This window comes from Amycolatopsis tolypomycina, from assembly GCF_900105945.1.
Lineage (GTDB): Bacteria > Actinomycetota > Actinomycetes > Mycobacteriales > Pseudonocardiaceae > Amycolatopsis > Amycolatopsis tolypomycina.
The window spans coordinates 6,870,036-7,772,924 of the sequence record NZ_FNSO01000004.1; the positions used below are offsets into that span (position 1 = coordinate 6,870,036).

Here is a 902,889-nt window from a genome sequence, read left to right on the forward strand (position 1 = left end):
ATGAGCCGCGCCGAAACCGGCGAAAGCAGCATCATCACCAGGCCGTTCGGGGCGAGCGTGAGCCCGGACTCGACCATCGTCTGGCCCAGCCCGTAGCCGGTCGACGCCGGCGCCTGCAGCAGCTGCGGGAACGACAACGCCATGGCGTACAGCGCGAACCCGACCATGATCGACGCGAGGTTGGTGAACAGCACCGGGCGGCGCGCGGAGACCCGCAGGTCGACCAGCGGATCGCGGCGCCGCAGCTGGTAGGCGCCCCAGCCGAGCAGGACGACGACGGCGGCCGCGGCCAGCCCGAGCGTCGGCGCGCTGGTCCAGCCCCACGTGCCGCCCTTGACCACCGGCAGCAGCAGGCACAGCAACCCGGCGGCCAGGCCGAACGCCCCGAAGAAGTCGAACGGCGCGGGCGTGCGCAGCGGCGATTCGGGCACGACGGTGAGGATCAGCAGCGCGCAGGCCAGCCCGAGCCCGGCGGCGGTCCAGAAGAGCACGTGCCAGTCGGCGTTCTCGGCGACGACCGCCGCGACCGGCAGCCCGATGGCGCCGCCGACCCCGAGCGTCGCGCTCATCAGCGAGATCGCGCCGCCGACGCGTTCGGGCGGGAGCTCGTCGCGCATGATGCTGATGCCGAGCGGGATCACGCCCATCGCGCAGCCCTGCAGCCCGCGGCCGAGGATCTGGAACGCGAGCGCGCTGGTCGTCGCGGACACGACCGAGCCGGCGATGAGCAGCCCGAGGCTGACGAGGATCATCCGCCGCTTGCCGTAGAGGTCGCCGAGCCGCCCGCTGACCGGCGTGATGACGGACGCGGCCAGCAGCGTCACGGTGACGACCCACGACGCGTCGGCCGCCGGGACGTTGAGCAGTCGCGGGAAGACCGGGATCAGCGGCACGACCAGCGTCTGCATGAACGACGCGACGAGCCCGCACGAGGCGAGCACCACGACGACCGCGCGGCCGGAACCGGACACCTCCACACCCCCAGTGTGTACTTAGTACGCATCATGCAACTTCATGCACTGTACCTACGGGGTGACGGGTTTCCGTACGAGTGGCGGTTTCGTCACAGCCGGAAACCGGTGTCCCCGAGTCCCTAGACTCCTCTTCATGTCCTGGTTGCGCCGGTTCGCGGTGGAGCTCGCGGTCACCGTGACCGTGCTCGCCGGCTCGCTGTTCGCCGTGCTCGGCGACCGTCCCGAGCCGCCGCACCACGCCGTGCTCGGCTGGGTTCTCACCGGTCTCGCCTGCGCCGCCCTCTTCTTCCGCCGCCGCCATCCCCTGGCCGTCGCCGGGCTCACCCTGGCCTGCTGCGCCCTCTACTACCCCCTCACCGATCCCGACGGCCTCGTCCTGCTCGCCTTCGCCTACGCGCTCTACACCGCCGCCGCGGCCGGGCGGATCCGCGGGGCCGCGCTGCTCGTCGTCGCCGCGATGGCTGGGGTCACCGCCGGCGAAATCAGCTCGCGGTCCGGGCGGCACGTCGACAACTTCGCCTTCTTCCTGATGACAGGCTGGTTCGTCGCCCTGGTCGCCGGCGGTGCCGTCGCCCACTACCGCGCCGAAGCCGAGCGGACCAAGGAGGCCGAAGCTCGGGCGCGCGCCACCGGCGAACGCCTGCGCATCGCCCGCGAACTGCACGACGTCCTCGGCCACCACCTCGCGCTCATCAACGTCCAGGCCGGCGCCGCGCTGCACCGGCGTGACCCCGGGCAGGCCGAGGAGGCGCTCGGCGCCATCAAGGACGCCAGCAAGACCGCACTCCAGGAGTTGCGGACGACGCTCGGCGTGCTCCGGCAGGCCGGCGGGCCGAGCCTCCAGCGGGTCGCGGAGCTGGCCGAGTCGGTCGGCGCGTCCGGGCTCACCGTGCGCACCGAGATCGACGGCGTCGCCCGTGACCTGCCGCCGGACGTCGAGCACGCCGCGTTCCGGGTGGTGCAGGAGGCGCTGACGAACGTCGCCAGGCACGCCGGCGCGAAGACCGTCGTCGTCCGGCTCGGCTACGGCGCCGACGAGCTGTCCGTCCAGGTCGACGACGACGGTCGCGGCGGCTCGGCGCCGGCCGGCAACGGCATCCGCGGGATGGCCGAACGCGCGCGGGCGCTCGGCGGCGAGCTGACCGCGGCACCCCGCGAAGGCGGCGGTTACCGCGTGCGCGCCCGGCTGCCGGTGCGATGATGGGCCGATGATCCGGGTCCTGCTCGTCGACGACCAGCGGCTCGTCCGCGCCGGCTTCCGGTCCATTTTGGACGGTGAGGACGACATCTCCGTCGTCGCCGAGGCCGCGGACGGGCGCGAGGCGCTGCAGGCCGCGCACGACCACCACCCCGACGTCGTGCTGATGGACATCCGGATGCCGGTGCTCGACGGCCTCGCCGCCACCCGGCACCTCCTCGAAGACCCCGGCGTGCACACCAGGGTCGTCATCCTCACGACGTTCGACCTCGACGAAGACGTCTACGGCGCGCTGCGGGCGGGCGCGAGCGGGTTCCTGGTCAAGGACACCGAGCCCGAGGAGCTGATCCACGCCGTGCGCGTGGTCGCCCGCGGCGACGCGCTGCTGGCGCCGTCGATCACCCGGCGGCTGATCGCGGAGTTCGCCGCGCGCGGCACCCGCCCGGCGCCGTCCCCGGCGCTCGACCGGCTCACCGACCGCGAACGCGAGGTGCTGTCCCTGGTCGCGGCCGGGCTGTCGAACGACGAGATCGCGCGCGAGCTCACGCTCAGCCCGGCGACGGCGAAGACGCACGTCAGCCGCATCATGACGAAGACCGGCACGCGGGACCGGGCGCAGCTCGTCGTCCTCGCCTACGAGTCCGGCGCGGTGACGCCGCGGTGGCTGGCCCCCTGACCCGTACTCCCCCGGGTGTACGGGACCGGCCTTAAGGGACACCGCTGGGAGCACGCGAAGTGTCTTCCGCTGCGCGACGCGCGGTAGGGCCCGTCTCGCGAATCCTTGTCCCCCATGGACACCATCACCCGAACCACCGGCGGCGGCCTGGCGCGGCTGGCCGGCTGGGCGCAGCGCCACCGGTGGCTCGCCGTCGCGCTCTGGGCCCTGCTCCTCATCGGCGTCACGTTCACCTCGCAGCTGGCCGGCAGCGCGTTCCACGACGACAACTCGTTGCCCGGCACGGAATCCCAGCAGGTCGTCGACCTGCTCGACAAGACGGCGCAGTCCGGCGCGAGCGCGCAGATCGTGCTGAAGGCCGACGGCGGGCTCGCCGCGAACCGCGCGCCGATCGACACGATGCTCGACGACGTCCGGTCGCTGCCGCACGTGCGGTCGGTGACCGAGCCGACGCCCTCGCCGGACGGGCGCATCGGCTACGCCACCGTCACCTTCGACGCGGCTTCGACCGATCTGCCCTACGACGACATCGTGAAGTTCGCCGACACCGCGAAGCAGGCCGGCCCGGTCGAGGTCGCGCTCGCCGGCGACCCGATCGAGCGGATCTCCGAAAGCGGCGGTCCCGCGGAAGGCGCCGGCCTGCTCGCCGCGCTGGTCATCCTCGTGTTCCTGTTCCGCTCGCTGCTCGCGGCCGGGCTGCCGGTGATCACCGCGGTGTTCGCCGTCGGCAGCACACTGGGCGTGATCACGGTCGTCTCGCACTTCGTCGACATCGCCAGCTACACCGCGCCGCTGATGATGCTGGTCGGGTTCGGCGTCGGCGTCGACTACGCGCTGCTGATCTTCTCCCGCTACCGCACGGAAATCCTCGCCGGCCACGACCGCGACGCGGCCGCCCGGCGCGCGCTCGACACCGCCGGCCGTTCGGTGCTGTTCGCCGGGACGACCGTGATCATCGCGCTGCTCGGCCTCCTCGCGCTCGGGCTCGGCGGGCTGCGCGGGGTCGCGTTGTCCGTCGCGCTCACCGTCCTGATGACGATGCTCGCGTCCGTCACGCTGCTGCCCGCGCTGCTGTCGCTGTTCGGCAAGCGGCTCGAGCGCGGCATCCGGCGGCACGCCGCTCGACGCGACCACGGCAAGGCGTGGCGACGGCTCGCCGACGGCGTCCAACGACGTCCCGTGGCGCCGCTGGCGATCGGCCTGATCGTCCTCATCGGACTGTCCATTCCGGCCGCTGGCATGCGCCTCGGGTTCGCCGACGCGAGCACGGACCCGGCCGGCTCGACCACGCGGAAGGCGTACGACCTGCTGGCCGAGGGCTTCGGCCCTGGCTTCACCGGCCCGCTCGCGATCGTCACCGAGGACGGCGACACCGACGCGCTGCAGCGGAAGCTCGCGGCCACCCCTGGCATCGCGCAGGTCCTGCCGCCGGCGGGTCGCACGGTGCTCGCGTTCCCGACGACGTCACCCCAGGACGAGGCCACGGCCGAGCTGGTGACGCGGCTGCGGACCGAGGTGCTGCCGACGCTGCCGGGCCACTACCTCGTCGGCGGCTCGGTCGCGGCGGCGACGGACTTCGCCGGTGCCGTGGCGAACCGGCTGCCGCTGTTCGTGCTGGTCGTCGTCGGGCTGTCGGCGTTGCTGCTCATGGTGGTGTTCCGGTCGATCCTGATCCCGCTCAAGGCCGCGTTGCTGAACCTGCTGAGCATCGGCGCCTCCCTCGGCGTGATGACGCTGGTGTTCGGCGACGGCTGGTTCGGCGCGCAGCCGGGCCCGATCGAGGCGTTCGTGCCGGTGATGATCTTCGCGATCGTCTTCGGGCTGTCGATGGACTACGAGGTGTTCCTGGTGTCCCGCATGCACGAGGAGTGGCGCCGCACGGGCGACGCGCGCCTGGCGGTGCGCGAAGGCCTGGCTTCGACCGGCGCGGTGATCACCGCGGCGGGCGCGATCATGGTGCTGGTGTTCGGCGCGTTCCTGCTGGACCCGTCCCGGATGCTGGCCCAGTTCGGCCTCGGCCTGGCGGTCGCGGTCCTGCTGGACGCACTGGTGATCCGCTGCCTGCTCGTCCCGGCGATCATGCGGCTGCTGGGCGCCCGCGCGTGGTGGCTGCCGGGGTGGCTGGACCGCCGGTTGCCGCACTTCGCCTTGGAGCCGTGACACGCCGAGGGCCGCCACCGGAGTCCGGTGGCGGCCCTCGAACGTCAGCCCTTATTCGTAGATCTCGCCCTTGGCGGCCTTCTCCACCAGCGACGCCGGCGGCTCGAAGTGGTCGCCGTACCGGGCCGCGAGCTCACGCGCCCGGTCGACGAAGCCCTGCAGGCCACCCTCGTACTGGTTGATGTACTGGATGACGCCGCCGGTCCACGCCGGGAAGCCGATGCCGAAGATCGAGCCGATGTTGGCGTCGGCCACCGACGTCAGCACGCCCTCGTCGAAGCACTTGACCGTCTCGAGCGCCTCGGCGAAGAGCATCCGCTCCTTGAGATCCTCGAACGGCACCTCGGCCGAGCCCGACTTGAACGCGTCGCGCAGGCCGGGCCAGAGGCCGGTGCGCTTGCCTTCCGAGTCGTAGTCGTAGAAGCCCGCGCCCGTCGAACGGCCCTTGCGGTCGAACTCCTCGACCATCCGGTCGATCACGGCCTCCGACGCGTGCGCCTTCCACGTGCCGCCCGCGGCCTCGATCGCCTCGCGGGTCTCCTTGCGGATCTTGCGCGGCAGGGTCAGCGTCAGCTCGTCCATCAGCTGCAGCGGCGGCGCCGGGTAGCCCGCCTGCGAACCGGCCTGCTCGATCGACGCCGGCGCGACACCTTCGCCCAGCGCGGCGACGGCCTCGTTGAGGAACGTGCCGATCACGCGCGAGGTGAAGAAGCCGCGGCTGTCGTTGACGACGATCGGGGTCTTCTTGATCTGCAGCGTGTAGTCGAAGACCTTGGCCAGCGTGGCCGGCGACGTCTTCTCGCCGCAGATGATCTCGACCAGCGGCATCTTGTCGACCGGCGAGAAGAAGTGGATCCCGATGAAGTCCTCGGTGCGCTGCACGCCCTCGGCGAGGGTGGTGATCGGCAGCGTCGAGGTGTTGGAGCCCAGCACCGCGTCGGCGTTGACGATGCTCTCGATCTCGCCGAACACCTTGTGCTTCAGCTCGACGCTCTCGAACACGGCCTCGATGACGAAGTCGACGCCCGCGAAGTCGGCCGGGTCGGCGGTCGGCTTGATCTTGGCCAGCAGCGCGTCCGACTTCTCCTGCGTGGTCTTGCCGCGCGAAAGGGCCTTCTGCTCGAGCTTCTCCGCGTAGCCCTTGCCCTTCTCGGCCGCCTCCTGCGAGACGTCCTTGAGGACGACGTCGATGCCCGCCTTCGCCGAGACGTACGCGATCGCCGCGCCCATCATCCCGGCGCCCAGCACACCCACCTTCTTGGCGGTGTACTTCTCGAAGCCGTCCGGCCGCGAGCCGCCGGAGTTGATGGTCTGCAGGTCGAAGAAGAACGCCTTCGTCATGTTCTTCGAGACCTGGCCGGTGGCGAGGTGGATGAAGTAGCGCGTCTCGATCGTGATCGCGGTGTCGAAGTCGACCTGCGCGCCCTCGATCGCGGCGGCCAGGATCGCCCGCGGCGCCGGCATGTTCGCGCCCTTGATCTGCTTGCGCAGGTTCGCCGGGAACGCCGGCAGGTTGGCCGCGAAGCTCGGGTTCGACGGGGTGCCGCCGGGGATCTTGTAGCCCTTGACGTCCCACGGCTGCACGCCGCCTTCGGGGTTCGCCTTGATCCACGCCTTCGCGGCGGGGACGAGCTCCTCGACCGTGCCGACGAGCTCGTGCACCAGGCCGAGTTCCTTGGCCTTGGCCGGGCGGTGCCGCTGGCCCTGGAGCAGGACGTTCAGCAGCGCGCTCTGGATGCCGAGGAGGCGCACGGTGCGCACGACGCCACCGCCGCCGGGCAGCAGGCCCAGCGTCACCTCGGGCAGGCCGATCTGGCTGCCCTTGACGTCGGCGGCGATGCGGTGGTGCGTCGCCAGCGCGATTTCGAGGCCACCGCCGAGCGCGGCGCCGTTGATCGCCGCGACGACCGGCTTGCCGAGCTGCTCGATGCGGCGCATCTGCCCCTTCATCAGGGTGCTGCCCTCGGTCAGCTCGACCGCGTGCTCGGGCTTGGCCTGGATGAGGTCGTTGAGGTCGCCGCCGGCGAAGAACGTCTTCTTGGCGGACGTGATGACGACGCCGGTGATGGAGTCCTTCTCGGCCTCCAGGCGGTCGACCGTGACACCGAGCGACTCGCGGAAGTCGGCGTTCATCGTGTTCGCCGACTGGTTCGGGTCATCCAGGGTCAGGGTGACGATGCCGTCTTCGTCCTGTTCCCAGCGGATGGTCTTGCTTTCGGCCATTGGAGTCCTCACACCCGCTCGATGATGGTCGCGACGCCCATGCCGCCGCCGATGCACAGGGTCACCAGGGCGCGGCGCGCCTGGCGGCGTTCCAGCTCGTCGACCACGGTGCCGACCAGCATCGCGCCGGTGGCGCCGAGCGGGTGACCCATGGCGATCGCGCCGCCGTTGACGTTGACCTTCTCCTCGTCGAGGTGCAGGTCCTTGATCCACTTGAGCACGACGGACGCGAACGCCTCGTTGAGCTCCCACAGGTCGATGTCCTCGGGCTTGAGACCCGCGGTCTTCAGGACCTTTTCGGTGGCCGGGGTCGGCCCGGTGAGCATGATCGTCGGCTCGGAGCCGATCGACGCGGTCGCCACGATCCGGGCGCGCGGGGTCAGCCCGAAGGTCTTGCCGACCTGCTCGGAGCCGACCAGCACCAGCGCGGCGCCGTCGACGATGCCGGAGGAGTTGCCGCCGGTGTGGACGTGGTTGATGCGCTCGACCGAGTGGTACTTCTGCAGCGCGACGGCGTCGAAGCCGCCCAGCTCGCCGATGCCCGCGAAGGCCGGCTTGAGCTTGCCGAGGCCCTCGACGGTGGAGCCGGGGCGGCGGTGCTCGTCGTGGTCGAGGATCGTGACGCCGTTGATGTCCTTGACCGGCACGACGGACTTGGCGAAGTACCCGCCGGACCAGGCGGCCTCGGCACGGTCCTGCGAGCGGACGGCCCAGCGGTCGACGTCCTCGCGGGAGAAGCCCTCGATGGTCGCGATCAGGTCGGCGCCGGTGCCCTGCGGGACGATGTAGTTGTCGTAGGCGGTGGCCGGGTCCATGAACAGCGCGCCGCCGTCGGAGCCCATGGGTACGCGCGACATCGACTCGACACCGCCGGCGATGACCAGCTGGTCCCAGCCGGAGCGCACCTTCTGCGCGGCGGTGTTGGTGGCTTCGAGGCCGGAGGCGCAGAAGCGGTTGAGCTGCACGCCGGCGACGGTCTCGGGCAGGCCCGCGTTCAGCGCGGCGGTGCGCGCGATCACGGCGCCCTGCTCGCCGACCGGGGAGACGACGCCCAGCACGATGTCGTCGATCGCCTGCGGGTCGAGGTTCGGGTGGCGGACCTTCAGTTCGTTGATCAGGCCGACCACCAGGTCGACCGGCTTGGTGCCGTGCAGGGCACCGCCCTTGTTCTTGCCGCGAGGCGTGCGGATCGCCTCGTAGATGTAGGCCTCGCTACTCACTGAACAACTCCTCGCGAGCGTGTGGGACGTCGTTGTGCCGTGACCGACTGTACCGGCCAGTAGGGCTAATGGCCATTAACATATCTCCGGATAACCCCATGGTGTCAATGGGTTGCAGCTGTGCCATGAGCCGCTATCGTTCACTCACCATGACCGAACGCAGCCTCCGCCCCCGCGACCGCAAGGCCCAGCTGGCCGCGGTGGCCGCGGAGCTGTTCCGCGCCCGCGGCTTCCCCGGCGTCGGCATCAAGGACATCGCCGACGCGGCGGGCGTCACCGGCCCCGCGCTGTACCGGCACTTCGCGGACAAGCAGGCGATCCTGGCGTACGTGGTCCTGACGGGTTTCGAGGAGCTGGAGGAGGCGACGGCGGAGGCACTGTCGGACTCGGTTCCCCTCGCTGACCAGCTGGAATACCTGCTGGGCCTGCTCGCCACCCAGGCGGTCGAGCGCCGCGAGATCGCGGCGCTGTGGCGCTGGGAAGGCCGCCACCTGCCGAAGGAGGACCAGCGCGAGATCGCCCGCAGGTCACTGCTGACACTGGCGGCGTGGTCGAAGGCCCTGCTGGCCCGGCGCCCGGAGCTGACGGCGGAGGACGCGGAGCTCCTCTGCTGGGCGGCGCTGTCGGTGTTCGGCAGTGTTTCGGTGCACCACACGTCGGTTGCCCGCCGCCGCTTCGCTGCGTTGCTCGTCGACCTGGCCCTCGGTGTGCTGAACGCCACACTGCCACCGCCGGCCTCACCACCGTCGGTCCCGGCACTGAGCCTCGGCACCCCATCCCGCCGCGAGCAGGTCCTGGCGGAGGCAACATCCCTGTTCGCCCACCGAGGCTTCCACGACGTGAGCATGGAGGAAATCGGCGCGGCGGCGGGCATAGCCGGCCCCAGCGTCTACCGCCACTTCCCCAGCAAGGCGGCCCTGATGGTGGCCATCGGCCACCGAGCGGCGGACAGGCTGGCGTTGGCGGCCGAGCGAGCACTTCAAGCACCCGACGAACGTTCGGCGTTGCGCCGCCTGGCGGCGTCGTACGTGCACACGATTCTGCACACGCCGGAACTGCTGGTGTCGTTCTCGGCGGACCGGGTGACGATGCCGGACCGCGACAAGGCGGATCTGCTGCGGGTACAACGGGATTACGTGGCCCAGTGGGTGAGGCTGCTGTCAGCGGTCCGGCCGGAGCTGCCGGCCCGGGAGGCAAAGATCACGGTCCACGCGGCGCTGACCATCGCGAACGACCTGGCGAGGACGCGCCGGGTGGCGTCGCGGCCGAACTTCGAAGCCGAGCTGACGACGTTGCTGCACACGGCCCTCGGTGTCGCCTGAACCGAAACGCGGATCAGTTCACTACCTTCCGCCCTTCCTGCCGGGGGCGCCGGTCAGGCATCATGGATCTGGCGACTCGGCCGTTTCCGTTCGTGAGTGGGGATGGGACATGAACAGAGTTCTCGAACACGCGAACCTGGGCGCACCGCTGGTCGATCTGAGTGCGGTGCCGCTCACCGCGCTGCGCACCATGGACAACCCGGAGTTGCAACGGGCCTTGCGCCGTGTGGTCGAGCAATCGGCGGCTCCGCAGTTCTGCGACCAGAAGCGCGACAGCAGCTGGCACCACTAGCAGTGCCGTCATGCCGGCGGGCCAGGAACACGTGACACCGGCCGAACTGCCGGTGCACCGGATCGGGACAGCGGATTTCGACGCGATCGCGAACGGAACCGGCGATATCGGTGCAATGCGGCTGCTGCGCGAAGCGGAACGCAGCCGGAGATTGCTCCTGCTGCGCGCGATCACCGACCTCGTGGCGAAGGACCCGGCGGCGCGCGGCCCGCTCCCGCACCCGGACGAAGCGTGGGACCTGCTGGCCCGCGTGCAGAACATCGCGCCCGAGGCCGTCGACCTCCTGCTCGGTCACCCCTACACCGGAACATGGGCGGGCTACACGATCCGGTTGCTGCGCAAGCAGATCACCGGCGTCTGCCCGCTGTGGGTGCACACCGGGCACCTGCAGGCACTGGCGGCCGCGGCGGCGATCCGCGCCGGCCTCGACTTCACCGCGACCATCCCGGTCTGGGCCGGCACCGCGATGCTCCCCGGTCTCGGGGTGGCCCGGTTCCGGGCCGACACCGAATGGATGGTGGCGGAGGTACGCCGGGCAGGAGCCGTGCTGGAGCTGGACAACGGCCGCCAGGTCGTCCGGGCGCCCGCAGATCCGGCCGCGGAAGGGCCGGGCTGGTGGGGCCTGCGCGAGGTGACGGCGATGTCCGGTGACCGCGTGCTTTCCGTGCGCCTCGACGACCTCGACCCGTACCGCGGTTCCTTCGAACCCGTGCTGCCCCAACGCATTCCGGCGGAAGAACTGACCCGCTGGGCGCACCTGCTCGACGGCGCCTGGCGATTGATCGTCCGCTGCCTGCCCGACACGGCCGACGCGTTCCCGGTCGGGTTCAGCTCCCTCGTGCCACGGCCGATGCAGCCGTTCCGCACCACCAGCGCGTCGAGCGGAGAGGCGTTCGGCAGCGCCGTCATTTCGCGGCCCGCCGATGCCGCCTCGCTCGCCGCGTCACTGGTGCACGAGTTCCAGCACAACCGGCTGAGCGGGTTGATGCACCTGCGCCTGCTGCACGGAGACGACCCGGCCGAGCGGTTCTACACCGCATGGCGTGACGACCCACGGCCGATCGGCGGTGTTTTCCAGGGCGTGTATGCCTTTTTCGGTGTCACGGCGTTCTGGCGCGCACTGGCCCGGCTCGAAGACGAACCGTTCCGGCCAATTGCCGAGTTCGAATTCGCCTACTGGCGGCAAGCGGTCTGGCAGGTCTTGGACGTGCTCCGGGCCGATCCCTGGCTGACCATCGACGGACGGCGGTTCCTGCGCCGGATCGCCGAACAGCTCCGGCCGTGGCTGCGTGAACCCGTGCCGACGCCCCAAGCGACCGCGGCGAGCGCGGCCCTGCTCGACCACTACGCCGGCTGGCGGCTGCGTCACCTGCGGCCCGACCCGCTGGTCGTCCGGACCTTGGCCGAAGCGTGGTCGGCCGGGCGGCCGCGACCGGCGCTCGGCTTCCTGCCCGACGCCGACCCGACGCCGGTACCCGACGGCCGCTGGCACCACGCCCGCCTGGACCTGACCCGGCTCGCACTCGCCGACCCGGCCGGCTTCGTCCGGCACCGGCAGGACGTGCCGGACGCGACCACCGCCGACTTCGCGTATGTGTCCGGCCAGTTCGCCCAGGCGGCCGAGGGCTACCGGGCGGAGCTGTCCGCCGATCCGGACAGCCCGACGGCCTGGACGGGGCTCGGCCTCGCCCTTTCCCGGTCCGCCACCGGACCGGCCGGCTCGGTCCTGCTGCACCAGCCAGAACTCGTCCGGGCGGTACACCGCCTGCTGGCGGCCGACGGCGCCGCCCCGGACACCCCGGACGAACTCGCGAGCTGGCTCGGCTGGCTGCGGACCGGCACCCGGCCGGCCCGCAGCTGACCGGCGCTACAGCGGCAGCGGGTCGATGTCGCAGTCCGCGCGGACGCCCTTCGACGCCGCGATCGTCCCGGGGTGCGACTCGCGCAGCACCATCCGGTACCGCGCCAGGACATCGGCGTACAGCGTCTCCGCTTCCTGGCCTTGCCCGGACGTGCGCAGGTCGAGCGCCCGGTTGAGCGCCGCGGCGAGCGTGGTCGGGTGATCCTTCCCGAGTACTCGCTCGGCCCGCGCCAGCATGTCCGTTTCCAGCTCCAGCGCGGCCGCGGTCTCGCCTAGCGCCGAGAGATCGCTCGCGAGGTTGATCCCGCACAGCACCGCACTCGGGTGGTCCGGTCCGAGCGACTCGCGCAGCTGCCTCAGGGAGCGCTGGTCCAGTTCCCGTGCGGCGGCGGCGTTCCCGAACAGTCGCAGGGTCACGGCCAGGTCGACGGCCGCGGCCATCGTGTGCGGGTGGTTCTCGCCGAGGTTGCGCCGGTACCGCTCGAAGATCTGCTCACCCAGTTCCCGCGCGGACCGCAGTTCCTGAGCGTGGCGGAGGTCGATCGAGTACCCGAGCGCACAGGCCATCACGTTGAAGTTGTCTTCGCCGTAGCGCACGCGGAACCGCTCGAGCACCGCGGCGGCCAGTTCCTTCGCCGCCTCGTGGTCGCCGGCCTTGCGCCGGGAGACCGCAAGGTAGGCCATCCGGCGCAGCGTTTCCGCGTTGTCCTCGCCGAACAGCTCGCGCACGCGCTCGGCGAGCTTTTCGTTCTCCTCCCGAGCCCAGACGTACTCGCCCGCTTCCCGGCGGTCGATGATGAGACCCATCCGGGAGCTCAGGGTCTCCGCGTGGTCGTAGCCGAGGATTTCGGTCTGCCGCTGGTAATTCGTTTCGTCCAGCTCGGCGGCTTCGCGGTACTGGCCGGTGAGACGCAGGTTCGTGCCGTGGATGCGCGCCGCGCGCAGGGTGACCGGGTCGTCCTCGCCGAACAGCGCCTTGGCCTTCTGGTAGACGTCTTCGGTGAGGTCACGGGACGCGAGGAAGTCGCCTTGCGCGGCGAGGTCGCCGGAGACCGCGATCTGGGCGGCGAGTGTCTCCTCGCTGTTGTCACCGGACAGCTGCCGGCGCGTGTCGAGGATCGTCCGGTTGATCTGCGCCGCCTCCGCGTACCGGCCGGTGACCCAGTAGTAGTAGCCGAGCCGCTCGGCGGCCTGCATGGTCTGCTCGTCGTCGGACCCGAGCCGCGCGGTCCAGTTCCGGTGCGCCGTTTCCGCCAGGCGGAGAGCCTCGTCGTGGTCGCCCCACTGGTAGAGGTACCGCATCAGGTTGATCACCAGCTGCCGGACCCAGCGGTCGTCGCATTCGACGATCTCGGACGGGTACACGTGCGGCAGGATTTCCTGGTAGCGCGGCCACTGCTTCGACGAAGTGGCGTCGTTGGGGTCGCGCTTGGCGAGCAGCAGGTGGGCACCGTGCCGCATCTCCGCACGGTGCTGCGGCGTCATGCGGTTGCGCAGCACGATCTGCACCAACCGGTGCAGGACGATCGAATTGGTGCGGTGGTCGATCTTCGCCAGGCTGTACCGGTTGATGTCCCGGATGGCCCGCGCCAGTTTCATCGGGTCGCGCAATGCCGTATCAATCTCGGGCAGAATGGAAATACTGCCAACACCCGAAAAGAAAGCGCGCGAAATCGGCTCCGGCGCGAAGAAAGCGCAAATCTGGAGCAGCTGGTGCGCCACCGGATTTCGCGTTCGCAGTTCGTCGAACGCGACGTTCCAGGCCGCGGCGACCGAAACCTCGTAGTCCGCCGGACTCGACGTGTCGAGAATTTCCGCAACTTTCTCGTCGAACAAGCGCAGGTATTCCTGCACCGGCATGCCGGTTTCGGCACGCCACGCGGCGGCCTGTTCGATCGCCAGCGGAAGGTCCCCCAGTCGTTCCGCAAGCTGCTCGGCCTCGGCCACGTCGATCTCCGGACCACGCCGGCGCAGGAGTTCGACGCTCTCCGAGCGCTCGAACACGGCGACTTCCAGCGGCCGGGCGACGCTGGCCCATTCCGCGTTGCGAGAGGTGATCAGGATTTCCCCCGGCCCGTTGGTCGGGAAGAACCGGCGGACCAACGTGACGTCTTCGGCCGAGTCGAAGACCAGCAGCCAGCGCCGGTAGGGCCGCCCGACCCGCAGCGCCTCGCGCACGGCCGGGATGGCGGTGTTCGCTTCGCCGGAGCCCGGGAGGCTCAGTGCCTGGGCCAGCTCGGTGAGGGCGACCCGGATCTGGGCGGCCTCGGTGGCCGGGATCCACCACACGACGTCGTAATCCCGCAGGTGGCTGTAGATGTACTCGACGGCCATCTGCGTCTTGCCGATACCACCCATGCCGTGCAGCGCCGACGGCAGGACGGCAGTGGTGCCGGACATGACCCGCTCACCGAGCTCACGAAGGAGCTCCCGGCGCCCGGTGAAGTTGGGGTTCCGGGGCGGCACGCTGCCCCACACCGGCGGGACGTCCTCGGCCGGGCTGTCCCCGTGTTCCAGGGTGAAGATCGGGCGGCGGCCCAGCCGCGGCCCACTGTCCCCCGACGGCAAAGGCTCGTGCAACTCCGGACTCCGCCGGCCCGGGTCGTCCGCCACCCCACCGGCGGCTGTGACTGCGGACGTGGAAGCCTCAGGGGGCACGGGCGCTTTCGCCATAGTGTCTCTCACCGGTTCACCATAATCGTAGGGCGGCATTCTCTTTTGGGCGATATCTTCGGTTACCCCGGAAACAGGCGACGACACCGTCGCTGAATCGGGTGCTATAGAGGAAAGTTCACCGGAGTAGTCTCGCTCTTTCGAGCGAATTCGGCTGGCGCGGGAAGAATAAGGACCACTGAGGGCCTGCATTACCACCCGTTCGAGTGCGACGTCGTGCGCCGGGTCCGCCCGGGCGTCCGGATCCCGTGTGGCGTCCGGTGCGTCGATGGCATCCCGCAGCCGGGTGATGGTGCCGAACCGGGCCTCGGTGGCGCGGACGACCTCCGCGGTGTCGGCCCGCCGGGCCCCGCTCAACAGCACCTGCCGGACCGAAGCGGGAAAGTCGAACACCGTCGTCTCGTCGCCGACCGCCGCGGCCGGCCGCAGCAAGCCGCTCGTCAGCACCTCCGTCAGGTGCTCCGGCCGCGCCTCGGGGAGGAGTTCGTCCTGGACGAACCGCGCGACCGAGAGGTTCGCGGGCACCGCGGCGAGCATGGTCGCCAGCCGGTAGGCCGGCGGCGACGCGACGCTCAGGAACCGGCGCACCCGCTCGCGGGCACTACCGGGGTCGACGAGGTCGTCGCTGCCCTCGATGGGGGCGCCCTTGAGCCCGCTCAGCAGCACCCGGGCGGGCACGAAACCCTTGTGCTCACCGGCAACCAGCCGGGCCCACCACCGCAGCCACCGCGGCCCGAGCTCCATCACGGGTACCGGGATCGCCCCGCCGTCCTTGGCTACGGCCAGCTCCGGGTCGGCCCACGCCTCCGGCAGCTCCCAGCCCCACTGGCTGTTCGGCGCGACCGGCACCCGGACGTTCAGCCGCGCGCGGTGCAGGTCCATGCCCCGGGACCACAGCCGTTGCGGCAGCACGTGCAGGACCGTCGTCGGCATCACCGACGCCCACTCGGCGAGCACGGTGGAAACGCCCCCGGACCGCCAAAGGTCGCCGACGCCGTCGGTGACGACCAGGACGATCCGCCGTCCGGTCGGGTCGATCAGCTCGGACGGGTCCCGCGGCGCCGACGACGACGTCTCGCCGTACAACCGCGGTCGGCCACGCCGGTGGCCACTACTCTGCGTGTCGAGCCGGCGGTACTGGATCGTCCGGAAGGCACCGAGCTGTTCGAGGCCGGCGCGGAACGCCTTCACCGTGCTCCGCCAGAGCGTCATGGACCGAGCCGTATCCACCACAACGGTGAGGTCCAGCCAGCGTTCGAGCTCGGGTTCGGTCACCGGCCACCAAAATCCGCTCTCGGCGACCCGCTCGGCCGTCGCGGCTTCGTCGACGATGACAACGTGCTCATGCCAGGCCGGCACCCTTCGCTTCAGCGTGCGGAGGGCACGAACGATAACGGACGGCCTAACCGATCCAGAGACGGGCTGTGATTGTGGCACGGAATCCGTAGCCGACGGGACTTCGGCAACTCCGCCGGCAATCACCTGACGTGGGCTTTCGAGTACCGGAACCGGCTCCGGCCGCGCGGTCGGGGGCGGCAGTTCCAGCGGAATCGGCAACGGGTCACCGGATCGCGGGACATCCGGTGGGCGGTGGGACGTCGCCGGCCGCAGCCGCGCCTCGTCGGTCCGCGTCGCCGCGATCAACCACAGCGCGTCGGCGACGTCCCGCACGTCCGGCCGGCCGGGATCCGCGGACGGTCGCCTTTCCCCCGCTCCGGTGAACCGCGATCCCGCGCCGACGGGACCGGGGACCGGCGAAAAGGGCGGGCCGCCCACGTCATTGCACCGCCGACAGACGCTGCCAAAGCGCGTCCACCAGCCGCTCCCACGTCGCGTCGCCGCGGTAGGCGCCGGACGTGGCGAGGTACATGGCATCCAAGAGCTTCCCGCTGGGCAGGCGGTCGTCGCCGGACGCGCTGCGCCGCACGAACTGTTCGATCAGCTCGTTCTGCAAACCGTCGCCGAGCTTGCGCCGGTTCTCCTCCGAATCGTGCAGGTGGGCGACGACCATCGCGGCCAATTGCTCCGGGTCCGGGTCCGGCATTTCCAGCTGCAGGCAGCGCCGCAGGAAAGCCGGGGGAAATTCCCGTTCTCCATTGCTGGTGATGATGACAATCGGAAACGCGTGACACCTGACCCGACCGCCGACGACCGATGCCGTCTCGCCGGGGTCGTCGGTGAACACCGTCGCTTCGGGGGTGTGACTGCGGATGCGCTCGAGTTCGGGAACGCGGAATTCGCCGTCTTCGAAAATGCTGAGGAGATCGTTCGGGAGATCGGCTTCGCTCTTGTCGAGCTCGTCGATCAGCAGGACGCGCGGGACCCGGCGCGGCAGGAAGGCGGTGCCGAGCACACCGAGCCGGAGAAACTCGCCGATCGGCGGCTCCGGCTCGGGACTGGCGCGCTCGCCGCGGGCGGCGAACCGGGCGCTCGCCGCCTGGATCCGGCCGATGGCGTCGTAGTGGTAGAGCCCGGAGTTCAGCGTGGTCCGGCTGGTGATCGGCCAGCGCAGGACCCGGCCCAGCTGCAGTTCGGCGGCCAGCCGGTAGGCGAGCGTGGACTTCCCGGTGCCCGGGTGACCGGTGACGAGCAAGGGCCGCCGGAGGTAGAGGGCCGCGTTGATCATGTCCAGCTCGGCCGGACCAGTGCGTTGAGCCGATTGCGAATGCTCGCTCCCGAGCCGCCGGGCGACGTCGTGGTCGTCCCGCGGCGGGTCGTCCGACTCCGGCAGGGGGCCACCGTCGAAGTCCCGCCACGGCGGTGGCGGCGGCAGGATATCCGTCAGTCCGAGGTCGTGGATCGGGCGGCCGGTGCCGCGGTAGACCCACCAGTCCGACGACGCGAGACGGGACGCGTCGCGGACCTGCGCCGCCTCGTCCCCGTCAAGACGCTCGCTCTCGGTCATCCCGGATGTCCCCTCGCTGCCACGGGAAAGCCGGTGGCTGGTCAAGAACGAGACGGCTCGGATCGTCCCACAGCACCACCAGATCCCGCACTGGATTATCCCGATGAAAGGCGGTTTCGGGAAGACTGGCGTGCACTCTGAATTCCTTTGCCCGCTTGGGAAGATCGCCCAGGCCGGATTCGCCCTTGGCGAACTCGGCGATCAACTCCCGAAGTACGTCGAGCGGCGCGTCGGGGTGCCATAGTACAGCCGGGATACCCGACCGCAAAGCCGCTGTCAGGCTGTCTCCGTCCCCGCCCGCTTCCCGCAGCGGAGCCGAACCGAGGACCACCAGCCCCCAGCGGAGGTCGGAAAGAACCACGTCAAGCCCCGAAGCCTGAGTACCGTTTTCGTAGTACACGCACTCCGCGGACGGGTTCGCCATGAACGCCTCCCAGTGCTGGTTCCACACCCGGTGCCAGTGCTTCGAACGCATGCGCTCCAGCGAACGGACGGAAATGAGGTAGTCGATCGAAAGCGGCCGCGGCATGCCGGATTCGTGTTCGCGGTGCCAGAGCTGCACGGGAAGGTTCAACAGCGCCCGCGGGAGCACGAACTCGAGGGCGACCGAACCCCGGTGGTCGGCCCAGACGCGTTCCGCGTCGACCACCAGGCCGTCGACGTATCGTTCGAGGTCGGCCGCCCGCACCTCCGCCGTGCCGCCGTGCGGTGGTGGCCATTCCCCGGGAAGCCGTTGACACCAATGGGAAACCTGGTATAGCTCCGGGTCTATCCCATCATGGTCGACCAGGATCATCAAGTGCAGCCGCCCTTCCTTCGACGGCATGGCGATCGTGGCTCGACGGGCTCTCAGCTGGGCTTCCAGTTGCAACCGCCGGGCCTGGTAGTCGTTCCACTCGGTCAGCTTCAGTCCCAGTTCGCCGCCGCACTGGTGGGCGACGAGCTCGAGGAGCGTGAACGCCGGCGGAATACCATCGGTGTCCGCGTTGAAAGAGGCCAAATGAGTGAAGGCTTCCCACGCGGTGCGCACCTTGGGTGGCAACGGCGCCCCGAGCCCGCTCGCCCGGCGCACCAGCTCGCCGAGCCGGGGCACCTCGAAGTCGGCCAGCCACTGGTGCAACCGGTCGCGATCGGCGCGCGGCAGCAGGTCCAGCACCCGCGGCCGTTCGACCAGGTCGCGGACGCGCTCGGACTCCGGCGACCCGGGCCGCATGAAGGCGACGGCGCCGACCAGCGCCTGCATTCCGTTCTGATAGCGCTCGCAGGCGGAAACGACTTCGATCAGCGAACTGCGCGGGGTGGGGTGCCGGGGAACCGCCAGATCGACGCCGAGGGTCTTCCCGACGAGGCTGACCACCACGGCCAGTTCCTCCGCCAGGCCGGCCTCGGCCAGCACGTCGACAACGGCTTCTCCGATCACGTGTCCCGCCACCTGGCCCAGCACCCCCTACCCACCTCGCTCGGGACGGAACCGGCGTCATCGCCCCTGCGGATCGAACGCAGTTGCGCAGATCTTACCCGGCAAAAGGGCCGCCGCCTGTTGCCAAAAAGATGTCACGACGGGCTCTCAACCGGCCAGTTGCCCACGCGTTCGACCAGCCGCCGCACCGGTACCGACCCCGGTTCCAGCATTTGCACCGCCGCGACGAGTTCGGCTAGCCCGCCGCGATAACGCAGACAGGTTCCGGCGATCTCCAGGACATGCAGCCGGGTTTGCGGGTGATATGCCACGACCGTCGCGATCTCCGGCCGGAGCCGCTTCAGCAGCATTCTCCGGCTGCTTTCCTCGGTGACGGCCGGAATGCCGAGGAGCAGTTCCGTCAGTTCCAACACGCGGTCGATGGCGGGCTCGGCGGGGGATGGCACGGCCCGCAGGTCCGGACGGTGCTCGCCCTCGGGCGCACCGCCGAGGAGCCGCAGCCACGCGACCGTGGACGTCTCCTTCGTGGTGACCGGGATCCGGCGGTACTCGGCGGGCGCCGCCGCCGGGTCCTGGAGCACGACTTCCTGGTAGAACACGTCCGTCGCCAGCAGCGCCAGTTCCGCGCCCGTCAGGTTCTGGGCCTTCTTCGCTTCCGCGGCATCGAGCACGCGGAAGGTGAAGCTCACCGCCTTGCCGACCGATCCGTGGCTCGCGCGCTGCACTTCACCGGCGTGGAGCGCGAGGCGCAGCCGGATCTGCGCCGGTTCGGAGTGCACGGCGTTGTGCCGGCGCAGGTCGGCGTGCATGCGTTCGGGCAGTTGCGCCACCAGGTCGACCTTCGCGATGTCGGGCGGCAGCAGGATCATCGCGCCGTCACCGGTGTTCTCCACGAAACAGACGTCCCAGGGGATCCCTGTCTCGGCGAAGCCGCCCTTGAGGACACGCCACAGGCCGTCGTGCACCTCGCGCAGGTGCGCCATGGTCCGGTCCGGGTGGTTGTACCCGGCGACGTCCACGGTCATGATCGTCCGGTGCAGCGCGGCTGGATAGGAAACCACGACACCCTCCCCACGTCCCGCGCTCATTGTCCCAGACCCATGCACCCTCGGCCATGTTCGCGCGGGGCGTTACGACAAAACCGGCCCTCCTTGACCTTGTTTCGTCCATAATTCGGCGTGCCCACGAGACGTCTTCACCTGGTGAGCGCGGATGAGGACCACCGCGTCTCGACCATCGAGCTCTTCTTCGACCTGGTCTTCGTCTACGCCATCACCCAGACCACGCAGCTGATGGCCGACCACCTCAGCCCCGCCGGGGTGGGGCAGGGGCTGGTCATGCTCGCCGTCCTGTGGTGGTGCTGGTGCTCCTATGCCTGGCTCGGGAACACCGTCCACGTCGACCACGGCGTCGCGCGGCTGGCGATGTTCGGTGCCATGGCCGTCATGTTCCTGGTTTCGCTCACCATCCCGGAAGCCTTCGTCGACCATCCCGGTGGGTTGTTCGCGCCCGCGTTGTTCGTCGTCTGCTACGCGCTCGTGCGGCTGCTGCACCTCGCCGCCTACCTGGGCGCGGCGAAACACGACCCGGGGCTGCGGCGGGTGCTGCTCAAGATGTTCGTCGGGCTGCTGCCCAGCGTCGGGCTGCTCGGCGTGGCCGCCTTCCTCGACGGGCCGTGGCAGCTGGGGCTGTGGGTCGTCGCGCTGCTCGTCGACTACCTCAACGTCTACCTCGCCGGGCCCGATGGGTGGCGGCTCAACGCGCCCGCGCACTTCGCCGAGCGGTTCGGGCTCATCGTGATCATCGCGCTCGGCGAATCCATCGTCGCGATCGGCATCGGGATCGGGTCGCTGCCGATGTCGTGGCTGGTCACCGGGGCGGCCGTGTGCGGGCTGGCGCTGGCGGCCGGGATGTGGTGGACCTACTTCGACGTCGTCGCGCGCGTGTCCGAGCACCGGCTCACCCAGGCCACCGGGACCGAACGCACGAAGCTCGCCACCGACTCCTACACCTTCCTGCACCTGCCGCTGATCGCCGGGATCGTGCTCGTCGCCCTCGGGCTCAAGAAGGCCTTCCTCTACATCGCAGACACCGAGCACCACACGCCCGGCGAGGCGCTGCACGGCGTGCCGATCTGGACGCTGACCGGCGGGCTCGCGCTCTACCTGATCGCGCTCAGTGCCCTGCGCAAGCGCAACCTCGGCAGCTGGAACGTCCAGCGGCTCGTCGCCGGGGTGCTGCTCGTCGCGGCGACGCCGTTGCTCGAACACGTGCCCGCCGCCGCGCTGCTGCTGGTCGTGGCCGCCCTGGTGCTCGGGCTCATCACTTTCGAGCGCATCCGGTTCGCCGAGTGGCGCAGGAAGGTACACACCGCCCACCCGTGAGCGACCCGCACTGGCGCTATCCCGGCTCCCGGGTTAACCTACTCGCGAGTAGGTAACGGGATGGAGGGCCACATGGCTGCGCCAAGGAAACGGGACGCGATGGGCTGGGGCCTGTCCGCGCTGACCCGGCTGGCCGGGAGCAAGGTCGTCGATCGGGCCGGGCTGCGCAAGCCCCTGGAAGGCCTGGTCACCGCGGGGACGCGCAACGGCTTCCGCGTCGCCGGCGCGGCGACCCGGTCGTTCAAGTCGGTGCAGAAGCTGGGCAAGCCCGCCCGGCTCACGCCGGCCGCCGACACCGGGCTGTTCGACCTCACGCCGACCGAGGACCAGCAGCTCATCGTCGAAACGGTGACCGAGTTCGCCGCCGAGCAGCTGCGGCCCGCCGCCGCGGACGCCGACGCCAAGCTCGAGGCCCCCGAAGGCCTGCTGAGCCGGGCCGCCGAGCTGGGCATCAGCCTGGTCGGCATCCCCGAGGAGCTCGGCGGCGTCGGCACGGAACGCTCGGTCGTCACCAACGCGCTCGTCGCGGAAGCGCTTGCCCACGGCGACATGGGCCTGGCCGTGGCCGTGCTGGCGCCATCCGCCGTGAGCACCGCCCTGGTCAGCTGGGGCGACGAGCAGCAGCAGGCCGACTACCTGCCCGCGTTCACCGGCGAGCACGTCCCGGCCGCCGCGCTGGCGCTGCAGGAGCAGAAAGCGCTCTACGACCCCTTCAAGCCCGCGACGAAGGCCCGCCGCACCCCCAAGGGCTACCGGCTCGACGGCGTGAAGGCGCTGGTCCCGCGGGCGACGCAGGCCGAGCTGTTCATCGTGTCGGCCGACCTCGAAGGCCGCGGCCCGGCGCTGTTCCTCGTCGAGTCGTCGAGCGCCGGGGTGTCCATCGAGGCCGAGCCGGCGATGGGCCTGCGCGGCGCCGCGACCGGCAAGCTGCACCTCGAACACGTCAACCTGCCCGCGGGCGCCCTGCTCGGCGGCGGGAAAGCGGACGTCTTCGCCGAGGTCGTCCGGCTGTCGCGGCTGGGCTGGGCGGCGCTGGCCGCCGGCACCGCGAAGGCCGTCCTCGACTACGTCGTCCCCTACGTCAACGAGCGGGTGGCGTTCGGCGAGCCGATCAGCCACCGGCAGGCGGTGGCGTTCTCCGTCGCCGACATCGCGATCGAGCTGGAAGGGCTGCGGCTGGTGACCCTGCGCGCCGCGGCGCGGGCCGAGCAGGGCAAGCCCTACGCCCGCGAGGTCGCGCTGGCGCGGAAGCTGGCCGTGGACAAGGGCATGCAGATCGGCAGCGCGGGCGTGCAGCTGCTCGGCGGGCACGGCTTCGTCAAGGAGCACCCGGTCGAGCGCTGGTACCGGGACCTGCGCGCCATCGGCGTCATGGAAGGCGCCGTCCTTCTCTAGGCTTCGGAAAGGCTTTGGATCATGATCAACCTGGAAGTCCCCAAGAAGGCCGGCGCGCTGATCAACCAGGCGTATCAGGCCGCGGCCGAGGTGTTCCGGCCGATCTCGCGCAAGTACGACCGCGCGGAACACACGTACCCGACCGAGCTCGACATGTTCGCGGCGCTGCTGGACGGCTTGAATTCGTCCGGCGAGGGCGGCGCGGGCGCGGCCGGCGTCCGGCGGTCCGTTTCCGAGAAGGAAGAGAAGGGCAACCGCAACGGCGCCAACCTGAACGTCGTCCTCGGCACGATCGAGATGTGCTGGGGCGACGTCGGCCTGCTGCTGTCGATGCCGCGACAGGGCCTGGGCAACGCGGCGATCAGCTCGGTGGCCACGGACGAGCAGCTGGAGCGCTTCTCCGGCATGTGGGCGGCGATGGCGATCACCGAGCCGGGCTTCGGCTCGGACTCGGCGGCGGTCAGCACGACGGCCCGCCTCGACGGCGACCACTACGTGCTGAACGGCGAGAAGATCTTCGTGACGTCGGGCGAGCGCGCGGACGCGGTGGTCGTGTGGGCGACGCTGGACAAGTCCAAGGGCCGCGCGGCGATCAAGTCGTTCGTGGTCGAGAAGGGCACGCCGGGCTTCGAGGTGGTGCGCACCGAGCACAAGCTCGGCATCCGCGCGTCCGACACGGCGGTGCTGCGCTTCGAGAACTGCCGCGTCCCTCGCGAGAACCTGCTGGGCACGCCGGAGATCGACACGAAAAAGGGTTTCGCGGGCGTCATGCAGACGTTCGACAACACCCGCCCCCTGGTGGCGGCCATGGCGATCGGCGTGGCCCGCGCGGCCCTCGACGAGACGCGCCGGATCCTCACCTCCGCCGGCATCACGATCGACTACGACCGCCCGGCCAACTCCCAGCACGCAGCGGCGGCGGAGTTCCTGCGCCTGGAAGCCGACTACGAGTCGGCGTACCTGCTGACGCTCGAGTCGGCTTGGATGGCGGACAACCGCCAGCCGAACTCGCTGCAGGCGTCGATGGCGAAGGCCAAGGCGGGGCGCTCGGTGGTGGAGATCGCGCTGAAGTGCGTCGAGCTGACCGGGGCGTACAGCGAGGAGTCGCTGCTCGAGAAGTGGGCTCGGGACGCGAAGATTCTGGACATCTTCGAGGGCACGCAGCAGATCCAGCAGCTGATCGTGGCCCGCCGGATCCTGGGGAAGACTTCGGCCGAGCTGAAGTAGTTGTGACGCAACGGAAAGCCGCCCGGCCGCTTGCCCTTCTCGGGGCTCTGCGACCGGGCGGCTTTCGCGTCGGCGGGGACCGGTTTCATGATCAGGCCGCCTCCAGGCCGTCATCGAAGGCAGGCCGTCCGAATACCGCGTCGACGGCCTCCCGTGCCCGCTGGTGGCTCGACGGGACGAGGTGCGTGTACGTCCGGAGCGTGAAGCCCGGGTCCGCGTGCCCGAGGTAGTCGGCCAGCTCCGCGATCGAGACCGCACGGGCCAGGAGCGTCGAGGCGTAGAAGTGACGGAGCGCATGCATCCCGTCCGCGCGACCCCGGTACGCGATCCTGGCTGCCCGGAACGCTCCGTGCCAGACGACCTTCGTGAACAGGTCCCCGGAGTACAGCCGGCCACCCTCCCCGGTCATCAGCAGCCGCGCCGTCACCGGATCACCGTCCGCGCTCTGCCAGGGCAGTGTCACGGCCACGGACGGGAACCGGTCCTCATGGTCGTCGATCTCGGCCAGCATGGCGGCCGACAGCGGGATAGTTCGCTCCTTTCCCCGCTTGGGGAGCGCGAACATCATCACGCCCCTGACCGTCTTGATCTGTCGACGGATGCGCACGGTCATCGCTGTCCGGTCGACGTCGTCGGGCGAGAAACCTAGAATCTCGCCCTGCCGCAGCCCGAAACCGGCACCGAGCGGAACCGCGATCTTGAACCGGTCCGCGAGCCCCGACCGCACGGCCTGAACACGTTCCTCCGGCCACACGACGATCGGCGGGCTACTCGCGACCGGCCGCCGCACGGTCTTCGCGTGGCACGGATTCTCACGAATCCGACGGTCATCCACGGCCGAATCCATCACACCGGACACGGTGTTGAACAAGACCGCCTGGTAGTTGTCCGAGAGCTTCCGCTCTTCCATCGAGCCGACCCAGTCACGAATGGTCGACGGCTTGATCTGCCCAACCTTCTTGGTCTCGAAGACCGGGTAGATCTGGCTTTCAAGCCGACTGAGGATGGTCGACCGCGTGCCCGGGTCCGGAGACTGGCTCTTCACCCAGCTCTCCGCCTGCTGGCGAAACGTCGTCATCGAGGCCCGCGGATCGATGTACTTGTCTTCCCGCTTGTCGGACTCGACGCCGATCAAGAAGTCCTCAGCGCGCTTCTTCTGCTTGTCCGCGAACGACTTCGAGCGCTCGTTGTTGTCCGGGTCGAGGTACCGGACCTTGTACCGCAACCCGATGCCGTACAGCTCGGACCGTTCCATGACGGGCTTGCCCCGCGCGTTGAGGATGACCTTCCCGGTCATCGCATCCCGCGCGGGGCGATACCAACGGTCCTGAATATGCCCCACCAGGCCGCCTCCGCATCGACCCAGGCGCGCAGCTTGGCCGGGTCATAGCGCAGGTGCCGGCCGATCTTCTTGACCGGCGGGCCCTCACCGCGCCATTTCCACTGGTAGAGCGTCTTCACCGGGACACCGAGGTAGTCCGAGACGTCCTCGACGGTCCAGAGCCGGTTCATGTTGCTGATGTTGTTCATTGCTCCCCCTTTGATCAGGCCGCGAGCCCAGTTGCCGAAGTTTCTGGAGGTCTCTCAGCCGCGAGCAGCGCCCGGTCGTACTCGGCCTTCCACGTGATCCGCTCCGCGATGGCGCGCATCACCAGGTGCGGCCGGGGCGGAACCTGCGGGTCGCCCGGCTCGACCTTCCGCCAGACCTGTTGCGACCGGTCGGCGGCCGGTTTCTCGATGCCGACGGCCGCGAGCGCCTGGAGCACGAACGTCCGCCGGTCGGCCTTGTGGTCGACCAGCGTCTTGCCCGACCACTTCCGCGAGACCAGGACGCGGCGGCCGGGCAGTCCGAGCGTGGTCCGCCGGTGAGCCCTGCCCTTGCAGTGCCCCGGGGTGGTCTTGCCCGTGACGCCCTTGGGCTGGATGCCGTAGAGCAGCCAGACCGCGCAGCGCGGCGAGCACGGTGTAACCGCCAGCTCGGCTTGCAGCCGGTCGTGGTGATCGGCCTGGGCCGCGCTGTCTGCCTCGACCACTTCACCGGTGGACTTGGTGAGGTACTTGGTCAGGTAGCCGATGTGGCGGCCGGCCTCTTCGGTGCCGCCGAGGATGCCCTTCGAGTGGACTTGCCGCCCGAACGTGACGACATGCGCCGGATGCTCGACGGCCTCCACCGCGTCGTCCCACCGGGCCAGCGGCCGACGTGTCTCCGGGTCGACGAAGCCGGTATCCGGACCGTCCCAGACCGGCCGCCTGTCGACGTAAACGATCTCGTCATGAGCAGGCCACCACACCTGGTGATAGGTGGCTTCGGTGACCTGACGGATCACGTCATGCGGCACCGAACCCCGAATAGCCGCGTGCAGATGCGGAGCGGCCCGACGCTGAGGCTCAACCGTGGCAAAGTACTGAGCGTCCCAGCCGACGACCCGGCGCAGGTTCTGCCACCACCGGTCCACCAGCGCCGAGAAGTGCACCGCGTCCCTGGCCGCCCGCCGGTAGTCATATCGACTTGGGTCGACCGGCGATCCATCGCCACGGACCGGACCATAGGTGTCGCAGGTCAACGTGACGAACATCGACGGCCGGAACTTCCCCGCGAACTCACGCCCAACCGTCGTCTTCGCGACCTTCCGCCGAGGCAGGTTCGGAGCGTCCTGCCGACGACGGGTCGAACGCTTCACCGCCCGCTTGGTCGGCACGTCCAGGGCGGGCAGCCGGCCCCGCATCCCGAGTTGCCGAAGTTCCGCATCAACCCCGGCGACCTCCTCCCGCAGCTCTTCGGCCTCCGCCGGGTCGTGCTCGACCACCTCCCGGTAAGCCGCCACCAAGTCGGCGCGGTAGGTCAGCAGCTCCGTGTGGTCCTCCGAGGGTGGCTCGGCTGCGAGGGTGGGCTCTTCGGTCAGGTGCCAGCCCTCACGGCACTGGGCCTGCCGAAGCGCCTTCGCCTTCCGCGCGCACGGCAGGCACACCGATTCCACAGTGGACCCGCACGGCACCGGCACGTAGCGCAGTTCGCCGGTCTCGGTGTCGCCCACCTCCATCGTGAACGGGCGGACGCAGACGCCGTGCTTCTCCGCCGTCGCCCGGATCACGTCGGCAGCCAGCGGGGTCCGCATCCGTTCGGCGCGTGTCTCGCTCATCAGGCCGCCACCTCCCCCGGCGTCGACCAGCCGCGCAGCAGGTAGACCGGCATGTCCTGCTTCGCTCCGGCCGGGAGGGCTGGGAAGGTGCTCGGCTCGAAGCGGACCACGCCGAACACCAGGACCGGGATGCCGCAGGGCGTTCGTCCGCTGATCGACAGGTGCACCCACTTGCCGTCACACAGCCGCCACAGCCGGGCCGAGACGTCCTCGAGCGTCTGGCTCCACACCAGCAGCGCCCGCGACACCTCCGGCAGACCGTCCACGTCGAGCTGAACAGTGATCGGACTCGACCAGGCGTTGACGTCAACCGAGGCGACCGGCGGCAGCTGATAGGAGTCGAGGTGATCGCGGATGGCGTCGAGGAAGATCATCAGCCGGTTCACGCGGCCACCCCCTCACCGCCGTGTCGCAGATCCGCAACACCACCATTGGTCACGTACGCCTCCAGCGCCTTCACCGTGGCGTCGGAGACCCACCCGGCGCGGATACGCAGCGGCTCACGGATGCCTTCACCCCACACGTAGCCCACGCCGGCCTCCGAGTCGCCGATCCGGTTCGCCCACGCCCCGCGCTCGTACGCCCCGTCCCCGAGCACCATGCCGACGTGCGTCTTGGACGTGACCCGCAGGCACACCCGCCGGGTGAACAGCTCCCGGACCGGGACGGTGTCCTTGGTGGGCTCCTGCACGTAGCCACGGACCGAGATCCCCAGCGCCCGGCCCTGGGTGGTCAGCAGCGCGACACGCTCCACAATGGCCTCACGGGTCTTACGGTCGGTGTACTTGGTCAGCGCGCCGATCTCGTCGAACTCCAACAGCTCCAACGGATACTCCGTCGACACCGGAATAGTCCGCAGCCGACCGGCGAAGGCCCGCTTGCGGGATTCCATCTCCTCCACCAGACCGTCGAGCAGTTCGACCGCGTCCTTGCCACCGACCGCGTAGCGGGAGAAGATCCCGCGCCCGTAGGCCAGCTCCATGCCCTTCGGGTCGATCCCGGACATACGCACCACCCCGGCCCGGATCGCCGGAGCCGCCGCCACCAGTGGGCACCACATGACGCTGTTCTTCCCCGCGCCCGAGGCACCGGCGGTCAGGCAGTGCGCACCGGAGCCCAGCAGTGGGACGCGCCAGTCACGGCCGTACTCGGTCCGCCCGGCCCAGACGTTGCGCAGGTCCACGCCGGTCGAGTCGACGCCGTCCGGGACCTGGGGGCCGACCACACCTCCGGCGAGCAGGTCACGGCGCTGGAAGTCAATGGACACGACGTTGGGGGCCAGCTCGCGGACCTGGCAGCGAGCGACCTTCCGCGCGACGGCCAAGGCACGAGCCGCGTCGTCGAAGTCCTCCGGCTTCTGCCCGGCCACCAGCTCCACCCGCACCTCATCCCACGAGGCACCCGACCGAACGCCGAGCACCTTGGGCAGCCGCGCGTTCGGCCGGTTCGACGTCGAGCGGGACAGCGCGCGTCGACGGCCGACGAGATTCACGTTCACCACCACCGGCAACGCCTCATCCCGCACCGACAGCCCGCACGCGTGCAGCCACTCCGGCAGCTTCCGCCCGTAGACCGCCCACCGAGCCCACCAGGAGCGCAGGAACCTCCCACACCACTGATCGAACGAGACGGCGTCGATCGCCCACCAAGCCGCGAGGACTGCCGTGACGCTGCTCAGGATGATCGCCAGGGAGAGCCAGCCGACCAGTTCGCACCAGGCGTAGACCGCGACCACGGCGAGACTGGTCCGCCACCGCGTCACGACCTGCGCGAGCATCCAGACCACGGCCTTGCACAGCCACCACAGCGCCACGAACACCACCGCCGCCGCAGCCAGAGCTTCCAGGATCGACGCCAGAGCGCGGCCGATCTTGTGCAGCACCCACACACCCAGCCCCAGCCCAGCCAGGGCGACCACGGCGAAGCCGGGAGACATCACCGACCACCCCGCTTCACGTCGAGGTCCAGCGGCAGCATCCCCAAGCAGGGAGCGCATTTGGTCTCGCCGGGCAGGAGTTTGGCGAATCGTTTGCAGGAGGCGCAGCGCGTTCGGGTGACCCCCGTTGACGCTCGCCGGTTGTCGTCGTTTAGCGTTGTCATTGTTCACTTCCGCTGGTTGTGGACAGCGCAGGAGCGGCAAGGTTGGTAGCCAGGTTCCGCTTCTGCGCCTTAACGGATCACACGCCCCCACATCAGGACGTGCTTCATTGCCGCGCGGCATAGCGTGCGTTTTCGTTACTGCTGTTGACTTTTTGGTCGTCTACATGCGACTAGTCAGCGGGTGTCGCTTCCGCCTGGAGTTCCGCCGAGATCTCACCCGCCTTCCGCTCCTCGTATCCGGCCCAGTACAACGCCTCATGGTGATGCCCCCGGTCGACGTCCGCGATCGCCTTGTACAGCCGCGCGTTGCCGAGCCGGAACGCCAGCCACACCGAGGAGTTCGCGTCGTTCGGTGGCCGGCGGTCCATCACGACCTCGTGGGCCTCCCGCAGCGTCCTCGGCTCACCCCTGCGCACGATCACGCCTCTCCGCGCGGGCTTCCAGCAGCACCGCCAGTTCCTCGGCGTGGTCGCGGAGCCGACGAAGGAACACCGCGCACCCCGTCCACGCGGTCTGGTCCTCCGGCGGCACCAGCGTCACCACGCACAGCCCACCAGCCAGCACCAGGACCGGCGGATGTGACGCGCCCGTCCCGGTCTCCTCCACCGTCACCTCGGTCCCCGCGCCCACCGTCCAGCGCAGCCCCAGCCCGTCCCACGTTGCCGTCATGCTCTTCCCACTCCCGGGCCAGGTCGGCGAACCCCTCGGCCGCCGACTCCAACGCCGCCACACACCACCACGGCAACCCGCGCACCTGCGCCAGCTCGTGCCACGCCCGCGACACCCGCCTCGCAGCGTTCGCCGTGTTCGTCGCATTCACCGGCGAGAGAACGGCACGGCCGTGCTCCCACGCGGCCATGTAGTCCCGATACGCCTGCTCCCACGCCTCGACCCGCTCGCGGAAGCCCATGCCTGTCACGCGGCCTTCGCTGTCTCACTGGTCCCGCCTGACCGGGATGGCTTCGCGTTGCTGGTGGCCTGCTTGAAGCCGGTCGCGCGGAACACATACGACTGGTACTTGAACTCGCCCTGACCAGCCACGCGAGGCTCCGCCGTCAAGCCGTCCAGCTCGATCGGCCGCATCCCCGGCAGCGCCTCCGAGGTCGTCGGCACCGGCTGGACGTCGGCGAGAAGGGTGATCTCGAACGAGGCCCGCTTCGCCCGCGTCTCGGCCGGGTCGGTGACCATGACCTTCCACTGCCGCTTCCCGGTCACCTCGTCGACCCGCTGCCGCACCGGGCGATTGGCGGCCCGGTCCTCCCGCGACTGGTACTCGTTGTCCGGCGACACCTCACCCACCATCACCAAGCCCTGCGGAAACGCGTCGTCGAAGTCGATCCCGAACCGGTGTCCCTTGTCGATAGCCATGCTGAATCCCTTATGTCGTCTGTTAGTTGGTTACTTCGGGCGGCTCTCCGCCTCGTGCCGCTGCGGCGTCCAGTGCCGCGCTCACCTCGTCCAGTTCCCTCCGCAGTACGGCAATGGCGTCGGAGTCCACGAGCAGGACCACCGGGAACGCCTTGCCGAACCGGACTTCCGCGCGGTTTGCGTACGTCAGCGCCCGGACACGAATCGGCAGATCAGCCGTGACGTGGATCTGAACCGTGTCGCGCATGCCACGCCGCGCCTACGCCGCACGTCGGCGAGGTACCGCCCGCTTGTCCAAGCCAGCCGGCCGGACAGTCGCTTCAGTGGTCACGCGTTCCTCCTCGGTGTCCTGGCCACCGGGCCTGCCCCGGCAACCTGACACCCAATCTCCGCCAAAACGCGGGACGTGATCACCACGTGGCGGGACATCTTGGGACGTCCCTGGTACCGTCGAAGACGTCCCTACACGTCCCAATGGGGTGCCGATGCCGAACGAACGCCTGCGTGACGCACTACTGCGCAACGGCCTGACCTTGGAGCAGGTCGCCAAGGCCGTCGGCGTCGACCAGAAGACCGTCGAGCGCTGGATCACCAAGAACCGGACGCCCTACCCCAAGCACCGGCACAAGATCGCCGCCATGGCGCGCGAGTCAGAGACCTACCTGTGGCCGGACTCCGTGGCCCCGGAGCGCAAGGCCGAGACGGCCGCCGCCGAGCTGGTGCAGGTCTTCCCGCACCGCAACGCCGTCCCCGTCGAGCTGTGGGACCGGCTCATCAAGGACGCATCGCAGACCGTTGAGATCCTGGTACACGCGGCGTTGTTCCTGGTGGAACGCCCGCGGTTCATCAAGGACCTGGCCGCCAAGGCCGAGGCCGACGCGAAGATCCGGCTCGTATTCGGAGACCCCGAGGGAGACAGCGTCGCGCTGCGCGGTGAGGAAGAGCAGCTCGGCGACGGGACGCTTGCGGCGCGCATCCGCAACGCCCTGGCGTTCTACCGGCCGCTGATCAGAGTCGACGGCGTGGAGATGCGGTTCCACAACACGACGCTCTACAACTCGATCTTCCGATTCGACGACGAGATGATCATCAACACACACGTGTACGGGTTCCAGGGAGCCCACGCCCCGTCCCTCCACCTACGGAGACTGTCCGCCGGGGACCTCTTCGAGACGTACTCGGAGAGTTTCGAGTCAGTCTGGAACCTCGCCAAGCCCGCCACCTTTTAGGAGGCAGCATGACCCGAGTCGACTACTACAACGACCCGAACGCCCCCAAGGCCAACAGCATCGCAGTAGCCGTCTCGGCGTTCATCCAGGACGACGAAGGCCGGATTCTCATGATCAGGCGTACGGACAACGACCTGTACTCCATCCCAGGCGGCCAGCTAGAACTCGGTGAGACCCTGGCCGAGGCAGCAGTCCGGGAGGTACGCGAGGAGACCGGCATTGAGTGTCAAGTCACGGGGGTGATAGGCCTGTACTCAGACCCCAAGCACGTTATCGCCTACGACGACGGCGAAGTCAGGCAAGAATTCTCAATCTGTTTCCGCGCAGAACCTCGCGGCGGTTCGCTTCAAGTTAGCGACGAAAGCAAAGAAGTCCACTGGCTTCCACCGAAAGAGCTAACAAATCTAAAGATCCACTCGGCGATCATTCTACGCATAACGCACGCCCTTCAAGGACGCGCCCAAGTTTACTTCTCGTAGACTAAATCTATGCACTCTGCACCTCGGCGACATCCTTTTGCGTCGCCGAGTAACGATACAGAGCATCACGCGCATGATCGATAATGGTCGTCCGCAACCTGGTTAGCATATCAAGGACGTCATCACAGCTTTTCTCAAAAGTCGACGACTCCGGAAAATAGAGCCTTCCGTGGGCGATTTCATTTCGCGCATCACATAACGATCGATCAATAAAGTGCTTACGCGTCACGAAGTCATCGATCGGCAAGCCGATGGCCGTGAACATTTCTATCAGAACGTCGTGCCGAAGATTTGATCTTGTGTTTATCACAGCTTTTTTCGGAACGCGCGCACGTGCGACACCGGGACGCCGCACAAGATCCAACGTATCCAAAGTGGCAGCTTCATCTCCCGCATCCAACCGACGCATGAGCGACTTCAGGGCAGTAACCAAAAACCCGTCACTAAGTTCCTCGTAACGAAGCTTGCGAACGGCAACGTAGTTCAAGTAGCCTTCGCAAGCTTCTTTAGCGTAGCCTTCCCAGTGAGCATAAAGAAGGGCGACCGCACCCCTAGCGAGCGCGCGAGTTAAGGGGGCATCTGGAGCACTTCGCTCGTGACGTTCCAACTCCCTGGCCAGCGCGACTAATTCCGCGCGCCTCCAAGCCAGGTCGTCGTCCAGCAAAGTCTCCAACTGAGTTAGAGTCTTTGGCGATGACGTCATCGCGACCTCGAAAAATAGACTCGCGCGTCGGTGATAAGCCTAGGAACTCGCCTACGCGGACTGACACCCGTGCCAGAATTATCGCGAAACTCAGGAGCAGACCAGCTACTCCTGATCCGGTCACGAAGGCCGTCGGGATCATCTATCCAGTCCGCAAGATTGGCAACAACACCTGCGGTCACGAACTCAAAACTAGAAATCGAGAACGCGCCCAGATGCCGATGACCATCAAAGCGGCGAAATGCATCCTCGCCAAGCGCCCGGTCAAGTAGCGAGAAAGTCTCTTCGAATTTCTGGGAGTCTATCTCTGACGAGTCCGTGCCATACGTTTTTGATGCCGCACGCATCCAGTCCGTCAAGTAGTCTCCGTACTCCTTATCCAACTGCTCACGGCGCCCGTGATAGCTCGCATGAAGGAAGAACCTAAGCGCCAACTCTTGACGATAAGACTGAGACTCTTTCGCCTCGGAAAGCGGAACTGTTGCAATGAAGTTAGGCGTCTCCGCCAGACGCACCAACTCGTTGAACATCGAAACATTCAACATAACCAAGAGGCAATTTCGCGCTTCTTGCAATGAGAGTTGCGTGCCGGAGTTAAGACGCTGAAACATGTCGTACTTGGCATTTGCATCCGACTGTTTAGCGATGATCCTAAATTCAATCTTGGCACGCTTGAAGTCGCGCTGCATCACATCACTGAAGACTCGATCGCCCACTTCCCACGTGTAGCCCTCCAAATCTGGCAGGTATTCGGTAGCCTCAAGAACCGAAGGTGGTCGAAGCCGGCGCTCTTCGTCTCGGTATATTCCGACAAACTCAAGGATAGTTGACAATCGCTGAACGCCGTCAATAACATCCCATACGCCATCCTTGCGCTGAGAGACAAAGATCGGCGGGATGGGAATCTTCAACAGGATTGATTCAATCAGTCGAGATTTTTGCTCGATGTTCCACCTGAAGATGCGCTGAAATTCTGGATGAATATCGATATCACTGTCGCGATACATCGAGATTACCTCACCAATGGACATTGGGTATCCGTCAGTGTGTATCTCTTTGGCTTTCTCCGAGACTTGGTCTTCCAGTGACATGCTCATCCTGTCATCTCTAGCTGTGGTCTCCATGCAAACCAGGCAATGCCGACTTCATCGTACGTCTGCCCACATGCTGCCGAACTTGCCTCTATGAGATCAAGGGCGCGCCGCCGATGGCGGCGCGCCTGTCACCTACGCAGCCCCTCGCCTTGGCAGCCGCATCCGCTTCCGACACGGCGGGCTGCCGCTCCGCTTCGCCCGCCGGCCGGGCGGTGCGGCCGCCAGCGGGTCACCTGGCGCAGCGCCGCGCGGCGGCGGCACACGGGTCCCCAGAGCCAACGTTGGCCTCCCTCTGCGAGCGGCTGTGCCATACGGGTCGTTCGTGACTCGATCTCCGTTACGCACCGTCGTGAGGGACCTCCATCCCGACGCCTGATCGTGACAACGGCCGGTAGCACCGCGTCAAGACGGGAAAGCGTGTCTTGACCCGGCACCACCGGCCGCGTGCTGGCTTCGTATCGGGATGCAGGGGGAGGTGTGGCTGGTCCGCCAGGCCGTCTCCAGGCCGTCAGAGGCCGGGGAGAGGCGACAGACGACGAGAACTAACGAGACACATCAGTGCAGCTCAGAGGCGGTTTTCGCCCAAGATCACGAGGTCGACGAAACCCAGCTGAGAAATTCTGGACATCTTCGAGGGGACGCAGCAGATTCAGCAGCTGATCGTCGCGAGGCGGATCCTCGGGAAGACGTCGGCCGAGCTGAAGTAATGCGAAAGGGCCGCCCTCAATCCGAGGGCGGCCCTTTCCTCAAGAGATCTGGTCGTCCAGGAACTCGTCCAGGTAGCGCCACGTCGTTCCGCGCGCCTTCCGGCCCGTCAGCACCCCCAGGTGTCCACCCGGCGCCGTCTTGAAGCGGACCTCCGGGGCCTTGTCCAGCAGCTCCACCACGCGCTCGACCGACGGCCTCGGCGCGATCGTGTCGTTCTCGCCCGCCACCACCATCGTCGGGACTCGGACCGAGGACAGCGAAATGATCCGGCCGTTCAGGTCCACCTTGCCCTCCGCCAGGTCGTTCGTGCGGAACAGGCGGTGGTACAGCTGGCCGAACGTGCGGCCCGGGTACGCGTACATGTTGCTCATGAAGTGGTCGACCGCCTCGATCTGGGCGAGATAGTCCCGGTCGTCGAGATGGGACAGGATCGCGATCGGCTTCGTGATTTCCTTGCTGATGCCCGTTGCGCGGAACACGCGGCTGACCAAATAGGACGGCGCGCCGCCGAAGGCTCGATAAATCGGCGTCAGGAGGTGGCCGTTCGTCAGGTCCACCAACGGCCTGAACGGGGCCACGATCGGGATGGCCGTGAAGTCCACCGGCGAGCCGATCGCGGTGATCGAGGCGATCGGGAGGTCCGGCTGGTCGGCGTTCACCAGCAGCGAGAAGATCCCGCCCAGCGACCACGACACCAGGTGCACGTCCTGGCCGCCGGCGTCCGCACTGACGCGCCGGATCGCTCGGGGCAGCACCTCGTCGATCCAGTGCTCGATGCCCAGGCGGCGATCCGAGAACGCCACCATGCCGTAGTCGACCAGGTACGTGTTGCGGCCGCGGTCGATCAGGTGCTCGATGAGGCTGCAGCCGCGGCGGAGGTCGAAGCAGATCGCCGGTGCCGCCAGTGGGGGCACCAGCAGGATCGGGGGCCCGGACACCGTCCCGCCGCTGTGGGTCATCCGGTACAGCGAACGGTTGGGGCCCTGGTCGATCAGCACCCGCGGCATCGGGCGCAGGTCGGCGACGCCGCCGTGCAGCACCTTGCCGACCACGTTCGACGCCGCGGCAGCCAGCCGTGCGGGTGGTGAAACCATTTTCCTCACGCCTCCCAAGAACCGATCCGGAGGCAATCTTGCCGGGCCGGGCGGGCGGACTCAACAGCACCACCCCCGCAGGCACGTCCAATTCGGACGGTCGCTAGTCCGTCCGAGTTACCCCGGGGCCGCTCTCGGCGGCCCGCGCTTCGTACGCCGCGCGAGCCGGGGAATGGGCTGCTGAAGCCAAAAGCCGGTCTGCTTTCAACGCCCGCGCGAACGCTTCGCCCGCCCTGCGCGGCAGCAGCCGCGTGAGCTTGCCCATAGTGCCCAGCGAGCGGGGCACGAAAACGTCGAAACGAGGTTTGCGCAGTGCGGATACGATGGCGTCGGCCACATCTTCCGGCCGCACGGACTTGAACAGCTTCGCCTCGGCGAGGCCGCTCGCGAGTTCCGTCCGCACGATGCCGGGCATCACGCACGAAACGTGGACGCCGCTGCCGTGCAGTTCCAGGTGCACCGCCTCGGACAGCCCGACGACGGCGTGCTTGGTGGCGCAGTAGGTCGCCGCCCCGGGGAAGCCGGCCTTGCCCGCGAACGACGCGACGTTCACGATGTGCCCGCTGCCCCGCGGCCGCATCCGCCGCACCGCCTCGCGCGTGCCGTGGATGACGGCGTGCAGGTTGATCTCCAGCTGACGCCGGGTCGTCGCGTCGCTCTCGGTCTCGAGGTCGCCGAGCGGCATGATGCCGGCGTTGTTGATCAGCACGTCGATCCGGCCGTGGCGGCGTTCGACCTCGTCGAGGAACTCCGTGAACCCGCGGATGTCGGTGACGTCCAGCGGCAGCGCGTCGGCCCCCAGCTCGCCGGCGGTCTTCTCGGCCCGGACCTGGTCGAGGTCGCCGATCACCACCTTCGCGCCCAGCCGGGCCAGCGCCGACGCGGTCGCCGCGCCGATCCCCTGCCCGCCGCCGGTGATGACGACGACCTTGCCGACGAGTTCCATGGCGACCCCTTCGTCTGTTGGCAATGCGTCAACAGTGTGCCCCCGGAACCGGTCCGGCGCTACCCCACGCGCTGCTCCAGCACCTGCCCCACCCACTCGCCGACGGTGAAGCGGACCGTCGGCTTGAACCCCTGGCTCTCGTAGTACCGCTGCAGTTCGCCGTCGCCGCCCGCCCAGCAGTCGACGCGGACGAGGTCGATGCCGCGCCGCCGGGCCTCGTCGAGCGCGTACTCGATCAGGCGGCCGCCGACGCGGCGCCCGGTGAACCGCCGTGACGTGATGAGCAGCCGGATGTACAGCTCACGCTCGTCGACCGCCGGCACGTGCTCGTCGTGTTCCTCGGAGACGATCAGCGCGCCCGCCGCCTCGCCGTCGACCACCGCGATGCGCAGGCCCGGGTCCGCCGCCATGCCCTTGACCCGCTCGACGCGCTTCGGGACGCCGCTCCACGGCTCGGTCCCCCACTGCTTCGAGCTGCCGCGGGCGACCAGCCATTCGACGGCCTCGTCGAAGAAGCCCAGCAGCGTGTCGACGTCCCCGGAATCACCCGATCGGATGACGATGTTGTCCATTCCCCCTGTCTACCGCACGGTGAGCACGCGCGGGCCGTCTTCGGCGATCGCGATGGTGTGCTCGACGTGCGCGGCGCGGCTGCCGTCGGCGGTCAGGATGGACCAGCCGTCCTGGGCGTACCGGTAGGCGTCGCCGCCCCGGGTGAGCATCGGCTCGATCGCCAGCGCGAGGCCCGGCTTGAGCCGCATTCCGCGGCCCGCGCGGCCTTCGTTCGGCAGATGCGGGTCCTCGTGCATCGCGCGGCCGATGCCGTGCCCGCCGTGGTCTTCGAGCATGCCGTGGCCCTGCGCACGCCCGGCGACGCCGATCGCGTACGAGATGTCGCCGAGCTTCGCGCCGGGCCGGGCGGCGGCGATCCCGGCGGCCAGTGCCCGCTCGGTGGCCTCGATGAGCGCGAGGTCGGCCGGGTCGGCGGTGCCGACGACGAAGCTGATCGCGGCGTCGCCGTTCCAGCCGTCGAGGATCGCGCCGCAGTCGATGCTGACCAGGTCGCCGTCCTGGATGCGGTACGCGGTCGGGATGCCGTGCACGACGACGTCGTTGACGCTGGCGCAGAGGACGTTCGGGTAGGGCGTCGGCGCGGACCGCGGCTGGTAGTGCAGGAACGACGGCTTCGCGCCCGCCTCGCTGATGACGTGCGCGGCGACCTCGTCCAGCTCCAGCAGGGAGACGCCGATCGCGGCGGCCTCCTTGACCGCGTGCAGCGTGTTCGCCACCACCCGCCCGGCCTCGCGCATCATCGCCAGCTCGGACTCTGTTTTGATCTCGACCATGGCGATAACTATACCGGTATAGTTATCGCTGTCGAATGGGGACTCAGCCGACCCCGAGGTGGCGGGAGATCAGCATCTTCTGGACCTCGCTCGTCCCTTCGCCGATCTCCAGGATCTTCGCGTCGCGGTAGAAGCGGCTGACCGGGAACTCGTTCATGAACCCGTAGCCGCCGAAGATCTGGGTGGCGTCGCGAGCGTTGTCCATCGCCGCGTTGGAGGCCACCAGCTTGGCGATCGACGCCTCCTTCTTGAACGGCTCGCCGCGCAGCATCTTGGCCGCCGCCTGGTAGTACGCCAGGCGGGCGGTGTGCGCGCGGACCTCCATGTCCGCGATCTTGAACTGGATCGCCTGGTACTCGCCGATCCGCTTGCCGAACGCCACCCGGTCCTTGACGTACCTCAGGCACTCGTCCACGCAGCCCTGCGCGAGACCGACCGACAGCGCGGCGATCGCGACGCGGCCCTCGTCCAAAATGGACAGGAACTGCGCGTACCCGCGGCCGCGGACGCCGATCAGGTTCTCCACCGGCACGCGGACGTCCGCAAAGGACAGTTCGTGGGTGTCCGAGCAGTTCCAGCCGACCTTGGAGTACTTCGGGGCCACCGAGAAGCCCGGCGTGCCGGACGGGATGAGGATCGCCGAGATCTCCTTGCGGCCGTTCTCCATCACGTCGGTGACGGCGGTGGCCGTGACGAACCGGGTGATGTCCGTGCCCGAGTTCGTGATGAACGCCTTGCTGCCGTTGACGACCCACTCGTCGCCGTCGAGCGAGGCGCGGGTGCGCGTCGCCCCGGCGTCCGAGCCGCCGCCCGGTTCGGTCAGGCCGAAGCCGCCCAGTGCCGTGCCCGCGCACAGGTCGGGGAGCCACTTCTCCTTCTGCTCCTGCGTGCCGAAGCGGAAGATCGGCATCGCGCCGAGGGAGACGCCGGCCTCCAGGGTGATCGCGACCGACGAGTCGACCCGCGCCAGCTCCTCCAGTGCCAGGCACAGCGCGAAGTAGTCGCCGCCCATGCCGCCGAACTCCTCGGGGAACGGCAGGCCGAACAGGCCCATCTCGCCCATCTTCGCGACGATCTCGTACGGGAACTCTTCCTTCTCGTACAGCTCGCCGATCACCGGCGCGACCTCCGCGCGCGCGAAGTCCTCGACGGTCTTGCGGAGGGACTCGTACTCCTCGTCCAGGCGGAAGTCGATCACTGCTGCTCCTCGTGGGGCGTTACTGTGCTGATGGTTACCAATCCGGCCACAGTCACGGCTGAAGGCTACTTTTGGCCGGATTGGTAACTATGGCAAGGGTTTCGTCCAGCGCGACCTGTTGGCCGGCCCGGACGGGGAGTTCACTGACCACGCCGTCGATCGGCGCGGTGACCGTGTGCTCCATCTTCATCGCTTCGACGACCAGCAGCGGCGTCCCGGCCTTGACGACGTCACCCGCGGCGACCTTCACCACGAGCACCGTGCCCGGCATCGGGCTGGTGACCGGGCCGGCCCCCGCGGCTTCGCCCCGCGACGAGAGCACGAATTCCTGGTCCCCGAAGGGAAAGCTCAGCCCGTCGCGGGCCAGCCAGACCGTCCGGTCCGGACCGCAGGCCTGGCGGTAGCGGTGGAAGCCGCCCGCGTGCCGGATCTCCAGGACGTCGCCGTCGCGCCGGGCCGAGACCTGCACCGGCGCCGCGTCGTCGACGAACACCGTCGCCGCAGACGGCGTGCCCTGCACCCGGACCACCGCGCGGGCGGCGCCGGACTTCAGCCGGAACGTCACCCCGCCGGAGCCGCCCATCCGCCAGCCGTCCGGCACGTCCCACGGGTCGACCACGGGCCCGGACGGCTGCAGCTCCAGGAACCGGTCCACCGCCGCCGCGACGAAGAACTCGGCGGGCACGTCCGAGGAGACCAAAGCGGACAGCCGCCGGTCGACCAGCTCGGTGTCGAGCCGGCCGGCGCGCACGTCGGCGTCGGCCAGCAGCCCGCGCAGGAACGCGGTGTTCGTGCCGATGCCCAGCAACGCCGTGTCGGCCAGCGCCAGGTCGAGCCGGTGCAGGGCGGCCGCGCGGTCCGGGCCCCAGGCGATCACCTTGGCCAGCATCGGGTCGTAGTTCGAGCCGACCACCGCGCCCGGCGTCATCCACGAGTCGACGCGGACGCCGTCGCCGGCCGGCTCGTGCACCGCCAGCACGGTGCCGCCGGTCGGGATGAAACCGCGCGACGGGTCTTCGGCGTACACGCGGGCTTCGACGGCGTGGCCGGTCAGCACCACGTCGTCCTGCGTCACGGTGAGGTGTTCACCGGCCGCCACCCGGACCTGCCACTCGACGAGGTCGAGGCCGGTGACCAGCTCGGTGACCGGATGTTCGACCTGCAGCCGGGTGTTCATCTCCATGAAGAAGAACTCGTCGGGGTCGTGGGCCGACATGATGAACTCGACGGTCCCGGCGCCGACGTAGCCGACCGAGCGGGCGGCCTCGGCCGCCGCCGAGCCCATCTTCTCGCGCGTCGCGGGATCGAGCAGCACCGACGGCGCTTCCTCGATGATCTTCTGGTGCCGCCGCTGCAGGCTGCACTCGCGCTCGCCGAGGTGGATGACGTTGCCGTGCGTGTCGGCCAGCACCTGGATCTCGATGTGCCGCGGGGTCGTGACGAACCGCTCCAGCAGCAGTGTGTCGTCGCCGAAGGACCCCTTGGCTTCGCGCCGCGCGGACTCGATCGCGGCGTCCAGTTCCTCAGGCCCCTTCACCAGCCGCATGCCCTTGCCACCGCCGCCCGCGGACGGCTTCAGCAGCAGCGGGTAGCCGACTTTCGACGCCGCCGAGGCGAAATCGCCGGAAGGGATGTCCACATCGGACGCGCCGGGCACGACCGGGACCCCGGCCGCGGACACCGTCGCCTTGGCCCGGATCTTGTCGCCCATGGCGTCGATCGCCGCCACCGGCGGGCCGATGAACACGAGCCCGGCCTCTTCACAGGCGCGCGCGAACTCGGCGTTCTCCGCCAGGAAGCCGTACCCCGGGTGCACGGCCTGCGCGCCCGACGACACCGCAGCGTCCACAATGGCCGGAATGTTCAGGTAACTGCGGGCAGCTTCCGCGGGCCCGATGCGCACGGCCGTGTGCGCCTCGCGGACGTGCCGGGCGTCGGCGTCGGCGTCGCTGTACACCGCGACCGCGCGGATGCCGAGGGCCCGCAGCGTGCGGATGACCCGGACCGCGATCTCGCCCCGGTTCGCGACCAAAACTGAGTCGAACATGCCCCTCACATCCGGAAGACGCCGTAGTTGACCTCGGACAGCGGCGCGTTGGCCGCGGCCGAGAGGGCGAGGCCGAGCACCGTGCGGGTGTCCGCCGGGTCGATGACGCCGTCGTCCCACAGCCGCGCGGTGGAGTAGTACGGGCTGCCCTGCGCCTCGTACTGCTCGCGGATCGGGTCCTTGAACGCCTCTTCGTCCTCTGTGGACCATTCGCCGCCGCGGGCCTCGATGGCGTCGCGGCGGACCGTCGAGAGCACCGACGCCGCCTGCTCGCCGCCCATCACCGAGATCCGCGCGTTGGGCCACATCCACAGGAACCGCGGCGAGTACGCCCGGCCGCACATCGAGTAGTTGCCCGCGCCGAACGAGCCGCCGATGACGACGGTCAGCTTCGGCACCCGCGCGCACGCCACCGCCGTCACCATCTTGGCGCCGTGCTTGGCGATGCCGCCGGCCTCGTACGCGCGCCCGACCATGAAGCCGGTGATGTTCTGCAGGAACAGCAGCGGGATCGAGCGCTTGTCACACAGCTCGATGAAGTGCGCGCCCTTCATCGCCGACTCGGCGAAGAGCACGCCGTTGTTCGCGATGATGCCGACCGGGTGGCCGTGGATCCGGGCGAACCCGGTGACCAGCGTCGCCCCGTACTCCTTCTTGAACTCGCCGAACCGGCTGCCGTCGACGATCCGGGCGATGACCTCGCGGACGTCGTAGGGCACGCGCGGGTCGGTCGGCACGACGCCGTACAGCTCGGCCGGGTCGACGGCGGGCGCCTCGGTCGGCAGGACGTCCCACGGCCGCGGGGTGCGCGGCCCGAGCGTCGAGACGATCTGCCGGACGATCCGCAGCGCGTGGGCGTCGTCGTCGGCCAGGTGGTCGGTGACGCCGGACTGCCGCGCGTGGACGTCGCCGCCGCCGAGCTCTTCCGCCGTGACGACCTCGCCGGTCGCGGCCTTCACCAGCGGCGGGCCGCCGAGGAAGATCGTGCCCTGGTTCCGGACGATCACGGCCTCGTCGCTCATCGCCGGGACGTACGCGCCGCCCGCGGTGCACGAGCCGAGCACCGCGGCGATCTGCGGGATGCCGCGCGCGGACATCGTCGCCTGGTTGAAGAAGATCCGGCCGAAGTGTTCACGATCCGGGAAGACCTCGTCCTGCCTGGGCAGGAACGCGCCGCCGGAGTCCACCAGGTAGACGCACGGCAGGTTGTTGTGGAGCGCGACCTCCTGGGCGCGCAGGTGCTTCTTGACCGTCATCGGGTAGTACGTGCCGCCCTTGACGGTGGCGTCGTTGGCGACGACCACGCATTCGCGGCCCGACACCCGGCCGACGCCGGTGATGATGCCCGCCGACGGCGCTTCGTCGTCGTAGAGCCCGTTCGCGGCCAGCGGGGACAGCTCGAGGAACGGCGAACCCGGGTCGAGCAGCGTGTCGACGCGGTCGCGCGGCAGCAGCTTGCCGCGTTCGACGTGCCGGGTGCGGGCCTTCTCCGGCCCGCCGAGCCGGGCGGCCGACAGGCGTTTGCGGAGGTCTTCCACCAGCTCCGCGTGGGATGTGGCGTTGCGGGCGTAGGCCTCGCTGTCCGGGGCAGCCGTAGTCCCCAGTGCCGGCGTGTCCATGGGCTCCCTCGAAGTTAGCAGGCGTTAACCTCCGCTCCGATGTTAGCGACCGCTAACGTGCGTGTCCAGTCGCCGGATTGCGCAAGAAGGCCACCCCGGCGGACCGGGGTGGCCGTCTCGGGCTCGGGGTCAGCCGATGGCCCCCCGCAGCGGGGCGTAGTAGCCCCCCGACTGCCCGGCCGCGGTCGGGTGGTACGACTCGACCACCGGCCAGGTGAGGCTGTGCAGGTAGTCGTCGGCCGACGAGCAGATGTTGTGCCCGGCGAACGACGGCCGGACGTCGACGAAGGTCGCCCCCGCCGCGGCCGCCCGCGCCTGGATCACCGACGCGAGCGCGTCGGCGCCGGAGTTGATGGCGCTGCGCTTGGTGTCGCTGAGCCCGACCCAGCAGGAGCCCGGGACGGTGTAGAAGCGCGGGTAGGACAGGACGACGAGCTTGGCACCCGGCGCCTTGGCCTTGATCGCGTTGTAGGTGTTGGTCAACAACGGCGGCAGCGTGTTGTTGACGTACGTCTTGGCCGTGTTGACCCGGTTCACGCAGTCGGAGTCACTGCCCAGGGTGCAGGTGGTGATCACATCGGTGAAGCCGGCGTCGTTCCCGCCGACGGTCACCGTGACGAGCGTGGCCGACGACGGGATCGAGTTCGCCTGGTTGATCACGTCCCCGGTCTTCGCCCCCGAGCAGGCGAGGAACGTGAAGGAGGTGCCGCTGTGGGCGTTGGCCCACAGCTGTCCGTAGGCCTTGGAGCTGCGGTAACAGCTCCCGGAACTGCCGTAGCTGCCGGCCCCGACCCCGGAGGAGTAGGAGTCGCCGAGTGCGGCGTAGACGGTCCCGGCGGCCTGGGCGAGGCCCGTGACGCCGAGAGTGGAAAGGACAACGGCCCCCAGGGCCGTGCTCAACCGTAGGAGGGATCGCCGGAAATTACGGGTGGGAACAGCCATGGGTCACTCCTTTGTGACAGGGCCGACCCAAATAGGACAGCAGGTGAAGGGCTGGCGAGGAACCCCTAGTTACCGACAGGTACCCACTTAGCCCACACCGGAAGTGTGAAACCCCTCGATCCGTCCGTCACCGGAAGATCAGCAGGTCACCGCCCTTGACAGGGTGACCGCGTTCGCTAACCTCGTCTGGGAGCGCTCCCAGAACTACGTATTGCTCAAAGGAGAGCGAATGACGCAGCTGAGAAAGGCGTTCGGCCTGCTGGCCGCGGCCGTGGTGACCGCGAGCGGACTGGTCACCTTCGGCGCGACCGGCCAGGTCGCGGCGGCGGCCGGCGGTACGGGCACCGGGTACCTGCACACCAGCGGCAACAAGATCCTGGACAGCACGGGGGCGACGGTCCGGCTGACCGGCATCAACTGGTTCGGGATGGAGACCGACAACAAGACGTTCCACGGCCTGTGGTCCAGCCGCACCTGGCGCCAGCAGCTCGATCAGATGGCGCAGCTGGGCTACAACACGCTGCGCGTGCCGTTCTCCGACGACGCCCTGAAACCCGGTGCCACGGCCACCGGCATCAACGACTACACCAACCCCGACCTGATCGGGCTCTCCCCGCTGCAGATCCTCGACAAGGTGATCGGCTACGCGGGGACGAAGGGGATGCGCGTCATCCTCGACCGGCACCGGCCGACCAGCGCGGGGCAGACCGCGCTCTGGTACACCGCCGGCGTCCCGGAAAGCACCTGGATCAACGACTGGAAGACCCTCGCCCAGCGCTACGCGGGCAACACCACGGTCATCGGCGCGGACCTGCACAACGAGCCGCACGCCGAGGGCACCAACCCGGCCGCGACCGGCGCGTGCTGGGGCTGCGGCGACACCGCCCGCGACTGGCGGCTGGCCGCCGAACGCGCCGGCAACGCGATCCTGGGCGTGCAGCCGAACTGGCTGATCTTCGTCGAGGGCGTGAGCTGCCCCAGCGGCGGGTTGTCGAACGTGTGGGACGGCGACCCGTCCAACGACGAGGACTGCGGCTGGTGGGGCGGGAACCTGTCGAAGGCGGGCGAGTTCCCGGTGCGCCTGTCCGTGCCCGGCCGGCTGGTGTACTCCCCGCACGAGTACGCCACCTCGGTCTACAACCAGCCGTGGTTCAGCGCCCCCGACTACCCGGCGAACATGACCGCGATCTGGGACAGGTACTGGGGTTACCTGTACAAGCAGAACATCGCGCCGCTGATGATGGGCGAGTTCGGCACCACGCTGGCGAACCCGGTCGACAAGGTGTGGCTGGAGAAGCTGATGGCCTACACCGGCACGGGCGTCAACGGCATCTCGTTCACCTACTGGTCGTGGAACCCCAACTCCGGTGACACCGGCGGCATCCTCAACGACGACTGGACCACGGTCAACCAGGCGAAGCAGAGCATCCTCCAGCCCTACCTCATCCCGCCCGCCGGCGGCGGCCCCGACCCGACAGTGACCACGTCGACCACCCCGACGACCACGACGAGCGGCGGCGGCACCGGCGGGTGCAAGACGGCGTGGAAGCTGGACAACTCCTGGCAGGGCGGCTTCCAGGGCACGTTGACGGTCACCAACACCGCGACGAGCGCCGCCAATCCGTGGACCGTCGTGTTCACCCTGCCCGCCGGAGCCACCGTCGCCAGCGGGTGGAACGGCACCTTCACCCAGGCCGGCACCACGGTCACCGTGAACGCGCCGTCCTACAGCCCGTCACTGGGCGCGGGCGCGGCCGTGTCGCTCGGGTTCACCGCCAACGGCCCGTCGGGCGCACCTTCGGCCGTCAAGCTCGGGACGGCGGCCTGCACCTCGTGACCGGCACCTGGCTGCGGTGCCGGCCGCACCGCAGCCAGGTGAGCAGGCTCACAGCTCACCTCATGACGCAGCTCGCCGGACAGCGGACGTTAGCGCTCGCTAACTTGCCGCTCTAAACTGACCGGATGCCGGCCAACCCCACCCCTCTCGTGAACGGCGAGAAGGCGAGCAGGCGCGAACAGATCCTGTCCGCGGCCGCCGAGCTGTTCGCGCACCACGGCTTCCACGGCGTCGGCATCGACGACATCGGGGCCGCGGTCGGGATCTCCGGGCCGGGGCTCTACCGGCACTTCCGCAGCAAGGACGCCATTCTCGGCGAGATGCTGAACTCGATCAGCCGCTACCTGCTCGACGGCGGCACGGCGCGGGCCGCCCGGCCGGGGGCGCCCGACGACACGCTGACCGGGCTGGTGCGGTTCCACGTCGACTTCGCGCTCGCGCACCCCGCCTTGATCACCGTTCAGGAGCGCAACCTCGCCAACCTCACCGACGCCGACCGCAAGCAGGTGCGCGCGCTCCAGCGGCAGTACGTCGAGGTGTGGGTGCGGGTGATCCGCGACGCGGTCCCGGACCTGGGTGAACGGCAGGCACGGTCGGCGGCACACGCCGTGTTCGGACTGATCAACTCGACCCCGTACAACCGCCATCTCGGTGACGATGAACTCGCCGAACTGCTCTGCCGGCTCGCGCTGGGTGCCCTTCGCGCGGCCGGATGACGATCGGCCGATCAAGGTATCCCGCCGAGCGCGCTCGTGGTGTTTGATGGGGCACGTGGACCCGGATTGGAGCGAGCAGGAGCGCCGGCTCGTCGAGAAGGCCCAGCGCGCGTTGACCGCGCTGAGCCTCGGCGACGACGCCGAAGCGCTGGGCGAGGTCGCGCCCTCGGCCGCCGAGCCGCAGGCCCGCGCGGACGAGACGAAGGCCCTGATGCTGCTGCTCTTCGGCGAGTGCAGCGCGATGGTCTCCACCCTCGGCGACGGGGGCAGCGCCCCGGTGAAGGTCCAGGTGTTCGACGAGGACGGCGAAGAGGTCTCGATCGACCAGGCCGACCCGCCGGTGCGGACCGCGGTCCGGACGCTGCTCGCCGAGGTCCACGGCAACACCGAAGCCGCGCAGGAGCAGGTCGAGATCGCCCTCGCCAACGCCGCCCCGGACGAGGTCGACAGCCTCGTCCTGCAGGCGCTGCGCTGGACCATCCGCCTTTCGGTGGAATGCCTGGACCGCGACCTGCCGGTGGCGCCCTGGATTTCCGAGGCGGTGTCCGACTAGGGCCCCTCAAACGCCCCAATGTGGCGTTGGTTGCGCTCAACGCACCGAACGCCACATTGGGTGCGCTCAACGCACCGAACGCCACATTGGGGCGTTTGGGCACAGGTCAGCCGAGCAGCTGCTTCACCAGGGCCGCGATCTGGCCGGTTTCGATGAGGAACGAATCGTGGCCGTACGGTGACGACACGACCGACGCCTCCGGCGTCCCCGGGAGCCCGGCCGCGATCTCCGCCGACTGGTAGAGCGGGTAGAGCCGGTCGCTGTCGACGCCGGCGACCACCGCACGGGCCGTCACCCGGCCCAGTGCCGCCGCCACGCCGCCGCGGCCGCGGCCGACGTCGTGGGTGTTCATCGACTCGGTCAGGACCAGGTAGCTGTTCGCGTCGAACCGGCGGGCCAGCTTGGCCGCGTGGTGGTCCAAATAGGACTCGACGGCGAACCGGCCGCCGCGCAGGGGGTCCTCGCCGTCCTGCGGGACCCGGCCGAACCGCTGGGCCAGCTCGGGCTCGCTGCGGTAGGTGACGTGCGCGATCCGCCGGGCGATGCCGAGCCCGGCCACCGGTCCCGACGGCTCCGCGTAGTAGTCGCCGCCGTGGAACGCCGGGTCGCTGCGGATCGCGTGCAGCTGCGGCGCGGCCCAGGCGATCTGTTCCGCCGACGCCCGCGCGGTCGACGCCAGCACCAGCACCGAAGCCACCCGCGAGGGCAGCGACACCGCCCATTCCAGCGCACGCATCCCGCCCATCGACCCGCCGACGACGGCCGCCCACCGGCCGATGCCCAGCGCGTCCGCCAGCGCCGCTTCGGCCGCGACCTGGTCCCACACGGTCACCACCGGGAACCGGCTGCCCCACGGCCGCCCGTCCGGATCGGGTGAAGCCGGCCCGGTCGAGCCCTGGCAGCCACCCAGCACGTTCGGGACCACGACGAAGACCTCGTTCGTGTCCAGCGCCTTGCCCGGCCCGATCAGCCCGTCCCACCAGCCCGCGCTGGGGTGCCCCGGTTCCGCGGGCCCGGCCGCGTGGCTGTCCCCGGTCAGCGCGTGCTCGACGAGGACCGCGTTGGACGCGTCGGAGTTCAGCGTCCCCCACGTCTCGTACGCGAGCGTGAACGAAGGCAGCACGCCACCGGCCTCGAGCGCCAGCGCCCCCGGGCCGGTGACGAACTTCCGGCGGCCCGGCGGATCGCCGATCCGCCAGGCGCCGGTCACGGTCACAGTTCCGCCTTGGCCGCCCGGAATCCGGCTTCGAGGTCGGCCTTGAGGTCCTCGATGCCCTCCAGCCCGACGGCCAGCCGGACCAGCCCGGGCGTGACGCCGGTGGTCAGCTGCTCCTCGGGCGTCAGCTGGCTGTGCGTGGTCGACGCCGGGTGCACGATCAGGCTGCGGACGTCGCCGATGTTCACCAGCTGGCTGTGCAGCTCGGTGCCGTCGACGAACTTCCGGCCCGCCTCCACACCGCCGCGCAGGTCGAACGACAGGACCGCGCCCGCGCCGCGCGGCAGGTACTTCTGCGCGTTCGCGTAGTACGGGCTCGACGGGAGGCCGGCGTAGTAGACCTTCTCGACCTCGTCGCGCTGCTCCAGCCACTCGGCCAGCGCCTGCGCGTTCGAGACGTGCCGTTCGAGGCGCAGCGACAGCGTCTCGATGCCCTGCAGGATCAGGAAGCTGTTCAGCGGCGAGATCGCCGCGCCGGTGTCGCGCAGGATCTGCACGCGCGCCTTGGCCGCGTACGCGCCCGGGCCGAGCGCCTCCCAGTACTTCAGGCCGTTGTAGCTGGGGTCGGGTTCGGTGAAGCCGGGGAACCGGCCGCTGCCGAAGTCGAACGTGCCGCCGTCGACGAGCACGCCGGCCACCGTCGTCCCGTGGCCGCCGAGGTACTTCGTCGCGGAGTGCACGACGACGTCGGCGCCGTGCTCGATCGGGCGCAGCAGGTACGGCGTCGGCACGGTGTTGTCGACGACGAGCGGGACGCCGGCCTCGTGCGCGACGTCGGCGACGCCGCGGATGTCGAGGACGTTGCTGCCCGGGTTGGCCAGCGTCTCGGCGAAGAACAGCTTCGTGTTCGGCCGGACGGCGGCCCGCCACTGCTCCAGGTCGTCCTGGTCGTCGATGAAGGTGACCTCGACGCCGAGCTTCGGCAGCGTGTAGTGGAAGAGGTTGTAGGTGCCGCCGTAGAGCGACGGGCTCGAGACGAAGTGGTCGCCCGCGCCCGCGAGGTTCAGGATCGCCGCCGTGGTCGCGGCCGAGCCGGACGCGAACGCCAGCGCCGCGACGCCGCCTTCGAGCGCGGCGAGCCGCTGCTCCAGCACGTCCTGGGTCGGGTTCATGATCCGCGTGTAGATGTTGCCGGGCTCGGCGAGGCTGAACAGGTCGGCGCCGTGCTGGCTGTCGCGGAAGACGTACGACGTCGTCTGGTAGATCGGCGTCGCCCGCGCCCCGGTGGCCGGGTCCGGCGCGGCGCCCGCGTGGATCTGCTTGGTCTCGAAGGACCACGCCGAAGTCTCGGTCATCGGTTTTCTCCTTGCGGCTCAAGGGTTCGCGGAAGGGCTGCCAGGACGAAGCTACGTGCGCCGAACGGCCTACCCAACCCTTCTCACCTCCTGGGAGCCGGGTTGCCTTGTCAACCAAATCTCTCTGTGTCTAAGATATTTACCAAGGGAGATTCACGGGCAGGGAGGAAGTCATGACCGAGCGGGTTCAGGTGCTGGTCGTCGGGGCGGGACTGGGCGGGCTGTCGGCGTCGCTGTTCCTGGCGCAGGCGGGAGTGGACGTGCTGACCGTCGAACGGCACGCGGGGACGTCGGTCCACTCGCGCGCCGCCGGGCAGAGCTGGCGCACGATGGAGTTGTTCCACTGGGCGGGAATAGCCGACGAAGTGCTGGCGGCGAGCCCGCGGGCGTCGCGGGGGCTGCGGATCACCGTCGCGACCAGCCTCGCCGGCCGGGTGCTGCACCGGCTGGTCCAGGACGGCAGCGAGTTCGACGTCTCGGCGTCGACAACGTTGCCCGCCGGGATGGCCGGCCAGGACGTCGTGGAGCCGATCCTGCTGGCGCACGCGGAAAAGGCGGGCGCGCGGGTGCGGTTCCGGACGGAGCTGACCGAGCTGGCGCCGGACGACGACGGCGTCACCGCGACGCTGCGCCACCGCGAAACCGGCGAGGAGACCGTGGTGCGGGCGGACCACGTCGTCGCGGCCGACGGCGGGCGCAGCGGGGTCCGGCAGCGGCTCGGCATCGGCACCACCGGCATGGACGCGCTGAGCCACTGCCTCGGCGTGGTGTTCGACGCCGACCTCGGCGACCGCGTCCAGGCCGACGTGTCCGACCTGTTCTACCTGCAGCACAAGGACTTCACCGCCGGGTTCGTCAACACGGACGTGCCGGGCCGGTACGTCTTCGCGCCGGACTACCACCCGGAGCGCGGCGAAAGCCCGGCCGACTTCACCCGCGAACGGCTCGTCGCGATGATCCGCGCTGCCACCGACCTGCCGGACCTCGACCCGGAGATCGTCTGGACCGGCTCGTGGGAGGTCGCCGCGCGGCTGGCCGACCGGTTCCGCGCCGGGCGCGTCTTCCTGGTCGGCGACGCGGCGAAGGTGACGCCGCCGACCGGCGGGATGGGCGGCAACACCGCGGTCGGCGACGCGGCGGACCTCGCGTGGAAGCTCGCGGCCGTGTTGCGCGGCGAGGCGGGCCCGGCCCTGCTCGACACCTACGAAGCCGAGCGGAAGCCGATCGCGCGGATGGTCATCGACACGTCGCTGCACAACATGAAGCAGCGCATGCACCCCGAACTCGACGTGTCCGGGCTGACGGAGGCCGAGGACCAGCTGGCGATCCTGCTCGGGTTCCGCTACCGCTCGACGGCGGTGCTCCCGGAGGAGCCGGACGACGGCGCGCGCGTCGAGGACGTGGCCGCCCCGACCGGGCGGCCCGGCTTCCGGGCGCCGGGCCTGGCGTCCACTGTGGACCTGTTCGGGCACTCGTGGGTGCTGCTGTGCGCGGGCGACGGCACGCGGTGGCAGCCGGCCGCGGCGGACATCGCCGCGGAACTCGGCGTCCGGCTCGACTGCCACGCGCTCGACGACGACCTCTTCGCCGCCCGGTACGGCCTGGCGACCGGCGGCGCGTCGCTGGTGCGGCCCGACGGCGTCGTCGCGTGGCGGTCACCGGCACCGGTCGAGGACCCGGCCGGCGAGCTGTGGCGGGTCTTGACTGCGGTTCTGTCGCGCTAGTCCCGCTGCTGCAGCGCGAAGCGGTTCCCCTCGGAGTCGGTGAACATCGACCACCAGCCCCACGGCTGCTTCTCCGGCTTCGCGGGGAACTCCACACCCTTCGCCGACAGCTCCTCGTACGTCTTCTCGACGTCGTCGGCGTACAGGAAGAAGTTCGACGTCGGGAGCTGGTCGCCGGCGCTGCGGGGACGGTCCTCGGGGTTCTCGCTGAGCACGAGGATCGTCCCGTCCGGCGCGGTGACCTCGACCCAGCGCCGGCCCTGGTCGTCGTAGGGCACGTCCGTCGTCACCGCGACCCCGACCACGACCTTGCCGACTCCCTGGATGGGCATGACCCCGCCTCCCTATATCCACCATGGATATAACCAGCCCGGAGTGTAGGCTCGGCCCATGGCCGACGGCAACCCGCTGACCCCCGCGGCGTTCCAGGTGCTCCTGGCCCTGGCCACCGGGCCGGGCGGGCGGGCGCACGGCTACGGGATCATGGGGTTCGTCGCCGAGGTCACCGGCGGCGCCGTCCAGCTGGGCCCCGGCACGCTCTACCGGACACTGACCCGGCTGGCCGCCGACGGCCTGGCCGAAGAGCTCCCGGGCGAGGACTCACGCCGCCGCTACTACCGGATCACCCCGGCCGGCCGGGCGGCGGCCGCGCGCGAGACGGCCCTGCTGGCCCGGCTGGTCGCCGCGGCCGGGGACGCCGGGCTCGCGGCGCGGCCGGAGTCGGCGTGAGCCGCCCGCTCGGGCTGGTGCCGCACCTGTTCGTGCGTGACGTGGACGCGGCTCTTTCCTTCTACACCAAGGCGTTCGGCGCGGTGGAGCTGTTCCGCACGGTGCTGCCGGACGGCACGGTGCTGTTCGTCGAACTGGCCGTCGGCGACGCCCGGCTGCTGGTCAGCCAGGAGATCGCGGCCCTCGACGCGCTGGCGCCGTCGACGATCGGCGGCACCCCGATGCTGCTCACCCTGGAGACCGCCGACCCCGACGACCTCGCCCGCCGCGCGGTCTTCGCGGGCGCGACGGTGGAAGCACCGGTCACGGAGATGTTCTTCGGCGAGCGTTACGGCCGGGTCGTCGACCCGGATGGCCACCGCTGGGCGTTGACGACCAAGCGCGAGCAGTACACGCCCCGAGGACATCGACGCGCGGAAGCCGCACGACGTCTGATCAGCCGGCCGCGGGCCGTCGTCCGACCCCGGCGAAGTGTTCGTGCAGCTCACGGACGTGCTGGGCCCAGAACAGCTGCCGCCCGCCCCGGGTCCGCGGCACCGCCATGCCCTTGCGGCTCGCCAGCCGGTAGAAGCCGGGACCGGCGTCGTCGGCGCCGAGGTTCCGCACGAGCGCGCCGAGCAGCCGCCCGCCCGCCTCGTCGAACGCGGCCTCGGAGATGCGGTCGAGCAGGTAGGCCATGCTCGCGCGGCCCGCACCGGTGGTGAAGTCGAACCCGGCCACGCCGGTGCGGCGGGTCAGCGCGGCGGCGAATTCACCGAAGGAAGTCGTCCTGTCCACGACCGCGCGCTCGACCAGAATCGCCTTGCCCGCATCGATCATCTTTTGCCATTCCGCCACGTCACGTCCGTACAAGCTGACCACCTCTCGCAGTTTCCGGCGAACCCTTCCGGTTGGTCGCGAGAGGATGCCACACGCCCGATCCGGACGCACACGGGGGTCGGTTTCCCTTGTCACCACGGAAACCTTCCACACCGCTGACGGTTTCTTTCGCTCTCCCGGCCGCTCCGGCAGGAGTTTTCCACCATTGCGATGATTGGGGGAACCACCTGGGAAGCGGCGCCAGAATGAAATAAAGTCGGCGCCTTCCCGGGCCCGGATCGATCGCCGGGTCCGGCATTCGGAGAAATCACAGGAGCGAAGTGCGCGATACCCGAGCCCGGTCCTCGTTCGGCTTCCTCGCCCGCGCGCTGGGCGCGTGCCGGGCCGACCGGACCACCGGCTCGCTGTACCTCGCCGGCCACCCCGGCGGCGTGGTCCACCTGCGCGAAGGTGCCGTGGCGGCGGTCGACAGCCCGGGTGCGCCCGGGGCGGACGCGCTGCTGGTGCGGTCGGGCCGGATCAGCGAGCCGGACTGGTCGGCGGTGCTGCGCGCCGGCGGCGTCCCGCGCGGGATCGGCCGTGCCGCACTGCGGCTGGTCGCCACGATGGCCGTGCAGGACGGCGCCTTCGCCATCGTCGCGGGCACCATCGACGAGTACGCCGTCGACCCCGACCCCCTGGACGTGCCGCTGCCGGTCAGCCCGGGGATCGAGCTCGACCGGCTGCTGGCCGAGACCGCGCGGCGGCTCGACGCGCTCGCGTCACTGCCCACGGCGGTGTCCCCGCACCGGGAACGCCTCGCCGCCGTCACCGGCGCGGAGCCGGCCGCGCTGAGCACCACGCGCCGCGCCATCATCGAGGGCGCGGACGGCAGGCGCAGCGCCCGGGACATCGCGTTCCTGCTGGGCCGCAACGTCTTCCCGGTGACGGTCGAGGTGTCCAGGATGGTCGGCGACGGGCTCCTCACCATCGCCGACGGCGTGCCCGGCACCACCACCGGCTCGCTCGCCCCGCTCCGGCCACGCACCCCGGAGACCGGCGCGGCGGTCGCCGTCACCGATCCGAAGCCACGCCTCCCCCGGCGCGAACCCGGCGCGAGCGGCGCCGGGGACGACCCGCCGCGGCCGTCCGGCTGGCAGGTGCTGCCCCGGCTGCTCAACCGCATCCGGGCCGGCCCGGCCACCGCGCCCCGCGGCGACACCCCGCACCGGAAAGGGACCACCCATGGACCGTGACGCGCCGGCCGGCGAGCGCCGACACGCTCGTGCCCGGCGTGCTCATCGCGGCCGGCACGGAGGACCGCATCGACCACGAAGGCGTCTCCGCGCTCGCCGCCGGGCCGTCGTCCACAGCCTGCTGAACCCCCATCCCCGAAGAAGGAGAACCGCCGTGCTGGGCAAAGGCCAGAACCTGTCGGACCAGATGAGCCTCATGGTGAAGCGGATGCGGCAGGAGGTGCCCGACTGCCTGGCCGCCGGCGTCGTCGACCTGGCCACCGGCATGCTGCTGGCCGTCGAGACCACCGACGCCCACCCGCCGGAGGTGCTGGACCTGCTGGCCGGGGCAACCCTCGACCTCTTCCAGGGCCGCACGGTGGTGATGATCGAGGACATCTTCAAGGAGCGCCGCGGCGTCGCCAGCGGCGAGCACTACTTCCAGGAGATCCTGGTCAACAGCGCCAACCTGACCCACCTGTTCATCCGCAACAACCAGAACACCGACGTGGTCGCGGTCGTGGTCTGCCCGAAGTCGGTGAACATCGGCATGCTCTTCGCCGGTGCCCGCCGCGTGGTCAAGGGCCTGGAGCTCTGACCCCCTGAACGCCTGCCGGGGTGGCGCATCCGCCCGCCGCCGCCCCGGCAGGCCCGGCGGCGAAGCTTCGTCCGGAAAGGACAGTCCGGCCGACCCTGCCGAGCCGTCCGGCGGTTTCTCGGCGAGAATGCTTTCGTGGTTTCGGTGCGCAGCGTGGTCGACCGGGTGGGTCCGACGCTGCTGCACGCGCTCCAGGTGCCCGACGACTCGCCCGCGGTCGCCGACGTCGTCATCGCCGAACCCGGCGGTGCGCTCACCCTGTCCGCCGGCGACCTCGTGCTCGGCGTCGCCACGACCGGCCCCGGCGACGCCGCCGAGCTGGTGAAGCAGAGTGCCGCCCAGGGCGCGGCCGCCGTCCTGCTCAAACCGCCGCTGGCCGCGAAGCCGGCGGTGAAGCGGGCCGCGAAGGCCAGCGGGATCGCGCTGATCCAGGTGCACGCGGCGACGTCGTGGGCCCAGCTCGTCTGGCTGCTGCGGACCGTCCTCGACGCCCTCGCCGACGAGTCGGAGGACCTCGATCCGGGGTCCGGCGACCTGTTCCGGCTGGCCGACGCCGTCGCGAGCGTCGTGGACGCGCCGGTGACCATCGAGGACACCAACTCGCGCGTGCTCGCCTACTCCGCGCGCCAGGACCTGACCGACCCCGCCCGCGTCGCCACGATCATGGGCCGCCGCATCCCCGACGACGTCCTCGCGCGGTTCCGGTCGCGCGGGGTGTTCCGCGAGCTGTCCCGCGGCCGGCAGACGATCTTCGTCCCGGCCCAGCGCGACGGCACGCTGCCGCGGCTGATCGTGCCGATCCGGATGGGCGGCGAGCTGCTCGGGTCGATGTGGGCGGTGGTCGCCGGGCCGGTGTCCGACGAGCGCGCGGCCGCGTTCGCCGACGCCGCCCCGGTCGTCGCGCTGCACCTGCTGCGGCGCCGCGCGCACACCGACGCCCAGCGCCGCGCGTCGGCCGAGCTGCTGCGCGCGGTGCTCGAAGGCAACGCGAACCCGCGCAAGGCGATGGCGGAGCTGGACCTGTCCGACGAGCCGCACCGCGTGGTCGTCATCGAGGTCACCGGCGGCGACGGGCGGGACGCCGAGGGCCTGCGGCTGGCCCTGCTCGAACGGATCTCCCAGGGCATCGGCAGCCGTCCGGTGGCGACCGAGCTCGGCGGGCTGCTCTACGCGGTGGTGCCGGACCGGCCGGGGCCGGGCGGCTGGGCCGAGCTGCGGCAGGCGCTCGAAGCGCAACCGGCGTCCCGGCGTGGCGGCGCCCCGCGCGCGGCGGCGGGCTCCCCCGGCGGGCTCGGCGACCTCTCGGCGTCCCGCGCCCAGGCCGACGAGGCGCTGGGCCTGCTGCGCGCCGAAATCCTGCACGACCGCGTGATCGCGTTCGACGAAGCCTGGACGGCGCTGACGCTGCACCGCGGCGCGACGGCGGCGGCCGCGGCCCGCGTCGCCGACCTCGGTCCCCTGAGCACCCTGCGCGCGCACGACGAGTCGGGCAAGGCCGGCTACGTCCAGACGCTGTACGAGTGGCTGCGGCACCCCGGCGACCCGCGGGCGGCGGCGCGGGAGCTGCGGATCCACCCGAACACCCTGCGGTACCGGATGCGGAAGCTCCTCGAGCTGGTGCCGCTGGACCTCGACGACCCCGACGTCCGGCTGGCGCTGCTGACCCAGCTCGTGGCCGTGCGCTGGAGCTGATTGGGCCGTTCGGCCCAACCTTCGACGTATGCGCTACTCCGCATGGATCGCGCCGATCGTTCGGATTGTCTTTTCCAGCCGAAAGATGGTGGATTCCGAAGATCGCGTGCCGCATTTTCTCTTCACCACCCCGGGTAGCCGGGTCGTTGCAAGAGGAGTTCGCCCATGAGCAGTTCGAAGCGCTTCGGCAAGGCGGTCAAGCTGGGTGCGGTGTCCGCGCTCTCCCTGGTCGCCTTGACCATCCCGGCCGCGGGAGCCGGGAGCGCCGTCGCGGCGCCGAGCGGCGACTGCTTCACCCCCGCGCACGCCGCGGACCGCAGCAAGGACGGCCACGCCGACACGGTGTCCCCGGCGGAGGCGGCCCGCATCGAGGCGGACATGCAGAGCAAGCTCGCCGCCAAGCGCACGGCACGCGTCTCCCAGGTCGCGGCCGCCACCTCGATCCCGGTGTACTTCCACGTGATCACGAGCGGTTCGGCGGGCAACGTGCCGGCGGCGACGATCACCAAGCAGATCTCGGTCCTGAACAGCGCGTACGCCTCGAGCGGCTTCAGCTTCTCGCTGGTCAGCACGGACTACACGAACAACTCGACCTGGTACAACGGCATCACCGACGGCACCACGGCCGAGCGCAACATGAAGAACGCGCTCCGCAAGGGCGGCGCGAACGCGCTGAACATCTACACGGCCAAGCTCGGCGACGACCTCCTCGGCTGGGCGACGTTCCCGTCGAACTACAAGTCGCAGCCGAAGCTGGACGGCGTGGTCCTGCTGGACACGTCCCTCCCGGGCGGTTCGGCGACGAACTACAACGAGGGCGACACGGCAACCCACGAGGTCGGCCACTGGATGGGCCTCTACCACACGTTCCAGGGCGGCTGCTCGGGTTCGGGCGACTACGTGTCGGACACCCCGGCCGAGGCCACGGCGACGTCGGGCTGCCCGGCGAACAAGGACACCTGCTCGACGTCGGGCGTGGACCCGGTGCACAACTTCATGGACTACAGCTACGACAGCTGCATGTACGAGTTCACCAAGGGCCAGAGCACCCGGATGCAGAACGCCTGGTCGGCGTACCGCGCCTGAGCCTCCGCGTCCCGTGAAGGCCTTCTCTTCGGAGGAGGCCTTCACGGCTTTCCGGGGCTCGGTGACCGAGCCGGTGACCGGCTGTCCACAGCCCCCACCGGTTGTGGATGACCCCGGCCGTGACCCCCTCGAATCGCCGGAACCGTCAGCACCAGCCGATAGACTGAGCGGGGCTCGTCCCCCAGGGATGGGTGGGGCGCGATGTCAGGCCCTCGAAGGCGAAAGCGGCAAACAACTCCAGGCGGTGCCGCCGATCGGGAGGACGGGGGTAACGCAGCGCCCGGAGGCACTCCGCGTCGTCCCGGAAGGGAGCGACGTACTCCAACGCGTAGGCGACGTCGTGGAGCCGGGTGCCAGGACGGGCGAAGTCCCAATCGAGGATCCCCACCGGCTGTTCGCCCTGCCAGACGACGTTCCACGGACCGAAGTCGCCGTGGCAAACCACCTCGCCACCGCCGCGCTCGCCGGTGTACCACGCGAGCTCGCCGGACGGCCGGAAATCGGCCACCGCGTCGTGGTAGTCCCGCAGCAACCGGGCAAACCTCGTCAGGCCGGCATCGTCGGCCACCTTGGCCCAGCCCTGCGGTCCGGACTCGCCCTCGAGATAGGTGAGGACCTCGCAGCCGTCGTCGTCGACGCCCAGCACGCGAGGCGCGGCCGGGAAGCCCACGGCCTCCAGGTGCCGAAGCAGAGCGTGAACCGCGGGCGACCACGGGTAGGTGGGCCGGCGGACGGTGTCGCCGACGCGCACCACCCGCCGACGCGGCTGGTCCTGCAGGACGTCATCACCGGTCACGCCAGCGGACCCTACCGGCGGTGGCCGTCGTGCCTCGCGGCATTTTTGCGGCGGCGGAACATCCGCGCCCTCCTCCACCCCCTCGCCGGCCCGCTGCGGCGGCGATTTTCCGCTTCCCGTGCGGCTTTCCCCCAGCCGGGCCGCCCCCGATTGTGGATGAGCGTCGGCCGCGAGCGGGGGGCCTGCTTTGGCCTGGTGGAAGCATGTGCCGGCAACAGAAAAGCGGCCGGCAGGTCGGCATCGACTACCGGACCGCGAAACGCCGGCAGACCAAGGCCGCGGCGGCGATTTTCCGCTCCCCGTCCGGCTTTCCCCCAGCAAGACGGCCAGTCCCCGGGCCGACGGGCATATCTGTCCACAGCCCCCGCCGATTGTGGATGGCCCGGGCAATGACCCCCTCGAATCGCCGGAACTGTGGGCACCGGCCGATAGGCTGAGCGGGGCTCGTCCCCCAGGGATGGGTGGGGCGCGATGGGTGGGGCGCGATGGGTGGGGCGCGATGGGTGGGGCGCGATGGGTGGGGCGCGATGGGTGGGGCGCGATGTCAGGGCCGCCGGATGGCTGCGCACCGGCCGGACCCCGCGCCGGCCCCCCGCGCGGCCGAAGTCAACGGCCGGCCCGCAAACCATTGACTGGGCCCGAGAAGACCCGCCGAGCGGTGGGGCGCGATGTCAGGGCCGGCCGCCACGCACCTCGTAACCGAGGTCCTTCTCCACCAGCCGCGAAGGCCGCAGGTACACCCAGACCGCGCTCACATCCCCGTACAGGTACTCCCGAAACCGCGGATCCCACCGCTCCTCGTCATCCCCCAGGTACCGCACCAGCTTCCGCCGCCCCCGCGCCACGTCGAACGGCCGCACCTCCGCCGCGCCGCGAGCCAGGACCTGCCGCACCACTCCGGTCTCGAGCTCGCAGACGTCCACCGACAGCGCCACCCGCGCCGGGAGCAGCGACGGCAACCGGGACCACGGCCCGCTGAGGATCCAGAACGCGCCGTCCTCCCACAGGTACCAGACCGGCCGGATCGTCGGACCGTCCGTGGCCAGCCGTGCCGTCAGGGGGCGGGCGAGGAAGGCGTCGATCATGTGACCAGCAACGTCTTCCCGACGGTCGCCCGCGACTCGATCGCCGCGTGGGCGTCCGCCGCCTTCTCCAGTGGGAAGCGCTGGCCGATCACCGGTACCAGGTCGCCCGCCGCTGCCGCGGTCAGCGCCGACTCCGTGAACGCCCGCAGCTCGTCCGGCGTCCCGATCGACTGCACCAGCGAAACTCCCCGCGCCGCGGCGGCCTCCGGCGACACCTCCGCCCACGAGCCGCCCGCCAAGCCGTACGCCGCCATCCGGCCGCCCTCGCGCAGCAGCCCGAACGCCGCCGTGCCGATCGCGCCACCGACCCCGTCGAACACGACGTCCAGCGGGCCCACCGAAGACGTCCAGTCCGGCCGCAGGTAGTCGACCACCGCGTCCGCCCCGCGCACGCGAGCCACCTTCGCCGGCCCGCCCGCCGCGCCGATCACCGTCGCCCCCGCCGCCTTCGCCAGCTGGACCAGGAGGCTGCCGACGCCGCCCGCCGCCGCCTCGACCAGGACTCGATCACCCGGGCGGACCCCGGCCGCGTGCACCAGGCCGGTCGCCGTCCGGCCGTCCGCGAGCAGCGCCACCGCCGCGTCGAGGGCGAGCGCGGGCGGCACCTCGAACACCGCCGCTGCGTCCACCGCGACGCGCTCGGCGTACCCGCCGGACCCGCCCGTCGACGTGACCACCCGCTGCCCCGCCAGCCCCGGGTCCACCCCCGGGCCGACCGCGCTGATCACGCCGCCGACGCCGTTGCCCGGGATCACCGGCGGCGCAGCCTTGAACGGCCCCGGCGCCCCCGCCCGGAACTGCGTCTCGACGAACGTGATGTTCGCGAACGCCACCTCCACCAGCACCTGTCCCGGCCCGGGCACCGGATCCGGCGCCTCCCCCGGGACCAGGACTTCCGGACCACCGAACTCTCTCAACCACACCGCTCGCATGCCGCAACCGTGCAACTTCAAGTGAGGTCGAGGTCAAGCATCTTGTTCGCACAGCACCACGAATACCGCCCGCAATTGTCGTTTCAGGACGATGACACCGCCGTCCGGGTGGTTCACCGTGAGTGGCAACACCGCACCGATTCCGGACGCAGACCGACCCAGGAGGCCGACCGTGCGTATCGCCGTTCCCCGTGAGATCAAGAAGCACGAATACCGGGTGGCGCTGACCCCGGCGGGGGTGCACGAGCTGGCCGGCCGCGGGCACGACGTCTTCGTCGAGGCCGGCGCCGGGGCGGGCTCGTCCATCACCGACGAGGAGTACGTCGCCGCCGGCGCGAAGGTCCTCGCCACCGCCGACGAGACCTGGGCCGAGGGCGAGCTCGTCCTCAAGGTCAAGGAGCCCATCGCCGAGGAGTACGGCCGGCTCCGGCGCGACCAGGTCCTCTTCACCTACCTGCACATCGCCGCCGACCGCCCGCTGACCGACGCGCTGCTGGCCGCGGGCACGACCGCGATCGCCTACGAGACGGTGCAGACCGCGAACGGCGCGCTGCCGCTGCTGGCCCCGATGTCCGAGGTCGCGGGCCGGCTGGCCCCGCAGGTCGGCGCGTTCTCGCTGATGAAGCCGAGCGGCGGGCGCGGTGTCCTGCCCGGCGGCATCCCCGGCGTCCACCCGGCGCGCGTCGTCGTCATCGGCGGCGGCGTCGCGGGCCTCAACGCCGCCCGGGTCGCGCTCGGCCTCGGCTCGGACGTCGAGATCCTCGACACGAACGTCGACCGCCTCCGCCAGATCGACAACGACTTCGGCGGCCGCATCCGCACGGTGACGTCGAACCGGCTGTCGGTCGAGGAGTCCGTGCTGCAGGCGGACCTGGTCATCGGCGCGGTGCTGGTCCCCGGCGCGAAGGCGCCGAAGCTGGTCTCGAACGAACTGGTCGCCCGCATGAAGCCGGGCAGCGTGCTCGTCGACATCGCGATCGACCAGGGCGGCTGCTTCGCCGACTCGCGCCCGACCACGCACGACGACCCGACGTACACGGTGCACGAGTCGGTCTTCTACTGCGTCGCGAACATGCCGGGCGCGGTGCCCCGCACCTCGACGTACGGCCTCACGAACGTCACGCTGCCGTACGCGGTCCAGCTGGCCGAGCACGGCTGGAAGCCCGCTCTCCAGGCCGACGCGGCACTGGCCAAGGGCCTCAACACGCACGACGGAGCCCTGACGAACGCCCCGGTGGCGCTGGCCCACGACCTGCCCCACACGCCCCTGGACACGGTCCTGGCCTGACCCTTCTCCACGAGCGGGTTCCTGTCGCACCGCGGCAGGAGCCCGCTCTTCTTCGTTCAGGCGCTCGTCACGTGGTAACCGGCCCCCCGCACCGTCCGGATGGTCTCGGCCCCGAACGGCACGTCGATCTTCCGCCGCAGCGCACTGACGTGCACTTCCACCAGGTTGGCGGTCGCCGAAGCAGCGAAGTCCCAGAGGTTGTCGACCAGCTCCGCTTTGGTGACAACCTGCCCCGGCCGTTGCATGAGGTAGGCGAGCAGGGCGAACTCCTTACCGGTGAGGGCAATGTCAACCACGCCCCGCCGACACGTCCGCCCAGCCTGGTCAAGCTCAAGATCCCCCACCCGAAGCACCCCGGCCCGAGTGGCACCCCCACGCCGGATGAGCGCGCGCAGCCGCGAAAGAAGAACCCCATACGAGAACGGCTTGGCCAGAAAGTCGTCAGCCCCGGTGTCAAGAGCCTCGATCTCGTCGTCTTCCCCATCCTTGGCGGTAAGCATGAGGATAGGAGTCCGGTTCCCCAGTTCCCGAAGCCGCCGACAAACACGAAAACCATTCAGCCCAGGCAGCATCACATCAAGCACAAGGGCGGCATAGGGATGCTCACCGGCGAACCAGAGGGCATCCCGCCCGTTGTGAGCAACATCAACGGCGTACCCCTCAGCCTCAAGCCCAGCCCGCAGGGCATCAGCAAGCCGCCGTTCATCCTCAACGAGCAAGATCCGCACCCACCAAACGATGCCACAGCAAGGCCCGGCCCCCGGGGCTCCGGCAGGGCTGGAACCACAGCGTGCGGCACCGTGGGGGTCCGGGGGGCTCGGCCCCCCGGGAGAGAGGACGAAGTCGACATGAGCGGCGAAGCCGCGATGCAGAGACGAAGGGGCGACCCGCTCAACCAGCCTGGGGGTCACTGGGAGCGGGCCGCCGAGTCCTAGCTTAGAGGGGTTCGGCGGACTTTGCGCCACCGGGTCGGCAAGTCGCACGAATTCTTTACCAAGTTGATCTGGCCGAAGATCACGAATCCTCTGGTCAGGGGCGTCGGGCCCGCCATCGGGCGGTAGCGGAAAGTGACGAAGGTCGCTCTCGGGTGTTCCGTGGGCGCGGTCGTCGCCGGTAGGGCAGGATGACGCCGCATCAGCGGGGAACGTTAGGGGACGGTATGCACGACGTGAGCTTCCCCCGGTTGTCCGGACACCTGACCTGAGATGACCGATGGTCACCAGGGAGGATGTTCCGATGCCTGCACCACACCCGCCTGAGTTCCGTCAGCGCGCCGTCGAGCTGGCCCGCCTCGGCGACAAACCGGTCGCCGCGCTGGCCAAGGACCTGGGGATCAGCGAGTCCTGCCTGCGCAACTGGATGGCCCAGGCCGACGCCGACGAGAACGGCTCAACCACAAAGCTGACCAGTGCGGAGAAGAAGGAGCTTGCCGAGCTGCGCCGGAAGAACCGGCAGCTTGAGATGGAGAATGAGATCCTGAAACGCGCGGCGGCGTACTTCGCGCGGGAGAACATCCTCCCAAAGTAACCTTCCCGCTGGTCTGTGAACTCGCCGCGGACGGTATCGACGTCACGGTGGCCTGCCGGGTATTGAACGTGTCCCGCTCCGGATACTACGAATGGCGCGACCGGCCGCCCTCGACCCGAGAGGCGGAGAACACGGTACTGCTGAAACACATCGAACAGATCCACGCCGATTCCCGCGGCACCTACGGCTCACCGCGCGTGCACGCCGAACTCATGCTCGGTCTGGGGATGCCGGTCAACCTCAAACGGGTCGAGCGGCTCATGCGCGAGGCCGGGATCCAGGGCCTCTACCGGCGCCGCCGGCACCACACCACAGTCCGTGACCCGGCCGGGCAACCCAGCGCCGACCTGGTCAACCGCCAGTTCACCGTCGACGCCCCGGACCGGTTGTGGATCACCGACATCACCGAACACCCCACCGAGGAGGGCCGGGTCTACTGCGCCGCGGTCATGGACGCCTATTCCCGGCTCATCATCGGCTGGTCCATCGCCGGCCATATGCGCACCGAACTGGTCACCGACGCCCTCGGTATGGCCATCCTGCGCCGCCAGCCGGAAAACGACACCACCATTCTACATTCCGACCACGGCTCGCAATATACCTCGTGGGCATTCGGGCAACGTCTCCGCAATGCCGGACTGCTCGCGTCCATGGGCACAGTCGGCGACTGTTACGACAATGCCATGATGGAATCGTTCTGGGGCACTCTTCAGCTTGAACTTCTCGACTCGAGAACGTGGAAAAACCGAGACGAACTTGCCAATGCGATATTCGAATGGATAGAGTGCTGGTACAACCCGAAGCGGAGACATTCCAAGATCGGGATGCACAGCCCCGCCACGTTTGAGGCCCTCAACCAGCCACCACACGCGGCACCCTGACCCCACACCCGCCGTGTCCGGCGAACGGGGGGAAGCTCAACGGCAGTGGCCGGATTGTGGTGCAGAACCTGAGCAAGCGGTTCGGCGCAGTGAACGCCGTGCAGAACCTGAGCTTCACGGTCGAACCGGGTTCGGTGACGGGTTTCCTGGGGCCGAACGGTGCCGGGAAGACGACGACTTTGCGCATGTTGCTCGGGTTGGTGGCGCCGACGTCGGGGTCGGCGACGATCAACGGGCGGCCGCACTCGCAGCTGGGGAATCCGGCGCGGGTGGTGGGCTCGGTTCTGGAGAACGAGGGTTTCCATCCGGGCCGGACGGCCCGCAACCACCTTCGGGTGTACGCGGCGGCCATCGGGGTGCCGGATCGGCGGGCGGACGAGGTGCTCGGCCTGGTGGGCCTGGGGAGTGCCGCGGATCGGAAGGCGGGCGGGTTCTCGCTCGGCATGCGGCAGCGGCTGGCGCTGGCGACGGCGTTGCTGGGTGATCCGCAGGTGCTGGTGCTGGACGAGCCGACGAACGGTCTCGACCCGGAGGGCATCCTGTGGCTGCGGAATTTCCTGCGTTCGTACGCGCGGGAGCAGCGGCGGACGGTGCTGGTGTCGAGTCACCTGCTCAACGAGGTCGAGCAGCTGATCGACCAGGTGGTGATCATCAGCCAGGGTGTGACGCGCTACTACGGCCCGCTGGAGCAGCTGCGCAAGAGCCAGCAGTCGCGGGTGCTGGTGCAGCCTGCGGATCCGTCGGCGCTGGTGAAGGCGTTGCAGGACAACGGCATCGTCGGGGTTTCGCCGACGCCGGACGGACGGGTCGCGGTCGCCGGGTCGAGTGTGCAGCAGATCGGTGACATCGCCGCGAAGGCCGGGATCGCCGTCTACGGGATGCAGGAGGAGCACGCCGATCTGGAGCGGATGTTCTTCCAGCTGACGCAGGGTCAGTACACGGGCGCGCCGGGTCAGCCGCCGCCGGGGTATCCGCCGCAGCCGCAGTTCCAGGGCCCGCCGCCGGGGTATCCGCCGCAGCAGCAGCACTACCAGCAGGGCCCGCCGTCGGGTCCGCAGCAGCAACAGCAGTACTGGGGAGGACCGCAGCAGTGATGGGCAACCTGATCAAGGCGGAGTTCCGCAAGACGCTCTCGCTGAACACGTGGTGGGTGCTGCTGATCCCGCTGGCGCTGGTCGCGTTCTGGCTGACGTTCGTGTGGGGCAAGATCACGAACGACTTCGCGGACTACATCGGCGGGTCCGACGCTCGCGAGATCGCGGGCGCGGTCGGCCTGGACGCGAGCAAGCTGCCGGTCGGGCTGCTGGCGTTCGCGCACGGCGTGAACATCGCGCAGCTGATCCCCGGCCTGTTCGGCGTCTTCGCGCTGGCCGGCGAGTACCGGAGCAAGACGATCACGACGACGTTCCTGACGGCGCCGAACCGGGTCACCGCGCTGACCGCGAAGATGCTCACCTACGTCGGGTGGGGCGCGATCTACGGCCTGGTGAGCGCCGGTGTCTCGGCGATCGCGGTGATGGCCTCGGTCGATTCCGGGCGGTGGCCCAGCGCGGGCCAGTGGCTGGCTGCGCTCGGCGGGACGATCCTGGCCTCGGTGCTGGTGACGTTGTTCGGCATCGGGTTCGGCGCGGTGCTGCGCAACGTGCCGCTGGCCGTGGTGCTGTTCATCGTGTGGTTCCTGATCATCGAGAACGTCCTGGTCATCGCCCTCTGGGGCCCGGCCGACATCCTGGGCGGGATCCTGCCGAACGGCACCGCGAACGGGATCGTCGGCGGGATCGCGGCGGACGCGTTCGGGATCAACTCGCTCAACCTGCCGGGCGGCGTCGACCACTGGTCGGCACTGGGCCTGCAGCTCGCGGCGGGTGCGCCGGGCGTGATCTCGTGGTGGGCGTCGGCGCTGATCTTCTTCGCGTGGACGATGGTCTTCTTCGGCCTCGGCTGGGCGGGCAACCAGAAGCGCGACATCACGTAGTTTTCCTTGTCCCGAAGGCCACCTCGAGCTGCTCGAGGTGGCCTTCGGTGCGTTCGGGGAAATATTTTGTCGGTGGTGGCGCTTACTGTCACAACGTGACCACCGCACCGCCTCGCTCCCGTCAAGAGCTCCCACCCGCCGAGACGGCCGGCTGGATCCGCCGGCTGTCCGCCGCGGCGTGGGAGCACCGCGTGCTCGTCGTGCTGTCGCTGCTCGCGGCCGCGATCGGCGTCGGCGTGCAGGCCGCGAGCCCGCTGCTGGTGCGCACGGCGGTCGACGACGCGGTGGCCGGGCACACCGGCGGGCTGCCGGGGATCGCCGCCTTCCTGGCCGGGCTGCAGCTGGTCGCCTTCGGCACCGCGTTCGCGCGCCGCTACCTCGGCGGCAAGCTCGCCCTCGACGTCCAGCACGACCTGCGTCAGCGCGTCTTCAACGCCGTTTCGCGGCTGGACGGCGGCAAGCAGGACGCCCTGCGCACCGGCCAGGTCGCCTCGCGCGCGATCTCCGACCTGCAGCTGGTCACCAGCATCCTGATGCAGGTCCCGTTGTCGTTCGGCTCGGTGGTCTTCGCGCTGCTGTCGTTCGTCGCGATGCTGTGGCTGTCGCCGGTGCTGACGCTGATCGCGCTGGTCGTCACGCCGGCGGTCGGCATCATCGTGGCGCGCAGCCGCAAGCGCCTGTTCCCGGCGACGTGGTCGGCGCAGCAGCGCGCGGCGGACGTCGCGCAGCAGGTCGAAGAGACCGTCACCGGCGTCCGGGTGGTCAAGGGCTTCGGCCAGGAGTCCCGGGAAGTCTCGAAGCTGGAGGCGACCGCGCGCAAGCTGTTCGGGGAGCGGCTTCGCGCGGCGAAGCTGTCGGCGGTCCCCACGGCGACCACGGCGGCGCTGCCCGCCGCCGGCCAGGTCGCCGTGCTGGGCATCGGCGGTGTCCTCGCGCTCAACGGGTCCATCACGCTCGGCACGTTCCTGGCCTTCGCCACCTACCTGGCGACGCTGATCGGCCCGGCCCGGATGCTGTCCGGGCTGGTCGTGCAGGCCCAGCTGACCCGCGCCGGCGCCGAGCGGGTCTACGAGCTGATCGACGCGCAGCCCGAGGTCGCCGACGCGCCGGACGCGCGGCCGCTGCCGGACGGCCCGCTGGGCGTGGAGCTCGACGGCGTCCGGTTCGGCTACACGCGCAGCGAGCCGGTGCTGGCCGGCCTTTCGGTCACCGCGAACCCGGGCGAGACCCTCGCACTGGTCGGCACCGCGGGCTCGGGGAAGTCCACGATCTCCCTGCTGCTGCCGCGGTTCTACGACGTGCACGAGGGTGCGGTGCGGGTCGGCGGCCTCGACGTCCGTGACGTGCCGCTGCGGCAGCTGCGGCAGGCGATCGGCGTGGTGTTCGAGGAGGCGTTCCTGTTCTCCTCCTCGATCCGCGACAACATCGCCTACGGCCGGCCGGACGCGACCGAGGAGGAGATCGTCGCGGCGGCTCGCGCGGCCGAAGCCGACAGCTTCATCCGGGCGCTGCCGGACGGCTACGAAACGCTGGTCGGCGAGCGCGGGCTCACGCTCTCCGGCGGCCAGCGGCAACGGCTCGGGCTGGCCAGGGCCCTGATCACCGACCCGCGGATCCTGATCCTGGACGACGCGACATCGGCCATCGACACCGTCACCGAGGCGGCGATCCACGACACGCTGCGCTCGGTCACGGCGAGCCGCACCACCCTGCTGATCGCGCACCGGCGGTCCACCCTCGCCCTGGCCGACCGGATCGCGGTCCTGGACGAGGGCCGCGTCGTCGACGTCGGCACCGAAGCCGAGCTGATGGCGCGCTGCCCGCTGTTCCGCGAACTGGTCGCGGGTCCGGGCGACGACGTCGAAGAGAAGCACCGCTGCGAAGGCCTCGACTGCGGCCAGGACGGCGTCACGCCGGCGCTGTGGCCGCGGAACGAGAGTCACGACGAGGTCGACGCACTGGCCGAGGCGGCGCGGATGCGCAGCGGCGACCCGAACAACAGCGGGTGGGTCGGCGGGGGCGGCGGGCTCGACGTGCCGCCGACCCCGGAGCTGATCGAGGGCGTGCGCAAGCTCCCGGCCGCCGTCGACGAGCCGCGGCTGCCGGGCGTCGACGTCACCGCGGCCGACCCTAAGTTCCGGCTGGCCGGGCTGCTGCGGCCGGTGCGCTGGCCACTGGCCGCGGTGATCGCGCTGGTGGCGGCGGACGCGCTGGCGTCGATCGCGCTGCCGGGGCTGTACCAGTTCGGCGTCGACCACGGCGTGCGCACCGGCGTCGAGTGGATGATCTGGCTGGCCGCCGGGATCGGGGCCGCGGTGATCGCCGCCGACTGGCTGGTGGTGTTCGCGCAGACGCGGCTGACGTCACGGGTCGGCGAAACCGTCCTGTACGCGCTGCGCGTCCGCAGCTACGCGCACCTGCAGCGGCTCGGGCTCGACTACTACGAGCGGGAGCTGTCCGGGAAGATCATGACCCGGATGACAACGGACGTCGACGCGCTCTCGACGTTCCTGCAGACCGGGCTGGCCACCGCGGTGGTCAGCGCGCTGACGCTGGTCGGGATCACCGGCGCGCTGCTGGTCACCGACGCCGGGCTGGCGCTGTACGCGCTCGCGATGGTGCCGGTGCTGGCGGTGGCCACGGTGATCTTCCGGCGGGCGTCGTCGAAGGCGTACCACGAGGCCCGCGAGCGGGTCAGCGTCGTGAACGCGGACATGCAGGAGAACGTCAGCGGGCTGCGGGTCGCGCAGGCGTACACGCGCGAAGACCGCTCCGCGGAGGCGTTCGCTTCGCGCAGCGACGACTACCGGCGCTCGCGGCTGCGGGCCCAGCGGTACGTGGCCACGTACTTCCCGCTGGTGGCGCTGCTGTCGGACCTGGCGACCACGACGGTGCTGGTGGCGGGCGCGAACCGCGTCTCGGCGGGCACGCTGTCGGCCGGTGTGCTGCTCGCCTTCCTGCTGTACCTGCAGCAGTTCTTCTCGCCGATCCAGCAGCTGTCGGCGGTGTTCGACGGCTACCAGCAGGCGCGCGTCGGCCTGGACCGGATCGGCGACCTGCTGCGCACGCCGACGTCGGTCCCGGCGGCCGAGAACGCGGTCGCGGTGCCGCCCCGGCTGCGCGGCGAGGTCTCGTTCAAGGAGGTCGGGTTCTCCTACGCGGGCGCCGAGACGCCGGCGCTGGCGGAGTTCTCGCTGGACGTCGCGGCCGGCGAGACGATCGCGCTGGTCGGGGCGACGGGCGCGGGCAAGTCGACGGCGGTGAAGCTGGTCGCGCGCTACTACGACGTCACCGGCGGCGAGGTCCGGATCGACGGCACGGACGTCCGCGAGTACGAGCTGGCCGGGCTCCGGCGCCGGATGGGCGTGGTCCCGCAGGAGGCGCACCTGTTCTCGGGCACGGTGGCCGACAACGTCCGCTACGGCCGCCCGTCGGCCACGGACGCGGAGGTCGAGGCGGCGGTCCGCGCGGTGGGCGCGCTCGACGGCGTGGCGGCCCTGCCGTCGGGCTTCCTGCAGCCGGTGGGCGAGCGCGGCCGGTCGCTGTCGGCGGGCCAGCGCCAGCTGGTGGCCCTGGCCAGGGCCGAGCTGGTCGACCCGGACGTGTTGTTGCTGGACGAGGCCACCGCGGCCCTAGACCCCTCGACGGAGGCGGCGGTCCTGCGCGCGACGGAGACGGTCGCCCGCCGCCGCACCACGTTCGTGGTCGCCCACCGCCTGGCCACGGCGGCCCGCGCGGACCGCATCGTGGTCCTGGACCACGGCCGCATAGTGGAAACCGGAACCCACGCCGAGCTCCTGTCCGCAGGCGGCCACTACGCCCGCCTCTGGTCCCTCGGCTGACCCCGTAACCCGTGTGATTGAAGCCGTAACTGGCGTGATCGGGGCCGTAACTCGCGAGTTCCGGCTTCAATCACGCGAGTTCCGGCTCCAATCACGCGTGTTGCCTCCTTGCGCACGAAAGTCCGTGGCCCGGCGAGGCCGGCGCTGGGAGCATGGCGGGCATGTTCGAAGAGAAGCGGGTCCCCGACCGGCAGATCCGGGCCGTGCAGACCGAGACGACCGTCCGGGTCTACCTGGCCTGCTCGCCCGCCGCCGCCGATGCCGCGCTCGAGAAGCAGGCCTTCGAGCTGGGCGAGACACTGCAGCTCACGCCGTCGTTCCGGCTCGCGGCCCACGACAGCGACAACGGGCGCAAGCCGGGGCACGAGCGCGTCCTGGCCGTCGACCTCACCCGCGAAGGCTTCGAGCGAGCCCTCCAGGAGCACATCGAGTGGGTCCCGGAGCGAGATCTCGACCACACGCCGCTGAACTTCCAGGCGATCCGGATCGGCAGCGAGCTCCGCGACGAGTGGATCACCGGCATCACCGACGTCACACCGGTGATGCGCGACATCGCCGGGCTGCTGGCCACCGACCAGCTCCACCTGGCGGTCAAGCTCGTCCCCCACGAACCGCCGTACGAGCTCGGCTAAGGCAGGGCCCGCCACTTCAGGGACCCCAGGCCCGCGGCCTCGACGTCCGGACGCGCTGCCCAGCGGACCGTCCCCGGCCGGACGTGGATTCCGGCCCCGACCAGCCAATCCGGCTCGTCGGGCTCCACCCAGGCCATCTCCTCGACGTCGGCAGGTGACAGCCAGACGGCCGAGCACGAGTCGCACCGGAGCACGACCGTGCCGGACTCGGTGACCAGCGGCCGCACCAGGCCCTGGTCCCAGAACGACGGACATTCGACCAGCCACATGGGCCCAGTGGAACCCGCCGGGGTGAACGTCCACCAGACAAGGAGCGAACCCCGGAAAACGAGCCCGGGAACCCTGTACCGGGTCCACTGCTTAAGGTTCCCTTAGCACATCTTGATCGAGTCAGTGACCGATACCCTAGTGCGCCACGCCTCACACAGGCCGGTTCCATCACATCGCGGTCACCGAGGGGGTTAGCCTGGTAGGCGCATCAGCGGATTCAAGATCGAGATCGAGACGGATAGAGGCGAGCCCCAGCCGTGTCCAGCAGCAGCCCTGCGTCACAGTTCGGCCCCAACGAGTGGCTGGTCGAAGAGATGTACGACCAGTTCCTCGCCGACCCTTCCTCAGTCGATGCCGCATGGCACGACTTCTTCGCGGACTTCAAGCCGACGCAGAGCGCGCAGGCCAAGGCGGACACCGCCCGGCAGCAGGCCGACGCCAAGCCCGCCACCAACGGCCAGGCCGCCGCCCAGCCGTCGCCCAAGGCCGTGCAGAACGCGGAGTCGGCGGCCAAGCAGGCCGCCCCCGCGAAGGCTCCCGCGAAGCCGGCGCCAAAGGCGGCTCCGGCCAAGCCGGCGGCCGCGAAGGCCGAGCCCAAGGCCGAGGCGAAGAAGGACGAGCCGGAGTCGAAGCAGCTGCGCGGCGCCGCGGCGGCCATCGCCAAGAACATGGACGCGTCGCTGAGCGTCCCGACCGCGACCAGCGTGCGCGCGGTCCCGGCGAAGCTGATGGCGGACAACCGCATCGTCATCAACAACCACCTCAAGCGCACCCGCGGCGGCAAGATCTCCTTCACGCACCTCATCGGCTACGCCATGGTGCGGGCGCTGAAGAGCTACCCGAACATGAACCGGCACTACCAGCTGATCGACGGGAAGCCGTTCGCGGTCACGCCGGAGCACGTCAACTTCGGGCTCGCGATCGACATGAAGGGCAAGGACGGCTCGCGCAACCTCGTCGTCGCCTCGATCAAGGGCGTCGAGGACATGACGTTCCTGCAGTTCTGGCAGGCCTACGAGGAGATCGTCAAGAAGGCCCGCAACAACAAGCTGACCGCCGACGACTTCTCCGGCACCACGATCTCGCTGACCAACCCGGGCGGCATCGGCACCAACCACTCGGTGCCGCGCCTGCAGGCCGGCCAGGGCGCCATCATCGGCGTCGGCGCCATGCAGTACCCGGCGGCGTTCGAGGGCACCAGCGAGAAGACGCTGGTCGACCTCGGCATCAGCAAGATCATGACGCTGACCTCGACCTACGACCACCGCATCATCCAGGGCGCGGAGTCCGGCGAGTTCCTCAAGCGCATCCACGAGCTGCTGCTCGGCGAAGACGGTTTCTACGACGACGTCTTCACCAGCCTGCGCCTGCCGTACGAGCCGATCCGCTGGGTCGCCGACATCCCGGACGGCCCGGTCGACAAGACCGCCCGCGTGATCGAGCTGATCGACGCGTTCCGGATGCGCGGCCACCTGATGGCCGACACCGACCCGCTGAACTACCGCCAGCGCAGCCACGCCGACCTGGACGTCCTGTCCCACGGTCTCACGCTCTGGGACCTCGACCGCGAGTTCCCGGTCGGCGGCTTCGCCGGCCAGGAGCGGATGAAGCTGCGCGACATCCTGGGCGTGCTGCGCAACTCGTACTGCCGCACGGTCGGCATCGAGTACACCCACATCCTCGACCCCGAGGAGCGCCGCTGGATCCAGGAGCGCGTCGAGATCCCGCACGAGAAGCCGGACCCCGCGGTCCAGAAGTACGTGCTCTCGAAGCTCAACGCCGCCGAGGCGTTCGAGACGTTCCTGCAGACCAAGTACGTCGGTCAGAAGCGGTTCTCCCTCGAAGGCGGCGAGACGGCGATCCCGCTGCTCGACACCATCCTCGACAAGGCCGCCGAGCACGAGCTCGACGAGGTCGTCATCGGCATGCCGCACCGCGGCCGGCTCAACGTGCTGGCCAACATCGTCGGCAAGCCGATCAGCCAGATCTTCCAGGAGTTCGAGGGCAACCTCGACCCGGGCCAGGCGCACGGCTCCGGTGACGTGAAGTACCACCTCGGCGCCGAGGGCAAGTACTTCCGGATGTTCGGCGACGGCGAGACGAAGGTGTCGCTGACCGCGAACCCGTCCCACCTGGAGACCGTCGACCCGGTCCTCGAGGGCATCGTCCGCGCCAAGCAGGACATCCTCGACAAGGGTGGCGAGGGCTACACCGTCCTGCCGGTCCTGATGCACGGCGACGCGGCCTTCGCGGGCCAGGGCGTCGTGGCCGAGACGCTGAACCTGGCGCTGCTGCGCGGCTACCGCACCGGCGGCACCGTGCACGTCATCGTCAACAACCAGGTCGGCTTCACCACCGCGCCGGAGCACTCCCGCTCGAGCCAGTACGCCACCGACGTCGCGAAGATGATCGGCTCGCCGATCTTCCACGTGAACGGCGACGACCCGGAGGCCGCGCACTGGGTGGCCAAGCTGGCCGTCGAGTACCGGCAGGCGTTCCACAAGGACGTCGTCATCGACCTCATCTGCTACCGCCGCCGCGGGCACAACGAGGGCGACGACCCGTCGATGACGCAGCCGGCGATGTACGACATCATCGACACCAAGCGCTCGACCCGGAAGACCTACACCGAGTCGCTGATCGGCCGGGGCGACATCTCCGTCGAGGAGGCCGAGGCCGCGCTGCGCGACTTCTCGAGCCAGCTGGAGCACGTCTTCAACGAGGTCCGCGAGCTGGAGAAGCACCCGGCGAAGGCCAGCCCGTCGGTCGAGGAGGAACAGCAGGTCCCGGCCAAGGTCAAGACGTCGGTCGCGAACGAGGTCATCGAGCGCATCGGCGACGCGTTCGTCCAGGTGCCCGAGGGCTTCACGCCGCACCCGCGCGTCAAGCCGGTGATGGAGCGGCGCCACAAGATGTCCCGCGAAGGCGACATCGACTGGGCGTTCGGCGAGCTGCTGGCGTTCGGGTCGCTGGCGATGGAGGGCCGGCTGGTCCGGCTGTCCGGGCAGGACTCCCGCCGCGGCACGTTCACCCAGCGGCACTCGGTCTTCATCGACCGCAAGACCGGCCAGGAGTACGCGCCGCTGCAGAACCTGGCCGACGGCCAGGGCCGCGTGATGATCTACGACTCGGCGCTGTCGGAGTACGCGGCCGTCGGCTTCGAGTACGGCTACTCGGTGGCGAACTCCGAGGCGCTGGTGATGTGGGAGGCGCAGTTCGGCGACTTCGTCAACGGCGCCCAGACGGTCATCGACGAGTACATCTCCTCCGGCGAGGCCAAGTGGGGCCAGCGCTCGGACGTCGTGCTGCTGCTGCCGCACGGCCACGAGGGCCAGGGCCCGGACCACACGTCCGGCCGCATCGAGCGCTTCCTCTCGCTGTGCGCGGAGGGCTCGATGACGGTGGCGGTCCCGTCCACCCCGGCGAACTACTTCCACCTGCTGCGCCGCCACGCCCTCGACGGCATCCAGCGCCCGCTGGTGGTCTTCACGCCGAAGTCGATGCTGCGCAACAAGGCGGCGACGTCGGCGGTCGAGGACTTCACCGGCGAGAGCCGGTTCATGTCCGTCATCGACGACGTGACGCCGGACCCCGCGAAGATCCGCAAGGTGCTGCTGACCTCCGGGAAGCTGTACTGGGAGCTCGTGGCGGAGCGGACGAAGCGCGAGGCCGACGACGTCGCGATCGTCCGGATCGAGCAGTACTACCCGCTGCCGAAGAAGAAGCTGCTGGCGGCGATCGAGCGGTACACGAACGCGACGCAGGTCGCGTGGGTCCAGGAGGAGCCGGAAAACCAGGGCGCGTGGCCGTTCTTCGGCCTCAACCTGCCCCGGAAGTTCCCGGAGGTCTTCTCGAAGCTCGAGGTCGTGTCCCGCCGCCCGATGGCGGCCCCGTCGGCGGGTTCGTCGAAGGTGCACGAGGTCGAGCAGAAGGCGCTGATCGCGAAGGCGTTCGACTGATCGCTTGAAAAAGGCCTCCCCACGGTTCCGGAACCGTGGGGAGGCCTTTTTCTATTCGAGGGACTCGGATGCGGCCTTGGCCAGGCTGTGCGCGTTGCGGCGGCACCGTTCGATGTTCCGGTCGGACGTGTCGGCGGCCGTGACGATCACGGTGACGTCGACGTTGCCCTGGTAGAACCGCACCCCGCACTGCATGGTGCCGCTCTGGTCGTAGTCGACGTCGGCCGCCTTCGTGGCCTTGCCGATCTTCTCGGTGATCGGCTTGGCCCCGCGATCCACTTCGATGTCGTAGCCCGCCTTCGCGTACCCGGGGCCGGCCCCCGAGCCCGGCTGCACCGACTTCGACAGCATCATCGACACCGTGCCGGACGACGAACCGGACTTCATCCACGAACAGCTGAGCTGGGACAGCTGGATCCGGTCGTCCGAGCCGCTGGCGGGTTCGGCGGGGCTGTCCTTGGTCAACGGCGGCAGGTTGTTCATCCTGCTCCCGACCTCGCTGCACCGCGGCAGCGAGGAGTACTTGTCGGCTTCACCGGCCGGCGCACTCGAGGTCGGCGCGGCCGTGGACCGCTTGTTGTCGGCCGTCAGCAGGAAGAAGGCGCCGACGCCCACCCCGGCCAGCACGAGCACGCCGACCACCACGAGCACGACGATCAGGGCGGTCTTCCCGCCCGGCTTGGGCGGCGGGTAGCCGGGCTGCTGCTGGTACGGCTGGTACTGCTGATACGGGTACTGAGGTCCTTGCTGCACGGATCGGACATTAGGCCATTCGCCCGGCCTGAGCAGGCCGTTCACCCGAAATCGCCGGCGGCCTGCCTGCTCGGCGCGCGAAACCCGATTGCCGTCCACGGCCGGTTCGCGGCAAGGTGGCGATCATGCTGATCCGCCGCGAGACGCCTGCCGACCGGGCGGCGATCCACGCCGTCCACAGTGAAGCCTTCCGCCGCGAAGCCGGAGTCACCCCGGTCGAAGCGCCGCTCGTCGACGAACTCCGCGAAGACGGCGACCTCATCAACCCGCTCTCGCTCGTGGCCGTCCACGACGGTGCCGTCGTCGGGCACGTCTGCTGCAGCCGGGCGCGCATCGGCGACGACCCGGCGGCCGCGGTCGGGCTCGGCCCGCTCGGCGTGCTGCCCGCGCACCAGGCCGGCGGCGTCGGCTCGGCGCTGGTGCACGCCGTCGTCGGCGCGGCGGACGCCCTCGGCCACGGCCTGGTCGTCCTGCTCGGCGAACCCGCCTACTACTCGCGGTTCGGGTTCGTCGAGGCGGCGACGCTGTCGATCGCTTCGCCGGACCCGAGCTGGGGCAAGTACTTCCAGGCGCGGACGCTGGCCGCGTACGAACCCACCCAGGCGGGCGCGTTCGAGTACGCGCCCGCGTTCTCCCGGATCTGAACAGGAGCCGCGCGTGTACGCACCGACCTCGTCCGTGGGTGTCCGCATCAACCGTGAGCAGCCGCCGTCCCGGCTGATCGAGCTGGCGAAGCAGGCCGAAGCCGCGGGATTGGACGAAGTCTGGCTGGTCGAGGACTGCTTCTGGGCGGCAGGCATCGCCACGGTCGCGACGGCGCTGGCGGTCACGTCGACGATCAAGGTCGGCATCGGCGTACTGCCGGCGGTGGCACGCAACCCGGCGATCGCGGCGATGGAGCTCGCGGCGCTGGCCGAGCTGCACCCGGACAGGCTGATCGGTGGCTTCGGCCACGGCGTGGCGTCGTGGATGCGGCAGATCGGCGCGTACCCGGATTCCCCGCTGGCGGCGCTGGAGGAGACGCTGCTGGCGGTCCGGCGGCTGCTGGCGGGCGAGCGCGTCTCGATGGACGGCAGGCACGTCCACCTGGACGAGGTCGAGCTGGTGTTCCCGCCGTCGTCGCCGCCCCCGCTGGTGGCCGGCGTCCGCCGCCCGAAGTCCCTGGCGGTGGCGGGCGCGACGGCGGACGGCACGATCCTGGCCGAGCCGTCCCCGCCGGAGTTCGTCCGGACGGCCCTCGAGGCCATCGCGGCCACGGGCCCGCACGCCATGGTGACGTACAACTGGCTGGCCCTGGGCGACCGCGAGCGGGCACGCCGGACGGTCGCGGAGTCACTGACGCCGGGCTCCCGGGTCCAGGTCGAGGGCCTGCCGTTCGCCGGGGAGTTGCTGGCCTTGATGGATTCGACGTCCACGGTGGACGAACTGGCGGCGGGCCTGCGCCCGGAGTGGCTCGACCGCCTGGCGATCTGCGGAGACGTGGACACCTGCGCGGCGGCGGTCCGCGCGCTGCACGAGGCCGGCAGTGGCTCGGTGGTGCTGCTGCCGCTGCCGGAGGAGCCCCCGGAGAAGGGCATCGAGGATGCGGGCCGCGTGGCGGCGGCGGTGCGCGGCTGAGACCGGAAAAGGAGTTCACCCACCCCGGCCGGCGTGCCACGATCGGGCCATGCCGGTCGACCAGCACCTTCTCCTGGCCTTCCTCGTCACCACCGCGATCGCGATGGTGACCCCGGGTCCGGACATGCTCTTCATCCTCGGCTGCGGCATGCGCGGCGGCCCGAAGGCCGGCCTGCTCGCCACCGCCGGGGTCGCCACCAGTGAGGCCATCCACGTCGCCGTGGCCGCGGCCGGGCTGGCCGCGCTCTTCGCCGCCGTTCCCGTCGCCTTCACCGTCGTGCGGGTCGCCGGCGCGGCCTACCTCATCTACCTGGGCGTGCAGGCCATCCGGAACCGCAAGCCGCTCGTCGAACGGAAAAGCGACCGCGCCTTCCTGTCCGGCCTGCTCACCAACCTGCTCAACCCGAAGATGGTCACGTTCACCATCGCCTTCCTGCCGCAGTTCATCGACCCGGCACGGGGCCACATCTGGCTGCAGTTCGCCGTCCTCGGGGCGATCATGATCGTGTTCGAGTTCCTCGTCGACGGCACCGTCGGCGTCCTCGCCGGCCGCGTCGGCGGGTGGGTCCGGAAGAAGAAGAACCAACGGCGGATCGAGGTCGCCACCGGCGGGATCTTCATCGGCCTCGGGGTGAAGCTCGCTCTCGACTAGCGCCTGTATCGAAGTGAGGGGCCGACCTTGAGTCACCGCCGCCGATCGCGAGCGGGCTGAAGGGGCACCTTCAGCCCCGCGCCATCGCGACCACTGCACCACTTCGATACAGGCTCTAGCTCGCCGCAGCGGCGATCCTGGCGTGCGCCTGCCGGGCTTCGCGGTTGAGCTTCTCCAGGATGGCTTTGGTGTTGCCGGTCGGATCGCACTCGGGCTGGATCTTGACCGGCGTCTTGAGTTCGTCGCCGTCCGCGAGCACCACCCAAAGCGAGCCGCGTACCGGATCAAGGTTGTCGTAGTAACTCGGACGGTGGATGAACTTCCGGATCCCGGCCCAGTCGAACTCGCGGGAACGCGCCAGCCCGCGCAGTCGGACGCCGCTGTCGCTCGTGTAGACGCCTATTGTCCGGATCCGGTAGTGGCCGTAGGCGATCACCGCCACGGTTGCGACACTCCACACGAACTGGGTGGCCCCCAGCGACGCTCCGAGGACGGCGACGGCCGCGAACGTCAGCGAGTAGCCGACGACGAACGGCGTCCGCCACCAAGCTTCGGGCGCCACCTGACGCCATTGCCTGATCTGAGTCATCCGCTCGGCTCCCTGTCGTGAAGGCCCCGACCGAGGTGGATACCTCGGGTCTTGGCCTTGACACGCTCCAGAGGGCTCAGTGGTTGCCGATGATTTTCGACGCCTCGATGAACACCGCGGTCCGACGCTCCTCGGCCATCACGCTAAGCCCGCGCGAGGAAGTCCTCCGCGATGTCCAGCGGGTTCCGCTTCTCTTCCGTGAACTCGACGTTGAGCCGCGTCAGTTCCTCGGTCGTCAGGGCCGCCGAGACGCGGTTCAACGCCGCCACCTCGGCCGGTGACAGCGTTCCCCGGGCCACCAGTGGGACGATGTTCTGCGCCGGGAACATGTTCTTGTCGTCCACCAGCGGCACGAACCCGTTCGCCGCGATGGTCGACGACGTGCTGAACAGGTCCGCCACCTGGACGTCGCCCGATTTCAGGGCCGCCACCGTCACCGGGCCGCCCGTGTCCGTCGTGCGGATCTCCTTGAACTCGCAGCCGTACAACGCCTTGATCTTGTCCTTCCAGCGGCTGCTCCACTGGCCTGGGCCGCCGAACACCAGCTCGCCGCAGCGGGGGCCCAGGTCCGAGAACGTCTTGACGCCCGAGGCAGCCAGCTGCGGGCCGACCACCAGCAGGTCCTTGTCCTCCGCCGGCGCCTGGTCCAGCACCTCGAACCCCGGCGGAATCTTCTGCCGCAGCTGCGCGTAAACGTCCTGGGACGTCGTCGCCGTGGTGTCCTTGTCGAAGTAGCGCAACAGGTTCCCGCTGTAGTCCGGTACCACCGACAGCGACTTGTCCTGCAGCGCCTTGACGACGACCTCGCGGCTGCCCACCGGTGGCCGCACCGTCACGTTCGACGCACCCGCCTGCCGCAGGGCACCCGCGTAGATCTGGGCCAGCAGCAGGCTTTCGCCGACGTCGGACGCCCCGATGATGATGTCGCCCGAACTGCCGCCCTCGCCGCCGCCCGCCAGGGGGTTGCCGCACCCCGCGGCCAGCACCAGGACCATCAACCAGGCCAGCCGCTTCACGCCGTCACCTTCTTCGCGGCCGCCGCGAGCCGGACGCCGCGCGGGACCAAAGCGCGGTTCAGCAAGGAAAAGAGCAGGTCCAGGACGATGGCGAGCGCCGTCGTCAGCACCGCGCCCGCGATCACCTCGGAATAGTCCAAAATGGCCAGTCCGTCGAGCAGGAACCGGCCCAGGCCACCGAGTCCGACGTACGCGGCCACCGCGGCGGTCGCCACCAGCTGGAGCACGGCGTTGCGGATGCCGCCCAGCACCAGCGGCAGGGAGATCGGCACCTCGACCTGCCACAGCCGCTGCCAGCCGGTCATCCCGACGCCCTCGGCCGCGTCGACCACGCCGTGGTCGGTCGCCTGCAGCCCGGCGTACGTGCCGGCCAGGATCGGCGGCACGGCCAGCACGACGAGCCCGATGATCGTCGACGTGACGCTCTCGGTGAAGAGCAGGAACAGGAACGTGACCAGCCCCAGCGTCGGCAGCGCGCGGATGGCGTTGCCGACGCTCACCAGCGCCACCCCGCCGCGGCCGGTGTGGCCGACGAACAGCCCCAGCGGCACCGCGATGACCAGCGCGATCACCAGCGACAACGCCGTGTAGCCGAGGTGCTCCAGCAGCCGCTGCGGGATGCCGTCGGGCCCGGACCAGTGCGCCGGGTCGCCGAACCAGCGGAAGAGATCGGTGATCATGCGGCCACCCGGGTCCACGGCGTCAGGAGGTTTCGCGAGCCCACCAGCACCAGGTCGACGACCAGGGCCAGCAGCAGCGTCAGCACGATGCCGACCACGATCGGCGAGAAGTACTCGCGCTGGAAGCCGTCGGTGAACAGCACGCCGAGGCCGCCGGTGCCGATCAGCGCGCCGACGCTGACCAGGCTGATGTTGCTGACCGACGCCACCCGCACGCCGGCCGCCAGCACCGGCACCGACAGCGGCAGTTCGACGGCGAAGAAGCGCCGCACCGGCTTGTAGCCGACCGCGGTCGCGGCGGCCACCACCGGCGGCGGCACCGCGTCGAGGGCGTCGAGCACCGGCCGGACCAGCAGCGCGGTGGTGTAGATCGTGAGCGCGACGACGACGTTGGCGCTGTCCAGGATCTTCGTCCCGATCAGGCCGGGGATGACGACGAACAGCGCGAGCGACGGGATCGTGTAGAGCAGGTTCGCCAGCACCATGAGCACCTGCCGCGCGGGCCGCCACCGGTGGCCGAGCCAGCCCGCCGCGATCGCGAGCACGATGCCGAGCACCAGCGGGAGCAGCGCCAGGTAGACGTGATCACCCAGGTCGCCGAGGATCTGGCCGCGGTTGTTCGCGCTGCCCAGGTACCGGCCGAGCTCGTCGAAGAAGCTCATGACGCCTGGGGCGTGCCCTCGATGACGTCCAGGACCTGCCGCGCGACCACGGCGCCGAGCACCCGGTGCTCTTCGTCGACGACCACGCCGAGGCTGGCGGGCGACGACAGCGCCGCGTCGAGCGCGCCGCGGATCGGCGTCCCCCGCACCCACAGCGATCCGCCGGCCACGAGGTCGTCCTCGCTCAGCGGTCCGTCCACTGTGGAGTTCGGCGGCAGCCAGCCGCGGGGCTGCTTCTCGGTGTTGACCGCGAGCCGCCAGCCGTCGCTCGCCGGGACGCTGGTGCCGATCTCGACCAGCTCCAGGTCATTGACCTCGACGCCTTCGGCGGAGAGGAACGACAGGCCGCGGTAGCCGCGGTCGCGGCCGACGAACGAGGCGACGAAGTCGTCCACCGGGTGGCGCAGGACGTCGGCGGGCGTGCCGTACTGGGCGAGCTTGCCGCCGACGCGCATCACGGCCACCTTGTCGCCGAGCCGGACGGCTTCGTCGATGTCGTGGGTGACGAACACGATCGTCTTGCCCAGCTGCGACTGCAGCCGCAGCAGCTCGTTCTGCAGGTCCTCGCGCACGATCGGGTCGACGGCGGAGAACGGCTCGTCCATCAGCAGCACCGGCGAGTCCGCGGCGAGCGCGCGGGCGACGCCGACGCGCTGCTGCTGGCCGCCCGAGAGCTGGGCCGGGTACCGCTTGCCGAGCTCGACCGGCAGGCCGATGATCTCGAGCAGCTCGGCGGCCCGCTTGCGCGCTTTCCCCTTGTCCCAGCCGGAAAGCAGCGGCACGGTGGCGATGTTGTCCAGCACCGTCCGATGTGGAAAGAGCCCGGCGTGCTGGATGACGTAGCCGATGCCGCGGCGCAGCAGGGCCGGGTCGCCCTCGGCGACGTCCTTGCCGTCGAGCAGCACCTGCCCGGCGGTCGGCTCGACCATCCGGTTGATCATCCGCAGCGACGTCGTCTTGCCGCAGCCGGACGGGCCGACGAACACGGTGATGGTGCCGTCTTCGACCGTGAGGTTCAGCTTGTCGACGGCGACCGTCCCATCCGGATACTGCTTGGTCACGTCGCAGAATTCGATGGTCACTGCCACTCCCCATGTCCCGGTCGGTTCGACCGTAGCCGAGTCCGCGGTGGTTGGCACGCCGTTCCGACACGTGGTGACTAGGCTCGGAGTCCGTGAAGGCTCTCGACGACGTCCTCGCCGCGCACGGCGTCGGCGTCCGCCCGCTGTACCGCGTCCTCGACCTGCTGCGCACCGGCGACCACGACCTCGGCGAGCTGGTCCGCCTGAGCACCGCACCGCGGCGCAGCGTCGAGGCCGTCCTCGCCGCCCTCGGCGACGACCTGGACCGCAGCGGCGACCGCCTGCGCATCGCCCCCGGCGTCGCGGCGGCGTACCTGCAGTACCGCGCGCCGCGCTACGCCGACCCGCTCGACGAAGCCGTCGCGACGCACGAGCTGCTGCCGAAGGTCGCCGAGTGGGTGGCCGAGGTGCCGTTGCCGCTGGCCGCGCTCGACCACGTGCAGGCCACGCCGGAGACCGTGCTGCGCCGCGCGCTCTGGCTGGACGCCCAGTACGACCTCGCCTCGACACGGCTGCTGTTCCTCGGCGACCACGACCTGACGTCGCTGGCCGTGCGGGCGGTCTGCCCCTCGGCGTCCCTGACGGTGGTCGATCTGGACGAGCGCGTGCTCGCCTACCTGGACGACCGTGGTGAGCGCGAGATCCGGACCGTGCACGCGGACCTGCGCGTCGGCCTGCCGCCGTCGCTCTCCGGCGGCGTCGACCTGGTGTTCAGCGATCCGCCGTACACGCCCGAAGGCATGGGGCTGTTCGCGGCGCGCGGGGTGCAGGCGCTGCGCGAGCCGAGCGAGGGGCGGCTGCTGCTGGCGTACGGCTACAGCCCGCGGCACCCGGCGCTGGGCGCGCAGGTGCAGCGCTCGCTGGCCACGCTCGGGCTGACGTTCGAGGCGATCCTGCCGGGTTTCCACCGGTATTTCGGGGCACAGGCGATCGGCAGCGCGGCCGACCTGTACGTCTGCCAGCCGACGGCGAAGGCCAAGAAGATGCGCAGCGGCAAGGCGATCTACACGCACGGGCCGCAGTCGGTGGAGGCCGCCGGGACGAAGCCGGCGCTGCTGGAGAAGCTGAAGGAGATCGCCGCGGCGGGCGGGCTCTCCCCGGAAACGCGCCCGGTGGACTGGTCGATCTCCGGCCCGGAGGGTGACGCGGTCGCGATGGACCTCTCGGCCGACCCGGGCCCGTGGCTGCTGCGGACGCTCCTGGGCACGAACGCCCGGCGCCTGGCCCTGCTGGTCCCCAACTCCCACCCGGACCTGGCGGACCAGGCCTCCCAAGAAGCGCTCGCGTCACTCGTCCGGGGGAAGTACGCCCTCCGGTACCTGCGCAGCACCCCCGACAACCGCCACGCGGTGGTGGTCGCGGAGGCGGTGGAGCACCAGGACGAGGTCCTCACCCGCGCCCACGCGCGCTTGGCGAACGTCTCCCTCGACGTCCCCGACGACCTGACGGACCTCCGCCTGGTCGACGTCCCCCGCCACCGCCTGACCGAACTTCTCTGAACACGCCGAAGGCGGCACTTTCACGTGAAAGTGCCGCCTTCGCGAGCGGAACTCAGTCCGTGACGCCGTCGGCTTCCGCGGCCTTGGCGACCGCGGCGGCGACCTCCGGGGCCACGCGCGGGTCGAGCGGGCTGGGGACGATCCGGTCCGGGCCCAGGTCGTCCATCGCCACCGACACGATCGCCTCGGCCGCCGCCAGCTTCATGTTCTCCGTGATCGCCCGCGCGCCCGAGTCCAGCGCACCGCGGAAGACGCCGGGGAACGCCAGCACGTTGTTGATCTGGTTCGGGAAGTCGCTCCGGCCGGTCGCCACGATCGACGCGTAGCGCGCGGCCACCTCCGGGTGCACTTCCGGGTCCGGGTTGGAGAGGGCGAACACGATGCCGCCGCCCGCCATCCGGCCCAGCAGCGACTCGTCGATCGTCGCGCCCGACAGGCCGAGGAACACGTCCGCGCCCTCGAGGGCCTCCGCCAGGCCGCCGCGAAGGCCGGCCTTGTTCGTCGACGCGGCCAGCCGCTCCTTGACCGGGTTCAGGCCCTCGCGGCCGGTGTGGATGATGCCGCGGGAGTCGAGCACCGTGACGTCGCCGATGCCGGCTTCCTGGAGGATCTTCGCGCAGGCCACGCCGGCCGCGCCGGCGCCGGAGACGACCACGCGCTGGTCGGCGATCGCCCGGTCGAGGACCAGGTTGGCGCCGCGCAGGGCGGCGAGCGTGACGATCGCCGTGCCGTGCTGGTCGTCGTGCATGACCGGGCAGTCGAGGGCTTCCTTGAGCTTGTCCTCCAGCTCGAAGCACCGCGGCGCGGAGACGTCCTCCAGGTTGACGGCCCCGAACGACGGCCGCAGCCGCACCAGCGTCTCGACGATCTCGTCGACGTCGGTCGTGTCCAGCACCAGCGGGATCGAGTCAAGCCCGCCGAAGGTCTTGAAGAGCACCGACTTGCCCTCCATGACCGGCAGCGACGCGCTGGCGCCGATGTCGCCGAGGCCGAGCACCGCCGTCCCGTCGCTGACCACGACGACCAGCCTGTCCGCCCACGTGTAGCGCTTGGCCTTGGCCGCGTCCTCGGCGATCGCGCGGCTCACCTTCGCCACACCCGGGGTGTAGGCGATCGAGAGGTCACGCGGGCTCGAAATCGGCCGGGTGGCCGCCACCGAGAGCTTGCCGCCCTCGTGGCCGGTGAAGATCTCTTCGTCGGTGACCGGCGCAACGCCGCCGGTGGGGTCGGTCATGGGGTTTCCTGTCGTCGGTTCCGTCATTCCCCCAGTGGGAATGACGGAACTCGCGGATTGGACGTAGGTCACTGGAATTTCTCCTGGGCATGCGGGCTGGGACCACGGTCGAGCAAGGGGGAACCGTGGGGGATCCCGGCACGGCAGCCCAGCGCGGTAGCGCCGGCCTGTCGGCGAGGCGTCACGTCGGCCATCGGTGCCGTGGGTCTGGCGATGGCCGCGGACGCGGCGGTTCGTTCATTGTGACAGGTCCCCCGCCGCCCGCGACCCCTTGGTGCGGTTGATGTCACACCCCTACCGATTTCCGCCGCAATTCCCAAGACGTCCGTCCGGTTTTGTTGGTGCCCGATAAGGTGACGGCATGCAATTCCGCCGGCTGCGCGTCCCGGACGCCTACGAGTTCTCCCCCCGGGCGTTCCCCGACGACCGGGGCCTGTTCGTCGCCCCCTTCCAGGAGGACGTCTTCCGCGAAGCGGTCGGCCACTCGCTGCGGCTCGGCCAGTCGAACCACAGCGTGTCCCGGCGCGGCACGATCCGCGGCCTCCACTTCGCCGACACCCCGCCCGGCCAGGCCAAGTACGTCTACTGCCCGCGCGGATCGCTGCTCGACGTCGTCGTCGACATCCGCGTCGGGTCGCCGACCTTCGGCCAGTGGGACACGGTCGTGCTCGACTCTCGCGAGTTCCGCGCCGTGTACGTCGCCGAGGGCCTCGGCCACGGCTTCGTCGCCCTCGAGGACGACACCGTGATGACGTACTTCTGCTCGGAGCCGTACAACCCGGCGGGCGAGCACGGCATCACCCCGCTCGACCCCGCGCTCGACCTGCCATGGCCGTCGGACATCGAGCAGGTGCTGTCCGGCAAGGACCGCAGCGCGCCCACCCTGGCCGAAGCCCGGGAGCAGGGCCTGCTGCCGGTGTACGCCGACTGCGTCGCCTACTACGACAAGCTGCGCTCGGCGAACTGACCCACCACGGCCGCGAGGCCGCTTGCACATTTAGTAAGCGCGCATATAGTCTGCCTGCATGGCACTTTACGAGTACGAGCACAGCGAGACCTCCACCGCCCCCGCCGCCACGATCTGGCCGCTCTGGGCCGACACCGGGCGCTGGCCGGAGTGGGACGCCGGCGTCCGGTCGGTCGTCCTCGACGGCCCGTTCGCCGTCGGCACCGGCGGCACGATGACGATGGACGGCATGCCGCCGATCCCGTTCACCCTCACCGAGGTCACCGCGGGCCGCAGCTTCACCGACGAGACCGCGCTGCCGGACGCGCACCTGCGGTTCGAGCACGTGCTGACCGACGTCGACGGCGGCACGCGGATCACCTACCGCGTCACGATCGACGGGCCGGAGGGCTTCGGCGAGCAGGTCACTTCGGACACTCCCGACGCCATGCGCGCCCTGGCCCGGCTCGCTGAGGCAAGCTCACGGGTATGACCGCCCCCGAGTCCCGCCTGCCCGGCCCCGAGCGCAGCCCCGGCTTCCTGCTGTGGCGCGTGACGCTGGCCTGGCAGCGGGCGATGCGGGCCGCGCTGGCTCCGCACGACCTCACGCACGTCCAGTTCGTGCTGCTGACGACGACGTGGTGGCTCACCCGCGCAGGCGAGCCGCCGACCCAGCGGCAGCTCGCCGACCAGGCAGGCATTGACACGATGATGACCAGCCAGGTCGTCCGCAAGCTCGCCGACCGCGGCCTGCTCGCGCGCGCCGACGACCCGGCCGACGCCCGCGCGAAGCGCCTGGAGGTCACCCCGGCCGGCCTGGAGCTGGTCGCGAAGGCGCTGAAGGACGTCGAAGCCGCGGACGCCGAGTTCTTCGCGGCCACCGGCGACGGCTTCGTCGACGCACTGGCCCGGCTGGATCCGTAAGGGATTCCCGGGTTCTCCCTGGGGACGATCCCGGATGTCCCGGCGGTGCCGCGCGGGCAGGCTCACCGCCATGAAACTTCTCGCACTGGGGGCGGCCGTGGCCGCGCTGGCTCTGCTGCCGGGCACCGCGTCCGCGGACGAACTCCCGACGTTCGGCTTCACCGACTGCCCGGCACCGCCCGCGAACGCCGACCCCGGCACGTGGCGCTGCGAAGCTTTTGTCTCACAGGGGAAACTGACGATCGGCGGCCAGGCGATCCCGCTCGGCGAGCTGCGGCTGACGTTCAGCGAGGGCAAGGTGAACGGGCAGTACGCGCAGGTGTTCGGCGCGCTGCGGCACGAGCCGGTGCGCGTGCCCGGCCTGGCCGGCACGACCCTTCAGTTGCGCTACGGCGGCTACTCGGACTTCCAGGGCAACGACGAGCGCCGCGGCGAGCTCGACATCTACGCCGAGCTGCGGCACCCGTTGCTGCGCAAGGGATGCAGCGTCGGCACGGCGGCCGCGCCGCTGCACTCCGTCGTCCACGACGACCCGGCGGTGCCGCCGACCGTCATCTCCAGGAACCCGCCGACGTTCCACTTCGGCGTCGTCGACCCCGCACTGGCGCTCCCGGCGACGCAGGGCTGCGGCCCGCTCGGCGAGTTCGTGGACCGGAAGCTGGGGCTGCCGTCGCCGGCCGAGTTCCACCAGACGACGTACGTGCAGTACAAGCAGCTCTAACGCTTCTTCGGCGTCACCCAGATGGTGATCGTCCCGGTGACCACGGGCTTGCCGTTCTTGTCCGAAATGGTCACCGGGACCTCGATGTCGAAGCCTTCGTCGCCGAACTCCGACAGCTCGGGCAGCGCCGCCACCGCACGCAGGCCCGTCTCGGCCTTCGCGACGTACTGGACGTTCATGCCCTTCGGCAGCCAGCGGTGCGTGGTGGGAACGGTCGCTTCGGCGAGCATGCCCATCGCGATCTCGGCGAGGTTGCAGGCGGCGATCGCGTGGAAGGTGTGGATGTGGTTGTAAACACCCCACCACTTCGGCGCGGACACCTCGCAGCGGCCGGGCCGCAGCTCGCGCACCGAGGGCAGCACCGTGCGGAAGTACGGCACCCGCAGGCAGATCGCGGCACTGAACAGCTGTTTCCCGCCGGGCTTCCCGGCCAGCTTGCGCCACAGCGCGAACGTCGGCGTCTCGGACATGGGCGTCTCCTCGGACTAAGCTACCGTTCAGTAGCTAAGCAGACGGCCGGCCGCCGCGCAAACGGCCGGGTATGTTCGGCCGCGTGACCAACCGTCTCTTCCTCCTCCGGCACGGGCAGACCGAATGGTCGCTGAACGGGCGGCACACCGGCCGCACGGACATCCCGCTGACGCCGGCGGGCGAAGGCCAGGCCCGCGCCGCCGGGGGAACCCTCCGGAGCCTGGTGGGCGGCCCGTCGCTGGTGCTGTCGAGCCCGCGTGCCCGGGCGCTGCGCACGGCCGCGCTGGCCGGGCTGCGCGTCGACGAAGTCACCGAGGACCTCGCCGAGTGGGACTACGGCGACTACGAAGGCATCACCACACCGCAGATCCGCGAAACCGTGCCCGGCTGGACGGTCTGGACCCACCCGAGCCCCGGCGGCGAAAGCGCTTCGGACGTGTCGTCCCGCGCGGATCGCGTGCTGGACCGCGCGCGGCAGGCGTGCGAGGCCGGCGACGTCATCTTGGTGGGACACGGGCACTTCAGCCGTGTGCTGGTGGCCCGCTGGCTCGGCCTGCCCGCCACCGCCGGCGTCCACTTCGGACTCGACGCGGCCGGCATCGCGGTGCTCGGCGACGAGCGCGGCGAACCCCAGATCGAACACCTCAACCTGCTGCCCGCGGAGGACTGACGTGCCCGACGACCGCATCCGCCGGATCCGCCCTTCGGACGTCGAAGCGGCGGTCGGCCTGGCGTACGAGCTGGCGGAGTACGAACGCGCGCCGGACGAGTGCCACCTGACGCCGGCGCAGCTGCACGAGGCGCTGTTCGGCGAGTCGCCGAAGCTGTTCGGGCACGTGGCCGAAGTGGACGGCGAGATCGTCGGCTTCGCGGTCTGGTTCCTGAACTACTCGACGTGGCGCGGGGTGCACGGGATCTACCTGGAGGACCTGTACGTCCGCGAGTCCCAGCGCGGTTCGGGCCTGGGCAAAGCGCTGCTGGCGGCCCTGGCGGCGGAGTGCGTCGCGAACGGCTACGCGCGGCTGGAGTGGTCGGTGCTGGACTGGAACCCGGCGACGGAGTTCTACAAGGCCCTGGGCGCGGTCCCGATGGACGAGTGGACGGTCAACCGCCTCACCGACGAGCCGCTTCGCGCGTTGGCCGCCCAGGCTTAAACGTCATGAAAGAGTCGTTCATGACGTCGGATGTCATGAACGACCCTTTCATGACATCCGGGCGGGCCTGAGTCAGTCCTCTTCGTGGCCTTCGCGCTCGGCACGGCGGCCGGCGAGGCCACCGCGTTCGGCGGCCTCGGTCTCCGTCTCGCCTTCGCGCAGCCCCAGCGCCCAGGCCCGCGACGGCCGCCGGAACAGCAGGACCAGGGCCGCGATGCCCAGCAGCGCGATCGGCACGCCCCACAGCGGCTCGCCGGACGGGCCGAGCAGGTACCAGCCGAGCCCGATCACGATCAGCGCGATCACCACGCCCGGCGAGCGCGCCCACGTCTGGCCGAGCACCAGCCCGGCCGACGCGGCCAGGAACGCCAGTGCCACCACGATGAACGTGCCCGACTCGACGAAGACGTTGTTGCCCGGCTGCGCGGGCGAGCCCAGGCCGTTGACCAGCACGACCACCCCGAACACCAGCAGGGCGAGCGACGGCACCGCGGTGACCGCGCCGGCCAGCCGGACCTCACGGGGAGCGGGCGAGAGCTTCACTGCGGCGGCCTTCCGGTTTTCGGCGAGCGCAGGGGACTCCACCAGGGCGAGTCACCGTGCGTGAGCTCTTTCGATCGTATGCCACCCGGTCGGCCGTTTTCGCGGGACCGCCCGGGCGTCGAAAATCAAGATGTCGTCGATGAGCGGGCGGTCGGCCCGGGTGCACTTGTCACGACGAGCGGACACTCGCGCGTGAAGGAGGACCGCCCGGCACAGGGTCTCGAAGGTGCTGTTCCCCGGGGTTGCGCCCGTCACCATGCGGCGCCGGAAGGTTCTCGGGCCGCCGGAAGTCACTTACTCTGCGGTAATGCGCGCAATCCTCGTGGTGAACCCCCAGGCCACCTCGACCACCGCGGGTGGCCGGGACGTCCTGGCGCACGCGCTCGCCAGCCAGGTCAAGCTCGACGTGGTCGAGACGGACTACCGCGGCCACGCGATGGCGGTCGCGCGCTCGGCGGCGCGGGACGGCATCGACCTGGTCGTCGCGCACGGCGGCGACGGCACGGTCAACGAGGTCGTGAACGGCCTGCTGGCCGACGCCGACGGTGACCCCACCCAAATCGGGCGAGTGCCCGCCCTGGGTGTCGTCCCAGGCGGCTCGGCCAACGTGTTCGCGCGCGCCCTCGGCATCTCCGCCGACTCCTTCGAGGCCACCCACCAGCTGCTCAACGCGCTGGAGAACGACCGCTCGCGCCGGGTCGGGCTCGGCCTGGCCGACGGGCACTGGTTCACCTTCAACGCCGGCCTCGGCTGGGACGCCGACGTCGTCGGCCGGGTCGCCAAGCGCCGCGGCAAGCAGACCACCGCCGGCCTCTACCTGCGCGCCGCCGTCCGCTCCTACTTCCGGCCGCCGCTGGGCCGGCCCGCCCTCACGATCCGCGTCCCCGGCGAAGACCCGGTCGAGGCGTTGACCGCTTTCGTGTCGAACACCGATCCGTGGAGCTACCTGGGCGAGCGCGCCGTTCACCTCAACCCGGGTTGCTCGTTCGAGACGGGATTGGGTTTGTTCGCGCTGAACGGTCTGGGGTTGCCCACGGTGTTCAAGCATGTACGCCAAGCTTTGACTACGAAGAGCAACCAGCGCGGCCGACGTCTCGTGCGTCACGATGACCTGCCGATGATCCGCATCGACGCAGCTGAACCGGTAAACTTCCAGGTGGACGGCGACCTCGTCGGCCAGCGGACTCGAGTCGAGTTCTTCAGCGTCCCCCATGCACTCACGGTGATCGTGTGACGACGGGACCGCTGATCGCCTGCGGATAAGTGCCAGGTGCCGTTCGTCGACGGAGAAGCTCCACTCAGCGCATCAGCCTTCCCTTACCTAGGCTGTTTCGGAGAGAAACCGCAGGTCAGAGGGGTCGCTCGGCCGGGTGACCTGACTCACCGATCTTCCGGAAACCCTTGTCGAAAGCGGTGCTTCGTGAAAGCATTCACAAGCACCCAAGAACACGACCGCCATTGACGACTGTGGCGCGGCCCTCCCGCGCCATATGAAGGAGCTCACGAACATGGACTGGCGCCACGACGCGGCCTGCCGAGACGAGGACCCCGAGCTGTTCTTCCCGGTGGGAACCAGCGGTCCTGCTCTGTCGCAGGTAGCTCAGGCGAAGGCCGTGTGCCACCGCTGCCCCTCCGCTTCCGACTGCCTGGCCTGGGCTCTGGCCAGCGGCCAGGACGCGGGCGTGTGGGGCGGCATGAGCGAAGACGAGCGACGCGCGCTCAAGCGCCGCCGTACGCACATTGGCACGCGTACCAACGCCTGATTTTCACTGCTTGCACCACCCGAGCCGCGGAGAAATTCACCCGGCGGGCACGCCTGTGTCCACGCCGTCTGGGGTGATACCTACCCGGCTTGAGCTTAACAAGTGAGGCGAAACCACCTGGCGACGGGTGCGGTGAAACCTCACCGGGACTTCAAGTCCTCCCGCGAAGCGCTGAACGGCCCGGCACCACGCACCTGGTGCCGGGCCTTCATCGTGTCGACCTCCCCATCACGCGTGTCGACCTCCCCATCACGCGAGTCGGCCCTTCAATCACACCGTCGAAGCGCAGCGGCGTGATTGAGCGGTCAACTCGCGTGATCAGGGAGACGACACGCGTGATTGGGGGGACGACACGAGTCAGAGGCGGCGGGACAGCGGTATGCGCAGCGCGGCTTCCGTCCCCGTCACGCGGGTCGACGACGCCTCCGTCCGCACCTTCCGCAGCGAAAGGGAGCCCCGCAGCTCGGACTCCACCAGCGTCCGCACGATCTGCAGCCCCAGGCCGTCCGAACGCTCCAGCGAGAACCCCGACGGCAGGCCGCGGCCGTTGTCGCGGATCACGACGTCCAGCCAGCGGGCCGAGCGCTCCACGATCAGCTCGACCTTGCCCGACCGGCCCGCCGGGAAGGCGTGCTCGATCGCGTTCTGCACCAGCTCGGCCAGCACCATCACCAGCGGCGTCGCGATCTCCGCGACCACCACCCCGAACGAGCCCTTCCGCGACAGGCTGACCTGCGACTCCGCCGTCGCGACCTCGCCGACCATCGGCAGGACGTTGTCGAGCAGCTTGTCGAGGTCGACGCGCTCGTCCACCGAGATCGACAGCGCCTCGTGCACCAGGGCGATCGACGTCACCCGGCGCACGGACTCCGCCAGGGCGAGCCGCGCCTCCTCCGACGTCGTCCGCCGGGACTGCAGGCGCAGCAGCGCCGCCACCGTCTGCAGGTTGTTCTTCACCCGGTGGTGGATCTCACGGATCGTCGCGTCCTTCGACAGCAGCGCGCGATCGCGCCGCTTCACCTCGGTGACGTCGCGGACGAGCACCAGGGCGCCCGCCGCCTGCCCGGCCGGCCGCAGCGGCAGCGCGCGGAACAGCACCACCGCGCCCCGCCGCGAATCGGCCTCCGTGCGGCTCGACGGCTTCCCGTCGAGAGCCTCGATGATCCGGTGGGACACCTCGGTCGCGTCGAACGGGTCGCGGATCAGCGAGCGCGTCAGCGGCGCCAGGCGCGTCCCGACCAGGTCGGACTCGTGCCCCATCCGGTGGTACGCGGACAACCCGTTCGGGCTCGCGAACACGACCGTGCCGCTCGAATCGAGCCGGATCAGCCCGTCACCCACCCGCGGCGACGTGTGCGTGTCCGTCGCGTTGGTGCCGTTCGGCGGGAAAGTCCCGTCCACGATCATCTGGCACAGGTCGCCGGCGCTGCCGAGGTAGGCGATCTCCAACGGCGAGGGCACGCGCGGCGCGGCCAGGTTCGTCTCGCGGCTCATCACGGCGATGACCTCGTCGTGGAACCGGACCGGGATCGCCTCACGCCGCATCGGCAGGTCGCGGTACCAGTGCGGGTCCTCCTCGCGGCAGATCCGCACCTCGCGCATGGCCTTCGCCAGCTGCGGGTGCTCCTGGACCGTGAACCGCGTGCCGACGACGTCCTCGGGGTGCGCGGTGGGCGCCGTCGTCGGCCGCGCGTGCGCGACGCAGACGAAGTCGCCGCCGTCCGGCTGCAGTTCCTCGGTCACCGGGACCCAGAGCAGGAAGTCCGCGAAGGACAGGTCGGCCAGCAGCTGCCACTCGGCGACGACGGTCTGCAGGTGGTCCGCCGCCTCCCCGGGCAGGCCGGTGTTGTCGGCGAGCAGTTCGGCGAGCGTGGACACGCACCCCATCAAACCAGAGCGGGCCGTCATGACACACTTGAGAGGTTGACCAGCTTTGACGACGAGGAGTGAGCATGTCGAAGCGCGCCCGCAAGCGTCGCGACCGGAAGAAGAACGGCGCGAACCACGGCAAGAAGCCCAACGCCTGAGCGTTCGGCATGACGAAGGCCCCCACACCGTGAGTGTGGGGGCCTTCGTAGTGCTCGGGCGCTACTCGGAGCGCTGCTCGAGGGTGATCTCGGTGCGCTCCACGGTGACGCCGCCGCGGGAGGCGACGGTCTGGCGGATCGACGCGCGCAGCCGGCTCTTCAGCTCGGCCGGCGCGTGGTCGCCGCCGCACTTGCGGGCCAGCAGCTGCTTGATGTGCTCGTCGATGCCGTACTCCTCGAGGCACGGCGGGCAGTCCTCGATGTGGGCGCGCAACGCGGCGTCGCGCTCGGGGCTGCACTCGCGGTCGAGCAGCAGGTAGATGTCGGCGAGCGCCTCTTCGCAGCGGACCTTGTCGGACGCGCCTTCGCACATGTCGTTCATCGCCCCGCCACCTCCTCACGGGCACCCCGGATGAAGCCACGCTCGCGGGCCACGTCGGCGAGCAGGTCGCGCAGCTGCGCGCGGCCGCGGTGCAGGCGGGACATCACGGTGCCGATGGGCGTGTCCATGATCTCGGCGATCTCCTTGTACGCGAAGCCCTCGACGTCGGCCAGGTAGACGGCCAGCCGGAACTCCTCGGGCAGCTTCTGCAGGGCGGCCTTGACGTCGGTGTCGGGCAGGTTGTCCATCGCCTCGACCTCGGCCGACCGGAGCCCGCTGGAGGTGTGGCTCTCCGCCTTGGCGATCTGCCAGTCGGTGATCTCCTCGGTGGGCGCCTGCACCGGCTGCCGCTGCCGCTTGCGGTAGCCGTTGATGTAGGTGTTGGTCAGGATGCGGTACATCCAGGCCTTGAGGTTCGTGCCGGCCTTGAAGGACGCGAAGGCGGCATACGCCTTCAGGTAGGTCTCCTGGACCAGGTCCTCGGCATCGGCGGGGTTGCGGGTCATCCGCATCGCGGCCGAGTACAGCTGGTCGAGCAGCGGCATCGCGTCCCGCTCGAAACGCTCGGCGCGCTCGGCCTCGGTCGCTTCTTCCGGCGCTGAGTTCTGCGTGCTCGGCAAACCGTTCCCTTCCCGCTCGGCGTCGATGCGCGTGCGCGCATACGGCGGACCCGAGTTTACGCGGGGACCGGGCACGCCGCGGTTCGCCGGTGCCTCGGGACGGCGGCGGCTGCGTGAGCGTGTGGTGGCGAGCGTTGTTGTCACGTCCCGTACAACCGATCGGGGTGATCGGGCATTCCCTAGACTTCCGCCATGGCTGGCAAGGGCACCCCGGCGACGGCGTTGCTGTCGAAGCAAAAAGTGGCGCACACGCTGCACGCGTACGACCACGACCCGCGCGCGGAGTCGTACGGGCTGGAGGCGGTCGAGGCCCTCGGCCTGGACCGGGCGCGGGTGTTCAAGACGCTGGTGGCGGAGGTGGACGGCCGCCTGACGGTGGGTGTGGTCCCGGTCACGGGCCAGCTGGACCTGAAGGCACTGGCGGCCGCGGCGGGCGGCAAGAAGGCGAAGATGGCCGACCCGGCGGCGGCCCAGCGCGCGACGGGCTACGTGCTGGGCGGGATCTCGCCGCTGGGCCACCGGAGCCGGCTGCCGGTGGTGATCGACGCGTCGGCGGAGACGTTCGAGACGGTGTTCTGTTCGGCCGGCCGGCGCGGGCTGGAGGTGGAGCTGGCACCCGGCGAGCTCATCCGGCTGACCGGCGCCGTGGTGGCGCCGATCGCCGCCTGAGCTCAGGCCAGCGGCCGCAACACCCGCGACAGCCACTCCGTCGCGGCCCGGGACACCGTCTCCAGGTCCTTCCCCAGGTTGTGGTCGCCGTCCACCAGGACCAGCTCCTGGTGCGGTCCCGGCTTCGGTCGCCCGAACGGGTCACGCTCGCCCTGGATCACCAGCGTCGGCACCTCGACCGCGTCGAACTCCGGCTGGCGCGTCTTCTCCGGGCGGCCCGGCGGGTGCTCCGGGAACGCCAGGCACAGCACGGCCACCGCCTGGCCGGCCGACGCCGTCCGGCAGGCCACCCGGGCCCCCGACGAGCGGCCGCCGAACACGAACGGGAGGCCGTCGAAGCGCGCCGACAGCTCGTCCGCCACCGTCAGCCAGGCCGTGTCCAGCTGGTTCGCCGGGGCCGGCGCGCGGCGGCCCGCCACCTTGTACGGCTGCTCGACCAGCGCCACGTGCACGCCCGCGTCCCGGGCCGCGCGCGTCACCGCCACCAGGTCCTTCGCCCCGAGGCCGCCGCCCGCGCCGTGGCCGAGCATCAGGACCGCGTCGCCCTCCTCGGCGCAGTGCAGGTACACCCGCGCCGGGCCGTAGGCCGTCTCGATCGGGATCGCCGTCATGAGAAGAGGGTGCCCTCGTGCGCCGGGTCGACCCGCTCGAGCAGCTCGGGCCCGTTGTTGCGGACGTTGTTCACCTTGGTCGAGATCGGCCGCAGCTCCAGCGAAGCCACGATGTCCTCGGGCGTCGGCACCAGCAGGTCGGTGACGTCTTCGCGGTCCGGGTCCAGCCAGCCGTCCCAACGCGACTTCGGCACGATGAGCGGCATCCGGTGGTGGACGTCGGTGAGCTGCCCGGCCGCGTCGGTCGTGATGATCGAGAACGTGATCAGCGGCGCCGCCCCGTCGTCGTCCTTCGGCCGCCAGCTCTCCCAGATCCCGCCGAACGCGATCGACGCATCATCCGGCGCCGTCATGTAGAACGGCTCCTTCTCCTTGCCCGTGCGGCGCCACTCGAACCAGCCGTCGGCCGGCACCAGGCAGCGGCGCGACACCAGCGCGCGGCGGAAAGCGGGCTTCTCGCGTGCCGTCTCGGCGCGCGTGTTGATCATCCGCGAGCCGACCGACGGGTCCTTGGCCCAGAACGGCACCAGGCCCCACTTCATCATCCGCAGCGAACGCTCGGCGGGCTCGTCCTCGAGGACCTGGCCGTCTTCGTCACGCGGGTGCCGCTGCACGACCGTGACCACGTTCTTCGTCGGCGCCACGTTGTGGTCGGCGCGCGCGTGGCCTTCGGTGAGGTCGATCGCGTCGAACTCCTCGATCAGCTTCGCCGGATCCTTCGTGGCGGCGTAGCGGCCGCACATAGCGCCTCCTCTTGCCGGATGAGTCATCGTTACACGCAGGCCAGGGCCGTGGCGAGCGGCGTGGGATCATTCGGGTGGGCACCGCACACGAGAGGACGACGGGTTTGGCGCGCAACGACTGGAGCAAGCTGGACGAGTCCGACGTCCGCGTGCGTCCGGGCAAGGGCAGCCGGCCCCGCAGCAAACGCCGTCCCGAGCACGCCGACGCCGTCACGGCCATGGTCATCGGCAAGGACCGCGGCCGCTGGACCTGCGCGATCGACGCCGATCCGGCCCGGGTCGTCACCGCGATGCGGGCCCGCGAGCTGGGCCGGACGCCGGTGGTCGTCGGCGACCGCGTCGGCATCGTCGGCGACGTCTCCGGCAAGCCGGACACCCTCGCGCGGATCGTCCGCGTCGACGACCGCACCAGCTCCCTGCTGCGCACGGCCGACGACACCGACCCGTACGAGCGGCTGGTCGTGGCGAACGCCGAGCGCCTGCTGATCGTCACCGCGCTCGCCGACCCGCCGCCGCGCACCGGCTTCATCGACCGCTGCCTCGTCGCCTGCTACGCGGGTGGCGTCGAGCCGGTCCTGTGCCTGACGAAGGCCGACCTGGCCAGCCCGGACGAGCTCCTGGCTGGCTACGCGGGCCTCGACGTCCCGGCGATCGTGACCCGCTTCGACGAAGAGCCCGAAGGCCTGGCCGAGATGCTGAAGGACCGCGTGACGGCGCTGGTCGGGCACTCCGGTGTCGGCAAGTCGACATTGGTCAACCGCCTGGTGCCGGACGCCGAGCTGGCGGTCGGCGTGGTGAGCGCGGTCGGCAAGGGGCGGCACACGTCGGTCGCGGCGGTGGCACTGCCGCTGCCGGACGGCGGCTGGGTGATCGACACCCCCGGCGTCCGGTCGTTCGGGCTGGCCCACGTCACGGCGGACGACATCGTGGACGCCTTCGAGGAGTTCGCCGAAGCCGCCGAGGAGTGCCCGTCGGGCTGCGGGCACCTCGGCGCGCCGGAGGACCCGGACTGCGCGCTCGACGACGTCGTCACCGAAGGCAGGGCAAGCCCCGAGCGGCTGGCTTCACTGCGGCGCCTGCTGTCGTCCCGCGGCGGCCACGACATGACCCGCGGCACCGAGTCCTGACGCGTCGGGGCGACGCTGAGTAGCGGCGGCTCCCCCGAACGAGATCGGTGAAACGGCTGTGTTTTTGTTGGCACCATGCGCAAAGCCGCCGTGGTGCTGCTGTTCGCCTTGCTCGCGAGCGCCTGTTCCGACCCCCCGCCCCGCCCGGCGTTCGAGGACGCACGAGCACTGGCCGACGCGGCCACAGCGGCCACGACAAGCGGCGGCTCGGCGAAGTTCACCACGGACGTCGCGGTCGGCTCGGTCCGGTCGAAGGGCCAGGGCCAGGCGCGGTTCGGCGACGGCGGGACGGCCCAGGTGATGACGACGGACTTCCTCGGCGAGCCGGTGGAGCTGCGCTTGGTGGCGGGGAAGCTGTACGCGAAGCTGCCGGAAGGCTCGCGCGACGAGGCAGGCAAGCCGTGGACGGTGGTCGCGGCGGACGGCACGGATTCCTTTTCCGAGGTCGCGGGCGGCAGCCTGACGCAGCTGGCGGAGCAGAACGACCCGGCACACACGCTGCGCGAGATCCGGACGGCGGGCACGATAGTCGCGGCCGAGCGCACGAACCTGGGCGGCGTGCCGGCGGAGCACTACCGCATCGACCTCGACCTGGCCCGGCTGGGCACCGACCTGCCGGCGGGGCTGCCACCGGACGCGGCGGGCCGGGTGGGCGGGAAGTTCCCGGTGGAGCTGTGGCTCGACCAGACGCACCGGCCGTTGCAGATCGTGCTGAACCTCTCGCCGATCCTGCCGGGCTCCGAGGCTCGCATCACGACGCGGTATTCGGACTGGGGCAGCCCGGTCGACGTCCAGCCGCCGCCGGCGGGTGAGGTGGGATAGTCACCCCACCCGGGGACAACTCAAAGCAGCTCCAGGAAAAACGGCAGTTCCTGCGGCGCATACCAAGCCAGCTCGTGGTCCTCGGCGTCCCCCAGCGTGAACTCCGCGTCCGGATCTCCGAGGTCCGCCGCGTCGATCACCGCCGCCGCCGCGGCGACCGCCTCGGCCGCCTCCGGGGCGTCCACGTGGATCGCCGCCACCGCCGACAGCGGGATCGGGCCGCCGATGCGGACCACCGGGGCGTCCAGGTCCGGGCGCAGCGTCACGCCCGCGACGTCCGCCGACACCACCACCCGGCGCGGCTCGCCCTTCTCCTCCGCCGCGATCAAGCGCAGCGAGGCCCGGGCCGCGTCCAGCAGCGCCGCGTACTCCAGCTCCTCGTCGGACCCGCTCACGTACGCCTCGCGCAACGCCGGCGTCAGCGCGAACGCCGTGCCGCTGCGGGCGCGGAACTCCCCCGATGACTCGAGGTCGCGAAGCATCGCGATGGTCGCAGGCAGATAGACCCTCACCAGTGCGCACCCTTCAGTTCTTCCAGGGACTCTTCGATCATCCCGGCGACGAGGTCGACGTCGAAGGCGGCCTTGCGGTCGCCGTTCAGTCCGAAGTAGACGCCGCCGTGGTACGACGTCACCCCGATCGCCAGCGCCTGGGTGCGCATCAGCGGCATCACCGGGAACATCTCGACCAGTCTGGCCTCTCCCGCGTACATCGGCACCTGCGGGCCCGGTGAATTGGTCACCATGACGTTGAAGATGCGCCCGGACAGCGATCCCGCCGCTCGCGCGCCGAGCGAATGGAGCGTAGCCGGGGCGAAGCCGCCGACCTTGAGCAGCCCGCGCGCCGCCACCGAGCGGCCCGAATCCAGGTGCTCGGCCATCGCGTGCCCGATGTGCTGCAGCCGCAGGACCGGGTTCGGCTCGCCCACCGGCAGGTCCACCAGGTACGCCGCCACCTGGTTGCCGACCAGGCCCGGCGTCGAGTACTCGGGCGTTTCGGCGTCGCGGACCGCCAGCGGCACCAGCGCGCGGATCGTCGTGTCCGGCGTCAGCGGGACCTCGCGCGAAAGCAGCCATTCGCGCAGCGCACCCGTGATGGCCGCGAGGACGACGTCGTTGACCGTGCCGCCGTGCGCCGCGCGGATCTTGCGGAAGTCCTCCAGCCGTGTGCGGACCACGGCGAACACGCGGCCGCCCGAGACGCGGACGTTCAGCGGCCCGGGCGGCGCCGGGCTGACCAGCGTGCGCAGCGTCGACGCCACCCCGCCGAGCGTCTCGGCGAACTTGCCCGCCGCCGCGACCGCGTCGTTCGCCGCGGACCGGACGTTCTCCACGACCTCGCCCGGCCGCTGGACGCCCTCGCTGATCGCGTCCATGACCAGCTGGCCGCGGCTCGGCTCGCGGCGCGGCGTCCAGGTGTCCTCGAACGGCTCCGGCTCGGCCGGTGCCGGGTCGAGGACGATCTGGCCGAGGTCGATCGTGCCGACACCGTCCACAACGGACTGGTGGGTCTTGGTGACCAGCGCCACCCGGTCGCCGGCCAGCCCCTCGATGAAGTACGCCTCCCAGAGCGGCCGCTCCGGCGCCAGCCGCCGCGACATCAGGCGCGCGACCAGGTCGAACAGCTGCTCGTCACTGCCCGGCTGGGGCAGCGCCGAACGCCGGACGTGGTAGTTGAGGTCGAAGTCGACGTCGTCCACCCACACCGGCCGCGCCAGGTGGCCCGGCACCTCCAGGACGCGCTGCCGGTAGCGCGGCAGGTACGCCAGCCGCCCGCCGATGAGGTCGACCAGCTGTGCGTAGCCGAACCCGGAGCGCGGCCGCTCGAAGATCGCCACGCCGCCGACGTGCATCGGGGTCGCGTGGTCCTCGACGTAGAGGAACGAGGCGTCCAGCGCGGAAAGGCGGTCGGGCATGGGCCGATCCTTTCATGATGCGAGACTTCCGGGTGTGGGTGATGAGTCGACAATCTCGCCGAAGGACCGCTTCCTGACCGTGTACGGCCGGAAGCCGGTGCTCGAGGCACTGGCGGACGACGGCCTGCGCGTGGACAAGGTGATCCTCGCCGACACCGCCCGCGGCCCCGGCGCGGCCGAGATCCAGCGCGCGGCGAAGGCCGCCGGCGTGCCGGTGCAGCGCGCCAGCGAGCACCGGGTCAAGGTCCTCGCCGGCAACGGCAAGCAGGACCAGGGCGTGCTCGCCGACGTCGTCGCGCCCCGGATGCGAGCGCTTTCCGCGGCACTGGCCGACCGGCGGCCGCCGTCACGGGTGCTGCTGCTCGACGGCATCACCACGCCCGCGAACGTCGGCATGATCCTGCGGACGGCGACCGCGGCCGGGCTGGACGGCGTGATCGTGCCGCGGCGCGGCGTCGCGGCGCTCGACCCGCTGGTGGTCAAGGCGTCGGCCGGGGTGGCGTTCCGCGCACCCGTGCTGCGCTGCGGGTCGGCGCGCGAAGCCGCGGAAATGCTCGCCGAAGCCGGCTACGGGCTCTACGCGCTGGGCGCGTCGGCGCGCACGACGGTGTTCGACGTCGACCTGCCGCAGCGCGCGGCGTTCGTCCTCGGCGGCGAGACGGCCGGGGTCGGGCCGGAAGTCGGCGAGCTCGTCACGGAATGGCTGTCGATCCCGATGCCGGGCGACGTCGAGTCGCTGAACGTCTCGGCCGCCGCCGCGGTGCTGTCGTTCGAGCTGGTCCGCCGCGCCCGCTGAGCCTCACCCCGCCGGGAACAGCACGGCGAGTTCGTCGAGCGTCTCGCTGACCGACCGGTGGTGCACCCCGACCATGCCCGCCTGGACGGCGCCGCGGATGTTCGTCGCGGAGTCGTCGACGAACGCGCAGCGCACCGCGGGCAGCCCGAGCCGGTCGGCCGCGATCAGGTAGACCGCCGGGTCCGGCTTCGCCACGCCGACCTCGCCGGAAAACACCAGAGCGTCGAAATAGTCGAACATCGTGTTCTTGACCTCGTCCGATGCCCCTGGGGCGTTGGACAGCAGCGCGGTGCGTACGCCGCGCTCGCGTGCGACCGCCAGGTATTCGTAGAACCGACCGGCGTCGGGATCGGTGAGAACTCCGGCGAAATCGACCAATAGCCCTTTCAGCACCCGGCACACCATAGCCTGGTGGCGTCGTGGTGTCTCGCAGAGCGCAACGCTGCCGGTCGGCATACCGCATCGGCAGCCGGCAATCCACGGTTTCGGCAATTCTCGCCCGGATCGTGCGATTCGATGTTCTTTTCGGTCGCTTCCCACCTCCAAGCGAATGTCGACTCAGGAGGGCAGGAAAAATGATCGAGGAACATCGGTTGCGGACATTGACCCGCTTCGAGGCACCTCGCCGGACGGAGGGCCCGGTCGAGGTGACACCACACGAGCACCGCCGCGGCTCGCGGTGCCCGGCGCCGAGCCAGCTCGAAGCGGACGAGCTGGGCCGCCTGGTGAACATGCTGCTGGAGGCGTACGACGGCCGCCGCCCGGCGGCACAGGTCCGCGCACTGGTGGCGCCGGAGGTGTACGCCGGGCTCACCGGTGCGAGCCGGGCGCGGCCCCGCCACCGGACGCAGACGATCCACACGTGCGCCCCGGCACCGGACGTGGTGGAGGCATGCGCCCGAGTGGAGGCGGACGGCCGCTCGTTCGCACTGGCGGCCCGTTTCACCCGCACGCCGACGGGCTGGCGGTGCGAGCGATTCGCGCTGTTGAAGCCGCGGCAGCAGGCAAACCCGAACCGGCGGGCGGCGTGAAGCGGGGTGAGGCGGGTCGCGCACCGCCGAGGGTGGGTTGGCTCGCCGACGGCCGGTGGGCTTGGTGCGCTCGGGTCGCGGCCGGGTGGCCGGGCTGCGAGCGGCACCCGGCGCCGGACCCGCTCGCCGGGGGCTGGGTGTACTCGGGTGGCCGGGCTGCGAGCGGCAACGCCTCGCTCCGTTCGCCCGCGCCTCGCGGCCTCGCCCAAATCCCTTCCGCGCGGCCGGCCTAGCCGCCGCTTGTCACCGGTAGGGCCGACAGGCCGCGGAGCGTCGTTGTCGGGTTCCACTCCGGTGGGCCCGACTGCGTCAGGTCCGGGCGGCGGCGGGCCAGCTCGCGGAACGCGATCCGGGCCTCCAACCTCGCCAAAGGCGCGCCCAGGCAGAAGTGGATGCCCTGGCCGAACGCCAGGTGGCGGCCCGGCTCGCGGGCCGGGTCGAACGTTTCCGGGGCCGGGCCCGTTGCCGGGTCGCGGTTGGCCGCTCCGATCAAGATGATCAGCTGGCTGCCCGCCGGTACTGCCAGCCCGCCCAGTGTTGTGTCGCGCAGGGCCGTGCGGGCCGTCAGCTGGGCCGGCGAGTCGTAGCGCAGCACCTCCTCCACGACCCGCGCCGCGTGCTCGCCGTCCGTGCCCAGTGGTTTCAGGCCGTCCGGGCCGCGCAGCAGCGCCAGTACTCCGTTGCCGATCAGGTTCGTCGTTGTTTCGTGGCCGGCGATCAACAGCAACGTCAACGTCACCAGCAGCTCGCCCTCGGTGAGCACGTCGCCCGCGTCCGACACCGCGACCAGGGCCGACAGGAGGTCGTCTCCCGGGGTGCGCCGTCGCTCGGCCGCCAGCGAACGGAAGTAGCCGACGAACGACTGGCGTGCCTTGACCGCCGGCTCGAGCGTCCCCGGCGGTTGCAGGAACTGCGGGTCCAGGGCTCGCGCCATCGCGTGCGACCACTCCGCGAAGCGCTCGCGGTCGTCCAGCGGCACGCCCAGGAGCTCGGCGATCACCTCGACCGGCAACGGCTTCGCGAGCGCCGTCATCAGGTCGAACTCGGCCGGCGCGCGGTCGATGAGCGACGCGGTGATCTCCTCGATGCGCGGCGCCAGCTGCTCGGCCATCCGCGGCGTGAACGCCTTCGCCACCAGCCGCCGCAGGCGGGTGTGGTCCGGCGGGTTCAGCGAGAGGAACGCCCGGACCACGCGTCCCGACTCGTCGACCGGCTGGTCCGGGAGGCGGTCCGCCGGATCCAGGTACTCGGGTTCGGGGTGGCCGAACGCCGGGTCGCGCAGCACCTGCGTGGCTTCGGCGAGGCCGCTGACCGCGAACATCCGGTCAGCCAACGCCGCCACCGGACGGCTCTCCCGCCACCGGCGGTAGTGCGGGTACGGGTCCGGCCGCCGCTCGGCGGCGAACAGCGCGAAGAACTCCTGTGGATCCGCCGTGGTCATCGAGACGTCCCCCATCAATGACTTCGGGGCGCGCGGATTTCCCCGCGCGCCCCGAACCGGTCATACCCGTGTCAGCGACGCGGGCCCTTCTTGCCCTTCTTGGCGGCATCGCGCTGGGCGGCGCGACGGTCGCGACGCGTACCGCCGGCGCCACCGCCCGCGGCCTGCGGCCCGCCCTCGGCGTGGGACTCGACCTCGCCGTCCTCGCCCGGGCCGGACAGCATCATGCCCGACTGCGGGGCACCGCCGCCCAGGCCCTTGCCGCGCAGTGCGGCCGGGACGGACTCGGTGTCGGTCGTCGGCGGCTGCGGCGGCGCCGGCCGCGCGTGACGGCCTTCGGTCGCCTGGCCGTTGCCGACCGGGACGCCCGTCGGCAGCGCCGCGGCTTCCTCGGCCGGCGGCGCCTCGGCGCGCTCGACCTGCAGGTTGAACAGGAAGCCGACGGCCTCCTCCTTCAGCGAGTCGAGCATCGCGCGGAACATGTCGAAGCCCTCGCGCTGGTACTCGATCAGCGGGTCGCGCTGCGCCAGCGCCCGCATGCCGATGCCCTGCTTGAGGTAGTCCATCTCGTAGAGGTGCTCACGCCACTTGCGGTCGAGGACCGTCAGCATCACCTGGTGCTCCAGGGTCCGCATGCCCTCCGGGCCGACGAGCGCGTTGATCTCCTGCTCGCGCTGGTCGTAGGCACGGCGGGCGTCCGCGAGCAGGGCCTCGCGCAGGCCGTCGGCGTCGAGGTCGCCGTCCTCCATCAGCTCGTCCCAGGTCACGCTGACCGGGTAGAGCTGCTTCAGCGCCGACCACAGCTTCTCGTGGTCCCAGTCCTCGGCGTAGCCGTTGGCCGTCGCACCGTCCACATAGGCGTTGACGACGTCCTCGAGCATGCCCTCGATCTGGTCGCGCAGGTTCTCGCCGGCCAGGACGCGGTGGCGCTCGGCGTAGATCACCTTGCGCTGCTCGTTCATGACCTCGTCGTACTTGAGGACGTCCTTGCGCTGCTCCATGTTGATCTGCTCGACCTGGGTCTGCGCGCTCTTGATGGCCTTGGAGACCATCTTGTGCTCGATCGGCACGTCGTCGGGCAGCCGCATGGTCGTCATGACGCGCTCGACCATGGTCGCGTTGAAGCGGCGCATGAGCTCGTCACCGAGCGACAGGTAGAAGCGGGACTCGCCCGGGTCGCCCTGGCGGCCGGAACGACCGCGGAGCTGGTTGTCGATCCGGCGCGACTCGTGGCGCTCGGTGCCCAGCACGTAAAGGCCGCCCGCCTCGCGGACCTCCTCGCCCTCGGCCTTCGACTCGGCCTTGACCTGCTCGAGGACCTCGGGCCAGGCGGCCTCGTACTCCTCGGAGTGCTCGACCGGGTCCAGGCCGCGCTCGCGCAGCACCTGGTCGGCGATGAGGTCAGGGTTGCCGCCCAGCACGATGTCGGTACCGCGGCCCGCCATGTTCGTGGCGACCGTGACGGCGCCCTTCTGGCCGGCGCGCGCGACGATCAGCGCCTCGCGGTCGTGGTGCTTCGCGTTCAGCACCTCGTGCGGCACGCTCAGCTTGACCAGCAGCTTCGACAGGTGCTCGGACTTCTCGACGCTCGTGGTGCCGACCAGGACCGGCTGGCCCTTCTCGTGCCGCTCGGCGATGTCCTCGGCGACGGCCTCGAACTTGGCCTGCTCGGTCTTGTAGATCAGGTCCGGCTGGTCCTGGCGGATCATCGGCCGGTTCGTCGGGATCGGCACCACACCCAGCTTGTAGGTCTGGTGGAACTCGGCGGCCTCGGTCTCGGCCGTACCGGTCATGCCCGACAGCTTCTCGTAGAGCCGGAAGTAGTTCTGCAGCGTGATCGTGGCCAGCGTCTGGTTCTCGGCCTTGATCTCGACCTTTTCCTTGGCCTCGATCGCCTGGTGCATGCCCTCGTTGTAGCGGCGGCCGTGCAGGATGCGCCCGGTGAACTCGTCGACGATCATGACTTCGCCGTTGCGGACGATGTAGTCCTTGTCGCGGTGGAAGAGTTCCTTCACCTTGAGCGCGTTGTTCAGGTACCCGACCAGCGGGGTGTTGGCGGCCTCGTAGAGGTTCTCGATGCCGAGCTGGTCCTCGACGAACCGGACGCCCTTCTCGGTGACGGCGACGGTGCGCTTCCGGACGTCGACCTCGTAGTGGTACTTCGAGTTGATCAGGTTCGTCTTCTCGACGCGCTCACGCGACCCCATGGTGGTGGTGTCGATGCCCTGCATCAGCGGGGCCAGGCGCGCGAACTCGACGTACCAGCGCGACGACTGGTCGGCCGGGCCGGAGATGATCAGCGGCGTGCGGGCCTCGTCGATGAGGATCGAGTCGACCTCGTCGACGATGGCGAAGTTGTGGCCGCGCTGCACGCAGTCGTCGAGGCTCCACGCCATGTTGTCGCGGAGGTAGTCGAAGCCGAACTCGTTGTTCGTGCCGTAGGTGATGTCGGCGTTGTACTGCGCGCGCCGCACGTCCGGCTGCTGCTCCGAGAGGATGACGCCGACCTCGAGGCCGAGGAAGCGGTGGATGCGGCCCATCCACTCCGAGTCGCGCTTGGCCAGGTAGTCGTTCGTCGTGACGACGTGGACGCCCTTGCCGGGGATCGCGTTGAGGTAGGCCGGCAGGACGCAGGTCAGCGTCTTGCCCTCGCCCGTCTTCATCTCGGCGACCTGGCCGAGGTGCAGCGCCGCGCCGCCCATGAGCTGGACGTCGAAGTGGCGCTGGCCGAGCACCCGCTTGGCCGCTTCCCGGACGACCGCGAAGGCCTCCGGCAGCAGCTCGTCGAGGGATTCGCCGTCGCCGTTGCGCTTGCGGAACTCTTCGGTCTTGGCCCGCAGCTCGGCGTCGGTCAGGTCCTTGACGTCGTCTTCGAGGGTGTTGATGTGATCGGCGATGTTGCGCAGCCGCTTCACCATCTTGCCCTCACCCGCGCGGAGCAGGCGGTTCAGCACCATCCGGTCGACCTCACTAGCTGATCATGAGCGCGCCCAGGCCGGTCCCGGGCAGGTTCTCCCGCGGTGGCGGCCGTGTTCGGCGCCACCTTCCCACCCCCATCGTAGGGAACGGTGGCCCTCGTGTGCACACGCCGTACGTCCTGAGAACCTTATTCAGCCGTCGGCCGGCGGGTTCTGACATGCGGAGGGTCCGCACGCGAGCACGTGCGGACCCTCCGACAGACCTCCCTTGCGCCCGGCTCAGCCGAGCCGGATCACGCCGTAGTCGAAGCCTTTCCGCCGGTAGACCACGCTGGGCCGGCCCGCGTCGGAGTCGTTGAAGAGGTAGAAGTCGTGGCCGACCAGCTCCATCTCGTAGAGAGCCTGGTCCACCGTCATGGGCTCCGCGGTGTGCTGCTTCTCGCGAACGACGCGGCCGGGCTGGTGACCCAGGTCGTCGTCGGTCCAGCTCTGCTGCTGGGGCAGGTGGAATTCTTCGGCACTCGCGAAGCCGTTCGTCTGCGGCTCGGCTTCGGGTGCGTCCAACACCGCGGTACGCGCGGCGGGACTGGCTGCGGCCGGGGATCCACCACCCGGCAGTGCCGAGGTCGCTTCGGCGACCGATTCCGGGCGGCTGCGGCCGTAGTGCACGCGCCTCCGGTCGTGTGTCCTCCGCAGCCGGTTTTCCAGCTTGGTGACTGCGGAATCGAGCGCCGCGTAGAAGTCGGCGGCACACGCTTCAGCGCGTACGGCCGGGCCTCGCCCCTTTCCGGTGATTTCGACGCGCTGGCAGCTCTTGGCCTGGCGCCGGTTGGGTTCGTGGAACAGTTCCACGTCGTACCGGATGACTTTCCTGTCGTAGCGCTCGAGGCGGGCCAGCTTTTCGCCGACGAGTGCCCGATAGTGATCGGGCACCTCCACGTTGCGGCCCTTAACGACGATGTCCATACACGACCTCCCTCGCTGAGATGACTGCGAGCTGTTGTGTTTTCACACGGCGCCGGTATTGCGGGGACGGAAGCCCGGATCGCGGGCTGAGAAGGAACTCGGAAACGGTTGACGACGTCTCGTGCCGGTGACCGAGCGCGGACTCAGCGCACCTCCGGCGCCAGGGACATGGGCTCGTCACCTCCCTGCCTGCGGGGATTGCTGATTGCGGAGCACGTTAGCTTCCTCACGCCCGTTACAACAGCCCCCGAGCCGGGGGATGTCAGGGGATGGGACTCGGTCACCCCGCGCAGTGATCGCGAAGTGGGCACCGCAAAACACCCGCTGGTCGGACGCGCCGCGGTCTTCGTGTGATCACACGGACGGCGCATCGCTACCTCCTGGTGGACGCCGAGGGTGACGGCCCGATCTCCCACAGCCGCCACTCCGGTGGAGTGGTGCGGCGGTCGAGTGATCGTGATCGACACCCTCATGCCCGGACAACGGGCGCCGGTCCGTTCGCGTTCCCGGTTGATGTCACTCGTGTAGGTGACTTTTGGTTCACCCGGGTGCCGGGGTTGTTCGGGTTGGTGGGGTTTTTGGGGCTGGAGCTGGGGGTTCTTTGGTTTTTTGGAGGTGGGGGCGGAACCGGTACCAGGGTTTGGTTTTGGTGAGCTGGGGGTGGGTTTGCAGTGGGGTCGGGGGGTGGGTGGAGGGCTGCGGGGGCGGGCGTGGCGGGGTGGGGTGGTGGCGGATTCCCGGGTTGGGTGTGGCGGCTCGCCGGGTTGGGTGTGGCGGCTCGCCGGGCTGGGTTGGGTGGCAGCGCTCGCCGGGCTGGATTGGGTTGGGTTGGGTTGGCCGGGATGGGCTCGGCCCTGGACCGGGGTGGTGACTGCGCCTCGCCGGGCTGGGTTGGATTGGCCGGGGCGGGCACGGGCCCGGGTCGGGTTGGCCGAGCTGCGCACGGGCCCCGGCTGGGTCAAAAGTTTCCGGGCGGGGCGTACCCAGGTTGGGCTGAGCCGGAGCCCAAGCCGGAGCCGGAGCCCGGGCTGGGGGTTGGTGGTGAGGCGCCGAGCCGCCTTTCTGCTCGGCCGGCCTGCGCGCTTCGGCTGGCTGGGCCACAGTGGTTCACATGGGTCGTCCTTTCGCGGGCTCCCGGGAGCCCGGCCGCTTCAGCCGGCTGCGAGCAGGGTCAGGACGGCGGAGACCGTAAACCCCTCTGCCGCCAGGGCTCGGGTGCAGGCTGCCGCCGTGGCTCCGGTGGTGATCACGTCGTCCAGGATCACGATGCTGGTGCCTGGGGGCGGGCGTCCGGCCGCGCGGAAGCGCAGGCGGCCGGCGAGGTTGGCCATGCGCTGTTCGCGGCCCAGGCCGACCGCGTCGCGGGCGCTTCCCGCCAGCTCCAGTGCCGGGGCGACCACCGCCTCGATGCCGCGCGCTGCCAGGACGCTCGCTGCCGCGTTGGCCAGGCGCTCGATGTGCGGGCCGCCTCGTACTCGTGCCGCCGAGGGGCGGCTGGGGGCCGGGACCAGGCAGATCGGCTTGGGCGACGGCTGACCGCCCGCCACCGGGCGAGCAGCCGGCCGCCCTGGGACCGAACGCTCCCCCGGGACCGCCGCCGCACCAGCCGAACGCTCCCCCGAAGCGACAGCCCGAGCCAACCCCGGCAAGGGCAGCTCGGCCAACGCCTCCGCCAGCACCCTCCCCAAAGACGGCGCCAAATCACGCCGCCCCCGCTCCTTGTACGCGATCAGCAACCTCCGGCCCACCCCGCGGTACCTCGCCAGCGTGAACACCCGCACCAGCCCCGCCGTCGGGCCGCGGACCACCTCGCGGGGTGCTCCCCACGTCTCGACGCACCTTGCGCAGCACGGCGTGCCCCGGGCTCCGCACGCTGCGCAGCGGCTGGGGATCAGCAGATCGATCAGTGTCTTCAGCACACGGACAGTGTCACGACCGGCACCGACAGTTTCGGCCCCTCAGCGATCACTCACCCGGGTGAAAAAGATCAGCCCGGATAAAACGGGTCCGCGTCCTTCATCGTGTGGCTGTGCGGGCGCCACACCTCGCCGAGCTCGGAGGCCGTCCACAGGCCGCTCGTGTCCGCCACCACGATCGGGCGGTTGGGGGCCGCCGTGACGCCGTGGACCGTCGGGGTCAGGTTGCTGCTGTTGAACGCGTCTATGCGCTGGCCGTCCACCGTCACTCTGACCACCGGCTGGGACGGCGACTTCGTCACCGCCACCAGGCCGTCCTGGGCCACCCAGTCCACGTCGACGACGTCCTCGAGGTCGTGGGGCTGCAGCAGCCGGGGCTCGCGCAGGGACACCGAATCGCCGTTGACGACCACCGAGGCCACCCACAGCTCGCCCTTGATCACCGCCGCGACGCGGGCTCCGTCGCGGGAGAACCGGAGCTCCGTGATGGCGCCCTGCTGGGTCAGGTCCGTCGCGTTGACAGTCAGGGCCGTCCAGTGGCCGTTCGGGTCCAGCACCATGCGGCCCACCGACAGCCCGTCGACCACCGTCCACACCTCGCCCGTGCCCGGGCGCCACGTCGGGCGGGTCAGGGAACTGCCGCCGAGGGTGGTCAGGGCCAGGTCGTGGCCGAGGTCGCCGATGCGCAGGCGGACCGCGCCGCCGCTGCGCTCCACCACCGCCAGGCGCTTGCCGTCGATCGACTGGGCCGCGCTGACGACGTCGTACCCGCCGTTGCCCGCCGGGCCCGCCACCGGGTTGCCGTCGCTGAGGGAACGGATCCGGCCGCCCACCGTCATCAGGCCCTGCAGGTCGACGTTGATCGACAGCGCCGCGTCGTACGCGGGGAGGTCGTTGCGCCGCCAGTCCGGGTGGTTCGGCACGAGCGGGGCGCCGTCGGCGAGGATGCGGATCCGGGCCGACGTGACGTACTGCAGTGACAGCACGATCTGCGCCGCCATCAGGTGCCGGATGTCGTCGGGCACCCCCGAGAGCCCGGTCAGCGGCACCACCAGCGTCCCGTCGTCGAGGCTCTTGACGTTCGAGTCGATCTCGACCGGCTCGCCGAGCAGGTTCTTCACCGCGCCGGCCAAGCTCGCCGACGGCCCGCTGAGCAGCAGGTCCATCACCCGGCCCGGCAGCCCGGACTGCGGCTTCGCGACGACGTAGCGCCGATCCGGGACGAAGGTGGCCGACGACTCCGAATAGAAGCTCACCGGCACCGGCGTGTAGTTCTCGCTGAAGTCGGACTGGGTCGCGTACAGGTCGGCGGGCGGGTCGACGATCCGCCACTGGTTGTTCGCCTGCTTGCGCACCTTCACCTGGAGCAGGGCCGAGGTGTAGTCCGGCACGAACGCGCTGTTCTGGTCCAGCGTGCCGATGTCGATCCCGCGCACGTTGACGACCTGCGTGCCCGGGTCCGGCGGCGGCGCGGTGTCGTAGACCGTGCCGAAGGTGTCCTGGATGATCGTCAGGCTGCGGCTCGGCCGCCAGTTCGCCCGGCTCTGCTCGTCGAGGTAGGCGCGGGCGGCGGCGTTGTTCTGCCCGGGCTTGAGCGTGGCCTCGACGAACGCGCGGACCAGCGAAAGCGGGTCGATGTTCGGCGGCGGCTCCGGCACGACGTCGCCGACGCTCTGGCCCTGGCGCTCGCCCGGGACGACCATGGGCTGCGACTCCAGCGGCACGTTCGCGCAGCCGGCCAGCAGCACCAGGCTCAGCACGGCGAGCAGGAGCTTCGCCGCCGTCCCCCGGAAGACGTGTGGTTTCACTGACCGATTCCCTCACGTTCGGCGAAGATCGCCTCCGGCGCCGGCGTGACGTCGATGATCCCGAGCGGCACCTCGGTGGCGAAGCGGTCGGGCGGCGGCAGGGCCAGCGGCGGGTCGCCGGCGGGCACGTCCTGGTGGCGCGGCAGCAGGAGCCGGAAGCAGGCGCCGTTGCCGGGCTCGCCCCACGCCTCGAGCTCGCCGCCGTGCAGGCGCGCGTCCTCCTGGCTGATCGCCAGGCCGAGCCCGGTGCCGCCGGTGCGCCGGTTGCGCGACGGGTCCGCGCGCCAGAACCGGTTGAACACCAGGTCGGCCTCGCCGGGACGCAGGCCGACACCGTGGTCGCGGACCGTGATGGCGACGGCGGTTTCGTTGGCGCCGAGGGTCAGCACCACCGGCTTGCCCTCGCTGTGGTCGACGGCGTTGGCGAGCAGGTTGCGCAGGATCCGCTCGACGCGCCGGGCGTCGACCTCGGCGATCACCTCTTCGTCCGGCAGCACGAGCTCCACCGAGCTGCCCGCGTTGCCGGCGATCACCCGCACCTGCTCGACCGCGCGGGTGGCGATCGGGCGGACGTCGATGAACTCCGCCGACAGCTCTTCGACGCCGGCGTCGAGCCTGCTGATCTCCAGCAGGTCACCGAGCAGCGCCTCGAACCGGTCGAGCTCGTCGACCAGCAGCTCGGTCGAGCGCGCGAGCCCGGCCGGGAACTGCTCGCGGGACGCGTGCAGCACGTCCGCGGCCATCCGGACCGTGGTCAGCGGCGTGCGCAGCTCGTGCGAGACGTCGGAGGTGAACCGGCGCTGCAGCCCGCCGAACTCCTCGAGCTGGCGGATCTGGCGCTGGATGCTGGCGGCCATCTCGTTGTAGGACACCGCGAGCTTCGCGAGGTCGTCTTCGCCGAGCACGGCGAGCCGCTGGTCGAGGTCGCCGCCGGCGAACTGCTCGGCCGCCGCGGCGGCCTGGCGGACCGGCCGCACCACCTGCCGCGTCACCAGGTTCGTGATGCCGGCCAGCAGGAGCAGCAGCACGAGCCCGCCGACCAGCAGCGTGTTCTGGACCGTCGAGACGGTGTTCTGCTCGGTCGTCAACGGGAACAGCAGGTAGAGCTGCAGCGGGCTGGCGACGGTGTTGAGCGGGGTGCCGACGATCAGGTACGTCGTGCGCCCGCCCGCGGAGTCGGGGACGGTGTGCTCGAGCCAGCTGGTCTGGTCGGCCTCGACGAACTGGCGCAGCCGCGGCGGCACGCTCTCGAACGGGCCCGCGAACTCCGTGCCGCTGGCCTGGTCGCGGCCGCCGCTGGCGAGCACCGGGACGAACGTGCCCGCCGCCGACCCGGCCGCCTCCTGGCTGGTCGGCGTGATCGCGATCTTCTTCAGCGCGTTCTCGAGCCGGTTCTTCAGCGCGTCGCCGCTTTCGGAGCCGAGGCCGACGAGCTCACCGGCGGCCGTCTCCGCGGCCGCGCGGGTCTGCGCGATCGCCGCCACGCGCTTGGTGTCCAGCAGCCGTTCGGTGATCTGGTTCTGCAGCACCATGCCCAGCACGAAGACCACGGCCGAGGACAGCGCGAGCGTCGACACGGTGACGCGGAACTGCAGCGAGTGCTTCCACAGCTCGTTGAACGCGACCGCGCGACGGCGCGCGAAAACGACGACACGCCGGACCAGGCGTGCCGTCGAACGCGCGGAGGCGGGGAGCCTGCCTGCCGTCTCCGTGGTCATCGGGTGATCACGGCGGGCCGGCCTTGTACCCGACGCCGCGAACGGTCAACACCACCTCGGGGTGTTCCGGGTCCTTCTCGACCTTGGACCGCAGGCGCTGGACGTGCACGTTCACCAGCCGGGTGTCGGCCGCGTGCCGGTAGCCCCACACCTGTTCGAGCAGCACCTCGCGGGTGAACACCTGACGCGGCTTGCGGGCCAGCGCCACCAGCAGGTCGAACTCCAGCGGGGTCAGCGGGATGGCCTTGCCCTCGCGGGTGACCTCGTGGCCCGGCACGTCGATCGCCAGGTCGCCGATCGTGAGCGACTCCGCGGGCTCGGCCTCGGTGCGGCGCATGCGGGCCCGGACCCGCGCGACCAGCTCCTTCGGCTTGAACGGCTTGACGACGTAGTCGTCGGCGCCGGACTCCAGGCCGAGGACGATGTCGACGGTGTCGCTCTTGGCGGTGAGCATGACGATCGGCACCCCGGACTCGGCGCGGATCGCCTTGCAGACGTCGATCCCGTTCATCCCGGGCAGCATCAGGTCGAGGAGGACGAGGTCGGGCTTCAGCTCACGCAGCGCGGGCAGCGCGCGTGAGCCGTCGGCGACCACCGCCGTGTCGAACCCCTCCCCACGGAGCACGATGGTGAGCATCTCCGCGAGGGCGGGGTCGTCGTCGACCACGAGAACACGTGCCTTCATGACCACATATTCGCACTAGTTCCGGCGCCCGCACGCACGACCCGCGTGTTTGACCACCAGAAAGATCAAGATCGCCAGGGTTGCCTGCTCCATCCGGGTGCCGGTACCGGCCGCTTTGGACGGTCCGTGAAGGCCGCGCCGGGCGTCCGGCGCAGCCTTCACGGACCTGCGAGAAGGGCTCAGGGTAACGACTGGCCAGATGCCCAGCCGGTCCGTGAAAGTTGCGCATAGTGAGACTCTGTGCCTCCTCCGCAACAATCCGGCCTCGGGGGCGTCCTCGTCAAGAGATTCGCCCACTCAGCCGATAGGAAGACCGCGAAGCGGATACTGTTGCGCCATGCGGAACCAGGACTCCGGCAACGCAACTCAGAGCCAGGTGCAGTCGGTCGACCGGGCCATCAGCGTGCTGGAACTGCTCGCGCGCAACGGCGAAACCGGCATCACCGAGATCGCGGGCGAACTGGGCGTCCACAAGTCGACGGCGTCGCGCCTGCTCAGCGTCCTGGAGACGAGAGGCCTGGTCGAGCAGCTCGGCGAACGCGGGAAGTACGCGATCGGGTTCGGCATCGTCCGGCTGGCCGGGGCCGCGACCGGCCGGATGGACCTCGCGAAACTGGGCCGGGCGAGCTGCCTGGCGCTGGCCGACGAACTGGGCGAGACGGTGAACATCGCCATCGCCGACGACGGCGTCGCCATCAACATCAGCCAGGCCCGCGGGTCGGCGGCGATCACCACGCAGAACTGGACGGGCCAGCGAACGCCGCTGCACGCGACCTCGAGCGGCAAGATCCTGCTGGCGTACATGGGCGAAACCGAGCGCAAGCGGGTGCTGAAGCGGAAGCTCGAGCAGTACACCCCGCGCACGACGGTCGAGCCGGAAGAGCTGCTGGCCGAGCTGGACCGGGTCGTCGAAGACGGTTATGCGGCCTGCTACGAGGAACTCGAGCTCGGCATGCACGCCGTCGCCGTGCCGATCCACGGCCCGAGTGGTGAGGTCGTCGCCGCGATGAGCGCCTCCGGGCCGTCGTACCGGCTTTCGAAACAGCGGGTGAAGCAGATCGTGAAGCCGATGATCGAGGCGGCGGAGGAGCTTTCCGCGCAGCTGGGCTATTTCCGGGACTAGCCGTCTTCACCACAGGGGTACAGCCGCGCCATCGCGCGGATCGTCTTTCCCATGTGCGCCACCAGTTCCGCGGGTGCCAGCACCTGCGCGTCCGCGCCGAGCCGCAGGAGCCCGGCGGCCGCGTGGGGGACGCTTTCGAGCGGGATTTTCGCGCGCTGCCGACCTTCGCCGTCCGCGGGTTCGAGCGTGCGTTCCGCGAGCCGCGCGGCCCGCGGGCCGAGAATGTCCGGCAGGGCCGCGATTCCCGCGGCCGACAACCGGACGAGTGCGGTCTCGCCGTCTTCGTTGTCTTCGTAGCGTTCGACGTGCACGCGCCAGAAATCGGCCAGGTCGAAGCCGGCCGGCCGGGTGAAGTGCTCGTCGAGCGCCCGGAGTTCCTCGATGTTGCCGACGCGGTAGGTGCGCGGCCGCGGGCCCGCGACGAGGTACCAGACGCCGGCCTTGAGCACCAGGCCGAGCGGGTGCAGCCGCCGCGTCACGACGCCGGGCGTCGGCGACCAGCGGCGGTAGCGGACTTCGACGACCTGGTCCTGCCACAACGCTTCCGCGGCCGCGAGCAGCTGCGGCACCGGGTCCGCTTCCCGGTACCAGCCCGGCGCGTCGAGGTGGAACCGCTGCCGGATCCGCACCGACGCGTCCCGGTACGGCGTCGGCAGCGCCGCCATCAGCTTCAGCTCGGCCGCGGCGACCTGTGCGCCCAGGCCCAGCTCGGCAGCCGGCTGCGGCAGCCCGGTGAGGAACAGGGACCCGGCTTCGTCCTCGGTCAGCCCGGTGAGCCGGGTGCGGTAGCCGTCCATCAGCTGGTAGCCGCCGGCCGGGCCGCCTTCGGCGTAGATCGGGACGCCGGCGGCGGCGAGCGCTTCGACGTCGCGGTACACCGTTCGCGGGGTCACGCCGAGCTCCGCCGCCAGCCGGGCGGCGCTCATCCGCCCCCGGTTCTGCAGCAGCAACAGCAAGGAAACCAGCCGGCTCGCGCGCACCCGGCGAAGTCTGCCAGCCACCACTGACAAAAGATGTCAGGGGTAGCACCGCAAGATCGTCGTCATGAACGACTTCGACTTCTTCATCGGCTCCTGGACCGTCGTCAACCGGCGGCTCGAAACCCTGTTCTCCGGCTGCGAGGTCTGGGACACCTTCACCGGTACCACCACCTGCGTGCCGCTCTTCGACGGCGGCGGCAACACCGAGGAGATCCGGTTCCCCGACCGCGGCTTCCGCGGTTTCACCCTGCGCCTGTTCGACGTCGAGCGGAAGGAGTGGTCGATCTACTGGGCCAACAGCCGCACCGGGCGGCTCGAGCCGCCGGTGGTGGGCACCTTCACCGGCGGCCGGGGCGACTTCTACGGCGACGACACCCACGAGGGCAAGCCGATCAGGGCGCACTACATCTGGTCGGACATCACCGCCACCTCCGCGCGGTGGGAGCAGGAGTTCTCCGCCGACGGCGGCCGGACCTGGGAAAGCAATTGGGTCATGGAGTTCACCCGCACCGCTTCGGGCGCTTGACACCGCGTCGCGCATGACGCCTGACTGTCCACTGTGGGCGGAGGTGGCATGCCGCACTACGACGTACCCTGCCCGGCTACTGTCGTAGCAACGTCTTCGCCAGCGCTTCGTGGTCCACGCCCGCGACGCCGTCCAGGACGTGCCACGGCGCGAGCCAGCCCGACGCGGCCAGCTCGTCGTAGACGGCCGCGCACCGCCGCTGCAGGCCGTCGTCGGTCTCGAAGGCGTCGCGCTCGCGGCCGGTCTCGGTTTCCGCGCGGCGTTCGGCGCGCTCGGCCGCCACCGCCGGGGCCACGCGCAGCAGCAGCTGGGCGTCGGGGCGCGGCAGGCCGAAGCGGTCGACCTCCAGCTCCCACACCCACTTCACGACTTCGCCGGCCGCGTCCTGCCGCAGGCGCGCGGCCGCGTACGCGGCGTTGGAGGCGACGTACCGGTCGAGCAGGACGACGTCGTGGGTGTCGCGCAGCGCGCGGATCCCGTCCGCGGCGCCGCTGCGGTCCAGGGCGTAGAGCATCGCCATGCCGTACACCGAGTCGGCGAGGTCGCCGTGCCCGCGGTGCAGTGCCTCGCGGACGAGGTCCGCGTGCACGCTCTCGCCGTAGCGCGGGAACGCCAGCGACGCCACGCTCGCGCCCTTGGCGCCCAGCGCCGCCGTCAGCCCGTCGGTCAGCGTGCGCTTGCCCGCACCGTCGAGCCCTTCGATGACCACCAGTCGACCCACGGGCGTCACAGTAGCGGTGGTGGACCGGCGGGCTCGGTGGAAGGGGATCGACGCCGAGCCCGCCGGTTCGTCTAGGCGGGGTGCCGCCGCAGGTGGAGCACGTAGCCGGCGCCGCTGATCGCGAGCACGCCGACGAGGATCAGCAGCGGCACCCAGCCGGTGTCGTGGCTCGACGGCGCCGGGCCGCCGTCCCCGCGGGGCATCACCTGGGACGTCGCGTCGTAGCCGCCGGCCTCGCCGTTGCGGGCGTAGGCCGAGCCGGGGAGCTTGTCGGCGTAGCGCGCTTCGACGGTCCGCTGGTAGTCGGCGACCGCCTTGCCGTCGGCCAGCGACGTCACCCGGTCGCCGTCGACCGCGTACCAGGCGTCGATTTGCGGTTCGTGCAGCAGCTGGGCACCCGCGGGCAGCTTCCGGGCGTACGCGGCCTCGACGTCACCCGAGGCGATGTTGCCGACCTGCCAGGTGCCGTCCGCGCCGCGGACCGACCAGAGCGTCGCGGTCCGGCCGTCGGAGGCGCGCGCGGGGATCGCGAAGTAGGCGAAGTCGCCCGGGGCCGCGCCGGGCTTGCCCGCGACGAAGTCCGGCGAAAGCTCGTACACGGGATAGGCGTCCGGCGCGATCCGCACCGAGACCGGGCCCTGCGCGCCCGGCGCCTGGGCGAAGAACCGGACCAGGACGTCCTGGAAGCCCACGGCCGCGTTGTGCGCGGCGGTGGCGTCGGCGCTGCTGATGCCGGCGGCCTGGGCCGCGCCTGACACCGGAGCCGTCATCAGCAGCGCCGCGCCGGTCAGCACGGCGAGCACGAGCGCCCGCCTGCTCATCGGGCGATCCCGGTGAGCGTGTGCGTCCAGGTGAACGACGGGTTCTGGGTGTAGTAGCCGTAGGTCGACCAGTTGTAGCGCTTGGCCGGGCCGGGGTCGGCCCAGAACACCCAGTCGCCGCGGGTGTCGTAGCCGTAGAGGACGTGGACGTGGCCGCCGCCCGAGCGGTAGCCGACGCGAGTCTCGACCGGCCGGTCCGCCGCGGTCTGCGTCCGGACGCCGGCGTAGGAGATGCGCCGGTCGAGGTAGCGGCCCGGCGAGCTGAAGCCGAGCCGGGCGAAGGCGCGCTGCGGGTCGGCGAGCGTGCCGGGGAGGTTGGCGCAGTCGGCGCCGGTCTCGCCGTGCGCGAGCTGGCAGAACCGCGTCTGGCTGATTTCCGCGCCGTGGAAGGCGGCGATGGTGTTGCCCGCGCCGGCCCAGCACCACTGGTTCTTCTGCTGGAGCTGCAGGACGATCTGGTTCCGGTAGGTCGACGGCACTCCGGGCGCGGCTCCGGCAGTGGCCGGCGCGACCAGGCACAACAGCAGGCTCACGGCCAGTACGGCGTGGACCTGGCTCGACTTCACCAGCACAGATGGCCTCCTGTGGAGGAGTGGGCGAACCAGCGGTGGTCACAACGGTGAACAACGCGGTCACAAGGAGCAAGAACGCCATCCGGAGGAACGGACCGTTCCGGGGCACAGCCGGAACGCGGAACGCTCACCTCAACGAGGCCAACCACCCTGAACGGGGGTCGGCACGCCCACTCTACGCTGCTACCGTGAACGTTCCGCGGTGTTCACGCCCAGCGCACACACTGGTCGGGTGAAGGGACGAGCGGTGGTACAAGACGGGAACCTCCCACTGATCATCGATGGCGCCCGCACGACCCGGGCATCGGTCGCCGAACTGCCGAAAGAGCTGACCGAGGCGCTCCGCACCGGTGAGTTCCACCACGCGCTGAGACTGGCCATCGCCTACCGCGGGCTGTCGCTGGCCCGGTTGCGCGCCCACCTGGCGCTGCGCGGGGTCCAAATCGGACAGTCGACGCTGAGTTACTGGCAACGCGGGCTGCGTCAGCCCGAGGTGCCGAAGGCGCTGCCGGCGGTCCGGGCCCTCGAATCGGTCCTCCAGCTGCCGGCGGACGCACTGGTGGTGCTGATCGGCCCCCGCCTGGTCCGCCGCGGCCACCAGCCGGCGGCGTCGTTCCACGACCTGCGCTCCGGCGACATGGGGTCGATCGTCGAGGACCTGCTGGCCGAGCTGGGCGCGTACCCGTCGTCGAACCACTACAACGCGGACCTCGAGCTGCTGTCGGTCCACGACACGATCACGTTCGACGCGGAACACCGGCAAGTGAGCTTGCGCACGCGGCTGGTGACGCGCGCGCGACGGCACGGGCCGGACCGGTACCTGACGGTGTACAACGGCGACCCGGGCTGCCGCATCGACGACGTCGAGCTGATCACCGACGAGGGCTGCCGGGTCGGCCGGATGCGCCGCAACCCGGACGCGGACACGATGGCGACGGAGCTGCTGTTCGACCGCAAGCTCGCCGAGGGCGACATCCACGTGTTCTGCTTCGAGGTCAGGGACGACTCGGGTTCGGCGTCGCCGGGGTACTACCGGATGCTGCGCGATCGTTGCGCGAGTTACCTGGTGCAGTTGCGCTTCGACCGCAACGCGCTGCCGGCCCGGTGCACGCGCCAGGTCCGGGCGCGCGACGACGCGCTGCCGGTGGTCGCGGAGGAACTGGCGTGCGACATGGGCGGGGTGAGCAGCGCGTTCTTCAGCGACGCCGGGCCGGGGCTGGCCGGGGTCGCGGTGGAGTGGAACTGAGGCGTGTCGACCTGCCAATCACGCGTGTCGACTCCCGGATCACGCGTGTCGACCCTCGGCTCACAGCCGGTCCGACGGGCTCGGTGCCGGAAGGGTCGACACGCGTGATTCAAGGGTCGACACGGCTCAGTGGCCGCGGTGCTTGGCTCGCGACTTCGCTTTCGCCAGCTCGCGGCGGCGGGTGGCCTCGGCGGCCGCGCGGCGTTTGCGGGCCGCTTTGTTCTCGGCCGCGTGGTGGGTCACCGCGTCGCGGAGGGCGCGCTGGGCGGCCGTGCCGATGCCCTCGTCGGCCTGGGTCTTCTTCGCCAGCTTCGCGAGGCGCTTGGCGTGGAGCCGGGCGGTCGGCCGTTCACGCGCCGGGACCGGCGGGGCCGCGTGGGCTTCGCCGGCCAGGCGCGCGAAGCCGTGGCCGGCGGCGAACACGGCCAGCTCGGCGTTCGTCGGCTCGCTGCCGAAGAGGTGACGGGCGGCCCTGACCAGGCCGTCTTCGTGGATTTCGTAGACGCCGACCCAGAACCGGCCGTCGTGGTACAGCGTGAACACCCCGCTCATCGGGAAACCTCCAGGCGTGACGGATCAGCCTGGCGCCACCGGTTTCCCACCGAAGCGGGACAACGGGCCCTGTGCGAGCCGCCCGGACTACCTACCGGGCCGTGAGGTTTGTGAAGCCAAGAACGGGGACGAGCTTACGCGGGGAGGCCGCCGATGCCGATCTCGTTTCCCTCGGGGTCGCGGTAGAGGAACTTCCGCACGCCGTTGTCGTAGGTCTCCGACGCCGCCGGCTCGATGCCCCGCGCGGAGATCGCCGCGGCGCGCTCGTCCAGATCGCCGACGAACAGGACGTGCATGGGGTGCCCGGTGGCCCGCTCCGGCCGTCGCTCGACGAAGACGGCCCCGTGCTCGGCGACCTCCCACAACGCCTCGGTTTCACTCACCACGTACGTCGGCGGCGAGCCGAAGAGCTCCTCGTACCAGGTCAGCGCCCGCTCGTGCCCCAGCCGCGGGACAGTTCTTCGAGCTCGTCGAGGCTCAGCATCCGGCCCTCCGGCTCCACATCGTCCATGCCTGATTCTTCGGCTGTCACACCCGCGAAACACCAGGGCCGCCCCGAACACTTTCGGGGCGGCCCTGACCAGCAAGAACTCAGTACCGGTAGTGCTCCGGCTTGAACGGGCCCTCGACGTCGACGTCGATGTACTCGGCCTGCTCCTTGGTCAGCTTCGTCAGCTCACCGCCGAGGGCGTCGAGGTGGATCTTCGCCACCTTCTCGTCCAGCTTCTTCGGGAGGCGGAAGACCTCCTTGTCGTACTCCTCGTACTTCGTGAACAGCTCGACCTGCGCGATCACCTGGTTCGAGAAGCTGTTCGACATCACGAACGACGGGTGGCCGGTCGCGTTGCCCAGGTTGAGCAGCCGGCCCTCGGACAGCACGATGATCGTGTTGCCGTTCGGGAACACCCACTCGTCGACCTGCGGCTTGATGTTCACGCGGCGGATGCCCGGGTAGCGCGCGAGGCCCGCCATGTCGAGCTCGTTGTCGAAGTGGCCGATGTTGCCCAGGATCGCCTGGTGCTTCATCTTCGCCATGTGCTCGACCAGCACGACGTCCTTGTTGCCGGTCGTCGTGATGACGATGTCGGCCTCGGGGAGCGCGTTCTCCAGGGTGCGGACCTGGTAGCCGTCCATCGCCGCCTGCAGCGCGCAGATCGGGTCGATCTCGGTCACGATCACGCGCGCGCCCTGGCCGCGCAGGGACTCCGCCGCGCCCTTGCCGACGTCGCCGTAACCGCACACGACCGCGACCTTGCCGCCGATGAGGACGTCGGTGCCGCGGTTGATGCCGTCGATCAGGGAGTGGCGGATGCCGTAGCGGTTGTCGAACTTCGACTTCGTCACCGCGTCGTTGACGTTGATCGCCGGGAACAGCAGCTCGCCCGCCGCTGCCAGCTGGTAGAGGCGCAGGACGCCGGTCGTGGTCTCCTCGGTGACGCCGCGGATGCCCTGGCCGATCTTCGTCCACTTGTCCTTGTCGGCCGCCACGGAGTCGCGCAGCAGCTCGAGGAACACCTTGAACTCGTCCGAGGTGTTCTCGTCCGGGGTCGGCACCACGCCGGACTTCTCGTACTCGGTGCCCTTGTGCACCAGCATGGTGGCGTCACCGCCGTCGTCGAGGATCATGTTGGGACCCTCGCCGTCCCAGGTGAGCATCCGCTCGGTGCACCACCAGTACTCCTCGAGCGACTCGCCCTTCCACGCGAAGACCGGGACGCCCTTGGGCTCCTCGGTCGTGCCATGCGGGCCGACGACGACCGCCGCGGCCGCGTGGTCCTGCGTCGAGAAGATGTTGCAGGACGCCCAGCGCACCTCGGCACCCAGCGCCACCAGCGTCTCGATCAGGACAGCGGTCTGCACGGTCATGTGCAGCGAGCCCGAGACGCGCGCCCCGCGCAGCGGGTAGACCTCCGCGTATTCGCGCCGCAGCGCCATCAGTCCCGGCATCTCGTGCTCGGCGAGGCGGATCTCCTTGCGGCCGAACTCGGCGGCCTCGAGGTCGGCGACGGCGAACTCGATGCCGTTGCGGGTCTCGTGCCGCTTGGCAACGCTTTCGGGGGTCATAGTGGCGATTCCTCCAAGACTCGATGACACCCGAACACTACCGTTGTCCGCTCGACTGTCACTGGAAGTGTTAGGAGGCCCTTACCGTGCCCATGCCCGGCCCGGACACCCGCGTCGTGGAAATCCGCGTCGCCGGGCTCGTGGGCACCAGCGGGGAGACGCTGCTCGACGCGGTTTCGACCGTCGACGTCGCCGGCGACGGACTCGGCCGGGTGGTCCGCCCGGCGGACCGGCTGCGCCGCCCGGCACCCGGGCCGGTGCTGCCGGCGCTGGGCCGCTCGATCCCGCGGACCCTCGAGGGCTACCTCTGGCACGGCATGACCTCGGGTGGCGCCGCGAAGGCCACCTGGGCGCTGCTGTTCCCGTTCTCCCTGGCCAACGTCGCGTTCTGGATGCTGCCGCCCGTTTCGCCGAAGAGCCGCCTCGCGCGCGTCCTCGGCGCCGTCTGCCGCGGCCTGCTGCGCGTGGGCGCCCTGCTGCTGACGATGCTGCTGATGGGCCAGCTCGCCGCGATCGCGCTCGACTTGTTCGCCGCGCAGTGCCTCGCGCCCGGGTCGGGCTGCCTGCCGGTGATCCCCGACGTCCTCCGCACGACGGCCGCCCGGATCGCCCTCGGCGTGCTGCCGCTGCTCGGCGTGATCTTCGTCCTGCACCGGATTTCCAGCGCGACCTGGGCGGTGCACGCCGACGGCGACCTCACCGGCGGCCCGCTGCGGATGCGCGCCGACCCCGAGACGCCGGCGCTGCGCTGCCTGCACACCGTCGCGGCGCTGGCCGCGGTCGCGCTGCTGCTGCTCGGCGGGCCGTTCCGGGTGCCGGGCAACACGGTCGATCTGGTGATCTGGATCATCACACAGGCCGTGGTGCTCGCCACCGTCGTCGCCGCCGCGATCGGCGTCGACACCGGCCGGTTCGCCCGCCCCGGCGTGCTCGCCTTCGCGACGCTGCTGGTCGTCGTCGCCGCGGTCCGGCTGCAGCCGGGCGCGGGTCCGCTGCCCGGCACGAACGGCGTCGTCGAAGGTCTCGGCGCGGCCCTGGTCGCCGTCACCGTGCTGTTCGCGCTGTTCCTGGCCCCGGCGGCGCTGCTGGCCCGGCCCGGGTGGAAGCACAAGCCGCAGCGTCTGCGGCCGTGGATGGGCGGCTGGGCGGCCGCACCGGTGCTCGCGCTGGCCGGCCTGCTCGGCGGCGGCTTCGGTGCCGGGCTGGCCGAAGCGCTCCGGCGGCTTTCCGGCGCGGAACACCTGCGGGTGCCGGACACGTACCTGCTGGTCACGGTCCTGTGGGGCGCCGGGCTGGCGCTGGCCGCGGTGCTCGGCGTGCTGGGTTTCGCGGTCGCCGTCCCGCTGCGGCGGCTGCGGCGGGGCATCCCGGAGATCGTCGAGCTGATGGAGCACGACGAGCGGCAGGAGGCCCAGGCCGCGGCGGCCTGGGCGCGCTCGGCGTGGGAACGGCGGCACCTGCACCACCTGGCGCTGGCGGTCGCGAGCGCGATGTCCGCGGGCGGCGCGGCCCTGCTCGTGCTGCGGTTCGGGTTCGGGCTGGTCCCCGGCTGGTTCGGCCCGCTGTCGGCGATCGGCGTGGTCGCGCTCGGCGCGCTGGCCGCCGGCCTGCTGCGCGTGGTCTACACGGCCGCGCGCACCCCGCAGCGCAGCCGGCACCTCGGCGCGCTGGCCGACCTGGTCTGCTTCTGGCCGCGGGCGGCGCACCCGACGGTCCCGCCGTGCTACGCGCTGAAGGTCGTCCCGGAACTGGCCGCGCGGGCACGCGAGCACCTCGCCGAGCCGGGGACGCGTGTGGTGCTCTCCGGCTACAACCTCGGCAGCTTGCTCACGCTCATGGCCGCCGCCCGGCTCGCGGCCGAGCTGCCGAAGGCGGACCTCGAACGCGTCGGCCTGCTCACCGCCGGTTCGCCGTTGCAGTGGGGCTACCAGCGCGCTTTCCCCGCCTTGCTGCCGCAGGAGGCGCTGGAACGGCTCTTCGCCGACCTCGACGGCCGCTGGCGGGCCCTGTGCCGCGGCACCGACATCTTCGGCGGCGGCGTGACGACGTGGCGGCACTCGGTCGCCGACCGGCGCCTGCACGGCGTCGGCTTCCTCCCCGACGGCGGCTGCGGCCCGGTGTCGGCGACGACCGACGAGAACGGCGTCCTGATCCTCGGCGGCGACCACTGGCTGCCGGACCCGCTGCGCGGCCCGACCGGGCGGCACCGCTGGGCGCCGGGGGTGCTCAAGCACCAGGACTACGTCGTCGACGCCGAATGGGACCACGCCGTCGCGATGGCCGCCGGCCTCGGCAAGCCGTCCTGGGGCGAGCAGGGCTCGCTGTTCGGGGACTTTCCCCCGAAACGGTGAAGGCCCCTCGCGCGCGGAGCGAGGGGCCTTCAGCCGTGGACTAGCTCAGCTTCACTCGGAAGCCTTGCGGCGGAACTTCAGCAGCGCGAGCAGGCCGCCACCGGCGGCGAGCAGCAGCGCGCCGACCCAGATCAGCCAGCTGTTGTCGAAACCGGTGTTGGCCAGGCCGCCACCGGTGCCCGACTCGTTGCCGGCGGGCACGACGGCCGGAGCCGTGGTGCTGCTGGTCGGTGAGACGGAGGTCTCCGACGTGGCCGGGGTGCTCGGCTTCGTGGTCTCGGTCGCCGGCGTCGACGGCTTGGTGGTCGTCGTCGGGGCGGGCTCCGTCGGCTTGGGCTTCTTCGTGCCGCACAGGAACCACTTGTCGATCTTCGGCTGGGTGCGGTCGTAGTTGAACGGCGCACGCAGGTCGTTCCACGGGGCGTTCTTGTCGAGCTTCTTGCCCGGCGTGTAGTCGTTGAAGCCGTCGTTGCCGCCGACCACGACGATGCGGGTGACGGTGACGCCCTCGTTGACCGACTTGATGTTCAGCCGGGTGTTGTTCTTCGTCAGCTCGAAGACGACGTCCTTCTGGTCGAGGACCTTGCCGTCGGCACAGGGCGTCGGCTTGCCCGGCGTCGGGTTGGGACGGGTGTCGTCGCTGTAGCAGGCGAGAGCGGAACCGGCGGTGCCGATGAGGGCAGCGGTGGTGAGCGCCAAGACCGCAACGGCGCCGCGGAAGGAACGTCTGCGCATGAGTTCTCCAGTACCGAACGGGGGAAGAACGGCAAAATCGGGGGACCGTGTGGCCACTGCCCGTGGGAATCACGCGGCTGTAATTCACCCGTCAGTGGCACACGAAGGATCGAAAGGTATCGCACGTCACCTGGCCGCTTACAGGGGGTCCCTCTTTGCGCACAAATCGCAAGATCGTCTTGATCAAGTCGTAACCTGGCATTACGCAACCAAATGCAAAAAGCCCCGCCGACCTGGGCGTCCAGGCGGGCGGGGCTTTTCTCGCGCAAGTCAGGCTTCGGGTACCTTCTCCGGTTCCCCCGCCTGCCGCTTGCCGAGCAGCGAATGACGGCGGCTGTAGGCGAAGTACAGCACCACGCCCAGCACCATCCAGGCGATGAACCGCAGCCAGGTCAGCACGGTCAGGTTCAGCATCAGCCACAGGCAGGCCACGATGGCCAGGATCGGGATCAGCGGCACCAGCGGCACCTTGAACGCCCGGGGCAGTTCCGGCCGGGTCCGCCGCAGCACCAGCACGCCTGCCGAGACGAGCACGAACGCGAACAGCGTGCCGACGTTCACCATTTCTTCGAGCTTGTCCGCCGGGAAGAACCCGGCCGCGACCGCGACCAGCCCGCCGACGATGAGCGTCGCGCGCATCGGCGTGCCGTGTTCGCCGGTCTTCGCCAGGCCGCGCGGCATCAGGCCGTCGCGGGACATCGCGAAGATGATCCGGACCTGGCCCAGCATGAGCACCATGACGACGGTGGTCAGGCCGGCCAGCGCGCCGAAGGAGATGATGTTGGCCGCCCAGTCGACGCCGTTCGCGGAGAACGCCGTGGCGAGGGTCTTGTGGCTGCCGTCGCCCGCCGAAGTCGCGAGGTCCTTGTAGGACGTCATGCCGACGACGACGAGCGACACGGCGACGTACAGCACGGTCACGATGGCCAGCGAGCCCATGATCCCGCGCGGCACGGCCTTCTGCGGGTTCTTGGTCTCCTCCGCGGTGGTCGCGACGATGTCGAAGCCGATGAACGCGAAGAACACCAGCGAGGCGCCGGCCAGCAGGCCGAAGACGCCGAACGAGCTGCTCGCGCCGCCCGCGATCAGGGAGAACAGCGACTGGTCGACGCCGGTCTGGCCCGCCCCGCCCGTCTCGCCCGGCGGGATGTACGGCGTGTAGTTGGCGCCCTTGATGTAGAAGAGGCCGAGGATGATCACGAACAGCACCACGGCGACCTTGATGCCGGTGATCACCATGGACACCCGCGAGGACAGCTTGGTGCCGACGGCCAGCAGGATCGTCAGGATCGCCACCACGAGCAGCGCACCCCAGTCGACCGTCACGCTCCCGATGTCGAACGTCGTCTTCGTGCCCTTGCCGAAGAGGTAGGCGAGCACCGTCTCCAGGTACACCGACCAGCCCTTGGACACCGCGGCCGCGCCGACGGCGAGCTCGAGGATCAGGTCCCAGCCGATGATCCACGCCATGAACTCGCCGAACGTGGCGTACGAGAACGTGTAGGCGCTGCCCGCGACCGGCACGGTCGAGGCGAACTCCGCGTAGCACAGCGCCGCCAGCGCGCAGGCGATCGCCGCGAAGACGAAGGCCAGCGACACCGAGGGGCCTGCGTAATCACCCGCCGTCCGCGCGGTCAGCGTGAAGATTCCGGCGCCGATGACGACGGCGACGCCGAAGACCGTGAGGTCCCACGCGCTCAGGTTCCGCCGGAGCTTGGTGTCCGGCTCGTCGGTGTCCGCAATGGACTGTTCGATCGATTTAGTGCGCCACAATCCCGTTCCGGGCACCGTTGACCTCCTGCGGCTGGCCTGCATGTATCGCAGTAGGTCACCCTATCGGGTCAGGTGCGTGACGGCTTGCCGAGTTCGCCGAAGTGGATCTCCGGTTATCGCGCAAGGCTGCGGTCGAGGTCCGGTTCGAGGTAGATCAGCTTGGCCACCGGCACCTTGGCCCGGACGCGGGCCTCGGCGTCGTCGATGGCCGTCGCCAGCTCGGCGGTGTCGAGCCCCGGCACCATCGCCAGCTTCGCCGCGACGAGCAGCTCGTCCGGCCCCATGTACTGGGTGCGGATGTGGATGACGCGCTCGACCTTGCCCGCGGCGAGCTCGTCGATGATCGTCGCGAGGACGCCCTCGTTGGCGCCTTCGCCGATGAGCAGGCTCTTCATCTCGATGATGAGGATGATCGCGATGACGCCGAGCAGCGCGCCGATCGCGAGGGTGCCGACGCCGTCCCAGACCGGGTTGCCGGTGACGATCGACAGCCCGACGCCCAGCAGCGCGAAGACGAGGCCGAGCAGCGCGCCGGCGTCCTCGAGCAGCACGACGGGCAGCTCGGGCTCCTTGGCCTGGCGGATGAAGGCCCACCAGCCGGCGTTGCCCTTGATCTTCTTCGACTCGGTGATCGCGGTGTAGAAGCTGTAGCTTTCCAGCGCGACCGCGACGAGCAGGATGATCACCGCGACGATCGGCGACTCGAGCGGCTCGGGGTGGCTGATCTTGTGGATGCCCTCGTAGATCGCGAAGGCGGCGCCGAGGGTGAAGAGCATCAGCGCGACGATGAAGGAGTAGAAGTACCGGTCCCGGCCGTAGCCGAAGGGGTGCTCCTTGTCCGCTTCCCGCTTCGACGTCTTCTGGCCGATCAGCAGCAGGCCCTGGTTCGTGGTGTCGGCCAGCGAGTGCACCGACTCGGCCAGCATCGACGACGACCCCGTGACGAGGAAGCCGACGAACTTCGCCGCCGCGATCCCGGCATTCGCCCCGAGCGCCGCGAGGATCGCCTTGGTTCCGCCTCCAGCTGACACGACCGCTCCCCTGGTAGGTCCTGAAATGTCCGGGTGGAGCCTAATGGGAGCGCGCGAAGGCGGCCGTCCCGACCGGGGGTTTGCTCAAGCGATGGCGGCGATGTCCCCGTCGTCGAAGCAGATCGCCTGGTGCAGCCGGCCGCCCAAAGCCGCAGCGTAGCGGGCGAGCGGATCTCGGCGAGGCGGTGACCTTGGACCACGGCGAGGAGCCGGGCCGGATTCCCGCGCCACGTTCCATCCGGTCGTCGCCAGGCGCTGCCGGGCAAGTCGAAGATCGCGGCAGCGGCGGCCGCCGGTTCTGTCGTACCCCTTCGCTACCGTGGGTTTTCCTGTCGGCCACTCCCGGGAAGGTGACATGGCGCACTTCGCCGTGCTCGGTCCGCTCGCCGTCGAAAGCCCGCCGGGCCGGTGGGCCGTCCTGCGCGGCGAGCGGCAGCGCACGCTGCTGGCCGTGCTGCTGCTCAACGCCGGCCGGCACGTCCCCGTCGACGTGCTCGTCGAAGCGCTGTGGCCGGACGGGCCGCCCAAGTCGTACACGTCCAACCTGCACACCTACCTCTCGCGGCTGCGCGAACGCATCGAAGGACTCCGGGTCGAGCACGGCCCGCCGGGCTACCGGCTGCTCGTCGAGCCGGAAGAGCTCGACCTGCTCGCATTCCGGGCCGCCGTCGCCGAAGGGCGGCGGGCGGCGGATCCGGTGGCCGCCGCGGGGCACTACCGGCGGGCGCTCGCGCTGTGGCGGGGGCCGGTGCTGGCCGGGCTGCACGTGCCGCGGCTGGACGCCGACGTCGCCCGGCTGGAGTCCGAGCGGCTCGCGGTGTTCGAAGACTGCGTCGACGCCGAGCTCACCGCCGGCCGGCACGGGGAGCTGACCGGCGAGCTGCGGGCCATGATCACCGAGCACCCGCTGCGCGAACGGCTGGCCGCGCAGCTGATGATCGCGCTGCACCGGGCCGGGCAGCAGGGCAGCGCGCTGGAGGTCTACCGGCGGCTGCGGAAGACCCTGATCGAGGAGCTCGGCGTCGAGCCCGGCGCGGAGGTCCGCCGGGTGCACGCGGCCGTGCTGCGCGGCGAGGACCCCGTGCCGCGGCTGCCGCCGGCGGTGTGGCCGGTGTGCCAGCTCCCGCCGGACATCGGGGACTTCACCGGCCGCGAAGCCGAGCTGGCGGAGCTGGCCGGTGTGCTCGGCGCGGGCCACGGCGTCCCGGTCGCGGTGCTGAGCGGCGAGCCGGGCGCGGGCAAGAGCACCCTCGCCGTGCGCGCGGCGCACAGGCTGCGCGCGCGGTTCCCGGACGGCCAGCTGTACGTGCCGCTGGCGGGCCGCGAAATCGGCGAGGTGCTGGCCGACCTGCTGCGCGCGCTGGGCGTCCCCGGCCCGGCCGTGCCGGACGACGTGCGGGCGCGCGCGGCGGTGTTCCGCGGCCGGCTCACCGACCGGCGGGTGCTGGTGGTGCTCGACGACGCCGTCGACCCCGAGCACGTCCGCACGCTGCTGCCGGGCACGCCGGGCTGCGCGGTGCTGGTGACGAGCCGCCGCCGGCTGAGCGGGCTGGCGGGCGCGCACCGGCTGGCCGTCGGTCCGCTGTCCGGCACCGACGCCGCGGAGCTGCTGAACCGGCTCGCCGGGGCGCGGGTGGCGCGGGAGCGGGCCGACGCCGAGCGCATCATCACGGCGTGCGCGCGGCTGCCGCTGGCGCTGCGGATCGCGGGCAGCAGGCTGGCGATCCGGCCGCACCTGCGGCTCGGCGAGCTGGCCGACAGGCTGGAGGACGAGGTCCGCCGGCTCGACGAGCTGACCGTGAGCGACCTGGCCGTCCGCAGCAGCATCGCGCTGAGCTACGACGGCCTGCGGCCACCGGCGCGGCGCGCGTTCCGGCTGCTCGGCCGGTGCCGCCTCGCCGACCTGCCGTCGTGGGCCGTCACGACGTTGATCGACGACCCGGACGAAGCCGTCGAAGAGCTCGTCGAAGCGAGTTTGCTGGAGGCGCGCGGGGCGGACGCGACGGGCGAAGGCCGCTACCGGATGCACGACCTCGTCCGGCTGTACGCGGCGGAGCTCGACGAGCCGGAGGCCGGCTCCGGCGTCCGGACGGTGCTGGCGGCAACGCTGGCGCTCGCGGACGCGGCGGCGGCGCGGTTGCCGCGCACGGTGCCGATGCCGTCCCCGGCCGTCGAGCCACCGGCGCAGCCGTTGCCGCGGGAGCTGGTGGAGCGGCTGCTGGCGCGGCCGGACGACTGGTTCGCCGCCGAGCGGGCGAACCTGGTGCTGCTCATCGGGATGCTGGGCCCGCGGGATGCGTTGCTGCTGCTCGACCGCTTGGGCGTCTACCTGTACCTGCACGGCCAGTACGCCGACATGCGCGCGGCGTACGAAACGGTGTTGTCGGCCGACCCACCGCTGTCGACGGTGGCCGAGGCGACGTTGACGTTGCTGCGGCACGCGCGTGGCGAGTACGAGGAGGCGGCGGTCCGCTACCGCGCGTGCGCCAAGGAGCTGGAGGCTTTCGGCGACCGGCGCACGCACGCGTGGGTGTCGGCGAACCTGGCGCACTGCCTGATCGGCCTGGGCCGCCCCGAGGAGGCCCTGGAGACGGCGGCCGACGCCCACGAACTGTTCACTGTGGACGGATCAGCGGCGGAGCTGGGCTGGGTGCAGGCAGCGGAGTCGGCGGCCTTGCTGCGGCTGGGAAGGATCCCCGAGGCCAGCGAAGTAGACCGGAAGGCACTGGCCAGGGCCCGCGCCGGCGGCGACGCCCGGGTGATCGGCGAGGCCCTCCACGGGTACGCGTGGTCATCGCTGCTGACGGGCGACGACCCGGGAGCACTGGCGGCGATCACGGAGTCGGTGGAGCTGCTCCGCGGCACGATGGCTCGGTCGGCACTGGCGAAGTCGTTGCGAACGTTCGGCGCGATCTCGGCGGCGACGGGCGCACGGCAGGAGGCCACGGCGGCGTTCGAGGAGGCCCGTTCGCTGGCACGGGAGCTGGACGAGCGGCCACGCGAGCTGTCATGCACCAGAGCACTGGCCGCGGCCTGGATCGGCGCGGGACGCGCGGCCCAGGCGATCCCGGTGCTACGGGCATGCTTGGACGAGTTCCGTTCGATGGGCGGCCGAGCGGCAACGGGCTTGACGTGGCTGGTGCTGCACCGGGCGTACGCGGCCACGGGGGATCGGAGGTCGGCGACCGAGGCGGAGACGGAGGCGGCGGAGTTGCTCGACCCACGCGATGCCAGCGCAGCCGCGCTGCGGCGGGCGCTGCTCGCGCTCACCGAGCCGGGCTGACGGGCGCTCCCGGCGCCGGGCGCCACACGCCCCACCGAACCAGTCCGACCGGCGCCACCGGACAACAGACACCACACCCCCACCGAACCAGCCCGACCAGCGCCTCCCGAACGCCTGCGCCGGACGCCGCCCGCCCCCACCGAGCCCAGCTGACCGGCGCCACCGGACGCCAGGCACCACACGCCCACCGAACCAGCCCGACCGGCACCTCCCGAACGCCTGCGCCGGACGCCGCCCGCCCCCACCGAGCCCAGCTGACCGGCGCCACCGGACGCCAGGCACCACACGCCCCGTCGAGCCGATCCGACCGGCGAGGGCCTCCGGCAGGCCGGGTGGTGCCCCCTCGCACCACACCGGCCGACCGCGCCCCCAGCGGGACGGGCGGCGCTCCCCTCGCCTGCCCGCTCCCGCCGCTCGAGACCAGGTCGTGCTGCCCCCTCAGCGCACCACCCGGGCTCGCCCCGTCCTCCGGGGGCTCGCCGAGGTGGTGCCGCCCCCTCGCGGCACCACCCTCGGCCCACGGACGCCGGGCCGATTGGACCGGCGCCACCCCCAGTGGACCGGCGGCGCGCATCAGCGCACCAGGGTCCCCCGTTGGTGTCGATCGTGGCGGACGCCGCCACACGGAACGCACACAGAACCCCACGGCCCCCACACAGTCGGCCCGCGTACCCAGCCAGTCGTTCACCGGCCGACCCTCCAGGGACGCAACCCGACCCTTCGGGCACGCCAACGGACCCCGGGGGTCGCGAACCCGACCCCCGAGGCCAGAAAAGGCGAGCCGTCAGTCCTCGCAGGTGCCGGCCGTCGCGCGGAAGAGCTGGGCCCTCTCGCCGCCCACCGCTCGCACTCGCACCGGTGGGTCCGCCGCCGGCAGCCACACCGACTGGCCCCTTCGCAGCTCGACCTTCTCGCCGTCGTCCGCCGTCACCAGCAGGTCGCCTGCCGTGCACAACAAGATTTGGGGCCCCACGCTGTCGACCGAAATCTCGTCGTCCTGGCCCGCCGCCCACTCCACGCGGGACAGCTCGAACTCCGGCGCGTCCGTGCGGTACACCGCCATGCGTCCCCCGGCGTCACCGCACTGGACCGGCATCTCGCCGCACGCGAAGTCGACCACCCGCAGCAGCTCCGGGACGTCCACGTGCTTCGGCGTCAGCCCGCACCGCAGGATGTTGTCCGAGTTCGCCAGGATCTCCACGGCCGTTCCGTGCAGGTACAGGTGCAGGTTGCCCGCCGGCAGGTAGATCGCCTCGCCCGCGCGCAACGTCAGCCGGTTCAGCAACAGGGCCGCCAGCACGCCCGCGTCGCGCGGGTGCGCCTCGCCCAGCTCCAGGATCGTCCGGCACTCGACCGCGAACTCGCCGTGCTCCTGGACGTGCCGGACGCACGCGTCGAGCACCTCCGGCAACAGCGAATCCAATGAAGCCTGCGGCAGCGTGATCCACGTCGTGAACAGCGCGCGCAGCCCGTCCGGGTCCGGCTGGGCCTCCAGCAGCCCCGTGTACTTCGCCAGCCCCGGCGTCTCGATCGCCTTCAGCAGCTTCACCGTGCGGTCCGGGGCGCGGAACCCCGCCAGCGCGTGGAACTCCGTCAGCGCGCACACCAGCTCCGGCTTCGCCGTCGGATCCGGGTAGTTGCGGTTCGGCGCGTCCCGCGGGATGCCCAGCTGCTCCTCGCGGGCGTGCCCCTCCGCGGCCTGGGCCGCCGACGGGTGCGCCTGCATCGACAGCGGCTCCTCCGCCGCGAGGATCTTCAACAGGAACGGGAGCCGCCCGCCCCACCGCTTCGCGCAGCGCTCGCCGAGCTGTGTCACCGGGTCGGCGTCCACCAGCTCGAGCAGGCTCCGCTCGGTCCCGTCGGGGCCGATGACGTGGGACGGGTCACCCGGGTGGGCACCCATCCACAGCTCGGCCTCGGGGTGCGGCGCGGGTACCGGACGGCCCAGCAGCTCGGGGATCGCCGTCCGCGATCCCCAGGCGTAGGGCCGCACCGCGTTGCGCAGCAGCTCCACTGTCACCTCAACTCCACTCCTTCGGCACCGGCCAGGCCGGTGCTAGGCGGGTCTCACGCCGTCGCGGGCGCGAAGCGGCCCGCGCCGCCGATGCTGCCCGCCGCCAGCCCGAGATAGACCGCCGCCAGTTCGAACCGCAGTGCCAGCACCGCGGCCCGCACGATTTCGTCGGCCTCGATCTCCTCGGCCGGCGCGATGACGTCCGCACCCGGCAGCAGATCCTCGGCCTGGTAGCGCGCCGCGTCCGTGGCCGGACCGGTCCGCACCGAGAGCAGCAGCACCCGGGTGGGGATGTCACCAGAGGGATCGTCCGGATCGGCGAAGATGTCACGCTCCGCGCCACCTGATTGCGCCGCCCGCCGCAATGCGGGGCGCGCCAGGGCCTGACGATAGTCCTCGACGTCGCACACCGTGGCCGCGTGGGCCGCGAACGCGTGCGCAGCGTGTTCACCGACGGCGACCGCGACCGGGTCGAGCCCCCACAGCAGGGGCACGCGGTCGGCGACGCGCAGGGCGAGCGCCTTGGCCGGGTTCGCGAACGACTCCCTGGCCAGGTAGTCCTTTTCGGCTTCGAGGTCGAGCTGGTCGGCGAGCACCTCGACGTCGGAGATCAGCAGGCCCAGCGCGTTCGCGGTGAGCAGCCCGGCGGCCAGGCCGCGCGGGAACGCCAGCTCCGGCGGCACCGGGATGCGCGGGGCCAGCAGGATGCCCTTGCCTGCCACCGCGGCCGCCACGGGGCCTTCCGACGGCGCGGAAAGCACCACCGAGGCGCCGTAACGGGCCGCGCGCTCCAGCGACGCGGCGAGCTCGCGGTCGCCGGGGTCGTCGGTGTGCGCGAACACGACGTCGAGCGCGCCGATCCAGCTCGGCACCACCTCGGCGACGACCACGGGAACCGGGCACGACGGCGCCAGCAGGGCGGCCAGCAGCCGGGTGAGGGTGCGGCTCACCCCCGGCCGGTCGATCAGCACGACGGCGCGCGGGCGGCCCATGTCGAGCCGGTCGGACAGCTCCAGCTCCGCGGCCAGCTCGGCGGTCGCCCGCACCTGGGCGCCCGCCATCGCGGCGGCCCGGAGCAACCCCGCGCTGTCGGCCTCGGCCAGCCGCGCGGGGTCGTCGAGCAGCGTGTCGTCAAGCACTGTCGGCATCGGAATTCCCGTGTTCCCCGGGAAGGGTCGCTTCGTCCAGGAGCAGCACCGGAATGCCGTCACGGACCGGGTACACGCGACCGCACTCGGTGCACGTCAGGGCGTCGGCCTCGGGGTCGTCCGGCGCGCCCGGCCGGAGCGGGGCGTGATCGGGCGACGGGCACGCCAAGATCTCGAGGAGCTGGGCGTCGAGCGTGATGGCCATGGTTCCTCCATACCACGCGGGGGACTGTGGTGAAGAGCACTTCAGGACACAGTTCGGCCCCGGCGCGCCCTTCTCCGGGACGGTCAGTTGCGGATGATCGCGAGCACTTCGTCGACCAGACCCTGCACGGCCTCGGCGTTCGCCGCCTCGACGTTCAGCCGGAGCAGCGGTTCGGTGTTCGACGGGCGCAGGTTGAACCAGGCGCCGCCCGGCAGCTGCACGGTCAGGCCGTCCAGCTCGTCGATCTCGACGCCGGAGCGGGTGCCGAAGGTGTCCTTGACGGCCATCATCTTCGCGACCTGGTCGTCGACCGTGGAGTTGATCTCACCCGAGGCCGCGTAGCGCGAGTACGCGCTGGTCAGCTCGCTGAGCGGGCCGCTCTGCTCGCCGAGCGCGGCGAGGACGTGCAGCGCCGCGAGCATGCCGGTGTCGGCGCGCCAGAAGTCGCGGAAGTAGTAGTGCGCGGAGTGCTCGCCGCCGAAGATGGCGCCGGTGCGGGCCATCTCGGCCTTGATGAACGAGTGCCCGACGCGGGTGCGGACCGGCTTGCCGCCGTGCTCGGCGACGATCTCCGGGACGCCCTTGGACGTGATCAGGTTGTGGATGATCGTGCCGCCCGGGTCTTTCGCCAGCTCACGGACGGCGACCAGCGCGGTGATCGCGCTCGGCGAAACCGGCTCGCCGCGCTCGTCGACGATGAAGCAGCGGTCGGCGTCGCCGTCGAAGGCGATGCCGGCGTCCGCGCCGACCTCGCGCACCTTCGCCTGCAGGTCGACGATGTTCGCCGGGTCGAGCGGGTTGGCCTCGTGGTTCGGGAACGTGCCGTCGAGCTCGAAGTACATCGGCACGATGTCGATCGGCAGCCCGGCGAACACGGTCGGGACGGTGTGGCCGCCCATGCCGTTGCCGGCGTCGACGACGATCTTCAGCGGCCGGCTGCCCGACAGGTCGACGAGTTTGCGCAGGTAGGCGGCGTAGTCGGCGAGGACCTCCCGCTCGGTGACCGAGCCGCGCTGGCCCTCGAAGCCGGGCACGCCCTGCTCGACGGTGTCGCGGATCTCGGCGAGCCCGGTGTCCTGCCCGACCGGGGACGCGCCCGCGCGGCACAGCTTGATGCCGTTGTACTTGGCCGGGTTGTGGCTGGCGGTGAACATCGCGCCCGGCATGTTCAGCGAGCCCGACGCGAAGTACAGCTGGTCGGTGCTCGCCAGCCCGATGCTGACGACGTCGAGGCCCTGCGAGGTGACGCCCTCGGCGAAGGCGGCGGCCAGCGACGGCGAGGAGTCGCGCATGTCGTGGCCGATCACCACCGAGGGGGCTTCCGGCTTGATGAGCAGGGCGAACGCGGCGCCGAAGTCGCGGACGATGTCCGCGTCGAGCTGCTCGCCGACCACGCCGCGAATGTCGTAGGCCTTCACGATGCCCGAAAGGTCTGGCACGCCGTCTCCCCGCGAATAGTCGTCCCGGCGCCCGCTGCGCCGCGCGGAAAGCCTACCGGCGAGGTGAGTGGGTTACGCGTTCAGGCGCGACCGGGCAGGACCCGCAGGTGGCCGCGGCGCCCGGACGGGCCCTCCGGCTCGGGGGCGGGCGCCGGTTTGTCGGAGCGGCCGGCCTCGCGCACGGCCTCGGCCAGCGCGGTCAGTTCGTCGGCCGACGGGTCGGGCGCGGCGAAGGCCCCTTCGTGCCGGACGACTTCCCAGCCCTTCGGGACGGTGAGCCGCAGCGCGTGGGCTTCGCAGAGGTCGTAGGAGTGCGGCTCGGAGGCGGTGGCCAGCGGGCCGACGACGGCGGTGGAGTCGCTGTACGCATACGTCAGCGTGGCCACAGCTGGCTCGAGACAGCCAGTACGCGAACACTTCCGTACGCTCCGCACGAAACGAAACGATAGCGCGTCGCCGCAAGCCTGGAGGAGCGACACGCGCTGGGACGTGCCGACCGCATAGACTTCGGGCGTGGCGACGGCACGTGATTACCGACAGCGGCGGCGCTCGCGGCGGGACCGGCACGGCCGGGGCCTGCGCGGGACGCTGTATCCGGCGACCCTGCCCGCCGCCGCGAGCCGCGCGGAGAGGTTCGACGCACTGGTGCTGGACGCACTGGAGCCGATCGAGGCGCGCTGGCGCCACGAGCTGACGAAGCTCGACGTGGCGGTGGACGACGTGCCGGAGGTTCGCGAGAACGGCCACGCACCGGCGGACGGGGTGCTGCACGACGGCGCGGTGCCGCTGTCGCGGCTGGTCCCGGCGGGGGTGGATCGCACGGGGCTGCCGACGCGGGCGCGGATCGTGCTGTACCGGCGGCCGCTGGAGGCGCGGGCGAAGGACCCGTCGGAGCTGGCCGAGCTGGTGCACGACGTGCTGGTGGAGCAGGTGGCGGGGTACCTGGGCGTGGAGCCGGACGTCATCGAAGGCGAGTAGCTGCAAAGCGGCACAATCCGCGCGCGTGGGGGGACCCTCGGTTTTTACGCTACCGGAAGGCACCGACAGTTTCGGCGGCTTCAGCGGGAGTTGTCCACAGGCACACGAGCGGCGGCCGGCGGCGCAGGCCGGCCGCTGAGCCAACGAAACCGGCGGCCGGCAACGCAAGCCGACCAACGACGTCACCAGACCTCCCCCGCCCCTCATCCCAGCCGCACTTAAGTCGACGACCGGGTTTGTCAAGGCACGCTTTCCCGCCTTGACAAACCCGGGCGGCGACTGACAATCCGAGAGGAGGGGCGGGGGAGGTCGGACCCGCAGCCGCGGCAGACGTCCCGGCAAAAGACAAAAGAATGTCCTCGCCGGACGGCAGGCTCCGGGATGACCACCCTTCCCGCTGCCATCTCACGTTGGCGAGGTGGGCCGCTGGGTGGTCATCCCGTCGCCTGAACGAGGCCTATCACTTTGAGCCGGGCCCGCAAGCTTGCGCTGTCATCTCACGTCGAACTGGTGGTTGCGGGCCCGGCTCAAAGTGATTTCACGGCCTCAGGCGACGGGATGACCATCCTGCTCCTTCTTTGGGGTCGAGTCCCCCGTGCCGGTGCTGGCCGGGACCGCTGTCAAAAGCGTGAACAACACCGCTGCCAGTTGGGCCAGTAGTAGCAAGTTGCGTTCCGTTCCCGGGTACTCCACCGTCACCTCGGATGACTCCGGTGGTACCGAGACCGCCACCTGGTGGCCCCATGCCGGGACGATCGGTACTGCCTTGCCGCCCACTGTGGCCTTCCAGCCTGCCTCCTGCTCTGCCGCCAACACCAGCAGCCGGCCCGTTGGGCCGTCGGATACCCGGACTCGGACGTCCGGGAGGTTCGCGCGGACCGGGGCGACGCCCGGCGCGTTTCCGGGGGCGCTGCCGCCCGTGACCGCTGCTTTTGCCTGCTCTGGGGAGATCAAGATCACCTGGCCCGCCGGTGGCAGCAGGCGGAGCACTCCGCGGCCGTCGGAGGTTGGGGCCGCCGTCGAGAGCATTTCCTTGGCCAGTGGTACGTACGCCTGGGGGTCCACTCCCGGGGGGAGCACCACGAACTGGACGCCCGCGGCCGCCGCTGCTGCGAGGGTGCGTTGGACCGCCGCTGCGTCGCCCTGGCCGAGGTCCGTGCGCCAGGACGTCAGGCGGGCCGCCGTGGCGGGGGTCGGGGCCAGCTCGTCGTCGCCGTAGTGCGGGAGGCGGCCGCCTGTCTGGCGGGTTGCGTCCGGGGCCAGGTCGAGCACCGAACGGCCGGATGCCGTCAGCTCGGCCGCCACCTCCGGGGCGAGCGACGGCCGGTCGCCCGCGCGCAACGGGCCCTGTGCGCCGGCCACCACCGCGCCGGCCGCCAGGGCCAGGCACACCGCCACCCCGGCCACCGCCATCACCTTCGGCAGCCACGTCGCCGGGACGCCCGCCGGGCCGCCGCGCTGCCACGAGCCGAGCACCACCCACAGCAGCCCCGCGCCGACGATCAGCAGCGGCACGCCCGCGTAGCCGTGCGCCGGGGCGCCGCCCTGCAGGGGCGGCAAGGTGACCAGGCGGACCAGCACCAGGCCGCCCGCGCCCAGGGCCGCGAGCGCGAACCCGCCGGCGGCGAGCTTCGTCGGGCGGACGACCACCGCCACCAGGGCCGCCGCGATCACCGCGACGCCGAGCGGCCACCCGCCCGGGCCGCCCGGGTCGAGCCCGGCCAGGTCGGTGCCGGACACCGGGGCGGCCGCCCCGCCGAGGCCCTGCACCAGCAGCTCCGGGTGCTTCAGCAGCACCGTCGGCCACGGCAGCAGCAGCGCCAGCGGCAGCAGCACCACGATCCCGACCGACGCGATCCGGCGCGCCAGCCCGGTCGGCGCGGGCAGCACGACGAACCCGATCAGCAGCCCGGCGAGCGCGAGCCCGTGTGCCAGCGGCGAAAACGCGCCGAGCAGCGCCACGCCGAACGCCGACAGCGCGGAGACGTGCAGCCAGCGCGTGTCCGCGTGCACGAGCAGCCCGGCGATGCCCGCGGCCACCAGTGGCAGCACCAGGTGCACCACGACGACGTCGAGCCTGCCCTGCGCCACCCCCGTGGTCGCGGCGGGCAGCAGCGCGTACGTCGCGGCGATGACGGCGCGGACCCAGCGGCGCACGCGAAGCCGCCTCGTCGCCGCGTACGCGCTCAGTGCGGCCAAGGGGATGTCGCCGATGAGGAGGATCGCCACCAGTGCGGCCGGGCCGCCGATCGGGGCGAACACCGCGCCGAGCGTGCCGAGGACCGGCAGGGTGGCCGACGCCGGTGCCCCGGTGCCGCCCGCGATCGCGTGCCACGGCGCCAGGTACGACGTCCAGAGCTCCCCCAGCCCGCCGACCGGGAGCAGCTTGCCGCCGAAGAGGTCGAGGCCGAGGCGGGCGCGGTTGACGACCAGGCCGAGCGCGGTCAGCACGACGAGCAGGACCACCGGTGGCGCGAAGACCGTGGCCGCGAGCACGCGGCGCCGGTTCACCTCCACGAAGACGAGTTCGGGTTCCGGCTCTTCGGCTTCGGGGGTGGCTTCGGCGGCCGGGGTTTCCGGCAGCGCGACGGCGACGAGCGTGCCCGGGCGGCGCAGCCCGGACCCGCGTGAGCTGACCCCGCGCAGCGCGCCGGCGGGCAGCGCGTCCGGGCCGACCGGACGGTTCTCGCGGGCGTCGAGCGCTTCCGGCGTCACCCACGCCGATTCGGTTTCGACGGTCTCGGGTACCCGGCCGAGGGCGACGTCGCTCTCGACGCCGCGGCGCACCAGGCCGACGACGCCGGCGCGCACGGCGTTGCGCAGCCGGGTGCCGCGGCCGGTGAAGAGCCCGCGAACCGTGCCCGGCCGCGGATTCCGCCGCCGGTGGGCGCGGGCGGCGCGCAATCCGCCGCGTCCACTGAGGAGGTACGCGGCGGCGGCGAACTCGGTGCGCGCTTCCCCGGTGCGGCGCAGCAGGACGAACGCCAGCGCGCGCAGCACCGCCAGCAGCGGGAGCCGGATCATGCCGAGCCAGAAGGAAAACGGCGAGCAGTTCACCAGGAAGACGCGCAGCCCGTGGGCGCGGTTCGCGGCGGACGGCGAGCCGGGCAGGGCGTCCGCGGCCCGGCGGCCGGTGGTGACGGCGCGGGCGTGCCGCACCCGCGCGAGCGGCACGGTCAGAACCATCCCGCCGGCCGCGTTCGCGCGCCAGCCGAAGTCGAGATCCTCGCGCAGCAACGGGAAATCCGGGTCGAAGCCGCCGAGGGTGTCCCAGGCGTCGCGGCGGACGAGTGAGCCCGCGCTGGGCACGGCGAGCACCTCGACCGGGTCGTCGCCGGTCGTGGCGACCTGCTGGCGGTGGCCGGAGGCGTCGGTGGAGAGGCCGGCTTCGACGATCAGCCGCGGATCGGTCCAGTCGAGGCCGAGCGCACCGAGCACGGTGGCCGACGGTTCCTTCGTGGCGGTCTGGAGCAGCTGCTCGAGGCAGTCGGGTTCGGGCGCGCAGTCGTCGTGCAGCAGCCACAGCCAGGAACCCGGGTCGCCCCAGCGTTCGGTGGCGTGCGCGACGGCTTCGGCGACCGCCGCCGCGAAGCCGGTTTCACTCGACAGTGTGATGACCCCGGAGAGCACGGGAGAAGAATCCGGCCCGGGGTCTTCGGCGGCTTCGGCGAGCAGCCGCGGGGTCGCGTCGGTGGACCCGGTGTCGACGGCGAGCACGTGCCGGGGCCGGACGGTGCTGCGGCGCAAGGCGGAAAGCGCCAGCGGCAGCCAGTTTTCGCCGTCGTGACAGACCACAATGGCCAGAACGGGCGCGGTGCGCGAGACGGGGGGCAACGAACGCTCCAGATCAGGCGGGGAGTCGGTGCGGCCACCCTACGGCCCCGGCCCAGCACCCGATGGTGAACCCACGCGAGTTCACGACGTGGAATCACCGGTGACGCAAGGCATCACCGGTGATTCCCGCTCAGACAGCTCGTTTCTTCAGCTTCCGGCGCTCCCGCTCGGACAGACCGCCCCAGATGCCGAAGCGCTCGTCGTGGGCCAGTGCGTACTCAAGGCACTCGTCCTTGACCTCGCAGCCCAGGCAGATGCGCTTGGCTTCGCGGGTGGAACCGCCCTTCTCGGGGAAGAACGCCTCCGGGTCCGTCTGCGCGCACAGGGCGCGTTCCTGCCAATCCTGCTCTTCTTCGGTGGCATCGATGAGCTCGGTGAGATCTCCCAGAGCCTGCTCCGGGATCTCGCCCCAACCCATGACGTGCCCCCATTCCTTCCCATCGGCTTCCAACCGCACGTCCGCCTCCTCGCTCCCTAGCACTCCCCAGGCTGGCGGTGGTGAAACGACACTCGCCGTCCCCTCTCGGCGGCGAATGACATCACTGTGATTACACCCGTGTAGTGCGGTCAGGTCAAGCGGAGTAGCGAGTTCGGGGGACGTTCCGGCCCGATCGCGCAAGGGGACACGCCGGTAACTTCACACCGGGCATACGGAAGACTGGAGCACGTGCAGAAGTCAGCAGTGCGCCCCAGCCCGGTCTTCCTCGGCATCCTCGCGCTCACCGTCGCCGGTGGCGCCATGGCCGCGTTCGGTGACATCACCACGATTCTCGATCGCGACCGCGATCCCCTGCTCATCGCCGGCGTGGTGATCTTCGTCGCCGCCGGCTGGGTGGCGTCGCTGTCGCTGCACGAGTTCGGGCACGCGATGGTCGCCTACCGCGGCGGTGACTACAGCGTCGCCCACAAGGGTTACCTGACGCTGGACGTCCGGAAGTACACCGACCCCGTCCTGTCGATCATCCTGCCGCTGATTTTCCTCATCATCGGCGGCATCCCGCTGCCGGGCGGCGCGGTCTGGATCAACCGCGGCGCGCTGCGGTCTCGCGGGACGTCGTCGTGGGTTTCGCTGGCCGGGCCGCTGAGCAACCTCGCGGTCGGGGCGGCGCTGGCACTGGTGGTCGCGCTGGTCCCGATGGCGGGCGGGCTCGTGATCGCGATGTCCTACCTGGCGCTGCTGCAGGTCGTGACGTTCTTGCTCAACATCCTCCCGATCCCGGGCCTCGACGGCTGGGGCGCGATCGAGCCGTACCTGCCGCCGCGGGCGCGGGAGATCGGCGCGCAGGTCCGCCCGTGGGCGCCGATCGTGCTGTTCGCCCTCCTCTTCTTCTTCCGGCCGGCGAACACCGCGCTGTGGCAAGGCTCCTACGCCATCTTCAACGCGTTCGGCGGCTACGTGGACGGCGCGCAGATCGGCTTCAGCGTCTTCCAGTTCTGGAACTGAGGTTTACCGCGCCGGCCGCGCGGGAAAATCACCGCGAGGCCGGCGCGTGCTCGGTCAGCCAGACGTGCGCGCGCTTCCACACCACGCGCAGGCCCGACCGCTCCCCGAAGTAGTCCCCGGCCGCACCGACGACCGGCAACATCCCCAGTGCACGATGCAGGATGTTGCCCCGCGGCCGCTTCTCCAGCTCCTCGGTGATCCCCAGCAGGCCGCGGCCCAGCCGCCACAGGGTGCGGCCCGCCGCCTTGACGGTGGCCTTGCCGTGTTTCTTCTCCGACGCCCTCAGGTCCTCGGTCAGCTTCGCCGCTTCGTCCGCCTCCGCGGCTTCGTCGTGCTCCGCGTGCCTGCCCGCGGCCAGGTCCGCGTCGATGTCGCGCTCGAACAGCACCCACGCGATCAGCCGTACCCGGGTGCCGACGTCCGTCACGCCGTACTCGCCCGCGATCGCGCACAACAGCAGGCCCTGTGACGCCGCGCCGAGGGCGTCCTGCACCGGCAGGCGGTCCGCCAGCGCGCCGCCCAGGCCGGGGATCGACGTCAGCAGCGCCGTGAAGCGGCCCACGCGGTTCATCCACCAGCTCGACCGGTCGTAGCCCGTCATCCGGGCCCACGCCGCCGTACCGGGCACCTTCACCGACGTGACGCCGTGGATCAGCTTCGCCTTCAGGCCGGACTCGACCTCGGCCAGGTCGTCCGCCGCCCGCGCCTGCAGGCCGAACGGGTCGGACTCGCGCAGCGCGTCGAGCATCGGCCCGCACGCCCGCACGAACGGCCGCAGCACCGCCACGACCTGCCGGTCGGAGATCGCCTCACCCATGTCCCGGTCTCCTTCCCACCGTCCGGCGCGGCCCGCCGCCGAGCACCATCGCGGCCGGCAGCGCGCTCGCGCCCAGCAACAGCAACGCCCGCCAGTCCTGGATCAGCACCAGGTCACCGCCCGGGCCCAGCATGCCGACGCCGAACACGACGAGCACCCACACCGCCAGGGGTACCCAGGAAAGCCCGGGCCGCACCAGCTTCGCCGTGGTCCACACCAGCCAGGGCGTGGTGACGGCGCCGGCGAGGACCGTCACCGGCACCGGGACGACCCCGATCCGCAGCGGCAGGAAGAACAGCTCGAGCAGCGCGAACAGCACCGTGTCGACGACGAGCAGCGCGAGCAGCAGCCCCTGTTCGAGCGTCAGCCGCTCCGCCACCGTCACAGCCCGCCGAACAGGTCGTGCCCGGCGCCGCCTGCCGGGCCGTGGGCGAGCACGTAGCAGTCCTGCGCCAGGATCGGCTGGGCGATCTCGTTCGTCAGCGCGAAGTACGGGACCTCGCCGTCGACCACGGTGAGCTGCGTCGCGTGCGCGCGCAGTGCCGCCAGCTTCGCGGGCAGGTACGTGGCGACGTCGAGCACCGTCGTGATCTCTTCGTCCGGCGTCGTGGGCAATTCGTCGTCCGCCGGTACCCGGAACACGGGGTCGCCTGCCCGCAGCGCGGCCAGCCCGGCGCGCACCGCGGCGCGCGGGGCGACCGTGTGGAAGACCCGCTGCACCGAGGCCGCCCGTGGCGCCGCCGCCATCGTGATGTCGTGGGCCCGGATGTGGTCGGGGTGGCCGTAGCCGCCGAAGGCGTCGTAGGTGACGACGACCTGGGGCTCGACCTCCTCGATGATCTCCGCCAGCTGCGCGGCCTGCTCGTCGGTGCTGCCACCGGTGAAGGCCCGCGGGTGTGCCGCCGACGGCGTGCCCGCCATGCCTGAATCGCGCCACCGGCCGAGCCCGCCCAGGTAACGGTGCCGGGACACGCCCAGCGCGGCGCACGCGGCCGCCAGCTCGGTGACGCGGTAGCCGCCCAGCTGGTCGGCGCGGTGCGCGCGCAGCCCCTCCAGCTCGCCCAGGCCGGCCATCACCTCGCCCTCCTCACCCAGCGTGCAGGTCACCACGGTCACCTCGGCGCCTTCGGCGGCGTATCGTGCGATCGAGGCGCCGGTGGTGATGCTTTCGTCGTCGGGATGAGCGTGGACGAACAGCAGCCGTCGGGATACCGGGGAGATCACGGGTTGAGCGTAATTCCCGTGCTCCGACCTTCGTCGGGGACACCCTCGGTTATCCTCGCGCGAGTCGCGACCGCCGCGTCGTGACGGTCTGTACCCCCACGAAGGGCATCTGGTGAGCACTGAAGCAACTTCGGCGGACGTCGCCGGCGTGTCAGGATCGGTCCTGTCCATTTCCGACCTCAGCGTGTCGTTCCAGACCGAGGACGGCGTCGTGAACGCCGTCAAGGGCATCGGGTTCGACGTGCAGCCCGGCGAGATCGTGGCCGTGGTCGGGGAGTCCGGGTCCGGCAAGTCCGTCACGTCGATGTCGGTGCTGGGCCTGCTGCCCAAGACCAGCCGGATCGCCGGCGAGCTGCGCCTGGGCGAGCGCAACCTGGCGGATCTCAAAGAGAAGGACATGCAGAAGATCCGCGGCAACCAGGTCGCGATGATCTTCCAGGAGCCGATGACGGCGCTGAACCCGGTCTACACGGTCGGCTGGCAGCTGCGCGAGGCCCTGCGGTCCCACCTCGACATCGCCAAGGACGCCGCCGACAAGCGCGCGGTCGAGCTGCTCGACATGGTCGGCATCCCGAACCCCGAGCTGCGGTTCAAGCAGTACCCGCACCAGCTCTCGGGCGGCCTGCGCCAGCGCGTCGTCATCGCCATGGCGATCGCCTGCGACCCGAAGGTCATCATCGCCGACGAGCCCACCACGGCGCTCGACGTCACGGTGCAGGCGGAGATCCTGGGCCTGCTGCGCAAGCTGCGGGACACCCTCGACACGGCGATCGTCCTGATCACCCACGACATGGGCGTCGTCGCCGACATGGCCGACCGCGTCATCGTCATGTACCAGGGCGAGATCGTCGAAGAGGCGCCGGTGCGCGAGCTGTTCGCGTCGCCGAAGGAGGAGTACACCCGGCGGCTGCTCGCCGCGGTGCCGGTGCTCGGCCAGCGCCCCGAGGGCCGCCGCCTGCTCGACGACGCGGGCATCGACGCCGACAGCACCGAGGCGGCCAAGATCGCCGAGGAGATCCGGCTGGCCGACGAAGAGCTCGAGGCCGTGATCGAGGAGACCGCGCCGGCGCTGGAGATCAAGAACCTGGTCCTCGAGTACCCTGGCCGCCGCGGCCAGGGCAAGAACCGCGCGGTCGACGACGTCTCGCTGACCATCGCCAAGGGCGAGATCGTCGGCCTGGTGGGCGAGTCCGGTTCGGGCAAGTCGACGGTCGGCCGCTGCGCCATCCGCCTGCTCGACCCGACGGCGGGCACGGTGTCCATCGCGGGCAAGGACATCACGAAGATGTCGGCGAAGGAGCTTCGCCCGCTTCGCCGGTACTTCTCGATCGTGTTCCAGGACCCGGCGTCCACTCTGGACCCGAAGATGACGATCGGCGAGTCGATCGCCGAGCCGATGGTGCTGCACAAGGTGCTCTCCGGCAAGGAGCTGTCGGCGCGGGTGCGGTCGCTGCTCGACAAGGTCGAGCTGGGCGGGCACTACATGAACCGCTACCCGCACGAGCTCTCGGGCGGCCAGCGCCAGCGCGTGGCGATCGCCCGCGCGCTGTCGCTCGACCCGGCGCTGCTGATCGCGGACGAGCCGACGTCGGCGCTGGACGTGTCCGTGCAGGCCCGCGTCCTGGACCTGTTCCTCGACCTGCAGCAGTCGCTGCAGTTCGCCTGCCTGTTCATCAGCCACGACCTGGCGGTGGTCGACCTGCTGGCCGACCGCGTCGCGGTGATGCAGCACGGCAAGCTCGTCGAGGTCGGCACCCGTGACCAGGTGCTGCACTCGCCGCAGCAGGAGTACACGAAGCGCCTGCTGTCGGCGGCGCCGGTCGCGGACCCGGTGCTGCAGGCCGAGCGCCGCGCGGCCTGGGAGGCCGGCAGGCTGGCCCCGGTCGCCGACTGACGCACTGAACGCCGAAGGGCCCGCACCTCACCCGGGTGCGGGCCCTTCGGCGTGGCTGGCCCCATGCGCCCCAATGTGGCGTTCGGTGCGTTGAGCGCACCCAATGTGGCGTTCGGTGCGTTGAGCGCACCCAATGTGGCGTTCGGTGCGTTGGACGCAACCAACGCCACATTGGGGCGTTTGAGAGCCGGCGTCAGCCGACGCGGATGCGGGGGTCCAGGATGCCGTACATCAGGTCCGCGATCAGGTTCGCGAGCACCACGCTCGCCGCGATCACCACCAGCCAGCCCATCAGCACCTGGGGGTCGTTCTTGTTGACCGCCTCCACCAGCAGCGTGCCCATGCCGTGCCAGTTGAACACCGTTTCGGTGATGATCGCGCCCGTCACCGTGGCGCCGAAGTTGACCGAAAACAGCGTCATCACCGGGATCAGCGCGTTGCGGAACGCGTGGCGCCAGATCACGCGGCTGTTCGACACGCCCTTGGCGCGCGCGGTGCGCACGTAGTCGGCGCCCAAGACCTCCAGCATCGACGCCCGCTGGAAACGGCTGTACGCGGCGAACGTGATCGCCATGATGGACAGCGTCGGCAGCAGGAACGCGCCGACGTACTTCGCGAGCGCGTCGCCGACTCCCGTCGCCGAGAGGCTCTCCGGGCTCGTCGTCCGCAGCCACGGGTCGCCGAGGACGTCGGACAGGCCCAGCTCGCGGACCCAGATGTTGGCGCGGATCGCGTAGCCCTTGAGGACGATCGCCACGCAGAAGATGGGCATCGAGAACATCAGGAACGCCAGCGTCGTCGCGAGGTAGTCCCAGATCGAGTACTGCTTGACGGCCGCGAGCACCCCGACGAGCACGCCGAAGAACAGGGCCAGTACCGAGGCCGCGAGCACCAGCTCGAGCGTGACCCAGAAGGCCGCCATCACCTTCGGCGCCACCGGCTGCAGGGCGTTGCCCTGGGCGACGGAGATGCCCCAGTCACCGGTCAGGAAGTGGCCGAGCCAGGTGAAGTACCGCGCGACGACGCCCTGGTCGAGGCCCAGCTTGTGCTCGGTGTTCGCGATGGCCTGGGGGTCGATCCCCGGCTTGCTGCGCAGCTCCCCGAGCGGGTCGCCGGTGTTGGCCACCATGACGAAGCAGAGGAAGGTGCCGACCAGCAGGACCGGGATCGAGATGGCCAGCCGGCGCAGCACGTAGAGCACGAGACTCATCCGAAACCCCCAGGTCCGGCGGTCGCCGCTGCGAAGACGGACGCGGGGGTGACCGGATCCCGGTCACCCCCGCGCCGCGCGTTCAGGCCTTCATTCTCCGCTGGCGCGGGTCGAAGGCGTCGCGAAGACCGTCACCGATGAAGTTGATCGTCAGTGAAATCAGCACGAGCACGATGAACGGCCCGAAGAACAGCGCCGGCCGCGTCTGCAGCTGGGCGTAGTTCTCCAGGATGACGCGGCCCAATGAGGTGTCGGGCAGCTGGACACCGAGGCCGATGAACGACAGCGCGGCTTCCGCCAGCACGGCCTGGGCGACCGCGAGGGTCGCGTTGACCGTGATGCTGCCGACCATGTTCGGCACCAGGTGCTTGAAGATGATCCGGAACGTTCCGGCGCCGGACGCGCGAGCCGCGTCGACGAACTCGCGCTGGGACAGCGACATCGCCTCGGCGCGGGTGATCCGGGCGATCTGCATCCAGCCGAACGCCGCCAGCACCAGCGCGACGATGTACCAGGAGCCGCTGCCGAACACCTTCGCCAGGATGGCCGCCGCGGCGATCTGCGGGATGATCAGGAACAGGTCCGTCACCCGCGAGACCGCCGAGTCGGTGAACCGGCGCAGGTAGCCGGCCAGCGCGCCGAGGACCACGCCGATCACGGTCGACAGGATCGACACCGTGAGCGCGATGAGCAGCGAGAACTGGGTGCCGCGCAGGATCTGCGACACCATGTCCTTGCCGACCTGCGTGGTGCCCAGCGGGAACTCGCCGCTCGGCTTGGCGAACGACGGGAACGAGCTGTCCTCGTAGCTGTGCTTCCAGAAGATCGGCAGGATGATGCTGAGCAGGATGATCAGCACCAGCACCGCGGTCGACGCCATGGCCAGCTTGTGGTGCAGGAACTTCCGGAGCACCAGCTTGCCCTGGCTCCGTGGCTCCGGCAGCGCTTCCGGGGGAAGCGTTCCGTCCAGGCTCGCGGTCTCGCTCGCGAGAAGGGAGTTCAAGTCAGCCAACGCGAATCCTCGGGTCCAGGATGCCGTACACCAGGTCGGCGATCAGGTTGGCGACGATCACGCTGGTGGCGATGACCACGAGCCAGCCCATCATCACCTGAGTGTCGTTCTTGTTGACGGCTTCCACCAGCAATGTGCCCATACCGTGCCAGTTGAACACCGTTTCGGTGATGATGGCACCGGCGAGCACCGAGCCGAAGTTCACCGAGAACAGGGTCGTCACGGGGATCAGGGCGTTGCGGAACGCGTGCCGGAAGATGACCCGGCCGTTGCCGAGCCCCTTGGCGCGCGCGGTGCGCACGTAGTCCGAGTTCATCACCTCGAGCATCGAGGCGCGCTGGAACCGGCTGTACGCGGCGAAGCTGATCGCCATGATCGAAAGCGTCGGGAGCAGGTAGGCACCGATCGTGCTGGCGATGAAGTCGCCGACACCGTCGGTTTTCAGCTGCTCGGGGCTCGTCGTGCGCAACCATGGATTGCCGAGGATGTCCGTGAGACCGAGGTCCCGGACCCACCCGTTGATCTCGATCGCGTAGCTCTTCAGGACGATCGCGACGCAGAAGATCGGCATCGAGAACAGCAGGAAGGCCAGCGTGGTGGCGAGGTAGTCGACGATCGAGTACTGCTTCACCGCGGCGAGCACGCCGACGATGATCCCGATGACCAGCGCGAGGATCTCGGCTCCGACGACCAGCTTGAAGGTGACGCCGAACGCGGCCATCACCTTCGGCGCGACCGGCTGGAGCGCGTTGCCCTGCGCGATGGACGTGCCCCAGTCACCCGACAGGAAGTCCCCGAGCCACGTGAAGTAACGCGGCACGATGCCCTGGTCCAGGCCCAGCTTGTGGGCGAGGGAGTCCAGGGCTTCCTTGCTGATGTTCGGGTTGTGCCGCAGCTCGCCCAGCGGGTCGCCGGTGGCGGCGACCATCACGAACGACAAAAAGGTCCCGACCAGCAGGACGGGGATCGATATCGCCAGACGGCGAAGGATGTAGATCACCAGGTTCAACGAACTGCTCCTCATCCGGGCCTGGTCGTCAGAAGTGCGCTGGACCGCTACCCGGTTGTCTACCGTAGTGGGGGTAACCCTACGGTCAACAGCTACTTCCGGTGGGTACGGGGGCCCGGCTCGTGGCCGGGCCCCCGTACCCCCAGGTCATCTGGAGCGAGGGGAAAGAAGAGCGGGGCGAGCCCTACTTCTTCTGCTCCCACTCGCCGGCGTTCCACAGGACACCGTTGTAGGACTGCATGTACACGCGGTCGATGCCCTTGAACGCCCACATGCTCGGCGTCTGGAACAGCGGGATCGTCGCGTACTTGTCCGCGATGGCCTTGTCGGCCGCCTGGTAGGCCTGCAGCTTCACCTGCTCGTCCGTGGCACCGACGGCGGTCTTGAACGCGTCGTCGATCTTCGGGTCGCACAGGTTCTGGTAGTTCTGGTCACCGCCGGCGTTCGGGCAGACGTAGATCGAGCGCGACTGCGACTTGAACGGCGGGGAGGACCAGCCGAACAGGGCGACGTCGTAGTCACCGGTCGAAACGCGGCCACCCTTGAGGAAGTTGGCGTCGGTCTCGTCCTTGACCTCGATGCCGGCCGCCTTGGCCTGCGAGATGATGATCTCGACGGTCTGGCTGCGGCGCGCGTTCTGGTTGTGCGTGATCTTGAACGAAGCGCGCTGGCCGCCCTTGGCGAAGATGCCGTCGGCACCCTTCGTCCAGCCCGCGTCGGTCAGGGTCTTCGCCGCCGCCTCGGCGCCGAGGCCCGCCTTGCTGCTGTACAGGTCGGTGTAGCCCTCTTCACCCTGGAAGAACACGATCGAGTTCAGCGGGGCCGCGTCGGCCTGGACTTCCTTGAGCAGCTTGTCGGTGATCGCCTTGCGGTCGACGACCTCGAAGAACGCCTTGCGGAGCGCGTCGTCCTTGAACATGCGGTTGAACTGCAGGTCAAGGTGCTCGTAGGTCAGCTGCGAGGCCGAACCGTAGGTGACGCCCTGGGCCGCGAGACCCTTCATCGTGTTGGCCGCGGTGGCGTCCGGCTGGGTCGACGCCGCGACGTCGATCTCACCGTTCTGCAGCGCGGTCGCCATGGCCTTGGTGTCTTCCATGGCGCGGACGACGATCTTCGCCGGACCGCCCTTGCCGCCACCCCACTGCGGGTTCTTGACGAGCGTGACGGCCTTCTGGTTGGCGTCGAACGAGTCGATCATGTACGGCCCGGAAGCCGGCATGATGGACTTGTCGAAGCCCTTCCACTTGTTCGTCCAGAAGTCGCCGGCCTTGGCGAGCTGGGCCGGGTCACCGGTCGGCGCGAGCTTGGTGATGTCGGCGATGCCGGTCTTCTGCTCGAGGATGTGCGCCGGCAGGATCTGCACGCCGCTGAACAGGCCCTTGTAGTCCAGGTACGGCTCGCTGAAGTCCGTCTGGAGGGTCAGGTTGTCCTTGCAGGTGGCGGTCTTGATCTTGTCGTAACCGGTGGTCGAGGCCGCGTCGAACGGGTTCTTGCCGTCCGGGCCCTTGGCCATGCCGCTCTGCGAGAGCCAGCTGAGGTAGAAGTCCTTGCAGTCGAAGGGCGCGCCGTCCGACCACTTCACGTTCGGCTTGATCTTGTACGTGATGACCTGCGGGTCCTTGGACGTCACGTCGACCGAGTCGAGGATGTCCTTGTTGAGCAGGATCTTGTTGTTGCCGTCGAGGACGAACGCGTCTTCGAGGACGGCGGTCAAGATGTACGTGTTGTACGAGCTGTTGGTGTCCGGGGTGATGTTGTTGTACCCGGAGTACCCGTCGTCGATCCCGACCGTGACCGTGCCGTCCCAGCCCTTGACGTCCGCGAGCTTGAACGTGTCACCGGTCTCGGCCTTGCCGACCGCCATCGCCTTGACGTCGACGGACGAGCCGTTCTGGTCGGTGCTGCCCGAGCCCGAGTCACTCCCGCTGCAGGCGCTCAGCAGCAGCGAGGCGCCTGCGACGAGCGACAAGGCGGAGACTGCTTTGGTTCTCCTCATGAAGTGTGCCCTCCTAGCACTGAGCCCTTGAATTGTGACAAGGACCCACACCGCTCCGGTTTGGGCCGGAGCCTACGACACGCCAAGCGACACTCAACTGGCGCACTGCGGGTGCACGCTAGAAAGGAAAAGCACCGACAGTCACCAGTTCCGGGTCGATCGTGACCAAAGGGTGACTTCCAGTCGACATCCAGAAATACGACGGTTACCTCATGGATTCACAACGTCCCACTCGAAGGCGTTGGTAAAGATCACCCGGTAGTACTGAATGCGTAGCCAACCGATTACTTCGGGCCGCGAGTCCAGTTCACCGCGGACCCGAACGGGCCCACCATGGGGGGACCCGGTGTGACGCCCGAGATGCCCGATCCGATCGCCAGGGTGTCAGCCAATTGGAACAGCGGAATCACCACGTTCTGGCGCCAAAGTTCAGGCTCCAGGGTGGTGAGCGCCTCGGTGATCTGCGTCGATCCGGACAGCGCCGCGTCGATCGACGGCTGCAGCGCCGGGTCGCAGAAGCCGGCCGCGTTGCCCGGCACGACGGGCTTGGTCTTGTCCACACCGGCGGCCGTCTGCTCCGGGCGGCAGCCGAAGGTCGACGCGAGCACCGAGGCGGTGTCGCCGCCGACCGCCTGCGGCACGACGGCGATGTCGACCCCGACGTTGCCCGCCGAGTCGCCGGTCGGCTGCTGGACCCCGCTGACGACCGGCATCGCGAGCAGGCCGCTGAACAGGTCGCGCGGCGGCGGCGTGATCGCGTTGACCTCGATGCCCTGCGCGGCCAGCTCGCCGGTGAGCTCCTTGGCGATCGTCGCGTACGGCTCCTGGGCCATCGGCGAGGCGATGACCAGGGAGAGCGCCTTGCCGTTCTTGCGCCAGGTGCCCGCGGTCTTGGTGTAGCCGGCCGCCTTCAGCGACTCCTCGCCCTTGGCGACGTCGGGCGCCGTGGGCGGGCCGGGCGGGATGGTCGCCGCGTAGCCCTTCACCGACGGCGCGGTCACCTGGGCGTCGGCGTGCAGGGCCGACGACGGGCCGCCGTTGACGCCTTCGGTGATCAGCTTGGCGCGGTCGAGGAAGGCGGCGATGCCGGCCCGGACCCGGGCGTCCTGCAGCGTCGCGCTGACCGGGCGCAGCAGCACGCCTGCCACCAGCGGGCGGGCCACCGTGTGCAGCTTGACGGCGGACCCGAGCTCGCCGAGCAGCTTCAGCTCGTCGCCGGTCGTCCGCGCCAGCGCGAACTGGTCGTTGCCGCTGCGCAGCGCGGCCAGCAGCGTGTTCTGGTCCGACCGGCGGAGCACGATCCGGTCGATCGCGGCGGGTTTCTCCCAGTAGCGCTCGTTGCGCTCGAGGATGACCTCGCCGCGGGCGGTGTCCAGGCTCTTGATCGAGAACGGGCCGGCGACGGCCGGGAAGTTCGACGCCAGCGCGCCGCGCCAGCCGTCGGGCGCGTCCTTGAGCAGGTGGGCGGGCAGCAGGTCGGAGAACAGCGTCTGCCAGCCCGGGTACGGCTTGGCGAAGGTGACCTCGACGCGCTTGCCGCCTTCGCGCGACTGCAGGTCGGTGATCTGCCGGTAGCCGGCGGGCTCGATCACGCCGGGCTGGTCGCGCATCTGGGTGCGCAGGTAGTCGAAGTCCTCGGCGGCGATGGGCGCGCCGTCGGACCAGGACGCGTCGGCCCGGATGTCGTAGGCCACCACGAACGGCTGCTGCGAGATCACCTCGGCGGACTTCATCAGGTTCTTGTCGAGCTGGGTGGTGCCGTCGTCCTTCTGGCGGAACACCGAGGGCAGCAGCAGCTGCGAGAGCGCGGAGGTCACCTGGGACGAGTCCGCGAGGTTGTGCGGGTTGTACCCGCCGAGCACGTCGTCGACGCCGACGACGATCTGCGACGGCGTCTTGCCGGTGCTGGACACCGGCGCGACCGACGACGACACGACCGGCGGTGGCGGGGTGTTGGAGCAGGCGGTGAGCAGCACGGCCGCGAGTGCCAGCACCGGCACCGCCTTGCGATTCACCCGCACGCCCTGTTCCTCCCCGTTGTCCCCGATCGGGTCAGCCATGCTCCCACGACCGTCTTCGCCATCGGAACCGAGATTCCCACACCCGGATCGGGCGGCGTCGCCGCCCCAAGGTGGGCCCTCGGGGGAAGGACGCACGGAACACCGTCCGGGTTCCCGGACCGTTCCGGAACGGCGGAACGAACACGGGCCGGACACGAAAAAGGTTCACACCGGTGGTCGGCGCCAGGCGATGAAGCCGTCGCGGCCCCTATAAAGATATAAGGAGAAGAACGGCGGAATTGCTGACGCTGGGTCCGCCACCGACCGACTCAGCGTAAGGGATCGGGCACGAAAAAACCTCCCGGCGACACGCACCGGGAGGTTTTTGCGAAGCGGCGGATCAGCCGTTGTCGCGGCTCTTCGCGCGCGAACGCTCCTTTGCGCGGGTGTTCACGTCCAGGGTGACCTTGCGGACCCGGACGACCTCGGGCGCGACTTCGACGCACTCGTCGACCGAGCAGAATTCCAGCGCCTCTTCCAGGCCCATCTTGCGCGGGCGGGCCAGCGTCTCCATCACGTCGGCGGAGGACTGACGCATGTTGGTCAGCTTCTTCTCCTTGGTGATGTTGATGTCGAGGTCCTCGAAGCGCGGGTTCTCGCCCACGACCATGCCCTCGTAGACGTCGGCACCCGGCTCGACGAAGAAGGTGCCGCGGTCGGCCAGCTGGATCATCGCGTACGCGGTGACCGGGCCCGACCGGTCGGCGACCAGGGAGCCGCTGTGGCGGGTGCGGATCTCGCCCGCCCACGGGAAGTAGCCCTCGAACACGTGGTTCGCGATGCCGGTGCCGCGGGTCTCGGTGAGGAAGTCGGTGCGGAAGCTGATCAGGCCGCGCGACGGGAGGACGTACTCGAGCTTGATCCGGCCGGTGCCGTTGCCGCTCATGTCCTCCATGCGCCCCTTGCGGGCGGCCAGGAGCTGGGTGATCGCGCCGAGGTGCTCCTCCGGCGAGTCGATGTAGAGGCGCTCGAACGGCTCGTGGAGCTTGCCGTCGATCGTGCGCAGGACCACCTGCGGCTTGCCGACGGTCAGCTCGAAGCCCTCGCGGCGCATCTGCTCGACGAGGATGGCCAGCGCCAGCTCGCCACGGCCCTGGACCTCCCAGGTGTCGGGGCGCTCGGTCGGCAGGACGCGGATCGAGACGTTACCGATCAGCTCCTGGTCGAGGCGGGCCTTGACCAGCCGCGCGGTGACCTTGTCGCCGCCGTTGCGCCCGGCCAGCGGCGAGGTGTTGACGCCGATGGTCATCGAGATCGCGGGCTCGTCGACGGTGATCCGCGGCAGCGCCACCGGGTTGTCGACGTCGGCGAGGGTGTCGCCGATCGTGATGTCCGGGATGCCGGCGATGGCGACGAGCTCGCCCGCGCTGGCCTCGGTCGCCGGGACGCGGGTGAGCGCCTCGGTGACCAGCAGCTCGGAGATGCGGACGTTCTGCGTGGTGCCGTCTTCGCGCATCCAGGCCACGGTCTGGCCCTTGCGGAGCTTGCCGGCGTGGATGCGGATCAGCGCGATGCGGCCGAGGAAGTTGGACGCGTCGAGGTTGGTGACCAGGGCCTGCAGCGGCGCGTCGAGGTCGGCCGCGGGCGGCGGCACGTGCCGGAGCAGCGTGTCGAACAGCGGGTCGAGGTTCTCGCTCTCGGGGATCTCGCCGTCGGCGGGCTGCTCCAGGCTGGCCTTGCCGGCGCGCGCGGAGGCGTAGACGACCGGGAGGTCGAGGATGGCGTCGTGGTCGGCGTCCTCGATGTCGCTGGCCAGCTCGAGCAGCAGGTCGTGGGTCTCCTCGACGACCTCGGCGATCCGGGCGTCCGGCCGGTCGGTCTTGTTGACCAGCAGGATCACCGGCAGGCCGGCTTCGAGGGTCTTGCGCAGCACGAACCGGGTCTGCGGGAGCGGGCCCTCGGACGCGTCGACCAGCAGGACGACGCCGTCGACCATGGCCAGGCCGCGCTCGACCTCGCCGCCGAAGTCGGCGTGGCCGGGGGTGTCGATGACGTTGATCGTCACCTGACCCTCGGGGGTCTGGCGGTGGATCGAGGTGTTCTTCGCGAGGATCGTGATGCCCTTTTCGCGCTCCAGCTCCCCCGAGTCCATCACGCGGTCGACGACCTCGGCGCGCTCGGCGAAGGCGCCGGACTGGCGGAGCATCGCGTCCACCAGCGTGGTCTTGCCGTGGTCGACGTGGGCGACGATCGCGACGTTGCGCAGGTCGGGCCGGGTCTTACCGGTCGGCCGGCCGGTTTCGACGGTAGCGCTGGCTGCGGGCACGCGAGAACTCCTGAACTTCAAGGGGTGGGTGGCCGCGCAAGCCGTTCGGCATCCCGTGACCGGCTCTGGTCACACGCGGACCTCACCCAGGATACCTGCCACCCCTCTGTGAGCGGCCCCACGCCCCCTCCTCGGTTAGGCTGACCTAACGTGGAAACCCGGTGAAGGTCGCCGATCCGGAAGGTGCGTGCGCGTGGGCAAGAAGCCGAAGGACCCGCGGAAAGTCGTGCGCAAGCTGATGAAGGCCGGCAAGGTCAAGAAGAAGTGCTGCCGGTCGAAGCCGCGCTGCAAGAAGTGCCCGGTATTGGCTCTGAAGAAGGCGAAAGAGGACCTGGCTGTCTAGTGCGGTACCGCTTCGTTGAGCAAGCGCAGCTCAGGAGCGGTCTTGGTCGGCGAGAACTCGATGACCTCGTACTGCGCGAGGTGCTGCACGCAGAAGGGATCGGACGCCAGGATGGCGTCGAGCTTCCCGCGGTTCAGCGGACGCGTGATGATGACACCGCCGACGCGGGGGTTCCGCCGCCCGGACGCGAGGAAGTGGCCGTGTTCGTACTGCTTGTTCAGCCATTCCTGGTGGTCCGGGAGCGCGAGGTCGATCTGCTCGATCGGGGCCGTGTAGTTCAGCAGGACGACATACATGGTTAGACGGTAGACCCGCAAGCCCGTTCGCGCCTATGCTCGCTGTATGCACGCGCAGACGTCCAGCTGGTGGCCGCCCTCGGCGGCCGTCTAGACCTGCGCTGATCACCAGCGGCCGCCCCGGACGGGCGGCCTTTTTTCGTGCCTTCTCCGGGGTGGTCCCACCTCGAAGGGAAGCACCATGAGCAAGCTGTCCGGCATCACGCCCTCCGGTCACGTCCACCTCGGCAACCACCTCGGCGCGGTCCGCCGCTGGGCCCTCGAGGGCGGCGCGGACGACCTGTACTTCGTCGCCGACCTGCACGGCATGACGACGCCGCACAACCCGGCGAAACTCCGATCCTTGGCGCGCGAGCAGCTCGCCGTGCTGATCGCCGCCGGCATCGATCCCGAGCGAGTATTCGTCCAGTCCGACCTGGCCCGCGAGCTGGGCGCGCTGACCTGGGTCCTGGAGTGCACCTGCAACTACGGCGAGGCGGCGCGGATGATCCAGTTCAAGGAGAAGTCCAAAGGCCAGGCCGGGGTCCGGCTGTCGCTGCTGACGTACCCGGCGCTGATGGCCGCGGACATCCTGCTCCAGGGCGCGGACGAGGTCCCGGTCGGCGAGGACCAGCGCCAGCACGTGGAGCTGACGCGGACGCTGGCGAAGCGGTTCAACGGCACGTACGGCGAGGTGTTCACCGTCCCGCGCGCGGTGCTGCCACCGGCGGGCGCGCGGGTGAAGGACCTGACCGACCCGACGCGCAAGATGTCGAAGTCGACGCGGGACGAGGCGGGCGTGGTGTTCGTGCTCGACGAGCCGGACCAGATCCGCCGCAAGATCCGCCGCGCGGTCACCGACGGCGGTTCGGTGCCGGTCCACGCCCCGGAGACCCGGCCCGGGATGGCGAACCTGCTGGAGATCCTGGCCGCCTGCCGGGGCGGGTCGCCGGCGGACCTGGCGTCGGAGTTCGCCTCGTACGGAGCGGTGAAGGACGCCGTCGCCGACGCGGTGATCGAGGAGCTGCGGCCGGTGCGCACGCGCGCGTCGGCGCTGCTCGAGGACGTCGCCGAGCTGGACCGGGTGCGGAAGGCGGGTGCCGAGCGGGCCCGCGAGCGCGGCTCGCACCGGCTCGACGCGGCCCTGCGGATGATCGGCGCTAGTTGAGCAGTGCGCGGAAGGCAGGCAGCAGGATCCGGTCGGCCGGCAGCCAGTCGACGTCGTCGAGGTCGTCGGGCCCGAGCCACTGAACGGCCCGGTGCTCGACGGCCCGCGGCTCTTCCCCCGGCGAGACGAGCGTGGCGGCGTAGATCCGCAGCACCCGGCCACCGGGCAGGGCGACGTCCTCCCCGACGCGCGCCCCGACCTCGATGACGACGTCGAGTTCCTCGCTGCACTCGCGGGCCAGCGCGAAGGCCTCGGACTCCCCGGCTTCGACCCGGCCGCCGGGCAGTTCCCACTGCCCGGCGTGCTTCGGCGGCCAGGCCCGCTGCTGGGCGAGCAGCTTGCCGTCCCGCACCAGGGCGGCTCCCACGATCACAGCGTTCACAGTCCCGGAACTTACCCGGAAGCCCCGCCCCCGGCCGCGCACACGGCACCCGACCAAACGCCCCAATGTGGCGTTGGTTGCGTCCAACGCACCCAATGTGGCGTTCGGTGCGCCAGACGCACCGAACGCCACATTGGGGCGCATGTGTCCGGGCTCGTCAGCCGGCCGGGACTGCGCGCCAGACGACCACGAACCGCGCGCCGCCGTCCGGGGACTCGCTCACCTGCACCCGGCCGCCCCGGCGCCGGACCGTCTCCGCCACCATCGCCAGCCCCAGGCCCGTCCCGCCCGAGGACCGGGCCCGGTCGTCGGCGATCCGGTAGAACCGGTCGAACACCTTCTCGCGGTGCTCCGGCGCGATCCCCGGGCCGTCGTCGTCGACCACCACCCGCACCGACGACCGCGACGCCAGCACCGACACCACGATCTGCCCGCGCGCGTAGCGGCACGCGTTGCGCAGCAGGTTGTCCAGCACCAGCTCCACCTCCGCGTGCGCCGACGACGCCCACGCCTGCGCGACCGCCGTGCTCACCCGCGTCTCCGGCGCGCCCGCCGGCAGCCGGGCCACCGCCGAACGCACTTCGCTCACCAGCTCCACCGGTGACGCCGGCGGCACCTCCCCCGCGTCCGAGCGGGCCAGCGACAGCAGCCCGTCGAGCAGCGACGAGAGCCGCTCGGCCTCGGTCAGGATGTCCGACAACGTCTCCTGGGCCAGCTCGGGATCCGGGTTCGTCACGGCCACCTCGGCCTGCACCCGGATCGACGCGACCGGCGACCGCAGCTCGTGCGCCGCGTCGCCGGTGAACCGCCGCAGCCGCTCGCTGGCCTGCTCCTGGCGCTCCAGCAGCGCGTTGAACTCCTCCGCCAGCGCGCGCAGCTCGTCGTGGGAGTCCGGCAGCGCCAGCCGCGCCCCCGGCGGCAGCGACCGCACCGAACCCCGCATGCGCGCGACCGGCCGCAGCGACAGGCGCACCACCAGCCACGTCGCGAAGCCCGCCACCAGCGCGCCGATCGTCGCGACGACCACCAGCCACACCCCGCCGTAGTGCACCGCGGCCGCGAAGCCGACCAGGCCCGCGCCCGCGACGACCAGCCGCTGCGATCCGTCCGGGGCGCTGACGACCGTGCCGAGGTAGCGCGCGCCGTCACGTTGCACCGGCTGGCCCGCCTTGAGGGCCGACACGTCCGAAGGAGCCAGCCCGGCCGGGGTGCCGCCGTCCACCGGCGTGCCCGCGATGTCCAGCACCCGCAGCGTCACCGGGGCCGAGCCGGACAGCGGGCGGCCCGCGCTCACCTCGGCGCCCGCCGGGCCCAGCGCCGAGGAGAGCTCGCGGTCGACCGAGCCGATGAGCAGCGGTGAGAGGTTCGACGCCGCCAGCGCCGCCAGCCCGAGCAGGCAGCACAGGGTGATCGTCGCGGCCAGCACGGTGATCCGGGCCTGCAGGGACCGGCCCCGCCACCACGAGATCACGGGGTGATGACCTCGTCGAGCTGCGCGTCGGAGGCGAGGTAGCCGTGCCCGCGCACGGTCCGCAGCAACGCGCCCGCCCCGACCGCGTCGAGCTTGCGGCGGACGTACCCGACGTAGACCTCGACGAGGTTGCGGGTCACCGCCTGCTCCTCGCCCCAGACCGCGCGCAGCAGCTCGTCCTTCGTCACGACCGTGCCCGCCCGGCCGACGAGCACCTCCAGCAGCGCGAACTCCCGCGGGCTCAGCGGCACTTCCTCGTCGTGCCAGTGCACCTGCCGCAGCCCGCGGTCGACGGCCAGCGCGCCGAGCCGCAGCGTGCCGCGGCCGGCCTCCGGACCGGCCCGGCGCAGCACCGCGCGGACCTGCGCGACCAGCACGACGAACGAGAACGGCTTGACGAGGTAGCCGTCGGCGCCGAGGTCGAGGCCGTCGGCCTGGTCGATCTCGCCGTCCTTGGCCGAGACGAGCAGCACCGGCGTGGTGACGCCGTCCTTGCGCAGCCGCTCCAGCACGCGGTAGCCGGACAGGCCCGGCAGCATGATGTCGAGCAGGACGACGTCGAACGTGCCCGTGCCCGCCAGCTGCAGGCCGGTGGGCCCGTCGGCGGCGGTGACCACGTCCATGCCCTCCGCGCGCAGCCCGCGCTGCAGGGCCTTCCGCACGCCCGGTTCGTCGTCGACCACCAGTACCCGAGGTTTCACGAGACTCATCATGGCCGGTTTGCGCAGGTCGTGCGTCGGTTCTCAGCGCGATCTCAGGCTGGGAGGGAGAACCTTCAGGGGTATCTCAGCCTCGAGAGGGAAGCGTCGTGGCCAGGGAGCCGGGCACACTCGAGCCCGGGAACACCACAGGGAGAGACGCATGAAACCGAAGACGAAGGGCATCACCGCCGCGGTCCTCGGCACCGCGCTCGGTGCCGGCGGGCTCGCGTTCGTCGCGATGCCGGCCAGCGCCGACGACAAGCCCGCGCTGCCGCAGGTGAGCGCCGAGGACCTGGTGCAGTCGGTGCTCAAGGCGAAGCCGGGCGCGTTCGACGGCACGCTGAAGGTGAGCAACGACCTGGGCCTGCCCGCGGTGGGGAACGCGGTGCCGGGCGCGTCGGCGCTGAACATGGACTCGGCGCACATCTTCACCGACGGCGCCGGCAAGAGCAGGCTGGCCGTCACGCAGGGCGCGAGCCAGGAGACCGTGGTCCACGACGGCACCACCGTCTGGGACTACAGCTCCAAGACGAACACCGCGACCAAGGTGACGATCCCGGCCGACGTGGCCCAGCAGAAGGGCGCGGGCAGCGACCGGACCGCCGACCCGCTGGCGGCGTCGACGGAACTGCTCGCGAAGGTCCGCGAGAGCAGCACGGTCTCGGTCGACGGCACCGCGACCGTCGCCGGCCGCCCGGCCTACGAGCTGGTCCTGACGCCGAAGCCGACCGAGCGGACGCTGCTGCGCGAGATCCGCGTCGCCGTCGACTCGCAGACGCGGATGCCGCTGCGGGTGTCGGTGCTGAGCAACGGCACGGCGACCCCGGCGCTCGAGGTCGCGTTCACCGAGATCGAGTTCACCCAGCAGCCGGCCGACCTGTTCACCTTCACCCCGCCGAAGGGCGCCAAGGTGCAGGAGAAGACCGCGAAGGTCGACCAGCAGCACAAGGACCTGGCCGAGCAGGCCAAGCAGGACGTCAAGGTCGTCGGCGACGGCTGGGACACCGTCGTCACCGGCAAGGTGCCGGCGGACGCGCTGAACGCGGCGCCGAAGCAGCAGTCCGGCCGCGAGGGCCGGGGCGCCAACGCCGACCCGAAGGCGCTGCTCGAGCGGTTCGCCAAGAAGGTCAGCGGCCCGTGGGGCAGCGGCTACCTCGTCACCACGAAGGTCGGCAGCGCGGTGCTGACCGACGACGGCCGCTTCGCCGCCGGCGCGGTGCCGGAGCAGGTCCTGTACGAAGCGCTGGGTCAGAAGTGACCAGCACGGCTGTCGAGTCCGGGGCGGAGGTCTCTTCGGAGGCCTCCGCCCCGGCGGTCCCGCTCGCCGCGCGGACCCGGGGACTGCGCAAGGTCTACGGCAGCACCGTCGCCGTGGACCACGTCGACCTCGACATCCCGCAGGGCGCGGTGGTCGGGATGCTCGGGCCGAACGGCTCGGGCAAGACGACCACGATCCGGATGCTGCTCGGCCTGGTCCGGCCGACCGAGGGCGAGGTCGAGCTGCTGGGCCGTCCGATGCCGGACGCCGCCGCGCACGCGCTGCCGGACGTCGGCGCGCTGGTCGAAGGGCCGGGCTTCCACCCGTTCCTGTCCGGGCGCGACAACCTGCTGCGCTTCGCCGCGGCGGAACCGCGGCTGTCGTCGGCCGGGATCCCGGCCGCGGTGGATTCGGCACTGGAGCGCGTCGGGCTGACCGGCGCAGCCCGGCGGCGGTACAAGGGGTATTCGCTCGGCATGAAGCAGCGGCTCGGGCTCGCCTCGGCGTTGCTGGTGCCGCGGAAGATGGTCGTGCTCGACGAGCCGACCAACGGCCTCGATCCTGCTGGTACCAGGGAGATCCGCAGGATCATCGCCGAGCTGCACGCCGAGGGTGTCACCGTGCTGGTGTCGTCGCACCTGCTGGCCGAGGTCGAGGCGACCTGCACGCACGTGGCCGTGCTGCAGAGCGGCAACGTCGTCGCCCAGGGGGAGCTGGCGGAGCTGCTGGAGTCCGGCAACGCGGCCCTGCTGGTCCGCACGCCGGACGCGGAGAAGGCCGTGGAAGTGCTGCGGGAGAACCGGATCGGGGCGCGGCTCACGCCGGACGGCGTCCGGGCCGACCTCACCGCGGCCGAGGCGCCGCGGGTGCTGCAGGTCCTGGTGGGCGCGGGGGTCGCGGTCCACGAGGCGACGCGGGCCCGGACCGGCCTGGAAGACCTGTTCGCGCGGTTGACGGAGGGGGCGGAATGACGGCCGTCTTGGAGGCACCGGCGGCCCGCACGGGCCACGACACGGTGCCGTTGCCGCGGCTGCTGGCCGCGGAGCTGCGCTGGATCTTCCGGCGGCCGCGCACGCTGGCCGTGCTCGGGCTGCTGGCCCTGATCCCGGTGGTGATCGGCATCGGCCTGACGCTGGTCGACGAGCAGCCGGGCAGCGGCGGCGGCCCGGACGACGGCGGCGGTGCGCTGCTGGCGTCCGCGGTCAACAACGCGTTCGTGCTGCCGATCGCGGCGATCGTGATGTCACTGGCGCTGCTGCTGCCGCTGGCGTCGGCGATGGCGGGCGCGGACGCGATCGCGGGCGAAACGTCCCACGGCACGCTGCGCGGCTGGCTGATCGCGCCGGTCGGGCGGGGCCGGCTGCTGGCCGTCAAGGCGTTCGGCGTCGCGACGGTGTCGGTGGTTTCGGTGCTGGCGATGTGCGTGACGGGCGTGGTGACGGGCCTGATCATCAACGGCACGGACTCGCTGTTCACGCTGTCGGGCACGACGTTGTCCCTGGGCGGCGCCCTGGTGCGCATCCTGCTGGTGGCGGGCTGGGTGGTGCTGCAGCTGTGGGCGGTCGGCGCGGTGGCGCTGGCGATCTCCAGCTGGACCGAGCACCCGATGCTGGTGGTGGCTTCGGTACTGGCGGGCGACATCGTGTTCACGATCCTCGGGTTCCTGACGTCGCTGGACTGGCTGCACCCGTTCCTGCTGACGCAGAACTGGTCGATGGCGCCGGCGGAGGTGCTGCAGGACCCGATGGGCACGCAGATGCTGGGCGAAGGCGCGTTGCGCGCGGCCTGCTACATCGTGATCGGCCTGTCGTTGGCGTACGCGAGGTTGTCCACCCGCGACGGCTGAGGTTCTCCCCGGACGGCTAGCCGACCAGCGCGATGCCGTCCGGGTCGAGCTCCAGCTTCACCGCGTCCCCGGCCCGCAGGTCCGAGGCCGCCGGCGCGACCGCGTCCACAGTGGACTCCTCGAGCCGCACCACCAGCCGCACGTGTTCGCGCCGGTGCACCGCCGCCACGACCTCGCCCGGCACGCCTTCCGCGGCCACCCGCAGCGCGTGCGGCCGCAATCCCAGCCGCACCGGGCCGTCGCCGACGTCCGGCAGGGCCACCTCCCCGAGGGGCGTGCGCACCACGCCGCTCGCCGCGGTGCCGTCCACGAACGTCGTCACGCCGAGAAACCGGGCCACGGTGTCGTCCGCCGGGTTCCGCCACACCCGGCGGACCGCGCCCTCCTGCCGGACCTCCCCCGCGTCCAGCACCGCGACCCGGTCGGCCAGCGTGAACGCCTCTTCCTGGTCGTGCGTCACCAGCAACGCGGTGATCTTGCTGCGCCGCAACAGGTCCGCCAGGTCGATGGCCAGCTGCTCACGCAGGCCGGCGTCCAACCCGGACAACGGCTCGTCGAGCAGCAGCAGCCGCGGTTCCGGCGCCAGCGCCCGAGCCAGCGCCACCCGCTGCGCCTGCCCGCCGGACAGCTCCGTCACCCGCCGCTTCTCGAAGCCGGACAGGCCCACCAGCTCCAGCAGCTCGGCCACCCGCGGCGCCCACTGCGCGCGGGGCACCCCGTGCATCCGCAGGCCGAACGCGATGTTCGCGGCGACGTCGCGGTGGGTGAAGAGCTGGCCGTCCTGGAACACCAGGCCGAAGCCGCGCCGGTGCACCGGGACCGCGCCGAGGTCCTCGCCGTCCCAGCTCACCGAGCCGCGGGCCGACGGCTCGAGCCCGGTGATCGCGCGCAACAGCGTCGACTTGCCCGAGCCCGACGGCCCGAGCAGGGCCAGCACCTCGCCGTCGGCGATGTCCAGCCGGGCGTCGCGGACCGCCGCGAACGTTCCGTAGTGGACGGTCAGGTCCCGTACCGACAGCGCCATCAGAACTCTCCCACCCGGCCGCGCCCGAGCCGGTCGATCAGGGCGACCGCCAGCACCGTCACGAGCATCAGCAACGCGCACGCGGCGTACGCCATCTGGTTGTTCAGCTCGCCCGGCCGCGCCATCAGGGTCGCCACCGCGACCGGCAGCGTCGGCGCCGTCGGCCGGGCGAGGAAGCTGGTCGCGCCGAACTCGCCGAGGGCCACGACGAAGCCGAACCCGGCCGCCGCGACCAGCGGCCGCAGCGTCAGCGGCAGGTCGATCTCCCGCCACACCCGCAGCGGGCTCGCCCCGAGCGTCGACGCGGCCTGCCGCAGCCGGACGTCGACCGAGCGCAGCACCGGCAGCACCATCCGCACGACCAGCGGGATGATCACCAGCGCCTGGGCCAGCGGCACCAGGTAGGGCGACGTCCGCAGGTCACCCGGCAGCGCGTCGAGCGTCACCAGGTAGCCGAAGCCGACGGTCACCGCGGACACCCCGAGCGGCAGCATCAGCACGGCGTCCATCGTCTCGCCCAGCCCGCGCGCGGCTCTGGCCGGCGAGCGCCGCAGCGCCACGAGCACGACGGACGCGAGCACGCCGACGACCATCGCGAGCAGCGTCGCGTCGATGGCCACCTTCAGCGAGTTCACCGCGGCGTCCCAACCGGACACCTGCAGCGCGCCCTTCTCGCCGGTGCTTGTCAGTGCCCGGTACCCGGCGAGGCTCCAGCCGTCCTCAGTGGACACCGATTCGGCGAGGAGCGCGACGATCGGCGTCACCAGCAGCGCGAGCACGACGCCCGCGGCGCCGACGACCCACCATTCGCCGCCTTCCGGCCGCCGCGCCCGGACCGCACCGATCCGGGCGCCCTCCGTGCGCCGCCGCGCCAGCCCGCCGGCGACCAGCGCGGCGACCACGGCCGTGACCTGGATCAGCGAGAGCGCCGCGGCCCCCGAGAGGTCCAGGAGGTCGACGGTCCGCAGGTAGATCTCGGTTTCCAGGGTCCGGTAGCGGGCGCCGCCGAGGATGAGGACGACCCCGAAGCTGGTGGCGCAGAACAGGAACACCACGGCCGCGGCGGACGCGATCGCGGGGGCGAGCGCGGGCAGCGTCACCGACCGGAACGCCCGCCACGGCGACGCGCCGAGCGCCCGGGCGGCGTCGGTCGTCCGCGGATCCAGCCGCGCCCACAGCCCGGCGACGGTCCGCGCGACGACGGCGACGTTGAAGAAGGCGTTGGCCAGCACGATCGGCAGCACGCCGCCGTCCGGCCACAGCGCCCGGAACGCCAGCCCGACGACGACGGTCGGCAGCACGAACGGCACGAGCACCAGCGTCCGCGCGAGGCCGACGCCGGGCAGCTTTGCGCGGGCCAGCAGGAAGGCGACCGGCAGCCCGGCAACCACCGCGACCAGCGTCGACGCGGCCGCGCTCGCGACGGTGAACCCGGCGAGCTGCCAGGTCCGCGCGTCGGTCAGGACCACGTCGAGCCCGCCCGCGGCGAACCCGCGGCCGATGATCGCGACGACCGGCCAGGCGAAGAAGACCACCAGGAAGCCGATCGGGGCCAGGCCCAGGAGGGCCAGGCCCAGGCCGCGGGCGGTTCGAGGTGGCGTTACTGCTGCACCAGCGTGCGCCATTCGCCGATCCACTTCTCGCGTCCGGCCTGCACCTGGTCCGCGGGCAGCGTCTGCGGCTTCTGCGGCAGCGGCGCGACCTGCGCCCAGCCCTGGGGCAGGTCGACGCCCTGGCGGGCCGGGTAGACGTACATGTTGGCCGCGACCGTCGCCTGGAACTGCTGGGAGAGCAGGAAGTCGACGACCTTGCGCGCGTTCTCGACCTGCTTGCCGCCGGCCAGCACGCCGGCGTACTCGACCTGCCGGTAGCAGGTGTCGAGCAGCGCCTTGGTGCGCGGCTTCCCGTCGTCGCCGACCTCGGCGGCGGGCGACGACGCGTACGAGACGACGATCGGCCGCGGGCCCTTGCCGGACGAACCGGAGAACTCCTTGGTGTAGGCCTCTTCCCAGCCGCTGACCACCTTGACGCCGTTGGCCTTCAGCTTGGTCCAGTAGTCCTTCCAGCCGGCGTCGCCGTACTTGGCGATGGTGCCGAGGAGGAACGCCAGGCCGGGTGACGCCGTCGCCGGGTCCTCGGCGACCAGCAGGTCCTTGTACTTCGGGTCGGCCAGGTCGTCGTAGGTCTCCGGCGCGGGGATGCCCTTGGTGGTGAAGTAGTTGGTGTCGACGTTGACGCAGACGTCACCGACGTCGACCGCGGACAGCCGGTGCTCGGGGTCGACGGCGTAGCGCTGCGGCCCGCGGTCGGCTTCGGGGCTGGTGTAGGGCTCGAAGACGCCCTCGGCCAGCGCCCGGGAGGCGAAGGTGGAGTCGACGCCGAAGGCGACGTCGCCGATCGGGTTCGCCTTCGTGAGCACGAGCTTGTTGGTCAGCGAACCGGCGTCGCCCTGCTTGAGCACGGAGACCTTGATGCCCGACTGCTTCTGGAAGGCGTCGAGCACCTCCTGCGGCGCGAGGAAGGAGTCGTGCGTCACGAGGGTGACGGTGGGCGTCTGCTGCGTGCCACCGTCACCGTCCGACAGCGAGCACCCCGCGGCGACCACGCCGACGACGGCGATGGCCGTCGCAGCCCTGCGTTTCATCTACCCTCCTGCACTTCGCCGGACGCGGAGGGAAGCCCTCCCGTCGCCGGCATGATCCGGTCAGGTGCGAACGGTCGCGGGTGACCCGCCTCTCAGCCCGGCTGACCGGACTCCCGTGGCAAGCGTGCAGCGTAGTCCAGGACGCAGGACGATGGAGACATGACGGAAATCTTGAGCGACTCCGAAGCTGATCTTCGCCTGGCCGCCGGCTGGACACGGTCCGGTGCGGTGATCTCCCGCGAGGTGGAACTGGCGAGCTTCCCCCAGGCGATCGAGGTGGTGAACCGGGTGGCGGAGCTGGCCGAGGCCGCCGACCACCACCCGGACATCGACATCCGCTGGCGCACCCTGACATTCCGGCTGACAACGCACTCGGCGGGCGGCCTGACGGCGAAGGACTTCGACCTCGCCGAGCAGATCGACGCCGTCCTCGTGTGACCCTGGTTACTCTCAGTGCACTTTCCGCTGGTCCGGACGTCTCTCAGTCACCGGAACCTCCAGGAGGGAGCACTCGCATGACGCAGGCAATCGTGGTCGGCACGGCAGCATTCGCAACAATGGTGGCGGCGGCCGGCGGGGTGCTCTGGTTCACCGCCCGCAACCGCCGCCACCTGGACAGCTGAGAGTTCGATCACAGCTGTTAACACGGTCCATGATCGGCGCGCTGTTCGGAGCGGAAGCATCGGTATCGACCCCTCGGGAACGCCATGAACAGCACCGCCCTCACCGCCGCCCAGCGCGCCTGGATCAACGCCCTCGCTCCCGCGGTGGTGCTGATCGCGATCGCGCTGCTGGGCCTGCTCGGCTGATCGACCCGGTCCACTGCGAGTAGCCGTCGCTCGGGCGCCGTCGTCCTGAACCTCGGAGCGATGGTGTCCGGCGCGCCGTCGCCACCAGGGACCGGACAGGTCCGCCTCGGCGCGCGAGGCTGACAACTGACCTCGTCATCGGCCGCGATGGCGTCGGATCAAGCCGGCAGTGGCCGGCTCAGCGACGTAGCGACACCGGGTCAGGCGACATCAGGCGCTATCAACAGCGCGGTCCACGAACGCGGCGACCTCCTTGGTTCGGAGCTCCGTTGTCCCGTTGGTCGCCGAAAGTCGGCGAACCCTCGTGGAGGCGCGAACGAACCCGGCAACCGCCTGGTCAGGGCCGCGGGAAACCCGCTCAAGGGACACCACCGGGCTGGCCACCGATCGGCCGCCAGCATAGGCTTCGGGTGCGGATCGTCCGCAGAGGTTCGGATATGCGACGGGGCCGCCTCCCCGTCTCACAGGAGGTCGAGAGTGCTCCTCCGCTTTCGGGTGGCCAATCACCGCTCGATTCGTGATGAGTGCGAGCTGTCGTTCGTCAGTGCGTCAGCGGGCGACAGCGTGGCACGCGCGACGGCGCTGCGCGACCACGGCCAGGAGATATCAGTCCTTCCCATCATCGGGATCTTCGGCGCGAACGCGTCCGGCAAGACGAACCTGTTGAGGGCTCTGTTCGACATGCGAGATGCCGTGCGAACGTCTTTCGCCGAGTGGGCAACTCAGCCCCGCATCCCACGTCAGCCGTTCAAGCTGGCCCCGGCCTCCACGGACGAGACGACGCTCTACGAAGTTGACTTGATGCTGGGTGCGAACCCAGTCCGCTACACCTACGGATTCGAACTCTCGGACGAACGGGTGGAGGCGGAATGGCTGCATGCCTATCCCGAGGGTCGACGTGTCGTCTGGTTCGACCGCGAAGCCGACCGCCCCGACGCCGAGGGTGGTGAGTTCCTCTTCCCCCGCTCCGGCCACGACTCCAGTCACGGTTTCCTGGGGAAGCGGGACGTACTCGTGTCCGTCACTCGCCCCAACGCCCTCTTCTTGTCCACCGGCGCCACCCTGAACGACCCTCAGCTCGCCGCTCTGCACAGGTGGTTCGTCGACAACCTGTGGATGGTAACCCCCGGGCAGGATGTCAAAGCCAGAAGTGAGTGGACTCAGCGCATGCTGTCCGACCCGAAACGCGGGAAGGACTACCGGAAGTGGCTCATCGAACTGCTCTCCATCGCTGACCTGGGCATCACCGGAATCGACGTCGACCGTGAAACAGGCGAGGTCGCCCTGCGCCACCGCAGCTCGGACAACAGCGATCTCGCACTAGACTTCGTCGGTGAAGAGTCGCTCGGCACCCACTCGTGGTTCGCTTTTCTGGGCCCGATGCTCGCTGTCCTCGACGCCGGCACGGTGCTATTGGTGGATGAGCTCGACTCCAGCCTCCACCCCACACTGGCCGCCGAGGTCGTTCGCCTCTTCCAGAACCCGAAGTCCAATCCGCGGGGAGCGCAACTGCTTTTCACCACCCACGACGCGACGCTGCTCGGCAGCGCGGTCTTGGACCGCCCACTCGCCCGCGAACAGATATGGATCACCTCGAAGAAGACGTCAGGCGAGACCGAGCTGTATCCACTTGTGGCGGTCGGACCTGGAGACGACGAGGACTTGGAACGTGGATACCTGCGCGGTCGATACGGCGGTTCGCCGCGGGTCAGTGTGGGCGAGATCGCTCGCGCGCTCATCTGGATCGAGACGGAACGGGATCGCGAGCGGGAGGCGAAGGCGCCGGCGTGAGTGAGTGGGGCGGGCAGCAGCGGGCCATGGGCGACCACCAGCCCGAGGCGATGTTGAAGAAACAGAAGAGGCGCAGAGGAAGCAGGGACGACGAGCGGTCACTGATGCCTGCCCGTCCGGCGGAACACAAGCGGGAGCGGGTTCTTTACATCGCCTGCGAGGGTGAGTCAACCGAGCCCGACTACCTGGACTACCTGGTCAAAAGGTTCGGATCGGGTGAGCGCACGGGACAGCCGTTTCGGATCGTGCCAGTCTGCAAAGCGAACGGATTTCTACCCCAGCAGGTGGTGGAAGCCGTGCGCCAGTACGCCGCGAAAGACGAGACCTGGGCCTTGTTTGACCGCGACGACCACAAGCGGATCCCAGAGGCCGTGGAGGATGCAGCGGCCGACGGTACCGAGGTCTGCTTCTCCCATCCGTCCTTCGACCTGTGGCTACTACTGCACTTCCAGGCGTTCGGCGGGCGGCAGAGCGGCAACAGCACCAACGTGGTGCACAAACTCCGCCACGCCGATCCAGCCTTCAAGCGCTTCGACAAGAAGAACGACAAGAGTGTCCAGGGCCCTCGCCGCCAAGCACTCGAGGGCAGGGCCAAAGCCGCCATCGCGCACGCCAAGAGTCTCGTCTCACAGTGCGAGCACGGTGCGTGCAAAGCCGGCTACCACAAGGCCACGCCTGTCGACCGCGTCAGCCCTGAGAACCCCGACAACCTACCGCAGTCACCGCGCAAGTGGGCCGCCCGTTCCGGTCACGCCCTGGACTGCAAGGTCCTGGACAGGGATCCGTCCACCGATGTGTGGCGCCTCCTAGCCAGCCTGGGCATCGAGGACGACTGACAAGGTGGTCCGAAACCAAGGGCTTCGGCCTTTCGACTCGAAGCCCGCCGGGCGTCTACGCTGCCCTGGCACTTCCCCACTCATTCCGACGAAGGACCGGCGCGTGGCCCGAATCACCCTGCCCCAGCTGGAGCGGCACCTCTTCGCCGCCGCAGACATCCTGCGCGGACGCATGGAGCCTTCCGATTACCGGGACTACATCTTCGGGATGCTGTTCCTCAAGCGGGCATCCGACGAGTTCCAGCCTGAATGGGAACGCGTCTACCAGGAGCGCTTGAAGGCAACGGGCAGCAAGACAAAGGCTTTGCAGCGGGCCGACAACCCGGATCACTACCCGCACGTCTTCTACGTCCCGCCACGCGCACGCTGGTGGACGGGTCCGCACGTGCTCGACCCCGCGGATCCGGAGATGACCGTCCCAGGCATCGAGGGGCTCACCGCGGAAACCAGGGGTCCCGACGGCAAACCCATGGGGGTCGGAGAGTACCTGGACATTGCGCTCGTTGCCCTGCAGGAAGTCAACTCACGCTTGTCCGGCGTCGCCTCGCACATCCAGTTCAACGCGGTCGCCGGCAACAAGTCCCGCTTCACCTCGAGCGAGCTGCTCGCGCTGATCAGGCATTTCAGTCTCTATCGGCTCCGCAACGACGACTTCGAGTTTCCGGACATGCTGGGTGCGGCGTACGAATATCTTCTCGGCCGGTTCGCGGACTCCGCCGGCCAGAGCGGCGGGGAGTTCTACACGCCACGCTCGGTGGTGCGGATGCTGGTACGCCTGGTTGACCCGCGCCCCATGGACAGAGTCTACGACCCCTGCATGGGCTCCGGCGGAATGCTCATCGCTGCTCGCGAGTACGTCGAGGAGCATGGCGGCAACCCCGACGAATTGGGCATCTACGGCCAGGACCGCAACCCTGCTTCCTGGTCGATGGCCAGCATGAACATGGTGTTGCACGGCATCCGCAGATTCGACCTCCAGCACGGCGACACCCTCACCGAGCCGCTTCACCTCGACGAGAACAAACGACTGTCGACCTTCACCAAGGTTCTCTCGAATCCACCGTTCTCCCAGCCGTACGACAGGGTGCAAGTGGCGGCGGCCGACGACTTGCACGGAACGCGGATGCGGTGGGGTTGGGCACCCGACAAAGGCAAGAAGGCCGACCTGATGTTCGTCCAACACATGGTGTCGGTACTGGAGGAACGGGGTGTGGCTGCAGTCGTCATGCCGCACGGGGTGCTCTTCCGTGGCAGCAAAGAGAAGGATATCCGGGAGAGACTCCTTCTCGACGACTGTTTGGAGGCGGTGATCGGACTCGGCCCGAATCTCTTCTACGGTGTCGGTATTCCGGCATGCGTCCTCATCTTGCGGCGTCCGCACCGGAAACAACCCGACCGCAGGAAGAAAGTCCTCTTCATCAACGCCGACCGCGAGTTCACGGTGGGTCGCAACCAGAACGAACTGGGCCCCGAACATGTCGAGAAGATCGTTACGGTGTTCCAGAAAGGAACACCGATTCCGGGCTACTCCCGGTGGGTCGCGAGGGACGATCTGCTCGCCGAGGGCGCCAACCTCAACATCCGTCGCTGGGTGGACAACTCGCCGCCCCCGGAGCCCCAGGACGTGAGGGCGCATCTGTACGGCGGTGTACCGGTCGAAGAGGTGGCGGCGCAAGCCGAGCTGTTCGGGGCATACGGGGTGGACGCGTCGATGCTGTTCGCTTCGCGGGCCGACGACCCGGACTACTACGACTTCCTCCCCGAAGGGCCGGCGGCCACAGTCGATCGCATCGTTGAACAGGCCGCCGCGAAGGAAGCCTCCCTGCGGATCGCGTACGCCAAGTGGTGGAGCAAGGGCTCAGCCCTCTTCGGCAAGCTGGCAGAGGACGGAGAGCTGATGAACCTGCGGGCAGGAATGCTCGCAAGCTTCACCGAGTCGATCGGCGGCTTGGGTGTCCTCGACGAATATCGCACGGCAGGCATCATCGCCGACTGGTGGACGCACGCGCGCTACGATATGAGAGCTCTGGCGGCAGGCGGCTTCGGACGCGTCCTCGAAGGTTGGGTCGACTCGACAGAGGCGATCGTGAAGCCCGCAGAGGGCTCGGTAAGCAGCTCTGGCTCCGCACAGAAGGCGAAGGTGACCGTCTCGGGCGCCGATCGCCGGCGTGCAATGGACCAGCCAATCGTCCGTCACCTCATCCCGTACTTCCTCAAGCAGTACGCGGTCGTGGAGGCAGAGGTCGCGGCGGCCGAGGCGATGTACAAAGAGGCGGCGGACGCAGTGGCAGCGGCGAAATCGTCACCAGGGGACGGCGAGGACGACGGCTCTGCCACGGAGGAGATCGTCGAGCCGGTCTCGCCCGAAGAGCTGGCTCGCCTGGAGCTCGAGTTGACATCCTGCAGAAAGACCCGGGCCGCCGCCACGAAGAAGCGCAAGGCGCTGGACGACCACTTCTTGCCTGAGCTGATGGCGGCGATGCAGCAGGTCATCTCGGACGAGCAGAAGACCCGGGACGTCGTCCTGGCCGTGGTGGACGAGGACTTGACCGGGCGACTTGACGCAGCGGTCGCTGTGGGACGACGCGAGCTGACAGCGGTGTTCCAGCGCTGGGAGGAGAAGTACGCAGTGTCGTTGAGCCAACTGGAGGAAGCCAGCGGGACAGCCCAAGGGGAACTGGAAGATTGGCTCGAGGAGCTGGGCTATGGTCGGTGAGCCTGCAGTTGGCAAGGCCGCTCCCGAGGCAGCCCACTGGAAGTCAATTCCATTGAGGGAGGCCGGCACATGGCTGTCCGGAGGAACTCCCAGCACAGCAAACCCCGCCTACTGGGGCGGCGAAATTCCGTGGATCAGCGGAGCAAGCCTGAAGAGTTTTCGCATCACCGATTCGGAACGTCGACTGACACCGCTCGGCGCAAGGTCCGGTTCACGACTCGTCAGCAAGGGAACAACCTTGTTCGTCGTCCGCGGCATGAGCCTCAAATCTGAGTTCCGCATCGGTGTCGCGGCGAGGGAAATGGCTTTCGGTCAGGACGTCAAAGCACTGGTCCCCGCCGATGGAATCGATCCGCACTTCCTCGCCTACACCGTACGTGCGCACACAGATCAAATCTTGCGCATGGTTGAAGATACGAGCCACGGCACGGGGCGCTTGGACACCGACCGCCTCCAAGAACTGGAGATCAGGATCCCGCCACTGGCCGAACAGCGCCGGATCGTCGCCGCGCACACCGCCGTCGAGCGACGGATCGCAGCGCTCGAGAAGGTGGCGAGCAAGCGGGCCCAGGTACTCGACGCCCTGGTTGAACAGCTCTTGCGAGCAGGCGGCGGGTTGATTTTTCCGCTCAAGGAAGCAGGCGTATCCATCGACGCGGGCATCACCCTCGGATCCCACCGCGCACCGAGTCTTCGACCAGCGGGGTATTTGCGCGTTGCCAACGTTCGCAAAGGCTGGATCGAAGGGGACATCGCCCTACTGGAGGCGATGGAACGCGACCACCACCGCTACTCGTTGAAATCCGGCGACCTCCTCGTAGTGGAAGGACACGCAGACCCCGAGCAGATCGGGCGTTGCGCAGTCGCCGGAGCCGACCAAGTCGGCCTCCTCTACCAGAACCACCTTTTCCGGCTTCGTTTCGAAGATGTCCTACCAGAGTTCGCGATGCTGTGGCTCAACTCGCGCGCCGTACGCAGCTACTGGAAATCCCAGTGCGCCACCAGTTCCGGATTGTACACAATCAACTCGAGATTACTGGAAAACGTTCCATTTCCCCGCGTCGGACGCAAGGAACAGGAGCGCGTTGTCGGCGTGTGGAAGGCAGAAAGTTACGCTGCGAGCTTGCTGAACCAGCACATCGACAAGCTACGCAAGGTGCAACGAGGCGTTGTCGAAGACCTGCTCACCGGAGTCTCGAAAGCGCACGTCGCCTGAACGGGGCCGGACTTCACACCTCGCGCAGACCTACATATCCGGCCAACCTAGCACCTGAATGGAGAGTTTGCCCGTACGCTGCAGGACGACACCCGGGCGGGCAAACGAGGGCGGGAATTTGGCATTGAGCGGACAACAGCAACCGAAGCGAACTGCGTCGGAGTACGCGGGGCCGGAGTACGTCAACACCGAGAAGCCCCTGATCGAGCAGCTGATCAGGCTGGGGTGGGAGCACCTGGAAGGAGGCCCACCCGGACAGCCTGTCGGCAGTCCGGCGCCGTCCCAGCGGCCGACCTTCGAACAGGTCGTGTACGAGGACCGCTTCCGGGTCGCCGTGGCGCGGATCAACCCGGCTCCCCAAGGTGGCGGCACTTGGTTGACCTCCGCCCAGCTCGATCGTCTCCTCTCCCTCGTGCTCGGCACGGCCCCGGGTCAAGGCCCCGCCGAGCGTGGCGTTGCAGCCAACCTCGCCGTGACCAAACTGCTGCGCGAGGGCGTCAACGCCCGCACCTTGCCGGGGTGGCAGAAGGGCGACCCCGAGCATGTCCAGCTCGTCGACTGGGAAGGGGAGAACGGCGGACGTAACGACCTGTTGGCGGTCAGCCAGTTTCGCGTGGACCGGAAGGACAAGTCCCACCTCACCCCGGATCTGGTGCTTTTCGTCAACGGCCTGCCCTGGGTCGTCATCGAGTGCAAGGCACCGCTCACGTCGGGATCGGACAGCAGGGCTTCCCTGGATGACGCGGTAGGTCAAGTCTGTCGCTACGCAAGCCTGGAATCGCCGGCACCAGTCGCCGAATTCACCCGTTATGCGCAGATTCTCATCGGTACCGACCGCACCTACGCCGAACTCGGCACCGTTACCTCGACTCCCGAGTACTTCACCCCATGGCGTACGACCGAGCCCGCACCCGCCGACGGCTGCGATACGGACATGGCGATCATGGCCGTCGGCGTACTTACCCCGGCGCATCTGCTCACTTTGGTGCGGGATTTCACCACCGAGCGCGGCCTGGGCGGCCGCACGCTCAAGGTCGTCGGCCGCTACCAGCAGTTCCGGGCGGTGCTGAAGCTCGCCCGTGCGCTGCGCGAACGTACGGCGTCGATCGCGGCGGGGCATGACGCCGGCCAGCGGGGCGGAGTCGTCTGGCACACCCAGGGCTCCGGCAAGAGCCTCACCATGGCCTTCCTCGTGCGCCACCTCAGAAGCAGCCATGAACTGAAGAAGCACAAGGTCGTCGTCGTCACCGACCGGATCGACCTTGAGAAGCAGATCCTGGGCTCCATGGCCGCAGCCGAGGAGACTGTCTATCGCGCCGAGGGAGTCGCGGACGCTCGCGCAAACCTCGCCGTGCCGGTGCCGGACGTCGTCATGGTGATGCTCCAGAAGGCGCAGCGTGATGACACTGCCTACGACGGAAGCGACGAGAGGCTGGGGACCGAGGACGGCGGAGAGGACACCCACGTCCAAATCCAGGCGGTGAACTCCAGTCCCTACGTCGTGGTCCTGGTCGACGAGGCGCACCGAGGCCAGGACAAGTGGTTGCACGCCCGGCTCCGCGCCCTGCTGCCCAACGCCGTCCTCGTAGGTTTCACGGGCACTCCCATCATCAGAGGTGCGCGCAAGAAGACCGAGGACATCTTTGGGGCACTCGTCGATACATACACGCTTCGCGATGCGGAACAGGACCGATCCGTCGTTCCAGTGCGCTACGAAGCATACGAAGTACCGCTGGAAGTCGTCGAAAAGGCCGCTCTGGACGCCAAGTTCGACGAACAGGTTCCCGCCGACCCTCAGCAGCGCACACGCGTACTGCGGAAGTTTGCGCGCCAGCGAGAGATTCTGGAAGCGCCCTCCGTGATCGCGGACAAGGCCGACTACATGCTGCGACACTGGGCGATCAACGCACTGCCTGACCGGTTCGGCGCCCAGCTTGTGGCAGTTTCCCGCCGTGCCGCTGTCCGTTACCGGGCTGCCCTGCTCTCCGCCCGCGACCGATTGGTCGACCAGCTCGACGCGCTCGACCCCGTCCTGCGCCACGACCCGGCAGCGGTGCTCGGCACCGACGAGGAGACACGAAACCTCCTCACGATACTGCCGCACCGTGACGTCCTCGCCTCGATCGATGCCGCCGTGGTGATCCACGGCGACAACCGGAAAGACCCCCGGGAATGGCGGGACTGGACTTTGAAGACCCGGCAAGACGCGTACATCAAGCGTTTCAAGGAAGGCCTCGGCAACCCGCTTGACGCCGCGCTCGACCCCTCGTGGGACGTGGACCCACGTGGCATGCTCGGCCAGGGGCTTCCCTTGTCCGGCGTACCCATGACTGACGTGTGGCTGGCAGACAACGTGGTCGGCTCGGAGGAGCGCGACAGCCGTGGGGGCGCTGACGGCGACGATCGGCAATCCTCTGAGCCGCTGGCTTTCCTCGTCGTTCAGTCGATGCTGCTCACCGGCTTCGACGCACCCGTCGAACAGGTGCTCTACCTGGACTGCGCCCTCTCTGGAGTGGGACTCCTGCAAGCGGTGGCCCGTACCAACCGGCCCTATCCCCGTAAGAGGTGGGGGCTGGTGGTCGACTTCATCGGCATCGGCCCCGACCTAGCGAGTTCCCTGCGTGCCTACGAGCAGCACCACCTACGTGAGGTCTACGGCTACCAGAACGTCACCGCCGATCACCTCAGCCGGGACTTCGAGGGAAGTCAGCCCACCGGCGACGGCTTTCTCCTCCAGGCGGATGCCTCTGCCGATCGGCTCCTCAAAGATCTGCACGACTCCGTCGCTCGCTTCCTCGAAGGGCGAAAGCTCGCGTCGTACGATGCACACGGCACCGTCACCCTCGCCGACGATCAGCGCCGCGAGGACCTTCTCGACCTGCTGGCCGATCCGCTGAAGCGGGGCGAGTTCGACGAACTGGCGCGAGACTTCCTGGAAGCACTCGGAGCTGTTCTGCCCCGGCCGTACGCACTCGTCTACGAGCGGCTCGCAGGCCACGTCGGAGAGGTTCAGTACCTCGCACGGCAGAGGTACATGGACGGGCGCGACGAGTTCAGTCCGCGCCGATACGCGGCGAAGGTGCGCAGGCTCATCGCCGACCACCTCCGGGTCACCGGTGTCGAGCTGCGGATTCCTCCCGTGGAGCTGACCGCGCCCAACTTCTTCGAACGCGTCGACGCCAACCCTGACGCACGCGCAAGGACCCACTACATGGTGAGCCGGCTGCGAACGCACATCACTGCCAACCTCGGCGCCGATCGGGCTCGCTACGAACTGTTCAGCCGCCGGCTGGAAGAGATCGTGCAACGGATGCACCAGGACTTCGAGCAGGCCGCAACCGAGCTCGCACGACTCGTGGGTGACGTCACCGAGGGCGTCAAGGAGTCGGGCCCAAGCCTCAACCCGCGGACCGAGGGACCGGTGTACCGCTCACTGGTGAGCGGGTTGGAGCAACTTGGTGCGATCCCCGTGCCCGCGGAGGATGATCTGACCTGGGTGGCACGTGAACTCTCCGCAGACATAGCCAGGCTCGTGAGAGACCCCCTCTTTCCCGCTCAGGCCGATTCCCGCAACGACTTGCGCAAAGAACTCCGCCAGAAGGTTGCCAAACACCTCCGCGTGGAATGGGAGGAAACCGCGGACATGGCAGCGGGACTTCTGGAGCTCGCCGTGCAGCGATATGACGACTTTCGCCGTTATGGGGGGTGATCACGCCAGCCGGAGTGGCGTGGAGAGCTTCTGTCAGTGCCGGATGGTACGAATGCCGGGTGAGCTTGACCGTCCAGTCCGCCCTTGCGTCACTTCCCATGCCCAGGGAGTGGACGTGGCGCGTCGTCGTCCGACCGCGGCGCCGGACGCTGGGGATCGAGGTTCAGGAGGATGGTGGTCTGCTCTTCGCTGTGCCGCCGGACGCCGATCCGCAGGCGGTCGCCGACGCTGTACTTGCTCGGCTGTCGCGCCTCGCCGATGAGGTCAGCTCGCGCAAACGCAGAGGAGGACAGCCGATCAAAGCACTGGTGGGCGGCGCCGGCTTTGCGTACCTCGGGCGCCACCACCGGTTGAAGGTCATAACCGCCGAGCCCGGTCGGCGGGTGCGACTGCACCAAGGCTGGCTGGAACTTCCAGACACAGGATCTCCGCACCAGGGCGCTCGCTTGATAGCCGAGTGGTACGCCGCGCGGGGCAGCCGTTGGGTGACTGCCCGCGTGGCGCCCTTGGCCGAACGCACTGGCGTCACCCCGAGAGAAGTGGTCGTCCGGGAACTCGGTGAGCGCTGGGGGGCTTGCGCGCCCGACGGCTCCATCGCTCTGCATTGGGCACTGATGCAGCTGCCGACGAGTTTGGTGGACCTGGTCCTCGTCCACGAACTGACACACCTGAAGGTCCCTGCTCACGGCGCCGCGTTCCGGCACAGGATGCGCATGGTGCTCGGGGACCTGGAGTCGCTGGAGCGCCGCTTCGCACTGGCTGAACCAGACCTTTGGCGAGGAGCCGTCTGAGTTGTCAGACGTGGCAACCTGGGCAGGGCGGAGCTGCGACCAAACGGAACGGCCGCGGATCAGTACTCGAGCCCCGGCACCAGTGCTGTGGCGGCTGTGCCCCGCGATTCCGCGGCACCGGGGAAGTCCGCCGCGAGCAGGGTGTCCAGTGCGGTGCGCTCGTTCGGCGTGAGCGGGCGGGCCATCAGTACCGGGGCATGTTCGGGATCGCCTTCTCGGCGACCCCGATGAGGTCCTCGACCTTCGCCACGTCGGCCGTCACGTCTTCGGGCGTCACCGGGGGTGCCTCGGATGAGCGGTAGGCGACTTCGTTGCGCCGGGCCCGCATCCGGTTGAAGGGACGCAGCAGCGGCCCCAGCGGCGGGTCGAGCTGGGCGAGCACCGCTTCGTAGATGGCGATGTGGCCGCCGCGGCTCGTTGCGCGCAGGCCCTGGTTCTGCAGGACCGCGGCCAACGCCCGGCGCGCGCCGTCGTACGCCAGGGTGTAGGCGCCCTCCGGGTCCGACTCCAGCAGCTGGCGCGCCGAAGCCACGTGCGTGCGGGCCCTGGCGAGCTCGGCCTCGGCAGCCTCCCGCGAAGCCGGGACCTGCTCGAGGGAGCCGCGTGCGAGGAGTGCGTCGATCGTGGCGCGGCCCTGGTTCCACCGGGTCATCGGGCCTCCTGGTCGAGCGGCAGCGGGGTCAGCGGACGCGCGCGCACGCTGGTGAGGAACGGATCCGTGGTGTCCGCCGCCCACGCCGCCGGCGGGATCCGGTGGACGTTGACTTCGCGCTCCAGCCGCCGCGACACGCGCTCGGCCAGGTCGAAGAGCTCGTCCGCGTCGGGCGAGCCGACGACGAGGACATCGACGTCACCCGGCGGCGGCCCCGGTTCCCCGCTGTAGCGCGCGGCCCAGGACCCGTAGATGTAGGCCTCCTGCACACCCGCCAGCCCGGACAGCGCCTCGGCGAGCAGGGGCAGCGGCCCGAAGGTGACGGAGATGAGCTCGGTCAGGGGCCGGTAGAGCGGGGTGTCGGTGCGGGCCTTGACGAGCCGGCTGCGGCCGACCCGCCGGTCTTCGAGGATGCCGCCCGCGACGAGCCGTTCGACCTCGCGCAGCACGGTCGTCGCCGAGACGCCGAACGCCTCGCCGAGCTCGGTGATGCTGTACTCGCGCTCGGGGTGCAGCAGGACCAGCGCGAGCAGCTCGCCCTGCATGCGTGACCGCAGGAGGGGCAGCAGGCTCGGCGAAGCTTTCATTGGACGCAGCATATCCTGCGTCCAATGAAAACAACAGTCAGTAGTTGACGCTCACACGTTGAAGCGGAACTCGACCACGTCGCCGTCGGCCATGACGTAGTCCTTGCCCTCCATGCGGACCTTGCCCGCCGCGCGGGCGGCCGCCATCGAGCCCGCCTCCATCAGGTCGTCGTAGGAGACGATCTCCGCCTTGATGAAGCCGCGCTCGAAGTCCGTGTGGATGACGCCCGCCGCCTGCGGGGCCGTTGCGCCCTGGGGGATCGTCCAGGCGCGGGACTCCTTCGGGCCCGCCGTCAGGTACGTCTGCAGGCCGAGGGTGTGGAAACCCGCGCGGGCCAGCGAGTACAGGCCCGGCTCCGGCTGGCCGACCGACTCGAGCAGTTCGCGCACCGACTCCTCGTCGTCCAGCTCCAGCAGCTCCGCCTCGACCTTGGCGTCGAGGAACACCGCGTCCGCCGGCGCGACCAGCTTCGTCAGCTCCTCGCGGCGGGCCTCGTCGGTGAGCACCGACTCGTCGGCGTTGAAGACGTACAGGAACGGCTTCGTCGTGAGCAGGCTCAGTTCGCGCAGCGCCTCGAAGTCGACTTCCTTCTGCGCCTGGAACAGCGTGCGCCCGGCGTCGAGGATCTCCTTCGCCTTCTGGGCGTTGTCCAGCGCGGGCTTGTTCTCCTTCTTCGTCCGCGCTTCCTTCTCCAGCCGCGGCAGCGCCTTGTCGAGGGTCTGCAGGTCGGCGAGGATCAGCTCGGTGTTGATCGTCTCGATGTCGCTCGACGGGTCGATGCGGCCGTCGACGTGCACCACGTCGGGGTCGTCGAACACGCGGATGACCTGGCAGATCGCGTTGGCCTCACGGATGTTCGCCAGGAACTTGTTGCCCAGCCCGGCACCCTCGGACGCGCCCTTCACGATGCCCGCGATGTCCACAAAGGACACCACGGCCGGGACGATCTTCTCCGACTTGTGCAGCTCGGCCAGCTTGTCCAGCCGGGGGTCCGGCAGCGGCACGACACCGACGTTCGGCTCGATCGTCGCGAACGGGTAGTTCGCGGCGAGCACGTCGTTGCGGGTCAGCGCGTTGAACAGGGTGGACTTGCCGACGTTGGGCAGGCCGACGATACCGAGGGTGAGGCTCACGACCCCGCAGTCTACGTGCCCGCCCCGGCCCGGCCCCACGCACCCAACGCCGTGGCGGATTTCCGCCAGCGATGCCGCTGACCTGCTGGCATGCTCGGATCCATGGTCACCGAAACGCTCGCGCTGTGGCGCGACGCCGAACGCTGCTACCGCGTGGTCACCGCCCGCGACTCGCGCTTCGACGGCCAGTTCATCATGGCGGTCCGCACCACCGGCATCTACTGCCGCCCGTCCTGCCCGGCGTCGACGCCGAAGGTGCAGAACGTCCGCTTCTTCCCGACGTCGGCGGCCGCGCAGGCCAACGGCTTCCGCGCCTGCCGCCGCTGCCTGCCCGACGCCGTGCCCGGCTCGCCGGACTGGAACGTGCGCGCCGACCTCGCCGCGCGGGCGATGCGCCTGATCTCCGACGGCACCGTCGAACGCGAAGGCGTCCCTGGCCTCGCCCGGCGGCTCGGCTACTCGGAACGCCAGCTCGGCCGGGTGCTCACCGCCGAACTGGGCGCCGGCCCGCTGGCGCTGGCCCGCGCCCACCGCGCACACTCGGCGCGGCTGCTCATCGAGCTGTCCGAGCTGCCGCTGACGGACGTCGCCTTCGCGGCGGGCTTCTCCAGCGTGCGGCAGTTCAACGAGACGATCCGCGAAGTGTTCGCGACGACGCCTTCGCAGCTTCGCGTCTCCGCGGCTTCCCGACGCGGACGGCTGAGCGACGTGACCGGGACCCGGCTCAGCCTGCGACTGCCGTTCCGGCCGCCGTTCGACGCTTCGGGGTTGCTTCGCTTCTTCGCGGACCACGCCGTGCCGGGCGTCGAGGAAGTCACATCGGAGACCTACGCACGCACCCTGCGGCTCGCGCACGGCACCGGCGTCGTCCGGCTGACGCCCGCGCCCGACCACGTGCGCTGTGAGTTGGCGCTCACCGACCTGCGCGACCTCGGCAGCGCGGTCAGCCGGGTGCGCCGGCTGCTCGACCTCGACGCCGATCCCGCGGCGGTCACCCGCGTGCTGGGCGCGGACCCGGCGCTGGCCCCGCTGGTCGCGGCCGTGCCCGGACTCCGGGTGCCGGGCGCCGTCGACGGCGAGGAACTGCTGCTCCGCGCCCTCCTGAGCGAGGTGCCGCCCGGCGAGGAGGTGCCGGGCGAGTGGGGCGTGACGCGGCTCTTCCCGACGGCGGCCCAGGTCGCGGCCACCGGCCACCCCGTCGCCGCCGCGCTGGCCGAAGGACGGCTGGACGTGCACGTCGGCCGCGACGCAGCGGACCTTCGGGCGGAGCTGCTGGCGTACGTCGACCCGTCGACGGCGGACTACGTCGTGATGCGGGTGCTCGGCGCCCCGGACGTCCTGCTCGCCGACGACCCCGCGGTTCGCCGCGGCGCCGCGGACCTGGGCATCGCGCCGGACTCGCTCGGCGAGCGGGCCCGCGCCTGGACGCCGTGGTGCTCCTACGCCGGGATGTACCTCCGGCGCGCAGCCGGCTAGCCCTGTTCGCCCTGCCACAGCACGGCTTGCGCAACGATGACCTGCTCACCGTCGTAGGTCGCGGCCGGCGAGCCGTACAGGCGGTAGCCCTGCTCCAGCGCCTCGCTGACCCGGTGGCAGAACTTGGCGTCGTCCGGGCCGGTGAGCATGCGGTAGCGGGGCAGGCCGTTCGGCGGCTGGTCGGTCATGGCTTCATCTTGGCGGAGTGATCAACCGGCGCGCACCTCCAATGTCGAGCCCGTGCGCGACTTGCGGACCCGCAGCCGGGTCGGGATCCGCTGCCGCAGCTCTTCGACGTGGGACACGAGCCCGACCACCCGCCCGCCGGCGCGCAGTTCGTCGAGGATGTTCATCACGACGTCGAGGGTTTCGGCGTCCAGGGTGCCGAAACCCTCGTCGACGAACAGCGTGTCCAGCAGCGCGCCGCCGGTCTCCCCCGCGACGACGTCTGCCAGCCCCAGCGCGAGGGCCAGCGACGCGAGGAACGACTCGCCGCCGGACAGGGTCTTCGCCGGGCGGATGGTGCCCGAGTAGTCGTCGAGCACGTCGATGCCGAGCCCACCGCGGGTGCCGCGCGCGCCCGCCGCGTCCGAGTGCACGAACGCGTACCGGCCCTGGCTCATCGTGCGCAGCCGGTGCGTGGCGGCGACGGCGACTTCTTCGAGCCGCGCGGCCAGCACGTACGACCGCAGCGACATCTTCCGGCTGTTCTGCCCGCGTCCGTTGACGACGTCCGCGAGCGCGCGCAGCTCGGCGTACTCCGCTTCGGCCGGCGCGAGCCCGGCCAGCGCTTCGCGCAGCAGGCTCGCGAGCCGGGTCAGCTCCTCGTGCTGCGCGGTGGCCACCCGAAGCGCCGCGTACGCCGAGTCGGCCCGTGCCCGGGCCAGCTGGGCCGCGTCGGCCGCGCGGCCGACGTCCGCGACGTCGTCCGGCGAGATCCCGAACAGGTCCGGCTCGGCCAGCAGCGCCCGTGCGCCCGCCGCGGCCGCCTCCGCCTCGGCGATGCCCTGCTCCAGCTTCTCGATCTGCTCGTCCGGCAGCATCGCGGCCCGCGCCTTCTTCAGCGACGGGAACCCCTTCGCGATGACCGCCGCCTCGACCAGCGCCTTCTGTTCGGCGACCCGCTCACGGGCACCCGCGACCGCCGTGCGGGCGTCCGCGACCGCTTCCAGCGCCTCCGCCAGGCCGAGGAGGTGCTGCCGCCGCGCGCCGACGTCCGCGAACTCGCCGCGCCCGGCCACCAGCCGGCGTTCGCGCTCGGCCAGCCGTTCTTCGAGGGCACGGACGTCGGTCGTGGCTTCGGTCGCCGCCTGTTCGGCCCGGCGAAGGCGTTCGGCCCGCTGCTCGGCGTCGCGCTCCAGGAGGACGACCTGCCGGCTCAGCTTCGCCTTCCCGGCGGCCTGCTCGGTCAGCGCCGCGACCGTGGCGCGGGCTTCGGCCAGCTCGGCGGTGATCGACTCGGCCGTGCGCCCGGCCAGCCGCTCGACCAGCCCGGCCAGCCGCGCCTTCGCCTCTTCCAGCGCGACGACGACCCGCTGCCGCATCGCGTCCGCCGCCTGCTCGGCTTCTTCGGCCTGACGCTCTTCGGCCGGGTCGACCAGCTCGACGTCCCGGCTCGCCTTCGCCGGATGCTCGGCCGACCCGCACACCGGGCACGGGGCGCCGTCGGCCAGCGCGGCGGCCAGCTCGGCCGCCATCCCGTCGAGCCGCCGCTCGCGCAGGTCGAGCCGGCGTTGCCGGGCCGCCTGGTGCGCGTCGACGACTTCGCGCAGCTTCGCCTCGCCGCGCTGGACTTTCGCCTGGGCCTCGGGCAGCTCGGCCGCGTCGCGGGCGAACGCACGCAGCTCCTCCACCTTCGCCTTGGCGCCGTCGAGCTTCGCCTCGGCTTCCGCCGCTTCCAGGGCGTCCGCCCGCAGTTTGGCCAGCTGGCCGGGGATCGCGGCCAGCTCGCCGGTGAGGGCCTCGACCTGTTGCCGGGCCGTGACCGCGGCCAGCTTCCGGTCGTCGCGCCGCATGACGTCGAGCTCTTGCTGCTCGGCCTCGGCGAGCAGCTCCGCGACGGCGCCCGCCTCTTCGCGCGCGGTGGCCGCCCGCGCCTTCAGGTCGCCTGTCGCCCGGGTGCCGAGCTCTCGCAGGCGAGCGCCGCGGGCCTTCTCCGCCTGCTCGGCTTCGGCGAGCTCGGCGGCTCGCCTGTCCAGCAGCTCGGCCTCCACGGCGACACCGGCCGCCCGCCGCGCGGCCGCGACCTCCTGCGCCCACTCCGCGCGCTGCGGGGCCTGCTCGGTGATTTCCAGCAGCCGCAGGTGCGCGGTGCGGACACGGCGGATCTTTTCCGCGCCCGCGCGTTCTTCCTGCAGGTAGGCGTCCGCGCGCCCGGCGGCCGACCGGGCCCGCTCCTCCTCCGCCGTCACCTGCCGGACGCGCTCGTCCGAGGCCGCGAGCACGGCGTCGACCCACTCGGCCACGTCCGCTTCGGGTGGCTCCTGGTGCGCCTCCTGCGCGTAGCGGGCCAGCAGCTCCCGCACGTCCCGCTGCCGCGTTTCGAGCTCGCGGCCGCGCTCGGCTCGTAAGTCGGCGAACCAGCGTTCGACGTCGGCGAAGCGCTCGGTGCCGAACAGCCGCTCCAGGAGCTTCTCGCGCTCGGAGGTGTCCGAACGCAGGAAGCGGGCGAACTCGCCCTGTGGCAGCAGCACCACCTGGAAGAACTGGGCCGCCGTCATCCCGAGCAGCCGCTCGACGGTGCGCGCGACCTCTTCGATCCGGATCAGGCCTTCCGGTGGCAGCCCGGCCGGCGCGGTGCCGATCCAGCTCAGCGACACCCTGGCCTGCTGGGTCGTCGTGCCTTCGCCGCGCCGCTTCGGCCGCTGGTACTCCGGGTTGCGCACGATCTTCAGCCGGTGCCCCTGGACGGTGAGCTCCAGCGCGACTTCGGTGACCTGGTCGGGCTCGGCGAGGTCGCAGCGCAGCCGCTTGGCCTCGTTGCGGGCACCGGGGACCACCCCGAACAACGCGAACGCGATCGCGTCGAGCAGCGTCGTCTTGCCGGCGCCGGTTTCGCCGTGCAGGAGGAAGAGACCGTCGGCGCCGAGCACGTCGAAGTCGACCACTTCGCGTGCGCAGTACGGCCCGAAGGCTTCGACCTCCAGCCTGTGCAGCCTCATTTCGCGAGGGCCCCCCGGTCGGCCGCTTCCAGCGCGTGGAACAGGAGCCGCTCTTCGCGCTCGGTCGGCGGGGCACCGCGGCAGTCGTCGAGGAAGCTGCGCGAGACCTCGATGTCGGACCGGCCGCGGACGGCCTCGGAGTAGCGCAGCGGGGCGCCGGCGTGGCCGCCCGCCGGCTCCCACTCCAGGTGCACGGCGTACGGGAACCGCTCGCGCAGCCGCCGCATCGCGTCGACCGGGCGCACGCGGTCGGTGACCGTGACCGACAGGAAGTGGTCGCGGTAGGCGTCGTGCTCCGGGGCTGTCATGAGGTCCTCGATTTCGCCGGTGAGCGTGGCGAGCTTGCGCGGGACCGGCAGTTCGTGCCGCCGGACCTCGTGCAGGCCGGCTTCGTCGAGTTCGACCAGCCAGACCGACTTGCGTTGGCGCGCTTCGGAAAACGAGTACGCCAGCGGGCTGCCGGAGTAGCGCAGGTGCTCGGCGAGCGTCTGCGGGCCGTGGAGGTGGCCCAGTGCCACGTAGTCGACGCCGTCGAAGACCGAGCCGGGTACCTGCTCCACTCCGCCGACCGCGATCGTGCGCTCGGAGTCGGTGGGTTCGCCGCCGGTGACGAACGCGTGCGCGAGCACGACCGACCGGACGCCGGGCCGGGTTCCGAGGTCCGCGCGGATCCGGCGCATGGCCTCGGTGAGCACGCCGGTGTGGCCGCGGGCTTCGGGCACGCCCAGCGCGTGGCGCGCCGGCTCCGGTTCCAGGTAAGGGATGCCGTAGACGGCGACCGGTCCGTTGGCGTCTTCGAGCAGCACCGGTTCGGCCAGCCCGCCGACGGTGGTGCGCAGGTGGAGTCCGCCGGCCGCGGCGAACTCCGCGAAGGCGCCGAGCCGGGGCGCGGAGTCGTGGTTTCCGGGCGTGACAACGAGTTGCGCGCCGGCCGCCCGGATCCGGGCGACGGCTTTCGTGGCGACCCGCACGGCTTCCGCCGAGGGGACCGCGCGGTCGTAGATGTCGCCTGCCACCAGGACAGCGTCGATCGCCTCGCCGGCCACGAGGTCGGCGAGGTGCCCGAGCACCGCTTCCTGTTCCGCGAGCAGGTCGGCGCCGTGGAACGTGCGGCCGACGTGCCAGTCGGAGGTGTGCAGGATTCTCACGGGGAGCAACGGTACGACCCGCCTCCGACGAAATCGCGCAGGCACGCCGCCTTCTCACTCGAACGTGTGTACTAACACGAGCGTGCAAGATCGGACACGCCCTGCGTGGAATCGATGTGTTCGCAGGTCAGCTACCCAGAGCGACGGTTCGGCTGCGTTTTTTGTCGGTGCTGTCCGCCATGATGGTCCGCGAGCCGGGTTGGGTTGGAGGAGGCGAAGTGGCGACAGTACTGACGACGGCAGCGATCGTGCTGGCGGTCCTGCTGCTGTTCGCCGTCGCGCTGTTGTGGCGGCTGTACCAGGACGGGATGCGCCGGGCGGACGCGGCGGCCCGGCTGGTGGCGGCCGAGCGCGCCAAGGCGGATCAGCAGCAGCTGGCGCTGCGGCGGTACGAGGTGGCGTTCGCCTCGATCAGCGGCCGGGGTGAGCTGGGCGAGCAGGTGCTGGTCGAGACGGCGCGGGCGCTGGGGCTGCGTGAAGACCTGCATTTCACCCTGCAGACGGATCTCGGTGGTGGCGGCTCGGCGAAGCCGGACATGGTGCTGCGCGTGGGCGGCGACCGCACGGTGCCGGTGGACGCGAAGGCGAGCATGGCGACGTGGTCCGAGGCGGTGGAGACGGACGACCCGGACGAGCGCCTGGACGCGTTGCGCGCGCACGTGCGCCAGATCCGGTCCCGGGCGGCGGAGCTGGCTGGCAAGGGCTACCAGCGCTGGGCGGACGCGATCTACGGAACGATCATGTTCGTCCCCTCGGACGCGGCGGTGGTGGCGGCACTGGACACCGACCCGGAGCTGCTGCGCTGGCTGATCGACCGCCGGGTGTTCCTGTGCGGCCCGACGGGCTTCGGCGTACTGGCCTCGGCGGCCCTGTTCGCGGCGAGCGACCGCACACTGGAGGCGGACGTGGAGCAGGTCCGAGCAGGAGCGGCGGCCGCCCATCGGGCAGCGGGCGGGGCGGTGGAGGCGTTGAACCTGTCGAGCACGCACTTGCAGCGGTTCCTGTCGGCGCGACGGCGGGAGCTGGAGGCGTTGGAGACGTTCCGGTCGACGGTGGCCCCGCTGACAGAGGCCTCGGGCAGCCCGGCGGCCGTGCCGACGGTGCGGAAGGGAGACGAGCTGGCAGCCAGCTGACGTGGCAGGTTCACGGAGGTCCGGCGCTGGTCCCGCCGGTGGGTGGAGGGTTCGGCCGCGCCCGGGCGGGTCGGATCGCGCACCCAGGCGGCCGGATGGCGTGCCGGGAGGGTCGGCTTGCGTATCCAGACGGCCGGGTCGCGTATCCGGTAAGAGAGCGGCGCGAGCAGCCGGGCGGCGAGCCGCGCGGAGCCGTTCTGACCAGCGGTGATACCTACCCAGGCCGCACACCCGCCCGGCCGCCGAGACCCCGCAGGGTGCGTCTCCCCGGCCGCCCGTCCGGGTAGATATCCGGGCGCCGGTTGTCTCGGCCACCCGGGCGCGGGACCCTGGGCAGAACCAGCCGCCGGGTGCTACCCGGTGCCACCGGTTCGTTTCCGCGGGTGGCTGTCGGCCCATGTCGGCGGCGGTGCTGGCAAGATCTTCACAACCACGAGATACGGTGTTGCCCTGTGACCGCGATTCGCGATCGCCAGAGCGATCCAGATGCCGACGACGTCCCCGTTGCGTGGGATGAGCGTCCTGTCGTCGGTTCGAGGCGGGGACTGCCCTGGTGGGCGGCGGTCCTGGTCGGCCTCGGCCTGGCGATCGTTGGTGCCCTCCTGGGCAAGCCCAGCCAGGCCGACATCCCGTTGGTCTTCACCGTCTGCTACATCGCCGGGGCCGTGATCGCGGTCTGCGCGGTGAAGCGCCGGGGCCTGTTCGGGCCCATGGTGATGCCGCCGCTGGTGCTGGCCGTGACCGTGCCCGGCGTGATCCTGCTGACCTCCGGGTCCCAGGGCGACGACATGCTGTCGAAGGCGCTGAACATCGGCACCCCGCTGATCAACGGCTTCCCCACCATGGCGATCACCACCGGCATCACGCTGCTGATCGGCTTTGTCCGGATCTTCCGCGAGCGCGACCCCGACGCCCCGAAGAAGGGCAAAAAGGAAGACGCGCGGCCGCGGCCGGCCGGCTCGAACCGCACCGGGCAGACGCCGCTCCCCTCCGGCGCCAACCGCGGCCGAGACGGCGACGCGCCGCGACGCCCGCGTCCGCCCGCCGACGGCGAACGCCGTGCGCCCCGGGCCGCCGCCCCCGCCGAACGCGACCCCGGCACCCGCGGCACGCGCAAGCCTCCGCCGCCGGCCGCGCGGCGCACCCCTCGCCCGGAAACCGGCGACCCGCGCCCACCGCGTGGTGACGCTGCTCCGCGGCGGCGGCCGCGGCCGCCCGAGGACGGCCGGGACAACCCGCCTCCTCGCCGCCCGTCCGGGGGCCGCGGTGCCCCGCCGCGGCGGAACCGGCCCTGGGACGAAGAAGAACGCTGACCGGCCCGTGCGCCGAGGGGCAGCACGCGTGATCAGAGAGGCATCACGCGTGATTGAAGGGACGACACGGCGGCGAGCCGCGTGAAGCGACCCGCCGCCGGCGTGCTCAGACCTTCCGCAGTTCCTTCGGCGGCGCGAACGTGATCTTCTCGTTGGCCGTCGTGACCTCGTTGACGTCGCCATAACCACGCTCGGCGAGCCAGGCCAGGAGGTCCATCACCAGCTCGTCCGGCACCGACGCGCCCGACGTCACACCAACCGTCGTCACGCCGGACAGCCACGCTTCGTCGACCTCGTGCGCGAAGTCGACCAGATACGACGCCCTCGCGCCCGCCTTCAGGGCCACCTCGACCAGGCGCTTCGAGTTGGACGAGTTCGTCGACCCGACCACCAGCACCAGGTCGCACTCCGCGGCCATCGCCTTGACCGCGACCTGGCGGTTCGTCGTCGCGTAGCAGATGTCGTCGCTCGGCGGGTCCAGCAGGTTCGGGAAGCGCTCGCGGAGCTGGTCGACGCGCTCCATCGTCTCGTCGACCGACAGCGTCGTCTGGGACAGCCAGATCACCTTCGACGGGTCGCGCACCTCGACCTTGTCGACGTCCTCGGCCGTGTCGACCAGCTGCACCTTGTCCGGCGCCTCGCCCGCTGTGCCCTCGACCTCTTCGTGGCCCTCGTGGCCGATCAGCAGGATGTCGTAGTCGTCCTTCGCGAACCGGTTGACCTCCTTGTGCACCTTCGTCACCAGGGGGCAGGTCGCGTCGATCGTGCGCAGGTTCCGCTCGGCCGCCTCCGCGTGCACCATCGGCGAGACGCCGTGGGCGGAAAACACCACCAGCGCACCCTCGGGCACCTCGGACGTCTCGTCGACGAAGATCGCGCCGCGCTCGCGCAGCGTCTCCACCACGTGCTTGTTGTGCACGATCTCCTTGCGGACGTACACCGGCGCGCCGTAGACCTCGAGGGCCTTCTCGACGGCGATCACCGCGCGGTCCACGCCGGCGCAGTAACCACGGGGTTTGGCGAGCAGCACCCGCTTGCCGGAAGCGGTTCCGGTGATCGTCGGGGTACCCGCGGGCTCGATTCCGGGACTCGCTGAACTCATGCCCCCAGGGTACGGGCAGCCCCGAGACGGTCTCGAAGTCCCTTTCGGGTGACCTCCATCCTGTGCTCGCCGTCACGCAACGCAGCGTTTCGGTTGGGCAGGAGGGCCGGTCATGCGGCAGGCTGGACCCATGAAGCCATTCCCGCTCCCCCTCCGGGTCGCCGCGGGCCTCGCCGTCTCCACCGCCGAGCGGGTTCGCGAACTTCCCCGGCAGCTGGCCGGGCTCCCGGTGACCGTGGTCAGCCAGGTGCTGCAGGCCTCCATGCGGGTCCAGCAGCACGTCACCGAGCTGGCGATCAAGGGCGACAACGCCCTCTCGAGCCTGCGCCCGGTCGAAGACACGCCGAGCTGGGCGACCTTCGACGAGGACGCCGAGCTGGGCGACGTCCCGCCCGCGCGGCCGAAGTTCGCCGACGTGCCCGAGCCGCGCTCCGAAATCAACGGGCACGTCCCGTCGGCGGCCGAGCTCGAAGCGGAGCTCGGCGATCCGTGGGCGGCCGAAGAACGCGCGCTCGCCGAAGAGCACGCCGACGGCGAGAACGACAGCGAGGACCAAGCTCCGCGCGCGCCCAAGCCCGGCACGCCCGCGATCGACAAGAAGACCAAGAGCGAGACGCCCCGGACCAGCGCCGCGGGCTACGAAGGGCCCGCCGGGCTGACCGGCTACGACCAGCTCACCCTGCCGCAGCTGCGGGCCCGGCTGCGGCAGCTCTCGATCGAGCAGCTCGAGACCATCCTGGAGTACGAGCGCGCCCACGCCGACCGCTCGTCCTTCACCGGCATGCTGTCCCGCCGGATCGCCAACGCCCGCAAGGCGGAACGGGCCGGAGAAGAGAACGGCGACGGCGCGGAAGGCCAGTGACCACCGACACCGAAGCGAGCACCGCCGAAAAGCCGTGGCCGGTCCGGACCGTCGCGCGCAAGATCGGCGACTGGATCCACCGGCTCGGCGCCGTCTGGGTCGAGGGCCAGGTCACCCAGGTCAGTTCCCGGCCCAACACGCAGACCGCGTTCCTGACCCTGCGTGACCCCTCGGCGGACGTCTCGATGTCCGTCACCTGCCCGAACTGGCTGATCCGCGAGATGGAGCCGCCGCTGCGGGAGGGCGCGAGCGTCGTCGTGCACGCGAAGCCGTCGTACTTCTTCGGCCGCGGCACGATCAGCCTGCGTGCCGACCAGATCCGCGCCGTCGGCATCGGTGAGCTGCTGGCCCGGATCGAGCGCCTCAAGAAGCTGCTGGCCGCCGAAGGCCTGTTCTCGGCGCAGCGCAAGCGGCCGGTCCCGTTCCTGCCGAAGGGCGTCGGGCTGATCACCGGCCGCGCGTCGGCGGCGGAGCGGGACGTCCTGGCCAACGCCCAGCGCCGGTGGCCGCACGTGCGGATCAAGGTGCTCAACTCGGCCGTCCAGGGCTCGCAGGCCGTCCCGCAGGTCATGCGCGCGCTGCGGATCTTCGACGCCGACCCCGAGATCGACGTGATCGTCATCGCCCGCGGCGGCGGCAGCGTCGAGGACCTGCTGCCGTTCTCCGACGAAGCGCTCTGCCGCGCGGTTTCGGCCGCCGGCACGCCGGTCGTCAGCGCGATCGGGCACGAACCGGACACCCCGCTCCTCGACTACGTCGCGGACCTGCGCTGCTCGACGCCGACCGACGCCGGCAAGCGGATCGTCCCGGACGTCCGCGAAGAGACCGAGCGCGTCCGGCAGATGCGCGACCGCGGGCGCCGGGCCCTGCACGGCTGGGTCGACACGCAGACGCGGCTGCTCACCCAGATCCGCAGCCGCCCCGCGCTGGCCGACCCGCTGGGCCCGGTGCAGCGGCGGCAGGACGACGTCGACGTCCACCGTGAACGCGCCCGCCGCGCCATGCTCAGCCTGCTCGCCAAGGACCAGGCCGAGATCGCGAACTCCCGGGCCCGGCTCACCGCGCTCGGCCCGGCGGCGACGCTGGCCCGCGGGTACGCGGTCGTGCAGTTCGTCGATTCCGCAGGCAACCTCCAGGTACTCCGCTCCGTCTCCGAAGTCGAGGCCGGTGCCCAGCTGCGCGTGCGCGTGGGTGACGGTGCGATCGGCGCGGTGGCGGAAGGGGAACAGGGGTGACGGCGACGTTCCTCCCGCTCACCGTGGACGCGGCCCGGCGGCTCGGTGCGCATCCACTGCTCGACCAGGCAGTGCGCACCGACCGGGCCGCCGCGGAGTGCTGGACGGCCCTGCTCGCCGGCTGCGGCACCGCCGCCCGCCGCGAGCTGGCGCCGCAGCTGCGGCGGCTGTCCGAGGCGACGTCGATGCAGGTCGGCGCGCGCTGGTGGTTCGCCGAGGGTGCCGGGCACCGGCGGCGGGTGGCCGGCGCGCAGGAGAACCTCGAAGAGGCGATCGCGGACGGTGACGGGCAGGAGTTCGCGCTCGCCTTTGTGGGTTACGACCACGCGATGGCCAGCGCGGTAGTGTGCGCGAACAGCGCCAACCCGTCAGCCCGGAAGGTCGGAGAACACCGAGCGTGAGTGAAACAACCGGCGAGGAACTCGGCTACGAGCAGGCTCGCGACCGCCTCGTCGAGGTCGTCCGGGAACTCGAGGCCGGCGGGCTCTCCCTCGAGCAGTCGCTCGCGTTGTGGGAGAAGGGCGAGAAGCTCGCGAAGGTGTGTGAGCGCCATCTCGAAGGCGCCCGCGAGCGGATCGAAGCCGCGCTGGCCTCGGTGGAGGACGACTCCGAGCAGTGAGGTAGGCCATGCCGACGGTATCTGGAAACACGGCGGGTATCTGACAGACTGAACCTTATTCGGGCCAGGCTGGCGCTACGGAACGCAACCGATCCGCCTGCGGTGACTCTTGCGCCGGCCGACGGCTGAATAAGGTTCACCGTTGACCCGCCAGTTCCACGATCCGGGAGGCAATGATGTCCGCCGCAGAGAGTCGTCGTGAAGCGCCCGACCGCAACCTCGCGATGGAGCTGGTCCGGGTCACCGAAGCCGCGGCGATGGCGGCGGGCCGCTGGGTCGGCCGCGGCGACAAGATCGGCGGGGACGGCGCGGCCGTCGACGCGATGCGCCAGCTCGTCTCGACGGTGTCGATGCGCGGGGTCGTGGTGATCGGCGAGGGCGAGAAGGACGAAGCCCCGATGCTGTTCAACGGCGAAGAGGTCGGCAACGGCGACGGGCCGGACTGCGACGTCGCGGTCGACCCGGTCGACGGCACCACGCTGATGGCCAAGGGCATGCCGAACGCGCTCGCGGTGCTGGCGGTCGCCGAGCGCGGCGCGATGTTCGACCCGTCAGCGGTGTTCTACATGGAAAAGCTGGCCGTCGGGCCCGAAGCGGCGGGCAAGGTCGAGCTCGGCGCGCCGATCGCGGAGAACATCCGCCGGGTCGCCAAGGCGAAGAACAGCAGCGTCGGCGACGTCACCGTGTGCATCCTCGACCGCCCGCGCCACGAGCAGCTCATCAAGGAGGTCCGCGAGGCAGGCGCGCGGATCCGGTTCATCTCCGACGGCGACGTCGCGGGCGCGATCGCCGCGGCCCGCCCGACCACCGGCGTCGACATGCTGATCGGCATCGGCGGCACCCCCGAGGGCATCATCGCCGCCTGCGCGATGAAGTGCCTCGGCGGCGAGCTGCAGGGCCGGCTGTGGCCGAAGGACGACGCCGAGCGCGAGAAGGCCCTCGCCGCCGGGCACGACCTCGACCGGATCCTGCTGAACGACGACCTCGTGCGCGGCGACAACGTCTTCTTCTGCGCCACCGGCGTCACCGACGGCGACCTGCTGCGCGGCGTCCACTACCGCGAGGGCGGGGCGACGACGCAGTCCATCGTGATGCGGTCCAAGTCCGGGACCGTCAGAATGATCGACGGCTACCACCGGCTGAACAAGCTGCGGGCGTACTCCTCGGTCAACTTCGACGGCCACCTGGACGCGCCCGCCGACGACGTGGTGCCCCCGCTGCCGTAAAGGAGATCCGTGACCAGGCGACTGCTGGTTCTGCTGGCCCTGCTGTCTCTCCTGGTCCCGGGCACCGCCGCGGCCGCCCCCGCCATCGTCGGGGGTACGAACGCGGACCAGCCGTACCCGTTCGCGGTGTCGTTGCATTCGGCGTCCGGCAAGCTGTTCTGCGCCGGCGCGCTGATCGCGCCCACCTGGGTGGTCACGGCCGCGCACTGCGCGTTCGACAAGACCCCGCCGACGATCTCGGTGCGGGCGGGCACCAACGAATCAGGGCAGGGCGGCGAGGTCGGCCAGGTCGCCGGGATCGTCGTGAACCCGGCGTTCAACACCCAGAGCCCGGCGGGCGACATCGCGCTGCTGCGGCTGACGGCGCCGGTCGCGGCCGCGCCGATCGGGCTCGCGACGGCCGCGGCGCCGGGCACCGCGACCCGGATACTCGGCTGGGGCCAGACGTGCCCGAAGCTGAACTGCGGCGACATCCCCACGACGCTGCAGCAGCTCGACACGCAGATCGTCGAAGGGTCGAAGTGCACGTCGGTGTTCGACGGCACGGCCGAGCTGTGCACCGACAACCCCGGCGGCAGGTCCGGGGCATGCTTCGGCGACTCCGGCGGCCCGGAGATCGTGCGCGAAGGCGACCACTGGCTGCTCGTCGGCGTCACCAGCCGCCCGGGCAACAACGACCCGGAATGCGCGACGGCGCCGTCGATCTACACCTCCGTGGTCGCCTACGCGCCGTGGATCGCGGAGAAGACGAAGGCCTGACCTACTCCGCGTTGCTCGAGTGGCCCGGGAACAGGTGGGCCTCCGGGTCGAGCGCGACGGCGATGTTGTTGACGGCCGTCGCGGCCTCGCCGAAGCCGGTCGCGATCAGCTTCACCTTCCCCGGGTACGCGGCGACGTCGCCCGCCGCGTAGACGCGCGGCCGCGCTGTCGCCATCGTCGAGTCGACGGCGATCGCGCGGTGGTCGATCTCCAGGCCCCAGCTCTCGATCGGGCCCAGGTCCGCGGTGAACCCGAGCGCCGCGACGACGGCGTTGGCCGGGAGCCGCTCTTCGCCGCCGCCCTTGATCGAGACGTCGACGGCTTCGAGGGAGCCGTCCGGTGCTTCGACGAACCGCGTGACTTCGGCGTCGGTGATGATCCGGGTGCCGAGCTCGCGCGCCTGCCGGACGATCGACTCGGCGGCGCGGAACTTCGCGCGCCGGTGCACCAGCGTGACGCTCGCCGCCACCGGGTGCAGCGCGAGGATCCAGTCGAACGCCGAGTCGCCGCCGCCGACGACCACGACGTGCTGGCCCGCGTGCGCCTGCAGTGAGGGGACGAAGTGGACCATGCCGCGGCCGAGCCAGCCGTCGCCGGCCGGCAGCGGGCGCGGGGTGAACTCGCCGATGCCCGCGGTGATCAGCACCGCGCGGGCGCGCAGCGGCTCGCCGCCGTCGAGGGTCAGTTCGAGGTCTTCGCCTGCCGGCGCCAGCTTCTCGGCCTTGCGCCCCAGCAGGTACCTCGGTTTGAACGGCGCGGCCTGCTGCACCAGGCCGTCGACGAGGTCGCGGCCGCGGACCTCGGCGAACCCGCCGACGTCGTAGATCATCTTCTCGGGGTACATCGCGGTGACCTGGCCGCCGGGCTCGGGCAGCGAATCGACCACCGCCGTCGAGAGGCCGCGGAACCCGGCGTAGTAGGCGGCGAACAGGCCCGTCGGGCCCGCGCCGATGATCACGAGGTCGTACGTGTCGCCGGCAACATCAGTCATGCTCGCTCCAGCCAGTGGTGGATGGCGGTGATCGAGAACACATCCGATCCTAGCGTCGCGCGGGGCCGAGGGTGGGCGACGCCACCACGCGGCGCGGCCCGAACAGGGCCAGAATCGGTGTCATGGCTGACCAGGAATACCGGATCGAACACGACACCATGGGCGAGGTCCGCGTGCCTGCCGACGCGCTCTACCGCGCGCAGACCCAGCGGGCCGTGGAGAACTTCCCCATCTCCGGCCGGGGCCTGGAGCGCGCCCAGATCCGCGCGCTCGGCCTGCTCAAGGCCGCCGCCGCGCGGGTGAACCTCAAGCTGGGCGTGCTCGACGCCGAGGTCGCCGACGCCATCGCGGCCGCCGCCGACGAGGTCGCCGCCGGGGCCCATGACGCGCACTTCCCCATCGACGTCTTCCAGACCGGGTCCGGGACGTCGTCGAACATGAACGCCAACGAGGTCATCGCGACGCTGGCTTCGCGCGCCCTCGGCCGTGACGTGCACCCGAACGACCACGTCAACGCGTCGCAGTCGTCGAACGACACCTTCCCGACGACCATCCACGTCGCCGCGACCGAGGCCGTCACCAAGGACGTCATCCCGGCGCTGGAGTACCTGGCCGGCGCGATCGAGGTCCGCGCCGCGGAGTGGGCGGACGTCGTGAAGTCCGGCCGCACGCACCTGATGGACGCGGTGCCGATCACGCTCGGCCAGGAGGCGGGCGCGTGGGCGTCCCAGATCCGCTTCGGCGTCGAGCGCCTGAAGTCGGGCCTGCCGCGGCTGGGCGAGCTGCCGATCGGCGGCACCGCCGTGGGCTCGGGCCTGAACGCGCCGGAGGGCTTCGGCGCCTCGGTCGCCGCGGAGCTCGCGACGGTCACCGGGCTGCCGCTCACCGAGGCCCGCGACCACTTCGAGGCGCAGGCGACGCAGGACAGCGTCGTCGAGACGTCCGGGCACCTGCGCACGGTCGCCGTGTCGCTCAACAAGATCGCCAACGACCTGCGCTGGCTGGGGTCCGGTCCGCGCACCGGGCTGGCCGAGCTGGCGCTGCCGGACCTGCAGCCGGGCTCGTCGATCATGCCGGGCAAGGTGAACCCGGTGATCCCGGAGGCGACGCTGCAGGTGGTGGCCCAGGTGATCGGCAACGACGCGGCGGTCGCCTTCGCCGGCGCGGCGGGCAATTTCCAGCTGAACGTCAACCTGCCGGTGATCGCCCGGAACGTCCTCGAATCGGCGCGGCTGATCGCGGCGGTTTCCCGGTTGCTGGCGGACAAGGTGTTCGCGGGCATCACGGTGAACACCGACCGCGCGCGGACCTACGCCGAGGGCTCGCCGTCGATCGTGACGCCGTTGAACTCCTACATCGGCTACGAAGCGGCGGCCGCGGTGGCGAAGCAGGCGTTGAAGGAGCTCAAGACGATTCGCGAGGTCGTCATCGAGCGCGGGTACGTCCGCGACGGGAAGCTCACGGAGGAGCAGCTCGACGAGGCGCTCGACGTGCTGCGCATGGCCCGCGGCGGCAAGTGATGGGTGACGCCGCCGAGCTGGGCGCCTTCCTGAAGGCACGCCGCGCCGCCCTCGACCCGGCCGACCTCGGCCTGCCGGCCGGGGTCACCCACCGGCGGGTCAAGGGCCTGCGCCGCGAGGAACTCGCCCAGCTCGCCGGTATCAGCGTCGACTACTACACGCGGCTGGAGCAGGGCCGCGCGAAGAACGTCTCGGACGCGATCCTCGACGCGCTCGCTCGCGCACTGCGCCTCGACGCCGGCGAGGAGGCCTACCTGCACAACCTCGCCGCGCCGAAGCGCCGTGAGCAGCCCGCGCCGCAACGGATCCGGCCCGAGCTACAGCAGCTGCTGGATGCCGTCCAGGCGCCCGCGTTCATCTTCGGGCGCTACCTGGACGTGCTGGCCTGGAACGCGCTCGGCGGCGCGGTCGCCTTCGACTTCGCCCGGCTCGAAGAGCGCAACATCGCCAGGCTGTCCTTCCTCGGCGACCGCGGGAAAGCGCTGTACCCGGAGTGGGACACGGTGTCCCGCGAGGTCGTCGCCAACCTGCGCGCGGAAAGCGGCAGGCACCCGGGCGACCCGGAGCTCGCCCGGCTCGTCGACGAGCTTTCGCGGGCCAGCGCCGAGTTCCGCGAGCTGTGGGCCGAGCACGCGGTGCGGGAGAAGGCGCAGGGGTGGAAGGTGCTGGCGAACCCCGTCGTCGGCGAGCTGCGGCTGCGGTACGAGACGCTGCGGCTGCCCGACGACCCGGACCAGGGCCTTGTCATCTACCACGCCGAGCCGGGATCGGAGAGCGAGCGCGCGCTCGGCCTGCTGGCCAGCTGGGTCGCCGAGGCGCCGCTGACCAGGGCAAACGTCAAGCCGTCCTGAAATTGTCGGTGGTCCGGGTCATGATGTCCGGGTGTTGCTGAGCGAGTTGGTCCGCGCGTCCGCCGAGCTGGCGGCGACCAGGTCCAGGAAGGCGAAGATCGCCGTCCTGGCCGCCGTGCTGCGCGCGGCGGAGGTCGCCGAGCTGCCCGCGGTGGTCGCGTACCTCACCGGGCAGACGGCGCAGGACAGGCTGGGTGCGGGCTGGCGCACCCTGGCCGCACTGGGCGCCGACCCCGCGCCCGAACCGGTGGTCTCGGTGCTCGAGGTGGACGCGGCACTGACGGCGGCCGCGGGCGTGGCGGCGGGCACCGGGTCGAACACGCGGCGGCAGGAGGTGCTGCGCGCGTTGTTCACCCGGCTGACGAACGACGAGCAGCAGTTCCTGTTCCGGCTGGTCACCGGGGAGCTGCGGCAGGGCGCGCTGGAGGGCGTGATGGTCGACGCCATCGCGGCCGCGGCCGAGGTGGCGGGCGAGGACGTGCGGCGGGCCTTCATGCTGTCCGGGAAGCTCGGCGTCACCGCCGTCGCGGCGCTGACGGGTGGGCAGGCGGCGCTGGCGGAGTTCCGGCTCACCCTGGGCACGCCGGTCAAGCCGATGCTGGCGTCACCGGCGGAGTCGCTGGACGAAGCCGTCGCCGAGCACGCCGAGGCGATCGTCGAGTACAAGATGGACGGTGCGCGGATCCAGGTGCACCGGCAGGGCGACGAGGTGCACGTGTGGACGCGGACGCTGCGCGAGATCACCGGCAGCGTCCAGGAACTGGTCGAACTCGTGCGGGCGCTGCCGTGCGAGTCGGTGGTGCTCGACGGCGAGACGCTGGCCCTGACCGACGCCGGGCGGCCGCGGCCGTTCCAGGACACCATGAGCCGGTTCGGCAGCACCCGCGAAGAACAGGTCAAGGCGCTGCTGCTGCGGCCGTACTTCTTCGACTGCCTGCACCTCGACGGCGTCGACCTGCTCGACGCGCCGCTTTCGGAGCGCAACGCGGCGCTGCGCAAGGTCGCCGGGGCGCACGTCATCCCCGGCGAGGTGGGCACGGCGCGCGCGGCCGAGGTGCTGGAGGCGGCGATGGAGGCGGGCCACGAAGGTGTCATGGTCAAGGACCTGGCGTCGCCGTACGCGGCCGGGCGGCGCGGGCGGGCGTGGCTGAAGGTCAAGCCGGTGCACACGATCGACCTGGTGGTGCTCGCGGCGGAGTGGGGGCACGGGCGGCGCACCGGCACGCTGTCGAACCTGCACCTGGGCGCCCGCGACCCCGACGGCGGCCCGCCGATCATGGTGGGCAAGACGTTCAAGGGCATGACCGACGAGCTGCTGGCGTGGCAGACGAGGACGTTCCAGGAGATCGAGACCCACCGCGACGACTGGACGGTGTACGTCCGGCCGGAGATCGTGGTGGAGATCGAGCTGGACAGCGCCCAGGTTTCGACGCGCTATCCCGGTGGGCTGGCCCTGCGGTTCGCCCGGGTGGTCCGCTACCGGCCGGACAAGGACCCGGCCGAAGCGGACACGATCGACACGGTCCGCGGCCTGCTCCACGGCGACCGGTCGGAAGGGAGCTGACACAAGGACAGACGAAAGTCGCTGTTGCCCGCGGGCGGTAGCGGCCAAAGTGGACGAATCCGGTGCCGGGCGGCGTCTCGCCGGGAAGTTGGCGAGAATTTTCCCGCCACGGCCGGCGGCGAAGCTCCCTAAAGTGCGCTCCTTCACGGAGATCCCCGCTCAGTTCCCGAGCGGTCATGGAGGAGCAAGCAGTGGTCAGCAAGGAACAGATGAAGGCGGCCATCCACGCCGCTTTCGACGGAGCCGTCGAAGACGGGGCGAGCTACACCAAGGTGTACGCCGCGGAGATCAGGCAGAAGAACTACCTGGTCTTCCGGACCACCTCGGTGGCCAACTTCGCCCTGGGCTTCAAGCCGGGGCAGACGGAGTTCGTCCTCGTCCCGCTCGAGGAGAAGAACGGCACCGTCACGGCGGGCACCCCGCTGACGATCAACGACGCGAACCGGGCGTCGGTGAAGAAGCGTGACCTGCAGGGCCGCTTCGTCGTCAAGACGACCGACGGCCGGACCTTCCGGCTGAGCATCATCCCGTCGGTGGCGAAGATCCTGGCCGTCGCCTACCAGCTGCCGATCGAGCAGAAGGCGGAGTACGAGGCGTTCGTCGCGCTGCGGGATTCGCTGCTCGCGGCGTAGCCGCACGCCCGGGGCTGTCCACGCACCGGGCAGCCCCCGGCTCGACACCTTCGAGGGGTCCACTGTGGAGTTACCGGCGGGTACGCTCCGGCGATGCGCAGCGAGAAGCTCACCCGTGCCTGGTTCGCGGTCACCGCGGTGGTCGCCCTGACCGGCCTCGTCACCCAGGTCGTCGTCACCGCGAGCGCCCCGGACGGGCGAGTCGCCAACCTGCTCTGCTACTTCACGATCGACTCGAACTTGCTGGTCATCGCCACCTCGGCGCTCGTGGCCGTGGGTGCGGCGCGGGGCACGGTGTTCACCGTGCTCTGGCTCGACGCGCTGGCCGGCATCATCGTGACGGGCATCGTCTACCAGGTCGCCCTCGCCGGCCTGCACGACCTGCACGGGCTCGCCTTCTTCGCGGACACCCTGCTGCACAAGGCAACGCCGATCCTGTTCGTGCTCGGCTGGCTCCTGGTCGGCCCGCGCGGCGCGCTCACCTGGCGCACGGTCTGGTGGTCGCTGGCCTACCCGCTGACGTGGCTCGCGTTCACGCTCCCGCGCGGCGCGCTCACCGGCTTCTACCCGTACCCGTTCGTCGACGCGGATGCCCTCGGCTATGGCCCGGTCGCGCTCAACTGCGTGTTCATCGGGCTCTTCTTCACCGCGCTCACCACCGGCGCGTTCCTGTACGACCGCCGGCTCGCGCCCGCCTAGCCCCGGACGCGGCGGAACGCGTTGAGCCCGTCGGTCAGCGCGGCCTGCACCAGCGTCGGGAGCGCGCCGCGCCGGTCGGCCGGTTTGCCGGCGGCGATCCGGTGCATCTGCCGGGTGTGCCACTGGATCTCGAGGAGGCTGTCGGCCAGGCGGATGCCGGTCTTGGGGCACAGCCGTTCCGCGCGGACGTCGTCGCCGGCGAGCAGCCGGGCGGGCAGGCCGGGGTCGGCGATCAGCGGCCGGCCGAGGCCGATCGCGTCGACTTCGCCCGAGCGCAGCGCTTCGGTCATCCCGGCCGGCGTCGCGAACCCGCCGGTGACCATCAGGGCGATGTCGGAGATTTCCCGGGCCTTCGCCGCGTAGTCCAGGAAGTAGGCCTCCCGCGCCCGGGTGCTCGCGCGGCCGGCGCCCATCATCGCGGCCTTCTCGTACGTGCCCCCCGAGACCTCCAGCAGGTCGACCCCGGCTTCGCCGAGTTCCCGCACGACCTCCAGGGACTCGTCCTCGGTGAAGCCGCCGCGCTGGAAGTCGGCGCTGTTGAGCTTGACCGACACCGGCACGCCGTCGCCGACCGCCGCGCGCACCCGCCGGACCACCTCGAGCAGGAACCGGCGGCGGCGGACGGCGTCGCCGCCCCAGGCGTCGGTCCGCAGGTTCGTCAGCGGGGACAGGAACTGCGAGACCAGGTAGCCGTGGGCGCCGTGGATCTGCACGCCCGCGAAGCCCGCTTCGGTGAAAGTCTCCGCCGCGACACCGAAGCGCTCGATGATCGCTTCGATCTCTTCGCCGGTCAGGGCCCGCGGGACGGCGAAGGCCGTGCGGACGCCTCGATCGCCGAAGGGCACTGCGGACGGTGCGACCGGCCGGCGCGACAGGTACCGCGGGCTCTGCCGGCCGGGGTGGTTCAGCTGCACCCACAGCTGCGCGTCCGTGCCCTCGACCGCGCCGGCCCAGGGCCGGTAGAGCGCCGGATCCGGCGTCGCGGCCACGTTGCGCGGCTCGCCGAGCGCGGCCGGGTCGACCATGACGTTCCCGGTGATCAGCGTGCCCGCGCCGCCGCGCGCCCAGGTCCGGTACAGCTCGGCGAGCTCGCGGGTGGGCGCGTTGCGGCGGTCGCCGAGCTGCTCGCTCAGCGCCGGCTTCACCAGGCGGTTCGGCAGCACGGCGCCGCACCGCAGCTTCAACGGCTCGGCCAGGAGGGTCATCGCGCCACCTCTCGAACTTACTCGCGGTAAGGTGACTTGACGGTAGCATACCGCCGGTATGTCATCTACCCGTCGAATGACCACTAGGGTCGGGCGCATGACGGCGATCGTGCAGAACCTGGTGACCTCCGGCGTCTTCGAGCTCGACGGCGGCAGCTGGGACGTCGACAACAACGTGTGGCTCGTGGGCGACGACGCGGAAGTGATCGTGATCGACGCGGCGCACGACGCGAAGGCGATCGAAAACGTCGTGGGCGAGCGGAAGCTGGCCGCGATCGTCTGCACCCACGCGCACAACGACCACGTCAACGCCGCCCCGGAACTCGCCGCCGCGACCGGCGCGCCGATCCTGCTGCACCCGGACGACCGGGTCGTCTGGGACCTCACCCACCCGGACCGCGCCCCGGACGGCGAGCTGGCCGACGGCCAGGTGATCACCATCGCGGGCACCGAGCTCCGGGTGCTCCACACACCCGGCCACGCCCCGGGCGCGGTGTGCCTGTACGCGGCGGAACTGGGCGTCCTGTTCACCGGCGACACCCTGTTCCACGGCGGCCCCGGCGCCACCGGCCGGTCCTATTCGGACTACCCGACGATCGTGCAGTCCATCCGCGAGAAGCTGTTCACCCTCCCGGAGTCGACCAAGGTCCACACCGGACACGGCGAAGGCACGACGATCGGCGCCGAGAAATCGGCATCGGATGGCTGGGAACAGCCTTAGGACGTGTGCTTCCGGGCGACGAGGGCGAACTCCTCGATCGCCCGGTCGAAGTCCCCGGTGGCCCTGATGACCGCGGCGGGCAGGTAGCGCTGGTCGAACTTGCGGTCCGCGTCCAGCTCGCGCCGCATCTCGTGGAGCTCCATCTCCTTCCTGCGGAGCACCTTGGCCTGCTCGACGAGTTCGTCGGGGCCGCTCATCACGAGCAGCCCGTAGAACGAGCGCATCTGCGCGCGGGCCGTGTAATACGCCTCCTCGTAGGCGACTTCGCGTTCGGCGTCGCCTTCGATGGCGTCTTCGGCGAGTTCCCGCCGCCGGTGTGTCACGTTCAGGTCGACGATGTGCTGCCGGGCCCGAACGGCCGCCTCGATGAACCCGGCGCAGCGGTCGGCGCGTTCCTGACGCAGCTTCGCGCGCCGAGCCGCATTCAGCTTCAGCGGCTCGACCAGCGCGCCCAGCGTCACCCCGGCCAGCGACGCGACCGCCGCGATGACCGCGGCACTGATCGCCGTCAGCACGTCAGGCGCGGCACGCTCGGCGACACCCGGACCCGCTCCTTCGCCTCTTCCGCCAGCGCCAACGCCCACTGCTGCAGGCCGGCGACGTCGATCCCGTGCGGCGGCTCGCCGCGGAACGGCTCGATGTTCGCCGCGCCGCGCTCCAGCAGCGAGACCGCTCCCACGTTGTTGCCGCGGGCCGCGTGCGTCAGGCCGACCGCCAGCTGGGCCAGGCCGCGCCACAGCTCGCGGTCCGGGGTGCCGGTCGTCTTCCACGCGTCCTCGAACACCTCGTGCGCGTGGAACGGCTTGCCCTCGTCGAGCAGCTGCTGGGCCTCCGCAAGCGTTTGCGCCGGGGTGCGCTCGATGCCCTCCGGCTGGCGCTCGACGCCGTCCGCGCCGTACGGCAGCGGGCGGCCGAGGCCGTCGCGCGGTCGTGCGTTGCGTGCCCGTCCCTCGGCGTCCCGGTCGCGGCGGCTCATGCCCTCGATCCTGCCACGGACCCGGCAGGTAGTCTGGTGACTCGTGCGTTTCCTCGACGGCCACCGGCCCGCCCACGACCTGACCTACGACGACGTGTTCCTCCTGCCGAACCGCTCGGACGTGGAGTCCCGTTTCGACGTCGACCTCTCCACCGCGGACGGCACCGGCGCGACCATCCCGATCGTCGTCGCGAACATGACCGCGGTCGCCGGCCGCCGGATGGCCGAGACCGTCGCCCGCCGCGGTGGCCTGGTCGTGCTCCCCCAGGACGTCGATCCCGAAGCCGTCAGCGGGATCGTCGGCTGGGTCAAGAGCCGTCACACCGTGTGGGACACGCCGCTGGTGCTCACCGGCGGTGACGCGGTCGCCGACGCCCTCAACCTGGTCCACAAGCGCGCCCACGGCGCTGTCGTCGTCGTGGACGGCGAAGGCCGCCCGGTCGGCATCGTCGACGAAGCCGCCTGCGCGGGTGTCGACCGCTTCGCGCGGCTCGCCGACGTCGCGCAGCCGCCGACCGTCGCGGTTCCGCTGACCACGCCGGCGCGCGAGGTCTTCGAGCTGCTCAACAGCCACGGCGCCCACCTGGCCCTCGGCCTCGACGAAGACGGCCGGCTCGCGGGCGTCCTGACCGCCGTCGGCGCGCTGCGCGCGGAGATCTACACCCCCGCCGTCGACGACGCGGGCAAGCTGCGCGTCGCCGCCGCGGTCGGTGTCAACGGCGACGTCGCCGCCAAAGCCGAAGCGGTGCTGAACGCGGGCGTCGACGTGCTGGTCGTCGACACCGCGCACGGCCACCAGGAGAAGATGATCGCTGCGCTGAAGGCCGTCCGCTCGGTGTCGCCGCAGGTCCCGGTGGTCGCCGGGAACGTGGTCACCGCCGAGGGCACGCGCGACCTGATCCAGGCCGGCGCCGACGTCGTCAAGGTCGGCGTCGGGCCGGGCGCGATGTGCACCACGCGGATGATGACCGGCGTGGGCCGCCCGCAGTTCTCCGCGGTCGCCGACTGCGCGGCCGCCGCGCGCGAGCTGGGCAAGCACGTCTGGGCCGACGGCGGCGTGCGCCACCCGCGTGACGTCGCGCTGGCGCTGGCCGCGGGCGCGTCCGCGGCGATGGTCGGCTCGTGGTTCGCCGGCACCTACGAATCCCCCGGCGACCTGCGCTTCGACGAGCAGGGCCGTCCCTACAAGGAGTCGTTCGGCATGGCGTCGAAGCGCGCGGTCGGCGCCCGGACGCGCACGGACGGCTCGTTCGACCGCGCGCGGAAGGCGCTGTTCGAGGAGGGCATCTCGTCGTCGCGGATGTCGCTCGACCCGCAGCGCCCCGGCGTCGAGGACCTGCTGGACTCGATCGGGTCCGGCGTCCGCTCTTCCTGCACCTACGCGGGCGCGCGGACCCTCGAGGAGTTCCACGAGCGCGCGCTGCTGGGCGTCCAGTCGGCGGCCGGGTTCGCCGAGGGCCGCCCCCTTCCCTCGGGCTGGTAGACGCTCAGCCCGCGCAGCACACGTGTTCCGACCACTCCGGAACGTGCCACCAGTGCTGCTTCTCCGCTGACCGGGCCGCGGGCACCACCTCGGTGGCCGCCCGCGTGCCCGGCCGGCTCCGGTAGGGCGCCAGCAGCTCGCCGACCGTGCGCAGCACCCCGCCGACCATCACGGTGCGGACGTTCGCGGCCGCCTTGATGTCCTGCAACGGGTTGCCGCTGACGAGCGACAGATCGGCGTACGCCCCGCGCTTGAGCACCCCGATCCGGTCCGCCAGGCCCAGCCACCGCGCCGGGTTGCGGGTGGCGGTGGTGAGCGCTTCGTACGGCGTGAAGCCGAACGCGACCATGGCCCGCAGGTTCTGGTGGGTGGAGACGGCCACGTTGTCCAGCGGCGAGTCCGTGCCGGTGACCACGAACCCGCCCGCCCGGTGGATCCGCAGCACCATGTCGACGTTCCCGGCGAGGACCCGGCGGAGGTACGCGTTCTCCGGGTTGCCCGCGGTGTCCGCCGTGGTCTTGAGCTGTGCGTATTCCCACGGCGGGAACAGGACTTCGGTGCGTTCGTCGGTCACGAGCGACTTGTCGTCCGCGTAGAGCGCCCGGGACGTGAACAACGTCGGCGTGATCGACATCCCGGAGCGGGTGAACAACGCGATCGCGTCCTGGTACGCCCGGCCGGTCCGGCTGACGGTGTGCGAGTAGCCGAGCCGGTTGGTGGCCCCGGTGTGCTCCATCGCGTCCATGCCGATGTTCGCCGCCGGGTACAGGTAGTGCGACGACAGCGGGATCCCCGCCCGGTGCGCGGCCCGGACCACCGCCTGCTGGGAGGCCACGGGTAGCCGCACGTACGTCTTGATCATGTCGTATTCGAGCTCGACCGCGCGGGACAGCTCCAGGTCGAGCTGCCCGGGCGACAGCGTCGGCCGCATGAAGTTGTAGTAGATCCGGGAGCCGTCGATGGCTTCTCCGGTGCCGAAGAACCGCGGCCCGACGCGGTCGCCGGATTCGAGGGCCTCGCGCGTCTCCAGCATCTGGTACACCGGGTCGCCGGGCGAGCGGGTCGTGGTGATGCCGTAGGACAGCCACAGCCTGCCCTGCCGGTCGCCCCACTGCCTGCCGCGCAGGTGCCAGTGGTTGTGGAGGTCGACGAGCCCGGGCATGGCGGTCAGGTCGTGCGCGTCGACGGTTCCGGGCGCGTCCCGGTGCGGCCGGACGTCGGCGATCCGGCCGCCGTCGACGACGATGTCGACGTTCCGCCGCAGCGTCCGGGCCACGCCGTCCCACGCCGCGCCGACGTGGACGACGGTCCGCTGCGGTGGGCGCGGCCGGGCCCACGTGAAGGCGAGCCGGATCGTGCGCGGCTCGCCGCCGGTGATCTTCTGCGCCTTGAGCTGCCCCTTCGACAGGTACACGAGCGTGTCGTTCCCTTGCCACGCCAGGGAATCGGTGACGTCGTGGGTGACCTGCCGCGGCGCGCCGATCAGCCGTCCGGTGGCGTCGACCGGGGCGATCCAGGCGACGCTTTCGACCGTGAACGCGAGGTACCTGCCAGCGGGTGACCACAGTGGACCGTCGTCGCCGCGGGTGGCGAGCGAGCGGAACGGCATCGGCTCGGCGTAGCGGAGTTCGCCGGTCTTCAGGTCGACCGTGAGGATCTGGCTGGTGCCTTCGCGGTACCGCCGCGAGTACGGCTTCACCGCGGCCAGCGCGAGGACCGACCCGTCGGGCGACCAGGTGGGCCGGCCCGGCATGAACAGCGGCGGCGTCACCTGCTGGGCTTTGTTCGTGGCCACGTCATAAATCCACGTGGCGCCGTCCTGGTCGGCGTAAGCGATCCGGCCGCCGTCCGGCGACCACCGCGGCGCGACCTGCGCGCCCGGCAGCTGCGTGAGGACGCGGTCCTCGCCGGTGCCGAGGTCACGCAGCCACAGGTCGGCGGTGCCGAGGCGGTCGCTCGTGTAGAGCAGCTTGGTCCCGTCGGGGTGGAAGTCCGGGTCGGAGTTGAAGTAGCCGTCGTCGATCAGCCGTTGCGGCCTGCCCCCGCCGGCCGCGACGACGTAGATGGCGTTGAGGGCCCGGAAGGCGATCTGCCTGCCGTCCCGGGACACCACCGGACCGGCGATGCCGCGGACGGGCTGCGGCGCGGCCGAGTCCAGGTCGCGGACCCGCCTCCGGTAGTCGCGCGGTGCCGTGGACACGCTGCCTTCGAACGGGATGTCCGTGACGGCGCCGGACAGTTCGCGCCGCCGGATGTGCCCGTCGGCGGTGTAGAGCACGGCGGTCCCGGACCAGTTCGCGGCGAAGCCGAAGACGTCCTCGCCCTGGGTCAGCTGCTCCTCGCCGAGCATGAGGTCCGCGTCGGCGCCCCGCAGCCGCAGGTAGCTGGGCTGCCCGCCGGGCCCGAACGCCGGGCCGTAGAACCTGTCCACGCCGGTTGCGGTGACCAGGCGCGTGCGGGCGCCGGTGCCCAGGGTGACGACGTCGATGGCGGTGTCGTTCACCGTGAAGACGAGCTTCGTGCCGTCGGCCGACCACCGCGGCGACGCCTCTTCGTCGGCGGTGGACACGACCGTGCTGATCGCTCCGGAAGCGACGTCCAGCAGGTGGATGCCGTAGCTGCCGTCCCGGTCGCTGCTGAAGGCGAGCTTGGTGCCGTCCGGGGAGAACGCGGGCTCGCGGTGGTCGAACCGCCCGCTGGTGAGCTGGCGGGGCGCGCCGCCGGCAACATCGATGACGTACAGGTGGAAGTTGCCGTCGCGGTAGGACTGGAACGCGATCCGGCGGCCGTCCGGCGACCAGCTGGGGAGCGTCGCGTCCTGCAGGTCGTCGGTGAGCCGCCGGGCGCGGCCGCCGCCGGCGGGCAGCACCCAGATCCCGGTGACCAGGTCGACCGCGAGCCACCGGCCGTCCGGGGACAGCGCGGCGGACATGTTGGTGCCTTCCCGGAGCACCACGCCACCCGGGGCGACCTCCGGTTCGGCCTCGGCCACCCCTGCCCCGGCCACGGTCAGCGCGGCAGCGGCGGCACCACTTCGGACGAGAAGCTCACGACGCAAAAGATTTTCCGGCCCCATCCGGCCCACTATGCCCAGCCCGGGATCGGCGGTATAGCGGCCGAGCGGGTTTTTCACCGGATGCCCGGCAAACGCGGAAACGTTTGCCGGGCATCGGGACCGCTGGGTCAGCCGTGGTCCTCCAGCATCTCGGTGACCAGGGCGGCGATCGGCGACCGCTCCGAGCGCGTCAGCGTGACGTGCGCGAACAGCGGGTGGCCCTTGAGCTTCTCGATCACCGCCGAGACGCCGTCGTGCCGTCCGACGCGCAGGTTGTCACGCTGGGCGACGTCGTGCGTAAGCACCACGCGAGACGCCGTGCCGAGCCGCGAAAGCACCGTGAGCAGGACGTTCCGTTCCAGCGACTGCGCCTCGTCGACGATGACGAACGTGTCGTGCAGCGACCGGCCGCGGATGTGGGTCAGCGGGAGCACCTCGAGCATGCCGCGGTCGAAGACCTCGTCGAGGACGTCCTGGCTGACCAGCGCGCCGAGCGTGTCGAACACCGCCTGCGCCCACGGCTGCATCTTCTCGCTCTCGGACCCTGGCAGGTAGCCGAGGTCCTGGCCGCCGACCGCGTAGACCGGCCGGAACACCACGACCTTGCGGTGCTGGCGGCGTTCCATCACGGCCTCGAGGCCGGCGCAGAGGGCGAGCGCCGACTTGCCGGTGCCGGCGCGACCGCCCAGCGACACGATGCCGACGTCGGAGTCGAGCAGCAGGTCGAGCGCGACGCGCTGCTCGGCGCTGCGGCCGTGCAGGCCGAACGCCTCGCGGTCGCCCCGGACCAGCCGGATGCGCTTGTCCGCCGTGATCCGCCCGAGCGCGCTGGAGCTGCCCGCGAGCAGCCGCAGCCCGGTGTGGCAGGGCAGCTCGGCGAGCTCGTCCATGCCCCATTCGACGGGATCGACGGTGCTGCCGCCGAACAGGGCGTCGATGACGTCCTGCTGGACATCGACGTCCGCCATGCCCGTCCAGCCGGACGGCGTCACTTCCTGCGCGCGGTACTCGTCCGCCTCGAGGCCGACGGCCCCGGCCTTGACCCGCAGCGGGATGTCCTTCGTCACCAGCGTGACCGCCTGGTTCTCCGCCGCCAGGTTGAGCGCGCAGGCGAGGATCCGGTGGTCGTTGGAGTCGGTCCGGAACCCGGACGGGAGCACCGACGGGTCCGAGTGGTTCAGCTCCACCTGCAGCGTGCCGCCGTGGTCCCCGATGGGGAGCGGCGCGTCGAGCCTGCCGTACTGCCGGCGCAGGTCGTCGAGCATGCGCAGGGATTCCCGGGCGAACCAGCCGAGCTCCGGGTGGTGGCGCTTCGCCTCCAGTTCACTGATGACGACCAGCGGCAGCACGACAGCGTGCTCGGCGAACCGAGTGACCGCCCACGGGTCCGACAAGAGGACCGACGTGTCGAGCACGTACATGTGCTGCTGGGATTCGGGCGCTTTCTCCGGGCCGGAAACGGCACCGGTCGAAGAGTGGCCAGAGGCCTTGCGGGGCAAACGCTGCGCAGTCACGACGGCATCTCCCTCGAGGGCGTGTGCACCTCACGCCCGCACTCGCTGGGCCGGGCACCTCCCTGGCTGGACCACTCCGCCTGACCTGGGTCAGGTGGTGCGGCCACGAGGGCCGGGCGCCGGCCCCCTCGAGCGTCTCGTGGGCGGCTGAGCCGCCCCCTCGATCACCGCCACGACCAGGGCCTCCCGCGAGGACCCGCACGGAACGCGTGCCCTCACCTCGGAAGGTACCCACGAATGCGGGATCGCGCAGGGAGCCAACACGGTGATTCGCCAGATCGTCATCTCACCGTCGGTCGTCCGAAATCAACTCTGGGTGCGCTCCGGGGGTCGTGACCAGCGGTTTCCGGGTGCCCTAGGAGCCGAAGCGGCGGTGCCGCCAGGCGTAGTCACGCATGGCACGCAGGAAGTCCACCCGGCGGAAAGCGGGCCAGTAGGCCTCGGTGAACCAGAACTCCGAGTGCGCGGACTGCCACAGCAGGAAACCGGAAAGCCGCTGCTCACCGGAGGTGCGGATGATGAGGTCCGGGTCGGGCTGGCCCGAGGTGTAGAGGTGTTCGGAGATGTGGTCGACGTCGAGGATCTTCGCCAGCTCGTGAATGGACGTTCCCTCGTCGGCGTGCTGCAGCAGCAGCTTCCGCACGGCGTCGGCGATCTCCTGGCGCCCGCCGTAGCCGACCGCGATGTTGACCTCCATCCCGGTCCGCCCCTCGGTGCGGGTGGCGGCTTCGCTGAGCCGTTTCGCGACGTCGGCGGGCAGCAGGTCGAGCGCGCCGACGATCCGCAGCCGCCACGGCGTGCCCGGTGCGGCGAGCTCGTCGGTGACGTCGGTGATGATCTTCAGCAGCGGCGTGAGCTCGTCCGGGTCGCGGTTGAGGTTGTCGGTGGACAGCAGCCACATGGTGACGACCTCGACGTCGGCCTCCTGGCACCAGCTCAGGAAGTCGGCGATCTTCTTCGCCCCGGCGCGGTGCCCGTCCGAAACGTCCGTGAAGCCCGCTTCCCGGGCCCACCGGCGGTTGCCGTCGAGCATGATGGCGATGTGCCGCGGATGCCGGCCGGCGGCCTGCTGGATGAGGCGCCTGCCGTAGGCGCTGTACACGACGTCGGACAAGAACGAGCGAACACTCACGTCGAGTCAGCCTACGCACCCCGGTGTGAGGCGCGTGACTTGAGCACTGCCGGAGAACCTACGCTCCCGTAACCTGGAGTACGTGAGCCTGACGACGGAACCACCCGAGCCCGTAGTGGACCTCCGCCCCCGGCTGCGCGGGCACATCCACTTCTGGACGTTCTTCGGTGCCCTGGCCGCGGCCGCGGCGCTGATCAGCCTGGCCGCGTCCACGGTGTCGCCGGTCGCCGCGCTGGCGACGTCGGTGTACGGGCTGACGGTGCTGGGGCTGTTCGGCGTGAGCGCCCTGTACCACCGCAAGTTCTGGAGTCCTCGCGCGTACAAGTGGATGAAGCGCGCGGACCATTCGATGATCTTCCTGTTCATCGCCGGGACGTACACACCGTTCACGTTGCTGGCGATGTCGAAACCGACCGGCTACGTGATCCTGTCGATCGTCTGGGGCGGCGCGATCGCCGGAGTGGCGCTGAAGATGCTCTGGCCGCACGCACCGCGGTGGCTCGGGGTGCCGATCTACATCGCGCTGGGCTGGGTCGCGGTCTTCGTTTTCCCCGAGCTGGCCTCGCACGCCGGGATCGCCGCGCTGGTGCTGCTGTGCGTGGGCGGGTTGTTCTACACGCTGGGCGCGGTGTTCTACGCGGTGAAGTGGCCCAACCACTGGCCGGACACGTTCGGGTACCACGAGTTCTTCCACGCGTGCACCGTGCTGGCCGCGGTGTCGCACTACATCGCGATCTGGCTGGCCATGTACGCCTGATCAGCGCTGCCGGTACCGCTTTCGCGCCTTCGCGCACACGCGCCAGCAGCCGACCGTGAAGACCAGGACGAACATGCGGTTTCGGCCCGCCCAGTGATCCAGCCTGATGGCTCGCCGGCGCGCGCCCTCCGACGGGAAGACTTCCGGGTCCTGGTCCTCGGCCGGCCTCAAACGCGAAAGCGCGGCCACCCACTCGACATCGAGTGAGCGGCCGCGCTTTCGGCCTGTCCGGGCCGCAGTTGGTTGATGCACACTCAATCAACCACCGGCGGCTGGAACCTTTGTCAGCCCGCGGAGTTGCCGTTGCAGGCGACGTACGACGGGTTGTGGTCGACCGTCAGCAGCTCGACCGGACCGTTCCACTGCCAGGGCAGCAGGCACGCGTTGTTGAGGATGCTGATGCCACCGTGACCGCCGCCGGTGGAGTTGTTGTTGCAGGCCGCGTACGCCGGCGCGTGGCCCGCGTGCAGCACCTCGAAGGGACCGTTCCACTGCCACGGAGCCGCGCAGAGGTTGTCGCCGATGCTGATGCCGCCGCCCGGGTGGTGACCCTCACCGGCGGAAGCCGGCGCGGCAACAGCGAGCATGGCGCCACCGATGACTGCGGCTGCGAAGAGCGTCTTTTTCATCATGATAAAATCTTCGGACAAACCGCTGCTGTCCTTTATCGACATCACCCGATGGTTTGGACAACATCACCCGTCCCGGCACTCAAACACCTTACGCCGAGCGGTGTCCACAGTGGTGTGCCACGGTCGGGGGTTCCCCCTCCGCGCGGTCGTCACCATCCAAGCTGGACAGACGCCGCACGAAGGGGAAAGTCCCGGTCAGCCGAACATCCCGGGCTGGTACTCGCCCGCCGGGTTCCGGACGATCACGTTCAGCCGGTTCCACGCGTTGATCGTGGCCACCAGGGCGACCAGCGCGCCGACCTGCTCCTCGTCGAAGTGCTTCCGCACCGCCGCCCACGTCTCGTCGCTGACGCCGGTGTGCGTGTCCGCCAGGCGGGTGCCCTCCTCCGCCAGCGCCAGGGCCGCGCGCTCCGCCTCGGTGAACACCACCGCTTCGCGCCAGGCCGCCACCAGCGCCAGGCGGACCGCCGTCTCGCCGGCCGCCGCCGCGTCCTTCGTGTGCATGTCCAGGCACATGCCGCAGCCGTTGATCTGGCTCGCGCGGATCTTCACCAGTTCCTGGGTCGCCTTCGGCAGCGACGACTCCTCGGCCGGGCGCGACGCCGCGATCAGGCGCTTGGCGAACTTGCTGGTGACCTCGTTCTCGAACATGTTGAGCCGCGTTTCCATCGCCGTTCCCCTTTTCTCGTCTGGTTCACCCCCTTGACGACCGCCGCGACGGCGTTGTGACAGCACCGGACGTGACGCCGGTCACAGCCACACCTTCGCGTTCCCGCGCCGGCGCCCGGTCACGCCGGGAGCACCCCGCTCCACCTGCGTTCCCCATCCCGCCTGGCCCGCGGGAGGCGCTTCAAACGATCACGTTCAGGGGTCACCCACCGGGACACCACGACGGTTGCCGCGCCCGCCGGAGCGGCCGACGGTGGGGCTCAGCAACGAATCGACGTGGAAGGAGCACGACCGCGATGGCCAGGACCATGCAGCCCGAGGAACTCATCGACAGCGCCGTGGTCGACCCGGACGGCAACAAGCTCGGGAAGGTCGGCAACGTCTACCTCGCCGACGCGACGCACGAGCCCGAGTGGATCACCGTCAGGACCGGCCTGTTCGGCACCAAGGAAAGCTTCGTCCCGCTCTCCGGCGCGCACGCGGACTCCGACGGCGTCCACGTCCAGGTCGACAAGGACAGCGTCTCCGACGCGCCCCGCATTGACGCCGACGGGCACCTGTCGCCCGAGGAGAGCACGCAGCTCTACCAGCACTACGGCCTGCCGGTGCCGCGCACGTCCCCCGACGGGCGGATGGACCGGACCGCGAAGGGGAAGCGCGACGACCGCGTCATGACGCGGTCCGAGGAACGGCTGAACGTCGGGACCGAGCAGGTCGAGACCGGGCACGTGCGGCTGCGCAAGTACGTCGTCACCGAAGAGCAGCAGGTCACCGTGCCGGTGCGGCACGAAGAGGTGCGCGTCGAGCGCGAGCCGATCACCGGCGGCCGCGGCGGTCCGGCGGAGATCGGCGAGGCCGAGCAGGACGTGGTGCTGCACGCGGAGAAACCCGTGGTGCGCAAGGAGACCGTGCCGGTCGAACGCGCACGCCTGCGGAAGGAGACGGTCAGCGACGAGCAGACCGTGTCCGGCAAGGTCCGCAAGGAGCAGTTCGAGGTCACCGACGACGACCGACGGCACCGCCGGTCGTGACGGCTCCCGGGCGGGTGGCCGGGCCCCGATACCGGCCACCCGCCTGGGTCACCGCCGCGATCAGGACGTCAGCATCGGCGCCGCCAGGAACTGCTCCGGGATCGCGAACGCGTCCACCAGCGTGCGCGCGTGCGGGCGCAGCTCCGCGCACAGCCGGTTCACCGCCGACGTGACGGCCTTCCCGCGCGACGCCGTCAGCCGGCCGTGGCCGAGGAACCACGCCAGGTCCTCTTCGATCGCCGACAACGCGTACAGGTCGCAGACGCGCTCGAGCAGCGCGCGGGCGTCGGGGTCCTCACAGCGCTCGATGCCGGCCACGAACGCTTCGAGCACCAGGCGCTCGACGTGGACGCGGCCCGCGCGCAGCACGTGGTCCTGCGCCGCGTTGAACACGCCGAACGGGTCGGCCGCCGCCTTGCGCAGGCGCTTCGCCACGCCTTCGACGACGTGCTCCTCGCGGTCCTCGAACAGCCGCAGCTGCCACTCGCGGCGGAAGAAGACGTCCGAGTCGGACCCTTCGGTGAGCGACTCCAGCGCCTTGCGCACCGACGTCCGCTCCAGGATCGCGCTGACCACCTGGTCGGTGACGAACCGGGCCGTCGCCAGCGGCGAGAGGTCCTCGAAGTCCTGCTTGTAGCTGGTCAGCAGGCCCTTCGCGACCAGCTGCAGCAGCACCGTGTTGTCGCCCTCGAACGTGGTGAAGACGTCCGTGTCGGCCTTCAGGCCCGGAAGGATGTTCTCCGCCAGGTAGCCCGCCCCGCCGCAGGCCTCGCGCGCGGCCTGGATCGTCGCCGTCGCGTGCCACGTGTTGAGGGCCTTCAGCCCGGCCGCGCGGGATTCCAGCTCACGCTGCTCCTCCTCCGGCGCCGACGCGTCGATGTCGTGCAGCTTCGAGACCAGCTCTTCCTGGGCGAAGTGCAGCGCGTACGTCTTCGCCAGCGCCGGCAGCAGTTTCCGCTGGTGCCCGAGGTAGTCGAGGATGACGACCTCGTCGCCGTCCGGCTTCGCGAACTGGCGCCGGTGCTCGCCGTAGCGGACGGCCAGTGCCAGCGCGCGCTTGGTCGCGCTCCCCGCGCTGCCGCCGACGCTCACCCGGCCGCGGATCAGCGTGCCCAGCATCGTGAAGAACCGGCGGCTGTCGCTCTCGATCGGGCTCGAATACGTCCCGTCCTCGGCGACGTCGCCGAAGCGGTTCAGCAGGGCTTCGCGCGGGACACGGACGTTGTCGAAGGCCAACCGTCCATTGTCGACACCGTTGAGGCCGGCCTTCGGTCCGCAGTCCTCGATGGACACACCGGGCGCCGGGGCTCCGGACTCGTCGCGGATCGGGACGAGGAACGCGTGCACGCCACGCTCCTCGGAGCCGGTGATCAGCTGGGCGAAGACCACCGCCATGCGGCCGTCGCGGGCCGCGTTGCCGATGTACTCCTTGCGCGCCATGTCGTCCGGCGTGTGGATGACGAACCCACCGTCCACACAGGTCGCCGTGGTGCGCAGGTGCTGGACGTCGGACCCGTGGCCGTGCTCGGTCATCGCGAAGCAGCCGAGGACGTCGAGGTTCATGATCCCGCGCAGGTAGCGCTCGTGGTGGCGCTCGGTGCCGAGCAGCTGGACGGCACCGCCGAACAGGCCCCACTGCACGCCGGCCTTGACCATCAGCGACAGGTCGCCGTAGCCGAGCAGCTCGAACGACGTCACCGAGCCGCCGACGTCGCCACCGCCGCCGTACGCCGGGTCGAAGCCCAGGCCGGGCCGGTCGGTGGCCGCGAGGGCGCGCAGCTGGTCGAGCACCTGGGCGCGGTGTTCCTCGATGCCGAGGTCGACCGGGTCCCGGAACCGCGCCTCGGCCATCTGCGCCCGCACCCCGCGGCGCAGCTCGGCCCAGCGACCGTCGAGGACGGCGGTGAGCGCGTCCGGAGCCACCTTCGATGGCACTTCGGGGACGTCCACGGCAACCTCCGGAAAGGACGAACGGCAGGCTTCCTACTCGTTGGTAGTAAGCCTGCCGCAGCGTGCGCGATCCCGCAGGGTCAGATCGGCTTGCCGTTGACCGTCACGTTCGTGAAGCGCGCGTTGTCCACGTATTTCAGCGTGTTCGACGTGTCGGACACGCCGTTAAACGTGGAGTTTGCCACGCTCAGGCCGTGGACGTGGGCGTTCGAAAGCCCGCTGACGTCGAAGGTCTTCCCGCCGATCTTCGTGCTCGCACAGTTGCCGATCGTGAACGGCCCGAACGACGGGAGGTGGCTGCCGGTCTGGCTGTTGTACGTCGACGTCACGTACACGAAGTTGCGCGCGAACGTGCCGGAAACGCCGTCCAGGTTGATGTTCTCGGTGAACCCGCCACGCAGCGTGTTGGACTTCACGTACAGGGCGAACTTCGTGTCACCCTTCACGGTGAGCCGGTAGGCGTAGACGTTGCGGATCCCGCCGGTCTGCTCGCTGCCGCAGGTGATCGCGCCCCAGTTGCCGTTCATCACGCAGTCCACCACGACGAGGTTCTGGCACGGGACGTTCACCCGGCGCCCGTCGGCGTCGCGGCCGGCCTTGATGGCGATGTTGTCGTCGTGCGCGCCCAGGGTGCAGTTCGCGATGACGACGTGGTCGCACGACTCCGGGTCGCAGCCGTCGGTGTTGTTGTGCGCGGTGCTGGGGTCGGTGCTGACGCCGTCGACCGTGACGTTGCGGCACAGCGTCGGGTGCAGCTGCCAGAACATGGAGTTCTTCAGCGTGATGCCCTGGATCAGCACGTTTTCGCAGGCGTACGGCTCGACGAACGTCGACCGCATGGTGTGCCCCGAGCCCGGCACGACCCGCTTCTCCGGCGCGATTCCCTTGGCCACCAGCGATTCCAGGTAGGCGCGGTCGCTGCCCTTGTTCCACGACGACGTCGCCGCCGCGTCGAGCGTGCCGCGGCCGGTGAGGCCGATGTTCTTTTCCCCGTAGGCGTAGACCATCGGCGAACGGTTGACGCACTCGATGCCTTCGTAGCGCGTCAGGACGTTCGGGAACTTCGAGGCGTCCCCGCTGAATTTGAGCACCGCGCCGTTTTCGAGGTGGAGGTCGACGTTGCTCCTGAGCCGGATGGCGCCGGTGAGGAAACTGCCGCCGCCGGGCACGATCACGTGGCCGCCGCCGGCCGCGGCGCAGGCGTCGATCGCTTTCGCGATGGCTGCGGTGTTGTCGGTTTTGCCGTCGTTCTTCGCGCCGTAGCCGGTGATCGGGAAACTGCGGTCGGGGAACACGGGAATCGTCGTGTTCGCGACGATGTCGTTCGCCGCCGGCCACGGGAGCGCCGGTACGTCGATGCGGGGCACCGCCGAAGCCCGCGACGGGGGCAAGGCCGGGAGCAGCGGCACCGCCGCCACCGCGAGCCCGCCCTTGATCAGCTGCCGCCGGGTGAACCTGCCGTCCATGGACACGTCCTTCACGGAAAGACCTGGTGCGACGACGGAACCGCGGCACGGACCGCGGGCACGACGCACTCTAGGCGCGCGAGTGGCTCCAGGTCCAGGGTTGCGCGGTCGGCGAAAAGGCTGTCATGATCGGGGCATGTCGATTCGAAAGGGCGTGCCCGCCCTCGCGCTTTGAGCGCCCCGCGGCGGCCGGACCGCCGATCCTTTGACATTTCCGAGTGGCTGAGCCACGCCTTCTGCACGGACCCCGCGGATCGTCCCGCGGCCGAGGACGCCATCACCCGGCTCTACGCCCTGCTCGGCGAGCCACCCCCGCGGTTCGTCTGGGTCGGTTCCCCGGATGCTGCCGCGTGGCGGCTGCGAGCGTCACCAGCCCTTTCCGCGGAGCCGGTGGAAGCCCGGATGGCGACCCGGGCGGCCACACTGCGGAAACGTCGGCGCGATGTTTCGCCCGAGGCGCGGCAGACCGTCGAAGAAGCCTTCGCCGACCTGGTCCGGTCCGGCATCCGGCCGTCGCTCGGCCTGTACTGGTACGGCCAGCAGGACGCCTACTGGGTGACGCCGGACTCGGGTGACCCGGAGCTGGAGCTGTGGGCGACTCTCGTCCGCTCCTGCGGCTGGTGGTGGCCGCGTGACGGCGTCTGCGTCGTCGCGGACCGGCCGTCGGCCCTCCGTCTCGACGACGAGCGCCGCCTGCACAGCGCGTCCGGGCCCGCGGTGGTCTACCCCGACGGCCGGGATGTGTACGCCTGGCACGGCACGCGGGTGCCGTCCTGGGTGATCGAAGACCCCACCGCGGACCGGATCCACCGCGAGTCCGACGTCGAGGTGCGCCGGTGCGCGATCGAGCACCTCGGCTGGACGGCGTACATCGAGCAGTCCGGGATGCGGATCCTGAGCCGGGCACCCGACCCCGGCAATCCGGGCTGCGAACTGCAGCTCTACGACCTGCCGCCGCAGAAGTGGCACGCGCCTTCGCGGCTGCTGCTGGCGGTGAACGGCTCGGTGGAGCGCGACGGCACCCGCCGCCGCCACGGGCTGCGCGTGCCCGCCGGATTCGACCATCCCCTGGACGCGGCCGGCTGGTCGTACGGGCTCACCGGAGCTCAGTACGCGCGCCTGCAGCGCCGGACTTGAGAGGTGATCACATGTTTCTTGCCGAACTGCTCGACCGGACCGGACTCGACGTCCTCGACCACCTGGACCGCCAGGTCACGGTGCCGGTCATCGACGGGCTCCAGGCTCAGGGTGACCTGATCGTGCTGCCGCTGGCTCTGCTCGGCCGGCAGCCGCGCGACTGGTGGGAGCTGCCCGCCGAGGGGCGGGAGCTGGTCCGCGGCGAGGCGGGCAACAACCCGCACACACTGGTGGCGGACCGCGGAACGTGCCGCATGACGACCTGGCTGAAGGACCCGGAACAGCTGGCGATCGCGGCGTTCGAGAACACGGCGCCGGTGTGGCTGATCCATCCGGAACACGGGGCAACCGGAATCGCCCCCGGAGCGTGGTTCGTGCGGCGGCAGCGGGAGCCGGCTGCCGGGTTCCGCAAGCCGGCGTTGGTCGCGGACTAGGGCGGCTGGATCGCGGGGTTGTGGGGTGTTGCCGAGGGGGCAGCACCCCACGGCCGGGTCGCGGGGTGCCACCGAGGGGGCGGCACCGCGCGGCCCGGCCGTTCCATAGGCCGAACGACCTTCAGGCCAGGTCCGGGCCCTTCGAGCGCAGGTCGTCGACCTTGGTCATCGCGTCCCGCAGCTCGCCCAGCCAGCTGTCCGCGTGCCGGCCCACCAGCCGCACCGCCCAGGCCAGTGCGTCCGAACGCGACCGGGCCACGCCCGCGTCCACCAGCGTGTCCAGTACCAGGCGCTCTGGCTGGCGCAGGCGCGTCATCACCGGGGCCGAATGCGTCGTGAACAGCGCCTTCGTGCCGCCCAGCCGGGCTCCCCACGACACCTTGCGCTGGTAGCGGTGCTCGGCCTGCCGCGCGATCTCGATGCGCTCGTCGCGCGTCTCCTCGCGGTACCTGCTGATCCGGCCCTCTTCGGCCGCCGCTCGGGCTGCGTCGTCCGCGTACTCCTCCGTCAGGGCCGGGAGTTCGCCGACCACGATGATCTCTTCGCGGTCGATCTTGATCTCCGGGGCGCCCGTGAACCAGCCGTCGGGGAGGCGGCCGCCGAACCAGGCCGCCGCGTCGTCCGCCGACGGGACCTCTGCCTGCTGCCATCCGCTGCTTCCGCGCCATCCGCGTCCCATGTCGCACCTCCGCGATTACATGATTACATCGCTATTGAAGTTACCCCGACGACGCCACGAACGGCACCGCGTTCACCCAGGGCGCAACGTCAGGACGCCAGCATGTCGAAGTGAAAGCCGATCACGACGAAGGCGAACGCCACCACGTACACGATCCAGCCCGGCTTCTTGTGGTCGAGCAGGAAGGCGATCCCCCGGCTCAACGGCCAGCAGATCCCGTAGATCACCACCGCCCACGGCAACAGGATCAACCCGGCCAGGATCGCGGCGACCAGGACCACCGGCGCGAACAGGCAGCCCAGCCGCCCCACGCTCCGGGCCTCCGCCCTGCTCTTCGGCTTGGCGGCCAGCGCGGAACCGAGTGCGATGAAGAAGATGAGCAGGACCAGCGGGTACTGGAACCAGAAGGAATCCAGCACCGGCTTCGCCCAGGCGACCAGATCCTTGACGGGCCGGATGAGGTGCTCTGCCCAGCCGAACACCGTGCCGGCGAGCGTGAGCGCGAAGAACGCGAGGTAAGCCAGCAAGGTGACGACGGCGACCACGACCGAGACCCCTTCAGCCGGCGACGCCACCTTCTTCGTCCAGTTCACGACGTACAGCCGCTTCCCGAAGGCGCGCAACCTTTCCGGGCCGACGAGGTCGAGCACCACCGTCAGGCCGCCGGCGAACTGCAGCCCCTTGCCGATCCGGCCCCAGACGAGCATCGGCAGGCCCCACAGCTGCGCCCCGTCGACTTTTTCCCCGGCCCACCACCGCATCCACAGGTCCCACCACTGGCCCATCGGAAAAGCATAATTCGGGCGCGCGCTCCCCAGGGCGATCAGAGCCGCGCAGCCAGCTCCTCGACGGACGTCACCGGCCGGTCGCACACGTACCCCCGGCACACGTACGCCGCCGCGGCGCCGGCGACCAGGGGGCGCTCGGCCAGCAACGGCACGCCCGGCGCGTCCGGCTCGCCGGCCAGCACGATGCCGCCGCCGTGCACGCCGCGGGCCGCGGCCAGCCGCAACGCCGGATCCGCGCCCACCACCGCGACCTGCACCGGGCCCGCCTGCAGCGCCTCGGCCACCGACAGCCAGTGCCCGGCGAACCGCGGCACCCGCCCGGCCAGCACCCCGGCCCGCCGCAACGCCTGCTCCGCCGCGTCCCGGTAGCGGGCCGACGAAGCGTGTCCCGCCAGCGCGGACGCCGTCAGCAGTGCCCCGGCCAGCGCGGACGCGCCCGACGGGCTCGCGTTGTCACCCGGGTCGGCCGGGCGCTGGACCAGCGTCTCGGCGTCGTCGGCCGTGTCGAAGTACGCGCCGGGGACGTCCGGGGACGCGAAGTGCGCCAGCGCCAGGTCGAGCAGCCGGGTCGCCTCGGTGAGCCACTTCGCGTCGCCCGTTGCCTGGTGCAGGGCGAGGAACCCGTCGGCGACGCAGGCGTAGTCCTCCAGCACCCCAGCGGATTCGCCGACGACGCCGTCGCGCGAGCTGCGCCGCAGCCGTCCGTCGACGACGTGCACCCGCAGCAGCAGCTCGGCCGCCTCGCGCGCCCGATCGATCCACTGTGGACGATCCAGGGCGACGCCCGCCTCGGCCAGCGCCGTGATCGCCAGGCCGTTCCAGGACGCGATCACCTTGTCGTCGCGGCCCGGCTGCGGCCGCTTCGCGCGCGCCTCCAGGAGCTTGACGCGCAGCTCTTCCGGCAGGTCGCCGAACAGGCGCAACGTCGACGCGCCCTCCTCGAAGGTGCCTTCGGGAGTGACGCCGAACAGCTCGGCCACCGAATCGTCGCCGACCACCTCGCGCAGCTGCTCGGGCGTCCAGACGTACGTCAGGCCTTCGACGCCTTCGGTGTCCGCGTCCAGCGAAGACGCGAAGCCACCTTCGGGTGTCCGCAGGCTTTCGAAGAGGAACTCCGCCGTTCCGGTGGCGACGCGCAACGCCGTCGCCGAGCCGGTTCGCCGCCAGAGGTGCGCGTAAAAGCGCAGGAGCAGCGCGTTGTCGTACAACATCTTTTCGAAGTGGGGCACGATCCACTCGGCGTCGACGGAGTAGCGCGCGAAGCCGCCGGCCAGCTGGTCGTACAGGCCACCGCGAGCCATGGCTTCGGCCGTCTTGTCCACTAGGGACAGCGCGACCTGCGAGCCGGTCCGTTCGTGGTGGCGCAGCAGGAACTCCAGGACCATCGACGGCGGGAACTTCGGCGCGCGGCCGAACCCGCCGTTGACCTCGTCGGCCTCCTGCTGGAGCTTCCCGACCGCGCCGGCGAGCACGGCTTCGTCCACAACGGACTCCTGAAGCGGCCCGGTCTGCTCGGCGAGGTGGGCGACGATCTGCTTGGCGCCGTCCAGCAGCTCGTCCGGCCGCTCCTGCCACGCCTCGGTGACGGCGGCCAGGAGCTGCCGGAACGACGGCATGCCCGGCCGCGGCGACGGCGGGTAGTAGGTGCCGCAGTGGAACGGCTCGCCGTCCGGGGTGAGGAAGCAGGTCATCGGCCAGCCGCCCTGGCCGGTCATCGCCTGCGTGGCGGCCATGTAGACGGCGTCGATGTCGGGCCGCTCCTCGCGGTCGACCTTGATGTTGACGAAGTTCCCGTTCATCAGCGCCGCTGTCCCGGCGTCCTCGAACGACTCGTGCGCCATGACGTGGCACCAGTGGCAGGCGGCGTACCCGACGGAAAGCAGGATCGGCACGTTCCGCTGTTTCGCCTCGGCGAGCGCGTCCGGCCCCCACGGCCACCAGTCGACCGGGTTGTCCGCGTGCTGGAGCAGGTACGGGCTGGTCGCGTGCGCGAGGCGGTTCATGTGTCCAGGGTGGCACCCGGCAAAACCGGGCGCGCGGCAGCCGCGGCAAATCTCGCGGCAACCTTTCGGCGGCCGGCGGCAACCCAGGGTCGTCCGGCCACGCGGCCGGCGTCAGAGGCAGCGACCGAAAGAGAGCACCGACATGTCCCCTCGCCCACCCACGCCGCGCCATCGCGGCCGCCGGCTGTTCCAGCGCCGGGGTTTCTGGGCGGCCGTCGTCCTGTCCGTCGTGACCGGTTCCGTGGTCGTGGTCAGCACGGCCTCGGCGGACACCGTGGACCCGAAGTCCTGGTACGTCCTGGTCAACCGCACCAGCGGTGAGGCGCTGGACGGCTCCGCCTTCGCGAAGAACGACGGTGCGGCCGTGGTCCAGTGGGGCCGGCACGACGGGGCCAACCAGCAGTGGCGGTTCATCGACGCGGGTGACGGCTACTACCGGCTGCAGAACCGCAACTCCGGCAACGTGCTGGACGACTACCGCTGGTCGAAGACCGCCGGCGCCGCCATGGTGCAGTGGCACGACCTGAACGGCGCCAACCAGCAGTTCCGCCTCGAGAAGTCGCCGGACGGCCACGTGCGCCTGATCAACCGCTTCAGCGGCATGGCCGTCGAGGTCCCCGCCGGCTCGAAGACCCCCGGCACACGCATCGCCCAGTACTGGGACTGGGGCGGCGCCAACCAGCAGTGGCAGCTCGTCCCGGCCGGGAGCGTCGATGGCACCGCCCCGCCCACGACGGCCACCACACCGCGCACCAGCGTGACGCCGCCGAGCCAGACCCCGAGCAGCACCCGCCCGGCGCCGGCGTCGTCGACACCCACCACCGGCCCCCGGGCTTCGACGACCCGGTTCATGGGCAGCGACACGCTGCTCATCGGCGGCTCGATGAACGACGCCTCGGCCGCGGCCGCGCCGTTCGACATCCGCTACAACTACGTGCACAGCCAGCCCGCGCCGTCCTCGGACTACTACACGGCGACGCGCTGCAAGCCCGAGTGGTCGAGCTGGTGGGGCTGCTGGACCGGCGAAACCACCGCGCCCGGCTTCTACGTGACCTGGGGCGACCAGCACGTGGCCCAGGCCACCTACCAGGGCAAGCCGCGCCCGCAGAAGTACCTCTGGACCTGGTACTCGCTGCGCGACCTCGGGGACGCGGCCGGTCAGGGCGACGGTCCCGGCGAGGTCGTCGCCATCAACCGGACCGACCTGCTGACCCGCTACCTGAACGACTACCGCTTCTTCCTCCAGAAGATCGGCAAGTCGCAGGACATGATCGACATCGAGCCCGACTTCTGGGGCTACGTCCGCTCCCTCGGCAGCCCGCACCAGGTCCCCGCGCAGGTCAAGGCCGCGAACCCGACGGACTGCGGTACGCAGGAGAACAGCGCCGCCGGCCTGGCCCGTTGCCTGGTCGACATGGTGCACAAGTACGCGCCGAACGCGGGTGCGGGCCTCCACCTCACCTGCTGGGACTGGGAAAACAACATCCAGGGGTGTGTGAAGGACTACGCGGAACTCGGCGCGAAGAACGCCGACTTCCTGGTCACCGACGTGTCGGACCGCGACGCCGGCTGGTACGCGAAGCCGGCGAACGGCGGCCGCAACACCTTCTGGACCGAACAGCAGGGCGCGGCCACGCTGAAGTTCTACAAGACCATGGCCGAATCGGTCGGCAAGCCCGTGGTTCTCTGGCAGGTCCCGGTGGGCAACATGGCGCAGGACAACACCTTGAACCACTACCAGGACGACAAGGTGGACTACTTCTTCTCGCACCTGGACCAGGTGGCGGACGCGCACGTCGCCGCCATCCTGTTCGGCGCCGGACAGCAGGAACAGACCTCGGTCGAGACCGACGGCGGCAACCTGATCAAGAAGACGATCGCGTACCACAACTCGGGTGGGACACCGCTCAGGTAGCCGGCCGGTGACCGCGCCCCCGGGAAAACCGGGCGCGCGGTCACCGGCTCCTCGGCCACACTGTGCCGGTGTTGCTGACCATCACGACCACCCGGAAACCGGCCACCGACCTGGGCTTTCTCCTGCACAAGCATCCGGAGAAGGCGCAGTCGGTCGCGCTGTCCGCCGGCACCGCGCACGTCTTCTACCCGGAGGCGTCGCCGGACCGCTGCACCGCCGCCCTGTTCGTCGAGATCGATCCTGTCGAACTCGTCCGAGGAGGCGGGACGTCGCTGACGCAGTACGTCAACGACCGGCCGTACGCCGGGGGCTCGTACCTCGCGGTCGCGCTGCGGGCCGCGTTCACCACCGCGCTCGCCGGGCGGTGCACCGCCCGGCCCGAGCTCGTCGACGTGCCCTTCGACCTGGAGATCCACGTGCCGTCGCTGTCGGCCCGTGGCGGGCCCGAGGTCGTGCACAAGCTGTTCGAGCCGCTCGGCTGGCGCGTTTCGGCGACACCGATCCCGCTCGACCCGCAGTTCCCGCAGTGGGGCGACAGCCGCTACGTCGACCTGCGGCTCACCGGCGTCCAGCGGGTCGCCGACGCGCTGCGCCACCTGTACGTGCTGCTGCCCGCCCTCGACGGCGACAAGCACTACTGGGTCGGCCAGGACGAGGCCGACAAGCTGCTGCGCGCCGGCGACGGCTGGCTCGCCGCGCACCCCGAGCGGACGCTCATCACGAACCGCTACCTGGAGCGGCGCCGCCCGGTCGTCGCGTACGCCCTTTCGCGGCTGGCCGAGGCGGACGACGTCCCGGCGGAGGCCGAAGCGCTGGTCACCGAGGTTCCGGACAAGCCGGAGAGCCTCGCGTCCCAGCGTCACGGCAGCGTGCTCGCCGCGTTGCGGGCCGCGGGCGCCCGGCGCGTGCTGGACCTCGGCTGCGGCCCCGGCGCGCTGCTGCGCGTGCTCGAGAAAGAACGGTCGTTCACCGAGATCGTCGGCGTCGACGTGTCGAGCAGTGCGTTGAACATCGCGGAGAAGCGGCTGAAGGACACCTCGCGCGTCACGCTGCGGCAGTCCGCGCTCACCTACGCCGACCCGGCGCTGGCCGGCTTCGACGCCGCCGTGCTCATGGAGGTCGTCGAGCACGTCGACGCCGACCGCCTGCCGGCGCTGGAACACGCGGTGTTCGGCGTCGCGGCGCCGCGCACGGTGCTCGTCACGACCCCCAACGCGGAGTACAACCGGCTGTTCGAGTTCCTGCCGATGGGGCATTTCCGGCACGCCGACCACCGGTTCGAATGGACCCGAGCCGAGTTCCGCGCCTGGGCGGACAGCGTCGCGACCCGACGCGGCTACGACGTCCGATACGTGCCGATCGGACCGGAGGACCAGGAATCGGGACCGCCGACCCAGATGGCGGTCTTCACCACCCACAAGGAGGTGGCCGCGTGAAGCTGACCGTCCCCGACATGGCGCTCGTCGTGCTCGTCGGCGCTTCCGGCTCCGGCAAGTCCACGTTCGCGCGCACGCACTTCGCGCCGACGCAGGTGCTCTCCAGCGACTTCTTCCGCGGGCTCGTCGCCGACGACGAAAACGACCAGTCGGCGAGCGCCGACGCCTTCGACGCGCTCCACTACGTCGCGGCCAAGCGGCTCGCGGCCGGGCGGACGACCGTCATCGACGCGACGAACGTCCAGCGCGCTTCGCGGGCGAGCCTGGTGAAGCTGGCGAAGGAGCACGACGTGCTGCCGACGGCGATCGTGCTCGACCTGCCGCTGCCGGTCTGCGTCGCCCGCAACGCCGGGCGGCCCGACCGCGACTTCGGCGACCACGTGGTCCGGCGGCAACGCGGCGAGCTGCAGCGTTCGCTGAAGTCGTTGGAGCGCGAGGGTTTCCGGCGCGTGCACGTGCTGCGGTCGGAAGCCGAGGTGGCCGAGGCGGAGATCGTCGTCGAGCCGCTGCGCAACGACAAGCGCGAGCTGACCGGGCCGTTCGACGTCATCGGCGACGTCCACGGCTGCGCGGCCGAGCTCGAGGAACTGCTGGCCGAGCTGGGGTACGTCGACGGCGTGCACCCGGCCGGGCGGACCGCGGTGTTCGTCGGCGACCTCGTCGACCGCGGGCCGGACACCCCGGGCGTGCTGCGCCGGGTGATGGCGATGGCGTCGTCCGGCAACGCGCTCGTCGTGTGCGGGAACCACGAGCAGAAGCTGGTGCGCGCGCTGCACGGGCGGAAGGTCAACGTCGCGCACGGGCTCGCGGAGTCGCTGGAGCAGCTCGGCGCGGAGAGCGAGGAGTTCCGCCGCCAGGTCCACGAGTTCTGCGACGGCCTGATCGCGCACTACGTCCTCGACGGCGGCAAGCTCGTCGTCGCGCACGCCGGGCTGCCCGAGCGCTACCACGGGCGCGCGTCCGGACGGGTGCGCAGCATGGCGCTCTACGGCGACACGACCGGCGAGACCGACGAGTACGGCCTGCCGGTGCGGCTGCCGTGGGCGCGGGACTACCGCGGGTCGGCGATGGTGCTCTACGGGCACACGCCGACGCTGGAGGCGGAGTGGGTCAACAACACCATGTGCCTCGACACCGGCGCCGTGTTCGGCGGCAAGCTGACCGCGCTGCGCTACCCGGAGCGCGAAGTCGTCTCGGTGAAGGCGCACCGGGTCTGGTACGAGCCGACTCGCCCGCTGGATTCCGCGCGGCCGCTGGGTGGGCGCGAGCCCGCGGTGCTGGAGCTCACCGACGTCACCGGGAAGCGGATCGTGCAGACCGCGCACCACGGCCGGGTCGGTGTCTCGGCGGAGCAGTCGGCGGCGGCGCTGGAGGTGATGAGCCGGTTCGCGGTCGACCCGCGGTGGCTCGCGTACCTGCCGCCGACGATGGCGCCGTGTTCGACGTCGACGCGCGAGGACTACTTGGAGCACCCCGAGGAGGCCTTCGCCGAGTACCGGACGGCCGGCGTGCAGTCGGTGCTGTGCGAGGAGAAGCACATGGGCTCGCGGGCCGTCGTGCTGGTCTGCCGGGACGACGAAGTGGCGTACCGCCGCTTCGGGATCCGCGGCGGCGGGGCGGTGTACACGCGGACCGGGCGCCCGTTCTTCTCGGCGGCGCAGAACGACGCGCTGCTGGCCGACGTGCGCACGGCGGCGGCCGGGCTGTTCGAGGAGCTGGACTCGGGGTGGTTGCTGCTCGACGCCGAGCTGCTGCCGTGGAGCGCGAAGGCGGGTTCGCTGATCGCCGACCAGTACGCGTCGGTGGGGGCGGCCGCCCAGGCGGTGCTGCCGTCGGCGGTCTCGGCGCTGGCGACGGCGGCCGCGCGGGGCATCGACGTCTCGGAGCTGCTGGCGCGGACGGCGACCCGGGCGTCCACAGTGGACTCCTACCGGACGGCGTACCGGCGCTACTGCTGGCCGACGGCGGGCCTGGACGGCGTGCGGCTGGCGCCGTTCCAGCTGCTGGCGTCGGAGGGGAAGGCCTACCACGACCGGCCGCACGCCTGGCACCTGTCCGTGCTGGACCAGCTGACCGGACCGCGCTTCCAGCGCACCCGGACGCTCGAGGTCGACCTGCTCGACGACGCGTCGGTCGCCAAGGGCGTCGCGTGGTGGGAGGAGCTGACGGCGGCCGGCGGCGAGGGCATGGTCGTCAAGCCGGCGGCGAACCTGACCCGGGGCACGCGCGGGCTGGTCCAGCCCGGGGTGAAGGTGCGCGGGCGCGAGTACCTGCGGATCATCTACGGCCCGGACTACACGCTGCCGGAGAACCTGGAGCGGCTGCGCAAGCGCGGGCTGAACCGGAAGCGGATGCTCGCGCTGCGCGAGTACGCGCTGGGGCTGGAGGCCCTGGAGCGGGTGGCGCGGGGCGAGCCGCTCTGGCGCGTGCACGAGTGCGTGTTCGCGGTGCTCGCGCTGGAGTCGGACCCGGTGGACCCGCGGCTGTGAGCCGCTTGCAGGAGGTCAGGCCGTCGAGGACAGCGCACCCTGGTTCTCGGCGGCCCACTCGGCGAGGTGCGCCAAGGGACCCCTGGCGAAGGACGCCCCCAACGGCGTGAGTTCGTAGACGGCGGCGTCGCGCCTGGCTTCCTGGGGCGTCCGCGCGATCAGGCCACGCGAGGCCAAGCGCCGGAGTGACTCGGTCAGCGCCTTGTCGCTCGCCCCGGCGATGCGGTCCAGGAGAACGCTGCGCCGGGTCGGTCCCATCCGGAGAGCGGAGACGACAACCGGGTCCCACGTGTGCCTGACGAGTTCGACCGCGGCTCGGACGTGGCAGTCCGAGACGAAGGTCTCGCAGCCCTGTTCGTTCACTTGTCCAGCCTCCCACCCGCGCTCCTACCGATTGGCAGGAACGGGTTTCTTAGCGTCGTCGTGACACCTCACGAGATGAAGGAGACCATGGTGAAGATCGGACTGCTGGGGACCGGAAACCTTGCGGTGGCGCTGGGAAGCGCATGGGCGGGCGCCGGGCACTCGATCGCGGTCACCGGCCGTAGCCCCGACCGGGCGAAGGCCGCCGCGGAGCAGATCGGTGCCGCCGCGACGCCGGTCGACCCGGGCCGGCTCGCGGGCCAAGCCGATGCCATCGTGGTGGCGATCGCCTGGGACGGGCTGGCGGAAGCACTGGAGCTCGTCGGCGGGGCGGAGGGGAAGCTGTCGGGAAAGACCGTGATCGATTGCACCAACGCCGTGGACTACGCGACCGGGCGCTTGCTCCCGGAGACCGGGTCGGCCGCCGAACTGGTCGCCGACGTCGCGGTCGGCGCCCACGTGGTCAAGGCACTGCACCTGTTCGCCGGCGCATCCTGGCCGTTCACCGGCGAGCAGGAGGCGGCACCGGTGGTCGCGATCTGCGGCGACGACACCGACGCCCTGGATCGGACCGCCGCGCTGATCGGTGACCTCGGCGCACGGACCGCGGTATCGGGCGGGCTCACCGCCGCCCGGCAGGCCGAGGAAGCCGCCGGGTTCGTGATGCGGGTGGTCGCGGCCGGCGCGAACCCGCGCTTCGCGGTTCCGGACGTGGACCCCGTCCTCCTCCGCGCGGGGACCTCGGACTAGTCGGCTTTGGTGGCCGAGGAGTCCTTCGCGGGCTTCTCGGCCGCCTTCGGCGCCTCGGTCTTGGCCTCGGGTTCTGCAGCCTGCTCCTCGGCCGAGGCCGGCGGGTCGTCGAAGCTGGCCGGGACGCGCTTGAGGTGCTTGGTCATCGAGCGGACCAGGAAGGCCACCGCGATGAGGAACAGGATCAGCACCAGGAAGCCGACCGGGGAGGACTTGCCGAAGTCCTCCCCCTGCCCGCCGTTGTCGCCGTTGCCCGGCTGCTGCGTCAGCACCAGGGCCGACGCGGTCACCGGAAGCGCCACGCCGGCCGGCAGCGTCAGACTCATGTGTTCACCTTCTCCTCGATGCCCGCGAACAGGTCGTCCTCCGGCAACGTGCTGTCGACCAGCGACTTGACCAGCTCGTACTCCTCGGTCGGCCAGACCTCGCGCTGCATCTCCCGCGGCACGGCGAACCAGCGGCTGGTCGGGTCGATCTGCGTGGCGTGCGCCTTGAGCGCCTCGTCCCGCACCTCGAAGTATTCACCGCACTCGACGCGGGTCGTCACCCGCTCCATCACATCGCCCCGCTCGGGGTCCCAGTTGGCCAGCCACTCGGTGTACGGAGACTCGAGACCGGCCGCCTTCAGCGCCTCGTCGAACAGGAGCATCCGGGCGCGCGAGAAGCCGTGCACGTAGTAGAGCTTCAGCGGCTGCCACGGCTCGCCGGCGTCGGGGAAGCGCTCCGGGTCGGGCGCCGCGTCCCACGCCGCCATCGACACCTCGTGGGTGCGGATGTGGTCGGGGTGCGGGTAGCCGCCGTTTTCGTCGTAGGTGGTGATCACGTGCGGGCGGAACTCCCGGATCACGCGCACCAGCGCCTCGGTGGACTCCTCCAGCGGCACGACGGCGAACGACCCCTCGGGCACCGGCGGCAGCGGGTCGCCCTCCGGCAGGCCGGAGTCGACGAAGCCCAGCCAGCGCTGGCTCACGCCGAGGATCTTGGCCGCGCGGGCCATCTCCTCGCGGCGGATCTCGGCCATGTTGGCCAGCACCTCGGGCCGGTCCATGGCCGGGTTGAGGATGCTGCCGGCTTCGCCCCCGGTGCACGTGACGACCAGCACCTCGTGCCCCTCGGCGGCGTAGCGCGCCATCGTGGCGGCACCCTTGCTCGACTCGTCGTCCGGGTGCGCGTGCACCGCCATCAGGCGCAGGCGCGGGTTGGCGGTGTTCCTCAGCTCGTCGGCGTCCACCATGCTCCGAACGACTCCCCTTCTGCCCTTATTCCGCGACCCACCTGCAGGCCGCCCACCCAGCGGGCGGATACTCGGGACGTACCCGCGTCACCATTGTCCAGACGGGTACGACAAGAACGAGCAGGAGGCCCGGGTTGGCAGGCGGACCGGCGGAAACGGCAGCGCCCGCGCTGCTCGCGGACCGGTACGGGACCAAGCGCGCCACGCCGTCCCGGCGGTGGCGGCGCTGGCTCTTCCTGGCCATCGCCCTGCTGGTCAGCGGCCTGATCGCCTGGATCGCGTACGTCAACCTCGGCTCGGCGCCGATCGACGCCGAGCGGATCGCGTTCAGCGAAAAACCGGGCAACGCGATGGAGATCACCATCAACGTGACCCGGGACGACGACAACCGGCCGGGCGTGTGCGTCGTCCGCGTCCGCGACAGGACCGGCGCCGAGAGCGGCCGCAAAGAGCTCCTGATCCCCGCCGGCGTGAAGTACAGCAGGATGAGCACGACGATCAAGAGCATCGGGGAACCGGTGACCGCCGACGTCTTCGGCTGCTCGTACGACATACCACGCTACCTGTCAACCCCATAGCGGCCAACGGGGTGAACCGCGCGCCCAACGCCCGGGGCGCGGGGAAATAACGGGCGTCGACCTCTCGCGCCGTGATACTCTGACCCCTCAGCACGGCCCGCGACGGGCCGTGTTTTTCCTTTATCTCAGCCACGCGGGACCGACGCCCGCGTGGGCCGGCTTGAACACGCAAGCCTGGCAGGCCCGACGAGGAGATGGTGACCGTGAGCGACACCAAGGTGACCTGGCTCACCCAGGATGCCTACGACCGGCTCAAGCACGAGCTCGACGAAATGATCGAGAATCGGCCGGTCATCGCCGCGCGCATCAACGACAGCCGCGAAGAAGGTGACCTCAAGGAAAACGGGGGTTACCACGCGGCTCGCGAGGAGCAGGGCCAGGCCGAAGCGCGCATCCGGCACCTGCAGGAGCTGCTGCGCTCGGCCAAGGTCGGCGAAGCGCCCGCGAACGACGGCACGGCCGGCCCCGGCAAGGTGCTCACCGTGCGCTACGAGGGTGACGACGAGGACGAGAAGTTCCTGCTCGCCACCCGCGAAGAGGGCGCGGAGGGCGAACTCGACGTGTACTCCCCGGAGTCGCCGCTGGGCAAGGCCCTGCTCGGCGCCAAGGAGGGCGAGTCCCGCGAGTACGAGCTGCCCAACGGCAAGGTCCAGAAGGTGACGCTCGTCAAGGCGGTTCCGTACACCGACGAGAAGTAGCCCGGTTAGCGTGTCCTCCCAGGATCCACATTCTGGGAGGACACCGCCGTGAGCACCGAACCGATGTGCCAGGCCTGCGGCATGCAGTACGCCGAGGCCCGTGAGAACTGCCCGGTCTGCGAGGACGAACGCCAGTACGTCCCGTTGTCGGGGCAGCAGTGGACGAACCTTTCCGTGCTCCGCTCGAGCGGGACCTACACGCCGCGGATCGAAGAGCAGGGCCCTGGTCTGGTCGGCGTCGGCTCGAACCCGGGGTTCGCGATCGGCCAGCGCGCGCTGCTGGTGCGGGCCCGCTCGGGCAATTTCCTGTGGGACTGCGCGGCGTACCTGGACGACGCGCTGGTGGCGCAGGTCAGCGACCTGGGCGGCATCACCGGCATCGCGATCAGCCACCCGCACTACTACACGACGATGGTGGAGTGGGCGCGCGCGTTCGACGTGCCGGTGTACGTGCACGAAGCGGACCAGCAGTGGATCGGCCGCCCCGACCCGGCGGTGAAGCTGTGGTCCGGCACGACACTGGACGTCGCCGACGACCTGCGCCTGATCAACCTGGGCGTGCACTTCGCGGGCGGCACGGTCCTGCACTGGCCGGACGGCGAGGAGGGCCGCGGAGCGCTGCTGTCCGGCGACATCGTGCAGGTGATCCCGGACCGCACGCACGTCGGCTTCATGTACAGCTACCCGAACTTGATCCCGGAACGCCCGAGCGTGGTCCGCCGCGCGGCGGAGCTGCTGGCCGGCTACCGGTTCGAGGCGATCTACGGCGCTTGGTGGGACGCGATCGTGCGAACCGACGGCTTCGAGGTCGTGCAGCGGTCGGCCAAGCGGTACCTGGCCCACGTGGCCGAGGAGGGCTGAGCGCGCGATGTCATGAACGACTCTTTCATGGCGTCTGACGTCATGAAAGAGTCGTTCATGACGTCCGGGCGGTGCGTTCGAGCAGGGGGCGGACCCGCGGCGGCACCGGCGTCGACAGCGCGATCGACGTCGAGGTCCGCAGCACGTCCGGGACGCCCACGACCTCGTCGATCACGCGCTGCAGGTCGTCGTTGCCGCGGGCCACCATGCGGACGAACAGGTCGCCCTGGCCCGTTGTCGCGTGGACTTCGCACACCTCGTCGATCGCCGCCAGCGCCTCCGCGACCTCGGCCCGGCGGCCCTGGGCGATCTCCAGGACCGCGAACGCCGTCAGGCCGTAGCCCATCGCCGCCAGGTCCAGCTCCGGGGGGAAGCCGCCGAGGATGCCGCGCTCGGTCAGGCGGTCCAAGCGGGCCTGGACCGTTCCGCGCGCCACCCCGAGGCGGCGGGCGCACTCCAGCACCCCGAGGCGGGGCGAGTCGGTGAGCAACAGCAGCAGTCGCGCGTCCAGCGCATCCAGGTTCTCCGACATACACAGATTGTCCATGATGACGGCCGATATCCGGAGATCACGAGGCAGATTGCCCAGTGAAAATCGAGACCATTGCACATCTTGACGATCAGGGCCGATCCTTCGAGGTATGACCCAGACTGCCGAACCCCAGGGTGCCCTCGACGACGTCAGCTATGACCAGCTGCGTCAGCTGGTCGGGCTCGTCGACCACGACGCCTCGACCGACCCGTTCCCGGTCAAGGCCATGGACGCGGTGGTGTTCATCGCCGGCAACGCCACCCAGACCGCCTGGTACTACCAGATCGCGTTCGGGATGCAGCTCGTCGCGTACTCCGGTCCCGAAACCGGCGTCTACGAGCGCAAGTCCTACGTGCTGAAGTCCGGCTCGGCCCGGTTCGTCATCACCGGCGGCGTGAAGCCGGACTCGCCGCTGCTCGACCACCACCGCAAGCACGGCGACGGCGTCATCGACCTGGCGCTCGAGACCACCGACGTCGACAAGTGCGTCGAGCACGCCCGCGCGCAGGGCGCGACCATCCTCGAGGAGCCGCACGACGTCTCCGACGAGCACGGCACGGTCCGTGTGGCGGCCATCGCGACCTACGGCGAAACCCGCCACTCGCTGGTCGACCGGTCGCGCTACAACGGCGTCTACCTGCCCGGCTACGAGCCGCGCGAGAGCACGATCAAGCGGCCCGAGGGCGCGCCGAAGCGGCTGTTCCAGGCCGTCGACCACTGCGTCGGCAACGTCGAGCTCGGCAAGATGGACTACTGGGTCGACTGGTACCACCGCGTCATGGGCTTCGTGAACATGGCGGAATTCGTCGGCGACGACATCGCGACCGAGTACTCGGCGCTGATGAGCAAGGTCGTCTCGAACGGCAACCACCGGGTGAAGTTCCCGCTGAACGAGCCCGCCGTGGCGAAGAAGAAGTCGCAGATCGACGAGTACCTCGAGTTCTACGACGGTGCCGGCTGCCAGCACATCGCGCTGGCCACCAACGACATCATCGCCACGGTCACCGCGATGCGCGCGGCCGGCGTCGAGTTCCTCGACACGCCGGACTCCTACTACGACGACCCCGAGCTGCGCGCCCGGATCGGCAACGTCCGCGTGCCGATCGAGGTGCTCAAGGAGCACAGCATCCTGGTCGACCGCGACGAGGACGGCTACCTGCTGCAGATCTTCACCAAGCCGATCGGCGACCGCCCGACCGTGTTCTACGAGCTGATCGAACGGCACGGCTCGCTGGGCTTCGGCAAGGGGAACTTCAAGGCGCTGTTCGAGGCGATCGAGCGGGAGCAGGAGCGCCGCGGCAACCTCTGACATCTCGTCTCGGCGAAGGCCACTGTAGGAGACCTCCGGGTCCCCCTATGGTGGCCTTTGACGTGATTCGGGAACCGTCGGCGTCCCGGCTCCGTCTGTGTGGGTGGAGGGAAGGGGGCCGGGATGCCGGACAGCATCGACGCCAGCGACGCGATGATCGACAACTGGACCAAGCGGCTCGAGGAGAACGCCGCCCGGTACCAGGCGCTGGCCGATCGTATGCAGGGCCAGACGGTCACCGAGCGCTCGAAGGACGGCACCGTCCAGGTGACGATCGATTCGCGCGGGCTGCTGAAGAACCTCGTCATCGCGGAATCCGCGGCCGGGAAGCGGATGGCCGAGGTGTCGGCGCAGGTGATGCAGCTGGTGCAGCGGGCGCAGGCGCGGATCCCGGAGCTGCTGCAGCAGGCCATGTCCGAGACCACCGGCACGGGCGACCAGGCCGCGGCGGAGATCGTCCGCGAGGCGCAGAGCACGTTCCCGGCGCCGCCGCCCGAGGCCGAGCCGGCGTTCCCGGAACCCGACCGCGTCCGCCGGTTCCTGCCGGAGGAGGCGGACGAGCCGCCGCGCACTCCGCCGCCGTCTCCGCCACAGCCACAGCCACAGCCGCGTCGCCGCCGTCCGGCCGACGACGATGACGACGACTTCGGCGGATCGATCCTGTCCTGAGGGGGAAAACCGTGGCAGACGTGGAACTCAGCACCGACCTCACGGCGCACGCGAAGCAGCTCGACGCCATCGGTGACGGGCTGCAGCAGGCCGTCGACGCGGCGAACCAGGTGAGCATGCCGACCGATGCGTACGGCATTCTCTGCCAGCCGTTCCGGATGATGCTCGACCCGGTGGAGCAGTACGGGATCGACGCGCTCAAGGACGCCGTGCAGGCGATGACGGCGGTATCAGGCAAGGTGCGCGAGGCCGCGGCGGCCTACCGCCGGTACGAGACGGGCGTCGCCGACGATCTGAACAAGTCCGCGGGCGGCGCGTGATGCCGGAGGGCAACCCGCTCGTCGCGCAGGCGAAGCAGGATCCGGACGGGCCGGGCGCGTTCACCGCGGGCAACGGCGACTACGGGTGGGCAGGCGGCATCGGCATCGCCGAGTCGTCGATGGACGCGTTCAACGGCATCAAGGACGGCGACTGGGTTTCCGGCGGCCTCGGGATGCTGTCACTGGCGGGCGAGGTCGCCGGCGCGGCGATCGACCCGTTCGGGTACCTGATGTCGTCGGTGGCGTCGTTCCTGATGGAGCACGTGCAGCCGTTGAAGGACATGCTGGATTCGGTGGCGGGCAACCCGCCGGTGATCCAGTCCTATGCGGACACCTGGGGCAACGTCGCGAAGGCGCTGGGCGAGCGCAAGACGGACTTCGACAACGCGGTCAAGAACGGCACGACAGGCTGGACCGGCGCGGGCGCGGACGCGTACCGAGCCTTTGCGGCGGAGCACTCGGACGCCCTGTCGGGTGCGGCGACGGTGGCGGGTGCGATCAGCACGGTCACGATGATCATGGGCCAGGTCGTGTCGTTCGTGCGCGAGACGGTCCGGCAGCTGATCGCGGACCTGGTCGGCAAGCTCATCGCGTGGGTGATGGAGGAGGTCTTTTCCCTCGGCTTCGGCACCCCGGTGGTGGTGGCCCAGGCAACGGCGGCGATCGCCAAGTGGGGCAAGAAGATCGGCGAGCTGCTCAAGAAGCTGACGGACACGATCCGGAAAGTGTCGCCGCTGCTGTCGAAGCTGGTGGACCTGTTCGAGAAGATCGCGAAGGTCTTCGGGAAGGTGCTGGGCAAGGTCAGCGGCCTGGACGGGCTGAAGGTCAAGGAGGGCGGCTTCGTTCGCAAGATCCCGAACGAGGGCGGCGGGGTGCGTGCGCGTGCGCATGGGGACGGTCCCGACGGTTCGGACGGGGACGGTCCTGACGGCTCGCGCGACGGTTCGTCCGGTTCGGATGGGGACGGGCCGGACGGTTCGCGCGACGGTTCTCCCGGTGCGGACGGGGATTCACCGAGCTCCGACCCGATGAACACCGACCCCGGATCACGCCGGAGTTCGAGCCGGGACGGCTCGCCTTCCGCGCACGGCGAGGATGGTGCGCCGTCGCCCGCGGGCGACGGGTCGCCGGAGGGGAGCCGTTCGGGAGACGGCCCACCGTCGGCCACCGACCCCTCGCCGACCCGGTCGCCCTCACACGGCGGCGACAGCAGCCCCTCAGCGGCCCGGGGAGGGGACAGCACACCGCACGGCGGCGACGGCAGCCCCTCGCCAGCCGGCCCCTCGCCCACTCGAGGTGGCGGCGACACCGCTCCCTCACCCACCCGGGGCGCGGACAGCACGCCGCACGCCGGCGACACCAGCCCCTCGCCCACTCGAGGTGGCGGCGACACCGCCCCCTCACCCACACGAGGTGCCGACAGCACACCGCACACCGGCGACACCACACCCTCGCCCGCCCGGGGTGCCGACAGCGCACCGCACACCGGCGACACCAGCCCCTCGCCCACACGAGGTGGCGGCGACAGCACTCCCTCACCCACACGAGGCGCCGACAGCACACCGCACGCCGGCGACACCACACCCTCGCCCGCCCGGGGTGGGGACAGCTCGCCGTCGCGTGGGGGTGATGGTGCTCCGGATTCCGGGCACTCGCCTGCCGCCCGGGCGAATGGGTCCGGGAGCGATGCGCCCAGCAGTGCCGCACCTCCGCGGGCCGACGGGTCGACCTCGGCCAGTGGCACCGCGCCCGCCGCTCCGCGGACCGGTGCCAGTGCCGGTGAGGCCGTGCCGTCGCCGCGGGGTGGCGGTGACGGTATTCCGCCCCAGGGTGGGCAGCCTGCGGTGGGTGGCATGCCGCCCGGTGGTGGGGTGCCCGGCGGTGGGGGTGGTCTTGGCGGGAGTGCTTCGCCGCGCACCGGTGGGGCCGGCTGGACCGGTACCCCGGGGACTCCCGGTGCCCACGTCGACGCCCCCGGGCGGCCGCGCGCCGGCAGTGACCTCCCCGCTGGACGCACGCCCGAGCCCGCCCCCGCGGCTCGCGGCTTCGGACCCGGCACGCACGGCCCCGACACCCGTCCGGGCGGACCCGCACCCAGCCGCCCCGGTCCCGACACCCGGCCGGGTGCGGGCAACCCTGGCCCAGACACCCGTCCGGGCGGACCCGCGCCCAGCCGCCCCGGTCTTGACACCCGGCCGGGCGGAGCCCACGGCCCCGACAACGCCAACCCCGCACGCACCGACACCCGGCCAGGCAGCCACGGCCCGGACAGCGACACCCCCGGCCACAGCCCTCACGACAACAGCCCCCACGACAGCACCCACGACGGCAACCCGCACCACGACGCCCCCACCCCGCCCGACCCCGACCTCCCGCACCACACCGACCCCCTCTCCCCGGACGAAGTCAACGCCCGGCACGCCGAAAGCACCCCCGCGGGCAGCTCCTACCACGCCGGCGACCCCGACATGGGCGACCTGCCGCACCGCGTCCAGCCCGACCCGGACGGCCGCTACACCGTCGATGTGCACGTCACTCCCGATGGTCATGCCCGCATCGGGGGCCGGCTCTACACCCCCGAGGAATTCGCCGATGTCCTGCGGCGGAACGGGGACTACGACGGGCGGCCCGTCCGGCTCATCGGGTGTGATGCCGGGTCCAACGACTTCGCGCACCGGCTCTCGCGGGAACTCGACACCGAGGTGCTCGCGCCCAGCAAGCCCGCCTGGACCGACTCGCACGGGCGTGTCTTCTCCTCCGACTACGAGATCGGCCCGGACGGAAAACTCCGCCCGCGGATCCCGCCGGACGGCGAATGGAGCGTCCACCGCCCCGACGGCACCACGCACGCCGCCGGTGATGGCGGCTTTGCCCCGGACACCCGGCACCACGATCCGCACGATGTCGATGCCGGCAGCTCGCGGCACCGTGGTGACGACGATACGCGGCAGCGGCAGCAGCCCGGCGCCGGCCAGGACCCCGATGCCGTTCCCGAAGACCGGAACCCCCTTTCGCGGCAACAGGAACGCGAACTCACCGATCCGCAGCACCAGGCCGAGGTCCGGCGGAACCCGCAGCACGGCACGGACTTCACCCCCACCGGCGGGGACTCCGTTCCGGTCGGGCCGGGCAGCACGCACCCGGACGCGCCGCGGCCGCCGCACGCCGGTGAGCGCTTTCCGGGCGACCAGCCACTGCAGCCGAACCGGTCGTACCAGGTCGCCGACGCCGACGGGAACCCGCGCGGTACCTACCACACCGACGGCACCGGCCGCGTCACGCACATCGACACGGCGCACCCGAACGTGCCGCCGCGGCTGGCCAACGGCGATCCGAACCCGGCCTACCACCCGAACCCCGACGTCACCCACCCGCACCCGGACACCACCTACCGCGTCGAGGTCGACGGGCACCACCAGACCTTCCACACCGACGCGGACGGCGTGCCGCATCCCTCCGTGCAGTACCACCGGCCGGACTTCGCGGGCGAGACGGTCGACATCACCCCGGACCACCCGAACGCTCCGGGGCCGAGGCAGTCCTTCGCCGAAGGCGGGCCCTACGAGCCGCACCGCCGGTACGACGTCACCGACTCCAACGGCGTCCACCGCGGTGTCTTCCACACCGACGCGCAGGGCCACGTCCGGTGGGCGGAGGTCGAGTCGGGCCGGATCGCCCGGACCAACCCGGACTGGCGCGCCATCAACAACCTCCCGGGCAACCCCGAGGTCCACCTGCGGCAGCGGTTCGACCCGGACGCCGAGGTGCCGGCGGGCGTCCGGGATCCCGAGCGGTTCCGCGGGGCGCAGCAGCACGACGTCCGGCTGCCCAGCAACAGGTCCTTTTTGGACAGCAACCCGGACCTGCAGCCGAACTCCCGGTACGTCGTGCACAGCAGCTACCGGGAAGGCGACGCCAGGATCGACCAGATCCGGTCGGTGTACTGGACCGACGGCAATGGCAACGTCGCGGCGGTCGAGACCTTCCGGCCGCACCACCCGGACCTCAACAACCCGGCGCCGAACATGGTCTACGACGTCGACGGCGGCCGGTTCACCTACCAGACCGGGCCCCACGTCGACGGCGCCCCGGCCCAGACGGTGCACGGTCACTCGCAGCGGCCCCAGGTCGCGGACGAATGGGAACTCTCCCGGCGGGACGGCACGGCGCAGGGCGATTCCGGTCGCCTGGGCGCGGGCATGGGCCTCTACGACGGCGGGCACATCGCCGGCAACCAGTTCCGCGGCCCCGGCGAGCTGATCAACATGATGTCCCAGTGGCGGCCGCAGAACCAGGGCTGGCCGAAGCAGGCAGGCCCCGACCACTGGTACGCCTTCGAGACCGACCTGGCCAACCACCTCAAGCGGGGCGGCAAGATCGACGGCATCGACGTGTTCCCGCTGCGGCACGACGGTGATCTGGTCCCACACACCATCCAAGTACGGTGGGTCGAGGTGGACGCGGCCGGCGTCAAGGTCGTCCACATGCGCAGCTTCCCCAACACCCCGGCCGGAGCGCCCTGATGCGCCCGGCCGCGGCACCAGAAAGGACCGGCACACATGCCTCGTGACGCCTCGCAGTGGCGGGAGCCGTCTCACGAAGTGGGCACCGCCCTCGTCGACGTCGCGCCCCCCGGGTGGCGGCGGATCGACCTGGTGAGCCGGGTCAACGTCGACGTCCAGGACTTCGTGCTGACCGTGCTGATGGCGGACGGCAGGCAGGCGACCGTCCCGGTGCCGGACCGGGTGGTGCCCGCCGTGCGCCGCATGCGCGACGCGTACTACGTGCCCGGCGAGGGCACGTGGTTCTCGATGCGGTACATGATCAACCCGCCCGGGCGCATCCAGACGGTGTTCAACCTGGACTGGGACCCGCACTGGTCGCCGTCGATCGACCCGGCGGGGTGGGTGCGCGACCTCGACGCCTACCCACGCGACCCGGAGAACATCCAGCCGTGGCTGCGCGCCCGGCTCGCCGAGGCGGGCCGTCCGGTGCCCGAAGACGTCCCCGCCGAGCGACCGCAGCCGCCGCTGGACCCGGTGGGCCAGAACTGGTACTGGGACGCGATCTCGAACCTCGTCGTGCTGTCCGCGCCGCCGGACTGGACGCAGGTGATGCTCACCTACCGGGCGATCGGCGGGTACACCGAGCTGCCGTCGATGGTGCGCCGGGCCACCGACGGCGGGCTGGTCCTGTGGGAGCCACCGCAGGAAGTCACCGAGCTGCTCGCCGAGCTGCGGGCGGCCATGTACTACCCGGACCGGGGAACCTGGTTCCAAGCCGTCGCGCACGTCTCGCCCAACTCCGCCATCGAGTACACGTACACGTGGGACGACGAGCCGGCGTGGGACGGACCCCGCCCGGTGGCCGAGTTCGCCCGCGAGCTCGCGCAGTTCCCGCGCAGCGGCGAAGCACTGCCCGGCTGGCTGGCCGAGGTGACAGGCGCCGTGGCGACGTCGTCGAGCCCGGACGACCCCGAAGCGGCAGCCACGGAAGCCCTGCGCGCCGCCGAAGACGCGGCGGCCGAGCTCGAGATCCCCGCCGCCCGCTACCGGATCGGCGAGGTCGCCGACGGCGCCTGGTGCCTGGTCCGCGAGGACGACGGCTGGGCGGTCTTCCGGGCCGAGGGCGACCAGCGGCGGGAACTGGCCACCTTCTCCACCGCGGCGGAGGCGGTCCGCTACTTCGTCGGTCACCTCTACCTCGACCGGACGGCGTTGCGCGGCGAACTGCCGCCGGACGCCAAGCGCCCCACCGGCCAGTGGCCGATCCAGCCCGTCGGCGGTGACGCCGGCTTGCAGATGTACGGCGGAAAACGCCTGGTCACGCTGCCGCCGGGCACCGAGATGGACCGCTACGGCGACCCGGACGGCAACACGCTGTACGCGGCGCGGACCGAGTGGCCGCACCGGTCGGAACCGGACGAGGTCCAGGGCTGGGCCTACCACGTGTACCGCCTGCGCCGGCCCGTGCGAGCCGTCACCGGCACGGTCGTCGCCTGGTACGACCAGCCCGGCGGCGGGACGGCGTACGTGCTGGAGCGGCCGGTCGCCGACCTCCTGGCCGACGGCGCCGTCGAGGAGGTCCCGCAGGCCACGACCCGGCCACCGGCGGCGGAGGACCGATGACCACCCCGCCGGTGCCGCTGAGCCCCGAGCAGCAACAGCAACTCGTCAACCGGATCGGGCACGGGCTGGCGTCGCTGGCCCCGCCGGGCACCTGGCGGCAGGTCAGGGCCGAATACCGCGCGGCCGGACGGCACATCGAAGCCGACGTCGTCGTCACCGGCCAGGACGGCGTGCCGCGGGCGATCCAGCCGCCGCCGGAGCTGCTCCAGCTCCTGGGCACGCTGCGCGCGGGCATGTACCGGCCGGGCGCGGGCACCTGGCTGGGCGCGGTGCTGACCGTCGACCCCGTGCGGGGCGTCGGCGCCGACTTCGAGCTCGACCGGGAGCCGCAGTGGCGGCGCACCCCGCCGCCGATCGGCTTCCAGGACGAGCTGCGGGCGTTCCCGCGCGACGGCCGGAACGTCCCGGAGTGGCTGCGGCGGCGCGCGGCCGGACCGGCCGAGGAGGAGGGCGTCCGGACCCCGCGGATCCACGACGGCCTGGACGCGGGCGGCCGCCCGCTCGTCCGGCGACCGCCGGTGGCACCGGCCGAAGCCGAGCAGCTGCTCGCCTACCTGGACGCCGCCCCGGTGATCCTGGCGTCCCGCAGCAACGGGCCCGACGCGTTCGCGCCCGAGCGCACGGACGCCGTCCCGCTGAACTTCCGCACGGACGGCGTCTGGGCGTGGCCCGGCGCGGTCGCGTACTACCTGCGCGAACACGGCGTGCCGCCGGACCCGGAGCTGGTCGCCCACATCCGGGCCCGGCGCTACACCGCACCCGGCGAGGTCACCGAAGCCGCCACCGACCTGGCCCTGGCTGCCATCACCGCTCAGACGACGACGTAACCCGCGTTCGCCAGCGCGAACTCGACTTCTTTGCAGTGCTCGGGCCCCCGGGTCTCCAGGGCGAGGACGACATCGGCCTCACCGAGGTCGAGGCTGCCGGAGATGCGCGAATGCTCGACGTCGAGCACGTTCGCGCCCAGTTCGCTGACGCACGACAGCACGCCGACCAGCGAGCCCGGGCGGTCCGGGACCCGCAGCCGCAGCCGCAGGTAGCGGCCGCCCGCGGTCATGCCGTGCTGGATGATCTGGAGCAGGAGCACCGGGTCGACGTTGCCGCCCGACAGGATGGCCACCACCGGGGGCTCGAACACGCCGGGGTGCTGCAGCAGCGCCGCGACCGTCGCCGCGCCGGCCGGCTCGACCACCAGCTTGCGCCGCTCCAGGCAGAGCAGCACGGCGCGGGACAGGAACTGCTCGGACACCGTCACGACGTCGTCGACCAGCGATTCGACGTGGGCGAAGCTGACCAGGCCGGGTTCGCCGACCGCGATCCCGTCGGCCATCGTCGACGTCGTGCTCAGCCGCACCGGCGCGCCCGCGGCCAGCGACGGCGGGTACGCCGCGGCCTCCTCGGCTTGGACGCCGACGACGCGGACGTCCGGGCGCAGCGCCTTCACCGCCGAGGCGACGCCGCCGACCAGCCCGCCGCCGCCGGTCGCGACCAGGACCGTCTTCACGCCCGGCACCTGCTCGAGGATCTCGAGGCCGACCGTGCCCTGGCCGGCGATGACGTCCGGGTGGTCGAAGGGGTGGATGAACACGGCCCCGGTCCGCTCGCCGAACTCGATCGCGGCCCGGAGCGTCTCCTCCAGGAGCGCGCCGTGGAGGTGGACGTCGGCGCCGTAGCCGCGGGTGGCGGCGAGCTTCGGCAGCGGGGCCCGCAGCGGCATGAAGACGGTGGACTTGGCGCCCAGCAGCGACGACGCCAGCGCGACGCCCTGCGCGTGGTTGCCGGCGCTGGCCGCGACGACGCCCCGCTCGCGCTCGGCCGGGGTGAGGCCGTGGATGCGGGTGTAGGCGCCGCGGATCTTGAACGACCCGGTCCGCTGCAGGTTTTCGCACTTCAGGTGCACTGGGCCGCCGTGGAGCCGGCGCAGGTCGCGCGCGTGCTCCATCGGCGTCACCCGGGTCACTCCTTTGAGGAGTTCCCGGGCGGCCTGGATCCGCTCGAGGGTGACGAGTTCCATGCGCCGGACTATGCCACTCAGGAACTCCACAGGTTGACCGGACCGTCGGCCGGGTACCCTGGGACGCGTCAACAGGCGGTAAACAAGGAGCAACCTATGGCATCCGGGAACGACGCGAACGCCGCCCGACGGGCTCGCGCCACCCGCTCCGCCGGCCTGCTCCCGCTCGTGGTCGGGCTGGCCTCGGCCGCCGCGCTCACCGGCGCCGCGTACTTCACGGTGGACAGCGCCTCGTGCGGGTCGCCCGCCCAGTACATCCGCCACGACAGCCACGTCGAGCTCGTCGGCGGCTGCGTCGACGGCGCGAACCTGCCGGCCACCGGCACGTCGAGCGGCAGTGGCGGGCACGGCAACTACAACCCCTGACCTCGTGGGTTACCCCGATGTGACCGGGGAACACGAAAGTGCCTTCTTCCGCTGGTCGTGCGGGTCGTTGATGATCACCAGGTGACCACCGTTTACGAGCCGGGCCGCGGTCCCGGCCCCGCCAAGCCCACCGAAGATGCGACGAGCCGGCTGCTGGGCGCCCACAGCCTGGGCGCGCTGGCCACCGTCAACCGCGGTGGCTTCCCGCACCTGTCCACGGTCGCCTACGCCTGGGATCCGGCGGAGCGGGTGGTGCGGATCGGGTCGACCGCGGGACGCGCGAAGGTGCGCCAGCTCGCCCGAGACCCGCACGCGTCGCTGTACGTCAGCAGCGACGACCACATGGCCTTCGCCGTCGCGGAGGGCGTCGCCGAGGTGTCGCCGGTCAGCTCGGTGCCCGGGGACGAGACCGGCCGGGCGCTGCTCGCGATGCAGGCGCCGTTCGAAGACCCCGAGGCCGAGGCCGCGTTCCTGCGGAACATGGTCGAAGACCGCCGCGTGGTGATCACGCTCCGGGTGGAACGGCTCTACGGCGGCGGTCTCGACCTCGGGTGACCAGAGCGCCCCAATGTGGCGTTGGTTGCGTCCAACGCACCGAACGCCACATTGGGTGCGCTCAACGCACCGAACGCCACATTGGGGCGCTTGAGGCTCAGCCCAGGGCGGTCAGCAGGTCGGCCACCAGGTCGCGGCCGTCTTCGATGCCGACCGAAAGGCGCAGCAGGTCGGCCGGGACCTGGAGGGTCGAGCCCGCGGTGCTCGCGTGGGTCATCTTGCCCGGGTGCTCGATCAGCGACTCGATGCCGCCGAGCGACTCGGCGAGGATGAACAGCTTCGTGCGGCTCGCCACTTCCAGGGCCGCCGCCTCGCCGTCGACGTGGCTGAAGGAGACCATGCCGCCGAAGCGGCGCATCTGCTTCGCCGCCGTCTCGTGGCCAGGGTGCTCCGGCAGGCCCGGGTAGTAGACCTTCGCCACCTTGGGGTGCTTGACCAGCGCCTGGACGATCTTCTCGGCGTTGTCGCTGTGGCGCTCCATGCGCAGGGCGAGGGTCTTGATGCCGCGAAGCGTCAGCCACGCGTCGAACGGCCCCGGCACCGCGCCCGCGGCGTTGCGCAGGTAGAAGAACTGCTCGCGCAGCTCGTCTTCGTTCGTGATGATCGCGCCGCCGACGACGTCGGAGTGGCCGCCGAGGTACTTCGTCGTCGAGTGCAGGACGATGTCCGCGCCCAGCGACAGCGGGTTCTGCAGGTACGGCGTCGCGAAGGTGTTGTCGACGACCAGGCGGGCGCCGGCGTCGTGCGCGACCCCGGCCAGCGCGGCGATGTCGGCGATGCCGAGCATCGGGTTGGTCGGCGACTCGCACCAGATGAGCTTGGTCTCGGGCCGGATCGCGGCCCGCACCTCGTCGAGGTTCGCGAGGTCGGCGACGGTGTGCTCGACGCCCCACAGGCTGAGCACCTTGTCGATCAGGCGGAACGTGCCGCCGTACGCGTCGTTGCCGAGCACGAGGTGGTCGCCGGGGCGGAGGGTACTGCGCAGCACCACGTCGGAGGCGGCCATGCCGGAGGCGAAGGCCAGCGCGTGGCGGCCGCCTTCCAGCGAGGCCAGCGCCTCTTCCAGCGCCGACCGGGTCGGGTTCGCGGTGCGCGAGTACTCGTAGTCGCCCTCGCGGGTCCCGCCCACGCCGTCCTGCGCGTAGGTCGAGGTCTGGTAGATCGGCACGATCACCGCGCCGGTGCGGGGGTCGGGCTGCTGACCGGCGTGGATCGCGCGGGTCTCGAAGCCCAGTTCGGAGTAGTCGTCCACCATTGCTTCAGCGTACGGGCCGCCCCTGGCATTCCCGTCAGGTGGGATGGGTCTCAGAGCCGGGTCCAGCGGCGGGTGGCCGGCAAGGCCGCGAGCACCAGCAGCGCCACGAACGGCACCGCGATGACGACCATCCGCAGCCCGGGCTCGCCGAGGCCCGTCGGACCGCCCACGATGAAGAAGACGAGCTGGTAGCGGAGCACCATGTCGACGATCGTCGCGGCCAGCGCCAGGACCGCGGCCGCCAGGCACAGGATGCGGCCCGCCTCCACGCGCGCGAGCAGCGAGGTTCCGCCGAGCAGGAGGAGCAGGCCGATGACCGCGTCGGTGAGCTGGCCGGGGACCAGCAGGTCGTGCTGCCCGAAGCCCAGGACGAGGCTCACCCAGACGATGCCCGTCAGGAACCACAGGCCACCCAGCACCGCGAGCACCCCGGCGGCGATCGCGGTCCGGGCACGGGTCTCCGGCGGCGCGGCGACGTCCATTCACCAGCTCCGGGACGAGTAGGCACCCTGGCCGGACAGCACCGGCACCACCGACGTGCGGTAGCGCAGGTACCGGAACGTCGGCGGCAGGAACGCCAGCACCAGCACCAGCACGGCCAGCGCGGCGAGGCCGACGCGGTCGGCCATGGCGAACCCGCCGTGGGTGAACATCGCGTCCGCGAAGCGCGCCAGGGGAACGCCCACCGACATCGGCTCGGTCAGCAGGGCGCCGATGGCCAGGAGCGCGCCGAGGCCGAGCAGGACCGCGCCCGCCGTCGCGCGGAACAGTGTCGCCAGCGAACCGACGAGCAGCACGAGGCCCGCGACGACGTACCCGGCCAGGTCCACCAGCACCCACGCCGGCAGCGCGCCGAGGCTGAATTCCGCGGGCATGTCGAGGAAGATCTTGACCGGCACGTATCCGGCGGCGACCGCGGCCGGAAATCCGAGCACCGCGGCGAGGACCGCCGTTACTCCGGATGGCCGAGTCGATGAATACGAATGCGAACGCGGCACCGGAAATCCGTGCGGACCGGACACAACTCCCCCATCAGCCGAGCGCGGGACGACGGCGCTCACCCTAGTAGGAATTCCCGGAAGCGGTCCCGAAAAAGAACGGAATTCGGCCGGACGGCGGAACCCAAGATCATTTCTGTGCGGTAGTGGCAGAAATGCTGTCACGCGATCACGGGCGGTACTGATATCCGCCCCCATTGTCCTTTTCGGACAATTGCGGACCCGCGAAATGCAGCGTGCCCCGGAGCCGAATCGGCTCCGGGGCACGAAGAGGGTGCTAGTTCACCATTGCTGCTGCTGCGGGGGCTGCCCCGGCTGGCCGAAGCCACCGCTCGGCGGGCCCTGCTGGCCCGGCGCCTGGCCCCAGCCCTGCGGCGGCTGGCCCGGCTGCCCGGGCTGGCCCGGCTGGCCGTACCCACCGGGCTGGCCCGGCTGGCCGAAGCCGCCCGGCTGCCCCGGCTGGCCGTGCTCGCCCGGCTGGCCGAAACCACCCGGCTGGCCGTACCCACCAGGCTGGCCGTGCTCGCCCGGCTGGCCGTAACCCTGCCCCGGCTGGCCGTAGCCACCCGGCTGCCCCGGCTGCGGGAAGCCCCCGCTCGACGGCTGCGGGAACCCGCCGCTGGACGGGTTGGGCCCGCCCGGCTGGCCGAAGCCGCCCGGCTGACCCGGCTGGCCGTAACCCGGACCCGGCTGCCCCGGCTGGCCGTAGCCACCCGGCTGCTGGCCGAACCCGCCGGGCTGCCCCGGCTGGCCGTACCCGCCCTGCGGGCCACCGAAGCCCTGCGGGCCGCCGAAGCCCTGCGGCCCGCCCGGCGCGGCACCGCCGTCACCGAGGCCGACGAACTGCCGCGTCCCCGGGACGAGCCCGAGGATGCCGGCGATGAGGATGAGGACGCCGAGGATCAGCGGCGGCAGCCCGAGGCCGAAGGTGTCCTTGGCGGACGCGGACGCCTGCGCGAGCGTCTCGGCGTTCGGCGTCATGCCGATCTTCACCAGCAGGGCGAAGAGCGTGAGCAGCGCGCCACCCGCGACGACCGCGATCGGGACGAACTTCTTGAGCCCGCCCAGCTTGCCCGCGAGCGCCAGCCCGACGCCGCCGGCCAGCGAGATCAGCGAGCCCAGCAGGATCATGATCACGTAGAACCACAGGGTGCCCGGGCCGATGAGCCCGGCCTCGTCGAGCACCCGCTCGATCGCCGCCTGGTCGGGCGCGCGGTCGAAGATCGACGAGTAGTCGCTCGCGTCGCCCATGTAGGAGAACGCGTAGATCAGCGCGACCAGGCCCAGCAGCGCGACCACGCCACCGGCGATGTAGCCGAACAGGGCGTTGCCGCCCGCGGCCGGGCCACCGAACTGCGGCGGCTGGCCGCCGAAGCCGGGCTGCTGCCCGAACCCGGGCGCACCGAAGCCCTGCGGCGGCTGGCCGGGCTGGCCCGGCTGGCCGAAGCCCTGCTGCTGCCCGTAGCCACCCTGCTGCTGCCCGAACCCGCCCGGCTGCTGGCCGAAGCCCTGCTGCTGGCCGAAGGCCGCGGCCGGGTTGTCGGCCGCGCTCGGCGGCGGGGTGTACGGGATCGCGGGCGGCTGGGAGCCCGGCGGCACCAGCTGCGTGGAGTCCGCGACCGGGGCGTCGCCGCCGCCGACCGGGTTCACCATCTGGGTCGCGTTCGCGTCGACCGGCGGCATGGCCTGGGTCGCGCCCGCCCCGCCGTCACCCGGCTGGACCGGCTGGACGACCTGGGTCGGCTCCGGCGTCTCCCCGAACGGGGAACCGCCCTGGGGCTGGGCGGGCTGGACGACCTGGGTCGGTTCCGGGCTGCCGAACGGGTCCTGCTGCGGCTGGGGGCCACTCGGCGGACCCTGAGGTGGCTGGCCGCCACCCCACGGCTGGTTCGGTGGCTGCGGTGCACTCATGTGGGTCTTGAACCCCCTTGACGATGACGCGAAAGTGTTCTATTCGCGCCCACGCTATCGGATCGCCCGGCAGGGCGCTCGTAACGCCCCTGCCGGGTCCACCGATCAATACTCTCTTGGGGCCTGGTCAGCGACCGGCCAGGAAGCCCAGGAGGTCGTGCCGGGTGACGACGCCGGCCGGCTTGCCGTCGACCAGCACCAGCGCGCCGTCGGCGCCCTCGAGCGCGGTCATCGCGGCGCTCACCTGCTCACCGCCGCCGATCGTCGGCAGCGGCGGTGACATGTGCTGCTCGAGCCGGTCGGCCAGCTGCGCCTTGCCGGTGAACAGGGCGTCGAGCAGGTCACGCTCGTTGACGGCGCCGACGACCTCGGCCGCCATCACCGGCGGCTCCGCGCTGACGACGGGCATCTGGCTCACGCCGAATTCGGAGAGGATCGCGATCGCCTCGGCGACGGTCTCGTTCGGGTGAGAGTGCACCAGATCGGGCAGCGAGCCGCTCTTCTTCGTGAGGACGTCGGCGACCGTCGCGCCCGAGGAGTCGGGCGGCAGGAAGCCGTAGGACGACATCCACGTGTCGTTGAACACCTTCGTCAGGTAGCCGCGGCCGCCGTCGGGCAGCAGCACGACCACGACGTCGTCCTCGGTGAGCCGTTCGGCCAGCTTCAGCGCGGCCGCGACGGCCATCCCGCAGGAGCCGCCGACCAGCAGGCCCTCCTCCAGCGCGAGCCGGCGGGTGACCTGGAAGGAGTCGGCGTCGGAGACCGGGATGATCTCGTCGGCGATGCCGCGGTCGTAGGTGTCCGGCCAGAAGTCCTCGCCGACGCCCTCGACCAGGTACGGGCGGCCGCTGCCGCCGGAGTAGACCGAGCCCTCCGGGTCCGCGCCGACGACCTGCACGGCGCCGTCGCTGACCTCCTTGAGGTACCGGCCGGTGCCGGAGATCGTGCCGCCGGTGCCGACGCCCGCGACGAAGTGCGTGATCTTCCCGCCGGTCTGCGTCCACAGCTCCGGGCCGGTCGAGTGGTAGTGGCTCTCCGGGTTCTGCGGGTTGGCGTACTGGTTGGGCTTCCAGGCGCCCTCGATCTCGCGGACCAGGCGGTCGGAGACGTTGTAGTAGGAGTCCGGGTGCTCGGGCGGCACCGCGGTCGGGCACACCACGACCCGGGCGCCGTACGCCTTGAGCACGTTGCGCTTGTCCTCGCTGACCTTGTCCGGGCAGACGAACACGCACTGGTAGCCCTTGCGCTGGGCGACCATGGCCAGCCCGACGCCGGTGTTGCCGGACGTCGGCTCGACGATCGTCCCGCCAGGGCGCAGCTCGCCGGCTGCTTCGGCGGCCTCGATCATGCGCAGCGCGATCCGGTCCTTGACCGAGCCACCCGGGTTCAGGTACTCGACCTTGGCCAGCACGAGCGGCTTGAGCCCCTTGGTCAACGAGTTCAGCCTGACCAGCGGGGTGTTGCCCACGAGGTCGGCGATGTGCTCTGCGTACTCCACGACCGCCAGCCTAAACGGCCCACCGGTGGCGTTGTCCACTCGTGCGGCCTCGAGGCCGGGGGACTCCGGGTGCGCGTCGGCGATTCCGGGCAGCGCGCGAGGCCGGGCCGCCCGGCGGGGACCTCAGGCGGCCACCAAGCCGCTCGTCCGCTCCGGTACCGGCCCGGGGGCCGCTCCGCGCCGAACCGTCATCCCGTCCCGGAGGTCCGGCCCGGCGTCGATGGCCGTGGTGAAGCCGGTCCGAAGGGACAGGGAGGTCCAGTAGTCGCTTTGGACGTTCATCGCCGGTTCACCTCCCGTGCGGAATGGCGATGTGCCGACAAGTGCGACGATTCTGTCGGGCCGCCGTCGGCCCACCGCGGAAACCCGCGCCTCGCCCGCGCTCCCGCGAGCCGCGCGGCGGACTTGCTGCCGAAATCGGCCGGACCAGCGAAAACGGCACCGTTGAAACTCTCGCGTTCGCCGCCGAAAACGGTTCCGCGGAAATCGGCCCTGCCTTGAACAGCCTTGGTGCGGAATTCGGTGCCGCGAAACGAGGCCAGTTCGAGAACTCCCCGTCGTAGCAGGTGATCGAGCGGATCGAGCAGTGCGTCAGCGTCAGCCCGACCAGCCGCGCCCCCGAGAAGTCGAGGTCGACGTCCGGCCAGAACGCCTCGTTCGGCTGCTCCGCGGAGCCGGGACGCAGGTGCAGCAGCAGGATGCGCTGCGCGGTCTTGCGCACCTGCAGCTCTTCGGCGCTCTTCCGGTTGTGCCGGTACGGCATCCGCAGGTACGCGCGGAGGACGTTGACGATGGTCTGCCGGTGTTCGGCGTACCCGGCGGCCGGCCGTTCCAGCGCGTAGAGGCCCGCGAGGCGGACCGGCGCCTTGTCGCTGCCGAGCTGGTCGGCGGCCTTGCCGTTGATCTCGGTGACCCGGCGTTCGGTGGCGTCGTGGTCCTTCCGCACCAGGTCCAGCTCGGCCGACCGCTGCCGCCGCGCGGCGAGCAGCAGGGCGGCGGCACCCCCGGCGCCGATCACGATGTTGGCGGACGTCTTCAGCGCGTCGAGCCGGGCGGAGTCTTCCGGGCGTCCCCGGCCGAGGAGGGTCAGCAGCGCGGTGGCCGCCACCGCGGCGACCACCAGCAACCCGGCGCCCCACAGCACGATCGTCCTGGTCCGCAGCACCCGCTCGAGCCGGGTTCCCCACACGGCGATCCTGCCAGCCGGGGAAACCCGGAATCCACGCAACAAACCCTGGCGTCGTGCGGGTGCCCGCGCAGGCACCTCGCTGGGACCGTTGTCCCTGCGATTCCGACGCACTCACCGGAGGTTGACCATGCGCACCGCTACCCGCTGGATCACCGGGATGACCGGGGCCGTGCTGGCCCTGCTCGCCCTCGGGACGACGCCGGCCAGTGCCGAGAGCACCAATTTCGACATCCCGTCCAGCATCACCAGCAGGACTCAGCCGTCGCACGCCGCGCTGGAGGCGGACACCCGGTCGGCCGCCGACGCGAAGTGCGTGAACAAGTACGGGTTCCGGGCCCGGGGAGTCACGGCCGTGGGCTGGGGAGGCGGCCCCGGCCACTGGCAGGTCACCTGGCGGTGCGACAGCAACTAGGCGGCCTCCGGGAGAGCCGGGCAACCTCACAGCCGCTCCGGCTTTCTCCCGGCAGCCGTACCCGGCAGTATGGTGAGCAACTGCTTAGCTCGCGATACGAGGATGTGTCCGTCATGCCTGAAGCCGTCATCGTCTCCACCGCGCGCTCCCCGATCGGGCGCGCCAACAAGGGCTCACTGGTCGGCATGCGGCCCGACGACCTGACCGCGCAGATGGTCGCGGCGGCGCTGGCCAAGGTGCCGCAGCTCGACCCCGCCGACATCGACGACCTGATGCTCGGCTGCGGTCTCCCGGGCGGCGAGTCCGGGTTCAACATGGGCCGCGCGGTCGCCGTCGAACTGGGCTACGACCACCTGCCCGGCTGCACGATCACCCGGTACTGCTCCTCCAGCCTGCAGACCACCCGGATGGCGTTCCACGCGATCAAGGCCGGCGAGGGCGACGTCTTCATCTCGGCCGGCGTCGAGACCGTCTCGCGGTTCGGCAAGGGCAGCTCGGACTCCTGGCCCGACACGCACAACCCGCTGTTCGCCGACGCCGAGGCGCGCACCAAGGCGACCGCCGAGTCCGGCGCCGACTCCTGGACCGACCCGCGCACGTCCGGTGACGTGCCGGACGTCTACATCGCGATGGGCCAGACCGCGGAGAACCTGGCGCGGCTGAAGGGCGTCACGCGCGAGGAGATGGACGAGTTCGGCGTCCGCTCGCAGAACCTGGCCGAGAAGGCCCTCGCGGACGGGTTCTGGGCCAAGGACATCACCCCGGTGACGCTGCCGGACGGCACGGTCGTCTCGAAGGACGACGGCCCCCGCGCCGGCGTCACCCTGGAAGGCGTCTCCGGGCTGAAGCCGGTGTTCCGCCCCGACGGCCGCGTCACGGCGGGCAACTGCTGCGCGCTCAACGACGGCGCGGCGGCGCTGGTGATCATGTCCGACACGAAGGCGCGTGAGCTGGGCCTGACGCCGCTGGCGCGGATCGTGTCCACCGGCGTCACCGGGCTTTCGCCGGAGATCATGGGCTACGGCCCGGTCGAGGCGTCGAAGCAGGCGCTTTCGCGCGCGGGGCTGTCGATCGGCGACATCGACCTGGTCGAGATCAACGAGGCGTTCGCGGCGCAGGTCATCCCGTCCTACCGCGACCTGGGCATCGAGCTGGACCGGCTGAACGTCAACGGCGGCGCGATCGCGGTCGGCCACCCGTTCGGCATGACGGGCGCCCGGATCACCTCGACGCTGATCAACTCCCTGCAGCACCACGACAAGCAGTTCGGCCTCGAGACGATGTGCGTCGGCGGCGGCCAGGGCATGGCGCTGATCATCGAGCGCCTTTCCTGACTGTTCACGAAGGCCCCCACCCGGCGGTGGGGGCCTTCGTCGTCAGCAGACGCTGTCGGCCGGTTCCGGGTTCGCCAGCCCGAACAGCGGCCGCAGCTTGAGGCCGATCCACGTGCCGCCGAGGGCGAACACGCCCCACAGCCAGCCGTGCAGGCTGCCGGTGGAGATGCCGCCGAGGTACGCGCCGATGTTGCAGCCGCCGGCCATCCGCGCGCCGACGCCCATCAGGACGCCGCCGAGGAGCGCGGCGACGGCCGTGCGCCACGGGATCGAGCTGTGGATCTTCCAGGCGCCCGCGGCCGCGGCGGCCACCGCGGCGCCGATCATGATGCCGATGTCGGTGAGGCTGGTCTTGTCGCGCCAGATCGGGCCGGCCAGCGACGTCGCGTTCGCCTTCAGCCGCCAGAACTCCCAGGTTTCCGGGTGCAGCCCGAACACCTGCAGGACCTTGGCGCCCCACAGGGCGAACGCGCTGGTGATGCCCCAGATCCCGCCGGAGACGAGGAACACGGCGGCGGCCAGCACCCCCAGCACGACGGCGCCGACGAGCATCGGCCAGGAGCCGCGGAAGACCCGGGCGAAGCCCCGAGCGGTCGGCACGACGTCGACCGGCGGCGGCGTCCGGCGGCGCTGCACCACCCGGGTGACCAGGACGATCCCCCCGAGAACGGCGACGGTGATCGCCCACGAGCCGAACCAGCCGACGTGGTCGGCGAGCAGCACGCCCTTGAGTTCGGGCCAGCCGGACAGCACCGGGTACGCCCAGGTGTAGAGCGCGGAGCCGGCGATGAACCCGCCGAGGGTGAGCACGATCGTGGATTGGCCGGAGCCGACGGCGAAGAGCGTCCCGGACGCGCACGCGCCGCCGAGCTGCATGCCGATCGCGAAGAGCGTGGCCCCGACGAAGAGGGCGAGCCCGAGCGCCCCGGCCGTCGGCGCGGGCTTGCTGCCGAAGAGGCCACTGCCGGTGCCGGCGATGAGCGCGATGAGCGTCGCGGCGGTGCCGAGCAGCACGGTGTGGGCCCGCACCCCCTGCCCGTTCCCGACGGCGACGAGCTGCCGCCACGCCGAGGTGAAGCCGAACCGCGAGTGGAAGAGGGCGAGCCCGAGCCCGAGCCCGAGCAGCAGCAGGACGCCGAACTTGGCGCCCTGGGTGGCCCAGACGTACCAGGTGAGGCCGGCCGCGAGCACACCGGCAACGGCAAGGGGAACGATCTTGACGGGATCTTCCGGCCGCGGCACGGGCGCGGCACAGGAGGTGGGGAAGTGCTTGGCACCGATCGGGGATTGGGTCGTCGCCACCGGCTACTCCAGGCTCGGGCGGGCAGGACGATCAACGTTAGGTCGAGTGACCGGGCGGTTGCAGCCCGTCGCACAGTGTGGGACGAACGGAGCAATCGGGATGCGCTGAACGCGGCGGCGGGCGTGGGTTGCTCCCCGGACGCGAAGAAGGCCCCCTCGCCTGAGCGGCGAGAGGGCCTTCGGGAACTGCGTTATTCAGCCGTCTTGACGCACATCGTCGTCGCCGGCTCCGGGTAGACCGCGACGCGCGTTGCGTCCGTGTCCTCGCAGACGCTCTTGTCCGCCTGGCCCGTCACCACCTTGACCAGCTCGCCGTCCTTGGTCGAGTCGCTGCAGGGGACCTTCAGGTAGCCCTTGGTCTGGGACGTGAAGTTCGCCAGGCAGTCGCCCTGCTTGGCGTTGATCATCAGGCACAGCTTGTACGAGCTGCGGCCGCTGACCGAGTAGGTGTCGTAACCCCCGCCAGCACCACCCGGGCACTCCTCGGACGCCGTCTCCAGCTTCTTGGCGATCTTGACGTTCGCCTTCGGGTCGTTGCAGTCGGCCTTCGCCGGCTCGGCGCCGCCCTGGGTGAACTCGGTGATCGTGAGGCAGTCACCGGCGTTCGAGGTGGCCGGCGACTTCATGAACGAGACCAGCCCGATGATCACGATCGCGACCACCACGATGGCGCCGATGCCGCCCAGGATCAGCTTGGGCGCCTTCGAGCGCTTCGGCGGGGCCGGCGGCGCGGGCGGGAACCCGGGCTGGCCGGGCGGGAACTGGCCGGGCGGCGGTCCGTACTGACCGGGCTGGCCCTGCTGGCCGCCCGGAGGCGGTCCGTAAGGATCGGGCTGACCCACCGGCTGCTGGCCCCCGGGGGCCGGAGGGGGAACGCTCACTGTGAACCTCACACATGTGAAATCGAAAACCGACCGGCTCATCAAACACGCAGGGTGAGCGCGGCCCGCAGCGGGGTCCCTATATGCACGAATTACCCACAGAAAAGGCGCCCCGCCGATTACGGAGCGCCTTCACTGCGGAACTGTGAGCCAGATTACTCACGGAAGTACGAGAGCAACCGCAGGATCTCGAGGTACAGCCAGACCAGCGTGGTCATCAGGCCGAACGCGGTGTACCAGGCCCACTTCGACGGCATGCCCTCGCGGATCATCCGGTCGGCCTGGTCGAAGTCGAGCAGGAAGCTGAACGCCGCGATGCCGATGCAGACGAGGCTGAAGATGATGGCGATCGTGCCGCCGCCGCGCAGCGGGTTGAAGCCGAAGGCCAGCGAGCTGATCAGGTTGAACAGCATCAGGATCGCGACGCCGACGGTGGCGCCGACGATCCACTTGGTCAGCTTCGGCGTGACCTTCACGGCGCCGGTCTTGTAGACCACCAGCATGCCGATGAAGACACCCGCGGTGCCCACGATCGCCTGCAGCGCGATGCCGGGGTAGATCGCCTGGAACACACCGCTCAGCGCACCGAGGAACAGGCCTTCGGCCGCCGAGTACGTCAGCGTCAGCGCGCCGCTGGGCTTCTGGCGGAAGATGATCACGAGCGAGATGACCAGCCCGACGACGAGGCCGGCGAGCATCGCGCCGAGGAGCGCGCCGGAGATCCGGCCGGTCGTCGTGATCTGGACCTGCGCCCAGATCGCCGTGACCACCCCGACGAGCAGCGCGACGCCGAGGGACATCCCGGTCTTGACGACGACGTCGTCGACGGTCATCGGCCGGTCGCCCTCGCCGGAGGCGGCCTGGCCCGGCCCGTACCCGGGCACGCCGCCCTGGGGTTGGTTGAAGCCCACGGGGGGCCCGTACTGCCCGTAAGTCTGGGTTCCGCCGCTGGGCAGGTTGCGGAACGCCGGGTTGCTACTGGAACGCACCTGATCCTCCTGGATCTGCTGCTTCGTGGATCATCGCTGCATCGGGTTCAACGACCGCCGCGGGCGCGCGGTTCCCGTCGAGTAAAGACGACTTTACTCGACGGCAGCCCGCCTGCCTCGGACGACACGGTAAGCGACGGATGTCACGACCGTTCGGCGACAGCCACCCGAAGAGCGGTACACAGTTTCGCCCCTTGACGCAACGCTCACTTCGCGTGCCCGGATCTTCACCGAACGCGCGTCGGGGCCTTGATCAGTCGTGTGACCTGCAGAGACGCCAGGCGCTGCCGCGCGGGCGAACGAAGGAGCATGGACACCATGGGGTGGTCGACACACCCGCGCGCGGGTGCTCGCGCGCTCACCGGTCTCGTCGCCGCGGCGCTGCTCGGCGCGCTCTCCGTGACGGTCGGGGCCGCGCCGGCCGCCGCGGCCGGCCAAGAAGGCATCGGCTACGAGGTCAAGCCCGGCCAGGACATGACCCCGCGGCCGAGCCGCAACTGGCTCGGCTCGTACGTCGTCGGCGGGGAGCAGGTCTTCTGCGTGAGCTTCCAGCTCAAGGCCCCCGACACCGACGAGCGGTACGAGCCGGGCGACGAGCTGCTCACGAAGTGGGGCGCGAAGCTGCCCGCCGACCAGGCGGCGAACATCTCCTACCTGCTGCTGCGCTACGGCGGCACGAAGGAGCCCGCCGAAGCCGCGGCGCTCGCCCACCTGCTGCACTCGTGGACCGCCGCCCCGCGCACGGCGGCCGACCTCGACCCGTCGCTCGGCGCGGACAAGATCGGCTACGACGCGAAGTACCACCTCGACCTGCTCCCCGCGGACGCCAAGGCGGCCGTGGAGCGGCTGCGCACCGAGGCCGAGACCGACCGGGGGCCGTGGACGGCGTCGGTGACCACGCCGAAGGGCGACCAGCACCCCGGCGAGGCCGCCGAATGGACGGTCACCGTGCGGAACGCCAAGGCCAAGGGCGTCCCGGACGTCCCGGTGAAGCTGACGGCGACCGACGCCACCCTGGCCGACGGGAAGGCCACCGCCGCCACCGGGAACTCGAGCCCGCAGGGCGCCGCGAAGGACGTCACGCTCAAGACGGGCGCCGACGGCACCGTGACGGTGAAGCTGACGCCGACCGGCGACCGGCCGAAGCTGGTGGCCGCGTTGTCCGCCCCGGCCGACCGGCCGTACGTGCGGGTGCCCGTCGACACCAAGGTGCAGCGCGTCGTCTCCACCGGCGGCGAGAAGGAACTGACCGCCCAGGGCGCCGTCAACGTCGCCAAGCCCGGCCGGGTCCAGGTGACCAAGACGGACGCGAAGACCGGCCAGGGCGTCGGCGGCGCCGTCCTGCGGATCACCGGCAAGGACAGGACGTCGCCCGCACTCGGGCAGGACGGCAAGCCGCTCCTCGGGGCCGACGGCAAGCCCGCGGTCGTCACCACCGACGGCAAGACCGGCGGTGTGACGGTCGAGAACCTCCGTGCGCCGCAGGAGATCTGCGTCGTCGAGGCGAGCCCGCCGCCGGGTTACACGAACGCCTTCGACCCGGAGAACCCGCCGTCGGCCTGCGGCACCGTCAAGCCGGGCGACACCCTCGCGCTGACCGTGACGAACAAGCCGAACGAGGTCCCGCGCGCGATCCCGGCGGGCGACCAGCCGGTCGCGCGGGCGCAGGGCGTCGTCGAGACGAGCTACTCCGTGCCGGGCCTGGCCGGGCTCGGCCTGCTCGTGCTGCTGGCGGCCGGGCTGGCCGGCGTCGCCGCACGGCGGGCGTCCCGGCGGTAACGGCGTGGCGCGGCACGACGGCGACTGGCGCGGCGAGGACTGGTTCGTCGACGAATGGCACCGGGGCACCGGCTGGGCGGCCGTCGACGACGAGCCCGGCGACCGCCCGGATCCGTTCGCGCGCAAGCCCGGCCGGGGCCGGCTGCTCGCAGGCTTCGCGCTCGGTGCGGCGACGGTGCTCGCGGTGCAGTACGGCCCCGCCGTGCTCACCGCGGCCCCCGTGGCCGTCGTGACCGGCACGGCGCTGCCCGCCGCGCAGACGCCGTCGTCGCCGTCGTCGCCGGCGCCGCAACAGCAGCGGCCGGGCACCGTCCGGCTGCCCGGCGGCGGGACGGCGACACTCGTGCGCGCGGACCTCGGCCCGGACGGCGAGCTGCCGGTGCCCACGGACCTCGGGCAGGCGACGTGGTGGGGCGCGTCACTCGACGCGGCGAGCGGGGCGAGCGTGTTCGCCGGCCACGTGAACTGGCGGGGCGCGACCGGGCCGTTCGCCGAGCTGTGGCACGCGCGGATCGGCGCCGAAGTGACCATTGTGGACAGTGCAGGCAAGACGTGGCGGTACCGCATCGCGCAGCTGGTCACGGTGCACAAGAGCGACCTGCCTGCCCGGGCGGACTACCTGTTCGGCCCGTCCGGCCCGCACCGCGTGGTGCTGGTGACGTGCGGCGGCCGCTGGGTCGGCGGGTCGGACGGCTACGAGGAGAACCGCGTCGTCGTCGCGGACCCGGCCTAAGTTACTCGTGGGTAACATCACGTTTCGAAACGGTGGTCGCGGGCGACGGCATGCAGCAGAATGCCCAGGGTCAGGGCTGTGGGAGCGAGAGGTGTGAAGACGATGGCGACGTTCTTGGTGACCGGGGCGACCGGACTGATCGGGCGCCATTTCACCCGGCTGCTGCTCTCCCGGCCCGACGAGGACCGCGTCGCCCTCGTGGTGCGCGCGTCCTCGCGGGCCAAGCTGGCCGCGCTGGTCGACCAGTGGCCGCACTCCGACCGCGTCACGCTCGTCACCGGCGACCTCGGCGAGCCGCTGCTCGGCGTGTCCGAAGCGGACCGCGAGCAGCTGCGCGGGAGCGTCGACCACATCGTCCACCTCGCCGCGCTCTACGACCTCACCGCCGACGACGAAGCCAGCATCAAGGCCAATGTGGACGGTACGCAGGCGGTCGTCGACCTCGCCGCGGACCTGCGCGCGGGCTGCCTGCACCACGTCTCGTCGGTGGCGGTCGCGGGCGACCACGAAGGCGTGTTCACCGAGGAGATGTTCGACGCCGGGCAGCGGCTCGTCACGCCGTACCACCGGACCAAGTTCGAAGCCGAGAAGATCGTCCGCGAGCAGGACCGGGTGCCGTGGCGGGTGTACCGGCCCGCCGTCGTCGTCGGGCACTCCGAGACCGGCGAAATGGACAAGATCGACGGCCCGTACTACCTCTTCCCCGCGATCAACCGGCTCGCCGGGCTGCCCGACGTGCTGCCGATCGTCGGCCCGGACCTCGGCGACACCAACATCGTGCCGGTCGACTACGTCGCCAAGGCGCTGCTGGAGCTGGTGGTCAAGCCGGGCCTCGACGGCCACGCCTTCCACCTGGTCAACCCGGAGCCGCAGCCGGTCGTCTCGGTGTACAACGCCTTCGCGCGGGCCGCGGGCGCGCCGACGATCACCGTGCAGCTCGGCGAAGGGATCTCGAAGCGGATCGTCGGGCTGGTCAAGCTGACCGAGCACATCCCCGGCGTCACCATCGCGCGCGACGCCGTCATGGAGCGCTTCGGCATCCCGCCGGTGCTGCTGGACACGATGGCGTTCCCGTCGGTGTTCTCCTCGGCCGAGACGCGCAAGGCGCTGGCCGGCACCGTTGAGGTCCCGCGGCTGGAGGAGTACGCGCCGACGCTGTGGCGCTACTGGCGCGAGCACCTCGACCCGTTCCGCGCACGCAAGCACGGCCCGCGCGGCGAGCTGGACGGCCGCCGCGTGATCATCACCGGCGCGTCCTCGGGCATCGGGCGCGCGACCGCGCTGAAGGTGGCCGCCGCGGGCGGGGTCCCGCTGCTCGTCGCGCGCCGCCAGCACGAGCTGGAAGAGGTCCGCGACGAGATCGTCGCCGCCGGCGGCACGGCGTCGGTGTACCCGGCCGACCTGACCGACGAGGACTCGGTGCACAAGGCCGTCGACGCGATGCTGGCCGAGCACGGCCGGATCGACATGCTGGTGAACAACGCCGGCCGGTCGATCCGCCGGTCGATCAAGCTGTCCTACGACCGGATGCACGACTACGAGCGCGCGATGGCGATCAACTACTTCGGCGCGGTGCGGCTGATCCTCGCGGTGCTGCCGCACATGTCGGAGCGGAAGTTCGGGCACATCGTGAACGTGTCGTCGATCGGCGTCCAGGGCATCGCGCCGCGCTTCTCGGCGTACGCGGCGTCGAAGGCGGCGCTGGACTACTTCTCGCGCATCGCGGCGACCGAGACGCACGGCGACGGGATCACCTTCACCACCATCCACATGCCGCTCGTGCGCACGCCGATGATCCGGCCGACGAAGATCTACGACGCGTTCCCGACGAAGTCGCCGGAGCAGGCCGCGGACATGGTGATGAAGGCGCTCGTCGAGCGGCCGAAGCACATCGGCACCCCGGCGGGGCAGGCGATCGGGCTGGCGTACACGCTCACGCCGGGCCTCACCGACGCCGTCGCGTACCAGGGTTTCCGCATTTTCCCGGATTCGACCGCGGCGGGCGGTTCGGGCGAACTCAAGATCGGACGTGGCGAGAAACACCTCTCGCGCGCGGCGATGGCGCTGGCCCGGCTTTCGCGCGGCTTCCACTGGTGACGCTGCGTTTCGTGGGTGAGGCCGTTCCGGCGACACGGCGACACTTGTCAGTGATTCGTTAAGCCGGAAGGCGGAAGCGGCGGGTGCCCGGGTACGGTCGGGCGCATGGTTCCTGAGCGCGACCCCGCCGCAACCGCCCTCAACGGCCTTCTCCCCCTCCGGCGTGAGTACACGCAGGCTTGGCACGGCTTCGACCGCAACGAGGTCCGGCAGTACCTCGACCACGTCGAAGCCCAGCTGCGCCGGGTGCTCAGCGAACGCGACGCCGCCGCCGCGCAGGCCGCCGCGGCGACCCGCGAGGTCGAATCCGTCCGGCAGCAGGTCGCGGCGCTCGAGGCGCGCATCGAGGAGCTCAAGAAGCCGCCGGAGCGGCTCGAGGACCTCGACGAGCGGATGCAGCGCACGGTGACGCTCGCGCAGGCCCGCGCCGACGAGATCATCAAGCGCGCCGAGGTGGCCGCGGAGAAGACGTGGGCGTCGTCGACCGAGGCGTCGACGAAGCTGCGTGAGCGGTACTCGAAGCTGGTCTCGGAGCTGGACAAGCAGGCCGACCTGCTGCACTCCGAGCACGAGGCGGCGCTGGCGGAAACGCGCGCCGAGGTGCAGCGGCTGACCGTCGAAGCGGCCCAGCGGCGCGAGCTGCTGGACAACGAGGCGGAGCGGAAGCGCCGGAAGGTCGAGCGCGAGTTCGAGGCGGCCCAGGCCGCCCAGAAGGCGGCGCTGGAGAAGCACATCGCCGACCAGCGCACGGCGAGCAAGAACCAGGCGGAGCGCCGCATCGCGGAGGCGACGGCCGAGGCGAAGCGGCGGCTCGACGAGGCGACGGCGGAGGCCAAGCGCCGTCTCGACGAGGCGACGACCCAGGCGGCCCAGCGCACGACGGCGGCCAACCGCAAGGTCGAGCGGCTGGCGGAGATCCGCGAGCAGGCGCGCAAGAGCCTGGCGATGGCGGAGGACATCCTCAACCGGAGCGAGACGCAGCTGGCGACGCTGCCGGAGGAAGCGGTGATCCCCCAGGCGTCGAAGCTGGTCGGCGGCGACACGGAGTCGGCGACCACGCCGGCCGCGCCGGTGGTCCCGGTGGTGCAGCCGTCGATCCCGAAGTCGGCGGCTCCGAAGCCGGCACCGAAGCCGGCAGCGGCACCCAAGCCGGCTGCCGCGCCGAAGCCCGCGAACTCGAACGGCCCGGCAACCAAGCCCGCGAACGGCAACGGCGCCAAGCCGCTGTCGCCGTCGGGCAGCAAGCCGGGCAACTGAGCAGCCCCCGTTTTCCACGCTACCGGCGACCACCGACAGTTCCGGGCCCGCCGGCCGCGGCACTCAAGCGCCCCAATGTGGCGTTCGGTGCGTCCAGCGCACCCAATGTGGCGTTCGGTGCGTCCAGCGCACCCAATGTGGCGTTCGGTGCGTCCAGCGCACCCAATGTGGCGTTCGGTGCGTCCAGCGCACCCAATGTGGCGTTCGGTGCGTCAGACGCAACCAACGCCACATTGGGGCGCTTTCAGTTGCGGGCCGTGCGGGGCCAGGGGTTGGCGGACTCCAGCTGGGCCGCCAAGCCGAGCAGCAGCGGCTCGCCGCCCGGGCGGGCCACCAGCTGCACCGACGTCGGCAGCCCGGACACCGCCGACCGGCCCACCGGGACCGTGATCGCCGGGTAGCCGGCGAAGTTCCACTGGCCCGTGAAGCCCGCCAGGCGCGTCGACGGCAGTACGTTCGCCAGCCAGCCGCGCTCGTGCCAGCGGCCCGCCTTCACCGGCCAGTGCGACAGCGTCGGCGTCATCAGCACCTCGTGCGACGCGAAGAACTCCTCCGCCCGGGCCACCCACCGGTCGCGGGTGCTCGCGCGGAGCAGGCCCAGCCGCTGGACCAGCCGTCCCGCTCGGACGTGTGCTCGCGTCCGGCGCTGCAGCCGGGAGACGTCGAAGGTGCGGGCCTGCTCGGCCGGGCCCGCCAGCCAGCGGGCCGTCATGCCCAGGACCATCGTCGCCGGGTAGCGGGGGGCCTCCGGGGACACCGTGTGGCCGGCCGCCGCCAGGAATCCCGCCGCCGTCGAGACCGCCGCCACCAGCTCGCGCGGGACCGGGCTGTGCAGCAGCGGCACCGTTGTCGACATGCCGATGCGGACCGGTGACGGCGAAGGCACCGAAGCCAGCTCCGGGCGGGAGGCCAGCACCGACAACAGCAACGCCGTGTCCGCGACCGTCGTCGCCAGGGGGCCGTGCACCGACATGCCGAACCAGCCGCCTTCGGCCAGCAGGTCCGCGCCCGGCTTCAGGCCCACCAGGCCGCACATCGCCGCCGGGAGGCGGACCGAGCCCATGCCGTCCGAGCCGTGGGCCAGCGGGACCAGTCCCGCCGCCACCGCCGCCGCGCTGCCGCCGGACGAGCCGCCCGCCGCGTACGTCGGGTCCCAGGGGTTGCGGGCGATGCCGTCCGGGGTGTCGCTCATCGGCCAGATGCACAGCTCAGGCACCCGCGTCAGCCCGACGATCACCGCGCCCGCCGCCCGCAGCCGCGTCGCGATGACGCCGTCCGCGTCCACCCGCGCCGACGCGCCCGCCAGCGAACCGTGCGACGCGTACTCGCCGGCCATCTCCGTGACGTCCTTGACCGCGACCGGCACCCCGGCCAGCGGCAGCGACGCCAGGTCCGGCCGCGCGGCGACCTCCGCGGCCTCCTTCAGCGCCTCCTCGGCGCGCACCCGCCGAAAGGCGCCGATGACGCCGTCCGCCGCGGCGATCCGCTCGAGAGCCTCCTCGGTGACCTGCACCGGATCGAGCTGCCCGGCGCGGACGGAAGCCGCGATTTCCCCTGCCGTGAGCACCATGACCGGACCCTAGCTGCCACATCCGGGGCTCCGCCCCGGGCCGGGGGCTCCGCCACCCGGAACCCCCGAAAAGCATCTCGCGGAAAGGTGACAGTGGCAAAGAAACGTCTCAGATCGCGCCGGCCCGCAGCGCGTAGGCGACGGCGTGCGCGCGGTTGTTCAGGCCGCAGCGCGTCATCAGTCCGTAGAGGACGTTCTTCACGGTCCGCTCCGAGTAGCACAGCTTCGCCGCGATCTCCTCCGTGCCGAAGCCCTCGGCGACCAGCCGCAGCACGTCGCACTCGCGCGCCGCGAGCCCCGAGAGCGTGAGCCCGTTCGGCTCCAGGACGTCCTTGCGCATCCGCTGCACCTGGGCCAGCAGCGCGCCCTGCAGCCGCGGCGGCAGGTTGGCCGTGCCGTCACCCGCGGCGAGCACCGCCGTCACCAGCTCGGCGCCGCCGGTCTCGCGGCGGGGCAGGATCGCCACCACGCCGCACTCCAGCGCCGCCATCAGGTCGCTTTCGCGGAAGTGCTCGACGACCAGCACGACGTGGGACGCCTTGGCCGCGCGGATCTCGCCGAGGACGGCCTCGGTGACGTGGTCCTCCATCACCAGCAGCACGTCCGGCACGAGGTCGGTCAGCCGGACGTCGGGATGGTTGTCCAGCAGGCTCACCGCGCCGGCGTGCGTGATGGGGTCCGAGGCCAGGACGCTCACTTCGACGGGCTTCATGGGGGCAGTGTGGACGGCGTGTCTTCACGTCGTCCCTATTCCGCCTTCACGCGCGTGAAGACAGCTCCCCGAACGCCGCCCGCGCCCGCTCCAGGCACCCGGGCATCCGCTCGGCCGCGCGGGTCCAGTCGCGCCGGGCCTGCAGGTATTCCTCCCGCGCTTCCGGCGTCCAGCCGGCCAGGTCCGGCTCGACCCTGGCCTCCAGGTCGGCCAGCAGCGCGCCCAGCTCACCGGTGATCGCGCCCATCCGGTCGAGCACCAGATCGGCGAAGCTGAAGTCGAGCCGCGTCACGGCAGGCGCGGCCGCGGCATCGGGCCGCCGGTCGCCTCCAGCAGCTGCGCCAGCCGCGACAGGATGACGTCGAACTCCTGCTCCCAGTCGCTCATCGCCTGGCCGAACCGCACCGACGCCTCGCCGCGCCACGACGCCTGCACCATGGCCATCTCGCTGTTGACGTCGCGAAGGCCCGACCGGGCCGCCTCGAGGGCGTGCGCGAAGCAGGCGGCGGCCCGCTGCATGTCTTCGGTCGGCGCTGTCGCCATTCGGGCGGCTCCTCTCGGGCTCCCCGAGCCTGACGCACGCGGTGGCGGCGCGGAACCCCGCCCGTGTGCCGTTGCCCGAATGTCCGCCATGATTGCCTGCCGGTTCACGACGTCCGCGTATGCTCACGGCAGGCATCCGGCGCGTGACGGTTCGTCGCGCACGAAGGGAGACCGATGTCGGCCGCGGACGGCTCCGCACCGAGACTCCAGCTGCTGGGCCCCATGAAGGCCTGGCAAGGCGAAACGGAGCTCGACCTCGGCTCCGCGCACCGGCGGACGGTCCTCGCCGCACTGGCGATGCACCCGAACCGCACGGTTTCGCGCGAGGAGCTGATCGACGCCGTCTGGGGCGACGCGCCGCCGCAGAGCGCGCAGGGCTCCATCTACACCTACGTCTCCGGGCTGCGGCGCGCGCTCGAACCCGGCCGGGCCAAGGGCGAGGGCCCGCAGCTGCTCGCGTCGATCGGGTCCGGGTACTCGCTGCGCCTGGCCACCGAGGCGATCGACGTCCACCGGTTCGAAGCCCTGCGCGAGCAGGCGCACCGCAAGCACGCGGCCGGTGATCTCCGCGGTTCGCGCGAAGCCTTCGACGAGGCTTTGGCGCTCTGGCACGGCGTCCCGCTGTCGGGCTTGCCCGGGCCGTTCGCGGCCGCGCAGCGCGCCCGGCTGACCGAGCTGCGGCTCGCGACCGTCGAGCGGCGCGCCGAGGTCGTGCTGGAGTCGGGCGGGCACAGCGAACTCGTCGCCGAACTGACCGCGCTGACCCGCGAACACCCGTTCCGCGAGACGCTGCGCGGGCTGCTCATGCGCGCACTGGTCCAAGCCGGACGGCGGACCGAGGCGATCGCGGTCTACGCCGACGTCCGCGCCCGGCTCGTCGAGTCGTCGGGCACCGAGCCCGGTCCGGCCCTGCGGCGGCTGCACGACGAGCTGCTGGCCAAGCCCGCCGCGGCCCCGGAACCGGCGCCGGTGGCCGCGGTGTCGCGGATGCCGGCCGCGGCGCTGCCGGAGCGGGCGGAGATCTTCGTCGGCCGGGAGGCGGAACTCGACCGGCTGCACGAAGCCGTCGTCGAGCTCGGCACCGGGGTGGGGCGGTCGGTGTGGCTGGAAGGCGAGCCGGGCAGCGGCCGGACCGCGCTGCTCGCCGAAGTCCTCGCCGCGGCGCGGGACTTCGGCCCGGCGTTCGCCGCCGCGGACGCGCTCGACCAGCGGTTCGCGCTGCGGCCGTTGCTCGACGCGCTGGGCGTGCACCCGCGTGCCGCCGACCCCCGCCGGGCCGCGCTGGCCGCCCGGCTCGCCGAGCAGCCCGGCGAAGACCCGGTCGACGGCGTACTCGCGCTGGTCCGCGAGCTGTGCGCGGAAGCCCCGCTCGTGCTCGTGGTCGACGACCTGCAGTGGGCCGACGACACCACGCTGAGCGTCTGGCGCTACCTGAGCCGGGAGACGCGGCAGCTGCCGTTGCTGCTGGTCGGCGCCTGCCGCCCGGTACCGCGGCCGGCCGCGCTGGACGACCTGCTTGACAACGATGACATCGCCGTCCTGCGGTTGCCGCCGCTGGCCGAGGACGCCACGCACGAGCTGGCCACCGAACTGGCCGGCGCGCCACCCGGGCCGGGGCTGCAGTTGCTGGTCTCCTACGGGGCAGGCAATCCGCGCTACGTCCGGGAAATCGTCGAGACGCTGCTCGCGCAGTCGATGATCGTGCTCGACGGCGTCCACGCGCACCTGGACGGCAATTCGTGCCAGACGATCCCGGCGCCGCTGGGCGCGCGGATCACGCAGTACCTGAGCTTCCTGTCCAGCGGCACCCGCGACGCGCTGCGCTGGGCGGCGCTGCTGGGCCGCGAGTTCTCGCCGTCGGACATCGCCGTCGCCACCGAGCGGCCGCCGACGGCGCTGGTCGGCGCGGTCGACGAGGCGATCACGTCCGGGGTGCTCGTCGAATCGGGTGACAGGCTGGCGTTCCGGCACCCGCTCGTGCGCCGGGTGCTCTACGAAAAGTCGCCCGCCGCGATGCGGGTCGCCCTGCACCGGCAGCTGGCCGAGGCCTTTGCCGCCGCGGGTGCGCCCGCGGAGCGTGTCGCCGAGCAGCTCGCCGCCGCGCCCGCGCAGGTCGACCCGTGGGTCACCGGGTGGCTGCTGGAGCACATCGGGACGGTCGCCACGCAGACCCCGCGGGTCGCGGTGGACCTGCTGCGCCACGCCGTCACGCAGGGGACACTGCCGCCGGGCGCGCGGGAGACGCTGACCGCGACCCTGGCCCGGCTGCTGTTCTGGCTCGGCCGGGAGCCGGAAGCCGAGGCGCGCTCGGTCGTCGCGCGGACGTCCGACAGCAGGCGCGCGGCCGAGATGCGCTGGATCCTGGCGTACGTCTACTACCGCCGCGGCGATTTTTCGGAGGCGACCGCCGAGCTCAAGCGGACGCTCGACGACGCCGACGTCCCGGAGATGTGGCGCGGGCGGCACGAGGCACTGCTGGCCACGCTGGAGAAGCTCGGCGAAGAGACGGCGCTGGCTCCGGCCGGGCTGCACCCGCTGGACGACGCCGCGCTGGCCGTGCCGAACCTCGACAGCCTCGACGACGCCGCCGAGCCGCTCGACGCCGCCCGCCGGATCGCCGCGACACGCGCGGTGCCGGGCGAGATGCACCTGGCCGGCGCGGTGCACTACTACTGGCTGGGCCGCTGGCCGGAAGCGCTGGCCGAGCTGGACGCGGTAATCCGCGACGGCGCCGAGACGGCGTCGTACGTGCTGCGCAGCCCGGGTTCGGCGTTGCTGGTGCACGGCGTCGGCGCCCTGATCGCCGGACACCGCGGCGAGCCGGGCCAGGCGCGCACGCACCTCGACGCGGCCGAGCGGCAGCAGTGGCCACCGGGCCTGGAGCCCGACGGCGGCGACTTCCTGCTGGCGGCGCGGGCGTTGCTGGCCGAGCAGGAGGGCAGGCCGGAAGCGGCGCTGGCGGCGTTGTCGCCGTTGCTGGAGGACAACTACCCGCCCGCGGCCCGCCACCAGTGGCTGCCGGACCTGGTGCGGCTGGCGCTGGCCCTCGGCGACCGGCAGCGGGTGCACTCGGCGTTGCGCCTGCTCAAGCCGGAGGGCGAGATCCCACCGGCGCACGCGGCGGCGGCCGCGCACTGCCGCGGTCTCGCGACCGGGGACGCCGCACCGGTCCTGACGGCGGCGGGCCACTACCGGGCGGCCGGCCGGGTGCTCAAGCAGGCGAAGGCCACGGAGGACGCGGCGATCCTGCTGGCGGAGGCGGGCGAGCTGGCGGAAGCACGGACGGCGTTCCGCGGCGCGTTGACGGCGTACACGGAGATGGGCGCGGTCTGGGACGTGCGGCGCGCGGAGGCCCGCATGGGGCCGTTCGGCATCCGGCGCGCGCCTTCGGTGCGGCCACGGGCGGCCGCCGGAAGCTGACGGCCCCCAGCGCCCCAATGCGGCGTTCGGTGCATCCAACGCACCCAATGCGGCGTTCGGTGCATCCAACGCACCCAATGCGGCGTTCGGTGCATCCAACGCACCCAATGCGGCGTTCGGTGCATCCAACGCACCCAATGCGGCGTTCGGTGCATCCAACGCACCCAATGCGGCGTTCGGTGCATCCAACGCACCCAACGCCACATTGGGGCGGTTGGGTGCGCGCAACCTTTCCGGGGTTGCCACGTCGGTAAGGTCACCTGAGTAGTAGTCCCTGGGGGATGGGGTCTGGGCGCGAGTCCCAGAGGGGACGGCAACGACATGCCAGGCGAAGACCCGGGCCTGCGGGTCGGGGTGCTCGGCCCGCTGCGGGCCTGGCGCGGGGCGGCCGAAATCGGCCTCGGCCCCGCCCGTCAGCGCGCCATCTTCGCGGTGCTCGCCGTCAACGCCGGCCGGCCCGTGCCGCGGGCCGAACTGATCGACGGTGTCTGGGGTGACTCCGCCCCGGCCAGCGTCGAAGGCAGCGTCCACACCTACGTCTCCGGGCTGCGGCGGGCGCTCGAGCCCGGCCGCTCGCGGTGGTCGGCCGCCAGCGTCCTCGTCTCGGACCCCGCCGGGTACTCGCTCCTGCTCGGCGAAGACGCGCTCGACGCGGCCCTCTTCGAACGGCACCGCGAACGCGCGCGACGGCACCTCGAGCAGGGTGACCCCGGGGCCGCCGTCGCCGAACTCGACGACGCTCTCGCGCTCTGGCAGGGCGAAGCCCTCTCCGGCGTGCCCGGCGGGTTCGCCGAACGGCACCGCGAATACCTGGCCGAACTCCGGCTGGACACCCTCGAACGGCGGGCCGAAGCCGTGCTCGCCCTCGGGGGGCACGTCGACCTCGCGCCGGAACTCGCCGTGCTGGCCGGGGAACACCCGCTGCGCGAGTCGCTGCGGGAATCGCTCATGCTCGCCCTCTACCGCAGCGGGCGGCCCGCCGACGCGCTCGACGTCTTCCGCGACGCCCGTGCCACGCTCGTCACGGAACTCGGCGTCGAACCCGGCGCCACGCTGCAACGGCTCCAGCGGCAGATCCTCGCCCAGGACCCCGCGCTCGACGCGCCCGCGCCGCCGGTCGTCGTCACCGGGCACCGGCTGTTCGGCCGGGAAGCCGAGCAGGCACGGCTCGCCGAGCTCGTCGCTGACGTCCGCGCCGGCCGGGGGCGGGCCGTCTGGATCGAAGGCGACGCCGGGATCGGCAAGTCCGCGCTGCTCACCTCCGCGCTGCCGGACGGCCCCGGCTTCCAGCGGCTCCAGGCGGCCGCCGACGAGCTGAGCACCCGGTTCCCGCTGCAGGTCGTGCTGGAGTGCCTGGCGATCGACGCGCACTCGCCCGACCCGCGGCGCGCGCGGGTGGCGAAGGAACTCGCGGGTGAAGGCCCGGCGCGGCGCAGCTGGGGCCCGGCCGACCCGGTGCTCGGCGCCGTCGACCGGCTGCTGGCCCTGGTCGACGAGCTGTGCGCGCAGTCGCCGCAGGTGCTGGTGCTCGACGACCTCCAGTGGGCCGACGAGGCTTCCGTGCTGGTCTGGCACCGGCTCTGCGCGGCGACCCGCCAGCTGCCGCTGCTGCTCGTGGCCGCGACGCGCCCGGCGCCGGACCGCGCCGAGCTCGCCCAGCTGCGGCGCGGCGTCCAGGCGCGGGACGGCGTCGTCCTCGACCTCGCGCCGCTGACCGGCGAGGACGTCGGCAGGCTGATCGAAGACCAGCTCGGGGCGCCGCCCGGGCCGGGGCTGCGCGAGCTGGCCGCCCGCGGTGCCGGGAACCCGTTGTACGTCAAGGAAATGGTCGACGTCCTGCGCCGCGCCGGCGCGGTGGAGGTGAGCGGCGGCCAGGCCGACGTCGACGACCCGGCGGAGTTCGAGGCCCCGCGGTCGCTGGTCGCCGCGGTCGACCGGCGGCTGGACTTCCTCACGGCGCGGACCCAGGAAGTGCTGCGCTGGGGGGCGTTGCTGGGCATGGAGTTCGCCGTCGGCGACGTCGCCGCGGTGCTCGGCAGCCGGCCGTCCGACCTGCTGGCGCCGCTGGAAGAAGCCGTCGCGGCGAACGTGCTCATCGACACCGGGACGCAGCTGGCGTTCCGGCACCCGTTGCTGCGCCAGGCGTTGTACGACCGGCTGCTGGCCGGGACGCGGGCGGCGCTGCACCGGCAGGCCGCCGAGGCGCTCGCCGGGATCGGCGCTCCCGTCAAGCGCGTGGCCGAGCAGCTGGTGGCCGCACCGGCCACAGTGGACGAATGGGTGCTGGACTGGCTCGCCGCGCACCACGCCGCCGTGTCGACCCGGGCCCCGCTGATCGCCGTCGAGCTGCTGGAACGCGCGCTGGCCGCGTGCCCCGGCACCGACCCGCGCCGGGAGACGCTGCTCGTGGCCCTGGTCAAGGTGCTGTTCCGGCTGGAACGCAGCCCGGAAGCCCTGGCGCGGCAGGCACTCGACGTCGCCACCGAGCCGGACGCCGTCGAGGAGATGCGGCACGTGCTCGCGGCGCTGCGGCACCGCCGTGGCGACACCGAAGGCGCCGTCGCGACGCTGGCTGCCCAGGTCGACGACCCGGCCGTGCCGGAGCTCTGGCGGGTGAAACACCGGCAGCTCCTGGCGAACTTCCGCCGCGGCAGCCTGTCCGATTTGGACACCGCGGAGAAGACCGCGCACGAGACGAAAGCACGCGCCGGCGGCGACCGCTACCTGACCGCGCACGCGCTGCAGTCGTTGTGGCTGGTCGATTCGGTGCGCCGCGAGCACGACCGCGCGCTCGCCCACATCGACGCGGCGATCGAGGCCGTCGGCGACGAGCACGAGCTGGCCGACCTGCACCTGGACCTGCTCGACAACCGTGTCTTCACGCTGCAGAACCTCGACCGCCTTGCCGAGGCGGGCGAGGCCCTGCGCGCGGCGGGCGAAGTCGCGGCACGGCACGCGTTGCCGGTCGGGCTGCAGGTGTCCGCCGCGGTGCACCGGTACTGGGAAGGCCGCTGGGACGAGGCGCTGGTCGAGCTGGACACGGTCATCGAGGACGGCCCGGCGATCACGTTCTACGGCCTGCGCGAGCCGGGCCCGGCGGCGCTGCTGCTGCACGGCGTCGCGGCGCTGATCGCGGGCCGCCGCGACGACCGCGCCCAGGCGGCGGCCCACCTCGACGCGGCGGAGGAGTACGCGCCCGCCACCGGCGCCGAGCGCGAGAGCTTCGACTTCCTGCTGGTCGCCGACGCGCTGGCGGCCGAGCAGCGCGGCGACCGCGTCCGCGCGCTGGCGGTGCTGGAGCCGATCCTGAACCCGACGTACGCGCAGATGATGCTGCGCCACCAGTGGCTGCCGGCGTTCGTGCGGCTGGCGATGGAGCAGGACGACGTCGGCCGCGCCCGGCGCGCTTTGGCGGTGTGCGAGGAGGAAGCGGCGAAGGAGCGACGTCCGGCACGGGCGCACGCGGCGGCGTCGTGGTGCCGCGGGCTGATCGAGGAGGACCCGGCGCCGGTGCTGGCGACGGCCGAGCACTTCCGCGCGGTCGGCCGCCGTCCGGAGCTGGCCTCGGCCCTGGAGGACGCGGCGGTGCTGCTGGCCCGCGCGGGCCGCCTGGACGCGGCGCACGCGGCATTCGAGGAGGCGGCCGAGCTGTACACGGCGCTGGCGGCGAGGTGGGACTTGCGGCGTGCGGAGACCCGGCTGCGCCGCCTGGGTGTCCGCCGGGGTGCCCTGTTCTCGCCGATCCGGCCGGGCCACGGCTGGGAGTCGCTGACGCCGATCGAGGTCCGCATCGCCGGGCTGGTCGCGGAAGGCCGCTCCAACCCGGACATCGCGGCGGAGCTGTCCCTGCCGCGGCGGACGGTCCAGGCCCACGTGGCCCGCCTGCTGGGCAAGCTGGAGACGCCGTCACGTTCCGGCGTCGCCGACGCCGTCCGCCGGCGCGCGTCCGGCTGACCTGGAACTACTGGAAAACCCGGTGAGCACCGACCCGGCCGGGTCGGTGCTCACCGAACTACTGGCGTGCCCGTGTCAGCAGGGCGTGGCCGACAGCTGGATGTACCAGACCGGATCCCAGTTGACGTAGTCGCCTGTCCCCGCCCACTGGCACCGGATCAGCCTGCCGTTCTGGTCGAGAAGCCGCATGCCCGCGTTCCCGGTTTGGCTGTTGACGACGGAGCCCGTGTCGCCGGTGAAGTTGTTCAGCGAATACGTGCCGTAGTTGTAGAACTGGAACTCCCAGCCACCGTTGGACCCCCAGCTCGGCGTGGCACAGGCGTAGCCGGTCGGGCAGTCGTGCACCTCGCCGACCGAGACCCAGACGCGCCGGGACGGAGCCGGCGACGTCGACGGCTCGGCGGCCGCGACGGACGCGGACTGAGCGGCGCCACTGACTGCGGGCGCGGCCTGCGCGGGCAGGACACCGGCGGCCAGGAAGCCCACCACGATTCCGATGACCGCCACGATCCGGCGCTGTCGAATCCTCACTGCATATCCCCCTAGGTTGGTGTGAACCGGACCGTACTGGCATTCCGGACGAAGATCAAGTTCGGAATCACGGATCACAGCGCGTTGGCCTTGGCGACCCGGCCCAGGTAGCGGCCCGACTCCTTGACCGTCCGCCGCTGGGTCTCGAAGTCGACGTGGACCAGGCCGAACCGTTGCGTGTACCCCATCGCCCACTCGAAGTTGTCCAGCAGCGACCACGCGAAGTACCCGCGGACGTCGACCCCGAGGTCAAGGGCGTCGCGCACCGCCCGCAGGTGCTCCATGAAGTAGTTCACCCGGGCCGCGTCGTACACGCGGCCGTCCACGACGGTGTCCACAAAGGACGCTCCGTTTTCCGCCACCACCAGCGGGAGATCGGAACGCGAAGAAATCCACGTGAGCAGCGAAGTGAGCGTCGACGGCGACTGCTCCCAGCCGAACGCCGTCACCGGCGGCCGCGCCGGCAGGACGTCCAAGCCGCGCAACGTCGGCAGCGGGCAGTTGCTCGGCGCCTGCGGGTCCTCGAGCGGCGTCACACGGGCCGGGGCGTAGTAGTTGACGCCCAGCCAGTCGATCGGGGCCGCGATGGTGTCCGTGTCGCCGTCGCGGACGCACTCGACGAACCGGCCCGCGGCCGCCACCACGTCCGAGGGGTAGCCGCGGCCCAGCACCGGGTCCAGGAAGAACCGGTTGTGGATGCCGTCGAACTTCCGGGCCGCCTCGGCGTGCGCCGGTGACGAACCGTCCGCGATCGCCGGCGCGAAGTTCAGCGCCAGGGAGAACTCGTGACCCGGCCCGGTGAGCGCGCGGGTCGCCAGGCCGTGCGCCAGCAGCAGGTGGTGGGCCGCGACCAGCGCCGTGCCGTGGTCCTGGCCACCGGGTGCGTGCACGCCGCTGCCGTAGCCGAGGAACGCCGCGCAGAACGGCTCGTTGATCGTCGTCCACTGGCGCACGCGGTCGCCGAGCGCCGCGTGCACGACGGCGGCGTAGTCGGCGAACCGCGAAGCCGTGTCCCGCGAGGGCCAGCCGCCCGCGTCTTCGAGCGCCTGCGGCAGGTCCCAGTGGTAGAGCGTCAGCACCGGCACGATGTCCCGGCTCAGCAGCTCGTCGACCAGCCGGTCGTAGAAGGCGAGCCCGGCCGCGGACGGCGTCCGGCCGTCCGGCATCACCCGCGGCCAGGCCACCGAAAACCGGTACGCGTTCAGGCCGAGGCCGGCCAGCAGGCCGATGTCGTCGGCGTAGCGGTGGTAGTGGTCGCAGGCGACGGCACCGGTCGCACCGCCGAGCACCTTGCCTTCGGTCGCCGCGAAGGTGTCCCAGATGGACGGTCCGCGGCCGCCTTCGGTGACAGCGCCCTCGACCTGGTAGGACGCGGTGGCCGCGCCCCACAGGAAGCCCGCCGGGAAGGTCATACCGGTGCCCCTTTCAGGATGCCCCGCACGACGTGGCGGCCCAGCAGCAGGAACAACGCGATGACCGGCACGACGGCGACGGTCGCGCCGGTGAGCATCAGCGCGTAGTCCGTGTAGTAGCCGCTGGCCAGCTGGGACAGCGCGACCTGCACGGTCGGCGTCTCGTTGGGGTCGAGGACGACCAGCGGCCAGAAGTAGTCGTTCCAGGTGGCCATGAACGTCAGCATCGCGAGCACCGCGGCCGGTGCGCGCAGGGCCGGCACGGCCACGTGCCAGTAGGTGCGCAGGATCGAACAGCCGTCGACGGTCGCGGCGTCGACGAGGTCCGGGCTGATCGCGTTCTCGCACGCCTGCCGCATCCAGAACACGCTGAACGCGCTGACCAGCGCCGGCACGATCACCGCTTCGAGCCGCCCGTACCAGCCGAGGTCGCCCACGACCAGGTACAGCGGGATGACGCCGAGCTGCGCCGGCACCATCGCCGAGCCGACGACCAGCAGGAACAGCGTGTTGCGGCCCGGGAAGCGCAGCCGCGCGAAGGCGAACCCGGCGAGGCTCGCCAGCACGACGTTGGCCACCATGACCGTGGTCGCCACGATCAGCGAGTTCCCGATGGCCAGCCAGAAGTCGACGGTGTCGAAGACGCGCCGCACGTTCCCGGCCAGGTTCCCGCCCGGCAGCAGCAGCGGCGACGTCTCCCCGATCGCCGCGTTGTCGCGCGTGGCCACGACGAACGACCAGTACAGCGGGAACACCGACGCGCCGAGCACCCCGGTCAGCACGGCGTACACCCAGCCGCCCGGCCGCCGCCGCGCCGTCACGCCGCCCTCACGAACCGGCGCACCAGCCGGTAGTTGACCAGCGCGAACAGCGCGCAGACCACGAACATCACCCAGGTCAACGCGGCCGCGTAACCGGCGTCGAGGTGCGTGAACCCCTTCTCGTACAGGTACATCACCAGCGTCTGGAACTGGCGGTCGTTGCCGCCGGTGCCTGCCGAGCCGCCGGCGTCGAACAGCTGCGGCTCGGCGAACAGCTGCAGGCCGTTGACCGTGCCGGCGATCGCGGTGAAGGCCAGCGCGGGCCGGATACCCGGCACGGTGATCGACCAGAACGTCCGCCACCGCGAGGCGCCGTCGAGCTCCGCGGCTTCGTACAGGTCGCCGGGGACGGCCTGCATCGCGGCCAGGTAGATCAGGGCGTTGTAGCCGGTCCAGCGCCAGAGCACCATGCTCGCCACGGCGAAGTGCGACGTCCAGGTCGACGCCCGCCAGTTGACCGGCCCGATGCCGAACCAGCCGAGGACCTCGTTGACGACGCCGTAGTCGCGGCTGAACAGCTGCCCGAACACCAGCCCGACGGCGACGACGGACACGACGTTCGGCAGCAGGACGCCGGTGCGCCACCAGGTCGCCGCGCGCAGCGGCCGGTCGAGCAGGGCCGCGATGCCCAGCGCCAGCAGGAATTCCGGGACCGCGGCGAGCAGGAAGATCGAGACCGTGTTGGCGAGCGCGTTGTAGAAGTGCGGATCGGTGAGCAGGTCGCCGTAGTTGGCGAGGCCGAAGCCACCTCGGTCGCCTTCGAGCAGGTTCCAGTCGTGCAGCGAAACCCACGCCGTGTACAGCAGCGGGAAGGCGCCGAAGACGACGAACAGGGCGAAGAAGGGCGCGACGAACAGCAACGGCGTGACCGTGCGGTCGAGGCGGTGCGGCACGCGCGGCTACTTCAGGGCGGCTTGGGCCTGCTGGACGGCTTCCGCCCAGGCCTGCTCGACGGTGTCGGTGCCTTCCTCGATGCGCCCGAGCGCGCGGCCGAATTCGGGCCGGACGTCGGCGTCGCGCAGGCCGCGGTAGTTCGGGCGCAGCTGCTCGGCGGACGCGGCGAAGATCCGCCCGATCGGGGCGTCGCCGAAATACGCATCCGTGTGCGCGACGACCTGCGGATCTTCGTAGACCACGGGCTCGCTGGGCAGGATTCCGTCGGAGAGGAAGAGCTTCTTCTGCTGGTCCGGCGCGGTCAGCCACCGGGCGAGCTCGTAGGCCTGCTGCTGGTGTTCGCCCTGCTTCGGCACGGTCAGGAACGAACCGCCCTGGTTGCCGCTCTTGCCGGGCACGGTGGTGACGTCCCACTTCCCGCGGCCCGCGTCCCCGCCGGCTTCCTTGATCTGGCTGAGCATCCACGCGGGACAGGCGACGGTGGCGAAGGAACCCTGCTTGATCGCCACGTTCCACGCCTGGGTGAACGTGGTCGCCGCCGCTGTCTGCCCCTTCGCGGCCAGGCCGCCGGAGAGGAAGAAGGCGTTGCGCACGCTCGGGTTGCGGTCGGCGATGAAGGAGTCGTCGCGCTGGGAGAAGTAGTTCTCCGGCGACTGGTTGAGCATCGCCGTGTAGACGGTCCCCGCCGAGTCGGCGAACTTCACGCCCGGCGTCTTGGCGGTGAACCGCTCGGCGGTGGCGGCGTAGGCGGCCCAGTCCGGCATCAGCTTCGCGACCTCGTCGCGGCCGGTGGGCAGGCCCGCGGCCGCGAACAGGTCGCGGCGGTAGCAGAGGGCGAGGCTGCCCATGTCCGTGCCGAGGCCCAGCACGAAGGCGCCGTCCGTGCCCTGCGCCCACTTCCACGGCACCCACTGCTTTTCCAGCTCGCGGGCGCCGTAGCCGGCCAGGTCGGCGAACTTGTCCTTCGCCTTCCGGTACTGCGGCATGTACTGCTCTTCGATCGCGACGACGTCGGCGGCGCCGTGCCCGGTGGCCAGCTGCGTCGCGAGCCCCTTGTGGTGGGTGTCGAAGTCGGTGACGCGGTTCTGCACCGTGATGTCCGGGTGCAGCTTCTCGTACTCGGCGATCAGGGGCGCGTAGCCGAATTCGCCGAAGGTCGCGATGGTGAGCTTCGTCTTCCCCTCGGCGTCACCCGGACCGCAGGCGGCGAGCGGGATCAGCGCGGCGACCACGAGCGCGGTCCGGCGGGCGATCGTTCGCAACAGGCTTCCTCAGATCACACCGGCCCGCACGGCGTACGCGACCGCGTGCGGCCGGTTGCGCAGGTTGAGCCGGTTGGTCATGGCGTAGATGACGTTCTTCACGGTCCGCTCCGAGTAGCAGAGCTTGCCCGCGATCTCGGCAGTGTCCCAGCCTTCGGCCATCAGGCGAAGCACATCCACCTCGCGCGGCGTGAGTGCCGCGGCGCCGTGCTCGGCGGCGAGGGCCTCGACCTGCGCGCGCAGCGGGGAGGTGCGGCCCCTGGCCGCGGCGAGCACGTTCGCGGTGAGCCGGTCGAGCGCGGTCCGCGGCAGCACGGCCGAGACGTGGCAGTCGGCGAGCAGGCCGACGTGCGCGGGGTCGACGTGCCCCGCGACCAGCACGATCGCGGCCGGCGACTCGGCGGCCGCGGCCCGCAGCGCGGCGACGGCCTCGCGGTCGACCTCGCCGACGGCGAACACCAGCACGGCGGCCTCGCCCCGGCGGGCGCGCGGCAGGACCAGCAGCTCCGGGCGGGACTTCAGGTGGTTGATCAGCCCGGCCAGTGCGATCGGGTCGGACGCCCACGCCGCCACTCGCACCTGGTCCATCGAACCCTCCTCCGCCCACGACGATTCCTGACTCCGGCCAGTCTGCTGAGGACGCCTTCACGAATTCTCTACCGCACGCGACCACATTCTTCACGCCGTGAAGTTGGACGTCGACTACGGTCGGGGGCACCCACGAACGAGTGAAGGGACCGATGAACCGCCGATTTCTCGCCGCCTCCGGGGTGGCGTTCGCCGTCATAGCCGGGTGTTCGCTGGTCGCGGGCCTGCAACCGCGGACCGTGTCCGGGCTGGCGGTCCCCCGGACCGCCGACCGGCCGGTGCCCGACCCGGTGGCTCCCCCGCCCGCCGCTCCGGCGCCCACGTCCCGGCTCGCGCGGCCGGACGACTGCGCGTCACTGGCGGCCGGGCTCGACGACCGCGCGCAGGTCGCGCAGCTGGTCGTCGTGGGCGTCTCCGGCGACAACCCGGCGGCCACCGTGTCCCTGGTGCGCGACCACCAGGTCGGCGGGATCTTCGTCGGGGGTAACGCAACAGCGTTGTTGAAAGACCGTTCGCTGGCCGCCGTCCAGGCGGTGGCCAAGGTGCCGGTGGCGGTGTCGGTCGACGAAGAGGGCGGCCGCGTCCAGCGCATCGACGACCTCGACGGCGACCTGCCCTCGGCCAGGACGATGGCCGAGAAGAAGTCCCCGGCCGAGGTCCGCGAGCTGGCGGCCGAGCGGGGCCGCCAGCTGCGCGCCCGCGGGGTGACGGTGGACTTCGCCCCGGACACCGACGTCACGGACGCCCCCGACGGCGACGTGATCGGCGACCGGTCGTTCAGCCCCGACCCGGCGCGGGTGAAGACGTACGCGAAAGCGTTTGCGGAAGGCCTGCGCGACGCCGGGATCCAGCCGGTGCTGAAGCACTTCCCCGGCCACGGCCACGGCTCGGGCGACTCCCACAAGGGCACGGTCGTCACGCCGCCGCTCGGCAAGCTGCGCGCGGTCGACCTGGTGCCGTACCGGGGCATCGCCGACTACGGCCCGGTCGCGGTGATGGTCGGCCACCTCGACGTGCCGGACCTGACCGACGGCGTCCCGGCGTCCCTGTCGCCGGCCGCCTACCGGCTGCTGCGCGGCGAATTCGCGTTCGACGGCCCGGTGGTGACCGACGACCTCGGCGCGATGAAGGCGATCACCGCGCAGTACCCGCTGCCGGAGGCGGTGCTGAAGGCGCTGCAGGCCGGCGCGGACCAGGCGCTGTGGTCGTCCGGGGGCCGCGTGGACGTGGTGCTGGACCGGCTGGTCAAGGCCGTGCAGAGCGGGGAGCTGCCGAAGACGCGGGTGCAGGAGTCGGTCACGCGCGTGCTGCGGGGCAAGGGACTCTGCTGAGTTTCGCGGCCGAGCCTAAACTTTCCCGCGACGGCACCCGGACCAAGGAGCGGCATGGCGGACCTCGGCGGCACCTACCACCTCGGCGGCGAACTCCCGGTGACCCGCATGGGTTACGGCGCCATGCAGCTGGCCGGGCCCGGTGTCTGGGGACCGCCGAAGGACCACGACACCGCCGTCGCCGTGCTGCGGGAGGCCGTCGAGCGCGGGGTCACCCACCTCGACACCAGCGACTACTACGGCCCGCACACGGTGAACGCGCTGATCAAGGAAGCCCTGCACCCCTACCCCGAGTCGCTCGTCATCGTGACGAAGGTGGGCGCGCGGCGGAGCGAGGACAAGGGCTGGCCGGCCGCGCTGTCGGCCGCGGACCTCACCGAAGCCGTGCACGACAACCTGCGCAACCTCGGCGTCGACGCGCTCGACGTCGTCAACCTGCGGCTGAGCAACGCCGCTTTGGACTACCCCGTGCCGATGTCGCTCGCCGAACCCTTCGGGGTGCTCGCCGAGCTGCGGGAGCAGGGGCTGATCCGGCACCTCGGCGTCAGCCACGTCAGCGCCGAGCAGCTCGACGAGGCGAAGGCGATCGCGCCGGTCGTCTGCGTGCAGAACCAGTACAACCTGGCCCACCGGGAGAGCGACGACCTCGTCGACAAGTGCGCCGCCGAGGGCATCGCCTTCGTGCCGTACTTCCCGCTCGGCGGCTTCAGCCCGCTGCAGTCGGGGCTGCTCGACGACTGCGCCGCCCGGGTGGGCGCCACGCCGATGCAGGTCGCGCTCGCCTGGCTGCTGCAGCGGTCGCCGTCGATGCTGCTGATCCCCGGGACGTCGTCGCCCGCGCACCTGCGGGAGAACCTGGCTGCCGCTTCGCTCGAGCTGCCCCCGGACGTGCTGGCCGATCTGGACCGGATCGGCGCGGCCTGATCGCTACGGCCTGATCGCTACGCTGAGCGCTCGCACAGCACGAGAACGGAGAGACCGTGGCGGAGTGGGGCGATCTGGTCGCGTACATCAGGGAGTCGTACCGGGTGGTGCGCGACGAGCCCGACGAAATCCGCATCCGGCTCGTGTTCGGCGACGACCCCGACACCGAACAGCGCGCGCAGATCGTCGTGATCGCCCGCGAAATCCTCGACCAGCGCGAGGACTGGGTCCAGATCGCCACCCCGTTCGCCCGGCACGAGCAGGTCGACCTCCTCGAGGTGCTGACCGAGGTCGGCGACGCGATCGTGGTCGGCGGCCTCGCGGTGATGGGCGAGCACGTCGTCCTGCGGCACTCGCTGCCCCTGATCAACCTCGACATCAACGAGTTCACCGACCCGCTGGAGCTGGTCGCCGGCGCGGCCGAGCTGCTGGAGCAGCAGTTCACCGGCCGCGACGACTACTGATTTCCCGGGGCGCTGCCCCGGGCCGGGGGCTCCGCCACCCGGACCCCTCGCGAGTGGTGAGCGGAACAACGGCGACCGCGGCGGCCACCACGAGGGCGGCAGCAACGCCGAGCGCCGCGGCCACCGTCCCGGTCCCGAGGTAAAGCCCGCCGAGCGCGGCCACCCCGAGCGTGCCGCCGAGCTGCTGCACCGCGTTGAGCAGCCCGGCGGCCGAGCCCGTCTCGGCCGGCCGGACCCGGTGCAGGGCCGCGGTGAAGAACGGCACCGTGAAAGTCCCCATCCCGAGCCCGCACAGCGCCAGCGCCCACGGGTACGCGCCCGCCCCCGCCGTGAGGGCGGCCAGGATCCCCGTGAGCAGCAGGGCCAGCCCGGCGAACATCACGCGTGAACCGAACTTCGGCACCAGCCGGGCGCCGGCGACGTACGACGACACGGCGAGCCCGGCCGACAGCGGCAGCAGCGTCAGGCCCGCCGTCCGGACGTCGGCGCCCATGCCGAGCTGCAGCTGCATCGGCACCACCTGCATCAGGCCCGTCATCACGGCGAAGAACAGCAGCGACCCGGCCAGCGCGGCCGGGAAACCGCGGTGGGTGAACAGGCTCGGCTCGACCAGTGGCGCGGCCGCCCGGCGCTGGTGGAAGCCGAAGACGGCCAGCAGCACCGCGCCGGCGGCGAGCAGGCCCCAGTTCGGCCCCGCGGGGTCGATCAGCGGGTAGACGAGCAGCCCGGCGCCGGCGACGACGAGCGCCGTGCCGGCGAGGTCGAGCCGGGGCCGGGTGGCGGCCCGGTCCTCCCGCAGGAGGCGTGCGGCGAGAAGCACCGCGAGCCCGAGCGGGACGTTCACGAGGAACGCCGCCCGCCAGGAGACCGCCTGCGTCAGCAGCCCGCCGAGCAGCGGCCCGGTGACCGCGGACAGGCCCATCACCGGCCCGATGCCGCCGAGGGCCTTCGCGAGCTCGTCGCCGTCGAAGAGGGCGCGGATGAGGCCGATGGTCTGCGGGATGACCAGCGCGGCCGCGGCGCCCTGGACGGCACGGGCGCCGATCAGCAGCCCGGCGTCCGGCGCGGCCGCGCAGGCGAGCGACGCGAGGACGAAGGCGGCCACGCCGAGCTTGAACACCCTGGCCCGGCCGAGGACGTCGCCGAGCCGGCCGCCGGTGATGAGGAACGCGGCGAAGGGCAGCGTGTAGGCCGCGCTGAACCACGGGATGTCGGCGGCCGGGCCGGGGAGTTCGGCGTGTATGGCCGGCCCGGCGACCTGCACGATCGTGGCGTCGAGCAGGTTCATGGCCTCGGCGGCGAGCAGCACGGCGAGTGCGGCCCAGCGCCACCGGTGACGCGTCAGGGTGGGCACAGGAGGTCTCCTTTCGTTCGCGCCCACCCTCACTGCCGAGCATCGTTTCATTCCAGTTGTCCGCGCGAATTTGCTGATTTCTTCTATGTCTTGCGGTTCAATGAGGGATATGACCACCCTGGACGACGTCGACCGGGCGCTGGTCCACGCACTGCACCTCGACGGCCGGGCCCCGTTCACGAAGATCGGCGACGTCCTCGGCGTCTCGACGCAGACCGTGGCCCGGCGCTACCGCCGGCTCCGCGAGGAGGCGTCGCTTCGCGTGGTGGGCCTGCCGGATCCGCAGCGGGCGGGGCAGGCGGAGTGGATGGTCCGCCTGACGGCGACGCCGCACACGGCACAGGACCTCGCCCAGGCGCTGGCCCGCCGCGCGGACACGGCGTGGATCAAGCTGATGTCGGGCGGCACGGAGATCTGCGTGAACGTCCACACCCCGGCGGCGAGCGACCACGCCCTGCTGCTGCGCGACATCCCGCGCACGGCGAGCATCACGGCGGTCTCGGCGCACCAGCTGCTGCACCGCTACTTCGGCGGCCCGACGGCGTGGCTGGGGCGGGCCAACGCCCTCGACGCGGCCCAGATCGCGGCGCTCACCCCGGTCCGCCCGGGCCCGGGCAAGCCACTGACCCGGGAGGACGACGCCCTGATGGCGGCGTTGCAGCGCGACGGCCGCACGGGCTTGGCCGAGCTGGCCGCGGCCACGGGCTGGTCGCCGGCGACCGTCGCCCGCCGGCTGGCCGACCTCCAGGCGGGCGGAACGGTGTTCTTCGACCTGGAGATCGCCCCGGAGCCACTGGGGGCGACCACACAGGCGCTGCTGTGGATGGCGGTGGCACCGGCCCGGCTGGACCGGGTGGCCCGGACGCTGGCCACCCACCCGGAGCTGGCCCTGGTGGCCGCAACGACCGGGCCGGCGAACCTGGTGGCGCTGGCCCTCTGCCCGGACGCGGCGGCCCTGCACCGGTACTTGACGCGGCGGCTGGGGGCGCTGGACGCGATCCGGACGCTGGAGACGGCGCCGGTGCTGCGCACGGTGAAGGCGGCGGCTTCGCGCTGAGGGGGCGGCTTGCCGCAGGTCGCGGCTTCGCCCTGAGAGGCGGGGCGGGCGGCTTGCCGCAGGTCGCGGCTTCGCCCTGAGAGGCGGGGCGGGCGGCTTGCCGCAGGTCGCGGCTTCGCCCTGAGAGGCGGGGCGGGCGGCTTGGCGCAGGTCGCGACGGGTCACAGGAAGCCCGGTGTCCCGGAAACCGCAGTTCGGCCGTGGGCGCTCGCTCGGGACGAGCCGGCGCGCCCGTCGGTGTCCTAAGTGGACTTCACCTGGACCAGGTGGTCGAGCATGCCGCGGACGGCCTCGAACTCCCGGACCTCCTGGCGGCAGTCCGGGCACGCCGAAAGGTGCCGCTCCACCCGTGCCGCGTCGGCGGCGTCGAGCAACCCCAGGCTGTACGCCCCGAGGTCGGTCCGGTCGTACCGGCCCATGGATCGCGTCTCCGTTCCGCGTCCCGCGAGGAACGCCCGCACTACCCGATGCCTCCAGGGTGCTGAGACGGACGCGCCATCGGCGAAGTTCCACAGATTTCTACCCGAACGGCCGACAACTTCGGAGGGCCAACAGCCCATGTGAGTGACAGCGGTCGTCACGGATTTCACCCGTCCGAACACGGAAAGCTTTTGTGCCACGAACTTCGCCGATTCCGCGTCATGGCCCCCCGGCTCACCCGTCGGACTGGCGTCGGACCGGGATTTCCCGGGCTCGACCTGGGCAAGAAGGCGATCCGAAACGAGGAGAGCGATGACCGTACGGAGCCACCGGGCGGACGACGTCGTGGACGAGGTCGGGGTGTGGCTGGCCGGGGAGTTCGCGGGGCGGCTCCCCGCCTCGGAGATCGACCGCGTCGTCCGGACGACGCGGATCGACCTCGAAGGGAGCATCGCGCCGGAGGAGCTCGGGGAGATGCTCCACCGGCTGGGCCGGGCCAGGCTGCTGCGCATCCTGCACCTCGCGCCGGCCGCGCAGCTGCGGATCCCGCAAGCGCGGTGACGCGCCGGGCGGGCACGCGGCTCCCGCGCCGCGTCGCCCGCCCGCGGCTCCCGGCTCTCGGCTCCCGCGCCGCATCGCCCACCCGCGACCCGCGGCCCCCGATGCCGCGGCTCCCGCCTCCCGGCTCCCCGGTGCCACGTCGCCCGCCCGCAGCCCGCGGCTGCCACAGCCGATCGCGCACAGCCCCCGGCGCCACGTCGGCCACTCGCGGCCCGCGGCTACCGCAGCCGATCACGCACGGCCCCGGCGCCGTGTCCCCCGCCCGCGGCCCCCGGCTCCACGTCGGCCACCCGCGGCCCCGGCCCCCGGCCCCGTCGACCACCCGCGGCCCCCGGCCCCCGGCGCCACGTCCCTGCCCGCAGCCCGCGGCCCCCGCAGCCGATCGCGCACCGCGACAGGGACGTTCGCGCACAACCCTTGCCCACAGCCCCCGGCAATCTTGACTGGACTAGACCAATCTGCTCTAGTGACCGTTGTCACGTTCGTCTCGGCCGGATGAGCACACCCACCTTCGACGCCGGGCGCGCCAGCGTCCGGGTTCTGTCGTGGCCGAAGGAGTGAGCGAGTCTTGAGAAGACGTCTTGTCGCGGTCCTGTCCGCCGTCGCCGCCGTTGCCGGGCTCGTGTTCGGCGTTCCCGCCGTCAGCGGGCACGCCGCACAGGCCGCCGCCGCCGCGTGCAGTGCGCCGAACTGGGTCGCCGGCCAGTGGTACGACGTCGGCGCCGTCGTCCGCTACACCAACGGTGGCTACTACCGCGCCAAAAACGCCAATCCGGGCTACGACCCGGTCATCAGCACCTGGTACTGGGAGCCCTACAGCTGTGACGGCGGGGGCGGCACCACCTGCAGCTACCCGAACTGGGTGGCCGGCCAGTGGTACGACGTCGGCGCCGTCGTCCGCTACACCAACGGCGGCTACTACCGCGCCAAAAACGCCAATCCGGGCTACGACCCGGTCATCAGCACCTGGTACTGGGAGCCCTACAACTGCGGCGGCGGCACCGATCCCGGCAACCCGGGCGCGTTCGTGGTGAGCGAAACGCAGTTCAACCAGATCTTCCCGGGCCGGAACTCCTTCTACACCTACAGCGGCCTCACCGCGGCCCTGTCGGCGTACCCCGGCTTCGCGAACACCGGCAGCGACACGGTGAAGAAGCAGGAAGCCGCGGCGTTCCTCGCCAACGTCAACCACGAAACCGGTGGCCTCGTCCACATCGTCGAGCAGAACACCGCGAACTACCCGCACTACTGCGACTGGAACCAGCCCTACGGCTGCCCGGCAGGCCAAGCCGCCTACTACGGCCGCGGCCCGATCCAGCTGAGCTGGAACTTCAACTACAAGGCCGCCGGCGACGCGCTCGGCATCGACCTGCTCGGCAACCCGTGGCAGGTCGAGCAGAACTCGGCCGTCGCCTGGAAGACCGGGCTCTGGTACTGGAACACCCAGAGCGGCCCCGGCACCATGACCCCGCACAACGCGATGGTCAACGGCCGCGGTTTCGGCGAGACCATCCGCAGCATCAACGGCTCCATCGAGTGCAACGGCGGCAACCCCGCCCAGGTGCAGAGCCGCGTCGACAAGTACCGCCAGATCACGGCGGTCCTCGGCGTCGACCCCGGCGCCAACCTGTACTGCTGAGCCGAGGGCGGGCGGGGTGTCACCCCGCCCGCCCGCTCAGCCGGCCAGCCGCCGCGCGATCAGCTCGATGACCGCCGCGGCGTGGTTGTTGAGGTAGAAGTGCCCACCCGGGTACTTCTTCAGCTCGAACTCCGCCGACGTCCGCTGCGCCCACTGGCTCGCCTCGGCTTCGGTGACCTTCGGGTCGTCGTCCCCGATCAGCGCCACGATCGGGCAGCCGACGTCCGGCCCCGGCCGGTAGTGGTACAGCTCCGCGGCCTTGTAGTCGCTGCGCAGCGCCGGCAGCACCAGTGCGCGGATGTCTTCGTCGTCCAGCACCGCCGAGTCGGTGCCACCGAGCCGCTTGACCTCGGCCAGGAGTGCCTCGTCGCCCTTTTCGTGGATCCGCTCGTCGCGGACCGTCGAGGGCGCGCGGCGCCCGGAGACGAACAGCGTGAGCAGCCGCGTGCCCCGCGCCTCGAGCCGCCGCGCGACCTCGAACGCCAGGCTGGCGCCCATGCTGTGGCCGAAGAACGCGACCGGCCCGGTGACCTCGGGAGCGAGCACGTCCGCCAGCCGGTCGGCGAGCACGAACAGGTCGTCCACGGGGGCCTCGGCGTGCCTGTCCTGGCGGCCCGGGTACTGCACGGCGAGCACCTCCACCGCGGGCGCCAGCGCCGCCGACACGGGGTGGAAGTAGCTCGCCGATCCGCCGGCGTACGGGAAGCACACGAGCCGCGCCGCCGCGGCGGGCGCCGGGTGGAAGCGCCGGACCCACTGCGAGGCGTCGAGCGAAATCGTCATGGCCCCCAATCTGGCAGGCCGCCGGGCCGCCGTCGACCCCCTAGCCTGCGCAGTCCGGAAGCCCGGCAGGCGTCGCCGATGCCATGAAAGAGTCGTTCATGACGTCTGGTGTCATGAACGACTCTTTCATGACGTTCGAGCCGCTGCCGGACCGGTCACTCCGCCCGCCAGAGCGCCGGGACGGCCGGCGGTTCCCAGCCCGCCTGGGCGGTGTGCGGCTGCAGGCACACGTAACCGCGGCCGCCGTAGGTGACCCGCGTGCCCGCCGCGTACGCGGTGCCCACGGCCCAGGACGTGCCCCCGGGCGGGGTGGACGTGGACGTCGGCCGCGTCGACGTCGGGGTCTGCGGGACGTCGAGCACGAAGTCGAACGCGGCTTCCTTCGCCGACCCGTTGTCCCGCACGGTCATCAGCAGCCGCGCGTCGAAGATCGTGTCGGTGTTGTTGCGCGGCTCGCCGGGGAAGTAGAGCTGCGTGGTCAGCACCGGCCGGCCGGGTGCCTGCACCTTCACGTGGATGTGCCGGGTCCGGCCCGGGTAGAGGCCCGGCACGATCGTGGACAGCGTGAACGCGCCCTGGGCGTTGGTGTACTGGTGCCCGCGGAAGGTGTAGCCGGTGTTGTCGTAGGCGCCGTTGACGTCCGCCTGCCAGAAGTCGAGCAGCGCGCGGTTGATCGGCAGGCACGCGCGGCCGAAGACGTACCCGGTGACGGTCAGCCGGGTGCCCGGCGTCCCGGGGGTGACGAGGTTGGTCCGTTCGGGCGAGTTCGGCTTGAAGTACGGTCCCTCGGTCTGCGCGATCGTCGGATCGTCGTCGTCGTGGCACGCCGGGGTCAGCTCCGGCGCGGTGCCGCCGGCGGCCGTGGTGCGGGCGAGCGCGGGGCCGCCGATCAACGCGACCGGCGCGGCGACACCCGCGGCGAGCGCGGCCTTCAGCACGGTCTTGCGGCTGAGCTTGTTCTCTTCGTCCATGCCTGCTCCTGGTGGGCGGGGGGAAGATCCGGGATCACCTCGAACGTAGGCAGGCACCGGCCGGGCGGCGATGGACTGGACCGGTCAGTCGTGGTGCTTCTCCCCGCCACGGCGGAAGTCGCCAGGGCTCAACCCGGTTTCCCGGCGGAAGAACCGGCAGAAGTAGGCGGGATCGGCGAAACCGACCCGGCTCGCCACCTGCCGGACCGTCAGGTCCGTCCGGAGCAGGAACCGTTGCGCCTCCCGGATCCGCGTCTCCCGCAACAGCTGCGCGGCCGTGCGGCCGGTCGCCGCCTTCACCGCTTCGGTGAGGTGGCCGGGCGTGACGCCGAGGCGTTCGGCGTGCGCGCTCACCGACCACAGGCCGGGTTCGGGGTGGCCGGCGAGCCGGACGAACTCCGCCGCCAGCGCGCCCGCGGGCGCCGGCCGTGGCGTGCCCAGCAGGCGGCCCGCGCGCACGACCAGGACGTGCACCAGCGCCCGCAGCACCGACTCGGTCCCCTCGCCGCCGCCGCGGAACTCCTCCTCCAGGTCGGCGATCAGCCGCCTGACACCGGCGTCGGCGTGGGCGTCCAGGCGCAGCCACGGCCGTTCGCCCAGCCGCCGCAGGAGCTCGCGGTCGGCCGGGTGGTCGAGGAGGAAGTCGTCGGTGAACAGCACGACGTGGCCGGTGAGGCCCGCGACGCCCGCCCACTGGTGCACCTGGCCGGGCGCGATGACGCCGAGGTGCGGCGGCCGCAGCGGCCAGCGCGCGGTGTCGACGACGTGCGCGCCCGTGCCGCCGGTGACGTGGACGAGCTCGTAGAACGTGTGCCGGTGCGGGAAATCCGCGCGGGACAGCGGCCCGATCGCGTCGAACGTGCCGACGGCGAACGGCGGCGCGTGCGGTGCGGGCACCTCGAGGCGGTGCAGCGGCAGCTCCCCCGGCCGCGGGGTCCGGCAGGGCGTCCCTGGCGGAACGGTCGTACCGCGCATGGCCCGGAAGTCTAGATCGGTTCGCGGGCGGTTCGCCGGTTTTGCCCCGATGATCGCAATCCGATCGTCGGGTACCGGACACGAAAACGGGGCCGGTCCACAGTGGACCAGCCCCGTTCGGTGGTACTGCGTTACGCGCGGCTGCGGCGGCGGTTCACCAGCAGCATCAGCGCGCCGCCGCCGAGCAGCAGGCCGCCGATGGCGAACGGAACCGCGGCGTCGACACCGGTGTTGGCGAGGTCGCCGCCACCGGACGGGGCGCCACCGGGCGTGCTGGGCGCGGTGGTGGCCGGGGCACCGGCCTCGGTCCAGCTGGCGGACGCCTTTGCGGCCACCTGGGTCTTCTCCGAGTCGGCGACGATCAGCGACTGCGCCGGCTGGCTCGCGTAGTTCTCCGCGACGAAGAGGCGGCCGGTGGCCAGCTCGCCGGTGACCTTCAGGGCGAACGAGCCCTTGCCCGGCTTGGTGCCGGCCGGGACGTCGAGGAACAGCTTGCTGCCGTCCTTGACGTCGGCGGTCTTCAGCTCCTTGCCGTCCTTGTCGGTGACCTTGACGCCCTCGGGCAGCTCGGTGGTCAGCGACGTGATGTCACCCGAGGTGGCGACGTCGAACGGGCCGATCTTGGTGCCGGCCTTGCCCTCGGTCTTCGGGCCCGCGATGTTCAGGGTCGGCTTCGGCTGCGCGCCGATGCCCTTGTTCTGGTCGCCGATCAGGTAGCTGTACAGCGCGGCGACGTCGGCGTTGTTCTCGGCCGGGTTGGGCTCGGCCAGCGGCTTCTTCAGGTCGAGGTTCACGTTGTCGCTGAAGTGCCACACCGCGGCCTGCGTCGCGGCGATGCCCTCGCGCTCGGAGATGCCGTCGTGGACCTTGATGCCCTGCTTGGCGAGGGCGGCTTCCACGTCGGCGAGCTTGAGGCCCGGGTAGCCGTGGTGCAGCACCCAGTTGAGCTTGTCGCTGTTGTCGTTGAAGGCCGCCTTGGCCTTCGGGTACTTGTTCCAGGGCGTCTCGACCATGTCGACGTCGGTGCGCATGGCGACGGTGATCTCGACGCAGTAGAGCTTGAGCGACTTGCCGTCCGACAGCTTGAAGCCGAACAGCTTGGCGATGGGGTCGCCGCCACCTTCGAGGTTGATCCGGTAGCCGACCGTGCCCGCCTCTTCGATGACGCGGCCGCGCGCGGCGCCGTCGTCCGCGAGGGCGGCGGGGGCGCCGACCATGACCGCGGCGGCCGCGGCGAGCACCGCGATCCCGCCACGCACCAGAGCTGACCTGACCTGCATAAATCTCCTATCCGAGCCCGAACCACACCGGAGGGACCCCGTGGGATCACAATCCCCGACCACGGCGGCCACTGATTCGGGTGAGTGATCACCCGGTCAAGCGATACCGGAGCATACACAGACCTCACAGGGCTACTCAGGGTGCCCCCATAAACACGATTCCACTCGGAAAGCCCCTGAATAGGGGGCGGATTTACGTGTGGAAATACCCGCCGAACAGGATTTCGGCGATCTTCGTGGTGGTCTCCCGGCCGACCGCGTCACCGCCGGAGACGACTCGGGTGTCGTTCATCAGGGCGAGGGTGTACCGCTCGCCGGGGCCCGCGAAACCGACGGAGTTCATGATCCACGAGCCGTCGTCGTTGTCATCCGACCAGCCGTTCTTGTTCCCGGGCCGCGCGGCCGCCCCGGCACCCCAGACGCCCCACTGCTGGTTGGGGTCCACGGTCCGCAGTTCCCCGGCGAGGTGATCGCGGTGCCGGCCGGCCAGGACGTACCCGATCAGCCGGTCCAGGTCGTTCGCCGTGGTGCGGATCCAGCCCCAGTGGTGGGGGTGGCGATCGCTGAACCGCATGTCGGTCATTCCGTATGCCGGAAACCGCCGGCCGAATTCGGCTTCGCCACCAAAACGGGTCCACAACGCGTGGGCGGCGTCATCGTCACTCGAATGGAGCATTCGGTGCAGCAGATCGCGATCTTCCGCGGTCAAGGTGACGGCTTTGGCGTCTTCGCGCTCCAGCAGGTCGACGGCCATGGCGAGTTTCGGCGTCGAGCAGGCCCAGATCAGCGTGCCCGCGGCCGGGCTGCGGTAGACGGCGCCGGTGGAGCGGTCCCGGAGGACGATGCCGGTCACCCCGGGCCGGCTGTCGGCGTAGGCCTGCGCCCGGCCGATGCGCGCGCGCAGGTCGGCACCGAAGGGATCAGCGGCGGCCGGCTCGGGCCGGTCGGCGGCCGAGCCGGACCGGTCGGCGGGCCCCGGCGACGGCGCCAGGGCGAACGCCGCCAGCAGCGCGGTGAGCAGGAGCTTGCCCATGGAGGTCCCCCGGGTGCCGGAGCGGGTGTTGGCGCCCTGAAGACTCGCACGGACGGCGGCCGGGAGGCGAGCGCCGCCGGTCCCCAGCGCCCCAATGTGGCGTTCGGTGCGTTGAGCGCACCCAATGTGGCGTTCGGTGCATCCAACGCACCCAAAGTGGCGTTCGGTGCATCCAACGCACCCAATGTGGCGTTCGGTGCATCCAACGCAACCAATGTGGCGTTCGGTGCATCCAACGCAACCAACGCCACATTGGGGCGCTTGGAGCGAGCCTTACGGGACGACCGTCAGGAGGTGGGCCCGGTAGCCCTCGCCGTAGGTCTTGGTCGGCGTGCCGGTGTAGTCCTCGATCAGCACGTTGCCGCCACTGCAGCCCCACGGGTTCCACGTCCAGGCGGTGTAGCCGAGGTCGTGCGCGTCCAGCCAGGCCATGACCTGGTCGAGGTAGTCGTGAGCGCAGCTGTTCTGGCCGATTTCCCCGGCCTGCACCGGAACCTGCGCGGCGACCGTCCCGATCTGGCTGTCCCAGCAGGACGCCGTGACGCACGCGTTGAAGTTGTACGAGTGCCAGGACGCCACCAGGTTGCCCGCCGGGTCCGCCGGCTTGTACGCCAGCCACTGGGTGAGGTCGTTGGTCCAGGTCAGACCGCCGGTCATCACCACGTTCCGCGCGCCGGTCGCGCGGACGGCGTCGACGAGCTCCTGCATGCCCGCCACCGGGTAGCCGATCCCGGTGCACGTGCCGCCGTCACGCAGGCACTTCCACGCGGCGGCCGCGTCCGACCAGTTGGCGGCCGCGTCCGGGTAGGGCTCGTTGAACAGGTCGAACACCACGGCGTTGTCGCCCTTGAACGCGGTGGCCACCTGGGTCCAGAACGTCGGCGTGTACTGCCGGTTCGGCATCGGCTTCTGGCAGGTCGCGTTGACGTCGGTGCAGGCGGAGCTCGTGCCGGTGTACTGGCCGTGCGTCCAGTGCAGGTCGAGTACCGGGTTGATCCCGTTGGCCACCAGCAGTTTCGCGTAGTCCTTGACGGCCTGCTGGTAGGGGGCGCCACTGGGCGAGCCGGAGAGGCCGAGCCAGCAGTCCTCGTTCAGCGGGATCCGCACGGCGCGGATGTGCCACGCCTTCATCGCGTCGACCGACGCCTGGTCGACCGGCCCGCTGTCCCACATGCCCTTGCCCTGCACGCAGGCGAACTCGCCGCTGGCGCGGTTGACGCCGAGCAGCCGGTAGGCCTTGCCGTCGGCGGTGAGCAGCTTGTTGCCCGAGACGTGCAACGCGGGCGCCGGCCCGGGCGGCGGTGGCGTGCTGGTCGTGGTCGTCGGCTTGGTGATCGGGGTCGTCTCCGTGGGCGGCGGCGTTCCGGTGCACGCGGCGCCGTTGACCGCGAAGTCGGTGGGCGTGGTGTTGGTGCCGCTGTAGGAGAAGTTCGCGCCGGCGCTGACGGAACCGCCGGCCGGGATGGCGCCGTTCCAGCTCGCGTTGGTCACGGTGATCCGCTTGCCGGACTGCGACCACGTGCCCATCCAGCCGTTCTGGAGGGTCTGGTTCCCGGCGTAGGAGTAGGTCAGCGTCCAGCCGTCGACCGCGGCCGGGCCGACGTTCGCGATGCCGACGGTGACGCCGAACCCGCTTCCCCAGTCATTGGCCGAGTAGGTGACGCGGCAGGCGAAGGCCGCACTCGGCTGGTACGCCGCCGACACGGCGGTCGTCGAGGTGACGACGACCCCGGCGGCGGCCGCGAGCCCGGCCACCGCCAGCACGGCAGGACGTTTTCCGGCTCTTCCCCACATCGGCACTCCCTTGTGCACACTCGGGCGAAGCCTCTGGGAGCGTTCCCAGACGCCGTCCACACGTTCGCTGCCCGGGTCCCGGGTTGTCAATCACCGATGTGGAGAAAGCGCTTTATTCGAGCGAACAGCGTCCGGCGCGTTCGCCCATCGAACGCAGCCGTTACCGCCGGGCGGCGGCCTCAGCCGGTGGTGTACTCGGCGAAGATCTCGCCGAGGACGCGCCGCCCTTCGGCGGCCTCCTCCCCGGTCCGCGTGCAGGCGACGAGCGTTTTCCACAACGCCCAGCCGCGGCCGCGCGCCCAGGTGTCCTCGTCGACGCGCAGGCGTGCCCGGAACGCCCGGCGGCCCTCGGCGGTCAGCAGCGTCCACGCGATGGCCGTGTCGCAGGCCGGGTCGCCGACCCCGCAGGTCCCGAAGTCGATCACCGCCGCCAGTTCGCCGCCGGCCAGCAGGAGGTTGCCCGGGGCCACGTCGCCGTGGAACCAGACGTCCCGGCCGTCCCCCAGCGCGCGGCCAGCGCGGTCTGCCAAATTTCGCGGGCCAGGGTGACGTCGAGCTCGCCCTCCAGTGCGGTCAGCGCGCGCTCGGCCGGGCCTTCGTAGGTGCGCAGGGTGGCCCCGCGGAACCAGTTGTGCTTGCCCGGCTGGGGACCGGCCGCGGCGTCGACGTCCTGCAGGGCAGCCAGGTCGACGGCGAAGCGAACGGGATCGGAAATCCGGTCCTGGCGGGCGGTTTCGCCGTCGAGCCACGGATAAACCGACCACGGGAACGGGTAGCCCGCCGCGGGATCCCCTTTCGCCAGCGGAACCGGGACGGGCAGCGGCAGCCGCGGCGCCAGCACCGGAAGCCACCGGTGCTACTTCTCGACGGCCAGCGCGTATTCGGCCGCGCTGGGCAGCCGCGCCACCATTCCTTCGCCGAGGTGGAAGGTGAAGTTGTCCCACCCGCCGTGGGTCACCGGCCGGACCGGGAGGCCGGCCCACCGCGGGAACTGCCCGGCGATCAGCCGGCGCACCTGCTCCGCGTCGACGGCGATGCGGCGGGGCACGGGACCGAGATCAGGTGTGCTGGTCAAGGCGCCATCGTCGCATATGCCCGCGATATGTCACGCTGTTTACGCTCACGCACCGTGAACAGGCGCCCCGGGCTCAGCGCGCGGCTCAAACTCACCATCAGCTACGCCGGGTTCCTCGTGCTCGCCGGCGTCGTCATGCTCGTCGTGGTCCGGGGCTACCTGCTGCGGTACGTGCCCGACAACGACCAGGGCCTGCTCGGCATCGCCCCCAACCGGTACCTGCTCGTGCGCACCTTCGCGCCCGCCGCGGCGACCGCGCTCGGCTTCCTCCTCGTGTTCGGCGTCCTGGGCGGCTGGCTGCTGGCCGGCCGGATGCTCGCCCCGCTCACCCGGATCGCGGACGCCGCCCGGCTGGCCGCGCACGGGTCGCTGGCGCACCGCGTCCGGCTGGCCGGGCCCGCCGACGAGTTCCGCGAGCTCGCCGACGTCTTCGACACGATGCTCGCCCGGCTCGAATCCCAGGTCGGCGAACAGCAGCGGTTCGCCGCCAACGCTTCGCACGAGCTGCGCACCCCGCTGGCCATTTCGCAGGCCATCCTCGACGTCGCCGTCAAGGACCCCACCTACCCGCGGGACGAGCTCATCGACCGCCTCCGCACGGTGAACACGCGGGCGATCGACCTCACGGAGGCCCTCCTGCTGCTCGGCCGCAGCGACCGGCGGCACTTCACCCGCGAGCCCGTCGACCTGTCGCTCGTCGCCGAAGAAGCCGCGGAAACGCTGCTGTCACTGGCCGAGCAGCGCGGGACCACGCTCGAGGTCACCGGCGAGCCCGCGCCCGCGGCCGGCTCCGCGGCGCTGCTGCTGCGCATGGCCGAGAACCTCGTCCAGAACGCGATCGTGCACAACCTCCCGGCGGGCGGCACCGTCAGGGTCCACACCGAACGACGGCGCTACGCGAGCGTGCTGCGCGTCGAGAACACCGGACGGCCCCTGCCGCCGGAGCTGGTCCCGACCCTGACCGAGCCCTTCGAACGCGGGACCGGGCGCACGCGCGGTGAGGGGCACGACGGCGTCGGCCTCGGGCTGGCGATCGTGCACAGCGTCGTCCGGGCCCACGACGGGATGCTGGAACTCGCCGCGCGCCCGGGCGGCGGCCTCCTGGTCACGGTCCGGCTGCCCGCCGGCCGGTAGCCGACGGCCGAAAATTCTTCGGGATCGATTCAGTGAATTCTGCTAGCCTCGCCAACGTCTCGCGGCTCAGCGTGGCGCCGCTCCCGCTCGACGAACTCATCGAGGAGTGCAATGACCGCCATCGCCGGAGTCAAGGCCCGCGAAGTGCTGGACAGCCGGGGCAACCCCACCGTCGAGGTCGACGTCGTGCTGGCGGACGGCTCGCTCGGCCGGGCCGCGGTGCCCTCGGGCGCGTCCACCGGCACGAAGGAAGCCGTCGAACTGCGCGACGGGGACAAGGCGCGGTTCCACGGCAAGGGCGTGCGCAAGGCCGTCGACGCCGTCAACACCGAGATCGCCGAGGCGATCGTGGGCATGGACGCCGAGGCGCAGGCGGCGGTCGACCGCGCGCTGATCGAGCTGGACGGCACCGCGAACAAGGCGCGGCTCGGCGCGAACGCCACGCTGGGCGTGTCCCTCGCCGTGGTCAAGGCGGCCGCGGCCGCCAACGGGCTGCCGCTGTACCGCTACGCCGGCGGCGTGTTCGCGCACCTGCTGCCGATGCCGATGATGAACATCATCAACGGCGGCGCGCACGCGGACAACCCGATCGACTTCCAGGAGTTCATGATCGGCCCGATCGGCGCGACGACCTTCGCCGAGGCGGTGCGGATGGGCTCCGAGGTGTTCCACACCCTGCGCAAGTCCCTCCACGAAGCCGGCCACGGCACCAACGTCGGCGACGAGGGCGGGTTCGCGCCGAACCTCAGCTCGGCCGACGAGGCGCTGGAGTTCGTGCTGCGGGCCATCGAGCAGTCCGGCTACACGCCCGGCGAGGACATCGCCCTGCTGCTCGACCCGGCCGCGTCGGAGTTCTACACCGGCGAGGTCTACGACTACACGGGCGAAGGCCGCAAGCGCAGCGTGGAGGAGCACGTCGCCTACCTCGCCGAGCTCACCGCCCGCTACCCCATCGTGTCCATTGAGGACGGTGTCGCCCAGGACGACTTCGCCGGCTGGAAGCAGCTCACCGACACGATCGGCGAGCGCGTCCAGCTCGTGGGCGACGACGTGTTCTGCACCAACGTGAACCTGCTCACCGACGGCATCGAGCGCGGCATCGGGAACTCGATCCTGGTCAAGGTCAACCAGATCGGCACGCTCACCGAAACGCTGACCACCGTGGAAACCGCGCACAAGGCGGGCTACTCCGTGGTGATGTCCCACCGCTCCGGCGAAACCGAGGACACCACGATCGCCGACCTCGCGGTGGCCACCAACTGCGGCCAGATCAAGACCGGCTCGCTGTCCCGCGCCGACCGCACGGCGAAGTACAACCAGCTCATCCGCATCGAAGAGGAACTCGGCGCCGAGGCGCGCTACGCGGGCGCGAGCACGATCAGCGGCCGCCGCTGACCACCCGCGGGCCCGGAGGCTTTCGCCGCCTCCGGGCCGGCCTGGTCGTCAGGCGCCCTGGGTGCCGTTCGCGTCGACCGGGTAAAGGCCGAGCTTGCCGTCGGGATCGGCGGGGTTGACGCCCTGGACGTCACCGACGTACAGCGTGATGCGCGCCTTGTAGCGGTCGAGCGCGGTGCGGTCGCTCATGAACCTGCCGAGGCCGAGCGGGTTCATGTTCGGGTAGGCGAAGATGTTCTCGGCGCCGGCGGGCGGGGCGACGTCGGTGCGCGCGCTCCAGGTGCCGATGTCGTTCCGCTGCGCGTCGCGGGACAGCAGCCAGCTCAGGTACAGCTTCGCGGCGGCCTGGTGGGGCGCCTGCTTGAGGATCGCCGCGGTCTGCGGCCAGGCCACCCACGGGCTCTGCGCGGGGTAGGTCTGCTGGGCCAGGCCGGCGCGCCCGCCCGAGGTGCCGAAGCTCGCGACATAGGGGGCGGTGCCGACCAGGTCGGCGGAGTCCTGGGTGCCGCGGACGAACTTCGGGTGCTGGGCGAGCAGCTTCTGCAGGTAGGCGAAGCCGTACTTGTCGGTGAGCTGCTTGAAGTAGTAGAGGACGGCGTCGTCGTCGTTCGGGTAGGTGAAGACGAGCTTGTCCTTGAACTCCGGCTTGAGGAAGTCCGCGGCCTCGACCGGGGCGTTGCTGCCGAGCGTCGTCGCGGTGACGTTCGAGAAGGCGAAGAAGAAGACGCCGGTGTAGTAGCCGTCGCGGTCCTTGACCTGGTCGTAGACCTTGTCCCAGCCGGCCGGCTTGTACTGCTGCAGGACGCCTTCGCGCTTCCAGCGCGGGAAGTCGTCGATGGTCTGCAGGTGCACGACGTCGGCGACGACCTTGCCCTCGGCGACCTGGTTGTCGACGCGGGCGTCGTGGTTCTTGCTGAAGTCCACGATCACGTTCGCCTTGATCTTCGGGAACTTCTTCACGAACGCGTCCCGCAGGTAGTCGGCCTGGCCGGGCTTGTCGCCGCCGGCGTAGACGACAAGGTCACCCCCTTCGGCGACGGCCTGCTCGTAAAGCTTCTGCAGTTGTGTCTCTTCGCGGTTGCCCGTGTCATTCGTGGCGGCGGCCGCGGTGGCGCCGCTCGCGGCCAGCACGCTCGCGGCGACGATCGCGAGGACCGCCTTGCGGGGAGACTGCACGACAAGCTCCTTCGAAGGTTGATTTTTCAACTACTTGCCCCGAACACGGCGACCGGTGCGGATGTTCCACGGGTGAGGCGGCTCACGCCCCAGCCGGCCGGCCCGGACGTTGTTAACCTGGGATTCACCTTGACGATCATCGGACGGGGGTTGCGGTGTCCGTGCCCGGCGAACAGCAGGTCCCGCGGTCGGTGGCGGAGCTCGCCACCGACCCGGCGTGGACGGTCACCCGCACCGGGACGACCGGCCAGTGGCTCACCGCCGAGCGGGTCGTCGAGCACGACGGGCACCGCAGGCTCATCGGCCTGACCCCGATCGGCCCCGGCGCCGTCGCCCTGATGCTGTGGTCCGGCGGTGAGGTCGTCGAGCACGTCCGCGGCACCGAAGCGGAGGTCTGCGCGACCGCCCACCGCTGGGCCACCGAGGTCCCGGCCGGATGACCGACGCCGACCCGCACATCCACGTCGAGCGGAAGGTGCTGGAAGCCGGCCCGGAGGTCCGCAACCTGATCTCGTCGATGCTGGGCCGGGCGACCGACGCCCCGAGCGTCGTGACCACCGGCTGCGGCCGGCAGGTGCCGTATGCGATGACGTCTCCCCGGCCGGAGAGCGTCACCTGCGTCGCCTGCCGGGAGCACGCGCACCGGGAATACGTGCGGTTCGCCGAGCAGTTCGAGCGCCTGGGCCGGGGTCCGCTGCCGGGCGTGGCCGTGTCCGCCGAGCAGGTGGCCGCGGCGGTGGAACGGCTTCGGGACCTGGCGAAGCGGTTCGCCAGCTGATCAGTGCGCGCCGAGCAGGTGCCCGAGCGCGTCCGCCAGCCGCGGGTGCCGGAACTCGTGACCGGCCGCCACCAGCCGCCGCGGCGCCACCCGCTGGTCGGCGACCTCGAGTTCCGCGGCCCCGTCCGAGCCGAGCAGCGACCGGGCAGCGCCCGCGGGCCCGGCCGGCGTCGGCCGCTTGAGCACGTCGCCCAGGACACGCACGTACTCCGCGTTCCGCACGGGCTCGGGACTCACCGCGTTGACCGGTCCACAAAGGACCGGATCAGTCAACGCCCGCAAGTAGACGTCGGCCAGATCGTCGATCCCGATCCACGGCATCCACTGCCGTCCCGTGCCGAGCGGGGCGCCGAGGCCCGCCGCGAACAGCGGGTACTGCTGCCGCAGCAAGCCACCCCACGGGCTCAGCACCAGGCCCGTGCGGACCCGGACCACCCGGACGCCCGCGGCCGCCGCCGGTTCGGTCGCCGCCTCCCGCGCGGCGACGACCTCCGCCACACTCCCTTGCCCGCGCGGGCTTTCCTCGGTGCAGACCTCGTCGCCGCGGCCGGGCCCGTAGTAGCCGACCGCCGACGCCGCCACGAACACCCCCGTCGTGCGCGCGGCCAAAGCGGCCGAAGTGGCCAAAGCCGCCGAAGCCCGGGTGGTGACCGGCGCCAGGTGCACGACCGCGTCGACACCGTCGAGCAGGTCCGGGGCCGGTTCCGCCGGCCGCCACGTCCGCTCGCCAGGCGCCTCGGCGGGGCGCCGCACCAGCCGGACGACCCGGTGGCCGCCGAGGGTGAGCAGGGCCGTCAGCGCCGTCCCGACGAGGCCGCTCGACCCGGTCACCGCCACCGTCAGCGGCTCGCTCGAGTACCGCCGGTGCGCGGCCAGGTCGGCCGCCCGCTGCCGGTCACGGTGGGTGGCCAGCGCGCGCAGGTAGGCCTCCGGGACTTCGGCCACGATCACCCTCTCGACGTGCGGACGACGCCCAGGGTACGAGAACGATCGCCACCGCGCCCGGTGACCCTCAGTAGCTGAACGTCGTCGCCGGCTCGTCCCCGATCCACTTCCACAGCGGGATCGTGCCGTTGAGCTCCGCACCGGGGATGAGCGTCTCGGCGTCGAGGTGCTTGGCGTTGAAGCAGATCGGGCAGACGTAGTAGCGCCCGCCCGCGTCCTCGTAGCGCTTGAACAGGTCCGCCAGCGGCGGGCAGCCGTCGCACGCCGCGCCCACCGCGGTGCCGGGCAACGCGAGCCGGACGGCTTCCTTGGTCAGGAACATCAGCGTTTCCCGCCCGGTCTCGGCGGCCCCCACCGCGACCAGGAACGCGACGGTCACCTTCTCCGCGTCCTCGAGCCCCGTCGACAGGCTGATGACGGCTTTGTTCGACATGATCCGCTCCCTTCGCCGGAAAACCAGGACGGTAGGAGCGGACGACGCCCGTGTCGTCGGGCGTTCTCCCTACGGAACTGCGCAGCTACAGGTCGAGCGGGTCGAGCAGGCCGTTGCGCAGCGCGAACAGCGTCGCGGTCGCACGCGACGACGCCCCGGTCTTCGTGTAGATCCGCTCGATGTGCGTGCCCGCGGTCCGGCGCGAGATCCCCAGCCGCTCGGCGACTTCGCCGGTCTGCGCGCCGCGCGAGATCAGGATCAGCACCTCGACCTCGCGCGGGGTGAGCCCGGCCGGGCCGGACACCCGGCGCCGGCCGCCGTTGCCCGCGGCGGCGAGGACGGCTTCCGCCGCGTCGCCGTCGAGCTTGCCCGCGCGGGCCTCGGCGCGCACCGCCGCGGTGGCCTGCTTGTCCGTCAGCGCCGCCCGGTGGGCGCGCGGCTCGAGCATCGCCCGGTACGCGCACGCCGCGGCCAGCACGCGGCCGGTCATCGGCAGGGCCGCGCCCGCCAGGCCGCGGTGGTAGCCGCTGCCGTCCATGCGCTCGTGCGCCAGCGCCGCGATCGCGCCCGGCCGGGCCAGCGCCGCGGGCCGGGCGAGGACGCGCTCGGTGTAGTACGAGCTGAGCCGCACCCGCTCCCAGTCGGTCGGCGACAGCGGCCCGGGCCGGTCGAGGACCGGCACCGGCACCCCGTGCAGCCCGACGTCGTGCAGCAGGCCCGCACGCCGGGTGGCGACGACGTCGACGGCGGGCAGCCCCAGCTTCCGAGCCGCCGCGCCGGCCAGCTCGGCGACCCCGCGGGAGTGCCCGGCCCGCGAGCCGCAGCGCAGGTCGGTGAAGTCGGCCAGCGCTTCCAGTGCGGTGTCCAGCTCGCCCTCGGTCAGCGGGTGCCGGTCCGCCGCGACCAGGTCGCTCTCGGCCGCGGACAGCACGTCGGGGGCGTGCGCGAGGAACGCGTCGACGACGTCGGGGGCGAACTGGCGGCCACGCCGGGCGCGCGCGACCTCGCGCGCGCCGTCGATCCCGCCGAGCCGGTGCCGGACCTCGACGACGTCGGCCAGGTGCAGCAGCCGGACGACCGGCGCGATGTCCGTGCCGCCGACACCCGGCGGCACCCCGCGCCCGTCCCAGCGGGTGAAGAACTGCCGCAGCGCCGTCACCACGTCCGGGCCGAGCCCGAGCCGTTCGGCCAGCGTCGACGTCGTCAGGCAGTGCGACTGCATGCCGCGCACGATGCGGTGGCCGCCGGTGCGCAGGATCGTGGTCACCACCCGCAGCCGGTGCCAGGCCGGCCCGCCTCGGCCGGCGTGGCCCAGGAAGAACCCGAACCCGGCCAGTCCCGCGAGGTCGACGTCGTAGCTGTCCGCGCGGAAGGCGATGTCGTCACCGAACGTCCCGGCCACTTCCGGGGAGTCCGCGACACAGCCGACCCAGGCGAGCATCGAGACGGGGAACAGCGCCTGCCGCTGCTCGGCGGGCAGCCCGGTGTGGACGGCGAGCCGGTCGGCGATCCGCCACGACCGGAGCACGTGCTCCATCGGCTGGCCCAGCCCGAGGTCCGTGGCCAGCGAGAACGCCGCCAGCAGCTCGGCCAGGCCGATCCCGGCGTCCCGATCGGCGAACTCCACCCGCGCAGCGTAGCCCGGATCGGCGGCCTCGCCGGTCAGCTCGGGACGGCGACCCCGAGCAGCGCGAGCACCGTGCCCGCGGCCGCCGCGGCGAGCAGCGTCGTCACCACGCCCCGCCGCAGGGCCAGCAGCACCACGGCGGCACCGGCCAGCACGAGGTACTGCCAGAGCTGGGTGAGGCCGAGGGCCAGCGGGACGGCCGAGCCGAGGATCGCGCCGACCGCCGCCGGGCCGGCGCCGTCGAGGAACGCCCGGACGTTCGGGTTGCCGCGCAGGCGGTCGAAGTGGCGCGCCCCGAACAGGATGAAGGCGAACGACGGCGTGAACGCCACCAGCGAAGCGAGCACGCCGCCGGCGAGCCCGGCGGCGGCGTAGCCGACGACCGCGACGGTCTGCACCACCGGGCCCGGGGTGATCTGCCCGAGCGCGACCGCGTTGAGGAACTGCCCGGCGGACATCCAGTGGTACGTGTCGACGGCGTCGGTCCGCATCAGCGGGATGATCACGAACCCGCCGCCGTAGGACAGCGCGCCGACCTTGAGCGCCACCCAGGCGATCGACAGGAACACCCCGGCGCCCGCCACCCCGGCGGCCAGTGACTTGACGGGCACGGCCAGCAGCGCCGGCCCCCGGCCGCCCCGGTGCACGGTGAGTTCGACGGCACCGCAGCCGAGCAGCACGAGCACCAGCCACGGCCCGACCGTCGCGGCCGCGACGGCGCCCGCGACGACGTACAGGACCCAGCGGAGCCGGCTCGTCGAGGCCGCGCGCCGCCAGCCCGCCGGGACCAGCCCGACCCCGGCGTGCACCGCGACGGCCGCCACCGCGGCCCCCGCGCCCGCCCCCGCGCCGCGCACCCAGGCCGGCGGGGAGCCGGCCAGGAACAGCGCGGCCAGTGCGAGGATCACGACGAGACCCGGCACGATGAACGCCGCGCCCCCGACCAGCGCGCCGGCCCGGCCGCGGACGCGCCAGGCGGTGAAGATCGCCAGCTGCGTCGACGCCGGTCCGGGCAGCAGGTTGCAGGCGGCGATCGCGTCCTCGAACTCCTGCTCCGACAACCACTTGCGCTTTTCGACGCACAGCACGCGCAGGAGGGCGATGTGCGTGGGCGGGCCGCCGAAGCCGATGCACCCGATCCGGCCCCATTCGCGGAGCACGGTACCGAGACCCGGCCGGGTGTCCTTTGTGGACGAGGAGGTCATCGGACGTCGGCCGCCGTCAGGAAGCCGATCCGCGTGTCCAGCTCCGCGGCCACGCGCTGGAACGCCGGAAAGCCGTCGGCGTCCCGCGCCGGGTCCGGGATGCTCCAGTGGACCACCCGCGGACGGCCGGGGAACTCCGGGGCGACCTCGCGCACCCGGTCGCACAGGCTGATCACCCACTCGAACCGGCGCCGCCGCACGGAATCCAGGTGCGTCGGCTCGTGGGTGAGGGTGATGCCGTATTCGGCCATGGCGCGCACGGCGTGCGGGTTCAGCGGCTTCGGGTGGCTGCCGGCGCTGGCCGCTTCGGCGCCGGTGCGGTGCCGCAGCAGGGCCGCGGCCATCGGGGACCGGCCGCTGTTCCCGGTGCAGAGGAACAGCACGCGCGGCCGGCCCGGTTTCCGTTCGGCACCACCGGTTCCGAGCGCGGGGTGCAGTGCGGTGCCTGCCTCGGCCAGCGCGTCGGCACAGCGGCGCAGGTCGAGGTGGTAGTAGGTGTCACGGCCGTCGAAGCTGCTGCGCCGGGCGGTGACGAGCTCGGCGGTCCGCAGCTTCCGCAGGTGGTAGGAGACCAGGTTCTGCGGCTGGCTGACCGCGTCGACCAGCTCCCGCACCCGGCGGTCGCTGCGCGCGAGCTCCTGCAGCAGCCGCCAGCGCAGGGGGTCGCTCGCCAGCCGCACGAACGGCGGCGGCGTGGAGGCGTCGAAGTCCGGCACGCTCCGGACAATACATCAACTCAACTTGATGTACCTACGGCGTCAGCAGCAGTGCTCGCCCCGCCAGGCTTCGCGGCCCTCCTTGACCGCCACGGCCGCGATGACCAGCGCGACCACCGGGTCGGCCCACGACCAGCCGAACCAGGCGTTGAGCAGCAGCCCGGCCAGGAGCACGCCGGAGAGGTAGGTGCACAGCAGCGTCTGCTTCGAGTCGGCGACCGCGCTGGCCGAGCCGAGTTCGCGCCCGGCCCGCCGCTGGGCGTGGGACAGCACCGGCATCACGAGCAGCGACACCGCGGCCAGCACGATGCCGACTCCCGATTCCCCGGCCGCCGCGCCGCCGAACAGCGCGCGGGCCGACTCGACGGTCACGTAAGCGGCCAGGGCGAAGAACGACACCGCGATGACCTTCAGCGCGGTCCGTTCCCGCGCTCCGGGGTCCGTCCCGGAGAACTGCCACGCCACGGCCGCCGCGGACGCGACCTCGATCACCGAGTCGAGCCCGAAGCCGATCAGCGCGGTCGAGCCCGCGACGGTGCCCGCGGCGAGGGCGATGACGGCTTCGACGACGTTGTAGGCGATGGTGGCGGCGACCAGCCACCGCACCCGGCGCGTGAGCACCGCCCGCCGGCGCGGCTCGACCGCGGCGGGCGCGCAGCAGCCGTCCGCGCAGGTCACCGCGGCACCTCGCATTCCTCGCGGGGTTCGACGGCGAGCACGACCTGCACCAGCTCGCCGAGGGCGCGGGCGAGGTGCGGGTCGGCCAGCGCGTACCGCACCTGACGGCCTTCGTAGGTCGCGACGACCAGGCCGCAGCCGCGCAGGCAGGACAGGTGGTTCGAGACGTTCGAGCGGGTGAGGCCGAGCTGCTCGGCGAGCCGGGCGGGGTACTGGACGCCGTCCAGCAGCGCCACCAGGATCCGGCAGCGCGTCGGGTCCGCCAGCGCCCGCCCCAGCCGGGCGAGCGCCGATTCCCGGGTCTCACAGGTCAGCATGCACGGAATAGTACAGCGCTGGGTGAACGATTAGGCCGAGCCGTACCACTGGGCGTCGAGGTCCTCGACCTTCTTCGCCAGCACCGCCCGCCGGTGCGTGGCCCCCCGGTCGAGGGCGATGCGCTCCCGCAGGCCGGCCAGCAGCTGCCGGCCCTCGGGAGCCTCCTCTTCGAACAGCTCCGCCATGTGCGGGTGGTCGACGAGGTCGAAGTACTGCTTGAGCAGCACGGCGAAGTCGGGATCGGGCGGGTGGGCGTCGAGCGTTTCGTCCGCCGGGCCGACGAGGTGCCGCTCCGGGTTTTCCAGCATCCAGCCCACGAGCAGGCCGTCGGCGAACAACAGGTCGAACTCGTCGGTCACCCGCAGCCGCAGGGGCTCGGCAGGCACCCCCACGGCCGGGCCGTACAGGCCCGCGAGCACGCTGCCGTCCTCGGCACACCACCGCTCGGCGGCCACGTCGGTGGCGAACGCCTTCTGGTCCGTGCGGCGGGGCACCCCGGCCACGGGCGGGAGCGCCAGCCACGAGGCAAGGGCGCCGGGATCGGCGAGGTTGTCCTCGGGCAGGTGCACCGACAGGCTCTCCAGCAGCCCGGTCGTGGCGTCGAACCGGAACTCGTCCCCCTCGGTCCACAGCCCCCACGCGTTGCCGTGCGTCCGCAGCAGGTAGTCCTCGTAGCCGCCTGGGCCGTCAGCGGCCCAGGCGGAGACGACGAGCCCGTCGAGGGCCAGCAGGGCAGGCTCGCGCAGCCGGCTGCCGGGGACCACTTCGGCCGCAGCGCCGTCGGCGAGGTACAGCACCGGTCACTTCCCTCTTTCGTACATCGTCTTGGCGGCGGGCAGGAAACCGCCGTTGGTGTCGCGGACCTGGCCCCCGACGATCATTTCATGGGTGATCGGCAGGCCCGGGTCCGACGGATCCCCGCCGAAGATCTCCGCCCCGCTCTTGCCCCGCGGCCCGGACGGCCCGTAGCTGGTGAACACCCGACCGCGTTCGGAACCCACCCCGATCGTGACCACGATGTCCGAGCCCTTCCGGAACACGAAATACCCCAGCTTGCCCTCGGAAAGGTAGATCGCGTCCGGATTGGCCAGGATGTCGGTCTCGACCGTGCGGGGCAGCCGGCCGTGGTACCCCTGACGGGGTTTCTGGTTCGCCCTGGCCGGAATCTCCTTGGCCTCGTTGACCTTCCCGGCCTTCGCGTCGTCGCTCGTCCGCAGCGCCTGCTTCAAGGCGCGTTCGCAGTTGTCACGACCAGCGGCGGCCTGCGCGAAAGCCGACACCCCGTTGGGGGCGGCGCCGCCCACCACGCAGCCGGATGCCGCCGCCGCCAGGATTTCCGCTTCCTCCGTCAGCACCGCCTTCACCTCGGGGGCGAGGTGGGCCGACTGGAGAGCGGCGAGGGCGGGCTTGACGTCCCGGCCCGCGGCGATCGCCATCCGGAGCTCGCGGATGGTCTGCGCGGCCGCCCGGAGTTCCTCGACCCCGACGAACAGCGACGCCGTCCACAAGCAGCCGGACACCTTGAGGTTGCCGCAGTCCCGCATGTCGGACAGGATCTGGAAGACCAGGTTGGGGATGAAGTTCTCGATGAACTCCTTGGCGCTGCTCAACAGGTACCTGGCGACGTCCGCGCGGGTGATGTGGATCGTGCGCTCGACCGGGAAGTCCGCGATCTCCTGGCGGTCGATCTGGTCCTCGTCGACGTTGCCCGCGCAGTCCCGCACCGCGACGCCGGGCAGCTTGCAGGTGACCGCCCAGTAGAAGACGACCCCGGAGAAGTGCACCCGCATCCGCACGTCACACGACGCGTTCGGATCGCTCAGGTTCATCTCGCACCGGTCGAGCTGCTCGTAGGACGTCCGGGACAGCCCGCTGAGGTCGACCCGGATGTTGGCGCCGTCGATCCCGCCCGGACCGGCCTCGCCGAGCGCGGCGGTCTCGTCCCGGTTCCGCTGCTCCTGCTCGGCACGCTTGGCCGCGTCTTCGGCCTCCTGCGCGAGGTTCCGGGCGTTGGCGGCGGCCGCCTCGGCGGCGGCCGCGTCCCGCTCGGCCTGGTCCGCGGCGCTCTTCGCGGCATCGGCGTCGGCCGCGGCGGCGTCGGCGGCCTTGCGGGCCGAAACCGCGTCCTTCTCGGCCTCGGTCGCGGCGCTCGCCGCCTCGACCGCGTCGGCACGGGCGTCCCGCGCGGCCACCCCGGCCCAGAAGGCGTCGTCCTGGGCCTGCTGGTCGATCGCCTTGGTGGCGTCGGCGGCTCGCTGCGTCGCCTGGGCGTCCGCGGCCGCGGCGGCGGCGGACGCCTGGGCGGCCGCGACCGACCGCAGCGCCGATTCGGAGTCGGCGGCGGCCGTGGCCGCGGACTGCGCCGCCGCCTTGGCCGACACGTCGGCGTTCCGGGCGGCTTCGGCGGCGGCACGGGCCGCGCGGGCGGCTTCGTCCGAACGTGCCTTGGCCGCATTGGCTTGTTGCTGCGCAAGGGTTTCCGCGGTCTGGCCGACGAGCACCGCCATGCCGGCGGAGGAGTCGGTCAGCTGGAACGGGCTGCCCAGCCGGATCGAGGCGTTGGACGCCGTCGCGGTCGCGGCCGCGGAGTCGCGTGCGGCGGCGGCCGCCTCGGCCGCGGCGAAGGCGTGCCCGGCCGTCGTGGCCGCGTCCGCCGTGGCCTGGTCGGCTTCGGTGCGTGCGGTGGCGGCGTCGGCCTTGGCCTGCGCCGACGCGGCATCGGCCTTGGCCGCTTCGGCCTTGGCCGCCTCGACGTTGCGCGCGGCCTGGTCCGCGGCCACGATCGCGTCGGCCGCCGCGGCGTGCGCGGCCATCATGGCGGCCCGGCTGGTGGTGGCCGACGACGTGGCGGAATCCGCGGCCGCCTCGGCCCGTGACGCCGCCCCGTCGGCTTCCGTGGCCGCGGCCCGCGCCGCCACCGCCGCGGCACCGGCCCGGTCCGCGGCGGACTGCGCGCTCGCCGCCGCGCCGGCCGCCTGGTCCGCGGCCGACCTGGCCTGGGTGGCGGCGGTCCGCGCGCCCTCCGCGGCGTCGGTGCCTTCGGCCGCCGCGGCCCACGCCTCGCACGCGGCCGCGCGTGACTGCGCGGCGTCCCGCGCGTAGGCCGCGGCCACCGCGTTGTTGCGCGCGAGCGTGGCCCGGGATTCGGCGTTCTCCGCGGCCTGGCGCTTCTGCGCCGCGGTACCGGCGGCCGCTTCGGCGTCGGCCCGCCTGGCGGCCGCCGTCTGGGCCTGCGCCTGTGCGTCCGCCTCGGCCTGACGCGCGGTGGCGCGCTGGTTCTCGGCCTCCGTCTTGGCCGCGCCGGCCCTGGCCCGCTCGGCTTCCGCGATCCCGCGCTGGGTGTGCGCGTCACCCGCGGCGACCTGGGCCGTCTGCTGCGCGCGCTCGGCCGTCTCCCGGTCCTGGTGCGCCCGGGCCGCCGCGGCGGCGGCCTGCGCGGCCTGGGTGGCGGCGGCCGCGGCCGCCGCGTGCGCCTGGTCGGCGGCCTGCTTCGCGGCGGCCTGCCGGAACGCCGCCTGGGTGGCGTGCGCCTGCGCGGAGGCGCTGGCCCACAACGCGGCGGCGTCACTGGCCGCGGCCTTGCTGGCGTTGAACGCCGTCTGCACCGCCGAGGCCGACGCCTGCGCGGCGGCCGCGGAGGCCGCGGCGACCTGGGCGGACTGCTGCGCGTAAGCCAGGCCCCGGCCGTACGGCGTGCCGTTGGCGGCCGCGATGGCCGCCGCCTGGGCCTGTGCGGCGAGGGCGGTGTCCGACTGTGCCTTCGCCGAGTCCGCCGCCCGCTGCGCCACCGAAACCTGTGCGGCGACCCGGCTCTTGGCGGTCGCCATGTCGTTGGCCGCCCGGGTGCGCAGTGCCTGCGAGGGGTAGCGCGGGTCGGTCGGCGCCGGCCAGCTCCGCTGCCAGTCCAGCAGCTTGCTCACGACCGCGGCCTGGCCGACGGCCTCGATCATCGCGTTCGTGGCCGACTCGAGGTCCTTCGACGCCTGCAGCTCGGCCGTGACCAGGGCGGCCCGCTGCGGTGCCTGCGCGGCGAGCTCGGCGTTCCACTCGGTGTCGGCGGCCGTGACGACGGCGCCGAGCACCTGGTTCGGGTCCGCCGGGTTTTCGCTGTCGCAGCCGGCGTACCGGATCTTGAGCGCCTCGACCTCCAGCCGGAACTCCGCGGACGCGGGCACCGGGGCGGTCGTGGCGAAGCCGCCGTACTGGAGGAACTGCCGGATGTCGTCGGCGGACCGGCCGTTGACCACCATGTCGCCGAAGTAGAAGACGGCCGGGTCGCCTGCTTCCTTCTTCCGGTTGAGGACCACCGTCGCCGCGTCGACCGCCGGCTGGGCCGCCCTCGCCACGAGGTCGGCGTGGACGGCGGCGTCGGCCATGGTCTGGCGCTTGTTCTTGTAGTCGAGGAGGTCCGCCTCGAACCGGGGGATGAGGGCGCCCGAATAGGGCTTCAGCACCGCTTCCCACGCCGCGTGCTGGTTGGCCGACGCCTCGTTCTCCGCGACGATGGCCTCGCCGTCCCGGCGGTAGGCGTCACCGATCGTGCCGAGCTCGAACTCCAGGCCGTAGGCCGCCGAGCGGAGATCGGCGTCCGATCCGGCCAGCGCCGCACCCGCGGCGGCCTTGAACTGCGGGCCGCCGGCGTGCATCACCCGCCCGACGCGGCACCGGTCGGTCCTCGCCTGGGTGCCCAGCGGCGAGCGCAACCCGGGGGTGTCCGCCTGCTGCGCGGCCGCCGCGGGGCTGCTCGCCATCGATGCGGCGTTCGACTCCGACGCCACGCACAGGGCCGTCAACGTCATGGCCAGAGCGGCCAGCCCGCTTCTCTTTTTGCGCGCGCGAAAAAGGGCAGCTCTCGTCATGGCGTTCCCCCCAAGGACGAACCGGACACCACGTCCGATCCGGATTGATCGGGGACACTAGCGATCAACGGCACAAAGCGGCAATACCTGAACCAGGATTACGCCGGACGACGCACGTCGCCCGGCGGTCCGGAAGCCGTTCGGCCCAACTCTCTACAGAGGACAGTGAAAAATTGTCCATGCCGGACAGTGTTCAGTGGGCACCGGCCTTGCCGAAGCTCCGCAGCCGCAGGCTGTTGCCGACGACGAACACCGAGCTGAACGCCATCGCCGCGCCCGCGATCATCGGGTTCAGCAAGCCGGCCGCCGCCAGCGGCAGCGCGGCGAGGTTGTAGGCGAACGCCCAGAACAGGTTGCCCTTGATCGTCCGCAGTGTCCGCCGGGACAGCCGGATCGCGTCGGCCACCGCCCGCAGGTCACCCCGGACCAGCGTGATGTCACTGGCCTCGATCGCGACGTCCGTGCCGGTGCCCATCGCCAGCCCGAGGTCGGCCTGTGCCAAAGCGGGGGCGTCGTTCACGCCGTCACCGACCATCGCGACGACCTTGCCCTCGTCCTGCAGCCGCTTGACGACGTCGAGCTTGTCCGCGGGCAGCACCTCCGCGATCACCTCGTCGATCCCCACCTCCGCCGCCACCGCGCGCGCGACGGCCGAGTTGTCGCCGGTCAGCAGCACCGGGGTCAGCCCGAGTTCGCGCAGCTGGGCGATCGCCTCCTTCGAGGTGGGCTTGACGACGTCGGCGACGACCAGGACGCCGCGGGCCGCGCCGTCCCACGCCACCGCGACCGCGGTGTGGCCGCGCTCTTCGGCTTCGGCCTTGGCCGCGGCGAGGTCGTCGGTCAGCGGCTGGCTCCAGTCCGCCAGCAACGCCGTCCGGCCGACCAGAACCGCGTGCCCGTCGACGATCCCTTGCACGCCGAGGCCTTCCACGTTCGTGAAGTCCTCGACCGCGGGCAGCTCGACACGTTCCCGGGCACCGCGGGCGATCGCGGTGGCGATCGGGTGCTCGGACGCGTCCTCCAGCGCACCGGCCAGCCGCAGCAGCTCGCTCTCGTCGACGCTCTCGCCCGTGTGGACGCCCACCAGCGTCATCCGCCCGGCAGTGACGGTGCCGGTCTTGTCGAGCACGACGGTGTCGACGCGGCGGGTGGACTCCAGGACCTCCGGGCCCTTGATCAGCACCCCGAGCTGGGCGCCGCGGCCGGTCCCGACGAGCAGCGCCGTCGGCGTCGCCAAGCCGAGCGCGCACGGGCAGGCGATGATCAGCACCGCGACCGCGGCGGTGAACGCCGCCGCCGTGCCGACCCCGCTGCCCAGCCAGAAGCCGAGCGTGGCCACGGCCAGGCCGATCACGATCGGCACGAACACCCCGGACACGCGGTCGGCCAGCCGTTGCACGTCGGCCTTGCCGCTCTGGGCGTCCTCGACGAGCTTGGCCATCTGCGCCAGCTGCGTGTCCGCCCCGACCCGGGTGGCCCGCACGACCAGCCGCCCACCGGCGTTGACCGTCGCCCCGGTCACCGCGTCGCCTTCGCCGACCTCGACCGGCACCGACTCGCCGGTGAGCATCGACGCGTCGACGGCGGACTTGCCGTCCTCGACCACGCCGTCGGTGGCGATCTTCTCGCCCGGTCGCACGACGAACCGGTCGCCGACCTTGAGCTCCGCCGTCGGGATGCGGACTTCGGCGCCGTCGCGCAGCACGGCGACTTCCTTCGCCCCGAGCTCCAGCAGGGCCCGCAACGCGGCACCCGCACGGCGCTTGGACCGCGCCTCGAAGTACCGGCCGGCCAGGATGAACGTGGTGACGCCGGCGGCGACCTCGAGGTAGATGTTGCCCGCCCCGTCGGACGGCGCGATGGTCAGCTCGAACGGGTGCACCATCCCCGGCGTCCCGGCCGTGCCGAACAGCAGCGCCCACACCGACCACGCGAACGCGGCCAGCACTCCCATCGACACCAGCGTGTCCATGGTCGCGGCGCCGTGGCGCAGGTTCGTCCAGGCCGCCCGGTGGAACGGCCACGCGCCCCAGGTGACCACCGGCGCGGCCAGCGTCAGTGAAATCCACTGCCAGTACGTGAACTGCAGCGCGGGAACCATCGCGAGCAGGATCACGGGCACGGCGAGTGCCGCGCTGGTGATCAGCCGCTGCCGCAACGGATCCGCGGCTTCTTGTTCGGGCTCCTCCCGTTCGGGCAACGCGGCGAGGTACCCGGCGGCCTCGACCGTCGCCACCAGGGTGGCCGGGTCGACGCCCTCGGGGGCCTGCACCCGCGCCTTTTCCGTGGCGTAGTTGACCGACGCGGTGACGCCGTCGAGCTTGTTCAGCTTGCGCTCGATGCGGTTGGCGCAGGACGCGCAGGTCATGCCACCGATCGCGAGTTCGATCTCGGTCACCGTGTCGCTGGTGTTCGGCATGATCGTCTCCTTCCGCGGTCAGTGGCCGTGGCCGTCGGCGGGCTCGGGCTTGGGCTCCGGCGCTGCCGGGGTCCCGGCGGTCGGCACGGTGAACTCGGCGGTCCGCACGACCCCGCCGTGCCGGAAGTCGAGGAACAGCCGGTAGGTCCCGGCGCTGGGCACCTCGGCGGCGAACTTGATCTCCGGCCCGGCGGCGGTCTTGCCGTCACCGGGTGCGCCCTCGGGGTGGACGTGCAGGTAGGCGAGGTCGCCGCCGCGCAGGGCCACCAGGTGCCCGTAGGCGCCGAGGTAGGGCTGCAGGTCGGTGACCGGAACACCGCCCCGGCTGACTTTCAGCGCCAGCGGCGACGTCTTCCCCGCGACCAGGTCGCCGTCGAGTTCGACGGTGTAGCCGTCGACGTTCGCGGTGCGGCTGGGCGCGTAGGTGGCGGGCTGGTAGTTCCCGGCGACGGAGAAGTCGACGCCGAGGGTCATCGGCGTTCCGCCGGTCGGCGCGAAGTCGGCGAAGGCGCGGTAGGCCCCGGCGGCGGGCAGGGTGAGCGGGACGCTCCAGGTGCCGTCCGGCGCCAGTTCGGGGTGGACGTGCCGGAAGCCCGACGTGTCCCGGCGGACGACGATGAGGTGCAGCTTCTTCTCGTGCTCGACGTCGAACGCGGTGACGGGCTTGCCGTCCGGGCCGGTGATGGTGAACGAGAACCGCCCGGCTTCCGTGGTGGGACCGGTGAAGGTGTAGCCGTCCTTGCTGGCGGCAAGCCCGCCGGGCAGCGCGTCCACGGCGGCCATCTCGGCGTGGCCGGGCATGCCGCCGGCGGTTTCACCGGCAGCGGTTTCACTGGCGGCGGCTTCCGGGCCGGCGGTCTTGCCGACGGCGAAGCCACCGGCGGCGAGCAGCGCGAGAGCGCCACCGAACAGGGCAAGGCGGGCAGGGGTTTTCATGGTCGGCATCCCTGGATCGAGGCCGGCGATCAGCCGGCGAGCTGGTAACCAGCCTCTTCGACGGCGGCGCGGACACGCGTCTCGTCGATGGGCTCGGCACTGGTGACGGTGACGGCTCCGGAGGGCAGGTCGACCACGACGTCGCTGACGCCGTCGATGGCACCGACCTCCTCGCTGACCGAGGCAACGCAGTGCGAGCAGGTCATGCCGGTGACGCTGTAGGTGCGCTGGGTTCGTCCGTTCATGCCTTCAACATACCCCTAGGGGGTAGCGGTATCAACCCGGGGTACGAAAAGAGGGCTGCCCCCGCATCGCGGAGACAGCCCTCGAGGAAAAGCGGGCGATCAGGCCCAGACGGTGCAGTGGTACTGGTTGTTGCCCACGTTCACGCAGGCCCGCCAGGCCGTGCCCTGCCGGCTCAGGATGGCGGTGCTGCCGTTGCCGCCGCCGAGCGGACCGTCCCAGCCACCCGCCTTGGCGCGGTCGAGGTGGACGGGCCGGCCCAGGCTGTCCGTACCCTGCATCTTGTAGTCGGCACCGGCACTCGCCGGCGGGTAGGTGTAGAGGCGGAGCTCCCCACCACTACCGGGATACGCGGTACAGATCCGGGTCTCGTTCGGCTGCTTCCAGCATTCGTCGGCGAACGCCCCCGGCGCGGCAACCAACATCCCGCCGATCGTCGCCGCCCCGACCACGGCAGCCGAAACCTTCGTGCGCAAAGACATTTTGTTCCCCAATTCTCAAGCCCGCCCCACCCGGACAACAGGGCCCAGCCATGGTTCCAAGCCGAAATCCGCCACGACAACGGTTTCAGGCATACGTGAAACGCCTTGACACGGCTTTCAGCTCCGGGCAGCACGCTCCGGCCAGACGACCGTGACGTCCAGCCCCCGCGCCCTCGCCGCACCGACGACATCCGCGGTGCCACCATGCCCACCGGACGGCCCGCCGTCCCAGACGGCAACCACCTTGTCCACTATGGACAGAAGATGCTCACTGGCGGCCATGTAGGCATCGCCGTTCGACTCGGCAAAAGGCATGGTGCGAACGCTCGCGACGGCGATCAGGCTGTCGAAGTCGGCCACGTTGCCGGGCTCGACCTTGCGCTCACGGTAGTCCGCGGCCGGCAGCACGACCTCGAGCGCACCGCCGAGCTCCAGCACGACCCGGGCGAAAACCTGATCGGCACCCCGCGCGAGGCAGGTGACACCGACGAGGCGGTCGGGCTGGCCGGAGAGAATCTCCCGCAGCTCTGCCGCCACGAGTTCGGCAGTGGCGTCGGTGAGGTTCGTGTGGCCGGTGATCCCGATGCGCACCACTGTCGTCCTCTTCCCAGGTGGTGCCCCCGACGGGATGCCACGCAAACCATCATCGAAGAAGACGTGCTTGAGCTGGCCATCTGCTGGCCCTCCTTCGATGTGGCGGAACTGTCTGCGATCTCGACCGGCAGCGGGACGACGTTCGAGCGGTTGAGCACCTGCGTGACCGCGGCCAGGCTCTCGCCGACGAGGGTGACCCGGCACGTTGCCTTCTGGGTCGCGTGGTCGTAGCGGATCTCCAAGCGAAGAGCCTCGAACAGCTGCCGAGACAGCTCATCAGGCAGGCCGTCCAACCGCACGGCGCCGAGCGGCAGCTCGTGCAGCAGGTCGGCGTTGGGTGCCTGGCGAGCTGTCTCCTCGGCCTCTTCGAGCTGGGCTTCGAGGCTCGCCTTCTCGACCTTGAGCTCGGCACGACGCTCGTTGATGTCCCGCACCATCTCCTTGCTGACGTCGTCAGCGACTTCCAGGGTCCGGAGGAGGTTCTTGCTCTTCGTCGCGTTGTCGGCGAGCGCGCGCTCCAGCGCGCGGATGCGGTCGACTCGGTTTCGGCGGCCGGCGTGGTCGAGGTCCTTCAGGTTCCGATCCAGGAGGTCCTGCCGGTAAGCCCCGAAGAGCCGCGAGTCCAGGAAGGATTCGAGCGCTTCGAGCAGCGAGTCCTCCCGGACGCGGCAGATCGTCGGATGCCCCTCTGGCCGCCATGCGCGCTTCGGCGCGCACGCGTAGTAGCGAAGCGCCGTCGGCTTGTTGCCGCACATCCGGCGGCCGCACAGCTCGCAGTAGACGAAGCTGCGGAGCGGATAAACCACCTTCGCCTGCGGGTCCCTGCTCTTGCCGGGCGACGTCCGCGAGCGCTCGCGCTGCGGCGCGACCTGCTGAGCGAGGACGAACGTCTCCAAGTCGACAAGTGCCTCGTGCGACGGCTTCGGCGACCACACCCACTCGGTCGGCGGGTTCAGCTTGTTCTTGCCGTTCCCCTTCCGGGCCCGCCGGTTCCACACCATGTGCCCGGTGTGCTTCGGGTTGGTGAGCACCTCGCGCACGCTCGAATACGTCCAGACCCCGACGGCGCGAGTCGGATCCACCGGGACCGGCGGCGGGTTGGTCGTCAGGTCCTTGTTGAGCCGGTCGGCGATCGCCTGATACCCGAGACGTTCCGACACGCGCCACTCGTACACCTTCCGCACGACTGCGCCCTCGACCTCGTGGACCTTCAGCTTGGTCTTCTTCATCCCCTTGGCACGCTTGGCCGGCACCGGGTGCTTAATGTGGTCGGCTCGGTAGCCGTAGCACGGCTTGCCGACGTTGTAGCCCTGGTCGGTGTGCGTTTCGAACCCGTCCCAGCTCTTTTCGAGCATCTCGGTGACGTACCACTCGGCGACACCTTGCTTGACGCGCCGGGTCAGGATCTGGGTCGCGGTCTTCGTCCTCTTCCCCGGCTCGCTGATCCGCACGCCTTCGTCGACCGCGAACAGCGGGACGCCGAGTTGTTCGAGCTGATGCTCGATCTGGGTGCCGATGTACGTCCGCCGTGCGATCCGGGAGATGTCCTCGCAGATGACGACGTCGAAGCGGCGGCCCGGACGCGCGGCCTCGTCGAGCAGTTCCTGGATACCGCCGTCGCGCGGGATGTCGATGTCGAACATCTCGTGCGCGCGGCTCCCGCTGCGCACGTCGGCTTCTTTCCGCCCCGACTCGATGTCGTAGAAGTAGGCGGTGAGGGTGGCGTTCTCCGGCAGAGCCGCGACACAGTTGCGGAACTGGCGTGGCAGCGAAAGCGTCGGGTCCTGCTGGTCATACGTCGACGTCCGGCCGAGGAAGGCGACTCGGATGACGGCGGGCTCGAGCTGCACCGCCGTCGGCGACTGCCCGACGAACGCGCTGACGCGGTCTACGCGGCGCGGTCCGGCCCATTCCCGGATTGCGTCTGGGCCGTGAGCCATGCCAGAACCTCCCGTATCGCGTGCGCCTGCGCTCTCGCAAGGCGCTCGCCGTCAGCACCCGTCACGACTCGGACCTCGAAGTCGACGTGAGTTCCGTCCGCCGCGACGAACGACTCGTCGCCGCTCATCGATTTTTGCCAGCTGTACCAGCTGAAACAGCTGTCCGACAAGACGGTTCACCTGGCACGGCGACGAGCTCCCGCGGCTTCGCGCAGATCTCCCACCGAGTTCGCCGGACGCCATCGACACCGTGCGACTCCCGTGGCCGGGCCGCGGTCGTCCATCCCGACCGCGGCGGAAGCTCCGCGACGGGCTGCAGGCCGGCCGCACGGAGGCTGGCACCGCTCTCGCCTTCTTGCGTGTAGGTGATCAGACGGCGGTAGCCCATCGCTCGCGCCGCTCGCCAAGCGGCGCCGTACAGCTTCGAGTTCGCGTTCGGCTCGCCGACGGTGCAGGTCCGCGTGACTTCGATCGTGACGCCGTCGTCGAGGTGGCGCGCGACAGGACGCCCCGCCGTGGCGACGCCGACCAGTCCGTCATCGCTAATCACGCCGATCGCGAACTTCATCCCACGGGGCGGCCGGTGGTGGCGGTGGTGAGCTTCGATGAACTGGCACGCTCGGCGGAAGGTGACGGGCACGATCGTCAGGCTCACAGCCCCACCCCCGCCCGCAGCTGGGCGAGCTCGAAACGTCGCTCGTCGATCAACGGCTCGTGCGCGTTCGGCGCCGAGGTCACCCACTGCTCGGCAGGAGCAGGACGACCGGCCGCAGTGCGAGCCCAAACCTGGCGCCCCGTGTACTTGACGTTGGTGACGATCCGCCGGACGGCTTTCGCCGTCCACCGCCCGCTGGGCGCCGGGTACTGGCGAAGGTCGGCGTTCAGGCGTGCCGCGATGGCGGCGAACGTCAAGCCGTCGTCGGCTCGCCACACGAAGATCTGCTTCACGACCGCTGCGGTCTGCCAGTCAGGAACCAGGACCGCGCGCAGCTTGCTGCGTCCGCTGGGATCGGTGACGCGGATGCGCAGCGCGCGGTAGCCGTAGGGCGGAGGTCCGATCTGGAAGCCGGCGCGGGCGATTTCGATCATCGCCTCGCGGGCGCGACGGGTTGTTTCGGCATGGTGCAGGGCAAGCGCGTCCCGGCCCTCTTTGGCGATGCCAGATCGTTTTGTCCACAGGTTTGCCCACAGCCGGGACCAGCGCTGTGGACGGGTCTCGGCCACTGGTGTGCCTGTGCGTTCGCCGACGGATAAGCGAGTCGTCATGCAGCTCGCCTCCGTCCTGCGTGGACGGGGCCGTTGACGGCGAGCCGAGTCGGCCGCGGACCGCCGCTTGCTGCCGCGGCGGCAAGCTCGACGTCGTGGGCGAGTCCAAAGACGAGCACCTCGTGGTGCGTCGGCAGTGCGGTCGGCAGGCCGGCGGCACGAGCTCGGGCAGAAGCCCGACGGGCAGCGAGCGAGGCGCGGGTGACCAGCCGGCTGCCGCGCAGTCCGGCGGTCAGGGCCACGCACCGCTCGACCGGCGCCAGCCCGGCCGTGGCCGCGGCGGCGATGAGCGGGGTGGCCAGGTCGGCCAACGTGCCGTCCGGACGTCGGCGCGGTCTTGCGACGATGACGAAGTGGCCGCCTGAGCGCAGCAGCGATTCGCCGTAGAACATCGTCGCGGCGACGCCAGCGAGCGCGGACTCGACAAGGTCGCGGTCTGGACCGTTCGCTGACCCCGCCTCCGTCCGCAGGGCGGTTAGCACGAGTCCAACTCGCCCGATCAAGCCAGCGGCTCGGGCGGTCGCGAGGACCTTCGGACGGGCATCGAGGACCGAGCCGTCGCGCCACGCGCCCGCAGTCTTGGCAGCGGTGACGTTGGCGCGGGCAAGGGACCACCACCGGGTGCGGCCGGTCAAGCCAAGCGCGTCCCGGCCGGCGCTCAGCGCCGCGGCCAGTACGGTCCCCGCACCGCAATCAGGATCGAGAACGAGGTCGCCGGGTTGGCTGTAGACGGCGATCGCGTGCGCGGCGACTGCAGGAGGAATCCGCTCGTCGTCGATCTCGGTGCCAGGCACACACCCGGCGTCGCGCAGCTGTTCAAGCGGGCTCCGCTGCCCGGTTGGCCAGACCGAAAGAGGCAGCCCGGCGACCGACGATCCAAGTGATTCCAGCTGGTCATTCATCAGAGGTCTTCTCCCCTGCCGCGGTGGCCTTGGAGACCGGCTTGCGGGCGAATACCAAGAGGTCGTCGTGCACCCGGGCGTGCCGCGCAGGCGGCACAGCAGGCTGCGCGGGCGGTGCCGCGGCAGCGAGCGCCCCGTTACGAACCGGCGCGCGCAGCAGGGCGATGCGATCGAGATAACGCAGGCCGGCGTCCTGCGCGGCGCGCACGAACGAGCCTGCGGGATCGATGAGCCGACCCTCCACTCGATCACCATGCGTGATCACGGCGAGTATGCCGGTCGGGTTGAGCGCATCGGCCCAATCGGCCGGTCGGAACCAGTCGCCGGGCCGCGGTCCGGGCGCGGTGATGATGAGGTCGTAGCGCTCCGGACCGACGACGGTCGCGGTCGTGTCCAGCCCGGACCGATCGCGCGCAGGCGGTGCACCGACCCCGACGCCGGTCGGACCGCCCGAGCCGGGTCGGGGTCCGGACTCCGACTTGGCCAACGCCCGCCCGCGGTGTTCGCCAATCGGCTCCTGGGGCGCGACAGCGGTCTGGGTTTGGACGCGACGGCCCAGTCGGACCACGGTCCAGCTGGCTTCGTGCAGCCCGCCGTACGGACCGGGCCGGGACCGGTTTCGAGCGCCGATTGGCGAAGACGAAGTGGAGGGTCCGAGGTAGGGCGCGGGCGCGAGCAAGAGCACCCGCTGGCCCGGCTGAGTGTAGGCGGTGACGATCTTTACGACCGCAGTCAGCAACCAGCTCGCGAGCAGCCCGGTGCCTCCGAGGAGCTCGTCTTGCGCGCACGTCCAGACGGTGCTCGGCCGGACCGTTCGCGAACGGCGCACGGTGCGCAGACGCCGCGCTCGCCGACGCTGCGGAAGCAGGATCGGGACGGTCGGCGGGTCGGCGGGAGCGTGCTTCGGCGAGCCATCCTCTGGACGTTCGTTGTCGTATGCCGGGGTCATCGTGGATCTCCTCCGACGGAAGGGTGCTGCGTGTTCTGACACCCCTTAACTCCGGCTGGAGGACCGATTTTGGACACACTTTCAAGAAATCGCCGGGCACCTCAACGAGGACACCGCGCCGCCTACTAGAGAACTACTACAAACACAGGTCAGTCATAATTTTCAATTTCAACTAGTCGATCTTCAGTTCGGACGACCGCCGAGCCGAATAGTAGGCCTCTAGCAGCGCAAAGGCAGTCACTAGTCGACTCCAAGCAATAGCACGGTATTTCCCTGGTATCGGTCGTGGATTCATGACGTCGTTGTTGTTCACATCGACGCCGCGGGAGTCACGACATGGCAACTCAATCCGCTTTTCGTCGCCGTCACGACGAGGCCACCCTGAACTCTCTGGACATCGCCCGGAACACGTTCACCTGGCTGGTGACGGGACCGCATCCGGTGTCGCTGAACGGCCAGCTCTTCGCCGGCTTCCCGGACCGGCATGTCCCGCTCGACGAGGTCCGCGATCGCCTGCTGGCGCGCAGGTGCCCGCAAGCGACGCGCGACGCGGTGTGGGCGCATCTGGTGTTGCGCTCGCGAACCGAAGGAGCGACCTGGACGGTCGCCGCGGTGGGTGTGGCGCTGCCCGCGCTGACGTCGGCGGCGGCCACCTTGTCTCATCGGTTCGCCGGCGATCCGGCCGACGTTCACGCCGAGGTGTTGCGCGGCTTCCTGACTGCGTTGTCGACGATCGACCTCCGGCCGCCGCGGATCATGCTGCGGCTGCGGTGGGCCGCCTACCGGGCCGGCTACGACGCGCTCACCGAAGCGTTGGCCGGTCCGACTCCGGTCGCACCGGGCTTCCGATCCACCCCGCCGCACGCGCCATGGGGACACCCGGATCTCGTCCTTGCCCGCGCCGTCGCGGACGGAGTCCTGACCCGGACTGAGGCAGCGCTCATCGGCGCAACCCGGCTCGAGAACATGCCGGTGACGGAATGGGCCGCGCAGCACCAGGCCGGTGAATGGGCCGCCTACAAGACGCGCAAGCGCGCCGAGCGCCGGCTTGCCGAATACCTGCGCGAGGGCGCAGCCACGGCCGATCCGGCCGACCCGCTGATCGACCAGGTGGCCACCGCGGTGGCCCTGGCACGCCCCGTCACACCCGCTCACGAGACACCGTGTTCGTCACCTTCCGTGTCCGACGCCAACGGCGAATCCGGGCGGAAAGTTCGGCGCCGCATGTCCAAAACGGACGCGGATTCCGGAGTTCAGGGCTGCGGGACGAACCCGCGCTCATCCCGAACTTCGGAGGTGACCCAATGCGCGTGATCGATGCCGAGAGCGGGCCGCGTAATGCTCGTCTCGACGGCGACCCACAGCCGCCGGACCAGACCGCCGATGCGAGTCCGACCCCGTCCAATGCTCCGATCATTAAGCCAGGCGACTCAATTCCGGCTCGCCACCGGCGGTGGTCGCACGTGGTGCTGGTGGTCGAGCTGTCGGCCATCGCGTTGCTGGCCTCGGCGTCGGCCGGACACGCCGACACGATGGTCGTCGCCCTCGCCGGGTCGGTCACCGACGTCCTGAACAACGTCCGCAACTGGATCATGGGCATCCTGGCCGGCCTGGCCACGGTGTTCCTGTCCATCGGCGGCGTCCGCTACGTGATGGGCGGCGCCGACCCCGGCGAGGTCGAGAAGGCCAAGACGGCCTTCAAATCCGCGGGGTGGGGCTACGGCCTGGCGGCGCTCGCGCCGCTGGTCGTGGAGATCCTCAAAGGGATCGTGGGGGCCTGACCGATGGCCGTCAGCACCCTGCCCACCGTTCGCCCGGACCGTCGGTCCTGCAGCCAGCCCGAGACCGCTGCAGCGGTGGATCGACCGATGCTCGCCCCCGTCCGGCAGGTCTCCATCCGACGGCGGCGCCGGCGAGCGGGCTGGCTGCTGGTGCTGACCGTAGTGCTCCTGGCCGGCATCCTCGCCGTCAACGCGTGGGCTTCGCCGACGGCGCCACGACAGCCGCCGGCGGACCCGCCGCTGCCTCCCCCGACCGCGCTGCCCACGCCCACGACGTGCAGTTTTCCCGGCCAGCTCGGCTGCACCTCGCCGACGCCGACCACGACACCGAGCAAGCCGTGCACGGGCGAGGACTGCATTCCGCAGCCGACTCCGCCGGCACCGAGCACGAACCCGCAGCAGCCGGGCACCGGCAGCGGTGACAGCGACTCGGCCTGCGGCATCACCGACGTCGGCGCGTGCATCACCGAGGCCATCAACTCGGCGTTCCGCAGTGTCGTCGACGACGCGCTGGATCCGATCCTCGAGCTGATCGGCCACACCGCGCTATCCACGCCGACGATCAGCGACCTGCCCGGTATCGGCGAGCTGTGGAACAGCTCCTGGGAGATCGTGGTCGCCGCCTACGGATTGCTCATCCTGCTCGGCGGCATCCTGCTGATGGGCCACGAGACCGTCCAGACGCGCTACTCGATCAAGGAGATCGGGCCGCGCATCCCGACCGCATTCATCGCCTCGGCGCTCTCGCTCTTCTTCGCCGACAAGCTCATCCGGCTGGCCAACGGCCTGACCCTGGGTGTCCTCGGAGACGGAGTCAACGCGCCCTCGCTGGGCAACACCTTGCAGGAGGCCGTCCAAGGCATCCAAACCGGCGGACTGTTCATCATCCTGGTCGCGCTCGTGCTGGTGGTCCTCGGCCTCGGCCTCCTGGTCGTCTACGTCGTCCGGATCGTCATCACCCTCGTCCTGATCATCAGCGCGCCGTTCTTCCTGATGTGCCACGGGCTGCCCCACACCGAGCCGCTGGCGCACTGGTGGTGGAAGGCGATCACCGTGACGACAGGGGTTCAGTTCGCCCAGGCGCTGGTGCTGATCACCGCGGTACGCACGTTCCTGTCCGGCGGCGTGCACCTGTTCGGCTCGACGCTGTCCGCGCTCGGCACGCTGATCGCCGCGATCGCTCTGTTCTTCGTCCTGTTCAAGATCCCGTTCTGGATGCTGAAGGCCGTCAAGGTCGGCTCCGGCCGTTCCTTCCTCGGCGGGTTGGCTCGCGCGTACATCGCGGCGAAAACCTTCGGCATGGTCGCCGGCAAGACCGGTGCGTTCGGCAAGGCCGGCGCCGCCGGTGCGACGAAGAACGCCGGTCGCGGCGGCGGCGCGGCGGCTGATCCACCGTGGCCGGCACAGCCGCGTTTTGCGCCCAACCCCGAAGCGGTGAACCGGCGGCTCAAGGAGGCCCACGACGCCGAGCGTGCCCGCGCAGCTCAGCGGCCGACGTTGCCCTCGCAGGCGCCGCATTTCCTGCAGCCCTCGCCCCAAGACAGCACCCACGACCCCGCCGTGATCCCGGGGAACCAGGGACCGACCATGCCCGAATTCAGTTCCGCGCCGACGCCTGTCTCCCCCACGCCACAGCGAAGGCCACGGTCGGCAACTCCGCATTTTCAAGCCGCCGGCGGCCCGCGTCGACGCGGCGCCACATCGCCATCGGCTCGCCCGATCCGCACGGCATCGGTGCCGCCACAACTGCAGTTCCGACCGGCGACGCCGCCCGCACCACAACCACTCCCGGCCAAACCGGCCTCCGCACCTGCCGCGCCGGCGTTTCGGCAGGCGACGCCGGAGCCCCGCCTCGGTGATGCCCATCGGCGCACCCAGTCCGTTCCGCCGCCGACGTTCCGCGCGCCGAACCCAGCCCCAGGAGGTGAGGCGAATTGAGCCAGCCCGTCCGGATTCCCGCCGACGTCGACCGCGAAGACCGAGTGATCGGTCCGCTCACCGCGCGACAGCTGCTCATCCTGACCGTCACCGGGATCGTGCTGTACGGCACGTACACGGTCACCCGCGCGTTCATCCCGCTGGCGGTGTTCCTGGTCATCGCTATCCCGATCGGCGTGACCGCCGCGTTCCTCGCGTTAGGCCAGCGCGACGGCATCTCCCTCGACCGGCTCGTGCTGGCGGCGCTGAGCCAGCGGATGAACCCTCAGCACCAAGTTGCCGCGCCGGAAGGCGTCCGGCCCGCACCCGAGTGGATTGAGCAGACCGCGAGCACAACCAGTTCTTCGGCCTCGGCAATCTCACCGGCCGCGCTGCGACTGCCCGCAGAAGGGATCACCGACACCGGCGTCATCGATCTCGGCAAGGACGGCGCCGCCGCGGTCGCGGTCTGCTCCACGATCAACTTCGGGCTGCGCACGCCTGCCGAACAGGAGGCGCTCGTCACCTCATTCGGCCGATACCTGCACTCACTGACCGCGCCGGTCCAGGTGCTCGTCCGAGCCGAACGGCTGGACCTGTCGGGGCAGATCGCGGAACTTCGCGAACAGGCCGGCGGGCTGCCGCACCCCGCGTTGGAACGGGCCGCACGCGAGCACGCCGAGTACCTCGACCAGCTCGGCCGCGCCACCGACCTGCTGCGGCGCCAGGTCCTGCTGATCGTGCGAGAGCCACTGCGAACCAGCAGCCCAACCGACGGACTGGGCGGCGCCTCGCCGCTGGCCGCGTTGTCAGCGCGACGAAGGGCAGCGAAGCAGGCCGCATCGATCGACGACGCCGCCCGACGCGCCGCCGAAGCGCGCTTGGTGCGCCGGCTGGGCGAGGCGGTGGAACTGCTCTCAACGTCCGGGATCGTAGTCACCCCGCTGGACGCCGGTCAGGCCACCGCGGTCCTCGCCGCAGCGTGCAACCCCGACAGCTTGATCCCGCCGAACTCCGATCTCGCCGGTTCCGACGAAGTCATCACCACCGCCCCGGACGAGAGCTGGAACGACACCGCGTTCGGCCGCACCACGTTCGCCACCGAAGACGCGCTCGGCGCTGCCGAGCCCGGGTGGGAGGACGACGAAGACCCCGACGACTACGACGACGTCGCAAGGAGGGACCGCCGATGAAGAAGACCAGGCACCGCGACGCCGCAAGCAGGCAGGCACCCGGCAGGCAGGCCGGCGCATTCACCCCGGACGCCATCTCCGTGCTGCCTCGAGCGCTCGAAGTCGGAGGCGAATGGGTCGCGTCATTCGCCGTCACCGGCTACCCACGCGAAGTTCACCCGGGCTGGCTGCAACCCCTGCTGACCTATCTCGGACGAGTCGACGTCTCGCTGCACATCGAGCCGATCGACCCCGTCACCGCGGCCAACCGGCTGAAGAAGCAGCTGTCGAAGCTGGAGTCCGGCCGCCGGCACACCAGCGACAAGGGACGGCTGATCGACCCCCAGGTCGAAGCAGCCACCGAGGACGCCTACGACCTGTCCGCGCGAGTCGCCCGCGGCGAGGGAAAGCTCTACCGGCTCGGGCTCTACCTCACCGTGCACGCCACGACTGAGGAGGCGCTCGGCGACGAGGTAGCCGCGATCCGGTCGCTGGCGGCCTCGCTCCTGCTGGACTGTAAGCCCACCACCTACCGGAGCCTGCAGGGCTGGATCACCAGCCTGCCGATGGGCCTGGACCTGGTCGGCATGCGCCGCACCTTCGACACCAGCGCGCTGTCCGCGGCGTTTCCGTTCACCTCGCCGGACCTGCCGCCGCCGGACCCGACCTCGGTCGGTGCGCCGAGCGGGGTGCTCTACGGGTTCAACGTCGGCAGCCAGGGCCTGGTGCACCACGACCGGTTTGCCCTCGACAACCACAACAGCGTGATCCTCGGCCGGTCCGGCGCCGGCAAGTCATACCTGGTGAAGCTGGAGCTCCTGCGCAGCCTGTACCGCGGCATCGAGATCCACGTCATCGACCCGGAAGACGAGTACGCCCGTCTGGCCGCCGCGGTCGGTGGCACCTACGTCCACCTCGGCGCCGAGCAGGTCCGCCTCAACCCGCTCGACCTGCCGATCCACACCCGCCCGGATGGGCGCCGCACCGCTCCCCGAGACGCGCTCATCCGCCGGTCGCTGTTCCTGCACACCGTCATCTCGGTTCTGCTCGGCAACGAGCTCGCAGGGACCGAACGGGCCGTGCTGGACCGGGCGATCACGGCGACTTACCAGCGCGTCGGGATCACCTCGGATCCGCGGACCTGGACCCGACCTGCGCCGCTGCTGGCCGACCTGGCCGAGGCCCTCTCCGACACCGGCGATCCAGCCGGAGCCGAACTCGCGGCGCGGCTGCACCCGTACATCACGGGCGCGTTCTCCGGCCTGTTCTCCGGGCCGACCACGACGCGCCCGCAAGGTCACCTGGTGGTGTTCTCGCTGCGCGACCTCGCCGACGAGCTCAAGCCGATCGGCACCCTGCTGACCCTCGACGCGGTGTGGCGGCAGGTCTCCAACCCGGCTATCCGCAAACCGCGCCTGGTCGTGGTCGACGAAGCCTGGCTGCTCATGAAGGAGCCCGCGGGCGCGGAGTTCCTGTTCCGGATGGCCAAGGCCAGCCGGAAACACTGGGCCGGCCTGACCGTGGCCACCCAGGACACCGCGGACGTCCTGGGCTCGGACTTGGGCAAGGCGGTCGTCGCAAACGCGGCCACCCAGATCCTCCTCCGGCAGGCCTCGCAGGCGATCGACGAGATCACCCGCGCCTTCGACCTGTCCATGGGCGAACGCCAGTTCCTCCTGTCCGCCGACCGCGGCCAAGGACTGCTCAGCACCGGCACTCAGCGCGTGGCGTTCCAGTCCATCGCGTCACCTGTCGAACACCACCTCGTGACGTCGAATCCCGCGGAGATCGCGGAGTACGCCGACGCCTCGCCCGAAGTCGAAAGCTCCTTCGTCGAACTCGACGCCGCCTGACATTCGTATGCACCGAGGAGATATCCATGTCTGCTTCAGCTGCTCGCCGTCCTGCCAGGTTGCTGACCCAGAACAGTGAGATGCGCCAGATCGGCGTCTGGAACTGGTCGCTGCCGGCATGGGCCGGGCGACTGGCCGATGGCCGCACCTACAACACATGCCCGAGCGCCGGGGTCTGCGCGCAAGCCTGCTACGCCCGGCACGGCACGTACACGTGGCCCGTTGTCCGCGCCAAGCACCAGGCGAACCTGATGTACGTCCTCGACGACCTGTCCGGCTGGCGAGCCGCGATGGTCGACGAACTCGGCGCGGCGAGGTTCCGCGGTAGCTGGATCAGGATCCACGACAGCGGCGACTTCTTCTCCGACGACTACCTGCTGGCCTGGCTCGACATCTGCAGGACCCGCCCGGACACGAACTTCTACGCGTACACCAAGGAGGTTTCCCGGTTCCGGTCCCTCGTCGAGCCTGATCCGCCGGCGAACTTCTTGTGGGTCTACTCGTACGGCGGCAAGCAGGACGCCGCGCTGAACCCGGCCGTGGACCGCGTCGCCGACGTGTTCCCGGACGAAGCGGCGATCGTCGAGGCGGGGTGGGCGTCGCAGGAAGCCAGCGACCTCCTCGCGGTCCTCGGCCCGCAGCTGGTCGGTGTGCCGGCAAACCGGATTCCGAGCTACCTCAAGCGCCTGGCTGGCCGCCGGTTCTCCGAATGGCAGGCCGAAGTCGACGCCGCACGTTCCGCTCGCCGCACGCGCCTGCGGCTGGTCGTCGACAACACCCGTTCCGAGGCGCGGCCTGAGCGAGGCGGCGAGCCGCGAGCTGCCTGATCCAGCGCTCCAACTCACGTTCGGAGGTCTTGATGTCCTGGCCGTTCGCCCTGTCCACCTCTCTCGCCTCCCCTGCCGGCGACTACCTGCGCGACCCGCTCGGTGCGTTCAAGGCCGTGCTGGCGCACCTTCGCGATCTCGTCTTCACCTGGGGTCCGATCGCCGGGCCGGTGCTGGGGGTCGCGACGACCGCCGCAGTGATCGCTCGACGCCGCTGGCGCCGCCGCTTCCACGAGAGCCTGGTCAGCGACGCCCGGTTGGTCACCGTGCTGGCGCCGCCGACCGTCGACCCATCCGGCGCGATCACCGTGTGGTCCAACCTGGTCGGCCTGCTGCGACCAGGCTGGCGGCGGCGCTTCGGCGGGCAACCTCACCTGGCTTTCGAGTTGACGTTCACCGACGACGGCGTGCAGATCCGCTTGTGGGTGCCTGGCCTGGTGCCGCCGGGGATGGTCGAGCGCGCCATCGAGGCCGCTTGGCCCGGCGCGCACACCCGCACGACGCCGGCCAAGCCCCCGATCCCCACCGCCTCCGCAGCGGACCGGCGAATCGAAGCGGTCGGCGGCGAGCTGCGGCTAGCTCGCTCGGAAGCACTCCCGATCCGAACCGAGCACCCCGCCGACCCGATCCGGGCCCTGCTCGGCGCCCCGGTCGGGCTCGGCCCCCACGAGCGGGCCTGCGTGCAGATCCTCGCCCGTCCCGTCGCCGGGCACCGCGTGACCAAGGCGCGGCGCGCGGCGAAGCGGGTGCACGCGAGCAGCTCGGTCAACCTGGCCGGGCGGCTGCTGGACGTCGTGACGCCGGGCAAGACCGCAAAGCCGTCGTCCAGTTCGCGGACACCAGGGCTCGATCGGCAAACCAGCCTGGAGTTTGCCGCGCAGGACCGCGCCGTCGTGGAGAAGCTGCGGCAGAACCAGTTCGAGACCTGCATCCGATACGCGGTCGCCACCACGGTCCCCGAGCACGCGACGACCGCCGAGGTCCAAGCGGTCCGGGACGTGCTGCGGGGACGCGGCCACGCGATCGCCTCGGCGTTCGCCGCCTTCTCCGAGCACAACTACTTCCGCCGGATCCGGCTCCGGCGGGCCCCAGTCCAGGTGCTGGCCGAACGCCGTTTCGACAACGGCGACCTGCTCTCGATCCCGGAACTGGCCGCGCTCGCGCACCTGCCGATCGACGAAGCCACGCCCGGCCTCCAGCGCGCCGGCGCGAAGGCCGTACCGCCGCCGCCCGGCATCGCCACGGCTGGCGACTTGATCAAGCCGCTCGGCTTGTCGGACTCGGGGCACTCCCGGCCGGTCGGCCTGCACGTCGCCGACGCGCGTCATCACCTGCACATCCTCGGCGCGACCGGCTCCGGCAAGTCGGAGCTGATGGCCCGCCTGATCCTGAACGACGCCGAGGCCGGCCGCGGCGTGGTGGTCGTCGACCCGAAGGGCGACCTCGTGTCGGACCTGCTGATGCGCATCCCCGAGGAGCTCGGTGAGAAAGTCGTGCTCTTCGACGCCGACTCCCGCAGCCGGCCACCAGTGCTCAACCCGCTGGAGGGCGTGGACAAGGCCCGCGCGGTCGACAACCTCGTCAGCATCTTCTCCCGCATCTACGCCTCCTCGTGGGGGCCGCGCACCGACGACATCCTGCGCGCCGGCCTGCTCACCCTGACCGCGATGCCCGGAACGCCGACGCTGGTCGACCTGCCCAAGCTCCTCACGGTCCCGGCGTTCCGGCAACGGGCCTGCGACCAGATCGACGATGACGTGCTGCGCGGGTTCTGGTCCTGGTACGACGCTCTGTCCGAAGCGAGCCGGGCGCAGGTCATCGCGCCGTTGATGAACAAGGTCCGCGGCTTCCTGCTGCGCCCGTTCGTCCGCGCCGCGATCGCCGGCGGGAAGTCCACGGTGGACATGGACGAGGTGCTCAACACCGGCGGCATCTGCCTGGTGCGCATCGCCCGCGACGCGCTGGGAATGGAAACGGCGCGGCTGGTCGGCTCGATCGTCGTCGCCCGCACCTGGCAAGCCGCCACCCGCCGGGCCCGCGTCCCGCAGCGTCAGCGGCGCGACTGCGGGCTCTACGTCGACGAGTGCCACAACTTCCTGAACCTGGCGTACCCGCTGGAAGACATGCTCGCCGAGGCTCGCGGATATCGGCTGTCGATGACCTTGGCCCACCAGTACCTCGGCCAGCTCCCGAAGGAACTCGAAGAGGGCATCAGCACGAACGCCCGGTCGAAGATCTTCTTCAACGCCTCCCCGGAGGACGCGAAGCGGCTGGCACGCCACACCATGCCGCGGCTGAGCGATCACGACCTGTCCAACCTGGGCGCCTTCCACGTCGCCGCCCGCCTGGTCCTCGGCGGCGAGGAAGCACCGCCGTTCACCGCGGTGACCGAAAAGCTGCCGCCCGCGGTCCCCGGCCGCGCCAGGGCCATCCGCAAAGCAGCCCGGATCAACGCCCGGCTACCAGTCGCCGAGGTCGAGCGCATCACGCCCGGAGCCGCAGCGCCCACCGCCGATCCCCGCCGCGCCGCCTGAAACCGGAGGTACTCCGATGATTTCGAACCCCACTCCTCAGCGGGCGTTGCGCGGGCACATGCCCCAGCGCCCCACGCCGCGAGCGGCCACCACCGGTGAACACCACGCCCAGCTCGTTGGGCGGCTGACCTACCGCGATCGGTGGCTGGCCCGGATGCTGCACGAGCACAAGGTCTTCACGACCCAGCAGATCGTCGAGCTCTGCTATCCGAGCATGCGCGCGGCCAACCACCGGCTGCTCGACCTGTTCAAGTGGCGGGTTGTCGACCGGTTCCAGCCGTTCGTCACGATCGGCACCGCCCCGATGCACTACGTGCTCGACATCGCCGGGGCGGTCGCCCTCGCCTACGAAGACGGGCTCGATCCGAAGTCGATCGGCTACCGGCACGAAGACGCGATCGGGATCGCGCACTCCCTGCGTCTGGCCCACACGGTCGGCGTCAACGGCTTCTTCACCGCCCTGGTCGCGCTGGGCCAACGTCCCGGGGCTCGAAGGTCGCTGACCGCGTGGTGGTCCGAGCTCCGGTGCGGACGCCTGTTCGGCGACATGGTGCGCCCTGACGCCTACGGCCGGTGGCGCGAAGACGACCATCAGCTCGAGTTCTTCCTCGAGTTCGACTTCGGCACCGAAGACCTCGGCAAGCTCAGCCGCAAGCTCTACGGCTACGAGAAGCTCGCCACCGCGACCGGCATCACCACTCCGGTCCTCATCTGGCTGCCCACCCATCGGCGTGAGACGTCCGCCCGCCGAGCGCTCGCCGACTTCCTATCCCAGCTCGACCGGCCCAAACTCGTGCCGCTGGCCACCACCGCCGCGGACGCGGCCAGCGACCCCGCCGCTGCCCGATGGCTGCCGATCACCGGGCCGGCAACGCCTCACCCCGGCCGGTTGCGGCTCGTCGAACTCGCCCAGCTCTGGCCCCAACCTGATCTGCCCGGCGACGTGCCGACGTCAAGCTCGGTCCGGACCCAGCAGGGTCCAGCAGCCCTGACCGCTCCGGATCCGTTCCCGCCCGCCTCGCCGGCCAGCCGCTTCCGGAGGCGCCCATGAAGTTCGCCTACACCGCGGTCGTGGTCGTCATCATCCTCATCGGCGGCATCGGGCAAGGCGTCGTGAAGGCCGTGTTCGGCAGCAGCGGCACCGAGCCGAGCCAGGACGCCATTGCTGACATCCCCGGCGACTACCTCGCCCTCTACCGAGCGGCAGCCGCCGTGTGTCCCGGGCTGGACTGGTCGATCCTCGCGGCGATCGGCAAGGTCGAGAGCGACCACGGCCGCAGCAAACTGATCGGCATCGAGGAGGGAACCGAGAACTCGTTCGGCGCCCGCGGGCCGATGCAGTTCCTCCAGTCCACGTTCGACGGAGTCGTCGCCCGGCATCCACTACCGCCGGGCGGCAAGACCCCGCCGTCGCCATGGGACAAGCACGACGCGATCTACGCGGCGGCGTACTACCTATGTGAGTCCGGCGCGCCCAGCGACATCCGCAAGGCGCTGTTCGCCTACAACCACGCGGACTGGTACGTCGACGAAGTCCTCGACCAAGCCGAGAGGTACAGCAAGGCCGCGGTCGGCACCGGCCGTTGCGACGACATCCAGGCACCGAACGCCGCCACCGCAACGGCGATCAACTTCGCCTGCGGCCAGCTCGGACTGCCGTACCTCTGGGGCGGCAACGGACCGTTGAACGGCGACAGCGGCTTCGACTGCTCGGGCCTGACGAAGGCGGCCTACGCGGCTGCCGGCGTCGCCCTGCCGCGCACGGCCCGGACCCAGTACGCCGCCGGCCCGCTGGTGCCGGGTGGCCAGCCGCTACTCCCCGGCGACCTGGTCTTCTACGGCACCCGCGGCAACGAGCACCACGTCGGCCTGTACATCGGGGCAGGGAAGATGGTGCACGCCCCGACCTTTGGCGAGCCAGTCCAGGTCAGCTCGTACCGCTGGAACGGGGACGACTACCTGGCCGCCTCGCGACCTGCGAAGTAGGACTCATTGCATCTGATGCAACATTGGTCGCGGTGTGATGCTGTGTCATCTCCGCAGGTTGCGGACATTTCGACGAGCGCGATCGCCGTCCTGCTCCACGCCCAGCGAGAGCACGGCATCATCACCGCCCTGCTCACCCACACCGACGCCGATCAACCGCGCTGGCTGTTCCCTGGCGGCCTGCCCGGACGACCCGCCCGCGACGCCCTCTACCGCGCCTTAAGCACACCTGCCCATCCACCTCCACCGCGCCCGCAGGCCGCCCTCGCCGCACTGGCCACCGACCTCCCCGCCGCCGTCCTCGCCAACCTCCTCGACCTCAACATCAACACCGCCAACGCCTGGGCCGTCTACGCTCAATACGACTGGACCACCTACCTCGCCGCCTGCACCCGAGCACAGCGATCGCCGTGACACAGAGCAGAACTGTCCTGGTCGCGCGACTGTTTCGCGGCGTGAGAGCGCATTCACGCAGAGTGATCGGATATGTAACAGTGCGGGAGTTCGAGGCGACTACTTACACGCCGAAGCTGAGGATGGAGCCCACAGTCATGATCGACGAACCATGACATGGGAACTCAAAGGCTTCATGCATCGCAGGGGCAGACGGATGCTGAACCGGGTAACCCACCTTGGAGGTAGCCGACTCCGAGGTGCGAATCTAGTATAGTAACAAGAATGACCACCGCTCCTGCGCCACATCGACGTCTGAAGTTCTTTGGTCCTGCGGACCTCGGAAACTATTTGCAGGCGGGACGCGCAGCTGAGATTCTTAGTCGGTTCGACGCATCAGTCACGACGTACACTGCTTCTGACGTTCTCGAACTATATAATTCCCGACTCTTCGTGGAGAACGGGTACTTTCCTGCATCCTCTTCCGTAGAGCAGCGCGCGGCTTTTAAGGCGCTCATTCCCGGATTGCATGAAGTCGAGTCCAGATTCTTTGGCTCCCTGACCGACGAAACGCTGAGTTTCCGGATCACAGGGGTCAGTTATGAGTATCACGCGGACTTGCTGGAACTCCTGTCGCGACACAAGGTCTACAGCCGTTGCTCCGCCGCGAGTGTGCTGGCAATTCTAGACAGCCTGAACGTCAGTATGGGCACGATGCTCTCGTGTGGAAGCTTTGTGCGGGTTTACGATGAAGAGATACGTACGCGTCTTATTTCGAACGTGGCCAACGCCGAGCATGTGATCCGGCTATATCTCAGCGGTGATGATCGCTCGCAGATGTACTTGCCGCAGAGCCTGAAGAGTTCGGACAAGCGCGCACTGCTTGACGCATACATAGATAGCGAGGAGGCGCATCCGAATTTTCTCGAGCTGATCTCCGTCGCGCGCGTCAACGCAGCTGCTGGAATCGACGAGAAGATAAAGCTCAAAGCGAAGCGCAAGCATGAACGATGGACGAAGGAGTTCTTTGAGTCCAACGGTGGCGGAATGGTGATCGGCTGTGAAGTTACTGTTACCAAGGGGCAAGATGAGCCCGTGGAGGCATCAAGGGACGGGCTCGTGACGAAGTACTCCTACAGTCGCGAGTGGTTCGATGAGAACCTCGATTACCCTACGGTCCTTAACAACTTTCTCTATGTGTTTGGGTTCGTAGATCCTCACATGCTGTTGACGCTGCCCTCGTATCAGGCGGAACTCGGAGCGCTTGAGCGCGCAATGGGAACCTTAGGAAAAGATGCTTATCCAGCGGGTTTCGCCTTTCGCCTTAAGGAGCAGAGTTCCTTCCTGCAGGTCTCCATGTATGAGCGACTTCTCAGACTCAATAATGTTGAGCTTGAGTCGGTAATAGCGTGGTTCTTCGCGGACTATTTGAGAGATAGCTTCGGTGTGACGAATCTACGGTTCGCGCCTTCAAGTAGGACTGCAACATACCTTGAGAAGAGTCGGCATCTGTTCGCCGAGATGGAAAGTATCGTCATGCAGTTCTCGCTCTACGCGGAGAACGGCGAGTTTGACCCTGAGCTGCTAGCCATGATGTCGACTCAGGTCAAGTACCGAGACGTACCGACCTGCTTGGTCGGCAAGTATGTCTATGTAGGCGATAGCCCAAACATCCACAACGTCATGCACCTACTCTTCTCGGATCAGTCCGGCTTGGGGTACATAAATGATAGCCTCAGGGCTGACAACGGTGCTCGACTACTCATCGAGCACGATGTTTCTTATGGTGACTTCCATGACTACCAGAAGGATCAAGTCGACTACCTAATCGCGCACGGCGTGGCCGAGAACGTTGGAGGCCATATCCGGCTAGCAAGTGCCGACCAGTTCGTGGTGCTGCGCGATCTCTACGAGTTGGAAGCGGCAAGTTACTACCATCACCGCAAAGGTGCGCGCGAAGCAATCGATGAGATGGTCACAAAGGGTTGGCTTGTGCGGGCCGAGTCGCTGTTGTCTAAGCCTGAAGCAGGCTACTTCAACTACTGCCTCAATCATCAGGACTTTAGCGACGGCCTGAACCTGCGCAACAGGTACCTGCATGGCGCAATTCTTGACGTCGCGGACGAAGAGGAGCACTACCGTACCTACATCACCGCGCTCAAACTACTGGTTGCGCTTGTGATTAAGATGAACGATGATCTCTGGCTGCGCGAGAGTGAGGAGATCGCTAACGGAACCGAGGCGACTCCGTCTGAGCAGGACTGTTAGCCCGGATCTTTCGCATGGGTGACGGCCTGGCTTGAGACTGCGGTCGGTGGTTGTTGCGTGTCGTCCTTCCGGTGCTCGGGATGGTTGAAGTGGCCCGTTGTCGGTCGGGTTGCCGCGGGGTTCCATGCCCCAACCGAAGACCTGGCCGCGGCGCGCGAGTTGCCGATGCTGCTCAGCCTGCACATGACCGATGAGCAGAAGGCCGCGATGATCCAGCGGTTACGCCGCGACGGCGGCACACGGGCCGGCCACGACCCCGCCGACGTAGAACGCCGGCTCGCCGCCGAACTGATCACCGAACTCACCACACTGGACAAGAAGATCGAAGCCCGCCGACCAGCAACTCACCGACATACTCGCCGAGACCGGAACTGGGCTGCGTGACCTCTACGGCATCGGCCCGTCCGGCGCGGCCCGACTACTCGGCGACATCAGCCGGTTTCCCACTGCCGCCCGGTTCGCCTCCTGGAATGACACAGCACCATAATGACCCCATGTAGCACACCAGGAAGATCTTCTCGGACGTGCTTGATCAATAGGGCGAAACATTCACATGGCGAAAGCCGTTGCAGAGTGACGGGTATCCGCCGACACGAAGGATGAAGTCGCAACGCCGTGCACCCGAGCACCGCAGTCCGAGCCGCTAGACATCTACGCCCCTATATAGACTTCAGAAAAGCGATCATCATCTGATCGCGCCGCAGATCCGCGGCAAGTCGACGAAGCTCCTCCCGCCGCGCCAATGCCACCTCCCGCCAGCCGGGCTCCAGCGTGTCGCCCGGGTGGAAGACGATGTCGGTTCCGAGGTTCCAGATCATGCTGTTCACGGTGGCGCAGGCCACGGCGAGGAGTCGACGTCGCACCCGATCCAGCGGATGGTGCGTGGGTCTCGGCCCTGCTCGCGTATGACTTCCGCGGCCGCGCGGAACATGCCGCCGGTCCCCATCATCGGGTCGGCGACGTTGCTGTGCTCTCGGATGTCGGACATGCCGGCGAGGAGCTTCGCGACAGACCCGGGCGTGTAGAACTGACCGCGTGCCTTAAGTGCCGACTTCGGCCGGAGAACGGTCAGCACGGTGCCGAGCAGGTCGACGTCGAACCGCCGTTCCGTGCCGGTGAGGTGCGTTTGCCCTGCACACAGCGCGGCCTGCGCGACGGCCAGCGCGTGGCCGCGCACGCCGCGGTCAGGGTCATCGAAGATCCACGCGATCATCGGATAGAGGAGGTGCGTGATTTCGGTGCGGTGCCGGATGACCGATGACCACGTGTGCCGCGCGAAGTCGTGGAAGGTGTCGGCGTCCCAGTTGAGGACCGATTCGCTGACGATGTGTCCGCATGAATCCTTCTCCGGCAATGCGGCAAGCGTGGCAACAACTGAAACCGGGATATCGAGCCGACCGGTTCCATAGGTTCGGTTCCATGCGGACTCGACTGCCGTGGCGATCTCATTTCCAAATTGTTCAGCGTCGACAGAAGTGGAAAGTGCACGACGAGATGAAGACACGGGAGTTCCCTCCAGCTATCAGAGGCACGGCGTCACACCACAGGTAGGAGCCGTGCGCTAGACTGCAGGCTCGCGCACCCTTCTGGGGTGTGCGGTGTTGGAGCCCGGCGGGTGGTTGCCGCGCCTCTCCGGAGGTGTTCACCCGCCGGGCGCTACTAACAGATTCAGAATCGGGTTTCAGCGGTCCCAGTTGTGCCGCTCGAGATGTGTCACATCGGTCTTTGCCGCCGCGGCGATAGCGTCGGGCCAGCGCAGCCCTTTTGCTTCGTAATGCTGCACCGCGTCGGCCAAGGCTTCGGCCCGCGGAGTGAGTCGCCAGCCGAGCGACCGAAACAGCGTGATCGCCCGGGTCTCCCGCGTGCAGGTCGCGGTGACGGCGTCCACGCGCAGATCTGCGGCCACGTGACCGAACAGCGTTGCCGGGTATCCGTCGAGGAACAGCGGTGTGTCGGGCGGCGACCAGCCGGTCAACGGCGTCATCTCGGGTGGGTGCTGACGCCCGACGTGGCGGGCCACGGCCAGCAAGGCCATGTCGCCGAGCGCCTGGTCGTCCTCGGTGTTGTCGATCTGGTGCGCCAGGCTGGCCGCGGCTCGGATGGCGTCGCCCCACGTCCAGGACGCTTCGAACTCCTCCGAGAGCTGCGCCAGGCGGGCTGCCTTCTCGGTGAGCCGGAATCCGAACGCCGGATAACCGGCAGAGGCTCCGGTGAAGCCGTCGAGGTATTCGGGGGTAGCCCCGAGGCCCTGCAGGACGTGGCCGTGCAAGCCGAGCGGGTCGTGGTCGTCGAAGGCGGATGCGGTTGACGTGCCGGCGGGCGGATGGGTTCGCCGTTGCGCCCCGGCGTGGTTGGTGACGTAGCGAAGGCGCCCGTAGAGCTCGGCGCAGCCCAGGATTGAAGGAGTCATAGCGCGCCCCGGCCGATTCACGCGACCGCGGGAACGCCGCGCGCAGCAGCCAGATCCTCGAGAGTCGCCACGGGTGAAGCTGCCGCGTGGCCAAGCCGGTCCAGGATCCGATCCGCAACGCGGAGCACGCACTCCGCCGAAGTGCGTGCCGTCTCGCGATCGGCCGCCCAACCGGCGACGTAGGGCACGGAGTACGCCAGCGTGTCCATGCCGCAGACCGCGGCGACGATGCACGCCACCGACTCGGCCTCGACCTCCAGCACATGCCGTGGCGTGGTGGCCAGACGAGTTTCGTGGTCGCACAGGATGTGCGCCAGCTCGTGCGTCAGCGTCTTCGCGGCCTGCGCGGGTTCGACGTCGTCGCGCACGGTCACGCGTCGCTCGGAGAAGACGGTTCGGCCGAAGGCGCCGCCGCAGTCTCCACGCTCGACCGTGAAGCCGCGTGCGCCGATCTGGGCGGCGACCCCGTCCCACAGGCCACGTGGCGCGTCGCCGCACAGCGCGATCGGCTCCGGCGGCGACGGCTGCGCGGCCCGAGGATCGCCCTGCAGCTGGGAGACGTCGACGACGGGCACGAGCATGAATCCCGACAGCGCGGGCGCCTTGTCCGGGTCCGGCTCGACACCTTCGCTCGGTTTGGTGTTCTCGTCGTCGGTCATCCTGCGGAAGCACGGCTTCCAGATCTTGATCTTGTGCGTGCCCTTGCGCATGAAGCCGTAGCCTTCGCGCTTCCACTCCGAGAGCGGCCGAACGTCGGTGGCTTCCGGGCACTGCTGCAGGATCATGATCAAGTTGTTGAGACTGTAGCGGCGCAGCCACGCCCGGGAGGTGATCAGCTGCTGCCAGCCGTCGGCGGTCATCAGCTTGTCCACGCCCTCCAGCAGCTGCTCGCGGGCAGCTTCGAGGCGCTCAGCGCGTTCTTCGGGCGTAACCGTGCGCCGGGCCTTCGTTGCAGCCCTGGACGGTCGACGGGGTGTGCGCGTCATGACAGATCCTTTCGGATGGGTTTGGTGCGGTGTTGGTGGTTCGGTGGTGCGCCGGGGTTGCCGTCCCGGAACACCACGGCTATGGGTGTTCTCGCTGTCCGCGAGCTGTCAGCCTTCGGCGTGCTCCCACTCGAAATTGGCGCCGATCGCGTACCGGCCGTCCGCCTCCCGCATGACTTGCGTCGGCACGTATCCGTCCTGGATCGCGGCGAGCGGGTCAAGGAGCATGATCGTGCTGTCCTCCCAGTACGCCACCGTGGCGCCCGGGTACTGCCGCCCGCAGGCGTTGAGCCAGGCGACAACGACAACCGCGACGTCGGGGCGGAAGCGCGGGGTCCCCGACCGGCTCCAGCCGGACACGGGGTCCACCTGGGCCGGGAAGCCGGGATCGTCGCCGGTAGCGTTGATCTTGACCAGGACTTCGCCCGCCTCGGGCGCGAGCCGGTCAGCACCGGCGAGCAACGCTTGCTCGGCGGCGGCGACGTCGGCGGCTGGTGTGGTCAGTTCCCATTCCCACGCACCGGCGCCGATCGGGTAGCGGCCATCCGCGCCCGGTCCGATGCGTTCCGCGCGACCGGCCGCGGTTTCGGTGATGGCGACTACCTCGCCGTCGAATGCGGCGGCGATGGCACCGTGGCAGTCGCTCAGCCAGGAGACCACGGCTTCGGCCGCCGCGCGGCTGAAGCGCGGCCGAGTGAACCCGTTCCAACGCTTGTCCTCGATCACGGCCGGGAAGGCGGCGCCGGAGTCGGCCACGGTCACGTAGACCTCACCCGACTGGGCGCGGTCGCCTGCAGGTGCGGTGTTCATCGGGAACCTCCGTAGGCGTTCAGGCGGCGGGAGGAACCGAGTGCAGACTTCGAGTCGGCGCGTACGTGCCTACGACGTGGGTTCCTTCGTGCAGCACCGTCAAGGCGGCGTGCGGCATCGGTTCTCCGGCGTACGGGGTGTGCATGATCAGCCGTCCGGCGAGGTCGCCTTCGGCGTCGTCCGGCACGCGCCGGACGGTGAAGGTGAAGGCGCCGCGCGGGTCCCCGACCGAAATGGACACCGTGACCGAGTCTTCGGATTCGTCGGTGTGGACGGCCGCACTGTTGCACCAGGACAGCGGGATCCGCTCGGGATCGTGCGGACCTTCGCCGTAGTCCGGGTCGGTCTCGGTCGTCGGTTCGAAGTCGGCACACGCGCTGTCGCCGGACGTCGATTCGTAGCCGTCCAGAGTCTCGGCCAGTTCCTCCCCGCAAGCTCGGCACCGATGCGTCGGAGCCGAGTCCGTGTCGAACTGCAGAGTGATCGATTCGGCGACGTCGTCGGACAACAGCCCCATGGGGGTTCCGTCCACAGACAGCACAGCAAACATTGCAGCCTCACAAGAAAGTAGAGTTAGCGCACAGCTCACGAAGACGCGGGACCGCCTGCGCTACGGCGAAAGATCAGGAGATGGAGAAGCCGACGCGGCCGGTAGCGCATGCCGGGCACTCGACGGTGCCGGATTCGTCGTCGACGTCGGCGGCATCATCGAAGTCCCAGGCGTCGGCGTCGCAGTCGTCGGGCCGGAAGTGCCACGACCCCGACTCCGCCGACCAGCGCATCCCGCACGATCCGCACCCGGCGAGACAGGTTGACGCGCCGAACCCTTCGATTTCGAACAGCGAGCACAGCAAGTCGTCGCTGTCCCCTGAGATGCCGGCGACGCCGACCAGGGCCGCCGTGAAGTCGCCCGTCTCGCCGACCAGGTACCACCCGGCGGGGACGGTGTAGGCGCGTTCGGTGATCTCCCACCGGTCGGCGTACGCGTGCCCGTACCGGATCGCTCGGCTGTTGGCTTCCCGGGAAAAGCGGTAGTCGACGCCGACCAGCGCGAAGGGCCGGACGACGTGCACGGCCGTCACCGTGCGTCCCTCGGACAGATAGGTCTGGCCCGCGTCTTCCTGCAGTACGTCGCGCGTGTCGACGTACCCGGCCGCCTGCAGCTCACCCAACACGCCGGACACGGACCGGTCGGCGACGTCGGGATACTTGGGCGCGTCCGGCCGGAAGTCCGCGAGTTCGACACGCGCGTACGGCTCAACGGCGTAGACGCACTCCGCGTACGTGGCGAACTTCAGCGCATCGTGGAGCCGTCGGCCCCAAGGGTGGTCGGAGCTGCCCACTAGGGCTTGAATGGTGTCCGCCGCGTCGACGGTAAGAGAAAATTGGGATACGCACGCCTCAAGCATGGTCATCACTGAGCCTTCAGTCAGGTGAGCGGTGTTGGTTGGCGAACCGGAGAGTTTGGGGTTGCCGTCCCACTCTCCTACAATCCATTCTAGGTCCGAGTCGCACAAAATCAAGACCCCAACGGGTTATTTCCCGACAATTATGCGCTCCTTGCAGACTCGCCAGGCCAGAGCGAGAGGGCAATAGATCGAAGCAAACACGCAGGACAGCGCGCTGCCGAAATGCAGACGAGCAGAAGCGGGAATAAATAAAGACCAATATGAATAGAGTGCAACAAATAGAGACAAGGAAACGCGTGCAAGGATTTTGTTCGAATGAATCCGGTTGCACGGTCACAAACCTGTCGGCAGCCAGCCCCTCCCGACTGTTCACATGCCTGCCGGCATCCGAGTCGGGCGTCACATCGGTAGGCACCATAAGCCCGCCGACCTGGCGCTTAAAATGCTGGCGAGGGCTACCGCTCTAACAGGCATCGCGAGAAGACCGTCACCAGGACCTTACGGCGGCAGCATCCTCCACCGGTCAACTAGCTGCCGCACTGTCGGCGGCATCCTTCCATCGCGCGCTGCCTCGACGCTGGAGAAAATCGGCGAGATTGAGGGTCTCGGCACTCACCTGCTGGTCGATCTCGGCGAGCGTCGTGGTCAGGAGCGCGACGGTCCGCGGAATAGCCGCGTACTGGCCCAACCGTGCCTGCATACGAATGATATCGCGGTAGACGCCTTCGTTGTACTGGTCGAACTTGCGAGCTCGTTCGAGCAGAACCAGCGCGGTCTCCGGGGAAATTTCGCCGTCGGCGCGGATAAGCACGCCGAGCGCATCCAAGACGTCTCGGCGGACGGATTCCCGGAAGGGTTCGATCCATTGGGCGAGCAGATCCTCGGCGAGGTCGCCGCGGTACAGCTCGACCGCGTCGCGGAGGCCGGTACTGCCGTGCTCGTCCGGTGGGCGCTGCGCCTGCAGAACGCGCTGCAGCTGCCAGAAGTCGACGTCGAGGAGTTCGTCGCTGAGCCGGTAGCGACCGTCCTCGTTAAGGACGAGGTTGCCCGTCTGGCCGTCGGTGGCGTCGGCGAGCGCGCGGCGCAACGTCGAGAGGGTGTTGTGGAACGAGTTGTACGGCCTCGGTGGACGGCTGTCGGGCCAGACGGCCTCGTTGAGAACCTCGCGCCGGACTCCCTGGGGATGCAGCGCGAGGAAGACGAGGACTTCACGCTGTTTCGGCGTGAACGCACCGCCCAGCTCGCGATCGCCTGCTTCATCCCGTACGGCGAGTTGAACTCGGCCCAGCACACGCAGGAACAGCCGGGTCTGCTTGGTACCGACCGGCGGTTCCTCGCGGGCCGGCGGCTGGTTATCCTCGGCGTGCTGCACCTCCTGCTCGAGCGAGCTGCTCGCCTCAACCTCCGTCGATCGCTGCTCGGGAACCGGTTTCCGAGCCTGTTCAGCGGCGCTCTCTGCAACTCGGAGCACTTCGAGGAGAGAGGTGGCGTCGGCAGCCGGAACGTTGAACAGGCGCGTACCGGTGAGGACGTCGTCGATCCCGGGACTGATCGCGCTGACGGTGCCGTCCTGGCGGACGAGCAGAGTCGCCCCGGGACGCCACTGGCCGAGGAACACGCCGGCCAAGCCGAGCGTCGAGCCGTTGTCGAGGACGGCTTGCAGGCGACGATCAGCGTGGGATGCAGGCCTGGCGAGCAGTACGAGCGAAGGTACAGCGGGCCGAGCTCCAGTCTCCTCGATCGCGTGGCGAGTACGAGTCAGCAGGGCCGCCTCCATCTCGTCGAGCGCGGCATCGAGCGTCGCGACGACGTGAACACTGCTCGGCAGATCCTCAACGGCGATGCCGTCGAAAACCAAACGCAAGTCGTCGACGGGCACGATCACGCCGACACCGTTGCCAGGCTGCTGCTCGGCGATCAGGTGCAGGAGCAGCGCGCGAGCGGCCGCGGTCGCTCCGGCGCCGGCAAGGCCAAGCCCGCGGGTGCTGGCGAGGCTCAAGGCCAGTTCGCGACGTTCTCGAACGCCGATCTTCGCGGACACCTGGTCCAGCTCGCCGCTGAGTTCCGACTCCCCCGGTAAGGCCAGGTCGACGAGCTCGGCAACTTCACCAGGCCGCAGGTCGCCGTCGTCGTGTGCGGCGCAGAGGGCGCGGACCACGGGGGCGATCGGGCGCTGAAGGTCAGCACGGTCGCCGCTTCCGATCCGATAGCGCCGCCGACGCCACATCCTGGTCGACACCACGGCCACGGCGATCGCTCCGGTGAGGCCGAGGCTGACGAACACACCCGTCACCAGGTCGACGGCAGGCTCGGGACGGTCCTCCCGGTGCTCCCCCGCCGCGGTAGGTTCCGGAGCCGGCTGGGTGGGCGCCGTGGTTGTGGGAGGCGGTGGCTGTCGAGGCGGCACTCGCGGGTGCTCCTGGTTGGGCGCCGGGATGTACGCGGTGATCTTCCAGCCGGGCCGCACCAGGCTGGGGTTCGTCAGGGCACGTCCGTCGGGCTGCTCCAGGCCGCGGTTCAGCTGAAAGAGCTCGGGCCAACGGCTGCCGCCACCAGGACCGTAGAGGCGCTCGGCGACGCGCCACAGGCTGTCGTAGACCCCCTCGTGTGGGAGTCGGACTTCCTCGGTGACCTGGACCATGCCGGCCGGAGCAGGCGCAGCGGGATCGATAACCACGCTGGTCGCCTGTGGTGCAGGACCCGGGTCCAGGGATGCGACGACGGCGACCGGCCGGAGGCCGATTGTGAGCGCCGCGGTGCCCGCAAGCGGCGCTGAGTACGAGCTTCGGCTGCCGAGCAGGGTAAGCACGATGGTCCCGACGAGGACCGCGGCGACCCCGCGCAGCGGGCCGGGCCGGCGACTCGGCCACGTCATTCCACGCGCTGCGTCGACGGAGCAGCGAAGGACGTCCAGAACGAAGAAGAACCAGACGATCCAGCACACCACCGCCAAGATGTTCAGCAGGAAGCGGACGCTCATCGGGTTGAGCAGGGTCGCCTGGATCTCGTCCCAGGTCGGCAGCTGGTCCGGCAGCGGCCAGCCCACGAAGTGCACCAGAGCCCAGGGCAGGCCCGCCACGAGACCGATCAGGACGCCGGATGCGAGCAGTCCGCGGACACACCGGAGTGCCCCGACGAGCACCCGCGTCCGGCGAGAGAGGGCCGACACGGTCACGGCACTGGTACGGGAGTCCGGGTGGACGCATCGGCGGCCGATGTCCGCGTCCCGGCGAGCGCCGGCGGCGCGCTCGGGCTGATCTTCGAGGCAGGGGCGCTCGCGGCCTGCCGCTTGCGCCTGGCCCGGGTCGTCTTGCGGCCGTCGCGCCACTGGGCGAGGTCGGCAGCCGGGACATCGGTGAACTTGGCCAGCTCGTCAACGCCGATGACGTCGCTCGCTCCGACGAGGACGTCTCCAAGCTGCCGGTCGATCTCGCCGAGCTTGTCGGCCACTTCAGTCCGCTGCCGCACGAGCTCGCCGACGCGCCGCGCGGCTTCGGTCCTCTTCGCGCTGCGGGCTGCGTCTGCTTCCTCGACGCGGCGTTCGATCTCTTCGGTAGTCACCATTTTCTTGTCCTCTCATGGAAGTACGCCGGAGATTCCGCGCTGTGGTTCGGCTTGTCCGGCTCCGGTTACGGTGATCGAGGCGATGCTGACGAGCCCGAGCAGCTGGGTGGGCTGGTCGATGGTGACGGTTACGGCGACCTTGTTGCCGGTGACCGACACGCTGCCGGTGTGTCCCGCGGCGGCGAGGTAACTCCGGGCCGCAGCGCCAGCCCGCTGCGGGACCAGGCGCAGCGAGCCGTCGGCGCGGTACGCAGCCAGATCGATCTCCTGGGCGCCGGCCCGTGCGGCCTCCTGCGCCTCGCCGATCGCGCGGACCTTGGCGGCCAGTGCCAGCCCGCCATCGAGTACGAGGCCGGCGAAGAGGAGGGCCGCGAGCGCGATGGTGACGACGAAGGCGGTCACCCGGCCTTCTTCGTCGTCGCGCAGCCGACGCAGCACTGCGATCGAGCTCATGCTGTACCTCCAGAGGTTGTGGGAAGTCCCGCCAGTTGCTGCTGTGTGCGTTGGCCCTGGTAGAGCTGCTGGCCTGGCCAGGGTGGTTCTGTTCGTTCGCATAACGATTCCGACCGTTCGTCGAGATTCCTGACAGACTGTCGCCTTCTGCGATGTCTGGTCGCTCTGGCTGATCCGAGGTGCGCGTGGCGCTGGCTGAGGTTCGGTCGTTGCGAGCACCGCGGCAGCTGCGGACACCGCTGGAGCAGGAGGACTACGAGCAGGAGCTGGTCGATCAGTACGCGCTGGCGATGGCCGGCGCGGGGATCACCGACAAGCACGTGAGCGACCACCGCAGCGCGGTGTTCGAGTTCGCCCGGTTCGTCGGACGACCGGTATGGACGGTCACGGCCGAGGACGCCGACCGATTCCTCGGCTACCTGCGCAAGGACCGAGCACAAGCCAAGACCACAGTGCAGAACAAGGCATGGAAGCTGGCCCAGTTCTTCGACTTCCTCATCACCCGCTACCAAGGCGACCTGCACGCGCTGACCGGGCACGTCGTGACCCAGCCGATCGACGAGTTCAACCGGCCAGCCAAGGCCACCCAGGGCTCCCCGCGGATCCCGCCGAGCCAGGACGAGATCGACCTGCTGTTCAGCGCGTGGCGCCTGGCGTTGCCCGAGGCGCGGAAGTACCTTCCCGCCGCACGGGACTACCTCGCCGCGTCGCTCTGGCGCCGCGCCGGGCTGCGGATCACCGAAACGGTCATGCTCGACATCCGCGACTGGCGCCCCGATCTCGGCGAGCTCGGCAAGCTGAACATCCGCTTCGGCAAAGGCAGCCGAGGCCGGGGACCGAAGACCCGGCTGATCCCGGCAATCGACTCGGTGAACGCGTTGATCACCTGGTGGCTCACCGACGTCCGTCACCAGTTCGGCGACGACTACGACGACCCGGACGCGCCGCTGCTGCCCAGCGAACGCCGCGACCGGCACACCGGGCACTGCCTGCGCGCCGGCGACGACGCGCTGCGGACCGGCCTGGCCGGGGCAGTCGAGCGCTGGCTGCCGGCCTGGAACGGGCGCCTCAGCCCGCACGGCCTGCGGCACTTCTGCGCATCCTCTCTCTACGCCAGAGGTGTTGACCTCAAAGCGATCCAGGACCTGCTCGGCCATTCCTGGCTCTCCACCACCACCGGCTACATCCACGTCCACGACGACCACATCGAACACGCCTGGACCACCGCCAACGACCGGGTCACAGCCCGGCTCGGCACCGGAAAGGAGCGCAGCGATGCGCTGGAATCTGCGGATGAAAGCCGCTGAACGCGGCATCTGGAAATCCACCGAGATGCGCCGCCGGCTCGCCGAGGCCGGACTCGAGATCAGCGCAGGCAAGATGTCAGCCCTCTGGACCGGCACCCCGACCTCGATCCGCCTCGACGACCTCGACGTCATCTGCACCGTGCTGGACTGCAACTCCGCCGAGCTGCTGATCTGCGAACCCGACAAGGTCGCCGCCCGCCGCCCCGCACACGCTGCCGAAGCCTCCGCCGGGCCGACCGTCACCCCACATCTGGGCCGCAACCGGACGCTGCCGCCCGCGTGAGCTCCGGACACAAGACCCTGTGCGCGGTCTGCCGCGCGACACCAGTTGCGATGGCGCGCGTGGACTACTGCTTCACCTGCTGGCCCGGCGGTCCGGTGACCCCGCCGCCTTGCCTGCGCTGCGCCTCCCGCATCGACTACTACGCCTCCGGACTCTGCCGCCGCTGCCACCCCTCGGCGATCCCGCGCGTCGAGTCCTGCCTCGACTGCCACGCCTGGGGCGCGACCCGCACCCTGGGCTGGCTCTGCCGCGGCTGCGACGCCTGGCGCCGCCAGCACCGCACCATCGGCGCCTGCTGCATCTGCCACACCACCACGCACCTCAGCAACCGCGGCTCCTGCCGGTTGTGTCACAAACAGGCCAGCATGCTGCGCGAGTTCGGCCAGCCCCTCGACCTGATCGGCGCGAACCGCGACGGGCAACAACTGTTCTTCGCCGGAATGGCCTTCCAACGCGAGACCCCGCGCCCGCCCCGACCACACCAAACCTCGACGCCGTCGCTGGTCCAGATGACCGCCGGGGACCAGCACGTGCTGTTCCCCACCCAGCGGGACCTCACCACCCACGGCCGCGCCGGACTCCCGCTCCCACCTGACCCGGACCTGGCCGCCGACCTTGCCCGCCGCGCGCGCGAGCACGCCGGTCAGCAGGGCTGGACGCCGCTCATCACCGAGGACACCTGCCACGGCCTGCGGATCCTGCTCGGCCTGCAAGACACCCCCGGCGCACCGCTCAAGGCCAGCGAGGTCGCCGCATTGCGCGGCATCGACCTGCCCGTCTGGTCCGTGCTGGAAGTCCTCGCCGACGCCGGGCTCCTCGAAGAAGACCGCACCCCCGCGCTCGACGCCTGGTTCGACCGCACAATCGCCGGCCTGCCCGATATCATGACCGGCGAACTGCGCGCCTGGTTCAGCGTCATGAAGAATGGCAGCGCCACCCCGCCCCGCCGCCGGCCACGCAGCCCCGTCACCATCAGGCTGCACCTGCAATGGTCCCTGCCGACGCTGCGGATCTGGGCCAACACCGGACACTCCTCGCTGCGCGAAATCGACCGCACCGCAATCCTGGAAGCCTTGCCGCCCAGCGGAAACCCCCGCGCCGAAGCCGGTCAAGGACTCAAATCGATCTTCAAAGTCCTCAAAGGACAGAAAGTCCTGTTCACCAACCCGACCATCCGAGTCAAGACCAGCAACAGCGAAGAACACCAACTGCTGCCCGCCGACCTCACCAGCCTGCGCGACGCGATCAACTCGACCAAACCAGCCCAAGCCCTCGTCGTCGCCCTCATCGCCTTCCACGCCCTGACACCCAGCCAGATCCGCGGGCTCCAGCTCACCGACACCCGCGGCGGCCGACTCCACCAGGCCGGCCGCGTCATCGTCCTCGCCGACCCCGTCCGAGCACGCCTGAGCGACTACCTCGACTACCGCAACACCCGCTGGCCCAACAGCCTCAACCCTCACCTGTTCCTGCACTACCGCACCGCCGGACGCACCATCCCGGTCGGCCAACGCTGGGTCAAACTCACCATCGGCACCGGCTTGACCGCCACTTCCATCCGCCAGGACCGCATCCTCGACGAAGCCCGAGCCACCGACGGCGACGCCCGCCGCATCGTCGACCTCTTCGGCCTCGGCATCAAAGCCGCCACCCGCTACACCACCAACCTCGACCACCCCGACCTCACCAACCTGCCCCCAGCCAGCCCCTGAACCACCGCCAGTTCCCCAACCGACGCGCTCGCACACCGCCATCCACATCGGACACACGTCAGTTCCCTCCCAACCGGCCTTCAGAATTCGTGAACTGACGGTGGTTGCCGCGCCAGACGTCGACCGGTGAGGAGAAGGTGGACTCGAACGTCCGGCTGCCGGGCACGCCGAGCGCGGTCAGGTCTCCGAGCCCAACGCTGCACGACACGGTCACGGTCACCGTCGCCCCAGGCTTGAGCCCCTGAGTGTCGGCGGAAACCGACAGCGACTGGCAGGCGATCCCGGCCGAGCGCAGGGCCGCGCTGGCAGTGGCCTGAGCGTTGGCGGTGGCTTGCGATGGACTGCGGGCCAGAGTGGCGGCGCGGGCGGCCTGGTGGGCGACGTCGTTGACCCGCAGCTTGATATCGGCCAGCCGGCCGCAGAAGACGACGAACAACAGCAGGAGAATCAGCACCGGGGTCAGAAGGGTGAGCTCGGCCGCGGCGGACCCCCGATCGTCCCGCCGTAGCGCGAGGAGGCCGCGGGCCGCGGTCATGGTGTCACCGCCCCGGCTCCGCTCGGCGGGGTGAATTTCTCCACTGGCCCAACGGCTTCGGCGTGGACCGCGAGGGTTGTGAACGGGATCAGGCTGGTCACGGTTCCTGTGACCATCACGGATACCTGAGCAGCTCCACGCTGGACGTTCACCGAGGTCTCCCGCAACGGTCCGTTGCCCAGTTGTGTGAGGACTCGTTGTCCCTCGGTGTCACCAGTGGCTGAGCTGCCGCCGGAGATTCGTGCCGCGGAAAGCGCTTGCGACGCAGCAGCTTGAGCAATGTGGACGGCGTGCATATACAACGCGAATTGAGCGATGAGAAGAACCAGCAGCAACAGCAGCGGGGTAGCGATGACGAGCTCAGCTGTGCCGGCGCCGCGCTCATCCGCGCGAAGTCGGCGCAGGACGTTTCGAGGCATCGTGGTCACCGGCCTAGAGGGTGATGCCGTTGGCCTTCTCGGTCACCTTGGCGACGATGATCGCGATCACAGCAATCGCCAGAAGGACCAAGGCAGCGGTCACCACGACGGCTTCGGTCGAGTAGCCGCCTTCGTCATGATGCAGCCGTTCCAGCTCGGCACGGACGCGCGCGATCAGGATCTGAACTTCCTTGCACATCAGCTTCTCCTCGAAATTAGGACGGTCTGAAGTGGACTCATAAGCCGGCCAGCACGCTGGCCAGAGCGGGGAACCCGATGAAGACGAGGAAACCGATGAACAGCATCACCACGGGTAGGCTCATCCGTTCGGTGGCGGCCTGAGCGTCGCCTTCGGCGTCGGTGAGTTCGCGAGTACGCAGTGCCGCCGCCTTGGCCGCGAGGCTCGCGCGGACCCGGGCGCCTTCGGTACCCGCGAGGCTGACCGACGCGGCGAGCTCGGAGAGCTGGTGCACGTCGAGTTCGCCACCGAGCTGACCGAGGGTGGCCCATGGCGTGGTGCGGGTCAGCTTGGCGGTGACCAACGCGCGGCGAAGCTGCTGGAACGCCCAGCCCTTGCCGATCCCGACCGCATCCGACAGCGCGCCGTCGACACCGGCGCCGCCGGCCAGCAGGACCCGGATGAGATTCAGGTAGGCCGACAACGCGTGCCGGAAGGTGGAGCGGCGCCGCTCGGCTTCCTTTCGAACGCGGATGTCCGGGAGCAGAAATCCGCCGAGCCCCACGAGGAGGCCGGCGACCGCGGGAACTTCCCAGGCGAGGCCGACATCGGCCACGACGAGCAGCACCTGCATCACGGTCGGCAGCAGCAACCCGGCCAGCGCCAGCGCCGCCTTCTCGGCCAGGTGGTGCTCGATGCCCTTACCGGTGACCGCGAGGTCGTTGCGTAGCTTGCTGTTGGGCAACCCGAGGACAGCCAACGGCTTGACGAACGGGCGACCCACCCGCAGCGCCCAACCGTCGGATTCCGCGGTGAGGATCGGCGGCGGCGCTGGCGCCGCGTGCAGCCGGTCGACCAGGGCCTGCAGCGGCGGCCGAGGCGGGAACACGTAAACCACGAGCGCCCACAGGCCGACGCCGAGCCCGGCTCCCCAGAGCAACGCCTCGATCATGATGACGCTCCCTTCCCGGTGAGCAGGTCATCGACGTCGGCGTCGTGCTGGCGGATCGCGCTCAGCTCGGTCAGGAACCTCTCGGGGTCACGCTGGCGCACGATCCGCCCGAGCCAGGCGAAGGCGACCATGAACAGCAGGCCGACGAGCAGCAGCATGACCTGCCCGAACGCCGTGTCGTATGGAGCGAGGTAGCCACGGTTGAGCAGCACCAGCCCGACGGCGAAGACCAACGTGGTGATCACGACGACCCGCACGCTGGTCCGGGTGCGAGCACGGCCGGCCTCAACCCGCATGCGCATGGACGCCTGCTCACGTGCCTCGCCGGCCAGTTCGCCGAGCAGGTCGGCCAGCTGCCGGGCCTGGTGCTCGGCGGCCAGTACCAGTGCGGAGATCACCAGATCGGCGGTCGGGTCGCGGAGCTGGTCGGCAAGGTGCCGCAGGGAGGGCGCGAGGCGGTCGCCGCGTTCCAGCCGGACGGCCAGCTCGGTGATCTCCTCGCGGATCGCCTCCGGGCAGGCTGGGGCGATGGCGAGGATGGCCTGTTCCAGTCCGGCTGCGGCGACGAGGGTGTCGCGCAGCATCTCCGTCCACCCGGCGATCGCCTCGATGCGTTGGAGCTGGCGCTGGTGGTCGACGTTCGAGCCGAGGATCCGCGGCAGGCCGGCCACCGCGACCACGGCCAGGATGCCGCCGACCACCCAGCCGGTGACCACGCCGACCGCCAGGCCGGCGAGCACGGCCATGACGAGCAGGCCGACCTGCTTCCGGTCGTGCCGTGCGGCCGACCAGGTGCTCAGCCGCGACGGCGTCGCCGCACGATCGGGCCGGCCGCGCAGACCGACGGCGATGAGCAGGGCCCCGACGGCGAGACCAGCACCGAGCACGCCAAGCAAGGCGACGGTCATGGCGTCCACCATCCTTCGCGCCGCTCGAACAGGTCCGGGTCGTACCCGGCTTCGACGAGCAGGTCGACGGTGTCGGTGCGCAGCGGCGCGCCGGGCACCGCACGCAGATCCGGGCCGGGCCGCCAGACCTCGTTGCTGATGATCTGGGCGCCGTCGGCACCGACGACTTCGCGAATGGAGGAGACGACACGCTGGCTGGAGTCGTCTCGGGGCTTCTCCAGGTGAACCACGAAGTGCAGCGCGGCGGCGACCAGGAGGTTGGTGGCCTCCATCGGCAGCCGCTCCGGGCCTTGCACCGCGTAGGCGGCGAGCTTAGTGAACGCGCCCTGGCTGCTGGAGGAGTGGAGGGTGCCCATGCTGCCGTCGTTGCCCATCGACATCGCGTTGGTCAGCGGGATGACCTCGGGGCCGCGGACTTCCCCGACGATGACCCGGTCCGGGCTCATCCGCAGGGACTGCCACACCAGGTCCGACAGCGAGATCTCGCCCTGGCCCTCGATGTTCGGTTCGCGGGCCTGCAGCGCCACCACATCCGGGTGGACCTCGGCGTCCTCGCCGAGGCCGAGCTCGAAGACGTCCTCGATGGTCACCAGCCGCTCCCACGGCGGGATCGCCGAGGCCAGGCCGCGCAGCATGGTCGTCTTGCCGATCGCCGTGCCGCCGGTGACGAGGATGTTGCGCTTCGCCTTCACGAGGGCTTTCAGGAAGCTCTCGAGGGCGAGGTCGATCGTCCCGTTCTTGCGCAGGTCGGCGAGGGTGACCTTCGTGAACCGGTGCCGGCGGATCGACACCGACGGCCGCGCGGTCACCGCCATGACCGCCGAGACGCGCTCGCCGCCGGGCAGCTGGAAGTTCACGATCGGGCTGCCGCGGTCGAACCTTCGCTCCTCCACACCGGAACGGGTCGCCAGGTCCCGGATGAGCTCGATCAGCTCGGTGTCGGAACCGACCACCGGAGGCAAACGCTTGCGACCGCCATCAGCGCGCTTGACGAAGACGCGGTCGCCGTTGATGTTGATGTTCTCGATTTCGGTGTCGGCGAGCAGCGGTTCCAGGCCGGCCAGGCCGAAGACCTCGTCGAGGACCTGGCGGATCACGCGCTGCTCGACCTCGGGGGCCACGAGCATCCCGCCGGCCGCGGAGTTGCGCAGCTCGGCCTGCGCGTGCGCTTCGGCCGCATCGGTCAGGATGGCCTCGGCCAGGCGACGGCGTGCCGGTGCGTCCATCGGCGGCCGACCGGCGGACTCGTCGGCCCGGACGCGGTCGCTGAGCTCGCTGGACAGCTCGTCGCGCAGGTGCTGCCGCAGCCGTTCCACCGCCGCGGTCTCACCGGCGGGCCGGTGCGGAAGGTCTGTCGGCCCAGGCACGTGCGGGCGGCCGTTGACCGGCACGGCCAGGTCGGGGCGCGTCATGGCGTCGCACCGTTCCGGATGTGCGGGCCGACCTGCTGCGGGGGTACGCCTGGGATCGACTCGCTGACAACCGCCAGCCGCAGGTGCGGTGGCCGGCTTCCCTCGGTGAGGGTCGGCTGGCGTCCGTGCGAGTGGAGGTTCAGCGCGATCGCTGCCGCGGCCCGACCAAGCGCGGACTTGTCCGCCCCTCGCCGGCTCGTGCCCTGGCCGCTGAACATCGCCGCGCCCTTGGTGTCGGCGGGCACCCGGCCCATCACCGGGATCTGCAGCGTCTGCGAGACCTCCGCAGTCGGGTAGCCGTCGCCCACCAGGACGAGGCACGGTCGGCGTGACCACTGCTGGGCGGCCTGAAGCTTGAGCGCGACGTGGGCGAGCTCGTCGTCGTGCGGGCGGGAGAGCAGCAGCATCGCGTCGGCGCCGCGGACGATGGGCAGCGCGGGGGAACCGGGATCGACCCGGCCGCAGTCGGCGACGACCACGGTGTCCGGCTGGTCGGCCGCGCGACGCAGCGGCGACGAGACTCCGGAGGCCAGCACCGCGAGCGCTGCACGAGCTTGTTCAGCGCCGACCGGTCCAGGCACGACCCGCAAGCCGCCCGGCAGAGGCTGGGAGTGCTGGACGAGCAGGTTCGGGTCGGCACCTCCACGGCCTCGGGCGGCTGCGGCCAAGCTGACTAGGCCCGGTGTGTCGGGCAGCCGGAAGCGGGCCATCAGGTCGCCGCCGGCCGGGTCAGCTTCGACGACGATCGGACTATGCTGTGCCGGCCAGCAGGCGCCGAGCGCGGTCGCCAGGGTGGTAGCACCGGGCGAGCCCTTGAGTGAGCAGACGGAGATCAGCATCAGTGTCCTCCCCCGGCAATCGCGACGAGGCTGAGCTGGCCCGCCGGGGCCGAAGCCAACGCGCGAGCGTCCGATTCGGCCAGCTGCAAGGAGACCACAGTGACCTGCTCGGTCTCCCGGGCAGCGACGGCGGACACCACCGCGGTCCATGACGACGTCTGGCCGACCGGCGTTCCGACAGCTGGGCTTTGCCCCGGCGTCGCGAGGACCGCCACCGTAGTTCCGGGCGCCAGGTCGGGCGGAAACTGTCCCGGCTTCAGCCCCACCGCCGCGACACCCCTGCCGGGCGCAGGAACCTGAGGAACGCCGAGGACCGAGCGCGTCACCAACGAACCGACGGGCAGGCTGAATGCCACCGGCTGGCCGACCACAGTGGACGCTGCCGACGCGGGCAGAACGTCCATTCCGGAGTCCACCGCCATGCTGACCTGCTTGAGATCCTGAACCTCGAGAAGCTGGCCCACGGCAACGGCGCGGGCCAGCGCGACGACGCTTTCCCGGTCGCCGAGCTGCATCCCGGCGAACACGCCTCCGGCCGAGCAAACGGCGACCAGCAGGACGCCGAGCAGCAGGTGGGGCACGCTGTGGCGCCGACCCCCGCCACTCAGGCGTGCGGGCGTCTTGCCATCACGGCTCGCCCACGAGTTCAGCGACGCGGGTTTCGCGTCCGGGCTGGTTGAACTTGCGGTAGTGGTCACCACCGACCTCCTCAAGGCATGACGCCATCGCGACGCGTCGACTCGGGTGTTCGACGTGCCTTTTCTCAACGAGGGTTGTGTTGTGCGTGCCGGACCTCAGCCGGTCGCGATTCCCTGGCTCTCCGCCACACGGAACGCCGCCGAGGCGGAGGTCGTCATGTTCGGGAACGTGCCGCCCGTGCCGGCGCCCGACCACGTCACGGTCCAGTTCACCGTGGCGGTCACCGGGAACGCGTCCGAGCGCTGGCCGGCCGAGGACGTCTTGTACGTGTAGCCGCAGTCGGGCGAGGCGCTCTTCGGGTCACCGCCTCCGGGAAACGGCGAGCCGGGGCCGGTGCAGGTCACCGAGCCACCTTCGCCCATCGACCAGGTAACGGAGGTCGGCTTGGCGACCGCGGTCACCGAGACGCCCGGCACCGACGCGGTGGCCGAGACGTCGCCCCAGCTGCTCCGGTCCAGCCACAGCCAGGTCGGCAGGGTGACCAGCTGGTCCCCGGCCGGATTAGCTTTGATCTTTGGCGCGAGCAGACGCAGCTGGTTCCGTGCCTGCACAGCGAGCTCAGCGGGCGATGGCAGCGGCGCCGGACCTGGTTCACCGTCCGCGATCCAGACGGGTGGCCGGTACAGCGCGTCCCGGAAGCCGGCCCCGGTGCATTTGTAGACGTACCAGGCGCCGGACGGCGGCTGCGCACCCGCCAGCCGTCGATAGGCAGCGGGCACCGCCGTAGCCGGTCCAGTCCTCGGCGGGACATGGAACGCTGCCGGCTGAGCGCCTCCAGGTGGCGGACCCTGGTATCCGCTGCGCTCGTAGCCGCACTGGGCCAGGTTGCCGCCGCCGATGATCGTGTCGCCGCCGGGATCCGAAGGTCCACCGCCGGAGTTGTGGTGCCCTGGGCCTCCGGGCTTGTTCGGCTGGTTGCCGTGGTCACCACCCTGCTGTCCACCCTTGCCCGCGCCGAGTTCGCAGCCGGGATTCGGGTACTGGCTGCAGTCGGTGTAGCCGTAGCCGTCGGCGAGCGCGGGCGCGGCGCCGATCACCACGATGGCTGCCGCCAGCACGGCCGCGGGCGCCGCACGGTTCAGCATGTCCCCACCCCCTCCACCGCGAACCTGGTGACCTTCCACGAGCCGTCCGCCTGCTTCTTGACCTCCGCGGTGATCGCGCGATGCCCGCCCGGCGAGTCGGTGAAAGGGGAACCGTCCTTCTTGTACTTCAGCCAGTTCGTGCTGTCCCCGCAGTCGGAGATCATGATCGTCGTGGGCTTGCTCGGCGGCTTCTCCTCGGTGACCTCCGGGCTCGTCACCGGCGCTCCCTTCGACACCACGCCGTTGAGGTGGTCGGTGTAGAGGCTGCGGTTGATCACGCCGAGCGCGTCACCGGTCGCGTACTTCGCCACTTCGGGTGATTGCCAGTCCGCCGTCTCACCGGCCTTTGCCATCGCTCGCCACATGCCGACGTAGGCATCGGTCGCCAGCTGGGGTGCAGGAGTCGGCTGCGGAACCGAGGTCGAGCGGGTCGCCGGCGGGTTCGACGGCGAGGCTGACGGTGCGGAAGAACCGCCGCCGGAGCACGCGCTGAGCGTGAGCGCGGCGAAGCTCAGCAAGATCGCGTGGGTTGACACCTTCGTCCATGATGGACGAACCGCACCTGACGGAGTCGACATCATTCCGCTACCCCTGTTCATCCTGACCGGCATCACGGCCGCCGTCGCGGTCGTGATCGGCAGTGCGCTCGTGGTCCGTACTCCCCGCTGGCAGGTCGCCGCGCAGCTGGTGATCGCCGCCGCGCTCGTCGGCGCTCTCGCAGGGCACGCTCCCGGCGTGGCGCCGTTCGCGATCTCCGCGAGCGTGGCGGCGTTCGGCGTGCCGCTCGCCTTCGCCGATGCCCGACACCGTCGCCTGCCGAACCCGCTTGTCCTCGGACTCGCCGGTTCGGTCAGCGCCTCCGTCATCGCGACCGCTGTCGTCGACCACGACGCAGGTTCGCTGGCTCGCGCCCTCGCCGGCGCGGCCGTGACCGCCGCGTTCTTCCTCGCCGTGTACTTCACGGCACCGGGCCAGCTCGGCGGCGGGGACGTGAAGCTGGCCATTCCACTCGGCGCGGCGCTCGCCTGGTTCGGGTGGCAAACGCTCGTTCTCGGGAGTCTGCTGCCCTGGCTGGCCGCCGCGATCGCGGTGGTGATCATGCGTCTTGGTCGTCGCCGGACCGCGATCCCGATGGGACCGTTCGTGATCGCCGGCGCCCTGGCCGCCATGCTCCTCGCGAACGGGTAGCCGACTGATCGGCTCAAGCAAGCAAGACGTCATCGCAGCTTCCCTCCCCCTGTAGGTCTCGGTGACCGGCCGGCCTTCTCGCCAGACACGGCCGGCCACCGTCCCCTTCGATTCCTCTTCCGTTCCCAGGCGCCGGAGCCCGGGTGACTTCCGGTTTAGCTGCCTGACCTCGGCTGAGTGCAAGGTAAGTCGACGGGTGAGTCTGGACTCAGTCGACGGATCTTCACTCGTTCGGACGAAGGTGTCCTGTCCAAAGGACGTCAAGATCTCGACTGGGGCAAGCCGGGCGGCACTTCGTGATAGGTCTGCTGGTGTGGATGACTGGGACGTGCCGTACCGGCAGAGCGTGTACGAGGTGCTTGCCCTGCTGCGGGGCGACTGGACCGTGGCCGTCCTCGCGACCCTCGCACTCGGCGAGCTGGAGTTCACCAAGCTGCGGAACGAGGTGAACGAGGCCGAGGAGCGCTCCGGCTGGACGGCGCACTCGAAGCCGCTGACGGCTCGCACGCTGACCGACACCCTCCGGCGGCTCGAGCAGGACGGGCTCGTTGAACGGCGCGCGGAAGGCAGCGCCTTCTCCAATGTCTGGTACAAGCTGTCACCCGACGGCCGTGCGCTTCTGCGCGCGTTGCGTCCGCTGGCCACGTGGTCGCAGCAACGTCGCGACCAGACACGAGCGGACAGCCGCGGCCATCGCTAGGCGGTCGACTTGACGACTCGGACCTGATTGCGCCCGGCGTCCTTTGCCGCGAACAGAGCGTTGTCGGCGGAGATCAGGACCTCCTCCAGCGAGCTGCCCGCTGCGGGGAACGCAGCTGCGCCGATCGACACGCTGACGTGGAAGCCGGGCCCGGAATCCGGCTCGATGACGGTGCGTTCGACGTGCTCCCGGATGCGGTCTGCGATGGCGTGAATCGCGTCCGGCGAGCTGCCCGGCAGCAGGACGACGAACTCCTCGCCACCGAATCGCCCGCAGAGGTCGTCGCTCCGGACTTCGCTCCGAATCGCGTTTCCGACGAGGACGAGCGCTCTGTCGCCGGTCAGGTGTCCGTGAACGTTGTTCACGTCGCGGAAGTGGTCGATGTCGATCATCAGGACACCAACGCTGAAGCCGTGCTGGCGAGCTCGGTCGATCTCCTTCGCCGCGATCGCGTGCCAGCTCGCCGCGTTGAGCAGTCCGGTCTTCGAATCGGTGGTCGAGGCGTGTTCGAACTGGCGGATCAGGACGCTCCGGTGCAACGCGTAGAGCGGCAGGAACAACACGATCACGAGCCACGGGCGCAGAGTCAGGAGGACCGCGGTCAGCGCGCCCATGCACAATGTCGCCAGTTCGAGGATGTTCTCGTTGAGCGCGCCGAGCATCCGCTTGAACGAAAGGCTCCGCCTGGCGAGGGCGATCGCCACCCCGACGATCGTCGAGTTCACGGTGAAGTAGATCGCGATCACCGATGCCAAGCCCACCGCGGTCCAGATGCCGGCTTCCTGGCCGGGCGGCACGACGTGCAGCTGCCTGGCAGCCCACCCGGCGATCTGGCAGGACAGGATGACATTCGCCGTGCTGAAGATGACTCGGTGCGCGTGGATCCCGGCGACGCCCCGCCAGCTGCGCAGCCAGAGGTGCCCGTACAGCAGCACGGCGACGAGGGCGGCCAAGGCGGTCGGGAGGGTCAGCGCGGCGGCCAGGGTCCACACGGACGAGAAGTTGACGTGCGGGGTGTCCGAAAACCGCCGTCGCCGCCGCTCGACCCGGCGGGTCATCTCCGCGGCCAGGACGCCGAGCCCGACGATCAACCCGCAGGACACGACATCTCGCCAGGCCATCGGCGCCCTCGCGTCGAAGACGATGGCCGCTACCGCGATGGCATCGATGACCAGCAGAAACACCGCCGCGGGTCGCGGTAGCAACCAGATAGCCCATCGTGACCAACCAGAGCGCTCAGCCACCCCCTCGTTCGGCATACTGATCTCGCTTCCGTTCCCAGGGGAGGACCCGAGGTCCTCGAGCTCCGGCTGCCGCACCTCGGCACCTCCCGCCGCCGGACGCTCCGGGAGGGGGTCACTATGCGTAACAAGGACTTCTGAGCGCGCTGAATCCACCGGTGCGGCCTCGTCCTCGACAGTTCTTGCCTGCCGAGGTCGAGCCGCCCACCAGACGAACCCGGCCGCGACCGCGGAGAGTGACGCCGCCGCGCCCGACCCGGCGACGACGAAGACGGGATCGAGCCGCTCGGCGACCACGCCGGCGCCGAGGATCGCGATGCCCTGCGAGCTGTAGAGGCAGGTGCTCAGCCGTCCCATCGTGGTGGCGCGACGCGCGTCCGGCACCAGCTCGACGACGACCGCCTGCAGCCGGATCAAGTAGATGGTGGACAGCGCACCCGAGACCGCCCAGAGGCCTGCGGCCCACCAAGCGCCGGGTAGCGCGAGGCAAGCGATCAGGGGCAGGCCGGACGCCGCTGCCGGCACGACGACCAGCTTCGCCGTGAGCGCGGTATCGGGCCGGAGCCGGCTGGCCAGCCAGCCGCCGAGCACGCTGCCGACGGGATCGGCCGCCATCAGGACGCCGACCCCGATCGACGTCAGGCCCACCGCGTTCGCGTACGGCGCCGCCAAGCCTTCAGGTACGACAAGAAATCCGACCATCGCGGCCAGCATGTAGACGGCGACCATGCGCGGGTCGCTGGCCGCCGCACCTGACCGCGGCGTCGACTTGGTCTCGGCTCGGCTGACGGGACGAGTTCGGACCACCGCCGCGACCACAACGGCGCTGACCAGGAACGTCGCGGCGTTCACCAGCAGCGCGCCGCTGGTGCTCAAGCTCGTCACGAGCAGGCCGCCGAGTCCGAAGCCGGCCACCTGGGCCGTTTGGGTGCTGATCTGCCGGAGGCCGAGACCGGCCTGGTACAGCCCGTTCGGAAGCACGTCCGGCAGGAGCGCGAGCTGAGCGGCCTTGAACGGCGCCGCAGCCATGGTCAGGCAGCCGATCAACGCCCAAAGGATCCAGAGCGGCATCCCCGGCACGGCCATCGCCGCCGCCAGCACGGCGCGCACGACGTCGGTCACGACGATCACCGTCCGGCGCGGATAGCGGTCCGCCAGACCGGAGAGCAGGAAGCCGCCCAGGATCGCCGGCACGAAGGTCAGGGCGTAGGTGAGCGCCGTCAGCGCCGCGGAGTCAGTGCGGGCGTAGACCAGCAGCGCGAGCGCCACCCGCGCGACCTGATCGCCGAAGACCGACAAGGCTTCGGCGAGCCACAGCGCGCGGAACTCACGACCTCGCAGCGCCGCCGCAAAACCGCGGGATCCGGTTTCGGTCATCGGCCCTCCCCACCGCCGTCGAAACTCGCCCGGCAGGCCCCCCTACCTGGAAGAACCACGGTATGCCCGCTCCGTGTCCATGTGGACACAAGTAGCGACAGATCACCCAATCGCAGCACGGCCGTGACGGTCCGCTACTGACTTGATCGACTTCTGCCGATCAGAGCAGGCGGCTGTTGAATCCCGCCGCGACCAGGCGATCGAAGGCGGCGGCCACGGCGGGCGGCACCGGCTGCTCGATGGCGAAGCCACGTTCGGGGTAGATCATCACGCGCTGCAGATCGCCAATCATCATGTCGACGACCTCGGCGGCGTCGCCGATCGTCTTGACGTACTCCTCCAGCGTCAGCGGCGCCGACGTGCACGTCACCGCGACTTCAGGCCACAGCCGCCGGCACGTCGCGAACGCCCGCCGCTCCATGTACGGCATCGAGATGAGGAGCACGGAGTCCGGTGTCAGCCCCGCTCCGATGAGCAGGTCGCGGGAGAGCGTGACGTTGGCGCCCGTGTTCGCGGCCTCGGGCTCGACCAGGATGGCGGTGTCCGGCACGCCCAGCTCCAAGGCACGCTCGCGGAAGTGGACGGCTTCGCCGCGCGGGAAGATGGCGGCGGTATCCCGGCTGGTCGCACCGGTGAAGACGACGGTCTGGAACATGCCGCGGTGGTACAACTCGGCCGCGTACTCGGCGACGCCGATGTCGTTGCATCCCAGCGCGATGGCGACGTCGCAAGCAGAAATCTCGTGGTGGACCTGGTGGAAGTCCCACACGAGCTCGGCGTCCTGCCACTCCACATCGGTAAGTTGCCGCGTCACGGCGCGTTCGTACTCCCTCGGGTCGCGTGCGCGGGCTTACGCCTGGCGTTCGTACGCGCGGCGAATGCCCGAGATGGCCTGTAGCTGATGCATCATCCCGTACTGCGTCGAGGTCGCGGCGGCGCCCTCCAGCAGCTTGAGCCCGCTATCGGCCGTGGCGGGGTCGGACAGCAGGAGGTGGCCATGCGCGGTGTCGAGGCGAACGCGCTGCATGGGTGCGTCGCCGGGCCGGTGGTCGAGCGCCACCTGGAAGGCGACGCCGGCTTGGCTTAGGTCGCCATCGCCGCGGTGCGCCAGGGCCAGCTTCTGGAACGCCACCGACCAGTCCTGCGGCTCTTCAAGAGCCTCGAACCGCTGGATAGCGGGCTTGATGAAGGTGATGGCGTCCGCGTTCCGGCCTGCCTTGCTGAGCGCGGTCCCGACCCAAAGCTGGGCACGGGTGCGGTCGCGGGCGTCGAGGCGGGTGTCCGTGGCCAGCTGCCGGTACTGCTCGGCGGCAGGCTCATGGTTGCCGCCCATCTCGTCGAGGACCGCCAGCTGGAGTTCGAGCTGCGCGACCCGCCGGTCGGCACCGAGCTCGCGGAAGACCGCCATGGCGCGGCCATAGCTCTGCCGGGCGGACATCGGTCCGGTGAGGACGCCTTGGTCCTGACGCAGATCACCGAGAAGCCGTAGCGACCGGCCGTAGAGGTAGAGCCCGCGGTCATCGCCGCTGGGGACCAGCCGGCCGGTCCAGCGATCCAGCAGGAGCTTCGCCAGGTCGAACTCCTGGCGGCCAAGGCAGACGGCGACTCGGTCCAGGTCGTCGGCCCAGGTTTCGTAGTCAGCGCTCGGACGCGACACCACGGCGGCGCCTTCGGCCAGCAGTTCTTCGAGGCCGCGTGACGTGACGCCGAGCGCCCTTGCGAGTTTCGGCCGCTTGTAAGGCAGCGGCTCCGATTTGCCGCGTTCCCACTGCCCGACGGTAGTTGTGTCGAGGCCCAGTTCGATGGCAAGCGTCTCCTGGGTGTAGCCAGCTGCCTTACGAGCGCGGATGAGCCCGTGGCGCCGCGTTCCCATGATTCACTCCCTAGATCACCGCCTGAGGTCATCAGATTACCGCAGGTCAGAAGGCTACACGCAAGATCTCCTACAGATTCGCCCCGGATGTACGCCCTGGTGATTCAGCTGGACGACCCGCGAAGGTCGATTTCGGCACCCCGGTGGCTGGTCGACCACCTCGCTTCCCCCTCCGACGTGAGCCCCGGCCACCAGGGGTGCCACCCAAGACCGGCGGCAACTGAAAACCATGACCTCGAAACCGAAATCAGAAGACGAGCCAGTGTGCGGTCCCGAATGGCCGAACGAGGAAGACCTGGCTCTGTACGTGTTGCTCAGCCGCGTACTTCACGGGCTTCGTCACCTTCCTGAAGTTTCTTCAGCTGGCCAACGTAAAAGCAAGGACCGAACGATGAACGCAACTCGCAAACCTGCTGTACTCGCCGTGAGCGTCGGACTGCGCGATGCGCGTGAGCGCCGGAAGATGGGGCTCCGCGAGTTGGCTCGCCTGCTGGGAATCAGCGCGCAGAAGCTGTCGAACGTGGAACTGGGGACCAACGTCCCCGAGGACACGCTGGTCGCCCAGATCCTCGGGTGCCTCCGAGTGAGCCGCGCCGAATTCGAGCAGGTCATGAAGATCGCCAAGCAGCTCGACGTCCCGAACTTCGTCGACCACACCGCGTCGCCACTGATCGATCTTTTGTGGACTTACGAGCAGCTTTCGAGCCGGATCGTGGAGTGGGCGCCATTCCGCATCCCGGACCTCCTGCTGCCACCACCGCCGCCCACTGCAGCTCGGGACGAGACCGCGGAGCAGTCCGAACGCCACGACCAGGAGCTGTTTCAGCGCCAGTGTCGTCGGCAGACGATGGAGCAAGGCGGACGCCGGTACGTCTTCCTGATCGGCGACGAGGCCTTACGCATGGCCCGCGACGAACCCGACGGCGCCGAGCAGATCAGGCAGCTCCGCGAAGCAGGGCGCCGCCTCGACGTCACGATTCAGATTGTCCCATCCGGCCCCGATTCCGTGGCAGCCTTCACGCTCTTCGAGGACGGCCCCAGGCCGATCGCCGTCGCGCTCAGGCACAGCCACTGCACGACGTACGGCACGGACAAGGACGTGCTGAACAAGTACCACGACACCGCGAGGGCACTGCTGGGGCGCGCCTTCGCCAAGCCGGTCACGATCGAGACTTGGCTCGATTCCCTCCAAGCTCGGGCGTCGTGATGGTCGCCGCCGTCATCTACGTCGACCCGCAGACGATCCAGCCGGTCCTCAATGGCAAGTGGCATCGAATGGACCTCACTGCGGTGCCGCAACCGGGAGAAGCCGTCACCATGCTCTGCGGCGAATCCGGCGAGGCGGAGTTCAAGCTTTCCGGTGACGGTCGAAACAACCGCGTCCACCAGCAGTGCGAGCCCTGTGACGATGTCCTTCGGCAACGGAAGGGAATTCCGTCACGGCGCGATCGGATCGGTCGCCGCTGAAGGACTTTCAGGCTCGGGCAGCGTGCTCCGGCCAGACGACCGTGACGTCCAGACCTCGATTCCTCGCCGCATCGACGACATCCGCGGTGCCGCCATGACCACCGGACGGCCCGCCATCCCAGACCGCGACCATCTTGTCCACGATGGACAGAACATGTTCGCTGGCCGCCATGTAGGCGTCGCGGTTCGACTCGGTGAACGGCATCGTGTGGACGCTCGCGTTCGCGATGAGACTGTCGAACTCGGCCGAGCGAAAACCTGATCGGCGCCCCGGGCCAAGCAGGTGACACCCACGAGATCGTCGCGCTGTTCCTCCAGGATCTCGCGGAGCTCGCCGGCCACGAGCTCGGCGGTCTCGTCGGTCAGGTTGGAGTGGCCGGTGATTCCGATGCGCACCACGGAGTGTCCTCTTCCTAGACGGCGAGCTTCGCTGCGACGACCTCGCGGATGTCGCGCACGGCAGGAACCGTAGCGAACGTCCCTGCTTCCCGATGGAAGTCCCGAAGCTTGACCCCGACTCGCCCAGACGTCCACGGCGCAGCATCAGGCATGGCCATGCCGATCAGCTCGGCGGCGCGTTCCGGCTCGCGGGTGATCAGGTGGGCGCGAGCGAGCCCGACGAGGTCGAAGACGCGGTTGCGGACCCGATCGGGATCGCGCAGGGCGATCGCGCGGCCGATGTAGTCCTGGGCTTCGGCCGCATGTCGGACGTCGTGTCGCGACAGGTCGCGGTAGCGGGCGCCGATGACGCCCATCAGCTCGGCTTCGTCCAAGCTCCTGACGGAGGGGGTTGCTGCGTCGCCGTCCCGAAGCCCCTCGCTGAAGTAGTCCTCGGCGAGCCGGACGGTCCGTCGGAACGCGGGCGCGTCACCGAGCTGGGCGTGCGCCCATGCCTCGCGGGTGGCCAGGACAGCTCGCAGCCGTGGGCTGGCCGTCCGGCGCGTGGCGTACTGCGCCAGCTGAACGACCTCCAGGCCGTCGGCCGGCCGGTCGAGGTCGAAGCACTGGCGGGCCAGCGAGGCGAGGGCGACCGCGGCAAGCGCGTCGTCGCCGGCGACGTGGGCCAGCTGAGCCGCCAGCTTGAAGTAGCGCTGCGCCGCGCCGTGCGCAGCTTCATCCCAGGCCATCGTCGCGACGATGCCGGCGAGCTCGGCGCCGGCGCGGAAGGCGCGACGCGTCTCCGCGGTACCGGACGGAGCCTCCTTCAGCCGGCGAAGGTGGAGTCCAGCTGGGCCACGGCGGTCGAGCGTGCAACGGAGCCGCTGGCCGAACGCCAGCGACGAACGAATTGGACGAATTCTTCTGCCGAGGCCAGCTCGGCCAGGGTAAACGAGGTCGACGTCCGCCGCGGCGCAGCTGAAGCGGCCGGCCAGAGGAACGGAGTCAGCTCGGCCGCCAGGGCCGAACCGGCCAGGACAGCAGCAGTCGCGAGCAGGCTCCGGCGAGAGGTCGGCATGAGGTCCTGTTCGGTCACGGTGACCGCCCTGTCGATGACGGCGTCGGACTGCCATGCGCTGAACGACGACGGTACGGCCGGCCCGGCGGAACTCGACGGGCGGGGTGAATCCGAGCGCGGCGTCGTCCGACGCGCTCAGGACGTGCCGGAGAGCGGCTCGATACGCCGCGCTCGGCCACCGGACCACGCCACGCTCAAGTTTCGCCACGTAGTGCGCGTCGAAGGGATAGCGGGTACGGGTCGTCTCCCACAACCAGTGGGCGACACCATCTGCGACATCGGCCCGAGACGCGCGTTCACCAGGCACGCTCGACGAGGGCAGCCGTTCGCGCGCTGCCCGCAGAAGGCGATTCGGCTCTGGCACGTACCCTCCCCGGTCACGCCGAGTGTAGCTACGCCTGCGCGTTGAGTCACCGCGTGAAGCTGATCTGCCCCGATCTGCCCCGTGTCTCCCCGCGACGCCCCTGAGCTTGGCCTCCCTCTTGGGAGCAGAGCCGCCGAAGCTGAGTTCGTCCAGCGCTCCGAACCCGAGGAGAACTCGATGTCGATCACCATCAGCATGCACCGAACGGGACGGTCCCTCGTCTCCGAAGACCTCTTCCGCCGTCTGACCAGCCGCATCGTCACGACGGAACGGTTCGAGCGCGACCTCGCCGAACGCATCATGGACCAGGCGTTGGCGTTCCTCGCCGCGTGCGGCTCCAATGTCGGCGCTCCGCTCGCCCCGAGCGAGCTCGTCGACATCGGCTGGCACACCTTCATCCTCGACACCCACGAGTACACCGCCTTCTGCGATCGCGTCGCCGGCAGGTTCCTCCACCACGTGCCCACCGACGGCCGGAACGACGAGGAGTCACCCGCGTCCGTCTTCGCCCGGACGACCACGGCGATGCAGCGGCTCGGCTTCTGCCTCGACGACGCACTGTGGCCACATACCGCACTCGGCAGCTGCACCGGCTGTCACAATGGCTGCCACGAAGACCCGCCGCCGGTCGCGGCCTAGGAGGACGGACAGGATGCCGCGCAGCACCTGGGAAGCCTTGCCCGTCGCGGTGCGAACCGCGATCGAGCGCGAAACCGGCCGCGTACACGACGTCGTACTACCCGACGCAGGCCGCAACTCCGACTTCTCCGCCACCCTGCACACCGAGACCGGCACGCTTTTCTGCAAGGGCATCGCCGACGCGGATGGCAAGCGCGCCCGCATGCACCGCCACGAAGCCGCGGTCAACCCACTCCTCCCGCCCGAGGTCGCTCCTCGGCTGTTGTGGCGCGCTGAGGCCGACGGCTGGCTTTTGCTGGGCCTCGAGCACTCTCCTGGCCACCATGTCGACCTCTCCCCGGGGTCCACCGACCTGGACCTGGTACGGGAGGCCGTCTCGGCGATGGCTGCGGGCCTGAGCACGGTGTCCGTCGACGCACCGTCCCTGGCCGAGCAGTGGGCGAGACTGGCCGCCTGGCGACGACTCGCCAAGGACGCTCCCGCCGATCTCGATACATGGGCCCGCGACCACATCGACGAGCTGACGAACTGGGAGACCACCGCGGTCGAGCACGTCGCAGGAAGCACGCTCGCCCACACCGACCTGCACGCCCTGAACCTGCTCGGTAACGGTGGAAAGGTTCAGATCGTCGACTGGGCCTGGTCGCGAAACGCCAATCCGGCAGTCGATCCGGCCTTCCTCGTCACCCGCCTCATCGAGGCCGGCCACGCTCCCGCGGCCGCGGAGACCTGGGCGGAACAGCTGCCGCTCTGGCAGCGAACCTCGGCCGAAACCAAGACGGCGTTCGCGGTCGCGATCTGGGGCATCTGGGGATACCTCGAACGCCACCAGCCGCTGGCCCACCGCCCGGCCCTCACCGCGGCTGCCCGATCATGGGCTCGCTTCCGGCTCGACCTCTGAACTTCACCCGCCGCGATGACTGCACGGTGGACCATTGCGCCGCATGGCGATCCGGGCACGGAATGACTGCGCCACCGGACCGTCCGGTAGCGGCGCCGTCCACCTGAAGGACGGGGCACGGGCCACCGCGGCCGCCACCAGCGTGCGGCCGAAGCCGAGACGCCGATACTCAGCCGCTACGTGGACGTAGTCCAGAGTGGCGGTCCGGCAGCTCGCACACGGACTGGCGGTCACCACGCCGACCTCCGTGCGGTCAAGACGGAGTTCGATCCGACCGGCCAGCGTTCCCGCGGCCGGTGGATGGGCGACGAGAACGAGCCCGTCGCCCGGGTCCGCGTCGGGCGCGTGCTGAACCGTGACGTCGAGGTGCGCCCACTCGGCGAGGTGCCGAGCCGCCGGATCACAACCTTCCTGTGCGCGGCAGACCTCGCAAAGCGTGCCGTGCAGCCGGTAGCGATGGCTGTAGGGCTTGAGCTTGTCGTAGAGGTCCAGGTCGAGCCGGTGGCCACGTAGACAGACGATGAGCCTGCTGGTCGCCGGCCGGACCGGAATCAGCCCGCCGAACTCACCGCGCGCGCCCGATCGAACGGCTCCGCCGACGTGGTGGTCGATCATCGGTCACCTCGTGATTGCCCCGGCCAGTTCGAGCGCGACGACTGTGACCTGCGGATCATCCAGCGACCTCGGTCAGCCCGCGGCCGGCAGATACCTCGGCGGCGGCGACAGCTCCGCCGGGGCCTGGGAGCTGCAGCGCGACGGTGCGCTGCCGAGCCGCAGCACCGCGGCCACGGCTGGTCACGACGACCTCGCGGAACTCCAGGTGACCAAAGCCATCGTCGGTGAGACCGCGCCACCGACGGTTCGACACGCGCAGCTCGAGTTCGGCACTGGGCCACAAGCCCGCAGCAAGCAGGACAGCACCTCGATTGCGGACCCGTCCGGCGAGTCGACGAGCCAGCTGCGGCTGCATGCCGCGCGCGACGGACGGGCCGAGCACCACCAAGTCGAACCCGTCGATCAACGCCGAGAGCACCGCGGCGACCTCGGCACCTGGGTCGGGCACGAGCGCAAGCCGGTCGAGGTCGACGCCCAGCTCGGCGGCGGCCGCCACCCCCACATCAGGCATTCCGGTGATCGCTGCCCACGATCCTTCGCGGGTCGCCTCGGCGAGTAACGCCAGCACTAGGGCCGTCGAGCCTGCGACGGACATCGTGCTGCCTCGCCGCAACCCTCCCGGCACCAGCTTGGCCAGCGCTGGCGCCAGCGGGAGGGAGCCAGCGGAGGCCGAGGCGTCGATAGTCGGCTCGCCGAGCTGCGCGGCCGTGCGGACACCAGGAATCGCCGCAAGCCCGGCCACCGCTTCCGGCACCGCCACCGCGCACCTCCAGCACCACGAACACGCACCGGAGACGCCCACGAGGGGAAGCCGCGAGCGAACCCGAACTCATCGAACACTTGTTCGGATACTGCGAGACCCTGCACTATCTGTCAAGCCGAGCCGGTCAAGGTCACCCTGCAGTGATCGCACCTGCAGCGCTGAGCGCTCGTCCTCGTACCGGCTGCCACCGATCAGGGTGTTGACCAGCGCAAACACAGCAGGATTAGGCCAGCCGGGTTACCGTCAAAATCAGACAATGATGTCCCGCCGAGGGAGGCTGCCATGGCTGTGCGCGGCTCCTCCCGCGTGCCGGACTGGATCACCCCGATGCTGGCCAAGGCCGACGGCGGCCGGCTCCGGGAAGGCCCGGAATGGGCGTATGAGTACAAGCTGGACGGCTACCGAGCCTGCATGCAGATCGCCTCGGATGGCACCACCGTGCTCACCAGCCGCAATGGCATCGACTTCACCCACGAGTTCGCCGACCTCACCGGCGTCCTCACCCCCGCCCTCAACGGCCGGGCCGCGGTGCTCGACGGCGAGATCGTCGTCTACAACGACGCTGGCCAGATCGACTTCGGCCTGCTGCAGGAACGCCGCGGCCGCTACCAGACCCACCGCAGCTCACCCCGCCGCAACGAACCGTTCCAGGACGTCCCGGTCCGGTTCCTCGCCTTCGACCTGCTCCAACTCGGCACCAAGACGCTGCTGCACCAGCCCTACGAAGAGCGCCGTGGCCTGCTGGCGGAACTGACAATGCCGGACCCGTTCCGGGTCTCGGTCGTGCGGCAGTTCCCGTTCACCGAACTGGCCGCCGACCGCCGCACCCCGCAGGACCTGCTCGACCACGTCGCCGCCACCGGCCACGAAGGACTCGTGGCCAAGCTCCTGCGCGCCCCGTACGTGCCGGGCAAGCGGCCGGACTACTGGTGCAAGCACGCCCTCATCCAGACCACCGAGGTCATCATCTGCGGCTGGCGCCTCTGCGAGGAATTGCAGTGAATGCACGATAACCCGTCCAGCCTTCCCTCGACCTGCCACGACCGTAGCATCCGAGACTGACATGAGGGACCGCTATGACCTGCATCCTTGCCAAGGATCATGCGTCTGATGCATGATTCACCCATTCTGCGAGAGGGGTCGGAGTGCGACAGCCCGGCGGTGAGCCACCCGGATCGGCTCGGCTGGAGCTGGTGGACGGCGTTGTGCTCCTGCGGCCGGAAGACACGGTAGTCCAGGCGATGCTGCGCGGGTGGGAAGCCCAGCAGATCGGCGGCCGCGGGTTGCGGCCTTCTTCAGTGCGTGACCGGCTCGGCGTGGTGCGCCGATTTCTGACCTACACCAACGAGTTCCCCTGGTGTTGGACGCCGGCGTACCTGGACGAGTGGATGGTGGAACTGGTCAGTCATAGCGGGAGGGCCAAGTCCACGATCCGCAACTATCAAGACGCGGTACGGTCGTTCTGCAATTTCTTGATCCAACCCGAGTATCGCTGGGTGGCCGAGTGTGAGGCCCGGTTCGGCACACATCCGGCGCAGATCTGTTTCGAGTGGAACACGCTGGCACATCTGGCCGACTACGAGGGCAAGGCGGATCGCCGTCCGATGACGCGTGGGGAATTGCAACGGTTCTTCGACCATGCCGACGCTCAGGTCGAGTTAGCTGTGCGCCGCCGGCGCAAGGGTGCGCTGGCGGCGTATCGGGACGCGACGTTGTTCAAAGTGATGTACGCCTACGGGTTACGTGTCCGGGAGGCTACACGGCTTGACGTCACAGACTGGTACCGCAACCCGAAAGCACCCGAACTTGGACGGTATGGGAATCTCGAAGTGCGCTGGGGCAAGGCCTCTCGAGGCAGCCCACCACGGCGACGCACCGTGCACACGGTGATGCCGTGGATCGTCGAGGTCCTCGACGACTATCTGACGAATGTCCTGCCCCGATACGGTTTCCCGGAGCATCCCGCGTTGTGGTTGACCGAACGTGGAAGCCGGGTCCTGCCCCGCAGTATTGAGCAGCGGTTCGTCGACTACCGGATCGCACTGAAGCTTGACAGCGCACTGGTTCCGCACTGCCTCCGTCATTCGCATGTGACGCACCAGATCGAGGACGGCGTCGATCCGAAATTCGTCCAGGAACAGGTCGGTCACCGATACGCGTCGACGACCGCGATCTACACGGGAGTGAGCGGGGACTTCATGAACACCATGATGCGGAACGCTCTCGACAAGGCGTTCCAGCCGGACAGGGCGGAGCTTCGGTGACCGCGCGGCTAGATTACAAGTGGAACCTGCGTGAGTTGATGGCACGTCAAGGTATGTTCCAGACGACCCACCTGCGACCGCAGCTGGCTGAGCGAGGAATCGCTTTGTCCGACAGTCAGGTTTACCGACTGGTGGTGGACAAGCCGGAACGCCTGAGTGTGAAGACGTTGGTGGCCCTGATCGATATCCTCGGCTGCACGATGGAAGAACTCATCGAGCCCGTGGCCGCAGCGCAACCGCAGCGCAAGCGCGCAGCGGCGGCCGCAGACGGGGTGGGGGTCGGCGAGTTCCGCCCGAAGCGAGCCAAGATCGTCACTGACCGGGCATGACCGGCCGAGAAACGGAGCGGTATCTGGTCGACCCGCTCGGGGTGATCAGCGGGATCGTCGGCAATTTCGAACCCAGCCTGGAGCCGGCGACGATCGCGATGGTCACCGAGCAGGTTGCCCAGTCTCGTGCCGGCCGGCGGCAGCTGGCGAAAGCTATCGAGGATGACCCGTCACTGCTGACCTCCGGTCGCACCGCAGGAACACCTCTGATCGACCGCTTCATTCGCGCGCTCCGTGCGTCCGGCGCGGTAGTCGTAGTGCAGCCGGTCTGTGCGAGTTGCGGCAAACCGGCGCAGCGGATGGCCCAGCACGACGAGGATGGGCTGCGGATCTGCGTCACGTGCTACAACCGCGCGAAGGGCACGTTCGCGCCGCGACCGTGCGCGATGTGCCACCGTGTAGTGAGGCCGTCCAGCTACGACCGGCAGGGGCGGCCGCGCTGCAACCTGTGCCCGCCAGACCCCGGCGTCGACCACGTTGAGATGATCTGCGAATTGGTCAATGCGGTCGACCCGGTAGCGGACCGTACGCAACTGCGAGAACTCATCATTCGAACAGTGCGGCAGGCGGCTCAGCGTCGACGGGTTGCTTGGGACGTCGAGGATCGGCCGGAACTTTTGACCGGTGCCGCCGCGTCAGGAACCCTTGTCGTCCGGCGGCTCGTGGCCGCGCTGGTCGACCACGGTGTCGAAGGGGTGGTGGCTCCGCAGTGTCCGTTCTGCGGCAAGACCAAGCAGGTCATCTCGTGGCGGGAGGGGCTGCCCTGTTGTCTATCTTGCTACCAGAAAGCGCGTGCGAAGCCGTGCGGGCGTTGCGGCAAGGTGCGAACGATCTCGACGCGTACACCGCAGGGGCGGCCGATGTGTGCGGAGTGCGCACGACAGGAACCCTGTAACCAGGAACGGTGCTCGGTGTGTGGACTGCTGGCGGCCATCGTCTCGCACCGAGACGGCGTGCCGATCTGCGTCGGCTGCTGGCAGATGCCGTCGGCGGTCTGCTCGATTTGCGGCGAGACCAAACCTTGCCAGGGCGTCGGCACGGCGGCGCCGCGATGCGTGAACTGCTACCGGCGTTCCCGGACCGCTGTCTGCGCCCGCTGCGCGGCGGTGCACCCGATAGGCGGACGTGATGCCGAGGGAAGACCGTTGTGCGCCCCCTGCGCGCGGCGACGGGAGCCGTGCTGCCGGTGCGGACGCGTCCGACCTGTCGACGGACGCGTTGACGACGGTCCTGTCTGCTGGACCTGCATCAAGGCCGAGCCCGCCTACTTTCGAGCCTGCCGGGGGTGCGGCACAGTCACGCGGCTGCACCGCCACGGCCTTTGCGAGGCTTGTGCGGCCACGGACCTGCTCGCCGCAGCTCTGGCTGGGAGGGACGGCTCAGTCCGCGCCGAGCTGAATTCGGTGCGACATGCTCTCGCCACGAGTCGCCCCTCGACCCTCCTGAACTGGCTTTATCGGCCCACGACATCGGCGATGTTGGGCCAGCTTGCTGCCGGAGACGGCCCCGTCACGCACGAGACGCTCGACAAGCTGACGCCGGCAGGGCCCGCGCGCTATCTGCGGGAAGTTCTGATCGCGCAGAAGGTGCTGCCAGACAACGATCGGCACCTGCGCGCGCTACAACGCTGGTTCGACCTGAGGCTTGCCACGGTCGACGATCCAGAGGACCAACGCCTGCTGCGCGGATATCTGACCTGGACTCATCTGCGCCGGCTGCGACGCCTCGGCAACCCGGCGACTCCCGGCTCGACAAACAGCATCAAGAACGAGATCACGAGTGCGATCGGCCTGATCGAGTGGTTACACGCTCGCGGTCGGAAGCTCCGTGCCTGTACCCAGGCCGATCTGGACGCATGGTGCATGCTCGGAGGCCGAACGCCCCGCCGCGCCCGCAGTTTCGTCGCTTGGTGCGTCGCACGAGGAGTCACTGGGTCCGCGGCCATCGCTGCCCCTGCCGCGGCGGCACGCCCCCGCGTGTTCGCAGACGAGGATCGTCGCTGGCGCACCGCCCGCCAGCTACTGCACGACGACACCATTGCCACCATCGACCGCGTCGCCGGCTTGCTGGTTCTGCTCTACGGTCAGGCTGTGTCCAGAATCGTTCGCCTGACGATCAACGATGTCTTGCGCGCCGACGGCGCAGTCCAGCTGAGGCTTGGCCGTCAGCCACTAATGGTGCCTGAACCACTGGATACGTTGCTGCTCGGTCTCGTCGGAACCCGTCGTGGCAAAGCTGCACTCGGCCACACTGACGATCACCGATGGTTATTCCCTGGAGGTTTACCCGGGCAAGCACTGCACCCTCTGACCTTGGCCAGACGGCTGCGCGACGTGGGCATCCCCAGCCGGGGCAGCCGCAACACCGCCATGATCGAACTCGCCGCCACGCTGCCGGCGAAAATCCTGTCCGAACTGCTCGGAATATCAACCGACTCTGCGACTCGCTGGGCTGCGCTCGCAGGCACCGATGGCAACGGCTATGCCGCCGAACTGGTTCGGTGCGCCACCGACTCGTGACGCCGCGACTTGCTCAGCAGACACCCCACCATCGAGGAACGTTGCTCGCCCACACCAGCGTGCTCGACTACGCCGGCTTGAGGCCGACTCCGCTCCCGCCCAGGAGCCCCGGCTGATCGAGCGGGCTCGTTCCTGACCGACTCGCCCTGCTACTCGCGTCATGTGGTCCTGCAGGAACGCGCAGGCGAGCTCCAGCGCGTCATCGGTACGGGGGACCTTCTGCTGGGCCCATCGGCGAGCCGGGACCTGCTGGTGGCGTTCGGCAGCCTCGACGTCACCATGGACGCGACAAACCGATCGACGCCCTCGCACTGGAACACCCGTAGGTGCGATCCCTGCCGGGTGACCAGGGTGAGCGGGATCCCGGGCCAGTTCCCGATCCGCCGGGCGACCAGGGGCAACACCGCTGTGGGGGACAGCTCGCCGATCATCAACCCGTCGACGTCGGCGATCAGTCCGGGCGGTCCGTCGGCCACCCTCAGCGGGCCATCCCGCAGGAAGCCGTAGCCGGCGAGGTCGAGCTGCCCGGTGGCGGTCACCAGTGCGCTGGCGAGCCGCGGCGAGAAGACCAGGGTGATGCCGCGGTCGATCACGAGGTGGGTCCGGCGGTCCTCGCCGCTTCGAGCTGTCGGTTCCCGGGGTACTGGCGCCCCGGCCGTTACTCGGCGATATCGCGGTGTCGAGTCCGTCGCGGCAACAAGACCGCCCAGACGACCTTGCCACCGGCCCAGGACCGGCGACATCCCCAGGCACGCGTGGTCTGGGCGACCAGCCGGAGTCCGAGACCGTCCTTCGTAGGCAGCTCGAGCAACACGGCCTCGCGTGGGTCGTCGTCGGCCACCGAAATGATGAACGTGTCCCGGCGCAGCTCCAACCGCAGCCGCGGGTGCGAAGCGGTGTGCCGGATCGTGTTCTCCACCAGCTCGGTCGCGATCACGCGGGCGTCGTCGATGTACTCCGGCGCATTCCACTGCTCGCAGACCCGGTCGACGAACGCCCGGGCGACCGCCGAAGCGTCCGGCGAGGCGGCCAGCAACTGCAGCGCTCTCCGACGAGGAGGACGGTCACGGGCCTGCTCGGCCGCGGGGACGTCGGCGTGGATCGGCACGAACCAGTCCGCTGCTTGCCTCGCCATCCGCGCCACGTGGTCCGGGTGCTCGGTCACCACCGCGAAAGGGATCCTCGGCCAGTCCGCGATCCGCACCGCGATCGCGGTGAACACCGACATCAGGGTGATGTCGTCGATGTCGAGGCCCCGGATGTCGGCGATCACGCTCACCGGCGCGTCCGTGGCCAGCTCGAGCACACCGTCACGCAGGTCCGCGTAGGTGGTCGCAGTCAAAGCGCCGGTCAAGGTCGCTACGGTCGACTCCGCCCGGTGGTCAGGCACCAGGTGCAGGCCGTTTTCACTGGTCATGAACTCGCTTCGATCTCCGAGGACGGCAGGTAGCATCCGCCGGGCCGGGACACTGCGCAACAGGACCGGTTCCCGGTCTTCCGCAGCAGTTGACCGAACGAGGCATACATCCGTAATCCCCGGACGGGCGCAAAAGGCCGGACGACAGGGACACGGTGGTAGCGCTGCCCGCGGTCGAGTCCCGTGGCACCGGTTCCCCCGGTCGTCGCGACGATCACCAGATCCTCCGCCGATAGCTGACCACTTCTGGTCGTACCGCCGGGGCTGGAGCGGGACGCGTGACGCTGACGGCGCGAAGGCCGGCGCAGCCGATTCTGACAGTGTAGTTCGGAGGGCACGGGAGAACGGAGTCACTGCTCTCGTGGCTGCCGGTTGTGCTCGACGCCTGCCGAAACGGCGGCATGCCGCGCCGCGACCGAAGCTGAACAGGGCGGGCCGGCGCGACGAGGGGGGAGCGTACGCACCGGCCCGCGCACACCACCGTAAAGGGGGCGGCTCTGCTCGCCGTGCCGTCGAACAACCTCATTTCGCTCGGCGTCCGGAACGCAACCGGCGCACGGTGGACGCGACCCCACACCGCGCACGCCCTGCAGCCCGGACACCGCGGTCAAGGAGAGGAGAGCGCCGTCATACCCGGCGGCGAGGTAGCGCGACGCAGTGCTCACGTCCGGTCGTAAACCGAAACCGCGCGCAGGCGCTGGTCATCACCCTGTTCCGCCGGCAGGCGCGATCAGTCGATGAACCGCGGCAGGGACACGACGAAGGTGGTGCCGGCGGGGCCGGTGCCGGCTAGGGTGACGTCTCCGCCGTGTTCCCGCGCGATCTCCCGGCAGATGTATAGCCCCAGTCCGAGGCCCGCTTGGGGTCCGAAGCGCGCGAACTTGCCGAAGAGCCGGTCTCGGTACTGCGGACCGATGCCGGGGCCGTGATCGGTGATGGCGATGTCGATCGTCTCGTCGCTCTCGGTGACGGTGATGCCGATGGGGTGCCGCGGAGGCTGAACTTGACCGCGTTGGAGATCAGGTTGGTGAGCACCTGCCGGATGCGGAGCGGGTCGAGGCCGGTGATGATTCCCGAGGGGATGTCGGCCGAGACCGGGTGGTTTCCGGTCGGCTCGCCCAGTTCGGCGAGCACGGCGTGGAGGAGGTTGGCGAGGTCGGTGGGTTCGAGGACCAGGTCCAGTTCTCCTTCGCCCAGCCGGTGGACGCCATCCTGGAGCAGCTCGAAGATGCCGGACGCCGCAGCGATCGGGGTACGCAGTGGCCAACTTGCGCAGTGAACCACCTTTCTCGACGAATGCGTCCGCTCCCGCCGCGAGGGCCTGCTCGGCCGCCTGGTCCCGGCCGGACCCGGACAAGACGATGACTTTGGTGTCCGGCGAAGCCTGCCGGATCCGCGGGAGAGCTTGCAGTCCGTCCAGCACGGGCATCGCCAGGTCGAGCAGCAGTACGTCCGGGCGGCATTCGGTGACGACGCGGACCGCCTCCGCCCCGTCGGCGGCCTCGCCGACAACGTCCACACCGGACAGTGATTCGGCGAAGGCCCGCAGGGCCAGGCTGATTTCCGTGCTGTCGTCGGCCAGCACGAGGCCGATCCGGGGGAGAGCGCCGCCCCGGCGCGGGCGCGCCACCACCGTCTCGTACTCGCCGGCGGAATCCAGCGTGGCCGGGGATTCCCGGACGAGCTCGCCCGCGGAGATCGCGACGCCGTCGCCGAGCAGGTTCTGCATCATGTCCCGGGCCGCGCCGAGGGTGCTGCGCAACGCGCGGAGGGCACTCGGCCGGCTACCGCGTTCCAGCGCGTACATCGCAGTGGTCAGCCCCTGCACCACGGTGTCGTTGATTTCGAGTGCGTGGCGGCGACGCAACCGCGCGTCCCGCAGCTCCCGGGCCGCGAGTTCGGCTCGTCGGCGTTCGGTGACGTCCCGTACCACCGCGGCGACCAGGGTTCCTCCGTAGCTGGGCCCGGCCATCGTCAGCGGGCGCAGGGCGATGTCCGCCGGGAGCTCGGTGCCGTCCTTGCGGCGGCCGACCAGGTCCAGGCCGACGCCCATCGGCCGAGCCTGCGGCGCCGCCATGAAGGCTTCGCGGTGGCGTTCGTGCGAGCTGCGGGAATGTTCGGCCAGCAGGATCTCGACGGGTCGGCCGGACAGTTCGTGCTCGGGGTAGCGGAACAGCTCCTCGGTGCGGTCGTTGACGAGCGCGATGTTGCCGGCGCGGTCCACCCCGACGATGGCGTCGGTGACCGACGCCAGCATGGTCCGGGTCTTTCCTCGCTTTTACGCAGGGCCTCCTCGGCGAGCTTGGTCGCCGTGATGTCCTGCACGGTGCCGATCATCGTCACCGGCTTCCCGCGTTCGTCGACGGTGACGCTGTCCTCCCGCCGCAGCCAGTGCACGCCGCCGTCGGGCCACACCACCCGGAAGTCCGATGTCACGGGGTGACGGTCGCGCAGGACTTCGACGTTCGACGCCAGCGCCGACCCTCGATCGTCGGGGTGGATCCGGTCGAGGAAGGTCCCGTAGCCGGCCTCGTCCGATCGGGGCGCCAGGCCGTAGAGCCGCTACAGCTCGGCGCTGGCGATGACCTTGCCCGTAGCCAGGTCGCGTTCCCAGCTGCGTTCCAGCCGCCGCACGGCACCGGCGAGTTCGGCTGTGCGCTCCCGGACCCGTGTTTCCAGGGCGGCCCCGGCCTGCTCGGCTGCCCGGAATGCGGAGCGTTTTCGGCAGCGGCGGCGGTGAGCAGGAGCACGGTCAACGCCGCCGACCAGGTGAACGCCAGGAGGGTCAGCATCTGCTGGAGTAGGCCGATCGCCGCCCCGACGGAGACGAGCAGCATGCCCGGGGCCGCGATCGTGATCCCGAACCGCCACGCGCACCACACCAGCAGCGGAAACGGCAGAATCAGCGCCGGGACCTGACCGGTCGCGGCGCCCAGGGCAGCCACGACGATCGCGACCAGGAGCCCGATGGCCTCGGCCCATCTTCGTGCCCCCCGAGAACGGTCACGCGCGCTGGCGCAGTGCGAAGCCGGCCAACAGGACCGGCGCCACCACCAGAACGCCCATGCTGTCGCCCGCCCCACCAGACCAACGCGGTCGACCAGAAGTGCCCGCCTTCGATCGCGCCGGACACGACCAGCGTGCCGCTGCCGATGACGGCGCTGACCAGCGTGTTCCCGATCGCGCCCAGCACGATCAAGCTCAGGGCGTCCCGGAGCCGGTCGAGCTGCGGCCGGAACTTACTCCGGTCAACAAGGTCCACGCCAAGACGGGCGCGAGGGTGTTGCCCACGGTGATACCCACGACCGCGGCGGCGCCCGGTCTGAGCGAGGCGTTGACGGCCGCGGCGCCGAGCAGGATCCCCGGCACGGCCGGGCGGCCGAAGAACAGCAGGCTCACGACGGCGATCCCGGTCGGCGGCCACCACGGCGTGACCTGGTCACGAACCGGCGCCGGCGACAAGCCGAGCCGGCCGCCGAGGTAGTAACCCGAAGCCACGACGACGAGGATCGCGATCCACCGGGCGGTCGTGCGGGCCGGCATCGTCGCTCCCGCCTCGTGTGCGGGGCTCTCGGGCTCGGCCATGACCTGGCTCTCTGCGTGGACCGCACCGGCTTGCGGTCGGCGGCCGCGCCGAGCAGCCGTTCGAGCATAACCACACCACGTGGGCGGCGGCTGTTCCGCCGCCGAAGTCGAGCCGTTCGCGCTCCGAAAAGCCGAATCGGTGCGGCAGGCGTTACGGTTCGAGGACCTCGGGGTGGGCGACCTCGTCGGAGCCGGCCACTCCGCGCAGCTGATCGATCCGGTCGAGGATCTCGCGGGCATCCGCGTTGCCGGGATGCCGGGCGGCGGCCGCGGCGAGCGGGGACATCCGTTGCTTGGTCCGCTCCGACCGCAGTTGCGTGGCAACCTCGATCGCCGCCTCGGCGATCCGGGCCGCCCGGGTGAGATCTCCGGCGAGCGCAAGCCCGGTCGCGAGCCAGATCTGCGTCAGTGACCGGCTTCGCGTCATCTCCGGCCCGTACCCGTCTACGGCGGAGGTGAGCGAGTCGATCGCCGAGCCGTTGTAGCGGACGTCGACGCTGCGGGCCAGTTCGACGTGCACGGTCCCGATCATCGCCGTCAGGTCGTTCGCGCCGAAGAACGCCGACCACGGTGGCGCCGGAACCGTTTCGGCCGCGAACTCATCCCTCGCCCTGTGGAGCGACGCCAGCGCCTCGGCCGCGTTGCCCTGCTTCGCCTGTGCCCAGGCCAGATTGGCCGATAGAATCGCCCCGGCGAGTGTGGGGTCGATGCGGTCGGCCGCGGCCCGTCCGTGATCGAACTGGTTGACCGCCTCCTCGACGGCGTCGTAGTGCAGGTACAGCCGGCCGATCCGGTAGCGGACATTGGCGACCAGGTCGTCGTTGCCGGCGATCTGCGCCAGCTCCAACGCCCGTCCGAACGCTGCGAGCGCCACCCCCGGCCGGCCTTTGTCGAAACTCGCCCAGCCGGACAGGTTGTGCAGATCGGCGACCGCGGTACACAGCAGAGGCGCCACTTTTTCCGGCACCACACCGAACAACATCAGCTCCGCGTAGGGCAGCAGCAGCTGCACGGCGTCGTGGCACGCTCCGCCGCCGTGCCGGTAGTCCAGCGCCCGGAACTCCCGGGTGACGGCTTCGAGCCTGCCGACGTCGGCCGAGCCGATCCGGAGGCCGCGCGGATGTTCCGCTGGTGGCGGGATGGCCATGGCCGCCTGCTCACTCTCCGCCGGGCGCGGCCGCCGCGCGGCCCGGCGGGACGTCCGCGCCGCCGAGTACACCGGCCGCCGACAGCACGACCCCGGTGGCGGCTTCCGCGATCTTGGTGGCGGCGAGGAAACCGGTCAGGACCAGCGCGCCGCCCAGCCCGGGCTCGCAGCTGCGGTCGCCCGGCCGTACCCGGTGGCCCGGCCCGGGGAGCCGCTGTTCCTCGGCGCTCACGCCGTGCTCTTCCCCGGATGGCCGCCGAACGCCGGCGTCTGGAGTCGCCGGACCACGCGGGCGCACGTCGTCGCCCACCGTCGGACCGGCGCCTCTCGATGATCCTTGCCCTGCGTCGGCACGACTTGCAGGCGCACGCCCATGATGTGGCCTCCCGGATCTTCCCAAGGGGTGCGTCGCCGGGGTCCGGGGCGAGTCACGGCTTCACTGAGAGATTAGCGAGCTTGCACAGATCGTAACTCCGCTGAACGGTCCTAAACTGGAAACCGTTGCGTCGTAACGTTTACTTGCCGCGACCCGCGTTCGCACATGCAGGCTGTGGAAGCGGTGGGGCTCGACCGGATCAGGCTCTGGGGTGCCGCGGCTTTCAGAGGCCCCGCCGTGCTCACCCCTCGAGCTGCGGTCCACGCAGCAGATTGAGCGCGACGGAGGCTCCTCACCTCGACGGGTCGTCGCCGGAGCCACGGTCGGGCGGTTCCACGACCACCACGCCATCCTCGTCTTCGTCGTCCGCAGCTCCCGTGGCAACGGGTTCGCCCGGTGGCCGGGCGTCGATGATGTCCGTGGCCCGCACGAGTTTCAGCGGCGTGCCCGAAACCGCGCAGAAGGGCCGGACCGGCACCCAAGTCGTGCCGGTGTGCTCGGCCCGCAGACTGGGGCCCGCGACGGTGCCGATCCGGTCCTGCCTCGCCCGCGGTGAGGCGAAGCCGAGCGCCGTTCCCTCCCGGCGACCGCGGTATCGGACCTGCCAGCCTTTCGGGTAGCCGCCGCCGTGCCTGGTCGGCCACGTCCGGTCCGCGCCGGATTCGCTGCCCTCGGCCATGCCCATGTCGCCACCCCGCTCACTCGAAGGTCGGTTCGAGCGCCGGGGTCCGGGGCGTGACGTCCAGCGTAACCCGGCCTGGACGTGCCGTCCTCAGCCAGGCGGGTGGTCTGCACACGAGCGTCCTTTGAGGACGGTTCGGCCGACGGTGGGATGAGCCCGTCAACTGGGGCGCTGCCGGGGCTCGATGCCGATGATGTCCCGGTCCGGCACCCAGACCGGGGGCGCGCCGGGGACGGCTCCGGCAGAGGCGAGCGGGATCAGCTCGAGGCCGGTGCGGGAGTCCCGCACCGGAGGGCCGAGGACCACTCCGACCGCGCAGCCGCCGAACGGCGGACCGGGCGTCCGGCGGCTGCGGTAGGTGAGGACCCAGCCCACCGGATAGTCGTCGTACAGATCGTCCAGCGGTGACGGCATGGCACATCCCGGGTTCGGTCGGCGGTTGACGGGCACGTCGCCGGGGTCCGGGGCGGTGGCCCAGCGTACGCGGCGATCTCGGCGGGCCGGCAGGGCCGACCGGGCGATCCCGTCGGCGGCTGTTGCCGTTGCGGGCGGGCGGATAGAGTCAGGCCGACGCCCCAGACCCCGGCGGTCACGATCTCCGACGGCGGTGCGGGACGGACGGCCCGGCACACGCCCCGAACGCTGAGGCGAACCATGCTCGCACGCACGGCCTGGGCCACGGCCGCCCTCCTCGTCGGCGTCTTCGCGCCGCTCGGCGTGCTGGGCACATCGCCCGGCGGGCTAGCCGGGCTGGGCATGCTGGGGCTGACGATCGGTGCCCTCGTCACCGCGGTCAGCCCACCGGTCCGGCACGGAATGCCGGCCCGGACGCGGACAGCCGCTCTGCGGGCGGGCGCGCTCGCCGCGGCGATCTTCTTCGCGCTGTTCTTCACCGTCTCCGGGATGCTGGCGACGTTGAGTGGCGCGCTCACGGCGGCCCTAGTGGTCGTGTTCGCCGCCCTGGCGCTGGTGGCCGACCTGCGGCGAAGCGACCACCGTTCCAGGCCCCGCACGAACGACGTCGTCGCCGCGGTCATCTCGCCCCCGCCGGCCAGGCCGGTCACCGAGCTGAGCCTCGATGAACTGTGCACGTCGTGGCGGCGCAGCTACTTCCAGCTGCTCGTCTCCCGGGATGCATCAGCCCGCCGTCACCTTGTCCAACGCCGGCAGGACTACCTCGACGAAATCGAACGCCGCGACCGCAGCGGCTTCCTGCGCTGGCTCGGCAGCGGCGCCCGGCCCGGCGGCGATCCGGGACCATACCTCACACCTCGGAGCTGACCCCGGCGGTCACGGGTTGCGACGCCGCGGGGCCAGTACAACTGCCGGGTCGAGGGTCCGCTCCGCGAGTCCGCGGGCGACCTCGCCGAGCAGGACGTTGTGGCTGCGAGCGTAGCTGCGCAACGCGACGAAGGCGTCATCCATACCGAGCTGGCCGGTCACGGCCAGGACACCCTTCGCCTGCTCGATGGTCACCCGGCTGTTCAGGGCGGTCTGCAACTGCTCGGACATCATCTCCTCATGCCGGATCGCCCGCTCCTGGAGAATGCCGATTGTCGCCGTATCAGCCAGCCCCTGCGCCAGGTCGATGTCGTCGGCCCCGAGTTCACCAGGCAGGGTGCCGAACAGGTTCAGCGCGCCGATGGTCTGCTTGCGCAGCCTCATCGGCATCGAATGCACCGACGCGAAACCCTGCCGCGCGGCCTCCGCCGCGAACCGCGGCCACCGCGCGCCCTCCGCCGTGATGTCGGCGACCAGGACCGGGGCCCGGCTCGAGAAGCACTCCACGCACGGGCCCTCGTCGATGCCGAGCTGGAAGAGCTCGAGCAGACGAGCCTGCTCGGTCGAGGACGCGAGCACCTGCAGGCTGCCGCGTTCATCGGCCAGCGTCAGACCCGCCGCAGCGACGTCGAGCAGCTCCACGCAACGCCGCACCAGCGTGTGCAGCAGGTCGGCGACGTCGAAGTTGTCCACGAGGGTGTCGGCCAACGCGACGAACGTCCGGGTCACCTGTCGTTCACGGTCGGCCATACCCACCATCTCCTCGTTGCTCGTCTGAAGTCTTCATGGTGGTCCTCACCAGGGCTCCTGGTCCAATTCGAGCCGGCCGGCGACGATGTCGGCGGCGACGTCCCGCAACGCGCGGCCGTGCCCGAACGCATAGGCGCGCATCCGGGCCAACGCCTCCCCGGCCGGCAGGTCCAGCTGCGCGATCAACATCCCGGTGGCCTGGTGCACCTCTCGGTGCCGCATCCCGGCCCCCTCCATCCACTGCCCATTCCCGTCAAGCCACCGGTCCCCGTCGAGCAGGCCGCTCAGCGCCAGCGCGGCGAGGTCCGCCACCTGCAGGGCGGTGGAGAGCTCGTCGTCGGTCAGCGAGCCCGGAGTGCCCCGGTAGGTGTCCAAGGTCGCCACGCGCACCACCCCGATCTGCACCGGGAAGGTGAACAACGCCGCCACCGGGTACTCGGCGGCCTGCGCGGCGAACACCGGCCAGCCGAGCGGGAGCCCGGCGGCCAGATCGGGGACCAGCACCGGGCTCCCGTGGGAATAGGACTCGAAACACGGTCCTTCCCCGAGGGAGAACTGCAGCTCGGCCAGGGCGGCGCTCACCGCATTGCTGGTGTAGACGACCTCCCGGCGTCCGGCGTCCGCCATCACCGACACCGCAGCGCCGTCCACCGGGAGCAGCCGGACGCACGCGCGGCACACCCGGCCGACGATCTCGACCCCCCTGCCGGTCTGACCGCCGGCGAGCGCGGCCAGCACGCTCGCCCGCAGGACGTCGAGTTCAGCCACGAACCGCTCGCCACCGCATACCGGGCTCCTCCGAGTCGGTGTCACACCACACCGACTCGGAAAAGACAAGGTCCGGATCAGCTCCGCCACCGCGGGTGCGCTCCCGGCAATGTACCGCGCGTGGCCGCTACGTCGCCCAGGGCACAGCGAGGCGGAAGATCTTCCAGACGACCGAGTCGAGCTGACGGGACAGGGACTCCGTGTTGTACGGCAGGTGGTACCGCTCGCAGATTTCGCGTACTTCCGCGGCGATCTGCGGGTAGCGGCGCGAGGGCAGGCCCGGGAACAGGTGGTGCTCGATCTGGTGGCTGAGATTTCCCGACAGCAAATGAAACAACGAGCTCCCGGTGATGTTCGCCGAGCCGAGCATCTGTCGCAGGTACCACTGCCCGCGGGGTTGGTCTTTGCCTTCCTCCTGGGTGAACACCTCGGTGCCATCGGGCAAGTGACTCCACGCGCCGACTGCTAACCGGCCTACCTAGCCAGTCGCGCGAGCGCCGTCAGGACTCTGATCACCTCGGGAGACCCGAGCACTACTTTGGTCCCCAAGCGGTCGACTATTCGACGAGTTCTCATATTTCGGCCTACCAGCACCTGGCCAGAACAGGCTCTCCGGCAGTCTCGGCGGACTGCTGCTCGGCGGGCACGACCCCGGCACCGGCGACCTGGTCTACATCGGCGACGTCGGCACCCCTTCGCGGTCACACCGCCGAGGGAGGACACCGCCCGCGCGCACTGGGTCAAGCCGGAGCTGGTCGGTGAGGTCGTCTACCGGCAGTTCACCCGCGGCGCCGGCCGGCCGCGCCACACCGCCTGGCGCGGCCTGCGCCACGACCGCGCCCCCACCGAGGTGCTCGCCCCACGCGCCCGCGAACGCGTCGCCGCCGAAACCGCGCCCACCCCGAGCACGCCAGCCGCGCCGACACCGCCGTTGGGCAAGAAAGTCACAGTACAGGCCGGGAAACGGCGACTCACACTGTCCAATCTGGACAAGCCGCTGTATCCGGATGGCTTCACCAAGGGCGAGGTCATCAACTACTACTCCCGCGTCGCCGAGGTCCTGCTGCCTCATATCGCCGACCGGCCGGTGACGTTCATCCGGTTCCCAGACGGTGTCGGCGGGCAGCAGTTCTTCGAAAAGAACGTCCCCAACGGCGCCCCGAGCTGGCTGCCCACGGTCCGGCTGCCCAGCACCGGCAGCCGCTCCGGCCGCGGCGAAGGCGAAATCGAATACGCCCTCCTCGACGAACTCGCCGCCCTGGTGTGGGCGGCGAACATGGCCGCCCTCGAACTCCACGTCCCCCAGTGGCAGGTCGACGCCGGCGCCCACCGGCTGCCGGCGGATCTGCTCGTGTTCGACCTCGACCCCGGCCCTGGCACGTCGATCGTGCAGTGCTGCCGGGTCGCCGAGCGGCTACGCGATCTTCTGCTCGACGATGGGCTGACCCCGTTCGCGAAGACGTCTGGGTCGAAGGGGATGCAACTCTACGCCGCCATCGACACCGGCGACCCCGCCGCACCGTCCGCCTACGCCAAGAAGCTGGCGCAGCGGCTGGCCCGGGAAACACCCGACTCGGTCACCGCTGTGATGGCGAAGAATCAGCGCACCAATCGCGTGTTCATCGACTGGTCCCAGAACAATCCGGCCAAAACCACGATCGCGCCGTACTCCCTGCGCGGCCGCGACCACCCGACCGTGTCCACGCCGATCACCTGGGACGAAGTGGAAGCGTGCCGGCACGCCAGCCGGCGGGTGTTCACCGCCGACGACGTCCTCGACCGCGTCGATGACCACGGCGACCTGCTGCTCAACCTGCCCGAGAAGCGCGCACCCTTGCCGTGACCTGCGCAGACCTCGTCTTGCCGCGCCGCAGACGGGTACTCGCCGATCACCTCCTCAACGCATAGGCGCATAGGCGCATAGGCGCATAGGCGCATAGGCGCCAGCTTGACGCCGCGGTCGATGGCAAGGAGCCGACGAACGCCGAAGCATCCAAGCCCGTCTCGCCGAGCTGCGCGGCCGTGCGGCTCAGTGCAACCAGAAAGTAACAAACAAATCGATCGACACCGCCAACTTACGCTAAATAGTTTTGCCAGCATGAAGCAACGTAACAGATTCCTTGATCGGGCCGACCCCTTGCAACGCGGCGAAAAATGAAGGAGAAAGTCATGAAGTTGCGAACACGGGCGGCCTTGGCGCTCGCTGCCACGATACTGGGCTCAGCACTGACTTCGCTCGGAACTACCGGCCCACCCACAGCTTACGGTGCCGATGCCGCCTGCCCCGCCGTCCAGTTCGTCGGCGTTCGAGGTTCCGGCGAGAAAAACAGCGACGGCGCCGGATACGGAACCACCGTCAACTCCGTGCGGGAACGCGTTCTCGCAAAGTACCCGGATGCGCAAACGTACTTCATCGACTATCCGGCAATCCCCGTCAGCCCCCTGGATCCCCGTTACCTCTCCAACTACCGCGACAGCATCGCCAAAGGCATCAACGTTCTGACCAGCTTCCTAAACTCGTTCGCAACCCGTTGCTCCGGATCGGCGGTGGTGCTCGCGGGCTACAGCCAAGGCGCCCATGTCGCGGGCGATGTGTACCAGAGCCTGGGGAAGGCAGCGCAGGACATGGTCGTGGGCCTCACCCTGCTCGGCGACCCTCGGTTCAACCCTGGCCAAGCCGTCATCGACGTCGGCCCGTACGACCCGCACCGAGTAGGAGTTTGGCAAGCTCTCGGTGCCGGCACGGTACGAACCGTCCCCTCAGCGCGAACCAATGTGGTCCGCAGCTACTGCCTCGCCGGCGACCCGGTCTGCAACTACTCGCTCGCCGACGCATGGGCCTGCGATCCCCACAGCGGGCTCTACTGCTCGCACCTGCACTACATCGATGCCGGCTTCACCAATCGAGCAGGCGACTGGCTCAACGACCGGATTGCCTCCGCCGGCTGGTCGCAGGAAGGCCTGAACGCGGCGCACACCGGCTTCAACACGAACGAGTCAACCATCACGACCGGCAACGCGGGCAAGCTGAAGAGAGCCTGGCAGTACACCGGACCCGCGGGCTGGATCTTCTCCCGCCCGGTCGTGTGGCGCGACGAGGCCGTTTTCACTGCATTCGACCCGGCGACCTCTACCAGTCAGCTGAACGCCGTCAGCATGAAGACCGGCGCACTGCTGTGGCAGAAACAGCTGAACGGCTGGGGCTGCCACCCGCTCACCGACGGAACCCGCGTCCTGGTTCAAACCGACCAAGGCCTCTTCGCCTACAACCTCGCCGACGGATCAACAGCGTGGAGCCAGACGTCCCTCACCGGCGGCGGCGGGTGCGGCGCGGGCAGCGGCGCGCTCGACGGCCGCACGGCCTACGTGCTCACCCCGACCGCCGTGGCGAAGGTGGACTCCATTTCGGGCACCGTGCTGTGGCGCGACGACCTGCCGGTCTACCTGGTCACTGGTCTCGCCGTCTGGGCGAATGGCGTCTACGTGGTCACCCGGCTCGAACCCAACTACCCGTCGCCCCAGCAAGGCCGGCTCTACACACTCAACGCAACGACCGGAACGACGGTCTGGTCGCAGACCACGGCCGTGACCATGGACGGCACCCCCGCCGTCGCCGACGGCCTGGTCTATGTCGGTACCCAGTACGCGAGCCAGGGGATGCTGGCCTTCGACACCGGGAACGGTGCCATCCGCTGGCAGCGCAAGGATGTCTTCCAGTTCTGGCAAACTCCCGCGGTGACGTCGAACGCGGTGCTTGTTACCAACAACTCCGGCAACACGACCGCGCTGATCCGGGCGCTGAACCCCCGTACGGGTGCAACGCTCTGGCAGAAGACCACATCGATGCCGTCGGCCGGTGGTGATCCCGTCGTCGCGAACGGTGTCGTGTACTTCGGCACCGGAATCGACGGCTCGGTCGTCAACGCGGTGCGGCTGGACAACGGCGCTACCCTCGCGAAGCTGCAGCTCTCCGCGGACAGCACCAACTTCGAGATCAGTCCGGCTGTCGTCAACGGCACCGTCCTGTCGACGCTGAACAGCGACCTGGGAGCACGAACGCCGAGCGTCCAGGCGTTCCGACTTCCCTGATCGACTTCCCGCGGAACAACCAGAGAGCCGCCCTCCCCGGCCCCGGTCAGGAGGGCGGCTCTCTGCCAGGCAGCGTCAGCTCACCGGGCTGCGGCGTTCGAGGAAGACGGTGTCGTGCCAGACGCCGTCACGTTGGGCGATGCGTTCGCGGACGCCGAGGGTGCGGTAGCCGGCCGCGCGGTGCAGCGCGATCGAGGCGCGGTTCTCGTTGAAGATTGACGTCTGCAGCGTCCAGAGTCCGGCAGCGTCGGCTTCGGTGACCTGCGTGCGGATCAGCGCCTTGCCGACGCCGCGGCCACGATGGCCTTCGCCGACGTAGATCGAGGTTTCGGCGACCCCGGAGTAGCACTCCCGGGGGGACACCGGCGCTGCGGCGGCCCAGCCGACGACCTCGCCGTCCATCTCGGCGACCCAGCGGTGCCCGGGCAGCCACTTCGCGTGCAGCTCGTCACGGCTGGGCACCGCGGTCTCGAACGTCGCGATGCCGGTGGCGATGCCTTCAGAGTAGATACGCCGCACCGCGCCCCAGTCACCTCGGCGCAGCGGCCGCACGGCGACGTCGTCCGGGACGTCTTCGGGGCAGCAGGGGCGGGGAGCGAGCAGGCCCATGACCGCGTCGGCCGCGTGCGGCAGGCCGGTACAGCAAGCCTCATTGACCGTGACGACGGTGGCCGTGCCGCGCTTCTGCATGTGCAGGAACCCGACGTCGGCGAGCTTGCGGACGTGATGGGAGACGTTGCCCTGGCTGATGCCCATGATCTCGGTCAGCCCGCCGATGGTGAGCTCGCGGTTCGCGGTCGCCACGACGTGCAGGATCTTGACCCGGGTCGGTTCGGCCAGGCAGGAGAACCACTCCGCGTACGTGGCGGCCTCGGCGTCCGGCAGTACCGGCGGCGTGACCGGCAGGGTCGTCGTCATGCCTCAAGTATTGACCGCGGTCGATGGTTGCGTCAATCAATGACGGTCGATACATTGCTCGGCATCGCTTCATCAAGCAGTATCAATGAAAGGACCTGGGGATGGACGAGTTGCCCGTTGTCGTCGTGGGCGCCGGCCCGGTGGGGCTGGCCGCGGCCGCGCAGCTGCTAGAACGCGGCCTCGAGCCGCTGGTGCTCGAACGCGGCGCCCAGGCCGGTGCCGCGGTAGCGGAGTGGAACCACGTCCGGCTGTTCTCGCCGTGGTCGGAGCTGGTCGACCCGGCCGCCGCGCGGCTGCTGGAGCCGACCGGCTGGGTCCAGCCCGACGGCAGCGCCTACCCGACCGGCCGTGAATGGGCCGAGGCGTACCTGCGTCCGCTGGCCGCCGTCCTCGGCGAACGAGTGCGGTTCGGGACCAAGGTCATCGGGGTCGCTCGGCGCGGCCGCGACCGGATCGTCGACAGCGGCCGCGACGGCGAGCCGTTCTCCGTGCACGTCCGCACCGCCGACGGCGAGGAGCGGCTCCTGGCCCGCGCGGTCATCGATGCGTCCGGGACGTGGACGACCCCGAACCCACTCGGCGGCGAGGGCCTGCCCGCGATCGGCGAGCGCGCCGCGGCCGACCGGATCTCCTACCGGGTGCCGGACCTGGCGGCGGAGCGGGACCGGTACGCGGGAAAGCACATCGTCGTCGCGGGCAGCGGGCATTCCGCGCTGACGGCGCTGGTCGCGCTGGCCGGGCTCGGCGAGGACACGCGGATCAGCTGGGTGTTGCGGCGCGGCGGGATCGGCAACACCTTCGGCGGCGGTGACGCCGACCAGCTCCCGGCCCGCGGGGCGCTCGGGCTGCGCGCAAAGGAGGCCGTCGACGCCGGCCAGGTCACCGTGGTGACCGGGTTCCGCACCGAGGGGATCGAGCGCACCGGCGGATCGATCACGCTGGTCTCGGCGGACGGCCGACGGCTCGAGGACGTCGACGAGGTGATCGCCCTGACCGGGTTCCGGCCGGAGCTGTCGTGGCTGTCGGAGATCCGGCTGGAGCTGGACCCGACGCTGCAGGCACCGGTCGCACTGGCGCCGCTGGTCGACCCAAACGTCCACTCCTGCGGCACCGTCTACCCCCACGGCGCGAAGGAGCTCTCGCACCCCGAGCAGAACTTCTACCTGGCCGGGATGAAGAGCTACGGGCGCGCGCCGACGTTCCTGGCCCAGACCGGCTACGAGCAGGTCCGCAGCATCGCCGCCCAGCTGGCCGGCGACCACGAGGCGGCCGCCCGGGTCGAGCTGATCATGGCCGAGACCGGGGTCTGCGGCGGCGCCGGCCTGTTCGACGAGCCCGACAGCGGCGCGTCCGGCTGCTGCGGACCGGCCGAGCCGGAGCTGCTGACGCTGTCGGCGCCGCCCGCCGCGTCGAACTGACCCGGTGCCGACAAGCACGAGCACCGCGGCGCAGTCCTTGAGCAGGTCGGGGCTGCGCCGGGTGCTCGCGATCCTGTGCGTCACCCAGATCACCAGCTGGGGAATCCTCTACTACGCCTTCCCCGTGCTCGCCCCGGACATCGCCCGCGCGACCGGCTGGCCGACCACGGCGGTGGTCGCGGCGCTGTCCGGCGCGCAGCTGGTCACCGCCCTCGTCGGGATCCCGGTCGGGCGGTGGCTGGACCGTCGCGGACCCCGCGCGGTGATGACCACCGGCTCGATCCTGGGCGTGCTGGCGGTGCTCGCGGTGGCGACCGCGCAGAACCTCGCGTGGTTCGTGATCGCCTGGGCGATGGCCGGCGCGGCGATGAGCGGGGTGCTGTATCCGCCGGCGTTCGCCGCGTTGACCCGCTGGTACGGGCCGCGCCGGATCTCGGCCCTGACCGTGCTCACCTTGGCCGGGGGTCTGGCGAGCACGGTGTTCGCGCCGGTGACGGCGTTGCTGGCCGCGCATCTGGACTGGCGCCACACCTACTTGGTGCTGGCCGTCGTCTTGGCGGCGGTCACGATTCCCGCGCACTGGCGGGGCTTGCGGGGGCCGTGGCCGGACGCCGAGCCGGCGGTGCACGTCGAGCACGACGACCCGCGGCGGATCGCCCGCAGCGGCGCGTTCCTGGTGCTGGTCGTGGCGTTGAGCATGGCGACGTTCTCGGCGTTCGCGGTGGTGGTGAACCTGGTGCCGCTGCTGACCGAACGCGGGGTCAGCCCCGGGATCGCCGCCGTCGCGCTCGGTCTCGGCGGTGCCGGGCAGGTGCTGGGCCGGCTCGGCTACAGCACGCTCTCGCGGACCACCAGCGTCCGGGCCCGCACGGGCATCATCCTGCTGGCCACGTCGATGACGACCGCGTTGATGGCGGTGCTGTCCTCGACGGCCGCGCTGATCGCCGCGGCGGTCGTGGCCGGGATGGCCCGCGGCGTCTTCACCTTGCTGCAGGCGACGGCGATCACCGACCGCTGGGGTGCCACGCACTACGGCCGCCTCAACGGCCTGATGGCCGCGCCGATGACGATCACCATGGCGCTCGCCCCGTTCGCGGGCGCCGCGCTCGCCGGGCTGCTGGGCGGCTACGCCCACGCCTTCCTCGTCCTCGCCGCGGTCAACACCGCGGCTGCCGTGCTGGCGCTGGCCAGCAATCCTCGAATACCTACTGGGAGAACGTCATGACCGACTTCGACGCGATCGTCGTGGGCGGTGGCCAGGCCGGCCTCGCCGCCGCCCACGCCCTCCGCACCCGCGGGCTGTCGCCCGTGCTGCTGGAAGCCGGGCCCGAGCCGGTCGGATCGTGGCCGCACTACTACGACAGCCTCACCCTCTTCTCCCCTGCCCGCTACAGCAGCCTGCCCCGCCTGCCCTTCCCCGGCGATCCCGAGCGATACCCACACCGCGACGAGGTCGTGGACTACCTGCGCAGCTACGCCGCCCACCTCGAGGTCGACATCCGCACCCGCCACCGCGTCACCGCCGTGACCCGCGACGGCGGCGGCTTCACCGCGCACGCCACCGGCGAGACGGCGGTGCGGGCACCGATCCTGATCGCCGCGACCGGCGGATTTGGCCGCCCGCACCGTCCCGCCCTGCCGGGGCTGGCGGAGTTCACCGGCACGGTGCTGCACAGCAGCGACTACCGCGAACCCGGCCCGTTCGCCGGGCAGCGGGTCATCGTCGTGGGTGCGGGGAACTCGGCGGTGCAGATCGCCGTCGAGCTCGCCGCGCATGCCCGCGTCAGCCTCGCCACCCGCGCGCCGGTGAAGTTCGCGCCGCAACGGCCGCTGGGCCGGGACGTGCACTTCTGGTCCGCCGCGCTCGGCTTCGACCACCTGCCGATCGGGCATCTCTTGCGCAGCACACCGGCGTCACCGGTCATCGACTCCGGCCGCTACCGCGAAGCACTTGCCGCCGGCAGCCCCGACCGCCGCGTCATGTTCACCTGTCTCGAAGGCGACCAGGTGCAGTGGCCGGACGGCAGCCGCGAGCACGTCGACGCCGTCATCCTCGCCACCGGCTTCCGGCCCGAGCTGTCCTACCTGGAAGACCTCGGCGCCTTGACGGAGGACGGCATCCCGCTGCACTCACGTGGACTGTCCACAGTGGTCGCCGGGGTCGGGTATGTGGGGCTGGAATGGCAGCGCAGCCTCGCGTCGGCCACTGTGCGCGGTGTCGGCCGCGACGCCGCTTACGTCACCGCGCGGCTGAGCTCGAACACGGTGGCGCGACGCTGCTGCGAGCCGGCGAGGTGACACGTTCTTGGATCTCGGAACAGCGGCGATCACGGAGAAGGCGTGGTCACGCCGGTGTTCCAGGAGAACACTGGCCGGGTGGACAAGCAGGAGGTTCACGACGAGCTGGAGCGGGCGCGGCAGGAGTTCCACGCGCTTCTCGCCGCCGCCGGCGAAGACGACCTGCGCCGGGCGAGTTCCGGCACCAAGTGGAACAACCGGCAGTTGTTGTTCCACATGCTGCTCGGTTACCTGATCATGCGGGCTTTGCTGCGGCTGGTGCACTGGTTCGGGCGGCGGCCCGATGGGGTGAGCCGCTGGTACGCGTCGCTGCTCAACGCCGGGACCAAGCCGTTCGACGTGGTGAACTTCGCCGGTTCCTGGCTGGGCGGGACGACGATGCCGCGCCGCTGGATGCTCGCGCTGTTCGACCGGACCATCGTGAAGCTGCACCGCCGGCTCGACCGGGAAACGGACGCTGACCTGACGCTGGGCATGCACTACCCGACCCGCTGGGACCCGTTCTTCCGCGACTACATGACCGTGGCTGACGTCTACCGCTTCCCGACCCAGCACTTCGACTTCCACCGAGCCCAGCTCACCCTGCCCGCCGAGCGCTGAGCTCGCAGACGTTCAGGGCATCGCAGGTACTCCACGCGCCCGGGGAGAATCCAGTAGCGGACATGGCGAGCTCGTGATGCGATGCCGGTTTGGACGGAGAAGGAGGCACCGTGGCCGAACCGCTGACGCTGGTGATCGAGACCGACGCCGGCACCGCGATCCGCCGCATTCCGGACGCCTCGCCGTTGCCGGATGGCGAGACCCAGGGTCATGCGGCCGAGGACGCCATCCGCGACGCGGCAGCGACCTGGGGCCTACCGGACTTTGTCTTCCTGCCCGAACAACAGCGCGTCGGATCCGGCGTGCGCGAACTCGGCGACGGGCTGCTGCTCGTCGGCGACCACGCAGCCGTCATCCAGTCCAAGAGCCGCACCGATCCCACCGACAACGCCGACCGCGAGCTGTCCTGGCTGCGCAAGAACGTCGAGAAGGGGCTGAAGCAGGGCAGCGGAACCGTGCGTCAGCTGAAGCTGACCAGCGCGAACATGACCAACGCCCGCGGCCGCACGGTGCCCGTGGACGGCAAGGACTACACCTGGCTCACCGTGGTCATCGTCGACCACACCGACCCGCCGCGCGGGTTCCAACCCCCTCAGGCGCCCACCGAGGTGCCGGCGATCGTGCTGCTTCGCCGGGACTGGGAGTTCCTGTTCGATCACCTGCGCTCGACGCGGTTCGTGCTCGCCTACCTCCTGCGCGCGGCCCGAGGCGGCGACATCGTCGAACTCGGCGGCGAGCCCCGCCGGTACCACGAGTACGCCCTGGCCGACGTGGCCGCCAGGCCTGATCCGGTGGATCCGGCGGTGGCCCCCCTCGTCGACGCGAAGCCGACAACGATGGTCTCGACCGCCCGGGCCCCGCTCGAACCAGTAGGCCGCGAAGATCGAGCCGCGCACATCCTCTACCGGATGATCATGGAAGACGTGGCGAACACCCCGATCCCAGACGGCCGGGAAGCAGATCGGCTGCTCATGCTCGCCGCGCTGGACGGGCTACCAGTGGGCAACCGCAGCGAGCTCGGCCGCACCTTGGTGCAGTTCATGAAGTCCGCCGCCCAGCACCAGGGCGACGGAACGCTCACGCACAGCCGGACGGTGATTCCCAACCCAGGCGAATTCGATCCGCTGGTGTTCATCGTGGCGTCGAAGCTCTCCGAGGAAGCCAACTACGCCTTGACTTTTCGGATGCAGGTGCTACACCACGACTACAGCACCGCGGTCGGAGACTGGGAACACTGCACTCTGGGCGTCATGCTCACGCCCACGAGCGTGCCGGGCAGGCTGTGGAACACCAGCACAACGGCACTCTGGGGCGACCAAGGTCAGCCGCCCGAAGTCATCGAAGAACTACGAACCATCATCGCCGACAGCGCGATCTGACCGACGAGCCTCAAGACACCGAGGCGAGCCCCGGGATGGCGAGCAGGCCGGACAGCTGGCTCAGGGTCTCCGACCTGGGCCGGTAGTACACCCACGTCCCGCGGCGTTCGCTGGTGACCAGGCCTGCTTCGCGCAGCACCTTCAGGTGATGGGAGATCGTCGGGCCGCTCAGGTCGAACGCTGCGGTCAGATCGCAGACGCAGCTTTCGCCTCCCGCCGAGGTGATCAGCGACAGCAGGCGCAACCGCACCGGGTCGCCCAGCGCCTTGAACGCCTTCGCCAGGTCCACCGCCTGGTCGGCCGTCAAAGCCTCGGCGGCCAAAGGCGCGCAGCAGCCCTCCCTCATCACCGGAAGCAACGTCGGCCCCTCTTGCTGTTTAGCCACCTATCTATATTGACATCCATCTAACTCATGGGCAAACTTGAGCCACTGATTCGACATTCATCTAGATAGGTAGCTCCATGATCAAGCTTCTCCGCAGGCTGTTCTCGACCTCGACGACCACCGAGTTCTGTGAGTCGTGCGCGCAGGTGTGCACCGGTCAGTGCCGCGCCAACGCCCTGCTCGACCAGGCCCGGACCCGCGCACTGCAGCTGTCTTCCCGCTTCTGACGCCTCAACCTCGCAAGGAGATCCGTGATGAGCACCGAGACGACCGGCGGTTTCGCCGGCGACCCCGCCGAAACCTTTACCCCGCCCGCCTCGACCGGCTGTTGCGGCACCGCACCCGCAACGGTCACCCCGACGACCACAACGACGTGCTGCGGCACCGCGGAGGCGGCAGCCGCCGCCGGTGCCTGCTGCGATCCGGCCGCGAAAGCCGACGCCGTCGCCGATGGCGCCGGTTGCTGCGGATGACCACGGCAGCGGCGACCGAGCTTTCCGGCAGTCGCCTGCGCTCCACCGTCACCACGCTGGCCGAGGACCGTTTCACCGGCCGCCGCGTCGGCACCCCGGGCGGCCGCGCGGCCGCCACGTGGCTCGCCGGACAGCTGCAGGCGATCGGAGCGACGGTCACGACCGACGAGTTCCCCGCCACTGTGCGCGAGCTGTACCGGACACCCGAGCTTCACCAGGGCGACCTTCAACTGGTGCACCGCCGGGACTTCGTCGAACACCTCGCGTCGGCCAATCTGCCCGAAACCCGCACCGCCGAGCTGGTGGCTGCCGACGCCGGCCAGCTCACCGATCGCTGGGTGCTCGCGCCGGACCTGGGGGTTTCGGCGCGAGCTACCCGCGACGGCGCAGCCGGGCTGCTCGTGCCGCGCGGAACCGATGAAGCCGGGTGGATGCCGAAGATGATCGTCGGCCCCATGCCCGGCGATCTGCCGGTCATCGCGGTCCGCACCGAGCTGCACGAGCGCTTGGCCGCCGGTCAGGTGATCAGCGCGTCGATGCCGCTGCGCACCGTCGAGGTGACCGGGTCCAACGTGCACGGGCGGCTGCGCACCGCTACGAGCGGAGGCCCGGACGTTCTGCTTACCGCGCACTTCGACGGCGTCGGCGACGACCCGGAGCAGCGGCTGCCTGCCGCGGCGGACAACGCGTCCGGCGTCGCCGTCGTGCTCGAGGCTGCCCGTCTGCTCGCCGGCACGCTCCTGGACGGCGTCGGCTTGGCGGTCACGTTCCTCGACGCCGAGGAAGCCGGAGCCCGCGGCTCCGCCCATCACGCACCGACCGTCCCAGCCGGCACGGTCGTGCTCAACATCGACGGCGCCGCCCAGCTCGGCGACGCCGCCGCGGTGGAAGCAGGCGGGCCGGCGCACGGACTGCTCGCCGCGCTCGACCAGGCCGGCCGGGAGACCGGCGTGCCGCTGCGGGCCGGGGCGACGGCGTCGGACAACCGCCGCTACGCCGCGGCCGAGCTGGCCGCGGTGGGGATCGGCATGGGAATGCCCGGCTACCAAACCCCAGCCGAGACCCCAGATCGCGTGGAGACCGACACCCTGATCTCGGCGACCCGGCTCGTCGTCGCCACAGTTACGGGGTTGGCCAACCACTCACGAGGATGACTTGCGTTGACTCACAAGGAGGAATTACAACGCGGGGTGTGATGCAGACGCCTGATCAGGGACCGGAATAGCCGAGTGACCGTCGAGGTCGCGGTTCCTAGCGTGGATGGGATGGCGAGGCACCGCAAGCTCCCCTCGAGTCAGTACGAATGTCCGTACGGCGACCACCGGCACTTCAAGGGCAAGGAAGCCGGACGGGAATGTGCACGCCGAGCTCAGCGGGCGCGCACCCGCCAGTCCGCAGCCCGAACACCAGTCCACCGGCCGGCGTGGAGCCCGTCGCAGGCGGTGCCGCGAAGCATGCGACCGCGACCATCGACGGCACATCCACCGGTGGCGCCACCGACTCGCACCGTCGCGCCGCCACTCGACCGTAGGACCACCCGCCGCCAACACGCCAGGGAATCATTGAGCCAGGATCCCTCGAACATCGCCGGCGACGTCGTGGCCTATGTCTTCGATGAGAACGGTTTCTACACCCGGCTGGCCAACCGTGCCATCGACAAGGTCCCGTGGACTTCCCCTGTCCGCTACCGCAAGCACGGACTCTGCGTCTGCCTCAACAACGTGGCGAAAGGGCTCGATCCCGGTACTTACGCCAAATACGCGCAGCAGCCGTTGCGGGCGGGCCTGATTTTGGTCGGCTGCCCGAAGTTCCTCGCCGAAGTCCTCAGCGCGGCATCCGCCTTCGGGATCAAGCAGATCCTCGGCACGTTGCCGCATGCTCAGCTGTACAAGACGCTGCGGGTCATGATTCCGCTGGTCTGCCCGGACTTGGACGTCTGCCCAGCTCGGCAAGACGTGGTGAAGACCTATGCCTCGCCGGTGCTGGCTCAGGAGCTCAAGGAGTACGTCGCAAGCCTCCGCTGAGCCGGTGCCGTCAGCCGCCCAGCAGCTGCGCGGCGATGTCGGCGACTGCGACTCGGGCGGTCCGGCCGACGCCGATCAGGGTGGCCGAGGCCGGTCCGGTCCAGTCGCCGTAGCCGACCAGGTGCAGTCCCGGGACGTCGAGGGCGCGGGTGCCCTCGGTCCGGACGTGGCCGCCGGTGCTGCGCAGCTTCAGCGGCGCGAGGTGGCCGAGCTCGGGCCGGAACCCAGTGCACCAGATGACGACGTCCGCCTCGATCGTGGTGCCGTCCGGCCACAGCGGGCCTTCGGGCGTGAGCCGGGTGAACATCGGGCGGGCGTTGAGCGCGCCGGCGTCGCGAGCACGGCGCACCGGCGGCACGGCCACGATGTCGCCCAGGCCGGCGACCCCGCCGGGGTCGGCGGCGCCGCGGTCGAGGGCTTGGCGGCGGCGAGTGGCGATGTCGAATAGCACGTGCCCGTCGACCTCGTCGGGCAGGAAGCGGGGTGCTCGGCGGGTCGCCCAGGCGACCTCGGCGATGCCGGTGAGGTCCGCAGCGATCTGCGCGCCGGAGTTTCCGCCGCCGACCACGACCACGCGCTGGCCGGCGAACTCACCGGGGCCGCGGTAGTCGACGGCGTGCAGCTGACGACCGGCGAAGGAGCCGGGCACCAGCGGCAGGAACGGCCGCCACCACGTCCCGGTGGCGCTGATGACGGCCTTCGCGGTCCAGGTGCCGGTGTCGGCGGTGACCGTGAAGCCGTCGGCGCTGGACTCGACCGCGGTGACGGTGACGCCGCGGTGCACGGGAAGCTCGTAGCGTTTCTCGTAGGCGGTGAGGTAGTCCACGACGTGGCTGGCCGGCGGGTACCACTCGTCGCGATACGGCGGCATCAGCCAGCCGGGCAGCGAGCTGAACCGGGCCGGGGAGAACAGCCGCAGCGACTCCCACCCGTGCAGCCAAGCGCCACCGGGCTGGGTCTGGGCATCGAGGATGACAAAGTCGAGGCCCGCGCGGCGGAGGTAGTAGCCGGCGGCCAGACCTGCCTGGCCGCCGCCGACCACGACCACCTGCGGCGAGGGTGTCACTTCGCCGGAGCCCGATCGACCCAGCGTTTGCGCAGCCACAAGCTCACGTACACCAGGCCGACGAGGACCGGAACCTCGATCAGCGGGCCGACTACCCCGGCCAGGGCCTGGCCGGACGTCACGCCGAACACGCCGATCGCGACCGCGATCGCGAGCTCGAAGTTGTTGCCCGCCGCGGTGAACGCCAGCGTCGTGGTCCGCGAGTACGACAGGCCGGATGCCTTGCCGAGCAGGTAGCCGCCGCCCCACATGATCGCGAAGTAGGCCAGCAGCGGCAGCGCGATCCGGGCGACGTCCAGCGGCCGGGAGGTGATCGTCTCGCCCTGCAGCGCGAACAGCACGACGATGGTGAACAGCAGCCCGTAGAGCGCGATCGGGCCGATCTTCGGCAGGAACTTCCCCTCGTACCAGTCGCGGCCCTTGCGCTGCTCGCCGATCCGCCGCGACAGGTAGCCGGCCGCCAGCGGGATGCCGAGGAAGATGACCACGGAGACAGCGATCTCCCACGGGGAGAAGGAGACGCTGGTGGTGTCGAGGCCGAGCCAGCCGGGCAGCAGGTCGAGATAGAACCAGCCGAGCACCCCGAACATGATCACCTGGAAGACGGAGTTCAGCGCGACCAGCACCGCGGCGGCTTCCCGGTCGCCACAGGCGAGGTCGTTCCAGATGATCACCATGGCGATACAGCGGGCCAGCCCGACGATGATCAGCCCGGTCCGGTACTCCGGCAGGTCCGGCAGCAGCAGCCACGCCAGCGCGAACATCAGCGCCGGACCGAGGATCCAGTTCAGCACCAGCGACAGCACCATGGTGCGCCGGTCGCGGGTGACGGTGTCGAGCTTGTCGTAGCGGACCTTCGCCAGCACCGGGTACATCATCAGCAGCAGGCCGAGGGCGATCGGCAGCGACACCTGCCCGATCTTCACTGCATCCAGCACGCCCTGCAGTCCGGGGATCACACTGCCGAGACCGAGCCCGACGGCCATCGCGGCGATGATCCACACCGGGAGGAAACGGTCCAGGAAGGACATTCTGTGCAGGACGTCGGCGTCGGCCGGGGTGGCGGTCTTGTCGGCGGTCTCGGTCACGGACCGTGCCTCCAGAAGTAGGTCGTCGGGGTGGTCAGGCGTCGAGGACCTCGGCGAGCAGGCCGCGGACGCGGCGGTCGATCTCGTCCCGGATCGGGCGGACGGCGTCGACGCCCTGGCCGGCCGGGTCGTCCAGCGGCCAGTCCAGGTAGCGCTTGCCGGGGAAGATCGGGCAGGTGTCGCCGCAGCCCATGGTGATCACGACGTCGGAGGCTTCGACGTCCTCGGTCGAGAGCTTGCTGGGCACCTCGGCGGTGATGTCCAGGCCCCACTCGGCGAGCGCCTGCGCCGCGGCGGGATTGACCTTCTCGGCGGGCTCAGATCCGGCGGAGCGCACGGCGATCCGGCCGAGCGCGTAGTGCTGCAGCAGCGCGGCGGCCATCCGGGAACGGCCGGCGTTGTGCACGCAGACGAACAGCACCTCGGAAGTGCGAGCCATCGAAGGTCCCTTTCGGCATCATCGGCGGTCCCCTCGCGGGCCACCGGCTGGATCGAAGTATGCCAATGCAATTGAAGAGGCTTGGATCGACTCTTGTCAATCCAAGCAGGGTACGATCACAAGACCGAGCTCATCGAGCCGTCGAGGAGGAGCCATGGCCGCGCACGACGGGCACGTTCGGTCGAAGCCGGTCGCGGTGACCCTGCTACTGGCCGAGCCCGCCGCCGTCGTCTCCGACTCGGCCGCCGAAGCCGCGGCGAAACTGTTCAAGGCACTGTCGGACCCGGTCCGCATCCGGCTCGTTTCGCTGATCCGGTACTCGCCGGGCGGCGAGGCATGCTTCTGCGACCTGGCCGAGGACTTCGACATGCCGCAGCCTTCGCTCAGCCACCACCTGCGCGTGCTCGTGACGGCCGGCATCCTCACGCGCGAGCGCCGTGGCACGTGGAGCTGGTACCGCGTCGTTCCCGAACCCCTCGAAACCCTCGGCGGTCTTCTGGCCGCCGGAGGCCCGCTCGCCGACCGGCCGGCCCCGCTGCGGGACGCCCCACGCGAGACCGGCGCGTGAACGCTCAACCGGCCTGCCGGACCCAAGCCTGCGCAGCGGTCTGCACCGCGTCGAACGGGCTGCCCAGCGGCGGGGTGTAGGACAGGTCGAGGTCTTCGATGTCGGCGACGGCCATGGCGTGGTGGATGGCGGCCGCGTAGGTGTCGACGCGCTTGTGCACCGCGCTGTCGCGGTGCCCGACTAGCTGGGCGCCGAGCAGGCGGCCGGAGTCCGCGTCGCCGGTGATCCGGAGGTGGATCGGACGGGCGCCCGGGTAGTAGGCCTTGTGATCGTCGGCCACGGTCTCGACGGTGACTGGCCGGAAGCCGACGGCTTCGTGGTCACGCAGCCCGGTGCGGGCGATGGCGAGGTCGAACACCTTCAGCACCTGGGTTCCGAGCGACCCGGTGAACTCCCGGCTGCCGCCGAGGGCGTTCTCGCCGGCCACGCGGCCCTGTTTGTGCGCGGTGGTGCCCAACGGCAGGTAGACGTCCTGGCCCAGCAGCCGGTGGTAGGTGTGCACGCAGTCCCCGGCAGCGAAGATCCCGTCGACGTTGGTGCGCATTCCGCGGTCGACGGCGATCGCGCCGCGAACGCCGAGTTTCACCCCGGCGGTTTCGGCCAGCGCGGTATCCGGGCGGACGCCGACCACGACGAGCACGACGTCTGCGCGTTTCTCGAATCCGTTGCTGCCGCTGACTTTCAGCCCCGCGGTGGTGCGTTCGATGCGGTGCACGAGCGTGCCGGTGCGGATGTCGACGTCGTGCGCGCGCAGTTCGTCGGCGACCAGCGCCCCGAGTTCCGGGTCCACGGTGGACAGGACCTGCGGGAGCCGTTCGACGAGGGTGACGTCGATGTCGCGGGTGCGTAGCGCTTCGACCATCTCCAGGCCGATGTAGCCCCCGCCGACGACCACCGCGGAGCGCGGGCTGCGGTCCAGGGTGGCGGTCAGGGCGAAGGTGTCGTCCATGGTGTGCAGCAGGTGCACGCCGTCGGCGGGACCGAGCTGGTTGAGCCCCTCGATCGGCGGGCGGATCGGGACCGCGCCGGTGCCGATGACGAGCTGGTCGTAGACCAGCTGTTCCTGACCGCGGTCACTCGTGACCGTGACGGTCCGCGCGTCCGGGTCGACGGCGACCGCACGGGTGTTGAGCCGCAGGTCCAGCCCGGCGTTCTCGAGGTCGGCGCGGGTGCGGTGGGCGAGGCTGCGCCAGTCGGAGACCTCGCCGGAGACGTGGTAGGGGATGCCGCAGATGGAGAAGTTCGGGTAGCCGTCTGCGACCACGAGCAGCGGCCGCACGTCCGGCGCCAGCTCGTGCACCCGCAGGCCGGCGCTGATCCCGGCGTCGCTGCCCCCGATCACCAGCACACGAGTCATGACCATGCCCTCCCTCGTCCAGCGGGTGCCCGTTGACACCCGCGCATTCATTCAACCATTATTGAGTCAATGAACGTTGAGTGGACTCCGGAGCTGCGGGCGCGCGCACAGGTGCACGCCGCCCTGGGCGAACCCGCACGCCTGGCGATCGTGGACCGGCTGGTGCTCGGCGACGCCTCACCCACCGAACTCGGCCAGGACCTCGGGCTGCCGAGCAACCTGCTCGCGCACCACCTGAAGCTGCTGGAGCAGGCCGGAGTGCTGGAACGGTCCCGGTCCGAAGGCGATCGCCGCCGCACCTACCTGCGCCTGCGCCCGGCCTCGCTCGCCGGGCTGCGGCCAGCCGGGACGCGGTCGGCGCCGCGGGTGGTGTTCGTGTGCACGCACAACTCGGCGCGGTCCCAGCTGGCCGCCGCGCTCTGGCGCAGCCAAAGCCCGGTGCCCGCCGCCTCGGCGGGCACGCACCCGGCCGCCCGGATCCACCCGCGCGCGGCGGCCGTCGCCCGCACCCGCGGCCTGTCGCTGGCCCGCGCCCGCACGTCCCGCCTCGACGAGGTGCTGCACGAGGACGACCTCGTCGTCGCGGTCTGCGACAACGCCCACGAGGAACTCGGCGCACAGGCCGGTGACCGGTTGCACTGGTCGGTCCCCGACCCCGCCCGCACGGACACCGACGACGCGTTCGATCAGGCCTTCGCCGACCTTGCCGACCGGATCACCCGGCTCACCCCCGCCGTCCGACTCCCTGGAGCGCAGACCGATGACTGACACCGAGCAGCCCCGCCGGCACGACCTGAGCATCGACCAGCAGCTTGCGCTGCGCACCGCCGCAACCCGCCTGCACGGCGAGTTCGACGGCGTCTTCGGCACCGAGACCATCGAACAATTCCTGCACTCCAGCTACGACCAGTTCGCCGGCCACAGCACCATCCCCAACTTCCTGCCGCTGCTGGCCGAGCGGTTCGCCCGCCAGCGCCTGCACGCACTGGCCAAGGTCGAAGGCCACCACGACGGCAAGCCGACCGTGCTGTTCCTGTGCGTGCACAACGCCGGACGCAGCCAGATGGCCATGGGGTTCTTCCAGCACCTCGCCGGCGACCAGGCACTCGCCTGGTCCGGCGGCTCCGAACCAGGCCACGAAATCAACCCCTCGGCGATCACCGCGATGCACGAACGCGGCATCAACATCGCCACCGAATTCCCCAAGCCCTGGACCGACGAAATCGTCCGCGCCGCCGACGTCGTGATCACCATGGGCTGCGGCGACGCCTGCCCCATCTTCCCCGGCAAACGCTACCTCGACTGGGAACTCGAAGACCCGGCGGGCAAGAGCGTCGACGACGTCCGCCCGGTCCGTGACGAGATCGAACGGCGCGTCCGCGGCCTGCTCGACGAGCTCGGCGTCCCCGCCCTCGCCTGATCCACGACGACCACTGCCTGCCGAGGAGTACCGCATGGATCAGCCGTTGCCCCGCAAGCTTGCCGCCGAATTCCTGGGCAGCCTGTTACTCGCCGCGCTGGTGATCGGATCCGGAATCGCCGCGCAACGCCTCTCCCCCGCCGACACCGGACTGCAGCTGACCGAAAACGCCGCCGCCACCGCAGCCGGACTGTTTGCGCTCATCCTGATGTTCGCACCCGTCAGCGGCGCCCACTTCAACCCCGCCGTGTCCTTCGTCGACGCCGCGTTCGGCGGGCTGTCGTGGCGGCACGCCCTCGCCTACCTACCCGCCCAGGTCGCCGGCTGCATCGGCGGCGCGATCCTGGCGAACCTGATGTTCTCCGCCAGCGCGGTCTCCATCAGCACCACCCATCGCGCCACGGCCGCGCATGGCTTGTCGGAAGTCGTCGCGACCGTCGGCCTGATCTTGATGATCTTTTCCCTCGTCCGCTCGGGCCGCGCCGAGCGAGCCCCGGCCGCGGTCGGCGCCTACATCGGCGCCGCGTACTGGTTCACCAGCTCCACCAGTTTCGCCAACCCCGCGATCACGATCGGTCGCATGTTCAGCGACACCTTCGCCGGCATCGCCCCGGCCTCGGTGCCGCTGTTCCTGGGAGCTCAGGTCGTCGGCGGCGGGCTCGCCCTGCTGCTCGTCCGCACCCTCTACCCCGGCGTCACCGCCGCCCAAGCCGTCGACGTGGTCCTGCCCCACCCGGCCGCGTCCGCCAGCCGCTGACCCGCCTCAACGAGGAGGCACCCCGTGCACCAGCGCATCGACCGGGACACCGGAGCCGACCGCATCGTCAACCAGCTCGCCTACCGCTACGACGGGCTGTTCGACCGCGACCGCATCGACACCCTCTTCCACGACAGCTACGACCGGCTTGCCGAAACTGCCCACGTCACCGTCTTCCTGCCCACCCTGGCCGAGAAACTCACCGTCCAACGCCTCGACGCCCTCGCCCAAGCCGAAGGCAAGATCGCCAAACGCGTTCCCGAGATCCTGTTCGTCTGCGTCGGCAACGCCGGCCGCTCCCAGATGGCCGCCGCACTCGCCCGCCACCACGCCGGCACCCGCGTCCACATCCGCACCGGCGGCTCCAACCCCCACGAAGCGATCTACCCCGAGGTCGAACAGATCATGACCGAAACCGGGCTGTCGCTCGCCGAGGAGTTCCCGAAACCCCTCACCAACGAAGTCCTCGCCGCCGCGGACGTCGTCGTCACCATGGGCTGCGGCGAACACTGCCCCATCCTGCCGGGCCGCCGGTACGAGGACTGGTCCATCGACGATCCCGCCGACCAGCCGCTGAACCGCATCCGGGCCATCCGCGACGACATAGACCACCACGTCCAAGCCCTGCTCGCCGAACTCCTCCCCGCCGCCATCTGACCCACCAGCGGCGACCGCGCCGGGCGGTGACCAGCTCGCAACCCCTGTTGATGCATCTGCCGTCAGCAGCAGTGCTCGCCGCGCCAGGCTTCGCGCCCCTCCTTGACCGCCACGGCCGCGATGACCAGCGCGACCAGAGGGTCGGCCCACGACCACCCGAACCAGGCGTTGAGCAGCAGCCCGACCAGCAGCACGCCGGACAAGTATGTGCACAGCAGCGTCTGCTTCGAGTCGGCGACCGCGCTGGCCGAGCCGAGCTCGCGCCCGGCGCGCCGCTGAACGTAGGACAGCAGCGGCATCACCAGCAGGGACACCCCGGCCAGCACGATGCCGACCGTGGACTCCTCTGCCGGCGCGCCACCGAACAGCGCGCGGACCGACTCGACCGTCACGTAGCCGGCCAGGGCGAAGAACGACACCGCGATGACCTTCAGCGCGGTCCGCTCCCGCGCTTCCGGGTCTTTCCCGGAGAACTGCCACGCGACGGCGGCCGCGGACGCGACCTCGATCACCGAGTCGAGCCCGAAGCCGATCAGCGCGGTGGAGTCCGCGATGGTGCCCGCGGAGATGGCGATGATCGCTTCGATGACGTTGTAGGTGATGGTGGCGGCGACCAGCCATCGCACCCGGCGCGTCAGGACCTGCCGACGCTCGGGCTCGACCTCGTTGGGTCCCGCGCAGCAGCCGTCCGAGCAGGTGTCGCCGAGAAGATTCTCCCCGCGCAGTTCCGGCGACTGGCTCATCGCGCCGCCGCCTTCGTCGCCGCAGGCTCGTCGACGCATTCTTCGCGGGGCTCGACCGCAAGGACGACCTGCAGCAGCTCGCCGAGTGCGCGGGCGAGGTGCTCGTCAGACAGCGCGTACCGCACCTGACGGCCTTCGTAGGTCGCGACCACCAGGCCGCAACCCCGCAGGCAGGAGAGGTGGTTGGACACATTGGAGCGGGTCAGGCCGAGCTGTTCGGCGAGCCGGCCGGGGTACTGGACGCCGTCCAGCAGCGCCACCAGGATCCGGCACCGCGTCGGGTCCGCCAGCGCGCGCCCCAGCCGGGCCAGGGCCGACTCCCGGGTCTCACAGGTCAGCATGCAGAGAACAGTACAGCCCTCACTGAATACAGCAAAGGCTGCACTGTTGACTCTCTGCTGACCTTCGGATTCGACGGTCGCGACGTAGCCAAGTTCGGCGATCGCCACGCGGCCGTCTTGACCGGCGAGGTTCCGCGGCTGCCGTCGTTGTCGAGAATGGGGCACGTACTAGCTCACTGTCCAAGTCACTTCCGTGACCGGCCGACAGAACTGCGGCCGCGTCTGGACAGCCGGACCGCGAGATACGCCATGTAACCCAGAAGCCAGACCAGAGCTGTCACAAACAGCACGCCAAGTGCGCGGATCCATCCAGTGAAGGCCGTCGGGCCCCCGGCCATCGTCATCACGGGCAGCACGATCCCGACGATGGTCGGATACAGCAGGACTCCGAGCCCGATCCACAACTGGCGGTCCGGCCGGACGATCGCGTCGCGGCGCTCTCGCAATCGGTAGGCCTCGATCTGCGCATCTTCCCGACGCTGGGCCGCACGCTCCTTATCCGCCGTCAACTGGCTGCGGCTCTGGTCGGATCGCTGGAGCCCCCTGTTAGTGATCAGCGCGCGGGCAACAGGCGACATTGGCGCCGTGAACCCCGCGCCGAGCAGCAGCGAGTTGATGTTGGGGATAGCGTAAGGAAGCTTTGTACGCTTCGCCGCGTCCAACTTTTCCCGCTCGATCGCTCGAGCCTCGACCACGGCGTCGAACGCAGCCTCGCGCACCCTCGGCCACCGCGGTAGCGGCAAGGCGTCGTCAAGCTCCCCGTCGGCGTTAGCCCAGGTGACCGAGCGCCACTGCTCGGCCGTCAGTTCGGATGCAGGCTTGATCGACTCGTCGAGCTGCTGCTGAGCCAACGCGAATTCTGCGGCCGCCTCCTGCAGGTAGTGCTGAACCTGTTCCGCGGTCAGCGGCGTCCTAGCCAGCAGTTCCCGATCGAGTTGTGTGACGTCGCGCGCCCCGCGGCGGAGCGCATCGAGTACGTCGGGTTCGTCCAGGAACTCGGCGGCTTCGAAGGACTCCCAGACCTCCTGAGCGGCCTTGGCGCGAACGTCGGCGATGCGGAGCCGTTCTTCGGCTTGATCCAGCAGCGCCTGAGCGCCCTGCTGTTCGCTGTCGATCCCGACGAACCGGTTGACCAGCAGACCGCCGACGATGGCGACCAAACCGGCGCTAGCACCGGTGATCGTCGACAGAAAGGGAGTCGGATCAGCCATGCTCGGCGCGCTCCAGTTTCCGGCGCAGCGCCCCGCTCGTCAGCCATTGAACAGCCAACGCCGCGAGGTGCACCGCAGCCTCAGCCTCAGCCTGTCCTTGGTCTCGAGACGTAGCGCCGCCTCCGTGCCGAGAACGCTGCCCTTGCCAAAGCTGATCAAGCAGTCCGACGAACGGCTCGATACTCGCCGGCGCGTCTACACCGTCGACCAGTACCAGTTCCCATTTGTCCGACTGGTTGCGCAGGTCCCGCACGACCGTCCCGAGCGAGGCGCGGCCGTTCTTCGGGGAGACGATGGGAACAAATGCCTCTTCGACCGCTCGCACCGCTTCGCGGTAGGCGCCCGTCGCATCCGGCTCCGGCCGGTAAGCGTGATACCAAGCCCTTCCTAACAACTCGGCAGTTCCCTTGCTTGCCGCAGCCACAGTGCTCTGGAACGCGCTCTCGACCGTCGGATCGACTCGCCACGTCAGATGTGCACCGTCATCGGCCACCTTGTACGCCGACCGGCCCAAACGAAGTATCCGGTCAAGGCGGTCCAAGTCGGCAGCTTCGATAATGCAGCCGTCACTTTCCCCGCTGAGCTGCAACATAGCGTCGATAACGGAAAGTAATCGAGGACCTGGCACGTCATGGAGAGCGTCCACCATGTACTGCGTCGAGTGCGACCAGCCCAAAGACAGCAGTACTGCTTCGGCCAGCTCCTCTGGACGATTTCTGAGCACCTCAGCCATCCACTTCTTGAGCGGACGAAAGAGATGTTCGGGAACGCCCTCCAACAAAACGCGGCCGGCCGGCCGACCGGCGATCCGATCGTCGAAGCTCTGGAAGGGCTGCACCTCGGTCATCCGGAGACTCTAGCTGCCGACACCGACAAGGAGCGGTAGCGACGACGGCTGCAAGCTCCCAGCACCACAACGGCGTTGCTACCCAACGCCGCATCGCAACAGACGTGCGTCCTATTACTGTCCTGCACTAGCCGTCTCCGATCGTTGCGTTCGCGTCGGAGCGATACGGCTCGACTCCATACCCGGACTGCATGGCTTGATGCGCGGGGCGACGTTCCTCGAATGCATCAGCAGGGCGAGCGCGGTCAGGCCGTCGCGCCGTCGGCTCGGCGAGCGCGACAACACAGCCCCGCTGACCGCGATGACTATCGCGATGCCCATGGATGCCGGCAATACCAGCAAGAGAAGAGCCACTCGCCCTCCAATGAATCGAGTTCTTCCGCACGAACTCCACGGTAAGGGCTAGATGGCGGAGTATCTGTCGCCAAGTTACTACCACACGACGTAGACTTACCCCCGTGCGAGTCGGCTATGGCAACGGCGGCTGGGTCCGGGTGGACGGCATCGGACTGCCCGGCCAGGTGTACGCGCGCTTCGCGCAAGGTACGGACCGCAGGTGGCGTATCACCGAGCTCTACGTCGATGGCGAAGGCGAGCCTCTGCCGCCGGCAGCGATCCGGCAGCTGCCCATCGATGCTCTGGAGGCTGCCATGCTTGAAGGGTCGGAATCCGTAGAGAGTCGCTCCAATGTTGCCGGGCCGGACCTCCATCGGCTGGCGGCGCATTACGCAACGACCTGGGGATCAGGCACGTACAGCGGCCGACACTGCAGCAGTTGCGGCGGCCCGGTCCGGGGCAGAGCGCACGGGGGTCCCCAAAGATCGTTGAGCAATTGGGTCGCCGAAAGCTGGTTCGCGCAATTCGCGGAGTCAGGTGTCCGCCAGACTTCCATGCCTCAATCACCTGAGCCTCCCGCTGCCGAGGCCGACGACTTCCCTGTGCTCGACCCGCCACAGGGCAGCCGGATCACCGACGACTTTCTGGTCCGGATCCGCAGCGCTTACGCGCTTTGCCTGAGACGGGGCCTGCCGCCCGCGCCGACGATCGCCGAGCTGGCGGCCGTCTCACCGCGGACCGTCCACAAGTGGGTCTACACCGCTCGGGCCCGTGGCATCATGCCGCCAGGGCAGCGGGGGCGGGCCGGGTGAATTCGGTTTTAGGGCACTTCGGGGCAGCCTGGAGAAACAGCAGCCATTGCCGTCTGCATTTCGGATCGCACGGCCGCACACAGCTTCCTCGAAGTCGCGGCTCCGACCCCGAGCTCGCGGCGCAGACTTTCAGCTGAAATGGGACGCTGGTAACGATCCCAGTGCTCGCGGTTGAGGCTCCTCGCCCGTTCCAGCTTCGCTTCGCTACCCGCAGCTGTCATCTCGATCGCCAGCTCCTGGCCGACCGGGACTGCGCATTCCGGCTCCACCGCCTGATCGGGCGCTGAGCTGTCGTGATCTTCTCGCTGTTCTTGTGCGGTGTCGACGATCTGCAGGCTTCGGAGCATTGCTGGACCGACCTCGGCCCAGCCAATCAACAGCAGCGGTCCCACTGCATCAAAGCCAGCTTTACCCCACTGACCTGCACAGATGGGATCGGCAACGTTCAAGGCTAGCGTCGCGGTGCTAGCTGCCAGCAGGAGGCGCCGAGCCGGCCGCAGGACCTCTTCCGGAGCACCCTGCATCGCCAGATGCCTGGTACCCACGAGCAGGCCGAGCACGGTCAGGTCCAGCGCCGGGGCCACCAGCGGAGCGACGTACGCCGGAACACCGATCCGCAGTGCCAGCGCCAGGACGTTCCCGAAGCCGAAGAGAAAGGTCAGCCCGATGACGATGCTCATCATCGTGGTGACGAACCTGCTCACGCTGGCCGAGGACCCCATCACGCCCTCCCGCGCATCGACGCGAGGTCGTACGTGCCCTCGATGACCAGCGTGCCCGTCAGCCGAGGCCGATCAGGGTGATGATGGTCTGCGTGGTGCCCCCGACGGGACTCGAACCCGCACTGAGTCGATTTTAAGTCGACTGCCTCTGCCGATTGGGCTACGGGGGCACCGCACACTCTAGGTGATGACGTCGGTGCGGTGTCCAGGACACACAAAACCGAGAGCCCCCGGCCACGGGGACCGGGGGCTCTTCGGCGAAGGCGAAGCGGATGTCAGGACTTCGAAACGCGCGCGAACTCGTCCTTCGGGTTGTTGATCTGGCCGAGCGAGATCACCTCGCGGCGGAACAGGCCACCGAGGATCCAGTCGAACAGGATGCGGATTCGCCTGTTCCACGTCGGCATGGCCTTGAGGTGGTAGGCGCGGTGGAACAGCCAGGCCGGGAAGCCCTTGATCTTCAGGTTCAGCGCGTCCGCGACGCCCTTGTGCAGGCCGAGGCTCGCCACCGCGCCGAGGTTCTTGTGGAAGTAGTCCTTCGGCTTGCCGCCGCGCAGGACCTTGATGATGTTCTTCGCCAGCAGCCTTGCCTGGCGGACCGCGTGCTGGGCGTTCGGCGGGCACGTCGCCGTCGGGTCTTCCTCCGTGCGGGACAGGTCCGGGATCGCCGCGTTGTCGCCCGCCGTCCAGACCTCCGGGTGGCCGACGACCTGCATCGCCGCCGTGGCCTCGAGGCGGCCGCGCTTGTCGAGCGGCAGGTCCGAGTTGGCCAGGACCGGGTTGGCCTTCACGCCCGCGGTCCAGATGATCGTGTCGGTGTCGAACTCCGTGCCGTCCGACAGCACGACGTGGCCGTTTTCGAACGACTTCGCCGCCGTCGACAGGTAGACCTCGATGCCGCGCTTCTCCAGCTGCTCGACCGTGTACACGCCGAGCGTCTCGCGGACCTCGGGGAGGATCCGGCCGGCCGCCTCGACGAGCACCCAGCGGATGTCGAAGGTCTTGATGTTCGGGTAGTAGTTCTCCACCGCGAACCGGGTCATGTCCTCGAGCTCGGCCAGCGCCTCGATGCCGGCGAAGCCGCCGCCGACCACCGTGAACGTCAGCAGGCGCTTGCGCAGCTCGGGGTCGAGCGTGCTGGCCGCCTCGTCGAGCTTCGTCATGATGTGGTTGCGCAGGTAGATCGCCTCGCCGATGGTCTTGAAGGCGATGCCTTCCTCGACCAGGCCCGGGATCGGCAGGATGCGCGCGACCGCACCGAGGGCGACGACCAGGATGTCGTAGCCGAGCTGCTCGATGTGGCCGTCGGCCGCCTCGACCGTGACGGACTTCTTCTCGTTCTCGATCTTGGTGACGCGCGCGGTCAGCACGTGGCAGCGCTTGAGCACCCGCCGCAGCGGCACGACCACGTGCCGGGGCTCGATCGCGCCGGCCGCGGCCTCCGGGAGGAACGGCGCGTAGGTCATGTGGGGCTGCGGGTCAACGACGGTCACGGAGGCCTCGTTGGCCCGGAGCATCTTCTGGAGGCCGTACGCCGTGTAGAGCCCGACGTACCCACCACCGAGGACGAGGATCCGAGTCGGTTCCGACTTCGACTTCGCAGCAGCCATGTCCTCATGGTGACACCTCCGCCGCGACCTCGCTCGGGGGCCCCATCCGGCTGTGACCAGCGTCGCGGCGGTTTCCGTAACGATTCAGTCCGGCGCTGTCACCGAGGTCGCGGCGCGGAAGACGGCCGCCACCATGGCGTGGGTCACGCGGTGTGTCTGGACATTGCGCGGCGATACGTGATAACAGCCGAAAAGCCGCAGGTCGCCCAGCTCCACGACGGTCCCGTGGCCGAACGGGGGCCGCGGGTTCGGCACCGGCCAGCCCGCCTCGGCCAGCACGGGCAGTAACGCCTGCCAGCCGAACGCGCCGAGCACCACGATCGCCCGCAGTGTCGGACGTAACAGTGCCAGCTCCTCCGCCAGCCACGGGCGGCAGGTGTCCCGCTCGGCCGGCGTCGGCTTGTTCTCCGGCGGCGCGCACCGCACCGGCGAGACGAGCCGGGTGCCGTACAGCTCGAGGCCGTCGCCGATCGCCGTGGACGTCGGCTGGGACGCGAGCCCGACCTCGTGCAGGACGCGGAAGAGGAAATCACCCGATGGGTCGCCGGTGAACATCCGGCCGGTGCGGTTCGCGCCGTGCGCCGAGGGCGCCAGGCCGACGACGGCGAGCGACGCGTCCGCCGGCCCGAACCCCGGCACCGGGCGCGCCCAGTACTCCTCGCCGCGGAAGGCCGCCTTGGTGCCCGCCACACCCTCGCGCCAGCTCACCAGCCGTGGGCAGGCGCGGCACCCGGCGACGGCGGCGTCGAGCTGGGCCAACGTCCTCATTTCAGCGCCGCCCTGGACAGCCGGTCGGCGTGGCGGGTGGTCTCGGGCAGCCGGTAGCGCGGGGTCAGGGCCAGTGTCAGCCGGCACGCGTGCGCCAGGTCGATCCGGTGCCCGGCCGAGACGTACACCGGCTTGACGCCCTCCCGGGTCCGCAGCACCGCGCCGACCTCCTCCCCGGCGTCGACCAGCGGCACCGAAGACCCACGAGCGGCCGCCGGGTCGGCGTGCGTGCCGACGAACCGGGTCTTGCCGACGCCGAAGGCGGGCAATCCGGTCAGCACGCCGAGGTGGCAGGCCAGCCCGAAGCGCCGCGGGTGGGCGCGGCCGTGGCCGTCGCAGACCAGCACGTCGGGGGTGCGGTCCAGGCGCTCGAGCGCGGCCAGCAGCGGCGGCAGCTCGCGGAAGGCGAACAGGCCCGGCTCGTACGGGAAGACCGCCCGCGCGCGGTGCGTCCGCTCCTCGACCACCGTGAGCCCGGCGGTCTCGAGGGTGACGACCGCCGCGGCGATGTCGCCGTCGTCGTCGTAGGCGACGTCGAGGCCGGTGACGGTCGGCGGCAGCTCGGGGCAGTCGTCGGCGAGCTCGACCCGGCCGCGGAGCCGGTCCTGGACGGCGAGCGCCTCCTCGGTCGTCGACGGCCAGTCCTCGGTGTGCACCAGGTCACCCTGCCACAGCCGCCGTCGCCCGCCGACTAAGTTGGGTCCATGGCGGACACCACCCCCGAAGCGGCTACCGAGACGAAGACTCCGGAAACCACGGAGATCCCGGCCGAGCCGACCGACGACATCGTCACCACGCAGCACACCCTGACCGTGAAGCGGAAGAAGCTCGCCTACACGGCGAAGGCGGGGCGGATCGTCCTCCGCAAGGAGATCGTCAAGGACGGCAAGTCCGAGGGCTTCAAGGCGAAGGCGGAGGTGTTCATCACCTCCTACACCCTCGACGACGCCGACCCGGGCACGCGGCCGGTGACGTTCGCCTTCAACGGCGGCCCCGGCTCGTCGAGCATCTGGCTCCACATGGGCCTGCTGGGGCCGCGCCGCGTGCTCTCGGGCGACGTCGACGACCTGGTGCCGCCGCCGTACGGGCTGGCCGACAACCCCGAGACGCTGCTGGTGCACAGCGACCTCGTGTTCATCGACCCGGTGTCGACCGGCTACTCGCGGGCCTCCGAAGGCGGCGAGACGAAGGACTTCCACGGCTTCAAGGGCGACATCGAGTCGGTCGGCGAGATCATCCGGCTCTGGGTGTCGCGGCACCAGCGCTGGCTGTCGCCGAAGTTCCTGGCCGGCGAGTCGTACGGCACGCTGCGCGCCGCCGGGCTGGCCGCGCACCTGCAGGACAGGCACGGGCTCTACCTGAACGGCCTGCTGCTCATCTCGTCGGTGCTCGACCTGGGCACGCTGCGGTTCACCGAGGGCAACGACCTCCCGTACTCGCTGTACGTGCCGACGTACGCGGCGATCGCGCACTACCACGGCCTGCACGGCGAACGCCCGCTCGACGACGTCCTCGCCGACGCCGAGGACTTCGCGGCGAAGGACCTGCCGTGGGCGCTGGCCCGCGGCGCCCGGCTGTCCACTCAGGACAGGGCGGAGGCGGTGGCCACGCTGGCGTCGCTGACCGGGCTCACCGAGTCCTATGTGGACCGGGTGAACCTGCGCATCGAGCACGTCCGGTTCTTCACCGAGCTGCTGCGCGACCGCGGCCTGGTGGTGGGCCGGATGGACGGCCGGTTCACCACGTGGGAGCCGGACGGCGGCCGCGAGCACATGAGCGACGACCCGTCGATCTCCCGAGTGGTCGGCGCCTACGCGGCGGCGTTCAACCACTACGTGCGGGCGGAACTGGGCTACGAGAACGACCTGCCGTACGAGATCATCAGCGAGGACACGTTCAAGGCGTGGTCCTACGCGGACTTCGAGGGCCGGTCGGTGTCGGTGGTGGATTCGGTGAGCGCGGCCATGCGCGCGAACCCGCACCTGCAGGTCCACGTGGCATTCGGCCACTACGACGGCGCCACGGCCTACTACGCGGCCGAGCACGTGCTGGCGCATCTGCAGATCCCCGAGGAACTGCGCGAGAACATCGACACGGCGTACTACCCGGCCGGCCACATGATGTACGTCCACGAGCCGACCCGGGTGCAGCAGTCGAAGGACCTGGCGAAGTTCGTCAAGAAGGCGTCGAACCGCTGAGCACGGCCCGCAGCCGCCGCCACTGGACAAGACCCACGACGAGCTGCGCCGTCACCGCGAGAACCGCGTAGCCGACCAGCCACGGCCGCCACTCCGGCGGCTGGGCGTGGCCGACCAGCGGATCGACCAGCACGGGAAGGGCGTAGATCCCGGGCATGGCCATGAGCAGGTCGTGCAGCCGCACGGCGGTGTCCACCGCCCGGGAGGTTGCGTCCTCCGCGATCACGGGACGCCGGAGGACGTCGGTCACGATCGCGGCCGTGACCGCCGCACCCATGGCCAGCAGGAGGAGCCAGCTGCCCGCATACGTGCGGAACGGTGTCGTGGCGAACATCGTCACGGCGAGGGCCGCGCCGCCGCCGAAGGTGATCAGCGGCACGGTGAGGAACCAGCCGGTCACCTCGGTGCGCGGCGGGCCGGCGAGCGTGCCGAACCGCGCCAGCGCCTGGCGGTCGCGGAGCCGCGCCGGAAGCCAGTAGCCGAGGTGCTGGGCCATGACGATGAAGAACAGGTACGAGCTGTCCACCAGGTCCACGCCGCGGACACCGGGCAGGAAAGTCAAGCTCGCGAACCCGATCGTGGCGACCACGTACGCCAGGGCCGCCACGCCGACCCACCGCCACGTGCCGGGCGGGCGGGCGCCGGCGCGGAAGCCGAGCCGCAGGGCCAGCAGTTCCGTCAGCGTCGGCACGTCGACGCGGTGCTTGACCAGCCAGCGGCCGGCTGCCACGCGCTCCGCGTCGGTCGCGCTCACGAAGTCACCGTCCCGTAGTGGCCGGGCGGCAGGCCGGCGCGCCGGGCCGCCCTCGCGGCGCCGACGATGACCGCCCCGACCAGGACGAAGTACCCGATGGCGGGCACGAACCGCGCCGGAGGCCACGGCCAGCTGGTGGACAGGTCGATCCAAGCGAAGAACTGGAACGCGAACGGCGTTGCGAACGCTCGGACGTCGTAGGCCCGCAAGGCCGCATCGACGGCGAGGGAAGCCTCGTCCTCGGCGATCACCGGGGCACGCAAGGCCCGGCCGAGGACCGGGGTCATGCTCGCGGCCCCGATCACCAGCGCGGCGGCCCAGCCCGCCGGGTGGGCGGCGAACACCGCGCACAGGACCACGCCGCCGGCGAACGTCGTCGCCACCGCGCCGAGGTACCACCAACCCACCTGGCCGGCCGCCACCCGCAGCGACGGCCGGGCCCCCGGGGGAACCAGCCGGGCGGCGGCGCGGTCGGCCCGCCAAACCCGGCGCCACTGCAGCAGGGGGAAGGCGGTGCAGACCACGGCGAACACGAGGAACCGCGCGAGCACCGGGATCAGCGGGACCAAGGCGAACGCCCAGACCACGCCGGACAACACGCCGTAGGCCGGGTAGGACCGCGTGGCCAGCTCCCGTGCTCCGAGGCGCACCGCGAGCAGCGGCGCCGGCTCGTCCACCGCCACGCCGTGCCGGGCCAGCCACGCCCGAGCTCCCTGTCTCTCGGCGAGCGTCGTCCACGCTGTTCCCACCGCCATCGAACCTCCCCTGTCCCGCAGTACACGCCCGAGGCGGCGAGAAGGTTTACCGGCCGTAGAACCCCGGCGGCAGCCGGCGGTGGCGCCGGTGGACCAGGAGCCGGCCGGTCAGTTCCAACGCGGCCACCACGGCCACGTAGGTCCACGCTGTCCACTCCAGCAGGGCGGACGGCTGCCAATCCATCATGAGCACCGGCACCGCGAAGAAGGCGTACACGGCACACGAGGTGTAGCGGTGGACGTCCTCGGCGCGCAGGACCCCGTCGACCAGCCGGGACGCCTCGTCCTCCGCGATCACCGGCGAGCGGAGCGCCTTGCCGAGCACCAGCGCGGTCGCTCCGGCGCCGACGGCCAGTGCCATCGTCTGCAGCGTGACTTCGAGCGGAGGCGAGTACCAGTGCTTCCCGGTGGACTGCCCCACGCTCAGGAACGTCGTCGCGCACAGCACCGCACCGCCGGCGAAGCAGACGGCCACCGCGCTCAGGTACACCCAGCCGACCTGCCGGGCCGCCACGCGCAGCGGCAGCGGGGGGCCTGGCGGCACCAGGCGCTCGGCGAGGCGCTCCCGGCGTTGCATCCGCCACCAGCGCACCAGCAGCGCCACGGTGCAGGACACGGCGACGAACGCGCCCCGGCCCGGGAAGTCGATGCCGGCGACGAAGACCGAGAGGTAGGCCCCCAGGACCGCGACGGCGACGGCTTGCTCGGATCGTTCGCGGAGTCCGTAGCCGCGGGCGCCGACGCGCAGGGCGAGCAGCCGCCATGTCCCGTGGTACACGCGCAACGCCCCGGACAGGTTGCCTGTCCGGGGCGTTCCGTTCCGAAGATGCCCTACTTCAGGTACTGCGAACCGCGCGTCACCGCCGACCAGGCGTCGACCCCGCCGTGGCCGTAGAAGCTGTTCAACGACGGGGTGCCCTCACAGGTCGCCGTGAACTCCGGCCCGCGGCCCTCCTTCAGGTAGTCCACCGTCCGCGGCACCGGGCAGGCGATCTCGCGCGCCGTGCCCTCGAGGACCCGCTGGACCTTGTCCGGGTCCATGCCGAACTCGCCGTGCGACTTCTTGCCGTACTGCGAGACGATCAGCGCCGCGACGCCGGTCGCGTGCGGGGTGGCCATCGACGTGCCCTGCAGCCACTGGTAGTAGCCGACCCGGCCGTCGGCCGCCGTGGCCTTCTTGACGCCCGCGCCCAGGCCCGCTTCCGTGATGTTGCCGTCGGCGTCGATGTTGCCTTCGGCGATGCCCACGTTCTTCGGGTACGTCGAGAGGATCTGGTTCTCGACCGTGCGGTACCACGGCGTGCCGAAGTAGTCGCGGAAGAAGCCACCCGGGCCCGAAACCGAGATCTGCTCGAGGCCGTAGTTCGAGTAGTCCGCCTTCTTCTGCGACGGCCCGAACGAGCTCACGCCGATCGTGTGGTTGCCCTCGACCGGCAGGTTGAGGCAGGTCGAGTTGTCGATCGTGCGCGGGTGCGTGCTGTTCGCCGGGTAGTCCGGGCTGGTCGTGTCCGGCTGCGGCGCACCGAGGTCGGTGTGCTGGTTGCCCAGCGCCACCAGCATCGTGACGCCCTTGCGGTGCGCGTAGTTCAGCGCGCGCTGCGTCGCCTCGATGATCGTGCGCTGCTCGGCCTGCTCGGCGGGGGTGTCGGCCGGGTTCGCCGCGCAGTTGTACAGCCACGGGTCGGTGTAGAACGACATGTTGACCACGTCGATGCCCGCGTCGCCGGCGTAGGTGATCGCGTCGACGGTCGGCTGCAGGAAGAAGTAGCCCGAGTCCTGGCCGGCGCGGATGTTCACCAGCGTCACGTTGGGCGCGACACCGGAGACGCCGAAGCCGTTGGCCGCGGCGGCGATGGTGCCGGCGACGTGCGTGCCGTGGCCACCGTCGTCGTGGTTGGCCGGGTCCTTGCAGCCGCGGAACTCGCACGGGCCGTCGACTTCGTTGCCGTTGGGGTCGGCCGGGATGTCGACGGTGAAGTTGCGCGAGTCGGCCAGGTCGAAGTTCGGCGCGATGTCCGGGTGCGTGCCGTCGATGCCGGTGTCGATGACGCCGACCTTGACCTGCTTGCTGCCCGGCTGCTTGGTGCGCGAAAGGTCCGAGCGGACGGACTGGAGGCCCCAGAGCTGGTCGTCCAGCGGGTCCATCCCGACGGCCTTGTTCGAGGCGGCCTTCTTCGAGGAGGAGGCGGCGCCGCGCCCTTCCTTCTCGGCGTTGTCGCTCTTGACCTTCTTGCCGTTCTTCGGCGCCGAGCCGATGACCTGGGACTTGGCCGCGCCGAACACCGCGCGGTTCGCGGCCACGCGCTCGGTGAACCCGGTTGCGGGCGCGCTGGCCTTGATGAGACCGACCGCGGTGTTGGTCTCCAGGACCGTGCCGCCCGCGGCCTTGATCGCCTGCTGGGCGCTGCCGATGCTCTGGACGTCCTTGGCGAGCACGGTGAACTCGGTCGCCGGGCCGGCCAGCGCGGGCTGCGCCGACGCGGCCGGGACCGCGACCGCGGAAACCGCGCCGAACAGCGGCACGGCCAGCACTGCGGCCAGAAGCCTGGGTCTCTTCACGTTTTCTCCTCCTCGCGGAAAGCGGTTCCTGCACCGTATAGATCGGACAATGCGCAAACAACGGCCAAACGTACGTTATGGAACAACCGACTTCTGCTCGGCGAAGTGACAAGCTGACAAGTGGCCGTCCGTCCTGGGCGCCAGGTCCGGCACCTCGGTGGCGCACCGGTCCTCGGCCTTCCAGCACCGGGTCCGGAACCGGCACCCGGACGGGGGATCCAGGGGGCTCGGGACGTCGCCGGTCAGCCGGATCACCTGGCGGCGCCCGCGCACGGCCGGGTCCGCCACCGGGACCGCCGACAGCAGCGCCTGGGTGTACGGGTGGGACGGTCGTTCGTAGATCTCCTCGTCGGTGCCGAGCTCGACGATCTTGCCGAGGTACATCACCGCGACCCGGTTGGACAGGTGCCGCACCACCGAAAGGTCGTGCGCGATGAAGACGTAGGACAGGCCGAACTCGCCCTGCAGGTCGCCGAGCAGGTTCATCACCTGGGCCTGGATGGAGACGTCCAAGGCGGACACCGGCTCGTCGCAGATGATCACCTTGGGCCGCAGCGCGAGCGCCCGCGCGATGCCGATGCGCTGGCGCTGGCCGCCGGAGAACTGGTGCGGGTAGCGGTTGAGGTGCTCGGGGTTGAGCCCGACCACGTCGAGCAGTTCCCGCACCTTCCCCGCGCGCGAGCCCTTGGGGGCGACGTCGGGGTGGATCTCGAACGGCTCGCCGATGATGTCACCGACCGTCATGCGCGGGTTGAGCGAGGTGTACGGGTCCTGCAGCACGATCTGGATCTCGCGCCGCAGCTTCCGCAGCTCGGCCCCGCGCATCGCGAAGATGTCGCGGCCCTCGAACTTCGCGGTGCCGCCGGTCGGTTCCTCGAGGCGCATCAGGACCTGGGCGAGCGTCGACTTCCCGCAGCCGGACTCGCCGACGACGCCGAGCGTCTCGCCCGGCATCAGGTCGAACGAGACGCCGTCGACGGCCTTGACCTGCCCGATCGTGCGCTTGAAGAGGATCCCGGTGCGGACCGGGAAGTACTTCTTCAGGTCGGTGACCGAAAGGATCGGCTCAGGCACGCGAACTCACCACCTCTTCGGCGAAGTGGCACGCGCTCGTGCGGCCGAAGCCGATCGCGTGCTGCGGCGGGACCTCTTCCGAACACTTCGCTTCGGCCCGCTTGCACCGCGGGTGGAACGGGCAGCCGGGCGGGATGGCCAGCAGGCTGGGCGGCAGGCCCTTGATGGTTTCCAGCGTCTGTCCTTTGAGGTCGAGCCGGGGCAGGGAGTCCATCAGCGCGGCGGTGTACGGGTGGGCCGGCGCGCGGAACAGCTCGACGGCGTCGGCCTGCTCGACGATCCGGCCCGCGTACATCACCGCGATCCGGTCGGCGACCTCGGCGACCACGCCCAGGTCGTGGGTGATGAGGACGAGGCCCATCTTGCGTTCGGCCTGGATCTCGTGCAGGAGGTCCATGATCTGGGCCTGCACGGTGACGTCGAGGGCGGTGGTCGGCTCGTCGGCGATGAGCAGGTCCGGGTCGAGCGCCAGCGACATGGCGATCATCGCGCGCTGGCGCATCCCGCCGGAGAACTGGTGCGGGTAGTCCTTGACCCGGCGTCCGGCCGCGGGGATCCGCACCGTGTCCAGCAGTTCGATCGCCCGCTTCCGGGCGTCCTTCTTGCTCATGCCGAGGCGGATGCGCAGCTGTTCCTCGATCTGGAAGCCCACGGTGAACACTGGGTTCAGCGCGGACAGCGCGTCCTGGAATATCATCGCGATCTCGCTGCCGCGCACCTCGCGACGGCGTTCGGCGGACGCCGTCAGCAGGTCCTCGCCGCGCCAGCGCACGGCGCCGGCGGTGATCACGCCGGGCGGCATGTCGAGGATGCCCATCACCGTCTGCGCGGTGACGCTCTTGCCGGAGCCGGACTCCCCGAGCACGGCCAGCGTCTCGCCGGCGTGCACCGCGTAGCCGACGCCGTTGAGCACGTTCGCCACGCCGTCGGACGTCCGGAACTCGACGTGCAGGTCTTCCACTTCGAGCAGGAGTTCGTTGTCGGACAAGGACTTACCTCGACTTCGGATCGAGCGCGTCGCGGATGCCGTCGCCCAGCATCACGAAGGCCAGCACGGTCAGGGTGACGAAGGCGCCGGGGAACAGCAGCATGTGCGGGTCGTTCCGGAAGTAGTCCCGCGAGTCGGCGATCAGCACGCCCCACGAGATCACCGGCGCGCGCACGCCGATGCCGAGGTAGGCGAGCGTCGCCTCGGCGCCGATGAACGCGCCGAGCGCGATGGTGGCGTACACGAGCACCGGCGCGATCGTGTTCGGCAGCAGGTGCCGGAAGATGATCCGCGGGGTGCTCGCGCCGAGGCCGCGCGCGGCCTTGACGTAGTCGAGCTGCTTGGCCACCAGCGTCGCCGAGCGCATGATCCGCATGCCGACCGGCCAGCTCAGCACCGCGATGGAACAGACCACCTGGACGATGATGGTGACCGCGCCGGGGTTCGAGCCGGGCGCGTTGAACGTCGTCAGGATGACGATCGCGCCGAGCACGAACGGCAGGCCGGCGAAGATGTCGCCGAAGCGCGAGAGCAGGCTGTCGACGAGCCGGCCGTAGTAGCCGGCGATGATGCCGATCACCGAGCCGAGCAGCACGGTCAGCAGTGTCGAGAAGACCCCGACCAGCACCGATGCCCGGGTGCCGTAGATCGTGCGGGCGTAGACGTCCTGGCCCTGGTTGTCGTAGCCGAACCAGGCGTCCGCGGACGGGCCCTCGTTGGCGTGCGCGAGGTCGCTGAAGCCCGCCTCGCGCGAGCTGAACAGGCCGGGCGCGATCGCGATCAGCAGGATGAGCAGGATGATCACCGCGGAGGCGATGACGGCAGGCTTGCGGCGCAGCTGGCGCCACGCGTCGCTCCACAGGCTGCGGGGTTTCTGCGGGCCGGTGGCGGAGTCGTCCACACGGGACAGCTCGGCCGCGTCGGCCCCGCCACCACCCACCAGGTTCGGGTCAGTCATAGCGGATCCTCGGGTCGAGAACGGCGTAGAGCAGGTCGACGACCAGGCTCATCAGCAGGTAGACCAGCACCAGCAGGACGACGACGCCGACGACGGTGGCGCTCTCCCGGTTCTGGATACCGCGGAAGATGAGCCCGCCAAGGCCGTTGATGTTGAACACGCCTTCGGTGACGATCGCGCCGCCCATCAGGGCGCCGAGGTCGGTGCCGAGGAACGTGAGGACCGGGATCACCGAGTTGCGCAGCAGGTGCACGAGCACGACCCGGCTCTGCGGCTGGCCCTTCGCGATCGCCGTCCGCACGTAGTCGGCGCGGCGGTTTTCGGCGATGCTCGTCCGCGCCAGGCGGGCCACGTACGCCATGGACAGGCTGCCGAGCGCGATGCCCGGCACGATGAGCTCGCCGATGCCCGGGTCGTCCGACACGCTCGCCTCGATCCAGCCGAGGCCGCCGGAGCCCAGGGCGAGCTGCAGCACGATCGCCGTGACGAACACCGGCAGCGAGATCAGGAACGTGGTCGAGACCAGCACGAGGTTGTCGAGGAAACCCTTGCCGCGCAGGCCGGTCAGCACGCCGGCGGTGAGCCCGATGACGGCTTCGATGACCACGGCGATCACGGCGAGGCGGAGCGTGATCGGGTAGGACGTGGCGATCAGCTCGCCGACGGAGGTGCCGTTGAAGGTTTCGCCCCAGTCGCCGGTGAACAGGCTCCCGAGGTACTTGAAGTACTGGACGAAGACGTTGTCGTCCAGGTTGAACTTCTCGGTCATCTGGGTGATGTAGGCCTGGGGGCAGGCGGCCTGGCCGCACTTGCCGGAGAACGGGTCGCCGGGCACGGCCCAGACCAGGACGTAGATGAGGAACGTGGTGCCGAAGAACACCGGGATCAGCTGCAGCAGCCGTCGCAGGACATAGCGGGTCATCAAGAGTTCCTAGCTTTCGAACACCACAGTGCGCGCCGGCCGTCGTGAGTGGTGAGGCGGGTTGGAACCCGCCTAACCACTCACGACGGCATGGTGGTGGGAGCTGCCGCTACTTCTTCATGACCTCGATGGACGGGTAGTCCGGCATGCGCCGGAAGTCCAGGGCCGCGGACTTCAGGTTCTTCGACTTCGCCGCGGTGCCCTTCTCGTCCCACACCGGGATCGTCGGCAGGTCCTGCGCGACCAGGTCCTCGGCCTGCTGGTACAGCTTGACCGCGGTGTCCTTGTCGACGGTCGAGTCCGCCTGGGCGAGCAGGGCGTCGACCTTCGGGTTGGAGTACGTCGAGTCGTTCGAGGACGCGCCGGTCTTGAAGATCGGGTTGAGGAAGTTCTCGATGGACGGGTAGTCCGCCGACCAGTCCGACCGGCCCATGCCGGTGAGCTTGTGGCCGGTCACGATGCTGCGCCACTGGCCGAAGTCGGTGGCGGGCACGAAGTCGCACTCGACGCCGAGCGTGTTCTTGATGCTGTTGCACGCCGCGACCAGCGGTTCCTTGCGGCCACCGTCCGCGTTGGACGCGATGGTCAGCTTGCCCTGGAAGCCCGACTTCCGGAAGGCCTCCTTCGCGGCGGCCGGGTCGAACTTGCAGAACTGGCAGACGCCGGGCCGCGCGCCCGGGATGCCCTGGGAGATGTAGCCGTCCGCCGGCACGTAGGTGTCGTTCATGACGGTCTTGGTGATCTGCGCGCGGTCGATCGCCATCGAGATGGCCTTGCGCAGCTCGAGGTTGTTGTAGCCGGGCACGTAGTACGGGATGTTGATGGTGCTGATCCCGAGCAGGTGGCCGGTCACCAGCCGGTCGCCGAGCTCGTTCTTGTACTTGCCACCCGAGACCGCCGACGGCGGCAGCGCCTCCATGAAGTCGAGCCGCCCGCTCAGCAGGTCCTGGTAGGCGGTCTCCTGGCTGGCGTAGATCTTGATGTCGAGGTTCTTGAACTTGACCTTGTCGTCACCCTTGTAGTCGTCGAAGCGGGTGAGCTTGATGTCCTGGTTCGGCGTCCGCGAGACGAACTTGAGCGGCCCGTTGCCGATCGGGTGCTGCTCGAAGGCCTTGGGGTCCTTGAAGAACGAGTCGGGCAGCGGCGCGAAGGCCTGGTAGCCGATCTTGATGTCGAAGACCGAGAAGGGCGCGGTCAGCGTCACCTGGAACTCGTAGTCGTTCTTCTGGACGAGCCCGGACATCTTGTCGGTGGCCGGCTTGGCGTTCTCGTCCGCGGGGTGCACGTCGGAGTAGCCCTGGATGTTCGAGAAGAAGTCGGTGTTGAGCTGGCCGTTCGGCGCGTAGGCGCCGTAGTTCCAGGCGTCGATGAAGTTGTGCGCCTTCACCTCGGTGCCGTCGTGGAACTTCCAGCCCTGCTTGATCTTGATGTCGAAGACCTTGGAGTCGGTCGTGGTGATCGACTCCGCCATCAGGTTGGAGGGCTTGGCGTCGGCGCCGTTGAACCCGACCAGCGTGGCGAACATCGGCTGAATCGCCTTGGTTCCACCGAGGTCGTTGATGTTGGTCGGGACCAGCGCGTTCTGCGGTTCGGTGCCGTAGACGCTGACCGTGCCGTCGGGGTCCGTCTCGCCGGCGCCCGTGGAGCTGCCCGAGCCACCGCCGCACGCGGTGAGCGCGAGCGCCAGCGAGGTCATCACCACCGTGGGTCCCCAGAGCCTGCGCGAAAGACGCATGATCCCCTCCATATCCGGTGTGTCCGAAAGGTGAGACGCACGCTATCGGGGCCGGTGAAGCCGATCACAGGACTGCGTGTTGCAAATGTGTGACGACCGTCGGGACCACCTGGTTGGAGCACAACCAACGTAGGAATCCGGATACTCCGGACGGCCTAGCGCGGACAGTTGGTCATCAGCCGCTCACCCACGGTTTTGGTTGCGCCACAAGCCCTTTCGGGCGGCCGAACGGTCGGTCAGGTGAGCGGTCCAGCCTGATGTCATGAAAGAGTCGTTCATGACACCAGGCGTCATGAACGACTCTTTCATGGCGTGTGGCGCGGGAGGTCAGGCGAGGGAAAGGGCGATGCCGTCGAGGATGTCGTGCTCGCTGACCACCAGCTCGGTCGGGCCGCCGCGGGCCGCGAGCTGCTCGGCGAGGGTCTGGACCACCACCGCGCCGCCGCCGATGACGTCGACCCGGCCCGGGTGGATCACCGGGTTGGCCGCGCGGGTCGCGTGGTCGCTCTGCAGGAGGTCCGTCGCGAGGCGGTCGATGTCCGCCGGGGCCAGTTTGGACAGGTGGACGCGGTCGCTGTCGTACTCCGGCAGTCCCAGCGCGATCGCCGAGAGCGTCGTCACCGTGCCGGCCACGCCCACCCACGTCCGCGCGCGGGCCACGTCGACCACGTCGAACGCGTCCGTCAGCACCTTGCCGGCCAGGTCGCGGGCGGCGGCGATCTCCTCGGCCGTCGGCGGGTCGCTCTTGAGCGCGCGCTCGGTGATCCGGACGCAGCCGATGTCGACGGACTTCGCCGCGATCACCTCCGCCTGCCGGCCGTCCCAGGTGCCGAGGACCAGCTCCGTCGAGCCGCCGCCGACGTCGACCACCACGAACGGGCCGTCGTCGGGGTCCTGCTCGCCCACCGCGCCGGTGAACGACAGCCGCGCCTCCTCGTCGCCGCTGATCACCTCGGCCTCGACACCCAGGGTCTCGCGCGTCATGCGGAAGAAGTCGTCGCGGTTCTTCGCGTCGCGGGTCGCGGACGTGGCGACCATCCGCACCTTCTCCACGCCCTTGCGCCGCGCGGCGATCGTGTAGTCGGCGAGCGCGGCGCGGGTGCGTTCGAGCGCCTCGGGGGCCAGCTCACCGGTGGCGTCGACGCCCTGGCCGAGCCGGACGATCCGCATCTCGCGGTGCAGGTCGCGCAGGTCGACCGTGCCGTCGTGGCGCGGTGTCAGCTCGGCGACGAGCAGGCGGATGGAGTTGGTCCCACAGTCGATCGCGGCAACACGAGGCATGCCGCAACCCTAGCTGGCGGGTGTCGCCGTCCCCACGGTCGTGGTCGTGGTGGTGGTCGTGACCGAAGTGATCACCTGCCCGCAGGTGGGCTCCGGCGGAGTGGGCTTCGGCGGCGAGCTCGTGCTGGGCTCTCCGGTCTCCGTCGTCGTCGGCGGCGGGGTGGTCGTCGTGCTGATGACCGTGGTCGTGGTGGGTGTCGTCGTCGGCGGCTTCGTGCACGACGGCGGTGCGGACGTGGTCGGTGCCGTGCTCGTGGACGGCGGCGGGGTGGTGACCGTCGTCGGCGGCACCGGTGGCGGCGGCACGGACGGCGGGGCCGGGGCGAGCGCCGCGTTCGGCGCGCCGATCGGCACCGTGCTGTCCGGCACCTGCATGATCCCGTTGCGGTAGGCGTCCGCCCACAGGATCACCGTGTTCACGTACGTGTCGGAGTTGTTGTACCGGTAGATCGCCCCGCGCAGCTGGTCCGGCTTCGCCAGGTCGAACCCGCCGGAGCACAGGTACCGGCCGGTCGCCAGGGCCGCGTCGAAGATGTTGTTCGGGTCGGACTTGCCGTCGCCGTTGCCGTCGGACGCGTAGCCCTTCCACGTCCCCGGGATGAACTGGGTCGGGCCGACCGCCCGGTCCCACACCGGGTCGGTGTCGAGCAGGCCGCCGTCGGTGTCCGGGATCGCGGCGAAGTTGCCCTGGCCGTTGAGCTGCGGGCCGAGGATCGGCTCGCGCGTGGTCCCGGCCGCGTCGACGTACCCGCCGCGCGCGTGGTTGGACTCGATCCGGCCGATGCTGGCGATCAGCGCCCAGTCGATGTGGCACGCGGGCTGCTCGCGGCCGAGGATGTCGGCGGCGTTCTGGTACGCCTTGAGCGCGGTGGCCGGGATGCCGAGCGGGCCGTCGGGCAGCTCGTAGGCCGGCAGCGGCATCGGGGTGGGCGCGCCGGGCAGGGTGCCGTCGACGGCGATCTGCTGGATGGCGGCGTTCCCGGGGTCGTAGCCCTGGCCGAGCGTGGCGTCACGGGTGTGCTCACCGCCGCCGCCGAGCCAGCCGAGGGTGCCGCCGCCGGCGACCAGCGCCGGGACGACGGCCAGGATGCCGGTGATCAGCGGGTACGCGGTGCGGTGGCGGATCCCGAATCTTCGCGCGTAGCTCCCGACTGCGGTTGGCAGCCGCCGCACACGCATGCTCAGAGCCCTCCTGGCCGGATCGGACACACTCTCGGGGGACAGCCTGCCGCACTCGCGGCGAGGTTTCAGCCCATCGAGAGGCGCGATCGAGGTTTTCGCTCACCCAGACCAGTTATCTCTTCACACTGCGCGAGTGTTACGCGGCGCAGTCTCCGGAGGGCCACCCGTTGGCCTTAAGCAGGGCGAGCGTCTCGTCACCGAACGGATTCACGCCCGGGCCGACGGCCAGCGAGTGCGCGACGTGCACGTGGAGGCACTTGACCCGGCCGGGCATCCCGCCCGCGGTGACCTGGTGGCCGAGCGGCTCGATGGCGTCCCGCTCGGCGAGGTACCCCTCGTGCGTGCGCTGGTACTGCGCCGCGAGCTCGGGATCGGTGGTGAGCCGCTCGGTCATCTCCTTCATGATCCCGGACGCCTCGATGGTGCCGATCATCGAGTTCAGCTTCGGGCACGTCAGGTAGTAGAGCGTCGGGAACGGCGTGCCGTTCTCCAGCCGCGGGCTGGTCTGCACCACGGACGGGTGGCCGCTCGGGCACCGCGCGGCGATGGCGCGCAGCGCTCGCGGCGGCCGTCCGAGCTGCTCCGCGATGATCTCGCGGTCGGCGTCGGTGACGGGCTCGAACCGGTGCTGCTGCGTGCTGTTCACGCGGTCAAGGTTAGAGCGTGCCCCGCGCCACCCGGCCCGCGCCCCAAGCGCCCCAATGTGGCGTTCGGTGCGTTGGACGCACCGAACGCCACATTGGGTGCGTTGGACGCAACCAACGCCACATTGGGGCGCTCTGGCTCAGCCGCCCGAGACCTGGTTCCACAGGTTCTCGTACCACGAGCTGCCCGCGGCCTGCTGCTGTCCGGCAGGCGGGGCCGCGTCGGGGGCCTTGTCTTCCGGCAGCTGCACGATGTACGGCGTCTCGCCCGGCTTGACGTACCGCAGCCGCCGCCGGGCCTCGGCCTCGATCTGCGCGGGGTCGCTCAGCTCCGCCTTGCGGCCCTGGAGCTGAGCGACCTCCTGCTGCAGCTGGGCCTGCTGGGCCTGCTGTTCGCGGACCTCGGTCCGCTGGGAGAGGTACGTGCGCAGGGGCACGGCGATGGTGAACGCCAGCGCGCACACCACGATCGCCACCACCGCCGCGCGGCGGGTGGTGGACATGCCGAGCACCTTCGCCGCCCCCGACGCGCGCTTGGCCGCCAAGCCCCGGCGCAGCCGGGCCCTGGTGGTCTCCGCGTCGCCGGTGCGGCGGCGCGCCGCCGCGCTGCCGTCCGCCGTGCGGGGCGACCGGGATCCCGGGCTCCCCGCGCGACCCGCGTCGGGGCGGCGGGTCCGCGTGGGTCCACCGACCCGCGCCGAACCGCCGCCACCGCCGCGGCGGCCACGTGTCCTCCCCCGGTCCGCCATCGGCGTCAGGCCTCGGCGCTGAACCGCGGGAAGGCCAGCTCGCCGGCGTACCGGGCGGCGTCACCGAGGGTCTCCTCGATGCGCAGCAGCTGGTTGTACTTGGCGATCCGCTCGCCGCGGGCCGGCGCACCGGTCTTGATCTGGCCGACGCCGGTGGCGACCGCCAGGTCCGCGATGAACGTGTCCTCGGTCTCGCCCGAGCGGTGGCTCATCATCGACTTGTAGCCGAACGACGTGGCCAGCGAGATCGCGTCGAGCGTCTCGGACAGGGTGCCGATCTGGTTGACCTTCACCAGCAGCGCGTTGGCGGCGCGGCGGGTGATGCCCTCCTCCAGGCGGTCCGGGTTGGTGACGAACAGGTCGTCGCCGACGATCTGGACCTTGTCGCCGACGTCCGCGGTCAGGGTGACCCAGCCGTCCCAGTCGTCCTCGCTCAGCGGGTCCTCGATCGACACCAGCGGGTAGTTCGCCAGCAGCTCGCCGTAGTAGGCGGACATCTGCTCGGCGCTGCGCTTGGTGCCTTCGAAGGTGTACGCACCGTCGGCGAAGAACTCCGTCGCGGCGACGTCGAGGGCCAGCGCGACGTCGCGGCCCGGGGTGTAGCCGGCCTTCTCGATCGCCTGGACGATCAGGTCGAGCGCCTCGCGGTTGTTGCCGAGGTTCGGCGCGAAGCCGCCCTCGTCGCCGAGGCCGGTGGCCAGGCCGCGGCCCTTCAGCACCGACTTCAGCGAGTGGTAGACCTCGGTGCCCCAGCGCAGGGCCTCGCGGAAGGTCTCCGCGCCGATCGGCGCGATCATGAACTCCTGGACGTCGACGTTGCTGTCGGCGTGCGAACCACCGTTGAGGATGTTCAGCATCGGCACCGGCAGCACGTGCGCGTTCGGCCCGCCCAGGTAGCGGAAGAGCTCCAGCTCGGCCGACTCGGCCGCGGCCTTCGCGACGGCCAGCGAGACGCCGAGGATGGCGTTCGCGCCGAGGCGGGACTTCGCCGGCGTGCCGTCGAGGTCGACCAGCTTCTGGTCGACGATCCGCTGGTCGACGGCCTCGATGCCGACCATCTCCGGGCCGATCTCGTCGAGGACCGCGGCGACCGCGCGCTCGACGCCCTTGCCGTTGTAGCGGCCGGTGTCGCCGTCACGCAGCTCGACCGCCTCGTGCTCACCGGTCGACGCTCCCGACGGGACCGCGGCCCGCGCCAGGGTGCCGTCGTCGAGAGCCACCTCCACCTCGACCGTCGGGTTGCCGCGAGAGTCCAGAATCTCGCGCGCGCCTACCTGCTCGATGAGAGCCACGCCATGCTCCTCGGTACGTCTTCAGCCTGCGGTAACGCGCCCAGCCTAGCCGTCTCGGCAGTTCACCCGTTGGAGGACTCACCGCCCTCGCGTACCTCCTGCCAGCCCGGCGGCAGTTCGACGGTCTCCGACGTCTGCTGCCAGAAGGTCCAGCTGTTGCCCCCGAGATCGGCGACGGTGAACACCCGCGCGCCGTAGGGCTGGTCCTGTGGCGGCTCCAGCTCGCACTCGTCGCCCAGGGCGGCCTCGACGCGGGCGTACGTTTCGTCCACGTCGTCGACGTACACGATGTTGAGCTGGCCGACCGGCCCGTCGACGCCCTTGGCCTGCCAGTAGTCCGCCCCGACGCCGGCGAGCTGGATCCGGGCGTCGCCCGCCCGCAACGTCGCCTGGAAGACCTCGCCCGCCGCGTCGCAGAACCGGACCTCTTCGGTGAAGCCGAAGACCCTGGTCAGCCAGGCGAGCGCCGCCGTGGCGTCGGAGTAGTAGAGGTAGGGCGCCAGGCCCCGGTACCCGCTGCTCATGGCGGCACAGTCCATCACGTCCCGTTCGGAGGCGTGTGCAACCCCCTCCCCCCGGGGTAACGTGGGAGCGACCATGACGGACGCCGCAGCTGCTTCGCAGCCTCCCGAAGAGTCGCGGTTCCATGCCTTCCGCCAGGCCGAAGACCTGGTCGGCCGCCGTCGCCCGCTCGACGCGCTGAAGGCACTGCAGCCCCTGCTGGAGTCCGAAACGGACAAACCGTCGGTGCACCTGCTGGCCGGGCGCGCGTACTTCCACTCCGCTCAGTTGCGACGCGCCGAAGAGGCGTTCACCCGGGTGCTGGAACTGGACCCGACGGACCACTACGCGCGGTTCATCCTGGGCCGCACGCTGCAGCGCCTCGGCCGGTTCGTGGAGGCGCTGGCGCAGATGCGGATGGCGTCGGCGATGAACCCGGTGCCGGAGTACCTCGAGGCGATCAGCGAGGTCAAGGCCCACATCGCCCTGCGCGAACCCTGACCCGACCGGGCCGAACGGCCCGGGTCGCCTCGGCCTTTCGGCCGATCGGGCCGGGCCCCTCGACCGATGTTCCGCGGCCGTTTTCCGGCGAAGCTGGTTCCAGACCGAACAGGGAGGAACCACGATGTCGATCTTCGCCACGCTGGGTGCGTACGCCGGGCTGCTGCTGCTCGTGCTGATGGCCGTCACGCCGTTCGTCGCCGACCGCGAGCTGTGACTCAGGGCGCGACGCTCGCCTCCGCGTAGGCGTCCGCCGCGCTGAAGACGTCCTGGCCGTACGCCAGGGCCTGGTTGTAGAACAGGATCGCCCGCCACCAGCCGGCCGGCGTCCCCAGGTCGTCGCCGCCGGAACACAGGAACCGCGCCGCCGTGAAGGCCGCGTCGTCGATGTTCTGCGGGTCCGGCGCGCCGCCGTCGCCGTTCGCGCGCTCCTGGTACTTCTTCCACGTCGACGGCAGGAACTGCATGGGCCCGATCAGGTGGTCCCACGACTTGTCGCCGTCGAGCTTGCCGCCGTCGGAATCGTGCACCGCCGGGACACCCGGCGAGCCGTCCAGCGGCGGGCCGACCACCGGCTTGGCCACCCGGCCGTCCGCGCCGATCGCCGCGAGGTCGAACTCGCCACGCTCGTTCTCGACCCGGCCGATGCCCGCCAGGGTCGCCCACGAGAGGTGGCACGTCGGCTTCTGGCGCTGCATCCACATCTCCGCCCGGCCGTACGCCGAGAGCACGCGCGCCGGGACGTGCGTCTTGTCGGCGACGCGGGCGGCCCAGGCGTCCAGCTCCGCGCGGTCGGACGCCTGCGGCCGGTCGACCGGTGCGGCGAGCCCGGCTCGGGGCGCTTCGGCGCCGGGTTGCGGACGCTGTTCGGGAATGGCGAGCGCCGGCTGGACCGGCGGCGACGCGGCCGGCGCGTCCGGGTTGCGGACACCGATGGTGACGACGAGGACCACGCCGGTGACCACCAGCCCCAGCGCGAGGGCGATCCGGCCGACGTACCGCCTCGGCGGGCCACCCGGGGGCGGCGACGGAGGCGTGACGGTCGGCTGAGCGGTATCGGCCACTCGAACAGGTTACGGAGCCACTCAAGGGGGTCCCCCAAGCGGCTGACCAGGCAAGCAGACGGTAAAAACAATCCCCCTGCCAGCGACGTCACAGATTTCGTTATCGAGTCGACGCGCAGGGCCCTGACCTGCGGTTACCCTAACCTAACTTCGCGGTCGAGTCCTATTTGCCCGATTCCTGCGCCGAACGCGGGCGTACGCTCGCTGGACTTACAGGTGAGCCTTACCTAAAAACTTCCTGGACCCAGAAACTCAGGGAGGCACCGGTGTTGTTCTCGAGCGCGCTGATCGGGCTGCGTGAAGGCCTGGAAGCCGCGCTGGTCGTCAGCATCCTGGTGGCCTTCCTCGTCAAGACCGAGCGGCGGCACGCGCTGCGCTGGGTGTGGCCGGGCGTCGGCGCCGCGGTGCTGCTGTCGGTCGCGATCGGCGCGATCCTCACCTTTTCGACCGCCCAGCTGTCCTTCGAGCACCAGGAACTGCTCGGCGGGAGCCTCTCGATCGTCGCCGTCGGGTTCGTCACCGCGATGATCTTCTGGATGCGCAAGGCGGCGAAGAGCATCGCCGCCGAGCTGCGCGGGAAGATGGACGACGCGCTGAACGTCGGCCCGGCCGCCGTGCTGCTGCTGTCGTTCCTCGCGGTGGGGCGCGAAGGCCTGGAAACCGCGGTGTTCTTCTACTCCACCGTCCAGGCCGCGCAGGACGAGACCGTGCAGCCGCTGATCGGGTTCGCCGTCGGCATCGCGGCCGCGGTGGTGCTCGCCTGGCTGCTCTACAAGGGCGCCGTCCGCTTCAACCTCACCAAGTTCTTCACGATCACCGGCGTCCTGCTGGTGTTCGTCGCCGCGGGCGTGCTCGGCTACGGCCTCCACGACCTGCAGGAGGCCGCCTTCCTGCCCGGCATCAACACGCTCGCGTTCGACGCGTCGGCGGCGCTGCCCGAGACGTCCTGGTACGGCGCCCTGCTCAAGGGCATCTTCAACTACTCGCAGCAGACGACCGTGCTGCAGGCGATCGCCTGGGTCGCCTACGTCGCCGTCGTGCTGCCCCTCTTCCTCAAGCCCAGCAAGAAGACCGCGCCGGCGCCCGCCGCCGCGGCCGCCTCGAAGGAGTGACCGTGCGCAAGACCCCCTCGCTGGCCGTACTGGCCGGCGCCGCCGCCCTGGTGACGCTGGCCGCGTGCGACAGCAAGAGCGACACCGGCGCCGCGGCCGGCGGCCCGATCAAGGTCTCGGCGTCCGACACCGCGTGCGAGGTCTCCGCGACCACGGCCAACGCGGGCAACGTGACCTTCGAGATCACCAACAAGGGCACCAAGGTCACCGAGTTCTACCTCTACGCCGAGGGCGACCGGATCATGGGCGAGGTCGAGAACATCGCCCCCGGCCTGAACCGCCGGCTGATCGTCGAGGTCGCCGAAGCGGGCAAGTACCAGACCGCGTGCAAGCCGGGCATGGCAGGCAACGGCATCCGCGGCGACTTCACCGTCACCGGCGGCGTCGCGAAGCAGAACGACACCAACGCCCAGAAGGCGGAGGCGACCAAGAGCTACGCCGGCTACATCGCGAACAACACCACCGCACTGCAGGACGAGACGGTGAAGTTCGCCGACCTCGTCAAGGCCGGCAAGGTCGACGAGGCGAAGGCCGCGTACGCGCGCACCCGCGTCTACTACGAGCGCATCGAGCCGGTCGCCGAGAAGTTCGGCGACCTCGACCCGGCCATCGACGTCCGCGAGGCCGACCTCGAGCCGAACCAGCAGTTCACCGGCTTCCACCGGCTGGAGAAGGACCTGTTCAAGACCGGGCTGCAGCCCGACAGCGCCCAGATCGCCGACAAGCTGGTGACCGACGTCAAGGACCTGGTCGCCAAGACGAAGACCCTCGAACTGTCCGCTTTGGACCTCGCGAACGGCGCGAAGGGCCTGCTCGACGAGGTCGCGACCGGCAAGATCACCGGCGAGGAAGAGGCGTTCTCGCACACCGACCTCTGGGACTTCCAGGCCAATGTGGACGGCTCGAAGGGCGCGATCGCCTCGCTGCGGCCGATCCTGCAGGCGAAGGACCCGGCGCTGGTGTCCACTCTGGACAAGGAGTTCGCGAACGTCCAGGGCCTGCTCGACAAGCAGCGCGCCGGTGACGGCTTCAAGCTCTACACCGAGCTTTCCCAGGACCAGGTCAAGGAGTTCGCCTCGGCCGTCGACGCGCTGAGCGAACCGCTGAGCAAGGTTGCGGAGGTCGTCTCCAAGTGACGTCGGAAGAGGGCACGCGAGTCTCGCGGCGGAAGCTCTTCGGCCTGGCGGGCGCGGGGGTCGCGCTCGCCGGGGCCGGCGCCGCCGCCGGCATCGGGATCGACAAGGCGACGACCGGTACCGCCGAGGCGTCGACGAACACCGTCGGCTTCCACGGCGAGCACCAGGCCGGGATCGTCACGCCGGCGCAGGCCAACCTGCACTTCGCCGCCCTCGACGTCACGACGAAGGACCGCGAGAAGCTGCGTCAGCTGCTCAAGACGTGGACCGAGGCGGCCCGCCGGATGACGGCGGGCCAGGAGGTCGTCGCGAACGGCGCGGTGGGCAGCGGCGCGTACGCCCCGCCCGGTGACACCGGCGAGGCGCTCGACCTGCCGGCGTCGAACCTGACGCTGACCATCGGCTTCGGGCCGTCGCTGTTCGACGACCGGTTCGGCCTGGCGGCCAAGCGCCCGCCGCAGCTGATCGACCTCCCGCTGTTCCCGAAGGACAAGCTCGACCCGGCCCGCAGCGGCGGCGACCTGTGCATCCAGGCCTGCGCGGACGACCCGCAGGTGGCGGTGCACGCGGTCCGCAACCTGGTCCGGCTCGGCTTCGGCGTCACCGAGGTCCGCTGGTCGCAGCTCGGCTTCGGCCGCAGCTCGTCGACCTCGCGCGAACAGCCGACCCCGCGGAACCTGTTCGGCTTCAAGGACGGCACGAACAACATCAAGGCCCAGGACACCGACTTCCTGCGCGACCAGGTGTGGGCTTCCGCGGCCGACGGGCAGGCGTGGATGGCGGGCGGCTCGTACCTGGTGGCGCGCCGGATCCGGATGCACATCGAGACGTGGGACCGCGAAACCCTCGACGGCCAGGAGAAGATCGTCGGCCGCACGAAGGGCGCCGGCGCCCCGCTGGGCCAGACCGCGGAGTTCGACGAGCTGGACCTCGACGTCGGCGGCGCGGGCGGCGAGAAGGTGATCCCGGAGGACGCCCACGTCCGGCTGGCCTCGCACCAGGCGCTGAACGGCGTCCGCATCCTGCGCCGCGGCTACAACTTCGTCGACGGTTCCGATGGCGTCGGGCACCTGGAGGCCGGGCTGTTCTTCCTGGCGTTCAACCGCGACACCCGCAAGCAGTACGTGCCGATGCAGCAGGCGCTGTCGTCGAAGGACGCGATGATGGAGTACGTCCAGCACACGGGTTCGGCGCACTTCGCGGTCCCGCCGGGCGTGACCCGCGAGTCGAGCTGGGCGGACGCTCTGTTCTCCTGAGTTGCCTAAAGCCTTTAGGTTGATCTAGCCTATCCTTAGGCAACCGGGAGAAGGCTGATGGTACGGGCAGGACTGACCACCGAACGCGTGGTGCGCGCCGGGGCGGAGCTGGCCGACGAGGCCGGCTTCGACCGGGTGACGCCGTCGGAGCTGGCCCGGCGGCTCGGCGTCCAGGTCGCCAGCCTGTACTCGCACGTCAAGAACGCGCACGACCTGCGGACGAAGGTCGCGCTGCTGGCACTGGACGAGCTCGCCGACCGGGCGGCCGCCGCACTCGCCGGCCGGGCCGGGCGGGACGCGCTCGTCGCCTTCGCCGACGTCTACCGCGACTACGCCCGCGAGCACCCCGGCCGGTACGCGGCCGCGCAGCTGCGGCTCGATCCGGAGACCGCCGTCGCGAGCGCCGGGCCCCGGCACGCCGGGCTGATGCGCGCGATCCTGCGCGGCTACGACCTGACCGGGCCGGACGAGACGCACGCCGTGCGCCTGCTGGGCAGCGTCTTCCACGGGTTCGTCAGCCTCGAAACCCAGGGCGGTTTCGACCACAGCGCACCCGCCGCGCCCGAGAGCTGGGTCCGCATCCTCGCCGTCCTCGATTCCCTCCTGCGCGATTGGCCACGGTCTTGATCGACATCCCCCTGACCGCGGACCTCGTCCGCGGCGCCCTCGAACTCGAACGCACCGAACGTGGCCTGGTGCCCCACCGGCTCCCGGCCCGCGCGCGGGCGCAGAACACCGACCCGCGGCTCGCCATGGCCGAGGCGCAGCCGGCCGGCGTCCGGCTGCGGTTCCGGACCACGGCGGACGTCGTCGAGCTGGAAACGCTGCGGACCAAGCAGGTCTACGCCGGCGCCCCGCCGCGCCCGGACGGCGTGTACGACCTGGTGGTCGACGGCTCGTTGGCCGCCCAGGCGAGCGTCGACGGCGGCAACACCCTGGACGTCGACATGGCGACCGGGGCGTCGTCGTTCACCGCGGGTCCCCCGGGTGTCGTCCGGTTCGCCGGGCTGGGCGGGCAGCCCAAGGACGTCGAGCTCTGGCTGCCGCACAACGAGCTGACCGAGCTGGTCGCCCTGCGCGCCGACGCGCCGGTTTCACCCGCGCCCGGTGGCCGGGTGTGGCTGCACCACGGCAGTTCGATCAGCCACGGCTCGAACGCGGCGAGCCCCGCGACGACGTGGCCGGCGCTCGCCGCCACCGCCGCCGGCGTCGACCTGGTGAACCTCGGCTTCAGCGGACAGGCGCTGCTCGACCCGTTCACCGCGCGGGCCCTGCGCGACACGCCCGCCGACCTGATCAGCGTCAAGCTCGGGATCAACGTGGTCAACGCGGACCTGATGCGCCTGCGTGCGTTCGGGCCCGCGGTGCACGGGTTCCTCGACACGATCCGCGACGGCCACCCGGACACCCCGCTGGTGGTCGTCTCACCGCTGTACTGCCCCATCCACGAGCGGACACCGGGCCCCGGCGACTTCGACCACGAAGCGCTGGCCCGCGGCGAAGTCCGGTTCCGCGCGACCGGCGAGCCGGGTCCGGGCAAGCTGACGCTGGAGATCATCCGCGAGGAGCTGGCCCGGATCACTGCGCAGCGGCAGGCGTCGGACCCGCAGTTGCGTTACCTCGACGGCCTCGCGCTGTACGGCCCGCCGGACTTCGCGGAGCTGCCGCTGCCGGACGACCTCCACCCGTGCCCGGCGGCCCACCGCCGGATCGGCGCGCGGTTCGCCTCGCTGGTGCTTGACTTCAAGGGAGCTTGAAGTTGGAGGCTTCGGGCATGTTCACCGAAGCAGAACTCGCCTACCTCGCCGCCCAGCCGCTGGGCCGGCTGGCGACCCAGCAGCCGGACGGGACCCTCCAGAACAGCCCGGTCGGCTTCCGCTACAACCCGGACGAGAAGACGATCGACGTCACGGGGCACAACCTGCGCAACAGCAAGAAGTTCCGCAACATCGCGACGCACGACAAGGTCGCCTTCGTCGTCGACGACGTGCCGTCGACGAACCCGTGGCGGGTCCGCTGCCTGGAGATCCGGGGCCGCGCGGAGGCGCTGGTGGGGGTGAGCCTCCCGGACAACCACCTCGACGACGCGGTGATCCGCATCCACCCGCAGCGCATCATCGCCTTCGGCGTCGAGGACTGGGACCGGGAGCCCCTGGAGCTGGAGGCGAACATCCGCAACGTCTGACCCCGGCCCCAAACGCCCCAATGTGGCGTTGGTTGCTCCATCCATGCCCCCGCCACCACCCTCAACGGAGGCGCTCCGCGCCGCAGTGCCCGTCCAACGCACCCAATGTGGCGTTCGGTGCGTCCAACGCACCGAACGCCACATTGGGGCGCTAGCGGCGGCCACCCCAGGCGGTGTACGTCCCGGCTCCCGCGACCGCCAGGACCACCGCCGTCCAGGTCGCCGCGGGAGTTCCGGCGGGCTGCAGGAGCCATGCCGTCACCCGGCCGGCCGTCGAGCCGTCGTGCGGGACGAACGGGCTGATCGCGCACCACGCCAGCGGCAGCGTCCAGCCGAACTGGCCGCCCGCGATCGTGGCCGCCAGGCCGGCCAGGCCCGCCAGACCGGCGGCGTCACGCACGATGATCGACGCGGCCACCGCCGACGTGCCCAGCTCCTGCACCCCCAGCACCAGCGCTCCGGCCACGACGCCGATCAGGGCCAGGTGCGCGAACCGCCGCACCGGCCACGGCAGCGCCGCGGACCGGTCGAGGTCGGCGTCCTGGCCGCTCAGCCCGATCGCCGCCACCGCGACCGCCGAGGTCAGCGTCAGCATGACCAGCACCGGCGACCACGAGTCGCGCGTCAGGAACCACAGCCCGGCCGTCGTCACCAGCAGGGCCGTGAACGCCGCCGGCAGCTGCCGCGAACGCGCGTAGAGCGCCGCCCACCTCATCGGAGAGCTCCCGGCACCAGCGTGTCGAGCGGGTCGCCCTGGCAGGTCAGGAGCACCTGGCGCAGCGTGACGATCCGGGCGAACCGGACCTCCGCCGGCAGCGCGCGGAACTTCGCCCAGGCCTGCTCGATCGGGTCGTCTTCGCGGACGACCCACCGCGCGCCGAACTCGGGCAACGGCTTCAGCTCGCCGGTGAAGTACGCCGCCGCGATCATCCGGGCGCCCCAGTCGGCCAGGCTGGCGCCGTACGGCGGGTCGCACGAGGGCAGCCCGGCGCCGCCCAGCACCGCGAGCTTCAGGTCGCCGGCGCCCGCCGTGAAGAGGACGTCGTTGCGCTGGAAGTCCAGGTAGACGACGCCGGGATCGCGCGGGACCGGGCCGGTGACGGAGTTCGGCGCTGTCTGCTCCTCGACCCGGGTCGGCGCGCCGGGCAGCTTCGCCAGCATGGCCAGCGCTTCGCGACCCGGCCTGGCCAGCGCGGCCAGCCTTTCCTCGTGCGCCCGGCTGACGCAGATCGGGCCGTCACACACCTTCTCGGCGGCGACGCTGTCCGGCACCAGGAGCTCGCCGCCGGACGCCGGGACGACCGGCAGGGCGATGGCCGCCCCGGCGACCACCGGCAGCAGGCCGAGGACCCTGGCCCGCACCGAGTTCGCCGCCAGCAGCAGGAAGCCCGTCACGGCGAGGCCGGCGAACCACGCCGCCTGCCCGAGGTCCAGCGAAACCGGCGTCGTCACGAGCACGCCCCGCGGCTGGCCGAGGGCCGGCGCCAGCAACGCGAACCGGGTGTACGACATCGACAGCACACCCGCCTCGACCGACGTCCAGGCCACCACCGACGCGACCAGGGTCAGCACGGCCAGCGCTGGCGCGGTCAGCGGGTGCGGCAGCAGCCGCCCGATCCCCAGGCCGGCCCAGCTCCCCGCCACGACGGCGAGCAGCCCGACGAGCAGCACCGGCAGGAAAGTCACGGACACGAACCCGCCGTGGCCGAGCACCTCGGCGAAGCCGACGCCGAACACCACCAGGTACCCGAGCGCACTCAGCGCGCCCACGGCACCGGCCAGTTTCGCCGCCCGGTGCCAGCCCGGGCGGGACGTCGTCGTCAGCAGCTCGACCATGCCGGAACGGCTTTCGCGCATGCCCTGGATCGCCCCGGCGCCGACGGCGATCGGCCACAGGAACACCAGCAGGAACCGCAGCCACAGCGCGGTGGTCGTCGTGTTCCCCGTCCACGGCGCGGGCACCTTCCACCACGGCCCGGACAGCAGGAACAGGAAGCCGAGCGCGACCACGAGCAGCGCCAGCCCGGCCCAGGGCGCGATCGAGCGCCGCAGTTCGGTGCGCAGGATCATCACCACGCCCCCTGGCCCGGCTTGTGGTTCAGCAGCGCGGAATAGCCACGCTCGATGGGACTGTCGCCCGTATGCTCGGCCGTGCCCGCCGCGGCCAGCTCGTCCGGGGTGCCCTGGAACACCAGCTTGCCCGCCGCGAACAGCACGACGTCCGTGCAGGCCGTGGCGACGTCTTCGACCAGGTGCGTCGAGATCAGCACGCACGAGTCCTGGCCGAGTTCCTGCACCAGTTCGCGGAACCGGACGCGCTGCGCCGGGTCGAGCCCGGCGGTCGGCTCGTCGAGCAGCAGGATGTCCGGGTCGTTGACGATCGCCTGCGCGATCCCGACCCGCCGCACCATGCCGCCGGACAGCGTCTTCATCCGGTCGTCGGCCCGGTCGGCCAGCCCGACCCGCTCGATCGCCCGCTGCACCGCCCCCGGGATGTCCTCTTTGGACATTTCCTTGAGCCAGGCGAGGTACTCGACGAACTCCCGGACGGTGAACCGCTTGTAGAACCCGAAGTTCTGCGGCAGGTAGCCGATCCGCCGGCGCAGGCCGCGCTGCCCCGTGTACCCCCCGACCGGCACACCGAGCAGCGACAACCTGCCTTCCGCCGGCCGGAGCACCGTCGCCAGTGCCCGGATCAGCGTCGTCTTGCCCGCGCCGTTCGGCCCGAGCAAGCCGTGCACCCCCTTGCCGAGCGACAGGTCCAGCCCGTCCACGGCCAGTTTCCGCCGTCCCACCCGCACCTTCAGCCCTTCGGCCTGGATCTCCCAGGCGTAGGTGGTCGGCGCGACCTCGGCGGCTCCGACAGCACGCATGTTCTTCCTCCCTAGTTGCGCGCGCCGAGCCGGGTGAACGCGCCCTTGTGCAGGGCGACGACCACCGTCGTCAACGCGAAGATCCCCGCCCACACCGGCCACGCGCCGGTGGTGAGCGCAAACGTCTGCCCGCGCTGGACGAGTGCGGGCAGCACGATGACCGCCACCCACACCGCGATCAGCGCGTACGCCGCCCGGCTGACCCCGACCAGGCCGCCGAGCGCGAGCGTGCCGGTGGCGAAGGCCAGGCTCGGCAGCAGCCAGAGCGCCGGGGCGGTGCCGGTCAGCCACCCGGCGACCCCCAGCACCGGCAGGACGACGGCGAGCACCGCCACCGTCCGCCGGACGATCAGGTAGAGCCCCGCCCGCGGCGTCGCGGTGACGACCTCGTAAGCAGGGTCGAGCCCCCGCGCCCACGACGCGGCGACCCCGAGCACCGGCAGCACCGGAGCGAAGAGCTGGACGGCCGCCACGTCGAGCATCGCGTGCCAGACGCCATCGAGCAGGACGGCGACCAGGGTGACGGCCACGATCGTCGCCAGCCACGGCGCCATCGCGGGCGTGACCCAGGTGTCGAGCCACCGGGCCCGCCGCCTGCGCCGCCGGGGTTGCGGCCGGGGGGTGTAAGGCTCGTGGAACGGGCCCGCCGGCAGCAGGACCTCGAACGAAAGCCGGTTCCAGACCGCGTCCACCACCGGCTGCACCGGCGCCACCTCGGCGAGCCGCGCCCGGCACGCCGGGCACGTCTCGAGGTGGGCTTCGAGGCCCCACAGCTGGTCACCCGGCAGCTCGTCACCGGCGGCGTACGCGGCGAGGAGCCGTTCTGGTGCGTGGTTCATGACAGCGCCTCCCGCATCGCGATCCGCGCCCGCCGCGCGCGTGTCTTGACCGTGCCCTCCGGCAACCCCAGCAGCACCGCGGTCTCCCGGACCGTCAGCCCGTCGAGCACCATCGCCTGCAGCACCGCGCGCAGTTCCGGCGCGAGGTCGCGCAGCGCGGTGCCGACCTCGTCGTCCATCGACGTCGCCAGCAGCTCGTCCTCGGCCGCCGCCACCGGTGCCGCGTCGAGGGCCACCTCCGGGGGCGGCTGGGCGTGGTGGGCCCGGCGCCGGAAGGCGTCGACCAGCCGGCGCGCCGCGATCGTCCACAGCCAGCCGACCGCGCTCCCGCCGGTCGCCGTGCCCGCGAACGACTCCGCCGCCCGCCAGACGGCCAGGAACGTCTCCTGCATGACCTCGGCGACGATCTGCTCGTCCGCGCACCGGCGGCGCAGGCGCACCGCGAGCCAGGGCGCCGTGCGGCGGTAGAGCTCCTCGAACGCCGCGCGGTCGCCCTTGGCCGTGCGCCGGACGAGGTGGGCCTCGTCGGCATCCTCCAGTGGCTGGTGTCTCACACCAGGCAAGACGCCGGGGTCCCGGAAACGGTTCTCACCCGATTGTGTGCTGCGTCACACCCGACGCGGGGGCCAGAACTTCCGCCAGCCGTCGGCCTCCAGGGTCGTCGGCTCCAGCCCGGCGTCGCGCGCGGCCTGCTCGGCACCCTGGATGTCCTTCGCGAACTGCTTCGCCAGCGCCCGCAGCTCGCCCTCGGCGTCGACCCCCGCCCGGCGCGCCGTGGCCGCGATGCGGAACAGCTGCGCGGCGGCCCCGGTGCCCTCGGGGAAGAGGTCGAGCGGGATACCCGCGCGCCCGGAGCGCTGGCCCAGCTTGCCGGCCAGCGCGACGGCGGGCTGGCCGAGCGCGACGCCGTCCACAATGGAGCGACGCTGCTTCTCGCGCTGCTTCAGCTCTTCCCACTTGGCGTTCTGGTGCTCGACCGTGTGCACCTTGTCGGCGTCGGCGAAGACGTGCGGGTGCCGCCCGACCAGCTTGGTGACGAGCGCCGCGGCGACGTCGTCGATGTCGAACGGGTCGGCCGGGTCCTCGGCCGCGACCCGCGCGTGGAAGAGCACCTGCAGCAGGACGTCGCCGAGCTCTTCGCGCAGTGCCTCGCGATCGCCTTCTTCGATGGCGTCGAGCAGCTCGTAGGTCTCCTCGACCAGGTACTGCCGCAGCGAGTCGTGCGTCTGCACCGCGTCCCACGGGCAGCCGCCCGGGGAGCGGAGCCGGTCCATCACGTCGGCGGCCTCGACCAACGGCGGCACCGGCGTCTCGATGACGTCCGCGCCGGTCGCGATGAGCAGCGACGCCGCGGGCTCGTCACGGGACCCGGCCAGCAGCACGACGTCCTTCAGCGAAGGCGCGTCGGTGACGGGCGGAATCCCGAACGCGGCCGGATCGACGTCCGTGGCCGCGTAGACGGCGGGTGACTCCCGCAGGATCTTGAGCGCCGCACCGGGCAGCGTCGTCCCGCGGACGACCACGACGACACCCGCGTTCACTGCTGGGTACGACCGGACCCGCCCGGGGACAGCACGACGCCCTGCGTGGAGTCCAGGTTCGGCACGACGCTCATGCCCACGACGTCCCACACGCCGTACCGCTTGTTGACGCGCACGCCGAGCTCGTCGAACAGCGGCTGCAGCTGGCGCATGCCGATCGCGGCCTTCGTGGCGGCGTCGAGCTCCGGCGTCCGTTCCGTGGCGATGGCCCGGTCGTCCGTGCGCTGCCGGACCACCCCGACGAACCAGGTGCCGGCCAGGTCCTGGCTCGGGTACGGGACGGCCACGACGGTGCCGGCGGGCGACCCGAAGACCGGGGTGGAGGCCAGGGCGCCGGCCTGCGTGGCGGGCACGGTGTCGCCGAGGCCGGACAGCGGCGGGATGCTGTCGACGTTCCGGCCCGCCTGCTTCGCCTGCTGCCGCAGCTGGGCCTCGTACTGGACGTCGGAGCCGATCCGCTTGGCCGCGGCCGCCGGGTCGGCGGCGAACTGCCGGGCGAGCTCGAGGGCCGCCTTCTTCGCGTCGTCGCCCTGGAGCGCGGAGCCGGTGTTGGGGTCCGGCATCGAGCCGATCGTGGTGAAGTCGAAGGTGACCGACAGGTTCGGGAGCAGCTTTTCGGCCAGCGCCTGGGCGAGGTAGGTGTCGGTCAGCCCTTCGCGGTGGTCGCGGGAGCGGGTGACCACCTGGCTGACGGCCTGTGCCTCGTTGCTCGCGTCGGCCGGCACCGGGCCGTTGAGCGGGTCCTTCGCCAGCTGGGCGTCGATCTGCCCGTAGTTGGGCGTGATGCCCTGCTTTTCGGCGGCCTGGAGGAGCAGCTCGTGCGCGACGAGCTGGGTGACCGCGGTCCGCCCGAGCAGTTCGAGCTTGTGCTCGGCGGCGAGCTTCTGCGCGTACGGCTGCTCGCGGACGGCCTTGTCGATCAGCGCCTGCACCTGGTCGATGGAGACGGTGCGGTCACCGACGACGGCGGCGGCACCGACCTGGCTGGGGCCCGACCCGCACCCGGCGAGCAGAAGTGCACCGGCAACAACGGCGACCAGCGCGCGAGGGCGCCCGATGATCCGCATCACAACGCATACCCTCTCACACCATCGCCTCCGAAACGCAACACCCATGAGGTCACACCGGAGCTAATGTCGACATATGGACCACTGGCTGACGATCGAAGTCTTCGACGGCGAGCATTCGGCCTCGTTGTGGCGCCTGTCCCGCGGCGACGCACTGGCCGAAGCGGCCCTGACGCACGGCGCTGAGCAGTGGGTTTGGCACGAGCACCGCTGGGGCGTGGTACTGGAGATCGAATTTTCGACGGAGCACCAGAGAGACGCGTTCCGAACCCTGCCGGCAGTGACGGCGGCACTGGACGCGGTCCCGGACCCAGCGCGAGGCTTGCTGGTGTACCCGGGCAGGGGCGGCGGCGCGGGGTCGAGAATGCCCCGCCACCCCCGCCCGCGACCGATGGCGGGAGCCGGCGCAGTGCCGCTACCGACGGAGTCGGTCCGGATGGGGCTGGCGGAGCCGCGGCCACCAATGTTCAGCGACGTGAGTTAGGGAAGCCCCACGATCAAAGGAGCAGGGTGGTCATCCCGTCGCCTGAGGCCGTGAAATCACTTTGAGCCGGGCCCGCAACCACCAGTTTGACGTGAGATGACAGCGCAAGCTTGCGGGCCCGGCTCAAAGTGACAGGCCTCGTCCAGGCGACGGGATGACCACCCAGCGGCCTACCTCTCCAGCGTGAGGGGACAGCGGTTCTTGGGTCATCCCGGAGCCTGCCGTCCGGCGAGGACATTCTTTTGTCTTTTGCCGGGACGTCTGCCGCGGGGGACGTCTGGTGACGTCGTTGGCCGGCTTGCGTTGCCGGCCGGCGGTTTCGTTCGCTTCGGTGGCCGGTTTTGCTGCGCCTACACCGCCGCCGGTTTCTTCGTCAGCTGGACCAGGAGCTTCGTGCACCAGTCCAACAATTCCTCGTCCCTGAGCGTCGGTGCTCCGATTCGCCCTCCTGCCGGGCCCTCCGTCGGCTTCGGGACCGATACCGTGTTCGTCACCGCCTTGTACACCGCCTTCGGGTACAGCCTCTTCAAGCGCACCATCTGTGAATCCAGCAGTGGCAGCGGGGCGAAGCGGATCGTGTTGCCTTGGACCGCCACCTCTGTCACGCCCGCTTCACGACACGTGTGCCGGAACTTTGCCACCGACAGCAGCCTGTTCACCGGTGCCGGTGGTTGGCCGTAGCGGTCGATCAGCTCTTCGCGGACCGCGTCCAGGCCCTCCGTGTCCGGGGCCGCCGCGATCTTGCGGTATGCCTCCAGGCGCAGCCTCTCCCCGGGCACGTAGTCGTGCGGGATGTGGGCGTCGATCGGGAGGTCCACGCGGACTTCTGCCAGCTCCTCTTCCTCTGTCGGCTCCGCGCCCGCGTGGCGCCGGAACGCGTCGACCGCTTCGCCCACCAGGCGCACGTACAAATCGAACCCGACGCCCGCGATGTGGCCCGACTGCTCGGCCCCCAGGATGTTGCCCGCGCCGCGGATCTCGAGGTCCTTCATCGCGACCGCCATGCCCGCGCCCAGCTCGGTGTTCTGGGCGATCGTTGCCAGCCTGTCGTGCGCCGTCTCCGTCAGGGGGGCCTCCGGCGGGTACAGGAAGTACGCGTACCCGCGCTCGCGCCCTCGCCCGACCCGGCCGCGCAGCTGGTGCAGCTGGGCCAGGCCCAGCAGGTCGCCGCGCTCGACCAGGAGGGTGTTGGCATTTGAAATGTCCAGGCCGGTTTCGACGATCGTCGTGCACACGAGCACGTCGTACTCGTTCTCCCAGAAGCCCTGGATGATCTTTTCGAGCTTCTCCTCGTTCATCTGGCCGTGCGCGGTGACGACCCGGGCCTCCGGTACCAGCTCGCGGATCCGACGCGCCGCCTTCTCGATCGACGACACCCTGTTGTGGACGTAGAAGACCTGGCCGTCGCGCAGCAGCTCGCGGCGGATCGCCGCGCCCACCTGCTTGTCGTCGTACGCGCCGACGTACGTCAGGATCGGGTGGCGATCCTCCGGTGGGGTCAGGATCGTCGACATCTCGCGGATGCCGGCCAGCGACATCTCCAGCGTGCGCGGGATCGGCGTTGCCGACATCGTGAGCACGTCGACGTGCGTGCGCAGCGCCTTGATGTGCTCCTTGTGCTCGACGCCGAACCGCTGCTCCTCGTCGACGATCACGAGACCCAGGTCCTTGTAGCGGATGCCCGTCTGCAGGAGCCGGTGCGTGCCGATGACGATGTCGACCTCGCCCGCGGCCAGCTGCTCCAGGATCAGGTCGGACTCCGCCTTGTTCGTGAAGCGGGACAGGCCCTTGATCGTCACCGGGAACGACCGCATGCGCTCGGTGAACGTGTTCAGGTGCTGCTGGGCGAGCAGCGTCGTCGGCACCAGGACCGCGACCTGCTTGCCGTCCTGGACCGCCTTGAACGCCGCGCGGACCGCGATCTCGGTCTTGCCGTAGCCGACGTCGCCGCAGATGACGCGGTCCATCGGGACGCCGCGCTCCATGTCCGCCTTGACCTCGTCGATCGCGGCCAGCTGGTCGTTGGTCTCCGTGAACGGGAAGGCGTCTTCCAGCTCGTGCTGCCACGGCGTGTCCGCGCCGAACGCGTGCCCGGGCGCGGCCTGGCGCGCCGCGTACAGCTGGACGAGCTCCGCGGCGATCTCCTTGACCGCCTTCTTGGCCTTGGCCTTGGTGTTCTTCCAGTCGGAGCCGCCGAGCTTGTTGAGCGTGGGCAGCTCGCCGCCGACGTAGCGGGAGACCTCGTCGAGCTGGTCGGTGGGCACGAACAGCCTGTCGCCCGGGTGGCCGCGCTTCGACGACGCGTACTCCAGCAGGAGGTACTCGCGGGTGGCGCCGGCGACCGTGCGCTGGACCATCTCGACGAACCGGCCGATGCCGTGCTGGTCGTGCACGACGTAGTCGCCTGCCTTCAACGCCAGCGGGTCGACCGCGTTGCGCCGCCGGGACGGCATCTTGGTGTTCAGGTCCTTTGTGGACGTTCCGGCGCCCGCGCCGCGGCCGGTGAGGTCCGCTTCGCTCAGCACCACCAGGGCGCGCTCCGGCGACACGAAGCCGTCGGTGAGGCCGCCGCAGGTGACCGTGACCATGCCTGCGGCCGGCGGCTGGGCCAGGCCATCGCCGGCCTGCGTCGCCGGGACGTCGGCGGCCGTGAGCTGCTCCACCGCGCGCGCCGCGGTGCCCTGGCCGGCGACGACGAGCACCGCCGTGCCGCCCGCCGCCGTGTGCGCGCGCAGGTCTGCCGTGGCGCGCTCGAGCTCGCCGCGGTACGCAGGCGCGGCCTCGACCGAGACCCGGTAGACGTCGGGGTCTTCGCTGGTCAGCTGGGTGATCGTCCACCAGGCGCGCTTGGTGTCCTGCGCGTGGGACGCGATCTCGTCGAGCCCGCGGTAGGCGGACGCGCCGAGGTCGATCGGGGCCTGGCCGCCCGCCGCGGCCGTGGTCCAGGACGCTTCGAGGAACTCCTGGCCGGTGCGGACGAGGTCGGCGGCGCGGGCGCGGATCTTCTCCGGGTCCGTCAGCAGCACGTGCGTGCCCGCCGGCATCGCGTCGGTGAGCAGCTCCAGCTCGCCTTCGCAGAGGACCGGGATGAGCGCCTCCATGCCCTCGACCGGGATGCCGTCGGCGAGCTTGGTGAGCATCTCGGCCAGGTGCGCGTCGGCTTCGTACGTCTTCGCCAGCTCCGCGGCCTTCTCCTTGACCGGCCGGGTGAGCAGCAGCTCGCGGCACGGCGGCGCGGTGACCCGCGGGATCTCGCCGGGCAGCGACCGCTGGTCGGAGACGGCGAACGCGCGGATCTCGCTGACCTCGTCGCCCCAGAACTCCACCCGGACGGGGTGCTGCGCGGTGGGCCCGAACAGGTCGAGGATGCCGCCGCGGACGGCGAACTCGCCGCGCTTCTCGACCATGTCGACCCGGGTGTAGGCCAGCTCGACCAGCCGCTCGAGCAGTTCCTCGAACGGCGTCTCCTCGCCGACGACGAGGTCGATCGGGCGCAGCGAGCCGAGCCCGGGCGCCATGGGCTGGATCAGGCTGCGGACGGTGGCGACGACCACGCGCAGTTCGTCGTCGCCCGTCTTCAGCCGGTGCAGCACCTGAAGGCGGCGGCCGACGGTGTCCGCGCGCGGGGAGAGGCGCTCGTGCGGGAGGGTTTCCCAGCTCGGGAAGTCGGCGACGCGCTGCCTGCCCAGGAGCGCGCCGAGGGACGCGGTCAGCTCGTCGGCCTCGCGGCCGGTGGCGGTGACGGCGAGCACGGGCTTGGCCGCGCCGGCTTCGGCGGCGACGGCGGCCGCGACGAGCTGCCGGGCGGCGATCGGGCCCTGCAGCTCGAGCAGCGGCGCGCCGGCACGCTCGACCACGCCGCGCAGGGCCGGGTCGGGGAGGATGGCGGTGAGGAGTCCGGACAGTGGAGCGTCGGTCACGGTCCCAGCCTACGTGCCACCCCTGACAAGTTTTCGATCACGCCTGGTCGCGCAGCAGATTCACCACCTCCGCAACACGCGGCAGCTGCTCGTCGAACACCTTCGGTTCCGTGCTCGCGATGCGCAGCAGGAAGTGCTCCACGCCTTGGTACTTCCGCAGTTGCGCCGCCACTTCCCCGGCACTGCCGGTCACCTGCATCTGGATCCCCTGGACGAAGCTCGCCGGCCGCCCGTAGTTCCGCAGGCAGTACTCCTCCAGGAGGTCGCCTCCCCGGTCGGCGTCGGCCTCGACCAGGACCGTCGCGAACAACGCCGGCGTCACCGGGCGGGCCGCGGTGGCGCGGATCCGGGCGAGGCCGGCGCCGTAGTCCGCGGGGTCCGGCGGGTAGGGCAGCCAGCCGTCGTACAGCCGGCCGACCCGCTCCAGCGCGCCCGGCGTGTATGCCGCCAGCCACACCGGCGGGCCACCCGGGCGGGCCGGCGCCGGGAACTCCGGCAGCGAGTCGTGGTGCAGCACCGAGCCGTGGAAGGACTTCGCCCCGCTCCACGCCGCGCGCCAGAGGGCCACGATGTCGTCCAGCCGGGCCCGGCGGCGCTCCCACGGGACGCCCGCGAACGCGAACTCCGGCTCGCTCCGGCCGGCGAAACCCGCCCCGACGGCCACGGTGAGCCGTCCTCCGCTGAGCAGGTCGATGCCGAGCAGTTGGTTCGCCGTCAGGATCGGGTTTCGCAGGGCGGGGAGCAGCGCCGACGTCCCCAGCGTCACCCGCGATGTCCGGGCGGCGAAGGCGGCGAGGATCGTGAGCGCGTCCAGCGGGGCCCGCGCGAGGGTGTCGCCGACCCAGACCGAGTCGAGTCCGAGCCGTTCGGCTTCGACGGCGGTCTCGACCAGCTCGGGCGCGGTCCGCCCGGCGTCGAGGATGGGCTGGTAGGTCGGGATGACCAGGCCGTAGTTCGTCATGACCCGAAGCTTCGCCGCGGCGGGGTATGTCCTCAATTCCCCGCGGGGAATGGACTCCCCGAGCAGGATGAGGGCGTGGACTTCGGAGCGGCGCTCAAGGACTGGCGCACCCGGCGGCGGCTCAGCCAGCTCGACCTGGCGCTGCGCGCGGGCACGACGCAGCGGCACGTGAGCTTCATGGAGAGCGGGCGGTCGGTGCCCGGCCGCGGCATGGTCCTGCGCGTCGCCGAATCCCTCGAGCTGCCCCTGCGCGAGCGCAACGGCCTGCTGCACGCCGCGGGCTACGCGCCGACGTACCCCGAAACCCGGCTCGACGACCCGGCGATCCGGCCGGTCCTCGACGGCCTGCGGCGCCTGCTGGACGGCCACCGGCCCTACCCGGCGATCGTCGTCGACCGCTACGGCGTGCTCGTCGCGGCGAACGACGGGTTCCGGCTGCTCACCGAGGGGGTCGCGCCGGAGCTGCTGCACGAGCCGGTGGACACGCTGCGGCTGGCGTTGCACCCGCGCGGGATGGCGCCGCGCGTGCGCAACCTCGACGACTGGGCGCGGCACATCCTCGAGCGCATCCGCAACGACCTGGCCCGCACCCCGGACGAGCGGCTGGCGGCCCAGCTCGCCGAGCTCGAGGGCTATCTGCCGCCGCCCGCGGCGCCCGGCCCGGAGCACCTGGGGTTCGCGGTCCCGGTCCGCCTGGCGACGTCGATCGGCGAGCTGCGGCTGATCACGGCGATCACGACGTTCGCGACGGCGGCGGACGTGACGGTGTCCGAACTGAAGCTGGAGACGTTCCTGCCCGCGGACGCCGAGACCGCGGAACGGCTGCACGGCACCAGCGCCGCCGGGTGACCGGCCGCCCTGGCGCTCCGCACGCGCGTGGCGGCGAACGGCGATTTCACCGCTTGGTGGCAGGATGAGCCTTATGCGGTGTGCGCTGGGTCTCATCGGAGTCATGTCCCTGCTGCTCCTGGGCTGCTCGGGAGCGGCGAGCGAGCCGGTGCAGAGCGTCCCGCCGGCGGCCACCCCGGCCGCCGCGAGCGGGAAGTTCAAGGTCGAGACGGTGGCCGCCGGGCTGGAACACGGGTGGGACGTCGGCTTCCTGCCCGACGGCGGCATCCTCGTGCCGCAGCGGCCCGGCAAGCTCGCGCTGGTCCGCAACGGGCAGGCCGCCGAGGTGCGCGCCGACTTCTCCGACGTGCTCGTCAAGGGCGAAGGCGGCCTGCTCGGCATGGTCGTCAGCCCGGACTTCGCGACCAGCCGCGAGTTCATCACCTGCCAGGACCACCAGGAAGGCGGCAAGGCCGTCGACATCCGGCTGGTCACCTGGAAGCTGGCCGACGACGGCGCGAGCGCGACGAAGGTCAAGAACCTGCTCACCGGCCTGCCGGTCAACCCGAGCGGACGGCACTCCGGCTGCCGCCCGACGTTCGCGCCGGACGGCGCGCTGCTCGTCGGCACCGGCGACACCGCGCGCGCGTCGGTCGCGCAGGACCGCCACTCCCTCGGCGGCAAGGTGCTGCGGCTGGACGCGAAGACCGGGAACCCGTTGCCGGACAACCCGTTCATCTCCTCGGCCGACCCGCGCGAACGCCTGATCTACACCTACGGCCACCGCAACGTGCAGGGCGTGGCGATCCGGCCGGGCAGCGGCCAGGTGATCACCGCCGAGCACGGCCCGACGTTCGACGACGAGGTCAACCTGCTCAAGCCCGGCGGCAACTACGGCTGGGACCCGTCGAAGGGCGGCACCGAGACGAGCTACGACGAGAGCGTCCCGATGACCGACCTCCAGCGCTTCCCGGACGCGGTGAGTCCACTGTGGACGTCCGGGAAGATCACCGAGGCGATCTGCGGCAGCGCTTTCCTGACCGGCGCCCAGTGGGGCCCGAACGACGGCGCGCTCGTCGTCGTGGCGCTCAAGGGCCAGAAACTGCTGCTGTACCACCTGGATCCGGCCGGCAAGGTCCTGGACGTCACGCTGCCGCCCGAATTCGACGACCAGTTCGGCCGCCTGCGCGCGGCCCGCACCGGCCCGGACGGCGCCCTGTACGTGACCACGTCGGACGGCAGCGACGACAAGCTGCTGAAGGTCACGCCCGCCTGACCGTGCAGAACGCACGGCCGTGGCGTGCCGTGGACACTTCCGCCGCGGGGGGCGGATCGCGGAACATGGTGTGCACCAAGAGTTTCGCCCACCCTCGACGCGTGTTGGACGCGGTCCGAAGAGTGCGTTCCCGCGGCAGCACCGCGCCGGTCCCCGGGCGCCATCGCCGACCTGGCGACCCGGGGACCGGTATCCAAACCGGCCGCTTCAGACCTTGGCGGCCTTGAGCGAACCCTTCAGCGCGCCGACGGCGGTGGTCACGGCGGCCGTCGCCGTGGGCCAGTCGATGGTGTCGCTCCAGGACGCCATCACCGCGACGGCGTAGGTGCGGGACGTGGTCCGGACCAGGCCCGTGGTGTTGAGCACCCGCCTGCCCTCGGAACTGCCCCAGCCCTGCTTGACCGCCCAGGCCGCGCCCGTGAACGCGCTCGGGATCCCGAAGTGCTGGTCGAAACCGTCGGCCGCGGCGCGCGGGGCGCTCGCCATCGCTTCGGTCATGAACTCGCGGCCTTCCGCGGACAGTCCCGCGGTGAGGTACCGGTAGGTCGCGACGACGTCGGTGGGCGACATCCGGGTGGAGCCCCACTTGCCGGGGTCGGCGGGCGGCTCCGTGCGCGCCAGCCCCAGCTTCCGGGTCTGCCGCCGGACGATCTCGGGACCGCCGTTCTGCTGCCACAGGCGGCTGGCGACGCGATCGTCACTGGCCGAAAGCATCGCGTGGACGGCCGTCGCTTCGCCGTCCGAAGGCACGCCGGAGCGGTCGATCAGGTCGAGGGCGATGAGCAGTTTCACGACGGACGCGGCGGGCTGGGGCTGGTCGGCCTTCCAGCTCGTCTCGACCGCACAGGCATCGAGGTCGACGATCTCGATCCCGAGGCGCGGATCGTTCCCGGTGCTCAGCAGCGCCTTCCGGGCTTCGGCGACGATGCTCGCCTGCCGGCCCGCCGGGGCGGCCGGCGCCGAGCCGCACGCGGCGCGCCAGCCGTCGTTCCCGGAACCGCTGTTCAACGCGACGGCGGTGATCACGCCGCCGACCACGAGGACGGCCGCGATGGCCACGCGCACCTTGACGTCGTCGAGCTTGAACACCAGGTCACCTCCGCCGGATCCGTGAGGAATCCGAAGCTATGGCGGAGGCGGGGCGCGGGGATCACCCGATGAGCCGGGCTGTTCCGGCCATCCGGCGGACAACCCGGCCTGCGCATCGGCCGATCGGCTCTAGTTGCCCAGGTAGGCGCCGCCGTTGACGTGCAGCACCTGCCCGGTGACGTGGCCGGCGGCGGGGCTCGCCAGGAACGTCACCGCGGCCACGACGTCGTCCGGGGTGCCCGGGCGCTTGTTCATCGTGTTGCCGATCAGCGTTTCGCGCCGCTCGTCGCTGAGCTGCCCGTGGAAGAACTCGGTGTCCCCGATCAACCCCGGCGCGACGACGTTCGCGGTGATCCCGCGCGGCCCGAGCTCTCGGGCCACGCTCTTGCTCCACGCTTCGACCGCGGCCTTCGCGGCACCGTAGGACCCGGCGCCGAGGTGCGCGGCGATCGACCCGATGGTGACGATCCGCGCGCCGTCGGCGAGCCTGTCACGCAGCGCGTGCGTCACCAGCGCGGCACTGACCACATTGGACCGGAGGTTCCGCTCGAACGCGGCCGCGAAGCCGGCGAGACCCGGTTCGCTTGCGCCGTCGGAGAAGTCCGTGTTGCCACCCGCGTTGTTGACGAGCACGTCGACACGGTCCGGCAGCTCCGCCAGTGCGGCCTCGACGGCCGCGGAATCGGCGGCGTCGAACACGACGGGCCGCGCACCCGCCAGCGTCGCCGCTTCGGTGAGCACCTTCTCCCGGCGCCCGGTGATCGTGACGCGCTCGCCGGCCTGGGCGAAGGCCGCCGCCACGGCGTACCCGATGCCCGTGCCGCCGCCCGTCACCACGATTTCCCTGTTGTTCGCCATGAACCCGACCCTAGTGCCTAGGATCGGGGCATGAGCGAGATCGACCCGGCCACCACCGCGCTCGTGCTGGTTGACCTGCAGGAGCGGATCGTTGTGTTGCCCACCACGCCCTACCGCGGCGAGTCGACCCTGCGCGCGGCCGCCGACCACGGCTACGACACGACCGAAGAGGCACTGGCGGCGCTGGCGTGATCGACAAGATCGCCTGGATCCACGTGGCGGACGGCCGGATCCTGGCCGCGCGGTCCCGTGGCAAGGACAAGTTCTACCTGCCCGGCGGCAAACGCGAGCCGGGCGAGACCGATGCCGAGACGCTGGTCCGGGAAATCCGGGAGGAACTCGGGGTGGAGATCGACGCCGAGTCGATCGTCCCGGCGGGCACGTTCGAGGGCCAGGCGCACGGCCACGCGGCCGGAACGCTCGTCCGCACGACGGCCTACTCGGCCGAATTCCGAGGGACACCGCGGGCCTGCGCGGAGATCGAGGAGATCGCCTGGCTCGCCTACGCGGACCGGCCGCGGGTTTCCCTGGTGGCCCAGCAGATCTTCGACCACCTGCACGCCGTCGGCCGGCTGCGGTGACGACCGGTCAGTTGGCCTTGATGAGCGGCGCGTCGCGCGAAAACGCCCGGAACCCCACGCCGTAGTACAACTCCCGCGCGGGTTCGGGCTCGCCCATGCACGCGACCGTCGCGTGCCGGGCGCCCGCCGCGGCGGCCAAGCGCATGCCGTGCCGCAACATCGCGCGCGCCAGCCCCAGGCGCCGGAAGCCCGGGTGGGTGCCGACCGGCTCGAACTCGACCGTCGCGTTCACCTCGTCGAGCCACATGATCGCCGAGCACGCCATCGTCCCGTCCGGCGCTTCGACCAGGACGTGCAGGTCGCCGCGGTAGCCGGGCGCCTGCCGGACACCGAGGTACGACGAAAGCGAGTACGACGTCGGGGCCCACGCGTCCACATGCGCCTGCACCACGGCCTCCGGCGAGACCTCCGCGGCCGTGCGGAAGGAGAACCCGGCCGGCAGCGACGGCTCCGCCACGTCGGCGAGTTCGCGCTCGTTGAGCTGTGACCACGCGTCGGGCGCGTCGGGTTCGTAGCCGTGCGCCGCCCAGCGCCGCAACCCGAACGTGTCGGCCGCCGCCGGGAGCACCGTGCGGGAGACGCCGGGAGCCGTGGCCTCGAACCAGGCGATCACCTCGTCGACCAGCTCCGCGTGCCCGGGATGCACCTGGTACGCCAGGTACGCGCCGGTGATGTCCTTGACCGAACCGTCGGTGCGCCGGACCCGGCGTGGCAGCTCGGCGCGGCCCCAGGCGACGAGCTCGCCGTCGGAGAACCACAGCCGGCTCTCGCCCTCGCCGCGGGTCCGGCCCCAGTTCCAGGCCAGCTCGCCGAACGAGGCGTCGCTGTTGACCAGCTCCGGGTGGGTGGCGGTGATCCGCTGCGCCAGGCCCTGCATGAGCCGCAAGGTCGGAAGGTCGGCCATGCCACCACTGTCGCAGGGCTGTCGAGCCGTTTAACCCAGCCGCAGCTTCGGCTTGTGCTCCAGGTGCGACAACCCGTTCCAGGCCAGGTTGACCAGGTGCGCCGCCACCTCGTCGCGCTTGGGCTTGCGCGCGTCCAGCCACCACTGGCCGGTCAGCGCCACCATGCCCACCAGTGCCTGCGCGTACAGCGCGGCCAGTTTCTCGTCGTAGCCCAGGGAGCCGAACTGCTGGGCCAGGATGTGCTCGACCTGGCTCGCGATGTCGTTCAGCACCGTGGAGAACGTGCCCGTGGAGCTCGCCACCGGGGAGTCACGGACCAGGATCCGGAAGCCGTCGTGGGAATCCTCGACGTACGACAGCAGCGCCGTCGCCGCCTGCTCCAGCATCGCCCGCGGGTGGCCGCCGTGCAGCGTCGAGACCATCCGGTCGAGCAGCAGCTGCGTCTCGCGGTCGACGACGACCGCGTAGATGCCTTCCTTGCCGCCGAAGTGCTCGTAGACCACGGGTTTCGAGACGTTGGCGCGGTGCGCGATCTCCTCGATCGACGTGCCGTCGAAGCCCTTCTCGGCGAACAGGGCGCGCGCCACGTTGAGCAGCTGCTGACGCCGCTCGGTTCCGGTCATGCGGACGCGGGTCACCGGGGCTGCCGGACGCGCCCCGGTGACCTGCTCACGCTTCGAACGTCGTCTCCCCGCCATCGGGGCAGCCTAGTTGCCGAGGCGGCCAAAAGTAGGCCGCCCCCCGCACGGCACGTGACCGTTGTGACGAAGCCATGCGGCCGTGGCTGTGGTCGGATCGGCAACAGTCAGCACCGTGACTAGCCCTTTTCCGTGGCGATTCGGGCCAGGCGCTGCGGCGTCGGCCAGCGGACGTCGTGCACCCAGCCGAACTTCTCGAAGATCCAGATGAGCCGCGCCGAGATGTCGATCTGGCCGCGCTTGACGCCGTGGCGCGCGGACGTCGGGTCGGCGTGGTGCAGGTTGTGCCACGACTCGCCGAAGCTGAAGATGGCCAGGGGCCAGAAGTTCGCCGACTTGTCGCGGGCGGCGAACGGGCGCTCGCCGATCATGTGGCAGATCGAGTTGACCGACCAGGTCACGTGGTGCAGCACGCAGATGCGGACCAGGCCGGCCCAGAAGAACGCCGTCACCGCGCCCCACAGCGACCACGAGATGAGCCCGCCGAGCAGCGCCGGCAGCGTCAGGCTGAGCAGTGCCCACAGCCAGAACAGGTCGTCGACCTTCTTGATGGCCGGGTCCTTCACCAGGTCCGGCGCGAAGCGCTCCGCGTTGGTCTGGTCGCGCTCGAACAGCCAGCCCATGTGCGCGTGCCAGAAGCCCTTGGCGATGGCCCACGGCGAGGTGCCGAACGCCCACGGCGAGTGCGGGTCGCCGTCGCGGTCGGAGAAGGCGTGGTGGCGGCGGTGGTCGGCGACCCAGGTGATCACCGGGCCCTGCAGGGCGATGCTGCCCGCGATGGCCATGAACACGCGCAGCCACTGCTTGGCCTTGAACGAACCGTGCGTGAAGTACCGGTGGTACGAAACCGTGATGCCGAGCCCGCTGACCGCGTAGAACACCACGAAGATGCCGACGTCGACCCAGCTCAGTCCCCAGCCCCACGCGAAGGGCACCGCAACCAGCAGGGCCAGCAGCGGTGCGATCACGCCGAAGTAGACCGACAGCTGCACGCCGATGCCGCGCTTGCCGTCGATGACAGGTTTGGGCCCCTTGGGAGCCGAGGGCTCCCCGGCGGGCTGAGAACGGTCGAGCGTGGCCGTCATACGCTTCACTTCTTCCTACACGGGCACGCCTTCCTACCAAGGGCGCCCTAACCTACGATGCCGTAAGTTACGGTACAGGAGGTTCGGGCGACTGGGGAGTGCCCGAACCCACACCCGCGTACCCGGTTCTGGGGCCCCTAACGCATCCCCCGCGCGGACGACACCCGATCGTCGCTATCCTGACCAGGATCGATCCGCCGTAGTGTAATCGGCAGCACTTCAGATTTTGGTTCTGACAGTTCAGGTTCGAATCCTGGCGGCGGAGCAGCAGAAGGAACCGGAAACCCACGACACCGGGAGGTTGGCGCTGACCGACGAGGCGACCGACCCGGTGACGGCCAGGCGGCCCGCGCTGGCCGAGATGTCCGACGCCTGGATCGTCGGGCGCGCGCGGGAGCTGAACGCCGCCGTCCAGCGGCACGAGTACACCCAGCAGCTCGAGATCGTCGCGATGCTCGACGAGTTGCTCGACGAGACCCAGCGGCGTGGTGAGCCCCTGCTGGTGGCCCAGCTGCTGCGCTCGTCCGCCCTCGCCCGGCTGGCCACGAAGGGCCTGGCCGCGGAGGCCGAGCCCCGCCTCGACGAGATGCTCGCGCACACCCGGCGCCACGGCATCGCCCTGCTGCGGGCCGACGCGCACGCGCTGCGCGGCCGCCGGCTCGTGATCGCCGCGCAGGAGGACGCCGCGCTCACCGAGATCGCCAGGGCGCTGGCCATCCTGGACGACTCCACCATCCCGGACCGGCAGGTCGGGCTGCGCAACTGGAACCGGCTGCTGGCCTCGACGCTGATCGACTGCTGGCTGGTGCTCAACCAGCTCGGCGTCTACGAAGCGGCCGAGGAGGTGATCGGCCGGGCCGCCGCGGCGATCCGCGAGAGCGCGAGCCCGCACGACATCGCCCTGCAGCTGATCAACCGCATCAAGATGCTGCTCGGCTGGGGCCTGCGGCTGGAGCGCATCGACGAGTACGACGAGAGCGCCGAGAAGTTCCGCACCGCGGCCTCGATGGGCGCGGCCGCCGAAGGCCCGTTCGCCGAGTCGCTGTTCCCGCGCAAGGCGGACGTCAAGGCGATCGACCAGGTCGGCGTGCTGGCCGCGGCGCCGGCGCTGAACCAGCCGGGCGCCGAGCACGTCGAGCGGCTGCAGAACCTCTACACCGAGCGCGCGTTCGGGCACGACCGCGAGATCGTCGCGATCGCGCTGGCGCGCTGCCTGGACAAGGAGGGCCGCCGCGACGAGGCACTGGCGGTCCTGCGCGAGACCCGCCAGTCCATCTCGGACGACACCTCGCAGCCGTCGATGCGGCTGAACATCGCCCGCGAGCTGGCCCGGCTCGACACGAGCCCGGACTACGCCTCCGGGGCCAGCGAGTCGCTGATCGACTACGCCCGGCGCCTGGAGTCGGAGATGTGGAGCCTGCGCGAGTCGCAGATCGCCACGCTGAACGCCCGCCGCGAGCACGAACGCCTGTCCGCCGAGCACGGCGCGATCACCCAGCAGGCGCTGCAGGACCCGCTCACCGGCCTGCCCAACCGGCGCGCGCTGGACGAGAAGCTGCGCCAGCTGGCGTCCTCGGCCGACGCCCAGCCGCTGGCGGTCGCCCTGGTCGACCTCGACGGCTTCAAGGGCGTCAACGACAAGCAATCCCACGCCGAAGGCGACAACGTCCTGCGTGTCGTGGCAAGCACGCTTCGTGACGCGTTGCGCGGCGACGACCTGGTAGCGCGCTACGGCGGCGACGAGTTCATCGTCCTGCTGCCGGGCACCCCGGCGTCGGCGGCGAAGATGGCGCTCGGCCGGGCCGTGAAGTCCGTCTCCAACCTGCCGCACCACCTCTCGCACGGCGTCACGCTGTCGATCGGGCTCGTGTCGCTGCGGCCGCAGGAGCGTGGCGAGCAGGTGCTGGCGCGCGCGGACGCGGCGATGTACCAGGCCAAACGCGGCGGCGGCAACCAGGTGGCGTCGGCGAACTCCATGGCCGCCGACCCGGCCGCCGCGTGGGCCAGCGAGGCGCCTCCGACCGACCCCGCGTGGGACGCCGACGACCACAGTTAGCGCCGCAAGTCGTTCGCCGTCCGGCGCGGCCGAAGCCGTGTGTCACAAGCGCCCCAATGTGGCGTTGGTTGCGTCCAACGCACCCAATGTGGCGTTCGGTGCGTCTGACGCACCGAACGCCACATTGGGGCGCATCGCCCGGCCGCTGTCGACGAACCTCGGACACGCGCACTGGCCAGCGTCCTCACCCGCTCCACCAGGCCGAACGCGCCGGCAACAACCAAGCCACACCCCGCCGGCTCCACGGCCGCCGCGTGGGCCAGCGAAGCGCCTCCGACCGACCCCGCGTGGGACGCCGACGACCACAGTTAGGATCGGTGCCCGACAGAAGCCACCCGCTGGTAACCGTTGGGAGCGCCGTTGACCGGCCCGCTGAGCACGTTGATCCTCGCCGCGGGTGAGGGCACCCGCATGCGATCCGCGACCCCGAAGGTGTTGCACCCGATCGCCGGGCGCCCCCTCGTCGAACACGCCGTCCGGGCCGCCGCCGGGCTGAACCCCGAACACCTCGTCGTGGTCGTCGGGCACGGCCGCGAAGCCGTCGGCGCCCACCTGGGGGCGCTCGGCACCACCCTCGGCCGCAGCGTCGGCACCGCCGTGCAGGACCAGCAGAAGGGCACCGGCCACGCCGTGTCCTGCGCGCTCGCGACCCTGCCCGCCGACCTCACCGGCACCGTGCTGGTCAGCTACGGCGACGTCCCGCTGCTCGACACCGCCACCCTGGGCGCGCTGCTCGACGAGCACACCGAGGCGAAGAACGCCGTCACCGTGCTCACGTCCGTGGTCGCCGACCCGACCGGCTACGGCCGGATCGTGCGCGACAGCGCGGGCAAGGTCACCGGGATCGTCGAGCACAAGGACGCCACCCCGGAGCAGGCCGAGATCGACGAGATCAACTCGGGCGTCTACGCCTTCGACGCGGCGGTGCTGCGCGACGGCCTCTCGCGCCTCTCGACCGACAACGCGCAGGGCGAGCTGTACCTCACCGACGTGCTCGGCATCGCGAACGGCGACGGCCTGCACGTCGGCGCCCTGATCGTCGACGACCCGTGGCTGACCGAAGGCGTCAACGACCGCGTGCAGCTCTCAGCGCTCGGCGCCGAGCTCAACCGCCGGATCGTGCAGCGCTGGCAGCGCGAGGGCGTCACGATCACCGACCCCGCCACGACCTGGATCGACGCCGGCGTCACCCTCTCCCGTGACGTCGTCATCGAGCCCGGCGTCCAGCTCAAGGGCACGACGTCGGTCGGCGAAGGCAGCACGGTCGGCCCGGACAGCACGCTGACCAACGTGACGATCGGCGCCGGCGCCAGCGTCGTCCGGGTGCACGGGTCGGACTCGGAACTCGGCGACGGCGTCAACGTCGGCCCGTTCACCTACCTGCGGCCGGGCACGAAGCTGGGCGTCAAGGCGAAGCTGGGCGCGTTCGTCGAGACGAAGGCCGCCGAGATCGGCGCCGGCACGAAGGTGCCCCACCTGACCTACGTGGGTGATGCCACGATCGGTGAGCACAGCAACATCGGCTGCTCCAGCGTCTTCGTGAACTACGACGGCGTGAACAAGCACCGGACCGTTATCGGGTCGTATGTCCGATTGGGCGCGGACAACACCTTCGTCGCCCCGGTGCACATCGGTGACGGCGCTTACAGTGGTGCGGGTGCCGTGATCCGCGAAGACGTCCCGCCGGGCACACTCGCGGTGTCGGCGCCGCCGCAGCGCAACATCGAAGGCTGGGCGATCCGGCGCCGGCCGGGTACGCCCGCGGCGGAGGCGGCCCAGGCCGCCCTCGACGCCGATTCAGCAGCAGGAACCGACGGGGAGTCGTCAGCATGAGCCAGAAGCAGGGCACGCCGAAGAAGAACCTGATGCTCTTCTCCGGGCGGGCACACCAGGAGCTCGCCGAAGAGGTCGCCCTCCACCTCGGCGTGAAGATCACCCCGCAGACGGCGCACACGTTCGCCAACGGCGAGCTGTTCGTCCGGTTCGAGGAGTCCGTCCGCGGCACCGACGCCTTCGTCATCCAGGCGCACACCACGCCCATCAACGAGTTCGTGATGGAGCAGCTGATCATGGTGGACGCGCTCAAGCGGGCGAGCGCGAAGCGGATCACGGTCGTGATGCCGTTCTACCCGTACGCGCGCCAGGACAAGAAGCACAAGGGCCGCGAGCCGATCTCGGCCCGGCTGATCGCGGACCTGTTCAAGACCGCGGGTGCCGACCGGATCATGACGGTCGACCTGCACACGGCGCAGATCCAGGGCTTCTTCGACGGCCCGGTCGACCACCTGATGGCGCAGTCCGTGCTGGCCGAACACATCAAGGCGACCTACGGCGACGCCGACATCACGGTCGTCTCGCCGGACTCCGGCCGCGTGCGGCTGGCCGAGAAGTGGGCGCAGACGCTGGGCGACCGCCCGATCGCGTTCATCCACAAGACGCGCGACCCGGACAAGCCCAACCAGGCGATCGCCAACCGCGTGGTCGGCAAGGTCGAGGGCAAGCTCTGCGTCCTGATCGACGACATGATCGACACCGGCGGCACGATCGTGAAGGCCACCGAGGCCCTGATCGAAGAGGGCGCGGCGGACGTGGTCATCGCCACGACCCACGGCATCCTGTCGGACCCGGCAACCCAGCGGCTGTCGTCGTGCAAGGCCCGCGAGGTCATCGTGACGAACTCGCTGCCGATCCCGGAGGAGAAGCGCTTCCCGGGGCTGACGGTGCTGTCGATCGCGCCGATGCTGGCGGAGGCGATCCAGCAGGTCTTCGACGACGGCTCGGTCACGTCCCTCTTCGACGGCAACGCCTGAGGTTTCACGAGGAAAGCCCGCTCTCCCGGCCGGGAGAGCGGGCTTTCCGCTGCCCGCGGCCTCAGTAAGCGACCGTGAAGCGCGCGCGGCGGTGCTTGGCCTGCTCGATCTCGTCGACGTAGGCGATCGCGAAGTCGTCCCCACCGATGTGGGACTTGCCGTTCTCGTCGGTCAGCAGGACGTCGCCGCCGATGCGGAACTCACCCTTGCGCTCACCCGGGGTCCAGGCGCCGAACTCGGCCGCGGGGCTCACGTAGAACCAGTCGAGGCTTTCGGGCTGCTCGCGCAGCAGGCCCAGCACCTCGGCGTGGTTGCCGGCCTCGGCCTTGTACTCGTCGGGGAACTCCGGGGTGTCGAACAGCCGCGGGCCGCCCTCGGCCACGTGCAGGCTGGCCGCGCCGCCGACGAACGACAGGCGGACGCCGTTCTCGCTCGCGATGCGGGCCAGGGCAGGCACCGCGTCGATCAGCTTCCTGCCCTCGATCTCGCGGGCCGGGGTGGCCACCACGATCACGTCCGCGTCCTTCGCGACCTGCGCGACGAAGTCCTCGTCGTGCAGCGAGCCCTGCAGGGCTTCGACGCCTTCGGGGACCGAACCCGCGTGGCGCGCGACGCCGACGACCTCGTGCCCGCGCCGCAGCGCCTCGGCGCCGATCCTGCCTCCGGCGTACCCCGTCGCCCCGAAAACCACCAGCTTGGCCATTTGGATCTCCTCGTTCGTCATCGGCCGGTCACGGCCGATGCTAGGAACGGAAGATCACCTACTTCAACGGAAGCAACACACCCGGGGGTAGGTGTCCAGGTCAGCCGCCGAGGCCCGCGAACTCCGCGGCCACCTTCTGCTTGACCGCGTTGACGTCGAGGCCCGCGCGGACCTCCGCCGTCGCGTTCGGCTTCGACAGCACCTGGTAGCTGGCCGTGCGGTTGGGCAGCTTGAACTTCACCGCGCAGGACAGCTGGATCGTCTTGTACGGCTCCGCGTCGCCGGCCGCCGTGCACGTCTGGGCGCCCAGCGACTCGGCGCTGACCTCCACCGTCAGGGTGATGTGGACGACGCTCTTCTCGCCCGACGCCGGCGTGCCGACCACGCTGTTGGAGACGTCGACCGTCGTGGTGCAGGAGCCGACGAAGTCCTTGCAGTCGAGCTTGTCGTTCGTGACGACGGCGCTGGCCTGCACCAGCCCTTCGAACGGCTGCCCCAGCCCGGCGATCGCGGCGTCGAGGTCCGTGTGGAACGTCTTGACCGCGTCGCCGGTGAGCGCGGTGACGGCGAACTCGGCGCCGTACTCGGGGCCCTTCTGCGGGTCGAGCAGCGCCGGGGCGAAGCTGACGACGCGGTTCGGCTTGGCCGTGGTGACGCGCAGGACGCTCGGCGCGGCGCCGAGCTGGTAGACCTCGGTGCCGTCCGGCAGCTTCGCCTTCACCGGGTCGCCCATCCGGTCGAGCCCGGCCAGCGCCTTGCGCAGCCCTTCGGCGAGCGCCGGCGGGGCGAACCGGGCCGCCGGGTCGAAGGGCAGCTCGGTGCCGAGCGATCGCACCCAGCTCGTGCCGAACTGCGTGCCTTCGTCGATGGCGTGCGCCTTCCAGTAGTCGGCGTCGGCCTGCAGGTAGAACTGGCTCGCGGCGGCCGTCACCTGCACGAACCGGCCGTCCAGCGGCAGGCCGCCGAGTGCGTAGCCGCCGCGGGTGATCCGGAACTGCTGCTCGGCGCCCTTGACCGTGGCCTTCAGCGCCACCGCGGGCGCCTGGCCCAGCGCGGTGAGGGCCGCGTCGACCGCGGTGCGCTGCGCCGCGCGCCGCTCGGCCACCGCCTGGTCGGCCGCGGAGACACCGGCGGTGCCGGCGACCGCCACCTGGCAGCCGGCCAGCAACCCGCCCAGCAGCAGCACCGCTGCCACCTTGCTCCACCGAGCCCGCATTTTCCGCCCCCTGCTCTCCCGCTACCGAGCACACCTCGGCCGGCGTCGACCCGCCACCGGATTTGTGTCGTCACGTACCGGGTTCCAGGAGGGTTCTAGCCTGGGCCGGGCACCCGCCGCAACCCACCGTGATGAGGTTGGTTTACACTCTTGAGGTTGTCTCGGCGAGGCGGGGCCCTTCTGGGGTGCCCGGCGTGATCGACGCGGCGGCTCGAGTAGCCCCCGTCGTCGTGCACGCCCGGAAACTCGCCGCCGAAACTTCCTTGAACAGAACACACATCGGCTTCCCCCGCCGCAGCATGCTGTCTTTGATTTGAAGGAGTGCCACACCGTGTCCGAGGTACGTCTGTCCGTCGAGCCGCGCACCGAGTTCGGCAAGGGCGCCGCGCGCCGCACGCGTCGCGCCGGCAAGATCCCCGCCGTCCTCTACGGCCACGGGGCGGACCCGCGGCACTTCGCGCTGCCGGCCATCGAGTTCGCCCGCGTCGTCCGCGAGAACGGCTCGAACGCCGTCATCACCCTGGACCTGGAGGGCGCCAGCGAGCTGGCCCTGACCAAGACCATCGTGGTGCACCCGCTGAAGAACTACATCGAGCACGTCGACCTGCTGGTCGTCAAGCGCGGCGAGAAGGTCACCGTCGACGTCCCCGTCGTCGTCACCGGCAACCCCGGCCCGGGCGGCCTGGTCAACCAGGACGTCGACACCCTGCAGGTCGAGGTCGAGGCGCTGCACATCCCGGAGCAGGTCGAGGTCTCGATCGAGGGCCTCGAGGTCGGCACCCAGATCCTCGCCGGCCAGATCCAGCTGCCGCAGGGCGCCACCCTGGTCACCGACCCGGAGTCGCTCGTCGTGGCCGTCAACGAGCCGCAGCGTGAAGAGACCGGCGACGAGGCCGAGGCGGGCGAAGAGTCGGCCGAGTCGGCCGAATAACATCGCTGCATGACCGAAGATGTGCCCGGGGCCGGCGAGCTGATTCTGCTCGCCGGCCTCGGCAATCCCGGACCCCAGTACGCCGGGAACCGACACAATGTCGGGTTCATGGTGCTGGACGAGCTCGCCGCCCGCATCGGCGGCAAGTTCAAGACGCACAAGACCGGCGGCGAGGTCCTCGAGGGCCGGCTGGCCGGCCGCCGCGTGGTGCTGGTGAAGCCGCGTTCGTACATGAACCTCTCCGGCGGGCCGGTGGTCGGCGCGGCGCGGTTCTACAAGGTCGAGCCGTCCGGCATCGTGGTGGTGCACGACGAGCTCGACGTCGATTTCGGCGCGTTGAAGCTGAAGCTGGGTGGCGGCGACAACGGGCACAACGGACTCCGCTCGATCACGAAATCACTGGGGACCCGCGACTACTACCGGGTGCGGTTCGGCATCGGCCGCCCGCCCGGCCGCCAGGACCCGGCGGACTTCGTGCTGAAGGACTTTTCGACGGTCGAGCGCAAGGAACTCCCGCTGGAGGTGGACCGGTGCGCGGACGCGACCGAAGCGCTGATCGGCACCGGCCTCGCGGCCGCGCAGAACGCCTTCCACGCGGGCTGACATGGGTGGCAAGGTGAAGCCATGACCCCCGACGAAGTCCGGGCGATCGCTTTCGGCAAACCCCGGTTCGGCCGGCGCGGCTACAACGAGGACGAGGTGGACGCGTTCCTCGACCTCATCGCCGAGGCACTGGCCGGCCGCAACATCCTGACGCCGGACGACATCCACTACGTCGAGTTCACGATCATGCCGGTCGGCATGCGCAGCTACGACCAGGCCCAGGTCGACCTGTTCCTCGACGAAGCCGAGGCGGCACTGGTGGAACTGCGCAACCCGAAGCCGGTCGTCGTCGAGGAACCGCCGCGGCCGCAGGGCCCCCGGAAGTGGTTCGGGCGCAGCTGACGAGCCTGTGAGCCCGGCCACACAGCGTTCGGTAGCGCAAACTCACCCGAAGGCGGGCGCGCGGTTGCCCGTCGGGGTGAGGTTGCGGGCAGGCTCTTCCGGGGGAGCCTGTCAACGGGTTAGGACGGTGTACGGGAGTTTCGCACCCGCCTACCCCGGAATCGGAGAGTTCCATGTCGTTCACCGCCGAAGACCTCGCCGTGGTCACCTTCGGTAACGCCCCGATCGGCCGCCGTGGTTACGCGAAGCACGAGGTCGACGCGTTCGTCCGGCGGATCGCCAAGACGCTCGCCGACGAGGACGACCTGACCGCCGCCGAAGTGCACCACGTGATGTTCGCGAAGCCGCTGATCGGCAAGCGCGGCTACGACGAGCGCGAGGTCGACGAGTTCCTCGACGCGGTGGAAGACCAGCTCGCCGCCCGCACCGGCCAGGCCCCCGACCTCCCGGGCGCCCGCAGTTCTTCGGAAGCCACCGCCGAGCGCGCCACCCCGCCGACGCTCCGCGCGGTCCGCGTCCAGCAGCGCTGAAGGGGCACTTTCACGTGAAAGTGCCCGCCTCCCAGCTGGGGCACTTTCACGTGAAAGTGCCCGTCAGGCGTCCGCGTTCTTCCTGATCCTGTCCGCGAACTGCTGGGCCGTCGCCGCGCGCTTGACCTTGCCCGACGGCGTCTTCGGCAGGCTGCCCGCCGGGAGCACCACGACCGCGTACGGCCGCATGTCGACGGCGTCGCGGACCCGCGCCGACACCTGCTTCATCAGGTTCTTCTCGGCTTCGGCGTCGCCCGCCAGCTTCGACTCCACGACGACCGCGAACCGCTCGCGGCGGCTGCCCGCGTCCAGCCGGACGGCCACCGCGTTGCCCGCGCGCACTCCCTCGACCGAGGTCGCCGCGCGTTCGATGTCCGTCGGGTACAGGTTGCGGCCGCCCATGATGATGACGTCCTTGCGGCGGCCGCAGATGACGATCTGGCCGTCGACCAGGTAGCCGAGGTCGCCGGTGTTGAGCCAGCCGTTCTCGTCCTGGGTCGCGAGCGGGCCGTCCATCGTCAGGTAGCCGGGTGTCACGGCCTCGCCGCGCAGCCGGATCTCGCCCACCTCGCGCTCGCCGACACGCACACCCGCGTCGTTGACGATCTCCGCTTCGAGCCCGTCGAGGGGACGGCCGAGCAGCGCGAACGAGCGGACGCTGTCGGTGCCGCGCCGCGGGTCGCCCGCCGGCACCGGCACCGCGCGGTTGTCCGCCTCGAGCGCGTCGGCTTCGACCACGTCGAGGGTCAGGCCGGTGAACAGCGGCGCGAACGACACCGCGAGCGTCGCTTCGGCCATGCCGTACGCCGGGAAGACGCACTCGGCGGGCATCTTGAACCGGGCGCCGGCGTCCACAAAGGTCTGGACGGCGGCCTCGTCGACGGGCTCGGCGCCGTTCAGCGCGATGCGCAGCTTCGAGAGGTCGTAGGCGGTGTCGTCGTCGACGCGGGCCATCCGGCGCCCGACGATCGCGTACGCGAAGTTCGGCGCCGCCGTCGTCGTGCCGTGGTACTTCGTGATCAGTTCCGGCCAGATCAACGGCCCGGAGAGGAACTCGACCGGCGTGATCTTGACCAGTTCGACGCCGAAGGTCATCGGCACGGTCAGGAAGCCGACCATCCCCATGTCGTGGAAGGTCGGCAGCCAGGACACCATCACGTCGACGTCGAAGTCGAACTCCGCGCGGTCGACCATGGCCTTGACGTTGGAGTACAGGTTGCCGTAGGTGATCCGCACGGCCTTGGGGTCGGCGGTGGACCCGCTGGTGAGCTGCAGCAGCGCGGTGTCGCCCTCGTCGGTGGTGACGACGTCGGCGAGCGGCTCGGCTCCGGCCAGCTCGGTGATGAGCTTGAACCCGATGCCCTTTTGTTCGAGCACGGGCGCGAGCTGGTCGAACGGCTCGCCCAGCAGCACCAGGTCGGAGCCGATCATCCCGAGCACCCGCACGGTGTCCTCGGCCCACTCGGCGAGATCGGTGCGCGGCGTCGGCTGGTGCAGCATGGTGACGCTGCCGCCGGCCAGCCAGACGGCCTGCACGGTGGGCGCGATCAGCACCGGCGCGGCGGCCAGCACCGCCACGGCACCCCCGCGCTCGAACCCGCCGGCCACCAGGCCGCCGGCAATCCGCCGCGCCTCGGCGTGCACCTCGGCCCAGGTCCGCCGGACCGGCTCCTTCGGCTCCCCGGTGACCATGCCCCGCTGCTGTCCCCGCTCCGTCGCGGTGGCGACGAGCGTGTCCACGAACCTGCTCATGGTGCAGACATTACTGGGAGCTGTGTCACTCCAGCAGTTCGGACGTCTCCAGCCAGCGCGCCTCGACGTCCTCGATCTCGCCCTGCACACCCTTCAGCTCGGCGTTGAGCTCCATCAGCTTCGCCGGGTCCGTCGCGGCCGCCAGCAACGACGCGTGGAGCTTCTCCTCCTTGGCGTGCAGCTGGTCGAGCTTGCGCTCCAGCCTGCCCAGTTCCTTCTGGGCCGCGCGCAGGTCCGCCGCCGACTTCTTCGCCTCGACCTTCTCCACCGAAGGCGCCGCACCGGAAACCGGCTGGGCCGCGGCGCGGCGGTTCAGGTACTCCTCGATGCCGCCCGGGAGGTGGGTGATGCGGCCGTCGCCGAAGAGGGCGACGATCGTGTCGCAGACGCGCTCCACCAGGTAGCGGTCGTGGGACACCACGACCATCGTGCCCGGCCAGCCGTCGAGGAGGTCTTCCAGCTGCTGCAGCGTGTCGATGTCCAGGTCGTTCGTCGGCTCGTCGAGCAGCAGCACGTTCGGCTCGGCCATCAGCAGCCGGCACAGCTGCAGCCGGCGCCGCTCGCCGCCCGAGAGGTCCGCGACCGGCGTCCACTGGCGGGCCGCCGGGAAGCCGAGCTTCTCGCCCAGCTGGGACGCCGTCATCTCCTGCTTGCCGAACACCACGCGGCCGGCCACCTGCTCGATCGCCTGCAGCACGCGCAGGTCGCCGGGCAGGTCGTCGAGCTCCTGGCGCAGGTGCGCGAGCGCGACCGTCTTGCCCTCGATCCGGCGGCCGGTCGTGCCCTCGACGTCGCCGCCGAGCAGCTTCAGCAGCGAAGTCTTGCCCGAACCGTTGACGCCGACCAGGCCGATCCGGTCACCGGGGCCGATCCGCCAGGTGACGTGGTCGAGCAGCTTCCGCTCGCCCACCTGGTACGTCGTGTCCTCCAGCTCCAGCACGGTCTTGCCGAGCCGCCGCTTCGCGAACGCCTGCAGCTCGACGGAGTCACGCGGCGGCGGGACGTCGGCGATCAGCGCTTCGGCCGCCTCCACGCGGTAACGCGGCTTCGACGAGCGCGCCTGCGGGCCGCGGCGCAGCCACGCCAGCTCCTTGCGGGCCAGGTTCTGCCGCTTCTCCTCGGCCGTCGCGGCCAGCCGCGCGCGCTCGGCGCGGGCGAAGATCCAGTCGGCGTAACCACCTTCGTACTGCTCGACGCGGCCGTTCGCGACCTCCCACGTCAGCGTCGCGACGGTGTCGAGGAACCACCGGTCGTGCGTGACGACCACGACGGCGACCTTCCGGGCCAGCAGGTGGTCGGCCAGCCAGCGGACACCTTCGACGTCGAGGTGGTTGGTCGGCTCGTCGAGGACGATCAGGTCGAGCTCGCCGGTGAGCGCGGCGGCCAGCGAGACCCGGCGCCGCTCGCCGCCGGACAGGTTCGCCGTCGGCGTGTCCAGGCCGATCGCCGTGATACCCAAGCCGTCCACAATGGACCGGACGCGGGCGTCGGCGGCCCATTCGTGCTCGGCGCCGTAGCGTTCGAGCACGACGTCGCCGACCGTGCTGCCGTCCGGGAGTTCCGTGCGCTGGGTGACCACGGCCATCCGCAGGTCGCGCACGTGGCTCACCCGTCCGGAGTCCGGTTCGGACAGTCCGGAAAGGACTTCCAGCAGGGTGGTCTTGCCGCCCCCGTTGAGGCCGACGACGCCGACGCGCTGCCCGGCCGCGATGCCGAGGGAAACGCCGTCCAAGAGCGGGCGAACCCCGTAGGACTTGCTCACCGCCTCCAGGTTGACCAGGTTGGCCATCCGCTCAGCCGATCCTTTCCACAATGATAAAACGGGTCGCCACGACCAGTGTCGTGTCGTCCACGGTGAACTCCGGATCTTCCATGGCCGCGCGCATTTCGGCGCCCTGCCAGTAGTCCGTGTGGTCGGCGCGCCATTCGGCGACGCTGGTGAAGCCCTCGCCCTCGTCGAGCGCGTGCTGGAGGTCCACTTCGGACAGTGGAAGGATGCGGACCTCGGTGGTCTCGAGCACCGCGACCCCCTCACCTGCCGAGTCGATCATCAACTCGCGCTCGCCGACGACGGGCAGCTCTTCGCCGTACTTCTCGTACTCGGCGACCAGGCCGGTGGTCGACGTCTTCTCCCCGCGCAGGACCGCCGCCACCAGCTTGTCGCGCAGCGGGCCCGGGAACGCGAACTCGGCGTGCTTCATGCGTGCACCCGCGGCGGCGCCGGCCGCGGCGCGTCGTCGCCGCCGACGACCCGGGCGCCGGGGACCGGACCGTGGGCCACGCGGACCGTGCGGCACACACCCGCGCCCGACAGCTCGGCCGCGACCTCCACCGCCGACTGTGCGTCTTCGCAGAGGAACGCGCACGTCGGGCCGGAACCGGACACCGTGCCGGCGAGCGCGCCCGCGTTGACGCCCGCGCGGAGCGTGCGGCGCAGGTCGGGCCGCAGCGAGACCGCCGCCGCCTGGAGGTCGTTGCCCAGCAGGAGGGCCAGCTGGCGCGGGTCGCCCGAGGCCAGCGCCTCCACGACCGGCGTGTGCGAGCCGATGCGGGGCGGGTTGCCCGCCGCGCGCAGGCGGTCGAGCTCGCCGAACACCTTCGGCGTCGACAGCCCTTCGGCGGCGAAGGCCAGCACCCAGTGGAACGTGTGCCGTGACAGCACCGGGACCAGCTGCTCGCCGCGGCCGGTGCCCAGCGCGGTGCCGCCGTAGAGCGCGAACGGGACGTCGCTGCCCAGGCCGGCCGCGATCTCGGCCAGCTCGTCGCGGGTGACGTCGAGACCCCACAGCGACGCGAGCCCGACCAGCGTCGCCGCCGCGTCGGCGCTGCCGCCCGCCATGCCGCCGGCGACCGGGATGCCCTTGCGCAGCACCACCCGGACCTTCGGCTCTTCGGTGCGCCCGACGTGCGAGGCCAGCGCTTCGACCGCGCGCCAGGCCAGGTTTTCGGGGCCGGTCGGGACCGTGCCCTCCCCCTCGCCGTAGACCTCGATGCCGGGCTCTTCGGTGACCGCGACGGTCACCTCGTCGGTCAGCGACAGCGCCTGGAACACGGTGACCAGCTCGTGGTAACCGTCTTCGCGCAGGTCGTCGACCGAAAGGTGCAGGTTGACCTTGGCCGGGACCCGGACGGTGACTGGGGGCGGAACTACGGCGAGCACCCGACCAGCCTACGTGCCCGCCAATGCGCCCCAATGTGGCGTTGGTTGCGTCCAACGCACCGAACGCCACATTGGGTGCGTCTGACGCACCGAACGCCACATTGGGGCGCTTGGGGCCAGGCCAGGCCGGGTCAGGCAGCCGCCACGCCCTGCGGGCCGCGCGCGGTGTGCGTGACGTGGCCGCCGCGCTCGGCGACCCAGGCCAGCGCCGCGTCGGCGCGCTCGCCGCGGACACCCAGGCGGAAGCGGCCGACCGGCGTGTCGCCGATGCGGGTCAGGCCGCCGCCGATGGTGGCGAACTCGACGTCGAAGCGGCCGGCGGCCTCGGGCAGCAGCGCGCCCACCGAGGCGAAGCCGACCAGCACGACGTCGGCCGAGCGGTCGTAGCGCGCCACCTGCGCGCGGGTGGTCTCGATGGCGGGCAGCAGCGCCTGCGCGGTGCGGCTGGCCGGGTTCGAGATCAGGTCGAGCACCGTGCCGCGCTCGACGACCGTGCCGTCCTCCAGCACCGCGACGTCGTCGCAGACCCGGCGGACCACGCCCGCGTCCGGCGTCGTGACGACGACCGTGGTGCCCAGCTCGGAACGCGCCCGGTCGAGCACGGCGAGCACCGCGCCGGCCTCCTCCGGGTCGACACCCGCGGTCGGGTCGTCGGCCAGCAGCACGGCCGGTGCCGCCGCCAGCGCCTTCGCGACCGCGACGCGGCGGAGCTGGCCGGCGGACAGCTCATCGGGCCGCTGCGCGGCGCGCTGGGTCAGGCCGACGAGGTCGAGCAGCGAGCCGACCCGGCTGCGGCGCTGCGGGCCGTCGACGCCGAGTTGCTCCAGCGGGGAGGCGATGTTGCCGGCGATGGTGCGCTCGGCGATCAGCTCCGGCTTCGTCGAGACGACGCCGAGCTGACGGCGGATTTCGCGGAGGCGGCGGCCGTCGAGGGTGCCGGTGTTGAGGCCGTCGAGCCGGACGACGCCGCGGTCGGGGCGCTCCTGCAGCGCGATGCAGCGGGCGAGGACGGACTTGCCGGACCCGGCGGGACCGACCACGCCGAACAGCGAGCCGGCCTGGACCTCGACGCTCACGTCGTGCAGGGCGATGACGGAGTTTCCGTTGGTGGCAAAGGTTTTGGACAGGTTTTCGACGGTGATCACGAAGGCTCCAGAAAACGGGGTGCGCGCAGCGCGCGGCACCCGGCCGCAAGCGAGTTCCGTCCTGTTCGGACGGTGCATGAAGAAGAGGTGGACCGGCTAGGACGAGCTCAGTGGGAGCGTCGACATGCGGTCACGGAGCGGCGGCCTTCGTCGACAACGCGACGCCTGGTCAGGAGCAGGGGGCGGGCTACCCTCTTCATCGAAAACGGCCTCCATCGGTCCTGGCGGTAGCACCTGCCCTGTGGAGGGTGGTTGCTGCGACTTCGGCGAGCCAGGTCTCTCAGTCGCTCGGGATGGACGTACTGAGTAAAACCGATCCCGAGGAGCGAACGCAAGCCTGTTGGCCCAGATCACACGAGTGGCGGTGTCCGAATGGCGGGATCACGGGCGGAGAGGGCGTATTTTCACGCTTCCACTGTGGATTGCTAACGGGCGGCGGCGATCCGGGCGAAGTCGTGCACGTTCAGCTGCTCACCACGGGTTCGGGGATCGATCCCGGCGGCCGTCAGGAGCTCGCCGGCGCGCTCGGCCGAGCCCGCCCAGCCCGCGAGCGCGGCCCGCAGCGTCTTCCTGCGTTGTGAGAAAGCGGCGTCGACCAGGCCGAAGAGCAGCTCCCGGTCTTCGGACGCCGTCGAGTCGCCGCGTTCGAACGCGACGAGCGCGGAATCGACGTTCGGCACCGGCCAGAACACCGAGCGTGGCACGGCGGCGACCTTGCGTGCGGTGCCGTACCAGGCGAGCTTGACGCTGGGCACGCCGTAGATCCGGCTGCCGGGGCCGGCGGCCATCCGGTCGGCCACCTCGGTCTGGACCATGACGAGGCCGGTCCGCAGCGACGGGATTTCGGCCAGCAGGTGCAGCACGACGGGCACGGCGACGTTGTAGGGCAGGTTGGCGACGAGAGCGGTCGGCTCGCCCAGTTCGGCGCGCGTGACGCGCAGGGCGTCGGCGCCGACGACGGTCAGCCGGTCCGCGGCTGCCGGGCCCCGCTCGGCGACCGTCTTGGGCAGCCGTTCGGCGAGCTTGGGGTCGATCTCGACGGCGACGACCCGCGCGCCCGTGTCGAGCAGCCCGAGCGTCAGCGACCCGAGCCCGGGCCCGACCTCGAGGACGACGTCGCCCTCGCCGACGTTCGCCAGCTCGACGATCCGCCGGACGGTGTTGGGATCGTGCACGAAGTTCTGCCCGAGCTTCTTGGTCGGCCGCACGTCGAGTTCGGCCGCCAGCCCGCGGATTTCGGCCGGTCCCAGCAGTTCAACCACCGGTGGAGCTTACCGATGCGGCATCCCGCACCCGCGAAACGGCCCCCACCTCGCGAAGAGGTGAGGGCCGGTTCGAAACCGCTGTCAGGCCTTCTTGCCGCAGACCGGCCAGGCGCTGTAGCCGCCGCGGGCGTCGCGGACCTTCTCCGCGATCGCGATCTGCTGGGCCTTGGTGGCCTGGCTGGGGAGTTCGGCGTACTGGTCGCCGCCGTAGGCGTCCCACGTGCGCTTGTCGAACTGGAGGCCGCCGTAGTAGCCGTTGCCCGTGTTGATGGACCAGTTGCCGCCCGACTCGCACTGCGCGATGCGGTCCCACGAGGACGAGTCGCCGATCGGCGGGTCGGCCGGCTTCTTGGTGCCGACGCGGGTGATCTTCGGCTTGGCCGGCGTGATGATCTTCTCGGAGATGCTCTCCCGGCCGACCTCTTTGCCGTTCTTCTGCGTGACCTTGTAGGTCACTTCCTTCTCGCCGGGCGTGCCGGGGTCGTCGACCTTGGTCTTGCCCTGCTCCAGGTCCGGGTCGTCGACGCGCTGCTCGGGCGGGTCGATCGTCTCCTTCTGGACGACCGTCGACACGCCGGTGCGGCTGATGTGCACCTCGGCGCCGTCGGTCAGCTTGACGTCCAGGCCACCCTCGGCGGCGTCCTCCGGGCCCAGGGTGAGCTTGTACTCGCCCAGGAACTCCTTCGTCGTGACCGCGGTGGTCTTCACCTGCTTCGGCGCGTTGCCGCCGTCGTACAGGGTGATGTTCTTCAGGGTCTTGATCTCGACGGTGGCGCCCTGCAGGGGCAGCTCGCCGTCCTTCGGCATGGACATCCACGTGCCGGGCTTGTCCATCTCGGCCATGCCGAGCTGGGTCAGCGCGTCGCCGAGGTGGGTCGCGCGGACCCAGGAGGTGCGCTCGGTGCCGTCGACGATCAGCTTCAGCTGACGGCCGCGCTCGAGCTTGATGACGCCGCCGTCGCCGACCTCCGCCTGCGGGGAGGGCGACAGGGAGTCGTGCTCGCCGACGGACAGGCCCGCGTCCTCGAGCACCTCGCCGACGGTGTCGCCGAAGGAGTGCACGGTCTGCTGGTGGCCGTCGACGTCGACGGTGATGCTCTTGTTCATCGCCAGCGCGGCCGCGCCGCCGCCGGCGACGCTGATCATGACGCTGAGGACGGCGCCCTTGAGGAACCGGCGCTTCCAGACCTTGGTCGTCTGGCGGAGGCCCTCGTCCAGAGCCGCACGACGCGCTTCGGGGGAAGCGGTGCGGTCCTCCTCGAGGCCGTCCGGGATGACGATCGGCGGCAGGTAGGTCGTCTCGGCGTTGATGAGGCGGATCAGTTCGTCGACGTCGACGTCGATCTCGGCCATCATCGCGTCGGCGTCGGGGCCGAGCGCGGCGAGGATGTCCTGCTGCGTGATGTTCGGGTCGTCGGAGAAGTCGAGCTGGCCGTATGCGGTGTCCTCGTAATGCCGATCGAGGACGGCCGCGGAGCGCGCTCCAGCCTGTCTGCTACCTGTCACCGGGGATCGTTCCCTTTCACGAGACGACGGTCGGGGGCGCCGCCTCTACGACTGGGCGTGACAATCGGCAACTGCTGAGTGCAGTACCGACCGGCACGATCACGGGACAGTAACGGGTCGAGGCGGGTTGCGCAAACACCCCCCGGAGTGTCGTGATCTGGGTCACTCCATCAGGTGGACGAGCCGGAAACCCTGTTGTCGCAATGCGTTCACCCCGATGTGACGCTGGGGAGTCGATAGATCCGCTCGGCGGTGGTCCGGACCGCCTCGGCGACTTCGTGGACAGCTTCGCCCCTGAGCGCCGCGAGGTGACGGACGGTGTAAGCGGCGCCGAACGGCTCGTTCGGCCGCCCACGGAACGGGTGGGGGGTCAGAAACGGCGCGTCGGTCTCGACGAGGTACTGCCCCGGCGGGCAGAGCCGGGCCGCCTCGTGGAGGCCCTTCGCGTTCTTGAACGTCACCGTGCCCGCGAAGGAAAGGACAAAGCCCGCGTCGACGCACTTGCGGGCCATTTCCGCGTCCCCGGAAAAACAATGGAAAATTACGGCATTCGGCGCACCCTCTTCGGCCAGGATGCGCAACACGTCGTCGTGGGCCTCGCGGTCGTGGATCATCAGCGGCTTGCCGAGCCGCTTCGCGAGGTCGATGTGCCAGCGGAACGCCTCCTGCTGGGCGTCGTGCGGCGAGTAGTCCCAGTAGTAGTCGAGGCCGGTTTCGCCGACGGCGACCACCCGCTCGTGCCCGGCCAGCCGCTCGATCTCGGCCTGCTCGGCCTCGCCGAACTCCTTGGTCCGGGTCGGGTGGATCGCGACGGCGGCCCAGACCCGGCGGTCCCAGGTGGCGGCCTCCGCGGCCCAGCGGGCCGAGGCGAGGTCGTCGGCGACCGTGACGACGCGCGCGACGCCGGCGCGCTCGGCGCGGTCGACCATGGCCGTGACATCGGCCGCGGTGACCGCGCCGCACGCGTCGAGATGGGTGTGCGCGTCCACCACCGACACCGGGAGCCTGTCCGGGACCGGCGGCAGCTCGCGCTTCTGATCACCCATGCGTCCTTCTTACTCCTTGATGATCGGCGCCCACTCCGGGCCGGTCTCGCCGAGCGCCGGGTCGAGCTTCGTGAACAGCGGCGACGGCTTGGCCAGGGGCTTGCCGACCTCGATCGGCGTCGACTCCCACTTCGCCTGCTCGGCCGCGTAGTCGCCGGTGAGGATCGGGTTGACCCGGCCGTCGATGTCGAGGTCCTCGACCTCCTTGAGCTCCGGCTGGGCGGCCCAGACGCCGGTGCCGCCGAGGGCCTCGTGCACCTTCTGGGCCGAGTGCGGCAGGAACGGCGTCAGCAGCGTGTTGGCGTCCGAGACGACCTGCAGCGCGGTGTGCAGCACGGTGTCGCGCCGCGTGGGGTCGTCCTTGAGCTTCCACGGCTCCTGGTCGGAGATGTACTTGTTCGCCGCGGTGACGACCTTCATCGCCTCGGCCGCCGCCAGCTTGAACCGGGACCGGGCCAGGTGCGCGCCCGCGGTGTCGAACGCCTTGCGCGACAACGCCTTCAGCTCTTCGTCGGCCGCGGTCGGGGCCTCCGGGCGCGGGATGGCGCCGACGTTCTTGTGCGCCATCGAGATGGACCGGTTGACCAGGTTGCCCCACTCGTTGGCCAGCTCGAAGTTGGTCCGGCGGACGAACTCGTCCCAGGTGAAGTCGGTGTCCTGGGTCTCCGGGCCGGCGACCGAGATGAAGTACCGCAGCGTGTCCGGGCCGAAATCGCGCAGGAAGTCCTCGACGTAGATCACGCGCCCGCGCGAGGTCGAGAACTTCGAGCCGCTCATGGTGAGGAACTCGCTGGAGACGATCTCGTCGGGCAGGTGCAGGCGGCCGTACGTGCCCGGCTCGCCACCCTTGTCGCCCTCGCCGTTGTGGCCGAACAGCAGCGCCGGCCAGATCTGGGCGTGGAAGGTGATGTTGTCCTTGCCCATGAAGTAGTAGGAGCGCGCGTCGGCGTTGTCCCACCACTCCCGCCACGCGTCCGGGTTGCCGGAGCGGCGGGCCCACTCGACGCTGGCCGAGAAGTACCCGATCACCGCGTCGAACCAGACGTAGAACCGCTTCAGCGGCTGGTCGCGCCAGCCGTCGAGGGGGATCTTGACGCCCCAGTCGAGGTCGCGGGTGATCGGCCGCGGCCGCATGTCGTCGATCAGGTTCTTGGTGAAGTTGAGGACGTTGGGGCGCCAGTCGGTCTTGGTGCCCAGCCAGTCACCCAGGGTCTTGGTGAACGCCGGCAGGTCGAGGAAGTAGTGCTCGGTCTCGACGAACTTCGGCGTCTCGCCGTTGATCCGCGACTTCGGGTTGATCAGCTCCGCGGCGTCGAGCTGGTTGCCGCAGTTGTCGCACTGGTCGCCGCGCGCGCCGTCGTACCCGCAGATCGGGCAGGTGCCCTCGACGTAGCGGTCGGGCAGCGTGCGGCCGGTGGACGGGCTGATCGCGCCGCGGGTGGTCTTCGGCACGACGTAGCCGTTGCGGTGCAGCGCCAGGAAGATCTGCTGCGTGACCTGGGCGTGGTTGCCGGTGGTGGTCCGCGTGAACAGGTCGTAGGACAGGCCGAGGCCCTGCAGGTCGGTGCCGATCTGGCGGGTGTACTTGTCCGCCGTCTCCTGCGGGGTCGAGTTCTCCTTGTCCGCCTGGACGGTGATCGGGGTGCCGTGCTCGTCGGTCCCGGACACCATGAGCACCCGGTTGCCGGCCATTCGCTGGTAGCGGGAGAAGACGTCGGACGGGACGCCGAATCCGGACACGTGGCCGATGTGGCGGGGGCCGTTGGCATAGGGCCAGGCCACCGCGGTCAACACAGGGGTGCTCATACCTTATTAGCCTACGGAGGGCGTCACGCGCGTATTCCAGAGGGAGGTCCGGTTGTCGGCGACACGGCTGCTCGTGCTCGGGGTGGTGCGCATGTACGGCCGCGCGCACGGCTACCAGGTGCGGCGTGAGCTGCTGACCTGGTCGGCGGACAAGTGGGCCAACGTCCAGCCGGGGTCGATCTACCACGCGCTGAAGAAGATGACGGCCGAGGACCTGCTGGAGCAGGTCGACGTCGAGCCGGGCGAGGGCGGCCCGGACCGCACCGCATACCGCATCACGCGAGAAGGCGACCAGGAGTTCCACCTGCTGCTGGCGAAGGCGCTGTCCGAGCCGACCGCCGCCGCGGCCGAGGTTGCCGCCGGCGTCTCGTTCCTGACCGCCCTGCCCCGCAAGCGCGCGATCAGCCTGCTCGAGCACCGGCTCGTCATCCTCGAGTCCGAGGAGCGGAGCGCGAGCCTGATGATCGAGGACACCGCGCACTGGGGGCAGGCCGAGCACGTCGCCGAGCTGTTCCGGCTGTGGTCGGCGCAGGCCCGCACCGGCCTGGAGTGGACCCGGGCGCTGATCGCGCGGCTGGCGGCCGGCGACTACGAGATGGCAGGCGACGCCGGCCGGGCGTTCGGCGATCCGCCTGCGTAATCAAATTTGACTAGTGGACGATGCGTCGGGCAAGGTGTCGGCTTCGACTAGTCAAGTTTGATTACCGGCTTTGACCACAATTGAGAGGGGTTCTCCATGATCACGGCACGCGGTCTCGAGCGGCGGTTCCGCCGCAAGGGCCGCACTGGGGGCGAAGTCCACGCGGTGCAGGGCGTCGACCTCGACGTCGACGCGGGCGAGCTGGTCGGCTTCCTCGGGCCCAACGGCGCCGGGAAGACGACCACGCTGCGCATGCTGACCACGCTGCTGCGGCCGACGGCGGGCACCGCGACCGTCGGCGGCTGCGACCTGCTCACCGACCCTCTTGGTGTGCGCAAGCGGATCGGCTACGTCGCCCAGGGTGGCGGCAGCGCGCCCGAAAGCAAGGTCGCCGACGAGCTGGAGCTGCAGGGCAGGCTCTACCGGATGAGCAAGGCCGACGCGATCGCGCGCGGCGCCGAGCTCGCCGAGCAGCTCGACCTGACCGGGCTGGACCAGCGGCTGACCAAGACGCTGTCGGGCGGGCAGCGGCGGCGGCTCGACATCGCGCTCGGGCTGATCCACTCGCCGGGCCTGGTGTTCCTCGACGAGCCGTCGACCGGCCTCGACCCGCAGAGCCGCGCCAACCTGTGGGACCACATCCGCCGGCTGCGCGCCGAGCAGGGCGTCACCGTGTTCCTGACGACCCACTACCTCGACGAGGCGGACGCGCTGTCCGACCGGCTGATCGTCATCGACGACGGCCGGATCGTCGCCGAAGGGACGCCGGACGCGCTGAAGGCGCGGGTCAACGGCGACCGCGTCGAGGTCGGCGTCGAACCTGGGCAGGCCACCGACGCCGCCGAGATCGCCGGGCGGCTGACCGGGGCGCAGGAGCTGTCCGTCGACGGCGGGGAGGTCCGGTTCCGGGTGCCGCGCGGCGACGTCGCGCTGCCGGAGCTGCTGCGCGCGCTGGACGCCAAGGGCATCGCGATGCTGTCGGTCCAGGTGCACCGGCCCACGCTCGACGACGTTTTCCTGACCCTGACCGGGCGATCGCTGCGGGAAGCGGAGGAGGCCGGCCGTGCTGCGTGACACCTGGCTGATCTTCCGCCGCGAAATGACGGCGGCGCTGCGCAACCCGACCTGGGTGCTGATCGGGATCATGCAGCCGCTGCTGTACCTGTTCCTGTTCGGGCCGCTGATGGTCAAGGCGATGCAGGGGCAGGGCCTGTCCGAAGTGGACGGCTGGATGCTGCTCACCCCGGCGCTCATCGCCCAGCTGGCCCTGTTCGGCAGCTCGTTCGTCGGCTTCGGCCTGCTGGCCGAGTACCGCTCCGGCGTCGTCGAGCGGTTCCGGGTGACGCCGGTCAGCCGGGTCGCGCTGCTGCTGGGCAAGGTGCTGGCCAACGCCCTGCAGGCGGTGGTCCAGGCGCTGCTGATCATCGCGCTGGCCTACCTGGCGTTCGACCTGGCCGCGCCGGTCGGCGGCGTGCTGCTGAGCCTGCTGATCGTGTTCCTGCTGGCGGTGTCGCTGGCGTCGTGCTCCTACGCGCTGGCGCTGACGCTCAAGAGCGAGGAGACGTTCCCGGCCCTGCTCAACGCGGTGCTCATCCCGCTGCTGCTGCTCTCCGGGATCCTGCTGCCGATCACGTCCGGTGTCGCCCCGGACTGGCTGTACACGGTTTCGCAGATCAACCCCTTCCGGCACGTGGTCGACGTCGAGCGGAACACCTTCCGCGGCGACTTCACGATGGACGCCCTGTTCACGGGCGGTGTCGTGGTGCTGGTGATGGCGGTGTTGTCCGTGTGGTGGGGCACCCGGACGTTCCAGAAGGAAAACGCCTGATCATCACGGTGTGTGTCACTGCGGGTCCGCCTCCGGCGACGTATGGTGTGCTCTCCACCGACGTGCCGGGGGCGGACAGTGACAGAGCCGGAGAGTGAGCTCGGCATTTCGCTGTCGCACCGCGAGCACGTGGCCGACTGGCAGGCCGTGCGCAGCGCGCACACCCGGTTCGTGTCGGTGACGATCAGCGAGAACGTCAACTGGAGCAACTCCGCCGCGGAACGCAACCTGGCCGGCGCCCAGGAAGCGGGGTTGCACGCCGGCGGCCGCCACTACGCGCGCCCCGGCGCGGTCCACGACCAGGCCGACTTCTTCGTGCGCACGGCGAGCAGGCTCGGCGCGTTCGCCCCCGGCTCGCTCGCGCCGGCGCTGGAGGTGGCGGCGCCGAGCGTCGACGACCGGTTCGTCAAGGCGTGGATCAAGCACGTCCGGCACGCGGCGCGCATCGAGCGGGTGCTGGTCTACGCCGACTACGACTGCTGGCAGCACCGCCTGCACCCGGACCGCTGGGCCGACAGCGAAGTCGTGCTGTGGCTGATCCGGCACAACGGCATCCCGGGCCGGGCGGGCTGGTTCCACTCGCGGCTCGGCGTGCACCAGCACGCGCTCACGCCGGACGTCCCCGGCATCGCCGGTCCGGTGGAGCAGAACGCCGTCGTGTACCCGTTCACATTGGGCGACCTTTTGCTGTAGGAGCGGCGACAATGTCGCCATGCGCGTGACGAGCAGGCCACTCCGGACGGACGTGACGCCGTCGCGCGCGCTCGCGGTGCTGGCCCACCATGCCGCTTCGCGGGGGTTGCCGCCGCCCGCGATGCTGTCCGGCGAGTGGTTCGGCTCGCAGGCGGTGATCGCGCCTTCGCTGGCGGTGGCCCCGGGCGCGTTCCCCGCGGGTGCGCCGGAGCTCGACGCACCGCCGGGCGTCATCGGCGGCGGCTGGTTCGGGTACCTGGCCTACGACCTGGCGGACCCGTCGGGCCGCACGGGCGCGCTGCCCGCCTCCGCGTGGGGCTGGACGGACCACGTGCTCCGGTGGTCCGCAGCCGGCACGTGCCACCTGGAGTCCCTCGACGGCGGCGGCCCATCGGTGTCCACAATGGAATCCCTGCTGGCCGCACCGGCGCCGCCTTCGTCCTGGACCGCGGGGCCGTTGCGACGTCCGCTGCCGTCGGAGCACCGGGACGCGGTGAAGGCGTGCGTGCACGCGATCGAGGCGGGCGAGCTGTTCCAGGCCAACATCTGCACGCGGTTCACCGGCTCGTTCTCGGGATCGCCCGCGGCCTTGTTCGCCGCGGGAGTGTCTCTACTGGCGCCTCGCCGCGCGGCCTACCTGTCGGGACCGTGGGGCTCGGTGGTTTCGTTCTCGCCGGAGCTGTTCCTCGCCCGCCACGGCCGCGCGGTGCGCTCGACGCCGATCAAGGGGACGCTCCCCCGCCGCGGGCCCGCGGACGACGGGAACGCCGAGCTGCTGCGCCGGTCCGCGAAGGACGTCGCGGAGAACGTGATGATCACCGACCTGGTCCGCAACGACCTCGGCCGGGTGTGCGAAGTGGGCTCGGTGACGGTGCCGTCCCTGCTGCAGGTCCGGCCGGCACCGGGGGTCTGGCACCTGGACTCGACGGTAACGGGCGTGCTGCGGCCGCCGGTCTCGGATGCGGCGTTGCTGGCGGCGACGTTCCCGCCGGGCTCGGTGACGGGCGCGCCGAAGATCCGCGCCCTGGACCTGATCGCTTCGCTGGAGCCGTGCGGCCGCGGGGTCTACACGGGCGCGATCGGGCTGGTGTCACCGGTGGCAGGGCTGGAGCTGAACGTCGCGATCCGGACGTTCGAGATCGCGTCCGGCACCATCGCGCTGGGTGTCGGTGGCGGCATCACGGCGGATTCGGACCCGGAGGCGGAGTGGCAGGAGTGCCTCCACAAGGCGGCACCCCTGGAACACCTCCTGGCGAATCCGCTACTTGCCGGGGTCCAGCAGTAGCTTGCCGACGGTCTTGCGGGAGCGCAGGGCCTCGTGGGCGCCGCGGGCGTCCGACAGCGCGTACTCGCCGCCCGGGACGGCCTTGAGCTTGCCGCTCTTCACGAGGTCGAACAGCTCGGTCAGGGCGGTCCCGAAGACGTTGCCCGGCAGGCGGAAGACGTGCGGCAGCCACATGCCGCTGATCGTGGTGCTGTGGCCGAGGACGTTGCGCAGCTCGACCGGCTTCGGGTTTTCGCGGCCGGCCATGCCGTAGAACGCGAGGCGGCCGAACGGGGCCAGCGCGGCGATGCTCTGGTCGGTCGTCTTCCCGCCGACCATGTCGAGCACGACGTCGACGCGGCGGCCGTTGTTCGCCTCGCTCAGGGCGGCCGTCATGTCCTCGGCGCGGGAGTCGATGGCGACGTCGGCGCCGAGCTCGAGGGCGAGCGCGCGCTTCTCGTCGCTGCTCGCCGTGGCGATGACGCGGCCGGCGCCCCAGGCCTTCGCCAGCTGCACGGCGACGGTCCCGACCCCGCCGGCGGCGGCGTGCACGACGACCGATTCGCCCGGTTCGAGGTGGGCGTTCTTGCGCAGCAGGACCCAGGCGGTGGTGCCCTGGACCAGCATGGACAGCGCGGTGAGGTCGTCGATGCCGTCGGGCACCGGGAAGGTCGTGGCTTCCGGGGCGACGGCCTTTTCGGCGTACCCGCCCCCGTTGAGCAGGGCGACCACACGCCTGCCGTCCGGCGTGCGCCCGACGACCTCGCCACCGGGGACGAGCGGCAGCTTGCTCGGCGCGAGGTAGCTGTTTTCGGCCTGGTGGGTGTCGGCGTAGTTGACGCCGACGCGGTCGACGTCGATGAGGACCTCGCCGGGCCCGGCCACCGGGTCGGGCAGCTCGACCGGCGTGAGCACCTCGGGTCCGCCGAACTCGGTCACCTGCACTGCGCGCATGTCGCGTTCCCTCTCCGTCAACAGCCCAGTGGTTGTGAGACATTCTGACATATGTCTCAGGAGTTCGAGGTCGCTCGTGACTGGTTCCTCGCCGGCCGCCGGGTCGACATGGGGGAACTGGCCCAGGAGCTGTCGATCAGCCGGGCGACGCTGCACCGGCGGGTGGGCTCCCGCGATCTTTTGCTGGGCGAGATCCTGTGGTCGCTGTCGGACGTCACGATCGCCCGGCTGTGGCCGTCGTGCGTCGGACGCGGAGCCGCGGGGATCGCGGACTTCGTGAGCGGGTACGTCCGGATGGCGAACGACTCACCCCCGTTCCGCGACTTCCTGCGCCGCGAGCCGGAGCGAGCGCTGCGGCTGCTGACGACGCGCGCAAGCGTTTGCCAGCGCAGGACGACGGAGAAGCTGGAGACCCTGCTGACGGGCGAGGTTTCCGCCGGCCGGCTGGATCCGCCGTTGCCGGTGCCGGACCTGGCCTACCTGCTGGTGCGGATCGGCGAGTCGTTCGTGTACACGGACGTGATCACCGGGGACGCGCCTGACGCGGAGAAGGCGCATGCCGCCGTGACGGCGCTGCTGACCTAGCTCGCGTGCGCCGCTTCCCTCAGTCGGCTCGATCGACGGCAGCAAACCCGGAGAACCGGCGAACCAGCTCCTGATCCGTGGCTTGCACTTCCCAGGTCGTACTGTCGAAGGCCTCGACGACGACCTCGGCTCCGCCCTCTTCCGAAACATGTTCCAGGTCCGCGGCGACACGGACGGCCACGAGCCAGCAGTTGATGACCTGCTTCAGCTGCCCGGCGAACCAGACGAGTTCAGGCCACGAAAGCACATAACCCACCCCGCCGTTTTCCACCAGCTCCTCGAATTCGAGGATGCTTTCCCCTCGGGGCCCGGTACCGCCGACCCCTTCGAAATCCAGGAACGACCAGCAGAAATCATCGCCGGGGATCAGGTTCAGCAGATCGGCGAGGTTCACTTGGCGGCCGTCCGCCCGGTGCATCCGCATCGAAATCTTGCCGGTCACGGGTACTCCACTGGTTCGGCTCCGAGGCGCTGCCAGGTGCCTCCGATATGCGCCACTACGACTTCCGGGAGGCCAGTACAGCGTCGTAAAGCTCCTTTTTGGACACCCCGGCCGCCTCGGCGACCTCGGCCGCCGCCGACTTCAGCCGCTCGCCGGCCGCCACCCGGTCCGACACCTCGGCCACCAGGTCCGCCACCGAAACCGCCCGTGGCGAAGCCCCGGCCAGCACCACCGTGATCTCGCCGCGGACACCCTCCTCGGCCCACGCGGCCAGCTCCGCCAGCGTTCCCCGCTTCACCTCTTCGTACGTCTTCGTCAGCTCGCGGCACACCGCAGCCTGCCGGGAACCGCCCAAAACGGACACCGCATCCGTCAGGAGCGACTCCAACCGGTGCGGGGACTCGAAGAACACCGCCGTCCGGGGCTCGTCGCGCAACGCCGTCAGCCAGCGTGTCCGCTCGCCCGGCTTGCGGGGGGCGAAACCCTCGAAACAGAACCGGTCACAGGGCAACCCGGACAACGCGAGCGCCGTCGTCACCGCGGACGGGCCCGGCAGGCACGTCACCGGCAGTGAAGCCGCCACACACGCCGCCACCAGGCGGAAGCCCGGGTCGGACACGCTCGGCATGCCGGCGTCCGTCACCAGGACCACCGTCTCGCCCGCGTGCAACGCTTCGAGCAGCTTCGGCAGGCGAGCCGACTCGACGTCTTCGTAGAAGCTCACCACCCGGCCGCGCGGGGTCACCTCCAGCGCTGCCGCCAGCGCGCGGAACCGGCGGGTGTCCTCGGCCGCGACGACGTCGGCTTCCGCCAGGGCCGTGGCCAGGCGCTGGGAAGCGTCGCGGACGTCGCCGAGCGGGGTGGCGGCGAGGATGAGGCGGCCCTGGGTCACCACGCCAGCCTAGGCTGATCAGCGGATCCGGACGACGCACGCCCTGCCTCGCCCGTAGGATCGCCCCCGTGACCGCCGTGCTGACCCGTCCCGACGACGAAAGCGTCCGGCCGGACCCGGTCGAGGCGCTCCGGCCGCCCACCGACCGCGAACTGACTCTGCTCGGCCGCGGCATGCCGGCGGACCGGCTCCGCGGCTGGGTCGTCACCCTCGTGCTGACGCTGATCGGCGGCATCGTCCGCCTGCAGAACCTCGGCGAGCCGACGGACAAGGGCAGCCCGGTCTTCGACGAGAAGCACTACGTGCCGCAGGCGTGGCAGGTGCTGCGCAACGGCGGCTACGAGGACAACTACGGCTACGAACTGGTCGTCCACCCGCCGCTGGCGAAGCAGCTGATCGCGATCGGCGAATGGCTGTTCGGCTACAACGGCTGGGGCTGGCGCATCATGCCCGCGCTGGCCGGCACGCTGATGGTGCTGCTGGTCATCCGCATCGCCCGCCGCCTGACGCGCTCGACGCTGCTCGGCGGCATCGCCGGCATCCTGGTGATCAGCGACGGCGTGCTGCACCTGCAGTCGCGCATGGGCATGCTCGACATCTTCATCGCGCTGTTCGTGCTCGCCGCGTTCGCCTGCGTGCTCGCCGACCGCGACCAGGTGCGCGAACGGCTCGCGACGGCGGTCCGCGAGGGCTGGATCAACGAGTCGGTCTGGGGCCCCAAACTGGGCTTCCGCTGGTGGCGGTTCGCGACCGGGCTGATGATCGGGCTCACCTTCGGCGTCAAGTGGTCGGCGCTGTACTACATCGTCGCGTTCGGGCTGCTCACCGTCTTCTTCGACGTCGCGGCGCGGCGCGCGGCCGGCGTCGAACGGCCATGGCTGGGCACGATCCGCCGGGACGTGGCGCCCGCGCTGTGGGCCATCCTGGTCATTCCGTTCCTGATGTACTTCGCCGCGTACTGGGCGTGGTTCGCCAGCGAAACCGCGACCGACCGGCACTACACCGAGATCAAGGACATCGCGCCGGGCTTCTGGTCGTGGATGCCGCCGGCGCTGCGCTCGCTGGGCGACTACACGGCGAACGTCCTGCACTTCCACGAAACCCTGGTCACGCCGAAGGACAGCCCGCACCCGTGGGAGTCGAAGCCGTGGACGTGGCCGATGGGGCTGCGCCCGATGCTCTACAGCTACAACGGCGAAGTCACCGGCTGCGGCGAGGCCCGCTGCATCAGCGCGACGATGCTGATCGGCACCCCGGCGATGTGGTGGCTGGCGATCCCGATGCTCGGCTGGGCGGCGTGGCGCTCGATCTTCCGCGCGGACTGGCGCTACGCGGCCGTGCTGGTCGGCTACCTCGGCGGGTACGTCTTCTGGTTCACCAACATCGACCGCCAGATGTACTTCTTCTACGCGACCCCGCTGGCCGCGTTCCTGGTGCTCGGGCTGACGTTGTGCCTGGGCCAGATCCTGGGCAGCGCCCGGCGCGGGTTCGAGCGACGCGGGACAGGTCTGCTCGTGGTGTCGCTGTACGTCGGGCTGGTGGTGGCGAACTTCGCCTGGCTGTGGCCGATCCTGAACGGCATCGCGATCACGAACGGCCAGTGGGAAGCCGAGCGCTGGCTGCCGTCCTGGCGGTAACTCGTCCGGGCCACAAGCGCCCCAATGTGGCGTTGGTTGCGTCCAACGCACCGAACGCCACATTGGGTGCGTCTGACGCACCGAACGCCACATTGGGTGCGCTGGACGCACCGAACGCCACATTGGGTGCGCTCGACGCACCGAACGCCACATTGGGTGCGCTCGACGCACCGAACGCCACATTGGGTGCGCTCGACGCACCGAACGCCACATTGGGTGCGTCTGACGCACCGAACGCCACATTGGGGCGCATGAGCCGAGCGTCAGCCCGCGAAGTACGCCCCCGGCGTGACACCGACCGCCCGCCGGAAGGCCGCGACGAACGCGCTCGCCGAGCTGTACCCCACGCGGTAGGCCACCGTCTCCAGCGGCGTCGCCTGGGCCAGCAGCGGCAACGCCGCACGCAGCCGCACCTGCGTGCGCCACGTCCCGAACGGCATCCGGCACTCGCGGACGAAGATCCGCGCGAGGGTGCGTTCGGCGGCGCCGACGTCCCGGCCGAACTCGGCGAGCGTGCGCGAGTCCGCCGGGTTCGCGAGCACCGCCGTCGCCACGTCGAGGGCGCGCGGGTCGCTCGGCGCGGGCACCACGATCGGCACCACGTCCAGCGGTTCGAGCAGGTCGAAGGCCACGGCTTCGGCACGCAGCCGGGCGTCGGGCCCGACGCCGTCACCGGTCAGGTACTCCAGCAGCTCCCGCAGCAACGGCCGCACGACGACCATCCGCGGCTCCGGCCACGACACCGGTGACAGCGTCGGGTCGGCGTAGATCCCCCGCAGGGCCGCCCGCCCGAGCGCGCCCGTGCGGTGCCGGACGCCGGCGGGCATCCAGAGGGCGCGCGTCGGCGGCAGCACCCAGGCCGCGTCGCCCGCCTTGACCGCGACGACCCCGCGGGCCGACCAGACCAGCTGGTGGACCGGGTGCTCGTGCCACGGGAACCAGGTGCCCGCGGGCAGGTCGAACGCTCCGAGGAGCATGGCTTGGCTGTTTCGCGACATTGGTTGGCAGCGTATCGGCTACCGGTCACCGGCGGGCCGAAATAGCGTCGGACGCATGCCGATGAACCTGATCCACCGCAAGATCTGCAGCTCGGCCAAGTGGGCCTCGATGGTCGAGGACGTGCTGCCCGGCTGGCTCGCGAAACACGACCTGGGCGACGATGTCCTCGAGATCGGCCCCGGCTTCGGGGCCACCACCAAGGTGCTGCTCGACGTGGTCCCGAAGCTGACGGTCCTGGAGATCGACCCGGCCTCGACGGCGCTCCTGCGGGAGAAGTTCGGCGCCCGCGCGGAGGTCGTCGGGGGCAGCGGCGCGGAGATGCCCTTCGCAGCCGGGCGGTTTTCGGCGGTGGTGTGCTTCACGATGCTGCACCACGTCCCGACGACGTCGCTGCAGGACGCGATCTTCGCCGAGGCCGCCCGGGTGCTGCGGCCGGGCGGCCGGTTCTGCGGTACGGACAGCCAGCTCAGCTTCCGCTTCCGGCTCCTGCACATCGGCGACACGATGAACGTCCTCGACGCGTCGACCCTGCCGGGACGCCTGGAGGAGGCGGGTTTCGAGCAGGTCGCGGTGAAGGCACGGCCGAAGGAGCTCGTGAGCTTCTCGGCCGTGCAGCCCGGCTAGCGGCGGGGCAGCTGGCTTCCCGGCTGGCGCGGTACCACCCGCGTCACCGGGCCGTCGGCGGACTTGCCCGCCCGCGACAGCCAGCCCTCCACCTCGCGGCGCACCGCGTTCAGGGTCGGGCGGCGGCGGGGCTCCGGGTCCAGGGACGCCGCCAGCAGGCGGGCGTGGGCGCTCCGCTGCGGCAGCCGCGTCACCGGGTCCGCCCGCGCGGCCGCCATCAGGGCCGCCATCGGCGTCTCGCGGGTGCCGCGCGGGGGCTGGCCCGACAGCGCGTAACTGATCGTCGCCGCCAGCTGCCAGGCGTCCGACGCCGGGGAGGCCGGCGAGCCCATGGCCTGCTCCGGGGCGACGAAGTCGGGCGTGCCGATCATCATCCCGGTGGCCGTCATCTTCGAGTCGCCCTGGCTGCGGGCGATGCCGAAGTCGATCAGGTGGGCCAGGCCGCTCGGGTCCAGCACGATGTTCGACGGCTTGATGTCGCGGTGCAGGACGCCCTTCTCGTGGGCCGCCGCCAGTGCGCCAGCCATCGTCGCCCAGAGGCGGCCCGCCGCGACGTCGTCGAGGGGGCCCTGGCCGTCGACCAGCTCGGCCAGCGGACGGCCTTCGAGGTACTCCATCACCAGCGCCAGGCCGTCCGGCTCCTCGGCGAGGTCGTAGACCTTCACGCAGTTCGGGTGGCTGACCACGGCCAGCGCGCGGGCCTCGCGCTGCATGCGCTCGGCCGTGTCGCGGTCCGGTGCGTGCGCGATCTTCAGCGCGACCGTGCGGTTCAGCTGGGTGTCGACGGCCTGCCAGACCGTGCCGAACCCGCCCGCGCCCAGCTGCTTGACGCGGCGGTAGCGGCTGCCACCGGCGTTGCGGGAACCGGGCGGCGGCGGGATCGGGCCCGGGGCCGCGGCCAGCATGCCGCCCGGCGGGGACGGCGGCTCGGGCGCCGACGCCAGCGCCGTCTTCGGGTACGGGCGGTTGACCGGGGGCGGCGGAGGCGGCGGGGTCGGGCGCGGCTGCACCTGCGACGGCGGCGGGCCCTGCGGCTCCGGCCGGCGGGGCGGCGGCTCGTCCGACCGGTCCGACCGGTTGATCACCGACCACGGCGGCGGGCCGACCATCGCCACCGGGATCAGGCCCAGCACGCTGAACGGCAGGAAACCGAGCCAGAAGTGCAGCGCGGTGTTCGCCTCCATGCCGACGCTGAACACCAGCATCGCGGCGAACGGGATCCAGAAGAACCGTGACGGCCACTTCGGGCCGCGGCGGAAGGCCGTGCGGCCCTGCAGCATCACGAAGAACAGCGAGCCGGCGCCCAGCACGACGAAGGCCAGCAGGTAGACGAAGAACGGGAGGTCACTGCCGTTCTTCGAGAACAGCACGTCGTAGACGGTCTGGCCGCCGCCGAGGTAGTCCTTCTGGTTGTCGACCCAGCAGCCGCCGGCGCCGTTCAGCGTCGAGAGCTCGGTCTTGCTCAGGCCGGTCTTCTCGCCCGCGAACGCCGCCCGGTAGACGCCGGAGACGCCGTTGGACAGCAGCCAGGGCAGCACCAGCGCGCTGAACAGGCCGATCGCGCCGAACACCGACAGCGTCGTGGCGTCGTAGCGGTTGCCCGTGCCCTTCCGGATGACCGACACGGCGACCGCGCCGATCGGCGGTAGCAGCGCGACGAGCGCGCCGGCCGCACTCGTGGCCCAGACCCAGTCGCCGGGGCAGAAACCCGGGCCGAACAAGGAATGGGCTAGCGAGAGCAACGCGCTCGCGAGTCCGTTCACCGCCGGGCTCCCCTCACTGTCCGTGTTCACTTCGTGGCCGTCACGCGGCGTTTTCCCGCGGTCCAGCTTAGGACGCTCCCGGCCTCCGTGAGGTTGCCGGGTCTTTCCGCCGCGGAATCCGGCACGCCCGCCGCTCCCGCGCCATGATGGGGATCGGCGCAACGTCCACGCGAAGGAGCGGAGCATGGCCGCGTACTCCGAAGCCTACCGGCGCAGCCTGGCCGAGCCGGACGCGTTCTGGCTGGCCGCGGCGGAGTCGATCAGCTGGACCAGGCCGCCGGAGCGGGCACTGGACGACTCCCGTCCGCCCTTCTACCGGTGGTTCCCGGACGCCGAACTGAACACGTCCTACAACGCGCTGGACAGGCACGTCGAGGCCGGCCGCGGCGGCCAGGCCGCGCTGATCTGGGACTCTCCCGTGACCGGACGGCAACGCACCTACACGTACGAGGAGCTTCGGGACACCGTCGCGCGCTTTGCCGGCGCGCTGCGCTCGCTCGGGGTCACGAAGGGTGACCGGGTCATCGTCTACCTCCCGATGGTGCCGGAAGCCGCCGTCGCGATGCTGGCCTGCGCGCGGATCGGGGCCGTGCACTCCGTGGTCTTCGGCGGGTTCGCGCCGAAGGAGCTCGCCGCGCGGATCGAGGACGCCAAACCCAAGGTCATCCTGGCCGCGTCCTGCGGCATCGAGCCGACGCGGGTGGTCGAGTACCAGCCGATCATCGAAGCCGCGCTGGGCATGACCGAGCACCAGCCCGACCACGTCGTCATGCTGCAGCGCGAGCAGGCGCCGGCCACGGGCGGCCGCCACTTCGACTGGCGCGAGCTGGCCGCCGGCGCCGAGCCCGCCGAACCGGTGCCGGTCGCGGCCACCGATCCCCTGTACATCCTCTACACGTCCGGGACCACCGGGAAGCCGAAGGGCGTCGTGCGGGACACCGGGGGCCACGCCGTCGCGCTCGCCTACTCGATGGCCGCCGTCTACGACGTCCACGCCGGCGACGTCTGGTGGACCGCCTCCGACGTCGGCTGGGTCGTCGGGCACTCCTACATCGTCTACGCGCCGCTGCTGGTCGGAGCGACCACGGTGATGTACGAAGGCAAGCCCGTCGGCACGCCCGACGCGGGCGCGTTCTGGCGGGTCATCGCCGAGCACGGCGTCCAGGCCCTGTTCACCGCGCCCACCGCGCTGCGGGCCGTCAAGAAGGTCGACCCGGACGCCCGCGAGCTGGAGAAGTACGACCTCAAGCAGTTCCGGACGCTCTTCATGGCCGGCGAACGGCTCGACCCGGAGACCTACCACTGGGCCCACGAGAAACTCGGCGTCCCGGTCGTCGACCACTGGTGGCAGACCGAGACCGGCTGGCCGATCGCCGCCAACCCACGCGGCCTCGAACCGATGGCCGTCAAGGCCGGGTCCGCGACCAGGCCGGTGCCCGGCTGGGACGTCCGGATCCTCGACCAGGCCGGCGACGAGCTGCCCGCCGGGCGCGAAGGCGCCATCACCGTGAAGCTGCCGCTCCCGCCCGGCTCGCTGCCGACGCTCTGGGGCGACGACGAGCGGTACCGCGAGGCCTACCTCTCCCGCTACGAAGGCCACTACCTGACCGGCGACTCCGGGTATTTCGACGAAGACGGCTACCTCTTCGTCATGGGCCGCACCGACGACGTCATCAACGTCGCCGGCCACCGGCTCTCCACCGGATCGATGGAAGCCGTCCTGGCCGCGCACCCGGCGGTCGCCGAGTGCGCCGTGATCGGCGTCGCCGACCAGCTCAAGGGCCAGCTGCCACGCGGCTTCGTGGTGCTGAAGGCGGGCGCGGACATCGCCTCGGACCAGCTGCGCGACGAACTCGTGGCGATGGTCCGGCGGGACATCGGCCCGGTGGCCGCGTTCCGTGACGTGTCCATTGTGGACGCACTGCCGAAGACGCGGTCGGGGAAGATCCTCCGCAAGACGATGCGCGCGATCGCCGACGGCCGCGAGGAGGCGGTGCCCTCCACGATCGAGGACCCGAGCGTCCTGGAGGCCATCCGGGCCGCCCTTCGTTAAGAGCTGTTCCAAATGCACCGGCTGGTCTGTACCTTTGCAGGGAGTCCCCGACCGGAGGTGCTTCGATGCGCTTGTCCCGAGCCGTCCTGACCGCGGCCGTCGTGAGTCTCACGGCCGCCGGCCTGCCCGCTTCCGCCGCGGCCGCCCCCGAACGCAGCGTGACCGACGTCGTCCCGGCGCCCGTCTCGGCGAAGGCCGACGCCAAGGCCGGATTCCGGCTCACGCCGCGCACCGTGATCACGGCCGACCGCGGGGCCGGCCAGGTCGCGGACTACCTGCGCGGCCTGCTGCGCCCGGCCACCGGCTACCCGCTGCCGGTCGTGCCGCACGCCGCCGGCCTGCCCGCCGTCGCGCTGAAGCTCGGTCACGACCCGCGGATCGGCACCGAGGGTTACCGGCTGCAGGTCGCGCGCGACGGCGTCACGCTGACGGCCAACACCGCCGACGGGCTCTTCGAAGGCGTGCAGTCGCTGCGGCAGCTGCTGCCGTCGGCGATCGAGGCGAAGCGCGTGCAGCACCGGACGTGGACCGTCGCCGGCGGCACGATCCTCGACTACCCGCGCTTCGCCCAGCGCGGCGCGATGCTCGACGTCGCCCGGCACTTCTTCAAGCCCGACCAGGTCAAGCTGTACATCGACCAGATCGCCCAGTACAAGGTCAACACGCTGCACCTGCACCTGGCCGACGACCAGGGCTGGCGGATCGAGATCAAGAGCTGGCCGAAGCTGGCGACGGTCGGCGGGCGGACCGCGGTCGACGGCGACCCGGGCGGCTATTACACGCAGGCGCAGTACAAGGACATCGTCGCGTACGCGGCTTCGCGGCACATCACGGTCATCCCGGAGATCGACATGCCGGGCCACACGAACGCGGCGCAGTCGACGTACGCGGAGCTGAACTGCGACGGCGTCGCGGTGCCGCCACGCACGGACACCGAGGTGGGCTACAGCTCGCTGTGCATCTCCTCGCCGATCACGTACAAGTTCGTCGAGGACGTCGTGCGCGAGCTGGCGGCCCTGACGCCCGGGCCGTACCTGCACATCGGCGGCGACGAGGCCCACTCGACGCCGCCCGCGGACTACCTGACGTTCGAGCGCAAGGTGCAGCCGATCGTCGCCAAGTACGGCAAGAAGGTCACCGGCTGGCACGAGATCGCCAAGTCGGTCCCGCCGGTGTCGGCGGTCCCGCAGTACTGGGACTTCGGCGGCGCCAACCCGGACGTCGCGGCGGCCGCGGCGCGCGGCAACAAGATCCTCATGTCGCCGGCGAACTACGCGTACCTCGACATGAAGTACGACGCTTCGACCCCGCTGGGTCAGGACTGGGCCGCGCTGATCGAGGTGCGCGACGGCTACAACTGGGACCCCGCGACCCTGGTCGACGGCGTCGGCGAGAGCCAGATCGCGGGCGTCGAAGCGCCGCTGTGGACCGAGACGATCCGCACCAGCGACGACATCGAGTACATGGCGTTCCCGCGCCTGCCGGGGATCGCGGAGATCGGCTGGTCGCCGCGGTCGACGCACAACTGGGACGCCTACCGGCCGCGGCTGGCGAAGCAGGCCCCGCGCTGGGTGGCGCAGGGGATCGACTTCTACCGCTCCCCGCAGGTCGACTGGAAGTGACGTCAGCCGGCCAGGCGGGCGCGGATCGCCCGCCTGGCCAGTGCGTAGGCCCGGGTGCCCCCGTTCAGGACGGCGTCCGCGTTGGCCGCGCGGCCCAGCGCGTGGAGTTCGAACGCCAGCAGCTCGGCGTCCGCGTGGACGTGCCCGAGCGCGACCGCCTCCTCCGCGGTTTCCCGTAGGAAAGCCGCGAACGAGCCGCTCGCCGCCGCCACCGCGTCGTGTACCCGGCCCGGGCGGGCGTCGAACTCCGCGCCGACGTTGAAGAAGAAGCAGCCGCCCGGGAAGACGCGCCGCTCCGAGTAGTCCAGCCACTTCTCGCACACCGCGCGCAGCCGCGGCAGGCCCGGCTCGGCCGCGCGGGCCGGGGTCGTCACGGAAGAACGGAAGATCTCCAGCGCGGCTTCGATCGTCGCGAGCTGCAGGTCCTCCTTGGAGCCGAACAGCGCGAACACGCCGCTCTTGCTCAGCTCCAGCTCGGTGGCCAGCCTGCCGAGGGACAGGCCCTCGAGGCCGTCCACCGAAGCGACGTCGACGGCCCGGCGCAGCACCAGCCGCCGGGTCGCGTCGCCGCGGGCGATGCGGCCGTCACCCGGCACGCCGCGCCCGCCAGCGGTCCACAGTGGACTGGACGCCGTCGCGGTAGGACGCCGAGAGCGCGGGTGTGGCCAGCACCCGGTCGGCGAGGTCGAGCGCCGCCTCGACCTTGTCCTCCGGCAGCTGCCCGTAGTTGGCGAAGGAGACGAGGTACACCTCGGTGATCGTCGGGCCGTCCGCGCGCTCGGCGAGCTCGACCGGCCCGGCCGTCGGCACCGTGCCGGGCCGCAGCACCCGCAGGTACCAGCCGCAGCGCCCGCTGTCGATCATCAGCGGCGTGACGTCCTTGCGGCCGGTCTTCATCGCCAGCTTGAAGCACGGCTGCCGCGGCTGGGAGATCTGGACCAGCGCGTCACCCCAGGCCCAGACGTCCCCGATCCGGACGTCGTCCTCGGTGACGCCGGTCAGCGAGACGTTCTCGCCGAAGCCGCCCGGCTCGGCGTCGAACCCCTCCGCCGCCCAGGCCGGGTAGTGCTCGGCCGGGTAGACGTAAACCGCTTTGTCGACCCCGCCGTGCACGGTCAGGTCGGCCTGCCGGTCGCCGTCGAGGTTCAGCTCGGTCAAGGCCAGCTCCGGCGCCGTGACCCGCGCCTTCGTGATCGCGCTCAGCACCGGCCGGTCCCGGCGGTGGCCCAGGACGCTCGGTTCCCCCACAAACACACCGTCGACGTTCATGAGCCGAAGGTAGCACGATCGTTCGTTCAACTTTCCGGTTCGGCGGGCCGGACCAGGGAAACCAGGATCGCGGTGAAGCGGGTCACCGAGAGCGAGAGCGTCCGGCCCGCCATCGTCTGGACCTGCGCTTCCCGCTGCCGGAACGCGCGGTTGCCGAGGTGGACGTAGGCGACGCCTTCCGCCTCGGCGTCCCGGTGGACGTCGCCGAGCCCGCCGACCAGCGCGACCCCGCCGCCCGCGCGGACGAACTCGTAGAGCGGCGCGAGCTCGTCGCACTCCAGCACCCGCCGGACGGCGAGGTTTTCGATCCGGACGGCGATGTCGAACAGCTCGCGCAGGCTCTGGCCGGTGGTCGGCAACGCGACCGGGTACGCGCACAGCTCGGCCAGGCTCACCCGCGCCCGGCCGGCCAGCTCGTGCCCGACCGGCACGATCGCGTACACCGGCACCACCACGGCGCTTTCCACCCGCACGCCGTGCTGCGGACCGGTCGTGTAGGTGACGGCGACATCCGCCTCGCCGTCGAGCACCCGCCGGGTCGCCTCGTCGCGCCGGACGACGTCGACGTGGAACACGACTTCCGGGTGGTCGCGCCGGAACCGCGCGATCGCGCGCGGCACCACCCGGCGGGCGAACCCCTCCGAGCACGCCACCGTGATCGAGCGGGTCTGCAGCCCGCGCCCGGTGCGCAGCTCGTCGAGCAGCGCCGCCGACTCCGCCTCGCTGCGGCGGACGTGGTCGAGCAGCCGGTTGCCGGCGTCGGTCGGGATCATCCCGCGCGGGTGCCGGACGAACAGCGGCACGCCGATCGCGGTTTCGAGCTTGGCGATCTGGCGGCTGATCGCCGACGGCGCGACCGTCAGCGCGACGGCAGCCTCGGACACCGAGCCGGTGCGGGCCACCTCGAGGAAGTAGGTCAGCCCGGTGGGCAGCAGGCGCATCGATCCTCCCGATTTGCCTTCATGAGAACGCACAACAGCCGAAACGGCAATGGTCACTCGCCTGACAGCGCCTTACGCTTTCCCGAACACGACCCGGGAGGCCCCGTGATCCCTGCCGAACTGCTCGCGAAAGCACAGGCCCACGTCGACTCCGGTGCCTTCTTCGCCGAACTCGCCACCCTCGTGGCCTACCCGACGGTGAGCGACGCTCCCGAGGACCGCATTGCCATCAAGGCATACCTCGACGACGTGCTGACACCGATGCTCGAGGCGCTCGGCTGCGCCGTGGAGACCCACCCCAACCCGGACCCGGCGGGTGGTCCGTTCCTGGTCGGCACCCGCACGGAGTCGCCCGCGCTGCCGACGCTGCTCTGCTACGGCCACGCCGACGTCGTTGGCGAGGCCGGAACGTGGAGCGAAGGGCGGGATCCCTGGACCCTGACCGCCGACGGCGAACGCTGGTACGGCCGCGGCACCGCCGACAACAAGGGCCAGCACCTGGTCAACCTCACGGCGTTGCGCCTGCTGCTGGCGGACAAGGGAGCGCTCGGCTTCAACCTGAAGTTCCTGTTCGAAACCGGCGAGGAGATCGGCTCGCCGGGGCTGACGGAGTTCGCCGGAGCGCACCGGGACCTGCTGCGCGCCGACGTCCTGATCGCCTCCGACGGCCCGCGCCTCGACGCCGCGACCCCGACGCTGTTCCTCGGCGCGCGGGGCAGCGTCCGGATCGCGCTCGACGTCGACCTGCGCCCGGGCTCCCACCACTCCGGGAACTGGGGCGGGATCCTGCGCAACCCGGCGACGACGCTCGCCGCGGCCGTCGCGAGCCTGGTCGACGGCCACGGCCGCATCCAGGTGCCCGAGCTGCTGCCGCCGTCGCTGCCGGACGGCGTCCGCGCGGCACTCGAAGGCGTCGTCGTCGCGAACACCCCGGGCGACCCGGTGCCGGACGAGGGCTGGGGCGACCCGCGGCTGACCCCGGCCGAACGGCTCTACGGCTGGAACACCCTCGAAGTCCTTTCCCTCGGCGCGGGCGACGTCGACCGCCCGGTCAACGCGATCCCCGGCCGGGCCCGCGCGGTGCTGCAGCTGCGGTACGTCGTGGGCACCGACGTCGGCGGGATCGCGGACGCTGTCACGAAACGGCTGGCCGAGCAGGGGTTCCCGATGGTTTCGGTGACCGTCGACGGCAACTTCCGGGCCAGCCGCACGCCGGTCGACGACCCGTGGGTGAGCTGGGCCAAGTCCACTGTGGACGAGGTCGCCGAGAAGCCGGTCGCGATCCTGCCGAACTTCGGCGGCGGCCTGCCCAACCACGTCTTCACCGACGTCCTCGGGCTCGCGACGCTGTGGCTGCCGCACTCCTACCCCGGCTGCCGGCAGCACGCCCCGGACGAGCACCTGCTCGCGCCCGTCGCCCGCGAAGGCCTCGTGCTCGCCACGGCGCTGTTCCACGCGCTCGGGGAGCGCCGATGACCGAGACGCGGACCCGGCCACGCGTCACGAACCGGCGCGCGATCGCCGCGGCGACCATCGGCAACGCGCTCGAGTGGTTCGACCTCGCCGCGTACGCGCTGATGGCCGCCTACATCGGCAAGACGTTCTTCCCGGGCGGCAACGCGGCGATCCAGCTGGTCCAGGCGTACGCGGTCTTCGGGATCACGTTCCTGATCCGCCCGCTCGGCGGGCTCGTCCTCGGCGCGTACGCCGACCGGCACGGTCGCAAGAAAGCACTCGTGCTGACGATCCGATTGATGGTGCTCGGCACGCTGCTGCTCGCGATCATGCCCGGCTACGCGACGATCGGGGTGCTCGCCCCGCTCGGCGTGATCGTGGCACGGCTGCTCCAGGGCTTCGCCGCGGGCGGCGAGTTCGGTGCGGCGACGTCGTTCCTGATCGAGCAGGACGACCGGCGCAAGGGCTTCCTCGGCAGTTTCCAGTTCGCCAGCCAGGGTTTCTCCACGCTGCTCTCGGCGGGCTTCGCGGCCGGGCTGACCGCGGTGCTGTCGAACGCCGCGATGACGTCGTGGGGCTGGCGGGTCCCGTTCGTCTTCGGCCTGCTCGTCGGGCCGGTCGGGTACTACATCCGCCGGCACGTCGACGAGTCGCCCGTCACTCCGGCGGAGAAGGCGCCGATCAAGGAACTGTTCCGCAACCACTGGGGCGGGTTGCTCATCGCCGGTGGCGCGCTGGTGGTGTCGACGTCGCTGAACTTCATCCTGCAGTCCCTGCCGGCGTTCGCGATCAAGACGCTCGGCCTCGACGACTCGCTTTCGTTCGTGGCGCTGGTGATCACCGGCGCGGTCCTGACGCTGGGTACCCCGGTGGCCGGCTGGTTCGCCGACCGCCACGGCCGGATCCGCCTGATGACCGGGTCCGCGGTGCTGATCGGGGTGAGCGCGGTCCCGCTGTACCTCTGGGTCACGAAGGCGCCGTCGTTCCTGACGCTCACGATCGCGATGACGGTCCTGGGCCTGCTGAAGGCGGCGTACTTCGGCGCCCTCCCGTCGGTGATGGCCGACGCGTTCCCGGCACACACGCGCGCGACGGGACTGTCGTTCGGCTACAACGCGACGGTGGGGATCTTCGGCGGCTTCACCCCGACGATCGCGGCGGCCCTGATCGCGATGACGGGCTCGCCGGTCTCGCCGGGGTACTACCTGGTGCTGACGGCGTGCCTGAGCGTGGCGGCACTGGTCGTCGCCCACCGGCGGCGGGGGATCCGGTGAGCGGCGTGCGTCACGGCTCGAGGTCGGCCACGCCCCGCCCGGTCGCCATGTCGAACGGCACGGACGCCTGGTCGTGGACGATCACCCACTCGCCGCCGACCGGCCGGAAGACGAACGTGGCCCGGACCCACATGCCGGTGACCGCCTCCCCGGTCGGCAGCGTGCCGCTGACCCGGCCGAAGCCGTGCCCGACGGCCAGGCCGGCGCCCACCGCGACGGTCAGGTCGCGCAGCTCGTAGTCCACCTTTTCGAAGATGGTGAACACCTTCGCCCAGTTCTTCAGCTTCGCGTCGACCCCGACGTGCTGCAGCGGCGGTTCGACGTCGAAGGACACGACGTCGGGTGCGTAGACCCGCCGCAGCGCGTCGAGGTCCTTGGCCCGCAACGCTTCGATGATTTCGTCGAGCCGGCCGCGGACCGCGGCTTCCGCGTCCCCGGCCCGCAGCGGCGCCAGCGCGGTGCTCCAGGCGACGACGTGGTCGAGCGTGGTGTCCAGGGCGGCGAGCTGGTGGTCGCCAGGGGTGAAGACCGTGCGGTTCTCGAACTCCGTCGCCAGCGGCAGCGTGACCTGCGGCATCACGTCGGCCAGCTGCAGGGCCCCGCAGACCAGCCGCAGCTGCTCGACCGACCGGGCGCCGCCGACCCCGCCGTAGGAGACGAACCCGGCCGCCTTGGTGTTCCACTCGACGTACACGTGGTCCAGGGCGTTCTTGAGCACGCCGGGAACGGAGTGGTTGTACTCCGGCGTGACGAAGACGAACCCGTCGCACGCCGCGACGACGGCGGCGAAGGCCCGGGTGCGTTCGTCCTGGTACCGCCCCGAAAAGCCCGGTGGCTCTTCGAGGTGCGGCAGCGGGTGGTCGCGCAGGTCGAGCACGGCGAACTCGGCGTCGCCCCGGCCGGTGGCGCGCTCGTGGACCCAGCGGGCCACCTGGTCCCCCACGCGGCCCGGGCGGGTGCTCGCCAGCACGATTCCGATCTTGGTCATCGTTTCTCCCCTGTTCGGTCGGTTCGAGTGGTACGACGAAGCGGCCCGCGGAAACGTCAGGCCCTGACGTTCCGGCAGGCTGCGTCGTCGGAGGAGTCATGAGCACGCCATCGGAACCGGTCGTCGCCGAGCGACGGCACCTGATCAACCTCGCCTACCGGCTGCTCGGCTCGCTGGCCGAGGCCGAGGACGCCGTCCAGGAGACCTACGCCCGCTGGTACGCACTGACGCGGGAGCAGCAGGAGGCGGTTTCCTCGCCCGGCGCCTGGCTGACGACGGTCGCCGGGCGCATCTGCCTGGACGTGCTGGGCTCGGCGCGGGTCCGGCGGGAGCGGTACGTGGGCGAGTGGCTGCCCGAGCCGCTGCCCGACCAGCACGACTCGGTGGCCGACCGGATCACCCTCGACGAGTCGGTCACCATGGCCTTCCTCGTCACGCTCGAAGCGATGACGCCGGCCCAGCGCGTGGCGCTCGTGCTGCACGACGTCTTCGGGTACGCGTTCGCCGAGGTCGCCGAGATCACCGGCCGCACGCCGGCGGCGTGCCGCGAGCTGGCGTCGTCGGCTCGCCGCCGGGTCCGGGACGCCCGGCCGGCCGCCCCGGCGGCCCGGAACGCGGACCTGGTCCGTGACTTCAAGCAGGCTTGGGAAGCGGGCGACATCGACGCGCTGGTCGGCCTCCTCGACCCGGCCGCGACGCTGACCGCCGACGGCGGCGGCGTGGTCCGCGCCGCACTCCTGCCGGTCGAAGGCGGCGAACTCGTCGCCCGGTACGCCGCCGACCTGGCGGCCACCGGCGTGCTGACGCTCGTGGAGAGCACGGTCAACGGCGAGCCCGGGCTGCTGCTGCGACGGGGGGACGAACTCGCGGCCGTCTGGTCCTTCGACGTCGCAGACGGCCGGATCGCCCGCATCTGGGCGATACGGAACCCGGAGAAGCTGCGGTCCTGGCTCGGGTGAACCGCAAGTAGACAGCGTCTACGTCAGTTTGATAGACAGTGTCTACAAGGTGAACCACGGGTTACGGAGATCGGGATGAGCCACCACCGTTTCGTCGTCCTCGGCGACAGCTGCGCCGAAGGACTCGACGACCCGTACCCGGACCAGCGCCACTACCGCGGCTGGGCCGACTTCGTCGCCGCGCGCCTGGCCGAGGACAATCCCGGCTTCCGCTACGCCAACCTCGCCGTCCGCGGGCGCCGGCTCGACCAGATCGTGCCCGAGCAGGTGCCGGCCGCGGCCCGGCTCGAACCCGACCTGATCGCCCTCTTCGGCGGCGGCAACGACGTCATGAGCCGCGGCTGGGACGCGCGCACGGTCGCCCGCCGGGTCGACGCCGCCATCCGCGCGTGCACGGAGATCTCGCCCGTGGTCGTCACCTTCACGCTCAGCGACGTCTCCCGGCGGATGCCGCTGGGCAGCCGGATGCGGCCGCGGATCGTCGCGCTCAACGAGGCCATCCGGGAGGCGGCCGTCAGCTACGGAGCCCGGCTCGTCGACCTGTGGCCGGACCAGGCCGTCACGGATTCGCGCTACTTCGGCGCCGACCGGCTCCACCTGTCCGCGCACGGGCACCGCCGGCTCGCCGCCTACGTCCTCGGCCTGCTCGGCCTCGACCACGATCCCGCCTGGCTCGCCCCGCTGCCGGGCACCGCGGCGCCCGGCAGCCGGCGCGCCGACCTGCGGTGGCTCGTCCGGGAGGTGCTGCCGGTCGCCGTGACGCGCACGCGCAACCGGCTGGTCGGCCGCCAGCCCGGCGACGGCTTCCACCCCAAGCGCCCCGACCTGCTCCCGATGACGCCGGACGAGGCATGGGCACCCGGCAACGCCTGATCGCCACGGCGTCGGAACTGCTCGCCGCCGACGGCGTCGGCGCGGTCACCCTGCGCGGGATCGCCAAGGCCGCCGGGGTTTCGCACGGCGCACCGCTGCGGCACTTCGCCGGCCGCGCCGAGCTCCTCTCGGCCGTGGCCACCCGGGGCTTCACGGAGCTGCTGGAGCGCCGCACGCGCCTGCCGGAGGCCGGCCCGCGGGAACGCCTGACCGCGGCGTGCCACAGCTACGTCGACTTCGCGCTGCAGAACCCGGCGATGTTCGAGCTGATGTTCCGCCGCGACCTGATCGACCCGGACGAGCCGGCGCTGAAAGCGGCGTCGAGCGCGGTGTTCGACGAGTTCGCGGCCCTGGTGGCGGCGGCCGGCGTCGGCCACGCCGACCCGCGGCTGGTCGCGGCGTCGCTGTGGGCCGCCCTGCACGGCCTCGCCCAGCTGTGGCTGTGGGGCGGCCTCGCCGGGGCGAGCTTCGCGCCCTCGCCGGAAGCGGCGCTGGCCGTCACGCTCGACGCGTACCTCGACACGCCGACCCGGTCCACGCGCCCGAACACCTGATCGAATACCCTCTCGGCATGACCGAGTCAGACCCGCAGCTCGAGCGCATCCGCAAGCTGCTGGCGAAGGCCGAAGACCCGGCGGTCACCGAGGCGGAAGCCGAGGCGTACAACCAGAAGGCCGCCGAACTCGTCGCGCGGTACGGGATCGACCAGGCGATGCTGGCCGCGTCGGGAGCGCGTGACGACGAGATCGGCACGCTGACGATCCCGATGGACGACCCGTACAGCCGCGACAAGGCGAGCCTGCTGACGTCGGTCGCGTACCCGCTGCGCTGCCGGACCCTGCTGCACCGCCTCGGCCAGAAGGTCGAGAGCGTCACCGTGTTCGGCTTCCGCTCCGACCTCGGCCGGGTGGAACTGCTGTTCACCAGCCTGCTGCTGCAGGCGAGCACGCAGCTGACCCGCGTCCGCCCCGACGGCTTCTTCCCCGGCGAATCACTGGCCGCGTACCGGCGCACCTGGCTGCACGGCTTCGCGCGCGCGGTCCACGAACGGCTTTCGCGCGCGGAGCAGGAAGCCGTCCGCACGGCAGTGCCGGGCGAGCGCTCGGCGGAGCTGGTGGTCCGCGACCGCGCGCAACTGGTGCAGCACGCGTTCGACGCCGAATACGGCGACCTGCGCGCCGCCTCGCCGCGGCGGCTGTCCGGCAGCGGCTACCTCGACGGCCACGACGCCGGCACCCGGGCCAACCTCGACCCGGCCGCGCTGACCCGGCGTCGCAAAGCCCTGCGCTGAGTCGCCCGGTTGCCGCTATCGCGGCGGTGATCGCGTCCGCTTGTATGGGCGCATGCGCGTTGTCGATCTTGCCGGCCGCCCCGACCTCCTCGACGCCGCACTGGCCCTCGGCGACGTCGGCGGCCAGTTCATCTACCAGGGCGCGAGCGGCCGGATGATCACCGGCGAGCGGTTCCTGCGCCACTGGGCGCGTTACTTCCTGATCGCGCTGGACGACGACGGCACGCCGATGGCGCGGGCGTTGTCGGTCCCGCTGGCGTACCCGGCCCCGGACCGCACCGAGCTGCCGGACCACGGCTGGGACCAGGCGATCGAGTGGGCCGCCCAGGACGTCATGGACGGTCGCGCGCCGAACGCGTTGTGCGCGCTGGAAGTCGTGATCGCCCCGCACCTGCGCGGCACCGGCCTGTCGGCCCCGATGCTGAAGGCGCTGAAGGCGCGGGCGGCGGAAACGGGCCTGCGGAAGCTGATCGTCTCGGTCCGCCCGATCGGCAAGGAGGCCGAGCCGACGGTCCCGATGCCGGAGTACGCGGCCCGCCGCCGCGCGGACGGCCTCCTGGCCGACCGCTGGCTGCGCACCCACGAGCGCCTGGGCGCCCGCGTGGTGAAGGTGTGCCCGTTCGCGGTGACGCTGTCGGGTTCACTGGCGGACTGGCACGACTGGACGGGAGTGAAGCTCCAGGAGGGCGAGAACGTCATCCCGGGCGGCATCGCCCCGGTGCACGCCTCGGTCGCCCACGACACGGCGACCTACGTCGAACCGAACGTGTGGATGGACCACCCGATGTGATCTCGGGGATCACCCTGATGGCGTCCTCGTCCACCACCTGCTAACTTTTGTTTGCATGTGGACGACCGGCGACGAGCTCCTGCGGCAGCTGGGCGCCCTCGGCAACCCGCACCGGCTGCGGATCGTCGCGGCCCTGTCCGCCGAACGCACCTACGTCAGCAAGCTGGCGCGCGAGCTGCGGATCAGCCGCGCGCTGCTGCAGGTCCACCTGCGCAAGCTCGAAGCCGCGGGCCTGGTCACCGCCAGCTCCGAGGTCGGCGCGGACGGCAAGACCATGCGGTTCTACGAGGTCACGCCGTTCGCCGTCGTGCTGACGCCGGAGGCGATCGCGGCCGCCGCGCCGACGCTCACCACACCGGATTCCGTCCAGGGGGACGGGGAGGGACGGAAATGAACTGGCACCAGTGGCAGGAGATCCTCGGCGTGGTCGGGATCTTCGTCCTGATCACCGTCGTGCTCTCGATCGCGATCGTGCAGCTGGCCGCGACCTGGCGCGCCAAGGCGAAGCTGGCGCGGGAGCACGAATACCGCTCGCTGGCCGAGAAAGCCGTCCGGACGCAGGAAGAGACCGAGCGACAACTGCGGGACGTCCAGGACCGGCTGCGGTCCATCGAACGCGTGCTCAAGGAGGTCGACTGAGTTGAGGCCCTGGGTCGCCGAGCGGCAACTCGGCGACCCAGGAGGAAGAAGCACCCACTCGCCCGAGGGCGAGCTCTCATCGGATCACTCCTTCACGGAAGGACCTTAGTTCATGCTGCCTTCTGGCACCCCGGCTCACCGGCGGGGGCCGGTGGTCGAACGCGTGACGAACTGGTCGCTGCGGCACCGCGCCGCCGCGATCCTCGGCTGGCTGGCGCTCGTCGCGCTCGCCTGGGCCCTCGGCACGTTCGTCCCCGGCACCGACGCGCGCTCGAGCCCGGCCGGCGACGCCGGCACCGGCCAAGCCGTCCTCGACCGCCAGCACACCCGCGAACCGTTCTGGGAAAACGTCCTCGTCCAGCCCCGCTCCCCGGCGGCCACGGCCGACCTCGCGACCACGTTGACGTCGTCGGGCGCGGCGGCCGACGTCCGCTCCGCGGTCTCCGCCGACGGGCGGTCGGAACTGGTCACCTTCCGGATCACCGGCAGTGGCACCGGAATCCGGGCCAACCTGGCGACGGCCACCGCGGCGGTCGACGCGGTCGCCGCCCGCCACCCGGCCGTCCGGCTCGCCCAGGCCGGCGACCTCAGCGTGTCCGGCGCGGTCGACAAGAGCATCAAGGAGGACATCGGGCGCTCCGAAGCCCGCTCGCTCCCGATCACCGTGCTGATCCTGCTGGTGGTGTTCGGCTCGCTGGTCGCGGCCGCGGTGCCGGTGCTGCTCGCGGGCACCGCGGTGGCCGCGACGTTCGGCCTGCTGTCCCTTGTGGACAACTGGATTCCGGTCAACAGCGCGACTTCCGCGATCACGCTGCTGATCGGCATGGCGGTCGGCGTCGACTACTCGCTGTTCTTCCTGCGCCGGGTCCGGGAGGAACGCGCCCACGGCGTCGACGAGTCGATCCGGATCGCCGCGCGGACGTCGGGGCACGTGATCGTCGTGTCGGGCCTGACCGTGGTGCTGTGCGTCACCGGCCTGCTGTTCACCGGCCTCGACAACCTCCAGGGCCTGACCGCGGGCACGGTCCTCGTCGTCGGCCTGGCCGTCCTGGCCGCGGTGACGGTGCTGCCGGCGACGCTCTCGCTGCTCGGCGCGCGCGTCGACCGCGGCCGGATCCCGTGGCTCGGCCGCCGCCGGACCCGGTCGGCGTTCTGGGCCGGCGTGGCGACCGTCGTCACCCGGCGGCCCGCGCTCTGGACCGGGCTCGCCACCGCGCTGCTGGTGCTGCTCACGGTGCCCGCGCTGGGCATGCGGCTGCAGGACCCGGCACCGGCCGAGAGCCTGCCGCGCAGCATCCCGGTGATCGACGCGGCCGTCCGCGTGCAGGAAGCGTTTCCCGGCGTCACGATGCCCGCGCACGTCGTCCTCTGGAACACCCGCGGCGGCCCGGTCGACTCACCCGCGCTGCGCCGCGCGATCGACGAGCTCACCGCGGAAGTGCCGCGGCCGGCCGTCGTAGTCCCGGTGGACGAGGCACTCGTCGTCCGGGTCCCGCTCGGCGGCACCGGCAACGACGAAGCGGCCGGCCGCACGCTCACGGCGTTGCGCGAAACCCTGCTGCCGCGGACGGTCGGGCGGATCGACGGGGTCGGCTACGCGGTGGCGGGCCGGACCGCCGAGGCGCACGACTTCACCGCGCAGGCGATCGCCCGGGCGCCTTACACCTTCGGGTTCATCCTGCTGCTCGCGTTCGTGCTGCTGCTCGTGGTGTTCCGGTCGGTCGCCGTGCCGCTGGTGTCGATCCTGCTCAACCTGCTCTCGGCCGGCGCGGCCTACGGCGTGCTCACGCTGGTGTTCCAGGACGGCTTTCTCGCGCCCCTGCTGGGTTTCACGCCCTACGGCGGGGTGCTCGGCTGGCTGCCGATGTTCCTCATCGTGCTGTTGTTCGGCCTGAGCACCGACTACCACGTGTTCATCCTCAGCCGGATCCGCGAACGGTGGCGGGCGGGTGCCCCGCCCCGGCAGGCGATCGTCGAGGGCACCGCGAGCAGCTCCGGCGTGGTGACGAGCGCCGCGCTGATCATGACCGGCGTCTTCAGCGTCTTCCTCAGCCTCGCCGCGATCGAGTACAAGATGCTCGGCCTCGGCATGGCCTTCGCCGTCCTGCTCGACGCCACGGTGGTCCGCGGCGTCCTGCTGCCCGCCGCACTGGCACTGACCGGCGGCAGGCTGTGGCGCGAGCGGCGCCGCGTTCCCGATGCCGCGGCTCAGGTGCCGGCGAACTGACCGGCGAGCTCGGCCGGCGGCCTGGCGACGCCGAAGTAATCCCCCGTCGCCAGGTCCGCGCCGGCCGTCCGCCACCAGTTCGCCTGGTCTTCGGTGTGGATGCCGTCGACGACGAGGGTGGCGCCGACCTGGCGGACCAGCGGGACCAGCGCGCCGAGGAACGTCGAGTCCGACCACGCCTGCCACTCCGCGAGCCGCCGGTCGACGCGCACGATGTCCACCGGCAGGTCCTCGATCGCCCGCAGGTCGTCGGGGCCCAGCCCGAAGTCGTCGAGCATCACGTGGACGCCGAGGTCGGCCAGTGCGGTGACGTTCTCGATGACACCGGACACCGGCAGCGCGGGCGCCGGGACGCCGAGCATCAGCTGCTCGGGCGGCAGGCCGGTGTCGTGCAGCAGCCGCGTCACGCGCGTGCCGAGCGCGTCGTCGGACACCTGGTGCCCGGTCAGGCCGGCCACCATCGGGAGGCCGAAGCCCGCCCGCTGCCGCCACCATTCGCCCTGGCGGCCGGCCGCGCGCAGCAGCCAGTCGCCGAGCGGCAGCATCAGCCCGGTCGTCTCGGCGAGCTCCACGCAGCACTCGTGCGAGAGCGCCGTGTCTTCCGGGCGGTCCCAGTGCAGGCGGGCTTCGACGCCGGCGACCTCGCCGTCCGCCAGCCGGGCCATCGGCCGGTACCGGACGCCGATCTCGCCGTGTTCCCAGGCGCCTGCCATGCCCACGGCCACCGCCTGCGTCCGCCGGTCGTGGGCGTCGGCCTCGCGGTCGAACATCATCCACTGGCCGCGCCGGCGTTCCTTGGCCCGCCGCAGCGTCTGGTCCGCCTGGCGCAGCAGCTCCAGCGGGTCGATGCCCTTCGACGGCCGGTGCACCACCCCGGCGCTCGCCGACAGCGCGAGCCCGTGCCCGTCGACGAAGAACGGTTCGGCGAGCTCGTCGTTGATCGCCCGCACGATGGTGTCGATGTCGGGCGTCGACGCCGTGTTCTCGACCAGGATGCCGAACTCGTCGCTGTGGAACCGCGCGATCATGGCGTTCTCCCCGGCCATCACCGCCCGCAGCCGCTGCGCGAAGTGCACCAGCAGCTGCTCGCCGACCCGCCGGCCGAGGCTGTTGCAGACCATGCCGAACGCGTCGAGGTCGAGGTGGAACAGCGTGACGCCGTACGCCGGGTCGGCGCGCCGCAGCGCCGTCTCCAGGTGGGTGCCGAAGTACTGGCGGTTCGGCAGCCCGGTGAGGACGTCGTGCAGCGCCTGGCGGCTCAGTTCGCCTTGCAGCAGCATCAGCTCGGTGCCGTCCTCGATCACGACGACGAAGTGGGACGGCCGGTCTTCGGCGTCGCGCAGCAGCGACGCGGTGAGCGAGATGCGGACGACGTCGCCGTCCTTGCGCAGGAGGCGCTCCGACTGCCGGACCCGCTCCTTGCCGCCGTCGAGCAGCGCCAGCATCGCGGCGCGGAGGATCTCGACGGACTCGGGGTGGACGACGTCGTAGAGCACCGAGCCGGCCAGCTCGCCCGCCGGGTGCCCGAGCATCTCGGCCAGCGCCGCGTTGGCCCGCACGATCCGGCCGTCGAGCGCGACGACGGCGATGCCGCTCGCCGACGACGTCACCACCTCTTCGAAGCGCGCTTCGCTCTGCCGGAGGTTCCACTGGGCGTCCCGCACCGCTTTGAGCAGCGACAGGTGCATGATCTCCTGCTGGTCGAGGACGCTGCGCTCGTGCGCGAGCAGGAAGCCGCAGGACAGCGCGCCCAGCGCCGCCACCACGCGGTCGGCGGCGCGGTCGACCGCCTGGAGCTCGGGCAGCGCGGGCAGGCCCTTCCCGAGGACGTCGAGCGTGCACCGCAGCCCCGGTTCGCCGACGTAGCCCAGTGCGACCAGCCGCGCGCCGATCCGCTCGGCCGGGGCCAGGTCCGGCGTGGCGCGGTGCAGGGAGTCGCAGAGCGTGCCCAGGAGTTCGCCGAGCTCCGCGTCGAGTTCCTCGCGGCTGAGCGACACGACTGTCACGCCGCTGAGCAGGTACGCCCACTTCCGCGCGAGCACGGTCCGCCCGCGGCGCGCGTCGGGCGTGGCGGGCTGGTTCGGCTGGGGTTCGGTCATCGGCATGGGGGACACCCGCATCAGATCTCGCGGTGGGGTTCGACGATATCGAATCCGGCGGAAACCGCAGAAAACCCGGCCTTGATCACCGCGTCCACTTCCTCGACGACACCCCGCGGTGCCCATTCCGGTGATCGTGTCACGAAAAACACCTTCTCGGTAAGACTCGTCCGACCGTCGGCGGGCTGCACCGAACAAGCCTCGGTCAGTAGGATCGGAAAGAGCTTAGCGATTCCCCGCGGTTCGGCTACTGGGCCATCCGCGTGAGCCCACACCACCCGATCGGGCACTGTCCCGTTCGACCGGACGCGCCTACCGTCAGCCGTCTCCTTGCGAAATCCACACAATGGCGCAACGAGGAGCACCATGAGCGTCCCGATCGCCCCGGGCCGGTGGCCTTTTCTCGGACACACTCCGGCACTCCTGCGGCAACGCTTCGCATTCACCGACACATTGCCCCGGCACGGCGAGATCGTCCGGCTCTACCTCGGCCCGGCGCCCGTCTACTTCGTCGCCAGCCCGCGATTGACGCACGAAGTGCTGGTCAACGAGGGTCCGAAGTTCCGCAAAGGCGCGATGTTCGACAAGTTCCGGCCGTTCGTCGGAAATGGCTTGGTGCTTTCGAACGGCGACTTCCACCTGCGGCAGCGCCGGCTGATGCAGCCGGCGTTCCACCGCGACCGCCTGGCCGCCTATGCGGAGATCATGCGGCGCGCGGCGACGGATCTGAGCGACTCGTGGCGAGCCGGTGAAGTGCGGAAGATCGACGAAGACATGCAGAGCCTCGCGGTGACGATCGTCGGCGAGGCCCTGTTTTCCACGGAACTGGGAAAAGCGGCGATCACCGAAGCCCGCCGCTCGATTTACGTGATCATCCAGCAGGGAATGATTCGCGCGCTGTCGCCCAAGTTCGTCGAGAAGCTGCCGGTGCCCGGGAACCGGCGGTTCGACGAGGCGATCACCCGGATGCAGGGAATCGTGATCGAGGTGATCCGCGACTGGCGGCGCGCAGGCACCGACCGCGGCGACCTGCTTTCGACGTTGCTGCTGGCCGGCATGACCGACGAGCAGGCCCGCGACGAGGTGCTCACCCTGCTCACCGGCGGCATCGAGACGACCGCGCTGGCGCTGGGCTGGACGTTCCACGAGCTCGGCCGGCGCCCGGACGTCGAGGCGCGCGTCCACGCCGAGGTCGACGAGGTGCTGGGCGGCCGTCCGGTCACCATCGAGGACATCCCGCGGCTGACCTACGTCCGGCAGGTGGTCGACGAGGTGCTGCGGCAGTACCCGCTGTGGATGCTGATGCGCCGCACCCTCACCGAAGTCGACCTCGGCGGCGTCCGCCTGCCGGCGGGCGCCGAGGTGATCGTCAGCCCGCACGCGCTCCACCACGACCCGAAGTCGTTCGCCGACCCGGACCGCTTCGACCCCGGCCGCTGGGCACCGGACCGGGTGGACGCGGTGCCGAAGGGCGCGTTCGTGCCGTTCGGCGCGGGCAACCGGCAGTGCATCGGGAACCGCTTCGCCCAGAACGAAATCGTCATCACGGTGGCCACGCTGGCCGCCCGCTGGAAGCTGGTTCCGGTGGCGGGCAGGCCGGTCCGCATCAAGTTCACGTCCGCCGCGTACCCCGACAGCCTCCCGATGACGGTGGTCCCCCGCTGACACGCCGGTGGTACTGGCCAGATCGTGGACAGTTCCCGGACAGTTGGCGGCGATCCGTGCTCCGCCGCCCGCCCGCGTAATAGAACGGCACCGGGCACGAGACCACCGGGGAGTGCGCATGCGGGTCGTGGCGGTCATGAACTACAAGGGCGGGGTGGGGAAGACGACGCTGACCGCGAACCTGGGCGCGGTGGCGGCGAGCCGCGGGCTGCGGGTCCTCCTGCTCGACCTCGACCCGCAGACCAACCTGACGTTCTCGTTCTTCTCGATCGACGACTGGCACCACCGGCTCAAGGACACCCACCGCACGATCAAGCAGTGGTACGAGGACGACGTGCCCGGCCGCGAAACACCGCTGGCCGGGCTCGTCGTCACGCCGGAGCGGGTCAACCAGGCCCTCGACGGCACCGGTGGGTGCGTCGACCTCATCTCGTCGCACCTCGGCCTCATCGACATCGACCTGGAGCTCGCCGCCCGGCTCGGTGGGGCGACCACGCTCGAGACGTCGAAGCGGAAGTTCCTGGACCTGCACGACTGCCTGCGCCGCGCGCTGCGGGACGACTTCTTCGCCGGCTACGACCTGGTACTCATCGACTGCGCGCCCAACTTCGGCATCGTCACCAAGACGGCGATCGTCGCGAGCGAGCACATCCTCGTGCCCGCCAAGGCGGACTACCTGTCCACCCTGGGGCTGGACTACCTGGGCGGCAACTGCGCCGACCTCGTCCAGCAGTTCAACGACTTCGTCCAGCACAAGGGCGGCAGCAGTGCGCACGAGCCGATCGATCCGGGGTTCCTCGGCGTGGTGTTCACCATGGTGCAGGTCTACGCCCAGCGGCTGACGGCCGCACAGCAGCGCTACGTCGACGAAGTGCAGGCGAACTCCCAGGTTCCGGTGCTGAAGAGCTACATCCGCAACAACACCACGTATTTCGGGGACGCCGGCGAGAGCGGAGTGCCCGCCATGCTGCGCGCCACCCGCCGCGACGAAGTCGTGCGGGAGTTCGACGAGCTCGCCGACGAGGTCCTCGGCGCACTGGCGTTGTCCGGTGATCGCCGGTGACCGACCTGAAGAAGCTGGCCGCGTTGCAGGCGCGGGTGTACGAGTTCCTCGCGGAACAGGACGAAGCCACGCTGGACGCGATCCTCGGCGGGACGGCCCGGCTGGCCGTGACCGGGCTTCCGGATGACCTGTCGAAACTGACGGTGAAGGAACTGAAGGCGCTGGCCGCGGACCGCGGGGTGCGCGGATACGGCAAGCTGCGGAAGGCCGAGCTCGTCGCCCTGCTCACCGGGAACGGCGCCGAGGCACCGCCGACTCCCGCTCCAGCCGCTCCCGCTCCCGTGCGGCCGGTCGCGAGCCCGCCCCCGGCGGCCGTCGCGAGACCTGGCGTCGACGCGGCCGCCATCGCCGCGCAGCTGCGGAGCACCGAAACCGAAGCGGAAGGCGCGGCCTACCTGGACGCCCAGCACCTCGACCGGGAGAGCCTGCTCGCCGTCGCCGCCGAGCTGCAGCTCACCCGGGTGGACCGCCTGAGCCGGAAGGAACTCGAGCGGCGGGTGCTCAAGCAGGCCATCGGGGCCCGGCGCAAGTTCGCCGGGCTGCGGAAGTGGTGACCGGCGACGGCCGGTCGATGTACCTGATCGACGGCCGCCGCGTCATGGTGTCGGACCTGCTGGAAGCCGGCCTGCTCGAAGCCGGGACGAAGCTCCGGTTCGAGCGCAAGCGCATCGGCGACACCTTCGACGCGACCGTCACCACCGCGGGCCGGATCCGGCTGGAACCCGACGGCGAGGAGTTCCGGTCGCCCTCCCGCGCGGCGATGGTGGCCGCCGGGATGCGCGCGGTCGACGGGTGGCGGGCCTGGGTCGTGGTGGATCAGCAGCGCCTGCTGGATTCGGTGCGCCAGGAGTTCCTGGACCGGGCGGTCTCGACCGCCGGACGCCAGGTCGGGGACCAGCGCGTCCACGAGCGCCTGCGCCAGGCACGCGCCCGCGCCGACGAGGGCGATCCCGAGCGCATCACGGTCCGCGAGCTCCTGAAGCTGTGGGGCGTGACCGACCGCGGCGACCAGGTCGGGCGGATCGAAGCGGGCCTGGCCAACCACGGGCTGGTGACGTCCCCCGGCTTCCGCGCGGTCACGCTCGACACCGTCGTCACCCTGACGACACCACCGGAAGAGCCCGAGGAACCGGCGGCCACCGAGGTCCTGCCGGCCACCGAAGACGACGAGGGCGGCGGCGACCTGGACGTCCGCCTGACGGTGGGCAACCTGAAGTCGCTCGAAGGCCTGGCGTCCGTCGGGCCCAACAGCTCGCTCGAAGAAGCGATCACCACCATGCTCCTCAACGACTTCTCGCAGCTGGCCGTGCTCAGCGGGCCGCGCAACCCCCGCGGAGCCGTGACGTGGCGCTCGATCGCCCAGGCCATGCACCGGAAGCCCGGGGCGGGGCTCGCCGACGCGATCGTCCACGCCGAGGTCGTCGCCTACGACCGCGACCTCTTCGACGTCCTCCCCGCCCTGCAGCAGGGGGAGTTCGTGCTCGTCACCGACGAAAGCAGGGCCGTGAAGGGCATCGTCACGACGGCGGACGTCGCCCGGCGCTACGGCGAGCTGGCCACCCCGTTCTTCCAGCTGGGCGAGCTGGACCAGACGCTCCGCTGGATCATCCGGTGCGCGCTGGACCTCGCGACCGTCCAGCCCCTGTGCGGCCGGTCGATCGACAGCTTCGACCACCTGGCCTTCGGCGACTACCAGCGGATCCTGGAGAACAAGGCCGTCTGGGACCGGCTCGGCTGGCCACTGGACCGGCCGGCGTTCATCGCCCGCCTGAACGAGATCCGGCAGATCCGCAACAGCGTGATGCACTTCCACCCGGACGCGATCTCCGAAGACACGGTCGAGAAGCTACGGCACTTCACCACGTTGCTGCACCGCTACCGCACCCCCGCCTAGCGGCCGCCGTCCAGCCGCCGCCGGAGGGTGTCCAACGCCGCGTCGAGCTCGGCCGAGGACTTCTCCACCACGAAGTCCGCGTCCAGCATCAGCAGGTTGAGCGCGAGCGCCCCCGGTGACTCGCCCGTCGCGTGCACCCGGCACCGCCGCTCGTCCACCCACTCGACGGGCACGGCCGGCGGCACCCTGGCGGTGATCTCCGCGGCCGGTGCGTCGACGAGAACAACAGCCCGATGACGCGCGAAGACCGCGTCGATCCCCCGCACCACGTCGGCCGCGGAAGGCGCCTCGCGCGGGACGAACCTCGCCCCTTCCGGGCGCTGCACTGTCATCCGGTCCAGGCGGAACTGCCGCCAGCCGGCACGGGCCGGGTCGAAGGCGACGAGGTACCACCGCCGCCCCACCTGGACGACGCGGTGCGGCTCCACCTCACGACGGTTCCCCTGGTAGCCGAACCGGACCCGGCGGTGGTCGCGGCAGGCGCCGGCGAGGAAGACCAGCAGGTCGGGGTCGACGCCACCGGAACTCCGCGCGGCCTCCGTGTGCTGACGCATCGCCGCGACCCGGCCCCGCAGCCGCCGTGGCAGGACCTGTTCGAGCTTCACCAAAGCAGTCCCCGCGGCTTGGCCCAGCTCGGCGTTGCCCGTGGCCGTCCGCAACGCGATGGCGATGGCCACGGCCTCGTCGTCGTCGAGCTGCAGCGGCGGCATGGCCGTCCCGGCACGCAGCCGGTAGCCGCCGGCCACGCCGGGAATCGCCTCGACGGGATAGCCGAGGTCACGCAGCTTCCGGATGTCGTAGCGCACGGTCCGCGAGCTGACCTCGAGCCGCTCGACCAGTTCCGCGCCGGTCCACGACGGGCGGGTCTGCAGCAGGGTCAGCAGCGCCAGCAGGCGGGACGTCGGATTCGGCATGGCTCCACAATGCACCGGATCAAGGCAAGGATCTTGCCGCAATACCCGGCAAGCTCGGCTTCATGACCATCAAAACCGTCCTCGTCACCGGCGCCACCGGCACCGTCGGCCGCCACCTCGTCCGCGAACTGCTCGCCGGCGGTCACCAGGTCCGGGCCCTGACCCGCTCGCCCGAAAACGCCGGCCTGCCCGCGGAGGTGGAGCTGGTCGCCGGCGACCTGGCCGCGGCGCCGCCGGAGGGCCTGTTCGACGGCGTCGACAGCGTGTTCGTCTTCCCGGCCGCGGAAGTGGCCGGCTTCGTCAAGGCGGTCCCCGAAACCAGCCACCTGGTACTGCTCTCCTCGCTCGCCGCCGCCCTCGAGCACGAGCGTGACCACGGGTCGGCCAGCCAGGTGCACCACGCCGCCATCGAGGACGCCGTCCGCGACAGCGGGGCGGCCTGGACGATCCTGCGACCCGGCACCTTCGCCGGCAACCTGCTGCCCTGGGCCCAGCCGATCCGCTACACCGGCGGGGTCCGCGGGCCCTACCCCACGTCCGCGCAGGCGCCCATCCACGAGGCCGACATCGCCGCCGTCGCCGCCGTCGCGCTGACCGAGCCCGGCCACGCCGGCAAGCACTACCCCATGACCGGCCCGCAGGCGCTGACCCGGATCGAGCAGCTCGCCGCGATCGGCGCGGCCATCGGCCGGGAGCTGCACTTCACCGAGATCACGCCGGACGAGTTCCGCGCCGAAATGCGCTCCTACGGCGTCGGCGACGACATCGTCTCGATGCTGCTGCACTACTGGTCGGACACGGTCGAGACGCCCGACGTGGTGCGGCCGGCCGTGCAGGAGCTGACCGGACGACCCGCCCGCACCCTCGCGGAATGGGCCCGTGACCACGCGGCCGACTTCGCGTGATCACCGCGTACGCGGATCCTGCGACGGGTCCGCGTACATCGGCGGGCACCCGTGGACGACGGCTTCGGGCCGCAGCTCGTAGTGCCACGGTTCGTTGCGGTAGACCTGGCACAGCCCGTACCGGGCGCCGTGCTCGGCCAGCCACGCCCGGGCCGCGGGCGGGCCGACGTCGACCGCCTGCCCCCGCACGTGCGCGGACTTGTCCGCGGTGGTCACCCAGCGGGCCGCCGCGGCTTCCGAGCCGTGCTTCGCGATCGCCTGGCGCCGGAGCTGCTCCTGGTAGGCCCAGGAGCGCCAGCCGCCGTTGACGACGAACACGACGCCGTCGGCCGCGGCGTCCGTCGCGGCCCGGCGGAGGGCGTCGAGCAGGTCGGGGTCGAGGTTGGCGACAGCCGGGGACTCGTCGTCGAAGACCGGCAGGCCGGCCGGGAGGGCACCGTGGCCCCGGCCAAGGGACGTGCGTTGGCTGGAGGTCATGGCGCCCAGTCAAGGCAGCGCGGTGTTGCCGGCACGTACGCGCTTTCCGATATGCGGCCGATATGCGGCCGCTCGTAGCATCGGGCAGGTGCGTGTCTTGATCGTCGAGGACGAGCCCTACCTGGCCGACGCCATCCGCGACGGCCTCCGGCTGGAGGCCATCGCGGCGGACACCGCGGGCGACGGCGACACCGCGCTGGAGCTGCTGAGCGTCAACACCTACGACATCGCCGTCCTCGACCGCGACATCCCCGGCCCGTCCGGCGACGAGATCGCCCGGCACATCGTCGCCTCCGGCAGCGGCCTGCCGATCCTCATGCTCACCGCGGCCGACCGGCTCGACGACAAGGCCACCGGGTTCGGGCTGGGCGCCGACGACTACCTGACGAAGCCGTTCGAGCTGCGGGAGCTCGTGCTGCGGCTGCGGGCGCTCGACCGCAGGCGCGCCCACAACCGGCCGCCCGTGCACGAGATCGCCGGCCTGCGCCTTGACCCGTTCCGCCGCGAGGTCTACCGCGACGGCCGGTACGTGGCGCTGACGCGGAAGCAGTTCGCCGTGCTCGAAGTCCTCGTCGCCGCGCAGGGCGGGGTGATCAGCGCCGAGGAGCTGCTGGAGCGGGCCTGGGACGAGAACGCGGACCCGTTCACCAACGCCGTGCGCATCACGGTTTCCGTGCTGCGCAAGCGGCTCGGCGAACCCGGGATCATCGCCACCGTGCCCGGCGTCGGCTACCGCATCGACACCGGCGGGGAGGACCGTGGCTAGGGAACCCGGCCTGAGCGCCCGCCTCAAGCTCACCCTCAGCTACGCCGGGTTCGTCATGCTCGCGGGCATCCTGCTCATGGGTGCCGTGCTGGCCTTCTACCTGTTTTTCCTGCCCAGCGGGTGGATCACCACCGAGGGCAACTTCTGGATCAACCGCAGCGTCCTGGTGCGCGCCTTCGTCCCGTTCATGGCCGTCGTGATCGTCTTCCTGCTGGTGTTCGGGCTGCTCGGCGGCTGGGTCCTGGCCGGCCGGATGCTCGACCCGCTGACGCGCATCACCGACGCCACCCGCGTGGCCGCGACCGGTTCGCTCTCCCACCGCATCCGGCTGCCCGGCCGCACCGACGAGTTCCGCGAGCTCGCCGACGCCTTCGACACCATGCTGGCGCGCCTGGAGGCACACGTCGCCGAGCAGCGCCGGTTCGCCGCCAACGCGTCCCACGAGCTGCGCACGCCGCTGGCGATCACGCAGACCCTGCTCGACGTCGCCCGCAAGGACCCGGAGCGCGCCACCGGCGACCTCGACGAACGCCTCCGCGCCGTCAACGCGCGGGCGATCGAGCTCACCGAGGCGCTCCTGCTGCTCAGCCGCGCGGAACAACGGTCGTTCACCCGCGACGTCGTCGACCTGTCCCTGGTCGCCGAGGAAGCCGCCGAAACGCTCCTGCCCCTGGCCGAGAAGCGGGGCGTCACGGTCGAGACGGCCGGCGAAGCCGCGCCCGCGTTCGGTTCGCCGGCGCTGTTGCTGCAGCTGACCACGAACCTGGTGCACAACGCGATCGTCCACAACCTGCCCGAGCGGGGCGCGGTGTGGGTGACGACCCGCACCGAGCCCGGAACCGTGGTCCTGACCGTCGAGAACACCGGCGACCACCTCGCCCCGGCCCTGGTCGCCACCCTCGCCGAGCCCTTTCAGCGCGGCACCGAGCGCATCCGGACCGACCAGGCGGGGGTCGGCCTCGGCCTGGCGATCGTCAAGAGCATCACCCACGCCCACGAGTTGCTCCTATGTCAAGCCGCTGCGGGGAGCGTGGTTGGTTGTTGGGTCGTGTCGTGGTGGAGGGTGTTGTAGACGACGCGGGCGAGGCGTCGTTTGAGGGCGCGGAGTGCTTCCATGGTGGTGTCTCCGGTGGTTCGGCGTCGGTGGATGTAGTCGCGGCCGGGGCCGGCCAGGCGGGTTTGGGTGACGGCGATGCGGTGCAGCGCGGCGTTGAGTTGTCGGTTGCCGCCGCGGGCGAGGCGGTGTCGGTTTGTCTTGCCGGAGGAGGCGGGGATGGGGGCGACGCCGGCGTGCATGGCGAAGCAGGCTTCGGAGCGGAACCGGGTCACGTTGGCGGTTTCGCCGACGATTTTCGCTGCGGTCAGGGCACCGCAGCCGGGTATGGCGAGCAGGCGGGGTGCGAGGTGAGCCATCCGCTGGGCGAGTTCCCGCTCCAGTGCGTTGGCGCGGACGGTGAGTGCCCGGATGTCGGTGACCAGCTCGGTGGCGATGCGCACCACCATCGATGCCGGCTGCTGGGCCAGCCAGGCGGTGAGCCGGTCGAGTTCGCAGAGCCGGTCCAGGCTGCGGGCGGTGGGGTCGAGTTCGGGGTCGAGTTCGTGTAGGTGCCAGCGCAGCCGGTTCTGCATCTGGGTGCGGGTGTTGACCAGGTCTTCGCGGTGGTCGACGAGCAGTTTGACCTCGCGGGAGACGCTGTCGTGTGTGGCGGCCGGCAGGTTCGGTTCGCGCAGCGCGGCCCGGGCGATGGCCAGTGCGTCGATCGGGTCTGACTTGCCGCGCGTGCGCGCCGAGGAGCGAGCTCCGGCCATCAGCTTCGGCGGGACCCGGACCACGGTCTGGCCTGCGGCGAGCAGCGCTCGTTCCAGCCGGGTCGACACGTGCCGGCAGTCCTCCACCGCGAACGTCAGCTCGGTGTCTGGCCAGTTGCGCAGTGCCCAGCGCAGCAGCTGCCGGTGACCGGCATCGGTCGCGCGCACCGTCTTCTGGTCGAGTTTGCGCTCTACCTGCTCGACCGCGACCGCGGTGTGGGTGTTCTTGTGGACATCGATACCCAGCATCACCACCATGGGGATGGTCTCCTTCCAGCTCGAAGGGACGGCTGGGCCGGCCGGCGGACACACCTCAGTGGGGGCGCTGCCACGCTCCTATCAAGTCACGCCGGTCGGCCCTGGCTCACCGGTGACCGGCACAACGCATGATCGCCAACCCGCAAGCAGGTGGCAGCGACGCTACGAGCCAGGTCACCAGCGGCCAGGATCCCAACCACCGCAACAGCGGCAACACCACCCTGACACTGACGGGACGCTAGCCCTCGCCCCGCGGCCGGACGGCGGCCTCGGCGTCACCGTCCGGCTGCCTCGGCGTTACTTGACCGGGAAGTCGAAGTACGTGTCCGGGTAGGGCTCGTCCTTGAGCCGGTAGTGCCACCATTCGCGCTCGTAGGCGACGAACCCGCAACCCTCCATGATGGACCGGAGACAGGCGCGGTTCCCGGCTTCGGCGGGCGGGATCCCGCGCGCACCGTGGTGCGAGATCGGGTCCATCAGGTCGTGCCCGCCGCCCATCGACGCGAGCTCACCGGTGTCCAGGAGGTACAGCGTCAGGTCGACGGCGCTGCCCCGGGTGTGCCCCGACCTGGCCGCCACGTACCCCTTGGCGAACATCGCGGCCCGGTCGATGTTCGGGTAGTGCCACAGCTTGGTCCGGCCGTCCTCCGGCTGGTCGATCCAGCGCAGGAAGCAGTCGACGGCGCGCTGCGGCCGGTAGCCGTCCCACAGGAGCAGGCCGAAGCCGAGGGACGCGGCCTTCTCCTGCGCTTCGCCCAGTGCGGCGCACAGGGTCGTGGTGCCGACGATCCGGTTGGCGAGGTACCCGTCCACCGGCTTGCCGGTGAAGTTGTCCCAGGTGGCGTACTTGGCGTCCCAGCGGATGCCGGGCACCAGTTCGTCCACGAAGGCGAAGTCGTCGTTCACCGGCGTGCCCCGGCGACGATCCGGTCGATCAGGTCTCCGAGCGGCACGCCGGCGGCGGCCATCATCCTCGGGTAGCGGCTGTAGGACGTCAGGCCGGGCAAGGTGTTGACCTCGTTGAGGACCACCGTGCCGTCGTCGGTGAGGAACATGTCGACCCGGGCCAGTCCCCCGCAGCCCAGCGCGCGGTAGATGGCCTTCGCCGTCTCCTGGACGCGGGCGCGGGTTTCGGCCGGGATGTCGGCGGGCACGACGAACGTCGAGTTCTCGGACCCGCTTTCGGGGGAATCTTCCTGGTGGATCCGGAAGAAGCCGTGGGAAAGCGCGACTCGGTCCACCTCCCCGGTGAACAGCTCCGAACCGTGCCCCAGGACGGCACAGCCGACCTCGCTCCCGGCGACGGCCTCCTCGATGAGCACCTTCGAGTCGTACTGCGCCGCGGCGCCGATGGCAGCCGCCAGTTCGTCCTTTGTGGACACCTTGCTGACCCCGAACGACGAACCGGACCGGGCCGGCTTCACGAACACCGGGTAAGTGAGCCCGTCGACGTTCTCGCCCGCCGAGACGGTCCGGAACTGCGGAGTGGCGATCCCCGCGCTCGCGGCGACCACGTAAGCCAGGGACTTGTCCATGCACAGGGCCGAACTCTGGACGTCGCAGCCGGCGTAGGGAATGCCGGAGAGCTCCAGCAACCCCTGGATCGCGCCGTCCTCGCCGAGCTTGCCGTGCAGCACGGGCAGCACGACGTCCAGGCCGATCGTCTCGTACTTCCCGTCGTCGAGGACCAGCAGCCCGGGCACGCTCCGGTCCGGCGAGAGAACGACCGGCCGCCCGGCTGCCCAGTCTTCGCCCGGCCCGTCGCCGAGCTTCCACGCTCCGTCCCGCGTGATCCCGATCCAGAACGCTTCGTACTTACCGGCGTCGAGGTGCTTCGCGACCTCCCGCGCGGACTTGACCGAGACGGGGTGTTCTTCGGAGACGCCCCCGAAGACGATCCCGACCTTGATCCTGGCCATGCCGTTCCCCGCTTTCGAATTCCAGGCAGTTGACGATGGTGTTTTCGACGGTGTCGCGCAACGCGTGATCCGTGTAGTAGGCGGTGTGCGGGCTGACGAGCACGTTCGGCAGCTTCTGCAGCCGCACCAGCAGCTCGCTTTCGACGGGCCGCCCCCGCCAGTCGGCGTAGAAGACGCCTTCTTCCCCTTCGAGGACGTCCAGCGCGGCGCCGCCGAGCCGGCCGGTCTCCAACGCCGAGACGAGCGCCTCGGTGTCGAGGAGCGGGCCTCGCCCGGTGTTGACGACGAAGGCGCCGGTCTTCATCAGCTCGAGCCGCCGCCGGTCCAGGAGGTGCCGCGTGCCGGCGTCGAGCGGCGTGTGGAGCGTGACGATGTCGCTGTGCCGCAGCAGCTCGTCGAGCTCGACGTACTCGATACCGGCTCGAGGACGGCTGTCGTGCGCCACCACCCGCGATGTGAAGCCGCGCAACCGGTCGACGACCGCGGTGCCGATGCGTCCGGTGCCGACCACGCCGACGGTCAGGTCGCGCAGTTCCTTCCCGCGCGCGTCGGGCAGCCGGTAGTCGTGCTCGTCCGCCCGCCGGATGACGGACTTCGCGTCCCGCACGAGCATCAACATGAGCATGAGCGTGTAGTCGGCCACGCTGTCGGGCGAGTAGGCGACGTTCCCGACGGAAATACCGACGCTGCGCGCGTATTCGACGTCGATGTGGTCGTAGCCGACGCTCCGCGTGGAGACGTACGCGACCCCGATCCGGCTGAGCGCACGAAGAGTCTCGTTGGCGAGCGGCGTCTTGTGCCCGACGCTGACGCACCGGTTGCCGCCCGCGAGTCCGGCGTTGACCTCGCTCGCGGGCGCGTCCGTGATGGCCGGCGTCACGCCGAAGCGCGGCGCCAGCTCCCGGAAGAGCAGGGCCTCGTCGGGTTCACACCCGTAGATCGTCAGCCCGGGTACCGGTTCGCTCATGCCCCCCAGTCAAGGGCGCACGGCGTTGCCGGCACGTATGCGGTTTTCGATACGCCGAAGATAAGTTACCGCCAGGTAAGGACCGCCTTGCGGATCAGCGGCCACGCCAGCAGCACCAGGACGACGACGTAGATGGCGATCGACAGCGGCGTGTTGACCAGGCCGGTGAGTGCGCCGTCGCTGAGCTGCAGCGCCCGCCGCATCTGCTGTTCGGCGGCCGGCCCGAGGATGACGCCGATGATCGCCGGCAGCACCGGCAGGCCGTAGCGGCGCATCACGAACCCGAGCGCGCCGATGGCGAACATGACCAGCAGGTCGAACACGTCGGCGTTCACCGCGTAGGCACCGACGCTGGCGAAGAACAGGATGCCGGCGTACAGGTACGGCCGGGGGATCCGCAGCAGCTTGGCCCACACCGGCGCCAGCGGCAGGTTGAGCACGAGCAGCAACGTCAGGCCGATGAACAGCGACGCGATCAGCCCCCACACCAGCGACGCCTCCCGCTCGAACAGCAGCGGGCCGGGCTGGATCCCGTACTGCTGGAAGGCGGCGAGCATCACCGCGGCCACCGCGGTGGTCGGCAGGCCGAGGGTCAGCATCGAGACGAGCGTGCCCGCCGCGGACGCCGACGCCGTGGCCTCCGGACCGGCGACGCCCTCGATCGCGCCCTTGCCGAACTCGTCGCGGTGCTTGGACAGCTTCTTCTCCGTCACGTAGGACAGGAACGTGGGGATCTCGGCACCCCCGGCGGGGATCGCGCCGAAGGGGAAGCCGATGAGCGGGCCGCGCAGCCAGGGCTTCCAGGTGCGCCGCAGGTCGGCCCTGCTCAGCCACGGCCGCCCGACCGGGATGGGCTCGCCCGTGGTGCGCCGGAGGTGGGCAGCCACCCAGAGGGACTCGCCGACCGCGAAGAGGGCCACGGCCACGATGACGACGTCGATGCCGTCGGCCAGGTGCAGCGACCCGAAGGTCAGCCGCTGCTGGCCGGTCATCTCGTCCAGCCCGACCAGGCCGAGGGTGAGCCCGATGAGCAACGACGCGAAGCCGCGGACGCGGGAGGAGCCCAGCACCGACGTGACGGCGATGAAGGCCAGCACCATGATCGCGAAGAAGTCCGGTGCCCCGATGTTGACGGCGTACTTCGCCACGGTGGCGCGAGCAGCACGAGGAGGATCGTGCCGATGATGCCGCCGGCGAAGTGGCCGATGGCCGCGGCGGCCAGCGCCTGGGAACCGCGGCCCCGGCGGGCCATGGGATTGCCGTCGATGGCGGTGACCACGGCCGCGCTCTCGCCCGGGGTGTTGAGCAGGATCGAGGTGGTGGAGCCGCCGAACATCCCGCCGTAGTAGATGCCCGCGAACATGATGAACGCGCCGGTCGGCTCGAGCCCGTAGGTCACCGGCAGCAGCAGCGCGACCGCCATGGCCGGGCCGATGCCCGGCAGCACGCCGATGGCGGTGCCGAGCAGCACCCCGAGTGCGGCGAGGGCCAGGTGGGCCGGGGTCAGCGCGGTGCCGAAGCCGTCCAGGAGCTGGGTGAAGGAGTCCACGTCAGAGCACCTCCATCAGGGGGCCACCGGGCAGCGGCACGCCGAGCAGGTTGTTGAAGATCAGGAACGTCGCCACCGAAAGGCCGGCGGCGATCAGCGGGTCGCGGACGAAGTGCCTGCTGCCCAGTGCGTAGGCCGCGCCCCAGAACAGGACGGCACCGGAGATCGGGAACCCGGCCATGCCGATCAAGGCCGCGTTGGCCAGGAAGGCCGCGCACAGCAGGAGAACCGTCCGCCAGTCGGCGGGCGCGGTCAGGTCGACGTCCTCGCCGCCTTCGGCTTCCCCGCGCCCGCCGCGCAGCACGTCCCTGGCCAGCAGCAGCGCCACCACGATGAGCAGCGAGCCGACCACGACGGGCACGGCCTTGGGGCCGATCGGGCCGCGCTGGGCGAAGTCCGTGTGGATGGTGAGCGCGTCCACCAGGATCAGCACGCCGAGCCCGACGAGGACGGCGGAAACACCGAGCTCGGACCGCTCCTTCAACCAGGTCTTGTTCATGCCAGCCCCAAGTCGTGCAGCACCGCCGCCACTCGTGTGTTTTCCTCTCGCAGGAACGCGTTGAACCGGTCCCCCGGCGCGAACGCGTCCGTCCAGCCGTTGCGCTGCAACGCCTCCCGCCACTGCGGTGTCTGGTGCAGCTTCGAGAAGAGCTCCACCAGGCGCGTCCGGTCGGGATCGGTGATCCCCGGCGGGGCGACGATCCCGCGCCAGTTGTTGAATTCGACGTTCACGCCCGCTTCGGTCAGCGTCGGCGCTTCGACACCCGGGATGCGCTTCGCGCTCGTCACGGCCAGGACGCGGAGAGTGCCGGCCTGGATCTGGTCGCGGTACTCGCCGATGCCGGAGACGCCGAAGGCGACCTTGCCGCCGAGCACCGAGGCGAGCAGCTCGCCGCCGCCGTCGAAGGGGATGTAGTTGACCTGCTTCGGCGGCAGGCCAACGGCTTTCGCCATCAGCATCGGCGCCAGGTGGTCCGGGCCGCCCGGCGAGGACCCACCGCCGACCGGCACGGCACCGGGGTGCGCCTTCCACGCCGTCACCAGCTGGTCGAGGGTCCGGAACGGCGAGTCCTTGCCGACCACGACGATGTCCGGCTCTTCGATGAGCTTGGCGATCGGGGTGGTGTCCAGCAGCGACGACGGCGCCTTGTTCGTGAACACGCTGCCGACCACGCCCAGGCCCATCGACATAACGAGCTTGCCGTTGCCGCGTTCGGCGACCGTCCGGCCGAGGCCGACCGTGCCGCCGGCGCCGGGGAGGTTGAAGACCTCGGCGTTGCGGAGCAGGTCGGCGTCCTTCATCGCCTTCGCCGCGGTGCGAGCGGTGATGTCGTAGCCCCCGCCGGGGGCGTTGGGCACCAGGACCCGGAGTGCCCGCAGCTGCCCGGTGGCGCCGCTTTCCGAGCCTGAGGTGAGCAGTGGCGGCAGCAGGACGACAGCGGCCAACGCCGCCGCGACCGCCAGCCAGTTCTTCGACGACACTGTCTTCCCCATCCTCTTCGCCAGGTGGTTGGCCATGGTGCCCTCGTGTAGACAGGGATGTCCCGCTTACGGGCGTAGCGGTTCTTTTGGTCTTTGTGGTCACGGGAGGTGTCATGGGTGGACGAGGGTCGCTGGCCCGCCAGCTCCTGACGTGGCAACTCGTCGTGGTGGTGGCGCTGCTGTGCGCGGTGGGGACGTTGTCCGTCGCCCAGGCGAGCGCGAACTTCCGCACGACCGAGGGGCGCCGGATGCTCTCCGTGGCCGAGGACGTCGCGGCCACCGCGGGTGTGCGGGCCGCGCTCGCCGATCCGCTGGGGCGGTACGCGCTGGCCCCGTTCGCCGAGAGCGCCCGCAGCCTGTCCGGCGCCACCTACGTGATCATCGCCGACACCTCGCGGAAGGTGCTCACCTCGCCCGATCCCGGCCAGGTCGGCGAACCGCTCGAGATCGGGCCCAGCACGGCGCTGAACGGGCGGTCGTGGGTGGGCGAGCTCGCCGGGGCGATCGTGGCCCACGTGCCGGTCATCGGCGACCGGGGACGCGTGATCGGCGTGATCGCCGCCGGCGAGGAGCAACCCGGCGTGTTCGCCGGCGTGCTCGACTCGCCGGACAACGCGTTGCGGCTGCTGGGAGTCGCCCTGATCATCGGGGTGGTCGGCTCGCTGCTGCTGGCCCGCCGGGTGAAGAACCAGACGCTCGGGCTCGAACCGAGGGAGATCACCGCGCTGGTGGAATACCGCGAAGCGTTGCTGCACGGGATCAAGGAGGGCGTCCTCGGCCTGGATCCGGCCGACCGCATCACCTTGGCCAACGACCACGCGCGGGAACTGCTCGCCCTGCCGGCGGACTGCGTCGGCCGGTCCGTGCCGGAACTGGACCTCGACGGCCGCCTGCACGACGTGCTGAGCGGCGCGACCACCGGGGCCGATCAGCTGGTGCTGGGGGAAGGCCGGGTGCTCACGCTGAACCGGATGCCGATCGAGCCGCACGGCGCGGTCGTGACGGTGCGCGACCGCACCGAGCTCATGACCCTGCACGACGAGCTGGCCGCCAGCCGGCACGCCACGGACACGCTGCGGGCGCAGGCGCACGAGTTCAGCAACCGGCTGCACACCATCGCCGGGCTGATCGAACTCGGCGAGTACGACGAGGTCCGCGGTTTCATCGACCGGATCAGGTCCACGCAGGCCCATTGGCGGCGCGAAGTGAGCGAGCGGATCGGCGACCCCGCCGTGGCGGCGCTGCTGATCGCCAAAGCCAGCCTCGCCGCCGAGCGGAACATCGGGCTCAGGATGGCGGGCGACAGCGTCCTGGCCGAGATCGACGAGGTCCTGTCGACGGATCTGGTCACGGTACTGGGCAACTTGATCGACAACGCGCTGGATGCGTTGGGGACCCAGCACGGCTGGGTCGAGGTCCGGGTGCGGCAGCAGGAGAGCGAAGTGGTGGTCGTGGTCCGCGATTCCGGGCCGGGCGTGGCGCCGGAGATCGCCGAAGAGGTGTTCCGGCACGGCTTCACGACCAAGGCGGCCGAGCACGGCCAACGCGGGCTCGGGCTCGCACTCACGCGCCAGACGTGCCTGCGCCGCGGCGGATCGGTGCGGGTGCACAACGAAAACGGCGCCGTGTTCACGGCGTCACTGCCGATCGGGGTGCCGGTGTGATCAAGGTGCTGGTCGTCGACGACGACTTCATGGTGGCCCGGGTGCACAGCGGGTACGTGGCCGCACCCCCGGCTTCGAGGTGGTCGGCGTCGCGCACACCGGCGCGGACGCCCTGCGCGCCGTGCGCGAACTGCGACCCGACCTCGTGCTCCTGGACGTCTACCTCCCGGACCTCGACGGCATCGGCGTCCTCCGGGAACTGCGCGCCCGCGGCGACGAGGCGGTCGACATCATCGTCATCACCGCGGCGACCGATGTGGACACCGTGCGCAGCGCCATGCGCGGCGGCGTGCTGCACTACCTGATCAAGCCGTTCACCTACGACGCCCTGCGTGCCCAGCTGGCGCACTTCGCCGCCCTGCACACCAAGCTGAACCAGCTGGCGGAAGCCGGCCAGGCGGACGTCGACCAGGTTTTCGGGGCACGCTCATCGCGGACGCCCGTGCTGCCGAAGGGACTCACCGCGCAAACCGCGGGCCTCGTGGAGCGCGTCCTCCGGGAGCGCCCGGAAGGCGTCTCGGCAGGCGAATGCGCCGACCTGACACAGCTCGCGAGGGTGAGCGCGAGACGCTACCTCGAACATTTCGTCACCGCCGGAAAGGCCGACGTACACCTGGAATACGGCGGCGCCGGCCGCCCGAAGCGACGCTACGTCTGGCTCGGCTGACCCTCGCCTACGGTGTCCGCCAACCGGGGACGCCCAAAGCCGCCGCGAGCTCCTCCGGACGGCACGGCGCCCCGCAGTGCTCACCCAGGGCCAGCTCGGCCCCGGCGGCCAGCCAGAACCGCGCGTGCCCGGCGGAGGTCAGGCCGTCGACGATCACCTCCGCGCCGGCCCGGTGCGCCAACGCGGGCAGCTCCCGCAGCACGTCGACCACCGGCGAGTCCGGCTCGACCCCGTCCAGCGGCCCGCAGTCCAGCCGCACGCCGTGCACCGGCAGGTCGGCCACCTCGGCCAGCACGCCGGCGCTGACCACCGGGCGCACGCCCACGTCGGCCAGCGCCCGCAGGTTGTCCCTCGTCTCGCCGAGGTCGGCGGCCAACGCCGGCACGGGCAGCTCGACCAGCAGCCGCCCGGCCGGGAACCGCGTCTCCTCCAGCACGCCGACCACCCGGGTGAGCAGGTCGGTGTCGGCTGCCTGGTGCGGGCTCAGCCTGACCAGCAACCGCAGGTCGCGGTCCAGCCGTTGCCGCCACCAGCCCACCTGACGGCAGCCGGTGCGCAGCAGCCACTCGCCCAGCGACAGCATCAGCCCGGTGGTCTCGGCCAAGTCGCGGCAGCGCTGGTCGGACAGCGCGCCCTCCCCGGGCGGCGCCCAGCCGAGCTGGGCCTCCACGCCGTGCACCGCGCCGTCGGCCAGCCGCACCAGCGGCCGGTACCGCGCCTGCACGTCCCCGTGCTCGAAGGCGCCCGGCATGACCGCGGCCAGCGCGTCGGTCCTGCGGTCCAGCCGGTTCTGGTCCGGGTGCGACAGCTCCCACTGCCCGTGCCCGTTGGCCTTGGCCCGGCGCAGTGCCTGGTGGGACTCGCGCAGCAGCGTGGCGGCCTCGTGGTCCTGCGCGGGCCGGTTGACCACGCCGACGCTGGCCGACAGGGCCAGCCCCTGCCCGTCCACATAGGTCGGCTCGGCCAGTTCCTGGCGCAGCTCGTGCACCAGGCGCACCGGGTCCGGGGTGTCCGGCGCGTTTTCCACCAGCACCGCGAACTCCGCACCGCCGAACCGGGAAACGAGGACCTTTCCCCCGGCCAGCACGGACTTCAGCCGCTGCGCCACGGTGACCAGCAACTGCTCGGCCGCGTGCTCGCCGAGGCCGTCGCACACCACCGAGAAGGCGTCGAGCTCCAGCCGCAGCAGCGTCACGCCGAGCTTCGGATCGGCCTTGCGCAGCGCGGTCTCCATCCGCGTGCTGAAGCACTGCCGGTTGGGCAGGCCGGTGAGCGCGTCGTGCAGGGCCTGCCGGTTGAGCTCGTTCTGCAGCAGCACCAGCTCGGTGCCGTCCTCGACCACGGTGACGAAGTGGCTGGGCTCGTCCCCGGCGCCGCGCAGCAGCGAGGCGGTCAACGACACCGGCACCGGGTCGCCGTCGCGGTCCAGCAGCCGCTGGGACTGCTTGATCCGCTTGACCTTGCCGGCCAGCAGCGCGCGGTAGTCCTCGCGCAGCACCGGCGCGTAGTCGGGGTGCACCAGCTCGAGCAGGTCGCGCCCGGTCAGCTCGTCCGGGGCGTGCCCGAGCATCACGCCTGCCGCGGCGTTCACGGTGACCAGCGTGCCGTCCAGGTCGGCGACCAGGATGCCGCTGGCCGAGGACGTGGCCACCTCGTCGAACCGCGCCTGCGCGGTCCGCAGCTCGTACTTGGCGTCCCGCACGGCCTTGAGCAGCGACAGCTTCAGGCCCTCCTGCTGGGCCAGGGTGGCGCCCTGCACGGCCGTCACCACGCTCGCGGCCAGCGCGCCGAGCACGCCCACCACGCGTTCGGCGAACTCTTCGGCGGGCTGGAACTCGGGCAGCCTGAGCAGGCCCTTGCCCAGGACGTCCATGGTGACGGTGAGCGCCGGCCCGTCCGCGCAGTTCAGCTCGGCCAGCCGGGCGCCCGCGGCCGCCGGCGAACCGGTGCGCTCCGGCCCGCTCTCGTGGACTTCGGCGCAGAGAGCGTCCAGCAACGCGGCCAGCTCGGTCTCGAAGCCGGCGTGCTCCAGTGGCACATAGCCGATCCCGGCCAGCAGGTAGGCCCACTTGCGCGCGAGCAGACGGCGCCCGTCTTCGGACGGCTCCGGGATCGGCAGTCTGCCGGGTTCGGTCACGGGCTCAGGACTTCCGCGCCACGCCCGCGTAGATCAGCTCGTTCCACGACGGGTCCTCGGCGATGTCGGTCGGCCCGGCCGGCCGCCAGCTGCCGCAGCCCACCAGCCCCGGCTCGACCAGCACCAGGTTGCCGAGCAGGCCCAGGATCTCGCCGTGGGAACGGGTGTGCGGCACCTCGCCGCGCCGCGCGGCCATCTGGTCGCTGGCCACGGCGAACGACTCCCGGTGCGCGTCGGACGTGACGTGGGTGAAGGCGAGCAGGCTGCCCGGAGCCAGTGGTTCCCGGTAGGCGCGCACGAGCCCGGCCGGGTCGTCCTCGTCCGGGATCCAGTGCAGCAGCAGCATGCACAGCAGGCCGACCGGCTCGGAGAAGTCGATCAGCCGCCGGACCTCCGGGCTCCCCAGCACCGCCTCGACGTCGCGCACGTCCGCGTGCAGGACCCCGGTGCGGTCGTTGCCCGCCAGCAGCAGTTCGCCGTGCGCGACCGCCACGGCCTCCTTGTCGACGTAGACCACCCGAGCCTCGGGGGCTTCCCGCTGGGCGATCTCGTGCACGTTGCCCACGGTGGGGATGCCCGCGCCCAGGTCGAGGAACTGGCGGATGCCTTGCGCGACCATGAAGCGCACCGCGCGGCCGAGGAAAGCGCGGTTGAGCCGCACCGACTGCCGGATCCAGGGCAGGGTCCGCTCGAGGTGGTCCGCGGTGGTGCGGTCCGTCTCGAAGTTGTGGCTGCCGCCGAGCCAGTAGTCGTAGATCCGGGCGACGTTCGGCGAAGTCACATCCACTCCGGCCGGGATCCAATCACGGGTACTGACCATCACGCACCTCATCCGTTCGGAAGCCGGAACAGCATACCCACTCCGGCAATAACGGCCTAATCCGTCAATCGTGGTCCGGTACTACCCAATCGGGTGCTGTCGACTCGACTGAATGGCCCGTAGGGTGACGACCTTCCCGATTCTTACCAATGCCAAGGAGTTCTCGTGCCCGTCCGGGTGGCGCCCGGCCGCCTGCCTTTGCTGGGACACACACTCGCGCTGGTCCGCCGTCCCGTCCCGTTCACCGCGGGACTGCGGGAACACGGCGATGTGGTCAAGCTTTCAATGGGGCCACTTCAAACATATTTCCTCACGAATCCGGAACTCGTTCACCGCGTACTCGTGACGAACGGTTCGAGCTTCGGCAGCGGGATCATGTTCCGCAAATTCCGCCCGTACGCGGGCAACGGGCTGGCCCTTTCCGACGGCCCCTTCCACCGCAGGCAGCGCAAGCTGATGCTGCCCGCCTTCGACCGGCAGCACCTGCGCCACTACGCCGGGATCTGGGTCCGGGCGACCACCGCACTCGCCGAGTCCTGGCGCCCGGGCGAGGTGCGGCAGATCGACGCGGACATGCAGGCACTCGCCATGACCAACGTGGGCGAGGCGCTGTTCGGCACCGAACTGGGCGAGGAGGCGATCCGCGAGGCCCGCCGCTCGATCCCGCTGGTCATCCGGCTGGGCATGTACCGGGTGCTCGCCCCGGGCTTCGTGGAGAAGCTGCCGCTGCCGGTCAACCGCCGCTTCGACCAGGCCACCGCGCGGATGAAGGCCGTGGTGCACGAGCTGATGGCGAGCCGCGACGCCGACACCGACCACGGCGACCTGCTGTCCACCCTGCTGCTGGCCAGGGACGCCGAGACCGGGGAGCGGATGACCCGGGAGCAGGTGCACGACGAGGTGATGACCCTGCTCACCGCGGGCACCGAGACCACCGCGCTGATCCTGGCCTGGACCTGCCACGAGCTGGGGCGCCACCCCGGCGTGGCGGACCGGGTGCGGGCCGAGGTGGACCGGGTGCTGGGCGGGCGACCGGTGACCTTCGACGACCTGCCCGCGCTGGAATACACCGGCCAGGTGGTCAGCGAGGTGCTGCGGATGTACGCGCTGTGGATCCTGATGCGCCGGACCGAGCAGGAGATCGACCTCGGCCCGGTGCGGCTGCGGCCCGGCGACGAGGTGATGTTCAGCCCGCTCGCCCTGCACACCGACCCCCGGTACTGGGACCACCCGGACGCCTTCGACCCGGACCGCTGGTCCACCGACCGGGTGCGGTCGTTGCCGCCGGGGGTGTTCATCCCGTTCGGCAACGGGATCCGGCAGTGCGTCGGCCACCTGTTCGCCCGGGCCGAGGTGGTCATCGGGGTGGCCACGATCTTCGCGCGGTGGCGCCTCGAACCCGTCGGCCCGGTCCGGGTGCGCTACACCACCATCGCCTACCCGCGCGGCATGCCGATGACGGTGCGCCGGCGGGATTAGTTGTCCTGCAACGGAATACGGAGGTTCTCGTGCGTTTGCTCTTGCGCCGGCTCGCCACCGCGGCGGTGGCTCTGCTGTGCGCCGGTACGGTGCTCACCCCAGCGCAGGCGTCCGCCGCCGAGGCGGCCTGCCAGAACCTGAACATCCCCGTGTCACTCCTGGAAGTGCCCCTGCTCGGGCTCAAGGACCAGACCATGTACGGCAGGCTGTGCGTCCCGCCGGGCGGCAGCCGCACCCTGCAGGTGCTGGTGCCCGGCGGGACGTACAGCTCCGCCTACTACGACCCACCCGGCCTGGCGGCGACCCGCTCGTTCCGCCGGGCGGTGAACAACGCCGGGTACGCCACCCTGGCCGTGGACCGGGTCGGCTCGGGACGCAGCTCCAAGCCGCTGAGCGAGCTGCTGTCCGCGACTTCCCAGGCCAACGCGGTGCACCACGCCATCCAGGCGATGCGGACGGGCGCGGTGGGCCCCCGGTTCGACCGGATCGTCCTCGTCGGGCACTCGCTCGGCTCGGCCACGGCGATCATCGAGGCGGCCGGCTTCCGCGACGTGGACGGCGTGGTGGTCACCGGGTTCACCCACCGGGTCGCCGCGCTGACGGTGCTGCCCACGCTGGTCGCGCTGAGCCCGGCGGTGCTGGACGAGAAGATGTCCAAGGTCGTCGGGCTGGACGCGGGGTACCTGACGACGATGCAGGGCATGCGGTACAGCGCGTTCCACAGCCCCGGCCCGTTCGACCAGCAGGTCGTCGACGCGGACGAGGCGACCAAGGACCTGATCGCGCCCGGTGAGATCGTGGACGCCGTCGTGATCGGGTTGGTGCTCCCCTACAGCAGGCGGATCACCGTGCCGGTGCTGGTGGCCATGGGCGAGCAGGACGGCGTGTTCTGCGGCCCGCTGGCCAGCGACTGCTCCAGCGCGGAAAGCCTGCGGCAGGGCGAAACCGGGTTCTACTCGCCCGAGGCGAGGCTGCGCACCTTTGTGGTGCCGGGCTACGGGCACTCGATCAACTTCGCGCCCAACGCGCCGCTGCTGCACGACGCGGTCACCGGCTGGATGCACGAGCTGGTCGGCAGGTAGCGGCGGTGTCCACCCGCCCGGTTCCGCGCGACCGGGCGGGTGCCCCAGAATGTCGTGATGAGCTGGGCGAGCTTTGCGGAAGCCTGCGCGAGGGTGCGGGAGCTGTGCGTCGAGCACCTGGGCGAGCACATCGGGACACAGGTCGCGGCACTGGCGAAACCCGGGTTCGGGCTGCGTCCGGTGAAGCCGGGCATTCCCGCGGCCGGCCTCGGCCGGTGGGGCGGTCCGGCGTTGCTGAACCCCGGCACGCCGTGGCCCGAGTACGACGGCGTTCCGCTCAGCCTGTTCGCCGTCCTGGACGTCGACGCGCTCGGCGCCTGGCTCGGCGACGACCGCCCACCCCACGCGCTGCTGAACATCTTTTACTTCGACCCGGACGTCCAGCGTGGTTACGTGCTCGAGGGCGCCCCTCTCCGTGACTTCGAGAGCCCGCGGTTCTGCCGGATCATCCCGGCGGACCCGGCACTGGCCATTGAGGAGGCCGCACCCGCGCCGGCCTCGATCCACGCCCCGGAGCCGTTTTACGCGGTTCCCGTCGTGACCTTGCCCTCGATGCAGGGAGTCTCCTACGACCCGGTTCTCGACACGGTGGACTACGGCGGGGAGACCGAAGACTCACTCCACTACCGGTCGATGCCGGGCTGGCTGGCCGCGGACCGCCTCGGCGATCGCTGGCTCGAGTTCTGCGAGCGGGCGCAGGGCCTGTACAGGTACGAGGGCGTCCGGTTCTCGCCCGACCAGGCGTTCGGCTGGCCGCACCTGGAGAACAGCTTTTCCCAGCTGAAGGAGCCGTACCGCCACCTCATCACCATCGGGCACCACGACCTCGGCGACGGCGGCTACGTGCACTTCGTCCTGCCGCCGAAGGCCTTCCGCGACGGGGACTACGAGCAGGCAATCGCCTTGTACGAGGGTTTCTAGCTCGCGAAGATCTCCCGAAAGGCTTACGAGGCTGATCCCGCGGGCTCGACGTAGCGGCGGCAGAGGTTCAGGCTTTCGGCGATCACCGAGTCGACGAGGTCCGCGGCGGAGCCGGTCGTCCCGTGGTGGCCGGCCCGCTCCACGAGGTAGTCCGCGGTGCCGTGCATGGTGTTGTACAACAGAATCGCGGCGGCTCGGTGGTCGGCCAGGGCGAAGGCGCCGGCCGCGGTGCCGGCTTCGAGGAGGCCGGCGAGCGCGGCCGCGTGCTGGTTGATCGCCGGGTCGGCTTCGTGTCCGTGGCGGGCCGCCTGGCCGTGCCCCGCGCTGCGGGGGTGGTGGAACAGCGCGTCGTGCAGGTCGGCGTGGGCAAGGTAGCCGCGGATGCCGGATTCCATCCAGTGCAGCAGCCGGCCCATCCAGTCGCCGGCCGGAAACCGGCCGAGTTCAGCCTGCTGGCGGGCGGTGAGTTCGTCGACGAACCGGTCCTGCAGCGCGCCGAGGAGTTGTTCCTTGGAGCGGAAGTACAGGTAGAAGGTGCCTTTGGCGACCTCGGCGCGGGCCGTCACCTCGTCCACGGTCAGCCCGGCGACCCCTTTGTCCAGCACGATCTGCAGCGCGGCGTCCAGCAGGTCGCCGCGTCGTCGTTCCGGTGCCTCCGTGCGCCGCCTCACGCGATCGCCCTTCCTCCTCGTGCCCGCTGACCACGCTCATTGTGACCGTTGCGGCAGAGCCGCCGCCAAGCGGCTTGCCATTGACAATCATGTTCATTAATGTGACTGGCGGTCAGTCACTGAAGGAGGAGGTTGTCGATGGTGCAGCGTGTCGGGGGCCTGCCGCCTCCGGTGGCGGCCGGTGCCGGGCCGGGGTTGTCGCGACGGCGGCGGTTCGCCACCATCGCCGCGCTGTACCTGGTGGCCGATATCGGCTACTCGTTCTTCTTCGGGGCGTTGAACACGATCCTGTTGCAGGGTGGGGTGCACCTCGGGCAGCTGGCGTTGATCAACCTGCTGGGGCTGCTGTATGCGGGGCGGTTCCTCGTCGGACCGCTCGTCGATCGCGTGCGGTTCGGGTGGCTCGGTCACTACCGCGGCTGGCTGGTGACCACGCAGCTCGTGCTCGTGGCGGTGTGGCTCACGCTGGTCCCGCTGGATCCGGTGGGCGATCTGCCCGTGGTGCTGGCACTCATGGCCGTGGGACTGGCGGTGTCGGCGGTGCACGACACGGCGATGAACGGGCTGGCGGTCCGGCTGCTGCCCCCGCGGGACCGGGGCCTGGGCAACGGCATCCAGACCGGGATGGCCAGTGTGTCGATCATGCTCGGTTCCGGTGGCGCGCTGCTGCTGTACTCGCACGCGGGCTGGAGCGTGACGATCAGCGTGCTGGCGGCGCTGTTCCTCGTGCCGTTCGGGGTGCTGCTGTTCATGACCGAACCGGCTGACGGGCACCCGGCTCGGCGAGAGCGGCCGTTCGCCGGGCTGGTGACGTTGTTCCGGCAGCGGCGGGTACGCACGTGGACGCTGCTGGTCGTGCCGGTGTTCGCGCTCGGCGGGTACGTGGCCACCGCGGTACAGACGCCGATGATGCTGGCCGCGCACTGGTCGCTGGATCGGATCGCGCTGGTGCAGAGCACGCTGTCCGGCCTGGTGGGACTCGCGGCCGGGTTCGGCGCCGGCGCGCTGGTCACGCGGCTGGGCCGGCGCCGGTCCGCGCTCGCCGTCGGCGTGTTCTGGGTGTTCGCGCTGGCGTCGTTGCTGCCCCTGTCGCTGGGCGGGTCCACGGCCACGCTGGACGCGGCGGCCGTGCTGGCCGTGTCGGTGGGCTACTCGGGGACGGCGGTGTGTGTCTCCACCGTGTCGATGGACCTGACCCGCCCTGCCTCGGCGGCCACCGACTTCACGCTGCAGATCTCCGTGCTCGGGGTGCTACGGCTCGCGATGAGCTCAGCGGGACTGGTCGTGGCCGGAACAGTCGGCTTTCCGCCACTGATCGGTGTCTCGGTCCTGCTCGCGGCAGCCGGCACCTGGATCACGGCTCGCTGGCTGCGCGGCCACCACATCTCGTCCGATGCACTCGACACACCAAGGGAGTTCGCATGACCGGCGTGAGCGAGTCAGGCGTGCTGGGATTCGCCGTCCGCACCGTGCGCGCCCGGCTGGCCGGCGCGGTGGCGGTGGGAATCGGGGTGGTGGTGACCCGCCTGGTTCAGGCCTTTGCGCTGGCGGTGCTGATCACGGCCCCGCTGACGGGCCGTTCCTGGGAGACGGCACTGCAAGGGTTGTGGCTGGCCGCGGGGATGGTGCTGCTGCGAGCGGTTCTGCTGTGGGCAGGCGAGTCGATCGCGCAGGCGGCGGGACACCGGGTGACCCTCGGCGTGCGGCGCCTGGTGCTGGAACACCTGCTGTCCTTGGGGCCTGCCTACGTTGCCACCCACCCCAGCGGAAAAGTCGCGGCGACCCTGGTGGAGGGTGCTTCGGCCCTGGAGACGGCGGTCGCGCGCGGTGGTCCGGCCCGGCTGCTGTCCTGGATCGGCCCGTTGCTGGCGGCGCTGGCGATCGGGATCGTGGACCCGATCGGCGGAACGCTGATCGCACTCGCACTCGTCATCGCGCAGACCGCCCGTCCACTGTGGAACCGCATCGGCCGGAAGGGACACGACAACGTCTTCGTCGATCTCGCGGCGATGGACGCCGGCTTCGTCGAAGCCGTGCAGGGCATGCCCACCGCCAAGGCGTTCGGCGCGACCGGCCGGGTGCGCGACCGGCTGGCCGCCCAGGCCGAGCGGGTGCGGGTGGCGAGCATGCGGGTCCTGACCGCGTTGTTCACCCAGCTGCTGGCCGTGCGGTGGGCGATCGCGGGCGCCGGTGCGGCGGTGGTGGTGCGAACCGGCTTCCTCGCCGCGGACGGCCGGATCGCCACGGTGCCCGCCGTGACGGTCGTGCTGATCACGCTGGTCGCGTTCGCCCCCGTCGACGAGGCGGGCAAGTACCTGCACGCGAGCCTGACCGCCCCGCTCACCGCCGCCGGGTTGGACGCGTTCCTGGCCGAGCGTCCCTCGATCCCCGAACCGGCGCACACCGGCACGCTGACGACCGCGCCGTCGAGGATCACGCTGGAGCAGGTGTCGTTCCGCTACCCCGGCCGTGCCGAGAACGCACTCTCGGACGTGTGCCTCGAACTGCGGCCCGGGCGCACGGTCGGACTGGTCGGGGCCTCCGGCTCGGGCAAGAGCACCTTGGTGTCGCTGGTGCTGCGGCTGGTCGACCCGGTCGCCGGCCGGATCGTGGTGGACAGCGGTGGTGTGGACGGCATCGACCTGCGTGAGCTGCCGCAGGAGTACTGGTGGCAGCACGTCGCGGTGGTCAGCCAGGACACCCACCTGTTCCCCGGGACGCTGCGGGAGAACATCGCGCTGGCCCGCCCCGGGGCGCCACTCGACGAGGTCGAAGCCGCGGCGGCCGCCGCCGGTTTGTCCGCCGACATCGCCACCATGCCACGGGGTTTCGACACCCCGGTATCCGAACGCGGCACCACCCTGTCCGGAGGTCAGCGGCAACGGGTCGCGATCGCCAGGGCACTGCTGGCCGACCCGGCCGTGCTGGTCCTCGACGAGGCGACCGCCGCACTGGACGGCCGCACCGAGCAGATCGTGCACGACACCATCGCCCGGCTCGCCCGCGAGAAGGCGGTGATGATCGTGGCGCACCGGCTGGCCACGGTTCGCGACGCCGACGAGATCGTCGTCCTCGACCACGGCACGGTCGTCGAACGCGGCACCCACGAAACCCTGCTGAACAACGGCGGGACCTACCACCGCCTCGTCCGCTCCGGAGCGACCCTGTGACCACGCGTACCTCTGCCGCGACCATCGACCGGCCACTGTGGCGGCTGCTGCCGTACATGGCGTCCCGGCCCGTCGTGTTCGGGCTCGTCATCTGCTCGGGCCTGCTCTACTACGCCACCATCGTCGCGCTGCCCGCCCTCACCGCATACCTGTTCGGCACCCTCGTGACCGCACACACCGGAGCCGGCGGCGCGCTCGTGACGGGGATCGTCATCGCTGTGGCCGTCGCCGGCCTCGCCCAGTGGTGGCAAACCGGCATCGGTCACGACTGGGCTTACCGGCTGCTCAAGGAACTGCGGGTGCGCATCGTCGACGGCATCGCCCGCGCCACCCCGGGCCGGCTGCTGGGTCGCCGGACCGGCGAACTCGCCGACATCGCCAAGAACGACGTCTCGGCCACCGAACTGTTCTTCGCGCACACCGCCGGCGACTACGTCGGCGCGATCGCCGTCTCACTCGCGGCACTGGTGACCGTCGCCGTGCTCAACCCGCTGTGCGCGCTGGTGCTGGCCGTGCTGATGGTCCTGGTTGCCGCCGTGCCCGCCGTGCTCGCGCGTCGGGCCGGCGAACAAGGACAGTCGATGCGCGCTGCCGGCGGAGCGGTGGCCGGCGAGACGATGGATGTCATCCAGGGCCTGCGGGAACTCGCCCTGGCCCGCCGCGGGCGTGACTACGCCGAGCGTGTGCTCGCCCGAGGCGACGAACTCGGCGCCGCACACCGCCGCTACGCGCGCCGCGCCGGAGCCGAACTGGTGACCACCGAGCTCCTGCTCGGCCTCGGACTGCTCGTCCTGGCCACCGTCGCCGGCGCCCAGGTCGGCGCGGGTGCACTGGCCCCCCAGTGGCTACCGGCGGTGATCGTGCTGGGCACCTCCGCGCCGGCCCCGATCGCCACCGTCTCGGCCACCGCCCGCACCCTGGGCGAGGTGCGGGCCGCGGCGGCCCGCGTGCTCACCATCGTCGGCTACCCCGCCCACGTCGACGAGCCCGCGGCACCGGACCGGGTTCGCGCCGCGGTGCCCGCCGTCGAGTTCGACGATGTCCGATTCGGCTACCCCGGCCAGTCCGACGACGTGCTCCGCGGCGTGTCCCTCCGGATCGAGCCCGGGGAAACCGTCGCACTGGTCGGGCGCTCCGGCGCGGGGAAGACGACGTGCGCGCACCTGCTGCTGCGCTTCTGGGACACCACGACGGGCGCGGTCCGCATCGGCGGCGTCGACCTGCGCGACCTGGCGACCGAAGACCTGAGCCGGACCGTTTCCCTTGTCCCGCAGGACATCTTCCTGTTCGACGACACGATCGCCGGCAACATCCGCCTCGGCCGGCCCGACGCCGCCGACACCGAGGTCCACGACGTCGCCCGTCTCGCCGGCGCGCACGAGTTCATCCGCGCACTGCCGGACGGCTACGACACCCGCTGCGGCGAACGCGGCGCGGTCCTGTCCGGCGGGCAGCGCCAGCGCATCGCCATCGCGCGGGCGTTGCTGACCAAGGCGCCCGTGCTCGTGCTCGACGAAGCGGTGTCCAGTTTGGACACCGAAAGCGAACGTGCCCTGCACGAGAGCCTGGAAGCCACCCACGGATCCCGGACCACCCTGGTGATCGCCCACCGGCTGTCCACGATCCGCCGCGCCGATCGCGTCGTCCTGCTCGACGACGGCACCGTCGTCGCCGAAGGAACACACGACGAGCTCGCCGCGAACGCGCCCGCCTACCGGCGGCTGCTGGCCCGCCGGCACAACGACGCGGTCCCACCGGCCTCCTGACGATCACGTCCAACCAGCGCACCACAGCCCCGGGCGGCCACGGCGATCGTCCGGCCCACGCCGGACTCGCGGACCGCCTGTTCCACGTCCAGCAGCCCGTACGCCTCGATGCCCCGCCCGGACAACCCGGCCAGACGGCGAGCCGGTGCGGCTGATCCCAACGCGATGGCCGTGGTCCGGAGCCGTTCGTGGTCGCGGGCGCATCCAGGGCGGCGTTCGCCCGCCGGTGGCGTCGGTGGCGAGCCAGGTCGGCTACACCCTTCGGTTCGGCATTCGAACGAGTCCGAGCGTCTACCGCGCGGGTGCGCGCAAAACCGTGCTGCCACCGGATTTCCCGGCCCGTTGCCGTCAGGCGCGGACGGCACAAACAAAAGGACCACCCGCGATGCAGGTGGTCCTTGTTGCAGTAAGACTTCCAGGGTGGAGCTGAGGGGAATCGAACCCCTGACCTTCTCGATGCGAACGAGACGCGCTACCAACTGCGCTACAGCCCCTTGGTTGTGCTCGTAGAGCTTAGCAAAGCCCTACGAGCACCCCGCGCAGGGGGGTCACTCTCCGACCGCCCGCCGGTAAGGCCCAGTGCCCGGCTCGTCGAGCTCCTCGAACGCCGGGTCTTCGTCGTCGAGGTCGACGACGACGGCGCTGCGGCGGACGCGGGACGTCGGGGACGGGCGGCGTTCGACCACCTCGCGGCGCACCGGCTCGACGACCTCGACGTGCTCGGCTTCCGCGTGGTCCTCTTCGTCGTCCGTCGAAGCCGAACCCGAGCCCGAAGGCACCGGGGACGAGCGCCGAGGCGCGCGGCTGCTGTTGAAGCGGGCCAGCCGGCGCTGCCGGATCTCCTCCTCGATGCGCACCTGGCGGCGCAGGTACACGAGGTACCCGACGAGCACGACGTCGATCGCGCCGTGGCCCCACCAGGCGAGCGGGAAGACGAAGCCGGCGACGAAGCCGCTGATCACCGCGATCGCGAGCAGGATGACGACGATGCGCTGCCGGAAGCCGTACTTGGCGCGGGCCGCGATCTCGGCGGCTTCGGGGTCGAAGCCGCCTCGGCCGGGCCGGTAGCCGGGCCGGTCGCGTTCGGCGCGGCGGTCGCGGGCCGGCTGCGGGAGCGGCTCGGGCTCGACGTCCGGCTCGTCGAGGTCGTCGTCGAGTTCGAGGTCGGCCTCGAGTTCGGCGAGATCGTCCTCGACCGAGGGCCGGGACTTCCCGGGATCGTCGGACATGGCGAATTCCTCCCGGTCTTCGTTGCGTCCACTGCGCACGACCCTGGCCGCGAGCGCCGAGTCGGCCGTCCTCGCCACCTGCTGTCGCCGTCGCGCGACCATGGGCACGAGTACGACGAGCCATGCCGCGGCGAGCGCGACGATGATCACGGAGCTGGGCATCTCCCGTCACCTCCCCCGATCCTTCCACCATCAATCACGTTAGTCACAGGAGTAACAGATCAGGCGGAGGCTCGCCGGGTTCGATCACGGAAATGCCTCACCGGATTAGGTGAAACTCACAGCATGTGGTAACGCGACCACGGGCCCAGGTGGGTAATCACGTTCAGGCGTAGTCGGCGCGGCCCGCCGCGGCGAGCCGCGACACCAGCCCGGGGCCGGTTTCCTCGCGCGTGATGGCGTAGCAGTAGTGGTCCCGCCAGGCCCCCGCCACGTCGAGGTAGCGCTCGAACAGGCCTTCTCGCCGGTAGCCCGCCTTGGTGAGAACCCGCAGGCTGGCGGCGTTTTCGGGACGCACGGTGGCCTCCAGCCGGTGCAGGCCGGCCGGGCCGAAGGCGTGGTCGGTCACGAGGGCGACGGCGGCCGTCGCGACCCCGCCGCGGACCACTTCCGAGGACACCCAGTAGCCGATCCACGCCGACCGCAGCGACGCCCGGATGACATTACCCACAGTGATCTGTCCCGCGAGACGACCGTCCAGGGTGATCGTGAACGGCAGACACTGACCACGCCGAGCGAGCGAACGCAACGCCGCCCACTGCGACGGCCACGACCAGAAGGCGTTGCGTTCCGGCCACGGGCCGATGCCGGTGGGTTCCCACATTTCGAGGTGCGCGCGGTCCCGCAGCCGGATCCGGGACCACTCGCCGGCGTCGCGCAGCCGCACCGGCCGGATCGCGACCTCGCCCGCGGGCACCCGCAGCGGGCCGAGCCGGGCCGGCCAGCCCGGGTGCCGGCTTTCGACGGGGTAGGACACGCCCGACACGGAGTTCATCAGGCCCGTTGCGCCAGGAAGGTGACCTGGACCTGTTCGCCCGCGGCGACGTCGGTCGCCTCCTCCGGCACGTTGATCAGGCAGTTGGCCTCGGCCAGCGACGCCAGCAGGTGCGCGCCGGACTGGCCGAGCGGCTGGACCAGGTACTCGCCGTTGGCCTCGTCGCGCAGCAGCTGGCCACGCAGGAAGCCGCGCCGTCCCTCGGTCGAGGTGATCGGCGACAGCAGCCGCGCGCCGACGATCCGCCGGTGCGGGTTGCGGGTGCCGCGCGCCGCCCGGATCAGCGGCCGCACCAGCACCTCGAACACCACCAGCGCGCTCATCGGGTTGCCCGGGATGAGGAACGTCGGCACCGAGTCGGGACCCAGCCTGCCGAACCCCTGCACCGAGCCGGGGTGCATCGCCACCCGCGTCATGTCGATCCGGCCGAGGTCGGACAGCGCGGCGTGGACCTCGTCACCGGTGGCGCCCCCGGCGCCGCCCGCGACCACCACGATCTCGGACATCAGCAGCCGTCCCTCGACGACCTCCCGCAGCCGTTTCGGCTCGCTCGGCACGATGCCGACCCGGCTGACCTCGGCGCCCGCGTCCCGGGCGGCCGCGGCCAGCGCGTAGGAGTTGACGTCGTAGACCTGCCCGACCGACGGCGTCCGGTCGATGTCGACCAGCTCGTCGCCGACCGACACGATCGACACCCGCGGCCGCGGGTAGACGAGGACCTTCGCCCGGCCGACCGCGGCCAGCAGGCCGACCTGGGCCGAGCCGATCGTGTCGCCGCGGCGCACCGCGACGTCGCCGATCTGGACGTCCTCGCCGGCCCGCCGCACGTACCCCGCCGACGGCACCGAGCGGTGCACCGTGACCTTGGCCTGGTGCCCGTCGGTGTAGGCGAGCGGCACGACGGCGTCGGCCAGCGTCGGCAGCGGCGCGCCGGTGTCGACCCGGACGGCCTGGCCGGGCTGGAGCCGCCGCGGCTGGCGCGAGCCCGCCGCGATCTCCCCGACGACCGGCAGCTGCACCGGCTCCTGCCCGGCGTTGCGCACGTCGACGCTGCGCACCGCGTACCCGTCGATCGCGGCCTGGTCGAAGCCGGGCAGCGCGTGCTCGGCGACCACCTCCTCGGCGCAGAGCAGGCCCTGGGTCTCGGAGATCGCCACCCGCACCGGCTGCGGCCGGACGGCGGCGTCCAAGGTCATCGAGATCTGCGCGTCGACCGAGCGCAGCTCGGCCTCGTCCCCAGCCACCTCGGGCCGCGCCGCGTCGAGGGATTCCGTCATGGGCGCTCTGTCCCGATCCGTTCCGTCAGCCACGCTCGTAAAGATGGCCCGTACTCCGGCGTTTCAAGCGCGAAATCGACCGCGGCGCGCAGGAAACCACCCGGATTCCCCAGGTCGTGGCGTCCGCCGCGGTGGACGACGACGTGCACCGGGTGTCCCTCGCTGATCAGCAGCGCGACCGCGTCGGTCAGCTGCAGCTCGCCGCCGCTGCCCGGGGTGATCCGCTTGAGCGCGTCGAAGATCGCCCGGTCGAGCAGGTACCGCCCGGCCGCGGCGTAGGTCGACGGCGCGTCCTCCGGCTTCGGCTTCTCGACCATCCCGTGCACCCGCTTGACGTCATCGTCGTCGGTGTCGGTGACGTCGAAGACGCCGTACGGCGAGATCTCGGCCTTCGGGATGTCGAACGCGCAGAGCACGCTGCCGCCGTACTGGGCGCGGACCGCGCTCATCCGCTCGAGCACGCCGGTGGGCAGCACCAGGTCGTCGGGCAGCAGCACGGCGACGGCCTCGTCGTCCGGGCGCAGGTTCGGTTCGGCCTGGGCGACGGCGTGGCCGAGGCCGAGGGCCTGCTCTTGGATGGCCGTCTCGACAGCGAGGAGGTCGGAGCCCCGGCGGACCTTCTCGAGCAGGGCGGTCTTGCCCTTGCTCTCGAGGTTCGCCTCGAGCTCGGGCTGCTTCTCGAAGTACCGGACCACGGCGTCCTTGCCCGGCGAAGTCACGATGACCAGGCGTTCCGCGCCGGCGGCGGCGGCCTCGGCCGCGACCAGCTCGATGCCGGGGGTGTCCACCACCGGCAGGAGTTCCTTGGGGACGGCCTTCGTCGCCGGGAGGAACCGTGTCCCGAGGCCGGCGGCAGGCACGATGGCGGTTCTGAACGTCTGGGAGGTTGCGGCGCCCGTCATGGGCGCAGAGCCTAACGTGAGGTCATGCACGCGCTGGGCAATGAGCACCTGAGCAAGGCGGAGTGGCGTGAGCGGGTGACGCGCGCCCGGGCGGGGCAGGCAGCCGAATCCCACGCGCGGGAGGCGTCGGCACTGGTCAGTGCGGTGTCGAAGGTCACAGTGAGCACCGTGTGCGCGTACCTTCCGTTCGGCACCGAGCCGGGCACGACAGCGTTCGTCGACGCGCTGGTGGCCACCGGTGCGCGGGTGCTGCTGCCCGTCATCCGGTCGCGGGCCGAGCCGCTCGACTGGGCCGAGTACACGGGCGAGGCGGACCTGGTGCCCAGCCGGTTCCGCGGCATCCGCGAACCGGGCGGGAAACGCCTGGGTACCGAGGCCGTGGGGGCGGCGGAGCTGGTGCTGGTGCCCGCGCTGGCCGTCGACCGCTGGGGCGTCCGGCTCGGGCGCGGGGCCGGCCACTACGACCGTTCGCTGGTCTTCGCCGCGGCCGGCGCCGCGTTGCTGGCCGTCGTGCGGGACGAAGAGCTGGTCGAACGGCTGCCCGGGGAGCCGCACGACGTGCGCATGACCGGGGCGTTGACGCCGGGTCGAGGCGTGGTCGAACTACCGGTGTGAGCAACCTGGAATTGCTTTCGGGGAAGGTTTTCCCGCACAATCGGGTTGGCACTCAGGTCGGATGAGTGCCAGCAAAGGAGCCGTCAGTGCCTACGTACCAGTACGCCTGCAAAGAATGCGACCACCGGTTCGAAGCCGTGCAGTCGTTCTCGGACCCCAGCCTGACCGTCTGCCCGCAGTGCTCCGGTGCGCTGCGCAAGGTCTTCAGCTCGGTCGGCGTCGTCTTCAAGGGCAGCGGGTTCTACCGCACGGATTCGCGCGACTCGAGCAAGTCGAGCACCGCGGCCGCCCCGGCGAAGACCGAGACCAAGACGGAGTCGAAGTCCGACACGAGCTCGGCATCCTCCTCTTCGACCACGACGAAAACGGCTGCCGCGGCGTCCTGACGCGGCTGGTTGTCCACAACACCCCGGTTGTCCACAGCGGCCGGACACGGCCCTTCCGGCGGCCGGTCCGGCTTCCCTAACGTCGATCTCGTGCGGCACAGCGCCGCACCCGATCCGGCCGAGGGGGCCCCGTGGACATCCTGGCGAAGCTCCGCCTACCCGATCTGAACCGGCCGCAGAGCCGGCGGACGCGGCTCATCCGCCGCTGGCTCGCCGCCGGCCTGCTCGCCGTCGGCGGAGTGCTGTTCTTCCTCCCCGCATCCGCACGAGGCGCACCGACCGTCCTCGCGGCACACGACCTGCCACCGGGCACCACGCTGCGCGCCGGCGACGTCAGGCTGGCCGAACTCCCCGGCGAAGCACGTCCCACGGGCGTGTTGAGCACCCTCGACGCCGTCGACGGCCGGCTGCTGGCGGGCGCCGTCCGGGCGGGCGAGCCACTGACCGACGTCCGCCTGGCCGACGTGGCTGTCCGCGGCGACCCCGATACGGCGACCGTGCCGGTCCGGCTGGCCGACGTGGGTATCGCCGAGCTGCTCCGGCCCGGGCAGCGCGTCGACGTCGTCGCGGCGCCGGAACCGGCCTCGCCCGCGTCCGTGCTGGCCGGTGGGGCGACGGTCGTGACGGTCGGGCACCGGGAGCCGTCCACGGCGAAAGGGCCGCTGGTCCTGCTCCGGCTCCCCGAGGAATCGGCAACGCGGGTGGCGGCGATTTCACTGGAGCGACCGGTAACGGTTACTCTCCGCTAGCCCGCGTCCGCCGAGACGGGCGACGGTGTCCCCTTCCCGGTTCGTGAGGAGAGCAAGGTGTTCAAAGGTTTCAAAGACTTCCTGATGCGCGGCAACGTCGTCGACCTCGCGGTCGCGGTGGTCATCGGCTCGGCGTTCACGGCGATCGTCACGGCGTTCACGAACGGCCTGATCAAGCCCCTGATCAGCACGATCGGCGGCACGGACGCGGCCAAGGGCCTCGGGTACCAGATCTTCGACAACAACCAGGCCACGTTCCTGGACTTCGGCAGCGTGATCAACGCGGCGATCAACTTCGTGCTCGTCGCCGCGGTGGTCTACTTCGTGATCGTGCTGCCGGTCAAGAAGGTGCAGGAGCGGCGCAAGCGCGGCCAGGAGCCGGGTCCGTCGGAGCCGACGGACGTGGAGCTGCTGACGGAGATCCGCGACCTGCTGCGCGCCCAGCAGTCCCAGCGCGGCAACGACCGCGACTGACGCGGTCAGCGATCGTGGTGCGGTGGCCGGTTCTCCCGGTACCAGTCATCCGGGAGACCGGTGCGCCGCTCGGGATCGCGTTCGTCGGAGGTGGTCTCCGGCAGGACGTCCCCGAAGATCTCGTCGACCCGGCGGCGCTGTTCGCTGCTGGTCTGAGGTTTCCGCGGTTCGCCCGGCATACCCCCAGTGTCCCACGACCCGTTCTTTGACAACTCCAGAGCGCAAGAACGGCTCCCCCGCCCACCGGCCACCCGGCCAAAGGCCGGCGTCACCGCGCAGCGACCTCACCCGAGCGCATCGAGCCGCCCCAGCTGCTCGGCACTCAGCCCGAGCCCCGCGGCGGCGACATTCTCCTCCAGGTGCGCGATCCGCCCGGTGCCCGGAATCGGCAGCACCACCGGCGACCGCGCCAGCAGCCAGGCCAACGCCACCTGGGCCGGCGTGGCGCCCACCTCCCCCGCAACGGCGGCGACCTCGGCGGCGCCGGCCGCGGCCGGCGCAACGGGCCGCCACGGCAGGAACGCAATGCCCGCCGAGGCACAGGCGTCGACCACCGGCTCGTGCTCCCGGTCAAGCACGCTGTACCGGTTCTGGACGCTGGCGATCTCGGCGAGTTCCCGTGCCCTGGCAAGCTCGTCGACGGTCACCTCGGACAGCCCGAGCAGGCCGATCTTCCCGGCGCGCTGCAGCTCGCGGAGGGTGCCGAGCTGGTCGGCCAACGGCGTCTCCGGGTCGATGCGGTGCAGCTGCAGCAGCTCGATCCGCTCCACCCGGAGCCGGCGCAGGGCCTGGTCGACCTGGTCGCGCAGGATTTCGGGCCGGGCGTCGAGCCGCCACTCGCCGCCCGGGCCGGTTCGCGCGACGCCGACCTTGGTGGTGATCAGCAGGTCGTCCGGGTAGGGGTGCAGGGCCTCGGCGAGCAGTTCCTCGTTGGCCCCGCCGCCGTAGAGGTGCGCGGTGTCGATGAGCGTGACGCCCAGCTCGACGGCCCGCCGGGCGACGGCGATCGCGCCGTCCCGGGCGGGCCCGGCTTCGGTCGGCAGGTGCATGGCCCCGAAACCGAGCCTGCGGACGGTCAGCCTGCCGCCGATGCGGAAATCGGGGGTCACACCTCTTCGAGGCCCGAGAGCTCGTCGATCACGTGCGGCACGAGCGAGGTCAGCGTCGCCATCCCGTCGCGGACCGCGGAGCGCGAACCGGCCAGGTTGACCACGAGCGTGCTGCCGGAAACCCCGGCGAGCCCGCGCGAGATCCCGGCGTCGACCGCGCCGGCGGCCAGGCCGGACGCGCGGATGGCCTCGCTGATGCCCGGGATCGGCCGGTCGAGCACACCGGCGGTGGCGTCCGGGGTCCGGTCACGCGGCAGCACGCCGGTGCCGCCGACGGTGATCACCAGGTCGGCGCCGCCGATCACGGCGGTGTTGAGCGCGTTGCGGATACCCGCGGTCTCGGCCTCGACCACGACGACACCGTCGACGATGAAGCCCGCTTCTTCGAGCAGCTCCGTGACCAGCGGGCCAGTGGTGTCCTCGTGCTCGCCGTGCGCCACGCGATCGTCCACGATGACCACGAGGGCCCGGCCCAGCCGTTGTGCACTCCGTTCCATGGCGCCCACCGTAGCCGGTTTCGGCGCCCCGGCGCCGGGAGGTGGCGGGTGAGTCCTGACGATTCGGTGACGTGCCGCGGCGAGGCCCCGCGGGCCCTGCCCGAGCCCCCTAGCGTGGCCGGTGTGCGCGTACTGGTCACCGGCGGAGCCGGGTTCATCGGGTCCCACATCGCCGACCTCCTCGCCGACGGCGGCGACGAGGTCGTGGTGCTGGACAACCTCCTCCCCACGGCACACGGCTCCCGCACCCCGCCCCCGTACACGGGCAGGCACCGGTTCCTCCGCGGCGACGTCACGGACACGGAGATCGTCGCGGAGCTGCTGGACGGCGTCGACGCGGTCTGCCACCAGGCGGCGGTGGTGGGCCACGGCATCGACCCGTCCGACGCACCGTCGTACGCCCTGCACAACGACTACGGCACGGCGGTGCTCCTGGCCGGAATGCACAGGGCCGGCGTCCGGAAGCTGGTCCTGGCCTCGTCGATGGTGGTCTACGGCGAAGGCCGCTATGCGTGCCCGGACCACGGCGTGGTGCCACCGTCACCGCGCCGCCGGTCCGATGTGGACGAGGGCCGCTTCGAGCCACGGTGCCCGTCCTGTGCGGCGGAGCTGAGCTGGCAGCTGGTGCCCGAGGACGCACCGCTGAACCCCCGCAGCACCTACGCGGCGACGAAGCTGGCCCAGGAGCACCTGGCGGGCGCCTGGGCCCGTCAGACGGGCGGCAGCGTCTGGGCGATGCGCTACCACAACGTGTACGGCCCACGAATGCCCCAGAACACGCCGTACGCGGGAGTGGCATCCCTCTTCCGTTCGGCCCTGGCCCGCGGCGAAGCCCCCACGGTCCTGGAGGACGGCGGCCAGCAGCGCGACTTCGTCCACGTCCACGACGTGGCCAGGGCAAACGTCCTGGCCCTCCGGACACCCGGCCCGGCCGACCTCACCCCGCTGAACATCTGTTCCGGCACCCCCACACGGTGGGCGAGCTGGCGAAGGAGCTGTCCCGAGCCGGCAACGGCCCGTCCCCGAAGGTGATCGGCGGCGCCCGCCCGGCCGACGTCCGCCACGTCGTCGCCGACCCGGCCCGAGCCCGCGAGCTGCTCGGCTTCACCGCGGAAATCGGCTTCGCGGAGGGCATCGCCGACTTCGCCACGGCGGAGCTCCGGGCACCAGTCGCTCCGTGCGCGAATCACTGAAAAGCACCGGCGCTGTCTCGTGGGTGGGATCACCCTTGCCAGCCATCACTCCATCGACGTACAGTATCTTGTACGTCGAAGGGAGGGTGTCTGTGAAGACCATGAGCTACTCCGAGTCTCGCGCCAAGTACGCCGAGACGCTCGACTCCGTGGTCAACGATCGCGAAGAGGTCGTGATCACGCGCGCTGGGCACGAGCCGGTCGTGATCGTTTCCCTCGACGACTACCAGTCACTGAAGGAAACCGCCTACCTGCTCCGCAGCCCGGAGAACGCGCGGCGGCTGATCACCGCCATCGAGCGACTGGAGTCGGGCGGCGGAGCACAGCACGAACTCGTTGAATGAAGCTGATCTGGGACGAACACGCGTGGGACGACTACCTCTGGTGGCAGACCGAAGACCGGAAGGTCCTCAAGCGCATCAACGAACTGCTCAAGGACGTCCGACGCAACGGCAATGAAGGCTTCGGCAAGCCAGAGCCCTTGAAGCACGGCTTCCAGGGCTACTGGTCTCGCCGGATCACGGACGAGCACCGACTCGTCTACAAGGTCGCCGGCGACGAAATCCGGGTCGCGGCCTGCCGCTACCACTACGGAAAGTAGCTCAGGGCATCGCGAGCGGCAGCCGCACCTCGAACCGGCACCCCGGCCCGTGGTTCTGCACCCCGATCCGCCCGCGGTGCGCCTCGACCAGCCCCTTGGCGATCGCCAGCCCGAGCCCGCCCCCGCTGGTCGTCCCCTCACGCTCGGGCGTCCGGGCCTGCGTCCCGCGGAAAGCGACGTCGAAGACCCGGGTGATCTCGTCGTCCGGGATGCCCCCGCAGGAGTCGTCGACGGCGAGCAGGGCCTCGTCGCCGTCGACGCCGATCTGGACCGCCACCGTCCCGTCGGGCGGCGTGTGCCGGATCGCGTTGGACACCAGGTTCCGCACGATCCGGGCCAGTTCCGGGTCGCTGCCGGTCACCACCGGCCAGGTCGACGCGTTGGCGAGCACCCGCACTCGCTTCCGGTGGGCGACCGGCGCCTGGGCGGCGACGGCGTCGCTCACGACGTCCCGCAGCGGCACCGCGGACATCGTGAGCTCCAGGGCACCGGCGGTGATCCGCGAGAGCTCGAACAGGTCCCCGACCATCGCGGACAGGCGCCTGGTCTCGCCCGTGATCCGCTGGGCGTAGTCGGCGACTTCGTGGCGTTCGGCCACCACGCCGTCGGCCAGCGCTTCGGCCATCGCCTGGATCCCGACCAGCGGGCTGCGCAGGTCGTGGCTGATCCAGGCGACCAATTCGCGCCGCGAGGCCTCGGCGGCGCGTTCCCGCTCGCGCGCCTCGCGCTCCCACACGCTGCGGCGCGCGATGGCCCGGCCGAGGATGATCGCCGCGGGCACGGTGACCAGCCCGACGAGCAGGCAGACCAGCAGCATCGTGGTCAGCGCCGGGGTGAACATGAACCCGCTGATCCCCAGCACCCCGACCAGCGTGGCGAGCACCGGGATCAGCACCAGCACCGTCAGCGTGGTCGCGAGCGAACCCCGGCGCAGCACGTACAACGCGATCCCGCCCAGCGCCGCGACCGGCAGCGAGAACAGCAGCGCGAACGGCAGGATGTGCCAGAGGTGCGTCAGCATCTCCGGCAGGGACTCGCCCGAGCCGATCACGGCTGCTCCCGGTCGTAGCGGTAGCCGACGCCCCACACCGTCGCCACCCGGGCCGGCTTGGCCGGGTCGCGCTCGATCTTCTCGCGCAACCGTCGCACGTGGACGGTCACAGTGGACTGATCGCCGAAGTCCCAGCCCCACACCTTCTCGAGCAGGTCCGCGCGCGAGTAGGCGACGCCGGGGTGGGCGAGGAAGAACGCCAGCAGGTCGAACTCCCGGGTGGTCAGCGGCAGCTCGCGGCCGCCGAGGGTCGCGGTGCGGGCCTTCATCTGCAGGCGCAGGTCGCCGTCCACGAGCTCGGCGGCGGCCGGCTCCGGCCGCGGCATCCGGGCCCGGCGCAGCACCGAGGCCACGCGGAGGGCGAGCTCCTTGGGGCTGAAGGGTTTCGTCACGTAGTCGTCGGCGCCGAGCTGGAGCCCGGCGATGCGGTTCTCCTCCTCGCCGAGTGCGGTGAGCATGACGATCGGCACCGAGCTGACCTGACGCAGCCGCCGGCACACCTCCAGGCCGTTGATCCCCGGCATCATGACGTCGAGGACGACCAGATCGGGCTCGTGGGCGGCGAACCGGGCCAGGCCCTCCGCACCGTCACCGGCCTGGTCGACGGTGAACCCGGCCACCTCGAGGTAGCGGCGGACGACGTCGCGGACGGTCTCGTCGTCGTCGACCACGAGCACCCGTCCGGCCTGATCGTTCATCACGTCTCCCTCACCAGCCCGTCAGCAGCAGGTGGTTGACCGCCAGCGCCGTCGCCGCGTGCGCGGCCAGCCACCACCGGCGACCGGGCCGCGGCAGCAACGCCGTCAGCGGCAGCAACCACACCCCGAACGGTAGCCAGATCCGTTCGGTCTCGGCCTTCGACAGGCCCGAGAGGTCGGCGAAGAGGATGGCGGCCAGTGCGGCGAGGCCGAGCAGCAGCACCGGATCGGTGAGCAGGGCCCGGCGCGGGGACGCGAAACCGCGCCGGACGGCGGCCACGACCGCGGGGCCGAGGGGGACGACGACCGCCGCCAGGTCGGCCCACACCCAGTAGGAATAGGGCCGGACCAGCGCCACGCCCTGGTAGTAGCGCTCGACGACCAGGTGGTAGCCGTCGAGCCACCAGAACCCGGCCCAGGCGAAGACCCCCACGACGGCGAGAGCCGCGGCGATCGCCAGCGCCGCCGCCCGCCACTGCCTGCCGAGGACGGCGACAGCCACCGCGAGCAGGCCGAGCAGCACCAGGCCGTAGGAGAGGAAGATCCCGAAGCCGAGCAGGACCCCGGCGGCCAGTCCGGCCGGAACGGCGTGGCGACGACCGGCGGTGAACGCCTTCGCGGACAACGCCAGCAGCGCCAGCCCGGTGGCGGTCACCCCGGCGAACAGACCGTCCGCGGAGACGCCGAGCCAGACCGCGCCCGGGGTGAGGACGGCGAACGGCAGCACCGTGCGGGCCGCTTCGGGCCTGCCGAGCAGGGCGACCGTGGCCGGCACGGCCACCGCGACCAGGCTGCCGGCGAGCACCACGGCCGTGGCCGCCCACGCGCCGCCGTGCAGGCCGATCCGGTCGAGCCAGACGAAGACGAGCGTCGCGCCCGGTGGGTGGCCGGACACGTGCGTCGTCCACGAGTGCGGCTGGAAGTCGAGGATGCGGGAGGAGAACTCGCGCAGCATCCGCGGGATGTCGGTGATGCCGGGGACCTCGTGGAGGTACTCCTGCGGGATGGTGAGCCGTCCGGCGAAGCCGCGCGTCCAGCCGTCGACCATGGCCAGCGAGAAGATCCAGGCGAGCGAAGCCAGGTAGCCGGCGGCGAGCGCGCGGCGCCACGGCAGGCGGGCGGCCAGCGCCGGGCCGTGCAGCACCACCGCGACGGCGACGAGCACGGCGAACAGCGAGCCCGGGCCGACGTGCGGCAGCCAGTCGGCGAACAACGGCGGCGCGGACACGAAGATGACCACGCCGGAGTGCGGCCGGTTGTAGTACAGGCCGACCGCGGCGGCCGCGGCGACGAGCACCACCGCCGCCGCGACCGCGACGAGGTCGGCGCGGCGGCCGGAGACCGGGGCGTCGGGTTCGCGGGCAGGCGGCTCGGCGAGCCGGGCTGCCGATTTCGGCTCGCTCATCGCCGCCCACCCTAGGTCCGCGGCGGGCGATCCGCGCCGCCGGAACGGCAGCCGTAACGACGCGGTAAGAACTCACCGGACGTCATGATTCGGTAAGCGCCGCAAGGGTTCTACGGCCCGCGAGGCGGTCTTACGGTCGGCGCCGTGACTGAATCGGAAGTGGACGTCGTCCTGCCCTGCCTCGACGAAGCGGGCGCCCTCCCCGGCGTGCTGGCCGGCCTGCCGCCCGGCTACCGCGCGATCGTGGTCGACAACGGTTCGGCCGACGGCTCGCCCGAAGTGGCGGCCGCGCTCGGCGCGAAGGTCGTCCACGAGCCGCGCCGCGGCTACGGCGCGGCCGTGCACACGGGACTGGAGGCCGCCACCGCGGACATCGTGTGCTTCGCCGACGCCGACGGGTCACTGGACCTCGCCGACCTGCCGCGGCTGGTGGCCGCGGTCGAAGGCGGCGCCGACCTGGCCGTCGGGCGCCGGGTGCCGACCGGTCCCGGGGTGTGGCCGTGGCACGCGCGGGCGGGCAACGTCGTGCTCGCGTCGCTGCTGCGCAGCCGCGGGCTGCCAGTGCGGGACATCGCGCCCCTGCGCGCGGCGGACCGGCGGGCGCTGCTCGGCCTCGGCGTCGCCGACCGGGCGTTCGGCTATCCCCTGGAGCTGCTGCTCAAGGCGCAGCGCGCCGGTTGGCGGGTCCGCGAGTTCGACGTCCGCTACGGCGAGCGCGCCAAGGGCACGAAGTCGAAGGTGTCCGGGTCGGTGCGGGGGACGCTGCGCGCGGTCCGCGACTTCGGGCGGGTGCTGGCCCGATGACGCCTCCGTTCGTCCTGCTGGTCGTGGCCAAGGCGCCGGTCGCGGGCCTGGCCAAGACCCGGCTCTGCCCGCCCGCCACACCGGTTCAGGCGGCCGAGATCGCCGCGGCCGCACTGCTCGACACCCTCGACGCCGTCTGCGCGGTGCCGGGCGCCCTCCCCGTCGTCGCGATGACCGGCGACCTCGGCGCGGCCGCCCGGCCGGTCGAAATCGGCATGGCACTCCGTCACGTCACCACGATCCCGCAGCGTGGCCCCGATTTCGGCGCCCGGCTGGCGAACGCCCACGCGGACGCCGCCGCCGTGCACACGGGCCTGCCGATCCTCCAGATCGGCATGGACACCCCGCAGGTCACGCCGGAACTGCTCGCCGCGGCGGCCGCGCCGGTCCGGCACGGCGGCCACGACTCGGTGCTCGGGCCTGCCGTGGACGGCGGCTGGTGGGCGCTGGGGCTCGCCGAACCACGCCACGCCCAGGTCCTCGCGGACGTCCCGATGTCCCGCGAAGACACCGGCATCCGGACGCTGCGGGCGCTCGTCGCGGGCGGGCTGCGGCCGAGCGGGGCGCCGCGGCTGTCCGATGTGGACACCATGGCGGACGCCCGCGCGGTCGCCGCGGGGTGCCCGGGTGGCCGGTTCGCCCGCGCCGTCACGGCCGTCGGCGGGCAGGCGGTGGCGTGATGACGGCCCTGACGAGCACCGGCCACGAGTTCGACCGCGGCCTGCTCGGCCACCGCTGCTGGCTCGAGCTGGCGAGCGGCGAGCGGATCGAGCTGCCGGTGGAGCGCTGGACCGAGCCGTCCGACGGCGACGACGTCCTGCTCGACGCGTGTTCCGGCCCCACCGTCGACCTCGGCTGCGGACCCGGCAGGCTGACCGCGGCCCTGGCCGGGCGCGGCGTCGTGGCGCTGGGCGTGGACAGCTCGCGCACGGCCGTCGCACTGACCCGGCGGCGCGGCGGAAGTGCGTTGCAGCGCAACATCTTCGACAGCCTGCCCGGCGAAGGCCGGTGGCACCACGCCCTGCTCGCGGACGGCAACATCGGCATCGGCGGCGATCCGGCGGCGCTGCTGCGGCGCACCGCGGAGCTGATCGCGCCCGGCGGCGACGTCCTCGTCGAGCTCGAGCCACCCGGCCGGGGTCTCCGGCACGAACGCGTCCGGCTCCGGCCCGGCCGCGCCGACGTCGCCTGGTTCACCTGGGCGTGGGTCGGCGTCGACGCGATCGCCGAAGTCGCCGTGCGCGCCGGGATGCGCGTCGACTGGACCACCCGGCGTGGGCACCGCTGGTTCGCGCGGTTGGAGCGGTCGTGAAGCTCCCGATCCCGGCGGAGGAACAGTTCCGCGCCCCGGCGCACCACGAGCGCGTGACGTCTAAGATCGGCCTGGCCCTGGCCGTCACGTTCACGACGTGCTTCGTGACGGGGTTGCTCAGCCACCTGATCCAGCACCCGCCCGGGTGGTTCTCCTGGCCCAGCCGCCCGGTCGGGCTCTACCGCGTCACGCAGGGGCTGCACGTGATCGCGGGCGTGGCGTCGATCCCGTTGCTGCTGGCCAAACTGTGGAGCGTCTACCCGAAGCTGTTCGGCAGGCCGCTCGTCCGCTCGCTCCCGCACGCGCTGGAGCGGCTGTCGATCCTGGTGCTGTCCGGGGCGGCGTTCTTCGAGCTGACGACCGGGCTGCTGAACGTCGCGCAGAACTACCCGTGGGGCTTCTACTTCCCGCAGGTGCACTACGCGGTCGCGTGGCTGGCGATCGGCTCGATCCTGGTGCACGTCGCGGTGAAGCTGCCGATCATCCGCCGCGCCCTGAGCCGGACGACCGCCGAGGAGCCGCCGGCGGAGGGGCTGTCACGGCGGGGTTCCTGGTGACCACCGGGCTGGCGGCGGGTGTCGCGGTCGTGGCCACCGCGGGCGCGACGGTCCCGTTCCTGCGTGGGGTGTCCGCCCTGTCCTGGAGAACCGGCAAGGGCACCCAGAGCCTCCCGGTGAACCGCACGGCGGCGGCCGCGGGTGTCACGTGGTCGCCGTCGTGGCGCCTGTCGGTGGTGACCCCGCGCGGCACGACGAAGTTCTCGCTCGACGAGCTGCGCGCCCTGCCGCAGACGACGGCAGAGCTGCCGATCGCGTGCGTGGAGGGCTGGAGCCAGTCGGCCACCTGGCGCGGGATTTCCCTGCCCACGCTGCTGAAAGCCGTCGGCGCGGCACCGGGCACCGCGCTCCGGGTGTCCTCTTCGGAGCGCAACGGGCTCTACGGCGTCAGCGTGCTGCCGGGCGAGCACACGGCCGACGAGCTGACGCTGCTGGCCCTCGAGCTCAACGGCGAGGTCCTCGCCCCCGACCACGGCTTTCCCTGCCGGATCATCGCCCCGAACCGGCCCGGCGTGCTGCAGACGAAATGGGTCACGAAGCTGGAGGCGCTGTGAAGGCCGTCCGTGTGCTCCTCGCGCTGCCGGGCCTCGCGGCGCTGGCGTGGGGCGCGGTGCTGTTCGCCGAGTACGCGCTGCCCCTGCGCCCCGACGTCTACGGCACGGTAACCTGGCTCGTCGGCGGCCCGATAGTCAACGACGCGGTCATCGCGCCCCTGACAGCGCTCCTCGGCATCACCTTGGCCCGCCGCCTCCCGCCCCGCTGGCGAACCCCGGTGACGGCCGGCACGGTCATCACCGCCACCCTCGCCATCCTGGCGTTCCCGCTGCTCTGGCGCCCGTACGGAACCCCACCGATGCCCGGCCTCCACGACACCGACCCCACCCCGGGCCTGGCCCTCACGGTGGCAGCGGTCTGGCTGACGGTGGTCCTGACCGCCCTGACCCGCCGTGTCGTCCCCCCAATCACGAGTGATGCCCCTCCAATCACGCGAGATACGCCCCCAATCACACGAGACACGCCTCCAGTCACGCCAGGTCCGGCCCTGATCACGCCAGGTCCGGCCCCGGGCACGACAGCCGACCCTCCAAGCACGCAACCCGACCGCCTAGGCACGCAACCCGACCGCCCAGGCACGCCAACCGACCCTCCCGGCACCTGACCAGGCCCACAAATGCGGCCACGCGCGACCGGCATCGAGTGCCTGGTCGCGCGTGGCCTTGTGGGTCCGGCCCCGGAAACGGGGGTCGAGCCGAAGTTGGTCTCGGCCGCGCCAGGGCAGCCGAGCGTCTGGAATCAGTTGGGCTGGACGGGCTGGCCGCCGAACGTCACCTCGACCGTGCGGCTGTCGGCGAGCGTGAACGTCGCCTTCTCGTCCGGGGCCCGGGTGCGGACCGCCGCGACCAGGGTGTCGGCCGAGTCGATCGGGCGGTCGTCGATCTTGGTGACGACGTCGCCCGCCTTCAGGCCGGCCTTCTCCGCCGGGCTGCCCGGCTTGATGGCGCCCAGCTCGGCGCCGCCCTGCGGGGCGTCCTTGACCTCCGCGCCGATGTACGTCTGCACCGCCTGTCCGGTCTTGATGATCGTGTCCGCGGTGCGGCGGGCCTGGTCGATCGGGATGGCGAAGCCGATGCCGACGTTGCCGCCCTGGGACTCGCCCTGGCCCTGGCCGCCGCCCGACTGCGGGCTGTAGATCGCCGAGTTGATGCCGATGACCTGGCCGGCCATGTTGGCCAGCGGCCCGCCCGAGTTGCCCGGGTTGATCGCCGCGTCGGTCTGGACCGCGTCCATCACCGTGGTCTGGTCGCCGCTGCTGCCGCCGGCGCGCACCGGCCGGTGCAGCGAGCTGACGATGCCCGAGGTGACCGTGCCGGCCAGCTCGAACGGCGAGCCGATGGCGACCACCGACTGCCCGACGCGCAGGTCGTCGGACCGGCCGAGCTCCACCGGCGTGAGGTTGGCGACGCCGTTGACCTTGACGACCGCGATGTCGGTCGTCGGGTCGCGGCCGACGACCTTGGCGGCGGCCTTCTTGCCGTCCTGGAACACCGCCTGGATCTGCCCGCCGTTCGCGCCGACCTCGACGACGTGGTTGTTCGTCAGGATGTAGCCGTCGGTGCTGATCACGAACCCGGAGCCTTCGCCGGCCCCCTGCGCACCGCTGACCTGCAGCTCGACCACGCTCGGCGACAGCTTCTGCGCGACGGCCTCGACCGAGCCGGCGGGCGCGTTGCCCGTCTGCTGGGCCGGCTTCGGCGCGTCGAGCGCGTTGCTCGCCGGGCCGGACGACCCGCCGGTGAAGTACCCGACCGTCCCGCCCGCGATGCCGCCGACCAGCAGTGCGACCAGCGCGACGCCGGCGAGCAGCTTCCCGCCGGACCGCTTGGGCTCGGGCGCCGCGGCCACCGGGTAGCCGCCCGTGGCGGGCTGCCCGTACGGGTTCGGCGGCGGGTAGACGCTCTGCTGGGTCTGGCCGGACGGCATCTGCGAGCCCGGGGCGGACCACGGGTTCGCGCTCTGCCCGCCGTACGCCGGATCGGCCCCGGTCACCGCGTGGTAGGACGGCTCGGAGTACTGCGGCGCACCGCCGGACTCGGGCTTGGCCTGCTCACCGTACGGGTTCCCCGCCCAACCGCCCTGGGCCGGCTGCTGGCCGGTCTCGGGGTGCCTCGGCGCCGCGGGGTCGTGTGCGCTGGGGTCGTTCTCGGTCATGTCCTCACCTTGCGCGATGGTCCTGAGAGGTTCCTGAGCCGAACCTGTGCATCGCAGATGAGTATGGCCCGATCAGCCCGCCGCGCGGAGCCGTTCGGCGATCTGCTCCGGCGTCGCGTCGTTGATCCACACCGCCATGCCCGATTCGGACCCCGCCAGGTACTTCAGCTTGTCCTTCGCGCGCAGCACGGAGAACAACTCCAGGTGGAGCCAGCCGAGCTCGCGGTCCTGGCGCACCGGCGCCTGGTGCCACGCGGCGATGTAGGGCAGCGGCCGGTCGTACAGCGCGTCGCAGCGGCGCAGGACGTCGAGGTAGACGTCGGCGAAGTCGTCACGCTCGGCGTCGGTCAGCGCGGGGATGTCCGGGACCTGCCGGTGCGGCACGACGTGCACCTCGACCGGCCAGCGGGCCGCCGGCGGCACGTACGCCGTCCAGTGCTCGCCGGACGTCACCACGCGCGCCCCGGACTTCTGCTCCGCGGCCAGCACGTCGCCGAGCACCGGGCGCCCGTTTTCGGCCTGGTAGGCGCGGGCGACGTCGAGCATCCGCTCGGTCTTCGGCGTGACGAACGGGTAGCCGTAGATCTGCCCGTGCGGGTGCGAGAGCGTGACGCCGATTTCCTCGCCGCGGTTCTCGAACGGGAAGACCTGTTCGACCCCGGGCACCTCGGACAGCGCGGCGGTGCGGTCGGCCCACGCGTCCACCACGGCCCGCACCTGCTTCGAGCTCAGCCGCGAGAACGCGCCGTCGTGGTCGCTGGTGAAGCAGACGACCTCGCAGCGGCCGCGGCCGGGCCGCACCGGCACCAGGCCGAGACCATCCACAGTGGACGGCTCGCCGACGACGTCCTCGGCGAAGGACGGGAACCGGTTCTCGAAGACGACGACGTCGTAGTCGCTTTCGGGGATCTCGCTCGGCTTGCCGGGCTTGCTCGGGCACAACGGGCAGAGGTCCGCCGGCGGCTTGTACGTGCGCGTTTGCCGGTGCGCGGCCATGGCGACCCACTCGCCGGTCAGCGGGTCGCGCCGGATCTCCGACGCGGCCGAAACGGGCGGCAGGTCACGGGTGTCCCCGGCGACGCGGTCGGGCGCGCCGGGCTGGTCGAAGTAGATGATCTCCCGGCCGTCGGCCAGGTGTCGTACGGTTCGCTTCACGCTTCTTCGGCCTCGACCGTCTCCGCCGTTTCGGCGATCATGAGTTCCCCTGCCCTTTCGGCGAGTATTTCCCTGGCCTCGTCGGGAATCCCGTCATCGGTGACGACGACGTCGGCCTCGTCCAGGTCGGCGATCGTCGAGATCCCGACGGTGCCCCACTTCGTGTGGTCGGCGAGCACGACCAGCTTGCGCCCGGCCTCGACCAGCGCGCGGTCGGTTTCGCTCTCGGTGAGGTTCGGCGTGGTGAACCCCGGCCCGTCGGCCATGCCGTGCACGCCGAGGAAGACGGCGTCCAGGTGCAGCGAGCGCAGGCTGTGCACGGCGACCGGCCCGACCAGCGCGTCCGACGGCGTCCGCACGCCACCGGTGAGCACGACGGTGCGGTCCGGCTGCGTCGACCCGCGGAGCACGTCCGCGACCTGGATCGAGTTCGTCACGATGGTGAGCCCGGGGATGGCGTCGAGCGCCCGGGCGAGGGTCCACGTGGTGGTGCCGGCGGAGATGCCGATCGCGGTGCCGGGCCGGACCAGGGTCGCGGCGAGCTCGGCGATGGCTTCCTTCTGCGCCCGCTGGCGCACGGACTTGGCCTCGAACCCGGGCTCGTCGGTGCTCTTGCCGACGACCGAAGTGGCGCCGCCGTACACCTTCTCGACCAGCCCGCGCCCGGCGAGGACGTCGAGGTCGCGGCGCACCGTCATGTCGGACACGCCCAGTCTGGTCACGAGATCACTGACCCGGACCGCCCCGGTCCGGCGTGCCTCTTCCAGGATCACCGCCTGTCGCTGACGCGCCAGCACCGTTCAACTCCGTCCCGTCCAGCCAACCACACAAAATCCTACACGATTCAACACGGAATCTGCTGGGTGGACGAGGGTGAACTTCGAAACAGCAGGTCACAGCAGCAGCCGGGCGACGCTCCAGACGAACAACACCACCACGGGTGCCGCCAACGCAACCTGCCACGCTCGCGGCGGCGCTTCGGCCGTGACGAGCGCGGCGAACGCGTAGGAAGCCGCGGCCACGACGAAGAACACCACGATGCCCGGCACGTCGACCACCGTGGACACCAGCGCGAAGAAGACCAGCGGCCCGCCCAGCGCGACGGGCCAGGCCGGCCGGACGCGCCCCACCGCCATGATCACCCACGCGAGCAGCGCGACGCCGAACACCAGGAGCGGCACCGCGACGATGCTGACGAGCAGGCAGCCGGGACCATCGCAAATGCGCCACGGCACCACCTGCGGGACCAGCGCCGCGAGCACCACGGCGACCGCGGCGACCAGGCACCGGCGGACCAGTTCACGATTCGGCACGCGCCGATCCTGGCCGATCCCGCCCCCGACGTCCCGGAAACGCCCGGATCAGCCGGGCGCCCCCGGCAGCCGGATCGTCATCAGGGCGCCGCCCTCGGGCGCCCGCGAGGCGTACACCGCCCCGCCGTGCCGCTCGGCCGCGTGCTTCACGATCGCCAGCCCGAGGCCCGAACCAGGCAGCGTGCGCGCCTCCGACGAGCGGTAGAAGCGGTCGAACACCTTGGGCAGGTCCTCTTCGGCGATGCCCGGCCCGGCGTCCGCGACCTCGACGACCGCGGTGCCGTCGCCGAGCGGGTAGAGCCGCACCCAGACCGTCGCATCCGGCGGCGAGAACTTCACGGCGTTGTCGAGCAGGTTCAGCACCGCCCGCTCGAGCGAGCTGTTGTCGCCGGTGAGCACCCACGGCTGCAGCGAGACGTCGAAGTTGATCTCGCCCGCGCGGCGCCGCGCCCGGTCGAGCGCGCGCTCGACGACGTCCAGCAGCTCGACGCGTTCGAAGCGCTCGCGCGGCTCGTCCTGCCGGGCGAGCTCGACCAGGTCGCCGATGAGCTGCGTCAGCTCGTCGAGCTGGCCGCTGATGTCCGCGATGATGTCGACGCGGTCCTCGTCGCGCAGCGGCGGCGCGCCCGGTTTGCCGGCGGCGAGCAGCAGCTCGAGGTTGGTGCGCAGCGACGTCAACGGCGTGCGCAGTTCGTGCCCGGCGTCCGCGACCAGCTGGCGCTGGCGTTCCTGCGAGTCCGCGACCGCGCCCAGCATGGTGTTGAACGTCTGGGTGAGACGCGCGAGTTCGTCGTCGCCGCTGACCGGGATGGGCCGCAGGTCGCCCGTCCTGGAGACGCGTTCGGCGGCCGACGTCAGCCGGTCGACGGGACGCAGGCCGGCCCGCGCGACCGCGGTGCCCGCCGCGGCGGCGACCAGGATGCCTGCCCCGCCGATCAGGAAGAGCACCAGCGCGAGCTCGTTCAGCGTGCGCTTGGTCGGGCCCATGGACTGGGCCAGCACGATGGCCTCGCCGTGCCCGTTCGGCAGCGCGACGACGCGGCTGTCGGTGCGGAAGTCCGTCCGCAGCGACTGGACCGAGTCGCCGTTCGCGACGTTCAGCTCGTCCTGGCCGAACGGCGGTGGCGAGCTGGACGTCGGGTACGTCATCACGGCGTGCTGGACGTCCGGCGCGGCGTTGAGCTGCCCGATCTGCAGGTCGGCACTAGCGAGGAAGGCACCGGGGACCTGCTGCAGCTGGGTCTGCACCTGCGGCGACTTGACCGCGGCCTGCGCGCGCGCCATCAGGCTGTCGTCGAGCTGCTGGTAGAGGTTGCTGCGCACGACCATGTACGCGCCGATCGACACCAGCGCGACGGCGCCGGCGACACAGGCGGCGGCGAGCAGCGTCACCCGGCCGCGCAGCGAGAACCGGCGGGCTCCCCAGCGCGTGCCGCGAGGATCGCCGGGTTCGGTCACGGCGGGGTTTCCCTCAGGACGTACCCCACTCCCCGCACCGTGTGGATCAGCCTCGGCTCCCCCTCGGCTTCCGTCTTGCGGCGCAAGTAGCCGACGTAGACCTCCAGCGCGTTGCCCGACGTCGGGAAGTCGTAACCCCATACTTCCTCCAGGATCCGGCCCCGCGTGAGGACGTGCTTCGGGTAGGAAAGGAACAGTTCCAGCAGGGCGAATTCGGTCCTGGTCAGGCTGATCTCGCGGCCACCGCGGCGGACCTCCCGGGTGCCCGGGTCGAGGGTCAGGTCCGCGAACGACAGCACCTCCGAGGCCTGGCCGGCCGGGCCCTCCGGGATGGCACGGCGCAGCAGCGCCCGCAGCCGGGCGAGCAGCTCCTCGAGCGCGAAGGGTTTCGGCAGGTAGTCGTCGGCGCCGGCGTCCAGCCCGGACACCCGGTCGGAGACGGTGTCGCGCGCGGTGAGCACGAGGATCGGCAGGTCGTCGCCGGTGCTGCGCAGGCGGCGGGCGACCTCCAGGCCGTCCAGCCGGGGCATCATGACGTCGAGCACCATCGCGTCCGGCCGGTCGGCGATGATCGCCTCGAGGGCCTGCGCACCGTCACTGGCCAGCTGGACCTGGTAGCCGTTGAACTCCAGGGACCGCCGGAGCGACTCACGGACGGCGCGGTCGTCGTCCACCACAAGGATGCGCATGGCGCTAGTTTTACGCAGCGTGCTGAGACCCGCCTAAGAACACACGCAGAACTCACAAAGGATTTTTCACTCCGGACCGCGCGCGACCGGCGCGTTCCAGCGCCGCCAGAGCGCGACCATCCTGATGGAGACCACGGCAGCGGCCGCGACGACGGTCACCGGCCCCTGCGGCAGTCGCGCAGCGTGACCGGCGGCGACGAGCGCCGAGCCGGCCAGCGCGGCCACGGCGTAGATCTCCTTCCGCAGGACGAGCGGGATTTCCCGGAGCAGCAGATCGCGCACGGCCCCGCCGCCGATGCCGGTGGTCATCCCGATCAGACACGCGGCGTAGACGGTGGCGCCGGCGTTGAGCGCGGTGGTCGTCCCGGCGGTGGCGAAGACGCCGAGACCGAGCGCATCGGCGAGGAGAACGCCCCGCCGCAGCCGCGCGACCTGCGGGTGGAAGACGAAGACGACCAGGGCGGTCCCGGCGCAGACGGCGAGGTAGGGCCAGTTCCGCAGCGTCGTCGGCGGGTGGATGCCGAGCAGGACGTCCCGGATGACCCCACCGCCCAGGGCGGTGGTGAGGCCCACCACAACGACACCGAAGACGTCGAGCCGCGCCCGCACCGCGGCGAGCGCCCCGGACGCGGCGAAGGCGACGAGCCCGACGAACTCCAGCGCCGTGAGCAGCATTTATTGGTCGAGCAGTCCACCGCGATAGGCCAGCAGCGCGGCCTGCACCCGGTTGGCGGCACCGATCTTCGAGAGCACGGCGGAGACGTACCCCTTGACGGTGGCTTCGGAGAGGTGAAGCCGCCCGCCGATCTCGGCGTTGGACAGGCCCTGACCGATGAGCGCGACGACCTCACGTTCCCGTTCGGACAGGGAGGCGAGCAGCTTCCGGGCGGGCTGAGCAGCACGTTGTTCGTCCCGGTGCGACTGAACCATCCGCGCGGCGACGCCCGGGTCCAGGACGGCGCCGCCCCTTGCCAGGTCCCGGACGGCCCTGAGCAGCGCGGCGGGATCGATGTCCTTGAGGAGGAAGCCGTTGGCGCCGAGCCGCAGGGCGAGGCTGACGTATTCGTCGATGTCGAAGGTGGTCAGCATGGCCACGGTGGGCGGATCGGGGAGGGCGAGGATGGCCCGCAGGGCGCGAATGCCGTCGTCCGGGGCCCGCATCTTGATGTCGAGAAGGGCCACGTCGGGGTGGTATCGCCGGGCAACCTCCACGGCGGATCTGCCGTCGCTCGCCTCGCCCACGATCTCGATGTCCTGGGCCCCGGACATCATCGCGCGCAACCCCGAGCGCACCAGTTCCTCGTCGTCGGCGAACATGAGCTTGATCAACGAAGCCCTCCGCAACAGCCGGTGGAGGCGGCTCCCCGCATCCCGTTAACGAAGGTTACCTACTGTTGTTCAGCAGTTCGAAACCAGACACGACCAGGTGAGGCACTGGTCCGTCCAGGTCAGGTCCGGTCCGCCGTCCGGCAGGGTGTATCCCCGCTGTCGACTGTCACCGAGAACCACTCACCTGGGTGACGACGTCCGTCGGGTTGCTCCATCCGTGCCCCTCCTGCTGCGACAACCCGGGACAGGTTAAGCTGACCGGGCAGTGGCAGGCCCTCGTAGCTCAGGGGATAGAGCACCGCTCTCCTAAAGCGGGTGTCGCAGGTTCGAATCCTGCCGGGGGCACCTTTTCTCGGTCACGAAACTCTCCAACAGCGTCGCTCGCGGACCGGCAAGTGCGCTCGTCTTCGATGCGCTACCGCGCCGGGCGACGCTCGCGATCGGTCCGCCGACGCGCTGCGGCGTCGAGCAGGTCGGCCACCGTCCGGTGGGCCGGCCCGGGCGTGGCCCGCGCGGTGCCACCGCTATGGCGGCGCAGCAGCTCCGCCCGGACCCGCGCGCCCTCCCCCAGCATGATCCGGGCGAGGTAGCTGTCCTTTTCAGCGGCCGGCAGGTCGGTCACCCAGGTGGCCAGGGCATCGGGATCGCCCGCGGTGTCCGCGAGCGGCGGGGAAGCCTCGGCTGCGACGGCCAGGAGGTCGTCGTCGAGGCGAAGAAAGTCGGCCAGTGCTCCCTGCGCTGCAGTGAGCGTGTCCAAACCGGCCGGGACCGGTGGTTCGAGCTCGTCGTCGGCTTCACGGTCGAAGGCGTCCTCGTCGCGCTCCCATGCGCCGTAAGCCGCCAGCCATGCCAGATAGAGCGGCCGGATGTCGCCGGCGGCGAGCTCGGCGCGGACTCCGACGATCGCCGACAGCAAGTTCTCGGCGTCGTCGTCGAAATCGGACTCACCGGTGTCGTCTTCGCTCGCGAAGTCGAGGACGACGAACTCGCCCGCGACCCAGGCGCTCGTGTCCCCGGCGCAGTAGTCCTCGACAAAATCCGGGTTGAGCAGATCGGACGGCAGGCGGAACATCACCCGGTGGCTGCCCCAGTTCGCCACATACAGGTGCGCGTCGTAATAGCGCTCCATCAGCTCGCGCGGGTCACCCTTGAAATCGCCCCAGTGGTACTCGTTCACGAAGCTGGTGGCGCTGATCATCGCCCGGGTGGACAAGGACCGGACCGCGGCTTGCTCGTCGTCGTCCAGTGGCCGGTCGATCGCCAGGAACTCGTAGTACTGGTATTCGCTCACAGCTCTTCCCGTTCGTCCGCGCCGGTGAACGGCTTCGCCCGGAAACTCGAGTCGTCTCCCAGATGGAAGAACAGGTGCCCTTCGATCGTGTCGCCCTCGTCGACACCTTCCCAGGTGAACTCGACGCCGGGACAGCCGTCACGTTCGCTCGCGCGGCAGTCCAGCTGCCCGGTGACGGCGACGAACCCGAGCTGCCCGGTTCCATCTGCGGCGAACTCGATGAATCCGGGTGCGACCAGGTCGACGGCTTCGCGGTCCCAGCAGCTCATCGCCGTGATCCGCCACCGGCCGACCAGCCGCCTCGGTAGAGGTCGTGTCACGAGATGGCAGAGTAGCCACTCCTTCGTGGACTGCCGCCGCCGAGCTGGCTCCAGCTACCACGAAGCGCGGCTGACCGAGCTGGACGCCTTCGAGGCAGCCAGTCCGGGGCCGAGATCTCACTGGCCGCTGGTGCGGCTCAACGGCGCCGCTTCTTGCGGGACCGGGTCAAACCGCCCAGTGGATGCGCCTGAGGGCCCGGCCCGAACACCTCGGCCAGCTCCGCCAGCCCCACCCGATCCGGGTGCCCCGAACCGAGGATCGCTTCCCGCAAACCCGCGAGCTCGCCGCTGGGCAGTGCGCTCGACACTCCTTCCGGCCCGGCCGCCTCCAGCAGGACGAGGAACTGCTCGGTCATGCCGAGCAGGCGTTCCCGGTCGTCGAGTTCGCCGAGGTCCAGTTCGCCGCGGTCGATCAGCATGTTTGTCGCGATCGGACCGAGGGCCGGGTCGGTGCGCATGTCGCGGAGCACCGCGCCGCCGTCCGGAAGGGCGTCGACGAGGACCGCGAACATGTCCGCCGCCCGTGTGCGGAACGGGCTTTCGCGGATGGCGTCCAGCAAAAGCGAAAGGTCCCCACCATGTGCGGCCAGCCAGCCGGAGATCTCCGCCGCGGCCGTCTCCGGGGTGTAGTGGTCCACGAGCGCGCCCAGCATCGGGGCCGGGGCCGCGTCCACGAGATCACCCACCAGGGGCGCGACCCGGCCCTCCCGCAGCAGCCGCCCCCTGACCGCCCGGACGCCCAGGGGCGTGAGGGTGACCAGGTCGACCGACGAAGCATCGAGCGCGCCCCGCAGCCGGTCCTGCACCTCCGGCGGGAGCTCGGGATTTTCCCCTGCCAGGTCACTGCTGTACATCGGATCGGGCGGCCCCGTGGTCAGCTCGACCGCGCCGAATTCGGCCAGCGTGCCGAGCAACCGGCGGAACTCCATGACGAGGCCGTTCCGCCACATCGGCTCGGCCGACGGTTGCAGATCGAAGTAGGTGTGCTCGACACAGGCCAGCCAGACGGTTTCGGCGAGCCGGACGACCGGAACCGGCTCCGGCAGGCCGTAGATCGTGTTGAGCACATCCGGCAGCACGATGTCCAAGCTCTCGTCGAGCAGCTCCGTGTAGCCGGGTCCCCAGCCGCTTCCCTTGATCAGCAGGCCGCGCGCGGGGAGTGCGTCGAACGCCGCCGTCCACAACGCGAGGGCATCCTTCACCAGCGGCGCTGCCTTGGCTACGCGCACCAGTTTGCCCTTGACCGCCCGCACGACCCGGGTGCGCTTCGCGAGTTCGAAAAGGATGGCGAGGTGCGGTAGGTCGGCGCTGCTGCGGACGGGGTACACCTTGTCGCCGCCGTCCCATTCGAGCACGTCGCCGGTATCCAGCAGCGACACCAGCTCGCGGGCGTCGGCGAGCTTCAGGTTGCCGGTGGTGGTCAACGCGCGGCCGTCGCCCACCCAGTCGACGAACTTCCGCAGCTGGGTCACGATCGACGAGGCTTCGGCCGTGTCCGCCAGCTCCGCGTCGGCCGGCAACGAGACCGCCGGCTGCGCGAACGCCCGTTCGGCCTGCTCGGTGATCTGCTTGGCGACGAGTTCGTCCAGGAGTTCGGCGTCATGACTGTGCCGCCCCTCGCGTACGTCGGCGAAGAACGCGTTCAACGCCTCGTGGTCCGAGGGGTCGATTCCCTTCCGGGCGGCCGTCATCACCCAGTACTTGGCGACGCCGAAATTGCGCTCGTCGGCCATCGCGGCCGGGAAGCCGTCCGTCGCCGCGGCGACCGCGGCCTCGAGTTCCGCCGGCGGGTCGCCCATGGGGTCCACCAGCCCGGTCTCGTGGAGATAGCGGAGGAACAGCCGCAGCGTTCCGGGCACGAGGACGGCCTCGTCGGCGGTCGCCGACATTGTGCGCGGCACGTACGACAACAGGAATTCCCGGACCAGCGCGGCCGTCCAGTGAGTCAGCCGCCCGTCGACCGAGGTGTGCCGGAACTGGAGTGCCGAGACCACGGCGTAGGGGTCGAGCTCACGGCCTTGCGCGGCAGCCCACTTCGTGAGACGCCGGATCAGGAGGCCCTGCCCCGCTTCGTAGCCCTCGTGATCGTCCTGGTCGTAGTAGGTGCGCACCCGGTCCCCTCTTGTCGCCTACCGGCAAGGTAACTGATCCGCCCACCGCGCCCCATAGACCAGCCCCGGCGTCAGGTGCCGGAACTGCAGATGGACCTCCCCCGCCGCATCGACGGCCGGCCTCCGGCCCCGGTACCGCGGGTCCACGACGTCCCTCTCGAAGGCCCCATCCAACGCCAGCACCTCCGACGGCCGCTCCTTTCCGAACTTCACCCGCAGGTCGAACACCTCACACCGGTGCCGTGGGACGTACACCATCTGTGACGCCGACTCAAAAGAGAACACCGCCGCGAACTCCCACGACTCGCCGCGGGACAGCGCCGCCGGCAGCTCCACCGTTCCCGACGACAGCGTTCCGCCGTACAGCACCAGACCCTCGCCGGCCGGAAAGGCCAGGTCGAACGACCGCAAACCGTCCTGGTCGGCCACCAAACGGTGCTGCTCGAACACGCACGATTCCTCGACCACCAGGGCCAGCGTCAACGACGAGATGTGCCAGCTGCCCGACGAAGGCAGGACCGACAACGCCAGCTCCGCCAGCAGCTCGATCGCCTCGTCCACGCGGCGGCGGACCGTCCGTGGATCACGGTCCACGCGCAGAGCCGCCCACCTCACCCTCTCCTGGTACAGCGGCTGGCGGGCCTCCGGGGTGATCGCGAAGGCCGCCAACGCCGCCAGGCGGAGGTCCTCCGGCAACTGGGATGCCAGCTCCGACAGGCGACCGGACACCTTTGTCCGGATTGCCACCATTCCGTCGGACTCCGCGACCCCGCATGCCGCGGACAACGCGGGCCCGACTCGGTCCGCGAGCCTGCTCGCCTGCAGACCGCGGCCCTTCCGCAACGTCTTCAGCTCGCGGACCAGCTCAGTGCGCTCCACCGGCTTCTCCTTCAGTGCGTTTCCATGGCAACCCCCTTGCGGACCCCCTTTTGGACAGGGTGCGGTCAGCCGGTGGACGGGAAGTGGACAGAACGTGCATCACCGAGGCGATCAGCGCCGTCCCCACCCGGACGCCGTCGCGGCCCACGTACGTCCGGTGCGTTCCGATGCGGTCCAGTGCCTCCTGGTCCGCGTCGCCCAGGCCGAACGTCACCACGCGGGGGCAGCAGGACCAGGACGGGTCCGTCAGGGCGGCGAACGCGAACGGCCAGGTCACCGGGTCCGTCGGCTGGCCGTCGGACAGGACGAACACCAGCGGGCGGTGCACGGCCAGGCGGTGGCGCTTCAACACGAAAAGGTCGCGGTCGATCGTGGCGCGCAGGAACGTGAACAGCGGGCCGAAGTTGGTGCCCGCGGACGGTCCCGGCTCGGGCAGCTCGGCGAGGTCGTCCATCGGGAGCAGGGACTGGACCACCTGCGGCCGCTCGCCGAAGCCCACCACGCTGCAGAACACGCGGCCGGCCAGTGACGCGTCCGCGTGGACGGCGCCGCGGAACTCGCGCAGCCCGGCGTTCAGCTCGTCGATGTGGTCGGTCATCGAAAGCGAGACATCGCAGGCCACGTAGCACGGCAACACGTCGGACCCCATAACGGTTTCTCCTTCACACCCCAGGTTGACCGGCGGAGTCTGCCGAGCCCGCGTGCACCGAACGTGGAAGAAATGCGGATTTCCGAAACCCGGACGGCCGCTTGCGCGACATCGAAAGTGGACAGCAAGCTGACGCCGGGGAGGCCGCGTGGAGTTTCGGATGCTCGGCCCGCTCGAGGCGTGGCACGACGGCGCACCGGTGCCGCTGGGTGACCAGCAGCAGCGGTTCGTCCTCGTCGTGCTGCTCCTGCACGCGAACAAGCCCGTCACGCCGGCGCGTCTCGCCGAGATCGTCTGGGCCGACCGCGAAGCCAAGCCCACCCTGGTGCGCAGCTACATCAAGCGGCTGCGGGACGTCGTCGGGGACGCGACCATCGAAACCACCCCGACCGGCTACCTGCTGCGGATCGGCGACGACCAGCTCGACACCGTGCGGTTCGACCGGCTGCGCGCCGAGGCCGCGGACGTCCGGGCCGACGACCCGCGCCGGGCGATCGCGCTGCTGCGGGAGGCCGTCGGGCTGTGGCGGGGGAAGTTCCTCGAAGACATCGACATCGACCGCGTCGGCGGGCCCGGGGTGATCTCGCCGGACGAGAGCTACCCCGACGCCGTCGGAGACCTGGCCGAACTCGAGCTCGAGGCCGGCGACCACCGGTCCGCGCGCGACCGGCTGCGGCCGCTCGTCCAGGCCGATCCGGCCAGCCAGAAGCACGCCGAACTCCTCATGCGCGCGCTGCTCGCCGGCGGCGACCGGGCGGCCGCCCTGCGCGTCTACCACGGCACGCGCGACGCCCTCGCCGCGCTGCGGATGGCGCCCGGGCCGGTGCTGCGGAAGCTCGCCGCGCGGGCCGAGCAGGGCGATCCGCCCAGCTCGCTGCCGTCGCGGCCGGGCGGGTTCACCGGCCGGGCCGGGGAGATCGCCGTGATCGAGGCGGCCGCCGCGGCCGGGCGGCGGGCCGTCTGGGTCAGCGGCGCGCCCGGCGTCGGCAAGTCCGGCCTGGCCGTCGAGGCGGCCCACCGGCTGCGCGACCGCTTCCCCGACGGCCAGCTGCTGGCGCGTCTCAACGGCTTCACCCCGGGCGTCGACGCGACCGACGTCGGTGACGCCCTCAGCGAGCTGCTCGTCGAACTCGGCGTGCCCGCCGAGCAGATCCCGGCCACCGTGGGCCGGAAAGTGACGCTCTACCAGGCCACACTCTGGGGCACCCGCACGCTCGTCGTACTCGACAACGCCGCGTCGCCGGAGCAGATCCGGCCGCTGCTGCCCGAGGCGGACGGCTGCCTGGCCGTCATCACCAGCCGGCGGATGGGCGACGCCGACACCGGCGACCACATCCGGCTCGCGCCGCTGCCGCCTGCGGAGGCGGCCGAGCTGTTCCACGCGCTCGGCGGGCCGGCGCGGCTGCGGGGCCGGGCGGCCGACGTCGCCGCGGTGGTCCGGCGGTGCGGCTACCTGCCGATGCCCATCCGGGTCGCCGCCGCGCTCTTCCGGCGGCACGACCGGTGGCCGCTGGAGCACCTCCTGCGCCTGCTCGACGAAAAGGGCCAGGCCGACGCCAACACCGCCGTCCGCGTGTCCTACCAGCAGCTCGGCGAGCCGCAGCGCGTCATGTTCCGGCTGCTCGGCAGCCTGCCGGGGCCGGACGTCGACGTCGTCGGCGGCGCGGCGCTCGCCGGCTGCGACGTCGCCGAGGCGCGGTCGCTGCTCGACGAGCTCCACGAGGTCAGCCTGCTGGAGGAGGCCGCGCCCGAGCGGTACCAGATGCTCGACCCGCTCAAGGAGTTCGCCGCGGACGCGCCCGCGCCACGGCAGGCGATGATCCGGCTGCTCGACTTCTACCTGGTGACGCTGGCGGCCGCGGTCCGCGCCGCCTACCCCTTCGACCGCGCGCAGCAGCCGTCGACGACGGACCGGTCCTGCGCGGTGACGCCGGGCTTCGCCGGCGCCGACGCCGGGCTGCGGTGGATCGTCGCCGAACGCGACAACCTCGTGGCCGCCATCCGCTACGCCGCCGGGCACGCCCTGCCCGAGCACACCTGGCGGCTGGCCGTGCTGCTGTGGCGGTACTTCAACACGACGAACCAGTTCGAGGACTGGATCGGCACGCTCGAGCTCGCCTGGCGGACCGTCGCCGCCGACCAGGGCAACGACTACGGCCAGGCGCACGTCCTGCTGCGGCTGGCCACCGCGCACGACCGGCGCGGGCAGCTCGCCGAGGCACTGGAGCTCGCCGCCCGTGCCCTGCCGAAGTGGCGCCGCCTCGGCGATCCGCGCGGCGAAGCGGCGACGCTGTGCGCGCTCGCCATCCCGACGATGGAGCTGGGCCGGCACGACCAGGCGATGGCCCACCTCGAAGCCGCGCTGGCCAAGTACGAACAGACCGAAGACCGGCGCGGCGAAGCCCACGCCCTCGGCATGCTCGGCTACCTCAACGAGCTCCACGGCAACCTCCGGACCGCGTTGCGCCAGCACGATTCCGCCGCCCGGATGCTGCGGGAGATCGGGCACGTCCAGGGCCTGGCGCACACGCTCAACAACCTCGGCTCCGTCCAGGAACGGCTCGGCCTGCTCACCGAAGCGCTGACCAGCTACACCGAGGCGCACGGGCACGCCGCCGAAGTCGGCGACCGCTGCGTCGAGGCCTACGCGCTGAACAACATCGGGAACGTGCACCGGCAGCGCGGCCGGTACGCCGAAGCCGTCCGCTACCACGACAAGGCCCGCGAAGTGGCGGCGAACGTGCCGGACGCGGACCTGCGCACCCAGCTGTACCTCGACCGCGGCGCGACGGCGCTCGCCCGGGGCGCGCGCCAGGAAGCGCTCACCGCCGGCAAGTCCGCCCTGGACCTGGCCGACGGCAGCGGCAACCGCGCCTACCGGGCGCGCGCCCACCGCGGCGTCGCCGAGACGCTGCACGCGATGGGCGACCACGAAAGCGCCGTCACGCACTGGACCGCGGCCGAGGACGAGTTCGCCGAGCTCGAGCTGCCGGAAGCCGGCGAAGTGCGCGAAGAGCGTTCGGCGTTGAGCTGCGCCTGCGCGCCGCGGTGAGCCGTGAGTGGCGGCGCCACTCACGGCCGCGGGTTCCTCAACCGTGCCAGGGGTTGCCGTCGGTGGTGGGGGTCGGCGTCGGCGTGACGACCGGGGCGGCCGGCGCCCCGCCGTCGTCCGCCGCCGACGCGGTGGTGGAGCCGATCAACGGCAGCGCGGCGAGCGCGCAGATCGCGAGCACCGGGCCACCGATTTTGGCCAGCTTTTTGAACATGGCGAATCCCTCCTCGGGAATGGTGATTTGTTCCGGGCAGTTCGGATGATTCCGCGCCCACCACCGAGGATTCGCGCCACGGCATTCAGCTACAAGGGGTTTCCTGTTTCATGAACGAACAGGAAACGGCAACCGCGCCGACGAGGAGCACACCGGCGGCCGCGACCAGGGTGATCGACGTCGTCGTGCGGCCGGTGAAAACGGGATTGAAGGCCGTCGGAATCGTCAGCGGAAGGAAAGCCAGTCCCGTCGCAGACGGCGGAGAACCGCGCGATTGTCGGAAATACAGCGAGAGCACGAACACCACCGCCGCGACGACGGCGAGCGGCAGGGCACCCCGGCCGCGACAGGGCCCAGGCGAGCGCGGCGACCGGAACGTTGACCACGAAGATCGCCCGCCAGCCGAACGCCTGCGTCAGGAGACCGCCGAGCAGCGGGCCGGCGACCAGGCCGGTTCCGCTCACCGCGGCCCACACCCCCATCGCCTTGGCGCGCGCGGACGGCACCGGGTGGGCCGCCGCGAGCAGCGACAGCGACGACGGGACCAGCAGGGCGCCCGCGACGCCGAGCAGAGCGCGGAGCGCGATCAGCGCCGGCGTCGAGAACGACAGTGCCGACAAACCGGACAGGACCGCGAAGGCCAGCAGGCCGAGGGAGAACACGCGACGGGCGCCGAAGCGGTCCGACCAGGCGCCCGCCGTCAGCAAGAACGCCGCGAACGTCAGCGTGACCAGGAAGTAGCCCGGCGAAAGGCCGATGAGGAGTCTTGCCACCCCGAAGGCGTGGACGCTCGGTGACGCCGGCGAACGGCTCGTCGGGTACGCGGGCCAGGTGCTCGAACTCGTCGAGGAAGCCAGGGCCGCGGTCGACGAGGAACGCGGCGAGCCCGCGGGCGAACTGACCATCGGCGCGCTCGAAACCCTTTGTGCGCAACGCATCCCCGCCCTCTTCGGCGAGCGCGGCCGGCCTGGGGTGCGGGCTCGTGCCCGCCCTCGCCGCCGGCGAAGGCGCGGTCGCCGTTCCCCTGGCCGGCGCGACCACCGACGTCACCATGACGTGGCGGCGCGACGAACGCAAACCGAGCGTCGCCGCGCTGCTCGCCACCGCCTATGCGTTGTCCAGCAAGGACACGAGCTCGTCCGGCAGCTCCAGGGTGAAGGCCGGCGCGATCGACTCGTAGTGCGCCCAGGTGCGCGGCCCGATCAGCGGGATGGCGCCCTTGCGCAGCAGCCACGCCAGCGCCACCTGGTTGCCCGTGGCGCCGAGCGCGGACGCCACCTTCGCCACCGCGGCCAGGCGGGCTTCCGAGTCCGGGCCCGCGTAGGACCGCCAGATCGGCGTGGACTCCCGGTAGGCGGCGTCATCGTAGATTCCGCGCAGCAGCGACGAATACGCGGCCAGGGAGACGTCCGGGTGGCGGGCCAGCCAGTCCAGCAGCTCGCCGCCCGCGATGGACGGGACGTCCGGGCCGGCCGGGCGCAGGTACGAGTGCTGGACCTGGACCGCCACCGGCGAGGCCCAGCCGTTCGCCAGCGCCAGTGTGCGAATCCGCTCCAGGCGCCACGTCCGCACGTTGCTCCAGCCGATGTACCGCACCTTGCCGGACCGGACCAGACTGTCCAAAGCAGACAGTGTCTCTTCGAGCGGCGTGGCCGGGTCGTCGACGTGGATGTAGTAGAGGTCGATGTGGTCGGTGCCCAGGCGCCGCAGGCTCGCCTCCGCCTCGCGCTCGATCACCGCGGCGCTCGCGCCCTCGTACGTGCGTTCCCGCGCTGCCCAGTCCGTCGAGCCGTCCGGGCGGGATGCCGCGCGGGCGGCGGGGAGGTCCGTGATGCCCGCCGCCACCTTCGTGGCCAGGAAGACCCGGTCGCGGCGGCCCCGCAACAGGCGGCCGAGGAGTGCTTCGCTTTCGCCGCCCGAGAATTCCTCGCCCACCCACCAGGCGTAGCAGTTGGCCGTGTCCAGGAAGTCGCCGCCGGCGTCGAGGTACGCGTCCAGGATGCGGGCCGACGCCGGCTCGTCGGTCGACGTGCCCATCGTCATGCAGCCCAGTGACACCTGGCTCACGTACTGGCCGGTCCGGCCCAGTTCCACCTTCTTCATGCGACCACGCTAAGCCGGAATCGGTCCGGTACTACAGTCCAATCCTGTGGCTGGATCACAGACCAATTGGGGCGTGCTGCTGGAGCTGACCGGACCGGGCGCGAAGCACGAACGGCTGGCCAGGGCCCTGCGCCAGGCCATCCGCGACGGCGTTCTGCAGGACGCCGTCCCGCCGAGCCGTCAGCTCGCCGCCGACCTCGGGTGCTCGCGGTGGGTCGTCACGCAGGCCTACGCCCAGCTCGTCGCCGAGGGGTACCTGGCCGGGCGCACCGGGTCGGCCACCCGGGTCCGGCGGGTGGGCGACGCGGTGGCGGCGAAGGAGCAGGTGCGCGCGGCGCCACCGCGGTACGACCTCGCGCCGGGCCTTCCCGACCTGCGGAACTTCCCCCGCCGGCCGTGGGCGGAAGCCGTCCGCGAAGTCCTCGCGACCACGCCGCACACCGACTTCGGGCTGCCCGAGCCGGGCGGCCACCCGCGGCTGCGGCGGGTACTGGGCGACTACCTCCGGCGTGTGCGCGGCGCCGCGCCGGGCACCGTGCTCGTCTGCGGCGGCGTCACCGACGGCGTGACCGGCGTGTGCCGCGCACTGGCCGAACGCGGCCGCACGCGGCTGGCCGTCGAGGATCCCGGGTGGACGCGGCTGCGGCGGGCGGCCGAGAGCGCCGGGCTGACCGTCGAGCCGGTGCCGGTCGACGACGAAGGCATCGACGTCGGGCGGATCCCGGCGGGCGTCCGCGCCGTGCTCGTCACGCCCGCGCACCAGTTCCCCACCGGCGCGGTGCTTTCGCCGCGGCGGCGCGCCGAGCTGCTGGCCTGGGCGCGGGACGTCGACGGCCTGATCCTCGAGGACGACTACGACGCCGAGTTCCGGTACGACCGGCGGCCCGTCGGCACCGTCCAGGGCACCGACCCGGGCCGGGTCGCGCTCTTCGGGTCGGTCAGCAAGACGCTCAGCCCTGCGCTCGGGCTCGGCTGGGCCGTCCTGCCTCCACAGTGGACGGTGACGGCGCACCCGCCGCCCGTGGTCGACCAGCTCGCCCTCGCCGGCTTCGTCGAAAGCGGCGGCTACGACCGGTACCTGCGCAGTGCCCGGCTGCGGTACCGCACCCGGCGTGACCGGCTGGTCGCCGCGCTCGGGCCCGCGCGGCTGTCCGGGGTCGCGGCCGGGCTGCACCTCGTGCTCCACCTCGACCAGGACGCCGCCGCGGTCGTCCGGCGGGCCCGGCGGAACGGCGTCAAGGTGACCGACCTCGACGGCTACCGGACGGCGCCGGGCGAGCCCGCGCTCGTCCTCGGCTACGGCAACCTCGCCGACACCGGCGTCGAGGCCGCCTCGCGGCTGCTCCGGCGGGCGATGACAACGGCTTGACCTGGTTGCCGCCTTCTCAAATGCCCGCCGATGTGAAAAGCTGCTCGACAGTCCGCTCTTGACAACGTTGTCACCTGGGAGGTGCGCGCCCCATGGGGTCGCCAAGCAGACAACTGATCGCCGCGGCGGCCGTGGGGCTCGTGGTCGCCGCCACGACCCAGGCCACCGCACACGCCGCCACCGCAGTCGATCCGGTGAGCCTGGTCAACCCGTTCGTCGGCACGCAGAACTTCGGGAACACCTTCCCCGGCGCCAGTGCGCCGTTCGGGATGGTGCAGGTCAGCCCGGACACCGGCGGGCAGGGCGGCTACGACTACCTGCAGAACGCGATCTACGGCTTCAGCCAGACGCACCTGTCCGGCGTCGGCTGCGGCGTGATGGGCGAGCTGCCGGTCATGCCGACCACGGGCGCCGTGGACAACGTTGACAAGAACGCCTACAAGTCCGGATACAGCCACGACGACGAACACGCCGAGCCCGGCTACTACCGCGTCGGCCTCAAGAAGTACGGGATCGACGCCGAGCTGACGGCGACCGCGCGCACCGGCTGGCAGCGCTACACGTTCCCCTCGACCGGGCAGGCGAACGTCCTGTTCAACACCGGCCAGGCCAACCAGTCCGTCAAGGACTCCGAAATCCACGTCGTCGGCGACCGGACGCTCGAAGGGCGGGTCAAGGCCGGCGGGTTCTGCGCCGGCCACGACGAGCACACCGTCTACTTCACCGCCACCTTCGACCGGCCGTTCAGCTCGTTCGGCACCTGGCGCGGCTCGACGCGCACGCCGGGCGGCCGCGACGCCGCGGGCACCGGGAGCAACGGCGCCTGGGCGAGCTTCGACGCGACCACCGACCACGACGTCGTGCTCAAGGTCGGCCTGTCCTACACCGGGCTCGACGGCGCGCGGAAGAACCTCGCGGCGGAGACGTCGAACTACGACTTCGACGCCACCCGCGCCGCGCTGCACCAGCAGTGGGCCGACCGGCTCGGCGCGATCAAGATCGCCGGCGGCACGACCGAGCGGCAGACGGCGTTCTACACCGCGCTCTACCACGCCCAACTGCACCCGAACCTGGCCGGCGACACCGATGGCAGCTACACCGGCTTCGACGGCAAGGTGCACACGGCGAGCGGTTACACGCCGTACCAGAACTTCTCGCTGTGGGACACCTACCGCCCGCAGAACCAGCTCCTCGAACTGCTGGAACCGCAGGTCGCGCGGGACGTCGCCCTGTCGGTCGTCGCCATCGGCCGTGACGGCGGGTGGCTGCCGCGGTGGGCGCTGGCCGAGAGCGAAACGAACATCATGACCGGCGACCCGGTGACGCCGTTCCTCGTCGAGGCGTGGTCCAAGGGCCTGCTCGCCGGGCACGAAGAAGAGGCGTACGCGCTGCTCAAGAAGAACGCGACGAGCACGCCGCCCGCCGACTCGCCGTACAACGGCCGCTCCGGCGTCAACCACTACAACGAGCGCGGCTACATCCCGAGCGGGCTGACGCTCGGCACGGACTGCGCGGCCAAGGGCGGCGACAACGACTGCGAGCACCCGGCGCCGGCGACGATGGAGTACGCCGCGGCGGACGCGTCGCTCGCGCTGATGGCCCGCGGGCTCGGCCACCAGGCGGACGCGCGGATGTTCGCCGACCGCGGCCAGTGGTACCGCAACCTGTGGGACTCGTCGATCCAGCAGTTCCGGCCCCGTACCACCGAGGGCACGTTCCTCACGCCGTACAACCCGGTCGACGCCGCCCACCAGTTCCACGAAGGCGGCGCCTACCAGTACCAGTGGCTCGTGCCGCAGGACCCGGCCGGGCTGGTCTCCCTGATGGGCGGCCGGACGGCGACCGAGAAGCGCCTGGACTCGTTCTTCTCCTACGGCAATCTCCTGAAGGACCCGGCGGGCACCGCGCGGAAGGACTGGATCGCGAGCCCGTACGACTACTACGGCAAGGCGACGTACAACCCGAACAACGAGCCGGACCTGCTCGCGCCGTACATGTACAACTGGGTCGGCGCGCCGGCCAAGACGGCGACCGTGGTCCGCGCGGCGATGACGTTGTTCACGACGGGCCCCGACGGCATGACCGGCAACGACGACCTCGGCACGATGTCGGCGTGGTACGTCTTCTCGTCGCTCGGCCTGTACCCGACGATGAGCGGCGCGAACTTCCTCGCGCTGTCGAGCCCGCAGTTCGAGTCGGCGACTGTCCGGATCGGACAGTACGGGTCCGCCCAGGGCGGCACGCTGACGGTGTCGGCGCCGGGCGCGAGCGACGCGAACCGCTACATCCAGAGCGTGTCGCTCAACGGCCGGGACGTCCGCCAGACGTCGCTGGACTGGGCCTCACTGGCCCACGGCGGGACGCTTGCGCACAAGCTCGGCTCGCGCCCGTCTTCGTGGGGGACGTCGGTTTCCGCGGCACCGCCGTCGGTGAACAACGCGCCGGGCGACCCCCGGCGGCACGTCGACGCCTCGTTGCGGCAGACGTCCGTGGTCATCCCGGCCGGGGCGGCGCAGCAGGTGCACCTCGACCTCGACGTGGTGGCGCAGAACCCGGGCCTGCAGCCGGTGGCGGTGTCGGTCACGTCGCCGTGGAAGTCGCAGGTCCAGCCGCTGGTCCTGGCCTGGTCCGGACGGCTGCCGGTTTCGCGGACGGTCCCGATCACGCTGAACGTGCCGGCGTCCGCGGCGCCGGGGACGTACCCGGTGCAGGTCAGGGTGTCCGGCCCGAACACCGTGACCCGCTCGGCGACGGTCGAGGTGAGGACGCCGTCGGCGTGCGTGTCGCCGGGACCGCAGTGCGCGGTGGACCTCACCCGCGACCGCAACCACGACGGCACGGCAACGGCGGCGGCCTCATCGGAAGGCAACTTCGACGGCGGCGGCTGGAGCTACGACGCGGCTTTGCTCCCGGCAGCGGGCCCGGTGGTCTGGGACGACGTCACGTACGCGGCGCCATCCCCCTCGGGGACTGCGCTCAACTTCGTGGAGGCTCGCGGACAGTCCCTGCTGTTGCCGGCGGGGCAGCACGCGGCACTTCGGATCGTGGGCGCGTCGCACAACGGCCCGGTGTCGACGACGCTGACCGCGCACTACACCGACGGGACGAGCGCTGACCTGGCGTTGACGTTCGGCGACTGGGCCGGGTCCGGGAGTCCGGTGGTGCTGGAGATGCCGCACCGGATCAAGGCCGGCAGCGGGGTCGACGGGCCGGCGGTCCGGTTGTTCGGTCTTTCGGCGGGGTTGGACAGTGGGAAGACCGTGCAGTCGGTGAGCCTGCCGAACGATCCGCGGGTGGAGATCTACGCCCTCACCCTGGCGTGAGCACACTACGTATTCGACTGCTACCGTACGCAGCATGCTAATTAACATGTCAATTAGCATGCTGCCGAGGTTGCGGAGCAGACTGTGCAAGACGAAGAACTCGCGGAGATCGTCGAGAACCTCCGCCTTCTCGGCAGCGACGTGTCCGACGTCGAAGTCAAGAAGGCGGAGGGTGGTCTGCCACGTTCCGCCCGCGAAACACTCGTCGCCTTCGCGAACACTCGAGGTGGCACCCTGATCCTCGGCTTGGACGAGGGAGCGGACTTCGCCGCGACGGGCCTGTCCGCCCCGGCGAAGCTGTCCTCCGATCTGGCCGCCATGTGCGCGACCGACATCGAGCCACCCTTACGGCCTCATATCGGCATCCACGACTTCGAGGGCGGACAGGTCCTGGTCGCCGAAATCCCGGAACTGCCGCCTGACCGCAAACCCTGCTTCAGCCGTGGCGCCGGAATCACGCAAGGCAGCTTCGTCCGAGTAGGGGACGGGGATCGCCGGCTCACCAGTTACGAAGTCCAGCTTCTCCTGGCGAACCGCGGGCAACCGCACGATGACGAGGCTCCTGTGCCTGGTACCGGCATCGCCGACTTCGACCCGGCCCTCGTGGCCACGCTCCTGAACCGGCTCCGCACACGCCGCCCCTACGCGTTCGGCGAACTCGATGACATCGCGGCGCTGCGGCGGGCCAAAGCATTGGTCACAGCCGATAGTGGCACCGTCGTCGCCAGTGTGGGCGGACTGCTTGCCCTCGGCAGCTACCCCCAGGAACACTTCCCGCAGTTGATGTTGACCTTCGTCCACTACCCGACCGCGGAAGGCGCGAACACGGAGACCGGCGAACGCTTCGTGGACAACGTCGTGGCGGAAGGACCCATCCCGGTGATGGTCCGGGATGCGTTACTGGCCGTCCGGAAGAACATGACACGACGATCGGTCGTGCGCGGGGCCGGCCGTGCGGACGTCTGGCAGTATCCCGAGGCCGCCCTCCGTGAAGCCATCGTCAACGCGCTCGTCCACCGCGATCTCTCACCCGGCTCGCGAGGCACTCAGGTGCAGGTCGAGATGTATCCCGATCGGCTCACGGTCCGGAATCCCGGCGGGTTGTTCGGGCCGGTGACCGAAGAGCGGTTGGGCGAGGAAGGCGTTTCCTCGGCACGGAACGCGACCCTGCTCCGGTTGCTGGAGGACGTGCCGTGGCCAGGAGGCGGTCACGCCGTTTGCGAAAACCGCGGCTCCGGAATCCGGACGATGATCAATGCCCTCCGAGCGGCGCGCATGAGCCTGCCGGAGTTCAAGAACCGCGTGAGCACGTTCAGCGTCACTTTTCCCAACCACACGCTTCTCGGGGAAGAGACCGTCGACTGGCTCAACTCGCTGGGCGAACACGGCCTTTCGGAGAGCCAGTGCGTCGGCCTCGCGATCCTTCGGGAAGGCGGCCATCTCGACAACCAGACCTATCGGACGGAGACCCGTGTCGACTCTCGCGTAGCCACCCAGGAACTCGGCGATCTGATCGCCCGTGAACTGGTGGTGCAGACCGGCAATCGGCGCTGGGCACGCTACCGGTTGGCACCCTCCGTGTTGCCTGCCACTGGCGCGGCCTCAGGTGTCAGCGCACGTCGGGCGGATCGGCGCCGGGAGATCCTGAACGCTTTGGCGGAAGGCGAGCGTTCGCGTGCCGAGTTGGCCGCGGCCACCGGTCTCACCGGTCAGACCGTGGCGCACTGGCTTCGCATCCTCCGCAGCGAAGGCCTGGTGGAAGCGACGGAGGAGAAGGTACGGAACCCAGGCACCCGATATCGCCGGACCGGCAAGATCGCCTTGGGCGAAGAAGGCGAAGCCTGAAATTCAGCCGCGGACTTCGGGCGCCTGCGGCGGCCGATCGAGCTTGCGGAACTCGACCCACTGGCGGCTGGTCTCCTCCCAGACGACCTGGTGCCGGGCGAAGAACTCCTCGAGCCGTCCGCGGCTGAGCTCGGCCGATGGGGTGGACACGATGTAGTAGTCCAGCTCGTCGCGCAGGCGGTTGAAGCGGTACCGCGTCTCCGTCATCAGCACCCAGCGCGAGCGCCAGTTGAAGAACGTCTCGAGCCCGCCGAGGACCGTCACCAGTGCCACCATCGGCAGGGCGATCGACGCGCGGGCCGGGATCTCCTGGATACCGAGCACCACGGTCGAGGCCGCGGTGAGCAGGAGGGCGCTCACCCGGACGATCGACGCGCGCCGGCGGAACTGGCTCTTCCGGCTGTCCACCCAGTCCATGTCGGCCGAGACCAGGTCCCGGAAGGCGAGCAGCGATTCACGCAGCGGGCGATCCGGATCCCGGCCGGCGACTTCGAGCAACCCGCGTTCGGAGTCGGCGGACCGGCGTGGCGCCGGGCGGTGAAACGGCATCGGGCCAGGGTCGTGGAATCTCAGCACCCCGGCAAGGCCGTCAAGCGACGATCCGCGGTTCGGACGCCAGCCGCGACAGGACGAACGTGAGCCGCCGGGCTGCCACGTCCCACTCCTCCAGTGCGCTGCCCCGTCCCAACGCTGCCGTGCGCAACGACCTGCGCAGCTCCGGGTCCGCGTACCAGCGGTGGAGCGCGTCCGCGAGGGCGAACGGGTCGTCCGGCTCCACCAGCAGGCCCGGCATCTCGCCGTCGGCGTCGACGCCCAGTGCGTCGTACACTCCGCCCACCTCGGCCGCCAAGACCGGGATGCCCCTGGCCAGTGCCTGGGCGACGAACATGCCGGACGTCGCCGCGCGGGCCGGGATCACCAGCAGGTCCGCCGCGTTGTAGGCCGCGCCGAGGTCGACCGCGTCGCCTGCCAGCGTGATGCGGTTGCCGAGGCCGAGGCGCTCGATCGACCAGCCGAGCTCTTCGACGAACGCCGGATCCGCCTCGAGGGAGCCCGCGAACACGCACGACAGCGCCAGGTGGTCGACCTCGCCGAGGGCCTGGACCAGCACGTCGTGGCCGTTGCGGCGGGTCACGTCCCCCACGCAGAGCAGCCGGGACACGCCGTCCGCGCCCGCCGCCAGCGGGGCCGCGTCCGTGCCGGGCTTGGCGACGTACACCCGGCCCGGGTCGAGGTCGTGGCGGTCGATCAGCAGCCGGGCGAGCCACGGGCTGGTCGCCACCACCATCCCGGCCATCCGCAGCGTCTCGCGCTCGCACGCGTCCAGCTCCGCGGCGTGCGCGGGGGCCAGCCCCGGCTCGTCGGCCAGCGCCTGGTGGACCAGCACGGCCAGGCGCAGGCGCCGCGCGTGCGGGACGACGATCTCGGGCACGCCGGCGGCGATCATGCTGTCGAGCAGCACGACCGTCCGGTCCGGCAGCGCGGCGAGGGACCGCGCCAGTCTCCGTCTCGACGTCGCGTCGGGCTCCGGCCAGTCGCCGGCGATCGGCAGTTCCAGCACCGGCTGGCCGACGGCGGGCAGGTTCTGGCACATCCGCTTGTCGTAGGTGTCGCTGCCCGGCGGCGCCGCCGGGAGGATGAACACCATCGGGTCGGCGGGCCTCATCGCGCGCGCCGGGGCGAGGCGGTGGGTACGGGCACTGCTACCTCCAGCGTGGGTCGACGGCGGTGACGGCTCATACGTCACACGCACCCCAAGCCGGGACGGTTCAGCTGCTCTGCGAGTCGATTTTCCAGACGCCACCCTCTTGGACGAGCGTGAAGGTGTCGTTCTCGGCGTTCCCGCCGTCGTAGGTGATCCGCGCCGTGACCCGGTTGGGCCCCACTTCCCTGGGGTTGTTCACCTGCACCGACCTGTGTCGGCTCCAGAAGTTCTTGTACGTCTCGTATGTCTGGTTCCGCGAAGCCTTGAAGTTCGCCGTGAGCAGGTTCCAGGCCGCCGCCGGGTTGCTCGGCAGCAACCCGTAGTAGGCGACGAGCGCGTCGACGGGCGTCTTCGACGAAGCCACCGTCGAAACCGTCGGCGACGTCGACGGGGCCGAGGTCGGCGCGGACGGCGTGGACGAGGGCGCGGGGGAAGACGACGGCGGCGGCGTCGCGGGCGCCGAGGTGGATGGCGTCTGCGACGGCGGCGCGGCGACGTTGTCCGCCGGCGCCTTCTGCCGCAGGACCACCAGGATCACCACGACGACCGCCACGCACAGCAGCGCCGCGCCCGCCCCGACGGCGATCAGGCCCTTGCGCGCGCCCGGCGACACCGCCGTGACCTCACCCGCGGGCACAGCGACCGCGGCCGGCACGGTCGGCACGGCCGCGGGTTCGGCCTCGGGGACCGTCGCCGCGAGCACCGACTCGCCGGGCTCCTCGCCCGGCAGCAGCGCCAGCAGCTCCTGCTCGACCTCGTCCATCGACGGGCGCTCGGCCGGCTCGGAGGCGAGCATCCGCACCAGCAGCGGCGTCAGCCTGCCCGCCTTCTCCGGCGGCACGATCTCGCCGCTGGACGCCTTGTAGAGCAACGCGATCGGGTTGTCGGCGGTGCCGTAGGGCGACTGCCCCTCGACGGCGGCGTACAGCGTGGCGCCGAGCGAGAAGACGTCGGCGGCGAAGTCCGCGTCCTCGCCGCGGGCCACCTCGGGCGCGAGGTACGCGGGCGTGCCGGCGATCTCGCCGGTGGCCGTCAGCTTGACGTCACCGATCGCGCGCGAGATGCCGAAGTCGGTGATCTTCGCCGTGCCGTCCTCGGCGACCAGGATGTTGGCCGGCTTCACGTCGCGGTGCACGACGCCGGCGCGGTGCGCACCGGCCAGCGCCGAGCTGATCTGCGCGCCGACGCGGATGGCTTCGTCCACCGTGGCCGGCTGCTCGCCGAGCACCACGGCCAAACTCTTCGACGGCAGGTACTCCATCACCAGCCACGGCCGGTCCTCCTCCTCGAGGACGGCGAACACGGTGATCGCGTGGGAATGCTGCAGCCGGGCGGCGATCCGCGCCTCGCGCATCGCGCGGTTCTTCGCCTCCTGGGTGCGTTGCTCGTCGTGGTCGTGCGGCAGCAGGAGTTCCTTGATCGCCACGGTGCGGTCGAGCTTTTCGTCCTGGGCCCGCCACACCGTGCCCATCGCGCCGCCGCCGACCGGCTCGAGCAGCCGGTACCGATCGCGGATCCGGCGACTTTCCACGAGCATCCACCATTCTCCGAAGCGGCCGACGAGATCCGGTCAGCATGCCAGGCTGGGCGGCCGACCGGTACCAACGTAACCGAAAACCTTGCGCGGACAGCGCAATCCAGCGTTGTGGCGCCGCCCACGTGTACCCCGGAATCCTAACGAACAACCCCGTACGCACGATCAAGTGCGTCCACGATCTCCTTGCGCAGCCCGGCGCCGACGGCGATCGTCGCCGCGGAACCGACCGTGTGCTCGCTGCCGTCGCGGTCGACGACGGCGCCGCCGGCCTCGCGCACGAGCAGTACACCGGCCATGGTGTCCCAGGGGTTGTTGGACAGGATCAGTGCGGCGTCGAGCTTTCCGTCCGCCACCCAGGCGAGGTCGATGGCCGCCGTGCCGAGCATCCTGATCTTCTGCGCCCGCGCGCCGAGGTCCGACAGCAGCGTCAGCCGGGCGCGGTTCTTCTCTTCCGCGAGCTGCCCGATGGCGAAGTCCCCGACGGCGATCATCGCGTCGGACAGCTCCGTCGCGGTGGACGCGCCGACGCGCTTTCCGTTCGCGAAGGCGCCTTCCCCGCGCGCGGCGGTGTACGTGACGCCGAGGTACGGCAGCGCGATCGCGGCGACCGTGCTGTGTTCGCCGTCCACGAGCGCCAGGGAAATCCCGCAGAGTGGAATTCCGCGAGCGAAGTTCGCGGTCCCGTCGATGGGGTCGAGCGCCCACCACCGGCCGCCGCCGTCCCCGCTGCGGCCGCGCTCTTCGCCGAGGATGCCGATCTCCGGCGTCTCGGCGGCGAGGAACTCGCGCAGCGCGTCCTCGACCGCGGTGTCGACGTCGGTCACCAGGTCGCGATCGCCTTTCGCGGAAACGGAAAAAGTCGGGCGCGACCTGACGATCTCCGTCGCCTTCGCAACGGCCTCGCGCGCGACGTCCAGCAGTGCGGCATGCTCGGTCATGCTCACCAACCTAGTGAAGGGCCGCAGCGATGACCGATCTGTTCCCGCTCGCCACCACCGCCGACGAGCAGGAGCGGCGGGCGTCGGTCGCGGTGCTGCCGATCGGCAGCTTCGAACAGCACGGCGCGCACCTGCCCCTGGCCACCGACACGGTCATCGCGGCGACGCTGGCCAAGGCCGTCGCCGACGCCTACCCCGTGCTCCACCTGCCGCCGGTCACGATCTCGTGCTCGCACGAGCACGCGGGGTGGGCGGGCACGGTGAGCATTTCGGCGCGCACGCTGCACGCGGTGGTCACCGACGTCGCGGCGTCGCTGCAGGCGTCCGGGGTGGACCGGCTGGTGCTGGTCAACGGCCACGGCGGCAACTACGTACTGTCCAATGTGGTCCAGGAGGCGGCGGGCACGATGGCGCTGTTCCCGGGCGTCGCGGACTGGCAGGCGGCGCACACCGCGGCCGGCCTGCGGACCTCGCTCGACGACGACATGCACGCGGGCGAGCTGGAGACGTCGATCCTGCTCCATGCCCACCCGCACCTGATCCGCCCCGGGTACGAGGCGGCCGACCACGTCACCGACCGGGAGCACCTGCTGACGCTGGGCCTGCGGGCGTACACGGAGTCGGGCGTGGTCGGCCGTCCGTCGCTGGCGAGCGCGGCGAAGGGGCACGTGGTGCTGGACACGCTGGTCCAGCGCTTCGCCGGCGTGCTCGAGGTGTTAAGCGCCTGAGAAGACCTGGTCCAGGTGCGGGAGCAGGTGGGCCATCCGCTCGGCCTTCGTCCGCAGGTACCGCAGGTTCTCCGGGTTCGGCGGAACCAGCAGCGGAACCTGCTCGCTGATCCGGATTCCGTAGCGCGTGAGCTGTTCGACCTTCTTCGGGTTGTTGGACAGCAGCCGCACCGAGCGGATGCCGAGGTCGGTCAGGATCCCCGCCGCCGCGTGGTAGTCGCGGGCGTCGACCGGCAGGCCCTGGGCCACGTTCGCGTCGACCGTGTCGAGGCCCTCGTCCTGCTGCAGCCGCATCGCCTCGAGCTTCGCCAGCAGGCCGATCCCGCGGCCCTCGTGGCCCTGGACGTACACCAGCACGCCCGAGCCCTCCTCGACGATCCGGTCCAGCGCCGCCGCCAGCTGGTCGCCGCATTCGCAGTGCGTCGAACCGAAGACGTCGCCGGTCAGGCACTCGCTGTGCACCCGGGTCAGCGCGCCGAGCGGGGAGACCTCCCCGTACACCAGCGCGACCTGTTCGATGCCGGCGCGGTCGAGGTAGCCGACCGCGCGGAACGTCCCGTGCCGGGTCGGCAGCCGGGTTTCGACCACCCGCTCGACCACGGCCCGGCGCGGCAGATCCCCCACGAGATCGCTTGCTGTCATCGTCTCCACCTCTCTAAACCGCGGCTTTCACGTGAGGTCGTGCGGCACTTTCACGTGAAAGTGCCGTCCGGCGCACCCCGGCGACGCTCCGGACGAGCAGGACACCGGCGCCCGGCAGGCTCGCGACCAGCGTGAGCACGCCGTAGACCACGGCGACGGTGACACCTTGGGCGGCCCCCAGACCGGCCGCGCCGAAGAGCAGGGCGCAGACGCCCTCGCGCGGGCCGAAGCCGCCGACGTTGAGGGGCAGGCCCATCGCGAGCAGCGCGAGGACCATCAGGGGCACGAGCTGCCCCACCGGCGCGTCGACCCCGGCGACGCGGGCGGCGACGACGAACAGCGCGAGGTGCCCGGCCAGGGTCGCCACCGACAGGAAGCCGACGCTCGGCCAGGTCTCCCTGGTCAGCAGGCCCAGCCGGACGTCGGCGAGGCCGGCCGCGAAGCCGCGGCGCCACTTCGACCCGCTGTGGATCCAGCGCCCGCCCAGCACGCGGCCCACGACCAGCGCGGTGACGGCGGCGAGCACGACGACCACCCCGGCCACCACGACGACCTCGCGGAACGCCCCGGGCACGACCGACGGCGACAGAAGCACCACGGCGACCGCGGACGCGATCAGCACGATCTGGCCGGCGGTGCGCTCGAGGACGACGGCCCGCACGCCGCGCGGCACGTCACCGCTGTCGCGGCCGTGCTGCACCGCGCGGTGGACGTCGCCGAGGACGCCCGCGGGCAGCACGCCGTTGAGGAACAGCGCGCGGTAGTAGTCGGTGACGGCGGTGCGCAGCGAAAGCCGCAGGCCGAGGCGGGTGGCGACGATCTGCCAGCGGCCGGCGCTGAACAGCGTCGTCGCCAGTCCGATGCCGAGCGCGGCCAGCACGCCGGTGGCGCTGATCCGGCCGAGCCCGTCGAGGAAGGCGGCGCTGCCGAGCTGCCAGACGAGGACCGCGAGGATGCCGACCGCGCCGAGGATCCGCAGCCAGGCCAGCGCGCGCTTCACGCCGCCGCCTCCAGGCTCGGCGGCAGGACCAGCAGGTCGCCGTGGTGGATCACCGCGTGCAGCTCGCCGGCGGCGGCCATCTCGAGCCGTCGCTGCAGGTAGACGTCGGCGACCGGGCGCAGCTGGGGCAGCTGCTCGACGGCGGCGCCGACCCAGCCTTCGAGCCACTGCCGCTGCAGTTCGGCCTGGTCCGGGCCGAGGCGCCAGGCGCTGTCCGCGCGGACGACCTTGGCGCCGAGCCTGCCGAACGCAGTCGCGGCGACGTCGACGGCGTTGGGCCCGAGCAGCCGTCGGCCGTCTTCGGTGACCCGCCGCTGGTGGGCGTTGAACGCGGCGGCCAGCGCGGGGTCGATCGGGTCGGCGGGCGAGAGCTCCACCTTGCCGGTGACCGAGAGCATGAACAGCGCCGCGCAGCCCGCTTCGACGACCGCCGTGGCCAGCGCGGTGATCTCGTCCCTGGTCAGCAGGTCGAGCAGCGCGGACGCGGTGACCAGCGACGTCCCGGCGAGGTCGGCGGCGCGCAGCGCGGTGATGTCGCGCTGCTCGGCGACGACGTCGACCGGGCTGCCGTCGAGCGCGGTGCCCGGCAGGCTCGCCTGCGCGTGGCTGAGCAGCTCGGTGTCGTGGTCGTGCAGGATCCAGTGCTGGGTGCCGGGCAGCCGGGCGGCCAGCCAGCGGCCGAGCGAGCCGGTGCCGCAGCCGAGATCCCGGACCACGAAGTCCGCGGGCAGGAAGTCGCGGAGCGGGTCGACGAGCTCAGTGGCGCGGGCCGCGGCGTCCGCCGGTTCGCGCAGGTAGAGCCACTCCGGTTCGAACTCGCTCATGCCGCCGCCTCCTGCCGCAGGAGAATGTCGGCGATGCGGCGGGCGGTGTCGTCCCAGCCGGTCAGCGTCTCGCGCCGCAGCTTCGCCGACGCGCGCAGCCGGCTCCGCAGGGCCGGCTCGGTGAGCCAGCGGCGCAGGGCCGCGCCGAGCGCTTCGACGTCGTCGCCGGGCACGAGCATGCCGGGCACCGAGCCGTCCGGCGCGACGCCCACCGTGTCGGGCAGCGCGTCGACGTCGGTGGTCAGCACCGGCACGCCGCGGGCGAGGGCCTCGGTGACGACCATGCCGAAGGTTTCGGCGCGCGACGGCAGCACCAGCAGGTCGGCGGTGTGGTAGGTCGCCTCGAGCGCCCGGCCGGTGCGCGGACCGGTGAGCTTGAAGCGGTCGCCGAGCCGGTGCTCGCGCAGCCGCTCGACGTACTTGGTCTCGCGGCGGATCCCGCCGACGCATTCGCAGGTCCAGCGCAGGTCCGCGACGGTCTCCAGCGCCTGGGCGAGCACGCCCTGGCCCTTGCGCGGGGTCACGTTGGCCACGCAGACCAGCCGGGACATCCCGTCGGTGCCGACGGCCAGCGGCGCCGGGTCGACGCCCGGTGTCACCGAGTGCACGCGGTGCGGGGCGAGGCCGTGGTGGTCGATCAGCCGCCGGGCGGCCCACTCGCTGGTCGCGACGACCGAGCCGACCGCCTGCAGCGTCTCCCGCTCCAGGGCGTCGAGCTCGGCGGCGAGCGCGGGCGGCAGGCCGGTCTCGTCGGCCAGCGGCAGGTGCACCAGCACCGACACCGACAGCCGCCGCGCCTGCGGGACGACGACCTCGGGCACGCCGCAGGCGACCAGGCCGTCGAGCAGGACGGCCGAGCCGGTCGGCAGCGCGGAGAGCAGGTGGCCGAGGACCGCGCGGGCCTCGGTGTCCGGCCGCGGCCAGCTGCCGGAGACGGCGATCTCGTGCACGTCGAAGCCGGCCTCGGCGAGCCTGTCGCACATCCGGCGGTCGTAGGTGTTGCCGCCACTGGGGACGGACGTGTCGTCGACGTCCCCGGGGAGGATCACGTAGAGAGAGTTCACAGTGCACGCTCGTAACTCGCCCAGGCGACGTGCGACTCGTGCAGCGAGACGGTGATCCCTTCGAGGCCGCGCGCGCCTTCGCCGAGGCGTCCGGCGTGGACGGCGTCGGCGAGCCGGTCGGCGATGACCTTCGCGAGGAACTCGGTCGAGGTGTTGACGCCCTTGAACTCCGGCTCGTCGTCGAGGTTGCGGTAGTTCAGGTCGCTCAGCACCGCCTTGAGCTCTTCCGTGGCCTTGCCGATGTCGACGACGATGTTGTCCTCGTCGAGCTCGGTGCGGCGGAAAGTCGCATCCACCACGAAGGTCGCGCCGTGCAGGCGTTGCGCGGGTCCGAAGACTTCCCCGCGGAAGCTGTGGGCGACCATCACGTGGTCACGGACGGTGATGCTGAACACCAAGACCTCCGATGCGTTCGGGTGGACGTGGTCACTGCGGCTGATACATGACACGGAGGCAGAGGGCGGAAAGTTCATTCGCCGCCAACCGGGGTAACACGGACGGAAGATCTTCAAACCTGCACTCGCCGGTGACCAGCGCTTCGAAGGCCGGATCGGCCAGCAGATCGAGCGCGACGGCGAGGCGCTGGGTGTAGCTGCGGTCCGGCCGCGCGACCGTCCCGACCTGGCTGCTGCGGATCACCAGCCGGCGCGAGTGGAAGTTCTCGCCGAGCGGGACGCTGATCCGGCGGTCGCCGTACCAGGACAGCTCGACCACCTCGCCTTCCGGCGCGAGCAGCTCCAGTGCTTTGGCGAGGCCCGCTTCGCTGGCACTCGCGTGCACGACCAGGTCACAGTCGCCGAGGGCTTCGTCCGGAGTCGAGAAGTCGACGCCGAGCGCGGCGGCGATGTTCGCTTTGGCCGGATCGACGTCGACGAGCTGGACGCGGGCCGCCGGGAAGCCACTGAGGAGCTTGGCGACGCTCGCGCCGACCATCCCGGCGCCGATGACGGCGATCCGGTCGCCGAGCCGCGGCCGGGCGTCCCACACGGCGTTCACCGCGGTCTCGACGGTGCCGGCGAGGATCGCGCGTCCGGGCGGGACGGCGTCCGGCACCGGCGTCACCGCGCTCGCCGGGACGACGTACGCGGTCTGGTGCGGGTAGAGGCAGAAGACCGTCCTGCCCTCGAGGTGCGCGGGGCCTTGTTCGACGACGCCGACGTTGAGGTACCCGTACTTGACCGGTCCGGGGAACTCGCCTTCCTGGAAGGGGGCGCGCATGACGTCGTGCTGGCTCGCCGGGACCCCGCCGCGGAAGACGAGGGTTTCGGTGCCCCGGCTCACCCCGGAACACAGCGTCCGGACGAGCACGTCGTCCGGCCCCGGCGCGGGCAGCCGCTCCTCGCGCAGCTGTCCCGAGCCGGGACTTTGAACCCAGAAAGCCTGTTCCACGTGTTTCTCCTCAGCGGGCGACCGGAGGCTGGTGTCGCCACCCTATGAGCAATTCGCGGAGTCGACGATGATCAAACAGGACCTTCTCCTGCGTGCGGTGGTGCCGGCGCCGGTGCTCGCCGCGGGGGTCTTCGCGGGCGGTTTCCCGCTGCTCGCCTGGGCGACCGGAGTCGTCTACGTGCTCGCGCTGGTGCTGCTCACCGAGTGGGGCCTGCGCCGCACCGGCCGCGGCACCTTCGGGCCGGCGGACTGGATCACGTTCGCCCGCGCGCTCCTCGTCGGCTGCGCGGCGGCCCTGATCGCGTCCGGCGGCTTTTCCCTGAGCTGGCTGGTCGGCCTGGTCGGCGTGGCCCTGTTGCTCGACGGCCTCGACGGCCAGGTGGCCCGCCGCACCGGGACGGCGTCGGAGTTCGGCGCGCGCTTCGACATGGAGGTCGACGCGTTCCTGATCCTGTTGCTGTGCATCCAGGTGTCCCGGACGCTCGGGCTGTGGGTGCTGGCGATCGGGCTCATGCGGTACGTGTTCGTCGCCGCCTCGTGGACGATGCCCTGGCTGACCGCGCCGCTGTACCCGAGCATGGCGCGCAAGACGGTCGCGGCCGTGCAGGGCGTGGTCCTGGTGGTCGCGGTCTCGGCACTGCTGCCGTTTTCGGTGACGTTCGCGGCGGTCGCGCTCGCGCTGGCGTCACTGGTGTGGTCGTTCGGCCGGGACGTCGTGTGGCTGGCCCGCCACCGCGTCGAGCACCCGCCGGCCGCGCGGATCGTCGCGATCACCCGCGCCACCCTGCGCCGCCCCCTCGGCTACGGCCACAACCAGGCCGCCTGACCACCCCGCCCGCCTCGCCCCGAGCGCCCCAATGTGGCGTTCGGTGCATCCAACGCACCCAATGTGGCGTTCGGTGCATCCAACGCACCCAAAGTGGCGTTCGGTGCATCCAACGCACCCAAGTGGCGTTCGGTGCATCCAACGCACCCAAAGTGGCGTTCGGTGCATCCAACGCACCCAAAGTGGCGTTCGGTGCATCCAACGCACCCAAAGTGGCGTTCGGTGCATCCAACGCACCCAAAGTGGCGTTCGGTGCATCCAACGCACCCAAAGTGGCGTTCGGTGCATCCAACGCACCCAAAGTGGCGTTCGGTGCATCCAACGCACCCAAAGTGGCGTTCGGTGCATCCAACGCACCCAAAGTGGCGTTCGGTGCATCCAACGCACCCAAAGTGGCGTTCGGTGCATCCAACGCACCCAATGTGGCGTTCGGTGCGTCCAACGCAACCAACGCCACATTGGGGCGCTTGGGGCTAGCCCGACTCGCGGGCCGCGCGGGCCCGGCGCTTGCCCTCGTGCATCGCGGCCACGCGGGCGATCGGGATCGTGTGGCCCTCCTCGACCAGGTCCGCCGGCAGCACGAACGGCTCCGGCATCTCCGCCGTCCACGGGTCGCCGTCGCCCAGCAGGCCCGGGACCGTGTGGACGGTGAAGTCGGCCGGCTTGACGTCGTCGACGTCGGCCCAGCGGACCGGGAACGACACCGGTGCGCCCGGGCGGTGACGCGGGCTGAACACCGAGACGACCGTCCCGCCGCCGGCCCGCGTCGAATCGAGGAACACCTTGCCTTCGCGGCGCTCGAGCACGAACTCCGTCGTGCCCAGGTCCGGGTCGATCCGCTCGGCACGGGCCGCGACCGCGCGGGTGGCCGCCGCGATGTCCTCCGTGGACTGTCCCGGCGCGAGCGGCACGAAGACGTGGACGCCCTTCGAGCCGCTGGTCTTCACCGCGCCGTCGAGGCCGTCCTTGCGCAACGCCTCCCGCACCAGCTTCGCGGCGCCCACGGCCAGCGAGAACGGCGCGTCCGCGGGCGGGTCGAGGTCGAGGATCAGGTGCGTCGGCCCGTTCGCGGGCTCACCGCGGAACAACGTCGTGTGGTACTCGATCGCGCGCTGGTTGCCGAACCAGATCAGCGTCCGGAGGTCGTTGCAGAGCGCGTAGGTGACTTCGCGCCGCGAACGGTCCGCCCACAGCGCCCGGCGCTCCACCCACTCCGGCGTGTACTTCGGCAGGTTCTTCTGCATGAACGGCCCCTGGCCGCGCAGCACGCGCACGACGCTCAGCAGCCGGTCGTGCAGCTCGGGCAGCATCCGGCCGGACACCGCTTCGAGGTAGTCGAGCATCTCCCGCTTCGTGACCCCGGCGTCGGGGAAGAACTCCTGGTCGAGACTGCTCAGCTTGACGCCGTGCCGTTCTTCATCGCCGCTCATGAGCCAACCCTCGCGCCCCCGCGGGAGGCGGTCAACTCCCAACGAGCGGACGTCCGGTCCGCAGCCGCCACCGGAGATCCTGGAGGCAGAGGTTGAACGGGAACCGCCGCACCGGCCCGGGCAGGACGCGGACGACAGTGCCCAACGCGGCGAGGAGCGCGTCGAAGCGGCGCTGGTCGGCGGCGGTCCACGGCAGCCGCATCTCGTCGCGGAAGCGCTGCGGGAGGAACCCGGTGGTGACGAACCGGTGGAACCGCCGTCCGGGCAGGGCCAGGACCGGCGGCAGGAACTCCAGGTCGACGATCCGGGTGAGGTAGCGGCGGACGTCGTCGTCGATGCGCACCTCGGCCAGCCCGTCCGCCCAGTACGCCGCGAAGGCCGCCCGGTCCGCGGGCCACATCTCGGGCCGCACCTGCAGCGTGGTGCCGAGCGCCGCGGCTTCGGCGTAGAACCGCTCCGGCTCCCCGCCGGTGAACGCGAGGTAGACGTCTTCGAAGCCCTTGTACAGGCAGGCCGCGACCCACAGCTGCAGGCCGGTGTCGAAGGCGTCGTAGGCGACCGGGCTGGCCCGCGGTCGAGTGCACCTGCGCGTGGGCCCGGTTGACACCCTTGCGGTAGGCGGCGCGCTCGGCGTCGGTGCCCATCGTCGCGACCGCGAGGTAGGTCAGCGTGGTCCGGGTCCGCTTGACCGGGTGACGGAAGAGGTTGCCGCTGTCGACCCGGCTCTCCAGCACGCCGTGCCCGACCGGCGCGCGGGCCAGCTGCATGATCACGTTCGCGCTGCCCGCCAGCAGCCCGGCGCCGATGACGGCGTCGCGAAGGGCGTTCTCGGTCATCATCCGAGGGAACGCCGTTGTTGACGACCTGTCAAGAGTGTTGGGCCGCCCGGGCGAACGCGATCAACGCCCGCGCGGCCGGGCTCAGCGGCCCCTCCGTCCGCCACGCCAGCGCCAGCATCCCCCGCAACCCCGGCCCGCGGAGCCCGACGACGTGCAGCTCCGCCTGGTGGTACCGGGCCAGCGACGCCGGCACGATCGCCACCCCGAGCCCGCGCACGGCCAGCTGCACCAGGAAGTTCGGGTCGGCCGCCTCGAACGCGATCCGCGGCGTCAGGCCCGCCCGCGCGAAGGCCGCGTCCAACGCCGTCCGCAGGCCCGTCCCCCGGGGCAGGGACATCAGCGGCAGGCCGTCGAGGTCGGGGATCTCGACCTCCTCGCGGCCGGCGAGCTGGCCACCCGGCGCGGTGATGGCCAGGAACGGCTCCTCGAGCAGCACCTGCGTCGCGATGCCGGGCGGCGGGGCCGTCGAGATGCCGACGACGGCGAGGTCGAGCCGTCCTTCGCGCAGGGCCGCCAGCATGGTGTCGGAGTCGGCCTCCGAGAGCGTGATCTCGACCGCGGGGTACCGCTCGTGGAAGCCGGCCAGCAGGTCGGGCAGGCCGACCGGCCCCACCGACGTCACCATGCCGATCGCGACCTGGCCGCGGACGAGCCCGGCGAGCTCGTCGACGGCTTCGCGCACGCCCTGCACCGCCGCGAGCGCGGCCCGGGCGTGCGGCAGGGCCGCGGCGCCGACGTCGGTGAGCCGGACCGTGCGGCCGGAGCGGTCGAGCAGTTCCTGCCCGAGCTCGCGTTCCAGGCGTTTGACCTGCGCGCTCACCCCGGGCTGGGCGACGTGCAGCCGCTCGGCCGCGCGCGTGAAGTTGCCTTCCTCCGCGACGGCGACGAAGTATGCGAGCTGGTGCAGTTCCATAAGCGTTGATTCTAGCCAGCAGACAAACCAGATCTTGGACTTCTGACCGAGCCCGTTCGAAGCTGAAGGCATGAACCTCCTCCACCCCGGCCAGGACGGGTACACCGAAGAAGTCGCCGGATTCCAGACGTCGGTGCCGACCGCACCCGCGGTCGTCGTCGCCGCCGAGAGCGCCGAGGACGTCGTCGCCGCGGTGCGCTACGCCGCCGAGCACCGGCTGAGCGTCGCGGTCCAGGCCACCGGGCACGGCCTGACCGCGGGCACCGACGGTGTCCTGATCAGCACCCGCCGGATGACCGGCGTCGAGATCGACGCCGCCGCCCGCACGGCTCGCGTCGAGGCGGGCACCCGGTGGGAAGCCGTGCTCGAAGCCGCCGGGAAGCACGGGCTGGCGCCGCTCAGCGGCTCGTCGCCGGACGTCGGCGTCGTCGGCTACACGCTCAGCGGCGGGTTCGGGCTGCTGGGCCGCCGGTACGGCCGCGCCGCCGACCACGTCCGCGCCCTCGACGTCGTGACCGCCGACGGCGAGCTCCGGCGCGTCGAGCCGGGCTCGGACCTGTTCTGGGCGCTGCGCGGCGGGCGCGACGGCTTCGGCGTCGTGACGGCGATCGAGTTCGGCCTCCTGCCGGTCAGCGAGCTCTACGGCGGCAGCCTCACCTTCGACGGCGCCGACGTGCCCGCGGTCCTGCGGGCCTGGCGGACGTGGTCGGCGGCCGCGCCGGACACGCTGACGACGTCACTGGCGATGATCCGGTTCCCCGACCTGCCGATGGTGCCGGAGCCGATGCGCGGCCGGCACGTGGCCCAGGTCCGGATCGCCTACCTCGGCGAGGACGGCGACGACGCTGTCGCGCCGCTGCGGGCCGTCGCCCCGGCACTGGCGGACACCCTGCGGCGGCTGCCGTTCACCGAATCCGGGTCGATCGCGGCCGAGCCGCGCCAGCCGCACGGCTACCACGGCACCAACGCGGCCGTCTCCCAGCTGAACGACGCCATGCTCGACGCGATCGTCGAGCACGCCGGCCCGGGCGCGGCCACGCCGCCGGTGCTCATCATCGACCGGCTGGGCGGCGCGCTCGCCCGGACGCCGGAGACGCCGGGCGTGGGCTGGGACTCCTCGGCCGAGTTCGTCGTCCGCGCGTTGTCGGTGGTCGGCGAAGACGGCGTCGCGGCGATCCGGCGCGCGCACGCGAAGCTGTTCGACGCGCTGGCGCCGTGGTCGACCGGCCGGCTGCTGCCCTTCGTCTACGGCGAGCACCCGGCGGAAGAGGTCGCCCAGAGCGTGTTTCCGGCCGCCGACCTGCGGCGGCTTCGGGAGCTGAAGCGCCGGTACGACGCGGGGAACGTCTTCCGGGCGGGATGAGGCGGCGAAAAGGCCCGGAATCGGGAGCCATATACTCGGCCGGCCTGATCACACTGATAGGGGAACCGTCTTGCGCACGATGAGCCACGAGGACTACCTCGGCATGCGGCGGTTCCCCGGGCTCGACGGCCTGCGGGCGCTCGCCGCGACGATGGTCATCTTCTTCCACTTCGGCGGGCCGAACTGGACGTGGCTTTCGGGCTGGGTCGGCGTCTACCTCTTCTTCGTGCTGTCCGGGTTCCTGATCACGACGCTGCTGCTGCGCGAGCAGGACCGCACCCACCGGATCTCGCTGTCGAACTTCTACATCCGGCGCGTGTTCCGGATCCTGCCGCCGTACCTGGTGATCCTCGGCGGGATCGTCGCGTTCGTCATCCTGCGCGGCGAGTTCTACTCGCGCGACTTCCCGCAGGCGCTGAAGTACTACCTGACGTTCTTGAACGAGTTCCTGCCGGCGGCCACCACCGGCACGGACAACTTCTTCAGCGGCTCGTGGACGCTCGGCATCGAGGAGAAGTTCTACCTGGTCTGGCCGTTCCTGCTGGTCGCGATCGGGATCGGCGCGGCGAAGCGCAAGTTCCTGCTGGTCGGCGCGTCGATGGTGGCGCTGCTGGCGCTGGTCCCGCTGACCACCGGCGGCTTCGTGCTCGAGTACTCGCAGACGGCGATCTACCGCTCGACGATCCACTACTTCATCCTGGCGGGCGGCTGCCTGCTGGCGATCCTGCTGCACTACCGCCGCGGGTACGCGCTGCTGAAGCCGTTGACGCACCCGCTGGCGGCGATCCCGATCGTCGGGGCGTTCGCGGTGCTGCACACGAACTTCGACGACCTCTGGCACGAGACCCGCAACAACCTGTGGCTGCTGGTCGCGTACGCGGCGATGACGATGCTCCTGCTGATCGTGCTGGTGAGCCCGGGCCCGCTGCGGTGGCTGCTGAGCACGGCCCCGATGCGGTTCGTCGGCGAGCGCTCCTACTCGCTGTACCTGCTGCAGGGGCCGGTGCACTTCGCCGTGGTGCAGGCGGTGCCGGGGCTCGCGCCGCACCGGACGGTCTCGGCGCTGACGGTGTTCATCGTCGGGCTGGCGATCGCGGACCTGATCCACCGCTGGGTCGAGAAGCCGCTGATCGACGTCGGCAAGCGGCTGATCGCCCGCAAGGAAGCCCGGCGCGCGGCGCGGCAGGAGGAGGAGCGTCCCGCCGAAACGCGCGCCGAGCCCGCGCCGGTCGGTTCCTAGCGCTCCAGGACCACGATCGGGATGACCCGGTCGGTCTTCTTCTCGTAGTCCGCGAAGCCCTCGGCGTGCGCCACCATGCCCGCGTACAGGCGGTCGCGCTCGGCGCGGTCGGCGATCACCGTGGCCGTGGCCTCGAACTTCTCGGTGCCGACCTCGACCGTGACCTTCGGGTTGGCGACCAGGTTGTGGTACCAGGCCGGGTTCTTCGGCGCGCCGCCCATGGACGCCGCGACGACGTAACGGTCGCCGTCCTTGGTGTAGACGAGCGGGGACAGGCGCTCTTCGCCGCTCTTCGCGCCGATCGTCGTGAGCAAGAGCACGTTCTTGCCCTCGAAGTAGTTGCCGACCTTGCCCCCGTTGGCCCGGAACTCCGCGACGACCTGCGCGTTGAAGTCGTTCATCTCGGCTGGCGTGGTCATGGGATCCCCTGTTTCTGCCCGGTACGCTCGACCGGGCGCGAGTAGGCTCGAACGAGCGGAATGTTTGCTTTGCAAACAAAGCTACCGACGGGAGGTGAGCGGTGTCAACGGAGGCCGGACCGAGTGTCGAAGACGGCGTTCGGCAGCTCTTGCTGCTCATGCCCCGGCTGGTCGGCCGCGCGAAGCGCACGCCGGTGCCGGCCGAGCTGGACGGCTGCGCGCTGGCCCCCCGCCACCTCTCGCTGCTGTCGTACCTGCTCTTCGACGGCCCGATGACGGTCACCGAGCTGGCTACCCGCCTCCAGGTGGCCCCGACGACGGCGAGCCTGATGGTCGGCGACCTCAGCCGCCAGGGCGTGCTGAACCGCGACGAGGACCCGGCCGACCGCCGTCGCACGATAGTCAGCATCGCCGAAGACAAGCGCCCGGCCGTCGACGCCTGGCTCGCCCGCGGCGCGAAGGCCTGGAGCGACGCCCTGACCCCGCTGACCCCGGCCGAGCGCCGGCTGGTGATCACGACACTGGAAGCCTACGAACGCGGCACCTGCGACGGCCCGGCCTGCTGACGGCGTTATTCGTCGCCGCGCTTTTCGCGGGCCAGCTTGCGCTGGGCTTCCGCGCGCTCCCGGCACTTGCGGAGGAATTCCTCGTCGTCCTCCGGGCTCGTTGCCGCGAACCGGCCCGGGCGGTCGTATTCCGGGAACGCCGACGCCTCGCGCTCGTACGGCCCGCGTGCCCGGGTCACGTGCTCCGGCCGCCCCGCCACCAGCCAGATGATCGAGCCCACCAGCGGCACGACGAGCACGAGCAGCAGCCACAGCCCCTTCGGCAGGTTGCGACACGATGACTCGTCCGTGGTGATCACGTCGACCAGGCAGAAGATCCACAACCCGAGCGTGACGATGCCGAGCAGGCCGTTGAAGTACAGCAATTCCCCACCTTCCCCCAAGGAATGAACGCGGTAAGTCTTAGCAGAACCCGCCGGCAGTTTCGCCGCGGGTCACCCGCAGCGCCGCGGGCATCCGGAGATTCGGCGACGGAAGCCAGGAGATTTCCGTTTCCGTCAGGCGGAAACCACGCAACGCCGCCAGAGCGCCGGCGGCGAGGGCGAGCGCGTGCCGCGACCCCGGGCAGGCGCGCGGCCCGGCCCCGAACGGCGTCCCGGCGAGGGACACCGTCACGTCGGCGCCGCCGACCCGGCGGCGCGTGGCGAGCACCGGCTGCTCGGCGGGTTCTCCGGTCAGCGAGGCCAAAAGCCCGTTGCCGATGAGTCCCGCGGTGGCGTCGCAGGCCTGGACGAGCAGGCCGATCCGCGCCGCCGCGAGTTCGGCCGGCCCGCCGCACACCGCGAGCAGCCGCGTCAACGCCGCTTCGGCCGCCGCATCCGGTGTCACGTGCGGGTGGTACGCCGCCGCGACTCCGGCGACGTCGGCCGAGACGTCCGGCAGGCCCAGCACCTCGGCGAGCACCCCGACCGGCACCGGCCGCGCGATTTCGGCCATCACGTCGACGACGTCGAGTTCGGCCATGATCCGGCTAGTCCGCGAGAAAGCCTGAAACTGCAACGAATCCGCGTCGACCGAAGCCAGCAGATCCACCGCGAGCGCGCGTCGCCGGACGTGGTCGGCACCGTTGCTGAAGCGGGCCACGGACGCCCGCAACCAGGCGATGCTCCCGACCGGGACATCGGCGGGCACGGGCGGAACAGGAGCGGAAAGCGCAGTCATACCGCGAAGTTAGCCACGGAAAACGTCGGCGGGGACCGAAGTGTCAGAGCACCGAAGACACCGGAAACCACGTGGCCTGCGGACCACCGCACTGCGCCGGCCGCGGGACGTCGTGCTGGAACCACCACGCCTCGGTGACGCGGCCGTCCGGCAGCCGGTACGTCGGCGGGCCGGCGACGCGGACGAGCCCGGCGGCCGCCAGCGACCGCGCGCTGGCGATGTTGCCGACCTCCGCGCCGGCCCGCACCCGCGCCAGGCCGAGGTGGTCGTGCGCCAGCGTCAGCCCGGCCGCGAAGAGCACCCGCCCGTGGCCGCGGCCGCGGTAGGACGGCGCGAGGTAGCCGCCGGTCTCCGGGCCGCCGTCCTCGCCGGTGTGCACGCTCACCAGGCCGACGCAGCGGTTGGCCTCGACGTCGATCATCACCAGGTCGACGGACTGCGGATCGGGTGACGCCCAGTCCGGCCCGGTGCCGGGCACGACCCGCAGCGCGTCGGCCCGCGCCGGCTCGGCGACGATCGAGTCGCGCTGCCAGCCCAGCCACCGCTGCGCGGCCGGATCACTGCCCCCGGCGACGGCGGCGGCGTACTCCCACGCGGTCGGGGTGCGGAAGAGGAAGCGCCCGCTGCGCAGCACGTGGCCCTGCCGGTCGCAGGTCCGCTTGGTCATCAGGCGGCCGCGGCGGGTGAGCCGGTCGAAGATCCCCTTGGTGGCTGGCAGCATCGCGGCGAAATCGTAGCGGAGCGATCCGGGCGGGAGTTGCTATCGTGGCGCGATGACGGCCGTACCCGAGGCAACCGAACTGGACGGCTCCGGCCGATCCGCCCAGCCTCGCCAGCTCATCGTGACGGTGTACGGCCTCTACTCGCGCACCGAAGGGGGCTGGCTCTCGGTCGCGTCGCTGATCGACCTGCTCGCCGCCGTCGGCGTCGACGAGCCCGCCGTGCGCTCGTCGATCTCCCGCCTGAAGCGGCGCGGCATCCTCGAGGCGGTGCGCCGCGACGCGACGGCGGGCTACGAGCTGTCCGCCGAAGCGCGCGAAATCCTGCGCGAAGGCGACGAGCGGATCTTCCGCCGCGAGCGCGCGACCCCGGCCGACGGCTGGCTGCTGGCGGTGTTCTCGGTGCCCGAGACCGAACGCCACAAGCGCCACCTCCTGCGCACCCAGCTGGCCCGGATGGGCTTCGGCACCGCGGCGTCCGGCGTCTGGATCGCCCCGGCCCACCTGCACGCGGCGACCGAGGAAGCGCTCACCCGGCTCGGCCTGGCCGGCTACGCCGACCTGTTCCGCGCCGACCACCTGTCCTTCGGCGACGTCGCCACGAAGGTCCGCGACTGGTGGGACCTCGACCGCCTGGACGAGCTGTACACGACATTCCTCGACGAGCACGGCCCCGCACTGCACCGGAAGTCCGTGACCGAAGAACAGGCCTTCGCCGACTACGTCCACGTCCTCACCGGCTGGCGGCGGATGCCCTACCTCGACCCGGGACTGCCGGCGGAGTTCCTGCCCGCGGGCTGGTCGGGAATCCGCGCGGCCGAGCTGTTCTTCCAGCTGCACGCCCAGCTGGAGACACCGGCCAGGGCGTACGTGGCAAAGTCGATCAACCTCGGCTGAGCACCGCAAAGCCCTGCACCTCGACCAGCGCCTCCTCGTCCCACAGCCGGGCCACGCCGATGCCCGCCATGGCCGGGTACTCCGTGCCCGCGAGCCGCTTCCAGACTCGGCCGATCTCGCGTGCGTGAGCGCGGTAGTCGTCCATGTCGACGATGTAGATCGTCACGCTGCACAGGTCCGACGGTGTCCCGCCCGCCGCGCGCAGCGACGCCAGCAGGTTGCCGAGCGCGCGCTCGAACTGCGCCACGACGCCGTCGCCGACGATCCGGTTCGACGCGTCCAGTGCGGTCTGCCCCGCGAGGAAGACCACGCGGCCCTCGGCCACCACCGCGTGCGAGAACCCGGACGGCTTGCCCAGCTCCGGCGGGTTGATGCGTTCCATGCGGGACACCGTACGCCATCTTTCGCGTTATTGACGGTCGTAGTAGTCACGACATACCCTGGACGGCGTGCGTATCGCGGTCATCGGTGGCGGCCCGGCGGGTCTGTACTTCGCCGCGCTCGCGAAGCAGCTCGGTCCCGGCCACGAAATCACCGTCTGGGAACGCAACGCGCCGGACGACACCTTCGGCTTCGGCGTCGTGTTCTCCGACGAGACGCTCGGCGGCATCGAACACGCCGACGCGGCCGTCCACGAGGCCATGAAGGCCGAGTTCGCCCGCTGGGACGACATCGACGTCCACTACCGCGGCACCGTCACCACCTCGGGCGGCCACGGCTTCGCCGCGATGAGCCGCAAGCGCCTGCTCGGCATCCTGCAGAGCCGCTGCGGCGAGCTCGGCGTCGGCCTGCACTTCCGCGAGGAAGCGCCCACCGACCTCGGCGGCTACGACCTCGTCATCGCCGCCGACGGCGTCAACTCCGCGATGCGCGCGCGGTACGCCGAGACGTTCCGGCCGAGCGTCGAGACCCGCCGGTGCCGGTACATCTGGCTGGGCACGGACCTCGTGTTCGACGCCTTCAAGTTCTACGTCCTCGAAACACCGGCCGGGATCATGCAGATCCACGGCTACCCGTACGGCCGCGAGGGCAGCACGTTCATCCTCGAGGTCGCCGAGGACGTCTGGCAGCGGACGTTCGGCCCCATCGCGGCGACGTCACTGAAGCCCGGCGAGAGCGACGAGAAGTCGATCGCGCTGATCCGCGAGCTGTGCGCCGACGTCCTCGACGGCCACCAGGTGATGGCGAACAACTCGAAGTGGGTCTCGTTCGGGACGGTCCGCTGCGAAACCTGGGTGCACGAGAACGTCGTCCTCCTCGGCGACGCGGCGCACACCGCGCACTTCTCGATCGGCTCCGGCACGAAGCTGGCGATGGAGGACGCGCTCGCGCTGGCCGCCTGCCTGCACGAAAACGACGGCGTCGCCGAGGCGCTCAAGGCCTACGAGCTCGAACGCCGGCCGGTCGTCACGTCGACGCAGCGCGCCGCGCAGGCCAGCCTGGAGTGGTTCGAGAACATCGCCCAGTACGCCCACCAGGAGCCGCCGCAGTTCGCGTTCAACATCCTCACGCGCAGCCGTCGCGTCACCTACGACAACCTGCGCCTGCGCGACCCCGAGTTCGCCGCCGAGCTCGACCACTGGTTCGCGCGCAAGCTCGGGACGACGTCGCGGCCGCCGATGTTCCAGCCCTTCACGCTCGGCGCACTGGAACTGCCGAACCGGATCATCGTGTCCCCCATGGACATGTACTCGGCGGAAGACGGTGTGCCCGGCGACTTCCACCTGGTGCACCTGGGCAGCAAGGCGCTCGGCGGCGCCGGGCTGGTGATGACGGAGATGGTCTGCGTCTCCCCCGAAGGCCGGATCACCCCGGGCTGCGGCGGGCTCTACACGCCGGAGCAGGAAGCGGCGTGGAAGCGGGTCGTCGACTTCGTGCACGCGCAGACACCGGCGCGGATCGGTGTCCAATTGGGACACTCCGGGCGCAAGGGCTCGACGAAGCTCATGTGGGACGGCATCGACGAGCCGCTCCCGTCCGGCAACTGGGAGATCTGCGCTCCTTCGCCACTGCCCTATTCGGACCGGAACCAGGTCCCGCGTGAACTGTCCACTTCGGAGCTTTCGGAAATCCGTGACCAGTTCGTCGCGTGCGCGGAAGCCGCCGCGCGCGCCGGGTTCGACGTCCTCGAACTGCACTGCGCGCACGGCTACCTGCTGTCGTCCTTCCTCTCGCCGCTGACCAACCGGCGCACGGATGCCTACGGCGGCTCACTCGAGAACCGGCTGCGCTTCCCGCTGGAGGTCTTCGACGCGGTCCGGGAAGCATGGCCCGCCGAGCGGCCGATGACGGTCCGAATCTCGGCGACCGACTGGTGCGAGGGCGGCATCGACGCCGACGACGCCGTCGAGATCGCGCGGGCGTTCGCCGCACACGGCGCCGCGGGCATCGACGTCTCGACCGGTCAGGTCGTCAGCGAGGAGCGTCCGCAGTACGGCCGCAGCTACCAGACGCCGTACGCCGACCGGATCCGCAACGAAATCGGCGAGGAGTACGGGATCGCGGTGATCGCGGTCGGCGCGATTTCGTCCTACGACGACGTCAATTCGCTGATCCTCGCCGGCCGCGCGGACCTCTGCGCACTGGGCCGCACCCATCTATATGATCCACAGTGGACGCTGCACGCGGCGGCCGAACAGGGGTACCCGATGGCGTGGCCGAAGCCGTTCGCGGCGGGCAGCCGCAAGCCGCAGACGGGCCGCTCCGACGGGCCGGAGCCGCGGCTCGACCTCGTCCGGTCCGGGCCCACCGGCACCGCCCACGCCCGCTGGCGACCGGGAGCTTCCGCATGACTTTCACCTTGACACCCGAGCAGCACGCGTTCGCCGCCGAGGTGCGGCAGCTGGCGACCGAGCAGCTGCTCCCGCTCGCCGAGTCCGGAGTGGAGGGTGCGGTCAACCGGCCGCTGCTCAAGGCAATGGGCTCGCTCGGCCTGCTCGCGCGGCTCTTCCCCGGCGTCGCTTCGGGTACGCCGTCGCGGCAGGCAGCCGCGACGGACCTGTGCATCCTGCGCGAGAACCTCGCCACCGTGAGCACGGAGGCCGAAACCGCGTTGGCCTTGCAGGGCCTGGGAAGTTACCCGATCCTTCAGTCCGGAAAGGACGAACAGGTCGCGAAGTGGCTGCCCGCGGTGGCGGCCGGCGACGCCGTGGCGGCGTTCGCGCTCACCGAGCCGGACGCGGGTTCCGACGCGGCCGCGCTGTCCCTGGCGGCGGAACCGGACGGCGACGGCTGGCGGCTGACCGGCGAGAAGATGTGGATCTCGAACGCGCCGGAAGCCGACTTCTACACGGTGTTCGCGCGCACGACACCGGACGCGGGAGCGCGCGGGGTGAGCGCGTTCGTCGTCCCCGCCGACCGGCCGGGCCTGGGCGGCGAGCACCTCGACCTGGTCAGCCCGCACCCGATCGGCACGGTGACGTTCGACGGCGTGCCCGTGCTGCGCGAGGAGCTGCTCGGCGAGGAGAACCGCGGCTTCGCCGTGGCGATGCGGACCCTGGACCTGTTCCGCCCGAGCGTCGGCGCGTTCGCCGTCGGCATGGCCCAGGCGGCGCTGGACGCCACGGTCACCCACACGGGTTCGCGCGAGGCCTTCGGCGGCCCGTTGATCAAGCAGCAGGCGGTGGCGCACACGCTGGCCGAGATGGCCACGCGCACGGAAGCCGCCCGGCTCCTGGTCTACGCGGCGGCGGGCGCGTACGACGCGGGCGAGCCGAACCTCGGCGGCCGGGCGGCGATGGCGAAGCTGTTCGCCACGGAGGCGGCGCAGTTCGTCGTCGACTCGGCGGTCCAGCTCCACGGTGCCCGCGCGCTGCGGCGCGGGCACCTGCTGGAACACCTGTACCGGGAGGTCCGGGCGCCCCGGATCTACGAAGGGGCGTCGGAGATCCAGCGGACGATCATCGCGCGGTGGCTGGCTTCCGCGCGGGCCGCCGCTCCAGGATCAGCTGGCTGACGATCACCGCGAACGCCAGCCCGCCCCACGCGGAGATGGCACCGACGCTCTGGCTGTACGCCAGCTCGCTGCCGCCGAAGGTGGTCGGGATCTGCGGCTCCAGGACAACCATCGCGATCGGCGAGATCACCCGGTTGACGATGATCGAAAACGTCAGCGTCACGCTGCGTATCATCCACTTGCGGTGGTCACCGAAGCGCCGCTCGCGCACCGCCCGCCAGCCGGCGATGGTGCAGCCGATCCACAGCACCGCGGCGAGCACATCGCTGACCCGGGTCACCGGGCCGAACGGGCTCTGCGCCCCGATCGTCAGCGCCATCAGCCCGGACGGCAGCACACCGGCGAAGACGTACGCGCGGCCGACGTTGCGGTGGATGACCGGGTGCGTCCGCCGCAGCCACGGCCAGATCTGCAGGACAGCACCGCCCATGGCGACCGAGCCGAAGACGACGTGCCCGACGAGGAACCAGTAGTGCGCCGGGAAGCCGTCGGGCTGCGGCACCCGCGACTGCGCGGGGTCGAGCGCCAGGTAGGGGGGCAGCGAGAAGGACAGGAAGGCGAGGACGAGCAGGGCCAGCGGACCGATCCACGGACGCTGCCACCAGGACTTTCGCGTCGCCTGAGGTACGGGCCGGGCCGCAGTTCGGACTGCCATGATTCCCCTCCGTCGTCGGGATCCGTCCCATCCGACGTTAGGGGTTGACGAGCGGCGCGAACCATGGTGCGCACCACCGCCGCGGGGGTGGGGCGTGCCCCACCCCCGATCAGGTGATCTTCCTCAGCTGCCGCGGACCCGCCGCACCGTGTCGCGGTAGAAGTACCCGCTCTGCTTGATCGTCCGCTCCTGCGTCTCGTAGTCCACCCGGATCAGCCCGAACCGCTTCGCGTACCCGTACGCCCACTCGAAGTTGTCCAAAAGGGACCACGCGAAGTACCCCCGCACGTCCGCACCCGCCTGGCGGGCCGCCGCCACCGCCGCGATGTGCGAGGCCAAGTACGCCGTGCGGCCGTCGTCGCGGACGAAGCCCGATGGGTCCGGGTCGTCGTCGAAGGCCGAGCCGTTCTCCGTGATGTACATCGGCAAGCCCGGGTAGTCGCGGCCCAGGCGCGTCAGCAGCTCGGTGAACTTGCCCGGCAGGATCTCCCAGCCCATCGCCGTCGTCGGTTCGCCGAACGGGATCACCCGGGACGCCGGGACGCCGTCCGCGTCCACCGCGGACCCCGAATCGTCCACTCCGGAAAACTGCTGGCCGAAGTAGTAGTTGACGCCGAGGAAGTCCAGCGGGGTCGAGATTACCGACAGGTCGCCGTCCTGGACCGGGAGCCGCACGCCCCGCGAAGCCAGGTCCTCCACGACGTCCGTCGGGTATCGGCCGTGGACCAGCGGGTCCAGGTAGATGCGAACGCCGAGGCCGTCCGCCTGGCGGGCCGCGCGGACGTCCTCCGGCGAGTCCGTCGCCGGGTCGGCCGTGCACATGTTGAGCGTGATGCCGAACTGCGTGTCCGCCGGTGCCGCCTCGCGCATCCGCTGGGTCGCCAGCCCGTGGCCCAGCAGCAGGTGGTGCACCGCGTGCAACCCGGCCGCGTAGTCACGGCGGCCCGGCGCCATCACGCCGTGGACGTACCCGTGCATCGCCGAGCACCACGGCTCGTTCAGCGTCGTCCAGTGGCGGACCCGGTCGGAAAGCCGGTCGAACACCAGCATCGCGTAGTCGGCGAACCGGTACGCCGTGTCGCGCGCCGGCCAGCCGCCCGCGTCCTCCAGCTCCTGCGGGAGGTCCCAGTGGTACAGCGTCAGCCACGGCGTGATGCCGCGGCTCAGCGTCTCGTCGACGAGCCGGTCGTAGAACCCGATGCCCGCCTCGTTGACGCCGCCGCGGCCGCGCGGCTGGACCCGGGGCCACGCCACCGAAAACCGGTAGGTGTCCGCCCCGAGCGAGCGCACCAGCTCGATGTCCGACGGCATCCGGTGGTAGTGGTCGCAGGCGATGTCACCGTTGTCGTTGTTGTCGATCGCCCACGGCTCGCGGCAGAAAGTGTCCCAGATGGACGGAGTGCGGCCGTCCTCCGCGACCGCGCCTTCGATCTGGTACGCGGCGGTCGCCACGCCCCAGCGGAAGTCCGGCGGCAGGGTGTCGATCAGTGCCTGCTGCTCGGCGGTCGCGGTGGTGGTGTCGGTCAAGGCGGCTCTCCTCCAGAGGTACGGTCAGGAAGTGGCGACGGGGTGCAGCCAGCACGCCACTTCGCGCGCCGGGTCGCCCGGTGTTCCCAGCAGCGGCACGCGGTCGGGGCACGGCTCGAAGGCCTTCGGGCACCGCGGGTGGAACGCGCAGCCGGACGGCATGCCCCGCGTGTCCGGCGGCGATCCGGGGATCCCGGCCAGCTCGCGCCGCGGCCCCCGCAGCGCGGGGAACGAGTTCAGCAGGCCGTGGCTGTAGGGGTGCAGCGCGTCCCGGTAGAGGTCCGCCGCCGGCGCCTGCTCGACGATCCGGCCGCCGTACATGATCGCGATCCGGTCCGAGAACTCCACCAGCAGCGAAAGGTCGTGCGTGATGAACAGGACCGAGAACCCCAGCCGTTCCCGCAGTTCCACGAGCTGGCCGAGGATCTGCCGCTGCATGACGACGTCGAGCGCGGTGGTCGGCTCGTCCATGATGACGATCCGCGGCTCGAGCGCGAGCGCCATCGCGATCATCACGCGCTGCCGCATCCCGCCGGACAGCTGGTGCGGGTACGCCTCCAGCCGGTCGGCCGAGATGCCGACGAGCTTGAGCAGGTCACGGGCCCGCGCGACCCGGCCGGCGCGGGTCGTCCCCGGTTCGTGCGCCTTGATGACGTCGACGAGCTGCGTGACGACCTTGTGCACCGGGTTCAGCGAGTTCATCGCGCCCTGGAACACAATGGACGTTTCGGCCCACCGGAAGTCACGGAGCTGCTTGTCGGTCAACCGCAGCACGTCGTACGGTTCGCCGTCCGCGGGGTGGTAGATCACCTCGCCGCCGCGGATGACGCCCGGCGGCGCGAGCAGCCGCGTCAGCCCGTAGGCCAAAGTGGACTTGCCGCTGCCGCTTTCCCCGGCGAGGCCGAGGACTTCGCCGCGGCGCAGCGTCAGGTGGACGTCCCGGACCGCGCGCACGGCCTCGTCGCCGACGCCGTAGTCGACGTCCAGGCCCTTGATCTCCAGCACCGGGTCCATCATGGCTTTTCCTCTCGCCCGAGCACGGGCGTGAAGCCCACCCGCATGCGGTGCGTCCGCCCGTCGGCGCCCTTCACGCGCGCCTTGCCGCTGCCGCGCAGCCGCGGGCTGACGAACTCGTCGATGCCGAAGTTCAGCAGGGACAACGCCGTGCCGAGGACGGCGATCGCCAGCCCGGCCGGTACGAACCACCACCACGCGCCCTGGGCCAGTGCCTGCTGGCTCTGCGCCCAGAACAGGATGGTGCCCCAGTTCCAGTTGGACAGTCCCGAGACGCCGACGAAGGCCAGGGTGATCTCCGACATCACGGCGAAGATCACCGTGCCGACGAAGCTGGAGGCGATCACCGCGGTCAGGTTCGGCAAGATCTCGAAGAAGATGATCCGCCACGTCGACTCGCCGGTCGCCCGGGCCGCTTCGACGTACTCCCGGCCGCGCAACGACAACGTCTGCGCTCGCAGGACTCGCGCGCCCCACGCCCACGACGTGAACCCGATAATCACCGCCACCAGGATGTCGCCGCCGGTGGGCACCGCGCTGCCGATGATGATGATCAGCGGCAGCGCCGGGATCACCAGGAACACATTGGACAGTGCGGACAGGCCTTCGCCGGGGGTACCACCGAGGTACCCGGACGTTACCCCGACGATGACCGCGAGGATCGTCGCCACGATCCCGGCCGCCAGCCCGACCAGCATGACGCTGCGCGTGCCGACCACGACCTGGCTGAAGATGTCCTGGCCAAGGTGGGTGGTGCCGAACCAGTGCCGCGCCGACGGCCCTTCCAGCAGGTCGCTGCTGCGCGCCGACGGGTCGTACGGCGCGATCCAGTCCCCGATCACCGCGATCACCAGGAAGAACGCGATGACGGCGACGCCGGTGACGGTCTTCCCGCCGGTCAGGAACCGGAAGCGGCGCCGGCGCGCGACCGCCTCGAGCGGGAGGGCTTGGGCGACCTTGACGTCCGCCGCGGGTACGGCCATGTCAGCCCTCCTTCCGGGTGCGCGGGTCGAGTGCCAGGTAGGCGACGTCGGCGAGCAGGTTCGCCGCCAGCACCGACAGCGTGATGATGAGGAAGATGCCCTGCATCAGCGGGTAGTCCTGCGAGCCGACGGCCTGGAACAGCTGGTAGCCGACGCCGGGGTAGGAGAAGACGATCTCCACCAGCAGCGTCCCGCCGACGATGAACCCGAGCGCGAGCGCGAAGCCGGACACGCTGGGCAGCAGCGCGTTGCGGGCGGCGTACCCGACCATCACCCGGCGCTCCGGCAGGCCCTTGGCGTGCGCGACGGTCACGTAGTCCTCCGACGCGACGGTCACCATCATGTTGCGCATGCCCAGGATCCAGCTGCCCATCGAGCTGATCAGGATGGTCAGCGCCGGCAGCAGGCTGTGCTGGATCGCGCTGCCGATGAACGCCGGGTCCCAGCCGGGCACGGTGCCCGGGTCGTAGCCGCCGGACGACGGGAAGAAGCTGCCCGGGCCGGCCAGCAGCGTCAGCGCGATCAGGCCGAGCCAGAAGTACGGGATCGACGAGAGGAACGTCGTCACCGGCAGCAGGCCGTCGACCCACGAGCCGCGTTTCCAGCCGGCGACCACGCCGAGCCCGGTGCCGATCGCGAAGCCGATGACCGTGGTGATGCCGACCAGGATGATCGTCCACGGCAGGCTGTCGGTGAGCAGGTCGGACACCGGCGTCGGGAAGAACGTGAACGAGATCCCGAGGTCGCCGCGGAAGAGCTGGCCCCAGTAGTCGAAGTACTGGGAGATCAGGCTTTCGTTCTTGTCCAGTCCGAACAGGACATACAGCGACTGGATCGCGTCCGCGCTGATCATGCCCTGGTTCTTCGCGATCAGCGACTGCACCGGGTCGCCCGGGATCATCCGCGGGATGAAGAAGTTGATGGTGACGGCGGCCCACGCGGTGAAGACGTAGAAAACCAGCCGTTGCAGCAGGTACCTCATCGGGCGGCCCCGTCGTACAGCCAGCAGGCGGCCCAGTGGCCGGGTGCGTCGCCGACGTCGAACCGCGGCGGCAGCTCGGTCTCGCACCGTTCCATCGCAACCGGACACCGCGGATGAAACCGGCACCCGGACGGCGGATCAATCAAACTCGGCGGCTCTCCACCGGCCTCCGCCCTGGGCACTTTCACGTGAAAGTGCCCATCGTCCACAGCCGGGTCGGGCACTTTCACGTGAAAGTGCCCTTCTTGGGTGGGCGGGAGGAGGTGGTCGGGGTCGGGGGCGGAGTCGATGAGCAGCCGGGTGTACGGGTGCGCAGGCCGCTGCGTGATGGTCTCGCTGTCACCGCCTTCGACCATCCGGCCCGCGTACATCACCATCGTCTCGTCGGCGAAGTAGCGCGCGGACGCGATGTCGTGCGTGATGTAGAGGATCGCCAAGTGCATGCGTTCCTTCAGTTCCCGCAACAGGTTCAGCACGCCGAGCCGGATCGAGACGTCCAGCATGGACACCGGCTCGTCGGCCAGCAGGGCCTCCGGGTCGGCGCCGAGCGCCCGCGCGATCGCGACGCGCTGGCGCTGCCCGCCGGACAGCTCGTGCGGGAACTTGTCGACGTACCGCTCGGGCGGTGTCAGCTGGACGCGCGAGAGCAGCTCGTGCAGCGCCTGCTCGAGGTCGTCACCGGCCCGGCCGTGGATCTTCAGCGCCCGGGTCAGGTGGTAACGCACGGTGTGGACCGGGTTCAGCGACGCGAACGGGTCCTGGAAGATCATCTGCACCCGGCGGGCATAAGCGCGGAACGCCTTGCCGTGCTTGACGTTCACCGTGTCGCCGTGCAGCCGGATGTCACCGCCGGTACGGGCGTGGAGACCCGCGAGCAGCCGCGCCACCGTCGACTTGCCCGAACCGGACTCGCCGACCAACGCTGTGACGCGGCCGCGCCGGAGCGTCAGATTCACGTCGTCGACGGCCTGGATGCTGCGGCGTGCCCGGCCACGCCGCCGGACCGGGAAGTGTTTGGTGAGGCCCGCGGCTTCGAGGACCACGGGGAGGTCCCCCTCCGACCCGACGGCGACGGGGTCGGAGGGGGACTGCTCGGTCGTCACGGCTGAGTCCGCCATCGTCAGACCGCGGGCCTGAGGTGCAGGACGATGTCGAGCGCGTTGCGCAGCGTCGGCTGGGCCGGGGCGTACGGGTTGGCGTCGTCGGGCCAGCCGACCCAGTTCTTCGTGCTGTACTCGCCGCCGGAGTTGGCCGCCGACGTGGGGATCATCGGCTGCTGCTCGATCATGATCCGCTGCAGCGTCGCCATGGCGGCGGTGCGGGCGGCGTCGTCCTCGGCGTTCGCGTAGGTCTCCAGGGCCTTGGTCGCCTCGTCGTTCTTGTACCGGCCGTAGTTGCCGTTGATGCCGCCCTGGCCGGTCGGCTTGTAGCGGTTGCCGTCCATGACGTCGCGGTACATGTCGTACGGCGTCGCCCCGTCGTTGGTCCAGTGCATCAGGCCTTCGAAGTCACCGGTGTCGACCGACTTCATCCAGGCGTCCTGGTTCATCTTCTCGACCGTGGCGGTGATGCCGATCTGCGCCAGGTTGTCCTTGATGATCTCCAGGTCGGTGACGTAGTCCGACCAGCCGGACGGGACGGTGAGCTTGATGGTGACCGGCTTGCCGCTCGGGTCGCTCAGCTTGTCGCCGGTGAACTGGTAGCCCGCGCCGGTCAGCAGCGACTTCGCGCCCGGAACGTCGAGCTGGACCGACTGGCCCTTGTACTGCGGCGCGATGAACGGGTCGCCCGCAGGCGTCGGGATGCCGGTGACCTGGTCGTTCTTCGGGTAGAAGTAGCCGGCCTCGCCCTGGTTGAAGATGTCGTCGCGGTTGATCACCTTGTTGATCGCCTGGCGCAGCTTCGGGTCGTTCCACGGCGCCTTTTCGGTGTTGAACCACAGGCCGTGGATGGCCAGCTGCGCGGGGAACCACAGCTTGTAGTGCTGCGGGTCCTTGCTGGTGTAGACGGCCTTGTAGTTCGGGATGAACACGAAGCTCCACTCGGAAGCCCCGTTGACCAGCGCGTTCACCTGCGCGTTGTTGTCGGTGTAGGAGGTGTAGCGGATCTCCTTGACCTTCGGCGCTTCCTGCCAGTAGCCGCCGTCGCGCCGGGTGACGATCATCGTCTGCGGGGTCGCCGACTTGAGCGTGTACGGGCCGGTGCCGATCGGGTTCTTCACCAGGTCGAGCGCCGGGTCCTTGATGCCCTGCCAGACGTGCTTCGGCACCACGAGGGTCTGCAGGATCTTGACCTGGTTGACGAACTGGGAGGTGTCGAAGCCCAGCGTCACCTGGTTGCCGGCCGGGGTGATGTCCTTGTACGGCACGGCGTCGACGTTCAGCGCCTTGTTGTCCCGCAGCAGCTGGAACGTGTAGGCGACGTCTTCGGCGGTCATCGCCTGGCCGTCGGAGAACTTCACGCCGTCACGGACGGTGAGGACCAGCTTCTTGTAGTTGTCCGACCAGTCCCACTTCGTCGCCAGCCACGGCTTCCCCGGCTCCTGCGGCTTGACGCGGTTGAGCATGACGAGGGGCTCGTAGATCATCCACCGGTAGCCCATGTTGGACAGGGCGGAGGTCTCCAGGAACGGGTTGTTGTTCTCCGCCTGCGGGCCGTCCGGCTTGCCGACGTTGAGCACGGCGTCCGGGTTGCCCTGGGCGGCGGTGGAGCTCCCGCCCGAGCAGGCGGTGAGCCCGCTCAAGGCTGTCACGGCTATCAGCGCTGCGGCGATGGAGCGCTTGACTCGCATCGGTTCCTCCTGGTCATCGACGACTTGCGTGCTGTCGACTGGTAGCGAGCCCCGACCGCCGGCGACCGAACGACGTCCGCAGTCAACCCGGGTGACTCGGGTCACGTCAATAACACGGGGGTAACTTTTTGTGCCTAAGTTTAAGTACTGAAAGAACCGGCGGTCTGGACCTGTTGACCGACCCACCCCTTGCGCGGCAAGGGTTTCAGCCGGTGCGGCCGCCGTTCGCGAGCAGCTGGACGATCGGCAGGGTCGCCGCGCCCAGCGCCACCGCCTCGGGCCCGAGCCTGCCGAGGACGACCTGGGTGCGCTCGGCCAGGTAGCCGAGGGCGTGCCGGCCCACGGCGTCGCGCACCGCGGGCAGGATCGCCGGTCCCATGATCGCCCCGGCGGAGCCGGAAAGCACCACCCGATCGGGGCTGAGCAGGTTGATCAGGTTCGCGATGCCGATGCCCAGGTACTCGCCCGTCTCGGCGAGCACGTCGGCAGCCGGGCCGCCACCCTCGGCTTCGGCCACGATCCGCGCCAGCTCGACGTCGCTTTCGTCCCCGATGACCGGTTCCGCGCCGACGCGGTCGGCGTAGCTGCGGACGACGGCTTCGGTGCCGACGTAGGCCTCCAGGCAGCCGTGCGAGCCGCACCGGCAGGCCGCCCCGGCCGCCCTGACGACGGTGTGGCCCCACTCGCTGGTCGTGATGCCGGGGTGCGACCGCCCGGCCGTCGCGACAGCCGCCCCGACGCCGACGCCGAGCAGGGCGACGATGGCGCGTTCGGCGCCCCGGCCGGCGCCGCGCCAGGTCTCGGCCTGGCCGAGGGTGCGGGCGCGGTTGTCCAGGTGGAGGGGCGCTTGGATGTGCGGGTGGATCAGCTCGGCGAAGTCGACGCCGCGCCAGCCGAGGGTGGGCGCGTGCACGATCCCGCCGTCGCGGACCGCGCCGGGCACGCCGATGCCGACGCCGAACACCGCGTCCGGATCGCCGCCTTCGAGCACTTCGGCGATGCCGGTGCGCACCAGCCCGGCCACTTCGTCCGGGTCGAGCCGGGTGCCGACCAGCGGGTGGCGCACGGTTCCGAGGGTGCCGAGCGCGCAGTCGAAGAGGCCGACCTCGACGTGCGTCTCGCTGACGTCGACGCCCACGACGTGCCCGAAGTCGGCCCGCACGGCCAGCAGCGTCCGCGGCCGCCCGCCGTCCGATTCGACCGATCCGGCCTCGGCGACGACGCCGTCCGCGATGAGCTCGGAGACGACGTTGGTAACGGTGGCGGCCGACAGTCCCGATTCAGCTACCAGTTCCAGTCTGCTGACGGGACCGCGGAGGTAGAGCGAGGAGAGCAGCGCCGCACGGTTGTGCCGCCTGAGGTCACGGGTCGTCTGGCGCACCACCTGGGTCACCGGGAGGATTCTGCCAGACCGCGGCCCCGCCACCATGGGTTCGGGACTTAGTTCACCACTTAATACATAGCCACAACTTACGGCGATCAGGCATCCTGTCAGTGAGCCGGTAAGAAGTTAGATGGGTTGCCCATGGCGAGCAAGCGCACCACCGTCCGTGATCTGCGGCGGCACAACCGATCCCTGCTGCTGTCGAAACTGTACTTCGACGGCCCGCTGTCGAGGCACGAACTCAGCCAGCTCACCGGATTGAGTGCCGCCACGGTCAGCAACGTGACCGCCGAACTGGGCGAAGAACGCCTCATCACCGAAGCGGGCCAGGTCGAGTCGGACGGCGGACGGCCGCGCGTGCTGCTGCGCGTCGACCCGGCGTACGGGCACGTCGCGGGCGTCGACATCGGTGAAACGGGCGTCAAGGTCGAGCTGTTCGACCTGGCGATGAACCGCCTCGCCACGGTCGAGCACCCGCTCCCGAAGGCACCGGACCCGGCGACGGCGGTCGAGCAGGTGACGTCCGGGCTGCGCGAGGTGTTCGCGAGCGCGGCCATCGACGAATCGGCCGTCCTCGGCGTCGGCATCGGCGTCCCGGGCACGGTCGAGCAGGGCGCGCGGGTCCTGGTCCACGCCCCGACGGTCGGCTGGGACGGGGTGCCGTTCGCCGCGCTGCTGCAGGACGCCGGCGTGGGCCTGCCCCTGTTCGTGGACAACGGCGCGAAGACCCAGGGCCAGGCGGAGATGTGGTTCGGCGCCGGCCGCGGAGCCCGCCACGCGGTGATAGCGCTGATCGGCTCGGGAGTGGGCGCGGCGGTGGTGACGGACGGAACGACGTACCGAGGATCGACGAGCAGCGCGGGCGAGTGGGGCCACACCACGATCGCGTACGGCGGCCAGGAGTGCCGCTGCGGCTCGCGGGGGTGCCTGGAGGCGTACATCGGCGCGGGCGCGGTGCTGGCGCGGTATCGCAAGGCCCGCGGCAAGGACATCACGGGCGAGGACGAGCAGGCCCAGTTCTCGGCCCTGCTGGCAGCGGCCCCCAAGTCCAAGACGGCGGCCCGGGTACTCGACGAGACGGCGGGTTACCTGGGCGCGGGCATCGCCAACTTGATCAACTTGTTCAACCCGGAGCGCATCGTGATCGGCGGCTGGGCAGGACTGGCCCTGGGCGAGCAGCTCCTACCCCGCATCCGAGCAGCGGCGGGCGAGCACGCCCTGCGGCACCCGTTCAGCCAGACATCGATCCAACTGGGGTCCCTGGGGCTGGACGCGGTGGCCACGGGCGCGGCAACGCTCCCGGTGGCGGACCTGCTGGAGCAGGGAGCAACGTCGAGGCTGGCCAAGCCGGGAGCACCGGACTCCGACGCGGCGTGAGTGCGGGGGTGGTTGTCGCGGTGAGTTGACGGGCAAGGCTTGGGCGGGGCGCCTTCAGTGCGGGGTGGTGACGCGATCACCGTTCGGTGATCAACGCGGTCCTGTGGAGACTCCCTGCGGCGTGACCTGCCCGACCGCCACGGCCCCTGGAAAGCCGCGCACGAGTGGCTGCGGTCGTGCTCCCAGCGCCCCCAGCCAGCGCCCGCCCCCAGCCAGCGCCCGCCCCCAGCCAGCGCCCGCCCTCCCAGGGGGTCCATCCCCGCTCCAGCGTATCGGCACCGCCCGACGAAAACCGGCGCAAAACCCCCACCCGGCCCGCCTTGTCCACACCCCCACCCAGTTGTGGACAAGGCGGCCACCAACGCTGCCGGCCGGGCTTCGGGGTGCCGGCGAACACCGCCCGAAGCAGCACCCGTGCCCCACTGAGCGGGACCACGGCAGCGACCCGAACCCACCCTTAATTCGGGTTGAAAAAAAATGACCGCCCGACGGTTGCCGCGCTTGTCTGGACCATGCATACTTTGTTGCCAGACACAACAAAGCACCCGCCGAGCCCGCCTCCGCCAAGGAGCGCAAGCCGGCTGATCGGTCACGCCTGCCGCCGCCCCGGCAGGCCGGGCCACCCTCCCCTCCCCGCGTTCCGTGCTGCGCGCGGAACGCCGTTCCCCCACGGCGAAAGAGGCGACAACGATGTCCACCTCGAAGAAAAACCGCTGGGCGGCACTCCTCGCCGCCTGCTCCCTGCTCCTCCTCGGGCAGCAAGTCCTGAACCCGGTGCCGGCCGCAGCGGCCGCCACCTTCACGGACGACTTCAACGGCCCCGCGGGCGCCGCCGTCGACGGGTCGAAGTGGCAGCTCGAAACCGGCGACAACGTCAACAACCACGAGCGGCAGTACTACACCTCCGGCACCAACAACGCCCAGCTCGACGGCCAGGGCCACCTCGTCATCACCGCCAAGAAAGAGAACCCCGGCAACTACAACTGCTGGTACGGCCGCTGCGAGTACACCTCCGCGCGCCTCAACACCGCCGGCAAGTTCAGCCAGGCCTACGGCCACTTCGAAACCCGCATGAAACTCCCGCGCGGACAGGGCATGTGGCCCGCCTTCTGGATGCTCGGCGGCGGGAACTGGCCCACCGACGGCGAAATCGACATCATGGAGAACGTCGGCTTCGAGCCGAACACGGTGCACGGCACCCTCCACGGCCCCGGCTACTCCGGCGCCGGTGGCATCGGCGCCGCCTACAACGGCCCGAACTTCTCCGACGACTTCCACACCTACGCCATCGACTGGGCGCCCAACCAGATCAAGTGGTACGTCGACGGCAACCTCTACCAGACGCGCACGCCGTCGGACCTCAACGGCAACCGCTGGGTGTACGACCACAACTTCTTCCTCATCCTCAACCTCGCCGTCGGCGGGTACTGGCCCGGCGATCCCAACAGCAGCACGCAGTTCCCGCAGCAGCTGATCGTCGACTACGTGCACGTCACGAACACCTCGAGCAGCGGCGGCGGCCGCACCGGCACGATCACCGGCATCGGCGGCAAGTGCGTCGACGTCGCCGGCGCGAACACCGCCAACGGCACGCCGATCCAGATCACCGACTGCAACGGCAACGCCGCGCAGAGCTGGACCGTCGGCACCGACGGCACCATCCGCGCCCTCGGCAAGTGCATGGACGTCTCCGGCGCCGGCACCGCGGACGGCACACCCGTACAGCTCTACGACTGCAACGGAACCGGCGCCCAGCAGTGGGTCGTCACCGGCGCACGGGACATCGTGAACCCGAACGCGAACAAGTGTCTCGACGCGACGGGCAACAGCTCCGCGAACGGCACCCGCCTGCAGATCTGGACCTGCGGCGGCGGCGCGAACCAGAAGTGGACCACTCCCTGATCCCATGAGGAGAATCAAGTGCGGCGAATCCTCGTCGCGCTAATGGGGTGTGCCCTGTTAGCGCTTTCCTTCCTCACCACCGGTTCCGCGCAGGCCACGGCCAACGCGGGCCCGTCGGCGAGCCAGCTGCTCGCCAAAACCCAGTCCTGCCAGCAGATATCGAACGGCCGGTACTCCTTCGACGAAGGCGGCGCGGCCACCGTGCCCGTCTGCCAGGGCAACGGCGCGGTGTTCTTCACCGCCGACATGGACATCGACTGCGACGGCGTCCGCACCACGCAGTGCAACGAGAACACCGACTGCTGCTTCTACCCGGACACCGCCTTCCACACCTCGACCGACCAGCCGCTCAACGCGGCACAACTCCCCTACGTCGTCCTTCCCCAACCGACGTCCACATGGGACTACCGCAACTACGGCATCGACGGCGGCTCGGTCGTGGCCGTGATCTACAACAACCAGGTGACCTACGCGGTCGTCGGCGACACCGGGCCGACGAGCATCATCGGTGAGGCCTCCTACGCCACCGCCGTCAGCCTCGGCATCAACCCCGACCCGAAGAACGGCGGCACCGAGGGCCCGGTGACGTACATCGTCTTCCCGAACACGCGCGTCAACCCGATCGAGCACCACGCCAACGCGGTCAGCCTCGGCGAGCAGGTCGCGACGCAGTTCGCCGGCGGCACGACGACACCGCCCACGCAGGGCACCGGACAGATCACGGGCATCGGCGGCAAGTGCGTCGACATCGCCGGCGCGAACAACGCCAACGGCACCGCCGTCCAGCTCTACGACTGCAACGGCACCAACGCTCAACAGTGGACAGTCGGCAGCGACGGATCCCTGCAGGCACTGGGCAAGTGCCTCGACGTCACCAGCGCGGGCACGGCGAACGGCACGCAGATCCAGCTCTGGGACTGCAACGGCTCCAACGCCCAGAAGTGGACGGCCAACGCGGCGAAGAACCTCGTCAACACCGGGTCCGGCAAATGCCTCGACGCCACCGGCAACTCCAGCGCCAACGGCACCCGGCTCCAGATCTGGACCTGCGGCTCCGGCACGAACCAGAAGTGGACGCTCCCATGAGAAAACGTGCTCTCCTGGCCACCGTGGCGGTTGCCGTGGCCACCTTCGCCGCACCCGCGCAGGCCGCGGGCGAGACCGTCAACATCTGGCTCACCACGACCAGCGACGCGGGCGGCCGCCAGGTCACCCGCGGCCTCCAGCAGCAGACGCCGGTCACGTTCGCCTCGGGCACCGGCACCGGCGGCGTGACCATCAACGTCAACGAAAACACCACCTACCAACAGTTCGAAGGCGGCGGAGCGTCCTTTACGGACACAGCGGCGTGGCTGATGAACTCCAGCGGCGCGCTGTCCCAGGCCACCCGCGACGACACCATGCGCAAGCTGTTCGACCCGAACAGCGGCATCGGGCTGAGCTTCATCCGCAACCCGCTCGGCGCGTCCGACCTCGCCCGCTACAGCTACACCTTCGACGACATGCCGGCCGGCCAGACCGACCCGAACCTGACGCGCTTTTCGATCGCCCACGACCAGGCCGACGTGCTGCCGCTGACCAAGCAGGCCAAGCAGCTCAACCCGCAGGCCAAGGTGATGGCATCGCCGTGGAGCGCACCGCCGTGGATGAAGGACAACGACAGCTACCTGCTGGGCTGGGTCGAATCGCAGTACTACCCGGCCTACGCGCAGTACTTCGTCAAGTACATCCAGGCCTACCAGTCCGCGGGCGTGCCGATCGACTACGTTTCGATGCAGAACGAGCCGACGTGCTGCGCGAGCTACCCGTCGACCAACTGGAACGGCGCCGGGCTGGCGTACTTCGCGAAGAACAACCTGCTGCCCGCGCTGCAGGGCGCCGGACTGTCCACAAAGGTCCTCGCGCTCGACTGGAACTGGGACACCTACGCGTCCTACGGCGCGCCCACGCTCGACGACCCGGCCATCCGCACCCACCCGAACTTCGGGGGCGTGGCCTGGCACGGCTACGGCGGCAACATCGCCCAGCAGACGACCACGCACAACCAGTACCCGAACGTCAACGCCTACTCCACCGAGCACTCCGGCGGGACCTGGATCTCGAACCAGCAGGCCGAAGACATGAACAACATCGTCGACTACACGCGCAACTGGTCCAAGAGCTTCGTCAAGTGGAGCCTCGGCGTCGACCAGAACATGGGCCCGCACAACGGCGGCTGCGGCACCTGCACCGGCCTGATCACCGTCCACAACGGAGACTCGCGCAGCGGACAGGTCGACTACACCGTCGAGTACTACACCATGGGCCACCTGACGAAGTTCGTGAAGCCGGGCGCGTACCGGATCGACTCGAACGACAACGCGACCGTCCGCAACGTCGCCTGGAAGAACCCCGACGGCTCGAAGGCACTGATCGCGTACAACTCGGGCACCGGGAACCAGAGCGTGCGTGTGAACTGGGGCAACTCGTCGTTCACCTACACCCTGCCCGGCCGCACCTCGGCGACGTTCACCTGGAGCGGCAACCAGGGCAACAGCGGGGGCGGCGGCAAGACCGGCCCGATCACCGGCCTGGGCGGGAAGTGCATCGACGTCGCCGGCGCGAGCAGCACCAACGGCACCGCGGTCCAGCTCTACGACTGCAACGGCTCGGGCGCTCAACAGTGGACAGTCGGCACCGACGGGACCCTGAAAGCGCTCGGCAAGTGCCTCGACGTCACCGGACAGTCCACAGCGGACGGAGCGCAGCTCCAGCTCTGGGACTGCGGCGGCACGGCCAACCAGCGATGGGCGGCCACCGCGGCCCGGGACCTCGTCGGCGCGGGCTCGAACAAGTGCGTCGACGCGACCGGCAACTCCAGCGCCAACGGCACCCGGCTGCAGATCTGGACCTGCACGGGCGCCGCCAACCAGAAGTGGAACGTACCCGCATGAAGATGACAGCAGCTCTGAGCGCCCTGGTCGCCGCTTCGGCGCTGGTGCTCGCTCGGGCGTCGCGCAGGCGGCGACCGGCCCGATCACCGGCATCGGCGGCAAGTGCGTCGACATCGCCGGCGCGAACAACGCCAACGGCACCGCCGTCCAGCTCTACGACTGCAACGGCACCAACGCTCAACAGTGGACAGTCGGCAGCGACGGATCCCTGCAGGCACTGGGCAAGTGCCTCGACGTCACCAGCGCGGGCACGGCGAACGGCACGCAGATCCAGCTCTGGGACTGCAACGGCTCCAACGCCCAGAAGTGGGCGGCCAACGCGGCGAAGAACCTCGTCAACACCGGGTCCGGCAAATGCCTCGACGCCACCGGCAACTCCAGCGCCAACGGCACCCGCCTGCAGATCTGGACGTGTGCGACCACGGCCAACCAGCAGTGGACGCTGCCGGGCGGCGGCACCACCCCGCCGCCCGGCCCGGGCGTGATGGCCGTGGCGCCGTACCTCTACAACGGCTGGGGCGACCCGCCGGACCCGGCGACGATCATGAGCGCGACCGGGGTCAAGTGGTTCACGCTGGCGTTCATCCTGTCCAACGGCTACTGCAACCCGCAGTGGGACGGCGGCCGCGCGCTCACCGGCGGTGTCGACCAGAACACGATCAACACCATCCGGGCGAACGGCGGCGACGTCATCCCCTCGTTCGGCGGCTACTCCGGCAACAAGCTGGAGTCGTCGTGCGGCAGCGCGGGCGAGCTGGCGGCGGGCTACCAGAAGGTGATCAACGCCTACGGCCTCAAGGCGATCGACATCGACATCGAGGCCGACGCCTACAGCAACCCGACGGTGCAGCAGCGCACGGTCGACGCGCTGAAGACGGTCCGGGCGAACAACCCGGGCATCAAGCTCTACGTCACCTTCGGCACCGACCAGTCCGGACCGGACAACAGCCTGGTCAACCGGGCGGCGCAATCGGGTCTCACGGTCGACGGCTGGGTCATCATGCCGTTCGACTTCGGCGGCGCGGGCCAGAACATGGGCACGTTGACGCAGCGGGCGGCCGAAGGCCTGAAGAACGTCGTCAAGAGCGCGTACGGCTACGACGACGACACGGCCTACCGGCACATGGGCATCTCGTCGATGAACGGGATCACCGACGTCGGCGAGACGGTCACGCTCGCCGACTTCACCACGATCCTGGGCTACGCGAACACCCACCACCTGGCCCGGTTGACGTTCTGGTCGGCCAACCGCGACCGCCCGTGCCCCGGCGGCTACCCGAACAACGACACCTGTTCCGGCGTCTCGCAGCAGGCGTGGGACTTCACGAGGATCTTCGCCCGCTACTCCGGCTGAGCGAAGGGCTGCCGGGCCGCGGCCCTGGGGAAGCGGCGACCCGGCAGCAGGGGGGTGCCGCCTGCCGCTGGGGGTCTCCGGCGGCGGAACCCGCTCCCGAGGTTATCGACCGGGGGTCGCGTCCGGCTCGTGCTCGGACCGTCCGGACGCGAACCCTGCCCAAACGCCCCAATGTGGCGTTGGTTGCGTCCAACGCACCGAACGCCACATTGGGTGCGCTGGACGCACCGAACGCCACATTGGGGCGCTCTGGTCACTCCGCCGCGCTGGCCGCCCGGGCCGCGGCCGCGCGGTCGGCGTACGCGCCCACCAGCTGCTCCTCCGCGTCGTCGAGGTACTTCATCAGCAGCTGCTCCGCGCCCGGGCCGTCGCCGGCCTCGACGCGGTCGAGGATCTCGTGGTTGCGCGGCAGGTAGCGCTCGTGGAAGCGCCGCGGCTCGGCCATGATGTGGAACACCAGCCGCAGCTCGGCGGTCAGCCTGCCGACCAGCTCGTTCACCCGCTCGCTGCCGGACAGCGCGGCCAGCTCCTGGTGGAACCACACGTTCGCGGTGCCGAGGTCCTTCCAGTTGCCGGTGCGCGCGGCCTCGTCGCCGATGTCGACCTTCTCCTTGATCCGCGCGAAGGTCGCCGGCTTGGCCTTCAGCCCGCGGACCGCCGCGCACTCGATGATCTTGCGCACCCGGTAGATGTCGACGACGTCCTCGACGCTCGGGATGCGGACGAAGACCCCGCGGTTGAGCTCGTGGGCGAGCAGCCGCTCGTGCGTGAGCAGCCGGAACGCTTCGCGCAGCGTGTTGCGCGAGACGCCGAGCGCGTTGCCGATGTCGTGCTCCGACAGCCGGCCGCCGGGCAGGAAGAACCCCTCCGCGATGCGGTTGCGGAGGACGCCGGCGACCCGCTCGGCCGTGCTCTTGCGCGTGACGAGGCCGCGATCGGCTTCGAGGCCCGTGACGCCGCTGTCTTCGATGACCACGTCCCCATGCTACCCAGCTTGCAGAGGACGATCTAATTGCCGTCTTGTGGAATTGTTCAACAATCTCTACCGTGTGAGGCACGCCACGATGAGAGACACTGGCCAGGAGGTGCCCATGACTGCCACAACCGCTACCGAGGCCCGGCCGTTCGACTGGTTCCGCACACTCGGCAAACGTGGCCGCCGCGCCTTCGCCGGCGCGTTCGGCGGGTACGGCCTGGACTCGTTCGACTACCAGACCCTGCCGCTCGGCCTGGCCGCGATCACCGCGTACTTCGGCATCTCGAGCGGCGAAGCCGGCCTGCTCGGCACGACGACGCTGGTCGTGTCGGCCATCGGTGGCGTCGGGGCCGGCATGCTGGCCGACCGGATCGGCCGCGTCCGCACCCTCCAGATCACCATCGCGATGTACACGATCTTCACCGTGCTCTGCGGCTTCGCGCCCAACTTCGAGACGCTGCTCGTCTTCCGCGCGCTGCAGGGCCTGGGCTTCGGCGGCGAGTGGGCGGCCGGCGCGGCGCTGGTCGCCGAGTACTCGCAGGCCAAGTACCGCGGCCGGACCGTGGCCTTCGTGCAGAGCGCGTGGGCGGTCGGCTGGGGGCTCTCGGTGATCGTCTACACCGTCGTGTTCAGCGTGGCCAGCGACGACGTGGCCTGGCGGATCATGTTCTGGACCGGCGTCATCCCGGCCGTGCTCGTGCTGTGGGTCCGCAAGAGCGTCCAGGACGCGCCGCGCGCCGAAGAGCGGCTGAAGACCGAACGCCCGAAGGGCACTCTGAAGCAGATCTTCAAGGGCGACCTCCTGCGCACGACGTTCTTCGCCGCGCTGCTGGCCACCGGCGTCCAGGGCGGCTACTACACGATCTCGACGTGGCTGCCGTCGTACCTGAAGAAGACGCGCGAGCTGACCGTGATCGGCACCGGCGGCTACCTCGCGTTCCTCATCACCGGCGCCTTCGTCGGGTACGTCTGCGGCGGCTACCTGACCGACCTGCTGGGGCGCAAGAAAACCTTCCTGACGTTCGCGCTGCTCTCGGCCGCGCTGATCGTCGCGTACACGCAGATCCCCAAGGGCGCCAACGGTCTCGTGCTGGTGCTCGGCTTCCCGCTCGGCTTCTCGATGTCCGCGATCTTCAGCGGCTTCGGGGCGTTCCTCGCCGAGCTGTACCCGACGGCACTGCGCGGCACCGGGCAGGGCTTCACGTACAACTTCGGCCGCGCGGTCGGGGCGATCTTCCCGACGATCGTCGGCTTCCTCGGCGCGGGCGGCGCGATCGTGTTCGGTGCGCTCGGGTACGGCATCGCTGTCCTGGCCCTGCTCGGCCTCCCGGAGACCCGGGGCATCGAACTCGTCGACTGAGGGGGATTCCCATGACGACCTTTGACGAACCGGCCACCTACACGCCGGCGCAGGCCCGGGCGGCGTTCCGCACCGGCACCGCGCACCCGACGACCGGCTGGGCCAACGGCTTCACCCAGACCAACCTGATCGCCGTGCCCGAGGACTGGGCCTACGACGTCCTGCTGTTCTGCACCCGCAACCCGCAGGCGTGCCCGCTGCTCGACGTCACCGACCCCGGCGACCCGGCCACCCGCCTGGCCGAGGGCGCGGACCTGCGCACCGACCTGCCGCGCTACCGCATCTGGCAGAACGGCGTCCTGGCCGGCGAGGTGTCGGACGCGACAGGCCTGTGGCGCAGCGACATGGTCGCCTTCTCGATCGGCTGCAGCTTCACGTTCGAGACGGCGCTGGCCGCCGAGGGCATCCCGCTGCGGCACGTCGACCAGGGCCGCAACGTCGCGATGTACGTGACGAACCGGCCGTGCGAGCCGGCCGGGCGGCTGTTCGGGCCGCTGGTGGTGTCGATGCGGCAGATCCCGGCGGACCGCGTCGCCGACGCCGTCCGGATCACCCGCGCGATGCCCGCCGTGCACGGCGCGCCGGTGCACATCGGCGACCCGCGCGCGCTCGGCATCCACGACCTTTCGCGGCCGGACTTCGGTGATCCGGTGGACGCGGAGCCGGGTGACGTCCCGGTGTTCTGGGCCTGCGGGGTCACCCCGCAGGCGGCGCTGATGGCGTCGCGGCCTCCCTTTGCGATCACCCACGCACCGGGGTACATGTTCATCACCGATCGGGACGACAGCGAATACCGGGTGGGCTGAAATGGATCTGAACAGCGATCTCGGCGAGGGCTTCGGCGCCTGGAAGATGGGCGACGACGAAGCCATGCTCGACATCGTGACCAGCGCGAACATCGCGTGCGGCTTCCACGCCGGCGACCCGTCGGTGATGCGGCGGGTGTGCGAGCTGGCGGCCGAACGCGGTGTCGCGATCGGCGCGCACGTCGGCTACCGCGACCTGGCCGGCTTCGGCAGGCGCGCGCTCGCCATCGCGCCGGACGACCTGGCGGACGAAGTGCTGTACCAGATCGGTGCGCTCGACGCGTTCGCCCGCGCGGCCGGCAGCCGCGTGACGTACGTGAAGCCGCACGGCGCGCTGTACAACACCGCGGCGGTGGACAGCGAGAAGGCGGCGGCGATCGTCGACGGCCTGCGCCGTTACGACCCCGCGCTGGCGCTGCTCTGCCTGCCGGACTCGGAAATGCAGCGGGAGGCGGAGAAAGCCGGCGTCGTCGCGTACGCGGAGGCGTTCGCGGACCGGGCCTACACCGCCGACGGCAAGCTGGTGCCGCGCGGGCGGCCGGGCGCGGTCCTGCACGACGCCGACCTGGTCGCCGAGCGCGCGGTCGGCATGGCGACCGGCGGCGTCGTCACGGAGAACGGCACCAAGCTCGAGCTGCGCCCGGATTCCCTGTGCGTGCACGGGGACACGCCGGGCGCGGTCGAGCTGGCCCGGCGGATCGAGGAGGCCCTGATCGAGGCGCGCATCCCGCTCGGGGCGTTCACCGGATGACCGTCCGGCTCCTGCCGTGCGGGCGGCGCGCGGTGCTGGTGGAACCGGACGACGTCCTGGGGTACCAGGCAGCGTTGTCCCGCCTCGCTCCGGAAGGCGTCGAAGAGCTGGTCCCGGCGGCCCGGACCCTGCTGGTGCGGTACGACCCCACGGTGACGAACGCGGAACGGCTGGGCGCGCTGCTGCGTCAGGTGTCCCCTGTGGACAGTGTCACGGCCGACGCGGGCGAGGTGGTGATCCCGGTGGTGTACGACGGTGAAGACCTGGCCGACGTCGCCGAGGAGACGGGGTCGAGCGTGGCCGAGCTGGTTTCGCGGCACACCGCGGGGACGTACGTCTCGGCGTTCTGCGGTTTCGCGCCCGGGTTCGCGTACCTGACCGGCTCGGACCCGGCCCTGCACGTGTCCCGCCGGTCGTCGCCGCGCACGCGGATCCCGGCGGGCTCGGTGGCGATCGCGGGCGAGTACAGCGCGGTCTACCCGAGCGCGTCCCCGGGTGGCTGGCGGTTGCTGGGCCGCACGGACGTGCCGGTGTGGGACGTCGAGCGCGACCCGCCGAACCTGCTGCCGCCGGGCACCCGGGTCCGGTTCACGGCGGTGCCGTCGTGAAGCTCGAAGTGGTGCGGCCCGGGTTCGCGACGACGGTGCAGGACCTCGGCCGCCCGGGTCACGCGGCCCTCGGCGTCGGCCGCTCCGGCGCGGCCGACCGCGCGTCGTTCCGCCTGGCGAACCGGCTGGTCGGCAACCCCGCCGGGGCGGCGGCCCTGGAGGTGACGCTCGGCGGCTTGGTGCTGCGGGCGTCCGGGGTGACGACGGTGGCGGTCACCGGCGCGCCGTGCCCGCTCTCGAAGGGCGGCCCCAACGGGCCGATCACGTTGTGGCCGGGGGAAGAACTGGCGCTGGGCACGGCGGCGTCGGGCCTGCGGTGTTACGTCGCGGTGCGCGGCGGCATCGACGTCCCGCCGGTGCTCGGTTCCCGCGCGACGGACACGCTGGGCAAGCTCGGCCCACCGCCGGTGACGGCCGGGATGCTGCTGCCGATCGGCCCGGCGCCGCGCTCGTTCCCCGTCGTGGACCTCGCGCCCCGGGCGGCGTTGCCCGCGGAACCGGTGCTGCGCGTGACACCGGGCCCGCGTCGCGACTGGTTCGCGGCGCCGGACGAGCTGCTGTCCACTGTGTACACGGTGTCCCCGGACTCGGACCGCGTCGGCATCCGCCTGACCGGGCCGGCGCTGGCCCGCGCCCGCCACGACGAACTGCCGTCGGAGGCGTGCGTGCCGGGCTCGCTGCAGGTGCCGCCCTCGGGCCGGCCGATCCTCTTCCACGCCGACCACCCGACAACGGGCGGCTACCCGGTGATCGCGGTCGTCGAGGAGGAGGACCTCGACCTGGCCGCCCAGCTGCGGCCGGGCCAGACAGTGCGCTTCACCCCCACCGAGGGCGGCACTTTCACGTGAAAGTGCCGCCCTGCCACTCACGACCGGTGCAGCAGATCAGCCAGGCGACGTTGGTGACCGCGATCGCGAGCCACGCCGCCCAGGCCGCGCCCGGGGCCAGCCAGGTGGTGGCGACCCCCAGTGCCACCGTCACCACCACCGGCCACGCGCGCCGCGGCCGGCGTGGCCGCCGCTCCGCGAAGTAGGCGTCCAGGGCCTCCGCGACCTGGTCGTCGATCTCGTCACGCAGCCGCGGGTCCAGTTCAGACATGCGCCGGCGCCGGCCGCGGCACGGCCACCGTCAGGCAGGCCAGCGCCAGCGGTACCTCCAGACCGGCCATGAGCAGCGAAAACACCACGTCGTCGCCGGCCGTCACCACGTCGAACCAGGCGTCGGCCAGCAGCAGTGTCGCCGTGGCCGTCGCGACCAGTGGCGTCCGTGCGTCGCCGCGGCCCAGCAGCCAGGCCGTGAGCAGCAGGCCGGCGGCTTCCGCCGCGTCGAAGCCCGTCCAGGCCAGCCGCCAGTGCTGCGCCGCCACGACGTCCGGCAGCGTCGTCCCCAGTACCGCGATCCACGGCAGCAGGCACAGACCCGCCGCCCAGAACAGCTTCTTCATCGCAACCCCCGATCTCCCGATCCAAGGTAGCCGATTGCAGAGATTCTCTGCAAATAATCTCTGTAGTACGCTCCCGGCATGGTCGAACGTCCCGCAAAGCGCGTGCTCACCGGCGCGGATCTCAAGGCCTTCCACAAGGCACTGGCCAATCCCGTGCGCCGGGACATCCTCGGCTACCTGGGTAAACACGGCGAAGCGAACTCGACGAGCGTCGCGAAGGCGCTCGGCGAGAGCACCGGGACGACCAGCTACCACCTGCGCAAGCTCGCCGACCTGGAGCTGATCGAAGAGCTCACCGACCGCGGAGACGGCCGCGAGCGCTGGTGGAAGGCGCGGTCGAAGGACATCTACACCCCACCCGGCCTCGACCTGGCGCCCGACGAGCGCGAAGCGATGCTCAAGCTCGGCGCGCTCAAGCTGAGTCACGACCTGGGCCTGGTCACGCGGGCCTACGTGGGCTACGACAGTTCCGCGGGCTGGAACCGGATCGAACGCGGCGGGCTCCACCTGACGAAGGAGCAGGTCACGGCGTTCGTCGAGGAGTACCACGACCTGGTGTGGAAGTACGCCTCCGAGCCGGGACACCACCCCGAGGGCTCGCGGGGCATCGCCGTCCGGCTGATCGTGGTGCCGGAGGAAGACGAGTCCACAGAGGACTAGAGGCCGGACACCCGCAGCGTGATGTTCAGCCGGCCGTCGAGGCCCAGTGCCGGGTCCGCCGTACCCGGCAGGGTCTTCGGCACGCCGTGGTAGGCGAGCCGGGACGGGCCGCCGAACACGAACACGTCACCCGAGCGCAGCTCGACGTCGGTGTACGGGCGGCCGCGGGTTTCGGTGTTGCCGAAGCGGAACACGCACGCGTTGCCCAGGCTGAACGACACCACCGGCTCCAGGCTGCGCTCGTCCTTGTCCTGGTGCAGCCCCATTTTCGCGGTGGCGTCGTAGAAGTTGACCAGCGCGACGTCCGGCTCGTAAGGCCGGGCCTCGCCGTACGCCGCCGCCAGCGCGCGGCGGCCGAGTTCGCCGAGCCAGTCCGGGAACGGCAGCACCGGCGTCCCGTCGCCGGTCGTGCGCGAGTAGCCGTACGGGTACCAGTGCCAGCCGAGGCAGACGGACTGCACCGACATCACGCCGCCGTTGGGCAGCCGGGTGTGGCGGTAGCCGGTCCAGCCGCGGCAGGCCGCGACCAGTTCGCGCTGCTCGTCGAAGCCGAGCCAGCCGGGCAGGTGCACCGCCCCGGGCGCGAGCTCGGCGCGCGGGCGCGGCAGGAGGGCGTCCATCACCTCGATTGTGCCGGAGACTCCCGGCGCACACGTTCCGTGGTCGTCGAGGGCACCACGCGATAACCGCGGAACGTGACGCCCGCGGTGGCGAACAGCCGCAGGAACCGCCCCAAAAGACCAACGGGACGGTCCTGCGGCCGCGTCCCCTCGCTCTGGGCCACCATCGTTCGACGTTCCCACACCTGAATGTCACAAACCAGCGTGAATCAGCTACAAACGGGTCTCTTGACCTCGGCGCCGCCGATCACTCACGGAATGTCACCACGGTGACGCCCGCCTGCGCCGGAACGGGGTTGTTCATCGCGGCCAGCGCGGCCGGGACGTCGTCGAGCCCGATGCGCCTGCCGATCAGCGCGGCGAGGTCGATGCCCGCGGTCTCGACGACGCGCAGCAGCTCCGGGTACTCGTGTGCTTGCAGCCCGTGGATGCCGACCAGCTCCAGCTCGCCGCCGACGACCCGGTGCATCGGGATCGGCGCGATGCCCTGTGCGGGCGGCATCAGCCCGGCCTGGACGTGCCGGCCACGCTTGCGGAGGCTGCCGACCGACGCCGCGCAGGTCGACGGCGAGCCGAGGCAGTCGAGCGAGACGTGCGTGCCGCCGCCGGTCAGCTCGCGCACGTGCGCGGCGACGGCTTCCGGGCCGTCGAAGGCCGAGGAATCCACGGTGACGGCGGCACCCGACTTCGCGGCCAGCCGCAGGGCCGCCGCCGAGACGTCGACCGCGACGACCTTGGCACCCGCCGCGACGGCCAGCAGCACCGCGGAGATCCCGACGCCGCCGCAGCCGTAGACGGAGACCCACTGGCCCGCGGTGACGCGTCCCTGCCGCAGCACCGCGCGGAACGCCGTCCCGAACCGGCAGCCCAGCGCCGCGGCCTCGGCGGCGCCCAGCGAGTCCGGCAGCGCGACCAGGTTCGTCTCGGCGTGCTCGACGGCGACGCGCTCGGCGAACGAGCCCCAGTGCGTGGCGCCGGGCTGGAACTCGCGGTCGCAGATCTGCTGGTCACCGCGGGCGCACTGGGCGCACGTCCCGCAGGCGCAGACGAACGGCACGGTGACGCGCGCGCCGAGTTCCCAGCCCCGGACGCCTTCGCCGAGCGCGACGATCCGGCCGGCGAGCTCGTGCCCGGCGACGTGCGGCAGCGTGACGGCGGCGTCGTGCCCCTGCCAGGTGTGCCAGTCGCTGCGGCACACGCCGGTGGCGTCGACCTCGATCACCGCACCGCCCGGCGCGGCCACCGGCTCCGCCACGTCCCGCACGACGGGCGGGGCGCAGAACTCCTCCATCACGACAGCTCGCATGGCGCGAGCCTAACGGCCGCTCAGTTGAGCGCGTGGAACCGCGTTCTCGCCCGCGGCGGGCCGAGGAGCTTGCTGAGCGAGCCGTCCGGCACGTTCAGGATGTCCTCGAGATTCCGCAGGGCCTCCAACGATTCCGGCCGCTCGGGCCGGCACCGTCCTGATTGCCAGTGGCTGAGGGTGGCCAGGCTGACCGTGGTTCCCCTGCCGCGCAAGCGATAGCGGATCCGCTCGAGGCCGAGGCCGCGGGCCCGGATCGCCGCCCGCAGGGCCACGTCGAACGGTCCGGCTGCCAGCAGCCGGCTCAGCTCCGCCTGTTCCCCCCGGTCGATGGTGCGTGTTCGCTGACCGGTCATCACAACGCTCCGAAGCACTCCCGATTACGAACATTGGAGCGTAGGCGCCGGTTCGCAAGATCGGAAGGGCCCTCACCCACCTGCCTTGCGCACCGCGTCGGCGATCGCGGCGAACGGTTCGGCGTAGCCGGAGTTGATCGTCACGTAGGAAATCCCCCACCGTTCCCGCCACCGGAGAAGGGTTTCCGCCGCCGCACCGGGATCCCCGGACAGCACGGTCACGGCACCCCCGGCGACAAGTTCGGGCACGTCGACCTTGGCGAAGCGCGCGATCGCGGGCGACGGTTCGGTGCCGACGGCCATCAGGTTCAGGCCGAGCTCGATGTCCGGCAGCCGCGGCCCGGCGAGCACACGGAATCGATCCACAATGGACTCCGCCTCGGCTTCGGTGGTCCGCGGCATCCAGGAGAACGTGACGGTGTCGGCTTCTTGCGCGGCGAGCGCCAGCATTTTCGGCCCACCGCCGGCGAGCACCAGCCGCGGCCGGTCCGGCTCGCGCTTGAGGACCGCGATGGTCTCGGCCATCCGTGTGATGCGCTCACCCGGAGAGGGGAACTCCCGGCCGAGTTCCTTCGCTTGCGCTTCCGCGCCGGGCCGCCCGACGCCGAGCCCGAGCTCGAACCGCCCGCGCGTCTGCCGGTGGAGGGTCTGCGCCTGCCAGCCGAGCGCACGCGCATCCCGGAAGGGATCGGCGAGCACGAAGGTGCCGACGGTGAGATCGATGGTGACCGCGGCGGCGGCCCCCAGCAGCACGAAGGGGTCGGCGGTCCCGACGGGATCGGTGACGAGCAGGGTGTCGAAGCCGAGCTTTTCGACGCGTTCGGCTTGAGCGGTCCAGGAGGTGAGATCGGGCGAGTGGCCGGCAACGATGCCGAAGCGGAAGGGTTTCATGCAGCCGATGCTCGCGGGCGGCGGCCTGTCACCACATCCGCTTCACGACGTCACTCGCGCGTACGCACCCCGACGTCATGAAAGAGTCGTTCATGACACCGGACGTCATGAACGGGTCGTTCATGACGTCGGGCAACCGCTCAGCGCAGGGTGACCGACAGGGCCTGCGCGATCTCCTTGCCAATGGCGTGCGTAGCCGCATCGGGCGGCGACCCGACCTTCACCACCATCGGCCCCCCGAACGGCTGCCGCTCCACGACCTCGATGCGTTCGCCCAGGTTGATGGCGTGTTCCGTGAGGTAGCGCAGCAGCTCCGGGTCGGTGTCCCAGACCCGGACGATCTCCCCCACCGCGCCCGGTGGGAGGTCGTCCAGGATGCGGACCGGCAGCTCCTCCACGCTCCCGTCCGGCGCCGGGATCGGGTCGCCGTGCGGGTCGCGGACCGGGTTGCCCAGCTTGGCCGCGATGCGCTCGACCAGCCTGTCCGACACCGCGTGCTCCAGGGCGTCGGCCTCCGCGTGGACCTCGTCCCACGTGTAGCCGAGCTCCGAAACCAGGTACGTCTCGATCAGCCGGTGGCGCCGGAGCACCGAGCGGGCCAGCAGCCTGCCGTCGGCCGTCAGCTCGATGCCGCGGTACGGCGCGTGGGTGACCAGACCCAGCTGGGACAGCTTCGTGACCATCCCCGACGCCGAGGACGGGCTGACCTCCAGCCGGCCGGCGAGCGACGCGTTGGTGACCGCCTCTCCCCGCTCGACCAGCCCGTAGATCACCCGGACGTAGTCCTCGACCGACGAGGACCTCCGGACCGAACCATCTCCCATACCGCATACGATACGGGGCCGGGTTCTTTCTCGTGAAAGTTCACGGCCGCCAGCGGTAGCGGATCCAGCCGGGCACCGGCTCGGCGCCCAGCTGCGCGTAGAACGCCTCGCCCTTTTCGTTGCCCTCCTGCATGTCCCACTCGACGCGGCCGGTCGTGCGGTTGCGCAGCTCGTCGAGCAGCTCGCCGCCGAGGCCGTGGCGGCGGTACGCGGGGCGGACGAACAGGTCGTCCAGCCAGATCCCCGGCCGGGCCTCCCACGTGGAGAAGTTCCAGCTGCAGAAGGCGAAGCCGGCGACCGTGCCGGGCTCGCCGGGCGGGGTCGCGATCAGCACCCACGCCTTCGGGTCCGGCCCGAACAGGTGCCCGCTCATCTCGGCGCGGTCCAGCTTGAGGTCGTGGTTGTCCTCGTAGACGGCGTGCTCCTCGATGAGCGCGCAGATTTCCTCGATGTCTTCGAAGACGGCGTCGCGGACGGGCATCTCGCCTCCCGTTTTTGTCGGTGGTGGTCGTTACTGTCGGTCTCGGAGGTGGTCGATGTCACCAGAGCGGAAGTTCGAGGACCTGGTCGACGAGTTCACCGGACGTCCGGGCATCACGCCACCCGGCACGACCGGCGGGTTCGGGCGCACGGCGCTGCGCGCGCACGGCCGGATCTTCGCGATGTTCGTCCGCGGGCAGCTCGTGCTCAAGCTGCCTCGGTCCCGGGTGGACGAGCTGGTCGAGGGTGGGCACGGGGTGCGCTTCGACGCCAACAAGGGCACGCCGATGAAGGAGTGGCTGGCGCTGGACCCGGGGTCGCCACACCCCTGGGCCGAGCTGGCCGAGGAAGCACTCGAACACGTGAGGAGGTGAGTCATCAGGCTTGGTAACGCAGTTCGCCGCCGACGGCGGTGCCTTGCACGGCGAGGTCGTCCAATGCGGACTCGTCCAGGGGCGAACCGGACAGCACGGCGAAGTCGGCGAGCTTCCCGGGTTCGAGCGTGCCCAGGTCACGTTCGGCGAAGGTTGCGTACGCCGAGCCGTACGTGTACGCGCGCAACGCCTGCTCCGGCGTCAGCGCCTCTTCGGGTGCGAAGGGCGCGCCTGACGCCGTGCGCCGACGCACCATGTCGGCCAGCGCGAGCAGCGGCGCGCCGTTCACGACGGGCCGGTCCGAAGACGCGGGAAGCACGCACCCCGCGTCGAGGACGCTGCGCAGCCGGTAGCACCAGGGCACGCGAGCCTCGCCGAGCGCGGCGCGCATGCCGTCGCCGAGCTCGTTGACGAACCGGCCCTGCGGCGACGGGATGAGCCCGAGCGACGCGAGGCGGGTCAGCTCCGCGGGCTGGAGCACCGCGCAGTGCTCGATGCGGTGCCGGTGGTCCGTGCGCGGCGAAGCGGCCAACGCGGCTTCGTAGGCGTCGAGGACGACGGTGATCGCGCGGTCGCCGATCGCGTGCGTCGCGATCTGCCAGCCCGCTTCGTGGGCGCGGCGGATCGTGCGGGCCAGCTCGTCCTCGGGCACCTGGAAGTAGCCGCGGTTCTCGGGCTCGCCGTCGAACGGGTCGTGCATCGCGCAGGTGCGTCCGACCAGGGAACCGTCGGCGAACAACTTCATCGGGCCGACGCGCAGCCACTCGTCGCCGAGGCCGGTGCGCAGGCCGAGGTCGAGGCCGAAGCCGGCGTCGTCGGGCAGGTCGTGGAGCATGCTCGCGGCCACCATCACCGTGCTGCGCACGCGCAGCACGCCGCGGTCGCGCGCCTGCTGGTAGGCGGCCAGCTCCGCGGGTGTCTCGCCGACCAGGCCGCCGCCGATCCCGGCCTCCTGGACGCTGGTGATGCCCTCGGCCAGGTACCGCTCGGACGCCCGCTCGAGCCCGCGCACGACCCGCTCCACCGGGGTCGGGTACGTCAGCGGCCGCAGCAGCAGCTGGGCCTGCTCGCGCAGCAGGCCGGTGGGCGAGCCGTCGTCGTCGAGCACGACGTCGCCGCCGACCGGGACGTGCGCCAGGTCGAGCCGGTCGAGCACGGCCGAGTTGACCACGGTCATGTGCCCGGACGTGTGCTTGAGCCGCACGAGCATGCCCGGCGCGGCGCGGTCCAGGCCGCGGGAGTCCGGGTGCCCGCCGACGAGCTTGTTCTGGTCGTACCCGCTGCCGACCACCCAGCTCCCGGGCGGCAGCGTCGCGGCGCGCGCGGCGACGGCGTCGTAGACCTCCGCGACGCTGCGGCAGTCGCCGAGCGGCACGTCGTCGAGGCCCATGCCGAACCACGCCATGTGGTTGTGGGCGTCGTGGAAGCCGGGCACGACGAAGCCGCCGGCCAGGTCGACGCGGGTGCGCGCCGAAAGCGACAGGGCGTCGTCCCCCAGCGCGACGACCCGGCCGTGCAGCACGGCGAGGGCGCTCGTGACGCCCGCGCCCGTCCAAAACGTGGCGTTCTCGTAAACCGCATCAACCCGCACCGGTCCGAGGCTATCGATCGATCGATCGAACGTCTAGCATCGGCCTCATGCCCACCGTGGACTTCGCCGTCGAGGACGGCATCGCGCACATCCGGCTGAACCGGCCCGAGCGGCTGAACGCGGTCGCCGCCGTCCTGGTCGACGACTTCCTCGCCGCCCTCGACGCGGCCGCGCGCAGCGACGCCCGCGTCGTCGTGCTGTCCGGGAACGGCCGGGCCTTCTGCGCCGGCCACGACCTCAAGGAACCCACCCCCGCGGGTGACTCGCGGGCGCGGCTGGACCGGCTCCAGGACGTCACGCGCCGGCTGCGCGGGCTGCGCCAGCCGGTGATCGCGGCGGTGCACGGCTACGCGATCGGCGCCGGCGCGGAGTTCGCGCTCGGCTGCGACCTGATCCTGGCCGCGGAGAACGCCGTGTTCGCGTTCCCCGAGGTCTCGCTCGGCCTGAGCGTCACCGGCGCGGCGTCGCGGCTGCTGCCGCTGCTGGTCGGCCCGCTCAAGGCGAAGGAACTCCTGCTGCTCGGCGAGCGCTTCGACGGCCGCAAGGCGGCCGAACTGGGCATGGTCAACGCCGCCGTCCCGGCCGAACAGCTCCAGGCCGAGGCGCTGAGCTGGGCGAAGCGGATCGCCGAGCACCCGCCGGCCGCCGCGGCCATGGCGAAGCGGGTCCTCGACGCGAGCACCGACATCGAGCCCGCCCTCGAGCTCGAGGTCAGCCACGCCCTGATCACCGAGCACTCGGCCGCGGTCGCCGCGTCCACCGAAGCCTTCCGGAGCCGGGCGTGACGCCGCTGGCCGAGACCGGGACCCTCGCGCAGCTCGTCACGCGGGCGGCCACGCTGTGGCCGGAGCGCACGGCCTGGATCTTCGACGAGACCGGCGAGCGCTTCACCTTCGCCGACGTCGACCGCGAAAGCTCCCGCATCGCCGCGGCCCTGGCCGAGCGCGGCATCGGCGCCGGCGACCGCGTCGCCGTCATGCTGCGCAACCAGCCGGAGTTCCCGCTGATCTGGCTCGCGCTGGCGAAGATCGGCGCGCAGCTCGTGCCGGTCAACACGAACTACCAGGAATTCGACGGCGCCCACGTGCTCCGGCATTCCGGCGCGCAACTGGCCGTCGCCGCGCCCGAGTTCACCGCCCTCCTGGAGCGGATCGGCCTCACCGAAGTCATCACCCCGGCGGCACTTTCACGTGAAAGTGCCCACCTGGGGGCGGCACTTTCACGTGAAAGTGCCGCCTTCGTGCCAGTGCCGGAGACGCCGGTCAACATCCAGTACACGTCCGGCACCACCGGCGCCCCCAAGGGCTGCGTCCTGCCGAACCGCTACTGGACGACCCTCGCGATCAGCCTGGCCACCGACTTCCCCGCGGTCGGCGCGGACGACGTCATCCTGACCGCGCAGCCGTTCCACTACATCGATCCACAGTGGAACGTCGCGTTGGGACTCGCCGGGGGCGCCACGCTCGTCGTGCTCGACCGCTTCCACCCCAGCACGTTCTGGGCGAAGGTGCGCGAGCACGGCGTCACCTGGTTCTACTGCCTCGGCCTGATGCCGACGCTGCTGCTGCGACAGGAGCCGTCCGGCGCCGACCGGGAGCACCGCGTCCGGGCGATCTGCGCGTCGGCCATCCCGCACGAGCTGCACGCCGAGCTGGAGGCCCGGTGGGGCGTGCCGTGGTACGAGGCGTTCGGGATGACCGAAACCGGCGGCGACATCCGGATGACCGCCGCCGACCACGACGAGACCGTCGGCACCGGCTGCATCGGGCGGCCGAGCCGCGACCGCGAGGTGCTGATCGCCGGCGACGACGGGAAGCCGGTGCCGCGCGGGGAAACCGGGCAGCTGCTGATCCGCGGGATCGGGCTGATGCACGGCTACCACGACGATCCGGACGCGACGGCGAAAGCGTTCGAAAACGGCTGGTTCCACACCGGCGACCTGGCCCGGATGGACACCGCCGGGCGCGTCTACTACGTCGGCCGCACGAAGGACATGATCCGCCGCAGCGGCGAGAACGTCTCCGCCGACGAGGTCGAGCGCGCGCTGCTGCTGCACCCGGCGGTGCGGCTGGCGGCCGTCGTCGCGGTGCCGGACGAGCTGCGCGGCGAGGAGATCAAGGCGTACGTCGTGTGCGACGGCGACCGGCCGGACCCGGCCGAGCTCGCCGCGTTCTGCGCCGGGAAACTGGCGTACTTCAAGGTTCCCCGGTTCTGGGCGTTCGCCGACGCGCTGCCGATGACGCCCTCGGAGCGGGTGGCGAAGGGCGAGCTGCGGAAGGTCGCCGACCCGCGCGCCGGCTGCTGGGACACCAAGGCGGAAGCATGGCTGTGAGCAGCCGGGAGCGGGTGCGCGCGGCGGCGGTGAAGCTGTTCGCCACCAAGGGCTTCCACGGCACCGGCATCCGGGATCTGGCCCAGGAGGCCGAACTCTCCTCGGCCAGCCTGTACCACTACATGGGCACCAAGGAGGATCTGCTCGCCGAGATCATGCACACCGCGCTGAACCGGCTGCTCGACGCCGCCCGCGAGGCCACCGCGAGCGGCGGCGACCCGGTGCAGCGGCTGCGGACGCTGGTCGCGCTGCACGTCCTCGCGCACGCCGCCGGCCCGGAGGAAACCCGGGTGGTGGACAACGAAGTCGACATGCTGTCCCCGGCCGCGCGCGAGCCGGTGGTGGCCCTGCGGGACGCCTACGAACGGCTGTGGGCGGCCGCGATCGACGAGGGGGTGGCGGCGGGGGTGTTCCGTGTGGAGCACCCGGCGGTGACCCGGATCGCGCTGCTCGAGATGTGCAGCGGGGTCGCGAGGTGGTATTCCCCACGTGGCCCGCTGGCCCTGGACGAGCTGGCGGAGCACTACGCGGAACTGGTGTCGAGAGCGCTGGGCTGCACGTCCGCACCCGGCGTCACCGACTTGCGGCGGTGCCGGGAAATCGTCGCGAAAGAGTGGGGAGTGTCCGTTTAGCGGCGCTTTTACCTGTGTACGCCTTGCCCAGACGGCGCGGGTGGGGGACGCTCGAAGGGTGACTGAGGAAACGATCCAACTGGAACTGGACGACTCGGGTCTCGCGCCGGGCCTCCCGGCGCCGGCACACCCCCGCGATCAGGTGCAGGATGTCCCCTATCGCCCCGTCGAGTTCCGCGATGACGATCTCCCCACCGCCCTGGAACGGTGCTCCGCCTGGCTACGGCAGGCCCAGGAGTGGCTCGGCGAGCCGCTCGACGTGCTGGCCATCCACCTCGACTACGACGACCGCCAGGGTTCGCCGTACTACGACGTGAAGCTCCTCTGCAACGAGGAGGACCTCGCGGGCGTCCCGATCGCCATCCGCAACAAGAAGTAAGCAGCTGGAAACGCCGTCAAGGCCACCCTCCCCGGGGTGGCCTTGACGGCTTTGTGCGATTTCAGCCCAGCGTGCCGCCGACCTTGACGTGCCCCTTGAGCAGGTTGCGGGCGATCGTCCGGCGCTGGATCTCGTCGGTGCCCTCGTAGATGCGCAGCAGCCGCAGCTCGCGGTACCACCGCTCGACCGGCAGCTCGCGGGTGTAGCCCATGCCGCCGTGGATCTGCAGGACGCGGTCGACGATCTCGTTGGCCTTCTGGCCGCCGTACAGCTTCGCCATCGACTGCGCGTGCCGCGAATCGAGGCCCTGGTCGACCTGCCAGGCGGCGTGCAGCACCAGCCAGCGCAGCGCTTCCAGCTCGACGCCGGAGTCGGCGATCATCCACTGGATGGCCTGCCGCTCGGCGATCTTCTGCCCGAACGTCTCGCGGGTGTTGGCGTGCTCGATGGCCATCGAGATCAGCCGCTCGCACGAGCCGATCGCGCGGGCGGGCAGCAGGTAGCGGCCCTGGCCGATCCACTGCATGGCGAGCTCGAAGCCGCGGCCCTCCTCGCCGAGGATCTGCGTCTCCGGGACGCGGACGTCCTGGAAGATCAGCGACGCGGGACCCCACTCGCCCATGGTGTCGATGTACTCGGACTTCCAGCCGGCTTCGCGGTCGACGAGGAAGCAGGTGACGCCGCCGTTCGCGCCCTTCTCCGGGTCGGTGATCGCGAACACCATGGTGAAGTCGGCTTCGTTCCCGCCGGTGATGAAGGTCTTCTCGCCGTTGATGATCCAGTCGGAGCCGTCCTTGCGGGCGGTGGTCCGGATGGCCTTGGCGTCCGACCCGGCACCCGGCTCGGTGATCGCGAAGCAGGACTTCCGCTCGCCGGAGATCGTCGGCAGCAGGTAGGTCTGCTTCTGCTCCTCGTTGGCGTGGAACAGGATGTTGTCGGCGGCGCCCCCGAAGCGGAACGGCACGAAGGTGCGGCCGAGCTCGGCCTCCAGCAGCGCGGCCATCACGGCGGACAGGCCCATGCCGCCGTACTCCTCGGGTGTGAGGACGCCCCAGAAGCCGGACTCCTTCGCCTTGAGCTGGAGGTCCTTGAGCTCCTCGCCGGTCAGGCCCGGCTGGTGGGCGCGCTCGCGCCGGAGGACTTCCTGCTCGAGCGGGACAAGCTCCCGCTGGACGAACGTGCGGACCCAGTCGCGCACTTCGCGTTCTTCGGTGCTGAGTGAAAAGTCCATGGGTGAGCTGCTCCTCCAACACTGGCTAAGCGCTTGCTTACTCCCATAGTGCGGCACGGGGCACGCTGATGCAAGGACGCCGAACAGCCGGGCGGGGTTCCGGCGGCCACAGGCAGGCACAGCGGGCCTCACGGCCGCAGCGGGGTTCCGGCGGCCGCGAGGCTGCGCGCGACGGCCGCGAGTCCCGTGACCGTGGGCTCCCCGGCTACGCGCCGGCGAGAGCAGTGTCACGCAGCTGGCGGCGTGAGCTGATCCCGAGCTTGGTGAAGATCTTCCGCAGGTGCCACTCGACCGTCCGCGGGCTGAGGAACAACCGCGTCCCGATCTCGGGGTTCGAATAGCCGTCAGCCGCCAGGCGGGCGATCTGGAACTCCTGCGCGGTGAGCTCGCCGGTCGGCTCTGCTGTGCGCTTGCGCGCTGTCTCCCCGGTCGCCTGCAGCTCTCGGCGGGCCCGGTCGGCGAACGCCGTCAGCCCCATGGCGGACAGCTGCTCGTGGGCCGTGTGCAATTGCGCGCGAGCGTCCACGCGGCGGCCTTCCCGGCGCAGCCATTCGCCGTACAGCAGATGGCTGCGGGCGAGGTCCACGCGGAGCGCCGTCCCCTCGAGGCACGCGATCGACTCGCGGTAGCCGGCCTCGGCGCCGGTTCCGGTGCTGCACAACGCGCGTACGCGGGCGTCCAGCCCCCGCGCCTCCACCGTGCCGGCCGCCTCGCGCTCCGCCGAACGCGCCGCCGCGGCTCGCAGCTGTGTCTCGTCCCCGGTCCGCGATGCCGCCTCGGCCAGCTCGGTGGTCACGAGGCCTTGGACCCCCACCACGTCCTGGTCGAACACCCGGTGGGCGGCGGCCAGCGCGGCGTCGTGGTGGCCGAGGCCGTTGTACAGCACCGCACGCCCGTAGTCGGCGAAGGTCACCAGCCGGAGCTGACCGCGCGCCGAGGCCTGGCGCGCGGTGTCCTCGAACAGCTCCGCTGCCCGCGCCTCGCGGCCGCGGAACGCCTCGAGCAGCATCGCCGCGTAGCCGACCGGTGCGTTGCCGGTCACCTCGGCGATCACCCGGTCTTCCTCGACCGACGACGCCGCCGCAGTCAGCTCGCCCGCGAGCAGCTCGTTGACGCCGAGGAAGTTCAGGGCGAACTGCAGCTGCACGAGCGCGCCGGCGTCGCGGGCGAGCTGGACCTGGCGGGCGGCGAAGTCCCGCGCCGCCGCGAAGTCCGCCGCTTCGGTGGCGATCATGCCGCCGGCCCGGTTGCCCAGCAGCCAGCGCACCCGCTCGGCGCCCTCGGCCTCGACGTCCAGGGCCCGGACCGCCGCCAATGCCCTGGCCAGCAGCGGGGCCGCGGCCCGGTGGCCGTCGGTGAGGCGGGTGGCCAGTGCGTCCAGGACGAGGTCGACGGCGCGCGGTGGCACGGGCGCCGGGGGCGCGGCACGGGCCGACGAGGCCGCCGCCGCGAGACCGTCGCGGTCCGCACCGGCCCACAGCGCCGCCGCCAGCGCTTCCAGGAACGTTTCCCGCGCCCGGTTCGCGTCCAGCGGGACGAGCCGCTCGGCCGCGCACAGCAGGAGCCGGGCCGCGTCGCCGCCGCGCCGCTGGTCGAACGCGATCTGCCCGCGCAGCCGCCCGGCTTCGGCGGCGCGCCCGGCGTCCGGCGGCCCGGCCTCCGCCGAGTCCAGGAGCCCGAGGGCCTCGTCGAGCGCGCCGGCATCGCGCTTGACGGCGGCCGCCGCGAGCTCGCGGTCCGCGCGCCGGGCGGGCTCGGGCGTCAGGAGCGCCGCCTGTTCGAAGAACGCGGCCGCCGCGACCAGGCCACCGCGGGCCCGGGCGCGTCCCGCCGAGCGTTCGAGATCGGCCGCGACGTCCTCGTCCGGGGAGACGGTCGCCTGCGCGCGGTGCCAGGCGCGGCGGTCGGGGTCACGGCCGGGGTCGGTCACGTCCGCCAGTGCCCGGTGCACGTCCTGCCGGTCCCGGGCCGGCGCCGACCGGTACACCGCCGACCGCACCAGCGGGTGGCGGAACCGGATCCGGCGGCCGAACTCGATCAGCCCGGTCGCGTCGGCCGCCGCCGCGGGGTCGGCGCCGAGCCCGAGCCGGCCGGCCGCGGCCCAGAGCAGGGTGGCGTCGCCGAGGGGCTCGGCGGCGGCGATGAGCAGGAGCCGCCGGGTGTCGGCGGGCAGCGGGGCCAGCTGTTGGACGAAGCACTGTTCGATGCGGCCGGCGAGCGGCACCGCGCCGGGCTGCCCGAACCCGTCGGCCGCCGTCCACGCGCGGGGCAGTTCCAGCAGGGCGAGGGGGTTGCCGTGGGCTTCGGCGATGATCCGGTCGCGGACCCGGCCGTCCACCGGTCCCTTGACCACCGAGTCCAGCAGCGCGTCCGACTCGGCCTCCCCCAGGCCGCCGATCGGGAGCTCCGGCAGCCCGGCGAGGTCGAGTTCGCGGCCGGTCTCCCGCAGCGCGAAGACGACCACGATCCGCTCGGCGAGGAGGCGGCGGGCGACGAAGGCGAGCACCACCTCCGACATCCGGTCGAGCCACTGCACGTCATCGACCAGGCAGAGCAGCGGCTGTTCCTCGGCCACGTCGGCGAGCAGCGTCAGCACCGCGAGCCCGATCAGGAACCGGGTCGGGCGGGCACCGGCGTTCAAGCCGAAGGCCGTGCCGAGCGCGTCGCGCTGGGGTTCGGGGAGGCGGTCGAGCCGGTCGAGGAACGGCGCGCACAGCTGGTGCAGCCCCGCGTAGGCCATCACCTGCTCGGACTCGACGCCGGCCGCGCGCGCGACGCGGAATCCCCGCGCCTGCGCGTTCACGTACTCCAGCAGCGCGGACTTGCCGATCCCGGCCTCGCCGCGCAGGACCAGCACCTGGCCCCGCTCCGACCGTGCGTCGGCCAGGAGGCGATCGAGCGCGGCGCATTCGCGGTGCCGCCCGATCAGCGCCGGTGCACGCCCCGGCATGCGAACCTCCCACGACCGCCCGGCGACGACCGTGCCGGGTCACCGAACCCTAGCGCAGCCGGCGGGCACGTCACGCGTCGTCGTGAGTGCCCGCACTCCGCGCTTCGATGGCCTTGGCCGTCTTCGCCAGCGACCCGCCGAGCACCCGCTTGCCCAGCAGCCCGAGCAGGCCCCCGAGCAGCCGGCCCTTGAGGTTCTTGCCCTCCCGGACGACCACGGCGTCGACCTGGGTCGTCCCGTCCGCCAGCCGCGTGAAGGTGTAGGTGTGCCCGGAGGCGCCGCCCCACGTGTTGGAGTCGGTGGTCGTCATGACGACCCGGGCCGGGTCGGACCAGTCGTAGCGCAGGCGTTCCCAGATGCCGCCCGAGCCTTCGGTGACGTCGGCGTGGTCCGGGCCCTGCTCGTGCACGCGCAGGTACTCGTCGGCGCTGCGGCCGAAGAGCTTCGCACGTTCCGGACCGAAGTCGGTCAGGCCGGCGAGGAACTGTTCGGGCGAGGCGGTGGTCACCTGGCGCAGGTGGATCGTGGACATTTTCGTCTCCCGGATGCGAAGGGTTCAGGCGTCCTGGTGCGCGGCCATGTGACCGGCGTACCAGACGGGCCACTCTTCGTCGTACTGCCCGGTTTCCTTTTCGTGCTCGCCGTGCGCGGCCGCGGCCCGCCGCAGCGCCTGTTCCAGCTCCGCGGCGGAGCCGTAGGTCACGCCGGAGACGCGGCCGGGGAACCGGGTGGTGATCTCCTGGAGCAGCCAGGTGTTGCCGTCGGGATCGCTGAACGACGCGAACGACCCGTAGGTGCCGTGGTCGGGGTGCACGCCCGGGGCGAAGGCGCCGGTGGCGTCGCGGTGGAACACCTCGCTGACGTCGACGCCGTGCCCGGCCAGCTCGGCACGGGCGGCCTCGATGTCCTCGACGACGAGGTAGGTGCCGCGGACCGATCCGGGGGCGGCGTCGGTGATGCCGGTGCCGAAGTGGACCGACGCGGCCGACCCCGGCGGGGTCAGCTGGACCACCCGGGCGCTGCCGAAGACGATGTCGGCGTCTTCGCGCCAGCCGAGGGTCTTGTAGAAGTGCTTGGTCCGGTCGACGTCGGTGACGGGCAGGACCACGACCTCGAGTTTCATGTCCATGATGGGCAACTCCTCTGTGGGTGGCGGCGGGTTCGCCGCTCGACACCCACAGTGGCCCCCGGTGGGTGCCCTTCGCCCCAGGGAGACACCCTGGTCGGTACCCGGGTACGCCACAGGGCCGGAAGCGTGTCCTTCCGGCCCTGTGCGTGGGTGCGCTGTTACTTGTGCAGGAGCTGGGCCACCGGTGCGGTGGCCGCGCCGGTGTTGTCGCGGCCGCCCTGGTTCAGCGGTGTGTTGCCGGCCGGCTGGGTGAGCCCGGTGAGCGAGGTCAGCTGGGTGAGGTCGGACAGCCCGGTCAGCGCCGGGGCCTGCGTCGGGAGGAGCCCGCCGGTGCTCGGCAGCAGCCCGCCCACCAGCGGGAGCCCCGCCGCGGGGGCGGCCGCACGCGACTCGGGCGCCGCCTCGGCCGCGAAGTCGGTGGTGTGCAGGCCGGTGACCCGGGTGCCTTCCTCGGGGTCGAGGGGCCGGGTGGAGACGGAGCCGTGCACCGGCAGCCCGCCGTCGACCGGGAGAACGGGCAGTTCGGTGGCGCCCAGCTCGCGTCCCAGCGGCGCGTTGAGGTCGTGTTCCGGCAGTTCGCCGTCGACTTCGGCGCCCGGCACCAGCTGCTGCCGGAACAGCTCCGCCGGCACCGTGTGCAGCACCTCGGCGAGGGGCCGGGCCGCGTCCGCGCCGGTCATGACCTGCTCCAGCGGCCGCGCCGCCTGGAGGCCGCCGGTGACGCCCTCGACGGGGGTCGTGACGCCGTCCAGCGCGGAGGCGCTGCCGGTGCCCACCATCAGCAGGCCGCCGCTGACCAGCGCCACCTGCAGGGTCCGCTTCGTGTGAATGCGCATGACAAATACTCCCTGGATGAAAAGTTCGGAAAATGGAACGGAGGCGGACAGCTCTCAGTCCGGCGTGACGCCGGGCTGGATTCCTGCCTCGGTGACGGCACGGTGCGGCACGCCATTCCGGCGGTGCGCAGGCTGCGCGTGTTCCGCCGAATACGGCTGCACGACATCGGCGGAACCGCGGTCGTGCCCGGATGCTGCACCGACGTCGGCCGAAATCGCGCTGGGCGGCAGCCAGGGCGCTCGGCCGGGATCGGCCACGCCGTCGCCGGCCCGGTGGTCCGCCGGCGCCCGGCCCGCCGCGGCGGTCGTGCCGGCGCCGCGACCCGCGGTCGTCGCCGGGAGGAGGACGGCCGATCGCTCCCGCGGGGCGCTGTCGACGGAGGTACGCGAGGCGTCGTCCGGCTCTGCGGCACCGGCGCTCGGCGTGGCCGCGGAGCTGCGGGCGGGCGCGTCGCGCTTCGCCAGGCCGGTGGCGGTCGCCGCGATGCGCCGGACCGCGGCCACGGTCGCGGGGACCGAGTCCACCGCGTGGCCCACGTGCTCTTCCAAGGTGCCGGCCAGCCGGGCCGTGTCCGCGACCGCTCCGGACGCGACGTCGTGCACCACCGGCACCGAGCCGGTGACGACGGCCGGGGCATCCAGCGGGGCGTCGGTGAGGGTGCCGGCCGACGCGGTGGCCGTCAGCCACCCGAGCGCGCAGGCCGCGGCCGCGCCGCCGACGACGACCAGCACGCGCAGCAGGGTGCGACCGGACTTCGCCGTGTCGACTTCCCGCCTGGCCACGATCGTCATCCCGCCCTGTTCTCCGATTCGGATGCGCAGCAATAAAACCACAACCCCATTCACGGCTTTCGCCTTACCCCGCTTTTCCGGGGCGCAATGAATGGCTATCAACTCGGGTTCGATTGCGCCAATTCACCCGATACAGCGATTGCAGCACGGGATTCCGGGAATTCTCGCGCACCCGATCGAGGGATTCGGGCAGCGGCCGGTCCGCCTGGGCGTGGTGACGTACGACCGGGAGGCAACCTCGGCGATCGCGTGACAACGGCTTCCGGGACCGGAAAGATCGAGGGCGTGATGGAGATCGAGGTCCGCTGGTCGTCGCCGTTGCCCGCCGAAGAACGCTTCCTGCGCCTGCTCGACGAGGTCGAGCAGGGGCGGTTCGAGGCGTACCGGCAGGACGCGGACAAGCGGCGTTTCCTCACCGGCCGTGTCCTGGCGAAGACGGTCGCGGCCGAGCGGCTCGGCCTGGCGCCCGAGGCCATCGAGTTCGACGCGACCTGCGAAGACTGCGGCAAGCCCCACGGCAGGCCCCGCATCCCGGGCGCGGACCTGACGCTGTCGATCTCCCATTCGGGCGACCTGATCGGCATCGCGGCGACCCCCGCGGTCCCGGTGGGCCTGGACGTCGAGACGGCCACCCGCCGCGCGGACGACGGCCTGATCGAGTACGCGCTGAGCCCGGCGGAGGCGGCGCACCTGGCGGGCCTGGACGCGGACGAGAAGGCCGCGGCGTTCTTCGTCTACTGGACCCGCAAGGAAGCGGTGATGAAGGCCACGGGCAAGGGCCTGCGCATCCCACTGCAGAGCATCACGTTCTCCCGCTACGACGAGCCGGCCCGCCTGGCCGCCTCGGGCGACCCGGCCCTGGACCCGGCGACGACCCGCTTGGCGGACCTGAAGGCCACGGACGGCTACCGCGCGGCCATCGCGGTGCTGACCACCGAGGAGCTGTCGGTCACCGAGGAGCACTGGGTCCCCTGAGCCCGATGGGCTGGTCAGACCGGCAGGTCCGCCAGGCCCATCGCGGTCAGCAAAGTGCGGAACTTCGCCGTCGTCTCGTCCAGTTCCGCCTGCGGATCCGACGCCGACACAATCCCGCCGCCCGCGTACAGCCGCATCGATGTCGACGCTATCTCCGCGCAGCGGATCGCCACCGCCCACTCGCCGTCACCTGCCGCGTCGACCCAGCCGACCGCTCCCGCGTAGTAGTCGCGGTCGAAGGGCTCCAGCTCCTGGACCAGGTCACGCGCCCCCTCGGTCGGCGTGCCGCAGATCGCCGGGGTCGGGTGCAGTGCCGCCGCCAAGTCCAAAGCCGTGATGTCGGGATCCGCCAGCGAACCCGTGATCGGGGTGCGCAGGTGCCAGATCGCCGGCGTCGTCACCAGCTCCGGGCCCGCCGGGACGTCCAGCCTCCGGCAGAACGGCCGCAGCGCCTCGACCAGGTAGTCGATCACCACCGCGTGCTCGAGCTGGTCCTTGCGGGACGTCCGCAGCGCCTCGCCGTTCGCGCGGTCGACGACCGGGTCGGCCGAACGCGGCATCGAGCCCGCGTGCGGTGACGAGAACACCGTCCGGCCGGTGCGGCGCAGCAGCAGCTCGGGCGTGGCGCCCACCAGCGACCGGCCGCCCGGCAGCTCGGCCGCGTACGTGAAGTGGCGGGGATTGCCGACGGCCAGGTTCCGCACGATGCGCTCGGCGGGGATCGGCGCGGCGAACTCGAGGTCCAGCGCCCGCGCCAGGACGGCTTTCCGCAGGTCACGGGACGCCAGGAAGGAAACCGCGGACCGCACGGCAGCCATGTGCAGCTCGGGGGACGGCACCGCACGCACGCGCACGGGTGCCGGCAGGGTCTCCCGCGGCAGGCTGGGAGTGCCCGAGGCCCGGTGGACGGTCCGGGGCACGACGAGGTGGCCCGGCACCTTCGTGTCGGGCCCGGTGTCGAACGGCAGGACGCCGACGGCCAGCGGGGCGCCCGTCTCGGCCAGCACGCCGGGGACCACCGCGGCGAGCCGCCGGGGGTCCGTCTCGGTGACGGTGCGGATCGTGCCCTGCGCGAGGAGTGCGCGCGAGGCCGTCGTGAAGAGGAAGTCGCCTCGCTGGTAGCGGGCGGCGAGGTCAACCGGGGTCGCCGGATCAGGAGAACTCACAGGACCCAGCCTCCCAGGCGGAGGGAGGTCCGCGAGGGAAGTGTCGCCAGCGACACTCCCCTCGCGGTCAGCTCCAGGTGACGAGCTACTTGAGCGCGTCGATGAGCGCCTCGCGCTGGCGCTCGCCCAGGCCGGCCGCACGCCGGTCCGGGTCGATGCCGGCCTGCTCGAGCAGGGCGGCGACCTTCACCGCGCCGAGGCCGGGGACGGCCTTCAGCAGCTGGGTGACCTTCGTCTTCCCGATGGTCTTGTTCTCCTTGGCCTGCTTGAGCACCTTCTCGATGCTCTCCTTGCCGGACTTGATCGACGCGAGCAGCTCCGAACGCGCCTTGCGAGCCTCGGCGGCCTTGGCCAGGGCCTCGGCGCGCTGCTCCGGAGTCAACGTAGGCAGAGCCAACGTAGTGTCCTTTCCTCTCAGGTCTCCGCTTTCGCGGCCGACAGCTTTTGTGAGTGCTTGCTCCTGCAAGCGCTGCTCAGCCGTCTCTTGCCACGGGCCCAGTAAACGCCACCCGCTTCTTGGCCGTGCAACCGACACGCACTTATTACCCCCGGAGGTGATACCGGGCAACCCGCTCCGGCCTGCGGAAACGCTCCCAAGAAGCGGCTCGCGTGGCGCGTCTCACCCGGACGTGGAGGGTCCGCTACGCAATGTTCTCGTGCACATTTCCTTGTCCATAAGGAAAAGCCGGAAAATTGATGATCTTGATCATCGTCCGGTCGTCGCCCGATCGCGCGACGACCGTGACCGAACGGAGCCGTTGTTGACCATGCCCGCTTCACCCGATCCGCACTAGAGTCGGCGCAACCCCAGTTCACCGGCGAACGACCCCCCGGGAGCGACCATGTTGAGCACCATGCAGGACGGCCAGCTGTCGCTGGCGAACCTGCTCCGCCACGGCACGTCGGTGCACTCGGCGAGCGAAGTCATCACCTGGACCGGTTCAGAAGCCCGCCGCGAGAGCTACGGCGACCTGGGCGGGCACGCCGCCCGGCTCGCGAACGCCCTCCGCGGCCTCGGTGTGACGGGCGACCAGCGCGTCGGCACGTTCATGTGGAACAACGCCGAGCACATGGCCGCCTACCTGGCCGTCCCGGCGATGGGCGCCGTGCTGCACACGCTGAACATCCGCCTGTTCCCCGAGCAGCTCGTGTTCGTCGCCAACCACGCCGAAGACCACGTGGTCATCGTCGACGGCACCCTCGTCCCCCTGCTGGCGAAGCAGCTGCCGCAGTTCAAGACGGTCCGGCACGTCATCGTGGCCAACGGCGACGCCGCGTCCCTCGAAGCGCCCGAAGGCGTCGAGGTGCACTCCTACGCCGAGCTGCTTGCCGCCCAGCCCGACACCTTCGACTGGCCCGACGTCGACGAGCGCTCCGCCGCCGCGATGTGCTACACCTCGGGCACGACCGGTGACCCCAAGGGCGTCGCCTACTCGCACCGGTCGATCTGGCTGCACTCGATGCAGGTCTGCATGACCGACAGCATGAAGCTCGCCCAGCAGGACAAGGCGCTGGCGATCGTGCCGATGTTCCACGCGATGGCGTGGGGCCTGCCGTACGCGTCGCTGATGGTCGGCGCGTCGCTGCTGATGCCGGACCGGTTCCTGCAGCCGGCGCCCATCTCGGCGATGCTGGCCGCCGAGAAGCCGACGTTCGCCGGCGCGGTGCCCACCGTCTGGCAGGGCCTGCTCGCCCACCTCGAAGCCCACCCGCAGGACATCTCGCACCTGCGCGAGGTCGTCGTCGGCGGGTCCGCGGTGCCGCCGTCGCTGATGCACGCCTTCCAGGAGCGGCACAACGTCCCGATCCTGCACGCCTGGGGCATGACCGAGACGTCACCGCTGGGCAGCGTCGCCCGGCCGCCGGCGTCCGCGACCGGCGACGACGCCTGGAACTACCGCTACACGCAGGGCCGTTTCCCGGCGTCCGTGCGCGCGCGGCTGATCGACGACGACGGCGCGGTGCTGCCCTGGGACAACGAGGCCGTCGGCGAGCTCGAGGTACAGGGCCCGTGGATCGCGGCGTCCTACTACGGCGGCGAGAGCGTCGACCCGGAGAAGTTCCACGACGGCTGGCTGCGCACCGGCGACGTCGGCAAGATCAGCCCGGACGGCTTCCTGACGCTGACCGACCGCGCGAAGGACGTCATCAAGTCCGGCGGCGAGTGGATCTCCTCGGTCGACCTGGAGAACCAGGTCATGGGCCACCCGGCCGTCGCCGAGGCCGCGGTCGTCGGCATCCCGGACGAGAAGTGGGACGAGCGGCCGCTGGTCGCCGTCGTGCTCAAGGAGGGCCAGAGCGTCACGCCGGAGGAGCTGCGCGACTACCTGGCCGACAAGGTCGCGAAGTGGCAGCTGCCGGAGAACTGGACGTTCGTCGACGAGGTGCCGAAGACCAGTGTCGGCAAGTTCGACAAGAAGCGGATCCGCGCGTCCTACTCCGAGGGAAAGCTCGACATCGCGCAGCTCTAACGGGTAAATCTCCGGCGAGTCTTCACGCCTTTGGTGGTCACCATGGGGGAACCTAACGCCCCTATGGTGGCCTTCAGAGCACGTCGGAGGGGTTCTGGGGATGCAGCGGAACAGGCGGAGTTTCCTCGCGATCGCGGGGATGGGCGCGCTGGCGACGGCGTGCGGGTCGAACACCGGACGGCAGGGTGACCCGCCGCCGTCGACGGCGTACTCGGCGGGGCCGCCGCCATCGGCCGCCTCGAAGGTCACGCTCCAGCAGTGGTACCACGCCTACGGCGAGGAAGGCGTCCAGGACGCCGTCAAGCGGTACGCCGCGGGTTACTCCGCCGCGACCGTGAACGTGCAGTGGAACCCGGGCGACTACGACTCGAAGATCGTCACCGCGCTGCAGAACAGCGCCGTGCCGGACGTCTTCGAGGCGCAGGTCAAGATCGACTGGGTGCGGCAGAAGCAGGTCGTCCCGCTCGACGACGTCATCGTGTCGGCGAAGAGCGACTTCAGCCCGGCCGTACTGGCCGCGCAGACCGTCGAGGGCCGGGTCTACGGCATCCCGCAGGCGACCGACACGCAGGTGCTCTTCTACCGCAAGAGCCTGCTGCAGGCCGCCGGCGTGCAGCCGCCGCAGACGGTCGACGAGCTCGTCGACGCGGCCGCGAAGCTCACCAAGGACGGCGTCAAGGGCTTCTTCGCCGGCAACGACGGCGGCGTCGGCGTGCTCACCGGCCCGCTGCTGTGGTCCGCGGGGCTCGACTACCTGAAGAACGGCAACCGCGAGGTCGGCTTCGACGACCCGCGCGCGGCGACGGCGCTCGCGAAGCTGCACGCGCTGAACGCCAACGGTTCCCTGCTGCTCGGTGCCCCGGCGGACTGGTCTGACCCCGGCGCGTTCGTCGACGGGCTGACGGCCATGCAGTGGACAGGGCTGTGGAACGTGCCGAAGATCCGGCAGGCGTTCGACGACGACTTCGGCGTCCTGCCCTTCCCGAAGCTGGACGGCAGCGGCGCGCCGTCGGTGCCGGTCGGTGCGTACGGCGCGATGGTGAACGCCAAGAGCGCGCACGTCGCCGAAGCCAAGGCGTTCGTGAAGTGGCTGTGGATCGACCAGACGCAGAACCAGCTGGAGTTCGCGACGAAGTTCGGCTTCCACGTGCCGGCCCGGCAGAGCCTGGTCGGCCGCGCCGACAGCCTCAAGTCCGGCCCGGCCGCCGACGCGGCCCGGTTCGTCCGGGAGAACGGCCACCTCGTCGGCGGTCCGGTGTGGACACAGCAGGCGAACACGGCGCTGTCCGACGCGGTCGCGAAGATCGCCAAGGAGGGCGCGGATCCCGCGGCGCAGGTGAAAACCGCCGTGGAAGTGGCGAAGGCCGAACTGAAGCGCCTGTACGGATGAAGCGGCGCGATGCGCGCGCGTTCTGGCTGTTCGTCGGGCCGTTCCTGGTCGGCCTGGCGATCTTCGCCTACCTGCCGATCGGCTGGAGCGCGTACCTGTCGTTCTTCGACGCGCGCAACACCGTGACGCCGACCGAGTTCGTCGGGCTGGACAACTACGGGCACATGCTCACCGACGAGCCGTTCCTGTCGAGCCTGGGCACGTTCAGCGTGTTCGCGCTGTTCATCGTGCCGCTGACGTTCGTGCTGTCGCTGGCGCTCGCCCTCGGCGTGAACCAGCTGCGGTTCGCGCGGGCGTTCTTCCGGTCGGTGTTCTTCCTGCCGTTCGCGTGCTCGTACGTGGTGGCGTCGCTGATCTGGAAGACGTCGCTGTTCTCGGGTGTCCGATATGGACTGGCGAACACCGTGCTGTCGGTCTTCGGCATCGACCCGGTGGCCTGGACCGGGACGGTGGACCCGCCGCTGTACTGGGTGGTGCTGGTGACGGCGCGGCTGTGGCTGCAGCTCGGGTTCTACATGATCCTGTTCATCGCGGCCCTGCAGCGGATCCCGGCCCAGCTGTACGAAGCGGCGTGGCTGGACGGCGCCAAGCCGGGCTGGCAGGTGTTCCGGCACATCACGCTGCCGCAGCTGCGCGCGACGGCGGTGGCGGTGCTGCTGCTCAACCTGATCAACGCCTACCAGGCGTTCGACGAGTTCTACAACATCATGGGCGACGCGCGCGGCTACCCGCCGTTCGCGCGGCCGCCGCTGGTCTACCTGTACTACACGTCACTGGGTTCCGGTGGCCAGGACCTCGGGCGCGGCAGTGCCGGCGCGGTGATCCTGGCGCTGATCATCGCGCTGGCGACGGTGCTGCAGGGCCGGGTGCTGCGGTTCGGGCGGGCGTCATGAGGGCGTTCCTGCGTTGGACGTGCTTGACGGTGGCGGCCGTGCTGTTCCTGCTGCCGTTCTACCTCCTGCTGCGCAACGGCCTGGCGTCGCGCGCGGACATCACTTCTCCACAGTGGACTTTCTTTCCGTCCACAGTGCACTGGGAGAACTTCTCCCGGCTCTTCTCTTCGGAAGACGTCCCGTTCGGCCGCAGCCTGCTCAACTCGGCACTGGTCGCGACGCTGCAGACGACCGGCCTGCTGGTGGTCTGCTCGATGGCGGGCTACGGCCTCGCCCGGATCCCGTACCGCCATTCCGGGATCGTGTTCTACGCGGTGCTGGCGACGCTGATGATCCCGACGTCGGTGACGTTCGTGCCGAGCTTCGTGGTCGTCTCGTCGCTCGGCTGGCTGTCGGACTTCCGCGGCCTGGTGATCCCCGGCCTGTTCAGCGCGTTCAGCGTGTTCCTGTTCCGCCAGTACTTCCTCGACTTCCCGCGCGAGCTGGAGGAGGCGGGCCGGATGGACGGGCTCAGCCGCTGGGGCGTGTTCCGGCGGATCGTGGTGCCCAATTCGAAGGGCTTCTTCGCGGCCATCGCGGTCATCACGGTGATCGGCAGCTGGAACGCGTTCCTGTGGCCGCTGATCATCGCCCAGTCGCCGGATTCGTGGACGGTCCAGGTGGCCCTGTCGGGCCTGCTGACGGCCCAGAACCCCCAGCTGAACCTGCTGTTCCTGGCGGCGGCGGTGTCGATCCTGCCGATCGTGCTGCTGTTCGCGTTCCTGCAGCGGTACCTGGTGCGCGGGGTGGCCGAGTCCGGCCTGAAGGGCTGAGCAGCAGGAGCCGGCCCCATAAACAGTCCCCACCGCTCCCGGCAGGGTTCCGGCAAAGTTGTTTGTGCTGGTCATGTGGGGATTCCGTAGAGGGTGAGGGGCCGGGTGGCGTGGCGGGCTGTGTGGCGTAGGGCGGCTGCGATGTTGGTGCGGCCTGCTGCGCGGTGGGCGCTGATGGCGAGGTTGCGGAGGGTGGCCATGGCGCGGGGTGCGGTGCCGGTGCGGACGCGGGAGGCGTCTTCGCCGTAGGTGGTGTCGCGGACGCAGTGCAGCCGGTTCTCGATGCTCCAGTGCCCGCGCAGGAGAGTGGCGATGGTGGCGGGGCCGGCTTGGTCGGGGGTGAGGGGGGTGATGCCGTAAACGGTGTGATTTTCCCGTTTTCCGCTCACGCGGTCGGTGCGGTAGCGGGTGGTCTGGAAGACCTGTGCGGCGTGCGGGAAGTCGAGGTCGTCGGGGGCGGGCAGGACTTCGGTGGTGCGTTGTTCGAGGCGTCCGTGCCCGATTCCGGTGCTGGTGTGGCGGGTGGCATGGGGCCAGGGCAACGCCTGCAGCCGGGCGTGGAGGCGGTGCTGGTTTTCCTTGACGGTGAACACATAGTGCGCGTCGCGGTGGGTGAGGTAGCGGGCCAGGCCGCGGGTGGTGTGCAGTGCGTCGGCGGTGACCACGACGCCGGTGAGGTCGATGCCGTCGAGCAGGGGCTGCATCCAGGTGATCTCGCTTGTTCCCCTGGCCACGTTCTGCTGGGCCAGCACGATCGCGTCCTGGTGGGTCAGTGCGGAGAGCAGATGGACCCCCGCTCCGCCGGTGCGGGCGAAGGTGCCGCGCAGTGATTTGCCGTCCACCGCGATCGCTGTTGGCGTGCGTTCCGATGGGCTGCCTGCGGTGGTGGTCGCGGTAATCCAGGCGCTGATCGCGGTGTCGAGGTCGTCGCCGTCGATGCTGGAGAGCACCCGTCGCACGGTGGCCTCGCCCGGGGCGACGTGCCGGTCACGGCAGGGGTCGAACCGGGTGCCCAGCCGGGCCAGCACACGCTGTGGTGCATCCGCGGCCCACTCGCCGATTGCGGTGAACGACTGGGCTCCCGCGGCGACCGCGGCGGCGGCCAGCGTCAGGATCGATTCCAGTGAATGCCGTATCCCGCGCCGCTTCCGTGGATCAGGCACCAGGACGAGATATTCCCGCAGGTCAGCGACCTGGTCAAGGTCAGCGGCGGTGGCCAGCTGAGCCACCGCGGCAGGAATGGGAGAAGATGCAACAGCAGGCACGGCTCTCTCACAGATCATGGGCTTCGACAACCACATGATCACCACCGAGAGCCGTGCCTGCCTGCAACGACACGACTTTGCCGTAACCCTGACCGCTCCCGGGGGGCCGTGCCCTGTGCCAGTCTACCGGCAGCAGGCAGGCAAAACCCGCTCTCGGCAAATCTGTGGACAAGCCGGCCACGCCGGCTCCTGCTGTGGACAACTTCGGCCTGCGCGGCCCACTCCGGCGGCCGGGTGTGCTAGAGCCCCGCTTGGCGTTGGATGTTGGAGCGACCGGCGGGAAGCTCCGAGACCGCCGCTCAGCTCAGCACGCTGTGCGCGCCCGCCAGGAAAGCCGCGCGCGCCACCAGGTCGTGGTCGATCACCACGAAGTTCTGGATCGCCGTGCCGATCGCGAACACCAGCGAACAAACCGCCACCCACCAGCGCATCACATACCCCTCTATCACTGATAGAGTCCGTCGGGTGCCGCTCGATCGCCGCCAGATCACCGAAGCCGCCCTGGGACTCCTCGACGAAGCCGGGCTCGCCGAACTGAGCACGAGACGGCTCGCCGCGCGGCTCGGCGTCAGCTCGCCGACGCTCTACTGGCACGTCAAGGACAAGGCCCAGCTCCTCGACCTGCTCGCCGAGGCCATCTGCGAAGACGCGTTCGACATCGACACGACGAAGCCGTGGCGCGACCAGCTCGAGCAGGGCCTGCACCAGTTCCGCGCACTCCTGCTCAAGCACCGCGACGCCGCGACGCTGCTCCGGGAGCGCCCGCCGGGGCCGAACCGGCTCGCGCACATCGAAACGACGTGCCGGATCCTCCAGGAAGCCGGCTTCACCCCCGAGGACACCGCGGGGATCGCCCGGCTGCTCACCGCGCACGTTCTCGCCTCGGCCGAGACGCCCCCGAAAACCGGCGGCCTCCAGGGCCGGCTCGACGACTTCCCGGCCGTGAAAGCCCTCGGCCCGGTCTTCGCCCGCGCCACCGCCGACGACCTCTTCGCCCTGGGCACCGAAGTGATCCTCGACGGCCTCGCGCAGCGGCGGAAATGACCACAACCTTCGGCGGTAGCCCCCACTTCCACGCTGTGACAGCGTGAGTCGAACTGTCACCGATTGGGGAGCGAACACATGGCCGAACTCACCCGGCGCACCTTCGCCACCGCGGGCGCCGCCGGTGTCGGGCTGCTGCTCTGCACGCCCACCGCGAACGCCCTCGACCGCGCCCTGCGGCTCACCAGCACGCGCTCGGTCACCACCACCGGCACCACGCTCGAGCAGGTCGCCACGGGTGGCAGCACCAGCACCTACTCCCGCCTGTCCGCGGGCCCCGGGTGGCCGCTGGTCGTCCGGAGCGACCTGGCGACGCCGAAGAGCGGCCGCGACGACCGGCGCCGGGCGCTGTCCGCCTTCGTCCAGTTCACCGACCTGCACATCACCGACACGGAAAGCCCCGCGCGGTTCGAGTACCTGCACCCCTTCATCGGCTCCGCGCACCGGCCGCAGGAGGCGCTCGGCACCGTCGCCACCAGCGCGCTGGTCGAGCGCGTCAACAGCGTGCGGCAGGGCCCGTTCACCGGGCGGCCGTTCGACCTCATGGTCACCACCGGCGACAACACCGACAACCACGAGCTGATCGAGCTCGACTGGTTCCTCAAGGTCCTCAACGGCGGCACGGTGACCCCGAACTCCGGCGACCCGAACGCCTACGAGGGCGTGCAGAGCTCGGGCAACGACGACTACTGGAACCCCTCGATCCCCGGCGTGGGCGACAAGTACTCGGCCAAGGGCTTCCCGCAGCTGCCGGGCCTGCTCGAAGCAGCCATGACGACGTTCACCGCGCCCGGCCTCGACGTCCCGTGGTTCTGCACCTTCGGCAACCACGACGACAGCATCGTCGGCTCGCTGCCGGCGCAGGTCCCCGGGATCGACGCCTGGTACACCGGGAAGTACAAGGTGATCGGCAAGGACGAGGCAGCCACGAAGAAGCTGGCCACCGCCATCCGGAACGGCTCCGGCGTCCCGCTTTCCGAGCTGTTCGGCGGCAGCGGCACCATCCGCGAGATCACGCCGGACGCGCGGCGCCGCCCGTTCACCACCGGCGAGTTCGTCCGCGCCCACCTCGACACCGCCAACACCGGCCCCGGCCCGGTCGGGCACGGCTTCACCAGCGCCAACGCCGACGGCAAGAACGTCTACTACACCTTCCGGATCGCGCCCGGCATCACCGGCATCAGCCTCGACACCACGACCGACGCCGGGTTCGCCGACGGCTCGATCGGCCTCGCCCAGTACTCGTGGGTCGAGTCGACGCTCAAGCGCGGCAGCTCGACGTACTACGACTTCTTCGGCCGCAAGGTCACCCACGCCGTCACCGACGAGCTGTTCCTCCTGTTCAGCCACCACACCAGCGGCTCGATGGGCAACCTGCTGCCGGACTCGCGCCACCCGCTCGACCCGCGGCTGGACGGCAACGCGTTCGTCGCGCTGCTCAAGCGGTTCCCGAACGTGCTGGCCTGGGTCAACGGCCACACGCACCTCAACAAGGTCACCCCGCACGCCGGCAGCACGCCGCAGCAGGGCTTCTGGGAGATCAACACGGCGTCGCACGTCGACTTCCCGCAGCAGGCGCGGATCGTCGAGGTCGCCGACAACGCCGACGGCACGTTGTCGCTGTTCACGACCCTGATCGAGGCCGAAGCGCCGTACGCCGTGGATTACGACGCGCGGACGCCGCAAGCGCTTGCGTCGCTGTACCGCGAGCTGTCCTACAACGACATCCACGTCGACCTGGGCCGGGTCGGCGCGGCGACGGACCACAACACGGAACTGCTGCTGGTGAACCCGCTGAGCTGAGACTACGTCGGAGGTAATCGCCCGGCCGCCGATCTTCGGGCAAGCTGCGGAGCATGACCGATCTTGCAGGCACGCAGCTCTTCCACCGTTCCATGCCGTTCTCCGAGCGCCTCGGCGTCGAGGTGCTGGAGCACGGGCGGGAGCTCGTCCGCAGCAGGCTGAAGTGGGACGAGAGCCTCTGCACGCTGGGTGGCGCGCTGCACGGGGGCGCGCTCATGGCGCTGGCCGACTCGACCGGCGCCGTGTGCGCGTTCCTCAACCTGTCCGAGGGCGGCCAGGGCACGACGACCGTCGAGTCGAAGACGAACTTCCTGCGTGCGGTGCGTTCGGGCTACGCCGTTGCGTCGTCCAGACCACTGCACGCGGGCCGCAAGTTCGTCGTGGTGGAGACCGAAATCCACGACGACGACGGCAAGTTGGTCGCGAAAGTGACACAGACGCAGGCCGTCCTCTAGCCACCTGTTTACAGACCCGGCTCCACCGGCGAAAATTCCTGGCTACTGGGTGGGTCTATCAGGGAGCCGGGATGCGCGGACGCAAGTTGTTCACCTTATTGTCAGTGGTTGTGTTGTCTGCGGTAACCACACAGGTCGCCGACGCCGGGCCCGTCCGGCCGCGCGACGACGAGGCGATCGACTACCACGAATGGACCGGCGGGCGCCTCCACGACGGGAGCTTCGCCGGGGTCGCGCTCACCCGCGACGGCCTGCGCATCACGCACCCGGCCGGCACGGTCGAGCACACCGAGCCGGAGCTCGGCACGACGAGAACGTACGAGTACGGCCAGTGGACGTCACCGGAGTACCGGCAGGGCTTCGGCGCGACGCAGCTGGTCGCGTCCTGGAACGCGAAGACGCCGGCGAAGACCTGGCTGCAGGTCGAGGCGCGGGGCCGGACGTCGGCGGGCGCCGAGACCGCGTGGTACGTCATGGGCCGCTGGGCCAGCGGTGACGCCGACATCCTGCGCACCAGCGTCGACGGCCAGGACGACGCGAACGCGCTGGTCGACGTCGACACGCTGGTCACGAAGACCGGCGTGACGCTGAAGTCGTACAAGCTGCGGGTGAGTCTCTACCGCGAAGCCGGCTCGGGCGCGACGCCGTCGGTGAGCCTGCTGGGCGCGATGACTTCGGCCGTCCCGGACCGCTTCGAGGTCCAGCCGACGAAGCCGGGCCGGGCCACCGGGATCGAGCTGAAGGTGCCCGCGTACGCGCAGAACATCCACAAGGGACAGTTCCCGCAGTACGGCGGGGGCGGCGAAGCCTGGTGCAGCCCGACGTCGAACGAGATGGTGGCCGAGTACTGGGGCAAGAAGCCGTCCGCCGAGGAGATGGCGTGGATCCCGGCGGGCTACGTCGACCCGCAGGTGGCGTTCGCCGCGCGCTACACCTACGACCACGCCTACGACGGCACCGGCAACTGGCCGTTCAACACGGCGTACGCGGCGTCGCGCGGGCTGCGCGGCCACATCACGCGGCTGCACTCGCTGAACGAGCTGGAGAACTACATCGCGCGCGGGATCCCGGTGATCACGTCGCAGTCGTTCCTGTCGTCGGAGCTGGACGGCGCCGGCTACGGGACGGCGGGCCACATCATGGTCGTCGTCGGCTTCACGAAGGACGGCGACGTGATCGCGAACGACCCGGCGTCGAGCAGCAACGACAAGGTGCGCAACATCTACCAGCGCGACCAGTTCGAGAAGATCTGGCAGCGCACGAAGCGCTACCGCGCGGACGGCACGGTGGCGAGCGGCCCGGGCGGCATCGCGTACATCATCACGCCGGCCTGAGCCCCCGGTGGGGCGCCGCACCGGCGCCCCACCCGGGTTCACCAGGTCTTGCCGGCCTGCTCCCGGATCGCCCGGTTGATGCGGTTGAAGAAGCCGGTGAGCGCGATGTGCGTGACGAGCGCGGACAGCTGCGTCTCGTCGAAGTGCTCGGCGGCGGCCGCCCAGACGTCGTCGGTGACGCCGGGTTGGCCGTCCTCGATGCGCGTGGCGGCTTCGCTCAGCGCGAGCGCGGCCCGCTCGGCTTCGGTGAAGAACGGCGTCTCCCGCCAGGCGACGACGCTGTGCAGCCGGTCGTCGGTCTCGCCCTGCCGCTTCGCGTTCCGGACACCGGCGTAGGTGCAGGGGGCGCAGCCGTTGATCTGGCTGGCCCGCAGGTGGACCAGCTCGAGCAGCAGCGGATCGAGGCCGGCGGAGTACACCACCTTGAACAGCTGCTGGACCGCGCCGGTCACCTCGGGCGTCGCCTGGCTCTTGAGCCGTGGTTCCATCGTTTTCCTCCATCGGTTACCTGTGCCCCTCCGGGCCCGTCATGTCCACGACGGAGCGGAAGCGAGGAAGGTAACGACCATGACGGACAGGGTGGCTTCGACGTTCGAGGCGCAGCGCGACCGGCTGCGCGCGGTGGCCCACCGCATCCTCGGCTCCCACGCCGACGCGGAGGACGTGGTCCAGGAGGCGTGGCTGCGCCTGTCCCGCCAGGACGAGGCGACGATCGAGAACCTCGACGGCTGGCTGACGACGGTGGTCGGCCGCCTCAGCTTGGACGTGCTGCGGTCACGCCGGGCACGTTCCGAAGCGGCGTACGAGGAGATCGTGGTCACGGTGGACTCCCCGGAGGAGGACGCGGAGCTGGCGGACTCGGTGGGGCTGGCGCTGCTGGTGGTGTTGGAGACACTGGGCCCGAGCGAGCGCCTGGCGTTCGTGCTGCACGACCTGTTCGCGGTCCCGTTCGAGGAGATAGGCCGCATCCTCGGCAAATCGACGGCGGCGGCCAAGATGCTGGCGAGCCGAGGCCCGCCGCAAGGTCCGGACACCATCGCCTTCGCCCGCGGGACCATCCCAGCGAGAGGTGGTCCAGGCATTCCTGACGGCGGCCCGTGACGGCGACTTTTCGTCGTTGCTGCGGGTGCTGGACCCGGAGGTCCGCTTGACGGTCGACACCCCGGACGGAGTGGTGGTGGTCCTGGGAGCAACGAACGTGGCGGCCGGAGCCCGCTTCGGCGCGGCGGCGGGCGGGCGGTGCTGGTCGGCGGGTTGCCGGGCGTGGTGGCGTGGCGGGCGGACGGGACGCCGTTGTCGGTGGTGGCGTTCACGGTGGTGGACGGGCGGATCACGGGTATTGCGGCGGTCGCGGATCCGGTGAAACTGGCGGCGATGGCGCTGCCGGAGCCACCGGAGACCCGGTGAGTTGCGTAACACGCAACAAGTTGCGCAAACCTCACTCATGCGGATGTCGCCATCTCCGCATGATCCGTGATTAGCTGCGATCGACCAGCAGCGCAGCCGGAAGGTGGTTCGAATGCCGTACGAGGTCCAGGGGGTTGTTTCGCGGGCGAAGGGCGAGCCCGTCTCGCTGGAGACCGTCCTCGTGCCCGATCCCGGTCCCGGCGAAGCCGTCGTGAACGTCCAGGCCTGCGGGGTCTGCCACACCGACCTGCACTACCGCGAGGGCGGGATCAACGACGAATTCCCGTTCCTGCTCGGCCACGAGGCCGCCGGGGTCGTCGAGGCCGTCGGCGAAGGCGTCACCGATCTCGAACCCGGCGACTACGTCATCCTCAACTGGCGCGCCGTCTGCGGCACCTGCCGGGCCTGCAAGCGCGGCAAGCCGTGGTACTGCTTCTCCACCTTCAACGCCGCCCAGCCGATGACCCTCCAGGACGGCACCAAGCTCTCGCCCGCTCTCGGCGTCGGGGCTTTTCTCGAGAAGACCCTTGTCCACAGCGGACAGTGCACGAAGGTCAACCGGGAAGCCGAACCCGCCGTCGCCGGGCTGCTCGGGTGCGGGGTCATGGCCGGGCTCGGTGCCGCCATCAACACCGGCGCCGTCACGCGCGGGGACTCCGTCGCCGTCATCGGGTGCGGTGGGGTCGGGGACGCCGCCATCGCCGGCGCGAAACTCGCCGGGGCCACCACGATCGTCGCGATCGACATGGACGACCGGAAGCTCACCTGGGCGAAGGACTTCGGCGCGACGCACACCGTCAACAGCAAGGGCCTGTCCGAAGCCCAGGTCGTCGAAGCCCTGCAGGACGCCACCAGCGGCTTCGGCCCCGACGTCGTCATCGACGCCGTCGGCAGGCCCGAGACCTGGCGGCAGGCCTTCTACGGCCGCGACCTCGCCGGCACGGTCGTGCTCGTCGGCGTCCCGACGCCCGACATGCGGCTGAACGACCTGCCGCTGATCGACTTCTTCTCGCGCGGCGGCTCGCTCAAGTCCTCCTGGTACGGCGACTGCCTGCCCAGCCGCGACTTCCCGATGCTCGTCGACCTCTACCTGCAGGGCCGGCTGCCGCTCGACAAGTTCGTCACCGAACGCATCGGCGTCGACGGCGTCGAGCAGGCCTTCGAGCGCATGCACCACGGTGACGTCCTGCGCAGCGTGGTGACCTTCTGACCCTCTTCACCGACGACGAGTACCCGGCCGAGCCCTACCCGGGCACCCGGCCGGGCCACTCGTTCGTGCACGTCGACGGCGTCGGCCACCCGCTCGACACCGCGCCCGAAGGCTGGCGCGAGCGGCTGGCCGTGCTGGCCTACGGCTCCAACGCCAACCCGTCGAAGATCACCTGGCTGCGCGGACGCCTCGGGCTCGAAGGCCCGGTCGTCGTCGCGCACGCGCGCTGCACCGGGCTCGCCGCCGTGTGGGCCGCCGGCTTCCGCGTGGTCGACGACCAGCGCCCGGCCACCCTCACCGCGCTGGACGGCGTCGAGGACCACGCCATCTGGTTCGTGACGCCCGACCAGCTCGCGGTCCTGGACCGCTGCGAAGGCCGCGGCACCCGCTACCACCTCGCGCGGCTGACCGAACCCGACATCACCCTCGAAGACGGCACGCGCCTGACCGACGTCCACACGTACGTCGGCGCCGCGCCGATCCGCTACCCGCTGCTGATCGACGGCGCCCCGGTGCGCACCGCCGACGTCCCGCAGGCCGAGGCGGCCCGGCTCGACGGCGTCGCGGCCGACGGCCACGGCGTGCCCTGCGAAGTCGTCACACCAGCTTTCCGGGGTTGAGGATCCCCGTCGGGTCCACAGCAGACTTGGCCGCGCGCAGCACCTCGACGCCCAGCGCGCCGATTTCCGCACTCAGGTAAGGCGCGTGGTCGACGCCGACGGCGTGGTGGTGCGAAATCGTGCCCAGCCCGGCGATCGCCTCGCACGCCGCCGCCTTCGCGCGCTGCCACTGACCGACCGGGTCGGCCTCGTCGCGGGCCGTCAGCACCGTGAAGTACAGGGACGCACCCGTTTCGTACGCGTGAGAGATGTGGCACATGACGATCGACCGGCCGAGCGACGCCGTCAGCGCCGCGCGGACGTCGTCGCGCAGCTCGTCCACATTGGACCAGTACGCCGCCGTTTCGAGCGTCTCGACGCAGACCCCCATGTCCAGCAACACATCTCGCTGCCGAGGCCCGGCGAACCGGCCGTGCCGCCACGACTCGCCGAGCGCCTTGCCGACGCGCACGGCACCCGCGGCCTTCAGCCGCCGAGCTGTCTCACGACGGCGCAGCGCGACGTCGCGTGCGGTGCCTTCCCAGCCCACGATGAGGAAACACGGCCGTCGCACGCCCCGCGCCGCCAGGTAGCGGCGCAGGGCCGCCGTCTTCAGTCCCGCGTTCAGCGCGAGCGACACCTCGGTCTCGTCCACATCGGACAGCCGGGTGACGTCGGCGAGCGCGTGGTGCTGCGCGAGGTCCCGCACCGCTTCGGCCCCGGCCGCCCAGCCCGGCAGCGCGTAACCCTCGTAGCGCCGTACTTTCGGCGCCGGCCGCACCCGCAGCGCCACTTCGGTGATCACGCCGAGCGTGCCCTCGCTGCCGATGGCGAGCTGCCGCAGGTCCGGCCCGGCCGCGGACGCCGGGGCGACGCCGAGCTTCCACGGGCCGCGCGGGGTGGCCAGCCGCACGCCGGTCACCATGTCCTCGAACCGCCCGTAGCCCGACGACGCCTGCCCGGCCGAGCGCGTCGCCGCGAAGCCGCCGATCGTGGCGCGCTCGAACGACTGCGGGACGTGCCCGAGCGTCAGGCCGTGCTCGGACAGGAGCCGCTCGGCGTCGGGCCCGCGGACCCCGGCCTGCAGCACGGCGATGCGCGACTCGGCGTCCACCGACACCAGCGCGTCGAGCCGGACGAGGTCGAGCGCGATCACCGACGTCTTCTCGCCACGCAGCGCCGAGACGCCGCCGACCACCGACGTCCCGCCGCCGAAGGGCACGACTCCGACGTCGTGCTGGACGCAGGCGTCGAGGACCGCCTGGACCTCGTCCGGGTCGGCGGGGAGCACGACGGCGTCGGGCACCGGGAAGTCCGCCGATGGCGAACGGCGCCGCAGGAGGTCGAGGTAGGACAGGCCGGTCGCCCGCGCGAGCCGCGCCGGGTCGTCGACCAGCACGTTCTCCGCACCGACCACCTTGGCCAGAGCTTCCTCGGCAGCGTTCGAAAGTTTCGTTGACGGTATTTTTACCGGCAGGTCGCCCGTTGAGGCGGCAGCCGGGGCAACCGGACCGATACGCTGGTCGAGCCACCTGGCCGCACGCGCGGGCAGCGGGGCGGCGCCGGCGGCTTCCGCGGTCCAGGACCGGCGGAGGCGGTGGTCAATGAGAGCGTTCACGACTACAGTGTGACACATGGACGTAAAACGTCACACCACGCAGACGGCGGGTTCCTCCGCGCTCGCGGACACCCGCAACCGCCAGACGGCGACCCGGGTGGCCGATGACGTGCTGCTCGACGCCGCGCGCTCGTGTGTGCTGGCCGTCGGTGTGCGCCGCACCACACTCGCCGAAATCGCCCGGACCGCGCGCGTCAGCCGGATGACGGTCTACCGCCGGTTCCCCGACGTCCGCAGCGTGCTCGCCGCCCTGATGACCCGCGAGTTCAGCGGGCTGCTGCGCACGGCGAGCGAGGGCGGCGCCGACGCCGAGCACAGCCGCGGACGGCTCGTGCTCATCGCGGCGGCCGGCGTCCGCGCGCTGTCGGCCGACCCGCTGTTCCGCACGCTGCTCGACGTCGACCCCGAACTGGTCCTCCCGTACATCGTGGAGCGGCTCGGCGCGACGCAGAAGTTCGCCGAACAGGCGTTGCACGGGCTCCTGGAAGCCGGCCACCGGGACGGTTCGATCCGGCGCGCGCCGGTCGCCGTGCAGTCGCGATCGGTGCTGCTGGTGGTGCAGTCGTTCGCGTTCTCGCTGCGCCCGGCCACGGTGGACGTCGACGAGGCGGCGCTCATGGCGGAGTTCACCCACGTGCTCGACGCGGCGTTGCGGCCATGACGTCCGGCTCGCTCAACGCGCGGCGCCGCGAACGGGAGCTCGCGGAGCTGGCGTCGGGCGAGCGCGTGGACATCGTGGTGGTCGGCGGCGGCGTCACCGGCACGGGCATCGCGCTGGACGCGGCTTCGCGCGGCCTGTCGGTGGCGCTGGTCGAGGCGCACGACCTGGCGTTCGGCACGTCACGCTGGTCGTCGAAGCTGGTGCACGGCGGCCTGCGGTACCTGGCGCACGGCGAGCTCGGCCTGGCGCACGAGAGCGCGGTGGAACGCGGAATCCTGATGACGCGCACGGCACCGCACCTCACGCGGGCGATGCCGCAGCTGTTTCCGTTGTACCCCAGCACTTCTCGGGCTCAGCAGGCTCTGGTCACGGCCGGCCTGCGGGCCGGCGACGCTCTCCGCCGGGCGGCCCGCACGCCGTCGTCGGTGCTGCCTCGGCCGCGCGCGGTCCCGGCCGCGGAAGCCCTGGCGCTCGCGCCGGGCCTGTCCGCCCACGGCCTGCGCGGCGCGTTGCTGGCCTACGACGGCGCCTTGGTCGACGACGCGCGGTTGGTGGTCTCCCTCGCGCGGACAGCGGCGTCCTTCGGCGCGCGAATCATCACCCGGCTCTCGGCCACATCGGTTTCCGCGGACCTCGTCCGGGCCCGCGACGGCCTTTCCGGTTCCACTGTGGACATCCACGCCCGCCAGGTGATCAACGCGACGGGCGTGTGGGCGGGAACGCTGACGGGCGCGGTCCGGCTGCGGCCGTCGCTGGGATCACACCTGGTGCTGGCGCCGGGGACGGTGCCGATGGGGACGACGTCGGTGAACATCGGCGTGCCGGGCGAGACGAACCGGTTCGTCTTCCTGCTGCCCCAGCCGGACGGCCGGGTCTACCTGGGACTCACCGACGAGCCCGTTTCGGGTCCGATCCCCGCGGTGCCCGAGGTTCCCGTGTCCGATGTGGACTTCTTGCTGTCACTGGCTTCCTCGGTGTTGTCGCGGCCGCTCACGCGCGCGGACGTCGCCGGGTCCTACGCCGGGCTGCGGCCACTGGTCGAGGGGTCGGGCGGCCGGTCGGCGGACCTCTCCCGCAAGCACGCGGTCCTGGCCGGGCCGGACCGCCTGCTGACGGTGGTCGGCGGGAAGCTGACGACGTACCGCCGGATGGCCGAGGACGCGGTCGACGCGGCGGTGCGGCTGGCCGGGCTGCCGGCTTCACCGTGCCGGACGGCCCGATTGCCTTTGCTGGGCGCGGCGCCGCGGCCTGAGTTGTCTCTTGTGGACGCTTCCCCGCGCTTGGTGGCCCGGTACGGCACGGAGGCACCCCGGGTCGCGGCCTTGGGCGAACTGGACGCGGAGTTCGCGGCCCCGGTGGGCCCGGGCACGGAGATCACGGCGGCCGAGGTCGTGTGGGCGGTCCGGAACGAGGGCGCGCTGGACGTCGAGGACGTCCTGGAACGCCGGACGCGGCTGGCGCTGATCCCGTCGGACGCCGAGGCCGCGCGGGCGCGGGTGGCGGAACTTGTCGACAAGTCGCTAGCGGGTCTGCTCTGAGCGTCAACCGGACTTGATGTTCTCTTGAGTTGACGTCTCGTTGGGTTTTTGCAACAGTACGTTCCATGAGCCCGGTCAGACGCGGCAAAGAGCTGCCGATCTACAACCGGCTTCCCGTGCTCCGGGCCGAGCGCGGGATGACCCGAGCCGCGCTGGCGAGCGCCGTCGAGGTGAACCCGCAGACCATCGGCGCGCTCGAACGCGGCGACCACTATCCGAGCCTGGACCTGGCGTTCCGGATCTGCGCGGTGTTCGACCTGCCCGTCGAGGCGGTCTTCAGCCGCGAGCCGTTCACGCCGCTGTCCACCCAGGTCTACCGCGAGGGGGGAGCATGACCGAGCAACCGGGCCGTCTCGCGGCCTACTGGGAACGCCAGCTCGACAAGCTCGAGGAAGCCGAACGGAAACGGTCACGGAAGCTGCCCGGCTGGCGGACCAGGAAGCACCGGCGGGCCCTGGTCGTCGTGCTGATCGCCGCCGACCTCGTCCTGGTCGCCGGGGCCACGCAGTTCAAGGCCGAACCGCGGTGGGTCTTCCCCGCCTGCTGGCTCACCGGCCTCGTCGTCGGCGGGTTCGCCTTCATCACGCTGCGGATCCTGACCGGGCGGATGAGCGGCAGCTTCTCGCGCCTGCTGGACGAACGCGAGCGCGAGTGGCGCCACCGCGTCACCTACATCGGTTACCAGGCGCTCAGCTACCTGATGCTGATCGCGATGTTCTACGGCCTCGTCGTCGCCGGCACCGCGGCGCAGGGCGCGATGATGCTGTCCGCGCTGCTGGTCACCGGCACGACCATCCCGGCCATCGTGCTGGGCTGGTCGCTGCCGGACGACGACCCCGAGGATTTCGAGGAGGGGATGGGGAATGCCTGAGGGGACACTGGAGATCGACGGAGTCTCCAAGCGCTACGGCGCCAAGGTCGCGCTGGACGGCGTCTCGTTCGACGTCCGCGCCGGCGAGCTGTTCGGCTTCGTCGGCAGCAACGGCGCCGGCAAGACCACCACCATGCGGATCGCGCTGGGCGTGCTCGCCGCCGACGGCGGTGAAGTCCGGTTCGACGGCAAGCCCGTCACCCACGAGACGCGCACCCACATCGGCTACATGCCCGAGGAACGCGGGCTGTACCCGAAGATGAAGGTGCTCGACCAGCTCGTCTACCTGGCCGAGCTGCACGGGCTGAGCGCGAACGAAGCCCACCGCAACGCCGAAAACTGGATCACCCGGCTCGGGCTGGCCGAACGCCGCAAGGACGAGGTGCAGAAGCTGTCCCTCGGCAACCAGCAGCGCGTCCAGCTGGCCGCCGCGCTGGTGCACGACCCCGCGGTGCTGGTGCTCGACGAGCCGTTCTCCGGCCTCGACCCGCTCGCCGTCGACGTGATGAGCGGTGTCCTGCGGGAGAAGGCCGCCGCGGGGGTGCCGGTGGTGTTCTCCAGCCACCAGCTCGACCTCGTCGAGCGGCTGTGCGACCGGGTCGGGATCATCCGCGGCGGCCGCATGGTCGCGGTCGGCACGGTCGCCGAGCTGACGGCGAGCGCGCGCAGCAAGCTCGTCGTGACGGCGCCGGCCGCGACCGACGGCTGGGCCGCGGACCTGCCCGGCGTGCGCGTGCTGGAGCAGCACGGCACCACCACCGTGCTCGACCTCGAACCGGGCGCCGACGACCAGGCCGTGCTCGCCGCCGCGCTGGCGACCGGGCCGGTCACCGAATTCAGCCGCCGTCGCCGGTCGCTCACCGAGCTGTTCCGCGACGCCGTGTCCGAGAAGGGGGAACAGCGATGAGGACGCTGAGTGGCCGCCGGGCCGTCTGGCTCGTCATGAAGCGCGAGCTGAACACGCGGCTGCGCACGCGGTCGTTCGTGGTCGGTACCGGCGTCCTGCTGGTGCTGCTGCTGGGGTACGTGTTCTTCCAGACGTCGCTGGCCGGTTCGTCGGACAAGAACACGGTCGGGCTGACCGGCCAGGCGATCGGGATCGCCCGGCAGCTGCAGACCGAAGCTGCGCTTTCGGGCCGCGAGATCACCACGGTCGCCGTCACCGATCCGGCGGAGGGCCGGAAGAAGGTGGAAGACGGCGACTTCGACGCGCTCGTCTCGGGCAGCGCGGCCCAGCTGACCGCCACCTACAAGTCCTCTTTGGACGGCGAGCTGCGCCGGGTGCTCGACCAGGTCGCCCAGCAGCAGGTGCTCGACGGCGTGCTGTCGTCGGCGCAGCTGGAACCGGCCGAGGTGATGGCGAAGGTCAACGGCACCCACGTGCGCGACGACGCCCTTTCGCCGCAGCCGGCGGACCAGACGCAGCGGCTGGTCGTCGGGCTGGTCGTGGCGTTCCTGCTGTACATGAGCATCATCACCTACGGGATGATGGTCGCCCAGGGCGTCGTCGAGGAGAAGTCGAGCCGCGTCGTGGAGATCCTGCTGGCGAGCGTGCGGCCGTGGCAGCTGTTGCTGGGCAAGGTGATCGGGCTCGGCCTGGTCGGCCTGACCCAGCTGGTGATCCTCGGCGTGGTCGGCCTGGGCGCGGCGTCGGCGACCGGCGTGTTCACGCTGTCGGGCTTCGCGACGGGCGCGGTGCTGTGGGGCCTGCTCTGGTACCTGCTGGGCTTCCTGCTGTACGCCACGGTCTACGGCGCGCTCGGGTCGCTGGTGTCGCGGCAGGAAGACACCCAGTCGGTGGTCGGGCCGCTGAACATCATCCTGGTGGTCGGCTTCATCGCCGGGTTCAACCTGCTGGTCCAGAACCCGGCGGGCTCGGCGACGAAGATCGTTTCCCTGATCCCCCTGCTGTCCCCGATCCTCATGCCGGCCCGCATTTCGACGGGCGCGGCGGCGGGCTGGGAGATCGGGCTGTCGCTGGGCCTGACCGTCGCCCTCGTGGCGGTGCTGACCTGGCTCGGCGGCAAGATCTACGGCAACAGCGTGCTGCGGATCGGCAGCCGGATCAAGCTGTCGGAGGCCCTGCGTGGCTGAGGTGCAGGCGGGGTCCGGTGACGTCGGCGCGATCCGCCGATTCGGCGAGGCGTACGTCCGGTCCACTTGGCCTGCTGACCGGTAGTTGCACCCCGGGTGGCCAGCGCTTCGGCCGGCGCTGGCCACCCGAAACTGTCAGACCCCTGCGGTAACGTGAAATCAGGGGGCCCCCTGGGGGGCGACCTCTTGTTGGGCGAGCAAAGATTCGGCAGGAGCCGTTCCACGAGCCTGCTTCAGCACGGGCCTCGGCGCCCGTCACGGGCAGCAAGGCTTTCGTCGAGCGGGCCCGCCGGCTGCTCGGCGGCGGCGTCCTGGTCGCGGCCTGCCTGAGCCGAATCCCCGACTTGACCGAGGCGCGAGGGTTTCACGGTCGACCGGATCGAGCGGAGCCGCACCGGCGATCCCGCGCTGGCCGTCGCGTGGCGCGTCAAACCGCTCGTGAGTGTTCAGGCGCGTTCTAACCCGCCTAAACACTCACGACGTGATCTTTCCGTACCGCTCCAAGGACACCTGGCGCTCGTGCGCGTGGTCGACCATGGGTTCCGGGTAGTCCGCGGGGCGGTCCTTCAGCTTGTGCACCGCCTTGCCCGTGACGGAACGCAGCTCCGGCACGTACTTCCGCACGTAATCCCCCTGCGGGTCGAACTTCTCCCCCTGCGTCGTCGGGTTGAAGATGCGGAAGTACGGGGCCGCGTCCGTGCCGCAGCCTGCCACCCACTGCCAGTTCAGCTGGTTCGAGGCCAGGTCGCCGTCCACCAGGTGCTTCATGAAGTGGCGGGCGCCAAGCCACCACGGCAGGTGCAGGTCCTTCACCAGGAAGCTCGCCACCACCATCCGCACCCGGTTGTGCATCCAGCCCTCCGCCAGCAGCTGGCGCATGCCCGCGTCCACGATCGGGTAGCCCGTCCGGCCCTCGCACCAGCGCGCGAACGCCTCGCGGTCGTCGTCGTACGCCATTCCGTCGAACCGCTTGTCGTAGTTCTCGCGGGCCGTTTCCGGGCGGTGCCACAGGACGTCGGCGTGGAACTCGCGCCAGCAGATCTCGCTGCGCAACGACTTCGCGCCCGGCCGGTCGTCGCCGGCCAGGTCGGCCAGGATCGTGCGGGGGTGGATGCAGCCCCAGCGCAGGTACGGCGAGAGCCGCGTGGTGCCTTCGCGGTCCGGGCGGTCGCGATCCTCGTCGTAGGTCTCGATGCCGTCGTCGAGGAACGCGTGCCACACCGCCAGCGCGGCCTGCTCGCCCGGCTCGGGCAGCGAAGCGGAAACCTTCGGTGGACGCGGCACACGCAGGGACCGCGGCGGCGCCACCCAGTCCACAAGGGACGGTCCGGTGTCCGCGGGCGAATGCCAGCCGCGGGCGGTCCAGGCGCGGAAGAACGGGGTGAAGACGCGGTACGGGCTGTCGTCCGGCTTGGTGACGCGGCCGGGCGTCACCGCGTACGGCGAACCCGTCTCGACCCAGTCGATGTTGTGCTCCGCCAACGCTTTCGCCACCGCCGCGTCCCGGCGTCGGCCGTACGGACCGGTGTCGGTGCTGACGTGCACCGCCGCCGCGCCGATCGCGCGCGCCGCGCGGACGACCTCGGTCGCCGGGTCGCCGCGGACCAGCATCAGGCGGCCGCCGAGCTGGTCGTTCAGCTTTTCGAGACAGCCGTACAGGAACGCCTCCCGCGGCGCGCCGCCGGGCTTCAGCAGCGCCTCGTCGAGGACGTACAGCGCGAGCACGTGCTTGCTGTGGCGGGACGCCTCCAGCAGCGCGGCGTGGTCGCCGAGCCGCAGGTCACGGCGGAACCACAGGACGACCGGCGCTTCTCGAGTCACGACGGTAAACGATAAACGCCCCGCCGTGCGGGTGCACGGCGGGGCGTTTTCGTCCGGAAATCAGCGCTCCGACATCGGGATGTAGTCCCGGGTCGCGTGGCCGGTGTAGATCTGCCGCGGGCGGCCGATCTTGGTGGCCGGGTCGTTGATCATCTCGCGCCAGTGCGCGATCCAGCCCGGGAGCCGGCCCAGCGCGAACAGCACCGTGAAGAACTTCGTCGGGAAGCCCAGCGCCCGGTAGATCAGGCCGGTGTAGAAGTCCACGTTCGGGTACAGCTTGCGCGAAATGAAGTACTCGTCGGAAAGCGCGACCTCTTCGAGCTTCTTCGCGATGTCGAGCAGCTGGTCGCCGCCCTTCAGCTTGCCGAGGATTTCGTCCGCGGTGTTCTTGATGATCTTCGCGCGCGGGTCGTAGTTCTTGTAGACCCGGTGCCCGAAGCCCATCAGCTTCACGCCCTTTTCCTTGTTCTTCACCCGCTCCACGAACTTGGCGACGTCGCCGCCGTCCCTCTGGATGCCCTCGAGCATGTCGAGGACCGCGGCGTTCGCGCCGCCGTGCAGCGGGCCGAACAGGGCGTTGATGCCTGCCGAAATCGACGCGAACAGGTTCGCCTCGGACGAGCCGACCAGGCGCACGGTCGAGGTCGAGCAGTTCTGCTCGTGGTCGGCGTGCAGGATGAACAGCAGGTCGAGCGCCTTGACGACGTCCGGGTCGACGTCGTACGGCTCGGCCGGGAAGCCGAACGTCATCCGCAGGAAGTTCTCGACCAGGCCGAGCGAGTTGTCCGGGTACAGCAGCGGCTGGCCGACGGACTTCTTGTACGCGTACGCGGCCAGCGTCGGCACTTTCGCGAGCAGCCGGATCGTCGACAGCTCGACGTTCGGCTCGTCGAACGGGTCGAGCGAGTCCTGGTAGAAGGTCGACAGCGCCGAAACCGCGCTGGACAGGACCGGCATCGGGTGCGCGTCACGCGGGAAACCGCTGAAGAACGCCTTGAGGTCCTCGTGCAGCAGCGTGTGCCGCTGGATCTTCTCGGTGAAGTCGGCCAGCTGGGTCTGCGTGGGCAGCTCGCCGTAGATGAGCAGGTACGAGACCTCGACGAAGGTCGACTTCTCGGCCAGCTGCTCGATCGGGTACCCGCGGTACCGGAGGATGCCGGCGTCACCGTCGATGTAGGCGATGGCGGACGACGCGGCGCCGGTGTTGACGAAACCGGGGTCGTAGGTGATGTACCCCGTCTGCGCCAGCAGCTTCCCCAGTTCGATCCCGGGCGCGCCCTCGACCGGGTGGACGATCTTGAACTCGTGCTCGCCACTCGGCAGGGTCAGCTTCGCGGTTTCTCCGCCGGACTGCCCCGCAGTCGTCGCGTCGGACATGCAAGTCCCTCTCACGTTGGGCACGGGCCGGCGGCGCCTGTACGTTCCACAGGTAGCCACGTGTTCACGCGAGGAAACACTGGCGCCTCGCTGCACACCGCCCCGCTGGGGTATGAAGAATGCCCCTCAACGTTAGTCGAGAAACCCGCCTTTGCGCAGCGGTGACGTTGCGCTGGAGGCCCCGTTTGGGACCAGGTTCACACGGTGGCTGCCATGTCGGCGGGCGTGGGCGGCTCGGCACCGCTGCGGGACACCGTGATCGAAGCCGCTTTCGCCGCGAAGGTGAGGGCCTCGCGCCACCCGTCGGCGTCGAGAGTCGCCAGGTCGGCGACCTCGCGGGTGTGCAGCCAGGCCAGCAGCGCGCCGTGCACGGTGTCGCCCGCGCCGATGGTGTCGACCACGGTGACCCTTCGCGACGGCACGTGGGCCAGCTCACCTGCGGCGGTGATCACCGAGAGCCCGTCGGCACCCCGCGTGAGCACCACGGCGTCCACACCGGACTCGATCCACGTCTTCGCCGCGGCCACCGGGTCGGCGCCGCCGGTGAGCCACGCGGCGTCGTCGTCGGAGACCTTCAGCAGCCGGACGTCCGGCAGCCAGGACGCGAACCGGGCCCGGTAGGCGGCCGGGTCGGCGATGAGCGCTTCGCGGATGTTGGGGTCGAGCACGGTCAGCACGCCGCGGGCCGCTTCGCGCCGCAGCATCGCTTCGTACGCCGAAGCGCCGGGATCGAGGACCATGCCGAGCGTGCCCAGTGAGAGCGCTGTCACATTTTCGGCCAGCGGACCCGGATCCGCGACGAGCCTGTCCGCGGTGCCTTCGACGTAGAACGAGTAGCGCGCGGCGCCCTTCGCGTCGAGCGCCACGACGGCCAGCGTCGTCGGCTCGTCGCCGCGCTGCAGCAGGGAGGTGTCGACGGCGGAGGCGTGCAGGCGTTCGACCATCGCCTCGCCGAAGCGGTCGGTGGAAACGCGCGAGAGGAACGCCGACGGCACGCCGAGCCGCCCGGCGGCCAGCGCCACGTTGTACGGGCCGCCACCGAGCCGGGGCAGCAGCGCGCGCAGCCCACCGTCCACAGTGGAATCCAGGGGGTCGCCGGGAACCAGGTCGACCAGAGCTTCTCCGCCTACGACGATCACGCCGGGAGTTTAATGGAGTTCCGGCTGACAATTCCTGTCCGCTATTTGTTCAGGCCACCGAGGAGCAGTTCCCCCAAAGCGGTGAACGCTTCGGCGTCGGAGACGTCGGTCCGCCCGCCGAGCACGCCGGTCTGGATGCCCTCGATGATCAGCCCGGTCATCTCGGCCACCAGCCGGGCGTGGACGTCGCGGAACACCCCGTCGGCGACGCCCTTGTCGATGAACTGCCGCAGCCGGCGCGCGGCGAACCGGCTGTTGAGCTGGTAGGCCTCCCGCGCCGGGCCGAACTCGGCGAGGTCGCGCATGAAGGCCGCGGACGCGCGGTTGAGGTGCTCGGCGACGCCGGCCAGGTACTCGCCGATGAGCTTGCGCGCGTCGTCGATGCCGGCGATGCGCTCTTCGATCCGCTCCGCGGCGCCCCGGAAGAACCCGGTGACGACCCGGACGGCGAGCTGCTCCTTGCTGGGCGCGAGCGCGTAGAGCGTCGACTTCGAGCAGCGCAGGCGGCCGGCGAGGTCGTCGAGGGTGAAGGCGGCGAAGCCCTCGGCCAGGAAGAGCACCTCGAGGTCGCCGAGCAGCACCTGCTGGCGCGCGGTCGGGCGTCGGCGGGGTTCGGGGCGCATCGGCTCACTATCTCCTACGTCTTCCGGCCACCCCAGGCCTGTCGTACTGTACTCTGAACCATCCTGGAGTACTGGTTTCAGTACAGTTTGGGAGGACAAAGATGCCCGCCGAACGCCTGCTGCCGTCATCGGAGGCGGAGGAACTGGTCGCGCTGACCAGGGAGATCGCGCGCGACGAGCTCGCGCCCCGCGCGGCGGCGGCGGAAGAGGCCGAGCAGTTCCCCCGCGAGCAGTTCCGCCTGCTCGGCAAGTCCGGGCTGCTGGGCCTGCCCTACCCGGAGCGCTGGGGCGGCGGCGCCGTGCCCTACGAGGTCTACCTCCAGGTCCTGGAGGAGATCGCGACGGCGTGGATGACGGTCGGCGTCGGGCTGTCGGTGCACACGATGTCCTGCTACGCGCTGGCGGAGTACGGCACCGACGAGCAGCGCGAGAAGTGGCTGCCGGAGATGCTCGAAGGCTCGCTGCTGGGCGCGTACGCGCTGTCGGAGACGAACGCGGGCTCGGACGCGGCGGCGCTGTCCACGCGCGCGCGCCTCGACGGCTCCGACTACGTCGTCAACGGCACGAAGGCGTGGATCACGCACGCGGGCGTCGCGGACTTCTACACGACGATGGTCCGCACCGGTTCGGACGAGATCTCGTGCCTGCTGGTCGACTCGTCGACGCCGGGACTTTCGGCCGCGCCGCGCGAGCGGAAGATGGGCCTGACCGGCTCCCCGACCGCCCAGATGATCTTCGACGGCGCGCGCGTACCCGCGTCGCGGCTCATGGGCGCCCCGGGTGCGGGGCTCCGCATCGCGCTGTCGTCGCTGAGCTCGGGCCGGCTCGGGATCGCGGCCTGCGCGGTGGGCCTGGCACAGGCCGCGCTGGACGAGGCGGTGGCGTACGCGAAGGGCCGTTCGCAGTTCGGCCGTCCGATCATCGACTTCCAGGGCATCGAGTTCCTGCTGGCGGACATGGCGGCGACGGTGGAGGCGTCCCGGGCGCTGTACCTGGACGCGGCCCGGCGCCGCGACCGCGGGATGCCGTTCCAGCGCCAGGCGTCGATCGCCAAGCTGGTGGCGACGGACGGCGCGATGAAGGTGACGACGGACGCGGTCCAGGTCCTCGGCGGCGCCGGGTACACGCGGGACTTCCCGGTGGAGCGGTACATGCGGGAGGCGAAGGTGCCGCAGATCTTCGAGGGCACCAACCAGATCCAGCGGGTGGTCATCGCCCGCGAGCTGAAGAACGCGTAGCTCGATCCAGCGACCGCTGTCGCTCATCGGTGACGGTTAGCGTGACGCCATGCCCGGTCATCTGCTGACCATCGAGGAGTACGCGGCCCTCGGTGGCACCGACGTCGGTTTCACCGAGCTGCTGGAGGGCCGGGTGGTGACCTGCCCCTGGTCCGGGCGACGGCACGACCTGGCGGTCTGCCTGCTGGCGGCGGCCCTCGAGCGGCAACTGCCCACGGGGCTCGCGTTCGTCGTCGCCAACGACCTGGACCTGGGCCTGAGCCCGGACGACGGCCCGGGCTTCGCCCGCCGCCCCGACCTGCTGATCCTCGGCCGCGCCGCACTCGACCGCGGCGAGCGGTTGTTGCGCGCGGCCGACGTGCTGCTCGTGGTGGAGGTGGTGGCGCCGGGCTCGAAGCGGACGGACTGCCGGGTGAAGCACGCGGAGTACGCGGACGCGGGGATTCCGCACTACTGGATCGTCGACCTGGCCGAGCGGGTGTCGGTGATCGCGTGCCGGCTGGGCGGTTCGGGCTACGTCGACGCACCGGCGGTCACCGGGACGTTCGTGACCGAGCTGCCCTTCCCGGCGCGGCTCGATCTCGACGCGTTGATCCCTTGAGAGAGCGGATAGTTCGCCGGTTCGAGGCAAAGGTGTCACACGCTCGGTACAGATACGGTCACTCATGGTTGCACCTGAGTCGTGAGACAATGCCGGGCGACGTGAGGAGACGTTGTGATCGCACTTCCCAAGCCGGGCCCCGCTCGCTGGCTGGAGATCCCTGATCACCTGCTGACGATCGAGGAGTACGCGGCGCTCGGTGAAACCGACACAGGTTTCACCGAGCTCGTGGAAGGCCGCATCGTGATGTCCCCCAGTCCCAGCAGAAAGCACAACAAGGCGGCTTGGATGTTGGGCCGGCAGCTGGAATCCCAGCTGCCCCCGGAACTCGATTTCACCCCGGACGTCGACGTGGATCTCGGTTTGGCGCCCCGCGGTGAGCCGGGGTTTTCGCGCCGTCCCGATCTGGTGATCACGACCCGCGAGGCAAGTGCTCGCGTGGATGAAGAAGGCGACATGTATCGCGCCGACGAGGTGGTCGTGGTCGTCGAATTCGTGTCGCCGGGCTCGAAGCGCACCGACTACCACGTGAAGCATGACGAGTATGCCGACGCCGGAATCCCGCACTACTGGATCATCGACATCACGGACCCCATCTCGCTGGTCGCGTGTCACCAAGCCGGTGAGTTCGGCTATATGGACGCCGCCGCGGTCACCGGGACCTTCGCCACCGACGTCCCATTCCCCGTCAAGATCGACCTGACCGCCCTCCTCGACTGATCGGGCAGCACGCCGGAACCGCCCGGTCACCGGCGTGCCGCCCGAAACTCAGCGGGCCTCGCGGTACCTGCGGTCCTTCGACACGCCCTCGCCGATCGACTCGTCGAAGTGGTACACCTCGTCGCCCCGGACGAACACGCGCAGGGCGCGGTTCATCACGTCCAGCGGGTCTCCGCTCCACAGCACCACGTCGGCGTCCAGGCCCGGCTTCAGCGACCCGATCCGGTCGTCCAGGCCGAGCATCGTCGCCGGGTTGATCGTCAGCGACTTCAGGGCCGTGGCCGGGTCGAGGCCGTCCTTCACCGCCAGGGCCGCCTGGTACACCAGGAAGTTGATCGGGATCACCGGGTGGTCCGTCGTGATGGCGATCTTGACCCCGGCCCGCGCCAGGATGCCCGCCGACCGCAGCGTGCGGTTGCGCAGCTCCACCTTGGACTTCGTGGTGAACAGCGGGCCGAGGATCACCGGGACGTCCCGGGAAGCCAGCAGGTCGGCGATCAGGTGGCCTTCGGTGCCGTGGTTGATCACCAGCTTGTAGCCGAACTCGTCGGCCAGCCGGATCGCCGTCACGATGTCGTCCGCGCGGTGGACGTGCTGGTCCCAGTACAGCTCGCCGTCGAGGACCTTCGACAGCGTCTCCAGCGTCAGGTCCACCTCGTGCGGCTTGCCCTCGGCCTGGGCGTGCGCGCGCTTCGCCTGGTAGTTGCGGGCCTTGGTGAACGCCTCGCGCAGGATCGCCGCGACACCCAGCCGCGTCGACGGCGTCTGCTTCTTGTCCCCGTACACGCGCTTCGGGTTCTCGCCGAGCGCGCTCTTCACGCTGACGTGCTCCGCGAACGTCATGTCGAGGACGCTGCGGCCCCACGTCTTGACGCCGATCGTCTGGCCGCCGATCGGGTTGCCCGAACCCGGCTTGATGACGACGCTCGTGACACCGCCGGCCAGCGCGTCGTCGAAGCCCGGCTCGTACGGGTCGATGCCGTCGACCGCGCGGAAGCGGGCGCCGTTCGGGTCGGTCATCTCGTTGGTGTCGTTGCCGGCCCAGCCTTCGCCGTCCTCGTGGACGCCGAGGTGGGCGTGGGCGTCGAAGAAGCCCGGCAGCACCCAGGTGCCGGCCGCGTCGACCAGTTCGGCGTCCTCCGGGATGTCGACGTCCGCCTCGGTGCCGACCGCGACGATCCTGCCGCCGTCGATCAGGACCGTGCCGCCCTCGATGGGATCGCCGTCGATGGGGACGACATAGCCCCCGACAATTGCCTTCGCCATAGTTCGCCACGCTAACGAACTCACCCGGGCGCCTGCACGCGGGTGTAGGGCCAGCCGGCCAGCCCGGTCTCCAGCAGGTCGAACGCCCGGGCCGCCTCGGCGCCGACGGTGTCGGCGATCCGGTCGGCGGGGTGCCCGGCGAGGGTGAGCGCCTGGATGCGCTGGAACAGCACCCGGTGCACGGCGCCCAGCAACCCGGCGGCGGTCTCGACGGCGATGTCGTCCGGGGGAACCCGGGCGGCCTCGGCCAGCGCCTGGGCCAGCCGGTGTTCGCGCTGGTCGTGCAGGCCGCGCAGGCACGCGGTCAGTGTCGGGCTGTCGGCGATCATGCGGGCGAACTCCGGCCCGGAGAAGCCCGCGACCGGGTTGCGGGTGGCGACGGCCTCGGCGAACGCGCGGCGCAGCGCAGCCGGCACCGATTCGCCCGGCGAGCGCGTGGCCACCGCTTCGGCCAGGGAGCAGGCGAACTCCTCCTGGTGGTCCAGGGCCAGGTCTTCCTTGCGCGCGAAGTAGTTGGTGACGGTCTTCTTGGCGACGCGGGCGGCGTCGGCGATCTCGGCGATGGTCGTCCGCTCGAAGCCCTGGTTGATGAACAGCCTGGTCGCGTGGTCGGAGATGAGCTGCCGCGTCTCCTGCTTCTTGGCCTCGCGGAGCCCGCCGGTCTCGGTAGTCATGGCGCAATCTTACCCTCGTAGCAAATTTATGTTGACACACCTTCGTCGCCCTGGCCAATCTTACGTCGGTAGCAAGTTTACGACGAGCCACCGAGGAGCCTCGTGCAGTTCACCGCCTCCACCGTCTCGCTGACCGTCGACGACGTCGCCGCGTCGCAGGAGTTCTTCACCACCCACCTCGGGTACGCCGTCCAGCAGGCCGCCGAGGGCTTCGCGTCCCTGTCCCGCTCCGACGCCTTCGACGTCGTGCTGCTCGCCCGCGGGATCGAGGTACTGCCGCCGGAGCAGCGTGACCAGCGCGCCGGCGGACTGATCCTCGCCTACACGGTGACCGAAGGCCTCGACGAAGAGGAGAAGCGGCTGCGGGCCGCGGGCGCGCCGATCACCATGCCGCTGCGGGAAGAGCCTTGGGGCGAGCGCCTGTTCCAGGTGACCGACCCCAACGGCGTCGTCGTCCAGTTCGTCCAGTGGGCCGGCCACAACTGACCACACCCCTCGAAGAAAAGGAGTCCCTGTTGCGCAAACCCGTGAACCACCTCGGCCAACGCGGCCGGATCGAGCGCACGCTGCCCCAGCTAAACACCGTGAAAACCCGAGGGCGGCAAGGAAAGCCGGTTCTCCGGCAGCGCCGCACCGGCGCATGAGGACAGCAGCCGGCCACCGGGGAACCCGGTGGCCGGCCTAGACGAGTAATGCGTAAGTCTGGGTGGTGGCTGGAGATGGGCGAAGGGTGTTCAAGATCGGTTTGTGACGACAGACCTGAACACCCTTCTCACCGCACTCTACGTCAAGATCGACGACCACCTCGCCGGCAGGCGGCGGGTGGGCAGGCCGCCGAAGCTGACCGACGCGGAGCTGGTGACCTTGGCCGTGGCCCAGGCGTTGCTGGGGTTCACCTCCGAGGCCCGCTGGCTGCGGTTCCTGCCCGCCCGGATGCCCGGCGCGTTCCGCTACCTACCCGGCCAATCCGGCTACAACCGACGCCTGCGCGCCGCGTTACCGCTGATCAAGCAGGTCATGCGCTGGCTGGCGGCGGACACGGACTTGTGGACCGACACCACCTGGATCGTGGACTCCACCCCGGTCGAATGCGGCCGATCCCGACCCACGGTCCAGCGTTCGGAGCTGGCCGGGTGGGCAAAGTATGGCTTCTGCCGCTCCCACTCGCGCTGGTTCTGGGGACTGCGGCTGCATCTGGTCTGCACCCCGGCCGGACTCCCGGTCGCCTGGGCGCTGGCCGACCCGAAGGTCGACGAGCGGCAGGTGCTCATGGCCATCTGCGACCACGAACCCCACCTGCTCACCGAACGTCCGGGGCTGCTGATCATCGCCGACAAGGGCTACGTCTCCGCGGAACTGGACCGCTTCCTGGCCGAGCGCGGGGTCCGGCTGATCCGGCCGTCCTACCGCAACCGCAAGCCGCATCCCGGTGAGCCGCTGCTCAAGTCCATCCGCCAGCTCATCGAGTCGGTCAACGACACCCTCAAGGGCCAGCTGAACCTGGAACAGCACGGTGGACGCACCATCGAAGGCGTCGGCGTCCGCGTCGCCCAACGCCTCCTGGCCCTCACCGCCGCCATCTGGCACAACCGCGCCACCGGCCAACCCATCACCCGATCACTGACCGCCTACGACCACTGACCGAGTTACGCATTACTCGTCTAGGAGGCCCGGGCCTTCTCCAGGTGCACCAGCTCGTGGTTGTTCTCGGGCGTCCGGTGCGTCTCCCGGTACCCGTGCTTGGCGTACAGGTGCAACGGCCCCACGCTCTTCGAGCCGGTGAAGAGCCGGAACAGCGTCACCTCGGCCGGCGCCGCCGACTCCGCGAACCGCAGCAGCCCGCCGCCCAGCCCGGCGCCCTGCCGGTCCGGGGCGACGACCAGCCTGCCGATCACCGCGACCGGCCCGGCCACCGTCAGCCGCACCGACGCCACCAGGCGGCCCGCCTCCCGGACACCCCAGGACAGCCCCGCGAGCGCAACCCGTGTCTCGTCGAGGGTTTCCAGCAGCGGCGGCAGGTCGAGGTCGCCGTGCGCGCGAGCCTCGGTCACGTACGCGGCGCGTTGCAGCGTCAGGACTTCGCCCGCGTCGGCGACGCCCAGGCGCAGCGGCGTCACCGGACCCGGATGCCCCAGCTGCCCGACCACGACGCCGACGGCTCCAGCTCGATCAGGTCGGTACCCGTGTTGAGCGCGTCGGCCGGGCAGGTCATCGGCTCGATCGCGACCGCGCGGCCGCGGCCGACCAGGTCGTCCGGCGTGAACACCTGCGCCCAGTGGAAGTCCGGGCCGGTCCAGACCAGCAGCTCCTGGCCGTCGTGGCTCAGGACGATGTGGTGCCGGCCGTCCTCGGCCGCCGCGAGGCCGCCGAACGCCGTGTCCAGGTTGACGCCCGCCAACACGCGACCGGCCCGGAAGTCGTACTCGGTGCCCTCGACGTCCTGCTCCTCGGCGTAGGGCATCTGTTCGTCAGGCAGGGACGGCCGGACGCGGCTCGCGGGCAGCGTCAGGGTGAGCTCGTCGGTCGGGACATCGCCGATCCGGAAGTACGGGTGCGTGCCGACGCCGACGCCGATCGGCTGCTCGCCTTCGTTGCGGATCTCGTGGGTGACGGTCAGCTCGCGCGGCGCGATTTCGTACGTCACGGTCGCGCGCAGCGGCACCGGCCAGCCGGGCTGCACCGCGACGTCGACGGCCAGGGTGACCGACGACTCCGCGTGCTCCAGCAGCTCCCACTCGAGGTGGCGGGTCAGGCCGTGGATGGCGTTGCCGCGCGCCTCCTCGGTGATTTCGAGCTGCTGGGTCTCCCCCTGGAACGTCCACTGGCCGCCCTTGGTCCGGTTCGGCCAGGGCAGCAGCACCTGCCCGGCGCCCAGCGGCGGCTTCGCGTCTTCGGGGAACTCCTCGACGTACGGCACGCCGCCGACTTCGAACGCGCGCAGGCCGGCACCGATTTCGGTGACGACGGCGCGGGCGTTGCCGCGGGTGATCTCGAACTGCTGACCGGTCGGGTTGCCCATGCGCACGACCTTACCGATCCACGAAGTCACTAGACCGGTCGTCATAGTTTGCGCTACGGTCGGATCATGGTTCGCCGCACCGACACGCGGCAGCGGATGCTCGACACCGCCGCCGACCTGTTCCAGACCCAGGGCTACCACGCCACCGGCCTCACCCAGCTGACGACGGCGGGCGGGGCGCCCAAGGGGTCGCTCTACTTCCACTTCCCCGGCGGCAAGGAACAGCTCGCCGCCGAGGCCGTCCGGCTTTCGACCGAACGCACGGGCACGCTCCTCGAAGCGATCCTCGGCGACGCTCCCGACCCCGCGACCGGGATCGACCGCGCGGTCGACGCGCTCGCGGGTTTCCTGACCGCGTCGGACTTCCAGCGCGGCTGCCCGATCGCGACCGTGGCACTGGATGCCGCCGCGGCCAGCGACCCGATCCGGGAAGCCTGCGTCGACGGCTACGCGTCGTGGCACGGCATCCTCACCGGATACTTCGCCGCACAAGGGCTTTCCGGCGAGCGCGCCGACGAGCTCGCCACCGTCGTCCTCGCTGCGATCGAAGGCGGGCTGCTGCTGGCCCGCACCCGCCGCGACCTCGCGCCGCTGCGCGCCGTCGCCACCCACCTGCACGCCACCCTCGAACGGGAGTTCTCCTGATGCGCGTCCACCACCTCAACTGCGGCACCCTGCGGCCGCCCGGCGGCAGGCTGATCGACGGGAGACCGGGCGTGTTCCGGCGCGCCACCATGGTCTGCCACTGCCTGCTGCTGGAGACGGACACCGGTCTCGTGCTCGTCGAAACCGGCATGGGCACACCCGCCGCCGTCGACCGGAACGCCTGGCTCGGCGCCGGATTCGTGCGCCAGTCCAACCCGGTCCCCGACCCGGCGCAGACGGCGATCGCGCAGGTCCGCGCGCTCGGCTTCGACCCGGCCGACGTCCGCGACATCGTGCTGACCCACCTCGACCTCGACCACGCCGGCGGGCTGATCGACTTCCCGTGGGCGCGCGTGCACGTCTACGCGGAGGAGTTGCGGGCGTTCACCGAACCGCGCGACGACGAGCGCGGCCGGTACCGCCGGATCCAGTTCGCCCACGGTCCACAGTGGATGTCCTATGCGGACTCCGGCGAGGCGTGGTTCGGCTTCGACGCCGTCCGGCAGCTCGACGGCCTGCCGCCGGAGATCCTGCTGGTCCCGCTGTCGGGACACACGCGCGGCCACGCCGGGGTCGCCGTCGACACCGGCCACGGCTGGCTGCTCAACGCCGGCGACTCGTACTTCTTCCACGGCCAGGTCGCCGCCGCCCCGCACTGCCCGCCGGGCCTGAAGTGGTTCGAAGGCCACATGGAGACGGTCAAGGGCGCCCGGCTGGACAATCACCGCCGCCTGCGCCAGCTTGTTCAGGAGCACGGCGACGAGGTGAGCGTGTTCGCCGCGCACGACGAGACCGAGTTCCTCCGGCTGAGCACCAGGAGCAGCGTATGAAGGTGCACCACCTCAACTGCGGGACGATGCGCCCGGCGGGCGGTAAGCTGATCGACGGCGAGCCCGGCCTGCTGCGGCGGGCGGAGCTGGTCGCGCACTGCCTGCTGATCGAAACCGGCGACAGCCTGGTGCTGGTCGACACCGGCTTCGGCACCCAGGCCGTCGCCCGTCCCCGCGAGTGGCTCGGCGGGTTCTTCCTGGCGGCGGTGGGCGCCCGGCTCGAAGCGGCCGAGACGGCCGTCGCGCAGATCAAGGCGCTCGGCCTCGACCCCGCCGACGTCCGGCACGTCATCGCGACGCACCTCGACGTCGACCACGCGGGCGGGCTGGCCGACTTCCCGAACGCCGTCGTGCACGTCCGCGCCGAAGAGCAGCGGTCCGCGACGGCCCCGGCGAACGCGGCGGAGAAGAACCGCTACCGCGCGGCGCAGTTCGCGCACCGCCCGCTGTGGAGCACGTACGAGGAGACGGGCGAGCCGTGGTTCGGCTTCGACGCGGTCCGCGCGCTCAAGGGCCTGCCGGAGGAGATCCTGCTGGTCCCGCTCCCCGGCCACACGCGCGGCCACGCGGGCGTGGCGGTCGACACGGGCGACGGCTGGCTCCTGCACGCGGGCGACGCGTACTTCTTCCACGGCCAGCTGGACCCGGTGGCACCGCACTGCCCGCCGGGCCTGACGGCGTTCCAGACCCTGGTCCAGACGGTGCGCGGGCCGCGGCTGGAGAACCTGGCGCGGCTGCACGAGCTGGCGCGGACCCACCGCGACGACGTCACGGTGTTCTCGGCGCACAGCCCGGTCGAACTGGCGGCAGTGCGCCGGAAATCGCCGGGAACCGAATGATCGTCCGCCCCATCCGATCCTTCGACTACGGGAGGTTCGGATGGTGGCGAAGATCCGCTGGGGCGCGGCCGTGCTCGGGGTGGTGGCCGTGCTGACAACGGCGTGCGGGAGCGAGCAGGCCCCGCCGCCTGCCGCCGCCGCGGCCGCCACGCCGGAAGCCGCGCCGCTCGACCTCTCCGGCGTCGTGCTGCTGCAGCGCCGGAGTGAAGCCAGTCCCGACGAAGTCGCCTTCGCCGACCCGGCCACCGGTGCGGTCAAGACCGTCCTGCCGCTCCCCGGCCGGGACACTTCGCTGCGCCGCTTCAGCACGCCGACCACGAAACTCGACGTCGTCTCGCCCGACGGGCAGTACGCCACGCTCGAGACCCGCGATGGCGTCGAAGTGTTCCGGCTCAACGCCACCGACCGGCGTTACGAGCGCACCGGCGTCGTCCCCGCGCCGGAGCGGACGATGAGCGAGGCCGCGTCGCGGTTCGGGAACCCGCGGTTCGGGCCGGCCGGGTCGAAGCTGTTCTTCGACGACGGCAAGGCGGTGTACTCCGTCGACTACGCGCAGCTCGGGGCGCCGGCGAAGGAAACCGACCTCGTGCCGAACGGGCACGCCGACCAGCACGTCCGGGACTGGTGGCTCGGCCCGCGGAACGAGGTGCTGACCTGGCGGGACGTCAAGCGCGCCGGCGACGGCCTGACCTACCTGACCGACTCCTCGGGCGCGATCGCCTACGCCGTCTACGAAGAACCGGGCGCCACCTACAACTTCGTCGACGCCCTCGACGCAAAGACGGTGCTGATGTCCGCCGTCACCGGCACCGACGAGCACGGCGTGCTGGTGCGGCTGCACCTCGACGGCGGAACGCCGCAGCTGACCAAGCTCGTCGAGCCGTCCGAGCCGCGGATCGCCAAGGTGGTCGCCGCGCCGGACCGGGCGACGGTGCTCTACCAGACCGCGCAGGGCGAGTGGTTCTCGTCGCCCGCCACGCCCGGCGCGATCGCGCGGCCGGCGTTCCCGCAGCTGCCGGCCGAGGACACGCTGTCGGCGCGGCGGCTCGTGGGCTGGGCCTGATCAGCCGGCGTCGAGGGCCTGCTTGACGAGCGGGGCGAGCTGCTCCGGCGTCATCTTCGCCGGGCCGGTGTAGTTGATCAGCACCGGCGTGCCCGCGACGAGTTCGGCCGAAGCGAGCGTTGCCGTCTTCTGGCCGTCGACGTAGTAGACGGCACCGTCCGGGAAGCCCGGGACGTCCTGCGCGCCCGGCTTCGCCTTCTTGATCGACGCGACCATCTCGGCGGGCTTGCCCTGCTTGCCCTCGTAGCGGGTCACCGCGAGCGCGCCGGCGGCCTTGCCGTCGTGCTGGTACTCGCAGCTGCGTGCCTTGCCGCCGTTGGCCGTGCTGTCCTGCGCCGGGCCCGGCACCGCCTTGAGGTTGTCGAGGAACAGCGCCTTCGAAACGGCCTCGGCGGGCAGCAGCTTGCAGGGGTCGAGCGCCGCCGCGGCGGCGTTCGTGCTCGGCGCCGGCTTCGGCTGGGTGGGCGCGGACGACGAGGGTGCCTTCGAGGGTTCGTCCCCGGAGGAGCAGGCGGTCAAGGCGGCAAAAGCGACAAAAGCGACGGCTAAGGTACGCATGTCCGCACCCTAGCCCGGATGGCCTACGTCGTGGGCGCCCGGTATCGCCAGAAGGCCGGGAGCAGGAACATCGACGCGCACACGAGCACGATGACCAGCAGGCCACCGACGCTCGCCGCGGCCGCGGTCCCGAACGCGGCGGCACCCCAGCCGTGGGTCAGGTCGGCGATCCGCGGGCCGCCGGCGACGACGACCGTGAAGACGCCCTGGAGCCGTCCGCGCATCTCGTCGGTGGTCGCGACCTGCAGGATCGCCATCCGGTAGACCGCGCTGACCATGTCCGCGGCCCCGGCCAGCGCCATGAAGACGACGGCGAGCCACAGCGAGTGCGCGAGCCCGAACGCGGCCACCGCGGCACCCCAGGCACAGATCGCGACGACGACAGCGACGCCTTGGCGGTGGATGCGCGTCAGCCAGCCGGAGAAGAGCCCGATCAGCATCGCGCCCGCGGGCAGGGCGGCGTAGAGCCAGCCGAGCGCGGGGCCACCGCCGGGCGGGTCGCCGAAGGTGCGTTCGGCCATCTCCGGGATCAGCGCGCGCGGCATCCCGAAGACCATGGCGATGATGTCGGCGACGAAGGAGGCCAGCAGGATCTTCTGCCCGGCGAGGTACTTGAAGCCGTCGACGACGTCCCTGATCCCGGCGCGGCGCGAAGGGCCGTTGAGCGGCGGGATCGAGGGCAGCCGCCAGACGGCGAAGAGCGTGATGGTCAGGGCGACGACGTCGATCAGGTAGAGGGTGGAGAGGCCGAGGACGGGGATCAGCGCGCCGGCGAGCAGCGGGCCGAAGACCGCGCCGAAGGTGGACATGGTGGTGTTGAGGGCGTTGGCCGACGGCAGCAGTTCGGCGGGCACGAGCCGCGCCACGACGGCACCGCGGGTGGGCATGTTGATCGCGAAGAAGGCCTGGTTGACGGCGAGCAGCCCGAGGACGAGCCAGACGGAGCCGAACTGCGCGAAGGCCTGCAGCCAGAGGAGGCCGGAGGTGATGGCGACGCCGACGTTGGTGACGAAGAGCAGCTTCCGCCGATCAACGGCATCGGCGACGGCGCCACCCCAGAGCCCGAAGATGAGCAGCGGAACGAGCGCGACGAGCCCGGTGAGGCCGACGTAGGCGGAGGACCCGGTGAGGTCGAAGACCTGCTTGGGCACGGCAACGGCGGTCAGCTGGGTACCGACGGCGGTGACCACAGTGGACAGCCAAAGCCGCCGGAAGGCGGGGATTTTCAGCGGCCGCGTATCGACGATGATGCGGCCGAGGACCTTCCGAATGCCCGAGCGGGGCGGCAAGGTCCCCGGTTCACCAGTCACGACACATCAGCTTAGCGGGGCTAAGTATCTCCGCGCAGGTGATTTACCTCGCCCCGGCGAGCGCCCCAATGTGGCGTTCGGTGCGTCCAACGCAACCAACGCCACATTGAGGTTTTCTCAGTAGCGGCCGTGGTGTTCGTGGTGGGTGAGGACGAGGGCTGCTTGGACGATGTGGCCGATGCGGTGTGGGCAGAGGGTGATTCGTTGGAGTGCTGACCAGCGGGTTTTGAGGAGTGCCATGGCGCGTTCACCCAGGGCGCGGGCCCGGGCGTGCAGCAGGTTGTGGACCCGTTGCCGGGCGTTGAGGGGTGGTTGACCTGCGGTTTTCTTGAACGGGGTGAGGATGCCGATCCCGGCGGCGTGGTAGGCCTTGTCGGCCAGAGTTCTCAGGCCCTGGCCCGCGGCGGCGGTCAACGCACCGACGATCCCGTGGTCGCGGGCGGCGGAGAGGTCGTTGCGGGAGCCGGGCAGCACCGCCGAGACCCACAACGGGAACCCGTCCGGGCTGGCCAGGAACTGGATGTTCCCGCCGAAGGCGCGGTGCTTGCCCGAGTACCACAGGTGCACGATCCGGCCACGGTTCTTACCTTTGGTTTTGATCGTGGTCGCCGCGACCCGGTCACACGGGATCAGGGTGCCGTCCAGGATCACGTGTGTGTCACCGGCGGCGTGCCGCTCGCGCAGGACCTGATGCAGGTCCGGGGCCTGGGCGGCGAGGGCGGTGATGGCTTCGTGCAGGTAGCGGTAGGCGGTGGCGATGCTGATGCGATGGTCGGCCGCCAGCCGGTGCAGGGGGGTGGCGTCGCGGAACCAGCGCAGCACCAGCACCGCCTGCCAGTACGGGGTCAACGCGCGCCGGCCCCGGCGGGTGCCACGCCGCCGACGCTCGGTGTGCAGGACACGGGCAACGAACCAGACCAGTTCACGCGCCACATCGAGGGTGGCACCATAATTGATCACGTGGGGCCTCTGGAACCTCGGACTTGATCTTCGCAAATCCAGTCCTACCAGGGGCCCCACGCCTCATCCACACACCACACCGCTACTGAGAAAACCTCATTGGGGCGCTCGGGGCTCAGGGGGCGACGCGCTCGATGTGCCACCCGTCGTCGTTGCGCACGTACCGCAGCCGGTCGTGCATCCGGTCTTCCCGCCCCTGCCAGAACTCGACCAGGTCCGGCCGGATCCGCCAGCCGCCCCAGTGTGGCGGTGCCGGGATGTGCTCCACGTCCGCGAAGCGCCGCTCGATCCCGTGCAGCGCGTTGTCCAGCGCGCGGCGGCCGTCGACCACGCGGGACTGCGGTGACGCCCAGGCGCCCAGCTGCGAACCGCGCGGACGCTGGGCCCAGTACTCCGCCGTCTCCTTGACGCCGACCTTCTCGACCTCGCCGCGGACGTGGACCTGGCGGTGCAGCGCGTACCAGGGGAACGTCACCGACGCGTACCGGGTCGCCGTCAGGTCGTGGCTCTTCGATGACGTGTAGTTCGTGTAGAACACGACGCCGCGGTCGTCGAGGCCCTTGCACAGGACCGTGCGGGACGACGGGCGGCCTTCGGCGTCCGCCGTCGCCAGCACCATGGCGTTCGGCTCCGCGATGCCCGCCGCGACCGCCTGGTTCAGCCAGCCCTGCAGCTGATCGGTCCAGGTGGCGGCGAGCGCGGTTTCGTCGAACGCCGCGCCGTCGTAGGCCACGCGCATTCCGGGAAGGCGTACTACGGCGTCTTCCACCTGGTCCTCGATCTCCGGCATCATCGCCAAACCTCCACGCCCGGTCGGGGCATCAGTCGACTTCGGCTTTAGGGCACGTTAGGGCCTCGGGACCGGCAGCGGAACCCACCTAACGGTGACACCCGCCACCACCACGACGTAACCGCTGGACAACAAGCCGTAACCGGCGCGTTACCTCCTGGACCAGGATCGATACAGGACGCACCTACCTTCGGCCCGTTCCCCACCACCCCCGGAGGCAGGCATGACCGAGACCCTGTCCAGCGCCGAAAAGAGCGCCCCGCCGAAACGCCGGTACGCGCCGCTCGCGGCGAACGAAAACCGCGAGGACTACTCGCTGCGCTTCGCCGCTCATTCGTTCCGGAAATGGTCCCCGTTCGTGGTCGCGACGACGGCGCTGGGCGGCATCGCCTACCTCGCCGACTTCGCCATCGGCGCCAGCATCGTCCTCTCCTACGGCTTCACCTCCGGCGTGCTGGCGATCCTCGCCGCGGCCGTCGTCATCTTCGTGACCGGCGTGCCCATCGCGGCCGCCTGCGCGAAGTCCGGAGTGGACATGGACCTGCTGACCCGCGGAGCCGGCTTCGGCTACTTCGGTTCGACGCTGACCTCGCTCGTGTACGCGAGCTTCACCGTCATCTTCTTCTCGCTCGAGGGCTCGATCATGGGCCAGGCCTTCGAGCTCGCCCTCGGCATCCCGCTGCCCATCGGCTACCTGCTCGCCACGCTCATCGTGCTGCCCTTCGCGCTCTACGGCATGGGCGCGGTCGCGAAGATGCAGACCTGGACGCAGCCGCTGTGGATCGCCGGCCTGGTGCTGCCGTTCGTCGTCGTGCTGGTCCGGGAGCCCGGCAAGTTCGCCGAGTTCACCCAGTTCGGGGGTACCGAGGGGGCCGGCGCCGGGTTCTCGGCGATCGGGTTCGGCTTCGGCATGGGTGTCGCGCTGTCGCTGATCGGGCAGATCGGCGAACAGGCCGACTACCTGCGGTTCATGCCCGAAAAGACGGCGGAGAACAAGCGGTCGTGGTGGGCCGCCGTGCTCGCCGCCGGGCCCGGCTGGGTGCTCCTCGGCGCCGCGAAGCAGATCGGCGGCGCGCTGCTGGCCTTCCTCGCGCTCGGCGTCGTCGGGAAGACGCACGCGCTGGAGCCGATCGCGCCGTACCTCGAAGCGGTGAAGCCGGCGCTCGGGCCGGTGGCGCTGACGTTCGCCGCGCTGTTCGTCGTCGTCTCGCAGATCAAGATCAACACGACGAACGCCTACTCCGGCTCGCTGTCGTTCGCGAACTTCTTCTCCCGCGTGCTGCACAAGCACCCCGGCCGGGTCTGGTACGTGCTGGTCAACTGCGGGATCGCGCTCGCGCTGATGGAGTTCGGCGCGTTCGGGTTCCTCAACAAGATCCTCGGCTTCTACTCGAACGTCGCCATCGCGTGGATCGGCGCCGTCTGCGCCGACCTGGTGATCGCCAAGCCGCTGGGCCTCTCGCCGCGCTACATCGAGTTCAAGCGGGCCTACCTGCACAAGATCAACCCGGTCGGGTTCGGCTCGATGGTGGTCGCGTCGGCGGTGTCGATCGTGGCGTACTTCGGCGCGTTCGGGCAGTTCCTGGCCGCGTTCAGCCCGCTGCTCGCGCTGGTCATCGCCGTCGTCCTGGTGCCGGTGCTGGCCGTGGCGACGAAGGGGAAGTACTACCTGGCGCGGGAGAACACCGTCGCCGGCCCGGACTCCGACGTCGACCTGCGCGCGACGCACACCTGCTCGGTCTGCGGCGACCCGTACGAGCTGCCGGACGTCGCCGACTGCGCGAAGCAGGACGGCCCGATCTGCTCGCTGTGCTGCACGCTCGACAACACCTGCCACGACGTGTGCCAGACGACCGGCCCGGTCGCGCTCGGCCTGCCCACGGTCCGGACGCCGTGACGTCCGTGAGGGCCCTTTCCCGGCACCGACTGCCGGGAAAGGGCCCTCACGTGAGCCGGCCTCCCCCCGGTTCCCCCTCCCGGCTCGACTCCTTCACGTTCGAGGGTGCCCCGGGGTTGCCCGGGAGTCCCGGGATTTTTCCGGCCGCATGATGGCCGCCAGCATCAACGCGCGCAGCTCCGCGCCGACGTCCTCCACCGGCAGCGGCGGCTCGTGCGCCTGCCACTCGCGCAGCAGGCCGGTGGCCGCGCCGACCAGGGCGATCGCCGTCAGCCGGTAGTTGCGGTCGGGCGCCGCGCCGTGCTCGGCCGCGCGGCGCGCCTCCGTCTCGATGAAGGTCGCCCAGCGGTCCACCCACACCTGGTGCTGCTCCTCCAGCTCCGCGCTGACGCCGACGGCTTCGACGTAGTTGAGCCGCGGCAGGCGCGGGTCGACGGTGACCGTGTCGATGAAGACGTCGAGCAGCGTGGCGATCCGGGTGACGGCGTCGGCTTCGGCGACCTTGTCGAGCGCGGCGGTGACGTGCTCCAGCGCGAGGCTGTTGATCCGGTCGTGCAGCGTGCGCAGGACGTCTTCCTTGCCGGTGAACTCCTCGTAGAAGTTCCGCGTGGACACCCCGGCGCGGGCGCACACCTCGGTGATCTTCGTCTGCCGGAAGCCGGCCGAGGTGAACAGCTCGAGGCCGGCCGCGAGCAGCCGCTCACGGCGGTCGGCGCGGCGTTGTTCGGGGGCGACGCCGCCGTACGTGCGAGCCAACGGTTGTCTCCTCCTTCTGAGGGATTGCCGGATCCTACCGGCCTGGCTAAATTGTGAAAACCTCGATTACCAAACAACCGGAGGCAACGATGCTTCGTCGGTTACTGGTCGCCGTCGCGCTCCTTTTCGTGACAGCCGCCCCCACGGCGCACGCGGAGCCGGGTGTCCTGTTGGAACAGAAGCCGACGACGGTGTTCGTCGGCCCGTTCCCGGCTCCCGTCAAGGCCTGGCACCTGCTGTACCGCTCGACCTCGGCGACCGGCGAGCCGAACGCCGTCTCCGGCACGCTGCTGGTGCCGCCGACGCCGTGGCTGCGCGGCGGCCCGCGGCCCCTGATCACGTACGCGGTGGGCACGCACGGCCTCGGCGACCAGTGCGCGCCGTCGAACCTGCTGGCCCACGGCATCGAGAACGAGAGCGCGCTGCTGGCGCAGGCGTTGTCGCAGGGCTGGGCCGTCGTGGTCACCGACTACGAAGGGCTCGGCACGCCGGGCACGCACACGTACGCGGTCGGGCAGTCCGAAGGCCGCGCGGTGCTCGACGCGGCACGGGCCGCCTCCCGGGTGGCCGGCGCGGGCCTGTCCCCGTCCGGCCCGGTGGGCGTGTTCGGGTATTCGCAGGGCGGGCAGGCCGCGGCGTGGGCGGCCGAGCTGCAGGGGACGTACGCGCCTTCGCTGAACGTGGTCGGGGTGGCGGCCGGCGGTGTCCCTGCCGACCTGAACGCGGTGTTCGCGTCCAACGACGGCGGCGCGGCGTTCGGCTTGGTGCTGGGCGCGGCCACGGGCTTCGCGGCGGCGTACCCGGACGTGCCGTTCGCGTCGATCCTCAACGACCGCGGCCGCGAGGCGGTGGCCAGGGTGTCGAAGGCGTGCACGGTGGAGCTGGGCGCGGCGGCACCGTTCGCGCACCTGCAGGACTTCGTGACGGTGCCGGACCCGATCCACGAGCCCCACTGGCAGGCGCGGCTCGCGGAGAACTACCTGGGCACGACGGCCCCGAAGCCGCCGGTGTACCTGTACCACGGGACGTTGGACGAGCTGATCCCGTTCAGCGTCGGCACGGCGTTGCGCGACCGCTGGAAGTCCTTGGGCGCGAAGGTGACGTGGCAGGAGTTCCCGCTGCTGGAGCACATCGGGGGCGTGTCGATCGGCGGCCCGGCGGCGATGACCTGGCTGGGCACCAAGTTCTGAAAACTGTCGGTGCCCCCCGGTAGCGTGGAAAACGGGGGCTGCTCAGAACGGCCGCAGCGCGGTGACCGCGTCCGGGGCAAGGGAAGTGGTGAGGGTGCCGCCCGCAGCGAGGGGGCTGCGGGACCACCACTCACCCGACGCCGCCGGCCGTTCCGGCCCGCCGACCTCCAGGTCCGTGGCCAGCACCCGGCGGCCCGCCAGCACGGCCAAGCTCCCGTCCAAGCCCGCGTCCCCCACCGAAAGCGTCTGCCGGAGCACCGGAGTCCCGGCCCGGACCACGTCCAAAGTGGTCACCAGCGAGCCCGGCTTCTCCCCGGCCCGCCCCAGCACCAGCACCTCGCGCGTGTGCAGATACGCATCAGGCGCCAGCAAGGCCCGGAACACCGCGTGGTGCCGGGCCCGCGCGGTGATCACCGTCGGCTCGGGCAGATACTCCAACGAACCGCCATCCTCCACCACCACATCCACAGTGGACAGTGACGACTCACCGTGCAGGCCGGGCAGAGCCAACGTGGCCGCCACCCCCGACAGCCGGAGAGAGGCGCCCGGTCCGACGTGGACGGACAACAGCAGGTCGTCCCCGCCCAGCGGCGACGTCGCCGAGTTGACCAGGTGCACCACGGCCGTCGAACCCGGACGTCGCCGCGGGAACAACGTCAGCGGCGCCATCGAACGCAGCTCCCGCAGCACCGTCCGCGTACCGTCGAAGCACGCGGTCAGCCGGGCGTGGGCCTTCACAGCAGCGAACGGACCCAGTCGGCCACCGCCGGCGCGTCCGGGGTGTCCACAAGGGACTGTGTGATCACCGGCAACGAGCCGCGCATCCGGTGCGCGTCCGACGTCATCACTTCCATGTCCGCGCCGACCAGGTGGGCGATGTCGATCTTGTTGATCACCAGCAGGTCCGCCGTCGTGACGCCGGGGCCGCCCTTGCGCGGCACCTTGTCGCCGCCCGCGACGTCGACCACGAAGATCTGGCTGTCCGCCAGGCCGCGGCTGAACACCGCCGTCAGGTTGTCGCCGCCGCTCTCGATGATCACCAGGTCGAGGCCGGGGAACTTCTCCTCCAGCCGCTCGACCGCGTCGAGGTTCGCGGTGATGTCGTCGCGGATCGCCGTGTGCGGGCACGCGCCCGTCTGCACCGCCTCGATCCGCTCCGGGTCCAGCACCCCCGCGCGACGCAGGAAGTCCGCGTCTTCGGTCGTGTAGATGTCGTTCGTGACGACGGCGAGCCGGATCTCGTCGCCGAGTGCGCGGCACAGCGCCGCGGTCAGCGCCGTCTTGCCCGAGCCGACCGGGCCGCCGATGCCGATCCGGTAAGCGCGGCCCGCGGTGGGTGCGGCGTCGTAGTGGTCGGGTTCCGCCGCCGTCGGGTCGAAGTTGACCTCGTGGAAGTGCCCGTGACCGTGGCCTTCAGCTGGCAAAGAGACGCACCTCTTCCTGGTGGTGCCGGGCGTGCGCCTCGGCGAACAGATCCAACGCCGGCGACCCCGGCGACGGCAGTGCCGCCGGGTCGTCACCGGCCACGGCAGCGGCTTCCGCACAGACGGAAGCAAGATCCAGACGGGCAACGACGGCGTTGACGGCGAACGGGTCCAGCCCCAGCAGCCGGACCGCGGCACTCGCCGGGCCGCTCACCGACAGGTAGGCGGCCGCCATCGCGGCGTCGTACGGCGTCCCGCCCGCGACACCGACCAGCGCACCCAGGATGATCGGGTGGTGTGGCCGCGGCGTCTCGGCCAGCAGACCCGCCAAGACAGGCGAAGGCCACGCGATCCGCCCGGCCCGCGCGGTCCCGCGGCCTTGGGCGCGCGAAGCCTCGCGCTGCGCGAGCGACGGGGTGCGCGCATCCAGCTCACTGTCCAAAAGCGACCAGTTCCCCTGGTTGACCGCAGCGTGCGCCGCAGCCGCCGCGAACACCGCCGCCAGGGAACCCGCCGTCCGCAACCGTCCGGAAAGGAATCCCGGCAGGTCGCGCACCGACGTGACCAGGCGGCGGGAAACGACCTCCTCCAACCCGCCACTGTGGACGTGACCGCCGCCGGGAAACCGGGAGTCCGCGAGAATCAGTGCCGAAAGGTCCATCAGAACAGGAAGTACCTTTGTGCCATCGGCAGTTCCGTCACCGGCTGCGGTTCGATCAGCTCCCCGTCGACGTGCACGGCGAAGCTGTCCGGCTCGACGCGGACGTCCGGCGTCGCGTCGTTGAGCACCATGTCGGCCTTGGTCCGCGCGCGCATGTTCGACACGGCGACCAGCGGCCGGGTGATGCCGAACGTCTCGCGCAGGCCACTGTCCAAAGCGGACGGAGCGACGAAGTGCAGGCTCAGCGCCGCGCCGATCGACGCGCCGAACATCGGCCGGGCGAGCACCGGCTGCGGCGTCGGGATGGACGCGTTCGCGTCGCCCATCGCCGCCCACGCCGGGAAGCCGCCCTTCAGCACCACGTGCGGGCGGACGCCGAAGAACTTCGGCTCCCACAGCACCAGGTCCGCGAGCTTGCCGACCTCGACTGAGCCGATCTCGGTCTCCATGCCGTGCGCGATGGCCGGGTTGATCGTGTACTTGGCGACGTAGCGGCGGGCGCGCAGGTTGTCGGCCGCGCCGTCGCCGGGCAGCGCGCCGCGGCGGCGCTTCATCACGTGCGCGGTCTGCCAGGTCCGGATGATCACCTCGCCGATCCGGCCCATCGCCTGTGAATCCGAGCTCATCATCGAAATCGCGCCCATGTCGTGCAGCACGTCCTCGGCGGCGATCGTCGTCGGCCGGATCCGGCTCTCGGCGAAGGCGAGGTCCTCGGGCACCGACGGGTTGAGGTGGTGGCAGACCACCAGCATGTCGAGGTGCTCGTCGAGGGTGTTGGCCGTGTGCGGGCGGGTCGGGTTGGTCGACGACGGCAGCACGTTCGGCAGCGAGACGACCTGGATGATGTCCGGCGCGTGCCCGCCACCGGCGCCTTCGGTGTGGTAAGCGTTGATCGAGCGGCCGCCAATGGCGTCCACAGTGGACTCCAGGAAGCCGGCCTCGTTCAACGTGTCGGTGTGGATGGCCACCTGGACGCCGGCCTCGTCGGCCACGGTCAGGCACGCGTCGATGGCGGCCGGGGTGGTGCCCCAGTCCTCGTGGAGCTTGAACCCGCCCGCACCCGCGGCCAGCTGCTCGCGAAGGGCCTCGTGCCGGACGGTGTTCCCCTTGCCCAGCAGCAGGACGTTGATCGGGTAACCGTCCATGGCGGACAGCATCCGGCCGAGGTTCCACGCGCCGGGTGTGACGGTGGTGGCCTTCGTGCCCTCGTTGGGCCCGGTGCCGCCACCGACCAAAGTGGTCAGTCCCGCGGCCAGTGCCGTGTCGACGAGCTGCGGGCAGATGAAGTGGACGTGGCAGTCGATGCCGCCCGCGGTGAGGATCTTGCCGTTGCCGGAGAGCACCTCGGTGGACGGCCCGATGACCAGCGCCGGGTCGACACCGTCCATCGTGTCCGGGTTGCCCGCCTTGCCGATGCCGACGATCCGGCCGTCGCGCACGCCGACGTCGGCCTTGACAATGCCCCAGTGGTCGAGGATCACCGCGCCGGTGATGATCAGGTCGGGCGCCCCCTCGGCCCGGGTCGCCGTGCCCTGGCCCATGGACTCGCGGATGACCTTGCCGCCGCCGAAGAGCACCTCGTCGCCGGAGCCGCCGGCCCCCATCGAACGGTCTTCGGTGACCTCGATCAGCAGGTCGGTGTCGGCGAGCCGGATCCGGTCGCCGGTGGTCGGGCCGAACAGCTCGGCGTAGCGCTCACGGTCGATCTGTGGCACCTCTAGAACTCCCCTGCGAACTCGGATCGGAGTCCGGGCACCCGGCGGGCTCCGGCGAGCGGCACGAGGTCGACTTCCCGCTCGACGCCCGGCTCGAACCGCACCGACGTCCCGGCCGGGACGTCGAGCCGGTGGCCGCGGGCGGCGTCCCGGTCGAACTCGAGGCCCGGGTTCACGGCCGCGAAGTGGTAGTGCGAGCCGACCTGCACCGGCCGGTCGCCGAGGTTCCGGACCAGCAGCCGGACGCGCGCGCGGCCGGGGTTCAGCTCGACCGGCTCCTCGCCGGGGATGATCTCGCCAGGGTGCATCAGCCGCTCCTCACACGATCGGGTCGTGCACGGTGACGAGCTTCGTGCCGTCCGGGAACGTGGCCTCGACCTGCACGGAGTCGACCATCTCCGGCACGCCGTCGAGCACCTGCGCCCGGGAGAGCACGGTCCGGCCACTGGCCACCAGCTCGCTGACCGTGCGGCCGTCGCGGGCGCCTTCGAGGACGTGGTCGGTGATGAGCGCGACGGCCTCGGGGTAGTTGAGCCGGACGCCGCGGTCGAGCCGCTTCCGCGCGACGTCGGCCGCCACGTGGATGAGCAGCTTGTCGCGCTCCTGCGGGCTGAGGTGCATGCGCTAGGTCTATCACCCGAAACGCGGCAGCGCCTGGTTCGGAAACACAGGATTTACCTGGGCTTCGTCACACTCAGTGGTGAAAATTCTCCTGATCGGAGGCTTCGGTGACTGAATCGTTCTCGTAATCGTGACCGAAACCACCGCATCTTTCGATTGCCAGCCGCCGGTCAAGAGAGCAAGGTCTATCCATCCGTGCGACGTGGCGCGCATTCAGTGCGCTTCCTCCGACCGCGCGACCAGCAGCAACCAGCCGGGGAAAAGCGCACCGAAAGGTTCCGCGAAACAGTGACTACCTCCACGATCAGCAAGCCACAGCCGTCCGGCCAACCCGACGACGGCTTCCGACCGGGTCTGGAGGGCGTCGTCGCCTTCCACACCGAAATCGCCGAACCCGACCGGGACGGCGGTGCCCTGCGCTACCGCGGCGTCGACATCGAGGACCTCGCCGGCAAGGTGACCTTCGGCGACGTCTGGGGCCTCCTCGTGGACGGCCGGTTCGGCCACGGCCTGCCGCCCGCCGAGCCGTTCCCGCTGCCGGTGCACACCGGTGACGTCCGGGTGGACGTCCAGGCCGCGCTGGCCATGCTCGCCCCGATCTGGGGGTACCGCCCGCTGCTCGACATCTCCGACGAAGAGGCCCGCGAGCAGCTGGCCCGCGCCTCGGTGATGGCGCTGTCGTACGTCGCCCAGTCGGCGCGCGGCATCGGCCAGCCCGCCGTGCCGCAGGCCCGCGTCGACGAGGCCCACTCGATCACCGAGCGGTTCCTCGTCCGCTGGCGCGGCGAGCCGGACCCCGCGCACGTCAAGGCCCTGGACGCCTACTGGGTGTCGGCGGCCGAGCACGGCCTCAACGCCTCGACCTTCACCGCCCGCGTCATCGCCTCCACCGGCGCCGACGTCGCGGCGGCCATGTCCGGCGCCATCGGCGCGATGTCGGGCCCGCTGCACGGCGGCGCCCCGGCGCGCGTGCTGCCGATGATCGAAGAGGTCGAGCGCACCGGTGACCCGGAAGGCCTGGTCAAGGGCATCCTCGACCGCAAGGAACGGCTGATGGGCTTCGGCCACCGCGTCTACCGGGCCGAGGACCCGCGGGCGCGCGTGCTGCGCCGGACCTGCCAGGAGCTCGGCGCGACCCGCTACGAGGCGGCCGCGGCGCTGGAGCAGGCCGCGCTGAAGGAGCTGCGCGAGCGGCGTCCGGATCACCCGATCGAGACCAACGTCGAGTTCTGGGCCGCGGTCATCCTGGACTTCGCGCAGGTCCCGCCGCACATGATGCCCGCGATGTTCAGCTCGGCCCGCACCGCCGGCTGGGCCGCGCACATCCTGGAGCAGAAGCGGACCGGACGTCTCGTGCGGCCGTCGGCCAAGTACGTCGGCCCGGCGCCGCGCAGCCCCGAGAACGTCGAGGGCTGGGAGCTCGTCACCAAGCACTGACGTCTGGCCAGAAGGGGCACTTTTACGTGAAAGTGCCCCTTCTGTCGTGGGTGGCGGTGGTGGTGAGCATGGCCGTGAGCTGGTCGACCAGCCAGCTGTCCAGGGACTCGCGCGGCACCGTGCGCTCCTGCAGCCAGCTCAGCAAGGCACCTTCGACGACCGCCGTCCAGCAACGCAGCGTGAGCGACAGCAGCGGTGAGGGGTTCTCGACGCCGAGAGCGTCCAGGATCAGCGCCACCGCGCGGTTGCGGACCTCGTCGATGGCCGCGTCCGTCTCGGACGTCGCGATCACCGAACCGCTGCGCAGCAGGGCGATGTACCCCGCGCGGTAGTGGTCGGCGACGTCGATCAGGCCGCGGACGGCGGCGCGGAGCCGGGTTTCGGGGGGCCCTTCCTCGAGGCCTGCCAAGCCGTCGATCAGGCCGTCGGTGACCGTGCGCAGGGCCTCGACCTGCAGTTCGCGCAGGTTGGCGAAGTACCGGTAGAACAGCGGCCGCGACACCTCGGCGCGCGCGACGATGTCGTCCACGGTGACCAGCTCGGGCGCCCGCGAGCCGAACAGGTCGAGCGCGGCGCGGATCAGGTCGTCGCGGCGGGCCTGCGGCGACATCCGCCGCGGCCGGCTCACGGCGTCAGGTCCAGCTTCGCGGCCTTGCGGAGGAGGCCGGGTGTCAGTCGCGAAAGGACCAGCGCGGCCTTCGCCTCCGGAGTGGACGGAGCGATCGCGATGTCCTTTTCCACGGCACGCAGGATATCCCGCGCCACGCCCTCGGGGCCGAACCCGCGCCGGGCGTACAGCTTCGAGCTTTCCTGCTGACGCCGGCGTTGTTCCTCTTCGGACACCCCGACGAACTTGGTCGTGCTGGTGATGTTGGTCTTGACGATGCCCGGGCACACCGCCGTGACGCCGATGTGGTGCGCGGCCAGCTCGGCCCGCAGGCAGACGCTCAGCGTCAGCACGGCGGACTTCGTCGTGGCGTAGGCGGACAGGATCTTCGACGGCAGGTAGGCCGCCGCCGAGGCGAGGTTGACGATCTGGCCGCCTTCGGCGCGCTCGGCCAGCATCGGCGCGAACGCGCGGCAGCCGTGGATCACGCCCCAGAGGTTGACGTCGATGACGCGTTCCCAGTCCTCGACGGACGTGTCGAGGAACGGGCCGGACATGCCGATCCCGGCGTTGTTGACCACGATGTCCGGGACGCCGTGGTTCTCCCGGACGTCGTGCGCGAACCGGTGCACGGCCTCGCCGTCCGAAGAGTCCACTGTGTACTCGGCGAGCCCGTGTGCGCCCAGCAGCTTCCGAGTCTCGGCGGCCGCGGCGGCGTCGATGTCGGTGATGACGACGTCGGCGCCCCGCTCGGCGAAGGCGAGCGCGGTGGCGCGGCCGATGCCGCTGCCCGCCCCGGTGACGACGACGAGCTTGTGCGCGAACGGCCCGGCGTCGACGCGGGCCCGGCGCAGCGCGCGGCTTTCGCTGCCGGTTTCGGCGTACTCGATCAGCTCGGCGGCCGCGGCGGCCACGACGTCCGGCCGGGCGCGGGTCACCCAGTGCGTCCCGACGACCCGGCGGATCCGCAGGTCGGACACCCAGCGGGTGACCTCGGTCTGCAGCGGCGTCGTGACGTAGGCGTCCCCGGTCGGGGCCAGCACCTGCACCGGGACGTCGGCGGGCCGGGGCGCGGGGCGCGAAAGCCGGGTGAACATGTTGGCGCGGTAGAGCTGGAGGCCGTGCAGGCCGTCGGACCTGTCCGGGCGCGCCGCGTCCGGCTCCATCCGCTGGATCTGCCTGCCCAGCAGGCCGGTGCGCCACAGCAGGTCCGGGATCAGCGGGATCTGGAAGGCGAGGATGTACCACGAGTGCAGGAACTGGCTCAGCGCGTTCTTGAGCCGCTTCGGCGTCGGCCGGCGCAGCTGCGCGCGGAACCACGAGCCGGCGTGGTCGAGGCTCGGCCCGGAGAGGGACGTGTAGGAGGCGACCCGCCCGCGCAGGCCCTCGCCGGTGACGGCGTGCCAGGTCTGGATCGAGCCCCAGTCGTGGGCGACCAGGTGCACCTTGCCGTCCGGCTGCACCGCCTCGACGACCGCGCGCAGGTCGTCGGCCAGCTGGTCCAGCCGGTAGGACGCGCGTCCCGAAGGCTTGTCCGACTGTCCGGCCCCGCGGACGTCGTAGGTGACGACGCGGTGTTTCGCGGCCAGCGCGGCGGCTACCCCGGCCCACATCGAGCTGTTGTCCGGGTAGCCGTGCACGAGCACGACCGTGGGCCCGTCGCTCCGGCCGTCGACGGTCACGGAGAGGCGGACACCGTCGCTGGCGGTCACCCACTTGTGAGACATTCTGTCATGTTAGACAACTTGTCAACAGCGCGTTCACCCGCGCGGCGGTTCCACCGGCTCGGATCTTCGGGTTTTTGCTTATATGACAACGTTTTCGTGGTTTCCCGTGGAACCAAGCCGCCGTGTCCACCGAACGGTGGACAGCCGGATTCAGCCGCCTGTTGGTCGGATCCGGCGGCTCCGGCGGCCACGCTTGAGGCCATGACCACAGCAGTGAGCGTGCGCGGCCTGCGCAAGCAGTACCCCGGCCACCTCGCGGTGGCCGGACTGGACCTGGAGATCGCCCAGGGCGAGGTCTTCGCCCTGCTCGGGCCGAACGGCGCCGGGAAGACCACGACCGTCGAGATCCTCGAAGGGCACCGGCAGCGGACGGCCGGCGAGGTCACGGTGCTCGGCGAGGACCCCGGCAAGGCCGGCCGCGCCTGGCGGGCCCGGCTCGGCATCGTCCTGCAGACGGCGACCGACGCCGCCGAGCTGAACGTCGCCGAAACCGTCCGGCACTTCGCGAAGTACTACCCCGGCCCGCGCGATCCCGACGAGGTGATCGAGAAGGTCGGGCTCACGGAGAAGGCGCGTACGCGCGTCAAGGCGCTCTCGGGCGGGCAGCGCCGCCGCGTCGACGTCGCGCTCGGCATCATCGGGCGGCCCGAGCTGCTCTTCCTCGACGAGCCGACCACCGGCTTCGACCCCGAGGCCCGGCGGCAGTTCTGGACGCTGATCAGCGATCTCGCCGCCGAGGGCACCACCATCCTGCTGACCACCCACTACCTCGACGAGGCCGAAGCGCTCGCCGACCGGGTCGCGGTCATCGCCCGCGGCGAGATCGTCGCCCAGGACACGCCGCAGAACCTGGGTGGCAGGGCCGCCGCCGAGGCCACCGTGCGGTGGACCGACGAACGCGGCGAGCACGTCGAGCGCACCGCGTACCCGACCAAGCTCGTCACCGAGCTCGCGGCGGGGGGTCGGGAGCTCGCCGGGCTGACGGTGACCAGGCCGAGCCTCGAAGACATCTACCTGGACCTGATCGGAGACAAGGCATGACCACGCTCGCCCTTCCCGGACCACTGGCACTGGGGCTGGCCCGCGGCGGCACCGAGCTGCGGCAGTTCTTCCGGCACAAGGAACAGGTGGTCTTCACCTTCTCCCTGCCCGCGGTGCTGATGATCCTGCTCGGGTCCATCCTGGACGGCCCGACCGCGCTCGACGGCGTCACGTCCGGGCAGCTGCTGGCGGCCGGGATGATCGGCTCCGGCATCGTGTCGACGTCGTTCAACAGCATCGCGACCGGCGTCTCGGCCGACCGCGAAACCGGCGCGCTCAAGCGGCTGCGCGGCACGCCGATGCCGCCGGCGTCGTACTTCGTCGGCAAGATGGTGCTGGTCGCCGTGTCGAGCCTGGCCCAGACCGTGCTGATGGCCGCGGTCGCCGTGGCGCTGTTCGGGCTGGAACTGCCGTCCGACCCGGCGAAGTGGCTGACGCTGCTGTGGGTGTTCGCGCTCGGCATCGTCTCGTGCACCCTGCTCGGGATCGCGGTCAGCTCGCTGGCGAAGTCCACCAACGGCGCGGTCGCCATCGTGCAGATGCTGTACCTGGTGCTGCAGTTCATCTCCGGCGTCTTCGTTTCGCCGATCACGAGCCTGCCGAAAGTTATGGTGGACATCGCGTCGTTCTTCCCGCTGAAGTGGATCTGCCAGGGGTTCCGGTCGGTCTTCCTGCCGGACGGCGCCGTGAGGATGGAGATGGCCGGGGCATGGGAACTTCCGCGGGTGGCGCTGGTGCTGGGGATCTGGTGCGTGGTGGGCGCGGTGCTGGCGCGGCTGACGTTCCGGTGGACCGACGCGAAGTGAAGGACGCCTGGGACCGGTTCAACTGGCTCTGGGAGATCCTCTTCGCGGTGGCGTACCTGGCCACGCTGGTGCTGGTGGTGCTGGACGACGGCGACCCGGTGCGCAAGGCGGTCGCCGCCGGGTCGCTCACCGCGCTGGCGCTGTCCTACCTGCTGTGGGGCCGCCGGGTGGTCAGGGACGACGACTCCCCCGTCGCGCAGCGGTGGGTGTTCGCGATCATCGTGCTGACGCTGGTCGGGGTCTCGCTGTTCGCCGCGAGCACGTCGGGCTTCATCCTGTTCATGGCCTGCCCGCTGCTGTTCTCGACGCTCGAGTTCCGGCCCGCGGCGGTCCTCACCACGGTGGCGATCCTGCTCAACCCCGCGGCGACCATCGCGAACGACGGGTTCCGCGGCCCGACGCTGCACATCCTGCTGCCGATGACGGCGATCCTGGTCGTCTTCGGGGTGCTGTGCGGCAAGTTCATCGGGCACGTCATCGAGGAGAGCCGGGGACGCGCGGACCTGATCGCGAAGCTCGAGGAGAGCCAGGCGGAAGTCGCCCGGCTCTCCCGTGACGCGGGCACCGCGGCCGAACGCGAACGGCTCGCCCGCGAGATCCACGACACGCTCGCGCAGGGGTTCACCAGCATCGTCACCCTCGCCCAGGCCATCGAGTCCGAACTGGACACCGACCCGGCGGCGGCGCGGCGGCACGCCGAGCTGGCCGCCCGCACCGCGCGGGACAACCTCACCGAGGCCCGCGCGATGGTCGCCGCGCTGGCGCCGGCGGACCTCGCGGCCGGCTCGCTGGTCGACGCCGTCCGGCGGCAGGCCGACCGGCTGGCCGATTCGTCCAACGTGGTGGTCCGGTACGAAGTGGACGGTGTGCTGCCGCCGATCGGCACGGCGGGCGAAGTCGTGCTGCTACGGGGTGCGCAGGAAGCGCTGAACAACGTCCGGCGGCACGCGGCCGCGTCGGCGGTGTCGGTGCGGCTGTCCGCTGTGGACGGTTCGGTGCGGCTGTCGGTGCGCGACGACGGCGCCGGCTTCGACCCGGACCACGCCACGGGTTTCGGCCTGCGCGGGATGCGGTCACGGGCCGAGCAGGTCGGCGGCAGACTGAGTGTCCGGAGTGGCCCCAGCGGCACCGAACTCACCCTGGAGGTGCCGGCTTGATCCGCGTCATGCTCGTCGACGACCACCCCGTCGTCCGCGAAGGCCTCCGCGGCATGCTCGAAGCGGAACCGGACCTCACGGTCGTCGGCGAAGCGGGCTCCGGCGACGAAGCCGTCGCGCTCGACCGGGTCGCCGCCCCCGACGTCGTGCTGATGGACCTGCGGATGCCCGGCCTCGACGGCGTCGGCGCGACCAAGCGGATCCTGCGCGAGCAGCCCGGCCGCCGGATCGTGGTGCTGACGACGTACGAGACGGACGCGGACATCCTGCGCGCGGTGGAGGCCGGCGCGTCGGGCTACCTGCTGAAGGACGCCTCGCGCGCGGAGCTGGCGAACGCGATCCGCGCGGCGGCCCGCGGGGAGACGGTGCTGGCACCGTCGGTGGCCGGGAAGCTGGTCAACCGGGTCCGCAACCCGGAGCCGCAGCCGCTGTCGGCCCGCGAGGTGGAGGTGCTGCGGCTGGTCGCCACGGGCGGGACCAACGCCGACATCGGCCGCGCCCTGCACATCAGCGAGGCGACGGTGAAGACCCACCTGCTGCGGGTGTTCGGCAAGCTCGGCGTCTCCGACCGCACGGCCGCGGTGACGACAGCGATGGCCCGCAACCTCCTCGGCTGACCCGGCCGGCCGTGCGGGAAGGGTCGACACGCGTGATTGAGCAGCCGACACGCGTGATCGGGCAGCCGACACGGCCGCAGCCGGGCCGCCCGCCGTGTCGACCCTCCAATCACGCGAGTCGACCCTTCAATCACGCGAGTCGACCCTTCAATCACGCGAGTCGACCCTTCAATCACGCGTGTCGACCTCTCGTGCACGGGCCGGGACCTGCTTCGGGAGACCACGCGCGGCAGAATGCCTCCATGCTTGCCTCGACCGAACTCGCCCTGCTCCGCCGGATCGCTCACGAGCAGGCCGCCTGCCGGGCTCCGTCGCTGGTTGCCGCCGTCGTGCGGGACGGGGGGATCGTCTGGTCCGGTGGCCGGGGGCGGGTCGGCGGGGAGACCCCGACCACCGACACCCAGTACCGGCTCGGGTCGATCACCAAGACCCTCGTCGCCACCGCCGTCATGCGGCTGCGCGACGAAGGCCTGCTCGACCTCAACGACCCGCTGGAGAAGCACGTCCCCGGCACGCCGTTCGGCGCCGCCACCGTCGCCCAGCTGCTGTCCCACACCTCCGGCCTGACGTCCGAATCACCCGGCCTCTGGTGGGAGCGGACCCCGGGTGCCGACTGGGACGCGCTGGTCGGCAGCCTCGCCGAGGGCGCGACCAAGCACCGGCCAGGCGCGCGGTTCCACTACTCGAACGTCGGCTACGGCGTCCTCGGCGAGCTCCTCACCCGCCACCGCGGCAAGGGCTGGCTCTCCGTGCTCGACGAGGAGGTCCTCGGGCCGCTCGGGATGACCCGCACGACCCCGCACCCGGTCGGCGCGCACGCCGAGGGCTTCGCCGTGCACCCCTTTGCCGACGTCCTGCTGCCCGAGCCGAGCCCGGACGCCGGCGCGATGGCCCCCGCCGGGCAGCTGTGGTCGACCGCGCAGGACCTCGCGCGCTGGACGGCGTTCCTCGGCGGCGAAACCGGTGACGTGCTCGCGCCGGACACCGTCGCCGAGATGCGGACCATGGTCACCGTCGACGACACCGACGTCTGGACGACCGGGTTCGGGCTCGGCCTGATGCTGGTGCGCTACCAGGGCCGCCGGTTCGCCGGCCACACCGGCTCGATGCCCGGGTTCCTCGCCGTGACGCTGGTCGACCCGGCCGCGCAGACCGGCGCGCTGGTGCTCACCAACTCGACGTCCGGCGTCGGCATCACCCAGCTCTGCCTCGACCTCATCACGATGACCGACGAGCTGGAGCCGCGGCTGCCCGCCGAGTGGCTGCCGTCGCCCACCGACCCCGCGCTGCTCGCGCTGACCGGGCTCTGGCACTGGGGCCCGACCCCGTACCACCTGCGCGTCCAGGGCGACGGGCTGCTCCTGCTCGCCCCGGTCGAGGGCGCCGGGCGCAGCTCGCGCTTCCGCGCGACCGGCGAGGACACCTACGTCGGCCTCGACGGCTACTACGCCGGCGAGACGCTCGAAGTGGGCCGGAACGCCGACGGCGTCGCCACCCACCTCGACCTGGCGACGTTCGTCTTCACCCGCACGCCGTACGACCCGGCCGCGCCGGTGCCGGGCGGCGTCGAGGACTGGCGCTGAAAAGGGCCCCGCTCACACCCCCAAGGTGGTGAGCGGGGCCCTCAGGTCAGGGCGGAGGAGGACGCTACCGGCGGGCCGGCGGCTCGGAAACCGTGTTTTTACCCCCAGCCGCCGTGGACGCCCATGAGCCCGATGGCGTAGCTGTCGCCCTCCGGGTGGCCGACGACCAGATCCGCCGCCGGCCACCCGGCGAGCCACAGCCGGCGCCGGTCGCGCAGCTCGGCGGCGACGTCGGCGGGCGCCACGGGCAGGTGGAACTTGATCCGCACGTCCCCGGGCAGCACCGCCCAGCCGTCGACCGGCTCGCCCGCCCGCACGTCGAACGCCGCGGCCGTGACCGGCGTCCAGTCCCCGCTCGCCAGGCACCGCACCGGGCCGGCCAGCTCGGACCGCCACCCGGCGAGCGCCAGCACGGCGACCAGGCCCGGCAGCGGCACGACCCACGGCAGCCAGCCCCCGGTCACGACGACGGCCGCGACCTCGGCCGCGAGCGCGAAGCCGCCGACCGCCCACACCGCCACCGTGACGGACACGAACTTCCACCGCAGGACCACCCGCCGCGTCGACGGCCGCTTCGACAGCAGCCTGACCAGGCCGAACACCGAAGCGCCGGCGAAGATCGAGACGAAGAACCCGGCGTAGACGACGTCCTCGCCGTGGGGTGGGTGGTCGACCAGGCCGGCGACGATCGCGGCGGCCACCAGCAGCCACAACAGCCCGAAGGCGGCCACCTGCACGCCGCGGCGGGCCGGCGCGCCGGGGCGCGCCTCGCCGGTCGCCCACCACGGCAGGCGGGGGACGAAGACCAGCGCCAGCGTGGCCGCGAAGCCGACCGGCAGCCCGATCGCGGTCGTTTCCGTCCAGCCCTCGACCGCGAGGTGCGCCGCGGCCACCACGGCGAACCACGCGAAGAAGCGCAGGCGGGGTTTCATCGATTCCACATGTCGGACTCCGGCCCACCGGCGTTAGCTGCTGCGTCCCGACCTGAGAGACTGACCACATGACCGACGCTGAGTTGACCATCCCCGCAGACCTCAAGCCGGCCGACGGCCGCTTCGGCTGCGGACCGTCGAAGGTCCGCGCCGAGCAGCTGAGTGCACTGGCGGAGTCCGGCTCCACCTACCTCGGCACGTCGCACCGGCAGAAGCCGGTCAAGTCCCTCGTCGGGCGCGTCCGGGCCGGTCTGTCCGAGCTGTTCTCCCTGCCCGAGGGCTACGAGGTGATCCTCGGCAACGGCGGCACCACGGCGTTCTGGGACGCCGCCGCGTTCGGCCTGGTCCGCGAGCGCGCGCAGCACTTCACCTACGGCGAGTTCTCCTCGAAGTTCGCCACCGTGACCAAGGGTGCGCCGTTCCTGGCCGACCCGATCGTCGTCAAGGCCGAGCCGGGCAGCGCACCGGACATCGCCTACGAAGCCGGCGCCGACCTGGTCGGCTGGGCGCACAACGAGACGTCCACCGGCGTGGCCGTGCCGGTCCGCCGCCCGGAAGGCAGCGAGGGCGCGCTGGTCGCGATCGACGCCACCTCCGGCGCCGGCGGTCTCCCGGTCAAGGCGGAGGACTTCGACGTCTACTACTTCGCGCCGCAGAAGTCGTTCGCCGCGGACGGCGGGCTCTGGATCGCGCTGGCCTCCCCGGCCGCGGTCGAGCGGATCGGCGAGCTCGGCGGCGGCGACCGCTGGATCCCGGAGTTCCTGTCGCTGACCACCGCGCTGGACAACTCCCGCAAGGACCAGACGTACAACACCCCGGCCGTGGCCACGCTGTTCCTGCTCGCCCAGCAGATCGAGTGGATGAACGGCCAGGGCGGCCTCGCCTGGACGACCTCGCGCACGAAGGACTCGTCGTCGCGGCTGTACGAGTGGGCCGAGAAGACGAGCTACACCACGCCGTTCGTCAAGGACCCGGAGCTGCGCTCGCAGGTCGTCGGCACGGTGGACTTCAGCGACGACGTCGACGCCGCCGCGGTGGCGAAGGTGCTGCGCGCCAACGGGATCGTCGACACCGAGCCGTACCGCAAGCTGGGCCGCAACCAGCTGCGCGTCGGCCTGTTCCCGGCGATCGACCCGGACGACGTCACCAAGCTGACGCAGGCCATCGAGTACGTGGTCGAGCGGCTCGGCTGAGCCACCGCGGTGAATGACTCATTCCTGGCAGCTGACGCCAGGAATGAGTCATTCACCGCATCCACTCCCTCGCGCCGTCCGGCTCAGGCCAGCGCGCGCGTCGGCGCCAGCCGAGCCGCCCGCACCGCCGGGTAGGCCCCCGCCACCGCGCCCACCAGCGCCGCGACGCCGACCCCGCCCGCCAGCGCTCCCGTCGGCAGCACCGCCGGCCAGCCCTGGCTCAGCGCGTACCCCGCCGTCACCAGCACCCCGACCAGCACGCCCGCCAGCCCGCCGAGTCCGGACAACAGCACCGACTCCGCCAGGAACTGGCCGCGGACCTGCCGCTTCGTCGCCCCCAGCGCTCTGCGCAACCCGATCTCGCGGCGCCGCTCCAGCACCGAGATCACCATCGTGTTCGCCACCCCGACGCCGCCGACCAGCAGGGCGACCCCGCCCAGCCCGAGGAACAGCGCGCTGTACGTCGTGTCCGTGAGCTTCTGGGCCGCCAGTGCGTCCGACGGCCGTCGGACCTCGACCTCGTTCGGGGCCTGCGGGTTCAGCGTCGCCGCCAGCACCGAACGCACTCCGTCCACTTGCGACTCCTCGGCGCGGACGTACACAGTGGACGGATGGCCGTCGAACCCGAGCAGCCGCTCGGCGACGTCCCAGCCCACCAGCACCGACCGCTCGACCTCCGGGGCGAGGGGCATCGGCGCGAGGATGCCCACCACGGTGAACCACTGCGTCCCGATCAGCACCTGCGGCGGCCGCGCCGGGTCGATGTGGTCGATGCCCAACCGGGCCGCCGCCTGCGACCCGAGCACCGTCACCGGGTAGTTCTGGTTGCCCGCGCCCAAAAAGGCACCGGCCCGTACCTTGCCGCCCAGCACGCCGAGCAGGTCCGGCCGTGCCGCGTACACCGCGAGCCCGGACGTGTCGTCCGGCGCGATCTTGTCGCTGCGGCGCACACTCGCCGACGTCGTCCCCGTGCCGGCCGCCGCCTGCACCGGGCCGATCCGGCGGGCCATCGCGACCGCGTCGTCCGGCAGCGTCGCGTTGTCGCCGAACAACGTCTGGCCCGGTCCCGCCGTGAGCAGGTTGGGGCCGAGCGCGGCCAGCCGGTCGTGCAGGGCCTGCGCCCCGGACGCCGGGATCGCCAGCACCGCCACCATCGCGGCGACGCCGATCGCGATGCCCAGCGCGGACAGCACCGCCCGCACCGGCCGCGTCCGCATGCCGTGGGCGCCGAGCGCGACGACGTCCGGCGGCTTGAGCCGGGCCGGTTCCGGCAGCGTCACCAGCGTCATCGCGCACCCACCAGCCCGGTGTCCAGCCGCAGGTGCCCGTCGAGCAGCTCGATCCGGCGCGGCATGCCCGCCGCGATCTCGCGGTCGTGGGTGATCACGACGATCGTGGTGCCGTCGGCCGACAGCTCGCCGAGCAGCGCGAGCACCGAAGCACCGGTGCCGGTGTCGAGGTTGCCGGTCGGCTCGTCGGCCAGCAGGATCGCCGGGTCGTTGACGACGGCCCTGGCGATCGCGACGCGCTGGCGTTCCCCGCCCGAGAGCTCGCCGGGGCGGTGCCACGCCCGGTGCCCGAGCTTGACGCGGTCGAGCGCCGCCAGTGCCCGCGCGCGCCGCCGTCGCCGCGGCACCCCGGCGTAGAGCAGGCCGGTGCACACGTTGTCCACCGCACTCATCCCTTCGTCGAGGAAGAACTGCTGGAACACGAACCCGATCCAGCGGGACCGCAGCGCGGACACCTTCCGGTCCGAGAGCGTGGCGACGTCGTGCCCGCGCAGCTCCACCCGCCCGGACGACGGCCGGTCGAGCGTGCCCATCAGGTGCAGCAGGGTGGACTTGCCGGACCCGGACGGCCCGACGATCGCCACCATCTCGCCGTCCTCCAGCGCGAGCGAGACGCCGTCGAGCGCGGCGACCCCGCCGGGGTAGGTGCGCGTGACCTCGTGCACGCGCAGCACGGGCGTCACGACGTCGTCACCACCCGCATGCCCGCGGCCAGGCCGGTGCCGGAGACCTCGACCTTCCCGCCGCTGAACAGTCCGGTTTGGACGGCGATCAGCCGTCGCTGCCCGTTTTCGTCGACCTCGACCGCGTACCCGCCTTCGGCGAGCGCGAGCAGCGCGCCGACCGGCACCGCGAGCACGCCCTTGCGGACGTCCTTGGTGAACCGGACGGCGGCCGGGGCCGAGTCGAGGCTGCCGGCCGCGGCCGGGTCGTCGAGCCCGACGGTCACGGTGATCTTGGGCTTGCCGTCGTCCTGGCCCGTCGCGTCCTTGCCCTCGACCGCGCTCCGCCCGACGTCGGTGATCGTGCCCGGCGTCGTCTTCCCGTTGATCGTCACGGACGCCTTCGCGCCCTGCTGGGCGAGGCCCTGCTTGGCCGCGTCGAGCTTCACCTGCACCGACCGGACCGTGCCGGTCGTCTTGAGGATCTCGCCCTGCGCGGGCGAGCCGGGCTTCGCCGCCAGTGCCGACACGCGCAGCTCGCCCGCCGCCAGCACGACGTCACCCTGGCCGAACGCGCCGGTCTGCTCCAGTCCGAGGGACTTCTGCCACTTCTTCAGCGCGGCCGCCGTGGCCGAGGTGAACTTCTTGTCCGGCGTGCCGAACCCGCTGAAGCCGCACGCCTTGAGGTTCTCCTCCAGCTGCTTGACGTCGGCGCCGTCGGCCACGCCCTCGCGGAGGTCGCGGTAGAACGGCAACGTGCCGTAGAACAGCGGCACCGGCGTCGCGTCCACCCCGTACACCGGCTTGCACCGGGTGAGGGTGGCGCCGGCGTCCGGCAGCGACGTGAGCGTGCCGGGCTTGCGGCCGCCGACGACGGATTCTTCGCCGTAGCCGAGGGTGCCGTCGGCCTCCTCTTCCTCGCTCAGGTCGGTCTTGGCCACCTCGGCCGTCTCGACCGCGGGTGGCGCGGCCTCCTTGACCGGCGTCGCGCTCGACACCCGCGTCAGGAGCACGACGGAGCTGGTGCCGAGCACGACGACCACGACGACGGCCGCGACGAGCCAGCGCGCCCGGCCGCGACGGCGGGGCTTCAGGTGGGTCACCTCGTTCACTTGCCCGCCTCGGCGCTGACGCTCATCCCGAGCCCGCAGGCTTTCGCGGCTTCTTCGAACTTCTTGGGGTCGTCCACCTTTCCGGCGCGCATCATGCCCTTGCCGCTGGGATCCGGGTCGGGCATGTCGATGCCGTGCTCGCGCATGCACTTGGCGTCCTTGCGCATCTTGTCGAGTTCCTCGGCGCTCGGCTGCTTCATCTCGCCGCCGTTGGGCATCAGGTGCTTGCACGCGCTCTGCGCGGCTTCCATCTTCGAGGCGTCGACACCGTCGCCGCCCAGCGTGATCGCCATGCCCCCGCCGTCGCCGGCGGGTTTGGGGTCGGGCATGTCGACGCCGTGCTCGCGCATGCACTTGGCGAAGTCCCGCATCTTGTCCTCGTCGCTCTTGCCGCTGTTGTCGGCCGCGGTGGGCCCGCCCGACTTCGGCGGCGTCGAGATCGAGGCGACCTTCGACCCGTCGTCGGGCTTCGCGCCGCACCCGCCGAGCAGCAGGGCGGTCCCGAGCGCCGCGACGGCTATCCGTGTCCGCATGGCTCGCATTCCTTTCGTCCGGATGGGGCCCAGGTCTACGGATCGGGGGATTCGGGCGCGTTAAGCGACGTCGTTTATGCGGTCCTTATGGCCTCCCTGCGCAGACTGGGCCGGTGCGGGTGCTGGTGGTGGAGGACGAGCGGTTGCTCGCCGACTCGGTCGCGGAGGGGCTGCGGCGCTTCTCCATGGCGGTCGACGTCTGTTACGACGGCGAGCAGGCCATGGAACGCGTCGGCGTGCACGGCTACGACGTCGTGGTCCTCGACCGCGACCTGCCGAAGGTGCACGGCGACGACGTCTGCGCCGCGGTGGTCCGCGCGGGCGGCGAGGCGCGGGTGCTGATGCTGACCGCGGCCGCCGACGTCACCGACCGGGTCGCCGGCCTCGGCCTCGGCGCCGACGACTACCTGACGAAGCCGTTCGCGTTCGCCGAGCTGGTCGCCCGGGTGCAGGCGCTGGCGCGGCGCGCGCGGCCGGCGTTGCCGCCGGTGCTGGAACGCGACGGCGTCGTCCTCGACCTCCCGCGTCACCAGGCCGCCCGCGACGGCCGGTTCCTGCTGCTCTCGCCGAAGGAGTTCGCCGTGCTGGAAGTGCTCATGCGGGCGGAGGGCGCCGTCGTCAGCGCCGAGGACCTGCTGGAGAAGGCGTGGGACGAGCACGCGGACCCGTTCACCAACGCGGTGCGCGTCGCGGTGATGACGTTGCGGCGCAAGCTGGGCGAGCCGCCGGTGATCGAGACCGTGCCGGGCGCCGGCTACCGGTTCGGCACGCCGTGAACGGCTTTTCGGTCCGGACGAAGCTCACGGCCTGGTACGGCGGGCTGTTCCTGCTCGCCGGGCTGGTCCTGGTCGTCATCAACTACCTGCTGGTGCAGAGCACCCTGCCGGACCCCACCCGGGCCGCCCTGACGACGATCGGCTCGGCCGACACGCTCTACGGCGTCCAGGCCGACACGGTGGTGGGCGGCTCTCCGGGGGTGGCGGTGCGGCTGCTCAGCGGCTCGCTCGACGAGTACCGCTCCTCGACGCTGTCGACGCTGGTGGTCGGCTCGGCGATCGCGCTGGTGGCGACGGCGGCGCTGGCGGTGCTGTTCGGCTGGCTGATGGCGGGCCGCGCGCTGCGGCCGCTGCACGACATCACCTCGGCCGCGCGGCGGCTGGAGGCGGGCAAGCTCGACCGCCGGATCAACCTCGAAGGGCCACCGGACGAGCTGAAGGAGCTGGCGGACACGTTCGACGGCATGCTCGACCGGCTCGCGGAGTCGTTCGACAGCCAGAAGCGGTTCGTCGCGAACGCGTCCCACGAGCTCCGGACGCCGCTGGCGGTGCAGCGGACGCTGATCGAGGTGGCGATGGCCGCCCCGGACGTCCCACCGGAGCTGAAGAAGCTCGGCACGCACCTGCTCCACACGAACGAGCGCAGCGAGCGGATGATCGAGGGCCTGCTCGTGCTGGCCCGCACCGACCGCGGGCTGCACGCGCGCACGCCGGTGCGTCTCGACGAGGTCGTGGCGTCGGTGGTCCGGGCGACGTCCGCCCAGGCCTCGTCGGCGGGGGTGACGGTGGAAACGCGGCTGCGGCCGCGGACGGTCGCGGGCGACCCGGTGCTGCTCGAGCGGCTGGTGACGAACCTGGTGGTCAACGCGATCACGTACAACGCTTCGGGCGGCTGGGTGTACGTCGACGTGCGCGGCGACCCGGCGCTGGAGGTGCGGAACTCGGGACCGGTGGTGCCGCCCGAGGCGGTGCCGACGCTGTTCGAGCCGTTCCGGCGGCTGGGCGGGGCGGAGCGGACCGGGGACACGCGCAACGCGGGGCTGGGGCTGTCGATCGTCCGCTCGGTGGCCCAGGCCCACGGGGGTCGGGCGGAGGCCCAGCCAGGACGGCGGGGCGGGCTCGCGGTGACGGTCCGGCTGCCGCCGTCTTGATCCACTCGATCGTGACTTTGCGTGCCCGGCGTGTCACCCCTTTGCCGCTGACCAGCGTGGGTGACGATGCCCACGACGCAAAATGAACAGTGGGCAGTTCGGTGCGGACTCGGCGCGCCTCGCACGTCAAGCCGACGCGCCGTTCTAACGTGGGCACCCACAACGGTGAAGAAGATCGGGGAGGCGAGAACAATGCGGGCGCTGCGAGTGGTCGGACTGCACGAGGACGGCAAGTCCATCGTGCTCGAAGACCCGGCGAGCCGTACTCGTTTCCTGCTCCCGGCTGATGAGCGACTGCGCGCGGCGGCGCGGGGTGACATCACCCGCCTCGGCCAGATCGAAATCGAGTTGGAGAGCCAGATGCGGCCACGCGAGATCCAGCAGCGCATCCGGGCAGGCGAGTCCGTCGAGCAGGTCGCCGCGAGCGCCGGTGTCTCGACGCAGCGCGTGGAGCGCTACGCCTACCCGGTCCTGCTCGAGCGGTCCCGGACCGCCGAGCTGGCGCAGAGCGCCCACCCGGTCCGCGAGGACGGCCCCGACGTGCAGACGCTCGGCGAGGTCGTCGCGCACAGCTTCGGCGTCCGCGGCCACGACTACTCGCAGGCCACCTGGGACTCCTGGAAGGGCGACGACGGCCGCTGGGTCGTCGTGCTCCGGTGGAAGGCCGGGCGGTCGGACAACCGCGCGCACTGGGCGTTCGCCCCGGGTGCGCACGGCGGCACGGTGACGGCGCTCGACGAGAACGCCGAAGTCCTGCTGGACCCGAGCGCCTACCGCGCCCCGCGCACGGTCCGCGCCCTCGCGCCGGCCCGCGAGACGGAGTTCCAGCCGACGCTGGATTCGGTGGAGCCGGAGCGGGCCCAGCTGCCGTCGGCCGAACCGGACCCGGACGACGACACCCGCGAGATCCCGCGCGTCCCGGTCGACCCGGACGAGGACGCGACGGTGCCGGAGCCACGGCCGAAGGCCAAGAAGAACCACCCGATCGTGCCGTCCTGGGAGGACGTGCTGCTCGGGGTCCGCTCGCAGCGCGGCTAGCCCCAAGCGCCCCAATGTGGCGTTGGTTGCGTCCAGCGCACCCAATGTGGCGTTCGGTGCATCCAACGCACCCAATGTGGCGTTCGGTGCGTCCAACGCACCCAATGTGGCGTTCGGTGCATCCAACGCACCCAATGTGGCGTTCGGTGCATCCAACGCACCCAATGTGGCGTTCGGTGCATCCAACGCACCGAACGCCACATTGGGGCGCTAGTCCACCAGCGCGGCGAGCGTCTTCGGCGCCACCAGCCGGTAGGCCTCGCGCACGATCCGCTCGACCTCGGCCCAGTCGACGTCGACGTCCAGCCGCACGCCCAGCCAGCCGCGGTGCCCGACGTACGGCGGCCGGAAGAACCGCTCCGGCTCCGTGCGCACCAGTTCCTCCTGCACCCCGGGCGGTGCCGGGCACCAGAACGCGAGCATGTCGTCGTGGTGGTGGTCGGCGAACATCACGAATGTCTTCTTGCCGCGCACGAACCACGTCGGCTCGCCGTGGCTGAGCCGCTCGGTCGTCTCCGGCAGGGCGAGGCACAACTTCCGCAAAGCCTCCAGCTGCTGCATCCCGCAAGGCTACGATGTCACGCTGAGGGAGGGAACGATCATGCGGAGTGACCAGCAGGCCTGGCTCGTCCGCTTCGGCGAACTGAGGTACCGCGCGTTCGGCGGTGCCCCGGTGGTCGAGGTGGCGCCCGCGCAGTGGGGCCTCGACCCGACGACCATCCGGCAGGCCGCGCACTCGCGCCGGTACCGGGAAACCGCGCCGGACCAAGCGGATTTCCTGCGGTTCGAGTTCGCGCCCAGGCTCTTCCCGCCGCCGTTCGACCGCGGCCCCGGCACGGACGCCGCCCGCCGCCGGCTCGCGAAGCTGCTGCGCGAACAGGAGCAGTTCTGGGCGAGTTCGCGGCGGTTGCGGCTCAGCCGCGACGACATCGGCAAAGCCGGCGCGGCGGCCGGGATGACCGTCGTCGCCGAAGCCGCCGATCCGACCGACCGGCTCCTGCTGCTGCGGCGCACCGGGCTCCCCGACGAGGAGCTGCGGCCCCGCACGCCCGGACGCCTGCTCGACCTGAGCACGGTTCAAGGCCTGGCCGCGGTCCTCAGCGTCGCCGTGGCGGGCGTCGGCACCTGGTTCGCGGCCACCGCCGAACAGAAGTGGCCGCTCCTGCTGATCCCGGTCTTGCTGGTCGCCGCGGTGGCGGCGCAGTTCCTGATCCGCGGGATCGCCGGCCGGTCGCCGCGCATGCCGTGGCTGGACGAGCCGTTCGACGGCAGTCCCCAGGTGATCGTGCTGCCGCCGCCGTCGGTGTCCCCCGAACTGCTCGGCGAAGTCGCTTCGCTCTACGGCTACTTCTCCGCCGGCCCGTGCGACTCGACCCGCAACGCCCTCGACGTGTTGTTCCGGAAAACCCGGCCCGGCCTCATTTTCGGCACTCCGGCGCCCCCGGCGCCGCGGGTCCCGTCGTCCTTCGAGATCCCGGCCGGCTCACCGGACCGGGAGCAGTGGCTGCGCAACCACCTCGACGGCCGGGCCGAGCTGTGGGTGAGCGTCCGGCACGCGAAGCTGGCACCGGCCCGGATCGTCGAGATCGCGGGCGGCGAGGGGCTGCACCCCGTCGCGGAGTTCGCCGACAGCACCGACCGGATCCTGCTGCTGCGCGGCAATTCGCCCGTGCCCGCCCGGAAGTTCCGGATGTCGTTCGCCGGCTTCCTCGTCCCGGCGGGGTGGGCCGTGCTGTGTTTCCTCGGCGGTCTCGGCACGATGGCGCTGACCGGCGACGAGAACATCTTCGCGATCGGCTTCGGCCTCGCCGTGCTGGGTGTGCCGCCGCTGCTGTGGGTGCTCCGGATCTTCCCCCGGTCCGTGCGCGTCGGCTGGCTGGCCGGCGAGTTCGACGGCAGCGCCGGCGTGACGTTCTTCTCCGGCCAGTTCGACGTCTCCCCCGAACTGACCCGCCAGATCGCCGCGTTCCACGGCTACCACTTCCGCAGCCAGACGGCGACCCGGGCGCAGGGCACGCTCGTCACGTACGTCCGGCTGCGCTAGAAGGCGATCACCAGCACGCCGAACCACGCGATCACGACCCCGCCCGCCGCGCCGTAGGCGGCCCAGCGCAGGATCGGGGTGCGGCGGATCAGCCACAGCGACGGCGTGATCCCGGCGGTCACGATGACCGAAGCCACCAGCGCCAGCCAGCCGCTGGTTTCGCGGGCCAGCGTCGAAGCCAGCGCCAGCATGGCGACGACGACCACGGCCGCGATGAACGCCGACACGGTCAGGCCGGTCAGCCACGGGGTCGGCTCGCCGGGCGGGCCGGGCGGCCCGAGCACCGACCGGATGAACCGGTGGCCCGGCGCGGTCGACGGCGGCGGCGGCTCGACGACCGTGTCCTCCCCGGTCACCGGGTCCACGAACCGCACGGTCGTGCCCATCACCGAGGCCAGCCTGCCTGCCAGCTGGCGGCCGCGCTGCGAGACCACCGCGCCCGCCTCCTCGCCGGAGTCGGCGGAGACCGCGGACGCCACGCGCGCCCACTCGTGCAGGGCCTGGGCGAGATCGGCGCCGATCGCGAGCTTGTGCGGGTCCACCTCGCGCGCGTGCTCCCCGCCCGGGCCGGCCAGCACGGCGCGCTCGTCCCGGATCCGCAGCTCCATGGTGCCCCTTCCCGCCTGGAGAACAGACTTTAGCCGCCCCTGGCCAGTTCGTAGAAGGCGACGGCGGCGGCCGTGGCGATGTTCAGTGAATCGACTCCGGCCGGCATGGGTATCCGGACGGCATGATCAGCCGCCGCGAGCGCCGCCTCGGTCAGTCCGGGGCCTTCGGCGCCGAAGAGCAGCGCCACCCGCCCGGGCGCGTGCTCCCGCAGCGCGGGCAGCGGGATCGAACCCGGCCGCGGAGTGCACGCCGCCACGGTGAACCCGCGCGCCCGCAGGTCGTCGAGGCCGCCCGGCCAGTCCGCCAGGTGCCCGAACGGCACGCGCAGGACGTGCCCCATCGACACGCGCACACTGCGCCGGTACAGCGGATCGGAGCAGCCGGGGCCGAGCAGCACCCCGCCGACGCCGAGCGCCGCCGCGTTGCGGAAGAGCGCGCCGAGGTTTTCGTGGTCGCCGACGCCTTCCAGCACGGCGATCGGCCCGGTGCCTCCGGTGACTTCGGCGACCGTCAGCGGCGCGGGCCGGTCGGCCACGGCGAGGATCCCCCGGTTGAGGTGGAACCCGACGACGTCGGCCATCGTCTCCGCGGAGGTGACGTACTGGGGCACGTCGAGCCCGGCCAGGTCGTCGGCCAGCTCGGCGAACCGCCGCTGCACGCCCAGCAGCGCCCGCACCGGGTAGCGGGAGGCCAGCAGCCGGGACACCACGACGGTGCCTTCGGCGATGACGAGACCCCGGCCACCGGGCCGGTCCGGCCGACGGTCCGCAGTGGACAGGTCACGGAAATCGTCGACCCGCGGATCGTCGGATCGGCCGATGTGGATCACGCCCATCCGCCCAGTCTGTCATCCGCTTGCCGGGCGGCTCACTGGTCCGAACGTCCACCGCCCGGTGGTACGAACGGGGCCATTTTGCTTTCGGTTAACCGCCCGTGACGGAGAGCACCAGTTTGGCCGCTAGCCCGGCTGCATCGCCTGTGTAACGGTTGTCCGCCGGGGCCTGAACACGTCCTAGTCCACCGACACGAAGCAGGGATGGTCATGGGGATGGACCTCGAGGCTCAGCCGTTCAACACGCTGGACCGAGGACGGTACCGCCGCAAGGTGCAGCGTTGCCTCGACACGCTGGCCCGCATGCTCACCGACGGCAGCTTCTCGTTCCCCCGCAAGAACATCGGCCTCGAAGTCGAGCTGAACCTCGTCGACCGCGAACTGCGCCCGTCGATGACGAACACCGCGGTGCTGGAGGCGCTCGACGACCCGTCGTTCACCACCGAGCTGGGCCAGCACAACATCGAGCTGAACGTCCCGCCGCGGCCGCTGGCCGGCGATTCCGCCCTCCAGCTGGAAGACGACCTCCGCGCGTACCTCGACACCGCGGCGACGAAGGCCCGCGACACCGGCTCGTCGCTGGCCATGATCGGCATCCTGCCGACGTTGAAGCACGAGCACTTCGACCAGAAGTGGCTCACCAACAAGGCCCGCTACGCCACGCTGAACGACCAGATCTTCGCCGCGCGCGGCGAACGCACGGTGCTCGCCATGGAAGGCGCGCCGCTGCCCGGCCAGCAGCCCGAGCGCCTGCGCAGCTACGCGGAGTCGATCCTGCCCGAGGCCGCGTGCACCAGCGTGCAGCTGCACCTGCAGGTCGCGCCCGAGGAGTTCGCCGCGCACTGGAACGCGGCGCAGTGCCTGGCCGGGCTGCAGATCGCGCTGGCGTCGAATTCGCCGTTCCTGCTCGGCAAGGCGCTGTGGCACGAGACGCGGATCCCGCTGTTCCTCCAGGCGACCGACACCCGGCCGGAGGAGCTGAAGAACCAGGGCGTGCGGCCGCGGGTGTGGTTCGGCGAGCGCTGGATCACGTCGATCTTCGACCTGTTCGAGGAGAACGTCCGCTACTTCCCCGGCCTGCTCCCGGAAACCGACGCCGAAGACCCGATCGAAGCGCTCGACGCCGGCCAGGCGCCGAAGCTCACCGAGCTGCGCATGCACAACGGGACGATCTGGCGCTGGAACCGCCCGGTGTACGACGTCGTCGACGGCCTGCCGCACCTGCGCGTGGAGAACCGCGTGCTGCCCGCCGGGCCCACGGTGGTCGACACGGTGGCGAACGCGGCCTTCTTCTACGGCGCCCAGCGTGCGCTGGCCGAGGCGGAACGCCCGGTGTGGAGCCAGATGTCGTTCCAGGCGGCCGAAGAGAACCTGTACGCGGGCGCGCGGCGGGGCTTCGACGGGCAGCTGTACTGGCCGGGCATCGGCTGGATCCCGCCGGACGAGCTGGCGCTGCGCGTGCTGCTGCCGCTCGCCCACGAGGGCCTGCGCCGCTCCGACGTCTCCGACGAAGCCCGCGAGCGCTACCTCGGGATCATCGAGCGCCGGTGCCTGGCCCGGCGGACCGGGGCGACCTGGCAGCGCGACTACGTCCTGCGCGCGCAGGAACGCGGGCTCGACCGCGAGGCGGCGCTCAGCCTGATGCTGGGGCGCTACCTCGAGCTGTCCGAATCGGGCGAACCGGTGCACACGTGGCCGCTCACCGACTGATCCTCGGGGCACTTTCACGTGAAAGTGCCGCTTTGTCGCGCAAAGCGGCACTTTCACGTGAAAGTGGCGCTCGCGCTAGCCTGGGTGGATGCCGAAGATTCTCGGTGAGTCGCTGGAGGCGCACCGGCGTGAGGTGCGGGCCCGGGTCTTCGAAGTCCTGCGCGCCCAGCTCTACGAACGCGGCTTCGACGCGATCACGCTCGCCGGGGTGGCGTCGGCGGCCGGCGTGGGCCGGACGGCGCTGTACAACCACTTCCCGGACAAGGAAAGCCTGCTCGTCGCGTTCGTCGAGGACGAAGCGGCCCGGTACGTCACGCGGCTGACCGAGGCCGTCGAGGCCCAGGCCGACCCGGTCGACCAGCTGGCGACGTTCGTCCGGCTCCAGCTGCGCGTGCTGTCGGAGTTCCACATGCCACCGGGCACGGCGCTCGCGTCGGCACTGGCCCCGGCGGCGTACCGGCGCATCAGCGCGCACGCCGACCCGATCACCGACAGGCTGCGCGCCATCCTCACCGGCGGCGTCGACCTGGGCCGCTGGCCGGCCGAGGACCCGGACGTGCTGATCCCGATGATCATCGCGGCGCTGGGCAACCGCACCCTGGTCGACGGCCCCGCCGAACGGCTGGAGGACGTCGTCGAGGCGGCGGTGCGGTTCGTCCTGCGCGCGGTCGGGGCGGCAGTTTAGGGTGGCCTAAGTCCGGTTCATGCCCTACGATCTTTCTGACAGCGTGTCAGATCGATCGCCGGGAGGCCTGCCCATGACGGTGACCACGGACGCCCGCCCGTTTTCGGCGACCCTGCGCGCGTCGACCCTCGAAGTCCACGACCGGGCGAACTACTCGACGTACATGCGCACCCTGCTCGGCGGCGAGCTGACCCGCGACGGCTACGCCCAGCTGGCGATCCAGTACTACTTCGTCTACGGCGCGATCGAGGCGGCGAGCGACGCGATGGCCGGCGACCGCGTCGGCGGCGAGTTCGTCTTCGACGAGCTGCGGCGGCTGCCGAGCCTCGAGCGCGACCTCGCCCACCTGGTCGGCCCGGACTGGCGCTCCACGATCACGCCACTGGCCTCGACGCAGGCGTACGTCGCGCGGATCCGCGAAGCGTCGACGTGGGCCGGCGGGTACGTCGCCCACCACTACACGCGCTACCTCGGCGACATCGCCGGCGGCCAGGTCATCCGGCGGATGCTCGAGAAGAACTACGACGTCGCCGAGGCGGGGGCGCTCTTCTACCACTTCGACGGCATCGGCAGCGCGCCGCGGTTCCGGGACCGGTACCGCGCCAAGCTGGACAACGCGCCATGGGACGAGGCCGAGCGGGCGCGCGTGATCGACGAGACGCTGGTGGCGTTCGAGTGCAACGTCGCCGTGTTCGACGAGCTGGCCCTGCGGCTCGACGAGTTCCGTGCCTGATCTCACAACCCGTTGACCTCCAGTTAAGTCCAAGTTGCAGGCTCGGTTTCAGGCGGCGTGCCTCCGGGGTACGCCACCTACGGACCGCCGTCCCACGCTGTGACGGCCACATGCCCCCGCTCGCCGCGAAGGGGCGTGTGCTACTAGGTTCGATACCGGAAACTTGTGTCGAAGACAGAAGGAGGGCCAATGGCCCGCTACGAGCTGCCCGATCTCGACTACGACTACGGCGCCCTCGCGCCGCACATCTCCGGCGAGATCAACGAGCTGCACCACAGCAAGCACCACGCGACCTACGTCAAGGGCGCGAACGACACGCTCGACAAGATCGCCGAAGCCCGTGACGCCGGCAACTTCGGTGACATCGTCGGCCTGCAGACCACGCTGGCCTTCCACCTGGCCGGGCACGCCAACCACGTCGTGTGGTGGAAGATCCTGTCGCCGGAAGGCGGCGACAAGCCGACCGGCGAGCTGGCCGCGGCGATCGACGAGGCGTTCGGCTCCTTCGACAAGTTCAAGGCGCAGTTCACCGCCGTCGCGACGACCATCCAGGGCAACGGCTGGGGCGCGCTGTCCTGGGACCCGATCGGCAAGACGCTGATCACCCAGCAGCTGCGCGACCACCACAACAACCTGGTGCTGCCGACCACGCCGATCCTGCTGGTCGACGTCTGGGAGCACGCGTTCTACCTGGACTACAAGAACGTCAAGCCGAAGTACGTCGAGGCCCTGTGGAACATCTTCAACTGGGCGGAGATCAGCAAGCGGTTCGACAACGCCGTCGCCGGCGGCAACGGCCTGCTGCTCGGCTGAGTTTCCTCGTCGACGGGGCTCTCCCTTCCGGGAGGGCCCCGTTTTTCGTCGCCGGGAAAACGCCTTGACCTCGAGCACGGTCGAGGTGTTTGAGTGGATGCCATGGACATCGACGCGTACCTGGCCCGCCTCGGCGTCGCCCGCCCGGCGGCGCCCGACCTCGCGACGCTGCGCCACCTGCAGGAACGCCACCTGGCCGCGGTCCCCTTCGAGAACCTGAGCAGCCACCTCGGCGAGCCGGTCGAGCTGACCGAGGACGCGCTGTTCGCCAAGATCGTGCACCGCCGCCGCGGCGGGTTCTGCTACGAGCTGAACGGCCTGTTCGCGGCGCTGCTGCGGGCGTTGGGTTACGACGCTTCCCTGCACGCGGCCCAGGTCTTCCGCCCCGACGGCACCCTCGGCCCGCCACTGGACCACGCGGCGATCGTCGTTGCCCTGGACGCGCAGGACTGGCTGGTGGACGTGGGTTTCGGCCGCTTCGCCCGCCACCCGCTGCGGTTGTCCGCAGTGGACGCCCAGCCCGACCCGGACGGCGAGTTCCTGATCCTCGACGCCCCCCACGGCGACGTCGACATCCTGCTGGACGGCAAGCCCCAGTACCGCCTGGAGCGCCGCCCGCGCCCCCTGGCCGACTTCATCCCGATGGCGTGGTGGCAGACGACGTCACCGGAGTCCCACTTCACCCGGTCGCTGACGTGCTCCCGCCCGACCTCCCAGGGCCGCGTGACGCTGTCAGGAGACAAGCTGATCGAGACGGTGGACGGCGTGCGGCACGAGGTGCACCTGCCGTCCCCGGCGGCGATCCGCCTGGCGTACCGCGTGTATTTCGGGATGACGCTGACGCGCCTGCCGGTACCACCGGGCGGGAGCCCCTTGACGCACGACGCGCCCCAGCCGGACACTGCGCTGACGTGAACGAAGCCCCGGCCTGGGGTTTTCCCAGTGCCGGGGCTCCGTCCGTTCCCGAACTGACTGCCGCTCCCACCACGAAGCGGACATGTATGAGGTTAGCCTAACCTCATCTCTTGGGGCAAGAGGTCGGCCGCAGAGACCCCGATCTCACTCTTCCGGGTGACACCGCGTGCTTGAACCACCGGTTTTTGTCGGTGCGTGCCGATACGGTCACAGCGTGAACACAAGGGGGAACTCCCACCGCACCGCGGCGCTGATCGTCGTCGCCGTCCTGGTCGCCGTCGCCGTGCTCGGCGGCGGCACCTGGCTGGTGCTGCGCGCCACCGTCTTACGGCCCGTCGCACTGCCCGAGCCACCGAAGGAACTGCCCAGCCCGTGGCCGGAAACGGGAGCGGAGCCGGTCCGCGAGGTGCCGATGCCCACCGGCGAGATGGCCGCAGCGTTGCCGGACTACACGGCGGCCCACGTCCTCTGCTCGGCTCTGCCGGAGCAGAGGTGGGCGAAACTGCTGGGTGGCCCGGTCCTGCGCGAAGTCTCGGCGGTGTTCGGCTGCACCGTGGTCACGACGACCCTGCGGGTCAGGGCCGAGCTGAGTGACGGAAAGCTTGTCGTCCCGACGGGAAAACCCGAGCGGACCACCGTGGGTGGCCGCGACGCGACGATCCACCGGGCGTCGGACCGGCGCGCGACCGCGGTCGTCCGGCTGCTCGGAGCGAACGCGCCGAGCTGGTCGAAACCGGTGCTGGAGATCTCGCTCGAGCAGGACGTCTGGGACCGGACGCCCCGCGACCTGCCGGCGATGGTGCGCGAACTGGGCGAGGGCATCGTCAACGCCGTCACCACGCCGGGGCCGTCACTTCCCGCGGACTCCGCCGAAAACACGATGCCGGCCCGCGAGGCGGGGCCCGTCCCGGGCAGCGGCATCGTCGACGCGGCGACCCCGCTGATCGCCTGGCAGCTCTGCTCCGCGCTCTCGCAGTCCACCGGGCGCCCGCTCGAGGAGTTCGTCCCGAAGCACGACGGGGAGTGCGAGTACCGGACGGACAAGGCGTTCGGGGTCCAGGCCGCGAGCCGCGCGCACCTCGAGACGTCCTTACCGGACACCGTCGGCGGCCGGCCGGCCTTCGTGGAGAACCCGTCGGTGACCATCCAGCTCACCGACGAGTCACCACAGCAGGTCCGGCTGTCCTGGCTCTCCCCACGCAAGTCCGAGGCGGAGCTGCGTGCCTGGGCCGAAACCTTGGTGCCCAGGTTGCTCGGGACCTAGACCTTCGCCCGCTTCAGCACCCGCAACCCGAGACCCCGCTTCACCGGCCAGGAAACCCCACCCCGCCGGATCAGCACCACGGCACACACCACGGCAGCCACCGCCGAAACAGCCCCGCCGATGTAGAACGGAGACCGCCCGCCGAACTGATCGGCCATCCACCCGACCATCGGCCCGCCGATCGGGTTGCCGCCGATCAGTACCAGCACGTACAGGCCCATCACGCGGCCGCGCATCTCGGGGCTGACCGACGTCTGCACCAGCGCGTTCGCCGTGTTGAGGAACGTCATCGTGGCGAAGCCGAGCGGGATCAGGCCGAGGCCGAACGTCAGGTACGTCGGCATGAACGCCGTGATCAGCTCGAACACGCCCAGGAAGAACGCCGACACCAGCAGCAGCCGCACCCGCGGCCTGCCCTTGGTGCCGCGGCGGGCGGACATCACCGCACCCGTGAAGGTGCCGACCGCGACCAGCGTCGACAGCAGGCCGTAGCCGTCGGCCGCGGTGTGGAAGACGTTCGCCGCCACGATCGGCAGGGAGCTGAAGTACGTGATGCCGAACGTGCTGACGAACAGCACCAGCACCATCACCGTCATCAGGTCGGAGCGCCGCCGGACGTACCGCAGGCCCTCGGCCAGCTGCCCCTTCTCGCGCGGCACCGCCGCGACGCGGAACAGCTTGTCCGGGTTCATCAGCACCAGCCCGGTGATCACCGCGACCGTGCTGAGCGCGTTGGCGATGAACAGCCAGCCCGTGCCGATCCAGGTGATCGCGAACCCCGCGATCGCCGGGCCGACGATCCGCGCCATGTTGAAGATCGACGAGTTCAGGGCGACCGCGTTCGCGATCTGGTCACGGCCGACCATTTCGGCGACGAACGACTGCCGCGTCGGCACTTCGAGCGACGCCGTGATGCCGAGCGTGAAGCACAGGACGTAGACCTGCCACAGCGCCACGAGGCCGGTGATGTCGAGGACGCCGAGGATCGCGGCCTGCGAACACGCCGCCACCTGGATCCAGGTGAGCAGCCGCCGCTTGTCGACGCGGTCGGCGAGGACGCCGGCCCACAGCGAAAGGAACAGCGTCGGCGTGAACTGCAGGGCGACCGCGATGCCGAGGGCGATCGGGTTGTTGCCGCTGAGGGTGAACACCAGCCAGTCCTGGGCGATGCGCTGCATCCAGGTGCCGATGTTCGAGATGACCTGGCCGGTGAAGAACAGCCGGTAGTTGCGGACGCGCAGCGAGGCGAACATGCTGCCGCGCTTCGGCGGGGATGGTGGTGAGGCCGTATCCCGGGTAGCAGTGGTCTGGATCGAACGCTTGGTTTCGCTACCCGTGGCCGTCACCGTGGTTAGTTCCCCGCCATCCTGTCTATGATTTCGGCGGCTTTGGAGAGCACTTCACGCTCTTCGTCGCCGAGTTCCGCCAGTTGCCTGTCCAGCCACGCCTCCCGCACGGAAATGGCCTTCCGCACGTAGGCGAGCCCGCTCTCGGTCAGCTCGACGATGGCCTGCCTGCCATCGGTCGGGTGCGGGCGCCGCTCGACGAACCCCAGCTCCTCGAGCGCGGCGATCACCCTCGTCATCGAAGGTGGCTGGACGCCTTCCTTCGCGGCGAGCTGACCCGGGGTCAGCGCACCGCACTTGTGCAGGGTGGACAGCGCGGCGACCTGTGTCAGCGTGAGGTCGTCCCCGACGCGCTGTGCCCGCAGCCGGCGATTGAGCCGGACCACCGCGAGACGCAGACGGCTCGCCAACGAGCGTTCGTGCGTGTCGCCGGACATATAGTTAGCATACCTTACGAAACTTCGTCCGCACGGGTGATCTCGGTCAAGCCGCAACCGCGAACCACCCCGCGCGTCCTCACCGGGGACAGCACCTGGGGAGCGAGATGAACAAGAAGCTGGTGGGCTCGGCCGTGATCGGCGCGGCCGTCCTGGCGATCGTGGCGGCGCAGTTCGTGGGCGGCGGCGAAGACGCGCCGGCGGCGGCACCACCGTCACCGTCGTCGCCGTCCATCACTGAGCAGTCCATGGAGGCCTACAACTTCCCCGACGCGGCCGGCGGGCGCGGCTGGGCGGTCCTGGTCCCGGTCCCCTCGGGCTGGACTGTCACCCACGAGAACGACCGGTCGAGCTACCGCAAGGGCAACCTCCTGCTGGAGACCGACAAGGTGCCGATCGCGCAGGAGGACGCGCTGAGCGGACTCAAGGCCATTGCCGCGAAGGCGCACCAAGACGGCTCGTCCGTCAGGCCCGTGCAGGCCGGCGACATCGCAGACGCGGCGGAGTGGGACTACACCTACCTCCGCGACGGCCGCTATCCCGAACGGGTCGCCGTCATCGGGATCGGCGCGGGCGACAGCCTCGTCACGATCCGCTACGAGGCGCCGCCCGCCGAGTTCGACGCCAACCGCGGTGTGCTGGACACCGCGATGAAGGTCAGCGCGCCGGGCTGATCAGCGGAACGCGGCCTGGAGCGGCCCGACCGCGAAGTACGCCACGAAGGCCAGCGCGATCACCCACATCAGCGGGTGCACCTGGCGGGCCTTGCCGGTGGCGGCGCGGATGACGACGTAGCTGACGAACCCGGCGCCGATGCCGTTCGCGATCGAGTACGTGAACGGCATGACGACGATGGTCAGGAACGCCGGCAGCGCGATCGAGAAGTCGGTGAAGTCGATCTCGCGGACCTGCGACATGAGCATCGCGCCGACGACGACCAGCGCCGGGGCGGCCGCCTCGACCGGCACCACCTGGTAGAGCGGCGTCAGGAACATCGCGGCGAGGAACAGCACGCCGGTGACGACGTTCGCCAAGCCCGTCCGGGCGCCCTCCGCGATACCCGACGCGGACTCGACGAACACCGTGTTCGAGCTGGCCGAGCCGAAGCCGCCGGCCGCGCCCGCGAGGCCCTCGACGAACAGCGCCTTGCCGACGTTGGGGAGCTGGCCGTCCTTCGGCAGCAGGTCGGCTTCCTTGGCGAGGCCCGTCATGGTGCCCATGGCGTCGAAGAAGTCGGCGAGCACCAGGGTGAACACCAGCAGGCAGACGGTGATGATCGGCAGCCGCGTCCAGGCGCCGAACGAGACGTCGCCGACGAGCGAGAGGTTCGGCAGGCCGAACACCTGGTCCGGCAGCGCCGGGTAGCCGAGGTTCCAGCCCTTCGGGTTGGTGCCCTTCGACGGCCCGGCGTTGACGATCGCCTCGACGACGATGGCCAGCACGGTCGAGGTCAGCACGCCGATCAGGATCGCGCCCTTGACCTTGCGGACGACCAGGATGCCGGTGACCAGCAGGCCGACGACGAACACCGCGGTCGGCCAGGAGGCGATCGAGCCGTTGATGCCGAGGCCGACCGGGACGGTGGTGTGCGCGGCGTCCGGCAGCCGGCGCACGAACCCGGCGTCGACCAGGCCGATCAGGCAGATGAACACGCCGATGCCGACGGCGATCGCGGACTTCAGCGCGGCCGGCACCGCCCGGAACACCGCGGTGCGGAACCCGGTGAGCACGAGCAGGACGATGATCACGCCCTCGATGACCACCAGGCCCATCGCCTCGGGCCAGGTCATCTGCGGGGCGATCGTGACCGCGACCAGGCTGTTGATGCCCAGGCCGGTGGCGATGGCGAACGGGTAGTTCGCGACCAGGCCCATGAGGATGGTCAGCACGCCGGCCACGAGCGCCGTCACCGCGGCGACCTGCGGGACCGGCAGGATGCCGCCGAGGACGTCCTTGTGCGCGCCCGCGTCGTCGGCCGAGAAGCTGCCGATGATCAGCGGGTTCAGCACCACGATGTAGGCCATCGTGACGAAGGTGACCAGGCCGCCGCGCAGCTCGCGCGACACCGTCGAACCCCGCTCGGTGATCTTGAAGTACCGGTCCAGTGTGGACGTCCCGGTGCGGGTCGTCTCCTGCTCCGCCATTCGCCTGCCCATTCTCTCGCTGCTGCGGAGTACCCTGCACCTCGTGAGTGAACCGATCAATCCACCGGAGGTTACGGGCTCGTTGCGGCACACGCCGGAGCTGCCCAAGAGGCTGACCGACCTGACGCCGGTGGTGATCGTAGGCACCTCGATCTGGGCTGTCGCGCTGGTGGTGCTCTTCTTCACGACTTCGGGGCTGTGGGTGCAGACGGCGCTGTCCGGTTTCGCGCTCGGCTTCGTCGGCCTGGCGATCATCGCCTGGCAGCGCGCCGCCGCCCGCCGCGGCTCGAAGTCGGCGCAGCGCCTCTAGGCGCCTACGCCAGGAGGGTCCGCGGCGAGGGGTCGTCGAGCAGCGCCGTGATCAGGTGCCGGTCGGGCCAGCGCCCGGCCGCCCAGGCGAACGCGCGGGCCAGGCCTTCCGACGTGTCGGCCGCGTGCAGCCGGTCGTCGGACCACCACTGGACGTCGTGTTCGGCGTCCTGGATGCGCACGGTGAGCGGGTCGTGCACCAGGACCCCGCCGTCCGGGAGCCGGATGCCGAGCTGGTCCGCGACGAGCTTCAGCGCGGGCAGCTCGGCCCAGGGCGCGTACTCGCCTTCGCTGACGACCCGGGCTTCCTCCGTGCTCGCGAGCGGCAGGTCGAGCAGGTCCGCGAGCCGCTCCGGCTCCTCGGGCGCGACGACGTACCGGTCCGGGTCCAGCGCGCCGGCGACCCACGGGACGTCCAGCACGAGCGCGTCGTCCACAACGGACCCGTCCGCGGCCCGGATCGCCCGTGGCACGCCGGGGTCCATTCCGGACTCGACGACGGCGTCGTAGGCGCGGGTGGCCAGCCCGGGCGAGATCACCCGGTCCGGGTCGGCGAGCCGGTCGAGGAGGTCCCTTACTTCGTCCACACCGGACAGCCGGAGGTCCGCGCGCACCCCGGCGATCCGGAGCAGGTCTTCACCGAGGCCGACGTCGGGGACCTCGTCGAAGAGGCCGGCGAGATCGGCGCCGGGCAGCCGCCATTCGTTCGGCGCGGCGCCGCCGAGCACGGCGTACTGCGCGATCCACCAGGCGGCGTGGCCGTGGGGCGCGCGGAGGGCGTGCCAGGTTTCCGGCCGCGCGGCGAGCAGCTTGACGGCCGCGGGCCAGGCGTCGTCGGCGACGAGGTCGAGGTCCCGGATCGCGACGAGCGTCGACGGCGGCTCCGGCAGCGACTCCCACCAGGAGTCTTCGTCGGGCAGGTCGTGGTCGGGCTCGTGCGGCTCGTCGTCGACGACCAGCGCGAACGAGTCGAGCACCCCGGCGGCGACGAGGGTGCTCGGCGGCCAGTCCTCGGCGAAGTCCTCGTCGAGGACGTCCATCGCGCCGTCTTCCTCGAAGACCTCTTCGTCGAAGATGTCCAGCAGCGGCGAGGCCGGGAGAACGAGTTCGTCGGCGCGGCGCCAGGTGTCGGTGCCCGGGAGCGCGAGCGCACCGACCCAGCGCGGCGCATCGTCCCCGCAGTCGGCGATCAGCCGTAGCACGGCACCGGCGAGCGTCGTACCGTCCAATCCGGACCGGACGTCCTCGACGCTGCGCTCGACGGCGTCGCGCAGCTGGTCGGCGTTGAGCAGCTCCCGGGCGTCGGCGTGCTTGGCGCCCAGCCGTTCCAGGAGCGGGTGCGACGCGGCGGGGTGCACCAGCCGCAGTCCCGGGATGTCCACATCGGACAGCAGGTCGAGGAGTTCGGCCGAGCCTTCCACCAGCAGGCAGCCACGAGCACCCGGCAGCGTCCGGCCGTCCGAGAGCGGAACCGGCAGCCCGTCGAGCCGTTCCACGGCGAGCACGTGCGACTCGACGGCGATCGAGAGCGCCGCGTAGACCTCCTGCCACCAGCCCGGGTCGCGGGTGACGCCGGTGAGCGTTTCCAGCACCTCTTCGATGCCGATCACTTGCACCGCAACGGCTTTGAGAACCTGCGCAGGGCCTTCGAGCAGCCCCGGAACCAGATCGGCGAGCAGGGCGGACAGGCCGGGCACGTCGACGTCGAGCACCCGGCCCTGCCTGCCGGAAACCTCGTTGCCGTCCCGAGTGGACAGCCATGGTTGTCCACTCAGGACTTCCAGGACGGCGTCACGCAACTGCGCGTCCACAGTGGACTTGGGAAACCCGGGCACCGGAACGAGCGCGAACCGGTGTTCGGCAGGCAGCGACCGGACGAGCCCGACGTATTCCTCGGCGGCCGCCTCGAGCGCTTTCACCAGTTCAGACCCGGGCAGCGCGCGACGCCGCGACGGTTCGACCGGAACGGAGGCGAGCAGCCGAGCGGGCAGCGAAAGCCCGTCATCGGTGGGCGTCGGGGCGTGCAGAACGTCTTCTTCGAGCGGCTTCGGTGTCCCGTCGGCGCCGACCGGAACGGCCCAGACGACGTCACCGCGGTGGATCAGCCAGCGCGTTTCCCCTTCGGGACCACGAATGGCGACCAGGTCACCGTCGGTGTCCCGTGTCCAAACGCGACCGTCGACGTCGAATTCACCCAGCCAGGGGAGGGCAAGAAGCAGATCGGCGACATCACGGGCGAGTTCGCCGAGGAGGGCCCGCCCGTCGACGCCGTCCCGCAGCAGCAGCCGGACCTCGGTGTCGAAGCCGGCCGGAACGTCGGCGGGAGCGGGCCACGGGAGCCGCAGGACGGGAACGTCCCCGCCGGTGCCGACGGCCTGCCGGGTGCGTTCGGCGGAGAAGCGGACACCCCCGGTGACGGAGACGACGCAAGGCTCATCGGAGACGGTCCGCACGGCGGCGAACCCGACCCCGAAGCGCCCGACGGTGTCACCGGTCTTGCCGGAGGCGCGCAGTGACGCGAGCGAGGCAACACCCCGCGCATCGAGCGGAGCCCCGGTGTTGGCGAACCGGAGTTCGGAGTCCACAAGGGACGCTTTCACCCGCCCGGGCTTGCCGGCGGCCATGGCGGCATCGGCGGCGTTCTGGGCGAGTTCGACGAAGAGCCGATCCCGGTAGGCACCGACGCGCAGGTCACGTTCGACGTTGGTGTCTTCGGTGAGCCGCGTGGGCGAGTCCCGCCAGGAGCGCAGGGTGGCCTCACGAAGCCGAGCAGTCCCAAAGGGATCGGACGGCTCGGCGGTGGGAGTGGTCACCGTCCGGGGGTGTCGTCGATCCGGGCCTGCGCTTCGTCGGGTTGCGAAGGATCGGACGAGCCGGCTACGACGCCGTCGGCTTCGGTCACCTCGGCCGGCTCGGGCTCGGCAGCAGCAGGTTCGACCTGGACAGCCTCGGGCAACTCAGCTGCCTCGGGCTCGGCCGGCACACCGGAGTCCCCATCGGCCGCATCCGACTCGGCGGCCAGCGGCACTTCGGCCACAGCAGTCTCGGCAGACGGCTCGGCCACAGCCGGCGCCTCGGGGGCAGCAGGCAGTTCGACCGAATCCGATTCCGCAGCCGGAGGCACGTCGGCCCCAGCAGGCTCGGCCGGCGACTCGGCCACAGCGGACGACTCGCCCGGCGCTTCAGCCGCAGCCGGCAACTCGGCCCCAGCAGGCTCGGCAGACGGCTCGGCCACAGCCGGCGCCTCGGGGGCCTCGGGGGCTGCGGGCAGTTCGACCGCGTCGGTTACCTCGGCCTGTGACGGCTCCGCTTCCGCGGGCTCCGGCACATCCTCCACAACCGGCCCGGCCGCTTCCGGCGCCGCCGCTAGCACGGGGTCGATCTCCGCCGGCGCTGCGGCCTGCTCGCCGGCGACCTCGGCCGTCTGCGGCTCTGCGACCTCCGCGGCCTCCTGCTCAGGCACCTCGACCGGCTTCGCAACCTCGCCGGTCACGTCCAGCGCCGCCTCGGGCTGGGCTTCCGCCGCTTCCGGGGCCGGGTCCTCGGCCGGTGTGGTGGCCGCTTCGGCCAGGGCCTGCGGCTCTGCGATCTCCGGCTCCACCTCCGCCGGTGACACGTCCGACTCCGCGATGGCCGTCTCCGGCTCGGCCGCTGCCGTCTCCAAGACCTCCGGAGCCTCCGAAGCGACCTCCGAAGCAGCAACCTCCGGCGCCGGCGTGAAGTCGAGCAGGGAGTCGTCGTACACCAGCTCCGCCACCGGGATCGATGAGGTCACCTCGACCTCCACCTCCGAGTGGGCTCCGCAGCCGTACTCCACGTCGACCACGTGGCCGTCCGCCGGGGCTATGTCGTTGCTGCAGACTCCGAACACTCCGCGCAACGAGCCCGCCAAGGGCACGAAGAACCCGCACGTCCCGCACACGTCCGGCGCGCTCCGCGCCATGTCCGACCGCGGGCCGAACTCGCCCGCGTGCCAGCGGGACGCCGCCTCGGCGCGGCCGATGCGGGACAGGGCGTGGACGCGGCCGAGGCCCACCTCGCGGGCGACCTCCTCCACCGCCGGGTCGTCCGACTGCAGGTACGCCGGGACCAGGCGGGGGTCGTCCGCCGCCGTCGGGAAGATGTCGCCCACTCCGAGGTCGCCCGCGCGGACGCGGCGCTCCCAGGGCACCCAGGCCGGCGCCACCAGCGCGTCCGGACCCGGGACCAGGACGACCTCACTGACCGTCACCGGCTCGTCGTCGCCCGCCAGGGCCACCGTCACCGACCAGCGCCAGCCTCCGTAGCCCGGGACCTGGGCCTCGAACAGGTGACTCGCCGTGACCGCGTCCTCGCGGGTGACCCCCACGTGCGCGCCGAGCTGCTCCTCGGGTGCGTCCTCCAGCACCGCAGCTCGCGCGAACTCCACCGCGTCGGCGAGTTTGCGCTGCACGGAACCGTCGTCCAGGGTCAGCAGCAAAGTCATGCGGCCAATTGTGCCGCACGCATCCGCGGCGCCCGTGCCAGGCTGTTCATCGTGCGCACGCCGATCGTCACCGTCCTGCTGCTGGCCGCCGCGCTCGGCGGCTGTGCCGGTGCCCAAGAACAACCCGCCGGGCCGGAACGGCTCACCGTCCAGGTCGTCGCGACCCTCCCGCACGACCCCGCCGCCTTCACCGAAGGCCTCGAGTTCGCCGGTGACACGCTGTACGAGAGCACCGGGCTCGCCGGGCGGTCCACCCTCACCGCCGGCCCGGCGGGCGGCCCGCCCCGGACCACCGCCACGCTGCCTTCTCCCCTCTTCGGCGAGGGCGTCACCGTCCTCGGGCCGACGCTGTGGCAGCTCACCTGGCAGGACGGCTACGCCATCGAACGCGACGCGCACACCCTGGCCGAGCTGCGGCGCGTCCCGTTCCAGGGCGAAGGCTGGGGCCTCTGCCACCAGGCCGACGGCCGCCTGGTCATGAGCAACGGCTCTTCGCGGCTCACCTTCCGCGATCCGAAGACCTTCGCCGTCACCGGCGGCGTCGACGTCGGCCGCGACCAGCTCAACGAGCTCGAATGCGTGGGCGACGACGTCTACGCAAACGTTTGGCACACCGACACCGTGCTGCGGATCGAAGCCGCCACCGGGCGCATCACCGGGACGATCGACGCAGGTCAGCTGCGTGCGAAAGTGAACGCGACGGGCGCCGAAGACGTGCTCAACGGTATCGCCGCCGTCCCGGGCACCGGCGATTTCCTCCTCACCGGGAAGCAGTGGCCGGTCACGTTCCGGGTGAGGTTCGTCCCGGCTCCGGCCTGAAAGCACGGATGAGCAGGCGGAACCGGCACCCCGTAAGGCAGGATTGACACGTGGCACTCTTCGGCTCCCGCTCCGACGGCACCCCGCCGGGACAGCCGCGCGGCCGGAAGTCCAAGCGACGCTGGACGCCGGAACCGGGCGCCGCGCAGGCCAGGTCCTGGCGGGACGCCGCCGCACCGCGCGCCGAGCACGGCAGCCCACCGCCACCCACCCGCGTCCAGCGGGACGCTGCCGAGCACGGCAGCCCACCCACCCGCGTCCAGCGAGACGCCGCCGAGCACGGCGGCCCGCCGCCCGCCCGGTTCCAGCGGCCCGCGCCGCCGCGCGCGGGGTTCCACGACGGCCGCGTGCCGAACGCCGACGAAGCGCCCACCGCCGCCGCGCCGACCCACCACCGGCCGCCGCCCGCGCGCGGGGCCCGGCCGTACGACCCGCACCGCACCGAGCCGGTCCGCCGCGAGCCGCCGCCGCGCGGTGGCTTCTACCAGGGCGAACGCCACCCCGGCAGTGGCGAGTACGAGCACTACGACACCGGCGGCTACGCGGGTGAACCGCGGCCGCAGGAACAAGAGCCGCCGCGGGAAGAGCCGCGGACGCCGGGCGGCACGCCGAAGCTGCCGAAGAAGATCACCGTCACCCGGGTGGCGGCGATGCGCAGCCGCCAGCTGACCGGCCAGGCCGTCGACGCCTTCCAGCGCGCGACCAAGGCCGACGGCGCCGAGAAGTCCGGCCTCACCTCGCTGACCTACGCCGTGATGCTGAACTACGCCAGCGACGCGGCGATGGCGATCGCGCTGGCCAACACCCTCTTCTTCGCCGCCACCAGCGGCGAGAGCAAGGGCAAGGTGGCGCTCTACCTGCTCATCACGATCGCGCCGTTCGCGCTGGTCGCGCCGGTGATCGGCCCCGCGCTGGACAAGGTGCAGCGCGGCAGGCGGCTGGCGATGTGCGCGTCCTCGATCGGCCAGGGCCTGATGGCCGTGGTGATGGCGCTGCACTTCGACGACTGGCTGCTTTACCCGGCCGCGCTCGGGATGATGGTGCTGTCGAAGTCGTTCACCGTGCTCAAGGCCGCGGTGACACCCCGGGTGCTGCCGTCGGAGATCACGCTCTCCAAGACGAACGCCCGGCTGACCACGTTCGGCCTGGTCGCCGCGGGCGTGTTCGGCGCGCTGGCCAGCGGCGTCAACGCCATCGCCGGCTCGGCGGGCGCGCTCTGGTTCACGGCGTTGATCTGCGTGGCCGCGGCCGTGCAGTCGATGCGGATCCCGGCCTGGGTGGAGGCGACCGAGGGCGAGGTGCCGACCTCCCTGTCGGCGCACCCCAAGGAGAAGAAACGCCGGCAGCCGATGGGGCGCCACATCGTGGTCGCGCTCTGGGGCAACGGTTCGGTGCGCGTGCTCACCGGCTTCCTCATGATGTTCGCCGCGTTCGCGGTCAAGGCGCAGACCGAGGGCAGCGGGCAGACGCCGTTCATGCAGCTGCTGCTGCTCGGCGTGATCGGCGCCGCGGCCGGCGCCGGTGGCTTCCTCGGCAACGCGCTGGGTTCGCGCCTGCACTTCGGCAGCCCCGACCAGGTGATCGTCGGGTGCGTGGCGGGCTGCGTGCTCGCCGCGCTGGTCGCGACGATCCTGCCCGGCCTGGCCACGGCCGCGATCGTCGGCCTGATCGGCGCGACGGCCAGCGCGCTGGCCAAGATCAGCCTCGACGCCGTCATCCAGGAGGACCTGCCCGAGGAGTCGCGCGCGTCGGCGTTCGGCCGCTCGGAGACCGTGCTGCAGCTGGCCTGGTGCCTCGGCGGCGCGATCGGCCTGCTGCTGCCGCCGACCTACTGGATCGGCTTCCTGGTGATCTCGATCCTGCTGGCGGTCGGCCTCACGCAGACGTACCTGGTGCGCCGCGGCGGCTCGCTCGTGCCGGGCCTCGGCGGCGACCGGCCGCTGCGGCCCGAGCCGACCGGCAGCTTCCCGGCCCAGGGCCTGCCCCGGGACCCGACGGCCCGCCGGTAGGCTCCGGCCATGCGACGTTCCCGGGTGGTGGCCCTGCTTGCGGCCGGTGGGTTCGCGGTGGCCGGCTGTTCGGCACCCGGCCCGGCCGAGGTCACCTTCTACGCCGACGGCCACACCATCAACACCACGCCCGTGCTCACGTGCGACTACACGCAGAAGCTCGCGCAGCCGTGCAGCGCGAAGGGCTCCACGCAGACGCTGAAGGTCCGCCCCGGCAAGCCGGTGCAGATCTCGGTCCCCGGCGAAGTCGCGGACTCGCCGTGGCAGATCGTCTACGAGTACGTGACCCCGCAGGGCGAGTACAAGCAGAGCGACCCGATCCCGTTCACGTCGCTGGACCGCTACGCCTACACGGTCATGCCGCCGACGCCCGCCGACCGCATCTCGGCGGTGGACGTGCAGAAGTACACGGCCGTGCTCAACGCGGACACCGGCGAGTCGGGCCTGCTGCCCAGCGACGTCTGGGGCCTCCGGCTCGAAGCTTAGGGATCGATGTCCCGGGCGACCGCACGCATGATCTCGGCGATCTGCTTGGTGTGCTTGCGGTCCGGGTAGCGGTTGCGCCGCAGGTCCGGCTGCACCTTCAGCTCGAGCAGCTTGATCATGTCCTCGATCAGGCCGTGCAGTTCCTCGGCCGGGCGACGGCGCGCCTCGGCGACGGACGGCGGCGGGTCGAGCAGCCGGACGGAGAGCGCTTGCGGACCGCGGCGGCCGTCGGCGACGCCGAACTCCAGCCGCTGCCCGGCCTTGAGCCCCTCGACGCCCTGCGGCAGCGCGGCCTTGCGAATGTAGACGTCGGCGCCACCGTCCTGCGTGACGAACCCGAACCCCTTCTCCGCGTCGTACCACTTGACCTTGCCGGTCGGCACTTCCCTCACCAGTCCTTCTGCTGTCCGCTCATGACTAACGCGCCCGGGGCGTACCCAGGGCGCGCTGGGTAAAGGGTATCTCGCCACACGCCCTGGGGAGAAGTCGATACCGGCGGATACCCTTTCGCATCATGAAGAGCACGACGAAGGAGACCGGCGTGGCCACTCCCGGCAAACCGTTCCTGATGCGCGTCGGCATCGGCCTGTTCGCTCTCGGCATGCTCGCCGTGCTGGCGGTTTTCATCATGTTCGCCGCCGGCCTGGAAAACCTGCCGATCTGGCTTTCGGTCGCCGCCGGGGTCGTCACGCCGCTGGGCCTGCTGCTCGGCCTGATCGCCCTGGTGATGGAGGCACGCGCCAAGAACTAGGAGACGGCTGCGAACGTCTTCTCGAACCACTCCGGGAACTCCGTCAGCGACTCGAACACCACCTCCGCTCCTTCGCTCAGCAGGAGCGTGCGGTCGCACGGCCCCGTCGTGACGCCGACCGGGATCGCCCCGGCGGCGAGCGCACCCCGGATGTCGCCGGCGTGATCTCCGACATACACCCGGGCGTCGTGGGCCAGCAGGGCCTCGGCCTTCTGCGTCGACCACAGCTCGCCGATGACTTCGTCGACGTCGAGCCCGAGCGCGTCCACGTGCAGCTGCGCGTTGGGCCCGTACTTGCCCGTGACGACCAGGGTGCGCCCGCCCGCGGCCCGCACCGCGCGGAGCGACTCGACCGCGCCCGGCAGCGCGACCGCGCTCGGCACGACCACCTCGGGGTACATCGCCCGGAACCGGTCGACGAGCCCGGGGATGCGCTCCTCGGGCGCTTCGAAGCCGCGCAGGATGTCGTCCAGGGGTGGCCCGAGGTTGGCCGCGAACGCTTCGCCGTCCAGCGGCAGGCCGGATTCGACGCCCAGCGCGTTCATCGCCGCGGCCATGCCCGGCCGGGCGTCGATCAGTGTCATGTCGAGGTCGAACCCCACGGTGATGCCCACGATCAAGACAGTAGCCCGAGGTACCGACAGTTTTACGCGTGAACCGAGCCTGTACAGCACCTTGACAGCAGAGCGATCTGTGTCAAGGTAAAAGTGTGACCAGCTTCACCGAGCGGACGAAGGCGTCCCTGCGCGAAGCGCTGCTCGACGCCGCCGCCGACCTGCTGCCGGACCGCGGCCACGCGGGGCTGCGGATGGCCGACGTCGCCGCCAAGGCCGGCGTGAGCAGGCAGACGGTCTACAACGAGTTCGGCAACAAGGCGGCGCTGACCCAGGCGGTGGCGCTGCGCACCGCGGCGGAGTTCCTCGACGGGATCCGGCAGCGGTTCGAAACGGCGGACGGGCTCCTGGCGGGCATCCACCACGCCGTCGTCTACACGATCGAGCACGCGCGAGAGAACCGCCTGGTCGCGGCGGCGCTCGGCACCGAAGCGGGCGAAGACCTCCTGCCGCTGCTCACGTCCAGGGGCGAGCCGATCCTCACCGCGGCCGCCGAACTCGCCGCCGAGCAGTACCGCGAGCTCGAACCCGGCCTGTCGCCCGAAGCCGCGGCCTTGCTCGCGGAGACCGTCGTCCGGCTTTCCCTGTCGCACCTGGTGCTGTCCACGCACTCGGCAGCCGAAGCGGCCGACGCCGTCACCGCGGTCATGGAACCCGCCATCCGCCAATTCGTCCACAATGGAGTGACACGATGACCGAACTCCGATCCGGGTTCTCCTCACTGCGCAGGGGCGGCCTGAACTGGGACTCGTTCCCGCTGCGGCTGTTCGTCAAGGGCAACAAGAAGTTCTGGAACCCGGCGGACATCGACTTCAGCCGCGAACGCGAAGGCTGGGACAAGCTCAACCCCGAGCAGCAGCGGAGCACGACGTACCTGGTCGCGCAGTTCATCGCCGGCGAAGAGGCCGTCACCGAGGACATCCAGCCGTTCATGCGGGCGATGTCGGCGACCGGCCGGTTCGGCGACGAGATGTACCTGACGCAGTTCTGCTTCGAGGAAGCCAAGCACACGGAAGTGTTCCGGCGCTGGATGGACGCGGTCGGGCTGACCCAGGACCTGCACCCGTTCGTCGCCGAAAACCCGCACTACCGCAAGCTGTTCTACGAAGAGCTGCCGCAGTCGCTGCGCGCGCTGGAGGACGATCCCAGCCCGCTCAACCAGATCCGCGCGAGCGTCACGTACAACCACGTCATCGAGGGCAGCCTCGCGCTGACGGGCTACTACTCGTGGCAGCTGATCTGCACCCAGCACGATATCCTGCCGGGCATGCAGGAACTGGTCCGCCGCATCGGCGACGACGAGCGCCGCCACATGGCGTGGGGCACGTTCACCTGCCGGCGGCACGTCGCCGCGGACGACTCGCTGTGGGACGCGGTGCAGCAGCGGATGGGCGAGCTGCTGCCGCACGCGCTCAACATGATCCAGTGGGTGCAGGACCAGTTCGAGGAACTGCCGTTCGACAACGACCCGCAGGAGATCATCCAGTACGCGGCGGACCGGGCGCAGCGGCGGCTGGGCGCGATCGAGTCGGCGCGCGGGATGCCGGTGGAGCAGATCGACGTCGACTACTCGCCGGAGCAGCTCGAAGAGACCTTCGGCGAGGAGGACGCGAAGGCGATCGCGGAGGCCGCCGCGGCGGTGGGCTGACGGCCCCGTCAGCTCGCCGGCCAGTAGACCGCGTGCCAGCCGTAGGACAGGTCGGACATGCCGATGATCGTCCCCTCCGGGTTGATCCCGGTCGCCCAGCTGTACTGGCCGCCGGGCAAGGCGCCGAGGATCGTTTCCGTGCCGTCCGCGGCCCAGCGGGCCGCCACCGATTCGACGTTGCCGACGACCGTGCCCGACGCGTTGAGCGCCACCGCCTCGGACCGCCGCGCGGGCTCCAGCACGGTGACCCCGCCCGCGGACCAGCGCACGGCCCGGTTCTCGGCGAAGTCGACGTCCCCGCTGCCGACGACCACCCCGGCGTTGTTGATCGCGCGCGGCGTCGCGGAGGCCGGTGACGCGGGCCAGTCGAGCCGCACCTGCCGGCCGTCCCGCTTCCAGGCCACCGGGACCTGCCGGCCGGCCTCCGTGACGGTCCCGGCGATCACGCCGAAGTCGTTGATCGCGGCCGCCGTGGCGCCCGGGTTGCCCTGGTTGCCCGGCGAGAGATCGGTGATCGCGCCGGTGGCGTTCCAGCGGACCGCGTGGTCGTTGCCGGCGGAGTCCCAGGCTTGGCCGCTGATCAGCGCACCGTCCCCGGTGATCCCGGTGACGTGGGTCTGCCCGCCGCCGGGCAGGGCCGCCAGTTCGGTGACCGAGCCGTCCGCGGCCCAGCGCACCGAGACCGGCGTGCCCTGCGCGGTGACGCTGCTGCCGGCGATCACGCCGGTTCTGCTGATGACGTTCGCGCTGGAGGACCCGGCCCCCGGCAGCGCGGTGACCGTGCCGTCCGGCGCCCAGCGGACCGCGTGCACCTCTTCGTGCACGTCGAAGGCCCAGCCCACGGCGACGCCGATGTCGTTGACGGCGATGGCCGAACCCTGTTCGCCGCCGAGCGTCGGCAGGGCGCTGATGCGGCCGTGCTTGTCCCACTTCACGGGGTGGAACCGCATGCGCACGTCCCGCGGGTACGACTCGCCGACCATCGTGCCGGCGGCGTTGATCGCGGTGACCCTGCTGAACGTGTCACCGGGCAAGGTGCCCAGGTCCACGGGCCCGGCAGTGGCCGCGGTGGCGACACCCGGCAGGCCCAGCGCGGCCGCCGCGAGCAGCGTTCCCACGATGAGCGGTTTCTTCAGGCTGGACAGCACGACTCCCCCTCCCGCGGCGGTTCCCGTCGCTCCCGTCCGGAAGCGCCCCCTCCGCCGCGACGGGACAACGCCCGGCCATCCCTGCCGGTTTAGCCCGCCCGTGGCTCCGCACCGCCCGCCTGTGGGGCCCGGCCCGACGGGCCGGAGGTCTGTCAGAGAGACTGGGGGCCACTACCCGCCCTCTCGACCTGGAGCTTTTGATGCCGCAAGGGACCGTCCGTTGGTTCGACGCCGAACGGGGTTTCGGCTTCCTCGCGCCCGAGGACGGCTCGCCGGACGTGTTCGTGCACGCCTCCGAGATCGTCGGGGACGGCGGCGGGAAAGTGCTCCGCGAGGGTCAGGCCGTCGTGTTCGAGGTCGGTGAGAACGACCGCGGGCCCCAGGCGCTGCGCGTTCGCGTCACCGCCGAGGCGGCCACCGGCAGCGCCGTGGGCCTGCTCGGCACCATCAACTGGTACGAGCCGGGCAAGGGGTACGGCTTCGCGTCGCCGGACGGCGGCGGCGCCGACATCTTCGTGCACAGCTCCGCCATCGTGACCGGCGGCGTGGTCACCGAGGGGCAGCGGGTGGCCTTCCTGATCGTCGAAGGCGAGCGCGGCCCGCAGGCCGGGCACGTGATCCCGCTGGGAGCAGGGGCCGGCTCACCCGCTGCGGCTGGTATCGCGGACGGTGCCGACGGCACGGTGGCCTGGTACGACGAGGACAAGGGCTTCGGCTTCATCAACCCCGACTCCGGCGCCGGGGACGTCTTCGTGCACGCCCGGGCCCTGGCCGAGGGGCTGACGTGGCTCGCGGAGGGCGACCGCGTCGCCTACGAGGTGGCCAGTGGAGACAAGGGCCCGCAGGCCCGCGACGTGCACCTGGTCCGGGGCGCCGAGCCCCAGACGGCGCCGCAGCGGTCGGCACCTGCCGCGGCCGCAGGGCCGGCGGCGCGGGCCGTGCCCGTACGAGGCGGCGAGGGCGTCGTCGCGCGCTACGACGCCGACCGCGGCTTCGGCTTCATCACCCCGGACGCAGGCGGCGACGATCTCTTCGCCCACGTGTCGGTGATCATGGGGTCGGAGCCGCTGCAGAAGGGTGACCGGGTCCGGTACACGGTGCGTCAGAGCGACCGGGGCCCGCAGGCCGACCGCGTCGAACGCCTCTGAAGAGGCGGCCCCACCGATGGCTGATCACTTCCCGACGAGAGTGCTCGTCAAGTTTTGAGACCAGGTCTTGGTCGCGTGCGGGGCACCTCCACGAAGGTGCCCCGCACGGACTTTCACCACTCCCAGGTCAAGATGATCATCAATCGCCTCCCTTCGCGGAATCGCGAAGGGACAACGCCTGGCCACCCCGGCCGGTTTAGGCGTGCTTCGCCGCCGCCGCTTGTTCCAGGCCCAGCAGGCTGATCGACTTCTCGCGCATCTCGACCTTGCGGACCTTGCCGGTCACCGTCATCGGGAACTCGTCGACGACGTGGACGTACCGCGGGATCTTGTAGTGCGCCAGCTTGCCGCTGCAGAACTCGCGCACCTTCTCCGCCGTCAAGGGCGAAGCGCCTTCACGCATCCGGACCCAGGCCATCAGCTCTTCGCCGTACTTCTCGTCCGGGACGCCGATCACCTGCGCGTCGAGGATGTCCGGGTGCGTGTACAGGAACTCCTCGATCTCGCGCGGGTACAGGTTTTCGCCGCCGCGGATGACCATGTCCTTGATGCGGCCGGTGATGTTGACGTAGCCGTCGTCGTCCATCACCGCGAGGTCGCCGGTGTGCATCCAGCGGGCCGCGTCGATCGCCTCCGCCGTCTTGTCGGGCTGCTCCCAGTAGCCCAGCATCACCGAGTACCCGCGCGTGCAGAACTCGCCGGGCTCGCCGCGCGGGACAGTGAGGCCGGTTTCGGGGTCGACGACCTTGACCTCCAGGTGCGGCCCGACCCGCCCGACCGTCGACACGCGGCGCTCGATCGAGTCGTCCGAGCGGGTCTGCGTCGACACCGGCGACGTCTCGGTCATGCCGTAGCAGATGGACACCTCGCGCATGCCCATCCGGTCGATGACCTGCTTCATCACCTCGACCGGGCACGGCGACCCGGCCATGATCCCGGTGCGCAGCGACGTCAGGTCGAACTCGCCGAAGTCCGGGTGGTTGAGCTCGGCGATGAACATCGTCGGCACGCCGTAGAGCGACGTGCACCGCTCGGCCGCGACCGCTTCGAGCGTCGCCCGCGGGTCGAACGCCGGCGCCGGGATCACCATGCAGGCGCCGTGGCTGGTGCAGGCCAGGTTGCCCATCACCATGCCGAAGCAGTGGTAGAAGGGCACCGGGATGCAGACCTTGTCCTGCTCGGTGTAGCCGCACAGCTCGCCGACGAAGTAGCCGTTGTTGAGGATGTTGTGGTGGGACAGCGTGGCGCCCTTGGGGAAGCCGGTGGTCCCGGACGTGTACTGGATGTTGATCGGGTCGTCGGCCGACAGCCCGGCCTGCAGGTGCGCCAGCCGCGCCGGATCACCGCCGCGGCCCGCGTCGACCAGCGCCTGCCACCCTTCGCCGCCCAGGATGACGACCTGTTCGAGCGCCGCGCACTTCTCGCGCACCTCCTCGGCCATCGCCGGGTAGTCCGACGTCTTGAACTTGTCCGACGCCACCAGCAGCCGGATGCCGGCCTGGTTGAGGACGTACGCCAGCTCGTGCGCGCGGTAGGCCGGGTTGATGTTGACCAGGATAGCGCCGATCTTGGCCGTCGCGTACTGCAGGAACGTCCACTCCGCCCGGTTCGGCGACCAGATCCCGACCCGGTCGCCCTTGCCGATGCCCTGCGCGACCAGCCCCAGCGCCAGCGCGGTCACCTCGGCGGCCAGCTCGCGGTAGGTCCAGCGCTTGCCCGCGGCCCGGTCGACGAGGGCGTCCCGGTCGCCGAACGCGGCCACCGTCCGGTCGAAGTTGTCGCCGATGGTGTCCCCGAGCAGCGGGACCTCCGAGGTCCCCGAGGCGTAGCTCGGCAGGGCGGGCGCGTCAGGCATGGTGCCTCCTGAAGTCGGCGGTGACTGGCGCCGAGTCTAGGAATCAGGTGCCGGGTGAGCCAGCTCGGTGGCAGGATCCCCCTGGGAAGAGGGAGGGAACCATGCGAAGAATCCTGGCTCTGGCGTCCGCTGTCCTGCTGCTCGCGGTGGCCGCACCCGCGTCGGCGGCGACGAAGGTGATCGTGCTGCCCGGCGCCACGTCCGCCGAAGGGATCACCGCCGCCGGCGGCGGCACCTACTACACCGGCGACCTCTTCGCCGGCACGATCTTCCGCGAAGACGTCCGGCGCGGCACGGCTGAGCGCTTCATCGAGGCACCCGGGACCATGGCGGCCGGAGTGGACTTCGACCGGCGCCGCGACCTGCTGTTCGTCGCCGGCGCGGGCGGCGGCAAGGCCTACGTCTACGACGTCCGCACCAAGGCGAAGGTCGCCGACTTCACCTTCGGCGACCCGGCGACGTCCTACGTCAACGACGTGGTGGTGACCCCGCAGGGCGCGTGGTTCACCGACTCCTTCCACCCGCAGCTGTTCTTCGTGCCGTTCGTCGACGGCGGGCTCGGGTCGCCGCGCACCCTGCCGCTGACCGGCCCGGGCGCGGGCGGCTCGCCGGGGAACTTCTTCATGAACGACATCATCGCCACGCCGTCCGGCAACACCCTGCTGGTGGCCGCGACGATCCCCGGCAAGGTGTACACGATCGACCCGCGCACCGGGGCCAGCGAGGAGATCGCGGGCGTGGCCGCGCCCAATGTCGTCAGCCTCGTGCTCGAAGGGAACCGGCTCTGGGCGGTGCAGCTCGACGACAAGATCACCCGGTGGTGTCTCGACGGCGACCTGAGCCACGGCCGGTCCGCGGGGACGATCACCGACCCGCTGTTCGACCAGCCGGTCTCCGCGGTCAAGATCGGGCACCAGCTCGCCGTGGTCAACTCGCACATCTACAGCGGCACCCCGCCCACCAGCCCGACGTACGAAATCCTCGTCGTCGACGCGTGAGTTGGTAGGGTCCGGACGGACTTCGAGGGGGCGATCGATGGCGGGCCAGGGGTTTCGCGACGAGCTGACCCAGCTGCTGCAGGCGCGGTACCCGCTGCTCGTCGTCGAGACGCACGAAGAGCAGCGGGTGCTGCGGGAGATCCGCGCGGTCGCCGAGGACGCCCACCGGCTCCGGACCCCGCGGCGCGTGTACGTCTGGTCGTCCACCACCGGCCTGGCCCCCGCGGGCGGGCCGCCGATCAGCGAGACCCGCGCCGCGGCCGCCGCGCTCGAACGGATCCACGCCTGGGGCGAGCCCGCCGTGTTCGTGTTCGCCGACCTGCACCCGTCGCTGGTGTCGGAGGGCGGCCACCGGCCCGATCCCGACGTCGTGCGGCGGCTGCGGGAGCTCGCCGCGGCGTTCAAGACCCGGCCGGTGCCGCTCAGCATCATCCTCGTGTCGCCGTCGCTGCCCGTGCCGCCGGAGCTGGAGCACGACGCCACCGTCGTCGACTTCCCGCTGCCCGACCAGCGCCAGATCGGCGAGCTGCTGGACAGCATGGTCGCCGCGCACCGGCAGAACGTCCGGGTCAGCATCGACCGCGACGACCGGGACACGATCGTCGCCGCCGCGCGCGGGCTGACGTTGCCGGAGGCCGAAAACGCGTTCGCCAGGGCACTGGTCGAGGGCGGCGGGCTCGACCCGAGCGACCTCGAGCTGATCCTCGCCGAGAAGCGCCAGGCCGTCCGCCGGTCCGGGATGCTCGACATCGTGCCCGCGGAGACGGGCTTCGACGCCGTCGGCGGCCTCGACCGGCTCAAGCGGTGGCTGACCAAGCGCACCGGCACCTGGACACCGGCGGCGTCGGCGTACAACCTCGCGGCGCCGAAGGGCCTCCTGCTCACCGGCGTCCCCGGCTGCGGCAAGAGCCTGTCCGCGGTCTGCGTCGCGAACATGTGGCGGCTGCCGCTGCTGCGGCTCGACCTCGGGCGCGTCTTCGGCGGGCTGGTGGGGTCGAGCGAGAAGAACATCCGCACGGTGATCCGCACGGCGGAGGGCATCGCGCCGTGCGTGCTGTGGGTCGACGAGATCGAGAAGGGCCTCGCCGGCGCGGGTGGCGGCGGGGGCGACGGCGGCACCGCGCGGCGGGTGTTCGGCACGTTCCTGTCCTGGATGCAGGAGAAGTCGGCGCCGGTGTTCGTGATGGCGACGGCGAACCAGGTCGGCTCGCTGCCGCCGGAGTTCCTGCGCAAGGGCCGGTTCGACGAGATCTTCTTCGTCGACCTCCCCTCGGCTGCCGAGCGCACCGCGATCTGGCGGATCCACCTGCGCCGGCGCGTCACCGATCCGTTCGTGGGCAGCGAACTGCGGCTGGACGACGCCCTGTTCGCCGAGCTCGCCGACGTCAGCGCGGGCTACAGCGGCGCCGAGATCGAGCAGGCCGTGCTGTCGGGCCTGGTCGACGCGTTCGCCGAGAAGCGGCCGCTGCGCCGGGACGACCTCGTGCGCGCGGTGAAGTCGACCGTGCCGCTGTCGGTCACCCAGGCCGACGAGATCCTGGCCATCCGGAACTGGGCGGAGACCCGCGCGGTCGCCGCCACGGACTCTTCGGTTCCCGCCTCGGAGCCGGCCGCGCCGCCGCCCCCGGCGTCACCGAGTGGGAGGACGATCGACGTATGACGCACCGCGTGACCGTGACCATCGGCAAGGACGGCTCGATCAGCGCCGAGACCCACGGCGTGACCGGCTCGAAGTGCCTCGACTACATCCCGCTGCTGGAGGACCTGCTCGGCGCGGAGACCGTGACGTCGGAGTTCACCGAGGACTACCGGCGCACGTCGACGTCCGTGGAAGACACCGCTTCGCAGCAGCAGACGCAATGGAACTCCTGAACCTGCACCGGATCGTCGACGTCACCCTCGCCGAGGGCCCGGGTGCGCGGTGTGCCGTGTGGACGCAGGGGTGTTCGGTGCGCTGCCCCGGCTGTTTCAACCCGCAGACGTGGACGACCCGCGGCGGGTTCTCCCTGTCGTGGCCGGACCTGGTGTCACGGGTGTCGGGGATCGAGGGCATCGAAGGCGTCACGCTGCTCGGCGGTGAGCCGTTCGACCAGGCGGAGCCGCTGGGGCGCTTCGCCGCGGCGGTGCGCTCGGCGGGGCTGTCGGTGATGACGTTCACCGGGCACGTCCGGGAGGACTTGCCGCCGTCGCTCCTGCTGGATTCGACGGATCTGCTGGTGGACGGGCCGTTCCTGGTGGACAGGCCGGAGCCGTCCCGGCCGTGGGTGGGCTCGGCGAACCAGCGGTTCCACTTCCTCACCGACCGCTACGACGCATCGATCTTCACCACCCCGAACCGCCTGGAACTGACGGTCGCCCCGGACGGCGCGATCGAGCTGAACGGGTTCGCCACCACCGAAGTACTCGAAGCGCTGCTCGAAGGGGAACGCCGATGAGTGTCACGCTCAAGCTGCGCAGTGAGGCACTGGCCCAGCTCGACGCCGCCACGATCGCCGCGCACGCGCAGGCGCAGCCGGGCGTCGTCACGGTGCGGACCCGGATGCGTCACCGGGATCTGCTCGCCCGCGCGCTGACCGGGCTGCGGGCCCAGGTCACCGACGACGGGACGTCGGTCGTCGCCGCGTGGGAGGGCCGGCGGATCACGTTCGGCTACGGCCCCGAGGGCGTCCAGGTGGCGCACGTCGACGGGCCGGGTCTGGTGCCTGCGGAAGCTTCGCGGCTGGTGCTGTCGGTCGACGAGGCGTACGCGGCCGAGGTGCAGCGGGCGGTGCTGGCCCGGCTGAAGGACCGGGCGGCGCAGGCCGGCATGCGCGTCGAGTCGGAGCGGGTCAACGCCGACCAGTCGATCAGCGTCACGCTGGCCGCCACGTCGTGACCGAGACCAGGGTCGGGCTGATCGAGTTCGGCAAGGCGATCCACGACTCCGTCACGGTCCCCGGTCTCGGGGAGCTGCCCGGCGGCCAGGTGAGCGCGGGGCGCGCGGTCCGCGGCGCCCGCGCGCGGCTGCTGCGGGGCGACCGGATCGTCGAGGACAACCTGCGCATCGGGATCATGGTGCGCAAGAAGTACTTCTCCAGCAGCGTCGAGCCGGCGACGGAAGCCGGGTTCCTGAAGGACGTGTACGTCGTCGTCGGGCGGCGAGACCTCGGCAAGGGTGACGCGCTGGAGCTGTACGCCGACGAGGCCGTCGGCCCGGACCTGAGCCGGCCGGACGCGGTCGCGTCGGTGGAGGCGCCGGGCTTCGACCAGCTGACGGGGTTCCACGTGCAGGTGCTCGTCCGCGACGGCGTCCTGCGGTTCGGTGCGTTGTGTTCTCTGTCGCACGGCGGCGGGCCCATGCGGGTGCTCGGGCTGTTCGGGCCGGCCGGTCCGGTGGCGGAGCTGCCGACGGGTCAGCGAGGGACGGTGTTGCTCGGCTTCCAGTGCGACGCGCCGCCGGCGGCCGGGGCCGCGTTGCGGGCGTTCCCCTCGCCGGACTTCGTGGAGGAGCGCCACGGAACGGCGGTGGTGCACGGCGTGTCCGCGCTCGGCAACGGCTCGCTGGTGGCGGCGGTCGAGGTGCCGGACGGGCGCAGCGCGGCGTTCACGGTGGGGGTGAGCGTCCGGGTGCTGCGGCCGATCGGGACGACGTTCAACGAGCGGAGCACAGTGGTCGCTTCGGGGCTCCCGGTGCTTTCGCTGGCGCGGGACGGGGTCGCGGTTCCGTCGTCGGCCGGAGCGCGGGTGTTCACCGTCGGCCTGGGGACGGCGGATTTGCGGCAGAACGACGTTCTCGAGGCTTATGCCGCGCCGTTGGCGCCTCCGGTGCCGCTGGTGGATGTCAACGCCGCTTCGGGCGACGAGCTGGGCCGCCTGCCGGGCCTTTCCCCGGCCCGAGTGGCGACGGCGCTGGAACTGCGTCAGCGGCAGGGCGGCTTCCCCGACGTGGAGGCGTTCGGAGTGGCAATCGGCTTGCAGCCACACGAAATAGTCCGTTTGCGCGGACGGGCGACGGCCGGCCGGGTGACGTTGCCCGAGACGGGCGTTCGTCAGTTGGACATCTGACGGGTTCCGCTACGGTGGGAACGTGCCGGAGGAATTCTCGCTGGGGTTGACGGAGGTCACCGCCGCGGTCCGGCGCACGGCTCTCCCGGCGCACTGGCACCCGTTCGAGATCCGCAGCCCGGGCCGGACGCTCGAGGAGCACGAACACATCCTGTCGGCGGCATGGGACTCGATGCGGGCACGCGGGCTGGCGGGCCCGGACAAGCTGGACATCGAGGTGGAGCAGACGCTGCGGGCGTGGACGCAGCCGGAGGTGCTGATCATCGTCCGCGCAGCCGAGGTGACGGACGGCCGCCAGGTCTTCTACCGAGCCACCATCGGCCACGGCCTGGGTGTGTACTCCGAGCTGGTGCCGGACGGGATCCATTTCGTCCAGATCCGCCCCGACCACCTGGTCGACGCCCTGGTCGGCATCCTCCCCCGCTACGGACCGCTGCCGGTGGCCCCGCTGACTTCGACCCTCGGCCCGAACCGGCCGCCGGACACCGAACCGTTGCGGGACTACGCCCAGTGGGCCCCGCACCGCCACGGCACGTTCGAGCTGTCGACCCGCATCGGCCAGGGCAACCTCCGCCCGGCGGGCACGGTGACCTTCGTCGACACGGACGGCGGCCGCTACCTGACATTCACCGACCCGCTACCGGGCGGCGAGTCCCGACTCAGGTTCGTCCCCTCGGACGGGGGACACCTCAGAGGGTGGTTGCACGAGCGCATCGCGGAGACGACCCACCGGTGACCTGCGTCCTCGCCCGGGCGCGTGATCTACCCGTAGTGTTCAGGTCGTGACCCGAGCAGTTCGCCTTCGCACCGCAGTCCTCGCCTTGGCCACCACGGCGCTCGTGGTGAGCGCCTGCGACAGCAAGGTGGGAGGCACGCCGCAGGCTGCGGACACGCCGTCGAGCAGTGCCTCGACGACCAAGCCGAGCGGCGCCACGAGCGACAACCCCTTCGGGGACATGAAAGCCTGCCCCACCCTCGACAAGGCGCTCAGCGGTCAGGGCTACCCCGCCGCCGCACCCACCACCGCGGATGCGGCGCGCAGCTGCACGACCGAGAAGAAGACCGGCGACGAGACGATCGGCGTGACCCTCTCCTTGCACGCCGGCCAGACGATCAACGAGAACATCGCGGACCCCAGCAAGGCTTCGACCGGCACGGTCAACGACCGGCCCGCCGTCCAGGAGCGGGAACCGATCGGCGCGAAGGGGCAGTGTGCCATCGCGATGGAGGTCAAGCCGAAGTCGCGGGCCGCCGTATCCGTGACACTGAGTTTCGGCTCCACGGACCAGGCGTGCACGGACGTCAACGACGTCGCGACCAAGGTCGAGCCACTCCTGCCGAAATAGCGACACGGCGAACAGTGACACGAGACGAAGTCACTACTACAGTACTTGGTCGACACAGAGAGTGATTACCGGTCGATCCGCCGCGGGAGGGCTTGATGGCATCAGGAGCGCAGTTCGGAGGGCCACCTCCCACGCCCCCTGCCGGCGACGCCGGGAACAACTTCCTGTCGAACCTCCTCGACGTCCCACTGGACGCGGAGGGCGCGAAGCGGGTGAACGAAGGCGCCCAGCAGTTCAAGGCACTAGCCGAGGGCGGCGGATTCACCATCAACGAAGCGGGTTTCGAGCATTACCGGAAGGTGTGTGACACCTTTATCGACGGGTACAACAGCATCCGCCGTGAGCTGCAGGTACTCAGCCTCGCAGCGCGGATGGGTGGCAGCGACTACGCCAATCAGGTCGCCAACTTCAACGTGAAGGTCGCAGCGGGCGATCCCGAGTCGCTCGTGCCGAACCTCGAACTGCTCTCTGACGGCTTCAAGAAGGTGCGCGAGGCGCTCGAGATCGCCCGCAAGAACTACCGCGAGACCGAAGACGCGCACAGCCAGACCTTCGCCAAGCTTCACGGGAGCGAGTGACCAAAGCGAGCACGCGGACATCGCCAGTACGAGGCCGACTCGCAGCACGCGGCCGCCTGCCCGTAGTGTTCAGGCAGTGGCCCGAGCAGTTCGCCTTCGCGCCACCGCCCTGACCTCGGCCACCTTGCTACTCGCGCTGAGCGCCTGCGACAGCACAGTGGAAGGGACGCCGCGAGCCGCCGTCGCACCACCCAGCAGCACGTCCATCACCAAGCCGAGCGGTGGCAGTGGTGGTGACAACCCGCTCTCCGGGGTGGATCCGAAGAAAGCCGGCTACGGCGTGGTCGGTCTCGCGCTCCAGCCCGGACAGTCGATCAACGACATCGTCACCGCCCCGGGCAAGGCCCTCACCGGGGACGTCAACGGGCGACCAGCGGTGCAGGAACGCGACGCTCTCGGCGGTACTGGTTCCTGTGACGTTTCCATGGAGGTGAAGCCGAAGTCGCGGGCCACGGTACTGGTCACCCTCCAGACAGCGAGCACCGAAGAGGCATGCCAGACAGCCAACGATGTTTCGACCAAGGTCGAGCCCCTTCTTCCCGCCAACGGCTGAGACCGCCACACGACAGGTTGCCGGCGTCACGCATCTACTGACATAGCGGATCGTCACTACTACAGTTGGCTCGGGTACGCACGGTGCCGAGAGGGGTGACCATGGCACACGAGCACGCCGGACATCGCCAGTACGAGGGCGACTTCTACGCCGAGACGCAGCAGAAGCTGCAGCAGAACGTGCACCGTTTCGGCGTCGAGGACCAGGGGGAAGCTCGCGAAGGGGTCACGCCGCAAACGCAGAACCAGGCGGCACAGTACTCCGTCGAGCAGGGCAAGATCCTGCTGAACAACCAAGCCACCCGCGGTGACGCGCCCGCGCCGGGGCAGAACTATGCCGCCAGCTCGCACGAAGAGCTCTACGGCATGGTCCACGAGAACATGAATCCCGGCGAGCTCGATGATCGGGGCCGGGTTGCCAACAAGCTCGGCAACTGGCTGGCCGACGTCTCCAACGCGGCGAACGACGCTGTCAACTCGAGCGAAATCCAGTGGCAGGGCGATGGCGCCGCGAAGGCACACGGCTTCTTCCAGAACACCGCCACCTACACCGCCGAGACGGCCAACGCCGCCCAGCTCAGCTCCAACCGGTACTCGCAGCAGGCGGCCGCCGCTGACTATGCGCAGAAGAACATGCCCGAACCCACCGGGTTCAACCAGGAAGCCGAGATCACCAAGGCCACCAAGCAGTACCAGGCGGGTGACGTCGTCGGGGCGACGCAGACCATGAACAACGTCGCCGCCAAGCAGCAGCAGGCCGATGCCGCTCATCAGCAGGCCGTTCAGGTTCTGCAGAACCTCGACTCCACCTACCACGAGACCGCCAGCACCCAGCCCACCTACACGCCGCCTCCTCAGCTCGGGCAGGGTGACTCCACCTCGGCCAGCGGCTTCCACGGCACCGGTGGCAGCGGCTTCACCGGCGCCCCCACCATCGGCGGAACCGGACCCGGGGGCACCAGCGGCAGCTTCGTCCCTGGCCAAGTTCCCGGCCAAAGCCCCGGAACAGGCCCGGGCCAGCTTCCCGGCCCCACTCCGCCCGGCACCACCCCGCCCGCCTACATCCCGCCCGGCACGAGCAGCGGCACAAGCAGCGGCACCGGCGGCGGCACCAACAGCGGCACCTCCAACTTCCGCACCGCTCCCGCCGCCGGCACCTTCGGGCGGTTCACTCCCGATGGGCTCGCCGTGCCCGGGACCACCGCCGCCGGAGGCGGCACCGGCGCCGGCAGCGACAGCACCCGCAGCAAAGGGCGGCCCGGCACCGGGTTCGCCGGCTCGCGCGTGTCCGGCAGTGCCGGTGTCACGCCCAAGGAGACCGAAGGCGGCAAGACCGGCAGCAAACCCGGTGAACGGCTCGAACGCGGGGCGACCGCGGCCGCCGCGGCCAAGGGCAAGGCCGGCGAAGCCGGGGCGGCCGGCGCCGGGGCGGGCAAAAAGAAAGAAGAGGACAAGGAACACAAGAACAAGTACGCCGTCGAGGAGGATGTCTTCGATCTCAAGCCGGAACGCGGGCCCGACGGCGAAAAGATCGTGAAGCCCACCATCGGGGAAACCACCTAAGGGACAGACCCGAGGGGAACCGGAAAATCCCCGGCTACATTGGAGGTATGCGCTTCTTCATCGTCGACGCCTTCACCGACCGGGCCTTCGCCGGGAACTCGGCCGGGGTCGTCCTGCTGGACGAACCCGCCGATCCCGCCTGGATGCAGGCCGTTGCCGCCGAGATGAAGCACGCCGAAACCGCTTTCCACGTCGCCGCGACGAAGTCGCTCCGGTGGTTCACCCCCGTCGTCGAGGTTGCGTTCTGCGGGCACGCCACCCTTGCCGTCACGCACGTTCTCGGCGGCGAGCAGACCTACGACACCAAGAGCGGTGAGCTGCGGGCCACCGCCAAAGACGGCTGGGTCGAGCTGGACTTCCCCTCCGATCCACCCCGGCCCACCGACGACGACCTGTCCGAAATCCTGCCCGGTGTCGACATCGAATACACCGGCCGCGGCGCGGAAAACCTCTTCGCCGTCGTCAAGGACGCCGAGACCGTGCGCACCCTCGAACCGGACCTCGACAAGCTCAAGCACACCTGGACCGGGCGCCTGCTGGTCACCGCGCAAAGCGACAAAACGGACTACGTCAGCCGCTTCTTCGCCCCCGGCATCGGGATCGACGAAGACCCCGTCACCGGCTCGGCGCACTGCATCCTGTCGCCCTACTGGTCCGAGCGGCTGAACGATAAAGAACTCACGGGCGAGCAAGCCTCCGCACGCGGCGGCCTCGTCCGGACGCGCCAGGACGGCGACCGCGTCCACCTCACCGGCCAAGCCGTCACCGTCCTGAGCGGGGAGCTGCACGTCTGATGCGCACGCTGCTGAACATCATCTGGCTCGTCCTGTGCGGCTTCTGGATGGCCGTCGGCTACCTGATCGCCGGCGTCATCTGCTGCATCCTCATCGTCACCATCCCGTTCGGGCTGGCGTCGTTCCGGATCGCGCGCTACGCGTTCTGGCCGTTCGGGCGCACGGTCGTCGACCGGCGGGACGCGGGCGCCGCCTCCTGCGTGGGGAACGTCGTCTGGTTCGTCTTCGCCGGGTGGTGGCTGGCGCTCGGGCACGTCCTCACCGGCGTCGCGCTCTGCCTCACGATCGTCGGCATCCCGCTCGGCATCGCGAACTTCAAGCTGATCCCGGTGTCCCTCGTGCCGCTCGGCAAGGAGATCGTCGAGATCGCCTAGGACTCCGGCGAGAACGGCAGCTCGACCACCAGGCACGGCCCGCCGACGAACAGGCCGCCGTCGACGCCCAGCGCCTTGCCGCCCGCGTACAGGAACGGGCCCTCGATCTGGGTCGGGTGGATGCCCAGCTGGTCGGCGATCACGCTGTGCCCGTGCACGATCCGCGAACCGCCGAGGGCGTCCATCAGCTTCTGGGCGTTTTCCTCGCCGTCCGGGCCGCGGAACGCGTAGCGCGTGGTCATCCGGCGCCAGACGTCCCACCAGGCCTCGATGTCGCTGCCCTCGAGGATCTCGCGAGCCGCCTCGTTGATCTCGTCGATCGACGAGCCCCAGTCGAGGTACTCCAGCGTGTCCGAGTGCAGCAGCAGGTGGTCGGCGGCGACGGCGGCGAGCGGGCGCGCGGTCAGCCACTCGATGTGCTCCGGCGTCAGGCGGTCCTGGTCCGCGAGCAGGCCGCCGTTGATCTCCCAGCTGCGGGCGAAGCTGCGCGGGCCGAAGTCGGACGGCACCGGTTCGTCGCCGAAGTGGTACATCCCCAGCGCGAGGATCTCGTGGTTGCCCAGCAGCGTCTGGACCTGGCCGCCGGCCTCGGCCGCCTGCGCTTCGAGCCGCATGACCAGGTCGATCGCGCCGACGCCGTCGGGGCCGCGGTCGACGAAGTCGCCGAGGAACCACAGCTGGTCCTCACCACCGGACCAGTTGTCTTCCTCGTCGACCAGGCCTTCGGATCTCAGCGCGTCGGCGAGTTCGTCACGGTGCCCGTGGACGTCGCCGACCACGTACGTCGACTTGCTCATCCGCTGACGATATGCCCTGCGGCCCCGCGGCTCACGGTCAGCCTTCGCCGAACGGGTCCCCGGTTCGCCCGATCAGGTCGGCGACGGAGTCGATCACCATGGTGGGCCGGTACGGATAGCGTTCGGCCGACTCCGGGGTGGATATGCCGGTGAGCACCAGGATCGTCTGCAGCCCGGCCTCGATGCCCGAGTGCACGTCCGTGTCCATCCGGTCGCCGATCATCAAGGTCGACTCCGAATGCGCACCCAATCGGCGCAACGCCGAGCGCATCATCAGCGGGTTCGGCTTGCCGACGTAGTACGGCGAGCGCCCGGTGGCCTTCTCGATCAGCGCCGCGACGGACCCGGTGGCCGGCATCGAGCCCTCCAGGCTGGGGCCGGTCGCGTCGGGGTTCGTCGCGATGAACTTCGCGCCGCCCTCGATCAGCCGGATCGCGCGCGTGATGGCGCTGAAGCTGTACGTGCGGGTCTCGCCCAGCACGACGTAGTCGGGGTCACGCTCGGTCAGCACGTAGCCGACCTCGTGCAGCGCCGTGGTGAGGCCCGCTTCGCCGATGACGTACGCCGAGCCGTTCGGCCGCTGCGACGAGAGGAACTTCGCGGTCGCCAGCGCCGAGGTCCAGATCGACTCCTCGGGGATGTCGAGCCCGGTGCGCTCCAGCCGCGCCCGCAGGTCGCGCGGGGTGTAGATCGAGTTGTTCGTCAGCACCAGGAAGTCGATGCCGTTCGCCTTCAACTCGGCGAGGAACTCGTCGGCCCCCGGGACGAGGTGCTCCTCCTTCACCAGGACGCCGTCCATGTCGGAGAGGTACGTCCACCGGCGCTCGTTCATGGTCGGAACCTATCACGCGCGCGAGACACCTGTGGCGCTCGCCAAAAGGGCGAATAACGACCGAAATCATCGAAGCTCGCGGTGACCCGGGAATTGCCGCAATTCCGATGACCGCCAAGATAGGGCCGCACTTCGGAATTGCCCGAAAGTACGTCATCCAACGAAATCGACGGCGAGTTCTTGCTCGTGGCCGGGCAGTTCGGCGGCGGCCACCACCACGAGGAGTGAGTCAGGAGGCCGCGGCCGGGTGGATCGCCACGGTCGCGGCCTTCACCGACAGCGTCACCGCCGAGCCGGGCTCCAGCGCGAGCTCGGCCACGGCGGCCGGGGTGAGGTCGGCGGTGAGGCCGTTGGCCCAGCCGTCGCCCTCGGCGCGGACGCGGATCACCGGCCCGTGCGGCTCCAGAGCCGCGACGACGGCGTCGGTCGTGTTGCGTGGGCTGCCGCGGTGCTCGCCGTCGCTGGCGTAGACGGCCACCGCGTTGGGCGGGAACACCGCCACCGCGGGCTCGCCCGGCACCACGTCGGCCGCCGGGAGGCCGCTGACGACCTCGCCCGACGCCGTCCGCAGCCCTTCGGCGACCGCGGTGCCGGCGACCAGGTTCAGGCCGGCGATCCGCGCGGTGAACGCCGTCCGCGGCGCCGAAAGGACTTCCCGGGTCGGGCCGCGTTCGACGACCCGGCCGTCGTTCAGCACCGCGACGTGGTCGGCGAGCGCGAGGGCGTCCAGCGGGTCGTGCGTGACGAGCACGGTCGTCGGCCCGGTCTTGAGCACCCGCCGCAGCAGGCCGCGGATCGCCGGCGCGGCGTCGACGTCGAGAGCGGCGAACGGCTCGTCGAGCAGCAGCAGGTCCGGCTCGGCGGCCAGCGCCCTGGCGATCGCGACGCGCTGGGCCTGCCCGCCGGACAACTGCCCCGGCCGCCGGTCGGCCAGCGCGACGGCGTCCACTTCGGCCAGCCAGTAGAAGGCGCGCTCCCGGGCGGCGCGGCGGCCGGCGCCGGTCGAGCGCGGCGAGAAGGCGACGTTGTCCGCCGCCGAAAGGTGCGGGAAGAGCAGGGCGTCCTGGGAGAGCAGCCCGATGCCGCGGCGGTGCGGCGGCAGGCCGGCCAGCGCACGGCCGGCCACCGTGATCTCCGCCGACGCCGGCGTGATCAGCCCGGCCAGGCAGCCCAGGACCGTCGACTTGCCGGAGCCGTTCGGACCGAGCAGGGCCAGCACGGTTCCGGTGGGCACCTCGAGGTCGACGTCCAGGTCGAACGAGCCGCGCACGGCGGTGATCCGGGCGGCGAGGCTCACCGGAGGCCGCCTTCCCACGAGCGCGGCCGCGCGACGGCGATCACGACCACCGCCACGACGATGAGCAGCAGGGAGAGCGCGACAGCGCTGTCGATGTCCACTTCGGCCTGGGTGTAGACCTCGAGCGGCAGCGTGCGGGTGACGTCTTCGAGGCTGCCGGCGAAGGTGATCGTGGCGCCGAACTCGCCGAGCGCGCGGGCGAAGCTGAGGACGACGCCGGAGCCGAGCGCGGGCAGCAGCAGCGGCAGCGTGACCCGGCGGAACACCGTCCACGGACGCGCGCCGAGCGTCGCGGCGACCTGCTCGTAGCGGTCGCCCGAGCCGCGCAGCGCGCCTTCGAGGCTGACCACCAGGAACGGCATCGCGACGAACGTCTGCGCGATGACCACGGCGGCCGTGGTGAACGGGACGGACTCGCCGGTCAGCGCGGTGATCAGGGCGCCGAGGAAACCCTTGCGGCCGAGCAGGTAGAGCAGCGCGAGCCCGCCGACGACCGGCGGCAGGACCAGGGGCAGCAGCACGATCGAGCGCAACAGCCGGACCCCGGAGAACGACGCCCTGGCGAGGACGACGGCGAGCGGCACGCCGAGCAGCACGCAGGCCACTGTGGACAGCCCGGCGGTGACCAGCGAAAGCCGCAGCGCGTGCCACGACGACGGCGTGGCGATCAGCGACGGCAGCCGCGTCAGGTCGGAGCGGACCAGCAGGCCGACGACCGGCAGGACCACGAGCGCCAGCGCCAGCGCGGCGGGGATGCCGAGCACCCACGGGACGCGCGAACGGCCGGCCGGGACGGATCCGGGCCGGCCGTTCGGGAACCGCTTACTGCGCAGGGCCGAACCCGGCCTTCGTCAGCTCGTTCTTGCCCTCGGTGCCGAGCACGAACTCCTCGAACTGGCGCGCCAGTTCGGCCTGGCCGCCCTTGACCGCGGCGATCGGGTAGCTGTTGATCGCCTGGGCCGCCTGGGGGAAGTCGACCTTGTCGACCTTGCCCGCGGCCGACGTCGTGTCGGTGACGTAGACGAGGCCCGCGTCGGCGTCACCGGAGGCGACCTTGTTCAGCACCTGCTTGACGTCCTGCTCCTCGCTCTTCGGCTTGAGCGTGACACCGGTGGCCGTCTCGACCTTCTTGGTCGCCGCCCCGCACGGCACCTGCGGCGCGCAGGTGATCACAGTCAGGCCGGCCTTGTTCAGGTCGGCGAAGGACTTGATGCCCTTGGGATTGCCCGGGGCCACCGCGATGGCGAGCTTGTTGGTCGCGAAGACCGCCGGCTGCCCCTCGATCACGCCGCCCTGGCTCGCCTTGTCCATGCTGGCCTGGTCGGCCGAGGCGAAGACGTCGGCCTTGGCGCCGTTGGTCAGCTGCTGGACCAGGCCGGACGAGCCCGCGAAGCTGAACTTCACGGTGGTGCCGGGGTGCTGCGCCTCGAACGCCTTGCCGAGCGCGGTGAACGACTCGGTGAGCGACGCGGCGGCGAACACGGTCAGCGTGCTGGGCTCGTTCGAGTTCGCGGCCCCCTTGGGCGCGGGCGCGGTGACCGACGCGCCGGGCTGCGTGCTGGGCTCGTCCGAGCTGCTGCACGCGCCCGCGAACAGGGCGACCGCGGCCACGACGAGAGCGAGCTTCTTCATCGACTTCCTTCCGGTGTCTCCACCACAACAGTGGTCGCTTTGACCACCGCGACCGCGAGCACCCCCGGGCGCAGGCCCAGCTCGCGGACGGCTTCCGTACTCATCAGGGACACCACGCGGTGCGCCCCGCACTGCAGTTCCACCTGGGCCATCACCTTGTCGGTGATCACCTCGGTGACCAGCCCCACGAACCTATTGCGGGCGGACCGGCCGACCGCCGACGGGTCGTCGGGCGCGGCGGCCTGCGCCCGGGCGAACCCGGCGAGCTGGGCGCCGTCGACGACCTTGCGGCCGGCGGCGTCGTCGGTCGCCGTCAGCTGACCGGCGCGCACCCACCTCCGGACGGTGTCGTCGCTGACCCCGAGCAGGCGCGCGGCCTCGGACAACCGAAATTGCGGCATGCAGCAGACGTTATATCCGCAGTTGAGGAAAAGCTACGCGGGGCTCGCATTGCCCATGACTTCGGCGCGCAGCTCGTCGAGCATGACATTCTGATAACGCTCGATCACTTTTCGCTCCGCCGGGGAGAACTGCGCGAGCAGGTCCCGGAGGGTGCCGAAGGCCGACTCGAAGAGCGGCGCGAAGCGGTCGGCCGCACCCGGAACCACCTCGACCAGCACCTTGCGGCGGTCCTCGGGGTCGCGCACGCGGCGGACGAGGCCGACCTTCTCCAGCCGGTCGATGACGCCGGTGACAGCGCCGGTGGACAGGCCGGTCAGCCCGGCGATCCGGCCGGCGGTGAGCGGCCCGTCGGCCTGGCTGACGAGGTCGAACGTCTTGTGGTCGGTGCCGGACAGGCCCATCCGCTCGGCGATCCTGGCGTGGCGCAGGACGGTGAAGGTGCTGCCCTGGCGGCCCAATTCCGCGAAGCGGAAGAGTTCGTCTTCGGTGACCGGGTAAGTCTTTTCCGTCACGAGCCCTCGTTTAGTTCGGCTGCTGAACTACTCACTGCGCAAAGTATCCCAGACGGGCGTTCCGGAGCTACTCTGTGCGTAATGACAGCTGTGGATCTCGGGTTTCCTCGCGTCCCCGGTACACGAGGGTCATCTCGCGTGCCCCGGCCCGAGAACCCCCGCCTCATCGACACCTTCGGCCGGGTGGCCACCGATCTGCGGGTTTCCCTGACGGACCGGTGCAACCTGCGCTGCACCTACTGCATGCCCGCGGAAGGCCTCGACTGGATGCCGGGCGAACAGGTGCTGACCGACGACGAGCTGGTCCGCCTGATGCGGATCGCCGTCGAGCAGCTCGGCGTCACCGACATCCGGCTCACCGGCGGCGAACCGCTGCTGCGGCCGGGCCTCGAGGACCTCGTGGCGCGGATCACGGCGTTGTCGCCCCGGCCGCGGTTGTCCATGACCACCAACGGGATCGGGCTGGCCCGACGCGCCGCGGGCCTCGCCGAGGCCGGGCTGAACCGGATCAACGTCTCGCTCGACACCGTCGACCCCGAGCTGTTCAAGACGATCACCCGGCGCGACCGGCTCTCGCACGTGATCGCGGGCCTCGCCGCGGCGCGGGACGCCGGGATGGCGCCGGTGAAGGTCAACGCGGTGCTGATCCGCGGGCTCAACGAGACCGAAGCCGTGCCGCTGCTGAAGTTCTGCCTCGACGAGGGCTACCACCTGCGGTTCATCGAGCAGATGCCGCTGGACGCCCAGCACGGCTGGAACCGCGGCGAGATGATCACCGCGGCGGAGATCCTTTCGGTGCTTTCGGCCGCGTTCGAGCTGACGCCGGCCTCGGAGGCCCGCGGTGGCGCGCCTGCCGAGCGCTGGCTGGTCGACGGCGGCCCCGGCGACGTCGGCGTGATCGCGTCGGTGACCCGGCCGTTCTGCTCGGCCTGCGAGCGGACGCGGCTGACCGCGGACGGCGCGGTGCGCTCCTGCCTGTTCAGCAACGACGAGACGGATCTGCGGTCCCTCGTGCGCGCGGGCGCGCGCGATGAGGAGGTGGCGGACGCCTGGCGGGCGACGATGTGGGGCAAGCTCGCCGGCCACGAGATCAACGACGCCGGGTTCGCGCAGCCGATCCGGCCGATGAGCGCGATCGGCGGTTGAGATGACGACGGTGACCATCGCGGTCCGGTACTTCGCGGCAGCGCGGGCGGCGGCCGGCGTCGAGGAGGAGAAGGTGCAGCTGCCGGCCGGGGCATCGGTCGCCGACGCGGTGGCCGAGCTGGCCCGCCTGCACCCCGCGTCGTTGCCGCGGCTCCTGGAGGCGGTCAGCTACCTGCTGGACGGCATCGCGGTCCGCGACCTGACCCGCCCCCTGCACGACGGCGCCGCGCTGGACGTCCTACCGCCCTTCGCCGGCGGCTGACCCGCCGCCCCTCGGGCGCGAGCCGACCCTTCGGGCACGCGAGCCGCCCCCGGGGCGCGCAGGCCGACCCTGGGGGTACGCGAGCCGACTGCCGGGCACGTCAGCCGACCCTCGGGCGCGCGAGCCGACCCCCGGCGTAGGCGAGCCGGCCCTCGGGGCGCGCAGGCCGCCCTGCCCGGCTTGTGCCGAAGCAAGCGTGTGGTCCGTCCGGCGGAGGCGTCCCGACTTCGCCCTCCCTGTAAAACGGCGACCGCTCGGGTACGGCGGCCGACCGCTCGGCGACGTGCTTCGCCGCCCCTCGGCGTGGCGCGTCACCAATTCCGGGTGTTCGCGAGAAGCTGAGCGCGCCCCGTCGCCACCCTTCCGGTGACCTGTTTCACCTGGTCCGTCGCCCTGCGTCGGCCGCGGGCGGCGACCTCGGCGGCCGTTGCAGCTCCGACCGGGGCGGGAAACCGCCCGAACAGGTGGGACTGCTGTGACTCCTGGGGCAGTTGAGGCAGGATTGTCAAGTCTGGCGTGGTACCCGCCAGAGTCATAAGATGCGCGCTTCAATCGCGAACCGGGCGTCGCGAATGGCCCATTCGCTACGCGAAACACGTGATGCAAGCCTCACGATCCGTGTTTTATCTCGGGTAGGAAACGGGCAGATAACGGCCCTCTGACCTGCACAAACAGGCGTATCGACAGGGGTTCCGTGCCGTTACTGTGACGTAGGTCACGCCCCGAATAATTTCCGATCACGGCGCTCGTTACGTACCGTCGCTTTTCGGTTGGCCCCGACCGACCGACGCAAGACCGGGAATCCGTAGCGCCTAGCCCTGTCCAACGGATCCCCGGACCCATACCCCGAGCGAAAGCATTTCCGGACAGGGACGAGGGGACGACGAAGACGCGCCGTGCGTCGGACTCGTCTGCCGGCCTGGGATGGTCGGCGCCAGGACCCCGATCCTGACCCGCACATCGGTTCGCAGGCGCTGGGAAACCGAGAAGCATCCAAATGTCTTACCGAGGCAAGCACCGCAAGATGTCCGCTGCCACCCGCACCGTCGCTCGCGTCGCCATCGCGGGCATCGCGGTCGGCGCTCCCCTCGCGATCGCCGCGACCCCCGCGTCGGCGACCAACTGGGACGCCATCGCGCAGTGCGAGAGCAGCGGCAACTGGAGCACCAACACCGGCAACGGCTACTACGGCGGCCTGCAGTTCTCGCAGAGCACCTGGAAGGCCTACGGCGGCACCGGCAGCGCGGCGAACGCTTCCCGCGAGGAGCAGATCGCCGTGGCCGAGCGCGTCCTGCAGGGTCAGGGCATCGGCGCGTGGCCGGTCTGTGGCAAGAAGGGCGGCAGCGGTTCGTCGGCCCCCAAGGCCACCGGCAAGACCACCAAGAAGGTGACCCCGAAGAAGAGCACGACCGCGACCGCCCCGAAGAAGGCGGCCCCGGCTGCCCCCGCGGCGACCGGTGTCAGCAGCTCCAACCCGGCCGGTGACTACACCGTCGTGGCGGGCGACACCCTGTCCAAGATCGCCAAGCAGTTCAACGTCCAGGGCGGCTACGCCAAGCTGCAGGAGCTGAACGCGAAGTACATCCCGAACGCGGACCTGATCCTCGTCGGGCAGAAGATCGCCACCAAGTGACGATCACGCAGTGATGCGCGAGTCCGGCCTCGAGCCGTGACCTGAAAGGGCTCCCACCGCCGATCCCCCGGGCGGTGGGAGCCCTTCACTCGTCCCACGGCCGCGGGCCGGAACTGTCGGTCCTCGCCGGTAAGGTGGACGTCGGGGGCCGGAGGCCAACCCCGCGGCGGCCGGAAGGCCGCTCAGCCGGGACCCGAGCCACCAGCGACGGCCCAAAGCCAGCCAGCGGCGACCGAGGCCACGCCCGCAGGCAGCCAGCCCAGCGGCGGCCGGAAGCCATCCCAGCGGTCCCACAGCCGCTTCCGCTCGGCCGGAAGCCGCCAACAGGCGCCCCCAGGCACAACCAGAGCCGCCCCCAGCCGCCCAGCGCAGCGACCACACCCGAACCCAAGCCGCCGAGCCCGCCAAACCCCCGCCGGCAAACGCCAGGCCCCTCAGCGCGTCCGGATCCGCTCCGCCTCCGCAAGCTGCATCCGCTCCCCCTTCCGGAGCACCTCGACCACCAGCTCCAGCTGCTCCGGCGCATACTCCGCCAGCAGCGCACGCCCGGCCCGCTCGATCGGCCCGTAAACCTCCTCCAGCAGCTCCGCCGCCGCAGGCGTCAGCTCCACCACCGCCCGCCGCCGGTCGTCGGCGTCCGTGCGCCGCGTGAGGTGTCCCGCGTGAGTGAGGCGCTGGATCGCCGTCGTCGTCGCCGCGGGGCTCAGGTTCGCCTCCGTCGCCAGCCGGCCCGCCGTCAACGTTCCCGCGGCCGCCACCAGGCCGATGATGCGCAGGTCCGTGCGGTTCACGCCGAACGCCGCCGCGGCGGCCTCGTCCACCACGTCGTTCGCCGCGCCGAACGCCGCTGCCGCGTGGGCTGCCTCGGTGACCCATGATTGCTTCGACACTCGAAAGAGTCTACCTTGGCCGGTAAGTATTTCGATCGTCGAAAGGATTTGCCGTGCCGACCACTCGCCAGGCCCTGCCCCGCTGGCTCCGCCCCGCCAACCGCCTCGTGCGCCTCCTGACGCGCCTGGGCCTGCGGCTGGGCACCGTGCACGTCCTGACCGTCCCCGGCCGCCGCTCGGGCACGCCGCGGCCCACTCCGGTCTCCCCGCTGACCGTCGACGGCGAGCGGTACGTCATCGCCGGGCTGCCCGACGGCGACTGGGCGCGCAACGTCCGCGCCGCGGGCCGGGGCGAGCTCGCCTACGGCCGCCGGAGGCAGGCCGTGACGCTCACCGAGATCACCGATCCCGGCGTTCGCGCGCGGGTCATGCGCGCCTTCCCGCGCGAGGTGCCGCACGGGGTGCCGATGTTCGTCAAGCTCGGACTGGTCACCAGCGCCGATCCGGACGAGTTCGCCGCGGCCGCCGACCGGGTCGCGGTGTTCCGGATCACGGCGAGTTGACCCACTCGTCCGTGCCGTCGGTGAAGTGCTGGTGCTTCCAGACCGGCAGCCGCGCCTTGACCTCGTCGACCAGCTCCGAACACGCCGAGAACGCCTGCCCGCGGTGCTCCGCGGCCACGGCGCACGCCAGGGCGACGTCGCCGATCGTCAGCGCACCCAGCCGGTGGCTCACGGCCACCGCGCGGACACCGGCCCAGCGCGCCGACAGGTCCGCGACGACGTCGGCGATCACCTGGCCGGCGCTCGGGTGGCCCTCGTAGGTCAGGTCGCGGACGCCCTTGCCGCCGTCGTGGTCGCGGACCACGCCCGCGAACGTCACCACCGCGCCCGCCGCGTCGTCCTCGACCAGGCGGGCGTGCTCCTCGACCGACAGCGGCTCCTCGGTCACCAGCGCCCGCGCGACACGCACCGACGGCGCCGCTGCGGCCGGCCGCGGGTGGTCACCCCCGGCCAGCTGGTCGACGGCGTGCTCCAGGACGCCCTCCAGGACACCCAGGCCGTCCTTGACGCCGCCGCTGGAGCCCGGGAGGTTCACGACCAGGGTCCGGCCCGCCACGCCCGCCACACCGCGCGACAGCACCGCCGTCGGCACCTTCGGCAGGCCGGCCGCGCGGATCGCGTCCGCGACGCCCGGCAGCTCGTGGTCCAGGACCGCGCGGGTGACGTCCGGGGTGCGGTCGGTCGGCGAGATGCCGGTGCCGCCGGTGGTGAGCACCACGGCGACGCCGTCGGCCAGCGCGGCCCGCAGCGCGACGCCCACCGGGTCGCCGTCCTCGACGACGACCGGGGCCGGCACGTCGTAGCCGCGGTCCGCCAGCCAGGCGGCGATCACCGGGCCGGTCTTGTCCTCGTAGACGCCCTTCGCGGCGCGGTTGGACGCCACGATCACGCGCGCGGTGCGCTTCACGGCCGCTCCCAGGTTCCGGTCTTGCCGCCGTCCTTGCGGAGCAGGCGGACCTCGTCCAGCGTCGCCGCCGGGTCGACGGCCTTGATCATGTCGTGCAGCGTCAGCCCGGCGACGGCCACCGCGGTCAGCGCCTCCATCTCGACGCCGGTGACGTCGGTGGTCTTGGCCGTCGCGCGGATGCCGACCTCGGCCTCGCCGAGCGCGAACTCGACCTTGACCCCGGACAGCGCGATCTGGTGGCACAGCGGGATCAGCTCGGGGACGCGCTTGGCGCCCATGATCCCGGCGATCCGCGCGGTGGCGAGGGCGTCGCCCTTGGGGAGGCCGTCGGTGGCCAGCAGGCGGAGCACTTCGGCGGTGGTCCGCACGGTCCCGGCGGCGAGCGCGGTGCGCGCGGTGGCGGTCTTGCCGGAGACGTCGACCATCCGGGCGGCGCCGGTCTCGTCGACGTGGCTGAGTTCACTCACCAGCCGAGGCTACTTCCACCATCGGGGGACAACGCCGCGGCGGCCTGGTTCATAAGTTCGGAGTCTGATAATCTGAACTGGTGCTGGAACTGAGCGCTTCGGAAGCGTCCCGGTCGTTCTCCGCGGTACTCGACGAGGCGGAGAAGGGCGAAACGATCGTCGTCACCCGCAACGGCAGGCGGGTGGCGCTGATCGTGCCCGCACCGCGCGCGAACGGTGGCGAGGTGTGCGCGGTGTTCCACCGCTGGGCCGGAAAACTGGAGGTTGATGACGGGTTCGAGGAGAACGTGACGAAGGTCCGCGAGACGGCCTCGGCGGAGCTGGACGGTGACCCGTGGCGCGACTGATCCTCGACACCGGGATCCTCATCGACGCTGCCCGGCAACGGCTGCCGGCGGGCGCGATCGGCGACGAGGACGACGTTGCGGTGCCGGCACTGGCGATCACCGAGTACCGGGTGGGGCTGCTGCTCGACCCGAACCCGGCCCGTCAGGCGGCGCACAGCGCGTTCCTGGCCGAGTTCCTGGCGGTGACCCCGGTGGTGGACTACTCGGCGAGTGTCGTCGAGCACCACGCCGAACTGCTGGCCCACCTGCAGCGGACGGGCCAGGTCCGCGGCGCGCACGACCTGATCATCGCGGCCACCGCCCGGGCCACCGGCCGCACGCTGGTGACCACGGACGGCCGGGCCCGGTTCGAGGATCTGCCGGAGGTGGAGGTGAGGTTGCTGGAACGGGTTCGCTGAGGTTCAGCGCCGGCAGGGCCCACGGCGGCGAGGCCAGGGGCCAGGCCACGGCGGCGAGGCCTGGGGCGCGCCTCGGGAGGCAGGGCGGGCAGGGCCCCGCGGGCCGGCCAAATCGGCCGCGTTCCCTCCGGGTTGAGCGCTCGGCGAGCGCCGACTGCCGTCAGCCGGGGCCGGGCGCTCCAAAACCGCGGCGGCCGCACCCGTCGCCGGGAGGGCCGCCGCTGGAATCGATCCGCTACCGCCGGAAGCTCAGCGCTCCGCGAGCACGGCCTTCCGGACTGCGTCCGCGACCGCCGGCGCCACGGCGCTGTCGAACACGCTCGGCACGATGAACGACGCGTTCAGCTTGCCGTTGTCGACCACGTCCGCGATCGCGTCGGCCGCCGCCAGCAGCATCGTGTCGTCGATGTTGTGGGCGTGAGCGTCCAGCAAGCCGCGGAACACGCCCGGGAACGCCAGGACGTTGTTGATCTGGTTCGGGAAGTCGCTGCGGCCCGTCGCCACCACCGCGGCGTGCTTCTGGGCCTCCATCGGGTCGATCTCCGGGTCCGGGTTGGCCAGGGCGAAGACCACCGCGTCCTTGTTCATCGTCGCCACCTGCTCGGCGCCGAACAGGTTGGGGGCCGAGACGCCGATGAACACGTCCGCGCCCACCAGCGCCTCGTGCAAAGTGCCGCTGACCTGCTGCTTGTTCGTGTGGGACGCGATCCACGTCAGGTTGTCGTCGAGGTTGCCGCGGGCCGAGTGGACGATGCCGTCGATGTCCGCCGCGACGATGTCGGCCGGGTTCTTCTGCAGGATCAGGCGGATGATCGCCGAGCCGGCCGCGCCGACTCCGCTCACCACGATCTTGCAGTCCTCGATGCTCTTGCCCACCACGCGCAGGGCGTTGCGCAGGGCCGCGACGACCACGATCGCCGTGCCGTGCTGGTCGTCGTGGAACACCGGGATGTCCAGCTGCTCACGCAGGCGCTTCTCGATCTCGAAGCAGCGCGGTGCCGCGATGTCCTCCAGGTTGATGCCCGCGTACACCGGGGCGAGCGCCTTGGCGATCATGATGATCTCTTCGGTGTCCTGGGTGTCCAGGCACACCGGCCACGCGTCGACGTCGGCGAACTTCTTGAACAGCGCCGCCTTGCCCTCCATCACCGGCAGCGCGGCGGCCGGGCCGATGTTGCCAAGGCCGAGCACCGCGGAGCCGTCGGTGAGCACCGCGACGGTGTTGCGCTTGATGGTCAGCCGGCGGGCGTCCTCGGGGTTGGCGGCGATCGCCTGGCAGACGCGGGCCACGCCCGGGGTGTAGGCGCGGGAGAGGTCGTCACGGTTGCGGAGCGCGACCTTCGGCGTCACCTCGATCTTGCCGCCGAGGTGGATCAGGAACGTCCGGTCGGAGACCTTGCGCACCTTGACGCCGGGCAGCGAGTCCAGCGTCTGGGTGATGTCGTTCGCGTGGTTCTCCGACAGCGCGTTGGCGCTGATGTCGACCACGATCGAGTCGGAGTGGGACTCCACGACGTCGAACGCGGTCAGCACGCCGCCGACGCGGCCGACGGCGGCGGTCAGGTCACCGGCCGCCGTGACCGAGGCCGGGGCCTCCACCCGGACGGTGATCGAATATCCGGGACCGGGAACCGGCATGGCACTACCCCCGTGTGGTGGGAAGGGTGGGCTGGGACGGAAGGAAACCTACTCCCGTGACCGCCCTCACGAGGGGCCGATACCGGTACTGACCAGTAACTATGCGGTCAGCGGTTGATCTCGGTCTCCGGGTGCACGTAGGGCACCGTGTCGAGGGGGAAGGTGATGTCGCCGAACGGCGACAGCGCGCCCTGGCGGTCGGACGCGAGCTCGGTCACGGGGTGCTCGCCGTCCTCGCCCGGCCAGGTCGGGTCGATGCCCTTGTGCTTCTTCTCACCCTTGGCCACAACGTCCTCCACAGCCGTTCACGGTCTTACGCAGACAGTCTGCCTGAGACCGGGCAGCCTCTCGCAACCGCCCGGTATCCTGGTCGTCTATGCCCGCGACCTCTTTGGCGGACTGGCTGCGTGCGGAGTCCGACGACGCACTCGCCGAGCTGCTCCGCACGCGGCGCGACCTGTCCACGCCCCCGCCCTCCGACAGCACGGTGCTGGCCACCCGGGCCGGCACGCCGGGCTCGGTCGCGCGCGCCTGCGAGGACCTCGACACCTTCACCCTGGCCGTGCTCGAAGCGTGCCTGCTGGCCGGCGCGGACCGCGACCCGGTACCGGTCGAAGACGTCGCGAAGCTGGTCGGCACCGACATCACCGCGCCACTGGCGTGCCTGCGCGCGCGGGCGCTGACCTGGGGTCCCGACGACGCCCTGCGCGTGCCGCCCGCGGCCAGGGAGGCCCTCGGGCCGTTCCCGGCCGGGCTGGGCGCGTCTTCGCCGGCGCTGGCCGACGAAGACCTCGAAGCGCGGATCGCCGAGCTGTCCGACGACGAACGCGGCGTGCTGACCGCCCTCGCCGCCGGGCCGCCGATCGGCCGCACCCGCGACGCCGGGCTCGACCTCCCGCTCGACAAGGCCGCGACGCCGGTGCAGAAGCTGCTCGCCCGCGGCCTGCTGCTGCGGCGCGACGACCAGACCGTCGAACTGCCGCGCGAGCTCGGTGTCGCGGTGCGCGGCGGTGTGTTCGCACCGGGCGCGCTCACCGAGCCCGAGCTGCCGGTCCACCCGCACCGGCCGGCCACCCTGGACGAAGCCGCGGCCGGCGAGGCCATGGAGTTCCTGCGCCAGACCGAAGCCCTGCTGCGCGCGTGGTCGGCCGCCCCGCCGCCGGTGCTCAAGTCGGGCGGCCTCGGCGTGCGGGAGCTGAAGAAGCTCGCCAAGGACCTGGAGATCGACGACGCCCAGGCCATCCTGCTGGCCGAGCTGGCCGTGGGCGCCGGGCTCGTCGCCGACAGCGAGGCGACCGTGCCCGAATGGGTGCCGACGACTTTGACCGACTCGTGGCTCGCCTCCCCGACCGCGCAGCGGTGGATGACGCTCGCCCAGGCGTGGCTGGAGCTGCCGCGCCTGCCCGGCCTGGCCGGCGGCCGCGACGCCAAGGACAAGCCGATCGCGCCGCTGTCGGAGGACCTGCGCCGTCCGCTCGCCCCGGTCGCCCGGCGGCGGGTCCTCACCGCGCTGGCGGACCTGCCCCACGGCGCCGGCGTGAAGAGCGTCGACGAGCTCGTCGCGGTCCTGGCGTGGCGCGCGCCGAGGCGGGGCGGGCGGCTGCGGGACGAAACCGTCCGCTGGACGATGGCCGAAGCGAGCGCGCTGGGGATCGTCGGGCTCGGCGGCGTCACGACGGCGACGCGCGCGCTGCTCGCCGAAGACCGGCCTGGCGCGGTCGAGGCGATCCTGGACGCGCTGCCCGCACCGGTGGACCGCGTGCTGCTGCAGGCCGACCTGACGGTCGTCGCGCCGGGCCCCCTCGAACCGGAGCTGGCGGCGGAGATGGCTGCGGTCGCCGACGTCGAGTCGGCCGGGCACGCGACGGTCTACCGGATCACCGAGGGCTCGGTGCGGCGCGCGCTGGACACCGGCCGCACGGCCGACGAGCTGCACGCGCTGTTCAAGACGAAGTCGGCGACCCCGGTGCCGCAGGGGCTGAGCTACCTGATCGACGACGTCGCCCGGCGGCACGGACGGCTGCGCGGCGGGGTCGCGGCGGCGTTCCTGCGGTGCGACGACGAGGCGCTGCTGGCCGAGGTGCTGGCCCACCCGGTCGCGGCGGAGCACGCGCTGCGGCTGATCGCGCCGACGGTCGTGATCAGTCCCGACCCGCTGCACGAGGTCCTCGCCGCGCTGCGCGGGGCCGGGTTCGCGCCGGCGGCCGAGGGCCCGGACGGCCGGGTGGTCGACATCCGGCCCAGCGGCCGCCGCCTGCCGGCGAAGGCACGGGCGGCCCGCCGCAGCCCCGGCGAGCAGGCGGTGCTGACCGAAGACCAGGCCGTCCGGATCGTCTCCAACCTCCGGGCCGGCGACGCGGCCTCGGCGCGCCGCCGCGGTTCGGCCGTGCGGGCGCCGGTCGGCGGCGGCGCGGACACGTCGGCGACGCTCGAACTGCTGTCACGGGCGACGCTGGAGCGCCGTGAGGTGTGGATCGGGTTCGTGGACTCCCGCGGCACGGCGAGCCAGCGTGTCGTGCGGCCGGTGCGCGTCGGCGGCGGGGTCCTCGAGGGCGAGAACAACGAGCGCTACTCCCTCCACCGCATCACGTCCGCCGCGCTCGTCGAGGACTGACGCCGGATTCGGTGAATCCCCGCCGAACCGGCGCCGGCAGGTGGTAGGCCTGAACCATGAAGTGGGGAACGCGCGTGACCGCGGTGGCGGCGACGGTGCTGGCCGGGGCCGGGACAGTGGCTGCGGCCGGGCCGCCGGTCCACTCGACGTACCCGGTCACCGGGACCACGCACATCGCGAAGCCCGACGTCGACCTCGAGCTCGGGCCGGGCCGGTTCGACATGGACACGCTCATCGGGCCGTACACCTTCACCGGCACGTTCACGCTGCCGCCGGTGCACGTCAGCCGGCCGCTGCCGGGCGTCGGCCGGGTCAGCGGGACCGTCACGTTCGGCCCCGGCCACGCCGAGGGCTCGGTCTTCGGCGGCTTCTCCGGTTCGGCGACCTGGGCGGTGGCCCTTTCCGACCTCCGGGTCAACGGCCGGTCCTACGACGTCGGCCCGGACTGCGGCACGGCCGAGCCGCTGACGACCGAGCTCACGTCGGCGGACTTCGCCGAGGGCACGGGCGGCCGCCTCGAATCGACGTACGCGATCGGTGCCTTCGAGAACTGCGGCTCGGCGACGCCGCTGATCAACGCCGTCGTCCCGGGGCCGGGCAACACGTTGACCCTCGACCTCGCCGCGGCCGGTTAGAGGGCGCGCAGGCCGGCCAGGACGCGTTCCATGAACTCGCGGGACGACCGGTCGCCGAGGATCAGCTCGGTCTGGTGGATCAGCACCAGGCCGATGTCGGCCATGTCGCCGACCAGCACCTTGACCACGCCCAGCGGCAGCCGCAGGTGCGCGGCGATCTCGGCGACCGACCGGGTGTCCAGGCACAGGTCGCAGATCCGGCGGTGTTCGACCGAGCGGACCCCGCGGTAGCGGCGGCCGTCGTCGGACGTCGAGACGAGGGCCTCCAGCGCCAGGTTGTGGTCGGACCGGGTGCGGCCGCCGGTGCGGGTGTACGGGCGGACCCGCGAACCCGGCGAAGCGACGGGCACCGGGCTCGCCACGCGGGCGGGCTCGTGCCAGCCCGGGTCCTCCCACGGTTCCGGGTGCGGGACCCAGCGGGTCTCCGGGTCGGGCGGCGGCGTCCAGTCGGCGGGCGGCGGCGGGGCCCACGCGGGCGGGGGCGCGGCCTGCGCCCGCGACGGCGGCGCGGGCGGCCGCGAGATCGGCGGCCGGGGCGCGGGTGGCCGCGGGGCCGGCGGGTGCGGAACGGGCGGCCGCACACCCCGCGGCGGGGTCGGCGGCGCCCAGGCAGGCTCGAGCGGCGGGGGTTCGGGCTCGAAGGTCTCGCCGTCCTGCCACTCGGGCTCGACGGGGTCGTAACCGTCCTCGGCCACGACGGGTGAGTGCGGGGCCGAGTAGCCCAGCGGATCGGGCTCCGGCGCCCGCCTGCTCCGGCGGCCACCGGGCTCACGGCGGAAGTGCTCGTCGGCGGCGGGCTCGGGCGCGCGCCGGGCCGGGAAGGCCGCTTCGGCGGGCTCGGGCGCGCGCCGGGTGGGGAAGGCCGCGGGGTCCGGGCGGGCGTAAGGCTCGTCGGCGGGCTCGGGCGCGCGCCTGGCCAGGAAACCACCGGACCCAGGGCGCTCGAACGACTCGTCGGCGAACTCCGGCGACCGGCGAGCCGGGAAACCACCGGACCCAGGGCGCTCGAACGACTCGTCGGCGGACTCCCGCGCGCGCCGGCTCCGGCGGCCACCGGGCTCCGGCCGCGCGTACGACTCGTCCGCCACCTCCGGCGCCGGTGCCAGGCCGGCGTAATCCTCGTCTTCGGCCGAGGAACCCCACTCGCGGGTGTCCTCGTCCGTGTAGCCCTGCGCGTCCGGCTGCGGGCGGGCCGGCTTGCGCTTGGGCATGATCATCGACAGTGTCGACATGTCGAACTTGCTGGGCGAGTCGAAGCCCTCGCGCTCGGTGCCGCGGTGCAGTGCGTCCCAGCCGCTGGAGTCCGGATCGTCGAATCCCGAAATCCTCATCTCGCCCTACCCACGCACGCCGCCCTGCAGCTGCGCGCGCAGCTCCGGGGTGATCTGCTGGCCGACGCGCTCCACGAGCAGCGTCATCTCGTAGGCGACCGTGCCGATGTCGCACGTCGGGGCGGCCAGGACCGCCAGCGACGACCCGTCCGAAACGGACATCAAGAACAAGTAGCCGCGCTCCATCTCCACCACGGTCTGGTTGACGCCGCCCGCCTCGAAGCAGCGGGCCGCCCCGGCCGTCAGGCTGATCAGGCCGGACGCGACCGCCGACAGCTGTTCGGCACGTTCCTGCGGCAGCCCTTCCGACGGCGCCAGCAGCAAGCCGTCCGCGGACACCAGAACGGCGTGCGCGGCACCGGGTACCCGGCGCACGAAGTCCGTGATGAGCCAGCCGAATGTGCCCTGGCCGGAAGCGGTCACTCCTGCTCCTCCTTGCTCGTGCGGCGTCGCCCGCCGCACCCCGGAGCGCCCGGCACGGCCGGTCGGCGACGCCACGGTAAAGCGTATTCGCACCGCCGGTGCTGTCGAGCCCGCCACCGGCCGGCCGCTGCGCACCCTACGTGTGCACCCGGCCGAACTCCGCGGCCACCCGGGCTGCCTCCCCCATCCGGGGGACACGCCACGGCTCGCACCCGTGAAGCATCGGCGCAGGTCAGAACCAGTGCGGCACAAACTCCCAGCCCTGGACCGGCCCGCTGCTCCTCCGGACGGTGACGACACTCCCCGAAGTGGGTGAAGCACGCGGAGTTCACTCCAACGGCCGCATCCGGATCGGGGCGTCATCCGCTATCCCGCGCGCAACGCCGTATCGTGCGCGATCGCGTGCTGGACGACGGAGATCAGCACCTGCTTGGCGGACTCACGCTCGCGCGCGTCGCACGCCATGATCGGGACCGACGGCGCGATGGTGAGCGCGTGCCGGACGTCCTCGATCTGGTGGTGCAGCAGCCGGTCGAAGCAGTTGATCGCCACGACGTAGGGCAGCTTCCGGTTCTCGAAGAAGTCGATCGAGGGGAACGCGTCGGCGAGCCGCCGCGTGTCCACCAGCACGACCGCGCCGATGGCGCCGACCGCGAGGTCGTCCCACATGAACCAGAACCGGTGCTGACCAGGGGTACCGAACACGTACAGCACCAGGTCCGAGTCCAGCGAGATGCGCCCGAAGTCCATCGCCACGGTCGTGGTGGTCTTGTTGGGCGTGGCCGAGGTGTCGTCGTGCCCGACGCTGGCCTCGGTCATCATGGCCTCGGTGGTCAGCGGGTCGATCTCGGAGATCGCCCCGACCAGCGTTGTCTTCCCCGAACCGAACCCGCCGGCGACCACGATCTTGGCCGACGAGGTCGGACCCGTCACCTGCGGCGCGTTCGCGTCGGAGTCAAATTCTCCGAAGCCCACTGAGCACCCTTTCCATGAACTCGATACTCGGGCGGTCGCCCACGGTCGGGCTGCTGGAGTGCACCAGCACCAGCCCGAGGCCCGCCACGTCACCAATCAACACGCGCACCACGCCGAGCGGCAGGCGCAGCAGCGCCGCCACCTCGGCCACCGACCTGGTGTCGAGGCACAGGTCGCAGATCGACCGGTGCTCGGGCACCCGGACCCGGTCGAGCATCCGGCCCTGTTCGCTGGTCGAGATCAACGCCTCGATCGCCAGGTCGAGGGTCGCCTTCGTCCGGCCCCGGGTCCGGAAGTACGGCCGGACCAGGCCCGAGGTCTCCATCTCCGTCGCCGGCGGCTCGTCGACGTACTCCTGGCTGGCCTGCCGGGGCAGCGCCGCGGCGAACTCACCGGAGTCCGGTCCCGAGCCGAAGTCACGCTCGGTCGTGTACGCCGCGAAGTCGCGCGCGTCGTACAGCGGCCCGCTCGAACCGCCGAACAGCTCCGCGCCCGGACCGCCGAGGAGGCGGTCGCGGTACTCGGTGCCGCCGGCGATCGGCCGGAGCGGTTCCTGCCCGGCATTGCTGTCCGTCAGCCAGTTCGGCGGCTCCCGCACGGGGTCGCTGTCGGAGGCCTGTACCCGGCGCGCCCGCCACTCGCGGTCGACGCGGTCCCGGAACGACTGCCAGTCCTCGCGGCTTTCGTCCGATTGGTCGGACCACCCGCCGGAGAAGTCGTCACCGAGCCGCCCATCACCCCTCAAGCGCCCGTCGTCCACGGCTCTCTCCTCGGTTCCCAGGTCCTCAGCGGCGGACGGCCGCACCCTGCAGTTGCGCCCGCATCTCCGGAGTCAGCTGCTGGCCGACCCGCTCCACCAGCAGGGTCATCTCGTAGACGACCAGGCCGATGTCACTCTCCGGCGACCCCAGAACCGCCAGACACGAACCGTCGGAAACCGACATGAGGAAGAGGAAACCGTTGGCCATCTCGACCACGGTCTGCGCCACCGTGCCGCCCTCGAACACCTTGGCCGCGCCGCGCGCGAGGCTGGTCAGCCCCGACGCCACCGCCGCCAGCTGGTCCGCCCGGTCCTTCGGCAGGCCCCGTGAGGCCGCCAGGAGCAGGCCGTCGGCCGACACCACGACCGCGTGGGCCGCGCCGGGCACCCGGTGCACGAAATCCGTGATCAGCCAAGCGAAGCTGCCGGCATTGTTCGCCTTGGCATGCGCCTGCCCGTTCGGCTGCGCGGCGCCACCCGGCTGCATTGCACCCGCCCGTGTCACTTTCACTCCTCACTGCTGTCTGTGGTGTTGCCACGCCCCGGAACCCTGCTGCCTTGCAGTTGCTCTTCGGCCGGGAGTTCCTTCAAGGCGTGCCGTCCCGAGGTGTAGCCCCGTTGGAAGCTTGCCATCCGGCTTCGCGCCGCGGACGCCGAGCGGGTGATCGCACCCGTTCCGGGCATGCCCGCGGTGTTGTCCGCGAAACTGTTCTGGGGCGGCGCGTCCGCCGAAGGACTGCTGATCGACCCCGGCACCAGGTAGGCGTTCGGGACGCGCTTGGGCAGCCCGGCCGGGGTGATCTCCTCGTTCTTGGACTCCAGCAGCGACTGCGCCGCCTGCCAGCCGTCGTCGGACGCGCTGTGCCAGCCGTCGTCGGCCGGGAGGAGCGGGTGCCGGGTCGCCGCGGTCGGCTGCAGCTCGTCGCGGGACGGCTCGGCGGGCGCGGACGACGAGGCGGCGGGCACCGAAGGCTCCTCGGAGCCGGTGAGCGGCGGCAGGTTGGGGTCTTCGCCGTCGCCCTGCGGCGCCACCGGGTCGGCGGCCGAGTCATCGCCTTCACTGAACCAGCGTGACAGCACCGACTGGTAGATCGGCAACCGCCGGGTGGGTACATCGTCTTCGAGCGCCGACGAACCGACTTCGGGCGCGGGCGGCGGCGCCGGGGGCGGCTCCTCCGGCGGCACGAACTTCGGCTCGCGCTTGGGCAGCACCAGCGGCGCGAACTGCGTGTCCGCGGCCCGCGAGCTCGCCCCGTCACCGTTCGACGACGGCGCCAGCGGCGCCAGGTCCTCGGCGGTCGGCCAGGCCGGCGTCTCCGGCTTGGGCAGCTCCGGCGACAGGAACGGGCCCGCCGCGCGGCCGCCGCTGACCAGGTCGTCCAGGCTGATCGGCTGGTCGAGCGGCACCAGGCCGCCCTGGTTCGCCACGGGTTCGTGGGCCGGTGGCGGGGGCGCTGCCGGGGTCGGGTGCGACGGCGGCGGAGGCGTCTGCGCGAACGACTGCGTCTGGTCGAAGTCCGAACGCGCGGCCGGGATCGGCGGGATGCTCGGCATCGACATCGACGTCTCGGACCGGTTCGCCGGCGGCGGCGTCTGCCGCTGCATGCCCGGGCGGAGCTGGGTGAGCAGCTCGGCCGGGACGACGACCCGGGCGATCACGCCACCCTCGATGTCCTCGTTCTCGCGCAGCCGGACCTCGATGCCGTGGCGCTTGGCCAGCCGCGAGACCACGTACAGACCCATTCGCCGGGTCACCGACACGTCCAGGTCCGGCGGGTCGGCCAGGCGCGCGTTGACCTCGGCCAGCCGCTCCTCGCTCATGCCGACACCGTGGTCGGTGACCTGGATGGCGAGCGCCTTGCGGCGGGTCACCACGGCCCGCACGATGACCTTCGTCTCCGGCTCGGAGAAGTAGGTCGCGTTGTCGAGCAGCTCGGCGAGGACGTGCACGAGGTCGTGGATCGCCAAGCCCTGGACAGCGACGTCGGGCACGATGCCGACCTCGATCCGGGCGTACTGCTCGATCTCGGACACCGCGGCGCCGATGACGTCGGCGGCGGGCACCGGCTTGGGCACGGACTTCGCGAGGCCAGCGCCGGAGAGCACAAGCAGGGACTCACCGTTGCGCCGCAGCCGCGTCGCGAGGTGGTCGAGCTCGAACAGGCTGGCCAAGTGGTCCGGGTCCTGCTCGTCGGCCTCGAGCCGGTCGATGACGCCGAGCTGGCGTTCCACCAGCCGCTGCGACCGGCGGGACAGGTTCACGAAGATGCCGTTGACGTTCTCGCGCAGGAGGGCCTGCTCGGCGGCCATCTTGACGGCCTGTTCGTGGACGATGTCGAACGACCGCGCGACCTCGCCGATCTCGTCGCGGGAGGTGACGGGCACCGGCTGGACGGCCCGCTTGGAGGCGCCGACCGGGTCCGGGTCGTCCAGGATCGCCTGCACGGTCTCCGGCAGCCGGGTGTAGGCGACGTCCAGCGCGCTCTTCCGCAGCACCCGCAGCGGGCGCAGCATCAGGCGCGCGACGATGAGCATCAGCGCGACCGCCAGCGCCAGCGCGGCGAGCACCACGGCACCGCCGATCCACGCCGAGTTGACCGCCGCCGTGGCGAGGTCGTCGGCGCGGGCCTTGAGCTGGGCCAGCAGGTTCGACTCGACCGCGTGCAGCTTGTCGGCCGACACCTTGCTGTCCTGGCCGAGCGCGGTCGTGTCGATGTTCGGCGGGTCACCCAGCTGGGCGAAGGAGAACGCCGAGGTCAGGATCCGGCGGCGGTCGTCGACCTCCGGGCCGGAGTAGGTGTCGTTGTAGAGCTGGCGCTGGTCGTCGTCGGCGTTCGCGAGGAAGGCCGCGACGGAGGCGTCCGCACTGGACGCCGAAGCGCGCGTCTGGTCGAGCAGGTCGCCGGGGAAGCTGCCGCGGAACGCGGCGATCTGCAGCTCGGCGTCGGAGCGGGTGGTGAACTCCTTGGCCTCGCTGATCGCCTGCGTGCTCGTGCCGAGGCGCAGCACGTCCCGGTCGGTGACCGCGGTGGTCACCTCGCGGCCGAGCTCGATGAGCGAGTCGAGGATGCCCGAGTAGGCGGTGAGCACCGTGACGTCGGGCAGGCTGTTCTGGGTGTTGAACGCCGCGCGCAGCGGGCGCAGGGCGTCGAGGCGCTGGAGACCGCGGGTGTAGCGGTCCTTGGTCGCCTGGTCGTCGTAGTCGAGGGTGTTCGCCGCGCCTCGCAGGTCGGCGACCTCGCGGTCGACCTTGGCGATCTGGGCGTCGAGCCCGGTCTGCAGCAGCGAGTTGCCCGACGAGATCCGGGCGACGGCCAGCGAGCGCTCGTTCTGCAGCTCGTGCACGACCGTGGTCACCTTGACGGCGAACGCCACCTGGTCGGCGGTGCGCTGGAACTCGGCCGCCTCGCGGGCGTCGTCGATCACGCGCACCGCGCCCAGCGCGAGCGCCGTCAGCGTCGGGATGATCAGGACCGCGGCCAGCTTGGACCGCAGCCGCCAGTCGCGCATGCCGGAGAACAGCCCGGCCTTCCGGCCCGGATCCGCTCCGGGCGACTGCGCGGGGGCCCCTCCCACCCCCGCGGCGTCTTCGTTCGGCACCGCCGCTCCACCATCATCGTTCGTGCTCGGGAAACCCTGGTCGGTCCAGCGCCCGCCAGGGCGCATCGCGTTCTCCTCAGCCACTCGTCTGCACGCTCCCGGCGATCCGGCGCTCCGGCCCATCGGAAGGAGCCCAGCGCAAGACGCTACCCGTACGGGTGAAAAGATCGTCTCCAGTGTCCGCACTGGAGGTTCCTGAACCCCGTCCGGCCGGACGGAATCGGTTCAGCTCGAGCATCACGGTCGGGTCCCTGCGCTGGTCCTGCATCGGTCTGTTGGTCAGGCCTAACCCACCGGCACGGCGGCTGCGCCCGGCCAGGCAGTGGTCTGTGCGGGGAAGATTCTCTCAGGAAAAGCACAGTATGTGCTGGTACACCGAAGTGTGCTGGGACACCGAAGTGGATCGTCTTGATCGGCCATCCAGGCACTCTCTCTCACTACATCGGAGGTTGATACCTCCCCGCAGGTGCAGAGGGTAGCGAACGGCAAGGGAAGATGTAACCCTCCCGACAGGACCCGCTCAATCTTGCACAGCGTTCGCTCAGCTGACGCACAGCTTGCCATCGCTCTTTCAGGAACCTCCCCCTACGCTGGGTGAACGCCTACGGCGAGTGGAGCAGTGGGTCTAGACCAGAGGCCGAAAGAGTGATGTGCGCCACTCGGTCAGGTAGTGATTCCACCCATTGTGAGCAAGCTGTCACGTTCTCTACAGTGGCCCGGGTGGTTCCGAGAATGAGTCACGCACTTCCATCGGAATCGGTTCCCCAACCATCCCTTTCTTCAAGGAGCAGGCCTTGCTTGGAAACGCCATGAGCAGTGGCCGGGTTCGCACTCGCCGCGCCGCGCTCGGGCTCGCCCTCACCGTCGCAGCCGCCACGGCCCTCACCGGCTGCAGTGCGCTCGGCTCGGACAGCTCGAACGCCTCGTCGAACGGAGGCGGCCTGGAGAAGTCGAAGATCAAGGTCTCCATCATGCCCACCACGGACCTCGGTCCCTTCTGGCTGGCGCAGGACGGTGGCTACTTCAAGGCCGAGGGGCTCGAGGTCGAGCAGATCGTGGCCAAGAGCGGCCAGGAGTCGATGCAGAAGGCGATCTCCGGCGAGGCCGACATCGCCCTCTCGACCTACACGCCGTTCTTCGTCGCCAAGAGCAAGGGCGCCGCGGACATCTCGCTGGTCGCCGACGGCACGTCGGTGAACGCGAAGAGCAACGCGATCGTCACGGTGCCGAACTCGACGGTGAAGACGATCAACGACCTGGCCGGCAAGCGGATCGCGATCACGGCCATGAACACCGCGTCCGACATCCTGACCAAGTCGGTCATGAAGGACCACGGCGTCGACTTCAGCACGGTCAAGTGGACCCTGATCCCGCTGCCGAACATGGCGGCGGCGCTGAAGGACAACCAGGTCGACGCGGCCTACATGCCGGAGCCGATGCTCACCCAGGCGGCCAAGACCGTCGGTGCGACGCCGGTCATCGACATCAACACCGGCGCCAGCCAGGACTTCCCGCTGACCGGTTACGGCGCGGCGACGAAGTGGGTGCAGGCGAACCCGAAGACCCTCGCGGCCTTCCAGCGGGCGATGAAGAAGGCCACCAGCGACGCGATCAACGACCGCTCGAAGGTCGAACCGCTGCTGGTCAAGTACGCGAAGATCGACGAAGACACGGCCAAGCTGCTCACCCTGCCCGGCTACGGCTCCGTCCTGGACGCCCGGCGCCTGCAGCGGGTGCCCGACCTGCTCCTGCAGATGGGCGTCATCACCAGCAAGGTCGACGCCGCGCCGATGATCGCCCCGCAGGCGACCAGCTGACCCGCTCACCGTGAAGAAACTGCTCCGCGGCCTGGCCGGCCTGGTCGGCTTCCTCCTGCTCTGGGAGGTTGTCGTCCAGGTCGGCCTGGTCAGTGAAACGTTCACCCCGCCGCCGAGCGTCGTGCTGGTCACCGTCTGGGACCTGCTCGGCGATCCCGCGTTCGTCCGGGACATCGTCGCGACGATGCTGGCCTGGCTGATCGCCATCGCCGTCGCGATCGTGATCGGCGTGCCCGCCGGCCTCCTGCTCGGCAGCGTGCCGGCCTTGCGCACGGCCACCGCCGCGATCGTGGAGTTCCTCCGGCCGATCCCGATCACCGCACTGGTTCCCCTGGTGCTGCTGGTGATCGGCTCCGGTCCGGAAGCGAAGATCACCCTCGCCGTCTACGCCTCGCTGTGGCCGATCATGTTCAACACGATCTACGGCATGAGCGAGATCGACCCGGTGCTGATGGAGACCGCCCGGGCGTGCGGGACCAGCCGGTTCCGCATCCTGTCGTCGGTCGCGCTGCCGCAGACCGCGCCGTTCGTCTTCACCGGCGTCCGGCTGTCCGCGACCATCGCGCTGATCGCCGTCGTGAGCGTCGAGTTCCTGGCCGGTTCCCAGCTCGGGCTCGGCAGCTTCATCATCGTCGCCAGCACCGGTTCGATCCGGTTCGACCTGGTGCTGGCCGGCACGGTCGTCGCCGGGACGCTGGGCTACCTGATCAACGAGGGGCTCGAACAGCTCGGCAAGCGGCTGTTCAAGTGGAGCACCGTGGACCGGGAGGCGATCGCGTGACGGCGGCAACCCTTTCCGGCCGGGTCGGCAGGCGCGCCGCGCGCGGTGCCGCCACGGTCCTGCGCAACTGGCTGCTGTTCGCGATCCTCGTGGTCGGCTGGGAGTTCGCCGCCCGGGCCGGCGGCAGCAAGTTCTTCCCGCCGCCGACGGAGATCGCGGTCACCGCGGCGAAGCTGTGGTTCACCGGGCCGGCGTCACACCTGTTCCTCACCGACGCCGTGTTCGACAACGTGTTCCCCAGCCTGGGCCGGACGCTCGGCGGCTGGGCGGTGGCCGCGATCGTCGGCATCGTCCTCGGCGTGCTGCTCGGCCGGTCGGCGACGGCGATGGACTACGTCGGCCCGCTGTTCGCGTTCTTCCGCTCGATCCCGCCGCCGACGCTGATCCCGGTGTTCGCGGTGCTGTTCGGGCTGAGCTCGGGCATGCAGATCGGGTCGATCGTCTTCGGCGTGATCTGGCCGGTGCTGCTCAACGCGGTCGACGGCGTCCGCTCGGTCGACCAGGTGAAGGTGGAGACGGCGCGGTCGTTCCGCACGCCCAAGGCGTACTGGCTCGGCATGGTCGTGCTGCCGGCGGCGGCTCCGAAGATCTTCGCCGGGCTGCGGGTCAGCCTGTCGATCTCGCTGCTGCTGATGGTGGTCTCCGAGCTCGTCGGCGCGTACAACGGCATCGGCCGGTCGCTGCTGAACGCCCAGCAGGACTTCGAATTCCCGACCATGTGGTCGTGGCTGGTGCTGCTGGGCATCCTCGGCTACGTCTTCAACACGATCTTCCTGGCCGCGGAGCGGCGGGTGCTGGCCTGGCAGCCGGCCCGCCTCGGCCGCGACTGACGCTGCGAAAGGCCTCTCCCATGTCCACCATGCTCGAAGTGTCCGGCCTCAGCCACACCTACGGCGCCGGCGCGAAGGCGCACACCGCGGTGAACAACCTTTCGTTCACCGTCGAAGCCGGACAGCTGGCCAGCATCGTCGGCCCGTCGGGCTGCGGGAAGTCGACGCTGCTGCGCTGCATCGCCGGGCTGACGCCGCCGACCGACGGCACGGTCAGCCTGCACGGCGACCGCGTCGCCGGCGTCCCGGACGACCTCGCCGTCGTGTTCCAGGACTACAGCCGGTCGCTGTTCCCGTGGCTTTCGGTGCAGAAGAACGTCGAGTTCCCGTTGCGGTGGCGGCCGATCTCCCGCGCGGAACGCCGGGCGCGCGCGGCCGAGGCGCTCGAGCAGGTCGGCCTGTCCGGCGTCGGCGGCAAGTACCCGTGGCAGCTGTCCGGCGGCATGCAGCAGCGGGTGTCGATCGCCCGCGCGCTGGCCAGCCGCCCGGCGCTGCTGCTGATGGACGAGCCGTTCGCGTCGGTCGACGCGCAGACGCGCTTCGAGCTCGAGGACCTGACCCGGCGCGTGCAGCGCGAGCAGGGCAGCACGATCCTGGTCGTCACCCACGACATCGACGAGAGCGTCTACCTGTCCGACCGGGTGCTGGTGCTGTCGAAGTCGCCGGCGTCGATCGTGGCGGACCTGCCGGTGCCGCTGCCCGCCGCCCGGGACCAGATCACCACGCGCGAGTCGGCGGAGTTCGTGACCCTGCGCGGCGAAGTGGCCCGGCTGCTGCACGGCGGCACGCCGGCCGAGGCCGTCACGGCCGCGTCCGACGCCGCGGAGTGGGAGCTGGCCGAGCAGACTTCGGACGTCCGGGAAAGCAAGACCCGCAGCTGACCGCCGGTGGTCCACAGTGGATGTCCACTGTGGACCACGGCGGGGTTCAGTACAACGACTTGGACGACGCCGCCACGCGCACGTGGACCAGCGTCGGGCGCGGGTCGGCCAGCGCCGCCGTGAGCCCGGGGACCAGTTGCGACGGCTCGGTGATCGTCACGCCGTGGCACCCCATGCTCTCCGCCAGTGCCGCGAAGCCGATGCCGCCCAGTTCGGTGCCCGGCAGCTTCGCGCCGCCGATCGCGTCGCCGAGGATGCGGACCGCCGCGTACTCGGAGTTGTCGAGGATCACGAACGTCACCGGCAGTTCTTCGCGGGCCGCCGTCCAGAGGGCCTGGATGCCGTACATGCTCGAGCCGTCGCCGATCACGCCGACGACCGTGCGGTCCGGGCGCCCGAGCGCCGCGCCGACCACGCCGGGGACGCCGTAGCCGAGCGTGCCGCTGGCCATCGTCAGGAAGCCCGTGTCGGTGGCCGTGATCGGCAGGTGGTCGTGCAGGATCCCGCGGTGGCTGGGCGCCTCCTCGACGACCAAGGCGTTGTCCGGCAACACGTCCGCGAGCGTCGAGTAGACGAGTTCGGCGGTCAGCGCGTCGCTGCCCGGCTTCGCGGGACGCTGCCGCGGGGCCGGCGCCGGCCGCGTGCTGCGGTCGACGACGTTGAGCAGCGCGCGGATGCCCAGCTTCGGCGTGGCGCGGACGCCGGTGCCTTCGAAGGCCCGCGCGAGGACCTGTTCGTCGTCGCTGACGACGAACAGCGGCGGCAGTGGAGCTTCCCCGCGCCCGCGGTCGACGTGGTAGGTGAAGGCGGGCGCGCCGAGCACGACGACGAGGTCGTACGGCGCGAGCGCGTCGGCGACGGCACCGCGTTCGGGGTCGAGGAACCCTTGGAACAGCGGGTGATCCTCGGGGAACGAGCAGCGGAAGGACATCGGGGCGACCCACACGGCGGCGTTGAGCCGCTCGGCGAGCGCGACGGTTTCGACGACGGCCCCGTCCTGGTCGACGGCTCCCCCGACGACCAGCGCCGGCCGCTCGGCGGCCGCCAGCGCGGTGTTGAGCTCGTCGACGGCCTCGGGATCGGGCGCGAAGCCGCGGATCCGGGGGCGGGAGATGACGGGCCGTTCGGTGGCGGCGGACCAGTCGTCGGCGGGAACGGAGACGAAGACCGGACCGGACGGCGCCTGGGTGGCGACGTGGTAGGCCCGCGCGAGCGCGGCCGGGACGTCTTCGGCGCAGGCGGGCTCGATCGACCACTTCACGTACGGCTTCGGGAACTCGGGCGCTTCCAGCGCCCCGAGGAAGGGCTCGTGCGGGAGCAGCGACCGGATCTGCTGCCCGGCGACGACGATCAACGGCGTCCGGTTGCGGTAGGCGTTGAAGAGGCTGCCGAGCCCGTGCCCGACCCCGCCGGCGGAGTGCAGGTTGACGAGCACCGGCTTCCGGGTGGCCTGCGCGTAGGCGTCGGCCATTGCCACGACGGCGGATTCCTGCAGGCCCAGAACGTAGTCGAAGTCGTCGGGCCAGTCGGTGAGGAAGGGCACCTCGGTGGTGCCGGGGTTGCCGAACACCGTGGTGAGACCGAGTTCGCGGAGGAGCTCGCGGGTGGCGTCCAGCACCGTGCGCTTGATCATGCGCCCAGGTTAACGCTTAGTCTTGCGAAGCAAACCCCCCAAGCGGCGCAGTGACGGCCGGACCGTCACCGCGCCGCTGGTCACGCACTCAGCCGAGCAGGCCCGACAGCCCGCTCGCCTTGAACGAACCCCAGCCCGTCACCTGGTCGTACCCGGTGCCGGCGCTGAACCCGGTCGTCCCGTGCAGGGTGTTGTTGCCCGACGTCACGTCGTGGAAGCCCGTGCCGTACGAGGACCCGTTGCCGATCGAGTAGAACTTCGGGTTCAGGTTGCCCAGCGCGCCGCCGTGCACCTGGTTCTGCAGGGCCGCGAAGGCCGCCCACAGCGGAGTGGCGCCCGACGTGCCGCCGACCGTTTCCCACGTGCCCGCGCTGTAGATGTAGTAACCCGACGTCGGCGAGGCGTCCGCCGCCACGTCCGGCACCTTGCGGTACGTCGTGCTCTGCGACGACTGCCACGACGGCGCGGTGAACACCGTCGAGATGCCGCCGCCGGTCGAACCGCCGCTGTTGCCGTCGTTCCAGACCACTTCGCTGCTGTAGCCGTTGGTCGACGTCACGCTCAGCTTCGTCCCGCCGACGCCCGACACGTTCGGGCTCGACGCCGGGAAGTCGACGCCCTTGGCCGTCGAACCGGTCTGGCGGTAGCAGTCGGTCGTGCCGTCGTCGCCCGCGGCCGCGAAGTAGGAAATGCCCTCCGCCGTGCCGGTCGCGATCGCGCTGCTCACGCTCTTCGCCGCGCTCGACCCCTCGGCCGCTTCGCAGGCGCCCCAGGAGATCGAGACGACGTCGACCGTCGCGTCGGAGGCGATCTTCTGGTACATCGCCAGTTCGCCCGCGCTCGAGTTCGGTGCCTCGTAGACGTAGTCGTTCGCCGCCGCGGCCACCGCGTGCACGACCTCGATGTCGAGCTCGACCTCGATCTGGCCGCCACCCGGCGACGAGTCGTAGTTGGCCCCGCTGACCGGCACGGTCGTCACCGAGCCCGCGGAAAGGCCGTACGTGCTGTCGTACTTGGTGATGTCGGCCTTCTGGTAGCCGTCGAACTCGACGAAGCCGACGTTCACGCCGCTGCCGGTCGCCGACAGGCTGCCGGTGCCGTAAGCGGTCTTGAGCACCGGCGGGGTGACGGACTTGACGACGTTGGGCTGGGCGAGCGGCTTCGCCGAGTGCGTCCGCACCGCGTGGTCGTCGAGGCCGACGACGCCGCTCACGACGTCCGAGACGCTCGCGGGCACGGCCGGCACGGCGTCGTTGGCGAAGAAGTCCCGCCCGGAAGCACGGTCGTGGTAGGTCCCGATCCCGGTCCGGAACGCCTGCTCGAGCTGTGCCGCCGAACCGGTGAACGTGATGGCCTGCCGGTTCCCGGAAACCTCGATCCCGGTCAGGCCCGCTTTCCCGAGAAATGAGACGGCCTTGTCGACGTCGGCCTGGGTCGGCCCGAACCTGGCATTGAACTGCGCCGGGGTGAGGAACCGGTGGTATTGCGGCGATGCGGGATTCTGCACGTCGGCGAGGAACTTTTCGAGCGCCTGCTGGTTGTGCAGTTTCAGGGAGAGCGCTGCGGTGATCGGCCGGTCGGCCGCGACGTCGCCGGTGCGGGCGCTGTTGACCAGCGGCGCGGCGTTGTCGGCCAGCGTGACCAGGGGTTCCGACGCCGCGGCGGCCGGGACGGCCACGGCGAGGCCGAGCAACGCAGGCAGCGGCACAGCGGCCGCGACGAGCTTGCGCAAGCGCATGGGGAATTTCCTCTCGGCGGTGGGGACCGGGCCTGCGCGGAATGCTCGCCGCAGGTTGCCGAGAAGCATAAGAAGCCGTGATCACGCCGAGGAACCTACTTTTGTCTGAGGTTCGGCGGATCCCATTTTCATTTTCCGAAAGGTTTACCTGCACATGATCAGGCGATTATTGTCCGGATTGCCCGGCCATTTCGATGCGTTCGATGATCTCGCGGGCGCGCGCGTCGTGCCGGTGCCGCCGGGCCGCCGCCGACAGCGTCCGCAGCCGCTGCCGGGTGCGGGGCGAGCGCAGCACGCCGGCCAGTTCGATCGCCTCGCGCCCGGCTTCGGCGGCGACGTCGAGATCGCCGCCGAGCGCGTGCACGGTGGCCAGCCAGATCACCGTCAGAGAGCGGCTGCGGGCCATTTCCGGGCCGTAGCCGTCGATCGCGTCGACGAGCGCCGGGATGCCTTCGCGGCCGTGCCGGACGTCGACGACCTGCGCCAGTTCCGCATGCACCGTGCCGATCATCGCCGCCAGGTCGGTGGCCCCGAAGAACGCCGCCCACGGCGACGGCTCCGCGCCGGCGGCGTCGGCGAACTCGGTGCGGGCGCGGCCCAGGCAGCCGAGCGCGGCGGTGACGTCGGCCTTCTTGGCGTACGCCCACGCCTGGTTGGCCGACAGGATCGCCTGCGCCAGCGGGGAACGCGCCCGCCCGGCCGCCTCCCGGCCCCGCGCGAACTCCGTCAGCGCCGGGTCGACCGCGTCGTAGTGCAGCAGCAGCCGTCCGGCGCGGTACCGGATGTTGGCCTGCAGGTCGTGGTTGCCCGCTTCGACGGCCAGCGACAGCGCCTGCGCGAACGCCTCCAGCGCGGCTTCCGGGCGGTCGTCGTCGAAGCTCGTCCACCCGGCGAGGTTGCAGAGGTCGGCGACGGCGGTGCACAGCCGCGGCCGGACCTTCCCGCGCATCGTGCCGCCCAGCAGTTCCAGCGCGCGCGGCAAGGCCTCCGCGACGGCGTCACCGCAAGCTCCGCCGCCACAGCGGTAGTCCTGCGCCCGGAGCCGGGCCACGGTGTCCTCGAGCCGGCGCACGTCGGCGAGACCCACGTGCACCCCGCTCCGATCCCGTCCGTCACTGCCGGTCATGGCAGCCCTCCGTCCGTAGAGAGCTGCCGATCGGGCAGCCCCGCTCATTCCCCTCCCGGCCAGGCCGGAGCCCGCTCCTTCGCGGGACTGGCACCGGGCAGGACCCCGGTGGCGGTCAGCACCACACCCGTGGCGGTTTCCGCGATCTTGACGGCGGCCAGCACGCCGGTGAGGACGAGGGAGCCGCCGAGCCCCAGTTTCGCGAATTCGTCTTCGGAGGTTTCGGTTCCGCGTTGACGCGGTATCGCGCCGGTCACGATTCGGCCCTCCTGCTTGCCGCGGACCCGCTCTGGCGATATCCGCGGGGAATCAGCCTGCCCCAGGCGACGGAAATGCGCCTGATGGCCGACGTCCTGACTTCGTGCTGGCCACGCAACGAGTTCTCGAACTGAATACGCGCGCACACGGCGCCGCCTCCCGCACTGCAGATCGATACCTGAAGATCGCCCGGATCGCGAAATGCGGGACCACCGTAGCCAGCCGATCGCCTCGAAATCAGCCCCCAACCAGGTCTAAAGCCGGAATCGCCTGTGCAGCCGCACGCGCAACTCCGGCGCCGTCGGGTGCACGCGGCAGATGCAATTTCACCCGGCGGTTCACGAATGCCACCGGCAGGCGAAACATCGGTGGAAATCGTTCTATCCCGCCGTTTCTCCGCGAAATTGCGGAGTTCGATCAGGATTTGACGAGGTCGACCCAGTTCCGCACGGTGCCCGCGTCCACCGGCGCCTGCCAGCCGCCGGGCCGGACGGCGCTGCCGACGTGGAAACCGCGCACCCCGCCCGCCCGCAGGAGGTGCACCTGCTGCGCGCGCAGTCCCCCGCCGACGAGCAGCTCCGGCCCGCCTTCACGCTGCGCGAGCCGCTGCAGCACCGAAAGCCCACTGGCCACGCCGTTCGGGTGACCCGCGGCGAGCACGGTGTCGCAGCCGAGGTCGCCGAGCCGGTCGTACGCGCGCACCGGGTCACGCGTGCGGTCGATGGCGCGGTGGAAAGTCCAGGACAGGCCGTCGATCTCCTTGATCAGCGCTTCGCAGGCGTCGACGTCGATCTCGCTGTCGACGTTGAGGAAGCCGAAGACGAACTCGCGCGCCCCCGCGTCGACCAGCCGTCCGGTGTCGGCACGCAGCCCTTCCAGGTCGCCGACGGCGAAGGACCCGTTGTCCCGCAGCATGACCCGCACCGGGAGGTCGGTCGCCGAGAGCACGTCACGCAGCGTCTCGACCGACGGCGTGAGGCCGTCCTGCGCCATGTCCGCAACCAGTTCGAGGCGGTCGGCCCCGCCCGCCTGCGCGCTTTCGGCGTCCGCCGCGTCCAGCGCGATCACTTCCAGCAGGGGCGTCTTCGAGCTCATGCCTCATCCGTTTCACTGGTTCCGGGTGTCGTCTCCCCTCGCGTGCCGCCCTCGCCGGAAGCCGCCTTGAAGGCTCGTCATCCGCTCGCGCACCGCTTCCGGGGAAAGAGAGAGTATCGGCCGCTGTTCCGGCACCGCTCCCGGGCTGGCCGCGGAATCCAGTGGCTGCAGAAACGGCCAGGTGTCCTCCGCGCCGTCCTCCTGCTCCAGTTCAGCGGGGGTAGGCCATTCGTACGCAGGCTCGATTGCGGCAGGCGGCGCAACGGGTGTCAACCGCGGTTCGGTGTCTTCGTCGTCCGGGCGCAGCTCGCCGCTTTCACGCGAAAGCGTTGCCTCCACGGGGACCGGAAGGGCACTTTCACGTGAAAGTGGCGCTTCCGGACCGCCACTTTCACGTGAAAGTGGCGGCGGGGGTGGGGCGAGGGCGTGGCGGGGCTGGGGGTCGGCCGGGCGTGGTTCCTCGGCGACCGGGCGCGGCTCCGCAGGCTTGCGCGATTGCTCGGGCGCGGCGGAGGCGTCGAACCAGCGGGACAGCACGTCCCGGTAGGCGGGCATCCGCTCGGTCGGCGCGTCGAGGTCGAGGTGGGCCTCGTCGTCGGCGGTCGGCCACTCCGGCGTGTGGTCGCGGGCCACCACCGGGGCGCGGCGCGGCGGGCCGGCCTCGATCGACGGCGGCGTCAGCTCCTCCGGCTCCGGCTCGGGTTCCGGCTCCGGCGGCGTGAGCGAGGCGAGCGGCGCCAGCAGCTCCGGTTCCGGGGCGGCCGCCGGCTCGGCGGGCGGGGGCGGGGCCGGCATCGGCGGCAGCTCGACGATCAGCGCCGACGGCACCAGCACCGTCGCGACCAGCCCGGATTCCGCGCCCGCGCTCAGGCTGACGTCGATGTGGTGGCGGGTGGCCAGTGTCGCGACGACGAACAGGCCCATCCGGCGCGACACCTCGACGTCGACGTCCGGCGGGTGCGCGAGGCGGGAGTTGGTGCGGTCGATCTCCGCCTGCGGCATGCCGGCGCCGTGGTCGACGATCTCGATCTGCCAGTCGCCGTCGTGGGTTTCGGCGCTCGCCACGGTGACCATCTCTTCGCCGGAGTAGCGGGTCGCGTTCTCCAGCAGCTCCGAAATGACGTGCACGAGGTCGTTGACGGCCTCCCCGCGCACCGCCACCTGCGGGGCCGGGCCGAGCTCGATCCGCTGGTAGTGCTCGACCTCCGAGAGCGCGGCGCCGACGATCTCGTCGGCCGAGACCGGGCCGGCGTCCTCCCGCACCGAGTCGTTGCCGGACAGGACCAGCAGGTTCTCACTGTTGCGCCGCATCCGCGTCGCGAGGTGGTCGAGCTCGAACAGCCCGGCGAGGGTGTCCGGGTCCTGCTCGTCGGCCTCCATCCGGTCGAGCACCGAAAGCTGCCGCTCGACGAGGTCCTGGCTGCGCTGCGAGAGGTTGACGAACATCGCGTTGACGTTCTCGCGCAGCATCGCCTGTTCGCCCGCGAGCCGGACGGCCTCGCCGTGGACCGCGTCGAACGCGCGCGCCACCTGGCCGAGCTCTTCGCGGGTGAACACCGGCACGGGCGCGACGGCGAGCCGTTTCCGCAGGTTCTCGGGCGCGGGCTCGGGATCCGTGAGCAGGTTCTGCACCGCCGCGGGCAGCCGGTGCTCGGCCACTTCGAGCGCGGTCCGGCGCAGGATCCGCAAGGGGCGCAACAGGGACCGCGCGATGACCACCGACAGCACGCCCGCGACGAGCAGGACGCCGAGGACGACACCGCCGTCCCACAGCGCGGCCGTGCGCGCTTGCGCCGCCAGGCTGTCGGTGCGTTCCTGCAACTGGACCAGCAGCGCCTGCTGCACCCGGTGGGCGAGGTTCACCGTGTGCGTCGCCGAGGTGTCCCACTGGTTCGGGTCGAGGCCGGAGAGGTTCTGGCCGTTTTCGGTGCGGGTGAGCGCGGATTCGACCATGTCGTTGCCGATGTCGACGACCAGGCCGATCACCGTGTCGTCGAACATCCGCTGCTGGTCGGGGGTGGCGAAGGTGCGGTAGTCGCTGCGCGCGGCGGCCAGTTCGGCCTCCGCGCCGAGCAGGGCGCGCGTGCGGTCGCGGTTCAGGGTGCCCGCCGCGAGCGCCTCGGCCATCACCGCGCGCTTGACCGACATCTGGTCCTTGATCCTGGCCAGTGCGTTGCCCGCCAGGCGCATCCGCGCGAGTTCCGGGTCGGCGACGTCGGCGGCGGCCGAGTCGCTGATGTCGAGCAGGCCGGAGATCAGCTCGCTGTAGGAGCGCAGGACGGCGTCGGCGGGGAACGCCGAGTGCTCGGCGGAAAACCGCAGGCCACCGAGCACGCGCAGCCGGTCGTCGGTCTGCTGCAGGCTTTCCGCGGCCTGCGCGTCGAGCCGCGGCCTGCTGTCGGCGAGGGTCCGCTCGAACGTGCCGATGGCCTGGTCGACGCGGTTGCGCTGGGCGGTGAGGTCGGTCGTGTCGCCCTGCCGGTTCTGGGCGACGAACCGCACGGTGAGGTCGCGCTCGCGCTGCAGTTCGTGCAACGCTTCGGCGATCGTGCTGTCGACGCGGCCGCGCGTCGCGAACTCGGCGAGCTGCCGGGCGTCGCGCAGGTCCGAGCTGATCCGGAGGCCGACGAGCGCGATGACGGCCAGCGCGGGGATGAGGAGGACGGCGAACAGCTTCGTGCCAAGGCGCCAGTTCCGCAGGCGCCAGCGGCCGCCCGCCGGACGTGGATCCGCCGCGTCGCCGCCCTTGCGGGGACGCTTGTCGCGACGGGTCACCTGGTTTCCTTTTCCGCCGCGGGCGGGAACCCGCGGATCGAACGACATCTCGAACCTACTGAACGGTAGCCCGCCCCATGAAGATCCGAAAGCCGCGCCGGCACGATACGGCCCTGCCCGCGATCGTATGGGGCGCGGACCATACGATCCAGCACGAGAACCAGATTCTCGCGGTAGGTGAAGGTTCATGATGAGACGCGGACCGTTGATTCCGCTGGTAGCGGCGTTCCTGGCGACCGCGGGCTGCAGCGTGTTCTCGTCCGGCACCCCCGCGGCCCCGCCGCCGCTGGAGCGGACCACCCTGCGCGTCGGTGTGGGCAACCCCATCGACACGGCCCCGCTGCGGATCGCCGTCGCGGCCGGGAAGTTCGGGTCCGCCGGCCTGACCGTGCAGCTCGTCGAGCTCGGCGCCGAAGACGGTCTGGCGAAGCTGGCCGCCGGCGACCTCGACGTCACGTTCGCCTCCGACATCGCGATGTTCCGCGCCGCGGCCGGCGGCGCCGCGTTGCAGCTGCAGGGCGAGGCCTACACGTCCGGCCCGAACACGATGGCGCTGGTCACGCTGCCCGACTCGGACTACACCGTGCCGACGGCGAAGCGGTCGCCCAAGATCGCGGTGAACATGCTCGACGACATCGGCGCGCTCGTCGCGCGTTCGGTGCTGGGCACCGCGGGCGTCGACGAAACGAAGATCAAGTTCCAGGCGGTGCCGTTCGACCGGATGCCGCAGGCACTGCAGGCGGGCAACGCCGACGCCGCGCTCATGATCGAGCCGTACATCACCCGCGCCGAGAAGGACCTGGGCGCGCACATCCTGGCCGACGGCGCCCGCGGTTCGACGCTCGACTTCCCGCTGTCCGGCTACGCGGCGGCCAAGCCGTTCGCGCAGGCCAACCCCCGGACGCTGGCGGCGTTCCGCACCGCGCTGGGCGCGGCCCAGCAGAGCGCGACGGACCCGGCGATCGTGCGCGACGCACTGCCGAAGTTCTCCGACATCGACGCGACCACGGCCGCGCTGATCTCCCTCGGCTCGTACCCGGCGTCGCTCAACGGCATCCGGCTGCAGCGCGTCGCCGACCTGATGCACAACTCGGGCCTGCTGGCGAACCGCCTCGACGTCCAGGGCCTGCTCCCCGCGCAGCCCGGATATTAGCTACCGACAAACTCGCACCTGGTCTACTTTTGCACTCAGTCTACTTGAGGAGTGCACGATGACCGACGTCCTGATCGCCGGAGCCGGCCCCACGGGCCTGCTGCTGGCCGCGGAACTCGCCCTCGCCGGGGTGGGCGTGACCGTGCTCGAACGCCGCCGCGGGCCGGGCCTGCCGCGGCCGGTCGGGCTCCAGCCGCGGACCGCCGAGCTGCTGGACATGCGCGGCCTGGCCCCGGCCGACCAGGAGATCGACGGGCCGAGCGGCCACTTCGCAGGCTTGCCGGTCGCGCTCGACCACGGCGTCTGGCAGACCCGCCACCCCCGCGTGCTCAACCGGGCGCAGGACGACGTCGAGGCCATGCTGGCCACGCACGCGCTGGCGCTCGGTGCGGTCATCGAGCGCGGCCACGAGGTGACCGCGGTCGACGTCGACGCGGACGGCGTGACCGTCGACGGGCTGCGGGCGCGCTGGCTGGTGGCCTGCGACGGCGCGCACAGCACCGTCCGGCGCCTGCTCGGGGTGCCGTTCCCCGGCCGCACCGAGACCTACGTCGCCACGCTGGCGCACATCCGGCTCGCGGCCGCGTCCGCGCTGGTCCCGGCCCGCGCGGCGCACTTCAGCCAGGTCACCCGGCAGGTCGACGGCTACTGGTCGATGCTCACCCCGCTCGGCGACGGCGGCCACCGGTTCGTCTTCGGCTCCACGACGAAGCAGCCGGGCCGCGACGCACCGGTGTCGGATACCGAAGTCACCGAAGCGCTGACGGCCCTGTACGGCGCCGAGACGCGGCTGGGCGAGGTGTACGGCGCTTCGCGGTTCAACGACGCGACGCGGCAGATGACGCAGTACCGGCACGGCCGGGTGCTGTTCGCCGGCGACGCCGCGCACATCCACCCGCCGCTCGGCGGGCAGGGGCTCAACCTGGGCGTCCAGGACGCGATGAACCTGGGTTGGAAGCTGGCCGCGACGGTCCGCGGCCCGGCGCCGTCCGGGTTGCTGGACACCTACCAGGCCGAACGCCACCCGGCCGCCGAGCGCGTCCTGCGGCACACGGCGGCCCAGCGCGTGTTCACGGCGCCGAACCGCGGCGAGAACGTCGAGGCGCTGCGCGAGATCGTCGTCGACCTCATGCGGCTGCCGGACGCCAACCGCTACTTCAGCGGGCTGCTGTCCGGCCTCGGCCTGGAGTACCCGGGCGCGCGGCGGGTCCCGGACCTCGACCTGACGACGGCGTCCGGGCCCACGCGGCTCTCGGCGTTGCTGCACGGCGGCCGCGGCCTGCTCCTCGACCTCGGCGACCATTCGGTGCCGCCCGGCTTCACCGGCCAGGTCGACCACGTCCGCGCGGCCACCGCCGACCCCGGGTACCGCGGCCGGCTGCTGCTCGTGCGGCCGGACGGGTACGCCGTCGACCCGGCCGAGCTGGGGCGCTGGTTCGGCTAGATGTTCTCGCCCGGCGGCGTCAGGCACACCACCCGCGCGGGCGGGCCGCGGTAGACCAGCACGTCGTCGGCGTCCGTACAGCTGCTGCCGGCGGCACCGGAACCGATGATGACCTCGGCGCGTTCCGTCGCCCTCGGGTCGGCGCAGCTCACCTTGGCGATCGTGGCCTCGTCTTCGACGTCGCGGAGGCAGTCGCCGGTGCTGACGTTCAGGGCCAGGCAGAGCGTCTGGCCGGAGGCGAGCCGGAACCGCACGTAGTCGTCGGAGGCGCACGCGATGGCACCGCGGTAGGTGTTGTCGATCTGGTAGATCGCGGCGGCCTCGCGGCAGCCGACGCGGTGGTAGGCGAGCTTGCCGGCGCCCTCGCGGGACAGGTACAGGCAGTCGCCGTCCGACGGCGGCCCGCTGCGCAGGACCCAGGAGAAGCCCAGCGCGCCGAGCGCGCCCAGGCCCAGCGCGGCGACGACGCACGCGACCAGGGTGATTTTCACCTTCGTGGTGAACCAGTGCGGAACCGGCTGCTGCCCCGATTCCGGCGGCATCGGCGCGGGCTGCGCGTAGCTCGGCGAGCGGAACGGGTTGTCGTCGAACGGCGGTGTGGTCAACGTGCCCTCCAGTGATCCCCTCGGCACCTCGTCCCACCGGCGGACCCGCGAGCGGAGCGGACCGGAGCGAGGCACGTATAACAGTAGTTGTGACTGATGGCCCGCTGATCGTCCAGTCCGACAAGACCGTGCTCCTGGAGGTCGACAACCCCCAGGCCGATGACGCGCGCATCGCCATCGCGCCGTTCGCCGAGCTCGAACGGGCGCCGGAGCACGTGCACACCTACCGGATCACGCCGCTCGCGTTGTGGAACGCGCGCGCCGCGGGCCACGACGCCGAGCAGGTCGTCGACGCGCTGACGACGTACTCGCGCTTCCCGGTGCCGCAGCCGCTGCTGATCGACGTCGTCGACGTCATGGGCCGGTTCGGGCGGCTGCAGATCGCCAACCACCCGGCGCACGGGCTCGTCATGTCGACCACCGACCGCGCGGTGCTGGCCGAGGTCGTCCGGAACAAGAAGATCAGCCCGATGCTGGGCGCCCGGATCGACGACGACACCGTCGTCGTGCACCCGTCCGAGCGCGGGCGGCTGAAGCAGGCGCTGCTGAAGGTCGGCTGGCCGGCCGAGGACCTGGCCGGGTACGTCGACGGCGAGGCGCACCCGATCGCGCTGGAGGAGGACGACTGGCAGCTGCGCGACTACCAGCGCCAGGCCGCGGAGGCGTTCTGGGCGGGCGGCTCGGGTGTCGTCGTGCTGCCGTGCGGGGCGGGCAAGACGATGGTCGGCGCGGCGGCGATGGCCAAGGCGGCGGCGACGACGTTGATCCTGGTCACGAACACGGTGGCCGGGCGGCAGTGGAAGCGCGAGCTGATCGCGCGGACGTCGCTGACCGAGGAGGAGATCGGCGAGTACTCCGGGGAGAAGAAGGAGATCCGGCCGGTCACCATCGCCACCTACCAGGTGATCACCCGCAAGACCAAGGGCGAGTACAAGCACCTGGAGCTGTTCGACTCGCGCGACTGGGGCCTGGTCGTCTACGACGAGGTCCACCTGCTGCCGGCCCCGGTGTTCCGGATGACGGCGGACCTGCAGTCGCGGCGCCGGCTCGGCCTGACCGCGACGCTGGTGCGCGAGGACGGCCGCGAAGGCGACGTGTTCTCGCTGATCGGCCCGAAGCGCTACGACGTGCCGTGGCGCGACATCGAGGCACAAGGCTGGATCGCCCCGGCGGAGTGCACCGAAGTCCGCGTGACGCTGACCGACGCCGAGCGGCTCGAGTACGCCACGGCCGAGGCCGACGAGCGGTACAAGCTGGCGGCGACGGCGTTGACGAAGACCCCGGTGATCAAGTCGATCGTGGCCAAGCACGCCGGCGAGCCGACGCTGGTGATCGGCGCGTACCTCGACCAGCTGGAGATGCTCGGCGACGAGCTGGACGCCCCGGTGATCCAGGGCGCCACGCGCAACAAGGAGCGCGAAGAGCTGTTCGACAAGTTCCGCCGCGGCGAGATCCGCACGCTGGTGGTGTCCAAGGTGGCGAACTTCTCGATCGACCTGCCCGAGGCGTCGGTGGCGATCCAGATCTCGGGCACCTTCGGCTCCCGCCAGGAGGAGGCCCAGCGCCTGGGCAGGCTGCTGCGCCCGAAGGGCGACGGCCGCCAGGCGCACTTCTATTCGATCGTCTCGCGCGACACGGTCGACACGGAGTACGCGGCGCACCGGCAGCGCTTCCTCGCGGAGCAGGGCTACGCGTACCACATCGTGGACGCCGACGACCTGCTCCGGCCGCTCTGAGCGGTGCGGGTTCAGGTTCCGTCGAAGAACTGCCGGACGTCGTAGTTCGCGATGAGCCGCGCCAGGCCGGCCGGCGTCTGCCCGGAGGTGTTGGCCCGGTGCGGGTCCGCGCCGTGCCGGCGGAGCAGCTCGATGAGGTCGCCACGGCCTTGGGAGGCGTATACCGCCCTGTCGACCGGATCGACCCGGGCCCCGCAGTCAGGAGCACCGAGGCCACCTCGAGGTTGTTCTGCTGGGCGGCGAAGTGCAACGGCGTGAAGCCGTCCCGGTCGCTCAAGTCGGGGTCGTGCCCCGCCGCGAGCAGTGCCCGCGCCTGCGCGCCGTCGCCCTCCACCGCGCAGTAGTGCAGCTCGGACCGCCCCTGCCGATCGACCACGCTCACTCCCTTCGAGGATCATCGTGTTGGCCCGCGGCGAGTCACGAGCCGAGATAGCGCAGCACGGCGAGCACCCGGCGGCTGTAGCCGGTCGGCTAGGACAGGCCGAGCCGGCCGCCGCACCACCTCGGGGTCGAAGGCCGCGCCGCCTTCGGCCACCCGCTGCAGCCCGTCGAGAAACTCACGGACCCGGGTCGCGGGAGTCGAGCCCATGCGGTTCGGCCGGTTCCTGCCGCCGACCAGCGACACCCCTTCGGCGCAGTGGGCAGCCTCAGCAACATCTTGTGTCACATGCTTACCAGCACCGCGCTGACCTGCGAGTTTGCGGATTCACTCGAACGGATGAGCGGCCAAAACGCTGGAAATTGTCAGTCCCTCGAACTACTGTTCGAGATGCAGGAAGCGAACACAAGTTCGAGGGGACGTCCATGACGATCGCACCGCTCCGCCCCGGTACGCCCGCACCGCCGGTCCAGACCCTCCCACCGGGGTCGTGGCACGGCCGGCTGTGGGTGTCCGACCTGCCCCTGACCCGGCCCGAGCGCTACCTGGGCTGTGTAGCGGAGTTCGAGCGGTCCGGGCTCTGGCCGGTGCTGATCCCCCACGACCAGCGCTTCGCGGCAAACGGCGAGGACTGGATCGACGACCGAGGAAGGCTGGCCCCGGCAGGCCACCGAGTAGCGGCGGCCGACCCGGCGGGAGCCCTGTCCCGCTGGTGGGACACCTCATGCTGCGACGGCGCCTGCCTCCGCCCGTTCGGCGCGCGGTTCCCCGGCCTGGCCAAGCGCAGCCCCCGCAGGTCGGACCCGTTGGCAGAGGCGGGCAACACGGGCTCGATCCTGGCGACGCGAGCACCCCACAGGCTCGGCCTGGTCCAGACCGAGCGCCCGGCGGACATCCCGGCCCTGCTGGGCTGGACGGGGATGATCAAGTACACGGACCAGGTGGCAGAGCTGTCGGCGGTGCTGCGCAGCTGGGAGGACAGGTTCGGGGCAACACTGGTGGTCCTGGGATTCGACGCGATCGAGCTCTCGGTGGCAGCACCACCCCGAAACCAGGCAAGGGCCTTGACGGTGGCGGCGGAGCATCGGGCGTTCAGTTTGCCGACGTTCGCCGGCCAGCCGGGGAACCTGCGGGAGTACGCGTCGGGGTTGGTGCAGTCACGACACTGGCGGTTTTCCTGGGCATGACAGATCTGCCGGGCATGGGGGCGCTGGCAGCCGGGCCGGGGGCGGCGGCCCAGGGGCGAGATGGCAGGCAGGCCGGAGTGCGGCGGGCCAGCCGGGGGCGAGCAGGCAGACCTGCCGGAAGGCCGAGGCCCGGGGAGGCCGCACAGGCGGCCGAGGCCCGCGGTCCGGGGCCTGGCGGGCCCGCGGCCCGGCGGCCCGCGGCCCGGCGGGCCGGAAGGCCCGAAGGGGCCGCCGGGGCCGCAGGCCATCCCAAAGAGCTGGGCGGTCATCCCGTCGCCTGAGGCCGTCAAAATCACTTTGAGCCAGGCCCGCAACCCCCACCCCAACGCAAGAAAACAACGCAACCTTGCGGGCCTGGCTCAAAGTGATAGGCCTCAGATCAGGCGACGGGATGACCACCCAGCGACCAAAACCCCAAGCCGACCGAACAGCGCCCCGGAGGCCATCCCAGAGCCTGCCCGTCCGGCGAGGACAACCCTCGAACCACAGACAGAGCCAACCCCCAGCCCAACCGTCCCACCCGCGTTTGGTGCCCGAAAACACCGGGAATCCAACAGCAGGAAGGCGGGTGAGAGCGATCGCCGAGATCCGGATCGGGACCTCCGGGTGGCGCTATCCCCCCTGGCGCGGGGTCTTCTACCCACCCAAGCTCCCCCAGCGGCGCGAGCTCGAATACCTCTCGCGGCGGATGAACGCCGTCGAGATCAACGGGTCCTTCTACTCCCTCCAACGCCCGGAGCGGTACCGCGCGTGGTTCGACGAGACCCCCGCCGACTTCCTCTTCGCCGTCAAGGGTGGCCGCTTCATCACGCACATGAAGCAGCTTCGCGGTGTCGAGACCGCGCTCGCGAACTTCTACGCCTCCGGTGTCCTCGCCCTCGGCGCGAAACTCGGTCCCTTCCTCTGGCAACTTCCGCCGCGGCTGGCCTTCGATCCCGCGCGGCTCGAGGACTTCTTCGCCCTGCTTCCCCGCACCACCACCGAGGCCGCCCAGCTCGCCGCGAAACACGATGACAAGGTCACAATCCCTTACCTCGAGGCCGTCGAAAAGATGCCCCTGCGGCACGCCCTCGAAGTCCGGCATCCCAGCTTCGCCGAGCCCGCCGCCAAACGGCTGCTCGAAGAGCACCGCATCGCGCTCGTCGTCGCCGATACCGCCGGGAAGTGGCCCTTTCTCGAAGACCAGACCGCCGATTTCGCCTACGTCCGGCTGCACGGCGACGAAGAGCTCTACGTCAGCGGCTACTGCGGCGAAGTCCTCCGCAAGTGGGCCCGCAAGATCCGGGCGTGGCACGACGATGGGCGGCGTGACGTGCACGTCTACTTCGACAACGACGTCAAGGTCGAGGCCCCGCGCAACGCCGAATGCCTCGCCGACCTGCTCGGCGTGGCTCCGGGCACCGGACAGTGAGTGGACAGTGAGCGCCGTCGGCTTGAGTGGGCGCGCGGGCCGGACCGGCTTGCGTGCTGCCGCTGGGGGTCGGCACGTGAGCCGTCCGGCGCCGGGTTCTCACACCCCCACCACGACCAGTGCCGCCAGCTTGGCGCGCACGTCGTCCGCGTCCGGGTGACCCAGCTCCGTCAGCAGGCGCACCGACCGCAGCCAGCACTCGCGGGCCGCCGCCGGGTCGCCGTGGCGCAGCTGGACCTGGCCCAGCTGGGCCAGGACGTCCGCCGCCTCGTACTGCTCGCCCATCGAAAAGAACATCCGCACCGAGTCGCGGAGGCACGCGATGCCCTCCTCGACCCGGCCGAGGCCGATCAGGGCCAGGCCGCGCGTGTGCTGCGTGAACCGCGTGTCGACCGGACAGCCGTCGGGGCCGATGATCGCCAGTGCCTCGTCGGCCAGGCGCAACGCCTGCTCGTGATCGCCCATCGACGTGCAGATGTCGCCCAGTGCCCGCAGCACGCTCGCCTCGAAGTGCCCCAGTCCCAGCTCGCGGACGATCGCCAGCGCCTGCACGCCGTGCTCGTACGCCCAGGCGCAGTCTTCGAGGTTGTGCGCCGCCATCGCCAGGTTGTACTGCGCCCGCGCCTCGCCCTCGCGCGCCCCCAGCTCGCGCTGGATCGCCAGCACCTGCTCCAGGTACCGGCGGGACTCCGCGTACTGCCGGGCGACGCCGTTGACGACGCCGAGCCCGCTGAGGATCCCCGCCTCGCCCGGCCGGTGGCCGCTCGCGCGGGCGGCTTCGAGCGCCACCGCGAACACCGACCGCCAGTCGTCGAGCCGCGAGCGCGTCACGAAGTAGCTCTGCAGCAGCCAAGCGAGCTTCCAGCAGACGTCGTCGCGGCCGCGGCGCCGCGCCAGGTGGACCGCCGCGATGAGGTTGCCGGACTCCTCGCCGAACCAGTCCAGTGCGTCGTGGTACCCGGGAAACGCGAGGCCGCCCTCGAGATCGTCGAGCTCGAGCAGCCGGTAGTAGCGCTCCGGCCGCATCCGCCGTGAGGCGTTCAGCGCCGATGCCAGGTACCAGCCCAGCAACCGGTCCAATGCCGCGTCGCACTCCGAAGCCGACTCCACCTGCGAAGCGGCGTACGCCCGGATGAGGTCGTGGAACTGGTAGCGGCCCGGGCGCGGCTGGGCCAGCAGGTGCGCCGCCGCCAGGGTTTCGAGCATCGGGCGGGTCGCCGCGACGTCCAGCCCGGCGACCGCGGCCGCCGCCGGCGCGGTGAAGTCGACCCCGGTGTGCAGCCCGAGCAGCCGCAGCAGCCGGGCCGTCGACGGCTGGAGTGCCTGGTACGAGTAGGAAAACACCGATCGGATGTTGGTGCCTTCGCCGTCGGCGAGGTCGAACGAACCCAGCAGGTCGGGGGCGTCGACGAACTCGTCGAGTGGCAGCTCGGGGAACTGGGCCGCGCGCACGGCGAGGATCCGGATCGCCAGCGGCAGCCCGCCGCAGTAGCGCACGAACCGCCCGGCCGCCGCCGGATCGCGGGCGACCCGGTCGTGGCCGATCGTGGACGCCAGCAGCGCGACGGCGTCCTCGTCGCCGAGCTCCTCCAGCGCGACCCGGCGCGCGCCGTGCGTCGCGACCAGCGCGCGCAGCTGCCAGCGGCTGGTGACCAGTACCAGGCAGCCCGGCCCGGGCAGCAGCGGGCTCACCTGCTCGGTGCGGTTGGCGTTGTCGAGCACGACCAGCAGCCGGCGCCCCGCCGTGTGCGTCCGCCAGCTCGCCGCGCGGCCGTCGAGGTCGGCGGGGATCGCCTCGCACGGCACGCCGAGCGCGGTGAGCATCGCCTCCAGCGCCGCCGACGGCTCGACCGGCTCGCCCGGGCCGTAGCCGCGCAGGTTGAGGTGGACCTGTCCGCCGGGGAACCGGTCCGCGACCTCGTGCGCGAAGTGCACCGCCAGTGTCGTCTTGCCGATGCCGCCCATGCCTTCGACGGACGCGATCGGCGTCGACGTGTCGGCGTCGAGCGCCTCCGGCAGCAACGCGTGCAACGCCTTGAGGTCGCACTCGCGCCCGGAGAAGGCGCGCAGGTCGGCGGGCAGCTGGCGCGGCACCTGCGGCTCGACGCCGAGGCGGTAGCGCGCCAGCGTGGGCGCACCGTCGGCACCGGTGAGGATCGCCTGCCGGGTGCGCTGCAGCGACGGCCCGGGGTCGAGCCCGAGCTCGTCGGCCAGCACCCCGCTGATCCGGCGGTACACCTCCAGCGCCTCGGCTTGGCGGCCCGACCGGTACAGCGCGAGCATCAGCTGCTCGTGCAGCCGCTCCCGCAGCGGGTTCTCCCTGACCAGCCGGGCGAGCTCGGGGACGACGGTGCCGTACTCGCCGACTTCGAGCAGCGCGTCCGCCCACTGCTCGCGCACGCGCAGCCGTTCCTCGGCCAGCTGCCCGGCCTCGTCGCAGTGCAGCGCGTCGGACTCGACGTTCAGCAGCGCCGGCCCGCGCCACTGCGCGAGCGCCCCGGCGAAGTGCGCGGCCGCCTGCCGGCTTTCGCCGCGGTCCAGCGCGGCCTTGCCGCGGGTGGCGAGGGCGCGGAACCGGGACAGGTCGAGCAGGTCGTCGTCGAGCTCGATCAGGTAGCCGCCGCTCTCGGTGCGGATCGCGACCTGGTCGCCCAGGGCCCGGCGCAGGCGCAGCACGTACGTCTGGAGCGCGCCCTTCGACCGGCGGAGGTCGTCGTTCCACAGCCAGCGGCCGAGCTCGTCGACCGGCACGACCCGGTTCGCGCGCAGCAGCAGGCCGGCCAGCACGATCAGCGGCCGGCTGCCCCCGAGCGGTACCGGGCGGCCGTCGGCCGTGACCTCGGCCGGACCCAGCACGCGGAAATCGAGGACCACGGGGTCATTCTTGCCGGAAACCCACAGTTCGGCACCTGTTTGCCCGGCTCGTCACGGTGGCATGATCGGCGTCGATGAAGGTCTACGCGATCCCCCTGCGCACCCGGTTCCGCGGCATCACCGTCCGTGAGGGCGTGCTGCTGCGCGGCCCGGCGGGCTGGGGCGAGTTCTGCCCGTTCGCCGACTACTCCGACGCCGAGAGCGTGCCGTGGCTGCGGGCGGCGCTCGAAGCGGCCGAAGCCGGCTGGCCCGCGCCGGTCCGCGACCGGGTCGAGGTGAACACGACCGTGCCGGTCGTGGCGCCGGAGCGGGCGTACGAGCTGGTCCGCGCGGCCGGCTGCCGGACGGCGAAGGTCAAGGTCGCCGACCCGCGGGTCTCCCTGGCCGACGACTGCGCGCGGGTGGCGGCGGTCCGCGACGCGCTCGGCCCCGGCGGCGCGATCCGCGTCGACGCCAACATGGCGTGGGACGTCGACACGGCCGTCCGCGCGATCGCGGACCTCGACAAGGCGGCGGGCGAGCTGGAGTACGTGGAGCAGCCCTGCCCGTCGATCGAGGACCTGGCCGCGGTGCGGCGCCGGGTCGACGTCCGGATCGCCGCCGACGAGTCGATCCGCCGGGCGGAGGACCCGCTGAAGGTGGCGGTCGCCGGCGCGGCGGACATCGCGGTCCTGAAGGTCTCCCCGCTCGGCGGCGTGCGGCGTGCACTGGAGGTCGCCGAAGCGTGCGGGCTGCCGTGCGTGGTCTCGTCGGCGGTGGAGACGAGCGTGGGCCTGGCGGCGGGCCTGGCACTGGCCGGGGCGCTCCCGGAGCTGGAGTTCGCTTGTGGACTGGGCACGATTTCGTTGCTGAAAGGGGACGTCTGCGCGGACTCACTGTCCCCTGTGGACGGTCACCTGCCGGTGCCGCGGCAGGCGCCGGAACCCACGGACGCGTACCCGGCGCCGCCCGAGGTCGCGGCCGCGTGGGCAGACCGGCTGAGCCGGGTGCGCGCGCTGTCCTGACCCCGAGGGCAAGTTCAGGGTCGGGGTCCGGGCCGTTCCCGATGTGGGCGGGGGTGCCCGGGAGACACCATTGAGCCATGACGAACAGCGTGTACACCCCGGAAACCAAGAAGCTCCGCCGCAGCCGCACCGACAAGATGCTCACCGGCGTCTGCGGCGGCTGGGCCAATTACCTCGGCGTCGATGCCACCGTCCTGCGGCTCGGCATGGTCGCCGCCGTGTTCCTTTCGGTCGGGATCGCCATTCCGGTCTACGTCGCCGCCGCGATTCTGACGCCCGAAGAGGACTCCTGAACGCGGGCGGGCTCCGGCTCGCAGGGGGAGCCGGGGCCCGCCGGAGGCCGGGGGTGCGCTGAAAGCTCGGGGGAACGCCGTCGTCGGGGGACGCGGCGGAGCACGAACGGCCCGGACGCCAGGGGACGTCCGGGCCGTTCGGCCGTGGCCGTTGGGCCGCCCGGACCAAAATCACACCGCGAATCCCGTTCGAGGGGTTAGGGTTCGCGCTCGTGGATCACGGAAACACCGCCCCCAAGGTCGTCGTCGGGATCTTGGGCGGGCTGTACCTGATCGCCGGGCTGGGGTTGACCGCGTTCGCCGCCTACGCCGTGCTGTCCGGCGGCGACACCAGTGGCGTGCGAGCCGGCCGGATCGTGCTCTACACCGCCGCGGCGGTGGCCATCTGGGTGCTGCTCACCGGGATCGGCGCGATCGTCGTCGGGCTCGAAGCGGACGACAAGAGCACCGCCTGGCTCGGGGGTCTCGGCGTGCTCGCGCTCGGCGTCGTGATCGTCGGCGCCTACGCTGTCTGGTTCTTCACGAAACCATAGAAAAAGCCCGGCCCGCCGAAGCGGACCGGGCTCTTTTCGAGCGTGGCTCAGAAGTCCATGCCACCCATGCCACCGGACGGGTCGGCGGGAGCGGCCGAAGCCTTCTCCGGCTTGTCCGCCACGACGGCCTCGGTGGTCAGGAACAGCGCCGCGATGGAAGCGGCGTTCTGCAGCGCGGAGCGGGTGACCTTCGTCGGGTCCGGCACGCCGGCGGCGAGCAGGTCCTCGTAGACACCCGTGGCGGCGTTGAGGCCGTGACCCTGCGGCAGGCCCTTGACCTTCTCCACCACGACGCCGCCCTCGAGGCCGGCGTTGATCGCGATCTGCTTGAGCGGGGCCTCGACGGCCACCTTGACGATGTTGGCACCAGTGGCCTCGTCGCCCTCGAGCTTCAGGCCCGCGAACGCGGCTTCGGCAGCCTGGATCAGGGCCACGCCACCACCGGCGACGATGCCCTCTTCCACGGCGGCCTTCGCGTTGCGCACCGCGTCCTCGATGCGGTGCTTGCGCTCCTTGAGCTCGACCTCGGTCGCGGCGCCGGCCTTGATGACGGCCACGCCGCCGGCCAGCTTCGCGAGCCGCTCCTGCAGCTTCTCGCGGTCGTAGTCCGAGTCCGAGTTCTCGATCTCGGCGCGGATCTGGTTGACGCGACCCTGGATCTGGTCGGCGTCGCCCGCACCCTCGACGATGGTCGTCTCGTCCTTGGTGATGACGGCCTTGCGGGCCTTGCCCAGCAGGGACAGGTCCGCGTTCTCCAGCTTGAGGCCGACGTCCTCGGAGATGACCTGGCCACCGGTCAGGATCGCGATGTCCTGCAGGATCGCCTTGCGGCGGTCACCGAAGCCCGGGGCCTTGACGGCGACGGACTTGAAGGTGCCGCGCATCTTGTTGACGATCAGGGTGGCCAGCGCCTCGCCCTCGACGTCCTCGGCGATGATCAGCAGCGGCTTGCCGGACTGGATGACCTTCTCCAGCAGCGGCAGCACGTCCTTGACGGTGGAGATCTTGGAGCCGAAGAGGAGGATGTACGGGTCCTCGAGCTCGGCTTCCTGACGCTCCGGGTCGGTCACGAAGTAACCGGAGATGTAGCCCTTGTCGAAGCGCATGCCCTCGGTGAGCTCGAGCTCGAGGCCGAAGGTGTTGCTCTCCTCGACGGTGACGACGCCTTCCTTGCCGACCTTGTCCAGCGCCTCGGCGATCAGCTCGCCGATCGTGCGGTCGGCGGCCGAGATCGAGGCGGTAGCAGCGATCTGCTCCTTGGTCTCGATCTGCACGGCGGCCTTGTGCAGCTGCTCGGTGACGGCCTCGACGGCCGCCTCGATGCCACGCTTCAGGCTGATCGGGTCGGCGCCGGCGGCGACGTTGCGCAGGCCCTCGCGCACGAGCGCCTGGGCGAGCACGGTGGCGGTGGTGGTGCCGTCACCCGCGACGTCGTCGGTCTTCTTGGCAACTTCCTTGACGAGCTCGGCCCCGATCTTCTCCCACGGGTCCTCGAGCTCGATCTCCTTGGCGATGGAGACACCGTCGTTGGTGATGGTCGGCGCGCCCCACTTCTTTTCGAGCACGACGTTCCGGCCCCGCGGGCCGAGGGTCACCTTGACGGCTTCGGCGAGGGTGTTCAAGCCGCGCTCGAGACCGCGGCGGGCGTCCTCGTCGAACGCGATCAGTTTGGCCATTGCGGTGTGGTCCTCCGGTATTGGGCGCCACCGCCGCGCTGGTCCACAGCGGCGGCAGCAGGACTCTTCCTCGGCCAGGCTCGGTGCCCGCGACGGACGACTGGACCCGGGTGGGGGTCAGCCTCACCGTCCCGACCTTTGGCACTCGACGGCGTCGAGTGCCAAGTTCGTGTTTAGCACTCTCGGGGGGAGAGTGCAAGAAGCCCAGCTCAGCGTCGCACGTTCTCGCGAACCGGATGTCATGAACGACTCGTTCGTGACATCAGACGTCATGAACGACTCTTTCATGACATCCGGAGGCGGCTCAGTTACCCGGCTTGATGGAGATCGACGTCGGGGGCGCGTTGAGCGACGAAGGCGCGTTGCTCGGGGAGCCGCCGCCCGGGCCGACCGGGATGTTGGGGGCGGTCGTCTGGGTGCCACCACCACCGCCCTTGTCGTCGCCGAACAGGAAGATCGCGCCCACGACCAGGCCCGCCACCACGACGAGGCCGAGCACGATGAAGATCCACTTCTTGCCGCCGCCGCTCTTCGGCTGCTGGAACGCACCCGCGCCACCGGCGGGCATGGGCGGACGCAGCCGCATCGGGTCCTGGCCGTAGCCCGGCGGGGGCATGCCCGGCATGCCCTGCTGCTGTTGCTGCGGGTAGCCGTACCCCGGCGGCGGGCCCTGCGGCGGCATGCCCTGCGGCATCCCGGGCGGCGGGCCCTGCGGCGCGCCCTGCTGGGGGTAGCCGTAGCCGGGCGGCGGGCCCTGGGGCGGCGGGCCCTGCGGTCCGGGGCCCTGGCCGAAGCCGGGCTGCTGCTGTCCTCCGTACGGGTGCACGGGGGCCCCCTCTCCCTGCGGTGCGCTGTTCTGGTGCGGCCCCTGTTGTACCTGACCAGGCCGGTGCGGCGCGGGGATTCCGCCCGAATGGGACCCCGGCGGGCCCGGCGGGGTGTCCGACGTCGCCAGCGGGCCGAGCGCGCGGCGCGCGGCCGCGACCATCTCGACGCAGCTGGGGTAGCGGTCCGCGGGGTTCTTCGCCATCCCCTTCCGGATCACCTCGTCGATCGACGGCGGCAGCGCGACGGCGCGGGAGATCGCCGGCGGCTCGCCGTTGAGGTGGCCCTTGATCACCGTCGGGACGTCGCCCTTGAACGGCGGGCTGCCGGTGAGGCAGGCGTAGAGGACGCAGGTCAGCGCGTACTGGTCGGTGCGCCCGTCCAGCGGCTCCCCGCGCAGGTGCTCGGGGGCGGCGTACGTGGGCGAGCCGAGGAAGTCGCCGCCGCGGGTCCGGTGCCCGGTCGCGCCGCGCCGGGTCAGCCCGAAGTCGGCGACGTAGACGTGCTCGCGCGAGGTCTCCTTCTTCGTCACGAGCACGTTCGCCGGCTTGACGTCGAGGTGGACCAGACCACGGTTGTGCAGCGTGTCGAGGGCGTCCGCGACCTGGTCGAGCATCGTCAGGGCGCGCGCGGGCGCGATCGGTCCCCCCGAGATCAACCCGGCGAGATCGCCGCCGTCGACCATGCGCATGGCGATGTAGAGCATGCCGTCGAGCTCGCCGAAGTCGTACAGCGGCACGACGTTGGCGTGGTCGATCGCCGAGGTGTTGCGCGCCTCGTCGACGAACCGCTCGCGGAACTCGGCGTCGGCCCCGAGGTGGTCACCGATGACCTTCAGGGCCACCTTGCGGCCGAGCCGCACGTCCGTGGCCTTGTAGGTCACGCTCATGCCGCCCTTGCCGAGCACCCCGTCGATGCGGTAGTTGCCCAGCCGGCGACCGGTGAGGTCCCCCGACACATCGCCTGTCACGCCCGAAGCCTAACGCCCCTGGTTCGGCGCCTGCCGGGGGTTCGCCGATCACCCGACAGGCGTGTTACGAAACCTTGCGCACGTCGGCTGCCTGGCTACGGCCGTCCCGACCGGACTGCACTTCGAACTCGACGCGGTCGCCTTCGTCCAGAGTGCGGAATCCTTCGGACTGGATGGCCGAATAGTGGACGAACACGTCCGGCCCCTCCGTGGATTCGATGAACCCGTAGCCCTTTTCCGAGTTGAACCATTTGACGGTGCCGACAGCCACGGCGCCCTCCCTCAGCACAAAGGATCCGCTGGCCCGAGCGGAGGCCAGCGGCGGAAGTGCCAATCACGCTACCGGAATTATTCCCCTCGGCAATGGGCAATTCGTCCGAAGATCACGAACCCGAAAGGCGTCTGTTCCGCGCGTGCACGAGCACCGTCCCGGGACCCGCGAAGTCGACCGCGAGCCCTTCGCCGGTGCGCAGCGACTGCGCGCCGCCCGGATCGAGGGCCCGCAACCGGCACTGCACGGTGTCCGGGTAGGCCAGCAGGTAGTCCGGCCGGACCGTGACCAACTCGCCCTTGCCGAGCTCGAACGCGTCCACCGGGCCGGGCGCGGCCAGCACGAGCGGCCCGGTCCCGCTGTAGTGCTCGAGAAACCCCGAATCGGCGCCGAAGAGCTGCTGCAGCGGCACCCAGCCGGTGTCGTGGCGGACCGACGCGGGCTGCACGAGCACCGCGTCCCGGTGGACCGACCAGCCCGTGCCGCCGCCGACGTCGAGCGGGTAGACGTCGCCGGGGCGCAGCGGGGCGAAGTCGATCCAGCCGCCGTCGGACGGCGCCGTGTAGACGGCCGTCGTGCTCTTGCCCGCGCGGACGCCACCGCGGCCGGCCGGCGTCTCGGCGACGCCGAACCGGCTGGCGAGCAGGGTTTCCGGCGCGGCGCGCACGGCCTCGCCCGGGTCCAGCAGGACGCGGGCGACGCCGAAGCCGGGGGTGTGCCGGGTCTGGACGCGCATCAGCGTGACGGAACGTGGGAGACGATCCAGCTGATCAGCGCGGACGGGTTGCGCGTCTGCGTCATGATCTGGCCGGGGCCGACGAAGTCGAAGACGAGCCCTTCGCCGCTCTTCATCGACTGGATGATGCCGGTCGCGACCTTCCGGATCTGGTACTGCACGGTGTCGGCGTACGCGACGACGTGCCCGGTGTCGATGGTCACCATCTCGCCCTGCTGCAGCGTGATGGTCTCGACCGCGCCGTAGCAGGACACGAGCAGCTGGCCCTGGCCGGTGGCGTGGGTCAGGAAGCCGCCCTCGCCGCCCATCAGGTTCTTCATCCCGCCCCACTTGGTCTCGGTCTGCACGCCGTGCGACGACGCGAGCCAGCAGCCGCGGGTGACGGCCCAGCCGGTGCGGCCGTCGAGGGTGAGCACCTGGATGTCGCCGGGCAGGTTGGCGGCGACGTCGACCCAGCCGCCGTTCTGCGGCGCGGTGAAGGTGGAGATGAAGAAGGACTCGCCGGAGAGGAAGGCGCGGCCGAGGCCCTTCATGATCCCGCCCTGTGCCTGCGACTGCACCTGCACGCCGTAGCTGGTGGCCATCATCGCGCCGGACTCGACCTGGCACGGCTCGCCGGGCGCCAGCATCAGCCGGGCGACGGCGAACGAAGGCTGTTGACGGATTCCGACCTGCATGAGCTCTCCCCTGGGCGTGCCTGTGACGGGGCAGAGTCTTGCACGCCGGATGAACACGGGGAGGATGGTCCGGTGATCTCCGTCGACGACTACCGCGACCGCGTCGCCGCGCTCCTCGGCACGGCCCCCGCGACCACGCTGCCCCTCGCCGCCGCGACCGGGCTCGTCCTGGCCGAAGACGTGCGCGCCGGCGTCTCGCTGCCGCCCTTCGACAACTCCGCGATGGACGGCTACGCGGTCCGCGCCGCCGACGTCACGACCGCGCCCGTGACGCTGCCGGTCGCCGACGACATCCCGGCCGGGCGGGTCGACGTCCGGCCCCTCGAGCCGGGCACCGCGCACCGGATCATGACCGGCGCGCCGCTGCCGCCGGGCGCGGACGCCGTCGTGATGGTCGAGGACACCGACGGCGGCACGGCGCAGGTGACCATTTCCGCTCCCGCCCGCGAGGGTGCGCACATCCGGCGCACCGGCGAGGACGTCGTCCACGGTGATGTCGCACTGCACGCCGGAACTGTGCTGGGCCACTCGCAGCTGGGCCTCGCCGCCGCGGTCGGGCTCGCGGAGGTGCGGGTGCACCGGCCGCTGCGGGTGGTGGTGGCCTCAACCGGCACCGAGCTGATCGACGCGCCCGCCCCGCTGCGCCACGGCCAGATCTACGAGTCCAACAGCGTGATGCTCGCCGCGGCGATCCGCGGCCTCGGCTGCGAGGTCGACGTCGTCCGCAGCGTCGTCGACGACGTCGAGGAGTTCCGCAAGGTCATCGAGCCGAAGCTGGCCGGCGCCGACCTGCTGGTCACGTCCGGCGGCGTCAGCGCAGGCGCGTACGAAGTGGTGAAGGACGCGCTGACCGGCCAGGGCGTCGAGTTCGCGAAGATCGCGATGCAGCCGGGCGGGCCGCAGGGCAGCGGGCGCTGGCAGGGCGTGCCCGTGGTGGCGCTGCCCGGCAACCCGGTCAGCGTGCTCGTGTCGTTCGAGGCGTTCCTGCGCCCGGCGCTGCTGACAGCCATGGGTCACACCGACGTCTCCCGGCGGCGGGTGCGGGCCCGGCTGACCGAGGCGATGACCTCGCCCGCCGGACGCCGCCAGTACCGCCGGGGCGTGTTCACCCCGTCCGAGCGCGAGGTCACCGGGATCGTCGGGCCGCGCGGCGGGCCGGGCTCGCACCTGCTGGCCGCGTTCACCCAGGCCAACTGCCTGATCGTGCTGCCGGAGGACGTCACGTCGGCAGCGGTTGGGGAAGAGGTGGACGTCCTGCTGCTCTAAGCGGCACTTTCACGTGAAAGTGCCGCCCCCAGGTGGGCACTTTCACGTGAAAGTGCCCTCGGGAAGTCCCGCAGCTTCGCCAGCGGGGCGAGCATCGGCAGGGCCGCGACCAGCACCCCGGCGGCCACCCAGAGCGTCGCGCGGACGCCGATCGCTTCGCCCAGCACGCCGCTGAGCACCCCGGCCAGCGGAATGGTGCCGTAGTTCACGAGCGAAGCGCTGGAGCTGATCCGGCCGTACAGCTCGGGCGGGCAGTACTGCTGCCGGAACGTCGTGGTCAGCACGTTGGAGGCGACGACACCGGTGCAGACGCCGAACACCGCGAGGACGGACAGGGAAAGGCCCCAGCCGGGGCTGCTGAGCGGCCCGAGGAACAGCATCGGCGCCGCGAACACCTCGCAGAGCAGGAACGCGCGCGCGGTGCCGAAGCGCGCGCCGAGCCGCCCGGCCAGCATCGCGCCGAGCACCCCGCCGGAGGCGGCGAGCGCCATGACCAGGCCGACCACGCCGGGGCTCGCGCCGAGCGTGCGGGACAGGAACACGACCTGGATCGAGCTGTACCCGGTGAGCGCGAGGTTCGACACGGCGCCGAAGGTCATCAGCGTCCGGAGGTAGCGGTCCCGGGTCACGAACCGCAGCCCCTCGGCGATCTGGCTGCGCAACGGCGTCCTGGCCGCGGCCACCACGGTCTCGCGCACGCGGATCGCCCGCACGCACAGCACGGAGACCCCGAAGCTGACCGCGTCCACCAGGATGCCGCTGACCGGGCCGAAGGCCTGCGCCAGCAGCCCGGCCAGGCCGGGGCCGGCGACCTGCGTCGCGGATTCGCTGCCGTCCAGCTTCGCGTTGCCTTCGAGCAGGTCGTCCGCGCCGACCAGCGTCGGGAGGTAGGCCCGGTAAGCGAGGCTGAAGAACACCTTGGCGACCCCGCCGAGCAGGGCCGCGACCAGCAGGTACGGCATCGTCAGCGCGCCGAAGGCCGCGACCACCGGGACGCTGCCGAACACCGCCATCGACACCGTGTTGCAAGTCAGCATGACCGCGCGCTTCGGCAGCCGGTCGACCCAGGCACCCGCCGGCAGGCCGATCACCAGCCACGGCAGCCAGGCCACCGCCGTCAGCAGCCCGACACCGAACGTGCTCGCCTGCAGCGTGATGACCGCGACCAGCGGCAACGCCGTCGTCGCCACCATGCTGCCGAGCATGCTCGTGGTCTCGCCGGTCCAGAGCAGCCGGAAGTCCCTGTTCCCCCAGAGCCCCTTCACGGCTTGCCCAGCGACGTCCGCGCGGCGAAGAAGACCGGGCGGCGCTCGACGCCGTCACCCGGCTCGGTGCGGTCCTCGAACTCGGCCAGAAGCAGCAGAATCCGCTCGTTCAGCTCTTCGAGCTCGGCGGCGGACAGGCGCATCCAGGTGTCCGTGCTGAACGCCACGCCCCGCCACTCCGGCGGATAGGTGTCGCGGGTCGCGAGCCACTCGCGCGCGATCGCCATCTGGTGGTCGAGGGTCAGTACCTCCGCGGCGTCGGCGACGGGATCGTCGGGGAAGTCCGCGGACGCCCACCGCAGTGTCTTCACGGAACGCTTCCACCAGCGTTCCCGCTGGTCGCGCGCCAGCTCGGGCGCCACTTCGACCAGCTTGGCCGCGGCCAGCACCTTCATGTGGTGGCTGATGTTGCCCACCGCCTGGTCGGTCTTCGCGGCCAGCATCGACGCCGTCGCCGGTCCGTCCAGGTGGAGCAGTTCCATCAGCCGTCGCCGGAGCGGGTGCGAAACCGCGGCCAGCACCTTCGAATCCCGGATGTCACGGACGTCATCTGCCATAACGCACAAGAGTAGTTGTACAAGAGTTCTTGTGCAATGGCACTTGTGCAACTGCTCACGTAAGCTTCGGCCATGGGTTTCGTCGCATGGGTGATCTTCGGCGCGATCGTCGGCTGGATCGCGAACCTGGTCGTCGGCGGGCGGGCCCGGCAGCGCCTGGGTTGCCTGGTCAGCGTGCTCGTCGGGGTCGTCGGCGCGGCACTGGGCGGGCTGCTCTACCGGCTCGCGACCGGCCAGGCGAGGACGTTCGACTTCGACTTCCCCAGCTTCGGCGTGGCCATCCTCGGCGCGGTCGTGCTGCTGGCGATCCTGCGGCTGGCGAGCGGTCTGACCCGGCGTCCGAGTGACCGTTGGTAACTTTTGCCGGACGAACCGTGATCAACGGGCCTTCGGACGCTAGACTGCTTCCTCACGCGCATCTCCCGGTGGCCGGGTGCGTGCGCCGTCGGGGGGCGGATGCACCCGGCCCCGTTCCTTCGCCTTCCTCGCCTCGATGACGACGTCGACCGCGCGCACCGGGTCGACGAGCGACGGCACGGGTACCTCGTCGATCTCCCGACGCCACGCGCCCAAGAGGTCGCGAAGGCGGGCTTCGGCGGGATCGCGGCGGTCGCTCATCGGTCCTCACAGGTCAGGCGGGGCAGCGCCCCGAACGGCGGCAACTACTTAGAGTCATCGGCGAAATCGACCTTGCGTTACGACGCGGCGATCATTCCCACCCGCCGCGGTGACCCCCTCCCGGAGGAGTCCGGCAGGGGCGCTCGGAGGCGCTCACCTGGGGCAGCGGTAGCGTGGGGGCGCCCGTACGCGGCCGCCGGACACGGCGCCGATCCGTTCTTCCGACACGAAACCAGGGGACCCGACCATGAGCGGCACCCGGCCGGAGCCCGCCGGCAACCCAGTCGCGCACGCCCTCCAGCTCGCCCGCGAGACGCTGCCGCCGATGCACCCCGCCGGTCGCCCGTTCGTGGCGGGCGGGGTCGCCGCGACGCTGCTCGCGCGCCGGTTCTCCAAGCGCCTCGGGCTCGTCGGCGCGCTGGCGACCGTGGCGACCGCCGCGTTCTTCCGCGAGCCGAAGCGGGTCCCGCCGCCGCGTGACGGCGTCGCGCTCGCCTCGGCCGACGGTCTCGTGTCGCTGATCGAGGAGGCCGTCCCGCCCGCCGAGCTCGGCCTGCCTGCCGAGCCGCGGATGCGCGTCTCGGTGTTCCTCTCGGTGTTCGACGTGCACGTCCAGCGCGTGCCGGCGAACGGCGTGATCGAGCGGGTCGCCTACCGGCCGGGCAAGTTCCTGTCCGCGGACCTGGACAAGGCGAGCGACGACAACGAGCGCAACTCCGTGCTCATGCGCACCGAAGACGGCCACGAGCTCGTCGTCGTGCAGATCGCCGGCCTGGTCGCGCGCCGCATCCTCTGCGAGATCCGCGAGGGTGACAAGGTCAGCGCGGCTTCGACGTACGGCATCATCCGGTTCGGCTCGCGGGTCGACCTCTACCTCCCGCCGGGTTCGACGGTGCTGGTCGGCAAGGGCCAGCGCACCGTCGGCGGCGAGACCGTGATCGCCGAACTCCCCGCGCTCCCGAAGGGCTGATCGATGGTCCGCGTGACCACCCCGGGCGTCCGGCTGCTGCCGAACGCCATCACCGTGCTGGCGCTGTGCGCGGGCCTGTCGGCCGTGCAGTTCGCGCTGACCAAGAACTACGGGATGGCGATCGCCTCGATCGGCATCGCGGCGGTGCTCGACAGCCTCGACGGCCGCATCGCGCGGCTCTTGGACGCGACGTCGAAGATGGGCGCGGAGCTCGACTCGCTGTCCGACGGCATCTCGTTCGGCGTCGCGCCGGCGCTCGTGATCTACGTCTGGCAGACGGGCGCGGACCGGATCGGCTGGGTGGCGTCGCTGATCTTCGCCGTCTGCATGATCCTGCGGCTGGCGCGGTTCAACACGCTGCTGGACGACACGGAGCAGCCGCCGTACGCGAGCGAGTTCTTCGTCGGCGTCCCGGCGCCCGCGGGCGGCCTGCTGGGCATGCTGCCGCTGGTGGCGTACCTGCAGTGGGGCGAGGGCTGGTGGTCGTCGCAGTACGTCGTGTGGGCGTGGACGGTCGCCATCGCGGCCCTGCTGATCAGCCGTATCCCGACGCTGTCGCTGAAGACGGTCAAGGCGCCGCCGAAGGCGATCGCCCCGCTGCTGCTGGGCGTGGCGTTGCTGGCCGCGGCGATCATCCAGTTCCCGCTGGTCGCCCTGCTCGCGGCGATGGTGCTGTACCTGGCGCACATCCCGTACTCGGTCTACCGCCACCGCTGGCTGGCGGCCCACCCGGAGGCCTGGACGGTCCCGCCGCGCGAACGCCGCGCGATCCGCCGCGCCCGCTCCCCCCGCCGCCTCGGCCTGCGTCCCCCGCTGCGCCGCCGCGTCGCGGGCGCGGCCATGCGCGCGGTCCGCCTCCCCCGCGAAACGGCCCGCGTCCCACGCAGCACGTCGGAAAACGGCCAGCGCCGCCGCTCCTGGCGCCAGATCGGCCTCCGCCGCAAGTAACCGTGTCGTCCCTCCAATCACGCGAGTTGACCCTCCAATCACGCGAGTTGACCCTCCAATCACGCGAGTTACGCCTTCAATCACGCGAGATCCGGGCTTGATCACGCGAACTCCGTGATCGGAGGGTCGACACGCGTGATTGAGGGGTCGACTCGCGTGATTGGGAGGTCGACACGAGGCTCGCCGGGGGCGGCGGATCGCTAGGGTGAACGGCGTGAGCCACCCGCAGATCACGCTGACCGTCCGGCACACCCCGTCGGCGCTGGACACGCGCCGCGGCGTCGTCCGGCTGCACCCCGAAGTCCTCGACGCGCTGGGCCTGCGGGCCTGGGACGCCGTCCACCTCACCGGGGCGCGGGTCAGCGCCGCGCTCGCCGCGCCCGCCGACGAGACCGGGGTGCCCGGGGTCGTGCTCACCGACGACGTCACCATGTCGAACCTCGGCGTCACCGAGGGCTCGGAGGTCGTCGTCGCGCCCGCCGACGTCGCGGCCGCCAAGACCGTCACCGTCGCCGGGTCGCGGCTGGCCAGCGTCTCGGTCAGCCCGCACATGCTGCGGCTCGCCCTGATCGGCAAGGTGCTCACCGTCGGCGACGCCGTTTCGCTGCTGCCGCAGGACCTCGCGCCGTCGCCCGGGTCCGACCCGGCCGGGCTGCGCGGGCAGCTGTCCCGCGCGATCGGCGCGACCTGGACGAACGAGCTGCTCACCGTCACCGCCACCGAGCCTGCCGGCACCGTGGCCGTCGGACCGTCCACAGTGGTCACCTGGCGCGACGGCGCCCGCCCCGGCCCCGCCGAGCCTGCCGCGCCCCGGACGGCGACCGCGCTGGTCCGCGCCGAAGCCGTCACCGCGGCCGAGGAGTGGATCGACGCCGAGGTCGTCGAGGACGAAGTCACCGCGGAAGAAGAGCCGGCTGTCCCGCTGGCCGACCTCATCGGTGCCGAAACCGCCGCGCGCAAGCTCGCCGAGTGGTTCGACCTCGCCTTCCAGCGGCCCGAGCTGCTGGCCCGGCTCGGCGCGCCCGCCCACCTCGGCGTCCTGCTGTCCGGCCCCGAAGGCGTCGGCAAGGCGACGCTCGTGCGGTCGGTGGCCCATGAGGCGGACATCAAGATCATCCCGCTGGCCGCGCCGAACCTCGCGGTGCTGGACCCGAACGTCGCCGTCGCCCGGCTGCGCGAGGCCATCCGCTCCGCCGACGGCCCGTCGGTCCTGCTGCTCACCGACGTCGACGCGCTGCTGCCCGCGGCAACGCCCCCGCCGGTCGCCACGGTCGTGCTGGAGGAGCTGCGGGCGGCACTCAAGCGCGAGCGCTTCGCCGTCGTCGCGACGACGGCCCGCGCCGAATCGGCCGACCCGCGGCTACGCGCCGCGGACCTGCTGGACCGTGAGCTCGGCCTGGCCCTCCCGGACGCGAAGACCCGCCGCGAGCTGCTGAACGTCCTGCTCCGCGACGTCCCGCTCGACTCCGGCATCGACTGCGGCGTCCTCGCCGAGCGGACGCCGGGCTTCGTCGCCGCGGACCTCATCGCGCTGCGCCGGGACGCCGCTTTGCGAGCCGCGCTGCGCCAGCGCGACACCGACGAGCCGCGCATCTCGCAGCAGGACCTGCTGGCCGCGCTGGCCACCGTCCGGCCGGTCTCGATGTCCACTTCGGACAACCTGGCCACCGGCGGGCTGACGCTGGACGACGTCGGGAACATGGTCGACGTCAAGCAGTCCCTCACCGAGGCCGTGCTCTGGCCGCTGCGGTACCCGGACTCGTTCGCCCGGCTCGGCGTCGAACCGCCGCGCGGGGTGCTGCTGTACGGGCCGCCCGGCGGCGGCAAGACGTTCCTCGTGCGGGCGCTGGCCGGCACCGGCGCGCTGAACGTCTTCGCGGTCAAGGGCGCCGAGCTGATGGACAAGTGGGTCGGCGAGTCCGAACGCGCGGTGCGCGAGCTGTTCCGCCGGGCCGCGGAGGCCGCGCCCGCGCTGATCTTCCTGGACGAGATCGACGCGCTGGCCCCGCGCCGCGGCCAGTCGTCCGACTCCGGCGTCGCCGACCGCGTGGTCGCGGCCCTGCTCACCGAGCTCGACGGCGTCGAGCCGATGCGCGAGGTCGTCGTCCTCGGGGCGACGAACCGGCCGGAGCTGGTCGACCCGGCGCTGCTGCGGCCCGGACGGCTCGAGCGCCGCGTCTACGTGCCGCCGCCGGACGCCGAAGCGCGCGCGGCCATCCTCGCGGCCAGCTCGAAGAACACCCCGCTGGCCGAGGACGTCGACCTCGCCGCGGTGGCGTCCACTCTGGACGGTTACTCGGCGGCCGACTGCGCGGCCCTGATCCGCGAAGCGGCGCTGACCGCGATGCGCGAGTCCCTGGAGGCCCGCGAAGTCACCGCGGCACACCTGGAGACGGCCCGGAAGACGGTCCGGCCGAGCCTCGACCCGGCCCAGCTGGCCACGCTCGAGGCCTACGCGAAGACCCAGGCCGGCGAATGAAGAGGCGGCCGTCACCTCGGAAGGTGACGGCCGCCTCTCCCGGAACTCAGCTGCCCTTGTGGCCGCTCTGGTATTCCTTCGTCACGATGACGATCACGCCGGGGCTCGCGCTCTGGATGCCTTCGAAGCGCGGCTCGGCCTTGATGCCGAACTCCTGCGCGAGCTGCTTGGCCGCGGCTTCCTCGTCGGTGCCCGGGCGGTAGAACGCCGTGGTCGTCGGGATGATGCCCTGCGAGTAGTTGCTGACCTCGTTGACGTTCCAGCCGCTGCCGCGGAAGTCCTCGGCCGCACGGTCGGCCAGGCCCTTGATCGTCGAGTTGTTGAACACCCGGACGGTCACCCACTTGTTGGACGCCTGCTGGTCGCCACCCGGCTGGCCGGGCTGACCGGGGCCGGCCGACGTCGGCTGCCCGGACGGCGGCGTGCTCGGCGGCGGCGGGGTGGGCGAAGGCGGGGTCGTCGATGTCGACGGCGGTGTCGCCGAAGAAGACGAGTTCGACGACGGCGCCGAGGACGTGCCCGGCGACGTCGGCGTGCCGCTCGGCCCCGCTTCGTTCGACCCGTCACCCCCGCCGAGCGCGGTGATCCCGCCGATGACGGCGGCCACGATGGCCACGCCGACCAACGCGACGCCCGCGGCCTTCATCGGCCGGGACATTCCCGAAAACACACTCATTTCAGCTCGATCCCCAGTCGCCGGGCGCCTCGCTTGCGCTGGCGGGCGGCGCGGGTCTTGCGCAGCCGCTTCACCAGCATCGGGTCGGCTTCGATCGCCTCCGGCTTCTCCAGCAGCTTGTTGAGCAGCTGGTAGTAGCGCGTCGCAGACAAGTCGAAGCGTTCGCGGATGGCGTTCTCCTTCGCCCCGGCGTGTCGCCACCACTGGCGCTCGAAGGCGAGGATCTCGACCTCGCGTTCGGTCAGGCCGGGCACGGGCTTCGGCGGCGACGGCTGCGGCTCAGCCATCGACTCCGCGGCGACCATCCGAGTCCCTCTCAATCGGGCGTCATGGCGAATCAGACCTAGCTCCTCCGCGGGCGCCATTCAACCACGGAAGCCACCGCCGACGTGGGCATCGACGTCGGCGCGTCACGGTCTGATGCAGGTGTACCAGAGGGGTCCGACTAAACTGGCTCGCCGTGACCATCCACCCCATCGTGATCGCCGGCGAACCCGTGCTGCACCAGCCGACTCGGGAGATCACCGAGTACGACGAAAAGCTGCGCACGCTCGTCGACGACATGTTCGAGACGATGTACGCCGCCGAGGGCGTCGGCCTCGCGGCCAACCAGATCGGCCTCGACCTGCGGGTGTTCGTCTACGACTGCCCGGACGACGAAGGCGTGCGCCACAAGGGCGTCGTCGTCAACCCGAAGCTGGAGACGTCGGAGATCCCGGAGACCATGCCGGACCCGGACGACGACTGGGAGGGCTGCCTCTCGGCGCCCGGCGAGTCGTACCCGACGGGCCGCGCGAAGTGGGCGAAGGTCACCGGCTTCGACGTCGAGGGCAACCCGATCGAGGTCGAGGGCACCGGCTACTTCGCGCGCTGCCTGCAGCACGAGACCGACCACCTGGACGGGTACATCTACCTCGACCGCCTGGTCGGCCGCCACGCGCGCGCCGCGAAGAAGATGCTGAAGCACAACAAGTGGGGCGTCCCCGGCAACTCGTGGCTCCCGCCGCGCACCCCCGAGGACGACGGCGCCGTCATCTGACCGAGCGCCCCTCAACGGAGGCGCTCCGCGCCGCAGTGCCCGTCCAACGCACCCAATGTGGCGTTCGGTGCGTCCAGCGCACCGAACGCCACATTGGGGCGTTTGGGACTCAGCAGCCGAGGAAGTGGCAGCGCACCACCTGCGGCGTCTCCAGCACCGAGCCCGCCTTGACGTCCCAGGCGAGGCGGACGTACTGGGCGTGCGTCCAGGCCAGCGGGGTCGCCGACGTGTTCGGCGTGCCTGCCGGGAAGCCGGTCTGCCCGGACGGCGGGTTCTCGTCCCACACCTGCTCCGGCATGGTCTCCGCCGAGCTGCTCACCCGGCCGAGGTCACGCAGCCGCCGCGCGGCCGACGCACTGTCGCCGAGCGCCAGCTCGTACTCGCCGCGTTCGCCGGCGAGCAGCGGCCAGAGCCTGCCGAACGTGGTGCGGCTCTCCGCCGGGAACGTGTAGTCCCACGGCGAGCCGTCGGCCTGCTCGCCGTAGCCGTCCTTCGTGTAGCGGTGCCAGAACTGCCCGGTCGGCGTGGTGAACGCGATGTCGGAGTCGGTGACGCGCACGCTGTTGCGGATCACCGGGTCGTCGGCGCGGTAGATGCCGAGCCGGACCAGGTCGAGGAAGCCCGCGTCGGTGACCGCGCGCTGGTCCATCGTCACGCTCGAGTTGCCGAGGTTGTACGTCGTCCCGTTGTTCGCGTTGGCGTCCTTGGTGAGCCGGACGAAGTACGGGTCCTTGGACAGCGGCCCGTTCGAGGTGACCGTCTGCTTCGGCAGGTCGGCCTTCATCTTGTCGGCCGCGGCGAGGTAGCGGGCGGCGTCGGCAGCCGCGCCGTTGTGCTTCGCCAGGTCGGCGGCGCAGACGAGCCCGGCGATCACCGAGGCGATCGTCGACGGGGACCAGCCGTCCTGCTCCTCCCAGCGCTCCTGCTGGGTGTACGGCGACGGCTGCCCGTTCGGCCCGCGGTAACCCAGGATGAAGTCCGCGGCCCTGCGGACGCCGGGCCACAGGTCGTTCCGGCCGAGCTGCTGGGCGAGCACGATCGGGAACGCGGTCTCGTCGAGCTGGATCGACGTCCAGTACGGGACGCCGTCGACGCGGCTGTTCTGCGGCATGTGCCCGTCGGGCTGCTGCTGCGTGCCGAACATGTACGTGACCGCGCGGTTCGCGGCCGCCGTGTCGCCGCCGGCGGCCAGTCCGGTGGCGATCTGGTAGAGGTCACGCGGCCAGACCAGGTGGTAGGTGCCGGACGGCGACCACTCCGGGTCGTTGTTGCCGAACCGCCACGGCATGCTCGGCGACGCGATGAAGGCGCCCGGGTGGTGCTTGTCCTCGCTCGCGGCGAGCGTCAGCATCGAGGCCTTGTAGAGGTCGCGTTCGGCGTCGGTCTTCAGCGACGACGGCGGCTTGCCGATCCCGCGCAGGTACTGCTGCCAGCCGCGGTCGTAGGCACGCGTGATGTCGCGGACCCCGCGTCGCTGGGACGCCTGCGCGCTCTTCAGGGCGTCGACGGCTTTCGCGCCCATGCCGAGGGCGAGGGTGACGTGCCGGTTCCGGACGCCGTCGGCGTTCGTCTGCCCGGTCAGCACGACGTTGCCCTTGGCCGCGGTGTCGTAGGCGGCCAGCTTGAACGTCTTGGCGAGCTGCGTGTTGCCGTCGGACGCGCCCGCGTAGCCGACGCTCGTCCTGGTGAACGCGGGCTTCGCGGTGAGCGCGGCGGCGTTGGCCGCGTCCTGCGCGGTGACGGCGTCGCCCGTTCTGGTGGCGGAGTCGTCGGAGCCGTCGTTGGTCAGGTCCGGGTCGGCGACCGCGTAGAGCTGGTAGGGCCGCCCGGTGAGCGACCGGAAGTCGACGTCGACCAGCACGGTCGTGGCAGCCGGGTCCGTGACGTAGGTCTTGCGGAGGCGCCAGCGGTGCTGGTCGTCGGTGATGGTCTGTTCGTAGGTGAGACTGTCGTCGTCGGTCCGCCGCACCTGCTGCGACTTCGCCGAGTAGTCGGTGACGGCGAAGCTGCGGCCGTCCGTGACGACGAAGTTCAGCGAGCGGACACTGGGCGTCGACAGGTCCGGGTAGTAGACCTCGGACATCTGGCCGCCCTGGAGGGTGAACCAGACGTTGCTGGACCGGTCGTGCGCGGTCCCGAAGCCCGTCTTGTTCGCGGGCAGCCAGCTGGGATGGGCCCCGGGCGCGCCGGGAGCCTCGCCCTGAGCTGCCGCGATCCCCGGGATCAGTCCGGTGACCAGCAGCCCGGCGAGGGCGCCGAACATGAGTTTGCGCATATCAACCCCACAGAAGATCGCTTCTGCACCGTTACAGAAGCGACTTGGCAGTCTGCCGCCGATCCTTCACCGACGCATGGTCCGATCCGGTGAACCACTGACCGTCACCGGTCCGGCCTGCGGTTCACGGACAGCGAACGGACTTCCCCGGCCGATCGGCGCACACTTGTAGTAGCTGCAACGCTGTAATCGAGGTGCGCATGGACGAGGCGATGGACGCGTACTCGCTCGCGGTCAGCACGGTCGCCAGGACGGTCACCCCGCACGTCGCCGGGGTGCAGCTCGCGCGGGGCAGCGGCTCCGCCGTCGTCTTCGCCGATGACGGGCACCTGCTCACCAACGCCCACGTCGTCGGCGACCACCGGACGGGGGTCGCCACCTTCGCCGACGGCAGCGAAGCGCCCTTCGACGTCGTCGGGGCCGATCCGCTGTCGGACCTCGCCGTGCTGCGGGCCCGGGGTGAGACGCCGGCCGCCGCCGTGCTCGGGGATGCCGATCGGCTCGTCGTGGGGCAGCTCGTCGTCGCCGTCGGGAATCCGCTCGGGTTCTCCGGGACCGTCACCGCCGGGGTCGTCAGCGCGCTCGGGCGGGCGCTGCCGGTGCGGCAGGGGCGCACCACGCGCGTGATCGAGGACGTCATCCAGACCGACGCCGCGCTCAACCCCGGCAACTCCGGCGGCGCGCTCGCCGACTCCGCCGGCCGGGTCGTCGGCGTCAACACCGCCGTCGCCGGGTTCGGGCTCGGGCTGGCCGTGCCGATCAACGCGACCACGCGGCGGATCATCGACACGCTCGTCGTCGAGGGCCGGGTGCGGCGGGCGTACCTCGGTGTCGTCGGCGTGCCCGCGCCGCTGCCGGACGACGTCGCCGAGCGCACCGGGCAGAGCGCCGGGCTGCGGGTGCACGAAGTCGTCGCCGGCGGACCCGCGGACCGGGCGGGCCTCAAGAAGGGCGACCTCGTGCTGACCGTCGGGCGCACGCGCGTGTCGGACGCGCAGGGCATCCAGCGCCAGCTGTTCGCCGAAGTGATCGGCACCGCACTGCCGATCACCGTGCTGCGCAACGGAGCCATGGTCGACGTCTACGCCACCCCGGCAGAGTTGGTCGGCTGACTTGAGTATCGCGCTCCGGCGTGGCATGGTCGGAGGCACAACACCAACGCGGGAGCTCGCGCCATGGCGGGCTGAGAGGGTGACTTGCGTTTCGCAGGCGTCACCGACCGCATGAACCTGACCGGGTAATGCCGGCGTAGGGAGTGAAAGTCGTTGACGACCTTGGAAAACAATGCTGCCGTAAAGGTGACCACCGGGCCGATCACCGGCTCGCGCAAGGCCTACCAGCAGACCGAATCCGGCCTCCGCGTCCCCGTCCGCCGGATCGACCTCTCCAACGGTGAACACTTCGACGTTTACGACACTTCGGGCCCGTACACCGATCCCGACGTCGAAATCGATGTCCACTCCGGACTGCACCGGCTGCGGGCGGGCTGGGCCGACGGCCGCGAGCACAACACCCAGCTCGGGTGGGCCAAGCAGGGCGTCATCACCCGCGAAATGGAGTACATCGCGGCTCGCGAACGGGTCACGCCCGAGTTCGTGCGCGACGAGGTCGCCCGCGGCCGCGCGGTGATCCCGGCCAACCGCAAGCACCCCGAGACCGAGCCGATGATCATCGGCAAGAACTTCCTCGTGAAGATCAACGCCAACATGGGGAACTCGGCCGTCTGGTCGTCGGTCGAGGAAGAGGTCGACAAGATGGTGTGGGCCACCCGCTGGGGTGCCGACACGATCATGGACCTCTCCACCGGCAAGCGGATCCACGAAACCCGGGAGTGGATCATCCGCAATTCGCCGGTCCCGGTCGGCACCGTGCCGATCTACCAGGCGCTCGAAAAGGTCGACGGCGAACCGGAAAAGCTGTCGTGGGAGGTCTACCGCGACACGATCATCGAGCAGTGCGAGCAGGGCGTCGACTACGTCACCGTGCACGCCGGCGTGCTGCTGCGCTACATCCCGCTGACCGCGCGGCGCGTCACCGGGATCGTCAGCCGCGGCGGGTCGATCATGGCCGCCTGGTGCCTCGCGCACCACAAGGAATCCTTCCTGTACACGCACTTCGAGGAACTCTGCGAGATCCTGCGGCAGTACGACGTCACGTTCTCCCTCGGCGACGGCCTGCGTCCCGGCTCCATCGCCGACGCCAACGACCGCGCCCAGTTCGCCGAGCTGGAAACCCTCGGCGAGCTGACGCACATCGCGCGCTCGCACGACGTCCAGGTGATGATCGAGGGCCCCGGCCACGTGCCGATGCACAAGATCAAGGAAAACGTCGAGCTCGAGGAAAAGCTCTGCGGCGAGGCGCCGTTCTACACCCTCGGCCCGCTCGCGACGGACATCGCGCCGGCGTACGACCACATCACGTCGGCCATCGGCGCGGCGCAGATCGGCTGGTACGGCACGGCGATGCTGTGCTACGTCACGCCGAAGGAGCACCTCGGCCTGCCCAACCGCGACGACGTCAAGACCGGCGTGATCACCTACAAGATCGCCGCGCACGCCGCCGACCTGGCCAAGGGGCACAAGTACGCGCAGGAATGGGACGACGAGCTGTCGAAGGCCCGCTTCGAGTTCCGCTGGAACGACCAGTTCAACCTGTCGCTCGACCCGGACACCGCGCGTTCGTTCCACGACGAGACGCTGCCCGCCGAGCCGGCCAAGACCGCGCACTTCTGCTCGATGTGCGGCCCGAAGTTCTGCTCGATGCGGATCACGCAGGACGTCCGCAAGTACGCGGAGGAGCACGGACTGTCCACTGTGGAGGCCATCGAGGCCGGCATGGCTTCGAAGTCGGCGGAGTTCAGCGAATCCGGCGGCAAGGTGTACCTGCCCGTGGTGGGGCAATGACCCCACGGACCGCCCTCACCATCGCCGGCTCGGACTCCGGCGGTGGTGCGGGCATCCAAGCCGACCTGCGCACGTTCTTCGCCAACGGCGTCCACGGGCTGGTCGCGCTGACGGCCGTCACCGTGCAGAACTCCCTCGGCGTGCAGGGCTTCACGGAGATCCCGGCCGACGTGGTCGCCGCGCAGATCAAGGCAGTGGCCTCGGACATGGGGGTGAACGCGGCCAAGACGGGCATGCTCGCGACGGCCGAGATCATCCGCGCGGTCGCGAAGACCCTGGACGAGACCAGCCTGGACTTCCCCCTGGTCGTCGACCCGGTGGCGGCCTCGATGACGGGGCATTCGCTGCTGCGCGAAGACGCCTTGGAAGCGATCCGCACCGAACTGTTCCCGCGCGCGACGCTGATCACGCCGAACCTCGACGAGGTCGGCCTGCTGACGGGCATTTCCGTCACCGATCCGGAATCCCAGCGGTCGGCCGCCGAAGCGCTGCTGGAGTTCGGTTCCCGCTGGGTCCTGGTGAAGGGCGGCCACATGCGGGACACGGCCGAGTGCGTCGACCTGCTGACGGACGGCCGCGAGTTCGTTTCCCTCAGCGGCCCGCGGTACGAAACGGAGAACACCCACGGCGGCGGCGACACGCTCGCGTCGGCGATCACGGCGTCACTCGCGAAGGGCGCCTCGGTGCCGGAGGCCGTCGCCGCGGGCAAGAAGTTCATCGAAAGGTCCGTGGCGGAGGCCTATTCGCTCGGCGCGGGTGTGGGCCCGGTCTCACCGTTTTGGGTGTTGAATCGCTGAACCGCGCGCGGCCGGCACCGCGTCAGCGGATCCGCGGAACCGATTCCGCGAAAAATGTGCGATTCTGTCCCGATGGGGAGAACGGAACCGCTCGGCTTTCTCGGCGCCGACGTCCTGGTGAAGCTGATCGGTGCGTTGTGCCTGCGGCCGCGGTTCGGCGACCGGCCGCGGAAGCTCGACGAACAGTGCGAGTGGGCCGAATACCAGGACGAGCGCTCGGAACGGCGTGGCCTGCCGATGGTGTGCCTGGTCCGGCCGCCGGAAAACGCGGATGTCATGGCCGCCGTCGCCGACCGGCTCAAGACCGCGAAACCGCACGGCAGCATCCGGTACGCGAACCCGGGGCTCGCCGAGCACGAAGGCCGCGACGAGGCGGGGCCGGCGACCGCCGACTCCGTCACCGTCGTCCGTGACATCCTGCGCGAGGCGCGGAAAGAACTCGGCGACAGCGCGAAGGCGCACACCAGCAGGCTGCCGTTCCCCCTGTTCGACCTCGTCTACTGGCTGATGCTGCAGGACTACGACGGCCGCGACGACCCCGACGGCGCCCTGCGGCACGCCATCCGGCGGATCAGCCTCGCCGAGCGGTTCAGCTCGTCGGCCCAGGACGCCGTCAAGGAACTGCCGGAGAACCAGGGCGTCTGGAAGATCTTCTCGCTGCTCGTGCGCGGGCTGACCCTGCTGACCTTCCGGATCGCGGTCACCGGGCGGGTGCCGGTGCTGTCCGGCCGGTACCGCTGGTTCCTGCGGCAACCGCACCTGGCCCCGGAGATGTCCGGCAGCTTCGTCCGGTTCGCCCGGCGGCTCACCGAGGGCCAGTGGCAGGAGGAGGCCCCGGAGTACGTCTGCCGCCTGCTGCTCAACGCCTTCCTCGAAGACCTGCGGCGCGCCTACCGGCTGCGGCCGTGGCGCGTGTGGCGGCGGCGCCGGATGACCTACCCGGTCCTGCTGCTGGACGAGGTGAGCGTCGGCAACGGCGGCTACCGCCTGCTGGAACTGGTCAACTCGGTGCGCAACCAGGTCGGGCGATTCGACCCGCTCCTGGTGGTCAGCGCCAGCCCCGCGCCGCCGCCGGACGCCGAACCGACCCCGCATCGCCCGCAGTTCCAGGCGGAGCAGGCGCGGGCGGCCTACACGGCCTGGCAGAACCAGCTCGAACGCGACCGGCGTGAGCGCCGGCCGACCGCCTGGTACCTGCCGATCGGCATCCGCCCGCCCGCCGAAGCCGACGAGTCCCGGATCCGGCAGATGCTGCAGACCCTCGGCCACGACTACCGGTTCCGCAGGCAGGTCCGGCCGCCGTGGTGGGCGAGCCGGTGGACGCGGATCGGCGTGCCGGTCGTGGTGGTGGCGCTGGTCGCCGGCTTCGTCGCCTACCGCTACCAAGACACCTACGCCGCGCACTGCGGCTCCGACAGCCCGTGGCTCGTGTGGACGGGCGGCGAATGCATCGGCACCACGGACGGCGCCCAGGACATCTTCCAGCCGTCGAACGCGACGATCCGGCAGGTCGAAGCGGTGGTGCTCGACCAGAACCACCGCGCGGAGGAGCTGCACCGGGCCCGCCCGGAGCGGCCCTACATCACGCTCGTCGTGATGCAGGCCCTGACTTCGTCCAACAACCTCGCGGAAGGGCTGACCTCCGAACGCGAAACGCTGGAGGGGGTCGCGGTCGCCCAGCTGCGGCAGCTGAACGCGCCGGGTTCGGCCGACCCGATCGTCCGGCTGCTCATCGCCAACGCGGGGCGCAACATGCGCCAGGGCGTGCGGGTGGCGCACCTGCTGCGGCAGCAGGCCGAGCAGGACAAGAGCATCGTCGGGGTGGTCGGGCTGGACATGAGCAGCGAGCCGACCCAGCAGACCATCGCCGCGCTGACCAACGCCGGGCTGCCGATGGTCGCCTCGACGCTGTCCGCGGATCCGCTGGCCGACCTGAACCCGATGTACTTCCAGGTGAGCCCGCAGAACCGGCGCGAGGCCGCGGTGGCGGCCGGGTTCGCCGAGCAGCTGCCGGGCCCGCGCACGGTCCGCGTCTACTACTCCGACGACAACGCCGACGTGTACAGCACCAACCTGCGCGACGACGTACTGCAGTCGTTCCGGGACAAGGGTTTCCAGGCCGAAGCGCGGGCGTTCACCCCGGACGGCGGCCTCGGCGGGCCGGCCGCGCACCTGCGGTACGGCGAGACCCTCGTGGGCAACGCCGGCGCCGCGGGCCGCGACATCTGCTCGTTCGACGGTATCGCGTTCTTCGCCGGCCGGGGCGTGCCCGACTTCGGCCAGTTCCTCAGCGGCGCCGCGCAATGCGGCAGCCGGGCCACCGTGATCGGCGACGACGACGTCTCGCGGTTCGTCGCCGACCAGGGCGAACGCCGGCGCATCCGGGCGCTGCCCTACTACTACCTGTCGTTCGCGACCGCGCCGGTCACCGCGCCGAAGGGCGTGGCGATCGACTTCTACACGACACTGGACCAGGTGCTGTTCCCGTTCGAGCAGACGCCGGAGGGCCGCTCGTACGACGGCTATGCGGCGCTGGCCTACGACGCCGCGCAGGTGATGATCGTCGCGGCGGCGTACCTGCGGGAGACGGCGGCCGAGATCCCGGTGACACCCGGGGCGATCTGGCGCGAGATCACCGCCATCCACACCTCGCGCCCGGGTGCCAAGCAGGTCAACAAGTATCTCGAAGGCGTCACCGGCACCATCGACTTCGGCGGTGACATCAGCCGGAACGTGCCGCAGAACAAGCCGGTCGCGGTGATGGGCGTGGTGGACGGCGAAGTCGACAAGTCGATGCACGGCTTCTGCGGGGCCGCCGACGGCCCCACGTCCGACACCTGGTGCCCGCCCGACCCCTGAGCGCGGCTAGCCCCGGGCGACCACCTGCGGCAGCACCGTCGTGAGCCCGGTCCAGTCCGCGGTCACCACCGACGCGTGCTGCTTCGCCAGGTCGGCCACGCGCTGGTTGGCCTGGTCGACCGTCGGATTGTGGCCGTCGATGGCCGGGGCGACGTTCTGGGCGTCGGTCATCACGAGGTAGTAGTGGTTGGCGTCGTACCACCACGGCCCGGTCTGGGTCACCCAGGCGTTCGCGTCGCCGTCGAACACGACGAACCACGGCTTGAGGTCGGCGGTGTACTTGTCCCGCGGGTCACCGCCGGCCGCGCCGTGCACGGTCGGGAAGATGTTCGCGTCGCCGATGCGGCCCGCGTTCTTGAGGCCGACCAGGTAGCGCGCGTACTCGACGTCGGTCTTCAGCGTGTCGGTCGGGTTCCCCTCCTCGACCGTGCCCGGGATGATCTCGGTGATCACCCGGCCCCGCAGGGCATCCACCGACGGCCAGTTGTCCGCCTTGGCCGCGTCGTCCAGCGTCGCGTAGCCGCCGAGGAGCTCGGCCGGGCGGAAGGCGACGCTGCCGAGGTGCGCCCGGAACGTGGCGTCCAGCTCATCGGGGCCCATGCCGGTGTTGTCGGAGAAGCCCGTCTTCATCTCGAGCTTCAGGGTGATCGGCGCGTGCCCGGGGTGGGCGGCCAGCCAGATCCGGATGTCGTCGAGGCAGTACTCGAGGTTCTTGTTCTTGCCGCCCGAGTACAGCTGCGACGCCGACGTCGCCGCGACGCAGTTGTTGTTGTTCCCCAACGGGTTCGAGTGGCTGACCTTCCACTCGTGGGTGAAGAAGTCCGGCCAGACGTCCAGCTCGATCAGCGACGAGCCGGCGTCGAGCGCCTGGGCGAGGTACCCGTAGGCGGCCGGGTCGTAGGTGTTGTGCACGCCGACGGTCGTGACGTGGGACAGCTTGGGACTGTCGGCGTTGGCCGCGGTCGCGCCGGAGAGCGTGAGCGCCGCCGCGAGGATTGCCACCGAGAAGAGCTTCATCCAGGCTCCTTCGAACGTGAGTAACGTTCACAATGTCTCACCGTGGTTGACTGTTGATGAAGCAAAAGAGGCTGATTGGCCTAGACCAGAAGTCGGGAAACCACCATGATTCCTTCGGCGCTCACCATCGCCGGGTCGGACTCCGGCGGCGCCGCCGGGCTGCAGGCGGACCTGCGCACGTTCCTCACCTGCGGCGTGCACGGCCTGGTCGCGGTCACCGCCGTCACCGTGCAGAACACCCTCGGCGTGCACGACCGCGCCGACCTGCCGCCGCACATCGTGGCCGGGCAGATCGAGGCGGTGGCGGCCGACATGGGCGTCGGCGCGGCGAAGACCGGCATGCTGGCCTCGGCCGAGATCATCCACGCGGTCGCCGCGGCGTGCGACAAGGCGGGGATCGGGCGCGACGAGGAGATCCCGTTCGTCGTCGACCCGGTGGCGGCGTCGATGCACGGCCACCCGCTGTTCGACGAAGCCGGCCTGCACGCCCTGCGCGACGAGCTGCTGCCGCGCGCGACGGTGCTGACGCCCAACCTCGACGAGGTCCGGCTGCTCACCGGGATGACGGTGACCGACCGCGAGGGCATGCACACCGCGGCGGTGGTGCTGCACCGGATGGGCCCGCGGTACGTCCTGGTCAAGAGCGGCCACCTGCAGGCCGACCCCGAGTGCGTGGACCTGCTGTTCGACGGTTCGACGTTCGTGGAGCTCCCGGGCAAGCGGTATTCGACGCCGCACACGCACGGCGCGGGCGACACGATGGCGTCGGCGCTGACGGCGGGGCTGGCCAAGGGGATGTCGGTGGTGGAGGCGGCGCGGTACGGCAAGTGGTTCGTCTCGCACGCCGTCGAGCACGCGTACCCGATGGGCGCGAAGGTCGGCCCGGTCTCGGCCTTCTGGCGGCTGGCTCCCGAGGAGCGCTGAGTAGGCGTCCGGTTACCATCCCTGCGTTTACTGATCCTTGACCGAGCAGGGGGCGGCCGTGACCGGGCGCGAGCGGGTGGCGGAGGTCCTCGAGGGCCGCCGCTTCCAGAACTTCATCATCGCCGTCATCGTCTTCAACGCCGTCACGCTCGGCATGGAGACGTCGACGTCGATCATGGACGGCTACGGCCCGCTGCTGCACGTCCTCGACCACATCGCGCTCGGCATCTTCGTGGCCGAGCTGCTGGCGAAGTTCTACGCCTACCGCGGCGGCTTCTTCCGCGACAACTGGAACGTCTTCGACCTGCTGGTGGTCGGCATCGCGGTGATCCCGGCGACCGGACCGTTCGCGGTGCTGCGGTCGCTGCGCGTGCTCCGGGTGCTGCGGCTGATCTCGGTCGTGCCGTCGATGCGCAAGGTCGTCTCCGGGCTGCTCGCCGCCATCCCCGGCATGGCGTCGATCGCCGCGCTGCTCGCGCTGATCATCTTCGTGGCCGGCGTGATGGCGACCAAGCTGTTCGGCGCCATCGACCCGGGCGACTTCGGCAACCTCGGCACGTCGCTGTTCACCCTGTTCCAGGTGATGACCGGCGAGGCGTGGCCGGACATCGCGAAGACGATCATGGAACAGGCGCCGCTGGCCTGGATCTTCTTCGTCGTCTACATCCTGGTGTCCAGCTTCGCGGTGCTGAACCTCTTCATCGCCGTGGTGGTCAGCGGCATGGAGGACGAGCTGCGCCAGGACATCCGCGAGGAGGAGGCCAAGCAGGCCGAGGCGCAGGCCGCCGCGAACCAGGAGATCCTCGAGGAGCTGCGCGCCCTGCGGGCGGAGCTGGCCGAACTGCGGCAGCAGGCGGCTTAGTCGTCCGCGATCAGGGCTTCCAGGGCCGGCAACGCGGCCAGCAGCGCTTCCCGGTGGTCGGGCGAGAGCCGGTCGAGCCGGCGGTTCAGCTCCTGCACCCGCGTCGACCGCACGCCGGACACCAGCCGCTCGCCCTCTTCGGTCGCCTTCGCCAGCCACGCGCGCCTGTCGACCGGGTTGGACTCGCGGCTCACGTACCCCGCCTCGACCAGCGACGCGATGATCCGCGACATCGTCGCCGCGGCCACGCCCTCCTTGGCCGCGAGGTCGCCGAGCCGGAGCTGGCCCGCGTGCACCAGCGTCGCGAGCGCCGAGATGGCGCCGTGGCCCGGCCCCGGCACGCCGGCCTGCCGCAGTGACCGGGACAGCCTGCCCACGGCGAGGTACAACCTGCCCGAGACGTCCTGGACCGATGTGCTCGTCACGGCTGGCTCCTTCTGCCATCACCCCGCCGCGGGTGCGCCGGAAAGTGCCGTCCACCTTACGGGTTCGCGGTTACGGTCGGTGTTACCAACCCTGGTTCACCGGGGTGGGCTCGACGCCTTCGCCCAGAAGCGCTGCGGCACGCGGCCGGCCTCGCGGGCCAGCCGTCCGGCGACCACGCCCGCCCGCATCGCCGCGGCCATCCGCTCGGGGTCGGCCGCCCGGGTGACGGCCGTGGACAGCAGGACGGCGTCGCAGCCGAGCTCCATGGCCAGTGTCGCGTCCGAGGCCGTGCCGATTCCGGCGTCCAGGATCACCGGAACGCCCGCCCGCGCCACGATCAGCTCGATGTTGTGCGGATTCCGGATGCCGAGGCCGGTGCCGATCGGCGCGCCGAGCGGCATCACCGCGGCGCAGCCTGCCTCCTCCAAGCGCAGCGCGAGCACCGGGTCGTCGTTCGTGTAGACGAACACGGTGAACCCGTCGGCGGCGAGCCGTTCGGCGGCGTCGAGGGTCTCGACCGGGTCCGGCAGCAGCGTCCGGTCGTCGGCGTGCACCTCGAGCTTGATCAGGTCGGTTTCCAGCGCCTCGCGCGCGAGCTGCGCGGTGAGCACGGCTTCGGCGGCCGTCCGGCAGCCCGCCGTGTTCGGCAGCAGCTCGATGCCGAGCCGCTTGAGGAGTTCGAGGACGCCGGAGCCGCCCTCGGCGTCGGCCCGACGCATCGCAACGGTGGTCAGCTCGGTGCCGGACGCGACCAGCGCACGCTCCAGCACGGCGAGGTTGGCCGCGCCGCCGGTGCCGATGATGAGCCGGGAGTTGAGCTTGGTCGTGCCGATGACCAGCGGTTCTTCGTCCATTTCAGCCTCCCTGGACCGCGGTGAGCACGTCGAGGACCGCCCCCTTGGGCACGGCGGTGGCCGCCCAGTCGGCCCGGCGGACGACGACGCCGTCGACCGCGACGGCGATCCCGGGCCGCTGCCCGCCGGACGCGTCGAGGACGTCGGCCACGGTCGCGCCGTCCGGGAACTCCGTCCACTCGCCGTTGAGCTTGATTTCCATCACACGTGCTCCTTCTGGTGCAGGCGGGCGGGGGACGCGGCCGCGGTGCCTTCCGGCGGCTCGTCCCCCTCGAGCCAGGCGACCACGGCGTCCGCGGTCACCGGGGCCATCAGCAGGCCGTTGCGGTGGTGCCCGGTCGCGGCGAAGACGCCGCCGTCCAGTTCGCCGAGGTACGGCAGCGCGTCCCGGCTGCCGGCGCGCAGGCCGGCGGCGGTCTCGGTCAGCTCGTACTCGGTGAGCGCGGGGAAGACGCGTTCGGCGCCTTCGAGCAGCTCGCGCACGCCGCGGGCGGTGACGGCCTGGTCGAAGCCGGCTTCGTACTGGGTGGCGCCGAGAACGAGCTCGGAGTCGCCGCGCGGGACGAGGTAGATCGGGCGGCCCTCGACGACGGCCCGGACGGTGTGCGACGGCGGCGGCAGGCAGCCGCGGCGGGGCTTGAGCCGGAGGATTTCGCCCTTGAGCGGGCGCACGGCGTCCGCGAGCAGCGGGTGCAGCCGCCCGGTCCAGGCGCCCGCGGCGAGCACGACGGCGTCGGCGGCCGGGAGTTCTTCGACGCGCTCCCGCCGGAACCGGACGTTGCGCCGTGCACAGGCGTCGTACAGCGCTTGCAGGAGTTTCCGGTTGTCCACGGCCAGGTCGCCGGGCACGTGGAGTCCACTTCGGACGGACCCGAGGCCGGGTTCGAGCCGCTTGGCGGCCCGGCCGGTGAGCCGCGCGGCCGCGCGGCCGAGGGAGTGCAGGTGGCCGGCCAGGATGTCGAGGTGCCCGGCGTCGGCGCTGTCGAAGGCGACGACGAGCGTCCCGTGACCGGCCAGCCCGGGGTCGACGCCTTCTTCCCGCAGGTCACCGGCGAAGCCGGGCCAGCGTTTCAGCGACTCTTCGCCGAGGCGGAGGACGTCCTCCTCGCCCGGCCAGGCCTCGGTGACCGGGGCCAGCATGCCGCCGGCCAGCCAGGACGCGCCGCCGCGGGCGGGTTCGGGGTCGTAGAGGGTGACGCTGCGGCCGGTGCGCGCGACACGCCACGCCGTGGCCAGGCCGATCACGCCGCCGCCCACCACTGCCAGGTTCGTCATGGAATCACGCTCCCTGCGCCGGCATGACCCGGATCAGGTTCCACGGTCGGAGCGGCAGCTCCCTCTCAGCCCGTGCCTCGGGCTCCCGTGCGGACACCTCCACCTTAACCGGCCGGGTACGGTCGCCGCTATGCCCGCCCTCTCCGGTGACAAGATCCGCGCTCGCCTCGACGCGGCGCGCCTGTACCTCTGCACGGACGCCCGCACTGCGCGTGGGGACCTGGCCGCCTTCGCGGACGCGGCCCTCGCGGGCGGCGTCGACATCATCCAGCTGCGCGACAAGACCGGCGCCCTGGAGGCGGCCGGCGAGATCGCGGCGCTGGAGGTGCTGGCGGAGGCGTGCGCCCGCCACGGCGCGCTGCTGTCGGTGAACGACCGCGCCGACGTGGCGCTGGCGGTCGGCGCCGACGTGCTCCACCTGGGCCAGGACGACATCCCGGTGCCGCTGGCCCGCCGCATCCTGGGCGACGACGTCGTGCTCGGCCGCTCGACGCACTCCCTCGACCAGGCCCTCGCCGCGGCCGCGGAGCCCGGCGTGGACTACTTCTGCACGGGCCCGTGCTGGCCGACACCGACGAAGCCGGGCCGCCCGGCACCCGGCCTGGACCTGGTGCGCGACACGGCGGCCTGGGCCCCGGACCGCCCCTGGTTCGCCATCGGCGGCATCGACGGCGACCGGCTGCCCTCGGTGCTGGCGGCCGGCGCGTCCCGGATCGTCGTGGTCCGGGCGATCACCGAGGCCGAGGACCCCGAGGCCGCGGCGCGGGAGCTGCGGGCCCGCCTGCCCTGAGTCACGGGGTCGGCGTCGCCGCCGCGCCCTTGCTGGTCGGCGGCGTCGCCGTCGTCGCCGGGGCCGAGGTCGACGGCTGCTGGGTCGTCGTGCTCGGTGTGGTCGTCGGGGTGTCGGACGACGTCGTCGGCGGGGTTGTGGTGTCCGTCGGTGTCGTGGTGGTCTCCGTCGGGGACACCTGCGTGTCCTCCGTGCTGGGCGCCGGTGTCGTCGCCGGGGTCTTGTCCTCGTGGCCGCCGTTGCCGGTGAGGACCTTGCCGATGCTCGAGCCGGTGCCGCCGCCGACCGGGATGCCGGTGGCCGACTCGAAGCCGACGATCGACAGGATCGCCACCGCGAACGCCGCCACGCTCGTGCCGATGATCAACGGCCAGCGCAGCTTCCGCAGCCGGGACGGCTCTTCCGAGGGCGGTTTCAGCTGGACCGTCGGCTGGTCGGTGATCGGCACCTCCGGCGTCTCCACCGGCCCGCGCCGCCGGATGCCCGACGTCGCCAGCTGGCGCGCCTTGAGCGCCGCCTCGCGGGTGCGCTCCAGCGAACGCAGGTACAGCTCGCTGCCGACCGTCGACACCACGCTGGCCACGCCGGCGCCGATCACGGTGCCGGCCACGCCCAGCGTCGAGCCGAGCAGTGCCGCTGTCACCGCCGCCAGCGCCGCCGCCAGTACCTGCGCGAGCCGCAGGCCCTTCTTCTCTTCCTTCTCCTCGGAAGCCGCTTCTTTCTCCTTGGTCATGATCCCGATTCAGGTAGTCCGTGTTCTCCCCTGTCCAACGTCTAAGGCGCGCGAGGGACTCCCCTCGTTGCCACGGCGTGAGGAGGACCACTCCGTCTGTCCATATTAGACACTCCAGATCGAACGTTTTCTTGACATACTCGGCACATGGAACTGGTGACGATCTCTGACATCGAGGCCGCCGCGAAGCGTGTCGAAGATGTCGCCGTACGCACGCCCCTGCTGCTCCAGACCTGGGATCCCCGCGGAACCCTGTGGCTCAAACCCGAAAGTCTGCAACCGGTCGGCGCGTTCAAGGTGCGCGGCGCGTTCAACGCCATCGCCTCCCTCGACGACGCGGCGCGCGCCCGCGGCGTCATCGCGTACTCCAGCGGCAACCACGCGCAGGCAGTCGCGTACGCCGCGCAGCGGTACGGCGTGCCCGCGGTGATCGTCGTGCCGGACGTCGCGCCGCGGATCAAGGTCGAGGCAACCCGTGCGTACGGCGCCGAGGTCATCGAGGTACCGATCGGCGAACACGAGGGGAAAGCGCGTGAACTGGCCGTCGAACGCGGGCTGACCCTCGTCCCGCCCTTCGACCACGCGGCCATCATCGCCGGGCAGGGCACGGCGGGCCTGGAGATCGCCGAGGACCTGCCGGACGTCGAGGTGGTGCTCGTCCCGATCAGCGGTGGCGGGCTGGCGGCAGGCGTGGGCACGGCGATCAGGGCCCGCTGCCCGCGGGCGAAGGTCGTCGGCGTCGAGCCCGCGCTGGCCGCCGACGTCGCCGACAGCCTCGGGCGGGACGAGCTGGTCCGGTGGCCGCAGGCCGACCGCGCCCGCACGATCGCCGACGGCCTGCGCTCGCAACCGTCGGAACTGACGTTCGCCCATTTGCGGGAAGTCGTCGACCAGATGGTCACGGTCACCGAGGACGAGATCCGCGAGGCCGTGCGCGTGCTCGCCCGCAAGGCCCGGCTGGTCGCCGAGCCGAGTGGCGCGGTGACGACGGCGGCGTACCTGTTCCACGCCGACGAGCTGCCGTCCGGCAAGACGGTCGCACTCGTCTCGGGCGGCAACGCCGACCCGGCACTGTTCGCCGAGATCCTCGCGGGCTAGGAACGCGGTCGCCTCAAGCGCCCCAATGTGGCGCTCGGACTAGGAGCCGGCGACCGGGGTCCCGCCGCGGATGTGCGTCGGCGGGCCCTCGACGCCGCAGTGGTAGCACTCGCCCAGGTGGGGGCACTCGTCGTCCGGCTTGGCCTCGGCCGGTGGGGCGAGGACGCCGTTGTGGATGCCCAGCGCGATCAGCCCGCCCGCGATCGCCAGGGCCGCGCAGATGACCAGCGCCGTCCGCCAGCCCGCCGTCAGCGCGACCGGGTCCGCGTACGCCTCGCCGGTCAGCCCGGCCGCCGCCGGCAGCACCGCGACCGCCAGCAGGCCGCCCGAGCGGGCGATGGCGTTGTTGACGCCGGACGCGACCCCGGCGTAGCGGTCCGGGGCCGCGGCGAGCACCGTCGCCGTCACCGGGGCCACCACCGTCGCCAGGCCCAGCCCGAACACCACCACGGCGGGCAGCACCGTGCCCAGGTAGGACGCGCCGGGAGCGATGCGCAGCATCAGCAGCATCCCGATGCCGACGACGATCGGCCCGACGACCAGCTGCGTCCGCGGCCCGATGCGCTGCGCGAGCGCGCCGGAGCGGCCCGAAAGCAGCAGCATGATCACCGTCAGCGGCAGCCCGGCCAGCCCGGACGCGGTCGGCGAGTAGCCGAGCGAGACCTGCAGCTGCATGACCATCAGCATCATCACGCCGCCCAGAGCCGCGTAGACGACGAAGGTCAGCGCGTTCGAGAGCGTGAACGTCCGGTCGCCGAACAGCGACGGCGGCACGAGCGGCTCCGCCGAGCGGTGCTGGACGACGACGAACGCGGCCAGCCCGGCGATCCCCAGCAGGCCCGCGCCCAGGACCAGGGGGTCGCCGATGCCGCGCGCGGGCGCCTCGACCAGCGCGCCGGTGACCCCGGCGAGGCCGAGGGCGCCGAGGGCCGCGGCGCCGAAGTCCGGGTGCCCGGTGGCGTCCGGGTCGCGGGACTCGGGGACGAACCGGCGTGCCATGAGCACCACGGCGACCGCGATCGGCACGTTGATGAGGAACGCCAGCCGCCACGACCACACCTGCACGAGGAAGCCGCCGAGCAACGGCCCGGCGGCGGCCGCGATGCCGCCGAGACCGGACCAGGCGCCGATCGCGCGGGCGCGGGCGTCGTGCGCGAAGGACGCCTGGAGGATCGCGAGCGACCCCGGCGTCAGGAGCGCGCCGCCGATGCCCTGCAGGATCCGCATCGCGACGAGCATCTCGGTGGACGTCGCCGCGGCGCACAGCCCGGACGCGACGCCGAACCAGACGACACCGACGAGGTACATGCGGCGCCTGCCGTACCGGTCGCCGAGCGAACCGGCGACCAGGATCAGCGCGGCGAGCGCCAGCAGGTAGCCGTCGAGGATCCACTGGAGCCCCGCCACGGAGGCGTTCAGCTCGGTGCCGATGCGGGGCAGCGCGACGTTGACGATGGTGCCGTCGAGCATCGCCATGCCGGAGCCGAGGATGGTGGTCGCGAGGACACCGCGCGCCGCGCCGGTCCCCCATCGGATCCCGGTGTCTTCAGTGGCTGTCACCCGGTCACTTCACCGCGACCGGGGACAACCGTCAACCGCACGCTTACGGCAGCAGCGTCGTCACGAACTTGTAGCGGTCGCCGCGGTAGACCGAGCGGGCGAACTCGACCGGCTTGCCGTCCGTGGCGAACGAGTGGCGGGTCAGCATCAGCACCGGCATGCCGACGTCCGCGCCGAGCATTTCCGCTTCCTGCGGCCCGGCGAGCGACGTCTCGATCGTCTCTTCCGCGCGTTCGAGTTCGACGCCGTAGTGCTCGCGTAGAACGGCGTACAACGACCCGCCGGCCGAGACGTGCTTGCGCAGCCCGCGGAATCGGCCGAGCGGCAGGTGCGTCGTCTCCAGCGCCATCGGCTGCGAGTCCGCCAGTCGAAGCCGTCGAAGGCGAAGGATTTTCGCGCCGGTCCGGATTCCGAGCAGCTTCGCGAGGTCGCCCTCGACCGGCAGCTCCTCGACTTCCAACAGTTTCGACGACGGCTTCAGGCCTTGCTTGCGCATGTCCTCGGTGTAGGACGACAGCTGCAGCCGCTGCGCGAGCTTCGGCTCGGCCGCGAACGTGCCTTTGCCCTGCACACGGTGCAGGCGGCCCTCGGCGGTCAGGTCGGCCAGCGCTTGGCGCACGGTGGTGCGGGAGACCGTGAACTCCCCGGCGAGCGCGCGTTCGGTCGGGATCGGCGACCCCGGCGGCAGCACGTCCAGGAGATCGAGCAGGTGCTGCTTCAACGCCCAGTACTTGGGCTCGCGCTGCCCGCGCATCCCGGCGACGGCGCCCGCCTCGCCCGTGGTGGTGGTCTCCAACATGCCCGGCTCCCTATGTCTTCCCTCATCGCACGCCACGTCCCCGTAAGAAACGTACCCTTTTCCCCAAACGCGCCGCCCCTATAACATTGGTCTAGACCTGACCGACGCCGCCTGAGTCCGGTACATAATGCCGGAGGTGGAGAGGAAAATGATGACCGAACAACGGCCCGGCGCGCACATGGCCGCGGAGATCGCCCAGCAGCCGGACGTCCTGGCCGGACTGGTGGCGCGTCAGGCGGAAATCGCGGAAGTGGCGGAAAAGATCTCACAACGCCCCCCGCGGTTCGCTTTGCTCGCGGCGCGTGGATCGAGCGACCACGCAGCGTTGTACGCGAAGTACCTGATCGAGGTACTGCTCGGCCTTCCGGCCGGTTTGGTTTCCCCGTCCACGGCGACGCTGTACGGCGCGCGGCCCGACCTGCGGGACGTGCTGTTCGTCACGGTCAGCCAGAGCGGCGGCTCGCCCGACCTGATCGAGGTCACCGAAACGGCGCGGCGCCAGGGCGCGCTGACGGTGTCGGTCACCAACACGCCGGACTCGCCGCTGCGGGCGGCGTCGGAGCTCGGCGTCGACATCGGCGCCGGCGTCGAGAAGGCGGTCGCGGCCACCAAGACGTACTCCGCGACGCTGATGGCGCTGTACCTGCTGATCGACGCGGTGCGCGGCGGCAAGGCGGCCGACGCCGAGAAGATCGGCGAGCTGGCCCAGCAGACGCTCGACGGCGCCGACGAGGGCGTGCAGCGCGCGGTCGACCGGTACCGCTTCGTGGACCGGGTCCTCACCACCGGCCGCGGCTACTCCTACGCCAGCGCGCTCGAAGGTTCGCTCAAGCTCGCCGAGACCAGCTACCTGGCCGCCCGCGCGTACAGCGGCGCGGACCTGCTGCACGGCCCGGTGGCGGCGGTGGACGGCGAGACCGCCGTCCTCGCGGTGACCAGCGCCGGGCACGGCGGCCGCGCGATGCACGAGGTCCTCGAAGCCGTCGGCAAGCGCGGCGCGGACGTCCTCGCGGTCGGCTCGGCCGCCGCCGAGGTGCCCGCGGCGCTGCGCATCGACGTCGCCCCGACGGTCGAGGAGCTGGCGCCGATCCTGGAGATCCTGCCGATCCAGCGGATCGCGCTCGGGCTGTCGCTGGCCCGCGGCGGCGACCCGGACAGCCCGCGCGGCCTGCTGAAGGTGACCAAGACGAGGTGAGCTTCGCGATCGGCGTCGACGCCGGCGGCACGTCGACCAGGGCCGCACTGGTCGACGCCGCCGGCACGGTGCTGGGCACCGGGCGCGGCGAAGGCGCCAACCCGAACGCGCACGCACCCGAGGTCGCCGCGGGCCGGATCGCGGACGCGATCACCGCGGCGCTCGGCGACCGCGACCCCACCGCCGTGCGGGCGTGCGTCGTCGGTATGGCCGGGGTCAGCAAGCTGAGCGACCCGGGCGTGGCGGCGGTCTTCGACGCGGCGTGGACGCGAATCGGCTTCACGTGTGCGGTGCGGACCGTCGCCGACGCCGAGGTGGCGTACGCGTCGGCGACGGCGGCCCCGGACGGCACGGTCGTCGTCGCCGGAACCGGTTCGATCGTGGGCCGGATCCGGGGCCGCCGGCTCGCCGGCACGACCGGCGGCTACGGCTGGCTGCTGGGCGACGAGGGATCGGCGTTCTGGCTCGGCCGCGAAGCCGTCCGCTCCACTTTGGAGGCACTCGGCCGCGGCCGGCCGCTCGACGGGCTTCCATCGGCGGTGCTCGCCGCGGCGCTCGGACTGTCCGGTTTGGACGTCCGCGACGCGGGCGAGCGGCTCGCCGCGTCCCGGGCGTTGATCACCGCGGCCAACGCCGAGGCGCCGGTCCGGCTCGCCCGGTTCGCCCCGTTGGTGAGCATCGCCCACGACGCGGGCGAGCCGGCGGCCCGGGAGATCGTCGACCGGGCGGCCGGCCATCTCGTGGAGAACGCCCTCGCGGCGCGCGACCCCGGTGAGTCGACTCCTGTGGTGCTCGTCGGCTCGGTGCTCACCGGAGCGAGCCCGGTCGGCGGGCTGGTGCGCCGCCGTCTGGCCGGTCTCGAGGTGCTGACCAGCTCCGATGGGGTGCTCGGGGCGGCCTGGCTGGCCGCCGTGGCCGCCTTCGGCGAGGCGACACCGCGGCCCCGGGCGTAAGGATATTGAGCAAAACGCGGCGCAAAGACGCGAAAACGTCGACTGAACCCGGGTAGTCCGGGTACCGTAGGCAGTGGCCCCCGGACCCTCCCCCTCGCCGGGGGCCGCCTTATGCCCCGGGTACGTCGTCCGACCGGGTTTCCGGCGCCAGGCGCAGGCCGGGGTGCTCCGGCGGCAACGCCCGGTAGAGCACCCAGCCACTGACCGCGACGGTGAGCGCGACGAGCGGCCACGAAAGCACCGTGCGGGCCACGCCGAGCGCGATCACCTGGCCGGCCCACCACAGCAGGCCGTAGACGACCACGCGCAGCGTGTACTGGAGCACCCACACCCAGCTGGCCCGCGAGTAGGCCTTGAGCAGCACTTCGTCGCGGCGCCAGCGCGTCTTCTGCCCCAGCAGCAGGCCGACGACGACGCCGAGCAGCGGCCAGCGCACGACGATGCTGGCCGCCCACAGCAGCGCGCTGGCCACATTGGACATCAGCTGCAGCAGGAAGAAGTCCTGGGCGCGGCCGGTGTGCAGGGCGATCAGCGCGGCCGCGATGACGGCGGCCAGGCTGACGACGAGCGCGCGCACCTTGCCACCCCGCGCGATCCGGTAGCCCCCGACCGCGACGGCGACCACCACGGCGGCGACGGCGCCCTGGGCGACGGACTGACCGGCCGCGAGCCAGCCGGTGACGAAACCGACGGGCGGGATGCTGGCGTCGAGCGCGCCCCGGCGGCCACCGAGGATCTGCGCGAGCGACTCACGGGGTTCTCCGGACACGTGTCCAGCCTGCCGGATCCGGTCCGGGACGCCCCGGGCAGGGAGATTTTCGCCACATCGGGTGCCGGATATGCCTTCGAGTGTGCTGTTTCACGGCATGCGGGAGGTGAAGACCACGTAATAGAGAGGCGGGGAAGGCCGACAAGATAAGACACTGTTACCGCAGGCTGAACGCCCGGGGGTGAGCGGGTTTGCGGCCGATGGTTAGTTGAGGGTGTACAACTACATGTCGGGGTGTCGCAGGAGTCGTCGCAGGATGGGAAGGGGACCCAACGTGTACGGATTCGACAGCTACGTAGCCCTCGGTGACAGCTTCACCGAGGGACTCAACGACGACCTGCCGGACGGCTCCTTCCGGGGCTGGGCGGACCGGCTCGCGGAGGTGCTGGCGGCCGGCCGCAGTGACTTCCGGTACGCCAACCTGGCCCTGCGGGGCAAGATGCTCGACGAGATCCTGGACGAGCAGCTGCCGATCGCCCTGGAGCTCAAGCCCGACCTGGTGACGCTGTGCGCGGGCGGCAACGACATCATCGTCCCGGGGGCGGACGTGGACGCGGTGACGGAGCGCCTGGAGGAGGGCGTGGCGAAGCTGCGCGAGGCGGGCATCCCGGTGCTGATGTTCAACGGCCCGGACACGAAGGTGCTGTCGGTGATGTCGGTGCTGCGCGGCAAGGTGGCGATCTACAACACGAACCTGTGGGCGATAGCGGAGCGCCACGGAGCCCGCATGGTCGACCTCTGGACAATGGGACCGTTGCACGACCGCCGCGCCTGGAGCGACGACCGGCTCCACTTTTCCCCGGAGGGCCACCGCAGGATCGCCCTGAGGGCGGCGGAGGTGCTGGGAATCCCCCTGGAGTCGGATTGGCGCGAGCCCTGGCCCCTGGAGGACCACCCCAGCCGCTGGCTCGACTCGCGGCGGTCGGACTTGACGTGGACGAAGGTGCACCTGCTGCCGTGGATCCGGAGGCAACTGCGGGGCGAGTCGATGGGGGACGGGTTGTCGCCCAAGCGGCCACAGCTGGCGCCGCTGGTGCCGTTGGATGTGCTTGATGTGACGGAGGGTGCTCGGCAGCAGCAGGCGAGCTGATTTTCTTGGGGAGCTGCTTTTGGCGGGGTTGCCGGGGCGGGGGTGTCGGGTTGCCGGGGCTTTTGGCGGGTTGCCGGGGTGGGCTTTCGTTGCTGCTGCGGGCTCGGGCTGAGCTCGGGCCGGGCTTTTCGGCGCGGCCGCGGGCCCGGCTGAGCTGGCTTGGGTTGGGCTTCGGCGCGGTCGCCGCTGCCTGCCCTCGTCGGCGCGGCAGCGGGGCCGCCTGAGCTGGCTTCGGCTGAACTTTCGGCGCGGCCGCCGGCTCGAGGTCGGGCTCGGCTTGCACGGCCGCCGGTCGGGGCTCGGGTCGAGTTCTCGGTGCTGCCGCGGGTCGGCCGGGCTGGGCTTCAGCGCAACTGCGGAGCCGGCATCGCGGCCGCAGATCGGCCGAGCTGGCCCTTCAGCGCAACTGCGGAGCCGCCATTGCGGCCACCGGTCGGGGGAAAACTGGGCTTTCCGCGCGCCCAAAACCGCCCCGGACCTGGCCCACCCTCCCTGGGGGAACCACCCGTCTCCACCCTACCGCCCACCCCCGACAGAAAGTGCCCAACCGATCACGAACCCCCGAGTTGTCCACATGTCGACTCGCCTGGGGACAACTTGTGGACTACCACCCGGATTCAGGTCGCCAACCCGCCACACCCGGCTTACAGTCCCCTTATGCGTCAGCGCTGGATCCTCGTGGTCCCGGTTGCGGTGCTGGTCACAGCGCTGCTCGCGGGGGTCGCCACCTGGACTCGGTCCGGCTCCATCGAACGCGACCTCGCCGGCCGGGCCCAGGCCGCGCTCTTCCAGGCCGGCCTGCCCACCGGGGACGTGCGCTTCGACGGCCGGGACGCCACCCTCAGCGGCTTCCCGCCCGGTCAAGCGCTGCGGGCCCTCGAAATCGTGCAAAACGTCGACGGCGTCCGCGCCGCCAAGATCACCGGTGATGTCATCCCCGTGGCACCGAGCCCCACCTCCACCCCCAGCACGCCGACGACCACGAGCCCGCCCCCGACCACCAGCACCACCGCTCCGCCGCCCACCGACAAGGCCGGCGTGCAGGCCGAGATCGACCGGATGCTGACCGAGTCGCCCATTGCCTTCGAGCCCGACACCGCGAACCTCACCCCCGAAGGCGAACAGGCCGCGCGCAGCGTCGCCATCGCCCTCGCCAAGGCGCCCGCCGGCTTCCGGTTCCGGGTCACCGGGCACGTCGCGCGGGGGCCGGGCGGGGAAAGCGCCGCGCTGAAGCTCTCCCGGGACCGCGCGCGGGCCGTCGCGCGGATCCTCACCGCCAACGGGCTGGCGGCCAAGCGCGTGACGTACCGGGGGCTGGGCGACACCCGGCCGGCCACCGGCGGCGAAGAAGACCGCCGTGTCGAGATCACGGTCGTTTGAGGGGTGATGAGCTGATGTTCTGGCTGTTCGGGCAGATCTGGCTGTGGCTGATCGTCGCCTTCGGCCTGGGCGCGCTGACCTCGTGGCTCGTGCTGCGCGCCACCCAGCGGCCCAAGGCCGAGCCCGCGCCCGCGGAAGAACCCGAAGAAGCCCTGTACGAGCCACCGCCGCCGCTCTCGACCGAGCAGACGCAGTTCATCCCCGCCGCCTGGGCGCAGCACGCCCCGGAAAGGCATGCCGAGCCCCACGACGACGCGGACGACGAAGAAGCCGGCCACCGCGAAGGGCACCTGCCGCTACCGCCGCAGCGCGGGACGGACGCCGAGGACTGGCCCACCGAAGAAGAGCCCGCCTGGCCGCAGGCCGAAGAGGCCCCGCAGTGGCCGCACCAGCCTGGGCGCGGTGGCTGACACCCATCCTGGTAAGTTCGGCTACGCACTGTGAGCGAGGCCTGAGGAGGGGGTGGAGTGGCTCTCCCCCATTGGACGTCGCAGCAGGTCCTGCCGCCGGGCCGGCACGCCGGTGACCTCGCCGACGTCTACGAACGCCTGGTGTTCGACGCCCCGCACCAGAACGAACGCGAGATCCTGTTCAGCGCGCTCAACAGCTACCTCGGCGTCGCCCGGCGGATCATCCCGTCCGGCCGCGCCTGGATCGGCGGCGAGCTCATCACCCGGACCGCCCACCCGCCGCGCGGCCTCGACGTCGTCCTCATCCCGGACGAGTGGGGCGCGCTCAAGCGGCTCGACGACGCCGGCCGGTCGGCGCTCTACGGCCTGCTCACCCTGCGCGGCGTGATCGTCGGGCAGCCGGCGATGTACCTCGACCAGGTGCAGCCGGTCGGCGGGATGCTGGACGGCTTCCTGTGCCGCCCCGGCGACGAAGACGTGTGGGCCGAGGTCTGGGCCGAAGGCGGCAGGGGCTACCCGGAGATGATCTGGTGAGGAACGAGTTCCGGCGCATCGCCGACGAGATCCCCGGCGGCACGTGGCTCGACGACCTGGCCCGCGCCTCGGCGATGGCGGCCAACGCCAAGTTCGAGCGGACGTCCCGCTCGCCGCTGCTGCACGTCTCGGTGATCGGCGAGCAGACCATCGACGCCTACACCTTCTCCGACATCAGCCGCGCCCTGCAGGACGCGACGGCGAAGATCGGGCACATCATCCGGAACCCCTCCGGCGAGGTCACCCAGGTCCAGCAGACCGACCGCGACAAGGCGCCGCTGATCCAGCGCGGCCAGGCGGGCAACGCGATCTTCTTCGGCTTCCCGGAGCCGCTGGCCGACGACGCCCTGATCGTCGACGGCATCGAGACGCTGTCCGAGCGCGCGGTCAAGGAGCTCTGCGACTTCCTGCCGGCGAACGGCTCGGACGACGGCGCGCTCGACGCCGTGCTGCTGCAGCGCGACACCGTCCGCAACGCGGTGAGCGACATCGTCAACGCCGTCGCGAAGAACGCCGGCATCGGGATGGCGCTGACGCCGACCGCGGGTGAGCAGGTCACCCGCAGCATGACCACCGAGCAGGCGCGGATCCTGCAGGGCAGCCTCCGCGAGTCCCGCGAGGAGGTCGGCTACGAGACGGTGCGCGGGCGGCTCGACGGCGTCCGCACCCGGCGGCGCATCTTCTACCTCGACCGCGAGTCGGGCGGCACGATCCAGGGCGCGGTGGCCCCTGACCTGCTCGACCAGATCAAGGAGAACCTCGACCGCCCGGTGACGGCCCGGCTGCGCGTCGTGCGCACGACGACGATCGACGGCCGCCGCGGGCGGCCCGTCTTCGAACTCCTCGAAATCACACCGGAAGTGAGCCTTTTCGACTGAAAAGTCCGTTATGCGACTTTCGTCTTGAACGCTGGTACCGACGGTCGTCGTGGGCCGAACGGCCACGAAAACAGTGGGAACTCCGATATTCTTCCCATTGATCACCGGGCCACGTCATGCCCATCATGTCAGGAAATATCGATACCCGCCCACAAATGGTGGGACAATGACTTTTTCCGGAATGTAACAATTTCGTTCTGGGCCACACTTATGGGTTAACGTCGTCGCACTCCCACCCGAAGGGGTTCGCATGATGACCGACCCGCAGTACCCGCCGGCCACCGCGCGCCACGGCCGTCCCGCGCCGCCGGTGACGGCTACGGAGCGTCGTCAGGCCAACGCGAGGCCCGCGCGGAACATCCTGGCGATCGCCGGCCTGCTGCTCGGCGTGGCCGCGCTGGCCGTCACCTTCGTCCCGGACCTCGAGTTCGTCGCGTGGCCGCTGGGCGGGATCGGGCTCGTCCTGGCGATCGCCGGGCTGGTCAAGGTCAAGAAGGGTGCCGCGGGCGACCGCGGGCTGGCGATCACCGCCACCGCCGTCACGGCCGCCTCGCTGCTCACGTCGGCCGGGATGCTGCTGTACTCGACCTTCCTCGGCGGCGGCGAGTCCGGGCTGCACCTGCCCGCGGTGGCCGGCGACAAGCACACCGTGACCTTCCAGATCACCTCCGCCGGCGGCGCGACCGTGCGCTACGGCAGCCTCAACGACCAGCGCACCGAAAACGCGCCCGCGAGCACCGACGCGTGGGAGGGCCAGGCCTCCTACAACAACGGCTCCTACCTGCTGACGCTCACCGCGGACACCCGCAATGCGACGGTCAGCAACGAAATCAGCTGCGCCATTCTGGTCGACGGCAAGAAGGTCGCGGAAAACAGCGGCACGACGATCGCGCTCTGCACGGCGAACGTCGGCTGACACGCTCCGAGCGGACGCCGAACAGGCACCGGAAGCCGCCTGGCGACCGGCCGGCCTACCCCCACGTCGGCCGGCCGGGCCGCCACGAGCCGCTCCTGGCGGCTCCTGGCCCCACCGCGGTTTTCCGCTGCGGGGCCTGGCGCCGGCGTCTCAGCCTGCCCCTCCCCTAGGGCTCCACCGGCACCGCCGAACCTACGCGGACGGCGCCCGCGCCCACTAAGAATCCACTAAGGATTCAGCGCGCGGGCCCCGTCGTGACCCATTCGCAACGATATTCGCCGAACGGCGAAAGCGCCGGAAAGTGTCACTGCAGATCGGCGAGTTCGGTGCGGACCTCGCCGACGAGCTTCGGGTGCACGCGCTCGTAAATGCGCACCGACAACGCCAGTTGTTCCCGTGCCCCGTCGATGTCGCCACCGGCCCGCAGCACCCGGCCCAGCGTCAGCCGCAGGGTGCCTTCCCTGGCGAGGAACCCGCGGCTGATCGCCAGGTCGATCGCCTCCCAGACGTACCGCTCGGCCGCCTCGAGGTCGCCGGCCCGCAGGCTGAGCTCGGCCAGCTTGTCCAGCGAGACGACGACCTGGTCGTCGTCGCCCAGTTCGCGGTCGATCCGCAGGCCGGCCCGCTGGTGGGCGATCGCCTCGGCCGGCCGGCCCGCCCGTTTCGCCGCCTGCGCGCTGCTGCCGAGCGCCTGCCCGCGCAGGGCGACGTCCGGGGCGTTCGCGACCGCCGCGGCCAGCCGTTCGATGGCCTTCTCGTGGTCGCCGAGCCTGCTCAGCGCGCGCCCGAGGTGCAGGTCGACCGACGTGCGCAGCCGCCGGTCGGCCGACGCGGCGGACAGCTCCGCCGCCCGTTCGGCGTCGGCGAGCCCGAAGCCGGGCAGCTCGAACGTCAACGCGATCTCGCACCGCGCGAGCAGCAGCCAGCACTGCCCCTCGACAGCGCCCGCGGCTTGGGCGGCGGCGACGCCGAGGTCGGCCATCCGCGTCCACTCGTCCAGCAGCGGGCACGCGACGCGGTAGGTGTGCGCCAGCCTGGCCAGCCGCCAGACGTCGTCGTGGCGGCCCGCGGCGTACGCGGCGTCGAGGACCGCCAGGAGGTTCGGCCACTCGGCCGCGAACCAGTCCTGTGCCTCGGCGACGCCGGTGAGCGGCGGCATCGCGTCGGCGGCGAGGACGTGGGAGAAGTCGAGCGGGTCGGCGACGCGCCCCAGCAGGCGCCGCGCCCGGTCGGCGACCGCCTGGTAGTAGCGGACCATCCAGCCGAGCGCCTCCTCGCGCTCCTTCTCGCCGAGTTCCTGCTCCGCGAGTTCACGCAGGTACAGCCAGACGAGGTCGTGCGGCACGAAGACGTCGCGCTCGGTCTCGGCGATGAGGTTGTGCGCGGCCAGCGCGCGCAGCCGCCGCCGGGCCTCGGCCACCGGGATCTGCGCGGCCGCGGCCATCACGTGCGGCCCGACCAGCACGCCGGGCACCGCGCCGAGCTGCAGGAACGTCTCGGCGACTTCGCCGGGCAGGCCGCGGAAGGAGACGTCGAACGCCGCGCGGACGCTGTCGTCGGCGCCGTCGACCTGCAGGCCGGCGAGCCGGGTGCGTTCGTTGCCGAGTTCGTCGACCAGTTCCTCCGCGGTCCGCTGCGCGCTCGCCGAGAGCCGCGCGCCGGCGATCCGCAGGGCGAGGGGGAGGTAGCCGCAGAGCCGCGCGAGGGCGTGGTTGAGGCTCGCCGGACCGGCGAGCTCCTCGATGAGCCGCACGGCGTCGTCGGGGGCGAGCGTGCCCAGCACGCGCTGCTTGGCCGCGTTCGAGACGGCGAGCCCGTCGAGCCGCGAGCGGCTGGTCACCACCGTCATCGTCCGCGCGCTCGGCGGCAGCAGCGGGCGCACCTGCTCGGCGGTGCGGGCGTCGTCGAGCAGCACCAGCATCCGCCGCCCGGCGATCAGCGACCGGTAGAGGGCGACGCGTTCGTGCAGCAGCTCCGGGATCTTCGCGGTTTCGACGCCGAGGCCGAGCAGGAACTGGGTGAGCAGCTCGGCCGGCTCCAGCGGCGGGTGGTGCGGGTCGAACCCGCGCAGCGACGCGAACAGGACGCCGTCGGGGAACCGCGGCGCGACCCGGTGCGCCCACCACACGACCAGCGTGCTCTTGCCGACCCCGGCGGTGCCGGTGACGACGGCGATCGTCGTCTGCCCGGCTTCGGCCCTGGTCACCAGGCCGTCGAGCCAGTCGAGTTCGTCGGCGCGCCCGGCCAGGCTGGGCACCGCCGCGGGCAGCTGCGACGGCACACTCCCGGCACTTTCACGTAAAAGTGCCGGCCCCAGGTGGGCACTTTCACGTGAAAGTGCCGGGAGGTCGTCGTTGAGGACGCGTTCGTGCAGCCAGCGCAGCTCGGCGCCGGGCTCGACGCCGAGGGTGCGCAGCGTCGCGCGCGAGACGGTCCGGTACAGCTCGAGCGCGTCCCCGCGGCGCCCGGCGTGGTAGAGGGCCCGCATCAGCTGGCCGGCGGTGCGCTCGGCCAGCGGGTCGGCCCGGACGATCGGGCTGAGCTCGACGATCAGCTCCGCGTGCCGGCCGAGCTCGAGGTCGGCGTCGACGCGGGCGCCGTGCACGGCGCGGCGGAGGTCCTCCAGCTCGGGGGCCCGCAGGGAGTCGGGCACCCCGCCCAGCGCGGGTCCCTGCCAGAGCGCGAGCGCTTCGGCGAGCAGCGCGGCGGCGACCTCGGGCGTGGCCACCGACGCGCGGTCGAGCAGCGTGCGCGCCCGGTGGACGTCGATCCGGTCGGGCTCGACGTCCAGCCGGTAACCCGGCGGGGTGGTGAGGATGCGCGGGCCGTCGAGGTCGCGCAGGATCCGCCGGAGGTGGGAGACGTTGCCGTGGACGATGGTGCGGGCGGTCGCCGGCGGGTCGTGCCCCCAGAGCGCGTCGATGATCTCGTCGAGCCCGACGACCTTGCCGGGCCGCAGCGCCAGCAGCGCGAGCAGGCCGCGGACGCCGGGCCCGCCGATCGGGACGGGGTCGTCGCCGTGGAAGAGCTGGACGGGCCCGAGCAGCTGGAGACGGGTCGGGGCCATGCGCGCGCCCACCTCCCCGGGTCCACGGTGTCCCGGCGTCGCCCTCGCCGGAGAAGTCAACCTACCGTGGTCACCGGCGAGCGAATACCGCCCCACCGGGCCGGGACCAGGACAAATCGGGGGCGCTGCGGATTCCGCAGCGGGGGTCCGGCGGGCCTGCGATGTCATGAAAGAGTCGTTCAGTGCGTCCGATGTCAGGAAAGAGTCGTTCATGACGTCGGACCGGGCCGGACGTGACAGGACCCCGCACCACCGGTCCCGATCCGGTGGTGCGGGGTCCTGGAGAACTCCCGGCCGGGCCGCCAGGGGGCCGGTCCGCCCGTCCGCCACCGAGGGCAACCGGGCAGGTGAGCTCACCCCGAGCGAAGTACCCGCCGCCGGCCGTCCGCGAAGACGTGTTGCGCGGGCCACACACCCGCACGGTGGCGACACCGTAACAGGCCGCAGCGGGCCGGTCACCGGCGGGTCGGATCATGTCCGGAATAGCCTTTTCCGACACGGAAAGCCCGGAGCCCCGCCGCGCGCCTCCCGCGCGGCGGAACCCCGGGCCCGCGAACGTCAGCGCGTGATCGGCGTCGAATCCCGGCCCGCGATGAACGCCGGCCGCGGGGTGCTCGCCGCGAACGGCTCCTGCAGGGCGTTCTCCACGCTGTTGAACACCAGGAAGATGTTCGAGCGCGGGTACGGCGTGATGTTGTTCCCCGAGCCGTGCATGATGTTCGAGTCGAACCACAGCGCCGAGCCCGCCTGGCCGGTGAACTGGTCGATGCCGTGCTCGGCCGCCATCTTCGTGATGTCGTCCTCGCTCGGCACGCCCACGCGCTGGTCCTTGAGCGAGCTCTTGTAGTTGTCGTCCGGCGTCTCGCCCGCGCACTGGACGAACGTCCGGTGCGAACCCGGCATGATCATCAGGCCGCCGTTGAACGGGTAGTTGTCGGTCAGCGCGATGGAGCAGCTGACCGCGCGCGGCGACGGCATGCCGTCCTCCGCGTGCCAGGTCTCGAAGTCCGAGTGCCAGTAGAACCCGGTGCCCTTGAAGCCGGGCATGTAGTTGACGCGGCTCTGGTGGATGTACACCTCGGAGCCGAGCAGCTGCCGGGCCCGGTCCAGCACGCGCGGGTCGCGCACCAGCTCGGCGATCAGCCCGGAGATCTCGTGGACGTCGAAGATCGACCGGACCTCACCGGTCTTCGCCTCGGCGATCACGCGCTCGTCGCGGGCCAGCTCCTTGTCGGAGGACAGCCGCACCAGCTCCTGCCAGTACGTCTGGACCTCCCCGACGGAAAGCATGTCCTCGACCACGGTGTAGCCCTTGGTCTCGTGGTTCGCCAGCGTGGCGGCGTCGATCGGGCCGTCGGCTTCGGTACCCCACACCGTGGGGTGCACGCGCGGCAGGTGGGCCGGCGTACCGGTGATCCGGGTCGGGTATCCGTCGTCGACCCGGGTGTCCGTCAGCGTCACGGGCTTCGCCTCCTGTTTCCTCGGCTCAGGATTCCTCGGTGATGAGCGGGTACACGCCGTTCTCGTCGTGCACCTCGCGACCGGTCACCGGGGGGTTGAACACGCACACGCACTTGATCTCGGTCTTCGGCCGGACCTGGTGCTTGTCGTGGTCGTTGAGCAGGTAGAGCGTGCCGGGCTTGAGCTCGTAGACCTTGCCGGTGGCCAAGTCCTCGATCTCGCCCTCACCGGAGGTGATGAACACCGCCTCGATGTGGTTGGCGTACCAGAAGTCGTTGACCGTCCCCGCGTAGAGCGTGGTCTCGTGCACCGAGAAGCCGACGCCCTCCTTGGCGAGGATGATCCGCTTGCTGCGCCAGTTCTCGGTCTTGATGTCGGCGTCGGTGTCGGTGATCTCGTCGAGCGTGCGGACGAGCACGGGCGAACTCCCTTACTTGGTCAGGACGGCCTTGACGGACTCGTCGATGATCGACAGGCCCTGCGTCAGCTCGTCGTCGGTCAGCGTCAGCGGCGGCAGCAGCTTCATGACTTCGCCGTCGGGGCCGGAGGTTTCCATCAGCAGGCCGCGCGCGAACGCTTCCGCGCAGACCCGGCCGGCCAGGTCGCCGCTGCCGAACTCGATGCCACGCGCGAGGCCGCGGCCCTTCGCGATCAGGTTCGCCTCGGGGTAGGCCTCGACGATGCCGCTGAACGCGCTCGCGATGCGCTCGCCCTTCGCCTTGGTCGACTTCTCGAGCGCGTCGTCGCTCCAGTAGACGTCGATCGCTTCCTTGGCGGTGACGAACGCCGGGCTGATCCCGCGGAAGGTGCCGTTGTGCTCGCCCGGCTCCCAGACGTCGAGCTCCGGCTTGATGAGCGTCAGCGCCATCGGGATGCCGTAGCCGCTGATGGACTTCGACAGGCAGACGATGTCCGGCGTGATCCCGGCGTCCTCGAAGGAGAAGAACGGGCCGGTGCGGCCGCAGCCCATCTGGACGTCGTCGAGGATCAGCAGGATGTTGTGGCGCTTGCAGAGGTCGTCGAGGCCCTTCAGCCACTCCAGGCGCGCGGCGTTGATGCCGCCCTCGCCCTGCACGCCCTCGACGATGACCGCGGCCGGCTCGTTGAGCCCGCTGCCGGAGTCTTCGAGGAGCTTCTCGAAGTAGAGGAAGTCCGGCATCGCGCCGTCGAAGTACTTGTCGTACGGCATCGGGGTGGCGTGCACCAGCGGGACGCCGGCGCCGCCGCGCTTCATCGAGTTGCCGGTGACCGACAGCGCGCCCAGCGTCATGCCGTGGAAGGCGTTGGTGAAGTTGATGACCGCTTCCTTGCCGGTCACCTTGCGCGCCAGCTTCAGCGCGGCCTCGACGGCGTTCGCGCCGCCCGGCCCGGGGAACACGACCTTGTAGCCGTACCCGCGCGGGTCGAGGACCTTGTCGCGGAAGGTCTGCAGGAAGTCGCGCTTGGCCACGGTGAACATGTCCAGGGCGTGGGTGACGCCGTCGCGCTGGATGTAGTCGATGAGGGCCTGCTTCAGCTGCGGGTTGTTGTGCCCGTAGTTCAGCGCGCCGGCCCCGGCGAAGAAGTCCAGATAGGGCTTCCCGCTCTCGTCGTGCAGCCAGCTGCCCTGGGCGCGGTCGAACACGACCGGCCAGCCGCGGCTGTAGCTGCGGACTTCGGATTCGAGCTCTTCGAAGATGCTCATGTGTTTCTTTCGCTCCTAAACGCCCGGATTCGTCGGCACTGTCAGCGGACCGATGCGGTAAAGCTCTTCCGGCAGGTGCCCGGCTTCGGGGAAATCCTCGCCGCCGAACAGCACACTGGTTTCCACCGCGGCGTTCCACCGCTTCGCGAACGACGTGAACAGCCGGATGGACGCCTCGTTGTCCGGGGTGATCGTGGTCTCGAGGTAACGCACGCCGTCGGCGACCAGCCGCGTGTAGAGCGCGTCGAGCAGCGCCCCGGCCAGGCCCTTTCCGCGCTGGGAGGCATCGACCGCGACCTGCCAGACCAGCGCCGAATCCGGTGCGTCCGGCCTGCGGTAGGCGATGACGAATCCGACCGCTCTGCCGTCCTCACGCGCGACCACCGATGTCTCGGCGAAATCGCGGCACCACAGCATGTATGCGTACGGCGAGTTGAGATCGAGCTTGGCGGAATCACGCGCGATTCGCCACAGCTCCGCGCCGTCCGACTTGGTCGGGGATTCGATCAAGTGCGTTACGGACATACTCAGGAAACGTAACAGAGAATTTTCCGCCTGCCAGCGACGCAGCTCACGACCCCCGCGATGACCTGCGGCGACGCGATGTACCCGGTGAGCAGTCACACAAACATGTTTGAAGTGGACGGTGCCGGGGCACACGCGCGCTCGGGACGCGGGCCCACGGCCCGCGACCTACCCGCACCATGAACCTTCCGGCCCGTGATCGCAAGGCGACGGGCCGGAAACGCTCAGTGCGAACTCGCCGCCCGGCTGCGCTCCGCCGTCTTCTTCCGGGGCGCGCGCCCGGCCACCGCGAGCACGACGCCCTTCGCCTCGCGAGTCCGGGCGCGGCGGTGGCCGAGCCGGCGCACGAGGCTGCTCACCGGGGTCGCGACAGCGGGCAGGATCAGCAGCCCGGAGACCACCAGCCACCACACCGCGCCCTCGCCGCGGCGCCAGCCGGCCACGACGTCACCGAGCCAGCCGAAGAACGGCCGGGCGAGCGGCGGCAGGAACGCCGCCAGCAGCAGGGCCGCCACGACCAGCGCCCCGAGCGCGACGAACAGCCAGCGCACCTTGTGGCCCGACGTGAGCAGCGCCGTCGCCAGGTAGACGGCCGCGCCCGCGAGGACGGGGAGGCCGACCCACTGCAGGATCCCGGCGCCGTTGTTGCCGATCACCAGCCCGGCCAGCAGCGCCAGCACGCCGGCCGCGAGCGAACCCGCGGTGCCGAGCCGGGACGCGCCCTGCGAGACCCTCGCCGTGCTCCTGGCGACCGTCCGCAGCAGGCCCGCGACGGTCCGCGGCCAGCCGCCGGGCAGCCGGAACGCGACCGTCCCGGCGTTGACCGTGGCCGCGCCGAGCGCGACGAGCGTCCTGGTCAGCCGCGCGGTGCCCTGCTCGCCGGCGAACTTCTCGTCCGAGACCCGGCAGGCCTGGAACCGGGCCTGTGCGGCGTCGACGGCGACGGGCGGCAGCTCCTCGGCCAGCGCCTCGCCGATGTCCGTGCGGTCGTCGGCGTCGTAGTGCGCCGCGAGGGTGACGACCGGCAGTTCCTCCGCGGCGATCTCGGCCTGCCGCGCCCGGGCCAGCACCATGGCCGTCACCGGCATGCTGACCGGGCGTTCGGCGTCCGGCTTGTCCACCGGGCCGAGATCGGCGTCGAGGCCGAGGAAGGCGAGTTCGGCCGTCAGCTGGTCGCGCAGCTGTTCGGCCTCGTCCGGCGTGCAGCGGTCGCGCTCGTCCGGCGTGCGCCAGCCGGGCTTGAGCGAGGCGACGAGCTCGTCGCGGAACCGGTCCCGCCCGACGATGTCCCGCAGCGTTGCGAGGCGGACCGGGTCGAGCAGGCACTGGACCAGCCAGCCGGCGCCGTCGATCCGGCCCCACATCCAGTCGCTGGCCCGCCACGACGCCTTGTAGAAGGCGCCGAAGTAGCTCGCCTGCATGCCGGTCAGCTTGTCCCACGACCGGCGGCGCGTCATGTCGAGCAGCGTCCGCGAGTCGGCGCTGACCTGCACGAGGTCGACCCGCTGGTCGACCGACGGCGCCTGCGCGAGCAGGCCGCGCGTCGCCACGTGCAGGGTGAGCAGCCGTGCCTGGAGGACGTCGTCGCCGCTCGCGCCGTCCGGCCCCAGGGCCAGCCAGTCGAGCAGCGTGGTGACGGCTTCCGCCTTCTCCGGCGCGGCTTCGGCCAGCGTCCGCAACACCGGTGCCGCGGACCGCAGCCCCTCGACCAGCAGCGGCCACGCGTCGGCGACGGCGGCCGTCTTGGCCGGCTCGACCCACTCCCGGGCGAGTGCCCCGATCCACGTCTCCAGCGAGCGGCCGCCGGGCCCGGCGTGCTCGGTGACCCACTGTCCCAGCCGCTTGCCCCGGCCGGCGGTCTTGCGGGCCTGGTGCAGCTTTTCGCGCGCGGCGTTGAGTTCCTGCGCCCGCGTGGCGTCGCCCTGCAGGCGGAAGCCGGCGTTGATCAGCTGCAGGCCGATCGCGACGGCGTCGTCGAGCGCGGTCGTCCGGTAGGCGACCAGGTCGGCGACCGGCACGCGCGCGGCGGGCGGCGTGGCCGGGATGTCACCGCGGAGACCCGCCACGGCGATGTCCCGCAGCCGCCGCGACAGGCCGGACGCCCACTGGGTGCCGGGTTCGGCCAGCGCGTACCGGCGCGCGGCGACCCGCACCAGCTCGGCGGCGTCCTCGGCGGTCCGGCGCTCGCGGTACGCGGCGGCGATCCGGGCGTCGACCAGGTGTTCCGGCCCGCCGCGCAGGCCCAGCGCGGCCAGCGAGACGCGGGTGTCGCGCGCGCGGAGCACGGCGTCGTTGTGCCGGGTCAGGTCGTCCAGCTCGGCGCTGATCGACTGGCTCATCACGGTGTTGACGACCTTGGCCATCGCGTTCGACAGCAGCGGCGGGTCCGCCGGATCGCAGCCGACGGCGTCGGTTTCGCCTTCCCCGGTCGGCACGACGTAGAGCAGCAGCCGCCGGACGTCGGCGTGCGAGCTCCGCTCGAAGATCTCGCGCAGCGCGGGCCGCAGCGGCTTGTTGAGCAGCACGCCGCCGTCGGTCAGCCAGTGCGAGCGGGTCAGTTCGGTGTACGGGGTCATGTCGGGGTGCAGCCGGTCGGCGCCGCCGGCGCCGATCGGCATCCGCGACAGCTCGAACGCGCCGGGGAAGGACGCGGTGGAGCGGGCCGCCAGCGCGAGCGGCCCCTCCACTCCGACGGTCCACAGTGGACCACAGAACCGGAAGAGCATCCGGTGTTCGGTGTCCCGCACCAGGTTCCCGAGCGCGTCGTCGAACCGGGTGGTCTCCCCGTCGATCATGGTGCCGGTGAGCAGCACGGTGACGTCGGGCTCGTCCTTCGGCGGAGTCCCGTCCGCGGTGATCTGCCGCAGCGCTTTCTCGACGTCGCCGAGCAGCACGCGGTCACCGTCGAGCACCGACCGCGGCTGCGCTTCCTTGGCGTCGCGGACGAGGTTTTCCAGCGAGCCGGTCGAGATCCAGGTGTTCCGCAGGACCTGCGGCGTCGACCGGAAGGCTTCGGCCAGCCCAAGGCAGGCGGCGTTGATCCCGCCGGCACTGGTCCCGGTGAGGACGTCGATCGAGACGCTCGCGCGGAGGAGGTCGAGCAGCTTCCGGTAGAGCCCGGGCGGCGTCTCCCGGCGTGACTCCCGCAGCAGCTGCGACGTCTCGGTGGCGACCCCACCCATCCAGATGGCCAGGCTGGCCCCGCCGACCATGGTCATCGCGAGGCGGATTTCCTGCTGCCACGGTTCCGCTGTCCCGTCCATGGGATGCTCCCGTCTTCCGACGCAGAGTAGAGGCGGGACGGGCCGGCCTGGATACGTCCGCGGGTACGGCCGTTCGGGTGGTCTTGTTCGCCCGCTCAGCCGCCCGTGGTGACGACCACCTTGCCGAACTGCTCGACGTGCATGGTCAGGTCGAACGCGTTGAACACGCGCATGTCGGCGCGTACCACAGCGGGAACGGCGGAGCGGAACAGCCTGGTGAGGCGGAAGGTCTACCCGGGGGTCCCACCGCGCGTCGAGTACACGATGCCCCCGCACGCGGCGGAGCTGGACGAGCCACTGCACGCCCTGTCGGCGTGGGCGGCGAAGCACCGGTCGAAGGTCGCCGAGGCGCGGCAGGTGTTCGACTTCGCCTAACCGGCGATACAGTCGACCTATCTCGCCCAACAGTGATCCCTGCTGGACTACATTCTGCAGATGCCTACCGCGGACCTGCGGGTCTTTCGCTGCACCACTGGCTACAACGCAGCCGGCGAACTCATCGTCGATCAAGTCGAAGTAGATGACCTGACGTCAATGTCGATCTGGGTGCCCGAACTCCTGGAGGTCAACGCGCTCGCTGCACCTCTCGGCCGCCCCTTGGCGTATCGAGTCAAGCAACACGAGTTGAACCTCGTGCTCAGTTTCCTCGACACCCCTCGCTTCGGAATGGTCACCGCGCGGCGAGACGACCTGAAATCAGCTGCGCGGCACATCAGTGCTTTTGTCGTCGAGTCGGTCGGAATGGGCATGCTGACCGCGACCATGCGAGACTTCTACCAATGGACGGGTGATCACGATCACCTTGAGCACTTCGATGCCTTGCCGAAGGACCTCTTGCCCGCGTACCAGAAGGTTGGCGTTCGCCCGGACTTGCTCTTTCGCGATCCAGCAGGAGCCGAGAAGGGCGTGGCCGGCGAGGCCCGCGGACGGTCGACGCGACCATCGCCGCTCCTTAAGCCACTGGCAGCGCAACGAAAGCGGCTCGACAAGATTCTCGGATGGTCACAGCGCCACACCTATCACCCCGTGACGATGGCCTGGACTTACCTCGGCGGAACGGGCCTGAGCGTTGACTTATTCGACGTCGTGTTCCCACCGCCGGCGCAACGACGGCCCGCGCCATCGCCGCCACCTATTCAACCCGAACCACCCGTTTCGGGGAATGGGCCGACGCGCCCAGAACAGCCACCCGGTCCTTCCGATGTCCACGAGTCAGGACTGGGTGTCGAGCAACCCGATATCAGTCGCCCATCTGAACAACGGAGGATTCGCGCGGTTGCGGACGACTACGACTCCGGAATGAGCCTGTCAGTCAACTTCACTGGCACTGTCGACAACCTCTACGAAACAGCACCCGCCGGAGGCCCGGAGCAGGTGCTGGACGGCGCCCAGGTCCGAGGGGATTGGGTTTCGGCAGACTTGCTGGGAGCGTCGACGACACAGCTTTTCCTCGGAGTTCTCCCCGAAGAGCCCTCTACCACGTTGCAACAGCGAATACGGGAGCGCCGGACCGATCCGGAAAGGTCCGCTGATCGCGTCCAGGCCGACGTCTTCGGTCGTCTGATCGTCGCGGTGTCGCTCGACAGCGACTCTCCGCCGCGCTGGGAGGAAGTTGCCGACCGCCTCAGCTGACTCAGGCCGCCAGGTGTTCCAGGATCAGCACCTGTGCCTCACCGACCGCGAAGCCCAGCACCGCCCCCGTGGCGATCAAAATCCACTCGTCCTGCTCGAAAGCCGGCCGCAGCAGCCGCTCGAACTCCTTCGGTGACAGCTGCTTCATCTTCGACACCAGGACGTTCCGGATGTCCATCGCGTCCGTGGCGTAGTCCTCGATGTACCGCATCGTCTCCGGCAGGCGCGACATGATCTGGGACGAGATCGCCAGCTTCATGTCCTGGTACTTGCGGCTGCCCACCGCGAACACCAGCAACGGCTTCGCGACGCTGCCCAGCTCGCGGTCGAGCTGACGCTGGATCAGCGCCAGCACCCGGTCCGACAGCGGCCCGTGCAGGATCGCCTCGATCACGTTGTGCGGGGTGATGATCTCCTTCGCGATCAGCGACCCGTACGCCTCCGCGACCTCCGCGCGCCGCTTCAGGAACAGGCCCTGCCACTGGATGCCGAAATAGCGCCGGGGCTCGATCGGGTAGAAGATCATCCGCAGCGCGAGCCAGTCGGTGAACCAGCCGGTGAACAGGCCGAAGACCGGCATGATCGGCGGGAACTTGAACAGCACCCACGCCACCATCTGGATCACGCCGATCGCGCCGCCGAACACCAGGCCCGACCGGGCGATGAACTTGAACTCCTGTGCGCCCGCCTCCTGGAAGATGCGGTTCAGCAGCCGCTTGTCCTTGACCAGGCTGGTGACCACCATGCCCTTCAAGTCAAAGACACTGTCCACATCGGACTTGATCAGGTCGAGCACGGCCGCGACCATCCGCGGCGACTCGTGCTGGACGCGCTCGATCACCAGCCGCTGCACGCGCACCGGCAGCGACTCCCACAGCCCCGGCTGGTAGTGCGCCGCCACCTCGCGGACGATGTCCTCGACGCCGGCCAGCAGCGGTTTCTCGATTTCTTTCGCGATCCGGCCGGCGTCCAGCCGCGCGACGACCTCGGCCGGCTTGATCAGCTGCTCGGTCATCGTGTCGCAGGCGATGCTCGCCATCCGCGCCGCGCGCTTCGGCACGATGCCCTGCCAGCCCAGGAACGGCTTGACGCCGATGAACTCCACCGGCTGGAACATCATCCGGATCGCCACGAGCTTCGTGCCGTAGCCGATCAGCGCCGCGACGACCGGGATCGAGACGTAGAGGGGCCAGTGCTGCGCGAAGTCGGCGAGGATGCCGCTGAGGAAGGCCCCCATCCCGCTAACCCAAGCTCGGGTCGCAGGCCTGCCAGAACTGCGCGCCGAGGCGCGAGACGTGGATCGTCCGCCGGACGAACTTCGCGCGCCGGACGTGCTTCTCCGCCTCGCGCACGGTCTCGTCGGTCAGCAGGATCTCGTACTGCGTCTCCAGCGACGGCACCTCTTCGTCGAGGTCGACCAGGCCGAGCCCGATCAGCCGGGTGACGTAGCCGGGCACCTGGTCGGGCAGCGACACCCCGGCCGCCTTGCCGACCGTCGAGGCGTTGCGCAGCACGACCCGGCCGTTGCCGCCGAGGCCGGTCCGCTCGACGACGTCGACCGCGGGGAACGGCGAGCCGTCGGACAGCGCGGACAGGATGCGGGCCTCGTCCGGCGTCAGCTGGCGCAGGATGATCGCGTAGAAGTACTCGCGGGCGCGCTCGCGGCCGAAGCCGATGGAGTGGTTGAGCAGCTCGGCCATCGCCGCGCGCAGCGGCTCGGCGTGGTTGTCGCGCGCCGGCACGAGCGTCACCGTGGCCTCGACGGCAGCGGGGCGGTGCATCGCCGACGCCGCGGTGAGCGCCGCGTGGTACGGGTCGTCGACCTCGTCGAGCCGGCGGCGCAGCTCCGTCAGCAGCTGGCGCTCCACCTGCCGCACGCTGCGTTCGGCGGTTTCGACGCCGGGGAGCTTGCGGCCGAGCGCGAAGCCGGTGCGCGCGGCCCAGCCCGCCAGCTGACCGGCGCGGCGGGCCAGGTCGGCCACGTCGTCGGTGGCACCCCGGCCGTTCGGTCGCTCTGCGTTCACCCGCGGACTCCCCTCTGCTTACGGGGTGATGCTACCTGCGGGTAGGCCGAATGGAGCTGTTTGGATGGCCACATGAGTCCGACGCGCTGGGGCCCGCCGATCGACGTCCTCCCGTACTTCTCCAAAGAAGAACAGGCCCTGATGACGCTGCTCGGCGCGCTCACCGAGGAAGACTGGACGCGGCCGACGATGTGCACGGGCTGGACGGTCAAGGACGTCGCCGCCCACCTGCTGGGTGACAAGGTCGGCCGGCTGTCGCGCGGCCGGGACAACCACACCGCCGAAGCCCCCCGTCCGGGTGAGCCGTTCCCCCGGTTCCTCGACCGGATCAACGAGGAGTGGGTCGTCGCGTGCCGCCGGCTCTCGACGGACGTCCTGCTCACGATGCTGTACGAGTTCATGGGCCAGACGACCGAGTACTGGGCCGGGCAGGACCTCGACGAGCTCGGCGAGCCGGTGAGCTGGGCCGGCGCCGAGCCCGCGCCGCGCTGGCTGGACGCGGCCCGCGACTATTCCGAGTTCTGGGTCCACCACGTCCAGATCCGCGAAGCCCTGGAGCACACGCCGCTGGAGGACGAGTACGCCGAGCCGATCGCCGACACGTTCGTGCGAGCGCTGCCGCACACCCTGCGTGACGTCGACGCCCGCGTCGGCAAGCAGGTCGGCTACACGGTGACCGGCCAGGGCAAGTGGCACGCCCGCCGCGAGCGCGACGGCTGGGTCCTCGACCGCGGCGCACCGTCGTCACGGACGCCACTGGCCACCGTGACGACGGACCTGGACACCTTCTGGCGGCTCTGCACGCGCAACGCGGCGGACCTGAGCCGGGTGAAGACGACCGGGGAAGAAAACGTTTGCGCGCAGGTGCTCGAGATGACTTCGATCATCGTGTCGGACCGACACGGAGGAGAAGAGCGATGAGGGCCGGGATCACCATCCTTCCGGAGTACCGCTGGGCCGAGGCGAAGCCGCGCTGGCAGGCGGCGGAGGCGTACGGCTTCGCCCACGCGTGGACGTTCGACCACCTGGGCTGGGGACCGCTGGTCGGCGAGCCGTGGTTCGGCTCGGTGCCGACGTTGAGCGCGGCGGCGCTCGCGACGTCGCGGATCGAGCTGGGCTTCATGGTGGCGTCGCCGAACTTCCGGCACCCGCTGCCGTTCGTGCAGGACGTCACGGCGCTGGACGACCTGTCGGACGGCCGGTTGACGGTGGGCCTGGGCGCCGGCGGGGTGGACGGCTACGACGTGGACGTCTTCGGCGGCACCACGAAGGCCGCGAGCCCGGCGAAGCGGTACCAGGAGTTCGTGGAGCTGTTCGACACACTGCTGACCACGGGAAAGGCCGACTACACCGGCGAGTACTACACGACCGTGGACGCCCGCACCGCTCCCGGCTGCGTCCAGCGTCCGCGCACCCCGTTCGTGCTGGCCGCGAACGGCCCGAAGGCCATGGCGCTGACCGCCCGGCACGGCCAGGGCTGGGTCACCATCGGCGCCATCCAGGACAGCCTGGCGGGGTGGTGGAAGTCGCTGGCCGAGCTGTCGGCCCGGTTCGACGACGCGCTGGCCGCCGAGAACCGCGATCCGGCCGAGGTCCGCCGCTTCCTCCAGACCGACGCCGCCCCGGTGTTCAGCCTGGCGAGCGTCGAGGTCTACCGCGACTTCCTGGGCCGCGCCGCGGAACTGGGGTTCACCGACGTCCTGGCGCCGTGGCCGCGCCGCGACGGCCCGTTCGCGGGTGACGAGGGCGTGCTCGACACCGTCGCCACGGACGTCCTGCCCGCCCTGGGCTAGCGGCGGCGCGCCTGCTTCCGCAGCTGCAGGATCCGCGCCCCGCCGATCAGCGCGACCAGTGCCGCGCCGCCGATCGCCGAGAACAGCATCGCGATGGCCAGCGGCAGGCTGCCTTCGGCGCCGAAGAAGCGCACGGTCGCCGGGTCGAGGTTCTGCAGGATGAAGATCAGCAGCACGACCAGCACGAGCAGGCCGGCGATGACCGCGACCCAGGTGCCGCTGATCCGCGTCGGCCGGGCCTTGCCCGGTTTGGCGGGCGCCGGCCGCACCGGCGCGACCTCTTCGGCGCCGGGCCGGACGTCACCCGCCCGCAGCTCGGCGGGTTCGAGGGCGCCCTCGGGCACCTCGGGCCCGCCCGGCTCGCGGCGGCCGGGGTCGCCACTCCTGGGCAGTTCGTGGTGGGTGGGACCGGTGGGGCGGTCGGCCGCGCCCCCGCGCGCGTGCGTCATGTGCCCAGTGTCCGTCCGGCGCACGGGGAGCGCTGCCTCAAACCCCCTAACGGGCGAAGCCGTCGACCTCCCGCAGGACGCGGAGGGTGTTCTTGCCGGCCAGCTTCGCGCAGTCGTCCTCACCCCACCCGCGCTCGAGCAGTGCCGCGAACAACACCGGGTACTTGGACGTGTCCTCCAGCCCCTCCGGCAGCGCGCCGACGCCGTCGTAGTCGCCACCGATGCCGATGTGGTCGATGCCGGCGACCTCCCGCGCGTGCTCGACGTGCGCGACGACGTCCTCGACGGTCGCCAGCGGCTTCGGCGGGCCGTCCCACTCCTTGACGAACTTCCCGCGCAGCGTCAGGTTCCGGTACTCCAGCCCGGCCGCGTCCATCGCCGCCTCGAGCCGCTCGTTCCAGGCGGCGACCTTCGGCGAGACGAACGCCGGCACGAAGGTGATCATCGCGACGCCGCCGTTGCCGGGCAGCAGGGCGAGGACGTCGTCGGGGATGTTGCGGGGGTGGTCGTTCACCGCGATGCAGGAGGAGTGGCTGAAGATCACCGGCACCGAGCTGATCTCGATCGCCGCCCGCATCGTCGACGGCGCGACGTGCGACAGGTCGACCATCATCCCGATCTTGTTCATCTCGCGCACGACGTCGCGGCCGAACTCGGTGAGGCCGCCGTGGGCGGGCTCGTCGGTGCCCGCGTCGGCCCAGGTGGTGTTGAAGTTGTGGGTGAGCGTCATGTAGCGGACGCCGAGGCGGCGCAGGATCCGCAGCACGCCGATGGACTCGGCGATGCTGTGCCCGCCCTCCGCGCCGAGCAGCGACGCGATCCGGCCGTCGGCGAACGCGGCCTCGGCCTCGTCCGCGGTGGTGACCAGCCGGAGCCGGTCGGGGTAGCGCTCGACCAGCTGGTGGACGACTTCCACCTGTTCCAGGACGGCGGTCACGGCACTGTGGCCTTCGAACTCGCAGGGCACGTACACCGACCAGAACTGCATGCCGAGCTTCCCGTCGGCGAGCTTCGGGAAGTCGGTGTGCAGAGCGGGCTGCCGCACGGTCAGGTCGAGGGACGCGACCGCCTCGACCGGGTTCGGGCCACCGTGCTGCCGCAGCTCCCACGGCAGGTCGTTGTGCCCGTCGGCGAGGATGACGGCGTCCAGCAGTTTGGTAGCACGCTGTAGTGCCTCGTTAGTCATCGGCCGATCGTAGGGAGGTCCGGCATACGCTTCGTACAAATGCGCTGAAGTCTTACTTGGAAGAAGTATTCCGGCGAGGTGTTGCGGTAAAGTGCGGTCCGTGGACACCGACGACGACGAGATCGTCACCTGGTGGGGCCTGGTCATCGAGGGTTACCTGGCCACCCAGGACAGGCTGATGGGCGAGATCGCCGACCGCTTCGGGCTCGCGCCCGCGTCGTTCGACATCCTGCTGCGGCTCGTGCGCTCGCCCGAGCACCGGATGCCGATGACCCGCCTGGCCACGGAGGCGGCGCTGTCCAGCGGCGGCTTCACGAAGGTGGCCGACCGCCTGGTCGCGGCCGACCTGATCTGCCGGATCCCGAGCCCCGACGATCGCCGCGTGACGTTCGCGTCGCTGACCGACCACGGCCTGGAGGTCGCGAACAAGGCCCGCGCGGCGGCGGCGGGCATTCTGCGCCGCATCGTGCTGACCCCGCTCGGTGACGACGCCCCGGCACTGGCCGAAGCCATGCGGACACTGCGCGCGTTCAACGCCGAGCGTTGAAAAAGTCGAGGTCACGCCCGATACGTGTGGTGGCGCACCATGAACACCATGCTGACCGAATCGACCATCACGACGATGCTCCCGGTGACCGACAGTGAACGCGCCGGCCACTTCTACGCGGACTCCCTCGGCCTGAAGCAGACGGGTCGCGGCGAGGACGGAACCCTCTACTTCGCGGCGGCCGGCGGCGCGATCGGCCTCCGCCCGATGCCGGCGGGCACCCAGAGCGAGAACACAGCGCTGAGCTTCGAAGTCGGCGACCTGCCGGCCGAGGTCAGAGCCCTGGAAGACCGCGGCGTGCGGTTCCAGGACTTCGAGATGGACGGCCTGAAGACGGTGAACCACATCGCCGAGCTGGGCAACGAGCGCGCGGCCTGGTTCAACGACTCCGAGGGCAACGTGCTCTGCCTGCACGAGGTCATGGGCTGACCACCCTGGGGGCGCGGGGGTGCCACCGAGTTCGCCGGCACCCCCGCGTTCGGCTTCGCCAGGCCAGTGACGAAGTGCCCGTCGATCACGGGCTGGGCACCGTCCGCAGCACGTCGCGGACCTGCTCGCGGATCACGTTCCGGCGGATCTTGCCGGTCGCCGTCTTCGGCAGCTCCGGCAGCTCGACCACCCCGCGCGGGCGCTTGAACGCGGCCAGGCCCTCGCGGCAGAACTCGATCAGCTCGTCCGGGTCCAGCGCGAAGCCGGGTGCGGGCACCACGCACGCCACCGGCTTGTCGAGGCCGTCGGCGTCCGGCGCCGCGACGACCGCGACCTCGGCCACCGCCGGGTGCTGCCGCAGCCGTTCCTCCACTTCGGACGGTGACACCCAGATCCCGCCCGCCTTCAGCATGTCGCCGAACCGGCTCAGGCAGGAAAACGTCCCGTCCTCGTTCCGGACGTAGCTGTCGCCGGTCCGCAGCCACTCGCCCTGGAAGACGAGCTTCGTGGCGTCGTACCGGGCCCAGTACCCGGTCGCCGTCGACGGGCCGGCCACGAACAGCTCGCCCGGCTGGCCGGCGGCGTCGATCACCGCCCCGGCTTCGTCGCGGAGCTGCACCGAATACCCGGGCACCGGGACGCCGGTGCTGCCCGGCCGCACCGAACCCGGCTGGTTCGACAGGAAGATGTGCAGGGCCTCGGTCGACCCGATGCCGTCGAGGATCTCCAGCCCGAAGCGGGCGCGGAACCGTTCGAACAGCGACGCGGGCAGCGGCTCGCCCGCCGAAACCGCGTACCGCACCGAAGAGAACGAGTCGTCCGGGACGTCGCTGGCGAGCAAAGCCGCGTAGAACGTCGGAACCGCGAAGAACAGTGACGGCCGCTCTTCGCCGGCACGTCGCGCGAACAACGCGGGCGTCGGCCGCGAAGGCTCGAGCAGCGTCGTGCCGCCCGCGCCGAGCGGGAAGAAGCAAGAATTCCCCAGCCCGTAGGCGAAGAACAGCTTCGGCACGGACAGGAACCGGTCCGCCGACGTCGTCGCGAGCACGCTGCGGGCGTACGTCTCACAGACCGCGCGGATGCTCGCGTGCCGGTGCATCGCGCCCTTCGGCTGCCCGGTCGTCCCCGACGTGTACAGCCACAGCGCGGGCGAATCTTCCCAGGTCCGTCCATTGTGGAACGAACCGGTCAGCGACGGCCAGTCGTGCGTCCGGACGCCGAACCCGGCGCCGTCGCAGCGGTCGAGCACGACGTCGGTGACCTCGGGAGCCTGCTCCAACGCCGTCAGCGCCTGCCCGGCGAACTCCCCGGACACGCACAGCACGCGCGCCCGCGAGTCGGCCAGCACCTGGCCCAGCTCGGGCCCGGTGACCATGGTCGACACCGGGACGGCGACCGCGCCGGCCAGCATCGCGCCGAGGATGCCGGAGAGCAGCTCGACGTCGTCGACCATGCAGAACATGACCCGCTCTTCGGGCCGCACGCCGAGTTCGAGCAGGCCGCCGGCGACGCGCCGGGACTCGGCAGCCAGCTCGGCGTAGGTGAGTGAACGGCGGGGCGACACGACCGCGGTCGCGTCCGGGTGCCCGGCCGAGAGCAGGTACTCCGCGGCATTGAACCCTGTCGCCACCAGGCCTCCTACGTGAGGTACACGTACTCGTAGTCGATGGGCTTCCCGTTGATGCCCTGCCGCGGCGGCGCGACCCAGCTCGCGATCTTCCCCCGCTCGTACACCGGGCGCATCAGCGAGCGCACGAACGTGAGGTCCTCGGTCGTGGGCAGCCACTTGCGCTTGCCTGCCTCCCAGGTCGCCTCGTCGACGATGGTGCCGTCGGGAGTGACGTGGTGGCCGGAGTTTATGCCCACTTCGCGGTTGAAGCCAGGGTGCGGAAGCCGGAACGAGTGGTCGATGCCGGCGTCGGAGAGGATCTTGTTCCAGCGCTTCACGCCGGTCTGGCAGTCGGCCACGTACTCGCTGCGCAGGTCGAGGTTCAGCAGCAGGATCGCCTGCATCTCCTCGGTGGTCCAGGTGCCGTCGCCGGTCGGCCGCTCCAGCGTGCGGGCGTCCTCGGTGAGCTTGTGGTCGTCCTTGCGGCGGGTCTCCTGCCAGCGGCCCTTGAGCCCGGCGGTGTAGTAGTTCGCCGCGTTCGTCGACGTCTCGCTGCCGAACAGGTCCAGGGACACCGTGTAGTGGAAGTTGATGTACTTCTGGATGATGTCGAGCGGGATGCCGCCGTGCGGGCCGATGTCGTGGGTGTCGTGTTCGCGGATCAGCTCGGCACTGCGGATCACCACGCGGTCGACGCCGGTGGTGCCGACCATCATGTGGTGCGCCTCCTCCTTCAGCATGAACTCGCAGGTGCGCGAGAGCGGGTCGAAGGAGGACTCCTTGAGCGTGCCGAGCTGGTACTTCCCGTCGCGGTCGGTGAAGTAGGTGAACATGTAGAAGGCCAGCCAGTCGGCGGTTTCCTCGTTGAACGCGCCGAGGATGCGGGGCGCGTCGGGACTACCCGAGTTGCGCAGCAGCAGCCCTTCGGCCTCGTCACGGCCTTCGCGGCCGAAGTAGGCGTGCAGCAGGTACACCATCGCCCACAGGTGCCGGCCTTCTTCGACGTTGACCTGGAACAGGTTCCGCAGGTCGTACAGGCTCGGCGCGGTCAGGCCGAGGAGCTTCTGCTGCTCGACCGACGCCGGCTCGGTGTCGCCCTGGATGACGATCAGCCGCTGCAGGTCGGCGCGGTATTCGCCGGGCACCTGCTGCCAGACCGGCTCGCCCTTGTGCTCCCCGAAGGCGATCCGGCGGTCGGGGTCGCGCTCGGCGAGGAAGATGCCCCAGCGGTAGTCGGGGACGTTGACGTGGTCGAAGTGCGCCCAGCCTTCCCGGCCGACGCTCACGGCGGTGCGCAGGTAGACGCCCTGGGTCTCCAGCGTCGGCCCCATCTCGCCCCACCAGTGCAGGAACTTCGGCTGCCAGCCCTCCAGCGCCCGCTGCAGCCTGCGGTCCTCGGAGAGGTTGACGTTGTTGGGGATCTTGGCGTCGTAGTCGATCTTCTCGGGCATCTGCGCTAGACCCGCTTCCTGTCGAAGACGGCCTTCTGTCCCGTACCGTAGCGGCGCAGCGCCCCTTCCGGGCCGGATGCGTTCGGCCGGGTGAAAATCCAGTTCTGCCAAGCCGCCAGCCGGCCGAAGATCTTGGTCTCGATGGTCTCGGGACCGACGAACCGGTGGTTGGCCTCCATCCCGGTGAGCGCGTCCGGGGAGAGCGACGCGCGGCCTTCGAGGGCGATCCGGATCTCGTCCTCCCAATCGAGGTCGTCCGGGGCGTCGGTGACCAAGCCGAGTTCGAGGGCTTCGGCGGCGCTGAGCTCGCGGTCCTTCTCGCGGGCAAGCCAGGTGAGGTGGTCGTCGTCGCCGTAGAACCGCGCCTGCAGGCGGGTGAGGCCGTTGCCCATCGGGAACGCGCCGAAATTGGCTTCGGTGAGGCAGATCGACGCGCGTTCGTCGCTGTCTTCGTCGTCGATCGGCGGGCCGTCCAGGATGTACTGGCGGTCCGCGGCCAGCGCGATCTCCAGCAGCGGGCCGGTGAAGCAGCTGCCCGGTTCGATGAGCGCGATCAGGCTGCGGCTGGTGACGTCGAGGCGCTTGAGCGTGCGCTTGAAGTAGTGCGTGATTTCGTTGGCGAGCCAGTCCTTCTGCCCCAGCACGGCCGCTTCGTGCGCTTTGACCTTCGCGGGGTCGCCCTGGGTCCGCAGGATCCACGTGCCGGCTTCGACCTCGTTGGTGCGCAGCCGCAGGATGGCGTCGTCCAGCTCGCGGGTCATGGCGAGGAACCAGCCGTCCGCGCCTTCTTCGTGCAGGTCACCGGGGTCGTTTTCGGGCCCCTTGATGGTGATGGTGGCCTGGCTCGGCTCCACCTCGATGTCGACATAGCGATGCTGGAGCGGGGTCAGCTCGATGCCGTGGTCGGCTTGTTTTCCGGACTCGCGGGCGAGTTCCCGCGCCTTTTCGAGGACCTTCTCGCGGAAGTCCTGCCGTGGCACCAGTTCGTCGACCAGCCGCCAGTCGACCGCCGTCTTGCCCTTGACGCCGTCCGGGCGCGTGGCGAAGACGTCGGCGAGGTCCCGGCGCACGCGGCGCTTGTCGACGACCCTGGTGAGGCCGCCGGTGCCGGGCAGCACGCCCAGCAGCGGCACCTCCGGCAACGCGACGGTCGAGGAGTTGTCGTCGATCAGGAAGATCTTTTCGCAGGCCAGCGCGATTTCGTAGCCGCCGCCGGCGCAGGGGCCGTTCACCGCGGCGACGTAGACCTGGCCCGAGTTCTCGGTGGCGTCCTCCATGCCGTTGCGCGTCTCGTTGGTGAACTTGCAGAAGTTGACCTTCCAGTGGTGCTCCGACGCGGCGAGCATGCGGATGTTCGCGCCGGCGCAGAACACCTTGTCCTTGGCGCTGGTCACGATGACCACGCGGACCTCGGGGTGCTCGAACCGCAGCCGCTGCGTGGCGTCGTACAGCTCGATGTCGACGCCGAGGTCGTAGGAGTTGAGCTTGAGCTCGTAGCCCGGGACGAGCCCACCCTGCTCGTCGACGTCCATTTCCAGCCAGGCCACCTCCCCGTCGACCCGCAGGCGCCAGTGGCGGTACTCGTCCGGACGGCGGTCGAAGGCAACCGGTGTGGTGGTGGTCACTCCTCGATTGTCTACATGAGTCAGACGGACGTCAATGTTGTGTAGAAACTTGATCTCGGGTGGTCACCCGGTTGAGCGTGGCCCAGGACCGGAACACGAAGGCCCACAGCGCGAGCCCGGCCGCGGCGTCGGTGAAGATCGTCGCGAACCAGAAGGCGGGAATCTGCGGGACGCCGGTCAGGAAGTGGCCGAGCGTGACCAGGCCGGCCAGGGAGTACACCAGGAGGAACGCCAGCGCGCGGTGGTACCGGCCCTGGGTGTACGCGCGGTAGCCGAGCCAGCCGAACGCCGTCAGCAACACCCAGGTGACGGCGACGACGATGCCGCCGGCGAGGACCGAGATGCCCTGCAGCTGCGGGTAGTCCGCGTATCGGACGGTGTTGTGCGCGTAGTGGATCGTCGTACTGAGCAATGAGAACGCGAGAATCAAGCGAAGCGGTGCCAGTCCCTTGTCCATCACGCCCCCGATTTGATAGATCGCTCTAGCTAGACTACCGCTTGGGCACTTTCACGTGAAAGTGCCGCTTGGGCACTTTCACGTGAAAGTGCCGCTCAGGCCAGGTCGATGCGGTGCTGGGCCACCGGGTAACCCGCCTTCGCGAAGGCCTTGGCCATCGGGACGTTGCCTACGTCGGTGCCCGCGACGATCCGGTCGGCGCCGTAGCCGACGAGGTCGTGCGTGGCCTCGACCAGCAGGTCGTAGGCGTAGCCGTGGCCCCGCTGCTCGGGCACCACGGCGACATAGCCGACCACCGGGTCGTAGACGTTGCGGCTCGGCAGGACGAGGCCGACCAGCTCGCCTTCGGGCGTGTACGCCAGCCGCCACCACTCCCGGGGCGCCGGCATCCACTTCATGATGTCGAGGTCTTCCTGCGCGGCCGCGTCGGCGCCGTGCTCCTCGACCGTCTTCCGCGTGTGCGCGTCAAGGCTGCCGACGTGCACCCGCTTGAAGACCTCGAGGATGACGTCGTCGTCCGGCTCCGGCCGGAACTCGAGCCTGCCGGGCTTCTCCGGCAGGCCGTTTTCCGGCGTCCAGCGGAAGCGGTAGCGCTCGACGAGCTTGCGGTAGCCGGCCTTCTCCGCCGCCGCCACCCGGGCGTCGACCTCGGCCGCGACGGCCGGATCGTCCTGCCACCCCGGTGGGGCGTGCAGGGCGTACTCGGCACGCAACGGCGCCGTCTTCAGCAGCTCGACGGCCGCGTCGAAGTCGGTGAAGTCGAACCAGTCCAGGGCGATCGGGTCTTCGTCGCCGGACTTGGCCCACCAGGCGGCACGGGCCACGACGACGTCGTCGCGCAGCGCGACCCAGACCCGCTCGGGCGGGTATTCGCCTCGCTTCGCCATCTCGACGAAGTCGTCGCCGAGCAGCTTGCGGCCGACGAGACCGCGGTCGGGCAGGGAGGTGAACAGTGCTTCTTCGCCCGCAACGAGCGAGCGGATGACCAGATCGGTCATGAAGATCCTTCCAGGAGTACGCGCTCCCGGTCAGACAGCCGGCACCCTCGCAGCGAGGTGGGAGCGCGTGATCGGTTGCGTGATCATCGTTCCCACCTCCTTTCTCCCGTTCGAGGGTGCTGCGGCCACCCTAGCGGCCCCCGCCCGCGGTGATCAACGGATTTTCTGCAGCACCACCCGCGTGCTCAGCCGCGGTTCGGCGTAGGAGTGCGACGCCTCCACGACGTACTCGCCCGCGATGTGCTGCCAGCCGTCACGCCAGACCTCGGCCGAGCGCGATGTGACGGCGATGTCGGCCTCCACTGCTTCGCCGGGTGGGGCTTCGACGCTCGCGAACCCGGCGAGCCAGCGCTGCGGGCGGTCGCCGCGTTCGGTCGGGACGAGGTACACCTGCACGACTTCGCGCCCCTTGCGCGTTCCGGTGTTGCGTACCCGGACCCGGATGCGTGCGCCGCCTTCTTCGTCCGGGTAGACGTCGAGTTCTTCGTACTTCCACGTCGTGTAGCCCTCGCCGTGGCCGAACCAGTACGCGGGTCGCCGGTCGGTGCGCGCCCAAGCGCCGTAGCCGATGTACACGCCTTCGTCGTATTCGAGCGCGCCGTCTTCCGGCGTCACGTTGGTGACCGGCGCGTCTTCCAGCTTCGCCGGCCACGTCGTGGGCAGGCGGCCGCCGGGCTCTTCGCTGCCGAAGAGGACGTCGGCGAGCGCGTCGCCGCCGGCCTGACCAGGGAACCACGTGAGCAGCACCGCGGCGACGTCGTCGCGCCACGGCATCTCCACCGGGGAGCCGGCGTTGACGACCACGACGGTGTTCCGGTTCGCTTCGGCGACGCGCGCGACGAGTTCGTCCTGGCGGCCGGGCAGTGCGAGGGACGTCCGGTCGAAGCCTTCGCTCTCGACCTCGGCGGTCGTGCCGACCACGACCACGGCGACCTCCGACTTCGCCGCCAGCGCAACGGCTTCGTCGAGGCTCGCGTCCGGGTCGGGTACCGGGCCGCGGTGGCCGAGCGCGAAGGTGACCCAGGCGAAGGTGCCCCTGGCGAACTCCGCCATCTCCGACGGGATCCAGTAGGTCAGGCTGACGTCGACCGGCTCGCCCGCGGTCAGCTCGACCTCGCGCCGCTGCTCGTGGACCTGCATGACGGACGTGAAGATGTCGCCGCCTTCGGGGAGGTTCACGCCGTCGAAGACGGTGTGGCCGGCGACGGTGAGGCGCAGGTCGCCCGGACCGGTGATGCCGAAGGTGTGCGTGCCGCTGCGGTCGGGGAGGAACGTGCCGGCGATCTCGACCGAGCCGAGGGCGCCGATGTCGAGGCCGGCCGGCAGTTCGCCGATCCAGTCGATCCTGGCCTGGCGCAACGGAAATTCCGCGAGCTCGGTGCCGTCGGCGGCGCGGGCGGTCGCGCGGAGCCGGAAATTGTCGGTGGCGGTCGGTAACGTCGTGCGCGGATCGGCACCGGGTGCGTAAGCGAGCTCGGTACCAGCGGGAACGGCGGCCTTGAGGCCGTCCAGAGGGGAGACGATGTGATCAGGGAACACGGTGGCACTGCCGCCGCCGAGGATCTTCGGGTCCGCGGCGAGCGCGCCGACGAGCGCGATGCTCTGCGGGTTTCGCAGCGGCAGCACGCCGGTTTCGTTGCGGAGCAGCACGAACGACCGGTGCGCGACCTCGCGCGCGACCGCCTCACCGTCCACATCGGACGATCCGGGTGCGGGGCCGTCACCCAGCGCGCCGGTCCGGTGCGCGAGCAGGAGCACGCGGCGCGCCATGGCGTCGACCACGGCCTTGTCGACTTCGCCGCCGCGCACCGCTTCGGCGAGCCGGGCGCCGAACACCGTGCGGGGGCCGGGCATGGCCACGTCGAGGCCGCCGTTGGCGGAGGCGACGGTGTCGCGCGCGGCCAGCCAGTCGGAGACCACGAAGCCGTCGAAACCCCATTCGCCGCGCAGCACGCCGTTGACCAGTTCGGCGTGCTGGGTCATCGTGGCGCCGTTGACACCGTTGTAGGCGGCCATGATCCCCCACGGCTTCGCGCGCCGGACGATGATTTCGAACGGCGCGAGGTAGAGCTCGCGCAGCGCGCGCTCGCTCACGCGTACGTCCACGGTGAAGCGTTCGGTCTCGAAGTCGTTGGCGACGAAGTGCTTGACCGTGACGCCGACTCCGCCGTCCTGCACGCCGGTGACGTAGCCGGCGCCGATCATCCCGGTGAGGAGGGGGTCTTCGGAGTAGCACTCGAAGTGCCGTCCGCCCAGTGGCGAGCGGTGGAGGTTGACCGTGGGTGCGAGCAGCACGTGCACGCCCTTGCGCCGGGCTTCCTGCGCGAGCAGGCGGCCGGCCTTGACCGCAAGGCGCGGGTCCCAGCTCGCGGCGAGCGCGGTCGGGCTGGGCAGCGTCACGGAAGGGTCGTCCGGGCTCCAGTGCGTCCCGCGGACGCCCACCGGGCCGTCGGAGAGCACCAGGGAGGCGAGCCCGATCCGCTTGAGCGCGGGCAGGGACCAGACGTCCTGGCCGGCGAGCAGGCTCGCCTTCTCGTCCAGGTCGAGTTCGGCCAGCAGGGCGTCGACGTCGAAGCTCATGCGCATCCTCCGGGAGCGGTCCTGCCGTCACCCTACCTGGCGATGGGTAGTGAACGTTATGTTCTCGTGACATTTTCTGCCGTAGGCTCGGGATCATGACCCGGGCCAGGGGCGCCGACCGCCGAGCCAGCATCGTCCGCGCGGCGTTCGAGGTGATCGCCGAGCGCGGCTACCGCGGCACGTCACTGGCCGCGGTAGCCGAGCGCGTCGGGCTGACGCAGCAGGGGCTGATGCACTACTTCCCGACGAAGGAAGACCTGCTGGCGGCGGTGCTGGAGACCCGCGACGAGTGGGACCTGCTGCACTTCGGCCACGCCCGCCCGGGTGACCCGTCGGCCATTTCGGTGAGCCAGCTGGCGGAGCTGGTCGACTACAACGCCACGCGGCCGGGGATAGTCCAGACGTACACGGTGTTGTCGGCGGACAGCGTCACGGAGGACCACCCGGCGCGGCAGTACTTCCACGACCGCTACGCCCGGGTCCGGGCGGGCATGACGCAGATGCTCGAGCGCCACCGCGACGAGCTGCCCCCGGGCACCACTCCGGAACAGCTGGCACCCCTGGCCGTCGCGGTCCTGGACGGCCTGCAGCTGCAGTGGCTCCTCGACCCGGAGGAGGTCGACATGTCCGCCGGGTTCCGCACGTTCCTGGCGCTGCTGGGGGTGAAGCCCGACTGACGTCAGCCCATCCCCACGCTTTGGCGCTCGACCTCGATCAGGAGGACGACCCGCTCTTGCTCCCGCGGGTACGGCCCGCCGGTGTACTTGGTCGCGATCCGGTCCACGATCGCCCAGGCGGCGTCACCCTCGACCCACTCCGCCACCCGGCCGCGGATGATCACCGGCTCGAACGGGTTGTCCACCGGGGTCAGCGAAAGCGCGACCCGCGGGTCACGCCGCAGGTTGCGGGCCTTGCGCGAGTCCGGGCCGGTGAGGACGGCGATGCGGTCGCCCTCCGGGTCGACCCAGACCGGCACCGAGTGCGGCCCGCCGTCGGGCAGGACAGTGGCCAGGTGACCGGTGGCGGTCGTGGCGAGGATGCGGCGGACGTCGGCGTCAAGCATGGTCAGCTCCTTGAAGGGGTTCAGGCGACGGAGTAGTGGAGGTGGGTGACGCCGGGCGCGGCCACGGCCTCGAGCAGGTTGAGCCGCACGTGCGAAGGCAGCTCCTGGAAGAAGGGCCGGCCACCGCCGAGCAGCACGGGCACCTGGTGCAGCACGATTTCGTCGACGAGCCCGGCCCGCAGCGCCGAGGCGAGGACGCCGCCACCCATCAGGCCGACGTCCTTGCCACCGGCTGCCTCGCGGGCTGCCGCGATGGCGTCCTCGACGTTGCCGACGAGGGTCTGCCGCTCGGTCAGCTCCGGCGCGGGCCGGTGGCTGACCAGGAACAGCGGGGCGTCCGGGTGCGGGCTGCCGCCACCGAAGTGCTCCGAGTCCTCGTAGGTGTTGCGGCCCGCCACGATCGCGCCGACGCGGCCGGCGAGCGAGTCGAAGACGCGGGCGCTCGGCTCGCTGAGCTTGAAGAAGTCGAAGACCCGGCTCGGGGTGTCCCCGTCGGAGTACCAGTCGAAGAGCGTCCCGCCGTCGCCGAGGCCCTGCCCGGGCCGAGCGCCGCGGCCGGTGATGTAGCCGTCGACCGACACGGCGTGGGCGCTGATGACCTTGCTCATCGCGGCAATCCCTTCTGGGTTCCTTCGGGAGACTCCAGAACCGTAGCAGTCTCAGTTCCTTAAGGGAACCCCAAGTGCTAATCTGGTCGCATGCAGCGCACGAACTTCAGCGAACTGGCCGCGTGCTCGATCGCGCGCACCCTCGACGTCATCGGCGAGCCGTGGTCACCCCTGATCCTGCGCGACGTGTGGGCCGGGATCAGCCGGTTCGAGCAGCTCCAGGCGGACCTCGGCATCTCGCGCAAGGTGCTCACCGAGCGGCTCAACCACCTGGTGGCCGAGGAGGTCCTCGAGCGCCGCCCGTACGACCGCCGCCCACGCTACGAGTACGTGCTGACGGAGAAGGGCACAGAGCTGGTCGACATGCTCATGGCCATGACCCGCTGGGGCGACAAGTGGCTGGCGGGCAAGGCAGGCCCCCCGGTGCTCTACCGCCACCACGCCTGCGGCGAAATAGCCACGATCGACCTCCACTGCACCCACTGCGGCAAACCCATGCACGCCGGCGACGTGGACCTCCTGCCCGGCCCAGGCGCGGCCCGCTGAGCCACGGCAAGCGACGGACCAGACCCGCCGGCATCCCGCGGCCGCCCGGCCCCGCACGCCTCGCCGAGCCCAGCTACAGCCGACCGGCCCCAGCCCGGGCCCGCCGTGCACCACGCCAGAGCGACCGCGCCTCAGCCACCCCAACGACCCCAGCTGCGGCCGGCCCCGGCACGCCCGCCGACCGCAACCACCCAGCCACCCCCAGCGAACCCGACCGCGGCCACCCCACCAGGCGCCGCTCACAGCAACCGCGGCTGAGCGACCGCCTCCCGCAACCGCCGCAACGTCCGCAGCGTGGTCTCCAAATCCGCCGCCGGCACCTCGGCCGCGATCTCCTCCGCCCACGCGACCTGCGCCTCCCCCAACTCCCGCAGCGCCGCCCGCGCCCGCCGGGTCAACACCAGCAGCGGCGCCCGCGCGTCGGCCGGGTTCGGCAGGCGGTCCAGCATTCCGTTGCGCAGCAAGCGGTTCACCGTCTCCTGCACACTCTGCCGGCGCAACCCACGACGGCGGGCCACCTCCGCGGCCGTCGCCGGGCCGTCCTCGAGGAAGCCCAGCACCTGCCACTGGGCCGCCGTGAGCCCGACCGGTGCCGTCAGCGCGTCGCCCGCGGCGAGGAACCCGCCGTTGCAGGCGAAGACCGCGTCGATCACGCGGGTGAACGTCTCGGCTCGATGGGACCGCATGCGTGCTAGTCTCGCACATCGACAGGTACCTGTCGAAATGGAGACGACCATGGACATGCCCCGCCTCGGCCCCCCGCACGAAGCGCTGAAGGCCCTCGTCGGCGACTGGACCGGCACCGAAGAGCTCGCCGCCTCGCCGTGGGCACCCGCCTCGACCGCGCGCGCCGACTGCGAATACCGCTTGGCGCTCAACGGGTTCGCCGTGGTCCAGCACTACCGGCAGCACCGCGAGGACGGGTCGGAGTTCCTCGGCCACAACGTCTTCACCGCCGATCCGGCCACCGGCGAGACGCTCTGGTACGGCTTCGACAGCTACGGCTACCCGCCCGAGTCGCCCGGCCGCGGCCGCTGGACCGGCGCGACGCTGACCCTCGAAAAGCACACCGCGCGCGGGGTGGCCCGGCACCGGCTCACCCCGGACGGCGGCACGCTGACGCACGAAATCGACATCCGGATGGGTGAAAACCCGGAGTACCGCCCCTTTCTGCGGGCTCGGTACACCCGGAAGGGCCAGTAGCGGGCCAGAAACTGTCAGACCCCCGGAGTACAGATGAGGGCGTGTCCACAACCACCGGCCCGCCCCCGCTGATCGGGGTCGAAAACGTCAAGATGCCCGAGTGGGCACGCGTCGACGAACGCGTGGCCGCCGCGGGCTTCGCCCAGGCCGTGCGCACGCTGCCCACGGCCATCTCGGTCGTGCTGCGGCTGGCGTGGCGCACGTCGCCACGGCTGACGCTGCTGGCCGCCGTCGTGCACGTCGTCTCCGGCTGCGTCACCGCGTTCGGGCTGCTCGCCACCGCGAACGTCTTCACCGCACTGCTCGAACAGGGCCCGACGCCGGAGCGGGTGCTGCAGTCGCTGCCGGCGATCGCGGTCGTCACCGGGTCGTACGCGGCGCGGGCGGTGCTGGACGCCGCCGTGGCCGCCGTCGAGGGTGCGTTGCGGCCACGGGTCACCGCCGCGGCGGACGACGCGGTGACGGCGTCGGTGGTGCGCGTCGGGCTGATCGCGTTCGAAGACGCGGACTTCCGGGAGCTGGCCCGGCAGGGCGCGCGGTTCGGGGTGCGGGCCATCGAGACGAGCCTGCGCCGGCTGGCCGACCTCACGTCGTCGGTGATCTCGCTGGCGGCGGCGATGATCACGGCCGGGCTGCTCAACCCGTGGCTGGCGCCGGTGCTGCTGCTCGCCGCGGCGGCCGACGGCTGGGCCGCCGCGCGTGTCGCGAAGCTGAACTACCGGCACTTCCTGGACACCGTCGGGCGCAACATCCGCAAGTCCGTCGTCGAAGAGGTCGCCACCTGGCGCTCGATGGCCCTCGAACGGCACGCACTGACGCTGCAGGAGCCGCTGCTCGGCGAGTACCGGCGCATCTCGCGCAGCCTCATGCGCGAGGAGATCCGGCTGGCGCACCGGAGCAACCTGGTGCGCACCAGCGGGCGGGCCGCGGCGGGCTTCGGCACGGCCGTCGCGTACCTCGTGCTCGGCTGGCTGCTCTACACCGGCGCGATGGAGCTGGCGCTGGCCGGCACGGCGGTGCTGGCGATGCGCACGGCGTCGACGGCGCTGTCCAACACCATGCGCGCGGTCAACTCGCTGTACGAGGACTCGTTCTACATCGGGTTCTACAACCAGCTGCTCGAAGAATCCCGGAAGCGGCAGCCACCGCCGATGTCGGTGACGGCGCCCGCCGACCCGGCCGAGATCCGGCTCGACGGCGTCACGTTCACGTACCCGGGCCGGGAAAGCCCGGCGCTGCGGGACATCTCGCTGACGATCCGGCGCGGCGAGGTGGTCGCGCTGGTCGGCGAAAACGGCTCGGGCAAGACGACGCTCGGCAAGCTGCTCACCGGGCTCTACCCACCGGACGAGGGCACGGTCAGCTGGGACGACGTCGACCTCGCGCGGGCCGACCCGGCCTCGGTCCACGCGAACATCGCGGTGATAGCGCAGGAGCCGGCGGAGTGGCCGATGACGGCGGCGAACAACATCACGGTCGGCCGCCTCGGCCGGCCGGACCCGGAGCGGCAGGCGTGGCGCGAGGCGGTCGACTACTCGGGCGCGGACGAAGTGATCGCCGCCCTGCCCGCCGGCGAGAAAACCGTGCTGTCGAAGAAGTTCGACGAGGGGCACGACCTGTCCGGCGGCCAGTGGCAGCGCATGGGCATAGCGCGCGGCATCTACCGCGACGCCGCGGTCCTGGTGGCCGACGAACCCACGGCGGCCCTCGACGCCCGCGCCGAAGCCCGGGTGTTCGCGGGTCTCCAGCACGCGAGCCGCTCGGGCCGCGGCCGCCGCACGACGGTCCTGGTGACCCACCGCCTGGCCAACATCCGTTCGGCCGACCGGATCCTGGTACTGGAGAAAGGGAGATTGATCGAGCAAGGCACCCACGACGACCTGATCCGAGCGGGCGGCGTCTACCACGAGCTGTACGAGATCCAGGCCCGCGCCTACCGCAACGGCTCGCCATGACCGCCCCGCACACCCGGACAGCCGGGCCGGTACTCGTCACTCGCGTGATTGGAGACGGAACTCGCGTGATTGGGCGCGCATCTCGCGTGATTGGAGGGTCGACACGGTCAGGTGGCGAGGGTCAGGGAGCCCAGGTGGGAGAAGTGGGCGGCGACGCGGGAGGTGCCGCGGAGCGGGACCGCGTCCGTCATGCCGCCGGTCAGCACCAGCCAGCCCGGCTCCAGGGCCAGGCCCCGGGCCGCGAGGACGTTGGCCGCCAGGGCCAGCGCCTCCGCCGGGTGGCCCAGCACGGCCGCGCCCGTGGCCGTGTCGACGATCTGGCCGTCGACCTCCAGCAGGGCCGCCTCCAGGGACAGGTCCAACGAAGACGGAGGAACGCCGACCGGGCCCACGCTGAAGTACGCCGACGAGCCGTTGTCCGCGACGGCGTCCGGGAGTGTGAACCGGTAGTCCGCGTACCGGCTGTCGATCACCTCGATGCCGCCGTGCACGCGGTCGACCGCGGCCAGGGCCGTCGCCGCCGTCACGCCCGGGCCCGCCAGCCGGCGGCCCATGACGAAGACCAGTTCCGGCTCCGCGCGCGGGTGGATCAGCGGCGGCACGGGGACGCCGGCCGGCAGCACCATCGCGTCCGTCAGCCAGGCCAGCAACGGCGCGTCGATGCCCATCCGCTGCTGCTTGGCCCGGGACGTCAGGCCCAGCTTCACCCCGACCAGCGTCTCGCCGCGGGCCCGGCGCTGCCGCAGGGCCTCGTCCTGGATCGCGTACGCCGTGTCGACGTCCAGGTCCGCCCACTCGGCCGAGAGCGGCTCGCGCTCCGAAGCCGTCTCCAGCAGCGAAGCCGCCGCCTCGCGCACGTTCATGATTCCTCCGAAAACACCGCTGTCACGCTGCCGATCCCGGCGATGGTGGCGACGATCGTGTCGCCCGGCGAAACCGGAATCGCGCGGGTCATCGATCCCGGCAGCACGACGTGCCCTGGTTCCAGGGTGACGCCGAGCGGGCCCACCGTGTTCGCCAGCCACACCAGCGAGTTCAACGGCGAACCGAGCACCGCGCCGCCCGCGCCCGTCGCCGCCACCGTGCCGTTCTGGTACAGCACGCACCCGGCGAGCCGCAGATCCACCGAACCCAAGGAAGTGGGGCTGCTGCCCAGCACCACCCCGCCGGACGACGCGTTGTCGGAGATCGTGTCGAACAGCGAGATCTTCCAGTCCTGGATGCGGGAGTCGACGATCTCCAGCGACGGCAGCACGAACTCGACCGCGCGGACCGCGTCGGCGACCGTCACGCCCGGGCCGCGCAGGGCCGAGCCGAGCACGAACGCGATCTCCGGCTCGATCCGCGGCTGCAGGAACGCCGACGTCGGGATCGGCTGGTGCTCCAGGTGGAACATGCTGCCGGTCAGGTGCCCGTAGTCGGGCTGGTCGACGCCCATCTGCCGCTGCATCGCCGCCGACGCGAGGCCGACCTTGTGCCCGCGGACGGCGTCGCCGCCCTCGACCCAGTGGCGCACCTGCTCCTGCTGGATCCGGTACGCGTCCTCGACGCCCGCGTCCGGGTACGTCTTGATCAGCGGCTCGATCGGCTCGCGCGTGGCATAAGCCCGCGCCAGCGCCGAGGCGGCCTCCTGCACCTTGCTGACATCCACCTCCGCGACTCTGCCGTGCCGGCCGCGGCCACACAAGCGAAGTTGTTCCGGCCAGCGGAACTCTCGCCACGCAATCTCTTGCGCGCGAGATAAATCGGGCGTACCGTCGAAGGCACCACCAGGAAGGGACGTGAGGGACATGGCACCGACCCAGGCCGAGGTCGCCAAGCTCGCCGAGATCCGCGACGAGCTGCGGGAGCGCCACCTGCGCCCGGCCGCCGAACGCCCGGCGACGAACGGGCGCGGCATCCACCACACCGCGCTGATCTCCAGTGACGTCGAGCGGACCATCGAGTTCTACCAGGACATCCTCGGCTTCCCGCTCACCGAGCTCATCGAAAACCGCGACTACCCCGGCTCCAGCCACTTCTTCTTCGACGTCGGCAACGGCAACGCGGTCGCTTTCTTCGACCTGCCCGGCCTGGACCTCGGCCCGTACGCCGAAGTCCTCGGTGGACTGCACCACCTGGCCCTGTCCGTCACGCCCGAACGGTGGAGCGCGATCAAGGACAAGCTCGACGAAGCCGGCGTGCAGTACCTGCTGGAGAGCAAGACCTCCATCTACCTGTCCGATCCGGACGGTGCCCGCGTCGAGCTGATCTCCGACCCGCTCGGCGAGATGTACGGCGAGAAGATCGGCTGAAAGCGTGGTCCGGGCGTCGCGCGCCAACTAGCCTGTGCGCGACGTCTGGAGGTCCGATGCCCGACTGGTCGCTCTCCCGCGCGAAGGCGCGGCTCGATCACCGCGAGCTGCTCGACGAACTCACCGCGCGCACCCGGTTCGAGGTGCGGCTGCACCTCAACGAGCCGGCCACGAACGGTGCCTACGACGAGCTCACGAGCATCTTCGCGATCGGGCACGGCGAGTGCGCCGCCCTCCTCAGGCACCACCGGCTGCTGCCGTGGTGGGAGCGCGCGCTGCTGTTCCGGTACGCGCGGCGCATGCACGGCAAGGCGATTACGCGCAGTGTCGGCGTGGTTCCCGCCGAGGTCGCGCCGCAGGCGGCCCGCGCGTTCGGCGCCGAAATCGCCGAGCTGGCCCCCGGCTCCGGGGACACCGGCGCGAAGTACGACCTGCAGGGCCGGGGCCTGCTGACCGTGTTCCGGATCGCCGTCGGGGCCAAGGGCGAGATCTGGCCCGACCGCCACGAGGTGGCGACGACGTCCGCCCGCAACATCCTGACCTGCGCCGCGACCTTCGCCCGCCGGAAGCCGTGGCACGTCGTGTGGCCGGTCTACCGGGTGCGCGGGCTGCGGCTCTGGAAGCTTTGACCCTCGCCGCGCGTTCTCCCGGTATGAACGCAGAGGACATCCTCCGAGACGCGAAGACCATCGCCGTCGTGGGCCTGAGCCGTGACCCGGCGAAGGCGGCGCACGGCGTCCCCGCGGTCCTGCAGGCCCACGGCTTCCGGATCATCCCGGTGCACCCGACCGCGACCGAGCTGCTCGGCGAAAAGGTGTACCGGTCGCTGAAGGACATCCCGGAGCCGGTGGACCTGGTCGACGTCTTCCGGCCGTCGCCCGAAGCGCCGGGCATCGCCGCCGACGCCGTCGAAATCGGCGCCAAGGCGCTGTGGCTGCAGCAGGGCATCGTCTCCGCCGAAGCGCGCCGCATCGCCGAAGCGGGCGGGCTCGCCTACGTCGAAAACCGCTGCACCGCCGTCGTGCGCGCGACCGCCTCGATCTCGAAGAGCTAGCCAGACGCTCCGAAGTGGACGATGCGGTGGTTGCCCGGCTCGGCGACCCAGACACCGCCCGCGCCGTCACCGGCCACGTCCCGCGGTGAGCCGATCGGCTCCGCGGTGTCGGACAGCGCGGCGCCGGTGCGGGTGTCGAACCGGGCGACGCGCCCGGTGTCGTCGACCAGCAGCCGTCCGGCGTGGTCCAGCGCCACGGCGCGGGGCCGGGCCAGGCCGCCGAACTCGCGCACGAACCCGCCCTGCCACGAGAACTGCACCACCCGGTGGTTGCCGGTGTCGGCGACGTAGACGTTGCCCGCCGCGTCGACCGTGACCGCTTCCGGTGCCTTGAGCCGCCCGGCCAGGACGCGCACGAGCGCGCCGTCGCCGGTGAACGCCTGGACGCGGTCGTTGCCGGTGTCCGCCACCCACACGCGGCCGCGGGTGTCGACGGCGATCCCGGACGGCGCCCGGAACTGCCCCGGCCCGCAGCCGGGCCCGCCGAACGCCCGCGGGAGCGCGGCGACTTCACTGCTGGTCACCGCATCAGGATCACCGGCCGGGAACCGCGGCGGCCAGGGCCGGGACGAGTGTTCAGCGACTGTTCCACCCCCGCTCACCAGCTCCAGCGGGAGCACGTCCGCCGGTCGAGGAAGCTGTACGCGGGCAGCGGCCCGAGCCACTCGGCCTGGACGCCGTCACCGCCGGCGAGCCCGGCGACGGTGTCCCGGACGACGAGCAGGTCGCCCAGCCCGACCAGGAACGCCCACCGCTCATCGGCGCTCTCGCCCGCCGGCAGCGCCACGGAGTCGCGGGCCCGCTCGGCGACCTGGGAGAGCAGGACGTCCGAGCGGGCGGCTCGCCAGGCGGATCCGGGTTCGGTGAACCGCAGGCAGACGTGCACCTCGGCCAGGCCGTCGAGCCGGTCGAGGTCGGCGCGGTAGGTGTCGGCGGCCGGGGCGAGCACCTCGGTGCGGACGGTCTCCTCGTCCTCGGCCACGGTGCCGAACCGGACCGGCAGCACCGGACCGCCCTCGACGAGCGCGGACACCACCGCCAGGTGCGCGGCCGGGTCGGGCTCGGGATCGCCGACGACCATCGCCAGGTCCTCCCAGCACACCGTCCGCGGTGCCCGCGGGTGCCCGGCGCGGACGACGCCGAACAGCTGGAGCGTCACTGCTGGTCGACGGGGATGGCGGGCTCCACCGGGACGGCGACGGCGGGTGTCGGTGGCGGGGGCGGGATCAGCCCGACGGTCTGGTCGAGCCCGATGGAGACCTGCCCGGGGTTGGGCTGCTGCGCCTGCGCGGTCACCCGCTGCATCGCTTCGAGGTAGCGGATGTAGGTGTCGACGCTGGCGATCACGACCCTGGCCTCGATCGACAGCAGCTCGATCCCGATCAGGGACACCTTCACCGTGGCATCGATGACGAGTCCCTTGTCCAGCAGGACGTTGAGGGTGTCGGTGAGGGTGCCACCGGTCTGTCCCGGTCTGGTCACTTCACTCCTTCGGTCGCGGCGATGTCGGCTGGGATGTCGGCTGGGATGCCGTCGAGTGCGGCGCGGATCTCGGCGAACCGGAGCTCCAGCGCGATCAGGGCCTGGCCGAGCGCTTCGACCTGGTCCGGGGTGAGGGTGCCGGCGTCGAGGCGCCGCAGCGCCTGCCGCTCCAGCACTTCCTTGAGGATGTCGAGCACGGTGACCACCAGGTGGCCGAGCCCGCGGCCGGCATCGGCGGCGATGCGCTCGGTCATCGGTGCGTCCCGTCGATGCCGAGCAGCAGCAATCGCAGGTCGAGCCGCACCAGATCGATGCCGGCGAGCGAGATGATCACGTCCCCGCTGACGACGGCGCCGCGGTGCACGACCCGGTCGAGCAGATCGACGATCGCTTCGGCGGTGTTGGTCCCGCTCGGCGTGACGACCTCGGCGAGCAGGTCGCCACGGCCCGGCGCACCCGCGAACAGGTCGCTGTCAGCCATGGGCCGCCGCTCCGAGTTCGAGGTCCGTGAACGAGTACGGCGGCCACGGTCCCGATGTCTCCACCGTGGCCCCCGCCGCGCTGAGCTCGCGGGCGAACCACTCCACCTCCGCGTGGAACGCCGCCTCGCGGCCCGTCTCCACCAGGTACGCCGTGTTCACCAGCACGCCGTGCGGCCGGGCCCGCTCCACACTGTCCGCCGCGTGCCGACGCAACGCCTCCTCGAGGCGCCCGGCGGTGCCGGCCACGTCTTCGCGGGCGCGCTGGATCGCCCGCAGCCGTTCGCGGCGCCGCACCAGGTACTGCGTTCCGGTCAGGCCCGCCGCGTCCGGCCGGGTCGTCGCGGCCGGCTCGGTGTGCCGCACCCGGACGCCCCACTCCCGGTGCCCGGCCACCTCGTCGAGACAGTCGCGCGCCTGGTCGTAGCCCGCCTCCAGGAGCCGGCGGGCGGCGGCCTCGCCGTCGAGCACCGTGCCGAACCGCAGCGGCAGCACCGGTTCGCTGCGGAACACCGCCCGCACCACGGCGTCGTGCTCCCGGGCCAGCTCGGCGAGCGTGCCGTCGACCGGGTCGAGCGTGTCGATGCGGTCGAAGCGCGTCGGCGCCACCTCGGAGACGACCACGCCGAGGTCGCGGTAGCCGATGAGCCGCGGCACCGGGCCGATGTCCAATGTGGACGGGCGGTTGCGGGTGATCGCATACGCGCACAGCCAGTTTCCGGTGGTCACCGGGGTTCTTCCCTCCCGCCCGGCACGGGCAGCCGGGCCTCCAGTTCGGCGACGCGCGCCGCCAGGTCGGGCGCCCCGAGTTCACCCCGCGCGGCATTCGGCGCGAAGAACGGATCGTTCGTCCACCAGTCCATGCCCATTTCGCGGGCGGTCTGCGCGGACGCGATGAACAGCCGGATCCGCAGGGTCAGCAATTCGACGTCGACGACGCTGACGCCGATGTCACCGGCGATGACGACACCCTTGTCGAGTACGCGTTCCAGAATGTCCGCCAACGAATCGGACGAAGGGGCCAATCGTGTCGACCTTCCTTTCAGGAATCGGTGGTGCCCCGCGTGAACCGCCGCAGCCGCTCGCACGCGCCGAGCTCACCGTCGGCTTCGATGTCCACCCGGTAGGTGGCCATCACGCTGGTGGAATCCGGGATCCGCGCCAGCTCCACGACGTCGATGAGCACGGACCAGCCGCCCTGACCGCGGCCGCGGATCCCGGTCACGGCGTGCGGGGTGAGCCCGGTCACCATGCCGAACTGGGCGGTCGCCGCTTGAATGGCGTCGGCGGCGCGCAGCCGGGAAACGGATTTCCCGGCGGCTTCGGGGGAAGTTTTGTTTTGCACAGAGTCGTTTTGGGCAGGGAGCGGCAGTGGCGATTCCGTCATCGCTTTCCTCGTCGCGGGTGAGGGTGCCCACCGTAGCAACACGAAGGATCAAGCGCAGCGCCGCCGAGGGACGGCATTTTTCACCGGTTCGCGGGAATGATTGGGCGATCCGCGGCAAGCGGCGGGAGCAAATGGCGCAACCAGCGGGCGCCCGGCGGCACCAATTTCCGGAAAACGCCCCGTTGATTACGATCGAGTAACGTCTACCAGGCGGTAGCCCACGCCGCGGACCGTCTCGATGGTGTGGGTGCCGAACGGCGTGTCGATCTTCCGCCGCAGGTACCCGATGTAGACCTCGACGACGTTCTCGTCGCCGTCGTAGTGCGCGTCCCAGACGTGCGTCAGGATCTCGTTCTTCGACAGCGCCGTCCCGGCCCGGCGCAGCAGGAACTCCAGCAACCCGAACTCCCGCGCGGTCAGCTCGATCCGCTTTTGTCCCCTGTGGACGGTACGGGCGGCGGGGTCGAGCCGCAGGTCGCCCGCCTCCAGCACGGCCGGCCGGGCCGGCGCGCCGCGGCGCAGCAGCGCCCGCAGCCGGGCGATGAGCACGACGAAGGAGAACGGCTTGGACAGGTAGTCGTCGGCGCCGAGGTCGAACGCGTCGGCTTCGTCGTACTCGCCGTCCTTGGCCGTCAGCATCAGCACCGGCGTCCAGTTCTCCGCCGCCCGCAGGCGCTTGAGCACCTCGTAGCCGGACAGCTCGGGCAGCATGATGTCGAGCACCACGACGTCGTAGGCGTGCTCGGTCGCCCGCCACAGGCCCTCGCGCCCGGTGTGCGCGACGTCGGCGGTGAAGCCCTCGGCGACCAGTCCCCGCCGCAGCGTCTCCGCGAACTCGCGCTCGTCCTCCACGATCAGCAGGCGCACTACTCCTCCTTCGGCAGGTCGATCACCGGCAGCTCGATCACGAACCGCGCGCCGGGCTCGTCGGACTCGGCGTAGCGCGCCCGGCCGCCGTGGCGCGCCGCGATGCCGGCCACGATCGGCAGGCCCAGCCCGGTGCCGCCGTGCCCGCGCTGCCGCGACGCGTCGAGCCGGACGAACCGCTCGAAGATCCGCTCCCGGTCGGCTTCCGCGACGCCGGGGCCGTCGTCGCTCACCTCGACGACGGCGAGGTCGCCGCGCACCGCGCTGCTGACGCGGATGCGCGAGCGCGCGTGCCCGCGCGCGTTGTCGACCAGGTTGCGCACCGCCCGCCGCAGCTGGGCCTCGCTGCCGTGCACCTTCGCCGGCCCGGCGCGGACCTCGACGTCCGCCGTCGTCTCGCCGCGGACCCGCTCGGCTTCGGCGCGGACGATGTCGTCGAGGTCGACCTCGGTGCGCTGCGGCCGGTCGGTCGCGTCGTCGGTGCGGGCCAGCATGAGCAGGTCGTCGACGAGCTCGCGCAGCCGCGCCGTCTCGCGGCCGATCACCGGCACCAGGTCGCCGGTGCTCTCCGGGTGCCGCCCGGAGACGTCGAGAGCAGTGCTTATCGTCGAGAGCGGTGATCTCAGTTCGTGGCTGGCGTCCGCGACGAACCGGCGCTGCGCCGCCTGGGCCGACGCGAGCCGGGACAGCATTTCGTTGAGCGTCACGGCCAGGCGGTGCACCTCGTCGCCGCCCGGCGGCAGCGGCACGCGCGCGGCGAGGTCGCGCGTCGAGATCTCGGCGACGGTCCGGCGCATCCGCTCGACCGGCCGCAGCGCCGACCCGACCGCGCGGTACACCGCGAGCCCGGCGATGGCCAGCAGCGGGACGGCGATCAGGCCGAGCAGCAGCGTCAGCCGCGTCGAGGCCTCCGTCACGGGTTCCAGCGAGCGCGCGGAGATGACGGTGAACGGCCCGCCCGGCCCGGTCACCTCCTGCGACACGACGCGGTAGTCGTCGTTGTCGCCGTTCAGGCCGAGCGGCAGCGTCTCGACGATCTCGTGCCCGACGACGGGGCGGGCCGTGGTCAGCGCCGGGTGCCCGACGATCGCCGGGTCGCTCGCGATCGGCGTACCGCGGGCGTCGAGCACCTGCGTGACGGCCTCGGTGTCGCCCGTGCTGGCGACGTCGCTCGCGCTCAGGTCGCGCGCGCCTTCGCGGATGAGCTGGATGGCCACCTGGCGCCCGGTGCTGCGGGCACTCTCGGTGACGCTGCGGTCGAGCGACTCCTCCAGCAGCAGCACCACGACCACGCCTGCGGCGGCGATGGCCAGCGCGAGCGCGAACACCGCCACGGCGGTGGTGCGCATCCGGACGCCGGTCGCGGCGATCACCCTGCCCAGTCTCACCAACGCAGCGTAACCGGCCCCCAGCGCCCCAATGTGGCGTTGGTTGCGTCCAGCGCACCCAATGTGGCGTTCGGTGCGTCCAACGCACCGAACGCCACATTGGGGCGCTGGCGGGTGGCCAACAGCGGTGGCCGGGGAGGCAGGCTGGACCACGGGGCTCACCGGCGGCGGCGTGGGACGGCGAGCCGCTCCCCGCGCAGGCGCTCGACTTCGGGCACGCGCAGCGGGCCGAGCGGGTGCCCGACCGTCCAGGCCAGCAGCAGGTCGGCCAGCGCGGGGTTGCGGGCGAGCGCCGGGCCGTGCAGGTAGGTGCCGACGACCCGGTCCGTCACCGCGCCCTCGGTGCCGTCGCCGTTGCCGGTGCCGCGCACGACCCGCCCGAGCGGCGCGCTGTCGGCGCCGAGCTTGCTGGCGCCGAGGTGGTTTTCGAAGCCGGTCAGCGACTCGCCTGCCAGGAGCTCCGACGGCGTCGCGACCAGCTCGGCGACCGCGCGCTGCTCGCCGGGTTCGGTGGTGACGTCGAGCAGGCCGAGCCCGTCGTGGTCGACGCCGTCGAGGCCGCGGAAGCGGGTGCCGAGCACCTGCAGGCCGGCGCACACGCCGAAGACCACCGCGCCGGCCGCGACCGCGCGCCGCAGGCCAGGGTACTTCCGCAGGTGCGCGGCGGCGAGCGCCTGGGCGCCGTCCTCACCGCCGCCGAGCAGGTAGAGGTCCAAAGTGGACGGCACTGGCTCGCCGAGCCCGACGGGGACCACTTCGGCGTCCAGCCCGCGCCACTGCAGCCGCTTGCCGAGCACCTGGGCGTTGCCGGTGTCGCCGTAGGTGCCCAGCAGTTCAGGCAGTAGAAGTCCGATGTGGACGGTCGAGTCAGCCACCGGGCAGCCTGCCCACCAGGTCGCGGAACGCGGTGTAGTTGGCGACCAGCTCGACGGCGCCGGGCGGCAGCGCGTCGATCGCGGTGACCGGGTCCGGCTCGGCCCAGTGTGCGACTTCGGCGTAGCAGAGCCGGACGGACAGGTCGGCGCCGCGCTCGCCGGTGACGACCACCTGGCGCCCGCGGAGCCGTTCGAAGTGCACGTCCCACAGCCAGGACAGGTCGCGGCCGTCGGCTTCCTGGGCATTGACCGCGACGACGACCGGGGTGTCCTCGTCCAGCACGCGCAGCGTTTCCACCCAGCCGGCCGGGTTCTTGGCCAGCATCAGCCGCACGGAGTGCCGCGACCGCCGGATCGTCCGGTAGCGGCCGCCGATGTCGGTGATGGTCCGCAGCCGCGCGGCGGCGGTGTGCGGCGGCACGCCGAGCCGGTGCGCGGCGGCGAGCGCGAGGGCGGCGTTCGCGCGGTTGACCTCGCCGGGCAGCCGCAGGTCGAGATCGACGTGGCGGCCACCGGGCGTCCGGACGAGCTCGCCGTCGAGCGTCCAGGCAGGTTCCGGCCGGGCGAGCCCGCACGCGCAGCAGCTCCAGTGCCGGCCACGGGTTTCGACGCGGCCCTCGCAGCGCGGGCACGCGGTCGAGTCCCCGGTCCACCGGCGCCCGGCGCCGACCCAGACGGGCTTGGCGGCCGCGCTCGCCGCGGAGGTCACCAGAACGTCATCACAGTTCGCGACGACGACGGTGTCGCCCAGCTCGGCGACGGCGGCCCGCAGGTCGCGTTCGGTGGCGCGGACCTCACCGACCCGGTCGAGCTGGTCGCGGCTCAGGTTCAGCAGGACGAGCACGGCGGGCCGCACCTGGTCGGCAACCCAGGGCAGGTAGGTCTCATCGACCTCGAGAACGGCGTAGGGGGCGTCGGGCCGAGCGGTCAGGGCGGCGAGGACACCGTCGGGCATGTTGGCACCGTCGCTGTTGGCGGCGACCTCGGCGAGCGTTTCGAGCGCGCGGGTGAGCATGAGCGAGGTCGTGGTCTTGCCATTGGTGCCGGTGACGAGCACGACGGTGCGTTCCCGGCCGAGCCGCCGCAGGGCGCGCGGATCGAGGGCCAGAGTGACCCGGCCACCGATCATGCCACCGCGGCCGAGCCCGGAGCTGCGCGAGAGCCACGAGGTCAGCCGCCCGGCGGCCACGGAAGCGCGGGTACGGAGGGGACTTCGGACGGACACCGCCTGGATGCTGCCCGGTGGCCGCTGTGAGTTTCCTGAGTTGGTGGCGCGGGTCTCGACGGCTTGGGACCTTGCCGCGGACCGCGCTGGTGACCTGTGGCGGGACGGATCTGCCTGGCCGGGGGCCGCGGGGATGGGGCGACCGCGGCGACGGGGGAAGACCGCGGGGACGGGGAGGACCGCGGCGGCCAGGACGGGAGCCGGCGACGGGGCAGGGCGGGACGAGACAGGGCAGGGCAGGCAGGACAGGGCGGGCCAGGCGGGGCGAGGCGAGCCAAGGCGGGGCGGGACGGGCCAAGGCGGGGCGGGGCAAGCGGGGGCAAGGCGGGCGGGGCGGGACGGGCCAAGGCGGAGCGGGGCAAGCGGGGGCAAGGCGGGCGGGGCGGGGCGGGGCGGGGCAGGGCAGGGCAGGGCAGGGCAGGGCAGGGCAGGGCAGGGCAGGGCAGGGCAGGGCAGGGCAGGGCAGGGCAGGGCAGGGCAGGGACGAGTAAGCCAGGGACGGGAAGCCGGCTGGCGACCCGACCCGCACCCCACCCAGACCTCCCCCGCCACCCCGATCCGAAGCCGAAACACGGCCGGCAGCGCCGGGTCAAGGCACGCTTTCCCGCCTTGACGCGGCGCTGCCGACCGTAGTCACAATTCCGGCTTCGGGGTGGTGGGCACCGAGCCGCCGACCAAGGCGATCTGCCACGACCCAGGCCCCAGCCCGCGGGGGCGCCCCCCGGGTCCAGCGTATCGACACCCCCCGACAACAACGGCAAAAGAACGCCACCCCGAACCGAGTTGTCCACATTGCCGCGACCCCGTGGACAACCCTGCCCCCACATTCACACATATGAACAACCACCGTCGAACTTGTCGAACACAACTGGTCGACGCCTCCGCAACCGCCATAGGTAGGAAACTTAACCATCGGATGTTGAACCAATTAGCATCCACAACTACTCGCATTGTTGCGAGTCATTCCAAGATCTTCCGCAGATTCATCGGAGGTGTTACCGTCCAACCCCAGCCAGCGGCAAGGTGTTCCGCTGAGCGGGAATTCGTCCAACGGAGGACAGCGTGGGACCTGAGCGCGGGCTTGAACAAAGCGGGACTCTCGAACGCGGCCTCGCCGTGCTGGAGCACGTCGGCCGGCATCAGGAGATTTCCACCAATGCGATCGCGCGGCAACTGGGGCTTTCCCGCAGCGCCGCCTACCGGATCGTCGGCACCCTCAAGAACCTCGAGTACCTCGAGGCCGACCAGGTCACCGGGCGGGTCCGGCTCGGCACCCGGCTCGTCGAGCTCGGGGCGCGGGCCATGGCCGCCACCGATCTGCACCGGTGCGCGCCTCGTTACCTGGCCTCGCTCGCCGAACGGTCCGGGGAAACCACCTACCTGGCCGTTCCCGACAACGACACCATGGTCTACGTCGCCACCGAACGCAGTGCCAGCGCCGTCACCCTCGCCTGCCGGCTCGGCACCCGGCGGCCGCAGCACGCGACCTCGCTCGGGAAGGCCTGGCTCGCCGCGCTGCCCGAGGCCGATCGGCTCGAACGCATCCGGCGGATGAAGCTGGACTCGCTCACCCTCAAGACCATCGTCGACCCGCACCGGCTGCTCGACGAGCTCGCGAAGACCAGCCGGCGCGGGTGGGCCGTCGACGAGGTCGAAAACGAGCCGGACGTCGGCTGCGTCGCCGCCGCCGTGCGGGACCACTCGGGGCGGCCCATCGCCGCCATCAGCATTGCCGGGCCCGCGCCGCGCGTGCTGCGCCGGCTCGACGAACTCGGCGCCTCCGTCGCCGGGACCGCCGCCGCCCTGTCCCTGCGGCTCGGGTACGTGCGGAGCCGGCCCGCCTGAGCACAGAAGGAGCCGACGTGACCTGGATCCAGGACTACCAGCCGGCGGGCGGGCTGTGGGTTTCCGCGCTGCTCGCCGCACTCCCGATCATCGTGCTGCTCGTGTCGCTCGGGGTGATCCGGTTCTCCGCGCACCTCTCCGCGGCGCTCGCACTGGTGACGGCGCTCGGCGTCGCCCTCCTGCTGTACCGGATGCCGGCCGCGCTGGCGTTCGACTCCGCCGCGATGGGCGTCGTGTTCGGCGTCTGGTCCGTCGCGTGGATCGCCTTCCACGCCGTCTACTTCCACAACGTCACCGTCGCCACCGGCCGGTTCGACGCCATCAAACGCGTGCTCGCCGGGTTCAGCGAGGACCGGCGGCTGCAGGCGCTGCTCATCGCGTTCAGCTTCGGCGCGCTGCTCGAAGGTGTCGCGGGCGGCGGGTCGCCGATCGCGATCACCGCGGCGATGATGGCCGCGCTCGGGTTCCCGCCGGTGAAGGCCGTCGTGCTGGCGCTGCTGGCGAACACCGCACCCGTCGCGTTCGGCGGGCTCGGCAACCCACTGATCGTGCTCGGCAGGCTGACCGCGCCGATCATGCACCTCAAGCCGGACCAGGCGACCGAGCTGTTCTCGGCAGCGGTCGGCCGTCAGGTCCCCGTGCTGGCGCTGATCATCCCGGCGTTCCTGGTCGTCGTCCTGGCCGGCTGGAAGCGCATGCTCGAGGTGTGGCCGGCCGTGCTGACCGCCGGACTCGCCTTCGCCGCCATGCAGTTCGTCGCGTCCAACTACATCAGCGCCAGCCTGGTCGACGTCCTCGCCGCGCTCACCGCGATGGCCGCGCTGTGGATCCTGACCCGGTTCTGGCAGCCCGCGACGGTGTGGCGCTTCGACGGCGAAGAAGCCGTCCCGGCCAAGAGCCTCGGCGCCGCGCAGGCCGAGCGCGGCGCGCTGTACGCGTGGCTGCCCTACGTCATCCTGATCCTGGCGATCTTCCTCACGCGGATCGGCACGATCTTCAAGAACCTCCCCACCTGGCTCGACCTGACGAAGGTGCTGCACAAGGCCGACTGGGTCTTCGCCTGGCCGGGGCTGCACAACCACGTCGTCCAGCACCCGCCGATCACCGCGAAGAACGCGCCGTACGCGGCCACGCTGACCGTCGACTTCCTGTTCTCGCCGGGCACGGTCGCGCTGCTCGCGGCCGTCATCGCCGGGTTCGCGATGGGCGGGCGGCCGAAACTGCTGCTGACGACGTACCGCAAGACGCTGCACCAGATGCGCTGGGCGCTGGCGACGATCTTCATGATCCTGGCCATCGCGTTCGTGATGAACTACTCGGGCGCGACGCAGACGCTGGGCCTCGCCCTGGCGACGACCGGCGCGGTCTTCCCGCTGTTCTCGGCCTACATCGGCTGGCTGGGCGTGTTCCTGACCGGCTCGGACGCGTCGACGAACAGCCTGTTCGGCCCGATGCAGGTGATCTCGGCGCAGCAGCTCGACCTCAACCCGATCCTGGCCGGCGCGACGAACACGTCCGGCGGCGTGATGGGCAAGATGATCTCGCCGCAGAACCTCTCGATCGGCGCGACGGCGATCGGGCAGAGCGGCAAGGAGGGCTCGCTGCTGCGGCAGACGTTCCTGTGGTCGCTGCTGCTCACCGCGGTGGTCGGCGTGATTTCGCTCCTCCAGGCGACGATCCTGACGGCGATGATCCCGTCGCCCTAGGCTGGGCGGCATGAGCTCAGATGGTCTCGCGTCCTTCGGCTACGAACTCGGGCTCCTGAAGCGCATCAGGAGGTCCGGCTGGTGGCACGCGGGGGTGCGCGACCCGGAGTCGGTCGGCGAGCACAGCCTCCGGGCCGCGCAGCTGGCCGCGCTGATCGCGGCTGAGGAAGGAGCGTCGCCGGAACGGGCGGCGTTCCTGGCCGTCTGGCACGACACGCAGGAGACGCGCACGGGCGACCTGCCGCTGACGGCGGGCGACTACCTGCGCAAGCCGGAACCGCGGCAGATCACCGCCGACCAGACGGCCGCGCTCCCCGAACGGTCACGGGACCTGGTCCGCGAGGCCGTCGACGAGTACGAGACCCGGGTTTCGCCGGAAGCGTTGTGCGCCAAGGACGCCGACAAGCTGGAGATGCTGCTGCAGGCCCTCGAATACCGGGACATCGGCGTCCGGCCGGTCGACGAGTGGATCGAGTCCGCGCGGAAGGGACTCAAGACCGAGACCGCGCGGAAGATCGCGGAAGCGGCGTTGACGTTGTCCCCGCTGTCCTGGCGAGGCCGCTAACCCAGCCGGCGAACCCCCACCGTGGCGTGGTCGGTGGCCGGCCCCAGGACCAAGGTCCGGTCCGGGAGCACGACGGCACCGAGGACGTCGCCCCGCAGCGCGCGCCGGTACGGCAGGACGGCACCGTCCCGCAGGTCCCACGCCATCGTGTTCTCTTGGGAGTCGGCGGCGACCACGACCGGGGTGCCATCCGGCAGCGACGTGCACACCACGGCTTCTTTCGGGTGGGCCAGGCCGGCGATGGTGTGGAGCGGGGCGCCGCTCCGCAGGTCCCAGACTCGGATCGTCTTGTCCGCTCTCGCGCACACGGCAACCGGGGTCCCGTCGGGGAGCACCGCGGTGTCGATCGAGCTGACGGGCTCGGTGCGGCCGGTCAGCCGGAACCGCATCACCCCGGTCTTCAGGTCCAGCACCCTGACGTGTCCGTCCCCGCCCGCGACCACCACGACCGGCGTGCCGCCGGGGAGCACCACGGGGACGGCCTTGCGGAAGGAGTGGTCGTCGGAACAGTGGTGGAGCAGCCGGTGGTCTCGCAGGTCCCACGTCTGGAGCGCCTTGAACCCGTTGTGGGCGAACGCGACCGGAGTGCGGTCGGCCAGCGAGAAGCACCGCACCCCGCACATGTCCTTGGCGGGTCTCGGCAGTGCCCCGCGCGGCGACCCGTCACGGAGGTCCCACACCTTCGCCGTCCGGTTCGGGCTGACGGTCACCGCGACCGGGACACCGTCCGGCAGCACCATGGCCGAAACGCCCAGCACCTCGTGGGTGTGCCCGTTGAGCGTGTGCCGCAGCGTGTTGTCCGTGAGGTCCCACACCTTCGCGGTGTCGTCCCGGCCGCCGGTGATCGCCACCGGGGTGCCGTCGGGCAGCACCAGAGTCGCCAGTGCCGCGAGGCCGCCCTGGTGCCCGCCCAGCGACCGCTTGCGCGGCGGCGCCTCCTCCCGCCGGGCAACCGGCGCCGGCTCTGCCGTCTCTTCTGTCTCCGAGGAAAGCTCTCGGGCCGTCTCCAGGGCATTGGCGGCCGCGACGGTGCGGACGCCCCACGCCAGGAGCCCGACGATCACGATCGCCGAGCCCACCCCCACGACGATGGCCGCGGACGTGAAGCCCGAGTTCGCCAGGAAGAGGAAAAGGAAGTACAGAGGAAGAAAGGCGATACCGGCGCTCGCGGCGGCCCGCTGGCCGGCACGCACAGTCGGCACCCACCGCTTCCTGGCGACCTCGGCAGGCGGCGCCGGCTCCGCGGAGGTCGACGGCGACGGCAGGTCCGCCACCACTCTCGCCAGCTCGTCACGCAACCGGGCCGCATACACCGTGCGCACCCGCTCGTCGAACTCCGACAGTTCGAGCAGCCCCGCCTCCACGGCGTCCTGCAGTTGCGCGACAACGGCTTCCCGGTCGGCGTGGGACGCGCGCGGCGAACGCACCCCGCCCGCGCCCGCGGGCAGATCGGCCACGAGGGCGGCGAGTTGGGCATCGGTCGTCGCCCGCCGGACGGCCGCCAACCGGTCGTGCTGTTCGGCCGGATCCAGCAGGCCACCGGCGACCGCAGCCTCGATGCGCGTGACGGCCTGATCGCGTTCGGCGTGACTCGCCTTCGCGTCCAGGTCACCGACGACGGCCTTGACGTCGGCGTACGTCACCGCCCGGTTCAGCAGTTCCTCGGCGTCGGCGTAAGCGCTTGCGGGGAGCCGCCCGTCGATCAAGGCACCGGCCAGCTGGACCAGCGCCCACTCCCGGTCCGCGGTGGAAATCCGGTCGGGCAGATCGGCAACGGCCGGCGTCAGGTCCTTCCGCACCTTGGCCGCCTGCACGACCACCACTCGCCGTTCGTACTCGGCCAGGTCGATCCGGCCTTCCCGCAACGCTTTGTCCAGCTTGCCGGTGGCCTCCGCGCGGGCGTCGTGTCCGATGCGGACGTCCGCACGAGGTGCACTGCCTGCCATCGCGGGAGCATAGCGAGCAGATCCGGCAAATCGGAACGGCTGACGACCCACTGCCGCCGCACGGGCCGGCAACAGGGCGCGCCTCGCGGGAGTTTTCCGTCATCTCGGCGCTGACACTGTCACCGCTCGCCTGGCGCGACCGCTAACCCAGCTGCGGCATGGTCATCGGGCGACCGGTGCCGAGGCCGCCGTCCACCACCACCGAGGTTCCGGTCAGGTAGGAGAAGTCCGGCGACGCCAAGGCCAGCACGGCGGCGGCGATTTCCGACGGCTCGGCCATCCGCGGCAGGCCGTGGACGTTCAGCGGGCCCCACGCCCGCTTGAACTGCGCCCACTGGTCGTCGGGGATGCCGGGTCGGCGGACGAACGCGGTGTCCGTGGTGCCGGGGTCGATCGTGAGCACCCGGATCCCGTTGGCGCCGTAGTCGAGCGCGGCGGCGTTCGCGATGCCCTGGATCGCGCGTTTGCTGGCGGTGTACGCCGCGTGCCCGGGCCGGGTGTGCCCGGCCTGCGACGAAGCGGTGCAGATGATGACCCCGCCGCGTTCCAGCAGGTGCGGGATCTCGTACTTCATCGCGAGGAACACCCCGCGGGCGTTGGTCCGCTGGACGTTCTCCCATTCGTCGATGCTGATTTCGTGCACCGGCTTGGCGATGGTGATGCCCGCGTTGTTAAACGCGATGTCCAGCCGGCCCCAGCGGCGCGCCACCGCGTCCACAAAGGACTCGACCTGCGCCGGCTCGCGGACGTCGGCCTGGACGTAGAAGCCGCGCCCACGCAGCTCGCGCTCCACCTCGCGACCGAGTTCGGCGCGCCGTCCGCAGAACCCCACCCGGGCGCCCTGGGCCGCGAACGCGAGCGCAGCCGCCCGGCCGATGCCCGAGGTGGCGCCGGTGATGAGCACGACCTTGCCCTCGAGCCGACCCCCGGGTGCCGCGCTCGCCGTCGGTGCGGCGAGCACGGCCGCGGCCCCCGCCGCGCCACCACCCAGGACAGCGCGCCTGGTCACAGTCTTCCCCACAGTTCCTCCAGTTGGATAGCTTCACTATCTGAATTGGAGAGTATTGCTATCCAACTGAGAGGTGCCTCAGCCGGCGACGGCCGCCGCGCGGTCCAGCAGCAGGGCGCGCTCGCGGGAGTTCTCCGTCATCTCGGCCGCCCGGCGGAACTCCTGCTCTGCTTCCGCGTGCCGGCCCAGCTTCTCCAGCAGGTCTCCGCGGACGCTGGGCAGCAGGTGGTAGTCCTTCAACGCCGGATCGTCGGCGACCGCGTCGACCACTTCCAGGCCCGCGGCCGGTCCGTAGGCCATCGCCACCGCGACCCCGCGGTTCAGCTCGATCACCGGGGACGGCTGGAGCTTGCCGAGGCCCTCGTACAGGGCCGCGATCCGCACCCAGTCCGTCTCCTCGGCCGTCCGCGCCCGCGCGTGGCAGGCCGCGATCGCCGCCTGGGCGGAGTACGGGCCGTACGCGCCTTCGGCGATCTGCTCGGACAACGCCAGCGCCGCGAGGCCGTGCTGGATCAACAGCCGGTCCCAGCGGGCGCGGTCCTGGTCCAGCAGCAGCACCGGCTCGCCGTTCGGGCCGGTGCGGGCCTTCGCGCGGGACGCCTGCAGCTCCATCAGCGCGACCAGGCCGTGGACCTCGGACTCGCCCGGCATCAGCCCGGCGAGCACGCGGCCGAGCCGCATCGCCTCCGCGCAGAGCGCCGGCCGCATCCAGTCGTCGCCGCGGGTGGCCGAGTAGCCCTCGTTGAAGACGAGGTAGATGACCTCGAGCACGGACGACAGCCGGGCGACGCGCTCTTCGCCCTCCGGCACTTCGAAGGGCACCTTCGCCGCGGAGAGGGCCTTCTTGGCCCGCACGATCCGCTGGGCGATCGTCGATTCGCGGACCAGGAAGGCGCGCGCGATCTCGTCGGTGGTCAGGCCGCCGAGCATGCGCAGCGTCAAGGCCACCCGGGCCTGGGTGTTCAGCACCGGGTGGCAGGCGACGAACAGCAGGCGGAGGACGTCGTCCTCGATGTGGTCGTCGAGCGCGGCGTCGAAGTCGGGCAGGACGCCGTCACCGAGCCGCTGGTCGCGCCCGACCTCCTCGAGTTTCTCCGCGTACCGCTCGTTGCGGCGGAACTGGTCGATGGCGCGCCGCTTCGCGGTGGTCATCAGCCACGCGCCGGGGTTGCGCGGCACGCCCGACTCCGGCCACTGCTCCAGCGCCGCGACCAGGGCGTCCTGCGCCAGCTCCTCGGCGAGCCCGACGTCGCCGCGGGCCATCCGGGCCAGGCCCGCGATGAGCCGCGGCGATTCGATCCGCCAGACCGTCTCCACCGTGCTCCGGGTGTCCGCAACCGTCACCCGGCCATTCGACAGGGTGATCTGCCGCGGTGCAACCCACTACTCGCTGATCGTGCGAATCTCCAGCACGCCGCCCTTCGCCTCGGGGTTGGGCGCCTGCCTCATCAGCTCGACGATCTCCTCGAGCGACTCGCCGTTCAGCACCCAGAACCCCGCGATCAGCTCCTTCGTCTCCGCGAAGGGCCCGTCGATGACCTTCGGCTCGGCGTCACCTTCGAAGACGACGCGCACGCCTTCGGCGCTGAAGGTCAGGCCCTCGGCGAGCACGATCCGGCCTTCCTTGAACAGCCGGTCGTTGAACTCCGCCATCTCGGCCAGCTCTTCGGCGCTGGGCTGGAACCCGGCGGCCTCGGACTCGGCGCTGGCCTTGACCATCACCATGAACCGCATCAGGCTTCCCCGGCGGCCTGCGCGCGAAGCCGTCCCTCCAGCGCTTCGACCTCGGGCGTCATGTTCTCGAAGTCGGAGGCTTCGGCCACGCGCCGGATCTCGACCTCGCCGGGCTGCCCCTCGGGGTTCGGCATCCGCTTGATCCACTCGACGCACTCGTCGCGATCGCGGCACTCGAGGATCCAGAACCCGCCGACGAGCTCCTTCGATTCGGTGAACGGGCCGTCGACGACCTTGGGGGCCTCGGCGGTCCCGGAGAAGACGACGCGGGCTCCCTCCGAGCTGGGCGCGAGGCCCTCGCCGGCGAGCAGGACACCGGCCTTGACCAGCTCTTCGTTGAACTTGCCCATCTCGGCCAGCAGCTCGGCGCTGGGGGTCTGGGCATCGGTGGTCTCGTTCGTCTTGACGATCACCATGAACCGCACGGCGGTCTCCTCTCGGTCGGTCTTTGCCAACGCGTCGAACGGCCAGGCGCCGGATCGACAGCTGCGGGGAAAAAGTTTTCGCGCGGGAAAATTAGCAGCTCAGGGTCGATCGGGGCGGGCAATTCGGACACCGATGCGGGCTGGGCGCAGCTTCGTGTGGCTCGCCCGAACGCGACGCCAGGCCCTGGTGAGGCGCGGCCCCCGGCTAATCTGCCGTCGTGGCGGTACTCCCCGACGACCTCTCCTCCGCGCTCGACGACGAGCTGGCCCGGCATCCCGTGGCCCGGCTGACCCAGTCCGTCGACCGGCTCAGCGCGCGCTACCGCCAAGGTGACGCGGCCACCTCGCCGATCCTCACCTCCGAAGCCGACGTCGCCGCGTACGCGGGCTACCGCATGCCCGCCACCTACGCCGCCGTGCACGCTGTGCTCGCCGAAGCCGCTTCGCGTGCTCCCAGGTTCGAGCCGCGGACTCAGATCGATGTCGGTGGTGGGACCGGTGCCGCCGTGTGGGCGGCCGCGGACGTGTGGCCTTCGCTCGGAAAATGCACCGTGCTGGAGCAGGTCGCCGGGGCCATCGGGCTCGGCAAGCGGCTCGCCGCCGGCAGCGGCCGGGCCGCCGTGCGGGATGCCGAATGGCGGCGGGGGCTCGTCGATCCCGCCTCGCCCGCTCCGGACGCCGATCTCGTCACGCTGTCCTACGTGCTCGGCGAGCTGCCCGACGCCAGCCGGCCCGACGTCGTGCGCTGGCTGGCCGCCAAGGCCGGGGCCGTCGCGCTGATCGAGCCCGGCACGCCCGCCGGGTACGAGCGGATTCGCGCCGCCCGCGCGCAGCTCGTCGAACTCGGCCTGCACGTCGTGGCGCCGTGCCCGCACGACGCCGCCTGCCCGATCGTGCCCGGCCAGGACTGGTGCCACTTCGCCGCGCGGCTGCCGCGGTCGGGGCTGCACCGGAAACTGAAGGCCGGCACGCTCGGGTTCGAGGACGAGAAGTTCGCCTACGTCGTCGCCACGCGAGGCACGCCGGAACGGCCGGACGCGCGGATCATCCGGCACCCGAAGAAGCACAAGGGCTGGGTCGCGCTCGACCTGTGCACGGCCTCCGAAGGCCTGAAGCCCGCGGTCGCCGTCTCGAAGAAGCAGGGCCCGCGGTACCGCGCCGCCCGGGACGCCGAATGGGGCGACGGCTGGTCCACCGCCTGATCCGCTGGCAAGGTGGCTCGCCATGGGGCAAGTCATCGCGGAGATCAGCATGTCGGCGGACGGCATCGTGGCCGGCCCGGACACCAGCGCCGACCACCGTCTCGGCAAGGACGGCGGCCTGCTGCACGACTGGATGTTCGAAGGCACCGACGCCGACCACGAGGTAGCGGCCGAGCTGTTCGACGGCGCCGGCGCGTTCGTCGTCGGCCGGTCGATGTTCGACGTCGGCGAAGAGCCCTGGGGTGACGACGGCACGTTCAAGAAGCCGGTCTTCGTCGTGACGAACCGGCCGCACGAACCGGTCGTCAAGGGCCCGACCACGTTCACCTTCGTCACCGACGGCCTCGAAAGCACGCTGCGGCAGGCGAAAGCCGCGGCCGGCGACGACAACGTGGTCCTGATGGGCGGCGGCACGACCCTGCGGCAGTTCCTGCTCGCCGGACTGGTCGACGAGCTGCGCCTGCACGTGGTCCCGCTGCTGTTCGGCGCCGGCGTCCGGCTGTTCGACGCCGAAACCGGCAAGCACGTGAAGCTGGCACGCACCGCGGTGCACGAGACGCCGAACGCCACCCACCTGACGTTCCGCGTGCTAAGGCACTAAGGCATGTGCACCGTGCGGAGGAACTCCACCAGCCGCCACGGGCGGCGGCCGCCGACGCGGACCTTGCCGCTGAGCACCGCGCGGGGTGGGGAGATGCGGCCGAACATCATCGGGACCAGCACCGCCGGGTCGAAGGTCAGCCGGACGTCCGCCGCGCCGTCGGGTTCCGCCACCCGCAGGCCGCCGTGCTGCAGCACCATGACCACCGGCGCCGTGTACGCCGACCGGAACTCCACCGTGATCCGGCGGGGCGACGGCTTCGCGTAGTCCAGCAGCCGTCCGACGTCGTTGCGGACCATCCCGACGAAGAACAGCTCCAGGAACATCCCCTCGTGCGCCGGGTCGATCCGCCACGGCCTGCCGCCCGCGCGGGCGATGTCCTGGCCGTGGATGCTCAGCTCGTTGACGAGGTGCGCGAGCAGGCCCGCCACCGGGACGCGGCTGCCGCCCAGCCACCAGATCGGCTTTTCCGGGTCGTAGTCGCGGCTGATCTGCAGCACTTCCGCGATGTCCGCGCGCAGCCGCGCGGCCAGCCGGTGCGGGTCGCGCTCGGGGTAGGCCGTCATCGCGACCTCGTTCATCGCCCCGACCGTCTCGATGTTCGCGGAAGCCATCGGCTCTTCCAGCTCCGGCAGCGGCAGCGGACCGCCGTCGCCCTTGACCATGGCCGTGTAGACGAGCGCGATCCAGCCGACGTGCGCCGCCGTCTCGACGACCGACCAGTCGCCGACGGCGTTCGCGTGCGGGTCCGGCGCGTTCTCGACCTCGTCCGCGAACCGGCCGCCGACCTCCGAGAAGGCCGCACGGACCGCGTGCCACTGCGAAAGTTCGATCGTCATGGGGATTTACGGTAAGGCGCGATCCGGCCGCCCGAGTCTCCGAAGGTGCGGACCCCGGAGGTATCTTCGCCGCATGGCCCGGTTCCGGCTGCTGCCCCGGTCGACCCGGTGGCGGGTCGCCGTCTTCGCCGCCCTCGCGGCGGCCCTCGTCCTCGGGCTCGGGTCGTACTGGTTCGTGAACGCGCTGCAGAGCGGCCTGGACACCAACGCGAGCACCCGGGCGAGCGACAAGGTCGACACGCTGGTCGCGCTGCTGAACTCCGGCGTCGCCCCGGCCGACGTGCCGCAGCGCTACCCCAAGGGCGGCGGGTACCTGATCAGCCGGGAGGCGGCAGGCTGCCCGATCGACGGCAAGCAGGAGCCCCCCGGCGACCAGCCGGTCCGGGTCCACGGGCCGGACTGCGTCGTCGTCGAGCCGTTCGGCCTCGACGGCCAGATCCACCGCACCGCGTGGACGAAGGACCGCCGCTACACGGTCGTGGCCGCGGAGAGCCTCGACGCCCTCGGCCTCGAAACCGTGGCCACCGCCCGGCAGATCCTCTGGGGCGGGGTGCCCGCGGCCGCGCTGCTCGTCGGCGCCGTCGCCTGGTTCGCCGTGCGGCGGTCGCTGCGCGCGGTCGAGGCCATCCGCGCGGAGGTCGACGGCATCCGCGCGCGGGACCTCGGCCGCCGCGTGCCGGTGCCCGGCTCCGGCGACGAGATCACCGAACTCGCCGTCACGATGAACGAGATGCTCGCCCGGCTCGACCGGTCCGTGCAGCGGCAGAGCCAGTTCACCGCGGACGCGTCGCACGAGCTGCGCACGCCGCTCGCCTCGATGCGCACCCAGCTCGAGGTCCAGCTCGCCCACCCCGACCGGCTCGACTGGCGCCGCAGCGTCGAAAACGCCGTGCTGGACGTCTCGCGGATGGAGACGCTCACCGGCGATCTGCTGCTGCTCAGCAAGCTGGACGCCGACCAGCCGGCCGCGGCCACCCGGATCGCGCTGGCGGACCTCGTCACCGGGCACGTCGCCGCGCGGCTCCCGCGTGACGGCGTCGAGGTGCGCACCGAGATCCACGCCGAGCCGGTGGTCCAGGGGCACGCGAGACGGCTGGAACGCGTACTCCGGAACCTCGCCGACAACGCCGAGCGGCACGCCGGAAGCCGCGTGACGATCACGCTCACCGAGGTCGACGGCCACGCCGTGCTGACCGTCCTGGACGACGGTCCGGGTATCCCGCCCGAACACCGCGAGCGCGTCTTCGACCGGTTCGTCCGCCTCGACGACGACCGCGCGCGCGAAGACGACGGCGGCTCCGGTCTGGGGCTGGCGATCGCCGCGGAGATCGCGCGGACGCACGGTGGCACGCTGCGCGTCGCCGAGAGCGCCTCCGGCGCCTGCCTGGAGCTGCGCCTGCCGCTTGCCTGAAGACGTCTTCAGGTTCCTTCAGCTTCAGTTCAGCGTGGTCGCACGAGCATCTCGCCATGCTGATCGACTTCGCGCCGGCTCCGGTGCGCACGCGCGAAAGCCGCGCGGTCCCCTACGTCGTCGCCGCGGTCGCCTTCGCCGGGTACGCCGCCTGGTCGCTGCGGCGGCTGCGGACGTTCGACGCGAGCGGGTTCGACCTGGGGATCTTCGAGCAGGCGGTGCGGTCCTACGCGCACGGCCACTGGCCGGTGTCGGACCTGCTCGGCCCCGGCGCGCCGACGCTCGGCGACCACTTCCACCCGATCCTCGCGCTGCTGGCGCCGTGCTACCTGCTGTGGCCGTCGCCGGGGGTGCTGCTGGTCGCCCAGGCCCTGCTGTTCGCGTTGTCCGCGGTTCCGGTGACGCGGTGCGCGATCCGGCTCCTCGGCGCCCGGCGGGGTGCGCTCGTCGGCGCCGGGTACGTGCTGTCGTGGGGGCTGCTGTCGGCGGTGAACTTCGACTTCCACGAGGTCTGCTTCGCCGTCCCGATGCTGGCGTTCACCGCCGAGCACCTGCTCCACGAGCGGTGGCGGGCGGCGGTGTGGTGCGCGTTGCCGCTGGTGCTGGTCAAGGAGGACCTGCCGCTGACGCTCGCCGCGGTCGGCGTGGTCCTGGTGCTCAACCGGCAGCGACGGCTCGGCTGGACGGTGCTCGTCTTCGGCGTCGCCACGTCCGCGCTGCTGTTCCTGGTCGTGCTGCCGGCCCTGAACCCGGCGGGCGCGTACGCCCACGGCAGCGGCCTCAACCCGTTCGGCGGGGCGATCGTGAAGGTGTCGATGCTGCTGGCCCTGCTGGCGCCGACGGCGTTCGCGGCCCTGCGGTCGCCGTTGCTGCTGCTGGCGGCGCCGACGCTGCTGTGGCGGCTGGTCTCGGCGAACGACCGCTACTGGGGCATGGGCTACCACTACAGCGCGGTGCTGATGCCGATCGTGTTCATCGCCGGCGTGCACGGCGCCCGGCGGCTCAAGCGGTATCTGCCCGTGTGCGCGGTGGTCACCGGGCTGGCCTCGCTGGGCCTGCAGGCGGCGCACCTGACCGACGGCGTCTGGACGCCGTCGCAGCGGGCCGGGATCGAAACGGTACTGGCGCGCATCCCGGACGGCGCGACGGTGCTGGCGTCCAACCGGCTGGCCCCGCACCTGACGTCCCGCTGCACGGTGCTGTTCTTCGACGGCGTGCCCGGCGAGCGGCCGGAGTGGGTGGTCGTGGCGCGGCCGGAGCAGTCCTGGCCGACGACGCTCGCGACGAAGGCGGCGGCCTTGGCGGAGCTGGCGGACACGGGATATGTGCGCGTCGACGGGACGGACGCCGTCGTGCTGCTCCACCGTGAGTAGGGAACTCGCAGCGGTAACCGGCCAGTCGGGGGGCGTGCCGGCCGGTTACCGCCGCACCGAGGAAGAGGGAACCCTCCGCCAGGAATGACGCGCGAGCCCGCGCTTCACTCGATCGAGTGACGCCGGGGCCGTTTCCGAAGCGCCCCAATGTGGCGTTGGTTGCGTCCAACGCACCGAACGCCACATTGGGTGCGCTGGACGCACCGAACGCCACATTGGGGCGTTTGGGCTGGTCAGCTGCGGCCGAAGCAGACGAACGGCATCAGCGGCTCCGCCCGGCCCGCGTCCGCCAGTGCCCGCGCCGGGGGCGTCCCCACCGACAGCGCGCGGTGGAACGCCAGCATCACGCCGCCCGCCGTGCGGTCGTCCACCCGGGCCACGCTCGACACCACCGTGCGGCTGCCGCCGTAGAGCAGCGCCGCCGTGAAGCCGAGCACCTCGTCGCCCGCCCTGACCACCGCCTGGCCGACGTCGCACGAGGACAGCACCACCTGCTCCGGGGCCGTCGCCAGCTGCTGGACGTCGTAGGCCATCAGCGGCCCGTCGGCCAGGTTGAGGCGGGAAAACAGCACGTTCTCCCGCTCGTGGTGGCCGTGCGCGGCGAAGTGGGCCAGCCGGCAGCCGTCGAACGCCTTGAGCGTGGCCGCCACCGTGGCGTCCGGGCCGGTCAGGACCTCGGCGTCCGGGTACAGCGGGGCCAGCCGGGCGACCTCCGCCTCCGCGTGGGTCAGGTCCGAGCCCGCGACCAGCAGCGGCGCGCCGGTGGCCCGGCCGGAGCGGCGGCCCGCGTCGAACCAGGCCGACGACGACGGCGTGACCGTGACCGGGCGGCCGTGCAGCGTCGGCAGCAGGCCCCACGGGATCGCCGACAGCGCGCCGGTCGGCACGACGACGACGTCGAGGTCGCCGAGCCGGGACGCCAGCGGGGCCAGCAGGATCGCGTCGAGCGCGGTGACCTGCGTCCGCACCGACCGGCGGATGACCTGGTCCAGCTTCGGCGGCAGCTGGCGCCCGCACAACGCGTCGAGGTCGCTGTGCAGCCGCGCGACCGGCTCCGCCACGGCCGACGCCGGGCCCAGCTCGACCAGCGCCACCCGGTGGTGGGCGATCACCTGCGCGCACAACGCGCCGCGGTCGGCGAGGAAGCACACCATCGCGCTGCCGGTCTCGGCCAGCTCGTCGCCGATCTCGCGCAGCTTCGCCTCGACGTGGTCGGCGTCCACGCCCTCGGCCTGCCAGCCCTTCGCGCGGATCTCCCGCTCCAGCGCGGCACACCGCTTCACGGCCTGGGTGTCCGGCTTCCCGGCCAGTTCGCCCGCGCGGATCTGCATCGAGAGGAACCGCAGCTCGGCGACGGCGTCGGCGGTCTCCGGGTGGGACGGCGGGCGCACCGGCCGGAACCGGAACGCCTGGGCGCGCGAGCGGTCGAGCCAGCGGAACACGACACCCGGCGAGCGCTGGGCGAGCGCGGCGGCGAGCCCCGCGTCGGCGAGTTCCTTGCCCAGCGACGTCGTGCCGGTCTGCAGGTCGACGCTGCCGAAGCGGCTGCGGTGCCGCTGCAGCTGGGCGAGGCCGGCCCGAGCGTTCGCGAAGGTGACGCGCCGGTGGCCGCTCGCCGCGCCCAGTTCGGCCAGCGCGAGCCGCCGGACCAGGCGGTTCTCCAGCGGCGCGGTCCGGCGGTCGCGCGGGGCGATGCCGGCACGGGCGCCGTCGAGGTCGCCGAGCGCGATCCGGGCCCGGGCCGCCAGCAGTGCGGCGATTTCGGCGTCGTTGCGCAGGCCAAGGCCGGTGAGCCGGTCCGCGAGCGCGGTCGCCTCCGCGCCGATGCGGGCGATCCGGCGGCCGGCCGCGAAGTCCGCGCGCAACACGGTCAGCTGCGCCACCGCCGCCCAGGTTTCGTTGCCGCGACGGCGAAAGCGGCGTTCGGCACGGCCCGCCCAGCTCCGCGCGGTGGCCGGGTCGCCGCTCGCCAGCGCGGCCAGCGCCCTGGTCAGCTCGGCTTCGGCGTGCTCCTGGTTCATCCGCAGCCGCGGGAACTGCTCCAGCGCCGCGTCGAGTTCGGCGGCGGCTTCGTGCGGCAGCCCGGCGGCCAGCAGCGCCCGCGCCTTGTCGACGGCCAGCACCGGCAGCATCCCGACGCTCTGGGCGGCGTAGAACCCGCTCGCCGCGTCGAAGTCGCGCAGGGCGCCGGGGATGTCGCCGGTGAGCACCCGCGCCTGGCCGCGGCCGTGCGCGGCCTTGGCGAAGATCCGGGCCAGGCCGTCTTCGTCGGGGTGGCTCGCCCCGATCTGCTCGCACTGGTCGAGGTCGGCGAGCGCGAGCCGGACGCGCCCGGCGTACTGGTGCAGCATCGCGCGGTTGAGCAGCGTCCTGGCGAGCACGACGAACTCGCCGGCCTGCCGCAGCAGCGGGATGGCCTCGTCGAAGCAGGTCAGGGCTTCGTCCATCCGGCCGATCAGGATGAGCACGAGACCGCGTTGCTGACGCAGGATCCCGCGCCCGGCGTCGGACACGAGGGCGTCGGCCTCGTCGAGCAGGGCGAGCCCGCGCGCGCTGTTGCCGAGCGCCGTTTCGACGGCGGCGTAGGTGCCGAGCACGCGGGTGGCGAGGTCGGGCCAGGCGGCCCACCCTTCCGGGGGTTCCGTCGCGGGCAGGCCGAGCAGCCGCGCGGCGGACCGGATCAGCCGGCCACCGACCACGGGCTGGCCGTTGTTGGTCGCGGCGACCGCCCGCCGGTGCAGGTCGCGGACCCGGTCTTCGACCCTCGGCGACGCGACCACGGGCTGCCCTTTCGGCCGGGGAAGGACGCCCCGGATCGTACCTCCGAGTCAGAGGTATCAGGCAGTTCTTGCAGACTGCAGCACCATGGCGAACGAAATCCCCGCGCCGACGCCCGCGGGGTGCGCCCATCGACGGCGCTCCCGGCGCGTTCGTCGAGCGGTGGCCCGGACCGCGCTCGGGGTTCGGGTCGGCTCCGCCGTGTCGGCTTCCCAATCACGCGTGTCGACTGTCGGATCACGGATGCCACCCGGTCGGACATGCCGCCGCAGCCCGACCCGATGCGGACCGTGCTCAGAGCTCGATCGCCGGCGTGCTCACCGTCCTGGTCCGGCCGGCCGTGCGGACCAGCACCTGCACCATCCCGTGCGGCACCCCGCTCACCGCGAACCGGCCTTCCTCGTCCGACGTCGTCACCAGCGGGCCCGAGCTCGTGCGGACCTCGATCGGGTGGGCAGCCGGGGGCGTGAGCCAGCCGTCCAGGCGGATCGTGCCCCCGGGTTCGGGGCTCACGTTCACCATGATCGTCAGGCTCTCGCTGTCGAACGTGATCAGCCTGCCCTGCTCGGCGGCACTGCGCGCGTCCGCCAAGGACTCCTGCTCGCGGATGCGCATCACCTCCAGGTCGACGTCCTCCAGGCGGATCGCGAAGCGGATCTGGTCCACCAGCGTGGCGGGCATCGGGTCGGCGTCTTCCCACAGCTCGCGCACGCCGGCCAGCAGCCGGAAGTCGAGCTCGTCCAAGGGCTCGTCAGCGCCTGGTGGTTCGACGGTGGTCACAGCCAATCTCCTTCGCCGTTGGCGAGTAGCTGCTCGCGCAGGCGCGCGAGGCAGCGTCCCCTGGTCGGGCCGATACTCCCCCTCGGCATCCCCAGCCGGGCGCCGACTTCGGCGTAGTCCGGCCGGTGCACGAACGCCACGATCCGCAGCAGGCTGCGGCAGCGTTCGGGCAGGTTGTCCACCGCGCGCCACAGCCGCGCGCGCTGGTCCTCGCGCAGCACCCCCTCCTCGGGTGCCGGCGATGCTTCGGTCAGCCGCTCCGGGAGCTCCGGCAGCGGCCGCTCGACCTGGCGCCGTTCCCCCGTGCGCCAGGCCTCCCGCTTGGTGACGGTGATCAGCCAGCCGGT

The 902,889-nt window shown here is 71.0% G+C and carries 864 protein-coding genes, 4 tRNA genes, 15 pseudogenes and 3 riboswitches (2 of these 886 running past the window's edge); of the genes and pseudogenes, 394 read left to right on the forward strand and 489 right to left on the reverse strand.

Annotated features, from left to right (window positions below):
• Window positions 1-977, reverse strand: partial view of an MFS transporter gene (locus tag BLW76_RS41190; protein WP_091317548.1) — the 5' portion only. The gene continues 427 nt to the left of window position 1, outside the view; the window shows 977 of its 1,404 coding nt (coding positions 1-977); the start codon lies at window positions 975-977; its stop codon lies beyond the left edge, outside the window.
• A gap of 130 nt (window positions 978-1,107) precedes the next feature.
• Here BLW76_RS41190 and BLW76_RS41195 point away from each other — a divergent pair, with 130 nt between their 5' ends.
• The 3 genes from BLW76_RS41195 to BLW76_RS41205 all read left to right on the forward strand — a co-directional run bounded on the left by BLW76_RS41195 (window position 1,108) and on the right by BLW76_RS41205 (window position 5,008).
• A complete protein-coding gene (locus BLW76_RS41195; RefSeq protein ID WP_091317549.1) occupies window positions 1,108-2,175 on the forward strand; it encodes a sensor histidine kinase in 1,068 nt (355 codons plus the stop codon).
• A gap of 7 nt (window positions 2,176-2,182) precedes the next feature.
• On the forward strand, window positions 2,183-2,848 hold the full coding sequence (locus tag BLW76_RS41200; RefSeq protein WP_091317551.1) for a response regulator: 666 nt from the start codon (window positions 2,183-2,185) through the stop codon (window positions 2,846-2,848).
• Window positions 2,849-2,962: 114 nt separating this feature from the next.
• Window positions 2,963-5,008 carry an MMPL family transporter gene (locus BLW76_RS41205; protein WP_091317552.1) on the forward strand — a complete coding sequence of 682 codons (2,046 nt, stop codon included), beginning with the start codon at window positions 2,963-2,965 and terminating at the stop codon, window positions 5,006-5,008.
• Between the two features lie 51 nt (window positions 5,009-5,059).
• On the opposite strand, the gene BLW76_RS41210 is transcribed toward BLW76_RS41205, so the two are convergent.
• Window positions 5,060-7,231, reverse strand: a complete 2,172-nt coding sequence (locus BLW76_RS41210; protein WP_091317554.1) for a 3-hydroxyacyl-CoA dehydrogenase NAD-binding domain-containing protein — start codon at window positions 7,229-7,231, stop codon at window positions 5,060-5,062.
• A gap of 8 nt (window positions 7,232-7,239) precedes the next feature.
• On the reverse strand, window positions 7,240-8,451 hold the full coding sequence (locus BLW76_RS41215; protein ID WP_091317556.1) for an acetyl-CoA C-acetyltransferase: 1,212 nt from the start codon (window positions 8,449-8,451) through the stop codon (window positions 7,240-7,242).
• A 149-nt stretch (window positions 8,452-8,600) separates the two neighbouring features.
• Between BLW76_RS41215 and BLW76_RS41220 the strand changes: the two genes are divergently transcribed.
• The 3 genes from BLW76_RS41220 (at window position 8,601) to BLW76_RS41230 (ending at window position 11,926) form a co-directional block, all read left to right on the forward strand.
• A complete protein-coding gene (locus BLW76_RS41220; protein WP_244170558.1) occupies window positions 8,601-9,773 on the forward strand; it encodes a TetR/AcrR family transcriptional regulator in 1,173 nt (390 codons plus the stop codon).
• A gap of 109 nt (window positions 9,774-9,882) precedes the next feature.
• Window positions 9,883-10,065 (forward strand): FxSxx-COOH cyclophane-containing RiPP peptide, encoded by a 183-nt coding sequence (fxsA, locus tag BLW76_RS41225; protein ID WP_091317560.1) that lies wholly within the window; start codon window positions 9,883-9,885, stop codon window positions 10,063-10,065.
• Between the two features lie 10 nt (window positions 10,066-10,075).
• Window positions 10,076-11,926: an HEXXH motif domain-containing protein gene (locus BLW76_RS41230; protein ID WP_244170559.1), complete on the forward strand. Its 1,851-nt coding sequence runs from the start codon at window positions 10,076-10,078 to the stop codon at window positions 11,924-11,926.
• A 6-nt stretch (window positions 11,927-11,932) separates the two neighbouring features.
• Here BLW76_RS41230 and fxsT read toward each other — a convergent pair whose 3' ends face one another.
• From fxsT to BLW76_RS41250, 4 genes are all read right to left on the reverse strand, one after another.
• Window positions 11,933-16,375, reverse strand: a complete 4,443-nt coding sequence (fxsT, locus tag BLW76_RS41235) for an FxSxx-COOH system tetratricopeptide repeat protein (RefSeq protein WP_279627722.1) — start codon at window positions 16,373-16,375, stop codon at window positions 11,933-11,935.
• 1 nt (window position 16,376) lies between these two features.
• A complete protein-coding gene (locus tag BLW76_RS41240) occupies window positions 16,377-17,504 on the reverse strand; it encodes an AAA family ATPase (protein ID WP_091317563.1) in 1,128 nt (375 codons plus the stop codon).
• Entirely contained in the window at window positions 17,482-18,948 is a 1,467-nt protein-coding gene (locus tag BLW76_RS41245) for a VMAP-C domain-containing protein (protein WP_244170561.1), read from the reverse strand. Before BLW76_RS41245 ends, BLW76_RS41240 begins: the two co-directional genes overlap by 23 nt.
• 110 nt (window positions 18,949-19,058) lie before the next feature.
• Window positions 19,059-19,907, reverse strand: coding sequence for an effector-associated domain 2-containing protein (locus BLW76_RS41250; protein WP_244170562.1), 849 nt, complete (start codon window positions 19,905-19,907; stop codon window positions 19,059-19,061).
• Window positions 19,908-20,102: 195 nt separating this feature from the next.
• Between BLW76_RS41250 and BLW76_RS41255 the strand changes: the two genes are divergently transcribed.
• The 3 genes from BLW76_RS41255 to BLW76_RS41265 all read left to right on the forward strand — a co-directional run bounded on the left by BLW76_RS41255 (window position 20,103) and on the right by BLW76_RS41265 (window position 23,930).
• Window positions 20,103-21,308, forward strand: coding sequence for a low temperature requirement protein A (locus BLW76_RS41255; protein ID WP_091317567.1), 1,206 nt, complete (start codon window positions 20,103-20,105; stop codon window positions 21,306-21,308).
• 99 nt (window positions 21,309-21,407) lie between these two features.
• Window positions 21,408-22,703: an acyl-CoA dehydrogenase family protein gene (locus BLW76_RS41260; RefSeq protein ID WP_091317568.1), complete on the forward strand. Its 1,296-nt coding sequence runs from the start codon at window positions 21,408-21,410 to the stop codon at window positions 22,701-22,703.
• 21 nt (window positions 22,704-22,724) lie between these two features.
• A complete protein-coding gene (locus BLW76_RS41265; RefSeq protein WP_091317569.1) occupies window positions 22,725-23,930 on the forward strand; it encodes an acyl-CoA dehydrogenase family protein in 1,206 nt (401 codons plus the stop codon).
• Between the two features lie 91 nt (window positions 23,931-24,021).
• Here the strand turns inward: BLW76_RS41265 and BLW76_RS41270 are convergent, their stop codons facing one another.
• The 9 genes from BLW76_RS41270 to BLW76_RS41310 all read right to left on the reverse strand — a co-directional run bounded on the left by BLW76_RS41270 (window position 24,022) and on the right by BLW76_RS41310 (window position 30,785).
• Window positions 24,022-25,272, reverse strand: coding sequence for a tyrosine-type recombinase/integrase (locus tag BLW76_RS41270; protein WP_091317571.1), 1,251 nt, complete (start codon window positions 25,270-25,272; stop codon window positions 24,022-24,024).
• Window positions 25,224-25,442, reverse strand: a complete 219-nt coding sequence (locus BLW76_RS41275; protein ID WP_425266069.1) for a helix-turn-helix domain-containing protein — start codon at window positions 25,440-25,442, stop codon at window positions 25,224-25,226. The genes BLW76_RS41270 and BLW76_RS41275 overlap by 49 nt, the downstream gene beginning before the upstream one ends.
• A gap of 32 nt (window positions 25,443-25,474) precedes the next feature.
• The gene (locus BLW76_RS41280; RefSeq protein ID WP_091317575.1) at window positions 25,475-27,070 is read right to left on the reverse strand and encodes a replication initiator; all 1,596 of its coding nucleotides are present in this window, start codon (window positions 27,068-27,070) and stop codon (window positions 25,475-25,477) included.
• Window positions 27,070-27,456 (reverse strand): hypothetical protein, encoded by a 387-nt coding sequence (locus BLW76_RS41285; protein ID WP_091317576.1) that lies wholly within the window; start codon window positions 27,454-27,456, stop codon window positions 27,070-27,072. Before BLW76_RS41285 ends, BLW76_RS41280 begins: the two co-directional genes overlap by 1 nt.
• Window positions 27,453-29,006 carry an FtsK/SpoIIIE domain-containing protein gene (locus BLW76_RS41290; protein ID WP_091317578.1) on the reverse strand — a complete coding sequence of 518 codons (1,554 nt, stop codon included), beginning with the start codon at window positions 29,004-29,006 and terminating at the stop codon, window positions 27,453-27,455. The genes BLW76_RS41285 and BLW76_RS41290 overlap by 4 nt, the downstream gene beginning before the upstream one ends.
• A gap of 334 nt (window positions 29,007-29,340) precedes the next feature.
• Window positions 29,341-29,592 carry an AMED_5909 family protein gene (locus tag BLW76_RS41295; protein ID WP_167384895.1) on the reverse strand — a complete coding sequence of 84 codons (252 nt, stop codon included), beginning with the start codon at window positions 29,590-29,592 and terminating at the stop codon, window positions 29,341-29,343.
• Window positions 29,573-29,839, reverse strand: a complete 267-nt coding sequence (locus BLW76_RS41300; protein WP_091317580.1) for a hypothetical protein — start codon at window positions 29,837-29,839, stop codon at window positions 29,573-29,575. Before BLW76_RS41300 ends, BLW76_RS41295 begins: the two co-directional genes overlap by 20 nt.
• 246 nt (window positions 29,840-30,085) lie before the next feature.
• Window positions 30,086-30,538: a hypothetical protein gene (locus BLW76_RS41305; RefSeq protein ID WP_091317581.1), complete on the reverse strand. Its 453-nt coding sequence runs from the start codon at window positions 30,536-30,538 to the stop codon at window positions 30,086-30,088.
• A gap of 22 nt (window positions 30,539-30,560) precedes the next feature.
• Entirely contained in the window at window positions 30,561-30,785 is a 225-nt protein-coding gene (locus BLW76_RS41310) for a hypothetical protein (protein WP_086864326.1), read from the reverse strand.
• A gap of 238 nt (window positions 30,786-31,023) precedes the next feature.
• Here BLW76_RS41310 and BLW76_RS41315 point away from each other — a divergent pair, with 238 nt between their 5' ends.
• Together BLW76_RS41315 and BLW76_RS41320 are read left to right on the forward strand one after the other, a co-directional pair.
• Window positions 31,024-31,767 carry a DUF5919 domain-containing protein gene (locus BLW76_RS41315; RefSeq protein WP_091317583.1) on the forward strand — a complete coding sequence of 248 codons (744 nt, stop codon included), beginning with the start codon at window positions 31,024-31,026 and terminating at the stop codon, window positions 31,765-31,767.
• A gap of 8 nt (window positions 31,768-31,775) precedes the next feature.
• Window positions 31,776-32,246: an NUDIX hydrolase gene (locus BLW76_RS41320; RefSeq protein WP_091317584.1), complete on the forward strand. Its 471-nt coding sequence runs from the start codon at window positions 31,776-31,778 to the stop codon at window positions 32,244-32,246.
• 7 nt (window positions 32,247-32,253) lie between these two features.
• On the opposite strand, the gene BLW76_RS48180 is transcribed toward BLW76_RS41320, so the two are convergent.
• The 10 genes from BLW76_RS48180 to BLW76_RS41365 form a co-directional block, all read right to left on the reverse strand.
• Window positions 32,254-32,919, reverse strand: coding sequence for an MAE_28990/MAE_18760 family HEPN-like nuclease (locus tag BLW76_RS48180; RefSeq protein WP_143060781.1), 666 nt, complete (start codon window positions 32,917-32,919; stop codon window positions 32,254-32,256).
• A 26-nt stretch (window positions 32,920-32,945) separates the two neighbouring features.
• The gene (locus BLW76_RS41325; RefSeq protein WP_167384896.1) at window positions 32,946-34,046 is read right to left on the reverse strand and encodes a DUF262 domain-containing protein; all 1,101 of its coding nucleotides are present in this window, start codon (window positions 34,044-34,046) and stop codon (window positions 32,946-32,948) included.
• A gap of 743 nt (window positions 34,047-34,789) precedes the next feature.
• The gene (locus BLW76_RS41330) at window positions 34,790-35,845 is read right to left on the reverse strand and encodes an alpha/beta fold hydrolase (protein WP_091317587.1); all 1,056 of its coding nucleotides are present in this window, start codon (window positions 35,843-35,845) and stop codon (window positions 34,790-34,792) included.
• Between the two features lie 103 nt (window positions 35,846-35,948).
• Window positions 35,949-36,791: an SDR family oxidoreductase gene (locus BLW76_RS41335; RefSeq protein WP_091317589.1), complete on the reverse strand. Its 843-nt coding sequence runs from the start codon at window positions 36,789-36,791 to the stop codon at window positions 35,949-35,951.
• A 59-nt stretch (window positions 36,792-36,850) separates the two neighbouring features.
• Complete coding sequence (locus BLW76_RS41340; RefSeq protein ID WP_091317590.1) at window positions 36,851-37,363, reverse strand: GNAT family N-acetyltransferase; 513 nt, start codon at window positions 37,361-37,363, stop codon at window positions 36,851-36,853.
• A 9-nt stretch (window positions 37,364-37,372) separates the two neighbouring features.
• On the reverse strand, window positions 37,373-38,137 hold the full coding sequence (gene map / locus BLW76_RS41345) for a type I methionyl aminopeptidase (protein ID WP_091317592.1): 765 nt from the start codon (window positions 38,135-38,137) through the stop codon (window positions 37,373-37,375).
• Window positions 38,138-38,180: 43 nt separating this feature from the next.
• Window positions 38,181-39,335, reverse strand: a complete 1,155-nt coding sequence (locus BLW76_RS41350) for an acyl-CoA dehydrogenase family protein (protein ID WP_091317594.1) — start codon at window positions 39,333-39,335, stop codon at window positions 38,181-38,183.
• A 52-nt stretch (window positions 39,336-39,387) separates the two neighbouring features.
• Complete coding sequence (locus BLW76_RS41355) at window positions 39,388-41,382, reverse strand: acetyl/propionyl/methylcrotonyl-CoA carboxylase subunit alpha (RefSeq protein WP_091317596.1); 1,995 nt, start codon at window positions 41,380-41,382, stop codon at window positions 39,388-39,390.
• 5 nt (window positions 41,383-41,387) lie between these two features.
• Window positions 41,388-43,001: a carboxyl transferase domain-containing protein gene (locus BLW76_RS41360; RefSeq protein ID WP_091317597.1), complete on the reverse strand. Its 1,614-nt coding sequence runs from the start codon at window positions 42,999-43,001 to the stop codon at window positions 41,388-41,390.
• A gap of 129 nt (window positions 43,002-43,130) precedes the next feature.
• The gene (locus BLW76_RS41365) at window positions 43,131-43,901 is read right to left on the reverse strand and encodes an SGNH/GDSL hydrolase family protein (protein WP_091317599.1); all 771 of its coding nucleotides are present in this window, start codon (window positions 43,899-43,901) and stop codon (window positions 43,131-43,133) included.
• 271 nt (window positions 43,902-44,172) lie between these two features.
• On the opposite strand from BLW76_RS41365, the gene BLW76_RS41370 reads away from it, so the two are divergent.
• From BLW76_RS41370 to BLW76_RS41380, 3 genes are all read left to right on the forward strand, one after another.
• Entirely contained in the window at window positions 44,173-45,780 is a 1,608-nt protein-coding gene (locus BLW76_RS41370; protein WP_091317601.1) for a cellulase family glycosylhydrolase, read from the forward strand.
• Window positions 45,781-45,905: 125 nt separating this feature from the next.
• The gene (locus BLW76_RS41375) at window positions 45,906-46,496 is read left to right on the forward strand and encodes an SACE_7040 family transcriptional regulator (protein ID WP_167384897.1); all 591 of its coding nucleotides are present in this window, start codon (window positions 45,906-45,908) and stop codon (window positions 46,494-46,496) included.
• 46 nt (window positions 46,497-46,542) lie between these two features.
• Window positions 46,543-47,049, forward strand: coding sequence for a hypothetical protein (locus tag BLW76_RS41380; RefSeq protein WP_013229665.1), 507 nt, complete (start codon window positions 46,543-46,545; stop codon window positions 47,047-47,049).
• 106 nt (window positions 47,050-47,155) lie between these two features.
• Here BLW76_RS41380 and metX read toward each other — a convergent pair whose 3' ends face one another.
• Window positions 47,156-48,265, reverse strand: coding sequence for a homoserine O-acetyltransferase MetX (gene metX, locus BLW76_RS41385; protein ID WP_091317604.1), 1,110 nt, complete (start codon window positions 48,263-48,265; stop codon window positions 47,156-47,158).
• Entirely contained in the window at window positions 48,262-49,560 is a 1,299-nt protein-coding gene (locus tag BLW76_RS41390; protein ID WP_091317606.1) for a bifunctional o-acetylhomoserine/o-acetylserine sulfhydrylase, read from the reverse strand. Before BLW76_RS41390 ends, metX begins: the two co-directional genes overlap by 4 nt.
• Before the next feature lie 173 nt (window positions 49,561-49,733).
• On the opposite strand from BLW76_RS41390, the gene rdmE reads away from it, so the two are divergent.
• Complete coding sequence (rdmE, locus tag BLW76_RS41395) at window positions 49,734-51,284, forward strand: aklavinone 12-hydroxylase RdmE (protein ID WP_091317607.1); 1,551 nt, start codon at window positions 49,734-49,736, stop codon at window positions 51,282-51,284.
• Here rdmE and BLW76_RS41400 read toward each other — a convergent pair.
• Window positions 51,281-51,616 (reverse strand): VOC family protein, encoded by a 336-nt coding sequence (locus BLW76_RS41400; protein ID WP_091317609.1) that lies wholly within the window; start codon window positions 51,614-51,616, stop codon window positions 51,281-51,283. The two genes, rdmE and BLW76_RS41400, sit on opposite strands and share 4 nt — an antisense overlap.
• Before the next feature lie 58 nt (window positions 51,617-51,674).
• Here BLW76_RS41400 and BLW76_RS41405 point away from each other — a divergent pair, with 58 nt between their 5' ends.
• Both BLW76_RS41405 and BLW76_RS50215 read left to right on the forward strand, forming a co-directional pair.
• Complete coding sequence (locus BLW76_RS41405; RefSeq protein ID WP_091317611.1) at window positions 51,675-52,013, forward strand: PadR family transcriptional regulator; 339 nt, start codon at window positions 51,675-51,677, stop codon at window positions 52,011-52,013.
• An 83-nt stretch (window positions 52,014-52,096) separates the two neighbouring features.
• Window positions 52,097-52,324: pseudogene (locus BLW76_RS50215) on the forward strand (VOC family protein); the annotation flags it as partial.
• Between the two features lie 124 nt (window positions 52,325-52,448).
• Here BLW76_RS50215 and BLW76_RS41415 read toward each other — a convergent pair.
• Window positions 52,449-52,850, reverse strand: a complete 402-nt coding sequence (locus BLW76_RS41415) for a hypothetical protein (protein WP_244170563.1) — start codon at window positions 52,848-52,850, stop codon at window positions 52,449-52,451.
• 302 nt (window positions 52,851-53,152) lie between these two features.
• On the opposite strand from BLW76_RS41415, the gene BLW76_RS41420 reads away from it, so the two are divergent.
• From BLW76_RS41420 to BLW76_RS41435, 5 genes are all read left to right on the forward strand, one after another.
• On the forward strand, window positions 53,153-54,067 hold the full coding sequence (locus BLW76_RS41420; protein WP_091317614.1) for a hypothetical protein: 915 nt from the start codon (window positions 53,153-53,155) through the stop codon (window positions 54,065-54,067).
• The gene (locus tag BLW76_RS50595) at window positions 54,064-54,192 is read left to right on the forward strand and encodes a hypothetical protein (protein WP_279627723.1); all 129 of its coding nucleotides are present in this window, start codon (window positions 54,064-54,066) and stop codon (window positions 54,190-54,192) included. The genes BLW76_RS41420 and BLW76_RS50595 overlap by 4 nt, the downstream gene beginning before the upstream one ends.
• 29 nt (window positions 54,193-54,221) lie before the next feature.
• Window positions 54,222-54,644, forward strand: a complete 423-nt coding sequence (locus tag BLW76_RS41425) for a hypothetical protein (RefSeq protein WP_208613487.1) — start codon at window positions 54,222-54,224, stop codon at window positions 54,642-54,644.
• A gap of 135 nt (window positions 54,645-54,779) precedes the next feature.
• Window positions 54,780-56,336 (forward strand): PucR family transcriptional regulator, encoded by a 1,557-nt coding sequence (locus tag BLW76_RS41430; protein WP_091317616.1) that lies wholly within the window; start codon window positions 54,780-54,782, stop codon window positions 56,334-56,336.
• A 165-nt stretch (window positions 56,337-56,501) separates the two neighbouring features.
• Window positions 56,502-57,422 (forward strand): zinc metalloprotease, encoded by a 921-nt coding sequence (locus BLW76_RS41435; protein WP_091317617.1) that lies wholly within the window; start codon window positions 56,502-56,504, stop codon window positions 57,420-57,422.
• 145 nt (window positions 57,423-57,567) lie between these two features.
• Here the strand turns inward: BLW76_RS41435 and BLW76_RS41440 are convergent, their stop codons facing one another.
• From BLW76_RS41440 to BLW76_RS41450, 3 genes are all read right to left on the reverse strand, one after another.
• Complete coding sequence (locus BLW76_RS41440; RefSeq protein ID WP_244170564.1) at window positions 57,568-58,218, reverse strand: aminoglycoside phosphotransferase family protein; 651 nt, start codon at window positions 58,216-58,218, stop codon at window positions 57,568-57,570.
• A gap of 671 nt (window positions 58,219-58,889) precedes the next feature.
• Window positions 58,890-59,303 carry a phosphate oxidase gene (locus BLW76_RS41445; protein ID WP_091317619.1) on the reverse strand — a complete coding sequence of 138 codons (414 nt, stop codon included), beginning with the start codon at window positions 59,301-59,303 and terminating at the stop codon, window positions 58,890-58,892.
• Window positions 59,300-60,235, reverse strand: a complete 936-nt coding sequence (locus BLW76_RS41450; protein WP_091317620.1) for a zinc-binding dehydrogenase — start codon at window positions 60,233-60,235, stop codon at window positions 59,300-59,302. The genes BLW76_RS41445 and BLW76_RS41450 overlap by 4 nt, the downstream gene beginning before the upstream one ends.
• 172 nt (window positions 60,236-60,407) lie before the next feature.
• Here BLW76_RS41450 and ald point away from each other — a divergent pair, with 172 nt between their 5' ends.
• Window positions 60,408-61,523 carry an alanine dehydrogenase gene (ald, locus tag BLW76_RS41455; protein WP_091317622.1) on the forward strand — a complete coding sequence of 372 codons (1,116 nt, stop codon included), beginning with the start codon at window positions 60,408-60,410 and terminating at the stop codon, window positions 61,521-61,523.
• Window positions 61,524-61,579: 56 nt separating this feature from the next.
• Here ald and BLW76_RS41460 read toward each other — a convergent pair whose 3' ends face one another.
• Window positions 61,580-62,251 carry a response regulator transcription factor gene (locus tag BLW76_RS41460; protein ID WP_091317623.1) on the reverse strand — a complete coding sequence of 224 codons (672 nt, stop codon included), beginning with the start codon at window positions 62,249-62,251 and terminating at the stop codon, window positions 61,580-61,582.
• A gap of 508 nt (window positions 62,252-62,759) precedes the next feature.
• On the opposite strand from BLW76_RS41460, the gene BLW76_RS41465 reads away from it, so the two are divergent.
• From BLW76_RS41465 to BLW76_RS41490, 6 genes are all read left to right on the forward strand, one after another.
• The gene (locus BLW76_RS41465) at window positions 62,760-63,050 is read left to right on the forward strand and encodes a transposase (RefSeq protein ID WP_167384425.1); all 291 of its coding nucleotides are present in this window, start codon (window positions 62,760-62,762) and stop codon (window positions 63,048-63,050) included.
• An 8-nt stretch (window positions 63,051-63,058) separates the two neighbouring features.
• Window positions 63,059-63,931: an IS3 family transposase gene (locus BLW76_RS41470; RefSeq protein ID WP_143060522.1), complete on the forward strand. Its 873-nt coding sequence runs from the start codon at window positions 63,059-63,061 to the stop codon at window positions 63,929-63,931.
• Window positions 63,932-63,990: 59 nt separating this feature from the next.
• The gene (locus tag BLW76_RS41475) at window positions 63,991-65,025 is read left to right on the forward strand and encodes an ABC transporter ATP-binding protein (protein ID WP_244170565.1); all 1,035 of its coding nucleotides are present in this window, start codon (window positions 63,991-63,993) and stop codon (window positions 65,023-65,025) included.
• Window positions 65,025-65,906: an ABC transporter permease subunit gene (locus BLW76_RS41480; RefSeq protein WP_091317626.1), complete on the forward strand. Its 882-nt coding sequence runs from the start codon at window positions 65,025-65,027 to the stop codon at window positions 65,904-65,906. The genes BLW76_RS41475 and BLW76_RS41480 overlap by 1 nt, the downstream gene beginning before the upstream one ends.
• 95 nt (window positions 65,907-66,001) lie before the next feature.
• Window positions 66,002-69,748, forward strand: coding sequence for an ABC transporter ATP-binding protein (locus tag BLW76_RS41485; protein WP_091317628.1), 3,747 nt, complete (start codon window positions 66,002-66,004; stop codon window positions 69,746-69,748).
• 161 nt (window positions 69,749-69,909) lie between these two features.
• Window positions 69,910-70,380 carry a DUF4291 family protein gene (locus BLW76_RS41490; RefSeq protein ID WP_091320510.1) on the forward strand — a complete coding sequence of 157 codons (471 nt, stop codon included), beginning with the start codon at window positions 69,910-69,912 and terminating at the stop codon, window positions 70,378-70,380.
• On the opposite strand, the gene BLW76_RS41495 is transcribed toward BLW76_RS41490, so the two are convergent.
• Window positions 70,377-70,649, reverse strand: coding sequence for a hypothetical protein (locus tag BLW76_RS41495; RefSeq protein WP_091317629.1), 273 nt, complete (start codon window positions 70,647-70,649; stop codon window positions 70,377-70,379). The two genes, BLW76_RS41490 and BLW76_RS41495, sit on opposite strands and share 4 nt — an antisense overlap.
• A 258-nt stretch (window positions 70,650-70,907) precedes the next feature.
• On the opposite strand from BLW76_RS41495, the gene BLW76_RS41500 reads away from it, so the two are divergent.
• Window positions 70,908-74,609: a multifunctional oxoglutarate decarboxylase/oxoglutarate dehydrogenase thiamine pyrophosphate-binding subunit/dihydrolipoyllysine-residue succinyltransferase subunit gene (locus BLW76_RS41500; protein WP_091317631.1), complete on the forward strand. Its 3,702-nt coding sequence runs from the start codon at window positions 70,908-70,910 to the stop codon at window positions 74,607-74,609.
• A gap of 51 nt (window positions 74,610-74,660) precedes the next feature.
• Here the strand turns inward: BLW76_RS41500 and BLW76_RS41505 are convergent, their stop codons facing one another.
• Window positions 74,661-75,362 carry a hypothetical protein gene (locus tag BLW76_RS41505; RefSeq protein WP_091317632.1) on the reverse strand — a complete coding sequence of 234 codons (702 nt, stop codon included), beginning with the start codon at window positions 75,360-75,362 and terminating at the stop codon, window positions 74,661-74,663.
• Between the two features lie 125 nt (window positions 75,363-75,487).
• Between BLW76_RS41505 and BLW76_RS41510 the strand changes: the two genes are divergently transcribed.
• The 3 genes from BLW76_RS41510 to BLW76_RS41520 are packed head-to-tail and all read left to right on the forward strand — an operon-like array spanning window position 75,488 to window position 77,631.
• On the forward strand, window positions 75,488-76,006 hold the full coding sequence (locus tag BLW76_RS41510) for a GNAT family N-acetyltransferase (protein WP_091317634.1): 519 nt from the start codon (window positions 75,488-75,490) through the stop codon (window positions 76,004-76,006).
• A 13-nt stretch (window positions 76,007-76,019) separates the two neighbouring features.
• The gene (locus tag BLW76_RS41515) at window positions 76,020-76,979 is read left to right on the forward strand and encodes an LLM class flavin-dependent oxidoreductase (RefSeq protein WP_091317635.1); all 960 of its coding nucleotides are present in this window, start codon (window positions 76,020-76,022) and stop codon (window positions 76,977-76,979) included.
• A 49-nt stretch (window positions 76,980-77,028) separates the two neighbouring features.
• Window positions 77,029-77,631 (forward strand): LysE family translocator, encoded by a 603-nt coding sequence (locus BLW76_RS41520; protein ID WP_091317637.1) that lies wholly within the window; start codon window positions 77,029-77,031, stop codon window positions 77,629-77,631.
• Window positions 77,632-77,746: 115 nt separating this feature from the next.
• On the opposite strand, the gene BLW76_RS41525 is transcribed toward BLW76_RS41520, so the two are convergent.
• The 5 genes from BLW76_RS41525 to BLW76_RS41545 form a co-directional block, all read right to left on the reverse strand.
• Window positions 77,747-78,220 (reverse strand): hypothetical protein, encoded by a 474-nt coding sequence (locus tag BLW76_RS41525; protein ID WP_143060782.1) that lies wholly within the window; start codon window positions 78,218-78,220, stop codon window positions 77,747-77,749.
• 143 nt (window positions 78,221-78,363) lie between these two features.
• Complete coding sequence (locus BLW76_RS41530; RefSeq protein ID WP_091317640.1) at window positions 78,364-79,236, reverse strand: ABC transporter substrate-binding protein; 873 nt, start codon at window positions 79,234-79,236, stop codon at window positions 78,364-78,366.
• Window positions 79,233-79,916, reverse strand: a complete 684-nt coding sequence (locus tag BLW76_RS41535) for an ABC transporter permease (RefSeq protein WP_091320513.1) — start codon at window positions 79,914-79,916, stop codon at window positions 79,233-79,235. Before BLW76_RS41535 ends, BLW76_RS41530 begins: the two co-directional genes overlap by 4 nt.
• Window positions 79,913-80,578, reverse strand: a complete 666-nt coding sequence (locus BLW76_RS41540) for an ABC transporter permease (RefSeq protein ID WP_091317642.1) — start codon at window positions 80,576-80,578, stop codon at window positions 79,913-79,915. The genes BLW76_RS41535 and BLW76_RS41540 overlap by 4 nt, the downstream gene beginning before the upstream one ends.
• Complete coding sequence (locus BLW76_RS41545; RefSeq protein WP_091317643.1) at window positions 80,575-81,660, reverse strand: ABC transporter ATP-binding protein; 1,086 nt, start codon at window positions 81,658-81,660, stop codon at window positions 80,575-80,577. The genes BLW76_RS41540 and BLW76_RS41545 overlap by 4 nt, the downstream gene beginning before the upstream one ends.
• Window positions 81,661-81,752: 92 nt before the next feature.
• On the opposite strand from BLW76_RS41545, the gene BLW76_RS41550 reads away from it, so the two are divergent.
• Window positions 81,753-83,159, forward strand: a complete 1,407-nt coding sequence (locus BLW76_RS41550) for a bis-aminopropyl spermidine synthase family protein (protein WP_091317645.1) — start codon at window positions 81,753-81,755, stop codon at window positions 83,157-83,159.
• A gap of 52 nt (window positions 83,160-83,211) precedes the next feature.
• Here the strand turns inward: BLW76_RS41550 and BLW76_RS41555 are convergent, their stop codons facing one another.
• Window positions 83,212-84,393 (reverse strand): NAD(P)-dependent malic enzyme, encoded by a 1,182-nt coding sequence (locus BLW76_RS41555; protein ID WP_091317646.1) that lies wholly within the window; start codon window positions 84,391-84,393, stop codon window positions 83,212-83,214.
• 361 nt (window positions 84,394-84,754) lie between these two features.
• On the opposite strand from BLW76_RS41555, the gene rfbC reads away from it, so the two are divergent.
• The 4 genes from rfbC (at window position 84,755) to BLW76_RS41575 (ending at window position 86,984) form a co-directional block, all read left to right on the forward strand.
• Window positions 84,755-85,360, forward strand: a complete 606-nt coding sequence (gene rfbC, locus BLW76_RS41560; protein WP_091317648.1) for a dTDP-4-dehydrorhamnose 3,5-epimerase — start codon at window positions 84,755-84,757, stop codon at window positions 85,358-85,360.
• Window positions 85,361-85,418: 58 nt separating this feature from the next.
• On the forward strand, window positions 85,419-85,832 hold the full coding sequence (locus tag BLW76_RS41565) for an SRPBCC family protein (RefSeq protein ID WP_244170566.1): 414 nt from the start codon (window positions 85,419-85,421) through the stop codon (window positions 85,830-85,832).
• A complete protein-coding gene (locus BLW76_RS41570) occupies window positions 85,829-86,263 on the forward strand; it encodes a MarR family winged helix-turn-helix transcriptional regulator (RefSeq protein WP_091317649.1) in 435 nt (144 codons plus the stop codon). The genes BLW76_RS41565 and BLW76_RS41570 overlap by 4 nt, the downstream gene beginning before the upstream one ends.
• Window positions 86,264-86,333: 70 nt before the next feature.
• Window positions 86,334-86,984 carry a hypothetical protein gene (locus tag BLW76_RS41575; RefSeq protein WP_091320517.1) on the forward strand — a complete coding sequence of 217 codons (651 nt, stop codon included), beginning with the start codon at window positions 86,334-86,336 and terminating at the stop codon, window positions 86,982-86,984.
• Here the strand turns inward: BLW76_RS41575 and BLW76_RS41580 are convergent.
• Window positions 86,981-87,454 carry a hotdog fold domain-containing protein gene (locus BLW76_RS41580; protein ID WP_091317651.1) on the reverse strand — a complete coding sequence of 158 codons (474 nt, stop codon included), beginning with the start codon at window positions 87,452-87,454 and terminating at the stop codon, window positions 86,981-86,983. The two genes, BLW76_RS41575 and BLW76_RS41580, sit on opposite strands and share 4 nt — an antisense overlap.
• Window positions 87,455-87,537: 83 nt before the next feature.
• On the opposite strand from BLW76_RS41580, the gene BLW76_RS41585 reads away from it, so the two are divergent.
• Together BLW76_RS41585 and BLW76_RS41590 are read left to right on the forward strand one after the other, a co-directional pair.
• Window positions 87,538-88,125: an acid phosphatase gene (locus BLW76_RS41585; RefSeq protein WP_091320519.1), complete on the forward strand. Its 588-nt coding sequence runs from the start codon at window positions 87,538-87,540 to the stop codon at window positions 88,123-88,125.
• A gap of 1 nt (window position 88,126) precedes the next feature.
• Window positions 88,127-88,609, forward strand: coding sequence for a GNAT family N-acetyltransferase (locus BLW76_RS41590; RefSeq protein WP_091317653.1), 483 nt, complete (start codon window positions 88,127-88,129; stop codon window positions 88,607-88,609).
• A gap of 72 nt (window positions 88,610-88,681) precedes the next feature.
• Here the strand turns inward: BLW76_RS41590 and BLW76_RS41595 are convergent, their stop codons facing one another.
• Window positions 88,682-89,152, reverse strand: a complete 471-nt coding sequence (locus tag BLW76_RS41595; protein WP_091317655.1) for a hypothetical protein — start codon at window positions 89,150-89,152, stop codon at window positions 88,682-88,684.
• Between the two features lie 307 nt (window positions 89,153-89,459).
• Here BLW76_RS41595 and BLW76_RS41600 point away from each other — a divergent pair, with 307 nt between their 5' ends.
• Both BLW76_RS41600 and BLW76_RS41605 read left to right on the forward strand, forming a co-directional pair.
• The gene (locus BLW76_RS41600; RefSeq protein WP_091317656.1) at window positions 89,460-90,386 is read left to right on the forward strand and encodes a diacylglycerol/lipid kinase family protein; all 927 of its coding nucleotides are present in this window, start codon (window positions 89,460-89,462) and stop codon (window positions 90,384-90,386) included.
• A gap of 274 nt (window positions 90,387-90,660) precedes the next feature.
• The gene (locus BLW76_RS41605) at window positions 90,661-90,915 is read left to right on the forward strand and encodes a WhiB family transcriptional regulator (RefSeq protein ID WP_043777259.1); all 255 of its coding nucleotides are present in this window, start codon (window positions 90,661-90,663) and stop codon (window positions 90,913-90,915) included.
• A 357-nt stretch (window positions 90,916-91,272) separates the two neighbouring features.
• Here BLW76_RS41605 and BLW76_RS41610 read toward each other — a convergent pair whose 3' ends face one another.
• Window positions 91,273-92,793 (reverse strand): sensor histidine kinase, encoded by a 1,521-nt coding sequence (locus BLW76_RS41610; RefSeq protein ID WP_091320522.1) that lies wholly within the window; start codon window positions 92,791-92,793, stop codon window positions 91,273-91,275.
• Window positions 92,794-92,867: 74 nt separating this feature from the next.
• Here BLW76_RS41610 and BLW76_RS50865 point away from each other — a divergent pair, with 74 nt between their 5' ends.
• Window positions 92,868-92,942, forward strand: a complete 75-nt coding sequence (locus tag BLW76_RS50865; protein WP_098515123.1) for a 50S ribosomal protein bL37 — start codon at window positions 92,868-92,870, stop codon at window positions 92,940-92,942.
• A gap of 61 nt (window positions 92,943-93,003) precedes the next feature.
• Here BLW76_RS50865 and rsrA read toward each other — a convergent pair whose 3' ends face one another.
• Window positions 93,004-93,324 (reverse strand): mycothiol system anti-sigma-R factor, encoded by a 321-nt coding sequence (gene rsrA / locus BLW76_RS41615; protein WP_086842729.1) that lies wholly within the window; start codon window positions 93,322-93,324, stop codon window positions 93,004-93,006.
• On the reverse strand, window positions 93,321-93,944 hold the full coding sequence (locus BLW76_RS41620; RefSeq protein ID WP_091317658.1) for a sigma-70 family RNA polymerase sigma factor: 624 nt from the start codon (window positions 93,942-93,944) through the stop codon (window positions 93,321-93,323). The genes rsrA and BLW76_RS41620 overlap by 4 nt, the downstream gene beginning before the upstream one ends.
• Before the next feature lie 192 nt (window positions 93,945-94,136).
• Between BLW76_RS41620 and ybaK the strand changes: the two genes are divergently transcribed.
• Window positions 94,137-94,613: a Cys-tRNA(Pro) deacylase gene (gene ybaK, locus BLW76_RS41625; RefSeq protein WP_091317660.1), complete on the forward strand. Its 477-nt coding sequence runs from the start codon at window positions 94,137-94,139 to the stop codon at window positions 94,611-94,613.
• Window positions 94,614-94,615: 2 nt separating this feature from the next.
• On the opposite strand, the gene BLW76_RS41630 is transcribed toward ybaK, so the two are convergent.
• Both BLW76_RS41630 and BLW76_RS41635 read right to left on the reverse strand, forming a co-directional pair.
• A complete protein-coding gene (locus BLW76_RS41630; protein ID WP_091317661.1) occupies window positions 94,616-95,224 on the reverse strand; it encodes an alpha/beta hydrolase family protein in 609 nt (202 codons plus the stop codon).
• Complete coding sequence (locus BLW76_RS41635; RefSeq protein ID WP_091317663.1) at window positions 95,221-95,967, reverse strand: SOS response-associated peptidase; 747 nt, start codon at window positions 95,965-95,967, stop codon at window positions 95,221-95,223. Before BLW76_RS41635 ends, BLW76_RS41630 begins: the two co-directional genes overlap by 4 nt.
• A 104-nt stretch (window positions 95,968-96,071) precedes the next feature.
• Between BLW76_RS41635 and rsgA the strand changes: the two genes are divergently transcribed.
• Both rsgA and BLW76_RS41645 read left to right on the forward strand, forming a co-directional pair.
• A complete protein-coding gene (gene rsgA, locus BLW76_RS41640; RefSeq protein WP_091317664.1) occupies window positions 96,072-97,094 on the forward strand; it encodes a ribosome small subunit-dependent GTPase A in 1,023 nt (340 codons plus the stop codon).
• A gap of 75 nt (window positions 97,095-97,169) precedes the next feature.
• The gene (locus BLW76_RS41645) at window positions 97,170-97,916 is read left to right on the forward strand and encodes an SCO4651 family lipoprotein (protein WP_091317666.1); all 747 of its coding nucleotides are present in this window, start codon (window positions 97,170-97,172) and stop codon (window positions 97,914-97,916) included.
• 20 nt (window positions 97,917-97,936) lie between these two features.
• Here BLW76_RS41645 and BLW76_RS41650 read toward each other — a convergent pair whose 3' ends face one another.
• Both BLW76_RS41650 and BLW76_RS41655 read right to left on the reverse strand, forming a co-directional pair.
• Window positions 97,937-98,428, reverse strand: a complete 492-nt coding sequence (locus BLW76_RS41650; RefSeq protein ID WP_091317667.1) for a DUF6912 family protein — start codon at window positions 98,426-98,428, stop codon at window positions 97,937-97,939.
• Window positions 98,425-99,831 (reverse strand): WS/DGAT/MGAT family O-acyltransferase, encoded by a 1,407-nt coding sequence (locus tag BLW76_RS41655; protein ID WP_091317669.1) that lies wholly within the window; start codon window positions 99,829-99,831, stop codon window positions 98,425-98,427. Before BLW76_RS41655 ends, BLW76_RS41650 begins: the two co-directional genes overlap by 4 nt.
• A gap of 34 nt (window positions 99,832-99,865) precedes the next feature.
• Between BLW76_RS41655 and BLW76_RS41660 the strand changes: the two genes are divergently transcribed.
• Window positions 99,866-100,627, forward strand: coding sequence for a TrmH family RNA methyltransferase (locus BLW76_RS41660; RefSeq protein ID WP_091317670.1), 762 nt, complete (start codon window positions 99,866-99,868; stop codon window positions 100,625-100,627).
• Window positions 100,628-100,630: 3 nt separating this feature from the next.
• Here BLW76_RS41660 and BLW76_RS41665 read toward each other — a convergent pair whose 3' ends face one another.
• Window positions 100,631-101,005: an HAD-IA family hydrolase gene (locus tag BLW76_RS41665; RefSeq protein ID WP_091317672.1), complete on the reverse strand. Its 375-nt coding sequence runs from the start codon at window positions 101,003-101,005 to the stop codon at window positions 100,631-100,633.
• 197 nt (window positions 101,006-101,202) lie between these two features.
• Between BLW76_RS41665 and BLW76_RS41670 the strand changes: the two genes are divergently transcribed.
• Complete coding sequence (locus BLW76_RS41670; RefSeq protein ID WP_091317674.1) at window positions 101,203-101,658, forward strand: Rv3235 family protein; 456 nt, start codon at window positions 101,203-101,205, stop codon at window positions 101,656-101,658.
• Window positions 101,659-101,887: 229 nt separating this feature from the next.
• Here BLW76_RS41670 and BLW76_RS41675 read toward each other — a convergent pair whose 3' ends face one another.
• From BLW76_RS41675 to mtrA, 7 genes are all read right to left on the reverse strand, one after another.
• Complete coding sequence (locus BLW76_RS41675) at window positions 101,888-103,099, reverse strand: cytochrome P450 (protein ID WP_091320524.1); 1,212 nt, start codon at window positions 103,097-103,099, stop codon at window positions 101,888-101,890.
• A 71-nt stretch (window positions 103,100-103,170) separates the two neighbouring features.
• Window positions 103,171-106,056 carry a preprotein translocase subunit SecA gene (secA, locus tag BLW76_RS41680; RefSeq protein WP_091317675.1) on the reverse strand — a complete coding sequence of 962 codons (2,886 nt, stop codon included), beginning with the start codon at window positions 106,054-106,056 and terminating at the stop codon, window positions 103,171-103,173.
• Window positions 106,057-106,296: 240 nt separating this feature from the next.
• Window positions 106,297-106,983 carry a ribosome hibernation-promoting factor, HPF/YfiA family gene (gene hpf / locus BLW76_RS41685; RefSeq protein ID WP_091317677.1) on the reverse strand — a complete coding sequence of 229 codons (687 nt, stop codon included), beginning with the start codon at window positions 106,981-106,983 and terminating at the stop codon, window positions 106,297-106,299.
• A 1,151-nt stretch (window positions 106,984-108,134) separates the two neighbouring features.
• Window positions 108,135-108,899: a ComF family protein gene (locus tag BLW76_RS41690; protein ID WP_091320527.1), complete on the reverse strand. Its 765-nt coding sequence runs from the start codon at window positions 108,897-108,899 to the stop codon at window positions 108,135-108,137.
• Window positions 108,900-108,970: 71 nt separating this feature from the next.
• The gene (locus tag BLW76_RS41695; protein ID WP_091317679.1) at window positions 108,971-110,707 is read right to left on the reverse strand and encodes an LpqB family beta-propeller domain-containing protein; all 1,737 of its coding nucleotides are present in this window, start codon (window positions 110,705-110,707) and stop codon (window positions 108,971-108,973) included.
• Complete coding sequence (mtrB, locus tag BLW76_RS41700; protein WP_091317681.1) at window positions 110,704-112,425, reverse strand: MtrAB system histidine kinase MtrB; 1,722 nt, start codon at window positions 112,423-112,425, stop codon at window positions 110,704-110,706. The genes BLW76_RS41695 and mtrB overlap by 4 nt, the downstream gene beginning before the upstream one ends.
• Before the next feature lie 7 nt (window positions 112,426-112,432).
• Entirely contained in the window at window positions 112,433-113,110 is a 678-nt protein-coding gene (gene mtrA, locus BLW76_RS41705; RefSeq protein ID WP_005150760.1) for an MtrAB system response regulator MtrA, read from the reverse strand.
• A gap of 337 nt (window positions 113,111-113,447) precedes the next feature.
• Here mtrA and BLW76_RS41710 point away from each other — a divergent pair, with 337 nt between their 5' ends.
• Complete coding sequence (locus BLW76_RS41710; protein ID WP_091317682.1) at window positions 113,448-114,233, forward strand: IclR family transcriptional regulator; 786 nt, start codon at window positions 113,448-113,450, stop codon at window positions 114,231-114,233.
• Here the strand turns inward: BLW76_RS41710 and BLW76_RS41715 are convergent.
• Window positions 114,230-115,213, reverse strand: coding sequence for a helix-turn-helix transcriptional regulator (locus BLW76_RS41715; RefSeq protein WP_091317684.1), 984 nt, complete (start codon window positions 115,211-115,213; stop codon window positions 114,230-114,232). The genes BLW76_RS41710 and BLW76_RS41715 overlap by 4 nt on opposite strands.
• A gap of 64 nt (window positions 115,214-115,277) precedes the next feature.
• Between BLW76_RS41715 and BLW76_RS41720 the strand changes: the two genes are divergently transcribed.
• Window positions 115,278-115,739 (forward strand): hypothetical protein, encoded by a 462-nt coding sequence (locus BLW76_RS41720; protein ID WP_091317685.1) that lies wholly within the window; start codon window positions 115,278-115,280, stop codon window positions 115,737-115,739.
• Window positions 115,740-115,815: 76 nt separating this feature from the next.
• Here the strand turns inward: BLW76_RS41720 and BLW76_RS41725 are convergent, their stop codons facing one another.
• The 3 genes from BLW76_RS41725 to BLW76_RS41735 form a co-directional block, all read right to left on the reverse strand.
• Window positions 115,816-116,469, reverse strand: a complete 654-nt coding sequence (locus BLW76_RS41725; protein WP_091317687.1) for a dTMP kinase — start codon at window positions 116,467-116,469, stop codon at window positions 115,816-115,818.
• 62 nt (window positions 116,470-116,531) lie between these two features.
• Window positions 116,532-117,281 (reverse strand): VOC family protein, encoded by a 750-nt coding sequence (locus BLW76_RS41730; RefSeq protein WP_091317689.1) that lies wholly within the window; start codon window positions 117,279-117,281, stop codon window positions 116,532-116,534.
• Window positions 117,278-117,853 carry a papain-like cysteine protease family protein gene (locus BLW76_RS41735; protein WP_091317690.1) on the reverse strand — a complete coding sequence of 192 codons (576 nt, stop codon included), beginning with the start codon at window positions 117,851-117,853 and terminating at the stop codon, window positions 117,278-117,280. Before BLW76_RS41735 ends, BLW76_RS41730 begins: the two co-directional genes overlap by 4 nt.
• Before the next feature lie 247 nt (window positions 117,854-118,100).
• Here BLW76_RS41735 and BLW76_RS41740 point away from each other — a divergent pair, with 247 nt between their 5' ends.
• A complete protein-coding gene (locus BLW76_RS41740) occupies window positions 118,101-119,099 on the forward strand; it encodes a hypothetical protein (protein ID WP_091317693.1) in 999 nt (332 codons plus the stop codon).
• A gap of 126 nt (window positions 119,100-119,225) precedes the next feature.
• Here BLW76_RS41740 and BLW76_RS41745 read toward each other — a convergent pair whose 3' ends face one another.
• The 3 genes from BLW76_RS41745 to ahcY all read right to left on the reverse strand — a co-directional run bounded on the left by BLW76_RS41745 (window position 119,226) and on the right by ahcY (window position 121,715).
• Window positions 119,226-119,651: a YjdF family protein gene (locus BLW76_RS41745; RefSeq protein ID WP_091317695.1), complete on the reverse strand. Its 426-nt coding sequence runs from the start codon at window positions 119,649-119,651 to the stop codon at window positions 119,226-119,228.
• Window positions 119,652-119,785: 134 nt separating this feature from the next.
• Entirely contained in the window at window positions 119,786-120,034 is a 249-nt protein-coding gene (locus BLW76_RS41750) for a VOC family protein (protein ID WP_244170568.1), read from the reverse strand.
• 208 nt (window positions 120,035-120,242) lie between these two features.
• Complete coding sequence (gene ahcY / locus BLW76_RS41755) at window positions 120,243-121,715, reverse strand: adenosylhomocysteinase (RefSeq protein WP_091317696.1); 1,473 nt, start codon at window positions 121,713-121,715, stop codon at window positions 120,243-120,245.
• A 92-nt stretch (window positions 121,716-121,807) separates the two neighbouring features.
• Here ahcY and BLW76_RS41760 point away from each other — a divergent pair, with 92 nt between their 5' ends.
• Entirely contained in the window at window positions 121,808-124,066 is a 2,259-nt protein-coding gene (locus tag BLW76_RS41760) for a hypothetical protein (protein WP_091317698.1), read from the forward strand.
• A 51-nt stretch (window positions 124,067-124,117) separates the two neighbouring features.
• Here the strand turns inward: BLW76_RS41760 and BLW76_RS41765 are convergent, their stop codons facing one another.
• The 3 genes from BLW76_RS41765 to BLW76_RS41775 all read right to left on the reverse strand — a co-directional run bounded on the left by BLW76_RS41765 (window position 124,118) and on the right by BLW76_RS41775 (window position 127,605).
• Window positions 124,118-124,801, reverse strand: a complete 684-nt coding sequence (locus BLW76_RS41765) for an LPXTG cell wall anchor domain-containing protein (RefSeq protein WP_091317699.1) — start codon at window positions 124,799-124,801, stop codon at window positions 124,118-124,120.
• Window positions 124,802-125,071: 270 nt separating this feature from the next.
• Window positions 125,072-126,589: an amino acid permease gene (locus tag BLW76_RS41770; RefSeq protein ID WP_091317701.1), complete on the reverse strand. Its 1,518-nt coding sequence runs from the start codon at window positions 126,587-126,589 to the stop codon at window positions 125,072-125,074.
• Window positions 126,590-126,687: 98 nt separating this feature from the next.
• Window positions 126,688-127,605 (reverse strand): cation diffusion facilitator family transporter, encoded by a 918-nt coding sequence (locus BLW76_RS41775; protein ID WP_091317702.1) that lies wholly within the window; start codon window positions 127,603-127,605, stop codon window positions 126,688-126,690.
• A 355-nt stretch (window positions 127,606-127,960) separates the two neighbouring features.
• Between BLW76_RS41775 and BLW76_RS41785 the strand changes: the two genes are divergently transcribed.
• Window positions 127,961-130,888, forward strand: coding sequence for an AfsR/SARP family transcriptional regulator (locus BLW76_RS41785; protein ID WP_091317704.1), 2,928 nt, complete (start codon window positions 127,961-127,963; stop codon window positions 130,886-130,888).
• Window positions 130,889-131,672: 784 nt separating this feature from the next.
• Here BLW76_RS41785 and manA read toward each other — a convergent pair.
• The 5 genes from manA to BLW76_RS41810 form a co-directional block, all read right to left on the reverse strand.
• Window positions 131,673-132,902, reverse strand: coding sequence for a mannose-6-phosphate isomerase, class I (gene manA / locus BLW76_RS41790; protein WP_091317706.1), 1,230 nt, complete (start codon window positions 132,900-132,902; stop codon window positions 131,673-131,675).
• Window positions 132,903-132,955: 53 nt separating this feature from the next.
• Window positions 132,956-134,050 (reverse strand): hypothetical protein, encoded by a 1,095-nt coding sequence (locus BLW76_RS41795; RefSeq protein ID WP_167384898.1) that lies wholly within the window; start codon window positions 134,048-134,050, stop codon window positions 132,956-132,958.
• Entirely contained in the window at window positions 134,034-134,255 is a 222-nt protein-coding gene (locus BLW76_RS41800) for a Trm112 family protein (RefSeq protein WP_091317709.1), read from the reverse strand. Before BLW76_RS41800 ends, BLW76_RS41795 begins: the two co-directional genes overlap by 17 nt.
• An 83-nt stretch (window positions 134,256-134,338) precedes the next feature.
• Window positions 134,339-135,694 carry a phosphomannomutase/phosphoglucomutase gene (locus BLW76_RS41805; RefSeq protein ID WP_091317711.1) on the reverse strand — a complete coding sequence of 452 codons (1,356 nt, stop codon included), beginning with the start codon at window positions 135,692-135,694 and terminating at the stop codon, window positions 134,339-134,341.
• Window positions 135,695-135,774: 80 nt separating this feature from the next.
• Window positions 135,775-136,128, reverse strand: a complete 354-nt coding sequence (locus tag BLW76_RS41810) for a DUF3499 domain-containing protein (protein WP_033261311.1) — start codon at window positions 136,126-136,128, stop codon at window positions 135,775-135,777.
• A 79-nt stretch (window positions 136,129-136,207) separates the two neighbouring features.
• Between BLW76_RS41810 and BLW76_RS41815 the strand changes: the two genes are divergently transcribed.
• Complete coding sequence (locus tag BLW76_RS41815; protein ID WP_167384899.1) at window positions 136,208-136,672, forward strand: metallopeptidase family protein; 465 nt, start codon at window positions 136,208-136,210, stop codon at window positions 136,670-136,672.
• A gap of 546 nt (window positions 136,673-137,218) precedes the next feature.
• Here BLW76_RS41815 and BLW76_RS41820 read toward each other — a convergent pair.
• Entirely contained in the window at window positions 137,219-140,506 is a 3,288-nt protein-coding gene (locus BLW76_RS41820; protein WP_425266042.1) for a glycosyltransferase family 2 protein, read from the reverse strand.
• 130 nt (window positions 140,507-140,636) lie between these two features.
• Window positions 140,637-140,924 (reverse strand): WhiB family transcriptional regulator, encoded by a 288-nt coding sequence (locus BLW76_RS41825; protein WP_167385067.1) that lies wholly within the window; start codon window positions 140,922-140,924, stop codon window positions 140,637-140,639.
• 264 nt (window positions 140,925-141,188) lie between these two features.
• Between BLW76_RS41825 and BLW76_RS41830 the strand changes: the two genes are divergently transcribed.
• Entirely contained in the window at window positions 141,189-141,950 is a 762-nt protein-coding gene (locus BLW76_RS41830; RefSeq protein WP_091317716.1) for a site-2 protease family protein, read from the forward strand.
• 28 nt (window positions 141,951-141,978) lie between these two features.
• Here BLW76_RS41830 and BLW76_RS41835 read toward each other — a convergent pair whose 3' ends face one another.
• The 3 genes from BLW76_RS41835 to mshB are packed head-to-tail and all read right to left on the reverse strand — an operon-like array spanning window position 141,979 to window position 143,991.
• Window positions 141,979-142,767, reverse strand: a complete 789-nt coding sequence (locus BLW76_RS41835) for a hypothetical protein (protein WP_091317718.1) — start codon at window positions 142,765-142,767, stop codon at window positions 141,979-141,981.
• Window positions 142,760-143,152 carry a hypothetical protein gene (locus tag BLW76_RS41840; protein WP_091317719.1) on the reverse strand — a complete coding sequence of 131 codons (393 nt, stop codon included), beginning with the start codon at window positions 143,150-143,152 and terminating at the stop codon, window positions 142,760-142,762. The genes BLW76_RS41835 and BLW76_RS41840 overlap by 8 nt, the downstream gene beginning before the upstream one ends.
• Window positions 143,149-143,991 (reverse strand): N-acetyl-1-D-myo-inositol-2-amino-2-deoxy-alpha-D-glucopyranoside deacetylase, encoded by an 843-nt coding sequence (gene mshB / locus BLW76_RS41845; protein WP_091317721.1) that lies wholly within the window; start codon window positions 143,989-143,991, stop codon window positions 143,149-143,151. Before mshB ends, BLW76_RS41840 begins: the two co-directional genes overlap by 4 nt.
• A gap of 112 nt (window positions 143,992-144,103) precedes the next feature.
• Here mshB and BLW76_RS41850 point away from each other — a divergent pair, with 112 nt between their 5' ends.
• The gene (locus BLW76_RS41850; protein WP_167384900.1) at window positions 144,104-145,885 is read left to right on the forward strand and encodes an ABC transporter ATP-binding protein; all 1,782 of its coding nucleotides are present in this window, start codon (window positions 144,104-144,106) and stop codon (window positions 145,883-145,885) included.
• A gap of 193 nt (window positions 145,886-146,078) precedes the next feature.
• Here BLW76_RS41850 and BLW76_RS41855 read toward each other — a convergent pair whose 3' ends face one another.
• The 6 genes from BLW76_RS41855 to typA all read right to left on the reverse strand — a co-directional run bounded on the left by BLW76_RS41855 (window position 146,079) and on the right by typA (window position 155,438).
• Entirely contained in the window at window positions 146,079-147,095 is a 1,017-nt protein-coding gene (locus tag BLW76_RS41855) for an ABC transporter permease (RefSeq protein WP_091317723.1), read from the reverse strand.
• Between the two features lie 82 nt (window positions 147,096-147,177).
• Window positions 147,178-148,107 carry an ABC transporter permease gene (locus tag BLW76_RS41860; RefSeq protein ID WP_091317724.1) on the reverse strand — a complete coding sequence of 310 codons (930 nt, stop codon included), beginning with the start codon at window positions 148,105-148,107 and terminating at the stop codon, window positions 147,178-147,180.
• On the reverse strand, window positions 148,100-149,116 hold the full coding sequence (locus tag BLW76_RS41865) for an ABC transporter permease (protein ID WP_091317726.1): 1,017 nt from the start codon (window positions 149,114-149,116) through the stop codon (window positions 148,100-148,102). Before BLW76_RS41865 ends, BLW76_RS41860 begins: the two co-directional genes overlap by 8 nt.
• 184 nt (window positions 149,117-149,300) lie before the next feature.
• Window positions 149,301-151,112, reverse strand: a complete 1,812-nt coding sequence (locus tag BLW76_RS41870; protein WP_167384901.1) for an ABC transporter family substrate-binding protein — start codon at window positions 151,110-151,112, stop codon at window positions 149,301-149,303.
• A 284-nt stretch (window positions 151,113-151,396) separates the two neighbouring features.
• Window positions 151,397-153,133 carry an ABC transporter family substrate-binding protein gene (locus BLW76_RS41875; RefSeq protein WP_091320537.1) on the reverse strand — a complete coding sequence of 579 codons (1,737 nt, stop codon included), beginning with the start codon at window positions 153,131-153,133 and terminating at the stop codon, window positions 151,397-151,399.
• Between the two features lie 379 nt (window positions 153,134-153,512).
• A complete protein-coding gene (gene typA, locus BLW76_RS41880) occupies window positions 153,513-155,438 on the reverse strand; it encodes a translational GTPase TypA (RefSeq protein ID WP_091317730.1) in 1,926 nt (641 codons plus the stop codon).
• 193 nt (window positions 155,439-155,631) lie between these two features.
• Here typA and BLW76_RS49040 point away from each other — a divergent pair, with 193 nt between their 5' ends.
• Complete coding sequence (locus BLW76_RS49040; RefSeq protein WP_167384902.1) at window positions 155,632-155,781, forward strand: hypothetical protein; 150 nt, start codon at window positions 155,632-155,634, stop codon at window positions 155,779-155,781.
• Here the strand turns inward: BLW76_RS49040 and BLW76_RS41885 are convergent.
• A complete protein-coding gene (locus tag BLW76_RS41885; protein WP_086859227.1) occupies window positions 155,778-156,077 on the reverse strand; it encodes a YciI family protein in 300 nt (99 codons plus the stop codon). The two genes, BLW76_RS49040 and BLW76_RS41885, sit on opposite strands and share 4 nt — an antisense overlap.
• Window positions 156,078-156,258: 181 nt before the next feature.
• Here BLW76_RS41885 and trpS point away from each other — a divergent pair, with 181 nt between their 5' ends.
• Window positions 156,259-157,224: a tryptophan--tRNA ligase gene (gene trpS / locus BLW76_RS41890; RefSeq protein WP_091317731.1), complete on the forward strand. Its 966-nt coding sequence runs from the start codon at window positions 156,259-156,261 to the stop codon at window positions 157,222-157,224.
• Here trpS and BLW76_RS41895 read toward each other — a convergent pair.
• From BLW76_RS41895 to BLW76_RS41905, 3 genes are all read right to left on the reverse strand, one after another.
• On the reverse strand, window positions 157,217-157,606 hold the full coding sequence (locus tag BLW76_RS41895) for a (deoxy)nucleoside triphosphate pyrophosphohydrolase (protein WP_091317733.1): 390 nt from the start codon (window positions 157,604-157,606) through the stop codon (window positions 157,217-157,219). The genes trpS and BLW76_RS41895 overlap by 8 nt on opposite strands.
• A gap of 157 nt (window positions 157,607-157,763) precedes the next feature.
• Window positions 157,764-159,077 (reverse strand): sensor histidine kinase, encoded by a 1,314-nt coding sequence (locus BLW76_RS41900; RefSeq protein ID WP_091317734.1) that lies wholly within the window; start codon window positions 159,075-159,077, stop codon window positions 157,764-157,766.
• The gene (locus BLW76_RS41905) at window positions 159,074-159,790 is read right to left on the reverse strand and encodes a response regulator transcription factor (RefSeq protein ID WP_091317736.1); all 717 of its coding nucleotides are present in this window, start codon (window positions 159,788-159,790) and stop codon (window positions 159,074-159,076) included. The genes BLW76_RS41900 and BLW76_RS41905 overlap by 4 nt, the downstream gene beginning before the upstream one ends.
• Window positions 159,791-159,938: 148 nt before the next feature.
• Here BLW76_RS41905 and BLW76_RS41910 point away from each other — a divergent pair, with 148 nt between their 5' ends.
• The 3 genes from BLW76_RS41910 to BLW76_RS41920 are packed head-to-tail and all read left to right on the forward strand — an operon-like array spanning window position 159,939 to window position 162,882.
• Window positions 159,939-161,036, forward strand: a complete 1,098-nt coding sequence (locus BLW76_RS41910) for a LolA family protein (protein ID WP_091317738.1) — start codon at window positions 159,939-159,941, stop codon at window positions 161,034-161,036.
• Window positions 161,033-162,007, forward strand: coding sequence for an ABC transporter ATP-binding protein (locus tag BLW76_RS41915; protein ID WP_091317740.1), 975 nt, complete (start codon window positions 161,033-161,035; stop codon window positions 162,005-162,007). The genes BLW76_RS41910 and BLW76_RS41915 overlap by 4 nt, the downstream gene beginning before the upstream one ends.
• Complete coding sequence (locus BLW76_RS41920; RefSeq protein ID WP_091317741.1) at window positions 162,004-162,882, forward strand: ABC transporter permease; 879 nt, start codon at window positions 162,004-162,006, stop codon at window positions 162,880-162,882. Before BLW76_RS41915 ends, BLW76_RS41920 begins: the two co-directional genes overlap by 4 nt.
• A 16-nt stretch (window positions 162,883-162,898) precedes the next feature.
• Here the strand turns inward: BLW76_RS41920 and BLW76_RS41925 are convergent, their stop codons facing one another.
• From BLW76_RS41925 to BLW76_RS41935, 3 genes are read right to left on the reverse strand one after another with little or no spacing between them, the layout of a single operon-like run.
• A complete protein-coding gene (locus tag BLW76_RS41925; protein WP_091317743.1) occupies window positions 162,899-163,906 on the reverse strand; it encodes an ABC transporter ATP-binding protein in 1,008 nt (335 codons plus the stop codon).
• On the reverse strand, window positions 163,906-165,531 hold the full coding sequence (locus BLW76_RS41930; protein ID WP_425266043.1) for an ABC transporter permease: 1,626 nt from the start codon (window positions 165,529-165,531) through the stop codon (window positions 163,906-163,908). The genes BLW76_RS41925 and BLW76_RS41930 overlap by 1 nt, the downstream gene beginning before the upstream one ends.
• Window positions 165,507-166,550, reverse strand: coding sequence for a thiamine ABC transporter substrate-binding protein (locus tag BLW76_RS41935; protein ID WP_091317744.1), 1,044 nt, complete (start codon window positions 166,548-166,550; stop codon window positions 165,507-165,509). Before BLW76_RS41935 ends, BLW76_RS41930 begins: the two co-directional genes overlap by 25 nt.
• Window positions 166,551-166,709: 159 nt before the next feature.
• Between BLW76_RS41935 and BLW76_RS41940 the strand changes: the two genes are divergently transcribed.
• From BLW76_RS41940 to BLW76_RS41970, 7 genes are all read left to right on the forward strand, one after another.
• A complete protein-coding gene (locus BLW76_RS41940; RefSeq protein WP_091317745.1) occupies window positions 166,710-166,988 on the forward strand; it encodes a 4a-hydroxytetrahydrobiopterin dehydratase in 279 nt (92 codons plus the stop codon).
• Window positions 166,989-167,836: 848 nt separating this feature from the next.
• Window positions 167,837-169,150, forward strand: a complete 1,314-nt coding sequence (locus BLW76_RS41945; protein WP_091317747.1) for an AAA family ATPase — start codon at window positions 167,837-167,839, stop codon at window positions 169,148-169,150.
• A gap of 26 nt (window positions 169,151-169,176) precedes the next feature.
• Window positions 169,177-169,986, forward strand: coding sequence for an RloB family protein (locus BLW76_RS41950; protein WP_143060783.1), 810 nt, complete (start codon window positions 169,177-169,179; stop codon window positions 169,984-169,986).
• 103 nt (window positions 169,987-170,089) lie between these two features.
• Complete coding sequence (locus BLW76_RS41955; protein ID WP_091317750.1) at window positions 170,090-172,702, forward strand: type I restriction-modification system subunit M; 2,613 nt, start codon at window positions 170,090-170,092, stop codon at window positions 172,700-172,702.
• Window positions 172,692-173,918, forward strand: coding sequence for a restriction endonuclease subunit S (locus tag BLW76_RS41960; RefSeq protein ID WP_091317752.1), 1,227 nt, complete (start codon window positions 172,692-172,694; stop codon window positions 173,916-173,918). Before BLW76_RS41955 ends, BLW76_RS41960 begins: the two co-directional genes overlap by 11 nt.
• A gap of 124 nt (window positions 173,919-174,042) precedes the next feature.
• Window positions 174,043-177,627, forward strand: a complete 3,585-nt coding sequence (locus BLW76_RS41965; RefSeq protein ID WP_208613488.1) for a type I restriction endonuclease subunit R — start codon at window positions 174,043-174,045, stop codon at window positions 177,625-177,627.
• A gap of 59 nt (window positions 177,628-177,686) precedes the next feature.
• Window positions 177,687-178,418, forward strand: coding sequence for a M48 family metallopeptidase (locus tag BLW76_RS41970; protein WP_091317755.1), 732 nt, complete (start codon window positions 177,687-177,689; stop codon window positions 178,416-178,418).
• A 59-nt stretch (window positions 178,419-178,477) separates the two neighbouring features.
• Here BLW76_RS41970 and BLW76_RS50600 read toward each other — a convergent pair whose 3' ends face one another.
• The 4 genes from BLW76_RS50600 to ychF are packed head-to-tail and all read right to left on the reverse strand — an operon-like array spanning window position 178,478 to window position 180,791.
• On the reverse strand, window positions 178,478-178,603 hold the full coding sequence (locus BLW76_RS50600; protein ID WP_279627724.1) for a hypothetical protein: 126 nt from the start codon (window positions 178,601-178,603) through the stop codon (window positions 178,478-178,480).
• Window positions 178,603-179,070: a hypothetical protein gene (locus tag BLW76_RS41980; protein ID WP_091317757.1), complete on the reverse strand. Its 468-nt coding sequence runs from the start codon at window positions 179,068-179,070 to the stop codon at window positions 178,603-178,605. Before BLW76_RS41980 ends, BLW76_RS50600 begins: the two co-directional genes overlap by 1 nt.
• Window positions 179,067-179,657 carry an ArsR family transcriptional regulator gene (locus BLW76_RS41985; protein WP_091317758.1) on the reverse strand — a complete coding sequence of 197 codons (591 nt, stop codon included), beginning with the start codon at window positions 179,655-179,657 and terminating at the stop codon, window positions 179,067-179,069. Before BLW76_RS41985 ends, BLW76_RS41980 begins: the two co-directional genes overlap by 4 nt.
• A 51-nt stretch (window positions 179,658-179,708) precedes the next feature.
• A complete protein-coding gene (gene ychF, locus BLW76_RS41990) occupies window positions 179,709-180,791 on the reverse strand; it encodes a redox-regulated ATPase YchF (protein ID WP_091317760.1) in 1,083 nt (360 codons plus the stop codon).
• Window positions 180,792-180,893: 102 nt separating this feature from the next.
• Here ychF and BLW76_RS41995 point away from each other — a divergent pair, with 102 nt between their 5' ends.
• The gene (locus BLW76_RS41995; protein ID WP_091320542.1) at window positions 180,894-182,267 is read left to right on the forward strand and encodes a DNA-3-methyladenine glycosylase 2 family protein; all 1,374 of its coding nucleotides are present in this window, start codon (window positions 180,894-180,896) and stop codon (window positions 182,265-182,267) included.
• Here the strand turns inward: BLW76_RS41995 and BLW76_RS42000 are convergent.
• Genes BLW76_RS42000 through BLW76_RS42010 form a run of 3 tightly spaced genes read right to left on the reverse strand, consistent with a single transcriptional unit; the run spans window position 182,264 to window position 186,576 of the window.
• Window positions 182,264-182,455, reverse strand: a complete 192-nt coding sequence (locus tag BLW76_RS42000; protein WP_091317761.1) for a DUF1737 domain-containing protein — start codon at window positions 182,453-182,455, stop codon at window positions 182,264-182,266. The genes BLW76_RS41995 and BLW76_RS42000 overlap by 4 nt on opposite strands.
• 21 nt (window positions 182,456-182,476) lie before the next feature.
• On the reverse strand, window positions 182,477-185,428 hold the full coding sequence (locus tag BLW76_RS42005) for an AAA family ATPase (RefSeq protein ID WP_091317763.1): 2,952 nt from the start codon (window positions 185,426-185,428) through the stop codon (window positions 182,477-182,479).
• On the reverse strand, window positions 185,425-186,576 hold the full coding sequence (locus BLW76_RS42010; protein ID WP_167384903.1) for an exonuclease SbcCD subunit D: 1,152 nt from the start codon (window positions 186,574-186,576) through the stop codon (window positions 185,425-185,427). Before BLW76_RS42010 ends, BLW76_RS42005 begins: the two co-directional genes overlap by 4 nt.
• A 218-nt stretch (window positions 186,577-186,794) precedes the next feature.
• Between BLW76_RS42010 and BLW76_RS42015 the strand changes: the two genes are divergently transcribed.
• Both BLW76_RS42015 and BLW76_RS42020 read left to right on the forward strand, forming a co-directional pair.
• On the forward strand, window positions 186,795-187,709 hold the full coding sequence (locus BLW76_RS42015; RefSeq protein WP_091317766.1) for a DNA recombination protein RmuC: 915 nt from the start codon (window positions 186,795-186,797) through the stop codon (window positions 187,707-187,709).
• 452 nt (window positions 187,710-188,161) lie between these two features.
• Window positions 188,162-189,022 (forward strand): DUF6542 domain-containing protein, encoded by an 861-nt coding sequence (locus tag BLW76_RS42020; protein WP_167384904.1) that lies wholly within the window; start codon window positions 188,162-188,164, stop codon window positions 189,020-189,022.
• 106 nt (window positions 189,023-189,128) lie between these two features.
• Here the strand turns inward: BLW76_RS42020 and BLW76_RS42025 are convergent, their stop codons facing one another.
• Window positions 189,129-190,124, reverse strand: a complete 996-nt coding sequence (locus tag BLW76_RS42025; protein ID WP_167384905.1) for a 4-hydroxy-3-methylbut-2-enyl diphosphate reductase — start codon at window positions 190,122-190,124, stop codon at window positions 189,129-189,131.
• Between the two features lie 130 nt (window positions 190,125-190,254).
• Here BLW76_RS42025 and BLW76_RS42030 point away from each other — a divergent pair, with 130 nt between their 5' ends.
• From BLW76_RS42030 to BLW76_RS42055, 6 genes are all read left to right on the forward strand, one after another.
• Window positions 190,255-190,986 (forward strand): lipid droplet-associated protein, encoded by a 732-nt coding sequence (locus tag BLW76_RS42030; protein WP_091317768.1) that lies wholly within the window; start codon window positions 190,255-190,257, stop codon window positions 190,984-190,986.
• Window positions 190,983-192,221 carry an exodeoxyribonuclease VII large subunit gene (gene xseA / locus BLW76_RS42035; RefSeq protein WP_091317770.1) on the forward strand — a complete coding sequence of 413 codons (1,239 nt, stop codon included), beginning with the start codon at window positions 190,983-190,985 and terminating at the stop codon, window positions 192,219-192,221. The genes BLW76_RS42030 and xseA overlap by 4 nt, the downstream gene beginning before the upstream one ends.
• Entirely contained in the window at window positions 192,218-192,622 is a 405-nt protein-coding gene (locus BLW76_RS42040) for a hypothetical protein (RefSeq protein WP_091317772.1), read from the forward strand. The genes xseA and BLW76_RS42040 overlap by 4 nt, the downstream gene beginning before the upstream one ends.
• Window positions 192,619-192,840 (forward strand): exodeoxyribonuclease VII small subunit, encoded by a 222-nt coding sequence (locus BLW76_RS42045; protein ID WP_043786198.1) that lies wholly within the window; start codon window positions 192,619-192,621, stop codon window positions 192,838-192,840. Before BLW76_RS42040 ends, BLW76_RS42045 begins: the two co-directional genes overlap by 4 nt.
• 173 nt (window positions 192,841-193,013) lie before the next feature.
• The gene (gene glpX, locus BLW76_RS42050; RefSeq protein WP_167384906.1) at window positions 193,014-194,066 is read left to right on the forward strand and encodes a class II fructose-bisphosphatase; all 1,053 of its coding nucleotides are present in this window, start codon (window positions 193,014-193,016) and stop codon (window positions 194,064-194,066) included.
• Between the two features lie 9 nt (window positions 194,067-194,075).
• Window positions 194,076-194,825, forward strand: coding sequence for a S1 family peptidase (locus tag BLW76_RS42055; RefSeq protein WP_244170569.1), 750 nt, complete (start codon window positions 194,076-194,078; stop codon window positions 194,823-194,825).
• A 1-nt stretch (window position 194,826) separates the two neighbouring features.
• Here the strand turns inward: BLW76_RS42055 and BLW76_RS42060 are convergent, their stop codons facing one another.
• Entirely contained in the window at window positions 194,827-195,816 is a 990-nt protein-coding gene (locus BLW76_RS42060; RefSeq protein ID WP_167384907.1) for an NAD(P)/FAD-dependent oxidoreductase, read from the reverse strand.
• Window positions 195,817-195,938: 122 nt separating this feature from the next.
• On the opposite strand from BLW76_RS42060, the gene BLW76_RS42065 reads away from it, so the two are divergent.
• From BLW76_RS42065 to BLW76_RS42085, 5 genes are all read left to right on the forward strand, one after another.
• Window positions 195,939-197,336, forward strand: a complete 1,398-nt coding sequence (locus tag BLW76_RS42065) for a class II fumarate hydratase (protein ID WP_091317775.1) — start codon at window positions 195,939-195,941, stop codon at window positions 197,334-197,336.
• Window positions 197,336-198,187, forward strand: coding sequence for a helix-turn-helix domain-containing protein (locus tag BLW76_RS42070; protein ID WP_167384908.1), 852 nt, complete (start codon window positions 197,336-197,338; stop codon window positions 198,185-198,187). The genes BLW76_RS42065 and BLW76_RS42070 overlap by 1 nt, the downstream gene beginning before the upstream one ends.
• A 31-nt stretch (window positions 198,188-198,218) precedes the next feature.
• A complete protein-coding gene (locus BLW76_RS42075; protein ID WP_091317778.1) occupies window positions 198,219-199,751 on the forward strand; it encodes an ATP-dependent DNA ligase in 1,533 nt (510 codons plus the stop codon).
• Window positions 199,752-199,942: 191 nt separating this feature from the next.
• Window positions 199,943-200,383 carry a hypothetical protein gene (locus tag BLW76_RS42080; protein WP_091317779.1) on the forward strand — a complete coding sequence of 147 codons (441 nt, stop codon included), beginning with the start codon at window positions 199,943-199,945 and terminating at the stop codon, window positions 200,381-200,383.
• 93 nt (window positions 200,384-200,476) lie between these two features.
• On the forward strand, window positions 200,477-201,082 hold the full coding sequence (locus BLW76_RS42085) for a Pr6Pr family membrane protein (RefSeq protein ID WP_091317781.1): 606 nt from the start codon (window positions 200,477-200,479) through the stop codon (window positions 201,080-201,082).
• On the opposite strand, the gene BLW76_RS42090 is transcribed toward BLW76_RS42085, so the two are convergent.
• Window positions 201,079-202,287 carry an NADH:flavin oxidoreductase/NADH oxidase family protein gene (locus BLW76_RS42090; RefSeq protein WP_091317783.1) on the reverse strand — a complete coding sequence of 403 codons (1,209 nt, stop codon included), beginning with the start codon at window positions 202,285-202,287 and terminating at the stop codon, window positions 201,079-201,081. The two genes, BLW76_RS42085 and BLW76_RS42090, sit on opposite strands and share 4 nt — an antisense overlap.
• Before the next feature lie 97 nt (window positions 202,288-202,384).
• Here BLW76_RS42090 and BLW76_RS42095 point away from each other — a divergent pair, with 97 nt between their 5' ends.
• Window positions 202,385-203,008, forward strand: a complete 624-nt coding sequence (locus tag BLW76_RS42095; protein ID WP_091317785.1) for an MBL fold metallo-hydrolase — start codon at window positions 202,385-202,387, stop codon at window positions 203,006-203,008.
• Here the strand turns inward: BLW76_RS42095 and BLW76_RS42100 are convergent.
• Window positions 203,005-203,523 carry a hypothetical protein gene (locus BLW76_RS42100; RefSeq protein WP_091317787.1) on the reverse strand — a complete coding sequence of 173 codons (519 nt, stop codon included), beginning with the start codon at window positions 203,521-203,523 and terminating at the stop codon, window positions 203,005-203,007. The two genes, BLW76_RS42095 and BLW76_RS42100, sit on opposite strands and share 4 nt — an antisense overlap.
• Window positions 203,517-203,984: a DUF309 domain-containing protein gene (locus BLW76_RS42105; protein ID WP_091317789.1), complete on the reverse strand. Its 468-nt coding sequence runs from the start codon at window positions 203,982-203,984 to the stop codon at window positions 203,517-203,519. The genes BLW76_RS42100 and BLW76_RS42105 overlap by 7 nt, the downstream gene beginning before the upstream one ends.
• A 43-nt stretch (window positions 203,985-204,027) precedes the next feature.
• Between BLW76_RS42105 and guaB1 the strand changes: the two genes are divergently transcribed.
• A complete protein-coding gene (gene guaB1, locus BLW76_RS42110; protein WP_091317790.1) occupies window positions 204,028-205,467 on the forward strand; it encodes a GMP reductase in 1,440 nt (479 codons plus the stop codon).
• Between the two features lie 4 nt (window positions 205,468-205,471).
• Here guaB1 and BLW76_RS42115 read toward each other — a convergent pair whose 3' ends face one another.
• The 3 genes from BLW76_RS42115 to BLW76_RS42125 all read right to left on the reverse strand — a co-directional run bounded on the left by BLW76_RS42115 (window position 205,472) and on the right by BLW76_RS42125 (window position 211,168).
• Window positions 205,472-208,543: an amidohydrolase family protein gene (locus tag BLW76_RS42115; protein WP_091317792.1), complete on the reverse strand. Its 3,072-nt coding sequence runs from the start codon at window positions 208,541-208,543 to the stop codon at window positions 205,472-205,474.
• Window positions 208,544-208,650: 107 nt separating this feature from the next.
• Entirely contained in the window at window positions 208,651-209,943 is a 1,293-nt protein-coding gene (gene phoH2, locus BLW76_RS42120) for an RNA 5'-3' helicase PhoH2 (RefSeq protein WP_091317794.1), read from the reverse strand.
• 448 nt (window positions 209,944-210,391) lie between these two features.
• On the reverse strand, window positions 210,392-211,168 hold the full coding sequence (locus tag BLW76_RS42125) for an isoprenyl transferase (protein ID WP_167384910.1): 777 nt from the start codon (window positions 211,166-211,168) through the stop codon (window positions 210,392-210,394).
• Window positions 211,169-211,283: 115 nt separating this feature from the next.
• Between BLW76_RS42125 and trhA the strand changes: the two genes are divergently transcribed.
• Window positions 211,284-211,925 (forward strand): PAQR family membrane homeostasis protein TrhA, encoded by a 642-nt coding sequence (trhA, locus tag BLW76_RS42130; protein WP_091317797.1) that lies wholly within the window; start codon window positions 211,284-211,286, stop codon window positions 211,923-211,925.
• Window positions 211,926-212,209: 284 nt separating this feature from the next.
• Here the strand turns inward: trhA and BLW76_RS42140 are convergent, their stop codons facing one another.
• The gene (locus tag BLW76_RS42140) at window positions 212,210-212,557 is read right to left on the reverse strand and encodes a hypothetical protein (protein WP_091317801.1); all 348 of its coding nucleotides are present in this window, start codon (window positions 212,555-212,557) and stop codon (window positions 212,210-212,212) included.
• Between the two features lie 195 nt (window positions 212,558-212,752).
• On the reverse strand, window positions 212,753-213,226 hold the full coding sequence (locus BLW76_RS42145; protein WP_091317802.1) for a carboxymuconolactone decarboxylase family protein: 474 nt from the start codon (window positions 213,224-213,226) through the stop codon (window positions 212,753-212,755).
• A 296-nt stretch (window positions 213,227-213,522) separates the two neighbouring features.
• Here BLW76_RS42145 and BLW76_RS42150 point away from each other — a divergent pair, with 296 nt between their 5' ends.
• A complete protein-coding gene (locus tag BLW76_RS42150) occupies window positions 213,523-214,257 on the forward strand; it encodes a DUF2382 domain-containing protein (RefSeq protein WP_091317804.1) in 735 nt (244 codons plus the stop codon).
• Between the two features lie 60 nt (window positions 214,258-214,317).
• Here the strand turns inward: BLW76_RS42150 and BLW76_RS42155 are convergent, their stop codons facing one another.
• Together BLW76_RS42155 and BLW76_RS42160 are read right to left on the reverse strand one after the other, a co-directional pair.
• Window positions 214,318-216,207 carry an acyl-CoA dehydrogenase family protein gene (locus BLW76_RS42155; protein ID WP_091317806.1) on the reverse strand — a complete coding sequence of 630 codons (1,890 nt, stop codon included), beginning with the start codon at window positions 216,205-216,207 and terminating at the stop codon, window positions 214,318-214,320.
• Window positions 216,208-216,287: 80 nt separating this feature from the next.
• The gene (locus tag BLW76_RS42160) at window positions 216,288-217,673 is read right to left on the reverse strand and encodes a glycoside hydrolase family 28 protein (protein WP_091317807.1); all 1,386 of its coding nucleotides are present in this window, start codon (window positions 217,671-217,673) and stop codon (window positions 216,288-216,290) included.
• A gap of 171 nt (window positions 217,674-217,844) precedes the next feature.
• Between BLW76_RS42160 and BLW76_RS42165 the strand changes: the two genes are divergently transcribed.
• A complete protein-coding gene (locus tag BLW76_RS42165; protein WP_091317809.1) occupies window positions 217,845-218,810 on the forward strand; it encodes a DUF6745 domain-containing protein in 966 nt (321 codons plus the stop codon).
• 11 nt (window positions 218,811-218,821) lie between these two features.
• Entirely contained in the window at window positions 218,822-219,244 is a 423-nt protein-coding gene (locus BLW76_RS42170; protein WP_091317811.1) for a hypothetical protein, read from the forward strand.
• 121 nt (window positions 219,245-219,365) lie between these two features.
• Here BLW76_RS42170 and BLW76_RS42175 read toward each other — a convergent pair whose 3' ends face one another.
• From BLW76_RS42175 to BLW76_RS42185, 3 genes are all read right to left on the reverse strand, one after another.
• Window positions 219,366-219,923, reverse strand: coding sequence for a hypothetical protein (locus tag BLW76_RS42175; protein WP_091317813.1), 558 nt, complete (start codon window positions 219,921-219,923; stop codon window positions 219,366-219,368).
• Window positions 219,924-220,012: 89 nt separating this feature from the next.
• Window positions 220,013-220,708, reverse strand: coding sequence for a hypothetical protein (locus BLW76_RS42180; RefSeq protein ID WP_091317814.1), 696 nt, complete (start codon window positions 220,706-220,708; stop codon window positions 220,013-220,015).
• Window positions 220,709-220,746: 38 nt separating this feature from the next.
• The gene (locus BLW76_RS42185) at window positions 220,747-222,714 is read right to left on the reverse strand and encodes a thioredoxin domain-containing protein (RefSeq protein WP_091317816.1); all 1,968 of its coding nucleotides are present in this window, start codon (window positions 222,712-222,714) and stop codon (window positions 220,747-220,749) included.
• A gap of 142 nt (window positions 222,715-222,856) precedes the next feature.
• Between BLW76_RS42185 and BLW76_RS42190 the strand changes: the two genes are divergently transcribed.
• From BLW76_RS42190 to BLW76_RS42200, 3 genes are all read left to right on the forward strand, one after another.
• Window positions 222,857-224,629 (forward strand): RICIN domain-containing protein, encoded by a 1,773-nt coding sequence (locus tag BLW76_RS42190; protein ID WP_091317817.1) that lies wholly within the window; start codon window positions 222,857-222,859, stop codon window positions 224,627-224,629.
• A gap of 68 nt (window positions 224,630-224,697) precedes the next feature.
• Window positions 224,698-226,065: a 3' terminal RNA ribose 2'-O-methyltransferase Hen1 gene (locus BLW76_RS42195; RefSeq protein WP_091317819.1), complete on the forward strand. Its 1,368-nt coding sequence runs from the start codon at window positions 224,698-224,700 to the stop codon at window positions 226,063-226,065.
• Complete coding sequence (locus BLW76_RS42200) at window positions 226,062-228,554, forward strand: polynucleotide kinase-phosphatase (RefSeq protein ID WP_091317821.1); 2,493 nt, start codon at window positions 226,062-226,064, stop codon at window positions 228,552-228,554. The genes BLW76_RS42195 and BLW76_RS42200 overlap by 4 nt, the downstream gene beginning before the upstream one ends.
• 15 nt (window positions 228,555-228,569) lie before the next feature.
• Here BLW76_RS42200 and BLW76_RS42205 read toward each other — a convergent pair whose 3' ends face one another.
• On the reverse strand, window positions 228,570-228,917 hold the full coding sequence (locus BLW76_RS42205) for a winged helix-turn-helix transcriptional regulator (RefSeq protein WP_091317822.1): 348 nt from the start codon (window positions 228,915-228,917) through the stop codon (window positions 228,570-228,572).
• A gap of 90 nt (window positions 228,918-229,007) precedes the next feature.
• Here BLW76_RS42205 and BLW76_RS42210 point away from each other — a divergent pair, with 90 nt between their 5' ends.
• Window positions 229,008-229,667: an NADPH-dependent F420 reductase gene (locus tag BLW76_RS42210; RefSeq protein WP_091320550.1), complete on the forward strand. Its 660-nt coding sequence runs from the start codon at window positions 229,008-229,010 to the stop codon at window positions 229,665-229,667.
• Here the strand turns inward: BLW76_RS42210 and BLW76_RS42215 are convergent.
• Together BLW76_RS42215 and mca are read right to left on the reverse strand one after the other, a co-directional pair.
• Entirely contained in the window at window positions 229,664-229,993 is a 330-nt protein-coding gene (locus tag BLW76_RS42215) for a hypothetical protein (RefSeq protein WP_091317824.1), read from the reverse strand. The two genes, BLW76_RS42210 and BLW76_RS42215, sit on opposite strands and share 4 nt — an antisense overlap.
• Window positions 229,990-230,901: a mycothiol conjugate amidase Mca gene (mca, locus tag BLW76_RS42220; RefSeq protein ID WP_091317825.1), complete on the reverse strand. Its 912-nt coding sequence runs from the start codon at window positions 230,899-230,901 to the stop codon at window positions 229,990-229,992. The genes BLW76_RS42215 and mca overlap by 4 nt, the downstream gene beginning before the upstream one ends.
• 134 nt (window positions 230,902-231,035) lie before the next feature.
• Between mca and BLW76_RS42225 the strand changes: the two genes are divergently transcribed.
• From BLW76_RS42225 to BLW76_RS42235, 3 genes are all read left to right on the forward strand, one after another.
• The gene (locus BLW76_RS42225) at window positions 231,036-231,479 is read left to right on the forward strand and encodes a DUF4307 domain-containing protein (protein ID WP_091317827.1); all 444 of its coding nucleotides are present in this window, start codon (window positions 231,036-231,038) and stop codon (window positions 231,477-231,479) included.
• Between the two features lie 194 nt (window positions 231,480-231,673).
• The gene (gene greA / locus BLW76_RS42230; protein ID WP_033263569.1) at window positions 231,674-232,177 is read left to right on the forward strand and encodes a transcription elongation factor GreA; all 504 of its coding nucleotides are present in this window, start codon (window positions 231,674-231,676) and stop codon (window positions 232,175-232,177) included.
• A gap of 48 nt (window positions 232,178-232,225) precedes the next feature.
• On the forward strand, window positions 232,226-233,038 hold the full coding sequence (locus BLW76_RS42235; protein WP_091317828.1) for an MBL fold metallo-hydrolase: 813 nt from the start codon (window positions 232,226-232,228) through the stop codon (window positions 233,036-233,038).
• Window positions 233,039-233,093: 55 nt separating this feature from the next.
• Here the strand turns inward: BLW76_RS42235 and BLW76_RS42240 are convergent, their stop codons facing one another.
• Entirely contained in the window at window positions 233,094-233,570 is a 477-nt protein-coding gene (locus tag BLW76_RS42240; protein WP_091317830.1) for an Lrp/AsnC family transcriptional regulator, read from the reverse strand.
• Window positions 233,571-233,679: 109 nt separating this feature from the next.
• On the opposite strand from BLW76_RS42240, the gene hppD reads away from it, so the two are divergent.
• From hppD to BLW76_RS42270, 6 genes are all read left to right on the forward strand, one after another.
• Window positions 233,680-234,879 (forward strand): 4-hydroxyphenylpyruvate dioxygenase, encoded by a 1,200-nt coding sequence (gene hppD, locus BLW76_RS42245; RefSeq protein ID WP_091317831.1) that lies wholly within the window; start codon window positions 233,680-233,682, stop codon window positions 234,877-234,879.
• A 123-nt stretch (window positions 234,880-235,002) separates the two neighbouring features.
• Window positions 235,003-235,548: a YbaB/EbfC family nucleoid-associated protein gene (locus BLW76_RS42250; RefSeq protein ID WP_091317833.1), complete on the forward strand. Its 546-nt coding sequence runs from the start codon at window positions 235,003-235,005 to the stop codon at window positions 235,546-235,548.
• A gap of 11 nt (window positions 235,549-235,559) precedes the next feature.
• Window positions 235,560-235,868, forward strand: coding sequence for a type VII secretion target (locus tag BLW76_RS42255; protein ID WP_091317835.1), 309 nt, complete (start codon window positions 235,560-235,562; stop codon window positions 235,866-235,868).
• Complete coding sequence (locus BLW76_RS42260; protein WP_091317836.1) at window positions 235,868-240,391, forward strand: DNA/RNA non-specific endonuclease; 4,524 nt, start codon at window positions 235,868-235,870, stop codon at window positions 240,389-240,391. The genes BLW76_RS42255 and BLW76_RS42260 overlap by 1 nt, the downstream gene beginning before the upstream one ends.
• A gap of 36 nt (window positions 240,392-240,427) precedes the next feature.
• Window positions 240,428-241,996 (forward strand): TNT domain-containing protein, encoded by a 1,569-nt coding sequence (locus tag BLW76_RS42265; RefSeq protein WP_091317838.1) that lies wholly within the window; start codon window positions 240,428-240,430, stop codon window positions 241,994-241,996.
• Complete coding sequence (locus tag BLW76_RS42270) at window positions 241,993-242,823, forward strand: ferredoxin (protein WP_091317840.1); 831 nt, start codon at window positions 241,993-241,995, stop codon at window positions 242,821-242,823. Before BLW76_RS42265 ends, BLW76_RS42270 begins: the two co-directional genes overlap by 4 nt.
• Here the strand turns inward: BLW76_RS42270 and ilvA are convergent.
• Window positions 242,808-244,010 carry a threonine ammonia-lyase gene (gene ilvA, locus BLW76_RS42275; RefSeq protein ID WP_091317841.1) on the reverse strand — a complete coding sequence of 401 codons (1,203 nt, stop codon included), beginning with the start codon at window positions 244,008-244,010 and terminating at the stop codon, window positions 242,808-242,810. The genes BLW76_RS42270 and ilvA overlap by 16 nt on opposite strands.
• 96 nt (window positions 244,011-244,106) lie before the next feature.
• Here ilvA and BLW76_RS42280 point away from each other — a divergent pair, with 96 nt between their 5' ends.
• Window positions 244,107-244,376 carry a hypothetical protein gene (locus tag BLW76_RS42280; protein WP_091317843.1) on the forward strand — a complete coding sequence of 90 codons (270 nt, stop codon included), beginning with the start codon at window positions 244,107-244,109 and terminating at the stop codon, window positions 244,374-244,376.
• Between the two features lie 81 nt (window positions 244,377-244,457).
• The gene (locus BLW76_RS42285) at window positions 244,458-244,931 is read left to right on the forward strand and encodes a TIGR03618 family F420-dependent PPOX class oxidoreductase (protein ID WP_091317845.1); all 474 of its coding nucleotides are present in this window, start codon (window positions 244,458-244,460) and stop codon (window positions 244,929-244,931) included.
• 97 nt (window positions 244,932-245,028) lie between these two features.
• Here the strand turns inward: BLW76_RS42285 and BLW76_RS42290 are convergent, their stop codons facing one another.
• From BLW76_RS42290 to BLW76_RS42315, 7 genes are all read right to left on the reverse strand, one after another.
• Entirely contained in the window at window positions 245,029-246,186 is a 1,158-nt protein-coding gene (locus tag BLW76_RS42290; protein WP_091317846.1) for a cystathionine gamma-synthase, read from the reverse strand.
• A gap of 50 nt (window positions 246,187-246,236) precedes the next feature.
• On the reverse strand, window positions 246,237-246,668 hold the full coding sequence (locus BLW76_RS42295; protein ID WP_091317848.1) for a hypothetical protein: 432 nt from the start codon (window positions 246,666-246,668) through the stop codon (window positions 246,237-246,239).
• The gene (locus BLW76_RS42300) at window positions 246,669-247,121 is read right to left on the reverse strand and encodes a hypothetical protein (protein ID WP_091317850.1); all 453 of its coding nucleotides are present in this window, start codon (window positions 247,119-247,121) and stop codon (window positions 246,669-246,671) included. It abuts the gene before it with no gap.
• A gap of 345 nt (window positions 247,122-247,466) precedes the next feature.
• Complete coding sequence (locus tag BLW76_RS42305) at window positions 247,467-249,095, reverse strand: hypothetical protein (RefSeq protein WP_091317852.1); 1,629 nt, start codon at window positions 249,093-249,095, stop codon at window positions 247,467-247,469.
• 127 nt (window positions 249,096-249,222) lie between these two features.
• Window positions 249,223-250,593 (reverse strand): cystathionine beta-synthase, encoded by a 1,371-nt coding sequence (locus BLW76_RS42310; RefSeq protein ID WP_091320552.1) that lies wholly within the window; start codon window positions 250,591-250,593, stop codon window positions 249,223-249,225.
• Window positions 250,594-250,716: 123 nt separating this feature from the next.
• Window positions 250,717-250,875: a hypothetical protein gene (locus tag BLW76_RS49045; RefSeq protein ID WP_167384911.1), complete on the reverse strand. Its 159-nt coding sequence runs from the start codon at window positions 250,873-250,875 to the stop codon at window positions 250,717-250,719.
• Between the two features lie 7 nt (window positions 250,876-250,882).
• A complete protein-coding gene (locus tag BLW76_RS42315; RefSeq protein ID WP_244170571.1) occupies window positions 250,883-251,782 on the reverse strand; it encodes a pentapeptide repeat-containing protein in 900 nt (299 codons plus the stop codon).
• A 127-nt stretch (window positions 251,783-251,909) separates the two neighbouring features.
• Between BLW76_RS42315 and BLW76_RS42320 the strand changes: the two genes are divergently transcribed.
• Window positions 251,910-252,194 (forward strand): hypothetical protein, encoded by a 285-nt coding sequence (locus tag BLW76_RS42320; protein ID WP_091317853.1) that lies wholly within the window; start codon window positions 251,910-251,912, stop codon window positions 252,192-252,194.
• Window positions 252,195-252,307: 113 nt separating this feature from the next.
• The gene (locus tag BLW76_RS42325; RefSeq protein WP_091317855.1) at window positions 252,308-253,528 is read left to right on the forward strand and encodes an acetyl-CoA C-acetyltransferase; all 1,221 of its coding nucleotides are present in this window, start codon (window positions 252,308-252,310) and stop codon (window positions 253,526-253,528) included.
• A gap of 42 nt (window positions 253,529-253,570) precedes the next feature.
• On the opposite strand, the gene BLW76_RS42330 is transcribed toward BLW76_RS42325, so the two are convergent.
• The 3 genes from BLW76_RS42330 to BLW76_RS42340 form a co-directional block, all read right to left on the reverse strand.
• On the reverse strand, window positions 253,571-254,830 hold the full coding sequence (locus tag BLW76_RS42330; protein ID WP_091317857.1) for a YeeE/YedE family protein: 1,260 nt from the start codon (window positions 254,828-254,830) through the stop codon (window positions 253,571-253,573).
• 191 nt (window positions 254,831-255,021) lie between these two features.
• Window positions 255,022-255,711 carry an LppU/SCO3897 family protein gene (locus BLW76_RS42335; protein WP_208613489.1) on the reverse strand — a complete coding sequence of 230 codons (690 nt, stop codon included), beginning with the start codon at window positions 255,709-255,711 and terminating at the stop codon, window positions 255,022-255,024.
• Between the two features lie 155 nt (window positions 255,712-255,866).
• A complete protein-coding gene (locus BLW76_RS42340) occupies window positions 255,867-256,700 on the reverse strand; it encodes a Bax inhibitor-1/YccA family protein (RefSeq protein WP_091317860.1) in 834 nt (277 codons plus the stop codon).
• Window positions 256,701-257,018: 318 nt separating this feature from the next.
• Between BLW76_RS42340 and BLW76_RS42345 the strand changes: the two genes are divergently transcribed.
• From BLW76_RS42345 to BLW76_RS42360, 4 genes are all read left to right on the forward strand, one after another.
• A complete protein-coding gene (locus BLW76_RS42345) occupies window positions 257,019-258,479 on the forward strand; it encodes an MSCRAMM family protein (protein ID WP_091320554.1) in 1,461 nt (486 codons plus the stop codon).
• A gap of 4 nt (window positions 258,480-258,483) precedes the next feature.
• Window positions 258,484-259,212 carry a class F sortase gene (locus BLW76_RS42350; RefSeq protein ID WP_091317862.1) on the forward strand — a complete coding sequence of 243 codons (729 nt, stop codon included), beginning with the start codon at window positions 258,484-258,486 and terminating at the stop codon, window positions 259,210-259,212.
• Between the two features lie 102 nt (window positions 259,213-259,314).
• Window positions 259,315-261,309, forward strand: coding sequence for an SDR family oxidoreductase (locus BLW76_RS42355; protein ID WP_091320556.1), 1,995 nt, complete (start codon window positions 259,315-259,317; stop codon window positions 261,307-261,309).
• 105 nt (window positions 261,310-261,414) lie between these two features.
• A complete protein-coding gene (locus BLW76_RS42360) occupies window positions 261,415-262,566 on the forward strand; it encodes a coiled-coil domain-containing protein (RefSeq protein WP_091317863.1) in 1,152 nt (383 codons plus the stop codon).
• A gap of 244 nt (window positions 262,567-262,810) precedes the next feature.
• Here BLW76_RS42360 and BLW76_RS42365 read toward each other — a convergent pair whose 3' ends face one another.
• From BLW76_RS42365 to BLW76_RS42380, 4 genes are all read right to left on the reverse strand, one after another.
• Complete coding sequence (locus BLW76_RS42365; protein ID WP_091317865.1) at window positions 262,811-264,136, reverse strand: amidase family protein; 1,326 nt, start codon at window positions 264,134-264,136, stop codon at window positions 262,811-262,813.
• Window positions 264,137-264,245: 109 nt separating this feature from the next.
• Complete coding sequence (locus BLW76_RS42370; RefSeq protein WP_091317867.1) at window positions 264,246-264,848, reverse strand: helix-turn-helix transcriptional regulator; 603 nt, start codon at window positions 264,846-264,848, stop codon at window positions 264,246-264,248.
• A 46-nt stretch (window positions 264,849-264,894) separates the two neighbouring features.
• Window positions 264,895-265,140, reverse strand: a complete 246-nt coding sequence (locus BLW76_RS42375; RefSeq protein ID WP_091317868.1) for a WXG100 family type VII secretion target — start codon at window positions 265,138-265,140, stop codon at window positions 264,895-264,897.
• Window positions 265,137-265,391, reverse strand: coding sequence for a WXG100 family type VII secretion target (locus tag BLW76_RS42380; protein WP_091317869.1), 255 nt, complete (start codon window positions 265,389-265,391; stop codon window positions 265,137-265,139). Before BLW76_RS42380 ends, BLW76_RS42375 begins: the two co-directional genes overlap by 4 nt.
• Before the next feature lie 174 nt (window positions 265,392-265,565).
• Between BLW76_RS42380 and BLW76_RS42385 the strand changes: the two genes are divergently transcribed.
• Both BLW76_RS42385 and BLW76_RS42390 read left to right on the forward strand, forming a co-directional pair.
• A complete protein-coding gene (locus BLW76_RS42385; protein WP_091317870.1) occupies window positions 265,566-268,811 on the forward strand; it encodes an ATP-binding protein in 3,246 nt (1,081 codons plus the stop codon).
• A gap of 321 nt (window positions 268,812-269,132) precedes the next feature.
• The gene (locus tag BLW76_RS42390) at window positions 269,133-272,765 is read left to right on the forward strand and encodes an ATP-binding protein (protein WP_091317871.1); all 3,633 of its coding nucleotides are present in this window, start codon (window positions 269,133-269,135) and stop codon (window positions 272,763-272,765) included.
• Between the two features lie 75 nt (window positions 272,766-272,840).
• Here the strand turns inward: BLW76_RS42390 and BLW76_RS42395 are convergent, their stop codons facing one another.
• The 6 genes from BLW76_RS42395 to BLW76_RS42420 form a co-directional block, all read right to left on the reverse strand.
• Entirely contained in the window at window positions 272,841-273,296 is a 456-nt protein-coding gene (locus tag BLW76_RS42395; protein ID WP_143060785.1) for a hypothetical protein, read from the reverse strand.
• 74 nt (window positions 273,297-273,370) lie between these two features.
• Window positions 273,371-274,708, reverse strand: a complete 1,338-nt coding sequence (locus BLW76_RS42400) for a GH1 family beta-glucosidase (protein ID WP_091317873.1) — start codon at window positions 274,706-274,708, stop codon at window positions 273,371-273,373.
• The gene (locus BLW76_RS42405) at window positions 274,705-275,529 is read right to left on the reverse strand and encodes a carbohydrate ABC transporter permease (protein WP_091317874.1); all 825 of its coding nucleotides are present in this window, start codon (window positions 275,527-275,529) and stop codon (window positions 274,705-274,707) included. The genes BLW76_RS42400 and BLW76_RS42405 overlap by 4 nt, the downstream gene beginning before the upstream one ends.
• Entirely contained in the window at window positions 275,526-276,422 is an 897-nt protein-coding gene (locus BLW76_RS42410; protein ID WP_091317875.1) for a carbohydrate ABC transporter permease, read from the reverse strand. The genes BLW76_RS42405 and BLW76_RS42410 overlap by 4 nt, the downstream gene beginning before the upstream one ends.
• A gap of 6 nt (window positions 276,423-276,428) precedes the next feature.
• The gene (locus BLW76_RS42415; RefSeq protein ID WP_091317876.1) at window positions 276,429-277,685 is read right to left on the reverse strand and encodes an ABC transporter substrate-binding protein; all 1,257 of its coding nucleotides are present in this window, start codon (window positions 277,683-277,685) and stop codon (window positions 276,429-276,431) included.
• A gap of 9 nt (window positions 277,686-277,694) precedes the next feature.
• Entirely contained in the window at window positions 277,695-278,273 is a 579-nt protein-coding gene (locus tag BLW76_RS42420) for a helix-turn-helix transcriptional regulator (RefSeq protein ID WP_091317877.1), read from the reverse strand.
• A gap of 152 nt (window positions 278,274-278,425) precedes the next feature.
• On the opposite strand from BLW76_RS42420, the gene BLW76_RS42425 reads away from it, so the two are divergent.
• Genes BLW76_RS42425 through BLW76_RS42435 form a run of 3 tightly spaced genes read left to right on the forward strand, consistent with a single transcriptional unit; the run spans window position 278,426 to window position 280,992 of the window.
• The gene (locus BLW76_RS42425) at window positions 278,426-279,604 is read left to right on the forward strand and encodes a glycoside hydrolase family 3 N-terminal domain-containing protein (protein ID WP_425266044.1); all 1,179 of its coding nucleotides are present in this window, start codon (window positions 278,426-278,428) and stop codon (window positions 279,602-279,604) included.
• A gap of 54 nt (window positions 279,605-279,658) precedes the next feature.
• The gene (locus BLW76_RS42430) at window positions 279,659-280,528 is read left to right on the forward strand and encodes an oxidoreductase (RefSeq protein WP_091317879.1); all 870 of its coding nucleotides are present in this window, start codon (window positions 279,659-279,661) and stop codon (window positions 280,526-280,528) included.
• A 56-nt stretch (window positions 280,529-280,584) separates the two neighbouring features.
• The gene (locus BLW76_RS42435) at window positions 280,585-280,992 is read left to right on the forward strand and encodes a hypothetical protein (RefSeq protein WP_091317880.1); all 408 of its coding nucleotides are present in this window, start codon (window positions 280,585-280,587) and stop codon (window positions 280,990-280,992) included.
• On the opposite strand, the gene BLW76_RS42440 is transcribed toward BLW76_RS42435, so the two are convergent.
• The gene (locus BLW76_RS42440) at window positions 280,970-282,346 is read right to left on the reverse strand and encodes an MFS transporter (protein ID WP_091317881.1); all 1,377 of its coding nucleotides are present in this window, start codon (window positions 282,344-282,346) and stop codon (window positions 280,970-280,972) included. The two genes, BLW76_RS42435 and BLW76_RS42440, sit on opposite strands and share 23 nt — an antisense overlap.
• 109 nt (window positions 282,347-282,455) lie before the next feature.
• Here BLW76_RS42440 and BLW76_RS42445 point away from each other — a divergent pair, with 109 nt between their 5' ends.
• On the forward strand, window positions 282,456-283,403 hold the full coding sequence (locus BLW76_RS42445; RefSeq protein ID WP_091317882.1) for an Lrp/AsnC family transcriptional regulator: 948 nt from the start codon (window positions 282,456-282,458) through the stop codon (window positions 283,401-283,403).
• Between the two features lie 242 nt (window positions 283,404-283,645).
• Here BLW76_RS42445 and BLW76_RS42450 read toward each other — a convergent pair whose 3' ends face one another.
• Entirely contained in the window at window positions 283,646-283,822 is a 177-nt protein-coding gene (locus BLW76_RS42450; protein ID WP_091317883.1) for a zf-HC2 domain-containing protein, read from the reverse strand.
• Between the two features lie 313 nt (window positions 283,823-284,135).
• Here BLW76_RS42450 and BLW76_RS42455 point away from each other — a divergent pair, with 313 nt between their 5' ends.
• Window positions 284,136-284,384, forward strand: a complete 249-nt coding sequence (locus tag BLW76_RS42455; RefSeq protein ID WP_091317884.1) for a hypothetical protein — start codon at window positions 284,136-284,138, stop codon at window positions 284,382-284,384.
• Window positions 284,385-285,006: 622 nt separating this feature from the next.
• A complete protein-coding gene (locus tag BLW76_RS42460; RefSeq protein WP_091317885.1) occupies window positions 285,007-286,023 on the forward strand; it encodes a glycoside hydrolase family 19 protein in 1,017 nt (338 codons plus the stop codon).
• A 36-nt stretch (window positions 286,024-286,059) separates the two neighbouring features.
• Here the strand turns inward: BLW76_RS42460 and BLW76_RS42465 are convergent, their stop codons facing one another.
• The 8 genes and pseudogenes from BLW76_RS42465 to BLW76_RS50230 form a co-directional block, all read right to left on the reverse strand.
• Complete coding sequence (locus BLW76_RS42465; RefSeq protein WP_091317886.1) at window positions 286,060-286,806, reverse strand: thioesterase II family protein; 747 nt, start codon at window positions 286,804-286,806, stop codon at window positions 286,060-286,062.
• Between the two features lie 155 nt (window positions 286,807-286,961).
• Window positions 286,962-287,777 (reverse strand): dioxygenase family protein, encoded by an 816-nt coding sequence (locus tag BLW76_RS42470; RefSeq protein WP_091317887.1) that lies wholly within the window; start codon window positions 287,775-287,777, stop codon window positions 286,962-286,964.
• A gap of 84 nt (window positions 287,778-287,861) precedes the next feature.
• A complete protein-coding gene (locus BLW76_RS42475; RefSeq protein ID WP_091320558.1) occupies window positions 287,862-288,689 on the reverse strand; it encodes a helix-turn-helix domain-containing protein in 828 nt (275 codons plus the stop codon).
• A gap of 194 nt (window positions 288,690-288,883) precedes the next feature.
• Window positions 288,884-290,032 carry a thioester domain-containing protein gene (locus tag BLW76_RS42480; RefSeq protein WP_091317888.1) on the reverse strand — a complete coding sequence of 383 codons (1,149 nt, stop codon included), beginning with the start codon at window positions 290,030-290,032 and terminating at the stop codon, window positions 288,884-288,886.
• Between the two features lie 193 nt (window positions 290,033-290,225).
• On the reverse strand, window positions 290,226-291,065 hold the full coding sequence (locus tag BLW76_RS42485) for a serine hydrolase (protein WP_091317889.1): 840 nt from the start codon (window positions 291,063-291,065) through the stop codon (window positions 290,226-290,228).
• 273 nt (window positions 291,066-291,338) lie between these two features.
• The gene (locus BLW76_RS42490; protein WP_244170572.1) at window positions 291,339-292,859 is read right to left on the reverse strand and encodes a cellulase family glycosylhydrolase; all 1,521 of its coding nucleotides are present in this window, start codon (window positions 292,857-292,859) and stop codon (window positions 291,339-291,341) included.
• A gap of 179 nt (window positions 292,860-293,038) precedes the next feature.
• Window positions 293,039-293,700 (reverse strand): annotated as a pseudogene (locus BLW76_RS50870) (aminoglycoside phosphotransferase family protein).
• Between the two features lie 15 nt (window positions 293,701-293,715).
• Window positions 293,716-293,934 (reverse strand): hypothetical protein, encoded by a 219-nt coding sequence (locus BLW76_RS50230; protein ID WP_244170573.1) that lies wholly within the window; start codon window positions 293,932-293,934, stop codon window positions 293,716-293,718.
• A gap of 54 nt (window positions 293,935-293,988) precedes the next feature.
• On the opposite strand from BLW76_RS50230, the gene BLW76_RS42500 reads away from it, so the two are divergent.
• Both BLW76_RS42500 and eno (BLW76_RS42505) read left to right on the forward strand, forming a co-directional pair.
• A complete protein-coding gene (locus tag BLW76_RS42500; RefSeq protein ID WP_208613490.1) occupies window positions 293,989-295,068 on the forward strand; it encodes a sensor histidine kinase in 1,080 nt (359 codons plus the stop codon).
• A gap of 111 nt (window positions 295,069-295,179) precedes the next feature.
• A complete protein-coding gene (gene eno / locus BLW76_RS42505) occupies window positions 295,180-296,463 on the forward strand; it encodes a phosphopyruvate hydratase (protein ID WP_091317892.1) in 1,284 nt (427 codons plus the stop codon).
• A 48-nt stretch (window positions 296,464-296,511) separates the two neighbouring features.
• Here eno (BLW76_RS42505) and BLW76_RS42510 read toward each other — a convergent pair whose 3' ends face one another.
• Window positions 296,512-297,639, reverse strand: coding sequence for an ABC transporter substrate-binding protein (locus BLW76_RS42510; RefSeq protein WP_091317893.1), 1,128 nt, complete (start codon window positions 297,637-297,639; stop codon window positions 296,512-296,514).
• Window positions 297,640-297,794: 155 nt separating this feature from the next.
• Here BLW76_RS42510 and BLW76_RS42515 point away from each other — a divergent pair, with 155 nt between their 5' ends.
• Both BLW76_RS42515 and BLW76_RS42520 read left to right on the forward strand, forming a co-directional pair.
• Window positions 297,795-298,079: a hypothetical protein gene (locus tag BLW76_RS42515; protein ID WP_091317894.1), complete on the forward strand. Its 285-nt coding sequence runs from the start codon at window positions 297,795-297,797 to the stop codon at window positions 298,077-298,079.
• Window positions 298,076-298,417, forward strand: coding sequence for a hypothetical protein (locus BLW76_RS42520; protein WP_091317895.1), 342 nt, complete (start codon window positions 298,076-298,078; stop codon window positions 298,415-298,417). The genes BLW76_RS42515 and BLW76_RS42520 overlap by 4 nt, the downstream gene beginning before the upstream one ends.
• Here BLW76_RS42520 and BLW76_RS42525 read toward each other — a convergent pair whose 3' ends face one another.
• The 19 genes from BLW76_RS42525 to BLW76_RS49055 form a co-directional block, all read right to left on the reverse strand.
• Window positions 298,418-299,362: an epimerase gene (locus BLW76_RS42525; RefSeq protein ID WP_244170574.1), complete on the reverse strand. Its 945-nt coding sequence runs from the start codon at window positions 299,360-299,362 to the stop codon at window positions 298,418-298,420.
• 67 nt (window positions 299,363-299,429) lie between these two features.
• Entirely contained in the window at window positions 299,430-299,795 is a 366-nt protein-coding gene (locus BLW76_RS42530) for a DsrE family protein (RefSeq protein ID WP_091317897.1), read from the reverse strand.
• Between the two features lie 85 nt (window positions 299,796-299,880).
• Window positions 299,881-301,422 (reverse strand): HD domain-containing phosphohydrolase, encoded by a 1,542-nt coding sequence (locus BLW76_RS42535; protein ID WP_244170575.1) that lies wholly within the window; start codon window positions 301,420-301,422, stop codon window positions 299,881-299,883.
• Window positions 301,423-301,457: 35 nt separating this feature from the next.
• Window positions 301,458-302,627 (reverse strand): chromate efflux transporter, encoded by a 1,170-nt coding sequence (gene chrA / locus BLW76_RS42540; protein WP_091317898.1) that lies wholly within the window; start codon window positions 302,625-302,627, stop codon window positions 301,458-301,460.
• The gene (locus BLW76_RS42545; RefSeq protein WP_091317899.1) at window positions 302,624-303,343 is read right to left on the reverse strand and encodes an arsenate reductase/protein-tyrosine-phosphatase family protein; all 720 of its coding nucleotides are present in this window, start codon (window positions 303,341-303,343) and stop codon (window positions 302,624-302,626) included. Before BLW76_RS42545 ends, chrA begins: the two co-directional genes overlap by 4 nt.
• Window positions 303,344-303,385: 42 nt before the next feature.
• A complete protein-coding gene (locus tag BLW76_RS42550; protein ID WP_091317900.1) occupies window positions 303,386-304,036 on the reverse strand; it encodes a cation efflux transmembrane domain-containing protein in 651 nt (216 codons plus the stop codon).
• On the reverse strand, window positions 304,018-304,338 hold the full coding sequence (gene cmtR / locus BLW76_RS42555) for a Cd(II)/Pb(II)-sensing metalloregulatory transcriptional regulator CmtR (RefSeq protein WP_091317901.1): 321 nt from the start codon (window positions 304,336-304,338) through the stop codon (window positions 304,018-304,020). The genes BLW76_RS42550 and cmtR (BLW76_RS42555) overlap by 19 nt, the downstream gene beginning before the upstream one ends.
• 30 nt (window positions 304,339-304,368) lie before the next feature.
• Entirely contained in the window at window positions 304,369-305,136 is a 768-nt protein-coding gene (locus BLW76_RS42560) for a hypothetical protein (protein WP_091317902.1), read from the reverse strand.
• A 3-nt stretch (window positions 305,137-305,139) separates the two neighbouring features.
• Entirely contained in the window at window positions 305,140-309,138 is a 3,999-nt protein-coding gene (locus BLW76_RS42565) for a hypothetical protein (protein WP_091317903.1), read from the reverse strand.
• Window positions 309,139-309,391: 253 nt separating this feature from the next.
• Entirely contained in the window at window positions 309,392-311,617 is a 2,226-nt protein-coding gene (locus BLW76_RS42570; protein WP_091317904.1) for a heavy metal translocating P-type ATPase, read from the reverse strand.
• An 18-nt stretch (window positions 311,618-311,635) separates the two neighbouring features.
• Complete coding sequence (locus BLW76_RS42575) at window positions 311,636-312,553, reverse strand: hypothetical protein (RefSeq protein ID WP_091317905.1); 918 nt, start codon at window positions 312,551-312,553, stop codon at window positions 311,636-311,638.
• 29 nt (window positions 312,554-312,582) lie between these two features.
• Window positions 312,583-312,798: a heavy-metal-associated domain-containing protein gene (locus tag BLW76_RS42580; protein ID WP_091317906.1), complete on the reverse strand. Its 216-nt coding sequence runs from the start codon at window positions 312,796-312,798 to the stop codon at window positions 312,583-312,585.
• Between the two features lie 99 nt (window positions 312,799-312,897).
• Window positions 312,898-313,278, reverse strand: a complete 381-nt coding sequence (locus tag BLW76_RS42585) for a hypothetical protein (RefSeq protein WP_143060787.1) — start codon at window positions 313,276-313,278, stop codon at window positions 312,898-312,900.
• A 117-nt stretch (window positions 313,279-313,395) separates the two neighbouring features.
• Window positions 313,396-313,638, reverse strand: coding sequence for a hypothetical protein (locus tag BLW76_RS49050; RefSeq protein WP_167384571.1), 243 nt, complete (start codon window positions 313,636-313,638; stop codon window positions 313,396-313,398).
• Entirely contained in the window at window positions 313,617-315,812 is a 2,196-nt protein-coding gene (locus tag BLW76_RS42595; RefSeq protein WP_091317909.1) for a recombinase family protein, read from the reverse strand. Before BLW76_RS42595 ends, BLW76_RS49050 begins: the two co-directional genes overlap by 22 nt.
• Window positions 315,813-315,936: 124 nt before the next feature.
• Window positions 315,937-316,467: an XF1762 family protein gene (locus BLW76_RS42600; protein WP_244170576.1), complete on the reverse strand. Its 531-nt coding sequence runs from the start codon at window positions 316,465-316,467 to the stop codon at window positions 315,937-315,939.
• Window positions 316,464-317,036 carry a recombinase family protein gene (locus tag BLW76_RS42605; RefSeq protein WP_167384914.1) on the reverse strand — a complete coding sequence of 191 codons (573 nt, stop codon included), beginning with the start codon at window positions 317,034-317,036 and terminating at the stop codon, window positions 316,464-316,466. Before BLW76_RS42605 ends, BLW76_RS42600 begins: the two co-directional genes overlap by 4 nt.
• A 38-nt stretch (window positions 317,037-317,074) precedes the next feature.
• Complete coding sequence (locus BLW76_RS42610; RefSeq protein WP_167384915.1) at window positions 317,075-317,980, reverse strand: DNA methyltransferase; 906 nt, start codon at window positions 317,978-317,980, stop codon at window positions 317,075-317,077.
• Window positions 317,973-318,929 (reverse strand): hypothetical protein, encoded by a 957-nt coding sequence (locus BLW76_RS49055; RefSeq protein ID WP_167384916.1) that lies wholly within the window; start codon window positions 318,927-318,929, stop codon window positions 317,973-317,975. Before BLW76_RS49055 ends, BLW76_RS42610 begins: the two co-directional genes overlap by 8 nt.
• Window positions 318,930-319,265: 336 nt before the next feature.
• Here BLW76_RS49055 and BLW76_RS42615 point away from each other — a divergent pair, with 336 nt between their 5' ends.
• The 12 genes from BLW76_RS42615 (at window position 319,266) to BLW76_RS48200 (ending at window position 334,044) form a co-directional block, all read left to right on the forward strand.
• Window positions 319,266-320,243 carry a hypothetical protein gene (locus BLW76_RS42615; protein WP_091317912.1) on the forward strand — a complete coding sequence of 326 codons (978 nt, stop codon included), beginning with the start codon at window positions 319,266-319,268 and terminating at the stop codon, window positions 320,241-320,243.
• A 149-nt stretch (window positions 320,244-320,392) separates the two neighbouring features.
• Window positions 320,393-320,710: a pilin gene (locus BLW76_RS42620; protein ID WP_244170577.1), complete on the forward strand. Its 318-nt coding sequence runs from the start codon at window positions 320,393-320,395 to the stop codon at window positions 320,708-320,710.
• A gap of 87 nt (window positions 320,711-320,797) precedes the next feature.
• The gene (locus BLW76_RS42625) at window positions 320,798-322,648 is read left to right on the forward strand and encodes a TrbL/VirB6 family protein (RefSeq protein WP_244170578.1); all 1,851 of its coding nucleotides are present in this window, start codon (window positions 320,798-320,800) and stop codon (window positions 322,646-322,648) included.
• On the forward strand, window positions 322,645-323,820 hold the full coding sequence (locus tag BLW76_RS42630; RefSeq protein ID WP_091317914.1) for a PrgI family protein: 1,176 nt from the start codon (window positions 322,645-322,647) through the stop codon (window positions 323,818-323,820). Before BLW76_RS42625 ends, BLW76_RS42630 begins: the two co-directional genes overlap by 4 nt.
• Complete coding sequence (locus BLW76_RS42635; protein WP_091317915.1) at window positions 323,817-325,652, forward strand: VirB4 family type IV secretion system protein; 1,836 nt, start codon at window positions 323,817-323,819, stop codon at window positions 325,650-325,652. Before BLW76_RS42630 ends, BLW76_RS42635 begins: the two co-directional genes overlap by 4 nt.
• Window positions 325,653-325,678: 26 nt before the next feature.
• A complete protein-coding gene (locus BLW76_RS42640; protein WP_091317916.1) occupies window positions 325,679-326,479 on the forward strand; it encodes a GP88 family protein in 801 nt (266 codons plus the stop codon).
• Between the two features lie 32 nt (window positions 326,480-326,511).
• Complete coding sequence (locus BLW76_RS42645; RefSeq protein WP_244170579.1) at window positions 326,512-329,013, forward strand: DUF8128 domain-containing protein; 2,502 nt, start codon at window positions 326,512-326,514, stop codon at window positions 329,011-329,013.
• A 16-nt stretch (window positions 329,014-329,029) separates the two neighbouring features.
• Window positions 329,030-330,064 carry a replication-relaxation family protein gene (locus tag BLW76_RS42650; RefSeq protein WP_091317917.1) on the forward strand — a complete coding sequence of 345 codons (1,035 nt, stop codon included), beginning with the start codon at window positions 329,030-329,032 and terminating at the stop codon, window positions 330,062-330,064.
• A complete protein-coding gene (locus BLW76_RS42655; RefSeq protein ID WP_091317918.1) occupies window positions 330,061-330,999 on the forward strand; it encodes a C40 family peptidase in 939 nt (312 codons plus the stop codon). The genes BLW76_RS42650 and BLW76_RS42655 overlap by 4 nt, the downstream gene beginning before the upstream one ends.
• A 42-nt stretch (window positions 331,000-331,041) precedes the next feature.
• Window positions 331,042-331,413, forward strand: a complete 372-nt coding sequence (locus BLW76_RS42660) for a hypothetical protein (protein ID WP_091317919.1) — start codon at window positions 331,042-331,044, stop codon at window positions 331,411-331,413.
• Between the two features lie 264 nt (window positions 331,414-331,677).
• Window positions 331,678-333,660, forward strand: a complete 1,983-nt coding sequence (locus tag BLW76_RS42665; protein ID WP_143060788.1) for a hypothetical protein — start codon at window positions 331,678-331,680, stop codon at window positions 333,658-333,660.
• 165 nt (window positions 333,661-333,825) lie between these two features.
• Window positions 333,826-334,044 carry a hypothetical protein gene (locus tag BLW76_RS48200; RefSeq protein ID WP_143060789.1) on the forward strand — a complete coding sequence of 73 codons (219 nt, stop codon included), beginning with the start codon at window positions 333,826-333,828 and terminating at the stop codon, window positions 334,042-334,044.
• A 275-nt stretch (window positions 334,045-334,319) separates the two neighbouring features.
• Here BLW76_RS48200 and BLW76_RS49060 read toward each other — a convergent pair whose 3' ends face one another.
• The 10 genes from BLW76_RS49060 to BLW76_RS42715 all read right to left on the reverse strand — a co-directional run bounded on the left by BLW76_RS49060 (window position 334,320) and on the right by BLW76_RS42715 (window position 343,292).
• Window positions 334,320-334,478, reverse strand: coding sequence for a hypothetical protein (locus BLW76_RS49060; RefSeq protein WP_167384917.1), 159 nt, complete (start codon window positions 334,476-334,478; stop codon window positions 334,320-334,322).
• Between the two features lie 5 nt (window positions 334,479-334,483).
• Entirely contained in the window at window positions 334,484-335,164 is a 681-nt protein-coding gene (locus BLW76_RS42675; RefSeq protein ID WP_143060790.1) for an N-6 DNA methylase, read from the reverse strand.
• A 177-nt stretch (window positions 335,165-335,341) separates the two neighbouring features.
• Window positions 335,342-336,070 carry a hypothetical protein gene (locus tag BLW76_RS42680; protein ID WP_091317923.1) on the reverse strand — a complete coding sequence of 243 codons (729 nt, stop codon included), beginning with the start codon at window positions 336,068-336,070 and terminating at the stop codon, window positions 335,342-335,344.
• 17 nt (window positions 336,071-336,087) lie between these two features.
• Window positions 336,088-337,056 carry a hypothetical protein gene (locus BLW76_RS42685; RefSeq protein WP_208613491.1) on the reverse strand — a complete coding sequence of 323 codons (969 nt, stop codon included), beginning with the start codon at window positions 337,054-337,056 and terminating at the stop codon, window positions 336,088-336,090.
• 108 nt (window positions 337,057-337,164) lie between these two features.
• Window positions 337,165-337,818: a hypothetical protein gene (locus tag BLW76_RS42690; RefSeq protein WP_143060791.1), complete on the reverse strand. Its 654-nt coding sequence runs from the start codon at window positions 337,816-337,818 to the stop codon at window positions 337,165-337,167.
• Between the two features lie 67 nt (window positions 337,819-337,885).
• Window positions 337,886-338,383: a hypothetical protein gene (locus BLW76_RS42695; RefSeq protein WP_244170580.1), complete on the reverse strand. Its 498-nt coding sequence runs from the start codon at window positions 338,381-338,383 to the stop codon at window positions 337,886-337,888.
• Between the two features lie 106 nt (window positions 338,384-338,489).
• Window positions 338,490-339,209, reverse strand: a complete 720-nt coding sequence (locus tag BLW76_RS42700; RefSeq protein ID WP_091317926.1) for a hypothetical protein — start codon at window positions 339,207-339,209, stop codon at window positions 338,490-338,492.
• 589 nt (window positions 339,210-339,798) lie between these two features.
• Window positions 339,799-342,321 (reverse strand): AfsR/SARP family transcriptional regulator, encoded by a 2,523-nt coding sequence (locus BLW76_RS42705; protein WP_143060792.1) that lies wholly within the window; start codon window positions 342,319-342,321, stop codon window positions 339,799-339,801.
• A gap of 125 nt (window positions 342,322-342,446) precedes the next feature.
• Entirely contained in the window at window positions 342,447-342,839 is a 393-nt protein-coding gene (locus BLW76_RS42710) for a hypothetical protein (RefSeq protein ID WP_091317928.1), read from the reverse strand.
• Between the two features lie 12 nt (window positions 342,840-342,851).
• A complete protein-coding gene (locus BLW76_RS42715; RefSeq protein WP_244170581.1) occupies window positions 342,852-343,292 on the reverse strand; it encodes a pilus assembly protein TadG-related protein in 441 nt (146 codons plus the stop codon).
• Window positions 343,293-343,501: 209 nt separating this feature from the next.
• Between BLW76_RS42715 and BLW76_RS42720 the strand changes: the two genes are divergently transcribed.
• Genes BLW76_RS42720 through BLW76_RS42730 form a run of 3 tightly spaced genes read left to right on the forward strand, consistent with a single transcriptional unit; the run spans window position 343,502 to window position 346,594 of the window.
• The gene (locus BLW76_RS42720) at window positions 343,502-344,599 is read left to right on the forward strand and encodes a tyrosine-type recombinase/integrase (RefSeq protein WP_244170582.1); all 1,098 of its coding nucleotides are present in this window, start codon (window positions 343,502-343,504) and stop codon (window positions 344,597-344,599) included.
• A complete protein-coding gene (locus BLW76_RS42725) occupies window positions 344,568-344,882 on the forward strand; it encodes a helix-turn-helix domain-containing protein (RefSeq protein ID WP_091317930.1) in 315 nt (104 codons plus the stop codon). Before BLW76_RS42720 ends, BLW76_RS42725 begins: the two co-directional genes overlap by 32 nt.
• Before the next feature lie 50 nt (window positions 344,883-344,932).
• Window positions 344,933-346,594 (forward strand): hypothetical protein, encoded by a 1,662-nt coding sequence (locus tag BLW76_RS42730; RefSeq protein ID WP_091317931.1) that lies wholly within the window; start codon window positions 344,933-344,935, stop codon window positions 346,592-346,594.
• Between the two features lie 58 nt (window positions 346,595-346,652).
• Here BLW76_RS42730 and BLW76_RS42735 read toward each other — a convergent pair whose 3' ends face one another.
• The 10 genes from BLW76_RS42735 to BLW76_RS42780 form a co-directional block, all read right to left on the reverse strand.
• The gene (locus BLW76_RS42735) at window positions 346,653-347,129 is read right to left on the reverse strand and encodes a TadE/TadG family type IV pilus assembly protein (RefSeq protein WP_091317932.1); all 477 of its coding nucleotides are present in this window, start codon (window positions 347,127-347,129) and stop codon (window positions 346,653-346,655) included.
• Window positions 347,126-347,548 carry a TadE/TadG family type IV pilus assembly protein gene (locus BLW76_RS42740; protein WP_091320571.1) on the reverse strand — a complete coding sequence of 141 codons (423 nt, stop codon included), beginning with the start codon at window positions 347,546-347,548 and terminating at the stop codon, window positions 347,126-347,128. The genes BLW76_RS42735 and BLW76_RS42740 overlap by 4 nt, the downstream gene beginning before the upstream one ends.
• A gap of 13 nt (window positions 347,549-347,561) precedes the next feature.
• Window positions 347,562-347,747 (reverse strand): hypothetical protein, encoded by a 186-nt coding sequence (locus BLW76_RS42745; protein ID WP_091317933.1) that lies wholly within the window; start codon window positions 347,745-347,747, stop codon window positions 347,562-347,564.
• A 37-nt stretch (window positions 347,748-347,784) separates the two neighbouring features.
• Window positions 347,785-348,678, reverse strand: coding sequence for a type II secretion system F family protein (locus BLW76_RS42750; RefSeq protein ID WP_091317934.1), 894 nt, complete (start codon window positions 348,676-348,678; stop codon window positions 347,785-347,787).
• Window positions 348,675-349,586 carry a type II secretion system F family protein gene (locus tag BLW76_RS42755; RefSeq protein WP_091317935.1) on the reverse strand — a complete coding sequence of 304 codons (912 nt, stop codon included), beginning with the start codon at window positions 349,584-349,586 and terminating at the stop codon, window positions 348,675-348,677. Before BLW76_RS42755 ends, BLW76_RS42750 begins: the two co-directional genes overlap by 4 nt.
• Window positions 349,583-350,998, reverse strand: a complete 1,416-nt coding sequence (locus BLW76_RS42760) for a TadA family conjugal transfer-associated ATPase (RefSeq protein ID WP_091317936.1) — start codon at window positions 350,996-350,998, stop codon at window positions 349,583-349,585. Before BLW76_RS42760 ends, BLW76_RS42755 begins: the two co-directional genes overlap by 4 nt.
• Complete coding sequence (locus BLW76_RS48205; RefSeq protein ID WP_143060793.1) at window positions 350,995-351,837, reverse strand: CpaE/TadZ family protein; 843 nt, start codon at window positions 351,835-351,837, stop codon at window positions 350,995-350,997. The genes BLW76_RS42760 and BLW76_RS48205 overlap by 4 nt, the downstream gene beginning before the upstream one ends.
• Window positions 351,837-352,535 carry a hypothetical protein gene (locus BLW76_RS42770; protein ID WP_244170583.1) on the reverse strand — a complete coding sequence of 233 codons (699 nt, stop codon included), beginning with the start codon at window positions 352,533-352,535 and terminating at the stop codon, window positions 351,837-351,839. The genes BLW76_RS48205 and BLW76_RS42770 overlap by 1 nt, the downstream gene beginning before the upstream one ends.
• Before the next feature lie 96 nt (window positions 352,536-352,631).
• Complete coding sequence (locus BLW76_RS42775; protein WP_091317939.1) at window positions 352,632-353,621, reverse strand: hypothetical protein; 990 nt, start codon at window positions 353,619-353,621, stop codon at window positions 352,632-352,634.
• Complete coding sequence (locus BLW76_RS42780) at window positions 353,615-353,974, reverse strand: hypothetical protein (RefSeq protein ID WP_244170584.1); 360 nt, start codon at window positions 353,972-353,974, stop codon at window positions 353,615-353,617. Before BLW76_RS42780 ends, BLW76_RS42775 begins: the two co-directional genes overlap by 7 nt.
• Before the next feature lie 142 nt (window positions 353,975-354,116).
• Between BLW76_RS42780 and BLW76_RS42785 the strand changes: the two genes are divergently transcribed.
• Together BLW76_RS42785 and BLW76_RS49065 are read left to right on the forward strand one after the other, a co-directional pair.
• Window positions 354,117-354,809: a prepilin peptidase gene (locus tag BLW76_RS42785; protein ID WP_167384918.1), complete on the forward strand. Its 693-nt coding sequence runs from the start codon at window positions 354,117-354,119 to the stop codon at window positions 354,807-354,809.
• 313 nt (window positions 354,810-355,122) lie between these two features.
• Window positions 355,123-355,509, forward strand: a complete 387-nt coding sequence (locus BLW76_RS49065; RefSeq protein WP_158641374.1) for a winged helix-turn-helix transcriptional regulator — start codon at window positions 355,123-355,125, stop codon at window positions 355,507-355,509.
• Here BLW76_RS49065 and BLW76_RS42795 read toward each other — a convergent pair.
• The 3 genes from BLW76_RS42795 to BLW76_RS42805 form a co-directional block, all read right to left on the reverse strand.
• The gene (locus tag BLW76_RS42795) at window positions 355,506-358,127 is read right to left on the reverse strand and encodes an MFS transporter (RefSeq protein WP_091317944.1); all 2,622 of its coding nucleotides are present in this window, start codon (window positions 358,125-358,127) and stop codon (window positions 355,506-355,508) included. The two genes, BLW76_RS49065 and BLW76_RS42795, sit on opposite strands and share 4 nt — an antisense overlap.
• Window positions 358,128-358,287: 160 nt before the next feature.
• Window positions 358,288-358,941, reverse strand: a complete 654-nt coding sequence (locus BLW76_RS42800; protein WP_091317945.1) for a YdcF family protein — start codon at window positions 358,939-358,941, stop codon at window positions 358,288-358,290.
• A gap of 36 nt (window positions 358,942-358,977) precedes the next feature.
• Complete coding sequence (locus BLW76_RS42805) at window positions 358,978-360,000, reverse strand: helix-turn-helix transcriptional regulator (protein WP_091317947.1); 1,023 nt, start codon at window positions 359,998-360,000, stop codon at window positions 358,978-358,980.
• A 424-nt stretch (window positions 360,001-360,424) separates the two neighbouring features.
• Here BLW76_RS42805 and BLW76_RS42810 point away from each other — a divergent pair, with 424 nt between their 5' ends.
• Window positions 360,425-361,207, forward strand: a complete 783-nt coding sequence (locus BLW76_RS42810) for a Scr1 family TA system antitoxin-like transcriptional regulator (RefSeq protein WP_167384919.1) — start codon at window positions 360,425-360,427, stop codon at window positions 361,205-361,207.
• A complete protein-coding gene (locus BLW76_RS42815; protein WP_091320576.1) occupies window positions 361,207-361,467 on the forward strand; it encodes a hypothetical protein in 261 nt (86 codons plus the stop codon). The genes BLW76_RS42810 and BLW76_RS42815 overlap by 1 nt, the downstream gene beginning before the upstream one ends.
• Before the next feature lie 7 nt (window positions 361,468-361,474).
• Here BLW76_RS42815 and BLW76_RS50875 read toward each other — a convergent pair whose 3' ends face one another.
• The 3 genes from BLW76_RS50875 to BLW76_RS50240 form a co-directional block, all read right to left on the reverse strand.
• A complete protein-coding gene (locus BLW76_RS50875) occupies window positions 361,475-361,672 on the reverse strand; it encodes a hypothetical protein (protein ID WP_425266045.1) in 198 nt (65 codons plus the stop codon).
• Between the two features lie 208 nt (window positions 361,673-361,880).
• Entirely contained in the window at window positions 361,881-362,765 is an 885-nt protein-coding gene (locus BLW76_RS50235; RefSeq protein ID WP_482746702.1) for an NsdA family TPR-like regulatory protein, read from the reverse strand.
• Window positions 362,672-362,941 carry a hypothetical protein gene (locus BLW76_RS50240; protein ID WP_244170586.1) on the reverse strand — a complete coding sequence of 90 codons (270 nt, stop codon included), beginning with the start codon at window positions 362,939-362,941 and terminating at the stop codon, window positions 362,672-362,674. Before BLW76_RS50240 ends, BLW76_RS50235 begins: the two co-directional genes overlap by 94 nt.
• Window positions 362,942-363,464: 523 nt before the next feature.
• Between BLW76_RS50240 and BLW76_RS42830 the strand changes: the two genes are divergently transcribed.
• Both BLW76_RS42830 and BLW76_RS42835 read left to right on the forward strand, forming a co-directional pair.
• Window positions 363,465-363,926 carry a glycine-rich domain-containing protein gene (locus BLW76_RS42830; RefSeq protein ID WP_091317951.1) on the forward strand — a complete coding sequence of 154 codons (462 nt, stop codon included), beginning with the start codon at window positions 363,465-363,467 and terminating at the stop codon, window positions 363,924-363,926.
• A gap of 13 nt (window positions 363,927-363,939) precedes the next feature.
• A complete protein-coding gene (locus BLW76_RS42835) occupies window positions 363,940-364,827 on the forward strand; it encodes a phosphotransferase family protein (protein WP_091317953.1) in 888 nt (295 codons plus the stop codon).
• A 3-nt stretch (window positions 364,828-364,830) separates the two neighbouring features.
• On the opposite strand, the gene BLW76_RS42840 is transcribed toward BLW76_RS42835, so the two are convergent.
• Both BLW76_RS42840 and BLW76_RS42845 read right to left on the reverse strand, forming a co-directional pair.
• Window positions 364,831-365,442 carry a GNAT family N-acetyltransferase gene (locus BLW76_RS42840; RefSeq protein WP_091317955.1) on the reverse strand — a complete coding sequence of 204 codons (612 nt, stop codon included), beginning with the start codon at window positions 365,440-365,442 and terminating at the stop codon, window positions 364,831-364,833.
• Window positions 365,443-365,497: 55 nt separating this feature from the next.
• A complete protein-coding gene (locus BLW76_RS42845; RefSeq protein WP_091320577.1) occupies window positions 365,498-366,091 on the reverse strand; it encodes a hypothetical protein in 594 nt (197 codons plus the stop codon).
• 396 nt (window positions 366,092-366,487) lie between these two features.
• Between BLW76_RS42845 and BLW76_RS42850 the strand changes: the two genes are divergently transcribed.
• From BLW76_RS42850 to BLW76_RS48210, 4 genes are all read left to right on the forward strand, one after another.
• Window positions 366,488-367,207, forward strand: coding sequence for an ATP-dependent DNA ligase (locus tag BLW76_RS42850; RefSeq protein WP_091317957.1), 720 nt, complete (start codon window positions 366,488-366,490; stop codon window positions 367,205-367,207).
• A gap of 191 nt (window positions 367,208-367,398) precedes the next feature.
• Window positions 367,399-368,469, forward strand: coding sequence for a tyrosine-type recombinase/integrase (locus tag BLW76_RS42855; protein WP_244170587.1), 1,071 nt, complete (start codon window positions 367,399-367,401; stop codon window positions 368,467-368,469).
• Window positions 368,466-368,798 (forward strand): helix-turn-helix domain-containing protein, encoded by a 333-nt coding sequence (locus BLW76_RS42860; protein ID WP_208613494.1) that lies wholly within the window; start codon window positions 368,466-368,468, stop codon window positions 368,796-368,798. Before BLW76_RS42855 ends, BLW76_RS42860 begins: the two co-directional genes overlap by 4 nt.
• Complete coding sequence (locus BLW76_RS48210) at window positions 368,795-371,317, forward strand: hypothetical protein (protein WP_143060794.1); 2,523 nt, start codon at window positions 368,795-368,797, stop codon at window positions 371,315-371,317. The genes BLW76_RS42860 and BLW76_RS48210 overlap by 4 nt, the downstream gene beginning before the upstream one ends.
• 158 nt (window positions 371,318-371,475) lie before the next feature.
• On the opposite strand, the gene BLW76_RS42870 is transcribed toward BLW76_RS48210, so the two are convergent.
• The 4 genes and pseudogenes from BLW76_RS42870 to BLW76_RS50880 form a co-directional block, all read right to left on the reverse strand.
• Window positions 371,476-371,910 (reverse strand): hypothetical protein, encoded by a 435-nt coding sequence (locus BLW76_RS42870; RefSeq protein WP_091317961.1) that lies wholly within the window; start codon window positions 371,908-371,910, stop codon window positions 371,476-371,478.
• 65 nt (window positions 371,911-371,975) lie between these two features.
• Complete coding sequence (locus tag BLW76_RS42875; protein ID WP_091317963.1) at window positions 371,976-372,734, reverse strand: ATP-binding protein; 759 nt, start codon at window positions 372,732-372,734, stop codon at window positions 371,976-371,978.
• Window positions 372,735-373,464: 730 nt separating this feature from the next.
• On the reverse strand, window positions 373,465-374,991 hold the full coding sequence (locus BLW76_RS42880; protein ID WP_091317966.1) for a response regulator: 1,527 nt from the start codon (window positions 374,989-374,991) through the stop codon (window positions 373,465-373,467).
• Window positions 374,992-375,077: 86 nt separating this feature from the next.
• Window positions 375,078-375,236: pseudogene (locus BLW76_RS50880) on the reverse strand (PAS domain-containing protein); the annotation flags it as partial.
• Here BLW76_RS50880 and BLW76_RS42890 point away from each other — a divergent pair.
• Window positions 375,174-375,653 carry a hypothetical protein gene (locus tag BLW76_RS42890; protein ID WP_091317968.1) on the forward strand — a complete coding sequence of 160 codons (480 nt, stop codon included), beginning with the start codon at window positions 375,174-375,176 and terminating at the stop codon, window positions 375,651-375,653. The pseudogene BLW76_RS50880 and the gene BLW76_RS42890 overlap by 63 nt on opposite strands.
• A gap of 282 nt (window positions 375,654-375,935) precedes the next feature.
• On the opposite strand, the gene BLW76_RS49070 is transcribed toward BLW76_RS42890, so the two are convergent.
• The 5 genes from BLW76_RS49070 to BLW76_RS42915 all read right to left on the reverse strand — a co-directional run bounded on the left by BLW76_RS49070 (window position 375,936) and on the right by BLW76_RS42915 (window position 378,938).
• A complete protein-coding gene (locus BLW76_RS49070; RefSeq protein WP_167384920.1) occupies window positions 375,936-376,319 on the reverse strand; it encodes an MASE1 domain-containing protein in 384 nt (127 codons plus the stop codon).
• A 151-nt stretch (window positions 376,320-376,470) separates the two neighbouring features.
• Window positions 376,471-377,466, reverse strand: coding sequence for a tetratricopeptide repeat protein (locus tag BLW76_RS42900; RefSeq protein ID WP_091320584.1), 996 nt, complete (start codon window positions 377,464-377,466; stop codon window positions 376,471-376,473).
• A gap of 10 nt (window positions 377,467-377,476) precedes the next feature.
• Window positions 377,477-377,698, reverse strand: a complete 222-nt coding sequence (locus BLW76_RS42905; protein WP_091317973.1) for a hypothetical protein — start codon at window positions 377,696-377,698, stop codon at window positions 377,477-377,479.
• Between the two features lie 436 nt (window positions 377,699-378,134).
• On the reverse strand, window positions 378,135-378,527 hold the full coding sequence (locus BLW76_RS42910; RefSeq protein WP_091317976.1) for a hypothetical protein: 393 nt from the start codon (window positions 378,525-378,527) through the stop codon (window positions 378,135-378,137).
• A gap of 156 nt (window positions 378,528-378,683) precedes the next feature.
• Entirely contained in the window at window positions 378,684-378,938 is a 255-nt protein-coding gene (locus BLW76_RS42915; RefSeq protein WP_091317978.1) for a hypothetical protein, read from the reverse strand.
• 240 nt (window positions 378,939-379,178) lie between these two features.
• On the opposite strand from BLW76_RS42915, the gene BLW76_RS42920 reads away from it, so the two are divergent.
• Entirely contained in the window at window positions 379,179-379,805 is a 627-nt protein-coding gene (locus tag BLW76_RS42920) for a hypothetical protein (protein ID WP_091317980.1), read from the forward strand.
• Between the two features lie 9 nt (window positions 379,806-379,814).
• Here BLW76_RS42920 and BLW76_RS42925 read toward each other — a convergent pair whose 3' ends face one another.
• The 3 genes and pseudogenes from BLW76_RS42925 to BLW76_RS42935 form a co-directional block, all read right to left on the reverse strand.
• On the reverse strand, window positions 379,815-380,555 hold the full coding sequence (locus BLW76_RS42925; RefSeq protein ID WP_091317982.1) for a GAF and ANTAR domain-containing protein: 741 nt from the start codon (window positions 380,553-380,555) through the stop codon (window positions 379,815-379,817).
• A 45-nt stretch (window positions 380,556-380,600) separates the two neighbouring features.
• On the reverse strand, window positions 380,601-381,323 hold the full coding sequence (locus tag BLW76_RS42930) for a GAF and ANTAR domain-containing protein (RefSeq protein WP_091317984.1): 723 nt from the start codon (window positions 381,321-381,323) through the stop codon (window positions 380,601-380,603).
• A gap of 127 nt (window positions 381,324-381,450) precedes the next feature.
• Window positions 381,451-381,771 (reverse strand): annotated as a pseudogene (locus tag BLW76_RS42935) (fatty acid desaturase family protein); the annotation flags it as partial.
• A 90-nt stretch (window positions 381,772-381,861) separates the two neighbouring features.
• Between BLW76_RS42935 and BLW76_RS50730 the strand changes: the two are divergent.
• The 3 genes and pseudogenes from BLW76_RS50730 to BLW76_RS42945 form a co-directional block, all read left to right on the forward strand.
• Window positions 381,862-382,101, forward strand: a pseudogene (locus tag BLW76_RS50730) (hypothetical protein); the annotation flags it as partial.
• A 72-nt stretch (window positions 382,102-382,173) separates the two neighbouring features.
• Entirely contained in the window at window positions 382,174-383,166 is a 993-nt protein-coding gene (ligD, locus tag BLW76_RS42940) for a non-homologous end-joining DNA ligase (protein ID WP_244170588.1), read from the forward strand.
• 326 nt (window positions 383,167-383,492) lie between these two features.
• Entirely contained in the window at window positions 383,493-385,412 is a 1,920-nt protein-coding gene (locus BLW76_RS42945; protein WP_167384921.1) for an outer membrane protein assembly factor BamB family protein, read from the forward strand.
• Between the two features lie 75 nt (window positions 385,413-385,487).
• Here the strand turns inward: BLW76_RS42945 and BLW76_RS42950 are convergent, their stop codons facing one another.
• Entirely contained in the window at window positions 385,488-386,330 is an 843-nt protein-coding gene (locus BLW76_RS42950; RefSeq protein ID WP_091317989.1) for a metalloregulator ArsR/SmtB family transcription factor, read from the reverse strand.
• A 101-nt stretch (window positions 386,331-386,431) separates the two neighbouring features.
• Here BLW76_RS42950 and BLW76_RS42955 point away from each other — a divergent pair, with 101 nt between their 5' ends.
• From BLW76_RS42955 to BLW76_RS42975, 5 genes are all read left to right on the forward strand, one after another.
• Window positions 386,432-387,748, forward strand: a complete 1,317-nt coding sequence (locus BLW76_RS42955) for an NAD(P)-binding domain-containing protein (RefSeq protein WP_091317991.1) — start codon at window positions 386,432-386,434, stop codon at window positions 387,746-387,748.
• A 4-nt stretch (window positions 387,749-387,752) separates the two neighbouring features.
• A complete protein-coding gene (locus tag BLW76_RS42960; RefSeq protein ID WP_244170589.1) occupies window positions 387,753-388,973 on the forward strand; it encodes an MFS transporter in 1,221 nt (406 codons plus the stop codon).
• On the forward strand, window positions 388,970-390,046 hold the full coding sequence (locus BLW76_RS42965; RefSeq protein WP_091317996.1) for a flavin-containing monooxygenase: 1,077 nt from the start codon (window positions 388,970-388,972) through the stop codon (window positions 390,044-390,046). Before BLW76_RS42960 ends, BLW76_RS42965 begins: the two co-directional genes overlap by 4 nt.
• Window positions 390,047-390,088: 42 nt before the next feature.
• Window positions 390,089-390,646, forward strand: coding sequence for a DinB family protein (locus BLW76_RS42970; RefSeq protein WP_341866543.1), 558 nt, complete (start codon window positions 390,089-390,091; stop codon window positions 390,644-390,646).
• A gap of 110 nt (window positions 390,647-390,756) precedes the next feature.
• Complete coding sequence (locus tag BLW76_RS42975) at window positions 390,757-392,025, forward strand: hypothetical protein (protein WP_091317998.1); 1,269 nt, start codon at window positions 390,757-390,759, stop codon at window positions 392,023-392,025.
• A 10-nt stretch (window positions 392,026-392,035) separates the two neighbouring features.
• Here the strand turns inward: BLW76_RS42975 and BLW76_RS42980 are convergent, their stop codons facing one another.
• Complete coding sequence (locus BLW76_RS42980; RefSeq protein ID WP_091318000.1) at window positions 392,036-392,371, reverse strand: ArsR/SmtB family transcription factor; 336 nt, start codon at window positions 392,369-392,371, stop codon at window positions 392,036-392,038.
• 116 nt (window positions 392,372-392,487) lie between these two features.
• On the opposite strand from BLW76_RS42980, the gene BLW76_RS49075 reads away from it, so the two are divergent.
• The 4 genes from BLW76_RS49075 (at window position 392,488) to BLW76_RS42995 (ending at window position 394,907) form a co-directional block, all read left to right on the forward strand.
• A complete protein-coding gene (locus tag BLW76_RS49075; RefSeq protein ID WP_167384922.1) occupies window positions 392,488-392,637 on the forward strand; it encodes a hypothetical protein in 150 nt (49 codons plus the stop codon).
• Between the two features lie 27 nt (window positions 392,638-392,664).
• Window positions 392,665-392,883, forward strand: coding sequence for a hypothetical protein (locus BLW76_RS42985; RefSeq protein ID WP_091318001.1), 219 nt, complete (start codon window positions 392,665-392,667; stop codon window positions 392,881-392,883).
• Entirely contained in the window at window positions 392,880-394,037 is a 1,158-nt protein-coding gene (locus tag BLW76_RS42990; protein ID WP_091318003.1) for a M28 family metallopeptidase, read from the forward strand. Before BLW76_RS42985 ends, BLW76_RS42990 begins: the two co-directional genes overlap by 4 nt.
• 408 nt (window positions 394,038-394,445) lie before the next feature.
• Complete coding sequence (locus tag BLW76_RS42995) at window positions 394,446-394,907, forward strand: hypothetical protein (protein ID WP_244170590.1); 462 nt, start codon at window positions 394,446-394,448, stop codon at window positions 394,905-394,907.
• Window positions 394,908-394,917: 10 nt separating this feature from the next.
• Here the strand turns inward: BLW76_RS42995 and BLW76_RS43000 are convergent, their stop codons facing one another.
• From BLW76_RS43000 to BLW76_RS43010, 3 genes are all read right to left on the reverse strand, one after another.
• Window positions 394,918-395,973, reverse strand: a complete 1,056-nt coding sequence (locus tag BLW76_RS43000) for an ArsO family NAD(P)H-dependent flavin-containing monooxygenase (RefSeq protein WP_091318005.1) — start codon at window positions 395,971-395,973, stop codon at window positions 394,918-394,920.
• A complete protein-coding gene (arsB, locus tag BLW76_RS43005) occupies window positions 395,970-397,004 on the reverse strand; it encodes an ACR3 family arsenite efflux transporter (protein ID WP_091320591.1) in 1,035 nt (344 codons plus the stop codon). Before arsB ends, BLW76_RS43000 begins: the two co-directional genes overlap by 4 nt.
• A gap of 91 nt (window positions 397,005-397,095) precedes the next feature.
• A complete protein-coding gene (locus tag BLW76_RS43010) occupies window positions 397,096-397,500 on the reverse strand; it encodes an arsenate reductase ArsC (protein ID WP_091318007.1) in 405 nt (134 codons plus the stop codon).
• A 154-nt stretch (window positions 397,501-397,654) separates the two neighbouring features.
• On the opposite strand from BLW76_RS43010, the gene BLW76_RS43015 reads away from it, so the two are divergent.
• Complete coding sequence (locus tag BLW76_RS43015) at window positions 397,655-398,068, forward strand: ArsR/SmtB family transcription factor (RefSeq protein WP_091318009.1); 414 nt, start codon at window positions 397,655-397,657, stop codon at window positions 398,066-398,068.
• 4 nt (window positions 398,069-398,072) lie between these two features.
• On the opposite strand, the gene BLW76_RS43020 is transcribed toward BLW76_RS43015, so the two are convergent.
• Window positions 398,073-399,425 carry an FAD-dependent oxidoreductase gene (locus BLW76_RS43020; RefSeq protein ID WP_091320592.1) on the reverse strand — a complete coding sequence of 451 codons (1,353 nt, stop codon included), beginning with the start codon at window positions 399,423-399,425 and terminating at the stop codon, window positions 398,073-398,075.
• A 69-nt stretch (window positions 399,426-399,494) separates the two neighbouring features.
• Here BLW76_RS43020 and BLW76_RS43025 point away from each other — a divergent pair, with 69 nt between their 5' ends.
• Genes BLW76_RS43025 through BLW76_RS50245 form a run of 4 tightly spaced genes read left to right on the forward strand, consistent with a single transcriptional unit; the run spans window position 399,495 to window position 402,259 of the window.
• The gene (locus BLW76_RS43025) at window positions 399,495-400,193 is read left to right on the forward strand and encodes an arsenate reductase/protein-tyrosine-phosphatase family protein (protein ID WP_091318011.1); all 699 of its coding nucleotides are present in this window, start codon (window positions 399,495-399,497) and stop codon (window positions 400,191-400,193) included.
• A complete protein-coding gene (locus BLW76_RS43030; protein WP_091318012.1) occupies window positions 400,186-400,845 on the forward strand; it encodes an arsenate reductase ArsC in 660 nt (219 codons plus the stop codon). Before BLW76_RS43025 ends, BLW76_RS43030 begins: the two co-directional genes overlap by 8 nt.
• A 34-nt stretch (window positions 400,846-400,879) precedes the next feature.
• Entirely contained in the window at window positions 400,880-401,602 is a 723-nt protein-coding gene (locus BLW76_RS43035) for an aquaporin (protein ID WP_091318014.1), read from the forward strand.
• Window positions 401,603-401,626: 24 nt separating this feature from the next.
• A complete protein-coding gene (locus tag BLW76_RS50245) occupies window positions 401,627-402,259 on the forward strand; it encodes an arsenate reductase/protein-tyrosine-phosphatase family protein (protein ID WP_091318015.1) in 633 nt (210 codons plus the stop codon).
• 62 nt (window positions 402,260-402,321) lie between these two features.
• Here BLW76_RS50245 and BLW76_RS43045 read toward each other — a convergent pair whose 3' ends face one another.
• The 4 genes from BLW76_RS43045 to BLW76_RS43060 form a co-directional block, all read right to left on the reverse strand.
• Window positions 402,322-403,002 (reverse strand): cation efflux transmembrane domain-containing protein, encoded by a 681-nt coding sequence (locus BLW76_RS43045; RefSeq protein ID WP_208613495.1) that lies wholly within the window; start codon window positions 403,000-403,002, stop codon window positions 402,322-402,324.
• On the reverse strand, window positions 402,999-403,343 hold the full coding sequence (gene cmtR, locus BLW76_RS43050) for a Cd(II)/Pb(II)-sensing metalloregulatory transcriptional regulator CmtR (RefSeq protein WP_091318017.1): 345 nt from the start codon (window positions 403,341-403,343) through the stop codon (window positions 402,999-403,001). Before cmtR (BLW76_RS43050) ends, BLW76_RS43045 begins: the two co-directional genes overlap by 4 nt.
• 185 nt (window positions 403,344-403,528) lie before the next feature.
• The gene (locus BLW76_RS43055) at window positions 403,529-404,554 is read right to left on the reverse strand and encodes a hypothetical protein (protein WP_091318018.1); all 1,026 of its coding nucleotides are present in this window, start codon (window positions 404,552-404,554) and stop codon (window positions 403,529-403,531) included.
• Complete coding sequence (locus BLW76_RS43060; RefSeq protein ID WP_143060795.1) at window positions 404,547-405,401, reverse strand: hypothetical protein; 855 nt, start codon at window positions 405,399-405,401, stop codon at window positions 404,547-404,549. Before BLW76_RS43060 ends, BLW76_RS43055 begins: the two co-directional genes overlap by 8 nt.
• Window positions 405,402-405,859: 458 nt before the next feature.
• Here BLW76_RS43060 and BLW76_RS48215 point away from each other — a divergent pair, with 458 nt between their 5' ends.
• The gene (locus tag BLW76_RS48215; protein WP_143060796.1) at window positions 405,860-406,549 is read left to right on the forward strand and encodes a hypothetical protein; all 690 of its coding nucleotides are present in this window, start codon (window positions 405,860-405,862) and stop codon (window positions 406,547-406,549) included.
• A gap of 8 nt (window positions 406,550-406,557) precedes the next feature.
• On the opposite strand, the gene BLW76_RS43070 is transcribed toward BLW76_RS48215, so the two are convergent.
• The 5 genes from BLW76_RS43070 to nfi all read right to left on the reverse strand — a co-directional run bounded on the left by BLW76_RS43070 (window position 406,558) and on the right by nfi (window position 410,305).
• A complete protein-coding gene (locus tag BLW76_RS43070) occupies window positions 406,558-407,253 on the reverse strand; it encodes a hypothetical protein (RefSeq protein WP_244170591.1) in 696 nt (231 codons plus the stop codon).
• 111 nt (window positions 407,254-407,364) lie between these two features.
• Window positions 407,365-407,441: transfer RNA gene (locus tag BLW76_RS43075), tRNA-Leu, on the reverse strand.
• Window positions 407,442-407,546: 105 nt separating this feature from the next.
• Window positions 407,547-408,881 (reverse strand): NAD(P)/FAD-dependent oxidoreductase, encoded by a 1,335-nt coding sequence (locus BLW76_RS43080; RefSeq protein ID WP_091318024.1) that lies wholly within the window; start codon window positions 408,879-408,881, stop codon window positions 407,547-407,549.
• Window positions 408,882-408,965: 84 nt separating this feature from the next.
• On the reverse strand, window positions 408,966-409,649 hold the full coding sequence (locus tag BLW76_RS43085; protein ID WP_091318026.1) for a uracil-DNA glycosylase: 684 nt from the start codon (window positions 409,647-409,649) through the stop codon (window positions 408,966-408,968).
• A complete protein-coding gene (gene nfi / locus BLW76_RS43090; protein ID WP_091318028.1) occupies window positions 409,646-410,305 on the reverse strand; it encodes a deoxyribonuclease V in 660 nt (219 codons plus the stop codon). The genes BLW76_RS43085 and nfi overlap by 4 nt, the downstream gene beginning before the upstream one ends.
• A 48-nt stretch (window positions 410,306-410,353) precedes the next feature.
• Here nfi and BLW76_RS43095 point away from each other — a divergent pair, with 48 nt between their 5' ends.
• A complete protein-coding gene (locus BLW76_RS43095) occupies window positions 410,354-411,847 on the forward strand; it encodes a S10 family peptidase (RefSeq protein WP_091318029.1) in 1,494 nt (497 codons plus the stop codon).
• Here the strand turns inward: BLW76_RS43095 and BLW76_RS43100 are convergent.
• The 15 genes from BLW76_RS43100 to BLW76_RS43170 form a co-directional block, all read right to left on the reverse strand.
• A complete protein-coding gene (locus tag BLW76_RS43100) occupies window positions 411,825-412,601 on the reverse strand; it encodes a hypothetical protein (RefSeq protein WP_091318030.1) in 777 nt (258 codons plus the stop codon). The two genes, BLW76_RS43095 and BLW76_RS43100, sit on opposite strands and share 23 nt — an antisense overlap.
• Window positions 412,598-413,356 carry a hypothetical protein gene (locus BLW76_RS43105; RefSeq protein ID WP_143060797.1) on the reverse strand — a complete coding sequence of 253 codons (759 nt, stop codon included), beginning with the start codon at window positions 413,354-413,356 and terminating at the stop codon, window positions 412,598-412,600. Before BLW76_RS43105 ends, BLW76_RS43100 begins: the two co-directional genes overlap by 4 nt.
• A gap of 46 nt (window positions 413,357-413,402) precedes the next feature.
• Window positions 413,403-414,134 (reverse strand): hypothetical protein, encoded by a 732-nt coding sequence (locus BLW76_RS43110; protein ID WP_143060798.1) that lies wholly within the window; start codon window positions 414,132-414,134, stop codon window positions 413,403-413,405.
• Between the two features lie 53 nt (window positions 414,135-414,187).
• The gene (locus BLW76_RS43115) at window positions 414,188-415,915 is read right to left on the reverse strand and encodes a S8 family serine peptidase (protein ID WP_091318035.1); all 1,728 of its coding nucleotides are present in this window, start codon (window positions 415,913-415,915) and stop codon (window positions 414,188-414,190) included.
• Window positions 415,916-415,990: 75 nt separating this feature from the next.
• Window positions 415,991-416,989 carry an ABC transporter ATP-binding protein gene (locus BLW76_RS43120; protein ID WP_091318037.1) on the reverse strand — a complete coding sequence of 333 codons (999 nt, stop codon included), beginning with the start codon at window positions 416,987-416,989 and terminating at the stop codon, window positions 415,991-415,993.
• Entirely contained in the window at window positions 416,982-417,977 is a 996-nt protein-coding gene (locus BLW76_RS43125; RefSeq protein WP_091318038.1) for an ABC transporter ATP-binding protein, read from the reverse strand. Before BLW76_RS43125 ends, BLW76_RS43120 begins: the two co-directional genes overlap by 8 nt.
• A gap of 4 nt (window positions 417,978-417,981) precedes the next feature.
• The gene (locus tag BLW76_RS43130; protein ID WP_091318040.1) at window positions 417,982-418,935 is read right to left on the reverse strand and encodes an ABC transporter permease; all 954 of its coding nucleotides are present in this window, start codon (window positions 418,933-418,935) and stop codon (window positions 417,982-417,984) included.
• Window positions 418,928-419,857 (reverse strand): ABC transporter permease, encoded by a 930-nt coding sequence (locus BLW76_RS43135; protein WP_091318042.1) that lies wholly within the window; start codon window positions 419,855-419,857, stop codon window positions 418,928-418,930. The genes BLW76_RS43130 and BLW76_RS43135 overlap by 8 nt, the downstream gene beginning before the upstream one ends.
• A 109-nt stretch (window positions 419,858-419,966) precedes the next feature.
• A complete protein-coding gene (locus BLW76_RS43140; RefSeq protein WP_244170592.1) occupies window positions 419,967-421,592 on the reverse strand; it encodes a peptide ABC transporter substrate-binding protein in 1,626 nt (541 codons plus the stop codon).
• 327 nt (window positions 421,593-421,919) lie between these two features.
• Window positions 421,920-422,873, reverse strand: a complete 954-nt coding sequence (locus BLW76_RS43145; RefSeq protein WP_091318046.1) for a Ppx/GppA phosphatase family protein — start codon at window positions 422,871-422,873, stop codon at window positions 421,920-421,922.
• Between the two features lie 9 nt (window positions 422,874-422,882).
• The gene (locus tag BLW76_RS43150) at window positions 422,883-424,052 is read right to left on the reverse strand and encodes a lytic transglycosylase domain-containing protein (protein ID WP_091318047.1); all 1,170 of its coding nucleotides are present in this window, start codon (window positions 424,050-424,052) and stop codon (window positions 422,883-422,885) included.
• Between the two features lie 139 nt (window positions 424,053-424,191).
• Window positions 424,192-424,701, reverse strand: coding sequence for a DUF501 domain-containing protein (locus tag BLW76_RS43155; protein ID WP_091318049.1), 510 nt, complete (start codon window positions 424,699-424,701; stop codon window positions 424,192-424,194).
• 138 nt (window positions 424,702-424,839) lie between these two features.
• Window positions 424,840-425,202 carry an FtsB family cell division protein gene (locus BLW76_RS43160; RefSeq protein WP_091320598.1) on the reverse strand — a complete coding sequence of 121 codons (363 nt, stop codon included), beginning with the start codon at window positions 425,200-425,202 and terminating at the stop codon, window positions 424,840-424,842.
• A gap of 251 nt (window positions 425,203-425,453) precedes the next feature.
• Window positions 425,454-426,740, reverse strand: coding sequence for a phosphopyruvate hydratase (eno, locus tag BLW76_RS43165; protein ID WP_091318050.1), 1,287 nt, complete (start codon window positions 426,738-426,740; stop codon window positions 425,454-425,456).
• 62 nt (window positions 426,741-426,802) lie between these two features.
• Complete coding sequence (locus BLW76_RS43170; RefSeq protein ID WP_091320599.1) at window positions 426,803-427,264, reverse strand: VOC family protein; 462 nt, start codon at window positions 427,262-427,264, stop codon at window positions 426,803-426,805.
• Between the two features lie 73 nt (window positions 427,265-427,337).
• On the opposite strand from BLW76_RS43170, the gene BLW76_RS43175 reads away from it, so the two are divergent.
• Window positions 427,338-427,742: a tetratricopeptide repeat protein gene (locus BLW76_RS43175; protein WP_091318052.1), complete on the forward strand. Its 405-nt coding sequence runs from the start codon at window positions 427,338-427,340 to the stop codon at window positions 427,740-427,742.
• Between the two features lie 218 nt (window positions 427,743-427,960).
• On the opposite strand, the gene BLW76_RS43180 is transcribed toward BLW76_RS43175, so the two are convergent.
• Window positions 427,961-428,707 carry a lysozyme family protein gene (locus BLW76_RS43180; protein WP_091320600.1) on the reverse strand — a complete coding sequence of 249 codons (747 nt, stop codon included), beginning with the start codon at window positions 428,705-428,707 and terminating at the stop codon, window positions 427,961-427,963.
• A 365-nt stretch (window positions 428,708-429,072) separates the two neighbouring features.
• On the opposite strand from BLW76_RS43180, the gene efeU reads away from it, so the two are divergent.
• From efeU to BLW76_RS43210, 6 genes are read left to right on the forward strand one after another with little or no spacing between them, the layout of a single operon-like run.
• On the forward strand, window positions 429,073-429,918 hold the full coding sequence (efeU, locus tag BLW76_RS43185; RefSeq protein WP_091318054.1) for an iron uptake transporter permease EfeU: 846 nt from the start codon (window positions 429,073-429,075) through the stop codon (window positions 429,916-429,918).
• A complete protein-coding gene (gene efeO, locus BLW76_RS43190) occupies window positions 429,915-431,054 on the forward strand; it encodes an iron uptake system protein EfeO (RefSeq protein ID WP_091318055.1) in 1,140 nt (379 codons plus the stop codon). The genes efeU and efeO overlap by 4 nt, the downstream gene beginning before the upstream one ends.
• The gene (efeB, locus tag BLW76_RS43195) at window positions 431,051-432,310 is read left to right on the forward strand and encodes an iron uptake transporter deferrochelatase/peroxidase subunit (protein WP_091318057.1); all 1,260 of its coding nucleotides are present in this window, start codon (window positions 431,051-431,053) and stop codon (window positions 432,308-432,310) included. Before efeO ends, efeB begins: the two co-directional genes overlap by 4 nt.
• A 57-nt stretch (window positions 432,311-432,367) precedes the next feature.
• Window positions 432,368-432,937: a TetR/AcrR family transcriptional regulator gene (locus BLW76_RS43200; protein ID WP_167384923.1), complete on the forward strand. Its 570-nt coding sequence runs from the start codon at window positions 432,368-432,370 to the stop codon at window positions 432,935-432,937.
• Complete coding sequence (locus BLW76_RS43205) at window positions 432,934-434,067, forward strand: GDSL-type esterase/lipase family protein (protein WP_091320601.1); 1,134 nt, start codon at window positions 432,934-432,936, stop codon at window positions 434,065-434,067. Before BLW76_RS43200 ends, BLW76_RS43205 begins: the two co-directional genes overlap by 4 nt.
• Before the next feature lie 17 nt (window positions 434,068-434,084).
• Entirely contained in the window at window positions 434,085-434,495 is a 411-nt protein-coding gene (locus tag BLW76_RS43210; protein ID WP_091320606.1) for a PPOX class F420-dependent oxidoreductase, read from the forward strand.
• Between the two features lie 151 nt (window positions 434,496-434,646).
• Here the strand turns inward: BLW76_RS43210 and BLW76_RS43215 are convergent, their stop codons facing one another.
• From BLW76_RS43215 to BLW76_RS43260, 9 genes are all read right to left on the reverse strand, one after another.
• Window positions 434,647-435,210, reverse strand: a complete 564-nt coding sequence (locus tag BLW76_RS43215; protein ID WP_091318058.1) for a hypothetical protein — start codon at window positions 435,208-435,210, stop codon at window positions 434,647-434,649.
• A complete protein-coding gene (locus BLW76_RS43220; RefSeq protein WP_244170593.1) occupies window positions 435,207-436,565 on the reverse strand; it encodes a hypothetical protein in 1,359 nt (452 codons plus the stop codon). The genes BLW76_RS43215 and BLW76_RS43220 overlap by 4 nt, the downstream gene beginning before the upstream one ends.
• Entirely contained in the window at window positions 436,565-437,368 is an 804-nt protein-coding gene (locus BLW76_RS43225) for an ABC transporter ATP-binding protein (RefSeq protein WP_091318060.1), read from the reverse strand. The genes BLW76_RS43220 and BLW76_RS43225 overlap by 1 nt, the downstream gene beginning before the upstream one ends.
• A gap of 11 nt (window positions 437,369-437,379) precedes the next feature.
• Window positions 437,380-438,207 (reverse strand): zf-HC2 domain-containing protein, encoded by an 828-nt coding sequence (locus BLW76_RS43230; RefSeq protein WP_091318062.1) that lies wholly within the window; start codon window positions 438,205-438,207, stop codon window positions 437,380-437,382.
• Complete coding sequence (locus BLW76_RS43235) at window positions 438,204-438,761, reverse strand: RNA polymerase sigma factor (RefSeq protein WP_091318063.1); 558 nt, start codon at window positions 438,759-438,761, stop codon at window positions 438,204-438,206. Before BLW76_RS43235 ends, BLW76_RS43230 begins: the two co-directional genes overlap by 4 nt.
• A gap of 54 nt (window positions 438,762-438,815) precedes the next feature.
• Complete coding sequence (locus BLW76_RS43240; RefSeq protein WP_091318065.1) at window positions 438,816-439,748, reverse strand: nucleoside triphosphate pyrophosphohydrolase; 933 nt, start codon at window positions 439,746-439,748, stop codon at window positions 438,816-438,818.
• Complete coding sequence (locus BLW76_RS43245; protein WP_091318067.1) at window positions 439,745-440,815, reverse strand: SurA N-terminal domain-containing protein; 1,071 nt, start codon at window positions 440,813-440,815, stop codon at window positions 439,745-439,747. Before BLW76_RS43245 ends, BLW76_RS43240 begins: the two co-directional genes overlap by 4 nt.
• Window positions 440,816-441,649: 834 nt before the next feature.
• On the reverse strand, window positions 441,650-445,204 hold the full coding sequence (mfd, locus tag BLW76_RS43255) for a transcription-repair coupling factor (RefSeq protein WP_091320608.1): 3,555 nt from the start codon (window positions 445,202-445,204) through the stop codon (window positions 441,650-441,652).
• A 52-nt stretch (window positions 445,205-445,256) separates the two neighbouring features.
• The gene (locus BLW76_RS43260) at window positions 445,257-446,180 is read right to left on the reverse strand and encodes an LLM class flavin-dependent oxidoreductase (RefSeq protein ID WP_091318071.1); all 924 of its coding nucleotides are present in this window, start codon (window positions 446,178-446,180) and stop codon (window positions 445,257-445,259) included.
• Between the two features lie 75 nt (window positions 446,181-446,255).
• Here BLW76_RS43260 and BLW76_RS43265 point away from each other — a divergent pair, with 75 nt between their 5' ends.
• Both BLW76_RS43265 and BLW76_RS43270 read left to right on the forward strand, forming a co-directional pair.
• Entirely contained in the window at window positions 446,256-447,029 is a 774-nt protein-coding gene (locus BLW76_RS43265; RefSeq protein WP_091318072.1) for a helix-turn-helix domain-containing protein, read from the forward strand.
• A gap of 73 nt (window positions 447,030-447,102) precedes the next feature.
• Window positions 447,103-448,284 carry a PQQ-dependent sugar dehydrogenase gene (locus BLW76_RS43270; protein WP_091318074.1) on the forward strand — a complete coding sequence of 394 codons (1,182 nt, stop codon included), beginning with the start codon at window positions 447,103-447,105 and terminating at the stop codon, window positions 448,282-448,284.
• A gap of 207 nt (window positions 448,285-448,491) precedes the next feature.
• Here BLW76_RS43270 and BLW76_RS43275 read toward each other — a convergent pair whose 3' ends face one another.
• The gene (locus tag BLW76_RS43275; RefSeq protein WP_244170594.1) at window positions 448,492-449,373 is read right to left on the reverse strand and encodes a class A beta-lactamase-related serine hydrolase; all 882 of its coding nucleotides are present in this window, start codon (window positions 449,371-449,373) and stop codon (window positions 448,492-448,494) included.
• Window positions 449,374-449,502: 129 nt separating this feature from the next.
• A complete protein-coding gene (locus BLW76_RS43280) occupies window positions 449,503-450,231 on the reverse strand; it encodes an SDR family NAD(P)-dependent oxidoreductase (protein ID WP_091318077.1) in 729 nt (242 codons plus the stop codon).
• A 30-nt stretch (window positions 450,232-450,261) separates the two neighbouring features.
• On the opposite strand from BLW76_RS43280, the gene BLW76_RS50250 reads away from it, so the two are divergent.
• Together BLW76_RS50250 and BLW76_RS43290 are read left to right on the forward strand one after the other, a co-directional pair.
• The gene (locus BLW76_RS50250) at window positions 450,262-450,423 is read left to right on the forward strand and encodes a cysteine hydrolase family protein (protein WP_244170595.1); all 162 of its coding nucleotides are present in this window, start codon (window positions 450,262-450,264) and stop codon (window positions 450,421-450,423) included.
• Window positions 450,420-450,812 carry an NUDIX hydrolase gene (locus tag BLW76_RS43290; RefSeq protein ID WP_091318079.1) on the forward strand — a complete coding sequence of 131 codons (393 nt, stop codon included), beginning with the start codon at window positions 450,420-450,422 and terminating at the stop codon, window positions 450,810-450,812. Before BLW76_RS50250 ends, BLW76_RS43290 begins: the two co-directional genes overlap by 4 nt.
• A 7-nt stretch (window positions 450,813-450,819) precedes the next feature.
• Here BLW76_RS43290 and BLW76_RS43295 read toward each other — a convergent pair whose 3' ends face one another.
• The 3 genes from BLW76_RS43295 to BLW76_RS43305 all read right to left on the reverse strand — a co-directional run bounded on the left by BLW76_RS43295 (window position 450,820) and on the right by BLW76_RS43305 (window position 453,500).
• The gene (locus BLW76_RS43295; RefSeq protein ID WP_091318080.1) at window positions 450,820-451,716 is read right to left on the reverse strand and encodes a GNAT family N-acetyltransferase; all 897 of its coding nucleotides are present in this window, start codon (window positions 451,714-451,716) and stop codon (window positions 450,820-450,822) included.
• A gap of 30 nt (window positions 451,717-451,746) precedes the next feature.
• A complete protein-coding gene (locus BLW76_RS43300) occupies window positions 451,747-452,340 on the reverse strand; it encodes a TetR/AcrR family transcriptional regulator (RefSeq protein WP_091320611.1) in 594 nt (197 codons plus the stop codon).
• Window positions 452,341-452,534: 194 nt separating this feature from the next.
• The gene (locus tag BLW76_RS43305; RefSeq protein ID WP_091318082.1) at window positions 452,535-453,500 is read right to left on the reverse strand and encodes an acyl-CoA desaturase; all 966 of its coding nucleotides are present in this window, start codon (window positions 453,498-453,500) and stop codon (window positions 452,535-452,537) included.
• Between the two features lie 193 nt (window positions 453,501-453,693).
• On the opposite strand from BLW76_RS43305, the gene BLW76_RS43310 reads away from it, so the two are divergent.
• The 4 genes from BLW76_RS43310 (at window position 453,694) to BLW76_RS43325 (ending at window position 458,366) form a co-directional block, all read left to right on the forward strand.
• A tRNA-Gln gene (locus BLW76_RS43310) sits at window positions 453,694-453,765 on the forward strand.
• A gap of 36 nt (window positions 453,766-453,801) precedes the next feature.
• Complete coding sequence (locus BLW76_RS43315; protein ID WP_091318083.1) at window positions 453,802-455,556, forward strand: GGDEF domain-containing protein; 1,755 nt, start codon at window positions 453,802-453,804, stop codon at window positions 455,554-455,556.
• Window positions 455,557-455,916: 360 nt separating this feature from the next.
• Window positions 455,917-457,389 (forward strand): bifunctional UDP-N-acetylglucosamine diphosphorylase/glucosamine-1-phosphate N-acetyltransferase GlmU, encoded by a 1,473-nt coding sequence (gene glmU / locus BLW76_RS43320; protein ID WP_091318085.1) that lies wholly within the window; start codon window positions 455,917-455,919, stop codon window positions 457,387-457,389.
• Window positions 457,386-458,366: a ribose-phosphate diphosphokinase gene (locus BLW76_RS43325; protein ID WP_091318086.1), complete on the forward strand. Its 981-nt coding sequence runs from the start codon at window positions 457,386-457,388 to the stop codon at window positions 458,364-458,366. The genes glmU and BLW76_RS43325 overlap by 4 nt, the downstream gene beginning before the upstream one ends.
• A gap of 61 nt (window positions 458,367-458,427) precedes the next feature.
• Here BLW76_RS43325 and BLW76_RS43330 read toward each other — a convergent pair whose 3' ends face one another.
• Both BLW76_RS43330 and BLW76_RS43335 read right to left on the reverse strand, forming a co-directional pair.
• The gene (locus tag BLW76_RS43330; RefSeq protein WP_091318088.1) at window positions 458,428-459,069 is read right to left on the reverse strand and encodes an NAD(P)-dependent oxidoreductase; all 642 of its coding nucleotides are present in this window, start codon (window positions 459,067-459,069) and stop codon (window positions 458,428-458,430) included.
• A gap of 100 nt (window positions 459,070-459,169) precedes the next feature.
• The gene (locus BLW76_RS43335; protein ID WP_091318089.1) at window positions 459,170-460,264 is read right to left on the reverse strand and encodes a hypothetical protein; all 1,095 of its coding nucleotides are present in this window, start codon (window positions 460,262-460,264) and stop codon (window positions 459,170-459,172) included.
• 352 nt (window positions 460,265-460,616) lie between these two features.
• On the opposite strand from BLW76_RS43335, the gene BLW76_RS43340 reads away from it, so the two are divergent.
• The 4 genes from BLW76_RS43340 to BLW76_RS43355 all read left to right on the forward strand — a co-directional run bounded on the left by BLW76_RS43340 (window position 460,617) and on the right by BLW76_RS43355 (window position 462,691).
• Window positions 460,617-461,216, forward strand: a complete 600-nt coding sequence (locus BLW76_RS43340) for a 50S ribosomal protein L25/general stress protein Ctc (RefSeq protein WP_091318091.1) — start codon at window positions 460,617-460,619, stop codon at window positions 461,214-461,216.
• Window positions 461,217-461,225: 9 nt separating this feature from the next.
• Entirely contained in the window at window positions 461,226-461,819 is a 594-nt protein-coding gene (gene pth, locus BLW76_RS43345; RefSeq protein WP_091318092.1) for an aminoacyl-tRNA hydrolase, read from the forward strand.
• 21 nt (window positions 461,820-461,840) lie between these two features.
• Window positions 461,841-462,161 (forward strand): DivIVA domain-containing protein, encoded by a 321-nt coding sequence (locus BLW76_RS50610; protein WP_091318094.1) that lies wholly within the window; start codon window positions 461,841-461,843, stop codon window positions 462,159-462,161.
• A 173-nt stretch (window positions 462,162-462,334) separates the two neighbouring features.
• Window positions 462,335-462,691, forward strand: coding sequence for a DivIVA domain-containing protein (locus tag BLW76_RS43355; protein WP_091318095.1), 357 nt, complete (start codon window positions 462,335-462,337; stop codon window positions 462,689-462,691).
• Between the two features lie 63 nt (window positions 462,692-462,754).
• Here BLW76_RS43355 and BLW76_RS43360 read toward each other — a convergent pair whose 3' ends face one another.
• From BLW76_RS43360 to metG, 9 genes are all read right to left on the reverse strand, one after another.
• Window positions 462,755-464,443, reverse strand: coding sequence for a fatty acyl-AMP ligase (locus BLW76_RS43360; RefSeq protein WP_091318097.1), 1,689 nt, complete (start codon window positions 464,441-464,443; stop codon window positions 462,755-462,757).
• A gap of 25 nt (window positions 464,444-464,468) precedes the next feature.
• Window positions 464,469-466,232 carry an ABC-F family ATP-binding cassette domain-containing protein gene (locus tag BLW76_RS43365; protein WP_091318099.1) on the reverse strand — a complete coding sequence of 588 codons (1,764 nt, stop codon included), beginning with the start codon at window positions 466,230-466,232 and terminating at the stop codon, window positions 464,469-464,471.
• 4 nt (window positions 466,233-466,236) lie between these two features.
• On the reverse strand, window positions 466,237-466,644 hold the full coding sequence (locus BLW76_RS43370; RefSeq protein WP_091318101.1) for an ASCH domain-containing protein: 408 nt from the start codon (window positions 466,642-466,644) through the stop codon (window positions 466,237-466,239).
• Window positions 466,641-467,603: a 4-(cytidine 5'-diphospho)-2-C-methyl-D-erythritol kinase gene (locus BLW76_RS43375; protein WP_091318103.1), complete on the reverse strand. Its 963-nt coding sequence runs from the start codon at window positions 467,601-467,603 to the stop codon at window positions 466,641-466,643. Before BLW76_RS43375 ends, BLW76_RS43370 begins: the two co-directional genes overlap by 4 nt.
• Before the next feature lie 131 nt (window positions 467,604-467,734).
• Window positions 467,735-468,748 carry a methionine ABC transporter ATP-binding protein gene (locus BLW76_RS43380; RefSeq protein ID WP_091318104.1) on the reverse strand — a complete coding sequence of 338 codons (1,014 nt, stop codon included), beginning with the start codon at window positions 468,746-468,748 and terminating at the stop codon, window positions 467,735-467,737.
• A 209-nt stretch (window positions 468,749-468,957) separates the two neighbouring features.
• Window positions 468,958-469,048, reverse strand: a riboswitch (SAM riboswitch).
• A 125-nt stretch (window positions 469,049-469,173) separates the two neighbouring features.
• A complete protein-coding gene (rsmA, locus tag BLW76_RS43385) occupies window positions 469,174-470,010 on the reverse strand; it encodes a 16S rRNA (adenine(1518)-N(6)/adenine(1519)-N(6))-dimethyltransferase RsmA (protein WP_091318106.1) in 837 nt (278 codons plus the stop codon).
• Between the two features lie 84 nt (window positions 470,011-470,094).
• Window positions 470,095-471,519, reverse strand: a complete 1,425-nt coding sequence (locus BLW76_RS43390) for a resuscitation-promoting factor (RefSeq protein ID WP_091318108.1) — start codon at window positions 471,517-471,519, stop codon at window positions 470,095-470,097.
• Window positions 471,520-471,728: 209 nt separating this feature from the next.
• Window positions 471,729-472,565 (reverse strand): TatD family hydrolase, encoded by an 837-nt coding sequence (locus BLW76_RS43395; RefSeq protein WP_091318109.1) that lies wholly within the window; start codon window positions 472,563-472,565, stop codon window positions 471,729-471,731.
• 9 nt (window positions 472,566-472,574) lie between these two features.
• Entirely contained in the window at window positions 472,575-474,371 is a 1,797-nt protein-coding gene (gene metG / locus BLW76_RS43400; protein WP_208613496.1) for a methionine--tRNA ligase, read from the reverse strand.
• Between the two features lie 52 nt (window positions 474,372-474,423).
• Here metG and BLW76_RS43405 point away from each other — a divergent pair, with 52 nt between their 5' ends.
• The 5 genes from BLW76_RS43405 (at window position 474,424) to BLW76_RS43425 (ending at window position 478,817) form a co-directional block, all read left to right on the forward strand.
• The gene (locus tag BLW76_RS43405) at window positions 474,424-475,011 is read left to right on the forward strand and encodes a PadR family transcriptional regulator (RefSeq protein ID WP_091318112.1); all 588 of its coding nucleotides are present in this window, start codon (window positions 474,424-474,426) and stop codon (window positions 475,009-475,011) included.
• Between the two features lie 96 nt (window positions 475,012-475,107).
• Window positions 475,108-476,085, forward strand: a complete 978-nt coding sequence (locus tag BLW76_RS43410) for an ATP-binding cassette domain-containing protein (RefSeq protein WP_091318114.1) — start codon at window positions 475,108-475,110, stop codon at window positions 476,083-476,085.
• Window positions 476,075-476,839, forward strand: coding sequence for an ABC transporter permease (locus BLW76_RS43415; protein ID WP_091318115.1), 765 nt, complete (start codon window positions 476,075-476,077; stop codon window positions 476,837-476,839). Before BLW76_RS43410 ends, BLW76_RS43415 begins: the two co-directional genes overlap by 11 nt.
• A 78-nt stretch (window positions 476,840-476,917) precedes the next feature.
• Window positions 476,918-477,532 (forward strand): glycoside hydrolase family 25 protein, encoded by a 615-nt coding sequence (locus BLW76_RS43420; protein WP_091318117.1) that lies wholly within the window; start codon window positions 476,918-476,920, stop codon window positions 477,530-477,532.
• 19 nt (window positions 477,533-477,551) lie between these two features.
• Window positions 477,552-478,817: an aminodeoxychorismate synthase component I gene (locus BLW76_RS43425; protein WP_091318118.1), complete on the forward strand. Its 1,266-nt coding sequence runs from the start codon at window positions 477,552-477,554 to the stop codon at window positions 478,815-478,817.
• Here BLW76_RS43425 and BLW76_RS43430 read toward each other — a convergent pair.
• Complete coding sequence (locus BLW76_RS43430) at window positions 478,794-479,750, reverse strand: quinone oxidoreductase family protein (RefSeq protein WP_091318120.1); 957 nt, start codon at window positions 479,748-479,750, stop codon at window positions 478,794-478,796. The genes BLW76_RS43425 and BLW76_RS43430 overlap by 24 nt on opposite strands.
• Before the next feature lie 51 nt (window positions 479,751-479,801).
• Between BLW76_RS43430 and BLW76_RS43435 the strand changes: the two genes are divergently transcribed.
• Window positions 479,802-480,335, forward strand: a complete 534-nt coding sequence (locus tag BLW76_RS43435) for a QsdR family transcriptional regulator (RefSeq protein WP_091318121.1) — start codon at window positions 479,802-479,804, stop codon at window positions 480,333-480,335.
• Window positions 480,336-480,354: 19 nt separating this feature from the next.
• Here the strand turns inward: BLW76_RS43435 and BLW76_RS43440 are convergent, their stop codons facing one another.
• The gene (locus BLW76_RS43440; protein ID WP_091318123.1) at window positions 480,355-480,777 is read right to left on the reverse strand and encodes a hypothetical protein; all 423 of its coding nucleotides are present in this window, start codon (window positions 480,775-480,777) and stop codon (window positions 480,355-480,357) included.
• A gap of 55 nt (window positions 480,778-480,832) precedes the next feature.
• Window positions 480,833-481,669 carry a 16S rRNA (cytidine(1402)-2'-O)-methyltransferase gene (rsmI, locus tag BLW76_RS43445; RefSeq protein ID WP_091320613.1) on the reverse strand — a complete coding sequence of 279 codons (837 nt, stop codon included), beginning with the start codon at window positions 481,667-481,669 and terminating at the stop codon, window positions 480,833-480,835.
• Window positions 481,670-481,737: 68 nt separating this feature from the next.
• Between rsmI and BLW76_RS43450 the strand changes: the two genes are divergently transcribed.
• Window positions 481,738-483,306 (forward strand): dolichyl-phosphate-mannose--protein mannosyltransferase, encoded by a 1,569-nt coding sequence (locus BLW76_RS43450; protein WP_091318125.1) that lies wholly within the window; start codon window positions 481,738-481,740, stop codon window positions 483,304-483,306.
• A gap of 263 nt (window positions 483,307-483,569) precedes the next feature.
• On the opposite strand, the gene BLW76_RS43460 is transcribed toward BLW76_RS43450, so the two are convergent.
• Complete coding sequence (locus BLW76_RS43460) at window positions 483,570-484,283, reverse strand: AraC family transcriptional regulator (RefSeq protein WP_091318128.1); 714 nt, start codon at window positions 484,281-484,283, stop codon at window positions 483,570-483,572.
• Between the two features lie 76 nt (window positions 484,284-484,359).
• Between BLW76_RS43460 and BLW76_RS43465 the strand changes: the two genes are divergently transcribed.
• Window positions 484,360-484,929 carry a class I SAM-dependent methyltransferase gene (locus tag BLW76_RS43465; RefSeq protein ID WP_091318130.1) on the forward strand — a complete coding sequence of 190 codons (570 nt, stop codon included), beginning with the start codon at window positions 484,360-484,362 and terminating at the stop codon, window positions 484,927-484,929.
• Here BLW76_RS43465 and BLW76_RS43470 read toward each other — a convergent pair.
• Window positions 484,926-486,692: a serine/threonine-protein kinase gene (locus BLW76_RS43470; RefSeq protein ID WP_091318131.1), complete on the reverse strand. Its 1,767-nt coding sequence runs from the start codon at window positions 486,690-486,692 to the stop codon at window positions 484,926-484,928. The two genes, BLW76_RS43465 and BLW76_RS43470, sit on opposite strands and share 4 nt — an antisense overlap.
• Window positions 486,693-486,876: 184 nt before the next feature.
• Here BLW76_RS43470 and BLW76_RS43475 point away from each other — a divergent pair, with 184 nt between their 5' ends.
• The gene (locus BLW76_RS43475) at window positions 486,877-488,745 is read left to right on the forward strand and encodes a propionyl-CoA synthetase (RefSeq protein WP_091318133.1); all 1,869 of its coding nucleotides are present in this window, start codon (window positions 486,877-486,879) and stop codon (window positions 488,743-488,745) included.
• 65 nt (window positions 488,746-488,810) lie between these two features.
• On the forward strand, window positions 488,811-490,367 hold the full coding sequence (locus BLW76_RS43480; RefSeq protein ID WP_091318135.1) for a beta-N-acetylhexosaminidase: 1,557 nt from the start codon (window positions 488,811-488,813) through the stop codon (window positions 490,365-490,367).
• A 2-nt stretch (window positions 490,368-490,369) separates the two neighbouring features.
• On the opposite strand, the gene BLW76_RS43485 is transcribed toward BLW76_RS43480, so the two are convergent.
• Genes BLW76_RS43485 through BLW76_RS43495 form a run of 3 tightly spaced genes read right to left on the reverse strand, consistent with a single transcriptional unit; the run spans window position 490,370 to window position 492,577 of the window.
• The gene (locus BLW76_RS43485; protein WP_091318137.1) at window positions 490,370-490,963 is read right to left on the reverse strand and encodes a TetR/AcrR family transcriptional regulator; all 594 of its coding nucleotides are present in this window, start codon (window positions 490,961-490,963) and stop codon (window positions 490,370-490,372) included.
• The gene (locus tag BLW76_RS43490) at window positions 490,953-491,636 is read right to left on the reverse strand and encodes an MOSC domain-containing protein (protein ID WP_091318138.1); all 684 of its coding nucleotides are present in this window, start codon (window positions 491,634-491,636) and stop codon (window positions 490,953-490,955) included. Before BLW76_RS43490 ends, BLW76_RS43485 begins: the two co-directional genes overlap by 11 nt.
• A 26-nt stretch (window positions 491,637-491,662) precedes the next feature.
• Complete coding sequence (locus BLW76_RS43495; RefSeq protein WP_091318140.1) at window positions 491,663-492,577, reverse strand: LysR family transcriptional regulator; 915 nt, start codon at window positions 492,575-492,577, stop codon at window positions 491,663-491,665.
• A gap of 105 nt (window positions 492,578-492,682) precedes the next feature.
• On the opposite strand from BLW76_RS43495, the gene BLW76_RS43500 reads away from it, so the two are divergent.
• Together BLW76_RS43500 and BLW76_RS43505 are read left to right on the forward strand one after the other, a co-directional pair.
• The gene (locus tag BLW76_RS43500; protein WP_244170596.1) at window positions 492,683-494,053 is read left to right on the forward strand and encodes a M20 family metallopeptidase; all 1,371 of its coding nucleotides are present in this window, start codon (window positions 492,683-492,685) and stop codon (window positions 494,051-494,053) included.
• On the forward strand, window positions 494,050-495,306 hold the full coding sequence (locus tag BLW76_RS43505) for an MFS transporter (protein ID WP_091318143.1): 1,257 nt from the start codon (window positions 494,050-494,052) through the stop codon (window positions 495,304-495,306). Before BLW76_RS43500 ends, BLW76_RS43505 begins: the two co-directional genes overlap by 4 nt.
• 10 nt (window positions 495,307-495,316) lie before the next feature.
• On the opposite strand, the gene BLW76_RS43510 is transcribed toward BLW76_RS43505, so the two are convergent.
• Window positions 495,317-496,294 carry an NAD(P)H-dependent oxidoreductase gene (locus BLW76_RS43510; RefSeq protein WP_091318145.1) on the reverse strand — a complete coding sequence of 326 codons (978 nt, stop codon included), beginning with the start codon at window positions 496,292-496,294 and terminating at the stop codon, window positions 495,317-495,319.
• Between the two features lie 98 nt (window positions 496,295-496,392).
• Here BLW76_RS43510 and sigJ point away from each other — a divergent pair, with 98 nt between their 5' ends.
• From sigJ to BLW76_RS43550, 8 genes are all read left to right on the forward strand, one after another.
• Window positions 496,393-497,253 carry an RNA polymerase sigma factor SigJ gene (sigJ, locus tag BLW76_RS43515; RefSeq protein WP_091318147.1) on the forward strand — a complete coding sequence of 287 codons (861 nt, stop codon included), beginning with the start codon at window positions 496,393-496,395 and terminating at the stop codon, window positions 497,251-497,253.
• A gap of 75 nt (window positions 497,254-497,328) precedes the next feature.
• A complete protein-coding gene (locus tag BLW76_RS43520; RefSeq protein ID WP_091318148.1) occupies window positions 497,329-498,126 on the forward strand; it encodes an SGNH/GDSL hydrolase family protein in 798 nt (265 codons plus the stop codon).
• The gene (locus BLW76_RS43525; RefSeq protein WP_091318150.1) at window positions 498,105-498,680 is read left to right on the forward strand and encodes a TetR/AcrR family transcriptional regulator; all 576 of its coding nucleotides are present in this window, start codon (window positions 498,105-498,107) and stop codon (window positions 498,678-498,680) included. The genes BLW76_RS43520 and BLW76_RS43525 overlap by 22 nt, the downstream gene beginning before the upstream one ends.
• Before the next feature lie 17 nt (window positions 498,681-498,697).
• A complete protein-coding gene (locus BLW76_RS43530) occupies window positions 498,698-499,417 on the forward strand; it encodes a DUF2786 domain-containing protein (protein WP_091318151.1) in 720 nt (239 codons plus the stop codon).
• Between the two features lie 52 nt (window positions 499,418-499,469).
• Complete coding sequence (locus BLW76_RS43535) at window positions 499,470-500,207, forward strand: Long-chain-fatty-acid--CoA ligase (protein ID WP_091318153.1); 738 nt, start codon at window positions 499,470-499,472, stop codon at window positions 500,205-500,207.
• A 55-nt stretch (window positions 500,208-500,262) separates the two neighbouring features.
• Entirely contained in the window at window positions 500,263-500,601 is a 339-nt protein-coding gene (locus BLW76_RS43540) for an ArsR/SmtB family transcription factor (RefSeq protein WP_091318155.1), read from the forward strand.
• Complete coding sequence (locus tag BLW76_RS43545) at window positions 500,598-500,846, forward strand: hypothetical protein (protein WP_091318156.1); 249 nt, start codon at window positions 500,598-500,600, stop codon at window positions 500,844-500,846. Before BLW76_RS43540 ends, BLW76_RS43545 begins: the two co-directional genes overlap by 4 nt.
• A gap of 112 nt (window positions 500,847-500,958) precedes the next feature.
• Window positions 500,959-503,073 carry an MMPL family transporter gene (locus tag BLW76_RS43550; RefSeq protein WP_208613497.1) on the forward strand — a complete coding sequence of 705 codons (2,115 nt, stop codon included), beginning with the start codon at window positions 500,959-500,961 and terminating at the stop codon, window positions 503,071-503,073.
• Here BLW76_RS43550 and BLW76_RS43555 read toward each other — a convergent pair.
• On the reverse strand, window positions 503,055-505,178 hold the full coding sequence (locus tag BLW76_RS43555; protein ID WP_167384924.1) for a putative bifunctional diguanylate cyclase/phosphodiesterase: 2,124 nt from the start codon (window positions 505,176-505,178) through the stop codon (window positions 503,055-503,057). The genes BLW76_RS43550 and BLW76_RS43555 overlap by 19 nt on opposite strands.
• A gap of 14 nt (window positions 505,179-505,192) precedes the next feature.
• Entirely contained in the window at window positions 505,193-505,363 is a 171-nt protein-coding gene (locus BLW76_RS49080) for a hypothetical protein (protein WP_167384925.1), read from the reverse strand.
• A gap of 175 nt (window positions 505,364-505,538) precedes the next feature.
• Between BLW76_RS49080 and BLW76_RS43565 the strand changes: the two genes are divergently transcribed.
• The 4 genes from BLW76_RS43565 to BLW76_RS43580 all read left to right on the forward strand — a co-directional run bounded on the left by BLW76_RS43565 (window position 505,539) and on the right by BLW76_RS43580 (window position 509,794).
• Entirely contained in the window at window positions 505,539-506,837 is a 1,299-nt protein-coding gene (locus BLW76_RS43565) for a cytochrome P450 (RefSeq protein ID WP_091318161.1), read from the forward strand.
• 118 nt (window positions 506,838-506,955) lie between these two features.
• Complete coding sequence (locus BLW76_RS43570; protein WP_091318163.1) at window positions 506,956-507,900, forward strand: ParA family protein; 945 nt, start codon at window positions 506,956-506,958, stop codon at window positions 507,898-507,900.
• Entirely contained in the window at window positions 507,897-508,454 is a 558-nt protein-coding gene (locus BLW76_RS43575; protein WP_091318164.1) for a Rho termination factor N-terminal domain-containing protein, read from the forward strand. Before BLW76_RS43570 ends, BLW76_RS43575 begins: the two co-directional genes overlap by 4 nt.
• Window positions 508,448-509,794: a restriction system modified-DNA reader domain-containing protein gene (locus tag BLW76_RS43580; RefSeq protein WP_244170597.1), complete on the forward strand. Its 1,347-nt coding sequence runs from the start codon at window positions 508,448-508,450 to the stop codon at window positions 509,792-509,794. The genes BLW76_RS43575 and BLW76_RS43580 overlap by 7 nt, the downstream gene beginning before the upstream one ends.
• Here the strand turns inward: BLW76_RS43580 and BLW76_RS43585 are convergent.
• On the reverse strand, window positions 509,791-510,708 hold the full coding sequence (locus BLW76_RS43585) for a helix-turn-helix transcriptional regulator (RefSeq protein WP_091318168.1): 918 nt from the start codon (window positions 510,706-510,708) through the stop codon (window positions 509,791-509,793). The genes BLW76_RS43580 and BLW76_RS43585 overlap by 4 nt on opposite strands.
• Window positions 510,709-510,770: 62 nt before the next feature.
• Between BLW76_RS43585 and BLW76_RS43590 the strand changes: the two genes are divergently transcribed.
• Complete coding sequence (locus tag BLW76_RS43590) at window positions 510,771-511,613, forward strand: NAD(P)H-binding protein (protein ID WP_091318169.1); 843 nt, start codon at window positions 510,771-510,773, stop codon at window positions 511,611-511,613.
• Here BLW76_RS43590 and BLW76_RS43595 read toward each other — a convergent pair whose 3' ends face one another.
• Window positions 511,614-512,090: a M15 family metallopeptidase gene (locus tag BLW76_RS43595; protein ID WP_091318171.1), complete on the reverse strand. Its 477-nt coding sequence runs from the start codon at window positions 512,088-512,090 to the stop codon at window positions 511,614-511,616.
• Between the two features lie 88 nt (window positions 512,091-512,178).
• Here BLW76_RS43595 and BLW76_RS43600 point away from each other — a divergent pair, with 88 nt between their 5' ends.
• Together BLW76_RS43600 and BLW76_RS43605 are read left to right on the forward strand one after the other, a co-directional pair.
• The gene (locus BLW76_RS43600) at window positions 512,179-512,856 is read left to right on the forward strand and encodes a response regulator transcription factor (protein ID WP_167384926.1); all 678 of its coding nucleotides are present in this window, start codon (window positions 512,179-512,181) and stop codon (window positions 512,854-512,856) included.
• Window positions 512,849-513,928 (forward strand): sensor histidine kinase, encoded by a 1,080-nt coding sequence (locus BLW76_RS43605; protein WP_208613498.1) that lies wholly within the window; start codon window positions 512,849-512,851, stop codon window positions 513,926-513,928. Before BLW76_RS43600 ends, BLW76_RS43605 begins: the two co-directional genes overlap by 8 nt.
• On the opposite strand, the gene BLW76_RS43610 is transcribed toward BLW76_RS43605, so the two are convergent.
• The 7 genes and pseudogenes from BLW76_RS43610 to BLW76_RS43640 all read right to left on the reverse strand — a co-directional run bounded on the left by BLW76_RS43610 (window position 513,868) and on the right by BLW76_RS43640 (window position 520,876).
• Window positions 513,868-514,923: an IS110 family RNA-guided transposase gene (locus tag BLW76_RS43610; RefSeq protein ID WP_208613200.1), complete on the reverse strand. Its 1,056-nt coding sequence runs from the start codon at window positions 514,921-514,923 to the stop codon at window positions 513,868-513,870. The genes BLW76_RS43605 and BLW76_RS43610 overlap by 61 nt on opposite strands.
• A gap of 297 nt (window positions 514,924-515,220) precedes the next feature.
• Window positions 515,221-515,829: a D-Ala-D-Ala dipeptidase VanX gene (vanX, locus tag BLW76_RS43615; protein WP_091318175.1), complete on the reverse strand. Its 609-nt coding sequence runs from the start codon at window positions 515,827-515,829 to the stop codon at window positions 515,221-515,223.
• Entirely contained in the window at window positions 515,826-516,842 is a 1,017-nt protein-coding gene (gene vanA, locus BLW76_RS43620) for a D-alanine--(R)-lactate ligase (RefSeq protein WP_091318176.1), read from the reverse strand. Before vanA ends, vanX begins: the two co-directional genes overlap by 4 nt.
• Window positions 516,841-517,809: pseudogene (locus BLW76_RS43625) on the reverse strand (D-isomer specific 2-hydroxyacid dehydrogenase family protein); the annotation flags it as partial. The gene vanA and the pseudogene BLW76_RS43625, both read right to left, overlap by 2 nt.
• 65 nt (window positions 517,810-517,874) lie before the next feature.
• Window positions 517,875-519,358: pseudogene (locus BLW76_RS43630) on the reverse strand (tripartite tricarboxylate transporter permease).
• 1 nt (window position 519,359) lies between these two features.
• On the reverse strand, window positions 519,360-519,857 hold the full coding sequence (locus tag BLW76_RS43635) for a tripartite tricarboxylate transporter TctB family protein (protein WP_091318178.1): 498 nt from the start codon (window positions 519,855-519,857) through the stop codon (window positions 519,360-519,362).
• Complete coding sequence (locus BLW76_RS43640; RefSeq protein ID WP_244170598.1) at window positions 519,854-520,876, reverse strand: Bug family tripartite tricarboxylate transporter substrate binding protein; 1,023 nt, start codon at window positions 520,874-520,876, stop codon at window positions 519,854-519,856. The genes BLW76_RS43635 and BLW76_RS43640 overlap by 4 nt, the downstream gene beginning before the upstream one ends.
• 77 nt (window positions 520,877-520,953) lie before the next feature.
• Here BLW76_RS43640 and BLW76_RS43645 point away from each other — a divergent pair, with 77 nt between their 5' ends.
• Together BLW76_RS43645 and BLW76_RS43650 are read left to right on the forward strand one after the other, a co-directional pair.
• Window positions 520,954-522,504, forward strand: a complete 1,551-nt coding sequence (locus BLW76_RS43645) for a sensor histidine kinase (protein WP_091318180.1) — start codon at window positions 520,954-520,956, stop codon at window positions 522,502-522,504.
• Window positions 522,501-523,171: pseudogene (locus tag BLW76_RS43650) on the forward strand (response regulator). The gene BLW76_RS43645 and the pseudogene BLW76_RS43650 overlap by 4 nt, the downstream one beginning before the upstream one ends.
• Window positions 523,172-523,178: 7 nt before the next feature.
• On the opposite strand, the gene BLW76_RS43655 reads toward BLW76_RS43650, so the two are convergent.
• On the reverse strand, window positions 523,179-525,308 hold the full coding sequence (locus tag BLW76_RS43655; RefSeq protein WP_244170599.1) for a putative bifunctional diguanylate cyclase/phosphodiesterase: 2,130 nt from the start codon (window positions 525,306-525,308) through the stop codon (window positions 523,179-523,181).
• A 4-nt stretch (window positions 525,309-525,312) separates the two neighbouring features.
• Window positions 525,313-526,140, reverse strand: coding sequence for an SAM-dependent methyltransferase (locus BLW76_RS43660; protein ID WP_341866544.1), 828 nt, complete (start codon window positions 526,138-526,140; stop codon window positions 525,313-525,315).
• Between the two features lie 153 nt (window positions 526,141-526,293).
• Between BLW76_RS43660 and BLW76_RS43665 the strand changes: the two genes are divergently transcribed.
• From BLW76_RS43665 to BLW76_RS43675, 3 genes are read left to right on the forward strand one after another with little or no spacing between them, the layout of a single operon-like run.
• Window positions 526,294-527,607: a cytochrome P450 gene (locus BLW76_RS43665; RefSeq protein ID WP_091318183.1), complete on the forward strand. Its 1,314-nt coding sequence runs from the start codon at window positions 526,294-526,296 to the stop codon at window positions 527,605-527,607.
• Between the two features lie 29 nt (window positions 527,608-527,636).
• Complete coding sequence (locus BLW76_RS43670) at window positions 527,637-528,689, forward strand: alpha/beta hydrolase (RefSeq protein WP_244170600.1); 1,053 nt, start codon at window positions 527,637-527,639, stop codon at window positions 528,687-528,689.
• A 57-nt stretch (window positions 528,690-528,746) separates the two neighbouring features.
• Window positions 528,747-529,610 carry a DUF1963 domain-containing protein gene (locus tag BLW76_RS43675; RefSeq protein ID WP_143060800.1) on the forward strand — a complete coding sequence of 288 codons (864 nt, stop codon included), beginning with the start codon at window positions 528,747-528,749 and terminating at the stop codon, window positions 529,608-529,610.
• 23 nt (window positions 529,611-529,633) lie between these two features.
• On the opposite strand, the gene BLW76_RS43680 is transcribed toward BLW76_RS43675, so the two are convergent.
• Entirely contained in the window at window positions 529,634-530,281 is a 648-nt protein-coding gene (locus BLW76_RS43680; RefSeq protein ID WP_091318187.1) for a TetR/AcrR family transcriptional regulator, read from the reverse strand.
• Window positions 530,282-530,419: 138 nt separating this feature from the next.
• On the opposite strand from BLW76_RS43680, the gene BLW76_RS43685 reads away from it, so the two are divergent.
• Genes BLW76_RS43685 through BLW76_RS43695 form a run of 3 tightly spaced genes read left to right on the forward strand, consistent with a single transcriptional unit; the run spans window position 530,420 to window position 535,217 of the window.
• A complete protein-coding gene (locus BLW76_RS43685; protein ID WP_091318188.1) occupies window positions 530,420-531,706 on the forward strand; it encodes an MFS transporter in 1,287 nt (428 codons plus the stop codon).
• Complete coding sequence (locus BLW76_RS43690) at window positions 531,703-533,451, forward strand: ABC transporter ATP-binding protein/permease (protein WP_091318190.1); 1,749 nt, start codon at window positions 531,703-531,705, stop codon at window positions 533,449-533,451. Before BLW76_RS43685 ends, BLW76_RS43690 begins: the two co-directional genes overlap by 4 nt.
• Window positions 533,448-535,217, forward strand: coding sequence for an ABC transporter ATP-binding protein (locus BLW76_RS43695; protein ID WP_091318192.1), 1,770 nt, complete (start codon window positions 533,448-533,450; stop codon window positions 535,215-535,217). The genes BLW76_RS43690 and BLW76_RS43695 overlap by 4 nt, the downstream gene beginning before the upstream one ends.
• Window positions 535,218-535,638: 421 nt before the next feature.
• Here the strand turns inward: BLW76_RS43695 and BLW76_RS43700 are convergent.
• From BLW76_RS43700 to BLW76_RS43720, 5 genes are all read right to left on the reverse strand, one after another.
• A tRNA-Ala gene (locus BLW76_RS43700) sits at window positions 535,639-535,711 on the reverse strand.
• Between the two features lie 54 nt (window positions 535,712-535,765).
• Complete coding sequence (gene sepX, locus BLW76_RS43705; protein ID WP_091318193.1) at window positions 535,766-536,608, reverse strand: divisome protein SepX/GlpR; 843 nt, start codon at window positions 536,606-536,608, stop codon at window positions 535,766-535,768.
• Window positions 536,609-536,771: 163 nt separating this feature from the next.
• Window positions 536,772-537,440, reverse strand: a complete 669-nt coding sequence (locus BLW76_RS43710) for a GNAT family N-acetyltransferase (RefSeq protein ID WP_091318195.1) — start codon at window positions 537,438-537,440, stop codon at window positions 536,772-536,774.
• Window positions 537,440-538,717 (reverse strand): molybdotransferase-like divisome protein Glp, encoded by a 1,278-nt coding sequence (gene glp / locus BLW76_RS43715; RefSeq protein ID WP_091318196.1) that lies wholly within the window; start codon window positions 538,715-538,717, stop codon window positions 537,440-537,442. Before glp ends, BLW76_RS43710 begins: the two co-directional genes overlap by 1 nt.
• A complete protein-coding gene (locus BLW76_RS43720; protein WP_091318198.1) occupies window positions 538,714-539,619 on the reverse strand; it encodes a UTP--glucose-1-phosphate uridylyltransferase in 906 nt (301 codons plus the stop codon). Before BLW76_RS43720 ends, glp begins: the two co-directional genes overlap by 4 nt.
• Before the next feature lie 24 nt (window positions 539,620-539,643).
• Between BLW76_RS43720 and BLW76_RS43725 the strand changes: the two genes are divergently transcribed.
• From BLW76_RS43725 to mscL, 4 genes are all read left to right on the forward strand, one after another.
• Window positions 539,644-540,234, forward strand: coding sequence for a 5-formyltetrahydrofolate cyclo-ligase (locus tag BLW76_RS43725; protein ID WP_091318200.1), 591 nt, complete (start codon window positions 539,644-539,646; stop codon window positions 540,232-540,234).
• An 86-nt stretch (window positions 540,235-540,320) separates the two neighbouring features.
• On the forward strand, window positions 540,321-540,620 hold the full coding sequence (locus BLW76_RS43730) for an FmdB family zinc ribbon protein (RefSeq protein ID WP_086846497.1): 300 nt from the start codon (window positions 540,321-540,323) through the stop codon (window positions 540,618-540,620).
• A 131-nt stretch (window positions 540,621-540,751) separates the two neighbouring features.
• The gene (locus tag BLW76_RS43735) at window positions 540,752-541,369 is read left to right on the forward strand and encodes an SAF domain-containing protein (protein ID WP_091318201.1); all 618 of its coding nucleotides are present in this window, start codon (window positions 540,752-540,754) and stop codon (window positions 541,367-541,369) included.
• Between the two features lie 57 nt (window positions 541,370-541,426).
• Complete coding sequence (gene mscL, locus BLW76_RS43740; RefSeq protein ID WP_091318203.1) at window positions 541,427-541,843, forward strand: large-conductance mechanosensitive channel protein MscL; 417 nt, start codon at window positions 541,427-541,429, stop codon at window positions 541,841-541,843.
• A gap of 5 nt (window positions 541,844-541,848) precedes the next feature.
• Here mscL and BLW76_RS43745 read toward each other — a convergent pair whose 3' ends face one another.
• The 3 genes from BLW76_RS43745 to BLW76_RS43755 form a co-directional block, all read right to left on the reverse strand.
• The gene (locus BLW76_RS43745) at window positions 541,849-542,022 is read right to left on the reverse strand and encodes a hypothetical protein (RefSeq protein ID WP_091318204.1); all 174 of its coding nucleotides are present in this window, start codon (window positions 542,020-542,022) and stop codon (window positions 541,849-541,851) included.
• A 105-nt stretch (window positions 542,023-542,127) separates the two neighbouring features.
• The gene (locus BLW76_RS43750; protein ID WP_208613500.1) at window positions 542,128-542,952 is read right to left on the reverse strand and encodes an aldo/keto reductase; all 825 of its coding nucleotides are present in this window, start codon (window positions 542,950-542,952) and stop codon (window positions 542,128-542,130) included.
• On the reverse strand, window positions 542,949-543,449 hold the full coding sequence (locus tag BLW76_RS43755; protein ID WP_013230045.1) for a MogA/MoaB family molybdenum cofactor biosynthesis protein: 501 nt from the start codon (window positions 543,447-543,449) through the stop codon (window positions 542,949-542,951). Before BLW76_RS43755 ends, BLW76_RS43750 begins: the two co-directional genes overlap by 4 nt.
• A gap of 123 nt (window positions 543,450-543,572) precedes the next feature.
• Between BLW76_RS43755 and BLW76_RS43760 the strand changes: the two are divergent.
• The 3 genes and pseudogenes from BLW76_RS43760 (at window position 543,573) to BLW76_RS43770 (ending at window position 545,243) form a co-directional block, all read left to right on the forward strand.
• A pseudogene (locus BLW76_RS43760) lies at window positions 543,573-544,642 on the forward strand (NAD-dependent epimerase/dehydratase family protein).
• Window positions 544,643-544,743: 101 nt separating this feature from the next.
• A complete protein-coding gene (locus tag BLW76_RS43765) occupies window positions 544,744-544,986 on the forward strand; it encodes a type II toxin-antitoxin system Phd/YefM family antitoxin (protein WP_244170730.1) in 243 nt (80 codons plus the stop codon).
• A complete protein-coding gene (locus BLW76_RS43770; RefSeq protein WP_091318207.1) occupies window positions 544,983-545,243 on the forward strand; it encodes a Txe/YoeB family addiction module toxin in 261 nt (86 codons plus the stop codon). The genes BLW76_RS43765 and BLW76_RS43770 overlap by 4 nt, the downstream gene beginning before the upstream one ends.
• A 1-nt stretch (window position 545,244) precedes the next feature.
• On the opposite strand, the gene BLW76_RS43775 is transcribed toward BLW76_RS43770, so the two are convergent.
• Genes BLW76_RS43775 through BLW76_RS43785 form a run of 3 tightly spaced genes read right to left on the reverse strand, consistent with a single transcriptional unit; the run spans window position 545,245 to window position 548,397 of the window.
• Window positions 545,245-546,294 (reverse strand): sensor histidine kinase, encoded by a 1,050-nt coding sequence (locus BLW76_RS43775; protein ID WP_091318209.1) that lies wholly within the window; start codon window positions 546,292-546,294, stop codon window positions 545,245-545,247.
• Window positions 546,291-546,992, reverse strand: a complete 702-nt coding sequence (locus BLW76_RS43780) for a response regulator transcription factor (RefSeq protein ID WP_091318210.1) — start codon at window positions 546,990-546,992, stop codon at window positions 546,291-546,293. The genes BLW76_RS43775 and BLW76_RS43780 overlap by 4 nt, the downstream gene beginning before the upstream one ends.
• Window positions 546,993-547,002: 10 nt before the next feature.
• Entirely contained in the window at window positions 547,003-548,397 is a 1,395-nt protein-coding gene (locus tag BLW76_RS43785) for a hypothetical protein (protein ID WP_091318212.1), read from the reverse strand.
• Between the two features lie 159 nt (window positions 548,398-548,556).
• Between BLW76_RS43785 and BLW76_RS43790 the strand changes: the two genes are divergently transcribed.
• The 5 genes and pseudogenes from BLW76_RS43790 (at window position 548,557) to BLW76_RS43810 (ending at window position 552,229) form a co-directional block, all read left to right on the forward strand.
• Entirely contained in the window at window positions 548,557-549,201 is a 645-nt protein-coding gene (locus BLW76_RS43790) for a glycosyltransferase family 2 protein (RefSeq protein ID WP_091318214.1), read from the forward strand.
• On the forward strand, window positions 549,198-549,881 hold the full coding sequence (locus BLW76_RS43795; RefSeq protein WP_091318215.1) for a TIGR04282 family arsenosugar biosynthesis glycosyltransferase: 684 nt from the start codon (window positions 549,198-549,200) through the stop codon (window positions 549,879-549,881). The genes BLW76_RS43790 and BLW76_RS43795 overlap by 4 nt, the downstream gene beginning before the upstream one ends.
• Complete coding sequence (locus tag BLW76_RS43800) at window positions 549,881-550,513, forward strand: methyltransferase domain-containing protein (protein WP_091318217.1); 633 nt, start codon at window positions 549,881-549,883, stop codon at window positions 550,511-550,513. The genes BLW76_RS43795 and BLW76_RS43800 overlap by 1 nt, the downstream gene beginning before the upstream one ends.
• Window positions 550,510-551,624, forward strand: a pseudogene (locus BLW76_RS43805) (molybdopterin-dependent oxidoreductase). Before BLW76_RS43800 ends, BLW76_RS43805 begins: the two are co-directional and overlap by 4 nt.
• The gene (locus tag BLW76_RS43810) at window positions 551,621-552,229 is read left to right on the forward strand and encodes a hypothetical protein (protein ID WP_091318218.1); all 609 of its coding nucleotides are present in this window, start codon (window positions 551,621-551,623) and stop codon (window positions 552,227-552,229) included. The pseudogene BLW76_RS43805 and the gene BLW76_RS43810 overlap by 4 nt, the downstream one beginning before the upstream one ends.
• Before the next feature lie 134 nt (window positions 552,230-552,363).
• On the opposite strand, the gene BLW76_RS43815 is transcribed toward BLW76_RS43810, so the two are convergent.
• From BLW76_RS43815 to BLW76_RS43850, 8 genes are all read right to left on the reverse strand, one after another.
• Window positions 552,364-553,779, reverse strand: a complete 1,416-nt coding sequence (locus BLW76_RS43815; protein ID WP_091318220.1) for a S1C family serine protease — start codon at window positions 553,777-553,779, stop codon at window positions 552,364-552,366.
• A 72-nt stretch (window positions 553,780-553,851) separates the two neighbouring features.
• A complete protein-coding gene (gene galT / locus BLW76_RS43820; RefSeq protein ID WP_091318221.1) occupies window positions 553,852-554,934 on the reverse strand; it encodes a galactose-1-phosphate uridylyltransferase in 1,083 nt (360 codons plus the stop codon).
• Window positions 554,931-555,731, reverse strand: coding sequence for a DeoR/GlpR family DNA-binding transcription regulator (locus BLW76_RS43825; RefSeq protein ID WP_091318223.1), 801 nt, complete (start codon window positions 555,729-555,731; stop codon window positions 554,931-554,933). Before BLW76_RS43825 ends, galT begins: the two co-directional genes overlap by 4 nt.
• 96 nt (window positions 555,732-555,827) lie before the next feature.
• Complete coding sequence (locus BLW76_RS43830; RefSeq protein WP_091318224.1) at window positions 555,828-556,247, reverse strand: hypothetical protein; 420 nt, start codon at window positions 556,245-556,247, stop codon at window positions 555,828-555,830.
• Between the two features lie 48 nt (window positions 556,248-556,295).
• Window positions 556,296-557,705: a sensor histidine kinase gene (locus BLW76_RS43835; protein WP_091318226.1), complete on the reverse strand. Its 1,410-nt coding sequence runs from the start codon at window positions 557,703-557,705 to the stop codon at window positions 556,296-556,298.
• Window positions 557,702-558,394 (reverse strand): response regulator transcription factor, encoded by a 693-nt coding sequence (locus BLW76_RS43840; protein WP_091318227.1) that lies wholly within the window; start codon window positions 558,392-558,394, stop codon window positions 557,702-557,704. The genes BLW76_RS43835 and BLW76_RS43840 overlap by 4 nt, the downstream gene beginning before the upstream one ends.
• Before the next feature lie 66 nt (window positions 558,395-558,460).
• Window positions 558,461-559,069 carry a trimeric intracellular cation channel family protein gene (locus BLW76_RS43845; protein WP_091318229.1) on the reverse strand — a complete coding sequence of 203 codons (609 nt, stop codon included), beginning with the start codon at window positions 559,067-559,069 and terminating at the stop codon, window positions 558,461-558,463.
• Window positions 559,070-559,723 (reverse strand): response regulator, encoded by a 654-nt coding sequence (locus BLW76_RS43850; protein WP_003087851.1) that lies wholly within the window; start codon window positions 559,721-559,723, stop codon window positions 559,070-559,072.
• Between the two features lie 272 nt (window positions 559,724-559,995).
• On the opposite strand from BLW76_RS43850, the gene BLW76_RS43855 reads away from it, so the two are divergent.
• Window positions 559,996-560,068, forward strand: a tRNA-Arg gene (locus BLW76_RS43855).
• A 70-nt stretch (window positions 560,069-560,138) separates the two neighbouring features.
• Here the strand turns inward: BLW76_RS43855 and BLW76_RS43860 are convergent.
• The 5 genes from BLW76_RS43860 to BLW76_RS43880 all read right to left on the reverse strand — a co-directional run bounded on the left by BLW76_RS43860 (window position 560,139) and on the right by BLW76_RS43880 (window position 564,973).
• Entirely contained in the window at window positions 560,139-561,014 is an 876-nt protein-coding gene (locus tag BLW76_RS43860) for a hypothetical protein (protein ID WP_244170603.1), read from the reverse strand.
• Window positions 561,011-561,334 carry a hypothetical protein gene (locus BLW76_RS43865; protein WP_244170604.1) on the reverse strand — a complete coding sequence of 108 codons (324 nt, stop codon included), beginning with the start codon at window positions 561,332-561,334 and terminating at the stop codon, window positions 561,011-561,013. The genes BLW76_RS43860 and BLW76_RS43865 overlap by 4 nt, the downstream gene beginning before the upstream one ends.
• Window positions 561,335-561,471: 137 nt before the next feature.
• Window positions 561,472-563,445 (reverse strand): hypothetical protein, encoded by a 1,974-nt coding sequence (locus BLW76_RS43870; RefSeq protein ID WP_091318233.1) that lies wholly within the window; start codon window positions 563,443-563,445, stop codon window positions 561,472-561,474.
• A gap of 18 nt (window positions 563,446-563,463) precedes the next feature.
• The gene (locus tag BLW76_RS43875; protein WP_143060801.1) at window positions 563,464-564,195 is read right to left on the reverse strand and encodes a hypothetical protein; all 732 of its coding nucleotides are present in this window, start codon (window positions 564,193-564,195) and stop codon (window positions 563,464-563,466) included.
• Window positions 564,196-564,310: 115 nt separating this feature from the next.
• Complete coding sequence (locus BLW76_RS43880) at window positions 564,311-564,973, reverse strand: vWA domain-containing protein (RefSeq protein ID WP_091318237.1); 663 nt, start codon at window positions 564,971-564,973, stop codon at window positions 564,311-564,313.
• A gap of 148 nt (window positions 564,974-565,121) precedes the next feature.
• Between BLW76_RS43880 and BLW76_RS43885 the strand changes: the two genes are divergently transcribed.
• Window positions 565,122-568,025: an AfsR/SARP family transcriptional regulator gene (locus tag BLW76_RS43885; protein WP_244170605.1), complete on the forward strand. Its 2,904-nt coding sequence runs from the start codon at window positions 565,122-565,124 to the stop codon at window positions 568,023-568,025.
• Between the two features lie 37 nt (window positions 568,026-568,062).
• On the opposite strand, the gene BLW76_RS49085 is transcribed toward BLW76_RS43885, so the two are convergent.
• A complete protein-coding gene (locus tag BLW76_RS49085; protein ID WP_167384927.1) occupies window positions 568,063-568,239 on the reverse strand; it encodes a hypothetical protein in 177 nt (58 codons plus the stop codon).
• Window positions 568,240-568,328: 89 nt separating this feature from the next.
• Entirely contained in the window at window positions 568,329-569,177 is an 849-nt protein-coding gene (locus BLW76_RS43890) for an MFS transporter (RefSeq protein WP_341866545.1), read from the reverse strand.
• Here BLW76_RS43890 and BLW76_RS43895 point away from each other — a divergent pair.
• The gene (locus BLW76_RS43895) at window positions 569,165-569,419 is read left to right on the forward strand and encodes a type 2 periplasmic-binding domain-containing protein (RefSeq protein ID WP_244170607.1); all 255 of its coding nucleotides are present in this window, start codon (window positions 569,165-569,167) and stop codon (window positions 569,417-569,419) included. The genes BLW76_RS43890 and BLW76_RS43895 overlap by 13 nt on opposite strands.
• On the opposite strand, the gene BLW76_RS43900 is transcribed toward BLW76_RS43895, so the two are convergent.
• The gene (locus BLW76_RS43900) at window positions 569,347-570,342 is read right to left on the reverse strand and encodes an aldo/keto reductase (RefSeq protein WP_091318241.1); all 996 of its coding nucleotides are present in this window, start codon (window positions 570,340-570,342) and stop codon (window positions 569,347-569,349) included. The two genes, BLW76_RS43895 and BLW76_RS43900, sit on opposite strands and share 73 nt — an antisense overlap.
• 46 nt (window positions 570,343-570,388) lie before the next feature.
• Here BLW76_RS43900 and pdxR point away from each other — a divergent pair, with 46 nt between their 5' ends.
• From pdxR to BLW76_RS43915, 3 genes are all read left to right on the forward strand, one after another.
• Window positions 570,389-571,711: a MocR-like pyridoxine biosynthesis transcription factor PdxR gene (pdxR, locus tag BLW76_RS43905; RefSeq protein WP_244170608.1), complete on the forward strand. Its 1,323-nt coding sequence runs from the start codon at window positions 570,389-570,391 to the stop codon at window positions 571,709-571,711.
• Between the two features lie 92 nt (window positions 571,712-571,803).
• Window positions 571,804-575,034, forward strand: a complete 3,231-nt coding sequence (locus BLW76_RS43910) for a GH92 family glycosyl hydrolase (RefSeq protein WP_091318244.1) — start codon at window positions 571,804-571,806, stop codon at window positions 575,032-575,034.
• 84 nt (window positions 575,035-575,118) lie between these two features.
• Complete coding sequence (locus tag BLW76_RS43915; RefSeq protein WP_091318245.1) at window positions 575,119-576,879, forward strand: ATP-binding protein; 1,761 nt, start codon at window positions 575,119-575,121, stop codon at window positions 576,877-576,879.
• A gap of 3 nt (window positions 576,880-576,882) precedes the next feature.
• Here BLW76_RS43915 and BLW76_RS43920 read toward each other — a convergent pair whose 3' ends face one another.
• The 4 genes from BLW76_RS43920 to BLW76_RS43935 all read right to left on the reverse strand — a co-directional run bounded on the left by BLW76_RS43920 (window position 576,883) and on the right by BLW76_RS43935 (window position 581,059).
• The gene (locus BLW76_RS43920) at window positions 576,883-577,428 is read right to left on the reverse strand and encodes a DUF4231 domain-containing protein (RefSeq protein WP_091318247.1); all 546 of its coding nucleotides are present in this window, start codon (window positions 577,426-577,428) and stop codon (window positions 576,883-576,885) included.
• 40 nt (window positions 577,429-577,468) lie between these two features.
• On the reverse strand, window positions 577,469-578,683 hold the full coding sequence (locus BLW76_RS43925; RefSeq protein ID WP_482746696.1) for a glycosyltransferase family 4 protein: 1,215 nt from the start codon (window positions 578,681-578,683) through the stop codon (window positions 577,469-577,471).
• The gene (locus tag BLW76_RS43930; protein WP_091318250.1) at window positions 578,649-580,121 is read right to left on the reverse strand and encodes a serine/threonine-protein kinase; all 1,473 of its coding nucleotides are present in this window, start codon (window positions 580,119-580,121) and stop codon (window positions 578,649-578,651) included. Before BLW76_RS43930 ends, BLW76_RS43925 begins: the two co-directional genes overlap by 35 nt.
• A 137-nt stretch (window positions 580,122-580,258) precedes the next feature.
• Complete coding sequence (locus tag BLW76_RS43935) at window positions 580,259-581,059, reverse strand: inositol monophosphatase family protein (RefSeq protein WP_091318252.1); 801 nt, start codon at window positions 581,057-581,059, stop codon at window positions 580,259-580,261.
• A gap of 29 nt (window positions 581,060-581,088) precedes the next feature.
• Between BLW76_RS43935 and BLW76_RS43940 the strand changes: the two genes are divergently transcribed.
• On the forward strand, window positions 581,089-581,787 hold the full coding sequence (locus BLW76_RS43940) for a creatininase family protein (RefSeq protein ID WP_091318253.1): 699 nt from the start codon (window positions 581,089-581,091) through the stop codon (window positions 581,785-581,787).
• Here BLW76_RS43940 and ribA read toward each other — a convergent pair.
• From ribA to BLW76_RS43970, 6 genes are read right to left on the reverse strand one after another with little or no spacing between them, the layout of a single operon-like run.
• Window positions 581,776-582,429, reverse strand: coding sequence for a GTP cyclohydrolase II (ribA, locus tag BLW76_RS43945; RefSeq protein ID WP_167384928.1), 654 nt, complete (start codon window positions 582,427-582,429; stop codon window positions 581,776-581,778). The two genes, BLW76_RS43940 and ribA, sit on opposite strands and share 12 nt — an antisense overlap.
• Before the next feature lie 13 nt (window positions 582,430-582,442).
• Window positions 582,443-583,429, reverse strand: a complete 987-nt coding sequence (locus BLW76_RS43950; RefSeq protein ID WP_167384929.1) for a lysylphosphatidylglycerol synthase transmembrane domain-containing protein — start codon at window positions 583,427-583,429, stop codon at window positions 582,443-582,445.
• Window positions 583,426-584,253 carry a methyltransferase domain-containing protein gene (locus BLW76_RS43955; RefSeq protein WP_091318255.1) on the reverse strand — a complete coding sequence of 276 codons (828 nt, stop codon included), beginning with the start codon at window positions 584,251-584,253 and terminating at the stop codon, window positions 583,426-583,428. Before BLW76_RS43955 ends, BLW76_RS43950 begins: the two co-directional genes overlap by 4 nt.
• Entirely contained in the window at window positions 584,250-585,317 is a 1,068-nt protein-coding gene (locus tag BLW76_RS43960) for a glycosyltransferase family 4 protein (protein ID WP_091318257.1), read from the reverse strand. The genes BLW76_RS43955 and BLW76_RS43960 overlap by 4 nt, the downstream gene beginning before the upstream one ends.
• Entirely contained in the window at window positions 585,314-585,712 is a 399-nt protein-coding gene (locus tag BLW76_RS43965) for a 6-pyruvoyl trahydropterin synthase family protein (RefSeq protein WP_091318259.1), read from the reverse strand. The genes BLW76_RS43960 and BLW76_RS43965 overlap by 4 nt, the downstream gene beginning before the upstream one ends.
• Window positions 585,713-585,743: 31 nt before the next feature.
• A complete protein-coding gene (locus BLW76_RS43970; RefSeq protein WP_091318260.1) occupies window positions 585,744-586,706 on the reverse strand; it encodes a zinc-dependent alcohol dehydrogenase in 963 nt (320 codons plus the stop codon).
• 67 nt (window positions 586,707-586,773) lie between these two features.
• On the opposite strand from BLW76_RS43970, the gene BLW76_RS43975 reads away from it, so the two are divergent.
• The gene (locus BLW76_RS43975) at window positions 586,774-587,532 is read left to right on the forward strand and encodes a CDP-alcohol phosphatidyltransferase family protein (protein WP_091318262.1); all 759 of its coding nucleotides are present in this window, start codon (window positions 586,774-586,776) and stop codon (window positions 587,530-587,532) included.
• Window positions 587,533-588,005: 473 nt separating this feature from the next.
• On the opposite strand, the gene BLW76_RS43985 is transcribed toward BLW76_RS43975, so the two are convergent.
• The 3 genes and pseudogenes from BLW76_RS43985 to BLW76_RS43995 form a co-directional block, all read right to left on the reverse strand.
• Complete coding sequence (locus tag BLW76_RS43985) at window positions 588,006-588,962, reverse strand: DNA polymerase domain-containing protein (RefSeq protein ID WP_091318265.1); 957 nt, start codon at window positions 588,960-588,962, stop codon at window positions 588,006-588,008.
• Between the two features lie 31 nt (window positions 588,963-588,993).
• Window positions 588,994-589,798: pseudogene (locus BLW76_RS43990) on the reverse strand (oxygenase MpaB family protein).
• Between the two features lie 31 nt (window positions 589,799-589,829).
• The gene (locus tag BLW76_RS43995) at window positions 589,830-590,714 is read right to left on the reverse strand and encodes a LysR family transcriptional regulator (protein ID WP_091318267.1); all 885 of its coding nucleotides are present in this window, start codon (window positions 590,712-590,714) and stop codon (window positions 589,830-589,832) included.
• 70 nt (window positions 590,715-590,784) lie between these two features.
• Here BLW76_RS43995 and BLW76_RS44000 point away from each other — a divergent pair, with 70 nt between their 5' ends.
• Window positions 590,785-592,077 (forward strand): FAD-binding oxidoreductase, encoded by a 1,293-nt coding sequence (locus BLW76_RS44000; RefSeq protein ID WP_091318268.1) that lies wholly within the window; start codon window positions 590,785-590,787, stop codon window positions 592,075-592,077.
• A 79-nt stretch (window positions 592,078-592,156) separates the two neighbouring features.
• Entirely contained in the window at window positions 592,157-593,317 is a 1,161-nt protein-coding gene (locus BLW76_RS44005; protein WP_208613626.1) for an acyltransferase family protein, read from the forward strand.
• Here BLW76_RS44005 and BLW76_RS44010 read toward each other — a convergent pair.
• Window positions 593,314-593,736, reverse strand: coding sequence for a nitroreductase family deazaflavin-dependent oxidoreductase (locus BLW76_RS44010; RefSeq protein WP_091318272.1), 423 nt, complete (start codon window positions 593,734-593,736; stop codon window positions 593,314-593,316). The two genes, BLW76_RS44005 and BLW76_RS44010, sit on opposite strands and share 4 nt — an antisense overlap.
• Window positions 593,737-593,837: 101 nt before the next feature.
• Between BLW76_RS44010 and BLW76_RS44015 the strand changes: the two genes are divergently transcribed.
• The gene (locus BLW76_RS44015) at window positions 593,838-594,302 is read left to right on the forward strand and encodes a MarR family winged helix-turn-helix transcriptional regulator (RefSeq protein ID WP_091318273.1); all 465 of its coding nucleotides are present in this window, start codon (window positions 593,838-593,840) and stop codon (window positions 594,300-594,302) included.
• Window positions 594,303-594,307: 5 nt separating this feature from the next.
• On the opposite strand, the gene BLW76_RS44020 is transcribed toward BLW76_RS44015, so the two are convergent.
• The 3 genes from BLW76_RS44020 to BLW76_RS44030 are packed head-to-tail and all read right to left on the reverse strand — an operon-like array spanning window position 594,308 to window position 596,184.
• A complete protein-coding gene (locus BLW76_RS44020) occupies window positions 594,308-594,667 on the reverse strand; it encodes a PLDc N-terminal domain-containing protein (RefSeq protein ID WP_091318275.1) in 360 nt (119 codons plus the stop codon).
• Window positions 594,668-594,704: 37 nt separating this feature from the next.
• Window positions 594,705-595,463 (reverse strand): cytochrome P450, encoded by a 759-nt coding sequence (locus BLW76_RS44025; protein WP_244170609.1) that lies wholly within the window; start codon window positions 595,461-595,463, stop codon window positions 594,705-594,707.
• Between the two features lie 43 nt (window positions 595,464-595,506).
• On the reverse strand, window positions 595,507-596,184 hold the full coding sequence (locus tag BLW76_RS44030) for a GNAT family N-acetyltransferase (protein WP_091318277.1): 678 nt from the start codon (window positions 596,182-596,184) through the stop codon (window positions 595,507-595,509).
• Window positions 596,185-596,236: 52 nt separating this feature from the next.
• Between BLW76_RS44030 and BLW76_RS44035 the strand changes: the two genes are divergently transcribed.
• Window positions 596,237-597,079, forward strand: coding sequence for a PaaX family transcriptional regulator (locus BLW76_RS44035; protein ID WP_091318278.1), 843 nt, complete (start codon window positions 596,237-596,239; stop codon window positions 597,077-597,079).
• On the opposite strand, the gene BLW76_RS44040 is transcribed toward BLW76_RS44035, so the two are convergent.
• Window positions 597,066-597,461 carry a RidA family protein gene (locus BLW76_RS44040; protein WP_091318279.1) on the reverse strand — a complete coding sequence of 132 codons (396 nt, stop codon included), beginning with the start codon at window positions 597,459-597,461 and terminating at the stop codon, window positions 597,066-597,068. The two genes, BLW76_RS44035 and BLW76_RS44040, sit on opposite strands and share 14 nt — an antisense overlap.
• A gap of 67 nt (window positions 597,462-597,528) precedes the next feature.
• Here BLW76_RS44040 and BLW76_RS44045 point away from each other — a divergent pair, with 67 nt between their 5' ends.
• Together BLW76_RS44045 and BLW76_RS44050 are read left to right on the forward strand one after the other, a co-directional pair.
• Entirely contained in the window at window positions 597,529-599,871 is a 2,343-nt protein-coding gene (locus BLW76_RS44045; RefSeq protein WP_091318281.1) for a bifunctional salicylyl-CoA 5-hydroxylase/oxidoreductase, read from the forward strand.
• Window positions 599,868-601,034 carry an acyl-CoA dehydrogenase family protein gene (locus tag BLW76_RS44050; protein ID WP_091318282.1) on the forward strand — a complete coding sequence of 389 codons (1,167 nt, stop codon included), beginning with the start codon at window positions 599,868-599,870 and terminating at the stop codon, window positions 601,032-601,034. Before BLW76_RS44045 ends, BLW76_RS44050 begins: the two co-directional genes overlap by 4 nt.
• Here the strand turns inward: BLW76_RS44050 and BLW76_RS44055 are convergent.
• The 8 genes from BLW76_RS44055 to BLW76_RS44090 form a co-directional block, all read right to left on the reverse strand.
• A complete protein-coding gene (locus BLW76_RS44055; protein ID WP_091318284.1) occupies window positions 600,979-601,689 on the reverse strand; it encodes a DUF2306 domain-containing protein in 711 nt (236 codons plus the stop codon). The two genes, BLW76_RS44050 and BLW76_RS44055, sit on opposite strands and share 56 nt — an antisense overlap.
• 123 nt (window positions 601,690-601,812) lie before the next feature.
• Window positions 601,813-603,216 carry a GH1 family beta-glucosidase gene (locus BLW76_RS44060; protein WP_091318286.1) on the reverse strand — a complete coding sequence of 468 codons (1,404 nt, stop codon included), beginning with the start codon at window positions 603,214-603,216 and terminating at the stop codon, window positions 601,813-601,815.
• A 24-nt stretch (window positions 603,217-603,240) separates the two neighbouring features.
• Entirely contained in the window at window positions 603,241-604,233 is a 993-nt protein-coding gene (locus tag BLW76_RS44065) for an ABC transporter ATP-binding protein (protein ID WP_244170610.1), read from the reverse strand.
• Window positions 604,230-605,213: an ABC transporter permease gene (locus BLW76_RS44070; RefSeq protein WP_091318289.1), complete on the reverse strand. Its 984-nt coding sequence runs from the start codon at window positions 605,211-605,213 to the stop codon at window positions 604,230-604,232. Before BLW76_RS44070 ends, BLW76_RS44065 begins: the two co-directional genes overlap by 4 nt.
• 1 nt (window position 605,214) lies before the next feature.
• Window positions 605,215-606,195, reverse strand: coding sequence for an ABC transporter permease (locus BLW76_RS44075; RefSeq protein WP_091318291.1), 981 nt, complete (start codon window positions 606,193-606,195; stop codon window positions 605,215-605,217).
• On the reverse strand, window positions 606,192-607,298 hold the full coding sequence (locus tag BLW76_RS44080; protein ID WP_091320634.1) for an ABC transporter ATP-binding protein: 1,107 nt from the start codon (window positions 607,296-607,298) through the stop codon (window positions 606,192-606,194). The genes BLW76_RS44075 and BLW76_RS44080 overlap by 4 nt, the downstream gene beginning before the upstream one ends.
• Before the next feature lie 17 nt (window positions 607,299-607,315).
• Entirely contained in the window at window positions 607,316-608,986 is a 1,671-nt protein-coding gene (locus BLW76_RS44085) for an ABC transporter substrate-binding protein (protein ID WP_167384930.1), read from the reverse strand.
• A 205-nt stretch (window positions 608,987-609,191) separates the two neighbouring features.
• The gene (locus tag BLW76_RS44090; protein WP_091318293.1) at window positions 609,192-610,379 is read right to left on the reverse strand and encodes an ROK family transcriptional regulator; all 1,188 of its coding nucleotides are present in this window, start codon (window positions 610,377-610,379) and stop codon (window positions 609,192-609,194) included.
• 132 nt (window positions 610,380-610,511) lie between these two features.
• Between BLW76_RS44090 and BLW76_RS44095 the strand changes: the two genes are divergently transcribed.
• The 6 genes and pseudogenes from BLW76_RS44095 (at window position 610,512) to BLW76_RS50275 (ending at window position 617,936) form a co-directional block, all read left to right on the forward strand.
• Window positions 610,512-611,747 (forward strand): ROK family transcriptional regulator, encoded by a 1,236-nt coding sequence (locus tag BLW76_RS44095; RefSeq protein WP_091318294.1) that lies wholly within the window; start codon window positions 610,512-610,514, stop codon window positions 611,745-611,747.
• A gap of 690 nt (window positions 611,748-612,437) precedes the next feature.
• Entirely contained in the window at window positions 612,438-613,649 is a 1,212-nt protein-coding gene (locus tag BLW76_RS44100; protein ID WP_091318296.1) for a glycoside hydrolase family 16 protein, read from the forward strand.
• An 18-nt stretch (window positions 613,650-613,667) separates the two neighbouring features.
• On the forward strand, window positions 613,668-614,735 hold the full coding sequence (locus BLW76_RS44105) for a glycoside hydrolase family 75 protein (protein ID WP_244170612.1): 1,068 nt from the start codon (window positions 613,668-613,670) through the stop codon (window positions 614,733-614,735).
• Entirely contained in the window at window positions 614,732-616,582 is a 1,851-nt protein-coding gene (locus BLW76_RS44110; RefSeq protein WP_091318298.1) for a ricin-type beta-trefoil lectin domain protein, read from the forward strand. The genes BLW76_RS44105 and BLW76_RS44110 overlap by 4 nt, the downstream gene beginning before the upstream one ends.
• Before the next feature lie 112 nt (window positions 616,583-616,694).
• A pseudogene (locus BLW76_RS50270) lies at window positions 616,695-616,973 on the forward strand (ricin-type beta-trefoil lectin domain protein); the annotation flags it as partial.
• A 99-nt stretch (window positions 616,974-617,072) separates the two neighbouring features.
• Window positions 617,073-617,936 (forward strand): chitinase, encoded by an 864-nt coding sequence (locus BLW76_RS50275; RefSeq protein WP_244170613.1) that lies wholly within the window; start codon window positions 617,073-617,075, stop codon window positions 617,934-617,936.
• Between the two features lie 253 nt (window positions 617,937-618,189).
• Here BLW76_RS50275 and BLW76_RS44120 read toward each other — a convergent pair whose 3' ends face one another.
• Window positions 618,190-618,912 (reverse strand): GntR family transcriptional regulator, encoded by a 723-nt coding sequence (locus BLW76_RS44120; protein WP_091318299.1) that lies wholly within the window; start codon window positions 618,910-618,912, stop codon window positions 618,190-618,192.
• 115 nt (window positions 618,913-619,027) lie between these two features.
• On the opposite strand from BLW76_RS44120, the gene BLW76_RS44125 reads away from it, so the two are divergent.
• The 5 genes from BLW76_RS44125 to BLW76_RS44145 are packed head-to-tail and all read left to right on the forward strand — an operon-like array spanning window position 619,028 to window position 623,285.
• The gene (locus BLW76_RS44125) at window positions 619,028-620,272 is read left to right on the forward strand and encodes an MFS transporter (RefSeq protein WP_091318300.1); all 1,245 of its coding nucleotides are present in this window, start codon (window positions 619,028-619,030) and stop codon (window positions 620,270-620,272) included.
• 11 nt (window positions 620,273-620,283) lie between these two features.
• Entirely contained in the window at window positions 620,284-621,078 is a 795-nt protein-coding gene (locus BLW76_RS44130; protein ID WP_091318302.1) for a putative hydro-lyase, read from the forward strand.
• 1 nt (window position 621,079) lies between these two features.
• Window positions 621,080-621,829 carry a LamB/YcsF family protein gene (locus BLW76_RS44135; RefSeq protein WP_091318304.1) on the forward strand — a complete coding sequence of 250 codons (750 nt, stop codon included), beginning with the start codon at window positions 621,080-621,082 and terminating at the stop codon, window positions 621,827-621,829.
• Entirely contained in the window at window positions 621,826-622,437 is a 612-nt protein-coding gene (locus tag BLW76_RS44140) for a 5-oxoprolinase subunit B family protein (protein WP_091318305.1), read from the forward strand. The genes BLW76_RS44135 and BLW76_RS44140 overlap by 4 nt, the downstream gene beginning before the upstream one ends.
• Window positions 622,434-623,285, forward strand: a complete 852-nt coding sequence (locus tag BLW76_RS44145) for a 5-oxoprolinase subunit C family protein (RefSeq protein WP_091318307.1) — start codon at window positions 622,434-622,436, stop codon at window positions 623,283-623,285. The genes BLW76_RS44140 and BLW76_RS44145 overlap by 4 nt, the downstream gene beginning before the upstream one ends.
• Here BLW76_RS44145 and BLW76_RS44150 read toward each other — a convergent pair.
• Entirely contained in the window at window positions 623,278-623,535 is a 258-nt protein-coding gene (locus BLW76_RS44150) for a hypothetical protein (protein WP_091318308.1), read from the reverse strand. The genes BLW76_RS44145 and BLW76_RS44150 overlap by 8 nt on opposite strands.
• Window positions 623,528-623,881, reverse strand: coding sequence for a hypothetical protein (locus tag BLW76_RS44155; RefSeq protein ID WP_091318310.1), 354 nt, complete (start codon window positions 623,879-623,881; stop codon window positions 623,528-623,530). The genes BLW76_RS44150 and BLW76_RS44155 overlap by 8 nt, the downstream gene beginning before the upstream one ends.
• Before the next feature lie 78 nt (window positions 623,882-623,959).
• On the opposite strand from BLW76_RS44155, the gene BLW76_RS44160 reads away from it, so the two are divergent.
• Complete coding sequence (locus BLW76_RS44160) at window positions 623,960-624,541, forward strand: ArsR/SmtB family transcription factor (protein ID WP_091318312.1); 582 nt, start codon at window positions 623,960-623,962, stop codon at window positions 624,539-624,541.
• Here BLW76_RS44160 and BLW76_RS44165 read toward each other — a convergent pair.
• The 6 genes from BLW76_RS44165 to BLW76_RS44190 form a co-directional block, all read right to left on the reverse strand.
• Window positions 624,538-625,161: an alpha-ketoglutarate-dependent dioxygenase AlkB family protein gene (locus tag BLW76_RS44165; protein WP_208613501.1), complete on the reverse strand. Its 624-nt coding sequence runs from the start codon at window positions 625,159-625,161 to the stop codon at window positions 624,538-624,540. The two genes, BLW76_RS44160 and BLW76_RS44165, sit on opposite strands and share 4 nt — an antisense overlap.
• A gap of 247 nt (window positions 625,162-625,408) precedes the next feature.
• On the reverse strand, window positions 625,409-626,467 hold the full coding sequence (locus BLW76_RS44170; protein WP_091318315.1) for an alcohol dehydrogenase catalytic domain-containing protein: 1,059 nt from the start codon (window positions 626,465-626,467) through the stop codon (window positions 625,409-625,411).
• Window positions 626,468-626,487: 20 nt separating this feature from the next.
• Window positions 626,488-626,820, reverse strand: coding sequence for a transcriptional regulator (locus BLW76_RS44175; protein ID WP_167384931.1), 333 nt, complete (start codon window positions 626,818-626,820; stop codon window positions 626,488-626,490).
• Window positions 626,821-626,892: 72 nt separating this feature from the next.
• The gene (locus BLW76_RS44180; protein WP_091318319.1) at window positions 626,893-627,711 is read right to left on the reverse strand and encodes an LLM class flavin-dependent oxidoreductase; all 819 of its coding nucleotides are present in this window, start codon (window positions 627,709-627,711) and stop codon (window positions 626,893-626,895) included.
• A 140-nt stretch (window positions 627,712-627,851) separates the two neighbouring features.
• Window positions 627,852-628,535 carry a metal-dependent transcriptional regulator gene (locus tag BLW76_RS44185; protein WP_086839591.1) on the reverse strand — a complete coding sequence of 228 codons (684 nt, stop codon included), beginning with the start codon at window positions 628,533-628,535 and terminating at the stop codon, window positions 627,852-627,854.
• 40 nt (window positions 628,536-628,575) lie between these two features.
• Window positions 628,576-629,016 (reverse strand): GNAT family N-acetyltransferase, encoded by a 441-nt coding sequence (locus BLW76_RS44190; RefSeq protein WP_091318320.1) that lies wholly within the window; start codon window positions 629,014-629,016, stop codon window positions 628,576-628,578.
• 55 nt (window positions 629,017-629,071) lie between these two features.
• Here BLW76_RS44190 and BLW76_RS49090 point away from each other — a divergent pair, with 55 nt between their 5' ends.
• Window positions 629,072-629,389: a hypothetical protein gene (locus tag BLW76_RS49090; RefSeq protein ID WP_167384932.1), complete on the forward strand. Its 318-nt coding sequence runs from the start codon at window positions 629,072-629,074 to the stop codon at window positions 629,387-629,389.
• Between the two features lie 4 nt (window positions 629,390-629,393).
• Here BLW76_RS49090 and BLW76_RS44200 read toward each other — a convergent pair whose 3' ends face one another.
• On the reverse strand, window positions 629,394-630,980 hold the full coding sequence (locus tag BLW76_RS44200; protein WP_091318322.1) for an amidohydrolase: 1,587 nt from the start codon (window positions 630,978-630,980) through the stop codon (window positions 629,394-629,396).
• Between the two features lie 47 nt (window positions 630,981-631,027).
• Between BLW76_RS44200 and BLW76_RS44205 the strand changes: the two genes are divergently transcribed.
• Genes BLW76_RS44205 through BLW76_RS44220 form a run of 4 tightly spaced genes read left to right on the forward strand, consistent with a single transcriptional unit; the run spans window position 631,028 to window position 634,323 of the window.
• Window positions 631,028-631,765: an enoyl-CoA hydratase/isomerase family protein gene (locus BLW76_RS44205; protein WP_091318323.1), complete on the forward strand. Its 738-nt coding sequence runs from the start codon at window positions 631,028-631,030 to the stop codon at window positions 631,763-631,765.
• Window positions 631,762-633,312, forward strand: coding sequence for an ATP-dependent acyl-CoA ligase (locus tag BLW76_RS44210; protein ID WP_091318325.1), 1,551 nt, complete (start codon window positions 631,762-631,764; stop codon window positions 633,310-633,312). Before BLW76_RS44205 ends, BLW76_RS44210 begins: the two co-directional genes overlap by 4 nt.
• Entirely contained in the window at window positions 633,309-633,944 is a 636-nt protein-coding gene (locus BLW76_RS44215; RefSeq protein ID WP_091318327.1) for a TetR/AcrR family transcriptional regulator, read from the forward strand. The genes BLW76_RS44210 and BLW76_RS44215 overlap by 4 nt, the downstream gene beginning before the upstream one ends.
• A 58-nt stretch (window positions 633,945-634,002) precedes the next feature.
• Window positions 634,003-634,323, forward strand: coding sequence for a hypothetical protein (locus BLW76_RS44220; protein WP_086839577.1), 321 nt, complete (start codon window positions 634,003-634,005; stop codon window positions 634,321-634,323).
• A 61-nt stretch (window positions 634,324-634,384) separates the two neighbouring features.
• Here the strand turns inward: BLW76_RS44220 and BLW76_RS44225 are convergent, their stop codons facing one another.
• From BLW76_RS44225 to BLW76_RS44250, 6 genes are all read right to left on the reverse strand, one after another.
• Window positions 634,385-635,554: an acyl-CoA dehydrogenase family protein gene (locus BLW76_RS44225; RefSeq protein WP_091318329.1), complete on the reverse strand. Its 1,170-nt coding sequence runs from the start codon at window positions 635,552-635,554 to the stop codon at window positions 634,385-634,387.
• Window positions 635,555-635,759: 205 nt separating this feature from the next.
• On the reverse strand, window positions 635,760-638,504 hold the full coding sequence (locus BLW76_RS44230; protein ID WP_091318330.1) for an ATP-binding protein: 2,745 nt from the start codon (window positions 638,502-638,504) through the stop codon (window positions 635,760-635,762).
• Between the two features lie 70 nt (window positions 638,505-638,574).
• Window positions 638,575-639,036 (reverse strand): hypothetical protein, encoded by a 462-nt coding sequence (locus BLW76_RS44235; RefSeq protein ID WP_091318332.1) that lies wholly within the window; start codon window positions 639,034-639,036, stop codon window positions 638,575-638,577.
• 24 nt (window positions 639,037-639,060) lie between these two features.
• Window positions 639,061-639,633: a VOC family protein gene (locus tag BLW76_RS44240; protein WP_091318333.1), complete on the reverse strand. Its 573-nt coding sequence runs from the start codon at window positions 639,631-639,633 to the stop codon at window positions 639,061-639,063.
• A gap of 158 nt (window positions 639,634-639,791) precedes the next feature.
• Window positions 639,792-640,469: a hypothetical protein gene (locus tag BLW76_RS44245; RefSeq protein WP_091318335.1), complete on the reverse strand. Its 678-nt coding sequence runs from the start codon at window positions 640,467-640,469 to the stop codon at window positions 639,792-639,794.
• A 54-nt stretch (window positions 640,470-640,523) separates the two neighbouring features.
• Window positions 640,524-641,252, reverse strand: a complete 729-nt coding sequence (locus tag BLW76_RS44250) for a hypothetical protein (RefSeq protein WP_143060802.1) — start codon at window positions 641,250-641,252, stop codon at window positions 640,524-640,526.
• A gap of 297 nt (window positions 641,253-641,549) precedes the next feature.
• Here BLW76_RS44250 and BLW76_RS44255 point away from each other — a divergent pair, with 297 nt between their 5' ends.
• Complete coding sequence (locus BLW76_RS44255; protein WP_425266070.1) at window positions 641,550-642,236, forward strand: 4'-phosphopantetheinyl transferase family protein; 687 nt, start codon at window positions 641,550-641,552, stop codon at window positions 642,234-642,236.
• A gap of 14 nt (window positions 642,237-642,250) precedes the next feature.
• On the opposite strand, the gene BLW76_RS44260 is transcribed toward BLW76_RS44255, so the two are convergent.
• Complete coding sequence (locus BLW76_RS44260) at window positions 642,251-643,402, reverse strand: isochorismate synthase (protein ID WP_091318339.1); 1,152 nt, start codon at window positions 643,400-643,402, stop codon at window positions 642,251-642,253.
• Between the two features lie 85 nt (window positions 643,403-643,487).
• A complete protein-coding gene (gene mihF, locus BLW76_RS44265; protein WP_051767699.1) occupies window positions 643,488-643,799 on the reverse strand; it encodes an integration host factor, actinobacterial type in 312 nt (103 codons plus the stop codon).
• Window positions 643,800-644,244: 445 nt separating this feature from the next.
• Here mihF and BLW76_RS44270 point away from each other — a divergent pair, with 445 nt between their 5' ends.
• The 4 genes from BLW76_RS44270 (at window position 644,245) to BLW76_RS44285 (ending at window position 648,968) form a co-directional block, all read left to right on the forward strand.
• The gene (locus BLW76_RS44270) at window positions 644,245-645,873 is read left to right on the forward strand and encodes a long-chain fatty acid--CoA ligase (protein ID WP_091318340.1); all 1,629 of its coding nucleotides are present in this window, start codon (window positions 644,245-644,247) and stop codon (window positions 645,871-645,873) included.
• Between the two features lie 100 nt (window positions 645,874-645,973).
• On the forward strand, window positions 645,974-647,263 hold the full coding sequence (locus BLW76_RS44275; RefSeq protein ID WP_091318342.1) for an ABC transporter substrate-binding protein: 1,290 nt from the start codon (window positions 645,974-645,976) through the stop codon (window positions 647,261-647,263).
• On the forward strand, window positions 647,260-648,156 hold the full coding sequence (locus BLW76_RS44280) for a carbohydrate ABC transporter permease (protein WP_091318343.1): 897 nt from the start codon (window positions 647,260-647,262) through the stop codon (window positions 648,154-648,156). The genes BLW76_RS44275 and BLW76_RS44280 overlap by 4 nt, the downstream gene beginning before the upstream one ends.
• A gap of 29 nt (window positions 648,157-648,185) precedes the next feature.
• A complete protein-coding gene (locus tag BLW76_RS44285) occupies window positions 648,186-648,968 on the forward strand; it encodes a carbohydrate ABC transporter permease (RefSeq protein ID WP_091318345.1) in 783 nt (260 codons plus the stop codon).
• Window positions 648,969-649,039: 71 nt separating this feature from the next.
• On the opposite strand, the gene BLW76_RS44290 is transcribed toward BLW76_RS44285, so the two are convergent.
• Both BLW76_RS44290 and BLW76_RS50615 read right to left on the reverse strand, forming a co-directional pair.
• Window positions 649,040-650,269: an ISAs1 family transposase gene (locus BLW76_RS44290; RefSeq protein WP_244170732.1), complete on the reverse strand. Its 1,230-nt coding sequence runs from the start codon at window positions 650,267-650,269 to the stop codon at window positions 649,040-649,042.
• A gap of 263 nt (window positions 650,270-650,532) precedes the next feature.
• On the reverse strand, window positions 650,533-650,664 hold the full coding sequence (locus tag BLW76_RS50615; protein ID WP_279627727.1) for a hypothetical protein: 132 nt from the start codon (window positions 650,662-650,664) through the stop codon (window positions 650,533-650,535).
• Between the two features lie 34 nt (window positions 650,665-650,698).
• Between BLW76_RS50615 and BLW76_RS44295 the strand changes: the two genes are divergently transcribed.
• From BLW76_RS44295 to BLW76_RS44310, 4 genes are all read left to right on the forward strand, one after another.
• On the forward strand, window positions 650,699-651,277 hold the full coding sequence (locus BLW76_RS44295; protein WP_244170614.1) for a TetR/AcrR family transcriptional regulator C-terminal domain-containing protein: 579 nt from the start codon (window positions 650,699-650,701) through the stop codon (window positions 651,275-651,277).
• Window positions 651,278-651,355: 78 nt separating this feature from the next.
• Complete coding sequence (locus BLW76_RS44300) at window positions 651,356-653,080, forward strand: TIGR03767 family metallophosphoesterase (RefSeq protein ID WP_091318350.1); 1,725 nt, start codon at window positions 651,356-651,358, stop codon at window positions 653,078-653,080.
• A gap of 53 nt (window positions 653,081-653,133) precedes the next feature.
• Window positions 653,134-653,535 (forward strand): PaaI family thioesterase, encoded by a 402-nt coding sequence (locus tag BLW76_RS44305; protein WP_091318352.1) that lies wholly within the window; start codon window positions 653,134-653,136, stop codon window positions 653,533-653,535.
• A gap of 71 nt (window positions 653,536-653,606) precedes the next feature.
• Window positions 653,607-654,869, forward strand: coding sequence for a peptidase C39 family protein (locus BLW76_RS44310; RefSeq protein ID WP_208613502.1), 1,263 nt, complete (start codon window positions 653,607-653,609; stop codon window positions 654,867-654,869).
• A gap of 38 nt (window positions 654,870-654,907) precedes the next feature.
• Here BLW76_RS44310 and BLW76_RS44315 read toward each other — a convergent pair whose 3' ends face one another.
• Entirely contained in the window at window positions 654,908-655,357 is a 450-nt protein-coding gene (locus BLW76_RS44315) for a carboxymuconolactone decarboxylase family protein (protein ID WP_091318355.1), read from the reverse strand.
• Window positions 655,358-655,436: 79 nt separating this feature from the next.
• On the opposite strand from BLW76_RS44315, the pseudogene BLW76_RS44320 reads away from it, so the two are divergent.
• From BLW76_RS44320 to BLW76_RS44330, 3 genes and pseudogenes are all read left to right on the forward strand, one after another.
• Window positions 655,437-656,276: pseudogene (locus tag BLW76_RS44320) on the forward strand (sigma-70 family RNA polymerase sigma factor).
• A gap of 112 nt (window positions 656,277-656,388) precedes the next feature.
• Window positions 656,389-657,486: an S-(hydroxymethyl)mycothiol dehydrogenase gene (locus tag BLW76_RS44325; protein WP_091318357.1), complete on the forward strand. Its 1,098-nt coding sequence runs from the start codon at window positions 656,389-656,391 to the stop codon at window positions 657,484-657,486.
• A gap of 65 nt (window positions 657,487-657,551) precedes the next feature.
• Entirely contained in the window at window positions 657,552-658,106 is a 555-nt protein-coding gene (locus BLW76_RS44330) for a gamma-glutamylcyclotransferase family protein (protein WP_091318359.1), read from the forward strand.
• On the opposite strand, the gene BLW76_RS44335 is transcribed toward BLW76_RS44330, so the two are convergent.
• A complete protein-coding gene (locus BLW76_RS44335; protein WP_425266047.1) occupies window positions 658,084-659,703 on the reverse strand; it encodes an FAD-binding oxidoreductase in 1,620 nt (539 codons plus the stop codon). The two genes, BLW76_RS44330 and BLW76_RS44335, sit on opposite strands and share 23 nt — an antisense overlap.
• 97 nt (window positions 659,704-659,800) lie before the next feature.
• Between BLW76_RS44335 and BLW76_RS44340 the strand changes: the two genes are divergently transcribed.
• From BLW76_RS44340 to BLW76_RS44365, 6 genes are all read left to right on the forward strand, one after another.
• Window positions 659,801-660,364 carry a TetR/AcrR family transcriptional regulator gene (locus tag BLW76_RS44340; protein WP_091320645.1) on the forward strand — a complete coding sequence of 188 codons (564 nt, stop codon included), beginning with the start codon at window positions 659,801-659,803 and terminating at the stop codon, window positions 660,362-660,364.
• The gene (locus BLW76_RS44345) at window positions 660,361-661,902 is read left to right on the forward strand and encodes a glycerol-3-phosphate dehydrogenase/oxidase (RefSeq protein ID WP_091318362.1); all 1,542 of its coding nucleotides are present in this window, start codon (window positions 660,361-660,363) and stop codon (window positions 661,900-661,902) included. The genes BLW76_RS44340 and BLW76_RS44345 overlap by 4 nt, the downstream gene beginning before the upstream one ends.
• 65 nt (window positions 661,903-661,967) lie before the next feature.
• On the forward strand, window positions 661,968-662,237 hold the full coding sequence (locus tag BLW76_RS44350) for a helix-turn-helix transcriptional regulator (protein WP_043776467.1): 270 nt from the start codon (window positions 661,968-661,970) through the stop codon (window positions 662,235-662,237).
• Entirely contained in the window at window positions 662,234-662,773 is a 540-nt protein-coding gene (locus BLW76_RS44355; RefSeq protein ID WP_091318364.1) for a hypothetical protein, read from the forward strand. The genes BLW76_RS44350 and BLW76_RS44355 overlap by 4 nt, the downstream gene beginning before the upstream one ends.
• On the forward strand, window positions 662,766-663,680 hold the full coding sequence (locus BLW76_RS44360) for an ABC transporter ATP-binding protein (RefSeq protein ID WP_091318365.1): 915 nt from the start codon (window positions 662,766-662,768) through the stop codon (window positions 663,678-663,680). Before BLW76_RS44355 ends, BLW76_RS44360 begins: the two co-directional genes overlap by 8 nt.
• Window positions 663,677-664,867 carry an ABC transporter permease gene (locus BLW76_RS44365; RefSeq protein WP_091318367.1) on the forward strand — a complete coding sequence of 397 codons (1,191 nt, stop codon included), beginning with the start codon at window positions 663,677-663,679 and terminating at the stop codon, window positions 664,865-664,867. Before BLW76_RS44360 ends, BLW76_RS44365 begins: the two co-directional genes overlap by 4 nt.
• A gap of 474 nt (window positions 664,868-665,341) precedes the next feature.
• Here BLW76_RS44365 and BLW76_RS44370 read toward each other — a convergent pair whose 3' ends face one another.
• The 4 genes from BLW76_RS44370 to BLW76_RS44385 all read right to left on the reverse strand — a co-directional run bounded on the left by BLW76_RS44370 (window position 665,342) and on the right by BLW76_RS44385 (window position 669,827).
• Window positions 665,342-666,688, reverse strand: coding sequence for a cryptochrome/photolyase family protein (locus tag BLW76_RS44370; protein WP_091318369.1), 1,347 nt, complete (start codon window positions 666,686-666,688; stop codon window positions 665,342-665,344).
• A 60-nt stretch (window positions 666,689-666,748) separates the two neighbouring features.
• A complete protein-coding gene (locus tag BLW76_RS44375) occupies window positions 666,749-668,065 on the reverse strand; it encodes a citrate synthase (RefSeq protein WP_091318371.1) in 1,317 nt (438 codons plus the stop codon).
• A 197-nt stretch (window positions 668,066-668,262) separates the two neighbouring features.
• The gene (locus tag BLW76_RS44380; protein WP_091318372.1) at window positions 668,263-669,204 is read right to left on the reverse strand and encodes a carbohydrate kinase family protein; all 942 of its coding nucleotides are present in this window, start codon (window positions 669,202-669,204) and stop codon (window positions 668,263-668,265) included.
• A gap of 41 nt (window positions 669,205-669,245) precedes the next feature.
• The gene (locus BLW76_RS44385) at window positions 669,246-669,827 is read right to left on the reverse strand and encodes a TetR/AcrR family transcriptional regulator (RefSeq protein ID WP_091318374.1); all 582 of its coding nucleotides are present in this window, start codon (window positions 669,825-669,827) and stop codon (window positions 669,246-669,248) included.
• A 101-nt stretch (window positions 669,828-669,928) separates the two neighbouring features.
• Here BLW76_RS44385 and BLW76_RS44390 point away from each other — a divergent pair, with 101 nt between their 5' ends.
• The 3 genes from BLW76_RS44390 to BLW76_RS44400 all read left to right on the forward strand — a co-directional run bounded on the left by BLW76_RS44390 (window position 669,929) and on the right by BLW76_RS44400 (window position 672,386).
• Entirely contained in the window at window positions 669,929-671,065 is a 1,137-nt protein-coding gene (locus tag BLW76_RS44390) for an acyl-CoA dehydrogenase family protein (protein ID WP_091318376.1), read from the forward strand.
• Window positions 671,066-671,114: 49 nt separating this feature from the next.
• A complete protein-coding gene (locus BLW76_RS44395) occupies window positions 671,115-671,666 on the forward strand; it encodes a Uma2 family endonuclease (RefSeq protein WP_091318377.1) in 552 nt (183 codons plus the stop codon).
• A 114-nt stretch (window positions 671,667-671,780) separates the two neighbouring features.
• Window positions 671,781-672,386: a Uma2 family endonuclease gene (locus tag BLW76_RS44400; protein ID WP_091318379.1), complete on the forward strand. Its 606-nt coding sequence runs from the start codon at window positions 671,781-671,783 to the stop codon at window positions 672,384-672,386.
• 48 nt (window positions 672,387-672,434) lie between these two features.
• On the opposite strand, the gene BLW76_RS44405 is transcribed toward BLW76_RS44400, so the two are convergent.
• Both BLW76_RS44405 and BLW76_RS44410 read right to left on the reverse strand, forming a co-directional pair.
• Window positions 672,435-673,652, reverse strand: coding sequence for an amidohydrolase (locus tag BLW76_RS44405; RefSeq protein WP_091318381.1), 1,218 nt, complete (start codon window positions 673,650-673,652; stop codon window positions 672,435-672,437).
• 20 nt (window positions 673,653-673,672) lie between these two features.
• Entirely contained in the window at window positions 673,673-674,326 is a 654-nt protein-coding gene (locus tag BLW76_RS44410) for a TetR/AcrR family transcriptional regulator (RefSeq protein WP_091318382.1), read from the reverse strand.
• A gap of 102 nt (window positions 674,327-674,428) precedes the next feature.
• On the opposite strand from BLW76_RS44410, the gene BLW76_RS44415 reads away from it, so the two are divergent.
• Both BLW76_RS44415 and BLW76_RS44420 read left to right on the forward strand, forming a co-directional pair.
• Complete coding sequence (locus tag BLW76_RS44415; RefSeq protein ID WP_091318384.1) at window positions 674,429-674,812, forward strand: VOC family protein; 384 nt, start codon at window positions 674,429-674,431, stop codon at window positions 674,810-674,812.
• Between the two features lie 261 nt (window positions 674,813-675,073).
• The gene (locus tag BLW76_RS44420; protein WP_091318385.1) at window positions 675,074-675,967 is read left to right on the forward strand and encodes an IS982 family transposase; all 894 of its coding nucleotides are present in this window, start codon (window positions 675,074-675,076) and stop codon (window positions 675,965-675,967) included.
• A gap of 20 nt (window positions 675,968-675,987) precedes the next feature.
• Here BLW76_RS44420 and BLW76_RS44425 read toward each other — a convergent pair whose 3' ends face one another.
• Both BLW76_RS44425 and BLW76_RS44430 read right to left on the reverse strand, forming a co-directional pair.
• Window positions 675,988-676,473 (reverse strand): GNAT family N-acetyltransferase, encoded by a 486-nt coding sequence (locus BLW76_RS44425; protein ID WP_091318387.1) that lies wholly within the window; start codon window positions 676,471-676,473, stop codon window positions 675,988-675,990.
• Window positions 676,440-677,345, reverse strand: a complete 906-nt coding sequence (locus tag BLW76_RS44430; RefSeq protein ID WP_091320647.1) for an aldose 1-epimerase family protein — start codon at window positions 677,343-677,345, stop codon at window positions 676,440-676,442. The genes BLW76_RS44425 and BLW76_RS44430 overlap by 34 nt, the downstream gene beginning before the upstream one ends.
• A 66-nt stretch (window positions 677,346-677,411) precedes the next feature.
• Here BLW76_RS44430 and BLW76_RS44435 point away from each other — a divergent pair, with 66 nt between their 5' ends.
• From BLW76_RS44435 to BLW76_RS44450, 4 genes are read left to right on the forward strand one after another with little or no spacing between them, the layout of a single operon-like run.
• Window positions 677,412-677,990, forward strand: coding sequence for a TetR/AcrR family transcriptional regulator (locus tag BLW76_RS44435; RefSeq protein WP_167384934.1), 579 nt, complete (start codon window positions 677,412-677,414; stop codon window positions 677,988-677,990).
• Window positions 677,990-678,820: an MBL fold metallo-hydrolase gene (locus BLW76_RS44440; RefSeq protein ID WP_091318391.1), complete on the forward strand. Its 831-nt coding sequence runs from the start codon at window positions 677,990-677,992 to the stop codon at window positions 678,818-678,820. The genes BLW76_RS44435 and BLW76_RS44440 overlap by 1 nt, the downstream gene beginning before the upstream one ends.
• Window positions 678,817-679,659, forward strand: coding sequence for an MBL fold metallo-hydrolase (locus BLW76_RS44445; RefSeq protein ID WP_091318393.1), 843 nt, complete (start codon window positions 678,817-678,819; stop codon window positions 679,657-679,659). Before BLW76_RS44440 ends, BLW76_RS44445 begins: the two co-directional genes overlap by 4 nt.
• Before the next feature lie 40 nt (window positions 679,660-679,699).
• Window positions 679,700-680,722 (forward strand): hypothetical protein, encoded by a 1,023-nt coding sequence (locus BLW76_RS44450; RefSeq protein WP_091318395.1) that lies wholly within the window; start codon window positions 679,700-679,702, stop codon window positions 680,720-680,722.
• Here the strand turns inward: BLW76_RS44450 and BLW76_RS44455 are convergent, their stop codons facing one another.
• The 4 genes from BLW76_RS44455 to pdxH all read right to left on the reverse strand — a co-directional run bounded on the left by BLW76_RS44455 (window position 680,723) and on the right by pdxH (window position 684,343).
• Window positions 680,723-681,280, reverse strand: coding sequence for a DUF3558 family protein (locus BLW76_RS44455; RefSeq protein WP_091318397.1), 558 nt, complete (start codon window positions 681,278-681,280; stop codon window positions 680,723-680,725).
• Between the two features lie 23 nt (window positions 681,281-681,303).
• Window positions 681,304-682,569, reverse strand: coding sequence for an MFS transporter (locus tag BLW76_RS44460; RefSeq protein ID WP_208613628.1), 1,266 nt, complete (start codon window positions 682,567-682,569; stop codon window positions 681,304-681,306).
• A gap of 138 nt (window positions 682,570-682,707) precedes the next feature.
• Window positions 682,708-683,550, reverse strand: a complete 843-nt coding sequence (locus BLW76_RS44465; protein ID WP_091318399.1) for an HARBI1 family protein — start codon at window positions 683,548-683,550, stop codon at window positions 682,708-682,710.
• Window positions 683,551-683,665: 115 nt separating this feature from the next.
• Window positions 683,666-684,343 (reverse strand): pyridoxamine 5'-phosphate oxidase, encoded by a 678-nt coding sequence (pdxH, locus tag BLW76_RS44470; RefSeq protein WP_091304706.1) that lies wholly within the window; start codon window positions 684,341-684,343, stop codon window positions 683,666-683,668.
• A gap of 220 nt (window positions 684,344-684,563) precedes the next feature.
• Between pdxH and BLW76_RS44475 the strand changes: the two genes are divergently transcribed.
• Window positions 684,564-686,237 carry a purine-cytosine permease family protein gene (locus tag BLW76_RS44475; protein WP_091304707.1) on the forward strand — a complete coding sequence of 558 codons (1,674 nt, stop codon included), beginning with the start codon at window positions 684,564-684,566 and terminating at the stop codon, window positions 686,235-686,237.
• A 46-nt stretch (window positions 686,238-686,283) separates the two neighbouring features.
• Here BLW76_RS44475 and BLW76_RS44480 read toward each other — a convergent pair.
• Window positions 686,284-686,993 (reverse strand): annotated as a pseudogene (locus BLW76_RS44480) (TetR/AcrR family transcriptional regulator).
• Between the two features lie 89 nt (window positions 686,994-687,082).
• Here BLW76_RS44480 and BLW76_RS44485 point away from each other — a divergent pair.
• Window positions 687,083-688,183: a lipase family protein gene (locus BLW76_RS44485; RefSeq protein ID WP_091318402.1), complete on the forward strand. Its 1,101-nt coding sequence runs from the start codon at window positions 687,083-687,085 to the stop codon at window positions 688,181-688,183.
• A gap of 42 nt (window positions 688,184-688,225) precedes the next feature.
• Here BLW76_RS44485 and BLW76_RS44490 read toward each other — a convergent pair whose 3' ends face one another.
• The 6 genes from BLW76_RS44490 to BLW76_RS44515 are packed head-to-tail and all read right to left on the reverse strand — an operon-like array spanning window position 688,226 to window position 692,604.
• On the reverse strand, window positions 688,226-688,921 hold the full coding sequence (locus tag BLW76_RS44490; RefSeq protein WP_091304708.1) for an urease accessory protein UreD: 696 nt from the start codon (window positions 688,919-688,921) through the stop codon (window positions 688,226-688,228).
• The gene (gene ureG / locus BLW76_RS44495) at window positions 688,918-689,607 is read right to left on the reverse strand and encodes an urease accessory protein UreG (protein WP_086844435.1); all 690 of its coding nucleotides are present in this window, start codon (window positions 689,605-689,607) and stop codon (window positions 688,918-688,920) included. Before ureG ends, BLW76_RS44490 begins: the two co-directional genes overlap by 4 nt.
• Window positions 689,597-690,268, reverse strand: coding sequence for an urease accessory protein UreF (locus tag BLW76_RS44500; protein ID WP_091318403.1), 672 nt, complete (start codon window positions 690,266-690,268; stop codon window positions 689,597-689,599). The genes ureG and BLW76_RS44500 overlap by 11 nt, the downstream gene beginning before the upstream one ends.
• Complete coding sequence (locus BLW76_RS44505) at window positions 690,268-691,983, reverse strand: urease subunit alpha (RefSeq protein WP_091318405.1); 1,716 nt, start codon at window positions 691,981-691,983, stop codon at window positions 690,268-690,270. The genes BLW76_RS44500 and BLW76_RS44505 overlap by 1 nt, the downstream gene beginning before the upstream one ends.
• Window positions 691,984-691,985: 2 nt before the next feature.
• Window positions 691,986-692,291 (reverse strand): urease subunit beta, encoded by a 306-nt coding sequence (locus BLW76_RS44510; RefSeq protein WP_091318407.1) that lies wholly within the window; start codon window positions 692,289-692,291, stop codon window positions 691,986-691,988.
• 10 nt (window positions 692,292-692,301) lie between these two features.
• The gene (locus BLW76_RS44515) at window positions 692,302-692,604 is read right to left on the reverse strand and encodes an urease subunit gamma (RefSeq protein WP_020641633.1); all 303 of its coding nucleotides are present in this window, start codon (window positions 692,602-692,604) and stop codon (window positions 692,302-692,304) included.
• Window positions 692,605-692,892: 288 nt separating this feature from the next.
• On the opposite strand from BLW76_RS44515, the gene BLW76_RS44520 reads away from it, so the two are divergent.
• Window positions 692,893-694,041, forward strand: a complete 1,149-nt coding sequence (locus tag BLW76_RS44520) for a citrate synthase 2 (RefSeq protein WP_091318408.1) — start codon at window positions 692,893-692,895, stop codon at window positions 694,039-694,041.
• A 22-nt stretch (window positions 694,042-694,063) separates the two neighbouring features.
• On the opposite strand, the gene BLW76_RS44525 is transcribed toward BLW76_RS44520, so the two are convergent.
• Both BLW76_RS44525 and BLW76_RS44530 read right to left on the reverse strand, forming a co-directional pair.
• Complete coding sequence (locus tag BLW76_RS44525; protein ID WP_091318410.1) at window positions 694,064-694,651, reverse strand: TetR/AcrR family transcriptional regulator; 588 nt, start codon at window positions 694,649-694,651, stop codon at window positions 694,064-694,066.
• A 14-nt stretch (window positions 694,652-694,665) separates the two neighbouring features.
• The gene (locus BLW76_RS44530; protein ID WP_091320651.1) at window positions 694,666-696,360 is read right to left on the reverse strand and encodes an SDR family oxidoreductase; all 1,695 of its coding nucleotides are present in this window, start codon (window positions 696,358-696,360) and stop codon (window positions 694,666-694,668) included.
• 216 nt (window positions 696,361-696,576) lie between these two features.
• Here BLW76_RS44530 and BLW76_RS44535 point away from each other — a divergent pair, with 216 nt between their 5' ends.
• The 5 genes from BLW76_RS44535 (at window position 696,577) to BLW76_RS44555 (ending at window position 701,579) form a co-directional block, all read left to right on the forward strand.
• On the forward strand, window positions 696,577-697,416 hold the full coding sequence (locus BLW76_RS44535) for an ABC transporter ATP-binding protein (RefSeq protein ID WP_091318411.1): 840 nt from the start codon (window positions 696,577-696,579) through the stop codon (window positions 697,414-697,416).
• A complete protein-coding gene (locus tag BLW76_RS44540; protein WP_091318413.1) occupies window positions 697,413-698,222 on the forward strand; it encodes an ABC transporter permease in 810 nt (269 codons plus the stop codon). Before BLW76_RS44535 ends, BLW76_RS44540 begins: the two co-directional genes overlap by 4 nt.
• The gene (locus tag BLW76_RS44545) at window positions 698,219-699,379 is read left to right on the forward strand and encodes a sensor histidine kinase (RefSeq protein WP_091318415.1); all 1,161 of its coding nucleotides are present in this window, start codon (window positions 698,219-698,221) and stop codon (window positions 699,377-699,379) included. The genes BLW76_RS44540 and BLW76_RS44545 overlap by 4 nt, the downstream gene beginning before the upstream one ends.
• Window positions 699,376-699,996, forward strand: coding sequence for a response regulator transcription factor (locus BLW76_RS44550; RefSeq protein WP_091318417.1), 621 nt, complete (start codon window positions 699,376-699,378; stop codon window positions 699,994-699,996). Before BLW76_RS44545 ends, BLW76_RS44550 begins: the two co-directional genes overlap by 4 nt.
• Before the next feature lie 242 nt (window positions 699,997-700,238).
• Window positions 700,239-701,579 (forward strand): serine hydrolase domain-containing protein, encoded by a 1,341-nt coding sequence (locus BLW76_RS44555; RefSeq protein WP_091318419.1) that lies wholly within the window; start codon window positions 700,239-700,241, stop codon window positions 701,577-701,579.
• A 98-nt stretch (window positions 701,580-701,677) separates the two neighbouring features.
• On the opposite strand, the gene BLW76_RS44560 is transcribed toward BLW76_RS44555, so the two are convergent.
• Window positions 701,678-702,511, reverse strand: a complete 834-nt coding sequence (locus BLW76_RS44560) for a hypothetical protein (protein ID WP_091320653.1) — start codon at window positions 702,509-702,511, stop codon at window positions 701,678-701,680.
• A 68-nt stretch (window positions 702,512-702,579) separates the two neighbouring features.
• On the opposite strand from BLW76_RS44560, the gene serC reads away from it, so the two are divergent.
• Window positions 702,580-703,704: a phosphoserine transaminase gene (serC, locus tag BLW76_RS44565; protein ID WP_091318420.1), complete on the forward strand. Its 1,125-nt coding sequence runs from the start codon at window positions 702,580-702,582 to the stop codon at window positions 703,702-703,704.
• Between the two features lie 83 nt (window positions 703,705-703,787).
• Here serC and BLW76_RS44570 read toward each other — a convergent pair whose 3' ends face one another.
• Genes BLW76_RS44570 through BLW76_RS44585 form a run of 4 tightly spaced genes read right to left on the reverse strand, consistent with a single transcriptional unit; the run spans window position 703,788 to window position 707,300 of the window.
• Complete coding sequence (locus tag BLW76_RS44570; protein WP_091318422.1) at window positions 703,788-704,993, reverse strand: ABC transporter permease; 1,206 nt, start codon at window positions 704,991-704,993, stop codon at window positions 703,788-703,790.
• Window positions 704,990-705,676, reverse strand: coding sequence for an ABC transporter ATP-binding protein (locus BLW76_RS44575; RefSeq protein ID WP_091318424.1), 687 nt, complete (start codon window positions 705,674-705,676; stop codon window positions 704,990-704,992). The genes BLW76_RS44570 and BLW76_RS44575 overlap by 4 nt, the downstream gene beginning before the upstream one ends.
• The gene (locus BLW76_RS44580) at window positions 705,673-706,767 is read right to left on the reverse strand and encodes a peptidoglycan-binding protein (protein WP_208613503.1); all 1,095 of its coding nucleotides are present in this window, start codon (window positions 706,765-706,767) and stop codon (window positions 705,673-705,675) included. The genes BLW76_RS44575 and BLW76_RS44580 overlap by 4 nt, the downstream gene beginning before the upstream one ends.
• Window positions 706,764-707,300: a hypothetical protein gene (locus BLW76_RS44585; protein WP_091318425.1), complete on the reverse strand. Its 537-nt coding sequence runs from the start codon at window positions 707,298-707,300 to the stop codon at window positions 706,764-706,766. The genes BLW76_RS44580 and BLW76_RS44585 overlap by 4 nt, the downstream gene beginning before the upstream one ends.
• Window positions 707,301-707,413: 113 nt before the next feature.
• Here BLW76_RS44585 and BLW76_RS44590 point away from each other — a divergent pair, with 113 nt between their 5' ends.
• The 3 genes from BLW76_RS44590 to sepH all read left to right on the forward strand — a co-directional run bounded on the left by BLW76_RS44590 (window position 707,414) and on the right by sepH (window position 710,265).
• Window positions 707,414-708,076, forward strand: a complete 663-nt coding sequence (locus tag BLW76_RS44590) for a response regulator transcription factor (RefSeq protein WP_091318427.1) — start codon at window positions 707,414-707,416, stop codon at window positions 708,074-708,076.
• Window positions 708,073-709,227: a sensor histidine kinase gene (locus BLW76_RS44595; RefSeq protein ID WP_091318428.1), complete on the forward strand. Its 1,155-nt coding sequence runs from the start codon at window positions 708,073-708,075 to the stop codon at window positions 709,225-709,227. The genes BLW76_RS44590 and BLW76_RS44595 overlap by 4 nt, the downstream gene beginning before the upstream one ends.
• Before the next feature lie 192 nt (window positions 709,228-709,419).
• Window positions 709,420-710,265: a septation protein SepH gene (gene sepH, locus BLW76_RS44600; RefSeq protein ID WP_091318430.1), complete on the forward strand. Its 846-nt coding sequence runs from the start codon at window positions 709,420-709,422 to the stop codon at window positions 710,263-710,265.
• Window positions 710,266-710,475: 210 nt separating this feature from the next.
• On the opposite strand, the gene BLW76_RS44605 is transcribed toward sepH, so the two are convergent.
• The gene (locus tag BLW76_RS44605; RefSeq protein WP_091318432.1) at window positions 710,476-710,826 is read right to left on the reverse strand and encodes an MmcQ/YjbR family DNA-binding protein; all 351 of its coding nucleotides are present in this window, start codon (window positions 710,824-710,826) and stop codon (window positions 710,476-710,478) included.
• 40 nt (window positions 710,827-710,866) lie between these two features.
• On the opposite strand from BLW76_RS44605, the gene BLW76_RS44610 reads away from it, so the two are divergent.
• The gene (locus tag BLW76_RS44610; protein ID WP_091318433.1) at window positions 710,867-712,309 is read left to right on the forward strand and encodes a hypothetical protein; all 1,443 of its coding nucleotides are present in this window, start codon (window positions 710,867-710,869) and stop codon (window positions 712,307-712,309) included.
• On the opposite strand, the gene BLW76_RS44615 is transcribed toward BLW76_RS44610, so the two are convergent.
• Together BLW76_RS44615 and BLW76_RS44620 are read right to left on the reverse strand one after the other, a co-directional pair.
• Entirely contained in the window at window positions 712,306-712,917 is a 612-nt protein-coding gene (locus BLW76_RS44615; RefSeq protein ID WP_091318435.1) for a DUF2537 domain-containing protein, read from the reverse strand. The genes BLW76_RS44610 and BLW76_RS44615 overlap by 4 nt on opposite strands.
• Window positions 712,918-712,946: 29 nt before the next feature.
• Window positions 712,947-713,753 (reverse strand): TrmH family RNA methyltransferase, encoded by an 807-nt coding sequence (locus BLW76_RS44620; protein ID WP_091318437.1) that lies wholly within the window; start codon window positions 713,751-713,753, stop codon window positions 712,947-712,949.
• Window positions 713,754-713,960: 207 nt separating this feature from the next.
• Here BLW76_RS44620 and BLW76_RS44625 point away from each other — a divergent pair, with 207 nt between their 5' ends.
• From BLW76_RS44625 to BLW76_RS44650, 6 genes are all read left to right on the forward strand, one after another.
• Complete coding sequence (locus BLW76_RS44625; protein WP_208613504.1) at window positions 713,961-715,460, forward strand: glutamate-cysteine ligase family protein; 1,500 nt, start codon at window positions 713,961-713,963, stop codon at window positions 715,458-715,460.
• Window positions 715,461-715,548: 88 nt separating this feature from the next.
• On the forward strand, window positions 715,549-716,145 hold the full coding sequence (locus BLW76_RS44630; RefSeq protein WP_091318440.1) for a TetR/AcrR family transcriptional regulator: 597 nt from the start codon (window positions 715,549-715,551) through the stop codon (window positions 716,143-716,145).
• A gap of 73 nt (window positions 716,146-716,218) precedes the next feature.
• Entirely contained in the window at window positions 716,219-716,878 is a 660-nt protein-coding gene (locus BLW76_RS44635) for a biliverdin-producing heme oxygenase (RefSeq protein ID WP_091318442.1), read from the forward strand.
• A gap of 189 nt (window positions 716,879-717,067) precedes the next feature.
• Entirely contained in the window at window positions 717,068-717,691 is a 624-nt protein-coding gene (locus BLW76_RS44640; RefSeq protein ID WP_086844974.1) for a superoxide dismutase, read from the forward strand.
• Window positions 717,692-717,793: 102 nt separating this feature from the next.
• A complete protein-coding gene (locus tag BLW76_RS44645) occupies window positions 717,794-718,606 on the forward strand; it encodes an arylamine N-acetyltransferase family protein (RefSeq protein ID WP_167385078.1) in 813 nt (270 codons plus the stop codon).
• 214 nt (window positions 718,607-718,820) lie between these two features.
• A complete protein-coding gene (locus tag BLW76_RS44650) occupies window positions 718,821-719,870 on the forward strand; it encodes a hypothetical protein (RefSeq protein WP_091318446.1) in 1,050 nt (349 codons plus the stop codon).
• Here BLW76_RS44650 and BLW76_RS44655 read toward each other — a convergent pair.
• A complete protein-coding gene (locus tag BLW76_RS44655) occupies window positions 719,867-721,123 on the reverse strand; it encodes an MFS transporter (RefSeq protein ID WP_091318448.1) in 1,257 nt (418 codons plus the stop codon). The two genes, BLW76_RS44650 and BLW76_RS44655, sit on opposite strands and share 4 nt — an antisense overlap.
• 98 nt (window positions 721,124-721,221) lie before the next feature.
• On the reverse strand, window positions 721,222-721,653 hold the full coding sequence (locus BLW76_RS44660) for a MarR family winged helix-turn-helix transcriptional regulator (RefSeq protein WP_091318450.1): 432 nt from the start codon (window positions 721,651-721,653) through the stop codon (window positions 721,222-721,224).
• A gap of 107 nt (window positions 721,654-721,760) precedes the next feature.
• On the opposite strand from BLW76_RS44660, the gene BLW76_RS44665 reads away from it, so the two are divergent.
• Complete coding sequence (locus BLW76_RS44665; protein WP_091318452.1) at window positions 721,761-722,327, forward strand: hypothetical protein; 567 nt, start codon at window positions 721,761-721,763, stop codon at window positions 722,325-722,327.
• On the opposite strand, the gene BLW76_RS44670 is transcribed toward BLW76_RS44665, so the two are convergent.
• The gene (locus tag BLW76_RS44670; protein WP_091318454.1) at window positions 722,328-723,797 is read right to left on the reverse strand and encodes an NCS2 family permease; all 1,470 of its coding nucleotides are present in this window, start codon (window positions 723,795-723,797) and stop codon (window positions 722,328-722,330) included.
• 82 nt (window positions 723,798-723,879) lie between these two features.
• Here BLW76_RS44670 and BLW76_RS44675 point away from each other — a divergent pair, with 82 nt between their 5' ends.
• Window positions 723,880-724,107, forward strand: coding sequence for a DUF2530 domain-containing protein (locus BLW76_RS44675; RefSeq protein WP_013230210.1), 228 nt, complete (start codon window positions 723,880-723,882; stop codon window positions 724,105-724,107).
• A gap of 4 nt (window positions 724,108-724,111) precedes the next feature.
• Here the strand turns inward: BLW76_RS44675 and BLW76_RS44680 are convergent, their stop codons facing one another.
• Together BLW76_RS44680 and BLW76_RS50885 are read right to left on the reverse strand one after the other, a co-directional pair.
• A complete protein-coding gene (locus tag BLW76_RS44680; RefSeq protein ID WP_091318456.1) occupies window positions 724,112-726,919 on the reverse strand; it encodes a sacsin N-terminal ATP-binding-like domain-containing protein in 2,808 nt (935 codons plus the stop codon).
• Window positions 726,916-728,571 carry a DUF3027 domain-containing protein gene (locus BLW76_RS50885; RefSeq protein ID WP_091318457.1) on the reverse strand — a complete coding sequence of 552 codons (1,656 nt, stop codon included), beginning with the start codon at window positions 728,569-728,571 and terminating at the stop codon, window positions 726,916-726,918. The genes BLW76_RS44680 and BLW76_RS50885 overlap by 4 nt, the downstream gene beginning before the upstream one ends.
• A 51-nt stretch (window positions 728,572-728,622) precedes the next feature.
• Between BLW76_RS50885 and BLW76_RS44690 the strand changes: the two genes are divergently transcribed.
• The 3 genes from BLW76_RS44690 to BLW76_RS44700 are packed head-to-tail and all read left to right on the forward strand — an operon-like array spanning window position 728,623 to window position 731,885.
• Window positions 728,623-729,390, forward strand: coding sequence for a glutaminyl-peptide cyclotransferase (locus BLW76_RS44690; protein ID WP_091318459.1), 768 nt, complete (start codon window positions 728,623-728,625; stop codon window positions 729,388-729,390).
• A 50-nt stretch (window positions 729,391-729,440) separates the two neighbouring features.
• The gene (locus BLW76_RS44695; RefSeq protein WP_091318461.1) at window positions 729,441-731,399 is read left to right on the forward strand and encodes an MFS transporter; all 1,959 of its coding nucleotides are present in this window, start codon (window positions 729,441-729,443) and stop codon (window positions 731,397-731,399) included.
• Window positions 731,400-731,408: 9 nt separating this feature from the next.
• Window positions 731,409-731,885, forward strand: coding sequence for a DUF2771 family protein (locus BLW76_RS44700; RefSeq protein ID WP_091318462.1), 477 nt, complete (start codon window positions 731,409-731,411; stop codon window positions 731,883-731,885).
• Here BLW76_RS44700 and BLW76_RS44705 read toward each other — a convergent pair.
• Window positions 731,882-732,268, reverse strand: a complete 387-nt coding sequence (locus BLW76_RS44705) for a cold-shock protein (protein ID WP_013230216.1) — start codon at window positions 732,266-732,268, stop codon at window positions 731,882-731,884. The genes BLW76_RS44700 and BLW76_RS44705 overlap by 4 nt on opposite strands.
• A 131-nt stretch (window positions 732,269-732,399) precedes the next feature.
• Between BLW76_RS44705 and BLW76_RS44710 the strand changes: the two genes are divergently transcribed.
• The gene (locus BLW76_RS44710) at window positions 732,400-732,636 is read left to right on the forward strand and encodes a hypothetical protein (RefSeq protein WP_167384935.1); all 237 of its coding nucleotides are present in this window, start codon (window positions 732,400-732,402) and stop codon (window positions 732,634-732,636) included.
• Here the strand turns inward: BLW76_RS44710 and BLW76_RS44715 are convergent.
• Complete coding sequence (locus tag BLW76_RS44715) at window positions 732,633-733,250, reverse strand: HAD family hydrolase (protein WP_091318464.1); 618 nt, start codon at window positions 733,248-733,250, stop codon at window positions 732,633-732,635. The two genes, BLW76_RS44710 and BLW76_RS44715, sit on opposite strands and share 4 nt — an antisense overlap.
• A 95-nt stretch (window positions 733,251-733,345) precedes the next feature.
• Between BLW76_RS44715 and BLW76_RS44720 the strand changes: the two genes are divergently transcribed.
• Both BLW76_RS44720 and BLW76_RS44725 read left to right on the forward strand, forming a co-directional pair.
• A complete protein-coding gene (locus BLW76_RS44720) occupies window positions 733,346-733,945 on the forward strand; it encodes a TetR/AcrR family transcriptional regulator (protein ID WP_091318465.1) in 600 nt (199 codons plus the stop codon).
• On the forward strand, window positions 733,942-734,898 hold the full coding sequence (locus BLW76_RS44725; RefSeq protein WP_091318467.1) for a R2-like ligand-binding oxidase: 957 nt from the start codon (window positions 733,942-733,944) through the stop codon (window positions 734,896-734,898). Before BLW76_RS44720 ends, BLW76_RS44725 begins: the two co-directional genes overlap by 4 nt.
• A gap of 8 nt (window positions 734,899-734,906) precedes the next feature.
• Here BLW76_RS44725 and BLW76_RS44730 read toward each other — a convergent pair whose 3' ends face one another.
• Window positions 734,907-736,046 carry a hypothetical protein gene (locus BLW76_RS44730; protein WP_091318469.1) on the reverse strand — a complete coding sequence of 380 codons (1,140 nt, stop codon included), beginning with the start codon at window positions 736,044-736,046 and terminating at the stop codon, window positions 734,907-734,909.
• Between the two features lie 200 nt (window positions 736,047-736,246).
• On the opposite strand from BLW76_RS44730, the gene BLW76_RS50620 reads away from it, so the two are divergent.
• Entirely contained in the window at window positions 736,247-737,194 is a 948-nt protein-coding gene (locus tag BLW76_RS50620) for a cold-shock protein (protein ID WP_091318470.1), read from the forward strand.
• A gap of 196 nt (window positions 737,195-737,390) precedes the next feature.
• Here BLW76_RS50620 and BLW76_RS44740 read toward each other — a convergent pair whose 3' ends face one another.
• On the reverse strand, window positions 737,391-739,049 hold the full coding sequence (locus BLW76_RS44740; RefSeq protein WP_091318472.1) for an AMP-binding protein: 1,659 nt from the start codon (window positions 739,047-739,049) through the stop codon (window positions 737,391-737,393).
• A 101-nt stretch (window positions 739,050-739,150) separates the two neighbouring features.
• On the opposite strand from BLW76_RS44740, the gene BLW76_RS44745 reads away from it, so the two are divergent.
• The 13 genes from BLW76_RS44745 (at window position 739,151) to BLW76_RS44805 (ending at window position 749,298) form a co-directional block, all read left to right on the forward strand.
• On the forward strand, window positions 739,151-740,047 hold the full coding sequence (locus tag BLW76_RS44745) for an SMP-30/gluconolactonase/LRE family protein (protein ID WP_091318473.1): 897 nt from the start codon (window positions 739,151-739,153) through the stop codon (window positions 740,045-740,047).
• 37 nt (window positions 740,048-740,084) lie between these two features.
• Window positions 740,085-741,707 carry an AAA family ATPase gene (locus BLW76_RS44750; RefSeq protein WP_091318475.1) on the forward strand — a complete coding sequence of 541 codons (1,623 nt, stop codon included), beginning with the start codon at window positions 740,085-740,087 and terminating at the stop codon, window positions 741,705-741,707.
• Window positions 741,704-741,919, forward strand: coding sequence for a DUF2997 domain-containing protein (locus tag BLW76_RS44755; protein ID WP_091318477.1), 216 nt, complete (start codon window positions 741,704-741,706; stop codon window positions 741,917-741,919). The genes BLW76_RS44750 and BLW76_RS44755 overlap by 4 nt, the downstream gene beginning before the upstream one ends.
• Window positions 741,907-742,482 carry a 4Fe-4S single cluster domain-containing protein gene (locus tag BLW76_RS44760; RefSeq protein WP_091318478.1) on the forward strand — a complete coding sequence of 192 codons (576 nt, stop codon included), beginning with the start codon at window positions 741,907-741,909 and terminating at the stop codon, window positions 742,480-742,482. The genes BLW76_RS44755 and BLW76_RS44760 overlap by 13 nt, the downstream gene beginning before the upstream one ends.
• Window positions 742,479-742,922 (forward strand): hypothetical protein, encoded by a 444-nt coding sequence (locus tag BLW76_RS44765; RefSeq protein WP_091318480.1) that lies wholly within the window; start codon window positions 742,479-742,481, stop codon window positions 742,920-742,922. The genes BLW76_RS44760 and BLW76_RS44765 overlap by 4 nt, the downstream gene beginning before the upstream one ends.
• Entirely contained in the window at window positions 742,919-744,091 is a 1,173-nt protein-coding gene (locus BLW76_RS50625; RefSeq protein ID WP_091318482.1) for a ComEA family DNA-binding protein, read from the forward strand. The genes BLW76_RS44765 and BLW76_RS50625 overlap by 4 nt, the downstream gene beginning before the upstream one ends.
• 22 nt (window positions 744,092-744,113) lie before the next feature.
• A complete protein-coding gene (locus BLW76_RS44775) occupies window positions 744,114-744,827 on the forward strand; it encodes an ESX secretion-associated protein EspG (protein WP_091318483.1) in 714 nt (237 codons plus the stop codon).
• 85 nt (window positions 744,828-744,912) lie between these two features.
• Window positions 744,913-745,437, forward strand: a complete 525-nt coding sequence (locus tag BLW76_RS44780; RefSeq protein ID WP_167384936.1) for a DUF3558 domain-containing protein — start codon at window positions 744,913-744,915, stop codon at window positions 745,435-745,437.
• Between the two features lie 95 nt (window positions 745,438-745,532).
• Window positions 745,533-746,015, forward strand: coding sequence for a hypothetical protein (locus BLW76_RS44785; RefSeq protein ID WP_091318487.1), 483 nt, complete (start codon window positions 745,533-745,535; stop codon window positions 746,013-746,015).
• Between the two features lie 76 nt (window positions 746,016-746,091).
• The gene (locus BLW76_RS48235; protein WP_143060803.1) at window positions 746,092-746,568 is read left to right on the forward strand and encodes a hypothetical protein; all 477 of its coding nucleotides are present in this window, start codon (window positions 746,092-746,094) and stop codon (window positions 746,566-746,568) included.
• A gap of 101 nt (window positions 746,569-746,669) precedes the next feature.
• Window positions 746,670-748,130 (forward strand): hypothetical protein, encoded by a 1,461-nt coding sequence (locus BLW76_RS44795; RefSeq protein ID WP_091320660.1) that lies wholly within the window; start codon window positions 746,670-746,672, stop codon window positions 748,128-748,130.
• A 47-nt stretch (window positions 748,131-748,177) separates the two neighbouring features.
• Window positions 748,178-748,924 (forward strand): PhzF family phenazine biosynthesis protein, encoded by a 747-nt coding sequence (locus BLW76_RS44800; protein ID WP_091318490.1) that lies wholly within the window; start codon window positions 748,178-748,180, stop codon window positions 748,922-748,924.
• Window positions 748,924-749,298 (forward strand): YccF domain-containing protein, encoded by a 375-nt coding sequence (locus BLW76_RS44805; RefSeq protein ID WP_091318492.1) that lies wholly within the window; start codon window positions 748,924-748,926, stop codon window positions 749,296-749,298. Before BLW76_RS44800 ends, BLW76_RS44805 begins: the two co-directional genes overlap by 1 nt.
• Here the strand turns inward: BLW76_RS44805 and BLW76_RS44810 are convergent.
• The 7 genes from BLW76_RS44810 to BLW76_RS44840 all read right to left on the reverse strand — a co-directional run bounded on the left by BLW76_RS44810 (window position 749,295) and on the right by BLW76_RS44840 (window position 754,770).
• On the reverse strand, window positions 749,295-750,095 hold the full coding sequence (locus tag BLW76_RS44810; RefSeq protein WP_091318493.1) for a metallophosphoesterase family protein: 801 nt from the start codon (window positions 750,093-750,095) through the stop codon (window positions 749,295-749,297). The two genes, BLW76_RS44805 and BLW76_RS44810, sit on opposite strands and share 4 nt — an antisense overlap.
• Window positions 750,096-750,132: 37 nt before the next feature.
• Window positions 750,133-750,927 carry an HAD-IIA family hydrolase gene (locus BLW76_RS44815; RefSeq protein WP_091318495.1) on the reverse strand — a complete coding sequence of 265 codons (795 nt, stop codon included), beginning with the start codon at window positions 750,925-750,927 and terminating at the stop codon, window positions 750,133-750,135.
• A gap of 229 nt (window positions 750,928-751,156) precedes the next feature.
• On the reverse strand, window positions 751,157-752,224 hold the full coding sequence (locus tag BLW76_RS44820) for a sulfate/molybdate ABC transporter ATP-binding protein (protein ID WP_091318497.1): 1,068 nt from the start codon (window positions 752,222-752,224) through the stop codon (window positions 751,157-751,159).
• On the reverse strand, window positions 752,221-752,988 hold the full coding sequence (locus BLW76_RS44825) for an ABC transporter permease (protein WP_091318499.1): 768 nt from the start codon (window positions 752,986-752,988) through the stop codon (window positions 752,221-752,223). Before BLW76_RS44825 ends, BLW76_RS44820 begins: the two co-directional genes overlap by 4 nt.
• A gap of 58 nt (window positions 752,989-753,046) precedes the next feature.
• Window positions 753,047-753,856, reverse strand: a complete 810-nt coding sequence (modA, locus tag BLW76_RS44830) for a molybdate ABC transporter substrate-binding protein (RefSeq protein WP_091318502.1) — start codon at window positions 753,854-753,856, stop codon at window positions 753,047-753,049.
• On the reverse strand, window positions 753,853-754,257 hold the full coding sequence (locus BLW76_RS44835; RefSeq protein ID WP_091318504.1) for a TOBE domain-containing protein: 405 nt from the start codon (window positions 754,255-754,257) through the stop codon (window positions 753,853-753,855). Before BLW76_RS44835 ends, modA begins: the two co-directional genes overlap by 4 nt.
• 33 nt (window positions 754,258-754,290) lie before the next feature.
• Window positions 754,291-754,770: a MarR family winged helix-turn-helix transcriptional regulator gene (locus tag BLW76_RS44840; RefSeq protein WP_091318505.1), complete on the reverse strand. Its 480-nt coding sequence runs from the start codon at window positions 754,768-754,770 to the stop codon at window positions 754,291-754,293.
• Window positions 754,771-754,908: 138 nt separating this feature from the next.
• On the opposite strand from BLW76_RS44840, the gene moaA reads away from it, so the two are divergent.
• The 3 genes from moaA to BLW76_RS50630 all read left to right on the forward strand — a co-directional run bounded on the left by moaA (window position 754,909) and on the right by BLW76_RS50630 (window position 757,811).
• A complete protein-coding gene (gene moaA, locus BLW76_RS44845) occupies window positions 754,909-755,916 on the forward strand; it encodes a GTP 3',8-cyclase MoaA (protein ID WP_091318507.1) in 1,008 nt (335 codons plus the stop codon).
• Between the two features lies 1 nt (window position 755,917).
• Window positions 755,918-756,178, forward strand: a complete 261-nt coding sequence (locus BLW76_RS44850; protein WP_167384938.1) for a MoaD/ThiS family protein — start codon at window positions 755,918-755,920, stop codon at window positions 756,176-756,178.
• A gap of 997 nt (window positions 756,179-757,175) precedes the next feature.
• The gene (locus BLW76_RS50630; protein WP_091318509.1) at window positions 757,176-757,811 is read left to right on the forward strand and encodes a LysM peptidoglycan-binding domain-containing protein; all 636 of its coding nucleotides are present in this window, start codon (window positions 757,176-757,178) and stop codon (window positions 757,809-757,811) included.
• Between the two features lie 434 nt (window positions 757,812-758,245).
• On the opposite strand, the gene BLW76_RS50325 is transcribed toward BLW76_RS50630, so the two are convergent.
• A complete protein-coding gene (locus tag BLW76_RS50325; protein ID WP_091318511.1) occupies window positions 758,246-758,701 on the reverse strand; it encodes a MarR family winged helix-turn-helix transcriptional regulator in 456 nt (151 codons plus the stop codon).
• Between the two features lie 53 nt (window positions 758,702-758,754).
• On the opposite strand from BLW76_RS50325, the gene BLW76_RS44865 reads away from it, so the two are divergent.
• Window positions 758,755-759,204, forward strand: a complete 450-nt coding sequence (locus tag BLW76_RS44865) for a nitroreductase/quinone reductase family protein (RefSeq protein ID WP_091318513.1) — start codon at window positions 758,755-758,757, stop codon at window positions 759,202-759,204.
• Here BLW76_RS44865 and BLW76_RS44870 read toward each other — a convergent pair.
• Window positions 759,191-760,111 carry a molybdenum cofactor biosynthesis protein MoaE gene (locus BLW76_RS44870; RefSeq protein ID WP_091318515.1) on the reverse strand — a complete coding sequence of 307 codons (921 nt, stop codon included), beginning with the start codon at window positions 760,109-760,111 and terminating at the stop codon, window positions 759,191-759,193. The two genes, BLW76_RS44865 and BLW76_RS44870, sit on opposite strands and share 14 nt — an antisense overlap.
• Window positions 760,108-760,578, reverse strand: coding sequence for a cyclic pyranopterin monophosphate synthase MoaC (moaC, locus tag BLW76_RS44875; protein WP_091318516.1), 471 nt, complete (start codon window positions 760,576-760,578; stop codon window positions 760,108-760,110). The genes BLW76_RS44870 and moaC overlap by 4 nt, the downstream gene beginning before the upstream one ends.
• Window positions 760,579-760,658: 80 nt before the next feature.
• On the opposite strand from moaC, the gene BLW76_RS44880 reads away from it, so the two are divergent.
• Window positions 760,659-760,925, forward strand: a complete 267-nt coding sequence (locus tag BLW76_RS44880; RefSeq protein WP_091318518.1) for a type II toxin-antitoxin system Phd/YefM family antitoxin — start codon at window positions 760,659-760,661, stop codon at window positions 760,923-760,925.
• Complete coding sequence (locus tag BLW76_RS44885) at window positions 760,913-761,323, forward strand: PIN domain-containing protein (RefSeq protein WP_091318519.1); 411 nt, start codon at window positions 760,913-760,915, stop codon at window positions 761,321-761,323. Before BLW76_RS44880 ends, BLW76_RS44885 begins: the two co-directional genes overlap by 13 nt.
• Before the next feature lie 249 nt (window positions 761,324-761,572).
• On the opposite strand, the gene BLW76_RS44890 is transcribed toward BLW76_RS44885, so the two are convergent.
• Both BLW76_RS44890 and BLW76_RS44895 read right to left on the reverse strand, forming a co-directional pair.
• Window positions 761,573-762,961 (reverse strand): NAD-dependent malic enzyme, encoded by a 1,389-nt coding sequence (locus tag BLW76_RS44890; RefSeq protein WP_091318520.1) that lies wholly within the window; start codon window positions 762,959-762,961, stop codon window positions 761,573-761,575.
• Window positions 762,962-763,068: 107 nt separating this feature from the next.
• Complete coding sequence (locus BLW76_RS44895; RefSeq protein ID WP_091318522.1) at window positions 763,069-763,248, reverse strand: hypothetical protein; 180 nt, start codon at window positions 763,246-763,248, stop codon at window positions 763,069-763,071.
• An 89-nt stretch (window positions 763,249-763,337) separates the two neighbouring features.
• On the opposite strand from BLW76_RS44895, the gene BLW76_RS44900 reads away from it, so the two are divergent.
• Window positions 763,338-765,575, forward strand: coding sequence for a helicase-associated domain-containing protein (locus BLW76_RS44900; RefSeq protein ID WP_091318523.1), 2,238 nt, complete (start codon window positions 763,338-763,340; stop codon window positions 765,573-765,575).
• Between the two features lie 56 nt (window positions 765,576-765,631).
• On the forward strand, window positions 765,632-766,210 hold the full coding sequence (locus tag BLW76_RS44905; RefSeq protein ID WP_244170618.1) for a hypothetical protein: 579 nt from the start codon (window positions 765,632-765,634) through the stop codon (window positions 766,208-766,210).
• Here BLW76_RS44905 and BLW76_RS44910 read toward each other — a convergent pair.
• The 6 genes from BLW76_RS44910 to BLW76_RS44935 all read right to left on the reverse strand — a co-directional run bounded on the left by BLW76_RS44910 (window position 766,207) and on the right by BLW76_RS44935 (window position 773,365).
• Window positions 766,207-767,541, reverse strand: coding sequence for a DUF742 domain-containing protein (locus BLW76_RS44910; protein WP_091318526.1), 1,335 nt, complete (start codon window positions 767,539-767,541; stop codon window positions 766,207-766,209). The two genes, BLW76_RS44905 and BLW76_RS44910, sit on opposite strands and share 4 nt — an antisense overlap.
• Before the next feature lie 6 nt (window positions 767,542-767,547).
• Entirely contained in the window at window positions 767,548-767,964 is a 417-nt protein-coding gene (locus tag BLW76_RS44915; RefSeq protein WP_003085368.1) for a roadblock/LC7 domain-containing protein, read from the reverse strand.
• A 366-nt stretch (window positions 767,965-768,330) separates the two neighbouring features.
• Entirely contained in the window at window positions 768,331-768,939 is a 609-nt protein-coding gene (locus BLW76_RS44920) for a GTP-binding protein (protein WP_003085371.1), read from the reverse strand.
• Complete coding sequence (locus BLW76_RS44925; protein WP_091320666.1) at window positions 768,920-769,699, reverse strand: DUF742 domain-containing protein; 780 nt, start codon at window positions 769,697-769,699, stop codon at window positions 768,920-768,922. The genes BLW76_RS44920 and BLW76_RS44925 overlap by 20 nt, the downstream gene beginning before the upstream one ends.
• Window positions 769,700-769,724: 25 nt before the next feature.
• Window positions 769,725-770,186: a roadblock/LC7 domain-containing protein gene (locus BLW76_RS44930; protein ID WP_091318528.1), complete on the reverse strand. Its 462-nt coding sequence runs from the start codon at window positions 770,184-770,186 to the stop codon at window positions 769,725-769,727.
• Between the two features lie 20 nt (window positions 770,187-770,206).
• On the reverse strand, window positions 770,207-773,365 hold the full coding sequence (locus tag BLW76_RS44935) for a sensor histidine kinase (protein WP_091318529.1): 3,159 nt from the start codon (window positions 773,363-773,365) through the stop codon (window positions 770,207-770,209).
• 743 nt (window positions 773,366-774,108) lie between these two features.
• Between BLW76_RS44935 and BLW76_RS44940 the strand changes: the two genes are divergently transcribed.
• Genes BLW76_RS44940 through BLW76_RS44955 form a run of 4 tightly spaced genes read left to right on the forward strand, consistent with a single transcriptional unit; the run spans window position 774,109 to window position 777,608 of the window.
• A complete protein-coding gene (locus BLW76_RS44940; RefSeq protein WP_167384939.1) occupies window positions 774,109-775,116 on the forward strand; it encodes an ABC transporter substrate-binding protein in 1,008 nt (335 codons plus the stop codon).
• Between the two features lie 10 nt (window positions 775,117-775,126).
• Entirely contained in the window at window positions 775,127-775,897 is a 771-nt protein-coding gene (locus BLW76_RS44945; RefSeq protein WP_091318532.1) for an ABC transporter permease, read from the forward strand.
• Window positions 775,894-776,727, forward strand: coding sequence for an ABC transporter permease (locus tag BLW76_RS44950; RefSeq protein ID WP_091318534.1), 834 nt, complete (start codon window positions 775,894-775,896; stop codon window positions 776,725-776,727). Before BLW76_RS44945 ends, BLW76_RS44950 begins: the two co-directional genes overlap by 4 nt.
• Before the next feature lie 20 nt (window positions 776,728-776,747).
• Window positions 776,748-777,608 (forward strand): ABC transporter ATP-binding protein, encoded by an 861-nt coding sequence (locus BLW76_RS44955; RefSeq protein WP_091318535.1) that lies wholly within the window; start codon window positions 776,748-776,750, stop codon window positions 777,606-777,608.
• Window positions 777,609-777,654: 46 nt separating this feature from the next.
• Here BLW76_RS44955 and mdlC read toward each other — a convergent pair whose 3' ends face one another.
• The 5 genes from mdlC to BLW76_RS44990 form a co-directional block, all read right to left on the reverse strand.
• Entirely contained in the window at window positions 777,655-779,241 is a 1,587-nt protein-coding gene (gene mdlC, locus BLW76_RS44960; protein WP_091318537.1) for a benzoylformate decarboxylase, read from the reverse strand.
• Between the two features lie 88 nt (window positions 779,242-779,329).
• Window positions 779,330-780,979, reverse strand: coding sequence for a S53 family peptidase (locus BLW76_RS44965; RefSeq protein ID WP_091318538.1), 1,650 nt, complete (start codon window positions 780,977-780,979; stop codon window positions 779,330-779,332).
• A 166-nt stretch (window positions 780,980-781,145) separates the two neighbouring features.
• Window positions 781,146-782,402, reverse strand: coding sequence for an NsdA family TPR-like regulatory protein (locus BLW76_RS44970; protein WP_482746703.1), 1,257 nt, complete (start codon window positions 782,400-782,402; stop codon window positions 781,146-781,148).
• Window positions 782,403-782,780: 378 nt separating this feature from the next.
• Window positions 782,781-783,458: a copper homeostasis protein CutC gene (locus tag BLW76_RS44985; RefSeq protein WP_091318541.1), complete on the reverse strand. Its 678-nt coding sequence runs from the start codon at window positions 783,456-783,458 to the stop codon at window positions 782,781-782,783.
• Between the two features lie 12 nt (window positions 783,459-783,470).
• Window positions 783,471-786,233, reverse strand: coding sequence for a sensor histidine kinase (locus BLW76_RS44990; RefSeq protein WP_208613505.1), 2,763 nt, complete (start codon window positions 786,231-786,233; stop codon window positions 783,471-783,473).
• Between the two features lie 187 nt (window positions 786,234-786,420).
• On the opposite strand from BLW76_RS44990, the gene BLW76_RS44995 reads away from it, so the two are divergent.
• Window positions 786,421-787,386: an ABC transporter substrate-binding protein gene (locus BLW76_RS44995; RefSeq protein WP_091318544.1), complete on the forward strand. Its 966-nt coding sequence runs from the start codon at window positions 786,421-786,423 to the stop codon at window positions 787,384-787,386.
• A gap of 58 nt (window positions 787,387-787,444) precedes the next feature.
• Window positions 787,445-788,830 (forward strand): FAD-dependent oxidoreductase, encoded by a 1,386-nt coding sequence (locus BLW76_RS45000; protein ID WP_091318546.1) that lies wholly within the window; start codon window positions 787,445-787,447, stop codon window positions 788,828-788,830.
• Here BLW76_RS45000 and BLW76_RS45005 read toward each other — a convergent pair.
• Complete coding sequence (locus BLW76_RS45005; protein ID WP_091318547.1) at window positions 788,827-789,435, reverse strand: hypothetical protein; 609 nt, start codon at window positions 789,433-789,435, stop codon at window positions 788,827-788,829. The two genes, BLW76_RS45000 and BLW76_RS45005, sit on opposite strands and share 4 nt — an antisense overlap.
• Before the next feature lie 89 nt (window positions 789,436-789,524).
• Here BLW76_RS45005 and BLW76_RS45010 point away from each other — a divergent pair, with 89 nt between their 5' ends.
• Entirely contained in the window at window positions 789,525-791,171 is a 1,647-nt protein-coding gene (locus tag BLW76_RS45010; RefSeq protein WP_091318549.1) for a DNA repair helicase XPB, read from the forward strand.
• A gap of 199 nt (window positions 791,172-791,370) precedes the next feature.
• Here the strand turns inward: BLW76_RS45010 and BLW76_RS50890 are convergent.
• A pseudogene (locus tag BLW76_RS50890) lies at window positions 791,371-791,553 on the reverse strand (ankyrin repeat domain-containing protein); the annotation flags it as partial.
• Window positions 791,554-791,975: 422 nt separating this feature from the next.
• On the opposite strand from BLW76_RS50890, the gene BLW76_RS45020 reads away from it, so the two are divergent.
• Both BLW76_RS45020 and BLW76_RS45025 read left to right on the forward strand, forming a co-directional pair.
• The gene (locus BLW76_RS45020) at window positions 791,976-792,737 is read left to right on the forward strand and encodes a DUF4253 domain-containing protein (RefSeq protein ID WP_091318552.1); all 762 of its coding nucleotides are present in this window, start codon (window positions 791,976-791,978) and stop codon (window positions 792,735-792,737) included.
• A gap of 568 nt (window positions 792,738-793,305) precedes the next feature.
• Window positions 793,306-794,148, forward strand: coding sequence for a DUF72 domain-containing protein (locus BLW76_RS45025; protein ID WP_091318554.1), 843 nt, complete (start codon window positions 793,306-793,308; stop codon window positions 794,146-794,148).
• Between the two features lie 99 nt (window positions 794,149-794,247).
• On the opposite strand, the gene BLW76_RS45030 is transcribed toward BLW76_RS45025, so the two are convergent.
• Window positions 794,248-797,022, reverse strand: coding sequence for an AfsR/SARP family transcriptional regulator (locus BLW76_RS45030; RefSeq protein WP_091318556.1), 2,775 nt, complete (start codon window positions 797,020-797,022; stop codon window positions 794,248-794,250).
• Between the two features lie 74 nt (window positions 797,023-797,096).
• Here BLW76_RS45030 and BLW76_RS45035 point away from each other — a divergent pair, with 74 nt between their 5' ends.
• The 3 genes from BLW76_RS45035 to BLW76_RS45045 all read left to right on the forward strand — a co-directional run bounded on the left by BLW76_RS45035 (window position 797,097) and on the right by BLW76_RS45045 (window position 798,852).
• A complete protein-coding gene (locus tag BLW76_RS45035) occupies window positions 797,097-798,026 on the forward strand; it encodes an o-succinylbenzoate synthase (protein WP_091318557.1) in 930 nt (309 codons plus the stop codon).
• A 77-nt stretch (window positions 798,027-798,103) separates the two neighbouring features.
• Window positions 798,104-798,319, forward strand: a complete 216-nt coding sequence (locus BLW76_RS45040; protein ID WP_091318559.1) for a PspC domain-containing protein — start codon at window positions 798,104-798,106, stop codon at window positions 798,317-798,319.
• A gap of 212 nt (window positions 798,320-798,531) precedes the next feature.
• Window positions 798,532-798,852, forward strand: coding sequence for a hypothetical protein (locus BLW76_RS45045; protein WP_091318560.1), 321 nt, complete (start codon window positions 798,532-798,534; stop codon window positions 798,850-798,852).
• Between the two features lie 47 nt (window positions 798,853-798,899).
• On the opposite strand, the gene groL is transcribed toward BLW76_RS45045, so the two are convergent.
• From groL to BLW76_RS45070, 5 genes are all read right to left on the reverse strand, one after another.
• Window positions 798,900-800,528 carry a chaperonin GroEL gene (gene groL / locus BLW76_RS45050; RefSeq protein ID WP_086857657.1) on the reverse strand — a complete coding sequence of 543 codons (1,629 nt, stop codon included), beginning with the start codon at window positions 800,526-800,528 and terminating at the stop codon, window positions 798,900-798,902.
• A gap of 304 nt (window positions 800,529-800,832) precedes the next feature.
• Window positions 800,833-802,323, reverse strand: a complete 1,491-nt coding sequence (locus BLW76_RS45055) for a serine/threonine-protein kinase (RefSeq protein WP_208613506.1) — start codon at window positions 802,321-802,323, stop codon at window positions 800,833-800,835.
• 64 nt (window positions 802,324-802,387) lie between these two features.
• The gene (locus tag BLW76_RS45060) at window positions 802,388-802,594 is read right to left on the reverse strand and encodes a cold-shock protein (RefSeq protein WP_003085446.1); all 207 of its coding nucleotides are present in this window, start codon (window positions 802,592-802,594) and stop codon (window positions 802,388-802,390) included.
• A gap of 112 nt (window positions 802,595-802,706) precedes the next feature.
• A complete protein-coding gene (locus BLW76_RS45065; protein ID WP_091318563.1) occupies window positions 802,707-803,330 on the reverse strand; it encodes an AIM24 family protein in 624 nt (207 codons plus the stop codon).
• On the reverse strand, window positions 803,330-804,007 hold the full coding sequence (locus tag BLW76_RS45070; protein WP_091318565.1) for a TIGR00266 family protein: 678 nt from the start codon (window positions 804,005-804,007) through the stop codon (window positions 803,330-803,332). Before BLW76_RS45070 ends, BLW76_RS45065 begins: the two co-directional genes overlap by 1 nt.
• Window positions 804,008-804,079: 72 nt before the next feature.
• Between BLW76_RS45070 and moeA the strand changes: the two genes are divergently transcribed.
• Window positions 804,080-805,273 (forward strand): molybdopterin molybdotransferase MoeA, encoded by a 1,194-nt coding sequence (gene moeA / locus BLW76_RS45075; RefSeq protein WP_091318567.1) that lies wholly within the window; start codon window positions 804,080-804,082, stop codon window positions 805,271-805,273.
• On the opposite strand, the gene BLW76_RS45080 is transcribed toward moeA, so the two are convergent.
• Window positions 805,270-806,538 carry an MFS transporter gene (locus tag BLW76_RS45080; RefSeq protein WP_425266049.1) on the reverse strand — a complete coding sequence of 423 codons (1,269 nt, stop codon included), beginning with the start codon at window positions 806,536-806,538 and terminating at the stop codon, window positions 805,270-805,272. The genes moeA and BLW76_RS45080 overlap by 4 nt on opposite strands.
• Complete coding sequence (locus BLW76_RS45085; protein WP_091318568.1) at window positions 806,535-807,095, reverse strand: ArsR/SmtB family transcription factor; 561 nt, start codon at window positions 807,093-807,095, stop codon at window positions 806,535-806,537. Before BLW76_RS45085 ends, BLW76_RS45080 begins: the two co-directional genes overlap by 4 nt.
• Window positions 807,096-807,167: 72 nt before the next feature.
• Here BLW76_RS45085 and BLW76_RS45090 point away from each other — a divergent pair, with 72 nt between their 5' ends.
• Window positions 807,168-807,452 carry a GlsB/YeaQ/YmgE family stress response membrane protein gene (locus BLW76_RS45090; RefSeq protein WP_091318570.1) on the forward strand — a complete coding sequence of 95 codons (285 nt, stop codon included), beginning with the start codon at window positions 807,168-807,170 and terminating at the stop codon, window positions 807,450-807,452.
• 39 nt (window positions 807,453-807,491) lie between these two features.
• Here the strand turns inward: BLW76_RS45090 and BLW76_RS45095 are convergent, their stop codons facing one another.
• Window positions 807,492-807,713, reverse strand: coding sequence for a hypothetical protein (locus BLW76_RS45095; RefSeq protein ID WP_091318572.1), 222 nt, complete (start codon window positions 807,711-807,713; stop codon window positions 807,492-807,494).
• 247 nt (window positions 807,714-807,960) lie between these two features.
• Between BLW76_RS45095 and BLW76_RS45100 the strand changes: the two genes are divergently transcribed.
• The 3 genes from BLW76_RS45100 (at window position 807,961) to BLW76_RS45110 (ending at window position 812,110) form a co-directional block, all read left to right on the forward strand.
• The gene (locus BLW76_RS45100) at window positions 807,961-808,683 is read left to right on the forward strand and encodes a phosphatidylserine decarboxylase (RefSeq protein ID WP_091318574.1); all 723 of its coding nucleotides are present in this window, start codon (window positions 807,961-807,963) and stop codon (window positions 808,681-808,683) included.
• Window positions 808,684-808,686: 3 nt separating this feature from the next.
• Entirely contained in the window at window positions 808,687-809,631 is a 945-nt protein-coding gene (gene pssA / locus BLW76_RS45105; protein ID WP_091318576.1) for a CDP-diacylglycerol--serine O-phosphatidyltransferase, read from the forward strand.
• A gap of 214 nt (window positions 809,632-809,845) precedes the next feature.
• On the forward strand, window positions 809,846-812,110 hold the full coding sequence (locus BLW76_RS45110) for an AAA family ATPase (RefSeq protein ID WP_091320672.1): 2,265 nt from the start codon (window positions 809,846-809,848) through the stop codon (window positions 812,108-812,110).
• A 46-nt stretch (window positions 812,111-812,156) separates the two neighbouring features.
• Here the strand turns inward: BLW76_RS45110 and BLW76_RS45115 are convergent, their stop codons facing one another.
• Window positions 812,157-812,786 carry a LytR C-terminal domain-containing protein gene (locus BLW76_RS45115; protein ID WP_244170620.1) on the reverse strand — a complete coding sequence of 210 codons (630 nt, stop codon included), beginning with the start codon at window positions 812,784-812,786 and terminating at the stop codon, window positions 812,157-812,159.
• The gene (locus BLW76_RS45120; protein WP_091318578.1) at window positions 812,783-813,091 is read right to left on the reverse strand and encodes a DUF3263 domain-containing protein; all 309 of its coding nucleotides are present in this window, start codon (window positions 813,089-813,091) and stop codon (window positions 812,783-812,785) included. The genes BLW76_RS45115 and BLW76_RS45120 overlap by 4 nt, the downstream gene beginning before the upstream one ends.
• 155 nt (window positions 813,092-813,246) lie before the next feature.
• On the opposite strand from BLW76_RS45120, the gene BLW76_RS45125 reads away from it, so the two are divergent.
• Entirely contained in the window at window positions 813,247-813,825 is a 579-nt protein-coding gene (locus tag BLW76_RS45125) for a peptide deformylase (protein ID WP_091318580.1), read from the forward strand.
• 109 nt (window positions 813,826-813,934) lie between these two features.
• Here the strand turns inward: BLW76_RS45125 and BLW76_RS45130 are convergent, their stop codons facing one another.
• A complete protein-coding gene (locus BLW76_RS45130; RefSeq protein ID WP_091318582.1) occupies window positions 813,935-816,100 on the reverse strand; it encodes a glycoside hydrolase family 15 protein in 2,166 nt (721 codons plus the stop codon).
• 200 nt (window positions 816,101-816,300) lie between these two features.
• On the opposite strand from BLW76_RS45130, the gene BLW76_RS45135 reads away from it, so the two are divergent.
• From BLW76_RS45135 to BLW76_RS45150, 4 genes are all read left to right on the forward strand, one after another.
• Entirely contained in the window at window positions 816,301-817,212 is a 912-nt protein-coding gene (locus tag BLW76_RS45135) for a S1C family serine protease (protein ID WP_091318583.1), read from the forward strand.
• 38 nt (window positions 817,213-817,250) lie between these two features.
• Window positions 817,251-817,372: riboswitch (TPP riboswitch) on the forward strand.
• Window positions 817,366-819,003, forward strand: a complete 1,638-nt coding sequence (gene thiC, locus BLW76_RS45140) for a phosphomethylpyrimidine synthase ThiC (protein ID WP_167384940.1) — start codon at window positions 817,366-817,368, stop codon at window positions 819,001-819,003. Its footprint overlaps the riboswitch before it by 7 nt.
• Window positions 819,000-819,800, forward strand: coding sequence for a bifunctional hydroxymethylpyrimidine kinase/phosphomethylpyrimidine kinase (thiD, locus tag BLW76_RS45145; protein WP_091318585.1), 801 nt, complete (start codon window positions 819,000-819,002; stop codon window positions 819,798-819,800). Before thiC ends, thiD (BLW76_RS45145) begins: the two co-directional genes overlap by 4 nt.
• A 72-nt stretch (window positions 819,801-819,872) precedes the next feature.
• The gene (locus tag BLW76_RS45150) at window positions 819,873-822,659 is read left to right on the forward strand and encodes an ABC transporter substrate-binding protein (protein ID WP_244170622.1); all 2,787 of its coding nucleotides are present in this window, start codon (window positions 819,873-819,875) and stop codon (window positions 822,657-822,659) included.
• Window positions 822,660-822,665: 6 nt separating this feature from the next.
• Here BLW76_RS45150 and BLW76_RS45155 read toward each other — a convergent pair whose 3' ends face one another.
• Window positions 822,666-823,676: a phosphatidylinositol-specific phospholipase C domain-containing protein gene (locus tag BLW76_RS45155; protein WP_091318586.1), complete on the reverse strand. Its 1,011-nt coding sequence runs from the start codon at window positions 823,674-823,676 to the stop codon at window positions 822,666-822,668.
• Window positions 823,677-823,781: 105 nt separating this feature from the next.
• Between BLW76_RS45155 and thiD (BLW76_RS45160) the strand changes: the two genes are divergently transcribed.
• Complete coding sequence (gene thiD, locus BLW76_RS45160; RefSeq protein ID WP_091318588.1) at window positions 823,782-824,600, forward strand: bifunctional hydroxymethylpyrimidine kinase/phosphomethylpyrimidine kinase; 819 nt, start codon at window positions 823,782-823,784, stop codon at window positions 824,598-824,600.
• A gap of 58 nt (window positions 824,601-824,658) precedes the next feature.
• The gene (locus tag BLW76_RS45165) at window positions 824,659-825,462 is read left to right on the forward strand and encodes an ion transporter (protein WP_091318590.1); all 804 of its coding nucleotides are present in this window, start codon (window positions 824,659-824,661) and stop codon (window positions 825,460-825,462) included.
• Here the strand turns inward: BLW76_RS45165 and BLW76_RS45170 are convergent.
• The 4 genes from BLW76_RS45170 to thiO form a co-directional block, all read right to left on the reverse strand.
• On the reverse strand, window positions 825,459-825,887 hold the full coding sequence (locus BLW76_RS45170; protein ID WP_091318592.1) for a MarR family winged helix-turn-helix transcriptional regulator: 429 nt from the start codon (window positions 825,885-825,887) through the stop codon (window positions 825,459-825,461). The genes BLW76_RS45165 and BLW76_RS45170 overlap by 4 nt on opposite strands.
• A 96-nt stretch (window positions 825,888-825,983) precedes the next feature.
• On the reverse strand, window positions 825,984-826,742 hold the full coding sequence (gene thiG, locus BLW76_RS45175) for a thiazole synthase (RefSeq protein WP_091318593.1): 759 nt from the start codon (window positions 826,740-826,742) through the stop codon (window positions 825,984-825,986).
• Window position 826,743: 1 nt separating this feature from the next.
• Window positions 826,744-826,944 carry a sulfur carrier protein ThiS gene (gene thiS / locus BLW76_RS45180; RefSeq protein WP_091318595.1) on the reverse strand — a complete coding sequence of 67 codons (201 nt, stop codon included), beginning with the start codon at window positions 826,942-826,944 and terminating at the stop codon, window positions 826,744-826,746.
• The gene (gene thiO, locus BLW76_RS45185; RefSeq protein ID WP_091318597.1) at window positions 826,944-828,017 is read right to left on the reverse strand and encodes a glycine oxidase ThiO; all 1,074 of its coding nucleotides are present in this window, start codon (window positions 828,015-828,017) and stop codon (window positions 826,944-826,946) included. The genes thiS and thiO overlap by 1 nt, the downstream gene beginning before the upstream one ends.
• A riboswitch (TPP riboswitch) is annotated at window positions 828,011-828,116 on the reverse strand. Its footprint overlaps the gene before it by 7 nt.
• A gap of 31 nt (window positions 828,117-828,147) precedes the next feature.
• Here thiO and thiE point away from each other — a divergent pair.
• A complete protein-coding gene (thiE, locus tag BLW76_RS45190) occupies window positions 828,148-828,807 on the forward strand; it encodes a thiamine phosphate synthase (RefSeq protein ID WP_091318598.1) in 660 nt (219 codons plus the stop codon).
• 1 nt (window position 828,808) lies between these two features.
• Here the strand turns inward: thiE and BLW76_RS45195 are convergent, their stop codons facing one another.
• Window positions 828,809-829,540 (reverse strand): hypothetical protein, encoded by a 732-nt coding sequence (locus BLW76_RS45195; protein ID WP_091318600.1) that lies wholly within the window; start codon window positions 829,538-829,540, stop codon window positions 828,809-828,811.
• A 147-nt stretch (window positions 829,541-829,687) separates the two neighbouring features.
• Here BLW76_RS45195 and BLW76_RS45200 point away from each other — a divergent pair, with 147 nt between their 5' ends.
• Window positions 829,688-830,638 (forward strand): threonine ammonia-lyase, encoded by a 951-nt coding sequence (locus BLW76_RS45200; RefSeq protein WP_091318602.1) that lies wholly within the window; start codon window positions 829,688-829,690, stop codon window positions 830,636-830,638.
• Between the two features lie 39 nt (window positions 830,639-830,677).
• Here the strand turns inward: BLW76_RS45200 and BLW76_RS45205 are convergent, their stop codons facing one another.
• Both BLW76_RS45205 and BLW76_RS45210 read right to left on the reverse strand, forming a co-directional pair.
• Window positions 830,678-832,198, reverse strand: a complete 1,521-nt coding sequence (locus BLW76_RS45205) for an MFS transporter (RefSeq protein ID WP_091318604.1) — start codon at window positions 832,196-832,198, stop codon at window positions 830,678-830,680.
• 43 nt (window positions 832,199-832,241) lie between these two features.
• Window positions 832,242-832,997: a GntR family transcriptional regulator gene (locus BLW76_RS45210; RefSeq protein WP_091318606.1), complete on the reverse strand. Its 756-nt coding sequence runs from the start codon at window positions 832,995-832,997 to the stop codon at window positions 832,242-832,244.
• A 148-nt stretch (window positions 832,998-833,145) separates the two neighbouring features.
• Between BLW76_RS45210 and BLW76_RS45215 the strand changes: the two genes are divergently transcribed.
• Window positions 833,146-834,192 carry an SIS domain-containing protein gene (locus tag BLW76_RS45215; RefSeq protein ID WP_091318608.1) on the forward strand — a complete coding sequence of 349 codons (1,047 nt, stop codon included), beginning with the start codon at window positions 833,146-833,148 and terminating at the stop codon, window positions 834,190-834,192.
• A complete protein-coding gene (locus BLW76_RS45220; protein ID WP_091318609.1) occupies window positions 834,189-835,145 on the forward strand; it encodes an N-acetylglucosamine kinase in 957 nt (318 codons plus the stop codon). The genes BLW76_RS45215 and BLW76_RS45220 overlap by 4 nt, the downstream gene beginning before the upstream one ends.
• 109 nt (window positions 835,146-835,254) lie before the next feature.
• On the opposite strand, the gene BLW76_RS45225 is transcribed toward BLW76_RS45220, so the two are convergent.
• Window positions 835,255-835,914, reverse strand: a complete 660-nt coding sequence (locus BLW76_RS45225) for a DUF3159 domain-containing protein (RefSeq protein WP_091318611.1) — start codon at window positions 835,912-835,914, stop codon at window positions 835,255-835,257.
• 274 nt (window positions 835,915-836,188) lie between these two features.
• Between BLW76_RS45225 and BLW76_RS45230 the strand changes: the two genes are divergently transcribed.
• The 6 genes from BLW76_RS45230 to BLW76_RS45255 all read left to right on the forward strand — a co-directional run bounded on the left by BLW76_RS45230 (window position 836,189) and on the right by BLW76_RS45255 (window position 841,122).
• On the forward strand, window positions 836,189-837,004 hold the full coding sequence (locus BLW76_RS45230) for an SGNH/GDSL hydrolase family protein (RefSeq protein WP_091318613.1): 816 nt from the start codon (window positions 836,189-836,191) through the stop codon (window positions 837,002-837,004).
• Between the two features lie 657 nt (window positions 837,005-837,661).
• Window positions 837,662-838,384 carry an OmpA family protein gene (locus tag BLW76_RS45235; protein WP_244170623.1) on the forward strand — a complete coding sequence of 241 codons (723 nt, stop codon included), beginning with the start codon at window positions 837,662-837,664 and terminating at the stop codon, window positions 838,382-838,384.
• A gap of 14 nt (window positions 838,385-838,398) precedes the next feature.
• On the forward strand, window positions 838,399-838,794 hold the full coding sequence (locus tag BLW76_RS45240) for a hypothetical protein (protein WP_091318614.1): 396 nt from the start codon (window positions 838,399-838,401) through the stop codon (window positions 838,792-838,794).
• Window positions 838,795-838,851: 57 nt separating this feature from the next.
• Window positions 838,852-839,328, forward strand: a complete 477-nt coding sequence (locus BLW76_RS45245; protein WP_091318616.1) for a DUF6932 family protein — start codon at window positions 838,852-838,854, stop codon at window positions 839,326-839,328.
• Window positions 839,325-840,206, forward strand: coding sequence for a hypothetical protein (locus tag BLW76_RS45250; protein ID WP_086852001.1), 882 nt, complete (start codon window positions 839,325-839,327; stop codon window positions 840,204-840,206). Before BLW76_RS45245 ends, BLW76_RS45250 begins: the two co-directional genes overlap by 4 nt.
• A gap of 250 nt (window positions 840,207-840,456) precedes the next feature.
• Complete coding sequence (locus BLW76_RS45255; protein WP_091318618.1) at window positions 840,457-841,122, forward strand: hypothetical protein; 666 nt, start codon at window positions 840,457-840,459, stop codon at window positions 841,120-841,122.
• A 304-nt stretch (window positions 841,123-841,426) separates the two neighbouring features.
• Here BLW76_RS45255 and BLW76_RS45260 read toward each other — a convergent pair whose 3' ends face one another.
• The 6 genes from BLW76_RS45260 to BLW76_RS45285 form a co-directional block, all read right to left on the reverse strand.
• Window positions 841,427-844,189, reverse strand: coding sequence for an AfsR/SARP family transcriptional regulator (locus BLW76_RS45260; RefSeq protein WP_091318620.1), 2,763 nt, complete (start codon window positions 844,187-844,189; stop codon window positions 841,427-841,429).
• Window positions 844,190-844,747: 558 nt separating this feature from the next.
• A complete protein-coding gene (gene thpD, locus BLW76_RS45265) occupies window positions 844,748-845,650 on the reverse strand; it encodes an ectoine hydroxylase (protein ID WP_091318622.1) in 903 nt (300 codons plus the stop codon).
• 25 nt (window positions 845,651-845,675) lie between these two features.
• On the reverse strand, window positions 845,676-846,068 hold the full coding sequence (locus tag BLW76_RS45270) for an ectoine synthase (RefSeq protein WP_091318623.1): 393 nt from the start codon (window positions 846,066-846,068) through the stop codon (window positions 845,676-845,678).
• A gap of 12 nt (window positions 846,069-846,080) precedes the next feature.
• Window positions 846,081-847,334 (reverse strand): diaminobutyrate--2-oxoglutarate transaminase, encoded by a 1,254-nt coding sequence (gene ectB / locus BLW76_RS45275; RefSeq protein ID WP_091318625.1) that lies wholly within the window; start codon window positions 847,332-847,334, stop codon window positions 846,081-846,083.
• 15 nt (window positions 847,335-847,349) lie between these two features.
• Complete coding sequence (gene ectA, locus BLW76_RS45280) at window positions 847,350-847,877, reverse strand: diaminobutyrate acetyltransferase (RefSeq protein WP_341866554.1); 528 nt, start codon at window positions 847,875-847,877, stop codon at window positions 847,350-847,352.
• 206 nt (window positions 847,878-848,083) lie between these two features.
• The gene (locus BLW76_RS45285) at window positions 848,084-851,122 is read right to left on the reverse strand and encodes a patatin-like protein (protein WP_091318626.1); all 3,039 of its coding nucleotides are present in this window, start codon (window positions 851,120-851,122) and stop codon (window positions 848,084-848,086) included.
• A gap of 171 nt (window positions 851,123-851,293) precedes the next feature.
• Here BLW76_RS45285 and BLW76_RS45290 point away from each other — a divergent pair, with 171 nt between their 5' ends.
• Together BLW76_RS45290 and BLW76_RS48245 are read left to right on the forward strand one after the other, a co-directional pair.
• On the forward strand, window positions 851,294-851,497 hold the full coding sequence (locus BLW76_RS45290) for a winged helix-turn-helix transcriptional regulator (protein ID WP_279627728.1): 204 nt from the start codon (window positions 851,294-851,296) through the stop codon (window positions 851,495-851,497).
• A gap of 60 nt (window positions 851,498-851,557) precedes the next feature.
• Window positions 851,558-852,754: a hypothetical protein gene (locus tag BLW76_RS48245; protein ID WP_143060804.1), complete on the forward strand. Its 1,197-nt coding sequence runs from the start codon at window positions 851,558-851,560 to the stop codon at window positions 852,752-852,754.
• Window position 852,755: 1 nt separating this feature from the next.
• On the opposite strand, the gene BLW76_RS45300 is transcribed toward BLW76_RS48245, so the two are convergent.
• On the reverse strand, window positions 852,756-853,991 hold the full coding sequence (locus tag BLW76_RS45300) for a DUF445 domain-containing protein (RefSeq protein ID WP_091318631.1): 1,236 nt from the start codon (window positions 853,989-853,991) through the stop codon (window positions 852,756-852,758).
• 4 nt (window positions 853,992-853,995) lie between these two features.
• Entirely contained in the window at window positions 853,996-854,778 is a 783-nt protein-coding gene (locus BLW76_RS45305; RefSeq protein WP_091318633.1) for an Abi-alpha family protein, read from the reverse strand.
• Window positions 854,779-854,850: 72 nt separating this feature from the next.
• Between BLW76_RS45305 and BLW76_RS45310 the strand changes: the two genes are divergently transcribed.
• On the forward strand, window positions 854,851-855,699 hold the full coding sequence (locus BLW76_RS45310; RefSeq protein ID WP_091318634.1) for a maleylpyruvate isomerase family mycothiol-dependent enzyme: 849 nt from the start codon (window positions 854,851-854,853) through the stop codon (window positions 855,697-855,699).
• Window positions 855,696-856,571: an LLM class flavin-dependent oxidoreductase gene (locus tag BLW76_RS45315; protein WP_091318636.1), complete on the forward strand. Its 876-nt coding sequence runs from the start codon at window positions 855,696-855,698 to the stop codon at window positions 856,569-856,571. The genes BLW76_RS45310 and BLW76_RS45315 overlap by 4 nt, the downstream gene beginning before the upstream one ends.
• Here the strand turns inward: BLW76_RS45315 and BLW76_RS45320 are convergent.
• Together BLW76_RS45320 and BLW76_RS45325 are read right to left on the reverse strand one after the other, a co-directional pair.
• Window positions 856,568-857,020: a LapA family protein gene (locus BLW76_RS45320; protein WP_091318637.1), complete on the reverse strand. Its 453-nt coding sequence runs from the start codon at window positions 857,018-857,020 to the stop codon at window positions 856,568-856,570. The two genes, BLW76_RS45315 and BLW76_RS45320, sit on opposite strands and share 4 nt — an antisense overlap.
• A gap of 46 nt (window positions 857,021-857,066) precedes the next feature.
• Window positions 857,067-858,206, reverse strand: coding sequence for a dipeptidase (locus tag BLW76_RS45325; RefSeq protein WP_091318639.1), 1,140 nt, complete (start codon window positions 858,204-858,206; stop codon window positions 857,067-857,069).
• A gap of 100 nt (window positions 858,207-858,306) precedes the next feature.
• Between BLW76_RS45325 and BLW76_RS45330 the strand changes: the two genes are divergently transcribed.
• Window positions 858,307-858,753: a MarR family winged helix-turn-helix transcriptional regulator gene (locus BLW76_RS45330; RefSeq protein ID WP_091320688.1), complete on the forward strand. Its 447-nt coding sequence runs from the start codon at window positions 858,307-858,309 to the stop codon at window positions 858,751-858,753.
• 48 nt (window positions 858,754-858,801) lie between these two features.
• Window positions 858,802-859,182 (forward strand): VOC family protein, encoded by a 381-nt coding sequence (locus tag BLW76_RS45335; RefSeq protein WP_091320691.1) that lies wholly within the window; start codon window positions 858,802-858,804, stop codon window positions 859,180-859,182.
• Window positions 859,183-859,267: 85 nt separating this feature from the next.
• Here BLW76_RS45335 and BLW76_RS45340 read toward each other — a convergent pair whose 3' ends face one another.
• From BLW76_RS45340 to BLW76_RS45365, 6 genes are all read right to left on the reverse strand, one after another.
• Window positions 859,268-860,812, reverse strand: a complete 1,545-nt coding sequence (locus tag BLW76_RS45340) for a benzoate-CoA ligase family protein (RefSeq protein ID WP_091318640.1) — start codon at window positions 860,810-860,812, stop codon at window positions 859,268-859,270.
• An 8-nt stretch (window positions 860,813-860,820) separates the two neighbouring features.
• On the reverse strand, window positions 860,821-862,242 hold the full coding sequence (boxB, locus tag BLW76_RS45345; RefSeq protein WP_091318642.1) for a benzoyl-CoA 2,3-epoxidase subunit BoxB: 1,422 nt from the start codon (window positions 862,240-862,242) through the stop codon (window positions 860,821-860,823).
• 5 nt (window positions 862,243-862,247) lie between these two features.
• Window positions 862,248-863,867 carry a 2,3-epoxybenzoyl-CoA dihydrolase gene (gene boxC / locus BLW76_RS45350; RefSeq protein ID WP_091318643.1) on the reverse strand — a complete coding sequence of 540 codons (1,620 nt, stop codon included), beginning with the start codon at window positions 863,865-863,867 and terminating at the stop codon, window positions 862,248-862,250.
• A 31-nt stretch (window positions 863,868-863,898) separates the two neighbouring features.
• Window positions 863,899-864,324 carry a hypothetical protein gene (locus BLW76_RS45355; RefSeq protein WP_208613629.1) on the reverse strand — a complete coding sequence of 142 codons (426 nt, stop codon included), beginning with the start codon at window positions 864,322-864,324 and terminating at the stop codon, window positions 863,899-863,901.
• Between the two features lie 95 nt (window positions 864,325-864,419).
• Complete coding sequence (locus BLW76_RS45360; protein WP_091318645.1) at window positions 864,420-865,322, reverse strand: GNAT family N-acetyltransferase; 903 nt, start codon at window positions 865,320-865,322, stop codon at window positions 864,420-864,422.
• A 153-nt stretch (window positions 865,323-865,475) separates the two neighbouring features.
• Complete coding sequence (locus BLW76_RS45365; RefSeq protein WP_091318646.1) at window positions 865,476-867,902, reverse strand: beta-glucosidase H; 2,427 nt, start codon at window positions 867,900-867,902, stop codon at window positions 865,476-865,478.
• A 95-nt stretch (window positions 867,903-867,997) separates the two neighbouring features.
• On the opposite strand from BLW76_RS45365, the gene BLW76_RS45370 reads away from it, so the two are divergent.
• Window positions 867,998-868,579, forward strand: coding sequence for a TetR/AcrR family transcriptional regulator (locus BLW76_RS45370; RefSeq protein WP_091318648.1), 582 nt, complete (start codon window positions 867,998-868,000; stop codon window positions 868,577-868,579).
• Between the two features lie 2 nt (window positions 868,580-868,581).
• Here the strand turns inward: BLW76_RS45370 and BLW76_RS45375 are convergent, their stop codons facing one another.
• Both BLW76_RS45375 and BLW76_RS45380 read right to left on the reverse strand, forming a co-directional pair.
• Complete coding sequence (locus BLW76_RS45375) at window positions 868,582-868,965, reverse strand: PPOX class F420-dependent oxidoreductase (protein WP_091318649.1); 384 nt, start codon at window positions 868,963-868,965, stop codon at window positions 868,582-868,584.
• 20 nt (window positions 868,966-868,985) lie between these two features.
• A complete protein-coding gene (locus BLW76_RS45380; protein WP_091318651.1) occupies window positions 868,986-869,573 on the reverse strand; it encodes a dihydrofolate reductase family protein in 588 nt (195 codons plus the stop codon).
• A 90-nt stretch (window positions 869,574-869,663) separates the two neighbouring features.
• Here BLW76_RS45380 and BLW76_RS45385 point away from each other — a divergent pair, with 90 nt between their 5' ends.
• On the forward strand, window positions 869,664-870,119 hold the full coding sequence (locus tag BLW76_RS45385) for a winged helix-turn-helix transcriptional regulator (protein WP_091318652.1): 456 nt from the start codon (window positions 869,664-869,666) through the stop codon (window positions 870,117-870,119).
• A 239-nt stretch (window positions 870,120-870,358) separates the two neighbouring features.
• On the opposite strand, the gene BLW76_RS45390 is transcribed toward BLW76_RS45385, so the two are convergent.
• A complete protein-coding gene (locus BLW76_RS45390; RefSeq protein WP_091318654.1) occupies window positions 870,359-870,805 on the reverse strand; it encodes a MarR family winged helix-turn-helix transcriptional regulator in 447 nt (148 codons plus the stop codon).
• 49 nt (window positions 870,806-870,854) lie between these two features.
• Between BLW76_RS45390 and BLW76_RS45395 the strand changes: the two genes are divergently transcribed.
• Complete coding sequence (locus BLW76_RS45395; RefSeq protein WP_244170625.1) at window positions 870,855-871,322, forward strand: DUF1579 family protein; 468 nt, start codon at window positions 870,855-870,857, stop codon at window positions 871,320-871,322.
• Between the two features lie 41 nt (window positions 871,323-871,363).
• Complete coding sequence (locus BLW76_RS45400; RefSeq protein WP_091318657.1) at window positions 871,364-873,277, forward strand: ABC transporter ATP-binding protein; 1,914 nt, start codon at window positions 871,364-871,366, stop codon at window positions 873,275-873,277.
• A 107-nt stretch (window positions 873,278-873,384) separates the two neighbouring features.
• Here BLW76_RS45400 and BLW76_RS45405 read toward each other — a convergent pair whose 3' ends face one another.
• Together BLW76_RS45405 and BLW76_RS45410 are read right to left on the reverse strand one after the other, a co-directional pair.
• The gene (locus BLW76_RS45405; protein ID WP_208613507.1) at window positions 873,385-874,140 is read right to left on the reverse strand and encodes a 2-keto-4-pentenoate hydratase; all 756 of its coding nucleotides are present in this window, start codon (window positions 874,138-874,140) and stop codon (window positions 873,385-873,387) included.
• Entirely contained in the window at window positions 874,137-874,928 is a 792-nt protein-coding gene (locus BLW76_RS45410; RefSeq protein ID WP_091318659.1) for a 2-keto-4-pentenoate hydratase, read from the reverse strand. Before BLW76_RS45410 ends, BLW76_RS45405 begins: the two co-directional genes overlap by 4 nt.
• A gap of 139 nt (window positions 874,929-875,067) precedes the next feature.
• On the opposite strand from BLW76_RS45410, the gene BLW76_RS45415 reads away from it, so the two are divergent.
• The 3 genes from BLW76_RS45415 to BLW76_RS45425 are packed head-to-tail and all read left to right on the forward strand — an operon-like array spanning window position 875,068 to window position 876,625.
• A complete protein-coding gene (locus BLW76_RS45415; RefSeq protein WP_167384942.1) occupies window positions 875,068-875,571 on the forward strand; it encodes a VOC family protein in 504 nt (167 codons plus the stop codon).
• Window positions 875,572-875,627: 56 nt separating this feature from the next.
• The gene (locus tag BLW76_RS45420) at window positions 875,628-876,200 is read left to right on the forward strand and encodes a hypothetical protein (RefSeq protein WP_091318662.1); all 573 of its coding nucleotides are present in this window, start codon (window positions 875,628-875,630) and stop codon (window positions 876,198-876,200) included.
• Between the two features lie 23 nt (window positions 876,201-876,223).
• Entirely contained in the window at window positions 876,224-876,625 is a 402-nt protein-coding gene (locus BLW76_RS45425; protein WP_091318664.1) for a CoA-binding protein, read from the forward strand.
• Here the strand turns inward: BLW76_RS45425 and BLW76_RS45430 are convergent.
• From BLW76_RS45430 to BLW76_RS45485, 12 genes are all read right to left on the reverse strand, one after another.
• Window positions 876,622-877,149, reverse strand: a complete 528-nt coding sequence (locus BLW76_RS45430) for an NHL repeat-containing protein (RefSeq protein WP_091318665.1) — start codon at window positions 877,147-877,149, stop codon at window positions 876,622-876,624. The two genes, BLW76_RS45425 and BLW76_RS45430, sit on opposite strands and share 4 nt — an antisense overlap.
• A gap of 74 nt (window positions 877,150-877,223) precedes the next feature.
• Window positions 877,224-877,784 (reverse strand): GvpL/GvpF family gas vesicle protein, encoded by a 561-nt coding sequence (locus tag BLW76_RS45435; protein ID WP_091318666.1) that lies wholly within the window; start codon window positions 877,782-877,784, stop codon window positions 877,224-877,226.
• Window positions 877,781-878,107 carry a gas vesicle protein GvpJ gene (gvpJ, locus tag BLW76_RS45440; RefSeq protein WP_091318668.1) on the reverse strand — a complete coding sequence of 109 codons (327 nt, stop codon included), beginning with the start codon at window positions 878,105-878,107 and terminating at the stop codon, window positions 877,781-877,783. The genes BLW76_RS45435 and gvpJ (BLW76_RS45440) overlap by 4 nt, the downstream gene beginning before the upstream one ends.
• Window positions 878,104-878,361 carry a gas vesicle protein K gene (locus tag BLW76_RS45445; RefSeq protein ID WP_091318670.1) on the reverse strand — a complete coding sequence of 86 codons (258 nt, stop codon included), beginning with the start codon at window positions 878,359-878,361 and terminating at the stop codon, window positions 878,104-878,106. Before BLW76_RS45445 ends, gvpJ (BLW76_RS45440) begins: the two co-directional genes overlap by 4 nt.
• Window positions 878,358-878,588 carry a gas vesicle protein GvpJ gene (gene gvpJ / locus BLW76_RS45450; RefSeq protein ID WP_091318671.1) on the reverse strand — a complete coding sequence of 77 codons (231 nt, stop codon included), beginning with the start codon at window positions 878,586-878,588 and terminating at the stop codon, window positions 878,358-878,360. Before gvpJ (BLW76_RS45450) ends, BLW76_RS45445 begins: the two co-directional genes overlap by 4 nt.
• Window positions 878,581-879,315: a GvpL/GvpF family gas vesicle protein gene (locus BLW76_RS45455; RefSeq protein ID WP_091318673.1), complete on the reverse strand. Its 735-nt coding sequence runs from the start codon at window positions 879,313-879,315 to the stop codon at window positions 878,581-878,583. The genes gvpJ (BLW76_RS45450) and BLW76_RS45455 overlap by 8 nt, the downstream gene beginning before the upstream one ends.
• Window positions 879,312-879,590, reverse strand: a complete 279-nt coding sequence (locus BLW76_RS45460) for a gas vesicle protein (protein ID WP_244170626.1) — start codon at window positions 879,588-879,590, stop codon at window positions 879,312-879,314. The genes BLW76_RS45455 and BLW76_RS45460 overlap by 4 nt, the downstream gene beginning before the upstream one ends.
• A 38-nt stretch (window positions 879,591-879,628) precedes the next feature.
• On the reverse strand, window positions 879,629-879,931 hold the full coding sequence (gene gvpO, locus BLW76_RS45465) for a gas vesicle protein GvpO (RefSeq protein WP_244170627.1): 303 nt from the start codon (window positions 879,929-879,931) through the stop codon (window positions 879,629-879,631).
• Window positions 879,932-880,159: 228 nt separating this feature from the next.
• Window positions 880,160-880,840 (reverse strand): response regulator transcription factor, encoded by a 681-nt coding sequence (locus BLW76_RS45470; RefSeq protein ID WP_091318677.1) that lies wholly within the window; start codon window positions 880,838-880,840, stop codon window positions 880,160-880,162.
• Window positions 880,840-882,228 (reverse strand): sensor histidine kinase, encoded by a 1,389-nt coding sequence (locus tag BLW76_RS45475; protein ID WP_244170628.1) that lies wholly within the window; start codon window positions 882,226-882,228, stop codon window positions 880,840-880,842. Before BLW76_RS45475 ends, BLW76_RS45470 begins: the two co-directional genes overlap by 1 nt.
• A 158-nt stretch (window positions 882,229-882,386) precedes the next feature.
• Window positions 882,387-883,103 (reverse strand): type 1 glutamine amidotransferase, encoded by a 717-nt coding sequence (locus BLW76_RS45480; protein ID WP_091318681.1) that lies wholly within the window; start codon window positions 883,101-883,103, stop codon window positions 882,387-882,389.
• Complete coding sequence (locus BLW76_RS45485; protein WP_091318682.1) at window positions 883,096-884,292, reverse strand: MurT ligase domain-containing protein; 1,197 nt, start codon at window positions 884,290-884,292, stop codon at window positions 883,096-883,098. The genes BLW76_RS45480 and BLW76_RS45485 overlap by 8 nt, the downstream gene beginning before the upstream one ends.
• A gap of 1,098 nt (window positions 884,293-885,390) precedes the next feature.
• Here BLW76_RS45485 and BLW76_RS45490 point away from each other — a divergent pair.
• From BLW76_RS45490 to BLW76_RS45500, 3 genes are read left to right on the forward strand one after another with little or no spacing between them, the layout of a single operon-like run.
• Complete coding sequence (locus BLW76_RS45490) at window positions 885,391-886,173, forward strand: IclR family transcriptional regulator (RefSeq protein WP_091318684.1); 783 nt, start codon at window positions 885,391-885,393, stop codon at window positions 886,171-886,173.
• 17 nt (window positions 886,174-886,190) lie between these two features.
• On the forward strand, window positions 886,191-887,879 hold the full coding sequence (locus BLW76_RS45495) for an L-lactate permease (RefSeq protein WP_091318686.1): 1,689 nt from the start codon (window positions 886,191-886,193) through the stop codon (window positions 887,877-887,879).
• Between the two features lie 10 nt (window positions 887,880-887,889).
• The gene (locus BLW76_RS45500) at window positions 887,890-888,444 is read left to right on the forward strand and encodes an HD domain-containing protein (protein WP_091318687.1); all 555 of its coding nucleotides are present in this window, start codon (window positions 887,890-887,892) and stop codon (window positions 888,442-888,444) included.
• Here the strand turns inward: BLW76_RS45500 and BLW76_RS45505 are convergent.
• The 5 genes from BLW76_RS45505 to BLW76_RS45525 all read right to left on the reverse strand — a co-directional run bounded on the left by BLW76_RS45505 (window position 888,441) and on the right by BLW76_RS45525 (window position 893,558).
• A complete protein-coding gene (locus BLW76_RS45505) occupies window positions 888,441-890,390 on the reverse strand; it encodes a DUF1707 domain-containing protein (protein WP_091318689.1) in 1,950 nt (649 codons plus the stop codon). The genes BLW76_RS45500 and BLW76_RS45505 overlap by 4 nt on opposite strands.
• Before the next feature lie 142 nt (window positions 890,391-890,532).
• Window positions 890,533-891,399, reverse strand: coding sequence for an SDR family NAD(P)-dependent oxidoreductase (locus BLW76_RS45510; protein WP_244170629.1), 867 nt, complete (start codon window positions 891,397-891,399; stop codon window positions 890,533-890,535).
• A 78-nt stretch (window positions 891,400-891,477) separates the two neighbouring features.
• Entirely contained in the window at window positions 891,478-892,743 is a 1,266-nt protein-coding gene (locus BLW76_RS45515) for an RNA polymerase sigma factor (RefSeq protein ID WP_091318692.1), read from the reverse strand.
• A 39-nt stretch (window positions 892,744-892,782) separates the two neighbouring features.
• A complete protein-coding gene (locus BLW76_RS45520) occupies window positions 892,783-893,133 on the reverse strand; it encodes a YciI family protein (protein ID WP_091318694.1) in 351 nt (116 codons plus the stop codon).
• Window positions 893,133-893,558 (reverse strand): YciI family protein, encoded by a 426-nt coding sequence (locus BLW76_RS45525; RefSeq protein WP_091318695.1) that lies wholly within the window; start codon window positions 893,556-893,558, stop codon window positions 893,133-893,135. The genes BLW76_RS45520 and BLW76_RS45525 overlap by 1 nt, the downstream gene beginning before the upstream one ends.
• A gap of 218 nt (window positions 893,559-893,776) precedes the next feature.
• On the opposite strand from BLW76_RS45525, the gene BLW76_RS45530 reads away from it, so the two are divergent.
• Both BLW76_RS45530 and BLW76_RS45535 read left to right on the forward strand, forming a co-directional pair.
• Entirely contained in the window at window positions 893,777-894,760 is a 984-nt protein-coding gene (locus BLW76_RS45530) for a small ribosomal subunit Rsm22 family protein (protein WP_091318697.1), read from the forward strand.
• 22 nt (window positions 894,761-894,782) lie between these two features.
• On the forward strand, window positions 894,783-895,361 hold the full coding sequence (locus BLW76_RS45535) for a dihydrofolate reductase family protein (protein ID WP_091318698.1): 579 nt from the start codon (window positions 894,783-894,785) through the stop codon (window positions 895,359-895,361).
• Here BLW76_RS45535 and BLW76_RS45540 read toward each other — a convergent pair.
• Window positions 895,358-896,200, reverse strand: coding sequence for a maleylpyruvate isomerase N-terminal domain-containing protein (locus BLW76_RS45540; RefSeq protein WP_091318700.1), 843 nt, complete (start codon window positions 896,198-896,200; stop codon window positions 895,358-895,360). The two genes, BLW76_RS45535 and BLW76_RS45540, sit on opposite strands and share 4 nt — an antisense overlap.
• Before the next feature lie 73 nt (window positions 896,201-896,273).
• Between BLW76_RS45540 and BLW76_RS45545 the strand changes: the two genes are divergently transcribed.
• Both BLW76_RS45545 and BLW76_RS45550 read left to right on the forward strand, forming a co-directional pair.
• Window positions 896,274-897,611, forward strand: coding sequence for a sensor histidine kinase (locus BLW76_RS45545; RefSeq protein ID WP_091318702.1), 1,338 nt, complete (start codon window positions 896,274-896,276; stop codon window positions 897,609-897,611).
• A 56-nt stretch (window positions 897,612-897,667) separates the two neighbouring features.
• Window positions 897,668-898,984: a DUF2079 domain-containing protein gene (locus BLW76_RS45550; RefSeq protein WP_091318703.1), complete on the forward strand. Its 1,317-nt coding sequence runs from the start codon at window positions 897,668-897,670 to the stop codon at window positions 898,982-898,984.
• A 233-nt stretch (window positions 898,985-899,217) separates the two neighbouring features.
• Here the strand turns inward: BLW76_RS45550 and BLW76_RS45555 are convergent, their stop codons facing one another.
• The 3 genes from BLW76_RS45555 to BLW76_RS45565 all read right to left on the reverse strand — a co-directional run.
• Window positions 899,218-901,764 carry a CHAT domain-containing protein gene (locus BLW76_RS45555; protein WP_091318705.1) on the reverse strand — a complete coding sequence of 849 codons (2,547 nt, stop codon included), beginning with the start codon at window positions 901,762-901,764 and terminating at the stop codon, window positions 899,218-899,220.
• 292 nt (window positions 901,765-902,056) lie between these two features.
• Entirely contained in the window at window positions 902,057-902,542 is a 486-nt protein-coding gene (locus BLW76_RS45560; protein ID WP_091318706.1) for a hypothetical protein, read from the reverse strand.
• Window positions 902,539-902,889, reverse strand: partial view of an RNA polymerase sigma factor gene (locus tag BLW76_RS45565; protein WP_091318708.1) — the 3' portion only. Its footprint extends 225 nt past the window's final position; the window shows 351 of its 576 coding nt (coding positions 226-576); the start codon falls outside the window, past its right edge; the stop codon is at window positions 902,539-902,541. Before BLW76_RS45565 ends, BLW76_RS45560 begins: the two co-directional genes overlap by 4 nt.

Coding starts and splice junctions, on each gene's coding strand:
- BLW76_RS41720 (WP_091317685.1), top strand. CDS start 115,278: ATGAACGACTTCGACTTCTTCATCGGCTCCTGGACCGTCGTCAACCGG.
- BLW76_RS43840 (WP_091318227.1), bottom strand. CDS start 558,394: ATGCGCATCCTTGTGGTGGACGACGACCGCGCCGTCCGTGAGTCGCTC.
- BLW76_RS44500 (WP_091318403.1), bottom strand. CDS start 690,268: ATGGACCTTTCGGCACTGATTCTCGCGGACTCCCGGTTTCCCGGCGGC.
- BLW76_RS41905 (WP_091317736.1), bottom strand. CDS start 159,790: ATGATGAGTCTCGTGAAACCTCGGGTACTGGTGGTCGACGACGAACCG.
- BLW76_RS41230 (WP_244170559.1), top strand. CDS start 10,076: ATGCCGGCGGGCCAGGAACACGTGACACCGGCCGAACTGCCGGTGCAC.
- BLW76_RS48210 (WP_143060794.1), top strand. CDS start 368,795: ATGACCGGCCGAGAAACGGAGCGGTATCTGGTCGACCCGCTCGGGGTG.
- thiD (WP_091318588.1), top strand. CDS start 823,782: ATGATTCCTTCGGCGCTCACCATCGCCGGGTCGGACTCCGGCGGCGCC.
- BLW76_RS42760 (WP_091317936.1), bottom strand. CDS start 350,998: ATGACGCGCCCCGACCTGGCCGTGCCGGTCAACGGCCGCCCGCACGTG.
- BLW76_RS42680 (WP_091317923.1), bottom strand. CDS start 336,070: ATGACTCCTTCAATCCTGGGCTGCGCCGAGCTCTACGGGCGCCTTCGC.
- BLW76_RS43610 (WP_208613200.1), bottom strand. CDS start 514,923: ATGGTGGTGATGCTGGGTATCGATGTCCACAAGAACACCCACACCGCG.
- glpX (WP_167384906.1), top strand. CDS start 193,014: ATGATGTCCGCCGCAGAGAGTCGTCGTGAAGCGCCCGACCGCAACCTC.
- BLW76_RS44165 (WP_208613501.1), bottom strand. CDS start 625,161: ATGGACGCCCTCCTGCCGCGCCCGCGCGCCGAGCTCGCGCCCGGGGCG.
- BLW76_RS42520 (WP_091317895.1), top strand. CDS start 298,076: ATGACCGACGCCGACCCGCACATCCACGTCGAGCGGAAGGTGCTGGAA.
- BLW76_RS41520 (WP_091317637.1), top strand. CDS start 77,029: ATGCCGGTCGACCAGCACCTTCTCCTGGCCTTCCTCGTCACCACCGCG.
- BLW76_RS44085 (WP_167384930.1), bottom strand. CDS start 608,986: ATGCGAGTCAAGCGCTCCATCGCCGCAGCGCTGATAGCCGTGACAGCC.
- BLW76_RS44620 (WP_091318437.1), bottom strand. CDS start 713,753: ATGGGCGTGATCCACATCGGCCGATCCGACGATCCGCGGGTCGACGAT.
- BLW76_RS41290 (WP_091317578.1), bottom strand. CDS start 29,006: ATGTCTCCCGGCTTCGCCGTGGTCGCCCTGGCTGGGCTGGGGCTGGGT.
- BLW76_RS45365 (WP_091318646.1), bottom strand. CDS start 867,902: ATGAGCTTCGACGTCGACGCCCTGCTGGCCGAACTCGACCTGGACGAG.
- mtrB (WP_091317681.1), bottom strand. CDS start 112,425: ATGACCACGGAGACGGCAGGCAGGCTCCCCGCCTCCGCGCGTTCGACG.
- BLW76_RS44005 (WP_208613626.1), top strand. CDS start 592,157: ATGAGCCACGAGGACTACCTCGGCATGCGGCGGTTCCCCGGGCTCGAC.
- BLW76_RS43225 (WP_091318060.1), bottom strand. CDS start 437,368: ATGCGTGCTGTCGGAGCCGCCGAGGTCGCGCCGACCACCTACGCCTGG.
- BLW76_RS45405 (WP_208613507.1), bottom strand. CDS start 874,140: ATGAACGTGCGCGAGGCGGCGGCTTCGCTGCTGGAGACGGCTTCGGAG.
- BLW76_RS42295 (WP_091317848.1), bottom strand. CDS start 246,668: ATGGACGTCGCCGCGCCGCCGGAGACCCGTGCCCGGACCGCGATCGCC.
- BLW76_RS49085 (WP_167384927.1), bottom strand. CDS start 568,239: ATGTTCAAAAAGCTGGCCAAAATCGGTGGCCCGGTGCTCGCGATCTGC.
- BLW76_RS42305 (WP_091317852.1), bottom strand. CDS start 249,095: ATGAGTGCACCGCAGCCACCGAACCAGCCGTGGGGTGGCGGCCAGCCA.
- BLW76_RS41675 (WP_091320524.1), bottom strand. CDS start 103,099: ATGACCACGGCGGATCCACAGGAGTTCTTCGCGCTGTTCGCCGCCGAG.
- BLW76_RS41220 (WP_244170558.1), top strand. CDS start 8,601: ATGACCGAACGCAGCCTCCGCCCCCGCGACCGCAAGGCCCAGCTGGCC.
- BLW76_RS43535 (WP_091318153.1), top strand. CDS start 499,470: ATGCGCGTTGTCGATCTTGCCGGCCGCCCCGACCTCCTCGACGCCGCA.
- BLW76_RS42190 (WP_091317817.1), top strand. CDS start 222,857: ATGTCCCCTCGCCCACCCACGCCGCGCCATCGCGGCCGCCGGCTGTTC.
- BLW76_RS43095 (WP_091318029.1), top strand. CDS start 410,354: ATGGCGGACACCACCCCCGAAGCGGCTACCGAGACGAAGACTCCGGAA.
- BLW76_RS45505 (WP_091318689.1), bottom strand. CDS start 890,390: ATGGCAGGCAGTGCACCTCGTGCGGACGTCCGCATCGGACACGACGCC.
- BLW76_RS43570 (WP_091318163.1), top strand. CDS start 506,956: ATGCGGGTCGTGGCGGTCATGAACTACAAGGGCGGGGTGGGGAAGACG.
- BLW76_RS44630 (WP_091318440.1), top strand. CDS start 715,549: ATGCCGAAGATTCTCGGTGAGTCGCTGGAGGCGCACCGGCGTGAGGTG.
- BLW76_RS43975 (WP_091318262.1), top strand. CDS start 586,774: ATGATCAAACAGGACCTTCTCCTGCGTGCGGTGGTGCCGGCGCCGGTG.
- BLW76_RS44125 (WP_091318300.1), top strand. CDS start 619,028: ATGACTGCCACAACCGCTACCGAGGCCCGGCCGTTCGACTGGTTCCGC.
- BLW76_RS42610 (WP_167384915.1), bottom strand. CDS start 317,980: ATGAATGACCAGCTGGAATCACTTGGATCGTCGGTCGCCGGGCTGCCT.
- BLW76_RS44325 (WP_091318357.1), top strand. CDS start 656,389: ATGCCGTACGAGGTCCAGGGGGTTGTTTCGCGGGCGAAGGGCGAGCCC.
- BLW76_RS42740 (WP_091320571.1), bottom strand. CDS start 347,548: ATGCCTCGAAACGTCCTGCGCCGACTTCGCGCGGATGAGCGCGGCGCC.
- BLW76_RS43430 (WP_091318120.1), bottom strand. CDS start 479,750: ATGCGCGCAGTGCAGGTGACCGAGTTCGGCGGACCCGAGGTGCTCACG.
- BLW76_RS43995 (WP_091318267.1), bottom strand. CDS start 590,714: ATGGAACTGCACCAGCTCGCATACTTCGTCGCCGTCGCGGAGGAAGGC.
- BLW76_RS45395 (WP_244170625.1), top strand. CDS start 870,855: ATGGACATGCCCCGCCTCGGCCCCCCGCACGAAGCGCTGAAGGCCCTC.
- BLW76_RS44985 (WP_091318541.1), bottom strand. CDS start 783,458: ATGAGCTCGAAGACGCCCCTGCTGGAAGTGATCGCGCTGGACGCGGCG.
- BLW76_RS50250 (WP_244170595.1), top strand. CDS start 450,262: ATGAGCGAGATCGACCCGGCCACCACCGCGCTCGTGCTGGTTGACCTG.
- BLW76_RS41450 (WP_091317620.1), bottom strand. CDS start 60,235: ATGCGAGCGGTGTGGTTGAGAGAGTTCGGTGGTCCGGAAGTCCTGGTC.
- BLW76_RS42180 (WP_091317814.1), bottom strand. CDS start 220,708: ATGGGCCAGTGGTGGGACCTGTGGATGCGGTGGTGGGCCGGGGAAAAA.
- BLW76_RS45085 (WP_091318568.1), bottom strand. CDS start 807,095: ATGGCAGATGACGTCCGTGACATCCGGGATTCGAAGGTGCTGGCCGCG.
- BLW76_RS49070 (WP_167384920.1), bottom strand. CDS start 376,319: ATGGCCGAGCCCGAGAGCCCCGCACACGAGGCGGGAGCGACGATGCCG.
- BLW76_RS43880 (WP_091318237.1), bottom strand. CDS start 564,973: ATGGGGTCCGACGTGTTGCCGTGCTACGTGGCCTGCGATGTCTCGCTT.
- BLW76_RS42420 (WP_091317877.1), bottom strand. CDS start 278,273: ATGGACCAGGTGCGAGTGGCGGCGTGGGCGTCCGACCCGATCGCACTG.
- cmtR (WP_091318017.1), bottom strand. CDS start 403,343: ATGCTGACCTGTGAGACCCGGGAGTCGGCCCTGGCCCGGCTGGGGCGC.
- BLW76_RS44890 (WP_091318520.1), bottom strand. CDS start 762,961: ATGCCGGTTCCCGGTCCCGGATATTCGATCACCGTCCGGGTGGAGGCC.
- BLW76_RS43755 (WP_013230045.1), bottom strand. CDS start 543,449: ATGGAACGGAGTGCACAACGGCTGGGCCGGGCCCTCGTGGTCATCGTG.
- BLW76_RS45150 (WP_244170622.1), top strand. CDS start 819,873: ATGGGGAGAACGGAACCGCTCGGCTTTCTCGGCGCCGACGTCCTGGTG.
- thiS (WP_091318595.1), bottom strand. CDS start 826,944: ATGGAAATCAAGCTCAACGGCGAGTGGACGGAGTTCCCGGACGGCGCG.
- BLW76_RS44805 (WP_091318492.1), top strand. CDS start 748,924: ATGCGCACGCTGCTGAACATCATCTGGCTCGTCCTGTGCGGCTTCTGG.
- BLW76_RS44585 (WP_091318425.1), bottom strand. CDS start 707,300: ATGCGGACACGGATAGCCGTCGCGGCGCTCGGGACCGCCCTGCTGCTC.
- BLW76_RS43985 (WP_091318265.1), bottom strand. CDS start 588,962: ATGAGCGGCGATGAAGAACGGCACGGCGTCAAGCTGAGCAGTCTCGAC.
- BLW76_RS43675 (WP_143060800.1), top strand. CDS start 528,747: ATGAGCTGGGCGAGCTTTGCGGAAGCCTGCGCGAGGGTGCGGGAGCTG.
- BLW76_RS45000 (WP_091318546.1), top strand. CDS start 787,445: ATGACCGACGTCCTGATCGCCGGAGCCGGCCCCACGGGCCTGCTGCTG.
- BLW76_RS41960 (WP_091317752.1), top strand. CDS start 172,692: ATGGTCGGTGAGCCTGCAGTTGGCAAGGCCGCTCCCGAGGCAGCCCAC.
- BLW76_RS42365 (WP_091317865.1), bottom strand. CDS start 264,136: ATGGTGCTCACGGCAGGGGAAATCGCGGCTTCCGTCCGCGCCGGGCAG.
- BLW76_RS42400 (WP_091317873.1), bottom strand. CDS start 274,708: ATGACCTTCCCGGCGGGCTTCCTGTGGGGCGCGGCCACCGCGTCCTAC.
- BLW76_RS42280 (WP_091317843.1), top strand. CDS start 244,107: ATGGCATCCGGGAACGACGCGAACGCCGCCCGACGGGCTCGCGCCACC.
- BLW76_RS44360 (WP_091318365.1), top strand. CDS start 662,766: ATGCCTGAGGGGACACTGGAGATCGACGGAGTCTCCAAGCGCTACGGC.
- BLW76_RS42385 (WP_091317870.1), top strand. CDS start 265,566: ATGTCGGCCGCGGACGGCTCCGCACCGAGACTCCAGCTGCTGGGCCCC.
- BLW76_RS45390 (WP_091318654.1), bottom strand. CDS start 870,805: ATGCGGTCCCATCGAGCCGAGACGTTCACCCGCGTGATCGACGCGGTC.
- rdmE (WP_091317607.1), top strand. CDS start 49,734: ATGACCGAGCGGGTTCAGGTGCTGGTCGTCGGGGCGGGACTGGGCGGG.
- BLW76_RS43685 (WP_091318188.1), top strand. CDS start 530,420: ATGGTGCAGCGTGTCGGGGGCCTGCCGCCTCCGGTGGCGGCCGGTGCC.
- BLW76_RS45200 (WP_091318602.1), top strand. CDS start 829,688: ATGGAACTGGTGACGATCTCTGACATCGAGGCCGCCGCGAAGCGTGTC.
- BLW76_RS43080 (WP_091318024.1), bottom strand. CDS start 408,881: ATGGCTGCTGCGAAGTCGAAGTCGGAACCGACTCGGATCCTCGTCCTC.
- BLW76_RS42725 (WP_091317930.1), top strand. CDS start 344,568: ATGCGCTGGAATCTGCGGATGAAAGCCGCTGAACGCGGCATCTGGAAA.
- BLW76_RS44155 (WP_091318310.1), bottom strand. CDS start 623,881: ATGAAGAAGCTGTTCTGGGCGGCGGGTCTGTGCCTGCTGCCGTGGATC.
- BLW76_RS44510 (WP_091318407.1), bottom strand. CDS start 692,291: ATGCACCCTGGCGAGATCATCCCCGGCGAGGAGCCGGTCGAGCTGAAC.
- BLW76_RS42910 (WP_091317976.1), bottom strand. CDS start 378,527: ATGGGCATGGCCGAGGGCAGCGAATCCGGCGCGGACCGGACGTGGCCG.
- BLW76_RS43710 (WP_091318195.1), bottom strand. CDS start 537,440: ATGAACTCCGTGTCGGGCGTGTCCTACCCCGTCGAAAGCCGGCACCCG.
- BLW76_RS43020 (WP_091320592.1), bottom strand. CDS start 399,425: ATGACTCGTGTGCTGGTGATCGGGGGCAGCGACGCCGGGATCAGCGCC.
- BLW76_RS49060 (WP_167384917.1), bottom strand. CDS start 334,478: ATGATCTGGAACCTCGGAACCGACATCGTCTTCCACCCGGGCGACACG.
- BLW76_RS44935 (WP_091318529.1), bottom strand. CDS start 773,365: ATGCGCCCTGGCGGGCGCTGGACCGACCAGGGTTTCCCGAGCACGAAC.
- BLW76_RS42425 (WP_425266044.1), top strand. CDS start 278,426: ATGAACCGCCGATTTCTCGCCGCCTCCGGGGTGGCGTTCGCCGTCATA.
- BLW76_RS43875 (WP_143060801.1), bottom strand. CDS start 564,195: ATGGTGGCAATCCGGACAAAGGTGTCCGGTCGCCTGTCGGAGCTGGCA.
- BLW76_RS43815 (WP_091318220.1), bottom strand. CDS start 553,779: ATGACCGAGAACGACCCCAGCGCACACGACCCCGCGGCGCCGAGGCAC.
- BLW76_RS42780 (WP_244170584.1), bottom strand. CDS start 353,974: ATGGCAAAGGCCGGTGAGACGGCGGACTGGCAATCACCCGAAGTGGCG.
- BLW76_RS43170 (WP_091320599.1), bottom strand. CDS start 427,264: ATGAGCAGCGGGTACCGGGGCCTGGCGCCCTACCTCTACTACTCCGAC.
- BLW76_RS42450 (WP_091317883.1), bottom strand. CDS start 283,822: ATGGGCCGGTACGACCGGACCGACCTCGGGGCGTACAGCCTGGGGTTG.
- gvpJ (WP_091318671.1), bottom strand. CDS start 878,588: ATGGCTGACAGCGACCTGTTCGCGGGTGCGCCGGGCCGTGGCGACCTG.
- BLW76_RS42730 (WP_091317931.1), top strand. CDS start 344,933: ATGGCGCGCGTGGACTACTGCTTCACCTGCTGGCCCGGCGGTCCGGTG.
- BLW76_RS41535 (WP_091320513.1), bottom strand. CDS start 79,916: ATGATCACCGATCTCTTCCGCTGGTTCGGCGACCCGGCGCACTGGTCC.
- BLW76_RS44355 (WP_091318364.1), top strand. CDS start 662,234: ATGACCGAGCAACCGGGCCGTCTCGCGGCCTACTGGGAACGCCAGCTC.
- BLW76_RS41580 (WP_091317651.1), bottom strand. CDS start 87,454: ATGTCCGAGACGCCGACGTTCGCGCTGTGGCGCAAGCTGGCCGGGAAG.
- BLW76_RS42465 (WP_091317886.1), bottom strand. CDS start 286,806: ATGACGATTTCGCTCGACGCCTCGCAGTGGGTCCGGCGCTTCCACCCG.
- BLW76_RS42030 (WP_091317768.1), top strand. CDS start 190,255: ATGAAGCCATTCCCGCTCCCCCTCCGGGTCGCCGCGGGCCTCGCCGTC.
- BLW76_RS42950 (WP_091317989.1), bottom strand. CDS start 386,330: ATGACGACGACCCTGCCGGTCACGCCGCCGGTACTGCCGGACGCCGAG.
- BLW76_RS44235 (WP_091318332.1), bottom strand. CDS start 639,036: ATGTCCACGATCCACCTGCGCCAGGTGACCACCGCCTCGCCCGAACAG.
- BLW76_RS45070 (WP_091318565.1), bottom strand. CDS start 804,007: ATGCAGGTCGGAATCCGTCAACAGCCTTCGTTCGCCGTCGCCCGGCTG.
- BLW76_RS41570 (WP_091317649.1), top strand. CDS start 85,829: ATGACCGCCCCCGAGTCCCGCCTGCCCGGCCCCGAGCGCAGCCCCGGC.
- BLW76_RS41320 (WP_091317584.1), top strand. CDS start 31,776: ATGACCCGAGTCGACTACTACAACGACCCGAACGCCCCCAAGGCCAAC.
- BLW76_RS41370 (WP_091317601.1), top strand. CDS start 44,173: ATGACGCAGCTGAGAAAGGCGTTCGGCCTGCTGGCCGCGGCCGTGGTG.
- BLW76_RS44290 (WP_244170732.1), bottom strand. CDS start 650,269: ATGTGGTTGTCGAAGCCCATGATCTGTGAGAGAGCCGTGCCTGCTGTT.
- BLW76_RS41275 (WP_425266069.1), bottom strand. CDS start 25,442: ATGAACCGGCTCTGGACCGTCGAGGACGTCTCGGACTACCTCGGTGTC.
- BLW76_RS43305 (WP_091318082.1), bottom strand. CDS start 453,500: ATGACGGCCACGCTCGACCGTTCTCAGCCCGCCGGGGAGCCCTCGGCT.
- BLW76_RS44175 (WP_167384931.1), bottom strand. CDS start 626,820: ATGACCGGTCAGCGAACACGCACCATCGACCGGGGGGAACAGGCGGAG.
- BLW76_RS42925 (WP_091317982.1), bottom strand. CDS start 380,555: ATGGCCGACCGTGAACGACAGGTGACCCGGACGTTCGTCGCGTTGGCC.
- BLW76_RS43550 (WP_208613497.1), top strand. CDS start 500,959: ATGCTGCCTTCTGGCACCCCGGCTCACCGGCGGGGGCCGGTGGTCGAA.
- BLW76_RS42090 (WP_091317783.1), bottom strand. CDS start 202,287: ATGACCCTCCTGGCCGAGCCGTTGAAGCTGCGGTGCGGCGCCGTGCTG.
- BLW76_RS45425 (WP_091318664.1), top strand. CDS start 876,224: ATGAACGCAGAGGACATCCTCCGAGACGCGAAGACCATCGCCGTCGTG.
- BLW76_RS41355 (WP_091317596.1), bottom strand. CDS start 41,382: ATGTTCGACTCAGTTTTGGTCGCGAACCGGGGCGAGATCGCGGTCCGG.
- BLW76_RS44395 (WP_091318377.1), top strand. CDS start 671,115: ATGCCCGGTCATCTGCTGACCATCGAGGAGTACGCGGCCCTCGGTGGC.
- BLW76_RS43690 (WP_091318190.1), top strand. CDS start 531,703: ATGACCGGCGTGAGCGAGTCAGGCGTGCTGGGATTCGCCGTCCGCACC.
- BLW76_RS43785 (WP_091318212.1), bottom strand. CDS start 548,397: ATGAGCGAGCCGAAATCGGCAGCCCGGCTCGCCGAGCCGCCTGCCCGC.
- BLW76_RS48200 (WP_143060789.1), top strand. CDS start 333,826: ATGCTGCTCAGCCTGCACATGACCGATGAGCAGAAGGCCGCGATGATC.
- BLW76_RS44455 (WP_091318397.1), bottom strand. CDS start 681,280: ATGCGTACCTTAGCCGTCGCTTTTGTCGCTTTTGCCGCCTTGACCGCC.
- BLW76_RS45135 (WP_091318583.1), top strand. CDS start 816,301: ATGGACGAGGCGATGGACGCGTACTCGCTCGCGGTCAGCACGGTCGCC.
- BLW76_RS42625 (WP_244170578.1), top strand. CDS start 320,798: ATGCTCGCCCCCGTCCGGCAGGTCTCCATCCGACGGCGGCGCCGGCGA.
- BLW76_RS42060 (WP_167384907.1), bottom strand. CDS start 195,816: ATGACTGATGTTGCCGGCGACACGTACGACCTCGTGATCATCGGCGCG.
- BLW76_RS41670 (WP_091317674.1), top strand. CDS start 101,203: ATGATCGAGGAACATCGGTTGCGGACATTGACCCGCTTCGAGGCACCT.
- BLW76_RS44275 (WP_091318342.1), top strand. CDS start 645,974: ATGCAGCGGAACAGGCGGAGTTTCCTCGCGATCGCGGGGATGGGCGCG.
- BLW76_RS44280 (WP_091318343.1), top strand. CDS start 647,260: ATGAAGCGGCGCGATGCGCGCGCGTTCTGGCTGTTCGTCGGGCCGTTC.
- BLW76_RS48205 (WP_143060793.1), bottom strand. CDS start 351,837: ATGCTGATCTCCGTCTGCTCACTCAAGGGCTCGCCCGGTGCTACCACC.
- eno (WP_091317892.1), top strand. CDS start 295,180: ATGACCGCCATCGCCGGAGTCAAGGCCCGCGAAGTGCTGGACAGCCGG.
- BLW76_RS43160 (WP_091320598.1), bottom strand. CDS start 425,202: ATGTCCACCACCCGCCGCGCGGCGGTGGTGGCGATCGTGGTGTGCGCG.
- BLW76_RS42270 (WP_091317840.1), top strand. CDS start 241,993: ATGACCACCCCGCCGGTGCCGCTGAGCCCCGAGCAGCAACAGCAACTC.
- BLW76_RS42650 (WP_091317917.1), top strand. CDS start 329,030: ATGATTTCGAACCCCACTCCTCAGCGGGCGTTGCGCGGGCACATGCCC.
- BLW76_RS43725 (WP_091318200.1), top strand. CDS start 539,644: ATGCACGCGCTGGGCAATGAGCACCTGAGCAAGGCGGAGTGGCGTGAG.
- BLW76_RS42685 (WP_208613491.1), bottom strand. CDS start 337,056: ATGACGCGCACACCCCGTCGACCGTCCAGGGCTGCAACGAAGGCCCGG.
- BLW76_RS41465 (WP_167384425.1), top strand. CDS start 62,760: ATGCCTGCACCACACCCGCCTGAGTTCCGTCAGCGCGCCGTCGAGCTG.
- BLW76_RS43640 (WP_244170598.1), bottom strand. CDS start 520,876: ATGGCCAACCACCTGGCGAAGAGGATGGGGAAGACAGTGTCGTCGAAG.
- groL (WP_086857657.1), bottom strand. CDS start 800,528: ATGGCCAAACTGATCGCGTTCGACGAGGACGCCCGCCGCGGTCTCGAG.
- BLW76_RS44160 (WP_091318312.1), top strand. CDS start 623,960: ATGGTCGAACGTCCCGCAAAGCGCGTGCTCACCGGCGCGGATCTCAAG.
- BLW76_RS41375 (WP_167384897.1), top strand. CDS start 45,906: ATGCCGGCCAACCCCACCCCTCTCGTGAACGGCGAGAAGGCGAGCAGG.
- BLW76_RS41310 (WP_086864326.1), bottom strand. CDS start 30,785: ATGCGCGACACGGTTCAGATCCACGTCACGGCTGATCTGCCGATTCGT.
- BLW76_RS42355 (WP_091320556.1), top strand. CDS start 259,315: ATGGCGACGTTCTTGGTGACCGGGGCGACCGGACTGATCGGGCGCCAT.
- BLW76_RS42170 (WP_091317811.1), top strand. CDS start 218,822: ATGTTTCTTGCCGAACTGCTCGACCGGACCGGACTCGACGTCCTCGAC.
- BLW76_RS43890 (WP_341866545.1), bottom strand. CDS start 569,177: ATGCGTTGCGCACAAAGGGTTTCGAGCGCGCCGATGGTCAGTTCGCCC.
- BLW76_RS45535 (WP_091318698.1), top strand. CDS start 894,783: ATGGGGCAAGTCATCGCGGAGATCAGCATGTCGGCGGACGGCATCGTG.
- BLW76_RS45415 (WP_167384942.1), top strand. CDS start 875,068: ATGGCACCGACCCAGGCCGAGGTCGCCAAGCTCGCCGAGATCCGCGAC.
- thiD (WP_091318585.1), top strand. CDS start 819,000: ATGACCCCACGGACCGCCCTCACCATCGCCGGCTCGGACTCCGGCGGT.
- sepH (WP_091318430.1), top strand. CDS start 709,420: ATGCGGGCGCTGCGAGTGGTCGGACTGCACGAGGACGGCAAGTCCATC.
- BLW76_RS42585 (WP_143060787.1), bottom strand. CDS start 313,278: ATGTCTTTGCGCACGAAGGTTTCGGCTGCCGTGGTCGGGGCGGCGACG.
- BLW76_RS44515 (WP_020641633.1), bottom strand. CDS start 692,604: ATGCACCTCAGCCCGCAGGAGCGCGACAAGCTGCTCATCCACGTGGCG.
- phoH2 (WP_091317794.1), bottom strand. CDS start 209,943: ATGTACGTGCTCGACACGTCGGTCCTCTTGTCGGACCCGTGGGCGGTC.
- BLW76_RS43555 (WP_167384924.1), bottom strand. CDS start 505,178: ATGCCGATGACCGAACCCCAGCCGAACCAGCCCGCCACGCCCGACGCG.
- BLW76_RS42025 (WP_167384905.1), bottom strand. CDS start 190,124: ATGAGTTCAGCGAGTCCCGGAATCGAGCCCGCGGGTACCCCGACGATC.
- BLW76_RS41490 (WP_091320510.1), top strand. CDS start 69,910: ATGTTCGAAGAGAAGCGGGTCCCCGACCGGCAGATCCGGGCCGTGCAG.
- BLW76_RS44700 (WP_091318462.1), top strand. CDS start 731,409: ATGCGACGTTCCCGGGTGGTGGCCCTGCTTGCGGCCGGTGGGTTCGCG.
- BLW76_RS44410 (WP_091318382.1), bottom strand. CDS start 674,326: ATGACTACCGAGACCGGCGGGCTCCGCGAGGCCAAGAAGCAGGAGACG.
- BLW76_RS45095 (WP_091318572.1), bottom strand. CDS start 807,713: ATGAGCGACCGCCGCGATCCCGCCGAAGCCCGCCTTCGCGACCTCTTG.
- BLW76_RS41645 (WP_091317666.1), top strand. CDS start 97,170: ATGCGCAAAGCCGCCGTGGTGCTGCTGTTCGCCTTGCTCGCGAGCGCC.
- thiG (WP_091318593.1), bottom strand. CDS start 826,742: ATGGACGAAGAACCGCTGGTCATCGGCACGACCAAGCTCAACTCCCGG.
- BLW76_RS44905 (WP_244170618.1), top strand. CDS start 765,632: ATGAAGTGGGGAACGCGCGTGACCGCGGTGGCGGCGACGGTGCTGGCC.
- BLW76_RS42830 (WP_091317951.1), top strand. CDS start 363,465: ATGTCGATCACCATCAGCATGCACCGAACGGGACGGTCCCTCGTCTCC.
- BLW76_RS42980 (WP_091318000.1), bottom strand. CDS start 392,371: ATGAGGGAGGGCTGCTGCGCGCCTTTGGCCGCCGAGGCTTTGACGGCC.
- BLW76_RS44610 (WP_091318433.1), top strand. CDS start 710,867: ATGCGGAGTGACCAGCAGGCCTGGCTCGTCCGCTTCGGCGAACTGAGG.
- BLW76_RS43930 (WP_091318250.1), bottom strand. CDS start 580,121: ATGCTCGTGGAAAGTCGCCGGATCCGCGATCGGTACCGGCTGCTCGAG.
- BLW76_RS41330 (WP_091317587.1), bottom strand. CDS start 35,845: ATGGTTTCACCACCCGCACGGCTGGCTGCCGCGGCGTCGAACGTGGTC.
- BLW76_RS45090 (WP_091318570.1), top strand. CDS start 807,168: ATGGGTTTCGTCGCATGGGTGATCTTCGGCGCGATCGTCGGCTGGATC.
- BLW76_RS41265 (WP_091317569.1), top strand. CDS start 22,725: ATGATCAACCTGGAAGTCCCCAAGAAGGCCGGCGCGCTGATCAACCAG.
- BLW76_RS42945 (WP_167384921.1), top strand. CDS start 383,493: ATGAAGTTGCGAACACGGGCGGCCTTGGCGCTCGCTGCCACGATACTG.
- fxsA (WP_091317560.1), top strand. CDS start 9,883: ATGAACAGAGTTCTCGAACACGCGAACCTGGGCGCACCGCTGGTCGAT.
- BLW76_RS41730 (WP_091317689.1), bottom strand. CDS start 117,281: ATGAGCAGGCGGGCGCTCGTGCTCGCCGTGCTGACCGGCGCGGCGCTG.
- BLW76_RS44810 (WP_091318493.1), bottom strand. CDS start 750,095: ATGAGCAAGTCGACGTACGTGGTCGGCGACGTCCACGGGCACCGTGAC.
- BLW76_RS44100 (WP_091318296.1), top strand. CDS start 612,438: ATGTCCACCTCGAAGAAAAACCGCTGGGCGGCACTCCTCGCCGCCTGC.
- BLW76_RS42565 (WP_091317903.1), bottom strand. CDS start 309,138: ATGACGTTGACGGCCCTGTGCGTGGCGTCGGAGTCGAACGCCGCATCG.
- BLW76_RS50875 (WP_425266045.1), bottom strand. CDS start 361,672: ATGCCGTTCACCGAGTCGAACCGCGACGCCTACATGGCGGCCAGCGAA.
- BLW76_RS42320 (WP_091317853.1), top strand. CDS start 251,910: ATGCGCACCGCTACCCGCTGGATCACCGGGATGACCGGGGCCGTGCTG.
- BLW76_RS41390 (WP_091317606.1), bottom strand. CDS start 49,560: ATGACCGAGACTTCGGCGTGGTCCTTCGAGACCAAGCAGATCCACGCG.
- BLW76_RS42380 (WP_091317869.1), bottom strand. CDS start 265,391: ATGGCGACAGCGCCGACCGAAGACATGCAGCGGGCCGCCGCCTGCTTC.
- BLW76_RS41400 (WP_091317609.1), bottom strand. CDS start 51,616: ATGCCCATCCAGGGAGTCGGCAAGGTCGTGGTCGGGGTCGCGGTGACG.
- BLW76_RS42990 (WP_091318003.1), top strand. CDS start 392,880: ATGACCACGGCAGCGGCGACCGAGCTTTCCGGCAGTCGCCTGCGCTCC.
- BLW76_RS41835 (WP_091317718.1), bottom strand. CDS start 142,767: ATGGGTGAGGCGATCTCCGACCGGCAGGTCGTGGCGGTGCTGCGGCCG.
- BLW76_RS42105 (WP_091317789.1), bottom strand. CDS start 203,984: ATGAGCCGCCGCGACCGGGACGCCGAGGGACGGGCACGCAACGCACGA.
- BLW76_RS43645 (WP_091318180.1), top strand. CDS start 520,954: ATGGGTGGACGAGGGTCGCTGGCCCGCCAGCTCCTGACGTGGCAACTC.
- BLW76_RS45315 (WP_091318636.1), top strand. CDS start 855,696: ATGAGGGCCGGGATCACCATCCTTCCGGAGTACCGCTGGGCCGAGGCG.
- BLW76_RS44270 (WP_091318340.1), top strand. CDS start 644,245: ATGTTGAGCACCATGCAGGACGGCCAGCTGTCGCTGGCGAACCTGCTC.
- BLW76_RS44365 (WP_091318367.1), top strand. CDS start 663,677: ATGAGGACGCTGAGTGGCCGCCGGGCCGTCTGGCTCGTCATGAAGCGC.
- BLW76_RS44185 (WP_086839591.1), bottom strand. CDS start 628,535: ATGGGAGATGGTTCGGTCCGGAGGTCCTCGTCGGTCGAGGACTACGTC.
- BLW76_RS42175 (WP_091317813.1), bottom strand. CDS start 219,923: ATGGGACGCGGATGGCGCGGAAGCAGCGGATGGCAGCAGGCAGAGGTC.
- BLW76_RS43045 (WP_208613495.1), bottom strand. CDS start 403,002: ATGAGCCAGTCGCCGGAACTGCGCGGGGAGAATCTTCTCGGCGACACC.
- BLW76_RS49075 (WP_167384922.1), top strand. CDS start 392,488: ATGATCAAGCTTCTCCGCAGGCTGTTCTCGACCTCGACGACCACCGAG.
- BLW76_RS44795 (WP_091320660.1), top strand. CDS start 746,670: ATGGCACACGAGCACGCCGGACATCGCCAGTACGAGGGCGACTTCTAC.
- BLW76_RS43270 (WP_091318074.1), top strand. CDS start 447,103: ATGCGGTGTGCGCTGGGTCTCATCGGAGTCATGTCCCTGCTGCTCCTG.
- BLW76_RS43745 (WP_091318204.1), bottom strand. CDS start 542,022: ATGCCGGGCGAACCGCGGAAACCTCAGACCAGCAGCGAACAGCGCCGC.
- BLW76_RS43330 (WP_091318088.1), bottom strand. CDS start 459,069: ATGGCCAAGCTGGTGGTTTTCGGGGCGACGGGGTACGCCGGAGGCAGG.
- BLW76_RS42900 (WP_091320584.1), bottom strand. CDS start 377,466: ATGGCCATCCCGCCACCAGCGGAACATCCGCGCGGCCTCCGGATCGGC.
- sepX (WP_091318193.1), bottom strand. CDS start 536,608: ATGCCCAGCTCCGTGATCATCGTCGCGCTCGCCGCGGCATGGCTCGTC.
- BLW76_RS41785 (WP_091317704.1), top strand. CDS start 127,961: ATGGCGCACTTCGCCGTGCTCGGTCCGCTCGCCGTCGAAAGCCCGCCG.
- BLW76_RS42755 (WP_091317935.1), bottom strand. CDS start 349,586: ATGACCGTCGCCTTGCTTGGCGTGCTCGGTGCTGGTCTCGCCGTCGGG.
- BLW76_RS45285 (WP_091318626.1), bottom strand. CDS start 851,122: ATGGACGGGACAGCGGAACCGTGGCAGCAGGAAATCCGCCTCGCGATG.
- BLW76_RS44930 (WP_091318528.1), bottom strand. CDS start 770,186: ATGCAGCCGGGTGGCGCCGCGCAGCCGAACGGGCAGGCGCATGCCAAG.
- BLW76_RS44755 (WP_091318477.1), top strand. CDS start 741,704: ATGACGCACCGCGTGACCGTGACCATCGGCAAGGACGGCTCGATCAGC.
- BLW76_RS44035 (WP_091318278.1), top strand. CDS start 596,237: ATGACGGCCGTACCCGAGGCAACCGAACTGGACGGCTCCGGCCGATCC.
- BLW76_RS44205 (WP_091318323.1), top strand. CDS start 631,028: ATGCCCACCGTGGACTTCGCCGTCGAGGACGGCATCGCGCACATCCGG.
- BLW76_RS42430 (WP_091317879.1), top strand. CDS start 279,659: ATGGCGGACCTCGGCGGCACCTACCACCTCGGCGGCGAACTCCCGGTG.
- BLW76_RS44050 (WP_091318282.1), top strand. CDS start 599,868: ATGACTTTCACCTTGACACCCGAGCAGCACGCGTTCGCCGCCGAGGTG.
- BLW76_RS42070 (WP_167384908.1), top strand. CDS start 197,336: ATGGGTGACGCCGCCGAGCTGGGCGCCTTCCTGAAGGCACGCCGCGCC.
- BLW76_RS42955 (WP_091317991.1), top strand. CDS start 386,432: ATGGACGAGTTGCCCGTTGTCGTCGTGGGCGCCGGCCCGGTGGGGCTG.
- BLW76_RS44815 (WP_091318495.1), bottom strand. CDS start 750,927: ATGAACGAGCGCCGGTGGACGTACCTCTCCGACATGGACGGCGTCCTG.
- BLW76_RS42920 (WP_091317980.1), top strand. CDS start 379,179: ATGCTCGCACGCACGGCCTGGGCCACGGCCGCCCTCCTCGTCGGCGTC.
- boxB (WP_091318642.1), bottom strand. CDS start 862,242: ATGCCCGAGAAGATCGACTACGACGCCAAGATCCCCAACAACGTCAAC.
- pdxH (WP_091304706.1), bottom strand. CDS start 684,343: ATGATGCCGGAGATCGAGGACCAGGTGGAAGACGCCGTAGTACGCCTT.
- BLW76_RS43955 (WP_091318255.1), bottom strand. CDS start 584,253: ATGAGCGAGTTCGAACCGGAGTGGCTCTACCTGCGCGAACCGGCGGAC.
- BLW76_RS42250 (WP_091317833.1), top strand. CDS start 235,003: ATGCCGGACAGCATCGACGCCAGCGACGCGATGATCGACAACTGGACC.
- BLW76_RS44940 (WP_167384939.1), top strand. CDS start 774,109: ATGAGCAGTGGCCGGGTTCGCACTCGCCGCGCCGCGCTCGGGCTCGCC.
- BLW76_RS44110 (WP_091318298.1), top strand. CDS start 614,732: ATGAGAAAACGTGCTCTCCTGGCCACCGTGGCGGTTGCCGTGGCCACC.
- BLW76_RS41510 (WP_091317634.1), top strand. CDS start 75,488: ATGCTGATCCGCCGCGAGACGCCTGCCGACCGGGCGGCGATCCACGCC.
- BLW76_RS45325 (WP_091318639.1), bottom strand. CDS start 858,206: ATGACTAACGAGGCACTACAGCGTGCTACCAAACTGCTGGACGCCGTC.
- BLW76_RS43370 (WP_091318101.1), bottom strand. CDS start 466,644: ATGAAGCACGCCGAGTTCGCGTTCCCGGGCCCGCTGCGCGACAAGCTG.
- secA (WP_091317675.1), bottom strand. CDS start 106,056: ATGGTGCTGAACCGCCTGCTCCGCGCGGGTGAGGGCAAGATGGTGAAG.
- BLW76_RS44645 (WP_167385078.1), top strand. CDS start 717,794: ATGGACATCGACGCGTACCTGGCCCGCCTCGGCGTCGCCCGCCCGGCG.
- modA (WP_091318502.1), bottom strand. CDS start 753,856: ATGAAGAAGCTCGCTCTCGTCGTGGCCGCGGTCGCCCTGTTCGCGGGC.
- BLW76_RS44345 (WP_091318362.1), top strand. CDS start 660,361: ATGACGTCCGGCTCGCTCAACGCGCGGCGCCGCGAACGGGAGCTCGCG.
- BLW76_RS41950 (WP_143060783.1), top strand. CDS start 169,177: ATGGGCGACCACCAGCCCGAGGCGATGTTGAAGAAACAGAAGAGGCGC.
- BLW76_RS41710 (WP_091317682.1), top strand. CDS start 113,448: ATGCGGAACCAGGACTCCGGCAACGCAACTCAGAGCCAGGTGCAGTCG.
- BLW76_RS43720 (WP_091318198.1), bottom strand. CDS start 539,619: ATGACGGGCGCCGCAACCTCCCAGACGTTCAGAACCGCCATCGTGCCT.
- BLW76_RS43215 (WP_091318058.1), bottom strand. CDS start 435,210: ATGAGGTGGGCGGCGCTCTACGCGCGTTCGCGGCAGCTGCCGGCGGCG.
- BLW76_RS50885 (WP_091318457.1), bottom strand. CDS start 728,571: ATGACTTTGCTGCTGACCCTGGACGACGGTTCCGTGCAGCGCAAACTC.
- mca (WP_091317825.1), bottom strand. CDS start 230,901: ATGGTGGACGCCGACGAGCTGAGGAACACCGCCAACCCGCGCCTGCGC.
- BLW76_RS44555 (WP_091318419.1), top strand. CDS start 700,239: ATGCTTGCCTCGACCGAACTCGCCCTGCTCCGCCGGATCGCTCACGAG.
- mtrA (WP_005150760.1), bottom strand. CDS start 113,110: ATGAAGGCACGTGTTCTCGTGGTCGACGACGACCCCGCCCTCGCGGAG.
- BLW76_RS43060 (WP_143060795.1), bottom strand. CDS start 405,401: ATGACCGAGGTGCAGCCCTTCCAGAGCTTCGACGATCGGATCGCCGGT.
- BLW76_RS43525 (WP_091318150.1), top strand. CDS start 498,105: ATGGGCACCCGGCAACGCCTGATCGCCACGGCGTCGGAACTGCTCGCC.
- BLW76_RS43540 (WP_091318155.1), top strand. CDS start 500,263: ATGTGGACGACCGGCGACGAGCTCCTGCGGCAGCTGGGCGCCCTCGGC.
- ybaK (WP_091317660.1), top strand. CDS start 94,137: ATGGCTGGCAAGGGCACCCCGGCGACGGCGTTGCTGTCGAAGCAAAAA.
- BLW76_RS44025 (WP_244170609.1), bottom strand. CDS start 595,463: ATGACTGCGCTTTCCGCTCCTGTTCCGCCCGTGCCCGCCGATGTCCCG.
- ectB (WP_091318625.1), bottom strand. CDS start 847,334: ATGAGCATCTTCGAAGAGCTCGAATCCGAAGTCCGCAGCTACAGCCGC.
- BLW76_RS42140 (WP_091317801.1), bottom strand. CDS start 212,557: ATGATGAAAAAGACGCTCTTCGCAGCCGCAGTCATCGGTGGCGCCATG.
- BLW76_RS42840 (WP_091317955.1), bottom strand. CDS start 365,442: ATGATCGACCACCACGTCGGCGGAGCCGTTCGATCGGGCGCGCGCGGT.
- BLW76_RS44190 (WP_091318320.1), bottom strand. CDS start 629,016: ATGCCCGTCCGCGACGCCGTCTTCGAAGACATCGAGGAAATCTGCGCG.
- BLW76_RS42390 (WP_091317871.1), top strand. CDS start 269,133: ATGCCAGGCGAAGACCCGGGCCTGCGGGTCGGGGTGCTCGGCCCGCTG.
- BLW76_RS43025 (WP_091318011.1), top strand. CDS start 399,495: ATGAACGTTGAGTGGACTCCGGAGCTGCGGGCGCGCGCACAGGTGCAC.
- BLW76_RS41325 (WP_167384896.1), bottom strand. CDS start 34,046: ATGAGCATGTCACTGGAAGACCAAGTCTCGGAGAAAGCCAAAGAGATA.
- BLW76_RS43480 (WP_091318135.1), top strand. CDS start 488,811: ATGCGCTTGTCCCGAGCCGTCCTGACCGCGGCCGTCGTGAGTCTCACG.
- BLW76_RS41360 (WP_091317597.1), bottom strand. CDS start 43,001: ATGGACACGCCGGCACTGGGGACTACGGCTGCCCCGGACAGCGAGGCC.
- BLW76_RS44440 (WP_091318391.1), top strand. CDS start 677,990: ATGCGCGTCCACCACCTCAACTGCGGCACCCTGCGGCCGCCCGGCGGC.
- BLW76_RS44180 (WP_091318319.1), bottom strand. CDS start 627,711: ATGAAACCCTTCCGCTTCGGCATCGTTGCCGGCCACTCGCCCGATCTC.
- BLW76_RS42665 (WP_143060788.1), top strand. CDS start 331,678: ATGACCACCGCTCCTGCGCCACATCGACGTCTGAAGTTCTTTGGTCCT.
- BLW76_RS43590 (WP_091318169.1), top strand. CDS start 510,771: ATGACCATCAAAACCGTCCTCGTCACCGGCGCCACCGGCACCGTCGGC.
- BLW76_RS43935 (WP_091318252.1), bottom strand. CDS start 581,059: ATGACCGAGCATGCCGCACTGCTGGACGTCGCGCGCGAGGCCGTTGCG.
- BLW76_RS43015 (WP_091318009.1), top strand. CDS start 397,655: ATGGCCGCGCACGACGGGCACGTTCGGTCGAAGCCGGTCGCGGTGACC.
- BLW76_RS43395 (WP_091318109.1), bottom strand. CDS start 472,565: ATGGGTGATCAGAAGCGCGAGCTGCCGCCGGTCCCGGACAGGCTCCCG.
- BLW76_RS42455 (WP_091317884.1), top strand. CDS start 284,136: ATGACCGTACGGAGCCACCGGGCGGACGACGTCGTGGACGAGGTCGGG.
- BLW76_RS43460 (WP_091318128.1), bottom strand. CDS start 484,283: ATGCTCCTCGGAGCGTTCGACCTGCCCGCGGGCACCTGGTTCCCGTGG.
- BLW76_RS45550 (WP_091318703.1), top strand. CDS start 897,668: ATGCTGATCGACTTCGCGCCGGCTCCGGTGCGCACGCGCGAAAGCCGC.
- BLW76_RS45130 (WP_091318582.1), bottom strand. CDS start 816,100: ATGCGCAAACTCATGTTCGGCGCCCTCGCCGGGCTGCTGGTCACCGGA.
- BLW76_RS42345 (WP_091320554.1), top strand. CDS start 257,019: ATGGGGTGGTCGACACACCCGCGCGCGGGTGCTCGCGCGCTCACCGGT.
- BLW76_RS43150 (WP_091318047.1), bottom strand. CDS start 424,052: ATGCGTGTGCGGCGGCTGCCAACCGCAGTCGGGAGCTACGCGCGAAGA.
- BLW76_RS42985 (WP_091318001.1), top strand. CDS start 392,665: ATGAGCACCGAGACGACCGGCGGTTTCGCCGGCGACCCCGCCGAAACC.
- BLW76_RS42875 (WP_091317963.1), bottom strand. CDS start 372,734: ATGACCAGTGAAAACGGCCTGCACCTGGTGCCTGACCACCGGGCGGAG.
- BLW76_RS44305 (WP_091318352.1), top strand. CDS start 653,134: ATGACCGATCTTGCAGGCACGCAGCTCTTCCACCGTTCCATGCCGTTC.
- BLW76_RS41885 (WP_086859227.1), bottom strand. CDS start 156,077: ATGTATGTCGTCCTGCTGAACTACACGGCCCCGATCGAGCAGATCGAC.
- BLW76_RS44435 (WP_167384934.1), top strand. CDS start 677,412: ATGGTTCGCCGCACCGACACGCGGCAGCGGATGCTCGACACCGCCGCC.
- BLW76_RS42215 (WP_091317824.1), bottom strand. CDS start 229,993: ATGAGTCTGACGCTGCCGGCCGGCGTGGCGCTTCCGGTGACCGCGTCG.
- BLW76_RS41210 (WP_091317554.1), bottom strand. CDS start 7,231: ATGGCCGAAAGCAAGACCATCCGCTGGGAACAGGACGAAGACGGCATC.
- BLW76_RS44135 (WP_091318304.1), top strand. CDS start 621,080: ATGGATCTGAACAGCGATCTCGGCGAGGGCTTCGGCGCCTGGAAGATG.
- BLW76_RS44010 (WP_091318272.1), bottom strand. CDS start 593,736: ATGACCACGCCAGCCGAGATGAACGACTTCAACGCGCAGGTCGTCGCG.
- BLW76_RS42615 (WP_091317912.1), top strand. CDS start 319,266: ATGGCAACTCAATCCGCTTTTCGTCGCCGTCACGACGAGGCCACCCTG.
- BLW76_RS44750 (WP_091318475.1), top strand. CDS start 740,085: ATGGCGGGCCAGGGGTTTCGCGACGAGCTGACCCAGCTGCTGCAGGCG.
- BLW76_RS41920 (WP_091317741.1), top strand. CDS start 162,004: ATGACGGCCGTCTTGGAGGCACCGGCGGCCCGCACGGGCCACGACACG.
- BLW76_RS41995 (WP_091320542.1), top strand. CDS start 180,894: ATGGTCACCGAAACGCTCGCGCTGTGGCGCGACGCCGAACGCTGCTAC.
- BLW76_RS49045 (WP_167384911.1), bottom strand. CDS start 250,875: ATGAACGTCCAAAGCGACTACTGGACCTCCCTGTCCCTTCGGACCGGC.
- BLW76_RS45380 (WP_091318651.1), bottom strand. CDS start 869,573: ATGAGCAAGGTCATCAGCGCCCACGCCGTGTCGGTCGACGGCTACATC.
- BLW76_RS43595 (WP_091318171.1), bottom strand. CDS start 512,090: ATGACCTCCAGCCAACGCACGTCCCTTGGCCGGGGCCACGGTGCCCTC.
- BLW76_RS45300 (WP_091318631.1), bottom strand. CDS start 853,991: ATGGGGGCCTTCCTCAGCGGCATCCTCGCCGACTTCGCGCAGCACTGG.
- BLW76_RS44130 (WP_091318302.1), top strand. CDS start 620,284: ATGACGACCTTTGACGAACCGGCCACCTACACGCCGGCGCAGGCCCGG.
- BLW76_RS42145 (WP_091317802.1), bottom strand. CDS start 213,226: ATGGAAACGCGGCTCAACATGTTCGAGAACGAGGTCACCAGCAAGTTC.
- BLW76_RS50630 (WP_091318509.1), top strand. CDS start 757,176: ATGTCTTACCGAGGCAAGCACCGCAAGATGTCCGCTGCCACCCGCACC.
- BLW76_RS43940 (WP_091318253.1), top strand. CDS start 581,089: ATGACCGATCTGTTCCCGCTCGCCACCACCGCCGACGAGCAGGAGCGG.
- cmtR (WP_091317901.1), bottom strand. CDS start 304,338: ATGCTGACCTGTGAGACCCGGGAATCGGCGCTCGCCCGGCTGGGGCGG.
- vanA (WP_091318176.1), bottom strand. CDS start 516,842: ATGGCCAGGATCAAGGTCGGGATCGTCTTCGGGGGCGTCTCCGAAGAA.
- BLW76_RS44240 (WP_091318333.1), bottom strand. CDS start 639,633: ATGGACATGAAACTCGAGGTCGTGGTCCTGCCCGTCACCGACGTCGAC.
- BLW76_RS44670 (WP_091318454.1), bottom strand. CDS start 723,797: ATGGCGGAGCAGGAGACGACCCGCACCGGGACGTCCACACTGGACCGG.
- BLW76_RS43300 (WP_091320611.1), bottom strand. CDS start 452,340: ATGACCGGAACCGAGCGGCGTCAGCAGCTGCTCAACGTGGCGCGCGCC.
- BLW76_RS43210 (WP_091320606.1), top strand. CDS start 434,085: ATGTTCACCGAAGCAGAACTCGCCTACCTCGCCGCCCAGCCGCTGGGC.
- thiE (WP_091318598.1), top strand. CDS start 828,148: ATGCCCGCCCTCTCCGGTGACAAGATCCGCGCTCGCCTCGACGCGGCG.
- BLW76_RS43230 (WP_091318062.1), bottom strand. CDS start 438,207: ATGAACCACGCACCAGAACGGCTCCTCGCCGCGTACGCCGCCGGTGAC.
- BLW76_RS42580 (WP_091317906.1), bottom strand. CDS start 312,798: ATGAACGGACGAACCCAGCGCACCTACAGCGTCACCGGCATGACCTGC.
- BLW76_RS44525 (WP_091318410.1), bottom strand. CDS start 694,651: ATGTCGCCGCAGGCCCGCCGCGACGACCTGATCCGCGCCGCGCTCGAC.
- BLW76_RS42370 (WP_091317867.1), bottom strand. CDS start 264,848: ATGAAGCCCGTCGAAGTGAGCGTCCTGGCCTCGGACCCCATCACGCAC.
- BLW76_RS44850 (WP_167384938.1), top strand. CDS start 755,918: ATGACGACGGTGACCATCGCGGTCCGGTACTTCGCGGCAGCGCGGGCG.
- BLW76_RS41565 (WP_244170566.1), top strand. CDS start 85,419: ATGGCACTTTACGAGTACGAGCACAGCGAGACCTCCACCGCCCCCGCC.
- BLW76_RS44430 (WP_091320647.1), bottom strand. CDS start 677,345: ATGGGCAACCCGACCGGTCAGCAGTTCGAGATCACCCGCGGCAACGCC.
- BLW76_RS42445 (WP_091317882.1), top strand. CDS start 282,456: ATGACCACCCTGGACGACGTCGACCGGGCGCTGGTCCACGCACTGCAC.
- BLW76_RS45255 (WP_091318618.1), top strand. CDS start 840,457: ATGATGACCGACCCGCAGTACCCGCCGGCCACCGCGCGCCACGGCCGT.
- BLW76_RS44445 (WP_091318393.1), top strand. CDS start 678,817: ATGAAGGTGCACCACCTCAACTGCGGGACGATGCGCCCGGCGGGCGGT.
- BLW76_RS41925 (WP_091317743.1), bottom strand. CDS start 163,906: ATGGCGCTGTCGGTACGGGACCTGACCGTCCACTACGGAACGTTCGCG.
- BLW76_RS41630 (WP_091317661.1), bottom strand. CDS start 95,224: ATGACGGCGATCCCGATCGAGACGGCCTACGGCCCGGCGCGGGTGTAC.
- BLW76_RS41260 (WP_091317568.1), top strand. CDS start 21,408: ATGGGCTGGGGCCTGTCCGCGCTGACCCGGCTGGCCGGGAGCAAGGTC.
- BLW76_RS43660 (WP_341866544.1), bottom strand. CDS start 526,140: ATGAGGTGCGTGATGGTCAGTACCCGTGATTGGATCCCGGCCGGAGTG.
- serC (WP_091318420.1), top strand. CDS start 702,580: ATGACCGACGCTGAGTTGACCATCCCCGCAGACCTCAAGCCGGCCGAC.
- BLW76_RS42745 (WP_091317933.1), bottom strand. CDS start 347,747: ATGTGCAAGGAAGTTCAGATCCTGATCGCGCGCGTCCGTGCCGAGCTG.
- BLW76_RS43085 (WP_091318026.1), bottom strand. CDS start 409,649: ATGAGGACGTTGGCCCAGCTCGACGCCGCCGTCGCCGGGTGCCGCGCC.
- BLW76_RS43105 (WP_143060797.1), bottom strand. CDS start 413,356: ATGGCGGTGGGAACAGCGTGGACGACGCTCGCCGAGAGACAGGGAGCT.
- BLW76_RS44255 (WP_425266070.1), top strand. CDS start 641,550: ATGGAGATCGAGGTCCGCTGGTCGTCGCCGTTGCCCGCCGAAGAACGC.
- BLW76_RS41280 (WP_091317575.1), bottom strand. CDS start 27,070: ATGAGCGAGACACGCGCCGAACGGATGCGGACCCCGCTGGCTGCCGAC.
- BLW76_RS42325 (WP_091317855.1), top strand. CDS start 252,308: ATGCCTGAAGCCGTCATCGTCTCCACCGCGCGCTCCCCGATCGGGCGC.
- BLW76_RS43030 (WP_091318012.1), top strand. CDS start 400,186: ATGACTGACACCGAGCAGCCCCGCCGGCACGACCTGAGCATCGACCAG.
- glp (WP_091318196.1), bottom strand. CDS start 538,717: ATGACGGAATCCCTCGACGCGGCGCGGCCCGAGGTGGCTGGGGACGAG.
- BLW76_RS44655 (WP_091318448.1), bottom strand. CDS start 721,123: ATGTTCGCCTCGCTGCGCGTCCGCAACTACCGGCTGTTCTTCACCGGC.
- BLW76_RS41315 (WP_091317583.1), top strand. CDS start 31,024: ATGCCGAACGAACGCCTGCGTGACGCACTACTGCGCAACGGCCTGACC.
- BLW76_RS41940 (WP_091317745.1), top strand. CDS start 166,710: ATGACGGAAATCTTGAGCGACTCCGAAGCTGATCTTCGCCTGGCCGCC.
- BLW76_RS44095 (WP_091318294.1), top strand. CDS start 610,512: ATGGCGAGCAAGCGCACCACCGTCCGTGATCTGCGGCGGCACAACCGA.
- metG (WP_208613496.1), bottom strand. CDS start 474,371: ATGAGCACCCCTGTGTTGACCGCGGTGGCCTGGCCCTATGCCAACGGC.
- BLW76_RS44040 (WP_091318279.1), bottom strand. CDS start 597,461: ATGGAACGCATCAACCCGCCGGAGCTGGGCAAGCCGTCCGGGTTCTCG.
- BLW76_RS41635 (WP_091317663.1), bottom strand. CDS start 95,967: ATGTGCGGCCGCTACGCCGCCACGAAGGATCCGGCGAAGCTGATCGAG.
- BLW76_RS43130 (WP_091318040.1), bottom strand. CDS start 418,935: ATGACTGACCCGAACCTGGTGGGTGGTGGCGGGGCCGACGCGGCCGAG.
- BLW76_RS43410 (WP_091318114.1), top strand. CDS start 475,108: ATGATCACGGCACGCGGTCTCGAGCGGCGGTTCCGCCGCAAGGGCCGC.
- BLW76_RS43505 (WP_091318143.1), top strand. CDS start 494,050: ATGACCGAGACGCGGACCCGGCCACGCGTCACGAACCGGCGCGCGATC.
- BLW76_RS50620 (WP_091318470.1), top strand. CDS start 736,247: ATGCCGCAAGGGACCGTCCGTTGGTTCGACGCCGAACGGGGTTTCGGC.
- BLW76_RS43220 (WP_244170593.1), bottom strand. CDS start 436,565: ATGATCCTGCGCACCGAACTGCGGCGCTCGATCGCGCCCTGGGCCGGG.
- BLW76_RS45545 (WP_091318702.1), top strand. CDS start 896,274: ATGGCCCGGTTCCGGCTGCTGCCCCGGTCGACCCGGTGGCGGGTCGCC.
- BLW76_RS41480 (WP_091317626.1), top strand. CDS start 65,025: ATGGGCAACCTGATCAAGGCGGAGTTCCGCAAGACGCTCTCGCTGAAC.
- BLW76_RS42710 (WP_091317928.1), bottom strand. CDS start 342,839: ATGGTGACTACCGAAGAGATCGAACGCCGCGTCGAGGAAGCAGACGCA.
- BLW76_RS42645 (WP_244170579.1), top strand. CDS start 326,512: ATGTCCTGGCCGTTCGCCCTGTCCACCTCTCTCGCCTCCCCTGCCGGC.
- BLW76_RS42530 (WP_091317897.1), bottom strand. CDS start 299,795: ATGTCGAACAAAGCCGTCATCAGCCTGTCGACGGGGCTCGAGGACGCG.
- BLW76_RS45320 (WP_091318637.1), bottom strand. CDS start 857,020: ATGACGCACGCGCGCGGGGGCGCGGCCGACCGCCCCACCGGTCCCACC.
- BLW76_RS43435 (WP_091318121.1), top strand. CDS start 479,802: ATGTCTCAGGAGTTCGAGGTCGCTCGTGACTGGTTCCTCGCCGGCCGC.
- BLW76_RS43545 (WP_091318156.1), top strand. CDS start 500,598: ATGAACTGGCACCAGTGGCAGGAGATCCTCGGCGTGGTCGGGATCTTC.
- BLW76_RS41540 (WP_091317642.1), bottom strand. CDS start 80,578: ATGAGCTTCTTCGACGAGCTCGGCCGGTACCTGGGCAGCGCGAACAAC.
- BLW76_RS41825 (WP_167385067.1), bottom strand. CDS start 140,924: ATGGGTTGGGGCGAGATCCCGGAGCAGGCTCTGGGAGATCTCACCGAG.
- BLW76_RS44635 (WP_091318442.1), top strand. CDS start 716,219: ATGACGGTGACCACGGACGCCCGCCCGTTTTCGGCGACCCTGCGCGCG.
- BLW76_RS42775 (WP_091317939.1), bottom strand. CDS start 353,621: ATGCTGAACCGTGCGGCGCCCGCGGCCGTGCTGGCGGCAGCCATCGTG.
- BLW76_RS42290 (WP_091317846.1), bottom strand. CDS start 246,186: ATGGTGGACGACTACTCCGAACTGGGCTTCGAGACCCGCGCGATCCAC.
- BLW76_RS44475 (WP_091304707.1), top strand. CDS start 684,564: ATGACCGAGACCCTGTCCAGCGCCGAAAAGAGCGCCCCGCCGAAACGC.
- BLW76_RS43465 (WP_091318130.1), top strand. CDS start 484,360: ATGCCGATGAACCTGATCCACCGCAAGATCTGCAGCTCGGCCAAGTGG.
- trpS (WP_091317731.1), top strand. CDS start 156,259: ATGAGCAAGCTGTCCGGCATCACGCCCTCCGGTCACGTCCACCTCGGC.
- BLW76_RS42750 (WP_091317934.1), bottom strand. CDS start 348,678: ATGATCGAGGCGTTGCTCTGGGGAGCCGGGCTCGGCGTCGGCCTGTGG.
- BLW76_RS45375 (WP_091318649.1), bottom strand. CDS start 868,965: ATGCTTGACGCCGACGTCCGCCGCATCCTCGCCACGACCGCCACCGGT.
- BLW76_RS43245 (WP_091318067.1), bottom strand. CDS start 440,815: ATGCGGATCATCGGGCGCCCTCGCGCGCTGGTCGCCGTTGTTGCCGGT.
- BLW76_RS43140 (WP_244170592.1), bottom strand. CDS start 421,592: ATGCGTCTTTCGCGCAGGCTCTGGGGACCCACGGTGGTGATGACCTCG.
- BLW76_RS45235 (WP_244170623.1), top strand. CDS start 837,662: ATGCGTCAGCGCTGGATCCTCGTGGTCCCGGTTGCGGTGCTGGTCACA.
- rsrA (WP_086842729.1), bottom strand. CDS start 93,324: ATGAACGACATGTGCGAAGGCGCGTCCGACAAGGTCCGCTGCGAAGAG.
- BLW76_RS43795 (WP_091318215.1), top strand. CDS start 549,198: ATGACGCCTCCGTTCGTCCTGCTGGTCGTGGCCAAGGCGCCGGTCGCG.
- BLW76_RS41600 (WP_091317656.1), top strand. CDS start 89,460: ATGCGCGCAATCCTCGTGGTGAACCCCCAGGCCACCTCGACCACCGCG.
- BLW76_RS42695 (WP_244170580.1), bottom strand. CDS start 338,383: ATGGGGCTGTTGTCCGACGACGTCGCCGAATCGATCACTCTGCAGTTC.
- BLW76_RS45155 (WP_091318586.1), bottom strand. CDS start 823,676: ATGAAGCTCTTCTCGGTGGCAATCCTCGCGGCGGCGCTCACGCTCTCC.
- BLW76_RS43425 (WP_091318118.1), top strand. CDS start 477,552: ATGCGCGTGACGAGCAGGCCACTCCGGACGGACGTGACGCCGTCGCGC.
- ilvA (WP_091317841.1), bottom strand. CDS start 244,010: ATGGAACTCGTCACCCTCGAGCGGATCCAGGCCGCCCGGGAACTCCTC.
- BLW76_RS44625 (WP_208613504.1), top strand. CDS start 713,961: ATGGGGATGGACCTCGAGGCTCAGCCGTTCAACACGCTGGACCGAGGA.
- BLW76_RS44310 (WP_208613502.1), top strand. CDS start 653,607: ATGCGCGGACGCAAGTTGTTCACCTTATTGTCAGTGGTTGTGTTGTCT.
- BLW76_RS44245 (WP_091318335.1), bottom strand. CDS start 640,469: ATGCGCATTCACACGAAGCGGACCCTGCAGGTGGCGCTGGTCAGCGGC.
- BLW76_RS44450 (WP_091318395.1), top strand. CDS start 679,700: ATGGTGGCGAAGATCCGCTGGGGCGCGGCCGTGCTCGGGGTGGTGGCC.
- BLW76_RS43565 (WP_091318161.1), top strand. CDS start 505,539: ATGAGCGTCCCGATCGCCCCGGGCCGGTGGCCTTTTCTCGGACACACT.
- BLW76_RS43035 (WP_091318014.1), top strand. CDS start 400,880: ATGGATCAGCCGTTGCCCCGCAAGCTTGCCGCCGAATTCCTGGGCAGC.
- ahcY (WP_091317696.1), bottom strand. CDS start 121,715: ATGACCCCCGAAAGCGTTGCCAAGCGGCACGAGACCCGCAACGGCATC.
- BLW76_RS43010 (WP_091318007.1), bottom strand. CDS start 397,500: ATGGCTCGCACTTCCGAGGTGCTGTTCGTCTGCGTGCACAACGCCGGC.
- BLW76_RS44030 (WP_091318277.1), bottom strand. CDS start 596,184: ATGCTGCCAGCCACCAAGGGGATCTTCGACCGGCTCACCCGCCGCGGC.
- BLW76_RS42575 (WP_091317905.1), bottom strand. CDS start 312,553: ATGAAAACCCCTGCCCGCCTTGCCCTGTTCGGTGGCGCTCTCGCGCTG.
- thiO (WP_091318597.1), bottom strand. CDS start 828,017: ATGACGAACCTGGCAGTGGTGGGCGGCGGCGTGATCGGCCTGGCCACG.
- BLW76_RS45115 (WP_244170620.1), bottom strand. CDS start 812,786: ATGAGTGTGTTTTCGGGAATGTCCCGGCCGATGAAGGCCGCGGGCGTC.
- BLW76_RS44300 (WP_091318350.1), top strand. CDS start 651,356: ATGGCCGAACTCACCCGGCGCACCTTCGCCACCGCGGGCGCCGCCGGT.
- BLW76_RS43175 (WP_091318052.1), top strand. CDS start 427,338: ATGACGGACGCCGCAGCTGCTTCGCAGCCTCCCGAAGAGTCGCGGTTC.
- BLW76_RS44605 (WP_091318432.1), bottom strand. CDS start 710,826: ATGCAGCAGCTGGAGGCTTTGCGGAAGTTGTGCCTCGCCCTGCCGGAG.
- BLW76_RS43800 (WP_091318217.1), top strand. CDS start 549,881: ATGACGGCCCTGACGAGCACCGGCCACGAGTTCGACCGCGGCCTGCTC.
- BLW76_RS42470 (WP_091317887.1), bottom strand. CDS start 287,777: ATGGACGAAGAGAACAAGCTCAGCCGCAAGACCGTGCTGAAGGCCGCG.
- BLW76_RS45310 (WP_091318634.1), top strand. CDS start 854,851: ATGAGTCCGACGCGCTGGGGCCCGCCGATCGACGTCCTCCCGTACTTC.
- BLW76_RS44405 (WP_091318381.1), bottom strand. CDS start 673,652: ATGGCGAAGGCAATTGTCGGGGGCTATGTCGTCCCCATCGACGGCGAT.
- BLW76_RS44745 (WP_091318473.1), top strand. CDS start 739,151: ATGCGAAGAATCCTGGCTCTGGCGTCCGCTGTCCTGCTGCTCGCGGTG.
- BLW76_RS44665 (WP_091318452.1), top strand. CDS start 721,761: ATGAACAAGAAGCTGGTGGGCTCGGCCGTGATCGGCGCGGCCGTCCTG.
- chrA (WP_091317898.1), bottom strand. CDS start 302,627: ATGACCTCCTCGTCCACAAAGGACACCCGGCCGGGTCTCGGTACCGTG.
- BLW76_RS41855 (WP_091317723.1), bottom strand. CDS start 147,095: ATGAGTCTCGTGCTCTACGTGCTGCGCCGGCTGGCCATCTCGATCCCG.
- BLW76_RS42005 (WP_091317763.1), bottom strand. CDS start 185,428: ATGAGGCTGCACAGGCTGGAGGTCGAAGCCTTCGGGCCGTACTGCGCA.
- BLW76_RS41745 (WP_091317695.1), bottom strand. CDS start 119,651: ATGAGCGGGGTGTTCACGCTGTACCACGACGGCCGGTTCTGGGTCGGC.
- BLW76_RS44055 (WP_091318284.1), bottom strand. CDS start 601,689: ATGGCAGTCCGAACTGCGGCCCGGCCCGTACCTCAGGCGACGCGAAAG.
- BLW76_RS42640 (WP_091317916.1), top strand. CDS start 325,679: ATGTCTGCTTCAGCTGCTCGCCGTCCTGCCAGGTTGCTGACCCAGAAC.
- BLW76_RS45040 (WP_091318559.1), top strand. CDS start 798,104: ATGACGAACAGCGTGTACACCCCGGAAACCAAGAAGCTCCGCCGCAGC.
- BLW76_RS42965 (WP_091317996.1), top strand. CDS start 388,970: ATGACCGACTTCGACGCGATCGTCGTGGGCGGTGGCCAGGCCGGCCTC.
- BLW76_RS45370 (WP_091318648.1), top strand. CDS start 867,998: ATGACCCGGGCCAGGGGCGCCGACCGCCGAGCCAGCATCGTCCGCGCG.
- BLW76_RS44385 (WP_091318374.1), bottom strand. CDS start 669,827: ATGCGCCCCGAACCCCGCCGACGCCCGACCGCGCGCCAGCAGGTGCTG.
- BLW76_RS41495 (WP_091317629.1), bottom strand. CDS start 70,649: ATGTGGCTGGTCGAATGTCCGTCGTTCTGGGACCAGGGCCTGGTGCGG.
- BLW76_RS43145 (WP_091318046.1), bottom strand. CDS start 422,873: ATGCCTCGTGTTGCCGCGATCGACTGTGGGACCAACTCCATCCGCCTG.
- BLW76_RS42480 (WP_091317888.1), bottom strand. CDS start 290,032: ATGCAGGTCAGGTCAGCTCTGGTGCGTGGCGGGATCGCGGTGCTCGCC.
- BLW76_RS41205 (WP_091317552.1), top strand. CDS start 2,963: ATGGACACCATCACCCGAACCACCGGCGGCGGCCTGGCGCGGCTGGCC.
- BLW76_RS44785 (WP_091318487.1), top strand. CDS start 745,533: ATGGCATCAGGAGCGCAGTTCGGAGGGCCACCTCCCACGCCCCCTGCC.
- BLW76_RS44740 (WP_091318472.1), bottom strand. CDS start 739,049: ATGCCTGACGCGCCCGCCCTGCCGAGCTACGCCTCGGGGACCTCGGAG.
- BLW76_RS45195 (WP_091318600.1), bottom strand. CDS start 829,540: ATGACCAAGGAGAAAGAAGCGGCTTCCGAGGAGAAGGAAGAGAAGAAG.
- BLW76_RS42115 (WP_091317792.1), bottom strand. CDS start 208,543: ATGGGGCCGGAAAATCTTTTGCGTCGTGAGCTTCTCGTCCGAAGTGGT.
- BLW76_RS44725 (WP_091318467.1), top strand. CDS start 733,942: ATGACCGAACTCCGATCCGGGTTCTCCTCACTGCGCAGGGGCGGCCTG.
- BLW76_RS45520 (WP_091318694.1), bottom strand. CDS start 893,133: ATGCGGTTCATGGTGATGGTCAAGGCCAGCGCCGAGTCCGAGGCCGCC.
- BLW76_RS42795 (WP_091317944.1), bottom strand. CDS start 358,127: ATGACCGAAACCGGATCCCGCGGTTTTGCGGCGGCGCTGCGAGGTCGT.
- BLW76_RS45035 (WP_091318557.1), top strand. CDS start 797,097: ATGAAGGTCTACGCGATCCCCCTGCGCACCCGGTTCCGCGGCATCACC.
- BLW76_RS42850 (WP_091317957.1), top strand. CDS start 366,488: ATGGCTGTGCGCGGCTCCTCCCGCGTGCCGGACTGGATCACCCCGATG.
- BLW76_RS44995 (WP_091318544.1), top strand. CDS start 786,421: ATGATGAGACGCGGACCGTTGATTCCGCTGGTAGCGGCGTTCCTGGCG.
- BLW76_RS49055 (WP_167384916.1), bottom strand. CDS start 318,929: ATGACCCCGGCATACGACAACGAACGTCCAGAGGATGGCTCGCCGAAG.
- BLW76_RS41555 (WP_091317646.1), bottom strand. CDS start 84,393: ATGACCGACCCCACCGGCGGCGTTGCGCCGGTCACCGACGAAGAGATC.
- BLW76_RS41435 (WP_091317617.1), top strand. CDS start 56,502: ATGAGCAGTTCGAAGCGCTTCGGCAAGGCGGTCAAGCTGGGTGCGGTG.
- BLW76_RS42715 (WP_244170581.1), bottom strand. CDS start 343,292: ATGAGCTCGATCGCAGTGCTGCGTCGGCTGCGCGACGACGAAGAAGGC.
- BLW76_RS41525 (WP_143060782.1), bottom strand. CDS start 78,220: ATGACTCAGATCAGGCAATGGCGTCAGGTGGCGCCCGAAGCTTGGTGG.
- BLW76_RS42570 (WP_091317904.1), bottom strand. CDS start 311,617: ATGCCGAACACCAGCGACACGGTGACCGAGATCGAACTCGCGATCGGT.
- BLW76_RS43770 (WP_091318207.1), top strand. CDS start 544,983: ATGAAGCTGATCTGGGACGAACACGCGTGGGACGACTACCTCTGGTGG.
- BLW76_RS43510 (WP_091318145.1), bottom strand. CDS start 496,294: ATGACCAAGATCGGAATCGTGCTGGCGAGCACCCGCCCGGGCCGCGTG.
- BLW76_RS45445 (WP_091318670.1), bottom strand. CDS start 878,361: ATGACCGAGCGCATCGCCGCCGATGCCGGCCGCGGGCTCGGCCACCTG.
- BLW76_RS41240 (WP_091317563.1), bottom strand. CDS start 17,504: ATGACCGAGAGCGAGCGTCTTGACGGGGACGAGGCGGCGCAGGTCCGC.
- BLW76_RS44230 (WP_091318330.1), bottom strand. CDS start 638,504: ATGCCGGGGCGTGCACCGGCGCTGATCGGGCGGCACCGCGAATGCGCC.
- BLW76_RS44065 (WP_244170610.1), bottom strand. CDS start 604,233: ATGATGGACCCGGTGCTGGAGATCAAGGGCCTGGACGTCGACTACGGC.
- BLW76_RS43910 (WP_091318244.1), top strand. CDS start 571,804: ATGGGGTCGCCAAGCAGACAACTGATCGCCGCGGCGGCCGTGGGGCTC.
- BLW76_RS42915 (WP_091317978.1), bottom strand. CDS start 378,938: ATGCCGTCACCGCTGGACGATCTGTACGACGACTATCCGGTGGGCTGG.
- BLW76_RS41575 (WP_091320517.1), top strand. CDS start 86,334: ATGAAACTTCTCGCACTGGGGGCGGCCGTGGCCGCGCTGGCTCTGCTG.
- BLW76_RS41800 (WP_091317709.1), bottom strand. CDS start 134,255: ATGGCCATCACGCTCGACGCCCAGCTCCTCGAGATCTTGGCGTGCCCG.
- BLW76_RS41305 (WP_091317581.1), bottom strand. CDS start 30,538: ATGGCTATCGACAAGGGACACCGGTTCGGGATCGACTTCGACGACGCG.
- BLW76_RS44765 (WP_091318480.1), top strand. CDS start 742,479: ATGAGTGTCACGCTCAAGCTGCGCAGTGAGGCACTGGCCCAGCTCGAC.
- BLW76_RS42360 (WP_091317863.1), top strand. CDS start 261,415: ATGGTTCCTGAGCGCGACCCCGCCGCAACCGCCCTCAACGGCCTTCTC.
- BLW76_RS44965 (WP_091318538.1), bottom strand. CDS start 780,979: ATGCGCTTGCGCAAGCTCGTCGCGGCCGCTGTGCCGCTGCCTGCGTTG.
- BLW76_RS41605 (WP_043777259.1), top strand. CDS start 90,661: ATGGACTGGCGCCACGACGCGGCCTGCCGAGACGAGGACCCCGAGCTG.
- BLW76_RS45335 (WP_091320691.1), top strand. CDS start 858,802: ATGCTGACCGAATCGACCATCACGACGATGCTCCCGGTGACCGACAGT.
- BLW76_RS43495 (WP_091318140.1), bottom strand. CDS start 492,577: ATGCGCCTGCTGCCCACCGGGCTGACCTACTTCCTCGAGGTGGCCCGC.
- BLW76_RS41195 (WP_091317549.1), top strand. CDS start 1,108: ATGTCCTGGTTGCGCCGGTTCGCGGTGGAGCTCGCGGTCACCGTGACC.
- BLW76_RS43900 (WP_091318241.1), bottom strand. CDS start 570,342: ATGAAGAAGGTGGAACTGGGCCGGACCGGCCAGTACGTGAGCCAGGTG.
- BLW76_RS42490 (WP_244170572.1), bottom strand. CDS start 292,859: ATGTGGGGAAGAGCCGGAAAACGTCCTGCCGTGCTGGCGGTGGCCGGG.
- BLW76_RS42880 (WP_091317966.1), bottom strand. CDS start 374,991: ATGCTGGCGTCGGTCACCGACGCCATCGTCGGGGTGGACCGCGCCGGC.
- BLW76_RS50610 (WP_091318094.1), top strand. CDS start 461,841: ATGACCCCCGACGAAGTCCGGGCGATCGCTTTCGGCAAACCCCGGTTC.
- BLW76_RS41795 (WP_167384898.1), bottom strand. CDS start 134,050: ATGCCGACAGTGCTTGACGACACGCTGCTCGACGACCCCGCGCGGCTG.
- BLW76_RS43475 (WP_091318133.1), top strand. CDS start 486,877: ATGGCCGCGTACTCCGAAGCCTACCGGCGCAGCCTGGCCGAGCCGGAC.
- BLW76_RS45020 (WP_091318552.1), top strand. CDS start 791,976: ATGACGATCGCACCGCTCCGCCCCGGTACGCCCGCACCGCCGGTCCAG.
- BLW76_RS43585 (WP_091318168.1), bottom strand. CDS start 510,708: ATGCCGAATCCGACGTCCCGCCTGCTGGCGCTGCTGACCCTGCTGCAG.
- BLW76_RS42095 (WP_091317785.1), top strand. CDS start 202,385: ATGACGGCGATCGTGCAGAACCTGGTGACCTCCGGCGTCTTCGAGCTC.
- BLW76_RS41870 (WP_167384901.1), bottom strand. CDS start 151,112: ATGAGGAGAACCAAAGCAGTCTCCGCCTTGTCGCTCGTCGCAGGCGCC.
- BLW76_RS43490 (WP_091318138.1), bottom strand. CDS start 491,636: ATGAACGTCGACGGTGTGTTTGTGGGGGAACCGAGCGTCCTGGGCCAC.
- ribA (WP_167384928.1), bottom strand. CDS start 582,429: ATGACAGCAAGCGATCTCGTGGGGGATCTGCCGCGCCGGGCCGTGGTC.
- mdlC (WP_091318537.1), bottom strand. CDS start 779,241: ATGATCAAGCGCACGGTGCTGGACGCCACCCGCGAGCTCCTCCGCGAA.
- BLW76_RS43780 (WP_091318210.1), bottom strand. CDS start 546,992: ATGAACGATCAGGCCGGACGGGTGCTCGTGGTCGACGACGACGAGACC.
- BLW76_RS42835 (WP_091317953.1), top strand. CDS start 363,940: ATGCCGCGCAGCACCTGGGAAGCCTTGCCCGTCGCGGTGCGAACCGCG.
- BLW76_RS44485 (WP_091318402.1), top strand. CDS start 687,083: ATGCTTCGTCGGTTACTGGTCGCCGTCGCGCTCCTTTTCGTGACAGCC.
- BLW76_RS44640 (WP_086844974.1), top strand. CDS start 717,068: ATGGCCCGCTACGAGCTGCCCGATCTCGACTACGACTACGGCGCCCTC.
- BLW76_RS42595 (WP_091317909.1), bottom strand. CDS start 315,812: ATGGCTCACGGCCCAGACGCAATCCGGGAATGGGCCGGACCGCGCCGC.
- BLW76_RS42805 (WP_091317947.1), bottom strand. CDS start 360,000: ATGGGAACGCGGCGCCACGGGCTCATCCGCGCTCGTAAGGCAGCTGGC.
- BLW76_RS44955 (WP_091318535.1), top strand. CDS start 776,748: ATGTCCACCATGCTCGAAGTGTCCGGCCTCAGCCACACCTACGGCGCC.
- BLW76_RS44800 (WP_091318490.1), top strand. CDS start 748,178: ATGCGCTTCTTCATCGTCGACGCCTTCACCGACCGGGCCTTCGCCGGG.
- BLW76_RS49090 (WP_167384932.1), top strand. CDS start 629,072: ATGTCACCAGAGCGGAAGTTCGAGGACCTGGTCGACGAGTTCACCGGA.
- BLW76_RS44760 (WP_091318478.1), top strand. CDS start 741,907: ATGGAACTCCTGAACCTGCACCGGATCGTCGACGTCACCCTCGCCGAG.
- BLW76_RS41910 (WP_091317738.1), top strand. CDS start 159,939: ATGAAACCGAAGACGAAGGGCATCACCGCCGCGGTCCTCGGCACCGCG.
- BLW76_RS44225 (WP_091318329.1), bottom strand. CDS start 635,554: ATGGACTTTTCACTCAGCACCGAAGAACGCGAAGTGCGCGACTGGGTC.
- BLW76_RS43295 (WP_091318080.1), bottom strand. CDS start 451,716: ATGGCCGACCTTCCGACCTTGCGGCTCATGCAGGGCCTGGCGCAGCGG.
- BLW76_RS50600 (WP_279627724.1), bottom strand. CDS start 178,603: ATGGCCCGCCCGCTCACGCCGAACGAGCGCACCGCACTGGACACCCTG.
- map (WP_091317592.1), bottom strand. CDS start 38,137: ATGGTCGAGATCAAAACAGAGTCCGAGCTGGCGATGATGCGCGAGGCC.
- BLW76_RS43845 (WP_091318229.1), bottom strand. CDS start 559,069: ATGCTGCTCACGGCGCTGGAGTTCGTCGGGCTCGTCGCCTTCGCCGCG.
- BLW76_RS45540 (WP_091318700.1), bottom strand. CDS start 896,200: ATGACGATCGAACTTTCGCAGTGGCACGCGGTCCGTGCGGCCTTCTCG.
- BLW76_RS41335 (WP_091317589.1), bottom strand. CDS start 36,791: ATGGAACTCGTCGGCAAGGTCGTCGTCATCACCGGCGGCGGGCAGGGG.
- BLW76_RS41405 (WP_091317611.1), top strand. CDS start 51,675: ATGGCCGACGGCAACCCGCTGACCCCCGCGGCGTTCCAGGTGCTCCTG.
- BLW76_RS41985 (WP_091317758.1), bottom strand. CDS start 179,657: ATGAAAGCTTCGCCGAGCCTGCTGCCCCTCCTGCGGTCACGCATGCAG.
- BLW76_RS41380 (WP_013229665.1), top strand. CDS start 46,543: ATGGGGCACGTGGACCCGGATTGGAGCGAGCAGGAGCGCCGGCTCGTC.
- BLW76_RS43530 (WP_091318151.1), top strand. CDS start 498,698: ATGACCGAGTCAGACCCGCAGCTCGAGCGCATCCGCAAGCTGCTGGCG.
- BLW76_RS41655 (WP_091317669.1), bottom strand. CDS start 99,831: ATGCCCGACCGCCTTTCCGCGCTGGACGCCTCGTTCCTCTACGTCGAG.
- BLW76_RS42655 (WP_091317918.1), top strand. CDS start 330,061: ATGAAGTTCGCCTACACCGCGGTCGTGGTCGTCATCATCCTCATCGGC.
- BLW76_RS43765 (WP_244170730.1), top strand. CDS start 544,744: ATGAGCTACTCCGAGTCTCGCGCCAAGTACGCCGAGACGCTCGACTCC.
- BLW76_RS44910 (WP_091318526.1), bottom strand. CDS start 767,541: ATGAGGATTTCGGGATTCGACGATCCGGACTCCAGCGGCTGGGACGCA.
- BLW76_RS43280 (WP_091318077.1), bottom strand. CDS start 450,231: ATGGCGAACAACAGGGAAATCGTGGTGACGGGCGGCGGCACGGGCATC.
- BLW76_RS45260 (WP_091318620.1), bottom strand. CDS start 844,189: ATGGCCCCGACCCGTCTCCAGCTGCTCGGGCCCGTCCAGCTCTTCCAC.
- hpf (WP_091317677.1), bottom strand. CDS start 106,983: ATGGACATCGTCGTTAAGGGCCGCAACGTGGAGGTGCCCGATCACTAT.
- BLW76_RS41445 (WP_091317619.1), bottom strand. CDS start 59,303: ATGATCGACGCCTTCCTCGCCCGCCCCCTGACGGCACGGCTGGCCACG.
- BLW76_RS41200 (WP_091317551.1), top strand. CDS start 2,183: ATGATCCGGGTCCTGCTCGTCGACGACCAGCGGCTCGTCCGCGCCGGC.
- BLW76_RS42000 (WP_091317761.1), bottom strand. CDS start 182,455: ATGACCGACCAGCCGCCGAACGGCCTGCCCCGCTACCGCATGCTCACC.
- BLW76_RS45355 (WP_208613629.1), bottom strand. CDS start 864,324: ATGGACAAGGGACTGGCACCGCTTCGCTTGATTCTCGCGTTCTCATTG.
- BLW76_RS42735 (WP_091317932.1), bottom strand. CDS start 347,129: ATGACCGCGGCCCGCGGCCTCCTCGCGCTACGGCGGGACGATCGGGGG.
- BLW76_RS45500 (WP_091318687.1), top strand. CDS start 887,890: ATGAGCTCAGATGGTCTCGCGTCCTTCGGCTACGAACTCGGGCTCCTG.
- BLW76_RS44540 (WP_091318413.1), top strand. CDS start 697,413: ATGACCACGCTCGCCCTTCCCGGACCACTGGCACTGGGGCTGGCCCGC.
- BLW76_RS44000 (WP_091318268.1), top strand. CDS start 590,785: ATGAACCTCCTCCACCCCGGCCAGGACGGGTACACCGAAGAAGTCGCC.
- BLW76_RS48245 (WP_143060804.1), top strand. CDS start 851,558: ATGCCTACCGCGGACCTGCGGGTCTTTCGCTGCACCACTGGCTACAAC.
- BLW76_RS44390 (WP_091318376.1), top strand. CDS start 669,929: ATGCCCGCCGAACGCCTGCTGCCGTCATCGGAGGCGGAGGAACTGGTC.
- BLW76_RS43920 (WP_091318247.1), bottom strand. CDS start 577,428: ATGCCGTTTCACCGCCCGGCGCCACGCCGGTCCGCCGACTCCGAACGC.
- BLW76_RS44375 (WP_091318371.1), bottom strand. CDS start 668,065: ATGTCCGACGCGACGACTGCGGGGCAGTCCGGCGGAGAAACCGCGAAG.
- BLW76_RS50615 (WP_279627727.1), bottom strand. CDS start 650,664: ATGCGCTGGTGGGTGGCGGTTTGTTCGCTGGTGTTCGCGATCGGCACG.
- BLW76_RS44660 (WP_091318450.1), bottom strand. CDS start 721,653: ATGTCCGGCGACACGCACGAACGCTCGTTGGCGAGCCGTCTGCGTCTC.
- pssA (WP_091318576.1), top strand. CDS start 808,687: ATGGTCCGCGTGACCACCCCGGGCGTCCGGCTGCTGCCGAACGCCATC.
- BLW76_RS41760 (WP_091317698.1), top strand. CDS start 121,808: ATGCCCGGCCCGGACACCCGCGTCGTGGAAATCCGCGTCGCCGGGCTC.
- BLW76_RS45100 (WP_091318574.1), top strand. CDS start 807,961: ATGAGCGGCACCCGGCCGGAGCCCGCCGGCAACCCAGTCGCGCACGCC.
- BLW76_RS42815 (WP_091320576.1), top strand. CDS start 361,207: ATGGTCGCCGCCGTCATCTACGTCGACCCGCAGACGATCCAGCCGGTC.
- BLW76_RS44835 (WP_091318504.1), bottom strand. CDS start 754,257: ATGCCGCAATTTCGGTTGTCCGAGGCCGCGCGCCTGCTCGGGGTCAGC.
- BLW76_RS41980 (WP_091317757.1), bottom strand. CDS start 179,070: ATGACCCGGTGGAACCAGGGCCGCGCCACGATCGACGCACTCCTCGCA.
- BLW76_RS42185 (WP_091317816.1), bottom strand. CDS start 222,714: ATGAACCGCCTCGCGCACGCGACCAGCCCGTACCTGCTCCAGCACGCG.
- BLW76_RS45385 (WP_091318652.1), top strand. CDS start 869,664: ATGCAGCGCACGAACTTCAGCGAACTGGCCGCGTGCTCGATCGCGCGC.
- BLW76_RS44170 (WP_091318315.1), bottom strand. CDS start 626,467: ATGCGAGCTGTCGTGATGGAGGAGTTCTGCGCCCCGCCCGTCGTGCGG.
- sigJ (WP_091318147.1), top strand. CDS start 496,393: ATGAGCACGCCATCGGAACCGGTCGTCGCCGAGCGACGGCACCTGATC.
- BLW76_RS44570 (WP_091318422.1), bottom strand. CDS start 704,993: ATGACGCTGGTGACGCTGCCGGAACCGGCCCGGCTCAAGCCGCCGGAC.
- BLW76_RS43520 (WP_091318148.1), top strand. CDS start 497,329: ATGAGCCACCACCGTTTCGTCGTCCTCGGCGACAGCTGCGCCGAAGGA.
- greA (WP_033263569.1), top strand. CDS start 231,674: ATGGTGACCGTGAGCGACACCAAGGTGACCTGGCTCACCCAGGATGCC.
- BLW76_RS43355 (WP_091318095.1), top strand. CDS start 462,335: ATGTCGTTCACCGCCGAAGACCTCGCCGTGGTCACCTTCGGTAACGCC.
- BLW76_RS45360 (WP_091318645.1), bottom strand. CDS start 865,322: ATGACCGATCTGGTCATCCGCTCGCTCGTTGCGGGCGAAGAAGCACTG.
- rfbC (WP_091317648.1), top strand. CDS start 84,755: ATGCAATTCCGCCGGCTGCGCGTCCCGGACGCCTACGAGTTCTCCCCC.
- BLW76_RS41340 (WP_091317590.1), bottom strand. CDS start 37,363: ATGGACAACATCGTCATCCGATCGGGTGATTCCGGGGACGTCGACACG.
- BLW76_RS44615 (WP_091318435.1), bottom strand. CDS start 712,917: ATGGAGCTGCGGATCCGGGACGAGCGCGCCGTGCTGGCCGGCCCGGGC.
- BLW76_RS45065 (WP_091318563.1), bottom strand. CDS start 803,330: ATGCGCGTCCAGACCCGGCACACCCCCGGCTTCGGCGTCGCCCGCGTC.
- BLW76_RS45290 (WP_279627728.1), top strand. CDS start 851,294: ATGTCGGCGCGTACCACAGCGGGAACGGCGGAGCGGAACAGCCTGGTG.
- BLW76_RS45210 (WP_091318606.1), bottom strand. CDS start 832,997: ATGTTGGAGACCACCACCACGGGCGAGGCGGGCGCCGTCGCCGGGATG.
- BLW76_RS44075 (WP_091318291.1), bottom strand. CDS start 606,195: ATGAGGTACCTGCTGCAACGGCTGGTTTTCTACGTCTTCACCGCGTGG.
- BLW76_RS42085 (WP_091317781.1), top strand. CDS start 200,477: ATGCGCAGCGAGAAGCTCACCCGTGCCTGGTTCGCGGTCACCGCGGTG.
- BLW76_RS41935 (WP_091317744.1), bottom strand. CDS start 166,550: ATGAAACGCAGGGCTGCGACGGCCATCGCCGTCGTCGGCGTGGTCGCC.
- BLW76_RS42485 (WP_091317889.1), bottom strand. CDS start 291,065: ATGGGCAAGCTCCTGCTCACCGCGCTGCTGGCGGCGTTCGCCCTGGCG.
- BLW76_RS44710 (WP_167384935.1), top strand. CDS start 732,400: ATGAAGAGCACGACGAAGGAGACCGGCGTGGCCACTCCCGGCAAACCG.
- BLW76_RS41930 (WP_425266043.1), bottom strand. CDS start 165,531: ATGGCGCACGCTGGTGCAGCAGTAACGCCACCTCGAACCGCCCGCGGC.
- BLW76_RS42260 (WP_091317836.1), top strand. CDS start 235,868: ATGCCGGAGGGCAACCCGCTCGTCGCGCAGGCGAAGCAGGATCCGGAC.
- pth (WP_091318092.1), top strand. CDS start 461,226: ATGACCGAAGATGTGCCCGGGGCCGGCGAGCTGATTCTGCTCGCCGGC.
- BLW76_RS43260 (WP_091318071.1), bottom strand. CDS start 446,180: ATGACGAACTACGGCCTGGTCATCCCGACCTACCAGCCCATCCTCGAC.
- BLW76_RS45420 (WP_091318662.1), top strand. CDS start 875,628: ATGCCCGACTGGTCGCTCTCCCGCGCGAAGGCGCGGCTCGATCACCGC.
- BLW76_RS42160 (WP_091317807.1), bottom strand. CDS start 217,673: ATGGACGGCAGGTTCACCCGGCGGCAGCTGATCAAGGGCGGGCTCGCG.
- BLW76_RS44070 (WP_091318289.1), bottom strand. CDS start 605,213: ATGGCCGTACCCGCGGCGGACGTCAAGGTCGCCCAAGCCCTCCCGCTC.
- BLW76_RS43360 (WP_091318097.1), bottom strand. CDS start 464,443: ATGAGCAGGTTCGTGGACACGCTCGTCGCCACCGCGACGGAGCGGGGA.
- BLW76_RS44350 (WP_043776467.1), top strand. CDS start 661,968: ATGAGCCCGGTCAGACGCGGCAAAGAGCTGCCGATCTACAACCGGCTT.
- BLW76_RS41300 (WP_091317580.1), bottom strand. CDS start 29,839: ATGACGGCAACGTGGGACGGGCTGGGGCTGCGCTGGACGGTGGGCGCG.
- arsB (WP_091320591.1), bottom strand. CDS start 397,004: ATGTCCTTCCTGGACCGTTTCCTCCCGGTGTGGATCATCGCCGCGATG.
- BLW76_RS41250 (WP_244170562.1), bottom strand. CDS start 19,907: ATGGCGCACCTGCGCGAGGTGCACGACGGCCTGTGGCGTGTCCTCAAG.
- BLW76_RS42635 (WP_091317915.1), top strand. CDS start 323,817: ATGAAGAAGACCAGGCACCGCGACGCCGCAAGCAGGCAGGCACCCGGC.
- BLW76_RS42240 (WP_091317830.1), bottom strand. CDS start 233,570: ATGTCGGAGAACCTGGATGCGCTGGACGCGCGACTGCTGCTGTTGCTC.
- BLW76_RS45120 (WP_091318578.1), bottom strand. CDS start 813,091: ATGGTCGCCGCGGAGTCGATGGCTGAGCCGCAGCCGTCGCCGCCGAAG.
- BLW76_RS43635 (WP_091318178.1), bottom strand. CDS start 519,857: ATGAACAAGACCTGGTTGAAGGAGCGGTCCGAGCTCGGTGTTTCCGCC.
- BLW76_RS44150 (WP_091318308.1), bottom strand. CDS start 623,535: ATGTCTGAACTGGACCCGCGGCTGCGTGACGAGATCGACGACCAGGTC.
- BLW76_RS42150 (WP_091317804.1), top strand. CDS start 213,523: ATGGCCAGGACCATGCAGCCCGAGGAACTCATCGACAGCGCCGTGGTC.
- hppD (WP_091317831.1), top strand. CDS start 233,680: ATGACCCAGACTGCCGAACCCCAGGGTGCCCTCGACGACGTCAGCTAT.
- BLW76_RS44535 (WP_091318411.1), top strand. CDS start 696,577: ATGACCACAGCAGTGAGCGTGCGCGGCCTGCGCAAGCAGTACCCCGGC.
- BLW76_RS43055 (WP_091318018.1), bottom strand. CDS start 404,554: ATGGCTGATCCGACTCCCTTTCTGTCGACGATCACCGGTGCTAGCGCC.
- BLW76_RS43365 (WP_091318099.1), bottom strand. CDS start 466,232: ATGGCCAACCTGGTCAACCTGGAGGCGGTGAGCAAGTCCTACGGGGTT.
- BLW76_RS44315 (WP_091318355.1), bottom strand. CDS start 655,357: ATGGAACCACGGCTCAAGAGCCAGGCGACGCCCGAGGTGACCGGCGCG.
- BLW76_RS43135 (WP_091318042.1), bottom strand. CDS start 419,857: ATGACCCGCTATGTCCTGCGACGGCTGCTGCAGCTGATCCCGGTGTTC.
- BLW76_RS43200 (WP_167384923.1), top strand. CDS start 432,368: ATGGTACGGGCAGGACTGACCACCGAACGCGTGGTGCGCGCCGGGGCG.
- BLW76_RS45240 (WP_091318614.1), top strand. CDS start 838,399: ATGTTCTGGCTGTTCGGGCAGATCTGGCTGTGGCTGATCGTCGCCTTC.
- BLW76_RS45215 (WP_091318608.1), top strand. CDS start 833,146: ATGATGACCGAACAACGGCCCGGCGCGCACATGGCCGCGGAGATCGCC.
- BLW76_RS44140 (WP_091318305.1), top strand. CDS start 621,826: ATGACCGTCCGGCTCCTGCCGTGCGGGCGGCGCGCGGTGCTGGTGGAA.
- BLW76_RS43325 (WP_091318086.1), top strand. CDS start 457,386: ATGAGCCAGAAGCAGGGCACGCCGAAGAAGAACCTGATGCTCTTCTCC.
- BLW76_RS44900 (WP_091318523.1), top strand. CDS start 763,338: ATGCCCGCGACCTCTTTGGCGGACTGGCTGCGTGCGGAGTCCGACGAC.
- BLW76_RS44560 (WP_091320653.1), bottom strand. CDS start 702,511: ATGAAACCCCGCCTGCGCTTCTTCGCGTGGTTCGCCGTGGTGGCCGCG.
- BLW76_RS42265 (WP_091317838.1), top strand. CDS start 240,428: ATGCCTCGTGACGCCTCGCAGTGGCGGGAGCCGTCTCACGAAGTGGGC.
- BLW76_RS42065 (WP_091317775.1), top strand. CDS start 195,939: ATGGCTGACCAGGAATACCGGATCGAACACGACACCATGGGCGAGGTC.
- BLW76_RS41765 (WP_091317699.1), bottom strand. CDS start 124,801: ATGCGCAGACGTTCCTTCCGCGGCGCCGTTGCGGTCTTGGCGCTCACC.
- BLW76_RS42550 (WP_091317900.1), bottom strand. CDS start 304,036: ATGCGAGGTGCCGCGGTGACCTGCGCGGACGGCTGCTGCGCGCCCGCC.